Source organism: Streptomyces boninensis, from assembly GCF_048572725.1.
Lineage (GTDB): Bacteria > Actinomycetota > Actinomycetes > Streptomycetales > Streptomycetaceae > Streptomyces > Streptomyces boninensis.
Genome location: NZ_CP183837.1, coordinates 7,242,501 through 8,165,246, shown reverse-complemented (window position 1 = coordinate 8,165,246; position 922,746 = coordinate 7,242,501). Strand labels below are relative to the sequence as shown.

The following is a 922,746-nucleotide window of genomic DNA, read 5'->3' as shown; positions in this document are numbered from 1 at the left end:
CCAACTCGACTTTCCAGGCGAACCCGATGGGCGCCGTCCTCGCCGGCGCCTGCGTCCTGGCAGTCCCCGCGGTCGTGCTCTTCCTCCTCTTCCAGCGCCACTTCACCTCCGCCAACCTCGGCTCCGCGATCAAAGGCTAGGAATGATCCAGCTGAATACCGAAACAACGCTCCCGTACGCCCTGAACCGGGTCGGAGTGCTGATGACCGCCGACCCCACCGAGCCCCTGGAGGCCGAGGGCGTCCTCAACCCGGCCACCGCCTGGGGATCCGACGGCGAGCTCTACCTCTTCCCCCGCATGGTCGCGGCCGGCAATGTCTCCCGCATCGGCCGGGCGCGCATCGTGATCGAGGACGGCGTGCCCGTCTCCGTGGAGCGGCAGGGCGTGGTGCTGGCCCCGGACGAGGGCTTCGAGCGGGGCGCACACAACGCCGGGGTGGAGGATCCGCGCATCAGCTTCGTCCCGGAGCTCGGCGTACACGTCATGACGTATGTCGCGTACGGGCCGCTGGGGCCGAAGCCTGCGCTCGCCGTCTCCACGGACGCGATCAGCTGGCGCCGCCTCGGGCCGCTGCACTTTGCGTATGAGCCGCAGCTGGGCACCGACTTGAACTTCTTCCCCAATAAGGACCTGGTCTTCTTTCCGGAGGTTGTGCCCGGACCCGACGGCCGGCCGAGCTTTGCGATGCTGCACCGGCCGATGTGGGACCTGGACTGGCTGCGCCCGGGTGAGGGCGCTCCGGCGCCGGCCGGGGTCACCGACAGGCGGCCGTCGATCTGGATCGCATACGTCGATGCCTTGGAGGCCCGCCGTGACCTGACGGCGCTGACGTCGCTGCGGCACTCGGCGCCGGTGGCCGGTCCCGAGATGCGGTTCGAGGCCGCCAAGATCGGCGCCGGGCCGCCGCCGGTGCGGGTGCCAGAGGGCTGGCTGCTGATCCACCATGGTGTAACGGGGCCGGTGGCCAAGGGCTTTGAGCTCAGCCATGGCGCCGTGTACCGGGCCGGCGGCATGCTGCTCGACCCGCACGATCCGGGGCGGGTGCTGGCGCGCTCGGCGGAGCCGTGGCTGTCGCCTGAGACGCCGGAGGAGACGGTGGGGACGCTCGGCAATGTTGTCTTCCCGACCGCGATCGAGCGCATCGCGGGGACCGACTACGTCTTCTACGGGATGGCGGACAGCACGATCGGTGTGGCGGCGCTGGAGCGGACCGCTGCGGACTGACGCTGCTGAGCAACGCAAAAGGTGGTGCCGGCGGCCTTGAGCCCGCCGGCACCACCTTCTGTGTTGGGTCACTTAAGGGGCTGCGTCACCGTCTTGCCGAGGTTCGCGTCCGAGCCGAGCGCGAAGTCGGCGCGGCGGGTGCGGCCCGGGGAGGTCAGGGTGACGGCGACCTTGAGGCCGGGCTTGTCGGGGTTGGCGACGCTCACCACGGCCTTGCCATCAGCCTGATTGAGCAGGACGACGGCCGGCTGGTCGACCTTCAGGGTGTAACCGGCACCCAGCTCTAGGGTGCCCGCGGCGTGGTAGGTCACCGCCGTCCGGCGCAGCCTGCGGTGGCGGACCGCCTGCACCTTTTCGTCGTTGCGCAGGATCTCGACGGCTGGCTTGGCCGCGTAAGCCCTGACCTTGGCCTGCGCCGCGCCGGGCAGGACGATGTACGCGTACTCCGCCTTGTCGGGGGCCACGCCGTGGTCGAAGAAGAGCGTGAAGGCATTGCGCTTCACCGGGTCCTTGTCGAGCCAGTTGCCGGTCTGCTCCTTGTTCGAGACCTTCAGCGGCCCGCCGTCCGGAAAGACATAGCCGATCTCGTCGTTGTACGCCCAGGAGGCCCGGGCGGCGGAAGCGTCGGTGCCGGGGCGGACGGCCTTGCCGCCGACGGAGGCATTCGCCTTTGCCGCGCCCTGGTTGACGGTCGTGTGGACGGCGTGCGCCGAGGTGGAGCTGATCCCGGCGCCGAGCACCACCATCTCGTCGTCGAAGTAGAAATAGCTCTTACGCCCGGTCGTCGAGGCCCGGTCCTGGGTGTAGACGGTGGCGCCGTAACGGCCATCGGACACGCCGCCGGTGAAGCTGCCGGCATTGCGCTTGCTCGACTGCGAGGTCACCTTCGTGTACGGCGCGGTGACGCCCGGGTAGTGGAACCAGTCGAAGGCGGGCACCAGCTCGTCGTATTCACGATTCGTGACGTGGATGGCGGTGGCGCCCTGCGCATTCCAGTCAATCTCGTTTCCAACCTCGGGGCGGAGGGTGGAGCGGTATTCGGCGCCGACCATGCGCGGGGAATTGAGCCGGGTAAAGATGCCGTACCCGGCACGCAGGTGGGAGGAGAACTCGGAGCGCCAGAAGTACTTGTGCCCGGTGACGCCGTTCTGGCGGGTCTTGCCACGGATATTGTCGGCGAGCTTCGCATAGGCCGCAGAGTTCTTCGAGTCCGCTCGCGCCATCCGGTCGAGCGGCTCCAGGAAGTCGGCCGCGTAACTCGTGACGCCGTCAATGGTGTTGGGCGGCCGGTACCCGAGATACATCATGCCGATCTCGCCGCGGATCAGCCAGCGGGTCCCGTCCACGATGTAGAAGGCAATGGCGTCGATATCCTCATCGGCGAAGGCGAAGCTGGTGCCGCGGGCGACATCGGCCCAGGCGGCGACAATCGTGAACAGGGCCATCCCATAGCCCTCGCTGTAAAGCTGCGCCCCATGACACCAGAAACTCGAGTCGACCTGCACGGCCTCCTTGATGCCGCCGCTCTTGTCGACCGCGACCGTCTGCGCCATCGTGTCGTAGCCCCGCTCGATATCGGCGGTCGCACCCTCGGAGACGGCCTCGTAGAGATAATTCTCGGTCCGCCAGGATCCGTTCGCACCGACCGGGTCGAGCTTGCCGCCGTTATGCGCGTAGGTCACCTCTTGCACCTCGGCATTGAGTTCAGCTCCGACGAAGATCGACACCCGGCCCATGGCCATCGATGTGCCGATCTCGATGTCCCACCAACCGTCGTTTTTCGGCTTGACCTGGTCCCAGTAGACGAGCGCACGGTTCAGGGCCTCGATCAGCTCCGGCTTTCCGTAGCCCGGGGCGCTCCTTTCGCGGAAGGCGTGCGCCATCGCCATCATGCGGTAGAGCGCGCGATACGGCGACCAGACCAGTCCGTTCGCGGACCTCGTGGTGTCGGCGTAGTCCACGTCCGCCCACGAGCCGTCGGTGCGCTGGGACTCGACGTACGTCAGGGCCTCGGAGACGCGAGCGAGCCATATGCCGTTGGCGAGCCGTATCTGGTCGCCCTGGGCGAGAAAGCGCTGCTGGAGGCGGTCGATGATGAGCTGGATGTCGTCCGCCACCGCCCGGCTGCCGCCGGATTCACCGGCCTCGGCGGCCCGCGCGAGGGCCGGCGCCGACAGCGACAGACCGGCCACACCCGCGGCCAGTCCGAGCCCGCCGAACAGGACACGGCGTCGATCGGGCAGAGGTACGGCTCCGTTTTCAGGCATGCGGGACTCCTAGGGCGGCGGTCTCGTCGTCGAGTTGACACACACATTTCTAAACCGGTTCGAAATATGGGCCGGCGGAGGTCACTTGAGCGGCTGCGTCACCGTCTCGCCGAGGTTCGCGTCCGAGCCGAGCGCGAAGTCGGCGCGGCGGGTGCGGCCCGGAGAGATCAGGGTGACGGCGACCTTGAGGCCGGGCTTGTCGGGGTTGGCGACGCTCACCACGGCCTTGCCATCCGCCTCGTTGAGCAGGACGATCGCCGGCTGATCGACCTGCAGGCGGCGGCCCGGTCCCAGGTCGAGGGTGCCCGCGGCGTGGAAGGTCGCCTGCGTCAGCCGCAGCGAACGGTGGCGCACAGCCTGGATCTCCTCGGTATTGCTGAGGATCTCGACGGCCGGCTTGGCCGCGTACGCCCTGACCTTGGCCTGCGCCGTGCCGGGCAGGACGATGTACGCGTACTTCGCCTTGTCCGGGGCGACGCCGTGATCGAAGAAGAGCGTGAAGGCCTTCCGCTTCACCGGATCCTTGTCGAGCCAGCTGCCGGTCTGCTCCTTGTTGGAGACCTTCAGCGGCCCGCCCTCGGGGAAGACATAGCCGATCTCGTCGTTGTACGCCCAGGAGGCGCCGGTCCCGGCGGCATCCGTGCCGGGCCGCACCGGCTTGCCGCCGACGGAGGCATTGGCCTTCGCGGCGCCCTGGTTGACGGTGGTGTGGACGGCGTGCGTCGAGGTGGAGCTGATCCCGGCGCCGAGCACCACCATCTCGTCGTCGAAGGCGAAGTAGCTTTTACGCCCGGTGGTCGAGGCCCGGTCGAGGGTGTAGACGGTCGCGCCGTAGCGCCCGTCGGAGACGCCGCCGGTGAAGCTGCCGGCATTGCGCTTGCTCGACTGCGAGGTCACCTTGGCGTACGGCGCGGTGACACCCGGGTAGTGGAACCAGTCGAAGGCGGGCACGAGGTCGTCGTATTCACGGTTGGTGACATGGATCGCGGTGGCGCCCTGCGCATTCCAGTCAATCTCATTGCCGACTTCCGGCCGCAGGGTGGAGCGGTACTCGGCGCCGACCATGCGCGGGGAATTGACCCTGGTGAAGATGCCGTACCGGTCGCGCAGGTGCGAGGAGAACTCGGAGCGCCAGAAGTACTTGTGCCCGGTGACGCCATTCGAGCGGGTCTCGCCGCGGATATTGTCGGCGAGCTTCGTATACGCCGCCGAGTTGCCCTCATCGGCCCGCGCCATCCGGTCGAGCGGCTCCAGGAAGTCGGCCGCGTAACTCGTGACGCCGTCAATGGTGTTGGGCGGCCGGTACCCGAGATACATCATGCCGATCTCGCCGCGGATCAGCCAGCGGGTCCCGTCCACGATGTAGAAGGCAATGGCGTCGATGTCCTCATCGGCGAAGGCGAAGCTGGTGCCGCGGGCGACATCGGCCCAGGCGGCGACAATCGTGAACAGGGCCATCCCATAGCCCTCGCTGTAAAGCTGCGCGCCATGCGCCCAGAAGCTCGAGTCGACCTGCACGGCCTCCTTGATGCCGCCGCTTTTGTCGACGGCGATGGTCTGCGACATGGTGCCGTAGCCCTGCTCGATATCGGCGGTGGCGCGCTTGGCGACGGCCTCGTAGAGGTAATTCTCGGTCCGCCAGGATCCGTTCGCGCCGACCGGGTCGAGTTTGCCGCCGTTGTGGGCGTAGGTCACCTCGCGCGCCTCGGCGCTGAGTTCGTCGCCTGCGAAGATCGACACCCGACCCATGGCCATCGACTTGCCGATCTCGACCTCCCACCAGTTCTCGCTGGTCGGCTTGGCGCCGTCCCAGTGGAGCAGCGCGCGGTTCAGGGCCTCGATCAGCTCCGGCTTTCCGTAGCCCGGGGCCTTCGGGTCGCGGTAGGCGTGGGCCATCGCCATCATGCGGTAGAGCGCGTGGTACGGCGACCAGACCCGGCCGTTGGCGGAGCTCGTGGTGTCGGTGTAGTCCACGTTGGGCCACGAGCCGTCGGCCTGCAGCGAATCGACGTAGCTGAGGGCTTCGGAGGTACGGGCGAGGAAGATGCCGTTGGCGAGCCGCACCTGGTCGCCCTGGGCGAGAAAGCGCTGCTGCAGGCGGTCGATGATGAGCTGAATGTCATCCGCGACCGCCGCGCTCGCGCTGCCACCGGCCTCGGCGGCCCGCGCGAGGGCCGGCGCCGACAGCGACAGACCGGCCACACCCGCGGCCAGTCCGAGCCCGCCGAACAGGACACGGCGTCGATCGGGCAGAGGTACGGCTCCGTTTTCAGGCATGCGGGCTCCTTGGGCGGCGGTCGCGGCTCGGGCTTGATGCGCACCGTAATCTAAACCGGTTTGAAATTGGCCCAACAACAGTTACCGACTGCCCCCGTTCACGTCAACACCCGCGCCACTCCCCATGTGGTGAACGCGGTCCACCCGCCCCGGCCACGTGTTGTGCGGAACCCGGCCGGTCGGCAGGATGGCAGGCATGGCCGGTGAACTGATCCGCGGACCGCGCCGGCGGATGCGACGGCTGGTCACCGGCGGATTCGTCGCCCTCGCCGCCGTCGGTCTTGCCGCCCTCGGGTGGAGCGTCTATTACGGCAGCAACCTGACAGCCGCGAGCAATGTGGTGGGCATCGTGAGTTCACTCCTCGGAACCCTGGGCGTGCTGGGCACATCGGTCCACCGTCGCGCGGTGGACACCGATGTCCTCAACGGCGCCGCGGAAGGCCTCGCACAGGTGGTCCTGACTCAGCAGCGGCGCCACCGCGAGCGGCTGCTCGGCGCGGACTACCGGGCGATCGACCTCACCTTCCGGTACGGCCCCGAGCCGGCGCGCAATGCCGAGCACGCCGCCGAGCGGGGCAGCTTCGCCGCCGTTGGCGACTATTACCGTCGACTCGAGCCGCGGCGGCTGGCGATCACTGGAGAGCCGGGGTCGGGCAAGACGCTCCTTGCCGTGGAGTTGATGGTGCGGCTGCTGGAGGACCGGGACGGTCGCGTGCCGGTGCCCTGCCTGTTCTCGCTGTCCGCGTGGGACACCGCGAAGCCGTTCGCCGACTGGCTGGCCGCGGAAGTCGCCCTCGCCTACGGCTTCCCGCTGTCCCTGGCCCGGGCGCTGGTGGAGCACGACCGCATCCTTCCGGTCCTGGACGGCCTCGACGAGATGGACCCCGTCGGCACGTCCGCGCGTCGCGCGGAGGCCGCCCTTACGCAGCTGAACCGCTACCACCGGGCACTGGTACTGACCTGCCGCAGCTCGCAGTACGCGGCCTTACGGGGCAGACGGCACCGGCTGTGGGACTGCGCCGTGATCAACCTCGATGACGTGACGCCGTCCCAGGCCCATGACTATCTGTCGAGCCGCGCCCCCTACCCCGACCAATGGCAGGGCGTCCTGGACGACATCCGGCTCGCCGGCTCAGGAGCCCTGGCCACCACGCTCACCACCCCCTGGCTCCTCACGCTCGCCTCGACGGTGGCGCTGGCGGACGGCAGTCCGCGCATCCTCGACTCATTCGTGGGAGTCGCCGCGCAGCCCACCGGCGCCCGTACCCTCGAACACCGCCTGCTGCAGCGGTTCATCCCCGCGCTCACCACACTCCATCCGCCGCCCGGCGGCCCGCGTTATGACAGCGCGCAGGTGGAGTTGTGGACCGGCCGGCTGGCCCGCTTCCTGCGCGACACCGGGGGCCGGAATCTGGCGGGCCGGGTCATGTCCGGCACCGACCTGGTGCCGCACGAGTTGTGGCCGATCACCGGTCTGCGGGCACCGCGCCTGATCACCGCCGCGGTGACGGTCGCCCTCTGGCTTCCCGTACTCATCACGGGCAGTGTGCTGGCCGCGCGGAAGGACTACTTTCCCCACCCGGGGATCCTGGGTGTGCTGCTCGTTTGCGCCCTCCCTTTGCTGGCCGCCTGGGGCACACTCGACCCCTGGCTGGAACCCCGGCGCATCGACCTGCACCGTGCGCTGACGCCGCAGGGCAGCCGTCGCCTCGGCCTGGCCCTTCTGCTCGGCGCCGTGCTCGCAATGAACGCGGCGCTGGCCTTCTCCCCCGGCTTTGGCATGCTCTTCGGCACCGGGTTCGCGTTCGTCTTCGGGCTGGGTCTCGCCACGGCCGTACGCTGGGACATCCATCTGCCCACCGCACTGGTCAGCGCCGGTGTGACCGCGATCGTGCTGGGCGCGGCTGCAGGTGCGGCGGGCGCGCGGTTCGGTGGCTCCGGAGGGCTGGTCGCCGGGCTCGGAGCCGGGACCCTGGCCCTGTTCGTCGCCGTGAAGACCGGCATCGTGGCGGCGCGCCGGTACGGCGGCGGCCTGCCCGACAACACGGCCGCGACACCCCACCCGTATGCCGCACTGCGCCACGACATCACGGCCGGACTGCTCGCCGGTGCGATCACGGGGGTCGCGGCCTTCGTCATCGGCTGGCGCGCGAGCTGGCTGGCCGCCCCACCCCCCATGGCCGCTCTGCTGGGCCTGACCGCCTTCCTCGCCGCCGGCCCGGGCTTCGTCTCCGAGGCCGCCCGCCGCTACCTCGCGATGCTGCTGGCCACCCGCGGACAACTCCCCTGGCGCCTGCGATCCTTCTTCATCTGGGCCTACGACGCGGGCATTCTGCGCACCACGTCCACCGCCTACCAATTCCGCCATCAGCAACTGCAGCAGTGGCTGGCACCCGCCACGCTCACCCGAGGAGCGTCGCCACGGTGATCAGGACCGGTGCCGAGACGATCGTGGAGAGGAGGATCGCCTCGCGGGCGAAGCGTTCCGCGGTGCGGTAGTGGGCGGCGTAGGTGTAGATGTTCTGCGCTGCCGGGAGGGCCGAGGTGACGACCACGTCGCGCAGGGCGGCGCCGCTGAGGTGGAAGACGCCGGTGGCGAGGGCCCAGGCGATGAGCGGCTGGGCGACGGTTTTGATCGCGGTGGCGAGGAAGACGGCGGCGCGGTCGGGGCCGCGCCCGGGGAGCCCGCTGCCGTGGAGGGATATGCCGAAGGCGAGGAGGACGGCTGGCACGGCCATGCCGCCGATGAGGACGAGCGGTTCGAGTACGGGTCCCGGCACCGTCCAGCCGGTGGCCGCGACGGCGACGCCGGTGAGGGAACCGATCGTCGTCGGGTTACGGACCGGGGCGGCGAGGCGGCGGAGCAGTGGGGCACGCCTGCCCTGTCGCGTCAGGTCCAGCACGGCCAGGGCTATGGGCGCGGCTATGAGCTGCTGGAAGAGCAGCACCGGGGCGATGAGCGACGCGTCGCCGAGGACGTAGGCGGCGATCGGGATGCCGAGATTGCCCGCATTGACATAGCCGGCGCACAGCGCGCCCACGGTCGTATAGCCGACGCCCCAGCCCCGGATCGCCGCCACGGCTATGAACAACGCCGCCGCGGCGGCGACCGCGAGCGCCGTCACCAGCAGGCGTACGGAGAGGATCACGGACAGGTCCGCATCCGACAGCGTGCTGAACAGCAGGGCCGGGGTGGCGACGTTGAAAGCCAGCCGCGTCAGCACAGTTGCCCCGTCGGGCCCCAGGTGGCCGCGGCTGCCGAGGACATAGCCGACGCCGATCACCACGGTGAGCACCGCGAAGCCGGTGAGTACTCCTTGCACGTATTTCCCTGAGCCGCCTCACTCGATCCGGAGCACCTGGACATGCTCGGTCGGCGGGGTCGCCGGCAGTTCCACGTGCAGCGCGTCGGGGCGCTGGGTGAAGCGTAAGGGGGTGGTGTGGCTGAGGAGGTCCACGCGGTGGGGGGTGCGGTCGAGCAGGCCGGCATCGGTGCCCAGGCTGCGGATGGCGGTGGTGCCGGCTGCGGTGGGCGGCCAGGACATGAGATGGGCGTACACAGCTCCTTCGCCGCAGGTGAAGCGGACGTCCTCCGGCGTGTACGCGATGGCCTTCTCGCGCGCCTTTTCGCCCTCGACCCCGCTCGGGCCCTCCCCGTACACGCGCCACGGCCGGGTGCCGAAGATGCCCTCGCCGCAGGCGTCCGTCCACGCGGCGAGGTCGTCGAGGACGGCCGCGGTCGGGTCGTCGATGGTGCCGTCCGGGAGCTGGGGGACGTTGAGGAGCAGGCAGCCGTTCTTACTGACGGTGTCGACGAGCAGGTGGATGATCTCGTCCGCGGTCTTGTAGCGCTCGCCGTCGCGGTAGTACCAGTCGCCGATGCTCGTGTCGTACTGCCACGGGTCGGCGGAGATGCCGCCGAGCTGGCCCCGCTCGACGTCCAGCAGCACGGCCTGGCGGTCGGCGTCGGGCACCGTCTTGATGCTCACCACGCCCTCGGGCACGGCCGCGTAGTAGTCGGCGAGGTAGGCCAGGCCCGCGTCGCTCGGCGGGGTCGCCGGGCAGACGCTGCCGGTGTCGAAGGGCATGCGGCCGTCGTCGAGGTAGACCAGCTCGGGTGCGCTGCGCTCGGTGATGTCGCGGAGGCGGGCGTAGAAGTTGTCGATGAAGTCCGGCGGGACCGGGTCGCCGGAGGTGCGTGGCGGGCCGTAGAGCGCGCGCGGGTCGAGGCCGTCCCACCAGGTGCCGCGGCCGTCGGCGGCGGTGAGGCGGCCGTCGTACGGGACGCCGGCGTACGGCCCGTCGGCGTCGGCGGCGTGGGCGGCGTCCAGCCAGCGCCAGGTCCAGGAGCCGGCGTGCATGCTGATGCCGAACCGCAGCCCTGCGCCGCGGGCGGCGTCCGCCCAGCGGGCGACGATGTCGGAGCGGGGGCCGACGTTGACGGAGTTCCAGGGCTGGTGCCTGGAGTCCCAGAGGTCGAAGTTGTCGCAGTGGGCGGCCATGGAGACGAAGTAGCGCGCGCCGGTGCGCCGGAAGCGATCCATCAGTTCGTCGGGGTCGAACTTCTCGGCGCGCCAATGGCGGCAGAGGTCCTTGTGGCCGAATTCGGAGGGGTGCCCGTATCGCTCGCGATGGAGGGCGGTCTGGCGGCGGGAGCGCTTCTGCTCGAAACCCTCGGTGCCGGCGAAGGGGCCGTAGAGGTGGCGCGCGTACCAGTCGCCGGCGCGAGCGACGGACTGCGGGCCCCAGTGGGCCCAGATGCCGAGCTTGGCGTCTTGGAACCAGCGGGGGATGCGGTGGTGGTGGCGGAGGGAGTGCCAGGTGGGTTCGTAGGTGACGGGTTCTGTACGCATAAGTTCCTGTCTGTTCACGCCGGCACCTCGAACCGGCCGTCGCCGGGCTCCGCTTCGTAACACGCCCGTCCGCCGTCGGGCAGCGGCAGCTCGATCCGGGCGGGGGCGCCCGGCGGCACGGTCACGTCGAGGATGAAGCCGCCGTCGGACGGCCGCCGCCAGGCGCTGCGCACGCGGCCGCGCGGGGTGTCGTACCAGGCCTCGGCGTGGGTGAGGTCGCCGACGGGGGTCGGCCGGATGAGGAGGCGGGAGTACGCCACCGAGTCGGGCGCCTGCCGGATGCCGGCGAGCGAGGCGAGGAACCATTCCTCGATCGCGCCGAGCATGAAGTGGTTCTGCGAGGAGCCGCGGGTGGGGCCGTCCCAGCGTTCGGTGAGGGCGGTCGCGCCGTGCGCCAGCTGATAGCCGTAGCTCGGGCTGTCCGTACGGCTGACGAGGTCCCACACCACGTCGTCACGCCCCTGCGCGGACAGCGCGCGCAGCAGCGAGGGCAGCGCGATCTCGCCTACGGTGACGTGGTCGCCGGCCTCCCGTACGGCCGCCACGAGGTGCGCGGTGACCGCGTCCCGCTCGGCGGCGGGGACGACACCCAGGTCGAGGGCGAGGGCGTCGGCGGCCTGGCTGCCGGTGGCGTAGGTCTGGCGCTGCGGGTCGTAGAAGGCGGCGTGGAAGGCGCGGCCGATGCGGGTGGCGAGGGCCGCATAGTCCTTGGCGTCGGCCTCGTATCCCTTGGCGTCCGCCTCGTACCCCATCGCGTCGGCGTCCTCGCCGAGCACCGTCGCGATCCGGGCGAGGGCGGTGGCGGCGCGGTGGTAGCCGAAGGTGGCGGTGACGGCCTTCGGGGTGGAGTTGTCGAAGGACATCCAGTCGCCGAGGCCGTGGGAGAGGAGGTCGTCGGCGTCGGCGCGGGTGGCGAGGTGGTCGAGGTAGCGGCGCATGTTCGGGTAGTACGCGCGCAGGGTGGTGAGGTCGCCGTAGCGGCGGTAGAGCTGCCAGGGGGCGAGGACGATGGCGCCGCCCCAGTTGGGGTCGTCGCGGAACTTGTCCTCGAAGACCTTGTACTCGGGGGCGATGTCCGGCACCAGGCCGGTGGCGGTCTGGGTGTCGGCCATGTCGCGGACGATTTTGCGGTAGTACGCGGCGACGTCGTAGTTGTTCGCGACGGCCGGGAAGACCAGGTGGGCCTCCTCCAGCCAGCCGAGCTTTTCGCGGTGCGGGCAGTCGGTGAGGATGCTGAGCATGTTGGACTGGACGGCCCGTTCGGTGATCCGGTGGATGCCGTTGAGCAGGTCGTCGGAGCTGGTGAAGCCGCCGGCGGGGGTGTTGGCGGCGCGGAGGACGTGGGCGCGGGCGGTGGTGCGGGTGGCCGGGTGCGGGAGGCCTTCGAGCTGGAGGTAGCGGAAGCCGTGGTAGCCGGTGACCGGCTGCCAGACTTCGGGCTCGCCGCCTTTCAGGGTGTACGCGTCGTAGCAAGGGCGACCGGTGAAGCGCTGGTTGACGGTGCCGTCGTCGTGGAGCAGCTCGGCGGGGCGCAGGGTGACGGTGGTGCCGGGTGGGCCGGTGACCTGCAGCTCGGGGCGGCCGGCGATGTTGACGCCGAAGTCGAGGACGTACGTGCCGGGTTCGGGCTCGGTGATGGAGACCGGGTCGAGGGTTTCGGTGATCTCCACCGGGGGGTGGGCGCGGGCGGTGAGCGCGGCGGCGGGCGCGGACACGGGGACGGCCGGGCGCCAGCCAGCGGCGTCGGTCCGGTCGGCGACCGGGGTGTCCCAGCCGGGGAGCTCGCGGCGGGCATCGTATTCCTCGCCGCCGAACCAGTCGGAGAGCGTGATCGGGCCCGGCGCGGTATGCCACGTGTCGTCGGTGCCGACGGTCGTGACCGTGCCGTCGTCCGCCTCGATGCGCAGGAGCGCGAGCAGCTTCGGGAGACCGTAGCTGACGTGCAGCTTCTGGTAACGGCCCGGCACGTCCGGCACGTGGGCGATGCCGCCGGCGAGGCGGAAGCCGACGGCGTTCGCGCCTGGGATGAGGAGGCTGGTGACGTCGTACGTGGCGTAGAGGAGGCGCTTGTCGTAGGCGGTGCAGCCGGGTTCCAGCTCGGCGGTGCCGGCCGGGTGGCCGTTGACGGTGGGGACGTACAGGCCGAGGGCGGTGGCGTACAGGCGGGCGCTGCGGACCGGCTTGTCGAGGCGGAAGTCGGCGGCGAGGAGCGGGTGGGGGCGGTCGGGGTCGTGTGCGGTGGTGCTCGGCGGGGCCCAGTCCGGGGCGGTGATCCAGCGGGCGGGAATCCAGTCGGTGGGGTGCAGGAGGCCGGTCTCCCAGGTGGCGGTGTCGCTCCAGGGTGAGGGTCGGTCGCGGTCGTCCCAGACCTGGACGCGCCAGTGGGCTTGCTGGGCGGAGCGGAGGGGGGTGCCGTCGTACGGGATCGGTGCGCCGTACTCAGCCGTGACTCGGCCGGTGTCCCAGAGGTCGGGGGTGCCGGTGGTCAGCTGGGCGGGGGTGGTGGCGACTTGGATGCGGTACGCGCGCTGCGGGCCGGCGGCGGGGCGCCAGGAGAGGTCGGGGTGGGGGGCGTCGATGCCGAGGGGGTTGGTCAGGTAGCCGGTGCGGAGGTGGGTCGGTGCGGCGGGGTTTGCGGGTGTCATCTCAGGTCTCCTGTCTGCCGGTTGCCACGAAGTGGCCGCTGACACCGGTGAACCGTCCTCGACGCTAGAGGCGGTCACGTGTGGCGTCAACAGGCTGGCATGCCAGCAAAGTTGATACATAGTGCAGGTAAGCGCGATGGTTGACGGGCTCATTGCGGCAACTTAGCGTTGGTGGCATTCCACTGGAGCTCACCTCGAATTCCAGCTCCGCACCTACCCGCTGCACATACCCGAGCAGGAGTGGTCATCGTGAGCAGTCCATCCGCCAACGGGCGCGAGACCCCGCCCCCGCATCCAGGGAGACGCGCCTTCGTCCTCGGCACCGGCGCCACGGCCGCCATGGCCTTCGGCGCAGGGCAGGCCTCCGCCGCCACACCGAGGCGCGCCCCCGACACCGCCGACGCGCTGGCGGCCACCATCCTCGCGGGCGTACGCCCGCCGCGCTTCCCGCGCCGCCAGGTGCCGATCACCGACCACGGCGCCGTCGGCGACGGCACCACCGACTGCACCACCGCCATCCGCGACGCCATCGCCGCCTGCGCCGCGGCCGGCGGCGGCCGCGTGGTCGTCCCCCCGGGCACGTACCTCACCGGCGCCATCCACCTCCGCGACCGCATCGACCTGCACCTGGCGGACGGCGCGACGCTCCGCTTCAGCCGCGACCCCGCGGCCTACCTCCCCGCCGTCTACACCCGCTACGAGGGCATGGAGTGCTACAACTACTCCCCCCTCGTCTACGCCCACGGCCGCCGCAACATCGCCCTCACCGGCCGCGGCGTCCTCGACGGCCGGGCGGACGACACGCACTGGTGGGACTGGTCGAAGGGGGAGAACGGCGGCCCCTCCCCCGACTCGTACGCGAAGAAGCAGCTGATCGCGTGGGCCGACCAGGGCGTGCCGGTCGAGCAGCGGGTCTTCGGCGACGGCCATCACCTCCGCCCCAACATGATCCAGTTCTACGACTGCCGCGACGTCCTGATCGAGGGGGTGACGGTCAAGGATTCCCCGATGTGGAACATCCACCCGGTGCTGTGCCGCAACGTCACAGTCCGCGACGTCACCGTGGAAAGCCCCAACGGCCCGAACAACGACGGCTGCAACCCGGAGTCCTGCGCGTACGTACACATCAAGGACTGCACCTTCAACACCGGAGACGACTGCATCGCCTTCAAGTCGGGCCGCGACGCCGACGGCCGCCGCGTGAACGTCCCCTGTCATCACGCCCTCGTCGAGGGCTGCGAGATGCAGGACGGGCACGGCGGCGTCACCATCGGCAGCGAAATGAGCGGCGGCGTCCGCGACATCCTCGCCCGCGACTGCGTCATGGACAGCCCGCAGCTGGACCGGGCGCTGCGGCTGAAGTCCAATCCGCTGCGGGGTGGTTACATGACGGGGATCGCCTTCCGCGACATTACGGTGGGCACGGTCGCGGATGCGGTGCTGGAGATCGCGCTGAATTACGAGAACGTGGACGTGGGGGCGTACTACCCGGACGTCGGCGATATCTCGGTGCGGCGGCTGACGGCGGCTTCGGGACCGCTGGCCTGGAATCTCCTCGGGAACGACGCGAATCCGATCCATGACGTGACGCTGCGCGACTGCGTCTTCGACGGGATCACGGAGGGCTATCTGCAGGAGAACGTGACGGGGTTCGAGCTGCGCGATGTCACGGTCAACGGCACCGAGGTCAATGGCGGCGGTGGGGCTTCGTGACCACGCCCCGTACGAGCACGAGTACGACCACCAGAACCGCCGCCGACCGGGCCCGCGAGCAGGCCGACGCCATCGCCGCGCGGGTGCGGCGGCCGGAGTTCCCGGACCGGGAGTTCCCGGTCACCCGTTACGGCGCCCGAGGCGACGGCCGCACGGACTGTACGGGCGCCATCCGCGACGCGATCGAGGCCTGCCATGCCGCGGGCGGCGGCCATGTCACCATCCCCGCGGGCCGGTATGCCACCGGTGCCGTACGGCTGCGCTCGGGCGTCGACCTGCACCTGGAGGCGGGCGCCATCCTCGCCTTCAGCCGGGATCCGGCGGCCTATCTGCCGCCGGTGCTCACCCGCTTCCAGGGCGTGGAGTGTTACGGCTACGCGCCGCTGATCTACGCCCGCGGCGAGGAGAACATCGCCGTCACCGGCGACGGGGTGCTCGACGGCCGGGCGGGTGAGGTGCACTGGTGGCCGTGGTCCGGGCAGGAGGAGTTCGGGTGGCGGCCCGGCATTCCGCAGCAGGAGGACGACTGGCCGGAGCTGTGGCGGCAGGCCGAGCGCGGTGAGCCGGTGGCCGCCCGGGTGTACGCGGAGGGCCGGCACTTCCGCCCCAACTTCCTGGAGACGTACGACTGCCGGGACGTCCTGGTCGAGGGCGTGACCTTCATCCGCTCCCCCATGTGGATCATGCATCCGGTGCGGTGCGAGCGGGTGCTGGTGCAGGATGTGACGGTGGACAGCACCGGCCCGAACAACGACGGCTGCGATCCGGAGTCGTGCCGGGATGTCGTCATCCGCCGCTGCAGGTTCAACGCCGGCGACGACTGCATCGCGATCAAGTCGGGCCGGGAGGCGGACGGCCGCAGGGTGGCGATCCCCAGCGAGAACATCCTCATCGAGGACTGCGAGATGCGGCACCGCTACGGCGCGATCACGCTGGGCAGCGACATGACGGGCGGCATCCGGAATGTCTTCGCGCGCCGCTGCCGCATCGGCGGCCCGGGCCTGTACTTCGGCCTGTACATCAAGACCAACTCGGTCCGCGGCGGCTTCGCCGAGAACATCCAGTTGGACGACATCACGGTCACGAGCCTGATCAAGGACTTCGTGAACCTCGACTTCTACCGCGGCGAGGGCGACACGGGGCGCTACCCGCCGCGGGTGTCCGACATCGGCATCCGTAACGTCACGGTGGCCCGCGCCCGCCGGGCCCTGCTGGTACGCGGCTATCCGCACTCCCCGGTCCGCGACCTGCGGCTGCAGGACTGCAGCTTCGGGGAGCTGACGGGTCCTGACCTGGTCGAGAACGTGGCCGGGCTGCACCACGACGGAAGGCCGGCGCATGTCCGCTGACGGCGTGGCGGTGCCGGGGCGTTACGACTACTGCCCCTGGCTGTACTTCGGCTCCGCGACGGAGGAGGAGCGGGCGCGGCAGGCTGCGCGGCGACGCCGGCTCCAGGAGGGCAGCGAGGGGGAGGTCGAGCTGGCGGAGGAGACGTACGTCTCCGAGTGGGCCGGGGTCTTCGTGGACTCCCTCCGGCTGGGCAGAAAGTCGTACATCGCCGCGCACGCCTACGTCACCGGCGAGGTGACGACGGGGCGCGACTGCACGGTGAATCCGTACGCGGTCGTGCGCGGACAGGTCCGCATGGGCGATGGGGTGCGCATCGGGGCGCACAGCTCGGTGCTGGGCTTCAATCATTCGATGGCGGCGGAACGGCCGGTGTACAAGCAGCCGTTGACGTCGAAGGGCATCGAAATCGGTGATGACGTGTGGATCGGGTCGCATGTGGTGGTGCTGGACGGGGTGAGCATCGGCGCGCACAGCGTGATCGGCGCGGGGGCGGTGGTGACGCGGGATCTGCCGGAGTGGTCGGTGGCGGCGGGGAATCCGGCGCGGAGGGTGCGGGACCGGCGGGAGGTGGCCGGCGGCGGGAGCCGTGCGGCCGCGCGTTCCGGGGCGGGCGCGCCCGCGGAGGACCGTGCCGACGCCGAACTCGCCGAGCGCCTGACGCAGTTCGCCGACCGTGCCCGGTCCCAGGCTCCCGACATCCTCGCCCGCAGCCTGGTCGACGGGCCCGACGGCCGGCCGCTCTTCACGGACCGGCCCGGCACCGAGCCGACCGTACGGGCGCAGTGCGACGCGGTGGAGGTGTCCCACCTGCTGCTGCGCAGCGCGCCGCCGCAGGTCCCGGCGGACGACCTCGGCACGCACCTGCGCGGACTGCAGGACCCGGCCACCGGCCTGGTACCCGAGTACGGAGCGGGACCCCCGACGCTGGACGACGAGACGGCGATGTACCACATCCTGTCCGTCGGCTACGCACTGAAGCTCCTCGACTCAGCCTTCGCCCATCCGATACGGGCCGTCCACGAGCTGTCACCGGAGCACCTCACGACCCGCCTGACCGCCCTCCCCTGGGAGCGCGAGGCATGGCGCGCGGGCCACTGGGTGGACGGCATTGGCACGGCAGTACTGCGCAACATCGAAGACCACGGCCTACGCGCCCCCGCGGCCGACACCCTCTTCGGCTGGCTCCTCACGCGGGCCGATCCCTGGCACGGCATGTGGGGCCGCCCGACGCCGAAGGACCGCTGGCTGCAGCCGGTCAACGGCTTCTACCGGGCAACCCGCGGCACCTTCGCCCAATTCGGCCTCCCGATCCCGTACCCGGACCGGGTAGTGGACACGGTACTGACCCACGCCGCGGACCCAGCCTTCTTCGCCCCCACGAGGGGCAACGCCTGCAACGTCCTGGACGTAATCCACCCTTTGTGGCTGGCCGCCCGCCAGACCACCCACCGCCTCGAAGCGACCCAGACCTGGGCCCGCACCCAACTGGACCGCCTCCTCGCCTCCTGGCAAGACGGCGCCGGCCTCTCCTTCGCCGGCACCCGGAATGCCGAACCAGGCCTCCAAGGCACGGAAATGTGGCTGGCGATCGCCTGGTACCTGGCCGACCACCTCGGCCTCTCCGAAAACCTCGGCTACCGCCCAGCAGGCGTCCACCGCCCACATCCGGCACGGCAAGGATGAAACTGCGACGCCGGACCCTGCTGAAAGTCAGCGCCCTCGCGGGGGCGGCGACCGCGCTGCCCTGGCCGGCCGCCGCGCGGGACGGTGCTGTCGGTGCCATTGCGCCCGCCGTGCGCCCGAAGTTCCGCTGGTGGTGGCCCGACGCGAAGGTCGACGCCGGCCAGCTCGGCCGGGAGATCCGTGCGATCGCCGACGCCGGGTTCGGCGGGGTCGAGATCGCCGCGGTCACCCACAGCATGGACCAGCAACTGGACACCATCCGCTACGGCTGGGGCACCGCGGCCTGGCGGGCGGCGTTGGAGGCCGCCCTGCGTGAGGCGCAGAAGTGCGGCGTCGTCGTCGATGTGACCGTCGGCCCGGCATGGCCGGCCGCCGTTCCCTCGATCACGCCGGACAGCCCGGCCGCGGCGAAGGAACTCGCCCACGGGACGGCCACGGTGGCGGCCGGCGCGACGTACGAGGGCCCGGTGCCGGCCCCCGTCACCGAGGCGGAGCCGGGTGTCACCGGCCGGCGGCTGATCCTCGTGCAGGCGGCCCGGATATCCGCGGGCAGCGAGGCCACGGCCGAGCCGGTGCACCTGGACGCTGGAAGCGTCACCGATCTACGCGAGCATCTGGACGGCAGCCGGCTCACCTGGACCGCGCCCGACGACGGCGGCACCTGGCTGGTCATCGCCTACTGGGAGCGCGGCTCCGGCCAGCGCCCGGAAGGCCGCGACCACACCACACCCCTGTCCTACGTCGTGGACCACTTCAGCGACGCGGGCACCCGCGCGGTCACCGACTTCTGGGAGCAGCACATCCTCACTCCCCCGATCCGCTCGCTGCTGCGCGCCACCGGCGGATCGCTCTTCGAGGACTCCATCGAGATGGAGACCGAGGCCACGCTGTGGACCCCGGCACTGCCCGCCGAGTTCGAGCGCCGCAGGGGCTACTCCCTGCTGCCGTATCTGGCCGCGGTCGTCGAGCAGGACGAGGACTACGTCTTCAGCTTCGAGCCGACCCTGGACAAGGCGGTCCGCAGCGATGTCATGGAGGTCGCCACCGATCTCTACGCCGAACACCACCTGCTCCCGCTGCAGAAGTGGGCGCACTCCCTGGGCCTGAAGCTGCGACTGCAGCCGTACGGCCTGGAGACCGACGCGATCTACAAGTCGGCCATCCTCGACGAAACGGAGGGCGAGTCGCTCGGCTTCGACAACATCGACGACTTCCGCTGCCTGGCCGGCGGCCGCGACATGGGCCGCAGGACCGTACTCTCCAACGAGGCGGGCGCCACCGCGGGCGGCGCGTACGCCACCACCTGGGCGGCCACCCTGAAGAAGCTCGTGACCCAGTACGCGGCCGGCGTCAATCAGGCCGTCTTCCACGGCTTCGCGTACGCCGACGCGCCGGGCGCCCAGTGGCCGGGGTTCGCAGCGTTCTCCCCGTACCAGGGCGCGGCCGGATACGGCGAGGCGTGGGGGCCGCGGCAGCCGTCGTGGCGCCACACCCGGGCCATCGCCGACTTCCTCGGGCGCGTCCAGCAGGTGTTGCAGACGGGCGTCAACAAGGTCGACATCGGCGTGCTGCGGCAGCGCGGCTACGGCAGCACCGGCCTCGGCGCCCCGTGGTTCACCGCCGAAGGCGTGCCCGTAGGGTGGACGCACACGTTCCTCAGCCCGCGCCTGCTCGACCTGCCGTCGGCGGTGGTACGAGACGGGCGGCTGGCGCCCGGCGGACCGGCCCTCAAGGCGCTGGTCGTCGACGGCGACATCTTCATCGGCAGGGAGCGCACCCTGCAGCCCGGCGTCGCCGAGAAGCTGATCTCGTACGCGCGAGCCGGACTGCCGGTCATCCTCATCGGCGACTGGTCACACGCCCGGGTCCCCGGCCTCGCCGGACCCGGCGACAACGAGAAGCTGCGCGCGCTCCTCGCCGAGCTGCGGACGCTGCCGACGGTCCACACGGTCGCCGACCGGCCCAACGTGCCCGAGGCCATCGCCGCCCTGGGGCTGCGCCGCGACGTCGAGTACGCCCAGTCGTCCATGCTGCTGCACACCCACCGGGCGGACGCCGACGCCGACTACTACTTCTTCGCCAACGACGCGGTGAGCAAGAAGGGCTCGACCGGCACCCGCATCACCCACGACGTCACCCTCGCGACACACGTGCGGGGCGCGGTCCCGTACCGCCTCGACCCCTGGACGGGCGCGACGGCACCGGTCGCGGTGTACACCCGCACCGAGGACGGCCGCATCCGCCTCACGGTGGACCTCCAGCCCGGCGCGGTCACCGTGTTCGTGCTGGCGCGCCCTGCCTCAGGCCCGCCCCGCAGGCATGCCACGGCCACCGAGGCCGACGAGATCCGGGTGCGCGACGGCGGCACGCTGGAGGTGCGCGCCGCGGCGGCCGGGACGTACACCACCACCTTCGACGACGGCCACGAAGTGGCCACCACCATCGGCGCGGTTCCGGCCCCGGTGCCGCTGACCTCCTGGACGCTGACGGTCGACGACTGGCGGCCCGGGGACGGCGCCACGGAGACGGCGCACGAGCACCACGAGCTCGCCTTGGACGCCCTCCTGCCGTGGACGCGGATCCCCGGGCTGGAGGACGTCTCGGGGGTGGGCCGCTACCGCACGACGGTGGCGCTCGGCGGCGAGTGGACCGGGCAGCAGGGCGCGCTGCTCGAACTGGGCGCCGTCTTCGACACCTTCCGCATCACGGTCAACGGCCGCGAGCTGCCCCCGGTCGACCAGCTCACCCGCGTCGCCGACCTGGGCACCCGGCTGCGGCGCGGCCGCAATACGATCGAGATCGAGGTGTCGACGACCCTGCTCAACCGGCTGCGGATCACGCGCCCGTCGGTCTTCGGGGCCGCGAAGCGGCAGGAGTACGGGCTGACGGGTCCGGTGCGGCTTGTGCCGTACGGGCGGGCAACGATGACGGCAGCCGGAGGCGGAGGGTCTGGGACAGGACCTGGGCGGTGACCCAGGACGGGTTCCAGGTGTTCGTGGCGCCGCGGTGCTGCCAGTTGGTGGGGAAGATGCCCTCGGGCTGTTCGCCCTGGTCCGTGAAGTCCCAGTCGCCTGGGTGGGTGGAGATGGCCTGGCCCATGGCATGGATGATCAGGTGCGCCAGGTCGGCGTACTCCGGGCGGTCGGAGAGCTCGGCGAAGTGCGACAGCTCGTGGGCCGGGAAGAAGACGTCGACGTGGTGGTTCTGGATGCTCACGCCCGGCCAGCCGACGGCCGAGAAGCCGCGGTCGGCGAGGGCGGATCCGGGCGGGTACGGCGGGTTCCACTGGTAGACCCACGTGAGCAGCCAGTCGGCGGTCGCCGCCGCCCAGTCGCGGTAGCGGGCCTCGCCGGTCAGGCGCAGCAGCTCGTACGCGCACTGGAAGAAGGCCATCCCGCCCTCCTTGTCCTCGCACGCGGCGTCCAGCGTGGCGTACGCGAAGGGGACGGCGAAGTCGTCGGCGTGTGTGCGGTGGTAGTGGTCCAGCAGGCGGATCGCGGCGGCGAGGCGGCGGTCCGATGGCACCACCCGCTGGGCCTTGAGCAGCGCCAGTACGCAGCTGAGCCCGGCCGCGCCCGCGGGGCCGGCGAGTGGGGCGCCGTCGGCGAGGTCCCAGCCGAGCGGGACCGGGCCGTCCTGCGGCAGGTCCGCCAGGATGGCGTCCAGGCCCGACTCCAGCGCCTGCGTCCAGTGCTCGGGCACGTCGGACCCGTGGTCGGCCAGCAGCTCGCAGATGTCGGCGAGGTCGCCCAGCGCATCGCCGTACGCCCGTGACGAGACGAAGGGCCGGCCGTCGCGTTCGAAGCCCGACCAGCGGCCGTCCTCCGTGCCGTAGAAGCTCAGCCGCAGGCCGCGGGCGGGCGCCGGACTGCCCTTGAGGTAGAAGTCCACCGCGCGGCGGCAGCGCTCCACCCGCCACGCCTCCGCGCGCTCCAGGCCCAGCGTGGCATCGCACCACGCCAGCTTCAGGCACTGGCCGGTCCAGCCGTACATGAAGCCGGGCACATGGCCGGGCCCGGGGAACTTCACGTACCCCGCCACCCCGCCGTCCGCCTCGCGCCAACGGCGGTCCAGCGCCGCCGTCTTCAGCTCGATCATCCGGTCCAGGGACAGCGGGCGCGCCCCGGTCGGCTCGTACAGCCGGAGGCCCTGGCGCACCAGGTCCCGGAAGCCGTGGCCGGGGCGGCTCGGGCGGCCCCAGTGCAGGGCGTGGCGGGTGGTGAGGGCCGCGCCCGGGGCGAGGGTGCGGTAGCCGTGGGGGTGCGGGGCGGTGGTGGCCTTGTGGGTGTACGCCACGTCCGGGGCGCCGTTGAACATCACCGGGCCGGACAGGGCCAGCAGCCGCACGCCGCCGTCGCGGGAGATGGCGCCGAGGGAGCCGTCGCCGGGGTCGAGGGCGAACAGGGTGAGGAAACGCGCCTCGACCCGCTGTACCTGCCACTCCGCGTGCGCGCACGGCACCGGAAGCCGGTGCTCCTCGACGACCAGGCCGCCGCCCTCCGGTCCCGCCCCCAGCCGCGGCACCGTACGGGCCGGATCCGCCGAAGGATTCCCGCGATACAGCACCTGCGGCAGCGTCACCCCGTCGGCGCTCGCGCCGCCCGGCAGCGGCAGCGCGAGGCCGACCGCCAGGTCCGCCAGCGCCCGCCCCGTGGCATTCCGCCAGCCGACCTCGGCCCGCAGCACCCCCTCCTTCGTGAACTCCAGCTCCACCCCCACCCGCAGCGGCCCCACCGTGCACCGCACCCGCAGCCCGGCAGCCGTCCGCCGCACCTCGGGCGCTCGCACTCCCGGACGCGCCGGCCGCCAAGGCCGCCCGGCCGAGACGACGAGGACATCGCCGAGGTCGGCGTCGACGTACGCCACCCCGCCCCGGCACAACCGCAGCCGCACCGCATCCCCGTCCCGCACCACCTCCAGCGCAGCACCGTCGGCACTCTCACTCCGCCAGCTCCCCACCGTCGCGTGCACGCCCACGAACTCCCCTCCATCACGCATCAACTTCCGAGTCACCGCACGGGTGTTGACGCCCCGACCCGACACCCACACCATAGTGGCATTCATATGGCATGCCACCTCCCCTACACCTCCCCAACCGAAGGGAAGCGTGACCATGAGCGAGGGGTCGAAGGACGACCGCACCTCGAGCCGACTGAGCCGCAGACGGTTCGTCGCCGCCGGAGCCTTAGCTGGTACGGCGGCCGTGGCCGGCGCATCGCTGGCCGGTTCGCAAGCGGCCGCCGCACAGCCCGCCAAAAGCACCGCCGCGCGGTATGCCACACGCGCAGGCGCGGTGTGTACGCCCATCCCCAACAAGTACGACGAGCCCTTCGAGGTCTGCGACGACGAGCTGTTCGTCTTCATGGCGAACTACAAGCCGTTCGAGGTCGAGGGCTTCTTCGACAAGGTCATCGGGGATCGGCTGCGGAAGGCGTTCCCCGACATCAAGTTCAAGTTCGCCACCTGGGACCTGCCGATCCGGTACGAGGACCTCGACAAGGCGAAGGTCGTGCCGGACATCGTCATCGACGACCCGCGCCGCCGCATCGACCGCGATCTGGAGCCGCGCGGCTGGCTGCGCGATCTCAGCGGTGAGCTGGGTGACGCAGGCATCGACATCAGCACGCTCAACCCGGCCACCGTTGAGCTGATCAAGTCCCGTTCGGACGGCGGGATCTACGGCGTTCCGCTCTTCGTCGACGACTTCGTGCTGCTCCACAACAAGAAGATCTTCAATCGCTTCAAGGTGAAGCCCCCGGTCAACGGCGTCACCTACGACGACGCGTACCGGAAGGCCAGGAAGCTCACCCGCGAGCAGGACATGGTCGCGTACAAGGGCTACCTCCAGCACCCCGACAACTACCTGGACTTCAACCAGCTCGGCCGCTACCCCTTCCTCCCCACCGGCAGCGAGAAGCCCGCCCCCGAGGACGTCAAGGTGAACATCACCTCGGACGACTGGCAGCGGCTCGGCGCGAACATGGAGCGCTTCCTCTTCATCCCGCGCAACATCTTCACGTCCGTCGACGACTTCCTCACCACCGGCAATGTGGCGATGGCGGTGGACACGCTGTGGAAGTTCAACGCCTACGCGGGCAACGAGATGTACCTCCACGCCGACGACCGCGAGGAGTGGGCCCGGCTGGCGGCGAACATCGACCTCGGCGTCACCTCGATCCCGGTCCTCGGCGACGGCGACAATGCCACCTACCAGCCCAACACCATCGCCGCCTACCTCCCGCCGCAGTCCGCGAAGAAGAAGCAGGCCCTGGCCGTGGTGAAGTGGCTCGTCTCCGAGGAGGCGCAGGTCGGCCTCTCCCGGTACGGCATGAAGCCGGCGCTGCAGTCCGACGCCGTCATCGAGGCCTTCGGTACGTCCTCCCCCGCCCTCGACGGCATCGACACCTCGGGCGTCTTCTGGGGCGAGAACGCGTCGGTGAGCGGCTACAAGGAGACCGAGTACTGGGACATCCCGATGTACATGGTCTTCCGCCAGCACGTCCTCCGGGAAGGCCTGTCGGCGCCCTCGGCGCTCCACATCACCGAGACCAAGGACATCCCCGCCTACATCAAGTCCCAGGTGGAAGCCGGCTTCGACTGGTGAGAACCCCCTGAATTCCCCGGGGTCGCTTCGCGGCTCTCAGGCTCCGGGGATCCGGCGGATCCGGGTGGCGCGGCCCGGATCCGCCGGCACTCTGCGGATCCTTACCGCGCAATACGGCTCCCCCGGCAGCTCGACTTGCACCCGCCCACTACCGCCGGACACATACCGCGGCGCCCCCACCCTCATATTCCACGTGTCGAGCACCTCCGCCCGCCAGGTCCCCTCCGCCAGCTCGAAGCGGCGGTACGGATAGCGGTGCGCGCCCAGGTATTGCAGCACGTACTCGCCCGGCAGCTCCAGCGTCGAGGCGTCGTAGTAGGCCGGGTTGTGCACGAGACCGGGCGGCGCGTCGTCGAGGATGTGGGAGAGGAAGGCGATCCGGTCCGGAGCCTCCCCCGAGAACCGGCCGCCGTGGGTCGTCCAAGGGCTGGTGCCGTACGACTCGGCGTGGGTGGCATAGCCGCCCTGGCAGAGGCCCTCCCAGAGCCGGGCCAGCAGCTCCGCGCCCGGCAGACTGCGCTCCGGGACGGGCGCATCGCCCTCCGCGCCGCAGTCATCCACCATGACCGGCTTGCCCAGCTGCCCGGAGAGCGCGGCGACCGCCCTGGTGTCCTCCAGAGCCACGCTCACATGCGTGATCCAGGGCGCGCCGAAGTCCGTCTCCGGGCCGCCGTGGACGGTCAGGAGGTGGTGGCCGTAGTCGTAGTCCCGTATCACCGTCTGGACGTCCGCGTCCTGAGGCGCCCGCCACCACACATTCCGGTACGCGGCCAGCCGCGACACCGTCTCGGCGACATCGCGCCGCCCCCCGAGATCCACCTCCGCCTCGATGCCCAACTCCCGCAGCCCAGCGACCTGTTCCACCAGCCGATCGAGTGGCAGCGAGGCCGAGGCGAGCAGCCGCACCCGGTTGAACGGCGCCGCGGCCAGCGCCCGCCGCGTGGCCGGTCCCGCTTCGCCCACCGCCGTACTCACGGGGTGGAAGGGCTGACCGTCCGCGTACGCGAACCGCGCTCCCGCCACCACCACCGGGCCGTGGTTGCCCGCCGCAGGCGGCACGCAGGTGAAGACCCCGGCGTCGGCGTCCCCCGCCCCCGCCCCGTACGACCACTCCCCCTCCCGGTCAGGCATGAAGCGCACCGCATGGCCACCGTCCGCGCCGGTGAACGCGGCCGCCGTGAACCGTCGCTCCCCATCGCTGAAGACGGCCTCCACCTCCGGCCCGGCGACCGGCAGCTCGAAGACCCCCCACCGCTCCACCGTCCGCATGCCGCCGCTCATTGCACCCTCCGGATCCGCAAGGCCATGTCCGTACGCCCCTTCAACTCCACCCGCACCCGGCCGCGATGCGGGCCGGGGACCTCCGCGGCGGTCATGTTCCAGGTGTCGATCAGCTCGATGCGGTACTCGCCGCCGCCCGGCAGCTCCACCTCCCGATACCCGGCCTGGCTGCCGCCGGTGAACTCCAGCCAGTACGAGCCCTCCCGTCGCGCCGCCACCACATCCGCCGGCCCGTCCTCCAGCACCCGGCGCAGAAAGCCGATCCGCGCCACGGCGTCCCCGCGCAGCCGCCCACCCCGCGAGATCCAGGTGGTCCCGTCTGCCCCCTCCCCCGCCTCCGGATACGCCTCGCCATGCGTGACGTAACCGCCCTCCACCGCCGCCTGCCAGAACTGCCGCGTCAGCGCCCGCCCGCTGAGATTCCCCCACCGCCGGTCCGCCGTGCCCTCGTACCCGATCTCATCGATCACCACAGGCTTGGGACACGCCTCCCGCCAACGGCCCGCAAGCCGCGCATCCCAGTGCTGAATGCTCTGATGCGTGATCCACGGCTTGGTGAAGTCATAGATCCGCTCGTACGTATACATCCGCGTCCCGTTGTGGATCGACCGCAGCCGCTGATACGGGTCGTGACGCTGGACGTATCGGCCGAGGCCGTCCCAGTCGGCCACGGTCTTATTGCGGTTGAAGTCGTACTCATTCGACAGCGACCACCACACATGCCGGAACGCCGCCAGCCGCGCCACCGCGTAACGCAGCAGAAAGCGATCCTGCTCCGCCCCCATCCGGTCCAGCCCCCACTCGCCGTCCTCGTACGGATGGAAGAGGATCACATCCGCCTCGATGCCGAGCGCCAGCAGCTCGCGCAGCCGCTCCTCGAAGCGCTGCCAGAACTCCGGATTGAAGCGACTGGTATCGAGGCCGCCCGGGCTGTCCCCGGCGACCACGAGCCGCGGCGGCCGCATTTTTCCGGTCGGCAGCAGGCACATGCGCACCTTGTTGAACGGCGACTCGGCCAGCGAGCGCAGCGTCTGCTCCTCGCGCTCGAGATCATCGAGGTGATTCCAGTGGTAACAGGTCGTGCCCACCGGCAGATACCGGGTGCCGTCCGCGTACGCGAAATGCCGCGGCCCGGCGACGCGCACCGGGCCGTGGTTGCCGGGCGACGGCGGCGTGCAGACGAAAGTCCCCCGCCGCCCGTCCAATTCCGGCGCGCTGGAGCGAGTGACATACGCCCACTCCCCCTCCCTATCCGGCATGAAGCGCACCCGATAGCGCCCGTCGCCGTCGTAGAAGCCGTCGACCTCAACGACCCGGTTCCGGTACTGGAATTCCGCGCGCAGCCACACGTCCCGGTACGGATTGCCACCCACCGGACCGTCCAGCGCGATCTCGTGGACCCCCCACCGCTCGACGCTCACCGCCCGCACTCCCTGATCCAATTCTCATCGAGCGATACGTGCTTGATCGTCTTGCGCAGAAAGGAGTACGCCACGTGCAGCCGCCCGTCGCGCGTCTGCAGAATGCTCGGGTACGAGTAGCCAAGCTGATTCTCCTGGTACTCGGCATCCGCGACCTGCACATCCCGCCGGTACGGCCACGTACGCCCACCGTCATTGGACAACGCCACCGTCAGCGGCGTCCGCACCGCCTTCTTGCGCCGCCCGGCCCCCTCCCCCACCCACCGGAATTGATCCCGCTCCAGCGACGCGTCGTTATAGACGAGCGCCAGCGCGCCACTCTCCAGCCGGATCATCTGGACGGCGGAGTTGTTGTTCGGCAGCGCGGTCTTCCGCGGCGCGGTCCAGGTCCGGCCCTCGTCGTACGACTCGGACGCATGGATGCGGTCGGCCGCCCGGCTTCGGAAGAGGGCCAGGAGCCCGTCGCCGTCACGCCGGGCCACGGTCATCTGCACCTGGTGGTCGCCGTCCGGCACATCGTGCTCCTGCCACGTGGCGCCGCCGTCCTCGCTGATCAGGGCGATGCTGCGCTCGGCACCCCGACGGCACAGATAGGCGGGCAGCAGCCACGCCCCGCCATCGAGGACCAGCGGCGGATTCCGTACGAAGATGCCCGGCCCTTCGAGCAGGGTCCGCGGCGGTGTCCAGGTGCGCCCGCGGTCCGCGGAAGTGCGGACGACGAGCCGCGCGGTCGTCTGGTCGTGCGGCGTATTGGACGGGTGGAACAGCCAGACCGTCCCGTCGCCGTCCTGCGCCAGCACCGGATTCTGCTCGGACCTCTCCGGATCGCACGCCAGCAGCTCGGGCTTGCTCCAGCGGGTATCACCGCGGGCCAGCCGCGAGACGACGACATTCGTCTCGCGGTCGCCCTCGTCCGGCCCGTTGAACCACGTGCACAACAGATCCCCGTCATCCAGCTCCAGCAGATTCGCCGCATGGCTGTCGCCCGGATGCAGCACCGGCAGCAGCGCCTGATGCAGCGCCGGATCCCCGGCCACCGGCCGTACGACACCGTCGAAGCGCGGGTCCAAGGTCATGCCGCGTTCACGCCCGTCAGCTCCAGTTCCTCGGCGAAGTGGCAGGCGGCTTTACGGCCGGGGCGGATCTCGCGCAGTTGGGGCACTTCGGTGGCACACCTTTCCTTGGCGTGGAAGCAGCGTGGGTGGAAGGGGCAGCCGGCCGGCACCCGGGACGGGTCGGCGACCTCGCCGCGCAGCACGATGCGCTCGCGGCGCCGGGCGGCCGGGTCGGGGTCGGGGACGGCGGAGAGCAGGGCCTCGGTGTACGGGTGCAGCGGACTGCGGTACAGCTCGTCGGTGGCGCCGGTCTCGACGACCTTGCCGACGTACATGACCACGACCTCGTCGGCCATGTACTCGACCACGCCCAGGTCGTGGGAGATGAAGAGATAGGTCAGGTCGGACTCGTCCTGGAGGTCCTTGAGCAGGTTGAGGATCTGGGCCCGTACGGACACGTCCAGGGCGCTGACCGCCTCGTCGGCGACCACCAGGCGCGGCGCCAGCGACAGTGCCCTGGCAATACCCACGCGCTGGCGCTGGCCGCCGCTGAACGCGTTCGGGTAGCGGCGCATGTACTCGGGGCTCAGGCCGACGCGGCGGAGCAGCTCCGCCACCCGCTCCTCCGTGTCGGACGCGCTCAGGCCGAGGTTCACCCTCAGCGGCTCGCCGACGATCTGCAGCAGCGTCATCCTCGGGTTGAGTGAAGCGAAGGGGTCCTGGAAGACCAGGCGGATCTCGCGGCGGTACGGCGCCAGCTGCTTGTCGTTGAGCGCGGCGAGGTCGACCGTGGTGCCGTCGGTGCGGTGGTACGTGATCGCGCCGGCGGTCGGCTCGTGCACCCGCAGCAGGCAGCGGCCGAGGGTGCTCTTGCCGCAGCCGGACTCGCCCACCAGGGCGACGGTGCTGCCGGAACGTACGGTCAGGTCGACGCCGTCCACGGCGCGCACGGCGCCGACCGTGCGGCCGAACAGGCCGCGGCGGATGGGGAAGTGCTTGGTGAGGCCGCTGGTCTGCAGCAGCGTGCTGCCGGTGGTGGTGTGGCCGTTGGCCTCGGCGGCCGGTGCCACGGGGGGCGGTGTCATGCGGGATCCTCGCCTTCGTTCTCGTACAGGAGGCAGCTGACCGCGCCGTCGGTGCGGCCTTCCTTGTCGAGGGACGCCGACGCGAGCACCGGCGCCGGGACCAGGCCGGGCACCGTCACCTCGCAGCGGCCCTCCATGAAGGCATCGCACCGCGGGTGAAAGGTGCACCCCGGCGGCCGGTGATACGGGCTGGGCACCATGCCGCGCACCGGGCTCAGCCGCTGCCGCGAGCCGCTGCCGAGCTTGGGCACCGAGCGGAGCAGGGCCTGGGTGTACGGGTGGCGCGGGTGCCGCAGCACCGTGTCCGTGGTGCCCGTCTCCACGACCGCGCCCAGGTACATCACCGCGATCCGGTCGGCCAGCTGCGCGGCGACGCCCAGGTCGTGGGTGATCAGCATGACCGCCATGCCCGTGTCCTGCTGCAGCTCCCGCAGCAGCTCCAGGATCTGCGCCTGGGTGGTGACGTCGAGCGCCGTGGTCGGCTCGTCGGCGATCAGCAGGTCGGGGCTGCAGGAGAGCGCGCTGGCGATCATGGCGCGCTGCAGCATGCCGCCGCTCATCTGGAACGGGTACTCGTCCACCCGCCGCTCCGGCGCCGGGATGCCCACCCGGCGGAGCAGCTCGATGGCGCGCTTGCGCGCCTCCTTCTTGTCGGCGCCCTCGTGCAGGCGGATGGCCTCGCCGATCTGGTTGCCGAGGGTGTGCATCGGGCTCATCGAGGCGATGGGCTCCTGGAAGACCATCGCGACCTTGGCGCCGCGTACGGAGCGGACGGCGGCCTCGGCCGCGGTGGCCATGTCGACGACGCCGTCGTCCGTGTGTACGCGGACGTGCCCGCCGGTGATCTTTCCCGGCTTGTCCACGAGGCGCAGGATGGATCGGGCCATGACGCTTTTGCCGCAGCCCGACTCGCCCACGACGGCGAGAACCTCGCCGCGCCGGATGTCGAGGGTGACGCCGTCCACGGCCCGTACGAGGCCGTCGTCCAGCTCGAACTGGGTCCGCAGGTCCTCGACTTCGAGGAGGCTTACATCCACACCTAGCCCCTTACTTGTACGGGTCGGCGGAGTCCCGCAGCCCGTCGCCGACGAAGTTCATGGCCAGGACGGTGATGAACACCGCGAAGCCGGGGATCAGCAGCCAGGGCGCGGTCTCGACCGTGCGGATGTTCTGCGCCTCCTGGAGCAGCACGCCCCAGCTGACCGCGGGCGACTGCAGGCCGAGGCCGAGGAAGCTCATGGCGGTCTCGCCGAGGATCATGCTGGGGACGGCCATGGTGATCGAGGCGATGACGTGGCTGGACATGGACGGGACCATGTGCCGGAAGATGATCCGGCGCCTGCCGCAGCCGTCCAGACGGGCGGCCGTGACGAAGTCCTCCTCACGGAGCGAGAAGAAGCGGCCGCGTACCACCCTCGCCAGTCCCGTCCAGCCGATCACGGAGAGGATGGTGGTGATGGCGAAGTACCGCGCCAATGGCCCCCATTCATCCGGTACGGCCGCGGACAGCGCCAGCCATAGTGGCAGCGTCGGGATGGACATCAGGAATTCGATGATGCGCTGGATCGCCAGGTCGGGGGCGCCGCCGAAGTAGCCCGAGATGCCGCCGAAGAACAGCCCGAGCAGGAAGCTCACCGCGACGCCGACCAGGCCGATCGACAGCGACACCCGCGCCCCGTGGATGATGCGGGAGAGCAGGTCGCGGCCGGAGCGGTCGGTGCCCAGGAAGGACACCTTGTCGCCGGGGTTCGCGGCGCCGAAGAGATGCCGGTCGCCGGGGATGAGGCCCCACATCTTGTACGAGTCGCCCTTGGCGAAGAACTTCAGCGGGATCCGCTTGTCGGGGTCGACCTTGTGGATCTGCTCGAAGGTGTTCGGGTCGCGCCGCGTCGTATAGCCATTGGCGTAGAACTGCAGGCCGTCGTCCCAGCTGAGGTCCACCTTGACGATCTGCGGCGGGGCGTACGTCTGCTTCGGGTCGGCCTCGCTCGGCGAGCCGGGGGCGAGGATCTCGGCGAAGGCGACGACGAAGTACGCGAGCAGCACGATCACCGCCCCGGCCATGGCCAGCTTGTGCTTGCGGAACTTCCGCCACACCAGCCGCCAGGGGCTGGCCTGCCCGGTCATCAGGTCGCCGTGGTCGGGCGCGGCCGCCGCCTCGGGCGGCGTGCCCCGCTTCAGCAGCCGCGGCATCCTGCGCGGCTTGGTGATGGCCACGGCCGCTCACCCTCCCTCGTAGCTGTGTCTGATCCTGGGGTCCCACCAGGCGAGGGCCAGGTCGCTGATCAGGGTGCCGATGACGGTGAGGGTGGACAGGATCAGGATGAAGCTGCCCACCAGATACATGTCCTGGTTGGTGACGCCGCTCAGGATGAGCGGGCCGGTCGTCGGGAGGTTCATGACGATCGAGATGATCGTCTCGCCGCTGATCAGGCCCGGCAGCATCCAGCCGACCGTCGAGAAGAACGGGCTCATCGACATCCGGAACGGATACTTCAGCAGCAGCTTCCACTCGGGCAGGCCCTTGGCGCGGGCCGCCACGACGTACGGCTTGTACAGCTCGTCGAGGAGGTTGGCGCGCGCGATTCTGATGCCGCCCGCGGTGCCGGCCACCGCGATGATCACGATGGGCAGCCACATATGGGAGGCCAGGTCGAGGACCTTGCCGAGGTTCCACGCGGCGTCCTGGTACTCGGGCGAGAACAGCCCGCCGGGACTCATCCCGAAGTAGCGCATGCCGACCCACATCAGGACCAGCGCGAGCATGAACTCCGGTATCGCCATGCCGACGAAGCCGAAGAAGGTCGCCACGTAGTCGCCCGCCGAGTACTGCTTGACGGCCGAGTAGATGCCGATCGGGTACGCGATCGCCCAGATCAGCAGCATCGTCGCCACGGACAGCGTGAAGGACAGCGCCACCCGGTCCCAGATCAGATCCGAGACCGGCTGCATGTTGTACGCGAAGGCCTGCCCGAAGTCGCCGTGGAAGACGATGTTGCTGATCCACTTCCAGTACTGCGCGAAGAACGACTGGTCGAGCCCGTACCGCTCACGCAGCCCCGCCGCCTCGGCCGGGCCCATCACCTCGCCGCGCTCCTCGGCGTTGGCCTGGAGCGTGGAGACGTAGTCGCCCGGCGGCAGCTGGATGATGAAGAACGTCGCCAGCGAGATGGCCCACAGGGTGACGACCATCCAGCCGAGGCGGCGGGTCAGGAACGAGAGCATTCCCGGCTACTCCCGTCCGGCCGTCAGGCCTTGCCCTTGAAGAAGAAGGTGCTCGGGTTGCTGGGGCCCGGGGCCTGGTGGAAGCCGGCGTTGCTGAACGACTTGGGGACGTTGCCCATGTCGTTGGAGACGATGCCGTACTCCCTGGCCGGGCTGGAGATGCCGATGTAGTAGAACTCCTCCTTGGTGATCTCGAGGATCTGCCGGGCCAGGCTCAGCGCCTTCTTGTTGTCGAAGGTGCGGCTGAGCTCGTTCATCAGCTTCAGCTGCTCCTTGATCCGCTTCGGCGGCTCCTCGCCGTCGCTGCCGTCGCGCATGTACCACTTGGCCCATTCGCCGCCGAAGCGGGAGGAGCCGCGCGGGTTGGTGGGCGCGTAGTAGTGGTTGCCGCCCTCGCCGAAGCGCAGGTCGAAGTTGTTGCAGTCCCAGACGGCCGCCTCGGACCCGCCGGCCTCGACGCGCTCCCAGTACAGCTCCTCGGCCATCCGGGAGACGGTGGCGTCGACGCCGACCTTCTTCCAGTCCGCACGCACCATGTCCATGGCGTCGACCAGGTCGGCCATCTCGGAGACCACGAAGACCTTGAAGGCCACCGGGTCGCCGTCCTTGGTGAGGCGGATGCCGTCGCCGTTGCGCTTGGTGAAGCCGGCCCTGTCCAGGTGATCGTTGGCCTTGGCCACGGAGTAGTCGGTGTACTGGGTGCCGAGCTCCTTGTTGTAGAGCTCATTGCCCTCGTTGGGGCCCGCCTGCCAGGGCTTGCCCTGTCCGGCGAAGACCGTCTCGATGATCTTCTTGCGGTCGATGGCGTACGACAGGCCGATGCGGAAGTCCTTGTTGCGGTACAGCTCCCGCTTCTTCTTGTCCTTGTGGGTCTGGTTGAAGCCGATGATCATCGTGTTGGCGGTGTTGTCGGGCGCCACGTCGACCATGCGGTAGCCGCCCTTCTCGCGGTTCCGCGTGACCACCGGCTTATTGCGTACGGTGCCGAACTGGTACAGCTGCATGTCCAGGTCGCCGTTGGAGACCTGCAGGACCTCGACCTCGATGTCCTCCAGGATGTTGACGATGACCTTGTCGATGTACGGCAGCTGGCTGCCGTCCGGGTCGGTCTTCCAGTAGTACGGGTTGCGGTCGCAGACGACCTGGCTGCCCTTGGTCGCCGCGTTCCTGGGGATCCAGGCGCTGAGGGTGGGCATGGAGGGGTTGTTCCAGGGCTCCTGGATGATCTCGAAGTGGTTGACCCAGCTCGCCGAGCCGGCCTTCTTGGCGACCGCGTCGGCGTCCTTGTTGTACTTGGGGTGGTACTTCTCGAAGTAGTGCTTCGGCAGCACCATGTAGATCGTGGTGCCGCTGGCGATCTCCTCCAGGAAGCCCGGCTTGGGCTCCTCGAAGACGTACTTCACGGTGAGGTCGTCGACGACCTCGAAGCGGGCCGGCTTGCCGGACTGCGACGTCCACAGGGCGTAGAGCCCGTAGGCGTGCAGCTTCTTGTCGACATTGAAGTCCTCGAAGGCGAACTTGTAGTCGTCGGTGGTGACGGGCTTGCCGTCGGACCACTTCAGGCCCTTGCGCAGGTGGAAGACGAACTCCTTGCCGCCGCCCTTGACCTCGTACTTCTCGCAGATGCCGGGCAGCAGCTTCGTCTTGGTGACGCCCTGCCACACCGGCGCCCAGCGCACCAGCGGCTCGTAGCCGAGGCTGAACTTCAGCCAGCCGAGGTCCTCCTGGGTGATCATCGCGGAGTGCCAGGTGCCGCCATAGGTGCCGGCGTCGTCGAGCGGCTCGACGACGAGGGGCTTGGCCGGCAGCCGCTTTTCGACCTTGGGCAGCTTGCCTGCCTCCACCTGCTTCTTCAGCGACGGCGCCTCCTTGCCCTTCGCTCCCCCGCCGCCGCTGCCGTCATCGGCCTCGGTGTCGAAGAAGCCGCAGCCGGAGACGGTGGCCGCGACCAGCAGCCCGCCGCCTGCGCGCAGCAGCTGCCGTCGGTCGAGCGTCGGACGCGATATGCCTTCAGGTGTCATCTGCACGCTCCTTTGCGTGTGCCCCCGGCTCGGGGGCCGCGGCGGCCGCGCTCTCCAGTTCGCGGATCATGGGGACCACCGTCGAGGCGAGCCGTTCCTTCTCGTCCTCGTGCAGGCGGGCCAGCGGCGCAGCGGCGTGCTCGGCCTCGATGTGGCCGAGGGCGGCGAGTACGAACTTGTACGTGCTGACGACCGCGGAGAGGGTGGGGGTCCGGCGCGCGCTGCGCATGGCCTCGGCGAGGTCTTCGAGCTGGTCCTGCATCCGGCGCACCCGCGCCCAGTCGCCCGCTTGGGCGGCGTCGTACAAGGCGACGAGGTGCCGGGGGGTGAGATTGGCCAGGGAGGAGGTGGCGCCCGCGGCGCCCGCCAGCAGCGACAGATCGCTGATGCTGCTGCCTCCGGTGAAGCACTGCAGGTCGAGGCCCCTGGCGCCGGCCTCCCTGACGAGCCGGCGGAACCACGCCAGGTCGCCGTCGCTGTCCTTGATGCCGGCGAGGACGCCCTCGCCCGCCAGCTCCAGCACGCAGTCCGCGGTCAGGCTGATCTTGGTGAGCCGCGGCATGTGGTACGCGTACACCGGAAAGCCGACGGCCGCGGAGATCGCCCGGTAGTGCTCGCGCAGCTCCTCGCGGGTGAACTCGGCGAAGTAGGGCGCGATGACCGCGAGTTGATCGGCCCCGGCGTCCACGGCGGCGCGGGCATGCCGGACGGCGAGCCTGGTGGCCGCGTCGCCCACATGCGCCACGACCGGGGTACGGCCCGCGGCCGCCTTCGCCGCGACCCGTACCGCCACGGCCCGCTCGTCCGGGTCGAGGGCGTGGAACTCCCCCGTGGTGCCGTTCATCCAGAGTCCGTGAATGCCGGCCTGGCACAGGTGCGCCAGGTGGCATTCCAGGGACTGCTCGTCCACCGCCCCGTCCGCCCGCATGGGCAGAATGACCGGAGCGATGATGCCGTGCAGAAGTGGTAACGCCATGGGCACCCCAAGGGAATGTCGGTGGTATGCCACGAGTGTTGTGTGAGGGTAAATCGACCGTCAACCCTCGTGCAGAAGGAATTTAACTGCGTCCGCGAATCCGCCCCACTGCCGGTCGACCAGCGGCATACCATAGGGTGGCGCAAGCAACTCGCGGAGCAAGGAGGCGGCATGACCCCATCGAGAACGGCAGCGGCCCGGAAAGAGCCGGCACCCACGGCCGGGGCGACGTCCGCGTCCGACTCGCAGGAGAGCCTGGAGGCGCGGGCCCGGCAGGCGCTGGTGGACTGGCTGACGAAGGAGCACCCGGCGCCCGGACAGCCGGTGCCGGTGCGGGAGTTCGCCCGCCGGCTCGGCATGAGCCGCACCCCGGTGCGCAGCGCCGTCGGCCGGCTGTACGAGCGGGGGCTGCTGGCGTACGACGCCACGGCCGGCTTCACCGTGGCCATACCCTCGCTGTCCAGCCTGTACGAGCTCTTCGAGCTGCGGCTGATGCTGGAGTCGCACAGCCTGCGGCTCTTCGCCGAGCGCACCGACCGCGAGCCGCCCGCGCGGCTGCGCGAACTGGTCGACGAGGCGGAGGCATTGGCCCGCACCTCGCTCGAAGACCCCGAGCAGTACATCGAGTTCCGTAACAACGACAGCCGCTTCCACCGCGCCCTGGTGGAGCTCGGCGGCCTGCCCAGGATGCTGGAGCTCCACGACGACCTGCACCTGAGCATTCACGTGACCCGCGCCGGCATGGAGGCCCCGATCACGGCCGTCCGGCTGAACACCGCGGTCTCCGAGCACCGCGCGGTGGTCGACGCGCTGGAGAGCGGCGACCGGCTCGGCGCGCGGGACCTCCTGGAGGCGCACATCATGCGCGTACGGGACCAGACGATCGCCTTTCTCGCCCGGCCTCGGATGTAGGAGCTGGTACTGGTAATGGACGGACCCGCGATACCCTCCCCCGCCGCGCACGCCGCGCACCGGCCGCTGCGGCCCACCCATCTCGCCCTGACCGGCGGCCCGTTAAGGCAATGGCAGGACGTCAACCGCGCCGTCAGCCTGCCGCTGGCCCGGCAGTGGCTGCAGAAGGCCGGCAATCTGCAGAACCTCCGCATCGCCGCGGGCGAGGAGGACGGCACCTTCCGCGGACCGGTCTACATGGACTCCGACGTGCACAAGGTCCTGGAGTCCGCGGCCTGGGAGCTGCAGCACGCTCGGGATGAAGACCTGGCCGGCTTCATCGCGGATACGGCCCGGCTGCTGGAGCGGGCGCAGGCGGACGACGGCTACCTGGACTCGCACTACCAGGTGACCGCCCCCGACGCCCGCTACACCCGCCTCGTGGACAGCCACGAGCACTACTGCGCCGGTCATTTGATGCAGGCCGCCGTCGCCGCGCATCGCGCGGACGCGGACCCGGACGGGCGGCTGCTGGAGGTGGCGAGGCGGTTCGCCGACCACCTGGCGGACGTCTTCCTCGACGACCCGGGCCCGGGCCTCGACGGCCACCCGGAAGTGGAGACGTCGCTGGTGGAGCTGTACCGGGTGACGGGCGAGGCCCGCTATCTGCGGCTGGCCACCGCCTTCACCGAGCGCCGCGGCAATGGCCTGGTCGGCACGCACAAGCACGGCAACCGCCATCGCCAGGACCACCTCCCGGTGCGCGAGGCCCCGGCGATGACCGGGCACGCGGTGCGCGGCCTCTACCTGGAGGCGGGGGTGGTGGACGTGGCCGTCGAGAACGGCGACGACGAGCTGCTGGCCGCCTCGGCCGCCCGCTGGGAGGACATGGTCGCTGCCCGTACGTCCCTGACCGGCGGCCTCGGCTCCCGGCAGGTGGGCGAGGTCTTCGGCGAGCGGTACGAGCTGCCGCCCGACCTCTCGTACAACGAGACCTGCGCCTCGGCCGCGAGCATCCAGTGGAGCTGGCGCCTGCTGCTGGCCACGGGCGAGGCCCGGTACGCGGATCTCATCGAGCGCACGCTGTACAACGCCTTCGGCGCGGCGCGCTCGGCGGACGGCCGGACGTACTACAAGGGCAATCCGCTGCAGCGGCGCACCGACCACGCGGAGGCGGTGGGCGATCCGCGCTGGCGGGACGAGTGGTTCTACTCGGCGTGCTGCCCGCCGGCGGTGACGCGGCTGGTGGCGTCGCTGGAGCACTATGCGGTGACGCAGGCGGACGACGTTCTGGATCTGCACCAGTACGCGCCGATGGAGCTGTCCGCTCCGATCGCGGCCGGGGAGCTGGGCCTGCGGGTGGAGACGGAATACCCCTGGCAGGGCGCCGTCTCGGTGACGGTCACGCACGCGCCGGAGGGCCCATGGGCGCTCGCCCTGCGGATCCCGCCGTGGAGCGCGAACACCTGGATCACGGTCGACGGCGAGCGCCACCCGGCCGAGCGCGACGACCGCGGCTACGCCGTCCTGCGCCGCACCTGGCGCCCCGGCGACGCGGTCACGCTGGAGCTGGACATGACGCCGCGGCTGACCGTCCCGCACCCGCGCATCGATGCCGTACGGGGCTGCGCCGCCCTGGAACGCGGCCCGCTCGTCTACTGCTTCGAGCAGGCCGACCAGGCGGACGGCACGGCGGTCGACGACCTCGCACTCCTCCCGGACGCGGCCTTCACCGAACTGCCGCGGCCGGACCTGCAGGGCGTCGGCCCCACGGTGCTGCTGCAGGCGGACGCGGTCGCGGTGTCCGGCGCGCACGAGGCGGGACTGCCGTACCGCACCAGGGGCGGCCCCGAGGCCTCTGACACCCGAACCCCCGCGACCGCCACCGCGGTCCCGTACTACCAGTGGGACAACCGCGGCGACGGCGCGATGCGGGTGTGGATGCCGCTGGCCAGCGGATGATCAGTCGATGCCTTCGATGATGCGGAAGTCGCGCTCGGCGCTGTCGGCGAGGACCGCCAGCGCCTTCTGGTAAGCCTCGCTCTCGTACGCCGCGACCGCCTGCTCGAAGCTGTCGAACTCGATCAGAATGACGCGGTTCGTGTTTCCGGCCTCGTGGGCGACGACCCGGCTGTCACGGGAGGACAGGAGCCGCCCGCCCCCGGCCTGGACGGCCGGACCGGCCAGCTGGTCGTAGGCAGCCAGCGTCTCCGGGTCGGAAACCGCGCGGTAGACACTGACCCAGTAGCCCTTAGCCATGGAAGCCTCCTGTGTTCGGCTGGACGGGGAAGAAGTCGGTGAAGCGAGGCGCGCCGGGCTCGTGCGGCACGCGCGCGGCGCGCGCGGCGAAGCTGACGGCGTGGTACCACCCGCACAGCAGCAGCAGATCGAGCACCTGGAGCTCGTCGAAGACCGGCGCGAGCCGGGCCCACAGCGCGTCATCGATGTCGGAACGCTCGTGCAGCGCGTCGACGGCGAGGATGAGCACCCGTTCCCGCTCGGACGTCCAGCAGTCGTCGGCGGGGCCGCCGTGCACCAGGGATGCCGCCTGCTCGCGGGTGAGCCCGACCCGTTCGGCGAACGTCATCATGTGCACGCCCCACTCGTACTCGCAGCCGCACAGCACGCAGGTCCGGTCGATGACGATCTCGCGCTCCCGCATGGTGAGGGTGAGCTGTCGGCCCAGCTCGTAGCGCCCCCATCCGTGCATGGCGTCGGCCATCGGAAGGTTTCTGGCGAACATCCGGAACAGCCCGATCGGCGGCGCGTCACCGGGCATCATGCGCGCGAACAGCGCGTCGGCTTCGTCGGCGTACGGCGGTTCCAGCAGGGCTATGCGCGACATCGGCGCCCCCTTTGAGGTTGTTTCGAAATTAGAAACACACCGCTGGATGCTAGTGTTTCGAATAACGAAACGCAAGGAGGATCATGCCGACACCGCGCCCAGGAAGACCGGTTCGTGGATCGACCACCGGCCGTCCGATCATGGCCGCGATGGACCTCCTCGGCCGCCGGTGGGCGCTGCGCATCCTCTGGGAGCTGCGTGCGGGACCGCTCGGTGCGCGTGCGCTGCTGGCACGGTGCGAAGGCCTGTCGTCCAGCGTCCTCTACCAGCGGCTTCGCGACCTCACGTCAAGCGGGATCATCGCCTCGTCGGCCGATGGCTACGAGCTCACGCAGCTGGGGACAGCGCTCGGTGAGGCCCTCCAGCCGCTGGATGCGTGGAGCCGGCAGTGGGCGGAGGAAGTGGACCCCGGTCCGGCACGAGACGCCGTTGAGTGACGGACCGGGGTCCCCCGCCCGTCAGGGCGAGGAGCAGGTCACTTGTTGATCTTCACTCGGCTGAACGCCGCCGTGCAGTAGTGCTCGACGGCATTCGCCTCCTTGTTGCCGTCGGTGGCAAGCCCCAGGTAGACCCGGTCGACCATCGGCAGCCGCTCGTAGACGACATGACTCCCCCAGTTCAGGCCGTCCGAGGAGATGTGCCCCTGGATCTCGCTGCCGCGCTTGGTGATGCGCAGGTAGTACGGCAGGTCGTTCAGGTGCTCATCCTCCGCGCCCTCGTACGGGAAGATGCTGTCCGAGGTCTCCGTCCCGTACCGGCCGATCCGAAACCCCCTGGCCTTGAGCCCGCCGTCGAGATAGGTGATGCCGAGCATCAGGAAGGCCGAGTCCGGGGTGAGGTTCTCGCGGATCATCAGGCCCGCCATGACGCCCTCGTACACCGCGTCCAGGGAGTCCAGCCGGGCGATGATCTCCACGACCTCGTCGTCCGGCGCCTGGATCGGCTGGTAGAGGAAGGTGAGGGCGTCCTTGCGGCCCTTGATCTTGCCGGAGCCCTTCAGCCTGATGGTGCCGTCCTCCAGGGCGGCGGCGCCGGGGATGCCGACCTTGCCGATGTTCTTCAGCCGCCACGGCGTGGTCGCCGTCGTGTGGTTGACGTGGACCGGGGTGCAGGTGGAGGTGGTGGCCGTGCCGGTGGAGTCGGTGGCGCGGGCGGTGAGGTAGTGGGTGCCGTCGGGGGCGCCCTTCCAGGTGAAGGTGTGGGGCGCCTTCGTCGTCTCGCCGAGCTTCTTGTCGGCCGCGTAGTACTCGACGGTGGCGATCGACTCGCCGTCGGCCGCGGTCGCCTCGGCCTCGATGGCGACGTCGGCGGTGGCGGACGTACCGGAGAAGACCTGGTCGACGGTCGGGGACTTGAGGGTGATGACCGGGTTGTCCTTGCCGGAGCGCTCGATGGAGTTGAGGTACGTCTCCAGGCGCGTGTAGCCGCCCTCCGGGTCGCCCTTCCAGTCGTCAGGTATGCCGTCGTGGTCGGAGTCCGCCGGCGGCTTCGTGGCGGCCAGCGGCGCCCAGCCGCCCACCTCCCGCTGTGAGTTGATCATGCGCCCGGTGCCGCCGCGCACATCGGCGATGACGCGCGCGTCGATCGCGTCCCGCCGCGGAAGGATCGCGCCCGCGCCCTTCAGCACGGCCTCGTACGCCTCCTTGGCGCTCTCCTCCGGCAGCGGATTCTCAAGCTCCACCGGCTTCTCAAGCAGCGTGATCCCGCCGACGCCGAGCTTGATGCCCTCGCGGTTGTCCTGGGTGACGTCGTCGTGCCCCTCGATGACGTTCCCAGACACGTGCCAGGCGCCGAAGCGGTCCGGACTGACGATGACCGGCGCGATGTCGGCCAGCGTATTCGGACCGGGCTTGTAGTAGTTGCCGACGATGTTGATCCCCTCGGCCCACTCCCCTCCATAGCAGGACGTATAGCCGTAGTTGTAGATCACGTTGTTCCGGCTGTCCGCCAGCTGGTTCAGGCCCTCCTCGAAGCCGAAGCGCGGGTTGCGGCCGCCGTTGTGGACCAGGAGGTTGTGGTGGTACGAGACGTTGTCGCCGCCCCAGATGCCGCCGAAGCCGTGCCGGCCCTTCTCGTGCTTCGACATGGTCAGCGGCTCGGAGATGATGCACCACTGGACGGTGACGTTCTTGTTCTTGTACGGGGAGCAGTTCTCGTCGACCGCCCAGCTGATGGAGCAGTGGTCGATGATGACGTTCTCCTGGCCCTCCATGCCGAAGGTGTCGATCGGGGTGCCGAGGGTGTCGCCGCCCCGGAAGCGCAGATAGCGCAGGATGATGTTGCTGCCCTTGATCTCCGTCTCGTTCCCCGCCACGCAGATGCCGCCGCCGGGCGCGGTCTGTCCGGCGATGGTGAGGTTGGAGCCGGTGATGTCGAGGCCGCCGTCGAGGTGGATGGTGCCCGAGACCCGGAAGACGATCGTGCGGTTGTCGGCCGAGACCGCCTCGCGAAGCGAGCCGGGCCCGGAGTCGTCGAGGGTGGTGACCTCGTAGACCTCGCCGTCCCGGCCCCCGGTCGCGTACATCCCGCCGCCCAGCGCGCCCGGGAAGGCCGGGATGGCGGCGGCGAGGCCCGGGTCCGGCGCCTCGGGCAGCGGCGCCGCGGACGCCGCCTGGGCGCCGCGCAGCGCCGTCGCGCCCAGCAGCACCGCCCCGGAGGCGGCCACGAAGGACCGCCTCCCGAACGGGCTGTGTTCAGTCGTGGTGGTGCCATTCGCGTCAGTCACGTGCAACTGCTCCTTCGTCCATTGAGTCAGTGACGGTTCTGCGCGGCTCTCAGGTGATACGCGGCCCCGCGGCGGGTGGTGAAGGACACCACGTTCGCCTCGGGGCGTTCGGGGTGCGCGCCGTCCACCTCGACTGGGTGTGGAGTGCGGATGCGCGCCGGGTTGCCGAGCAAGGAGCGCACCGCGACGCGCGTCACCTTGCCCTCGGCCCACTCCAGGTCGATCTCGAAGCCGTCGCGCGCCCGCAGTCCGCGGACGGAGCCATCCGGCCAGGCGCCCGGGAGCGCGGGCAGCAGGTCGATCTCGCCGGCATGGCTCTGCAGCAGCATCTCGGTGATCCCGGAGATGCCGCCAAAGTTACCGTCGATCTGGAACGGGGGGTGGAGATCGAAGAGGTTGGGGGCGGTACGGGCCGGGGTGAGGAGTTCGGACAGGCGGCGGTAGGCGAGGTCGGCGTCGAGCAGCCGGGCGTACCAATTGATCTTCCAGGCGAGCGACCAGCCGGTGCCCGAGGTGCCGCGCAGCTCCAGCGTCTTGCGGGCGGCCGCGGCCAGCTCCGGGGTCTGCCGCGGGGTGATCTGGGCGCTGGGGAAGAGCCCGTAGAGCTGCGATATGTGCCGGTGCTTGACCAGCGCCGCCTCCTCCCAGTCCTCCAGCCACTCCTGGAGTTGGCCCGCGTAGCCGACCTGGTTGGGGGCGAGCCGGTCGCGGACCTCGCTGACGCGGGAGGCGAGGCCGGGGTCGCGGCCGAGCGCGGTGGCCGCGGCGCGGAAGGCGTCGAAGAGGTCGCGCAGCAGCTGCATGTCCATGGTGGGGCCGGCGCAGATGCTGACGTTCTCGCCCTCGTCCTCGTGGTGGCCGACCTCCGGGGAGTGCGAGGGGTTGGTGACCAGGTAGCCGGTCTTGGCGTCCTCGACGAGGAAGTCGAGGAAGAAGTCGATCGCGCCTTTCAGGACCGGGTAGTTGCGGCTGAGGACGGCGCGGTCGCCGGTGAAGCGGTAGTGGTCCCAGAGCAGCAGGCACAGCCAGGCGCCGCCGGTGGGCCACATGCCGTAGAAGGCGTGGTCGACGGGTGCGGTGCCGCGCCAGCCGTCGGTGTTGTGGTGCGCGACCCAGCCGGGGGCGTCGTAGAGCGCCTTCGCGGTGCGGGCGCCGGACTTGGCCAGCTCGTGGATCATGTCGGCGGCGGGCTCCCAGCACTCGGCGAGGTTGGCGGGGCCGGTCGGCCAGTAGTTCATCTCGAAGTTGATGTTGATCGTGTACTTGGACTCCCAGTTGGGCGTCATGCTCTCGTTCCACAGGCCCTGCAGGTTGGCGGGCTGCCCTGGGCTGCGGGAGCAGGAGGCGAGCAGGTAGCGGCCGTACTGGAAGTACAGCGCGGCCAGCTGCGGGTCGCCGCCGTCCTTGAAGAGCGGGACACGCTCGTTGGTGGGCAGGGCGGTGCGGTCGGAGGTGCCGAGGTCGATGGCGACGCGGCTGAAGAGGCGGCGGTGGTCGGCGACATGGCGGCGGCGCAGCAGCTCGTACGGCATCCGCGCGGCCGGCTCCAGGTGGCGGCGGGCGCGGGCGGCCTCGTCGGCAGAGACGTCCAGGTAGTCGCGGTAGCTGGTGGCCATGGAGACGATGAGGGTGACGGCGTCGGCGCCGGTCACGGTCAGCTCGCCGTCCTTGGTACGGGTCTGCCCGCCCTCGGGGACGGCGCGGACCAGGGCGCGGAAGCGCACCTTGCCTTCGAGGCCCTGCCAGTCGCCGCTGACGCCGTCGAGGGCGATGGTGCGGCCGTCGATGGCCGAGGAGGACGCCTTCTGCGGGGTGGTGAAGCGGGCGGTGAAGGCGACGCTGCCGGGGGTGGCGGCGGTGAGGCGTACGACCAGGACCTGGTCCGGGGCGCTGGCGAAGACCTCGCGGGTGTGGCGCACGCCGCCGCGGGTGTAGGTGACGCGGGTGACGGCCGTCTCCAGGTCGAGCTCGCGCTCGTAGCCGGTGGTCTCGCCGTCGCCGGTGAGGGCGAGTTCGAGGTCGCCGAGGACCTGGTAGGCGGCCTGCTCGGAGGGGGTGCCGAGGAAGTGCTCGTCGGCGAGCAGCTGCGCCTGGTGCCACTTCTCCTCGACCACCAGGCGGCGGAGCTCGGCCAGGTGGCGGGCGGCGTCGGGCTGGGCGTAGTCGTGGGGGCCGCCAGCCCACAGGCTGTCCTCGTTGAGCTGGAGCCGCTCGGTGTCAGTGCGGCCGAATACCATCGCGCCCAGGCGGCCGTTGCCGACGGGCAGCGCCTCCAGCCATTCGGCGGCGGGTGCGGTGTACCAGAGCCGCATCGGGTTGGGGCCGGTGCGCCGCGGTGCGTCGGGTAAGGCGTACGCGCTGGTGGGGAGGGCGGTCGCGGCGGCCCCGGCTCCGGCGGCCGCGAGGACGTGGCGTCTGGACAGCTCAGGCATCGGACGGCTCCAGCTGCGTCTCGAGGGCGGCGAGGGCGTCGGCTCCGCGGTGGACGCGGAAGGAGGTGCGGTAGGTCCGGGATTCGCCGGGGCCGAGCCAGATCATGGACCGGTCCTCGCGGGCGGCGGCGTCCCCCGCCACGTGGTGCGTCGAGGGCTCCAGGCCGATCGCGTAGTCCCCGGCGCGGACGTTGAGCCATTGGAAGAAGCAGGGGAAGGATGCCTGGTCCCACTCGACGCTCACCGCGAAGCCGAGGCGGTCGTTGACGACGGCCGCGGCGGTACGACCATCGGCGAGCTCGGCCAGCTCATGCTCGTAGACCTGCTCGATGAAGCCCGGCTGGGGTGCGGGCAGGGTGCGGTGGTCGATGCCCTGCTCGGCGACGCTGTCGGACTGCCAGAGCATCTTCGCGACCGGGGCGAGGAAGCGGCTGCCCTCGTCGAGCAGCGGCCAGCCGAGGTTGATGTGGTACAGGAACATGTGCGGCATCGGGTCGAAGCCGGGGTTGGTCACGGTGTCGGTGAGCCGGATCTCGTCGCCGCCGAGGTCGGCCTCGATGCGGCGGGTGAGGGCCAGGTTCTCGGCGAAGACCGCGGCCTGGCGGATCTCCCCCTCGGCCCACAGGACGCAGCGGTCGCCGTCCCAGCGTTCGCCGTAACCGGTCAGCCGGGCGGGCAGGTTGGCGACGCGGCCGTGCAGGCCGTGGCGTACGGACGTCCGCGGCGGGTAGCGGTAGCCGCTCGCGTCCACCTCGCCGCCGAACAGCGTGTGGTCGAGGCCGCCGGTGACCGTGAGCCCGGAGAAGGAGCGCAGCCAGGACAGCCCGTCCTCGTCGCCGTGCTCGTGCAGCCCGGGGTGGCGGAAGCCGGTGCGGGAGCGCCAGCCGAAGGCGGCGCCGGCGTGCTCGGCGGCGCCGATGTCCATGCAGCGGTCGACGAGGACGTCGAAGGCGAGGCCGCTGCCGGTGCGGAATTCCAGGGTGCGGATGCCGCGTTCGGCGCCGTCGGCGAGGGTGACGAGGCGTACGCCTCCGGCCGCGCTCACCTCACCTGACACGGCCGCCAGTTCGCGCTGGGAGAGATCCTGTCCGTGCAGCCTCATCCGACCTGCCACCCCCCGCTCACATCGATCGTCTGGCCGGTCACGAACGACGCGTCCGGCCCCGCGAGGAACGCCACCACCGCCGCCAGCTCCTCGGCCCGGCCGCGCCGCTTCAGGGCCTGGCGCTCAAGGATCATCGCCTGGTACGCCTCCAGGTCCTCGTGGATCTCCTCGGCGGCGGTCGGGAAGGCGCCGGGGGCCACGCAGTTGACGCGGATCTCGTGCGGGCCGAGCTCGCCTGCGAGGGCGCGGGTGAGGGAGATGGCGGCGCCCTTGGTGGAGACGTAGGCGGCGAGTCCGTCCCAGCCGCCGTAGGCGGTGATGGAGGCGATGTTCACGATGGCGCCGCCATCGCCGTGTTCGACCATGCGGCGAGCAGCGGTCTGGGCGCAGATCCAATAGCCGCGCTGATTGACCTCGACCACCTGCTCGTACTCGGTCAACGGCACGTCGAGGAAAGCGCGCTTGGGGTAGACGGCCGCGTTGTTGACGAGGACGCCGATCGGCCCGAGCGTCGCGGCGGCCTCGGCAAAGGCCGCTTCTACGGCGTCGGCGTCGCGCAGGTCGACGGCCAGCGGCAGCGCACGCCCGCCGCCCTTGCCGACGGCCGTGGCGGTCTCCTCGGCCGCGGCGCCGTCGACGTCGAGGGCGGCGACCTGGTACCCGTCGGCGGCGAGCCGCACGGCGATGGCGTGGCCGAGGGCGCCACCGGCGCCGGTGACTACGGCGGTCGTCATGGCTTTTCTCCCTTCCAGTCCCGGAAACATGCGTCGAGCGCGTCCAGCAGCGCCCCGTACGGCCGGCGCTCGGCCAGCCCCTCGCGCAGCAGCCGCGACGCGGCGGCCTGGAAGACGGGATAGCCGGCGCGGCGCGGGCGCACCCACGCCTGCTCGACCGTGCCGAGGGTGGCGCGATAGAAGCCGTCCCAGCGCTCGTTGGTCCAGGGATCGGTCCAGGCCGCGCGGGCGGCGGGCTGCCCGCCGGTGACTGGGAACAGCTCCCGCTGCACCGGCGCCCCGAGCAGCCGCCGCAGATGATCGCGCACGGCATCGCTGGTCACCGGATCGCCGGTGCGCCGGGCGGAGACCGCGAGCCCGGCGCCGCCGAGCACGCTGCCCGCCGGACCGCCGGGCCGCCAGCCGGGCGCGTCGGTGAAGGCCAGCGGGTACGGGCCCGCGCGGGTGTAGGTGACATAGCCGTAGACCAGCGGGCAGTAGGCCGGGCCCGACCCGGCCGCCATCGCCCGCAGCACGCCAATGGGGTTGGCCGACAGCAGGTCCCGCGGCGTACGGGCAGCAAGCTCGGCCATCGTCTCCAGGGCAGCGAGCCCGCTCTCGCGCGAGACCACCGCATCGCCGTCATCGGCCAGCGGCCGCTCCCCCTGGGCCAGGATCAGCGAGCAGAAGGTGAGAAAGGCATGCGGCCCGCCGAGGCAGAGGGTGACCTGCAGCCGCGCGGGCAGCTCGGACACCTCCCCCCAGCTGCGCGGCAGCGGCACCTCCCCCATCAAGTCAGGCCGATGCGCGGCCACCTGCGCGGCGGCATCCAGCGGCAGCGCCCACGTCCGCCCGTCGAGCGCATAACTGTCGTAACTCGCCCCCACACTCCCCGCCCGCCAAGCCTCCAGCTCGGCAGCCCCGAAGAGCTCTTCCATCGGCACCAGGCACCCCGCGGCCACCGCGGACCCGAGCCCGGGGTGATCCACGACGAGAATGTCGTACGTTTCGGCGAGCGTCGCGATCGGCGTGGACTCGAAGCCGGAGAGCGGCTGCCGCTCCCAGCGCAGCGGTCGGCCGACGGTCTCGCAGCCGGGCGGCAGGGAGGCGTCGAGCCTGGCCAGCTCCTCCAGCGGGCGGTAGCCGCGCGGGTGATCCCAGGTCAGCCCGCGCAGTTCGGCGGTGGTTGCGGTGGTTGCGGTGGTCGGGGGGTCGGCGGTCAAGGTGGTCATCACTCCTCCTTTCGCGTGCTGACGGAGCCCTCGCCGATCAGGGCGTCCACCCGCTCATCGGGGTAGCCGAGCTCGGCGAGGATCTCCCGGGTGTGCTCGCCCGTCCTGGGTGCGCCGCGGCGCACCGCCGGCGGGGTGGCGCTGAACGTGTAGGGGAAGCCGGGCGTGGTCACCTCGCCCTCCGTGGGGTGGTCGTACGTGACGAGGGAGCCGTTGTGCCGCACCTGCGGGTCGTCGAGCACATCGGCGTACGAATGCACCGGGCCCGCCCAGATGCGATGTCCGGCGAAGAGCTCCAGCCACTCCTCGGTGGTGCGGCGCGGCAGCCGCTCCCGTACGAGGGCGGTGATCTCGTCGCGCCGGGTGTGGCCGTCCACGTCCGTGTCCATGGCGGCCAGCTCCGGCAGGCCGAGCGCCTCGCCGAGAGCGTCGAGCGGCGGCATGGCCAGCGCGAGGTGGCCGTCCTTGGTCGTGAAGACGCCGTACGGGGCGCGGATGTACGTGTGCCCGTGCCGCTCGGCGCCGCGGCGCTGCGCGATGCCGCCCACCGTGAAGACGCTCAGCTCCTGCATCTGCACGGCGATGGCGGCGTCGAGCATGTTCACCCGTACCAGCTGGCCCTCGCCCGTCCGCTCCCGATGCAGCAAGGCGGCCAGCGCGCCCTCGAAGGCGGAGTAAGCCGTGATGGCGTCGACGGCGTACGTGCCCGACGGCTGTGGCGGATCCTGCTCGCGGCCGACGCTGTACATGGCCCCGGTCATGGCCTGCAGCAGCAGATCCTGCCCCGGCATCTCCGCGTACGGACCGCTGTCGCCGTACCCGGAGATGGAGACGTAAACGATCTCCGGCCGCACCGCCCGGATGGATTCGTAATCGACACCGAGCCGCTCGGCGACACCAGGCCGATAGTTCTGCAGGAAGACATCCGCCCCGCGCACCAGGTCATGCACCGCCGCCCGGCCCGCCTCGCTCTTCAGGTCGACGGCGAAGCTGCGCTTGTTGCGGTTGAGGGAGAGGAAGGAGGCGTTCAGCTCACGGCCGGTGGCGCCGCCCGCGGGGGCGTGCCGCTGCCATTCGCCGCCCGGCGGCTCGACCTTTACGACGTCGGCGCCGAGATCGCCCAGCCGCATCGCGGCCAGCGGCCCCGCCATGGCGATCGACAGGTCGACCACGCGATAGCCGTCCAGGATTCCCATGATCCATTCCTCCGTGGTCGCGTTGGGGGTCCGGGGGCTAAGCCCCCGGACCCTTCTCGGGCTCCTTCAGCGGCCGCTGAATCGCGGCGCGCGCTTCTCCTTGAAGGCGGCCCGGCCCTCGGCCGCGTCGGCCGTTGCGAAGCACACCGTCTGCAGGTCGCGCTCGTACTGGATGGCCTGCTGCAGCGGCATGCTGTGTGCCGCCCGCAGGTTCGCCTTGGCGGTCTGCGCGGCGATCGGGGCTCGCGCGGCGATACGGGCCGCCAGCTCCCGGGCCGCCGGGAGCAGTCCGTCGTCCGGCAGCACCTGGCTGACCAGGCCCCAGGCGAGCGCCTGGCGGGCGTCGACCGGGTCGCCGGTGAGCAGCATCAGGGCGGCGTTGGATGCCCCGATGCTGTGCGCGAGCTGCGCCGCCATGCCGCTGCCGCCGATCCAGCCGAGCTTGATCTCCGGCGCGGCGAAGCGGGCCGACTCCGCCGCCAGGCGGATGTCGCAGGCCAGCGCCAGCTCCAGCCCGCCGCCGAGGGCGTGGCCCCCGACGGCGGCGATCACCGGTGTGCGCAGCGCCCGCAGCACGTCCCCGTAGTCGAGCCGGTTGCGGAAGGCCCACGGGGTGTCGTACGTGTCCAGCTCGGGGATGTCGCTGCCGGCGCAGAAGGCCCGGTCCCCGGCCCCGGTGAGGACGACGGCGCGTACCGCCGTGTCGTCGTCCAGCCCGGCGAGGAGGCGGCGGAGCTCGTCGGCCATCTCAGGGGTGAGGGCGTTGAGCTTGGCCGGCCGGTCCAGGGTGACCACGGCGACCGGGCCTTCCGTCTCGCAGCGGATGTGTCCGCTCATCCGGCGTTCACTCCGTGTCTCCTTCCGGCACCTCGTACGGGAAGGAGTCGCTGACGCCGATCTTGTCGTACTCCATCCGCGACTTGTCGAAGCCGTCCGCCCAGTTGGCGTTCTCGACCTCGTTGCACTGGTAGCTCTGGTACTTGTCGTCGGTGACCTTGCCGACCTCGATGTCCTTGAAGCTGAAGCCGCAGCCGCCGGCGTCCATGTGCACGCCGCGGGTGCCGCTGTCGGGCATCGAGGGGTCGGGGATGACGTCGCCGATGACGACCTGGCGGACGTAGTTGTCGACCGGATGCGGCTCCTCGTTGTCGACGCCGTAGGTGTAGAAGGCGCCCATGTCGCCGCTGTCCAGACCGGCTTCTTCGATGCGCAGGTACTCGAAGGTGTTCTCGCGGGCGTAGTTGTCCTCGGCCGGGACCTCCGGGCGGACCTCCAGGCTGACGCCGTAGCGGGCGCTGTGCTTGATGACGCTGTGGCTGACCGTGTTGTGGCCGGTGTCCATCAGCTCGACGCCGGCGGCGTCGCCGGGCACCAGCTCGCCGAAGTGGGTGATGTAGTTGTTGGTGAAGAGGTGGTTCTTGGAGGTGTCGCCCTCACCTGGATACGGGCCCTCGACCTTGATGCCGTCGGCACCGATGTTCTCCAGGAGGCTGTTCTTCACCGTCAGGTGGTCGTTGGCGAAGAGGGCGTAGACGCCGTGGTAGCCGGTGTCGGAGATGCGCATGCCGGTGAGGGTGATGTCCTTGCTGTTGGTCACCGTCACCGCGCCGAAACGGTTGCGGTTCATCTCGATCTGCCGGTCGTACATCGGGTACTTGTGCTTGAACCCGGAGTCGCCGTCGTCGACCCAGCCGAAGCGGTACCACTCCATGTAGTCGCTGTACTGGAGCGCCAGGCCGTCGAAGGTGATGTCCTGCACCCGGTGCCGTTCGCTGCTGCCGGCGAGGTCGAGCAGCTGCGTGGTGGTGGGCCGCAGCACCTTGGCGTCCTTGATGTCGCCGCGGGGCTTGTAGTAGAGCTGGCCCTTCTCCTTGTCCAGGTAGTACTCGCCGGCCTGGTCGAGGAAGGCGAGGGAGTCCTGGAGGAAGTAGCGGGAGCCGCTGCGGCTGTTCATCATGGCGTAGCGGGTCTGGTATTCGAGGGAGATCTGGCCTTCCTCGAGGTTCACGTCCTTGATCGGCACGGTGTCGGTGAACCAGCTCCAGCTGCCGCCCGACCAGATGGTCACCGAGGCCTTGGCCATGTCCTCCGGATCCCACTTCGGGTCCAGCTCACCGGGCTTGGCCCACAGCCAGCGGCGTACGGCCTCCTTTTCCGGCTCGGGGATGGTGGAGATCAGGTACGGGGCCCACTCGGTGTCGGTGCGGCGGTTGGGGAAGCGGGCGTTGGTGGCGCGCTTGCCGTCCTCGAAGAGGGTGTAGAAGGGGGCGCCCTTTCCGACATTGGCGCGGTAGATGCCGTCCTTGTACGCCTCCCAGCCGGTGACGGGCTTGGCGCCGGTGATGCGGGCCTTCCCGGGCCCGTCGTAGCTGCGGTAGATGACCTGGTGGCCGCCGGACCCGGAGTCGCGCTCGTCGAACTTGACGGCCTTGTCCAGCGGATAGTCGCCGGCCCGCAGGTTGACCACGATGTCGCAGCGCATCCGCTTGGTCAGGCCTTTGTCGCGCAGCTGGTCGCGGGCGTGCTCGACGGTGCGCCAGGCGTCGTCCTTGCTGCCGTCGGCCCGGTCGCTGCCGTCGGGGGCGATGAAGAACTGCCGCGGGCTGCAGCCGTCGGCTGCGTTTTCCGTGCCCGCCTCGGGCAGGGTCGCGCCGCCGAGCAGCAGCGCGCCCGCGGCCGCCAGCAGTAACGGTGTCCTGGCTCTGCGGTACTTGCGGAGGAACACGAGATCTCCTCGCTCGTCGGGGGTGTATCGCGGCTCAGCCGGCGCCGTCGGTGCGCCAGCGCTCGTACTCGGCGCGGGTATCGGGGGTGAGCGGGTAGTAGTCGGCGAGCGCGCCGCCCTCGTCGATGCGGCGGCGGCTGAAGCGCTCCCACTGCTCGTGCTCGCGGGCGGCGTCGATGACGTCGGCGGCGCGCTGCCGGGGCACCACCACGGGGCCGTCGTCATCGGCGACGACGAGGTCGCCGGGGAGCACGAGGGCTCCGCCGCAGGCGATGGGCACGTCGTACGCCCAGGGGAAGAGCTCGGCCTGGGAGGCGTAATGCGGGGTGACGCCGGTGGACCAGATGGGCACGCCGGTCTGCCGCACCCGGGGCGAGTCGCGGATGCGGCCGTCGACCACGATCCCGGCGCCGCCCTTGCGCTGGAAGTAGCGCACCAGCATGTCGCCGAAGCAGCCGGTGTGGGTGCTGCCGTACGCCTGCACCACCAGCACGTCGCCGGGCTCCACCGCCTCCAGTACGGCCCACAGGGCGGTGTGGCGCTCGACGTACTCCTGGCCGAGGCCGGAGGCGATGTCCTCGCGCTGCGGCATGAACTGCAGCGTGCGGGCCCGGCCCGCGATCTTCTGCCCGCCGGTCAGCGGGCGCGGCCCGGAGACATAGGTGCGGCGGATGCCCTGGCCGTGCAGCTTGGCGCAGGCGGTGGCCGACGAGACGGCGGACAGCTGCTCCACCAGCTCTGGGTCGGCCTTGCCCGGCGGGTTGCCCCGTACCGGCAGGTCCCACACGGGACTTTCCTCCACGGCGTCTCTCCTCACATTCGGCTCCTGTGGTGGGCGGCGCGGTAGGCGCGCGGGGTCAGGCGCAGCTCCAGCCGGATGCACCGGCCGGGCGGCAGCTCCACCTCCAGCCGCGGGCCGCCGACGGGCAGCTCGCGGGTGGTGGTGGCGGGGGTGGGGGCGGCGTACGAGCGCGGGTCGCCGGGGTAGGCGGGGCCGGTCGGGTCGAGGGCATCCGCGCGTACGGAGTCGATGCGGTGCTCGCCGAAGGAGCCGGCCCGTACGACGACGCGTCTTGGGCCTTTGAGCCCGGTGTGCACCAGCTGGACGCACACCCGGTCGGGTCCCGCCTCGTCTACGAGGGCGGCGACGTCCGGCGGCAGCCCGGGGCGGCCGCGCCGCGCGTCTTCGTACGCGATGCGCAGCGGCAGCAGGCCGCCGTTGTAGAGCACCTGCGGGGTGCCGGCGGTCAGCTGCAGCAGCGCCTCGGTGACCACGGGGTTGTGGCGCTGCCAGTGGTGGATGTTGAGGTCGGCGGGGCCGGCGGTGTCGGCGTCGATGAGGGCCATGCGCCGCTCGACCTGGGCGAGGGCGGCGGCCAGCATCGCCTCCGGGTAGCCGGGGTTCGCGCCCCGGAGGTATTCCAGCCAGGGCGCCTCGTGTCCGGCCTCCTCCTTGTTACGGAAGGGGCGCACCGTCCGCCAGTCGTAGCCGCTGGCCTTGCGCAGCCGGTCGAGGCGCTCGGCGTCCTCGGCGGCGCCACCGGCCTGCCACAGCCATGCCGACAGGCCGAGCTGCGGTGGCTGGTAGTCGAACCAGCCGCCGTCGGCGTGCCGGTTGGGTACGAGCAGGGTGGGCCGGTCGACCTCGTCGCCGAGCTCGGCGTGCCAGCGGTCGGCGGTGCTCATCTCCGTACCCGCTACGGGTCCGGTGATCGCGTGCCGGGCGACGAGGTCGAGGGGGCCGCGGCCGATGCCGAGGCCGTCGGTGGCGCCGGTGAGCAGGACGGTGTTGACGGCGGCGACGGCGGCCGCGGTGCCGACGCTGTAGATGCCGTGCGGCCATGACCAGCCGTAGCTGCCGCCGTACCAGCGGCCGTCGTGCAGCTCGCCGACGCGGCCTGAGGGGCCGGTGTTGTCGGGCAGGATGCCGTCGTTGGCGTCGGCCCTGCGCTGCCAGGCGGCGATGTACGACAGCGCCCAGTCGCGGTAGCGGTCGTCGTGCCCGTACAGCCAGGCGTTGGCGGCGAGGCTGGTCGCGGCGAGGTTGATGGCGGTGTCGCCGCGGCCGAGGCGTTCGTCCATGGCGGCGCCCATGCGGGCGGCGTTGGCGGGGTCCTCGAGGTCTTCCCAGGTCGTGATGGCGGGGAGGTCCTGGAGCGGCAGGCCGTACGGGCGCATGGAGGCGAGGTCGGCGCCGAAGCCGGCCGCCCACTCCTCGTTGACGCCGTAGCGGGGACCCCCTGCACCGTTGTGGGGGGCGCGGATGATCCGGGCGTCCGGGTCGTAGTTCGCGGCGTCCGCGCCCGGCAGGTAGAGCTCGGCGAAGCGGTGGGCGCGGCGCTCGAAGTCGGCGTCGGCGGGGTCGGCGGCGCAGATCCCGTAGAAGAGGAGCAGCGACTCGCCCATGTGGAACCAGTCGTAGCCGCGCTCGAATTCGTCGGTGACATAGCCGAGTTCGGTGAGTTGCCTGGTCACCCCTTGCCAGTGGTGCTTGGCGGCGTCCAGGAGGTCGTCGCCGCCGCCGAGCTGGTAGAGGACCGGCCAGTTGAAGAAGGCCTCGTAGAAGTCGTCGGCGCCGTCGCGGGCCTCGGTGGGGCCTTCGTACAGGAGGCTGCCGTCGGGCGCGCAGTACCGGTCGGCGAAGGCCCGCCACGCCTCGTCGAGTACGGCGAAGAGCCGGCGCTGCAGCACGGCCCAGGCGGGCGGGGGGCCGACGGGGACGGTGGCGGTGATGCGTGGAGTGTCCATGGCTCAGCCCTTCGACGCCCCGGCCGTGAGGCCGCTGATGATGTGCCGCTGCATGAAGACGAAGAAGACGAGCAGCGGCGCGATGGCCAGCAGGAGCGTCGGGAAGACGACGGTGTAGTCGGTCTGGTACTGGCTGACGGCCGCGTACACGCCGGTGGTGACGGTGTACAACCCGCTGCCGGGGCCGAGGATGATCTGCGGGTTCACGAAGTCGTTCCACACCGAGAAGGTGTTGAGGATGACCATCGTGGCGACCACCGGCCGCATCAGCGGGAAGATGATCCGCCAGAAGGTCCGGATCCGTCCGGCGCCGTCGACCGCCGCCGCCTGGTCGAGCTCGCGCGGGATGGTGGCGATGTAGCCGGCGTACAGGAAGATCGAGAACGGCAGCGTGAGCACCGTCTCGAAGGCGACGAAGCCGCGCACCGTGCCCATGAGGCCGAGCGTCTTCAGTACGTACACGACCGGGATCACCAGCACCTGGCTGGGGATGAAGGTGCCCGCCAGGAAGAAGAGCATCAGCGCCCGGTAGCGGCGCCGCGAGCTGCGGGCGATGACGTACGCGGCCGGGCCGGCCAGCCCCACGGACAGGACGTTGACCAGGACGACGAAGAGGATGGTGACGCCGTAGCCGCGGATGATGTTGAACTCGCCGCCGCGCAGCACGTCCGCGACGTACGAGAAGGTCATGCCGTCGAGGGGCAGGCCGAAGGGGTTGGAGAGGATCTCCTGCTGCGGCTTGAAGGCGTTGACCGCCAGCACGTACAGCGGGACGAGCATGATCAGGGAGACGAGGGAGAGGAAGCCGAGGCGCAGCCAGCGGCCGTTCCTGCGCTTCTTGTCCGGGGCCTTCGCCGCCTTCCGTGGGCTGCCAGTGGTGTTCTCGGGCACCGCCTGGACCGTCAGCGTCATGAGTACACCGCCGTCTCTCCGCGCCGCCGCAACCGGGTCACGGCGAGGGCCAGCGCGGCAGTGACGAGCATGAGCACCACCGACTGGGCCGAGCCGAGGCCGAGGCGGCCGTCGTGGAAGGAGTTCCAGAGGATGAGGTAGGCGATCGTCTGGGTCTGTCCGGCGGGACCGCCGGCGGTCAGCGAGACCACCAGGTCGTACGTCTTGAGCAGGGTGACCAGCGACAGGACGAGGTTGATGGTCACCGAGGGGCCGAGGGCCGGGAGGGTGACGTTACGGAAGACCTGCCAGCGGGTCGCGCCGTCGATCTTGGCGGCCTCGATCAGCGAGTGCGGCACGGCCTGGAGACCGGCCAGGTACAGCACGACGTTGACGCCGAAGGCCGCCCAGATGACGACGCCGGTCATGGTCGCCACCGCCCAGTCCGGGTCGGACAGGAAGGGCAGCACCTCGCCGCCGTGGGAGGTGACGAAGTTGTTCACCGCGCCGGTCGAGCCGAGGATCGCGCTCCACAGGAAGCCGACGACCAGGGCGCTGAGGACGTGCGGGTAGAACAGCACCATGCGGAAGAAGGAGTTGGCCCGCGCGCGGCCGTTGAGGAGGAGGGCGAAGCCGAGGCCGAGGACGTTCAGGCCTACGGTCCCGGCCGCCGCCAGCAGCAGGGTGACCGTGACCGCGCGGCGCAGCGCCGGGTCGCCGGCCAGTTCGCTGTAGTTGGCGCCGCCGACGATGGCCGGGCTGGCGCTGAAGCCGTCCCAGTCGGTCAGGCTGAGGTAGCAGGCTAGGCCGACCGGGATGACGAGCATCACCGTGTAGAGGATGGTGGCGGGGCCGACCATCACGAGGGTGGTGAGGCTGTCCCGGAGCGAGCGGGTGCGGGGTGTGGTGCGGGTGCTGCTGCTGCGTATCGCGCTCATGAGTGGGACTTCACCCACCGGTCCACGGCCTCGGCGACCTGCTCCGGCGACCTGCCGGTGTACAGGCCCTGCACTTCGGTGTTGAAGGCGGAGTTGAAGCCGCGCGGCAGCGTGTTGTCGCCGTAACCCTCGCCCTGGGCCACCCCGGCGGGGGCCTTCTCCAGGATCTGCTGGATGTCCTTCTCCAGCGGCGTGAACTTGCGGTCGAAGCCGCGGCGGAAGTTACCGTCCTGCTGGAGCTGGCTGGCGATCGCCTTCTTGTCGGTGACGAGCCACTCGACCAGTTCGAGCGCGAGCTTCTGCTCCTTGGCGTTCTTGAGGATCATGTACGGGGCGGCCATCGTCGCGCCCTGCGGGCCGGGGTGGTCCTGGCCCTTCTCGACGGGCGCGGGGAAGACGCCGACCTCGAAGTCCTTGTCCTTGGCGGCCTTTTCGGAGGCGGTGAACCAGCTGCCCATCACGTACATCGCCGACTTGCCGCCGAGGAAGCTGGTCTCGCCGTCGGCGTTCTTGAGGCCCATCGCGTTCTTGTCTACGTAGCCGCGCTTCAGCCACGTGTCGTAGCGCTTCAGGTGCGGCAGCATCGACTTGCCGACGGTGGTCTTGCCGGATGCCACGTCCTGATACCAGTTCGGGTGCCGCTGGGCGAGGGACGGGTCGGTGAGCTGCAGCAGCTGCAGGCCGGTGACGAACTCGCCGGAGGTCTGCAGCGGCAGATAGCCGGCCTTCTTCAGCTTGCCCATCGCGGCGGTGAGTTCGTCGAGCGTGGTGGGCGGGGTGTCGATGCCCGCCTTCGCGAAGGCCTTCTTGTTGTAGAAGACGAGCGACTGCGCCTGCTCGCCGACGCCGACGTTGTATACCTTCCCGTCGAGCGCGGCCTCCTTGACCAGCGGGGTGTCCTTCACCCATGGCTTTCCGGTGAGGTCCAGCATCTTGGGCGCCAGCACCTTGTCGACCATGAGCGTCTCCACGACATCGGGCGCGTCGCCCGCGGCGAGCTGCTGCTGCAGGGTGTCGGCGACGCCCTTGCCGCTCGGCGCCTCGATCTTCACGTCCACGCCGTCGTGCGCCTGCTCGAACGGCTTGACCAGCTGATTCCAGTACTCCTTGGTGAGGTTGGGGGTGATGTTGACGAGCATCCGGACGGTGCCGCCCTTGTCGTCGTCCGCCGAGCCGTCGTCCGAGAAGCCGCCGGAGCCGCACCCCGTGAGCCCGGCGACGAGCACCGCCGCCGCGCCGCCCGCCCACACCTTCGCCGTCCGCCGCTGACGCATTGGTTCCTCCTTGGCGAGCACCCTGATTACGGTTTAACGGGTCAATCATCGAGCAACGATTGTTAATATGTTCGTGACGGATGCACCCGTCAAGGCGTGTGACAGCAAGGGAAAGTTGATGACAGTGCGGCGGCTCGGCCGCGCTGTCGAGTCATAAGTACCTGCATCTTCGGAGGTGTTCGTCCCCGTGACCATCCGTGATCTGCCGAGGTTCCCGCGGCTGAGCGAGGAGGACCGGGCGACCCTGCGCGACTTCGCGGCGGGCTCCTCCGTGGCCATGCAGCTGCGCAGCCGGATCGTGCTCGCCTGCGCCGACGGCCTCGCCAACGCCGACATCGCCCGGCGGCTTCAGGTCAGCCCGGCGACGGTGGCGAAGTGGCGGGAGCGGTATCTCAGCCGCGGCGTCGCGGGGTTGAGCGACGCGCCGCGCTCCGGCCGCCCGCGCAGCAGCACCCGGCAGGAGGCGGAGGACCACATCGCCGGGGTCGTCGAGCAGTCCCGGAGCGGCGGCGCGACCGTGCCGTCCACCCGGGCGCTGTCCCAGACCCTCGGCCTGTCGCAGTCCACCGTCGCCCGCATCTGGCAGGAGCAGGAGCGCCGGCTGCGGCAGGCGGAGCCGCAGGCCGCCGGGCCCGTACCCGCACCCGTAGCACCGGTGTCGGGCGAGGTCCCGCTCGCCGAGCAGCTGCCGCGCCAGCTGCTTTCCGATCACGTCTACGCGCTGCTGCGCGACTGGATCGTCGGCGGCGAACTCCTCCCCGGCGACCGTCTCGTGGAGTCCGACGTCGCCCGCCGGGTCGGCACCAGCCAGGCCCCCGCCCGGGAGGCGATCAAGCGGCTGGCGCACGAGGGCCTGGTGCTCACGCAGCCGCACCGCGGCACGTATGTGGCCCGGATATCGGAGCAGCAGGCGCAGGAAGTACGGGACATCCGGGTGATGTTCGAGGAGTACGCGGCCCGCAAGGTGGCGCAGTCCCTCGCCCCCGAGCACGCGCGGCTGATCGCCGACGACGTGGCCGAGCTGCGCGCCGCCGCCGACCGCGGCGACATCGGCGCCTTCCGGGACGCCGACATGTGCTTTCACCGGCACGTGTGCGAGGCGGCGGGCAATGCGGCGCTGGCCCGGCTGTGGCGGATGATCGAGTCCAGCATGTGGGGGCTGCATGTGCTGGGCAATCCGCGCTACGGCGGCGACTGGCGGGCGATGGCCGACTATCACGCCGAGCTGCTGGCGGCGCTGGAGTCCGGTGACGCGGACGTCGCGGGGCGGATGTTCGCCGCGCATGCGGCGGGCGAGGCGTCGCGGTATCACCGCGAGCACCCGGGGCGCCCGTAGCAGCGGGTCCGGGTCAGTCCGAAGCCCCGCTGCAGTCCGCGGCCCCGCGTCAGTCCGCGGCACCGCCTCAGTCCACCGCCTCGTCGATACGCAGCGACGCGACCATCCGCCGCCCCGCCCGCGCCGGCCGCACATGCGGCCCCTGCCCCGCGCCGCTGTCCGCGGCGCCGGCGACCTTCCGTACGGCCTCCTCGTCGACGGCGATGCCGAGGCCGGGTTCGTACCCGAGCACCACCTGCCCGTCCTCGAAGGACTGGTCGACGGCGAGGCCGTCGGGGAAGCCGAGGTCCTGGACCTCGATCGCCAGGTGGTTCGGTGCGGCCGCCGCGGCATGCGCCACCGGGTTGGCGCAGTAGCCGACGGGGCTGACCGGCAGGTCGAAGGCGTGCGCCAGGTTCGCCACCCGCAGGAAGTGGGTGATGCCCCAGACGCTGCCGGCCTGCACGATGTCGACGGCGTCGGCCCGGAGCAGCGGCCGGAACTGCTCGAGCCCGGTGAGGTTCTCCCCCGTCGCGACCGCTGCCCTGACCGACTGCGAGACCCGCGCGAGGCCCTCGACGTCCCAGCGCCGCACCGGCTCCTCGATCCAGACCAGGTCGAGGGCGTCCTCGATCCGTGCCACATGGCGCACCGCCTCCTTGCGTGACCACGTCTCGTTGGCGTCGAGCATCAGCGCCGGCGGGCGGCCGGCCGACGCCGCGTACACGTCGCTGACCAGCCGCAGCCGCCGGATGTCCGCGACCGGGTCGAGGCCGCCCTTGACCTTGACCGCGGTGAAGCCGCGCTCGGCGAACTGCTGCTGCAGCCCGGCCAGTTCGGCGTCGCCGAGTGGGCCGTCGAGGCCGGAGGCATACCCGGGCACCACCCGGTCCGCGGCGCCCAGCAGCCGCCAGAGCGGCTCGCCCGCGGCCTTCGCCTTCAGGTCCCACAGCGCCATGTCGAGCGCGCCGATGGTCCCGAAGACGGCACCCGCGTGGCCCGCCTTGAAGACCTGCGCGAGCATGCCGTCGTAGAGCGCGCCGACGGACCGCGGATCCTGCCCGTCGAGGACCGGGAAGAGGTCCGCCACATGTTCGTACGAGCCGAGGCCGACGCCGGTGTGGCCGGTGTCGGTGGTCAGCAGCACCAGCGGCACCCGCGTCACGCCGGAGGCGACGGAGCCGTTGGCGTCCCCGATCGGCCGGCCCCACCGGTGCACGGTGGTCAGGGTTCGGTATCCCGTAACGCGCACGCCTACCCCTTCGTGGCGCCGGCAGTGACGCCATCGGTGATCTGCCGCTGGAAGAAGAGATAAAGGAGCAGCACGGGCAGCGCGGCGATCAGCACGCCGCCGGCGAACAGCGGGATGTTGTCGGAGTACTGGCCGCGGAGCGCGGTGACGCCGACCATCAGGGTCCGGTTGTCCTCGGACTGCATGACCAGCAGCGCGATCAGCACGTCGTTCCAGCAGAAGAGCGCGTTGAGGATGCCCGCGGAGAGCAGCGCCGGGCGGCCGAGCGGCACCATGATCCGCCGGTAGACGCCGAGCGTGCCGCAGCCCTCGACCCGCGCCGCCTCGACGATCTCCTTGGGGATACGGGCGTAATAGCTGGTCATGAGGAAGATCGTGAACGGGAGAAACTGGCCGGTGTACGCCAGGATCAGCCCCGCGTGGGTGTCGAGCAGGCCGAGCTGGCCGAGCACCCGGGAGAGCGGCACCATGATCACCTGGAACGGGATCATGAGGGTGCCGAGGCAGACCAGGAAGAGGGTCTTGCGGCCGCGGAAGGTCAGGCGGCTGAGCGCGAAGCCCGCCATGGAGCCGAGGAGGAGCAGCAGGGCGACGCTCCCGGCTGTCACCACCGTCGTGTTGAAGACGTACCGGCCGAGACCCGAGCCGCTCCAGGCGTCGCTGATCGCGTCGCCGGATAGCCGGTCGGCGAGGGAGAGCCGGTCGAGGGTGTATTCGCGCTGGGTCTTCATCGCCACGTTGCCGGTGAACAGCACCGGATAGACCGTGGCGACGGCGAGCCCGAACATCGGCACCGCGACCGCCCAGCGGCTCACGTCCGTACGCCGCATATCAGGCGGCCCTACCTTCCAGATCACGGGTGAACCCCAGCCATTCGTAGGGTTGTGGCACCCAGGGGGGCGGGGTGTGGCTCTCAGGCTGGCTGCCGTTCGAGGCTGAAGAGGCTTGGCCGCCCCGCTCCCCACGACGACTCGGCCGCCGATTAGGAAGTGCGACAAGGTCGCTGTGTAGGGCAATGCCGGCGAGGTCGTCCGTGGTACGCCAGACAGGAACGACTTCGGGAGCACGATGAGCCGGATATGGGCCGGGATCGACTGCGGCAAGACCCACCACCACTGCGTCGCCATGGACACCGACGGCAAGACCTTGCTGTCGCGCAGGGTGGCCAACGACGAGCAGGAACTCCTCCAGCTCATGGGCGATGTCCTCGACCTCGCCGACGGCCGCGAGGTGACGTGGGCGATGGACATGACCGGCGGTGAACCGGGTCTGCTGATCGCAGTCCTGGTCAACCACATGCAGGAGCTGCTCTACATCCCAGGCCGCATGGTCAACCGAGCGGCCGACACCTACCGGGGCGAGGGCAAGACCGACGCCCGCGACGCCAGGATCATCGCCGACCAGGCACGCATGCGCCGTGACCTCCAAACGATCCGGCCCGACGACGAGACCACGATCGAGCTGCGGCTGCACACCAGCCACCGCACCGACCTGGTCGCCGACCGCACCCGAACCATCAACCGTCTGCGGGGCACCCTGCTGAGCATGTTCCCCGCACTCGAACGTGCCCTGGAACTCACCAACGCCGGGCCGCTGGTCCTTCTCACCGGCTACCAGACACCCGCCTCCCTGCGCCGCATCGGCGTCAGCCGGCTGACCACCTGGCTGCGCAACCGCAAGGTCCGCGGCGCCGAAAGCCTCGCCAAAGCGGCCGTGGAGGCCGCCGCACGCCAACACACCGCCGTGGCCGGAGAGAAGGTCATCGCGAAGATGGTGCACACCTTGGCGAGGGAGGTGATGGCCCTCAACGAGAAGATCGCCGAGATCGACAAGCTCATCGAGGGCCGGTTTCGCGAGCACGAACTCGCCGAGGTCATCTTGAGCATGCCGGGCATGGGGCCCAAGCTCGGTGCCGAGTTCCTGGTCGCCATCGGCGGCAGCCTGGACGGCTTCCCCACCGCGGACCGCCTCGCGGCCTTCGGTGGCGTCGCTCCCGCCCCGCATGACTCCGGCAAGACCAGCGGCAACCTGCGGCGCCCTCAGCGCTACCACCGGCGCCTGCAGCGCGTCTTCTATACCTCCGCGCTGGTCAGCTCCTGGAGCGATCCCAACTCCAAACGGTTCTACGACCGCAAGCGAGCCGAGGGCAAGAGCCACGTCCAGGCCGTCCTCGCGCTCGCCCGCCGGCGCGTCAACGTGCTGTGGGCCCTCATCCGAGACCGAAGGTGCTACCAAGTCACGCCGCCAGTCACGCTCGCCGCTTGACAACAGCATTAGGAAGCCTCCTTTGTCGCGCGCTTGATGAGGCGGATCTGCAGCAGGCCGACCACGAGCATCACCGCGAACAGCACCATCGAGGCGGCGGAGGCGAGCGCGGGCCGGTTCATCTGCCCCTGCTCGACCCAGATGTAGAGCTCGGGGAGGTACGTGGCCGAGCCAGGGCCGCCCGCGGTCATGATGTACAGCAGGCCGAACATCCCGGTCAGCATCCCGATCATGGTGGTCACGAAGACGAACTGGATGGTCTGGCTGAGCTCCGGGATGATCACATGCCGCAGCGTCTGCAGCAGGCCGGCCCCGTCGACCCGCGCGGCGTCGAGGAGCGACTGGTCGAGCGTCGAGAACCCGGCCATGAAGATCACCAGCGCCATGCCGAAGGTCGCCCAGGTGTGCACGGCGACCACGGTGAACATGGCGGTCTTCGAGTCCCCGAGCCAGTCGACGGAGCCCATGCCGGCGGACTCCAGGAGGCGGTTCAGCGGCCCGTCGTAGGCGAGCAGGATGTTGAAGATCGCGCCGACGATGACCGGCGAGAGCACGACCGGGAAGAAGTAGACGCTGCGGTAGAAGCGGTAGCCCGGGACCTTGAGGAAGAGGAAGGTCGCCAGCAGCCCCGGCACCGCGACCACCACCGGCAGCGCGGCGAAGAGAAGACCGACGTTCTTTACGGCGCTGCGGAAGACCGGGTCGTCGGCGAGCTCCCGGTAGTTGTCGAGGCCGATGAAGACGCCGTTCAGGTCGCCGTCCCCGGTCAGCGAGTACTGCGCGCCGAGCAGCAGCGGCACCACTCGCATGAGGATGATGACGAGGAGGGCGGGCCCGAGCAGCACAACCGGACCGATCGCCTCGGCCCGCCACCGGCGTCGCGACATGGGGACTCCTACTTGCTCGTCTGCCGGTCCGACTTGCCGAGCTGCGCCAGCGCCGCGTCGATCGAGACATCGCCGCCCAGCAGCTCCTGCGACAGCCGGTGCAGCAGGTCGAGGGTCTTGGCGGACAGGGCCGTGTGCAGCAGCGGCTTGCTCGTCTTCAGCGAGGCGACGAGCTCGCCCGCGACGGAGGAGCCCTTGCCGGGCGGCTCGACCGTCGTATCGGCCGCGATCGCGCCGGTGCCGTCCGCGAAGGACTCCAGCGCGCCGCTGCTCGCCAGGCTCTGCACCAGGTCGTACGCGATGTCGGCGTCAGGCGTCCGCTTCAGCACCCCGTATCCGATGCCGCCCTCGGCGGGCAGGAAGGACTCCGCGACCTTCGGCGACAGCAGCGGCGGGTCGTAGACGCCCAGGTTCTTGCCGAGGTATTTGCCGAAGGACTTCCAGTGGGCGGTGTCGGACAGCAGCCCGATGACATTGCCGCCCTCGCCGCCGGAGAACTTCGAGTACTGGTCCATGAAGGTGGCGGTCGAATTGACGCCGTCGTTGTACCAGCCCTCCCTCTTCCCGCGCACCCACAGCTCGAAGATCTGCCGCACCTCCGGCGACGACCAGTCGCGCTCCCCCGCCAGCCAGGCGTCGTACTGCTTCGGCGGGAAGACGCCGGGCGCGAAACCGGACAGGAAGAACTCGATGCCGAGCCCCTCCTTATTGCCGAGGCTGAAGCAGCTGCTGCCGCTCTTCTTGATGGCCTGGCACACCTTGACCAGCTGGTCGAGGGTCTTCGGCGGGGCGTCGGGGTCGAGCCCGGCCTTCTTGTAGACGGCCTTGTTGTAGTAGAAGGGGAAGCCCTGCAGGGTGACCGGGACCGCGTAGGTGCCGCCCTTGTCCTCGAAGGCCTCCCAGCCGGTGAGCCGGTCGCGCAGCTTCCGGACGTGGCCGTCGAGGACCACGAGCGAGCCGGCCCGCTCGCGCAGCTGCGCGCCGCCGTTGAAGAGCGCGACGTCCGGGCCCTTGCCCGACTCGATGGCGGTGCCGAGCAGCGTGTAGTAGTGGTCGTACGGCTGGGCCACGAACTCGACCTCGATGTCCGGGTGCTTCTTCTTGAAGTCGGCCTCGGCCTTTTCGAAGTACTCCTTGGCGTTGGCGTCGCCGGACTTCCAGTCCCAGACGACCAGTTGCCTGGGTGCGGCCTTGCCGCCCGACCCGTCGTCCGGCGCCGCGGCTCCGCAGGCACTGGCCGTTGCTACGAGCAGAGATGCGGCCGCGGCGGCTATGTACGGCGTTGAGCGGCGAGTTGATGCGTGCCGTCGATCCTGCGGCATGAGGGGTCTCTCCTGACGCTTCACCGGTGGGAAGTTTGACAGGCGCATGTCTGATCACACAGTCAGCAGTTGTCTGTTGTCAAGAGATTGGAGCGCGTGGCTAGACTGGCCGGGCAGCAGTCCGCTACGAGGAGGAGGACCCGCAGTGAGCGTCTCCCCGGAGGCCGGCGTGGAGTTCAAGCTGGAGGTCCCGACCGCCTCCCGTCGCCGCACCCGACTTGCCCAACTGGTCGTCGACTCCCTGGTGGACGGCATAGTCTCCGGCAAGGTCCCGCCGCGCGCCGGGCTGCCGTCCGAGGCGGTGCTCTCGCAGACCTTCGAGGTCAGCCGCATCACCGTGCGCGAGGCCGTGAAGCTGCTGGAGGCGAAGGGCCTGGTGTCCGTACGGCACGGGGTGGGCGCCGTGGTCAACGCGGACACGGAGTGGAACCTCCTCGACTCCGACGTGCTGGCGGCCGCGATGCGGCACGACGAGAACCTCGCGATCCTCGACGAGCTGGTCAGCGTCCGCATCTCGCTGGAGTCGGACCTGGCGGCGCTGGCCGCCGTGCACGCCACGGAGGACGATCTGGCGGAGATCAAGGGCCTGTTCCATCAGCTGGAGTCCGAGGTCCGCACGCCCCAGGCCTTCATCGGCACGGATGTGAAATTCCACGACCGGATCATGGCGGCGAGCGGCAATCGGCTGGCCCGCTCGATCGTCAGCACCGTGCACAGCAAGGCCCGCACGAGCGAGCGCTATCAGGGCCACCCCAGCGTCGAGGACGTCACCGTCACCAATGGCGAGCACGCTCGCGTACTGGAGAGCCTGCTGGCCCGCGACCCCGAGGGGGCATCGGCCGCGATGGCCGGACACATCCGCTCGGCCTGGTCACGCCGCCGGCCGGCGTAGCGCCGCTCTTACGCCAACTCCCCGCACTCGTTGACGCGTTCAGAACACGGGACTACGGTCACACATCTGACCTGACAGTCAACAGACATGTGAGGAGCTGCTATGCCCCGGCGCTGGAGCAGACCACCCTGGCGACGCCACCTCGCAAGCGGACTCACCCTCCTGCTGGCCACGACCGCACTCGGCGCCACCGCCTCGGCAGCTCCCGCCGGCGCGTCCCCCCGACCCTTCACGATCGTCATCGCCCCGCACGGCCCCGAAGCGGCGCCGGACGGCGATGTCACCGTCACCTCGATCCCGGCGGCGAAGGCCCTCGCCCGGAAGCACGCCCGCGACCGTGAGACGCGGGTGGTGCTGGACGGCGGCACGTACGAACTGGACAAGCCGCTCCGCTTCGGCGCCGCGGACGGCGGCTCGGGCGGGCACACGGTCACCTGGACCGCCGCGCCCGGCGAGCGCCCGGTCCTGTCGGGCGGGCAGCGGCTGACCGGCTGGAAGCTGCACGACCGGAAGAAGAACGTCTGGGCCGCCGACGTCCCGAAGGGCACCGAGTCCCGGCAGCTGTACGTGGACGGGCAGCTCGCCGAGAAGACCCAGCGGCAGCTCGCCGCCGACAAGGACGACCGGGAGCATCTGACCTGGACCGAGCGCGGGCTGACGCTCAGCGACGACCGGTTCGGCGACCTGAGCAAGCTGCGTAACCCCTCCGACCTGGAGGTGGTGAGCATGGGGTCCTTCACCGACCGGATCTCCCCGGTCGAGAGCATCGCGGGCCGCGAGATCCGCATGGCGCAGCCGGCCTGGGAGAACAACAACTTCGGCTACGACACCCTCAAGTCGCCGTACAACCGGGGCGCGCTCTACCTGGTCAACGCCTACGAATTCCTCGACGGCCCCGACCAGTGGTATCTCGACTCCCCCGGCGGCAAGGTCTACTACCAGGCCGAGTCAGGCACGACGATGGCCGACCACGACGTGCGGCTGCCGAAGCTGGAGACGCTGGTCGAGATCGGCGGGAGTTACGAGCGGCCGGTGCGCGGGCTGGCCTTCCGCGGGCTGCAGTTCTCGCACACCACCTGGATGCGGCCGAGCTCGAAGTGGGGGTACGCCGACCAGCAGAGCGGCGCGCACATCGTCGGCGAGTACGAGCCGCCGGCCGACTACCTCACCAGCTGCCAGGACGGCTGCCCGGAGTTCGAGGAGACCCGTAACGAGTGGTGGCAGGTGCCCGCGGCGGTGCAGGTCTCGGCGGCGAGCGGCGTCAGCTTCCGCGGGAATGACTTCGATCAGCTCGGTTCCGTAGCCCTGGGTATTGGGATGGACCCCAATGCGCATGCGACCGGCGTCGGTTACGGCACCTCGGACATCGGGATCCACGGCAACACGATCTCCGACACGGCGGGCTCCGGCATCGTCGTCGGCGGCGTCCAGCCCGACGCCCACCACCCCAAGGAACGGCGGAAGGTGAACCGCGATGTCACGATCAAGGACAACACCATCACCCGGGTCGGGCAGAGCTACCGCGACAGCGCCGGGGTCCTGTCCACGTACGTGACCCGGGCGACCATCTCGCACAACACGCTCACGGACCTCCCGTACGACGGCATCGACATCGGCTGGGGCTGGGGCATCAATGACCCGGGCGGCAATCAGTACTACAAGGACGCCGGGCTCTACGCATACCAGCCGGTCTACGACACGCCAACGACCTCCCGCGACAACCGCGTCAGCCAGAACCTGATCTACGACACGAAGAACAGCATGCACGACGGCGGCAGCATCTACACGCTGTCGGCCAGCCCCGGCACGGTCATCGACCGCAACTACATCTACGACAGCCGGGAGACCTTCGGGATGCTGATCGACCAGGGGTCGCGGTATATCGACGTGCGGGAGAACGTGATCCTCGACAGCAGCCGCTACATCTACGTCAACGCCGACGAGGAGGGCGCGGAGATCTTCAACACCCTCGACTGCACCTTCACCAGCAACTGGCGGACGGGCGGCGAGGAGCGCTCGCCGAGCGGCCCTGAGTACAACTTCACGTGGACCGACAACGTCGACCTGAACGGCGTCGACCGCGACGACTGGCCCGAGGAGGCGAAGCAGGTGATGACGGAAGCGGGCGCTCGCGGCTAGCATGCATGGTGGCATACCTCTGGCATGCCACCGCGACTCCAGCTCGAAGGAGCTTGCATGAGCCGTCCCACCCGTAGAACCGCCTTGCGTCTGAGCGCACTTGCGGCCGCCGCCGTCCCGCTCTCCAGCACCACGGCGGCGGCCGCCTCGCCACCCGGCCCCCACTTCCCCATCCTCGGCTACGGCGCCATCGGCGACGGCGGCACCGACTGCACCGGCGCCTTCCGCGCCGCGATCGAGGCCTGCCACGCCGCGGGCGGCGGGCGCGTCCTGGTGCCCGCCGGGCGCTGGGCGACCGGGGCGATACGCCTGCTCAGCGGCGTAGAGCTGCATGTCGCCGAGGGCGCCACGGTGCTGTTCAGCACCGACCCGGCCGACTATCTCCCGGTCGTACGCACCCGCTGGCAGGGCATCGAGGTGCACAACTACTCCCCGCTGATCTACGCCTACGAGGCCCACGACATCGCCGTCACCGGCGGCGGCGTGCTGGACGCCCAGGGCAGCAATGAGCACTGGTGGCCGTGGAAGGGCTCCGGCCAGTTCGGCTGGAAGCCTGGTATGCCACACGAGCGCGACGACTGGGCGATGGTGGAGCGCTGGGGCACGGACGGCGTCCCGCTGGCCGAGCGGGTCCTCGGCGCCGGCCACTACCTCCGCCCGAGCTTCATCCAGCCGCACTCCTGCCGCAATGTCCTGATCGAGGGCGTGACCCTGCGCAACTCCCCCTTCTGGAACATCCACCCGGTGCTCAGCCGCGACATCGTGGTCCGCGACGTCACCATCGCCAGTCACGGGCCGAACAGCGATGGCTGCAACCCCGACTCGTGCGCGAACGTCGTCATCCGCCGCGTCACCTTCGCCACGGACGACGACTGCATCGCCATCAAGTCGGGGCGCGATCAGGACGGCTGGCGGGTGGGCGTGCCCTCGCGGAACATCCTGATCGAGGACTGCACGTATCTCAGCGGCGGCGCGGCGGTGGCGATCGGCAGCGAGATGAGCGGCGGGGTCCACGATGTGCTGGCCCGGCGGCTGCGCGTACCCCTCGATCCGGCGCTGGACGAGGCGTCCGTCGGCTGGATCCTGAACGTCAAGTCGACGCCGACGCGCGGTGGTTACGTACGCGACATCCGGGTCACCGACGTCGACGCGCCCGGCTGGACGTACGTCCCCTTCGAGGTCACCTTCCAGTACGCCGGCGGCACCGGCGGCGAGCGCTTCGCCGACGTCTCCCGGCTGTCGGCGGCGCGCTGGTCCATGCGCGGGCCGTGCGAGTACCCCGTACGGATCCGCGCCCGCCCGCAGGCGCCCGTGCGCGATGTGCGGCTGTCGGAGCTCGACTTCGACGCCGCCACGCAGAACATCCTGCTTGAATCGGTAACGGATCTTTCCCTGCACGACGTGGTCGTCAACGGCCAGCACCAGGAGGCCTGAAGCATGGCAGCAAGCACGGAACCCGCCCGCGCGGTCGTGGTGGGCACCGGCTCCCGCGCCCAGATGTTCACCAACGCGCTCGCCCGCCGCCCACAGCTGAGCGTGGCAGCGCTGTGCGACCCGAATCCGGCCCGGATCGCGCACCACCAGAAGCTGCTCAAAGAGGCGGGCCGGCCGGAGGCGGCGGCCTGGGCCCCAGAGGAATTCGAAAAGCGGCTGCGCGCCGAGGACATAAGCACGGTGGTGGTCACCACCGTGGACTCGCTGCACGACGCGTACATCGTCCCGGCGCTGCAGGCGGGCTGCCGGGTGGTGACGGAGAAGCCGATGACGACGGACGCGCCCCGCTGCCGCCGCATCATGCAGACGGCCGCCGATACGGGCGGCGACCTCGCCGTCGCCTTCAACTACCGCTACAACCCCGTCCACGCCGAGGTCCGCCGCCTGCTCGCGGACGGCGCCATCGGCGACGTGCTGTCGGTCCACTTCGAGTGGCTGCTCGACACCCGCCACGGCGCGGACTACTTCCGCCGCTGGCACCGCGAGAAGGACAAGAGCGGCGGGCTGATGGTGCACAAGGCGAGCCACCACTTCGACCTGGTCAACTGGTGGCTCGGCGCCCGGCCGCAGCAGGTGTACGGGCAGGGCAGGCTGGCGTTCTACGGCCGCGACGCGGGCGAGCGCACCGGCTACCGCAGGGAGTACGAGCGCGCCCACGGCGCCGCCGCGGCTGCCGATGACCCTTTCGCGCTGCCGCTCGCCGACAACGACGCCCTCCGCTCCCTCTACCTCGACGCCGAAACCCACGACGGCTACCTCCGCGACCGCAACGTCTTCGGCGACGACATCACCATCGAGGACGACATGTCGGTGCTGGTCCGCTATGACACCGGGGCCTCGATGACGTACCACCTCACCGCCTACTCCCCCTGGGAGGGCTACCGGGTCGCCTTCAACGGCACCGGCGGCCGGCTGGAGCTGGAGGTCGAGGAGAGCCGCTGGCAGCCGCGGCGGCTGCGGACCTCGTCGGGCAAGGGCGCCATCCACGGCGACAAGGCGATGGCCAATGCGGGCGGCCCGCGGATCCTGCTGCGGCGCCTGTGGGAGGAGCCGGAGGAGGTGGCGCTGCCGGATTACGACCACGCCGGGCATGGCGGGGGTGATGAGCGGATGCTGTCGGCGCTGTTCGGCCCGGCGGACGGGGGCGCGGGCGAGTCCGGGTCCGGGTCCGCCGACGACGCCCGCGCCACCGCCGTCGACGGCGCCCTCGCCCTGGTCACCGGGCTCGCCGCGAACGAGTCCTTCGAGACGGGCGCCGCCGTCGCCACCGAGGCGCTCGTCCCGCTGCCCGCCAAGTGAGCTGTGCCTACGGCTGGTGGGCGCAGGCCACCTCCAGGTCCCAGAGGATGACGGACAGCGCGTACGGGCTGATGGTGTGGTCGCCATGCGTGGCGTCCTCCAGCAGCTCCCAGTGCCCGTCCCCGATGACCTGGACGCGGTGGCGTACCACCGGCTCGTAGGCGCGGTGGCCCACGGCGTTGAAGCAGCACTCGTCGAAGCGGTTGAGGATCTGCATCTGGCGCCGGTGCCGGCCGGTCGCGGCCAGCGCGTACAGATCCATGAAGTCGGTCAGCCCGTAAAAGACCGGGTGGCGGTCCTTGCGCTGCTCCCAGTCGCCGGTGGTGGGGCTCGGCTTGGGTGGTGCGGAGCGCAGGAAGAAGGGGAGCGAGCCGGCGGTCGGGTAGCTGCGGGTGACGCGCGGGTCGAGGGCCGGGTAGACGGTCGTGGCCCAGCCGCCGCCGGACAGGCCGATCATCTGGACGGAGGGCGGCTGGTGGGCGCGCTGGACGTGGTTGAGGGCGACCGCGAGCGGCTCCAGGAAGAAGCGGAGGGTCGAGAAGTCCGCCGTCTCCCAGGGCCCGAGGTCGTTGTGGGATTCGACCGTGACCGTACGGGAGGGGTCGGCCGGGTCGGTCAGCTCCTTGGGGTTCCAGTGGTAGAGCGGCATCGCGAAGAGCAGCACGAGATAGCCGGCGTCGAGCAGCGCCTGGGCGGTGCGCTGCATGGTGCTCGGCTCCTCGCCGTGACCGTTGTGGTAGAGCGCGAGGCGGCCGTGGCCGGTGCCGCGCGGCAGCAGGAGGAAGGCGATCGAGCGGAGCCCGTACGGCAGCTGGACCGTCAGCCGGTCGATGCGCCGGACGCCGGTGAAGGCGGGGAGCTCGGGGGCTTCGACGCCCTTGGCCACGTCCGGCATGCCACCGGGCAGCTTGCCGTCTGCGGACTTCCACACCTCCCGTACGAGGGCGGCGCGCAGGTCGCTGACGTCGTCGGTCGTGTGGACCTTCATCAGCTCCTCGACGTCTACGCCGACGACCTCCTCGGGCAGCGCCTTGTACGTGAGCGGGTGCGCGGCGGCGACCTCGGCGTTCACCGGGCCTACCGGGCGGGCGCGGGGCGGTTTCCCTGCGGCGGGGGCGGCTGAGGCCGGCGCGGACAGGCCGCCGACGGTGGCGGCGGCACCGAGGGCGCCGAGGACGGTTCTGCGGGAGAGCGCGGACATGCGCTGAGTCACCTTCCAGGAAGCGTTGTCGGAAATGCCTGGTCACGAGCGCGGGTCCCAGCCGTCGAGCAGCGTCGCCGGATCGCGCCACTTCGCCGCCTCCGCGGCGTCGAGTTGGCGCGAGCAGGGCAGCCGGCCGGAGACGTCGAGCGGGCGGCCGTCGAGGTCGGTGCTGCCGTGCTCCCAGAAGCGCAGCTTCTCGCCCGCCGCGCAGTCGAAGCCGGTCAGACCCCACCCGACGGCGTCGATGTGGGCGTCCATCTGCGTATCGAGGAAGGCCACCTGGCTGCCGGGGAAGCGGTCGTCGATGCGGCCTAGCAGCACGCTGCCGTCGGGGACGCCATCGGCGCGGGTGAGCTTGGTGCGGAGGAAGACATTGCCGGGGCCGTCCTCGGCATTACGGACCTGGCTGACGTATCCGGTGCCGAGGGACTTGAGCTCGGTGTCCTGGACGAAGACGCCGCCGGTCCCCCAGACGAAGTCCACGTCGCCCTCGATATAGCTGTCGGTGACGAAGGCCCGCCCCTGCAGCCGCAGGCTGTCCTGGTGGCTGAGCACCCGGACCCGGTCCAGCACGATCTTGTCGCCGTTGCCGCGGAAGGCCTCCGCCTGGGAGCCGCCCTTGGGTGTGGTGTTGTGGATGGTGGCGTCCGCGAGCCGGAAGTCGTCGGCGTCGACGCCGAAGGCCGCGCGCCAGCAGTTGAAGCGGTCGGGCTGCGGGAGCACGCGGCGCGGGCAGTAGCTCTGCCGGGCCGGGACGTCGGACATGGCGGCGTCGCCGTTGAGCACGCTGTTGTTGGGATAGCCGATGACGGTACGGCCCGCGCCGCTGCCGCGGACGCTCAGGTGCGGCTTGGTTTGCGGGACGTAGACGATCTCGCGGTACGTGCCCGGCGCCACGTCGATGCGGACGTCCTTGGTGTTGTGCTCCGGCACGAAGTCGACGGCGCCCTGCACGGTGCAGAAGTCCCCGTCGCCGCCCTGGTCGACGGTGAGGCGGCCGGATCCGGGCGCGGGGTGGTCGCGGGTGGTGAAGCGCCAGGCCTGCGGGTCGTCGATGGCCGGCTGCCCGCGGAAGAAGCCCTCGTCGAGGGTGACGTAGTACTCCTGGCCCGGGTCGAGCGGATAGTGCAGGTAGATGGCGGCGTTGCGGCCGTCGCCGCCGAGCACGACCGGCTCGTAGAACCAGCGGTGCACCTCGCCATAGTCGGTCAGCGCCCCGCCGATGCTCTTCTGGTACGTGCCGGGGTCCCCCAGGTCCACGACGTCGACCAGCGTGCCGTCGGCGTGGTGCACCTGCAGCTGGCCGCTGCTGCCCAGGCGCACGGGCTTGTCGAACGTCATCCGCAGTGGGGTGTCGGTGCAGGCCGCCGCGGCGGGCCCGCGCGGCTGCAGCCCGGGCGGCGCGGACCGCGCGTCCGCCGCGGGGGCGGAGACGAGCAGCGCCGCGAGGGCGGCGAGGACCACGACGACGGCCGGTAACGAGCTGAACTGGCGCATGGGACGGGCTCCTTCGCTGGGCGCCGCGCTGCTAGCATGCTGCTGGCATCCCTCTGGTATGCCATGTTCAGGAATGGAAGCACAGTGACGCGTCCATGACCACCCTCCGGGACGGGAAGACCGCGATGACGCCTCGCACGGTGCACATAGCAGGCGACTCCACCGCCGCCGCGAAGCCCGCGTCCGCGGCGCCGATGTCGGGGTGGGGGGTGGCACTCCCCCGCGTTATCGGCGGCGGCATGGAGGTGGCCAATCACGCGCGTGACGGGCGCAGTTCGCTGAGCTTCATCGCGGAGGGACGGCTGGCGGCGCTCGTCGCCGCGCTACGGCCCGGCGACCTGGTGCTGATCCAGTTCGGGCACAACGACCAGAAGACCGAGGACCCCACCCGCTACACCGACCCGGACACCACCTACCGCAGCAATTTGCTGCGCATGGTCACCGCCGCCCGTAAAGCCGACGCCGTGCCGGTGCTGCTCACATCGGTGGAGCGCCGCCGCTTCGGCCCGCACGGCACCGCCCTGTCCACGCACGGCCGATACGCGGACGCGGTACGCGCCATGGCCGCCGAAGAGCGGGCCGCGCTGATCGACGTACAGGCCGAAAGCCGGGCGCTGTGGCAGCGCATGGGGCCCGAGGGCAGCAGGGCGGCCTTCATGCCGGACGACATCCACGTCACGCCGCTCGGCGCCACCGAAGTCGCCCGCATGGTCACAAATGGAATGGCGGCCGCCGGGCTGATCTGAGCGGCCTCTTCAAGATCCGGACGGCGCTCTTGCCTTGCCGACTGTATGCGAAATACGGTCCGCGGTATCCATTCATCATGAACACAACTCCGGTGGAGGTGGGCCTGGATGCGTCGTGCTCGCGCTGCCCTCGCCCTGACAGCGGCGGCGCTGCTGTCCACGGTGGCCGCCTGCGGCTCGCTGCAGGATGCGGCGACAGACATAGGCGGCGTCCGGATGTCCGACGACCGGCCGGTGCGCGACGGTGGCACGCTCACCGTCGCCCTTGCCTCCGATCCCGACAAGCTCGACCCCACGGTCGCGCAGACCCTGGTGGGCCGCACGATCTTCGCGGCGATGTGCGAGAAGCTCTACGACGTCGACCGCAAAGGCGAGCTCACGCCCCAACTCGCCACCGCGCTCCCTGAGATATCCGACGGCGGCCGGACCGTCTCCTTCCCCGTCCGCCGGGACGCCGAGTTCAGCGACGGCACCCGCCTCAATGCCAAGGCCGTCGTCACCTCCCTGCTGCGCCACCGCGACCTCGCCGGCTCCGCCCGCGCCACCGAGCTCGCACCGCTGAAGAGCGCGCGGGCCACCGGCCCGTACGAGGTGGAGCTGAAGCTGAAGCAGCCCTACGAGCCGCTGACGGCCGTGCTCGCCGACCGGGCCGGCATGGTGATGTCGCCGGCCGCGCTGAAGAAGTACGGCAAGAACTTCGGCGGCAACCCCTCCTGCGTCGGGCCCTTCCGCTACAAGGAGCGCGTCGGCGGCAACCGCATCGTCCTCACCAAGGACTCCCACTACTACGACGCCCGCCAGGTCCACCTCGACGAGGTCGTCTACAAGCCCATCCCCGACGGCAATGTCCGGCTCGCCAACCTGCGCTCCGGCGACCTCCAGATCGGCGACCAGATGACCCCGGTCGAGGTGCGCAACTCGGCCGAGGACGACGACCTGCAGCTGTTCAACTCACCCTCGCTCGGCTACCAGGGCCTCGGCCTGAACATCGGCAACGTCCGCGGCCTCGGCGCGAAACCCGGCCGGATCGACACCGCCATCGCCCGGGACGTCCGCGTACGGGAGGCATTCGAGCTCTCCCTCGACCGGGCCGTGCTCAACGAGGTCGTCTTCCAGGGCATGTACGAGCCGGCCTGCGGCCCCGTCTCCCCCCAGTCCGCCGTCGCCCCGGGCCCCGACCCGGCCGACTGTCCCGGGCGGGACGTGCCGAAGGCCAAGCGGCTGCTGGCCGCCGCCGGGGTGAAGGCGCCGGTGCCGGTGGAGCTCAAGGTCTCCACGACGCCCGAGTCGGGCCGCGTCGGCCAGGTCATCCAGGCCATGGCGAAGGAGGCCGGCTTTGCGGTATCCCTGCGGCCCACCGAGTACGCCACGATGCTGGAGGAGACCGACGCGGGCAACTACCAGGCGTATCTGAGCGGCTGGTCGGGACGGCTCGACCCGGACGGCAACATCGCCAGCTTCCTCAAGTCCCGGGCCGCGATGAACACCTACGGCATCGCCGACCCCCGGATGGACGACCTCGTCGAGCGCGGCCGCACCGAACTCGACAAGGACAAGCGCGCCCGCATCTACGACGACCTGGTCAAACGCGCCCGCGACCAGCACGCCCTCATCTACCTCTACCGCCAGAAGAACTACGTCGTCGCCGGCAAGGACGTCGCGGGCATCGACGTCTACGGCGACGGCCTGGTCCGGGTGAAGAACGCGGGGTACGTCCGATGAAGATCTCGCAGCTGAATATCTCGCGGCTTAAGAGCTCCCAGCCCATGCTGCGCTACGTGCTGGCGCGCCTGGGCCAGTCCGCCGTCACGCTGGTCCTGGTCTCGATCGTCGTCTTCGCCGGCATCCGCGCGCTGCCCGGCGACCCCGCGCTGGCCCTCGCCGGCGAGGAGCGCACGCCCGAGATGCTGGCGCAGATCCGCGAGCAGTACGGCCTCAACGACAACATCGTCGTGCAGTATCTGACGTACATCCGCGACGCCGTCACCGGCGACTTCGGCACCTCCACCCGCACCGGACTGCCGGTCGCCGACGGCATCACCGAGGCGCTGCCCGTCACCCTCGAACTCGCCGCGCTGTCGCTGCTGTTCGCGATCACCGTCGGCATCGGTGCCGGCATCGTCGCCGCCGTGCGCCGCGGCAAGCCGGAGGAGTGGCTGGTCAATGGCCTGGCCCTGCTCGGCCTGTCGGTCCCGGCGTTCTGGCTCGGCATCGTGCTGGTGCTGGGCCTGGCCATCGCCGTCCCCGTGCTGCCCGCCTCCGGGTACGTGCCCTTCGGCGTGGACCCGGTGGACAACCTGCGCCGCATGGTGCTGCCCGCCGTCGTCCTCGGCTCGGCGCTGGCCGCGGTCGTGATGCGGCAAACCCGGGCGGCGATGCTCGACTCGCTGTCGGCCGACTTCGTGCGCACCGCCCGCGCCAAGGGCCTGTCGCGCTCCCAGGTCATCCGCGGCCACGCTTTGCGCAACTCCCTGGTCACCGTGGTCACCGTGCTCGGCCTGCAGCTCGGCCATCTGATCTCCGGCGCGGTCGTCACCGAGCAGATCTTCGTGCTCCCGGGCTTCGGCAAGCTGACGATCGACTCGGTGTTCAACCGCGACTACGCGACCCTGCAGGGCGTGGTGCTGTGCACCTCGGCCGCGTACATCCTGATCAATCTGCTGGTCGATGTGGCGTACTCGGTCATCGATCCGCGCATCCGGCTCGGAGGTGCCCGATGATCACCATCGCCGACGACCGGGTACGGGCGCTGCGCAAGAACCGCCTCGCCGTCACCGGCGGCGTGGTCGGCGCCGTCTTCGTGCTGGCCGCGCTCCTCGCCCCGCTGATCGCCCCGTACGACCCGGCGCAGACAGACTTCGACAACATCCTGGGCGCGCCCAGCGCGCAGCACTGGCTGGGCACCGACGACCTCGGGCGCGACCAGCTGTCCCGGATCGTGTACGGAGCCCGCGCCTCGATGCAGGTCGGGCTGCTCGCGGTGGCGCTCGCCTTCGTGATCGGGGTGCCGGTCGGGCTGCTCGCCGGGTACTACGGCAGGTTCGCCGACACCCTCGTCTCCCGGCTCACCGACACGCTGCTGGCCTTCCCTTTCCTGGTGCTGGCGGTCGGCCTGGCGGCGGTGCTCGGCCCGTCGCTCGCCAACGCCACCATCGCCATCGGCATCTCGCAGATCCCCGCCGTCATCAGGATCACCAGGGCGGAGACGCTGCGGCTGCGCGGCGCCGACTACGTGGCGGCCGCGGTCGCCAACGGCGGCGGGGACGGCACCGTCCTCTTCCGCCACATCCTGCCCAACGCCACCTCGGCGCTGACCGTCCAGGCGACCGTCGGCATCCCCACCGCCATCATCGGCGAGGCGCTGCTGAGCTTCCTCGGCCTCGGCGTGCAGCCGCCCGCCCCTTCGCTGGGCGTGATGCTCGCCGGCGCCCAGTCCTTCCTGGCCGACGCGCCCTGGCTGGCGGTCTGGCCGGGCCTCGCCATCGTCGCCGCCACCCTCGCCTTCAACCTGCTCGGCGACGGGCTGCGCGATGTCCTCGACCCCCGTGGAGCGACCCGATGAGCAGTCCGGTTCTGAGCGTGCGCGATCTGAGCGTCTCCTTCGTCTCGGACAGCCGCACCGTGCATGCCGTCGACGGCGTCTCGTACGACCTTCGCGCCGGTGAAGTCCTGGCCGTCGTCGGTGAGTCCGGCTGCGGGAAGTCCGTCGGCGCCATGGCCGCCGTGGGGCTGCTGCCGCCCAGCGCGCGGGTCGGCGGGTCCGTCCGGCTCGGCGGGCGGGAGCTCGTCGGCGCCAGTGAGAAGGAGCTCGGCGCGGTCCGCGGCAAGGAGATCGCCATGATCTTCCAGGAGCCGATGACCTCGCTGAACCCGGTGCTGACCCTGGGCCGGCAGATCGGCGAGGTGCTGCGCCGGCACCAGGGACTCACGCGGAAGGAGGCGCGGGAACGGGCGGTCGAGCTGCTCGACCTGGTCGGCATCCCGGACGCGCGGCGGCGAGTGGGCTCGTACCCGCACCAGCTCAGCGGCGGCATGCGGCAGCGCGTCATGATCGCCATCGCCGTCGCCTGCGACCCGGCGGTGCTCATCGCCGACGAGCCGACCACCGCGCTCGACGTCACCGTGCAGGCCGGCATCCTCGACGTGCTGAAGTCGCTGCGCGAGCGGCTCGGCACCGCGGTCGTGCTGATCACCCACGACCTGGGTGTGGTCGCCGACGCCGCCGACCGGGTGCTGGTGATGTACGCGGGGCGGCCGGTGGAGCAGGCCCCCGTGGACGAGCTGTTCGGGGCGCCCCGGCACCCGTACACGCGCGGCCTGCTCGGCGCCGTGCTCCGGCCCGGCGCGGAGGGCAAGCGGCGGCTGCCGGAGATCCCCGGCCTGGTGCCGAGCCTCGATACGCAGCCGGACGCCTGCACCTTCGCGCCGCGCTGCGCCCTCGCCGACGACCGGTGCGGTGCCGCCCGTCCGGTGCTGGCCGCGGCGGACGACGACGGAGGACCTCACCGTACGGCCTGCTGGCACCCCCAGGACGCCCCGCTCCCCCAGCTGACCGAGGAGGCCGCGAAGTGACGACCCAGGCGACCCAACCCCCTGATGCCGCTACTCCCGTCCTCGAACTCGACGGCTTGGTACGGCACTTCCCCGGTGCCGCAGGCACCGTCCGCGCCGCCGACGGCGTCAGCCTCACCGTGGGCCGCGGCGAGGTCGTCGGCCTGGTCGGCGAGTCCGGCAGCGGCAAGTCCACCGTCGGCCGCTGCGCGGTCCGCCTGGACGATCCGACCGGCGGCACGGTGCGTATCAACGGCACCGACGTCACCCGGCTCTCCCGGCGCGCCCTGCGGCCGCTGCGCAAGGACTTCCACATCGTCTTCCAGGACCCGTCCTCCTCCCTCGACCCGCGGATGACGGTCGGCCGGATCGTCGCGGAGCCCCTGCGGCTGCACGGCCTGGCCCGCGGCGACGCCGCCCGCGCCCGCGTCGGCGAGCTGCTCGGCCAGGTCGGGCTGCGCCCCGAGCACGCCGAGAGGCATCCGCACGAGCTCTCCGGCGGCCAGCGCCAGCGCATCTCCCTGGCCCGCGCCCTGGCCACCGGACCGCGGCTGCTGATCGCGGACGAGCCGACCTCCGCGCTGGACGTCTCGGTGCAGGCCGCCGTCCTCAACCTGCTGGCCGACCTGCAGCGCGAGCGCGGCTTCGGCTGCCTGTTCATTACGCATGACCTGGCCGCCGTCGAGTTCCTCGCCGACCGGATCGCCGTGATGTACCTGGGGCTGATCGTCGAGCAGGCGCCCGCCGCCGAGCTGTTCGCCGACCCCAAGCACCCGTACACCCAGGCGCTGCTGTCCGCCGCGCCGGTGCCCGACCCCGGGGAGCAGCGGGCCCGGGAGCGGATCGTCCTCAGCGGCGACCTGCCCAGCCCGCTGGCGCCGCCGTCCGGCTGCCGCTTCCACACCCGCTGCCCACTGGCCGTCGACCGGTGCCGCACCGAGGAGCCCGCGCTGCGTACGCTGCCCGGCGGCGGGCGGGAGGTGTCCTGCCACCTCGTCGGGGAGGACGGCACCGCCCCGGTGACGGCGGCCGCTGCCGCCCGGGCGACCTGAGCCGCCGCCCGCACCCGTACGCTCGCACCCGTACAGACGACACCGCTAGGAGCACCTTCTTGTTCACCACCCGGCCGACCCTGCAGGGCACCTTCGGCATGGTGTCCTCCACCCACTGGCTCGCCTCGCAGTCCGCGATGGCCGTGCTGGAGGACGGCGGCAACGCCTATGACGCCGCCGTCGCCGCCGGCTTCGTCCTGCACGTCGTCGAGCCGCACCTCAACGGCCCGGCCGGCGAGGTGCCGATCATCCTGGCGCCGGCCGGCGGCGCGGTGCAGGTGCTCTGCGGCCAGGGCCCGGCACCCGCAGGCGCCACCGTGGCGCACTACCGCGACGGCCTCGGCCTCGGCCTCGTGCCCGGCACCGGCCCGCTGGCCCCCGCCGTCCCGGGCGCCTTCGACGCCTGGATGCTGCTGCTGCGCGACCACGGCACCAAGTCCCTGGCCAAGGTGCTGTCGTACGCGATCGGCTACGCCGAGGACGGGCACGCGCCGGTGGAGCGGGTCGGGGAGACCGTCGAGACCGTGCGGGAGCTCTTCGAGGGCGAGTGGGCCTCGTCGGCTGAGGTGTATCTGCCGGGCGGGCGGCCGCCGCGGCCCGGTGAGCTGTTCCGTAACCCGGCGCTGGCCGCCACCTGGCGCCGCCTGGTCGCCGAGGCCGAGGCGGCGGGCGAGGACCGCGTGGCGCAGATCGACGAGGCGCGCCGCATCTGGCGCGCGGGCTTCATCGCCGAGGCGCTGCTGCGGCAGTCCGACCGGCCGACGCTGGACTCCAGCGGCGCCCGCCACACCGGCACGCTGACCGCCGCCGACCTCGCGGGGTTCGCCGCCACATACGAGCAGCCCGCGACCTTCGACTGGAACGGCTGGACGCTGGCGAAGGCCGGCGGCTGGAGCCAGGGCCCGGCGTTCCTGCAGCAGCTCGCGCTGCTGCCGCCGGAGCTGCCGGCGTACGGCTCGGCCGACTACGTGCACCTGCTCATCGAGGGCTGCAAGCTGGCGATGGCCGACCGCGAGGCCTGGTACGGCGACGCCGAGGGCGCCGATCAGGTGCCGCTCACGGCGCTGCTGTCGCCGGAGTACAACGCCGAGCGGCGCACGCTGGTCGGCGAGAAGGCCTCGTACGAGCTGCGCCCCGGCCGCCCGGACGGCGCCGAGCCGCGGATCGCCGCGCACGCGCTGGCCGTCGCCGCCGGGGAGGGCGGCTTCGACGCGCTCGGGGTGGCGGCGGGCGCGGGCGAGCCCACGGTCGCCGTCCACCGCGGACACCCGGCCGGCGAGGAGACCGTCGAGGCCGACGGCACGACCCGCGGCGACACCTGCCACCTGGACATCGTCGACCGCTGGGGCAACATGGTCGCGGCCACCCCGTCCGGCGGCTGGCTGCAGTCCAACCCGGTCGTCCCGGAGCTCGGCTTCCCGCTGGGCACCCGACTGCAGATGACCTGGCTGGAGGAGGGCCTGCCGAACTCGCTGACCCCGGGGCGGCGGCCGCGCACGACGCTGACGCCGTCGCTGGCGCTGCGCGACGGGGTGCCGGTCATGGCGTTCGGTACCCCGGGCGGCGACCAGCAGGACCAGTGGAGCGTGCACTTCTTCCTGGCCGTCGCGCTGCGCGAGCGGGTCCGCGGCGGCCTTGACCTGCAGGGCGCGATCGACGCCCCGAACTGGCACAACGACTCCTTCCCCGGTTCCTTCTACCCGCGCGGCATGCAGCCCGGCAGCGTCACGGTCGAGTCCCGGATGCCCCCGGCCGTGGTGGACGGGCTGCGCGAGCGCGGGCACGACGTGACCGTGGCGGACGCGTGGACGGAGGGCCGGCTGTGCGCGGTCGTCCGCGACCCGGAGACGGGGGTGCTGTCGGCGGCGGCCAATCCGCGCGGCATGCAGGGTTACGCGGTGGGGCGCTGAGTCACTCCGCCAGGAGCTCGCGGGCCACCTCGGCGTCGGTGATCAGGATGTTGATCCAGCCGCCGCGCACGGCGCCGCGGATGGCGGCCACCTTGTTGAGGCCGCCGGCGACGCCGATGCGGCGCTCCACGGCCTGCAGCTGCTCCGGCTCGATGCCGATGATGCGGTCGTTGAAGGGCGCCGCCACCGGCGTCCCGGCGCCGTCGAAGTAGCGGGCGCAGACATCGCCGACCGCGCCGAGCTCCTCCAGCCGCTTCTGGTCGTCGGGCGTGATCGCGTTCCCGGAGCGGCGCAGCAGGGGCGAGGGCTCCAGGGTGCCGATGCCGATGAGGGCGAGGGTGAGCCGGGACCAGACCTTCATGGCGTCGGCCATGGCGGGCTCGCGCCACAGCAGCTCGCACAGCTCGCGGCTGCCGACGAGGGCGGCGGAGGGCGCGAAGACCGGGCGGGCGCCGGTGAGTTCGGCGAGCCGGCTGGTCAGCCGCGTGGCGTGTAGCTGCACCTCCGGGCTGCCGGAGCCGCCGATGATCTGGACGACCTCCTGGGCGACGGACGAGGTCTTGGCGCGCATGACATTCACCGACTCCAGGAGCGTGGCGCTCCAGGACGAGACGCCGATGACGTCGCCGCCCGTGAGGGTCGCGTCGAGGTACGTGGCCGTGGCGGCGGCGAGCGCGGGTATGACGTCCAGGCCCGCGCCCTCCACCTCCACGACCACGGCGTCACGCAGGCCGTAGCGGGCGGCCAGCGCGTCCTCGAGCTCGGCGTGCACGCCCTCGGGAGGCACCACGACCGTGCGCACCACGCCGCGGTCGACGGCCTCTTTCAGCAGACGGGAGACCCGGGGCTGCGACATGTTGAGCTGACCGGCGATCTCGGGCTGCCGGATGCCGCGCTCGTGATACATGCGGGCCACCTTGACCAGCAGCCGCAGATGGTCAGGGCTCGGCGTCGACGCTACCGCCACCGGGCCTCCCTCCTTGATCGATCGGGTGTGCGGGCCGGTCACTGCGCCCGCATCGTATCGCCGCGCCCTTACGTCACTTGCGGGCGAAGACCCCGAACTCGGCCGCGTTCTCCTTGGTGATGAGCTCGCAGTCGATGGCCTGCTTCTCCGGCTTGCCGGTCTTGCCGTCCTTCACGTACTTGTCCGCCTGCTCGACGGCCCGCTCGGCGCCGAGCGCGGCGGGCTGCAGCGCGGTCGCGTGCATGGCGCCCTTCTTGATCTGGGCGATGGCGTCCGGGCTGCCGTCGAAGCCGACGACGATCACGTCCTTCTTCTTGGCCGACTTCAGCGCGGCGACCGCGCCGAGGGCCATGGTGTCGTTGCCGGCGATCACGCCCTTGATGTCGGGGTGGCGCTGCAGGATGGTCTCCATCTTGCTGAAGCCCTCCTGCTGGTCCCAGTTGGCGGTCTGCTTGGCCACCCGCTTCAGGTCGGGGTACTGGGTGAGGACGTCGGCGAAGCCCTTGGAGCGCACGCCCGCGTTGGTGTCGGACTCCTTGCCGGTGAGCTCGACGTAGTCGCCCTTGCCCTTCATCGCCTTCACGAACTCCTGCCCCGCGAGCTGGGCGCCCTGGGCGTTGTTGGAGACGATCTGGGCCTTGGCGATGCCGGTCTGGTTGATCTCGCGGTCGATGAGGAAGACCGGGATGTCGGCCTTGTTGGCTTTACGGACCGGGCCGATCGACGCGTCGGCGCCCGCGTTGTCGAGGATGATGGCCGCGGCCTTGCGGGAGATCGCGGCGTCGATCAACTCGCTCTGCTTGTTGGGGTCGTCGTCGTGCGAGGCGACGGAGGTCTTGTAGCCGAGGCTCTCCGCCTTCTTCTTCGCGGACTCGGCCTCGGCCTTGAAGAAGGGGTTGTCGGGCGAGGGCGTGATGACGGCGATCAGCTTGCCCTTCGCCGAGCCGCCCTCCCCCTTCGCGTCGTCCGACGAGTCGTCGGAGCTCCCGCACGCCGTCAGGACGAGCAGGCCTGCGGCGAGTGCGGCGGTACAGGTGTACGTGCGGTGGAACATGCGGCTCTCCTCGGTACGGGGATACGTGGCGCGGGTGCTTTCAGTTGGACGCGGAAACATCGGTGGGGACCTTCGGCGGCGGCCCGGAGGGCGGCGGTTCGTCCCCGCCCCCGACAGCGACCGCCGAAGCCGCCGCCCTGCGGCGCTGGAAGCGCTGCTGGCTCTGGTCGAGGATCACGGCGAGGATGATCACGGCGCCCTTGATCAGCATCTGCCAGAAGGTCGAGACGCCCAGGATCACCAGCCCGTCCGCCAGGAACCCGATCACAAAGGCGCCGACCAGCGTGCCGCGCACATTGCCGCGCCCACCGGACAGCGCGGCGCCGCCGATCACCACCGCGGCGATGGCGTTGAGCTCGAAGGTGTCGCCGGCCTGCGGCGCGGCCGAGCTCAGTTCGGAGGCGATGATGAGCCCGGACATCGCGGCGCAGGCGCCGGATATCACGTACACGATCATCTTGACGCGCTGGACGGGGACGCCGCTGAGCTCGGTGGCGCGGGCGTTGCCGCCGGTGGCGTACAGCCAGCGGCCGAAGGGCGTGGAGCGGAGCAGGACGACGATCAGCGCGGCCAGCACGATCATGATCCAGACGGCGACGGGGAGGCCGAGCGGGCGGCCTTCGCCGAGCCAGTCGAAGCCGGTGTTGTGGGTGTCGGGGTCGCCGGCGAGGTCCGGGTAGGTGGCGCCGTCGGAGATCAGCAGGGCGGTGGCGCGGGCCACGTAGAGCATGCCGAGGGTGGCGATGAAAGGCGCCACGTTGAGCCGGGTGATCAGGATGCCGTTCACCGCGCCGACCAGGGCGCCGACCGCGAGGCAGATGACGACGACGGCCCAGACCTGCGGGTACGCGACGGTGTCGGCGAAGTTCAGGTGCAGGCCTTGCAGCAGCTCGCCCGCCACCACCCCCGAAAGGCCGACGGTCGAGCCGACCGACAGATCGATGCCGCCCTTCAGGATCACCAGCAGCATGCCGAGCGCGAGGATCGCGTTGATGGCCACGTGCTTGGTCATGGTGATGACGTTGTCGACCGTAAGAAACGAGTCGGACAGCACGCTGAAGACGACGATCAGCACGGCGAGTGCGATGAATGCCCGCAGCTCGAAGATGGAGTTGAGCGTCTTGAGGCGCCTTGCCTCGGCCGCTGCCGCGCGCCGCTGCCGCAGGACGACCTCGTGGTCCTTGGCCTGGGTGGCCTGGGTGTCACTCATTTTTGCGCCTCTTCGGTCGTGTCGGCCCCGTCGGCAAGGCTCATCAGCCGGTCGCGGGTGATCTCGCCCGCGGCCAGGTCGGCGACCAGCCGGCCGCGGACCAGCACCAGCAGCCGGTCGGGAATGTGCAGCGCCTCCTCGGCCTCCGAGGTGGTGAAGAGCACGGCGAGGCCGCGCTCCGCCTGCTTCGTCATCAGCTGGAAGACATCGGCCTTCGCGCCGACGTCCACGCCCCGCGACGGCTCGTCGAGGAGCAGCACCCGCGGCTCGGTCATCAGCGCCTTTCCGATGACGACCTTCTGCTGATTGCCGCCGCTGAGCGAGCCGATGGGCGCGTCGGCGCCGGAGGTCTTCACGGTGACGTCGGAGATCATCGAGGCGACGCCGTCGTGCTCGGCCCGCCGGTTGAGGAACATCCGGCGTACGAACCGGGTCACGGACGCGAGGGACAGGTTCTGCCCCACGGACATCGACTGGACGAGCCCGTCCCGCTGCCGGTCCTCGGGCACCAGCGCAAGACCGTGCTGGATGCGCCGCCGGACGCCGCTCGGGAGCGGCTCGCCGTGCAGCAGCACCTTCCCGGACGCGGCGGGCAGCCGCCCGGCGAGGCATTCGAGCAGTTCGGTGCGGCCGCTGCCCATCAGCCCATACACGCCGACGGTCTCCCCCGCGTGCACGGTCACCGACACCGAGTCGACGGCCAGCCGGCCCGGGGTGGCGGGGTCGGCGACGGAGAGCTCGGTGATCTCAAGGGCGGCGGGGCCGAGGGTGGGTTCGTGGGCGGGAAAGAGGTCGTCCTGATCGCGGCCGACCATCGTCCGTACGACCCAGGCGAGGTCGATGTCCGCGGCGGGCGCGGTGGCGACCATGCTGCCGTCGCGGAGCACGGCGACGTCGTCAGCGAGGGCGAGGGCCTCCTCCAGGTGGTGGGAGATGTAGACGATGGCGACGCCGCCCGCCTTGAGCTCGCCGATGACGTGGAAGAGGACCTCGACCTCGGGGGCGCTGAGCGCGGAGGTGGGCTCGTCCATGATGAGGACGCGGGCGTTCTGGAGGAGGGCGCGGGCGATCTCGACGAGTTGCTGCTGGCCGAGGCGGAGTTCGCTGACGGGCAGTTCGGGGTCGAGCTTGTCGTCCAGGCGGCTCAGTACGTCGCGGGCGAGGGTGCGCTGGGTGGCGCGGTCGAGGAGCGCGCCGCCTTGGCGGGTGCGCTCGCGGCCGAGGAAGAGATTGTCCTGGATGCTGAGGTTGGGGCAGAGGCTGAGCTCCTGGTGGATGATCGAGATGCCGCGGTCGGCCGCTTCGCGGGCGCTGCCGAAGTCGACTACTTCGCCGTCGAGTTCGACGTGGCCGGTGCTGGGGGGCTCGACGGCGCTGAGGATCTTCATGAGCGTGGACTTGCCGGCGCCGTTCTCGCCGAAGAGCACGGTCGTACGGCCCGCGGCGATGTCCAGCGAGACGCCCTTGAGGGCTTGGGTGCCGCCGTACACCTTGGTCACTTCGGCGGCGCGGATGACCGGTGGCGCGGGGGCGGTCACGATGCCTCCGCTATCGCGACCGGGGTGATGGTGAGCACGTCGGGGGTCAGCGGGGTCATGGCGCCGGTGACGGTGACCTTCTTGCCCTTGGCGGCCGCGGCGTCGAAGGACTTGAGGACCTTGGCCTTCATTGCGGTGTTGAGCGCGGTGGCGGCGTCGGCGTAGTCGACCTGGTTGGTGAACTGGCCGAACTTGATGAAGCCGACCGCGTCCCGCAGTGCGGTGCCGTTGATCGCGGGTCCGGTCTGGATCGAGATGCGGGCCTTGTCGACGCCGGGCACGGTGACGGCCATCAGCCCGTCGCGCGCCTCGCCCGCGGTGCCGGTGAGGGTGACGGCGAAGCTGTACGGGCCGGTGCCGGGCCGGTGGCCGTAACGCTTCCCAGCAGCATCGGAATCGGCGGCGATGGCCTTGTGCAGCTTCGGGAGATCCACCGCGTTCTTCTTGATCGCGGGGACTACCTTCGGCTGGTACGTATCGGCGGCGTACTTCGCCGGGCTGAACTTCTCCTTGCCCCCGGACTTGGCCGCGGACTCCGAGCGATAGGTCGTGGTCAGCGCGATGGCCGCGACGAGGAGTACGACGGCGATCAGGCTGCCGCGGCCCGGCGTCAGCCAGCCGCGCGCGGTCCTACGCCGCTCTCCCGGCTTGAGGTCTGCTGTGGTCATGACTTCCTCTGCTTTTCTCCGAGGTCCCGGGCGGCGTCGAGGGCCCGATGCCAGCGGGCGACGGCGGCTCTTCTGCGCTCGGTGTCCCAGGCGGGTCCGAAGGACCGCAGCCCGCTGTCGGCTCTCTCCTCCAGCGTGTCGGTCGTCCACAGGCCGAGCCCGAGCCCGGCCAGCTGCGCGGCGCCGGCGGCGGAGAGTTCGTGATTCTGTGTACGGGCCACGGTGACCTCCGCGACGTCCGCCTGCAGCTGCATGAGCGCGTCGCTGCGGCTGAGCCCGCCGTCGGCGACGACCCGGCGCGCGCCCGGCAGCGCCGCGAGCACATCGCCCACCTGATGCGCCACGGACTCCAGCCCGGCCCGCGCGAGGGCGCCCCGCCCGGTGCCCAGGTCGAAGCCGGCCAGTACGGGCACGGCGCGGGCGTCCCACCAGGGGGCGCCGAGGCCGCCGAAGGCGGGGACGAGCGTGGTGGTGCCGGCGTCGGAGGCGGCCGCGAGGCCGATGATCTCGTCGGGTGACGTCCCGAGCAGGTCCGCCAGCCAGGTCAGTGTGCGGCCGGTGGAGCGGATGTTGGCCTCGTGCGCGAGGGCCGGGGTGCCGGTCGACCAGGCGATCGTGCGGCACAGCCGGTCCTCGGGCGCCGGGCCCTCCGGACCGACCATCGTCATGACGGACGAGCCGGTGCCGTACGTGACCTTGACGATGCCCCGCCGCCATCCGGCGTGCGCGTACAGCGCCGCATGCGAGTCGCCGAGCACCGCCCTGACCGGCGTCCCGTCCAGCAGCGGTTCAAGTCCGCGCACCCCGCCGAAGTCCGCGTCCGACGCGACGACCCGGCCGAGCGCCGCCCGCGGCACCTCGAAGAGCTCCAGCAGCTCGTCGTCCCAGTCCCCGGTCGCGAGATTGAGCAGCTGCGTCCGCGACGCATTGCCGATCTCGGTCACCGGATTGCCGGTGAGGGCGTGCAGGAGAAAGGCGTCCACGGTGCCGAGGCGCAGCGAGCCCGCATCGGCGAGTTTGCGCGACGGATCGTGCCGGTCGAGCAGCGCGGCCATCTTCAGCGCGGAGAACATCGGATCGAGCGGCAGCCCGGTCTTGCGCCGTATCTCCGCGCCCGCACCCGCCCGTTCGAGCCGCTCGGCCCGCTCCGTACCGCGCTGGTCCTGCCAGCTGACCAGCGGCGCGACCGGCTCCCCCGTCTCCGCATCCCACAGCACGACCGACTCGCGCTGCGTGCTCAGCCCGACCCCCGCGACCGTACGCGGATCGACGCCGCCCAGGCAGCCGGCGACCGCCGCGCGCACGCTCGCCAGCAACTCCCCCGCATCCTGCTCCACCAGCCCAGGTCCGGGGTGGCTCTGCGCCAACGACGCCTCGGCCCGGGCGGCGACATCCCCGCGGGCATCGATCAGCAGCGCCTTGGTCGAGCTGGTGCCCTGATCGATGGCGAGGACATGCGGGGGCCGGGTCACCGCGACCGCCCCAGCACATCCCGTACGGCCGCGGCAATCCCATCCGCATTGAGCCCGAAGTGATCCAGCAGAAAGCCGGCGCTCCCGGTAGGCGCAAAGGCGGGCACGCCCAGCATCCGTACGGGCACCGGATGCTGCTCCGCCACCACCTTCGCGACGGCCGCGCCCAGACCACCCGAGAGCAGCCCTTCCTCTACGGTGACAATCGCCCCGGTCTCCCGTGCGGCGGCCACCACGGCCACCGTGTCCAGCGGCTCGACGAAGGTCATATTGAGCACCCGCGCCGAGACGCCTTCCCGCCCGAGGGCCGCCGCAGCATCCAGCGCCCGCGAGACCATCGAGCCCGCCGCGATCACGGTGACGTCACCGCCCGCGGCCAGCAGAGTGGCCCGTCCGGCCTCGAAGGCCGCGCCCGCGGGCGTGACGGCAGGCACCTTGAAGCGCGGCACCCGGATATACGTCGGCACCCCCGACTCAGCGGCCCAGCGCACCGCGCTCCGCGTCTCCGCCGGATCCGCGGGCACGATGATCTCCAGCCCCGGCACCGCCCGCATCCAGGAGATGTCCTCGATGGCATGGTGAGTCGGCCCCAGCTGCCCGTACGCCATCCCCGGACTCTGTCCGCACAGCACCACATGCCGCCAGCTATAGGCGACATCCGCCTTGATCTGCTCCAGCGCCCGCCCGGTGAGAAAGGGCGCGGCGGCGGAGACGAAGGGGATGAACCCGGCGTTGGCCAGCCCGGCCGCGACGCCGACCAGGTCCTGCTCCGCGATCCCGACATTGATCAGCCGGTCGGGGAACTCCTCCCGGAACCCGACCAGATTGCTGGACCCGACCGAGTCATTGCACACCGCCACGATCCGGTCGTCCGCCCGCGCCAGCGCGCTCAGCTCGTCCGCGAAGTCCGCCCGGCAGTCAAAAACCGGCGCCTCGGCCGCCATGGCGGTCATCGCGGCAGCTCCTGCAGCGCCTGCTGGACCTGTTCGGCCGTGGGCACCTTGTGATGCCACTCGACGCGGTCCTCCATGAACGAAACTCCCTTGCCCTTCACGGTGTTGGCGATGACTGCGACAGGCCTGCCCGTAGTCGACCTTCCGTACGCCTCCTTGATCGCCCGATGGTCGTGACCGTCGATGACGCGCACCTCCCAGCCGAAGGCCGCCCACTTGTCGGCCAGCGGCTCCAGCGTCTTGGTGTCCTCGGTACGGGCGCCCTGCTGCAGCCGGTTGCGGTCGACCACGGCCGTCAGGTTGGCGAGGCCGTGGTGGGCGGCGGTCATGGCGGCCTCCCAGTTGCTGCCTTCCTGCAGCTCGCCGTCGCCGAGTACGACTAAAGTCCGCCAGGTCTCTCCGCGCAGCTGGGCGCCGAGGGCGCAGCCGGTGGCGACGGGGAAGCCGTGGCCGAGCGGTCCTGTGTTGGTCTCGACGCCGGGGACCTTGAGCCGGGCCGGGTGGCCGTTGAGCGGCGACAGCGGCGCCATGAAGTCACGCAGCCGGGCCCGCGGGAAGAAGCCGCAGGAGGCGAGCGTGGAGTAGAGGGCGGCGGCGCAGTGGCCCTTGCTGAGGACGAAGCGGTCGCGCTGCGGGTGGGCCGGGTCCTCCGGGTGCAGCTCCAGGGTGCCCCACAGGGCGGTGACCAGCAGGTCGGTGACCGAGAGGTCGCCGCCGACGTGGCCCATTCCGGCCGTACGGATGGTGGTCAGGATGTCGCGCCGTACCGCCGCGGAGAGCTGCGCGAGCTCCTCGGCCGCTTCCGCCGGGGGCGCGGCGCGCAGGCGGGCGCTGCGGTGGCGGTAGTCGTCGGCGGCGGCCTCGTCGGAGGTCAGCGGGTCGGCGGCCGATGCTGTGATGGTCACGCGGACTCGCTCTCGGCCAGAGCGCGGAACAGCGCCCGCTTGGCGATGCGCTGCGCGCCGAGGGCGTCCTGCGCGGCCTGGGCGGCGGCGAGCTCGTCCCGGTCGAGGTAGCCGAGCGCGCGGTGGAAGGCGCGCATGGTGCGAATTCCCGTACGGGCCGCCTCGACCGGATCCTCCCGGAACGGGAACTGATCCAGCTGCCACACGCCCTCCCACCCGGCGTCCTGCAGCGCGAAGAAGAACTCGAAGGTCTCCAGCAGGTGCACGGACCCGACGACCATGTCGTCGTCCCAGCCGCGGAAGTTGTCATTGACGTCGATGGCGAAGAGCTTGTCGCGGGCGATCGCCATCCGGGCCGCCTCGGCGGGGGTTTCGCCGCCGTAGAGCGAGTGGCCGAAGTCGAGCAGCACTCCGACGTTTTCCACGCCCATGTCCTGGATGGCGAGGAGGGTGCGGGCGACGGAGGAGAAGACCATCCGGTTGCGCGGCTCGCGCGGCTTGTACTCGATCGCGAACTTCAGGTCGGGGAAGCCCTGGGCGAGCTCGCGCAGGGCGTCCACCGACTTGCCCCACAGGTCGGTGTAGTCGGCCTGGAAGGGGTAGTCGTAGCCGTCCTGCCCGGGCCAGACCTTCACGTAGTCGACGCCGAGCTCGCGCCCGACCTCGGCCGAGCCGGCGACGAGGTCGATGGCCTGGCGGCGGACGGCGGGGTCCGGGTTGGTGAAGCCGCCCTTGGCGAACTTCCCGGTGTAGAACTCCGGCGTCACGGCGATCGCCCGCAGCCCCTCGTCCGCCAGCGCCTGGCGCACCTCGGCGGTGCTGATGTCCCCTGGTGGGAAGGGCCAGTTCAGGTCGAGTACGGACAGGTCGCCGACGGCTCCGGCGAGCTTGATGCCGTCGAGGATCGTACGCGGCTCGCCGTACCCGTCCGTGGCGTAGCGGTCGACGTAGGTGGCGAAGTGCCAGACGCCGGCACCGTAGACCGGCTCGCCGCCATCAGGCTCCTGCATGTCTATGCGCCCTTGAGTCAACATGCGATTCAAGCTACGAACGCGGAGTCGGACACGTCAACCCCTGGGTCGTACCTGTCACTTGACAGTCCTTGCGGCCGCCCCCAGCATCCATGCATGTCGACTCAAGGCTGAATAGACCTGCAACCTGGAGGGCTGCGGCGCATGAAGCGAGCGATACGAACCCTGGTTCCGGCACTGACCACCGCCCTGGCGGCCGGCCTCTTGGCGGCCACTCCTGCGGCGGCCGAACCAGCCGCGGCGGCCGACGCGAAGAAGCCCCGCGCCATCGTCATGTCCGACCCCGAACTGGACGACCAGAACACGCTCATCCGCTACCTGCTCTACAGCAACGAATTCGACACGGAAGCCCTGCTCTACAGCAGCAGCGGCGTCCACTGGGCGGGCGACGGAAAGGGCACGAAATGGTTTGTGCCGGGCCGTGAATACACCCGCTTCGGCCTGAACCTCTGCCCCTGCACCTCATGGCGCTGGAAGCCCGGCGAGCGTTTCATCCACGAGGCGGTGGACATCTACGCGAAGACGTACCCGAACCTCCGCAAGCACGCCGCCGGCTACCCGAAGCCGGCGGACCTGAGGTCGCGCATCCTCAACGGCAACATCGAATTCGACGGCGACATCTCCAAGGACTCCCCCGGCTCCGACCGCATCCGCCGCGCCCTCCTCGACCACCGCCCCGGCCCGCTCTACCTCCTCACCGGCGCAGGCCAGAGCACGATCGCCCGCGCGCTGAAGTCCATCAAGGACGAGTACGAGCACACCCCGCAGTGGCCCGCCATCTACCGCAAGGTGTCGGAGAAGGCGGTCATCCAGTCCTTCGGGGATCAGGACGACATGTACGCGAACTACATCAAGCCGAACTGGCCGAACATCGAATTCCGCGATATGGCGACGGACATCTGGGGCTACGGAGCGCGCGACGCTGTGCGTCCGGAGGACGCCAAGTACCTCTCCGCGAAGTGGACAAGGGAAAACGTGTCGAACGTCGGCCCCTTCGGCGACTTCTACCGCGTCTGGGGCGACGGCAGGCAAATGGTCCCCGGCGACATCTTCGACCACTTCGGATACTCCGGCCTCACCACCGAGGAGCTCCGCGCCAAGGGTTACGTCGTGTGGACCCCGCCGCAGGAAAAGGGCTCGTGGATCTCCGAGGGCGACACCTCGATGTACCTGAACCTCCTCGACACCGGCCTCCGCGGCTACCAGGACGCCACCCACGGCTACGCCGCACCCCGCTGGTTCGCCTCGGCCCAGCAGGACTTCGCCGCCCGACTCCGCTGGACGGTCACCCCGCGCCACCGCGACGCCATCCACGCGCCGGTCGCCCGCGTGACGGGAAGGCAGGACCGCAGCGTCCGCGCGGGCCAGGAGGTCACGCTCAGGGGCGCGGTCACCGATCCCGACCGCGATGCGCTGAGCAGCCGCTGGTGGCAGTACGAGGACGCGGACACCTACCCGGGCAGCGTCTCGATTACGGACAGTTCAGCCGCCGCAAGCCGCCCCGCGGCACGCCTCCGCGTCCCCGCGGACGCGAAGCCCGGCCAGACCATCCACCTCATCCTGCAGACCGCGGACGACGGCTCCCCCAGCCTGACCTCGTATCAGCGCGTGGTCCTGACCGTGCGCAAATGAGGCAACACGGCACTCACAGCCGCCACAGCCAGCAGCCGGCCACGTCGTCGCCCTGCGTCACACCGTTCTTGCACGTCGCGACGGTCTTGCCGTCCGGGCTGAGCGCGGGGACTCCGCTGTCGGGCTCGTCGCCGGTGACGGTGGTGATCTCGCGGGCGGTGGCCGCGTCCCAGACGCGGACGCCGTATCCGCCGTCGGACAGCAGCTGCTTGCCTGCCCGGTCGAACGCCACCTCGCCGGTCGACGTCGCAACGAAGGTGGCCGCGACCTTGCCCGTGGCCGTGTTCCACGTGCGCACTCCGCCCCGACTGCCCGACGCGAGCCTTTTGCTGTCCGGACTGAAGGCCAGGCCCATGACATTCTCGTTCAACAAGGGGTGAAGGACGCGGCCGCTGCGGGCGTCCCACAGCCAGCTCTGGGGGCTGTCCTTGCCGTCCACTCCGGCGGAGGCGCCGACCGCGACCAGCTTTCCGTCGGGGCTGTACGCCATGCTCCACAGCCGCGCCTTCGCCGCGCCGTCGCGGTTCTCGCGCCCGGCCAGGGTGGTGGTGACTTTGCGGGAGGCCACGTCCCAGAGGCGTACGACGCAGTCCTCGTCGCCGACCGCGAGCGTCTTGCCGTCTCCACTGAACTGGATGGCCATCACCGGCGACCTGCTCTTGAGCCGGTCGAGGACGACTCCGGTGCGTGCGTCCCGTAGCGCCACCGCGGCTTCGCTGCCGGTGGCGAGCAACTTGCCGTCAGGGCTGAAGGCCAGGCCGCTGGTGAAGTCCTTGTTCGGTGCCTCGGCGGTCATCTTGCCGGTCGAGGTGTTCCACAGCCGCAGGATCCCCTGGTGCACGGCGAGGAGCTCCCCGCCCGCGGGGCTGAACAGCACGGAGAACGTCGGCTCGTCGCTCAGCTGCCGCTTGTCGTCCTCCGGCCACAGCTTTACGGCGGCCGTGGCCGCAGCGGCTGCCGCCACCGCGCCGAAGCCGCCGAAGAGGACGGCGCGGCGCGGAATGCGACGGGCGGCCGACGGCTCGCGTTCCGTCTCGACCCTGGTGCGTGGCGGCCTGGGCGCCCGCTCGGTCGGCGGCTCGGAAGGCGCGGGCGCGGACTGCCCGAGCAGCGCGGCCGGCTCCGGCCGCTCCGCCGGATCCTTGGCCAGGCAGGACTCGATCAGCATACGCAAGGAGCCCTCGACACCCTCCAGCCGCGGCGGCTCGCTCAGGATCCGATGCGCGATCGCCGGAATCGCCCCGGCCGCGAACGGACTGCTCCCGGTCGCGGCGAACCCCAGCACACAACCCAGCGAGAAGACGTCGCTCGGCGGCCCCACCGCATCGTCGCGGATCTGCTCCGGCGACATGAAGGAGAAGGTCCCGACCACCACACCCGTCGACGTGAGCGCGCTCGCGTCCAGCAGCTGGGCGATGCCGAAGTCGATGATCCGCGGGCCGTCATCCGTCATGATCACATTGCCCGGTTTGAGGTCCCGATGGACCAGCCCGCACGCATGCACCGCCTCCAGCCCCTCCGCGAGCCCAGCCGCCAGCGCCCGTACCTCCGCATCCCCCAGCGGCCCCCGCTCAGCCACCAAGTCATGCAGCGACACCCCATCAATGAACGCCGTAGCCAGCCACGGCGACTCGGCCTCCGGCTCGGCCCCCACGACCTGCGCCGTATGGAATCCCCCCACCCGCTGCGCCGCCTCCACCTCCCGCGCGAAGCGGCGGCGGAACTGCGGGGACCTGGCGTGCTCCGGCCGGATCACCTTGACCGCGACCTTCCGCCCGCCGGGCGAGAAGCCCAGGAACACCTGCCCCATCCCGCCCTCCCCCAGCCGCCCCTCGATCCGGTACGGGCCGATCTGCCGGGGATCGCCGGGGCGTAGCGGCTCCATCGGCACCTGCCTTCACGGGGTCGGGAAAGGCCGACGTCAGGGAGCCGTCGGGCCCGGGGCCCTCGACATGATGGCAGCTGGCGTCAAGGAACAGGGCTGATATTGCGCCGAGTTGGAGCGCGTACGGCCGTTTGCCCTCTGCCGAGACAAAGTTGGACCAATTACGGTCATAGCCATTGGCGTCCCGGCGGAAGCCGTCTAATCTCCACCACGCCGACGTCGCGCCCCACAGGTGACGTTCGAACGACATGTCGCTCGAGCCCCAGGGGAGGGGACATGCTTCGAAGATTCAGCGTGTTATTGGCAGGTGTCGTGAGCGCCGCGCTGCTGACCACGCCCGCGGTGTCGGCCATGCCGACCGAGCCGCAGGCGCAGCCCGCTCAGCAGCAGGCGCCGCCGCCGGACTCCGAGTTCGAGAAGGTCACGCTCAACGACCGGCCCGGCGAGCCGATGGACCTCGCCGTGCTGCCGGACAGCCGGGTCCTGCACACCACCCGCGGCGGGCAGGTGTGGCTGAACGACCCGGACACCGGGGTGAACAAGCTCGCCGCGCAGTTCGACCTGTACCAGCACGACGAAGAGGGCCTGCAGAACATCGCGATCGACCCGAACTTCAAGAAGAACCGCTGGGTCTACGTCTACTACTCGCCGCCCCTCGACACCCCGGTCGACGACCCGGTGACGCCCGCCAACGAGGGCGACGCGCCCTTCGAGGGCACAAAGGCCGACTGGGACCGCTTCAAGGGCCACCTCCAGCTGTCACGCTACAAGTTCACCGGCGACAAGATCGACATGGGCAGCGAGCAGAAGATCATGCAGGTGCCGGTCGACCGCGGCATCTGCTGCCACGTCGGCGGCGACATCGCCTTCGACTCCGCCGGGAATCTGCTGCTCACGACGGGCGACGACTCGAACCCGTTCCAGTCGGACGGCTACGCACCGATCGACGAGCGCCCCGACCGCAACCCGGCCTTTGACGCCCAGCGCACGTCGGCCAACACTAATGACCTGCGCGGCAAGATCCTCCGCATCAAGGTCAGGGGCAATGGCTCGTACGGCGTCCCCAAGGGCAATCTCTTCAAGCCGGGGACGGCCAAGACCCGGCCCGAGATCTACGCCATGGGCTTCCGCAACCCCTTCCGCGTCGAGATCAACAGGGAGACCGACGAGGTCTACATCGCCGACTACTCCCCCGACGCACGCGAGGCCAACCCGGCCCGCGGCCCGGCCGGCACCGGCCGGTGGGTGTCGCTGAGCAAGGCGGGGAACTACGGCTGGCCGTACTGCGCCACCGCGAAGCTCCCGTACACCGACTACGACTTCGCCACCCAGAAGTCCGGCGCGCCCTTCGACTGCGTCAACCCGGTCAACGAGTCCCCGCACAACACCGGCCTGACGAAGCTGCCGCCCGTGCAGCAGCCCGAGGTCTGGTACTCGTACGGCCAGTCCGCCGAATTCCCCGGCCTGGGCACCGGCGGCATCGCGCCGATGGCGGGGCCCGCGTACGACTACGACCGGAAGGTCGCCGGCCGCAAGGGCTCGGTGGCGTGGCCGAAGTACTACGACGGCGTGCCGCTGTTCGCCGAGTGGTCGCGGGACTACATCAAGGAATTCCGGCTCGACAAGGACGGGGCCGTCAAGGACATCAACCCGGTGGTGGCATCACTCGGCAACCCTGTCGTCGACAACCCCATGGACCTGGAGTTCGGCCCGGACGGAGCGCTCTATGTCCTCGAGTACGGCGACGGCTACTTCCAGGAGAACGCGGACGCCCAGCTGTCCCGGATCGACTACATCGGCCCCGGCGGCAACCACGCGCCGAAGGTGAAGATCGCGGCGGAGCCGACGAACGGCCTGGCGCCGCTGACGGTGAAGTTCTCCAGCGCGGGCACGGCCGACCCCGACGGGGACCGGATCCGGTACGCCTGGGACTTCAACGGCGACGGCAGGACGGACTCCCGCACCGCGAACCCGTCGCACACGTACCGCACCGACGGCACATACAAGGCGACCCTGCAGGTGACCGACGAGCACGGCCGGGCCGCGGCCTGGGACGTGGACATCACCGTCGGCGACCAAGCGCCGAAGGTGACGCTGGTGAAGCCTGTCGAGGACCAGGCGTTCCACTTCGGCGACGCGGTGGACTTTGAAGTCACGGTCTCCGACGAGCAGCCGGTGGACTGCACGAAGGTGCAGGTGCACTACATCGTCGGCCATGACACGCACGGACACCCGCAGACGACAGCCGCGGGCTGCACCGGCACGATCCAGACGACACCGGTCGAGGGCCATGACCCGGCCGACCCGCACGTGACCGGCGTGTTCGTCGCCGAGTACACGGACCCGGGCGGCAAGACGGGCAGCGCCCAGGTCGTGCTGGACCCGTCCTGAGGGACATCGCAAACGCCGGGGTGTCCTGCCGCCGCAGGGCACCCCGGCCCCTGCCCCCACACCACCCCGGAGTTCCGGTCACTCATCCAGGAGTATCGCCATGGCCTCCAGCACCTCCCGCCGCCGCTTCCTCGCCGCGGCGGCCGCCACCGCCGTCGCCGCTACGGGCACGGGCGCCCTCGCCACCCCCGCCGCGGCCGACTGCGGCCGCCGGCTCATCCCGCGCGGACGCATCGGCCTGCAGCTCTACAGCGTCCGCGACAAGATCCAGCAGCTCGGCTTCACGCCCGTACTCGAAGAGCTGGCCCGGATCGGCTACCAGCGCATCGAATTCGCCGGCTACACCTCACCGGCCGAGCCCGGCATGACCATCCCGCAGCTCCGCAAGCTGCTCGACGACAACGGCCTCAAGGCCTCTGGCAGCCACATCGGCCTGGACACGCTGCTGAACAAGGGCACCAGGGAGCAGCAGTTCGAGATCGCCGCGGAGCTCGGCATGAGCTACATCGGCACCGCGAGCGACTTCCCCGGCGCCACGATGGCCGAGATCCAGGCGGGCGCCGCCCGCTTCAACGAGGCCGGGAAGGTGGCGCGGAAGTACGGCCTGAAGATCTACCAGCACAACCACACCGCGGAGTTCGGCCCGGTCTCGGACAAGGCGGGCGTGCGCCGCTACGACGTCTTCCTGAAGAACACCGACCCGCGCTACGTCTTCCTGGAATTCGACATCCTGTGGGCCCACGGCGGCTCGCTGCGCTACCGCGACCAGCTCGGCGAATTCAAGCCCGTCAACTACGTCAACTCCGACCCGCGCCGCTTCATCGCCTTCCACGTCAAGGACGGCGTCCGGGACCCCGCGGTGACGAACCAGTACCGGGACGTGGTCTTCGGCGCCGGCGAAATCAACTTCCGCAAGTTCTTCGGCGCCCTGCGCGAGCCCGGCTACCCGCTCTACTTCTGGGAGCAGGACCGGGCGCCCCTGGAGCCGCAGGGCTCGCTGTGGGCGGCGGAGACGAGCTACGACGCGATGGTGGCGCTCCGCGGCTGATCACGTTCTCATGCATAACCCTTGTCCACATCCGTGAACCCGTGTCAGTATCACGGACATGCCTGATTCCGCTTCGCACCGGATCATCGACGTGCGCGTGACGCCGGTGGCCTTCCGGGACCTGCCCCTGCTCAACAGCGTCGGAGTGCACGAGCCGTACGCGCTGCGGTCGGTCATCGAGGTCGTGACCGACAGCGGCGCCTACGGCCTCGGCGAGTCCTACGGCGACCTCGCGCATCTGCGGCGGCTGGAGCAGGCGGGCCGGGCGCTGGCCGGGCTTGATGTGTTCGACCTGAACGGGATGTGGCGGGCCGTGACCGCCGCCCTGGCCGCCGACAGCGGTCAGGGTGGGCACGGCATGAGCGGCATGGTGACGGACACCAGTGTCGCTGACCGGGTGTTCTCGCCCTTCGAGGTGGCCGCGCTCGACCTGCAGGGGAAGATCGTCGGACGGCCGGTCAGCGACCTGCTCGGCGGTGCCGTGCGCGACCGCGTCGCCTATAGCGCGTACCTCTTCTACAAGTGGGCCGGGCACCCGGATCTCGGCGAGGACGAATGGGGCGCCGCGCTCGATCCCGAGGGGCTCGTCCGCCAGGCGCGCCGCATGATCGAGGCGTACGGATTCACCGCGATCAAGCTCAAGGGCGGCGTCTTCGCTCCCGAGGAGGAGATCGAGGCGATGAAGGCGCTGCACGCCGCCTTTCCCGGCCTCCCGCTGCGGCTGGATCCCAACGGCGCCTGGGCGGTGCCCACGTCCATCAAGGTCGGCCAGGCGCTCGACGGCGTCGTCGAATACCTGGAGGACCCCACCCCCGGCATCGAGGGCATGGCCCAGGTGGCACGCGAGGTGCCGATGCCGCTGGCCACCAATATGTGCGTGGTCGCCTTCAGCCACCTCCCCCCGGCCGTACGACAGGATGCTGTCCAAGTGGTGCTCTCCGACCACCACTTCTGGGGTGGACTGCGCCGCTCGCAGCGCCTCAGCGGCATCTGCGAGACCTTCGGCATGGGCCTGTCCATGCACTCCAACTCCCACCTGGGCATCAGCCTCGCCGCCATGACCCACCTGGCCGCCGCCACCCCGAACCTCGACTACGCCTGCGACACCCACTGGCCGTGGAAGGACCCGGCGGAGGACGTGATCGTGCCGGGCCCTCTCGCCTTCCGGGACGGGGCGGTCGCGGTGCCCACCGCGCCGGGCCTCGGCGTCGAACTCGACCGCGACGCGCTCGCCCGCCTGCACGAGCAGTACACCGCCTGCGGCCTCCAGGAGCGCGACGACACCGGGTACATGCGCCGGTTCGAGCCCGGCTTCGACCCGGCGGTGCCGCGGTGGTGAACGCGCCGCTGGACATCCTGGTCACCGAGCCGGTGATGGACCGGTTCCGGGACGTGCTGACCGCGGGCGGCGGCCATCGCTGGACCTTCGCGTACGGAGACGATCCGGCCGCCCGCAAGGCGGCGGCGACGGCGGACGTGCTGGTGTGCTCGGCGGCGAGCCGCGAGCAGCTGGCGCCTATGGAGCGGCTGCGGCTGCTGCACGTCACCGGCGCCGGATACGACAAGATCCCGGTGGCCGCGCTGCCGCCGGGCGTCCAGGTGGCCAACACCTTCCACCACGGCCGCTCGATCGCGGAGCACGTGGTGATGGTCTCCCTGATGCTGCTGCGCGACGTGGCCCGCGCCGAGCGGAACATGCGGGCCGGCGTCTGGCACAACGCCATGGTCGACCACGCCTATCCGTTCGGCGGCGTCCTGTCCGGGCGGACCATGGGCGTCCTCGGGATGGGCGAGATCGGCGGCGAGGTGGCCCGTACCGCCAATGCGCTGGGGATGCGGGTACGGACCGTACGCCGCAACCCGGCCGCGCCGCCCCCGGCCGGCGTGCACCTCGACTGGGTCGGCGGCCAGCACCAGCTGCCCGAACTGCTCGGCGCCTGCGACGTGGTGGTGGTGACCGTGCCGCTCAGCGAGGAGACCCGCTCGCTCATAGACGCCGCCGCGCTGGCCGCGATGCGGCCGTCCGCGATCCTGGTCAACGTGGCCCGCGGCCCAGTGGTGGACGAGGCGGCACTGCACGCGGCGCTGAGCGACGGGACCATCGCGGGCGCCGCCCTCGACGTATGGTGGCGCAACCCGCGCGAGCCGGAGGCGCCGCCGCCCTCGCACCTGGACTTCACCGGGTTCGGCAACGTGGTCCTCACCCCGCACCAGTCCGGCCACACCGACGAGACCTTCCGCGGCCGGGCCCGGGACATCCGCGACAACATCGACGCCCTGGCCGCGGGCCGGCCGCTGCGCAGCCTCGTCGCCCGCTGAGGAGCGACGGGGCCCGCTACAGCAGCTGCGCCCCGATCAGCAGCACGGCGCCCAGGACGGAGATCCCGATGGCGGCGAGGCGGAGCCGGCGGGCGTCCAGGAACCGGTTGACGAAGCGCGACAGCGCATAGCCGAGCGGCAGCACCGGCGCCAGGGCGGCGGACATCAGCAGGGTGTGGGTGCCGATGGCACCGGCGAGCGCGAGCGAGGCCACCGACAGCACGGACCCGACGAGGAAGAAGCCGCTCATGGTGCCGCGCAGCGCGCGGGCTTCCTTGCCCTGCCACACCAGCGCCATCGGCGGGCCACCGATGGAGGTCGCGGTGCCCAGCAGCCCGGACGCGGAGCCGGCCAGCACCAGATTGGGCCGATGCGGCCGCGGCGCCCAGCCGAGGGAGGCCGAGGCGGCGCCGAAGAGTACGACCCCGGCGAGCAGCAGCCCCAGGACGCGCGGCGGCAGCGCCGCCACCAGCACCGCGCCTATAGCTGTGCCCGGCACCCGGCCCACCAGCGCCCAGCCGGTGCCGCGCAGATCGACGTGCTCCCGCTCGACCATCGTCACCAGCAGGGTGAGCATCGCCGCCTGGATAATCAGCGTGCCGGGGACGAGCCCGGGGTCGATCAGGGCCACCACGGGCGCGGCGAGCATCCCCATGCCGAAGCCGACGGACGCCTGCAGGCAGGACGCCAGCAGCACCGCGCCCGCGATGACCAGATAGCCGCTGACCGTCACTTGGCGCCCAGGCCTGCCGCCGGTTCCGGTGCGTTCTCAAGCGGGTGGAAGCAGGCGGCCGTATGCGCCTCGTCCCGCGAGTCGGCGGCCGGCTCCGGCGCCGCGGACGCGCAGGCGTCGGTCGCCTTCCAGCAGCGGGTACGGAACCGGCACCCCGACGGCGGGGACAGCGGCGAGGGAATCTCACCGGACAGAATGATCTGTTCGCGGCGCGCCTCGGCGTCCAGCGAAGGGGCGGCGGACATGAGCGCGGCGCTGTACGGGTGCAGGGTGCGGTCGAACACGGCCTGCGCGGCGCCCTGTTCCACGATGCCGCCGAGGTACATCACCAGCACCCGGTCCGCGACGTGCCGCACCACGGACAGGTCGTGGGAGATGAACAGGTAGGCGACGCCGAGCTGCCGCTGGAGGTCGTCCAGGAGGTTGAGGACCTGCGCCTGCACGGACAGGTCGAGCGCGGAGACCGGCTCGTCGCAGACGATCACGTCCGGGGAGAGGGCGAGCGCGCGGGCGATGCCGATGCGCTGGCGCTGGCCGCCGGAGAACTCCTGCGGGTAGCGGTGCTCGTCGCCCTTGCGCAGCCCCACCAGGTCGAGCAGCTCCCGCACCCGCGCCTCGCGCTCCTTGGCGGTGCGGTACAGGTCCTTGTGGGTGCGCCAGGGCTCGCCGATGATGTCGCCGGCCGTCATCCGGGCGTTGAGCGAGGCGAAGGGGTCCTGGAAGACCATCTGGATCCGGCGCCGCCACTCCAGCAGCCGCGGCCCCTTCAGCCGGAAGGGGTCGACGCCGTCGAAGCGGACGCTGCCGCTGTCGGGCCGCTCCAGCATCATCAGCGTGCGGGCCAGGGTGGACTTCCCGCAGCCCGACTCGCCCACCAGGCCGAGGGTTTCGCCGCGCCGGAGGTCGAAGGAGATGCCGTTCAGCGCGCGCAGCTGCCGCGCCTTGCCCCCGCTGCGTACGGGAAACGTCTTGGTCAGCTCGCTGACCTGCAGCAGGGGCTCCTCGACTACGTCACTCATCGCGTTACCTCGTTCGGGAAGTGACAGGCGGCGGTACGGTCCGGTCCGGTCTCGGCGGGTTCGGGCCGCTCGGTCCGGCACCGGTCCCGTACCAGCGGACACCGGTCCTGGTAGACGCAGCCGGCCGGGATCGCGTGCAGCTGCGGCGGGGCGCCGCCGATGGATTTCAGGTGCTCGCCGCGGGCGGCGTGCATGGGGACCGAGTCCAGGAGGCCCTTGGTGTACGGGTGCCTGGGCTCGTCGAAGACCGCGCGTACGGGGCCGGATTCGACCACGTTGCCCGCGTACATCACGACGACCTCGTCGGCCTGCTCGGAGACGAGCGCGAGGTCGTGGGTGATCAGCACCAGGCACATGTCGTGTTCGGCGCGCAGCTCCGCGAGGAGCTGCATGATCTGCGCCTGCACGGTCACGTCGAGCGCGGTGGTCGGCTCGTCGGCGAGCAGCACGGACGGGGACAGGGCGACCGCGATGGCGATCAGCAGCCGCTGCCGCATGCCGCCGGAGAACTGGTGCGGATAGGCGTCGACCCGGGTCTCCGGCTCCGGAATGCCGACCCGGGCCATCAGCTCGATGGCCTCCTTGCGGGCCTCCTTGCGGGACAGCCCGCGGTGGATCCGGAACGGCTCGGCGAGCTGGGTGCCCACCGTATAGACGGGGTTGAGCGCGGTGAGCGCGTCCTGGAAGACGATGGCCAGCTCGGGGCCCGCCATCGACCGGCGGGTCTTCTCACCGGCCCCGACCAGGTCGGTGCCGTCCAACCGCACCTGGCCGCCGCTCACTTCGGCCGCCGGGTCCAGCAGGGAGACGATGGCCTGCGCGGTCATCGACTTGCCGCAGCCGGACTCGCCGAGCAGCGCCAGGGTGCGGCCGCGCCGGGCGCTGAAGCTGACCCCGTCGACGGCGCGCACGCTGCCGTGCGGGGTGTGGATGTCGACGCACAGCTCGTCGACCTCTAGAGCGGTGCCGGTCACGACTGTGCCTCCTGGGTGGCGGGAGCGGTACGGGCGGCCCGGCGGCGGGCCTTGCGCGGCAGCGCCAGCCGCCAGCGCTGGGCCGGGTCGGTGGCCAGCCGCGCCCAGGCGGCCAGCACGCTCGCGGACACCGTCGTGATGACGATCGCCAAGCCGGGGAAGAACGTCAGCCACCACGCCGTCTGCAGATAGCTGCGCCCCTGGGCGACCATCAGGCCCCAGCTCACGTCGGGCGGCTGGATGCCGATGCCGAGGAAGCTCAGCGAGGACTCCGCCAGCATCACGTAGCAGAACTCCAGGGTGGCCAGGGTGAGCAGGGTCGGCAGCACGACCGGGAACACGTGCCGCCGGATGATGGCGCCGCTCGGGGTGCCGAAGGTGCGGGCCGCGTCGACGAACAGGCGGCTCTGCAGCTCGGTGGACTCCGAGCGGGCGGTGCGCAGGTAGACCGGGAGGCGGGTGAGGGCCAGCACCAGGACGAGGTTGGCGATGCTCGGCGAGAAGACGTACAGCACGACGACGGCCATGAGCAGCGAAGGGAAGCTCATGATGACGTCGGCGGCCCGCATCGCGACCGTCTCCCGCCGGCCGCGGTGGTAGCCGGCCCACATGCCGATCAGGGAGCCGATCACCAGGGCGATCAGCACTGCGGGGACGGCCACGCTGAAGGTGGTACGGGCGGCGACGACGAGCCGGGCCAGCATGCTCTGGCCGAGCGGGTCGGTGCCCAGCACGTTCAGCCAGCCGCTGTCGAGGGAGAACGGGGGCTGGTTGGCGTTGTCGAGATGCTGCTCGGTGGCGGCGTCGCCGAGCAGCAGCGGGCCGAACACCGCGGTCAGCACGACCAGGGCCAGCACCGCGGCCGCCGCGGTGGCGACCCGGTCGCGCAGCAGCATGCGGCGCAGGCCGACGCGGGCCGATGTGTCGTTCGGGGCACTCATGGAGCCCTCCTCAGGCCATCGCCGTATCGCGGACGCGCACATCGAGCAGCGCGTAACAGATGTCGATGATGATGTTGAGCACGAAGATGGACACGGCGGTGAGCAGCACCGCGGCCTGCAGCACCGCGAAGTCACGCCCCAGGATCGAGTCGATCATCAGCTTCCCGATGCCCGGCCACCCGAAGATCGTCTCCACCACCACGGCCCCGTTGATCAGTGAGACGGCGAGGTCGCCTGCGACGGTCAGCGCGGGCGCGGCGGCGTTACGGAGGGCGTGGTGGCTGACCACGCGCACGCTGCCCGCCCCCTTGCTGCGGGCCAGCCGGACGTACGGGGCGGACAGCGCCGAGATCATGGCGCCGCGCACCACCTGGGTGAGCACGCCCAGCGGCCTGATCACCAGCGTGGCGACCGGCAGCACCCAGGACAGCATGCCGTTGCCGACACCGGACGTCGGCAGGATGCCGAAGGTCACGGCGAAGACCCACACGCCGATGATCGCGAACCAGAAGTCCGGGACGCTGGCGGCGGTCATGGAAAGGAACGACGAGATGCGGTCGGCCACCGAGTTGGGGCGCCAGGCGGCCCAGCTGCCGATGACCACGGCGCCGACCGCGGCGATCAGCATGGTGGCGAAGGCGAGCTGCAGCGTGGCGGGGAAGGCCCGCAGCGCCATCGTCGCCGCGGACTCCCCGGTGCGCAGCGACTCGCCGAAGTCGAGCTGGAAGACGCCGCCGAAGTAGTCGGCGATCTGCTGCCAGATCGAGTCGTCGAAGCCGTTGCGCTCGGTGAAGGCCGCCCGTTGGGCCTCGGTGGCGGATTCGGGCAGGTACAAGGAAGCGGGGTCGCCCGTGAGCCTCGCGAGGACGAAGACTCCGAGCAGCACCGCGACCAACGGGAGGATGCTGGTCAGCGCGCGGCGGCGCAGGAAATGGAACAACGCTGTCCCCAGGTGATCAGTCGGAGGGTGTGAACTCGGCGAGCCTCATCTCGTCGCCGGTCGCGGAGTTCGGCTCGTACCGGACCCCCTCGGCGAGCGCGATGGTGCCGTACATGTGGGCGATATAGGCGTACTGGGAAATCTCCCGCGGCTCCTTCGCGAACACCCCGGCCAGCGCCTTGGCCCGGCCCGCACCGGCCAGCGCCTCGGCGTCGCGGATCCGCCGGTCGAAGGCGGCCGTGCCGCCGGAGCTCTGGTTGCCCTTGGCCAGGAGGTACTGGTCCATGGAGAAGGCCGCGTCGCCCGCCTGGTTGCCGTGCTGGATCAGCAGCAGGTACGGGCCCGCGTTCTTGGGGAAGGGGCGCTCCTGCAGCTCGACGCTGCCGGCGGTGTCCTTCATCTCGATCTTTACGTTGAGGCCGATGCCGGACAGCGTGTTCTGCAGGACCTGCATGGTCTCCTGCACCTTCGGGAACAGTCCGGTGCGGCTGATCAGCCGGATCGGCTTGCTCACGTCGACCCCGTCGGCCTTCGCCTCGGCCAGCAGCTTCTTCGCTTTGGCGAGGTCGGTCGGCCAGGGGGCGAGGCCCGCGCGGTATCCGGCGATCCCCTTCGGGACCAGCTGCGCCGCGACCTTCGCGTCCCCGCCGTACAGCGAGTCGACGATGCCCTTGCGGTCGATCGCGTAATTGACCGCCTGGCGCACCCGCTTGTCGTCGAGTGGCGCCTCGGTGAGCTGCATCCGCAGGGCGGTGGTCTCGTTGTTCGGGTACGCGTGCCCGGCGTCGCCCGCGCCGTCCTCGGGGCCGAGGGAGGTGGCGACCTCGGCCTCGCCGTTGGTGACCATCGCGGCGCGGACGCTGCTTTCGGTGCGCCACTGGTACTCGGCGGCCGTATAGGCGGGCTTCTTGCCCCAGTACCTCTTGTTGGCCCCCAGGGCGAGACTCGTGCCGGGCTGCCAGTCGGCGACGCGGTACGGGCCGGTGCCGACCGGCTCGCGCACCTTCTTGGTGGCGTCGGTGGAGGTCGGCACCATTTCGATGAAGGAGAGCCGCAGCGGGAGGATCGGGTCCGGCTCCGGGGTGGTCACCGTCAGCGTGCGGGCGTCGGGTGCGTCGACCTTCAGGTCCGTGTCGCCGAAGACGTAACCCTCCACGTTGCAGCCGAGCTTGGAGTTGACCGCCCGATCGATGGAGTACGCGGCGTCCTTCGCATCGAAGCGGGTGCCGTCGCTGAAGCGCACGCCGTCGCGGATCCGGTAGGTCCAGCGGGTGTCGGAGGTGCGTTCCCAGGATGTCGCGAGCTTCGGCTTGAGCTTGCCCGTGCCGGGGTCGCGTTCGGTGAGCGGCTCGGTGATGTTGGACCGTACGACCGACCCGGTCGACGTCAGGGAGGCCTCGCACGGCTCCAGCGTGGGCGGCTCCTCGGGCAGGACGACGCGGAGGGTGTCGCCGTCCGCCGTCACCGATTCGCTGTTGGCCACGGTGCAGGCGCTCGCGGCGAGGGCGGTGCACAGCGCGAGGGATACCGCTGCGTGCCGACGGGGCATGGGGTTCCTCCACCACGGGCTTGAATGGTCGCGTCCATGGATATAGACGCTGTTCCAATTTGTGGATGCACGGTAGGTGTGGCTTTTGAGCAGCGTCAAGAGATCTGACAGGAGAGACTGACTCCGGTTCTCATATGTAGACACCGTTCCTGTATGCGTTTCTTGCTGCTAGCTTGAGCCCATGGCCCACTTCTCGCCCGCTGAACTTCGTCATGCCCTCGGATCGGGGCTGCTGTCGTTCCCGGTCACCCACACCACCGCCGACCACGCCTTCGACGAGCCCGCCTACCGCGCCCACCTGCAGCGGCTCACCGGCTATGACGTGGCCGGCCTCTTCGCCCCCGGCGGTACGGGCGAGTTCTTCTCCCTCACCCACGCCGAGGTGGACGCGGTCCTGCGCGCGACGGTCGCCGAGGCCCGCGACGGCCTCCCCGTGATCGGCGCGGCCGGCTACGGCACCTCCACGGCGGTGGCGATGGCCCAGCAGGCCGAACAGGGCGGGGCCGACGGCATCCTCCTGCTGCCGCCCTACCTCACCGAGGTCGGCCAGGAGGGCCTCTATACCCACGTCGCGCGGGTGTGCGCGGCCACCTCCCTCGGCGTGGTCGTCTACCACCGCGCCAACGCCCGCTTCACCGCCCGTACCGTCGCCCGGCTCGCGGCGGAGTTCCCGAACTTCATCGGCTTCAAGGACGGCGTCTGCGACATCGACCTGCTGGCCGGACTGCACGCCGCCCACGGCGACCGCCTCGTCCTCATCGGCGGCCTCCCCACCGCCGAGACCTACGCCCTGCCGTACCAGGAACTCGGCGCCACCACCTACTCCTCGGCGATCTTCAACTTCGCACCGCAGTGGGCCTGCGACTTCTACGCCGCCGTCCGCGCCCGCGACAACGAGCAGGTGTACGCGCGGCTGCGCGAGTTCGTCCTGCCGTACATCGCCATCCGCGACCGGGCTCCGGGCTATGCGGTGGCGATCGTCAAGGCCGCGCTCACCGCCTCCGGGCACCCGGCGGGACCGGTCCGGCCGCCGCTGACGGATCTGACCGAGGCCGAGCAGGCCGAACTCGCGGCGCTCGTGAAGCAGGTGATCTGACGTGCCCTCCACCGTCCTCACGGTCGGCCCGCTCAAGCCGTCGCTCACCAAGACCCTGCGCACCGAGTACGACGCCCTGGAACTCCCGGACGAGGGCCCCGCCCGCGAGGCCTTCCTCGCCGAGCACGGCCCGACCATCACCGCCGCCGTCACCTCCGGCGGCTCCGGCGTCGGCACCGGCCTGATGTCCGCGTTGCCCCGCCTCGGTGCCGTGATCAACTTCGGCGTCGGCTACGACACCACGGACGTCGAACTCGCCCACCGCCGCGGCATCCTGGTCAGCAACACCCCCGACGTCCTCACCGACTGCGTCGCCGACACCGCACTCGGCCTCACCCTGGACCTGCTGCGCGGCTTCTCCGCGGCCGACCGTTTCGTACGAGCCGGGCGCTGGCCTCGCGAAGGCGCCTTCCCCCTGATGCGCCGGGTCAGCGGCGCCCGCATCGGCATCCTCGGCCTGGGCCGCATCGGCCGCGCCACCGCCATCCGCTTCGCCGCCCTGGGCTGCGGCATCACCTACCACAGCCGCCGACAGCTCCCCGACGTCCCGTACGCCTACGCCACCTCACCCGCCGAACTGGCCGCCGCCGTCGACGTCCTAGTGGTCACCACCTCCGGCGGCGCGGCCACCCGCGGCCTGGTCAGCCGCTCCGTCCTGGAGGCGCTCGGCCCCGACGGGTCCCTCATCAACGTCGCCCGCGGCAGCGTGGTGGACGAGGACGCCCTGGTCGAGCTGCTGACCACGGGCGGCCTCGCAGGCGCAGGCCTCGACGTCTTCACCTCCGAACCCCACGTCCCCGAGGCCCTCTTCCCCCTCGACAACGTCGTCCTCCTCCCCCACGTCGCCAGCGGCACCACCCACACCCGCAACGACATGGAACGCCTCACCCTGGACAACCTCGCCAGCTTCCTCGACCACGGCAAAGTGGTGACGCCGGTGCCCGGCTGAGATCCCTCAACGCCGCCGTATTCAGGGCCCGTTGCCCCATGCGATCATTGGCGCTCCGGTAGATCACTCGTCGAGGGGATCGATCATGCAGGGAGCCTCCGTCGCCATCGTGGGCGGGAGCATTGCGGGCTGTGCTACGGCGCTTGCGGCGCATCGGTGTGGTGCCGGGCGGGTGAGCGTGTTCGAGCGGGCCGGCAGCGAGCTGCGTGATCGGGGGGTGGGGATTGGGATCCACAATGCCCGCTTCGACGAGTTAGTGGCCGAGGGATATCTCGATGCGGCCGCGCCGTGGGTGCGGCTGACGCGGCGCGTGTGGACGGTACGGGACGGGGACGCTGAGCACGGGCGCGAGATAGGGGCTCAGCCCTTCCCCTTCCGGGGGTACAACTGGGGTTCGCTGTGGACCGCGTTGCGGCAGCGCGTGCCGGCCACCGTCGATTACCGGGCTGACGTCGCCGTGACCGCCGTGGATCCCGATGCCGATGGCGTGACACTGCGGCTCTCCGATGGCCGGGCCGAACGCTTCGACGCCGTCATAGGCGCCGACGGCTACCGGTCCGTCGTCCGCGAGGCGATGTTCCCCGACCTCACGCCCAGCTACGCGGGCTACGTCGGCTGGCGCGGCGCCCTCGACGGGGTGCCGGGGCCGGGGCCCGAGGGGGGCGATGCGCAGGTCGTGGGCTTCCCCGGCGGGCATTGCATGATGTACGTGATCCCGAGCGCCGGGGGCGGGCACCGGCTCAACTGGGTGCTTTACGCGTCCCCGCCCGCAGAGTTCGAGCTGGACCTGCGGACGCCCACGTCGCTGCCGCCGGGGAGCGTGGCGGCGGCCATGACCGCGTACCTGCGGGATCTCGTCGCCGAGCACTTCCCGCCCTACTGGGCCGAGCAGGTGCTGCGCACGCCGAGCGAGTCCACCTTCATCCAGCCGATTTACGACCTCGAGGTGCCGCACTACGCCGTCGAGCGGATGCTCCTCGCCGGGGACTCCGCGACGGTCGCCCGGCCGCACACCGGCGGCGGCACCGTAAAGGCGCTGCAGGACGCGACCGCGCTTGAGACGGCCGGGAAGTCCGGGAGCGACTGGGCGAAGATCGGCGAGGTCTATGACGGTGACCGCAGCGCCGTGGGAGGCACGATCGTCGCGCTGGGGCGGCGGTTGGGGCGCGCCCAGGTCGAGGAGACGCCGGACTGGGCGGGCATGCGGCAGGACGACCTGGATGCCTGGTGGACCGAGCAGAACGGCGGCTCGGACCGGCGCAGCGGCTTCGGCGGGCAGGCCCTGAAGCGCAGTTGACCGGCAGCTCTGCAGTCGATCAGCGACCCGCCGGCGCCGCGTCCAGCGCCAGCGCCTCATGCAGCGCCGCCGGGTCCGCCCGTACCTCATCGCCGTCCAGCCGGGCAGTGACCCGCCCCGACGTGAGGACCGTGATCGTACGGGCGCAGTGCACGGCCAGCGCCGGGCTCGGCGAGACCAGCAGCACGGCGATGCCGTCCTCCGCCAGGCGCGGGATCAGGTCCTGGATCTGACGGACGAGGGCGGGCGCGAGGCCCTCCGTCGGCTCGTCCAGTAGCAGCACCCGCGGGCTGCCCAGCAGGGCGCGCGCGAGGGCGAGCATCTGCTGTTCGCCGCCCGAGAGTTGGCTGCCGCGGTTGCCCATCCGCTCCGCCAGCCGCGGCAGCAGGTCGAGGACCCGCTCCCGCGTCCACGCCTCGCCCGCATGCCCACGCGCGGGCGGGCGGTGCGCGAGGCGCAGGTGTTCGGCGACCGTCAGGCGGGCGAAGACGCGGCGGCCCTGCGGGACGAGGCCGACGCCGGCGCGGGCGATGTGGTGGGCCGGCAGCCCGGAGACGTCCCGTCCGTCCACCACCACCGTGCCGGCGCGGGGGCGGAGCAGCCCCGCGATGGTGTGTACGAGGGTGGTCTTGCCCGCGCCGTTGTGGCCGACGACGGCGTGCACGCTGCCCTCGGGGACGGCGAGGTCCAGGGGCTGCAGGGCGGTGCCGCCCTGATAGCCCGCCGTGAGTCCGGCCGTCTGCAGCATCAGCGACTGCCCCTGTCCGCGGCGGTGGTGTCCAGATATACGTCCCGGACCTCCGGGTGGCGCAGCGCCTCCTGCGTCGGGGCCGAGATCAGCACGCGCCCTGCGGCGAGCACGGTGATGTCGTCGGCGAACTCCGTGACCACATCGGTGTGGTGCTCCACCAGCAGCACAGTCACGTCCTCCGGCAGCCCGGCCAGGACCGTCAGCAGGCGGGCGATGTCGCGGTCGGTCAGCCCGGCGGCGGGCTCGTCCAGCAGCAGCAGGCGGGGCGCGGCCGCGAGGGCGGCGGCGAGGTCGAGCAGCCGGCGCTGGCCGTGCGAGAGCGTCGCGGCCGGCCGCCCCGCCACGTCGCTCAGGCCGACGGCCTCCAGGTGGCTGGAGGCGGAGGCGGCCAGGCGGCGCAGCTGCGCCGGGCGGCGCCAGGCCGCGTGGTGGCGGCGGTGGTCGCGGTGGTGCCGCCACGCGGCCAGGATGACGTTCTCCAGCACGGTCAGCTCGCCGATCGCGACCGGCTGCTGGAAGCTGCGGGCGATGCCGAGGCGGCTGCGCTGGGCGGGGGCGGTGCGGGTGATGTCGTCGCCGGCCAGGGCGATGCGGCCGGCGTCGGCGCTGTCGGTCCCGGCGATGAGGTTCAGCAGGGTGCTCTTGCCAGCGCCGTTGGGGCCGATGATGGCGTGCCGGGCGCCCGCGGACAGGTCCAGGTCGACCGCGTCGACGGCCGTCAGTGCCCCGTATCGGCGGGTCAGGCAGGACGCCGACAGCAGGGGGGCCGTGCTCGGTGGACGGGTGGTCGGGGGGTGGTCCTCCTCGGTCGGCAGGGTCACGTAGTGGCCTCCTCCTTCTTGGGTACGGCCCGTACGGCACCCGCGGTCTCCCGGGTCTCTTCGGGCTTGCGCCAGAACCCCGCCAGCCCGCGCGGCAGCACGTACACGGCGGCGACGAACAGCACCCCGAGCAGCAGCGGCCCGTGCCCCGGCCACGAACTGGCCACCCAGTCGCGGGTATAGACGATCAGCCCGGCCCCCAGGAGCGCTCCGACCACCGACGTGGTGCCGCCGATGACCGCGGCGAGCAGCGCGAGTGCGGCGATCTCGAAGCCTGCGTCCGCCGGTGAGACGTACTGCTGGACGGTCACCATCAGCCCGCCGCCGATGCCGGCCACCGCGCCCGCGCCGGTGTGGGCCAGCAGCAGATAGCGAGAGACCGGGTGGCCGGAAGCGCGCATGCGCTCCTCGGCGCTGCGGGTGCCGATGAGCAGCTTGCCCGCCGGGGAGCGGAGCAGGAGCAGGGTGAGCGCGATGACGGCGGCCGTGATCGCGAGGATGTAGCCGTAGATGGCGCCCTCCTCGGTCAGCTCTCCCCCGCCCCACAGGCCGGCCGTCGGCGGGAAGCCCGCGAGGCCGTCGGTGCCGCCGGTGAGCGACTTCCACTGGCCGATGGCGGTGTTGGTGAGTTCGCCGACGGCCAGGGTGATCATGAGGACGGTGGTGCCGCGGGCGCGGATCACCGCCGGGCCGACGGCCGCGGAGAAGAGCGCGGCGGCCACGGCGGCGGCGAGCACCTGCACCGAGCCCGCCGTCCAGCCCGCGTCGGCGAGCAGCGCCGTCGTGTACGCGCCCACCGCGAAGGGCGCCGTCTGGCCGAGTGTGGGCAGCCCTCCGTAACCGGTCAGGACGGTGACGCTGACCGCCAGCAGGCCGAGGGCCAGGGCGTATCCGGCGAGGGAGAGGGAGTACGGGTCGAGCAGCCAGGGCAGCGATGCCGCGGCGGCCAGGAGGGCGAGAAGCGGCGCGGCCCGGCGGACGGCGGGCGGAAGCGCAGGCTTTCGTACGGTGCCGCCACCGGTGCCGCCACCAAGCCGCGCCGCGACCTGCCGCCGCACCCAGGTCGCCGGATCCCGCGGCGGATCACCGCCCCCCTCAGGACCGCCGGGCACCGCCTCGGACGCCCCCCGCGTCCGTACGATCAACACGACCGCCATCGCCCCGAACAGCAGATACGGCGCCCAGTCCGGCGCCACCGACACCCCGAGCGTCTGCACCTCCCCCACCCCGATCGCGGCGATCAGCGTCGCCCACAGCGACCGCAGGCCGCCGAGCACGATGACCACCAGCGACAGCATCAGCACGTTCTCCGCCGTGCCGGGCCCTGGCCCGATGATGGGCGCGCCGAGGACCCCCGCCGCCCCGGCCAGCGCACCGGCCGCCGCGAGGACGCCGGTATGCACCAGCCGCGGGCTGAGCCCGGTGGCGGCGAGCATCTGCGGGTCGTCGGCCGCGGCCCGTACCGCCGCGCCCGCCTTGGTGCGGGTCAGCACCCACGTGCCGCCCGCCGCCACCAGCACGGCCATGAGGATGAAGCACAGCCGGTAGGCGGGATAGCGGTGGCCGAGCAGCGATACGGACGTGTCCAGCGCGCCGGGGACCTGGACCGGCATCTCGTCCGCGCCGAAGAACTCGATCAGCAGATTGCCGCCGATCAGCGCCAGGCCGAAGGTCAGCAGCGCCTGATCGAGATGGCCGCGGCGGGCCAGCGGCGCGGTCGCCGCCGCCAGCAGTCCGCCCGCGGCACACGACGCCGCGGTGCCCGCCACCAGGCCGATCGCCAGCCCTGCCCACGTGCCGTCGCTCAGGTCGGCGCCGACGTAGGCGCCGACCGCGTACAGCGTGCCGTGCGCCAGGTTCAGCACCCCGGCCGTGCCGAAGGCCAGGCTCAGGCCGGCGGCGACGACGAACAGCAGCAGCCCGTAGGCCACGCCGTCGACCGCCGGCACGAGCTGGGCGTCGAACGGGTTCATTTGTCAGCTGCCGAGGGTGGTGAGGTCCTGCATCATGACGTTGGCCAGCTGCTTGCCGTCGCGGCGGACCTGGCGGAGGTACCACTTCTGCACCGGCGAGTGCGACTTCGCGCCGAACTCCCAGGTGCCGCGGGGGCTGTCGATCTGCCCCAGACCGTCGATGGCCTTGTTGATCGACTCCGGGGTCACATCGCCCTTCTTGTCGGCGTCGGCAATCGCCTTGTCCAGGACCGCGGCGGCGTCGTACGAGGCCATCGCGTACTCGCTGGGCGGCGTGTCGTGCTTGGCGGTCCAGTCGGCGACGAACTTCCGGTTGGCGTCGTTGTCCAGGTCGGCCGCGTAGTTGAGGACGGAGTAGATGTCCTTGGCCGCGGGGCCCATCGCGGCGAGCAGGCCGCCTTCGGTGAGGAAGCCGGTGGAGTACAGCGGCAGGTCGGCGGCGTCGGACTGGGCGTACTGCTTGACGAAGTCGAGGGCGGCCTTGCCGGCGTAGAAGCAGTACACCGCCTTGGCGTCCGTCTTGGCGATGTTGTTGAGGTACGGGGTGAAGTTGGTGGTCTTCGGGAAGGGCGTCCAGGTCGTCTTGCCCTTCGGGTTGGCCAGCTTGCCGCCCACCTTTTTGAACTCATCGGTGAAGCCGCCGACCTGGTCGTAACCGCCCTGGTAGTCGGGGCCGATCGCGTAGACCGGGCCGTCGACCTTCTCCTCGATGTGCTTGGCGATCGCGGTGCCGGGTTCCTTCGACAGGAAGCTGGTGTGCCAGACGTTGCTGACGTCCTTGACCGGGGGGCGGCCGTTGGAGCTGACGAGCGGGATCTTGGCCTGCTCCACCAGCGGCAGCACGGCCTTGTACGAGCCGTTGGCGACGATGCCGGTCAGCACGTCGACCCGGTCCTTCTTGATCATCTTGGTGGCCGCGGGCACGGCGGTCGGCGGGCCGTCGCCCTCATCGCCGACGGACAGGTCGATCTTGTGGCCGCCGAGCTTGCCGTCGTGGGTGTCGAGGTAGAGCTCGAAGCCCTTGCGCTGATCGACGCCGACGGCCTCATACGTACCGGAGAGCGAGGCCAGCAGGCCGACCTTGATCGTGTCGTCGCCGGAGCCGCTGCCGCCGCTGCTGCACCCCGCGGCGGCCGCGAGTGCGAGCACGAGGGAGACGGCACCGGCGGCGTGGAGTCTGCCGCGGGCTGGTCGCCGGGATATGGAGGGGTTCACGTACATGAGGACTCTTTTCAGGAGGCGGGCTGCGCGCTGTTGGGCCGTACTTCGGGGGTCAGGGCGTCGCCGACCTGGTTGATGAGCTCGGACATCACGTAACTGACCTCGCCGATATCCGCGTCCCGGGTGGTGGTGACCAGGAGGGACGCGCCGCTGGAGACCGCCATGGAGAACATGTAGCCGCCCTCCATCGCCGTGAGGCTGTGTTCCACGGGATCGGTCTCGATCAGCTGAGCCGCGCCGTTGAGCAGGTTCACGATGCCGGAGGCGATGGCTGCCAGGCGGTCTGCGTCGTCCTGGTGCATCTCGGTGTGGGCGATGGCAAGTCCGTCCACGGAGACGGCGATCGCGTGGGTGACCTCTGGTAACCGGCTGGCGAAGTCGTTCAGCAGCCAGCTCAGGTCGGCGGCGGGTGGGGTGCTCATCGCGTGCTCCATCTATCTGTCGTCATCTTTGGTGGAACGGCCGGGTCTCGCCGAGGATGATCCACTACGGCCCTCGGTGCTCCGGCTGATCCCCTGGGTGTACGCGGCCAGCACGTCGGAGATCTGCCGGGCGTCCCGGCGGCGCTGCGGACCCTTGGCCTTGGCGGCGGCCCGCGGCCCGGTCTTGGCGGCGCGGCCGGGGACCGGCGCGTCCGCGTCGGCGGGCTGCTTCGCCCGCACCGGCAGGCCCGCGGCGCTGGTCCCGGCGATCCGCTTGGCCGGGTCGTACTCCGGCGGGGGCTGCAGCCGCCTGGCCGGGGCTTCGTCGGGGGGCCGCGGCTGTGCTCGTTCGGCGACGGACGTGCCGCCGCCTGGAGCTGGTACGGACCCGAGCCCGCCGGCGCCCGCACCTGCGCCCGCGCCCGCGCCTGCGCCCGCGCCCACGAGCCGCCGACCGGCCCGGCCGGGCTGCGGGACGAACGGGGAGAAGTCCTCGGGCACGCCCAGCCCACCGGCCCGTCCCTGATCGGTGGCGCCTTCACCGGCCACCTCGACCAACAGCTCCGCCGGCAGCGTGACCTCGGCAATCGTCCCGGGCCCCGAGGAGTCCCGCAGTTCCACCACGATGCCGTGGCGGGCCGACAGCCGGGAGACGACCTGCAGGCCCATCGCCCGTACATCCCCGAGGTCGGCCGTCGGCTTGGCGAGCCGGGCGTTCAACGCCTGCCGGCGCTCGGGCGAGATGCCCACGCCCTCGTCGACGACCTGCACCACCGCGCGGTCGACCAGCGACCAGACCGCCACGCCGACCTGGCGGTCGGGCGGCGAGTACCGGGTGGCGTTGTCGAGCAGCTCCGCGAGGATGTGGGCGAGGTCGTGCACAGCGCGCGCGGCGATGCCGATGCCGGGCTCGACGGTGCCGAGGGACACCCGGTGGAAGCGCTCGATCTGCTGGGCCGCGGCGACGACGACGGTGGCGCACGGCGCGTCGGACGTCCGCACCCGGGCGTTGCCGTAACCGCCCAGCACCAGCAGGCTGTTGGTGTTGCGCTCCATCCGGATGGCCAGGTGGTCCAGGGCGAACAGGGTCTGCATCCGCTCCGGGTCCGCCTCGTCGCGCTGCACGGCGTCCAGCTCGGAGACCATGACGGAGGTCATCTGCGAGCCGCGGCGCGCCACCCCGACGAGGGTCTCGGCGAACTGGTCCCGCACGTGGGCCTGCTGCGCGGCCAGCCGTACCGCCTCGTAGTGGACGGCGTTGAAGGCCTCGCCGACCTCGCCGATCTCGTCGTCGCCGGTGGTGCGCACGGGGCTGCCCGAGCTGTTGGCGACGTGTTCTGGCTTGGCGCCGCCGAGGGCGCCCGGCTCGGCGAGCTCTGCCATGATCGCCGGGAGCCGCTGCTCGGCGACGACACGTGCCGCGTTGCGCAGTTCCCGCAGCCGGCCGATCATCACCCGCCCGAGCCGTACGGCGACGGTGAACGCGCCGACCAGCGTCAGCAGCACCACGAGCACTTCGCCGACGGCCCACCACGTCAGTGTGGTCCGGGTGTCGTCGACGGTGTCGTGCACGGAGGCGTCGACCCGGCGCTGGACCGGTCCGAGGAGCGCCAGCCGGTCGGAGCTGGCCTCCAGCCACGTGCGCGGCGAGAGCATGAGCTCCTGCCCGGCGCTGGTCCGGCCGACCTCGTCCTCCAGGCGCTGCGCCGCGAGGGCGTCGGGCCCGGCCATGCTGCGCTCCAGCCAGGTCCGCCACTGCTCCGGGCCGAGCGCGTACATCTCCCGGACCGCCTCGGTGTGCCCGAGCCGGGTGGCGTCGAAGGCCCGCTGCGCGGCCGGGGTGAAGCCGCCGCCGTGCAGGGCGCGCTGCACCACGACCTGCTGCTGGGCGAGGTGTTCGGTGGCGCGGGAGAGGGCTGCGGCGGCGCGGATCCGGTCGGCGGTGTCCGCGTCGACGCCGTCGGCCTGCGCGATGCCGTCGCGGTAGTCGATCAGGTCGGCGATCGCGATCCGGTAGCCGAAGGCCAGCGCGGAGATGGCGCTGGAGCCCGCGCGCACCTGAGGCCGCAGCGAGAGCAGCTCTTCCAGCGAGCCGTCAATGCGGTCAAGTGCCGTGGCGGCCTTGTCCGGTACGTCGGAGAGCCCGGCCCGCTCGTGGCGGTAGTCCGATATCGCGTCATCGGTCGCCGCGGTGCTCTTGGCGAAGGCCACGTCGTCGTCCTGCGACGCGACCAGCGCGGTCGCGGCTGCCCGCTCACGCTGTAATCGCGACGTGAGCTGCGCGGCGGCGTCGGCGGCGGCGACCATCTCGGTCAGCCGATGTGCCTGAACGGCCTGGTCGACCGCGGGGGTCAGGGCGCGTAAGGAGAACGCGACGGCGACCGCGAGCGGCACGCTGACCAGAAGTATGAGCCGTCTGCTGATTCTCACTCGACGGCCCCTGCGTGGGTGGGGCCGGAGTGCGGCGTTGTTATCACGGAAGTGACCTAGGTGCGGGGGCGGTTGAGGGGGGTGACGCAACGTGACGCAAGATGCACGTGCGTCAGACGATGCGCTCCGATGCTATGCGGGAATTGTCAACTACGGGCGAGTAACTGATCAGAAATCGAATGTTCCAGGGCGAACGGCAGCTGTCCACCCTCTGCGGGACTGACCGGCGCGGTCAGTCCCACTCCGGGTGGGACGCGGGCGAGAACCGGAACCGGGGATGGCCGGCGCGACGGTAGCTCCCCGCGACGATGTCCTCGGTCAACTGGCGCAGGTGCTCCCGGTACTCGGGACAGTCCTCGAGCCGCTCGTGGGTGCAGCCCATCACGTGCCCGAGGAAGCCCTGCCAGAACTCGATCACCGCAAGCTGCTGCACGCCGCCCTCATCGCAGCTCAGGTACACCGTGCCCATGCTGATGGCCCCCGGCTGCATGGGCGGCACGCGCCGACCCCCGTGCGGCGCGTGCCGCCACCCCTGCCAACCGATGGGGGCACGCAGTCGTGGTGTCGGGGCAGTCACAGCAGACGGCTGGAGTCCCGCCCGAGGCACGCCTGAGTGGGTGCGAACCAGCCGTCCGTACCCCCTTCATGGACCGCCGGAATCCTCGCAGAGCGGTGCGGTGTTTCGCCCCCGACAGATGTCAGGTCCGGTACGGGCGACGCCGGCTCTACGGTGCCGGGGAACGAGCGTGGGCAACCGAACTCGGAGTGTGGAGGCGCAGGCGATGGCGCGGGAGCCGGATATGCCACCGGAGCGGGGCTCGCGGAATCGCTGGTGGGGATTCGGCGTCGTCATCGTGGTCAGCGCCGTTACCGTCGGGCTTATCAGCGCGGGTGCGAAGGGCTCAGACGTCACGGGCCAGCTCTCCTTCGGCCTCGCGCTCCTGGCATACCTGGCGCCGCAGGGCGTGGAGAAGCTGTGGGCACGCATCACCGACACCGACAATGAGGAGCCCGACAATCAGGATCCCGCCCCCGATCAGGAGCCCGCCCCCGATCGGGACCCCAGCTGGATGCAGCGCTTCTGGGGGCGCGTCAGGAATATCGCCCCGATCGCTCTGGGCGCCCTCGTGGGCGTCAGCGTGCCCGCGGTGCTCTGGTACGGGATCCACAAGCCGGATGCGAACGTGACCGACCAGGTCGGCGTCACCGCCGGCCGCGGGATGCAGAACGGCAGCACAGCGATCCTGTCCGTACCGAAGAATCCCGACCGCGATGCGCTGTCCCTCACGCTGATGCTCACCAACTCCCGCGGCTTCGGTGACTGCGTGGTGCCGGCAACGCTCCGCGCCACCCCCATCATCGACGGCCGCACCACCGACCCCGTCACCCTGCGCTCGGGGAAGGAAACGCGCCTGCCGTTGGGGAAGATCGAACGCCAGGCCCGCGTGACACTGCGCCTCCACGAACCGGACCGTTCCTGCAACGTCGACCTCGGCGTCGCCGAGGCCGTGCTCTACAACAGGGGGATCCTGTGATATTCAGCCGCTCCGCCTCGCGGCGGCCAACCTCAAGGTACTTCGCCCTGCTCGCCGCGGCACTGCTGGCGCTCGCCGCACTACCTGCGTGCAACGACAGCGACGGCGATAGAGATGATGGCGGTGACAGCACGGGCGGCACGGAAGCGGCCGCCTCTCCGGCCGCCGACACCCCCGTCGTGGCGCCAGGCGCGCAGGTCAACGTCGGCGTCATCGGGGATCTGCCGGGTTGGAGCGAACTGGACACCGAGTCGAACGAACTGAAGGGCTTCCAGGCCGACCTGATGTATTGGCTGGAGGACCAGTTACGGATCCGCGTCACCCCGGTCCAAGTCACCTTCGAGCAACGCCTCCACTACATGAAGACCCACAAGGCCGACATCATGCTGGCGAACTTTGCCATGACCGACGAGCGCCGCAAGGACGTCGACATCGCCGGACCGTACGTATTCAGCGAGCAGGGAGTCATGACCGCCAAGGACGGACCGCAGATCCGCACTCTCAAGGACCTGGGGGGTAAATCCGTGTGCACCATGCGAGGCACCACCTCGCTGGAGCAGCTCAGAGACAACGTCGCTGTGAAGAAGACAGTCGTGGAACACGCCGGCCTCTCCAAGTGCGTTTCCGATCTGAAGCAGGGCGCCGTTGACGCCGTCGTCACCGCCCAGGTCGACCTGCTCGGGTACGCCCAGAAGGACGAGGACCTTCGCCTGCCGGACGTGCAGTTCGGGGCGCAGGACCGCTTCGGCATCGCCGTGCCCAAGGGCGACAGGGAATCCTGCGAGCGCCTGACCCAGGCCCTCAAGACCTTCATCGCCAAAGGCGACTGGAACCAGTATTTCCGCGAGCACTTCCCCGACGAACCCATCACGCCGCACAGGCCCACCCCGGACGAGCTCACGCCCTGCGATGACTGAGCGGCACCTGCACGTCGACCTGGCCGCTTGTCATGGAATATACGTAACTTCATGCCATCGCTGATGATCGCTGGTCAACCGGCAAGGGAGGGTTTGCAGGCCATGTATGCCGTCGTGGAGGCACTTGCCGGTGTCTCGGCTTCGAACGGAGAACGTCCCCTCCTCGTTGGCGAGGACGACCCAGCTCAGCGGCTGCGCGGTGCTGCAGCGCTGGGTGGTGAGCACTACGCCGTCGTCGTAGAGGCACTTGCGGGTGCTGGTGTTCTCGATGTGCTGGGTGGCGGCGGTTACGTCTCGGATCCGCCACTTCTGGAAGTCGAAGCCGTTGCACGGATATCCGCGCAGGCCATACTTGTCGCTGTCATCCATGCACGCCTTCGTGGCGATGTTCTGGAAGGTGCGGACGCTGCCGCCGGCGATCGGGCCGGAGCCGACCGGCGTGCGAGCCTCTTGGCTGCTGGCCGCATCGCCGGCCAGCAGCGTCACGAGGGCAGCCACGCCGACCAGCCATGCGGAGCCGAGCGTCCACCGGGCCATGCCCAATGGGCTGCGTGCAGGAGGGGATGCGCTGCGCAGAGAATGGACTCTCTTGGCTAGATCTTGTGCGGTCAGCGCCGCCCGGGACTCGTGATCCGGGCGCAGGCAGTCCGTGATCAGAGGACGCCATTCCGGTGGGACGGCGTTATCGAGTCGCAGCCTCTCGCGTCCGCGCGCGTAACTGCCGGCCGCGATGGCACGGGCTCGCGCCGTGCCGCCGGGGAAGGGATGCAAGCCGCCGGTAAGTATCTGATGGGCCACGACGCCGAATGCCCAGATGTCTGCGGAGGGGCGCAGCGGCGCCCCGCGCAGCGAGGGGCGCTGCGACCACCACTCGGGTGGTACGTGGTCGAGCGAGCCGAGCGGCGGCACGTAGGCGTGGGTGCCATCCAGCTCGGCGCTGAGGCCGAAGTCTGCGAGCCACACCCGGTTGCCGTTGGCGAGCAAGATGTTGGCGGGTTTGAGGTCGCCATGGACCCAGCCGCGGGTGTGGACATGGGCGAGTCCGGCACTGATTCCGGTGAGCAGGTCTGCGGCGTTGGGCATCGGCGTGCCCGGGGCGGCGTTGGTGAGCAGGTCCTCAAGGCTGCGTTCGGCCCGGTCCATGATCAGCGCGGTCACACCGTCGAGCTCGGGGTACTGCGAGTCCTGGAGGGTGACCACGGCGTAGGTGCGCACGATGTTGGGGTGCTCGGCTGTGAGACTGAAGCGGACCTCGCGGTGCATCAGCTCGTCCATCGATGTCCGCTGCGCCGGCGTGAGCAGATCGGTGCGCAGCACTTTGATGGCGGCCTGGGTCTGGTCACGCGTGTGTTCTGCAGCGTAGACGCTGCCCCAACTGCCATCTCCGATACGCGCGATCACACTCCAGTCGCCGACCCGGTAGCCGCGAGGGAGATCGAGCGGTGGTTGTTTGCCCGTGTGCATCCCGGATGCCCCTCCTACGCTTCGTCCGTGGGCGCCAGCAGGGCCAGGTGGCTCTCCCGCACCAGGTTGAAGCGCAGCGCAAAGGCGATGAGCTCGTCGCGTTTGCCGCCCTCCCAACGGCTCGGAGAGTGTGCCTCGCTACGCAGCCGCAGCTTGACGGAAGCGAGGTAGTCGATGTGGTAATTCACCGCCGAACGGGTCAGATCGCGGCAGCTCTCCAGCGGGCGCAGCCGCTCCACCACGTCGCCGACACTGGGCACGGCGCCACTGGAAGGGTTACGCAGCCGCGGCTCACACAGAGCCAGCAACACCAGGAAGTACTTCGACGTCGGGTCGAGCGCGAACGGGCTCACGGTGGACTCTCCACCCGTCAGTAGCGGCTCACCGTCTTGATACGCGTGCTCCGGTGCGAACACCTTGAAGGCGCTTTCCCCGTCCTGAGCCGGCAGCACCACCCGGGAGAACTCGAAGGGCACCGGCGCGCCGATCCTCCCCGGGGCTATCTTGATGTGCTCCCCCGCCCCCTCGAGGTTCTCCACGGCGTACGTTGTCGTTGCGCTGAAATTGGACAGCCGCCAGTAGTCCTCGGCTGCGGTGATCTGCCCCGCCCGGCGTGATACCCCGAGGTCGTACAGCGTGATAACGACGGGCGCATCCGGTGCGCCCCGCCCGAAGTCCGCGGTGTCACCCGGTGCAAGACAAAGCAGCTCAGGACGTTTCTGCCGGTCCTGCTGCTGCGATCGCCAGTCCCGCCGATCAGGCAATTGCACAATCACCGTCTCCACGCCGCTCCCCCAGTCGCCCCTCCTGAGCCTCTGGCTCTGACTGCAGCCAGGCCAGCCCGTCGCGCCGACAGCAGAATAGGGGGAGACGAAGTTGGACCGCCATGGTCTAACCGGCGTCTCTCGCCAGTGGGGCAGGCGGAACCCTGACGGTTGTCAGTGCACATGCCGTGAACCGGATGGTTCAGTGGCGTCTGACGGACAGCGGGGAGACAAGTACGGACACAGCATCGATACGGGCACCAAGGGAGTGTGTGATGCGGGAAGTTGGCGAGACTCGGCGCCTGTCTGAATTGGGGCTGGTCAGTCGGCGTACGATCCTCAAGGCAGGTGCGGGTGCGGCGGCCGGCACCGGGCTGGCGATGACAGGAGGATCCCATCCGGCCCATGCGGCGATCGGTAATCCCGTCAAAGCCAAGGCCAACGCGATTCAACTCGGCCAGCTCACCGGGCCATCGCAGACCGGCGACCTTTCGGTTCCGTACACCGATTTGGCTATTCCGGTACAGCTGTCCGACGGCTCGCTCCTGCTGATCGGCGGTGACACGTACGCAGGTGGCCTGCCGGGCGACTCCAGTGCGGACTGGCGCTCACCAGTTGCATTGCGCAGTCATTCCGCCCTGAGCGCCGGTGAATCCATAGTGGTCGACGGCGCCGTGGCCGACCGGCCCGGCCACGCCAAAGGCCTGGTGCCAGAGGGACATGACCCGGTCGGACCCCCACCCGAGACCCCTCCCGACCGGCGACCCCAGACAACGGCTCTGCCCTCGGACATTTTCCGGGTCGGAGACACGCTCTATATGCATCTGATGCGCGGAGTGATCTACGATACGCACCATACGGACTTCTGGAAGTCCACCGACAACGGTGAGACATGGACCTACCTGCGGCAATGGCCGGGGAACGCCTTTCTGGCCAACAAGGATGACAACGCCAGCGGACAGTTCCAGCAGAAGACGTACGCGGCCGACACAGACCCCAGCGATCCGTACATCTACGTCATGTCGACCGTGTTCAACCGGGACAAGGACTCCGGGCTGCTGCTGTTCCGAGTGCTCAAGAGCGACCTGGACAAGACCGACGCCGATGCCGCGGACTCAGGATGGGGTTGGCGATACGCCTACCAGGGATGGGGGCACAAGGACGGTCAATGGGGCTGGGGGAACGAGCCGACTTCGATCACGGATCCGCGAAAGTGGGGAGAGATCTGCTTCCGGGCCATGGAGGGCAAGTACGCCCTCAGCTGGTTCCAGCCGACGCCGGTTCAAAGCTTTGCGTACGCAGACATTCGTGCCATGACCTTCCCTCTGCCCACATCCGATCTCTTTCGGACTCCCGAACAAACCATGCTCTACTTCAACCCGAAGAACCCCGCCAGCGAGAGCAGCACGAAGGAATTGACCCACGTCTTCCCCAATCTGTACGGGGGATTCATCTTCCCCGGTTCGACGTTCGACAATTTCCACATCGCCGTCAGCCGATGGAACCCAAGCGGGCGCTACCCCACCGAGAAGATCACCTTCGACATTGGCGATCATCCCGTAGAGGCCGAATACCCGAACTATGCCGTGACGCAATGGAGGGCAAGCCTCTACAGCTAACCCTCCATACGCGGCGGCGCGCCTCCGTGATCATCAGTGGGGTGAGGTGGCCGCCCAGGACGGTCTGGTGGAGGTGGTCCATGCGGTTTTCCACACCCGGCAGGCCGTTGGGGATCTCCGAGTGTCCTTGCGTATCTCGCCGTGGTGTGCTGGTCGGACTTGCCTGCGGCCAGGGCCTGTTCGTCGGCAGCCTGCTGGGCTCGGCCAAGGGCTGGCTTCCGGGACCGCTCACCACCTCGTGATAGGTGGCGGTTTCGGGTGGTGATGCTGCCAGGTTTTGGTGAGGCGTGTGAGGTGGGTGGGGGTGGCGATGCCTCGTACGGTCGTGATGCGGCCGTTGGTGATGTCGAAGGTTACGGTGCCGACGACCTGGTCGGCGACCGTGAAGAGGAGGGCGGGGGTGCCGTTCACGAGGGCGTGATGGACGGTCAGCGGGCTGCCGGCGAAGCGGCGTTTCGCGGTGGTGGGGGTGAAGCCTGCCTGGGCGATGCTGGCGATGCGCTCTGGGGTGTCGTAGCGGAGCAGGGTCTTGGTCAGGCCCGCGCCGTCGGAAATCGCGATCGCGTCGTCGGTTAGCAGCGCCACCAGGCGGTCCGTACGGCCCGAGGTGGCGGCCGCCAGGAATTCCTCGACGATCGCGCGGGCGGTCGCCGGGTCCGATGTCGGGTCGGATGCCACGTCGGTCGTGCCGCCCCGGCGGGCCGCCGTGATGCGGCGGCGGGCGCGGTGCAGGTGCTGCTGGCTTGCGGGTTCGGTGATGTCGAGGATCGCGGCGATCTCGGCGTGGGTGTGGGCGAAGGCCTCGCGAAGGACGTAGACCGCCCGCTCCCGCGGTGCCAGGCGCTCCATCAGGGTCAGTACGGCCAGGGAGACGGACTCGCGCTGTTCGGCGGTGTCCGCCGGGCCGAGCATCGGGTCGCCGTCGAGGAGCGGTTCCGGCAGCCAGGCGCCGGCGGTGCGTTCGCGGCGGGATTGTGCCGAGCGGAGCCGGTCGAGGCACAGGTTGGTGACCACCTTGGTCAGCCAGGCCTCCGGCGCCTTGATCTGCCGCCGGTCGGCCGCCTGCCAGCGCAGGAAGGCGTCCTGCACGGCGTCCTCGGCGTCGGCGGCGGAGCCCAGCAGCCGGTACGCCAGCGAGGCCAGCCGGTGCCGGCCGGCCTCGAACTGGTCGGCGTCGAAGCGGTCGGCGTCGAAGCGATCGGTGGTGCTGTCCACATGGTTCACTCTAGGCGGGGGCATTCATCGTCTTCTCGGCGGAGGCGACCGCGCGCTTGCGTTTGGGGAGGCCGAACGTCGGGTGCGAGGTCGCCCACAGCGATCCCTTGATGATGCCCTTCTTGATCTCTGCGGCCTTCCGCCCGGCTACGTACCGCGGCCGCGCCCGCGCCTCGCCGTCGACCGGCTGCAGGATCCCGTCCCGCCGCCCGAGGCTGATGTGGTTGAACAGATAGACCAGCTTGGTCTGGGGCACCTCGCCGCCGGTCAGGCGCGCCGCGATCGCTTCGATCGCCTGCCGGGTGGTGTAGCCGGCCGAGCCGCAGGACATCGGCAGCTGCAGGCCGTTGTCGCCGACGGCATGGACGGCGTCGCCGATGGCGTAGACGTTCGGGTGCGAGAGCGATCGCATCGTACGGTCGACGACGATCTGCCCCTTGTCGGTGACCTCCAGCCCGGCGGCCGCGGCGATGGGGCCGACCTCGAAGCCGGCCGTCCATACGGTCGCGGCGGAGGCGAGGACGGTGCCGTCGGCGCACCGTACGCGGGTGGCTTCCACCTCATCGACGGTGGTGTGCTCCAGGGCGGTGATGCCCAGCCGGTCGCAGGCCCGGCGCAGGTGGCCGCGGGCTCCGGCGGAGAGGCGGGCGCCGAGCTCGCCGCGGGCGATCAGCGTCACGGGGAGGGTGGGCCGGGCTTCGGCGAGTTCGGTGGCGGTCTCGATGCCGGTGAGGCCGTCGCCGACGACGATGACGGGCCCGCCAGCGACAGCCATGCCGTCCATGCCGTCCAAGTGCGCGCGCAGCCGCAGCGCCGCGGGCCGGCTGGCGACGTTGAAAGCGTGCTCGGCCACCCCGGGCACGCCCTGGTCGGCGACCCGGCTGCCGAGTGCGTAGCAGAGCGTGTCGTAGCGGAGCTCTCCTCCACCCTCGGCATCGGCCACCGCGACGACCTGGCGCTCGGGATCGACAGCGGTGACCCGCGCCAGCCGCAGCCTGATCCCGGTGCCCGCGAAGATGTCGGCGAGCTGACGGGGCTCGACCGGGAGCCCGGCCGCCACCTGCTGCATCCGCATCCGCTCGACGAATTCCGGCACTGCGTTGACCACGGTGATCTCCACGCCCGCCGGTGACAGCCGGCGCGCCAGGATCCCGGCCGCATAGGCCCCGGCGTATCCGGCGCCGAGGACGACGATGCGGTGCTTCATGTGCTGCTCCTGTCTGCTCGCTTGGTCTCACGGACTTGAGCGGGACAGCGCGCCGATTGCTGACAGGAACGGCGTGTGACGAGCACCACAGGGCGGCGGCAACGCTCAATCCCGCCCCCGCAGCCGCGCCATGCGCTCGCTCACCGCCGCCGCCGTTGGCCGCTGGAGGGCGTCCACAAGCTCGCCATCAGCGAGGAAGAGCGTCTGGTCCGCCCACGCCGCCGCATTCGGATCGTGCGTGACCATCACCAGCGTCTGCCCCAGCGCGTCCGTGCACTCCCGCAGCAAGGACAGCACCTCCTGCCCGGAGGCGAGGTCCAGGGCGCCGGTGGGCTCGTCCGCGAGGACCAGCTTCGGGCGGGTGATGAGGGCGCGGGCGATGGCGACCCGCTGCTGCTGGCCGCCGGAGAGCTGCGCCGGGCGGTGGCCGAGGCGGTCGGTAAGGCCGGTGCGGGCGACCACGTCGCGCAGCCAGTCGCGGTCCGGGCGGCGGCGGGCGAGGCGGAGCGGGAGGAGGATGTTGTCCTGGGCGGTGAGGGACGGGACCAGGTTGAAGGACTGGAAGACGAAGCCGAGGCGGCTTCGGCGCAGGAGCGTAAGCCGGTGCTCGCTGAGCCGGGCGATGCCGGTGCCGTCGAGCCACACCTCGCCGGCGGTCGGCCGGTCGAGGCCCGCGGCGCAGCGCAGCAGGGTCGACTTGCCGGAGCCCGAGGGGCCCATGACGGCGGTGAAGGAGCCGGTGGGGAGGGTCAGCGAGATGCCGCGCAGGGCAGCGACGGCGCCGCTGCCGGTGCCGTAGCTGCGGGTCACCTCGTGCAGGCGGAGGGCGGCCTCGGCGACGAGCGGCGTGAGCGGCATACGGGCGAGTGCGTCCGGTTCGGTCATGGATTCCCCCACGTTTCCTGGTCGTTGTGTCGCGTGCGCAGCATCCGCCGCGCCGGCACCAGCGCCGATACGAGCGCGAGCACCGCCGCACCCCCCGCCGCACGGGCGACGAAGCCCGGCGGCCCGCTGATGGCCGGCTCCCCGGTCAGCGCCACGCTCACGCCGACCAGCACCACACCGGAGACGGCCGCGCCGAGCACCAGCCCGCAGGCGGTCACCACCGCCGACTCCCCGGCGACGAGGGCGAGGACATCGCGGCGGGTGGCCCCGGCCAGCCGGAGCGTCGCGAACTCCGCCGAGCGCGCGAGCGTCGCCATCACCAGCGCGTTGGCCAGCGCGAGCGCCGTAAAAGCGGCGATCAGAGCGCTGAAGAGATACACCGGCCAGGTCTCCGTAGCCGCGTTGTCGGCCCCGGCGTCGCGCATCGCGGCGCGGTCCGCCACGGCCGCGGTCGGCCAGCGCTCCGTCAGGCGCGTAAGACCGCGGTCGAGCGCGGCCCGGTCGGCGTCCGGCGCGGTGGTCAGGTAGACCGCGTCGAGCAGCGGGTCGGGGGTGTGGGCGCGCAGGACGGCCGCGGGCACGACGAGGTCGGTGAAGCCCAGGGAGCGGTCGTAGCGGGCGCCGACGGTGAGCTTCGCGTGGCTGCCGTCCGGCAGCCGGAGGCGGACGCGGTCGCCGACCCGCCAGCCGTACTCCTTGGCCTGCTCCTCGCTGACGGCCACCGCCCGGCCGGCGTCCAGGCCGGCCAGGGAGCCGGCGCGCACGTGCACGGCGAGCGCCCGCGAGAGCCGCGGATCGGCGGCGAGCGCACGGGCGTTGACACTCTCCGCCTCATCGGTGCGTACGGAGATCCGGACCCAGGCGCTGCTGGTCGCGGCGGCGGCCGTCACACCGGGCAGCCGCGCGGCTTCCTTCGCTACGGCAGGGGGCAGGCCCTCGGCGTCCTGGGCGAGGAGCGCGGTGTCGGCGCGGAGGCGTTCGTCGGCCCACCGGGCCGCGGCGGCCTGCTGCGTGCTCTGCATGAAGAGCGCCGAGACGGCGAAGCCGGTGAGCAGGACGATCGGCACCGCGGCGGCGGCGACCTGCCGCGGCGCGGCGGCGCTGTTGGCGAGGGCGAGGTGGCCGGTGCGGCGGGCCACGGCGCGTAATACGGCACCGGCGAGTGGGAGTACGGGGCGTACGAGCAAGGGACCCAGCACCGCGACGGCGACGAGCAGCGGCAGCACGGCGCCGAAGGCCAGGCCTGCGCCCTGCACGCCGCCGGTGGCGATACCGAAGGCGAGGAAGAGCCCGGTGCCGACCAGGAGCACGCATCCGGTCAGCAGCCGGGCGCGCGGCAGCCGATGGCTGGGCAGCGAGGCCTCCTGCAACGCGGTGGCGGGGCTCACCCGCGCGGCACGGCGGGCGGCGGCCAGCACGGCGAGCCGGGTGATGACGAGCGCGGCCGCCGCGGCCACGGCAGCTGGCCGGGCCGCGAACTCGACCCGCAGCTCGGCGGGTGCGACGCCGAGCGCGACCAGGCCCTCGGCGAGCGGCCCGGCGAGAGCGGCGCCCGCCGGCACTCCGACGGCCGCGCCGAGCAGCCCCACCGCCGTGGTCTCCCAGCCGATCATGCGCCTGACCTGCCGCGGCGTGGCACCCACCAGCCGTAGCAGAGCGATCTCCCGCTGCCGCTGCAGAATCGCGAAGGCGAACCCGCCCGCCACCACGAACAGCGCGACGAACACCGCCAGCGACCCCATCGACACGACGAAGACAAGCGTCTCGGTGAACAGCACATCGCTGCGCGAGACTTCGGCGGCCGCGGTGTCGGTGAGCACCGACAGGGAGGGGTCGTCGGGGCCGATCGCCTTACGGATCCGGTCCGCCAGCGCGCCCCGGTGCACGCCGCGTTCGGCGGTCACGGCGATGGCATGCGCCCGGCCGCCATGGGCGGGTGCGAGCCGCCGCGCCGTCTCCGGGGCGAAGAACAGCGCCGACTGATCCTTCGTCAGCCCGGGCCGGGGCGGAGCCGCGACGCCGCTGACCCGGTAGCGTTCCCGGCCCTCCGCGCCGGTCAGCACAGTCACGCGATCGCCGGTCCGCAGGCCGCCGCGGGCGGCGGTCGCCGCGTCGAGTACGACGTCGTGCGGGCCCCGCGGCGGCGCCCCGGCCGTCAGCTCGAAGGGCGTGACGGCCGCGCCCGCCCAGGAGTGACCAGCCGACCGGTCGCCCTGCCGCGGCGTGAGGGGACGGCCGCCGCTGCCTACGGCCTGCGCGTAGAACGTCACGTCCGGCACCGCCGCACGGACACCCGGCACTCTCGCTATCCGCTCCACCAGCCGCTCCGGCACCAGCGGACGCGGCACCAGCGGCGCCTCGACGTCGCCGAACCCGGGCTCGTGCCGCCTCCCGTCGAGCCCGACCGCGGCATCGCCCGCCACGACGACCGTCGCGCCGTGAAAGCGGTTCGCCTCGCCCTCGCCGCGCAGCGCCGCCTCCAGCAGGACGCCCGCGGCGGTGAGCAGGGTCACGGCGAGCACCACGGCGGCGAGTGAGCCGGCGAAGAGTGACGTACGGGCCCGCAGGGTGCTCAGTGCCAGCCGCAGCACGATGTCTCCTCAGGTTCGCCGTTGATCTGTTGATCCCGGCCACAGCATTGCCGCGGCCCCTGTCCGCTTCCTGTCCGCTCGCTGTCCGCCCCCGCGGGGGGCGCTTCGTACCAGAGGCTGACGACGGCCATCCCGCCAAGTGATCGGATGGCGCCATGGATTTACGCCTGCTGGGCGAGGTCGCCGTCCGTGAGGCCCCGGGGCAGGCGGTCCTGCCGATCACGGGGGCGCGGCAGCGGCTGCTGCTCGCGCTGCTGCTCCTGCACGCCCCGAGCCCGGTGAGCACCGACCGGATCCTGGACGAGCTGTGGACCCCGTCCCCGGCGAAGTCGCCCACCGCGGCGCTGCACACGGCGGTCGCCAAGCTGCGCCGGGCGCTGGGCCCGCGCGGCGCGGCCCTGGTCCGTACGAGCCCCGGTGGGTACCGGGCGGACCTCCGCGAACACCGCCTGGACATACGCGACTTCGAGGCCCAGCTGTCCACCGCCCGCGCCGCTCCGGGCCCCGACCGGCGGGCGGAGCTGCTGCGCGCGGCGCTGGACGGCTTCCCGGGTGCGCCGCTGGCCGGGCTGCCGGCGCTGCCTTTCGTCCAGCAGGAGCGGGCCCGGCTGGAGGCGGTGCGGCTCGGCGCGCTGGAGGACTGGGCGGAGGCGGAGTTGGCGGGTTCCGGGGCCGCGGATCCGGCGGGGCTCGTCGAGGAGCTGCGCGGGGCGGTGCGTCAGGAGCCCGGCAGGGAGCGGTCGTACGCGCTGCTCATCCGGGCGCTGCAGCGGGCCGGCCGGCAGCCGGCGGCGCTGGCGGCGTACCGCGAGGCGCGGGACGGGTTGCGGGAGCAGTTCGGCATCGAGCCGGGACCGGAACTGCGGGCGACGCAGCGGGCGGTGCTGCGCGGTGTCGAGGCCCGCGACGCCGCCGCGCCCGGTCCGGCCGGACCGCGCGGGCCGGGCACGCCGGACGGGCCGGGCCGGCCGGACGCCGCGGCCTCCGAGCCGCTGATCGGCCGGCGCGCGGAGCTGGGCGAGCTCGAGGCGCGGCTGGGCTTGGCGGGGCTGGTGACGGTGACCGGCGCCGGCGGGGTCGGGAAGACCCGGCTGGCGGAGGCGGCGGTGGCCCGGGAGCGGAGGTCGGGCGCCACGGTGTGGTCGGTGGACCTGGTGCCGGTCGCGGCGGACGGAGGGCCGGGGACGGTGGCCGGGGCGGGCAGGATGCCAAGGGCGGCAGGCACGGTGCCGGGGACGGTGGCCGGGGCGGGCAGGATGCCAAGGGCGGCGGACGCGGCGGACGGGTTGCCGCCCGGGGCGGCGGACGGCGTATCGGCGGCGGTGGCCGCGGCGATGGGGCTGCCGCCGGGGCCGACAGCGGCGGCGGACCTGGCCGAGCGGCTGCGTACGCTCGTCGCCCGAGCCACCCGCCCTCTGCTCGTACTGGACAACTGCGAGCACCTGCTGGACTCCTGCGCCGCCCTCGCGGTGCAGCTCCTGGACCGCCTCCCGGGCCTGCGGATCCTCGCCACCAGCCGAGAACGACTCGCCCTGACCGCCGAAACCACCCTCGCCCTGCCACCCATGACCGACGAGGACGCGGTCGAACTGTTCCGCCACCGGCTCGCCCGGCTCTCCCCCGCCGCCGCGCGCGCGGAGACCTTCCAGGACATCGCGAAGGTCTGCGCGGCCGTCGACCGGCTGCCGCTGGCCATCGAGATCGTCGCCGCGGAAGCCGCGTCCATGCGCCTGCCGGAGATCCTCGCGCAACTGCAGACCCACCGCGGCCTGCTGTCCCCCCGCCTACGTTCCGCCGACCCCCGCCACGACACGCTGCGGTCCGCCGTCGACTGGAGCCACCGCCTCCTCACCGACGCCGAACGCGCCACGCTGCGCGCCCTGTCGGTCTTCTCCTCCCCCATCACCACAGAAGCGGCCGAGGCGGTGGCCGGCCCCCGGGCGGCGGAGTCCCTGTCCCGGCTCACCACCAAATCGCTGCTCCTCTACGAACCGGACGCCCACTCGGCCCGCTACCGAATGCTCCTGCCCGTACGCCACTTCGCCCGCGCCGAGCTCGCCGAACACGGCGAAGAGGCGGCGGCGCTGCACCGCCACACCGCCTGGGTCACCGGCCTCGCGGAGCGCACTGCCGCCGCCATCCGCGACGGCCGGGCGGGCGAGGCTTTCGCGGCCGTCGCCGCCGCCATGCCCGAGGTCTCCGCGTGCCTCGATCGCCTCCAGGACAGCGAGGACGAGGCCGACCGACGCGGGGCATCACGCATAGCCACGCTGCTGTCCCTGTACTGGCTCGCCTCCGGCCGCCTGGAGGAGGGCCACCGCAGACTGCTGCGCGCCCTCCCCGACACCACGGCGGAGGATCCTTGGTACGCGGAGGCGCTGGCGTGGTGCGCGTGGCTGGGCATGTTCGTACGGAAGCCCGGGGACGACGCCTCCCGCACAGCCGCGGACGACGACCGCTCGCTCCTGACCCGCGCACTGACCGCTGCCGAGAAGACCGCCGACCCGGCCCGCCTCACCCTCGTCGGCGCGCTCGCGCAAACCGTCCACCTACGCCGCGACCGCCTCCCCGACGCCCGCGCCGCCGCCCACCGCACCGCCACCGCACCGGACGAACGCGCCCACCGCTGGGAGACCGGCCTCTGGCGCCTCTTCCACGGCGAACTGCTCACCGTGGACGGCCAACCGGCCCCAGGCCTGGAATCCGCCCTGACCGCCCGCGAACTCCTCACCGGCCTCGACCCGTACGCCGCCGCCACCGCGGCCACCGTCACCGGCGCCGCCTACGAACGCCTGGGCCACCGCTCCCAAGCTGTGACGTGCTGGCGCGAGGCCCGCGCCGAACTGCTGGCGCTGGACATCGCATACGAGGCGGCGTACGTCAGCGCCATCCTGGCGTACGCGGCAATAGGCGACGGCAATTGGAAAGAAGCAGCCGAGGAAACCACCACCCTCCGCCGCTACGCCACCACCCACGACAACCCCCTCCTCCTGGCCACCGCCGACACCGCCGCCGCCCTCACGGCCCGCGCCCACGGCGACCACTCCCGGGCCGAGCACCTCCACCGCGCGGCCATCACCGGCTACCTCACAGCCGCCCGCCCGGAATGCGCCGCCCACGACCTCACCATGCTCGCCGCCCTGGCCGCGGAATCCGGCCGCCCCCTCCCGGCCCGCATCCGTTACGAACAGGCGCTACACACGGCCCGCGACTCCGGCCGCCCCCACGCGGAGATCCTCCCCCTGCAAGGCCTGATCGCCCTGGCCGACGACCGGGACGAGGTAGCCGCACACCACACCCGCCTGACCCACCTACTCCAAACCTCCGCCCCACACCGCACCACCGAATGCCCCTTCCACCTGGCCGGCGAGGCGCTCGCCTTCGTACGGCAATAAATACGTTGCGCGCCCGGAAGCGGGCGTGGAACCTGGTGCGACCGAGCGGCGAGGAGCGCTGCCTGGACCTAAGGAGGGCTGGCGAATGGCGATCTCTGTGCTGCGGCATGTCCGCGTCAGTCCCACCTCACCGTTCAGGAGCACTTCCGATGTCTTTCGACGCCTCTCGCGCCGAGCACCACTTTGACTTTGATTTCTTTGCAGTAGATGAGCGGCTGGGTCCCGATCAGCGGTGGTCGACCTGGCTGGATGTCGAGCGCGGTTCGCGCGGGCCGGAGCCGCGTCCCGCGTGGGTCGTGACCGAACAGGCCGCGGTCGATACCGAGCTCGGTGTCCTCAAGACCGGTAAGGAAGCCGATGTCTTCCTGATCGAGCGGGCCGTCGACGCCATTGGCGAGCAGCCCGCCAAGTCCGCGCTGCTGGCTGCGAAGCGGTATCGCACCGAGGAGCACCGGTCCTTCCACCGCAGCACGTCGTACGTCGAGGGCCGCCGCACCCGCAACAGCCGTGACAGCCGGGCGATGGCCAAGAAGACGGCCCACGGCCGCGGTGTCGCCGCCGGGCAGTGGGCCTATGCGGAGTGGGACGCGCTGTGCCGGCTGTGGCGGGCCGGGGTGCCCGTGCCGTATCCGGTGCAGGTCGACGGGACCGAGTTGCTGATGGAGTTCATCGACGACGGGGAGGGCGGGGCGGCGCCGCGGCTCGCTCAGGTCCGGCCGTCGAGGGAGCTGCTCGGGCTGTACTTCGAGCAGCTCCGGGGCGGCATGCGCGAGCTGGCGCGGGCCGGGCTGGCGCACGGTGACCTCTCGCCGTACAACGTCCTCGCCCAGCCGGAGCGCATCGTCATGATCGACCTCCCGCAGGTGGTCGACGTCGTCGGCAATCCGAAGGGCATGGACTTCCTGCTGCGCGACTGCCACAACATGGCGACGTGGTTCACCAAGCGCGGGCTGGACGTCGACGAGCAGGAACTCTTCGCCGACCTCCTGACGATGGTGTTCTGACGGCAGGCCCCCGGGCGCCCGCTGAACTCAGGCCCCGCTACGGACAGTTACCGGCCGGCTGCAGCCCGGCAGCCGTCGCCGAGGGCCGATCATGCGACTGGAGAAGCACCCGCCTCCACCCCTCTCCCCCGACCCCGAACACCCCCTAACGTGCCCTCGTTAACGCAACCTTTGCCGACCCGGGAATCCCCGGGTCGGGCACGGCCCGGCGGCCCGTTCCAGACGGCGTGCCAGCAGGTGCCCGACGGTAGGGGTGAGCTGGCGCGACGCGGTTACGCGAAGGTTTCCCGGGGGTGTCCGGGGCCGGAAGCGGCCCAGGTGAGGAGGGGTCGCTGCGGTGGGTCGGATGTGGCTGACGGAACGCCAGTTACGAACGTCGCCGGGCGCGGTGGCGCGTACCCGGGAGTCCGCGGACACTAGGGGTCGGGACCCCGGTAGGGGTATCGCTCCCGTCCCAGCCGAAACAATCACCCCATTGCAGTCTTGCTGCACTCTTGGTCAAATCATTACTCACCCATCGGCAAATACTGACCATACGGGGGGCATTCGTGCGCTGTTACCTAGCGCGGAGTAACCGGTCCGCTACGCCCGAGGTGGACTACGCGTCACCGACTCTCCCTCCAAGACCCGCCCTGCCAGCCCGGCTCATACGCACCGACAAGGGGGATCAGTGCTGGTAGAGCGCTCGGAAATACTGGGAGAACTCGGCGACTTAATAGCTCGGTCCGTACGGGGACGAGGCGCTATCGCCTCGATCAGCGGATCGACCGCCATGGGCAAGACCGCCGTCCTGAACATCCTGGCGGACGAGGCTGCCGCGGCGGGCAGCACCGTCCTCAGTGTGGTGAGCGCGCCGGACGAGCGGGAGCACTCGTTCAGCGGACTGACCCAGCTGCTCCACGCGCTGCACGCCCACATTCCGGACCTCGGAGGGGAGGGCGTCGACCTCTCCGGCGGTATCACCCTCGGCGGGCCCGCGGTGTCGGCCGCCTCGCGCGCGGTGTCGGCCGGCTCGCCGGCGCCGGGCGTCTCACCGGTGCCGGCCGTGGACCGGGACGATCTGGTACGGGCCGCCCGGCACACGCACCGGGTCGCCACCGAACTCGCCGCCACAGGGCATCTCCTCATCACCGTGGACGACGTCCAGTACACCGACCCGGCCACCCTCTTCTGCCTCCGCTATCTCGCGCAGCGGCTGCCGCAGCTGCCCGTAGCGCTGGTGCTGACGCGCGGCACCCTGCTGCCCGACGAGCAGTCGCCGCGCATCCTGGACGACCTCATGTACCAGGCCAGCGTCCGGCGTTTCCATCTGCACCCGCTGTCCCGCAAGGGAGTCGGGCAGCTGGCCGCGCGCCTGACGGCGGCCGTTCCCTCCGATCACGTCGCGGAGGAGCTGCACCGGCTGAGCATGGGAAATCCGCTGCTCGCGCACGCTCTCGTGGAGGACGGGCTGCGCGCCGCGTCGGAGTCCGAGGCGGCTCCCGGCCTGCCGGCGGCCGACGATCCCGCGCTCCAGCCGGCCGCCGCGGAGGGGCTGTCGACCGGACAGGTATTCCAGCAGGCGGTGCTCACCTGCCTGCACCGGCTCGGTCCGCAGGCGGAGCGGGTGGCCCGCTGCGTGGCGGTGCTCGACGGGGAGGCCACGCCGGCGCTGCTGAGCCGGCTGAGCGGCATCGACGAGCAGTCGGTGCAGACCTGCCTGCACCTGCTCACGCGCATCGGCGCCCTGGAGGGCACCCAGGTGCGGCATCCGGGCATGCGGCAGACGCTGCTGCGTGACATGCACCCCAGTGAAGGGACGGAGCTGCGGCATCGCGCGGCCGGCCTGCTGTACAACAACGGGGCCGCGCCCCAGGCCGTAGCCGCGCACCTGCTCCACTCCAGACCCCTGCAGGAGGGCTGGGTGGTGCCCGTACTGCAGGAAGCCGCCCGTCAGGCGCTGGCGGACGGCGATGTGGCACAGGGGCTGAGATGCCTGGAGCTGGCCCGGGACTGCTGCACGGAGGAGGCGGAGCGGCTCTCGGTGATGTCGCAGTACGCCTTCAGCCAGTGGCAGCTCAGACCCGCCGACTCGGCCCAGTACTTCCTCACGCTGAAGAACTCGATCATGGCCGGGAAGCTGGCGAACGACAACGCGATGCGGGTGGCGGAGGGCATGATGTTCTACCTCCACTTCGACGACGCGATGAAGGTCGTGGACCACCAGAACCGCGACGAGGTCGCGGGGCCGACGCTCAACAGCACGCGGCTGCTGATGGCCTCGGAGTTTCTGGGCCTGCTCGACCGGCCGCGCCGGCCGCTCCCGAAGGCGCACCTCTCCGCCACCTCGACATCGGAGGTGCGCGCCCGGCACGCCCTGGCCCGCGCGCTGCACCGGGGGGCGGACGAGGAGGCCATCGCACTGGCCGAACAGGTGCTGCAGGGGAGCCACTCCCCCGGCGCCTGGAAGCTCGACGGATTCCGCGCCGCGCTGATGGCGCTCTGCTACGCCGACCAACTCGACGACGCCCGCAAGTGGTACGAGGTGCTCTCGGCCGAGTCGGAGCGGTACGAGGCCCCGGCGTGGAAGGCGCTGCTGGAGAGCTCCGGCGCGATGATCTCGCTGCGGCGGGGCCAGCTGGGCGATGCGGTACGCCAGGCGGAGACGGCGCTGGCCCACTGGTCGGGGCGCACCTGGAACGTCGGCAGTGCGTCGGCGATCGCGGTGCTGATCGAGTCCCTGACCGCCATGGGCAAGCACGAGGCGGTCGTGAAGCTGCTCGCCGAGGAGCCGCCGCAGGCGCTGTTCCAGACGCGGTCCGGGGTGCACTACCTCTACGCGCGTGGCCGGCACTATCTGGCGACCGGCAAGCTGAGCATGGCGCTGACCGACTTCATGGGCTGCGGCACGCTGATGCAGCGCTGGAACGTCGACACCCCCGCACTGGCTCCGTGGCGGCTGGGGGCCTCGGAGGCATGGATGCGGCTGGGCGACCGGGAGCGTGCCGTACGGCTCGTGGAAAAGCAGCTCGCCGCCTCGGAGCTGGGGTCGCCGCGCGCCCGCGGGATGACGCTGCACAGCCTGGCGCTGCTGCAGCCGACGGCGCAGCAGCCGCCGATCCTGCAGGACGCGTTCGACCGGCTGGACAACAACAGCGCGTGGTACGAGGCCGCCGCCGTGCTGGTCGATCTGAGCCGGGCCTACCAGCAGTTGGGGGAACGGTCGGTGGCGCGGCAGACGGCGCGGCGCGCGTGGCGGCTCGCCAAGAGCTGCCGGGCGGAGTCCCTGTGCCAGGCGCTGGTGCCGACCAAGGCGACCCGGATGGCCGACGCGAAGGAGGCGGCGAGTCCGGCCGGGGATCACCGCGGGGATCAGTTCGGCTTCGAGCGGCTGAGCGAGTCGGAGCGGCGGGTCGCCGTACTCGCCACGCAGGGGTACGCCAACCGCGAGATCGCCGACCGGCTGTTCATCACGGTCAGCACGGTGGAGCAGCATCTGACGCGGGTCTACCGGAAGTTGGGGGTCAGGAACCGGGAGCAGCTCCTGGACGGGGATCGCGTGATCTCCTGCCAGGCGGTCTGACCTCTAGGGGGCGCTACGGGTGGCTGGCGGCGGCCTCTGAGGCCGATGATCCAATCAGTACAAACGCGTCGGCTGCCCGGGCGCCTGCCCTGTCTTCCCTCCACTTTCGATGAAGTCTCACGGAAGAGATCCGCCATGATGCCGCTGTCGGGCCCCAGCCCCGTCCAGAGCCAGCGCTTCCGCGCGTACGGCACCCGGCAGCTCGACGCCATCGCCACCCGCTTCCCGCTCACCGGGGAGCAGGTGGAGACGGTCCGGCTGGTCTCCCAGGTGCTGCCGTTCCGGGTCAACGAGTACACGCTGTCCGAGCTCATCGACTGGGACCGGGTGCCCGACGACCCGATGTTCCGCATGGTGTTCCCCCAGCGCGGCATGCTGTCGCCGGGCGACGAGCGGCTGCTGACGGCGGCGACCACGACCGGGGACCGGCAGGCGGTGATGGCGGCGGTCAAGGAGATCCGCGGGCGCCTGAACCCGCACCCCTCCGGCCAGCAGGAGCTGAACGTACCCCGCATCGACGGCTCACCCGCGCCGGGGCTGCAGCACAAGTACCGCGAGACGGTGCTGTATTTCCCCAGCCAGGGCCAGTCCTGCCACTCCTATTGCACCTACTGCTTCCGCTGGGCCCAGTTCGTCGGCGACGCCGACCTGCGGTTCGCCACCCCGCGCCCGGACGTGCTGGTCCGCTACCTGCGCGAGCACCCCGAGGTGTACGACGTGCTCTTCACGGGCGGCGATCCGATGATCATGGGCACCGACCGGCTCGCGGACCATCTGGAGCCGCTGTTAGAGGTCGAGTCGGTGCGCACCATCCGTATCGGCACCAAGTCGCTCGCCTACTGGCCGCAGCGCTTCGTCACCGACAACGACGCGGGCGACGTGCTGCGCCTCTTCGAGCGGGTGGTGGCGGGCGGGCGCACGCTGGCCGTCATGGCGCACTTCACCCATCCCAGGGAGCTGGGCACGGACCTGGCGGCGAAGGCGCTCGCCCGGATCCGCGCCACCGGCGCCGTGGTGTACTGCCAGGCGCCGCTGATCGGGCGCATCAACGACGACGCGCCGACGTGGAGCGCGCTGTGGCGGGCCGAGCTGGCCGCGGGTGCGGTGCCGTACTACATGTTCGTCGAGCGCGACACCGGTCCGTACGACTACTTCAAGGTGCCGCTGGCGAAGGCGGCCGACGTGTTCCGCTCGGCGTACCGGACCCTCCCGGGGCTCGCCAGGACGGTGCGCGGCCCGGTCATGTCGGCCACCCCCGGCAAGGTCGTGGTGGACGGCGTCGAGGAGACCGCCGGCGGGAGGTTCTTCCAGCTGCGGATGCTGCAGGCGCGCGACCCCGAGCTGGTGGGGCGCCCGTTCCGGGCCCGCTACTCCGCTACGGCGGCGTGGCTGGACGAGCTGGAGCCGGCCGAGGACACGCCGCCCGACATCGCCGCCGCGGTCTGGGGCGGCGCTGGCGGCGCGGCCTGACGCAGACTTAAGGGAGGCTGCCGTGGCCACCACGGTGAACCCGACGCACACCGAGGCCGAGCCCTCGTCCGAGCCCCGCCCGATGTCGCCGAATCTGGCGCTCAACCAGCAGGTGGCCGAGCGCCGCGCGGCCGGCGAGGACATCCTGCACCTGGGCTTCGGCGAGTCCCGCCTGCCGGCCTTCGAGCCGCTGGTGGAGAGCCTGATCGCGGGCTCCCGGCGCAATGCGTACGGCCCCGTCCAGGGCGATGCCGCGACGCGGGCGGCCGTCGCCGGCTACTTCACCCGCCGACGCCTGCCGACCGGCCCCGACCAGGTCGTGATCGCCCCCGGCAGCAAGCCGCTGCTGATGGCGCTCAACCTGATCCTGCCGGGAGATGTGGTGATCCCCCGACCGGCCTGGAACACGTACGCCCCCCAGGCCGCCCTCGCCGGCCGCCGCGCCATCCCGGTGCCGATCCCCGCCGCGGCCGGCGGCGTACCCGACCCGGCCGGGCTGAGCCGCACCCTCGACGCGGAACGGCGCGCGGGCCACGACCCGCGGACCCTCATCCTGACCCTCCCCGACAACCCCACCGGCACCCTCGCCCCGCCCGCCCTGATCCGCGAGATCTGCGCCATCGCCGAGCGGGAGGACCTCACGGTCGTCTCCGACGAGATCTACCGGGACGTCATCCACCACCCGGACACCCCCTACCTCAGCCCGTGCGAGGTACTCCCCCACCGGACGGTGGTGACCAGCGGGCTGTCGAAGAGCCTGGCGCTGGGCGGCTGGCGCATCGGGGTGGCCCGCTTCCCCGACGACCGGGCGGGACGGTTGCTGCGGGCCGACGTGCTCGCGGTGGCCAGCGAGATGTGGTCCACGCTGGCGGCGCCCATGCAGGAGGTCGCCGCCTACGCCTTCGCCGAACCCCCCGAGCTGCGCGCCCACTTGGCCGCGAGCGCCCGCCTGCACGGAGCCATCGCCCGGGCGGTGCACGCCATCTTCACCGGGGCGGGCGCGAGCTGCCGGCCGCCGACGGGCGGCTTCTACGTCTACCCCGACTTCGAGCCGCTGCGGCCGGTGCTCGCCGCCAAGGGCGTGGTCGACTCGCCGTCGCTGGCCCGCTACCTGCTGGACGCCGGCGGACTGGCGGTCCTCGCCGGGCATCTCCTGGGTGACGAGGTCGGCGCGCTGCGCTTCAAGGCCGCCACCAGCATGTTGTACGGCGATACGCCCGCACTCCAGTGGCGGGCGCTGCGCTCCGACGCCCCCCTCGACCTGCCCCATGTCGCGGCGGGACTCCGCCGGATCGAGGACGGCGTCCGCCGCCTGGTGGCCTGAGGGTTCAGGCCGGGTCGCCCGGGCGTCCGGCGGCGCGCAGCAGGTCGTCCAGGCTCATGCTCTCGATCTCCGCCGCCCGGTTCTCGAAGTCCTGCCCAGTATCGGCCTCTTCGGCTTCCTGATCAGGGCCGGAGTCAGCGAGCCCCATCTCCTCCAGCAGGTGCCTCGTCAGCACGAGCGCGTTCGGGTGATCGAAGACCAGCGTCGCGGGCAGGCGTTCGCCGACGGCCTCGCCGATGCTGTTGCGGAACCGGACGGCGGCGAGCGAGTCGAAGCCCATGTCGCGGAAGGACTGCCCGGGGTCGACGGCGGCCGCGCCGGCATAGCCGAGAGTGGCGGCGGCGTGGGTGCGTACCAGCTCCAGCAGCGTCTGTTCGCGGCGGGCGGGAGCGAGGCGGGCGAGTCGTTCGCGGATTCCCTCGGCGGGCTCGGAGGGGGCGGCCTCGACGGTACGGCGGGCCGGGGCGGGCACCAAGTCGCGCAGCACGTACGGCACATCGGAGCGGTCGCGGCCGGTCAGGTCGAGCTGGATCGGCACCGCGAGCGGCAGGTCGAGCGTGCCCGCGGCGTCCATCAGCGCCAGGGCCTGGCCGGTGGGCAGCGGAAGCACGCCGTCGCTGCGCTGCGCGGACAGGTCGGCGGCGCTGAGGTCACCGGTCATGCCGCTGCTCTGCTCCCACATGCCCCAGGCCAGCGACTGCGCGGGGAGGCCTTGCGCGCGCCGGTGGGTCGCCAGGGCGTCCAGGAACGTGTTCGCCGCCGCGTAGTTGCCTTGCCCGCCGCCGCCGGTGACGCCGGAGGCGGAGGAGAACAGCACGAACGCCGTGAGGGGTTGGTGGGCGGTGAGGTCGTGCAGGTTCACCGCGGCGTCGACCTTGGGCCGTAGCACGGCGGCCAGCCGGTCCGGGGTGAGTGAGGGGAGGGTGCCGTCGTCGAGTACGCCTGCCGTGTGGACGACTCCGGTGAGCGTACGGCCGGTCAGCGCGGCGGCAAGCGCGGTGCGATCGGCGGCGTCGCCTGCCACGACCTCGACGTCGGCGCCGCTGCCCGCCAGTTCGGCGGCGAGGGCGGCGGTGCCGGCGGCCTCGGGGCCGCGGCGGCTGGTGAGCAGCAGGTCGCGCACGCCGTGGACGGTCGCCAGGTGCCGGGCGACGAGCCCGCCGAGGGTGCCGGTGCCGCCGGTGATCAGGACGCTGCCGGGCTGGTCGCCGAATTCGGTGGCTGCGGCGCCGGGTCGTACGGCAGGGACGCGGGACAGGCGTGGGCGGTGGGGCGTGCCGGAGCGGAAGGCGAGCTGGGGCTCGCCGGTGGCGAGTGCCGGGGCGAGCAGGGCGTCGGGCCCGCCGGGGCCCGTTTCCGGTCCTTCGGGGTCCAGGTCGATCAGCACGATCCGGCCGGGGTTCTCCGTCTGCGCGGTACGGGCCAGCCCCCAGACGGCTGCACCGGCGAGGTCGGTGATGTCCTCCCCGGCCACGGACACGGCGCCCCGGGTGACGATCGCCAGCCGGTCGGCGCCGGGCCGGTCGTCCGCGAGCCAGGACTGGATCCGGGCGAGCGCGGCGGCACTCTCCGCGTGCACGGCGGCCGCGCTGGTACCACCGGCGCAGCGGTGCACGATGGTCGCGGGCGCGGGACTGCCGTCCACGGGCGCGGGACTGCCATCCCGTGCGGCGGGGACCCATTCGAGCGCGTACAGCGCATCGCTGGCGGCCCCGGCGGACGCCGGACGCTCGCCCGCGGGGGCGTCGGCGACCGGGCGCAGGACGAGCGATTCGACGGCGGCCACAGGGCGGCCCTCGGTGTCGCTGAGCCGCAGCGCGAACTCGTCCTCGCCGCGCCGGGTCAGCCGCAGCCGGAGCGCGGCGGCCCCCGAGGCGTGCAGGTCGACGCCGGTCCAGGCGAACGGGAGGGTGACCCGGTCGGAGCCCGTATCGAACAGGGCAGTGGCGTGCAGCGCCGCGTCGAGCACGGCCGGGTGCAGCCCGAACCGAGGAGCCTCGGCGAGGGCGTCGGCGGGCAGCGCGACCTCCGCGAACACCGTGTCCCCCGCAGCCCGCCACGCCGCGCGCAGCCCCTGGAACTCCGGCCCGTACGCCAAACCGTCCTCGGCGGCGAGGCGTTCGTAGAAGCCGGTCAGGTCGACCGGCTCCGCGCCGGGCGGCGGCCAGGCCGTGGCCTCCGGGGCGGGTTCCGCACCGGTGCCGGTGAGCGTGCCGGTGGCGTGCCGTACCCAGGGGGCGTCGGCGGGGGCGCCGTCGGGCCGGGAGTGGATCACGACCGTACGCAGATCGGCGGCGACATGGACCTGGACGGCGACGCCGCCGCTCGCCGGGATGACGAGGGGTGCCTCAAGTGTCAGGTCCTGGACGGCGCCGCGGCCGACCTCGTCGCCGGCCCTGATGGCCAGTTCCACGAAGGCGGTGCCCGGGAGGATGACCGTGCCGCCGACGACGTGCCCGGCGAGCCAGGGCTGGGCGGCGAGCGACAGCCGTCCGGTGAGCAGCACGCCGCCCGCGCCCGCCACAGGCACGGCCGCGCCCAACAGCGGGTGGCCGGTGGCGACCTGGCCCGTCGCCGCGGCGTCGCCGGTGTGCTGGGGCGCGGTCAGCCAGTACGGGTGGCGCTGGAAGGGGTAGGTCGGCAGGTCGGCATGACCGGCGCCGCTGCCCGCGAGGTGCGTGCCCCAGTCGACGCTCGCACCCCGGATGTACGCCTCGGCGAGCGAGGTGAGGAAGGCGCGCGGCCCCCCGGCATCGCGGCGCAGCGTGCCGACGAGCCCGGCGGCCGCGCCGGCCGCCTCGGCGGTCTCGCCGAGACCCACGAGCATCCCGGGGTGCGGGCTGGCCTCCACGAACAGCTCGAAACCGTCGGCGAGCAGCGCCCGGCTGGTCTCCTCGAAGCGGACGGTCCGGCGCAGGTTGGTGTACCAGTACTCGGCGTCGAGCCCGGCGGTGTCCAGCTGCCCGGCGGTGACGGTGGAGTAGAAGGGGACGGCTGCGGTACGGGGCGTCAGCCCGTCCAGCTCGGCGAGCAGCCGGTCGCGGATCTCGGCGACGTGAGCCGAGTGGGAGGCGTAGTCGACGGGGATCCGGCGGGTCCGTACGCCGTCGTCGTCGAGCCTGGACCGCAGCGCTTCGAGGGCGTCGGGGGCGCCGGATACGACGACGGAGCGGGGGCTGTTGACGGCGGCGAGGTGGAGGTCGGCGGCGTCGGCGAGGTGCTCTCGTACGCGGTCAGCGGGCAGCGCTACGGACAACATGCCGCCACGACCCGCCAGCTCATCGCGGATGACCTGGCTCCGGCGGGCGACGACCCGCGCCCCGTCGTCCAGGGACAGCGCCCCGGCGACGCAGGCGGCAGCGATCTCACCCTGGGAGTGGCCGACGACGGCGGCCGGTTCGACACCAGCGGCGCGCCACGCCTCCGCCAGCGACACCATCATCGCCCACAGCGCCGGCTGCACCACGTCGACGGCATCCAGCGGCGGAGCGCCGGGCGCGCCGCGCAGCACGTCGAGCAGGTCCCATTCGACGTACGCCTCAAGGGCCTTGGCGCACTCGCCGAGGCGGGTCGTGAACGCCGGGTTGTGGTCGAGGAGTCCGATGCCCATGCCCGGCCACTGGGAGCCCTGCCCGGGGAAGACGAATACGGCACGCCCGTCGCCGCGCGCCTCGCCCACGACGACGGCGGCCGACGGGGTGCCGGCGGCCAGCGCGTCGAGCCCGGCGAGCAGGCCGGTGCGGTCGGTGTCCACGACGACGGCGCGATGCTGGAGGGCGGCGCGGCCGCGGGCGAGGGTGGCGGCGATGTCGAGTTCGTCGGCGTCGGCGTGGTCGCGGAGGTGGGCGGCGATACGGGACGCCTGGGCGGTCAGGGCCTCGGGTGAGTGGGCCGACACGGTCAGCGCGGCGGCTGGTGGCCGGGCGCCGCGCGGGGCGGCGGGGGCGGCGGGCGGCGGCTCCTCGATGACGACGTGGGCGTTGGTGCCGCTGACGCCGAAGGACGAGACGCCGGCGCGGCGCGGGCGTCCGTCCGTCGTCCACTTCCGGGCCTCGGTGAGGAGTTGGACGTCGCCCTCGGTCCAGTCGATGTGCGGGGACGGGGTGTCGGCGTGCAGGGTGCGGGGCAGCGAACCGTGCCGCATCGCCATGACCATCTTGATGATGCCCGCGGCGCCCGCGGCGGCCTGGGTGTGGCCGATGTTGGACTTGATCGAACCCAGCCACAGCGGAGCGTCCGCGGGCCGGTCCTGGCCGTACGCCGCCATCAGCGCCTGCGCCTCGATGGGGTCGCCGAGGGTGGTGCCGGTGCCGTGGCCTTCCACGGCGTCGACGTCGGCCGGGGTGAGGCCTGCGAGGGCGAGCGCCTTCTGGATGACATGCGTTTGGGCGGGCCCGTTCGGCGCGGTGAGGCCGTTGGACGCGCCGTCCTGGTTGACGGCCGAGCCGCGGATCACGGCGAGTACGGGGTGCCCGGCGCGCTCGGCGTCCGACAGGCGTTCCAGCAGCAGCAGTCCGGCGCCCTCGGCCCAACCGGTGCCGTCGGCGTCCGCCCCGTACGCCTTGCACCGGCCGTCCGGGGCGAGCCCGCGCTGGAGGCTCATCTCGACGAAGGTCTCCGGCGTCGCCATCACGGTGACGCCGCCGGCGAGGGCGAGCGTGCACTCGCCCGAGCGCAGGGCCTGCGCCGCCCAGTGCAGCGCCACCAGGGAGGAGGAACAGGCGGTGTCGACGGTGACGGCCGGTCCTTCGAGCCCGAGGGTGTAGGCCACGCGCCCGGACGCGACGCTGCCCATGCCGCCGCGCCCGGCGAAGCCGGCGAGGTCCTCGGGGACGTCCGCGGTACGCGGCGCCCAGTCGTGGTACATGACGCCGGTGAAAACGCCGGTGTCGCTGCCCTTCAGGGACAGCGGGTCGATGGCGCCGCGTTCGAGGGCCTCCCAGGCGAGTTCCAGGAGGAGGCGCTGCTGCGGGTCCATGACCTGCGCTTCCTTGGGGCTGATGCCGAAGAAGGCGGGGTCGAATTCGGCGGCGTCGTGGAGGAAGCCGCCTTCGCGCGTGTACGTACGGCCGTGGCGGCCGGGTTCCGGGTCGTGGATCTCGTCGGTGGGCCAGCCGCGGTTGTCGGGGAAGCCGGTGATGGCGTCGGTGCCTTCGGCGACGAGCCGCCAGAGGTCTTCGGGGGTGGTGACGCCGCCGGGGTAGCGGCAGGACATCGCGACGATGGCGATGGGTTCGTCGGCGGGCGTGGCCCGTACCGCTGAGGGCGGCGCGGTGGCGGGTGCGGCACCGCGGGCCTTGTCGAGTACGTGCCCGGCCAGCGCCTTCGGCGTCGGGTGATCGAAGACGAGGGTGGAGGTGAGGCGGAGCCCGGTCGTCGTGCCGAGCGCGGTGTGCAGCTCGACGGCGGCGAGCGAGTCGAAGCCCAGGTCGGAGAAGGCACGGCGGGGGTCGATGGCGGTCGCGTCGGCGTGGCCGAGCACGGTCGCGATCTGCGTCCGCACCAGGTCGAGGACGAGGCGTTCCTGCTCGGCTTCGGGCCGTCCGGCGAGCCGCTCGGCGAGGGTGCCTCCGCCACCGGCCGCGGTGGTGGCGGACCGGCGGGTGGGCTGGCGGACCAGGCCGCGCAGCACCGGCGGTACGCCCTGGGGGCGGGCGCGGAGTGCGGGGGCGTCGATGCGCAGCGGCACGAGGGTGGGGGCGTCGGTGCGGAGAGCTTGGTCGAGGAGGGCGAGGTTGTCCTCGGCGCTCAGGGCCGGGAGGCCGGAGCGGGCGGCGCGGCGGAGGGTCACCTCGTCGAGGCGGGCGCCCATGCCGGCGTCGCCGGCCCACAGGTTCCACGCCAGGGACGTCGCCGGGAGGCCGCGGGCTGCGCGGTGTTCGGCGAGGGCGTCGAGGAAGGCGTTGGCGGCGGCGTAGTTGCCCTGCCCGGCCGCGTCGAGAGTGCCGGCGGCGGAGGAGAAGAGGACGAACGCCGACAGCGGAAGGTCGCTGGTCAGCTCGTGCAGGTGCCAGGCGCCGTCGGCCTTGCCGTGGAAGACGGCGCGCAGTTGCCCGGGCGTGAGCGTGGCGACGGTGCCGTCGTCGACGACGCCCGCGGTGTGTACGACGGCGGTCAGCGGACGGTCGGGGGCGATGGCGTCCAGCACGGCGGCGAGGGCTGTCCGGTCGGCGGCGTCGCAGGCCGTGATGGTCGCTGACGCGCCCAGTGCGGCGAGTTCCGCGGCCAGTTGCGCGGCGGCGGGGGCGTCGGCGCCGCGGCGGCCGGTGAGCAGCAGGTGCTTGACGCCGTGGCTGCGCACGAGGTGCCTGGCGACCAGGCCGCCGAGTCCGCCGGTGCCACCGGTGATCAGGACCGTGCCGTCCGGGTTCCAGGGGGCGACGGGCGGCTCGTCGGGTACGGGCACGGGCACCGGCGCGAGGCGCGGGGCGTGCGCCGCGCCGTCGCGCAGGGACAGCTGCGGTTCGCCTGCGGCGAGGGCGGTGCGCAGGTCGCGTTCCGGGAGGTCCCGGTCGGTGTCGAGCAGGGCGAATCGGCCTGGGTGTTCGGCCTGGGCGGCGCGTACGAGTGCGTGGACGGGCGCGAGGGTCAGGTCGTCGGCGGCGCCGCGGGTGACGATGGCGAGGGGGGTGTCGGCGCGGAGCGCTTCCTGAAGCAGCGCCAGTACGTGGCCGGTTGCCGCACGCGCGGCCTCTGCGGGGGAGCCTCCGGGGAGGTCGTCAGGTACGTACGCAATGGAGAAGGCCTCGGCGGCCGCGTCCGGCTCTGCCGGGGGCTGGATTTCGGTCCAGCCGACGCGCAGCAACCTGCCGCCCCGCCCTCCGCCGGTGGCCAGGCCGCTCTCCGGCACGGGCCGCTGGACGAGCGACTCCACGGTGGCGACCGGCGCCCCCGCGGCGTCGGTCAGCCGCACCGAGACGGCGTCAGCGCCCGCCGGGGTCACATGGGCGCGGACCGCCGTGGCACCGGCGGCGTGCAGCTCGACGCCGAGCCAGGCGAACGGGATTCGTACCTGCCCGTCGTCCTCCGGCGCCTCGAAGGCATGCAGCGCGGCGTCCAGCAATGCGGGGTGGAGGCCGAAGCGTTCGGCTCCTGCCTCGTCCGCGGCGACCTCGGCGAAGACCTCCTCCCCCCGGCGCCACGCGGCGCGCACCCGGCGGAACGCCGGCCCGTACGCGTAACCCTGCGCGGCCTGCCGCTCGTAGAGGTCCTCGACATCGACCGGTTCGGCGCCGGGTGGCGGCCACGCGGCAGCCGCGGCAGCCGCAGGCGCGGCACCCTGCTCTGCGAGCCGCCCGGTGGCGTGCCGGGTCCACCCCGACTCACTCGCGGCTGGGCGGGAGTGGACGTCCACGGAGCGGCGGCCGTCCGCATCAGGGGGTCCGACGGAGACCTGGAGATCGACCTCCTCCGCGGCCGCGAGCGCCAGCGGCGCCTGGAGCGTGAGCTCCTCCAACCCCCCGCAACCCGCCTCGTCACCAGCCCTGATGGCGAGTTCGACCAGCGCAGTGCCGGGCAAGAGCACCGTGCCCGCAATGACGTGATCGGCCAGCCACGGATGCGTACGGGTCGACAGCCGCCCGGTGAGCACCAGCGCCTCGGAGCCGGCAAGGCTGACGGACGTGTCCAGCAGCGGATGCCCGAGGGTGCTGGGCGCGGGCTCGGCGTCCAGCCAGTACCGGGTGCGCTGGAAGGCATAGGTGGGCAGCTCGACCCGGCGGGCCCCGCGGCCCGCGAAGAAGCCCTCCCAGTCGACGCCGACACCGCGCGCATGCGCCTGGCCGAGCGCGGTCACGGCCTGCCGCTCCTCATCGTGCCCGGCGCGCAGCAGCGGGGTGAACACGACGTCGGCACCCTCGTCGGTGAGGCACCCGCGCCCGCTCGCGGACAGGACGGCGTCGGGCCCCAACTCCAGGTAGGTGGTGGCCCCGTGGGCCTCCAGCCAGCGCATGCCGTCGGCGAAGCGTACGGGCTGCCGCACATGCCGCACCCAGTAGTCGGCGTCGTACGCGCTGACGGGCTCCCCCGTCAGATTGGACACGACGGGGATCCGCGGCGGCGCGTACGTCAGGCTCTCGGCGACGCGGCGGAAGCCGTCGAGCATCGGGTCCATCAGCGACGAGTGGAAGGCGTGCGAGACGCTCAGCTGCCGCGTCTTGCGGCCCTGCGCCGCAAAGTGGGCGGCGGCGGCCGTCACGGCCTCGGCCTCGCCGGAGAGCACCACGGCCGCGGGCCCGTTGACGGCGGCGAGGCTCACCTGCTCGGTCAGCAGCCCCGCGACCTCTTCCTCGGTGGCCTGTACGGCGATCATCGCGCCGCCGGCGGGGAGTTCCTGCATCAGCGTGCCCCGCGCGCCGACCAGCAGCGCCGCGTCCGCCAGCGTGAGGACGCCGGCGGCATGCGCGGCGGCGATCTCGCCGACGGAGTGTCCGGCGAGCAGGTCGGGGGCGACGCCCCAGGAGTCGAGCAGTCGGAACAGGGCGGTCTCGACGGCGAAGAGGGCGGCCTGCGCGTACCGGGTCTGGTGGAGCAGCGCGGCGTGCGGCGAGTCGGGGGCGGCGAGGAGCACCCGGCCCAGCGGCTCTTCGAGATGGACGTCCAGGTGGTCGGCGGCCTCCTGGAGCGCTTCGGCGAACACCGGGAAGGCGCGGATGAGTTCGCGGCCCATGCCGGGGCGCTGGCTGCCCTGGCCGGTGAAGAGGAAGGCGGTGCGGCCGGTGGCCAGGGTCGTGCCGCGGGCCAGACCGGGCGCTTCGGTGCCGTCGGCGAGGGCGGTGAGGGTACGTACCAACTCGGAGCGGTCGGCGGCGATCACGGTGGCGCGTTCCCGCAGCGCGGCGCGGGTGGTGGCGGTGGAGTACGCGACGTCCAGGGCGGTGGCGTCGGCCGCGGTCGGCAGGAGCCGCCGGGCCTGGTCGGCCAGCGCCCGGCCGTCCTGCGCCGACAGCACGACCGGCACGGGGCGGTCGGCCGCCGTCCCGTCGGCGGCCGTCCCGTCGGCGGCCGTCCCGTCGCCCGGCTGGCCGTCAGCCGCACCTCCCCCGCGGTGCGCCGTGGCGGCGGGAGGTTCCTCGATGATGACGTGGGCATTGGTGCCGCTGACGCCGAACGACGACACCCCGGCCCGGCGCGGCCGCTCCCCCGCCTCCCAGGGCACCGGCTCGGTCGCCAGCCGGACCGTCCCCGCCGACCAGTCGACGTGCGGCGTCGGCTCATCGACGTGCAGCGTGCGCGGCAGCGTACGGTGCCGCATCGCCAGCACCATCTTGATAATGCCGGCGGCCCCCGCCGCGGCACCGGTGTGACCGATGTTGGACTTCACCGAGCCCAGCCACAGCGGCGCCGCGGGTTCGCGCCCGCTGCCGTACGCGGCGATCAGCGCCCGCGCCTCGATCGGGTCGCCGAGCATGGTTCCGGTGCCATGCGCCTCCACCGCGTCGACCTCGCCGGCGGCGAGGCCGGCGTCCGCGAGCGCCTGGCGGATGACGCGCTGCTGGGCAAGGCCGCTGGGGGCGGTCAGGCCGTTGGAGGCGCCGTCCTGGTTGATGGCGGTGCCGCGCACCACGGCCAGCACCGGGTGCCCCGCGCGCAGCGCGTCCGAGAGCCGGGCCAGGACGAACACGCCCGCGCCCTCGGCGAAGCTGGTGCCGTCGGCCGCAGCGGCGAACGCCTTGATCCGCCCGTCCGGCGCCAGGCCGCGCTGCCGGCTGAAGGTGGTGAACGTACCGGGGCTGGAGATCACGGTGACGCCGCCCGCCAACGCCAGCCCGCACTCCCCGCGTTGCAGCGACCGCACCGCCAGGTGCAGCGCGGTCAGCGACCCTGAGCAGGCGGTGTCGACGGTGACGGCCGGGCCCTCCAGCCCGAGGGTGTACGCGACGCGGCCGGAGACCACGCTGGGCAGGTTGCCCAGCAGCGCGTAGCCGTCGGCGCCGTCCGGCGCCTCGTGGGTGCGGGGCCCGTACTCGTGCGGCTCGACGCCGATGAACACGCCGGAACTGCTGCCGTGCAGGCCGCCCGGGTCGATGCCGGCCCGTTCGACCGCCTCCCAGCAGGTCTCCAGCAGGAGCCGCTGCTGGGGGTCCATCGCCTGGGCCTCCTTGGGGCTGATCCCGAAGAAGCCAGCGTCGAAGTCGGCGGCGTCCGGCAGGAATCCGCCGTGCCGGACGTAGCTGGCGCCGGTGGCCGCGGGGTCCGGGTCGTAGAGGCGGTCGAGGTCCCAGCCCCGGTCGGCGGGGAAGTCGGAGAGGGTGTGGGTGCCGTCCGCCAGCAGCCGCCACAGGTCGTCGGGCGCGGCCACGCCGCCGGGGTAGCGGCAGCCGATGCCGAGGATCGCGATGGGCTCGTCGGAGGCGACGGAAGAACGTACAGCTGAATCCGCGGGGCCGCTTTCCGCACCGCCGCCCGCCTCGGTGCCGTACACCAAACCCGCCAGATGCCCAGCCAGCGCCACCGGCGTCGGATGGTCGAAGCCCACCGTGACAGGCAGCTCGATCCTCAGCTCCGCGGTCAGCCGCCGATGCAGCTGGAGCAGGCCGAGCGAGTCCAGGCCGAGGGCGAGGAAGGGCCGGTCGGCGGCCACGACGGTGGCCGGGTCCGGGTGGGCGTCGGGGTCGACGGCGTGCAGTGCCTCGGCGGTCTGCGCCAGCACCAGTTCCAGCATCGCGGCCCTGGTGTGCTCGGTCATGGACGTACTCCCTAGCGAGGGCGAGCGGTGTGGGTGGTGAGGGTCACGACGACGCGAGGGCGCGCAGCGCCGCGCGGTCGACCTTGCCGTTGGGGGACAGTGGGAAGGCGTCCAGCGCGTGCAGGTGGTGCGGGACCATGTAGGCGGGCAGCGCGGCGCGGACGAAGGCGCTGACCTCCCTGGCGTCCGGTGCCGGCGCCCCGGCGGCGCGGGTGATGAAGACGTGCAGCCGCGTCTCGCCGTCCTCCTGCGTCGTCACGGTCGCGACCGCGCCGGTGACGCCGGGGAAGGCGGCGACACGCAGCTCGACCTCGCCGAGCTCGACCCGGTTGCCGCGGATCTGCACCTGGGAATCGGCGCGGCCGTGGAAGTACAGGTCGCCGTCCGGGCCGATGGACGCCAGGTCCCCGGTCTTCAGCACCACCCGGCCCGACGCGCGGTCGAGCGGGTCGGGGACGAGGGTGGTGCGGGTGGTCTCCGGGTCGTTCCAGTAGCCGGTGAAGAGTGACGTGCTGCGCAGATAGATCTCGCCGACCGGACCGGGCTCGGTCACCACCTGGCCGTCGGCGCCGATCAGCGTGACCTCGGCGCCCGGGATCGCGGCGCCGATCGACAGGCGTTGCGCGTCGGACGGCAGCGGGTTCGGCAGCTCCGTTACGGATACGGCCATCGCCTCGGTGGGTCCGTAGAGGTTGATGAAGCGGGCCTTCGGCAACAGCTCCTGCAGCGCGCGCAGTTCGCCCGGAGGAAACGCCTCCCCCGTAAAAAGGACGCCGCGCACGGCTCCGCTCTCGCCGAGCTCGGCCAGGCGGTCCGGCTCGTGGCGCAGCGCCGGCCGCCAGAGCGAGGGGACGGCGTCGACCTGCGTCACCTCGGCCTCGTGGAGGAACGACAGGAAGCGCCGCGGCCAGTTGAGCCGGTCGCGCGGCACGGGCACCAGCGCCGCCCCGTGGCTGAGCGCGAATCCGATGTCGAACAGCGCGAAGTCGAACTGGAGCGGCGCGGTGGTCGCGACGCGGTCCTCGGCGGTGAGGAAGTCGGAGGCCCGTACGCCACGGAGGAAGGAGACGACCCCGCGGTGGCTCATCGCGACGCCCTTGGGGCGGCCCGTGGTGCCGGAGGTGAAGATGATGTACGCGGTGTCGACGGGGGTCACGACGCGGCGGCGGCGCGGACCTGGCGGGGCCGGCGCGCGCTCGAGAGTCAGGCCTGCGGGGCCTCCGAAGCGGCCGGTGCCCACCGGCTCCGGGACGCCGGTGCGCTCACCGTCCACGGCCTGGAGGTACAGCGCGGGCTCGGCGGCGGCGATGATCGCCCGTAGCCGCTCGTCCGGCAGTCCGGGGCTGACGGGAACGAAGGGCAGCCCGAGCGTCGCGCAGGCCAGGAGCGTCGCCACGGCATCGGCGCTGGTGTCGGACTCGATGACGACCCGGTCGCCGACGTCGAGCCCGAGCGCGTCGAGCGCGGCGGCGCAGCGGTCGGTGCGGGCGGCGAGCTCGCCGTACGTGACGGTCTCCAGGCCGCCGCCGGGCGCGGCCTGGATCACGGCGGGGCGGTGGGGTGCCGTCCCGGGTCCGTCGAGGTCGAGGTTCAGCAGATACGTCCGGAGGTTGTCCACACGCCACCCTTCGATGCTGACCAACTGGCGGACTGTGTCCCGCAGAGCGCATTTTTTCTAACAGAGGGCATTTACTCCCCACAAGAACCGCCGATCACCCGGCCATTGGTTAGGGGGCCCTAGGGGTTATGCCATGCGAGCGGCGGCCACAAGAATATCCGGCAATTGACCGGCAATTGACACGAACCGGGGAGTCGGAATGGCGGAGGGAAACTCGGCGATTGTCTTTCCCGGAATCGGCCCGACTACGCTTGCCGACTCGGCGCGTTTCCTGACGGCGCATCCGGCGGCACGCCGGCTCGTCGCCGAGGCCGACCGGGTGCTGGGCTACTCCGTCATCGACCGGTACCGGGAGGCGGAAGCCCGCGGCGGCCAGGCGGCGTTCCCCGAGCCCGCGCGGATCTCGTACCTGGTCGGCTGTCTGGCGCTGGCCGACTGGGCCGTCGCCGATCACGGCCTGCGGCCGGTCGCCTGCGCGGGCGCCAGCTTCGGCGGCACGCCCGCCGCGGTGCAGGCCGGGGCGCTGTCGTTCGAGGCGGCGGTGGTCCTGACCGCCGAGTGGGGGCGCCGTGCGGACGCGTACTTCGCCCGGGAACACCGCGACATCGTCACGCAGTCGTTCGCCCGGGTGCCGGCGGACCCGCTGGCCGACCTCCGCGCCGAGCTGGACGCGCGCGGCGAGTGGAACGAGGTGGCCTGCCAGGTCGACCACGACTTCCACCTGCTGTCGGTGCGCGAGGGCGTACTGGACTGGCTGCAGGGCAGGCTGCGGGCGGCGGGCGGGCTGCCGCTGTACGTCATGCGGCCGCCGATGCACTCGCCGGCGTTCGGCGAGCTCCGCGAGGAGATGGCGGCCGAGGTATTCGACGGCGTCGCCTTCTCCGACCCGCGCGTGCCGCTGGTGTCCGACCACGACGGTTCGCTGGTGGAGACGGCGGCCGGGGTCAGGGACATGCTGCTGGACGCGGCGACGCGGCCGGTGCGGTGGCCGGCGGTCGTCGACACCCTCAAGGCGCTGGACGTCCGGCGGGTTTACGTCCCCGGCCAGGACGCGCTGTGGGGCCGGGTGGAGATCATGACCGGCGCCTTCGACGTGACCGCCGTAAAGCCGGAGACGGCCATGCGGCCGCGCCGGCGCTACGCGTTCGCCGGGCCCGGGTCATGAGCGCATGGCCGTGAGCGTGTCCCAAAGGACCCCGGGGGTGGCGAAGTTGTCGATACGAAGGGCGTCGTCGACAAAGCGCACCTCGTACGCCGCCTCCAGGGCGGACAGCAACTCGACCACGCCCATCGAATCGAGGCCGAAGTCCTTCAGATTCGCATCGGCGGTGAGCACATCGCCCGCCTCCAGCAAGGAAAGATGCTTGCGGAGCAATTGCTCGAACGATGCGTCCCACATATCGACTCCCCTATTAACTCGCACTTCTCAGCGGCAAACCTAATCCCCACCCCGCACCCGTCGGCACCCCTAGCCACCCCATTCTTCTCGCGGAGACCGGAAATGACCGAGACACCCACTGCCGGAGTCGGCCTGCACGAGCGTTTCCTCCGCGGCCTGGCGCTGTCGCCGGACCGGACCGCGCTGCGTGTGGACGACCTGAGCGTGACCTACGAGACCCTGCACGAGCTCGCCCTGCACCAGGCCGGGGCGCTGGCGGCGCGGGCCGGGAGCGGCCCGCACCGGGTCGCCGTGCTGGCGGACAAGGGCATCACCGCGTACGTCGGACTGCTGGCGGCTCTCTACGCGGGCGCGACGGTCGTGCCGCTCAACCCCCGCTTCCCCGCCGAGAGCCTCCGCTCCATGCTGACCGCCGCCGACGTCCGTACGGTCGTGGCCGACGCGACGGGCCGGGCCGCCCTCTCGGCGACCGGCCTCGATCTGCCCGTACTGGACGAGGCCGCCGCCGCGCCCCCGCTGGACACCCCCACCGCCGTCCGGCCCTCCGACGTCGCCTACATCCTGTTCACCTCCGGCTCGACCGGCCGCCCCAAGGGCGTGCCGGTGACCCACGCCGCCAACCGGCACTACTTCCGGCTCCTCGACGAGCGCTACGACTTCGGGCCCGGCGACGTCTTCTCCCAGTACTTCGGCCTCAACTTCGACTGCGCGATGTTCGAGCTGTTCTGCGCCTGGGGCCACGGGGCGGCCCTGCACGCCATCCCGCCGGCCGCGCACCGGGACCTCCCGGCGTTCGTCACCGAGCGGCGGATGACCGTGTGGTTCTCCGTGCCCAGCGCCATCGCGTTCGCCCAGCGGGTGGGCGGCCTGGCGCCGGGCGCCATGCCGACGCTCCGGTGGAGCCTCTTCGCCGGCGAGGCGCTGCTGTGCGGCGACGCCGCCGCCTGGCAGGCCGCCGCGCCCCGGTCCCATGTGGAGAATCTCTACGGGCCGACCGAGCTGACCATCACCATTGCCGGACACCGCTGGTCGCCCGAGACCTCGGCGAGCCGGGCGGTCAACGACGTGGTCCCGATCGGCCGCGTACACAGCGGCCACGAGCTTCTCCTGCTCGACGGGGAGAAGGAATCCCCGGCCGAGGGCGACCTGTGCATATCCGGGCCGCAGCTCACCCCCGGCTATCTCGACGCCGCGGACGACGCCGGCCGCTTCTTCGAGCGGCACGGCCGCCGCTGGTACCGGACCGGCGACCGGGTGCGCCGCCTGGCCGACGGCGAGCTGGCCTATCTCGGCCGCATGGACTCCCAAGTGCAGATACAGGGCGTCCGCGTCGAGCTGGCCGAGGTCGACCATGCCGTACGGCAGTGCTCGGGGATACAGAACGCGGCCACGGTGACGCGCCCGGCGCCCGGCGGCGGTCTTGAGCTGGTCGTCTACTACACCGGCGACCGGGTGCACCCGGCGACGCTGCGCCGCGCGCTGTCCGTGCGGCTGCCCGAGGCGATACTGCCGAAGGCGTTCCGGCATGTGAGCGAGTTCCCCTTGAACGCCAACCGGAAGATCGACCGGAAGCGGCTGGCCGGCGATGCCGCACGTCGGGACTGAGCGACGGCCTCGCATGGCGTACCGCGATCAACCGATCGGTTGATTCCGCTTCGTAGCTCGATGGGCGATGTGGCGGGGGCGGCCCGCGCGCGACGCTTTCCGCATGACCACAGCGAGCATCCCCAGGACGGGCCGCGGGCCCATCATCGAAGTCAGCGACCTCCGCAAGGCCTACGGCAGCAAGACCGTCGTCGACGGCGTCTCCTTCACCGTGGAGGAGGGCGAGATCTTCGGGATTCTCGGCCTGAACGGCGCCGGAAAGACGACCTCGGTCGAGTGCGTCGAGGGCCTGCGGGTGCCCGACTCCGGCCGCATCCGGGTCGCGGGCCTCGACCCGATCGCCGATCACGACCAGGTCACCAGGATTCTCGGCGCCCAGCTGCAGGAGAGCGCCCTCCAGGCCAAGCTCACCGTGCGCGAGGCGCTCGAGCTGTACTCCGCCTTCTACCCGCAGCCGCTCGACTGGCGGCCGCTCGCCGAGCGGCTCGGCCTGGCCGCCAAGCTGAACACCCGCTTCGGCAAGCTGTCCGGCGGACAAAAGCAGCGGCTGTTCATCGCACTCGCCCTCATCGGCTCCCCCCGCGTCGTCATCCTCGACGAGCTGACCACCGGCCTCGACCCGCGCGCCCGCCGCGACACCTGGTCGCTGATCGAGGACGTCCGCGACAGCGGCGTCACCGTCATCCTCGTCACGCACTTCATGGAGGAGGCGCAGCGGCTCTGCGACCGGATCGCCCTCATCAACAAGGGCCGGGTCAGCGCGCTCGACACCCCCGACGGGCTCATCGACCGCTCGGCTGGGAACACGCTCATCTCCTTCACCCCGTCGGAGCCGATCAACCACGAGGTCCTGGCCGCGCTCCCCGGACAGGCGAGCATCGAGATCAGGGACGAGCGGATCGCGCTCACCGGCACGGACGAGACCGTCAACGCGGTGATCTACTTCCTCGCCCGCAGCAACATCAAGGCTCACCAGCTCCGGGTCACCGAAGCGACGCTGGAGGACGCCTTCCTCGACCTGACGAAAGCGTGACCCGCAGCGCCCCGCCGACCGCCCCCCGACAGGAGCAGCGACATGACCACCCAGCAAACGACGACACCAACGATGCCGACCGTCTCCGGCGGCCCCTCCGCCCGCGCCGCGGTGCTGCGCACCGAGATCAGGCTCTACCGGCGTGACCTCTCCAACATCATCTCCATCGCCTTCCCGCCCCTACTGCTTCTGGTGCTCGGCCTCGTGCCGTCGTTCCGGGAGGTCAACAAGGACCTCGACGGCCTGCGGGTCATCGACCTCTACGTGCCGGTGGTGGTGCTGATCTCGCTGATCACGGCCGCCCTGCAGATCTTCCCGCCGATCCTGACCAGCTACCGCGAACTGGGCATCCTGCGGCGCATGTCGACGACCCCGGTGCGCCCCTCCACCCTGCTGTCCACGCAGATGTGGCTCAACGGGGTGATGGCTCTGGTGTCCGCGGCCCTGTGCCTGGTCGCCGGCCGGCTCGCCTACGACGTGGCGTTCCCGCGCGAGGCCGCGGGGTACGCGGTGACGCTGCTGCTCGCCGCAGCGGCCAGTCTCGCCATGGGCGCCGTGGTGGCGGCTCTGGCCAAGACCGCCAAGCACGCGACGGGCATCGGCACCGCGGTGTACTTCCCCGCGCTGTTCTGCACCGGCCTGTGGATTCCCGTGCAGGCCATGCCGGACGTGCTCGCCAACATCGTCGAGTTCACGCCCTTCGGCGCCGCGGCCACCGCCCTCGACCAGGCCGCCGCCGGCGACTGGCCCGCCTGGTCGCATCTGATCGTTCTCACCGTGTGGGCCGTGGTCTCCTCGGCCGCCGCCATCCGCTGGTTCCGCTGGGAGTAGGGGAACGACCGTGCACACTGAGGCCATGACGACGGCGGACGCTGATCTCGACCGGCATTGGGCGACCTTCCTCAGGTGGCATCCGTACTGGCTGCTCGCCACCGGCGTGCTGCTGTCGGCGGCCAACCTGGAGCTGACGTCCACCACGGGTGAGCGCATCGCCACCGGCGCGCTGGTCGTCACGGCTCTCGTACTGCAGCTGTGGTGGGGAAGGGCCCGTCGGCTACGGACGGGCCCGGACGCCACCTCGGCCACGTACTTCACGCTGCGCTGGGCGATCAGCGTGGTGCTCACCTGGCTGAACCCGTTCTTCGCGTTCTACGCGGCCACGGGCTACATCGACAACAACGAGCTGATCTCCGACAAGCGCTGGCGGAAGGCCGGGGCATTCGCCTCCTCCCTCCCGCTGGCCGCCGCCCAGGCCGGCGGGGTGCCCTTCAAGCACGCCGGGCAGTGGGCCCTGTTCGCCGGGCTGCTCCTGGTCAACAACGCGCTGCTGACGATGATCGCCTACTTCGTCCAGCACGAGGAGGAGCGGTCGGCCGCCAGGGCCGAGACCATCGACGAGCTCGAACGTACGAACAGGGCCCTGCAGCGGGCGCTCGACGAGAACGCCACCCTCCAGGCCAAACTCCTCGTCCAGGCCCGGGAGGCGGGCATCGAGGAGGAGCGCAGACGGCTGGCGGCGGAGATCCACGACACCATCGCGCAGGGCCTGACGGGCATCATCACCCAGCTCCACGTCGTGTCGGGCACCTCCGACCCGGCCACGGCGCACGAACACGTCGACCGCGCCGCCGACCTGGCCCGGCACAGCCTGGGCGAGGCCCGCCGCTCCGTGCAGAACCTGTCTCCCGTGGGCCTGGTCCACGACACGCTCCCGCAGGCGCTGCGGAACTCGGTCGACCGGTGGGGGGAACAGAACGGCATCCACGCGGAGTTCACCCTCGCCGGCGATGCCGTGGAGCTGCACGGCGAGCTCTCCGCCACGCTCCTGCGCATCACCCAGGAGGCGCTGGCCAACGCGGCCAAGCACGCAGCCGCCTCCCGCGTCGGCGTCACCCTCAGCTATATGGACAGCGAGGTGACGCTGGACGTACGCGACAACGGCCGGGGCTTCGACCCGCTGCGGGTGCCGGAGCGCACCGGGGCCGGCGGCTTCGGCCTCGCCGGGATGCGCTCCCGCGCCGAGCGCGTCGCCGGCTCCCTCAGCATCGAGTCCGAGCCCGGTTACGGCACGGCGGTCTCGGCGCAGGTGCCCCTGCTCCGCCCGTGAAGGGTGGGGCAGTTAGGGGTTCCGCCCCTCCGCGTGCGGGCACGACGATCTCTTCATGCAACGGTCGTACGGCGCCCTTCTCGCCCTGGCCTGTCTCAGCGCCCCCCTGATCGGCGCCGGCCCGGCCACCGGCGGCGAGGCGGGCCGGCAAGCTCTCGACGTACCCGGCCTCGACCGCCCGGTCGACGTCACCGTCGACACGTGGGGCGTCTCCCACATCCGCGCGAAGAACAGCGACGACCTGTTCTTCGCGCAGGGCTACACCGCGGCCCGCGACCGGCTCTTCCAGATCGACACCTGGCGGCGCGACGGGCTCGGCGAGCTCAGCGAGGTGCTCGGCCCCGATTACGTGGCGCAGGACACCGCCTCGCGGCTCTTCCTCTACCGGGGCGGCATGGACCGGGAGTGGAAGAGCTACCCGGCGGGGACGCGCGCGGTCGCCACCGAGTTCGCCGCCGGCATCAACGCCTATGTCGACTGGCTGGCGGAGCACCCCGACGCCCTGCCGCCGGAGTTCAAGAAGCTCGGCTACCGGCCGGCCCGCTGGCGGCCCGAGGACCTCGTCCGGATCCGCACCCACGCCCTCGGCGACAACCTCCGCAGCGAGCTGGCCCGCGCCCAGATCACCTGCGCGGACGGCATCGACGCCACCAAGGCGCTGAGGAAGCTGGAGCCGGCCCATACGCCCCGCATCCCGGCGGGTCTTGAGCCCTGCGACATCCCCGCGGATGTGCTGGCGACCTACGACCTGGCGACGGCGGGCGTCGCCTTCGCCGACGGCGAGGCGCAGCCGACCGACCCCTCCGCCGACGCGCTCGCGGGCGCGGCCGGCGGCAGCAACGCCTGGGCCCTCGCCCCTGAACGGACCGCGTCCGGGCGCCCCATCCTGGCCGCCGACCCGCACCGGGCCAGCACCGCCGCCCCGGCCGGCCGCTACCTCGTCCACCTGACGGCCCCCGGCATCGACGTCATCGGTGCCGGCGAGCCCTGGAACCCCGGGGTGAGCTTCGGGCACAACGGGCACGTCGCGTTCGGCCTCACCAACATGCCGATCGACCAGAACGACCTCTACGTCTACGAGCTGGACCCCGACGACCCCACCCGCTACCGCTACCGGGACGGCTGGGAGTCGTTCGACACCGTCCAGGAGGACGTGCCGGTCGAGGGCGCCGCCCCGGCCCGGGCCACCCTCCGCTTCACCCGGCACGGCCCCGTCGTCCGGGTGGACGAGGAGAAGAACCGCGCCTACGCCGTCCGCACCGTGTGGAGCGAGCCGGGCACCTCCCCGTATCTCGGCAGCCTCGCCTTCCAGCGGGCGGAGAGCTCCGAGGACTTCACCAGCGGCCTGAAGGACTGGAAGACCCCCGGCTCCCACCTGGCGTACGCCGACACCAAGGGCAACATCGGCTGGACCCCGGCGGGGCTGACGCCGCGCCGCGAAGGGGACGGCTACGACGGGCTGCTGCCGGTGCCGGGCGACGGGCGGTACGAGTGGGACGGCTTCCACCGCCAGGACGAGATGCCCAGCGCGCGCAACCCGCGGCAGGGCTACTTCGCCTCGGCCAACGACTACAACTTTCCCGAGGGCCACTCCGTGACGCCGACCTACGAGTGGCATCCGCGGTTCCGCAAGGACCGTCTCGACCAGGTCCTCTCGGCCGCCGGGAAAGCCACCGTCAAGGACTCGCTGGACCTCCAGACCGACCAGACGTCGCTCTACGCCCAGCAGCTGGTGCCCTATCTCGGCTCCCTGGACTCCACGGACCCCGACACCCGGGAGGCGCTGCGGATCCTCCGCGACTTCGACGGCGTCATCGCCGAGGACTCCGCGGGGGCCGCGCTGTTCGAGATCTGGAGCATGGCCATCCTCCGGTCGGCGTGGCTGAAGGAGGTCGCCCCCAAGAGCGCGGGCAACCCGGGATTCTTCGCCGTCCCCGAGGTCGGGCTCATGCTGGAGTCGTTCGCCGAGCCGGAGAAGTGGTTCGGCCAGGACGGCGCCAAGGTGCGGGACCGGCTGCTGCTGGAGAGCCTGCCGGCCGCGTACGGCATCCTCACCGACGCCCTCGGCCCTGACCCGGCCGCCTGGCGCTGGGGCGACCTGCACACCCACACCTTCCGCCACCCGCTGGGCGACACCTTCGGCCCGACGGCACGCGGCGGCTCGTACCAGACCGTGCAGCACTCCGCCTACAACCTGACCAACCTCCAGCAGATGGTCGGCCCGGTCTTCCGGATGGCCCTCGACGTGGGCGACTGGGATGCCGCCCGCGCCATCAACGCCCCCGGCCAGTCCGGCGACCCCACCAGCCCGCACTACGGCGACCTGCACAAACTCTGGGCAGGAAATGGGACCTTCCCACTCGTCTACACCCCGGAAGCAGTCGAGCGGAACGCCGCCGAGCACCTCGTGCTACGGCCCGCCGACCGTCAACCCACCTAAGGAGCAGCAACCATGGGACACCACTTCTCGCTCACGCTGAACCGGGAAGTCACCGAGCAGGAGACCGTCACCCTGAAGGAGAAGAGCACCGCGAGCATCGCCTTCGCCGACGCGGTCCTCCCCACCGACGCGGACGTGGCCGTCACGAAGCTCACCTTCGAGGACGATGTCGCCGACACCCTCGCCGAGGCCATCGAGGCGGGCTTCGAGACGGTCAAGGCGATCCCCGACGTCACCATCCCCGGCCTCAGCGTCCCCGCCCAGCCCGCGGCGGCCGACGGCGATGCCGACGCGGACGCCGGGGCCTCCGAGGAGAAGGCCGAGGCCGCCTCGTGAGCATCCCCCGCGAAGAACTCACCCTCGACGGCCTCGAGCCCATCCCCGACGAGGTGCTCGCCGCCAACTACTCCCCGGAGCTCCCCTCCGGCTACGAGGACCCCGCGCAGGAGCGCCGCTACCGCAAGGAGCGGCTCGCCGGCGCCCTCCGCCTCTTCGCCGAGTTCGGCTTCGACGAGGGGGTGGCGGGTCACATCAGCGCCCGCGACCCGGAGTTCCCCCACCTTTTCTGGGTGAACCCGTTCCTCATCCCCTTCGCGCACGTCAAGGTCAGCGACCTGTCGCTGGTGGACGAGGCGGGCAATGTGCTGAAGGGCAAATACCCCATCGCGAAGCCCGCCTTCGTCATCCACTCCTGCATCCACCGGCACCGGCCGGAGGTCGTCGGGGCCGCCCACGCCCACTCCATCTACGGCAAGGCGCTCTCGGCCACGGACCAGTTCATCGAGCCCCTCACCCAGGACGCGGCCGTCTTCTACCAGGACCAGGCGTCCTTCGACGACTACAGCGGCGTGCTGGAGGACGTCGACGAGGGCAACCGGCTGGCCGCCACGCTCGGCGACAAGAAGGCCATCATCCTCAGGAACCACGGGCATCTGACGGTCGGCAAGTCCGTCGACTCCGCCGCGTACTGGTACATCACCATGGAACGCTCCGCGCAGACCCAGCTCGCGGCCAAGGCCGCCGGCGAAACGCGGCCGATCAGCCCCGAGTACGCCAAGCTGACGTACGACCAGACGGGCATGGACGAGGCCGGCTGGATGCAGTTCCAGCCGCTCTACGACCACATCGTCCGCACCCAGCCCGACCTGCTCGACTGACCCCTCTCCCGTACCATGGGCGCGACATGGCTGACATCACATTGCTGCTGGTGGACGACCATCCCGTCGTACGGGACGGGCTGCGCGGCATGTTCGCCGCCGCCGACGGGTTCACGGTCCTCGGGGAGGCGTCCAGCGGGGTCGAGGCCGTGGACCTGGCGGTCCGCCTCGACCCCGACGTCGTCCTGATGGACCTGCGGATGCCCGGCGGCAATGGCGTCGACGCCATCGCCGAGCTGAAGCGGCGCGGGGCGCGGTCCCGGGTCCTGGTGCTCACCACGTACGACACGGACACCGACACGATCCCGGCGATCGAGGCGGGCGCGACCGGCTATCTGCTCAAGGACGCGCCCCGGGATGAGCTGCTCGCGGCGGTACGCGCCGCCGCCGACGGCCGCGCCGTGCTGTCGCCGGCGGTCGCGTCCCGGCTGGTCACCGCCGTACGCGAGCCGACCGCGGTCGTGGACGAGACGCTTTCGGGCCGCGAGCACGAGGTGCTCCTGCTCGTCGCCCGCGGCACCTCCAACCGCCAGATCGCGGCCAAGCTGTTCATCAGCGAGGCCACGGTGAAGACCCACCTGCAGCACATCTACGCCAAGCTGGACGTGAAGGACCGCGCCGCGGCGGTCGCGGCCGGCTACGACAGGGGCATCCTCGGCCGCCCCTGAGCACCGGCGGAGCCGAGGACGGGAGCGGCCACACTCATCGTCGTGGGGCCCGGACGCGACTCGGCCACCAGGTGGCGGAACTCGATCCCGGCCCGGTCGCCGTCAGCGTCCGGCAGCTCGGCAAGGCACTCGCACGCGTCGCCGGTGAACCCGGCGAACCGGTAGGCGACCTCCATCATCCGGTTACGGTCCGTCCGCCGGAAGTCCGCGGCCAGGTGCACGCCCGCCGCCGCGGCCCCGTCGATCAGCCAGTTGAGAAGCACCGAACCCGCGCCGAATGACACCACCCGGCACGAGGTGGCCAGCAGCTTCAGATGCCAGACCCGCTCGTGATAGCCGAGCAGCAGCACCCCGACCGCGCCGTGCGGGCCGAAGCGGTCGGTGAGGGTGACGGTGAGCACGTCGTGGCCCGGGTCGGCGAGCAGGGCGCGCAGGTCGGCGTCGGAGTAGTGCACGCCGGTGGCGTTCATCTGGCTCGTACGGAGGGTGAGCTCCTCGACGCGGGTGAGGTCGGCGGCGTCGGCGCGCTTGATGTCCATGACGAGTTCCAGGGAGCGCAGGAACTCCTCGTCCGGGCCGGCGAAGCTCTCGCGCTCCGCGGTGCGCCGGAAGCCCGCCTGGTACATGTCGCGGCGGCGGCCGGCGTCGGCGGTGACGACGGCGGGGCTGAACTCGGGGAGCCGGGTGAGCGCCGCGGCCTGGCCGGCGTCGTAGCAGCGGATCTCCGGGTGGTGGTACGTGACCTCGGCGCGCTCGGCGGGCTGGTCGTCGATGAAGGCGATGGTGGGCAGCGCGAAGTTCAGCTGGTCCGCTATCTCCTTCACCGAATGGGACTTGGGGTGCCAGCCGATCTGCGGCAGCACGAAGTATTCGGCTACGCCGAGGGCCTCCAGCTGCTTCCAGGCGTGGTCGTGGTTGTTCTTGCTGGCCACGGACTGGAGGATGCCCCGGGAGTCGAGCTCGACGATGGTGCGGCGGATCTCGTCGGGCAGGGAGACCTCGGGGTCCTCCAGCAGGGTTCCCCGCCACAGGGTGTTGTCGAGATCCCAGACCAGGCATTTGACGACGGCGGGCGCTTCGGACACGGGTGGCTCCTTCGGGACTGCGGTTGCTTAGGTGGCGTCGAGGGCGTGCCGGGCGAGGATCAGCTGCGAGATCTCGGTGCTGCCCTCGATCAGTTCCATGGCCTTGGCGTCCCGGTAGGCGCGGGACACCACATGCCCGTCGGTGAACCCGCGGGAGGCCAGCACCTGGACGGCGGTCGCGGCGCCGCGGGTGGCGTGGGTGGCGGCGACCTGCTTGGCCAGCACGGCGGCCACGGCCGCGTCGGGGGCGCCGCGGGTCCACTGGTCCGCGGCGTGACGGCAGACCTGGGTGGCGATGCGCTCCGAGGTGTAGAGCTCGGCGATGTGCCGGGCCACCAGCTGGTGCTCGGCGATGGGGGTGCCGCCCTGCTCGCGGGTGCGGGCGTCGGCGGTGGCGGCGGCCAGGCAGGCCCGCAGAATGCCGGCGCACCCCCAGGCCACCGACATCCGGCCGTACGACAGAGCGACGGTGAAGAGCAGCGAGAGCGGCTGCCCGCCGCCGCCGAGGACCGCCTCGGCCGGGATCCGTACGCCGTCGAGGACGATGCGGCAGTGGGTGGCGGCGCGGCAGCCGAGTGGGTCCGGGACCGGCTCGACGGTCACGCCGGGAGCATCGGCGGGGACCATGGCCGCGGCGCCGCTCGGCCCGTCCCCGTACAGCCCGAAGACGAGGACGAGATCGGCGTACCCGGCGCCCGTGATCCACATCTTCTCGCCGGAGACCAGCAGATCGCCCGTGCCGTCGCCGGCCGGGCGGATCCGCGTGCTCATGCCGCTCAGGTCGGAGCCCGCGCCGGGCTCGCTGAAGGCCGCGCAGGCGAGCTGCCCGCTCGTCAGCTTCCCGAGATAGCGGCGGCGCTGCTCGCGGTCGCCGAAGCGGTGCACGGTGGTGGCGGCGATGCCCTGCACCGTCATGATGCTGCGCAACGAGCTGCACCGGGCGCCGACATGGGCGGTCAGCTCGCCATTGGCGAGGCCGTCGGCGCCGGGCCCGCCGAAGCGGGCGGGCACCTCCGCCGCCAGCACGCCGAGACCGCCGAGCTTGCGGAGCAGGGCGACCGGGATGCGGCCGGCGGCGTCCCAGGCGGCGGGTCCTTCACCGATCAGCTCGTCGATGACCGCGGTGTCGGGCGTCATCCGTCCTGACCGCCGGCTCCGGCCGGGCCGAGGCGCTGCACCAGCGCCGCCATGGCCCGCACGCTGGTGAAGTTCTCCCTGGCCAGCTCGGGGCCGACGATCTCGATGTCGTACTCGTCCTCCAGGTGCACCACCAGCTGCAGGGCGAACATGGAGGTGATGACGCCGGTGCCGAAGAGGTCCTGTTCCGCGGTGGGTTCGCTGCCGGTCTGCGCGGCGAGGAACGCGGTCAGCTCCTTCTCGACTGCGGCGCCGTCGGCTTCGGCGTTTGCGGCGGTCATCGGGTGTGCCTTTCCGTAGCGGACTGGTAGTCGTAGAAGCCCCGGCCCGTCTTACGGCCGTGGTGGCCGTCGCGGACCTTCCGCAGCATCAGCTCGCAGGGGTCGCACTCGGGGTCGCCGGTGCGTTCGTGCAGCACCCGCAGGGAGTCGACGAGGTTGTCGATGCCGATCAGGTCGGCGGTGCGCAGCGGCCCGGTGGAGTGGCCGAGGCAGCCTTCCAGCAGGCCGTCCACGGTCTCCACGGTGGCGACCCCCTCCTCCACGAGCATCGCCGCGCGGTTGATGAGCGGGTGCAGCAGGCGGTTGATCACAAAGCCCGGAGCGTCGTTGACCACCAGCGCCTCGCGGTCGAGCGCGCCGAGCAGCTCGGCGACCGCGTCCATGGTGGCCGCGCTGGTGTCGGTGCCCCGGATCACCTCGACCATCTTGATCAGGTAGGAGGGGTTCATGAAGTGCACCCCGACGAGCTCCTCGCCCCTGACGACCCAGCCGGCCATCTCGTCGACCGGGACGCAGGAGGTGTTGGAGATCAGCAGAGTGCCGGGGGCGACCAGGGCGGAGACCTCGGCCAGCACCTTACGCTTGACCTCGGCGACCTCCACGACGGCCTCGATGACGGCGGTCGCGTCGGCGACGTCGGCCAGTGAGGTGGTGGTGGTCACGGTGCCCTGGGGCCGGTCCGCGGGCAGGGCGCCCATCAGCTGGGCGTGCTTGAGCTTCTGCCGGATGGTCTTACGGGCCGCGGCCAGGATCTCGTCGTCGATGTCGACGAGCGTGACGCTCACGCCGTGACCGGCCGCGAGGACGGCGATGTTGGTGCCCATGACACCGGCGCCGACGACGGCGAGCCGGTGGTGGGCTGCCTGCTCGTTCTGTATGTCAGTCATCGTCCCTGTCCTGAGAGGCGGTGAGGTGTGTGGCAAGCCAGGTCTCGACGGCTTGCGCGGTGGTCTCGGCCTGGGAGCCGATCATTGAGAAGTGGTCGCCGGGCACGGATACCGGGGTGACGGCGTCGGAGAATGCCCAGGCGCCGCCTTCGCCGGCGTCCGGGCCATCGGCGTGCCGGACCAGCAGGGTCGGCAGCGGTCCGGCGTGGGGCAGTTGGTCGCGCCAGTCGAAGGCGTAGTAGTGCGCGAAGGCGGTCAGCCAGTCGTCGCCGCCGACGCCGGATGCCCCGGTGCCGTCGCCGTTGTTGGCGAGCACCGCCGCGGGCAGATCGGCGAGCAACTCGTCGGGCACACCGGCCATTTCGGGGGTGAAGGTGTCGAGCAGCACCAGGCCCGCCGGAGGCCGGCCGCGGTCGGCGAGCCGGGTGGCGAGCGCGTGCGCGGTCAGCCCGCCGGACGAGTAGCCGATCAGCACGAACGGGCCGGCGGCCGCTTCCGGTGCGGCCAGCACGGTCTCGGCGTACAGGTCGAGCAGCGCATCCGGGCCCGCGGCCAGCGGCTCGTCCGGCCCGTATCCGGGGACCGAGGTGGCGACGATCCGCCGCTCGCCGCGGAAGGCGTGCGCCAGCCGGGCGAACTCCTGGGCATCCGCCGTCGCGCCGAACGATGGCAGGCAGATCAGCAGCGGGTTGGCCGCGTCGACAGGGCCGCGGGTGAGGGGGACGAGCGGGGGGATGGCCCCCAGTTCGGCTGGGCTTGCGAAGGAGGGGCGGAATGCGGCGAGGCTGGTGATCATCCGCATGACGTCCGCGCCGCGGCCGGAGCTGTGGGCCCGTACGTACAGGGGCGTGAGGGACTGCGCGGCGGCGGGGGCCGACGTCTGGCCCGTCCCGGCGGCCGCGGCCGCGGCGAGCTGCTCCCGCAGGTGGGCGGCCGTCTCCGTCGGGGTGGGATGCTCGAAGATCAGCGGCCCGGTCAGGCGCAGGCCGGTGACCTGGGCGAGGCGGTTGCGTACGTCCACGGCGGACAGGGAGTTGAAGCCCTGCTCGAGGAAGGTCACATCGGGCTGTACGGCCGTCGGCTCGTCGTGTCCGAGAACGGCGGCGGCGTGCTCGCGCACCACTTCGAGGAGGATCGTCTCCTGCTCGAGTACGGATGGAGCCGAAGCGAACCGACCGCGCAGAGCGGCGGTCTCCGGGGTGGTGTGGGTGCCAGGTTGGGTGTCGTCGGGTTGGTCGGGGGTGGCTTCGGGGAGGGAGGACAGGAGCGGGCTGGGGCGGTGGAGGGTGTACGTCTCCAGGAAGCGGTCCCAGTCGACGTCGGCGACCACCAGGCGGTCGTGGTTCTCGTCGAGTGCCTCGGCGAGGCCTTGGATCCCGCGTTCCGGGGCCATGGGCCGCACCCCGTATCCCGACACCCACTCTCCGCCGTCGCCGGCGCCCATTCCGCCGCCGCCCCACAGTCCCCAGGCGATCGCCGTGCCTGCCAGGCCGGCGCCGCGGCGCTGCTCCACCAGCGCTTCGAGCGCGCCGTTCGCGGCCGCGTAGCCAGCCAGCAGACCGCTGCCCCAGGCCGCAGCGCCGGAGGAGAACACCACGAAGGCGTCCAGCTCCGTATTCCGCTCAAGAGTCAGCTCGTGCAGGTGCATCGCCCCGGCGACCTTCACCGCCGAGGCAGCCGCCAGCGCCTCCACCGACAGCTCCACGACCGGCGCCCCATGCTCCACACCGGCCGAATGCACCACCGACGACAACCCGACACCGGAGCCGTCAATCCAGTCGAGCAGGCCGCCCACCGACTCACGCGCCGACACATCGCACGAGACCACCTCCACCCCGCACCCCAACCCGGCCAGCTCCCCCGCCAACTCCGCGGCACCCGCCGCGCCCGGGCCCGATCGGGACGCCAACACGACGCGTGATACGCCCCGTTCGGCGAACAGCCGCGCCGTTCGCCCGCCGATCAGCCCGGTTCCGCCTGTCACCAGCACCGCGCCGCTCGGCACGAACGCGTCGGTCTCAGCCCCGTCGTCCTTGTCGGCGTGTACGAGGCGCCGGCCGAAGACACCGGCGGGGCGCAGCGCGACCTGATCCTCGCCACCCGCACCGCTGCCGAGCACGGACACGAGCCCCGCACCCAGTCCTGCATCGAGCTCCTCGCAACCGGCCGGCAGGTCCACCAACCCACCCCACACCTTCGGCAACTCCAACCCCACCGTCTGCCCCAACGCCCACACCTGAGCCTGCGCCACACTCGGCGCCTCCCCCTCCCCCACCGCAACCCCACCGCGCGTGACCGCCCACACGGGAACCTCCAACCCCGCATCCACCACCGCCTGCACCACACCGGTCACACCCACCACACCACCAGGAACCCACTCACACCCCTCCACACCCACCTCATCCACACCCAGCAACGACACCACCCCACCCAGACCCGACACCCCGCCGAACACCCCAGCCAGCACACCCCGATCCACAACCCCATTCACCTCAACAACCCGGGCTTCAACCCCACGCCCCTCCAGCACCCGGGCTACTTCACCCGCCAGCCCCAACCCCACCGACGACGCCACCACCACCCACACACCCGACAAGTCATCGCCCGAGCCACCCTCCACGGGCTCCCACTCCACCCGATAACGCCAGCCATCCACCCCCGGCACCACACGCGAACCCTCGGGATACTCCGGCCAGAACCGCCGCCGCTGAAACGCATACGTCGGCAGCTCGACGACGCCCTGACCCGCGGGCAAAAGCCCACTCCACCCCACCGACAGCCCACGCACCCACGCCGCACCCAGCGACCGCAGCAACCGCCCCACACCACCGTCATCACGCCGCAACGTCTCGATCAGCACCGGATCGGGCAGATCCGCACGCGGCACCAGCACCTCCTCCACCGCGGTCAGCAGCACCGGATGCGCGGAGGCCTCGACGAAGCTGCGGTGCCCGGAGGCCGCGAGCGTCTCGACGGCCTCGGCGAACCGCACTCCACGCCGCACGTTCGCGTACCAGTACTCCGGGCCGAGCTCCGGCCCGTCGAGCAGGCGTCCCTCCACCGTCGAGAAGAAGGGGACGGCAGCCTTGCGAGGGCTGATACCGGCCAGCGCCGCGGGCAGCGTCTCCGCCAAGGGCTCGCACAGCCGCGAGTGCGCGACGAACCCCGTAACCGGGACGCGCCACCGCATGACCCGCCGCGCCCGCAGCTCGCGCTCGAACTCCAGCAGCGCGTCCGGTTCACCCGACACCACCGTCGCCTGGGGCGAGTTCACCGCCGCGATCGCCAGCCTGTCGCCCCACTGCTCCAGCAGCTTCGCGACCTCGCGGGCCGGCATGACGACGGACAGCATCCCGCCGTCGACGTCCAGGCCGGCCAGCAGCTGCGCCCGTACGGCAACCACCCGGGCCGCGTCCTCCAGCGACAGCACCTCGGCCACCGTCGCCGCCGCCACCTCACCCTGTGAGTGGCCCATCACCACATCGGGGCGCACCCCGGCCGCCCGCCACACTCCGGCCAGCGACACCATCACCGCCCACAGCATCGGCTGCAGCACCTCGGTCTCCTCGACCGAGGGAGCGCCTTCGTCCTGCCGCAGTACGGCATACGGGTCCCACTCGACATGCGGCATGAGCGCCGCCGCACAGCGCGCGAACTCCATCGCGAACACCGGCGACTCAGCCAGCAGCTGCCGCCCCATCCCCTCCCACTGCGAGCCCTGGCCCGGGAAGACGAACACGGTGCGGCCGGGACCGCCGGCCGGGACGGCGCCGACGGCGACCGCGCCGTCGGGGCGGCCCTCGGCGACGGCGGAGAGCCGCTCGGCGAAGGCCGCGCGCTCGGCGCCGACGACCACGGCACGGTGCCGGAAGACGCTGCGGCCGGTGACCAGCGCGCGGGCGACGGCGGCAGGTTCGGCGTCCGTCGCATCGAGCGTGAGGGGAAGCATGCGGTCGGCCTGCGCGGCCAGGGCCTCGGGCTCGCGCGCGGACAGCGGCCAGGCGGTGACGTCGAGACCCGGCGCCAGCAGCGCCGGCTCGGCAGGGACCTGATCGTCGCTCGCACCGGCCGGCGGCTCGGCGGGCGGCGGCTCCTCCACGATGACGTGGGCGTTCGTGCCGCTGATGCCGAAGCCGGAGATCCCCGCCCGCCGCGGCCCGCGATCCGATACGGGCCAGGGCCGCTGTTCGGTCAGCAGCCGGACCTGGCCGGAATCCCAGTCGATCTCCTTGGAGGGCTGCTCGGCATGCAGGGTGCGCGGCAGCGTCCCGTAATGCATGGCCAGCACCATCTTCATGATCCCGGCGACGCCGGCGGCGCCCTGGGCATGGCCGATGTTCGACTTGATCGAGCCGAGCCACAACGGCAGTTCGGCGGGGCGCTCCTGGCCGTACGTGGCGAGCAGGGCGCCCGCCTCGATCGGGTCGCCGAGGACGGTGCCCGTACCGTGCGCCTCGACCGCGTCGACCTGCTGGGGCGTCAGGCCGCCCGAGGTGAGCGCGGCGCGGATCACCCGCTGCTGGGAGAGGCCGTTGGGCGCGGTGAAGCCGTTGGAGGCACCGTCCTGGTTGACCGCGGTGCCGCGTACGACGGCGAGGACGGGGTGGCCGAGGCGGCGCGCGTCGGACAGGCGCTCCACGGCCAGCATCCCGGCGCCTTCCCCCATGCCCATGCCGTCGGCGGAGGCGGAGAACGCCTTGCTGCGACCGTCCTCGGACAGCCCGAGAGACGAGCCGAAAGCGAACGCGCCCGGGGCGGCCATCACCGTGACCCCGCCTGCGAGGGCGAGTTCACACTCGCCCGCGCGCAGCGCCTGGCAGGCCAGGTGCAGCGCGGCCAGCGAGGCGGAGCAGGCGGTGTCGATCGTGAGGGAGGGGCCTTCAAGCCCGAGGACGTACGAGACCCGCCCCGACAGCACCGCGCCGCCGTCGCTGACCGGCGTGCTCGTCTCGACGCCGGCGGTGCTGCCCACGAGCGCCTGGCTGTAAAGCTGCATCCAGCCGCCCACGAAGACTCCGGTACGGGAGCCCCTGAGCGTGGTCGGATCGATGCCGGCCCGCTCCAGCGCCTCCCAGGAGGTCTCCAGCAGCAGCCGCTGCTGGGGGTCCATGGCGAGCGCCTCCTTCGGCCCGATGCCGAAGAAGGGGGCGTCGAAGTCGGCGGCCTCGTGGAGGAAACCGCCCTCCTGGCCGAAGGCGGAGTGCAGATCCCAGCCCCGGTAGGCGGGGAAGGAGTTGATGGCGTCGGTGCCGTCGGCGAGCAGCTGCCAGAGGCGCTCGGGGGTGTCGGCGCCGCCGGGGAAGCGGCAGCCCATGCCGACGATGACTATGGGGTCGGCGGCATTGCCGGCGCCGGGGGCACCGATGGCTTCGGCGGCTTCGGTGGCGGAGAGCGCGAGGCGGGCCGGCGCACTGGCCGTGTCGGCCGCCGGTTCCGGGATGTCGAAGAGCTTGCCGTGCAGCATGTCCGACAGTGCCGCAACCGACGGGTAGTCGAAGACCAGCGTGGAGGGCAGCCGGAGCGCGGTGACCTCGACAAGCCGGTTGCGCAGGGCCACCGCCATGACCGAGTCGAAGCCCATGTCGCGGAATGCCTGGTGCGGATCGACCTCTTCGGCGCCCTCGTGCCCGAGAGCGGCGGCGGCCTCGGCGCGTACGGAAGCCTCGAGCTCCGGCTTGCGCTCGGCGGGCGGGAGCGCGGTCAGGCGCTGGACCAGGGGGGTGGCGGGGGCGTCGGGTCGGGTGTCGGTGTCGTCGGGTTGGTCGGGGGTGGCTTCGGGGAGGGAGGAGAGGAGCGGGCTGGGGCGGTGGAGGGTGTACGTCTCCAGGAAGCGGTCCCAGTCGACGTCCGCGACCACCAGGCGGTCGTGGTTCTCGTCGAGTGCCTCGGCCAGCCCTCGGATTCCGCGTTCCGGGGCCATGGGCCGTACGCCGTATCCCGACACCCAGTTGCCGCTGTCACCGGCGCCCATTCCGCCGCCGCCCCACAGTCCCCAGGCGATCGCGGTGCCTGCCAGGCCGGCGCCGCGGCGCTGCTCCACCAAGGCTTCGAGCGCGCCGTTCGCGGCCGCGTAGCCCGCCAGCAAGCCGCTGCCCCAGGCCGCAGCGCCGGAGGAGAACACCACGAAGGCGTCCAGCTCCGTATTCCGCTCAAGAGTCAGCTCGTGCAGGTGCATCGCCCCGGCGACCTTCACCGCCGAGGCAGCCGCCAGCGCCTCCACCGACAGCTCCACGATCGGCGCCCCATGCTCAACGCCCGCCGAATGCACCACCGACGACAGCCGTGCACCGGAGCCGTCAATCCACTCCAGCAACGCACCGGTCGCCTCTCGGTCCGCGATGTCGGCGGCCACGACATCCACCGTCGTCCCGGCCGCGGCGATCGATGCCGCCAGCCCGGCCACTCCAGCAGCCCTCGGCCCCGACCGACTGGTCAGCACCACCCGGGCAGCACCCCGTTCAGCGAACAGCCGTCCCGTATACCCGCCGATCAGCCCCGTCCCGCCCGTGACCAGCACCGCGCCACCGGGCACGAAACTCTGCGCGATCCTGTCGTCCTTGTCGTCCTTGTCGGCGTGTACGAGGCGCCGGCCGAAGACACCGGCGGGGCGCAGCGCGACCTGGTCCTCGCCACCCGCACCGCTCCCGAGCACAGACACGAGCCCCGCACCCAGTCCTGCCTCGAGCTCCTCGCAGCCGGCCGGCAGGTCCACCAACCCACCCCACACCTTCGGCAACTCCAACCCCACCGTCTGCCCCAACGCCCACACCTGAGCCTGCGCCACACTCGGCGCCTCCCCCTCCCCCACCGCGACCCCACCGCGCGTCACTGCCCATACGGGAACCTCCAACCCCGCATCCACCACCGCCTGCACCACACCGGTCACACCCACCACGCCACCAGGAACCCACTCACACCCCTCCACACCCACCTCGTCCACACCCAACAACGACACCACCCCACCCACACCCGACACCCCACCCAAAACCCCAGCCAGCACACCCCTCACGCCCTCAACCCCATCCACCTCAACCACCCGCACCTCGACTCCGCCCCCCTCCAGCACACGAGCCACCTCGCCCGCCAGCCCCAACCCCACCGTCGACGCCACCACCAACCACACACCCGACAACCCGCCACCGGACGAACCCTCCACGGGCTCCCACACCACCCGATAACGCCAGCCATCCACCCCCGACACCGCACCCGCACCCTCGGGATACTCCGGCCAGAACCGCCGCCGCTGAAACGCATACGTCGGCAGCTCAACAGCACCGCTCTCCCCCGCAGGCAAAACCGCACCCCACCCCACCGACACCCCACACACCCACGCCTCACCCAGCGACCGCAACAACCGCCCCACACCACCGTCATCACGCCGCAACGTCTCGACGGTGACGACAGACCGCCCCTCGTCTCCGAGGTCGGCAATGGCCGGAGTCAGTACGGGATGCGGGGACACCTCGACGAAGGCGCTGTGACCGGCGTCGACCAGGGTCCGTACGGCACGGTCGAACTCGACGGTCTCCCGCAGGCTGGCGTACCAGTACTCCGGGTCGAGCTCCGCACCGGAGATCATGTCGCCGCTCATGGCGGAGATCATCGGAACCTGCGCCGCACCCGGTGTGATGCCATCGAGCGCGGCCAGGATGTCGTCGCGGAGGTCGTCGACCTGCGGGCTGTGCGAGGCGTAGTCCACCGGGATCAGCCGCGTTCGCACCGACTCCCCGCACGCGTCCTGCAGCTCGCGCAGCGCGTCCGGCTCCCCGGAAACCACGGTCGCCGACGGGCCGTTGACGGCGGCGATCGACAGCCGCTCGCCGAAGGAGGCGATCCGCTCCCGTACGGCTGCGACCGGCTCGGCCACCGACAGCATCCCGCCCCGCCCAGCCAGCACCTTCAGCGCACGGCTGCGCAGCGCCACCACCTTCGCCGCATCCTCCAGCGACAGGATCCCGGCCACCGCGGCCGCAGCAATCTCACCCTGCGAATGCCCGACAACGGCATCCGGCTCCACACCCGCCGCCTGCCACACAGCAGCCAGCGACACCATCACCGCCCACAGCGCAGGCTGCACCACGTCCGCAGCCTCAAACCCATGCCGTCCGGCCAGAACCTCATCCAGCTCCCACTCCACGTACGGAGCAAGAGCCTGCGCACACTCGGCCAGCCGCGCCGCAAAGACAGGCGAGGCGTCGGCCAACTCCCGCCCCATCCCCACCCACTGCGAGCCCTGCCCCGGGAAGACGAACACCGTCTTCCCCTCGCCGGACGCCGGCGACCCCGTCACCACACCGGGCGAAGGCTGGTCGGTGGCCACCGCCGCCAGCCCCGTCAGCAGCTGGTCCCGTCCTGCGCCCAGCACCACCGCACGGTGCTCGAACGCGGTGCGGGTGCTGACAAGCGCCCGTGCCACGTCGGCGGGTGGCGCCGGCTCCGGTCGCGTAAGGGAATGCACCCGCAGCCGCTCCGCCTGCTCGGCAAGGGCGGCAGCGGAACGCCCCGAGACGGCGAAGGGCACGATCTCAAGGTCCGGGCGGAGCAGCGGCGGCCGTTCCGGTCCCGCGGCGGGCGCGGAGCTCTCCTCAGAGCTCTCCTCCGCCGGCGCCTCCTCAAGGATGAGGTGCGCGTTGGTCCCGCTGATTCCGAACGCCGACACGCCCGCGCGCCGCGGCTGATCGCCGGCGGGCCATGCCATGGGCTCCTGCAGCAGTTTCACGTGGCCGGCGGACCAGTCGACATGCGGGGTCGGCTGCGCCGCGTGCAGGGTGGCGGGCAGCTCGTCGTGCTGCAGCGCGAGCACCATCTTGATGATCCCGGCGACCCCGGCCGCCTGCTGGGCATGCCCGATGTTCGACTTGATCGACCCCAGCCACAGCGGCCGGTCGGCCGGGTGTCCCTGCCCGTACGTGGCCAGCAGGGCCTGTGCCTCAATCGGGTCGCCCAGGGTGGTGCCGGTGCCGTGTGCCTCGACCACGTCGATGTCGGCCGCGGTCAGCCGCGCGCTGGCCAGGGCGGCGCGGATGACGCGCCGCTGCGACGGGCCGTTCGGCGCGGACAGGCCGTTGGAGGCGCCGTCCTGGTTCACGGCGCTGCCGCGGATGACGGCCAGCACCTGGTGGCCATTGCGCCGCGCATCCGAAAGCCGCTCCAGTACGAGCACGCCCACTCCCTCGGCGATGCCCATGCCATCCGCGTCCGCGCCGAAGGCCTTGCAGCGTCCGTCCGCCGCGAGCGCGTTCTGCGCCGAGAAGCCCACGAACTCACCCGGCCCGACGATCACGGTCACGCCGCCTGCCAGCGCCAGCGAACACTCACCATTGCGCAGCGCCTGCGTCGCCAGATGGGCGGCCACCAGGGAGGAGGAGCAGGCGGTGTCCACCGAGACGGCGGGCCCGACCAACCCCAGCGCGTACGAGACCCGCCCGGACAGCACGCTCATCGCCGTACCGGTGATCAGATGCGCCTCGGAGCCGGATATGTCGCCGCCTTCGGGATACCCGGAGGGCGCGGCACCCGCGAACACGCCGGTGTCCGATCCCTTCAGCGAGGCCGGATCGATACCGGCCCGCTCGATCGCCTCCCACGACGTCTCCAGCAGCAGCCGCTGCTGCGGGTCCATCGCGAGGGCCTCACGCGGACTGATCCCGAAGAAGCCGGCGTCGAAGTCCGCCGCCCCGTCCAGGAAGCCGGCCTGGGCCACATCGCTGGTGAACACGGCCTCCGGGTCGGGGTCGAAGAGCGCATCGAGGTCCCAGCCACGGTCGGCGGGAAAGTCCCCGACCGCGTCCCCGCCCGAGGCGAGCAGCTCCCACAGCCCTTCGGGATCGCTGAGGCCGCCCGGGTAGCGGCAGGCCATCCCGACGATGGCGATCGGCTCCCGCTCCCGCTCCGTCACCTCGCGCAGCCGCGCCCGCGTGGCGCGGAGCTTCGCGGTGGTCTGCTTGAGGTAGTCGAGGAGTTTGTCGTCGTTCTGCATCTGCCTTCTGCCCTTCGGCCTGCTTCGGGAGTGGGTGGCGCACCGGACCGCCGACCGGCGGGATCAGTCGAGGTCGGGATCGTCGAGTTCGTCCTCCAGGAGGGCGAACAGCTCGTCCGCGGTCGCCTCCTCGAGCGCGCGTTGCTGCTCCGCTTCGTCCACGACGCCTCCCGCCGTCCCCTGCTCGGACCGGAGGGCGCGGAACCGCTGGGTCAGCGCTTCCAGCCGGGCGACGATCTCGGTACGGGCCGCTTCGTCCGAGGGCGTGAGCCCGGCTGCCAGGCGTTCGAACTCGTCCAGCACGGCCGTGTGGCCCACCAGTTCGTTCTCGAACAGCTGGGTGAGGATCTCCTCGGCCAGGGCCGTGGGGTTGGGGTGGTCGAAGACCACGGTGGACGGCAGCCGGACTCCGGCGGCGGCGTTGAGCCGGTTACGGAGCTCGACCGCGGTGAGCGAGTCGAACCCGACGTCGCGGAAGGCGCGGGCCGCGTCGATCTCGTCGGTGGAGTCGTGGCCGAGGACGGCGGTGGCGTGGGAGCGGACCAGCTCGATGACCGTACGGCGGCGCTCGGCCTCCGAGAGGGCGGCGAGGCGGGCGGCGTATTCGCTGTAGCCGTCGTCTCCGGCGCCCGTTGACGCCGCGGGTGCGGGGTCGTCCTGGGCCTCGGGGATGGTGTCCAGGAGGGGGCGGGGGCGGGCCATCCGGAAGACGGGGGCGAACTTCTGCCATTCGACGTCGGCGACGGCGATGAAGGTCTCGTCTTCGGTGAGGATTTCGCCGAGGGCGGTCAGGGCGCGGTCGGTGTCGAGGAAGTTCATGCCCTGGCGACGCAAGCGGCTGGGGGTTACCGCTCCCGCCCCCTGCGTCATCGCGGCATCGACGGCATCCCAGTCGCGGGTATCCCACACGCCCCAGGCGATGGACGTCGCCGGGAGACCACGGGAGCGGCGGTCCTCGGCGAAGCCATCCAGGAAGGAGTTGCCTGCCGCGTAGGCGCCGTGGTCGTTACTGCCCCAGGTCGCCGAGATCGACGAGAACAGCACGAACTCGTCCACATCCAGCCCGGCGGTGGCCTGGTCCAGATGCACCGCGCCGACTGCCTTGGCGCCGAGCGCGGCGGCCAGGCCTTCCCGCTCGGTGTTCTCCACCCAGGCCAGGTAGGGCTGATTCGCCGAGTGCAGCACCGTCGAGAGGCCGGGTCCGGACGCCTCGATCCAGGACACCATGCCGGAGACCTGCTCCAGGGTCTGCAGGTCGCAGCTGAGCACCTCGACATCGGTGCCGCCTGCCGCGATCGAGGCGGCGAGGGCGGGTACGCCGGGAGCGGACGGCCCGGAACGGGAGGTCAGCACCACCCGCGAGGTGTCGTGATCGGCGAGCCAGCCGCCGATGCTGACGCCGATCGAGCCGGTGCCACCGGTCAGCAGGACCGTGCCCCGCGGCGACCAGCGTCCGGCCTGCGCACGGCGCGCCTCGACCCGTACCAGCCGGCGCAGGAAGACGCCTTCGGTCCGCAGCGCTACTTGATCCTCGCTGGTTTGCGCCAGGACGGATGCGAGGTGGGTGCCTGTTCGGTCGGTGAACTCGGTGGGCAGGTCGATGAGGCCGCCCCACAGCTCGGGACGCTCAAGGCCGACCGCGCGGCCCAGGCCCCAGACCGCGGTCTGAGACGGGCTGGTCGTCACCTCGCCCGCGCCGGTCTGCACCGCGCCGCGGGTCAGCGTCCACACCGCAACCTCGGCCCCGGCCTGCTGCACCGCCTGGACCAGCTCCACCGTCGCCGCAATGCCCCGCGAGATCCACGGAAACTCCGCATCCGGGGTCTCGTCCAAGGCCAGCAGCGACACCACACCCGCGGCATCTGCCAGCGCGGATGGGGTCAGCTCGTCGGGACCGGCGACGGTGACCACGTCGGCGCCGTGCCCTGCCAACGCCTCCGCGATCGCGAGTGCCTCCCGATCGTCCCCGACCAGCAGCCAGGTCCCGGACAACGCAGAGAGACCGCCGAGGTCAGACTGCTGCCAGGTGATCTGATAACGCCAGTCATCCATGGACTTCCGCTGGGCAGCGGGTACCTCGGGCCAGAAGCGGCGCCGCTGGAAGGCATACGTCGGCAGCTCCACCGTCGCGCCGCCACCCAGCACCGCCGTCCAGTCGACGGGCACGCCGCCTACGAACGCCTCGGAGAGGGAGGTCAGCAGCCGCTCCGTACCACCGTCGTCGCGCCGCAGGCTGCCTACGGTGATCGGCGACGCCTCGTCGAGGCTGTCGGCGATGGCCTGGATCAGCACCGGGTGCGGAGAGGCCTCTACGAACACGCCATGGCCGGCCTCACCCAGGACGCGGATTGCCTGGTCGAACTCGACCGGCTCGCGCAGCGAGGCATACCAGTAGCCGGCATCCATCTCCGGCCCCGTCAGCCATTCACCGCTCATGGCCGAGACCATCGGGATGCGCGCCTCGCCGGGAGCGATCCCGTCCAGCGCGGCGAGGATGTCGTCGCGGAGTTGGTCGACCTGCGGGCTGTGCGAGGCGTAATCCACCGGAATCAGGCGTGTCCGCACCGACTCCCCGCACCCGTCCTGCAGCTCGCGCAGCGCGTCCGGCTCGCCCGAGACCACGGTCGCCGACGGGCCGTTGACGGCGGCGATCGACAGCCGCTCGCCGAAGGAGGCGATCCGCTCTCGCACCGCTGCGACGGGTTCTGCGATGGACAGCATCCCGCCGCGCCCGGCCAGCGCGGCCAGCGTCCGGCTGCGCAGTGCGACCACCTTGGCCGCGTCGTCCAGCGACAGGATCCCGGCCACCGCAGCCGCCGCGATCTCGCCCTGGGAATGCCCCACCACGGCGTCGGGCTGGACGCCGGCGGCCTGCCAGACGGCGGCCAAAGAGACCATCACCGCCCAGAGCGCAGGCTGCACCACATCCGCAGCCTCGAACCCATGCTGCCCGGCCAGAACGTCATCCAACTCCCAGTCGACATAGGGAGCCAGCGCCGCCGCGCACTCGGCGAGCTTCGCCGCGAAGACGGGCGAGGACTCGGCCAATTCACGGCCCATCCCGACCCACTGGCTGCCCTGGCCCGGGAAGACAAAGACCGTCCGCCCCACGCCGACCGGCGACACCTCGCCGGTCACCACACCAGCCGCCGGCTGGTCGGTGGCCACCGCCGCCAGCCCGGCCAGCAGCTCCTCCCGCTCAGCCCCGAGCACCACCGCACGGTGCTCGAAAATCGACCGCGACGTGGCCAACGACCACGCAACGTCCCCCACCGGGATCCCAGGCCGACCCACCACATGCTCGCGCAGCCGCCCCGCCTGACCCGCCAACGCCACCGCACTTCGACCTGATACGACCCACGCCGGAACCGCACGCGCTAGCACCGGCAGCACCGGGGCATCCACGGTCTCGGAAACAGGCTCAGGCTCCTCGACGGCGACCGGCGCCTCCTCCAGGATCACGTGCGCGTTGGTGCCGCTGACCCCGAATGCGGAGACACCCGCCCGACGCGGCCGACCATTCGGCAGCCACTCGCGCTGCTCCTGTAGCAGTTGGACGTTCCCGGCCGTCCAGTCGATCTGCGTGGACGGCGTCTCCGCATGCAGGGTTCGCGGCAATTGGCTGTGCTGCAGCGACAGCACCATCTTGATCACACCGGCGACACCGGCCGCCGTCTGCAGATGCCCGATGTTCGACTTCACCGAACCGATCCACAACGGCCTGTCGTCGCCCGGCCGCTCCTGGCCATAGGTCGCCAGCAGCGCCCCGGCCTCGATCGGATCACCGAGCGATGTACCCGTCCCGTGCGTCTCCACCACATCGACATCCGCCGCCGACACCTGCGCGTTCGCCAGTGCTGCTCGAATAACCCGCCGCTGCGACGGGCCATTCGGCGCGGACAGACCGTTGGAGGCGCCGTCCTGGTTCACGGCGCTGCCGCGGATGACGGCCAGGACCTGGTGCCCGTTACGTTCCGCATCCGACAGCCGCTCCAGCAGCAGCACACCGGCACCTTCACCCCAGCCGATGCCATCGGCCTCATCCGAGAACGCCTTGGACCGCCCGCTGGAGGCCATCCCGCCCTGCTCGGAGAACTCCATGAACGCACCCGGCGAAGTCATCACGGCCACGCCACCGGCCAGCGCCATCGTGCACTCACCACCACGCAGCGCCGACACCGCCTGATGCAGCGCCACCAGCGAAGACGAACACGCCGTATCCACCGTCACCGCAGGACCGGTCAGCCCCAGCACGTACGAAATCCGGCCGGAGGCGACTGCGGAAACGGTTCCGATAAGCCGGTAGCCGTCCAGACTCTGATCGTCATGAGGCAAAGCGTTGTCGTAGCCAGAACCGGTGGCGCCGATGAATACGCCGGTGGCCGAGCCGTGCAGCGACGACGGCGCCAGTCCCGCCCGCTCGATCGCCTCCCAGGACGTCTCCAGCAGCAGCCGCTGCTGCGGATCCATCGCCAGTGCCTCACGCGGATTGATCCCGAAGAAGCCCGGATCAAAATCGGCTACGTCATAAACGAAGCCGCCTTCGCGCACATAGGAGCGGCCGGACCGGGCCGCCTTCCCGTCAAACTCCTCCTCGACCGACTCCCAACCACGGTCGGTCGGGAAGCCGGAGATAGCGTCCGTGCCGTTGGTCAGCAATTCCCAGAACTGCTCGGGCCCACGGACATCGCCGGGGTATCGGCAGCCCATGCCGACGATCGCGATCGGCTCACCCCCAGCCGCGGCCACCACACGCACCGCGCCCTCAGCGGAAGCCGAGTCCGAGCCCACCAGCTCACCCCGGATGAACTCCGCCAACGTCACTGCGTTGGGGTAGTCGAAGACGAGCGTGGAGGGCAGCCGCACCCCGGCCGCGTTCGCCAGCCGATTCCGCAGCTCGACCGCACCGACCGAATCAAATCCGAGGTCCTTGAACGCCCGCTGCGGCAACACATCCTCAGCCGACGCATGCCCCAACACCGCGGCCGCATGACCACGCACCAGCTGCGTCAGCTCCTGCCGCTGCTCACCCTCGCCCATGCCGCGCAGTCGGATCGCCAGCTCCGAAGCGCTCGGGTCACCGGCAGCCCCATCGGTCGGGTCGGCTTCAGCGGCGAGCACGGCCCGGACCTCAGGCAGCCCCGACAGGAACGGGCTGGCCCGGTGAAGGGTGTAAGTCGGCACGAACTTGGGCCAGTCGAAGCCGGCAACCGCGAGCACGCCCTCGCCCGCATCCAGCGCCTGCCCCAAGGCGCGCATCCCGCGCTCCGCGTCGATGCCCGCCATGCCGAAGTCCAGCAGCCGCTCACCGCTGCCTCCGACGGCGGCCATGCCGACGCCGGCCCACAGACCCCAGGCGATCGAGGTCGCCACCAGGCCCCGGGCACGCCGACTGTCGCACAGCGCGTCGAGGTAGGCGTTGGCCGCGGCATAACCGCTCAGCCCACCACTGCCCCACGTCCCCGCACCGGACGAGAACAACACAAACGCATCCAGCTCCCGCCCAGCGGTCAACTCGTCCAGCAGAGCGGCACCACCGGCCTTAGCCGCCAGCACATACGCCAGCTCAGCCGCCTCGAGCTCCGCCACCGGCCGCCGATCCCCGACACCCGCCGCATGCATCACCGACGACAACACGGGCCCATCGGCATCGATCCACTCCAGCAATCCCGCGACGGATCCACGTTCGGCGATGTCGCACGCGACGACCTCCACGGCCGTCCCGGCCGTGGCGATCGAGGCCGCCAGCCCGGCCACCCCAGCGGCAGCCGCGCCTGACCGGCTGGTGAGCACCGCCCGAGCAGCACCACGCTCGGCCACCCAACCAGCGGTGATCGCACCCACCCCACTCGTGCCACCGGTCACCAGCACCGAGCCCCGCGGAGCCCATGCTTCACCTATGGCCGGCCGGGGGGCGTGCTCCAGCCGCCGCCCGAGGACTCCACCTGCACGGATCGCGACCTGATCCTCGCCGCCATCGGCAAGCACCGACACCAGCCGGCCACCGGCCCGCGCATCCCACACCTCGGGGAGATCGATCAGCCCGCCCCAGCGCCCAGCCAGCTCCAGACCGGCCACCACGCCCAGACCCCAGATCTGCGCCTGTACGGGACTGATGACCGGGTCGCTTGCGCCGGTACCGACCGCGCCCCGGGTCAGCACCCACAGCGGAGCCGACACTCCAGCGGCACCCAGCGCCCGTACCAGCTCCACGGTCGCGACCAGCCCGGCAGGCACCACCTCATGCTCAGGATGCGCCGCATCCGACACCGCCAAAGCCGAGACCACACCGGCCACATCAGCGGCGTCGAACGCAGCAAGCCGGCCCAGGTCGGCTACGGCCACGACCTCGGCGCCACGCTCCGCCAGCACCGCCGACACAGCCTCCGCATCGGCGCCATCACCGACGACCAACCACCGCCCCGACAGCACGGCCGCGGACTCGACTACTGGCGCCCAGGTAACGCGGTAACGCCAGTCCGCGACCGTCGCATCGGCCTGACTGCGCCGCCGGTACTCAGCCAACACCGGCACGATCTCGGCGATCCCGGCCCCATCGACATTCAACGTGGCAGCAAGCTCCTCAAGATCGCCGCCCTCAACCGCAGCCCAGAACTCGGCATCCCCCGCCGAGACCTCCGGCACCTCAACCGGCCGCGCCTCCGGCCAGTAGTGCCGCTCCTGGAAGGCATAGGTCGGCAGGTCAACGGTCTCGCCGCCACCCAGCACCGCCGTCCAGTCGACGGCCACACCACGTACGAACGCCTCGGAAAGGGAGGCCAGCAGCCGCTCCGTACCACCGTCATCGCGCCTAAGACTGCCCACCGCCACCGGCGCCTTCTCGTACAGGCTGTCGCTGATGGCCTGGATCAGCACCGGATGCGGAGACGCCTCCACGAACACGCCGTGCCCTGACTCACCGAGGGTACGGATGGCCCGGTCGAACTCGACCGGCTCGCGCAGCGAGGCGTACCAGTACCCGGCGTCCATGTCCGGTCCGGAGATCATGTCGCCCGTCATTGCGGAGATCATCGGGATACGGGTCTCGCTGGGCGTGATGCCATCGAGGGCCGCCAGGATGTCCTCGCAGAGTTCGTCGACCTGCGGGCTGTGGGAGGCGTAGTCCACCGGGATCAGCCTCGTGCGCACCGACTCCCCGCAGGAGTCGGCCAGTTCGCGCAGCGCGTCCGGCTCGCCCGAGACCACGGTCGCCGACGGGCCGTTCACGGCAGCGATCGACAGCCGATCACCAAAGGCGGCGATCCGCTCCCGTACGGCTGCGACCGGCTCGGCGATCGACAGCATCCCGCCCCGGCCGGCCAGCGCGGCCAGCGTCCGGCTGCGCAGCGCCACCACCTTCGCCGCGTCGTCCAGCGAGAGGATCCCTGCCACCGCCGCAGCGGCGATCTCGCCCTGCGAGTGGCCGACTACCGCGTCGGGCTGGACGCCAGCGGCCTGCCACACGGCGGCGAGGGAGACCATCACCGCCCAAAGGGCCGGCTGCACCACATCCGCAGCCTCAAAGCCGTGCCGACCAGCCAGGACATCATCCAGCTCCCACTCCACGTAGGGCGCGAGAGCCCGGGCACACTCGGCCAGCCGCGCCGCGAAGACAGGCGAAGACGCGGCCAGCTCCCGGCCCATCCCGACCCACTGACTGCCCTGACCCGGGAAGACGAACACCGTCCCACCGGCTGTACCCGACGCCGTCTCGCCGCTCACCACACCAGCCGCAGGCTGGTCGGTGGCCACCGCCGCCAGCCCCGCCAGCAGCTCCTCCCGCTCACCCCCGAGCACCACCGCACGGTGCTCGAAAACCGACCGCGACGTGGCCAACGACCAAGCAACATCCCCGACCGGCAACCCCGGTCGGCCCACGACATGCTCCCGGAGCCGCCCAGCCTGCTCAGCCAGCGCCACCGCACTACGCCCCGACACCACCCACGCCGGAAGCGAAGGCGCAAACACCGGCAACCCCAGCTGCCCCTCCCCCGCAGGCTCCAGCTCGGAATCCGCCTCCTCGACGGTGCCCGGCGCCTCCTCCAGGATCAGGTGCGCGTTGGTGCCACTGATCCCGAACGCGGACACACCAGCCCGACGCGGACGCTCACCAGCCGCCCACTCCCGCGCCTCCTGAAGCAGGCGTACGTTCCCCGTCGACCACTCCACATGCGACGACGGCGTGTCCGCATACAGCGTCTGCGGCAGCTGCCCGTGCTGCAGCGACATCACCATCTTGATGAGTCCCGCGACCCCGGCCGCCTGCTGCGCGTGCCCGATATTGGACTTGATCGACCCGATCCACAACGGCCGATCCGCATCCGGCCGCTCCTGCCCATACGTCGCCAGCAGCGCCCCGGCCTCGATCGGGTCACCCAACTCAGTACCCGTACCGTGCGCCTCGACCACATCCACATCCGCCGCCGACACCTGCGCATTCGCCAGCGCCGCCCGAATCACCCGCCGCTGCGACGGACCATTCGGCGCGGACAAACCATTCGACGCACCATCCTGATTAACGGCACTGCCGCGAATGACCGCCAGCACCGGATGTCCATTACGCCGCGCATCCGACAGCCGCTCCAGCATCACCATCCCGGCACCTTCAGCAATGCCCATCCCATCGGCACCGTCACCGAAGGCCCGGCACCGCCCATCCGAAGACAACGCCCGCAGCCGCGAGAAGCCCACAAACTCACTCGGATCGGCCATTACCATCACACCGCCGGCCAGTGCCATCGTGCACTCACCCGACCGCAACGCCTGAGCCGCCTGATGCAAAGCAACCAACGACGACGAACACGCCGTATCCACCGACACCGCCGGGCCAACCAGCCCCAGCGAATACGAAATCCGCCCGGACAGCACACTCAGCGCATTCCCGGTAATCAGATGCGTTTCCGCCCCGGCAGTGTCCATAGCCGAACCGACGTATCCCGACGTGGTACCACCCACGAACACACCGGTGCCCGAACCCTTCAACGAACCCGGATCAATGCCGGCCCGCTCAATGGCTTCCCACGACGTCTCCAGCAGCAGCCGCTGCTGCGGATCCATCGCCAGTGCCTCCCGCGGACTGATCCCGAAGAAGTCCGCATCAAAATGCCCGGCTCCGGTGATGAAGCCGCCCTCCATCACATACGTCGAGCCCTCAGCATCCGGATCCGGATCGAACAGCGCCTCGGCATCCCACCCCCGATCGACCGGGAACCCCGAAATGGCATCCCCACCCGAAGCCAGCAGCGCCCACAGCTCCTCCGGGCTACGCACGCCACCGGGGTAACGGCAGCCCATCCCCACAATCGCGATCGGCTCCGACGGCGCTGCAGCAGCCACCGTCACGCCACGCTCCGCCCCGGACTCCACACCGAACAGTCCGGTGAGGATCTCCTCAGCCAGCGCCGCGGGGTTGGGGTGATCGAAGACCACGGTCGACGGCAGCCGGACCCCGGCCGCGGCGTTGAGCCGGTTACGGAGCTCGACCGCCGTCAGCGAGTCGAACCCGACATCGCGGAACGCCCGCTCGGCAGGTATCTCGTCCACCGAGGCGTGCCCCAGCACCGCGGTGGCATGGGAACGCACCAGGTCAACGACCGTACGACGACGCTCTCCCGCCGCCATCCCGGCGAGGCGGGACGCGTACTCGCCACGGCCGGCCACCGCGGTCTCCACCGACCCGATGGGACCGAGCTCCTCCTGCGCCTCGGGAATCGTGTCCAGCAGCGGCCGCGGACGAACAGCGCGGAACACCGGGGCGAACCGCTCCCACTCGACGTCGGCGACCGCGATGAAGGTCTCGTCGTCCGCCAGCACCTCGCCCAGCGCGGTCAGCGCGCGATCGGTGTCCAGGAAGTTCATGCCCTGGCGGCGCAGGCGGCTGGGCGTGACCGCGCCCGGCCCCTGCTTCATCGACGCGTCCACCGCGTCCCAGTCGCGGGTGTCCCACACTCCCCAGGCGATCGACGTCGCCGGCAGGCCACGGGAACGGCGCTGTTCGGCGAGCCCGTCGAGGAAGGAATTGCTGGCGGCGTAGGCGCCGTGGTCGTTGCTGCCCCACGTGGCCGAGATCGACGAGAAGAGCACGAACTCGTCCACATCCAGCCCGGCGGTGGCCTGGTCCAGGTGCACCGCACCGGCCGCCTTGGCGCCGAGTGCGGCGGCCAGCCCGTCCCGTTCCGTGTCCTCGACGCGGGCCAGATAGGGCTGGTTCGCCGAGTGCAGCACCGTCGACAGCCCCGGCCCGGATGTCTCGATCCACGACACCATCCCGGAGACCTGCTCGGGCACCCCCAGGTCGCAGCTGACCACCTCCACAGCGGTACCGCCGGCCGCGACCGACGCGGCGAGGGCGGGCACGCCGGGAGCCGACGGCCCGGAACGCGAGGTCAGCACCACGCGCGAGGTGTCGTGTTCGGCGAGCCAGCCGCCGACACTCGCCCCGATCGAGCCGGTGCCACCGGTCAGCAGCACCGTGCCCCGCGGCGTCCACCGCCCGGCCTCCGCGCGCCGCGCCTCCGCCCGTACCAGACGCCGCAGGAAGACACCTTCGGCCCGCAGCGCGACCTGATCCTCACTCGGCTGCGCCAGCACGGACACCAGGCCCATCCCGGCCCGCCCATCGAATGCCGTCGGCAGGTCGATCAGCCCGCCCCACAGCCCGGGGTGCTCGAGGCCGACGGCCCGGCCCAGGCCCCACACGGCGGTCTGGGACGGGCTGGTCGTCACCTCGCCCGCACCCGTCTGTACGGCACCCCGCGTCAACACCCAGACGGGCGCGGCCGTTCCGGACTGATGCAGCGCGTGTACGAGGTCCAGCGTCGTCGCGGTGCCGCTCGGCACCCACGGATAGGACGCGTCCGGGGTCTCGTCCAGGGCCAGCAGCGACACCACACCTGCGGCTTCCGCCAGCGCGGACGGGTCCAGTTCCGCGGGAGCGGGGACGGTGACGACCTCGGCGCCGTGACCGGTCAGCGCCTCCGCGATCGCCGGTGCGTCCGGATCGTCGCCGACCAGCAGCCAGGTCCCGGACAGCGCGGGAACGCCGCCACCGAGGTCGGACTGCTGCCAGGTGATCCGGTAACGCCAGTCATCCACGGACTTGCGCTGCGGAGCAGCCACCTCGGGCCAGAACCGGCGTCGCTGGAAGGCATACGTCGGCAGGTCGATGGTGTCCCCGCCACCCAGCACCGCCGTCCAGTCGACGGGCACGCCGCCTACGAACGCCTCGGAGAGGGAGGCCAGCAGGCGTTCCGTACCGCCGTCGTCGCGCCGCAGGCTGCCCACGGTGATCGGGTCGCGGTCTTGCAGGCTGTCGGCGATGGCCTGGATCAGCACCGGATGCGGGGACGTTTCCACGAACACGCCGTGGCCGGCCTCGCCCAGGGCGCGGATGGCTCGGTCGAACTCGACCGGCTCGCGCAGCGAGGCGTACCAGTAGCCGGCGTCCATCTCCGGACCGGAGATCATTTCGCCCGTCATCGCGGAGATCATCGGGATACGGGGCTCGCTGGGCGTGATGCCGGCGAGGGCGGCGAGGATGTCGTCGCGGAGGTCGTCGACCTGCGGGCTGTGGGAGGCGTAGTCGACCGGGATCAGCCGCGTACGCACCGACTCCCCACAGGAGTCGACCAGTTCGCGCAGCGCCTCCGGCTCGCCCGAGACCACGGTCGCCGACGGGCCGTTGACTGCGGCGATCGACAGCCGCTCGCCGTACGAAGCGATCCGCTCCCGCACCGCCGCGACCGGCTCTGCGACCGACAGCATCCCGCCACGCCCTGCCAGCACGGTCAGGGCACGGCTGCGCAGCGCGACCACCCTCGCCGCGTCGTCCAGCGACAGGATCCCGGCAACCGCGGCTGCCGCGATCTCGCCTTGCGAGTGACCGACGACCGCGTCGGGCTCGACTCCAGCGGCCTGCCACACGGCAGCCAGGGAGACCATCACCGCCCACAGGGCGGGCTGCACCACATCCGCGGCCTCAAATCCATGCCGACCAGCCAGGACGTCATCCAGCTCCCACTCCACGTACGGAGCCAGCGCCTGGGCGCACTCCGCCAGCCGAGCCGCAAACAGCGGCGAGGACTCGGCCAGTTCCCGGCCCATCCCCACCCACTGCGAGCCCTGACCGGGGAAGACGAACACCGTCCGCCCGATCCCACCAGGCGCGACCTCGCCGCTCACCACACCGGCAGCAGGCTGCTGCATGGCTACGGACGCCAGCCCCGCCAGCAGTTTCTCCCGCTCACCACCGAGCACCACCGCACGGTGCTCGAAGACCGACCGCGACGTAGCCAACGACCACGCCACATCCGCCACCGGGATCCCAGGCCGACCCACGACATGCTCCCGCAGCCGCCCCGCCTGCCCAGCAAGCGCCGCCGCGCTGTGCCCCGACACCACCCACGCCGGAACCGCCGACGCAAACACCGGCAGCTCCGGCTCACCCTCACCCGCAGGCTCCGGCTCCCCGGCCTCAGCCGGCGTCTCCTCCAAGATCACATGCACATTCGTGCCGCTGATCCCGAATGCGGAGACACCCGCCCGCCTGGGCTGCTCACCAGCAGGCCACTCACGCGCCTCCTGAAGCAGCCGTACGTCCCCTGCCGCCCAATCCACCTGCGTCGACGGCGTCTCCGCATACAGCGTCCGCGGCAACTGCCCATGCTGCAGCGACAGCACCATCTTGATCACACCGGCCACACCGGCAGCACACTGCAGATGCCCGATGTTGGACTTCACCGAACCGATCCACAACGGCCGCTCCGCACCCGGCCGCTCCTGGCCGTACGTGGCGAGCAATGCACCAGCCTCGATCGGATCGCCCAGCGACGTCCCCGTACCGTGCGTCTCCACCACATCGACATCCGCCGCCGACACCTGCGCGTTCGCCAGGGCCGCCCGAATCACCCGCCGCTGCGAAGGCCCATTCGGCGCCGACAGACCATTCGACGCACCATCCTGATTGGCAGCGCTGCCCCGGACCACGGCCAGCACCTGATGCCCATTGCGCCGCGCATCCGACAGCCGCTCCAGCAGCAGCACACCGGCACCTTCACCCCAACCGATGCCATCGGCCTCATCCGAGAAGGCCTTGCACCGCCCGCTGGAAGCCATGCCACCCTGCTCGGAGAACTCCATGAAGGCGCCCGGCGAAGTCATCACGGCCACGCCACCGGCCAGCGCCATCGTGCACTCACCACCACGCAGCGCCGTAACCGCCTGATGCAAAGCCACCAGCGACGACGAGCACGCCGTGTCCACCGTCACCGCGGGCCCGGTCAGCCCCAGCGCGTACGAGATCCGACCCGAGGCGACCGAGGAGATCATGCCGGTCAGCCGGTAGCCGTCCAGGCTTTCGTCGTGAGTCGGAAGGTTGCCCTCGTAACCCGAGTAGGTGGCCCCGATGAAGACGCCGGTGGCCGAGCCGTGCAGCGACGACGGCGCCAGTCCCGCCCGCTCGATCGCCTCCCACGACGTCTCCAGCAGCAGCCGCTGCTGCGGATCCATCGCCAGCGCCTCACGCGGATTGATCCCGAAGAAGCCCGCGTCAAAGTCCGCGGCGTCGTAAAGGAAGCCGCCTTCCCGCACATAGGAACGGCCCGTCCGCACCGCCTCGCTGCCGTACTCCTCCTCAAACGCCTCCCACCCACGGTCGGTCGGGAAGCCGGAAACCGCATCCGTGCCGGCCGTCAGCAGCTCCCAGAACTGCTCGGGCCCTCGCACATCACCCGGAAGGCGGCAGCCCATCCCGACAATCGCGATCGGCTCACCACCGGCCGCGGCCACCACCTGCACCCCGCCGTCACCCGGAGCTGCCTCAGCCGAGCCCACGAGTTCCCCGCGAATGAACTCCGCCAATGCGGCGGCATTGGGGTAATCGAAGACCAGCGTCGAGGGCAACCGCACCCCGACCGCCGACACCAGGCGGTTACGCAGCTCCACCGCGCCGACCGAATCAAAGCCCAGATCCTTGAACGCCCGCTGCGGCAGCACATCCTCAGCCGACTCATGCCCCAACACCGCCGCCGCATGGCCACGCACCAGCTGCGTCAGCTCCTGCCGCTGGTCACCGACCGACATGCCCCGCAGCCGGACGCCCAGTTCGGACCCGTCGGCCGCCGCGGCGACCTCTTCCGTGGCCTCCAGGACATCCTTCACCTCAGGCAGGCCGGACAGCAGCGGGCTGGGGCGGTAGAGGGTGTACGTCGGTACGAACTGCTCCCAGTCGAAGCCGGCGAACGCCAGCGCACCCTCACCCGCGTCCAGCACCTGCCCCAGAGCGCGCATCCCACGCTCCGCATCAATGCCCGCCATGCCAAAGTCCGACAGCCGCGCACCGTCACCACCGGCGACCATGCCGACGCCGGCCCACAGACCCCACGCGACCGAGGTCGCCGCCAGCCCCCGGCCGCGCCGGCTGTCACAGAGCCCGTCGAGGTACGCGTTGGCCGCCGCATACGCGCTCAACCCACCACTGCCCCACGTCCCCGCACCGGATGAGAACAACACAAACGCATCCAGCTCCCGGTCGGCCGTCAGCTCGTCCAGCAGTGCGGCGCCACCGGCCTTGGCCGCCAGCAGCCGCGCCAGTTCCGCCGCCTCGACCTCCTCCACCGGCCCTCCGCCGGCGACCCCGGCGGCGTGCAGCACCGAAGAGAGCTCAGCCCCGGAGGCGTCGATCCACTCCAGCAGTCCCGTGACGGATCCACGGTCGGCGATGTCACACGCGGCCACCTCCACCGCAGCCCCGGTCTGAGCCATAGCGGCCGCCAGCCCGGCCACCCCGGCGGCAGCCGGCCCCGACCGACTGGTCAGCACCACCCTGGGAGCGCCACGCTCGGCCACCCAGCCAGCGGTGATCGCGCCGACTCCGCTGGTGCCACCGGTGACGAGCACCGAGCCCCGCGGGGCCCATGTTTCCCCGACGGCCGCCCGGGGGGCGTGCTCCAGCCGCCGCCCGAGGACGCCACCGGTACGGATCGCGACCTGATCCTCGCCACCACCGGCAAGCACCGACACCAGCCGGCCACCCGCCCGCGCATCCCACACCGCGGGCAGATCGATCAGCCCGCCCCAGCGCCCGACCAGCTCCAGACCAGCGGTTACGCCAAGACCCCACACCTGTGCCTGTACGGGACTGACCACCGGGTCGCTTGCGCCCGTGCCAACCGCGCCCCGCGTCAGCACCCACAGCGGAGCCGACACCCCGGCAGCACCCAGCGCCCGTATCAGCTCCACCGTCGCCATCAGCCCGGCAGGCACCACCGGATACTCCGGATGCGTCGCATCCGACAGCGCCAACGCCGACACCACACCCGCCACATCAGCGACATCGCTCGCCGCAACCTGCTCCGGCCCCGCAACGACCACGACCTCCGCGCCACGCTCCGCCAGCACCGCCGACACAGCCTCCGCATCGGCGCCATCGCCGACCACCAGCCACCGCCCCGACAGCACCGACCCGGCCTCGGCAACCGGAGTCCACCTGACGCGATAACGCCAATCGGCGACGGCCGCGTCGACCTGACTGCGCCGCCGGTACTCGGCCAACACCGGCACCATCTCGGCGAGCCTGTCGCCATCGACGTTCAGCGTCGCGGCAAGCTCCTCCAGGTCACCGCCCTCGATCGCGGCCCAGAACTCGGCATCCCCCTCCGAGACCCCAAGCACCTCAGCCGCCCGCGTCTCCGGCCAGAAGTGCCGCTCCTGGAAGGCATACGTCGGCAGCTCCACCGTGTCGCCGGCACCCAGCACCGCGGTCCAGTCGACGGCCACACCCCGTACGAACGCCTCCGCGAAGGAGGTCAGCAGGCGTTCCGTACCACCGTCGTCGCGCCGGAGACTGCCCACCGCCACCGGCGCCTTCTCGTCCAGGCTGTCGCTGATGGCCTGGATGAGCACCGGATGCGGAGAGGCCTCTACGAAGACCCCGTGCCCGGCCTCACCCAGCACGCGGATCGCCTGGTCGAATTCGACCGGCTCGCGTAGCGAGGCGTACCAGTAGCCGGCATCCATCTCCGGCCCGGCGAGCATCTCTCCACTCATCGCCGAGACCATCGGAACCCGCGTCTCACCCGGCGTGATGCCGTCGAGGGCCGCCAGGATGTCGTCGCGCAGCTCATCAACCTGCGGGCTGTGCGAGGCGTAATCCACCGGAATCAGCCGCGTACGCACCGACTCCCCACAGGAGTCGGCCAGTTCGCGCAGCGCGTCCGGTTCGCCCGAGACCACGGTCGCCGACGGGCCGTTGACGGCGGCGATCGACAGCCGATCACCGAAGGCGGCGATCCGCTCCCGTACCGCTGCGACGGGCTCAGCGATCGACAGCATCCCGCCGCGACCGGCCAGCGCGGTCAAGGCACGGCTGCGCAGCGCCACCACCTTCGCCGCATCCTCCAGCGAGAGAATCCCGGCCACCGCAGCAGCCGCAATCTCCCCCTGGGAGTGGCCGACGACTGCCTCAGGCTCAACACCGGCGGCCTGCCACACGGCGGCCAGGGAAACCATCACCGCCCACAGCGCAGGCTGCACCACATCCGCAGCCTCAAACCCATGCCGACCGGCCAGGACGTCATCCAACTCCCAGTCCACGAACGGTTCCAACGCCGCCGCACACTCGGCCAGCCTTGCCGCGAAGACAGGCGAGGACTCGGCCAGTTCCCGCCCCATCCCGACCCACTGCGACCCCTGCCCCGGGAAGACGAACACCGTCCGCCCCACGCCAACCGGCGACACCTCGCCCGTCACCACACCGGCAGCCGGCTGGTCGGTGGCCACCGCCGCCAGTCCGGCCACCAGCTCCTCGCGCTCAGCCCCGAGCACCACCCCACGATGCTCGAACACCGACCGAGACGTAGCCAACGACCAAGCAACATCCCCCACCGGCACCGCAGGCCGACCCACCACATGCTCACGCAGCCGCCCCGCCTGCCCAGCAAGTGCCACCGCGCTCCGCCCCGACACCACCCACGCCGGAACCGCAGGCTCAAACACCGGCAACCCCGGTGCATCCACAGTCTCAGGAACAGGCTCCGGCTCCTCGACGCTGCCCGGCGCCTCCTCCAGGACCAGGTGCACATTGGTGCCGCTGATCCCGAACGCCGAAACACCCGCCCGACGCGGCTGCTCACCAGCCGGCCACTCCCGCGCCTCCTGCAGCAGCCGTACGTTCCCCGTCGACCACTCCACATGCGACGACGGATCCCCGGCGTGCAGCGTCCTGGGCAGGACGCCGTGACGCATGGCCAGGACCATCTTGATCACACCGGCGACCCCGGCCGCCTGCTGCGCGTGCCCGATGTTCGACTTCACCGAACCCAGCCACAGCGGCCTGTCGTCGTCCGGCCGCTCCTGCCCATAAGTCGCCAGCAGCGCCCCGGCCTCGATCGGGTCGCCCAACGACGTCCCCGTACCGTGCGCCTCCACCACATCCACGTCCGCCGCCGACACCTGCGCATTCGCCAACGCCGCCCGAATCACCCGCCGCTGCGACGGACCGTTCGGCGCCGACAAACCATTCGACGCACCATCCTGATTAACCGCACTACCCCGAATAACCGCCAGCACCGGATGCCCATTACGCCGCGCATCCGACAGCCGCTCCAGCACCACCATCCCGGCGCCCTCACCCCACACGATGCCGTCCGCACCGTCGGAGAACGCCTTGCAGCGCCCGCTGGAAGCCATGCCGCCCTGCTTGGAGAACTCCATGAAGGCGCCAGGCGAGGTCATCACGGCCACACCACCGGCCAGCGCCATCGTGCACTCACCACCACGCAGCGCCGACACCGCCTGATGCAAAGCCACCAGCGACGACGAACACGCCGTATCCACCGTCACCGCGGGCCCGGTCAGCCCCAGCACGTACGAAATCCGGCCCGAAGCAACCGAGGAAACCGAACCCGTGAGCCGGTAACCGTCCAGACTCTGATCATGGACGGGGAGACTGCTCTCATAGCCAGAACCACTGGCACCAATGAACACACCGGTCGCCGACCCATGCAGCGCCGACGGAGCCAGCCCCGCCCGCTCGATCGCCTCCCACGACGTCTCCAGCAGCAGCCGCTGCTGCGGATCCATCGCCAGCGCCTCGCGCGGGCTGATCCCGAAGAAGTCCGCGTCGAACTTGGCCGCGTCGTAGACGAAGCCGCCCTCTCGCACGTAGGAGCGCCCGGACAGCGCCTCCTCCCCGCCGAACTCCTCCTCGAAGGCCTCCCACCCACGATCGGTCGGGAACGGCGAGATCGCATCCGTCCCGGATGCCACCAGGTCCCAGAGCTGCTCGGGCCCCCGCACATCACCCGGATAACGGCAGCCCATCCCGACGATCGCGATCGGCTCACCGCCGGCCGCGGCCACCACCCGCACCGCGCCCTCAGCGGAAGCCGCGTCCGAGCCCACGAGCTCACCGCAGATGTACTCCGCCAGCGCGGCGGCGTTGGGGTAGTCGAAGATCAGCGTCGAGGGCAGCCGCACACCGGCCGCCGCCGCCAGCCGGTTACGCAGCTCGACCGCACCGACCGAATCGAACCCGAGATCCTTGAACGCCCGCTGCGGCAGCACATCCTCGGCCGACGCATGCCCCAGCACCACCGCCGCATGACCACGCACCATGTCCGTCAGAAGCTGCCGCTGCTCGCCCTCGGCCATCCCCCGCAGCCGCACCGCGAGCTCCGAACCACGGGCATCGGCTTCGCCGCCGGCCTCCCCTTCGGCTTCGGCGGCGAGGACGTCCCGGACCTCGGGTACGCCCGACAGGAACGGGCTCGGGCGGTAGAGGGTGTACGTCGGTACGAACTGTTCCCAGGTGAAGCCGGCGACAGCCAGCGAGCTTTCGTCCGCGTCCAGCGCCTGGCCGAGGATGCGCATCCCGCGTTCCGCGTCGATGCCCTCCATTCCGTACGCCAGCAGCCGCTCGCCTCCCTCGCTGGCCGCCATGCCGACGCCGGCCCATACACCCCAGGCGATCGAGGTCGCCGCCAGGCCCCGGGCACGCCGGCTGTCGCCGAGCGCGTCGAGGTAGGCGTTGGCCGCCGCATACGCGCTCAGCCCGCCGCTGCCCCAGGCCGCCGCGCCGGAGGAGAACATGACGAAGGCGTCCAGGTCCCGGTCGGCCGTCAGCTCGTCCAGCACCGCTGCGCCACCGGCCTTGGCCGACAGCAGCCGCGCCAGATCCGCCGCCTCGACCTCCTCGACCGGCCCGCCGTCACCTAGCCCGGCCGCATGCACCACCGAAGACAGCTCGGCCCCGGAGGCGTCGATCCACTCCACCAGTCCCGCGACGGACCCACGGTCGGCGGCGTCACACGCCACCACCTCCACCGCGGCCCCGGACTGGGACAGCGCGGCGGCCAATCCGGCCACCCCACCGGCCCGCGGCCCCGACCGACTGGTCAGCACCACTCGCGCAGCACCGCGCTCGACCACCCAGCCGGCCGTGATCGCACCAACCCCACTGGTCCCACCGGTCACCAGCACCGAGCCGCGCGGAGCCCACGCCTGCCGTACAACCGGCCTCGGGGCATGCTCCAGCCGCCGCCCGACGACGCCACCTGCACGGATCGCGACCTGGTCCTCGCCACCATCGGCGAGCATCGACACCAGCCGCCCACCCGCCCGCGCATCCAGCACCGCCGGCAGATCGATCAGCCCACCCCAGCGCCCGGCCAGCTCCAGACCAGCCGTTACGCCAAGACCCCACACCTCCGCCTGAGTCAGGTTGACGACCGGATCGCCCGCCCCGGTACCGACCGCACCCCGCGTCAGCACCCACAGCGGTGCCGACACGCCGGCGCCACCCAGTGCCCGCAGCAGCTCCACCGTCGCCATCAGCCCGGCCGGCACCACCGGGAACTCCGGATGCTCCGCATCCGACAGCGCCAACGCCGACACCACACCCGTCACATCAGCGATATCACTCGCGGCGGCAACCTGCTCCGGCCCGGCAACGGCCACAACCTCCGCACCACGCTCGGCCAGCACCGCCCCGACGGCTTCCGCCTCCGCGCCGTCGCCAACGACCAGCCACCGTCCCGACAACACCCCCGCGGACTCCGCGACCGGCATCCACGTGACCCGGTACCGCCAGTCGGCCACCGTCGCGTCGGCCCGCTCCCGACGACGCCACTCGGTCAGCGCGGCCAGATCGATCTCGCCCGCATCCACCCCGAGCAGCTCCGCCAGCGAACCCGCGTCGCCCTCCTCGACAGCCGCCCAGAAGCCGGCCTCAGCAGGAGTGCTCCCGCCCGCCGCCCCCGTCGCCGCCTGCTCGACCGCCCGCGGCCAGTAGTGCCGGTGCTGGAAGGCATACGTCGGCAGCTCCACCGCCGACCCGCCACCACCCAGCACCGCGGCCCACTCCACGGGAACACCCCGCACATACGCCTCGGCGAGGGAGGCCAACAGCCGCTCGGCACCCCCGTTGTCCCGCCTGAGCGTGCCCACCGCGACCAGGTCACGGTCCTCCAGGTTGGAGGTGATGGCCTGGATCAACGCCGGGTGCGCAGACGTCTCCACGAAGACGCCGTGCCCCGACTCCCCCAGCACCCGGACCGCCCGGCCGAACTCCACCGGCTCCCGCAGCGAGGCATACCAGTACCCCGCGTCCATCTCCGGCCCGGCCAGCCACTCCCCGCTCATCGCCGACAGCATCGGCACCCGTGCCGCACCCGGCACGACGTCCGCCAGGGCGGTGAGGATCTGCTCGCGCAGCTCTTCCACCTGCGCGCTGTGCGAGGCGTAGGCGATCGGGATACGCGAGGTCCGTACGCCTTCGGGGCAGGCGGCGACGAATTCGTCCAGGGCGTCGTTGGCGCCGGAAAGCACCGTCGACGAGGGGCCGTTGACGGCCGCGACCGAGAGCCGCTCGCCGAAGCCGGCGAGCCGGTCCCGTACCACGTCGGCGGGCTCGCCGACGGACAGCATCCCGCCGCGGCCGTCCAGGGTCCGCAGCGCCTTGGCCCGCAGGCCGGCCACCTTCGCGCCGTCCGCGACCGACAGCACCCCGGCCACGGTCGCCGCGGCGATCTCGCCGAGCGAGTGCCCGACGACGGCGTCCGGCTCGACGCCGGCGGCCTGCCAGACGGCGGCCAGGGATACGGTCACCGCCCATACGGCCGGCTGCAGCACGTCGGCGGCGGCGAAGTCGTGCCTTCCGGCCAGGACATCGTTCAGCTCCCAGTCGACGTACGGCCGGAGGGCCGCCGCGCACTCGGCGAGCTTCGCCGCGAAGACGGGCGAGGCTTCGGCCAGCTCCCGGCCCATCCCGATCCACTGGCTGCCGTGGCCGGGGAAGACGAAGACGGTCCGGCCGATGCCGCCGGGCGCGACCTCTCCGGTCACCACCCCGGCGGCCGGCTGGTCGGTGGCCAGCGCGGCCAGTCCGGCGAGGAGGCCGTCGCGCTCGGTACCGAGGACTACGGCGCGGTGGTCCAGCGCCGACCGGGTCGTGGCAAGCGACCACGCCACGTCATCCGCCGACAGCTCCGCGCGGGTCACGACATGTTCGCGAAGGCGGCCGGCCTGGCTCGCCAGCGCGGTCGCGCCGCGGCCCGACACCAGCCACGCCGGAACGGCGGGCGCGAGCACCGGCAGCGCCGGGGCCTCCCCAGCCTCGGGAACAGGCTCCGGCTCCTCGACGGCGACCGGCGCCTCTTCGAGGATGACGTGCGCGTTGGTGCCGCTGATCCCGAAGGCGGAGACACCCGCGCGCCTGGGCTGCTCACCGGCCGCCCACTCCCGCGCCTCCTGCAGAAGGCGTACGTTCCCGGCCGACCAGTCGACATGCGACGACGGCGTCTCCGCGTACAGCGTCTGCGGCAGCTGCCCGTGCTGGAGGGACATCACCATCTTGATGAGCCCGGCAACACCGGCCGCCTGCTGCGCGTGCCCGATGTTCGACTTGACCGAGCCGATCCACAGCGGCCGGTCCTCGTCCGGCCGTTCGTCGCCGTACGTGGCCTGGAGGGCGCCGGCCTCGATCGGGTCGCCCAGGGCGGTGCCCGTGCCGTGTGCCTCGACGACGTCGACGTCGGCGGGCGTGAGCTGCGCGTTGGCCAGGGCGGCGCGGATGACGCGCTGCTGGGAGGGGCCGTTGGGGGCGGACAGGCCGTTGGAGGCGCCGTCCTGGTTCACGGCGCTGCCGCGGATGACGGCCAGCACCTGGTGGCCGTTGCGCTGCGCGTCGGAGAGCCGTTCCAGCATCACCATGCCGGCGCCCTCGGCGATGCCCATGCCGTCGGCGCCTTCGCCGAAGGCCTTGCACCGCCCGTCCGATGCCAGCACGCGCAGCCGCGAGAAGCCGACGAACTCACCCGGGTCGGCCATCACCATCACACCGCCGGCCAGCGCCATGGTGCACTCGCCACCGCGCAGCGCGGTCACGGCCTGGTGCAGCGCCACGAGGGAGGAGGAGCAGGCCGTATCGACGGATACGGACGGGCCGACCAGTCCCAGGGTGTAGGAGATCCGCCCGGACAGCACGCTCAGCGCGTTGCCGGTGATCAGATGCGCCTCGGTCTCCGGATCTCCGCTGGCCACGGCGATATAGCCGGATGCCGCGGCGCCGACGAAGACACCGGTGCCCGAGCCCTTCAGCGAGGTCGGGTCGATGCCCGCCCGCTCGATGGCCTCCCACGACGTCTCCAGCAGCAGCCGCTGCTGCGGGTCCATCGCGAGCGCCTCGCGCGGGCTGATGCCGAAGAAGTCCGCGTCGAAGTTCCCGGCTCCGGTGATGAAGCCGCCCTCGGTCACATAGGTGGAACCCTCGGCGTCCGGGTCCGGGTCGAACAGCGCCTCGGCGTCCCAGCCACGATCGGCCGGGAAGTCCGAGATGGCGTCACCCTTCGCAGCCAGCAGCTCCCACATCTCCTCGGGGCTGCTCACCCCGCCCGGATAGCGGCAGCCCATGCCGACGATGGCGATCGGCTCGGTCGGCGCCTGCACCACGACGGAGGCGGCCTGCTGCGATGCGGTGCCCAGCAGCCTGGTGAGGATCTCCTCGGCCAGGGCCGTGGGGTTGGGGTGGTCGAAGACCACGGTGGACGGCAGCCGGACTCCGGTGGCGGTGTTGAGGCGGTTACGGAGCTCGACCGCGGTGAGCGAGTCGTATCCGACGTCGCGGAAGGCGCGCTCGGCCGGTATCGCGTCCGTGGAGTCGTGGCCCAGGACGGCGGTGGCGTGGGAGCGGACCAGCTCGATGACCGTACGGCGACGCTCGCTCACGGACATCGCGGCGAGAAGGGAGGCGTACTCGCCGAGCCCGGAGGCCGCCGACTCGGCGTGGCTTGCGGGCTGGTCGTCCTCGCGCGCTTCGGGGATGGTGTCCAGGAGGGGGCGGGGGCGGGCGGCGCGGAAGACGGGGGCGAATCGCTCCCATTCGACGTCGGCGACGGCGATGAAGGTCTCGTCCTCGGTGAGGATTTCGCCGAGGGCGGTCAGGGCGCGGTCGGTGTCGAGGAAGTTCATGCCCTGGCGGCGGAGGCGGCTGGGGGTGACTGCCCCTGCGCCCTGGGTCATGGCCGCGTCTACGGCGTCCCAGTCGCGGGTGTCCCAGACCCCCCAGGCGATGGATGTCGCGGGGAGACCGCGGGAGCGGCGGTCCTCGGCGAAGCCGTCGAGGAAGGCGTTGCCTGCGGCGTAGGCGCCGTGGTCGTTGCTGCCCCAGGTCGCTGAGATCGAGGAGAACAGCACGAACTCGTCGAGGTCAAGGTCGGTGGTGGCCTGGTCCAGGTGGAGCGCGCCGACTGCTTTGGCGCCGAGTGCGGCGGCCAGGCCTTCGCGTTCGGTGTTTTCCACCCAGGCGAGATAGGGCTGATTCGCCGAGTGCAGGACGGTCGAGAGGCCGGGTCCGGATGCTTCGATCCAGGACACCATGCCGGAGACCTGCTCGTACGCCTGCAGGTCGCAGCTGACGACCTCGACGTCCGTGCCGCCGGCGGCGACCGCTGCTGCGAGGGCGGGTACGCCGGGAGCGGACGGGCCGGAACGGGAGGTCAGCACCACCCGCGAGGTGTCGTGATCGGCGAGCCAGCTACCGATGCTGACGCCGATCGAGCCGGTGCCACCGGTCAGCAGGACCGTGCCCCGCGGGGACCACGGCTTGGACTGGGCGCGGCGTGCCTCGGCCCGTACCAGCCGGCGCAGGAAGACGCCTTCGGCGCGCAAAGCGATCTGGTCCTCGCTGGTTTGTGCCAGGACGGATGCGAGGTGGGTGCCTGTTCGGTCGGTGAACTCGGTGGGCAGGTCGATGAGGCCGCCCCACAGCTCGGGACGCTCAAGGCCAACCGCGCGACCCAGGCCCCAGACCGCGGTCTGGGACGGGCTGGTCGTCACCTCGCCCGCGCCGGTCTGCACCGCGCCGCGGGTCAGCGTCCACACCGCAACCTCGGCCCCGGCCTGCTGCACCGCCTGGACCAGCTCGACCGTCGCGGCGATGCCACGCGAGATCCACGGGAACTCCGCATCCGGCGTCTCGTCCAGGGCCAGCAGGGACACCACACCCGCGGCTTCCGCGAGCGCGGAGGCCTCGAGGTCCTCGACGCTCATGGCGGTGACGACGTCGGCGCCGTGTCCGGTCAGCGCCTCCGCGATCGCGGGCGCCTCCGGATCGTCTCCGACCAGCAGCCAGGTCCCGGACAGCGCGGGAACCCCGTTGAGGTCGGACGGCTGCCAGGTGATGCGATAGCGCCAGTCATCTATCGACCGGGCGGCCCGCTTGATCTCACGTATCTCGGGCCAGAAGCGGCGCCGCTGGAAGGCATACGTCGGCAGGTCGATGGTGTCCCCGCCACCCAGCACCGCGGTCCAGTCGACGACCACACCACGTACGAACGCCTCAGCGAGGGAGGCGAGCAGCCGCTGGGAACCGCCGTCGTCGCGGCGGAGGCTGCCTACGGTGATCGGCGACCTCTCGTCCAGGCTGTCGGCGATGGCCTGGATCAGCACCGGATGCGGGGAGGCCTCTACGAACACGCCGTGGCCGGCCTGACCGAGGACGCGGATGGCCTGGTCGAACTCGACGGGCTCCCGCAGCGAGGCATACCAGTACCCCGCGTCCATCTCCGGCCCGGCCAGCCACTCGCCGCTCATCGCCGAGACCATCGGGATGCGCGCCTCGCCGGGAGCGATCCCGTCCAGCGCCGCCAGGATGGCGTCGCGGAGGTCGTCCACCTGCGGGCTGTGGGAGGCGTAGTCCACCGGAATCAGGCGTGTCCGCACCGACTCCCCGCACGCTTCCTGGAGTTCGCGCAGCGCGTCCGGCTCACCGGAAACCACGGTCGCCGACGGGCCGTTCACAGCAGCGATCGACACCCGGTCACCGAACCCGGCGATCCGCTCCCGTACGGCCGCGACGTGTTCGGCGACGGACAGCATGCCGCCCCGCCCGGCCAGCACGGTCAGGGCACGGCTGCGCAGCGCGACCACCTTGGCCGCGTCCTCCAGCGACAGGATCCCGGCCACCGCAGCAGCCGCGATCTCACCCTGGGAGTGGCCGACGACCGCATCCGGCTCGACGCCGGCGGCCTGCCACACTGCGGCGAGCGAGACCATCACCGCCCAGAGGGCAGGCTGCACCACATCCGCAGCCTCGAACCCATGCCGACCAGCAAGAACGTCATCCAGCTCCCACTGCACGTACGGAGCCAGCGCCGCCGCGCACTCGGCGAGCTTCGCCGCGAAGACGGGCGAGGACTCGGCCAGTTCCCGGCCCATCCCCATCCACTGCGAGCCCTGACCGGGGAAGACAAATACGGTCCGGCCGATCCCGCCAGGCGCCACCTCACCGGTCACCACACCGGCAGCAGGCTGCTGCGTGGCTACGGACGCCAGCCCCGCCAGCAGTTCCTCCCGCTCAGCCCCCAGCACTACGGCACGGTGCTCGAAGACCGACCGCGACGTAGCCAACGACCACGCCACATCCGCCACCGGGATCCCAGGCCGACCCACGACATGCTCACGCAGCCGCCCAGCCTGCCCGGCAAGCGCGCCCGCGCTATGCCCCGAAACCGCCCAAGCCGGAACCGCAGGCGCGAACACCGGCAGCTCTGGCTCGCCCTCACCCGCAGACTCCGGCTCCTCGACCGCCGCCGGCGCCTCCTCCAAGATCACATGCACATTCGTGCCGCTGACGCCGAAAGCCGAGACACCGGCCCGCCTGGGCTGCTCAGCAGCCGGCCACTCCCGCGCCTCCTGAAGAAGGCGTACGTTCCCGGCCGACCAGTCGATCTGCGTGGACGGCGCATCCGCGTACAGCGTCCGCGGCAACTGGCTGTGCTGCAGCGACAGCACCATCTTGATCACACCGGCCACACCGGCAGCACACTGCAGATGCCCGATGTTGGACTTCACCGACCCCAGCCACAACGGCCGTTCGTCGGAGCGTTCCTGCCCGTACGTCGCCAGCAGCGCCCCGGCCTCGATCGGGTCACCGAGCGATGTCCCCGTACCGTGCGCCTCAACCGCGTCCACCTCACCGGCAGCCAGCTGCGCATTCGCCAGCGCCGCCCGGATCACGCGCCGCTGCGAGGGGCCATTGGGCGCGGACAGGCCGTTCGACGCACCATCCTGGTTGACCGCGCTGCCGCGGATGACGGCCAGCACCTGGTGGCCATTGCGTTGCGCATCCGACAGCCGCTCCAGCAGCAGCACACCGGAGCCTTCGCCCCAGCCGATGCCATCGGCCTCATCCGAGAACGCCTTGCAGCGCCCGCTGGAGGCCATCCCGCCCTGCTCGGAAAACTCCATGAAGGCGCCCGGCGAGGTCATCACGGCCACGCCACCGGCCAGCGCCATCGTGCACTCGCCACCACGCAGCGCCGTAACCGCCTGGTGCAGCGCCACCAGCGACGACGAGCACGCCGTGTCCACCGTCACCGCAGGCCCGGTCAGCCCCAGCACGTACGAGATCCGCCCCGAGATCACCGAGGAGACCGTGCCGGTGAGCCGGTAGCCGTCCAGGCTCTTGTCGTCGGGAGGCAGGATGGTCTCGTAGCCGGAACCGCTCGCGCCGATGAAGACACCGGTCGCCGAGCCGTGCAGCGACGACGGAGCCAGCCCCGCCCGCTCAATCGCCTCCCACACGGTCTCCAGCAGCAGCCGCTGCTGCGGATCCATCGCCAGCGCCTCACGCGGATTGATCCCGAAGAAGCCCGCGTCAAAATCGGCTACGTCATAGAGGAAGCCGCCCTCGCGCACATAAGCGCCATCCGACTGCGCCGCCTCGCCGCCGAATTCCTCCTCGAACGCTTCCCATCCACGATCGGTCGGGAATCCGGACAGCGTGTCCGTACCGGCGGTGAGCAGTTCCCAGAACTGCTCGGGTCCACGGACGTCACCGGGGTAACGGCAGCCCATACCCACGATCGCGATGGGTTCACGGGCGCCGGATTCCAGCTCCTTGACCCGTTCGCGGGTCACGTAATGATCGGCCGCCAACTTCTTCAGAGTCTCGAGCAACTTCTCGTTGTCAGCCACGAAAACTCCTCCTTGACGGTGCGCCTACCTGACCACGAGTGATCATCACGCGCCTCCGAGTTCCTTGTTGATAAAGTCGAGCACCTCGTCCGCGGAGGCGTCGTCAAGCTGCCCGGTTACGGTTTCTCGTCCGGTGTCGCTGGGGGCGGCGGACTCACTGGATCCGCCGCTGCGCAGCCAGCGGGAGAGCATGGTCTGCATGCGCTCGGTGATGTCTTGGCGTACATCGCCGCCGTCCTCGATTGACTGCAGTGCGGTGGCCAGTTGATCCAAGGCATCCAATACGGGGTCGCCTTGTCCTGCGCCGGTTGAGCCCAGGAGTTCCCCGCGAATGAATTCCGCCAGGGCGGCTGCGTTGGGGTAGTCGAAGACGAGCGTGGAGGGCAGCCGTACCCCTGCCGCGTTCGCCAGCCGGTTGCGCAGCTCGACCGCGCCGACCGAATCGAAGCCGAGGTCCTTGAAGGCCCGTTGTGGCAGCACGTCCTCGGCCGACGCATGTCCGAGCACCGCGGCCGCATGGCCACGTACCAGCTGCGTCAGCTCCTGCAGCTGCTCACCCTCGCCCATGCCGCGCAGTCGGATCGCCAGCTCCGAGGCGCTCGGGTCACCGGCAGCACCATCGGCCGTACCGGATTCGGCTGCCAGGACCTCCCGCACCTCGGGCAGCCCCGACAGCAGCGGGCTCGGGCGGTAGAGGGTGTAGGTCGGTACGAACTGCTCCCAGTCGAAGCCGGCGATCGCCAGCGCGCCTTCGTCAGCGTCCAGCGCCTGGCCCATGGCGCGCATCCCGCGTTCGGCATCGATGCCCGCCATCCCGAAGTCCAGCAGCCGCTCTCCGCCGCCGCCGACGGCCGCCATGCCGACGCCGGCCCAGAGACCCCAGGCGATCGAAGTGGCCGTCAGGCCCCGGGCGCGGCGGCTGTCGCAGAGCGCGTCGAGGTAGGCGTTGGCCGCCGCATACGCGCTCAGGCCGCCGCTGCCCCACGTTCCCGCACCGGACGAGAACAGGACGAAGGCGTCCAGATCCCGGTCGGCGGTGAGCTCGTCGAGTACCGCGGCGCCGCCGGCCTTGGCTCCCAGCACATACGCCAGCTCAGCCGCTCCGACCTCCTCCACCGGCCTGCGGTCGCCCACGCCGGCCGCGTGCATCACCGACGACAGCCCGGCACCGGACGCATCGATCCATCCGAGCAACGCACCGGTTGCCCCACGGTCCGCGATGTCGGCGGCGACCACATCCACCGCCGTTCCGGCCGCCGCAACCGATGCCGCCAGCTCGGCCACTCCGGCAGCCCGCGGTCCCGACCTGCTGGTGAGCACCGCCCGGGCAGCACCACGCTCGGCCACCCAGCCGGCGGTGATCGCGCCGACTCCGCTGGTGCCACCGGTGATGAGCACCGCACCGCGCGGAGCCCATGCCTCGCGTACAACCGGCCGGGGCGCGTGCTCCAGCCGCCGCCCGAGTACGCCACCGGTACGGATGGCGACCTGGTCCTCGCCGCCATCGGCAAGCACGGACACCAGCCGGACGCCGGCCCGCGCATCCCACACCGCGGGCAGATCGATCAGACCACCCCAACGCCCGGCCAGCTCCAGACCGGCCACCACGCCAAGGCCCCATACCTGCGCCTGAGTCAGGCTGACGACCGGGTCGTTCGCCCCGGTGCCGACCGCACCCCGCGTCAGCACCCACAACGGAGCCGACACCCCGGCGCCGCCAAGGGCCCGTACCAGCTCCACCGTCGCCGCCAGCCCCGCAGGAACCCCCGGATACTCCGGATGCGTCGCCTCACCCATCGCCAACGCCGAGACCACACCCGCCACATCAGCGACATCGCTCGCAGCAACCTGTTCCGGCCCCGCAACAGCCACAACCTCGGCGCCACGCTCGGCCAGCACCGCCGATACGGCCTCGGCGTCGGCACCATCGCCGACCACCAGCCACCGCCCCGACAGCACCGCCGCGGACTCCGCGACCGACGCCCACCCGACCCGATACCGCCAGTCCGCGACCGTCGCGTCGGCCCGTTCCCGCAGACGCCAGTCGGTCAACGCACCCAGCGTGCTCTCGGCCGGATCCACCCCGAGCAACTCCGCCAGCGAGCCAGCGTCACCCTGCTCGACAGCCGCCCAGAAACCCGCCTCAGCAGGAGTGCTCCCGGCCGGCGACAGCGTCGCCGCCTGCTCGACCGGCTCCGGCCAGAAGTACCGCTCCTGGAAGGCATAGGTCGGCAACTCGACCGTGTCGCCGCCGCCCAGCACCGCCGCCCAGTCGACGGACACACCGCCCACGAACGCCTCGGCGAGGGAGGTCAGCAGGCGTTCCGTACCACCGTCATCGCGGCGGAGGCTGCCTACGGTGATCGGCGACCTCTCGTCCAGGCTGTCGCTGATGGCCTGGATCAGCACTGGGTGGGGGGACGTTTCCACGAACACGCCGTGGCCGGCTTCACCGAGGATGCGGATGGCCTGGTCGAACTCGACGGGCTCGCGCAGCGAGGCGTACCAGTAGCCGGGGTCCATCTCCGGGCCGGCCAGCCACTCACCGCTCATCGCGGAGACCATCGGGACCCGCGCCGCGCCGGGAGTGATCCCGTCCAGCGCGTTCAGGATGGCGTCGCGGAGTTCGTCGACCTGCGGGCTGTGGGAGGCGTAGTCCACCGGGATCAGGCGTGTCCGCACCGACTCCCCGCAGGCCTCCTGCAGTTCCCGTAGCGCATCTGGCTCGCCGGACACCACCGTCGCCGACGGGCCGTTGACCGCAGCAATCGACAACCGCTCGCCGAAGGCGGCGATCTGCTCCCGGACCGCTGCGACGTGTTCGGCGACGGACAGCATCCCGCCCCGCCCGGCCAGCGCGGTCAAGGCACGACTCCGCAGCGCCACCACCTTCGCCGCATCTTCCAGTGACAGGATCCCGGCTACCGCAGCCGCCGCGATCTCGCCCTGGGAGTGGCCGACGACCGCATCCGGCTCGACGCCCGCGGCCTGCCACACAGCAGCGAGGGAGACCATCACCGCCCACAGCGCAGGCTGCACCACATCCGCAGCTTCGAAGCCGTGCCGTCCGGCCAGGACGTCATTCAGCTCCCACTCCACGTACGGAGCAAGAGCCTGCGCACACTCGGCCAGCCGCGCCGCGAAGACGGGCGAGGACTCGGCCAGTTCCCGGCCCATCCCGACCCACTGGCTGCCCTGACCGGGGAAGACGAACACGGTCCGCCCGATCCCGCCAGGCACTACCTCGCCGCTCACCACACCGGCAGCAGGCTGGTCGGTGGCCACCGCCGCCAGCCCCGCCAGCAACTGCTCCCGCTCAGCCCCCAGCACCACCGCACGGTGCTCGAAGACCGACCGCGACGTGGCCAACGACCAAGCGACATCTCCCACCGGCACCGCAGGCCGACCCACGACATGCTCACGCAGCCGCCCCGCCTGCCCCGCAAGCGCCACCGCACTACGACCCGACACCACCCACGCCGGAAGCGCCGACGCGAGTACGGGCAATGTCGAGGCATCCGCGATCTCAGGAACAGACTCCGGCTCCCCAACAACCGCCGGCGCCTCCTCCAGGATCAGGTGCGCGTTGGTACCGCTGATCCCGAACGCCGAGACACCAGCCCGACGCGGCTGCTCACCGGCCGGCCACTCCCGTTCCTCCTGGAGAAGGCGTACGTTCCCCGCCGACCAGTCCACATGGGTTGACGGTTCCTCGGCATAGAGCGTCCTGGGCAGGACACCGTTCCGCAGAGCCATCACCATCTTGATCACACCGGCGATGCCGGCCGCCTGCTGCGCGTGCCCGATGTTCGACTTGATCGACCCCAGCCACAGCGGCCGATCCGCATCCGCCCGCTCCTGCCCGTAAGTCGCCAGCAGAGCGCCGGCCTCGATCGGGTCGCCCAGCGACGTCCCCGTGCCGTGCGCCTCGACCACATCCACATCCGCGGCCGAGAGCTGCGCATTCGCCAGCGCCGCCCGGATAACGCGCTGCTGCGAGGGGCCGTTGGGCGCGGACAGACCGTTCGACGCCCCGTCCTGATTGATTGCGCCACCGCGAATGACGGCCAGCACCTGATGACCGTTCCGCTGCGCATCGGAAAGCCGTTCCAGCATCACCATGCCGGCGCCCTCGGCGATGCCCATGCCGTCGGCACCCTCGCCGAAGGCCCGGCACCGCCCGTCCGAGGACAACGCCCGCAGTCGCGAGAAGCCCACAAATTCCATGGGATCGGCCATCACCATCACACCGCCGGCCAGCGCCATCGTGCACTCACCACCGCGCAGCGCCGTAACCGCCTGATGCAGAGCCACCAACGACGACGAACAGGCCGTATCCACCGACACCGCCGGACCGACCAACCCCAGGGTGTAGGAGATCCGCCCCGACAGCACGCTCAGCGCATTACCCGTAATCAAATGCGCTTGAGTGTCCGGATCCCCATCCGCAGCAGTGATGTAGTCGGACGTGGTACCGCCCACGAAGACACCGATCCCGGAGCCCTTCAACGAACCCGGATCAATACCCGCCCGCTCAATCGCCTCCCACGACGTCTCCAGCAGCAGCCGCTGCTGCGGGTCCATTGCGAGGGCTTCACGCGGGCTGATGCCGAAGAAGTCCGCATCAAAATTCCCGGCTCCGGTGATGAAGCCGCCCTCGGTCACATAGGTGGAACCCTCGGCGTCCGGGTCCGCATCAAACAGCGCCTCGGCATCCCAGCCCCGATCCACCGGGAACCCGGAAACCGCGTCCCCACCCGAAGCCAGCAGCGACCACAATTCCTCCGGGCTACGCACCCCACCCGGATAACGGCACCCCATCCCCACAATCGCGATCGGCTCGGACGGCGCGGCTGCAGCCACCGTCACCGCCGACCCCGACCCCGCTGCGACGCGCTACCGAGCAGTTGGGTGAGGATCTCCTCAGCCAGCGCCGTGGGATCGGGATGGTCAAAGACCACCGTCGACGGCAACCGCACACCCGCCGAAGCATTCAGCCGATTACGAAGCTCGACCGCCGTCAGCGAATCGAACCCGACGTCACGGAACGCCCGCGCCGGCACCTCCGCCACCGACTCATGCCCAAGCACGGCCGCGGCGTGCGACCGCACCAGTTCGATGACCGTACGGCGGCGCTCGGCCTCCGAGATCGCGGCGAGGCGGGAGGCGTACTCGCCACGTCCGTCATCCCGGGCATCCGTCGATGTCGCAGCCGCGGTGTCGTCTTCGCGCGCCTCGGGGATGGTGTCCAGCAGCGGACGCGGACGAGCCATCCGGAAGACCGGCGCGAACTTCCCCCATTCGACGTCGGCGACCGCGATGAACGTCTCGTCCTCGGTGAGGATCTCCCCCAGCGCGGTCAGCGCCCGGTCGGTGTCCAGGAAGTTCATGCCCTGCCGCCGCAGCCGGCTCGGCGTGACCGCTCCCGCCCCCTGCGTCATCGCGGCATCGACGGCGTCCCAGTCGCGGGTATCCCACACGCCCCAGGCGATCGAGGTCGCCGGCAGCCCTCGGGCCCGACGGTCCTCGGCAAACCCATCCAGGAAGGCGTTGCCTGCCGCGTAGGCGCCGTGGTCGTTGCTGCCCCACGTGGCCGAGATCGACGAGAAGAGCACGAACTCGTCTACGTCCAGCGCGGCGGTGGCCTGGTCCAGATGCATCGCCCCGACCGCCTTCGCGCCCAATGCGGCGGCCAGGCCTTCGCGTTCGGTGTTTTCCACCCAGGCCAGGTAGGGTTGATTCGCCGAGTGCAGGACCGTCGACAGTCCCGGTCCGGATGCTTCGATCCAGGCCACCATCCCGGAGACCTGCTCCAGCGCCTGCAGATCGCAGCTGAGCACCTCGACATCCGTACCGTCGGCCGCGATCGACGCGGCCAGGCCGGCCACTCCGGGAGCCGACGGCCCGGAACGCGAGGTCAGCACCACCCGCGGCGCGTCACGGTCGGCGAGCCAGTCACCGACACTGACGCCGATCGAGCCCGTACCGCCGGTCAGCAGCACCGTGCCCCGCGGCGACCACGGCTGACGCTCCGCCGGCCTGGGCTCGGCCCGTACGAGACGCCGAACGAGAGGCGCGGACGCGCGCAGCGCGACCTGGTCCTCACGACCGCCGGCCAGCGCCGACACCAGCCCTGCCCCGGACCGGGCAGTGAACTCGGCGGGCAGATCGATCAACCCGCCCCACAGCTCGGGACGCTCAAGGCCGACCGCACGCCCCAGACCCCACACCGCGGTCTGCCCTGGCCTGGTCGTCACCTCACCCGCACCGGCCTGCACCGCACCCCGGGTCAGCATCCACACCGGAACCTCGGCCCCAGCCTGCTGCACCGCCTGGACCAGCTCCACCGTCGCCGCGATACCCCGCGCAATCCACGGGAACTCCGCATCCGGGGTCTCGTCCAAGGCCAGCAGCGACACCACACCCGCGGCTTCCGCGAGCACGGACGGGGTCAGCTCGTCGGGACCGGCGACAGTGACGACATCGGCGCCGTGACCGGCCAACGCCTCCGCGATCGCCGACCCGTCCGGATCGTCCCCGACCAGCAGCCAGGTCCCGGACAGCGCAGGCACTGCCCCGTTGGTGTCCAGCGGCTGCCAGGTGATCCGGTAACGCCAGTCATCCATGGACTTGCGCTGCGGAGCGGCCACCTCGGGCCAGAACCGGCGCTTCTGGAAGGCATACGTCGGCAAGTCGACGGAATCCCCGCCACCCAGCACCGCAGTCCAGTCGACGGCCACACCACGGACAAACGCCTCAGCGAAGGAGGCGAGCAGGCGCTCCACACCGCCGTCCTCGCGCCGGAGACTGCCCACCGCGACGGGGTCGCGATCCTGCAGGCTGTCGGCGATGCCTTGGACCAGCACCGGATGCGGGGACGCTTCTACGAAGACTCCGTGCCCGGCCTGACCGAGGATGCGGATTGCGTGGTCGAACTCGACCGGCTCGCGCAGCGAGGCGTACCAGTAGCCGGCATCCATCTCCGGCCCGGCCAGCCACTCGCCGCTCATCGCCGACACCATCGGAACCCGCGCCTCGCCGGGAGCGATCCCTTCCAGCGCGGCGAGGATGTCGTCGTGGAGCTCGTCCACCTGAGGGCTGTGCGAGGCGTAATCCACCGGAATCAGCCGCGTCCGCACGACCTCGCCACAGGCCTCCTGGAGCTCGCGCAGCGCGTCCGGCTCGCCGGAGACCACGGTCGCCGACGGGCCGTTGACGGCGGCGATGGACAGCCGTTCGCCGTACGAAGCGATCCGTTCCCGCACCGCTGCGACCGGCTCAGCGACGGACAGCATGCCCCCGTGGCCGGCCAGCACGGTCAGCGCACGGCTGCGCAGCGCCACCACCCGCGCCGCATCTTCCAGGGACAGGATCCCGGCAACCGCAGCCGCCGCGATCTCACCCTGGGAGTGACCGACGACCGCGTCGGGCTCGACTCCAGCGGCCTGCCACACGGCGGCCAGGGAGACCATCACCGCCCACAGCGCAGGCTGCACCACATCCGCGGCCTCAAACCCATGCCGACCAGCCAGGACGTCATCCAACTCCCAGTCGACATACGGAGCCAGCGCCCGGGCACACTCGGCCAGCCGCGCCGCGAAGACGGGCGAGGACTCGGCCAACTCCCGGCCCATCCCGACCCACTGCGAGCCCTGCCCCGGGAAGACGAACACCGTCCGCCCCACACCGACCGGCGACACCGAACCAGTCACCACACCGGCTGCAGGCTGGTTGGTGGCCACCGCCGCCAGCCCGCCGAGCAGCTCCTCCCGCTCGGCACCGAGCACCACCGCACGGTGCTCGAAGACCGACCGCGACGTGGCCAGTGACCAGGCGACATCCCCCACCGGCAGCCCCGGCCGACCCACCACATGCTCACGCAGCCGCCCCGCCTGCCCAGCAAGCGCGACAGCACTACGCCCCGACACCACCCACGCCGGAACCGCAGCAACCACCGGCAACGCCGGCGCATCCACGATCTCAGGAGCAGGCTCCGCCTCCGCCTCCTCGACGGCGACCGGCGCCTCTTCCAAGATCACATGCACATTCGTGCCACTGACCCCGAACGCCGAGACACCCGCCCGCCGAGGCTGCTCACCCGCGGCCCATTCCCGCGCCTCCTGAAGCAGCCGTACGTTCCCCGCCGACCAATCCACCTGGGACGACGGATCCTCGGCGTGCAGTGTCTGCGGCAGCCGGCCATGCTGCAGCGACAGCACCATCTTGATCACACCGGCGACACCCGCAGCACACTGCAAATGCCCGATGTTGGACTTCACCGACCCCAGCCACAACGGCCGATCCGCACCCGGCCGCTCCTGCCCATACGTCGCCAACAGCGCACCGGCCTCGATCGGGTCACCGAGCGACGTCCCCGTCCCGTGCGCCTCGACCACATCCACATCCGCGGCCGACACCTGCGCATTCGCCAGCGCCGCCCGAATCACGCGCCGCTGCGAAGGCCCATTCGGCGCCGACAGACCATTCGACGCACCATCCTGATTAACCGCACTGCCCCGAATCACGGCCAGGACCTGATGCCCGTTACGTTCCGCATCCGACAGCCGCTCGAGCAGCACCACCCCGGCGCCCTCACCCCAGACGATGCCGTCAGCGCCATCGGAGAACGCCTTGCACCGCCCGTTGGAGGCCATCCCGCCCTGCTCGGAGAACTCCATGAACGCCCCGGGTGACGTCATGACCGTGACGCCACCGGCCAGCGCCATAGTGCACTCGCCGGAGCGCAGCGCCTGAGCAGCCTGATGCAGCGCCACCAGGGACGACGAGCACGCGGTGTCCATCGTCACCGCAGGGCCGGTCAGCCCCAGCACGTACGAAATCCGACCAGAGGCAACCGAAGAGACGGTTCCGATAAGCCGGTAGCCATCCAGGCTCTTGTCATGGACCGGGAGGCTACTTTCGTAGCCCGAGTGGCTGGCGCCGATGAATACGCCGGTGGCCGAGCCGTGCAGCGACGAAGGAGCAAGCCCTGCCCGCTCGATCGCCTCCCACGACGTCTCCAGCAACAGCCGCTGCTGCGGATCCATCGCCAGCGCCTCACGCGGATTGATCCCGAAGAATCCCGGATCAAAATCGGCTACGTCATAAACGAAGCCGCCTTCCCGCACATAGGCGCTACCAGAGCGCACGGCCTCGCTGCCGAACTCCTCCTCGTACGCCTCCCAACCACGGTCGGTCGGGAATCCGGAAATCGCGTCCGTGCCGTTGGTCAGCAGCTCCCAGAACTGCTCCGGCCCCCGCACATCACCGGGATAACGGCAGCCCATCCCCACGATCGCGATCGGCTCACCACCAGCCGCGGCCACCACCCGCACCGCGCCCTCAGCCGAAGCCGAGTCCGAGCCCACGAGCTCATCGCGGATGAACTCCGCCAACGCCTCGGCATTGGGGTAGTCGAAAACGAGCGTCGAGGGCAACCGCACACCAGCCGCGGTCGCCAGCCGATTGCGCAGCTCGACCGCACCGACCGAATCGAACCCGAGATCCTTGAACGCCCGCTGCGGCAACACATCCTCAGCCGACGCATGCCCCAGCACCGCAGCCGCATGACCACGCACCAGCTGCGTCAGCTCCTGCCGCTGCTCACCGACCGACATACCCCGCAGCCGGACGACCAGCTCGGACCCGTCAGCCTCGGCGGCAATCTCTTCCCTGGCCTGGGCGGCCAGGACCGACCGCACCTCAGGCAGCCCCAACAGGAACGCGCTCGGGCGATGCAGGGTGTACGTCGGTACGAACTGCTCCCAGTCGAAGCCGGCGATCGCCAGCGACCCTTCGTCAGCGTCCAGCACCTGGCCCAAAGCGCGCATCCCACGCTCCGCGTCAATGCCCGCCATGCCAAAGTCCAGCAGCCGCTCCCCGTCACCGCCGGCCGCCATCCCGACGCCGGCCCACAGCCCCCAGGCGATCGAGGTGGCCACCAGCCCCCGGGCACGGCGGCTGTCACACAGCGCATCGAGATAGGCGTTGGCCGCCGCATACGCGCTCAGCCCACCACTGCCCCACGTCCCCGCACCGGACGAGAACAACACAAACGCATCCAGGTCCCGGTCGACGGTCAGCTCATCCAGCAGCGCGGCACCGCCGGCCTTGGCCGCCAGCACATACGCCAGGTCGGCCGCACCGACCTCCTCCACCGGCCCTCGGCCGGCGACCCCGGCGGCGTGCACGACCGAAGACAGCTCAGCCCCGGACGCGTCGATCCACTCCAGCAGCGCACCGGTCGCCCGACGATCCGCGATGTCGGCAGCGACCACCTCCACCGCCGTCCCAGCCCCCGCGATCGATGCCGCCAACCCGGCCACCCCGGCGGCGGCCGGACCCGACCGGCTGGTCAGAACCACGCTGGGAGCGCCACGCTCGGCCACCCAGCCAGCGGTGATCGCGCCGACCCCGCTGGTGCCACCGGTGACGAGCACCGAGCCCCGCGGAGCCCACGCTTCACGTACAACCGGCCGGGGCGCATGCTCCAGCCGCCGCCCCAGGACGCCACCGCGTACGGATCGCGACCTGGTCCTCACCACCATCAGCAAGCACCGACACCAGCCGGCCACCCGCCCGCGCATCCCACACTGCCGGCAGGTCGATCAGCCCACCCCAACGCCCGGCCAGCTCCAGACCAGCCGTCACGCCAAGACCCCACACCTGCGCCTGTACAGGACTGACAACGGGATCGCCCGCCCCGGTGCCGACCGCACCCCGCGTCAGCACCCACAACGGAGCCGACACCCCGGCATCACCCAGCGCCCGTACCAGCTCAACCGTCGCCACCACACCCGCCGAGACGACCCCATCTCCGGCGAGCACCTCCTCCGACAACGCCAACGCCGAAACGACACCCACCACATCAGCGGCATCGAACGAAGCCAGCTGCTCCAGGTCGTCAACGCCGGTGACCTCGGCACCACGCTCGACCAACACTGCAGCTACGGCCTCCGCGTCAGCGCCGCCGCCGACCACGAGCCACCGCCCCGACAGCACCGCCGCGGACTCCGCGACCGGCGTCCACCCGATCCGGTACCGCCAGTCCGCGCCCGCCGCGTCAGCCCGGTCCCGACGACGCCAATCGGTCGTCGGCTCCAGTTGCTCCGGCCAGAAGTGCCGCCTCTGGAAGGCGTACGTCGGCAGGTCAACGGTGTCCCCGCCACCCAGCACCGCCGCCCAGTCGACGGCCACGCCACGTACGAACGCCTCGGCGAACGAGGCCAGCAGCCGCTCCGTACCACCGTCATCGCGCCGGAGGCTGCCCACCGCGATCGGGTCGCGATCTTCGAGACTGTCAGCGATGGCCTGCACCAGCACCGGATGCGGAGAGGCCTCCACGAACACCCCGTGCCCGGCCTCACCCAGGACGCGGACCGCACGGTCGAACTCGACCGGCTCCCGCAGCGAGGCATACCAGTACCCCGCATCCATCTCCGGCCCGGCCAGCCATTCGCCGCTCATCGCGGAGACCATCGGAACCTGCGCCTCACCAGGAGCGATTCCGTCCAGGGCGGCCAGGATGTCGTCACGGAGCTCGTCGACCTGCGGGCCGTGCGAGGCGTAGTCCACCGGAATCAGTCGCGTACGCACCGACTCCCCGCACGCGTCCTGGAGCTCCCGCAGCGCCTCCGGCTCGCCGGAAACCACGGTCGCCGACGGGCCGTTCACGGCAGCGATCGACAGCCGCTCCCCGTACGAAGCGATCCGCTCCCGCACCGCCGCGACCGGCTCAGCGACGGACAGCATCCCGCCCCGGCCGGCCAGCGCGGTCAAGGCACGGCTGCGCAGCGCCACCACCTTCGCCGCATCCTCCAGCGACAGGATCCCGGCCACCGCAGCCGCCGCGATCTCACCCTGCGAATGCCCGACGACCGCATCGGGCTCAACGCCGGCCGCCTGCCACACAGCAGCAAGGGAAACCATCACCGCCCACAGCGCAGGCTGCACCACATCCGCGGCCTCCAACCCATGCCGACCGGCCAGAACATCGTCCAGCTCCCAGTCGACATAGGGAGCCAGCGCCTGCGCGCACTCAGCCAGCCGCGCCGCGAAGGCGGGCGAGGACTCGGCCAGCTCACGGCCCATCCCCACCCACTGCGAGCCCTGCCCCGGAAAGACGAACACCGTCCCCCCGGCCGTGCCCGACACCGTCTCGCCAGCCACCACACCAGCCGCCGGCTGTCCCGTCGCCACCGCCGCCAGCCCGGCCAGCAGCTCATCGCGCTCAGCGCCCAGCACCACCGCACGGTGCTCAAACACCGACCGCGACGTGGCCAGCGACCAAGCAACATCCCCTACCGGCAGCCCCGGTCGGCCCACCACATGCTCCCGCAGCCGCCCAGCCTGCCCGGCAAGCGCGCCCGCACTACGCCCCGACACCACCCACGCCGGAACACCCGACGCAAACACCGGCACCCCCGCCGGGTCCTCAGGAGCAGCCTCGGGCTCCCCAGCACCCCCCGGTGCCTCCTCCAAGATCACATGCGCATTAGTCCCGCTAACCCCAAACGACGACACCGCAGCCCGCCGCAGCCGCTCCCCCTCCGGCCACGCCGCACCCTCGGTCAGCAGCCGTACGCGACCGGCCTCCCAGTCCACCTCCGGCGTCGGAGCATCGACGTGCAGCGTCCTGGGCAGCCGCCCATGCCGCATCGCCTCGACCATCTTGATGACACCGGCGACCCCCGCAGCAGCCTGGGAGTGGCCGATGTTGGCCTTGATCGAGCCGAGCAGCAGCGGCCGGTCGTCATCCGGCCGCTCCTGCCCGTACGTCGCCAGCAGCGCCTGCGCCTCAATGGGGTCGCCCAGCGTGGTGCCGGTGCCGTGCGCCTCGACGACGTCGATGTCCGCCGCCGAAAGCTGCGCGCTGGCCAGGGCGTCCTGGATGACCCGGCGCTGGGCCGGCCCGTTGGGGGCGGTCAGACCGTTGGAGGCGCCGTCCTGGTTCACGGCGGAGCCGCGGACGACCGCGAGGACCTGATGGCCGTTACGTTGCGCGTCCGACAGCCGCTCCAGCATCAGCACGCCCGCGCCTTCGGCCCAGCCCGTGCCGTCGGCGGCCGCGGCGAAGGAGCGGCAGCGGCCGTCGGGAGAGAGGCCGCGCTGCTCGCTGAACTCGATGAATGTCTCGGGCGTGGCCATGATGCTGATGCCGCCGGCGAGGGCCAGGCTGCATTCGCCGCTGCGCAGGGCGTGGGAGGCCCACTGGAGGGCGACGAGTGAGGAGGAGCAGGCGGTGTCGATGGTGACCGCGGGGCCTTCGAGGCCGAGGGTGTAGGCGACCCGGCCGGAGACGAGGCTGCCGTCGCTGCTGGTGACGCCGTAGTCGTGGTACATGGAGCCGGCGAAGACGCCGGTGCGGCTGCCGCGCAGGGCGATCGGGTCGAGCCCTGCGCGTTCTATGGCTTCCCAGGTGATCTCCAGCAGGAGCCGCTGCTGCGGGTCCATCGCCAGGGCCTCGCGCGGGCTGATCCGGAAGAACTCGGGGTCGAACTGGCCGGCGTCGTAGAGGAAACCGCCCTCGCGGACATAGCTCTTGCCGGGCTTTCCGGGCTCGGGGTCGTAGAAGGCGTCGAGGTCCCAGTTGCGGTTGGCGGGGAACGGGCCGATGGCGTCGTGGCCTTCGTCGACGAGCGTCCACAGCTCCTCGGGGGTGCTGACGCCGCCGGGAAAGCGGCAGGCCATGCCGATGATCGCGATCGGCTCGGTGGCGAGGTCGGCTTCGGCGCGCAGGCTGTCGATGTCGCGGCGCAGTCGCTCGTTCTCGATGAGCGAGCCGCGCAGGGCCTTGATGATCTCTTCGGCCTTGGCATCCATCGCCGTCTCAGCCTCCACTCAGCGTCGTGGTCTGCGCGCCGGTCGCGCCAACCGAGTCAAGAAATGCGCCCAGCACGTCGGTGAAGCGTTCCGGCTCCTCGAACTGCGGGGCGTGGCTGGAGTCCTCGAAGATCTCCCAGCGGGCGTTCGGGATGAGGTCCTTGAAGGGCCGGACGGCGGTCGGGGTGGCCTCGTCATGGCGGCCGGAGAGGACCAGGGTGGGCACGTTGATGCGGTGCAGGTAGTCGATGACGGACCAGTCGCGCAGGCTGCCGATGACGTGGAACTCGTTGGGACCGTTCATGGTGTGGTAGACGGTCGGGTTCGCGTTGGTCTCGATGTACGTGGCCAGCAGCTGGGCGGGCAGCGGGTCGAGGCGGCAGAAGTGCCGCCCGTAGAAGACGAGCATCGCCTCGAGGTATTCGTCGGTGTCCGTGGTGCCGGCGGCCTCGTGGCGCCGCAGCGTCGCGTCGACGCCGTCCGGGAGCTGGGCGCGGAGCACGTCCATCTCGGAGCGCCACAGGGGGTACGAGGCGGGCGAGTTGGCGATGACGAGGCCGCGCAGCCCGGCGGGGCGGGCCGCGGCGTGGCGGGCGGCGAGCATGCCGCCCCAGGACTGGCCGAAGAGGACGTAGTCGTCGGCGATCTTCAGCTGGTGGAGCAGGTTGTCCAGTTCGTCGAGGAAGAGCTGGGGGGTCCAGAAGCCGGGGTCGGCGTCGGGCAGGTGGGTGGAGCCGCCGTTGCCGATCTGGTCGTAGTGCACGACGGGCCAGCCCTCGGCGGCGAAGTCGGCCAGGGGGAGCAGGTAGTCGTGGGTGGCTCCGGGGCCGCCGTGGGCGACGACGAGGGTGGGGCGGCCGGGTTCCGGGCGTCCGGTGACGCGGTACCAGGTGGCGTACTGCCGGAAGGGGACGGTTCCCTTTCTGAGCTGCGTTTCCAAAACCACCCCAGGTCGTGAAGGCGTCGGCAGGCGACGGCTATGTGGCTGGAACGGTACGCAGCACGGAAATCGACCCCCAACCCCTGATCCCCCCTAACCCCTTTCCGGTGGCGGTCGGGGGTAATTGCCAGGCGGCACTTGAACACTTTTCAGGGTCCGGTGTGGTGTGGTCTGGTGTTGGCGATCAGATGAACGGTCAGTTGAGCGGGAACGAAGGAGGCGCGATGGCCGACGGATCCGGGCGACTATTGGCCATCAGCGACCTGCACATCAGTTATGCCGAGAACCGCGCCCTGGTGGAGGAGATGACGCCCGCCTCCGATGACGACTGGCTGCTGGTGGCCGGCGACGTCGCCGAGACGGTGGATGACATCCACTGGGCCCTCAAGACGCTGACGAGCCGCTTCCGCAAGGTCGTCTGGGCGCCCGGCAACCACGAGCTGTGGACGCATCCGAGCGACGCCGTCACCCTGCGGGGCGTCGCCCGCTACGAGCGTCTGGTCGAGACGTGCCGCGAGCTGGGCGTGATCACGCCCGAGGACCCGTACCCCATCTGGGAGAGTCCCGACGGGCCGGTCGCCGTCTGCCCGCTGTTCCTGCTGTACGACTACAGCTTTCTGCCCGCCGGCTGCGCCACCAAGGCCGAGGGGCTCGCCTACGCGGAGAAGACCGGGATCATCTGCAACGACGAGCACCTGCTGCACCCCGACCCCTATCCGAGCCGTGAGGCCTGGTGCCGGGACCGCGTGGCCGAGACGGAGCGCCGGCTGGCGGCGCTCCCCCGCGACCTGCCCACGGTGCTGGTCAACCACTATCCGCTGGACCGCCACCCGACGGATGTCCTGTGGTATCCGGAGTTCGCCATGTGGTGCGGCACCCGCCTGACCGCCGACTGGCACCGCAGATTCCGGGTGGCCGCCATGGTCTACGGACACCTCCACATCCCCAGGACGACCTGGCACGAGGGCGTCCGCTTCGAGGAGGTCTCGGTGGGTTACCCCCGCGAGTGGCGCAATCGCGCGAAGGCGCCCGGGCGACTCCGCCGCATCCTGCCGACGACGGGACACGGCCAATGATCGAGGAGCTGCTGCCCGACCCGGTGGTCGCGGTGGAGAGCCGGGGCGACGAGGACCATCCGCCCCTGCTCCCCGAGGAAGAGGCGGTGATGGCGCACGCCGTGCCCAAGCGGCGCCAGGAGTTCACTGCCGTACGGGCCTGTGCCCGCCGCGCGATGGAGAAGCTCGGCTTCCCGGCGCAGCCCGTCCTGCCGGGCGAGCGCGGCGCCCCGCGCTGGCCGGAGGGGCTGCGCGGCAGCATGACCCACTGCGACGGATACCGGGCCGCCGCCGTCGTCCGCGCCGGCGACCTCGCCGCCCTGGGCATCGATGCCGAACCGCACGCTCCGCTCCCCGCCGGGATCCTGGATACCGTGGCGCTTCCCGCCGAGCGGGGGCGGCTGGCGTATCTCGCCGCCGGGCGGGGCGGGGTGCACTGGGACCGGCTGCTGTTCAGCGCCAAGGAGTCCATATATAAGGCGTGGTTCCCGCTGACCGGACTGCCGCTGGGCTTCGCGGAGGCGGACATCGAGTTCCACCAGGATCCGGGGCCCTCGCCGGCGCCTCAGGGTCGCTTCCGCGCCGAACTGCTCGTTCCCGGGCCGCTGGTGGGTGGCGTGCGGCTCGGCCGCTTCGAGGGGCGCTGGCTCGTACGGCAGGGCCTGGTGGCCACCGCGGTGGCCATCCCGCACCCGTGATGGTCAGCCAGGCGCTGTCGTCGTCCCGGCCCGTCTGTTCAGCTCCTGCGCGAAGTCCGACCAGATCTGCGCGTTGCGCCGCGAGAGATGAGCGATCAGTTCGATGCGGTGCGAGGGCACCGACGCGACGATGGCCGTCATGTCCTTCGCGCTCAGCATGTTCTCCCGGAGCATCCGCAGCAGCCGCCGCCCCAGCTCGCTCTGCCACAGCGACGGGTCGCGCATGAGCTTGTCGAGGGTGGCGGCGGACGCCGGTCCCGGAATGATCCGGTCAGCGCCGCGCGAGGCGCTCCGTGCGGCGATCGACCCGGTGCGGGCCGGCTTTCCACGGCCGGGGACGGGTTCATCGCCGCGCTCCAGGCGCCGGCGCACGTCGAGTGCCGTCGCGGGCGACACCCCGGCCGTACGGGCCACCTGGCGCAGCGAAGCATCCGGGTTCTGCCTGATGAGCTCGGCGGCCCGCAGCCGTCCCTGCGTTCCGTTCAGCGGACGGACCTTGCCGTCGCGCCCTATCCGGAAGTTGGCTTTCGGTACGGAGTCCGACGTGCGCCGCAGCTCGGCGACCGCACGCCCGTCGAGCCCGCTGGCCTTGGCGATGGCCCGGTCCGACATGCTGGGGTGCGATCTGAGGATCCGCAGCGCCGCCGCGGTGCGGTCGAGGACCTCGTCGACCTCGTCCGGGCAATTGCTCACTCCACCCGCGAGAATATCGTCGGCAACACGGCCCATACTGCACCCCCATGACACCTCTACGAGCCATTCCCTAAAGCCGCCATGAAACCCAGTGGCGTATCGCATTTCCGCTTTCCGCGAATCCAGACCCTTGGCTTCGGCACCCCTGGATTCGACGCCATGCTACGGGTGCCCGGCGAACCTCACCCAACCCCTGCTCCCCCCTAATCTCCGGCCTGCACGCGGTGGGTTGCCACCTATGGCCCTAGGGGTTGCCTTGCCGCCGTTCCGGTAATTCGCTAGGTTCGGATGCCACTCAATCTTCCGGGACGACTATTTCTGGAGTGGCATGTCTCAGCCTTCGCAGCGTTCGCAGTCTTCGCAGCCTTCGTCCGCAGATGAATTGTGGTCGCGCCGCTTTCATCCCGCCAAGAATCCGGCCGCGCGGCTGGTCTGCCTCCCGCACGCGGGCGGGTCGGCGTCCTTCTTCCTCCCGGTGGCCGCCGAACTGAGCCCTGACGTTGACGTGCTGGCGATCCAGTACCCGGGCCGGCAGGACCGCCGTACCGAACCGGCCATCGATGACGCGGCGATACTCGCCGACCGCATCCACGGAGTCCTCCGGCGCCAACCGCCCCTGCCCCTCACCCTGTTCGGGCACAGCCTGGGGGCCACCCTCGCCTTCGAGGTGGCCCGGCGGCTGGAGGCGGCCGGGCAGCGACCGGTGCGGCTGTTCGCTTCGGGGCGGCGGGCGCCCTCGGCGCACCGGAACGAGAGCGTGCATCGCAATGACGCGGCGATCATGGCCGAGGTGCGGCGGCTCAGCGGCACTTCGTCGGTGCTGCTGGACGACGAGGAGATGATGCGGGCCGCGCTGCCCGCGCTCCGCGCCGACTACAAGGCGGCGGAGACGTACCGCTGCGCGCCGGACGCCACGGTGGACTGCCCGATCACGGTACTGACCGGCGACAGCGACCCCAAGACGACGCTCGATGAGGCAAAGGCCTGGGGCGGGCACACGACCGGGGCCCTCGATCTGCGGGTCTTCCCCGGCGGGCACTTCTTCATCAGCGAGCAGGCCAAGCAGGTCATGGGTGTGCTGAAGCAGCACTTCCGGGCCTGAGACCGTCGGCGGTCACGCCTCACTCCGCCACATACGTGCTCTGGGTCCAGGAAAAGACTCTGAGTTCACGGTCGTCCACGAGCGTCGTCTCGGTGCTGGCCTCGAAGTGCTCGTAGCGGTTGCCGTTCAGCACCTTGACCTTGGTCACGCTGTGATCGGATATGTAGTGCAGCCGCTGCTCGTCGGTCAATCCCAGACGAGAGCCGCCGCTGAGGAACACGTTGGGGGTGCCATTGAGATCCATGATCATCCTCACGTCAGTCTTCGACCCAACCGTGCCGCTTGCCGAGCAGCGCGAGCTGCTTGCGCAGCGACTGAATTTGATGTCCCGTCAGCTCCGGAACCGAGGTCAGCAGCAACTCGGTCACCTCGTGCCTGAACTCCGCCGAGCCGAGCACGTCACACATGGGCTCCTGCGCATCCGTGCCGGACGCGGACCCGCGCGCACCGACCGCACCGGACTCCTGCGGCAGCGCCTCATCCGACTCAAGCAGCCGCACCTTGGACGCCTTGAGCCCCCGCCCGCCCTCCTCGACCTCGAACTCCACCATGAGCCCGGGGTGCAGCGACGCCTCGGGAATGAGCAGATCATTCACATGGAGGAAGATGTCCTCCCCGCCCTCCGCCGGCGCGATGAACCCGTATCCCCGCATCCCGTCAAACCGGATCACTCGACCAGCAGCCATCCCAAACCTCACCACTCCCCCCACCTGCCCAACACTTCGCCCTGATCGTAGCCACTCCCCCGCGCTACGCCTTGACGCAGTTGAACACCTAGGAACCGGCCCCGGGATCAAGCACCGAGATGGTGAACGGCAGCTCGGGTTCCTCGTCGCCGATGAACCGGTTGTACTGGCTGTTGACGATCAGCATGCGTCCCCCGGCGAGCTGGACGGCGCTCGGGTGCAGGAGGTCACCGGTCAGTTCGGAGGAGGCGAGCACCTTGTCGTAGGCCCGGCTCATCTCCAGCACCGTCACGCGGGGGCGCGACTCGCCGTCGTCGTAGAGGCTGCCCTGGACGACGAACAGCGTCGCGCCGCGGACCAGCAGGCCGTCGCCGTTCCGCAGCGTGAGACCGCCGAGGTCCACCTCGGCGATGCCGCCGGTGGTCCGGTCGATCCGGAACAGCCGCCCCTGCGAGGAGTGCACGCTCAGGAGGTACGGGCCGGCGCCGATGATGCCGTTGAGCGCGACGGTCGTTCCGTCGTACGCGATCGGCGTGCCCGCAAGCTCGCGCCAGCGCGCGAGCGTGAAGCGGCCGCCGGCGCGGGTGATCCGGTAGATCACTGGCTCGTAGGAGTCGGTGACGTATACCCCGTCCGGCGTCACCGCGATCTCGTTGGTGAAGCCGCGGGTCGTGGTGGCCAGCTTGGCGAGCAGCCGGCCCGTGCGGGTGTCGTAGATCCACACGGCGGGGACGCTGCCGCCGGCGACGTACAGCCGGGCGGCGGCGTCGAGGGCGAGGCCGGCGGTGACGGTGCGCCCGTCGGAGCCGGCCGGTTTCCAGAGCGTCGCCTCTGGCTCGCGCACCGAGCCGCTGAACAGGGCGCCGTTCGCGGTGCTGCCCGTGTAGTAGCGGCCCGTGAGCCGGTCGTACGCCAGCCCGCCGGGGAACGTCCGCTCGCCCGGCACGACGTACCGCGTCGGCAGCCCGGCGGCCCGGGCGACGCCGGAGCCGAGGCCGAGCGCCGCGGCGCCCAGTCCCGCCGCCACGCCGGTGCCGAGTCCCAGCAGGTCGCGGCGGTTCATCGGGCACCTCCGGTCAGGTGCGCCCCGGCCGTGGTCAACTGCCGCTGCCCGGTGACGAATTCGGTCCAGTATCCGAACCGGTAGGGCTTCTGCGGGCGCGGCGTGGTGCTGAGAAAGCTCACCGGCCGCCCGTGCACCGTCGTGGTCGCGCCGAAGTCGAGGACGAATTTCGCCGAGACAGCCCGCTCCAGCGGCGGCGTCGCGGACACCGGGAGGATCTCGTCCAGGCCGGTCCCGAGGTGCTTGCGGTAGCCGCCGACCACGTTCTCGACCGTCTGCACCAGCGTGGTCCCCGCGGTCCAGACGTACAGCGCCGGCCGCCCCGCCGAGCGGCCGTTGAAGACGAACACCTCGGCGGAGTCGGACGGTGGCCGCGAAGGCGGCGTCCACGGTACGTACTCGCCGCCGCCGATCCGGGACGCCTCCGGGCACGCCGAGGGGCCGTCGGCCCGCAGCGCCTCCAGGTCGCAGGCCGGGAACGCCCAGGTGTTGAGGCGCACGCTCTTGTCGAACATGATCACAAAGCGACGGACCGGCGCCGGCCGCTCCTCCGGCCCGGACGCGGCGGCGCTGGTCCGCTCGAACCGGACGCGCACGCCGCCCCGCACCTCCGGGACCGCGCTGATGGCGGCCGAAAGACCGTCGGCATTCCGCGGCCCGTCGACCTGGTCCTCGTACGGGCGTTGCGGCCCATGCGGCGCGGGATCGGGGATGTCGTCGTGCGCCGACGCGGGCAGGCCCCCGGCGAGCAGCGCGCCGAGGGCCAGGGCCGGCACCGCCGCGCGCATGGTTGTCCGCCTTCGGTCCTGTCCTCCGGTGCGGTCACGGATTTCGGTCGCTTTCGGTACGTGGGTCATGCGCCCCATCAGACAGGGCGGCCCGTCAAGCGCGCCAAGACCGTTTACCGATCGGCCGATTGGCACCACCTATCGTTGGTGCATGGAGCTTCGTACGCTGCGCTATTTCGTCGCCGTCGCCGAGGAGCTGCACTTCGGGCGGGCCGCCCGGCGGCTGCTGATCTCCCAGCCCTCGCTCAGCCAGGCGATCAGAACACTGGAGCGCCGGCTGGGCGTCCGGCTCTTCGACCGCGACGCCCGCCGGGTGTCGCTGACCGCGGCCGGCGAGGACGTGCTCGCCCGCGCCCGCGCCACGCTCGCCTCCGCCGAACAGGTCGTCGCCGCCGCCGACCTGCACCGCACCGGGGCCGCCGGCCCGTTGACGATCGGCTTCATGGGCAATGAGCTGGCGTTACCGCAGATCGACGGCCTGCTGCGGAAGTTCCAGGCCGAATACCCCGACGTCGAGGTGCGCCTGCAGCGCTTCGACTACCACGAGCAGCCGGCGTACCTGCTGGACGGCCGCGCCCACATCGGCGTCCTCTGCCTGCCGGTGCCGGAGGACGGGCTCACGATCCTGCCGGTCCTGCGCGAGGGCCGGCTCGTCCTGCTCGCCGCCGACCACGAGCTCGCCGGCCGCGAGGACCTGACCTTCGACGACCTGCGCGACGTGCCGACGGTCGGCATGCGCGAGGACGTGCCCCGGGTGTGGCGGGACTTCTGGCGGGTCAACCCCCGTCCCGACGGCTCCGCACCGGTGGACGGGCCGACCGCCAACGGCATGGAGGAGCTCGTCGGCCTCGTCGCCAGCGGCCGCTGCGTCTCCTTCGCCGCCGACCACCTCCCCCGCCTCTACCCCCGCCCCGACGTCGTCGCCCGCCGCGTCCGCGGCCTCGGCGACCGCACCCTCGGCCTGGGCTGGCCGGCCACGAGCGCCCACCCCGCGGTCGCGGCCTTCGGCCGCATCGCCCGCCCCCACCGTGTCGATCCGCCGACCGCGCGATAGCCGGCGGGCGGACCTTACGGGCGGTCGCGGAATGCCCAGCGCATCCTGGGCTCCACCGCGAAGCGGAAGATCCGTCGCACGGGCGGGGAGCACAGCACCGTGATCACGGTGGCGGCGACGGCGGTCACCGCGATGGCGCCGAGTGGGGTGTGGATCCAGTCGTGTTCGTACCAGCCCCAGAAGCGCGAGCCCTTCGCGAGGAAGCCGTGCAGCAGGTAGCCGTACAAGGTGCCGGCGCCCAGTGCCGTGAACCACATCCGGCGGCCCGGTACCCAGGCCAGGAAGCAGGCGGAGAGGAGCACGGCGCAGCCGAAGACGGCGAGCGTCATCACGGCGCCGACCCAGCCGGGCACGCCGAGCTCCTGGGCGCTGTCGCGGTTGTAGAACCAGGCGGCGTTCATGCGCGGCGCCGCCCAGTACGCGAAGAGCGCGGCGCAGGCCAGGACGGGCAGCGCGAGCAGCCGCACCTTCCACTGCCGGACCAGCGAGAAGTGCTCCGGCTTCAGGCACAGGCCGAGCACGAAGTACGGCAGGAACTGCAGCACCCGCTGCAGGTCGAGGTCGTCGCCGATGGTCGGCGACATCGACGCACCGCAGGCGATCAGCAGCGCGACCGGCAGCGGCCACTTGATCGCCTGCCACAGCGGGGTGGTGAGCCGCCAGATGAAGAGGGCGATCAGGAACCACGTCAGATACCAGGGATCGAGCAGGCTGATCGGATAGCCGGGGTCGTCGTCCGCCCACCGCTTGAAGAGGGTGTACGCCACCTCGAAGATCACGTACGGGACGAGCACGCCGGTGACCAGCCGCTGGATCCGCCGGGGCGACGCGTCGAAGCTGCGCGAGAAGTAGCCGGAGATGATCAGGAACGCCGGCATGTGAAAGGTGTACACGAAGTTGTACAGCGCGGCCGCGGCCCGGCTGTCGCCTCGCAGCGGCTCCCAGGCATGCCCCATGGCGACCAGCACGATCGCCAGATACTTGGCGTTGTCGAAAAAGGCATCCCGGTCCTTCGCCCCCTGCGGTGGTGTCAGCGGGCCAGGAGACGGCGACGTGGCTGCATGGCGCGCCCGGGGCGGCGCGGCCTCGAGGGTCGAACGGGACATATCTTCCGCACCATAGGTACACTTGCGCAATTCGTAAAGTATCGCTGGGTACGGGCGTGGTGGCCGGGCGCGCAGCCGGTTTCCGTGAGACCGGCCCTAGACTTTGGGGCTGCCGGGCAGCAGGTCCGGCGGGGGGATACGACAGGAGTGACGGCATGGCGGCGAAGGTCCAGGGCGTGGAGGATCCGCCTGCCGAGGTGCTCGCCGAGGCGGCCGGGGCGTTCGGGCTGCTGGCCTCGCCGGCGCGGCTGCACCTGATGTGGACGCTCGCCCAGGGCGAGAGCGACGTGACGGCCCTTGCCGAGCGGGTCGGCGGCGCGCTGCCCGCGGTCAGCCAGCACCTGGCCAAGCTGAAGCTCGCGGGGCTGGTGCGCTCGCGCCGCGAGGGCCGGCGGGTGGTCTATCTGATCGACGATCCGGACGTGGAGGAAGTCGTCCGGTGGCTCGTCGGCAGGCTCGCCGAGCGCGCCGAGCAGCGCAAGCCCGCGCGGCGGCGGACGCGTGACCTGGGCGCCTGAGCGCCTGAACGGGGCGCACCCCCAGAGCCGGGACCCGGCCCTGGGAGAGGCGCCGTACCCGCATGGTGCCGCGGCCGCCGCCGGGCGGACGCGGCTCGAGCTGCTGCGCTCGCTGCGTACGGGGCCGCGCGGCCTGACCGAGGCGCAGGCCGAGGAGCGGCTGCTGCGTTACGGGGGCAACGCCCAGCCCGAGCGGTCCACCCCCTCGTGGTGGCGGCGCTTCGCGGCGGGCGTCCGCGATCCGTTCACCGCGGTACTGCTCGGCCTCGCGCTGGTGTCCGCGGCGATCGCCTCCTGGGGTCCGGCCGTCGTGACCCTGGTGCTGGTGATGGTCAGCTGTGCGCTGCGGGCCGCCGGCGAGCGCCGCGCCGACCGCAGCGCCGCCGCCCTGGGGCGGCTCATCGCGGCCACGGCGAGCGTGCAGCGCCGGCCCGCCGAGGGCGCCGAGCCGTGCGTGCGCGAGGTGCCGGTGGACGAGCTGGTGCCCGGCGATGTGGTGCGGCTCGGTCCGGGCGATGTCGTACCGGCGGATCTGCGGCTGCTGCGCACCGACGGGCTGACCGTGCAGCAGGCGCCACTGACCGGCGAGACGCGGCCGGCGGCCAAGCGCTCCGACGACGTCCCGGTCGCCAAGCGCTCGGACGACGTCCCGGTCGCCAAGCGCTCGGACGACCCGGCCGCCGGGCGCTCCGCCGGCGCCCCGACCGCCGGGCAGGGCCTGCTGCACCTGCCGCACCTGTGCTTCCGGGGCTCGACGGTGGAGGCGGGCAGCGGCCTGGGCGTGGTCGTCGCCACCGGGCCCGCCACCCAGCTGGCGGGCGGCCGGAGCGGCCCGGCCGAGCGCCGGCGGGCGCCGGCGTGGCGGCGGACCGCCTTCGACCGGTCGGTGCACGGCATCGCCTGGATCCTGATCCGGTTCATGCTGCTGACGCCGCCGCTGGTGCTGATGTCGAACGCCGCGCTGCGCGACCGGGGCCTGGAGATGCTGCCGTTCGCCATCGCGGTGGCGGTCAGCCTGACCCCCGAGATGCTGCCGGTGATCGTCACCACCGTGCTGGCCCGGGGCGCCGCCGGCCTCGCCCGGGACCACGACGTGATCGTCCGCCGGCTGTCCGCGCTGCACGACCTCGGCGCCATGGACGTGCTGTGCGTCGACAAGACCGGCACCCTCACCGAGAACCGCCCCGCGGTCGCCTGCCACCTCGACGCGCTCGGCGCTCCGGACGAGTCGGTGCTCCACTGGGCCGCCGTCAATAGCCTGTGGACGCTCCAGCTCGCCGACCCGCCCGCCCCCGACGCGCTGGACGACGCCATCCTGGCCGCCGCCCCGCCAGACGTCTTCGATGCGTACGAGGGCATCGCCGCTCTCCCGTACGACCCCGCCCGCCGGCTGGCCACCGCCGTGGTCCGCGCCCCGCACGGCCCCGCCCGCAGCGCCACCGCCGTGATCCCCGCCCCGGACCACCCCGCCCGCACCGACACCCTCGTGGTCAAGGGCGCCGTCGAGGACGTGCTGGAGCGATGTACGCGCTTCGGCGGCGGCGAGCTGGACACCGCCACCCGTACGCGGCTGGCCGCCCGCGCCGCCGGGCTCTCCGGCGACGGCCTGCGGCTGCTGGGCGTCGCCACCGCCGACCGGCCCGCCCGCCTCTCCGGCCGCTACACCCACGCCGACGAGCGCGACCTGACCTTCCTCGGCTTCCTCGGCCTGCGCGACGCCCCCACCGGCACCGCCGCCGACGCCCTCGCGGACCTCGCCGGCCGCGGCGTCGCGGTGAAGGTCCTCACCGGCGACCACCCGGCCACCGCCGCCCGCGCCTGCCGCGACCTCGCCCTGCCCCCTGGCGCCGTGATCACCGCCGAGGCCATCGACGCGCTCACCGACGCGGAGCTTGCCGAGCTCGCCCGTACGACCACGGTCTTCGCCCGCTGCACCCCCGCCCACAAGGCCCGTATCGTCGCCGCCCTCGGCCGCGCCGGGCACGTCACCGGCTATCTCGGCGACGGCATCAACGACCTGCCCGCCCTGCACGCCGCCGACGTCGGCATCACCCCCCGCGGCGGCGTCGCCGTCGCCCGCGAACAGGCCGACGCCGTCCTCGCGGCGAAGGACCTCACGGCCCTCGGCCATGCCATCACCGCGGGCCGGCACGCCGGCGGCAACATCGCCAACTACCTGCGGATCACGCTCTCCTCCGACTTCGGCAACGTGATCGCCATGCTCACCGCAGGGCTGCTGCTGCCGTTCCTGCCGATGCTGCCCGTCCAGGTGCTGGTGCAGAACCTGTGCTTCGACGCCGCGCAGCTCTCCCTGGCGTACGACCGCCCGGCCCCGGCCGTGCTGCGGCGCCCGACCCGACTGGTGCCCCGGGACTTTCTGCGCTTCATCACCGGCTTCGGTGTCCTCAACGCCGCCGCCGATATCACCACCTTCGCGATCCTGGCCTGGTCGGTGCACCGCTTCGGGGAACCCGGCGACGGCCAGGCCGCCTTCCACGGCGGCTGGTTCACCGAGAACCTCCTCACCCAGGCCCTGGTCATGCTCCTGCTGCGCACCGCCACTGCGCAGACGCGCGCGCCGCGTCCGGTCTGGCTGGCCGTCGGCGCCCTGGCCGCGATCGGCATCCTGCTGCCGCTCACCCCGCTCGGCCCCGTCCTCGGCATGACCTCGCTGCCGCCCGTGTACTACGCGCTGCTGGCCGTCGTCCTCGGGCTGTACGCGACGGCGCTGGCCTTCGCGGGGCGGCGGCGGGCGCGCCGGGAGGCGGAGGCGGCGCGACAGGAGAAGAAGTCGGCACGTGGCGCGGCGTACGCCGGGTAGCCGCGTCGCCCCGGTCACTCCCACCGGAACGCCACCGCCGCCACCGTCATCCCGACGATCGTCGTCAGGCCCAGCGACACCAGGTGGGCCGCATCGAGCGGGACGCCGGCCCAGGCATCGGACAGCGCCTCGGCCGAGGCGCCGAACGCCAGCCACTCACCGACCCGGGCCACCGGCTCCGGCAGCGCGTCGGTGCCGCCGAACAGCCCGCCCAGCGCGCCGAGGGCGAAGAAGCCGGTCAGGCCGATCGCGACGGCGGAGTTGGGGGTGGGTGCCAGCGCGGCGACGATCATGCCCATCCCGTACATGCCGAGGACGGCGAGCGCGACGACGCCGACGGCAGCCCATATGTGCACCGGCGGGCGGGCCTCAAAGGCGAGCACGGCGACCGTGAACGCCACCCCTATCCCGGCGACGGCCTGCACCAGGCTCACGAGCATCTGCACGACCAGCACCATCGCGGGCGAAGCCGGGGTGACGGCGAGCCGGCGCAGGATGCCGGAGCGGCGGTAGTACGCCAGGAAGCTCGGCATGTTGATGATCCCGATCGACGCCATGACGATGGTGAAGACCAGCGGCAGGACGTAGACATCCAGGGCCGAGCGACCGTTGGCCACCTCGTCGGTACTGGCCTCCGCCGCGCTCATGACGAGGATCAGCAGCGGCAGCAGGATCGGCACGACCAGCCCGGCGGTGTCGCGGGCCACCATCTTGGCCTCGCACAGCGCCAGCGTCAGCCACGACCGCGGTCCCGGCCGGCGGGCGGTGACGGTCCCCGTACTCATGCGGCTTCCTCCTCCTCGAGGTCGAGGTCCTTGCCGGTCAGGGCGACGAAGGCGTCCTCGAGGTTCGCGGCGCCGGCTTGTGAGACGACGCCCGCGGGGGTGTCGAGCGCTATCACCCGCCCGGCATCGAGCAGCGCCACGCGGTCGCAGAGCCGCTCGGCCTCGTCCATGGCATGGCTCACCAGCAGCACGGTCTCCTCGCGCAGCTCCTCGATGGCCGACCACATGCGCCGCCGCGCCCGCGGGTCCAGTCCGGTGGTGAGCTCGTCGAGGATCACCAGTCGGGGCCGCCCGGCCAGGGCGAGGGCTATGGACAGCCGCTGCTGCTGGCCACCGGAGAGCCGCTCGAACCGGGTGCGCCGCTGGTCGCGCAGGTCGACCAGGTCGAGGAGCTCGTCGGCCGGCCGCGGGTCGGGATAGAACGTGCGGTAGAGGCCGACGAGTTCGGCGACGGTCAGCGCCCCGTGCAGATACGACTGCTGCAGCTGTACGCCGAGCACCTGCCGCAACGCGGCCCGGTCGCGGCGCGGATGGAGTCCGAGCACCGCTATGCTGCCGCGGTCCGGGGTGCGCAGCCCGGCGATCATCTCTACCGTGGTGGTCTTCCCGGCGCCATTGGCCCCCAGGATGCCCAGCACCTCGCCGGGCTCGACGCGCAGGCTGATGTCGTCGACGGCTTGCTTGTCTTTGTAGCGCTTGTGGACGTGTTCGACGAGGACAGCTGGTTCGTTCATGCCGCTGACGCTACGGAGTGCCCGCTCGTGCCCGCCTGTGCCGAAGGTCAGTGATCCGGTGGGTGACTTCTGGCACCTCCGGCGGCGCGTTGACCACCTCTATCGTGAGCGCATGAGACGTCTCGGACCAGAGGAATGGTCGGGCCTCACCATGCTCGTGCTGTGCGCCGGGATCGGCATCCCGGCCATGGTGGGGGCCACCGACCCGGATCTGCCCAGGCCGCTGTGGATGGCCTTGTTCTTCCTGGTGTTCGCCGCGGTCATCGCGGCGTTCAGCCTGGAGCACCGGCCCGCCGCCGGCCGTATTGCCTACGGGGCGGGCATCGTGCTGGCCTGGCTGGTCGTGCTGTCCGTGCCGTACGCCGGCCTGCTGCCGGTCCTCCTGGTCGCCGTCGCGGCGGTCGGCACCGACATCGTGCGCCTGCCCGCCAACATGGCGGTGGTCGCCCTCAACACCGTCGTCATCACCGTGTCCATCTGGCGCGGCGGCCAGGAGGCGATCGACGTATTCATCGGCGGGGCCTTCTACGCCCTGGTGCAGGCCGCCTCGGTCCTCAGCGTCGTGGCGATCCGGCGCGAGCAGCGGCAGCGCCGCGAGCTGACCGAGGCGCATGTCGAGCAGCAGGCCGCCACCGTCCTGCTGCAGGACGCCGCCCGTACCGCGGAACGGCTGCGCATCTCCCGCGACCTGCACGACCTGATCGGACACCAGCTCACCGTCCTGACCCTGGAACTCGAATCCGCCCGGCACCGCCCGCCCGAGGCGGCCCGCGAGCACGTCAACCGCGCCAATGGCGTGGCCCGCGACCTGCTCGCCGACGTCCGCTCGACGGTCGGCGAGCTGCGCACCGCCCCGGCCGCCGACCTGGGCGAGGCCCTGCGCAGCGTCGGCCGCGACATCCCCGGTCTGGACGTCGCGGTCGAGGTCGGCGGCGATGTCGAGGCCGACGAGGAGCAGGCCGCGGTGCTGATACGAGCCATGCAGGAGATCGTCACGAACACGCTGCGGCACGCCGAGGCACGCGAGTTGTGGGTCGACGTCGTACGGGACGGCGCCGCGATCCGCCTCACGGCGGCCGACGACGGGCAGGGCGCGTCCGACTTCGTCGTCGGCAATGGGCTGCGCGGCCTGGCCGAGCGGGTCGCCGCGCTGGGCGGCGAGGCCGGCTTCGACGGGCGGAAGGGCTTCCGGGTTACGGCCCTGGTGCCGGAGCGAGCGCCGGAATGGGCGCCGGAGTGGGCTCCGGACCGGCTGCCGGACCCGGCGTCGGACCCGGCGTCGGACCGGGCGTCGGCCCCATGACCCGCGTCGTCGTGGTCGATGACCAGACTCTCGTCCGGCAGGGCATCGGCGGCCTGCTCGACGTCGCCGGCATCGATGTCGTCGGCGAGGCCGACGACGGCGCCGCCGCGCTCGACGTCATCGACGACACCAAGCCCGATGTCGTCCTGCTCGACCTGCGCATGCCCCGGTACGACGGCATCTGGGCGCTGGAGCAGCTGCGCGAGCGCGGCGTCGAGGTCCCGGTTCTCGTGCTCACCACCTTCGACGACGACACCCTCGTGCTCGACGCGCTGCGTGCCGGAGCCCGCGGCTACCTGCTCAAGGACGTGACGCTGGAGCAGCTCACCAACGCCGTCGAAGCCCTCGCCGCGGGCGGCACACTCATCGCCCCGTCCATCACCGACCGGCTGCTGCGCGCCATCCGCTCCGGCCCGTCGCCGGTGGGCCGCGACGCGCCACCGGTGCAGGAGCTCACCGGGCGCGAGCTGGAGGTGCTGCGGCTGGTCGCGGAGGGCTACAGCAACCGGGAGATCGCGGGCGCGCTGTTCCTCGCGGAGGGCACGGTCAAGAACCACGTCTCGACCATCCTGCTCAAGCTGAGCGCCCGCGACCGCACCAACGCGGTGCTGCGGGCCCTGCACGAGGGCATCCTGCGCTGATCCGCTCCCCCGCGGACCGGCTTGTATAGTTGCGCAATGTAGCAACTTTGCACGCGTGTGAACACCGAAAGGCAGCACCCGACATGGGCCTCATAGCCTGGCTGGTCCTCGGCCTCGTCGCCGGGGCGATCGCCAAGATCCTGCTCCCCGGCCGCGATCCCGGCGGCATCCTCGGCACCACCATCATCGGCATCATCGGGGCCTTCGTCGGCGGCTGGCTGTCCGCCCAGTTCCTCGACCGCCCGATCGCCAAGGACTTCTACGACACCGCGACCTGGGTCTCCGCCCTCGGCGGCTCCCTCGTCCTGCTCATCGCCTACCGCCTGGTCTTCGGCAACTCCCGCCGCTGAACGGGCCCGTAAACAGAGGAGACTGACACCGTCATGGCCCTGTGGGACCGGCTCAAAGATTCCGCCTCCACCATGCAATCGCAGCTCAACGCGAAGAAGAACGACCTCAAGAGCGGCGCCTTCCGCGACGCGAGCATGGCCATGTGCGCCCTGGTCGCCGCCGCCGACGGATCGATCGATCCGGACGAGCGCCGCAAGGTCGCCCAGCTCATCATGAGCAACGAGGTCCTGCAGAACTTCCCGGCCGACGACCTCCAGCGCCGCTTCGAGGACTACTGCAACAAGCTCACCGCCGACTTCGACTTCGGCAAGGTCAGCATCCTGCAGGAGATCGCCAAGGCGAAGAAGAAGCCCGCCGAGGCCCGCGCCGTCATCCAGATCGGCATCGTCATCGGCGGCGCCGACGGCGACTTCGACAAGACCGAGCAGGCCGTGGTCCGCGAGGCGTGCTTCGCAGTAGGCCTGCCGCCCGCCGAATTCGACCTCTGACCACCACGACGACGGGTGGGCGTACCGTACCGGCGGCACCGGTCAGCCGGTACGCCCACCCGCCTCAGTCGAGCGCGAAAGCCCTCAGGAACTCGCGGACTGGGCCGAGTCGGCCGCGGCCCGGCGTTCGGCCAGTTCCTTCTCCACCTTCGGGTAGATCCGTTCCAGGCGATAGGCCCAGAAGAGGATGATCAGCAGCAGGAACAGCGCCATCGGCACGTAGATGAACATCGCCTCGATAGCGTTCAGCGCCGAGTCCGACTGGGCGTCCTTGTTCCCGTTGTAGCCCGCCGCGCCCATGACCCAGCCCAGCAGCGCCGCCCCCAGGCCGTAACCGAGCTTCTGGCCCATGCTTCCCGCGCTGTAGAGGACGCTTTCGAGCCGGCGGCCGCTCTTCCACTCGCCGTACTCGATGGTGTCCGGGAGCATGCCCCAGATCGCGCCGAAGATCGGGATCCGCCCGATGCCGCGGAGGATCGATCCGACGATCGCCAGCTCCATATTGGTCGGGTCGATGGCGATCAGCAGCGAGCCGACGAGGAAGACACCCGCGCCGACGATCATCGGGACGATCTTGCCGAACCGGTTGTAGACGGGCTGCATGAACAGCATGCCGATCAGCGCCGGGATGTAGAGCATGAAGGACATCAGCGCGGCGAACCCGACATCGCCCAGGAAGTACTCGGCGAAGTAGGCGGTCGCCCCGGTATAGAGCGATTCCGCGATGCTGAACACGATGAATATCGCGAAGAGCAGCACCCAATAGCGGTTCTTCCCCGCGAGCTTGAGCGCCTCGCCGATGCCGGGCTGGTTCCGCGGCGGCGCCGTGTCGACGATGCGCTCGCGGGTGTTGCGGAAGGTGATGAAGAACAGGACCACCGCGAGCGCACCGAAGAGGGTGAACGTGATGATCCACGCCGGCTGGTTGTCGCCCAGCGCACGCACCAGGGGCAGGGTGAGGACGGTGACGATCAGCGCGCCCAGGGTCGCGCCGAACATCCGGGTGACGTTCAGCCGGGAGCGTTCGGTGAAGTCGCGCGTCATCCGGGTGTTGAGCGTCCCGTACGGGATCACCGCCGCGCTGAGGGCGACGTTCATCAGCAGATACGTGACGGCTATATAGATCAGGGTCGCCGTCGATCCCAGATTCGGCACGGCGAACACCAGGACCAGCGCAACGGCGAAGGGAACGGCGGCCCGCAGGACCCAGGGACGGGCCTTGCCCCAGCGGGTCGAGGTCCGGTCGACGATCGCGCCCATCCCGACGTCTACCACCCCGTCGGCCAGCCGGACCACGAGCACGATGGTGCCGACCGCTGAGGCCGCCGCCCCGATCACGTCCGTATAGAAGAACACCACATACGTGGCCAGCGCCCCCCAGGCAATGTTCGTGGCAAGGTCACCGGCGCCGAAGGAGAGACGTTCCTTCCATGTCACCGTGGCGAATTCGTTGGCGTGTTCGCTCGTCTTCGCGCGTTCCTGGGTGAATTCGTTGGTGTGTTCGCTCATCGTCGAGCGTCCCTTCACGATCAGGGGGTGCTGGCGTAGTAGTGGCTGGTGGCGTAGTAGTGCTGGGGGGTCAGTGCTGGGTGGCGTCCAGCAGTTCGCGGGCGAGACCGGCCAGATCGAGGTCGTTCGCGCGTTCCACCTCGGCGACAGCGGCCGGGTCTATCGCCTCGATGCCCCGGTAGGCTCCGGCGATCGCGGCCGCCATGCAGCCGATCGTGTCGCTGTCGCCGCCCGCGTTGGCGGCCAGCCGCGCGATCCGCACCGGGTCGCCGGCGCCGGCGACGAAGAAGCCGAGCGCGGCCGGCACCGCCTCCGCCGCGGGCAGGCCGACGCCGATCTCGCCGGCGATCAGGTCGATGGCGTGCTCGTCGTCGCGGGCCGTGACGGCCAGCGCGACCGCACGGTCGATCCGCCGCTCGACCGAGGCGCCCGGCACGTCGCGCCCCTGGGCGCGGCCGAGTTCGGCACCTGCCCGGGCGCCTTCGGTGGCCGCCCGTACGACATCGACGATCTCCGTGCCGGGGACGCAGGCCTGAGCGACCGCGGCGGCGATGGCCGCGGCACCCGCCACGCCGGGCGGCGTGTTGTGGCTGGGCACGCAGGTGGTGAAGGCGGTCTTGACCGCCGCCGCCGGGTCGCCGTGGTGGAAGAGACCGACGGGGCCGACCCGCATCGCGGCGCCGTTGCTGGCGCCCTGGGTCATGATCGACCCGGCCCGGCCGACCTCGCGGGGGTCCTCGCCGCGCTCCAGGCGGGCGATGGCCTCGCGGGTGGTCGGCCCGGCGAAATGCGGGAAGTAGTTCTCGTTCTTGGACCATTCGATCAGCAGCTGCGCCATGTCGCCGGGCGTCAGCGCGGCTCCGGTACGGGCCAGTAGCCGGGCCAGCATGATCATCTGGCTGGAGTCGTCGGTGATCTGCGCCGCGGCCCGGCCCTTCGCGTACGGGGCGCCGGGGAGCGGGGCATGGAACCCGGTGACGTAACCGCCGAACGCCGCCCGGATCTGATCGCGGCTCAGCTCCTCGGTCGGTGCGCCGAGCGCATCGGCCAGGCAGGCCGCGGCGAGGCTGCCGTGGATCTTGGAGTGGAGCGACGTATTCAACTCGGGTACCTCTCAGTCGTGCTCATGATCTGTACGTCAGGCCGCTCGCCGCGCTGCGAGTCGGACAGGTAGGTGCGGCCGCCGATGGCGGTCACGCAGTGGGTCGCCTGGGCGACGGCGCGCCGCAGGCTGTCGTGCACGCCGGTCCCGGCCAGCAGGGCGCCGAGGAAGGCGCCGGCCAGCGCGTCGCCGGCACCGGTCGTATCGACGGCGGTCACCTCGGTGCGCAACCGCGCACGGTGGACGACGCCGTCGCGGTCCAGAGTGAACGCGCCCCGGGCGCCCTCACTGGCCACGACGAGCTCCGCGCCGAGCTGGACCAGCCGCTGGGCGGCGTCCAGTGACCCGCCGGGAGCGAGCTTGGCCGCCGAGGCGGCATTGAGGAAAACGATGTCACTGAGCTTGAGCAGCCGGGTGAACTCCGGCTGGTCCGGCTCGAAGGCGTCCGGTTCGAGATCGACGGCGACCCGCGCGCCGCGCTCACGGGCGAGCTCGGCGACGGCCGCGGCCCACTCGAGGTCGTCGGCCAGCGGCGCGACGATGGCGGCGCCCGCCATGACCGAGGCGTCGATCTCCCCGATCTCAGGCAGCTTGATCCCGGTGTCGGCGCCGGTCAGCGCCTTCTCCCCGCTCGGGTCGAGTTGTACGAAGCACATCCAGGTCGGGTGCCGGCGATCCCGCAGGGAATGCTCGGTCGACACCCCGAGCCCGCGGAGCTCGGCCAGCGCGGCGTCGGTGTCGGGACCGGCGCCGGTCTTGGTGATCAGCTCCACCGCGACGCCCTGCTGCGCGGCCGCGGCGGCGAGGTTGGCGCTCATGCCGCCGCCGTACACGCCGGCCAGGGCGCCGATGGCCTTGTTGTCGTGGCCCGCGATGTGCGGGACCCGGACGAAGTAGTCGATGCTCGCGTCGCCCACGACGACAAGGCGCGGCGCCGGCTGCCGGTCGTTGCTCATGCTCAGCTCCTGAGGTCTATGTCGAGGTGGTAGCGATCACCGCGCAGGATGTAGCGGGTGAACTCGACCGGACGGTGATCGGCCCCGGACGCCGTACGCTCCCGCAGCATGGCCGCCGCGCCCGGCTCGACCCGGAGCAGCTCGGCCTCCGCCTCCGAGAGGTTCACGGCGCTGACGCGCTCCCGCGCATGCGTCGGCTGGGCGCCGCGCTCGGTGAAGAAGGCGTACAGCGATTCCCCGGCGAACTCCGCGAAGTCGATCCCCGGCTGCGGAACCAGATAGTGATCAAGGAAGACGAAGGGGTCGTCACCGATCCAGTAGCGCCGCTCTATGTGAACCACCGTGTCGCCGGCCTCGATGTCCAGCGCCGCGGCGACCGCGGCATCGGCGGCTGCCTCGGCATTGCTGAGCAGCTCGGGCCGGATCGCGAAGCCGCGCTGCCGCAGCTCGCGCCCCAGGCCGAGCATCGGGCTCATCGCGCGAATCTCATTCGACGCGACGATGCTGCCCCGCCCGTGAAACCGCTCGACCAGCCCGAGCCGCTGCAGCTCCTGCAGCGCCCTCCGTACGGACGTCTGCGACACCCCGTACCGCTCCCGGAGCTGGCTCTCGGAGGGCAGCCAGGCTCCCGGCTTCAGCTTTCCGCTCAGGATGTCGCGCTGGATCTCGTTCTGGATCATGCGATAGAGCGCTGTGCGGCTCGGTCGGTCGGTCATGTACTTAGTGTACTAAGTGTGTCAACCCTGGTAAGACAGCTCGCCGAGGGCGCGATAGCCGCGCTCGACCACCCCTGGAACGACCTCGTGGCGCCCGTCACGGACGGGGATCTCGAGCATGTGGAGGACCTGCGCCGCTACGAGCACCGCCGCACCGTCCCGGCCGACCAGGTCGAGGATTCGCGTCCACAGCCGCCTTCGGACACCGTCCAGCAGCGGATCCCGGAGGGCGTACCACCAGAGGGTGGTGAGATCGATCGCCCGCGTACCGCTGCCCGCGTTCCCGATGTCCACGACCGCCACCACCGCTCCGTCACGGACCAGGACATTGCCGGGGGTCGCGAGATCGGCATGGACCATGTCAGGTGCCCTGGTTGGTGGCGGGATGTCGGCGCACAGGAGCCGCAGGCGCTCGACCAAGGCCGCCACCTCGGCGGAATATCCCGAGAGCCCGGCCACGGACCGGCGGAGCAGCGCCTGCTCGGGCGTCTCCTCGACATCCGGCCCGCCGGCGACAGCCGCTTCCCGGCCGGTGGCGACCCGCCAGGCGTACGACCAGTGGTCATAGGGCTCGGAGGCTTGCCCGGCCTGGAGCTCGATGATCTCCATCAGCTGCTCGATGAGGGACGCGGTCAGCTCCGGCGCGGGCGCCGCGTCGACGAGGTCCATCAGATGCCACACATGAGTGGCAGTGGCCCCCACTCCGAGCCAGGCCGGGGTGGGATAGCCGCGACGCCGCATGTGCGCGACGACTCTCTGGGCTCGCCGCGTCTCGTCCAGTTGGCCGGGGTGCACCCGGGGCACAGCCTTGAGCACGGCATGCGCCCCTCCGCCCAACTGGACGCGCGTGGCACCCCCATTGACGCCTTGAGGGAGGCGACCGAGGAGAGTGACGTCCGCCCCGACCACACCGGCCACATCGTCCAGGACCTCGCCCGGCAGCAGTCCGGGACGGGAGCCATGGCTCATCGGAGAACTCACTCGGTCAGTGTCCCGCGAGCTCATGCCGGAGCCGTACGGTCCCGGAAGGCCCAGCTCAGCGGCGGCTCCACCACGCCGCGGAAGGCGCGCCGCACCGGCGGTGTGCACAGCAGCGTAATGACCACTGCCGCGCATCCCGTCACGGCCAGCTCGCCGAGCGGGGTGTGCAGCCACGGGTGGTCGTACCAGCCCCACCAGCGGATGGCTTTGACCAGGAAGCCGTGCAGCAGATATCCGTAGAGCGTGCCGGTGCCCAGCCGCGTGAACCACAGCCGCCGGCCCGGCACCCAGGCCAGCAGACACCCCGTCAGCAGCAGCGCGAGACAGAACAGCGCCGGTACCGCCACGACGGCCGTCCAGCGGGCGGCGCCGAAGCCGTCGACGCTGTCGCGGTGGTAGAGCCACTCGGTGTTGAACCACGGGGCCACCGCGTAGCAGCCCACCGCGGTGACGGCCACCACGGACAGCGCGACCAGCCGCGCCGGCCAGTTGCGTACGACGGCGAAGTGCTCGGGCCGCAGCCGCAACCCCAGGACGAAGTACGGCAGAAAGCCCAGCACCCGCTGCAGCGCGAGCTCGCCGCCCAGGCCGGGCGAGGCCGCCGCCAGTGTCGCGATGGCCAGCGCGATCGGCACCGGATAGCGCAGCTGCTGCCAGACGGGTGCGGTCAGCCGCCAGATGAACAGGGCGACGAGGAACCACATCACGTACCAGGGGTCCATCAGGCTGATGGGGTTGCCGGGCTCCATGGTGTAGCGGGCGAAGAGGGAGTACGCGGTCTCGAAGACCAGATACGGGATCAGCACGCCGGCCACCAGCCGACGCGTACGGCGGGGGCCGGCGTCGTAACTGCGCGAGAGGTAGCCGGAGATCAGCGCGAAGGCCGGCATATGGAAGGCGTACACCGTCAGATACGCCGCATGAACCGCCCGGCCGGTGTGCGTCAGCGGCTCCCAGGCGTGGCCGCAGGCGACCAGCACGATGACGAGATACTTGGCGTTGTCGAAGTAGGCGTCGCGGCGCTCGGTGGTTGCCGTGGCCATCGACTGCACGATGAAGATCTCCTTGAGTTACGGGCCGGGGGTCAGGCAGGCGGGCAGGTGGCGTTTTGGTTGTTTCCGGAAATATTGGCTGATACGCAGCCCGAGACCCGCTCACAAACACGCCCACGGCATCACCAGGAGCGACGTTGCCCGAGCACGACTTCCCCTTCGACCCCACCCACGGATACGACCTGCCGCGGCTGCTGGAGGTGACGGCTCCGGCCGGCCCCGCCGACTTCGCCGGCTTCTGGCGCAAGCGCCATGACCAGGCCCGCGGCATCGACCCGTCACCGCAGGTGGGCCCACCCGAGGCGGAAGTGGACGGCATACGGATCTCCCCCGTCTCGTACACCTCCGTCGACGGCGTCCGTATCGGCGGCTGGCTGACGGCCCCGGCCGACGGCCGCGTGACGCAGGGCTGTGTCGCGACCCACGGATACGGAGGCCGCGACGCCCCGTCCCCACACCTGCCGCCGCCGGGATCGGCGACGATCTGGCCCTGCCTGCGCGGGCTGGGCACCCGCAGCCTGCTGCCCGGCATGCCGCCGGACGCGGCCGGGCATGTGCTCCACGGCATCGACTCGCCCGAGTCCTACGTCCTCGGCGGCTGCGCCGCGGACGTATGGTGCGCGGCCACGGCGCTGCTGCGGTTGTTCCCCGCGGCCGCCCGGCGCCTGACCTACCTGGGCACCAGCTTCGGCGGCGGCATCGGCGCGCTGGCACTCCCCTGGGACGACCGGTTCCACGCGGCCGCCCTCACGGTGCCGACCTTCGGCAACCACCCGCTGCGGGTGACCCTGCCGTGCACGGGCAGCGGCGATGCGGTGCAAGCCAGGTACGGCGATGATCCCGGCGTGCTGGAGGTCCTGGCGTACTTCGACGCGGCCACGGCGGCCCGACACCTCCGCCTGCCCGTCCACGTAGGCGCCGCCCTCTTCGACCCGTCCGTCCCCCCACCGGGCCAGTTCGCGGTACACAACGCCCTCGCGGGGCAACACGAACTCTTCGTCCTGCGCACGGGCCACTTCGATCACCCCACGGCAGCCACCGAAGCGGCTGAACTGGAGGCACTCCAGCGCGGCTTTCTGGCGTCTGCCGGCTGACGCATACGACCAGCTGAGGGAACGCACGTGCGCCGCATCCCCGTAGCCCTGCTCCTGCTCCTGCTCGCCCTGACCGCCTGCTCCCCCGGCGACGCCGGGCCCGGCGTGCGGCTGCCGCAGCCCGGTGCGGTCTTCGACTACCAGCTGGGCGGCCCGTACCAGCCCGAGAAGCAGGTCGAGGCGGTGGCGCGCGATCGCACCGCTAAGCCGGCGCCCGGGCGCTACAACATCTGCTACGTCAACGCCTTCCAGACCCAGCCGGGCCGGTCCATCGCCTGGTGGCAGAAGCATCACGACGACCTGCTGCTGCGCAGGGGCGGCGAGATGGTGATCGACGAGGACTGGGGCGAGGCGCTCCTGGACATCTCCACCGCGGACAAGCGCGACGACCTGCTGCAGGTCGTCGGACCGTGGCTCGACGGCTGCGCGCGGGACGGCTACGACGCGGTCGAGCCGGACAACCTCGACTCGTACACCCGCTCCGACGGGCTGCTGAAGGCGAAGGATGCGGTCGCGTTCGCCCGGCTGCTCGCCGTGCGGGCGCACGAGAAGGGCCTGGCGATCGGGCAGAAGAACACCGCCGATCTGCTGCCCCGGAGCGGGAGGATCGGCTTCGATTTCGCGGTCGTGGAGGAGTGCGCCGCCTACGACGAGTGCGGGCCCTTCATCAAGGCGTACGACGGCAGGGTCTTCGCGGTCGAGTACCAGCCGGCCGCCTTCGAGCGCGGCTGCCGCCGCTGGGGCGAGGAACTGTCCTTGACGCTCCGCGATCTCGATGTGCGACAGCGTGGCGCCGCGGGTTATGTATTCCGAACCTGTTGAGGGCGGAGTTCTGCCAGCTCCGAGTCCAGCTGCGTGCTTGCCGGGTCAGGATGACGAACCGGCCGTCCGCGGCGAGGCTCTGCCGCGCGGTGCCGGTTCACCACGGGAAGGAGTTGAACACCCGGGGTGTTCTACCGGGCATGGCGATACATGTGCTCTTCGAGGGAACGCCAGGCGTGATCGTGCGAAGCGATGACCTCGTCATCGAGGGAGCCGCCCTCGACGATGTCGTGAGCGCCGCGGTCCGTGCCGCCAAGTCGGCAGATCGGATCGAGCTGTGCGGGGGCATGCCGGTCGACGTTGCCGCCAGGGTGCGTGCGGCCGTCAGCGCCGATGTCGACGTACGGGTGAACCGCTACGGCTTCGAGTCGCTCGAGCAGGTCGCCGCGTACAAGACTGCCTTCGCCAATGGTGAGCCGGGTAATGCGGCATTCTTCCTCCCCGCCGCGGAGTCGACTCCGCTGACCCAGCATGATGGCGTTCTCGTCGCCGGCGTCGCCGACGAGAACGATCTCAGGGCGCAAGTCCGCGAAGCGCACGCACGAGGCGCCGGAATCGTCGAACTCTACGCAGGGCTCGGCATCTCCGCCGCCGCGGTCGCCCGAGAGGCAAGCGGGCACCAAATCCCCGTCGGATTCATCGACTGAGTGGGGCGCAGACATCGAAGGGGACGCGCTGGACCTGCGTCTCGACGACCAGACTAAACTGCAGATATTCCGGCCCTTCCCACGTATCACGGCCCAGCATGAACTCAGCGGTCAGCCGGGTACCTTCGGCGATGCGGCGAGCAAAAACATGGCTGGGTAGCCGACCAAGTCCGTACCGCGCCGGCCGGAGCGAAGACGGCCGACACCCGCGCCTGCCACCAGCGCTCGGCCTATGGCCGTGAAGCATCGTCCCGGATAGATCAGTAGGGTCGCTGGCGTGCGCGATGTACGGGTGGTCCTGATCGGCGGGACATCGAACGTGGGGAAGTCGACCGTTGGCCAAGTGGTGGCGGAGAGGCTCGGGTTCGAGTGCCTGAGCACTGACGGGCTGGCCCGGCATCCTGGGCGACCCTGGAGAACCCCGGAGCGGGAGGTGCCTGCGCATGTCGCCGAGCACTACGGATCACTGACGGTGGACGAACTGATCACATCCGTACTCGGCCACTACGATCGACTCTGGCCTCGCATCGAAGAGCTGATTACGGTCCGTGCTACCGAGGACCGCGGCAGGACAGGCCTGGTTCTGGAGGGGTCGGCACTCTGGCCCGTCCGAGTCGCAAAGCTGCGGATCCCGCGCACGGCCGCCGTGTGGCTCACCACGGACGACTCCGTGGTGCGCGCCCGCGTTCACGCGGCAGGCCGCTATGACACAGCCACAGACGAGGAACAGGTCCTGATGGACAAGTTCCTGGCTCGCACTGAGCGCTACCAGACACTCATGATCGATGCCGTTGACAAGCTGAGCCTGGATCGCATCGACGCGGGCGGCGGACGTTCCGCCACCGAACTGGCTGACACCGTACTCGCGGCAGCCGACGCGCAGACCACGGTGGGACGGTCCGCCACCGGTCGGTAAAGGCGGAGCCGGTCTCGCCAAGCGACTCACAGCACCGCGGTGGCCGTCCGCGGTCTGCGCCACGACGGTGTCGCCGACGACCTGCCCGCCCAGGTACCAGAGCCGACCGCCGGAGGCCAGGGGCTGCCCCATCAGGCTCAGGCCGTAACGGGCGCCTGGGATGAGCTGGGCCAGGTCGCCGCGGACGGGGACGGTGTGTTGCATGCGGGCCAGCTGGCGTGGCGGGAGCAGGTCGCCGGCGAGGAGTGCTGCCAGGAAGCGGCTCAGGTCCCGCTGCGTACTGATCATTTCGGCCGCGGCGCCGGCCGAGGACATGTTCCGTACGGTGGTGTCGGTCCAGGTGTCGCGGCTCTCCGGGAAGCGCTTGTACGTGCGGGCGTGCGGTCGCGGCAGCCGGGTGGCGTCGCCGGGAGCGTACGTGCCGGACAGCCGCAGCGGGCGCAGCACCCGGGCGGTGACCTGCGTGCGCCAGTCGCGGCCGGTGGCCGCCTCGATGACCATGCCGGCGACGATGTAGTTGGTGTTGGAGTACGACCACTGGGGGTATGGGTCGTCCGCGTCGGCCGGTGGGAAGGCCGGGGGCCGGCGCATGGCGATGGCGACCAGTTCGGCGGGGTCGTAGTGGCGGTGGCGCTCGCGCGCGAAGGCCGTCGCGGTCTGGTCGAAGTCCTTGACGTCCGAGTGGTTGGCCAGGCCGCTGGTGTGCTGGAGCAGGTTGCGGAGGGTGATGGCGCGGCCGTCGTTGCCGTGACCGGAGATCAGGCGGGGCAGCCAGCGCTCCACGGAGTCGTCCAGGGACAGCCGTCCCTCGGCCTCCAGCTGGAGGATCGCGGTGGCGACGAAGGCCTTGGTCACGCTGCCGATCCGGATGGAGCCGGCGCGCGGTGGCGGGGCGTTGGCCGACAGGTCCGCGACTCCGGCCCGGGCGGACTCGTACCGCCTGCCGTCGCGCAGTTCGGCGGCGATGCCGACGAATCCGCCGTCGTGCAGTGCGCGGCGCACCTCGTGCGGCAGTCCATGCCCCGCGCCGCGGGCTGCCGCCGCTCGCGTGGCGACGGCCGTGCCTGCCGTAGCGACGGCCAGCCGGCGCCGGTCACCGCCGATCGCCGCGTCAGGCCGGTCCGTATCTCTCTCAGCTCGCTCATGGGCCCCTGCGCGCCCTCGCCCACCCCGTTCGGCTCGACCTGCTCTACCTCCTCGAGCGCGAAGGACCGCTGACCGCGAGCCGCGCGGCCGAACTGCTCGGCCTCACACCGAAGGTGTGCTCGTACCACCTGGGGCTGCTCGGCAAGTACGGCGTCATCGAGGAAGCGGGCGGCGGCAAGGGCCGCGCGCGGCCGTGGCGGGTGCGCGAGGCGGTCGGCCTCAACTACACGCGCCGTCCTGGCGAGGACGCCGCGGTCACGCGCGCCGCCGACGCGTTCGCCGCGACCATGGCTGCCAGGGACGCGCGTGTGATCGAGGAGTTCATCCGCCGGCGGCACCTGCTGCCGGAGAGCTGGCGCAACGTCTCGGCGCTGTCCAGCAACCCCCTGCGCCTCACCCCGCAGGAACTGGCCGAACTGCGCACCGACCTCCTGGCAGTCGTGCACCGCTACGCCGAACGCAGCCGCACCCCGAGCCCGGGCGCCCACCCCGTACACACCGCCATCTACGCCGTCCCCACGGAACTGGACCCGCTGACCTTACGGGAGGACTGACCATGCCCCGCCGGGCCGGCGCGACGGACCTCCCGCTCGCCCGGATCACCCCCCGCGAGCGCGACGTGCTCTCCCTGATGGCCCAGGGCCGCTCCAACGCGGGCATCGCCCTCGCCCTCACACTCAGCCGCAGCGCCGTCGCCAAACACATCAACAGCATCTTCACCAAACTCGCCATCCCACCCGAGGAACGCGACAACCGGCGCGTGCTGGCGGTGCTCGCCTACCTCGACAGCAGAGGCAGCGGCCGTTCCCGGCTCGCCGTCGGCCGCGCGCGGAGATGCTGCGGCGCTCGCCGAGTGTCCAGCCACCGATGACGCCTCGCCTCCGTGCCGACCCCATCAGAGGCGGCAGCTGATCTCCATGCCGTCCTCGACGGGGAACGTCACGCTCTGGTATCCGTTCGCCGGGTCGCGTACGTAGTCGAGGTACGGGCGCAGACTGCTCAGGCCGACGTCGTCGGCCACGACGAGTGTGCCGGGCCGCAGACCCGGCTCGAGAAGCCGCAGGACGGGCAGGCACAGCTCTTTCCAGCCGTCCAGCAGGACGAAGTCCGCGGGGGCGTCGAGGCCGCGGAGGGTGTCGCGGGCGTCTCCCTCCAGCGTGGTGATCAAGTCGTCCAGGCCGGTCTCGGTGAAGGTCCGGCGGGTTGCGGCGATCTTGTCCTTGCTGAGTTCTGTGGTGATGACGCGTCCGGTGCCGTTGTCCCGTACGGCCGCGGCCAGGTACAGCGTGGAGATCCCGAAGGACATGCCGAACTCGACGACCGTGGCCGGCCGGACGGCCCGGACCAGGTTGTACAGCAGTTCCCCGCCGCTGGCGGAGATCGGCATATAGACCTCCGCCGCGGCGTCGGCCTGCTCCTGGGGCGTCAGCGGCGCGAACCCGCCGGGCAGCTGCGCGCTGACGCGCGCGGCAGTGGCTTCGTCCTGCTCGGCTCGCTCGAACATCCGGCCGAGGGCTGCCTCGATGCGGGGGTCGGCAAGCGTGTGGGTGTGTGTCATGAGTGCTAGAGTAGACGCAACGTAGCGTCATTTCTAGGGGCGATACTCTGACCGACGGGAGGCGAAATGGCATCTGCGACAAGCGCCGCCGAGGCGAGCGGCACCGGCGGATCGGGGCGGCGTCACCACGGCAACCGGCACGGACGCAGCGAACCGGCCCGGCTGGCAGTACTGCAGGTGGCCGACGGCCTGCTCGTCGAGAAGGGCTTCGCCGGCGTCACGATGGAGGGCATCGCCGCACGGGCCGGTGTGGCCAAGCAGACCATTTACCGCTGGTGGAAGAGCAAGACCGACGTCCTGATGGACGCCTTCCTCCAGGACGCGACCGAGGACCTCACGGCTCCCGATTCCGGCGATATCGCCCTCGACCTGCGCGACTATCTGCGCCGACTGGCGTGGTTCCTCAGCGAGTCCGACCCCGGCGCCGTCTTCAAGGCGCTGATCGCCCAGGCGCAGCACGATCCGGTGTTCGCCCAGGACTTCCGGTCCCGCTACCTCGACGGACAACGCCGCCGCGACCGCCTGCCGTTGGAGCGGGCCGTGGACAGGGGCCAGCTGCCCGCGGACCTCGACATGGCGGCCGAGACGGACCAGCTCGTGGGCCCTCTCTACTACCGCGTGCTGGTGACCGACGAACCGATCAGCCACGAATTCACCGACGGGCTCGTCGAGGCGTTCCTCCGACGGCACGAGTTGACGACGCGGACGAAGTCCTGACCAATCTGCCTGCCCCCCTGGGACGACGGCCGTGGATCAGGCCGGTCAGCGCTGCAGGGTGAGGAGACCGGGCCGCCAGGGCAGCTGGTCGTACGGGCCGCCCGCGCTGGGGGACTTGCCCTGGTAGAGGAGCTGCAGGTTGCACGGGTCGATGGTCATGGTCTGGTCGGGCCGTAAGCACCGCGGACGGACGTCTTCGGCTGAGACTTCGTCTGCGCATGGGGACCTCGATCCTTGAGTGAGGGCGAAGTGAGGCATCCGGCAGACTCGACTGGGAGCGCTCCCCCGCGATTTCGCGTAGAGCTGCACCTTCGGGCCAACCGCGCCCGACCTCTTCAGGCGTAGGGAACGACTGCGGATCATTGCAGCTCAAGTGTGCATCTCGGCGACTTGCGTCTATTTCCCGGTAAATTCCACCCGGAGTCTTGACAGGGTCACGACGCTCCAGCACTTTGGGAGCGCTCCCACACTTCAATGCTTGCACCGTCGTCCGGTGCTGCCACACCTTCGCCTCCGGCATCGAGCCGCGTTCCGCCACCAGGAGGACAACCGTGCCCATATCCCGAAGATCCTTCGCCACCGCCGCAGGCGGCGCCCTCGTCGCGCTCGGCGCGAGCCAGGGGTTAGCCCGGGCCGTCGACCCGGACGCGCAGCGCGAAAGGGCCATCGCGGCGGCCGCCGACGACCCGTACACCCAGGCGTTCCTGACCCAGTACAAGAAGATCAAGGACCCGGCCAACGGCTACTTCTCCACCGACGGCATCCCGTACCACAGCGTCGAGACCCTGATCGTCGAGGCGCCCGACCACGGGCATCAGACCACCTCGGAGGCGTTCAGCTTCTGGATGTGGCTGGAGGCGGCCTACGGGCGGGTCACCGGCGACTGGTCGGCCTTCAACAACGCCTGGTCGGTGGCCGAGAAGTCGATCATTCCGCAGCGCGTCGACCAGCCCACCAACGACTCCTACACCGCCTCCAAGCCCGCCACCTACGCCCCGGAGTGGCCCGACCCGGCCAAGTACCCCTCCCCGCTGGACGGCTCCGTCTCCGTGGGCGCCGACCCGATCGCCTCCGAGCTGTCGTCCGCGTACGGGACGACGGACATCTACGGCATGCACTGGCTGATGGACGTCGACAACACCTACGGCTACGGCAACAAGCCCGGCACCGGTGGCGAATCAGGGCCCGGCGCAGGACCGTCGTTCATCAACAGCTACCAGCGCGGCTCGCAGGAGTCGGTGTGGGAGACCGTCCCGCAGCCGACCACCGACCTGTTCAACTACGGCGGCACCAACGGCTACCTCGACCTCTTCGTCAAGGACTCGTCCTACGCAAAGCAGTGGAAGTACACGAACGCCCCGGACGCCGACGCCCGGGCGATCCAGGCCGCCTACTGGGCCCTCCGCTGGGCCACCGCGCAGGGCAAGGCCGACCAGGTGTCCGCCTCCGTCGCCAAGGCCGCGAAGCTCGGCGACTATCTGCGCTACTCGATGTTCGACAAGTACTTCAAGAAAATCGGCAACTGCACCAGCCCGACCGGCTGCTCGGCCGCCTCCGGCCGCGACGCCCAGCACTACCTGCTCGCCTGGTACTACGCCTGGGGCGGCGCCACGCCCGGCGGCGGCTGGGCCTGGCGGATCGGCGACGGCGCCTCCCACCAGGGCTATCAGAACCCCTTCGCGGCCTGGGCGCTGTCCACCATCCCCGCGCTCACCCCCAAGTCCCCCACCGCCAAAGGCGACTGGTCCAAGAGCCTGACCCGGCAGCTGGAGTTCCTGCGCTGGCTGCAGTCCGCCGAAGGCGCGCTCGCCGGCGGCTGCACCAACAGCTGGGATGGCGCCTACGCCACCCCGCCGGCCGGCACGCCGACCTTCTACGGGATGGCGTACGACTGGCAGCCCGTCTACCACGACCCGCCGAGCAACAACTGGTTCGGCATGCAGGCGTGGGGACTTGAGCGGGTGGCGGAGCTGTATTACGTGAGCGGCAACGCCACCGCCAAGGCGATCCTCGACAAGTGGGTCGCGTGGGCCGCCTCGGAGACCACGGTCGGCGCGGACGGCAGCTACCGGTTCCCGTCCACGCTGAAGTGGTCGGGCGCGCCCGACACCTGGAACGCCTCCAACCCGGGCGCCAACACCGGCCTGCACGTCTCGGTCACCGACTACACCAACGACATCGGCGTCGGCGCCTCGTACGTCAAGACGCTCATGTATTACGCCGCCAAGGCGGAGAACAGCGAGATCGCGGGGCTCGCCAAGTCGCTGCTGGACGCCATGGCGGCGCACGCCGACAGCAAGGGCATCGCCGTGCCCGAGACCCGTACCGACTACAAGCGCTTCAACGACCCGGTCTATATACCGGCCGGCTGGTCCGGGAAGATGCCGAACGGAGACGCCCTCGCCCCGGGCGTCACCTTCATCGGGATACGTTCCTGGTACAAGAAGGACCCGCAGTGGTCCAAGGTGCAGGCGTATCTGGACGGCGGGGCCGCGCCGGTCTTCACGTATCACCGCTTCTGGGCGCAGGCCGACATCGCGATCGCGCTGGCCACCTACGCCGAGCTGTTCGCGGGCGGCGGCCCCGGCGGGGACACGCAGCCGCCGACGGTGCCGACCGGCCTGCAAGTGACCGGGACGACCGCGAATACGGCGTCGCTGTCCTGGACGGCGGCCACCGACGACACGGGCGTGGCGGGCTACGACATCTACCGGGCGGGTGCTCTCGCCGGTTCCAGCACCACCACTTCCTTCACCGACTCGGGCCTGTCCCCGTCCACCGACTACGTCTACGCGGTGTCCGCCCGCGACGCCGCCGGGAACGCCTCGGCGCTGTCCGCCGAGGTGACCGCGACCACCAAGGCCGGTCCTGGCGGCTCCGGGGCGGTGAAGGTCCGGTACAAGAACAACGACTCCAGCACCAACGACAACCAGATCAAGCCGGGCCTGCAGATAGTCAACGCGGGCAGCGGCGCCCTGGACCTGTCCACGGTGACGGTGCGCTACTACTTCTCCGGCGAGTCCGGCGCGTCCACATACAGCACCTGGTGCGACTACGCCCAGCTCGGCTCCTCGAACATCACGCACAAGGTGGTGGCCGCGAGCAGCCCGAAGACCGGCGCGGACCACTACCTCGAGGTCGGCTTCACGGCCGGCGCGGGCTCGCTCGCCGCGGGCGCGTCCACCGGCGACATCCAGCTGCGCCTCAACAAGACGGACTGGTCGAACTTCAACGAGGCCGACGACTACAGCCGGGGCACCAACACGGCGTACGCCGACAGCCCGAAGATCACCGGCTACGCCGACGGCACCCTCGTCTACGGAACCGCGCCCTAGCCCCCCTCAACCCCCGGTGGCGGGGCGCCTCCCGCTGTAGTCCCGCCACCGGGGCCCTCGCATCCGGGCGCCGTCCTTGCCCGGGTCGCCGAGAGCCATCCTCCAGCTGACGAAGGCAGATCTCGCATGCGCAGACGCCGCTTCCTCGGCCTCGCGGCCGCCACCGCCGCCACCGCCGCGACCCCGATCCTCGCCCGCCCGTCCCTGGCCACGGCCGCGCCCGCCACCGACGCCCGGGCGGCGCCGGTGTGGCGGGGCGTCGCCGTCGGGGGCGGCGGGTTCGTCCCCGGCATCCTCTTCAGCCAGAGCCGCAAGGGGCTGGTGTATGCCCGTACGGACATCGGCGGGGCTTATCGGTGGGACGCCGCCGGCGCCGCCTGGATTCCGCTGCTGGACTGGGTCGGCCTCGGCAACTGGGGCTACAACGGCGTCGTCAGCCTGGCCATCGACGAGTCCGCGCCCGACAGGCTGTACGCCGCCGTCGGCATGTACACCAACAGCTGGGACCCGAACAACGGCGCCGTGCTGCGCTCCGGCGACCGCGGCGACACCTGGCAGACCTCGCCGCTGCCGTTCAAGCTCGGCGGCAACATGCCCGGGCGCGGCATGGGCGAGCGGCTGGCCGTCGACCCGAACAAGGGCAGCGTGCTCTACCTCGGCGCGCCCAGCGGCCACGGCCTGTGGCGCTCCACCGACGCCGGCGCCACCTGGTCGAAGGTGGCGTCCTTCCCCAACCCCGGAAACTACGTCGCCGACCCGAACGACTCCTCCGGCTACCAGTCCGACATCCAGGGCGTCGTCTGGGTGCTGTTCGACAAGCGGAGCGGCAGCGCGGGCACCGCGTCCCGGACGATCTACGTCGGCGTCGCCGACAAGGACAACACCGTCTACCGCTCCACCGACGCGGGCGCCACCTGGTCCAGGATCGCCGGGCAGCCCGCCGGCTACCTCGCGCACAAGGGCGTCTTCGACCACGTGGGCGGCCGCCTGTACATCGCGACCAGCGACACCGGCGGCCCGTACGACGGCGCCAAGGGCGACGTGTGGCGCTACGACACGGCCGACTCGGCGTGGACCCGGATCAGCCCGGTCCCGTCCACCTCGTCGGACAACACCTTCGGCTACTCGGGCCTGGCCATCGACCGGCAGCACCCGGACACGATCATGGTGGCCACGCAGATCGCCTGGTGGCCGGACATCACCATCTTCCGCTCCACCGACGCCGGGGCCACCTGGACCCGCATCTGGGACTGGGGCGCGTATCCGGAGCGCACCTTCCGCTACACCCAGGACATCAGCTCCGTACCGTGGCTGACCTTCGGCTCGTCCCCGCAGCTGCCCGAGATCACGCCGAAGCTCGGCTGGATGACCGAGGCGCTGGAGATCGACCCCTTCGACTCGGACCGGATGCTGTACGGCACGGGCGCAACCATCTACGCCGCCACCGACCTCACCAAGTGGGACAGCGGCGGCAAGATCACCATCAAGCCGATCGTGGCCGGGCTGGAGGAGACGGCGGTCCTGGACCTCATCAGCCCACCGTCCGGCCCCCAACTCCTCTCCGCCCTCGGCGACATCGGCGGCTTCGTGCATACGGACCTCACCAAGATCCCGGCGCTGATGTACACACAGCCGAATTACACCTCCACCACCAGCCTCGACTACGCCGAGCTGAAGCCGGCCGTCATCGCCCGCTGCGGAAACATCGACAAGTCCGCCAACCCCGGCGTCAACCGAGCCGCCTTCTCCACCGACGGCGGCGCGCACTGGTCCCAGGCGAGCGGCGAGCCGGGCGGGGTGAGCGGCGGCGGCACGATCGCTGTGAGCGCCGACGGGTCCGTGGCCGTGTGGGCGCCCGAGGGCGCCGCGGTCAGCCGCACCACCGTCTCCGGCGGCTCCTGGACGGCCTGTTCCGGGGTCCCGCAGGGCGCGATGGTACGGGCGGATCGCGCCGCTGCGGCACGCTTCTACGCGTACGCGGGCGGCAAGATCTACGCCAGCCGCGACGGCGGCGCGAGCTTCACCGCCACCGCCGCCTCCGGGCTGCCCGCGTCCGGCGCCGTACTCAAGGCGGTGCCGGGCGCCGAGGGCGAGCTGTGGCTGGCCGGCGAGGGCGGGCTGTGGCACTCCACCGACGGCGGTACGAGCTTCACCAAGGCGAGCGGCGTGACCACCTCCCTCAACATCGGCTTCGGCAAGCCCGCTTCGGGCAGCCGCCCCGCCCTCTACCTCATCGGCACAGCCGGCGGCACGGCAGGCATCCACGCCTCCGACGACAACGGCGCCACCTGGCGGCGCATCAACGACGACCGGCATCAGTACGGCAACATCGGCGCCTGCATCACCGGCGACCCGCGCCTGTACGGCCGCGTCTACGTCGGCACCAACGGCCGCGGCATCGTCTACGCCGACGCCTCCGGCAACGACCCGGGCGGCCCCACCGGCGCCGTCAAGGTCCGCTACAAGAACAACGACTCCAGCGCCACGGACAACCAGATCAAGCCGGGCCTGCAGCTGGTCAACACCGGCACCACGGCCGTGGACCTGTCGAAGGTGAAACTGCGCTACTACTTCACCGGCGACGCGGGCTCCGCCACGTATCAGACCTGGTGCGACTACGCCGCCCTCGGCGCGGCGAACGTCACCCGCAGGACCGCCGCGCTGAGCCCCGCCCGCCCCGGCGCCGACCGCTACCTGGAGGCCGGCTTCACCGCGGGCGCCGGCAGCCTCGCGCCGGGTGCGAACACCGGCGAGATCCAGCTGCGCCTCAACAAGAGCGACTGGTCGGCCTTCAGCGAGGCCGACGACTACAGCCGCGCCGCCAGCACCGCCTTCACCGACGCCCCCAAGGTCACGGCCTACGTGAACGGCGTCCTGGCCTGGGGCACCGAGCCGTAACACCTCCGCACCCGGCAGTCACCACCAACCGATGAGGAGCACAAGAGCCGCATGAAGACACGAAGACTGAAGCCCGCACGACGCGGGCCGGGCCGCCGGCTCGCCGCCGCGGTGGCGGCGTTCGCCGTCGGCGCCGCGCTGGCCGTGGGGATCGCCCCGCAGCCGGCCGCGGCCGCCACCCTCGACAACCCGTACGTGGGCGCCAAGACGTACGTGAACCCGGACTGGGCCGCGCGCGCGAAGGCGGAGCCCGGCGGCAGCGCCATCGCCGACCAGCCGACCTTCGTCTGGCTGGACCGGATCGCCGCGATCACCGGCACCAGCACCTCCCGCGGGCTGCGCGCCCACCTCGACGCCGCCCTGGCCCAGGGCGCGAACATGATCCAGCTGGTCATCTACGACCTGCCGGGCCGCGACTGCGCCGCGCTCGCCTCCAACGGCGAGCTCGGCCCGACCGAACTCGGCCGCTACCAGAACGAGTACATCGACCCGATCGCCGCGATCCTCAAGGACTCGAAGTACGCGAACCTGCGGATCGTCAACATCATCGAGCCGGACTCGCTGCCCAACATCGTCACCAACGCCGACCAGCAGGCCGGCGCGACCGAGGCCTGCCGGGTCATGAAGGCGAACGGCAACTACGAGAAGGGCGTGGGCTACGCGCTGGCCACCCTGGGCGACCTCCCCAACGCGTACAACTACATCGACGCCGGTCACCATGGCTGGCTCGGCTGGGACACCAACCTCGGCCCGGCCGTGGACGTGTTCAAGAAGGCCGCGACGACGTCCGGCGCCACGGTGGACGACGTGCAGGGCTTCATCGCCAACACCGCCAACTACACGGCACTGCAGGAGCCGTACTTCAAGGTGACGGACACCGTGAACGGCACCACCGTGCGGCAGTCGAAGTGGGTGGACTGGAACCAGTACGTGGACGAGATCACGTACGCCCAGGCGCTGCGGTCCCTCGCGGTCAGCCGGGGCGGCTTCAACTCGAACATCGGCATGCTGATCGACACGGCCCGCAACGGCTGGGGCGGCGCGGACCGGCCCACCGGCCCGGGCCCGACGACCAGCGTGGACGCCTACGTGAACGGCAGCCGCATCGACCGGCGCATCCACCTCGGCAACTGGTGCAACCAGAGCGGCGCGGGCATCGGCGAGCGGCCGAAGTCGGCGCCCGCCGCCGGCATCGACGCGTATGTGTGGGCCAAGCCCCCGGGCGAGTCGGACGGCGCCAGCCAGCCCGTCGACAACGACGAGGGCAAGGGCTTCGACCGGATGTGCGACCCCACGTACACCGGCAACGACCGCAACGGGAACAACATGTCGGGTGCGCTGCCGAACGCGCCGCTGGCCGGGCACTGGTTCTCGGCACAGTTCCAGCAGCTGCTGCAGAACGCCTACCCGCCCCTCGACGGCGGTGGCGGCGGCAATGACACGACCGCGCCGAGCAGGCCCACGGGGCTGACGGTCACCGGCAAGACGAGCAGCAGCGTGTCGCTGTCCTGGACGGCCGCGACGGACAACGTGGGCGTGGCCGGCTACGACATCTTCCGCGGCAGCACCCAGGTCGGCTCGTCCACCACCACGTCGTTCACCGACACCGGTCTCAACGCGTCCACCGCCTACTCCTACACGGTCAGGGCGCGGGACGCGGCCGGGAACGTCTCGGCTGCCTCGGCGGCGGTCAGCGCCACCACGGACGCCGGCGGCGGTGGCGGCGGCAACATCAAGGTGCAGTACAAGAACAACGACTCCAGCGCCACGGACAATCAGATCAGGCCGGGGCTGCAGCTGGTCAACACCGGCACCAGTGCGGTGGATCTGTCGAAGGTGACAGTGCGCTACTACTTCACCGGCGAGTCCGGCGCGTCCACGTACAGCGCCTGGTGCGACTACGCGGTCGTGGGCTGCGGATCCCTGACCGCAAAGGTGAGCGCACTGAGCAGCCCCAAGACCGGCGCCGACCACTACCTGGAGGTCAGCTTCTCGGGCGGCACGCTGGCCGCGGGCGCGGCCACGGGCGAAATACAGCTCCGCTTCGCCAAGACCGACTGGTCGAACTTCAACGAGGCCGACGACTACAGCCGCGGCACATCGACGGCCTTCGCCGACAACCCGAAGGTCACGGCCTACGTCAGCGGCACCCTTGCCTACGGCACCGCACCGTAAACCACCCCGGAGGGCAGAGGTGCCGGCTGGGTCGACTCTCAGCCGGCACCTTTGCCGTGGGCCGGCCTCCCAATCCACCTATTGACGCAAAAGCTTCTATAGCGCACCCTGGCCTCAAAACCGTAGATATCGGACACAGGGAGATGTCATGCCCAGCCAGCTCAAGACAGGGGTCGGTATGCTCCGCGACATCGCAGCGGGAATCGACGCAGCCAACGCCATGTGGCACGGCCGCCCGGCACCCGACAGCGCACGCAGCGGGCCGGCCGATCGCGAACCCACGTCCGCGCCGCCCAGGTCCTCGGCCGAGCACGGCCACGACGATAACTCTGGCACACCGCACCACCACCGCTGAGGCCGGCAGGTCACGAGTGCGGTGCCGTGGATTCCCTGATCACGACTCGGCCGGGCTGCTTCTCAAGGCCCGAGCGCGAGGATCCGCTGATCGCCGCGAACAGCTCTTGCGCGGCGACCCGGCCCACCTGCTCCAAGCTCATGTCCACGCTGGTCAGCGGCGGGCGGGCGGCCGAGGTGAAGATCTCCCAGTTGTCGAAGCCCATCACCGCCACGTCGTCCGGGACCGTACGGCCACGCTCGCGCAGGATCTCCATCGCGCCCCTGGCCAGCTGGTCGTTGCCGCACAGGAAGGCATCGATCTCCGGATGCCGTTCGAGCAGCATGGTGGCGGCTGCCCGGCCCCATCCCTCGGACCAGCTGCCGAACTGCGGCTCGCCCACCAGCGCCAGTCCGGCGTCCGCCAGCTCCTGCCGGGCGCCGTCGGCACGCTCACGTGCCGCGCAGTAGCCCGGGTCGCCGGTGATGTGGGCGATGCGGGTGCGACGCTGTCCGGGACGACGGACAGGTCGGCGGGATCGGCCGACGGAGCGTACGCATAGACGACCGGCACCGGCAGTTCGCGGCCCAGCGAGGGACGGGGATCGGTCCTGCTGCCCACCACGATCAGCCCGTCCACGTTGCGGCTCAGCAGCGCCTGCACGTGGTACTGCTCCCGGATCGCGTCGCCGCGCGTATCGCAGAGGAACACCGAGACCTGGCCGGCGCCGAAGGCGTCCTCGGCCCCCATCAGGATCGGGATGCTGAACCGGCCCTCCAGGTCAGCTCCCCACCGGCGGCGTCGTCGTCCCGAAGCTCGACGCCAAGGAGATCGCCGAGCTCTACGACGTACGCGCCGCACTTGAAGGCCTCATGGCCTCCCAGGCCTGCGAGAACGCCACCCCCGACGACATCGCCGACCTCAAGGCATGCATCGACCGCAACGCCGCCCTGGTCCATCTCGCCGACGACGCAATGACTGCCGGCAAGGCCGTCCACACCCACATCCACGAGATCGCCGCCAACTCGTGGGCCACCCGGCTCCACGAACAGATCGCCAACCAGATGCAGCGCTACCGCGCCTACACCAACCACACCCAGACCCGCCGTGACCACGCCCTCACCGAGCACCGCAACATCGTGGCCGCCATCGCGGCCGACGACCCCGCCCACGCCCACAACCTCGCGTTCGCTCACGTCCTAGGCGCCCGGGACGAGGCGCTGCGAGCCCTCGGGCGTACGTCCGACGACGTGGGAGCGGCGCCTGGTCGCTGACGACGAGATAGCCGTTCCACCAGACCGCGCGATGAACCACCGCTCCTCCACTCTCAGGGCTCCTCGGCGGGTGGGAGGGAGCTGTCGTCGTCACCGGTGTGGTCTCCCGGCGGTCAGCGGCGAGGAACTGGCGGTCACGGCCCAGCTCCGCGCCCAGAAGCGCCTCGGCATGACTCCCCGGACCGCGACCCAGTGGCCGGCCGAGATCGATCTCTGACCCGGATCGGCGACGCTCGCGGGCTGGTGCGCGTCTGCATGCGCATCAGCCCGCGACCGCAAGGCCCGTCACCCGGGCAGGGGTTCGATGCGGGCGGGGACGTGTTTATGCCAGGAAGTGCCGGCGATAGGGTCGCGCCAGGTGAGGTCGGTGAGGGTGTCCAGGGCGCCGCCGGTGCGTTCGGTATCGCCGTTGCCGGTTGGCAGGTCGAGTCCGAAGCCGTTGGGCAGGGCCGCGTGTCCGGGCTGCAGGCGGTCGTCGACCTCGACGGTCGCCTCAGTGGTGCCGCGTTTCGTGGTGATCCGGGCGAGAGCGCCGTCGCACAGGCCGAGTTGGTCGGCGTCGTACGGTCTAGCCGGGCGCCTGCCGCGTCAGAAGGGGCATCACAATGCCGTCAACGATCCGCTCGATGGCCTCATTGGATACGGGCTGAAGCGTCATCAGGACCTCATGCCGGAAGAGATCGAAGGGCAGCGAGACAAGGCGCGGTTCCAGCAGGGAGACGTCCACCTCGCCCCGCTGTACGGCGCGCTGGACGATCGTCTCGGCTGCCGAATGGCGGCCTGCCAGTATCTGGTCGCGGAGCTGCTGCGGATTTGATCCCGTATCCGCGAAGTACCCGTCGAGCAGGACCGCGGCTGCTACCAGGAGATCGCTTCGCGATGCGTTAGCCGCGTGCATGATGGCGATCAAGTCGCCGCGGAGTGATCCTGTGTCCGGGACGTCGATGACTCGCCGGGCACTCGCGTGCGCGATGGCCGCCTCGACCATGAGCGCCTTGTTGGCCCATCTGCGGTAGATCACGGGCGTGCTCGTACCGGCCCGCTTCGCGACCGCCTCCAGCGTGAACGCGGCATACCCGCGCTCGGTCAGCTCTGCCCACGCGGCTCCGAGCAGGGCATCTTCAAGATCCTTACCTCGCCTGCGCTGCATCTCTCCTCTCCTGCAAGGTTGCGTTTGTGCACTCTACGGCGCCGGTGTACCGTCACAAATAAGAAGTGCCACCGCATCTTATTTGACCGGCTGAGTCGGCACCAAGCTCGGGAGCACCACCGATGAGCATCCAGAGCACCATCACAGTCCTCATCGAGATCCACGCCAAGGATGGCCAGGAACAGGAGGCCCGCGACTCGCTGCTCCATGCGATCCAGACCTCCGAGAAGCCCGGCCTGGTCAGCTCCACCGAATACGAGGACCTCAACGATCCTGGGGCCTTCTACGCCATCCAGGTCTGGGAGAACGCAGACGCCTTCCGTGCGCACATGGAGGACGCCGCCAAGTCCGGCATGCATGAAGCGATCCAGGTGCTGCGTGAGCACCCCAAGACGGCCGTGCTGCGCACCATTGACTGATGGCGAGACTCTGTGGCGGGTTTATGCGAAGGGGTTGACGCAGGGCGTCCGATCTCCCATGTCGCTCCGGTGTCCGCGCAGGCGGCAGGACGGGCCGTCGATGCAGGCGACGGCGGCGCGGCGCAGGAGCCGGTCGAGCATGGCCGCTGCGACGGTGGCGTCCCCGAAGGCGCCCACCCAGTCGGCGTGAGGATGGTGCTGGACTTCACGACCTTGTGACCCACGCGCGGGCCCACCCAATTGTCAGCCGAGATACTGACTGACGCTGCGTGGCGTGTACACGCCGTGGCCGGCTCGGCCGACGAACTTGCGCTGGTCGATGACCAATTCGCCGCGGGAGAGGACCGTTTCCACCTGCCCGGTGACCTGTTTGCCCTCGTACGCCGAGTAGTCGACGTTCATGTGGTGGGTCTCCGCCGACATCACCTGCTCCGCCGCCGGGTCGTAAATCACCACATCCGCGTCCGCGCCCGGCGCGATCGTGCCCTTCTTGCCGTACAGGCCGAACATCCGCGCCGGGGAGGCGCAGGCGATCTCGATCCAGCGGCGGCGGGTGATGTGCCCGTCCAGGACCGCCTGGTGGAGCAGGTCCATGCGGTTCTCCACCCCCGGCAGCCCGTTCGGGATCTTCGAGAAGTCGCCGCGGCCCAGCTCCTTCTGCCCCACGAAGCAGAACGGGCAGTGGTCGGTCGAGACCACCTGCAGGTCGTTGGTATGTAGGCCCTGCCACAGCGCCGCCTGGTGCTCCTTCGGGCGCAGCGGGGTCGAACACACATACTTCGACCCCTCGAAGTCCGGCTCCGCCAGATTGTCCGTCGACAGGAACAGATACTGCGGACACGTCTCCCCGAACACCGCCAGCCCTTCGTCCCGCGCCCGCGCCAGCTCCGCCACCGCCTCCCGCGCCGACACGTGCACCACATACACCGGCGCCCCGGCCACCTGCGCCAGCTTGATCACACGATGCGTCGCCTCCGCCTCCAGCAGCACCTTCCGCACCTCACCGTGATAGCGCGGATCCGTCTCCCCCCGCTCCAACGCCTGACGCACCAGCACATCGATCGCGATGCCATTCTCCGCATGCATCATGATCAGACCGCCGTTGACCGACGCCCGCTGCATCGCCTGCAGGATCTGCCCGTCATCGGAGTAGAAGACCCCAGGGTACGCAGTGAACAGTTTAAACGAGCTAATCCCTTCCTCTACCAAGGCGTCCATTTCCTTAAGTGTCCCGTCATTCACATCCGACAGGATCATGTGGAAGCCGTAGTCGATCGCGCACTTGCCGTCCGCTTTCGCGTGCCAGAGGTCGAGGCCCTCGCGCAGCGCATGCCCCTGCGACTGCACGGCAAAATCGACGATCGTCGTCGTGCCGCCCCACGCCGCCGCCTGCGTCCCTGTCTCGAAGGTGTCGGATGCGAAGGTGCCGCCGAACGGCAGCTCCATGTGCGTGTGCGCATCAACCCCGCCCGGGATCACATACTTGTGCGCCGCGTCGATGACCCGATCCGCGCTCCACCGCTGACTTCCAGCTGCCGCCAACGCCGCAATCTTGCCCTCTTCGATCAACACGTCAGCGTGGATCTCGTCAGTGGCCGTGATGACCAGGCCGCCAGTGATCAAGGTACGAGTCATCCTGAGCATCTCCCTCACGCCGGCACCCCCGGGGCCCGGCCATCGCCGATTCGACGTGGACTCCAGGCACGTGCTCCCTGCTCGTTCACGGAACGACATCCAGGGTTCTACTCCCGTAGATGATCGGCAAGACCGCAGCTGCTGATCGTTGCGCCGCCCGATGAGACTGGGCACGCGCCTGTGAAGGTTCATGGCAAGCAAAGCCCGTGACCGGACCAGACGTCCGCCCCTGCTTGCCAGCCCCCGACGGGACCCGGCCTCGCTGCCCGGCGAAGCCCAGACCGCGGTACAGGTCTGCCAGCGGGCGCACCAGGCCGATGCGGATCGGGCCACGGGCCTAGCCTGCTACGCCGAGGTACTGATCGAAGGCGGTCAAGTGGAGAACTGCGGGCGCAGGGCGATTCGGGGCGCCCTGCATACAAGCTTCACTGCCGCCTCCCACCATTAATCGAGGCTTCACGATCGTTACGCAGGTGTGCGTTGATGGTCTGCCGGGGCCACCGCAGGATCGGAGGTGTTGAAAGACCCTGACCTGCATGGAGAACATCATGTACGTCACCAGCGACCGCGCCCTGACCGCCCCTGACCACGACGCTGCCTCCAAGTGGGGTGCCGAGCCGCTGGTGATGTCCGGGCGCGACACCATCGTGAGCACCACCCTGACCCGAATACGCATCGACAACACCTGGTATACCGGCGAACCCACCGCGATCTTCGCCGATACTGCGACCGCACTGCCAGTACAGCCGGCGTCACCGCGGAACTGCTGCCGGTGGGCCTGCTGACCCCGATCGGCACTTCGCTCGACGTCTCGGACGGGACGACGGGACTCCTGGTCACCGTGCCGGGCCTGGTCGCCGCCGGCTCCGCGCCGCTGCTCACCGTGGTCTCCGGGCGGCTCGACCGCCGCCTTGTCCTCGTCGCCCTCATCGGACTCGGCGCAGTCGCGCACGCGATCTCCGCGCTCGCGGGGCACTTTGCCTATGTACTCGGGGCGCGCGTGCTGCTGGGCGTCAGCATCGGCGGGTTCTGGGCCTTTGCGGGCGGGCTCGCGGTGCGGCTCGTACCGGCGGACAAGGTGGGCCGGGCCACCGCCGTGATCTTCGGCGGCGTCTCGGCGGCATCCGTGCTCGGGGTGCCGGCCGGGACGCTCACCGGTGAACTCGGCGGCTGGCGGCTGCCCTTCGCCGCCGTGGGCGGGCTGGCGCTGCTCGTCCTCGCCGCGCTCGTACTCTTTTCTGCCCCCTCTGCCCGCCGAGCGCGGCCTGACCTTCGGCGACCTCACTTCCCTCGTACGCCGCAACGCCCGGGTCCCCACCGGGCTCGTCCTGACCGCCCTGCTCGTCACCGGCCACTTCGTGGCGTACACGTTCGTCCGGCCGATCCTGTCCGAGCGCTTCGGCATCTCCGGCTCCGCGGTCGGCTGGCTGCTCCTCGGATACGGCCTGTGCGGCCTCGTCGGCAACTTCCTCGCCGGCGCCCTGGGCGCCCGCCGCAACCTGCTCATCGCGACCGCCCTCACCACCGTGCTGACCGCGCTCGCGGTACTCCCCGGCGGGTCCGCGACGGGCGGCCTGCTCCTGCTGGCCTGGGGCCTGGCCTACGGCGGCGTGTCCGTCGCCCTCCAGACCTGGTTCCTTGCTGCCGCACCGGACGACGTGGAGGCCGCCACATCCCTCAACGTCGCCGTGTTCTGCCTCTCCATCGCCGTCGGCGCGCTGGCCGGCGGCCGGCTGGTCGACTCCCTGTCCGTCGGCGCGGCGCTCGCCGCCGCGGCCGTGCTCACCGTCGCCGCCGCTCTGGTGGCCCACCGGAAGGAATGTTCATCATGACCCGCACGCTCATCAACCCGCCCGCCCTGCACGACCCTTCGGGCTTCGGCTACACCCACGTCGCCACCGTACCCGGCCAGCCGGTGTACATCGCCGGCCAGTACGCGTCGGACGCGTCCGGCGCGGTCGTCTCCGACGACTTCGACGCGCAGGTCGCCCGGTCGCTGGCCAACCTGGGCACGGCGCTCGAGGCCGCCGGCCTCGGCTTCCAGGACGTGGTCCGCCTCGGCACCTACATCGTGGCCCACGACGAGGACAAGCTGCACTCTCTGCTCAAGCACCTGCACGCGACCTGGGGCCAGGCCCTTCCGGCGCAGACCCTCATCGGCGTCGCGTCCCTCGCCCTCCCGGGCATGCTGTTCGAGATCGATGCGGTGGCTGTGGCCCGCGACAACTAGCGGTCGGTCGTCAGTGTTTATCGAAGTAACCCGTTGGATGTTGTTGGGGAGGGTCTTTGGCAGGCGGTGGGGCGGACGCGGAACGGGAGCGTTCAGAGCCTGCGCTGGACACCGTATCCCCGCAGCTGACACGAATGCTGATCGAGGCGGCCGTCATGGCAGGGCTCGATCGGTCTCAGCTGGCATGCGTTCCCGGTGTGGCCGGCCTGGGAGAGAGCCCGGGGCGCATTTCCACCGCCGCGATGCTGCGGATTTGGGAGGTGATCGCCGCTCCGATGCAGGGTGTCGGCGGGAGCGGCGAGGCGATGCGGCTGTGGCGGCCCGGGACACTGGGCGTGTGGGATTACTTGTTCCATGCCGCTGACACGCTCGCCGACGCGCTGCGCGACGGCGCCCGTCAGTTCGCCGTCATCGCTGACCCCAACGACGAGGTCGTCGTGGTGCGCGATGACGAGGGGGTGACGGTGAGCTGGAAAGGCCCTCACATCGACCATCCGAGTTACCGCCAGATCGCGGAGCTTGTGCCCGCCATGTTCTTGACGACGGCGGGCTCGGGGGCGGGGCGTGTGCTCACACCGGCGAGCGTACGGCTGCCCCACAGTGCCCCGGCCAGGCACGGTCATCTCGTCGATCTGTACGGCACTCGCCGCATTGACTTCGGCGCCGGATTCCCGTCGGTGACCTTCACCGAGGCCGATGCCGATGCGCCGCTGCCGCGCGCCGACCCGGCGCTGTCGGCGATCCTCAACGACCACGCGCGCATCACGATGGCCACCGCCCGGCCGCTCCAGGGCTGGCTGGACCGATTCCGGGCCGCGCTGCAGGCCTCGGTCGACAGCGGGCACCCCGACCAGGGCCGGGTGTCGCATCGGCTCGGCATGAGCCCGCGCACTCTGCAGCGCCGGCTGCGCGAGGAGGGGACGAGCTGGCGGGAGGAACTGGGGGCCTACCGGCAGCAGCGGGTGGATGAGCTGCTGCGCGAGACCTCGCTGACCTTGGAGTCGATCGCCACGAGGGTCGGCTACTCCGAACCCCGCGCGCTGAGCCGCGCCATCCACCGCTGGTACGGCCGCGGCCCGTCAGCGATCCGCACGGCCGCACAGCAGCGCATCCCCTGACGCGTCTGGTCCTCCTTCTGGCGCATGCGGCTCTGCTGGCGCAGGAGGGTCCTCCTTAGCATTTCCGAGCGTGGATGCACGTCGCGGCATGGGCCGGCACCGTTTGAGCACCCCGAACTGGTGCTGGCCGCGTCGGAGATGACGCTGTGGCAGCGGACCGGTCCGGCGTCCCGCGGGTGGCCGGCGAGCTGATGCATCACGCCAATGCCGGGTTCCAGTACACGGCGTTCACGCTGGCCGACGTCGAACTGGCCACCGTCGAATGGGCCGACTGGTACAACCAGCAGAAGATTGCAAGGCCCGTGAGTGCTCCGGCAAGCATCAGGGCGCCGACGGCGCCGAACACCTTCACGGCCATGGGGCGGCGGTACAGGTCTGCGAATGCGGCCAACAACAGGAGCACGGCTGTCGGCCGCTCGGTCAGCGCGGGGCGGGTGGTGGCGCGAGGCCGAGGCGTTGGTGGATCATCCGGGCCGACTCGGTGTGGTGGGACGCGAGGTCCGGGCGGGCGCGGCGGGCGGCGAGTGCGGCCAGGACCAGGTGGGTGGAGCCCCAGCCGGCGGTGCCCATGCCGGCTATGACGAGCTGGTCGGCGTACGGGATCAGATGGTCGTAGAGGCTCTGCGGGTCGGGGGTGCCGAGGCGGGCGGCGACGAGGCCCCAGACCGGTAGCAGGAAGTCGGCGGTCCAGTCGTCCGCGATGCCGGTGCCCCAGCGGGTGAGCAGCTCGTGAGCCTGGTCGGTGCGGCCGGCCTCGATGGCAGCCAGGATCGCGACCGGGCGCAGCGGGGTCATGTCCGGCTCCGCCGCGGCGGTGATCAGGTCGTCGGCGATCTCTGCGACCCGGCCCTGGGCACGCCGGCAGGTGTAGAGGGTTACCAGAGTGTGCCAGCGCGTTCCCCAGGGGGTGGCGGCGAAGCACATGGTCGCGTAGGTGCCGACGAGCTCCTCCGCCTTCGCCCAGTGGCTGTCGAGGGTGGCGCGGGCGGTCTGGGCGATCTTGACGATCGACTCCAGTTCGGGGCGGGGGGCCTCTTTCAGCAGCCGTCGGCAGTGGTCCAGTTGCTGTTCCCAGGCGAGCAGGTCGCCCGCGCGCAGCAGGCAGGCCATCTGGAACGTCCGGGCGATCAGCTCGGTGGAGCGGGGCAGGCCCGCCAGCCCTGCCATCTCCTCGGCGGCTTCCAGGCGTTCGCGGTTGCGGCCGGGGGCGAAGCTCGCCAGCAGGTAGTTGCCGAGGGCCCGCGCGAGCAGCGCCGGATCGTCGAGCTCACGCGCCATCCGAACTGCCTCGGCGGCGTGCCCCTCCCCCTCGGCGCGGCGCGGGCCGTAGTGCAGCTCGACGCCGAGGGCCCCGAGCAGGGCAGCCCGGTCCGGGGCGTCGAGCGGCTCGGCCAGCAGTTCCTCGATTGCGTCGATGACGGCCTGGTTGACCGTGCCGTACGGGCGCCAGTTCCACAGTGCGGGGGCGGCGAAGGCGGTAAGGATGCCGATCAGGGCCTGGCGGTCGCCGGATTCGTGGGCACGGTTGAAGGCGGTATCCAGGTCCCGGCGGGCGCCGGTGGCGTCGCCGACGGCGCGGCGGGCCTGGCCGAGCTCGGTGAGCAGCCGGGCGTGCTGCCCCGCCCCCTGGGCGGGCGGCAGGACGGACACCGCCAGCTCCCAGAACTCCACGGCCTCGGCGTACGCCTGCTGCGCCGTGGCGTGCCGGGCCGCGGCCGAGGCGTGCGTCAGCGCCGCGGGTGCGCCTCCGATACGGGCGGCCGCGGCGAAGTGCCGGGCCAGGGTGGCGGCTTCGGCCGCGGGCAGCACCGGCTCGAGTGCCTCGCCGATGCGCAGGTGCAGGCGGGCGCGGTCCAGGCGGGACAGTCCGGCGTCGAGGGTGTCGCGTACGAGGGCGTGGCCGAAGCGGTAGTCGGGGCCGGCCAGGGGCTCGGTCAGCAGGCCGGTGGCGACGGCCGGTTCGAGTCCGTCCAGCACCTCCTCGACCGGGAGGTCGGTTACGGCGGCGAGCAGGTCGGCGTCCACCTCCGTGCCTGCCACCGCCGCGGCCCGCAGCAGTCGGGCGGTCTCCTCCGGGAGGCGGGCCACGCGTCGCTCGATGACGTCCCGGACGCCGGCGGGCAGCACTTCCGCGAGCCCGGCGTCGCCCGCGGCCGGCCGGTCGGTCGCCGTGCCTCCTTCGCTTTGCCGTAGCCGCAGCACCTCGCCGAGGTAGAAGGGGTTGCCGCCGGTCCGGTGCAGCAGCGCGGGTGCCAGGTCCGCATCGGCCCCTCGGGCGCGCAGATATGCCGCCACATCGGCGTCCGTGAACGGCTTCAGCTCAACCCGAGCCGCGCCTTCCAGGCGGGCCAGCGCACCGAGGGTGTCGCGCAGCGGGCCAGGGTAATCGCCGGGCTCGGGGCGCAGGGTGGCGAGTATGAGCACGGGCCGGCGCGCGACGGCACCGGCGACATAGGACAGCAGCCGCAGCGAGGAGACGTCGGCCCAGTGCAGATCGTCGAGGACGATCAGCGTGGGTCCTGGTTGGCCGGAGGCCGGAGAAGGCGCGCCGGAGCCGGTCAACGCTGATACGACCCGCTCATACCGTTCGTACAGTGCCGTATCCGGGTCCGCCACGGAGGCCTCGTCCGTCAGGAGGGCGCCTGCGGCCTCGCCGGCGATCTCGCGCAGCACCTGGATCCACGGCCAGAAGGCGGGTGCGGTGCCGTCGACGCAGCTGCCGCGGGCGACGGTGAAGCCGCGCGCTTCGGCCCGCTGGGCCACTTCGTCGGCGTAGCGGGTTTTGCCGATGCCCGCCTCGCCCGATACCAGCAGCACGCCGCCGACAGCGCGCCGTGCCGTGGCCAGCCGCTGTTCGGCCAGGGCCAGTTCGGCCTCCCGGGCGATCAGCCCATCGGCCGCCACGCCGGCCACGGCCGGCCGGGCCGCAGGGGCGGGGCCGGGAGCCGGCTGTTGCGGGGCCGCGGGCCGCAGCTCGGCGGCGTGGTCGAGGACCGCCTGCTCCAGTTCTTGCAGCTCGGGTCCCGGTTGCAGCCCCAGCTCGTCGTCGAGCCGGGCGCGCACCCGGCGCAGCGCGGCGAGCGCGTCGGCCTGGCGGCCGGTGCGGTACAGGGCGAGCACCAGCAGCGCCCAGCCGCGCTCGCGGTAGGGCTGCCGTTCGGTGAGCGCCTCCAAGCCGGCCACGCACGCGGCCGCCTCACCGACTGCCAGCCGGGCCTCGTACCGGTCTTCCTCCGCCGCCGCTCGCACCTCGGCCAGCCGCGTCGCCACCGGCCCGGCGAAGCGCTCGTCGGCGAACTCGCCCAGCGGGTCCCCGCGCCACAGCTCGAGCGTCCGGCCCAGCACCCGTACCGCCTCGGCATGGTCACCGCGCGCCAGGGCCGCGCGGCCCTCGTCCGCGCCGGCGGTGAAGCGTTCCAGATCGACCTGGCCGGGGGCGGCCGCCAGCAGATAGCCGGGCTCGCGGGTGAGCAGCAGCCGGGGCGGGGTGCGCGGCGGGCGGTCGGGTTCGAGGACCTTGCGGAGGTGGGCGACGTACGCCTGCAGGGTGCGGGTGGCCTGCGCGGGCGGCTCACCGGCCCACAGCTCGTCGATCAGCCGGTCCAGGGACACCACCCGGCCGGGTTCGAGAGCCAGCATCGCGATCAGGGCGCGCTGCTTGCGGGTGCCCAGATCCAGGACGCGGCCGGCTCCGTCGGCGACCTCGACGGTCCCGAAGAGACGGAACTGAAGATCTCCCGGCACCGCCCCACCCCCTCTCCTACGGCCCCAGCTCGCACCTCAACTCGATCCCAGCTCGACCCCAGACGTGCAGGCGCAAGGTAGCGACATCGAACAGCAAGACGCACGAGACGTACGAGAGGGAAACGGCAATGACCATACGAAACGATCTGCGCGCCGCCGTCAATGGCCGGATTCTCACTCCGGGCGACGAGGGCTTCGCCGCCGCCACCCGCCCCTGGAACCTCGCGGTGGACCAGCGGGTGGCCGCCGTCGTGGACGCGGCGGACGCCGCCGATGTCGCGGCCGTGGTCCGCGCCGCCCGCCTCGCCGGTCTCGCGGTGCTGGCCCAGCCCAGCGGCCACGGCGCCAGCGGCGACACCGACGGCGCGATCCTGTTGCGGACCGGCGGCCTCGGCGGTGTCGAGATCCGCCCCGGGGAGCGGCTGGCCCGGGTGGGCGCGGGTGTGAAGTGGGGCGAGGTGCTCAACGCGGCCGGCCCGTACGGACTGACCGGCCTCGCCGGCAGCTCCCCGGCGGTCAGCGTCACCGGCTACACGCTGGGCGGCGGGCTGAGCTGGTTCAGCCGCGCGCACGGCTTCGCGGCCGACAGCGTGCGCGCCTTCGACGTCGTCGACGCGGACGGTGCGCAGCGGCGGGTGACCGCCTCGTCGGACCCCGAGCTGTTCTGGGCGCTGCGCGGCGGCAGCGGCGAGTTCGCCGTCGTCACGGCCGTGGAGTTCGACCTGCACCCGGCGCCCGAGCTGTACGGCGGGCGGATGGTGTGGCCGGCGGCCGCCGCGGCCGCGGTGCTCGACGCGTACCGCGAGGTGACCGCCGCCGCGCCGGACGAGCTCACCGTCTGGTACGACCTGCTGCAGTTCCCGGGCGCCCCCGCCATGGTCGCCATCGACACCACCTACCTCGGCCCGGCCGCCGAGGCCGAGACCTTGCTGCGCCGCTTCGACAAGATCGACGGCCGGATCAGCGACTCCCGCGCCCCGCTGCCGATCGCCGAGCTGGGCACCATCACCGCCGAACCGACCGACCCGGGCCCCGGCATGTCGCGGGCCGAGCTGCTCACCGAGCTGTCGGACGACGTCGCCGAGGCGCTGCTGGCCAAGCCGATCGACCCGCTGCTGAGCGTGCAGCTGCGCCACCTCGGCGGGGCACTGGCCCGCCCTTCGGTGCGCGCTGGGGCGAGCGGGGAGCTCACCGAGCCGTACCTGCTCTACACCTTCGGCATCCCGGCCACGCCCGAGACAGCCGCCGCCGTCCGCGACCGGCAGCGCGAGCTGGCCGCCGCCCTCACCCCGCACACCAGCGGCCGCAAGCCGTACACCTTTCTCGCCCCCGGCGAGAAGGCCGCGAACGCCTTCACCCCGGCCACCCTGGGCCGGCTGCGCGCCCTGAAGCAGGAGCGCGACCCCCGCAACACCTTCCGTACCAACTACCCCGTCCTGGGCTGAGGGAGACCAAGCATCATGACCACCACCCGTCGCCACCCCGGCTGGACGCTGGCCCTCCTGGCCTTCGCCCAACTGATCATCTCCATCGACTACAACATCGTGTACGTCGCCCTCCCCGGCATCGGCTCCGCCCTCGGCTTCTCCGCCCAGAGCCTGCAGTGGGTGATCAGCGGCTACGCGGTCGCCTTCGGCGGCTTCCTGCTGCTCGGCGGGCGGGCGAGCGACCTCTTCGGCCCGCGCCGGATGTTCGTCCTCGGCCTGTCCCTGTACGCCGCATCGTCACTGGCCGGCGGCCTCGCGTGGGACCCCTGGGTGCTCATCGCGGCGCGGGCGGTGCAGGGCATCGGCGGAGCCTTCCTCTTCCCCGCCACCCTGACCCTGGTCGGCACCAGCTTCGCCGAAGGGCGCGAGCGCAACCGGGCGTTCGCCGTCTGGGGCACCGCCGGCGGCAGCGGCATGATCCTCGGCTCGCTGCTCGGCGGACTGCTCACCGACTCCTTCGGCTGGACCGCCGTCTTCTACGTCAACGTGCCCCTGGCCGTGCTCGCGGCGCTGCTCGCCTTCCCGCTGCTCGCCCCCGACGCGGCACGCCGCGCCGCCGGGCGCCGCTTCGACGCCGCCGGCGCACTGACCGCCACCGCCGGAACGACACTGGTGGTCTTCGCCCTCGTCCAGGGCCCGGAGGTCGGGTGGACCACAACGCCCGTCGCTCTGGCAGTAGTTGCCGGCCTCGCACTGAACGCGCCTCCAGCAGTGCGCCGACCACGTCTAAGGGCCGCGGCAGCTCACGATAGTGCACGCCGTCGACGGTGGCGTCGCCGGCGTCAGGCCGGTCAAGACCCAGCAGCAGACGCATGGTCGTCGACTTGCCCGCCCCGTTGGGGCCCAGAAAGCCGGTGACCCTGCCGGGCTCCACCTTGAACGACAGGTCCTCGACTGCGGCCGTCTCGCCGTAATGCTTGGTCAGGTCGCTGACCTCAATCATGGCTGTCAGTCTCCTGAGCTGTCACCTAAGGGGAAATGACGTGACATAACGTATGCCGCCTTCGCCGGGTCGCGAAGGCGCATGCGCGGGGTCACCAGGAAACTTCGGACGGCCGCACCTCGACCGCACCGCCCAACCGCGCCTGCGGGACACGGGAGGCCACGGCGACGGCTTCCTCGAGGTTCTCGGCCTCGACGATGAAGAAGCCTCCGACTGCCCCCTTCACATCGACGTAAGGCCCCTCGGTGGTGACGGCCGAGCCGTTTTCCACCCGGACCGTGGTCGCGTTCTCCGGCACGCCCAACGGGGGGCAGCCGGTCACGTTCTCCATGCTGGTGAGAGCGGCATAGTCGGCATAGACCGCCTGCTTTTCCTCATCGGAGACCGCCTGCTCGGTGCCGTTATAGATGATCAGTACAAACTGCATCATGTCCTCCTCGGCTAATGACGGGCACCCACCCCCACAGCCGGGCCAAGGCCTCGTGTGTGGCCGCAATGCCTGCCGGGCTGCGCGTGGGTCACTACTATGTCGCGCGCCAGGAGGGATGTGTGACAGTGAACGCTCAGCAGCTGCAGGCAGAACTGTTCGAAGCACGCAGGGCACGCTTGCAGGCAATCGCCTATCGCATGCTCGGCTCCGCGGGCGACGCTGAGGACGCGGTCCAGGAGACGTGGCTGCGGCTGTGCCGCACCGATGCCGACCAGGTACGCAACCTCGACGGGTGGTTGACCACCGTGGTGGCACGGGTCAGCGTCAGCATGCTGCGTGCCCGGGGTTCGCGAAACGAAGACCTCACCGACGAACAGCTGCTGATGACCGACAACGAAAGCAGCGACGCACCGGATCCCGAGCGGGCGGCACTGTTTGCCGACTCCGTCGGTCTGGCCTTGATCGTCGTCCTCGACACGCTTCGCCCCACCGAGCGCGTCTCCTTCGTGCTGCACGACCTTTTCGACGTACCGTTCGACGAAGTCGCGCGAATCATCGAGCGTTCACCAGTTGCGGCCCGTCAGCTCGCCAGTCGTGCGCGGCGCCGCATTCGGGGAGCGGAGACGCCGTCCGCGCCTGACGTCAGCCGCAGGCGTCAGATCGTTTCCGCGTTCCTCAGGGCCTCCCGAGGCGGTGACTTCGAGGCACTCCTCAGCGTGCTCGATCCCGACGTCATCCTGCGCGCCGATCAGAACGCGGCACGGATGGGGGCACCCAGGGAGTCGTTCGGTTCAGCGGAGGCGGCCCGGTTCCTGCGCGGTCGGGCCGGCGGAGCAAAGCTCGCTCTGGTGGACGGCGCCATTGGTGCCGTCTGGCCGGGTGAACGACCGCTCATGGTGTTCAGATTCGGAATCGTCGGGAACCTGATCACCACCATCGACCTCACCGCCGAGAAGAGCCGGATTGACCAGTTGCAATTGGAGGTCATCCCTCTGACTCCAAGCCAGGACACCGGCTGATCTGCAAACCGACCTACGGCATGTGGCCGGGGCTCGGAGGGCTGGAGCCGGCGTTCCCTGTAGATGCGCCAGAAACCGAACGCCGCTGTGACCATCCATCCGATCAGGCCCCTCGACTCCCGCTCGGAATGCGTAGTGTCTGGTGACTGACCACAGTGCCCGAGTGTGTACGGGCAAACGTACTCAAGGGAGGTGCCGAAGTGACCGTGGTCGGTGGTCAGTCAGCCGTCCAGGGAGTCGCAGTCATTGGACTGGTTCGCCGGGCCGGATGGTTATCGTCGGGCAGTAGCTCGAACGCTTCGCCGTGTCACATCGGCTCGTTATCTGGGCTCGTAGGCATGGAAGCAAATATGCGAGGAGGACACCATGCAGTTCGTAGAAGCCGTCGAGGCTGCCGATGAGACAACAATGAGGTCTATGCTGGCCGCCGATCCCGGGCTGCATGATCGGCACGCAGAGCTGGTCGCGCTGATGGCCGAGGCGCGCAACTGGTCAACGGTCCGGCTGCTGATCGATCTTGGCTTCGGCGTCGACGGCGTCACGGCCGCCGGTGCCACGGCCCTGCACTACGCGGCGGCAGCGGGCGAGCTGTCGATCGCGCGCCTGCTGGTCGAGCACGGCGCCGACCACACCGCCCGCGAACCCGGGTTCAATGCACAGCCGGCGGGCTGGGCCCAGTACTTCAAGAAGCCGGAGACCCAGAAGTATCTCGAATCCCTGACCTGACGCCGTGCCGCCCAGGGTGCGTTGGACGGTGGCCCAGTTGAATCGCCGCAGAATGCTCCTCGCCGCCGCGGCCGGCCGGCTGCTGCCATGCTCAGTTCGTGCGCATCATCCGGGCGCGGTGCGAAGCCCGCGGCGCAGGGTGACGCGTCGGCCTTGCGGGGCCGCTGGCCGCGGCAGGCCCGCCGGTCCCAGCAGCCAGTGCCGCGGGAGGCAGCCGCGATCGTCGAGGAATCGCTCGACGGGCGGGGCCCAGTCCGTCACGTCATCGCAGCCCGCGCCACCGGCCGTGTCGTTCAGCTCGCGCCCGAATCCGACGGGTCACCGGCTAGAAAATTCCCGGTCACCTTCGCCAATGTGATTCTTGAAGGAGGTGATTCCCTCTTCTACGAGGGTGTCCATCTCCTTCAGCGTGCCGTCGTTCACGTCCGAGAGGATCATGTGGAAGCCGTAGTCGATGGCGCATTTGCCGTCGGCCTTCGCGTGCCACAGGTCCAGGCCCTCGCGCAGGGCGTGGCCCTGGGACTGCACCGCGAAGTCGACGATTGTTGTCGTGCCGCCCCAGGCTGCTGCCTGTGTGCCTGTTTCGAAGGTGTCCGAGGCGAAGGTGCCGCCGAAGGGGAGTTCCATGTGGGTGTATGCGTCCGCGACGCCTGGGGTTACGTACCTCTGGGAGGCGTCGATCACGCGGTCTGCCGACCACTGCTAAGTGCGGGTCATCTAGGGGCATCTCCCAGAGATGGGGTGCGGATCGGGTCCCGGTCGGGTCCGGATCGGGTGGGAGTACGCGTGGGCGGCGGGCGGAGACGAAGAGGCCGCCGGCGCGGCCATGCTGTGGACGAGCGTGATCCGCCACCGGCGGGCACGGTCTACGCTGCCTCCATGACCGATGCCGGGGCAGCGCTGCGAGCCATCAGTGACCTGCACGTCGGCTATGCCGACAACCGCCGTATCGCGGCGGACCTGCAGCCCAACTCGCCCGACGACTGGCTGATCGTCGCCGGCGACGTCGGCGAGCTGATGTCGGACATCGAGCGCACGCTCGGCACTCTCCGCGACCGGTTCGCCCAGGTGATCTGGGTGCCGGGCAATCACGAGCTGTGGACCATCCCCCAGGAGACCAACGACCTGCGGGGCGTGGCCCGTTACGAGGCGCTCGTGGCGCTGTGCCGCCGCCTCGGCGTGCTCACGCCCGAGGATCCGTACCCGGTCTGGCGCGGCGCCGGCGGCCCGGTCCGGATCGCGCCGCTCTTCCTCTTCTACGACTACACCTGGCTGGCGCCCGGCACCGCCACCCGCGAGGAGTCCCTGGCGAAGGCGCACGCGGCCGGGATCGTCTGCACCGACGAGTTCTTCCTGCACCCCGACCCGTACGAGAGCCGCCAGGACTGGTGCGCGGCGCGGGTCGAGATGACCGAGTGGCGGCTGGCGGATGTCGCGGGCGAGATGCCGCTGGTGCTGGTCAATCACTGGCCGCTGGTGCGGCAGCCGACCGAGGTGATGACGCACCAGGAGTTCGTGCAGTGGTGCGGCACGGAACGTACCGCCGACTGGCACACCCGCTTCGGCGCGGCGGCCGTGGTCTACGGCCACCTCCATATCCCGCGCAGCACCGTGTACGACGGGGTCCCGTTCGAGGAGGTCTCCCTCGGCTACCCCCGTGAATGGCGCCGGTTCGGGCTGCGCGCGGAGCTCGCCCGGCAGATACTGCCGCGCCCCGCCGCCTCCGACCCGCGTTGAGGCCGCCCCACGTTGAGCCGCGCCCCGCGGAAGCCGCGGCTATGGTGATCACATGACCGTAAAGCTGTTCAATCCCGATGGAATTCCGAAGCCCGACGTGTACCGGCAGGTGTCGATCGCGGAAGGGTCGAGGCTGGTCTTCGTCGCCGGCCAGGTGGCCCGCGACGCCGATGGGAACAAGGTCGGCGAGGGGGACTTCGCCGCGCAGGTGGAGCAGGCGTATGTGAACGTCGGCCGGGCGATGACGGAAATCGGCGGCTCCTTCGACGACATCGCGAAGCTGACCATCTATGTCGTCGACTGGTCCGCCGACAAGTACCCGCTCCTCGGCGAGGGCGTCCAACGCGCCGCCGCCAAGCTGGGCGTGGATCCCTTGAAGCCGATCACTCTCATCGGCGTCTCCGCCCTGGGAGAGCCCGACATCATGGTCGAGGTCGAGGCCACCGCGGTTCTGGACTGAGGCGGGACACCTCACCGCGCCAGCGTCTCCGGCCCGCGTACGGGCGTATCCGCCGCGGCGACCAGTGCATGCACCGCCGTCGAGGCCGCCTTCTCCACCAGCGCGATTCCGGCCTCGCGCGTCGCATGCCGATCCGACAGCACGCTCACCAGCAGCGTGTGCCCCGCGTAGTCCACGCGCCCGATGCTGTTCACATCCCAACGTCCCGACGCGCTCCGCGGCAGCCACCCGTTCTTCACGAAGCCCGCCGAGTCCGGGGCCGCCGCCGGGACACCCCAGTCCTGGTCGGCGGCCACATTGGCCATCAGCGACTGGATGTACTCCTGCGATGCGTCCGTGAGCGGCGACGGACGCGTGAACACCGCGCGCAGCAGCCGGAGTTGGTCCTCGGCGACGGTCTGGGTGAGTCCCCACTGACCGCCGCTGCCGGGCGTCGTGCCCGTCAGGCCCAAGGTCCGGTTGGCGCGCGCCAGGCCCTCCCCCGCCCCGATGGCCCGCCACAGCGTGTCCGTGGCCTTGTTGTCGCTGTTACGGATCATGATCGCGGCCTCGCCCTGCTGTTCAGGGGTGAGCGCGACGCCGGTCGTCTGGGCCTGCAGCAGCAGCGCGGCGAGGATGTTCACCTTCACGATGCTGGCCGTGTCGTACGAGCCGGAGCCCGCGGACGAGTGCGCCAACTCGCCGGTGTCCAGGTCCTCGACGGCGATGCTGTAGCGCAGCCGCTCGCCGTCCGCGCCGGAGCCGAGGGCGGCGCGGACCGCCTCCGCGGCGGTACGGGCCGCCGAGTTCGGCTCGGGACGGGGCGGTGCGGGCCGGGACTGCGCGGGACGGGGCGGCGCGGACTGCCCGGCCCCCTCCGCGTCCGTACGCTCCGCCGCCTGCGCGGCCCGCACCGGCGGCTGCGGGTCCACCAGGGAGGCGGCACCCTCCGGCACCGGGAGCGCGCCCCGGTTGAAGGCGACCAGCGCCGTGCCGGCGGCGAGCGTGAGCGCGGCGCCTGGCAGCCACAACGCGCGATTACGGGAGTGCATCACGCATTTCGTATCAGCATCCGATCCGCACTCCGGCAATCCGTGCTGGTCAGGTCACTCGATCGGCGCCCCGATCGGCCTTACGCTGCCGTCATGACCACCTCCCGCGTGCACGCCTTCAGCGCCGCCGACGCCCTCGGCGACCACGACGCCACCGCCCTCGCCGCGCTGATCCGCGCCGGCGAGGTGAGCGCCCAAGAGGCGGCGGAAGCCGCGGTCGCGCGCGTACGGCAGGTTGAACCCGAGCTGCATGCGGTGGCGATACCGGCGTTCGACGCGCCCGACATCCGCACGGCGGGGGCCCTTGCCGGCGTGCCGACCTTCGTCAAGGACAACACCGACTACCGCGGGCTGCCCACCGGCCACGGCAGCGCGGCCTTCCACGCCCGTCCGGCGAAGCGGCATGCGCCGTTCACCGAGCAGTTCCTGGCCAGCGGGATGACGGTGCTGGGCAAGACGCGGCTGCCGGAGTTCGGCTTCAACGCCACCACCGAATACCCCGGCGGCGACGCCGTCCGTAACCCCTGGCACACCGGCCACTCCGCCGGCGGCTCCTCGGGCGGCAGCGCCGCGCTCGTCGCCTCCGGGGCGGTGCCGATGGCGCACGCCAACGACGGCGGCGGCTCGATCCGTATCCCCGCGGCCTGCTGCGGCCTGGTCGGGCTGAAGCCGACGCGGGGCCGGATGGTGGCCAGCGAACAGGGCCGGCGGCTGCCGATCGACGTCGTCTGCGACGGCGTCCTCAGCCGTACGGTCCGCGACACCGCCGCCTTCTATGCCGCGGCCGAACAGCACTGGCAGAACCCGAAACTGCCGCCACTCGGCCTCGTCGAGGGCCCGTCGGACCGCAAGCTGCGGATCGGCCTGCTGCTCGACTCCCCCACCGGCGTGGTGACGGACGACGAGACGCGCGCCGCGGTGAACGCGACGGCGGCGGCGCTGGAGAAGCAGGGCCACGAGGTGGAGCCGTGCACGCTGCCGCTGGACCCGCGCTTCGAGGGCGACTTCATCACGTACTGGGGGATGCTGTCCTTCCTCGCCTCCGCGACGGGGCGACTGCTGCTCGACCGGCACTTCGACGGCCGCCGCATGGACGGCCTGAGCCTGGGCCTGCGGGCCCGCTACCGGCGCCGGATCGCCGCCACCCCGGCCGTGCTGCGACGGCTGCGGCAGGCCTCGCGGGCGGCGTACGAATCGGCGCTCGGCCGCTACGATCTGCTGCTGTCCCCGGTGCTCGCGCACACCACGCCGCCGCTCGGGCACCTGTCCCCTGACGTGCCGTACGACGAGTTGATGCGGCGGCTGACCTCGTACGTCTCCTTCACCCCGCTCAACAACGTCTCCGGCAGCCCGGCCATCTCGCTGCCGGGGGCGCAGCGGACGGCGGACGGGCTGCCGGTCGGCGTGATGCTGTCGGCGCGGGACGGTGACGAGCGGACGCTGCTGGAGGTCGCGTATGCGATGGAGGCCGAGCGGGGGTGGCCGCGGATCCAGACGGCGGAGTGAGATCGGGACGTCGAGCCGCTCAGGCGTCCAGGACCGCCGTGAGGCCCGCCCTCAGATCCTTTACGTAGAACTCGGGGACCTCCAGCGACGGGAAGTGCCCACCGCTCTCCGGCGTCCCCCAGCGGACAAGCTTCCGGAACCGCTCCTCCGCCCACGGGCGCGGGCACTTCTCGACGTCGCGCGGATACACGCTGATCGCGGACGGGACGTCGACGCGGAGGTCGGGGTCGAGCGAGTCGTGGCTCTCGTAGTAGATGCGGGCTGCCGAGGCGCCGGTCCGCGTCAGCCAGTACAAGGTGACGTCATCGAGGATCCGGTCGATGGAGATCGTCTCGAACGGGCTGTCCTCCGTGTCCGTCCACTCGGCGAACTTGTCGAGGATCCAGGCGAGCAGCCCGACCGGTGAGTCGACGAGCGCGTAGCCGACGGTCTGCGGCTGGGCCGCCTGCACCTTCGCGTACGCCGCGTGCTGGTCCCAGAAGTCGCGGGTGTCCTCGACCCACTTGCGCTCTGCCGCCGTCAGCCCGTCCGCGGTCAGCCCGGGCGGCGCCTGCGCGGTCGAGGTGTGGATGCCGAGCACGTGCTCCGGGTACCGGCCGCCGAGGATCGTGGTGACCACGCCTCCCCAGTCGTTTCCGTGGGCCAGAAACCTGCCGTACCCGAGCCGCCCCATCAACTCCACCCAGGCGTCCGCGATCTTCCCGGTCCCCCACCCGGTGCTGTCCGGCTTGTCGCTGTAACCGAAGCCCGGCAGCGACGGGGCTACGACATGGAAGGCCGGCGCGTCCGCGTCGTCCGGATCGGCCAGCTCATCGATGACGTCGGTGAACTCGGCGATGCTGCCCGGCCAGCCGTGCGTCATGAGCAGCGGCGTGGCGTCGGCGCGCGCGGACCGGCGGTGCAGGAAGTGGATTCCCAGACCGTCAATGGCCGTACGGAACTGGCCGATCTGGTCGAGGCGCTTCTCGAACGACCGCCAGTCGTACTCGGTGCGCCAGTAGTTCACGACGTCCACGAGATCGGCGAGCGGCACCCCCTGCTCCCAGCGGCGCGGGCCGGGCGCGGCGCCGCGGACCGTCTCGGCCTCCGGCAGCCGCGCCGCGGCCAGGCGGGCGCGCAGGTCGTCGAGGTCGGCGTCGGTCGCGTGGGCCGTGAACGCTTGCACGTCGGTGGTGGGCACGGAGACCTCCAGGTCATTGTGCATGAACCAGCTAAGACGGTTCTAGCAGATCGCGACGGCGAACCGCAACCGGCTAAGGTGGTTCCATGTCCGGCTCTACGACTTCTCAGCCCCCCGGCTTCCGCCTCGGCAAGGTGCTGGCGACCAGCTTCACGGCGACCCTGACGGAGCGCCGCGGCGATCCCGTGGAACGCATCCCCACGCCGGACCGCCTCGCCGACTGGCTGGCGGTAAGCGGCCTCGCCGTGCCCTCCTGCACCCCCGCCCAGCTCAAGCGTGCGCGGGAGCTGCGGGAGTCGATTCACGCCGCGGCGACGGCGGCGGCGCGGCGTGATCCGCTCCCTGCGGCCGCTGTGGAGATCATCAATGACTACAGCGCGCAGGGCGGGGCCGCGGCTTTCTTGACGGCTGAGGGGGAGCGGGAATGGCGGCTTGGCTCGACGTCGTCCGTGGAGGATGCGTTGGGCGTCATCGCCGCCGACGCGATCAGCATCATCTCGGGCGAGCGCGACGGGAAGCTGGCCCTGTGCTCATCGCCGACCTGCGAGGCCGCCTTCTTCGACACGAGCCAGAGCCGGACCCGCAGATGGTGCGAAATGAATACGTGCGGGAATCGCCAGAAGAAGGCGCGCTTCAATGCCCACAAGCAGGCGCGCTCCGGGGCTGCGGGCTCCGGGTCAGCGAGCTCCGCGCGCTAGCTGCTCGAGGACCTGGTCGGCGATGCGGCGTCCGCCGGCCGCGGCCGCTGCGGCTGTGCCGCCGCCGGGGAGAGTGAGGGCGCCGGTGGTGTAGGCGCCTGGGCGGGCGAGTTCATGGTCGGTGATCCAGTCGCCGGTCAGGATGAGCGTGTCGCAGGGGATGGTGCGGCGTTGCCCCGTGACCAGGTGCTCGATCTCGACGGCGGCGAGGCGGCCGCGGCGGCCGTCGATGCGGGAGATGCGGGTGCGGGTGGCGACGGGGATGGCGTGGCGCAGGCGCGGGGCGTACGGGCCGCGGGCCGGCCGCTCGGTGGTGAGCAGCGCGGTCCGGCAGCCGGCGCGGCGGAGGGTGGTGACGGCGGACCAGCTGAGGGGGTCCGTACCGACGATGACGGCGCGATGTCCGGTGAAGTCATCGATGCCGGCGAGCAGTTGTCCGTACGTCCAGATGCCGGTGGCCGGGCGATCACCGGGTATCAGGCGGGCATGACGGGTGCGCTCGCGGGCGCCGGTGGCGAGGACGACGGCCTGGGCGGTCACCTGCAGGAGTCCTTCGGGCGTCGTGACATCGAGGCTGCGCTCACCGGACCAGCCGGTGACGGTGGCGTCGGTGAGGACGACGGCGCCTGCGGCGGCGGCGCGTTGAGCGAGCGCGTGCGCGTAGCCCGGGCCGGTGAGGGGCCGGTGGAGATCCCGCACCCCGAACCCCCACGTGCGGCAGAGGCGGGGCAGGCCGCCTGGCTCGGGCTCCCGCTCGAGCACCAGGACGCCGCCGTCGAGACGGGAGGCCAGGCGAGCGGCGGCGGTGAGACCGGCGGGGCCGGCGCCGACGATGACTACGTCGGGGGTGAGGGTGGTGGGGGTTGAGGTGGGGGCGTCGGCCATGGGGTGGGCGGCGGTGGGGTCGGCCGCGGTGGGGCGGGCGGCCTTGTCGGTCTCAGCAGCCTCGGCCGCCGGGCGGGTGGCGGGCACAGGCCCGGCCACGGGCCGATCGGCCGGTACGAGCCCTGCCACCGGGCGGTCGCCGGGCACAGCCCCCTCCACCGGCGGCCCCGCAGACCCGCCCGCGTCCCGCAGCAGCGCGGCGAGTCGCGGGCCGCATGCCGTGCCCTGGCAGCGGCCCGCGCCTGCGCGGGTGCGGCGGGAGAGGCCGCCCGGGGTCGTCGGCGGGAGGGGGGAGCGCAGGGCGTCGCGGATCTCGCCCTCGGTCGTGTGCTCGCAGTAGCAGACGATGCGGCCGTACGCGCTGTCGCGGGCGATCAGTTCCGGGTCGGCGTACGGGCGCGGGAAGGCCTCGCCCAGGTTGGGCATGCGCGGGGTGGCGGGCAGCGACCCGCGGGGCGGCAAGCGCAGGCCTGCCTCGCGCAGTTGCCCCGCCGCGTACTCCGCGATCGCCAGCGACGCCGACAGGCCCGTGGAGCGGATGCCGCCGACCAGCAGGTAGCGCTGCCCCGCCGCGGCCTCGATCACGTAGTCATCGCGCTCGGTCGCCGCCCGCAGCCCCGCATACGTCGCCGTCACCTCCTCCGCCACCAGCCGCGGCATCAGCCGCGCACCCTTCGCGAGCAGTCGGTCGAGCCCCGCCCGCGAAGTGCCGGTCGCCGTGCGGTCCGTGAGGTCTTCCGCGGTGGGGCCGAGGAGGACATTGCCGTACACGGTCGGGCAGATCAGCACGCCCTTCCCCCAGGGGCCGGGCACCGGCAGCACGATGCGTTCGGCGAGCGGGCGCGCCGCCTTGTCGTACACGATCAGCTCGCCGCGCCGCGGAATCACCGTGAAGCGGTCGTGGCCGAAGAGCGCGTCGACGGTGTCGGCGCCGAGGCCCGCGGTGTTGACCACCCAGCGGGCGCTGACCGGCCCGCGCGTCGTGCGCAACACGGTGGTGTGTGCGCCGGGTTCGGCGGCGAGGACGCGGTGGCCGAGGAGGAGTCCGGCGCCGCGGGCGCGGGCCTCGGTGGCGTACGCGAGGGTGGTGGTCCAGGGGCAGGTGATGGCCTCGTCGGGGACGGTGAGGCCGCCGAGGGCGCCCGGGGCGAGGGCGGGGAGGTGGCGGCGGAGGTCGGGGGCGGGGATGAGCTCGCAGCGGTGGTAACCGTTCGCGGCGGCCTTCTCCGCGAGCGCGGGGAGCGCTTTGAGCTCCTCCTCGGTCCAGGCGACGAGCACCGCACCGACCCGCTCGACGGGGATGCCGGCGGCGGGCGCGTACGAGGTGAGCAGCTCATACCCGCGCCGCACGAGCCGCGCCTCGAGAGTGCCGGGCGAGGCGTCGAAACCGGTGTGCAGGATCGCGGTATTGGCCTTGCTGGTGCCGTCCCCGACGTCGTCGCGGGCATCGAGGACGGCGACGCTGAGGTCGTAACCCGCCAGCTCGCGCGCGATCGCGCAGCCGACGACGCCGGCGCCGATGACGGCGATGTCGTACGGCCCGTCCGCCCCCTCAGCCACGCCCCGCCGCCCCCGGCAGATTCGCGGCGGCCGACTCCCGCCACCGCCCCAGGTGTTCCGCCGCCCGCTCGGCCGGCCACCGCGGCTCATACGTGCGGCCCGGCTGCCACTCCCCCACCGCCTCCGCCGCCCCGAGCCCCGGCTCGACCGCCAGCCGCGCCAACGCCGCCGCGCCAAGGGCGGTGGCGTGCGGCGACGGATAGACGTCCACCGGGATCTGCGCCAGATCGGCCTGCGCCTGCATCAGCGTCGCGCTGGCGGTGAGCCCGCCATCCGCGCGCAGCCGGGTCAGCGGCGCGCCCAGATCAGCCGCGACCAGGCCCGCCAGGTCGGCGATCTGGGCGGCGACGCCCTGGAGGACGGCGAGCACGATGTGTTCGCGGCGGGACGAGAGGGTCAGGCCCGCGAGAGACGCGGTGGCGTCAGAGCGCCACCACGGGGCGGCGTGGCCCGCGAAAGCGGGTACGCACAGCACACCGCCCGCGTCATCCGCTGCCGCCGCCCGGTCCAGCTCTGCCGCGGAACCTATGAGCCCCAGGTCGGCGAGCCAGCGTATGGCCGAGGCGACCGTGTAGACCTGCCCGTCGACGCAGTACGGCGTGGCGCCGCGGGCCCGCCAGGCGACGGAGGCGGTGAGGCCCGAGGTGGAGCGGATGGCGCGCTCGCCCGTATTCGCGAGCAGGAAGGCACCGGTCCCGTACGTGCACTTGGCCATGCCCGCGGCGAAGCAGCTCTCGCCGAAGAGCGCGGCCTGCTGATCGACCACGAGCCCGGCGACCGGCACCTCCCCACCCGTAAAGGCGCTGGTCGTGCCGACCACCTCGTCGCAGCCGACGATCCGCGGCAGCTCGGCACCATCGACCCCGAACAGCTCCGCCAACTCCGGATCCCAGGCGACCGCGTCGAGGTCGAGGAGCAGCGACCGGCTGGCGGTGGCGGCGTCGGTGACGAAGGTGCCGGTGAGGTGGTGCAGCAGCCACGTGTCGGTGGTCGTGACGACGCCCTCGCGGGTCAGGTTGGCGCGCAGCCAGGTGATCTTCGGGGCGGAGAAGTACGGATCGAGGACGAGGCCCGTACGCTCGGCCACCCAGTCGCGGGCGTCGGCGCGCTCATCGCAGATGGACTGGGAGCGGCTGTCCTGCCAGACGATCGCCGGGGTGAGCGGCTTTCCGGTGGCGCGATCCCAAGCGAGCACGGTCTCGCCCTGGTTGGCGAGCGCGATCGCCGCCAGCGACGGCCGCCCGGCCCGCTCGTACGCCTCCCGGCCCGCACGCAGCACCGAGTCGAGCAGCTGCGCCGGGTCCTGCTCGACGCCACCGTCCGGGAGGTAGTTCGCGGTCACGGGCACCTCGGCCACCGCGAGGACGCCATCGGCGGGGTCGACGACGAGTGCCTTGGTGCCCGAAGTGCCCTGGTCGAGGGCGAGTACGGTCATGGCCTTCGGCCACCCTTCCGGTCGGCGCGGGATCTTCGTACCGGGGCTAGCGCATCACGGGAGGGAGGGGTGGTGTGCGAGTTTGCTGGAAGTGCGGGCGGGGGCGGCGATGCTGACCCCCCGGAACGCCATCCGGGAACCCCATGAGAACGCCGTACGCAAGTGAGTACAGTGTGCGCAAGCGTGGCAGCACCGTAGGCGCCACCAGGGAGGAACCGTGTCTAAATCCACGAGTTGGGGATGGAAGGGCAGCCAGGACGGAGGCCTGTCCGAGGACCGTCTGCGCCGCATGCGCGAGGTGTTGTCCGGGCACGTCGAATCCGGGGCGATACCCGGACTCGTGGCGCTCGTCAGCCGCAAGGGCGAGACGCACGTCGAAGTGCTCGGCTCACACGAGGCGGGCGGCGCGGGATCGCCCATGCGTCGCGACACCATCTTCCGCATGGCGTCCGCGACCAAGCCCGTCACCACGGCCGCGGTCATGATTCTCATCGAGGAGTGCAGGCTGCGGCTCGACGACCCGGTCGACCCGTGGCTGCCCGAACTCGCCGACCGGCAGGTGCTGAAGAGCATCGAGGGGCCGGCCGACGACACGGTGCCGGCCAAGCGGCCCATCACCGTACGGGACTTGCTGACCTTCACCAATGGCTTCGGCATGGTGGTCGCCGCGCCCGGCACCTACCCGGTCCAGGAGCTGATCGAGGAGTCGGGGATCGGCGCCTTCGGGCAGGTGCCGACCTGCGGGCCCGATGAGTGGATGCGTAATCTCAGCAGGCTGCCGCTGATCTGCCAGCCCGGGGAGCGGTGGCTGTACAACACCGGATCCGACATCCTTGGCGTGCTGGTCGCCAGGGTTGCGGGGCAGTCGTTCGAGGCGTTCCTGCGGGAGCGCGTCTTCACGCCGCTGGGGATGCGGGACACCGGCTTTCATGTCCCGGCCGACAAGATCCACCGGCTGCCCACGAGTTACGCCCACGATCCGGAGACCGGTGAGCTGGTGGTCTGGGACGAGGCGGCCGGCGGGCTCTACAGCCGGCCCCCGGCCTTCGAGTCCGGCGGCACCGGCCTCGTCTCGACCGTCGATGACTACCACACCTTCTTCCAGATGCTGCTGCACAAGGGCACGTACGGCGGCGTGCGCATCCTCTCGCGGGCCGCCGTCGAGCTGATGACGATGGATCACCTCACTCCGGAACAGAAGGCGGAGAAGGACCGCTTCCCCGAATACTTCGGCGCGCACGGCGGCTTCGGCTTCGGCATGGCGGTCCGCACCCAGCGCCGCGACCTCGCCTCCGTCGGCCAGTTCGGCTGGGACGGCGGCCTCGGCACGACCGCGTACGGCGACCCCGCCGAGCAGCTCGCCGGGATCCTGCTGTCCCAGGCGGCGATCGACTCTGAGGACACGCCGCGCCTGCATCGCGACTTCTGGACGACCGCGTACCAGGCGATCGACTGAAGCGCAGCGCGCGCCTAACGCTTGAAGCGCAGTGCGCGCCTAGCGCTTCGCGGACGTGTACGTCAGGTGGGTCACCCGTGACGAGGCGTCCGAGCGGGCCTGCTCCAGCGCGAGGCGGTCGGGGTCCACGTGGTCGAAGAGGCGGACGCCCGCGCCGAACAGCACCGGCGCCAGCGCGATCGTGAACTCGTCGATCAGCCCGCCGTCCAGATACTGCTGGATCGTCTCGCCGCCGCCGGCTATCCGCACATCGCGGCCGCCGGCGGCCTCGCGGGCCTGCAGCAGCGCGCTCTCGATGCCGTCGTTGACGAAGTGGAAGGTCGTGCCGCCCGGCCGCTCCCACGGCTCCCGCTTCTCATGGGTTACGACAAAGACCGGGGTGTGGAACGGGGCCTCCTCCGGCCACGCCTGCTCGCCCAGGTCGAACATCCGCTTGCCCATGACGCTCGCGCCGGTGCGCTCATACGTCGCCCGCACGATGTCATTGTCTATGCCTTCCTCGCCGCCCTCGCCGAGCTTGAGGTTTTCCCGGAACCACCGCAGCGGGAATACCCACGCCTGCAGCTCCGCCCACTTCCTGTTCCAGCGCCGCACGCCCGGATCGTCCTTCTTCGCGGGCGAGAACGCGTCCTCGGCCGGCACGGCCTCCGGGGCCATGAATCCGTCGAGCGACATCGTCACGCTGAAGAACACCTTCCCGGCCATCAGCCCTCCGCCCCCTTCTCCTGCTCGTTTCGGGTGAGTTCGGCGACGTAGGCCGCCAGATTGCTCAGGGTCTGCTCGCCGCCCTCGATCGCGTGATACTTCTCGACCGCCTCGTCGCGGAGCTCCTTGGAAGGGAACACCGTGCGCATCACGATCCGCGTCTCGTCGCCGGCCGGCTCGAAGTCCAGGAACGACTCGAAGGCGTTGGGGTCATCGCGGGACTCGCCGTGCAGCAGCGCGATCCGCTCCGGCGGGACGATCTCCTGCCAGGTGATCCACTCCTGGTAGTCGGTCCCGTCGGGCCCGTGCATCACGAAGTCCCACACCCCGCCGACGCGGAAGTCGAAGGTCCGCGTCGTGGTGGTGAAGCCCTCCGGCCCCCACCATCGCGACAGGTGCCGGACCTGCGTAAACGCCTCGAAGACCAACTCCCGCGGGGCGTCGATCAGCCGCGAGATCACGACCTCGCGGCCCGCGTCGGCCGCGACTGCGGCCGTGGACGCCTGCGCTGCCTCGCCGCCGCTACTTCTGGGTGTCGCCATGGTGTGGTGCCTCCTGCCTTGCATGCTTCAACTCCTGCACGTACACATCCAGCCGGTCGAAGCTCTCGTGCCAGAACTGCTCGAAGCCGCCCACCCACTCATGGATCGGCCGCAGCCCGCGGGCCTCCAGGCCGTACAGCCGCTGCTTGCCCACCCCGCGGACCCGCACCAGACCCACCTCCCGCAGCACCCGCAGGTGCTTGGACGCCTGCGGCTGGGTCATGCCGAGGCCCTGCGCCAGGTCGTTCACCGGCTGCTCGCCGCCCCGCAGCAGCTCCAGGATTTCGCGCCGCTGCGGTTCCGCGATCGCGTTGAACGCGTCCGAGGTCGTCGCTGCTCGTGCCATGGCTCCATCATATGCCTATATCGGAATACGTCAAGGGTTCACTGTCAGTCTTGAGGAGACGGCGGTAGGGTCCGCCGCCATGCGACTCCTGGTGCTTGGCGGAACGGCCTTTGTCGGGCGGGCGATCGTGGCGGATGCCCTGCGGGCGGGGCACGAGGTGACGCTCTTCGGGAGAGGGAAGACCGGGGCCGATCTCTTCCCCGAGGCCGAGCGGCTCATCGGGGACCGCGAGACCGGCGACTACGGCGCCATCACGGGCGCCCCCGACCGCCGTTGGGACGCGGCCGTGGACGTCAGCGGTTACGTCCCGCGCCAGGTCGGACAGGCCATGGACGCCCTCGGCGACCGCGTCGCCCGCTATCTCTTCATCTCCAGCCGGGCCGTGTACGCGGACGAGGCCCTCTCCCCCGGCGCCGACGAGGACGCCGCGCGCAAGCGACCCGTACGCGACACCGAAACCCTGGACGGGGACAACTACGGCGCCCTGAAGGTGGCATGCGAGGACGACGTCGTCGCGCGGTACGGGGCACGGGCCACCCTTGTCCGCCCCGGCCGCGTCGTCGGCCCGTACGACAACTTCGACGCCTTCACGTACTGGGTGCGGCGGGCCGCGCTCGGCGGCCGGGTGCCGGTGCCGGGCGACCCCGCCCAGCCGGTGCAGGTCGTGGACGTACGGGATGTGGCGCGGCTGGTGCTGCGGCTGCTGGAGGACGGGCGGGCCGGCGCCTTCCACGCGGTGGGGCCCGCGGATCCGACGACGCTCGGCGGGGTGATCCAGACCTGCGCGGAGGCGGCCGGGAGCGAGGTGGAGCTCGTCCGCGTGGACGTGCCGGACGACGAGCTGCCCGGGTGGCCCGGCTTTCCGCTCGTACGGCCGCACTGGCCGGTCTCGCAGCACAACCCGGCGCGGGCGCGGGCCGCCGGGATGCCCGCGACGCCGCTCGCGCGAACGGCGGCCGACGTGCTCGCGTGGGATCGCGAGCGCGGCCGGCCGCCGCTGGCGGAGGGGTTCAGCGCGGCACAGGAGGCGCGGGCGCTGGCGCGGTATGCGCGTGGCTGAGGGTTACGCCTTGAGGTCCTCGACCGAGTTGACCACCAGGCCGTACGCGTCGCCGATCTGGGCCAGCGCGGACCGCTTCAGCGTCTCCGCCGGGACGACGCTGCCGTCGGCGGTGGGCAGGTTGCGGGAGGCCGTGGTGTCGGCGACGACCGTCGGGCGGTAACCGCGGAGGGCGGCGCCCTCGGAGGTGAAGGTGACGCACATGTGGGCCATCAGGCCCGCCAGGACCAGCTCCTCACCCGCGCCGATGTCCTTCAGCGTCTGCTCAAGCGTGGTGCCGTGGAAGGAGTTCGGCGCCTTCTTGAGGATCACCGGCTCGCCCTCGACCGGGGCGACCTCGTCGCTGATGGCGCCGAGGTGGGTGTTGATGTCGTACGGGCTGCCCTCGCCGCCGTCGTGCTGGATGTGGATGACCTTGGCGCCGGCGGCGCGGGCGGCCTCCAGCAGCCGCTTGCCGGCCTTGACCGCCTCCTCGGCGCCGACGAGCTCCATGACGCCGGTCCGGTAGGTGTTCTGGTAGTCGATCATGATGAGGGTGGCGTCGACGAGGCGCGGGGCCTCCTCGGACGCGCCGCCGAGCTCGCGCAGGGTCTTGGAAGCGGACACAGCAGACATGGGTGTCTCCATATTCGGTGGTACGGAATGTGCGGTGGTACGGAAGCCGCGAGCGCTCAGCTCGCCGTGCGAAACCGGCGGCGGTACGCCGCAGGCGTGGTGCCGATGTGCTTGCGGAGCGCCCGGTGGAGGGTCTCCACCGAGCCGAGTCCGCAGGCGGCGGCCACCTTGTCGAGGGGGTCGTCGGTGCTCTCCAGGAGCCGCCTGGCCGCCTCGACCCTGGCGGCCTCGACGTAACCGGCGGGCGTGGTCCCGGTCTCCTGGCGGAAGACCCGGGCGAAGTGCCGCTCGCTCAGGCACATCCGCTCGGCGAGTACGGGGGCGGACAGGTCCGCGTCCAGGTGCTCGGCGACGTACATCCGCAGCTCGTCGATGTCCCGCCGGGCCGCGGGCGGGCGGCTGAGCGGCACCGAGAACTGGCTCTGGCCGCCCTGCCGCTTCAGGTACATCACCAGCTGCCTGGCCACCGTCAGCGCGACCTCCTCGCCCAGGTCCTCGGTGACCAGGGCCAGGGCCAGGTCCATGCAGGCGCTGATGCCGGCGCCGGTCCAGATGTTCCCGCTGCGTACGAAGATCGGGTCCGGGTCGACGGTGACCTCGGGGTGATCGGCGGCGAGCCGGCCCGCGGTCGACCAGTGCGTGGTGGCGGTCCTGCCGTCCAGCAGCCCGGCCGCCGCCAGCACATGGGCGCCGACGCAGACGGACGCCACGCGCTTGGCCGCGGGGGCGACCTTGGCCACCCACGCCACCACCTCCGGGTCGAGGCGGGGCACGGGGCCCTCCGGGTGGGCGTCCACGGCGCCGGGCACCAGGAGGGTGTCCAGGACGCCGTCGACCTCGGCGCACGACAGGTCCGTGACCAGCCGCACGCCCGCCGAGGTGGTGACCACGCCCGCCTCCGGGGAGGCGAGCTGCACCTCGTAGCCCGCCGCGCCGCCGGTCTCCCGGTTGGCCAGGGAGAAGACCTCGGCCGGGCCGGTGACGTCGAGGAGGTCGACGTCCGGGAAGACCGTGATCACGATGCGGCGGGTGGTGGGCATGCGTCTATGGTCGCGCGGCGACCGGATGGCCGCAATGACTGCTTTCTGTCACATCCGGACATTGGTGTCCGAGTCCGTCAGGCGGTGGCCGCCTCCCGCAGCGCCCCCTCCAGCAGCCCGGCCCCCTCCTCCGCCTCCGCGACCGTGAGGCTCAGCGGCGGCGCGATACGGAGCGTGGCGCCGTTCAGGCCGCCCTTGCCGATCAGCAGGCCTGCCTCGCGGGCCGCCTCCAGGGCGGCGGTCGCCGCGGCAGGAGTGGCCAGCTCGACGCCGATCATGAGGCCGCGGCCGCGTACCTCACGGACCACGTCGAGCGTCGCCGCCACCGCCCGCATGCGCTCCAGGAGCAGGCCGCCGACGCGGCGGGCGTTGCCCTGGAGGTCGTGTTCCAGGAGGTAGGTGAGGTTGGCGGTGCCCGCGGCCATGGTGATCGGGCTGCCGCCGAAGGTGGAGATGGAGTTGGCGTCGAGGCAGTTCATGACCTCGGCGCGGGCGACGACGCCGCCGATGGAGGCGCCATTGCCGATGCCCTTGGCGAAGGTGAGCATGTCCGGCGGCCCGTTCTGGCCGTGCGCCTGCCAGCCCCAGAAGTGCTCGCCGGTACGCCCCCAGCCGGTCTGCACCTCATCCGAGATCCAGAGGATGCCGTGCTCGTCGAGCACCTCGCGGAAGGCGGCGAAGAGCCCGTCGGGTCCGGACGTGAAACCGCCGACGCCCTGGATCGGCTCGGCGATCAGCGCCGCGACGCCGCGGGTCTGGTCGAGCAGCTCGCGCAGGTCGGCGACGCAGGCCTCGATGAACTCGGCGTCGGAGAGGTGCGCGAAGGGGCCCGTCGTACGGACGCCGCCGTGCACGTAGAGCGTCTGCAGCGGGGAGAGGCTGGTGGGCGACCAGGAGCGGTTGCCCGTAATGCCGACGGCCGAGAAGGAGCGGCCGTGGTAGCTGTTGCGCATCGCCAGGATCTGATTCGAGCTGCGGTGCGCCGTGGCGAGGAGCAGGGCGGCGTCGTTGGCCTCCGTACCGGACGTGGTGAAGAAGACGCGGGCGTCCGGGATGCCGGAGAGCTGGGCGATGCGCTCGGCGAGCTCCACCATCTGCCGGTTCAGATAGAGGGTGGAGGTGTGCAGGATGCGGCCGGCCTGCTCGGCGACCGCCTTGGTGACCTCGGGGAGGGCGTGGGCGGTCATGGTGGTGAGGATGCCGCCGAAGAAGTCGAGGTAGCGGTTGCCCACGGCGTCCCAGACGTGCCGGCCCTCGCCGTGGGTGATCTCGATGGGGTCGCCGTAATAGAGCGCGAGCCAGTCGGGCATGACGGCCTTGTGGCGGCGCAGCAGTTCATCGCTCACGGCTGCACCAGCCCTTCGTACGCGTCGGGGCGTCGGTCGCGATAGAACGCCCACTGCTGCCTGACCTCCTCGATCAGGCCGAAGTCGAGGTCGCGGACGACGAGTTCCTCTTCCTTGTCGCCGGCGGTGTCGCCGACGAACTGGCCGCGGGGGTCGACGAAGTAGCTGGTGCCGTAGAAGTCGTTGTCGCCGTACTCCTCCTGGCCGACGCGGTTGATCGCGGCGATGAAGTACTCGTTGGCGACGGCGGCGGCGGGCTGCTCCAGCTGCCACAGGTAGGCGGAGAGGCCGCGGGAGGTGGCGGAGGGGTTGTAGACGAGCTGGGCGCCGTTGAGGCCGAGCTGGCGCCAGCCCTCGGGGAAGTGGCGGTCGTAGCAGATGTAGACGCCGACCTTGCCGACGGCGGTGTCGAAGACCGGCCAGCCGGCGTTCCCGGGCTTGAAGTAGTACTTCTCCCAGAAGCCCTTGACCTGCGGGATGTGGTGCTTGCGGTACTTGCCGAGGACGGTGCCGTCGGCGTCGATGACGACCGCGGTGTTGTAGTAGAACCCCTCCTGCTCGACCTCGAAGACCGGCGACACGATCACCATGCCGGTCTCGCGGGCGAGGGCCTGCATGCGGACCGTGGTGGGGCCGTCGGGCACGGGCTCGGCCCACCGGTAGTGCTCGGGCTCCTGGACCTGGCAGAAGTAGGGGGCGTTGAAGACCTCCTGGAAGCCGATGATCTTGGCTCCCTGTGCGGCCGCGGCGCGGGCGTGGTCCTCGTGCTTGGCGATCATCGACTCGGTGTCGCCGGTCCAGGTCGCCTGGACCAGGGCGGCGCGTACGACGTTGCTCATGAGCTGCTCCTTGTGCGGTCTACGCCTGTAGAGGACAGCCGTCGAAATCCGAACGTAAGCGGGCAGGGAGGCGGTGACAAGACCGCGGGCTGGGGCGTCCGGGTGTGTCGCGGGTCGATCTCGGGTGGCCACTTTTTTGTGGGTACTTGGCAGGGGGTGGTGGAGGGGCGAGGCTCGTTGTGGGTGGTCGGCCGGTCCGGGAACTGGGGTGATGCGCGTTAGGAGGGCTGCCCGCCGGCCGCCATAGCCAGCTTTTCGAGGCGGCGGTGGCCCCAGTCGGACAAGGGCGCCAGCCGCTCGGAGAGGTCCCTGCCGAAGTCCGTCAGGGAGTAGGTGGTCTTCAGCGGCAGCACGTCGTGCACTTCGCGGTGCACGAGCCCGTCAGCCTCCATCTCGCGGAGCGCCTGCGTCAGCACCTTCTCGGTGAGCCCGGGCAGGTGACGGCGTAGCTCACCGGGGCGGCGTGGGCCGGACTCGAGCTGCCAGAGCAGCGCGGTCTTCCACTTGCCGTCGATGACGGCGATTGCGGCGACTACCCCGCACACGTTCAGATCCTGGGCCCGACTGCGCGTCACTTTGCGCCCCTTTTCTCTTGCTTTATAGCTATTTATACGGGAGTTGAAGCATGTCACTGCACTCTGAACAGTCTGCCGTCACCGGCACCCGCACCGTCACCGTCCTCGGCCTGGGGCCGATGGGAAGGGCCCTGGCGAGCGCCTTCCTCGACGCGGGGCTGCGGACGACGGTCTGGAACCGTACGCCGGGCAAGGACCGGGACCTGGTCGCCCGCGGCGCGCTGAGCGCCGATACGGCGGCGGAGGCGGTCGCGGCGAGCGGGCTGACGGTGGTCTGCGTGCTCAACTACGACGCGTCGGACGCCATTCTGCGGCGGGAGTCCGTCACCGATGCGCTGAAGGGCCGCACGGTGGTGAACCTGACCGCGGACACCCCGGCCCGGGCCCGGGACACGGGTGACTGGGCCGCCGGACACGGCATCCGATACCTGGACGGCGCCATCATGACGCCGACCACGACCATCGGGACGCCGGACGGTGTCTTCATCTACTCCGGCCCCGAGGACCTCTACGCCGAGCACCGGCCCGCACTGGACACCCTGGGCGGCACGCACACCCACCTCGGCGAGGACATCGGCCGGGCGGCGGCGTACGACATCGCGCTGCTGGACATCTTCTGGACGGCGATGGCGGGCTATGCGCATGCCCTGGCGGTGGCGCGGGCTGAGGGCATCAGCGCGCGTGAACTGGCGCCCTTCGCCAAGGGCATTGGCGCGATCCTCCCGCCGGTCTTCGAACAGTCCGCGGAGGACATCGACTCCGGCAGCTTCTCCGGGGAGGGCAACCCGATCACGTCGGCGGCGTCGTCGATGGCCCACATCGTGCATGCCTCGGAGGCGCATGGGATCGAGGCGGGGGTCATGCGGGCGGCTGAGGGGATGGCGCGGAGGGTGGTTGGGCTCGGGCATGGGGAGGACGGGTTTTCGCGGGTGGTGGAGGTGATCGGGCGGAGGGGGTGAGGGCGGGAGGGCGCGGCAGCGGCGTGCGGGCGCGGCAGCGGCGTGCGGGCGTGGGTGTGGCGTCTCGTACGGGCCTCACCCGGCGCCTGGCACGCCCGCCGAGCGGAGTGCGCTGGTGAGGGCGTGGTGGCGGGTGGGTGAGGCGGACTTGGCCGCGGTGAGGAGGTGGGGGACCAGGAGGGCAGGGGCTTCGAGGGCGAGGCGGGTGGCCTCGTCTGCGGTGCGGGTCTGGATGAAGGCGACGAGGAGGGTGTGGAGTTCGGCCGGGCGGCCGGCTTCGTGGAGGGCGCGGGTGATGGTGGCGAGGTCGGCGGGTGGGCGGGATACGGACTGGCGGAGGAGTTGCGCCGCCGCATCGGGGTGTCCGGAAGTCGCTAAGGCCGCGGCGGTGGCCGCCAATCGGAGCGCGGGCTGGTTGCCTGCCTCCCAGAGCAGGGTGGACGTGTCCGCCGCGAGTCCGGCCCGCTCCAGGGCGCTGACGAGCGCGGGCAGCCGGTTCGCCGCGCCGGCCGCGGCGGCGGTGAGTTCGGCGTACGCCTCGCCCGTACGGCCCGCCGCCCGCAGCCGCACGATCCGCTCGACGGCGGCCGCGGCGTCCCGGCGCTCGGCGACCCGCTCCTCCTCTTCGAGCCGGGCGGCCTCGGCGCGCTTGGCGTCGCCACGGCGGGTACGGGTGGCGGCGCCGCCCGCCGCTCCGGCGAAGCGAGCGCCTCCTGCCCCGCCCCCGCTCGGGGCATCGGCCACGGCCGCCCCGTCCCCCATCGCCGGGAGAACGGGCGGGGGGACGGCGGCGCCGTCGACACCGGCGAAGCGAGCGCCGCGGGGGCGGGCGGCTTTCGCGTGACGCTGCGCCGCGGGTCGCTCCGCCGCGAGTCCCCCCGCCGCGGGTAGCTGCTCCGCGCGATACTCCACCCCCACCCGCTCCCGCAGCGCCGCCATCCGCCCCCGCAACTCCTCGCACCGAGCAGTTGCCCGCATCCGATCGTCCTGCAGCCACGCCTGCTCGCGCGCGAGCCGCTCGTGTGCCTCCCTCGATGCCGCCTGGGCCAGAGCCGCGTGGACCTCCCGTAGGTCGCGTTCCTTGCTCTGCAGCTCCTGCTGCATCGCGTCCAGACGCGCCGCGAGCTCCGCCACGCTGCCCTCGCGCACATCCCACGCCGCGATCGCCGCCGCGTGCAGCGCCCTCGCCCGGGCCGCCGGTTCGCCGGCGTGCGCGCCGGTGTCGGACAGCAGGGACTCGACCACGTCCCACGGCGGCAGCTCGCGTCCCTGCAGGCAGGCGCGTAGGCCTTCGGGGTCCTCCTGGGCGAAGACGCCGTACCAGCCGGCCTGCGGATCGAGGCCGGTCACCACCTCGCGCAGAAATTCCGCAAAGCGCTCTACTTCCGCCACAACCATGCGTTTCTCCACCGCCACCCGCGTCCGCTTCCGGCCAGACCTCGCCCGGGCATTGGACACCAGGTCTGTTACGTCCGGGCTACGGATACTTTGCGGGCGGCAAACTCGAACAGTGGTGCGCGATACCGCTAGCATGCGCGGCCATGAATGACGCCATGCTCACCATCGTCCTCGTCGCCGCGGGGGTGCTTGTCGGGGCCGGCCTCGGCTGGTACGCCCGCAACTCCCTCGCGGGCCGGAAGAGAGCCCGGCGCGAGCGCTTCTACGGTCTGCCGGAGAACTCCGAGTGCCTTGTCGTGGTGAACCGCGACGCGAGCGGGGGTGACTGGAGCGTGGCCAAGCACGATGCGCTCGCGCTCCTTGAGCTCGCCGCTGTGATCAAGGAGTGCGGCGCGCACGTCCAGGTCATCGCGCATGACACGGCTCAGCAGGGGTTCGGCGATCGCACCGAGTTCTGCGTCGGCACCCCGATATCCAACCGCCGGATGGCAGCGCATCTGCAGTCCCTCCTTCCCGGCGTCCGCGTGAACACCGATCCCGAGCCCGGGCCCGACCGCGGCGCCTTCGCTGTGGGCAGCGAGCGCTATCGGCTGGAGAACGGGGTGTCGGAACACGTCATCCTCGCCCGTTTGACGGCGGGGCAGGACGCCCGGCCGGTCTTCATCTCCTGCGGGCAGCGGTCGATCACCAACCAGGCCGCGATGCGCTACCTGTCGCGCAACGAGGCCCGGCTGACCCGCAAGTACGGCAACAGCTCCTTCGTCCTCCTCCTCAAGGTCGTCAACTCCCAGTCCTACGGACCTGACGTCGTCGAGCTGGTCGGCGACGTCACGAAGGCCGCGAAGGCGCCCTCGCCGCTCGCCCTGACCCCGAAGGCCGACAACGGCAAGGACCAGCTCACCAAGTGAGCTGCGCCCACGCTCGGGTGCCGGCTGCGCTGCGGATGATGCCGGTGCTGTCCGCGTAAGCGCGCACGAGTAACAGGCCCCGGCCCGCTTCCGCCTGCCCCGCGTCCTGCTGCTCCGCAGGCGCGGCGGCGGGCCGCCATGCGCCCGCGTCGGACACCTCCACCCGCAACACCGCGCCGGTGCACGTAAGCCGCAGCGACACATGCGCCGACCCGCTGTGCCGCACAGCATTACCCACCAGCTCCGACACAATGATCCGCACCCCAAACCCCACCTCCTCCGGCACCCGCCACACACTGAGCACAGCGGCGGCGAAGGACCGCGCCTCCGGTACCGCTACCGCGGTCGCAGGCAGTGTGCACGCGGCGGAGGCCACCTCTGCGGCGAGTCCGCCGCCCGGACCGATTGCGGCCGTCCTGCCCATTGCGGCCGTCCGGCCCGCGGACCTGGTCACAGCACGTCCCACAGCAGCTCAGCCCAGGCCACCGCCGGCCTCGCCGCCAACCAAGCCGCGCACGGACTTAACTCTTCAGACATGGACTTCACGGGCGCCCCCCGATCCCCGTAGTAGTTCACTTCGTGTCCCACGGCAGCGCATCCCAAGGCAACTCGACCCACACCGCCGACGTGCCGTCGCGCATGCTGACCGCCGAGCCGTACAGGACGCCTTCGTTCAGGACGACGTCCATCGGGCGGGGTTCTTCGGTGTCCGGGGGGCGGGGGGAGGGGACTTCGGGCAGTATGGCCGTGACCGTGATCCGTAGCGCCGCCGGCGTGAAGTAGAGATCGACCTGACAGGGCCGTCCGTTGAAATGCAGCGCCGTATCGGCCGCCAGCGCGGCGGCCAGCCGAGCCGCGCACGGTCCTAACTCGTGGCCCCGCAAGGTGCTTGCGACGAACGCTCGCACCCTCGCTGGACTAGCCCCGTCAGGCAAGGCGAGGACTTCGGGTCTGGGCTCCACAGGCACCTCCACTTGCAACCTTGTTACCTAGGTGCATACTTCTTCCCTTAGTACCTAGCCTGTCAAGCGAGTTGCGGGAAAGGAGCCCGAAATGGGCGACACCAGGCCGGTGTACCAGCGCATTGCTGACGATCTGCGCGAGCAGATCGACAAGGGCGACCTTGAAGTCGGCGCACCCATCCCCTCGCGCTCCGCCCTCAAGCGCGCCTACGAGGCGAGCGACCAGACCGTCGACCGCGCGGTGCGCGTGCTCAAGGCGGCCGGGTATGCGCAGGGGCAGTTCGGCCGCGGTGTCTTCGTCATGGATCGCAAGCCGCTCGGGACGCTGCTGCGCTCCACCGGATCCGTCGACTCGCCCTTCGCCGCCCGCATTTCGGTGGACGACACCTCGCTCAGCTGGGAGGCCACCTCCGTCACCACCCCCGCCGAGCGGCGGGTCGCCGAGCGGCTCGGGATCCCGGCCGGGGATCGCGTGATGTGCACCCAGTACGAATACCTGGCGGACCGCAAGCCGGTGCAGCTCGCGACCAGTTGGGAGCCGCTCGCCATCACCGAGGGCACGGATGTGCTCTTCCCGGAGCGCGGCCCGTATGGCAAGCGGGGCGTGCGCGGCCGTCTCGCGGCGATTGGAGTGCGGGTGGTGCGCGCGGCGGAGATTGTCGGCTCGCGCGCCGCCACGAGCGCCGAGGCCGAGACCCTCGGCTGCTCCCCCGGCCAGTGCCTCACCGTGGTGGAGCGCACCCACTACGACGCGGACGACCGCCCCGTCGAGACCTCCGACATCGTCATCCGCGCCGACCGCTGGCGGCTCGAATACGACATTCCCTTTACGAACTGAATCTTCACCAACTGTCCACTGCCCCATGGCCCGTCACACCCCCGGCTTTCCAGCTTGCTCACCGACAGTGACGAATCTATCGCCAGGCACTGACAATCCGTGATGACGCCCAGCGGGGCAGCGTTCAGGCGGGCTTCTGCACGCGTGACTCCTCCGCCGAGACCGGCGCGCCGCCCCCATCCAGCGGCCTCAGCTCCGGGAGCCTCCGGCCACCGGCGTCCACGAGAACCGAGCGCGCCTCGCCCGCGGCGAAGGCATGGCGCTCGCCCCACTGACGCAGAGCCACCACCGTCGTGAAGAGATCCCGGCCGGCCTCCGTCAGTCGATACGTATGACGCCTGCCGTCGTCAGCGGCGCTCTTGTCGAGAATCCCGTGCTCGACCAGCTTTCGGAGCCGGTCCGTGAGGATGTTCCGGGCGATCCCCAGCCCTTCCCGGAACTGGGTGAACGACGTCGCCCCGTCCATCGCATCGCGGATGATCAGCAGACTCCACCGGTCGCCGACCAGGTCCAACGTGCGCGCCACCGGGCACGTCGGGTCGGTCCAGGCGCTTCCTGTAGCGAGCGTTACATCCACTGAGCCGAGCCCTCCCCATGAAGAGTTGCAATCTGAAACCAGTATGCCCTAGCCTCGACCTCTCAGTAGGTTTCATTTTGAAACCAAAAGAGGAAGGCGGCAACCGTGTGGCACAGCGACTGTCCCGACCCCAGCGCACCCTCCTTGCCCTGATCTGCGCGGTCGCGGTGTCGACCATCTACGGCATCCAACCCATCCTCGAAGCCGCAGGCCAAGACCTCGGCCTGAGCGACAGCGCGCTCGGCCGCCTCGTCGCCGCCGGCCAGATCGGCTATCTCGCGGGCCTCGTGCTGCTCGTCCCGCTCGGCGACCTCTTCGACCGCCGCCGGCTGATCACGGTGCACCTCCTGCTCACCGCGGCAGGCGCGACCATGACCGCCACCGCCCCCAACGCCGTGATCGCGATAGCGGGCCTCGCCCTCGCCGGCCTCTTCGCCGTGGTCGTCCAGATCACCGTCGCCTACGTCGCCGCCGTCTCCCCGCCCGGCGAACGCGGCCGCAACATCGGCGCCGTCACCTCGGGCGTCGTCATCGGAATCCTCGGCGTACGGGTCGCCGCCGGCGCCCTCGGCGAACTGACCGACTGGCGCACGATCTACCTCGTCCTCGCCGCCCTGTGCGCGATCCTCGCGCTCATCGCCCACCGCACCCTCGCGCCCGATCCGCGCCGCCTCGACGCCCGCCGCCTCGACGCCCGCCCCCACGCCCCGTACGGCCGGCTGCTCTCATCCCTGGGACGCCTGATCACCCACGACCGCCTCCTCCTCACCCGCGGCCTCATAGCCTTCTTCCTCTTCGCCTCCTTCGGCACCCTCTGGAGCGGCTTGGCCCTCCCCCTCAGCGACGCCCCATGGCACCTCGGGACCACCCAGATCGGCCTGTTCGGCCTCGTCGGGCTCATCGGCGCCTTGGGCGCAGCCCGCGCCGGCCGGTGGGCCGACCGGGGCCTCGCGCCAACCGTCACCGGCTGGTCCCTCGCCCTGCTCACGGCCTCATGGCTGCTGATCTCTCAAGCCCGCTCATCGCTGTGGCTGTTGATCCTCGGCATCGTCGTCCTGGACTTCGCCGTACAAGCAGTCCATGTCAGCAGCCAGCACCTGCTCACCACCACCCGCTCAGCACCCACCCACCCCGACCGAAGCAGCAGCACCATCGGCGCCTACATGGCCTTCTACTCCCTCGGCTCCGCCCTCGGCGCCATCACCACCACCTGGGCCTACAGCGCCGCGGGCTGGCCGGCCGTCAGCCTCCTCGGCGCCGCCTACGCCGCCCTGGGACTCCTCGCCTCAGCAGCCGCGCCTCACCGCCTCAGAGACTCCTAGACCTCCGAAACCTCCGCATAAAGCTGCGACAGCTCCGGCGTCCCGTCCTCAGCCCACCCCGCCCCGACCTCCACCACATCGATCGCCCGCCCCGACGCAAGCTCCACCACCGGCCGCCCGTCCGCCGCAAGCCGCCACCGCGCCCCCGGCACCGTACGCACCACCACAGTCCCCAGGTAGAACCCCGCGTCATTGCCCAGCCAGTCCATCTCGAAGGACGGATCCTCCCGCCACCGCGGCAGCAGCTGATCGAGGGCCTCCAACGAGGCCGCGGAGTCGTCCAGTTCCACGCCCGCCGCCTCCGCCTGCCTGCGCAGCAGGTCGCATTCGGCGAGCAGCGCGGCCAGCCCCTCCGGGTCGTCCGGCCTGCCGCCGGCCGCCACGCTGCCGATCGCAGCCGTGCCGGACCGCTTACGCCAGTTGTCCAGGAACGGGATGTTCATACGTCAAGCGTCGCATCCCGGTCGCTCGAAGCACCACAGGCACGCTGATGAAGGATCTTCACCTGTCGGTCATGTTTGTGGTCTTGACCACTCCTCAGCGCCTCTCTAGGTTCAGGGCGCCACTGCTGAACCACCGGCACGCGCACGGTGTTTGGTGCTCCCGGAAGGAAACCGTCTTGGCGCTCAGAGCGAGCCGACTCCTGAGCGCGGCCACCCTGGTCGCGCTCGCCGCCACCGCCCTGCCGGCCACGGCCACCGCGACCGCGAGCGCCGCCGAGCGGACGGGCCGCCCGGTGCCCCTGGAGCGCCTGTACGACAACACCGCGATCAGCGACGACGCCAACCCCCGGGCCGCCGACTTCGACGGCGCCGGCGCCTCCCTGTCCGCGCAGGACCTCGCCGCCGCCGGCTGGCGCCCCGGCACCCGGCTGAACCTCGACGCCGCCCAGCTCACCCTCCCCGCCTCCCGCCCCGGCACCCCGGACAACGTCCGCGCCGCAGGCCAGGCAGTCAAGCTCCGCGGCCGCGGCAACGCCATCTCCTTCCTGGTCGCCGCCACGTCCCCCGGCGCCGCGGGCACCGGCGCCACCGGCACGGGCACGATCCGCTACCGCGACGGCTCCACCAGCTCGTACGACCTCAGCGCCCCCGACTGGCGCGGCGGCCCGCACTCCACCAAGGCGATATCCCTGCCGCACCTGAACACCCCGGGCGGCCAGCAGGCCGAGCGGCCCAAGCTCTACGCCGTCACCGTCCCGGTCAAGCGCGGCGCCGCCGTCGACTCCGTCGTGCTCCCCCAGGACCCGGGCCCGGACGCCGACCTGCATGTCTTCGCCGCATCCGTACGGGCCGAGGCGCGCGCCTGGACCGGCAGCTGGGGCGCCTCCACCTCCGGCTATACGGCCGTGGGCCCCTGGACCGACCAGACTCTGCGCCTAGTGGTGCACAGCTCGGCCGGCGGCAGTTACGCCCGCATCCGCCTCTCCAACACCTTCGCCGGCGTCCCGCTCCGCGTCGGCGGCGCCACCGTCGCGCTGCAGGGCCAGGGCGCCAGCCCCGCGGGCAAGCCGGTGCGGCTGACCTTCGGCGGCAGGTCCGGCACGGAGATCGCGGCAGGCGCGCAGGCGGTCAGCGACCCGGTCGGCTTCCGGGTGCCGTCCGGCGCGAACCTGCTGGTCAGCTTCCATCTCCCGGAGCGGGTCGAGGCCGCGCCCGTACACAGCCTGGCGATGCAGACGTCGTACATCTCCGCGGCGGGCAGCGGCAACCGCACCGGCGACACCGACGCCGCGGCCTTCGGCAGCACCATCACCACTTGGCCGTTCCTCACCGGCGTCGACGTCGGCGGCGGGCCGGGCTCGGTGGTGACGCTCGGCGACTCGATCACCGACGGGCAGGGCTCCACCAAGGACGCCAACCGCCGCTGGCCCGACTTCCTCGCCGAGCGGCTCCGCGGCGCGACCGACGTGCCCGCGTACGGCGTGCTCAACCAGGGCATCTCGGCGAACCGGGTGGTCGGCGACCGCTACACCGGCGACGGCGTCTCCACGGACGTCGGCGGCGTCTCGGCGCAGAACCGCCTGGAGCGCGATGTGCTGGCCCAGACCTCCGCTCGCACGGTCTTCGTCTTCGAGGGTGTCAACGACGCCCGCTGGTCCTTCTCCGCCGACGAGGTCATCGCGGGCCTGACCCGCATCGCCGACCGCGCGCACGCCCGCGGGCTGCGCGTGGTCGTGGCCACCGTCGTGCCCTGCGAGGGCGAGAAGATGTGCACCGCGGCCGCGGACGCGACCCGCGCCAAGGTGAACGACTTCATCCGCGCCCAGGACGGCCTCGCCTTCGACGCGATCGCCGACTTCGACGCGGTGGTACGGGACCCGGCGCACCCGACGCGCCTCCAGGCCCAGTACGACAGCGGCGACCACCTGCACCTCAACGACGCCGGGCTGAAGGCGATGGCGGACTCCCTCGACCTCAGGAAGCTCCTCCCCTAGCGGCCGCCGACTGCAGCGCCGATTACAGCTCCAGGTCCGCGACCACCGGCGCGTGGTCCGACGGAGCCATCGAGGCCGGGGCGTCCTTCTTGCCGGGGCGCCGCGCCTCGCGGTCCACGTAGGCGTCCTTCACCGCCGCGGTGAAGCCCGCGTTGCCATAGATGTGGTCGATACGCATGCCCTTGTTCTTCGGGAAGCCGAGCATGCGGTAGTCCCAGAAGGTGAAGGGGATGTCGTACTTCAGGGCGCGCGGATAGACCTCGTCGAGGCCGGTCTTCTGCAGCTCGATCAGGGCCGTGCGCTCCAGCTCCGATACGTGGGTGGCGCCCTCGAACTTCGCGATGTCCCAGACGTCCTCGTCCTTGGGCGCCACATTGAAGTCGCCCAGGACGGCGAAGGGCCGTGCGCCCGCCGCGTCCTCGGCCACCGCCTGGCGGAGGGCTTCCAGCCACCGCAGCTTGTACTCGTAATGCGCATGCCCGACCTCGCGGCCGTTCGGCACATACAGCGACCAGACCCGCACCGGGCCGCAGGTCGCTCCTATCGCCCTCGCCTCGACCGCGCCGTCGAACTCGGGCTGGCCCGGCAGGTCGAGTGTGACCTCGTCGAGGCCGAGCTTGGAGAGCACCGCCACGCCGTTCCACCGCCCGCCGGCGCGCACCGCGGACTCGTATCCGAGCTCGGCCAGCTTCTCCTGCGGGAACTGCTCCGGCGTGCACTTCAGCTCCTGCAGGCACACCACGTCGGGCGCGGCGGACTGCAGCCAGCCGGTGACGCGGTCGATGCGGGGATTGATCCCGTTGACGTTCCAGGTAGCGATGCGCACAGACATGGCTTTGACCCTACCGGGTGGGTCTGACAGCGCGGTCCGCCAGCACGAGCTCCGCCGGCGCGAGCTACGCCAGCGCCAGGCTCTCCCCCGCCGCCAGCCGGATGTGCTCCGCCCCGCCGATCCCCGGACCGTCGGGCCCCAGCATCCGGTTGTAGACCGGCACCGCGGCGTCCTCCGTCAGCAGCGCATTGTGGATGTCGATCGCCCGCTGCGGCTTCAGCTCGCGGACGTAGTCGATGACCTCGGAGAGCTTGTTCCACGGCGCCTGCACCGGCATCAGCAGCGTGTCCACCGGCCGCTCGGGGACCGTCAGCGCGTCGCCGGGGTGGAAGACGGCGCCGTCGATCACGTACCCGACGTTCGTGATCCGCGGAATGTCCGGGTGGATCACCGCGTGCAGCTCGCCGTGCACCTCCACCTCGAAGCCGGCGGCGGTGAAGGTGTCGCCGTTCCCGACGGTGTGCACGCGCCCCGGGAAGGCCGCGGCGACCTGGTCCGCGACGCTGCGCAGCGTCCACAGCTCCGTACCGGGGCCGGCCTCCAGGGCGGCCCGCAGCTGCTCCTCGCTGAAGTGATCGGGGTGCTCATGGGTGACGAGGATCGCGTCGGCGCCGACGGCCGCGCCCGCCTCCGTAAAGGCCCCCGGGTCGATGACCAGGCTGCGGCCGTCCTTCTCCAGCCGTACGCACGCGTGGCCGTTCTTGGTCAGCTGCATGCCAACGCTCCTCAGTACTTCGCAGTCGATACGACCCGCACCTCGGGCTTCTTCGGATTGCTCTGGTCGACGGCGATCCGGAGATCCGGCTGCGGGTCCTTCTGGTTGATGCGCACCCCGCTCCACTCCTCCGGCTTAGCGAACTTCCAGCCGACCAGGTCGGCCTGCTTGTCCGTGATCGGGATGGCGCCCTTCTCCAGCTCGTCCGTGTCGCTGCCGAGCTTCTCCAGGAAGCCGTCGAGCTTCTTCTTGGTGGTCGTGAACTCCACGAACAGCGAGCTGGCGCCCCACTTGTTCGTCTCGTACGACGCGATCTTCTTCGACTTCGACGGGATCGGCACGTCGTAGATCCGCCGCTGCACCTTTGACGGCCAGCCCTTCTCCATGCCCTGCGCGTCGGCCTTGTCGGCCTTGTCGCGGCCGGAGTCGCGGCTCTGCATCGCGGAGATGAAGAAATTGACCGCCGGGATCAGGATGAGCAGCCCGATGATCGTCCACGACTTCCAGTTCCGCGGCACGCGGCGGACCGGCGGCTGTGGCCCCGAGCCGTTGCGCTCCGGGTGGGACTGGTGCGGGACGTGCGGCTGGTCCGGGCCCGAGGGCGGCCCGGAGTCGTGCAAGGTCACTTGCCTACCACCTGAGCGAATCGTTCGTAGCGCTCGACCCGGCGCCGGTTGGTGCGCCGGAAGCGGCGGGCGACGAGGCGGGCGAGGTCGGCGGCGCCGACGAGCCCGGCCTCATTGCCGAGCTGGGCCTTGGCGATACGGGCCTCGGGACGGTAGCCGCGGCCGGTCAGTGAGCGCCGGAAGGCGTCCCTGGCCGGGCCGATCAGCAGGTCGTCGGCGGCGCTCACGCCGCCGCCGATGACGAAGCAGGCGGGGTCGATGGCGGCGGCGAGGTTGGCGATGCCGACGCCGAGCCACTGGCCGATGTCCTCCAGCAGCTCCACGCACATGGCGTCGCCCTCGCGGGCCAGCTGGGTGATCAGCGGGCCGGTGATCTCGCTGATGTCGCCGCCGACCCGGTCGATGATCCCGTACGCGACGGGCGACTCGGCCGCGGCGAGCTCGCGCGCCTCCCGTACGAGGGCGTTTCCGGAGCTGTACTGCTCCCAGCAGCCGCGGTTGCCGCACGGGCAGCGGTGGCCGCCGGGCACGACCTGCATGTGGCCGAACTCGCCCGCCACCCCGTATTTGCCGCGCTTGACCTGCCCGTCCTCCAGGATCGCGCCGCCGATACCGGTTCCGAGCGTGATCATGACGAGATAGTCCTCGCCGCGGCCCGCGCCGAAGCGCCACTCCGCCCAGGCGGCGGTGTTGGCGTCGTTGTCGACCATGACGGGGACGCGGAGGCGGGCGGAGAGGGCGTCGCGGAGGGGTTCGTTGCGCCAGGCCAGGTGGGGGGCGAAGAGGACGCGGTTGCGGTCGGCGTCGACCCACCCTGCGGCGCCCACGCCGACGGCGTGCACGTCGTGCCGCTCGGAGAGGTCGAGGACCAGCTCGACGATGGTGTCCTCGACCACCTTGGGGCTCTTGGACTTGTCCGGGGTCTCGGCGCGGAGCCGCTCCAGGATGTTCCCGTCGGCGTCGACCACGCCGGCGGCGACCTTGGTGCCGCCGATATCGATGCCGACCGTGGGCACGCGCGGAGCCGTGAGGTGCGAGCGGCGCTCGCGCTGGCTCACGCTGCGCAGGACGGTGGCCCTTGCCGAGCCGCGGTGGACTCTTTCCCGGTACGTCATCCCGGCCGATTCTGCCTTATGAGCGCGGGTTCCGCTGGTGCCGGGGGCTTTCCTGCTGCTCCAGCTCTTTGACCAGGTCCTGCAGCTCGGAGCGGATCCAGTCGCGGGTGGCGACCTCGCCGAGGCCGAGCCTGAGGGCGGCGATCTCGCGGGTCAGATACTCGGTGTCGGCGATGGAGCGCTCGTTCTGCTTGCGGTCCTGTTCCAGGTTGACCCGGTCGCGGTCGTCCTGCCGGTTCTGCGCGAGCAGGATGAGCGGCGCCGCGTACGAGGCCTGCAGGGACAGCATCAGCGTCAGGAAGATGAACGGGTACTGGTCGAAGCGCAGCCCGGCGGGCATGCTCACGTTCCAGACCACCCACATGATGATGATCACCGTCATCCAGACGATGAACCGCCCGGTGCCGAGGAAGCGCGCGATCCGCTCCGAGAGCCGCCCGAAGGCCTCGGGGTCGTACTCGGGCAGCAGCCGCCGCCTGGACTGCTGCGGCTGGTCGAGCCGGGTGCGCTGGCGCGGCGCCGTCCGGGTCTCCCGCTCATCGACCGGCATTCGGTGCCTCCTCCAGGTGGAACTCCTGCTCCCGCCAGTCCTCGGGGAGCATGTGATCGAGGACGTCATCGACGGTCACCGCGCCGAGCAGCGACCCGGTCTCGTCCACGACGGGCGCGGCCACCATGTCGTACGTGGCGAAGAACCCGGCCACCTCCGGCAGCTGCGCCGCCGGGGACAGTGCCATCAGATCCTCGTCCAGGACGGCGCTGACCAGGGTGTACGGGGGATCGCGGAGCAGCCGCTGGAAGTGGATGGTGCCCAGGTACTTGCCGGTCGGGGTCTCCTCCGGCGGGCGGCACACGTAGACCTGCGCGGCCAGCGCGGGCGACAGGTCGGGGTTACGTACCCGGGCGAGGGCGTCGGCGACCGTCGCGTCCGGGCGCAGCACGATCGGCTCCGTGGTCATCAGGCCGCCGGCCGTCTTCTCCTCGTACGCCATGAGCCGGCGCATGTCCGCGGCGTCCGAGGGCTGCATCAGGGCGAGCAGCCGCTCCTTGTCGGGCTCCGGCAGCTCGGCCAGGAGGTCGGCGGCGTCGTCCGGGTCCATCTCCTCCAGGACGTCGGCGGCCCGCTCCTCGGCCAGCTGGCCGAGGATCTCGATCTGGTCGTCCTCGGGCAGCTCCTCCAGGACGTCGGCGAGGCGCTCGTCGGTGAGGGCGGTGGCGACCTCGGTGCGCCGCTTCGGGGTGAGGTGGTGCAGCGCGTTCGCGAAGTCGGCGGGGCGCAGCTGCTCGAAGGTGGCGAGCAGGCTCTCGGCGCCCTGCCCCTGCTCGTCCAGGGAGAAGCCGTCGACGGCGCCCCACTCGACGGTGAGCACCTCGCCCTTGCGCCGGAAGGTGCCCAGCCTGCCCTTCCGTACGAAGAGCCGGTCGATCTCCCAGTCGCGGCGGGCCGGCAGCTGCTGGATGGACACGTCCAGGACGGTGACCTCCTCGCCGCTGTCGACCAGGTGCACCCGCCGGTCGAGCATCTCGCCGAAGACCAGCCGCTCGGTGGGGCGCTGCTCGAAGCGCCGGACGTTGACCACGCCGGTGGTGATGACCTGGCCGGACTCGATGCCGGTCACGCGGGTGATGGGAAGGAAGATGCGGCGCCGGGTGGAGAGCTCTACGACGAGGCCGAGCAGCCGCGGCGGGCGCTCGCCCGCGCGCAGCATGGCGACCAGGTCGCGGACACGGCCGACCTGGTCGCCGTTGGGGTCGAAGACGGCGATGCCGGAGAGATGCGACACGAAGATGCGCACAAACAGGACAATAGGCGCATCTAACTGCTACCGCGCGTGGCCGCCCAGGTGATCGGGCACGGGAGCCCGCTCCAGCTCGTGCGACAGCTGCTCCAGCTCCGAGCCGCCCGCCATCTGGCGGGTGAGCTCGTCCAGGTCGATCTCGGACTTCAGGTGGCTGCCCGCCATGATGCCGCGCTTCAGGAGGACGAAGCGGTCGCCGACCAGGAAGGCGTGGTGCGGGTTGTGGGTGATCAGCACGACCCCCAGGCCCGCGTCCCGCGCCGCCGCCACGTACTTCAGGACCACACCGGACTGCTTGACGCCCAGCGCCGCCGTCGGCTCGTCCAGGACGAGGACCTTCGCGCCGAAGTAGACCGCCCGCGCGATCGCCACGCACTGCCGCTCGCCGCCCGACAGGGTGCCGATCGGCTGGTCGACGTCGCGCAGGTCGATGCCCATGCGCAGCAGCTCCGCGTGGGTCGTACGGCGCATCATCTCGACGTCCATGCGGCGCAGCGGGCCGCGGCCGTTCGTGGGCTCGGAGCCGAGGAAGAAGTTCCGCCAGACCGGCATCAGCGGGACGACCGCCAGGTCCTGGTAGACCGTGGCGATGCCGCGGTCGAGGGCCTCGCGCGGGTTGGCGAGCTTGGTCTCCTTGCCCTCGATACGGAAGCTGCCCGAGGTCTGCTGGTGCAGGCCCGCGATGATCTTGATGAGGGTGGACTTGCCGGCGCCGTTGTCGCCGAGCACGCAGGTGATCTCGCCGGGATGGACCTCAAGCGAGACGCCTTCGAGGGCGCGGATGTTGCCGTAGTACTTGCTGACGTCGTCCAGCTCGACCAGCGGTGCCTGCTCGTTCACGTCCTGCTCGTTCACGTCCTGCGTCACTTCGCCGCCTCCGCCCGCTTGCGCACCCACGCGTTCAGCAGCGTGGCCAGCAGCAGCATCGCCCCGAGGAAGAACCAGAACCAGTCCTGGTCCCACTGCGCGTACACGATGCCCTGCTTCGTCATGCCGAAGATCAGCGCGCCGATCGCCGCGCCGATCGCCGATCCGTAACCGCCGGTCAGCAGGCAGCCGCCGATCACGGCCGCCGCGATGTAGTGCAGCTCGAGCCCGCGGCCCTCGCCGGACTGCACCACGCCGAAGGAGAACAGCAGGTGCATGCCGGAGATCCAGGCCGCCACGGCGACCCCGAGGTAGAGCCCGATCTTCGTACGGAAGACCGGCACGCCCACCGCGCGGGCCGCGTCCCTGCCGCCGCCGACCGCGAAGATCCAGTTGCCCCAGGTCGTACGGAGCAGGATCCAGGTCGCGATCGCCACCAGGGCCAGCCACCACAGGATCGTCACCCGCAGGTCGAAGCTGCCGATGGAGATGGTCGAGGCGAAGACCTCCTTCGCCGACTCGTACCCCTGCATGTCGGTGATCGACTTCGTCTGCACCGTGCCGGAGATCAGCTTCGTGACGCCGACGTTCGCGCCCTGGAGCATCAGGAAGGTGCCCAGCGTGATGATGAAGCTGGGCAGTCCAGTGCGGATCAGCATGAAGCCGTTGAAGAAGCCGATGGCCAGCGTGACCAGCAGCGACACCCCGACGCCGACCCACACATTCGCCGTCATCTGGTACGCGAACATCGACGCCACCAGCGCCGACGCCGTCACCAGCACACCGGCCGACAGGTCGAACTCGCCGCCGATCATCAGCAGCGCCACCGGCACCGCCATGATCCCGATCAGCGACGCCGCGTAAAGGACCGTGTCGAGGCTGCCGAGGAAGGAGTCGGTGATGATCGCGAAGAACAGGAAGACCGCGACCGCACCGATCACCGAGCCGAGCTCGGGGCGGCCGAGGAGCCGGTGCCACAGCGGGCGGTGCACCAGCCGCTCGTCCACGGCGGCGGCCTTCTCGGCCGTGCTCGTATCGCTCATCGAGTCCCCCGCTCTGCGTATTTCTGCAGGTCGGCGGCGTCCTTCTTGGTCAGGATCTGCGGGCCGGTGAGCACCGGCTTGCCGCCGCCGAGCACATTGCCGTTGTATCGGTACAGCCAGATCCCGTCGACCGACTCGTACCCCTGCAGATACTGCTGCTGGTCGATCGCGAAGGACAGGGTGCCGTCGCCGAGGCCCTTCGCCACGCCCGCGGTGAGGTCGAAGGTGGAGATCTGGGCGTCGGAGCCCGCCGAGTCCTTCGCCTTCACCGCCGTGTCCGCGAAGGGCGCGCCCAGGGTGAGGACGGAGTCGATGGCCTTGTCGGCGGTCAGCTTCGCCTCCAGGGAGGACTCGACGGAGGGCATGTTGGTGCCCTCGACGTACAGCTTCTCCATCTTGCCCTTGAAGGTCTTGGCGGCGCCGTCGCAGCGCTGCTCGTGGCCGACGTTGCCCTGCTCGTGCAGCACGCAGAGCGCCTTCTTGCGGCCGGTCTTGTTGAGCTGCTCGCCCGCGGCCTCGCCGGCGATCTCCTCGTTCTGGCCGATGTGCACGAGGGCGCCGAACTCCTTGGACTCCTCGGCACCCGAGTTAATGGTGATGACCGGGATGCCGGCCTTCACCGCCTTCTGCACCACCGCTTTCATGGCGGACGGCTTGGCGAGCGTCACGATGATGCCGTCGACCTTCTGGTCGATGGCGTTCTGCACCAGCTGCGCCTGCTCGTTCGCCTCCGGGTTGGCCCCGTAGGTGAGGTTGATGTTGTCCTTGGCGGCCGCCTGCTCGGCGCCCTTGCGGACCACGTCCCAGAAGGTGTCGCCCTGGCCCGAGTGAGTGATCATTGCCACCGTCCAGCGTGGCGTGTCCACGGCGGGCTTGCCGCCGGCGCCGGCCGCGGCCTCCTCGGCGCGCTTTCCACCGGTGCTGCTGCAGCCGGCCACCGAGGCGCCGAGTGCCAGCGCGAGAATGCCGCCGACCACGGCCCGAACCCTTGCCACGAGCTGTTGTCCCTTGCGTAGTGCCATCCGGTACGGCCGGAGCCCGGGGCCTCGCAGCCCGCGGAATGATCTGCTCCGACCGCCCCAGTATGGTTCACCACGGCTGGCACGGCCGTCACCGGGTACCGCGAGCGGTGTACTTCTTCAGCGCCGGCGCGTCCTTTCCGGTGACGATCGCCGGGCCGGTGAGGACGGGCTTGCCGCCGCCGATGACGTTGGCGTTCGTCTTGTAGAGCCACAGCTCGTCCACGGCGAGGTAGCCCTGCAAGTACGGCTGCTGGTCGACGGCGAAGGCGATGTCCTTGCTCTCCAGCTTCTCCGCGACCTCCTTGTTCAGGTCGAAGGTCGACACCTCGGCCTCGCTGCCCGTCTCGTCCTTGGCCTTGAGCGCGTAGCCCGCGATGCCGGCGTTCAGGGTGACGACGGCGTCCAGGTCCTTCGACGACTCCAGCTTGCTCTGGATGGAGGCGGTGGAGCCGCCCGCGTCGGTGCCGTCGACCGTCAGGTTCTCGATGTCGCCCTTGAAGGTCTTCTTCACACCGGCGCAGCGCTCCTCCAGGGAGACGTTGCCCTGCTCGTGGATGACGCAGATGGCCTTCTTGCGGTCGGTCTCGTTCAGCTTCTCGCCGACCGCCTCGCCCGCGACGCCCTCGTTCTGGCCGATGTGCGTGAGCGCGCCCATCGCCTTGGAGAACTGCTCGCCGGAGTTGATCGTCACCACCGGGATCCCGGCCTTGACGGCGGCCTCGACGTTGTCGCGCATCGCGTCCGGCTTGGCGAGGGTGACGATGATGCCGTCCATCTTCTGGTCGATGGCGTTCTGTACGAGGGTGGCCTGGCCCTCGGCCTTGTCGTCGTTGTTGTAGTGCAGCTCGACGTTGTCCTTCGAGGCGGCCTGCTCGCCGCCCTTCTGGACGATGTCCCAGAAGGCGTCGCCCTGACCGGAGTGCGTGATCATGGCGATGTCGAGCTTCGGCGTATTGACCGCCTTGCCGCCCGTACCGCCGCCCGCCTTCTCCTCCGACTCCTTGCCGCCCGAGTCGCTGCACGCGGCCGCCCCGAAGGCCATCACCGCGGCCGCCACCACAGCCGCCGCCCGCGCCGTCCGACTACGCATCATCATCCCGATCCCCGCCTCTCCTCCAGGCCGCCGGGATGGACCCGGTGGACTGGAGGAGTTGTAGCGAGGCGGCTGAGCGGGCGTCAATGAATTTGTCATAACATTCGGACGCCGCGGCCGCGGTCATCCCTGAAGGCGGTCAGCCACGGTCAGCCACACTCAGCCCGTGAAGTACGCCTCCAGCTCCGCGACCGAGGTGAAGGTGCGGCTGCCGCCCGGGGTGCCGATGATGCGGATGCCGTCGCCCGCGGTGGCGTCGAAGGTGAGCTCGTACGTCTTGTTGGGGCCTGCTGTGCTGTTGTACGGGTAGTCGGGGCCGATCTTCAGCCCTGTGACGTCCGTCCACTTGTGGTCCTTGCGCACCTGGACGCGGAGGTCCTTGGCGAACCAGCCGCCGTCCTCGAACATCTTGCCCGTGGTGTACGTGACCTTGTCGACGTTGTACTGCCGCGGCCAGGTGTAGCCCCACCAGCTCGCGGGCTTGTTCTCGTCGTTCCAGTCGTCCTCGCTGTGGTCCTTCACGCCGTCGTTGTAGTAGTACTCATTGCCGAAGTGCGCGACCCGCTCGATGTTCGCGGTGCCCGGCTCCTTGGCGAGGTTCTTCGCCGGGTCGGCCGGGTTCGCCGGGGTGGTCTCCTTGTACGGCTCCACGTGCATCTTGCGGAGCGAGAAGGTGTACGCGTACCAGTCGTCGGCCGGGACGCCGCCGCCGCAGGGGCAGACGTTGGACTGCAGCCACATGTCCTTGCCGTCGGCACTGATGTACTTCGACGGGATGGTGGTGGCGTAGCCGCCGTGCTTCTGGTGCGTCCACGTATAGCCGCCGAAGTCCTTCGAATCGAAGCGTTTCCAGGGGCCGTACGGGGTGGGCGACTCGTAGAACTCGAAGCTGTACTCCGTCCAGGACGTGTAGATATAGCGCTTCAGCGGCTTGTTGTAGACGATGCCGCCCTGGCTGAGGGTGGTCATATTGCTGATCCGGTCGCTGTAGACGTCCGGGTAGACGCGGCGGTCGTCGTGGATGACCGGCTTGCGGGCGGCGATGTCCTTGGACCAGGTGGGCTTGCCGTCGGTGCCGTAGCCGCTGACGAACTCCCAGGCGCCGCGGTTCATGACGTCGGACTTCGGGACCCGGGCGAGGTAGAGGTCGACGGGGTCGGGGACCTTGTCGCTGAAGGAGTCGCGCCAGTTGTGGTCGAGGCCGTAGGCGTAGACGTAGTCGTCGGGCGCGTTGGCGTAGGCCTTGCCGTAGTCGAGGAACATCACCGTCGTGAAGACGCCGTCGGGGAACATCGGCTTGGACTTGTCCCAGGTCCACGTCCTGCCGTGGTCCGTGGACTTGGCGATGGTGGCGGCCGGGGCGGCATCGAAGTTGAAGGCCAGGTCCTGGACGGCGAGGTACATGTCGCCGCCGACGCAGGCCATGCCGGTGGGCTTGCGGGTGTGGTCGGCGTTCCAGACCTGGCCGACGTTGTTGCCCTCGGCGAGCTGGCTGCCCTCCAGATTGCCGGGCGTTCCGGTGATCTTGGCGACGCCGATGTCGTGGTACGACTCGTCGTAGCCGATGCCGTCGCCGTACGCGCCGTAGACGTTGTCGTCGTCCGACCAGCAGTTGGGCCAGAGGTCGCCGCGGTTTCTGTTGTTGCCGTTCGCCGGGGCGCCGACCGTGGCGCCGGAATCGATTTCAACGGTGGAGAAGAAACTGCTGTCCGGGGGCGAGCCGGCGAGCGAGGCGGCCTGCGGGACGGCCGGGGTCGCCGCCGGGGCGGCCGAGTTGGCCGCGGTGACGGCCGTCGCGAGGGCTAGCACGCCTGCCGCGAGCATGCGCCAGGAGCGGAGTCTGACTCTTCGGTGCATCGAGGTCTCCGATGGGACGGGGTCGGGGTGCACGAAGGGGAGGTCGGTGAAATCGATTTCTTCGAGCCGGACCGTATCGACGGGTGTCGTACGCGTCAACAGGGCCCGCGTCCCGGGACGTGGGACGGCACGGGAATGAGAGGCCCGCGGCCTCAGCCGCGGTCGAGCAGCTGGAATTCGAAGGTGTAGCGCGACGCCCGGTACAGGTGCGAGCCGAACTCCACCGCCCGCCCGGTGTCGTCGAAGGCCGTCCGCTCCATGGTGAGCAGCGACGCCCCCGGCTCCTCCCCCAGCTCCCCGGCCTCCGCCGAGGTGGCCGCCCGCGCGCCCACCGACTGCCTGGCGCTGTGCAGCGTGATCCCGGCGCGGCGCAGCAGCTGGTAGAGCCCAGCCTCCTCCAGCTCCCCCGTCCCCAGCCGCAGCAGCCCGGCCGGGAGATAGTTCGTCAGCCGCGCCATCGGCTCGCCGTGCGTCAGCCGCAGCCGCTCGACCAACGCCACCTCGACCCCCTCGGCCACCCCGAGCGCGGCCGCGACGCGCGGCTCGGCGGGCACGACCTCGTTGCGCAGCACCCGCGTCGCGGGCCGCTGGCCTGCGGCGGCGAGGTCGTCGTACAGACTGGTCAGCGCGAGCGGCCGGCGCACCTGCGTGTGTACGACCTGGGTGCCGATGCCGCGGCGGCGGACCAATAGCCCTTTGTCGACAAGGGACTGAATCGCCTGCCGTACGGTCGGCCGGGACAGGCCGAGGCGCCCCGCGAGCTCGATCTCGTTGCCGAGCAGCGAGCCCGGCGTGAGCCCGCCGGTCTCGATCGCCGACTCGAGCTGCTGCGCCAACTGAAAGTAGAGCGGGACCGGACTGTTGCGGTCCACGCCGAGCCGTAGGGAGACCTGCGCTCCCGCGTCGCGCTTCACCACGGAGCGGAGCGTAACGGCAGGTGCGGGCCGCGGGAAGGGATCAGGTCCAGTTGTCCTGACATTTACCTTCGGGCGGTGCAGCTCGGGTACGGCCCGTGGCCCAGAAGCGCGTCCCCTTCCGCGCTGCGCCGGTAGCAGACACGCTGCCGCTCGCGCTGTCGCAGCACCAGCCCGGAGCGGTGCCGCCCGCACGACCAGAACAGTCCGCTGCCCGCGTGAAAAAGTCCAGTTGTCCTGACAATTGACATCGGCGGATCTCCACCGTCTAGTTGAGGCCATGCGCATTGGACTCATCGGCGCCGGGCGGATCGGCGCGTTCCACGCGGGCGTGCTGGCCCGGCACCCGCAGGTCGACTCGCTGGTCATCGCGGACGCGGACGCCGCGCGGGCGGCGGAGGTGGCGGCTCGGACGGGGGTCGAGCCGGCCGCCTCGCCCGACGCGGTCTTCGCGGCGGGCGTGGACGCCGTCGTCATCTGCGCGGCCACGGCCGCCCACGCCGAACTGATCGCCAAGGCGGCCAGGGCCGGACTCCCGGTCTTCTGCGAGAAGCCGATAGCGCTCGATCTGCCCGGCACCCAGGTGGCGCTGGCGGAGGTGGAGTCGGCGGGCACGCTGCTGCACGTGGGCTTCATGCGGCGCTTCGACGCGGGGTACGTGGCCGCGCGCGAGGCGGTGCGCTCGGGCCGCCTCGGTCGGCTGCACACCGTACGGGCGATGTCGTCCGACCCCGCGCCGCCGCCGGCCGCGTATCTGCCGCTGTCGGGCGGGCTTTACCGGGACTGCCTGATCCACGACTTCGACATCCTGCGCTGGGTGACGGGGCGTGAGGTGGTCGAGGTGTACGCGATGGGGTCTGACCGCGGCCCGGCGATGTTCCGGGAGGCGGACGACGTCGATACGGCGGCGGCGCTGCTGACGCTGGACGACGGGACCCTCGCCACGGCGACGGCGACGCGGGTGAACGGGGCGGGCTACGACGTGCGCATGGAGCTGGCGGGCGAGTCCGACCAGATCGCGGTGGGGCTCGGCGAGCGGACGCCGATCACGTCGGTGGAGCCCGCGGCCGTACCGCTGTCGGGGAAGCCGTGGCCGGGATTCCTGGAGCGCTTCGCGCCGGCGTACGAGGCAGAGCTGGACGCGTTTGTGCGGGTGCTGCGGGGTGAGCTGGAGAACCCGTGCGACGGGCGCGAGGCGCTGGCCGCGCTGCTGGTGGCGGAGGCGTGCGAGCGGTCGCGGCGGGAGCGGCGGGCGGTCACGGTCGCGGAGGTCGCTGGGGACGCTGGGGACGCTGCTTGAGCTGCGCTTCCAGTCCGTCGAGCAGGTAGGCGAGGCCGGTGCTGTAGCTGCCGTCCCAATCGTCGTCGTAGAGGTAGCCGTTGGCGGCCAGAGTGGGGTACTGGTCGGCGGCTGCCTGCAGCTGTTCCTGCCCGAGGCGGCGCTCCTCGGCGGTGATGTGCAGGGCAGTCTGCGACGACGCGGATCCCATGACGTGGTTGTAGAGCGCCCAAGTAGCCGCCGCCAGGCCGTCGCCGGTGAAGCCGGCGCGGGTGAGGGTCGCCTGCAGGATCTCCATTCCGGCGAGGAAGTGCGGGCCGATCGTAGGCCGTCGGCGGGCCGGCACGGCGGCGGCCCAGGGGTGGCGTAGCAGCGCGGTCCGCCAGCAGGCCAGCAGCGCCGTGACGTCGGCGCGCCACTCCTCGGCACGCCCCATACGGGACCTCGGGGGCGCCTCCCCGAAGATCGCGTCCACGGCGAGGTCGATCACGTCGTCCTTGGTGTCGACGTGCCAGTACAGCGACGGCGCGACGACGTCCAGCCGCTCCGCGAGCCGCCGCATGGTGAGCCGGTCGATCCCCTCCTCGTCGAGGAGGGCGACGGCCGCGTCGACGATGCGGGTACGGGTCAGCGGCGGCTCTCCGCGCTGCTCGCGGCGCGGGCGCAGCCAGACGCTGCGTACGTCACTTGTCTTGCCCGTCGTCCCCATCGCACCTCGCCTGACGTCACCGGACCGGTCGGATCAGTGTAGTACCGTGTTCGCGGCATCTAACGTTGTTAGGGAACACCAAACGTTGTTAGGGGAATGCTGTGGCAACGGAAAACCCAAAGCGGTGGGGCACGCTCCTGGCGGTGAGCGCGGCGCAGCTCCTGGTCGTACTCGACGGGACGATCGTCAACATCGCGCTGCCCTCCGCGCAGCGCGCACTCGAGATGTCCGACGCCAGCAGGCAGTGGGCCATCACCGCGTACACCCTCGCCTTCGGCGGGCTGCTGCTGATCGGCGGGCGGGTCAGCAGCGCGCTCGGCCATCGCCGCACCTTCGCCGGCGGCCTGCTCGGCTTCGCCGCCGCATCCGCGCTCGGCGGCGCCGCGGTGAACCCCGAGATGCTCTTCGCGGCGCGCGCCCTGCAGGGCGTGTTCGCGGCCGCGCTCGCGCCGGCCGGGCTTTCGCTGCTGACCCTCACCTTCACCGAGGGGCGGGAACGGGGCCGCGCCTTCGGGGTGTTCGCCGCGGTCGGCGCCGCGGGTTCGGCGCTCGGGCTGGTCGTGGGCGGGCTGCTGACGGAGTACGTGAGCTGGCGCTGGTGTCTCTACATCAACGTCCCGATCGCGGTGCTGGCCGCGCTCGGGACCACGTTCGTGACCAGGGACCGGCCGGAGCGGGACGGCTCAGGTCTCGACGTACCGGGCGCGCTGCTGAGCGCCGCGGGCTTCGCGGCGGTGGTCTATGCGTTCGGCGAGGCCGAGCCGTACGGATGGGGCTCGGGGAAGGTGCTGGGGCTGCTGGGCGGGGGCGTGCTGCTGCTGGCGCTGTTCGTCGCCGTCGAGCTGCGCACGGCTCGCCCGCTGCTGCCGATGCGGATTCTGCTGCACCGCGCGCGGGGCGGCGCCTTCCTGGCGATCATGCTGATGTTCGTCGCGATGTTCGGCTTCTACCTCTTCATGAGCTACTACACCCAGACCGTGCTCGGCTACTCCCCCGTCGAGGCAGGCCTGACGCTGCTCATCAACGCCCTGGCCACGCTGCTCGCTTCGACCCTCATCGCCGGACGGCTGCACGGGCGCGTCGCCCCGGGGGCGCTGGTCCTTCCGGGGCTGCTCGCCGCGGCCGGCGGGATGCTGCTGCTGACGCGGCTGACCCCCGAGAGCGCCGACGTCTTCGGCCTCTTCCTGGTGCCCGCGCTACTGCTCACCGGCCTCGGGCTCGGCCTCGTCATGCCCCCGACCGCCAGCCTGGCCACCGCCGACATGAACTGGCAGGACATCGGGGCGGCATCGGCGGCGTACAACGCGGCCCAGCAACTGGGCGCCGCCCTCGGCACCGCCCTGCTCAACACCCTGGCGGCCAGCGCCGCTGCGTCGTATCTGACCGCACACCCGCGGGCGGCCGCGGGCGCAGGCGCCGTACACGGGTACACCACCGCGCTCATGGTCGCCTTCGCCATCCTGCTCGCCGCGGCGCTGATCACCGCGCCGCTGCTCCTCAGGCGCCGACCGTCGCGGCGCGGCGACGGGCGGGGGCGCGGCGGGGAGGGCGCCAGCGACAGGGACGCGGGCGAGGAGACGGCGAGCGTGGGCTGAGGGGCGGCTGAGGGGCGGCGCGCGTCAGCGGACTCGTGTACGGGCGCCCGCCGCCACCGACTCGACGAGGCGGAGCACTTCCTCGAAGCCCGCCTTGAACTCCTCGTCCCAGTCGACGGGCGCGTCGAGAACCTCCGCGAGGCGGGTGTGGGCGGGGGCGGCGCCGTCCGGTAGTTGGCCGCGACGGCCCCGGGGGTCCAGCTCGCCGGGGCCGAAGCGGCCGCCGACCTCTGAGGCGACGTAGCCGAGCACGAAGGTGGACACCAGCCGCTCTACGCGCGGGACTTCGCGGTCCGGGACGCCGGCGTCGAGGAGGGCGGTGTAGAGCGCGTCGACGACGGCCACCGCGTCCGGAGTGATCGCGGGGCGGTCGAAGAGCAGCGTCGTGGCCCAGGGGTGCGTCTGCAGGCCGAGGCGGGCGGAGGAGGCGAAGACGCGCAGCCTCGTACGCCAGTCGGCGTCCGCCGCGGCCCTCATCGCGGGGTCCTCGCCGAGCAGCGACAGCAGCCGGCCCACCATCAGGTCGAGCAGCGCGGCCTTGCTGCCGACATGGGGATAAAGCGCCATCGGCGTGACGCCGACGCGCTGTGCGACGGCACGCATGGAGACGGCCGCCAGGCCCTTTTCGCCGGCGATGGCCATCGCCGCGTCGACTGCCTCTTCCCGTCGTGCGCTCATGTGTATACAGTGTAGATCTATACGGTGTAGATCACAAAGTGGGGAGGGTTTGACTGTGCTCAGCGCACACGGCCTGGTAAAGCGATACGGCTCCGCCGCGATCGCTCTGGACGGCTTCGAACTCACCGTCGCCGCAGGCGAGATCACCGGCCTGATCGGGCACAACGGCGCGGGCAAGACCACGTTCGTAGAGGTGGTCACGGGCCTCACCCGCCCCGACGCGGGCACGGTCCGCATCGGCGACATCGACGCCCTCCGCCGCCCGCAGGCGGCCCGCGCGCTCCTGGGCCTCGCTCCGCAGGAGCTGGCGTTGTATCCGGGCGCCACGGTGCGGGAGCACTTGCGCCTGTACGGGTCGCTGGCCGGGCTCGCGGGCGGTGCGCTCCGTACCGCCATCGCCGGAATCGCCGAGGAACTGCAGCTGACCGCCGAGCTCGACCGCAGAGCCGGCCTCCTCTCCGGCGGCCAGCGCCGCCGCACGCAGGCCGCTGCCGCGCTCATCGGCGACCCGCCGCTGCTGCTCCTGGACGAGCCGACGGCCGGGGCGGATCCGGAGACCCGGACGGCGCTGCTGGGGGCGGTACGGGCACGGGCGGACGCGGGAGCGGCGGTGCTGTACACGACGCACTATCTCCCGGAACTCGCCGACCTGGGTGCCTCGTTGGCCGTCGTCAGGGCGGGGCGGGTGATCGCCAGGGGGCGGCGGGAGGAGCTGCTGCGGGGGCTGCCGGGGGAGCTGCGGCTGCGATTCGGCGGGCCGGAGGAGGCGGCGGCCGCCGCCGAGACCGTGGAGCGGGCGTCCGGCCGGTCACGCGCACGCGCACGCGTGCAAGGTGTCGAGGTGGGTCTTGCGGTGCCCGATCCCGCCGCGGAGCTGGCGCGTTGGCTGGCGGCCGGCTGCCGTCCCGTCGAGGTGGATGTCCGCCGCCCGAGCCTCGATGACCTCTATCGCGCCCTCGCACACCGCCGGCCTGCGCAGCCGAAGGAGACCGCCGATGCCGCGTGACGCCGCGATGGCCACCTCCGCCGCCAAGCCCGCCGCCCTACGCACCACCGCTCTACGCACCACCGCCCTCATCCGCCACAACGTCCGTCTCCTCCTGGCCGAACCCGGCCCCCTCCTCAGCCGCCTCATCGTCCCCCTCGGCTTCCTCGCCCTCATGCGCCCGCTCCTGGTGGCCACCCAGGGCCAGAAGGCCGGCACCGAGCAGGCCGTCATCGGCGCACTCGTGACCTTCTCCCTCCTCGGCCTGAACATCGTCGGCGGCGCCGTACTCGCCGAACGCATGCAGCGCACCTGGGACCGCATCCGCGCCACCGCCGCCCGCCCCGCCGAACTCCTCGCCGGCAAGGCGCTCCCCGTCATGGCCGCGCTGCTTGCGCAGCAGGCGGTGGTGCTCGGCTTCGGCATCGCCGTCCTTGGTGTGCATGTCGGCGCGCCCGCGCTGCTGTTCGCGGTCTGCCTCGCCTGGACCGCCGCGCTGCTCGCCATCGGTACGGCCCTGGGCGTCACCGCCCGCAGCTTCGGCGAGCTCTCCCTCGGTTACGACATCGGCGGCATGCTCCTCAGCACCCTCGGCGGCGCCTTCGTCCCGCTCACCACGCTGCCCGGCTGGATCCAGGACATCGCCCCGGTCTCCCCCGGCTATTGGGCGGTGTCCGCCTTCCGCGGCGCCCTCCACGGCGATACGGGCACGACGCTGCCCGCCTGCGGCATGCTCCTGCTCTTCGCCGCCGCGGCCGCGGCCCTGGCGGCGCACCGGCTCGGGCGCGGAGCGGCGCGCCCTGACCGGATGTGACCGCGCCGCGCTGCTTGCTACGCGCCCTGTGCGCGCCCGCCCCTCACCACCGCACCGGCAGCTGCCGCATCCCCCTGATGATCAGCCCGGGCCGCCACCGCAGCGTCCCCGGATCGGCATCGAGCGCCAGCTCAGGACACCGGTCGAGCAGCGCCCGAAAGGCGATCCGCCCCTCCAGCCGTGCCAGCGGCGCACCCAGGCAGAAGTGGATGCCGTGTCCGAACGCCACATGCGTCTGCGCGCTGCGCCGGATGTCGAAGTCGTCAGGCGCCGGGAAGCGCTTCGGATCCCGCCCCGCGGACGCGAGGATGACGCTGACGACCGACCCGGCAGGGATGACCGTACCGCCGCCATAGTCCAGGTCTTCGGTCGCGAGCCGGAAGGTCGCGCCCTCCACCGGCCCGTCGTAGCGCAGCGACTCCTCCACCGCGCCGTCGAGGAGCCCTGGGTCCGCGCGCAGGGCGGCCAGCTGCTCGGGGTGCTGGAGGAGGGCCAGCATGCCGTTGGCGATGAGGTTGACCGTCGTCTCGTGGCCGGCGATCAGGAGGAGGAAGGCCGTGCCGATGAGTTCGTGGTGGGAGAGGCGGTCGCCGTCCTCGGCGCGGGTGCGGATCAGGGCGCTGAGGAGGTCGTCGCCGGGGGCGGTGGCGCGCTTGCCCTCGATCAGCTCGTCCATGTACTGCTGCATCGCCCCCACCGCGGCGACCGCCGACTCCTGGCTGGTCGGGGAGAGGATCTCGTTCGACCAGCGGCGGAAGTCGTCCCGCTGCAGATCGGGTACGCCGAGGAGCTCGCAGATCACCGTCATCGGCAGCGGGAAGGCCAGCGCGTCCAGCAGGTCCGCGCGGCGGTCGGGGGCCGCCAGCATCGTGTCCATCAGCCCGTCGGCGATCTCCTGGATGCGCGGCTCGAGCGCGGCGACCCGCCGCGGGGTGAACTCCCGCGCCACCAGCTTCCGCAGCCGCGTGTGATCGGGCGGGTCGGTGGTGAGCATGTGGACGTCGATGGGCTGCACGGCCTCCTCCGGCCGCCGCTCGCCGACCATCGCGTGATAGTCCTTCGTCAGCCGGTGGTCATTGAGCGCCGCGCGCACCGCGTCGTGCCCGACGACCAGCCAGGTCTCGCCCTCCGGCAGCAGCACCCGGTGCACGGGACCGCGCTCGCGCAGCTCGGCATACCGCGGATACGGATTCGCGATGAACTCCCCTGCGTCCACGGTGAGATCGACTATTTCGGTCCCCTCGGACACGAGCACCTCCGGTGGCATGACGACAGGGCCCACCACGCTAGTGCGACCCCATCAGTCCGGCGTCCTCCCCCAGGCGGAGATCATCGGGGAGGTGGCCAAGTCCATGCCGCCCGCGGCCACGTTGGCGAGGTGGGCGTCGATCTCGGCGTCGGTGGCGAGGCCCTTGGCGACCAGCTGGTGGCGCACCTGTCGTACGGTCGCCGCCTCCAGGGCGGTGCAGGCGGGCGAGGTGAGCGGAAAGTAGGCGTCTGCTCGTACGTCCGCGAGGCCGGCCTCGCGGAGGAGACGGGGGAGGCGACGGCCGTACGAGAGGTCGGCGCCGCGTTCGGCGAGGAGGGTGCGGAAGCCGCGGCGGAGGCGGTTCGCCAGCTCCTGCTCTGGGCCGTATTCGTCGGGGCAGATGAGCGGTTGCAGGGCCGGGTCGGCGTCTTCGAGGAGCAGGACGCCGCCGGGCCGCAATGCGGCGGTCATCGCCGCCAGGGCGCGGGTGCGGTCGGTGACGTGGACGAGGACGAGGCGGGCGTGGACGAGGTCGAAGGGGCCGCCGGGCGGGGGCGGGTCGGCGGCGACGTCGTGGCGGCGGATGTCGACGGTGGCGGAGGGCGGGGTCGTGGCGGACGTGGTGGCCGTTGCGGCGGCAGCGATCCAGGACGTATCGATGTCGGTGGCCAGCACGTGCCCAGCCGCCCCGACCCGCCGCGCCAACTCCCGCACGACGGACGGCCCGCCGGCCCCGACCTCCCAGCACCGCCACCCATCCGCGACGCCGATCGCGTCGAAGTGCCGGAAGGTGGACGGATCAAAGAGCGAGGCAAGCGCATCAAATCGCGCACCGGCCTCGACCTGCCGATTGTCGAGCAGATAGCCGTCATCGCGGCCGCCGTGATCGCTCATACCCCGATCATGCCGCGCCCCCACCGGCCAAGCCTGCTTCCCACCCACCCGCCCGTTGCTGTGTCGCACGGAGCACCGGGTGGGACACCTCGCCTCCGCCGGACTCCTTCCTCGCCCGCCCACTCTCCTACTGCACGGAGCAACGGGCGGCCAAGCCCTCCCAAGGCGCCGCCAAGAGCGACTCGCTTCCGGCCCACCTCACCCCCGCCCTATCGCACGGAGCAACGGGCGGGTAGGTGGGCCAGTCAGGCCTCGGCCAAGCGCGCCAGCAAGTCCGCCGTGCGCTTCGCGACCTCCTCGCGGTCTCCGGCCGAGAGCGCCGACCCCATCCCGCAGGCCACCGCCCCGGCCGCGATCCAGTCGGGCGCGTTCTCGATCGTGACGCCCCCCGTGGGCAGCAGCGCCGCCTGCGGCAGCGCCGCCCGCACGTCCTTGATCCACGACGGCGCGTGCCCCGAGGCCGGGAAGAGCTTCAGCGCATCCGCGCCCAACTCCAGCGCCCGCACGATCTCGGTCGGCGTGGAGACGCCGGGGAAGACCGGGACGCCATACCGGTGACCCGTAGCGATCACCGAAGCGTCGAGGTTCGGTGAGACCAGGAAGCGAGCCCCGGCATCGACGGCCATCCGCGCCGACGCGGCGTCGAGGACCGTACCCGCGCCGATCACCGCATCATCGCCGACTTCGCGCCGCAGCGTGGAGACGAGCTCCAGCGCGAAGGGGGTGGTCAGCGAGATCTCGAGGCTGGATATCCCGGCCGAGAGCAGGGTGTCGGCGGTGTCGGCGGCGTGGTCGTACGAGTCACTGCGGACAATCGCGAACACCCGCTGCGCCAGCGCGGCTTGGGTGATCTCCCAGCGGTACAAGGCGGATCCTTTCGGGTGTTGCATCAGTGGTGCGTGTGAGGGTTCAGTTCACGAGGCAGGCATCAGCGGTGGACCGAGTCACCGCCGCCGGTGAAGGCGGCGAGGGCGCGGTCGCGGGCGGCGGCCGTGGGGAGGCCGTCGGTGTCGGTGGCGGCCTGGACGACGAGCGCGGCGACGCATGCCGCCTCGGCCAGCGCCCGCTGCGCGGGCAGCCCGCGCAGCCAGGCGGAGAGATAGCCGGCGGCGAAGGCGTCCCCGGCCCCGACCGGGTCGGCGAGCGGCACCGGGAAGTGCGGCTGGTGGTACGTCCCGCCCTCGGCCGTCAGCGCCGTGGCGGAGTGGTCGGTGCGCTTGAGTACGACCGTATGCGCCCGCCCCCGCAGCAGCTCGGCGGCCGTCCCGTCCGCATCCCGCCCCCCGGCGAGCAGCTCCAGCTCGTCCTCCCCCGCGAGCACCAGGTCGGCCTCGGCGAGCAGCGGCCCCACCGTGGCGGCCCACGCCTCGGGCGCGGCCAGCTTGCGGCGGACATTCGGGTCGAAGGAGACCGTCGTGCCGCCCGCCCGGGCCAGCTCGATCAGCTTCGCGGTCGCCTCGGCGGCGGACGGCGACAACATGGGCGTAATGCCGGATATGTGCAGCAGTCGGGCGCCCTCAAGGGCCTCCGCCCGGATGTGCTCGGGCGCCAGCCGGGACGCGGCGGACCCGGCACGGTAGTACTGCACGTCGATCGCCCGCGCCGGGTGGCTGTCGCGCAGCAGCAGGCCCGTGGGCGCCTCCGGGTCCCGGTCCGCATACGCCACGTCGACACCGTCCGCGCGCAGCTCGCGCAGCACCGCCTCGCCCGCCGGGTCGGCGCCCAAGCGGCCGAGCCAGCGCGCGTGATGCCCGAGCCGGGCGAGACCGGCAGCGACATTCGACTCCGCCCCTGCCACAGAGCGGCGGAAGGCGATGGCGCGGTCCAGCGGCACACCGGGCTCCGCGAGCATCAGCAGCATCGCCTCGCCGCAGGTGACCGCCTCCGGTGCCGCCCGATCCGCCATGCCGGTCTCCCCAGTCAGTCGATTCCTCGTTCACCGAACGTTATCCCGGACCAGTGACATTCTGACCAGCGCCCCCGGAGGGGAAAATTCCAATTCAAGTCCATGAATCCAGTGGATTAGTCCATTGCCCGGCCCGCAACCGCCGCGAGAGGCTTGCAGACCGTACTTGTCGTGCACCCGCCACCCCGCACGCAGGAGGCCTTCTTCCATGCCCCGCCCCCGCCGCCGCGTCTCGCTCACCGCCACCCTGGCCCTCGCCCTGCCCCTCGCCCTCGCCGCGACCCTGTGCACCGCCCTCCCCGCCACCGCCAAGGACCGCGACCCGGACCCCCCGCCCCGTATCACCCCCACCCCCCGCTCGGTCGCCGACCGCGACGACACCATCACGGTCTCCCCCACCGTCCACCTGGTCACCGGCGACCACCCGGACGCCCCCGCCCTGAAGCTCACAGAGAAGGCCCTCCGCGACGCCGGCGCCGCCCGTATCGAACGCACCACCACCGCCAAGCCGCCGGGCGACGGCCTCGTCGTCCACCTCGACGGACCGGGCGCCGCCACCGCCCTCTCCGGCCTCGGCATCGAGGGCCCGGCCGGCCTCCCGGCCGACGGCTACGCCCTCGGCATCGGCCGCACAGCCAACGAAGACCGCGACACGATCGTCCTGTCCGGCGTCGACGCCACCGGCACGTACTATGCCGCCCAGTCCCTCCGCCAGCTCCTCCCGCACCGCGGCTCCCCCGGCGCCGAGGTCCGCGGCACCGCCGTGCGCGACTGGCCGGGCACCGGCTGGCGCGGCGTCATCGAGGGCTTTTACGGCACCCCCTGGTCCCATGAGGCCCGCCTCGACCAGCTGGACTTCTACGGCGCGCACAAGATGAACATCTACGTCTACTCCCCCAAGGACGACGCCTACCTGCGCGAGAAGTGGCGCGACCCGTACCCGCCCGACCAGCTGGCGAAGATCAAGGAGCTGGTGGACCGCGCGGCCGCCAACCATGTCGAGTTCACGTACGCCCTCTCCCCCGGTCTCTCCGTCTGCTACAGCTCGGACGAGGACGTCAAGGCGCTCAACGACAAGTTCCAGACCCTCTGGGACATCGGCGTCCGCACCTTCGCCGTGCCGCTGGACGACATCAGCTATACGGACTGGAACTGCAAGGCGGACGAGGAGAAGTTCGGCACCGGCGGCGGCGCCGCGGGCGCGGCCCAGGCGCATCTCCTCAATCGCGTCAACCGCGACTTCATCAAGGCCCACGAGGGCGCCGAGCCGCTGCAGATGGTGCCGACCGAGTACTACGACGTGAAGCCGTCCCCGTACAAGAAGGCGCTCGCCGAGCAGCTCGACAAGGATGTGCTGGTCGAGTGGACGGGCATCGGCGTCATCGCCCCGACGATGACCGTCAAGGAAGCGAAGGCGGCCCGCGAGGTCTTCGGCCACCCGATCCTCACCTGGGACAACTACCCGGTCAACGACTACATCCGGGGCCGCCTCCTCCTGGGCCCCTTCAACGGCCGCGAGCAGGGCCTGCCCGCCGAGCTCGCCGGCATCACGGCGAACCCGATGGTGCAGCCGTACGCCTCCAAGCTCGCCCTCTACACGGTCGCCGACTACGCCTGGAACGACGCGGCCTACGACCCCGCCGCCTCCTACTCGGCAGCACTACGCGAGATGTCCGGCGACGACCGCGACACGACAGCCGCCCTGCGCGCCTTCGCCGACGCCGGCTACGGCTCGCTCCTCAACAAGCAGCAGTCCCCCGAACTGGCAGCCGCCATCAAGACCTTCTGGGACGGCGGCAACCCGGCCGCCCTGGCCACCCGCCTCCGCGCCCTCCACGACGCCCCCGCCACCCTCCGCGACGCCCTCCCCGACCGCGGCTTCATAGCCGACGCGGACCCCTGGCTGGACTCCGCCGAGGCCTGGGGCACCGCGGGCCGCACCGCCCTCGCCCTGGTCCGCGCGGCCCGGGAGGGCGACGCGGCAAAGGCGTGGAAGCTGCGGCAGCAGCTGCCAGGACAGGTCGCGAAGGCCAAGTCCTTCTCGTACGAATGGATCGACGGCACCAAGGTCCAGGTGGTGCTCGCGGACGGCGTCCTGGACGCCTTCGTCGAGGACGCCCTGGCCGAGCACAACAAGTCCCTGGGCGTGCCGGGCCGCATCAAGGCGACCTCGACCCTGGGCACGTACCAGGACAACGCGGTCTCCCGGATGACCGACGGCGACGACGCCACGTACTACTGGAGCGACCGTGCGGTGAAGGCCGACGACGCCGTCACCCTCGACCTGCACTCCACCCGCCCCCTGAAGAAGCTCCAGCTCTCCATGGGCAAGCCCGGCAGCGAGGCCGACCACATCCACCAGGGCATCCTCGAATACTCCGCCGACGGCAAGCAGTGGACCAAGCTCGCGGACTTCTCCGGAAAGGCGGAGGTCGAGGCGGAGGCGCCGGACGGGGCGGAGGCCCGCTTCGTACGGGCCCGGGCGACGGCCGCGCAGTCCGAGTGGCTGGTGATACGGGAATTCACGGCGACCGCCACCGACACGACGACGGTCACGGGCGGCCCACCCGCCGCGGACGACAGCGACCTCGCGCGCGCGGCGGACGGCGACCTGGACGCGGCCTACACGGCGGCCCGGGCGCCGGAGGCCGGCGAGACCCTGACGGTGACGCCCGCGGAGCCGCGCGACGCCGACAAGGTCGCGGTGCTGCGCCCCCAGGACGCGGAGGGCTCCGCGTCGGTGGAGATCCGCATCGGCGGCAAGTGGCGGGCGCTGGGCCGGCTGTCCGGCCCGTACACGGAGCTGGACACCGGCGGTGTACGCGCCGAGGCCGTCCGCATCACATGGAAGGGCGGCGACGCACCCCCGCGCATCAGCGAGGTGGTGCTGCGCTGAGCCCTCGTCACCCGTCATCCTGACGGCGGGTCCAGGAGTCCGGGCAGCGGGTCTGCGCCCCCTTCTCGAGTGCCCTTGAGAGAGACGCGCGCTTCACTTCGATCCGCCTGCCGGTGAAGTACGCGTCGACGATGTCGGGATGGTCCCAGGCCTCGAAGAGAACCCGGTCGCCCGTCCGCAACACGGGACCGCCGGCCTCCTTGGGCTCAGGGATGCTGAACTTCGCTGTCCCAGGCCCCGCTGCCGGCTTGAGCCAATCCTTGACGGCCAACGTCACGGTGACAGCCGGATATCCGCCCTCGCGCCGGCCGGATTCCCGTACGGACACCACATCGCCTTCGAGGATCCGGGCGGCGCAGGCGACTTCCTCCGCGGGACGGAGCGCCCCGGACGACGCTTCCCTGCCGTCATCGCTGTCGTCGCCGGCCAGGCTGTAGGCCGTGATGCCGGCGCCTACGGCCGCGGCGGTGACCAAGGCAACGACAATGCGGCGACGATATTGGCGTCGGCGGTCCACCTGCCGCGGCGACTCGGCTTTGCCGTCAGCCACCTCGTCTCCATCGCTGTCAGCCACCTCATCTCCGATCATGTGAAAGGCCCGCTCCAGGAGCTGCTCCTCTCGTCGTGTCGGCTCGGTCACCTCAGATCACCTTCCTCTCGTCCGCTGCCGGACCGAGCTGTGTACGCAGCGCGGCCACCCCGTCCCGGGTTCGGCTTCGGTGCCAGTCCGCGGCGACGCGGGAGGCGACCACCGCTGTCCAGGCGTCCTCGTTACGGATCGGCTCTCGGCGCCGCGCCTCGAGCAGCTTCAGCTGCACCTGCTGCACGCCGTCGTCGAGCTGGTCCCAGGGCACGCCGCCCAGTGCGAGGATCCCGCGGACGCGGCCGACGTGCGGCAGTTCAGCCGCCGAGGACTGCGCGACGCCATGGGATTCCGGTCGCGCGCTATCGCTGCCAGCCATCCCCCAGCCTCTCCTCATTTCCCCTACGACGGAAAAGCCCAGCAAAACGTTCGCTCGCACTGCCCCCCGGGTGCCGGCGTCAGTCGCACTCAGTGGCCGAGGACGCTGCCGCGCCGACGCGGGCGGCCGCAGGCTCGGCCTCTCTCAGCGACCGGACGAGCTCCGCGGCGCTCTTCCCGGCCATCTCTTCCTCAAGGCCGGGGTTGGGGTCGGACTGCGCGCCGACCGCCATAGCCTGCGCAGCACTTTGGCCCCGTCCCTCGAGCTCGCCCTTGCCGATGACCGCGCTGTCGCCCTCCTGGAACTGCCAGCCCACGGAGGGGCGCTGCCAGGTTTCAGGAGCGGGCTTGGGCAATACACCATCGCCATGGCCAGCTGGACTCTCATGCGGTGGGAAGGTCAGCATGAGCGCATGCTGCACTGTGAGACGACGGCGCTGGGTGTGCTGCTGCGCCATGAAGGGCTGGAGCTGTCCGAGCCGATGCTGTTCGGGCTCGGGGGTGGGCTGGGGTTTGTGTACTGGGACAGCAAGGCGATGGACTTTCCGTTTCTGGGCGGGCGGGTCAAGCCTTTCGAGCTGACCCGGAATCTTGCTGTGCGGCTGGGGCTCGAGCTGGACATACGTGAGACCGGCTCGGCGAAGAAGGCGTGGGCGAATGTCGCGGAGCCGCTGGACGCGGGGCGGCCGGTGGGGCTGCAGCTGGATTGCTATCACCTCGAGTACTTCACCTCGAAGGTGCACTTCGGCGGCCATGTGGTGGCCATGCGCGGTTACGACGACGAGCTGGCGTATCTGACCGACACCGCGCAGCAGGGCGGGGAGGTCACCACCTCGCTCGCGTCGCTGGCGGCGGCGCGCGCCGAGCGCGGGCCGATGACCGCGCGCAGCCGTTCCTTCACGGTCGCCGTGCCGCCCGGGGCGCCGGATCCGCGGGAGCGGATCGTCCCGGCGATCAGGGCCTGTGCAGAGGCCTTTCTGAATCCGCCCATCGCCAATCTCGGCCATCGCGGCATCGAGAAGGCGGCGCGCCTCGTGCCCAAGTGGCGGCGGCGCGAGGGGCATCACGAGCAGGATCTGCGGCAGATCGCCGACCTGATGGAGCGGGGCGGCACCGGGGGCGCACTCTTCCGCAACCTTTACCGCGACTTCCTGGCGGAGAGCCGGGAGCTGGAGCCGGCCGGGCTCTCCGACGACGAGCACTTGCGCAAGGGCCACCACGGCTACCGCGAGGCGGCGGGCGGCTGGACGGAGGTCGCGGAGCTGATCGCCAAGGGCAGCCTCGACAGGGCGGGCGGCGTCCTCGCCGATCTCGCCCGGCTGGAGCGGGAGGCGATGGCGGAGCTGCGCCGGGTGGGGACGTAACAGCCGAAGCGCCGCGGACCCCCCGACCGGTGGGGTCCGCGGCGCCGTCGCGGCCAAGCGGGCGTCAGCCCTGCAGCTCCGTGTGCCGGGCGCGCAGCGCGTCCGCGCCCGGCTCCGTCAGCGAGCCGAAGAGCCGCAGGCGGGAGAAGCCGCCGTCCGGGTAGATGTCGATACGGACCTGGCTGCCGACCGCCGGGGTGTCGAGGACGAACCGGTGGTTGGTGTCCGGCTGCAGGCGCGTACGCGGGAGGAACTCCTCCCACTCGGCGTCCGCCGAGGCGCGGATGGACAGGGCTGCCCAGCCCGCCGAATTGCCCTTCAGATACGCCGTGTCGATCTCGATCGCGCGGATCGCGGACTCGGCGACGAGCTGGTAGTTGATCCAGTCGTTGCCGTTGTCGCGGCGCCGCGCGGTCTCCCAGCCGTCGTCCATCTTGCGGGAGCGGCCCGGGTTGATGGTGTTGACCGGGGAGGAGTAGAAGCGGTTGGAGGCGTCGAGGACCTGGCCGCCGTTCTCCAGCGCGACCACGTCGAAGGAGCCGAGCGCGGCCAGCCACGCCGGGTTCGGCAGCACCTCGCCGTACACCCGCAGGCGGGCGATGCCGCCGTCGGGGTGCTGGTTGACGCGCAGGTGCGTGAAGGACTGCTCGGCGGTGACCTCGAAGCCGTTGGCCGCGTGGCCGCCGACCGGCGTGCGCGGGACGATGGTCGTCCACTTCACGTCGTCGGCGAGGAGCTCCTCGGGCGTCGGGGCGCCCGCGACCGAGGTGGCTTCCACCGATACGGCCTGCGGCATGTTGCCGCGGAAGTGGGCGGTGTCGACGACGACGCCGCGGATGACGCCGGGGGCGCCGAGGCGGACCAGCGCCCAGTCGTGGTCGTCGGCGGTCGGCCAGGGCTGGTCGGCGGAGACGCCGCGGCGGCGGCGGGTCTCCCAGCCGTCCATGACCTTGCCCTTGTGGCCGAAGTGCTCGGGGTCGAACTCGGCGGCCTCGGGGACGAGGAGGTTCTCGCGCTGGGCGAAGAACTCGTCGTTGGCGGCGATGACACCGGCGCCGAGCGTACGGTCGGCGAGGTTGGCGTACTGGGCGAACGGGAAGTCCGCGGTCCGGTAGTCGGCGAAGGGGTCGCCGCCGCCGTACGGGTTCGCGTTGCCGGTGAAGGCGGGTATTTCAGACGCCACGGTGTCAGTTGTTCCTTTCGAGGAGGCGGCCGGCGGGCTCGGTGAACTCGCCGTCCGCGTAAATGCGCTCGCCGCGCAGCCAGGTGGACTTGACGACGCCGCTGAGGGTCTTGCCCGCGTAGGCGGTCACCTTGTTGCGGTGCTGCAGCGCGGCGGCGTCGACGGTGAAGGTCTCTTCGGGCGCGAGGACCGCGAAGTCGGCGTCGCGGCCGGCCTCGATGGCGCCCTTCTGGTCGAGTCCGACCAGGCCCGACGTACGCGCCGACATCCAGCGCACCACGTCCTCCAGGCCGTAGCCGCGCTTCCTCGCCTCGGTCCAGATCGCGGCGAGGCTCAGCTGGAGGCCGGAGATGCCGCCCCAGGCGGTGGCGAAGTCGTCGGTCTTCAGGTCGGCGGTGGACGGCGAGTGGTCGGTGACGATGCAGTCGATGGTGCCGTCGGCGAGCGCCTGCCACAGCAGGTCCTGGTTGGCGGACTCGCGGATGGGCGGGCAGCACTTGAACTCGCTCGCGCCGTCCGGCACTTCCTCCGCGGTCAGGGTGAGGTAGTGCGGGCAGGTCTCGACGGTCAGCTGGACGCCCTCGGCCTTGGCGGCGGCGATCAGCGGGAGGGCGTCGGAGGAGGACAGGTGCAGCACGTGCACGCGGGCCTCGAAGCGCTTGGCCAGGTCGATGAGCTGGGCGATCGCCTGGTTCTCGGCGTCCCGGGGGCGGGAGGCGAGGAAGTCGTCGTAGTCGCGGCCCGGGGTGTGCGGGGCGGAGTCGAGGATGTGCGGGTCCTCGGCGTGCACGATCAGCAGGGCGCCGATACGGGCGAGCTCCTCGACCGCGCCCTCGAGCTGCTCGCCGCCGAGCTCCGGGAACTCGTCCACGCCGGACGGCGACAGGAAGCACTTGAAACCGAAGACGCCGGCGTCGTGCAGCGGCTTCAGGTCGTTGAGGTTGCCGGGGATCGCGCCGCCCCAGAAGCCGACGTCGATGTGCGCCTTCGGGCGGGCGACGTCCTTCTTGATGCCGAGGGCGCGGCGGGTGGTGGTGGGCGGCAGGCTGTTCAGCGGCATGTCGACGAGGGTCGTGATGCCGCCGGCGGCGGCGGCGCGGGTGGCGGTGTAGAAGCCCTCCCACTCGGTGCGCCCGGGGTCGTTGACGTGGACGTGGCTGTCCACCAGGCCGGGCAGCAGGACGTCGTCGCCGAAGTCCTCCAGGCGGGCCGCGGCCGGACTGATGTCTTCGAGGGCGGCCTCGTACGGAAGCACCGCGGCGATGCGGCCGCCGGACACGGTGACCGTGGCGGGGCGCTCGCCTTCAGGCGTGATGACGCGCCGCGAGCGCAGTACCAGATCGACGTCGGACACCCGTGACCCTCCGTATTCCCTTGGTAGAAATTCAACTTTCTGTTGAACACCTTGCGTGCCGGGGTCCCGGCAGTCAAGAGTCACTTTCGTGGCAGTCGACTGTGGGATTGGCCTCACCCACGATCCGGTCCGGACACCCTTGTACGATTCCACATAACGAAAGTGTGGTTCCGGCCGGTAGGCTCCCCACACTCTCCTGCCTGCAGTGACGACGCGAAAGGACCGCTCCGTGCCGCCGTCCACCGCCAACACCGCCGCCGCCGCTAAGTCGGCTCCCGCCGCCTCCGGGGGCGTCCAGTCCCTGGAGCGCGCCTTCGACCTGCTGGAGCGCATGGCCGACGCGGGCGGCGAGGTCGGCCTCAGCGAACTGGCGACGACCAGCGGCCTGCCGCTGCCGACCATCCACCGCCTGATGCGCACCCTCGTGGCCTGCGGATACGTCCGCCAGGGCCCGAACCGCCGGTACGCCCTCGGCCCCCGCCTCATCCGCCTCGGCGAGAGCGCGTCGAAGCTGCTCGGCACGTGGGCGCGGCCGTATCTCGCGCAGGTCGTCGCGAAGACCGAGGAGACGGCGAACATGGCGCTGCTCGACGGCGACGAGATCGTTTACGTGGCGCAGTCGCCGTCGCCGCATGCGATGCGGATGTTCACGGAGGTGGGCGGGCGGGTGCTGCCGCACTCGACCGGCGTCGGGAAGGCGCTGCTCGCGCACGTACCGGAGGACGAGGTGCGGGCGCTGCTGAACCGCACCGGGATGCCTGCGAAGACGCCGAAGACGCTCACCTCGGCTGACACCTTCCTGGCGGCGCTGGCCCAGGTCAGGGAGGACGGCTATGCCGTCGATGACAACGAGCAGGAGATCGGGGTCCGGTGCGTGGCCGTGACGATCCCCGATGCGCCGGCGCCGGCGGCGGTGTCGATTTCGGGGCCGGCGGGGCGGGTCACGGATGAGGCGATCCAGGACATCGTGCCGGTGTTGCAGGATATTGCGCGGGAGTTGTCGGCCGCTTGGGCGGACACGACTTCGGCCTGACGGCCTGGTGGGGCGGTGGGGGCTGACGGGCTGACGTCAGTCGCCGGTGCGCGGCCGCGGGATATCGACGCCGAAGAGGTCGATGACCTCCCGCACCTCGCTCAGCGCGGGCGACAGCGCGCTCACGGACCCGACCGCCCCCGCGATCAGCAGCAGCGACCGCCGCATCCGCGGCACCTCCGGCTCGCCCGCGCGCGCCATCGCGCTCAGCACGAGCAGCTCATCCTCCGCCGCCTCGCGGTCCGACAGCTCTCCCGGCAGCGCGGCCAGTTCCCGTCGGAGGCGGGACACGGCGCTCTGCAGCGCCTGCACCCGCGGGTCCTCCACGGCGACGGCACCTCTCAGCTGCATACGATCATTCACCACGGCAGCCCTCCCCCTTGCTTGCCCTGACTCATCGCCCCCCGCACGTTGGTCAGACGCGCACAGGACTCGGCTCAGTTAACGCCACCCGCCCACCGACACGCCAGAAAGCGCAAGAAATTCACATCAAATCCCCCTGTGAAGTCGCACTCACATCCAGGGAACGCCTGATGGGGGGCGCTGTCGGTGCCTCCGGCTAGGTTGGAGGAATGAAGATCGGGAGCCGGGGGACCCATCCCTCCGTGGCCGGCCTCCTGCTGGCAGCGGGCGGCGGACGACGCCTGGGCGGACGCCCGAAGGCGCTGCTCGAAGCCGGTGGGCAGCTGCTGGTCGAGCGGGCGGCTGGGGTGCTCCGGGAGGGCGGCTGCGAGCTGGTGCACGTGGTGCTGGGCGCGGCGGAGCCGGAGGTCCGTAAACGAGCGAAGCTGCAGGGCTGCAAGCTGATCTCGAACCCGGACTGGCCCACCGGCATGGCCTCATCCCTGCGAGCAGGCCTGACCTCCCTGGAACCCACCACCGCCTCAGCCGCGCTGATCATGCTGGTCGACCAGCCGCGAATCGGCGCAGAGGCGATAGCCCGTCTCATACGGACCCATGCCGAAGGCGCGACGCTGGCAGCGGCATCGTACGGAGGCGATCGCGGCAACCCGGTCCTGATCGCCCGCAAGCACTGGCCGGCCACCACCGCAGCAGCCACGGGCGACCGCGGCGCCCGAGACTTCCTCCGCACCCACCACGCAGAGCTGACCCTGGTGGAATGCGCCGACGTGGCAACCCCGGACGACATCGACACACCGAACGACCTGAACCTTCTCGACTGACGCGGGTGGATGGGTGGGCCCGTCGTGAATGGCCAGCCGCCCGCGAGGGCACTGGCACTGAGAGCCACCTCACGTCCGGTTTGGATATCTTGACGTCAACACACCGTTGAACTTCCGCCATAAGGAAACTATTCTCCACTGGTCAGAACCGCCGCGCACCCGCACGGCGCCCGAAATCAGCGTTTCGCAGCGCCCGGCACCCAGTGCCGGTCTAGGAGTAGGTGACAGCCATGTCCGCACCAGCGCCGTCCCCGCTGGCCATCGTCGAAGCCGAGCCCATCGAGCGGCAGGACGAGGTCCTCACCGATGCAGCTCTCGCGTTCATCGCGGAGCTGCACCAGCGATTCACGCCGCGCCGCGACGAGCTGCTGGCCCGCCGCGGCGAGCGGCGTGCTGAGATCGCCAAGACCTCGCAGCTGGACTTCCTGCCGGAGACCGCCCACGTCCGCGAGGACGAGTCGTGGCGCGTCGCCCCGGCCCCGGCGGCCCTGCAGGACCGCCGGGTGGAGATCACCGGTCCCACCGACCGCAAGATGACGATCAACGCGCTGAACTCCGGCGCCAAGGTCTGGCTCGCCGACTTCGAAGACGCCTCCGCTCCCACCTGGGAGAACGTGATCGGTGGCCAGATCAACCTGATCGACGCCTACGAGCGCCGCATCGACTTCACCGACCCGAAGTCGGGCAAGTCGTACGCCCTCAAGGACGCCGCCGAGCTGGCCACCGTGGTCATGCGCCCGCGCGGCTGGCACCTCGACGAGCGGCACCTGCAGATCGACGGCAAGGCCGTCCCGGGCGCCCTGGTCGACTTCGGCCTGTACTTCTTCCACAACGCCAAGCGCCTGATCGACCTCGGCAAGGGCCCGTACTTCTACCTCCCGAAGACGGAGTCGTACCTGGAGGCCCGCCTCTGGAACGACATCTTCGTCTTCGCCCAGAACTACGTCGGCATCCCGCAGGGCACCGTCCGCGCGACCGTCCTGATCGAGACGATCACCGCCGCGTACGAGATGGAGGAGATCCTCTACGAGCTGCGCGACCACGCGAGCGGCCTCAACGCCGGCCGCTGGGACTACCTCTTCTCCATCGTGAAGAACTTCCGTGATGGTGGCGCGAAGTTCGTCCTGCCGGACCGCAACGCCGTCACCATGACGGCCCCGTTCATGCGCGCCTACACCGAGCTCCTCGTCCGCACCTGCCACAAGCGCGGCGCCTTCGCGATCGGCGGCATGGCGGCCTTCATCCCGTCCCGCCGTGACGCCGAGGTCAACAAGGTCGCCTTCGAGAAGGTCAAGAACGACAAGGACCGCGAGGCCGGCGACGGCTTCGACGGCTCCTGGGTCGCCCACCCCGACCTGGTCCCGGTCGCCCGCGCCTCCTTCGACGCGGTGCTCGGCGACCACCCGAACCAGACCGGCCGGCTCCGCGAGGACGTCCACGTGACGGCCGACCAGCTGACCGACATCGCGTCGCTCGAGGCCAAGCCCACCTTCGACGGCCTCCGCAACGCCGTCCAGGTCGGCACCCGCTACATCGAGGCCTGGCTCCGCGGCCTCGGCGCGGTCGCGATCTTCAACCTCATGGAAGACGCCGCCACCGCCGAGATCTCCCGCTCCCAGATCTGGCAGTGGATCAACGCGGGCGTCGTCTTCGAGAACGGCGAGACGGCGACGGCGGACCTGGTCCGTAAGGTGGCGGCGGAGGAGCTGGCCGCCATCAAGGACGAGGTCGGCGAAGAGGCCTTCGCCGCCGGCAAGTGGCAGCAGGCTCACGACCTCCTCCTCCAGGTCTCCCTGGACACGGACTACGTCGACTTCCTGACCCTTCCCGCGTACGAGCAGCTCCGCTGACGCCCGTACGCAAAAAGCTCGAGAGCCCCGGCCGACGCACTTCGGCCGGGGCTCTCGCCATGCGCGTCGCCGGCCGCGGCGACCGGTCAGGTCCGGCGCGGCGCAGACGACGAGCCCTTCCGGGCCCGGTCGTTGACCTGCCGCGCGGTGTCCTCGGTCAGATACGGCAGCGGTTCGATGGCGAAGGCCTCAAGGAGCAGGGCGAGATGGACGTCCACCGCCGACTCGACCAGCTCCGCGAGCACGCCCGTGGCCGTACGACCGCGGCGCCACCCCACCGCCACCACGATCGCGCCGACCACCGCCGCCGGATAGCAAACCGTGCCGAGCGCCAGATAGAGCACGCCCCACCCGGTCAGGACCGACGCCGCTTCCACGTCGCCGCCTGCCGTACGGACCGTGGCCCGGCTCTCCTCCGGCATCAGCAGCCACAGGCGGGGCCAGGTCGCCGGGAGGCTCAGGCCGTTGTACTGGCCCTCGACGCGCGCCTGGGCGAGCCGCATCCGGTCGGCCATCCATGTCGGCCGCACCGGAAGATACGCCGCTACGGGCTCGATCCCGTCTCGCGCCGCCGCGGCGGCCGCCCTGGCCCGGCGCCGCGACGCCAGCCGGCGCGCGACGGGTGCGGCCGGGCCGCGCCACTCCCCCAGCCACACCGTGCGCACCGCCGCCCCGGCGCCGCGGGCCACGTAACCGGCCGCGACCGCGGCGAGCACCAGCGCGACGACCACGGCCGCCGTCTTTGCCCCCTGCCCCGCACCCCCCGCCGAGTCGACCAGGCCGGACCACGTCTCCGGCGCGAACGCGCCCCCGTGCCCCGCCGCCACACCCCACACGGCGGCCGCGGTGAACAGCACGCCGGGGAGCGCGAGCAGGCTCAGCCACCGGTCGAGGACCCGCGTCCCGACCTCGGCCAGGAGGCCGCTCACGTGGGCCGCATCGGTAGGTCGTAGATCATGCAGAACGGCGGCCGGCCGTTGTCGCCGCGCTGCCCGGCGCGCTCGCAGGTGCGGCGCGGGCAGGCGTAGCTGCCCTTGCCGAGCGGTGGCTCCTCGGGGCCGAGGCCCGCGGGCCATGGCGAGTCGTCGCCCGTACGTTCATGGCGGGGGACGGTGCCGATCAGCCCGAGTCGCGTACACGCCTCGACGGCCGAGCCGCCGTCGCGGACCTCCTGCACGACCCGTTCCAGCCGGGCGGTCCAGAGCCCCTCGGCCGCGCGGCGGCGCAGCGCGGCCAGGTCGCCGCACAGGACGGTCAGCGCCTCCGGCTCATCGGCGGGCGGATCCGGGTCCCGAGGGTCGCTCGGCACGTTCCATGTCCCCTCTCGGGCGATGTGAAGGACACTGGTCAGCGCGACCTTACTCGATCGCCGGGAGCGCATGCGGATGGAACTGCCCGCGGAATTGGCCGAGTTACGGCACCTCCTCAACCGCGCCGGGACCACCGGCAGCGCCGCCCCGCTCCTCACCCCGGAAGCCGCCCTGGCCGCGGGCCGCACCATCCTCGCCGTACCGCCGCGTGCTCGCGACCTGACCGAGAACGTGCTGCCCGCCCTGGCCAACTGGCATCTGGCCCGCTTCCGGGCCCTGGCCGCGCCGGACGACGCGGACGACTACGAGGCCTGCGTGCGGCTGTCTGCTCTGATCGTCCGGCGCAACCCCGGGGCGCTTTCCCCCGGGCTGCGTGAACTCGCCCTCGGCCACGCCGCCCGCCACCCGCGCGGCGCATTCCACCCGGCCCCGTCCTGCGGCCCGGTCCTGGTGCGCTGCGCCGCCGCGGCGCCCGGCAATGCCGCGCTGCTCGACGTGGCCATCGACGTCCTGCGGGTGGCGGAGAGCCTGGCCGACGAGGATGACGAGGAGCGCGTGGCCATCGCGGGAAACCTCTGCGGCGGCCTGCGGGCCCGATACGGTCGGACCGGTGCCCCCGAGGACCTCGCCGCCGCCTTACGGGCCGGACGGGCGGGGGCGGCGGTCGAGTCCGTGCGCGGCGGGGTGCGCATGGTGTGTCTGAACAGCCTTGGTAATGCGCTGGCGGATTCCTTCGACGCCGCGGGAGACCTTGAGGACCTGTCCGAGGCGATCACCGTGACGCGGGCCGCAGCCGCGGAGTTGCCGGCCGACGCGCCGATGCGGCAGCTGCTCGCCATCAGCCTCGCCGGCCGCCTCAGCGACCGGTATCGCCTGGCGCGCCGCGCGGAAGACTTCGACGCGGCCCTGGCGTCGGCCACCAGCGCAACCAGCGGCGCCAGCGAGGCCCGCGGCGCGACCGCGGCGAAGGCGCACACCGTGCTGACCGCGCTGTGGCGCGAGCGGTTCGCGGACACGCGCGATCCCGCCCACATCGACGCGGCGGTCGCCGCGGGCGAAGCGGCCGTCGCCGCGACGCCGCCCGGGGAGGCGTACCGCCCCAACCGGCTGATCTTCCTCGCCGACGCGCTGATGACCCGCTCCGCGCCGGACGACCTGGACCGCGCCCTGAATCTGCTGCACGACGCGGCGCGGCTGGCTTCCGGGCAGCGAGAGCTGGAGGCGATGACGTACCTGCGGATGGCGCGCAACCACGAGACGCGCTTCAGCCTCGACGGCGATCCGGCGCGGCTCGGCCGGGGCATCGACATGGCGCGCCGCGGCGCGGACCTCGCCGCCCCTGCCAGTCACGTGCAGGCCGAGTGCCTCACGCTGCTCGGCCAGTTGCGGATGCGGCGCTTCGTGGCCGACGGCGAGCTGCCCCATCTCAAAGAAGCGCTCGCCGCCTTCCGCGGCGCGGCCGAGTCGATGCCGCGGGCTGCGGCGGACTACCCGGCCGTCCTGGTCAACCTCGCCGGTTGCCTGCACGACCTGGGAAAGTGCACGGACGAGACCGCACCGCTACGGGAGGCGGTGGACACGCTCCGCGCCGCGCTGCGCGCCGCTCCTGACCGGCGTTCTGCCGCTCCGGTCCGGCAGCACGCGCTCGCCGCCCTGGCCGAAACCCTCTTCACCCTGCACGACCACGACCCGGCACCGCGGCTCCTCGCCGAGGCCGTGGCGGCGGTGGACGAGGCCGACGCCGAGACGCCCGCGGCGGCCGCCGACATGCGCCTGACGATCGCGGAACTGCTGCTCACCCGCTACCGCAGGACCCGGCGTCCGGCCGACCTCGACCGGGCGATCGAGATCAGCCGGCACTTCGCCGAGAGCGACGACAGGCAGGTCCGCCGCAAGGCGTGGACCTGCCTGTCCCAAGGCCTCACCCTGCGCACGGAGGTCTCCGGGTCGCCAGCCGGCCCGTCCGGCCTCTCCAGTCTGTCCGCCCTGAACGCCGCGGTCGACAGCGCCCGGCGCGCGGTGGCCGCCGGTGTGGACAAGGCCGCCTCCCTCGGCCTGCTGGCGGACGCCCTGCTGCGCCGCGCCCAGCGGACCGGCAGCGTCTCCGACGCCGAGGAGGCAGTACGGTTCGCGAAGGAACTCGCCGCGCTGCCCGAGCCGCAGCCACGCCGTCAGGCCGGAATCTGGACCAATCTCGCCACCACGCTGGTGAGTCTGTACGACAGGTCGAACCGGCTCCTCATCCTGTCCGAGGCGATCGAGGCCTACCGGCGGGCCGTGCCGCTGCTCGGCGACGACGATCCCGACGCCGCCGCGCTGCAGAGCAACCTGGGTGTCGCGCTGCGCCGACGCCACGAGCGCATGGGCAATCCCGACGATCTCGATGAGGCGGTCCTGGCCGGCCGTCGCGCCGCCGCGGCGCTCGCCCCTGCCGACACCGAGCACGACCCCGAGCACGACAACGAGCACGACCCCGAGCGCGGCCGCGTCCTCGGCAACCTCGGCATCACGCTGACCACGCTCTTCCAGCAGCAGCGCGACCCCGACCCGGCGATCGCGGACGAGGCCGTCCTCAGTCTGCGCGCAGCCCTCGACGCCACCCCCGACGGCCACAGTATGCGCGCCATGCGCCTGTTCGAGCTGGGCAGGAGCCTATGGACGCGGCTTGAGCACAGCGGCTCCGACGACGACTACGCCCAGGCGGTCCAGGCCTTCCGCGAGGCGGTGGCCGCGGCTGGTTCCGACCCCGCCGCCCGGGACAACGCGGCGCGCTTCTGGGGCACGCTCGCCGCCGCCCGCGAAGACTGGGCCGGCGCCACCGAGGGGTGGACCGCGGCGATCGAGAACCTGCCGCGCTTCGCCTGGCTGGGCCTCGACCGGACCGAGCGCGAGCGCCTGCTGGAACCGCTGAGCGGCATGGCGTCCGAGGCCGCCGCGGCCGCGCTCGCCCTGGGCGATCCGGGGCACGCCCTCGCGCTGCTCGAACAGGGCCGCACGGTGCTGTGGAACCAGGACCTGCAGCTGCGGGACGAGCGCGCCGCCCTCGCGGAGGCGGACCCGGAGCTGCACCGGGCCCTCACCGACGTCGGCCGGCGGCTCGCGGAGCCGTCCGCACCGCCCGCGGACCCTGCCCGGGAGTACGCGGGCCGGCATCACCACGCCGCGGAGCAGCGCCTCGAACTGGCCCACGAGTGGGACGCGTTGGTCGAGCGGGTCCGGCTCCTCCCGGGCTTCGAGGACTTCCTGACCACTCCGCCCTCCGCCCATCTCCAGCGCGGCCTCGGCTCGCACCCCGTTGTGGTGATCAACATCCACCCGCTTCGCTCCGACGCGATCATCGTGACCGGCGAGTCGGTGACCCACCTGCCCTTGCCCGCGCTCGGTTACGACGAGGTGAGCGCCCGCGCCGATTCGTATCTGATCGCGGTGCGGCGGCTCGAGCTGGGCCACCGCTCCCGGGTCGACGTCACGCACGCCGAGCAGACTCTGGCCGCGGCGCTGGAGTGGCTGTGGGACACCATGGCCGAGCCCGTACTCGAACACGTCGGCCACCACGGCCCGCCACCAGGCGACTGGCCCGGGGTGACCTGGTGCCCCACCGGCCCGCTCGCCCTGCTGCCGATCCACGCCGCCGGCTATCACGATCCGGGCGGGCGCGGGCGCTCCGTGCTGGACCGCGTGGTCTCGTCCTACACGCCGTCCGTCCGCGCGGCCGCCCGCCCGCACGACAGAGCCGACGCTTCCCGCGGCCGGCGGCTGCTGATCGCCGCCGTGCCCGAGTCCCCGGGCGACGCCCTGCCGGACCTCCCCGCCGCCCGCGCCGAGGCACGCACCCTGGCCGAGGGCTTCCCCGACCGGACCGGCCGCCTCCTCATCGGCCCCGAAGCGACCCACGCCGCCGTGACCGGGGAACTCGCCCGCCACGCCGCCACCCACTTCGCCTGCCACGGCACCCAGCACCCCGACGAACCGGCCTCCGGCGCCATCCACCTCCACGACACCGCACTGACCATCCGCGACATCGCCGCACTCCGCCTGGAGCAGGCCGAATTCGCCTACCTGTCCGCCTGCAAATCCGCCGCGGGCGCCGCGGGCCTCCCGGACGAGGCCATCCACCTGGCCGCCGCCCTCCAGCTGGCGGGCTACCGGCACGTCATCGCCACGCTCTGGTCGATCGACGACCAGGACTCGGCCCAGGTGGCCCTGCGCACTTACGAACTCATGGGTCCGGAGCTGGACTTCACCACGAGCGCCGCCTGCCTGCACCGCGCCGTCCGGGAGCTCCGCGACGCCCACCCGTACGAGACGACGCGCTGGGCCCCGTACGTCCACTTCGGCGGCTGGCCGGTCCCACGGCCTGCCGGTCCCACCCCGCTCATTCCAAGCCCTGCCGCTTGAACTCCGCGCGCAGCGTGGCGACCAAGTGCTGCATGATCTCGACATCCTCGGGGTCACGTGAGCCATCGCAGTTGTACCGGTGAAAAGCCTGCCGGTCAGCAGGCTGCACCCTGGCCCAGACCTCCTCCACCACCCCCACCCGCACCGCGTCACGCTCCGAGTGCGGTTCGGTCAGCTCGCTGGTGACAGGGTCCACGTTACGGATGACGGGGAAGCACTCGCGCCAGTCATGCGGGATGACACGCAGCCGCCCGCCCGTACCCGGCTCATCACGGCCCTTCAGCCGCACGATCCGATCCAGCCACAGCCACATACGCGCCCCCGTCGGTCTCGTCACCAACTCCCCCGACGCTACTCCGTCTTGCACTCCAGACAGGCGCGAACGAAGTCCCTCACCACCGGATCCCCCTCACCCCCCGGCGGCCGCACGACGCCGACCTGGCTGGGGGCGACGCCGGTGACAGGGCGGTAGGTGATGCCGGGACGGGGATAGAAGCGGGCGGCGGACTCGGGGGCGAGGGAGATGCCGTACCCATTGGCGATGGCGGTGAGCCATTCGTCGGGGTTCTCGGTGACGGCGCCGACCACGACCGGGGGGCCCTGGCGCTCATCCGTGCCCAGCCAGTAGTCGCGCCAGCGGCCCGTCTCCTCCACCGGGACCACGAACGGCTCGTCCCACAGCTCCCGGAAGCCGATCTCCGCCCGCCCGGCGAGCGGGTGCGCGTCCGGCAGCGCGACGCACCGCGGCTCGGTCAGCAGCACGTCCACGCGCAGCTCCTCCTGCCCCGGGAACGGCAGCCGCAGCAGCCCCACGTCGACGTCCCCGTCCCGCAGCCCGGCCGTCGGCTCCGACCAGGAGCCCTGCCGCATATCGACCCGCCAGCCGGGCTGCCGGCGGGTGAAGGCGGCGATGATCCGCGGCGTGAGCTCGTTGGCGGCGCTGGCCAGGAATCCGACGCGCAGCACCCGGTCCGCCCGCGCGGCCGCGCCCCGGGTGTCGCGCAGCACCTGATCCCACCCGGCCAGCAGCCCCGGCACCCCGGCGGCCAGCGCCCGCCCCGGCTCGGTGAGTGCCATGCCGGTTCGCGACCGGGTGAACAGCCGCACGCCCAGCTGCGTCTCCAGCTGCCGGATCTGCTTGGTCAGCGCGGGCTGCGAGACATAGAGCCGCCGCGCGGCCCGGGTCAGGTGCCCCTCTTCCGCGACGGCGGCGAAGTAGCGCAGCAGGCGGGTGTCCACATCCATGCCGTCAGGTTATGAATGCAGGTATTGGACGGCAATCGGGGACGGCGGCGACGGTGGGGGCACGTCCGTACAAAGGAGCCGCTCGTGTTCGCCGCCTACGCCACGGTCACCGCCTTCACCGCACTGGTCATGGCCGCCGCGGCATGCCTGGATTTCGTACAGCACCAATACGTCATCGGCATCGCCAACCGGCTCCGGGTCCCGCTGTCCTGGATGCTCCCGCTGGGCGTGCTGCTGGCGGCAGGCGCGCTCGGCCTCGCGGCCGGCTTTGCCGTGCCGTGGGTGGGCACGGCGGCGGCCGCGGGGCTGGTGCTGTACTTCCTGGGCGCGTTCGGCGCCCATTTGCGCGTACGGGACTACGACCTCGGCGGGGCGGGTTTCTGCCTGGCGCTGGCCGCGGCCTCGCTGGCGCTGGGGCTGGCCGAGCGCGGGGCCGCGTGACGGGGCTGGCACACTGAGGCGCATGGGAACTGGGGAGACCGGTGTGCCGGTTGGGGTGGCGTGCCCGGGTTGCGGGAGCGGCGACATAAGCACGGTCGAGCAGGCACGTACCGCCAAGCGGGCGCGGCGCGACGATCTGCTGACGCGGCTCGAGACGCAGCCGGCGGCCGGGGACGGCTGCCTGCACGCCGCCGAGGGGCTGGTGATCGCCGCGGGGGTCGGGGGCGGGCTGGCGTACAAGGGGGTCAATGACGGTGCCCCGCTCTACATCGCCGGCGGGGTCCTGCTCGCCCTGGTCATCATCGTCATCACCGGCTATGTCGTACGGGACGACGGCCGCGAGAAGGAGGCGGTGGCGGCCGGCGCGGAGCGGGCGGAGCAGCTGTCACGGCAGGCGCACTACTGCTATGGCTGCTCCTCGGTCTTCTGCGTCGACGGCGTCCCGTGGCGCGGCCTCCTCACCCCCGACCAGTTCAAGAAGCTGGTCTGGACGGAGGCCGGCTACGCCGACAAGCTCACGGCGGGAGACAAGGCGCTCAAGGCGGAGGTCCCGCCCGGCGTGCTGCCGGAGCCCGGGCGGGGCTAGAGCGGGAGAGCGGCGGGGTACGGGGTCGTGCGGCTTTCCTGCTGGAGCTCGCGATAGAAGTCCCCCATCACCGCGGCGACCGGTGCATGGCGCGACAGGATCGAGGCGATCCCCGGCGGCAACTCCGCGGGGATTTCCCCCTCGGCGCACGCCCGGACGAATGCGCTCCGGCCTTCCGCATCGTATCCGTACAGGGCGGTGGCCAGCCAGCGCACCAGGTGCGTGACGGTGTAGCGGGCGTCGTAGGTGCGGTGCTGATCGAAGAAGTCGGCTTCGTCCTGGGCCAGTTCGAAGCGGGAGGAGAGGGCGAGGCCGTAGTCCGCGAAGAAGAGGCTTCGGCCGTCGGTGAGGATGTTCTCGAAGTGGGCGTCGAAGTGCAGTAGCCCGCGCGCGTTCATGAACGAGGTGCCGGCCGCCAGCTCCCGCTCCACCATGGCGCAGGCCCGCTCGGCCACCTCGCCGCCTACGGCGACCTCACCGCCGAGCCAGTCGTGCAGGTTGTGCGGAAAGTGCTCCAGGAAGAGCACGACGCCGGCGGTGGAGCGCTGCAAGGCTTCGAGTCGTCGGCGTACCTCCGGCCCGCCACCCCAGTAGGCAACAGCGGCCTCCACATCGGCCAGTTCCGCAGGAAGCGCCCGCGGCGGGCTCGGCAGTACCCGCCAGTGATACATCAGCGGGAAGCCCTCATACTCGCCGCCGAGCACCCAATTCGTCGTCCTGATCTGCACGGCCAGCTCCCGCCAGGCCCCAAAACCCGGCCCGCCGATGCCGTAGTGACAGAAGACCGGCAGCCCGAACACATTCGCCGTCGACCGGACGAACTCCGGCCGCAACTCCAGCTCGGTGACCGGGATCTGCTTCACGAAGACGGGAGATCCCGCGATCTCCAGCAGCGCCGATGTGCCACCGATGCCGGTGCCCAGGGGTGCGGCGCTCTCCACGAGCTCAAGCAGCCCGCGATCGCTGCACAGCGCCAGCGAGTTCGACACAGCACCGTGAGCGGCCAGCCGCGTGCTGTGTGCCGTCACGGAAGATGCCATGAGGTGACACCTTAGCCAGGTGAGATCACAGTGGGCGCTGCGGGTCGACTTCCCGGAGGGCTAGCGGAGGTGGTCCTCGAAGAAGGCCATGGTGCGATCGATCGACTGCCGCCACCGCGGGCCGAAGACATGAGCCTCGCCCTCGTACTCCCGTAGCCGCACGTCCTTGCCCGCCTTCTTGAAGACGGACGTCGCCTCTCGCGACCAGCGGATCGGGCAGGAGGTGTCCCGCGTGCCGTGCTGGATGAGCAGCGGGTCCTTGACGCGGTCGGCGTACGTCAGCGGGGACGCCTCGCGCCAGAAGCGCGGGTTGGTTTTCGGTGTGCCGTACTTCGCGTCGATCCGCTTCACCAGCGGGTCGCCCTCGCGGCGCTGGAATTGGTCGATGTTCTCCGCGGGCCGCCCGCTCACCGGCGCGTACGCCACCGCCGCGTCGACCAGACCCGGGGCCGCGACCAGCGTGTTGTAGACGACGCCGCCGCCCATCGACCGGCCGAGCAGGCCGATGCGGTCGCCGTCGATCTCGGGGCGGTCCGAGGCGCGCAGGGCCTTCACCGCGCCGATGACGTCCTCGGTGTAGCCGAGGCGGAGGCTCATGTCGTTGTCGGGGTCGTCGTCGGAGCCGGCGTGGTTGCGGTAGTCGGTGTGGAGGACGACGTAGCCGTTACGGGCGAGGAGGTCGTGCTCGCGGTCGAGGGTGCCGCGGCCGGAGACGTAGGTGTCGACGTCGGCGTAGCCGTGCGCCAGGACCAGGGCGGGGAAGGGGCCGTCGCCGCGGGGGAGGTTGAGGACGCCCGAGATGCGGAGGCCGTTCGCGCGGTAGGTGATCGCGTAGCGGGTGTACGCGGAGTTGCGCGCCAGTACCTTCCCGAAGGTCAGGTCGGAGCCCGTGTGCTTGCGGGCGATGAGGGCGGGGATCGAGACCGGGTTGTTGACCGGGGGGAGGCTGGGTGAGGCTGACGGCTTGCTCGTCGTGGATTCGGGCGCGGCGGTACGGGAGGAGGCCGACGCGGGCGGGTCGGCGTCGCTGCCCGTACAGGCGGATGCGGCCAGGGTCACCAACCCGGCGACGAAAACCCTGCGTCGTAATGGCATGGCGCGATTATCCCCGCCGTGACCGAACGCCGGGATAAAGAAAGCCCCCTCACGCCAGCCGCGGCAGCTCGGCCTCCGTCACCAGCCCGAGCAGCGGCTCGCCCCGCACCCACCGCTCCACCTCCGCCGCCGCGTACTCCCCCAGCCGCCGCAGCTCGCTGCCCTGCACGCCGGCGATGTGCGGGGTGACCAGGACGTTCGGCATCTCCAGCAGCGCATGGCCGGGCGGCAGCGGCTCCGGGTCCGTCACGTCCAGGTACGCGTTCAGGCGGCCGCTCGCACACTCGCGCGTCAGCGCGTCGGTGTCGACCAGCGAGCCCCGCGCCGTATTGATCACCGTCCCGCCATCGGGGATCAACGCCAGCCGGCGGGCATCCAGCAGGTGCCACGTCTCGGGCAGCTCCGGCGCGTGCACGCTCACAATGCTCGACTCGCGGCACAGCGTGTCCAGGTCCACGCGCTCGGCGCCGAGCCCGGCGGCCTCGCGGGCCGGGACGTACGGGTCGTACAGCAGGATCCGATGACGGCGGCCGGGCGCGGCCGCGGCCAGCCCAGCCACCACCCCGCGCCCGATCCGCGACGCGCCGATGAGGCCGATCGTGCGCCCGTCCAACCCCTCCCGCCCAGACACGGGTTGCTGCCGATCGAAGCCGGGCCGGGCGGACGGCAGCGCCTGCTTCCCCGCGAAGGTGATCGCCGCCAGCGTGAAGTCCACGACCGGCCCCGCATTGGCGTCGGCGGCCGACGAGACCGCGAGCCCCCGCCGCCAGACCGCCGCCGTCGTCACCGGCTTCACCGACCCCGCCGCATGGATCACCGCCCGCAGCCGGTCAGCTCCCGCCAGCACCCCCTCCGTCAGCGGCGGACAACTCCAGCACGTGACCAGCACATCAATGCCCGCCAACCGCCCGGTCAGGTCCCCCGACAGCGGCTCCGGCCGCAGGTCCGTGAGCTTCGCGATGCGGTCGCGGACCTCGCTGGGCAGCACGTGGTCCGCCTCATCGGCGTTCATGGCCAGCGCCGCGGTGAGCCGTTCAGCCACCGGACCTCCAAGCTCTAGGGAGCGTAGTAACCGTTTACGTCGCGAGCTCGCAGGCTAGGAGCCAGTAACCCCAAGGTCAAGGAAACTTCCGCGCGTTGAGGCATTGACCTCCCATAGTAACCGCTTTAGATTCCGGTCACTTGACCGACGACCGAGGGGCGCTTGTGGCAGTCGATTCGCAGGGAAGGCAGCGCTGGAAACGGTTCCGGCGCGACCGCGTCCTTCTGCTCCTGATGCTGCCGGGGCTCGCGTACTTCCTGGTCTTCCACTACGGCGCGCTGCTCGGCAACGTCATCGCGTTCAAGGAGTACGTGCCGTTCGTCGGCGTGTGGGACAGCCCGTGGACCGGCTTCGACAACTTCCAGGCGATGTTCGCGTCCGGCGAGTTCTGGCACGCCGTCTGGAACACGCTCTTCATCGCCGTACTACAGCTGATCTTCTTCTTCCCGGCGCCACTCGCCCTGGCCCTGCTGCTGCACAGCCTCACCTCGGACCTGCTGCGCCGCTTCGTGCAGTCGGTGGTCTACCTGCCGCACTTCCTGTCCTGGGTGATCGTCGTCGCCCTCTTCCAGCAGATCCTCGGCGGCGCGGGCCTGCTGAACGGCTTCCTCGGCGACGCGGGCCTGCACACCGTCGACATCATCGGCAACCCGGACGCCTTCAAGCCGCTGGTCGTAGCCCAGGTCATCTGGAAGGACGGCGGCTGGGGCACGATCATCTTCCTTGCCGCGCTGATGCAGGTGAATGAGCAGCTTTACGAGTCCGCCGCCCTCGACGGCGCCGGCCCCTGGCGCCGCTTCTGGCACATCACGCTGCCGCAGATCCGGCCCATCGTCATCCTGCTGCTGATCATGCGGCTCGGCGACATCCTCTCCGTCGGCTTCGAGCAGATGCTGCTGCAGCGGGACGCGTACGGACCAGAGGCCGCCGAGATCATCGACACCTTCGTCTACTACCAGGGCCTGGTCAACGGCAACTTCGGCTACGCCGCCGCGGCCGGCCTCTTCAAGGGCGTCATCGGCGCCGCCCTCGTCTTCACCGCCAACAAGGTCGCCCACCGCCTCGGCGAACAGGGGGTCTACAAGTGATCCGCGGAAACGCCGTACGCAACACCGCAGCCCGCCCCGCCTGGATGGAGAAGCCCAAGCCCCTCACCCTCGTCGCAAAGGGCATCGCGCTCGCCATCGTCCTGGTCCTGGTCCTCCTCCCCTTCCTCGTCGTGATCGCGACCAGCTTCGCCTCCAACAAGGAGGTCGTCGCCAACGGCGGCTGGGTGCTCTGGCCCACCGACCCGACGCTCCGCGCGTACCGGCAGATCTTCAACGGCGGCATCGTCGGCGACGCGCTATGGGTGAGCATCGGCATCACCGTCGTCGGCACCGCGGCCAGCATGCTCTGCACGGTGCTGCTCGCCTACGCCCTCTCCCGGCCGAAGGTGTACGGCAGCAAGCCGGTGCTGCTCCTCGTCCTCTTCACCTTCCTCTTCCCGCCCGGCATGATCCCCGCGTATCTGCTGGTCAAGGAGCTTGGCCTGCTCGATGCGTACGGGGCCGTGATCCTCCCCGTCCTCATCAACGTCTTCAATCTCGTCGTCATGCGCGGCTTCTTCCAGGGCATCCCGGAAGAGCTGTACGAGGCCGCCAGGCTCGACGGCGCCAGCGACTGGATGATCCTGTGGCGCGTCGTCATCCCGCTCTCGAAGGCGGTCCTCGCCGTCGTCGGCCTCTTCTACGCCGTGTCGTACTGGAACGCCTGGTTCCACGCCTCCATCTACCTGGAGCAGGAGCACTGGCCGCTGCAGCAGGTGCTGCGCACCTACGTCATCGGCGGCGCTCAGCTCGCCGACTCGGGTGCCTCGGAGGCGGGCAATGTGGCCGCGCCGCAGACCATCCAGATGGCGGTGCTGGTGATCGCCACCGTCCCGATCCTCCTCGTCTATCCGTTCCTGCAGAAGTACTTCACCAAGGGCGTGCTCACCGGCGCCATCAAGAGCTGAGAGGGAATCAGATGACTGCACCGATGTCCCGCCGCACCCTGATGCGCGCCATCGGCGTGAGCGGCGCCGCGCTGGCCGCCCCGTCGCTGCTGACCGCCTGCGGCGGCGACGGCGACACCGGCGGGTCGGTGTCCAACAAGGGCACGAAGGCCGCGCCTTGGCCGACGTACACGCCGGTCAAGAAGGGGCCGAAGCCCGACCTGCCGGGCACGGCGGACGGCATTCAGGCCGGGTATCTGACGTACCCGGGCGAGCTGTACGAGGCGTACGGCGACAAGCCCGGCGACGGCTCCACCGTGCACATGATGGCGCTGTCGTACGGCGCCGCGCCCGCCCCGTACGAGAAGAACGCATACTGGCAGGAGGTGGCCAAGGCCCTCGGCGTAAAGATCAAATTCACCGTGATCCCGGCCGCCGACTATCCGAAGAAGATGGCCACGGTGATGGCGGGCGGCGAGCTGCCGGACATCATCAGCGTCGGCGCGGGCGGCTACACACTGCCGCGCGAGGCGCAGTTCGTGAAGTCGCAGATGGCGGACCTGACCGAGCATCTGTCGGGCGACAGCGCCAAGGATTACCCGCACCTCGCCAATATCCCCACGTACGCGTGGGAGGGCATGGGCCGGATCTCCGGGAAGATCTACGGGGTGCCGGTGGAGCGGCCGAAGTTCCAGGACCAGCTCTTCTACAACAAGGAGATGTACGAGAAGGGCGGCTACCAGGACGGCATGTCGCCCGCCGATTTCGCCGCCGTGACGCAGCAGGTCTCCCGCGCCAAGAAGTACGCCCTCGGCGCGGCCGTCGGCCCGAACCCCTTCGGCCACCGGCTGCACGCGGTCTGGCACGGCGCCCCCAACCAGTGGCAGGCCAAGGGCGGCGACTTCACCAGCATGTGGGGCAGCGACGGCTTCACGGAGGCACTGGAGCTGCTCGCGAAGATCCACAAGGCGGGCGGCTTCCACCCGGACTCGGCGACCCTCGCCCCGCCGGACCTGAAGACGAAGTTCTACAACGGCACCGTCGGCGGCCTCTCCGACGGCTTCATGGCGATGCTCCCCAACCTCCAGGGCAATCAGGAGGACTTCACGGTCGGCCTGGCCCTCCCGTACCAGGCCGGTGGGGCGCAGCACGCGATGCAGAGCCGCGGCATGTTCGGCTACACCGTGCTGAAGAAGGCCCCGGCGAAGCGCATCAAACTGCTGCTGACCATCCTCGACTATCTCGCCGCGCCCTTCGGCAGCAAGGAGTACGAGCTGCTGCAGTACGGCATCGAGGGCACCCACTTCAAGCGCGACAAGGACAACAACCCGATCGCCACCGAGAAGGGCCTGGCCGACGTGCAGAGCGGCAGCCTCCCCTTCGGCGCGATCTCCGACGCCCCGCAGCCGCTGTACTACCCCGGCTTCCCGGACGACGCCAAGCGCACCCACGCCTGGGAGAAGGACACGCTCCCCCTCCTGGTCCCGGCCGACCACTTCGGCCTGCAGTCCGCCACCGCCGTCTCCCAGGGCGCCACCCTGGAGCAGCAGCTCGCCGACGGCGTCACCGCCATCGTCACCGGCCGCAAGCCGGTCTCCTCCTGGGACGACATCTACAAGAAGTGGCAGAACGGCGGCGGCAAGAAGATCGCCGACGAGTACGCGGAGGAGCGCGCGGCGGTCAAATAGCCGACCGCATAGGCTGATTTCGCATTCGGCCGGGCCCTTCGGCGCCGCAGCGCGTACGGGCCCGGCCCCCAAGGACAGGAGGGCCGGTGACGCAACGAGTCACCATCCGGGACGTCGCCGCCCAGGCGGGCGTGTCCGTGGCAACCGTCTCCCGGGTGCTCGCGGGCACCTACCCCACCTCGACCGGCGCCCGCGCCAAGGTGCTGCGCGCGGTCAAGGACCTGGACTACGTGCCGAACGCGCACGCCCGCGGCCTCGCCGGCAGCGGCCGCAAGACCGTCGCCGTCCTCCTCTCCGCCGTCGACAGCCCGTTCTACGCGGCGATCGCCCACGGCGTGGAGGCGGAGGCGGCCGAGCGCGGCATGCTCTCGCTGGTCTGCCAGACCGGCGCCGACCCCGAACGGGAGCTGGCGCTGGTGCAGATGATGCGCGAGCAGCACGCCGAGGTCGTGATCCTGGCCGGCGGGGTGGTCGAGGACGACGGCTACCGCGAGCAGATCGCCCGCTGCGCGGAGGCCCTCGCGGCGGCCGGGTCGCGGATGGTGCTGTGCGGCCGCCCGGCGCCGGTCGCGGACGTGCCCGCGCTGATACTCGAGTACGACAACCGGGCGGGCTCGTACGCCATCGCCAGCCACCTGCTGGCGGCCGGCCACCGCAAGATCGCGTACGTCGGACACGTCCCCGGCCTGTCCACCAGCGAACAGCGGGTTGGCGGCTTCCGCGACGCGCTCGCCGCCTTCGGCCTGCCCGAGTCCGCGGCGCAGGTGGTCAACTGCGACTTCGGCGAGGAACAGGGCCGGGAGGCGGCGCACCGGCTGCTCGACGCGGCGGGCGGGAAGCCGGACTTCACGGCGGTCTTCGCGGCCGACGACTGGGTGGCGGCCGGGGTGATCCGGGGGCTGCGCGAGCGCGGGGTGGCGCTGCCCGCGGACGTGTCCGTGGTCGGCTACAACGACGACCCGCTCGCCGCCCACCTCAACCCGCCGCTCACCACCGTCCACATCCCCGGCCAGGAGCTCGGCCGCACGGCGGTGCGGATGGCGCTGCGGGCCACCGCCCGGGCCGGGGGCGGGCCGCGGCAGGAGCGGCAGACGCTGGGCACGCACATCGTCGTACGGGACTCGGTGGCCCGGCTCGACAGCCGCGGGTGAGCACGGCCCCTCCGCGGGCGCACACCTGCCCGATAGGCTGCGCGGGCGCCGCACCCGTATGCATGCACTGACCACCGAGATCGAGGGGGCCCCGCCCGATGACGTCTTCCGACGCGACCCGCCAGCACCACGCCGCCCGTGTCCGTACGCTGCTCGACGAACTCGACACGGCCGCGCCCGCGCAGGTCACGGCGGCGGCGGAGGTACTGCTCGACTGCGTCGCGGGCGGCGGGGTCATCCATGCCGCGGGGGCCGGGCACTCCCTCGCCATGGTGTGCGAGATGTTCTACCGGGCGGGCGGGCTCGCCTGCGTGAAGCCGGCGTGGGATCCGGCGGTGTTCCCGCTGCCGGACGCGATCGGGTCGACCACGGCGGAGCGGGAGCCGGGGCGCGGGCGGGCGGTGGTCGAGAAGGCGGCTCCTCAGGCGCCGGATGTGATGGTGGTGTTCTCCACCAGCGGGCGCAATCCGTACCCCGTCGAGATCGCGCAGGAGTCCCTGGCGCGCGGCGTGAAGGTGATCGCGGTGACCTCGCTGGAGGCGTCGGCGAAGGCCTCGGACCGCAGCGGCACCCGGCTCGCCGACCACGCCACGGTGGTGCTCGACAACCGGGTGCCGCACGGCGATGTGGTGCACCCGGCGGCCGAGCCGCGGACGGCGGCGGTGTCGACGGTGCTGGCGGCGTATCTGTGGTCGCAGGTGCTGGTCGAGCTCGACGAGCTGGCGGCGGTACGGGGCGTGGAGCTGCCGCGGTGGGTGAGCGCGAATGTGCCGGGCGGGGATGAGGCGAACAAGGCGCTACTGGCCGCGTACGGGCCGCGGATCCCGGCGCTGGGCGCCGCCCCGCAGGGGCAGTAACCGTTTAACCGGGAGTAAGGGAAGTTGGCTCAACTTCCCTTGTGCGGCCTCTTGTCAGCCATAGCAAGCGGTTACATGCTATGCGGCACACCTCGCGACACGAGCCCGCACGAGCCCCGGGAGAGTGCCCATGCCCCTCGTACCTCGGATCAGCCGCCGCAGCGTTCTGGCAGGTGCGGCCGCGACCGGCGCGACCCTGCTGGCGGCGCGGCCCGCGGCCGCCGCCGCGGACGAGTTCGACACCCTGCTGCAGCGGGCCGCGGATCAGCTGGCCGGCGGCGAGTTCGACCCCGAAGACCCGGACTTCGCCGCCGCGCTGGGCCGCCTCGACGCGGAGGCGGACGAGTGGTGGCAGTCCATGGACCGCTCCGCGGGCCGTACCGCCGTCTGGCCGGACCTGGCCCCGGTCTCCGACCCGGAGAAGTTCGGCCAGAGCTACCCGCGGCTGACCACCCTCGCCACCGCCTGGGCCACCCCCGGCACCTCCCTCAGCGGCAAGGCCGAGGTGGCCGAGGCGATCGTCGCCGCACTCCGCTTCCTGCACGACGGCGGCTACAACGCGGACGCCACGCAGACGGGCAACTGGTGGTTCTGGCAGATAGGTTCGCCGCGCTCCATGCTCGACACGTGCGTGCTGCTGCGCGACCGGATCCCGGCCGCCGACCTGGCCGACTACCTCGCCACCGTGCAGCGCTGGTGCCCGGACGCCGACCGCCGCCTCCCCGGCGGCTCCCCCGAAACCGGCGGCAACCGCGCCGACAAGGCCGTCATCGTCGTCCAGCACGGCCTGCTCGCCCGCGATGCCGCCAAGATGGCCTCGGCCCGCGACAGCCTTTCCGACGTCGTCGGCGCCGGAAAGAACAGCCTCTTCCGCTACGTCACCAGCGGCGACGGCATCTACGAGGACGGCTCCCTGATCCAGCACAGCAATGTCGCGTACACCGGTACGTACGGCAACGTGCTGCTCAGCGGCGTGGCCCACCTGATCGCGCTCCTCGACGGCTCCACCTGGAAGGTCACCGACCCGGACGTCACGGTCATCTTCGACGCGGTCGAGCGGGCCTTCTCCCCGGTCGTCTTCGACGGCCTGATGATGGACTCGCAGAACGGCCGGGCGGTCTCCCGCTACGACGGCGGCGACGCCTACTGGGGCGCCTGGACCATCTCCAGCATGCTGCAGCTCGCCCCCGGCGCCCCGGCGGAGTACGCCGCCCGCTGGCGCGCCCTCGCCAAGGGCTGGATGACCCGCAACACGGCAACCCCGTACCAGGAGGTGCTGGAGACCACCATCCCGGAGATCATCCGCGCCCGCGCCGTCCTCGACGACCCCGCCGTCCCGGCCACGCCCCGCCTCACCGGCGCGTACGCCTTCGCCGACATGGACCGGGTGGTGCACCGCCGCCCGGAGTGGGCGCTGAGCCTCGCCCTGTCGTCGACGCGGGTGGCGGGCTACGAGGCGGGCAACAAGGAGAACAAGAAGGCCTGGTATCAGGGCGACGGCGTCACGTATCTCTACGTCCCGGGCGACCTGGCGCACTACACGGACGCGTACTGGCCGACGGTGAACTCCTACCGGCTGCCGGGCACGACCGTCGACACCCGCGAGCGGACGCCGGTCGGCGACACGTTCGGCACCTACGTACCGAAGAACAGGACGGCGGGCGGGGCGGCGCTCGGGAAGCGCTTCGCCGCGGCCGCGCTGGACCTGATCGCGGACGGCTCGACGCTGCGGGCGAAGAAGGCGTGGTTCACGTTCGACGGTGCGGTGGTGGCGCTGGGCGCGGGGATCGCGTCGAGCGACGGCCGCACGATCGAGACGATCGTGGAGAACCGGCATCTGCACGCGGCGGGCACCAACCGCCTGACCGTGGACGGTTTCCCCCAGCCCGGCACCCAGGGCTGGTCGAAGGATTTCCGGCGCGCCGGCTGGGCGCACCTCGCCGGCACCGGCGGCTACGTCTTCCCCGGCCGTACGCCCCTCAAGGCTCTCCGCGAGGAGCGTACGGGCAGCTGGGCGGAGATCAACACGGGTGCGGACACGGGCGGGCCCGCCGACCCGATCACCCGGCGGTACGTGACGCTGTGGCTGGACCACGGCACGTCCCCGGCCTCGGCCACGTACGCGTACGTCCTGCTCCCCGGCGCCTCCGCTACGGCGACCGCGATATGGGCGGCGAGCAACCCGGTCTCGGTCGTCGCCAACTCGGCCACCGTGCAGGCCGTTCAGTCCCGCCGCGACGGCGTGCTGGCCGCGCACTTCTGGGGCGAGGGCAGCGCCGCCGGGCTGACCTGCTCGGGGACCGCGACCGTCCTGGTGCAGCGGCGTGCCGACGGCATCTCGGTCGCGGTCGCGGACTCCTCCCGCACGCAGGACACGGTACGCATCGAGCTCCCGTACGCCGCCCGCGAGGTGGTCTCCGCCGACCCCACGGTGTCGGTCACGACGGGCCGCCGCCCGGTGCTGACCATCAAGACCGGCGGCTCCCGAGGCCACACGCACTCCGCGCAGCTGGCCTGAGACTCAAAAACCCACACCCGAAAGGCGACCCCCCACATGCGCCTGCTCCGCTGGACCATCCCCGCCCTCACCTGCTCCCTCGGCCTGCTGATCGCCAACCCGGCCGGCGCGACCGTCATCTGGAATGGCGACGCCTCCGGCGGCACCGGCGTCTTCTCCTCGACCCTGTGCGACTCCCCCGGCAGCGTCACCGCGCAGGACAACAACGACGGCCGCGGCAAGGTGTTCAAATTCAACAAGCCACTCGGCCTGGAGCGCTGCGAGGCGCACGGCATCTCGGTCGGCGGCTCCCGCTACACCTTCAAGAACAACAGCACCTACTACCTGGGCTGGGATACGAGCACCAACACCCCCGACGCCGCCACGATCTTCCAGTGGAAGTCGTACGGCACGAACGACCAGCACCAGCAGAACTACCCGGTCCTGATGAAGGTCGAGGGCGGTCAGCTGAAGCTCTTCTACATCTCCCCCGGCGAGAACTGGAACCTGAAGTGGTCGACCCCGGTGGAGACATCCACGTACAAGCGGATCGTGCTCGGCATCCACACGTCGAGTGACGCCGGGAGCGGCTGGGTCGAGGCGTACTACAACGGCAATAAGGTCGCGTCCTTCTCCGGCCGCACGTGGGACGACCGCGGCAATGACACCCGCTGGGGCACGTACGGCGCCGAGGTGCAGAACAAGCGCGTCATCAACTGGATCGATGGCCTGAGGGTCGGGACGAGCTACGCGGACGTGGACTGAGGAGCCACACCCAAAAACCTTTTGAACTCAGTGGGGCCGGCGCGGGAGAATCTTTGGCTTCCCAGCCCCTGCCAACGCGTCGCCGCGCGCTGCGCTGCGGGCTGCTCCCGCGACCCCACTGAGGTGGAATGAACTCGCCTGAACCACACAAAATCCGGCCGGGGAAAGGCCCGGTACTCCTCGCACTGCGCTACTACGGGCAGGAGCTGTCACGGCTCCGCCTGCTGGCCGTGCCCGCGCTGCTGCTCCCCGCGCTGGGCAACATCGGCCTCAACTACATCGCGCCCCTCGTCGTCGCGAAGCTCGTAGGACAGATCGCCGGCGGCGGCGACACGGGCGTGGACGCGGCGCTGCCGTATCTGCTCGCCTTCGCGGGCGTCCTGCTGTTCGCCGAGACGCTGTGGCGGATCGGCTTCCACTGCCTGAACCGCCTGGCCGCCCGCGGCATGGAGCGGCTGTACGTGATCGGCATGGACGAGCTGCTCGCGAAGGACGCCGCGTTCTTCCACGACCACTTCGCCGGCTCGCTGACCAAGCGGGTGCTGAGCTTCGCGTCCCGCTTCGAGCCGTTCGTGGACGCGCTGACCTTCAATGTCATCGCCAATCTGGTGCCGTTGATCTTCGGCTCGGTGGTGCTGTGGCAGTACGAGCCGCTGCTGGTCGTGGTGCTGCTCGCCATGGTCGCCGTGACCGCGTTCATCGTCGCCCCCCTCATCCGCCGCCGCCAGGCCCTGGTCGACCAGCGCGAAGAGGCCATCGCGCGGGTCTCGGGACATGTCGCGGACAGCCTGATGAACATGGACACGGTGCGGGCCTTCGCCGCCGAGGAGCGCGAGGCGGCGGAGCACCGCTCCCGGGTCGCCACGTCGCGTCGGCTGACGCTGCGCTCCTGGGACTACGGCAACCTGCGCATCGACACGCTGGTCGCCCCGATGGCCGTGCTGACGAACGTGCTCGGCCTGCTGCTGGCGGTGGCGCTCGGCGCCGGCTCGCACGGGGTGGAGGCGGTCGTGGTCGCGTTCACGTACTACTCCAACGCCACCCGGATCATGTTCGAGTTCAACCAGATCTACCGCCGCCTGGAGAGCTCGATGACGGAGGCCGCACAGTTCACCGAACTGCTGCGGGAGTCGCCGACCGTACTCGACCCGGCGACCCCGCAGGCCCTGACCGGCCGCCCCAGCACGGTCCGCTTCGACGGGGTGCGCTTCGCCCACGACGGCGGCAAGCCGCTCTTCGAGGGCCTCGACCTGGACGTCCCCAGCGGCACAAAGGTCGGCCTGGTAGGCCGCTCCGGCGGCGGCAAGACGACGCTGGCCAGGCTGCTGCTGCGGATGAAGGACATCGACGGCGGCCGCATCCTGATCGGCGGCCAGGACATCAGCGCGCTGCGCCAGACGGACCTGCGCAGCCTGATCTCGTACGTCCCCCAGGACCCGGCGATGTTCCACCGCACGCTGCGCGAGAACATCGCCTTCGCCCGCCCTGACGCCACCGACGCGGAGATCCGGCTGGCGGCGGAGGCGGCGCATGTCACGGAGTTCGCCGACGCCCTGCCCGACGGCTTCGCCACGATGGTCGGCGAACGCGGCGTAAAGCTGTCGGGCGGCCAGCGCCAGCGGGTGGCCCTGGCCCGCGCGATCCTGCGCGACGCACCGGTGCTGCTGCTCGACGAGGCGACCAGCGCCCTGGACTCCGAGAGCGAGGTCCTGGTGCAGGAGGCGCTGTGGCGGCTGATGGAGGGCCGGACGGCACTGGTGGTCGCGCACCGGCTGAGCACGGTGGCCACAATGGACCGCCTGATCGTCCTGGACCGCGGCCGGATCGTGGAGCAGGGCTCGCACCAGGAGCTGCTCGCGGCCGAGGGCGCGTACGCGAAGCTGTGGCAGCACCAGTCGGGTGGCTTCTTGGACGAGAGCGAGGAGGACTCGGACAGCTCTAACCGAACTCGTACCGCTCCCCAGCCCGCGCCGTAAAAGTGTGCTCGCCCGAGGCGAAGACGGTGCTCCGCAGCGTCAGTGCACCGTCTCGCCCCGCGGCGACCACCACCTTCCGCGCCTTGCCCGCCGCCCACTCCACGTCCACCGTGACATCGCCACGCGCCCGCAGCCCGCGTGCGCTGCCGTCCGGCCAGGTGGACGGGAGGGCGGGCAGCACCTCGATCGGGCCGTGCTGGCTCTGCAGGAGGAGTTCACAGATGCCTGCCGTGGCGCCGAAGTTGCCGTCGATCTGGAACGGCGGGTGGGTGTCCCACAGGTTCGGGAGGGTCGAGGACTTGAGCTGCTCGGAGAGCATCTTGTGCGCGTGATCGCCGTCCCGCAGCCGCGCCCAGAAGTTGATCTTCCAGGCCTTGGACCAGCCGGTGCCACCGTCCCCGCGCGCGGTCAGCGAGACCTTGGCGGCCTCGGCCCACTTCGTACCCGGCTCGATCTGCCGGCCGGGGTGGAGGCCGAAGAGGTGGGAGACGTGGCGGTGATCGTCGGACTGGCTGTCGAGGTCGGTCTTCCACTCCTGGAGCTGCCCCCAGGAGCCGATGCGCAGGCCCGGGTCGAGCTTGTCGAGGGCCTTCTCCAAGCGGGTGCGGAAGGCGGGGTCGTCGTCGAGCGTACGGGCGGCCGCGAGGGTGCTGCTGAGCAGGTCGTGCACGATCTGCTGCGACATGGCCGCGCCCGCGGTGAAGTCGCCGTGCTCGGGCGAGTAGCTCGGCGAGACGACGAGGGTGCCGTCGCGGGGGTCGGTGTGCAGGGTGTCGAGCCAGAAGGCGGCGGCGTCCTTCATGACCGGGTAGGCGGTGGCGCGCAGGTAGGCGGTGTCTCCGCTGTAGCGGTAGCGCTCGTGGAGCTGCTGGGCCAGCCACCCGGCGGCCTCGGGGAACCAGAAGGCCGTAGCCCAGTCATGGACCCCCGTGAAGCCGTACGGGTTCGTCTCGTTGTGCACGAGCCACCCGCCGGCGCCGAACATCTCCTTCGCCGTCACCCGCCCCGGCTCCACCATTTTCCGTACGTAGGTGTCGTGCGGGTCGAGGGTCTCGGCGAGGTTGGCCGGGAGGGCAGGCCAGTAGTTCATCTGCAGGTTGATGTTGACGTGGTAGTCGGCCGACCAGGGTGGTTCGGTGCTGTGGTTCCAGACGCCCTGGAGGTTGGCGGGGAGCGAGCCGGGGCGGGAAGAGGCGATGAGGAGGTAGCGGCCGTACTGGAAGAAGAGGGCTTCCAGGGCGCGGTCGGCGGGGGTTGTGCCGCCCGCGTACGAGGCGAGGAGGCGGTCGGTGGGGACGTCGGCGGGGGCGGCTTGGCCGATGTCGAGGGTGAGGCGGTCGAAGAGTTGGCGGTGGTCGCGGGTGTGCTCGGCGAGGAGGGCCTTGTAGCCCTTACGTATCGCGGCGTCGACGGTGGCGGTGATCCGGTCGTGCGGGTCGGTGCTGCGGTACTTGGGGTACGCGTCGGCGTAGTCGGTCCCCGCGGCGAGCACGAACCAGGCGGCGTTGGCGCCGGAGACGGTGAGGGTGCCGTCGCCTGCGCTGAGGGTGCCGCCCTGTGCTACGAGCCTCAGCTGCGCCTCGTAACGGAGGCCGTTGTCGGCGAGGGTGCCGCGGATCGTGAGCCGGTCGCCGGCGGCGGTGACCGTACGGTCGGCGTGCGGGGACTCGGTGCGGAGGGTGAAGCCGACCTTGCCGGGCCGGTCGGCTTCGAGCCGGCCGACGATGACGCCGGCTGGGTGGGAAGCGAAGTAGCGGCGCTGGTAGGTCACTTCGCCGTCCGCGCCGGCGCCGCCATAGCGCACCCCGGCGATGGCGTCGCGGAGGTCGAGGTCGCGGCGATACGCCTTCGGCTGCTCGGGGGCGTCGGGCACGTCGAGGTAGAAATCGCCGAAGGTCTGGTACGCGCCGTACCCGCGCTTCGGCTGGCCGAGCTCGGTGGCGACGGCCTCGGGTGCGAGCTTGGTCTCGTCGTCGATCCGGTCGATGACGCCGTCGAGGGCGCCGGGGCGGGGCGCGGTCCAGTTACCGAAGTCGTAACCGCCGGCGGACCCGGGGCCGCCCGTCCAGAGAGTCTTCTCGTTGAACTGCAGCCGCTCGGTGGCGACTCCGCCGAAGACCATGGCGCCAAGCGCGCCGGATCCGATGGGCAGCGCCTCGCGCTCCCAGTCGGCGGCGGGCTTCTCGTACCAGAGCATCAATTCATCCGAGCTATCTGGGGTCTTAGCCTCGGCTGCCACCCCGGGCATCCCCCCGGGCATCCCCACCGTCAGCGCGCCTGCACCGGCGGCGGCCAGCTTCACTGTCGCTCTTCGCGTGATCCCGTCAGCCATGGTGCGTCACGCTAGAGATAGGACCAATGCCTGGCAAGACCCTGGGTGTTGTCTTGGCCGGGTCGTCGGGTCGTCGGGTCGTCGGGTTGCCGGGCGGGGGCGGGAGCGGATGGCTTGGTATCGGATGGTGACGGCCGCGTTGCCGAGTTGCTTGGGGGTGCGGTGCGAGTGGGTTGGCTGGCTGCGGAGGAGTGGGGGTGGGGGTTGCGTCCTACTGCCGGGAGCCGGCTGGGGGGTTGGGGGCGCGCCTTCGAGGTCGGGGGCGTGCGGAGGGGCGGTGTGCGCTCTTTTTCGTGTGAGGGTGTCTGGGGGCGAGGTACCGAGGTCGTGGCCGGAGGCCTGCAAGGCGGTCGTCGGTGCTGAGCGCCGCCTTCCGTCGACCGTCGGCACAGCCTCGGTACCAAGCGCCCCGACACACCCACACGAAAAAGAGCGCACGCCGCCCCCGTTCGCGCCCCCGACCTCGAAGGCGCGCCCCCACCCTCCCCACCTGGCACCCGGCACCCCAACTCGCCCCCCGCCCCTCACTCCTCCGCAGCCAGCCAACCCACCGGCACCGCACCCCCAAGCAACCCGGCGACGCGGCCGTCACCATCCGATGCCAAATCCCCCGATGCCCGTCACTGTCATGCTTACGTCAACAATCTCGGCCAAAGGTCTGGACTAGGTCCGCCCCTGCTGCTGTCGTATGGGATACGCCCCGTTCTTACATCGTTGTAAAGCTCCGGAGGCCCCTGTGCAGATCCCTCGCATGGCAAAACGCTCAAGACGCTCAAGACACCCAAGACACCCAAGACGCTTACGCAACTTGGCCACGGCAGCCGCCACGTTCACCCTGGCCGCCGTCACCCTCCTCGTCCCCGCCGCCCCCGCGGCACCCGCCGCGCCCACCGCCGACTGGACGCCCAAGCCGCCCCCGATGACCACCCCGTGGACCAACGACGTCCCGGTCGACAAACCGCTGCCCGAGTACCCGCGACCCCAGCTCACCCGCCCCGACTGGGCCAACCTCAACGGCATCTGGGACTTCGCGGTCACCGGCAGGGACGCCGGAAAGCCCGCCGCCTTCCCCGATCAGATCCGCGTCCCGTACCCCGCCGAGTCCGCGCTGTCCGGCATCCAGCGCCGCGTCAGCCAGAACGACAAGCTCTGGTACCAGCGCACCGTCACCGTCCCCGCCGGCTGGTCAGGCCGCCGCGTTGTGCTCAACTTCGGCGGTGCCGACTGGGAGACCACGGTCTGGGTCAACGGCAAGCAGGCGGGTGCCGCCCATCGTGGCGGCTACGACGCCTTCAGCTACGACATCACCGACCTGCTGCAGGCGGGCAGCAACACCCTCACCGTCTCCGTCTACGATCCGACCGAGAACGGCGGCCAGGCCATCGGCAAGCAGCGCGCCGACCATGACATCAAGCCGCACCCCGGCGGCGGCATCATGTACACCGCCGCCTCCGGCATCTGGCAGACGGTGTGGCTGGAGCCGGTGGCCGCCGCGCACATCACCCGCGTCGACATGGTCCCGGACCTGAGCAGTAACACCCTGAAGGTCACGGTCCGCGGCACCGGCCTCGCGGGCCACACCGCCCGTATCACCGTCTCGTCCGGCGGCACGGTGGCGGGCAGCGCGACCGGCGCTGCGGGCAGCCAGTTCACGGTGCCCATCGCCAGTCCGCGCCTGTGGACGCCCGAGGATCCCTTCCTCTACGACGTGAAGGCCGAGCTGATCGGCAGCGGCGGCACGCCCGTCGACACCGTCGGCAGCTACACCGGCATGCGCTCCATCGCGATCGCCGATGTGAAGGGCGTCAAACGCCCCGTACTCAACGGCAAGCCGGTCTTCCAGACCGGCACCCTCGACCAGGGCTACTGGCCCGACGGCATCTACACCGCCCCCACCGACGCCGCTCTGAAATACGACCTGCAGGCGCTGAAGAACCACGGCTTCAACATGGTCCGCAAGCACATCAAGGTGGAGCCGCAGCGCTGGTTCTACTGGGCGGACAGGCTCGGCCTGCTGGTCTGGCAGGACATGCCGGCGATGGACAGCGGCAAGACCCCGGACGCCGGTGCCCGCACGCAGTGGGAGGCGGAGTACCACGCGATCATCGACCAGCATCGCAGCTCGCCGTCGCTGGTGATGTGGGTGAACCAGAACGAGGGCTGGGGCCAGTACGACCAGGCCCGGATCGCGAATGAGGTGAAGTCCCGCGACCCGTCGCGGCTGGTCAACAACATGAGCGGGGTCAACTGCTGCGGCTCGGTGGACGGCGGAAACGGGGACGTCGTCGACAACCACGTGTACGTCGGCCCGGGGAACACCTCCCCCAGCGCCTCGCGCGCCGCGGTGCTCGGCGAGTACGGGGGCCTGGGCTTCAAGGTCGCCGGCCACGAGTGGTACCCGGGCGGCGGTTTCTCGTACGAGGACCAGCCGAGCCTCGCCGCGCTCAACGACCGCTTCACCGGCCTGCTGAACACCCTGCGCATCCACTCCCTCCCGGCCGGTCTTTCGGCGGCCGTATACACCGAGACCACCGACGTCGAGAACGAGGTCAACGGCCTGCTCACGTACGACCGTCAGGTCACGAAGGTGGACACCGCCCGGGTCAAGGCGGCCAACGAGGCCCTGATCGCCGCCTCCCGCGACCCGGCGAAGCCGGCCGCCATGCCGACGGGGCAGTACGTCTCGCTCCGCGTGACGACCCCCGGCTATACGAATCGCTACCTCCGGCACCAGGACGGGCTCGGCTTCACCGAGGTCGTCGACGCGGGCAGCAGCAGTCTGCTGAAGCAGGACGCGACCTGGAAGGTGGTCGCCGGCCTGGGCAACTCGCTCTGCTACTCCTTCGAGTCCCGCAACTATCCCGGCCAGTACCTCCGGCACCGCGACTTCCGGCTGTACAAGGAGGCGGGTGACGGCTCCCGCCTCGCCAAGGAAGACGCGACATTCTGCCCACAGCAGGGCAGCGGCGGGCTGCGGCTGTCCTCGGCGAACCTTCCCGGCAGCCACATCCGGCACATCAACGCCGAGGTCTGGCTGGCCACTCCGGGCGGCGGCCACGCCTGGGACAACCCGGCGACGTTCACGGAGGACACCACGTGGGCGGTGGCGCCTGCCTGGGCGCCGTAGGAGAGCCGCAGGAGAGCCGTAGGACAGTCGCGGAAATGATGCCGGGCCCCGGGAGCTGATGTGCTCCCGGGGCCCGGCGTGCCGGGAGGCCGTCCCCCTCCCGGCAGGTTCTGCGGTGTTACGCCTTCAGCGGGAGGACCGCCGTCGGGGCGTCGCCCGGCTCGGTGGCGAGCTCCTCGAACTCCTTCACCGCGCTGATGTCCGCGGTCGGGGACATCGCGATGTTCGTGATGCGCTCCAGGATGGCCTCGACGACGACCGGGACCTGGTGCTCCTCCGCCAGCTTCTTGGCGTGCTCCAGGGCCTCGCCCAGCTCGCTCGGGTCGGTCACCCGCACCGCCTTGCAGCCCAGGCCCTCGGCGACCTTGATGTGGTCGACGCCGTAGACGCCCAGCTCGGGGGCGTTGATGTTCTCGAACTCGAGGTTGACCTCGAAGTTGATGTCGAGGTTGGTCTGCGCCTGGCGGATCAGGCCGAGGTAGGCGTTGTTCACCAGCACGTGGACGTACGGGATCTTGTGCTGGGCGCCGACGGCCAGCTCCTCGATGAGGAACTGGAAGTCGTAGTCGCCGGACAGCGCGACCACCGGGGTCTCCGGGTCGGCCTTCGCCGCGCCCAGCGCCGCCGGGATGGTCCAGCCGAGCGGGCCGGCCTGGCCGCAGTTGATCCAGTGCCGCGGCTTGTAGACGTGCAGCATCTGGGCGGCGGCGATCTGCGAGAGGCCGATGGTGGAGACGTAGCGGGCGTCGCGGCCGAACGCCTTGTTCATCTCCTCGTACACGCGCTGCGGCTTGATCGGGATGTTGTCGAAGTGCGTCTTGCGCTGCAGCGTGGCCTTGCGCTCCAGGTGCGAGGCGACCCACGCCGAGCGGTCGGGCAGCCGGCCGTCGGCCTTGAGCTCCTTCGCGACCTCGACGAACAGCTGCAGCGCGGCCTTGGCGTCGGAGGTGATGCCGTAGTCCGGGGCGAAGATCTTGCCGATCTGGGTCGGCTCGATGTCGACGTGCACGAACTTGCGGCCCTCGCGGTACACGTCCAGCTTGTAGCCGGTGTGGCGGTTGGCCCAGCGGTTGCCGATGCCGAGGACGAAGTCCGACTCCAGGAAGGTGGCGTTGCCGTAGCGGTGGCCGGTCTGCTGGCCGACCATGCCGGCGTTGAGCTCGTGGTCGTCCGGGAGGACGCCCCAGCCCATCAGGGTCGGGACGACGGGGGTGTTCGTGAGCTCGGCGAACTCGACCAGGAGGTCGCTCGCGTCGGCGTTGATGATGCCGCCGCCGGCGACGATCAGCGGGCGCTCGGACTCCAGGAGGAAGCGGATCGCCTTCTCGACCTGGGCGCGGGTCGCGGCCGGCTTGTAGACCGGCAGCGGCTCGTACGTCTCCGGGTCGAAGTCGATCTCCGTCATCTGCACGTCGATCGGCAGGTCGATGAGGACCGGGCCCGGGCGGCCGGAGCGCATGAGGTGGAAGGCCTCGGCGAAGACGCCGGGGACCTGGGCGGCCTCCAGGATGGTCGTCGCCTTCTTGGCCACCGGGGCGGCGATGGAGGCGATGTCGACGGCCTGGAAGTCCTCCTTGTGCAGGAGGTGGGTCGGCGCCTGGCCGGTGATGCACAGGATCGGGATCGAGTCGCCGATCGCCGAGTACAGGCCCGTGATCATGTCGGTGCCGGCCGGGCCTGACGTGCCGATGCAGACGCCGATGTTGCCGGCCTTGGCGCGGGTGTAGCCCTCGGCCATGTGCGAGGCGCCCTCGACGTGGCGGGCGAGGGTGTGGTCGATCTCGCCGGCCTCCTTGAGGGCCTTGTAGAAGGGGTTGATCGCGGCGCCCGGCACGCCGAATGCGTTCGTCACGCCTTCGCGCTTGAGGATCTCCACTGCCGCACGGGCGGCTGTCATACGAGGCATGTGAGTTCTCCTGCTGTGTCGTGCGCCTGCATTTTTCCGCTATGCGGAAGTTAGCTTCTACGATATGAAAGCAATGTAGGCCCGCCACCCTGGCCCGTCAAGGGATCTATCCGTCGGCCAGGACTTACGATGCGGCCGTGACACTCGACCTGCACCGCTTGTGGATCTTCATGCACGTCGTAGAGCAGCAGGGATTCTCTGCCGCGGCCCAGAAGCTCTACATGAGCCAGCCGTCCGTCTCGAATCAGGTGCGCAGGCTGGAGGAATCCCTGCGGACCACGCTGGTGGACCGGTCCAGTGCGCGGGTCCGGCCGACCGCCGAGGGCGAGCTGCTGGCGGAGTACGCGCACCGCGTCTTCCTCCTGGCCGACGAGGCCGTCTCGGCGGTGCAGCAGCTGAGCGGGCTGAAGACCGGGCGGCTGGTGGTGGGCGGGACGACTACCGTCGGCACCTATCTGCTCCCGGACCTGGTGGCCCTGTATCGCGGCCGCTACCCCGGCATCGAGACGCACATCCTCGTCGACAACAACGCGAACGTGACCCGCCAGCTGCTCAGCGGCGAGGTCGGCGTCGCCGTCATCGCGGGAACACCCACGGACGCCCGGCTCGCCGGCGAGGCGGTCCTGGAGGACGGCATGGCGCTCATCGCGCCACCCGGGCACGAGCTCGCGCGGCAGGGCGGCGCGGTGACCGCGGACATGCTCGCCGGCCGGCGGTTCGTGCTGCGCGAGCCCGGCTCCCACACCCGCGAGGTCCAGCAGCGGACCCTGGAGCACTGGGGCGTGGTGGATCCGCCGCACACCGACGCCTGGGGGCCAGAGGTGCTGAAGCGGTGCGTACGGGCCGGGCTCGGCATCTCCCTGATCTCCGAGCATGCGGTGGAGGACGAGCTCGCGGCCGGGACCGTGGTGCGGCTGCCGACCGAGCAGCCCGCCATGACCAGGGCCATCACGCTCGTACGCCGCCGGGACCGCATCCTCTCCCCGGCGGAGACCGCGTTCATGGAGTTGCTGCGGGAACAGCGCACTTGGCGGGTGGGCGAATAGCTCCCATAGCCAATCCCGGGGTTCTGCTCCGCCGCTCGCGCCAGCACGCTCATGGGCAGCAGGAAGTCCCACCCGCAAGCCCAGGGAGCACGAGTGACAGCGCGGACCTTCAGCGTCAACGGCAGAACGTACGCCATGCCGGCCCAGCCCGTGGTGGTGATCTGCATCGACGGCAGCGAACCCGACTACCACCTCGAGGCGATGGCGGCCGGCCGGATGCCCTGGCTCAGCAAGGTCCTGGAGACCGAGGGCACCTCATGGCCCGCGCACTGCGCCATGCCGGCGCTGACCAACCCGAACAACGTGTCCATCGCCACCGGCCGGCCGCCGAGCGTGCACGGCATCAGCGGCAATTACCTCTTCGACACGGAGAGCGGCGAAGAGGTCCTGATGAACGACGCGCGCTTCCTGCGCGCCCCCACGCTCTTCGCCGCGGCGAACGAGGCGGGCCTCGACGTCGTCGTCGTAACGGCAAAGGACAAGCTGCGCAGGCTGCTCGGCGCAGGCCTCGTCGAGGACGGACCGGCGCTCGACGGTACGGACGGCTTCGCCGCCCCGTCGCGGCGCGGCATCTGCTTCTCGGCGGAGCAGGCCGACCGGGCCACGGAGGCGGCGAACGGGATCGACGGCGTACTCGACCTCGTCGGCAAGCCGCTCCCCGAGGTCTACTCCCCCGACCTCAGCGAGTTCGCCCTGGCCGCGGGCGTGGAGATCCTCGCGACACGCGGCGCGGACCTGATGTACCTGTCGCTCACCGACTACATCCAGCACAAGCACGCGCCCGGCACCGAGACCGCCAACGCCTTCTACGAGATGATCGACGGCTACGCCGGGAAGCTGGCCGGCCTCGGCGCGGTCGTGGTGCTGACGGCGGACCATGGCATGAGCGCGAAGTCCGACGAATCGGGCAAGGCCCGCGTCGTGTACGTCGAGGACGAGGTCCGCCGCATCCTCGGCACCCCCGCCGACGCCGAGCCCGGTGACCTGCGCGTCATCCTCCCGATCACCGACCCGTACACCGTCCACCACGGCGCCCTCGGCTCCTTCGCGAGCGTGCACCTCCCCCAGGACGCCGACCGTACGACCACGATCGCGCGGCTCCGCGAGATCCCCGGCATCGAGGAAGTCCACGGCCGGGAGGAAGCGGCCGAGCGCTACGCCCTCCCCGCCGACCGCATCGGCGACATCGTCGTACTCGCCGAGGCCGGGACCGCCCTCGGCCGCTTCGCCGCCTGGCACGACCTCAGCGGCCTCGACGCTCCGCTGCGCTCGCACGGGGCGCTCGGCGAGCAGCAGATCCCGTTCCTGGTCAACCGGCGGCTGCCGGAGCAGCAGGGCCGGATCCACAACTACGACGCCTTCTGGGCGGCCACCACGCTGGTCAGCCGCCAGGAGCCCCAGCACACCAACTGATCCCGCAGTTCAGATTGGTCGTAACCCATGTCCCGCACAGGAGATCTCATACCGGGGACGCAGCTCCCCGACCCCGAGCCCTTGTCCGAGAAGGCGTACCGGCGGCTGAAGTGGCGCATGCTGCTGGCGGCCATGTTCTGCTACTTCTTCTTCTACACCGGCCGGCAGACCTTCGGCTTCGCCATCCCCGGCATCGAGGAGGACCTGGGCCTGAGCAAGGCCACCCTGGGCGCGATCAGCGGCGCGCTGCTGTGGTCGTACGCCGCCGGCCAGATGATCACCGGCAATCTGGCGGACAAGTGGGGCGGCCGGCGGATGATGACGGCCGGCGCGATCCTGTCCACGATCCTCAACTGGGGCACCAGCTTCGGCACCGGCGCGAAGTCGCTCGGCGTGCTGTGGGGAGCCAACGGCTTCGCGCAGTCGCTGGGCTGGCCGTCCGGCGGGCGGGTCATCTCCAACTGGTGGGCGCCGCACGAGCGCGGCAAGAGCTTCGGCTTTTACACCTTCGCCGCGGGCATGGCCTCGGTGCTGGCGTTCGTCACGTCGACGATCGTGGTGGACACGCTGGAGCTGGACTGGCAGTGGATCTTCCGGGCGCCGGTGCTGCTGATGCTGGTGGGCGGCGTGACGTTCTATCTGGTCGCCCGGGAGAGCCCGGAGCGGGCCGGGGTGCGGGCGCCCGCCGGCCACACCGCGGCCGATGCGGACGAGCCCCCCAGCGCAGCCGACGAACCGCCGGGCGAGACTTCCCTCCAGCGCTACCGCGCGGTGCTGCGCAACCCGAAGATCTGGTCCGCCGGCATCGCCATCGGCTTCCAGAACGCCGCCCGCTACGGCCTGCTGATCTGGGTCCCCGTCTACTTCCTCGGCGAGGACTGGGAGGACGGCGGCGGCAGCATCAGCCCGCTGTGGATCTCGGTCGCGCTGCCCGTCGGCATGGCGGCGGGCGCGCTGGTCAACGGCCAGCTCTCCGACCGCCTCTTCGGCTCCCGGCGGGACCGCCCGATCATCCTGTTCATGGTCCTCGGCGCCGTGATGGCCATGGTCATGTACGCCGCCCCGCTGGGCACGACGACCGGCATCGTCGTCCTGTTCCTCACCGGCTTCTTCGTGTACGGGCCGCAGTCGTCGTTCTGGGCGCTGTGCCCGGACATCGCCGGGAAGCGGATGGCCGGCACGGCGACCGGCGCCGTGAACTGCTTCGCCTACCTCTTCGCCGGAGCGGCCGAGCCGATGGTCGGCCACCTGATGGACAGCACCGGCAACACCAGCCTCATCTTCCCTATCGTGGCCGCCTGCTGCACGTGCAGCGCTCTGGTCGCCCTCACGATTCGACGCTAGGCAGGACCAGGATGACGACGACAAGCACCAGCCCTGCCGCCCGTACCGGCACCGCACTTCCCCAGGCCGCCGTCTGGTCGGGTCCGGACAGCGGCTTCGCCCTCCAGGCGCAGCCGGTGCCCGAACTGGCCCCCGGCGAGGTCCTGGTCCGGGTCGAGCTGGCCACGATCTGCGGCAGCGACCTGCACACCATCGCCGGCGACCGCCCCACGCCGCTGCCCACCGTCCTCGGGCACGAGGCCGTCGGGTCCGTCGAGGCGGTGGCGGGGTCGGTACGGACCGCCGACGGCAGCCCGGTCGAGCCCGGCCTGCGCGTGACGTGGACGATCGGCACGTCCTGCGGCAGCTGCCGGCGCTGTGTCCGCGGCGTACCCCAGAAGTGCACCGAGGTACGGAAGTACGGCCACGAGGCCCTCACCGGCCGCTGGCGGCTGAACGGCGGCTTCGCCAGCCACTGCCATCTCGTCCCCGGCACCGGGCTGGTCGCCGTACCGCCGGAGCTCCCCGCCACGGTCGCGGCCCCGGCCAACTGCGCGACCGCCACCGTCGTCTGCGCCGCCCGCCGGGCGGGGCTCGCGGCAGGGGACTCGGTCATCGTGACCGGCTGCGGCATGCTGGGCCTGACCGCGGTCGCGTACGCCCGCGAGCAGGGCGCCGAGCACGTCATCGCCTGCGACATCGACGAGACCCGGCGGGAGCTGGCGGCGGCCTTCGGCGCCACCGCCGTATGCGCGCCCGATGAACTCGCGGAGCACGCGGCCAAGTCGGGCGCCGACGTCGTCTTCGAGCTCTCCGGGAACAGCCGCGCCGTGCAGTCGGCGCTCGACATCGTCGGCATGGACGGCCGGGTGGCCCTCGTCGGCTCGGTCTCCCCCGGCCCCAGGGTCGACTTCGAGCCCAACGCCTTCGTACGCAACCTCACCCGCGTCGTCGGCTGCCACAACTACACCGTCGACGACCTGTCCGAAGCCGTCGGCTTCCTGGCGCGCACCTCGCGACAGCACCTGTTCACCGGTCTCGTACCCGACTCCTTCCCCCTGTCCGAGATCGACGCGGCCGTCGCCGCGGCCCGCCGCGGGGCCGCGCCACGTGTCGCCCTGCACACCGTCTGACCTGCCCGTACGCCCCCGCCGGCCGACCAGGCCGGCCGTACTCCCGGAGCCGCCGCATGGCACATCCGAGCCCCGACCACCTGCTGAACCACATCGACGGCCGCTGGACGGCCTCCGCCACAGAAGCGGTCCGCGCGAACGTCAACCCGGCGGACACCGGCGATATCATCGGCCACTTCACCGAGTCCGACGCCAAGGACGCGGCGGCCGCCGTGGACGCCGCCCACGCGGCCGCCGCCGGCTGGGACGCTCTCGGCCCCATCAAGCGCGCGGAAATCCTGCGGTCGGCCGGGCGGCTGATCGAGCAGCGGCGCGGGGAGTTCGCCGAGGCGATCACCCGCGAGCAGGGCAAGCGGCTGGCCGAGGGGCACGCGGAGGTGACCCGGTCCCTCGCCATCCTCGACTTCACCATCGGCGAGGCCCGCCGGATCAACGGCATCACCACGCCCGCCGAGGAGCCGCGGACGCTCGCGATGACGTTCCGGCGGCCGCTCGGCGTCGTCGGCCTGATCACTCCGTGGAACTTCCCGGTCGCCATCCCCATGTGGAAGGTCGCCCCCGCGCTGCTGTCCGGCTGTACGGCCGTGCTCAAACCGTCGCCGCTGACCCCGTGGACCGGGGCCCTCCTGGTGCAGGCGTTCACGGACGCGGGGGTGCCGGTCGGCGTACTCAATCTCCTCCAGGGCGACCGCGATCCGGGGGCGGCGCTCGTGGCCGATCCGCGCATCGCCGGGATCTCCTTCACCGGCTCGCTGCCCGTCGGGCAGGCCATCAACCAGGCGGGCGCGGCCCGGCTGCTGCGCACGCAGCTGGAGCTCGGCGGCAAGAACGCGCTGATCGTGCTGGCAGACGCCGATCTCGAGGCCGCCGTGGAGGCGATCCTGCACGGCGCGTTCGGGCAGAGCGGCCAGCGCTGCAGCGCCACGAGCCGCGTCATAGTCGACCGTACGGTCAAGGACGACCTGCTCGCGCTGCTGGTGCCGCGGGTGCGGGCCATGCGGGTCGGGCCCGGCGACGAGGAGTGGGCCGACATCGGCCCCGTGGTCAACGACGAGCGGCAGCGCGCCTGCCTGGACGCGGTCGGGACGGCCCGCTCGGCGGGGGCCAGGGTGCTGTGCGGCGGCGGGGCCGCCGATGTCGGGACGCCCGGCTACTTCGTCGAGCCGACCGTCCTCGCCGACGTCCCCTGGGACAGCGAGATCGCCCAGGAGGAGGTCTTCGGCCCGGTCCTGTCCGTCATCGACTGCGACGGCTACGAGGACGCCATGCGCATCGCGAACTCCGTGAAGTACGGCATGTCCGGCACCATCTTCACCGGCAGCCAGTCCCTGGCCATGCAGGCCCTCCAGGACTTCCAGGCCGGCATGCTCCACGTCAACCGCCCCGGCACCGGCGCCTACGCCCACCTGCCCCACATGGGCACCAAGGCCTCCCAGCTCGGCGCCCCGGAGTGCTCACCCGAGGTGTGGGACTTCTACACGGACCTGCGCTCGGCCTGCATCAGGTACTGACCGGCCGTCGTGGCGGTCAGCGTGTTCAAGACGACTGCACGCTGACCGCCGTACGACCGTCAGTGCGCGGCGGCGGCGAGTGCCGGCTCTTCCTCGACCGTGTCCTCCGTGGGCTTCTTCCGGCCGAGGTGGTTGAACGCGAGGTTCAGCACGATGGCCGTCAGGCAGCCGGTGCTGATGCCGGAGTCCAGGACCACCAGCAGGTCCTCGGGCATGTTGTGGTAGAACTCCGGCGCGGCGACCGGGATCATGCCGACGCCGATCGAGACCGCCACGATGATGGCGTTCTCGCCCTTTTCCAGGGCGGCCGAGGCGAGGGTCTGGATGCCGCTGGAGGCGACCGAGCCGAAGAGGACGATGCCCGCGCCGCCGAGGACCGGCATCGGCACCAGGGAGACGACGGAGGCCGCGACCGGGAAGAGGCCGAGCACGACCAGGATCAGGCCGCCCGCGGCGACCACGAAGCGGCTGCGCACCTTGGTCATGGCGACCAGGCCGACGTTCTGGGCGAAGGCGGAGGCCATGAAGCCGTTGAAGAGCGGCGACAGGGCGCTGCCGAGGGTGTCCGCGCGCAGGCCGCCGGCGATGGTCTTCTCGTCGGCCGGCTTGCCGACGATCTTGCCGAGCGCCAGCATGTCCGCCGTCGACTCGGTCATGCAGACCAGCATCACGATGCACATCGAGATGATCGCGCCCACCTCGAACTGCGGGGCGCCGAAGTGGAACGGCGTCGGGAAGCCGATGACGTCCGCGTCCGAGATCGCGGAGAAGTCCGTGATGCCGACCGGGATGGCGATCAGGGTGCCGATGACGAGGCCGATCAGGATCGCGATCTGCTGCAGGAAGCCGCTCAGCAGCTTGCGCAGCACCAGCACGATGACCATGGTCACCGCCGCCATCGCGATGTTCTCCGTGGAGCCGTAATCAGGCGCCTTCGCATCGCCGCCCTGCGCCCAATTGAAGGCTACCGGCAGCAGCGAGAGGCCGATCAGGACGATGACCGTCCCGGTGACCAATGGCGGGAAGAAACGCAGCAATTTACAGAAAACGCCGGAGAATGCGAAGCCGAGCAATCCGGCCACAATTATCGCGCCGAATATGACGGCTATGCCCTCGTCACCCCGGCCCGCGCCGATCGCCACCATGGGCGTGACCGCGGCGAAGGTGACGCCGTTGACGAAGGGCAGCCTGGCCCCGATCTTCCAGACCCCGAGCGTCTGGAGGAGCGTGGCGAGGCCCGCCGTGAAGAGGCTGGCGCCGATCAGGAAGGCGGTTTCCTTCGCGTCAAGACCCACCGCCGGACCCACGATCATCGGCGGGGCGACCACCCCGGCGTACATCGCGGCCACATGCTGAAGGCCGTTCGTGAAGAGCTTCCAGGGCGGCAGCATCTCGTCAACCGGGTGCGTCCCGCTATTCGGTTGTTGTTCTTCTTGCACAGTGCTTTCGGCGGCCACGAGGCGCCTCCTGTCGATTTACTACGTCGTCTTTGACGTTGCTTTCAGGGAGGTATTGCTGGTGGTGCTTCGGTGATGCGGTTGTGCGTTTGTTTACGCCCCGTGCGGGGGTCTGGCCCGGCCGGGAGCCGTCCCTCCCGGCCGGAGTCTGTGAGTGCGCTTACGCCTCCGCGGCGATCCGCGCCAGGCGCTTCGCCTGGTCCCGGGCGTCCCGCGCGATCGATTCCTCGTCCACGGTGGTGAGGTGCGAGTCGGTCACGATCTGCCGCCCGTTGACGAAGGACGCCGTCACCGGCGCCGCGGCGCCGAAGACCAGCGCCGCGACCGGGTCGGCGATCGTCGAGTGGCCGAGGCCGTCGAGCTTCCAGAGCACGACGTCGGCGAGCTTCCCGGGCTCCAGCGAGCCGATCGAGTCGGCGCGGCCGAGCACCTGCGCGCCGCCGTACGTGCCGAGGCGCAGCGCCTCGCGGGCGTTGAGCGCCTTCTCCTTGTGCGGGCCGAGGCGGTTGACCAGCAGCGCGTTACGGAGCTCGGTGTGCAGCTCGCCGGTCTCGTTCGACGCCGTGCCGTCGACGCCGAGGCCGACCGGGACCCCGGCGGCCAGCATGTCCGGCACCCGGGCGATGCCCGCCGCCAGCCGCGCGTTGGAGGACGGGCAGTGAGCCACCCCCGTCTTCGTACGGGCGAAGGCCGCGATGTCGGAGTCGCTCATGTGGACGGAGTGCGCCATCCACACGTCCTCGCCGAGCCACCCCGTCGACTCGAAGTAGTCGGTCGGGCCCATGCCGAAGAGCTCGTGGCAGAACTTCTCCTCCTCCACGGTCTCCGAGCCGTGTGTGTGCATCCGCACGCCCTTGCGGCGGGCCAATTCCGCGCCCTGCTTGAGCAGTTCCGTAGAGATGGAGAAGGGCGAGCACGGCGCGGCCGCCACCTGCGTCATCGAGTCGAAGGCGGCGTCGTGGTGCGTGTCGATCGCCTGCTCCGTGCCCGCCAGCGCGCCATCGAGGGTCTCCACCGCGAAGTCGGGCGGCAGGCCGCCGTCCTTCTCGCTGCGGTCCATGGAGCCGCGGGCGAGGGTGAAGCGCACGCCCATGTCGCGGGCCGCGCCGACGATCGCGCCGGCCAGGTCGCCGGCGCCGACCGGGTAGACGTAGTGGTGGTCCATCGCCGTGGTGACGCCGCCGCGCGCCATCATCGCCAGGGAGCCCTGGGCGGCCGCCCGTACCATCGGCTCGTCGATCCGGGCCCAGGTCGGGTAGAGGGCGACGAGCCAGTTGAAGAGGTTGTGGTCCTGGGCCAGGCCGCGGGTGATCCACTGGTAGAAGTGGTGGTGCGTGTTGACCAGGCCGGGCGTGGCCAGGTGGCCGTCGGCGTCGATGCGGCGGACCACATTCTCAAGACCGTCCGGGGCCTTTCCTGGACCCACTGCCTCGATCAGGTTGTCCGCGAGGACGAGGTGGCCGGACACGTACTCCGTGTCGTGTGCGTCCACGGTCGCGATGGCGCAATTCTCGATGACGATGCGCTCGGGGGCTGCCGATGGTGCCATGGTGTTTCCTTCTCGGGTTTCCGGCGGGGCGGGCACGGCAGGGCCCTACGGAGATTTGAGTGCCGCAGCCGCGGTGACGCCGCTGCGGGTGCCGAGATGGTGGAAGAACAGATTCAGCGACACGGCGACCAGCGCGCCCGCGCTGATCCCGGAGCCGAGCACGGTCTGCGCCCAGGCCGGGAAGTCGGCGTAGAACTTCGGCGCGGCGAGCGGGATGATGCCCGCGCCCAGCGAGATGGCGACCAGGATGATGTTCGAGCTGTCGTCGAGCCCGGCCTCGGAGAGCGTACGGATCCCGCTCACGGCGATCGAGCCGAAGAGGACGATGCCCGCGCCGCCGAGGACCGGCATCGGGACCAGGTTGACCACGGCGCCGAGCACCGGGAAGGCGCCGAGGACGACGAGGGTGGCGCCGGCGACGGCGACCACATAGCGGCTGCGCACCCGGGTCAGCGAGACGACGCCGACGTTCTGCGCGAAGGCGGAGGTGGGGAAGCCGCCGAAGACCGGCCCGATGAGGGTGGCGAGGCCGTCCGTACGCAGCCCGCGGGTGATGGTCTTCCCGTCGGTCTTGCGCTCGCAGATCTCGCCGACGGCGATCATCCCGGCCGACGACTCGGTCATCAGCACCAGCATCACGATGCACAGCGAGAGGATCGCGGCGGGCTGGAAGGTGGGGGCGCCGAAGTCGAAGGGCGTGGGCAGCGCGGCGACCGGGGCGGACGACAGTGCGGAGAAGTCGGCCAGGCCGAAGGGGATCGCGGCGAGGGTGCCGATGAGCAACCCCATGAGCAGCGCGATCTGCTTCAGGAAGCCGCGCCCGAAGCGCTGGAAGAGCAGGATCACGACGAGCGTGAAGGCCGCGAGGGCCAGGAACTTCATGTCCCCGTGCTGCGGTGAGCTCTCGTCGCCGCCCTGCGCCCAGCCGATCGGCACGGGCATCAGGGTGACGCCGATGAGGGTGATGACCACGCCGGTGACCAGCGGCGGGAAGAAACGCAGAAGTCTGCCGAAGAAGGGCCCGATGACGAGGCAGAAGACGCCGGCGACCATGACCGCGCCGTAGATGGCGGGGAGCTGCTCGCCTTTCGAGTTGGACTCGGCGATGGCGAGGATGGGGGCGATGCCCGCGGAGGAGGCGGCGTTGACGAAGGGGAGCCGGTTTCCGGCGAAACCTTTCACCCCGAGGGTCTGCAACAGGGTGGCGAGCCCGGCGAGGAGCAGTCCGGCGGCTATCAGCCGGGTCTGCGCGGCGGTGTCGAGGCCGACGGCCTGGCCGATGATGAGCGGCGGGGTGACGACACCCGCGTACATCGCGGCTATGTGCTGGAGCGCGGCGGGGACGAGCCGCGAGGGATGGAGCTTTTCATCCACCGGGTGGCACTGCTCGGACTGCGCATCTTGTCCGTCAATCGGTGGAGTCGTACACGGGCCTTCTGCCGGCCTCTTTGCCTGCTGAGCCATTTACGGTCGTTCCCTCGGGTGTGGCACGGCCCCGCCCGCTGCGTTTCGGGCGGGGCCGTGCGGCCGACGTCAGAGGTTGGTCATGTCGATCGGTATGCGCTGCTCTGCACCGTCGCGCAGGATCGTGGCCTCGATCAGGCCGTACGGGCGGTCCGCGGCGTAGTAGACGGCGCCGTCCTTGGCGTCGTTGTCGAGGTCGCAGAAGCCGAGGTCCTGGCGGAAGTGGTGCTTGTTGGGCGCCGAGAAGCGGATCTCGTCGACCTCCGCGCGGTTGTTGATGACCCGCGAGCCCATCTGGAAGAGGGTCTGCTGCAGCGAGAGGGAGTAGGTCTCCACGAAGGCGTGCAGGATGTTCTTCTTCACCTGCTCGTACGAGCGCTCCCAGTTGGGGTTCCGCTCGTCGTCGCCGCCGGTCCAGGTGTGCCGCCACCAGGTGGACAGCGACGTCGCGAGGATGCGGTCGTAGTCCTCCTTCAGCGTCGTGTACTTGTCCTTGATGTAGCCCCAGAACTCGGAGTTCGTGGTGTTCATGACGGTGAGGTCCTTGAGGCCGGAGAGGACCTCGAACTTCTCGCCGTCATAGGTGACCTGGGCGACCCGGACTTCCTGGCCCTTGCGGACGAAGGAGTGCTTGACGTCGTCGGCGCCGATGAAGTTGGAGTTGGCGTCGGAGCCGGCGATGCGCTCCCAGGCGTACTCCTCGAGGCGGATTCGCGCCCGGTGGATGGACGGCTGGCTGTCGACGAAGTGCCGGGCCAGGTGGATGCCGTACTGCTCGATCGACTCGATGCCGTATTCCTTGGCAAAGGCGAAGCAGGTGTTCTTCGTGGTGTCGGTCGGCAGGCAGTTGGCGTTCGACCCGGTGAGGTGGACGTCGTCCAGGTCACCGCTGAGGGCGACGGAGACGTTGACGTCCTTGATGTGGTGGGTGTCGCCGTCCCGCGTGATCTTGACGACCCGGTTCTCTGCCTTGCCGTACTGGTTCTGTCCCAGAATGGTGGGCATGTCTGCTAGCTCCCTCGGTAAACGGAGTAGCCGAACGGGTTGAGCAGCAGCGGCACGTGGTAGTGCTCGCCCGGCTTGACGGCGAACGTGATCGCCACCTCCGGGAAGAACACTCCGGTCGCGTCGCTGTCCCGATTCGCGGGGGCGTCCTGCTGCGTATCGGCTTGCTTGTTGGTGAAGTACGGCTCGACCGCGAAGTCGAGGCGTACATGGGTGGTGCCTTCCGACAGCGCCGGGAGGTCCTTGCAGCGGCCATCGGCATCGGTCTTGGACCCGCCGAGCTTCTGCCAGTTCCCATCGGCGTCCTTGGCCGACAGTGAGATGGCGACGCCCTCGGCCGGTCGGCCGATGCTGGTGTCGAGGATGTGCGTCGACACCGATGCGGTCGTTGCGGTGCTCATGCGGAGGTTCCCTCTTCCTCTACGAGACGGGTCAGCCGGATGCGGTTGATCTTGCCCAGCTGCTCACGGACGATCTCCCGCTCCTGCTCCGGCGTGTTGCCGATGCGCTCCTTGACCGCGGCGAGCATGTCCTCGCCGGTGAGGCCGGTGGCGCAGATGAGAAAGACGTGCCCGAACTTGTCCTGGTACGCCAGGTTCCGCTCGAGCATCTCCGCCTTGAGCGCCTCCGACGCGCCCGCCATCCCCGCCTGCTCCTTGTTGGAGGTAGGGTCGCCGGGCTTGGGGCGGCCGATCGGCGGGTGGCCCGCCATGGCCTCGTCCAGGTCCGCCGCGCTGAGCTTCGCCATGGCGGCGTCGCTGGCGGCGAACAGGGACTCGGCGTCGGCGTACGGCCGCCCGGCGGCGACGGTCTGCCCCCAGGCGGAGGAGCTGCACACCTCGTGCAGAAGCTCGGCCGCGATGGGGGCGTCGGAGGAGTTGAACCGGGAAAGACCCGGCGTTGCGCTGGAAGTCACAACGGAAAGCTAATTCCGCATTGCGGGAGCGTCAACAGTTTGTTGAAGGAAGTTTGATCGATCATTCAGGCCGACCAACCGCCCCGTCGCCCCGCCCTACTCCCGGTTCAGGTAGTTGTACACGGTAAAACGGCTCACACCCAGCGCCGAAGCAACCGTCTCCACCCCATGGCGCACCGAGAAGGCCCCGCGCTGCTCCAGGATCCTGACGACCGACTGCTTGGTCTTGCGGTCGAGGTCGGCCAGCGGGCCGCCGTGGCGGCGCTCCAGGTCGGCCAGGATGTGGTCGAGGGAGTCGGAGAGGTGCGGCAGCCGGACGGCGACCACGTCCTCGCCCTCCCAGGCCAGCACGACGTCGTCGTTCTTTGCGTCATCGGGCGGGACCATTTCCGCGCCCATGGCGTCGACCAGCGGCTTCACCGCCGCGACGAAAGGGTGCTCCCCCTGGCCCCCAGTCATGCCGCATCGCCCTCTCTGACCACGTTCACCTGCAGCGACACCCGGGTGGCGCCGGCGGCCAGCGACTTGCGCAGCAGCGCGTCGACGGCGGTCAGCACCGCGTCGGCCTCCCCCTCCGCGGTATTGCCGAACGGGCCGACATCGACCCCGTCCAGCTCCGCCCCCTGCACGACCTCTCGCGCCACCACCGCATGCTCCGGCGACTCGTCCAGATCGAACGGCTCCGTCGTGAACTCCACTCGCAAACGCACGCCCTCACCCTAGCCGGACCTGCGGCGCAAGGACGTGGCGTGATGCGGGATCGGCCGGGAGGCCTTGACACCACCCCCTCCCGGCGGCAAGACTTCCGTTAATCAGAAAGAAACTTCCGCGATACGGAAGGAGCGCGTTACCCCTCATGGGCTTCGAGAACCAGCGCTTCGATGTGAACCTGTCGATCCTCTACACCGAGCTTCCGCTGCTGGAGCGCCCGGCGGCCGCCGCCGCGGCCGGCTTCGACGCGGTCGAGCTCTGGTGGCCCTGGGTCGACGCCGCCACCCCCGAGCAGTCCGAGCTGGACGCCCTGCGCGACGCGCTCAACGACGCCGGCACCAAGCTCGTGGGCCTCAACTTCTACGCGGGCCAGCTGCCCGGCCCCGACCGCGGCGCGCTGTCGATCCCGGGCGCCGAGTCGGAGAAGTTCCGTGCGAACCTCGCCGTCGCCGCCGACTTCGCCAAGTCGCTCGGCTGCACCGCGCTCAACGCGCTCTACGGCAACCGCGTCGAGGGCGTGGACCCGGCCGAGCAGGACAAGCTCGCCCTGGAGAACCTCGTCCTCGCCGCCCGCGAGGCCGACCGCGTCGGCGCCATCCTCCTGATCGAGGCGCTGAACAAGCCCGAGTCGCCGCTGTGCCCGATCGTCAGCGCCCCGAAGGCCGCCGAGGTCATCGAGCAGGTGAACAAGGCCACCGGGCTCGGCAATGCCAAGTTCCTGATGGACCTGTACCACCTGTCGATGAACGGCGAGGACCTGAACGAGGTCATCGAGAAGTACGCGGACATCACCGGCCACGTGCAGATCGCCGACAACCCGGGCCGCGGGGCGCCCGGAACGGGCGCGCTCCCCCTCGAGGACCTGCTGGCCCAGCTCCGCAAGGCGGGCTACGACGGCTACGTCGGGCTGGAGTACAAGCCGGGCGACGCCCCGAGCGCCGACTCGTTCGGGTGGCTCGCGCCCGAGCACCGCGCCTCGCACTGAGGCCCGTACGCAAAGGGCCGCCCTCAAAGACTTCGCTTTACCCAGAAAGGCATTACCCATGAGCAACCTCCCCAAGATCGCCTGGATCGGCCTCGGCATCATGGGCTCCCCCATGTCGGAGCACCTGATCAAGGCCGGTTACGACGTCACCGGCTTCACCCTCGAGCAGGACAAGCTCGACCGCCTCGCCGCCGCGGGCGGCAAGGCCGCGGGCTCCGTCAAGGAGGCCGTGCAGGGCGCCGATGTGATCGTCACGATGGTTCCGGCCTCCCCGCAGGTCGAGGCCATCGCGTACGGCGAGGACGGCATCCTGGAGAACGCCAAGTCCGGCGCCCTCCTGATCGACATGTCCTCGATCACCCCGCAGACCTCCGTGGACCTGGCCAAGAACGCCGCGGCCAAGAACATCCGCGTGCTGGACGCCCCGGTCTCCGGCGGCGAGGCCGGCGCCGTCGAGGCCGTTCTGTCGATCATGGTCGGCGGCACCGAGGAGATCTTCGCCGAGGCGAAGCCGATCCTGGACAAGCTGGGCAAGACCATCATCCTCTGCGGCCCGCACGGCGCCGGTCAGACGGTGAAGGCCGCCAACCAGCTCATCGTGGCCGTGAACATCCAGGCCTGCGCCGAGGCCGTCGTCTTCCTGGAGAAGAGCGGCGCCGACATGGAGGCGGCGCTTGAGGTCCTCAACGGCGGCCTGGCCGGCTCGACCGTCCTGACCCGCAAGATGCAGAACTTCCTGAAGCACGAGTTCGCCCCCGGCTTCAAGATCGACCTGCACCACAAGGACATGGGCATCGTCACCGACGCCGCCCGCAACGTCGGCGCTGCCCTCCCGGTCGGCGCGGTCGTGGCCCAGCTGGTCGCCTCCCTGCGCGCCCAGGGCGACGGCGGCCTGGACCACTCGGCGCTGCTGCGCGCGGTGGAGCGCCTGTCGGGCGACAAGGTCGCGTAACAGCTCCGCTGCGGTCCGGGGGAATCCCGGGGGCTTCGCTCCCGGACCCCCGACCGCGCCCCAATGACCCCGGGCGGCGCCGGCTGACACCTGTCCTGTCGCGCCCAGGCCGGCGCCGCCCGGATTCCACCCATTTGTTTTTCAACGAACTGTTGAAATCTGCTTCAACAGAGTGTTGACTCGCCTCCACGAAGTCAATGCTGCATCGCATGAAAGGTCCTACAGGTCACCATGGCTAAGCCCACGCTGACGACTGAGTCCGGCGCCCCGGTCGCCGACAACCAGAACTCCGCCTCCGCCGGCGTCGGCGGCCCCCTCCTGATCCAGGACCAGCACCTCCTGGAGAAGCTCGCCCGGTTCAACCGCGAGCGGATCCCGGAGCGCGTCGTGCACGCCCGCGGCTCCGGCGCGTACGGCCACTTCGAGGTGACCGACGACGTCACCGGCTTCACCAAGGCCGACTTCCTCAGCGAGATCGGCAAGCGGACCGAGACCTTCATCCGCTTCTCGACCGTGGCCGACAACCTGGGCGGCGCGGACGCGGTCCGTGACCCGCGCGGCTTCGCGCTGAAGTTCTACACCGAAGAGGGCAACTACGACCTCGTCGGCAACAACACCCCGGTCTTCTTCATCAAGGACCCGCTGAAGTTCCCGGACTTCATCCACTCGCAGAAGCGCGACCCGTTCACCGGCAAGCAGGAAGCCGACAACGTCTGGGACTTCTGGGCGCACGCCCCCGAGGCCACCCACCAGATCACCTGGCTGATGGGCGACCGCGGCATCCCCGCCTCGTACCGGCACATGAACGGCTACGGCTCGCACACCTACCAGTGGACGAACGAGGCCGGCGAGGCCTTCTTCGTGAAGTACCACTTCAAGACGAACCAGGGCATCCGCAGCCTGTCGTCCGAGCAGGGCGCCGAGCAGGCCGGCAAGGACGCCAACAGCCACCAGACCGACCTGCTGCAGGCCATCGAGCGCGGCGTGCACCCGTCCTGGACGCTGTACGTGCAGATCATGCCCGCGGCCGAGGCGGCGGACTACCGCTTCAACCCGTTCGACCTCACCAAGGTGTGGCCGCACAAGGACTACCCGCTGCAGCGCGTCGGCCGCCTGGTCCTGGACCGTAACCCGGACAACGTCTTCGCCGAGGTCGAGCAGTCCGCCTTCTCGCCGAACAACTTCGTCCCGGGCATCTCCGCCTCCCCGGACAAGATGCTGCAGGGCCGCCTCTTCGCGTACGCCGACGCGCACCGCTACCGCCTGGGCGTCAACCACACCCAGCTGGCCGTGAACGCGCCCAAGGCGACCGAGGCCCACAACTACGGCCGCGACGGCCTCATGGCCACCAACGGCCAGGGACGCGGCGCGAAGAACTACGAGCCGAACTCCTACCAGGGCCCGGCCGAGACCGGCGTCCCCGGTGCCGCCCCGCTGGCGCTGACCGGTTACACCGGCACCCACGCCGCCCCGGCGCACACCAAGGACGACGACTTCTTCCAGGCCGGCGAGCTCTTCCGCCTCATGTCCGAGGACGAGAAGCAGCGCCTGGTGGCGAACATCGCCGGCGGCCTCTCGCAGGTCTCCCGCGAGGACGTCATCGAGAAGAACCTCGCCCACTTCCACGCCGCCGACACCGACTACGGCAAGCGTGTGGAGGAGGCAGTCCGCGCCCTGCGCGAGGACTGAGAGGCACCGAACTGCGCTCGGGACCGACGGGAGGTCGGTCACTTGCGCTTCCCGCCGCGCCGGCCCGGATGAGGGGTGGCCGGTGGCGGCGGGAAACTCGTCCGGCGGCGCGATTTACGTGTCGCGCCTGCCTCGCGCCGCCGGACGGCAACCCTCCGCAGAGCGCGGGTCTTTCGGGGACGGTCCCCCGGGCGACCCGCGCTCTGTGCATTCGCTCCCTGACTCTCTGCATATGCCTCCCCAACCGTGGCCGCATCATGGACGATGGACATCCCAGCGAGCTCCAAGGAGTCCCGTAGATGGCTGAGAGCGTGCCGGTGCGCTGCCCGGTGTGCCGCCGCGAGCACTCGTTCACCCCGCCGACCTTCCCGTGCGCCTGCGGCGCACCGCTCACCCTGCCGCTGCTGCACGGCGGCATCCCGGTGGAGCTCAAACACCGCACCTGGCAGGACTCCTGGGTGAGCGTCCGCTGCCCCTCCTGCTCCCGGCAGGACGAGTGGCCGCAGCCCGAGGTGGCCTGCGGCTGCGGCGCGGTGATCCGCGTCCCGGTGGCGCCACCGCAGCCCCGGGCGCAGGCGCGCGGCGCGGGCGCCGGGAGCGCGGCGCAGGGCAGCCGACACCTGGGCACGCCGGAGGCGCACAAGCCGCAGTCCCAGCCGGTCTTCCGCCCCGCTTTCCGCCCGGTCACGATCCGTACGGCCAGAGACGCGGTCACCGCCTCCGCGCAATACCTCAAATGGCTCGGCTACGCGGACATCACTCCGGCCGAGGACCGCCCGGCGTCCGGCGTCGACATCCGGGGCAGTGGGGTGGTCGCGCATGTGGACCCGACCACGACACCCACGGCGCTACGGGACGTGGAAACGCTGTGGCTGAACGGGCTCAACCAGTCCGCCGTCTCGGTCTTCTTCTCCCTCGCCGGATACGCCCGCGACGCCCGCGCCCGCGCCGACGAGCTGCACATACCGCTGTTCGTCATGGATCTGACGGGGACCCCGCAGCCGGTCAACGACCCGGCGGACGAGCTGCTCCGCAAGGGGGCGGGGGCGTTCTAGCGCGAGAACCGGGTGCTGCTACATCTGCTCGAAGTGGAAGGAGCGGATGAAGCAGTCTCGTGGCTGGCCGATCGCGAACAGCACGCAGTCGAGTACGGATTGGGCGGTCAGGGGGCTGTCTGCGGCCCGGGATGCGTGCTCCCAGGTGGAGTCGAGCGGGTCACCGTCCGTGAAGTCCGGCGGATAGAGCGAGATGACACGGATCCCCTCGGGACGGAGCCGGTGGGAGAGGATGTCGGCGAAGCCGGCCTGGGCGGTCTTGGCCGTGTAGAACGCGGGGTGTGCCTGCGAGCGGTGGTCCCGGGCTTCCGCGGCGGAGGAGACCAGGTTGACCACGTCCGCACCAGCAGAGGCGCGCAGCAGCGGCAGGACGTGTTTGACCGTCAGCAGTGTGCCGGTGGCACCGGAGGCGATGGTGTCGGTGATCGCGTCGTCATCGGCGTCCCACAGATCGGGGCCGTCCAGGTAGCGGGCACCATTGTTGATCAGAACATCCACGCGGTCGGCGTGGGCGGCGATCCCCTCCGTGAAGGCCCGGATGGCGGCCGGGTCGGCCAGATCGCAGGCGAAGGCGTCGACTCTCGCGCCGCTGTCGGCCGCCACCTCGTCGGCCACCTTCTGTGCCGCGGCCAGCGCACGTGCGGACACGAACACGCGCGCCCCCAGCCGGCCCGCCAGCAGGGCCAAAGCCCGCCCGAACCCACGCCCGGCCCCGGTGATCACTACTGTGCGCCCAGTCAGATCCACCAGCGCACACCTCCTTCTGGTCTCCTACTCAAGTCCACCGAGGTGGAGGAGTTCCTGGAGATCCCCAAGTTTCGCAGACGACAAGGCTCCTGCCCGCTCGACCAGGTCTTCCCGGGTCAAGGTGACCAGCCACGTGCAGGGGATGAGTCCGGGGCGAGGGAGTGCGACGCGCAGGACGCCTTCAAAAGGCAGTCCTTCGGAGGCACCTACCGCCAGCTCAGCGGCCACCCCGCTGAGCTCGGTGCCGGCGGGGGCGACGACCTGCATCGCCCGGAACTCGGACGCCTCCTGCGAGAGCACGACGACCGGCCGCCGCTCGTCGATATCCGCCCACCAGACTTCGCCTCGCCGCACAGGTCCTCCTGGGGTCAGGACGGTCTTGCCGGCCAGCTCTCCGGCGGCAGCCGGGACGCGGATCGCGGCCTGGCCGGCACGCAGCCGCTCGGCCAGGTCTCCGCCCTCGACCCCGGCGGCCAGCTCGGCGATCCGGGCGAACCGGCCGGCGGCGCGGGCATGGACCATGGCCAGGTCGGCCAGTGGCAGCCGCTGGGCCACGTCGATCGCCAGATCTCCGGCATCGACGCGGGCGACCAGCTCGGCGAGCTGGGTGACGTCGCCGCGCACGAACACGTGCACCGTGCGCACCCCGCGCCCGGCATCCTCCGGGCCGGGAGTGGTGACGCTGACGAAGGCTCCGCCGTCGGCGACCAGCTCCACCAGCCGCGCGTTCTCCTCGATGCCGGCGGGAGCCAGCTGCAGCACCACGTCGAAGTGCTGCCCGGCCAGCGCCTGCTCGACGGGGGTCACGGCGTAGTCGACGATCCGCTCCGCGCCGTAGGAGCGCACCCGGTCGCGGCTGCGCGCGCCGGCGGTCGCGGTCACGTCGGCACCGGCCTGCGCGGCGAGTTGGACGGCGTACCCGCCTACCGCGCTGCCCGCGCCGTTGATCAGGATGTGCTGCCCGGGCTTGAGGGCGGCGTGCTCGAACAGCGCCTGCCATGCCGTCAGCCCGACGAGGGGCAGGGCGGCGGCGTCGGCCAGTTCGACGGTGCGGGGGGCGGTGGCCAGCGCGTCGGCAGATACGGCGACGTACTCGGCAGCCGCGCCGGGCGCGTCCGCCGGCAGCAGCGCGACCACCGCGTCCCCCACGCTCCAGTTGCGCACGCCCTCGCCGGCCTCGGTGATGACTCCGGCCAGGTCGAGGCCGGGAATGTGCGGGAAGGCCAGGGGGAGCAGGTCCTGTCGCAATCCCGCGCGGAGGCCTGAGTCCGCGTCGTTGTACGAGGTGCCGGCCACCTGCACCACGACTTGGCCCACACCTGGCACCGGCCGGTCTGCCTCCTCGTAGACGAGGACGTCGCTGCCGCCGTAGGAGTGGTAGCGCACTGCCTTCATGGTTGCTCCCGTGGGTGTTCAGCGCAGGGTGAGCGGGGTCGCGGATGTGAGGTGGGACAGTTTCTCCGGGTTGCGGACGTAGTAGAGGCCGGTGATGCGGGCGTCCTGGACTCGGATCGCCATGACGCCGTCGATCTTGCCATCCAGGCGGACGAGGACTGCCGGGCTGCCGTTGACCACGGTCGGTTCGGCGGTGAGCCTGTCCGCGTACTTGCCGATGCCGCCCGCGAACCTACGGGCCACCTGTTCAGCGCCCATGACCGGCCGCAGCGCGGCGTGTTTGATGCCGCCGCCGTCGCTCATCAGGACGACCCCGGGGGCGAGCACCTCGAGGAGGGCCTGCGGGTCCCCGGTTTCGATCGCACGGTGAAACGACTGCAGGACCGCCTGGCCTTCGTTGGAGGAGACCACCCGGCGGGGGCGGCGGGCGTCGACGTGCCGGCGGGCACGGTGGGCGATCTGGCGGACGGCCGCGGGGCTCTTGTCGACGGCCCCGGCGATCTCGTCGTAGCCGATGTCGAAGGCTTCGCGCAGTACGAAGACGGCGCGTTCCATCGGCGACAGCGTCTCCAGGACGAGCATGAGCGCCATCGACACGCTCTCGGCGAGCTCGTTGTCCTGGGCCACGTCCGGCGTGGTGAGCAGCGGCTCTGGCAGCCAGGAGCCGACGTACGCCTCCCTGCGGCGCTTCACGGCGCGCAGCCGGTTGAGCGCCTGCCGGGTCGTGATCCGCACCAGGTAGGCGCGCTGGTCGTGCACCGGCCCCAGGTCGGCCTTGACCCAGCGCAGCCAGGATTCCTGGAGGACGTCTTCGGCGTCGGCGGCCGATCCGAGCATCTCGTAGGCGACGGTGAAGAGCAGGTTGCGGTGGGCGATGAACGCCTCGGTCGCCGGGTCGGTGGCCTCGTCGCTCATCTCAGATCCCATCTCCCCGTCCTTCGCGGCCGGCCCTGGCAGGTTCTCGGCCACAAGACACCGCGCCGTCGGCCGCTGTGACAGGACGTGAGTCAGATCACTTCATGAAACTCACACCGTAACCCCGCTAGTCCTGCGGCGCCTTTGTCGCGAGGGCGCCCACGGCGGCGCCGAGGACCAGCAGCGCGATGCTGATGTAGATCTCGTAGCCGTCCACGTACACGAAGCGCGTGAAGCCCAGGAACGGGATCCATTTGCCGAAGGCCTCGTGGACGATGCCCTGGAGGCCGGCGACGACGAGCAGGAGGCTGAGGAAGCCGAGGATGCCTTTCATGCCTTCTACGGTAGAAAGCGCAGGTCACGGGCGGTATCAGCCGTCGGTATGCAACGGCGCGACTTTCGGATGACAAGGTCGGGCGCGGCCGCCGACTAGATTCACCGACTATGCGCAGCCCCCGCGACTGGTACGTCGATATCGCGTTCTTCCTCTTCGCCGTGCTGTTCTCCGTGGTCACGGCGGACTCGGTGCACATCGACGAGGGCATGTCGCGTACGGCGATGATCATCGACCAGGTCGTGGGCGGGCTCGGCTGCGCGGCGGTGTTCCTGCGGCGGCGGTGGCCGGTGCCGCTGGCGCTGGTGCTGCTGCTGTTGGGGAGTCCGTTCCACTTCATGACCGGGGCGACGCTGGTCGCGTTCTTCACCGTGGCCGCGCACCGGCCGCTGAAGACGACGGCGTGGGTGTCGGCGGCGGCGCTGGTGCCGTTCACCCTCTTCGTGCTCCGCAGCCCGGACTCCGAGGACCCGGCCGTGGGCTCCGCCCTCACCTACTTCGTGCTGCTGGCCTCCGCCATCGGCTGGGGCCTCTACGTCCGCGCCCGCCGCACCCTCCTCAACTCGCAGAAGGCCCAGGCCGCGTCCGACGCCCGCCGCGAGGCCCGCGAGGAGATCGCGCGCGAGATGCACGATGTGCTCGCGCACCGGCTGTCGCTGCTGAGCGTGCACGCGGGGGCGCTGGAGTTCAATCCGGGCGCCCCCGAGGCCGATGTGCAGCGCGCGGCCGGGGTGATCCGCGAGAGCGCGCATCAGGCGCTGGAGGACCTGCGGGAGGTCATCGGGGTGCTGCGGGCGCCAGCGGGCGGCCCCGCGGGGGCCGGGGTGGCCGGAGCGAGGCCGCAGCCGACGCTGGCGGATATCGGCCGGCTGGTGGCGGAGTCCCGGGAGGCGGGCACGCACGTCGAGTACGAGGCGGAGCCGGCCAACCCGGCCGGGGTGCCCGCGGCGACCGGGCGGGCCGCGTACCGGATCGTGCAGGAGGGCCTGACCAACGCCCGCAAGCACGCCCCCAGCGCCCCGGTCACCGTACGGATCACGGGCGCACCCGCGGACGGGCTGACGGTCGAGCTGCGCAATGCCCTGCCGGGCGCGGCGGGCGCCTCTGGCGGCGCGAGAGCGGTGGGCGCGGCTGACGCGGCGGGCAGCTCCGGCGGGGGCGGCGCGGCGGGCAGCTCCGGCGCGGCGGGGAGAGAGGTCATTCCGGGGGCGGGGCAAGGGCTGATCGGGCTTTCGGAGCGCGCGAATCTGGCCGGCGGGCGACTGGAGCACCACCGGGTCGGGGGTGAGTTCCGGCTCAGCGCCTGGCTACCCTGGCCTGCAGGCCCGGCGGCGGCCGCCCCGCCGCCGGGCTCCGGCACGTCCGCCGGATCCATCGAAGGTGAGGCATCCCAGCAGTGAACGCCCCCCACCCCATCCGCGTGCTCCTCGTCGACGACGATCCCCTCGTACGCGCTGGGCTGCGGCTCATGCTCGGCGGTGCGCAGGACGTCGAGGTGGTCGCGGAGGCGACGGACGGTGCCGACGTACCTGACCTGGTGACCCGCCACTCCCCCGGCGTCGTCCTGATGGACATCCGGATGCCCGGCATCGACGGCCTCGCCGCCACCGAGACGCTCCGCAAGCGCCCCGATGCCCCCGAGGTGCTGGTCCTCACCACCTTCAACACGGACGAGCACGTCCTGCGCGCCCTCCGCGCAGGCGCCGCGGGCTTCGTACTCAAGGACACCCCGCCGCAGGAGATCGTGGCGGCGGTACGAAAGGTCGCGGCGGGCGAGCCGGTCCTCTCGCCCGCGGTGACGCAGCAGCTCATCGCCCAGGTCGCGGAGGGCGCCGGGCCCGGCGCCCGCGACACCCGCGCGGAACGCGCCCGCGCGCAGCTGGCGTTGCTCGGCGACCGCGAGCGAGAGGTCGCCGTAGCCGTCGGCCAGGGCAAGTCCAACGCCGAGATCGCGGCCGAGCTCTACATGTCCGTACCGACAGTGAAGACCCACGTCTCCCGCATCCTGTCGAAGCTGGAGCTGAACAACCGCGTACAGATCGCCCTCGTCGTCCACGACGCCGGGAATCCCTGACCCGCCTCCCCGCGTTGTTACGACCATGACCAGCGCAGACCTCAAGATCTCGGTGCTCGACCGCTCCCTGATACGCCGCGGCCAGGAGCCGGCCGACGCGCTCCGCGGGACCGTGCGCTTCGCGCAGGAGCTGGAGGCGCTCGGGGCCTACGAGCGGATCTGGGTCTCGGAGCATCACAGCGTGCCGGGGGTGGCGGGCTCCGCGCCGACCGTGCTGGCCGCGGCGGTGGCCTCGGCCACGTCCCGTATCCGCGTGGGGACCGGCGGGGTCATGCTGCCGAATCACCGGCCGCTGGTGGTGGCGGAGCAGTTCGGGGTGCTGGAGTCGCTCTTCCCTGGCCGTATAGACATGGGGCTCGGGCGGTCGGTGGGCTTTACGAACGGGGTGCGCAAGGCGCTGGGGGTCGGCAAGGACGAGGCGGACGACTTCTCCGCGCGCCTCGGCGAGCTGCTCGGCTGGGTCGACGGCAGCCAGTCGGAGCACCCCGGCGTCCATGCGATTCCCGCCGAGGGCCTCCGCATCCCCGCATACGTCCTCGCGATCAGCGGCGGCGCCGACATCGCCGCCGAGCACGGGCTGCCGCTGGTGATCGGCGCGGGCCGCGACATCACCCGTACCCAGGCCGCGATCGAGCGCTATCGGTCCGCCTTTCGGCCGTCCGCGCGGGCTGCCCAGCCGTACGTGACGATCGCCGCGAGCGTCGCCGTCGCCGGCACCGCCGACGAGGCGGCGCTGCTGCAGATCCCGGAGGCGTGGGCCACGGTGTGGTCGCGGACCCGCGGCGTCTTCCCGGCGCTGGAGCCGGCGAACGAGACCCTCGCCCGCGAGCTGAGCGAGCGGGAGCGCACGTTCTTCGACGAGGCTCGGGCGTCGCAGATCCACGGCACGCAGGAGACGGTCCGCAAGGAAGTCGACGCGCTCGTCGACGCCACGGGTGCGGATGAACTGCTGGTATCGCTGCATACGTTTGAGCCGGCGGAGCGGATGGATTCATACCGGCGGCTGGCCGAGCTGCTACGGGCCTGAGCCGGGCTCACGCCCCCGGCTCGGGCCCGTCGGCACCGCGGGCCGGGCGGCGGCCACGGCCAGGCGGGACAGCGGCGGACTCCGGCTGGAGCACCCGCCCGCTGACCCGCGTGGCGTCGACGACTGCGGCTTCTATCGCACCCGCACCCCGCCACCGTGACTGTCGCCCGGATGACGGGTGTCAGCGCAGGTCGTAGGCGCGCTGGACGGTCTGCTTCAGCGTGGCGCCCGAGTCGCTCCTGGCCTCGGTGCGCAGCCAGACCGCGGTGCCCTTCGCCGCCGCGTGGTCGAGCGAGGCGGTGAAGCGGCCCTTGCCGCCCGGTGTCACCTTCGCCTTGCGCCAGCTCTTGCCCGCGTCGAGCGAGTAGGACAGGTCCAGCTCCTTGACCTCGCCGCCGCCCGACGAGTGGCGGGCCGGGTAGGCGCGGACGGCGATGCGGTGACTGCCGCCCGCCTTGGCGCGGTTGGTCAGGTCGAGCCCGAGGTCGTAGCGCAGCTGGAGCAGCGGCGGGACGTTGCAGACCGTGAGGTCAGTGCCGGTCCCGCACTGCGGACCCGTGGCCGGTTCGGAGGTGAAGGTCCACACGTTCTCCGTCTTCGGCGCGTATGTCTTCACCTTGTCGTTGGGGGCGTACGGGCCCGAGGACGGCAGGGTGAAGGTGCCCTCCATGCGGTACTCGCCCTTGTCCGGGGGCAGTTCGAAGTACGGCGTGCTGAAGCCCGGGCTGTGCCTGGCCGGTATCTCCTTTCCGTCGCGGAACAGCTTGTAGCCGAAGGGGTAGACGATGCCGGCGTCCACGTTGATGAAATGCCCGGGTGCGGAGTCACCCAGGTAGGGGGATGCGAACAGGACCTGGGTGCTGCCGCCGAGCGGGAAGCGGGAGACACCTGCCAGCTCGTCGACGTCGGGCGCCACGATGGTCGTCGGTCCGGCGAAGAAGCTCTCCTTCGCGCCACGCCACGGGACCCAGTCGCGCTGGAAGTACTGGTTGCTGCCGTCGGTCAGCGACGCGGAGCGGGACCAGCGCTGCTTGCCGGTGATGCCGCCGTAGTACTGGTCGATCTTCGCGGGGGCGTCGAAGTACACCGACGCGCCTTGGTAGGTGCCGGCGCGGTCCTTCTCGAAGGCGAACGTCCAGGCGTAGCCCATGAGGCCGCGCACCTCGGAGTGGTAGCCGGTGGTCGTCTTCTTCAGCCGGGCCGGATCCACGACGTGGGTGAGGTTCTTCGGGACGCCGGCGGACAGCGGCGGCGCGTAGTGCAGGTTGTACATGTAGCCGGGGTTGGCCTTGACGGACAGGTCCAGCACGGGCCGCGCCTGGGCGCGCAGCTGCTCGCCGTGGGTCTGGCGGATGCCGAGGTACGGCAGTGCCACCGCGCGCGGACCCGTGCTCAGCGGGACCAGCGGGCGGGCATTCGGGGAGTCGAGGTAGGGCAGGATCGCGGCCGCGCCCTTGTCCTTGGCGAGCTTGGCGGCGGCCTCGGCCGCCTTGGCGGCCTTGTAGGACCAGGGCAGGTTCTCGTCCGACGGCTCGAACGGGATCTTGACCAGCGCGGCCTTGCCCTTGACGTCCACCTTGGCGAAGTCGTCCGCGGTGCCGGCGCCCGAGTACACCACCGGCAGTGCGTGCCTGCCGGGGAGCCGGGCGGCCTGCACCGGCTCGTACTCCGGCCGCAGGTCGACCTTCTTGCCACCCAGGCGAGCGGTCGCGGTGACGGTCTTCTCGCCGAGGGTGTAGGTCTCCTGAACCGCGAACTTGCCCTTGGCGGGGCCCGCCGCGGGCAGCGCCCACAGCTCGGCGCCCTGCGCGCGGCCCGTGGAGTGGGTGGAGACGATGCCGGTCAGGCTGCCCACGTGCACGCTCATCGCGTGGTTGTAGCGGTATACCGGATCCGGGGTGCGGGCCTGGACGCGGACTGCCTTGTGGGCGTCGAGGGTGACCGGTGAGCCCGGCTTGACGCCGGTGGCGGCGAGCACGGTCGTGCGGAGCTTGTCCGGAGCGTTCGTGTTCTCGCTGCCGTAAACCATGTAGCGGCCGTCAGCGGGCACTTGGGCGGTGTAGACACCCGGCGCACTCTGTTCCACGTCGACCTGGTCGGTGACCTGGTCGAGCGGGTCGTTGGCCGGGACGTCGGAGCCGTCCAGCTGGGCGTAGACGTACGGGTGGCTGTCGGCCAGGGGCTTGCCGTCGCTGCCGGTCAGCTTGATGGTGAGCGGCTTTTTCGGCTCGGGCTGCGGGGCGCGGTACCAGCTCACGGGCGTACGCAGCGCCACGCCGTCGGCAGCCGCGGTCACCGCACCGCCGTACACGCCCTGATCCGCCTTTGCCGGATCGACGGTGACGTGTGCCGTGGCCGACCCCTTGGCGGGCACGGTCAGTTCGGACTCCTTGAGGGTCGCGGCCTCGCCGGCGCGGCCGTCCCAGCCCCGCTGCGACAGGTCCAGCTTCAAGGTCACGTCCGTATCGCCGCGGTTGGTGTACGTGACCTCGCGCGTCGCCGGGCGCGCGTCGTGCGCGAGCCGGCCCATGCTCAGCGACGCGGGGCCGGTGACCGGCTTCAGGGCGGCGGGCACGTCCAGGCGTCCCGCGCCCTGCTCGTGCCATGCGCGGCCGCTGTCCTTGGCGGTCGAGGCGAGGGCATTCTTGAGCTCCGACGCCTTCAACTCCGGTCGTGACTGGGCGAGAAGGGCCGCCGAGCCCGCGACGTGCGGGGTCGCCATTGACGTACCGGACATGCGCACATAGCCCTCACCGTCGCCCGGATAGTCCGGCAGCATGCCTTCGGCGCGGGCCGCGTTGATGCCGACGCCGGGAGCGGTGATCTCCGGCTTGACGGCGGCGTCGCCCCAGCGCGGGCCCCGGCTGGAGAAGGAGGCGAGCTTGTCGTCCTTGTCGACCGCGCCCACGGTCAGCGCCGCGTCGGCCGAGCCCGGAGAGCCGACGGTCAGGTTGTGGCCGTCGTTGCCGGCGGCGATGACGAAGAGGGCGCCGGTCTCCTCGGTCAGCTGGTTGACGCGCTGGGAGAGCAGGTCGGTGCCGTCGGTGGGCGCGCCGCCGAGGCTCATGTTGACGACCTTGGCGCCGCTCTTGGCGGCCCAGTCCATGCCTTCGAGGATCGCGGACTCGGGGCACCCGCCGGCGTCGCAGACCTTGCCGGCGTGCAGCCGGGCGCCGGGCGCGACGCCCTTGAACTTTCCGCCGCTCGCCGCGCCCGTTCCGGCGATCGTCGACGCCACGTGGGTGCCGTGGCCGTGCGCGTCGGCCGGGTCCGCATCGCCTTCGAGGAACGACTTGGCCTCGGCTATGCGGTCCTTGACATCCGGGTGGTTCGCGTCGATGCCCGTGTCGAGCACGGCGACGTCGACGCCCTTGCCGTCGTAGCCCGCCTTCCAGGCCTCGGGCGCGCCGATCTGCGGCACGCTCTTGTCCAGTACGGGCTTCAGGCGCTGGTCCAGCCAGACCTTCTTCACCTGGCCGGCCAGGGTGCGGGCGCCGGGGCGGTGCAGGGCGTGCCAGAAGTCGGCCGCCTTGGCCCGCGTCACCTCGACGGCGGCGCCGTTGACCGAGGGCAGCGGACGGTCCTTGCCGCGGGTGGCGGGCAGCTCCTCGGCGGAGGCGCGCACACCCTTGCCATACGTGACGATCAGCGGCAGGGCGGAGGTGCGCGGGTCGGTGAGGCCTTGGCGCGCGAGGGAGCGCACGTTGAACAACTCCCGGTCCAGGGTGCCTGCCTGTACGTACCGCTGCGCATCGGACGGGATCACGTAGAAGCCGCGGCCGCGCGGCCCGGTGCGGAAGACGACATCGCCGCGGCCCTCGCGCTCGGCCTGCTCGATGTGGACGCGCGGGTCCTTGCCGTCGGTGAAGGTGACGGTGTCGCCGGTGAGGAGAGTGATGCGCGAGGACTTCTTGTCCGAGCCCTTGTCCGACTCTCTGTCCGAGCCCTTCGCTGCCGCCGCCGGCTGTCCCGCGGCGGCCTCACCCAGCGCAGGTACCTCACCGGCCAGGGCGAGCAGGGACAGCACGAGCGCCGTGGCGGCTCCGGCGGCAAGCGGCCGAGAGCGGCCCGGGGGCCAGACCTTGCGTGTTCGGTACATGCCAAACCTCCATCGGGGGCAGGGTGATTGACCGGGCCCGAGACTGCCGGTGACACCCCTGTGCCGTAAGCCCCCGCACGCGGCGCGCTATGGCCATTGACCAGTTCGCGCCACGTGCCGCACCCTCTACGCATGTTCGAGTCACTCGGCATGGATGCGCACTCGCAGCAGGTATACGAGGCGCTGGTCGACCGGCATCCGCAAACCCTCGACGACCTGTGCGACGGCGCCCGTCTCGAACATGCGGAAGGCCGCCGCGCCGTGCGCTCCCTCGAGGCGCTCGGCCTGGTCAACCAGGTGCCGGGCAGCCCCGTGCGCTATGCGGTACACGCTCCCGACCTCGCGCTGGAGGTGCTGTTCCTGGAGCGGGAGCGGCAGTTGACCCGGGCCAGGGCGTACGCCGAGCAGCTCACCGCACGCTTCAAGGAGACCTCCGTCGCCGGCGACCCGGCCGAACTGATCGAGGTCATCAGCGGCATCCCCGCGATCCGCAAACGCTGGGAGCAGCTGCAGCGCGGGCTCCGCCGCGAGCTGCGGGGCATCGACAAGCCGCCGTACACCGTGCCCAGCCAGGCCTCGACCCAGGTGGAACAGGACCTGCTCGCACACGGCGTCGACTACCGCGTCATCTACGACACCGAGGGCCTGGAGAACTTTCACGACTGGCGCTCCGACATCGAGCACGCCATCCAACTCGGCGAGCAGGCCCGGGTACTGGCGAGCGCTCCGACCAAACTGGTGATCTTCGACGACCGGTGCGCGATGCTGCCGCTGCAGCCCGCCCCCTCAACGATCTCCAGCATGATCGTGGTGCACAGGTCCGGTCTGCTGCAGGCCCTGTGCGCACTCTTCGAAGACCTGTGGCAGCGCGCCCTCCCGCTCGACTCCCCGGCCGCCGCGGCGGCCACCGACACCGACAGACCCACCGAGGAGGAACTGCGCCTGCTCCACCTCCTCGCCACCGGCATGCCGGACCAGGCCATCGCCAAGCACCTGGGCCTGTCGCACCGCACCCTTCAACGCCGCCTGCAGCTGCTCCTGAACCGCCTCGGAGCCACCTCCCGCTTCCAGGCCGGCCTCCGCGCGGCGACCCGAGGATGGCTCACCGGCTGATGCGACCGCTGCCCGGGAGGCCGACCCGGCTCAGGCCCGTACGAAAGGGCGACGCAGGTGCGGCGTCGCGAGCCAGGCGCGGCGCTCGCGGGCATGCGCCAGGAGTTCGGTGCGGGAGGCTCGGGCCGCCGCCTTGTCGGCCTCGTACATGTACGGGATGGCAGGGTCGGCGAGTTGGACGGCGTTGACCAGGGTGTCGCCGGTGAGGACCACCTCTTCGTGGCGGCCGGACACGATGACTGACTGGTGGCCTGGGGTGTGGCCCGGGGTCGGGACGAGGGTGACGTTGCCGCCCCAGTGCCAGAGGCGGACGTCGCCGTCGACCGGGACGAGGAGGCCGGCGGTGCGGAGCGGTTCGATGTAGGCGCGGTCGTCGGAGTCGGGTGGGAGCGTATCGAGTTCGCGCTGCTGAACCAGGTGGCGGGCGTTGGGGAAGACGGGGGCGCCGGATTCGTCGCGGGTCCAGCCGTAGTGGTCCTCGTGGAGGTGGGTGAGGACGACGGTGTCGACGTCGGCCGGGTCGAGACCTGCTTCCGCGAGGGCTTGAGGGAGGCGGCCGGGCACGGGGCACCACTCGGCGGCGGGGCTGTTGGCGGGGCCGACGCCCGCGTCGACCAGGGCGAGGCGGCCGCCGGGGCGGCGGATCACGAAGCAGCGGAAGTCCAGCACCCAGGCGCCGTCGGCGCCGAAGGCGTCGGGGTCGAGGCGACGGGCTCGGGCCCAGGTCGCGGGGGTGGCGCCGGGGAAGGCTTCTTCGCGGGGGCGGAAGAAGGTGCCGGTGGCGTCGAGGAGGGCTAGTACGTCGTAGGTGCCGACGCTTATGGCGGGGAGGGTGACCGCGGCTGCGCGGGCGGCGGGTGCGGAGGTGGCGGCGGAGGTGGTGGCGGAGGTGGCGCCCGCGAGGCCGAGGGCGGTGGCGCTGCGCAGGATGGTGCGGCGGGGTGGGTGGCTGTGGCCGTGGGTCATGCGGGTCTCCCGAAGGGCTCGACATGGTTGCCGACAGGGCGAGTCGAGCAGTGGGCGCGGGAAGGCGCGAAGGATTCGAGAGGTTTCTAATGGGTGCCGTCGGCGGCGCGGCCCGGGCACGATCCGTAACAGCGGGCGCGCAACCACCCCTCCAGGAGGCAGCCTTGATCACCTTCCGCGTGGACGCGGCGCGGCTGGCGCGCACGCGCTTTTCGCTGTCCCGGCTCGCGGAGCTGAGCTGCGCACTCGAGGTGCTGGCGCATCCGGAGCGGGCGCCGTACGCGCGCGGTTGGGTGGCGCGCACCCGGGAGCGGCTGGCGCCCGAGCGGGTCGCCGCGCTCTGCGCGCTGATCGGGCATGGCGGGCCGTACGTGCCGGACTTTCTGTGTCCGGTGCCACGGCGTTACGAGCCGTCGCTGGAGGAGGAGCTGGCGGATGTGGCAGCGGCGGATCCGGCGGTCGTGGCGGCCCAGTTGGGGAAGGCCCTCGGCGAGGGTCCGTTGCCGGAGTCCGTTAGGGCTGTGCTGGACGCCGGTGGTGAGGTCGCGCTGGCGCGGCGGTGCGCCGAGCAGTTGCGGCTGGCGTGGGAGGCCGGGCTGCGGGAGACCTGGCCGGCGGTCCGGCGGATCCTGGATGAGGATGTGCGGCACCATACGGCGGGGGCTGGGCGTGGTGGTTTTGCCGGGCTGGTCGGGGGGCTGCATCCGTCGCTCGACTGGGACGGCGAGCAGGTGACGATGCAGCATGCGGCTGCCTTTGTCGTGGAGGACTTGGCCGATGGCTTGGTGCTGGCGCCGTCCGCCTTCCTGCCCAGGACGGCGCTGTGGCTGGGCGGCGCGGGTGGGGCGATGATCGGCTATCCGGCGCGCGGGCGCGGGCAGGTGTGGGTGGTGCCGCGGCCGGGTGCCGAGGACGCGGGCGTGCTGGGGCTGCGCAAGGCGGCGCTGCTCTCCGACCTGGCGGTGGCCCGTTCGACGACGGAGCTGGCGCGGCGGCACGACCTCAGTCCGGCGACGGTGTCGTATCACCTCGGGCGGCTGCATGGGGCCGGCCTGGTGGCCCGCCGCCAGGATGGGCACAGCGTGCTTTACGAGCGCACGTCGCGGGCGGCGGCGCTGCTGACGGCGCTGGACGCGGAGGGCTAGCGCGCGAGCAGCGCGGCGGCGAGGGCAACTTCCGTCCCTGCCAGGCCGACCGATGAGAAGAGCGTGATCTCTTCCGCGCCGCTCCGGCCGGGAGCGGCGCCGGCCAGCAGCGCGCCCAGCTCCACCATCCGGTCCGGGTCCAGGAACGGCTCCCCGAAGGCCGCGGACTGGGCGCGGGAGTCGGTGAAGACAACGCCTGCGCGCTCGGCGAGGCCGTCCGGGAGCTCGTGCTGGTCGCGGGTCTTGGGGCCGAGGGCGGTGACGTGGGTGCCGGGGGCCACCCAGTCGGCGTCGATGACGGGGGTGCCGCTGCTGGTCGCCAGGATGACGGCGTCCCGGTCGCGTACCGCCGCTTCCGCCGTCGCTACGGCCCGTACCGAAGGCAGCCCCAGCTCCGCCCGCGCCCGCTCGGCGAAGGCGGCGGCGCGGTCGGCCCGGCGGGCGTACACCGCCACGTCCGGCAGCTCGCGCACCGCCGTGGACGCCCACAGCTGCGCCCACGCCTGCGCACCGGCGCCGACGAGGCCGAGCCGCAGCGGGCCCGGCCGGGCCGCGGTGTCCAGGGCGACGGCGCCGATGGCGCCGGTCCGGCGCGGCCCGAGCTCGTCGCCGGCCACGACGGCGCGGAGGGTCCGGTCGTTACGGTCCCAGACGGCCACCAGCTGCTCGGCGCCGGCGAACAGGTCGTACGCGCGGAAGCCGAAGAGGCCCGCATCCCCCAACTCCCCCGCCGTAAAGGCGAGCGGGCCGTCGCGCAGCTCCGCGAAGACGCGCGGCGGTGCGTGCAGCGTGCCCGCGTGATGGGCGAGCAGGGCGCCGCGGACGGCCGCCACCGCCGTCGCCGGGTCGAGCAGCCTGCGCACGTCGTCGTCGCTGAAGACCTCCATGCCCGTTGCCAGCTCCGCGGTCAGCCCGGTTATTCCGTACGCGCATCGGCTCTTGCCTGCAAGATCGCTCCGTCCGAGGATGAGGCATGACTACTCAGAGCCCGACCTTCGTCCTTGTCCACGGCGCCTTCTCCAACTCCTTCTCCTTCGCCCCGCTGCAGGCCGAGCTCGCTCTGCTCGGGCATCGGTCGGCGGCGGTCGATCTTCCCGGGCATGGCTTCGAGGCGACCTTTCCCGCGGGTTATCAGGCGCCGCAGGACCTCGAGGACCTCGCCTCCGCGCCCGGCGGCATCAGAGGGGTGCCGCTGAGCGAGGCTGTGGCCCGGGTGATCGAGGTGCTGGAGCAGGCCAAGCGGAACGGCCCCGTCATCCTCGTCGCGCACAGCCGCGGCGGCGTCGCGATCACCGCCGCCGCGAATGCCCGCCCTGACCTGATCGACCGGCTCGTGTACGTATCCGCCTGGTGCCCCGTCGAGCTGACCACCGGCGCGTACTACGCCGAGCCGGAGATGGCCGCCGTCGACCCGAACGCGCTGGCCGGCGCCCTCGTCGGCAACCCCGCCGAACTCGGCCTGCTGCGCTTCAACTTCCGCACCGCGGACCCGAAGGCCCTTGACGGCCTCCGCCAGGCCTTCGCCGCCGACATGACGGACGACGAGTTCCGCAATTTCCTGAACACCTTCCAGCCCGACGAGAGCCTCCACGCCGACACCGACGACGACCGCGCCAAGGCCGCCACGTGGGGGCGCATCCCGCGCTCGTACGTCCGGCTCACCGACGATGCGAGCATCACGCTCGCCATGCAGGACCGGATGATCCGCGAGGCTGACGCACTCACGCCGGAGAACCGCTTCGACGTCCGCACGCTGCAGAGCGCCCACCTGCGGTGGCTGGTCCACCCGAAGCCGGCCGCGGAGGCGCTCGCCGCGATCGCCGAGCTCGGTTAACCGACTTAACCCCGACTTAACCGATTCAGTCCGGGGAGGCTCCCAACTAAAGTAAAGCCGCGTGGAGTTTAGCTTGAGCGGTTTATGGACACGGCGGTACGGCGGCGCTAGCTTGTGGCCGCTCCGAAGTCCCCAGTCCCTTCGCCCTCAAGCGAAAAGGAGAACCCGATGCGGTTCTTACCCCTCGTCGTCGCGGCGGCCGCCGCCATCACCGCCGGGGCCCTGGTCCTCCCCGGCCAGCCCACCGCGGAGGCGTTCCCGGCCGGATCCAGGCAGCAGGTCATCGACTACCTGCGTGCCAACACCGGTTCCGCCATCGTCTCGGGACAGCACAACAAGGAACCCGCCTCCCAGCCCGGCCAGTACACCCAGCAGGTGCACGACATCACCGGCCAGTGGCCCGGGCTGTGGGGCGGCGACCTCATGTTCCGCGCGGACGACATCGCGAACCGGCAGCGGGTGGTCGACCAGGCGAAGACCGAGTGGCGCAACGGCTCGCTCGTCACCCTCACCTGGCACGCCTGCCCGCCGACCGGGCCCGCGTCGTGCGAGTTCGAGGGCGGCGTCAAGTCGAACATCTCCGACGCGCAGTTCAACCAGCTCGTCACCGACGGCACCGCGCTCAACAAGACCTGGAAGCAGCGGCTCGACTCCATCGCCCCGTACCTCCAGCAGCTCGAGGACGCGGGCGTGCCCGTGCTCTTCCGGCCCTTCCACGAGATGAACGAGTCGTGGAACTGGTGGGGCCACCGCCCCGGCGCGAGCGGCAGCTCCAAGCTGTACCGGCTCACCCGCGACTACCTGGCCGGCACCAAGGGCCTCGGCAATCTCGTCTGGGTATGGAACGTGCAGGACAACCCGGCCGGCGGCTGGAGCTCGTACTATCCGGGCGCGAGCTACGCCGACGTGGTCTCCCTCGACGTCTGGTACAAGGGCCACCCGAGCAGCGGCGACTACCAGCAGCTGCAGGGCATCGCGGGCGGCAAGCCCATCGCGCTCGCCGAGATGGGCAAGGTGCCGAACGCGTCGCTGCTGCAGAGCCAGCCGCGGTGGAGCTACTTCATGATGTGGTCGGAGCAGCTCCGCGGCAGCAACACCAACGCCGAGATCCAGGCGGCGTACTTCCACCCCCGCGTGCTCAATCAGGGTGAGCTGAAGCTGCCGTAGGCACCCATTCCGGGTCAAGTCGAGGTCCAGCGGCGGTTGGCATGCTCGCTGCGGCGCGACGGCTGGGCACGCCGTCGGCGATCCGGAGTGATGCAGATGCAGCCGTCAGCGGACACCACGGCCGCGGCCGGTGCGAGCGGCACCGGCACCCGGGCAGGCGCCCGGACCAAGGCCTGGGCCAGGGCCTTGACCGCGCCAGGAGCCGGGACCGGGCCACGCTGGCCGCTCCTCGTGCTGCGGGTGTGCACCGTGCTCCTGCTGCTGCTCACGCTGCTGCAGCCGGTGCTGGCCGGGCTGTTCATCACCGGCGACACCGATCTGCTGCGGCTGCACGAGCAGAATGCCACCGTCATCGCGACCCTCAGCTGGATCACGGTCGCCGCGGCGGTCACGCTGTGGCGGCCGGGCCGCGGCCCCATGTGGCCGATCGGGCTGACACTGGCGGTGGCCGGGCTGATCGAGGCGCAGAGCGGCTTCGGGTACGCGCGCCAGCTCGGCCTGCACATACCGCTGGGCACCGCGCTCGTCGCCGGGCTGACCGCGCAGACGTACTGGGTGTTCGCACACCGGCAGCGGGCGCGTCACGCGCGGGCCGCCGCCGAGGACGCCGCCGCCAAGGACGCGGCCCGGTGACCGCGCGACCCGACCGCCGTACCCTGCTCAAGGCCGCCGCCGCGACCGGACTGGCCGCGGCGGGCCTCGGCGCCGCCGGCTGCGGCGCGCTGACCCGCGAGGTCTCCGGCGAGCAACTGGCCAGCCGGGCCCGGCTGCCCGCCCCCTTCCGGGTGCCGCTGCCCATCCCCGCGACGCCCGCCGCCACCCGCCGACCGGACGGCGGCCGGCACTACGACCTTGTGCAGCGCGCCGCCCGGCAGGAGATCCTCCCCGGGCTGCGGACCGAGGTGTGGGGTTACGACGGCACCTTCCCGGGGCCGACCCTGGTGGGGCGGTCCGGCCGTACGACCACGGTGCGGATGCGCAACGAGCTGCCGGTGCCGACCTCGACGCATCTGCATGGTGGGATCCAGGCGCCGGAGTCGGACGGTTCGCCGCTCGACCTCGTCGTCCCGCCGAAGTGGCACACCGGGCACGCGGGGCACGGCGGGCACGGCGGCCCCATGCGGGTACGCCCCGGCGACTGGACCCACACGCGCGGCGCGAAAACCTACACCTACCCGACCCGCCAGCCCGCCGCCACGCTCTGGTACCACGACCACCGCATGGACTTCAGCGCCCCGCAGGTGTGGCGCGGCCTCGCCGGCATGTTCCTCGTACACGACGAGGCCGAGGACGCGCTGCCGCTCCCCCGCGGCGACAAGGACATCCCCCTGATGATCTGCGACCGCGCCTTCGAGGAGGACGGCGCGCTGCGCTACCCCTCCCTCGACCCCACGCTCACCCGCGAGCCGGGCGTCGAGGAGGCGTACATGGAGGGCGTCACCGGGGATGTGCTGCTGGTCAACGGCGCGCCCTGGCCCGAGCTGGAGGTCTCCGGCACCCGCTACCGGTTCCGGATCGCCAACGCCTCCAATGCCCGCCGCTACCGGCTGGCCCTGGAGCCGGGGCCGCGCGAGGGTGCGGCGTTCGTGCAGGTGGGGAGCGATTCCGGGCTGCTGGAGCGGCCCGTACGGCACGATGCACTGCCGGTCGCGCCGGGTGAACGCTTCGATGTCGTCGTCGACTTCGCCGCCTATCCGGTCGGCTCCACCGTCACCCTGGTCAACACCTTCGGCGAGGGCGGCACCCGCTCGGTGATGCGCTTCCGGATCGTCCGCCGGGAGCGGGAGACCAGCCGGGTGCCGGAGCGGCTGGCCGGGGCTGCGCCCACCGATGCCGGGCGGTCGGTGGCGGAGCGGCGGTTCGACTTCCGGCTGGCGTCCAGGGGCGGCGGCTGGACGATCAACGGCCACGCCTTCGACAGCTCCCGGGTGCTGGCCAGGCCCCGGCTCGGCACCGTCGAACGGTGGCGGTTCAGCAGCGACTTCCACCACCCGGTGCATCTGCACCTGGCGCACTTCCTGGTGGTCTCCAGGGGCCGCGGGGGGCCGCTGCGCAGCGACGCGGGCTGGAAGGACACGGTGGATGTGCGCCCGTACGAGGTGGTGGAGGTGCTGGCGCGGTTCCGCGGGCACCGGGGGCGGTACATGCTGCACTGCCACAACCTGGAGCACGAGGACATGGCCATGATGGCGAACTTCGAGGTGGTGTGAGCCCGCCGCTCACGCGGCGAACATGTCCAGCACCTTGCGCCCGGGGCCGGGCTGCGGGTGGTCCAGCAGCAGGTCCCCGGCGAGCATCGCCCGCTGCAGCCGCTGGAGCCGCGGCGAGGGTTCGAGGCCGAGGTCCTCGACCAGGCGGTGGCGCAGCTTGGTGAAGGTGGCCAGCGCCTCAGAGGGCCGCCCGGAGCGGTACAGCGCAATCATGTGCTGGGCGTAGAGGCCCTCGTGCAGCGGCTGCCGGGCCGTCAGCACCACGAGCTCGGTGAGGAGTTCGGCGTGCCGGCCCAGGTGCAGCTCGGCGTCGATGCGGCGCTCCAGCACCCCAAGGCGGCTCTCCTCCAGCCGGACCCGCTCGATCTCCAGCACCGCGCCGCAGCGGATGTCGGCGAGCGCGGGGCCGCGCCACAGGTCGAGGCCGGCCCGGAACGACTTCACCGCGGCCTCGTCCTCGCCCAGATCGAACAGCCGCTGGCCCTCCGCCGCGAGGCGGTCGTACTCAAGGACATCCACGCAACCGGTCGGCACGACAAGGCAGTAGCCGCCATGCCGGTAGACCAGGATTTCCTTGGCGTTGCACCGCCCGGCGACGGAGGCGGCGATCAGCCGGCGCAGTCGCAGGATGTAGGTCTGGAGGGTGGTGGGGCCGGTGCGGGGCGGGTTGTAGCCCCACAGCTCTTCCATGATCGTCGATACGGGTACGACGCGGTTGGCGTGTACCGCGAGCAGCGCCAGGATCTGTCGGGTCTTGGCGGCGGACGGCAGGACCGGAGCGCCATCCTTGTCGGCGTTCAGCGGCCCCAGCAGGGTGATGTCCATGCGATCCCCCGGGATGCTAGGAACTCGAAGTACTACGACGCTCCCACTTCTGGACCTCGTCCAGTAGTGCAGGTATCCCCGGTCCCGGGTGGCCTTTTCAACCGTTGCGTGTGATGGATTCACAGTCGTTCGAATACGATGCGAGCTGGGAGAGGGCGGCCACCGGGCCGTACCGGGGGGAGACCGGCTCATGATCCGCATTGTGATTGCCGAGGACATGCACATGGTGCGCGGCGCACTGGTGGCGCTGCTAGAGATGGAGCCCGATATCAAGGTGGTCGCCGAATTCGCCTCCGGCGACCGGCTGGTGTCCGCCGTCCGGGAGCTGGTGCCCGATGTGGCGATCGTGGACATCGACCTGCCGGGCCTCGACGGGCTCAGCGCGGCGGCCCTGTTACGCACGGAGGCGCCGTCCTGCCGGGTGCTGATCCTGACCAGCCTCGGCCGGCCCGGGACCTTCAGGCGGGCCATGGCGGCGCAGGTGGCGGGCTTCCTGCTGAAGGATGCCCCGCCGGACCAACTGGCGGAAGCGGTGCGCAAGGTGGCGCTCGGCGGCCGGGTGATCGACCCGCAGCTGGCGCTCGCGGCCTGGGAGGTCGAGGAGAATCCTTTGACCCGGCGCGAGGTCGAGGTGCTGAAGCTGGCCGCGGACGGGGCGGAGGCGATGGAGATATCGACCCGGCTGTTCCTGTCGATCGGGACCGTACGCAACTACCTCTCCAGCGCGGCGACCAAGCTGAACGCGAGGAACCGCGTGGACGCGATCCGTATCGCACGCGAGAACGGCTGGCTCACCTGACCCGAGCGGCGCCCTGTCACGCCGCCGGTGCCGCCGGCTGCGGCAGGCCGGCCCGCGGCACCTCCGCCACCAGCCGGAACCAGCCATCGGCGTCCACGGCGCAGGACAGGGTGCCGCCGATCTCCTCGACCCGGGACCGGATGTTGCCCAGGCCGCTGCCGCCGTCGTCGTCGGGGCCGGTACGGCGGGACGCGTCGACGCCGTCGTTGGCCAGCGTCAGCCGGATCGTTCCCTCACCGGAACCGCCGATGGCGCGCGCCTCGATGACGCAGTGCTCCGCCTTGCTGTGCCGCAGCAGATTGGTCACGCCCTCGCGGACCACGGTGGCCAGCACGGTGCCGGTCCTGGCGGACACCGCGCCGCAGTCCAGGTCGATCCTGGCCTCGATCTCGGCGGCCGCCAGCACGTCCTCGGCCGAGGCCGCCTCGTCGTCCAGGGACATCTCGCGGTAGCCGCGCGCCACCGAGCGCACGTCGGCTAACGCCTGCCGGGAGATCTGCAGGATGGCCCCCAGCTCCTCGCGGGCGCGCTCCGGCCTGGTGCCCACCAGGCGGATCGTCAGCTCGCTCTTGAGGGTGATGGCGGAGAGTCCGAAGCCCAGCAGGTCGTGCAGGTCGCGGGCGAAGCGCAGCCGCTCCCTGGCCACCGCCATCTCCGCCAGCTCCTCGCGCGCCCGGTGCACTTCGGCCACCAGGTTCGACAGCCGGGTGAGGCCGAAGACGATGAGGCCGGTGAGGATGGTGGAGACGACGAGGTAGGAGGTGTCCACCCAGCTGATATCCGCCACGACCGCGGCCACCCCCGCCATCACCACGATCGCGCCGAACGCCACCCAGCACAGCGGCGCCGCGATGATCAGCAGGCATGATCCGGCCAGGAATCCGCCCATGCCGCCCCAAGTGATGCCGAAGAACAGCGTGGGGACGTAGGTCAGAACGGCTTGGGCGAGCAGCGTCCAGCGACCGTGCCGCTGTCTGAACTCCTCCGCGTCGGGGGCGCTGTGCACGATCTGGAGGGCGAACAGCACGATGCTGGAGAGAATGGATCCGGCCAACGGCCAGGGACCCGGATCGGTGTAAATGACATTGAGTACGGCGATGAGAGCGAAGCCGAACAGCACCGTCAGGACGATGGCAAAAGCGAGTTGCGGAGGGAGAGTCTCGCGCTGCTGTCCCTCGGAAGGTACGACTCTATGCGGCACTCACAACTCCCCCTCGAAAGCCCCACATTTGTGCCGACATAGTAGACGCAGCCGAGCCCCAGCGGCGGGCCGAAACCAGTCCTTCTCCGAACGTTCAACCGGGCAGCGGACCGAGGACGAAGGAACCCACGGGCGACTCGGCCCGCCAGTCAAGCCCCAGTGCCCGGGAAAAAACGGCGATGTCCTCACTGCACACCGCGCACGTGGCCAGGCCCATCGCGGCACCCACGAGATAGAAGGTCTGGATGAGCGCCCCGACGTGCTTGAGTACCAGTGCATACGCCAGCCCGCTGTATTTCCACGACAGCCGCTGGAACCGCGAGGTTAGCGTTATCAGCACCGGCGGCGGCGCGGACAGCGCGGCGGCGGCCATGGCGCCCGCGGACAGCTCGGCGGCGGCCCCGAGGTCGTCGCTGACCAGGACGAGGCGGTGGCCCTGAGGGTCGTAATAGTGGATACCCCGGCGCAGGCCGGGGCAGTCGGTGACGGTGAGGTAGAGCTCCAGGTCGTACGCGGCGCCGCCGGTCGGATACGGGCGGTCGCTGGCCGGGTAGCGGGTCTCGCCGGTGCCGACGGTGCGCAGCGAACGGACCCTGGCCGTGCGGTACAGGAACTCGCCGAGGGACTGCAGGGTCAGCGGCCGCGGGCCGTACTCGCGCACCGACCTGCGGCTCTCCAGCACGGTGCTGAACGCCGGGTCGGCGTCCGCGAGTTCGGCCAGGTCGGGGCGGGGCAGCTGCACTACCGGCCCGGCCGGCAGCGGTTTGACGGCGGGCTGCGGCCTGAGCTGCGCGGCGTGCGCGAAGGTCGCGCCGAAGTCGCCGTCGTCGCGGCCCATCACGGAGCGGGAGTGGAAGAGCATGTCGTGGGCCGACCAGGTGCGCAGCACCGGGTCCTGGTCCTCCTCGAAGTCACCCTCGGGGTTGTACGCCACCACCGCCATGCCGGTGCCGACGAGATAGCCGAGGATCTCGCGCACCGCCTCCGCGGCCAGCGGCAGGCCGTTGCCCGCCTTGGCCGCGGCCACCGGCCTGCCCAGCGCCGCGACCACCCACTGGGCCTCGGGCCGGTGCAGCACCACACGGTGCAGCGAGAGCGGGGACTCCAGCTGGAACAGATCCCCCTCCCGCCGCAGCACGGCGAACCGGGAGAGCTTGACCAGGTCGTCCTCCTGCGGCGGCGCGGGGCTGAAGCGGGCGGCGCGGGTGAGCGGCACCGCCGACAGCAGGACCTGCCCGCTGTCGGCGAAGGCCAGCGACCTGACGACCAGGTCCTGCAGATACTTCAGCGCCCCCTGCCAGGTCCTGCGGATGGTGTCGGTGCTGCCGCAGGTGACGTTGTCCAGGCTGACCGGGCCCAGGCTCATCCGGCGCAGGGTCTCCGCAAGGGCCGGATCAGGGTTGCGCACCCGCAGGTCGGACCAGCGGCCGTGCAGTTCCACCGCGGCGCCGTCATCGGTCGTTTCGACGCGTACGTCCTCCCGCAGGGACCACAGGGTGGTGGTCGCCTGCGGGGCGTCGAGGCCTTCAAGGCCGGGTGGCTGCAGCACGGGGGCTCCCTTGGTCGGGGGGAGGGGACAGAGGTCAGACAAAGAGCGGTATCGGATTCAGCTCCGCGCGTACACGCGGCTCCGGCAGCCGGCCGAGGGCCACCGGCACGTCATACAGCCTCCCTGGGGCTAATCGGGCCCAGAACGAGCGCAGTCCGGGGACCAGGACCTTGACCACGGGCAGGCCCACATCGGGGTGGGTCTGGTCGAGGACGAGCAAGTCGAGGCCACAGTCACGCAACCTTCCGGTGATGGTCGTGAGATCGTCGCGCAGGTCGGTGCCGATGGGGAAGGAGTAGTCGGCGACGCTGTGCGCGGGGGATCCGTCCGGCGTGAGGTACGGCTGGTTCGCCACGGTGGCGCCCTGCCACCAGCCCAGCAGCTCGGGGTCGCTCAGGGCGTAGCCGCTGCCGTCGGGGCGGGCGTCGACGGCGGCCGGAAGCAGCTGGTTGAGCTCGGTCAGTGCCCGGCGCAGGGCGATCCGCGCGTCGAGGTGCGCGCCGAAGCCGAACACGATGTCCTCGGCTTCCTTGTCGGTGCGCCGGGACAGCGCGGCGTAGACCGGGATGCCGAAGTCCGAGGTGAGGTCGAGCGCCCACACCTCGCGGTGCAGCCCGCGATGGACCGCGAGGAGCTCCTCGGTCCACAGGTCGGCCGTCGTGTGCAGGTCGACGGCGGGCAGTGGGGTGCGGTTGTACCACCACAGCGCGACCGCGTCCCGCTCCACCAGCTCCAGGAAGCCCTGGAGAACGGCGTCCTCCAGGCTGCTGCCCGCCGCGTTGCCGTTGGAGTCGGCGTGCAGGAAGCGGCGGCCCGCGACCGGGTCCTGGAGCTCGGCGGCGGTGGCGAAGTACAGCAGCCCGGTGGGCAGCAGCCGGCGCTCCTCACCGGTGAGCGACCAGACGGGCGTCCAGTCGATCTCGGCGTCCTCGTCGAAGCGCTCCGGTACGTGGTGGAAGCCGGAGTGGGTGGCGTTCCACTCGGTACGGCCCGCGAACTGCTCGTCCGCGAACAGCTGGCAGGCGTCCGGGTGGACCGCGTTCTCCTGGACGTCCCGGTAGCGGGCCCGCAGCCGGTACTCGTCGCCCTGCAAGCAGCCCGAGTACCGCTCGACCGCCTCGCACAGCGCGCTGACCTCGGCGTCCAGGGCGGTAACGCCCTTGCCGCCGTTGACCTGGCGCAGCCCGCCGAGCAGGCCGGTGAGGCCGCCGGCGCCGGAGACCGGATTCGGACCTGAGTTGAAGCTGTTGAGGAAGGCCGGGCCGCCCTCGACCCGGGTGATGCCGGCGGTGACGCCGGTGACCGGGCTGACGAGATGGCCGTACGCATCGAGCATCTGCTGCGCGGAGCGCGAGCGGTGGCCTCCGCCGCCGCCCGGTGCCTTGGGCCGGGACTGCGGGATGACCGGGGTCAGCGCGCGGGCGGCGGACAAGTCGGGGTAGCCGCATTCCGGGCACTGCGGGCGGCGCCGCACCACATGGTGGCGGGAGTCGAGGGTCAGGGTGTCGAAGGTGAGCACCCGGTCCTGGCCCGGGTGGTGCCCGGCCAGCCACTTGGAGGCCTCGATCGCGGCCAGCTGCAGGCCCGCACCCAGCGTGCAGGGGGTGCCGGCGGCGGGCGACGACATCGGCCCGGTCCGCCCGAGGGCGGCGCCGACCTGCGACTCGACGCCGCGGTGCAGCCGTACCGGATGGGCCAGGCAGGACCAGCAGGCGCCGGTGCCGGGGCGGAAGACCGGGCCGACCCAGATGGTGGCGCCGACCGGCTTGGCCAGCAGCCAGGGTCGCCCGCTCGCCCGGTGTTCGGCGTCGATGGCGGCGAGTTCGGGGGCGAGGTAGTCGTCACAGATGACCAGCGTCAGCGCGGCCCCAGGGGTGGGCTCAGCGGTGACGGCAAGCTCCGACGCGCCCAGCGCCCGTACGGCGTGCGCGGGGTCGAAGTCGCCGACCGTGCGCAGCTCGACGAGCGTCGAGGCGGTCTTGATCCGGGTCGGGCGCCCGTCGAGGCCCGCGAGCTCCCAGTACGCCTCGGCACTGTGCTCTGCGGGCTCCGAGCACGGGTGCTCGCGGTATTCGAGGAAACCGGCGTCGGTGAGCTGCGTGACCAGCGAGGTCAGCCGCTCGGCGGGCAGGGGGGCCGGGCTGTCCCGAAGCAGCGCCGGAAGGTCGCGGCTGCCGTCCAGAAGCGGGACGACCGCTTCCAGATGGGGCGCCCGGAGGGCAGTGATGCCCTGCTCGGAGATCAGGTAGGTAGCGTCGTCCGGCACCACCTCCGCACGGAGGTGGCGCCGGAACCCGATCAGCCCTTGGTTCATGACGGGAGGTTGCTCGCAAGGCAGAGGCTGAACACGGCGGGCCTGGAGCTGGGTGCGGCGAGTACCTCAATGACGAGGTCCGTGCCCTCTTCCTGCCCGGGGCCGGGAAGGAAGGTCTCCTGAAGGTGCTGGACCGCGGTGATGGAGCGGCTTTCCTGGCTGCTGACCTGGCTGATGTTGGACATCTGATCCCCCTGGATGAATGGCATTGGCTCTTGTGGTGCCTTTCGAACAGTCATCAGCATGCTCGGCGCACCACCCCCGTGCACAGTCACCCAGTCACCGGCCCCCTGTGAGGAATTCACACGTCCCCGGGGCCGCCGTCGCACCGACGCGGGGCCGCTTCCGTCCACCCCCGGTCCACCCGCCTGCCAGGCCTTCCCGTCACGATCCGGCACATCGACGTAAGGGAGGAACCGTGGTGGCAGCGGAGCTGAGGAACGATGCGGAGCGGTCGGTCGACCAGCTCCTGGACTGGTGCTGCGCGGGCGCCCCTGCCCGCTCTACGGGGCGTCCTGGGGTGCTCCGGTTCGTCGTGCAGACGGAGACCGGCGCCCACACCAGGCATGTGACGGTGTCCGACGACGGGGCCCGGGTGCGCAGGTATCCGCCGTGCCCGCCCAACTCGACCGTGCAGATCAGCAAGTCCGACCTGACCCGGCTCGCGCTGGGCGAGATGCGCGGCTCGCTGGCGTTCAGCACCGGCGCGCTGCAGGTCGAGGGGGACGTCGTGCTCGCCGTGACCTGGCTCGACCAGCTGAGGAGCGGACAGTGACCACGGTCTCCCCGCGGACCCAGGACCCGGCGGCCCCCGACCAGCTGGACGCGGGCAGCGGCCGGCTGGCCGAGCTCAACCACATCCGGCAGCAGGCGCGCACCGGCCCGGACCCGAAGGCCACCGAGCGGCAGCACGCCCGCGGCAAGCTGACCGCGCGCGAGCGCATCGAACTGCTGCTGGACGAGGGCACGTTCACCGAGATCGAGGGGCTGCGCAGGCACCGCGCCACCGGCTTCGGCCTGGAGGCGAAGAAGCCGTACTCGGACGGGGTGCTGACCGGCTGGGGCACCGTCCACGGCCGGACCGTCTTCGTGTACGCCCATGACTTCCGGATCTTCGGCGGCGCCCTCGGCGAGGCCCACGCCCAGAAGATCCACAAGGTGATGGATCTCGCCTCCTCGGCCGGCGCGCCGCTGGTCAGCCTCAACGACGGGGCCGGCGCCCGGATTCAGGAGGGGGTGACGGCGCTGGCCGGATACGGCGGCATCTTCAGCCGTAACACCCGCTCCTCCGGCGTCATCCCGCAGATCAGCGTCATGCTCGGCCCGTGCGCCGGCGGCGCGGCCTACTCCCCCGCCCTGACCGACTACGTGTTCATGGTCAGGGAGACCTCGCAGATGTTCATCACCGGACCCGACGTGGTGCGCGCGGTGACCGGCGAGGAGATCAGCCAGAACGGCCTCGGCGGCGCCGACACCCACGGGTCGATCTCGGGGGTGGCGCACTTCGTGTACGACGACGAGCAGACGTGTCTCGAAGAGGTCCGCTATCTGCTGTCGCTGCTGCCGCAGAACAACCGCGAGCTGCCGCCCGTCGAGGTGAGCGACGACCCCGACGACCGGGTCTGCGAGGGGCTGTTCGACCTGGTCCCCGAGGATCCGTCGCGGCCGTACGACATCCGGCAGGTGATCGAGGAGATCACCGACCACGGGGAGTTCTTCGAGGTGCAGTCCGCCTGGGCCGGCAGCGTGGTGTGCGCGCTGGCCCGGCTCGGCGGGCAGGTCGTGGGCCTGGTCGGCAATCAGCCGCAGGCGCAGGCGGGCGTCCTGGACATCCAGTCGTCGGAGAAGGCTGCCAGGTTCGTGCAGACCTGCGACGCCTTCAACATCCCGCTGGTGACGCTCCTCGACGTGCCGGGCTTCCTGCCCGGCGTCGACCAGGAGCACGGCGGCATCATCCGGCACGGCGCCAAACTGCTGTACGCGTACTGCAATGCCACCGTCCCGCGGATTCAGGTGATTCTGCGCAAGGCGTACGGCGGTGCCTATATCGTCATGGACTCCCGGTCGATCGGCGCCGACCTGTCGTTCGCCTGGCCGACCAACGAGATCGCGGTCATGGGCGCGGAGGGCGCGGCCAATGTGGTCTTCCGGCGGGAGATCGCCGCCGCCGACGACCCGGAGGCGGAGCGGGCACGGCTGATTTCCTCGTACAAGGACGAGCTGATGCACCCGTACTATGCGGCGGAACGCGGCCTGGTTGACGACGTGATCGACCCGCGGGACACCCGCCGGCTGCTGATCACCTCGCTCCGGATGCTGCGCGCGAAGCACGGCGAACTGCCCTCAAGGAAGCACGGGAATCCGCCCGTGTGACGGTCCCGGCCCGACTCGACAAGGAGCTCCGATGAGTCACACCCTTCCCTGGTCCGACGGTCCGGCAGCCAGGGGGACGCGCGATCAGATCGTCGTCATGGCGTCCCGGCTGCGGCTGAAGTCCATACTGCGCGTGCCGCGCTTCTTCATGCTCTCCGGCGGCGTCCTCCGCCAGGTCCGCGTCTCGCCGGGCAATGTGGGGGTGTCGCTGCGGGCCGACCCGTGGCGCAAGACCTTCTGGACGCTGTCCGCGTGGGAGAGCCGCGACGCGCTCAACGAGTACGTCGGCACGGACCCGCATCTGACGGTGATGACGAAGCTGAAGCCGGCGATGCGCGAGTCGCTGTTCACCTTCTGGAAGCACGACGGGGGCAGCCTGCCGAGCTGGGCGGAGGCGGACAAGCGGCTGAGCGAGCAGGAGGCGTTACGGGCCGCGGCCGATCCCGGGAAGGGCTGAGCGCCGCTCGGTTACGGGCCCGGCGGCGGGAGTCCGCCGCCGGGCCCGTAGGCATGCCCTCAGACGCAGGACACGCTGAGCTTCGGCTCGAAAAGATGCCGGGCGGTATCGGCGAGCCGGGAGTCGCCGGTCCCGGGCGACCGGATGCGCAGCGCGAACCTCAGCTGCAGCCGGTCCGGGTCGGGATCGTCCACGAGCAGCGACGGCAGCAGCGCGGCCGGGGTCCGCCGCCGCAGCTCGGCGCACCGGCGCAGGAAGACGAACCCGCGGCGACGCAGCGGCACGGGCAGCCAGTCGAGGACCGGGATCGGGACGTCGATCGGCTCCGGCGGATGCGGTCCTGCCTCCGGCACAAGTCGGCGTACGGACGCGGGTGCCGCCGCGAACTCCTCGGCGAGCAAGGGGACGGTGGGCTCGCCGCCGTCGAGGACGACCAGGACGCCGTGGCCCGCAGAGATGTGGGCGGCGACCTCCGCGGCCTCGGCGGCCTGGGGCCAGATCCCGGCGGGATGCCAGCGGCCGGGCCCTGGACGGGTCCACAGCATGCGGCGGTATTCGAAGACGACCAGGGTGCTGCCGTGCCGCTCGGTGGCGGTGGATGCTGCCTCTGCCATGCTCACACCGACTTCGCGACGACGGACAGCGGCAGGTGGCGCAGCATGCGGCCGGCGGGGGCCCAGGGCCAGGCCGGCACGTAGGCCCGCGCCGGTTCGCGTTCCATGGCGCGGACGAGGAGTTCGCAGCCCTTGGCGGTGTCCATGATGAACGGCGTCTTCTCCAGGTTCTCGTTCATCTCGGTGCGGATGTAGCCGGGGAAGAGGGCGGTGACCTTCAGCGGGGTGCCGAGGACGTCGGCGCGGATGCCGTCGGCGAGGGTGGCGATGCCCGCCTTGGAGGCGGCGTACGCGGTCAGGTGCCGGGGCATGCCGCGGGCCGCGCTGACCGAGGACACCACGACGAGGTGGCCGGCCTCCTGGGCGCGGAAGATCTCCATGGCGGCCTCGCACTGGGCGAGTCCGGCGAGGAAGTTGGTCTCGGCGGTGGCCCTGTTCAGGTCGTGGGCGCCGGTGCCGACGGAGGCGCCGTCGCCGAGGCCCGCGTTGACGACGACCCGGTCGAGGCTGCCGAGCTCCTTCCGCACGGAGCGGAAGGCTGCCGCGGTGGCCTCGTAGTCGCGCACGTCGAGCTGCCGCACGGTGACCCGGATCCCCGGGTAGGCGCCGGCCAGCTCCGCCCGTACCTCCTCCAGCCGGTCGGCGCGGCGGGCGCACAGGGCCAGGTTCCGTCCTCTGGCGGCCAGCTGTCTGGCCATGCCGCGGCCGAGCCCCGAACTTGCGCCGGTGATCAGGATGTTCTTGCGCATGACACCTCGTTCCTAGGGCGGTCAGCCCAGTACGGGGGCAAGGGGGGCGGTGGCGCGGCGCGGCCGGGGGGCGGCCGAGACGCGGGCGAAGCTGTGCAGGACGGCGATCCGGCGGTGCTCCGTACGGTCGAGGCCGCGGCCGCGCACGCAGGCGGTGACGGCGATCTCGTCGGCCCGGTGCCGGATGCGCGCCGCGCCGTCCTCGGTGGCGTGGCCGTACGACCATCGGACCCGCTCGCCGAGCCGCTCCATCCTGGCTCTGGCCCGGCCGCGCAGGTCGGCGATCCTGGCGCTGCGGGGGCCGTCGGGGGCCGCCGTGAGGGGGGCGCCGAAGACCATCCTGGCGGTGGCCCGGCGCGGCACGGCCTCGCCCTTGCCGAGGATCCGGTCGGAGCCGTGCAGCATGGCGGGGACGACAGGGACGCCGGTGCGGACGGCGAAGTAGAACGCGCCGTCGTTGAAGGGCGCAAGGCCGCCGCCGGTGTGGCGGGTGCCTTCCGGATACATGCACAGCACGTCGCCGTCGTCGAGGACCTCCTTCATGGCGGTGAGGGCGTGCCGGTCGGGCTTGTCGCTGTCGAGGGGGATGCAGCCGACGCTGAGCCTGAGCAGCCGCTTGACGGGGTGTTTGAAGTTGGCGGCCTTGGCCGGGAAGTAGACGTGTTCGCCGCGCGCGCCGAAGAGCGCGGCCTCCAGCAGGTAGTGGTCGAAGAAGCTCAGATGGTTGGCGATGACGATGAAAGGCCCTTCTGCAGGGATGTGGCCGATCCCCTCCAAGGCGTCCACGTAGTTGGCCGCCACCCAGTGGCGGAAGGACGTGGTGATGGTGTCGTTGACCTTGAAGGTTCCCTTGTGCGGGTCCATGTGTCAGGTGCTTCCTTCCCTCGGGCCAGTTGCAGCGCCCGGCTCATCCGGATCGCGGACTGCCTGCGGCGCTGGGTGCGCGGTTGGTCGGCGGGGGCTTCGATGACGCGGGCCAGCGCGGACATCGCGGCGGCGGGCCGGTCGGCGGCGAGGAGGGCCTCGGCGTGGCCGAGTCCGTAGCGGGTGTCGCCGCGGCCGAGGCGTTCGGCGGCCGCCAGGTGTTCGAGGGCGAGGTCGCGGCTGCCGCCGAGGAAGCCGGGGGCGGACAGGTGCCAGCGGCCGAGGAGGTAGTGGGCCATCAGGTGCTCGGGGTCGCTGCGCAGCGCCTCCTCGGTGCCGGCGCGCAGCCGCCAGGCCGCGGCGGCCTTGACGGGCAGCGGCCGGTGCTCGTTGCGCAGCGCGCTCAGCCGCAGCCGGCCCACCCGCAGGTCGGTGTTGTGCGGGTCGCCGAGCCGCCCGAGGGCGAGCAGCTGCGCGGCCTGCGCGTACCGGGTGCGCGCCGGCACCTGGTCGGTGCGGCTGAGCAGGGTCTCCAGGACCCGGTCGAGATGCGCGGCGGCGGCCCGCGCCGAGCGGGGGCCCGCCGACCATTCGGGGTTACGCGCCCGCTCGACCAGCGCGGCGAGGGCGGCCTGTCCGGCGCCGATCCGGTCCCGGGTGGAGTGCGCGAAGGCGTCGGGCAGCGCCGGGCCCACGAGGACGCGCGGGCGGCGGCCCTCGGGCCACAACACGACGGGCAGCACGGCGGCCCCGACCTGCTCGGCCGCGGCGACCGCGGCGGCCACGCCGGGCACCACGACGGCCTCGTCGTAGGCGAGGGCCTGCAGCGCCTCGGCCCCGTCGACCCGCAGCGGCGGGCTACCCCGCACCGCGAACAGGACGTTATCGAGGGCCTGTTGCCCGTCTCCCCCGGCCAGCACCACGAGCGACCCCTCGGCCGGAATGTGCTCCAGCCCCTCGACGGCGGCCGGCAGCCCTCGCCCGGTGTGCCAGTTCTGCTTCCGCATACCGACTCCTAAGTGGCCTGGGGTGTACGTGGAGTGCGGGCGAACGGCCGCCGGGGCTCGCTCCGAGGGCCCCGGCGGCCGCGGTCGTCAGGCGCGTGCGGCCTCCTCCGCGCGCGCCTTCCGCTCCGCCTCAAGCGCCTCCGGCAGCGCCATGTAGCGGCCAGTGAGGCCGGCCACCAGCAGGCCGACCAGGGTGACGATGTAGACCCAGGTGAGCGCGTTGCCCCAGCGGACGTCGTCCGCGTAGACGACGAGCGCGATCATCGACAGGACGCTGAGGGTGACGTCGGTGAGGAAGCCGGCCCGCATGCGGTGCAGGTCGTGCTCCCACAGGGCCTGCCAGGCGCCGGCGCCGAAGGCGAAGAACCAGGCGCCGAGCATCCGGGCGTCCAGCGTGTCCAGCTGCCAGGCCCAGTTGTCGCCGACGGCCTCGGGGGCGATCCACAGGGCGAAGGCGAGGCCCCACAGGACGGCGCCCATGATGGCCGTGGGGATGGCCACGTCGGGCCGCATCGGGGCCGGGCGGCGCGGGTCGGCGACCTTGGGCCCGGAGTTGTGGACCTTGTAGACGATGAAGCAGGTCACCGGGAAGACCGCCAGCGAGCCGAGGAACAGCCAGGCGAAGACGCGGGCGGCCGCCGGGCCGTCGGTGAAGTGGAAGTCGTCCGCGTACACGCCGGTGAGGAGCAGCGCGGACAGCAGCAGCGTGATCGGCGCGAAGACCGTGCCGCGGGCGCTCGTCCAGTCCTTCTCGGGCAGCGTCAGCAGGAACATCGTGCAGGCGCCCGCGTAGCCGGCGCCGAGGGCGGCGGCGGTCAGCGAGTTGCCGGTCTCCCAGGCGAAGACGTCGCCGGTGCGGGAGCTCAGGAAGTAGAGCGGGATGAAGCAGGCGACGCAGTGGATGAGAACCGGCCAGAAGAACAGGCTGCGCAGCCAGGGGTGGACGGGCCGGGCGATCCGCTCTTCGGTGCGGACCGGCTCGATGGTGGTTGCCATGGGAAGGTTCACCTCGTGACGGTGGGATTGTTGGACGGGGCGGGAGAGCTGTCGGGACGGAGCAGCCGCAGCGCGAGCTGCGCCTTGCGGGCGAGGTCGACCCAGGACGCGTAGCTGAAGCCGAGCCGGTAGCCGCCGGGCTCCGAGGCGTCGATGCGGTCGAGCGGGACGAGTTCGCCCTGGGCCAGCCGCTCCAGCTTGGCCAGGAGTTCGTCGTAATCGGCGGCCGTGAGATAGCCGGTGCCCGGGTCGTCGGGCGAGGCGGCGACGGGCTGCGGGAGCTGGGTCTGCTCCTGCGCGGGCGCCTGCTCCTGCTGCACTTGGGGCTCCTCGTCGTCGGGAATGGAGTCGTCCCGGCGGATCCGCAGCACATAGCCGTAACCGCTCTCGATCTGCGGGAGCCGGACCCGGGCCAGGTCGGCGTGGTCGGCCGACGCGCGCATCCGGGCGATCGCCTCGACGGAGCGGATCGCGCCGTCGGCGCCGTAGAAGAACGGCACGCCGGGGCGGGACGCCGGGATGTCCGCGTCCGCGCAGCCGACCCCGTCGATCACCGCGAGGACCTTGTCGTCGTCGGTGACCTTTTCCAGCGGCTTCACGACGAGGAAGGCGGCGCCCTCGGCGTGCGTGAGCCGCTCCGTGTTATGGCCGGCCTCCCGCAGCCGGCGCCCGAAGAGCTGGGTGAACTCGGGTGTCAGGTTGGCGTGTACGCCGCCGACGAGGGCGATGTCGCACTCCCCCTGGTCCAGGTTGCGCTTGGCCAGGCCGAGGGCGGTGCCGAAGGAGCACAGGTCGTCGTCGATGACGACGCCGGGGCCGCGGAGGTCGAAGATGTTCTGGATCCGGCCCGCGGTGATGTTGTCCATGTAGCCGGGCAGCGCGTTCTCCCGGGTGGGCGGGATGTAGCGGTGCACCTCCTGGGTGTACGCGTCGACCAGGCCCGCGCGGGTCTGCTCGTCCAGCGCCCGGTACGCGGGCACGTCCTCCAGGGCCCGCTCGAACTCCACCAGGCGGATCCGGAAGTTGCGGGTCAGGCCGTGTTCGAGACCGCAGGTCGCGCCGACGAACACGCCCGCGTTGACCCGGTCGGCCGGGTCCGCCCCGTACTCCTCCAGCGCCTGGCCCGCCGCCATCACCGACAGCAGCTGCGCCCGGTCGAGGTCCGCCAGGACGTTCGGCGGGATGCGGTACGTCTTCCAGGGGAAGTCGAGGTTGGTGACGACGCCGCCGCGCCAGGTGCCCTCGGGGTCGTAGATCGCGGCGGCGTCCGGGTGCCAGCGGTCCTCGGGGAAGCCGGTGATGCCGGCGTCCGGCGCCCGCTCGGGGACCAGGGACTCGGTGTCGCGGGCGAACGGGGCCACGCAGCCGATGCCGAGCACGGCGAGCGGGGCGTTGGCGCCGCTGCGGCTGCTGTCCGTGTGGCCCTGCTGCTCCAGGGCCGCGTCCGCGTGGTGCACCGGGTCGTACTGCTCCACGACGATGCTGGTGTTGACGCCGCCGAACCCGAACGCGTTGCTCAGCGCGCGCCGCGGCCGGCACTCCTCGGACGCCTGCCACGGCTCGGCCTCGACCGGCACCCGGAACGGCGAGCCGTCCAGCTTCATCCCCTTCTGCGCTGAGGTGAAGGCGTGGGTGGGCGGCACCGTCTCGTGCTTGAAGGCGAGCAGGATCTTCAGCAGGTTGGCCATGCCGGCGGCGGAGAAGGTGTGCCCGATCTGCGCCTTCACCGAGCCGAGCCGGATGGCGCCGGGCTCCGTGCCCGACCCCTCGTACACCTGCTGCAGCGAGGTGACCTCGACGAGGTCGCCGGTGGAGGTGGCGGTGGCGTGGGTCTCGATGTAGTCGAGCTCCGCGGGCTCGGCGTCGGCGAGTTCGAGGGCGCGGCGCATGGCGGCGACCTGGCCGCGGGAGGACGGGGCGTAGATCGCCTTGCCCTTGCCGTCGCAGCGAGTGGCGACGCCGCGGATGACGCCGTGGATGGTGTCCTCGTCGCGGACGGCGTCGCTGAGCCGCTTCAGCAGGACGGTGCCGGAGCCCTCGCCGTTGATCAGGCCGCTGGCGTTCTCGTCGAGGGGGGTGCTGCGGGTGGCCGACAGGCCGCCGATCTTGGCGAAGCAGACGTTCCCGGTGATGTTCATGTTGCCCTGCACACCGGTGGCCAGGACCATGTCGTGGCTGCCGTCCTGCAGGTACTTGACGGCGGTGTCGATCACGGTGAGCCCGGAGGCGCAGGCCGCGTCGCCGATCGCCGCGGGGCCCGGCAGCCCGAGCACGCGGGCGACGGCCTTGGCGACGGAGACCTGGAAGACGTGGGCGGCGGGCCCGGAGTCGGGGTCGTAGAGCCGCTCCTTGACCGCGGCGGGGAAGCCGGTCTCCAGGGCCGCCTGGGTATCGCCGTCCAGTTTGCGGAAGGCCTCGCTGCCGCGCAGGTGGTGCAGCACCTCGGTCCTGCGGAAGGTCAGCGAGGACTCCATGACGGCCTCGTCGCCGAGCATGTTGCCTACGAACAGGGCGGTGTCGGTGCGGCTGAGCCCGCTCGGCGTATAGCCGGACATGCGCAGGGTCTGCAGGACCGTGTCGAGGACCATCAGCTGCGTGTGGTTGAGCTCGCCGACGGCCGCCTGGCCGAGCTGCGTCAGCTCCTCCAGGCCCGCCGGGCCCGCGTAGTCGTCGAGGAAGCCGCCCCAGCGGCAGTACGTCTTGTCGTCGACACCCTTGTCGTCGCGGTGGTAGTCCTCCCACTGCCAGCGCTCCTCGGGCGGCAGGCCGATGCCGATGCGGCCGCCAAGGATGTTCTGCCAGAACGTGTCGGCGTTGTAGGAGTTCGGCGGGAAGACACAGCCGTAGCCCACTACGGCGATGGGGTCGAAGCCCGCGAAGTCGGTCTCAGCCACGGAGCTGCCCTTTCTGCTGGTGGCCGTCCCGGGGCCGGGCGGCCACGGAGGCGATGGCGAAGATGTGGTCGGTGACCCGGCCGTAGCGGACGGCGACCCGGTGGCCCGGATCCGTCCCCGCGGGGAGGGTGATGTCGAACTCGGCGGCGTCCGCTCCCGCCGCGCGCAGCCGGGCGGTTCCCCAGCCGTGCGCGAAGCCGGTGCCGTACGCCTTGAGCAGTGCTTCCTTGACCACCCACAGCGCGGTGCCGCGGTGGTCCGGGTCGAAGGTGCGGAACGCGCCCTGGGCCAGGGCGGCCTCGTGGTCGGTGAATACGGTGCGCCGCAGCGCGCTGTCGAAGCCGCGCAGCGGTTCCACGTCCACGCCGACCCGTCCGCCGTGGGCCAGGGCGCACACCACGTACCGGAGGGTGTGCGCTATGGAGATGTCGGTGACGTGCCGGCCGACGGCGTCGGCCTGGCCCGGGGTGTCGCAGGACAGCCGCGGCTTGCCCGCCCGGCCGCCCGGCTTGCTGCCGAGGACGGCGAGCTCGCCGGGGGCCGCGGTCACGCCGGCCCGTTCGAGGGTCAGGCACAGCAGCCGCTTGGCGGCGACCCGCCCGGCCAGCCACTCGGCCTGCCGCTTGGGCACGGCCAGCCGGTCGAGGACCGGGAGTTCGGCCGGGGCCAGATAGCGGGCCCGGTAGGCCGCCGGGTCCGCCGCGTGGTCCCCGCGCACCTGCGCGATGGGGAGCCACTCGGCGGTTACGCCGCCACCCCCGGGCAGCGGGGTCCCGCTGCCCGGCTGGGCGGCCTCAGTCCAGGAGACTCGTATCGCCGTCATCACGTCCTACTTGGGTTACGACGAGATCCCGGATCTCGCAGAGCAGCTGCCCCGCGACGTCCCGGATGTACGTGCTGATCCGCAGGTCGCCGGGCTTGCCGCCCGGATCGGCCGTGACGGTCGAGTCGGTGTGCACGGTCTCGCCCGGCAGCGGTACGCGATACCAGCTGACCGCCGCGATGGAGACCGGGACCACATGGGTGCCCAGGTGGTGGTAGGCCCAGAGCAGGGTCGACCGCCAGGCGTTGTCGATCACGATCGGCAGGGTCCGCAGCCGGGGCGTGGACGTGCTGGAGAACAGCCCGCGCCCTGAATCGGCCACGATCTCGCTCACCATCCGCCCGTCCTCGATGTCGCCCACGAACCCGGTCCGCCGCACTTGGCGGAAGCTGGGGCCGAAGGTGATCTGGTGGGCGGCCCGCTCGTAGAAGCGGTCGAGGTTCAACTCGGTCGCTTTGTCGACCAGTTCCGCCAGCCCGGGGTCGGGTGCCGGGGCCTCGGGCGGCTGCGGCGCGAAGACATACGTCCCGCGTGAATGCACCCGGCCGGCGTCCAGCACCCGGCCGTCGGCGGCGACTAGGTCGGAGCGGATCTCCACGCCGACCCGCCGGCTGCCGTCGGCGCCTGCCACCGCCGCCTCGGCCTCGAACTGGAGCTCCAGCGGGAAGTTCGGCAGATGCTTGACGAACTTCTTGAACTCGATGTGCTCCGCGCCGGTCAGCTGGAGGCCGGGCACGAGCAGCCCCGCCGTCTCCGCCTGCCCCTCGATGTGCAGCACTCCGGGGAAGGTGCCCGCGCCCTTGACCTGGTGGTCGGCGAGGTAGCGGTCGGCGCGCGGATCGAGCCGCTTGGCGGCCAGGATCCGGGTGCCGTCGTCCTCGGCCACCACCGTGTCGAGCAGGGGCAGGTTGATCCGGTCCCGGACACTGCCGTCGGGGCCGACGGGCACCGCGACGCCGGTACGGGTGGCGTCCATGGTGGCGTCCTGGCCGCCGTAGCTGTTCTTGCCGATCTCGCCGAAGATGAGCACCTCGGGGTCGTCGCCGCCCTGGAAGACCTCCCGGGCGAAGTGCTGCACGCCCTCCTCCACGCCCAGGTAGTGCAGGCCGCGCACCTCTTCCTGGACCCGTCGTACGGCCTCGGTCGCGGCCATCCCGACGTCGGCCCAGCCGGTCCAGCACTGGGTGAAGACCCGGATGCCGGGGTTGCGGCGGGCGAGCAGCGCGGAGAGCTTCGATACGAGGTCGGCGCCCGCGGTGTAGTCGACCTGGCCGTCCATGCCGAAGCGGCCTAGGAAGGAGCCGAAGAAGCCGAAGAACTTCAGGTCGTCGTTCTTCACCGCGTGCCAGAGGTGATGGGAGCCGTCCGCCTTGACCTTGACCACGTGCCTGGCGTGGTCGAGGGACTTGCGCGGGACGGTGGACACCGACTCCAGCCCGGCGGCGTGCACGACGCCGTCGATCCGGCCGTAGCGCTGCCGTATCGATTCGATCGCGGCGCTGACCTGCTCGCCTTCGCCGACGTCGCAGACCTCGTATGCGGCGAGCGGGTTGATGGCCTTGAGCTCCTCGATGTTCCGGTACAGCTCCCGGGAGTTGGCGATGCGGGTGAACTGCCGTTTCGCCTCGACCGGGGTGATGGATGGGTCCTTCTTCTTGGCCTGCGGGAACCAGGCCTTGCCGAGGGCCTCGAAGGCCTCGTCGTCCAGCGCCATCCACTCCTCGGTGCCGGCCGCGGGGCGGGTGCGGCCGAGGATGATGACGCGTACCCCCTCCAGGCGGGCGATCTCCTTGGCGCAGGCATACGTGATGCCGCGGGAGCCGCCGGAGAACACGACGACGCTGCCGGGGTCGAGCTGGAGCGGCTGCTGCCGTTCATGGGTGGTGATCTCGTGCGGCACCACCTGGACGATCTTGCGCAGGCCGCGCAGATAGCCGACCTCGACGCTGCGTTCGGCGTCGATGGTGATCTCCGCGAGGAGCGCTTCGGCCGCGGTGGCCGCATCGCCCTCGGTGAAGTCGACGACCTTGACGCGGGTGCCGGGGAGCTCCAGGTCGAGGCTCTTGACGAAGCCCGCGGTGATCCCGCCGAGCGGATCCATCGCGCCGTCGCTCTCCAGGCCGAGCACTCCGCCGGTCGCGGTGGCGGCGAAGTAGCCGCCCTCGCCCCCGGCGGTGCCGAGGTCGTCGAAGTACGCCTTGGCGGCGAGGAGGTTGACGGTGAGGTGCTGGTCGGCCGCCGCACTCCAGTCGGCCGCGGGAAGGTCGAACGAGGTGGTTTCGGCGTCCGGGTCGGGCCCGGTGCCGTACGGGTGCAGGTTGACGACGACTTGTACGCCGGTGTCGCCGCGGGCTGTCGCCAGGGCGCGGGTGAGCGAGTCCGGGTCGGTGAAATCGGCGCGGGCGGTGGGCCAGTCGTCGGGCACGGAGGCGTCCTCCGGGGCGACGACGTACGGCCGGGCGCCGTGCCGGGCGAGGCGCGGGAGCACCTCGCGGGCCAGGCCCGTATCCGTGCCGGTGATCACCACGACCGCCTTGCCGTCCAGGGCGAACGGGCGGGCGCCGGGGTGCCGCAGCGGGCTCTCGACCGCGAGCGGCACGTACCGCTTCGCGATGCGCTCGATCGTGCGCTCCAGGACAGGCGGCAGCACCGGCCGTGCGGGTGCCGCCTCGGGTATGTGACTGTCGCCCGAGGCGTCACCGTCGGAGCTGCCGCCGGAGCCGGCGCCGCTGCGCGGGCTGCGTCCGGTGGCGGCCTGGAGGCCGGCGACGAACTCCGCTATCCGGTTGAGGGTGTTGAGGGAGGCGGAGTCGATGTCCTCGACCACCGGCAGACCCATTGACTCGCGCACCTCGCCGAGGATCTCGGCCTGCTTCACCGAGTCGATGCCGAGGTCGGCCTCCAGGTCGAGGTCGCCCTCCAGGAGGTCGCCGGGATAGCCGGTCTTGGCCTCGGAGACTTCCCATACGACGCGGGCCGCTTCGGCGCGGTCGTCCTCGGTGGGCTCGGCGGGCTCGCTGGGTGCGGCGGGCTCGACGGATTCGGTGATCTCGACGGGCTCGGCGATCTCCGTGACGACGGGCTCGGCGGCCTCGGTGATCTCGGCCACCTCCACGTGCTCCGCCGCCGTGGCGTCCTTCGCCGGGGCCGCGACGGGCTCCGGCGCCGCGACGGTCTCCCGGTCGGTCGCGGCGGGCGCGCCGGCGGCACGGGAGGCGTCGATCAGCTGGTCGAGGAGATAGCCGAGCGGGGAGTCCGTCGCGGTGGCGACGGCGGGCCCCGGCAGCCCCAGGTGCGAGGAGAGCGCGGTCGCCAGCTCCTCCCGTACCCGATGGCTCAGCCCCAGCCCCGCGCCCATCATCTGGGCCGGGTCGAGGAGTCGTACGGGATAGCCGGTGCAGCGGGCGGCGACCTTCAGCAGCTCCTCGCGCAGCTGCGCGTTCGACGGGCCGGCGGCGGCCTCCGGCACGGATTCGGCCTCCTGAAGGGTGCCGACGTCCTTGGCCAGGCCGTGCACCTCGGCGAAGGCGGAGAAGCGGCGCATGCTCTCGACGCCGCCGAGCGACTGGATGTTGGTCGGCGTGACCAGCGCGTCGCTGTGGGCGGCGAGCGTCCGCTCGGTGAGCCCGGACAGGATCGACTTGGGGCCGACCTCGACGAAGCTGTTGTGGCCGTCCGTGTGCAGCCGCCCGATGAGGTCCTGGAAGCTGAACGGCGTGACCAGCTGCCGGGCCAGCAGCATCGGCAGGTCCCTGACGTCCTGCGCGGTGTAGTAGTCGCAGATGACCGTGGACAGCACGGGCACCTTCGGGATCCGCCAGTCGAGCGCGGCGAGGGTGCGCTCCAGGTGCGGTACGGCCTCGGCCAGCAGGTCGGAGTGGAAGCCGTGCGAGACCCGCAGCCTGGTGGCCTTGATGCCGCGCTCGCGGCACAGGTCCGCGGCCTTGTCGAGGGCGTCGGAGTCGCCCGATATCACCGTCTGGTCGGGCGAGTTGACGAGGCTCCGTACGAGATAGCCGTTCTGTCCGCCGCTCAGCAGGAGCAGCAGCCGGGACAGCTGCTCGCGGCTGCCGTCGCTGTCGGTCTGCAGGCTCAGCATGCCGCCGCGCCGGTGCTCGGGGATGACCTTGACGGCCTCGCCCCGCCCGTACACGGCCCGCACGCCGTCCTCGAGGCTGAGCGCGTCGGCGGCGACCAGCGCGCTGATCTCGCCCAGGCTGTGCCCGATGTACGTCTCGGCGGTGATGCCCTGGCTGCGCAGCAGCCGGTGCACGACCATGCTGCCGGCGAAGATCGCGGGCTGCATGACGACCGGGTCCTGCAGCTCCTTGGCCGGGTCGTGGCCGCCGGAGCTGAACATGCGGCTGGTGAGGGTGTGGCCCGTCAGCTCGCGGTAGGTGGCGTCGATCTGCTCGTACGTCTCGGCGGCGACCGGGTTACGGGCCGCGAGGTCGGCGAACATGTCCGGGTACTGCGCCCCGTGCCCGGGGAACAGGAAGGCGGTGCGCAGGTCGGTCCCCTGGGTGCCCAGATAGACGCCCTGGGCCTGCAGCGCCCGCCGGCTGGCGGCGGACACCTGCTCGGCGGCGTGGACTCGGGTCGGTGTGAATGTCACTGTCGTGTGTCCTCTCAGGCCAGTACGTTGTGCCGCCGGGCGGCGTCACCCAGGAGCTGGACGGCTCGGTCGACGTCCTCGGTCGTCATCGCGGCGGTCACCGTTGCCCGGAACCGGGCGCGCCCCTTGGGCACGGCGGGGAAGATCGCGCCGGAGATGTAGAGGCCGTCGGCCATCAGCTCCTGGGACATGCGCAGCGCGGTCTCGTCGTCGCCGATGAGGATCGGGATGACCGGGGTGACACTGCCCATCACCTCGAAGCCGAGGCGGATGAGCCCGGAGCGGAAGCGCATGGTGTTCTCCCAGAGCTTTTCGGTGCGCCACGGCTCGCGGCGCATCAGCTCCAGGGCCTTGAGCACGCCGGCCACGGTGGGCGCGGGCAGGCTCGCGTTGAACATGTAGGCGTGCGCCGAGTGGCGCAGGAACTCGACGATGTCGTGGTTCGCGGTGATGAAGCCGCCGACGCCGCCGAGGGTCTTGCTGAAGGTCCCCATGCTGATGTCGGGGATGATGCCGAAGTGCTCGCCGGTGCCCCGGCCGGTCTCGCCGAGGAAGCCGGTGCCGTGCGCCTCGTCGACCATGAGCATCGCGCCGTACTGCTCGGTGAGGCGGTGGATGTCGTCGAGCGGCGCGATCTCGCCGTCCATGGAGTAGACGCCGTCGACCACGACGAACTTCTTCTTGGCGTCGGCGTTGCGTTGGAGGACGTACTCCAGCTTCTCCATGGAGTTGTGCGCGAAGATCTTCACCTGGCCCTCGGCCAGCCGGCAGCCGTCGAGGATGCTCATGTGGTTGATCTGGTCGGTGATGACGATGGTGTCGCTGTCGCACAGGGCCGAGATGGTGCCGAGGTTGGCCATGTAGCCGGAGCTGTACGTGATGGCGGCCTCGGTGCCCATCCAGGCGGCGAGCTTCTCCTCCAGCTCCAGGTGCAGCACGGTGGTGCCGTTGTTGAGCCGGGCGCCGCAGGCGCCTGAGCCGTAGGTGTCCAGGGCCTCCTTGACCGCCTTGTTGATCTCCGGGTGTCCGGCGAGACCGAGGTAGTTGCCGCTGGTCAGCATGATGACCTCGCGGTGGTCGATCTCCGACCGGCCGCCGGGAGCGGCTGTGAAGGGCATCTCGAACGTATAGAGGCCGCTGCCTTTGAGGTCCCGAATCCGGTCGTTGACGGACGCAAGGGTCCGGGCGTACTCATCCGTGATCATTCGTGAATTCCCCTCTCGGAGCGTCGCGCCCGCCTCGGGCGAGCCGGACGGGCGGAGCGACCGTCATCCGACAGAGCGCGCAAAAGGGCGCACGGATACGGGCTCCGCACGCCGTTTCGCTCCCGCCCGCCGAGCCGCTACTCCCGCGTAAAGCCCGGGGCGACCAGCGGTCCAGTGGCGTGCCACCCGGCTGTGGGACAAGGGATTCACCAAGTCCCACCAGGCCCCCGTGGGGAGACGGAAGGAGAGTTGACGTGGCCGGTACGACCCCGGTCCTGGTCCCGGCGAACGGGCCCGCCGCCGAGCTGGTGGCGTCCTGCCTCGCCGGAGATCAGACGGCGTGGGCCAGCCTCATCCAGAGGTACCGCCCGGTCGTCTGGACCGTCGCCCGCTCGCACGGGCTGCGCCCCGCCGACTGCGAGGACGTCTGCCAGGCCACCTGGCTGCGCGTCCTCGAGCACATCGGCGCGATCGCGGACCCGGCCAGGCTGGGCGCCTGGATCGTCACCACGGCCCGCCGCGAGGCGCTCCGGGTGTCGGGCACCGGCGGCAAGTACCACCTCGTCGACGACCTCTCCGCCTTCACCCACGAGACCGGCCATCAGGCCACCCCGGAAGAGACCGTGCTCAGCAGAGCGGAGGGCGATCTCGCCCGGAAGGCATTCCGGCAGCTGCCGGACCGGCATCAGGCGCTCCTGGGGATGCTGCTCCGCGATCCACCCATGAGCTACGACGCCATCAGCGCGGCGCTCGCGATTCCGCGCGGCTCCATCGGCCCCACCCGTAACCGCATTCTCCGGCAAGCCAGGGATTTCCTGCGCGACATGTGAGAGGACGAACCATGAGTGCCCAGACACAGGGCCATCCAGTCCGTACGTTTGTCATCGCCGCCGTGGCGATGTTCATCACCTCCCTCGACAACCTCGTCGTGACCACGGCGCTGCCCGCCATCCGGGACGACCTGAACGCCGGGCTCGACGAACTGGAGTGGACGGTGAACGCGTTCACGCTGACGTTCGCCGTCTTCCTGATGACGGGATCCGCACTCGGCGACCGCTTCGGCCGGCGCCGGCTGTTCATGATCGGTATGGCCATCTTCACCGTGGCCTCGGCCGCCGCGGCCATGTCCGACACGGCGAACGAGCTGATCATCGCCCGCGCCGTGCAGGGCATCGGCGGCGCGATCGTCGTACCCCTGACCCTTACTCTCCTCTCCGCGGCCGTGCCACCCGCGAAGCGCGGCGCCGCCCTTGGCGCCTGGGGCGCGGTCGCGGGCCTCGCCATCGCGCTCGGCCCGGTGGTCGGCGGCGCGATCGTGGAGGGCGCGTCCTGGCAGTGGATCTTCTGGATCAACGTGCCGCTCGGCATCGTCCTGGTGCCCCTGTCCAAGGCCTGGCTCGCGGAGAGCCGCGGCTCGCAGGCCAAGCTGGACCTGACCGGCACCGCACTGCTCAGCCTCGGCCTGTTCGGCGTGGTGCTGGGCCTGGTGCGCGGCGGCGCGATCGGCTGGACCTCGGGCGAGGTGCTGACCGGCTTCATCGCGGGCGGCGTGCTGATCGCGGCCTTCCTGGCCTGGGAGAACAGGACCAAGCACCCGATGCTGCCGCTCGGCCTGTTCCGCGGCCGGGCCTTCTCGATGACCAACCTGGCGTCGGTGCTGATGTACTTCGGCATGTTCGGCGCGATCTTCCTAATCGCGCAGTTCCTGCAGACCGCGCAGGGCTACTCGCCGCTGGAGGCGGGCATCAGGACGCTGCCGTGGACCGCGATGCCGATGGTCGTCGCTCCGATCGCGGGCGCGCTGTCCGACCGCTTCGGCGGCCGGCTCATCCTCGCCATCGGCTTCGTGCTGCAGGCGATCGGCCTCGGCTGGTTCGCCATGGTGGCCACCTCGACCGTGGGCTACAGCGCCCTGGTCGCCCCCTTCGCCATCCTCGGCGTCGGCATGTCCCTGTTCTACGCGCCCGTGGTGAACATGGTGTTCTCCTCGGTCCGCCGCGACCAGGAGGGCATCGCGTCCGGCGTGAACAACGCGGGCCGCGAGTTCGGCGGCGTCCTCGGCGTGGCCGTGCTGGCCGCGGTGTTCGCCGCGAACGGCGGCTACGAGACGCCGACGCACTTCGTCGACGGCGTGATCCCCGCGGTGTGGGTCGGCGCGGTCGTACTCCTCGCGGCGGCGGTCGCCTCGATGCTGATCCCGGGCGGGCTGCGGCCTGTCGGGGCGGCGGCGGAGGCGGCGGAGGCCGAAGCCGCGGCGGCCGCGGAGGCCGCGGCGACCGAGGCCGGTCCGGCGCAGTCCACCGCGCCGGTCGACACGAAGAAGCCCGCCACCGAGCAGGTGCCGGCGGTCCCCTGACCCCGGCCCCGTAAACCGGGCGGCCGGTCCTCAGTCCCCCTGGGACCGGCCGCCCAACTCTTTTCCCTACTAGCCCGACACCCACCCGGAGGCACTCCAGTGGAAGCAACCCTGTGGAAGGTCATCTCAGGCTCCCCCACCCCGGAGGAGCTGGCGGCCGTGACGGCCGTCCTGTCCGCACTCCTGCAGCGCACCGAGACGCACGAGACCCCGGCACCCGTCATCCCCCTGGCCCGCTGGAGCCACCCCGCGGCGCCCCGGGCGGGCGGCTCCTGGCGGATCGCGGCGTAGGCCGTCACTAGGCGTCCGCGTACCGCTCCCGCAGCTCGATCTTCCGGACCTTCCCGCTGACCGTCATCGGGAAGGAGTCCACCACCTCGAGCCGCCGCGGCACCTTGTAGTGGGCCAGCCGCCCGCGGCAGAAGCCGGCGACCTCGTCGAGCGTCAGCGCCGCCACCCCCTCGCGGAGGATGACGCAGGCGAGGATCTCCTCGCCGTACGTGGCGTCCGGCACCCCGACCACCTGCACATCGGCGATCTTGGGGTGGCCGTACAGGAACTCCTCGATCTCCCGCGGGTAGATGTTCTCCCCACCCCGGATGATCATGTCCTTGATGCGCCCGACGATCTCCACATACCCGTCCTCACGCATCACCGCCAGGTCCCCGGTGTGCATCCACCGCCCGGCGTCGATCACCTCGGCGGTGCGCTCGGGCTGATCCCAGTAGCCGAGCATCACGCTGTACCCGCGCGTGCAGAACTCCCCCGACGCACCGCGCGGGACGGTGACTCCGGTCGCCGGATCGGTCACCTTCACCTCAATGTGCGGCAGCACCCGGCCGACCGTCCCCGTCCGGTGCTCCAGGTCGTCCTCGATCCGCGTCTGCGTGGACACGGGCGAGGTCTCGGTCATCCCGTAACAGATGGACACCTCGGCCATATGCATCTCGGCGACCACCCGCTTCATCACCTCGACCGGACACGGCGAGCCCGCCATGATGCCGGTACGGAGCGAGCCGAGGTCGTACGAGGCGAAGTCCGCAAGGCCGAGCTCCGCGATGAACATCGTCGGCACGCCGTACAGCGACGTGCACCGCTCCTGCTCGACCGCCCGCAGCGTGGCCGCCGGGTCGAAGGACGGCGCCGGGATCACCATGCAGCCGCCGTGGCTGGTGGCCGCGAGATTTCCCATGACCATGCCGAAGCAGTGATAGAAGGGCACGGGTATGCAGATCCGGTCGGCTTCGCTGTAGCCGATCGTCTCGCCCACGAAGTAGCCGTTGTTGAGGATGTTGTGGTGCGACAGCGTCGCGCCCTTGGGAAAGCCGGTCGTGCCCGAGGTGTACTGAATATTGACGGGGTCATCGCAGGACAGCTCGGCCTGCCGGACGCTGACGGCCTCGGCGGGCACTTCGGCCGCGGCGGCGACGAGCTCATCCCAGCTGGGATCGCCGATATAGACCACCCGGCGCAGCTCAGGACACTTCCCCCCGACCTCCTCGACCATCCCCCGGTAATCGCTCGTCTTGTACGCGGTCGAGGCCACCAGCACCGACACCCCGGCCTGCCGCAGCACATACTCCAGCTCGTGCACCCGGTACGCCGGATTGATATTGACCATGACCGCGCCGATCCGCGCCGTGGCGTACTGGACCAGCACCCACTCGGGGCAGTTGACCGCCCAGATCCCGACCCGATCGCCTTTGCCGACTCCGTACGCGAGGAGCCCACGCGCCACCTCTTCGACGGCTACGGAGAATTGGGCGTACGTCCATCTCCGGCCGCTCGGCAGATCGACCAGGGCATCCCGCCCGGGAAAGGCTGCTACGGCACGGTCGAGATTCCCGCCGATGGTGTCACCGAGAAGCGGGGTGGTGCCGGTCCCCGATGCGTACGAGAGGGCGCTCATGCGTGGTCCTCCTCGTGGGCGTCCAACTCACGTCAGAGACGGGAATGTTACCTGCGCTTGCCTCGGATGAGGCCGGCCAGGAGGACCACCAGGAGCGGGAGCACGGCCACGCCGCCGATCACCGCGGCGAAGACCCACCAGGGAATCTCCGGCAGATCGCCGCCTTTGCCACTGGCCAGCGCGATGACGCCGAGGACAAGAATGCCGAATACGGTGATCCGCACTGCCGTGTACCCGCATCCCATGGCGCCCACGATCGACGCCTCGATCCGCTGCCCTGCCGCGGCCCGCTCCTTCCCCGCCTCGACGGCGGCCGGCTGCGGAGTCCAGTCCTCGCCGCGCCGCCGCTCCCACGTCGCACGGATGGCTTGTGCCTCCTGCTGCACCGACAGGGTGGGGATGCCGGCGATGTTGGGGAGCACGAGCCGGCGGCCGTCGCGGGTGTAGACCGCGATGCATTCCGCGGTCTTGCCGCCTCCGATGAAGTTCTCCTCGACCGCGATGGCGGTGATGTCGCGCCAGGCCACGCTGCGGGTCCCGGCGTCCCGGACCGTGATCCGGTCCTGCTCGACAATGGTCGCGCTTCTGACGAACCCGACCATGAGCGCGAGCGTGACGGCCGCGAGCGCGGCGAACGGGAGCGCGAAGACGAACGGCGCCTCGGCCACTCTCACGAGCAGCACGGCGAAAAATGCCAGCGCACCTGCGATAACGCTGAGCAAGGCACCGATGCCCACCTTGAGCCCCACCGATCCGCGATACGTACGGACCTGCGACCCGCCGTTCACCGTGCCGGTCATCTCACACCCCTGTCGCGTCCAGGTCATCCGACCCTAGATGCTCAGGCACGGCGGCCGGTAGCCGTGGACGCGGAGCCGAGTATCCGCCTTTACGGCAGGTCGGTGGCCCAGTCCCGGTCCGGCTGCGTAGCCAGCCGGTAGTCGAGCGAGCCGCCCTTCAAGGTCAGGCCCGAGCCGGCCCAAGACCTGTCGTGGTTACGGCCATTGAGCCTGACCCCCGACACGTAGGCATGCTCCGCATCGGCCTCCGGCGCCGAGATCCTGATGTCGGTGCCGCCCGGCCGGTCGAGCAGCGCCTGCGGGAAGAGCGGGGTGCCGAGGAGCAGGTTGGCGCTGCCGGGGGTCTGCGGGTAGATGCCTAGGGCGGAGAAGACGTACCAGGCCGACATCGTGCCGAGATCGTCGTTGCCGGGCAGCCCCGCCGGGCCGGTGCCGTAGACGGTGTTCACGATCTCGCGGACCGTCGCCTGCGTCTTCCACGGCTGGCCGAGGGCGTTGTAGAGCCATGGGGCGTGGATGCCGGGTTCGTTGGTCGGGTCGTAGCGCAAGGGGTCGCCGCCCTTGACCGACCATGAGCCGTCGGGCTTGTGGAAGAAGGCGTCGAGCCGCTCGGCGGCACGGGCCCGCCCACCCATGGCGGCCGCCAGCCCTGGGACGTCCTGCGGCACCATCCAGGTGTACGTGGCGCTCGTACCCTGCGCAAAGCCGAGGTCGCTGCCCGGGCTGAAGGGGGCGACCCAGGAGCCGTCGGCGTTGCGCGCGCGGATGTAGCCGGCGCCATCCGTGGCGTCGGGGTCGTAGACATTGCGCCACCAGGTGCCGCGCTCCGCGAAGTAGGCGGCCTCGCGGTCCCGCCCGAGGAGCTTCGCCCAGCGGCCGAGCGCGTCGTCCGCGACGGCGTCCTCGAGGGTCTCGGCGGCGCCGCCCCAGCAGTGACAGGTGTCCTGAGGCGCGTAATGGAGCCTCAGATACTCGGCGAGATTTGGGCGCTGGCCCTCGCACTGCCCGGGGCAGCCGGCATCCGACCACCCGTCCTCGTGCGGCACGGTGGCCTGCCGGGCCAGGGACTCGAAGGCTCCCTCGTAGTCGAAGTTGCGTACGCCCATCGCGTAGAAGGTGGCCAGGGTGGCCGCCGTCGGGTCGCCGGTCATGACGTGGGTCGGCCCGTTGATGTGCACCCAGCGGTCCCAGACGCCGCCGTTCTGCCGCGCGAAGTTGTAGAGCGACTGGGCGAAGTCCCCGGCGATACGGGGCTTGAGCAGCGCCAGCAGCTGGATCTGGGCGCGGTACTGGTCCCAGCCGGAGAAGTTGCTGTACTGCGCGCCCTGCCCGCGGGCGAGGCGGTGGGTGGCGCCGTCCATGCCCGGGTAGCGGCCGTCGGCGTCGCTGATCAGGTTCGGTTGCATGAGGGAGTGATAGAGCGCGGTGTAGAAGGCGGTGCGCTGGGCGTCGGTGCCGCCGGTGGTACGGACGGAGCGCAGCTCGCGGTCCCAGGCGGCGCGGGCGCCGGAGGCGATGTCGTCGACGTCGGCGCGCGGGGAGATCTCCCGGCGGAGGTTGTCCTCGGCGCCGGACCGGCTGACGTAGGAGATGCCGATGCGCATCCGAACGTCGCGGTCGCTGCCCGTATCGAAGCCGACCCAGCCGCCGGAGCCGCGGCCCGCGCGGTCGGCGCCGGTGGCGTAGCCCTCGCCGCCGTCCGCGGACGTGGAGCCGGGCGAGACGTCGCCGTCGCGCCACGTGCCGGTGGTGGCGAAGGTTCGGTCGAAGGACGCCGAGAAGTAGAGCTTGTAGTAGCTCTTGCGGTTGTTGGTGCCGCCATTGGCGCGGCGGCCGCAGAAGGCGCCGGTCTTCACCCAGCCGGTCGCCTTGCGGTTCTTGCGGTCGATCTCGGTGTGCGCGTCCTCGCTGCCGTTGAGGGAGTTGGACGTACGGAAGAGCAGGCTGGCGGGCTTGCCCGCGGGGAAGCTGAAGTCGGCGACGCCGGAGCGCTCGCCGACGGCGAGGTCGGCACCGGCGCCGGAGTCGAGGCGGACGGCGTAACGGCCGGGCTCGGCGCGCTCGTTGTCGTGCGAGAAGTTGGCGGCGTACGTCTCGTCCTTGGTGTCGGCGGTGGGTGAGGACGTGACGTCTCCCGCGAACGGCATGATCGGCACATCACCGGCCGCGCCCGGATTGCACCCGGCGCCGTTGACGTGGGTGAGGCTGAGGCCGCGCATGCGCGTGACGTTGTACTCGTAGCCGTTGGCCGCGCCGGTGCTGGTCTGGTCGCCTTTCGTGGAGGTGGGCGACCAGCCGATCATGCCGTACGGGCGGGTGGCTCCCGGGTAGGTGTTGCCGCCGTTGGTGGTGCCGATGAACGGGTCGACGTAGTCGGTGGGGTGGGAGACGGCGGTCGCCGCGTCGCTGGGCGCCGGGGCCGCCGCCTGGGCCGCGGGGCCGGGAAGGACGGCCGCCACGGTCGCGCCGAGGGCAAGTCCGCTGAGGACAAGGCGGGTTCGCTGCCCGGCCGGCCTGCGCGCTGAGCTGGTCGACATGATCGTGCGGGCTCCGATCCCGGGCGGACAGCACCGTTTGGCAACGTTGTCAGGCGGAAGCTAGCAGGGCGGCCGGAGCGGTGCCAAGGGGATGCCGGTGAACTCGCGGTGTCGGCTGGGCGATCGGCGCCCGCTACACTCCAACCGTTCGGGCGCACGCCCGGGCCGCCGCTGACGAGTAAGCAACCGGACGGTGACGGAGCCGGTGCGACCGCGCGTGTCCCCGCGCCGCACCCGAGGTGGAAAGGCTCCGGCGTCGACCGCGGGTCGCATTTTCCCGGTGCAGGCTGCACAGGCTTCGCAGCCTTCCTGCACCATCCGGGCACCGGCGACCCCGCCGCGGTCCGCCCCGCCGCCCGGGGAATTCCGGTATATCCGTGAACACCGCACCCCCGACACAACCGGGGTATCGGGCCCTGCTGCGCATGCCCGGCGCCGCCACCTTCTACTTCACCGCGACCGCAGGCCGCATCGGCCTCGCCATGACGGGCCTGGGCCTGGTCTGGCTGATCCACCAACGCACGGACTCCTTCGCCGCGGCCGGCCTGGTCACCGGAGCCTTCGCCGTCGCGGAGGCGCTGGCCGGACCGCAACTGGCCCGCCTGATCGACCGCTTCGGTCAGGTGCGGGTGCTGCCACCGGCCGTACTGACACACGCCGCGGCGGTGAGCGCGCTGCTGCTGGTGCCGGGGACGGCGCCGCGGTGGACGCTGGCCACCTGCGGGGCGCTGGCGGGCGCCGCCGTACCGCAACTGGGGGCGCTGTCGGCGGCGCGCTGGGCGGCGCTGCTACGTCAACACAAGCCCGCCGGACCGGACTCCGGCACCGCTGACCTGACCACCCCGCCGGGCCCGCAGGCCCTCCCCACCGCCTTCTCCCTCGAATCCCTGGCCAACGGCACCGCCTTCCTGATCGGCCCGGTGCTCGTCACCTCACTCGGCGCCCTCGACCGCCCCGCCGCCGCCACCGCTCTTGCCACCACCCTGATCACCGTGAGTGGCCTGTCCCTGGCCGCTCAAAGCCGCACCGCTCCCCCAACCGTCACCGATGCGGTGGAACGCACCCGCGCCGGACGCAGCCTGCTACGCTCCGGCTTCGCGCTGGTGGTCGCGCTGAACCTCGCCATCGGCGTGCACTTCGGCGCCATGGGCGTCTCGATGACGGCCTTCATGCTGGACCACGACGCCACCACCACCGCCCCGGCGGTCTTCGCAGCCGGCAGCCTGAGCGGCCTGCTGGCCGGCTGGCTGTACGGGCTACGCCGGTGGCAGGCCGCGCCATCCACCCAACTCCCGGTGGCAGCGGGCCTCTTGGCTGCCGGTACCCCACTCCTGCTGCTCGCCGAATCACCCCTGCAACTGGCCGGTGCGGCGGCGCTGGTGGAGGGGATGATCCCACCACTCCTGGTCCTGTTCTCGCTCCTCACCGAGGCGACCGTCCACCGCGCCGCCCTAACCCAAGCCCTGACCTGGCTGAACTCCGCCAGCGCCGCAGGCTCCGCAGCCGCCGCCGCACTGGCCGGCCACGCGGTGGACGTGGCAGGCGCAGACGGCGGATTCGCCCTCACCACCGGAGCCTCGCTGGTGATGACGGCTCTGGCGGCGGGCTGGTGGGCAACGAACCGCTGAGTCAGGGCCGGTCCGCGAACTGCTCGATGGCCTTCTGGATCTCGGCGCCCATGGCTGGGCTGCCGCCGTGTCCGGCGTCCTCGACGATGACCAGGCGCGCGTCCGGCCAGGCTTGCGACAGTTCCCAGGCCGTGAGCGGTGGGCAGCCGAGGTCCTGGCGGCCCTGGATGATGATGCCGGGGATCCCGGCCAGCTGCCCTGCCCGCTGGATCAGGACGCCTTCGTCCAGCCAGGCCGCGTTGCTGTAGTAGTGCGCGCAGATGCGGACGCATGCCTGGTCCGCGGCGGATGCCTCGTTGCGGTGGTCGGGTGCGGTGTCGTCCTGTGCGACGGACAGGACCGCGTCCTCCCAGGCCATCCAGTCGGCCGCGGCTTTTGAGCGGACCGCGGGGTCCGGGTCCTCCATCAGCCGCGCGTACGCCGACAGCAGGTCGCCGTCGCGGTCCGCCGCCGGGACGCCGTCGCGGAAGCGCTGCCAGGCCTCGGGGGCGAAGCGGCCGGCGCCGCGGTACAGCCAGTCGATCTCCGAGCGACGGGACGTCATCATGCTGATCAGAATCATGCCCGTGACCCGCTCCGGATGGCGCTCGGCGTACGCCAGGCCCAGTGTCGCGCCCCACGAGCCGCCCTTGACCAGCCAGCGGTCCACGCCCAGGTGTTCGCGCAGCAGCTCCATGTCGGACAGCAGGTGCTCGGTCGTGTTGAGGCTCATGTCCGCCGCCGGATCGGAGGCATGCGGCGTGCTGCGCCCGCAGTTGCGCTGGTCGAAGCGGATGACGCGGAAGCGCTCCGGGTCCCAGGCGCGCACCGGCTTGGGGACGCCGGGCGCGCCTGGCCCGCCGTGCAGGTTCACGACGGGCTTGCCGTGGGGATTTCCGGAGACGTCCCAGTAGATGCGGTTTCCGTCACCTGTGTCGAGCATCCCGCGGTCGTATGGCTCGTACGGCGCATATGAGCTGGTCATGCGACGACAGCGTAGCGATCGCCTCACCCGTACTGCGGCGCCGGCGGCTCCGCCGGGCCCAGCCAACCCCGCAGCCACTCGTCGTAGCTGTTCTGCCAGGCGTTCTTGCCGGCCTTTTCCAGGGTGTCGTTGACCGCTCGCAGCAGGTCGTCCGACCCGTCCTTCACCGCGATGCCGTACGAATCCTTGCCGGTCTGCGGGCCGACCAGCCGGCTGCCGTCCTCCTGGGCGGCCATGCCCGCGGCGAGGCCGCTGTCGGTGAGGACCGCGTCCACGCGGGAGAGCTGGAGGAGCATCAGGCAGTCCAGGGCGCTGGGGCGGGCGCGCATCCAGGCGCCGTACTTCTCCTGGCCCTGGCCGCTGAGCAGCTCGTAGCCGCTGGAGCCGTAGGCGGTGCAGACCGTCTTGCCCTTCAGGGTGCTGTTGAAGCCGGTGATGCTGGACTTCTCCGGGACCAGCACGCGCTGTCCGGTTTCGAAGTAGGGGCTGGAGAAGTCCACGGCCGGCTCCTCCGGGGTGCCCTTGAGGGCCCGGCAGGTGATCGGCATGGTTTGCACCAGCACATCCACCTCGCCGTCTTCCAGGGCCTGCTGGCGGCGGTCGATCGGGACGGTACGGAACTCCACCGCCTCGGGGTCGCCGAGAAGGGCGTCGGCCAGCTCCTTGACGAGGTCGATGTCGAAGCCCGCCAGGTCGCCCTTGGCGTTGCGGTGGCTCCACAGGTAGCTGTTCTGCGCCACCCCGGCGATCAGCTTGCCGCGGTCCTTGATCTTCTTGACCGCCGGCCCGTTCTTGCTGCCGCTCTTCGGGTCCGGACTCACCTTGGTGTCGCAGTCCTCCCCTGCGGCCGTGCCCTGCTGCGGGGCCACCGCCGCCGGCGCGGCGGCACGCCCTCCCGCCGACGACGCCTGCTGCGGCGCGGCGCCGCTGATCGTGGGCACCGCCACCAGAGCGACGGCGGTCAGCCACACCGCGGTCCACCCCCCGGCCACGCGCCGCCGGACCCTCATTCCGTCGTCCCTCATACCGTCACCCCCGCCGCTCACCGGTACTCCGCCAGCCGCTTGCCGATCCCCAGAACCGCGCCCGCCACACCAAGCAGGCACAACACCGCACCACCGACCGGCAGTCCGGACAGCGCGCCGCGTCCGCTCTCGGCCTGCTCCTGGAACTGCGCCTCCTCGTGCTCCACCGCCGCTGCCAGCTTCCGGTCCATCGCGGCGAAGCTGCGCTCAGTCGTGTCCTTGACGGTCTCCCCGTCCGCCTTCCCGCCGATCGTGCGGGCCAGCGCCGCGTCGTAGTCGCCGCGGTCATCCTGCTTACGGGCCTGGTTGTGCAGCTTCTTCCAGTCCTTCAGCTCCGCCCAGGCATCCGCCACCATGTCCTGCCCCGCCCGGTCCTCGGCCTGCTGCTCGGAGCGCTGCATCAGCCGCTGCCCCTTGTCGCGGTCGTCCATCGCGCCCGCCCAGTAGTCGAACTCCCGGGAATACGCGGCACCTTCCCCGCGCGCCACCAGCGCCATGTTCTCGTTGCCCCGCGCCTTCAGCCCGGCGATCCGGGACTGGGTCAGCAACTGCACGGAAGCCGAGCCATGCGTATCGGAGTCCTCCAGCGAGGAGCTGGCCATGAAATGGCCGACCGTCAGCCAGACCAACGAGACCAGCACCGCGCCGGCCGCCGCCACCAGACCCAGGTTGAGGATCCGATTGGTGGCCAGGAAGAGCCGGTACGAGTAGAAGCCGATCACCGCGAGGACGAGCAGTCCGGCGCCGTACGCCGCCCAGGGCGGCGCGGTGGCATCGTCGCGGATCTCGGCCATGCGCCGGGTCTCCGCGTGGTACATGTCCTCGGCCGCCGGGAGCATCGTGGAGCGCATCTGCTCGGAGGCGTACCGGAGATAGGAGTTACCGACCGGCTTGTTCTCGCGGTTCGCGGAGCGGGCGGCCTCCACCAAGCTGGTGTAGCCGGGCAGTTCCTTGTTCAGGATGGCGATCTGCCGCTGCGCGGCGAAGGAGTCGCCGGTCCGCGCCGCCGCCTTGGAGAGCAGCCTGGAGGCGGTACGGATATTCGCCTCATAGGCGACGCGGTCCGCATGGGACTCCTCGCTGCCCCGCAGGAAGCCCGCCGCCGCCGTGGCGTCCGCGTCTGCCAGCGAGCGGTATATCTCCGCCGCGTCCGCGGCCAATGGCGCGGATTGCTGCGCCACATTGTCGGCCGCCGTCTGGCGATCGAGCACCGCCGTGGCCAGCAGCGCTCCGAAGAGCACCGTCACCAGCGCCATGATCAGTCCGGCCAGCCGCAACCGGGCCGGCGGGGAACCCGTCCCGACGATCCCCAGTACCGCGGAAGCCACCGCCTGCGCTCGTCCTCGCCGCCGTTCCGGAACGGCCTGCGCGGGCACTCCCACCTGTGCGGATGCTTGTACGGATGCGTCCGGTCCAGACGCGACCCCCGTTTTCGTCGGCGTCACCACGCCGGTCCTCCCCGTTGTCGTCCTACAGTGCCCGCCGAGCTCCCCTCCGCGTACTGCTGCTTGGAACACTAGTGCTTCAGTGCCGAAGGCAACTAGGGTGACCGAATGTCCACCGGGGGAAACAGTGCACATGCAATGGATCGACGCAGGTTCCTTGGCGGCCTGGCCGCAGGGGCGCTGGCACCAGCCGCCCTGGCCGCCTGCGGCACCGACAGCGGACCGGGCCTGGCAAAGGCCGCGGCACAGAAGGACCGCGGCACCATCACCATCGGCTACGTAGCCTGGGACGAGGCCATCGCGGTCACCGAGCTGTGGAAGCAGCTGCTGGAGTCCAAGGGCTACACGGTCAAGGACGTGCAGAAGGACGCCGTGCCGGACCTGTTCCGCGGGGTGGCCAAGGGCGAGTTCGACGTCTTCATGGACGCCTGGCTGCCGAGCACCCACACCGAGCCATGGGCGCAATACGGCGGCTCAATGGTCGACCTCGGCCCTTGGTACGAGCCCGGCGACCTCGGCCTGGCCGTGCCCGATTACGTGGAAGATGTCGAGTCCCTGGTCGATCTGCCGCAGCACGCGGGCCTCTTCGACGGGACGATCGTCGGCATCGAGCCGACCGCGGGTCTGACCAGGACCATCAACAAGTCGGTGATCCCGGAGTACGGCCTGGCGGACTCGTACCGCCAGAAGGCCAAGGACACCGCCACCATGCTGCAGGCCCTGGACACCGCCTACGCGGCGAAGGACCCCATCCTGGTGGGCATGTGGCGCCCCCACTGGGCCTTCTCCAAGTACGACATCCGCTACCTCGACGACCCCGCCGACGCCTTCGGCGACCCGGACAAGCTCCACACGGTCGTCTCCCGGGACTTCCACGGCAAAGGCGACAACGAAGCCCTGGAGTGGCTGCGGAACTTCCGCGTAACGCCGGATCAGCTGCAGGGCCTGGAGGCGGCGATCCAGGACGCGGGCGGCGCGGAGCAGAAAGAGGACGCGGTCGAGACCTGGATCGGCGTCAACGAATCCCTCGTCAAGCAGTGGCTGCCTATCTGACAGTGTGGACGCGTACGAATCCGGTCCGGTAGGCGATGGCGACCAGTTGGGCCCGGGTGCGGGAGTCGAGCTTGGTCATGATGCGCTGGATGAAGGTCCGTACGGTCAGCGGGCTGAGGTGCAGGAGCTCGGCGATCTCGGCATTGGTGAGGCCCTTGGCAGCCTGCGCCAGGACCTCGCGTTCGCGCGACGTGAGCGCCTCAAGTGCCTGGGGCACCGCGGTCGGCGGGCCGGGCGTGGCGAGATAGCGGGCGACCACGGCGCGGGTGGCGAGCGGGGACAGGACCATGTCTCCGGCCGCGACGGTACGGATGGCGCTGAGGAGCTCGCCGGGGGTGACGCCCTTGCCGAGAAAGCCGCTTACGCCCGCGCGCAGGGCCTGGGCGACGTACTCATCGGTCTCGAAGGTGGTGAGTATGAGGACGCGGGCCCGGCCGCCTGCTTGGGTGATCTCGGCTGCGGCGATCAGCCCGTCCTTGCCGGGCATACGGATGTCCATGACCACGACGTCGGGGGTGGTGGCGCGGGTCAGCTCGACCGCCTGGGCGCCGTCCTCGGCGAGGCCGACGACCTCCATGTCGTCGCTCGCGTCGATGAGGATCTTGAAGGTGCCGGCCAGGAGAGCCTGGTCGTCGGCGAGCAGCACCCGGATCGTCACAGCCGCTCCTCGTGTGGTGGGTCGGTGGAGAGTTCGGCGACCACCTCGAATCCGCTGCCGTCCTTCGGTCGCGCCCGGAGGCGTCCCCCTGCGGCCTGGACTCGCTCCCGCATGCCGATGAGTCCGTAGCCGGTGCTGGTATCCGCCGCCATGTCATGCGGGCCGTTGTCGCTGATCGTGATGGTCAGGAGGCTTTCGGCGTAGGCGAGTTGGAGGCAGGCGGAGCCGGTGCGGGCGTGTTTGGTGACGTTGGTCAGGGCCTCTTGGACGATCCGGTACGCCGTGAGGTCGACGCCGGGTGACAGGGGCCGCGGGGTGCCGTCGCGGGTGAGGTGGACCGCGAGGCCGGCCTGTTTGAAGTCGGCGAGCAGGCCGGGGAGCCGGTCCAGGCCGGGGGCGGGGTCGAGGGGGGTCTCGTGGCGGCCGGTCTGGCGCAGCAGGCCTACGGTCGCGCGCAGTTCGTTCAGGGCGGAGACCAGGGTGGGGGTGAGGTGGCGCATGGCGTCGCGTGCCTGGTCGGGCTTCGTGGACAGCAGGTAGTCGGCGGTGGCGGCTTGGGCGTGGGCGAGGGTGATGTGGTGGGCGACGACGTCGTGGAGTTCGCGGGCGATGCGCATGCGTTCGGCGCCGACCCGGTGGCGGGCCTCGTCCTCGCGGGTGCGTTCGGCGAGTTCGGCGCGGGCCTCGACGGCGGCGACGTAGTCGCGGCGGCTGCGGGTGGAGTCGGCGACGGCGGCGGCCAGGAGCACGAAGCCGACGAGCCCCACCTGCTCGGGCTGGAGGAGTGTGCCGTCCGGTGCCCAGATGACGGAAGCGGCGAGGAGGGTCAGTGCGGCGGCGGCGGTGTAGCGGCCGGTGGTGCGCTGGTCGGTGCGCCAGGCGAGGGAGGCCAGCGCCGCCATGGTGGTGCCGACGAGGGTCGAGCCGAACTGGTAGCCCAGCGAGGGGGCCATGGCCCCCAGGGCGGCGCCGCCCGCGGTGGTGGCGATGACCGTCAGGCGCGGGTGGCGACGATGGGTGAGGAGAGCGCCGGACGAGGCGAGGGCGACAATCACCGCGGGCAGCGGCGGCCATTGGTGGATGTGCGGCGGCCGCTCCATGGTGGTGGACGCCAGGGTGATGGCGCAGAGCACCACGGCGAGGGTCGCGTCGACCCCGCGGGGGTGGCTGCGGATCCACGGACGCACTCCGCGGATCCACAACCGCGCTTCGTCGATCACTTGACTCCTTGTACGGCCCGTGGCTGCGGCGGGATGGCTGGGTCGGCCTCGCGATGGCTGAGCTGCTCGCCTTCGATGTCCAGGTCGGGCAGCACCCGGCCGAGCCGGCGGGGCAGCCACCACGCCGCGTGCCCCAGGAGCGCCAGCGCAGCGGGGACGATGGTCATCCGTACGACAAAGGCGTCGAAGAGGACAGCGGCGGCCAGGCCGAGGCCGAGCATTTTGATCATGGAGTCGGTCATGCCGATGAAGCCGGCGAACACCGCGATCATGATGACGGCTGCGGCCACGACGACGCGGGCGCTGTGCCGGAAGCCGGTGACGATGGCGCGAGTTGGCTGCTCGCCGCGTACGTACGCCTCCCGGATGCGGGTCACGAGGAAGACCTCGTAATCCATGGCAAGACCGAACACCACACCGATCAGGAAGATCGGCATCATGCTCATCACGGGTCCGGTCTGCGCGACCCCGAGCAGACCGGCCAGCCAGCCCCACTGGAACACCGCCACGATCACGCCGAAGGCCGCGGCCACCGAGAGCAGGAAGCCCAGCGCGGCCTTGAGCGGCACGAGGATCGAGCGGAAGACGACCATCAGCAGCACGATCGCCAGGCCGACCACGACCGCGAGGTAGGGCAGGAGCGCGGCGGTGACCTTGTTCGAGACGTCGATGTTCATGGCGGTCTGACCGGTCACCAGCATGGCCGCGCCGGTGTCGGCCTCGAGTTGGCCGCCTTCGGCGCGGAGGGTTCTGACCAGGTCCTTGGTCGCGGTGGCGGCGGGGCCGGTGCTGGGCATGGCGGTGACGACGGCGGTGTCCCCGGCCTTGTTGAACATGGCCGGTGACACCTCGACGACGCCGTCCGTGGCCGCCAGGGTCTTACGGGCCTGGGCGACGACGGCCTTCGCGTCGTCGGCCTGGCGCGTATCGATGGCTACGGTCAACGGCCCGTTGAAGCCGGGGCCGAATCCGTCGGCGAGCGCGTCGTACGCACGCCGCTGGGTGGTCGAGGTGGGCTGCGCCTCGTCGCCGGGCAGGGTCAGCTGCAGGTCCAGCGCCGGTACGGCGACGACCCCCAGGCCCACGACGCCGAGCAGCAGCGCCGCCAGCGGCCTGCGGACGACGAAGCGGGCCCAGCGGCTGCCCGCGGATTCCATCGCCGCGACGTCGGCAGGCGCCCGTACGGTGCGCCGCTGCGCCCGGGGCAGCACAGCCCGCGGAAAGAAGCCGAGCAGCGCGGGCAGCAGCGTCAGGGCGACCAGCACGGCGATCACGACGGTCCCGGCGGCCGCCAGGCCCATGTCGGTCAGCATCGGCACGCCCGCCACCGACAGCCCGGCCAGCGCGATGACGACGGTGGCACCGGCGAAGACAACGGCGGAGCCGGCCGTGCCCACCGCCCGCCCGACGGCCTCTTCGGCGGTTTGCCCCTCGGCCCGCTCGCTGCGATACCGGGAGACGATGAACAGCGCGTAATCGATGCCCACGGCCAGCCCCAGCATGAGCGCCAGCGTGATCGTCGTGGTCGACATGCCGGCCGCGATGATCGCGCAGACGCCCGCCCCGAGCCCGACGAGCGCGGTGATCAGCGGCAGCCCGGCGGCGACCACGGCGCGGAAGGTGATCAGCAGCACCAGCGCCGCGACGCCGATGCCGATCAGTTCGGTGATGCCGCCGAGCTCCGGCCCGCCGTCCACGGCCGACCCGCCGACCTCCACCGTCAACCCCGCGTCCCGCCCGTCCTGGACGGCGTCCAGGAGCGCCTCGCTCGTGCCTTCGGCCAGCTCCTCGCTCGGGACGTCATAGGTGACGGTCGCGTACGCGGTGCTGCCGTCCTCGCTGACGGCGTCCTCCGCGAAGGGACTCTGCGCCTCCTTCACCTGGGCCCCGGCGGCGACTTCGTCGACGACCCGGTCCACCGCGGCCCGGTGGTCGCCGGCCGTCACCTTCTGCCCGTCAGGGGCGGCGAAGACGATACGGGCGTCGGCGCCCTCCGAAGTTCCCCCGGGGAAACGATCGTCGAGCAAGTCGAAAGCCTTCTGCGACTCGGTGCCCGGCATCGAGAACCCGTCGTCCTCGGCCGCCGGCGCCGTGGCCGCCAGGAAGGCGCACGCCGCCAGCAGCACCACCCACACGAGGGCGAAGCAGCGGCGTTTGCGGAAGGACAGCCGGCCGAGCCGGTAGAGGTAGGAAGCCATGCCGTCATCGTTCGCGGCGGCGGATGTAGTCGTCGTCCGGCGCCTGCTGACACTGCGGCGTACTGCAGGGGCAGTACGGGCAGGGCCGCTAGGCGGCGGCTCGGTGGTCCGCGTACTCCGGGAGTCGCCAGTCACCGCCGCGGTCCTCCTTGGAGAAGCGGGCGGCCAGCTCGGGGATGCGCAGTGCGGTGGCCAGGCCGGTGACGGTGAGGAAGGCGTCGATCGCACGCTGGGTCATGGGCAGGCCCAGGCGCAGGAGGCGCGGGTTGACCTCGCCTTGGATCGCGTCGACGAAGGGGCGGAGCGTGGTGTCGTAGTTCGCCAGGGCGGTCGGCAGATCGTCCGGGTGCCGGTTGAGCTCGCCGGCCAGGACGTAGGCGCCGACCAGTCCGCCGGAGATGCCCATGCCGCTGTACGGGGACGCGCAGTGCGCGGCATCTCCCGCCAGGACGACGCGGCCCTTCGACCAGGTGTCGGTGCGGACCTGGACGATCTCCTGGGAGTAGAAGAAGGGGCTGGTCCGCATGCCCTCGATGAAGCGCTCGGTCTGCCAGCCCGCGTCGCGGAAGCGGCCGGCCCAGAACTCCTGCTGCTTCTCGACGGGTTCGCGGTGGATCGCGGAGGCTTCCGCGGAGTCCTCCCGTAGTACGAAGTAGACCTGCGTCTCGGTGGGATTGTGGCTGCGGCGCATGATCTGGCGGCCGCCCGGGACCATGTAGGTGTCGCGGATATTGGTGTCGGAGGCGATGCGCGGGACGAACCAGTAGGCCATGTGGATGCCGACGCGCCAGTACGGGTCGGTGCCCTCGGGGAGGATCGCCCGGCGGATCCGGGAGCCCTGCCCGTCGGCGCCGACCAGGAGGTCGTACGCGCCGGAGGACCCGTCGGAGAAGTGCGCGATGACCTTGTCCTCGCCCTCGTCCTGCTCGAAGCCGTCCACGCCGCTGCCGAAGACGTACTCCGCATCGTCCTTCGTGGCGTCGTGGAGGATGCGCACCAGGTCGCCGCGCATGATCTCGTACTCCGAGGTCAGGGTCTGCCGGCCCTGGCCGGAGGTATTGGCCATGATCGTCGCCCTGGGCTTGCCGCGGGCGTTGATGAAGGCGACGCCCGCCTCGTCCACGAGCTTGCCGCGGACGGTGTCGAGCAGGCCCATCCGCTCGACGGCCTCGATGCCCTGCCCCCGCAGGTCGACCTGGGCGCCGCCGGCCCGCAGCGCGGGGAAGCGCTCGGCGACGGTCACCTGGTGGCCGCCCCGGGCGAGCCAGTACGCCAGGGCCTGGCCGGCGACCCCGCCGCCGGCGATGAGAACGCGCAGGGACATCCCTCTCACTCCAAAATCTATCAGTGAATGATTCTTTTTCAGAGTCGCCTATCAGCGATAGATTGTCAAAGTGACAAAGATCAGCCGTGAAACCGTGATCACTGAGGCGCTCGACCTGCTGGACGAGGTCGGGCTGGACACCATCAGCACGAGACAGCTGGCCAAGCGGCTAGGCGTGGAGCAGCCCTCGCTGTACTGGTATTTCCGCACCAAGAAGGACCTACTGACCGCCATGGCGGAGGCCGCGATGGCCCCCCACGCGACCGCACCGCTCCCGGCCCCCGGCGACGACTGGCGCACCTGGTTCCTGGAAAACACCCGCAGCTTCCGCCGCACCCTGCTGCTCCGCCGCGACGGCGCCCGCCTCCACGCCGGCAGCACCCCCACCGCGGACCTCGACCGGATCCGCCACAAGATGGCCTTCCTCACCGCCTCAGGCGTACCCGAGGAACCCGCCCAGATGGCCATGCTCGCCGCGGGCCGCTTCACGGTCGGCAGCGTCCTGGAAGAACAGGCGGACACTCAGCCCGACGGCAGCCGCGACCTCCCGGCCGATATCCCACCGATCGACCACGACACCGCCTTCGAAGCGGGCTTGGCCCTCATCCTCGACGGCCTGACGCACCGCACGGCGATGCCGTAGGCGATCACCCCTGGCGCGCGGTGGGGTCCGCCGGGCTGCCCTGCGCCTCCAAGCGCGACACCCGTCGGGGGCCTGCGACTTGGCGGTAGGAGGTGTCGAGGAGTTCTGCTACTTCCTGCCAGTCGACGTCTTTGGGGGGTGTGGTGCCCGCCGCCGCCAGATCCAGGCCGATCCAGCCGGACGGAGCGAGGTAGGCGGGGGTGAAGTAGCGGTGGTCCTCCGTCAGGGCCGCGCGGTCGGTTTCGTCCGGGAGGATGAGGAGGGCCTGGTCGTAGCGGATGCGGGTGGCGGCGGAGCCCTTGGTGGTGGCGCCGTACCAGGCGAAGAACTTGCCGGCCCGGAAGCCCGGGCGGCCATGCGCGATCCGCTCCTCCGCGTCCGGGAAGGCCAGCGCCACGCGGCGCAGGCGCACCAGGTAGGGGTCGTCGTCTTCGAACATCACGGGGTGTGGCATGCCATTAATCCTCCGCCAGCATCCTCGTGTAGCGGTGCACCGCCACCGGCAGCATGCCGTCCCCCGCGACCGCCTCATACGGATGCGGGCCCGCGTCGCGCCAGCCATTGCGCGCGTAGAAGCGGCGGGCGCGCTCATTGCCCGGGACGACCGCCAGCCAGATCTCCGCGTGGCCGGCCTTCGCCAGGTGCTCCTCCGCCGCCGCGAGGAGCTCCGCGGCGAGCCCCGTACCCCGGTGGGCGCGGTCGACGAAGATCTGCTCCAGCTCGTCGCCGTCCGTCATGAAGAAGCCGCCGACCGCCCCGTCCACCTCGATCACTACCGTGTCGCCGACCCGCCGTTCCGCGCGCGTACGGAAAGACGCCTCAGTCCGCGCGGCCGCCAGGGCGGCGTTCACGTGGTCGCGCATGCCGTCGTCCCAGCCCTCCCGCCAGATGACGGCGACGGCGGGCGCGTCGGCGGGGGTGCCGGGGCGCAGGATGTGTGGTGCCACGGTGGTTGCTCCTCGGGCTTCGCGGGCTTCTCTGGTCTCGCGGGTTTCGCGGGTTTCTGTTATCGCTCCCTGGGTCGCCGCCCCTCCACCACGTGACAGGGACTCCCCCCACAGGAGGTACTTCATGGCCATCACCAGACGCAAGCTCCTCGGCGCGGGCAGCGCCGTCGCCGCCACCGCCGCGACCGGGATCGGCGTCGGGCTGCAGCGCGCCGGCGCCGAGCCCGCACAGCAGACCGCCGCCAAGAAAGCCGCCACCGGCGACGTAATCGGCAAGATCACCGTCGGCTACCAAGGCTGGTTCGCCTGCAAAGGCGACGGCGCCCCCATCGACAGCTGGTGGCACTGGAGCAAGGACGCCGGACAGCCCCCGTCCCCCTCCAACACCACGATCATCTCCTGGCCCGACATGGCCGATTACGAGCACGCCTACACCACCGCCTACCCCGACCTCGGCAGCGGCCGCCCCGCCCAGCTCTTCTCCTCCTGGGACGAGCAGACCGTCGACACCCACTTCCGCTGGATGCGCGAGAACAACCTCGACACCGCCGCCCTCCAGCGCTTCAACCCCTTCGGCGCCGAAGGCCCCACCCGCGACGCCATGGCGGCGAAGGTGCGCAAGGCCGCCGAGGCGCACGGCCGGAAGTTCTACATCATGTACGACGTCAGCGGCTGGACCTCGATGCGTACGCAGATCACCGAGGACTGGACGGCGAAGATGAAGGCCCACACCGCCTCCCCCGCCTACGCCATGCAGAACGGCAAGCCCGTCGTCTGCATCTGGGGCTTCGGCTTCAACGACGACGGCCGCCCCTTCGAGCCCGGCGAGTGCAAGGAGGTCGTCGACTGGTTCAAGGAGCACGGCTGTTACGTGATCGGTGGCGTCCCCACGCACTGGCGCCGCGGGGTCGGCGACTCCCGCCCCGGCTTCCTGGACGTCTATCACGCCTTCCACATGCTCTCGCCGTGGATGGTCGGCCGGATCGGCACCATCGAGGGCGCGGACCAGTTCTTCCGCGACATCAACACCCCCGACCAGGCCGACTGCGACGCCCACGGCATCGACTATCAGCCGTGCGTGATGCCGGGCAATCTGCAGGAAGGCCACCGGGCGCACGGCGACTTCATGTGGCGGATGTTCTACAACATGGTGCGGCTCGGCGCGCAGGGCATCTACATATCGATGTTCGACGAGTACAACGAGGGCAACCAGATCGCCAAGACCGCCGCCACCCGCGCCGACATCCCGGCCGGCACGGGCATCAAGCCCCTCGACGAGGACGGCACGGCCTGCTCCCCGGACTACTACCTGCGCCTCACCGGCGACGGCGGCCGGATGCTGAAGGGCGAGCTGCAGCTCACCCCCGACCGGCCGACCAAGCCGGTCGTCAGCTGACCCCGCGCTCCCGCCCCGCCCAGTACGGCTGCCGGAGCTTGAACTTCTGGATCTTCCCGGTGGCCGTACGCGGAATGGCATCCCGGAATTCCACCGTCGTCGGCGCCTTGTAGCGGGCCATCCGCTCCTTGCAGTACGCGATGAGCTCCGCCTCGTCTGTACGAGCGCCGTCCCCGAGCACCACGAGCGCCTTGATCGTCTCGCCCCACTTCTCGTCCGGCACCCCGATCACCGCGACCTCGGCGACGGCCGGGTGGCTGAAGAGCGTGTCCTCGACCTCGATCGAGGAGACGTTCTCGCCGCCCGTGATGATCACGTCATTCTTCCGGTCGGAGATCGTCAGATGCCCGTCGCCGGGGTCGACGGTGCCGCCGTCCCCGGTGTGGAACCAGCCGTCCTCCAGCGCCGCCGCGGTCTCCTCGGGCTTCTCCCAGTAGCCGTCGAGTACGACATTCGACCGGGCCAGCACCTCCCCGGACTCGGCCACCTTGATCTTCACCCCGAGCGCGGGCAGCCCGGCGCGGGAGAGCTTGCGGGCCCGCTCCTCGGCCGGGAGGTGATCGTCCTCCGGCCGCGTGCGGTTGTACGTGAGCAGTGGCGAGGTCTCGGTCAGCCCGTAGAGCTGCGTGAACTGCCAGCCCAGCTCCTCCTCGAACCGCTGGATCATGCTGCTCGGCGGCGGCGCGCCCGCGCAGGCGACCCGTACCTGACCGCGCCCGGGGATCTCGCCCTTCCACGTGGCGGCCGCGTCCAGCACCGCGTTCCACACGGCCGGGGCGCCGCACATCAGCGTCACGCCGTGCTCCTCGACCCGGCGCAGGATCTCCGCCCCGTCGACCTTCCGCAGCGCGACCTGCTTCACGCCCAGGCCCGCCATCACGAAGGGCATCCCCCACCCATTGCAGTGGAACATCGGCAGCGTGTGCATATACACATCCCGCTCCCAGGCGCGCGTATGCAGGCCGAAGGTCAGGCCGTTCACCCAGATATTGCGGTGGGTCAGCTGTACGCCCTTCGGGCGGGCCGTGGTCCCCGACGTGTAGTTGATCGTCGCCGTCGCGTCCTCGTCCGGCGCCGACCAGGGCCGCGGCTCCATCCCGAAGCGCATCAGCTCGGCCTCGGTCTGCTCCCCGAGCACGAACCGGTGCCGCGCCTTCACGCCCGACAGCGCATCATCCAGCTCCGGATCCACCAGCAGCACCGACGCGCCGCTCTGCCGTACGACGTACTGCACCTCATCGGGCTGCAGCCGGAAGTTCACCGGTACGGCGATCCGCCCGCTCATCGGCACCGCGAACAACAGCTCCAGCATCCGCGCCGAGTTGTGCGAGACGACGGCGACCCGCTCGCCCTCCCCCACCCCCAGCGCATCGAGCCCGGCCTGCCAGGCCCGGACCCGCTCGCCCAGCCGCCCGTACGTCGAATCCGGCACGGGCGGCGCGGGCTGGAAGGGCTCGTCAATGACCCCTGGGCTGCGGGCGAAACCCAGTTCGGCCCGGTCGAGGAAGTCGGCGATCGTCATGGGTACGCGCATGGGGCCATGGTGGGGGCGCGCCCCCGCGATCGGCTACCCCCGGACACGAGCGGAAGGCGATCAGCTCCACTGACCCGGCACGTAATCGCCGCCCGGGTTCTGCAGCATCACATTGCCGCGGTTGAAGGCATTGATCACGGCAATCGCCGCCACCAGGGCGCCCAGCTGCTCCTCGTCGTAGTGCTTGGCCGCGCGGCCCCAGACCTCGTCCGAGACGCCGCCGGCGCCGTCGGCGATGCGGGTGCCCTCCTCGGCGAGCTCCAGCGCGGCGCGCTCCGCCTCGGTGAAGACCTTGGCCTCGCGCCAGCCGGCGACCATGTTCAGCCGCTCCCAGGACTCGCCGCCGGCGACGGCGTCCTTGGCGTGCATGTCGATGCAGACGGAGCAGCCGTTGATCTGGCTGGCGCGCAGCAGCACCAGCTCGACCGTCTGCCCCGGCAGCTCGGTGTCGGCGACCGACTTGCTCGCGGCGATGATGTGCTTGAAGGCCTTGCTCATGGCCTTGTTGCCGAAGAAGTCAAGACGAGCTTCCATGATGTGCTCCAGTGTCGTCGTTTGCGGTTACACCCCTAAGACGGCACGGCTCCGCTGTGTGTGACATCGACACGTCTGTGACCTGCGCCTCACCGGATCCGGCCGCTGAGATAGGCCCGCTCGGCCTCGTTGTCCGTGAGCTCGGCGGCCCGCCCGTACGCCGCCGCGGCCTCGTCGCTCCGGCCCAGGCGGCGCAGCAGCTCGGCGCGCACGGCGTGCAGCACGTAGTACGTGTCGAGGTCCGCCGCGAGCGCGTCGGTCAGCGCGAGGGCGGGCTCCGGCCCCTCGGTCTCGGCCACCGCCACGGCCCGGTTCAGGGCGACCACCGGCGTCGGCGCGAGCGCCATCAGCTGGTCGTAGAGCCGCACGATCTGCCGCCAGTCGGTGTCGGCGGCGGTGCCGGCGTCGCTGTGGACCGCGTTGATCGCGGCCTGGATCTGGTACGGCCCTGGCCGGCCGCGGCGGAGGCAGCGGCGGACCAGGTCCTGGCCCTCGGCGATCAGCGCGCGGTCCCAGCGGGCCCGGTCCTGCGCCGCCAGCGGGACGAGCTCGCCGCCGGCGCCGATCCGGGCCGGGCGGCGGGAGGCGGTGAGCAGCATCAGCGCGAGCAGGCCGAGCGCCTCCGGCTCGTCCGGCATCAGCTCGGCGATCAGCCGGCCGAGGCGTACGGCCTCGTCGCAGAGGTCGTCGCGGACCAGGTCGGCGCCCGCGGAGGCGGCGTAACCCTCGTTGAAGACGAGGTAGATGACCGCCAGCACGCCGCGCAGCCGGTCCGGCAGGTCGGCCTCGCGCGGCACCCGGTAGGGGATGCCCGCGTCGCGGATCTTCCGCTTGGCGCGGACCAGCCGCTGCGCCATGGCCGGCTCTGGCACCAGGAAGGCGCGGGCGATCTCGGGGGTCGTCAGGCCGCCGAGGAGGCGGAGGGTGAGGGCGACGCGGGCGGCCGGGGCGAGCGCCGGGTGGCAGCAGGTGAAGATCAGGCGGAGCCGGTCGTCGCGCACGGGGCCCTCCTCGGGCGGCTCGTCCGCCTCCGCGTGCAGCAGGGCGGCCTGGGCGTGCTTGTCCGCGCGGGCGCTCTCGCGGCGCAGCCGGTCGATGGCGCGGTTGCGGGCGGTGGTGATGATCCAGCCGGCCGGGCTGGGCGGCGTACCCGCGTCGGGCCACCGCTTGACCGCCTCGGCGAACGCCTCCTGGACCGCCTCCTCGGCGAGGTCTATGTCGCCGAGGAGGCGGACCAGGACGGCGACGGCGCGCCCGTATTCGCTGCGGAAGACGCGCTCGACCTCCGCGGAGGGCACTCAGCAGGTCCCGTACTGCATCGGCCGCACCTCGATCGGCAGGGTGATCACCTCGGCGTACTTGCGCGCCCACTCCAGCGCGGCGTCGAGGTCCTCGGCCTGAATGACGGTGAAGCCGCCGATGTGCTCCTTGCCCTCGGCGTACGGCCCGTCGGTGGTGAGCACCTCCGCGTCCTTGACCCGCACGACGGTGGCGGTGTCCGGCGGGAACAGGCCGCCGGCGAAGACCCAGGCGCCGGCCTCGCGGATCTCCGTGTTGAGCGCGTCCAGCTTCTTCATGATCGGGTCCAGCGTCTCGGGCGGCGGGGCCGGGCCGTCGGGCTGGATGATGCTGAGCATGTACTGCTTCATGACCGTTCTCCTCGGTGCGTGACCGGCGCCTGCCGCCGGTTCTCACCCTCTACACGAACGGGCTCCCGCCGGATCGACACCCGGAGCCGTCCGGAGCCGGAAATTTTCGCCGCCACCGGATTTCACCCTCCTGCCACTCGTCGGTGGGCGCCAGCCCGGCGGCCGCGGCGATGGCGGCGGAGGCGTGGTGGTCGGGGTGGATGTGGGCGATGACCTCGGCGATTGCCGTTTCGGCTGTCCCGAGCCAGTGGACGACGGCTTGCGCGGCTTCCTTGGCGATGCCCTGGCCCTGCCAGGGGGTACCCACCACCCAGGCGACCTCGGCGAGCGAGCGGCCGCGCCCGGCGGCGGCGGCGGTGACGGTGGCCTGGGCGTATCCCGTCAGCCGAGCCTCGGCGCGGAGCAGCAGCACCCAGTTGTGCCAGGTCACGCCGGGATCCGGGGAGCCGGCGGCGAGGCGCTCGTAGCGGGCGGCGAGGTCCGCGGGGGCGGCGGGCGTCCCGCCCGTGTAGCGGTGCAGGGCCGGGTCGGCGAGCACGGCCGCCATCTCGGTGGCGTGCCCGGGTGCCAGGGGCAGCAGGTCCAGGCGGGCCGTGCGGAGGGCGGGTGTCACCGGTGGCCGACCACGTTGACCACCTTGCCGTCCGGGTCGCGGACGAAGAAGCGGCGGACGCCCCACTCCTCGTCCGTGATCGGGTGCACGATCTCCGCGCCGGTGCCGCGGATCGCCGCGTACGCGGCGTCGACATCGTCGACCTCGACGCTCAGGTCGGGGTTCTCGGGGGCGCTCGCGTCCTTGGTGATGAGGATGACCTGGGCGGTCGGGTTGGAGGGGGAGACCAGGTTGACCACCCAGCCCATATTCATGTCCTCGCGGAAGCCGAGGAGTTGGTAGAAGGCGCTGCTGGCGGCCGGGTCGGCGGTGGTGTGGTCCGGTACGGCGCGGCGAATCGTCATGCGGCGGACGCTAACAGCGCGTTTGCCGGGCAGCTTGGATAAATCCGCAGGAGATTACGCCGCCCGCAGCCGCCACAGCGACGTCACCTCCGCGCCGCGCGCGGCATGCAGCGGGTCGTCCGGGTCGGCGGCGCGGGGGTGGCGGGGGCGGGTGTCGAGGCGGCCGGCCACCGTGAGGCCCGCCGCCTCGATCCAGCCGAGGAGCTCGGCGCGCGACCGCAGGCCCAGGTGTTCCGCCAGGTCGGAGACGATCAGCCAGCCCTCGCCGCCCGGCTCCAGATGGTCCGCGAGCCCGTCCAGGAAGCCGCGGAGCATGCGGCTGCCCGGGTCGTAGACGGCGTACTCGAGGGTCGAGGTGGGCTTGGCCGGGAGCCAGGGCGGGTTGCAGACGGCGAGGGGGGCGCGGCCGTCCGGGAAGAGGTCGGCGCTGACCACCTCGACCTGGTCGCCGTGGCCGAGGCGGTCGGCGTTCGTACGGGCGCAGGCCAGGGCGCGCTCGTTGACGTCGGTGGCGACGACGCGGCGCACGCCGCGCCGGGCGAGGACCGCGGCCAGGACGCCCGTGCCCGTACCGACGTCGAAGGCGAGCCGGTCCGCGCCGGGCGGCAGCGGGGCCTCGGCGACGAGGTCGACGTATTCACCGCGGACCGGCGCGAAGACGCCGTAGGAGGGGTGGATCCGCGCGCCGCCGAGCGCCGGGACCTCGACGCCGCGCTGCTGCCACTGGTACGCGCCGAGGACCCCGAGCAGGTCGCGGAGGGAGACGGCTGCCGGCCCGTCACCGTCGCCGTCGCCCGGATACGGGCCGTACGCCGCCGCGCAGGCCTCGGCCACCTCAGGCGCGCGGCGGAGGGGGATCACGTACCCCGGCTCCAGGGGGATGAGGAGCATGCCGAGGATGCGGGCGCGGTGCCCCTGCTCCTGCCGCTGGCGATGGAAGTCGGCGGCCGGATCGGCACCCCCGTCCCCCTTCCTCCGCCGCGACGGACGCTTGTCGAGCCGCCGCCCAAGGGCCGCCAGCACCTGCCGCGCCCCGTGGTAGTCCCCGCGCCACAGCACAGCGGTCCCCTCACAGGCGAGCTTGTACGCAACGGCGGCCGGCATCCGGTCGTCACCGGGCTCGACCCGGCGCGGCGCGGGGGCGCCGCTCGCGGACAGCCAGCGGGCGGAGCGCGGACTGCCGTCGTCGGGCTCGGTCCAGGTCAGGACGGGGTTCTCAGGCACCCCGACATCATCCCCGATGCGCGCGGAAGGCTCAGACGACGCCGAGCGGCTACGGCCCTGCCGGGACGTCGTAGTCCCAGTCCAGCTCCCACACGCGGGTGGCGCCGCTGCGGTCGCGGGAGATGACAGCGTGGCCGTCGGCGCTGATGGTCAGCCACATCACGGCGGATGTATGGGCGTCGAGGGTGCGCAGGCACTCGCCGGAGTCCAGGTCCCACACCCGCAGCACGCCGTCCTGCCCGCCGGTGACGGCGAAGCGGCCGTCGGCGCTGACCGCCAGGCCGCGTACGGAGTACACCGGGAAGGCGGTCCCGAGTCCGCCGACGTGCCGGCAGGCTCCGGTGTGCAGGTCCCAGACCCGCAGCGTGCGGTCGTCGCTCACCGAGGCGCCGACGGTGCCGTCGAAGGAGCAGCCGACATCCATCAGGTGGCGGTCGGGGTCGTGGCCGGTGAAGGTGTGCAGGCAGGATCCGGTGGGGACGTCCCACACCCGCACCGTCCCGTCCCGGTGCCGGGACCACAGCGCGGTCCCGGAGCCGCTCAGCGCGAACCCGAGCCAGTCGCCGCCGCCGAGCGCGGCGATGCGGCGGCGGCGCGGCACGTCCCACAGCCACGGCCCGTCGTCCGCGTACGAGTAGGCGTAGCGGCCGTCGGCGCTGATCCCGAACTCGCTGACGGCGCTGCGGTGACCGCGGAGGGCGCCGAGGTACGCGCCGTGCTCCAGGTCCCAGACGCGGATGGTGCGCTTGCGCCCGCCGGAGAGGGCGACGCTGCCGTCCGCCGCGGCCTTGACGCGGAACACCCGCCCCCACCGGCCCTTCAGTTCGCGCACGCAGCGGCCCGACTCGACGTCCCAGCCGCGGATCACGCCGTCCGCACCGGCCGACAGCACCAGGCGGTCGTCGGCGGTGACGGTCAGGTCGCGCTGGACGTCGATGTCGCCCTCGAAGTAGCCGCGCCGACTCCCGTCGCGCAGGTCGAGCAGGCGCAGCCGGGTGCCCTCGCGCGTCGAGGTGAGCTCGAAGAGACCGGCGCCCGAGTGCAGTTCCAGGATGGCGGTCTCCTCGTCCCGGACGCTGTGCGGCTCGAGTCCGACCATCGGCGGCGTGGCCCGGCGCCAGGCGTCCGTCAGGCCCGCACGGCGGCTGCGGCGGCCGATCTCCTGCCAGCGCTGGAGGAGTTCGCGGTGCCGGCGGTAGCCGGGCAGGGCCCGGGCCCGCCGCACCTCCTCGGCGGCGGCCTTCGTAAAGCCCTCGTCGAGCAGCAGCGCCGAGTGGTCGAGGGCGCGCCGTACCGCCTCCTGCGCGCGCACGCGGGCGTCGGCCGGCCGCGGCAGCGGATAGCTCCACGGCGCCGGCGGTCCGGGCGGCGCCACCTCTCGTACGGTGATGGTGCCCGCGTTGTCGCCGGTCAGCACGAGCCGGCCGTCGGGGCTCGCCACGCAGTTACCGCCCTGCCGCCAGGTGCGCAGACAGCGGCCGGTGGCGGTCTCCCACAGCTGGGTGGTGTTCGTATCGACGCCCACCGCATGGCGGCCGTCCTCGGTCACCGTGAAATAGTTGCCCAGGCCGCCCGGCCGGTCGACGGTGCAGGTTGTGCGGCCGGTGGCGACGTCCCAGACCTGGACGTTGTTGCCCGCGCAGGTGACGGCGGTGCGGCCGTCGGCGCTCAGCTCGGCGTCCCGGAAGCCGGTGTCGAGGGCGCGCAGCAGTTCGCCGGTGTGCGGGTCCCAGACGTGCAGCGTGCCCGTCGTGCCGTCGGCCGAACGGTCGCGGGCGAGCGCGAGGCGCCCGTCGGCGCTGAGCCCGAGCCCGTCCAGGAGGCTGCCGCCTTTGCCGCGGGGGCCGTTCCCGAACTCGCGCAGCAGCCGGCCGGTGCGCGGCTCCCACACCTGGACGCGGCCGCCCTCGGCGAGCGCGGTGAGCGCGAGGCCGCCGTCCGCGCTCATCGCGACCTGGCCGGGCCCGAAGCCGGACATCCAGCCGACGTGGTCGTCGCCGTGGTCGAGTACCTGCAGCAGCTGCCCGGTGCGCAGGTCCCAGATCTGGGCGTCGCCCTCGTGGGGACCGGCGATGGCGAGGGTCGCGGCCCCGTCGATGGCCAGGCCGTAGAGCGCGATGTCACCGTCGGTGGCGGCGATGACCTGCCGGCAGGCGCGGCCCGGGAGGTCCCAGACCCGGAGAGTGCCGTCCCGGGCGGCGGAGACGGCGGTGCGGCGGTCCGCGCTCACCGCGAGGCCGTAGACCTCGGCGGTGTGCCCGGTGAGGGTGTACGTGTCGCCGCCCCCCGCCGCTTGCTCCGCACGGTCGAGCGCGGCGGCGAACTCCCTGTCGCCCGGCACCCGTTCGGCCGCCGTACGCAGCAGGGTGCGGGCGCCGTCGGCGTCGCCGCGCTCGAGGTGGAACAGCCCCAGCAGATAGTCCCCGCGCGCATCCGGGGAATCCGGGTCGGCCGCGCGGACGCCGTCCAGATCCGCGGCCACCTGCGAGTCGGTCAGCCGCCCGGTGCGCCAGTGGTGCAGGCCGCGGTTGAAGGCCGCGTGCGGGTTGTACGGGTCGGCCTCCACCGCCCGCTGCCACAGGGCGTCGGCCTCGTCGCCGCGCCCGAGGTCGAGCATCGACAGGGCCTGGTTGGAGAGGCTGTCGGCGAGCCGTACGGCGCTTTGCGGCCCGGGCCGCGGATAGGGCTCGCCGGTGGCTCCGGCGTAGATCGCGGCGAGGCCGACGGCCAGCTCGCCCATGTCCTTGGGACGTTGGGCGGGATCGGCGGCCAGGCAGCGCTCCAGCAGCGCACCTAGGCCTTCCGGCAGGCCGGGGATGCGCTCGTCCCGCTCCTCGTCCGCGCCCTGGGAGCGGAACTCCGCCAGCACCTCGGCCCCGGCCTGCCCGTACTGGCACGGCGGATACCCGGTGAACATCTCCAGCACGGTCAGCGCCCAGGACCAGGCGTCGGTCGCCCGGGTGAGCAGCGGCGATGGCCGGCCGGAGTCCGCCGTCCAGGCGGCGGCGTCGGCCTGCTCGGGTGAGCAGTAGGCGGGCGTCATGCCGCCGTAGCCGGCCAGCACGCTGGCGCCGGGCGGGGCGGTGCTCGACTCGCCGGCGGCGGCGCGGGCCTTGGCGAGGCCGAAGTCGGTCACCTTGGCGGTGCCGTCGCGGTCGAGCATGACGTTGGCGGGCTTGACGTCCTGGTGGATGAGGCCGTGGCGGTGCGCGTGCTCCAGGCCCCAGGCGGTCTGGACGCCGACGTCCAGGATCCGGCGCAGCGCCGCCCGGTGGCCGCCCTCGTAGAGCCGCCCGGAGTGCACGGCCTCGGCGAGGCTGCCGCCGTCCAGCCACTCGGCGAACACCCGGGGGACGCCGTCGAGCCGGCGCACGTAGACGCAGCTGACCGTATGCGGATGCTCGGCGAGCCCGGCCCAGGTGGCGGCCTCGGTCTCGAAGTCGAGCAGCCCCTGACCGGTGCCGACGAGGCCGGGCCGGGGCGCCTTGACGGCCAGCTCCACATTCCAGCCTCGGTGCAGCACCCGGTGCACCAGGCCCATGCCGCCGCTGCGGATCGTGTCCCTGACCTCGTAGACGTCCAGAACGAGGTCGCCCGCGCGCCACTCCCGGGGTGCGGTGTCTGCTGCCTGTGCCACCACCACATTGTGCCCAACGCGGCACTGCGGTGCCCTCGTGTTGGGCTCAGAGGTCGTACGCCGTCGGGTGCAGCGGCTCGTACAGCCCGACCTCGCCCCCGCCCGGCAGCCGCAGCGCCGTCAGCCGCCCCCACCGCTGCTCGGTGACCGGCGCGGTGAACTCCACGCCCCTGGCGGTCAGCTCGGCGACGGTCGCCTCGACGTCGTCGCACATGAAGTACAGCTCGTGTTTCGGGTCGCCGTCCGCAGGATGGACAGCGACCTCCGCCGGCGGCAGCTTGAAAATCAGCCATCCGCCGCCCGCGTCCACATGCTTCTGGCCGAGCACATCGCGCAGAAAGGCCCGGTCAGCCTCCGCGTCGCGGCTGTAGAGGATGACATGCGCTCCATTGATCATGGCGCCGATTTTACGGACTCGCGCCCGCCGCGTCTCGCATGCCGGAATCGGGTGACGCGCCGCTCATCCGGCCCGTACCGTCGGTTATCGGATGGCCTCACGACCTCACGGCGAAGGAACCGACATGTCGCAGCCCCTGCTGTACGTCCCCGTTCACTCCGGGCCCGGCGGCGGTTGCGCGATGCGAATGTTCCGTACGCCCCTGGGCACGCGGACCGCGGTGGCCTTCACCAGCGAGGCGGCCCTCGGCCGGGTGCTCGGGCCCGCACAGCCCTGGATCCGGATCGCCGAGTCGGCGCTCCAGGCGCTGGCGCTGCCGCTGGGCGCGGACCGGATCACCGTCGATCCGCTGCTGACCGCCCGCCGCCCGCGCCCGGTGGCCCCGGCCGCCCCCGGCGAGCCCGCGAAACGGCCGGTCGTCGCCTGCTGACTGTCCGATTCCGCGGGTATTGCTGCGGGGTATGGACACAACTCCGGGCATTTCCCCGTTCCTTCAGCGCAAGCTCGCCCGTCGCTTCCGCACCTTCGACACGGACGGCGACGGCTATGTGGACCGCACCGACTTCCAGGCCGCCTGCGACCGCCTCGGCGCGGCCTTCGGCCTCGGCTCCGACTCGGCCGCGCTGAAGCACCTGCGGGAGCTGAGCGACGGCCTGTGGCAGCACCTGGCGCAGGCCGCGGACGCGAACGCGGACGGGCGCATAGACCTGGGCGAGTATCAGGCCGCGTTCGCCGCCGGGCTGCTGGTCACGCCCGACTCCTTCGAGGCCGGTTACGTCCCCTTCCTCGACGCCCTCATGGACATCGCCGACACGGACGGCGACGGCAAGCTGGGCCGTGATGAGCAGGTCCGCTGGACCGGCGCGCTGATGGGCCTGCCGGAGCCGGACGCCCGGGAGGTTTTCGGCCGCCTCGACAAGGACACGGACGGGCTGATCACGCGCGACGACATGCTGGAGGCGATCCGCGAGTTCTACTTCAGCGAGGAGCGGACCTCGACCGGCGTCTGGCTGCTCGGCCCGATCGACCCGGACTGATCCGCAACCGGCACCCGCGCCGCCTCCGCCTCGACCGCGCGGCGCTCGGCGCGGGTGAGCGGCGTGAACGGCTGCACCACCAGCACGCCGTCCTGGAGCTGCCAGCTGCCGCGGAGGAAGCCGTCGACCAGGAAGGTGCAGTAATTGCTGTTGCCCCGCCAGCTGTCGCGGACCTCCGGCGGCACCACGCGGGTCCGGTCGGCGTGCGAGAGCAGCACGTTGTCGTACTCGGGCAGGAAGCGCGGTGGCGCCGGGGTGTCCTCGTCGGGGCGCGGCGCGTCCGGGAGGTCGAAGAGCTCGACGCCGGCCGGGTCGCGGAAGGTGATCAGCTCGCCGGCGTCGCGCAGCCGCTCGAAGAAGGGGCGCAGCCGGGTCACGCCCGCCCAGGTCTGCATGTCCTTCACCGAGGCCGGGCCGAAGGCGCCCAGATAGCGGCGTACGAGGTCCTCCTCGTCCGGCTTCGCCAGCTCCCGGCCCACCCATGACTGCAGCGTCGCCAGCGTCAGCTGCCCGCCCCGGCCCCACAGGGCCCGCGGCGGCGTCTGCACCAGCGGCAGCAGCACCCGGGCCGCGATGGTCAGTGCGAGCCGGTCCGCGTCCGGCCACAGCGCCGTCAGCTCCGCCGCCAGCGCCCGCTGCGGCACCCCGTCGCCGGTGCAGCGCTCGGCGACCAGCGCCGTGAGCCGGTCGAGATCCACGCCTTCGAGTCCCTTCGCGAACATCTTCAGCTCCCGGTCGAGCGCCGGCTGGCCGAACGGCCGCAGCATCAGGGCGTCTTCCGCGCTCATCAGATGAATGGTCGAGCGCAGCGCGGGCAGCCGCACCACCTCCCGCCGCTCCAGCAGTCCCGACAGCTCGCCCGGATCGAAGTCCGCGAGCCGTGCGGCCAGCGCGTAATAGGGCGGCGCCGGATTCTGCGCCTGCAGGCCGACCAGGTGGTTCGTCGCGTCGAGCGCCGACCGTTCGGAGCGGCTCAGGAGCAGCTGCCGGGCCAGCGTGGCGCGGTTCAGCGCGCGGGTGCTCAGGGTCTCAGAGCCGGATGCCGTCTTTGCCATGTGCCAAAGGTACGGCCGATTGCGGACAGTTCCGGTCCGCAAGTCACCGGCATGGCGGGCTGGATGGCCGGGTTCCCGTTTCGGTGAGGCAGGATGAGGGGCCGGAAGCGACGGACGGGGGCGAGCGTGGGGACAGCGACCGAGAGCCGGGCTGCCGAAGAGCGCTCCGGCGCCCCGGCGGGACCGGCGGCCGCGCTGCGGGCCGGGCTCCGGCCGCCCCGCGGAAAGGCGCGGCTGACCATGGCGATCCTTGGCTCGCTGGTGCTGATCGCGGTGTGCATCCCCCTGGCGGTACGGGCCGCGGGCGTCGACGGCGTCACGCCGATACCGCAAGTGCTGTCGTTCATGCCCTGGTTCCTGCTGCCCGCCGGGTTCGCGCTGCTGCTGGTGGGTCTTGCGCGGTGGCCGCTCGGGGTGGCGTGGGCGCTGGCGGTGCTGGCCTGCACGGCGTGGTTCATGCGCCCGTACGAGACGGCCGCCGACGCGCCGTCGGGTCCGGTGGCCGCGCACGTCAAGCTGCTGACGTCCAACCTCGAGTTCGGCAATGCCACCGACGGGCTGCTGGCCGCGCTCCGCGAACACCGGCCGGACCTGGTCTCGGTGCAGGAGTGCGATGCCCGCTGCGCGGCCGCGCTGCGCACCCCCGAGCTGCGCAAGGCGTACCCGTACCGGGTGATCGACGACGGCCGCCCTTCGGAGGGGTCCGCGCTGCTCAGCAAGTTCCCGCTGACCAAGGAACCCACCATCCCCAGCGAGCTGAAGATGCCCGGCGGCACCGCGGAGATCGCCGGGCAGCGGGTCCGTATCCAGGTCGCCCACCCGCTGCCGCCGCTGCCCGAGGACGCGTACATGGACGGCTGGCGCACCGAGCTGGGGCGGCTGCGGGACTTCGCGGCGGCCAATGCGGACGAGCCGCTGATCATCGCGGGCGACTTCAACTCCTCCCAGGACCACGCCGCATTCCGCCGCATACTGGACACCGGCCTGCGCGACAGCGCCCTGCTCCTCGACCGCTCGCGCACCCCGACGTGGCCGCAGCGCACCGCCCCGGCCTTCGGCGCCCAGATCGACCACGTCCTGGTCGGCGACCGCCTGGCGCCGACCGCGATCCGCTTCCTGGACCTCGCGAACACCGACCACCGCTCGGTACTGGTGGACCTCGACCTGCACAAGGGCCGGGGCACCGACCCGAACGCCAATTGAAGACACCGAAGGAGAACCACAGATGCCCGTACGGGACGAACCGGTCGGCGGCTTTCTCGAGCAGCTCGCCGCGCGGGTGCCCGCTCCCGGTGGCGGGGCCGCCGCCGCGGTGCACGCGGCGCATGCGGCCGCGCTGCTCGCGATGGTCGCGCGCTACTCCTCCGGCGAGAAGTTCGCGGCGCATGCCGCCGCCATCGGCCGGATCACCGAGGAGGCCGACCGGCTGCGGGAGGAGGCGCTGCGGCTCGCGGACGACGATGTGGCAGCGTTCTCCGCGGTGACGCGGGCGTACGGGCTGCCGAAGTCCGGCGAGGGCGAGAAGGGCGAGGCGGAGAAGGCCGCCAGGTCGGCCGCGATCGCCACCGCGCTCGCGGGCGCGGCGCGGCCGCCGGCCGAGGTGATCGGTGTGGCCCGGCGGGTGGTGGAGCTGGCGGAGGAGCTGCTCGCCGAGCCGGGCCGGGCGAACCGTAACGTGATCACCGACGTGGCCGCCGCCGCCGAGGCGGCCCGCGCCGCGGCCACGACCGCCCAGGTGAACGTCGAGGTCAACCTCTCCGGCATCAAGGACGAGTCGCTGCGCGCCACGCTCGCCGCGACGGCGTCCGGGGTGAAGGAAATCGCCGCCCGGGCGGAGGAGATCACGGCCGCGGTTCGCAAGGAGATCACGGCATGACGACGGCCGCTGTTACAGGGGAACCGCGGCGGGCGCCCGCCGCGTCCGAAACGGCGTCAGTGATCAATCCGGCCGCCCTGACCACGGCCGGCGGACGAGGGGAGAGCGGAGCGTGATGAGCGTGTCTGGGACCGCGCGCGCCGAAGCGCCGACGGAGTCGGTGACCGGTGCGGCGCCGGAGGCGAAGGAGCTGTCCGGCCGGGCGTATGCCGCGCAGCTGCGCCTGGAGGTCGGCGCCCGCGCCACCGAGCTGGCCGCGTCCGGCACGCCGCCGCGGCTCGCGGTGGTGACGGCGACCGCGGACGAGTCCAGCGCCTGGTACGTACGCTCCATCGCGAAGGCGGCGGAGAAGGCCGCCATCGACTGCGACATCCGCGACCTGGGCGCGGACGCCACCCCCGGCGCGATCCGCGCCGAGCTGACCGCCCTGGGTGCCGACCCGGCCGTCCACGGCATCATCCTGCAGACCCCGCTCCCCGACGGCCTGGCGCTGCAGGACCTCGCGGACGCGATCCCGCCGGCGAAGGACATCGACGGCGCGAACCCGCTCTCGCTCGGCCGCCTCGTCACCGGACTCCCGGCATACGCACCCGCGACGGCGGCCGCGGTGGTGGCGCTTCTGGAGCACCACAAGGTCGAGCTCTCCGGCCGGCACGTCGCGGTCATCGGCCGCTCGTCGGTGGTCGGCAAGCCCCTCGCCCACCTGCTGCTCGACCGCAACGCCACGGTGACGGTGTGCCATTCACGTACGCCCGACCTGGCGGCGCTCACCTCGGCGGCGGATGTGGTCGTCGCGGCGGTGGGGCGGGCCGGGCTGGTGCGGGCGGCGCATGTCCGTAAGGGCGCCGTGGTCATCGACGTGGGTACGAACCCGACCGAGGACGGCGGCCTGGCGGGCGATGTCGACGCCGCCTCGGTGGCCGGGCGGGCGGCGGGGCTGACGCCGGTGCCGGGCGGCGTCGGGCCAGTCACCACGGCGCTGCTGCTGCGGCACACGGTGCAGGCGGCGGAGCGCGCCCGGGAGTGACCGGGCGCGGCTGCCGTCAATGACGGGTCGCCTGGGCCGGGTTCGCCAGCAGTGCGCGGGCGGCCCCGGCCTGCAGCGCGGTCAGCCCGCGCATGACCGGGACGGCGGTCAGCAGCAGCACCACGCCGATGCCGGTGTTGAAGCCGATGTCGGCGGCCCGGGAGGAGATCCCGAAGGCGAGGTCGAGCAGCCCCTCCTCACCCCTGTCGCGCGGGAGGGCCCAGGACCAGGTCACGTACAGCAGCTCGCCGACGGCGCCGACCGTCCACGTGAGGGCGAGGCTGAAGGTCAGGACGCGGAGCGGGAAGGCAACCACCATGTGGGCGAGGTCGCGCCACGCCTGCGGGTCCTTCAGCGCGAGCAGCCGGCGGCCGAGCCCGGTGCCTTCCGGCTTCAGGTAGCGCGGCTCGGGTATCGCCCGGCCGGTGACGGCGGCGACCCGGGCCCGCTCGCCGCGGGCGAAGGAGCGGGCGGCGGCGAGGGTCGCGGCGAGGACCGGCAGCCCGAATACGGCCACGATGGCCCCCGCGCCGACGGCGACCCCGGTGACCGCCACGACGAATGCGGCGATGCCGATGGGCAGCCCGGCGAGCAGGTAGCCGAGTTCGTTCCCGAAGCGACCGGCGCGGCTGCTCGCGGGGTCGCCCTGCGCGGTCTCGTACGGGACGGGGCGGGACGTCATCAGGGGTGCTGCGGTCATCTCGGTCATGGCAACGATCCTCCGCCCGAACCGCCCTGCCGGCCCATCCGGCCCGCTGGCCGACCGGGGGTGGGGATAACCCCCGGCGGCAAGCCGATGAGTTCGGCGTCGCCCCGCGGTCAAACTTGATGTCAGCAACAGCCACCAGCCATCGGGAGGGACCCCATGACCGCGAAGCAGAGCGGCTACGCCAAGGTGAACGGCCTGGAGATGTACTACGAGGTGCACGGCCGCGCGCGGGCCGGCGACCAGCGGCCGCTCGTGCTGCTGCACGGCGGCGTGCTCTCGATCGATCTCGCCTTCAGCGCGGTGCTGCCCGCGCTCGCCGAGGACCGGCAGGTCATCGCCGTGGACATGCAGGGACACGGCCGCACCGCCGACATCGAGCGGGACATGAGCGTGGTGGACTTCGCCGCCGACGTGGTGGCCCTGCTCGACGAACTCGGCGTCCCGCAGGCCGACTTCCTCGGCTTCAGCCTCGGCGGCCTGACGAGCCTGCAGATCGCGGTGGCCCACCCAGAACACGTCAGCCGGGTCGTGCTGGCCTCCGCGCACTACCACCAGGACGGCTATCACCCCGGGATCAGCACCGGCGAGACCACCGTGCCCTTGCCCACCCAGGCCGAGTTCGAGGAATGGGCCGCCACCTACGCCCGCATCGCGCCGCACCCCGAGCACTTCGAGACCCTCATCGCCAAGGCGACGGCCGCGGCCCACGCCACGCTGCCCTGGACGGCCGACGACCTCCGCGGCATCGCCGCCCCGACGCTGCTGGTCATCGGCGACATGGACTTCGTACGCATCGAGCACGCCGCCGAGATGCAGCGGCTGATCCCCAAGGCCCACTTGGCGGTGCTGCCCGACACGACGCACATGGGGGTGATGCGGCGCACCTCCGTACTGCTGCCGCTGCTGGGCGAATTCCTGTGACACCAACCTCACGCCACCAGCGGCCGCACTTCCTCCGCCACGAAGCGCATGAAGCCTGCCGGGTCCGGGTCGTCCGCCGTCGGCTGCAGCACCACCGTGTCTGCTCCTGCCGCCACGAGGCGCTCGATGCCCTTGGCGAAGTCGGCCGCGTCGCCCGCGATGCCCAGGTCGGCGGATGGGTCGTGGCCCCAGGTGGCCAGTTCGCGGCGGAGCCGCTCGGTGGCGTCGGGGCCCGTGGCGGCGTGGGCGTAGACCGTGAAGTGGTGTGGGCCCGGGCGGCCGGCCGCTTCCCTGGCCTCGTTGATCAGCGTGACGGCCGTACGGACCCGGTCCACCGTCAAGTCCGCGTCCAGGATCGTGCCGTCGGCGGCCTCGCCCGTCAGTTTCAGGGTCTTCGGGCCGGTGCCGCCCGCGTACACGCGCGTCGGGTCGGCCGGCGGCCAGTCCAGCTTGACCTTGTCGAGGCGGACGTAGCGGCCCTCCCGGCTCACCTCCTCGCCCGCGAGCAGCGCGCGCAGGGCGTCGAGGTACTCGCGCAGCAGCGTCAGCGGTGACTGGGCGCGCGCGCCGACCTGGCCCATCCAGTCCTGTACGCCGTGGCCGACGCCGAGCTGGAAGCGGCCGGGGAAGAGGCGGTCGAGGGTGGCCGTCTCCATGGCGGTGAGGGCGACATTCCGCAGCGGTACGGGCGCGAGGCCGACGCCGACCCGCAGCCGGTCGCTCCAGGCGAGTGCGGCGGAGGCGGTGGCGAGGCCGCTCTCCAGGAAGCAGTCCTCCCACAGCCAGAGCTCCTCGAGACCGGCGTCCTCGGCCGCGCGCACGACCTCGCGCAGCTTCTCCGGCGGGTACTGGGGACGGAAGGTGGCGCCGAGTACGGTCATGATCCCCATCCTTACCCGTCGGCCGCGCTGCGGGCAACGACACATCCTGATTCGACGCCGGCGGCCAGGTCATGCGCGTCCCGTACGACGACGAGCCCCGCGTCGTGCAGCACCCGCGCCGCCGCGCCCGCCACCCCCGCCTGGGTGACGCCGCGCCACGGCGGCAGCTGGTAGAAGGCGAAGAAGCGGCCGCCGGGGGCGAGTGCCTCGCCGACCGCCCTGGCCGCCTTCACGTTGGCGGTGAGCAGCTGCACGTTGAAGGCGTAGACGGCGTCGTAGCGCTCGCCGCACAGGTCCGCGGGCCACACCTCGGTACGGAACTCGGCCCGCCCCGCCGCCACTTCCGCGGCATTGCGCCGACCGGCCGCCGCCGTCATCTTCTGCGACCGGTCGAGCCCCAGCAGCCGCCCCTCCGCCCCCAGCCCCGCCAGCACCCGCGATGCGGTCACCCCGTGCCCGCAGCCCACCTCAAGCACCCGGTCCCCGTCCCGTGCCGCGACGACCCCGGCCGCCCACTCATGTCGGTCCATACCAATCGAGTATGGCCTCCGGGAGCGGCGCGGGCGGCGGCCCGTCAGCCGACGGTCACCACGATCTTCCCGACGTGGGCGCCCGAGTCGAGCAGACGGTGTGCCGCGACGATCTCCGCCAGCGGGAAGGTCCGGTCCACCAGCGGCCTCAGCCAGCCGTCGCGCACCCCGGCGTCGAGGTAGGCGCCCGCGCGGCGGAAGCGGTCAGGGTGGTCGGTGAGGTAGGTGTTGCCGTAGCCGAAGAGCTCAAGCGGCCAGTTGATCGGCAGGATGAAGTCGTCGCCGTTCTGCATGCCGTACGGAATGACCAGCCCGCCGGGCGCCAGCGCGGCCACCGCCGTGGGGAAGAGCGAGCCGCCGACGGCATCGAAGACGACGTCCGCGCCGCGGTCGCCGGTCAGCTCCCGTACCCGCTTCAGCACATCCTCCTCATCGGTCACCACGACCGCCTCCGCACCCGCGTCCAGCAGCCGCTGCCGCTTCGCCGCGCGGCGGGTGGTGACGATCGGGACGGCGCCGGCATTGCGCACCACCTGGATCGCGGCCAGGCCGACGCCGCCCGAGCCGGCGGTGATCAGCACCGTGTCGCCGGGGCGGATCCGGGCGCGGTGGATCAGCGCGCCGTACGCGGTCGTGTAGGCGAGCGGGATCGCGGCGGCGGCGACCGGGTCGAGGCCCGCGGGCCGGTGGAGGAGGCTGGTGGCGGCGGGGACCACCGCGTGTTCGCCGTAGACGCCGTGGTCCTCCATCTGCAGGCCGGAGACCGTCATGACCTCATCCCCCGGCGCAAAGCCGTCGACGCCCTCGCCGATCGCCTCCACCACGCCCGCGGCCTCGTAGCCGAGCCGGGCCTCGGGGAGGCGGGGCTGGTAGTAGTACGTGCCGGAACGCAGCATCGCCTCGGCCCTGTTGAGGCCGAAGGCCTGCACCCGCAGCGCGACCTCGCCGGGGCCGGGGGCGCGCGGTTCGCGGTCTTCGAGCTTCAGCACCTCGGGTCCGCCGAGCTCGTGGAACAGCACTGTCTTCGCCATGGTTGTCATCCGTATCTGTCTGCAGGAAAGCGGCTTGATCACCACTGTCCGGCGGCGCCCGCCCCGCGCACACAGCCGCGCTTGCCAACTCTCCGGAGGATGTGGCCATGGCCGAGGAAGCCCGCAAGCACCGCGTCGCCCTGCTGGTGAGCGCGCCGGTGTCCGCCTTCGACATGTCCGCGGCGACGATGGCTTTCACGCAGGCGCGGACGGCGGACGGGCGGGCGGCGTACGAGATCGAGGTGTGTACGCCCCGCCCCGGCGCCCTCACCGGGCACGAGGGGGTGGAGGTGGTCGTACGCCGCGGCGTCGAGGTGCTCGCGGCGGCCGACACCGTGCTGGTGAGCGGCCAGATCAAGGGCCCGGGGACGGACGAGGCGCACGCTGCCCTGCGAGCGGCCGCGGAGCGCGGGGCGCGGGTGGCTTCGCTGTGCGGCGGGGCGATCACGCTCGCCGAGGCCGGGCTGCTGCCGCACGGCTCGGAGGCGGCCGTCAACTGGCGCTTCGCGGACGACTTCCGGCGCCGCTTCCCGGGCGTCCGGGTGCGTACGGACATCATCTACACCGACACCCCGCCCTACACGGGGTCCGGGCACGGCGGCACGGCCGACCTGTGCTTCGCCCTGATCCGTGCGGACCACGGCGTCGCCGCCGCCAACGACCTCGGCCGCCGCATCATCGCCGCTCCCCCGCGGCACGGCTCCGCCGGACAGCGGGTCCCGGCGGCGGCCGCTTCGGCCCGCACGTCGCTCTCGCTCGCGGCGACCAGGGCGTGGGCGAGCGCGCATCTCGACGAGCCGCTGACGCTGGCGGCGCTGGCGCGGCATGCGCGCACCAGCGTGCGTACGCTCAGCCGCCGGTGGCAGGAGGAGACCGGGTCGAGTCCGCTGCGGTGGGTGCTGCGGCAGCGGCTCGATCTGGCGCGGGAGTTGCTGGAGACGACGGATCTGACCGTGGAGCAGATCGCGCGGCGGGCGGGGCTGGGGTCGGCGGATTCGCTGCGGCATCACCTGGTGGCGGATACGGGGCAGACGCCGACGGACTATCGGCGGGGGGTGGCTGAGCGGGGGGCGGCTGATCGGGAGGCCGTTGAGCGGAAGGCCGCTAGTCCCGCTCCCCGGCTCCCGGTGTGATCAGCCCCGTCTCGTACGCGACGATCACCGCTTGCGCGCGATCGCGGAGGCCGAGCTTGGAGAGGATGCGGGCGACGTGGGTCTTCACGGTCGCCTCGCTCAGGCTGAAGCGGGCGGCGAGCTCGGCGTTGCTGCGGCCGCGGGCGAGGGCGGTGAGCACCTCCAGTTCGCGCGGGGTGAGGGCGGCGAGGTCGCCGTGCGGCGCGGCCGCGGCCCGGTCGTCGCGGGCGGCGAAGCGCTCGACGAGGCGGCGGGTGATCGCGGGGGCGAGGAGGGCGTCGCCGGAGCGGACGAGGCGGACGGCGGCGGTGAGGTGTTCGGGGGTGACGTCTTTGAGCAGGAAGCCGCTGGCGCCCGCGGCGAGGGCGGCATAGACGTACTGATCGAGGTCGTACGTGGTGAGGATGACGACCCGCGGCGGCTCGGCGGCGGCCATGATGCGGCGGGTGGCTTCCAGGCCGTCGGTGTCGGGCATCCGGATGTCCATGAGCACGACATCGGGCCGGGTGCGCAGCACCTCGGCCACCGCCTCGTCCCCGTCGGCGGCCTCGCCGACGACCTCGATGCCGTCGGCGGTGAGGATCATGCGGAAGCCGGTGCGGACGAGGGACTGGTCGTCGGCGATCACTACGCGTGGGGCGGCGGCGGTGTCGGTCACTTCGCCCCCTTCGCGGGGCTGGTGGGGGCGGATGCGGGTGCCGTCTCCGCCGACTCGCGACGCGGCGCGGACTGCGCGGACTGCGGCCCGGCCGATGCTGCTTGCGGCGGGGCTGACGCTGTCCCGGATCCCCGCCCGCGAGGCGGCGCCGCCCGCTGCGTCTCCTGCATCGGCACCGCCCCCTCCCGCACCGGGATCTCCGCCCGCACCCGGTAGCCGCCCCGCGGGCGTCTGCCCGCCTCCAGCGTGCCGCCGTAGACCGCGAGGCGCTCGCGGAGGCCGATCAGGCCGCGGCCGTTCCCCGCGGCGGCGGCGGCCGAAGGGTGGCCGCCGGTGTCGGTGACCTCGACCCGTATCGCATCCGGCGCATGCTCGACCGCGACCCGCACGTGGGCGCCCGCCGCGTGCTTGACCGCGTTCGTCAGCGCCTCCTGCACCACCCGGTACGCCGCCAGGTCCACGCCGGCGGGCAGCGGTCCCGGGGTGCCGGACACCGTCAGGTCCACCGGGACGCCCGCGTCGCGGATTCGGCCCGCCAGCGGCTCCAGCCGGTCGAGGCCCGGCTGCGGGGCCAGTTCCACGGCCACCGCCGGGTCCCGGCCGTCGTGGCCGTCGCCCTGGGCGGCCATCGTCAGCAGCCCCATCGCCTGCCGCAGCTCCGCGAGCGCCGCCCGGCCGCTCGCCTCGACCGCCTGCATCGCCTCGCGGGCCTGGTCCGGTGAGGCGTCGAGGACCTTGCGGGCGGCGCCGGCCTGGATGGTCATCACGCTCACATTGTGGGTGACGACGTCGTGCAGCTCCCGGGCGATACGGGCCCGCTCCTGCTCGGCCGCGCGCCGGGCCGCCTGCTCCTGCTCAGCCTGCAGCCGGCGGATCCGCTGCTGCCAGGTGTGCAGGGTGTTGGCGGCGAGGCCGAGCGGCAGCAGGATCAGCAGCGGCAGCCAGCCCGACGAGACCTGCGGCACGACGCCGTCCTGCGCGGTGGCGAAGACCACCGCGGCCAGCGCGACGCTCACCACCGCGGCCCGTCGGTACGGGCTGTACATGGCCGCGCTGTACGCGGCGATCAGGCAGGCCGCGAAGGCGATGGCGGCGGCGTCCTCGCTGACCGAGCCGACGTGGAACCACAGCGTCACGAGCGACACCGCGCCGAAGGCGGCCAGCGGGTAGCGGCGGCGCACCGCCAGCGGGAGCGCCACGAGGACCCCCAGCGCCAGCTCCCACGGCTGCACGGCGGAGAGCGGATCCCCCGGGGGCTCCCGAAGCCGCCACTCGTAGCCCGGCGGCGGCACCGGCTCGTCCGGCATCCGGAACCCCGGCGGCAGCGGCCGCTCCTGCGGCAGCTGTTCCTCCGGCAGCACCAGCTCCTGGCCGGGTGGCGCGTACACATCGACCTCGACATCGCGGTCCAGGTCGGCGACCACAATGCCGATCGCCAGCACCGCCGCGAGCACCACGTCCGCCACCCACGCCCAGCGGGACAGCTTCGGGCGCGGGCCCGCGGCGCGCAGCAGGGCGGCGGCGGCATGCCGGGGCCGTATCCAGAGGTCTTTCGCGTTCACCGGCTCAGTGTGCCAAGCGCCCAGCTGCGGCGACATCGTCCGGGATGCGCAGGCGGCCGCCGCGGGAGGCGTACATCGCAGGGATGACGCGCCCGCGGGTGCGTCCGATGCCGTACGGGACTTGCACACCTGGGCCGACGTGCCGGGCCCGGGCGCGCGCTTACCTTTCCGGCGTTCCCGACCGCCGAAGCCTGGAGAAGCCATGCCGGATCCGCTGATCGACCTGCGCGATGTGACCAAGTCGTACGAGGACGGACCGCCCGCACTCGACGGCGTGAGCCTGGCGGTGCGGCCCGGGGAGGCCGTCGCCGTGCTCGGGCCCTCCGGGAGCGGCAAGTCGACGCTGCTGAATCTGATCGCCGGGCTCGACCGGCCCAGCGCGGGCACCGTCACCGTGGGCGGGCAGCGGGTGGACGGGCTGAGCGAGAGCGCGTCGGCGAAGTACCGGCGGGCGCGGATCGGCATGGTCTTCCAGTTCTTCCACCTGCTCGACGACCTCACCGTCGCCGACAACATCCTGCTCCCGGCCCAGCTGGCCGGCATTCCGCGCGCCGAGGCCCGCGACCGGGCCGCCGACCTGCTCGGCTACCTCGGCATCGCCCGGCACACCCGCGCCTACCCGGGCCGGCTGTCCGGCGGCGAGCGGCAGCGGGTCGCCGTCGCCCGCGCGCTGATGAACCGGCCGCAGCTGCTCCTCGCCGACGAGCCGACCGGCGCGCTCGACACCGCCTCCGGCGACGACGTACAGGCGCTGCTGCGGGACCTCAACGCCGACGGCCAGACGATCGTCCTCGTCACCCACGACATGGCGCTTGCCGCCGGCTGCGCCACCCGCACCGTCGAGCTGCTCGACGGCCGGGTGGCCCGCGATGTGCCGGCGGTGGCGTCGTGAGCGCGCTGGGGAAGGTGGTACGGGCAGGGGTGGGCAGGCGGCGGCTGCAGTCCCTGGTCATGATGCTTACGGCCCTGATCTCGGTCGCGGCCGCGGTGCTCGCGCTGGGGCTGATCGAGACGGCGCGGGCGCCCTTCGACCGGGCCTTCGGGAGGCAGCACGGGGCGCATCTGACGGCCGAGTTCAGCGCCGCGAAGGCGTCGGAGGCGCAGATCCGGGGGACGGCGCGGGCGGATGGCGTGGACGCCGCGGCCGGGCCGTACCGGGTGGCCGACGCGACGCTGACGGCGGACACCGGAGCGGCATCCGGGCCGCAACCGCCCGGTCTGCCCGAGGAATTGGAGCTGCCGCCGCTCACCGTCGCGGGGCGCGGCGACCGCGCCCCGGACGTGGACCGGGTGGGCCTGGTCAAGGGCCGCTGGGCGCGGGCGCCCGGGGAGATCGTCCTGGAGCAGAACGAGATCCCGGAGTTCCTGTCGGTCGGCTCCCGGCTGCAGGCGAAGGAGCTGCCGGGCAAGCCCGCACTGAAGGTCGTCGGCATCGCGAGCTCGGCCAGCCGCACCGCCGACGCCTGGACCACCCCGGGGCAGCTGGCCGAGCTGGACGCGGGCCGCAGCCCGGCGTACCAGATGCTCTACCGCTTCGACGACGCCGGCAGCCGCGCGGACATCGCCCGCGGCCGGGCGGCCGTCGCCGCCGCGGTGCCGAAGGGGGCGGTCACCGGCGGGCAGTCGTATCTGACCGTGAAGCAGGACGTGGACAGCGGCGCGGCGGTGTATGTGCCGTTCCTGACCGCCTTCGCCGTGATCGGGCTCGGGCTTTCGGTGCTGGTCGTCGCGGTCGCGGTGAGTGGCGCGGTGACCGCCGCCACCGGCCGGATCGGGGTGCTGAAGTCGCTCGGCTTCACGCCGGTGCAGGTGGGCCGGGCGTACGTGGCGCAGGCGGTGATCCCGGCGGCGCTCGGCGTCGTCCTGGGCGCCGTCGCGGCCAACCTCCTCGGCGCGCTGCTGACCGACGAGGTGGCGGCCACGTACGGCACCGGCACCCAGCTGATCCCGCTGTGGGTGGACCTGGCCGTTCCGGCGGCGGTGCTGGCGCTGGTCGCGGTCACCGCGCTGGTGCCGGCGCTGCGCGCGGGCCGGCTGCGGACGACGCAGGCGCTGACCGTCGGCCGGGCCCCGGCCGCCGGGCGCGGCCTGTGGGTCCGCCGGCTGCTGGGGCGGCTGCCGCTCCCCCGACCGCTCGTGCTCGGCCTGGCGCACCCGTTCGCCCGCCCGGCGCGGACGGCGACGCTGGCCGGGGCGGTCGCGTTCGGGGCGCTGGCGGTGACTTTCGCGGTGGGGCTGAGCAGCTCACTGCAGGGCGTCCAGAGCGACCGGCAGCGGACCACGGCGGGCGACGTCCTGGTCGAGTCGGGGCCGGGGAACAGCGGTCCTGGCCAGCACGTCCCGGCGCCCGGCAGCGCGCCCGGCAACGTGCCCGCGCCGAAGTCGGCGGATCCGGCCGAGGTGGCCGCCGCGATCCGCGACCACGCCGACACGAAGGCGTACTACACGATCGCCACCAGCCCGGTGCACATTCCCGGCGTGACCGGCGAGACGACCGCGATCGGCTACCGGGGCGACTCCGGCTGGGGCGCGTACCGGATGATCGAAGGGCGCTGGTTCCGCGGCGCGGACGAGGTGGTGCTGGCCTCCCGGCTGCTGCAGGCCATGGACAAGGACATCGGCGACTCGCTGCCGGTGTCCGACGGCGGCCGGTCGGTGCGGCTGCGCATCGTCGGCGAGGCCTTCGTCCTCAACAACGACGGCATGGCGGCGCTGATGGACCGGACGGCGCTCAAGCGCCTGGTGCCGGACGCGGTCGGCGGCGAATTCCGGGTGCAGCTCGAACCGGGCAGCGACGCCGCCGCCTACGCCACCGCCATCAACCGCAAGTTCGCCGGTACGACGGTGCACGCGACCGCAGGCGACTCGACCGCCGTCCGCTCCAGCAGCATCGTCGCCATGCAGGCGATGATCGCGCTGCTGGCCGCGCTGCTGGTGGCGGTGGCCTGTCTCGGGGTGCTCAACACGGTGGTGCTCGACACCCGGGAGCGGCTGCACGACCTGGGCGTCTTCAAGGCGCTGGGGATGAGCCCGCGGCAGACGGTGGCGATGGTGCTGGTGTCGGTGGCGGCGGTGGGCCTGGTGGCCGGCGCGCCGGGGACGTTCCTCGGGGTGGTGCTGCACCACTGGGTGGTTCCGGACATGGGCGCGTCGGTGGGCACCCGCTTCCCGGACGTGTTCATCGACGTCTACGGCGCCGGGCTGCTCTCGCTCCTCACCGCGGGCGGCCTGGTCATCGCGGCCCTGGGCGCGCTGCTCCCGGCGACCTGGGCGGCCAAGTCGGGGACGGCACGGGCGCTGCGTACGGAGTGAGCGCTGTCGCCGCGGTGAATCGGCGTGTGCGCCCCGATCAGGGGCGCGCCCGTCCCGCCGCGGCGCAGCGCGACGATCTCGGCCGCGATGGAGAGCGCGACCTCCTCCGGCGTACGGGCCCCCAGGTGCAGGCCTATCGGCGAGCGCAGCCGGGCCAGCTCCGCGTCGGTGACGCCGACCTCCCGCAGCCGCGCGTTGCGGTCCTCGTGGGTGCGGCGCGACCCCATGGCGCCGACGTACGCGACGGGCAGCTTCAGCGCCCGCTCCAGCAGCGGGACGTCGAACTTGGGGTCGTGCGTCAGCACGCACAGCACCGTACGGGCGTCGGTCTCGGTCGTGTCGAGGTACTTGTGCGGCCACTCCACGACGACCTCGTCCGCGTCCGGGAAGCGCTGCGTCGTGGCGAAGACGGGCCGCGCGTCGCACACCGTCACGCGATAGCCGAGAAACGCCCCCGCCCGGGTCAGCGCGGCCGCGAAGTCGATCGCGCCGAAGACGATCATCCGGGGCGGCGGCACTGACGACTCGACCAGCAGGCTCACCGGCTCGCCGCACCGCGATCCCTCGGCGCCGATCTCCACGATGCCGGTACGCCCCGCGTCGAGCAGCGCGCCGGCCTCGGCGGCGGCCGTCGCGTCCAGGTCCGGGTGGCCGCCGAGGGAGCCGTCGTACGAGCCGTCGGCCCGTACGAGAAGGGCCTTGCCGAGCATCTCCGCCGGGCCGCCGGCGATCCGCGCGACCGCCGCCGCCTCCCCTCTGGCGGCGGTGGTCAGCGCGGCGGCGAACAGCTCGCGTGCGGAGCCGTCCGCCGGGACCGGGGTGATGAGGACGTCGATGATGCCGCCGCAGGTCAGGCCCACGGCGAAGGCGTCCTCGTCGGAATATCCGAAGCGTTCGAGCAGGGACTCGCCGGACTCGAGCGCCTCCAGGCACAGCTCGTAGGCCGCGCCCTCCACGCACCCGCCGGACACGCTGCCGATTGCCGTGCCGCCCGCGTCCACGGCGAGGGCGGCGCCCGGCTGCCTGGGGGCGGATCCGTGCGTCGCCACGACGGTGGCGACGGCGAAGTCCCGGCCCTCGGCGAGCCACTCGTGCAGCTCGGCAGCGATGTCCAGCATGGTGACCATCTCCTACATAGGCGCTACTTCACCCCGAGCCACTGCTCGATCGGGTGCAGGGCGAAGTAGATGACGAAGATGACCGAGAGCACCCACATGAACGCTCCGGGCTCCCGCCACTTGCCCTGCGCGGCCTTGATCGCCACGTAGGAGATCACACCCGCGGCCACGCCCGTGGTGATGGTGTAAGTGAACGGCATCAGCACCACGGTGAGGAAGACCGGGATGGCAACTGCCGAGTCGCTCCAGTCCACATGCTGGGCCTGCATCATCATCATGCCGCCGATCACGACCAGCGCGGCCGAGGCGACCTCGGCGGGCACGATCGCGGTCAGCGGGGTGAAGAACAGGCAGGCCGCGAAGAACAGACCGGTCACGACGCTGGCGAGACCCGTACGGGCGCCTTCGCCGACGCCGGTCGCCGACTCGACGAACACGGTCTGCCCTGAACCACCGGCGACACCGCCGATGGCGCCACCCGCGCCGTCGATGAACAGCGCCTTGGACAGGCCGGGCATCCGGCCCTGCTTGTCGGCCAGGTTGGCCTGGGTGCCGACGCCGATGATCGTGGCCATCGCGTCGAAGAAACCGGCCAGCACCAGCGTAAAGACGATCATGCCGACGGTCATGGCGCCGACATCGCCCCAGCCGCCGAATTCCACCTCGCCGAAGAGCGAGAAGTCCGGCGACGAGACCGCGCTGCCGTGCAGCTCCGGCGGGCCGGCCGACCAGGCCTTCGGGCTCATGTCGACGACGGCGTTCACGATCACGGCGATCACGGTGCCGACGACGATGCCGATGAGGATCGCGCCGGGCACCCGGCGGGCCTGCAGCATGAAGATCAGCAGCAGCGTCACACCGAAGATCAGGACCGGCCAGCCCTGCAGCTCACCGGCCGGGCCAAGCGACACGGGGGTGGTCTTGCCCTGGTGCACGAAGCCGGCCTTGAAGAAGCCGATCAGGGCGATGAACAGGCCGATGCCCATCGTGATCCCGTGCTTCAGCGGCAGCGGGATCGCATTCATGATCATTTCCCGTAGCCCGGTGACCACGAGAAGCATGATGATGACGCCGTACGCCACACACATCGCCATGGCCTGGCCCCACGTCATCTGGGGCGCGACCTGCGAGGCCAGCACGCCGGAGACGCTCAGCCCGGCGGCGAGGGCGAGCGGCACCTTGCCGATGAAGCCCATCAGGAGGGTGGTGAGCGCCGCGGCGAACGCGGTGGCGGTGATCAGCCCGGCCTGGCCGAGCATGTTGCCGTCGACGTCCTTGCCGCCGAGGATCAGCGGGTTCAGCAGGAGGATGTACGCCATCGCCATGAAGGTCGTGAGGCCGCCACGGACCTCACGGGCGACGGTCGACCCGCGTTCGGAAATGTGGAAGTACCTGTCGAGCCAGCCTCTGCCGGCGGGCGGGCGCGAGCCCGCTCCCGCGTCATCCGCGGTGGTAGCAACCGGCTCAGCATGCTGCTGGGTCATGTGCCCTTCTCCCAAGGTTCATAGGGGCACCCGCCTCATCGCGGGATTTGGGATCTGCACGACCCGGGGGGACGGCCCGAGACGACGTTTCTTCACGTGCTGTTTACGCAACAGAGCCCAAGTAGACCGACCGGAAGCGCGCCGGGTGCAGTCACCGAAACCATGAAGCACTTGGCTGGCCAGGCCGCGCGTCTTGTAGATTCAGACGAAAGGCGGGCCCCAGGGGCCCCGCCGTAATCGCACGGCAACACGGCACCACAAGGACAGGACGGCACGGCCATGAGACTCCGCGCACTGCTGGAGACCGACACGCTGGGCCTGCGCCTGCTCGGCGGCGAGGACGAGCTCGACCGTACGGTCCGCGGCGTCATGACCACGGACCTCACCGACCCCAGCCGCTATCTGTCCGGCGGCGAACTGGTCCTCACCGGCCTCGCCTGGCGCCACGACCCGGCCGATTCCGAGCCTTTCGTACGGATCCTCAGCGCCGCCGGGGTCGCCGGGCTCGCGGCGGGCGAGGCGGAGACGACCGGCATCCCGGAAGACCTGGTCGAGGCCTGTGCGAAGCACCGACTGCCGCTCTTCGCCGTGCACGAGAGTGTGGCCTTCGCCACGATCACCGAGCATGTGGTCCGGCAGGTCTCCAGCGAGCGCGCGGGCGACCTGGCGGCCGTGGTGGACCGGCACCGCCGCCTGGTGTCGTCCGGACCCGCGGGCGGCGGCCCCGAGGCGGTCCTGGACCTGCTGGGCTCCGACCTGGACCTGCGCGCCTGGGTGCTCACCCCGGCGGGCCGCCAGATCGCCGGCACGGGCGACGGCGACGCGGGGCTGCCCCCGGAGGTCTGCTCCCAGCTGGCCGGCGAACACCTGGCGGCGGTACGGCGCGGCCGCATGGGTCCGCACCGGGTGGCCGTGGCGGGCCAGACGTACTCCCTCTTCCCCATCCGCAGCGGCGGCCGCGACCTGCGCGAGACGCTGCTGTCCGACTGGCTGCTCGCCGTCGCGGCCGATGCGGGCGAGTGGCCGGAGGAGCGGCTCGACCTGCTGCGGGGCGTGACGCAGCTGATCGCGGCGGAGCGGGAGCGGCGGGACGCGGCCCGTACGGTGCGGCGGCGGCTGGCGCAGGAGGTCCTGGAGCTGGTGCAGACGGGCGCGCCGCCGGCCGAGATCGCGGCGCGGCTGCGGGTGGCCGTGCCCGTACTGCTGCCGGGTCTGGGCACGGCCCCGCAGTGGCAGGTGGTGGTCGCCCGGGTCGAGTGGGAGGGCGGCGACCTGCCCGGCGGGGCAGTGGCGCAGTCGCTGCTGGAGGAGATCCTGGTCGACCCGGCGAACCGCGGCCCGGAGCCGTCGGACCGGATCGCGGTCGCCCACACCGGCGACGAGGCGGTGGCGCTGGTCCCGCTGCCGGCGGTGCCGGGCGAGGAGGCGGAGCCGACCGCCGCCGTGCTGAGCGCCCAGGGGCTGCTCGACGCGGTGGCCCAGCCGCTCGCCCGCGGCCTGTCGGACGACGGCACGCTCACGATTGGCGTAAGCGCCGCTGTGCATTCCTCCGAGGGCCTCCGCGGCGCCCTGGAGGAGGCCCGACACGCCCGCCGGGTGGCCGCGGCCCGCAGCGGCCGGGTCTGCGCGGCCGGCCACGAGGAACTGGCCTCGCATGTCCTGCTGCTCCCCTTCGTCCCCGACGACGTCCGCCGCGCCTTTACGGCCCGCCTGCTGGACCCGCTCCACGACTACGACCGCCGCCACCGCGCCGAACTGGTGGAGACCCTGGAGGCCTTCCTGGACTGCGACGGCTCGTGGACGCGGTGTGCGAGCCGGCTGCACCTCCACGTGAACACGCTGCGCTACCGGGTGGGACGGATCGAGCAGCTGACGGGCCGCGATCTTTCGCGCCTGGAGGACAAGCTGGACTTCTTTCTTGCGCTGCGGATGAGTTGACGGAGTCCGTCACACCAAGGTCTTGTGAAATGGTTCACCCGACCCCTTGGCCGGGAGCGGACTTCATGCTGTGATCGACTCACGGTCTTCATGCTCGACGGTGCGCTTGGGGAGGGAATGTGGCGGATACCGCCATGTCGCAGCCTGGTTCGGTCACGGGCGGTACTGATGATTCGGCGCTCGGCCGGGCGGTGTGGCGGTTGCGTTCGCGCGGCTGCTGGGACGATGCGGCGGCGCTGCTGGCGCCCGGGGCGGAGAAGGACGCCTATCTCGCCGTGGAGCGGACGCATCTGCTCGTGGAGCGCGCCATGTTCACCGGCGACGGCTGGAGCCCGGCGGAGGACGCGCTGCGCTCCGCCGAGTCCCTCGCCTCCGACAACGAGGAGCGCGGCGCCGCGGCCTGCGAGCGCGGCAACCTCGCGTACGCCACCACCGTCTTCCGCGGCCGCGACCGCTCCGACGAGGCCCGGGTCGCGCTCGGCCGCGCGGCGGCGCTGCTGCCGCCGGCCTCCCGGCTGCGGCCCCGGCTCGACTTCCGCCGCGGCCTGGTCGCCCAGCACATCACCCGTAACGCCGCCGCCGCGCACGCCGCCTTCAAGCGCGCCCACGAGGCCGCGGCCGCGCAGGGCGACTCGCTGCTGTGCTCCTTCACCTGGCGGCATCTGGCGGGGCTCGCCGCCGCGGAGGGTGAGTGGGCGGAGGCGAAGAAGGGCTTCACCGAGTCGCTGCGGATCCGCGAGGACCTCGGCTATCTGGTCGGCATCGCGCCCGCGCTGGCGTCGCTGGCGGACGTGGAGGACGAGGAGCCGGAGGCGCACCGGCTGCGCAGCGAGGCCCGCCGTCTGGTGCGGCTGCTGGGCGGGGTGCCACGCTGGCTGGCGGATCAGCTCGCCCAGCCCGCGTTCAACCAGGCCCCGACCGCGTCCGACTAGGCCCCGCCCCGCGGGGCCGGCTAGGAGATCTCTCCGGTGCCATCACAGCCCCTGCGGATAGCGATACTGAGCTTCTGGCACGTACACGCCCCCGACTACGCCCGGCAGGCCACCGCACACCCCGACACCGAAATCACCGCCATCTGGGACGAATCCGCCGAGCGCGGCGCGGCCGAAGCCGCCCGCCTCGGCGCCGGCTTCCTGCCCGATCTCGACGCCCTGCTCGCCCGCGACGACATCGACGCCGTCGTCGTCACCACCCCGACCACCGCCCACCGGCAGGTCATCACCGCGGCCGCGAACGCCGGCAAACACATCTTCACCGAAAAGGTCCTCGCCCCGACCACCGCCGAATGCGCGGAGATCACCGCCGCCGCGGAGAAGTCGGGCGTCGCGCTGATGCTCTCGCTGCCGCGGCTCTACGAGGGCTACACCGCCGCGATCCGCACCGCGCTCGCCGACGGCGCCGTCGGCCGGGTCACCGCGGTGCGGGTCCGGCTCGCGCACGGCGGCTCGGTCGGGGAGGGCTGGCTGCCCGGGCACTTCTACGACCCCGCCGAGACCGCCGGCGGCTCGCTGATCGACCTCGGCTGCCACCCGATGTATCTGGCGCGGCTGTTCCTCGGGCAGCACCCGGAGTCGGTGACCGGCACCTTCGGATACGTGACCGGGCGCGCCGTCGAAGACAACGCTGTCGCGGTCCTGCGCTGCGCCGACGGCGCGCTCGGCATCGTAGAAGCGTCCTTCGCCGCCCCGCACTCGGCCTTCACCATCGAGGTGCACGGCACCGAGGGCTCGCTCAGCTACGCCGACACCGCGGGCCACGGCCTGCTGCTCACCGACGCCTCCGGCACCCGCGAGCTGCCGCTGCCGCCGGGCTCCGGCACCCCCTTCGAGCACTTCGTACGGCACGTGGCCGAGGGCACCCGCCCCGACGAGAACCTCGCCCTCGGCCTTGACCTGACCCGCCTGATGGAAGCAGCACTGGAGGGCAACCCCACATGACCGTATCCATAGGCATCATCGGCTGCGGCGGCATCTCCCGCCCCCACCTCCGCGGCTATCTCTCGACCCCCGACCGCGCCCGGGTCACCGCCGTCGCCGACGTGGACGCCACCGCCGCGGCCGAGCGGGCCGAACAGGCCGGCGGCGCCCAGGTCTTCACCGACTACCGGCACATGCTCGACGAGGCCGCCATCGACGCCGTCGACATCTGCCTCCCGCACCATCTGCACGCCGACGCGATCCTCGCCGCCGCGAAGGCCGGCAAGCACATCCTGTGCGAGAAGCCGCTGTGCCTGACGGAGGACGAGGCGGAGCGGATCGCGGATGCGGTGCGTACGGCCGGGGTGACCCTGATGTGCGCGCACAACCAGCTGATGCTCCCCGCCGTGGCGGCGGCCAAGGAACTGATCGCCTCCGGCGCCCTGGGCAAGATCTACGAACTCCGCACCACCGACAGCTTCCACAACAACTTCGACCCGGCCAACATGGGCTGGCGCGCCCACGCCGCCACCAGCGGCGGCGGCGAACTCATCGACACCGGCTACCACCCCACCTACCTCCTCCTCCACCTCGCCGACGACCGCCCGGCCGCGGTGTCGGCGATGCTCAGCACCCACCGCCTCGCCTTCATGGAGGGCGAGGACTCGGCGCGGGTGCTGGTCCGCTTCGCCGGCGGCGCGGTCGGCGAGATCGTGACCAGCTGGGCGTACGAGGCGGCGCCGGGCACCGAGAAGTTCTCGGCGGTCGGCGAGCTGGGCAGTCTCTCCAGCGACGGCACGGTGCTGCATTACAAGCCGCGGGGGGAGGCGGTGGTCACGACGGAGTACCCGGCCGTGGACTCGATCCCGGCGGTGTGCGCGGACTTCGCGGCCCGCATCGAGGACGGCGTACGGCCGCTGCACACCGAGGCGGAAGGCACCGAGGTCCTGAAGGTGATCCTCGGCGCCTACCGATCGGCGGCTCAGAAGCGGGAGATCGCGCTGTAGCGCTCGGCAGCGCTCAGCCGGCAGGCGCGAACCGGACGGCATCGGCGACCACATACCCGTCGGTGCCGTCCGTCCGTATCAGCACACTCCCGCCCGCCCCCGCGGCGAAGTCGAAGCTCCCCAGCGGCACCCACTGCCCGCCCTGTCCGCGCTGGTCCACGGTCTTGGTGCGGACGCCGCCCGCGGATTCGATGTCCACGGGCACATTGCCCGCCCGGTTCGCATCCGCGGTCCAGCGCAGCGCCACCGACCAGGTGCCGGCGGCGGGCAGTTCGGGGCGGAAGCGGAGTCGGGTGACGCCCTTGCCGGTGTTGCCGTCGTGGAGGTAGTCGGCGCCGTAATAGCCGGAGATGGAGGTGCTGGACGTCCACTCGCCGTCTTTGGTGACGCCGGTCGGCGAGGCGTTGTCGACCACCACCTCGCCCGGGACCGTCGGCGGCCAGTCGAGCACCTGGCCGTCGGCCCGCAGCCGCTGCCGCAGCTTCGCGTACGGGATGCGCTGCACGGCCGTGTTGGCCTCGATCGCCTGCCGCGCCGCCGTCGCCGCGGACTGGGCGAGGATCATGAAGACCGGTTCCATCCGGATCGACCCGTACGCGATGTGTGAGGCCGACAGCGCGACCGGCACCAGGAGATTCGCGCACTGCGCCTCGGCCGGGACGATCGAGCGGTAGCTGATGCCGTACGGGGCGGGGACGCCGACCTGGACATCACCCTCGTTGCGAGCCGCGCCGTCGACGACGAGGCGCTGGCAGTTGTGCGAATCCATCGTGTACGAGGCGAGGCCGACCGGGTCGGCCGCCTTCACCGTGCCGCGGCAGTCGTGCTCGGTCATCACGTACGGCGCCAGCATCCGCCGCGCCTCGCGGACATACAGCTGCGGCGGCCAGCCGCCGTAGTCGGCGAACTCGTCCCGCGCCAGGCCCCACGCGCCTACGGAGGTGCGGATCGGCTCCGGCACGCGCGGGTCGTTGGCGAGGAACCACATGAAGCCCTGCTGGTATGTGCGGTGCTCGGCGGCGATGGTCTCGCGCTGGGTGTACGAGCCCAGCGGATAGCCGTAGTTGAAGCCGATGTCGTCGGTGGAGAAGGCGCCGTTGTTGTTGGAGTCGGTCTTGCCGTTCCCCATCTGTGTCGTGGTGAAGAACGGGCCGGTCCAGCCTGCCTGGATGTAGCGCAGGAGCAGTTCGTAGCGCATCGGCTCGTAGCCGGAGGGTTTGGGAAAGGGGATGCGGTCGTTGGCCTTCGTGAGGCACATGCGGTAGCAGTACGCCTGGATCGCGTCGTCGGCGGTGCCGTTGGGGGCGAGCTCGGCGGCGGACACTCCGGGCAGCAGGCCGCTCGCGGGGATGCCGGGGGTCACGTACGGGTCGACGCGGTGCACGAACTGGTGGCCGGTGCGGTGCTGGACGCCATTGAGCGTCTCGTCGTACTTCGTATTGCCCTCGCGCCCGGTGGTGAAGGCGACGCCGGCCTTCGCCATCAGGTCGCCCTCGTAGGTCGCGTCGATGAACATCCGGCCGCGGTAGGCCGTGCCGTCCGACGTGGTCAGCCCGCGCAGCCGGTTGCCGCGCTTGTCGACCGAGGCGAGCCGGGCCCCTCGGACGACCGGCACCCCGGCCTCGGTGAGCATCTCGCCGAAGACGACGGCGGCGGCGTGCGGCTCGAAGGTGTAGCGGGCGGGCGAGTCCGGGGTCACGGGGGTGCCGTGGTACTTGCCGTAGATGCGGCGATAGAACTCGCCCGCCAGGCCACCGATGGCGTCCCCCTTCCCGGTGTCGGTGGCACCGAGCCCGCCGGTGGTCAGCCCGCCGAGGTGCCGGGTGGGCTCCAGGAGGACCACCGTGGCGCCCATCCGGCGCGCTTGGACGGCGGCGGCGATGCCGGCGGAGGTGCCGCCGTACACCAGGAGGTCGACGTCGGTGGGGGCGGCGGCGGCCGAATGGAGCGATCCATCCAGCGCCAACCCAGCCGCCCCCACACCCGCGACGAGCAACAGTCTGCGACGTGTCAACTCAGTTCTCATGACTAACAAATTGTCATGTACCCGGCTGTTGGCCCACCCTGTCGGCCACGCCGACCCCCAGCAGCGCCGTCTTCGTCGTACCGAGGTAGGTGAGGTCCTCCCGGTCGAAGACCCACGTGATGCCGCGGAACGACAGCCCGATGCCGGCCCGCCCCGCGGCATCCGTCACCCGCTCCTTGACCACGATCCCGGGAATCTTGGCCGCCGCCCGATTAAGCGCCGCGCTCAACTCAGGGATCAGCGACGCCTTCTCGAGCTTGTAGCCGAGGTCCTCGAAGAGCGCCTCCTCGTGAGTGGGCCCCATGCCCTTGGTCGCGGCATAGCGCTCCTCGTACAGCACATCAGGATCGGTGGGCAGCCCCCGATAGGTACGGAAGGCATGCTTGGGATCGCTCGACAGCACGATGTTGTCGAGCGCTCCCGCCCCCTGCGGGCCCACGCGGATCAGACCCTCGCGACGCCCGTCCACCGACTCCCATTCCTCCCGTTCGGCGTTCCCTTCGATGCTCTCGTCCGCCCCCAGGCTCCTCGCCGACCCGATGCTCCGGGTGTAGATGTACTGGTGGTCGCCGATGACGACCGCGGGGCGGTGCGCCGCGGTCGTGGCGATCCGGTCCAGCAGCCGCACCGCTTCGCGGTGTTCGGCGGCGGACACCGGGGCCTCGGGCGGGGGCGTGTCGCCGAAGGTGCCGGCGGCTGCCAGGCCGAGCACGACGGTCGCGGCGACCGCGAGCGGCGCGGCGATGGCCGCGAAGCGGCGGCGACGCGAGATGGGCCGCGGGAGGGCGGGGTTTTCGGTGCCCACCCGCACGTCGGTGATTTCCTGCATCAGGTACTCCCTGAGGACGCTGTGCCGGTCCGCCGGGAGCGTGGGTTCGCCGGGAGCCGGCACCAAAGCCGCCAGCTCCTCGCGCAGCACATCGGGGTCGCGCCGTACATTCATCGCTTTCCCTCCCGCCCGGTCCGGGCCGCCTGGTGGCGGCTGCCCGGTACCTGTCCGGCCGCCGGCGGGCGCTGCACCCCGGCCGCGGCGGCTGCCCCCCGCTCCAGCTCCTCGTCCGTCAGCTTCCGCAGCCGCTTGCGCGCCCGCGACAGCCGCGCCCGTACGGTGCCGGCCGCCACGCCCAGCGCCTCGGCAGCCGCCGCCGCGTCCAGCCCCTCCCACACGCACAGCGTGAACACCTCGCGCTCGGCGGGCCGCAGCGCCGCCAGCGCACGATGCGCCGCGCGCAACTCCTCGGCGTCGGCGAGCCGCTGCGTCACCTCGTCGGCGAAGTCGGGTACGGGCCGCGCGGGCGGCAGCCGGGTCAGCGCGGCGGTGTGCCGGCGCGCTGCCCGTCCCGTGTTGCGCATGACGTTGGTCGCGATGCCGAGCAGCCAGGGCCGCAGACTGCCACCATCCGGCAACACCCGCTCCCGCAGCCGCCAGGCCTCCAGAAAGGTAAGCGACACGACGTCCTCCGCCGCACTGAAGCTGCCCGTCACCCGGACCACATACCGATGCACCGCCGCCGCATGCTCATCGAAAAGCCACCCGAACGCATCCGCGTCCCCAGCCCGCACCCGGGCCCGCTGAGATAGGTCGTCCACACCCCGTCCTGTCCTGCGCGGCGCCGGCGTTGCCGTGAGCCCGGTCACAACCCGCCTGCCGTGGAAGAAACCGGACTCACGCCGACGGCAATCTCGGCATCGGCGCCCGCGCCCTACGTCCGTACCGTCGGATCCCACTCCGCCGGCAGCGGCGCCGGCACCGCGAAGTCCCCGCCCACCGGCAGGAAGGCGCCCTCGGCCGCCGATCGCTCGATCGCGCTCATCGTCTCCAGCACATGCTGCGCCAGCTCGCCCGAGGCCCGGTGCGCCGACCCGTCGCGCAGCGAGCGCGCCATGTCGAGCACGCCCATGCCGCGGCCGTTCGTCGCCCCCTCCGGCTCGATCACGGTCCAGTCGTCCGAGCCCGACGGGCGCAGCCGTACCTGCCCGCCGAAGGTGTTCGGGTCGGGGAGGGCGAGCGTGGCCTCGGTGCCGGTGAGCTCGATGAAGCCGTGCCGCTGCAGCGGGGAGTCGAAGCTGAAGACGAGCGAGGCGGCGGGCCCGGAGGCGTACTCGACGAGGGCGGTCACGTGCGTGTCCACCTCGACCGGGAAGGTCACGCCCGCCTTCGGCCCGGAGCCGACCGTACGGGCATCCCGCGCCCGTCGCGTCACCGCGGCCGCCCGCGAGGCGGGGCCGAGCATCGCCGCGAGCGCGGTCAGGTAGTACGGGCCCATGTCGAAGAGCGGCCCGCCGCCGCGCAGGTAGTAGAACTCCGGGCTGGGGTGCCAGCCCTCGGGCCCCGGCCCCTGCAGCAGCGCGAGCGCGCTCAGCGGCGTGCCGATCCGCCCGGCGTCGACCAGCCGCCGCGCCGTCTGCAGCCCGGCGCCGAGGAAGGTGTCGGGCGCGCAGCCGAGCAGCACGCCCGCGGTCGCGGCCTCCTTGAGGAGCTTGCGGCCGGACTCGGGGTCGAGGGTGAGCGGCTTCTCGTTCCAGACGTGCTTGCCGGCGGCGATGGCGGCGGCGGCCACGTCGTAATGCGCCACGGGGACGGTGAGGTTGACGACGAGGTCGACGTCCGGGCGGGCGAGCGCGGCCTCGGCGGTGCCGTGCCGCGGCACCCCGTACGCCTCGGCCTGCGTCCGCGCGCGGTCGGTGTCGAGGTCGGCGCAGAAGACGACGCGCAGGTCGGGGAAGGTGGTGAGGTTCTTCAGATACTGGTCGCTGATGGTGCCGCAGCCGACGACGGCTATGCCGAGCGGGTCGGTCATCGATTCTCCTTCAGCCAGGCGAAACTGTCCTCGACCGCGGTGAGCATGTCCGTGGCGCAGTGGTCGAGTTCGACGATGTGCCAGCGGGCGGACGGCGCCGCGGCGAGGATGTCGAGCACCGGCATCCGCCCGGCCCCGACCGCGGTCATCGGCTCGTCGTGCTTGATCGGCCCGTCCTTGACGTGCAGATGGGTGACCCGCTCGCCGAGCCGGCCGAGCAGCGCGGGCACCTCCTGCCCGCCGACCGCGGCCCAGTACGTATCGACCTCGAGGAAGACCGCCTCGTCCAGCTGGTCCGCCAGCACCTCGAGGGCGGGCCGGCCGCCGACCGACTGCTCCAGCTCGAAGGCGTGGTTGTGGTAGCCGACGCGCAGGCCGTGGTCGGCGGCCTTGGCCGCCGCCTCGTTGAGCTCCCGGGCCACGGCCGCGACGCCGTCGGCGTCCGCGAACCGCTCCGGGGCCTGGAAGGGCACCACGACGGTGTCGGTGCCGAGCGTACGGGCCGCCGGGAACAGCTCGTCGGGGCCGCGGCCCGTCCCGTCGCCCAGCGCGGGCCCGTGCGTGGAGCTGACGGCGAGCCCGGCGGCGTCGAGGTCGGCGCGCAGCGCCTCGGGGTCGGTGAGGGCGTCGAAGCACTCGACGGCCTGGTAGCCGTAGGAGGCGAGGGCCTGCAGGGTGCCCTTGCGGTCGGCGGCGAGTTGTTCGCGAACGGTGTAGAGCTGCACGGCCAGGGGTGGCACGGGCATGAGCCCCTCCATTTTTCGATAACTTTTCGCTTGCATTCGACGGTACGGGCGGCCCAACCCCCGGTCAACACCCATACATTGCAAGGGAGTTTTTCGAAAAAGGAGCGAGCCATGAGATCCACTCTCACCGAGATCGCCGCCTCCGCCGGCGTCTCCGTCTCCACGGTGTCCAAGGTCCTCAACGGCCGCACCGACGTCTCCCCCGCCACCCGCGACCGCATCTCCCGGCTGCTCGCCGACCACGGCTATCGCAGCGTCGGCACCCATAAGTCCAGCAGCGGCATCGTCGACCTGGTCATCGGCGGCCTGCACAGCCCGTGGGCGGACGCCCTGGTCTCCGGCGCGGTGGGCGCGGGCGCGGAGGAGGACTGCCGCATCGTCGTCAACGACGTGCCGGGGAAGGGCCGGGAGCTCGGCGCCACGCTGGAGCGGATCGCCGCCCGCGGCACCGACGGGGTGCTGATCGTGCACCATCTGCCCGCCCGCCGGGACCGCGACCGGCTGGCCGCGAAGGGCGCGCCGCTGGTCATCATCGACCCGCCGGCGGAGCCGGGCGCCGGGGTCCGCTCGGTCGCCTCCACCAACTGGCACGGCGGCCTGGCGGCGACCCGCCATCTGCTGGAGCTCGGCCATCGCCGTATCGCCGCGCTGGGCGGTCCGGAAGGCGTGTGGTCCGCCCGCGCCCGCCTGGACGGCTACCGGGCCGCGCTGCTGCAGGCCGGGGTGCCGGCGGACGAGGCGCTGGTGCACTGCGCCGCGTTCTCCCCGGAGGCGGGCCGCACCTACGCGCTGCGGCTGCTGGACCTGCCCGAGCCGCCGACCGCCATCGCCGCGGGCAACGACGCCCAGGCCTTCGGCGTCCTGCAGGCCCTCGCCGAGCGCGGCCTGCGCGCCCCCGATCACCTGAGCGTCACGGGCTTCGACGACGTCTCGGTGGCGGCCTGGGCGGCACCCGCGCTCACCACCGTCCGGCAGCCCCTGGAAGCCATGGCGGCGGCGGCCTTCCGCATGGTCCGCCTGGTCGCGACCGGCAGCGCGGCGCCGCCGGAGCAGGTGGAGCTGGCGACCACGCTGGTCGTACGGGAGAGCACGGCGCCGCCGCAGCCGAAAGAATCTTCGCCCTCTCAGTAGCGATACGGACAGGGGTCTGCAATTCTCCAACTCAACTTCGCAAGAAGATGCGTTGTCGCCTCCAAAGGAGCCACAAGACCCCATGAAGAGCCGCATAAGCCCTCATAGCCCACTTTACGGACGAAGACTCGCCGCCCTCCTCGCGGCGGCCGCCCTCCTGCTGCTCGGCCTCCCCGCCCTCACCGCCACCGCCACCGCGGCCGGGGGCCCCGACCTCGCCGCCGGGCGCCCCGCGACGGCCTCCAGCGCCAAGGGGGACTATGGCGCCGCCAAGGTCAGCGACGGCAACCAGGGCACGTACTGGGAGAGCTCGGGATCCGACTTACCGCAATGGGTCCAGGTCGACCTCGGCACCAGCACCCGCGTCGACGAGGTCGTGCTGCAGCTGCCCGCCGGCTGGGAGGAGCGCAAGCAGACCCTCTCCGTGCAGGGCAGCACGGACGGCACCGGCTTCCACGCCCTGGCCGCCTCGGCGACGCACACCTTCTCCCCCGCGAACGGCAACTCGGTCAAGGTCGGCTTCGCCGCCGCCCAGACCCGATACGTCCGCGTGCACATCACCGCCAACACCGGCTGGTCCGCGGCCCAGCTGGCCGAGCTGAAGGTCTACGGCGCGGGCGACGACTCCTCGGTGAACCTGGCCCTGGGCAAGCCCTTCAAGGCCGGCAGCCACACCCAGACCTACACGGCCGCCAACGCGGGCGACGGCAACCGCGCCAGCTACTGGGAGAGCGAGAACGGCAGGCTCCCCCAGTGGGTGCAGGCCGGCCTCGGCGCCGGCCTGCGCGTCAACAAGGTCGTGCTCAAGCTCCCCGCGGGCTGGGAAGAGCGCAAGCAGACCCTCAAGCTCCAGGGCAGCACGGACGGCGAGAACTTCACCGACCTGACGGCCGCCAAGGAGTTCACCTTCTCACCCGGCACTGACAACAGCGCCACGATCACCTTCGACACCACCACGACCCGCTACGTCCGCGCGCTGATCTCCGCCAACACGGTCCAGCCCGGCGGCCAGCTCAGCGAGCTCGAGGTCTACGGCCCCGCCACCGGCGACACCCAGGCCCCGACCGCCCCGAAGAACCTCGCCTTCACCGAACCCGCACCGGGCCAGATCAAGCTGACCTGGGACGCCGCCGACGACGACAAAGGCGTGACCGCGTACGACATCTACGCGGGCGGCGAGCTGCGCACATCGGTCGAGGGCAACGTCACCACGTACACGGACACCCAGCCGGCGAGCGCCACGGTCACCTACCGCGTGCGCGCCCGTGACGCGGCGGGCAACCAGTCCCCGGACAGCAACTCCGTGACCCGTAAGGGCGACTCGGGCGACACCCAGGCGCCGACGGCACCCGGCAACCTGGCTTATACGCAGCCGACGAGCGGCGAGATCAAGATGACCTGGGCCGCGTCGAGCGACAACGTGAAGGTGACCGGTTACGAGATCTACGCCGACGACAAGCCGCTGAAGACCGTCGGCGGCGACGTCACCACGTACACCGACACCCGCGCCGCGGGCGACACGGTGACGTACAAGGTCCGCGCCAAGGACGCCGCGGGCAATCTCTCGCCCTTCAGCAACTCCGTGACCCGCACCGGCGCCGGCGACGACGCCAACCTCGCGGTGGGCAAGCCGATCACCGCGACCTCGGTCACCCAGACGTACAAGGCGGAGAACGCCAACGACGACAGCACGGCCACCTATTGGGAGGGCGCCCCGGGCAGCTACCCGAACGCGCTGACCGTGAAGCTCGGCGCCAATGCCGACGTCAGCGCGGTCGTGGTCAAGCTCAACCCGGACCCGGCGTGGAGCGCCCGCACCCAGAAGGTGGCGGTGCTGGGCCGCGCCCAGGACGCGGACGGCTTCACGTCCCTGGTGGCGGAGAAGGAGTACTCCTTCAGCCCGTCGGGCAACCAGAACACCGTGAAGATCCCGGTCAGTGGCCGGGTCGCCGACGTGCGGCTGACGTTCACCGCGAACAGCGGGGCGGGCGCCGGGCAGGCGGCGGAGTTCCAGGTGCTGGGCAGGCCCGCGCCGAACCCCGACCTGGAGGTCACGAAGGTCGCGCACGCCCCTGAGGCGCCGGTGGAGTCGGACCTGCTGACCCTGTCGGCGACCGTCCGTAACAGCGGCAAGGAGGCGTCGGGCGCCACCGACGTCGCCTTCCGGCTGGGCGGCGAGAAGGTCGATACGGCGGCGGTGCCCGCGCTCGCGCCGGGTGCGTCGACGACGGTGAGTTCGGTGGTCGGCGCCCGGGAGGCGGGTTCGTACGCGCTGAGCGCGACGGCCGATGACGCGAACAAGGTGGTCGAGACGAACGAGGCCAACAACACCCTGGCGGCCACGAGCCCCATCGTCGTCAAGCCGATCCAGAGCTCCGACCTGGTGCCCTCCGTGTCATGGACGCCGAGCGCGCCCAGCAGCGGCAAGGACACGGACTTCTCCGTCACCCTCAAGAACCAGGGCACCCAGGCCTCGGCGTCCGGCAGCCACGGCATCACGCTGACCCTCCAGGACGCGGACGGCGCCACGGTGAAGACGCTGACGGGCGCGTACACCGGCACGATCGGCGCCGGCGACTCGGCACCCGCGGTGAAGCTGGGCACGTGGACCGCGGCGAACGGCCGCTTCACCGTGAAGGTCACGGTCGCGGCCGACACCAACGAGGCCGAGGCCAAGCGCGAGAACAACACCGCCACCCGGTCGCTGTACGTGGGCCGCGGCGCCGACATGCCGTACGAGACGTACGAGGCGGAGGACGCCGCGCTCGGCGGTGGCGCCAAGGTCGTCGGCCCGAGCCGCGACATAGGGACGCTCGACGGCGAGGCCTCAGGACGCAAGGCGGTCACGCTCGACGAGACCGGCGCGTCGGTGGAGTTCACCACCAAGGAGCCGACGAACACGCTGGTGACGCGCTTCTCGATCCCGGACGCGGCGGGCGGTGGCGGCATTAACGCGACACTGAACGTCTACGTCGACGGCAAGTTCCGCAAGGCCCTCGACCTGACGTCCAAGTACGCCTGGCTGTACGGGGCGGAGGCCGCACCTGGCAACTCCCCGGGGGCGGGCCCGGCGCGCCACATATACGACGAGGCGCATGCCTTCCTGGACGGCACGGTCCCGGCGGGCGCGAAGATCAAGCTCCAGAAGGACGCGGCCAACACCTCGAAATACGCCATCGACTTCATCGACGTGGAGCAGGTGGCGCCGGACGCGAACCCGGACCCGGCCGCGTACGCCGTGCCCGCGGGCTTTACGCATCAGGACGTGCAGAACGCCCTCGACAAGGTCCGCATGGACACCACCGGAAAGCTGACCGGCGTCTATCTCCCGCCGGGCGACTATGAGACGAGCAGCAAGTTCCAGGTGTACGGGAAGGCGGTGAAGGTCGTCGGCGCCGGGCCCTGGTACACCCGCTTCCACGCGCCGGCATCGCAGGAGAACACCGACATCGGATTCCGGGCGGAGAAGAGCGCCAATGGCTCGGCTTTCGCCGGATTCGCCTACTTCGGCAACTACACGAGCCGTATCGACGGCCCGGGCAAGGTCTTCGACTTCCAGAACGTCGCCGACATCACGATCGACAACGTCTGGAACGAACACATGGTGTGCCTCTACTGGGGCGCCAACACCGACAACATGACCATCAAGAACTCCCGCATCCGCAATACCTTCGCCGACGGCGTCAACATGACCAACGGCTCCACCGGCAACCACGTGGCGAACAACGAGTCCCGCGCCACCGGCGACGACAGCTTCGCGCTGTTCTCGGCGATCGACGCGGGCGGCGCCGACATGAAGGACAACGTCTACGAGAACCTCACCTCGCTGCTGACCTGGCGGGCGGCGGGGATCGCGGTGTACGGCGGCTACAGCAACACCTTCCGTAACATCCGGATTGCGGACACCCTGGTCTATTCGGGCATCACCATCAGCTCGCTGGACTTCGGCTATCCGATGAACGGCTTCGGCACGGACCCGACGAACTTCGAGAACATCACCATCGACCGGGCGGGCGGCCACTTCTGGGGCGAGCAGACCTTCCCCGGAATCTGGCTCTTCTCGGCCTCGAAGGTCTTCCAGGGAATCCGCATCAGCGACGTCGACATCAATGCGCCGACCTACTCGGGGGTGATGTTCCAGACGAAGTACACGGGCACCCAGCCGGAAAACCCGGTCAAGGACACGGTGCTACGGGACGTGACGATCCGCGACGCGCGCCGGAGCGGGGATGCGTACGACCACAAATCGGGCATCGGCATCTGGGTCAACGAACTGCCGGAACCGGGCCAGGGCCCCGCGGTGGGCGAGGCCACCTTCCACAACCTGAAGCTGATCAATTGCGCGGAGGAGATCAGGAACAAGACGACCACCTTCAAGCTCAACATCCTGCCGTGAGGGGCGAGTAGCGAGGGGAGGGGAGCAAGCGCTTGCGGCGGCCGGTGTCCACGAGCAAGGATGCAGCTCACGGCACCGCCGCCGCATCGCACCGGAAAACATCAGGAGAGCCGCATCATGGCCCTGTTCGACATGCCCCTCGACGAACTGCGCGCATACCGCCCCGAGCGCACCGAACCCGAGGACTTCGACGCCTTCTGGAAGCGCACCCTGGGCGAGGCGGCGGACCATGACCTGGCGGCGGAGTTCCGCCCGTACGATGCGGCGCTGACGGAGGTCGAGGTGTACGACGCGTCGTTCGCGGGGTGGGGCGGGCACCGCATCTCGGGCTGGTTCATAGTCCCTAAGGGCGCCGTGGACCGCGGCGAGCGCCTCCCCTGCGTCATGCACTACATCGGCTACCACGGCGGCCGCGGCGCCCCGCACGACCACCTCTCCTGGCCCGCCACGGGCCGCGCCGTCTTCGTCGTGGACACCCGCGGCCAGGGCGCCTCGACGGGCAACCACACGGGCGCCACGGCGGACCCGCACGGCGGCGAGAACCCGCAGAGCCCCGGCTTCATGACGCGGGGCATCCTCGACCCGGAGCACTACTACTACCGCCGCGTCTTCACGGACGCGGTACGGGGCGTGGACGCGGTGAAATCGCACCCGGCGGTGGACCCGGAGCGGGTGTATGTGAGCGGCGGCAGCCAGGGCGGCGCGATCGCGACTGCCGTCGCGGGACTGCGGGACGACGTGCGCGGCGCGATGGTGGACGTCCCGTTCCTGAACCACTTCCGGCGGGCCCTGACGATCACGGACAACGAGCCGTATCAGGAGATCGTCCGCTTCCTGCGGACGCAGCGGGGTACGGACGAGGCGGTCTTCAGGACGCTGTCGTACTTCGACGGCACGAACTTCGCCGCGCGAGCGGACTGCCCGGCCCTGTACTCGGTGGCCCTGATGGACCAGACGTGCCCGCCGTCGACGGTCTTCGCGTCGTACAACCACTGGGCGCACCCGGAGAAGGACATCACGGTGTACCCGTGGAATCTGCATGAGGGCGGGGCGTCGGAGCAGCGGTCGGTACAGCTGCGCTGGATGCGCGTCCGCTAGCAGGCTGACGCGCGCCGCTCGGACAGCGCTCCCGCCGCACCGCTTTGGGCGGCGGCCCCGCCGCGCGCCGCTTTGGGCGGTCGGGCCGCCGAGGGGCGGCACGGGCGGGCAAAGCGGCCCGCACCCGCCCTCCCGACCCAGCCCCGCGCCCGACGACCGCGCACAAAGGAGCGAGCCGGCCTCAGCTCAGCAGCACGCTCACCGCGGCCTCGGCCGCATCCTCGTCACCGGCGCGGATCGCGTCCACGACGCGCTCGTACGGCGCCCTGCCCGAGCCACCCCCGGGCCGGGCGCCACCAACCCGCGCGGCCTGCGCCCGGCGCAGCACCGCGTCGGCGACGTCGGCGAGCTCACCGTTCCCCGCCAGCGCGAACAGCTCCGCGAAGAAGCCGCACTCGGCGGCCGTGTCCCGCGGCGCGGCATCCGCGGCGCGCGCGGCGTCGCGCAGGCGGTCCAGGTCAAGGTCCAGGTCCAGGTCCGCATCCAGGTTCTGCCCCCGCTCCCCCGCCGCCCCGCCGGCCAGGCGCCGCACTACCGGCACCACCAACAGCCGCCGCACCTCGGCAAGCTCCTCCCCCGCCGGCGCGCGCCGCTCCACCACCCGGAAGCCGACGTTCGGCACAACCTCGACCGCGCCCTCCGCCGCGAGCTGCTGCATGGCCTCCCGTACGGGCGTCGCGGACACCCCGAGTCCAGCCCCAAGGCTCGGCGCGGAGTACACCTCCCCGGGTGCCAGCTCGCCCGAGGCGAGCATCCCCCGCAGCGCCTCCAGCGTCTGCCCCCGCACCGACGACCGCCGCACGCGCTGCCGAGGCACCCGCAGCGCATCCGCGCCCACCCGCTCGGCCATCCCGCCTACACCCGCTTACGTCCGAATCGTCCCGTTCACTCCCGACCGTGCACCCTAGGCCACGTCACCCGTTCGCGACAGCCCCGCGTGCCCCGCTTGCATCACCGCCGCCAGCCATGGGTAAGGTAAGGCTTACCTAGTTCAACCTGGTTCCGCGTCCCTGTCGCCCGCACGCCGGTGGTTACCCTCATGAGCGCTCCTGCCCTGGCCCCGCACGCCTCAAAGGCGTCGCGCCGCGCCGCCGCAGGCCCGAGCCCGTTCACCGCCGCGTACACGCGACTCGGCGAGGTCTTCCCGACGCTCGGCGTGATCGAGCTCACGCCGGCCGAGCCCGACCCGGCGCCCGCCGACGGCTGGCTCCAGGCGAGCAGCCTCGCCGCCGACCCGGCCACCCTGGACCGCTTCCTCGCGTGGGACGAGGAGCAGGTGCGGCGCGATTACGGTCAGCCCGGCCGGCCCGATGTCATCGCCAGCTTCGGGCTGCACCGCTACGCCTGGGGCGTCTGCCTGCTGGCGACCATCCCGTGGTTCCTGCACCGCCGCGTGCCGCGGATCCCGGTCGACGCCGTCTCGTACCACCGCGGGCGCGGGCGCCTGGCCGTGCGGCTCGACGCCTTCGCCTGCCTGCCGGACGACCCGGCCGCGCTGCTGCCCGGCGCCCGGGTCGTACCCGACGAGGAGGCGCTGCGCGCCGAGCTCCGGGCCTCCGTCGCCGAGCATCTCGCGCCCGTGCTGGACGCCTTCGCGCCCCGGATGCGGCGTGGGCGGCGGGCGCTGTGGGGCATGGCTACGGACGAAATCGTCGAGGGGCTGTGGTATATCGGCTCGCTCCTCGGTGAGGAGGACCGGGCGGTGGCCGAAACCGGGCGGTTGCTGCCCGGGAACAGCGCACTTCAGGCGCCGTACGCCGGTGGCGCTTCCTTCCGCGCCCTGCCCGGGAAGTGCGGCGAGGACCTGCGCACGCGCGACCGGGCCTCCTGCTGCCTCTTCTACACCCTGCGCCCGCAGGACACTTGCGTCACGTGCCCGCGTACGGGAGATGCCGAGCGCGTCGAGCGGCTCAGTGCAACCAGTTGACGCTTACGCCACTCCTTCGTGTGGCTGAATCCCAAAGCGTCAAGTGGACGGCGGAATTCCGCCAGGATGACCCCTCAAGAGGCAGCGCAAGCGAAGCGATGCGAGAGGCATCCGATGTCAATGAACGCCATATCTCTGGACTGGCTGCTCCCGGCAGGCGTGCTGGTGCTCGGCGTCGGCGCCGCGATCGCGGTGGCGTTGCGGGGACGACGGTCCGACGACAAGGGCAACGACTCCTGGGAGCGCATGGAGGAGCGCCGCCGACGTAAGGAGGCGCTCTACGGCAGCCTCTCCTACCTGCTGCTCTTCTGCTGTGCCGCGGTAGCCGCCGCGCTTTCCTTCCACGGCCTGGTCGGCTTCGGCCGGCAGAACCTCAACCTCTCCGGGGGCTGGGAGTATCTGGTGCCGTTCGGGCTCGACGGCGCGGCGATGTTCTCGTCGGTGATCGCGGTCCGCGAGGCCAGCAATGGCGATGCCGCGCTGGGCTCGCGGCTGCTGGTGTGGACGTTCGCCGGGGCCGCGGCCTGGTTCAACTGGGTGCACGCCCCCCGCGGGCTCGACCACGCGGGCGCCCCGCAGTTCTTCGCCGGCATGTCGCTGTCCGCGGCGGTGCTGTTCGACCGGGCGCTCAAGCAGACCCGCAGGGCGGCGCTGCGCGAGCAGGGGCTGGTGCCGCGGCCGCTGCCGCAGATCCGCATCGTGCGGTGGATGCGGGCGCCCCGCGAGACCTTCAAGGCCTGGTCGCTCATGCTGCTCGAGGGCGTGCGGTCGCTCGATGAGGCGGTCGAGGACGTGCGCGCGGAGAAGCGCGACCGGGAGCGGCAGCGCACCGAGGACCGCGAGCACGCCAGGCTGGAGCGCGCGCAGGCCAAGGGGCACATGGGGCACAGGGGCATCGGGTTCCGTACGCATCACGCCGAGGTCACCGCGGTCACGCCCGGCGCGTCCGCCCGCGGGCAGGGCACGGCGGAGCTGCCGCCGCGGGCCGTGAACGGCACGGCCCGCAAGCAGGCCGCCGCGGAGGGCGAGTCGTCGGCGGCGCCGCGGCTCGACAGCCTGGAGCAGAAGCTCACCGACCTGGAGAAGCAGTTCGGCTGAGGCCGCTGCCCGCCGCTCGCGCCGTGGATTCGTACAACGTTGTCATCGGGGTTGTCCACAGGCCTTGATTCCGACTTCGCCGCCAGGAAAGGCTGGTGCGCGACGGAACAAGTCTGAGGAGCTCGCATGCACGACGATCGCCTGCTGGTGGAGGGCCGCCTGGACCGGGCCCTCCGCCAGCACATCCGGCCGGCGCTCTACCCCGACCGGACCCCGCTCACCCTGACCGTGTGGCACGCCCCGGGCGAGCCCGTGCCCGTATCCGAGGCGCTCAGCGGTGCGTACGAGCCCTTCGCCACCGGCACCGCATGGGGCTCGCCGTGGTCCACCAGCTGGTTCCGGCTGGAGGGCGAGGTCCCGGCGGGCTGGGCGGGCAAGCGCGTCGAGGCGGTCATCGACCCCGGCTTCGGCGGCGACCAGCCCGGCTTCCAGGCCGAGGGCCTGGTCTATGACGCGCAGGGCGTCCCGATCAAGGGCGTGCACCCGCGCAACAGGCATGTGCCGATCGCCTCCCCGGCGGCCGGCGGCGAGCCGGTGCGGCTGCTCTTCGAGGCCGCCGCCAACCCCTCGGTGCTGCGCGACTTCTCCCCCACGGAGCTCGGCGACCTGGACACCTCCGGCGACCAGCCGATCTATGTCTTCCGCGCCGCCGACCTGGCGGTGCTCGACGAGAGCGTCTTCCACCTCATCCTCGACATCGAGGTGCTGGCGGAGCTCATGCACGAGCTGCCGATGGACCGCCCGCGGCGGTACGAAATCCTGCGCGCGCTGGAGCGCATGCTCGACGCCCTCGACCTGCACGATGTGCCGGGCACGGCGGAGGCGGGCCGCGCCGAGCTCGCCGGCGCGCTGGCGCAGCCGGCCGCGGCCAGCGCGCACCGCCTGTCGGCGACCGGCCATGCCCACATCGACTCGGCCTGGCTGTGGCCGCTGCGCGAGACGGTCCGCAAGGCCTCCCGCACCTTCGCCAATGTCACCGAGCTCGCCCTCTCCGGCGACTATCCGGAGCTGGTCTTCGCCTGCTCCCAGGCCCAGCAGTACGCATGGGTGCAGGAGCACCAGCCGCATGTCTTCGAGCGCATCAAGAAGACCGTGCAGTCCGGGCAGTGGGCCCCGGTCGGCTCGATGTGGGTGGAGTCCGACGCGAACATGCCGGGCGGCGAGGCCCTCGCCCGCCAGATCGTGCACGGCAAGCGCTTCTTCATGGAGGAGCTCGGGTACGAGACGGAGGAGATCTGGCTGCCCGACTCCTTCGGCTATACGGCCGCGTTCCCGCAGCTGGCGAAGCTCGCCGGCATCCGCTGGTTCCTCACCCAGAAGCTGTCGTGGAACCAGACGAACAAGATGCCCCACCACACCTTCTGGTGGGAGGGCATCGACGGCTCCCGCGTCTTCACCCACTTCCCCCCGGTCGACACGTACAACTCCGAGATCCACGCCCGCGAACTCGCCCACGCCGAGAAGAACTTCGCCGACAAGGGCCATGCCACCCGCTCGCTGGTCCCGTTCGGCTATGGCGACGGCGGCGGCGGCCCCACCCGCGAAATGCTGGAGAAGGCCCGCAGGCTGCGCTCGCTGGAGGGCTCCCCGCGGGTCGAGGTGGAGGCGCCGACCGCCTTCTTCACCAAGGCCGAGGAGGAGTACGGGCCGCAGGCCCCGGTGTGGTCCGGCGAGCTGTATCTGGAGTTCCACCGCGGCACGTACACCTCCCAGGCGGACACCAAGAGCGGCAACAGGCGCAGTGAGCACCTGCTCCGCGAGGCCGAGCTGTGGGCGGCCACGGCGGCGGTGCGCAATGCGGCGTACGCCTATCCGTACGAGGCGCTGGACCGGATCTGGAAGACGGTGCTGCTGCACCAGTTCCACGACATCCTGCCCGGCTCCTCGATCGCGTGGGTGCACCGGGAGGCGGCGGAGACCTATGCCGCGGTCGCGGCGGAGCTGCGCGACATCACGGCGTCGGCGATCGAGGCGCTGGGAGCATCGTCCGCACCGGCGGTCTTCAACGCGTCGCCGTACGAGCGCACGGAGGTCGTGGACGTCGACGGATCGCCGGTGGCGATCACGGTCCCCGGCCTCGGCTCGGCCGCCGCTTCGTCGGGGACGCAGATCGGCTCGGTCAGCGCGACGGCCGCGGGCCAGGAGACCGTCCTGGACAACGGCAAGCTGCGCGTCACGGTCGACGCCGACGGCCTGCTGACGTCCGTACGGGACCTGGCCGCCGACCGCGAGGTGCTGGCGCCCGGCACCCGCGGCAATCTGCTCCAGATCCACCCCGACCACCCCAACCAGTGGGATGCCTGGGACATCGACAAGTTCTACCGGAACAAGGTCACGGACCTCACCGCGGCCGAGTCCGTGGAGCTGGTCGAGGACGGCCCGCTGCGCGCCACCGTCCGCGTCACCCGCGCCTTCGGCGACTCGCGGATCGTGCAGGACGTGACCCTCGCCGCGGGCAGCGACCGCCTCGACATCACGGCGGACGTGGACTGGCACGAGTCGGAGAAGGTGCTGAAGGCCGCCTTCCCGCTGGACGTGCACGCGGAGCGCTCCACCTCGGAGATCCAGTTCGGTCATGTGCACCGCCCGACGCACGCCAACACCAGCTGGGACGCGGCCAGGTTCGAGATCTGCGCGCACCGCTGGCTGCAGGTGGCCGAGCCCGGCTATGGCGTGGCGGTCCTCAACGACGCCACGTACGGCCACGACGTCACCCGCACCCCGCACCGCGACGGCCTCGGCACCACCGTACGACTGACGATCCTGCGCGCCCCGCACTTCCCGGACCCGCGCACGGACCTCGGCAAGCACCGCTACCGGTACTCGCTGCTCCCGGGTGCGGGCGTGGGCGAGGCGGTCGCGGAGGGCCTGGCGCTCAACCTCCCGCTGCGCACGGCTGCCGCGCCGTCGTCGGCGCCGCTGGTCGCGGTCGACGACCCGGCGATCACCGTTGAGTCGGTGAAGCTGGCGGAGGACCGGAGCGGGGATGTGGTGGTGCGGCTGTACGAGTCGCGCGGCGGGCGCGCGGCGGGCGAGCTGACCGCGGGCTTTGCGGTGGCCGACGCGCAGGTGACGGATCTGCTGGAGCGCGAGCTGGGCCCGGCGGAGCCGGGGGCGGACGGGGGCTGGGCGGTGGAACTGCGCCCGTTCCAGATCCTGACGCTGCGACTGCGGCCAGCGGCCTCATAGCGGCTGAGTGCAGAAGCGCCGCTGCCCGGCACGGACTTGGGGTCCGTGCCGGGCAGCGGCACATTCATTGCGGGTCACCGGAGCGGTCGGTGCCCTGAGCGGCCAGGGCCGCCCGGAGTTACTTCAGGCCGGCAGCAGGCTCCTCGACCACGGTGGCCGGGGCGGTGACGTTGGCGTCGCCGCTCACGTTGGCGCTGGTGCCGTCGGCACCCTCGGCCTTGTCGTCCTTCGGGACCTCCTTGCCCAGGACGGCGCCGTGGACCAGGGAGTTCAGGCCGAACCCGCCAATGAACTGGCAGGTGTCAACCATGTACTTGTACTCCTTGCCCTCTTCACCCTGCTCCTTGACGGTGCAGTTGGAGGCGCCACCGTCGCTACCACCGAGCTGGGCAGCGGAGGCAACCGGAGCGGCACCCGCAGTGAGGACGGCGGCGACGCCCGCCACGGCAGCAATGCGCTTCACGGACTTCTTGGCAGACATTCGATGCTTTCCTTCCTGCCCTGGGGAGCGGGCAGATGAGTTTGCCGGAATCGGACGAGATTCATCCTGCGCGACGGGATGGCCATTTACCGAATCGCGACGCCCCGGAAACCACCCGTATGGCCGAGCCCGCCGCATTCTTTCTCTCTAACGGCCGCACCCAATGTGATATGTCGACTTCCCTAATCCCTTATCTAAACGCCGCTCGGGAAGCCGAATTCGGGGCGCTTCCGGCTGTGCTGACGATTGGTCAGCTTTCCCAGACCGCGGCGGCCGTGCGGTCATCGGCGTATCCCTTGGCGCGCAGCTGCACATCGGCAAGGAAGGCGGCGAGGCCGGGCGGCTCTCCGTCGTGCCACCGCTCGGCGAGCCGGTCGGTGAGGGCGGGCTGGCCGCGGAGCGGCTCGGCGAGTCCCTGGCTGCAGAGCAGCAGCACGTCGTCGGGGCGGGCGACGGAGGCGCGGAAGACGAAGGGAAGCGTGGGCTCACCGGCTTCGCCGGGGGGCGCGGTCGGGTCGCCTGCGGCGGGCTCCAGGTCCTGCCAGGCGCCGTCGCGCAACCGGAAGAGTCCGCCGGGTCCGGTCCCGAAGAACACGCGCGTCCGGCAGGACGGATCGGCGGGGAGCAGCAGGCAGCGCAGGGCGGCGGTGTACTCGCCGGCCACGGACCCCAGGTCCGCCGCCTTCGCCCGCATCAGCCCGTAACTCCGCCCGGTCAGCCGGTGCAGCCCCGACTTGAGCGACCCGCGGCGTCCCTCCCGTATGTCCTCGGCAAGCCGCGCATGGCTGCGCCCGACCGCGCCGCCGATCCACAGACAGGCGTCGCGGGCAGCGAGATGCGCCTGCTCCGCGGCGCGAGCGCCGGTGGCGACGGCGACGAGCAGCAGCGCCTCGTCGCCCGCACCGAAGCGGGCAGTGAGGACGGCGTCGCGACGCGGTTCGCCGCGATAGCGGGCGGAGTCCCCGCGGATGGAGGCGGTGCGCAGCGTCATGGTCCCGTAATGCGCACCATCGAGCACGGTGTCCGACACAAGGTCGGCGAGCGTGCCGGCGGTGGCAAGCGGCAGCGACGTCGGCTCGGGCTCGTAAGTCGGCGGCCGATCCCCTACGAAGTCACCACGCGTGTCCGGGGGCTCGCCGCCCCTGCCGCGCCAGCCGCGCAAGCGGAGGGTGTCGCGGGGGATTTCGGGTGCGGTGCGATCGCCCTCGCGGGCGGGGGTACGGGGGTCGGGTACGGGCGGGGAATGGGGAGGGGGCGGCGGCGCGGGTGCGGACATTGGGGCGGGTGGTGCCTCGGGCTCGGGAGTGGGGGCGGGTGGGGGCTGGGGCGTAGGCGTGGGCGTCGGAGCGGACGTCGGCGTAGGGGTGGGCGAGGGTTCGGGCGTTGGGGTAGGAGCGGGCGGGGCCCCGGGAGTAGAGGCAGAAGCAGGCGGTGGCTCCGGCGTGGGGGCGGGGACTGGTGCCGAGTCCGACGCGGAGGCGGGATCCGCGCTAGGCGACGAATCCTGTGTGGGCGCCGGGGCGGCTGGGCGGTCGGCCACGGGCTCGGCGGACGGTGCGGGCGGCTCGCCGGAAGCGCGAGTCGGCGGCACCTCCGGCACGGACGCGGTGACGGGCGGCGACTGCGGTGAGGGAGCCGGGCCAGTTGGGCGGTCGGCCGCGGGCTGGAGGGGTGCGGGTTCGGCGGGGGGTGCGGGCTCGGCGGGCGGCGGCTCGGCGGGGGCCGACGGCCAGCCGGAAGGGGGAGCGGGCGGGGCCTGCGGCATGGACGTGGTGGCGTCGGGGGCGAGCTGCGGGGCCGGCGTGGGTGCTGGCGGCTTGGCCGGGTGTTCGGTTGTGGGGTCTGCGGATGGTGCGGTGGGCCGGTCGGGAGGTGTGACCGGCGGGGTGGTTGGGGTCGGCGGTGGAGGGGGTGGGGTGGAGTCGGCGGGTTCGCGCAGGTCTTCGGTGGGCGAGGCGGCGGGCGGAGCGGCGGGCGGAGCGGCGGGCGATGGCGGTATCTCGGCCGCCGGGGCGGGCCAGTCGACGGATGCCGCGGGGCGCAAGTCCTCGGCCGGGCGGGCGTCTTGCGGACCGGCACTGCCGCCCCGGCCGGCAGGGCGGTCAGCGTCGGCGAGGCCATCCCGGTCCGCATCGTCGGGCTGCCGCGTCGAGGGCTGCTGCGTGTCGGCTTCCGGATCCGTTGGCTGTCGCGATGTGGGTGTCGGCTCTGCGGCTGCTGCGAGGGCTGCGTCCGGCCAGTTCCGCATCGCACTCGCGGGCTCCGGTGGTCGGTCCGGTGCCGTGGTTCGTGGCGGGTCCGGGTCCGGGTCCGGGTCCGTGCTTAAGCTCGAGTCCGCGGCAGGCGCCGGGGCCGAGACCGAGGCCGGGCCCGCGTCCAAGCCCACCTCCGCAGGGCCCACGTCCAAGCCCGCCTCCGCCGGGGCCGAGGCCAGGCCCTCCTCTGCCGGGCCCGCGTCCAAGCCCGCCTCCGCCGCCCCCGCGGCATCCGCGGCCGCCGCATCCCCGCCATCCCCCTCCCCCACCGCCCGAGAAGCCGACGCATACCGGTCATCCAGCGTGTCCCCGGCCCCGGAAGGGGCCCCCGTGTCCGGGGTATCCGGGGCGTACAAGTCGTCCCACCAGGCGTCCGCATTCGCATGCGCGTCCGCATCCGCGCCCTGTGGCTCCCCGCTGTGGTGCTCCCCCTGCTCGCCCATGCCCTTATTGTCCACACTTCGGGGAGTGTGGAAACCGGCTTCGGAAACCGGGCTTTGGCAGGGATGATGTGCGCGGCGGTTTTGCGCCGTGGCTGGTTTCCGCCAACGGCGAGGGTGGGGCCGTCGTACAGCGACACCTGGGGAGGGAGCTGTTCAGATGCTGCATGCCATCGGGCTTGATGAGGTGCAGGAGTCGGCGTATCGCACGCTCGTGGGGCTGGGGGGTGCCGAAGTGCCGGAGCTGGCGCTCCGGTTGACGTTGCCGGAGGAGGAGGCCGTACGGACCTTGCGGCGGCTCGAGCGGCAGGGGCTCGCCGCGCAGTCGTCGGCGCGGCCGGGGCGGTGGGTCGCCGCGCCGCCGAATGTCGCGCTCGGCGCGCTGCTCACCCAGCAGCGGCACGAGCTGGAGCAGGCTGAGCTCGCTGCCGCCCGGCTCGCCGAGGAGTATCGGGCCGAGGCCGCCGAGCTCGCCGTGCACGATCTCGTCGAGGTCGTCACCGGGGCCGGCGCCGTCGCGCACCGGTTTCTGCAGCTCCAGCTCGGGGCCGTGAAAGAAGTCTGCGCGCTCGTCACCGGCAAGCCCACCGCCGTCAGCGCCCGCGACAATCTCGCCGAGGAGCAGGCCACCGCCCGCGGCGTGCGCTATCGCGTCGTCATCGAGCGCGAGGTGCTCACCCACCCCACCGGCATCGAGGAGGCCGCCACCGCGCTCGGCCGGGACGAGGAGGTGCGGCTCGCCGACCGGGTGCCGACGAAGCTCGTCGTCGCGGACGGCAGCGTGGCCATGGTGCCGCTCACCGGGCGCGGCACCGAGCCGTCCGCGCTGGTCGTGCACGCGAGCGGGCTCACGGACTCGCTCACCGGGCTCTTCGAGAGCGTGTGGCGGCATGCGCTGCCGCTGCGGCTGACCGCGGACGGGAGCGTCGCCGATGCGGGCGAGGACGGGCCCGACGGTACGGATCTGCAGATACTGTCGCTGCTCCTCGCCGGCCTCACCGACGCCAGCGTGGCCAAGCAGCTCGACCTCGGCCTGCGCACCGTGCAGCGCCGGGTGAAGCGGCTGATGGAAATCGTCGGCGTCGCCACCCGGCTACAGCTCGGCTGGTATGCGTACGAGCGGGGGTGGGTGTCCCGGACGGCCTCCCGGCCGCCCGCGCCCCGGTACGTGGAGAATTCGTGAACAACCCGTAATGCTCTCTGGCGGATTCTATGACATAGCCAACACATCAAAGCCCAGGCCATATTCGGCGAATCCGCAAAATCCCCGTGATTGCAGGCCAGCCGCCGCCTCCGCCGCGGATTCGGCACGCGCCCCGGTCGATCAGCCGTTCCCCTCCTCCTGCTAACTTCGCCGCCGGTTGTCCCAACCGGAAGGAGCCAACATGCAGGCCGCCGAACTACCGGTCGAGGGCTTCACCTACGGAGCGCTGACCCCGATTCTCGGGTACGCGGCCGCCTGCCTCGGCGCCGCCCTCGGACTGCGCTGCATGCTGCGCGCCGTGACCCGGTCCCCCAAGGTCCGGGTCCGCTGGCTGGTGCTGGGCGCCATCGGTCTGGGCACCGGCATCTGGACGATGCACTTCATCGCCATGCTCGGGTTCAGCGTCGAGGGCCTGGACATCGACTACGACGTGCCGGTCACCTTCGCCAGCCTCGCCGTGTCCATCCTGGTCGTCGGCATCGGCAGCTTCGTCGTCGGCTACGGCGGGCGTGGCGCCCTGCCCTTGATGACCGGCGGCCTGATCACCGGCCTCGGCGTCGCGGCCATGCACTATCTCGGCATGGCGGGCATGCGCTTCGCCGGGCACATCTCGTACGACACCACGACCCTGCTCATGTCGATCGTGATCGCGGTGCTCGCCGCCACGGGCGCACTGTGGCTGGCCGTGACGATCACCGGCTTCAGCGCCGCGGTCGGCTGCTCGCTGATCATGGGCGCCGCGGTCTGCGGGATGCACTACACCGGGATGGCGGCGCTGCGGATCTCGGCGGCGCCCGGCACCGCCGACGGCGGGAGCCAGCCGCTGGCGGTGCTCGCGCCCATGCTGATCGGGCCGGTGCTGCTGCTGTTCTTCGTCGGGCTCTTCGTCTGCATGGATCCGGATCCGGTGGCCAAGGAGCGGCGCCGGCAGCGGGCCGAGCGGGCCAGGGTGGGGTACTTCTAAGCCCCCGAGGCCGCTTAGCGCTTCTTCCAGCGCCGTCGCTCCTCCGCGCGCAGCCGCGCGTCCGTGCGCGCCGCGATGCGGCGGTTCTCGCGCAGCAGCTTGCGGTAGCTCTCCAGCCGCCGGTACGGGAGGTCGCCCGACTCCACGGCGGCCTGCACCGCACAGCCCGGCTCGCTCTCGTGCACGCAGTCGTCGAAGCGGCACCCGGCCGCCAGCGCGTCGATCTCGGTGAAGACCTGCGCGAGGCCGTCCTCCGCGTCCCACAGCCCCACCCCGCGCAGCCCCGGCGTGTCGATGAGCACGCCGCCGCCGGGGAGCGGCAGCAGGTCGCGGGTGGTCGTGGTGTGGCGGCCCTTGCCGTCGCTGTCGCGGATGGCGTTGACCTCCTGGGCAGCCGCGCCCAGCAGGGTGTTGGTGAGCGTGGACTTGCCGGCGCCCGACGGGCCGAGCAGCACCGTCGTGCCGCCCGCGACGGCGGCGCGCAGCGCCTCGACGCCCTGCCCGGTGGTGGCGCTGACCGCGAGCACCGGCACGCCGGGCGCCGCGGCCTCCGTATCGGCGAGGAGGTGGCCGAGGACGTCCGGGTCCTCGATGAGGTCGGCCTTGGTGAGTACGACGACGGGCTGCGCGCCGCTCGACCAGGCCAGCGAGAGCATCCGCTCCAGCCGGGCGAGCCGCAGCTCGTGGGCGAGGGGGACGGCGACGACGGCGTGGTCGACGTTGGCCGCGAGCACCTGCCCGTCGGAACGCTTCGAGGACGCCGACCTGAGGAACGCGGTACGGCGGGGCAGCAGCGCCCGTATGACGGGATGCTCCCCCGGCTCCAGCGCCGCCCAGTCGCCGGTGCACGGCAGCCGGGTCGGGTCGGTGCCCGAGTCGGCGGCGATGGCGGCCCGTACCGGACCGTCCGCCGTGACCGCCTCGCAGCCGCCGCGGTCGACGCGGACGATGCGGGCGGGGGTCAGCCCATCGGCCTCGTACGGGCTGAAGGCGTCGGCGAACGCCTCGTCCCAGCCGTAGGCCGCGAGGGCGTCAGAGCTTGAGAGGTGTGGCAAGAGAGTGACCCTTCAGGGTGAGGTGAAGCTGCGACGAATTGGGGCCTTGGCCCCGGCAATCGACGGTCATGGTCCTCACCTCCCTGCTCGGGTTACGGCGTGCGCCCGCAGCGTAAGCGGCGGTGTGGGCCGGTCGCCATTAGTTTTCGTGGGGTGGGTGTGAACGACGACATCGCGGCGCTGCTGCAGGAATACGCGGACCTGCTGTCCATCACCGGCGGCGACGCCTTCAAGGTGCGTGCGTACGAGCGCGCCGCCCGCGCGGTGGGCGGGCACGGCGCGGACGTGGCCAAGCTCGGCGCGAAGGAGCTCAAGGCGATCCCCGGCGTGGGCTCGTCGATCGCGGACAAGGTGGCGGAGTATCTGCGCACCGGCAAGGTCGCGGCCATCGAGGAGGCGCGGGCGAAGATCCCGGCGGGTGTGCGGGAGCTGACGGAGATCCCCGCGCTCGGCCCGAAGCGGGCGCTGCAGCTGTACGACGAGCTCGGCGTGGACTCTGTGGACGCGCTGGCGGCGGCGATCGACGAGCGGCGGCTGCGCGGGCTGAAGGGCTTCGGCCCGAAGAGCGAGGAGAAGCTGCTGCACGGCATCGAGCTGCTGCGGGCGGCGACGGGGCGGGTGCCGGTGGATGTGGCGACCGAGCTCGCGCAGTCGCTGGTGGCGCGGCTTTCGGAGGTGGCGGGGTGTGTCCGCTGCGCGTACGCGGGCTCGCTGCGGCGGCGGAAGGAGACGGTCGGCGATCTGGACATCCTGGCGGCGGCGGAGGACTCGGGGCCGCTGATGGAGGCCTTCGCCGGGCACGAGTCGGTCGCCGAGGTGATCGGGCGCGGCGAGACGAAGACCTCGGTGCGTACGGGCGACGGGGTGCAGGTGGACCTGCGGGTGGTGCCGCCGGGTGCGTGGGGCGCGGCGCTGCAGTACTTCACGGGCTCGAAGGAGCACAACGTGCGCACCCGGGAGATCGCCGTACGGAAGAAGCTGAAACTGTCGGAGTACGGGCTCTTTCACGCGAAGAGCGGGCGGCGGATCAAGGTGGAGACGGAGGAGGACGTCTACGAGCGGCTGGGGCTGCCGTGGATTCCGCCGCCGCTGCGGGAGGACCGCGGCGAGGTGCGGGCGGCGCTCGAGGGTGAGCTGCCGGAGCTGCTGGTCGAGGACGATCTGCGCGGCGATCTGCATACGCACACGGATCTGACGGACGGCCTGGATGCGCTGGAGACGATGGTGGCGGCGGCGAAGAAGCGTGGTTACGCGTACTACGCGATCACCGATCACGCGCCGGACCTGCGGATGCAGCGGATGACGAAGCAGAAGATGCTCGCCCAGCGGAAGCAGGTGGCGAAGCTGGCCGAGCGGACCAAGGGGATGCGGCTGCTGCACGGCACCGAGCTGAACATCGGGCCGGATGGGGCGGTGGACTGGCCGGGCGACTTCCTGGCTTCGTTCGACGTATGCGTGGCGTCCGTGCACTCGCACTTCGACCAGCCGAAGGACGAGATGACGCGGCGCTTCATCGCGGCCGCCGAGAACCCGCACGTGCACATCATCGGCCACCCGACGACCCGCAAGGCGGGCAAGCGCCCCGGCGTCGACGCCGACTGGGACGCGGTCTTCGCGGCCTGCGCACGTACGGGCACGGCGCTGGAGGTCAACGCTCACCCGAACCGGCTCGACCTCCCGGACGACCTGATCCTGCGGGCGCGGGAGCACGGGGTGCGCTTCTCGGTGGACAGCGACGCGCATTCCGTACCGGACCTGGACAACATGACGTACGGCGTGGGCATCGCGCAGCGCGGGTGGCTGATGGCGGAGGACGTCATCAACGCGTGGCCGCTGCAGAAGCTGCGGCGTTTTCTGCGAAAAGGTCACCGAGGCTCGTGAGGCTGTGGGCGCCGCGACCGTCGGCTATGGCGCGGCGGACGGCGGCGAAGAGGGCGTCGTTGAGACCCGGGGAGACGCCGGAGTCGGCGGCGGTGTGGCGGACGTGGTCGATGCTCGCCTCGGCCATGGTCAGGCGGTCCACGTCGCCCTCGTGGTGGCCGGCGTCGATGCGCGGGGCGTAGAACTCCGCGAAGTGCGGCAGCGAGCCGAGGGTCTCGACGGCGTACGGGAGCAGCTCGGCGGCGGAGATGCCGTTGGCGCGGGCGAGGGCGGTGGCGTGGACGTAACTGAGCATGGCGGGCCAGAACATGGCCATCTGGAGCTGGTAGTGCAGCTGGGCCAGGCCGGGGTCGCTGCCGCGGTAGTCGGTGCGGGTGAGGACGCCGAGGGTGGGCTCGTGGGTCTCGAAGAGGGCCTTGTCGCCGCTGTAGTACGTGAAGGAGTTCTCCGGGTCACCGATGCCGGAGGGCGCTGCACCGACGCCGCCGGAGAGGAAGCCGGCGCCGTGCCCGGCCGCCCAGGCGGCGCCCTTGCGGGCCTGCTCGGGGGTGTCGGAGCTGAGGTTCACGAGGGTCTTGCCGTGGAGGTGGGGGGTGTACGGGTCGAGGATCGCGTACATGGCGGGGTAGTCGGTGAGGCTGAGGACGGTCAGGTCGCCGGCGTCGAGGGCGTCCGGGACGGTGGCGGCTTCGGTGGCGCCCTGGTCGAGGAGGGCGGTGGCGCGGCCGGGGGTGCGGTTCCAGACGGTCACGGGGTGGCCGGCCGCGCGGAAGGCGGTGGCCATGGCGTGGCCCATGGGGCCCAGTCCGATCACGGTTATGTGGGGCTTGGGGGTGGTGGGCATTGTCGTACCTCCTGAGGCGCTGGGGCGGGGCTGGAGCGGGCCGAAGCGGGCTGGAACGAACGCTCCATCCAATGCAGCGAGACGCTAACACATGATTGGAACGAACGCTCCATCCAGCAGGTCAGCGGGCTGCGGCTATGGAGCGAACGCTCCATCCAGTACCCTCACCCGCGTGAAGACGACGTCATCAGGCACCCGGGAACGGATCATCGAGGTGACCTCCCGGCTGCTGCAGCGGCAGGGCTACGAGGGCACCGCCATCAAGCAGATCGCGCAGGGGTCGGGCGCCACGGTCAGCTCCGTCTACCACCACTTCCCCGGCGGCAAGCAGGAGCTCGCGATCGCCGCGATCCGGCACGGCGACCAGGAGTTCGCCGACCTCCTCCGCGAGACCCTCGGCAGGTCGCGGGACCCGGTCCAGGCGATCATCGCCTGCACCTCGGCGCTCGCCACCGGGCTGAGCGAGTCGGACTGGGCGGACGGCTGCCCCGTCACCGCGACGGCGCTCGAGACCGCCGGGCTCATCCCGGAGATCCAGCAGGCGGTCAGCGAGACGTACGAGAACTGGCAGGCGCTGGTGCACGAGCGGCTGCGCGCCGCCGGCATCGCCGATGCCGAGGCCCGGGACCTGGCCGTCACCGTCGTCGCCACCATCGAGGGTGCGGAGGGCGCGGCCCAGGTCTTCCGTAGCGAACGTCCGCTCCACCTCGCCGGCAAGCACCTGGCGCGGCTGCTCAGCTCGTACCTCTGAATCCGCTGAATCCGCTGAATCCGCCCGCCTCAGCCCGCAACGGTGAACCCGCCTACTTGAGCTCCCGATCCCGCCGCCGCAGCAGCCGGCTCCCCAGCCCCTCCACATGGAGCGTCTTCGCCCACCGCGACACGGCCCCGTTCGGCCGCGCCCGCTCCTCCCCGTCGTCCTCCCACTCGCGCTCGCGCCCCTCGCGCCACTCCCGCGCCGAGGAGTCGCCGTCGAGGCCGCGCTCGCGCGCCACCCGCTCGGCCGCGGCCTCCGCCACGATCTGGGCCGCCGCCTCCTCCCGCGCCCGCGCCGTCTCCGCCCGCCCGGTCTCGGTCGCGACCGACGGCCAGACACGGTCGAAGGCGGCGTTCACCGCGGCGCCGACCAGCACCGCGAAGGCCGAGACGCCGAGCCACAGCAGGGCGGCGAGCGGGGCGGCGAGGGAGCCGTAGATGGTGGGGCCCTCGATGGTGTTGGTGAGGTAGAGGCGCAGCAGGAAGCTGCCGAGCAGCCACATGCCGAAGGCGACGAGCGCGCCGGGGAGGTCCTCCCGCCAGGGCGAACGGACCGGCACCGACACGTGGTACAGCGTGGTCAGGAAGAAGATCGAGAGCACCACCACGACCGGCCAGTACAGCGCCCGCACCGCGCCCTCGCTCTGCGGCACCAGCGACACCACCGCCTCCGGGCCGGCCACCATCAGCGGCAGCGCGATCACGCCGATGATCAGGCCGACGAGGTAGAGGCCGAAGGCGAGGATGCGGGTCTTCACGATGCCGCGCAGCCCGTCGAGGCCGTACATGACGGTGATGGTGTCGATAAAGACATTCACCGCCCGCGAGCCCGACCACAGCGCGATGCCGAAGCCGAGCGAGATGATGTCGGGCCGGGTGGAGCCGTCTATGACGTCGGCGAGCAGCGGGCGGACGAGCTGGTTGACGCCCTTCTCGGTGAGGACCTTCTCCGACGCCTCGATGATGTTGCGCCGAATGGTCTCCATGTCGATGAAGGAGTCGAAGTAGCCGAGCAGGCCCAGCAGGCCGAGGAGCAGCGGCGGCAGTGACAGCAGGCAGAAGAAGGCGGCCTCGGCGGCGAGGCCGATGACCCGGTAGCGCATGCAGGAGCCGACGGTGTCCTTCAGCAGCAGCCAGGCGAGGGTGCGCTTGGGCAGGTTCCGGTACAGGGCCTTCGCCCTGTCGAGCCGGCCGTGCGGCCGCTCCCGTTCACCTTCCATACCCGCTCCCACCTGCTTACCGTATCCGTCATGGCAGCCAGCACTCACACCGTGACCAACCAGGCTCCGCCACTGGTGGAGTACGACGCCTATGAGGCGGATGCGGCACTAAGAGCGGGGATCGACCGGCATGTCGCCCCCGAGCGGCGCGCCGAGGTGCACGCCGAGCTCGGCGTGCTCGGCCGCAGAGCGGGCTCCGCCGAGGCGCAGGAGTGGGGACGGCAGGCGAACGAGAACGAGCCGGTGCTGCGCACCCACGACCGCTACGGCAACCGTATCGACGAGGTCGAGTTCCACCCGGCCTGGCACCACCTCATGGAGCAGGGGGTGGCCGGCGGCCTCGCCGACGCCTGGTCGCGGCCCGACGGGCATGTGCGCAGGGCGGCCGCGTTCCACGTCTGGACGCAGGTCGAGCCGGGCCACGGCTGCCCGCTGTCGATGACCCACGCCGCGGTCCCCGCGCTGCGCGCGCAGCCGGACCTGGCGGCGGTCTGGGAGCCGCTGCTGACTTCGCGGTCGTACGAATTCGGGCTCGGGAAGCCCGCGGCGCGGAAGGCGGGCGCCATCGCCGGGATGGGCATGACAGAGAAGCAGGGGGGTTCGGACGTCCGGGCGAATACGACGCAGGCCGAGGCTTTGGCCGATGGCTCGTACGCGCTCACCGGCCACAAGTGGTTCTGCTCGGCGCCGATGTCGGACGTCTTCCTGGTCCTCGCCCAGGCGCCCGGCGGCCTGACCTGCTTCCTCCTCCCCCGCGTGCTCCCCGACGGCACCCGCAACACCTTCCGCATCCAGCGCCTGAAGGACAAGCTCGGCAATCGCGCGAACGCCTCCAGCGAGGTCGAGTTCGACGGCACGACCATCGGCTGGCGGGTCGGCGAGGAGGGCCGCGGCGTCCGCACCATCATCGGCATGGTCGCCGCCACCCGGGTGGACTGCGTCATCGGTTCGTCCGCGCTGATGCGCCAGGCGCTGACGCAGGCGGTCCACCACGCCGAGCACCGCAGCGCCTTCGGCGGTCCCCTTATCGACAAGCCGCTGATGCGCAATGTCCTCGCCGACCTCGCCCTCGAGTCGGAGGCGGCGACGACGCTGGCGCTGCGGCTCGCGGCGGCGCACGACGAGGACTCGGACTCCGCGCGCGCCTTCCTGCGGCTCGCGGTCCCCGCCGCGAAGTACTACGTCACGAAGCGCTGCACGCCGACGGTGGCGGAGGCGCTCGAATGCCTCGGCGGCAATGGCTACGTGGAGGAGTCGGGCATGCCGCGGCTGCTGCGCGAATCCCCGCTGAACTCGATCTGGGAGGGCTCCGGGAACGTCCAGGCGCTGGACGTCCTGCGCGCGATGCAGCGCGAGCCCGGCGCCCTGGACGCGGTCCTGACGGAGCTGGGCGAGGCGCGGGGGGCTGATCACCGGCTGGACGCGGCGGTGAAGGACTTCCTGACGGAGCTGAGCGACCTGGACGCGATCGAGGCGCGGGCGCGGCGGGTGGTGGAGCGGCTGGCGCTGGTGATCCAGGGGTCGTTGCTCGTACGGCATGCGCCGGCGGAGGTCGCGGACGCGTTCTGCGCGTCGCGGCTGGGCGGGGACTGGGGCCATGCCTTCGGCACGCTGCCCCCGTCGGGCGGCCTGGACGCGATTGTGGAGCGAGCTCGGCCGGTACGAGGCTGAGCACCGGCCTGCGCGGCAGCGCGTCGGGGTCTGGGGGCGAAGCCCCCAGATATCCCGGCCCACCTTGCGCGGAGCGCAGTGCGCGGCAGCGGTACCGCCCCTCCCCTGAAGGGGACAGGGGAGGATCGTTTCCGCTGCCGCGCGTCGGGAGCGGTGCCGCGCCGACTCGGCACCGCTCCCGGTCTCTGCGGTCCTCACCCTGCGCCAATGTGCGTGCTCCCCACAAGAGTTGCAGGGCGTTGCAACGATGTGGTGAAAACGGCAGTGGCTGACGCCCGGAGGACGCACTATGGAGTGGTAAGTACCTCGTTCGGGGGAGAGTCATGTTCGAGGAGCCTGGCGCGCTAGGCGCGAAGGACCGCATCGCGAAGGACCGCATAAGGCCGGAGATCGCCGAGTCCTGGCGCCGGGCGAGCCGCTTCCGCGTGGACCCGGACCGCGGCCCGGACCAGCACCACGTCCCCGGCGAGGAGGTCCAGCACCGCCGCGAGACCTCCCCGCTGGCGAGCGTGCTCCCCGAACTCTACGAGGGCCTGAAGTCGGTCAGCGACGAGCCCGGCCACGTACTCGTGGTCTCCGACGCCGAAGGCGTCGTGCTCTGGCGCAGCGGCGGCCGGCGCGGCCTCCGCGCCGCGGAGGCCATCGGCCTCGCGGAGGGCGCCCACGTCGGCGAGGAGATCATCGGCACCAACGGCATCGGCACCGTGCTCGCCACCCGCACGCCGCTGGCCGTACGGGCCCGGGAGCACTCCCTCCGCATCTACAAGTCCTGGACCTGCGTCGGCGCCCCGCTGCACGATCCGCGGAACGGCAAGCTGCTCGGCGTAGCCGACCTCAGCGGCCCTGCAGAAACGCTTCCTCCCACCGCCCTCCCCCTCGTCACCGCGGTCACCCGCCTCGCCGAAGCGAGCATGCGCGAACGCCACCGCCAAGTCCTCGACCGCCTGCGCGCGGTGGCCGCCCCGGTACTCGCGGGCCTGCCCGGCCAGGCCTTCGCGGTCGACGCCCACGGCTGGGTGGCCGGCGCGGTCGGCCTCGCGCCCCCGGACCGGATCCGGCTGCCGCTCCGTCCCGAGGCCGGCGAGTGCACCGTGCCCGGCTTCGGCCGGTGCCTCATGGAGCCGCTGCCCGGCGGCTGGCTGCTGCGCGTCGGCCGCGCCGAGGAGGAGCAGGCGCCGAGCCAGGTCGTCCTCGACGTCAGCGGCCGCAACGCCTGGACGCTCACGGTCGAGGGGTACGCGGGGCGCTGGGCCCAGGAGTTGAGTCCGCGGCACGCCGAGGTGCTCCTGCTGCTGGCCCTGCGGCGGGATGGGCTGAGTGCGGCTTCGCTGGCGGCCGGGTTGTTCGGGGATGCGAGCCGGACGGTGACGGTGCGGGCGGAGATGTCTCGGCTGCGGCGGACGCTGTCGAGCGTGCTCACCCATCGCCCGTATCGCTTCACGGACGGGGTGAACGTGCAGATCCGCTTTCCGGAGCATCCGGTGGACTTGCTGCCGCACTCCACGGCGCCGGGGGTGCGGGAGGCGCGGACCACCACGGCCTAGCCGGTGGCCCGCTCCCGCTTCGGGGTGGGCGCCAGGCGGGCGCTCAGTGCGCCCCCAGCATCCCCCTGATCCGCGCCGCCAGTTCCTCGAAGGCGGCCGTACGCATCACCTTTGCGTACTCCCGCTCCCGCGGCAGATCCACCGGCAGCGTCTCCACCACCCGCCCGGGGCGGGGGCTCATCACCTCCACGCGCGTGCCGAGGTAGATCGCCTCCGCGATCGAGTGGGTCACCAGCACCACCGTCGTGCCGGTCTCCCGCCAGATGCGGTGCAGTTCGGTGTTGAGGTTCTCGCGGGTCAGCGCGTCCAGGGCGCCGAAGGGCTCGTCGAGGAGCAGCACCGGCGGCTCGTGCAGCAGCGCCCGGCACAGGGCGACGCGCTGCTGCATGCCGCCGGAGAGCTCGTGCGGGAGCGCGTTCTCGAAGCCCTTCAGCCCCGTCAGCTCGATGAGTTCGTCGGCCTTGCGGGCCGCGGTGGCCTTGTCCATGCCGCGCATCTCGGCCTGCAGCAGGATGTTCTTACGGGCGCCCCGCCACTCCAGCAGCGCCGCCCGCTGGAAGGCGAAGCCGATCCGGCGCTGCGGGCCGCGCACCTCCTCGCCGAGCAGCCGGACGGTGCCGGTGGTCGGCCGTACCAGACCCGCGATCATCTTCAGCAGCGTGGACTTGCCGCACCCCGACGGGCCGAGGATGGAGACGAACTCCCCCGGCTCAATCCGCATCGACACCCCGTCGACGGCGGTCGTACGGCTGCGCTTCGTCGTGAACGTACAGGTGACGTCCTCGATGTCGACACCGGCCCGACCGCCCGCCGCCGCCTGCTCCTTATCCAGCTCCACCGCTGCCTCCACGCCCCGGCTCACCCCTGGCCCGCGTACGACGCGTCCCAGTACGCGGACGGCGCCTGCGCCTTCTTCAGCATGCCGCCGTCCTTGAGCAGGTCGATGGTCTCCTGCCACTTCTTCTCGTCATTGGCGCCGTGACGGCCCTCCAGCAGCGGCAGCGTCTGCTTGAACTGGCTCGCCAGCACCTTCTCCGGCGGCGCCCCGTCCACCGACTCCGACATGATCTTCACGGCCTCGGACTGGTGCTTCGCCGCCTCCGTCCACGCCTTGGCGGTCGCGGTGGTGAAGGCCTTCGCGAGCTTCGGGTCGTCCCCCAGCATCTTGTCGCCGGTGACGATGCCGTTGCCGAGGACGTTCATGCCGTAGTCCGCCCAGAGGAGGTAGTCGACCTGCTTGCCGGTCTTGTCCTCGACGGTGGGTCCCTGGTCGTGGAAAAAGCCCATGATGGCGTCGACCTTGCCGGCGCCGAGGTTGGCGATCTTCGCGGCCGGGTCCATGTTGACGACCTTCACCTTGGCCGGGTCGACCTTGTTCTCCTTCAGCCAGCCGGGGAAGGTCGCGTACAGCGCGTCGCCCGGCGTGCCGCCGACCGTCTTGCCCTCGAGGTCCTTGGGCGTCTTGATCTTCTGGTCGGAGAGGAACTGCACGGAGGACGGGCCCTTTTGCAGATAGACCCCGAGGCTCTTCACCTTCATGCCCTCGTTCACCCCGGCCAGCAGCGCGGGGGTGTCCGCCCAGCCGAAGTCCGAGTGCCCCTGGGCGACCTGCTTGACGGTGCCGGCGGAGCCGTGCCCCGGCTTGATGGTGAGGTCGATGCCGGCCTTCTCGTAAATCCCCTTCTCGAGGCCGTAGTAGAAGGCGGCGTGTTCGCCGTACGGGACCCAGTTCAGGGTCAGCGTGACCTTCTTGCCCTTGCCGCCGCCCCCCGCGTCGCTGCCGCCGCCCTTGTCGTCCGAGGTGTCGGGGGCGCAGGCGGCCGCGCCTGCCAGCACGGCGGCCAGGAGGGGGGCCAGGGTGCGGGCCGTCGTGGTGCGCTTCTTTGCGGTTCTCATCAGAGCGGCCTTCCGGTGAGGGTCGGTACGAGGGGTGGGGACCTGGGCGCGCGTTGGCCCGGGGCTTTGGCTTGCGGGCTTACGCCGAGGTGGTGGCCAGCATCGTCGAGCCGCTGCCGCCACCGGCGTTGCGGCGGCTGGCGTGCCAGGGGATCAGCAGCGCCTCGATGGCCTCGATGGCGACGAAGAGCACGATGCCGATCGCGGACATCAGGATCAGGTCGGCGAACAGCAGCGCCGAGTTGAGGTTGCCGCTGGCCTGCAGCAGTACGTATCCGAGGCCTTCGCTCGCCCCGACGAACTCGCCCACCACCGCGCCGACCACGGCCAGCGTCACGGCCACCTTCAGCCCGGACATCAGCTGCGGCAGCGCGCCGGGGAAGCGCACCTTGATGAAGACGTTGAGCCGGGAGGCGCCCATCGTGGCGGACAGGTCGAGCAGTTCCGGGTCGGTCGCCCGGAGGCCGGCCACGCCGGAGATCACCACGGGGAAGAAGGCGATCAGCACCGCCAGGATGATCTTCGGCGACAGGCCCGTACCGAACCACACCACGAGGATCGGCGCGATGGCGATCTTCGGAATGACCTGGGCGAAGAGGATGATCGGGTAGAGGGTGCGCTCGGCGGTCTCGGAGTAGACGATGAGCACGGCGGCGAGGACGCCGACGGCCGCGGCGATGATGAAGCCGATCACGGTCTCGTAGAAGGTGACATACGAGTGCTCCCAGAACATGGAGCGCTCGTCCCACAGCACCTCGACCACGGAGCCTGGCGTCGGCACGAGATATCGCTCGACCATCTCCCGCGCGGTGATGAACCACCACACGACGCCGAGCAGCGCGAGCAGGATCAGCGGCCGCCACACCGCGCCCCCGAACCGCCGCAGCCGCTCCCCGATCCGTACTCCGGCGCGATTCGGCGTAGGTACTCCCGTCTCGGGGCCGGTGGAGCTCGGACGTCGATCCTGCGTCTTCTGCATCGCCTGACTCCCGGTGCAGCTTGGTGACGTGCGGGTGTGCGGTAGAGCAGGTGCCACGCCTAGTAAGCGCTTGCCCGAAGCTAAGCGCGACGCACGGGTGCGGGCAAGGGGTCTGCACCCGGATTCCTCGGAGCTCAAGGACATTTGGCCCCTGGGCGCGGCCGTCGCTCCTTTCTACGGTGAGACCGGGGTGCTGGTCGTGCGGACAACGACGGCAGGGGGATCCATGAGCGCACAGGGAAGCGACCGGGACGGGAAGAGCCCGCAGGCGAAGCAGCAGCGGGCCGATGAGGTGTACGACCTCACGCAGAAGGTGGCTACCGCCGGGATGTGGGCGGAGGGGCTGAGCGGGGTTGTGGGGTTCGGCCTGCCGGTGCTCGTCGACGCCGGGATGATCGGCGTGTACAGCGATATGTGGAATGACATCCGGGGCGTCTACGGCAAGGGCAAGATCACCGCGCACGCCGCGCAGGAGTACATCAAGCGGAACATCCGCTTCTTGATCCAGGACTTCGTCTGGGACACGGTCCTCGGCAATGTCCCCGTCGCCGGCGCCTTCTTCAATGTGGTGTTCGCGAAGGCCACGACCTGGCGTCTGGGCATCTGGTTCGGCGCGCTTGCCGCGCTCGGCGAAGAGGACGAGAAGGTCCTGAACAGCGACGTCTCGATGGCAACCGCCACCATCGTCAGGGAGCTCTTCCCCGAGCTGGGCTCGCCCTTCGACTTCAAGACCCCGGACCGGGAGATCTTCACGTCGCTCCTCGTCGGCCTCGACGGCCTCACGACGAAGGACGCGAAGGGGCGGCTCGACGATGCGATGAAGGCGCTGAGGGGCGAGCTGCGGAGCTAGCCCCCCGGCGAGTGATCCGCTCAGCGCGGCCGCTCGGCAGGGCCGCTCGGCGGGGCTGTGATGGGATGGGAGGCATGACAGCCGTGCCCAGCGCCACCCTGACCACCTGGTATCTCGAGCAGACCGCGCCGGAGGACCTCGTTCCGCCGAGTGGCGGCCAGCAGCCGATGATCATGCGCGCCGAGGTGCCGTCGCCCGAGCTGAACCGATTCCTCTACGTCGCCGTGGGCAGCGACATCGCCTGGACCGACCGGCTGGTGTGGCCGCCCGAGCAGTGGCGGGAGTTCGTCGAGGCGCCCGCGACCGAGACCTGGATCGCGTACGACCGGGGGACGCCGGCCGGGTATGTCGAGATGCGGGGGCAGGCGGATGGCGTGATCGAGATCACGCAGTTCGGGCTCATTCCGGCATTTCGCGGGCGCGGGCTCGGCGGGTCGCTGCTCGCGTACGGCGTCGCCCGCGCCTGGGATCTCGCCGAGCGGTGGCCGGGGCGGGAGCGGACCCGGCGGGTCTGGCTGCACACCTGCAGCGATGACGGCGAGCATGCGCTGGCGAACTACGAGAAGCGCGGCTTCCGGGTGTACGACACGACCGTCGAGGAGCGCTCCGCCTAGCGCGCTGATCAGCGCATCTCACGATTCGAGCGAGTCTCGTCCACATAATGGATAACAGTGGACTCTCCGGAAGCCTCCATGCCACGCTTCCGTCATGTCTCGTGCTGGAGTTGCCCTCGTGAGTCGACGTCACGTCGACCTTGGCCGCATGTCCAGCGCCATCTGTCCGGCGGGCTGACAGTCCCAGCACCGCCGAGATCTCACTTGTGCAGAGCCGCCCCCACCGTCGTGGGCGAGCCGCCATGCCCCCCTTATTCCGCCTGACTAAGCAGGTCAGCGCCCGCCTGCCTGCCCGAAGGACGTACCAACCATGGCCGATAGCCAGTCGCGCCCCGCTGCGCAGAATCGCCGCAAGGCCGGCCGCCACCGCGGCGAAGGCCAGTGGGCCGTGGGCCATTTCACGCCGCTGAACGCGAACGAGCAGTTCAAGAAGGACGACGACGGTCTCAATGTGCGGACACGCATTGAGACGATCTACTCCAAGGCCGGATTCGACTCCATCGACCCCGCTGACCTGCGCGGACGCATGCGCTGGTGGGGTCTGTACACCCAGCGCAAGCCCGGGATCGACGGCGGCAAGACCGCGATCCTGGAGCCGCACGAGCTGGACGACGAGTACTTCATGCTGCGGGTCCGCGTCGACGGCGGGCGGCTGAGCGTGCAGCAGCTGCGCACCATCGGCGAGATCTCGCAGGAGTTCGCCCGCGGGACGGCGGACATCACCGACCGGCAGAACATCCAGCTGCACTGGATCCGGATCGAGGACGTGCCCGAGATCTGGCGCCGCCTCGAAGCCGTGGGGCTGTCCACCACCGAGGCCTGCGGCGATGTGCCGCGCGTCATCCTCGGCTCCCCCGTCGCCGGCATCGCCGCCGACGAGATCATCGACGGCACCCCGGCCATCGAGGAGGCGCACCGCCGCATCATCGGCAACCCGGCCTTCTCCAACCTCCCCCGCAAGTTCAAGTCCGCCGTCTCCGGCTCCCCGATCCTCGACATCGCGCACGAGATCAACGACGTCGCGTTCGTCGGCGTCGAGCACCCCGAGCTCGGCCCGGGCTTCGACGTGTGGGTCGGCGGCGGGCTCTCCACCAACCCGAAGATCGGCGTACGGATCGGCGCCTGGGTCTCGCTCGACGAGGTCACCGACGTCTTCGAGGGCGTCGTCAGCATCTTCCGCGACTACGGCTACCGGCGGCTGCGCAACCGCGCCCGGCTGAAGTTCCTGGTCGCCGACTGGGGCCCGGAGAAGTTCCGGCAGGTGCTGGAGGACGAGTACCTGCTGCGCAAGCTCAACGACGGCCCGCCCCCCGCAAAGCCGGTCGCCAAATGGCGCGACCACATCGGCGTGCACCAGCAGAAGGACGGCCGCTTCTACGTGGGCTTCGCCCCCAAGGTCGGCCGCGTCGACGGGGCCACGCTCTCCAAGATCGCCGACCTCGCCGCCGAGTACGGCTCCGACCGGCTCCGTACCACCGTCGAGCAGAAGATGCTCATCCTCGACGTGGCCGAGGAGCAGGTACAGCCGCTGACCGACGCCCTCGACGCGCTCGGCCTGCAGGTCAAGCCGTCCGCCTTCCGGCGCGGCACGATGGCCTGCACCGGCATCGAGTTCTGCAAGCTCGCCATTGTCGAGACGAAGGCCCGCGGGGCGGCGCTCATCGAGGAGCTGGAGCGGCGGCTGCCGGAGTTCGACGAGCCGATCTCCATCAACATCAACGGCTGCCCCAACTCCTGCGCCCGTATCCAGACTGCGGACATCGGTCTCAAGGGGCAGCTGGTCCGCGACAAGGACGGCAATCAGGTCGAGGGCTACCAGGTCCACCTCGGCGGCGCGCTCGCCATGGAGGACTCCGCCTTCGGTCGCAAGGTCCGCGGCCTGAAGGTCACCGCCGACGAGCTGGCCGAGTACATCGAGCGGGTCGTCCGGCGCTTCGAGGCCGAGCGCGACCAGGACGAGCCGTTCGCGAAGTGGGCGGCCCGCGCGGACGAGGAGGCCCTCCAGTGAGCGAGCGAGCCGCGCCCTTCTACTGCCCGTACTGCGGCGACGAAGACCTGCGCCCGAGCGAAGAAGGCAGCGCCTCTCCCGGGAAAGGGGCCGCCTGGGAATGCGCCGCCTGCAATCGCGCATTCAAGCTCTCGTTCCTCGGGCTGCTCGCCCGGGGCCTGACCAAGGGAGCGCCCGATGACCACAGTTGACCGTACGCAGCAGAGCCTGGAAGACCTCGCGCTGAAGGCCGGCCGGGAGCTCGAGGACGCCTCCGCGCTGGAGATCCTCACCTGGGCCACCGACACCTTCGGCGAGCGCTTCGCCGTCACCTCCTCCATGGAGGACGCCGTCGTCGCGCACCTCGCGTCCCGCGCCAGGCCAGGCGTGGACGTGGTCTTCCTCGACACCGGCTACCACTTCCCGGAGACCATCGGCACCCGCGACGCGGTGGCGGCGGTGATGGACGTCAACGTCATCACCCTCACCCCGAAGCAGACCGTCGCCGAGCAGGACGCCGAGCACGGCCCGAAGCTGCACGACCGCAACCCCGACCTGTGCTGCGCCCTGCGCAAGGTGGCACCGCTGGAGCAGGGCCTCAAGGCGTACGACGCCTGGGCCACCGGGCTCCGCCGCGACGAGTCGCCGACCCGCGCCAACACGCCCGTCGTCGGCTGGGACGCCAAGCGGCAGAAGGTCAAGGTCTCCCCCATCGCCCGCTGGACGCAGGACGACGTGGACGCCTACGTGGCCGAGCACGGCGTGCTCACCAACCCGCTGCTGATGGACGGCTATCCGTCGATCGGCTGCGCGCCCTGCACCCGGCGGGTGCTGGAGGGCGAGGACGCACGCGCCGGCCGGTGGGCGGGCCAGGGGAAGACGGAATGCGGGATTCACGGATGAGCGAGTTGAGCCGACCAACCAACGGAGCCACGGTGTGGCTCACCGGCCTGCCCAGCGCCGGCAAGACCACCATCGCCCAGGACGCGGCCGCGCGGCTGCGCGCCGCCGGGCACCGCGTCGAGGTGCTCGACGGCGACGAGATCCGCGAGTTCCTCTCCGCGGGACTCGGCTTCTCGCGCGAGGACCGGCACATCAATGTGCAGCGGATCGGTTACGTCGCCGAGCTGCTGGCCTCGAACGGCGTCCTGGCGCTCGCCCCGGTCATCGCCCCGTACGCCGACAGCCGCGAGGCGGTCCGCAAGCGGCACGCCGCGCAGGGCACGCCGTACGTCGAGGTGCATGTCGCGACGCCGGTCGAGGTGTGCTCCGTACGGGATGTGAAGGGGCTGTACGCGAAGCAGGCGGCGGGCGAGATATCGGGGCTGACCGGTGTGGATGACCCGTACGAGCCGCCGGCCGCGCCGGATCTGCGGATCGAGGCGCACGAGCAGAGCGTGACCGAGTCCGCCGCGGCGCTGATCGCGCTGCTCAACGAGAAGGGCCTGGCATGACGACGGTTACGACACCGGCCGAAGACACGGATTCCCCGTACGCGCTGACCCACCTGGACGCGCTGGAGTCCGAGGCGGTGCATATCTTCCGCGAGGTGGCGGGGGAGTTCGAGCGGCCGGTGATTCTCTTCTCCGGCGGCAAGGACTCGATCCTCATGCTGCACCTGGCGCTGAAGGCCTTCGCGCCCGCGCCGCTGCCGTTCTCGCTGCTGCATGTGGACACCGGGCACAACTTCCCCGAGGTGCTGGACTACCGGGACCGGGCGGTGGCCAAGCACGGCCTGCGGCTGCATGTGGCCAGCGTCCAGGACTACATCGACCGCGGCGTGCTCAAGGAGCGGCCTGACGGCACCCGTAATCCGCTGCAGACCGTGCCGCTGACGGAGAAGATCGCCGCCGAGCGGTTCGACGCCGTCTTCGGCGGCGGGCGCCGGGACGAGGAGAAGGCGCGGGCGAAGGAGCGGGTGTTCTCCCTGCGGGACGAGTTCTCCGCGTGGGACCCGCGCCGCCAGCGGCCCGAGCTGTGGCAGCTCTACAACGGGCGGCACGCGCCCGGCGAGCACGTCCGGGTCTTCCCGCTGTCCAACTGGACCGAGCTGGATGTGTGGCAGTACATCGCCCGCGAGGACATCGAGCTGCCCGAGATCTACTTCGCGCACGAGCGCGAGGTCTTCAAGCGCAGCGGCATGTGGCTGGCGCCGGGCGAGTGGGGCGGCCCGAAGGACGACGAGTCGGTCGAGACCCGCCTCGTCCGCTACCGCACCGTCGGCGACATGTCCTGCACCGGCGCCGTCGACTCCGACGCCACCGGCCTCGACGCCGTCATCGCCGAGATCGCCGCCTCCCGGCTCACCGAGCGCGGCGCCACCCGCGCCGACGACAAGCTCTCCGAGGCGGCCATGGAAGACCGCAAGCGCGAAGGGTATTTCTAAATGACGTCCGCGACCGAGCAGCTCTCGGCCACCACCCTGCTGCGCTTCGCCACCGCCGGCTCCGTCGACGACGGCAAGTCCACGCTGGTCGGACGGCTGCTGCACGACTCCAAGTCGGTGCTGACCGACCAGCTGGAGGCCGTCGAGCACGCCTCCCGCAGCCGCGGCCAGGACGCCCCCGACCTGGCGCTGCTCACCGACGGCCTGCGCGCCGAGCGGGAGCAGGGCATCACCATCGACGTGGCGTACCGCTACTTCGCCACCGCCAACCGCCGCTTCATCCTGGCCGACACCCCGGGGCACGTGCAGTACACCCGGAACATGGTCACCGGCGCCTCGACGGCCGAGCTGACGGTGATCCTCGTCGATGCCCGTAACGGAGTCGTGGAGCAGACCCGCCGCCACGCCGCCATCGCGGCGCTGCTGCGCGTCCCGCACGTCGTCCTCGCCGTGAACAAGATGGACCTCGTCGACTACGCCGAGGACGTCTTCGCACGGATCGCCGGGGAGTTCACCGCGTACGCCACCAACCTCGGCGTCCCGGAGATCACCGCCATCCCGATCTCCGCGCTCAACGGCGACAACGTCGTGGAGGCCAGCGCCCACATGGACTGGTACGGCGGCCCGACCGTGCTGGAGCACCTGGAGACCGTCCCGGCCAGCCACGACCTGACCGGCTGCCACGCCCGCTTCCCCGTCCAGTACGTGATCCGCCCGCAGTCCGCCGACCACCCGGACTACCGCGGCTACGCCGGCCAGATCGCCGCCGGCACCTTCCGGGTCGGCGAGGAGATCACCGTGCTGCCCTCGGGCCGTACGACAAAGATCGCCGGGATCGACCTGCTGGGCACGCCGGTGGACGTGGCCTGGACGCCGCAGTCGGTGACGCTGCTGCTCGAGGACGACATCGACATCTCCCGCGGCGACCTGATCGCGCCCTCCTCCGACGCGCCCGCGGTCAGCCAGGACATCAAGGCGACCGTCTGCCATGTCGCGGACGCGCCGCTGACCGTCGGCCACCGGGTGCTGATCAAGCACGCCACCCGTACGGTCAAGGCGCTGGTCAAGGAGATCCCGTCGCGGCTGACGCTGGACGACCTCTCCCAGCACCCCTCGCCCGGGCAGCTCGTCGCCAACGACATCGGCGAGGTCGTGCTGCGCACCGCCGAGCCGCTGCCGGTCGACGACTACGCCGACTCCCGGCGCACCGGGTCGTTCCTGCTGGTCGACCCGGCTGACGGCACCACCCTCACGGCCGGCATGGCGGGCACGGCTTTCACCGAGCACGCCCACGCCGCGCACGCGGACGAGGGCGCGGCCAAGGGCACCTCCGCCGATGACGGATGGGACTTCTGAGCGCCATGGCAGCCACGGAAGCTTTCTCGACCTTCGCCAAGGAAGGCGGCCGCATCGGCAGCGGCCGGCGCGGCTGCGGCCAGGGCGGCACCGGGCGATGTGCGTGAGCACCCGCCACCGGTCCCCTGCCGTATCCCTGCCGAGAGGAACTTCCTTCCCGTGTTGCATGCCAGAAAGACCCTCACCGCCGTAGTCGCTCTGCCGCTGCTCGCCCTGAGCGCCTGCGGTTACGGATCCGAGTCGGACGACAAGGAGCCGGCCGCCGCGGCGAAGGAGGGCAAGAAGCTCAGCGTGGACGAGGTGAAGGTCGGCTACTTCGCGAACCTCACCCACCCCACGCCGCTGGTCGGCCTGAAGAAGGACCAGACCGGCATCATCGACAAGGAGCTGGGCGGCACCACCGCCAAGGCGTCGGTCTTCAACGCGGGCCCGTCCGAGATCGAGGCGCTGAACTCGGGCTCCATCGACATCGGCTGGATCGGCCCGTCCCCGGCGATCAACGGCTTCGCCAAGTCCAAGGGCAAGGCCCTGAAGATCGTCGCGGGTTCGGCCTCCGGCGGCGTGAAGCTGGTCGTCAACCCGAAGAAGATCAAGTCCCTGAAGGACGTCAAGGGCAAGAAGATCGCCACCCCGCAGCTCGGCAACACCCAGGACGTCGCCTTCCTGAACTGGGCGGCGGAGCAGGGCTGGAAGGTCGACCCGCAGTCCGGCAAGGGCGATGTGTCCGTGGTCCGCTCGGATAACAAGGTCACCCCCGACGCCTACAAGTCCGGCTCCATCGACGGCGCCTGGGTGCCGGAGCCGACCGCGTCGAAGCTCGTCGCCGACGGCGCGAAGGTGCTGCTGGATGAGCGGAAGCTGTGGAAGGACGGCAAGTTCATCATTACGAACCTGATCGTCTCGCAGAAGTTCCTGAAGGAGCACCCGGACGTCGTCGAGGCCGTGATCCGCGGCTCAGTGAAGACCAACGCCTGGATCAAGGACAACCCGGACGCGGCAAAGGCGCAGGCCAACGAGGCGCTGAAGGACCTGTCCGGGAAGCCGCTGCCGGCGAAGGTGCTCGACCCGGCGTTCAAGTCCATCGACCTCACCGACGACCCGCTCGCCGCCACCCTCGACACCGAGGCGAAGCACGCGGTCAAGGCGGGCCTGCTGGAGAAGACCGACCTGAACGGCATCTACGACCTGTCGATCCTCAACAAGGTGCTGAAGTCCGAGGGCCGGCCCGCGGTGTCCGCGGCCGGGCTCGGCGAGCAGTAGGCACCCCCAGTCGCCGGTGGCGGGGCGGCGCCACCCCTCCCCGCCACCGGCCGCCCCGCTTCTTCCCGCATCCGCGATACGCACAGGAGGTGACCGGAGATGACGACCCGGACCCTGGCCAAGGCCGCTGACCTGACCAAGGCGCCCGCGCCGGCCGACGCCGCCGCGGACCCCGCGGTCCGTATCAGCGGCGTCCACAAGTCGTTCGGCGCGGCGCCGGTCCTCGACGACATCGAGCTCGCCGTCCGCCCCGGCGAGTTCGTCTGCCTGCTGGGCGCCTCCGGGTGCGGCAAGTCGACGCTGCTGAACCTGGTCGCGGGCCTCGACACCCCGACCGCCGGGGAGATCGAGGTGCCGGGCGGGAAGCGTCCTGCGCTGATGTTCCAGGAGCACGCGCTGTTCCCGTGGCTGACCGCGGGCAAGAACATCGAGCTCGCGCTGCGGCTGCGCGGCCTGCCGCGCGAGCGGCGGCGGGCGGAGGCGGAGCGGCTGCTGGACCTCGTACGGCTCGGCGACGCGTACAAGAAGCGGGTGCACGAGCTGTCCGGCGGCATGCGGCAGCGGGTCGCGCTGGCCCGGGCGCTCGCGCAGGACTCCGACGTCCTGCTGATGGACGAGCCGTTCGCGGCCCTCGACGCCATCACCCGTGACGTACTGCACGAGGAGCTCACCCGCATCTGGCGGGAGACGGGCGTCTCGGTCCTCTTCGTCACCCACAACGTCCGCGAGGCGGTCCGGCTCGCCCAGCGGGTGGTCCTCATGTCCTCCCGCCCGGGCCGGGTCAGCCGCATCTGGGACGTCGACCTGCCGCAGCCGCGGCGGATCGAGGACGCGGCGGTCGCCGAGCTGTCCGTCGAGATCACCGAAGAGCTCCGGGGGGAGATCCGCCGTCATGGCCAGCACTGATACGAAGCCTGATCCGAAGCCTTCCGCCGGCCAGGAAGGGGACCTGGCCGGCCTGGAAGCCGGACTCGACGCCCTGGAGACGCGCTCCGCGACCCGCACGCCGCTGCGGCAGGTGCTGGTGCAGAAGGTGCTGCCGCCGCTGACCGCGGTGGTGCTGGTGCTCGTCCTCTGGCAGGTCCTGGTCGCGGCGCAGGTCACGGACGAGTACAAGCTGCCGCCGCCCGCCGACGTCTGGGACAGCCTCAGGCAGATGTGGCTGGAGGGCACCCTCCTGGAGGTCATCTGGACCTCCGTCTCCCGCGGCCTGTTCGGCTTCCTGCTCGCCCTCGCCATCGGCACCCCGCTCGGGCTGATCGTGGCCCGGGTGCGGTTCATCCGCGCCGCGATCGGCCCGATCCTCTCCGGCCTGCAGTCGCTGCCGTCCGTCGCCTGGGTGCCGCCCGCGGTGCTGTGGTTCGGGCTCAACGACCAGATGATGTACGCGGTGATCCTGCTCGGCGCGGTCCCGTCCATCGCCAACGGCCTGGTGTCGGGGATCGATCAGGTGCCGCCGCTGTTCCTGCGGGCCGGCAAGACGCTCGGCGCGACCGGCCTCGCGGGTGCGCGGCACATCGTGCTCCCCGCCGCCCTCCCCGGCTACCTCGCCGGGCTCAAGCAGGGCTGGGCGTTCTCCTGGCGCTCGCTGATGGCCGCGGAGATCATCGCCTCCTCCCCCGACCTGGGCCTCGGCCTCGGCCAGCTGCTGGAGAACGGCCGCAACAACTCCGACATGCCCGGCATCTTCCTGGCGATCCTGCTGATCCTCATCGTCGGCATCGCCATCGACCTGCTGATCTTCAGCCCGCTGGAGCGCCGCGTGCTGCGCAGCCGCGGCCTCTTGGTCAAGAGTTGAGCTGATAGCCATGCACCACACCCCAGCCCTCGTCCTGATAGCCCACGGCAGCCGCGACCCGCGGCACGCCGCGACCGTGCGCGAGCTGATGGCGGGGGTGCGGGCGCTGCGCCCCGGGGTGCGTACGGAGGTCGGGTTCCTGGACTTCGACGCGCCGTCCGTACCGGACACGCTGGCCCGGCTCGCGGCCGACGGGGTGACGGACGCGGTGGCCGTGCCGCTGCTGCTGACCCGTGCCTTCCATGCGAAGTCCGACATCCCGGGAGTGCTGGCGGAGGCGGCCGTACGACACCCGGGGCTGCGCGTCCGGCAGGCCGGGGTGCTCGGCCCTTCGCCGCTGCTGCGGACGGCGCTGGAGCGGCGGCTTTACGAGGCGGGGCTGACGCCCGCCGACCGCCCGTCGACCGGCATCGTGCTGGCCTCGGCGGGCTCCACAGACCCGGAGGCGATCGCAGTGATCGCATCAGTCGCGCGGGAGTGGCGGCGTACCGGTTGGTGCGCCGTGCGGCCTGCGTTCGCCTCCGCTTCCCTGCCCCGCACCGAGGACGCGGTACGGGCGCTGCGCGCGGACGGGGTGCGGCGGGTGGCCGTCGCCCCGTATGTCATCGCCCCCGGCCGGCTGCCGGACCGGATCGCGGCCGGGGCCGCGGAGGCGGACGTGCTGGCGGAGGTGCTGGGCGCCGCGCCCGAGCTGGCCGCCCTGGTCGTGCGGCGGTACGAGGACGCCGTCGCGCCCGCATCCGGGCACCCGCTCAGGCGCGGGCGAGGTCCGTTGTCGCGGGCAGCGCCTCGATGAAGTCGTCGATGGCCTCGAACAGCCGCAGCTCCGCCGCCGGTTCGAGGACGGCGCCGCCGTCCTGGCGGCGGTCGATGTGCCGGTCGAGCAGGAAGGCGCCGGCCACCACATGCCGGGCGCCGAGCGCGGTGAGCACCGGGCGGAGCGCGTAGTCGATGGCGAGGACATGGGCGAGCGAGCCGCCGGTCACCAGCGGCAGCACCGTCTTCCCGGTGAGCGCGGCCTGCGGCAGGAGGTCGAGGAACGACTTCAGCAGGCCGGTGTAGGCGGCCTTGTAGATCGGGGTGGCGACGATCAGCGCCTCGGCCGCGGTGACGGCGTCCGTCGCCCGGGTAATGGCCGCGGAGTCGGTCCGGCCGGAAAGCAGCTCGGCGGCCGGCAAATTCCGTATGCGGAGATGCTGGGCATCGAATCCGGTGAGCGAAAGCCGGTCCACGGCATGGTCGACGAGCAATCCGGTACGGGAATTCACCGATGGGCTTCCGGACAGGGCGAGAATGGACGTCATGCGGTGCTCCAGGGGGGAAATGTGCTGCACGGAAACAGTTTTCGGGCACGCTGAAGCGGCGCGAGCACCTGGGGAAAAGCGGTGGTCAGCAGCTGTGGTGCGCGCAACAGAAGGGCGCACAGATCGCGCTGGCGTGCCGTCGCAGATCGACGTGCAGGCGCGATACGAGAATGTCAGCTGGACTCACAACATGTGAGCATGGCAGCAACTGCCAGGTGCCGTCAATGATTTCCGTACCGCGGTCTCGGATGGCGGAATATCAGGCGCCGCCATTTGCCCATGGCGGCGCGGGATGCGAATGTGGGTGCATGCCTTCCGGCGAGTTCCTCTTCGCGCGTCACCACGTGGATCTGCTCCGCGTTGCCAGCGCGCTGTGTCAGTGCGGTTCGTAAACCACACCCCAGCACCGGCACTCACCTCTGGAAGAGGAATCTCATGTCCGCATCCCTGCAGTCCCCCGCGCCCGCACGCCTCGACAAGCCCACTGGCCTGCTCACGCCCACCCGCCTCGCCGAGACCGCCCGCCGGGTGGCCGCCGACACCGGCTTCTGGCGGCCGCGGGTGCGCTTCGACGCCGCCGACCGGTACTACGCCCGCCTAGAGGTCACCCCGGAGTATGAGGTCTGGCTGCTGACCTGGCTGCCCGGGCAGGGCACCGGCATCCATGACCACGGCGGCTCCTCGGGGGCCTTCACGGTGGTCCAAGGCGCGCTGACGGAGCGTACGTTCACCACCTCGGCCCGCCGCCCGGCGCCCTGGGAGCTGCCCGTGGGCGCCATCCGCGCCTTCGGGCCGCGGCACACGCACGAGGTCGTCAACCACGGCTCCGTGCCGGCGGTCAGCATCCACGCGTACGCACCGGCCCTGACGTCGATGTCGTACTACGAGGAGCTCCCCGGAGGGGGCATCATCCTGCGCTCCACCAGCCCTGTTGACCGCTGAGCGGGCCGGCCTTCCCGCCAACTCACCCCCTAGCGCAGATAGTTGTAAGGGACACGACCCTTCCCCAGGTGGGGTTTGCCCTACCCGAAGGGTGTAGCCGTCCACAGCTCCATCTCACCGGCGGGCAGGATGGGGCGGGGGCCGCTCCGCCCATAGCGTCGTGAGCGAAAGGTGGTGGCGACAAGGGGCCGCCACCCCTCACGAGGGGGATCAACGTGGCGGACCACCGCCTTACGCAGCGAACCAATAGCAGACCGCGCGGCGTCGCAGCCCGGGTCGGCGGGTGGAGCGTCCGCCACCGCTGGGCCGCCGTAGGAATCTGGGTGCTTTTCGTGGTGCTGGCGATGGGCGCCGGCTCCGCGGTGGGCACCAAGGAGATCAAGGGCAGCGAGGAGATTTCGGGCGAGGTCGGGCAGTCCGAGAAGATCCTCGAGGATGCGGGGATCGACGAGCCGCAGGGCGAGACCGTACTCGTTCAGGGCGTTGACAAGGGAACGAAGGCGACCGCGCCAGAGTTCCGCGAGGCCGTCGCCCAGGTCATGAAGGCCGTCGAGGGCACCGGCGAGGCCACCTCGGTCACATCGCCGTACACCACCAAGACGATCTCCAAGGACGGCCGTTCCGCGCTGGTGCAGTTCAAGATGCGCGGCGACCCGGAGACGGCCGGGGACCGCGTGCAGCCGCTGCTCGACGCGGTCGAGAAGGTGCAGGACAAGCACAAGGACACGCTGGTCGTCGAGGAGATCGGCGGCGCCAGCATGAACAAGACCTTCGACGACGCCTTCGGCAGCGACTTCAAGAAGGCGGAGTACTCGGCCGGGCCGGTCGCCATCGGCATCCTGTTGATCGCCTTCGGTGCGGTGGTCGCCGCACTGCTGCCGGTGCTGCTGACGATCACCGCACTCATGGCGACGTTGGGTCTTATGGGTCTGGTGAGCCACTTCCAGCCGATGGGCGAGACCAGCAACTCCGTGATGCTGCTGGTCGGTATGGCGGTCGGCGTCGACTACTGCCTCTTCTACCTGCGCCGAGAGCGCGAGGAGCGGGAGAAGGGCCACGACGGACGTACGGCGCTGGAGATCGCGGCGGCCACGTCCGGGCGGGCCGTGCTGGTCTCCGGTGTCACGGTGATCGTGGCGATGTGCGGGATGCTCTTCACCGGGCTCGCGGACTTCGAGTCCATGGGCCTCGCTTCGCTGATGGCCGTGGCGGTCGCGATGATCGGTTCCGTTACGGTGCTGCCCGCGTTGCTCTCGCTGCTCGGGGACCGGGTGGAGAAGCTCCGGGTGCCGTTCCTCAACCGGCTGAAGCGGGGCCGCACCAATGTCAATGGCGAGAGCCGGGTCTGGCGCGCGGTGCTGACCCGAGTGCTGCGGCGTCCGAAGGCGGCAGTGCTGGTCTCGGCCGGCGTGCTCGCGGCGATCGCTCTCCCCGCGCTGGGGATGAACACCCAGCAGTTGACGATGGACCAGGAGTTCGGCGACGACCTGCCGATCGTGCAGACCTATCAGCGGGTCAACGACGCCTTCCCCGGCGGCTCCGACCCGGCGCAGGTCGTCGTCAAGGCCGACGACATCAGCGCCGCTCCCGTACGGAAGGCCATCCAGGACTTCCGCAGTCAGGCCGTCTCCTCCGGCGCCTCCCGCGGCCCGGTCGACGTCGTCATGCACGACAAGGAGAACGTCGCCGTCATCGATGTGCCGCTGGTCGGCGGCTCCGATCAGGACAAGGCCGAGAAGAGCCTGCTGAAGCTGCGCGACGACGTGCGGCCCGCGACCTTCGGCAAGGTCGACGGCGTGGACGCGCCGATCGGCGGCCAGGTGGCCGGGTCGAAGGACTTCAACGACAAGCTGGTCGGCGCGGTCGTGCCGGTCTTCGCCTTCGTGGTCGTCTTCGCCTTCCTGCTGATGCTGATGTGCTTCCGGTCGCTGACCATCGCGATCACCTCGATCCTGCTCAACCTGCTGTCGGTGGGCGCCGCGTACGGCATCCTCACCATGGTCTTCCAGCACGGCTGGGGCGCGGGGCTGGTCGGCGCCGAGGGTGTGGGCGCGATCATCTCCTGGCTGCCGCTGTTCCTCTTCGTGATCCTCTTCGGCCTGTCGATGGACTACCACGTCTTCGTGGTCTCCCGGATCCGCGAGGCGCGGATGCAGGGCCGTACGACGAAGGACGCGATCGCGCACGGCGTCATCACGACGGCCGGTGTGGTCACCTCCGCGGCGGTCATCATGGTCGGCGTCTTCGCGATCTTCGGGACGCTGTCGATGCAGTCGATGAAGCAGATGGGCGTCGGCCTTGCCACGGCCGTGCTCATCGACGCGACGATCATCCGCGGCGTGCTGCTGCCCGCGGTGATGGCGCTGCTCGACGACCGCAACTGGTACTTCCCGAAGTCGCTGCGCTGGCTGCCGAACCTGGCGCACGACGAGCCGGCCGCGCCGGCGCCGGTCCCGCTGCCGCGGGAGGGCGACGAGCACGAGCGGGTACGCGTCTAGCCCGCCTGCCTGCGGACGGCCCCGTACCGGGAGAAAAACCCGGTGCGGGGCCGCGGCGCGTCCGGATAGCCTCGCGTCCGTAAGCGCACCCGGATTCTGGAGACTCGCATGTGCTGCTGCGCCGCCTGCTGCTGCTGCGCGGTGACCCGCGGCGGTGTGACCTGCGGTCCCGTCCGGGCGTCGCGCGTGTGCGCATCCGTGTTCACCCGCCGTCCGCGGCGCGGCCGCCGGCCCTGACCGGCCCGGTGCCGCCTCTCCGCTGAACGGCTCTCTTCTCACCTGACCTCGCCGTCAGGCGATCACCGCTGCCCGCGTCAGGGCCACCCGCCAGTCCAGGAATGCTCCAGCTCCGAAAGGACGGCCGGCCGTGGCCCACTCGGCTTCGCCTGCGCTCTCGCAGAACTTCCTCGTCAACGACCACACCGTGGCGCGCTTCGTCCGCTTCGCCGCGCCCTCCCCCGCCGACCACCTGCTCGAGGTCGGCGCCGGGAAAGGCGCCCTCACCGCCGCGCTCGCACCGCGCTGCGGCAGCCTCGTCGCGTACGAGATCGACCCCCGCCTGATCCCCGCCCTGCGCCGCCGCCTGGCGGCACACCCCGCCGTGCGCGTGCACCGCGGCGACTTCTTTGCGGCCCGCCCGCCGGGCCGGGCGTTCGCGGTCGTGGGCAACGTCCCGTACGCCCGCACCTCCGACGTCGTCGACTGGTGCCTGCGCGCGCCGCGGCTGACCTCGGCGTCGCTGATCACCCAGCGCGAGTACGCGCGCAAGCGCACCGGCGACTACGGGCGCTGGACGCTGCTGACCGTACGCAGCTGGCCGTGGTTCGGGTGGCGGCTGGGCGGGAGCGTGCCCCGCCGCGACTTCCGGCCCGTGCCGCGGGTGGACTCCGCGATGCTCCGCATCGACCGCCGCCCGCACCCGCTGCTGCCCGCCGCCGAACGGGCCCGCTACCGGCGCCTGGTGGACCTCGGCTTCACCGGCACCGGCGGCTCGCTGTACGCCACCCTCCGCACCGCGCACCCGCCCCGACGGCTGGCCGCCGCCTTTGCCGAGGCGGGGGTACGGCAGGACACCCCGGTCGGATATGTGACGCCCGGCCAGTGGCTACGTCTGCACGCGGGTTTGCTGCGCTGACCCCTCGGGCCCGCTCGGCCGCGCGATGGCCGCCGAGCGGGCCCGGCGGGTCCTGAGGTCGCGGTAGGCGTACGCCGCCACGGCCAGGACCTGCGGCAGCGGATACATCTTGTACCAGGACGCGAAGAAGAGGACGGACAGGGCGGCCGCATAGCCGAGCAGGCGGACGGCCTCGCGCGTGCGCGGTGTGAGTGCGGCCGTCAGTCCCACGAGGAGGGCCAGGCTGAGGGCGTAGGCGTCGCCGAGCGTGCCCGCGGGCTCCAGATACGGGATGAAGCCGAACCATCCCAGGACGAAGGCGAGGACGGGGAGCAGCGGGAGGAGGAAACGCTCCGGCGACCAGCCGTCGCGCAGGCAGTACAGCGCGTAGACCGAAGGCGCCAGCAGGAGGGCGACCCCCTCGGGCAGCGCGACGAACGGAAAGCCCACGGTGAGCAGGAGGAAGGCCGCCGCGACGGCACGGCCCGCAGCGCGCACCGTATCGCTGGAGTCCGGGGTGAGCGCGGCCGTCAGGCCCAGGGAACCCACCAGAGCCAGCAGCCACACGGCCGCGTAGGCGTATCCCCGGGAGTTCAGATACCCGTACTCGTGGTCGCGGGCGAGCACGAACCAGCCGGTCATCCCGAGGCCGACGAGCAGACCGGCGGGCAGGACGAAGCGCGTCAGCGCCGTCGTGATCGCATGGGGGGAACGCGGCGCCGGCGGCGCGGCCGGTGCGGTCGGTGCCGGCACTGACGGCGCGGTCGGTGCCTGCGCGGGCACTGTGGGCACGGGCGTGGGGACAGCGTCCGGTACGCGGTCGAGTTGCCGCAGCGCGCCCGCCAGTTCGGCGGCGCTCGCGTACCGCTGGGCGGGATCCTTGTGCAGCAGCTTCAGTACGAGCGCGTCCCAGGCCGCCGAGAGCCCCGGCGACACCGCGCTGGGCGCGGGCGGCTCCTCGGTGAGATGCGCCGACAGATACCCGACCGTATCCGGCGCCCGGAACGGCAGCCGCCCCGTGACCAGCTCGAAGAGCACGCACCCCAGCGCGTACAGATCACTCCCCGCCTCCGGCCGCCCGCGCGCCTGCTCAGGCGCCATGTACGGCGGCGTGCCGACGATGAAGCCCGTCTGCGTGAGCCGGTCCGCCGTCGCGTACGGGTCGGCGGCCCGCGCGATGCCGAAGTCGAGGACCTTTACCGCGCCGGAAGGCGTGATGAGGATATTCGAGGGCTTGATGTCGCGGTGCAGGATGCCGGCGCCGTGCGCCTCGGTCAGCGCGTCGCAGATCTGCGCGCCCCAACGGGCCGCGTCCGCCGGGGCGACGGCGCCGCGCCGCCGCAGCGCGTCCAGGCTCTCGCCGCGGACCAGTTCCATCACCAGGAACGGCACCTGGCCGCCGTCCTCGGCCGCCGTCTCGCCCAGGTCGTGGACCGTCACGACCTGCGGATGCTGCAGCCGGGCGGTCATCCGCGCCTCCCGTAAGAACCGGGCGCGGGCCTCGTCGCCGCGGCTGCCGCCGCCTGCCAGCAGGGAGATCAGCTTGACCGCTACGGGCCGGTCGAGGGTCTCGTCCTGGGCCTCCCACACCTGGCCCATGCCGCCCTCGCCGAGCGGCCGCACCAACCGGTAGCGCCCCGCCAGGAGTTGATCGCGCAACGCCGGCCTCCCCCGCCTCGCTCAATAACGATGTTACGAAATCATGCCGCGTCTGCCGCCGATCGGCCAGCGCACCATCGCGCAACCGGCACGCAACCACCACGCATTACCCATATCGCCATGACTTCTCCCCTTCGCCGACGAAGCCTGCTGCGCGGCGCCGCGGCCGGGTTGTTCGCCGCCCCGGCGGCGGCCGCGCTCACGACGACCCGCGCGGCCGCCGCCGAGCCCGTGAACTACCCGATCGCGCTCACCAATCAGAAGACCAATGTCTTCGAGGTCTTCGACCGCACCGGCGACTGGTCCGGCGCCTCCAACTGGTCCTTCTCGCCGGGCACCACGAACGGCTGGGACGACCCGTTCGAGATCCGCTTCCGGGAGACCACGCGGTACGGCACGATCGCGCTGATGACCGCTGGCGTGCCGGGCAACGGCCGGGCCGGGATCGTACAGGTGACGGGGAAGCCCAACCGGCTGGACCGCGGCGATCTGATCTGGGAGGCGTCGGTCTCCAGCTATCCGCACTGCATCGAGCGCATCCCGAATGTCGCCGCGGTCGTCGTGGCCGGCACCCGCGACCGCATCCATGTCTTCGGCGGCGCGAACAGCGACCACTCCACGCTCCGCGAGGTGCAGACGATCACCGACATGCCGAAGCCGCACGCGGTGCTGTGGGACGACGAGAACAGCCTGCTGTGGGTCACCGGCGGCACGAAGATCCGTACGTACAAGGTGACGGGCGCCAACTCCACCGCCCGCCTGGTGAAGTACGGCACCGACATCACCTTCGCCGGCAACGGCCACGACCTGCAGCCCGACTACGCCAACCCGGGCAAGCTGACGGTGACGGACAGCGGCCGCTGCTACTCCCTCGACAAGGCGACGCGCAAGCTCACGATCTTCTACGAGGAGAACTACGTGAAGTCCTACGTCCGCCATCCCTCCGGCGAGGCGATGTGGACCCTCGACCCGACCCCGTCGGACGCACCGTGGGGCGGGCCGACGGTCTACTTCTCGCAGGGCCGGACCATGACCCGCCCGGGCGCCCAGATCTACAAGTCCCGCATCGTCACGACTCGCTTCCACTGAGCGAACGCAGCGGCCAGGCGCCGTCGATCGCGGCCGTCTCCGCGGGCGTACGGCCCTGGCGCTGCAGCCAGTGCCGGTATCCGGCGGCCCAGTCGGCATACCAGCCGACCTGCCAGCGGTGCAGGTCCCAGGCGGCGGCCTCGCCGACCTCCGGATGGCGCTCGGCGATCGCGCGGGCGACGCGGACGGCGGCGAGGGCGTCGGCGGTGGCGTTGTGCGCGGACGAGAGCGGCACGCCGTATTCGACGCAGGCGGCCTCGAGGGTGCGCTTGCCCTTTCGATAGCGGTCGACGGCGCGATCGATGGTGAGCGGGTCGATGACCGGCCCCGGCTCGCTGTGACCGAGGCGCTCGTCGAGCGACGGCAGTCCATGCCGCTCCAGCTCGGCGGCGAGCAGGCTGAGATCGAAGGCGGCGTTGTACGCGACGACGGCGGCACCCGCGCGCCAATGGCCCACCAGGCGGTCCGCTATCTCGTCGGCCACCGCGGCCACCGGCCGGCCCTCGGCCACGGCCCGCTCGGTGCTGATCCCGTGGATCGCGGCCGCCTCCGCCGGGATCGGGACGCCCGGATCGGCGAGCCACTCGCCCCGCTCCACGGGATCGCCCGCGCGGGTCGCGATCACGGCCGCGGTCACGATCCGCGCCTCACGCGGGTCGGTGCCGGTCGTCTCCAGGTCGAATCCGACCAGGGTTCCGCTCAGCCAGCCTTGGGTCACGCCCAGCCCTCCCAGTTTTCGATCAAACGGGGTCGTTCACAGTCCCGCTTCTCCCCCAGCTGTCACCAGCCTTTCATGCGGCACTGACATACCGGAGCGCTCAGGTCCGGTTCTACGACACCGCCCGCGAGTCCCCCCAAGCCGACTCGAACTCCTCCCGGTACGTCTCGAACAGCCCCGGCTCCCCCGTCCCCTCCCCATGGATCAGGTCCCGCCGCCCGGACCGCAGCACCAGCACCGGCGCCTCCATCCCGCGCGTCCGCCGCAGATACGACTGGACCACCCCTATGCCGTCCGCCCGGTCGCCATCCACCAGATATGCCGTAAATCGCGGCGTCTCGTCGAAGACCCGGATCTCGAAGCCCGCACCCACCTCGCCCGCCCCCGGCGCGCGCACGGCCGCGCGCACCCGGCGCATGTGCCGGATGTTCGTCTCCACCTGCCGGCTGAGCTCGCCCTTCTTCAGGCCGAGCTCGCGCTCCCGGCGCCGCACCGCGCTGCTCGCCGGGTTCAGGAACAGCAGCCGGACCCGGCAGCCCGCCTCCGCGAGCCGCACCATGCGGCGGCCGGAGTAGTTCTGCACCAGCAGGTTCAGGCCTATCCCGACGGCGTCGATGCGGCGGGCGCCGCCGAACAGGTCCTCCACCGGCAGCTGCCGCTGCAGCCGCACCCGGTCGGGGTGCACCCCGATCACGTCCGCGTACCGGTCCCCGACCAGGTCCTCCACCGCGTCCACGGGCAGCCGGCTGGGCACGGCCCGGGCGTCGGAGGGCGCGGACGCCGAGGCGCCCAGCATGTCGAGCAGCCGCGCCGCCGCCCGCTCCGCCTGCGCCAGCACCGCCTCCGAGAGGGCGCGGTTACGGGAGACCACGTTGCGCGTGACCTCCAGCTCGTCGAGCGCCAGCTCCACATCGCGGCGGTCGTCGAGGAACGGCTCGAAGCACGGCCAGTGCTGCACCATCAGCTCGCGCAGCTGCGGCATGGTGAGGAAGGAGATGACGTTGTCGTCGGCGGGGTCGAGCAGATAGCCCTTGCGGCGGCTCACTTCCCGTACGGCAGCGGCCCGCTGCACCCACTCCTGGCCCGCGGGGCCCGCCGCGGCGAGGACCCACTCCTCGCCGTGCACCGGCTCGTAGATGGGGCGCAGCACGGCGGCGACTACGGTGCGCAGCCGCTGTTCCACCAGGTTCAGCCAGATGTAGGCCCGCCCGGCGCGCCGGGCGCGAGTGCGCACCTCGGTCCAGGCGTCGGCGCCCCAGTCCAGTTCGGCTCCCATGATCTCCGGTTCGCCGGCCACGGAGATGGCGCCCGGGCTCGGTCCGTCGTCGCCGGAAGCTCCCGGCGGCAGCTCTAGACCGCCCGAACTCACCTGCGCACCGCCCTTCGCCCACCCTTTATGATCAACACAGCCAGATCACCGAAGACTACTGCCGCCCCCGACGCCGGTGCACCCTGATGAACTCACAAGTTCACCAAGTCGATGCGGAGTTGACTCGGCAAGCCCGGAACCGGCTCGGGATTCTGCCACACCGGGTAGTTCGTACACCTATCCGGGGGAAGTTCCCCGGCGAGTTGGCCCGATGGGCGGCGGCTGCGCAAGGATGCTCACCATGCAGGTCTGGCCGGGTCAGGCGTACCCCCTCGGCGCCACATACGACGGCGCCGGCACGAACTTCGCGGTGTTCTCCGAGGCCGCGGAGCGGGTCGAGCTGTGCCTGCTGCACGACGACGGCTCCGAGACGGCGGTGGAGCTGCGCGAGACCGACGCCTTCGTACGGCACGCCTATCTGCCCGGCGTGATGCCGGGCCAGCGGTACGGCTTCCGGGTCCACGGCCCGTACGAGCCGGAGCGCGGGCTGCGCTGCAACAGCGCGAAGCTGCTCCTCGACCCGTACGCGAAGGCCATCGCCGGCGAGACCAGCTGGGACGAGGCGGTCTACGGCTACCACTTCGCCGAGCCGGACCGGCGCAATGACCTCGACTCGGCGCCGCACACCATGACCTCGGTCGTGGTGAACCCGTACTTCGACTGGGGCGACGACCGCCCGCCGCGCACCGACTACCACGAGACGGTCATCTACGAGGCGCATGTGAAAGGCCTCACGATGCGCCACCCGGGCCTCCCGGACGAGCTGCGCGGCACCTACGCGGCCCTCGCCCACCCCGCCGTCATCGACCACCTCACCTCCCTCGGGGTGACGGCGATCGAGCTGATGCCGGTGCACCAGTTCGTCCACGACCACCGGCTCGTGGACGCGGGGCTCAGGAACTACTGGGGCTACAACACCATCGGCTTCTTCGCCCCGCACAACGCGTACGCCTCCTGGGGCGACCGCGGCCAGCAGGTGCTGGAGTTCAAGCAGGCGGTGCGGGCGCTGCACGAGGCGGGCATCGAGGTCATCCTCGACGTCGTCTACAACCACACCGCGGAGGGCAACCACCTCGGCCCCACGCTCTCCTTCCGCGGCCTCGACAACCCGTCGTACTACCGCCTCGTCGAGGACGACCAGCGCTACTACATGGATACGACCGGCACCGGCAACTCGCTGCTGATGCGGTCGCCCCACGTCCTCCAGCTCATCATGGACTCGCTGCGCTACTGGGTCACCGAGATGCACGTCGACGGCTTCCGCTTCGACCTGGCGGCGACGCTGGCCCGGCAGTTCCACGAGGTGGACCGGCTGTCGTCCTTCTTCGACCTGGTGCAGCAGGACCCGGTGGTCTCCCAGGTGAAGCTGATCGCTGAGCCGTGGGACGTCGGCGAGGGCGGCTACCAGGTGGGAAACTTCCCGCCGCTCTGGACGGAGTGGAACGGCCGCTACCGCGACACGGTCCGCGACCTGTGGCGCGGCGAGGCGCGGACGCTGGCGGAATTCGGGTCACGGCTGACGGGATCCTCGGACCTGTACCAGGGCGACGGCCGCCGCCCTCTCGCCTCCATCAACTTCGTCACCTGCCACGACGGCTTCACCCTGCACGACCTCGTGTCGTACGACAGCAAGCACAACGACGCCAACGGCGAGGACAACCAGGACGGCGAGAGCCACAACCGCTCCTGGAACTGCGGGGCGGAGGGCGAGACCTCCGACCCCGGAGTGCTGGCGCTGCGGCAGCGGCAGATGCGCAACTTCGTCGCCACGCTGCTGCTGTCGCAGGGCGTGCCGATGCTCAGCCACGGCGACGAATTCGCGCGTACGCAGCTGGGCAACAACAACGCGTACTGCCAGGACAACGAGCTCAGCTGGGTGCGCTGGCCGGAGGGCGACGAGGACGAGGGCCTATACGAGTTCACGCGCGCGATGATCTGGCTGCGCCGGGACCATCCCGTCTTCCGCCGCCGCCGCTTCTTCCACGGCCGGCCCATGGAGGGCACCCACGACGAGCTCTCCGACATCTCCTGGTTCACGCCGGACGGCGAGGAGATGCGGATGGCGGACTGGGAGGCGGCGCAGGCCCGTTCGCTGACGGTCTTCCTCAATGGCAATGCCATCTCCGAGCCGGATCTGCGGGGGGAGCGGATCGCGGATGACTCGTTCCTGCTGATGTTCAACGCGCACCACGCGCCGATGGACTTCGTCGTGCCGGTCGACCACGGCCGGCAGTGGCAGGTCGTGGTCGATACGGCACGGGCGGACCCGGTGCCGCCCGGCGAGGGGCCCAAGGTCGAGGCGGGCGAGCGGGTCACGCTCACGGACCGGAGCCTGACGGTGCTGCGGCGGCCGGCGTGAGGGTAAGGGCGGTGTGAGGGTACGTAACCCTGCATGACGCCCACCGCCACCTATCGAATACAGCTGCAGCCGGAGTTCCCGTTCGCGGCGGCCCGCGAAGCCGTCCCGTACCTCGCCGGGCTCGGGGTCTCCCATCTGCACCTCTCCCCCGTCCTCGAGGCGGTGCCCGGCTCAACGCATGGCTATGACGTCACGGACCACAGCCGCATACGGGCCGAGCTCGGCGGCGAGGAGGGCCTGCGGGCGCTGGCGGGGACGGCGCGCGAGCACGGGCTGCGGCTGGTGGCGGACATCGTGCCGAACCACATGGCGCTGCCCGCGCCCGCGTCGCTGAACCGGCCGCTGTGGGAGGTGCTGCGGGAGGGCGAGGCATCCCCGTACGCCCCCTGGTTCGACATCGACTGGACGCGGCACGGCGGGCGGCTGCTGCTGCCGGTGCTGGGCGGTCCGCTCGGGTCGGAGATGGGGCGGCTGCGGGTGGCTGAGGGCGTGCTGCGTTACGGGGCGGACCACCGCTTCCCGCTGCGCCCCGGCACGGAGTCGCTGCCGCTGCCGGAGCTGCTCGACGCGCAGCACTATCGGCTCGGGTGGTGGCGGCTGGCGCGGACCGAGCTCAACTACCGGCGGTTCTTCACCATCTCGGAGCTGATCGCGGTCCGGGTCGAGGACCCGGAGGTCTTCGCGGCCACGCACGGGAAGGTGGTGGAGCTGGTGCGGGAGGGGGTGCTGGACGGGCTGCGGGTGGATCATCCGGACGGGCTAGCGGACCCGGAGGCGTACTTCGCGCGGCTGCACGAGGCGACGGGCGGGGCGTGGACGGTGGCGGAGAAGATCCTGGCGGCGGGTGAGGGGCTGCGGGCTGGGTGGCGGGTGGCGGGGACTACCGGGTATGAGGCGCTGCGGCATGTGGACGGGGTGTTCGTGGACCCGGCGGGGGCTGGGGAGCTGGCGGCGGAGTACGCGGACTTCTGCGCGACGGCGGCGGAAGTGAGGGGCGACTGGGAGGCCACGGTGCGGGGCGCGGCGCGCGAGGTGGTGGAGCACGAACTGGCGGCGGAGGTGGACCGGCTGACGCGGGCGGCGGCGCGGCTGTGCGCGGCGGGCCCGGCGGCGCTGCGCGACCATGCGCCGTGGGCGCTGCGGACGGCGATACGGGAGATCCTGGTCCGGCTGCCGGTGTACCGCCCGTATGCCCGCACCGGCGAGCCCCCGACCGCCGCGGATGCGGCAATGCTGCGGGTGGCGGCACGGGGGGCGCGGACGGCCTTCCGGGTGGCGGCGGAGGGGGATGCGGTCGAGGCGATACGGGAGTTGGCGCTGGGCGGGGACGCGGCGGCGGGCGGGGAAGCCGCGGCGGGCGCGGGCGCGGCCCGCCGCCGCGGCGGCCACGCGGACTGGCGCGAGGGCGTCCACGAGGGCCCCCCCGCCGGCTTGCGCGCGGACTTCCGCGCCCGGTTCGCGCAGACCGCGAGTGCGCTGCGGGCCAAGGCGGTCGAGGATCGGGCGGGCTATCGCTACGTGCCCCTGCTGTCGGCCTGCGAGGTGGGCGGCGAGCCCGGCGAACCCGCCGTATCCGTGCCGGACTTCCACGCCTTCTGCGCGCGGCGGCAGAGGGAGCGGCCGGCGGCGGCGTCCGTGCTGTCGACGCATGACACGAAGCGCAGCGCCGACGTGCGAGCGGCGATCGCCGCGCTGACGCAACGGCCTGGGCGGTGGCGGGAGTTCCTGGACGAGCGCGTGGCGGGCGCGCCCGACCCCCATACCGCGTGGTGGGCCTGGCAGATGGCGTACGGGCTCGGGGCAGGCGCCGCGGACGACCGCCTGCGCGAGGCGCTGCTCAAGGCGGCGCGGGAGGCCGGACTGCATACGACGTGGACGGAGCAGGACGAGGCGTACGAGCGGGCGCTGGCCGACTTCGCGGCGACGGGGCTGAAGTCCGGCGCGGAGGCGACGGCCCGGCTGGCCGCCGAGCTGGCGACCGCGACCCACGCGAACATCCTCGGCGCCGCCCTCCTCCACCTCACCATGCCGGGCGTCCCCGACCTCTACCAGCACACCGAGGCCGAATACCGCGCCCTCGTCGACCCCGACAACCGCGCCCCCATGCACCACCGCCCGCCCGAAGACGCCAAGCTGACGCTCACCCGCACGGCACTGCGGCTGCGCCGCGACCACCCCGCGTGGTTCGGCCGCGCGGGCTCGTACGAACCGGTCAGGGCCAACGGACCCGCCGCAGACCACATCGTCGCGTTCGCCCGCGCCGGGCGCGCGGTGACGGTGGTGACGCGGCTGGCGGACCGGCTGGAGAGGGCGGGCGGCTGGCGGGAGACGCGGCTGGTGCTGCCGGAGGGGCCGTGGCGGGACGCGCTGGGGGGCGGCGAGCACGCGGGGGCGGCGCTGGCGGCGGACGTGCTGCGCGAGCGACCGGTGGCGCTGCTCGTACGGGCGGGATAACCGGTCGCCCCCGCGCCCGCCCCCGTATTAACCTCGCGCCGCACCCCCCACCACGCACAGGGAGCTGAGGATGCCCGGTCACACGGGCACGCGCTGACGCCGCAGGCCGCCACACCGGCCACCCGTCATCGCGTGCCGCCCAAGCCACACCCCCGCGGCACAGCGACGCCTCCTTCCGTCGTACCTCCCTCCGCCAGGAGTCCCTGTGCCAAGCCCGTTGCGTGACCGCGACTTCCGCCTGCTCTGGGCGGGTCAGACCGCCTCCCAACTCGCCGCCCACTCCAGCCAGCTCACCCTCCCGCTGATCGCGGTGGTCACCGTCGGCGCGAGCGCCGCCGAGGTCGGCGCCCTGCGCGCGGTGCAGCAGGCCCCGATCCTGCTGCTGTCGCTCTTCGTCGGCGCCTGGGTGGACCGCAGGCGCACCCGCCGCGTCCTGATCCTGTCCGACCTGGGCCGGGCCGCGGCCATGGCCGCGCTGCCCGCCGCGTACGCACTCGGCGTCCTCCGGCTACCGGTCCTGGCCGCCGTGGCGCTGCTGCTGGGTGCGCTGACGGTGTGCTTCGACGTGACGTACCAGGCGGCGCTCGTACGGCACGTGCCGCGCGTGCAACTCACCACCGCGAACAGCGCGCTGGAGGGCAGCCGTTCCGCCGCACAGATCGCCGGACCGGGTATCGGAGGCGGGGTGATGTCGCTGGCGTCGGCGCCGGTCGCGGCGCTGCTGAGCGCGGTGTCCTTCGGCGCGTCCGCGCTGTTCATCCGGGCGATGCACCGGGACGGGAGCCCGGCGGACGAGCGCGCAGCGGGCATGAGCCCGGACGCCGGGGGCGCCGGCCCGCCGATGCGGCGGCGGATCGCGGAAGGCCTGCGGCTGGTCGCGCGCGAGCCGGTGCTGCGCTCCGTCGGCATCGCCTCCGCGCTCTTCCAGTTCTCCTTCGCCGCCCTGATGACCGTGTACGTGCTGTATCTCCCCCGCGAACTGGGCCTTTCAGGCGCGGCAGTGGGCCTCATCCTGGCTGCGCTGGGTCCCGGCGCGCTCGTCGGCTCCTGGCTCGCCGCCGTGCTCCCGGGCCGGCGCCTCCGATACGGCCTGGTGCTGGTGTCGTCGGCAGTGATCGCGGACGGCGCCATACTGTGCGTCCTCACCGTCACCGGCTCCGGCACGACGGCGACCGCCTGCCTGATGGCCGTCAACTTCCTCTTCGGCGTCGCCAGTCAGCTGGTCGACATCTCCGTCACCGCAGTCCGCCAGGCGATCACCCCGATCGCCCTCCAAGGCCGCGTGGTCGCCACCATCAACGTCGTCGGGATGGGCCTCACCCCGCTCGGCTCGCTCCTCGGCGGCGCGCTGGCGGCGCAGTTCGGGCTGCGTACGGGCATGACGCTGACCGCCGTAGCGCTGGCCCTCTCCCCGCTCTTCATGGCCCTCTCCCCCTTGGCGCGCCTCGGCCGAGAGCTCCCCACACCCGCCTCGCAGCATTGACATGTACAACGTTGGAACACTACAAAGTCCGGATGCGACGGAAGCTGAGAACCAGGTATCTCACCGCCCTTGCGGCGGCCGGTGCACTACTGATCGGCGGCGCCGCCTACGCGGCAGGCGACCCCACCCCCACAGCCACCACTCCCAAGGCCACCCCCTCCACCTTCGCCCTGGCGGACCCGGACACGGTCCTCGGCAAGGACGGCAAATACGTCACGTACGGCACCACCGTCGGCGCCGGCAAGGGCAAGCGCTGCGAAGGCGCCCCGACCGGCGAGCTCTTCGTGCCGGTGCTGGTGCACGGCTCCGGCAACAATGTCGGCATGACCGACTGCGCCTCCGGCGACGCGATGCCCGCAGGGCCGGGCGCCTGGGCCGAGCCGAAGACCGCCGTCTGGGCGCCGGGCGCGGCCCGTTTCGGCGACCGGTACGTCATGTACTACACCGCCACCAAGAAGGGCACCGGCAGCCCCGGACACAAGTGCATCGGCCGCGCGGTCTCGGACTCCGCGCGCGGGCCGTTCAAGGACGCCGGCGAGTGGGCCTGCCCGCCGGGCGGGCGCTGGGCGATCGACCCCAACCCCTTCGTCAGCGGCGGCACGTTGTACGTCACCTACCGGGACGACGCGATCGCCTCCGGGCCCGAGACCGGCATCTCCACGGTCCGTACGGACGGCGAGGGCCGGGCCATCTGGGACACCCGCAGGGACGCGCTGAAGAGCACCGACATCACCTGGGACGAGAAGAACATCAGCGGCAGCACGCACGTCGTCGAGAACCCGTCGATGTGGAAGGGCACCAACGGCCGCTGGTATCTCGCCTACGCGGGCAACAACTGGGACAGCGACCGCTATGCCACCGGCATCGCCGACTGCGGCACCGCGCCCATCCCCGCCTCCCGCTGCAAGCCGATCAGCGAGGGCGTGGCGCGCCCGTACTTCGGCTACACCGGCGCCACCGGACTCAACCCGGTCAAGGGCCTGCCGGCCAACCACCGCGGCCCGGGCGGCATGGACGTCTTCAGCGCCGCCGACGGCTCGCCGCGGGTGGTCTGGCACTGGTGGGACGGCAAGACGCGCTTCCCGATGACGGGGGTGCTGGCGCAGGGCGGCAGCGGGTTCTCCGTGAACTGACCGCCGCGCCCCTCAAGGTGACCGAGTTCACTCCGGCCCCCGGGTCCGCGCATCGTACGATGCGTGCCATATAGGGGGCCGGGGTGGGACCTTGGGGGGTTCAATGCGCCATGCCTGGAAATGGGTGTTCGGTGTCATTTTCGCCGGGATGGTGGCAGCTGCCGCCTTCGGCGCGTACAACATCTTCAGCGCGATCGGCGGCGGCGGAAAGCCGGAGGGATCGGAATCCGCCCCGCGGGCGAGCGGGCCGCTGACCGGCGCCGAAGTGCGGAAGACCGCCGGGGATTTCCTGCGGCACTGGTCCGCCGGGGAGCTGTCCGCCGCCGCGGAGCTGACCGAAGAGGAGGGTGCCGCGGGCACCGCGCTGACCTCGTATCGCGATGACGCGCACGTCAAAAAGGTCGCCTTCAAGGTCGGGCGGATCGACGGCGATACCGTCCGCTTCGGCGTCAAGGCCAAGGTCTCCGTCGAGGGGCACGCCAAGGACTGGGCGTACGACAACAGCCTCCGCATCACCCGCGGCAGCAGCACCGGGAGGCCGCTGGTGCAGTGGCGTAACAACGTCCTCTATCCGGGGCTGAAGGACGGCGAGGTGCTCAAGGCCGGGCGGGCCGCCGATCCGCAGGTGCGGGCCGTGGACCGGCACGGGAAGGTGATCTCCGCCGCGGACAGCCCCTCGCTGCGGGTCGTGCTCGACCAGCTCCGCCAGCGATTCGGCGACCGCATCAAGGGCACCCCGGGTCTCGAACTCTGGGCGGAGCGGCAGACCGCGGACGAGTCCGGCGGCAACCGGTCGCTGCTGACCATCACCAAGGGCGTGCCGGGCAAGCTGCCCACGACCCTCGACGCGGGGGTGCAGCGGGCCGCGGAGCGGGCCGTCGCCGGCAAGGCGGAGGCGTCCGTCGTGGCGCTTCAGGCGCGTACGGGCCAAGTGCTGGCCGTGGCGAACGGCAGCGGGCACCGGGACTTCAACGCCGCCTTCAACGGGCGCACCGCGCCCGGCTCCACCTTCAAGATCGTGACCGCGGCGGCGCTGCTGGAGCGGGGCGTCAGCCCGTCGACGAAGGTCGACTGCCCCAAGACCCTGGTGTACAACCAGGGGAAGGAGTACCGCAACTTCGAGCACGGCCAGATCCCCGGCGCGAGCTTCGCCACCGACTTCGCGAACTCCTGCAACACCGCCTTCGTCTCGCTCGCGGGCAAGCTCTCCGAGAGCACCCTGTCCGACACCGCGGCCCGCTACTTCGGCCTCGGGAAGGAGTGGCAGACGGGCGTGGTGTCCTTCGACGGGAAGGTCCCCGTCACCGGGGGCGACGGGCTCACCTCCGCGATGATCGGGCAGGGCGAGGTGCAGATGAACCCGCTCAACCTCGCCTCCGTCGCCGCCACCGTCAGCTCCGGCAGCTTCCACCAGCCGGTCGTCGTGCCGCGGTCCCTCGACGACCGCACCATCGCGACCGCGACGCCGCTGCCCGGGTCCGTACGGGATCAGCTGCGCTCGATGATGCGGCTGACGTCCACCAGCGGCACCGCCAGGGTCGTCGGCCTCGGACCGGCCGCCGGGGCCAAGACCGGGTCCGCGGAGGTGGACGGGCACGAGCGGCCCGACGGGTGGTTCACGGCGTATCGAGGTGAGGTCGCGGCGGCGGCCGTGGTGCCGGGCGGCGGGGCCGGGGGCAGCTCGGCGGGGCCGCTGGTAAGAGCCGTGCTCACGGCTTCGTAAAGACCTACAGTGACCGGATGCGTGAATCCGCTACCGAACTCGCAGAGCTCCAGTCCCTCCTCGACGCCTCTCTCTCCCGCTCCACCACCCACCTCCGCTCGATCATCAACACCGAGCGCACGCTGACCGCCGAGCAGCTCACCGGCGTCCTCACCGGGATGTGCACGCTCGCGCTCTCCACCGTGACCGCGAAGGGCGAGCCGCGGATCAGCGGTGCCGACGGGCACTTCCTGCACGGGAAGTGGCTGTTCGGCACGGCCCGTACCGCCGCCAAGGCCCGCCACCTGGCCGCCCGCCCGGCCGCCAGCGTGGCGCACATGCGCGGAGAGGACCTGGGGGTCTTCACGCACGGTCAGGCCGAGATCCTCAACCCGGCGGCGGGCGAGGGCGAGCCCGCCGCCGACTGGCCGGACGTGCTGGCGTACTTCAAGGACTTCTACGGCGAGGACGCCTTCGACTGGGACAACGAGGTGGTCTTCTACCGGCTGCACCCGCACTGGATGACCGTCTACGCACCCGACCACGGCAAGCTGGGCCTCCAGTGACCGACCGGCTCGGCGGCCTGCTCCGCACCCTGAAGGTCTGGGACCGCGAGCTGCCCGCCTTCGACCCGGAGGCGGCGCCGGCCGAGCCGCTGGAGCTGTTCTGCGACTGGTTCACGGCGGCCGTCGCCGCCGGGGAGGTCGAGCCGCACACCATGACGCTCGCCACCGCCGATGCCGCCGGCGATCCGGACGCGCGGACCGTCATGCTGCACGGGGCGGACGAGCGCGGCTGGCAGTTCGCGACCAACCGCGCCAGCGCCAAGGGGCGCCAGCTCGCCGCCCGCCCGCGCGCCGCACTGCACTTCTACTGGCCCGCCGTCGCCCGCCAGGTGCGGCTGCGCGGCACGGTGACGGCGGCCGGGCCCGAGGAGAGAGCGGCGGACCTGGCGCGGCGCTCGCCCGGCGCGCTGGCGGCGGCGCTGGTGGGACGGCAGAGCGAGGTGCTGGATGCGTACGGGACGCTGCAGCGGGCCGCGGACGCGGCGTGGGAGCGGGTGCAGCGGGAACCGGACGCCACCGTGCCCGGGCACACGCTGTATCTGCTGGCGCCGGACCGGGCGGAGTTCTTCCAGGGGGACGCGCGGCGGCGGCACGTACGCGTCAACTACCGGCGCGAGGAGGGCGGCTGGGTGCGCGAGCTGCTCTGGCCCTAGCTCTTCCGGCAGATGTACTCGCCGTGCACGGGCGACGTGAAGTCCTTCGAGATGACCTCGAGCCCGGCCCGTTCGAAGAGCCCCTCCAGGATCCAGGAGTACGTCGAGAACTCCTCCCGTATGTGTGTCTCGAAGGTCTGCCGCGTGAAGCCCTCGCCCTCGGCGCGGGCGGCCGTGTCCACCCACCAGTCGAGGTTCTCCGTGGCCTGGTCGGGCGGGAAGGTGAAGATCACGTCCCACAGGTAGAAGGTGCCGCCGGGGCGGAGGAAGGAGGCGGCGTTGAGCAGCGCCTGCTGCTTCCAGAAGTCGGGGAGCTGGTGCAGGGCCGCCTTCGTCGTGACGACGTCGGCCGGGTCGCCCTCGTGCACGTAGTCGAGGAAGCCGGCGTGGTGCCAGCGCACCCGCGTCCCCTCGCGCTCGGCGCGCTTGCGCGCGTACGCGAGCATCTCCTCGCCCACGTCCACGCCGTGCGCCTCGGCGCCCCGCAGCGCCGCCTGCACCGGGAACGAGCCGGTGCCGCACGCGAGGTCCACCAGCCGGGTCCCGTGCGTCACCCCCAGACGGTCGAGGAGCGCGTCGTCGCGGGCGGCGTCGGTGCCCTGGTTGCGGTCGTACGCGGCCACCGCCTCGGGGCTGGCGAGGTCGACGCCGACGGGCGCGTACTCCGCGAAGAGCCAAGCGGGTCTGGCAGGTTTCGGCATCTTGCAGTTGTACGTTCAACAGGACGCGCCCGCAAGCGATTTCACGCGGCCCGGGAAACCGCTCTCAGCGGCCGGTCAGCCGATACCGCGCGTGTCCGAAGCCGATCTGGTCCCCGGGGTGCACGGGCGCGGTGCCGGTGATGCGGCGGCCGTTGACGAAGGTGCCGTTGGTCGAGCGGAGGTCGCGCAGCAGCCACAGGCCGGTGGTGGTGGACGACAGCTCGGCGTGGCTGCGCGAGACGGTCTCCTCCATGATCCGCAGCCCATTGACCGGGTCGCGGCCGATGCGCAGCGGATACGAGCCGGGGACCGGCAGCATCAGGCTGGGCAGCCGCTCGTTCTGCCAGGCGGTCCGCACCCGCACGCCGAAGGCCGAAACCTTCGCCACCGAGCCGATGACGGCCCGGCTGAACCGGCCCTCCTTCGGCAGGTCGGCCGTCAGCGCCTCCAGCTGCCACTCCGCCTTTGCGGCAAAGGCCAGCTCCATCCGGCGCAGAAAGGTGTCCTGGGACAGCCTCCCCTGCGCCGCGCCTTCGCGCAGCATCGCGAGCACGCGGTCGCGCTCGGCGTCGGAGATCCGCACCGGGGCGACGGCCGACGTCGGGAACTCGAAGGAAGCGGTCACGTCAACGATTGTCGGCGGTGGTGACAATTCGTGTCCAGTACGTGCCGTGACCAGTGCGTAACAACCGCGGTCGAGCTGCTTATATGCGGGGGTGACGCTTTTCGAGGTGTGGGCGCCCGCGGCGGGGCGCGTCGAGGTCGTGGTCGAGGGGCGGAGCCATCCGATGGCGCCCGGCGACGGGGGCTGGTGGCGCGCGGAGGCGGCGGGCGGGGACGGGACGCGGTACGCCTTCCGGCTCGACGGCGGGGCGGCGCTGCCCGATCCGCGGTCGCGGCGGCAGCCGGACGGGCCCGACGGGGCGAGTGCGGTGGCGGAGCACGGGCGGTTCGCGTGGCGACATGCCTGGGAGGGGCGGGGGCTGCCGGGGGCGGTGCTGTACGAGCTGCACATCGGGACGTTCACCGCGGAAGGGACTTTTGACGCGGCGGCGGAGCGGCTCGGGCATCTGGCGCGGCTCGGGATCACGCATGTGGAGCTGATGCCGGTATGCCCGTTTCCCGGGCGGCACGGGTGGGGTTACGACGGGGTGGCACCGTGGGCGGTGCACGAGCCGTACGGCGGACCGGAGGGACTGAAGCGCTTTGTCGACAGCGCGCACGGGCACGGGCTCGGGGTCGTACTCGACGTGGTGCACAACCACCTCGGCCCGTCCGGGAATCATCTCCCGGCGTACGGCCCGTACTTCACGGACGCGCACCAGACCCCCTGGGGCGCCGCGGTCAACCTCGACGGCCCCGGATCCGACGAGGTCCGCGCGTACTTCCTCGGCAGCGTGCTCGCCTGGCTGCGCGACTACCGCATCGACGGGCTGCGCCTGGACGCCGTGCACGAGCTGCGCGACGATCGCGCGCTGCACTTCCTGGAGGAGCTGTCGGCGCTGGTGGACCTCGAGGGCCACGGCGTGGGCCGCCCGTACTTCCTCATCGCCGAGTCCGACCGCAACGACCCGCGCGTCATCACCCCGCGCAAGGCCGGCTGGGGCGTGCACGCGCAGTGGAACGACGACTTCCACCACGCCCTGCACACCTTCCTGACCGGCGAATCCCACGGCTACTACGCCGACTTCGCCGCCGACCCGCGGGCGGCCCTGACGAAGACGCTCGGCGGCGGCTTCTTCCACGACGGCACGTACTCCACCTTCCGCGGCCGCCGCCACGGCCGCCCGCTGCCGCCCGAGACGCCGCGGCACCGCCTCGTCACGTACGCCCAGACCCACGACCAGATCGGCAACCGCGCCACGGGCGACCGCCTCGCCGCCTCCCTCACCGCCGGGCAGCTCGCGGGCGCGGCGGCGCTCGTGCTGCTCAGCCCGGCCACGCCGATGCTCTTCATGGGCGAGGAGTGGGGGGCGCGGACGCCGTGGCAGTACTTCACCGACCATACGGATCCGGAGCTGGCGCGGGCCGTACGGGAAGGGCGGCGGCGGGAGTTCGCCGAGCACGGCTGGGACGCGGCCGAGGTGCCCGACCCGCAGGACCCGGCCACCCGCGACCGCTCCTGCCTGGACTGGACGGAGCCGGAGCGGCAGCCGCATCAGGCGCTGCTGGAGTTCTACCGGGAGCTGATCGAACTGCGGCGCTCCGACCCGGCGTTCACCTCGGCGGAGCTGCGGATCTGCGGCGAGGGGCGCTGCGTGCAGCTGCACCGCGGCCCGTACGTCGTCGCCGTGAACCTCGGCGACGAGCCCGCCCCGCTGCACCCCGGCTGCGACACCCTCCTCGCCTCCTGGGGCGACGCCTCCCTCGGACGTGATCTGCCCCCGGAGTCGGTGGCGGTGCTGCGGTAGCTTGGCCTCCCATGGAGCAGCTACGGGGGGATGATCCAACGCACGTCGGCGGCTACCGGCTGCGGGCCCGGCTCGGGGCCGGCGGCATGGGGGCGGTGGTCGCCAACCCGCCCGCCGCACCCTGCAAGAACGCGAGCCTGCGGACGGCCCTGCGCTACGGCTGCACCGCCGTCTTCGCCAAGCTCGCCGACGACCTCGGCGAGAAGAAGCTGGGCGCGGCGGCGGAGCGGCTGGGGTTCAACGACAAGAAGCTGGACGTACCCGTACGCGCCGCCGAGAGCGTCTTCCCCACCTCCGCGGGACGGCCGATGAACGCCCTCAACGGCATCGGCATGGGCAAGGTCCGCACCACCCCGCTGCAGCTCGCCATGGTGCTGGGCGCCATCGCCAACGACGGCCTGCTGCCCCGCCCGCACCTCGTCTCGCGCGTGACGGACCCGGACGGCAAGGTCCTCTTCCGCCCGCCGGACCAGGCCCCGCGGAAGGCGCTGAACCCGCTCGTCGCCAAGGAGTTGCGCGACGCCCTGGTCACCGCGGTCGAGCAGGGTACCGGCAAGCCCGCCGCGGTCCGCGACGTCGAGGTCGCCGGCAAGGGCGGCGGCGCCCAGCAGGTCGGCGAGGGGCACGAGCGGCAGCTCAACTGGTTCGCCGCCTGCGCCGACGGCGGCGACCGCAAGGTGGCCGTCGCGGTGGTACGGGAGGAGCGCAAGCCCGACTCCGGCGACCTCAGCAGCGCAAGCGAGTCGGCGGCCACTGCCCGGGCCATCATCGAGGCGGCGGTGGGCCCCAAGGACTGATTGAACTGTGGACAGCACGGGCACCGGACAGCAGCCTTGAGCCCGTGGACTCTCCTCTGACGAACGTCCTGCTGCCCGTCGTCATCGCCGTCATCATGCTCGGCCTCGGTCTCGGCCTCACCATCGCCGACTTCCGGCGGATCGCGCGCTACCCGCGGGCGGTGACCGTGGCGCTGGTCTGTCAGCTGGTGCTGCTGCCCGCGGCCGCATTCGGGCTGGTGAAAGCCTTCGACATGCCGGCCGCGCTCGCCGTGGGCGTGATGCTGCTCGCCGCCTCCCCCGGCGGCTCGATGGCGAATATCTTCAGCCATCTCTTCGGCGGCGATGTCGCGCTCAATGTCACGCTCACCGCCATTAATTCGGTGCTGGCCGTCTTCACCCTCCCCCTCGTCGTCAATCTGTCCCTCGCCCACTTCATGACCGGCGAGGACGCCATCGGTCTGCGGTTCGACAAGACGGTGCAGGTGTTCCTGGTGGTGCTGGTGCCGGTCGCGATCGGGATGCTGGTGCGCAAGCGGTATCCCGCCTTCGCCGACCGGGCGCACGAGCGCGTGAAGATCCTGTCGCTCGCCGTCCTGATCGCGATCATCATCGCGGCGGTGACGATGGAGCGGAACAACGTCGCCGGCTACCTCGCCGACGCCGGCATCGTCGTCACCCTCTTCGGCGCGCTCTCCCTCGCCACCGGATACTTCGCGACCCGGCTGGCGCGCGCCGACCACCGGCAGTCGGTGGCCTGCTGCTTCGAGATCGGGATGCACAACACCACCCTCGCCATGGCCATCGCGCTGAGCCCGTCACTTCTGGACTCGACCAAGATGGCCGTCCCTTCCGCCGTCTACGCCACGGTCATGACGGGGATGGCGGCCGCCACCGGCGTGCTGCTGCGGCGGATGGGACGGCGTTACGAGGCCGAGGCCCCGGCCCTCATTCCGAAGCCAGCGACCGAGGCCCCAGCTCCGACAGCGAGCGGTGACCCGTCAGCCCCAGCGTGAGGTCCACGTCGGCGAGCAGCGACCGCAGCACGTGCCGGACGCCGTCCGCCCCGCCGAGCGCGAGCCCGTAGGCGTACGGGCGGCCGCACAGCACCGCCTTGGCGCCCAGGGCGAGGGCCTTGAGCACGTCGGCGCCGGTGCGTACGCCGGAGTCGAAGAGGAGGTCCGTACGGTCGCCGACGGCCGCGGCGATCGCGGGCAGCGCGTCGAGGGCCGCGACGGCGCCGTCGACCTGCCGGCCGCCGTGGTTGGAGACGACGATGCCGTCCATGCCGGCGTCGACGGCGCGGCGGGCGTCGTCCGGGTGCTGGATGCCCTTGAGGACGATGGGGCCGTCCCAGTGCGCGCGCAGGAAGGGCAGCCGGTCCCAGGACTTGTCGGTGCCGGTGAACGTCGGCGCCCACTGCAGCACCGCCGAGGTGAGGTCCTCCTCCGGCGGCTTGGCGAGGCGGGCGCGGAAGGCCGGGTCGGAGAACGGGATGGCGGTGCCGACGCCGCGGATGAAGGGCAGGTAGGAGGCGTCGAGGTCGTGCGGGCGCCAGGCCAGCATCCACGTGTCGAGGGTGACGACGAGGGTGGTGAAGCCCGCCTGCTTCGCGCGGTCGAGGATGCTGGCGCAGACGTCGTCGTCGTTGGGCCAGTACAGCTGGAACCAGCGCTGGCCCCCCGCGCCATTCGCCTCGGCGACCTCCTCGATGGTGTGCGAGGAGGCGGTGGAGAGGATCATCGGGAGGCCGACGTCCGCCGCCGCGCGGGCGGTGGCGAGCTCGCCGTCCTCGTGCAGGATCGACTGCACGCCGACCGGGGCGAGGAGCACGGGCGCGGCGAGCTCCGTGCCGAGGACGGTCGTGGTGAGGTCGCGCTCGGTGGCGTCGGCGAGCATCCGCGGGACGAGGCGGTGCCGGTCGAAGGCGGCGCGGTTGGCGCGGGCAGTGGCGCCGGAGCCGGCGGCCCCGGCGACGTACCAGAACGGGCCGTCTTCCAGCGCCTCGCGGGCGGCCGCCTCCAGGGCGGTGGGGTCGGTCGTGAAGGGCGGCAGCTGGTCGGCGAGCCCGTTCAGATATATCTCGGTCTGGTAGTCGCCGAAGCCCATGGCCGGCCTCCTCCGTCGTGGTTACCGGAGAGTTTCACAGCCCTGCCAGGTCCGCCAAGAGCCGGGCCTCGCCCATGACGCCCGCACCGCCGTCGCGGTCCCCGTGCTCGGCGGCCCACAGCGCGGTCTCCACGCGCCGCGCCACCGCCCAGGCGAGCAGCCGGCCCCGGTCCTCGCCGAGGATGTCGGCGACCAGCGCGAAACGGTCGGCGACGACGGGCGCCGGGTCGTCGTATTCATACGGGTCGTCGACCTGCTCGATCAGCGGGTACAGGTCGTAACCCGGGTCGCCCGCCATCGGCTTGGCGTCGATGGCGAGCCAGGGGCGGCGTTCGGCGGCGAGGATGTTGCCGGGGTTGAAGTCGCCGTGCACGACGACCTCGCGGGCGGCCGAGCCCGGCAGCTCGCGGAGCAGGCGGGCGCCGAGCGAGACGAGGTACGGGTCGTAACCGGGCCGCAGCCGCGCCATCCGCTCCTCGACCTGGTCCGCCCACTCCGCGCAGACGTCGGCGACCCGCTCCAGGCCGTGACCGGCGGGCAGCTCGGCGCTCCACAGCTCCTTCAGCAACCCGGCCCCGATCCGCAGCCGCTCCTCGGCCGGCAGCTGCTCGGCGGAGACGAGCTCCGTGCCGGGCTCGCAGCGCTCGATCAGCAGCGCGGTGTGCTCGGCGTCGTGCCGCAGCAGGCGCACGGCCCCGCGCCCGTCCCAGATCCGCAGCCCTTCCGCCTCGCCCGCGGCCTCGCGGTGCGGGCAGGTCACCTTGAAGACGGCGTGGGTGCCATCGGCCGTACGGGCGGGGGCCACCCAGGAGCAACTGCCGCCGTGAAAGGGCGGTTCGAGCTCCAGCTCCCATTCGTCGCGGAACTTCGCCACCAGCGCGGGCAGCTCCGCGAGCCAGGCGCGCCCGGAGGCGTGGATCCGCATCTGCTTGAAGACGGGGAGGTCGGAGGGGAAGTAGAGATCGCCGTTCACCTGGGCACCGTATAGGCCCGCGGGCGGGGGCTCACAGCACCGGCGCCGCGGGCCCGTCGGGACGCTCGTACCGCCCGCTCACGACCTGCTGCGCGATCTCGGTCACGTCCGCCTCCGGCAGCATCCGGAAGCCGTCGGCGTCGACCACGGCGACGAGGGGATAGAGGCGGCGGGTGGCGTCGGGCCCGCCGGTGGCGGTGTCCTCCTCGGCCGCGTCGTAGAGCGCCTGCACGGCGGCCGTGGCGGCTTCGCGCTCGGCCATCCCTTCCCGCCACAGCTTCTTCAGCGACCCGAGCGCGAAGACGGAGCCGGAGCCGGTGCCCGCGAAGTGCCGTTCCTCGCTGCGGCCGCCGGTCACGTCGTACGAGAAGATCCGGCCGCGGGCGGTGGGCGCGTCGTAGCCGACGTAGAGGGGGACGACGGCGAGGCCCTGGGTGGCGAGTTCGAGGTTGCCGCGGATCAGGGTGCCGAGGCGGTTGGCCTTGCCGACCAGGGACAGGGCCGTCGACTCGATCTTCTCGAAGTGGGCCAGCTCCATGCGGAAGAGCGCGACCATCTCCTCGGCGATGCCGGTCGAGCCGGCGATGCCGACGGCGGAGTGGTCGTCGGCCTGGAGGACCTTCTCGTAGTCGCGGTTGGCGATGAGGTTCCCCGCGGTGACGCGGCGGTCGGCGGCGATGAGGACGCCGTCGGCGTACGCGGCGGCGACGACGGTGGTCGCGTGCGGGAGGGTCTCCCCGAAGTCGGGGTGCGCGGCCGCCGGGAGCCGGCGATTCGCGGGCAGGAAGCCGGGCGCCTGCGCCTGCAGGAACTCGACAAAGGAGGACGAGCCCGGGGTGAGGAAGGCGTCCGGGAGACGGCCCTGGAACTCGGGGCGGTCCGGTATCTCGGCGGCGTCCATGGTCGCGGGCTCCTTCCGCAGGGGCGGCTTGCCCTCCCGACCCTACCCGCGCGGGCGGGGCCTCCAACGCCCTGGCTAGGATCCGGCAATGACCGACAGACCGCCGATCGTCCTGGTCCACGGGACGCGGCTGAGCAGCGCGCAGTGGAGTCCGCAGGTGGCCGCGCTCCGGGAGGAGTTCACGGTCGAGGCGGTGGACCTGCCGGGGCATGGGGCGCGGGCCGGGGAGTCCTGGGATCTGGGGCGGGCCGCGCGGGTGGTGGCCGACGCGGTGGATGCGCTCGGCCGGCCGGCCGTGGTCGTCGGCCATTCGCTGGGCGGCTATGTGGCGCTGGAGTTCGCCCGCCGGTACGGATCCGGGCGGCTGCGCGGACTGGTGCTCGCAGGTGCGAGCGCGCCGACGCGCGGCGCGTGGACGGGGCCGTACCGCCTGGTCGCGAGGCTGGTCGCGCGGATCCCGCCGGACCGCCTGACCCGCTTCAACGACCGCCTCTTCCGCCGCCTCTACCCGCCGGAGGTGATCGACCCGACCATCGCCGCCGGCTACGCCTTCGCGGCCCTGCCCGCCGCCTGGGGCGAGGTCCTCGGCCGCTACGACGCGTCGGTGATGCGCGAGGTCGCGGCGGCGGCGCCGGATGCCCCGGTGCTGATCCTCAACGGCGAGAAGGACCGCCTCTTCCGGCAGGGCGAGCGTGCCTTCGCGCGGGCGCACGGGCGGGCGCGGATCGAGCTGATTCCGCGGGCGGGGCACCTGGCGAACTACGACGCGCCGGAGGCATTCACGGATGCGGTGCGGCGCTTTGCGCGGGAGAGCAGTGGTCGCTGAGCCGTGTGCGGGGCTCGCTCACCTACGATCAACGGCGTGCCTCATCGCCACGCCCCCGTCCCCGCTGTCCCGGACGACGACGCCCGTACGCTCACCGCCCTGGGGCTCGGCGGCAGCCCGCTGCAGGCGCCGCTGACTTACCCCGGGGCGCTGCCCGCGGAGTCCGGGCTGCTGGTGGGGGATCGCTTTCTGCGGCTGGTGCCGGAGGCGGGGGTGCCGGTTGGTGCGTGGCTGGTTGAGGACGGGGGGTGCGAGGCGCTCGATGTCGTGCTGGGGCGGCTCGGACTGCCGCCGTGCGGCGAGCGGACGCCCGTGCTTGCGGTCGGGTCGAACGGGGCGCCCGGGCAGCTGCGGCGGAAGTTCCGGCGGCTGCCTGAGCGGGGGGTGGTGCCGCTGACGCGGGTGCGAGTGCGCGGGGTCGCGGCCGGGGTGTCGGCGCATGTGGGGCGGGCCGGTTACGTACCCGCGACGCCGGTGCCCGCGGGGGCGGGGCGGACGGCTTGGCTGGCGGTGTCGTGGCTGGACGACGCGCAATTGCCGGTGATGGATGCGACGGAGCTCGCGTACGAGCGGCTGGCGCTGGCCGGGAGCGCGGTCGAGCTGCCTTCCGGCGAGGCCGTACCGGAGTGCGAGGCGTATGTCAGCCGGCACGGGTGGCTGGCGATGGACGACTCCCGCACCGCGCCGCCGCGCCCGCTGCTCCCTCAACCTGAGCTGCTTGCGGCCCTGTTGGCGGAGTCGGCTGGGCTGCGGGCGCTGTTCGGGGACACGCCGGAGGAGTTCGCGGCGCGGGCGGCGGCCGATGAGGAGGTACGGGAGCGGGCGCGGAAGGTGTTCGCGGCGGAGGGGTGGGTGCGGGCCCGGCGCTGAAGTTCAGCCCAGGGTGCTCTCGTTCTCCGACGTCTGCGCGCTGCTGCTCGCCATGTCGAGCAGCACCAGCGCATCGTGGTCGGGGCTGCCGGGCGTGGCCTGGTAGACGATCAGGCGCTGGCCGTCCGTACGGGCCAGGGTCATCTGCTCGTAATTGAGGCTCATCGCGCCGACCTCGGGGTGGCGGAAGCGCTTGGTGCCGCTGGAGCGGGCGCAGACCTCGTAGCGCTCCCAGAGGCGGGCGAATTCCTTGCTTTTCACGGCCAGTTCACCGACCAGCTGGGTCAGCTCCGGCGCGTCCGGGTCGGCGCCCGCCAGCGCGCGCAAGTGGGCGACGCTGCCCGGGAGCAGCTCCGCCCAGTCGGCGAACACCTCGCGGGCGGCCGGGTGCAGGAACAGGTAGCGGGTCATGTTCCGGCGGGACGCCGGCCAGTCCGCCAGGCCGTGGTAGAGGCGCAGCCCCGCGGGGTTGGCGGCGAGGAGGTCGTTGGTGCGGGTGACCACGTAGGCCGGGCTCGGGCGCAGCGTCTCGAGCAGCTGGCGGATGCCGGGGCGGACGCTGCGCGAGGGCTCCTTGCGCTGCCGCTCGGCACGCGGGCCGCGGGAGCCGGCCTCGGCGAGGGTGCGGAGGTGGTCGTACGCGTCGTCGCTGAGCTGCAGCACGTCGGCGAGGGCGTCGACGACGGCGGGGCTGGGATTGGTTTCCCTGCCGCGCTCGAGGCGGGTGTAGTAGTCGATGCTGACGCCGGCGAGCGTGGCCAGCTCCTCGCGGCGCAGGCCGGGGGTGCGGCGCCGGCCGGTGCCCGGCGGCAGGCCGACGTCCTCGGGCTGCACCGCGGCGCGCTTGGCGCGCAGATAGCGGCCCAGCTCGCTGCCCTGGCTGGTCTGGCCGCCCTGGCCCGGCTGCCCTTGATCGTTCATATGGCCAGTGTCGCAGCCACGGGCTCCGTACCGGATGCCGTGGGGGGCCCTGCCACACCCCCGCACGCGGCTCCCCGCCACAGGCCGGTCTGTCAGTGGCGGGTCGTAGCGTCGAATCTCGGATGCACACCTTGCACAACCCGAACCACTCAGGAGTGCACAACCGATGACCACTCTGTTCAAGCCCTCCGCCGCGGCCCGCGCCGCGACGATGCCGCCGGCGGCCCGGGGCAGTGTTCACAACGAAGGATCCCGTGCGGTGCTCGGCGCCGCCCTGCTCGGCTTCTTCCTCATCGCGCTGGACGCGATGATCGTCACCGTCGCGCTGCCCGACATCGGCCGCAGCCTGGGCGGCGGCATGTCGGGGCTGCAGTGGGTCGTGGATGGTTACACGCTGATCTTCGCCGCCCTGATGCTCTCCGCCGGTGCGCTGTCGGACCGGATAGGGGCGAGGCGGGCCTTCGGCGGCGGTCTGGTGCTCTTCGCGCTGGCGTCGGCGGCCTGCGGTTTCGCGCCCGGGCTCGGGGTGCTGGTCGCGGCGCGGCTGGTGCAGGGGGCCGCGGCGGCGGTGATGCCGGCGTCGCTCGCGCTGATCCGGCAGGGCTTCCCCGACCAGGCGAAGCGGGCGCGGGCGATCGCCATCTGGACGGCGGGCGGCGCCGTCGCCGCGGCTGCCGGGCCGGTGGCCGGCGGGCTGCTCACCGCCTCCGTGGGCTGGCGCTGGATCTTCTTCGTCAACCTCCCGGCGGGGCTGCTGGCGCTCGCACTCCTCGCCCGCGTGCCGGCGTCGCCGCGGCTGCCCGCGCGCCTCGACGCGGTGGGGCAGGTGACGGCGGTGGTCGCCATGGCCGCGCTGACGTACGGGGTGATCGAGGGCGGCGCCGAGGGCTTCGGCCGGCCGCTGACGCTGATATCCCTGGTGGTGGCCGTGGCGGCGGGCGCCCTCTTCCTGCGGGCGCAGGCCAGGGGCACGCATCCGATGATGCCGCTGGAGCTCTTCCGGTCGCGGGTGGTGTCCGTATCGCTGGTCGTCGGCTTCATGCTCAATGCCGCCTTCTACGGCGGGGTGTTCACCTTCAGCCTGTACTTCCAGCAGGAGCGCGGGCTGTCCGCGCTGCACACCGGCCTGATGTTCATCCCGATGACGGCGCTGATCGCGGTGGTGAACCTGACCTCGGCGCGGCTGGCCGGGCGGTTCGGCCCGCGGGTGCCCATGGTGGCGGGTCAGCTGCTCGCGACCGCGGGGCTCGCGGCGGTCGCGACGGTCGGCGCGCACACCGGCGTGTGGGTGGTCGCGGCGCTGATGGTGCCGGTCGGCCTCGGCGGCGCGCTGACGGTGCCCGCACTGACCGCGATGCTGCTCGACACGGTGCCCGCGGACCGGGCGGGCACGGCGGCCGCCGTGCTCAACACCGCCCGGCAGACCGGCGGCGCGATGGCGGTGGCGGTGTTCGGGGCGCTGCTTGCCGGGCAGGGCACGTTCATGGCCGGGATGCGCTGGAGCATGCTGCTGGCGGCGGCCGGGCTCGTACTGACGGCGGCGGCGACGCTGACGCTGGCCCGTAACGGCGGCCGGTCCGCCGTGGCCGGGTGACGGGCCGGCCCTCAGCGGCTGAGGGCCCGCTTGAGCTGTGCCTTGTTCATGGACGAGCGGCCGTGGACGTTACGGCGGCGGGCCTCCGCGTACAGCTGGTCGTACGTCGGGCCCTCGCTCCCGGAGTGCGAGCGCATGCCGCCGCGCTTGCCGGAGGACATGTCGCGGGTGGAGCTTCTGCTCGCCGTACGGGACTCGCCGGAGCGCGCGCGGGCCTTGTTCACGGTGCGGGCCGCGATCTCCGCCGCCCGGCCGGTGCTCGCGCCGCGCTTCTTGGCGCTCTTCTTGATGTGCTCGTACTGCCGCTCGCGCTTGGGGCTGGATCCTGTGGGCATCGCTGGCTCCTCGGTCGGTTCTCCCCACTGTCCGGTGGGTGCCGGGTACCCGCAAAGCGGCGCCCGCCACCCGGGTACGCGCCCCGGCCACACGCCCGCCTCAGGGCAGCGTGAGGATGCGCGGCCCGTCCTCCGTGACGGCCACCGTGTGCTCGATGTGCGCGGCCCGGCTCCCGTCCGCGGTCCGCAGGGTCCACCCGTCCGGGTCGCAGTAGTACGCATTGGACCCGCCGGCATGCAGCATCGGCTCGATCGCGATGGCCAGCCCCGGGCGGAGCGGAAAGCCGCGCCCCGGCCGCCCGCGGTTGGGGACCGGCGGGTCCTCGTGCATCCGCCGCCCGATCCCGTGCCCGCCGAAGTCGGCCGGCATCCCGCAGCGGGCGGCATCCGCGACCTGCTGGATGGCATGGCCGACGTCGCCGAGCCGGTTGCCCACCGTGACCGCGGCGATGCCGGCGTCCAGCGCCCGCTGGGTGGCGGCGATCAGTTCGGTGTCCTCGGGCCGCGCGGTGCCGACGGTGAAGCTGATCGCGGCGTCGCCCGTCCAGCCGTCCAGCGTCGCCCCGCAGTCGATGGAGACCAGGTCGCCGTCGCGCAGCCGGTAGCCGTCGGGGATGCCATGCACGATGGCGTCATTGACGGAGGCGCAGATCACGGCGGGAAACGGGCTGTCCGCGAAGGCCGGCGTATAGCCGAGGAACGGCGATCCGGCCCCCGCCTTGTCCAGCACCTCCCGCGCCACCGCATCCAGATCAAGCAGGCTCACCCCGACCCCGGCCGCATCCCGTACGGCCTCGAGCGCCTGCCCGACGACCTGCCCGGCCGCCCGCATCCCTTCGATCCCGGCGGCAGACTTCAACTCGACCATGGCAATGACCCCTCCACGCTGTACCAATTTCTATACCGGTATTAGTATCACGTGCATGGTACGGACTCCGCTGACCCCGGAAGAGCGCGAGCGCGGCGAGCAGCTCGGCACGCTGCTGCGCGAGGCGCGCGGCGCACGCAGCATGGTCGAGATCGCCGCGGGCGCGGGGATCTCGGTCGAGACGCTGCGGAAGATCGAGTCGGGCCGGATCGCGACCCCCGCGTTCTTCACGGTGGCCGCGCTGGCGACGGAGCTCGGCATCGGGCTCGACGGGCTGGTGACGGCCGTACGCGAGGCGCCGGCCGGGGCCGCGGAAACAGCTGCTTAGCGCCCCAGGCCGCTCTGGCCGTACGGCCGAGGCGCTCTGGCCGGTCGGCGGATCCGTCGGCACCCGTGCGCGACATAGCGTCGGATGTCATGAAGCACGCACTGCCGGCCGTCGCCCTGTTCTTCCTCGCCCCCGTGGTCGGGGAGATGCTGCTCGGGGCCACCTCCGTCGAGTCGCTCGGTCTGCTGCCGGTGCTGGCGCTGCTGTACGGCGGCGGGGCGCTGCTGATCCGCGAGGTGGTCCGGCGCACCGGGCGCGGCTGGGGCGCGATCCTGCTGCTGGGCGCGGCGTACGCGCTGCTGGAGGAGGGGCTGCTGGACCAGATGCTCTTCAACGAGCACTACTCCGGCAACTACGACATGGTCAGCGTGACCTATGTGCCCTTCCTCGGCACCGGCCTGTACGGCTTGCTCTCGGTGCTGGCCGTGCACGCCCTGTGGAGCATCGCCGTGCCCATCGCGCTCATGGAGGCCCTGGTTCCGGACCGCGCCCACCAGCCGTGGCTGGGCCGCAAGGGCCTCGCGGTGACCGTGGCGCTCTTCCTCCTCGGGATCGTGGTCGTCGGCTGGGGCACGTACGACGAGACCCACTTCATGGCGCCGTGGCAGCGGCTGGCCGGCACCGCCGCGGTGGTGGTCCTGCTGGTCGTGGCGGCGTTCGCAAGCCGCCAGAGCTCCCGGCAGCCCGGGTCCGCCCGCAGCGCTCCGCACCCCCTGCTCGCCGGCGCCGCCGCGCTCGCTCTGACCAGCGGCTTCTGGCTGGTCCTGGTGCCGAGCTGGTGGGGCGCGGCGGCCGCGCTGGCGATCGCCGCGGCGGGTGCCGCGATCATCGCGGCGTGGTCGCGGGCGCGCGGCTGGGGCCTGCCGCACGTGTTCGCTCTCGCGGCCGGGGCCACGCTGACGTACATCTGGGTCGGCTTCGACCAGACCCCGGACGCGGGCTCCACCGGCACAGCCAACACCCTCGGCCACGTGGCGCTCGCCGTCGCCTTCGCGGCGCTGCTGTGGGTCGCGGCCCGGCGGGTGCGCGCACGGGGAGGGCGTACACCGGTGGCCGTACGCCTCATTCCCGATACCGACTAGGTCCCGCCGATCGCCAGCATGGCGGTCATGAGCGATACGAGCGAACTGGCCGCCGAACCGGCCCCCGACCGCGCCCCGCAGAGCCGCCGCGCCCGTACGCCGCCCGCGTGGGCGGTCGTGCTGGCCGCCTGTGCGGGGCAGTTCCTGGTCGTGCTCGACATATCCGTCATGAATGTCGCGGCCCCCGCCATCAGCGCCGACCTCGGCATGGCCGAGAGCCAGCTGCAGTGGGTGGTGAACTCGTACGCCATCACCTTCGCCGGGCTGATGATGCTCGGCGGCCGGGCGGCGGATCTCTTCGGGCGCAAGCGGGTCTTCCTCGCGGGCCTCGCGCTGTTCACCGCCGCCAGCCTGGCCGGCGGGCTCGCCGAGGGCCCTGGGATGCTGATCGCCGCCCGCGCCGTGCAGGGAGTCGGCGCCGCGGTGCTGTCGCCGGCCACGCTGACGCTGCTCACCACCGCGTTCCCCGAGGGGCAGGCCCGCACCCGGGCGATCGGCACCTGGACGGCCGTGGGCGCCGGCGGCGGCGCCGCGGGCGGCCTGGTCGGCGGCCTGCTCACCGAGCAGCTGTCGTGGCGCTGGGTGCTGCTGATCAACGTGCCCATCGGCGCGCTGGTCCTGGCCGTCGCCGCGCTGTGGCTGGCCGAGGGCCGCTCCGGCTCCGGGCGGCGCCTCGACCTGCTCGGCTCGGCCCTGGTCACCGGCGGCGTCGCCGCGCTCGCGTACGGGATCGTGCAGACGGAGGAGCACGGCTGGACCTCGGCCGCCGCGCTGCTGCCGCTGCTCGGCGGCGCGGCGCTGCTCGCCGCCTTCGTGGCCGCCGAGGCGCGGGTCCGCGAACCGCTGGTGCCGCCGGCCCTGTTCCGCATCAGGTCCGTCGCCGCCGCCAACGCCATCCTGCTGGTCTGCGGCCCGGCGCTCATGGCGACCTGGTACTTCCTCTCCCTCTACATGCAGAACGTGCTGCACTACTCCCCCGTGCAGGCGGGCCTCTCCTTCCTCCCGCACACCGTCGCCGTCATCGCCGGCTCGAAGGCCGCCCCGATGCTGATGGCCCGCTTCGGCCCGCGCACGGTCGCGGCGGCGGGCGCCGTCATCGCCTCGGGCGCACTGCTGTGGCAGGCCACCATCACCGCCGACGGCACCTTCCTGTCGGTGATCCTCGGTCCCGGCGCGCTCACCATGCTCGGCGCGGGCCTGCTGATGACGCCGGTCGCGGAGGCGGCCGTCTCGGGCGTCGCGGCCGCCGACCAGGGCCTGGTCTCGGGGGCGTTGAACACCTCGCGGCAGCTGGGCGGCACCCTGGGCCTCACGGTGCTCGCGACGGCGGCGGCCTCCCGTACCGGAAGCGACACCGGCGCCGAGGCGCTGACCTCCGGATACGCGCTCACCTTCCTGCTGTGCGCGGCCTTCACGGCGGCCGGGGCCGCGATGGTGGCCCTGCTGCCGAGGGCGGCCGGGGCGCGCGGTACAACGGCGGCATGAAGATTCGCACCGGCGGCCCCGCCGACGTCCCCGCCACGCTTGTTCTGCTGGATGCCGCGGTCGCGTGGCTCGTCGCGAACGGCCGCCCAGGGCAGTGGGGTACGGAGCCGTACTCCTCGCTGCCGCACGGGCCCGGACGGGTCGAGCGGTACGCCACCGAGCATCTGATGCGGGTCGCGGAGACCGACGACGGGCGGGTGGCGGGGGTGTGTGTGCTCGGCACCGGTCCAGGGGACGGGGTGCCGGCGACGGACGAGCCCGAGGTGTTCGTGCGGCTGCTGGTCACCGACCGTGCCCTGAAGGGCAGCGGCATCGGCGCCGCGCTCATCGCCGATGCCCGGGAGGAGGCGCGGCGGCGTGGGGTGGGGCTGCTGCGTGTCGACTGTTACGCCGGGGATGATCAGGCGCTGGTGGCGCAGTACGAGCGGCTGGGGTTCACCCGGGCGGAGGAGTTCGCCGTCGAGCGCGAAGGCAAGCCCACCTGGCCGGGGCAGGTGCTCGAGCTGCGGGTGTGAGGCGCCCGGGCGGCGGACTCCGGCTGCGGGGTCGGGCGTGCGGCACCAGCATGGGTTCCGTACGCCCGCATCCCATGCGAACGGGAGACCCCGCATGCCCGAGCCCACCCCCGCCGAGGACACCTGGCAGCCGCCCTCCTTCACCGTCGTCGAGACCGGCCTCGAAGTGACCGGCTACGCGCTCAGCGACCGCGGCGAGCACCCCGCGGCCCCGCCCGAAGCACTCTCCGCGGCGCTGCCCGACGCCGCCTGACCGCCCGGTCCGCCGCGATGCTGGTGCACGTGCTCGGCACCGCCGCCGGGGGCGGCGTGCCGCAGTGGAACTGCGCGTGCCCCGACTGCGCGGGCGCCCGCGTCCACGCGCTGCGGCGCCGCCGCCACGACGCGCTCGCGCTGCAGGCGGCCCCGGGCCGCTACTACCTCGTGGGCGCGGGCCCCGACCTGGCCGAACAGCTCGCGAGCTGCCCGGACCTGCACCCGGGCCCGGGCCCGCGCGAGACACCGATCGCGGGCGTGATCCTCACCGACGCCGAACTCGACCACACCCTCGGCCTCGCCGTCCTGCGCGAGGCGCGGGAGGTGGAGCTGCTGGCGACGCGCCCGGTGCTCGACGCGGTGCTGAACCGGCTCCACCTCGGCGACATCCTCTTCCCGTACACCCGCCTCACCACCCGCGAACTCGGCCCCGCCCCACAGCCCCTCGCCCCCGGCTCGCCGGTCGAGATCAGCGCGATCGGCGTCTCCGGCAAACGCCCCCGCTACGCCGCCGACGCCCGGCACGCCGGCAACTGGGTCAGCGCCCTCGACGCCGTCGACCGCACCACCGGCCACCGCCTCCTGTACGCCCCCGCCCTCGGCCTCTGGCCGGAGTGGCTGGACGGGGCCGCCGCGGCGGCGGACTGCGTGCTCCTGGACGGCACCTTCTGGGACGACGAGGAGCCGGTACGGGCCGGCTTCACGGACCGCACCGCGACCGCGATGGGCCACCTGCCGATCACCGGGCCCGGCGGCACGGCGGAGCGGCTGAGCGCTCTCGACGTACCCCGCCGCCTCTACACCCACCTCAACAACACGAACCCCCTCACCGCTCCGACCGCCACCGAGCACCAACTGCTCGACGCGCACGGGCTCGAGGTGGCCCACGACGGGATGGTGCTCCAGCTGTGACCACGACCGCGACGACGACCTTGGAGGAGCGGCTGCGTGCGGTGGCGCGGGAGCGCTATCACGACCGGCATCCGTTCAACGTGCGAATGCACGAGGGCGCTCTCAGCCCCGCCGAACTGCGGCGGTGGATCCTCAATCGCTTCCACTACCAGCGCCACATCCCGGTCAAGGACGCGCACATCACGGCAAAGCTGCCGACGCCCGCGCTGCGGCGCGCCTGGCTGCGGCGGATCCAGGACCACGACGGGGCGGCGGATGGTGAGGGTGGCATCGAGCGGTGGCTGCGGCTCGGGGAGGCGGCGGGGCTGTCGCGGGAGTTGCTGCTGAGTGGTGAGGGGGTGCTGCCGGGGGTGCGGCTCGCGGTGGACGGCTACGTCAACTTCTGCCGGCTGCGCGGCCCGCTGGAGGCGGTGGCGGCCTCGCTGACGGAGCTGTCGGCGCCGGGCATCATGACGACCCGTATCGCCGCTTTCGAGCGGCATTACGGGTGGATCGAGCGGGAGGGGCTGGAGTACTTCCGCACCCGGGTCGGGCAGGGCAGCCGGGACAGCGCGGAGGCGCTCGCGCTGGTGCTGGAGTGGGCGCGCACGCAGGAGGAGCAGGAGGCGGCGGTGGCGGCGCTCGCGTTCAAGTGCGATGTGCTGTGGTCGCTGCTGGACGCGGTCGACTGCGCGTCGGGCGATGCGAGGGTTGCCTTGTGAGCAGCGGTGAGAGCTGGCGCCCCCGTCTTCCCTCCGGCGCGCTCCTCCGCGCCGATCCCGTACGCCGCGAAGACCTGATGCTGCTCCCCGAGCGCGTCGTACGCCTCGGCGGCTCCGCCGGTGACGTGCTGCGCCGCTGCGACGGCCACCGCACCGACGCGGAAATTGCGGCCGAGCTGGCCGTCCGCCACCCGGACGCGGCCGCCGACGTACGGGACTTCCTCACCCGCCTCCGCCTCGCAGGCCTGCTCCGATGACCGCCCCCGCGACCCCCTGGGCGCTCCTCGCCGAGCTCACCCACGCCTGCCCGCTGCACTGCGCGTACTGCTCCAACCCCGTGGAGCTGACCCGCCGTTCACAGGAGCTGGACACGCACACCTGGCAGGACGTCCTCCGCCAAGCAGCCGCCCTTGGCGTCGTGCAGACCCACCTCTCCGGCGGCGAGCCCCTCCTCCGCCGCGACCTCGAACAGATCGTGTCGGCTGCCGACACCGCCGGCATCTACACCCAGCTCGTCACCAGCGGCACCCGCCTCACCGCCGAGCGCCTCGCCACCCTCACCGACGCCGGCCTCCGCAGCGTCCAGCTCTCCGTACAACACGCCACCCCACCCGCCAACGACACCATCGCGGGCCGCCGCGGCGCCTTCGCCGAGAAGACCCGCGCCGCGCACCTCATCCGCGACGCGGGCCTCCCCCTCGGCGTCAATGTCGTCCTCCACCGCGGCAATCTCGACGCCGTAGCCGACCTGATCCGCCTGGCCGCGGCCTGGGGCGCGGACCGTATCGAGCTGGCGAACGCCCAGTACTACGGCTGGGCCCTGCGCAACCGCCGCGCCCTGCTACCGACCCGCGACCAGCTCGCCCGCGCCCAGGCCGCGATCGAGCCGCTCCGCGCCGAGCTGGAAGGCCGCACCGACATCGTCTGGGTCCTCCCCGACTACTTCACCGGCGAGGCCAAGCCCTGCATGGGCGGCTGGGGCGCGGTCTCCCTCACCGTCACCCCCGACGGCACCGCACTCCCCTGCCCGGCCGCCGCCTCGCTCCCCGGCCTGGACCCGTCCAACGTCCGCGACCACGACCTCCGCTGGATCTGGGAGCACTCCCCGGCCTTCACCCGATATCGCGGTACGGACTGGCTGCCGGACCCGTGCCGCTCATGCGACCTGCGGGAACTGGACTTTGGCGGCTGCCGCTGCCAGGCGCATGCCCTGACCGGCGACGCATCCCGTACGGACCCGGCCTGCCGCCGCTCCCCCGACCACCACCTGATCGAGTCGATGACCGCCGCCGACGCCACTCCGGCGCCAGCGACCGCTACGGCGCCACCGGCACCCCCACCGCCGGCAGATCCTCCCGCGCATGCAGCGCCCGCAGCGCCTCCGCTATCGCGGGGCCCGCGTCCGCACCCCTCCGGGTGACCGTGAGAAAGCGCCGCGTCGGCACCGGCGTGCCCGAAACCGGAATCCGGTCCATGTCGCGCTGCGGCGGCAGTTGGGCGAGCCGCGGCACGAGGGCGACCCCGAGTCCGTACGCCACCAGCGTGGTCACCGCGCTCCAGTCGCAGGACTCGTGCGTGACGTTGGGGCTGAAGCCGGCCGCGCTGCAGGCCGCCAGCACGTGCTGGCGGGAGGAGCTGCCGGGTACGCCGATGATCCACCGCTCCCCCGCGGCCGAGGCCAGGTCCACGTCGGCGACGCCGGCCAGCTTGTGGTCGGCCGGCACCAGCAGGTCGAACGGGTCGTCCAGCAGCGGCCGCTGGTCGAAGCGCTGGTCGCCGAAGGCGGGCCCGTCCGGCAGCGCCTCGACCACGGCGATGTCCGTCTCGTCGTCGAAGAGCAGGTCGAAGGCGTCCTTCGGCTCGGCCTCGCGCAGCCGGATGTCGAGCCGCGGATAGCGGGCCGACAACTCCCCGGCGACAGGCGCGAGCAGCCGGCACATCGCGGTGGGAAAGCCTGTGAGGCGCAGCACACCGGCGGGCTCGCCGTCGGTGGCCAGCAGGTCCGCCTGCGCCTTCTGCCACTGGGCCTCGATGGCATCCGCGTGCGTGAGCAGGCCGCGCGCCGCGCCGGTCAGCCGCACCCGGCGGCCGACGGGCTCCAGCAGCACCACGCCGAGGTCCCGGCCGAGCTGTTTGACCTGCTGCGATGCGGCGGAGGGGGTGAGCCGCAGGGATTCGGCGGCAGCGGTGACCGTGCCGTAGTAGGCGATGGCCCGCAGGACACGCAGGCGGCGCAGGTCAATCATGTAGCCCCTCCTTCACAATACGGTCAATAGATCCAACCTGGACCTGTATGGCTGTGATTCCCCATCCTGAGGGGGTAGCCGTTGAAACGGAATCGCGAAAGAGAGAGCTGGAGAGCCGATAGATGGGCCACTGCCCGTACTGCGGCTGGGCGGACGCCCAGCCCTTCACGACACTGTCGCGGCACTGCACCCACGACGGGCTGACGGTGTGGACGCAATGCGCCTGCGGTTCCGTGCAGGTCCGTCAGGTCAATGAGGCCGGCGTGCGCATCGTCGTACGGGGCCGCCCCGCGGAGACCGTGCCCTGCGCGTAGCCCGCCCAGGCTGACTTAGGTTAGCCTAACCAAATGTCGATCGATGCCGCTCTCTCCCGCCGCCGCCTGCTGGCCGCGGGAGGAGCCATGGGCCTGACCGCACTCCTCGCCGCCTGCGGCAACAACGACGGCGAGGACGATGCCGGCGACGACAAGGGCGGCGGCAAAAGCGGGCGCTTCACCTTCAAGGACGACCGCGGCAAGACGGTCGCCCTCGACCAGCACCCCGACACCGTCGTCGCCTATGTCAGCACCGCCGCCGCGCTGCACGACTACGGCATCCAGTGCAAAGCGATCTTCGGCCCCAGCAAGCCGGTGGCCGGCAAGCCCAACCCGCAGGCGGGCGACCTCGATCTGGACAAGGTCACCAGCCTCGGCGAGGAATGGGGCCAGTTCAACGTCGAGAAGTACGCGTCACTCGAACCGGACGTGCTGATCAGCAACATGTTCCCGCCGCCGAAGCTGTGGAGCGTCCCGGACGACAGCTCGAAGAAGATCTACGCCCTCGCCCCCAGCATCGGCATCAAGGGCTCGAACACCACCCTCCTCGACCCGCTGCGCCGCTACGAGGAGCTGGCCACGGCGCTCGGCGCCGACCTGAAGGCCAAAAAGGTCACCGACGCCAAGGCCCGCTTCAAGCGCGCGGAGCAGCGGCTGCGCGCTGCCGCGAAGGCGGCCAAGGGGCGGGGCGGGGTCCGGGTGCTGGCGCTCACCGGCGATGACGACAACATGTATGTGGCGGTGCCCGATGCGTACTGCGATCTGCACTACTTCCGCGACCTGGGGGTCGACGTCGTACGCGGCAAGAAGTCCGACAAGTGGGGCTTCTGGGAGTTCCTGAGCTGGGAGAACGCCGACAAGTACGACGCCGACCTGATCCTGCTCGACAACCGCACCCAGTCACTGCCGCTGGCCGACCTGAAGAAGAAGCCGACGTTCGCGCGGCTGCCCGCGGTCGAGGCCGGCCGGATCACCCCGTGGGCCATGGAGGAGCGGTACAGCTACGCGGGCTTCGCGCCCGTGCTGGAGCGGCTGGCCGACGCGATTCAGGAGGCCGGCTCGCCCGGGTAGGTGCCGAAGGACCACTTGTTGCCCTCCGGGTCCTCGATGCTGAATTCGCGGCTGCCGTACGGCTGGTCCTCGATCTCGCGGATGACCTTGGCGCCGGCGCCCTTCACGCGGTCGTACAGGGCGTCGACCTGGGCGGTGACCACGTAGGCACCCGCGGTGCCGGGCGGGGTCGCCCAGTCCGAGTCCGGCTTGTGCGAGCCGAGCATGATGCCGCCGCCCTCCGGCCAGTCGAGCTGGGCGTGGGCGACCTGGCCGCCGTCCTCGTAGACGGCGGTGCGCCGGAAGCCGACGGTGTCGACGAGGAAGTCGATCAGGGCGGCGGCGTCGTTCGCCTGGAGGGTGTGCCAGACGCTGGGCTTTCTGGTCTGCTTCTCGTTGCTGTTCATGACTCTCACTCTGGGCCGTTCATGTGCCCCCCGGCTTGGATATTCCGGCACTCTTCGGCCAGCCAGGCGGTCGGACTCACCCCTGTGTACTGGCGGAAGTCGCGCACCAGGTGCGAGTGGTCGTAGTAGCCGCAGTCGGCGGCCACCCGCGCCAGGTCGGGCGGTGCGTCGGCCACCACGGCCCGTACGACCTGCGCCTTCGCCCGCTCGAAGCGCATCAGCCTGGCGGCCTGCTTGGGCGTGACCCCGGTCTCGGCGCGGAAGAGGGCGGTGAGCCGCCGCTCGCTCAGCGCGACGTGCGCCGCCAGCCCCGGCACGGTGCCCGACCCGTGATGCCGGGCCAGCCAGGTCCAGGCCTCGGCGACCTCCGGCCGCACCGTGCCCTGGCGGGCGGCCGCGGCCCGGCGCCGAAAATACCCCCGCAGGATGTCGAACCGGTCCTCCCAGCTCGCCTTCTCCCGCAGTTGCTCCTGCACCTCGCCGCCGGCCCGGCCGAGCACATCCCGGCCGTCGGGAACGACGACCTGCCCGGAAAGCGCGGCCGCCGGCAGCCCGAACAGCGCCCGCGCCGCCAGCGGATGCACCGCGAGCTGCACGCCGGTCTGCCGGTCGGGCTGGTGCACATAGGCGGGCCCGTCCTGCAGCCCGCCGATGACGATGTCGGTGGCGAACCCGTCGCTCTGCTCGGGCGTCAGCCCACCGGTGACCGGGCCGTCCAGCGAGAAGATCAGCGTCAGATACGGGGACGGCAGCCCTCGGTGCACAGCCGGCCGCATTCCGTGCTGGTGATAGCCGACGGCCGAGAGCACCATGCCGCCCAGCCCGGGCGTCATGCGCACGAACTCCTGTAGCCCGACATCGGCACCCATACGTCCAGTATGCGCCGTGTGCCGCGGCAGGTCGCGGGGTCGTTACCGGGCCGCAATGACCATGACCACGACACCGGGCCCGCCCGGTGGCAGGATGCCCGGCACGGCGCGCAAACCGCCGCCGACCGGGACGTACGTTAGCCCGCCTCACCGCCTTGGAGGCATCGTGCCAACCCGCACCATCTCCTTCTCCTTCGCCGCCGCCGTCTGCGCGGCGGCCCTGGTCCTCGCCGGCTGCTCCAGCACCGAGTCGCAGGGCAAGAGCGGCGACGTGTCGCTCGTCGAGGACGGGAAGCTCCTCAATTGCACCGGGCTGCCGTACAAGCCCTTCGAGTACAAGGACAAGACGACCAAGAAGGTCGTCGGCTTCGACATCGACCTCATGGACCTGGTGGCGAAGAAGCTGAAGGTGAAGCAGGAGGTCGTGGACACGCCCTTCGAGGGCATCGAGTCCGGCGAGGTCTACAGCGCGGGCAAGTGCGACCTCTCCGCCGCGGGCATGACCATCACCCCGGAGCGCAAGGAGAAGTTCGACTTCTCCGCCCCGTACTTCGAGGCCACCCAGGCGCTGGTGACGAAGAAGGGCTCCGGCATGAGCGCGCTGGCCGCGCTCAAGGGCAAGAAGCTCGGGGTGCAGCAGGACACCACCGGGCAGAAGTACGCGCGCGACAACGCCAAGGGCGCCACGCTCATCGACTACGAGGACCTCGGCCTGATGCTGACGGGCCTTGAGACCGGCGAGGTACAGGCCGCCATCAACGACAACGGGGTTCTCTACGACTGGGTGAAGGCGAATCCCAAGTTCGAGGTGACCACCGAGTTCGACACCGGCGAGCAGTACGGCATCGGCATGAAGAAGGGGAACAAGGAGCTGCGCAAGGTCGTCAACTCCGTCCTCTCCAAGGCCAAGGCGGACGGCACGTACGACAAGATCTACAAGAAGTGGTTCGGCGAGGAAGCGGACGCGCAGTGAGCATGACCCCGCGCAAGCGGGCGCGGACGATCCAGGGGGCGCAGTACGGCGCGCTGGTCGTGGTCGCCGCCGTGCTGGCGCTCGCCGCCGACTGGGGTGAGATCCGGCGGGCGTTCTTCGACGTGGACGTGGCGAAGGACCAGTTCCCCGACATCATCACGACGGCGCTGGTCAACACCATCATCTACACCGGCATGGGCTTCGCCTTCGGCCTCGCGCTCGGCCTGCTGCTGGCACTGATGAAGCTGTCGTCGGTGCCGCCGAACCGCTGGCTGGCCACGGTCTACATCGAGTTCTTCCGCGGCGTGCCCGCGCTGCTGGTCTTCATCGCGCTCGGGTACGGCGTGCCGCTGGCCTTCCAGATCCGGGTCGACAAGCTGGTCACGGTGATGCTGGCGCTCGGCCTCGTCGGCGCCGCGTACATGGCGGAGACGATCCGCGCCGGCATCCAGGCGGTGCCCAAGGGGCAGGTGGAGGCGGCCCGTTCGCTGGGCATGTCGCAGGGGCGGGCGATGGTCTCGATCGTCATCCCGCAGGCCTTCCGCATCGTGCTGCCGCCGCTCGCCAACGAGCTGATCCTGCTCACGAAGGACTCATCCCTCGTGTACGTACTCGGGCTGGCGCTCGAGGAGCAGGAGCTGTCGAAGTTCGGCAAGGACGCGCTCAACGACTACCGCAGCCTGACGCCGATCCTGGTGGCCGGGCTGTGCTACCTCATCATCACCATCCCGCTCGGCCATCTGGTCCGGCGGCTGGAGGCGAAGGCGGCGAGGGCGAAGTGACGCTCGACAAGACGGACGCACCCCCGGAGGGTCCCGCGATCGAGGTCGCCGGGCTGCACAAGTCCTTCGGCGACCTGGAGGTGCTCAAGGGCATCGACCTGACGGTCCAGCGCGGCGAAGTCGTGTGCGTCATCGGCCCGTCGGGGTCTGGCAAGTCCACGCTGCTGCGGTGCGTGAACCTCCTGGAGGCGCCGACCGCGGGCACGGTCACCGTCTCCGGTACGGAGGTCACCGACCCGGACGTGGACATCAACGGGATGCGCCGCCGCATCGGCATGGTCTTCCAGGCCTTCAACCTCTTCCCGCACCTCACCGTCCTCGGCAACCTCACCATCGCCCAGCGCCGGGTCCTCGGCCGCAGCAAGCCGGAGGCGGAGCGGCTGGCCCGCTCGCACCTGGCGGGAGTCGGCCTGAGCGACAAGGAGTCGGCGTATCCGGCGCAGCTCTCCGGCGGCCAGCAGCAGCGTGCGGCGATCGCCCGCGCGCTGTCGATGGGCCCGGAGCTGATGCTCTTCGACGAGCCCACCTCGGCGCTCGACCCGGAGCTGGTCGGCGATGTCCTCGCGGTGATGCGCAAGCTGGCGGGCGAGGGCATGACGATGCTGGTGGTCACCCACGAGATGAGCTTCGCCCGCGAGGTCGCGGACCGCGTCATCTTCATGGACGACGGGCGGATCGTGGAGGAGGGCCCGGCGGAACAGGTCGTCACCGACCCGCAGCATGCGCGCACGCGGCTGTTCCTGGCGCGGGTGCTGGATCCGGCGGCGGCGGAGGTGGGCGAGGTCGGCTGACCGCCCCGGCACTCACCGGGGCCGCCGCCCCCAACCCGCGATCAGCGCCATGGACAGATCGCGGGTCCCGGGGGCGGCCAGGTATGCCAGGGCCTGATCCACGGTCTGCTCCGGTACGTCCGTGTGCTCGGCCATGCCCGGCCGGATCTTGCGCAGCGTCAGCCCCCAGAACACCCCGAGCGGCGAGTCCGCCGCCACCACCGGCAGCTCCGCGGCCATCCCGAGCGACTCCAGGCCGCGCCGGGCGAGCGCGGCCGGGTACTGCCGCCCGTACTCCCCGTCACTGCCGATCACGGCGGTCAGCGCCTGCCAGTGGGCGGCCATGGTGCGCCGGAAGGCGGGGTTGGGCGACGACGGGGATCCCAGGTCTGCCGCGTCGCTGACCAGCAGCCAGCCGCCGGGGCGCAGATACGACACCAGCCGGTCGAGCAGTTCCTCGCGCTCGCGTAGGTGCATCAGCAGGAAGCGGGCGTGCACCAGGTCGTAGCCGCCAGGTGGCGGCTCCTCGTGGGTGAGGTCCGCGCGGACCACGCGCAGCCTGGGATGGCTGATCCGCTCCAGGAACCGGGGGTCCCGGTCTAGGGCCACCACCTCGCCGTCGTCGCCGACCTGTCCGGCCAGCCAGCGGCTGACCGTGCCGGGTCCGGCGCCGACGTCGAGGCAGCGCCAGCCGGGGCCGACGCCGAGGTCGCCGAGCCAGCGGCGGGTCGCCGGGTCGAAGGCGGCGGCGAGTGCTTCGAGGCGGGTGAGCTCGTCGGTCGCCGCACCGCTGTACAGCCGCTCGCCGTAGCGCCCGGGCGCCTGGTGGTCCTGTCCCGCATGCATTGGTGTCCCCCTCGGTCGGGCCCGCCCCGGACACAGTGTGCCGGAGCGGGCCCGCCGGGGCGCTCAGCTGAGCGTCATCGCGTCCACGTCGAAGGAGTTGTTCTGCGGCGTGGTGAATCTCAGGTAGAGCTTCGTCACTCCGTCCTGAGCCGCGATGTCCACCGCCGGGGTGTCCTGGTACGTATCCCAGCCGCCGGTGTTCGGCACCGGGGTCGTCGCCAGGACCGGCCCGTCCGGCGCGTTCGCCCGGAGCTCGATCGCTCCGTTGCCGTACGGCGAGGACAGCTTGTAGCTGACCTTCGCCATGCCCTCCGAGGACATCGGCGCGAAGGAGATCCAGTCGCCGTCGCTGATGTCGCCGATGCGCTTGCCGTTCTCCGCGCCCGCCTGGCTGACGATGCGGGTGCCGGACTGGTCGTCGCGGTACTCGGCCTGCTTGTGCTGGGGCTGCAGCACGGCCTTGCCGTAGCCGGTGAGCTTGCTGACGCCCTCGCCCGCGCCGCCGTCCGTGTAGTGGGCGTTGAGGACGTACGTCAGGTCCGCGCCCTCCGGATGGCCGCCGAGGTCGCCCGTGTCGACCGTGCCCTCGCACCCCGGCAGGTCGGTGGTCGGATGCTCGTGGTCGTCGTGGCCGAGGGCCGGGTTGACGAAGACCTTGGAGCAGTCGACCGTGCCGTCCTCCGGGTCGGTGACCGTCACCTTGTACGGGACCTTGTCGCCGAAGGTGATCGCCTTGCCGTCGACCGGCGTTTCGATGGTCACCTTGGGCGCCGTATTGCCCGCCGTGATCGGCACGTTGGCGAAGCCGGACTTGCCGCTGGAGTCGGTGACCTTCAACTGCGCGGTGAAGTCGCCCTTCGTGTCGTACGTGTGGGAGGGGTTGGCGTCGGTGGAGTCGAAGGTGCCGTCGCCGTTGAAGTCCCACTCGTACTTGAGCGAGTCGCCGTCGGGGTCGGACGTGCCCTCGCTGGAGAAGTCCACCTTCAGCGGCACCGGGCCATTCGTGGCCGACGCCGTGGCCTTCACCACCGGGGAGCGCTTGCCCTGGGCGTAATCGATCCGGTAGAGCCCGGAGTCGGAGTTGCCGCCGCCGAATTCGCTGCCCCACTCCAGGACATACATCGAGCCGTCGGGCCCGAAGGTCATGTCCATCGGCTTGTTGAACTTCAGCGAGTCGAGGAAGTCATTGATCTTCAGCACCTTCCCGTCCTTGTCGAAGCGCATCTCCTTCACGTAGTTCCGCGACCACTCGTAGAAGAAGTTCGCGCCGTCGAAATAGGCCGGGAACTTCGTCTCCGACTTGTTGTCCGGGTCGTAGTTGTAGACCGGGCCGCTCATCGGGGCCGAGCCGCCCTCCCCCATCTCGGGGAACTTGTCCGACTTGCCGTAGCCGTACCAGACCTCGGGCAGCTGCGTCGTCGGCAGCTCCTTCAGACCGGTGTTGTTCGGCGAGGCGTTGGTGGGATTGGCGCAGTCGAACTTCGCGCCGATCTCGCCCGTGTCGGGGTTGAAGGGCGCGTACGGCTGGTTGTCACCGTGGCAGAACGGCCAGCCGTAGTTGCCGGCCTTTTTGATGACGTTGTACTCCACCAGGCCCTCAGGCCCGCGGTCCGTCGCCGGGGCGCCGCGGTCGGGGCCGTAGTCCGAGGCGTGTACGTACCCGGTCTTCGGGTCGACCGTGAAGCGGAACGGGTTGCGGAAGCCCATCGCGTAGATCTCGGGCTTGGTCTTGTCCGTGCCCGCCTTGAAGAGATTGCCCTTCGGGATGGTGTAGCCGCCGTCGTTCTTGGGCTTGATCCGCAGGATCTTGCCGCGCAGGTCGTTGGTGCTGCCCGCGGTGCGGGCGGCGTCCAGCATCTGCTTGCCCTCGCGCCAGTCGAGCGGGGCGTAGCCCTGCCAGTTGGGGTCGAGGTTGGGCGGCGTGTCGTCGCCCGTGCCGAGGTAGAGGGTGCGGTCCGGGCCGAACTCCACCGCGCCGCCGGTGTGCCCGGGCTCGGGGAAGGTGCGGTCGCGGTAGGCGGGCACGTCGAGGAGCTTCTTCTCGCTCGCCGTGTCCAGCTTGCCGTCCTTGATGGTGAAGCGGGACAGCCGGTTCACGTCGTCGGGACTGCTCGCCGGGGCGTAATAGAGATAGATCCAGTTGTTCTTGGCGAAGTCCGGATCGAGCTCCATGCCGACCAGGCCGTCCTCGCCGCCGGTGTAGACGTCGAGCTTGCCGGCGGTCGTGGTCTGGTGCGTGGCCGGGTCGAAGATCTGCACCTGGCCGGCGCGCTGGACGTAGAAGACGCGGCCGTCGGCGGCCACGTCGAGCTCCATCGGGTCGGCGGTGTCGTCGTCGAGGGTGACCTTCTCGTAGCCGTTCCAGACGGTGCCGCCACAGTCGGCCTGCTCGGCGCCCGCGGCCCACTTGATGCCGCCGACGACGTGGTCGCGGAAGTACTCCTCGGTGTACGAGGCCTTGTCGTGGCCCATCGCAGTGGCCCAGACCTTGCCGCCCGCGGCGTTGCGGCACCAGGAGATCGGGTGGTCGGCGCCCATGGCGTCGCCGCCCGGGTCGTAGGTGGTCTCGTCGGCGGTGGCCAGGACGTGCACCTCACCGCGCGGGTTCTTGTCGAAGTTGTACCACTCCTCCGGGCGCTCCCAGCGCTCCGGCAGCCCCTTGGTGGAGGGGTGGTCGTGGTCGGCGACCTTCGCGGTGCCCTGCAGCACGCCGGGTGAGTGGGAGGGCATGTGGGCGCCGCCGTTGATGGTGTCGTCCCACCAGGGGAAGGTGTCCTCGATGCCCATGTCGAGGGTGTTGTGGATGGCGACGACGCCCTTGCCGCTGCCGACGTAGTCCTGCATGGCTTTGCGCTGGGCGTCGGTGTCCCAGACCATGCCGGAGTTCTGCAGCATGATGATGACGTCGTACTGGGCGAGTTCGGCGTCGTTGAAGACCTTCGGGTCGTCGGTCTGGACGACCTCGAAGTTGTTCTCCTTCGCCTCCTCCTTCATCATCTCGATCCCGGCCGGAATCGAGTCGTGGACGTAGCCGACGGCCCGGGTGAAGAGGAGGGCCTTGAACTCGGCCTTGGGGGCGGCATTCGCGGGCAGCGCGGTGAGCGCGAGCAGCAGCGCTGCCGCGACCGCGACGATCGCTCTGAGTAAGACGCGTACATGACAATGCATTCAGCAGTCCTCTCCATGGATAACGGGGGTGGTGTGGGGGGTCAGTGCGTCAGGACAGGCCGCGGAGGAAGGCGAGCCCCTCCACGGCGATGGCGTCCTGCGTGGGGGCGAGTGAGCGCCAGACGGAGGCGGCGACCGCGATGGTGGCGTTGTGGGCGGTGAACGACTCGATGCAGAGCGGGCCTTCGTAGCCGGCTTCGGTGAGTGCCCGTACGAAGCCGGGCCAGTCGAGGTGATCGGCGCCGGGCGTGCCGCGGTCGTTCGCGCACACCTGGACGTGCGCGATACGGCCCGCGGCGGCGCGCACCGCATCCGGCAGCGACCGCTCCTCGATGTTCTGGTGGTACGTATCGAGGGCGATGCCTACGGCGTCGGCGGGCAGCCCGTCCAGCGCGGCCAGGGTCTGCTCGATCGTATTGAGCAGGCTGGTCTCGTAGCGGTTGAGCGGCTCGACCGCGATCCGCACCCCGGCCGCGGCGGCGTGCGCCGCGACCGGGGCGAGGTGTTCGCGCCACTCGGCGTAGGCCGCCGCCCGCTCGCCGTCGGCCATCCGCCAGGTACGGCCGACGGCGGCGTACACGGGCCCGGCGACGACCGGGGCGCCCACCTCCGCCGCCGCGTCCACGCAGCGGCGGAGGTAGTCCTGGGTCGTACGGACCGACTCCGGCTCGGTCCGTACGAGATCCCGGCCCGGACCCAGCACCGCGATCACGGCGGCGGGCGCGAGGCCGCTGGCGTCCAGCAGCCGGGCGGCCGCCTTGGGCTCCCAGTCGGCGGGGTCTTCGAGGGGCAGCTCGACGCAGTCGAAGCCCCATCCCGCGAGCCGTGGCAGCACCTCGGCGAGGGCCTGCTCGGTGACCGGGGAGTGCCAGATCCAGGGGTTGGCGCCGATCGCGAACGTCACTTCTTGCCCCACGCCTTCGGGTATCCGGGCAGGTCGGCGCAGCCGCACATGGCGTAGTGCAGCGGAGGCATGCCGCCTTGCAGATACTCGTCCAGGTTCTGCTGCGTGACCGTGGGCTGGGGCAACGTCCAGGTCTTCGGGACCTGCTCGCCCTTGAGGATCTTCAGCGCGGCGATCACCGGGGTCCGCCACTGGAAGGTGGGGTACGTCGGCGCGATCGCGGTGAGCTTCTTGTCCTTCCAGGCCTGCAGGAAGTCCTGCTGGTCCTCGCCGGTGATCGGCGGCACATCCTTGCCCGCGTCCTCGAAGGCCTCGACCGCCGCTACGGAGGTGGCGCCGGAGTCCATCCACACGCCGTCGATGTCGCCGTGCCGCGAAATGGCGTCGGAGACGACGGACTTGGTCTTGGACGGGTCGCCGTCGGTGAACTTCACCTCGGCCACGTCGAGGCCCGCCTTCTTGAAGGCGATCTGCGCGGCCGACCAGCGGGTCTCCAGCACATCGACACCCGGCGAGATGCGCAGCGCCACGATCTTGCCGCCCTTCTTCACCTTCTGGGTGAGGAAGTCCGCGGCGGCGGCCCCGTACGCGTACCCGCCGACCGGGCTGATGAAGGTGACCGCGCAGTCGGTCTGCACGCCGCGGTCGAAGACGATGACCGGGATCTTGCCGCAGGCCTGCTTGACGGCCGGGGTGAGGGTGGCGGTGGTGTTCGGGGAGACGATGAGAGCGTCGCAGTTCTGGCCGCTGAGCTCCTGGATGTCGGAGATCTGCTTGTCGTCCTTGCCCTGGGCGTCGAGGACGGTGAAGTCGTCGATCTCCTTATGGAGTTTCACCTCGGCCTTCATATTCTTCAGGCCGACCTGGCGCCAGGGGTTGAAGACGCCGGCGTTGGAGAAGCAGAGGTGCAGGCCGCTCGGGGACTTCGCCTTGTACTTGGCGGTGTCGGTCATCTCGGGTTCGAGCATCTGCTCCCAGGGCTTGTCGGCGGGCCCTTCGGGGGTGGCTTTGGCGAGCTTGAGCTGGCGCTCGTAGTCGGCCTGGTCGAAGAACTTGGACTGCTTGCTGTCGCTCTCCTTCGCGGCGGACGGGCCGCCGTCGGCCGATTCGGCGGGCTTGTCGGAGGAGCAGGAGGCGATCAGCGCTCCGGCCAGCAGGGCTGCGGCGAGCGGCAGGGCACGTCTGCGGGTACGGCTCATGAGGACTCCTGGGGGGAACGGCGGCGCAGCCGCGAGTAGTCGGCGGCGCCGAGAGCGACGGCGGCGATGACGATGAATCCCTGGACGGTGGACTCCAGCGCGCCGGAGACGCCCTGGAGGTTGAGCAGCGTGAAGAGGGCCTGGAGGGAGAAGGCGCCGGCCATGGCGGCGAGCACGGAGCCGCGGCCGCCGCCGAGGATGACGCCGCCGAGCACGACGGCGGTGATGGCCTCGAACTCCAGGCCGCGGCCCGCCTGCGCGGACACCCCGGAGAACCCGGCGACCAGCACCGCCGCCAGCGCGGCGGCCACGCCGGAGCCGAGAAAGGCGAGGGTCCGTACGCGCGGCACCCGCACGCCCGCGAGCCCCGCGGCCCGCTCGCTGTCGCCGGTGGCGATGAGCGTACGGCCGAAGTCCGACCGCATCAGCCACCACGCGGCGGCGCCGACGGCGAGGCAGGCAAGCACCGCCCACGGCAGCCAGCCGCCGGCGGTGCCGCGGCCGAAGGCGCGGAAGCTCTCCGGGAGGGTGCCCTGGGGGGAGCCGCCGGTCCAGTAGAAGACGGCGCCTTCGAGGATGAGCATCATGCCGAGGGTGGTGATGAAGGACGGCACCCGGAGCCGGGTGGTGATCAGCCCATTGACCAGCCCGACCACGGCCCCGGCCGCCAGCAGCCCGGCGGTGACCAGCACCCAGGGCGCGTCGGGATACGACCCGTAGAACTCGGCCGCCGCGACCACTCCGGCGGTGACGACGGCTCCGACGGAGAGGTCGAAGCCGCCGGAGACGATCACGAGGTACTGCCCGGCCGCGAGGATCACCAGGGGCGCGGCCCGCTTGATGAAGGCCAGGAAGCTGTCCGGCTCGTAGAAGGCGGGCTCGGTGATGGCGAGGGCGGCGAGGAGGACGATGAGGAGGACGTAGACGGGAGCGCCGGTCCCGAGGCGCCGCCCGGCGCCGGTGATGACGGCGGTGGCCGTACTCATGCGGACGCCTCCTTCTCCGGCTCTGATTGCCGTGCGGGTGGGCGGGCGGGCATGCGCCTCCGAGCCCCGCGCGGCCGCGCATAGATCGCCACGGCCGCGATGATGACGACCCCGCGGACGACGTTCTTGAAGAACGGGTCGACCGACAGCTGGTTGAAGACGCTGTCCAGGACGGACAGCACCAGCACCCCGCCGAGCGTCCCGGCGACCCCGCCGCGGCCACCCGCAAGGGCCGTGCCTCCGAGCACGACGGCGGCTATCGACTCCAGGTCATAGCGCGCCTCGGTCCCCGCCCACGGCGCGCCCGCGCCAAGGCGCGCCGCGAGGAACAGCGCCGCCGCCCCGACGCACAGCGAGCACAGCACATGCGCGGCGACGACAGTCCGCTTGGTCCGTACGCCCGAAAGCCGCGCCGCGTGCTCATCGCCACCCGTGGCGTACATGTGATGCCCGAGCCGCGTCCGCTTAGTGATCAGCCACAGCGCAAACGCGACGCCGGCCAGCAGAAAGACCGACACCGGGATCGGCCCGATCCGGTCGTACCCCAGCTTCTGGAAGGACGCGGGCACATCCCCCGCCGGCCCCGTGTAGTTGTCCTCGATATAGCCGCGCAGGATGAAAGCCATCCCCAGCGTCGCGATGAAGGCATTCACCTTCAGCCCGGTCACGATCAGCCCGTTCGCGAGCCCCACCGCCGCCGACAGCAGCAGCACCGCGAGCACGGCCGTCACCACGCCGCCGTCCTGCATCGTCTCCGCGGCGACCAGCGTCCCGATGCTGATCAGATACGCGACGGACAGGTCGAGCGAGCCGGTGAGGATGACCGCGGACTGGCCGACGGCGACGAGGCCCAGCGCAACGCTGTTCTGGAGGATGCCGGTGACGCCGGTACGGGAGAGGAGGTTGCCGCCGTCGATGGCGACGATGATCCAGCCGAGGAGGGTAACGGCCCCGGCGGCCAGCCACACCCCCACCACGGGGTCGTTGAGCTTCAGCCGGCGTGGCGTCGGCAGCCGCCGGGAGGGCTTCGGGGCGGCCTCGGTCCGTACCGCGGTCATGCGGCGGCCCCCTTCGGCTCAGCGGCGGGTTCGCTGGTGGCGAGCCGCATGATCTGCTCCTCACCCGCACCGGCGGGGAGTTCGCCCGCGAGGGACCCGTGCGCCATGACCACGATCCGGTCGCTCATCCCGATCAGCTCGGGCAGCTCGGAGGAGACGATCAGCACCGCCATCCCGTCGCGGGCGAGCTCGCGGACCAGGGTGTGGATGGCGGCCTTGGCACCGACGTCGACGCCGCGGGTGGGCTCGTCGAAGAGCAGCACCTTCGGGCGGACGGCGAGCCACTTGGCGATGACGACCTTCTGCTGATTGCCGCCGGAGAGGTACTTGACCTCCTGGTCCTCGCCGCGGGCGCGCAGCCGGACCCGTTCCAGCAGCCCGCCGAGGTCGCGTAAGCCGCGGCCCGGGACAGCCCGCGTGACGAGGAGCGCGTTATCGCGTACGGACTGGCGCAGGGCCAGGCCCTCCGCCTTGCGGTCCTCGGTGACCAGCGCGATCCCGGCGCGGATCGCCTGCCGGGGGCCGGCCGGCCGTAACGGCGTCATCGTCCCTTCGGTGAACGGCGCCGCCCCGAAGAGCGCCCGCGCGAGCGAGGTGCGCCCCGAGCCCTGCAGCCCGGCGATGCCGACCACTTCGCCTGCGCGCAGGGTCAAGTCGATGCCGGACAGGCGCTCGTTGCCGCCGCCGGAGACGGTGAGCAGCGGCTCGCCGATCTCCTCGAATTCCGCGCGCGGCGGATAGTACGAGCCGAGCTCGCGCCCCACCATCGCGCGGACCACCTCGTCGGCGGTGGTCCCGGCCGTGTCCAGGGTGGCGACCTTGCGGCCGTCCTTGAGGACGGTGATGCGCCGCGACAGGTCGAAGACCTCGCGGAGCCGGTGGGAGATGTAGAGGATGCCGATGCCGCGGTCGGCGAGACGGCGCACCAGGCCGTGCAGCAGCTCGACTTCGTGGTCGGCGAGCGGCGCGGTCGGCTCGTCCATGACAAGCACCCGGACGTCGGAAGCCGCCAGCGCCTTCACGATCTCGACAGTCTGCTGGCGGGCCACGGACAGGTCCTTCACCAGCATCCCGGGCGCGATCCCGGTCTCGTCCAGCTCGGCGAGCAGCTCTGCCGTACGGGCCTCCATGGCGCGGCGGTCGACCAGGCCGCGGCGGACGGGCTCGCGGCCGAGGAAGACGTTCTCGGCGACGGTCCGGTGCGGGAGCAGCGCCAACTCCTGGTGGATCAGGCCGATTCCGGCGGCCTGGGCCTGGCCGGGGTGGGAAAAGGAAACCACGGACCCGGCTAACTCAATGGTGCCGCCGTCGGGGGCGTATTCGCCGGCGAGGATCTTCATCAGCGTCGACTTTCCGGCGCCGTTCTCCCCGACCAGCGCGTGCACTTCACCCGGTTCGAGGTCGAGCGACACCCCATGCAGCACCCGTACGCCCAGGAAACTCTTGGACACGTCCCGCATCTTCAGCATGACGTGCAATGTCCCGAGCCAGCTTTGAACCGTCAAGGGCCAAAGCAACGCGAGCATTTGGATTTTTGTGCCGGAGCTTTGGATGATCCGCGAACAAAGGCTGTCTTGCCGCTTGCAGAAGTCGTCTTTAAGGTGACTGCCGTGACCTCGCCTTCAGTCCGGACGCCCGGCGATGTGCTCGCGCTGATCAGCGCCGGCTCCGCCGCCACCCGCGCCGACATCGCCCGGCTGACGGGGCTGGCCCGCTCCACCGTCTCCCAGCGCGTCGACGCGCTGATCGCGCACGGCTTCGTGGACGAGACCGCCGACGCCGGGTCCACCGGCGGCCGCCCGCCGCGCCGGCTCAGCCTGCGCACCCGCGAGCATGCCGTGGCCGGCGTCGACCTGGGCGCCTCGCACTGCCGGGTGGCGCTGCTCGACATCGGCGGCACGCTGCTGGCCGTACGGGAGGATCCGCTGAAGATCGCGGACGGGCCGCGGGCGGTGCTGGCGCATGTGGACCGCACGCTGCGCGCGCTGCTGGCGGAGACGGACCGCGGGCAGGGGGCCGGGCTGCGGGCGATCGGGGTCGGGGTGCCCGGCCCGGTGGAGTTTTCCACAGGCCGCCCCGTGGACCCGCCGATCATGCCAGGCTGGCACCGCTTCCCCATCCCGGAGTATTTCGCCGAGCACTACGGAGTCCGCGCCCTGGTCGACAATGACGTCAATGTGATGGCCCTGGCCGAGCAGCGCCAGGCCTTCCCCGAGACCCGCTATCTGCTCTACCTCAAGGTCGGCACCGGCATCGGCTGCGGCATCATCGCCGACGGCCGGCTGCACCGCGGCGCCCAGGGCTCGGCGGGCGACATCGGGCACATACGGGTCGGCGAGCGCGAGGACCTGTGCCGGTGCGGCAATTCCGGCTGCCTGGAGGCGATCGCGGGCGGCGCGGCGGTGGCGGAGCGGCTGGCGGAGCTGGGGCTGGACGCCCGGTCCGGCGTCGATGTCGTACGCCTCGTGCAGGAGGGCAATCGCGACGCCGTCCGGATGGTGCGCGAGGCCGGGCGGGCGGTCGGCGAGGTGCTGTCGGGGCTCGTCAACTTCTTCAACCCGGAGACGGTGGTAGTCGGCGGCGCGCTCGCCGCGGTCCACGACCAGCTGCTTGCGGGCGTACGGGAAGCGGTCTACCGGCGCTCGCATCCGCTGGCCACCCACGTGCTGCGGATCGAGCCCAGCCGCACCGGCGAGAACGCCGCGGCGGTGGGCGCCGCCATCCTCGGGATCGAGCATGCGCTGTCACCTGCGCAGGTGGACCGGGCGCTGGCACAGACGGGCTGAAGTCACCGGCGGTGACGGGCTGAAGTGACCGGCGGTCGGCCAAATTTGACCGTGTCGGATCTTTGACTTGTTCTTGGTTTGGGGGTTGAGTAAGGCACTACGTGCCTGCCCGTTGATGCCACCGGAGGACTCAGATGTCGGAGCAGCAGGACCAGCCACTCGTCGCCGATGACAGCCTGGAGAGCGAGGGCCGCTGCCCGGTCGTGCACGCCCGCGCACCCCACCCCACGCAGAACGCCGTGGGCGGCAACCACGGCTGGTGGCCGAATCAGCTCAACCTCAAGATCCTCGCCAAGAACCAGCCGGTCACGAACCCGTACGGCGGAGACTTCGACTACGCCGAGGCGTTCAACAGCCTCGACCTGCCCGCCGTGAAGCGGGACATCGAGGAGGCCCTCACCACCTCCCTGGACTTCTGGCCCGCCGACTTCGGCCACTACGGCCCGCTGATCATCCGGATGGCCTGGCACTCCGCCGGCACCTACCGGATCAGCGACGGCCGCGGCGGTGCGGGCGCGGGCCAGCAGCGCTTCGCCCCGCTGAACAGCTGGCCGGACAACGGCAACCTGGACAAGGCGCGCCGGGTGCTGTGGCCGGTGAAGAAGAAGTACGGCAAGAGCATCTCCTGGGCGGACCTGATGATCCTCTCCGGGAATGTGGCCCTGGAGTCCATGGGCTTCCCGACCTTCGGCTTCGGCGGCGGCCGCGCCGACACCTGGGAGCCGGAGGAGGACGTCTACTGGGGCCCGGAGCAGACCTGGCTCGGCGATGAGCGTTACACCGGCGACCGCGAGCTGGAGAACCCGCTCGGCGCGGTCCAGATGGGCCTGATCTACGTCAACCCGGAGGGCCCGAACGGCAACCCGGACCCGATTGCCGCGGCCCGCGACATCCGCGAGACGTTCCGCCGCATGGCGATGAACGACGAGGAGACCGTCGCACTGATCGCCGGCGGCCACACCTTCGGCAAGACCCACGGCGCGGGCGACGCCGACCTGGTCGGCGCCGAGCCCGAGGCCGCGCCGATCGAGGAGATGGGCCTGGGCTGGAAGAGCGCGTACGCCTCCGGCAAGGGCGCCGACGCGATCACCTCCGGTCTCGAGGTCACCTGGACCCCGACGCCCACGAAGTGGGACAACACCTTCTGGGAGGTGCTGTTCGGCTACGAGTGGGAGCTCTTCCAGTCGCCGGCCGGCGCCAACCAGTGGCGGCCCAAGGACGGCGCCGGCGCCGGCACCGTACCGGACCCGGCATCCCCCGACGACGCGTCGAAGCGCCGCCAGCCGACGATGCTGACGACGGACCTGTCGCTGCGCTTCGACCCGGTCTACGAGCCGATCTCGCGGCGCTTCATGGAGAACCCGGAGGAGTTCCGGGAGGCCTTCGCGCGCGCCTGGTTCAAGCTCGTCCACCGCGACATGGGCCCGGTCGTGCGCTACCTCGGCCCGGAGGTGCCCAGCGAGATCCAGCTGTGGCAGGACCCGGTCCCGGCCGTCGACCACCCGCTGGTCGGCGACGCGGAGATCGCTCAGCTCAAGGAGCAGGTGCTGGCCTCGGGCCTCACCGTCTCGCAGCTGGTGACCACGGCCTGGGCGTCGGCCGCGTCCTTCCGCGGCAGCGACAAGCGCGGCGGCGCCAACGGCGGCCGCATCCGCCTGCAGCCGCAGGCCGGCTGGGAGGTCAACCAGCCGGACGAGCTGGCCACCGTGATCAGCAAGCTGGAGAGCGTCCAGCAGACCTTCAACTCCGCTGCCCCCGGCGGCAAGAAGATCTCCCTCGCCGACCTGATCGTCCTCGCCGGCGCGGCGGGCGTCGAGCAGGCGGCGAAGAACGCCGGCCTCGACACCAAGGTCCCGTTCACCCCGGGCCGTACGGACGCCTCCCAGGAGCAGACGGACGTCGAGTCCTTCGCCGCAATGGAGCCCACCTCGGACGGCTTCCGCAACTGGGTCGGCAAGGGCAACCGCCTCCCGGCCGAGTTCCTGCTGCTGGACAAGGCCAACCTGCTCACCCTGAGCGCGCCGGAGATGACGGTGCTGGTCGGCGGCCTGCGGGTGCTGGGCGCCAACCACCAGGGCGGAAAGCACGGCGTCCTCACCACACAGCCGGAGTCGCTGACGAACGACTTCTTCACCAACCTGCTCGACATGGACGTCGAGTGGAAGCCGACGTCCGAGGACGCGACCACCTTCGAGGGCCGCGACGCCTCCGGCCAGGTGAAGTGGACCGGGACCCGGGTCGACCTGATCTTCGGGTCCAACTCGGAGCTGCGGGCGCTGTCCGAGGTGTACGCGAGCGATGACGCGAAGGAGAAGTTCGCGGCGGACTTCGTGAAGGCGTGGACCAAGGTCATGGACCTGGACCGGTTCGACCTGAAGAAGTGATCTCGCGCTGAACGCAGCCGACGGCCGGTCCGCATCCGCGGGCCGGCCGTCGGGCGTTGTCAGCGCTTCTCGCAGAGCGCGGCGTCCACGGTCCCCAGCAGGTCCCGCAGCGCCCCGGCGTCCTGCGAGGCATTCGCCGTCGTGTAGACGGTGGCGGTACGGCCGTTCGCGGTACGGCCGCCGAGCACCGAGTCGCCTGGCAGGTCACCGTCGTGGCCCAGGTAGGTGCCGCCGCAGCTCAGCGGGATCCGGGCGATGCCGTAGCCGTATCTGGTGCCCGCCGGGTAGTACTCGCTGCGGCCGTCCACGCTGCTGGTGTCGTGGGTCATCAGCCGCACCGCCCAGCGCGGCAGCAGCTTGCCGCCGAGCAGGCCGTTCCAGAACCTGTCGAGATCGCGCGGCGTGGAGACCAGCCCGCCGGACGGGCCGAACTCATAGCCCGGCAGGTCGGTGATGTCGGTGAAGCCCGCCTCCGGGTTCATGGGGTTGACCCCGTAATTGCGGGCGTGCGGGCCGCGCAGGGTGAGTTCGCCGCGGGCGGGCCAGTACGTGCCGTCGAGGCCGAGCGGCTCGATGATGTGGCGCTCGATGTAGGTTCGGAAATCCGTGCCCGACATCTTATCGATGATCATGCCCAGGATGAGGTAGTTGGTGTTGGAGTAACCCCAGTCGGCGCCCGGCGCGAAGTCGGGGTCCTGGCGCAGCGACAGCGACAGATACTCCTCGGTCGTGTACGGGTCGGGGCGGGTCCAGTCCACCTGGGTGACGAACTCCGGCAGTCCGCTGCGCTGCTTGAGCAGCTGCCGCACGGTGATGTCGCGGTCCGCGAGCTGCGGTACGTACCGCCCGGCGCGGTCGTCGAGCCCCAGCTCGCCGTGGGCCACCAGCCGCATCACGGCTGCCGCGGTGAACGACTTGGTCTGGCTGGCGATCCGGAAGCTCGCGTCAGGCCCCGGCATCGGCCGCTCGGTGCCGACCTCGGCGGTGCCGGCGGTGCGCGTCCGGCGCCCGTCGTACGCCAGGGCGCCCGGCACCCCGTCCTCGCCCACGAGCCGCTCCAGCCCCTGCCGCACCCGGTCCTTGCCGCGCTGTGAGCCGCCGTCCCCGCCGTCCAGGGCGCTGGCGCCCGGCGCGACGGCGGCGACCAGCGCGGCGGCGAGGAGGAAGGAAGCGGTGGTGCGGCGGGCGGTCGAGCGGGTCATGGCGTCTCCTCGGCTTGGCTGACCGGTACGGGCAACAGCCTTCCTGGATCACCGCGCCCGATCACTGGGGAGCCCTGCCGGATCCGTACTGCAGCCAGCCCCACCTTGCGCAACTCATTGACGGGGCAACTCCCCATCCCTACGGTCTCGTTCGAAGTGCTGCACAATGTCCGATATTTCGAACATTCAATTGCGGAGGCCTCCCCTCATGACACTCAGACGCCTCGGGCTCAGCGCGCTGCTCGCCGCCTCGCTCCTGGCCCCCGCCCCCGGAGCCGCCGCCGCCGAGCCCGCCGACTACACGATCGACGTGGATACGGCGGGCAATGGCGCGAAGATCGACGACTCGATGTACGGGGTCTTCTTCGAGGACATCAACCAGGCCGCGGACGGCGGCATTTACGCGGAGCTGGCGCAGAACCGGTCCTTCGAGTTCTCGGCCGCGGACAACGCGAAGTACACGCCGCTGACCGGCTGGGACACGAGCGGCTCGGCGAAGGTGCAGGGCGACGACGGGCGGCTGAACGAGCGCAACCGCAACTACCTCGCCCTCGGCGCGAACTCGTCCGTGACGAACAAGGGCTTCAGGACCGGGATAGCGGTCGAGAAGGGAAAGTCGTACGACTTCTCGGTGTGGGCCCGGGCCGAGGGCAACGCGCCGCTGACGGTGTCGCTCGCCGACGGCGAGGGCGCGCTCGCGACCGCCCGCAAGGTGACCGCACGGGGCGGCTGGGCGAAGTACAAGGCGTCGCTGACCGCGCGGCGGACATCCACGACCGGCCGCCTGACGATCGCGTCCGGCTCCACCCCCGCCGGCCTCGACATGGTCTCGCTCTTCCCGCGCGATACGTACAAGGGCCGCCCGGGCGGCCTGCGCAAGGACCTCGCCGAGAAGGTCGAGGCGCTGCACCCCGGCTTCGTCCGCTTCCCGGGCGGCTGCCTGGTCAACACCGGCAGCCACCAGGGCTACGACGCGGCCTCGGGCTATGAGCGCAAGCGCTCGTACCAATGGAAGGACACGGTCGGCCCGGTGGAAACGCGGGCGACGAACGCCAACTTCTGGGGCTACAACCAGAGCTACGGCCTCGGCTACTACGAGTACTTCCAGTTCGCCGAGGACATCGGCGCCATGCCGCTGCCCGTCGTCCCCGCGATGGTGACCGGCTGCGGGCAGAACAAGGCGACGGACGACCCGGCCTTGCTCAAGCGGCACATCCAGGACACCCTCGACCTGATCGAGTTCGCCAACGGCCCGGCGAGCAGCAAGTGGGGCAAGGTGCGGGCGGAGATGGGCCACCCGAAGCCCTTCGGCCTGACCCATCTCGGCGTGGGCAACGAGGAGAATCTGCCCGACGAGTTCATGGCCCGCTTCAAGCAGTACCAAGCGGCGATCGAGGCGAAGCACCCGGAGATCACGATCGTCTCCAACTCAGGACCCGACGACTCCGGCCAGACCTTCGACCGCGCCTGGCAGCTCAACCGGGAAGCCGGCGTGGAGATGGTCGACGAGCACTATTACAACAGCCCGCGCTGGTTCCTGGAGAACAACGACCGCTACGACGCGTACGACCGCGGCGGCCCGAAGGTCTTCCTCGGCGAGTACGCCTCCCAGGACAACAAGTTCGGCAATGCCCTCGCCGAGGCGGCGTACATGACCGGCCTGGAGCGCAATGCGGACATCGTCAAGCTGGCCTCGTACGCGCCGCTGCTGGCGGGTGAGGGGACGGTGCAGTGGGACCCGGACATGATCTGGTTCGACAACACCCGATCGTGGGGCTCGGCGAACTATGAGGTGCAGAAGCTCTTCATGAACAACGCCGGGGATTCGGTCGTGCCGTCGAAGGCCTCCGAGACCCCGCTGACGTCCGGGCCAATCACCGGCGGCATCGGCCTGTCCACCTGGGCGACCAGCGCGGCGTACGACGAAGTGAAGGTGACGGGCGAGGGCGGCGAGGAGCTCTTCGCCGACGACTTCTCGGCCGGTGCCGGGAAGTGGAAGCCGGGGACCGGCACGGGTGCGTGGGCGGTCCAGGACGGGGCGTACGTCCAGTCGGACGAGGCGGCGGAGAACACGCTGGTCACGGCCGGTGATCCCAAGTGGCAGAACTACGACCTGAAGCTCAAGGCCACGAAGAAGTCCGGCAAGGAGGGCTTCCTGGTCGCCTTCGGCCTCAAGGACACCGGAAACCACTACTGGTGGAACCTGGGCGGCTGGGGCAACACCACCTCCGCCGTCGAGCGCACGGTCGACGGCGGCAAGGAGACGATGCTGCAGAAGGACACGAAGATCGAGACGGGGCGGGCGTACGACGTGGAGGTCAAGGTCCGCGGCCGGACGGTGGCGCTGTACCTGGACGGCGAGAAGTGGGGCGAATTCACGGACGACAAGAAGGCGGAGCCGTTCCGGCAGGTGGTCACGCGGGACAAGGCCACCGGCGACCTGATCGTCAAGGTCGTCAACGCGCAGGCGGACGCGGCCCGTACGGAGATCTCCCTCGGGGCGGGGAGCAGTCCCGGGCGACGGGCGGACGTCACCACGCTGACGGCGGACCCCGGGGCGGAGAACACGAAGGACGCGCGGCCGGTCAAGCCGGAGCGGTCGGTCTTCGACGGCGTCGCGGAGCGCTTCGCGTACACCTTCCCGGCCCATTCGGTGACGTTCCTGCGGATCAAGGAGTAGATGCCCGCCATGTCATGGACATAACTAAGTTACCGATCCGTCGGTCTTGCTTCACCTCCGCCGCTCAGGCTCACTGGCATCAACTCCCCCAGAGACAAGGCGGATTGTGAGACCTCTGCGAACCCTGATGCGCACGGTCCCGGTGGCGGTGGCACTCGCCGCCGCCGGGATCCTCGCCGCCCCCTCCGCCGCACAGGCTGCCACCGATGGGCCGGATGTCATCGCCCACCGCGGCTCCTCCGGCGTGGCGCCCGAGAACACCGAGGTCGCGACGCGCCTTGCGGTGCGGCAGGGTGCCGACTTCGTCGAGATCGATGTGCAGCGCACCAAGGACGGCAAGCTCGTCAACTTCCACGACTGCACGATGCAGCGCACGACCAATGTCGAGGAGGTCTTCCCCGGCCGGCCCAGCTACCGCGTCTCCGACTTCACCTGGGCCGAGCTGCAGCGGCTGGACGCCGGGTCCTGGTTCCACGAGAAGTACGCGGGTGCGCCGATCATCACCGTCGACCGGGTGATCGAGCTGGTCCACCGCAAATCGGCCCTGCTCGCCGAGATCAGCCCGTGCGGGCACTACGGCACCGGCATAGCAGCCGACTTCGCGAGCTACCTCGAGGCGAAGCCCGGATACGTGCGGGACGCCCTGGCGCGCGGCAAGCTGGCCGTGCAGTCCTTCGAGCTGGACGATGCCGGGGTCTTCAACGGCCGGCTGCCGCGGATACCCTTCGGCTTCCTCGACGCCGACCGGCCGACCGAGGCCGAGCTGGTGGCCCTCAGCGCCTGGGCGGATCAGGTGAATCCGCAGTACACGGTCACCGATCAGGCGCTGGTCGACCGGGTGCACCAGCTCGGCATGGACATCAATGTGTGGACCGTCGACGAGCCGGGCGCCATGCGCCAGATGGCCGGTCTCGGCGTCGACGGCATCATCACGGACTATCCGCAGTCACTCACCCAGTCGCTCACCCAGCGCTGAACGCGTGCACGGTCGTGCTGCGATACGTGGCCCCCGGCCGCAGCACCGTGGACGGGAACGACGGCTGGTTCGGCGAGTCCGGGAAGTGCTGCGTCTCCAGGCAGAAGCCGTCGCCCTGGCGGTAGATCCGGTCCGAGGTCCCGACAATCGTCCCCGCCAGGAAATTGCCCGTGTAGAACTGCACCCCCGGCTCGGTCGTTGAGATCGTCATCGTCCGGCCCGACCCCGGCTCGCGCACCGTGAGAATCCGCTCGGCGGCCCGCGTCATCCCTTTGTCGAGCACGAAGTTGTGATCGATCCCCTGCCCGTACAGCAGCTGCTGATGCCGGTCACGGATATCCGCGCCGATCGCCTTGAAGCGACGGAAGTCGAACGGCGTCCGGGCCACCGGAGCCAGCTCCCCCGTCGGGATGAGCCCGGCATCCACCGGCGTGTACCGGGCCGCGTCGAGCTGCAGCTCGTGGCCGTAGATGTCGCCCGAGCCCTCGCCCGCGAGGTTGAAGTACGTGTGGCTGGTCAGGTTCACCACGGTCGGCTTCGAGGTGGTGGCCTCGTAGTCGATACGGAATTCACCCCGCGAGGTGAGCGTGTAATCCACCCGTGTGCGTAGCGTCCCCGGATACCCCATCTCCCCATCGGCGCTCACATACCGCAGCGTCAGCCCGACATTCCCGCCCTTGACGAACGGCTCCACATCCCAGACCCGCTTGTCGAAGCCCTTCGTGCCGCCGTGCAGGCTGTTCTCTTTGTCGTTCTTCGGCAGCTGATAGGTCTTGCCGTCGAGCGTGAAGGTGCCGCCCGCGATCCGGTTCCCGTAGCGCCCGATGAGCGCACCGAAGTACGTCTCCGCCTTTACGTAACCCTCGACGTCGGCGCAGCCGAGCGACACATTCGCGTACCGTCCCCGCCGGTCCGGCAGCTCCAGTCGGTGCACGATGCCGCCGTACGAGAGAACGGCCAAGCGGGTGCCGCCGTTCGCGAAGGTCCAGACATCCACGCGGGTGCCGTCGGCGAGCTTGCCGAACGGAGCCCGCTTCGGGGCCTCCCGGCCCCCCGCGCCCGCCCCCGTTGCCGCCGCCGGCGCCGCCAGGCCGCCCGCCGCGGCGAGGCCGCCCGCCGTCGCCGCGATCACGCCACGTCTGCTGATGGGCATGGGAACTCCCCTTTCCTCAAGCCTTGGTTCGAGATTTCGCACACCGTTCGAACTGACGGCGTGACCCTACGAAGGGGGTCTTGGACTGTCAACGCTCCGCGTCATTGTCGAACGCGCGTCGAATTCGGTCCGACCCGTTGACGCGTCTTCCAGGCACATCTACCTTCCGTTCGAAGTCTTGATCAACGTTCGGGATCTCGAACGAGCGCGAAAGGATCCACATGCCCTCCCCCACCGCCCGCTTCGCCCTGCACCCGGCCTTCACCGTCGGGCAGGTGCACCCCCGGGTCTTCGGCTCGTTCGTCGAGCACCTCGGCCGCTGCGTCTACACCGGCATCTACGAGCCCGGCCACCCCGAGGCGGACGCCGCGGGCCTGCGCCAGGACGTGCTCGCCCTCGTCCGCGAGCTGGGCGTCACCGCGATCCGCTACCCGGGCGGCAACTTCGTCTCGGGATTCCGCTGGGAGGACTCGGTCGGCCCGGTCGAGGACCGCCCGCGCCGCCTCGACCTCGCCTGGCGGACCACGGAGCCGAATGCCTTCGGGCTGGGCGAGTTCATGGGCTTCCTGAAGAAGTTGGGCCCCGAGTCCGAGCCGATGCTCGCGGTCAACCTCGGCACCCGGGGCGTACCGGAGGCCCTCGAACTGCTCGAATACGCCAACCACCCGGCCGGCTCCGCCCTCGCCGAGCGGCGGATCGCGCACGGCGACAAGGAGCCGTACGGCATCCGCATGTGGTGTCTCGGCAATGAGATGGACGGGCCCTGGCAGACCGGCCACAAGACCGCCGCCGAGTACGGGCGGCTGGCCGCCGAGACCGCGCGGGCGATGCGGCAGTACGACCCGGAGCTGGAGCTGGTCGCCTGCGGCTCCTCCGGGCAGTCGATGCCGACCTTCGGCGCGTGGGAGGCCGAGGTGCTCACGGAGACGTACGACCTGGTCGACCACGTCTCGCTGCACGCCTACTACGAGGAGCTGGACGGCGACCGCGACTCCTTCCTCGCCTCCGCCGCCGACATGGAGTCCTTCATCGACAACGTCGTCGCCACCTGCGACCACGTCGGCGCGAAGCTCAAGTCGGACAAGCGGATCCATCTGTCCTTCGACGAGTGGAACGTCTGGTACATGCGGCGCCACCAGGAGCAGTCCGCGGCCGAGCCGCTGGACTGGCCGGAGGCGCCGCGGCTGCTGGAGGACAGCTACTCCGTCACCGACGCCGTCGTCTTCGGCTCCCTCGTCATCACCCTGCTGCGGCACGCCGACCGGGTCACGGCCGCCTGCCTGGCGCAGCTGGTCAATGTCATCGCGCCGATCATGACGGAGCCGGGCGGCCCGGCCTGGCGGCAGACCACGTTCTTCCCGTTCGCGCAGGCCGCCCGGCACGGGCGCGGGGAGGTTCTGGACGTACGGGTGGACTCGCCCACGTACACCACCGCGAAGTACGGCGAGGTGCCGCTGCTGCACGCGACCGCGGTGCGCGACCCGGAGTCGGGCGGCGTCAGCGTCTTCGCGGTGAACCGCAGCCAGACCGAGGCGCTGCCGCTGCAGATCGCGCTCGACGCGGGCCTTGGCCTGACCCGTATCGAAGAGCACTCGGTGCTCGCCGACGCCGACCCCGACGCCGCCAACACCCTCGCGGACCCGGAGCGCGTCGCACCGCACCCGGGCGAGGGCGCGGCGCTGACCGCCGGCGGCCTCGCGGCCACCCTCGAGCCGCTGTCCTGGACCATGATCCGCCTCGCCTGAGGCCTGTCCCCTGCCGAAAGAGCCGCAATGCACTCACGACCTCCCCTGACCAGGCGGCGGGCGCTCGCCACCGGCGCGGGCGCGCTGGCCGCGGCCGGGGCGCTGACCCCGCTCGCGGCCGGCTGCTCGGCGCCGTACGACGCGGTCGCCTCGGACAAGACCCGGCTGCGCTTCTGGCATCTCTTCGCCGGCGGCGACGGCGTCAACATGACGGAGATGCTGGACGCCTTCGCCGCCGGGCACGACTCCATAGACCTGGAGACGACGGTGCTCCAGTGGGGCGCCCCGTACTACACCAAGCTCGGCATGGCGGGTGCGGGCGGCCGGGCGCCGGAGCTGGCCGCGATGCACCTGGCGCGGGTGCCGGGCTTTGCGCCGGGCAGGCTGCTGGACGCCTTCGACCTGGATCTGCTCGCCGAACTCGGGGTGCAGAAGGACGACTTCACCCCGGAGATGTGGGAGCGGGGGCGGTTCGGCGGCAAGCAGTACGCCATCCCGCTCGACACCCACCCGATGGTGCTCTACTTCCAGACCGAGGTCTGCGAGAAGGCCGGGCTGCTGGACGGCGACGGCAAGCTGAAGCCGATCGGCTCGACCGCGGATTTCACCGCGGCGCTACGGGCGATCAAGAAGGTCACCGGCAAACCCGCCCTGGTCAGCGAGACGCTCGGCCCGGACTGCATCGGTCCGTGGCGGCTGTTCTCCACCTTCTACTCGCAGACCGGCGGCCGGGTGCTGTCCGCCGACGGCAAGCGGCTCGCGCTCGATGACGCCAAGGCGCTGCAGGTGCTGGAGTACCTCGCCCGGCTCGGCGAGGAGGGGCTGATGCTGCGCCGCGTCGATTACGCGGGCTCGGTGGCGCAGTTCAGCAGCGGCGGCTTCGGCTTTCACATCAACGGCGAGTGGGAGGTGTCCACGTACCAGCTCGCCAAGACCAAGTTCTCCATGGCCCGGGTCCCCGGCCTCTTCGGCCGCCCCAGCGTGCAGGCCGACTGCCACGCCTTCGTCCTCCCGCAGCAGCGCGACCGCGGTGGCGCGCCGAACCGGGCCGCGCACACCCTGGTCGCCTGGATGCTCAGGCACTCGGTGGACTGGGCGAAGGGCGGCCATGTGCCCGCGTACACCCCGGTCCTTGATGATCCGGCGTATGTGAAGCTCAAGCCGCAGTCGGAGTACCGCGGCGTGATCGACGACGTCGCCCTCGACGACCCCGCCTGGTTCGCCGGCTCCGCCTCCCGCATGTGGATCGAGCTGGGCGGGGTCTTCTCCGGCGTGCTCACCGGCACCCGCAGCCCGCGCAGCGCCGTAACGGAGGCCAAGAAGCGCCTGCGCACGCTCCTCGACACCCCCAACCCGCTCCCGGGAGCCGCGTCATGACCACGGCATCCACCACGGCCGCCACCCCCGCTGCCCCGGCCGCACCCAAGGCGCAGGGCGCCGCCCGCACCGGGGTCGGCCGGCGCTGGACGGAGCACGGGCTGCTGTTCGTCGGCCCGTTCCTGCTGCTGTACGCGGCCTTCATGCTCTGGCCGATGATCTCCGGACTGTGGATGAGCTTCACGGATACGGACATCACCGCCAAGGGCTCGTCCTGGACCGGCTTCGACAACTACGCCGAGGCGCTGACCGACCCGGACGTCTGGTCCTCGCTCTGGAACACCGTCTGGTTCACCGTCCTGTCCACGGTCCCGCTGGTCCTCACCGGCCTGGTGCTCGCGCTGCTGGCCAATCAGCTGCGGGTGGTGCAGTGGCTGTGGCGGCTGAGCTGGTTCGCGCCCTTCCTGCTGCCGTCCGGCGTGGTCTGCCTGCTGTTCCTGAACATGATCTACCAGCCGGAGTTCGGCCTGGCCGACCAGCTGCTGGACGCCTTCGGCCTGCACCCGGGCATCGGCTGGCTGACCGATGAGCGGTACGCGATGCTGTCGATCGTCGGCGCCACGGTGTGGTGGACGGTCGGCTTCAACTTCCTGCTCTATCTGGCCGCCCTGCAGTCGATCCCGCCGCACCTGTACGAGGCCGCCGAGCTGGACGGCGCCGGCGCCTGGAAGCGGATGCTGCACATCACGCTGCCGATGCTGCGCCGCACCACCTTCCTGGTGGTGGTGCTGCAGGTGCTGGCCTCGCTGAAGATCTTCGACCAGGTGTATCTGCTGACCGGCGGCGGCCCCGACGACTCCACCCGGGTCGTGCTGCAGTACGTCTACCAGCAGGGCTTCACCGGCTACCGGATCGGCTACGCCTCCGCCGTCTCGTACATCTTCTTCGCCCTGATCCTGATCGTGTCCCTGGTGCAGCCCGCGCTGGCCCGGCGACGTGCCGAGGAGGCCGCCCGATGAGTGTCCTGTCCGCTGTTGTCTCCGCGGCCGGCGGCCGCCGGATCCGCTGGACCCCGGGCCGGATCGCGCTGCTCGCGATCGCGCTGCTGCTGGTGGCGATCTGGCTGCTGCCGCTGGCCTGGGCGGTGGCCACGTCGCTGAAGCCGGAGGGCGAGACGACGAAGACGCCGCTGGAGTGGATCGGCTCGACGGTCACCTTCGACGCGTATCAGAAGGTGTGGGAGTCGGGCGACGTCCAGATCTGGTTCCTCAACTCGTTCTTCATCTCCGCGGTGACGACGCTGCTGACGGTCCTGACGGCGTCGATGGCGGCGTACGGCTTCACGCGCACGGACTTCAGGGGCAAGAAGCTGCTCTACGGGCTGGTGCTGGCCGGGATCATGGTGCCGCCGCAGGTGCTGATCGCGCCCCTGTTCATCGAGATGGTGCAGCTGGGGATGGTGGACACGTACTGGGGGGTGATCCTGCCCCAGGTCGCCGTGCCCGCGATGGTGTTCATTCTGGTGAAGTTCTTCGAGGCGGTGCCGCGCGAGCTGGAGGAGGCCGCGTACGTGGACGGGGCCGGGCGCTGGCGGGTGTTCTTCACGATCGTGCTGCCGCTGTCCCGCCCGGTGCTGGCGGCGGTCGCCATCTTCACGTTCATCACCACCTGGAACAACTTCCTGTGGCCGTTCCTGGTGACCACCGACCCGAAGCTGATGACGCTGCCGGTCGGCCTGGTGAACGTCCTGTCCAGCTACGGCGTCCGCTACGCGCAGATCATGGCGGCGCTGGTCATGGCCGGACTGCCGCTGCTGATCATCTTCATGCTCTTCCAGCGGCAGATCGTGAAGGGCGTGGCGCACACCGGCCTGGCCGGGCAATAGCGCCCCGCCCTTCACGACTACGGACTTACGGGATGGTCGCGCCGTACTCCTCGAGCGCGGCCACGACCGGCTCGAAGAAGGTCTCGCCGCCGCTGGAGCAGTTGCCGCTGCCGCCGGAGGTCAGGCCCAGCGCGTCGCCGCCCGCGAAGAGCGAGCCGCCGCTGTCGCCGGGCTCGGCGCAGACGTCGGTCTGGATCAGGCCGTTGACGGTGCCCTGCGGGTAGGTGACGGAGACGTCGAGTGCCTTGACGGTGCCGTCGTGGACCTGGGTGGTGCTGCCGCTGCGCTGCACCTGCTCGCCGACGACCGCCGCGCGGGCGCCGGTGATCTCCTGGGTGGAGCCGTTGTAGAGGTTGACGGCACTGGGGTGCTCGGTGCTGCCCGTGTACTTGATCAGGGCGCGGTCATTGCCCGGGAAGGTCGCTGCCTCGGATGTCCCGATGACGGGACCGCCGGAGCTCTCGGACCAGTCGGTGCCGCCGAGCTCCACGCAGTGGCCTGCGGTGAGGAAGTACGGCTGGCCGCCCTTGGTGACGTTGAACCCGAGCGAACAGCGCGAGCCGCCAGTGTAGATGGCGTCGCCGCCGGCGATGAACATCTCGAACTTGCCGGCCGTCCGCTTGAGGACCGCCTTGCCGTCCTGCGCGGCGACCTGCTTCTTCAGCTTCGCGAGCGCCTCGCCCTTGACCGTACGGTCGGCGGTGACGATCACCTTTCCGGTGGCTCTGTCGATGGCGCGGGAGGTGCCGGAGACGGCACTGTCCGTCAGATCAGCCTTGACGGACTTGAGGGTTTTTGCTTCCGGAGCGCCGGTGGCGGCATTGGCGTCCGCCAGCGTCAGGCTTCCGGCGAGGAGAGCGACTGCCCCCGCGGTTGCGGCGACAAGACGCGCCCTGGTTATTCGCTGCCTCAACTCAATTCCTCCTATGGGGGGAGGACCACCGGAAGGTCCGGCGATCCGGAGGTTGATGCGACATGCACATGCCAAACCGAAGGTGGGTCGCACCCCGGCGGGGCAACTCGCCGAGTATCCCCATCCCTGTCTCAACATTCAAGACCGCCTCACGAAGCGGCAGTTGACGCGCTCATATGCACACCAGCCCCACCCCGCCCGCCTCATGTGATCGTTGAACTTCTCCCCGCGATTCGATGAAGTCTGCTCGATTCTGATCAGTGGATGCCAACTTCTGGTTACTGTGCGCCCCTATGAAACACATACGCACAGCAGCCGGCCTCGCGGTCGCGCTGCTGTTTCTCGTGCTGGGAGCCGGAGTCCAGTCCGCGTCGGCGCATGTCTCGCGCGAACATGCCGAGCTGGTCGTCGCCACGGGCGACGGCGTCACCAGCGGGCGGCTCATCGTGCACCAGGACGTGGTCGACCCTGACAAGGCCGGGCCCTGGGCCTCCCGGCTGCTGGCCGGCGGCCAGGGTGGCTGCGCCGCCACCGGGTCCGGCGTCCCCGGTGATGACGGCGGGGTGCCCGGCGGCGTCGTGGTCGAGCTGGCCTGGAGCTGCCACGTGGACGCGCTCGACCTGCGGGCGCTGCTGGAGCAGGGCGGACTCGACAAGGTCGTGGTGGAGTTCGACGGCACCACCGTCGACGCGGGCGCCGGGCGTCCGATCGTCGATGCCGCGGGCGCGCACGCCGCACCGTCGTTCCCCTGGGCGCGCGTTGCCCTGGCCGGGCTTGCCGCGGCCGTGCTGCTGCTGGCCGTACGGCAGCTGCGGCGCGGGCGCCGGCTGCCGCGACTGCCGCGGCGTCCGCGGTTGCGGCTCGCCACCACCGGCGTGGTGGCGCTGGCCTGCCTCGCCCCGCAGACCGCGCTCGCCGGCACCCCGGCGGCGGCCGGGCAGGCGACGGTGACCGGCACGGTCTTCGACGACGCCGACGGCGACGGCAAGCGGGACGCCGGCGAGGACCCGATGCCGGGCGTGGACGTCACCGACGGCGCGGTCTGGGCCACCACCGGGCCCGACGGCTCGTACCGCCTGGACATCGACCCGGACCGCCGCGAGACGGACCTGGTCAGCATCGTCTCCCCCGACGGCTATACGCCGGCGCTGCGCGCGGACCACATCCCCGCGTACTTCCACAAGGTCCCGGAGAAAGGGGCCGACGGCATCGACTTCGCCCTCGTCAAGGACGAGCACGCCGCCGACCCCACCGAGAAGTGGGTGATGAACTCCGACACCGAGGTCGGCAACCGCACCGACGAGGAGGCCCGCAAGGCGCTGCCCATGTGGACCGGCCAGGTGCGGGCGATGTCCGAGGTCGACGGCGCGACCATGCAGATCGCGACCGGCGACCTGACCGTCACCGACTACGCGGACGAGCCGCGCCGCCAGGGCGGCTACGACCTCTTCCGCAAGGGCCTGACCGAAGGCAGGCTCGGCCACCCCTTCTACCCGGTGATGGGCAACCACGACTTCGGCGGCACCGCGAGCTCCAAGGGCTATGCGGGCAGCCTCGAGTACTACCGCCGCAACCTCGGCCCCGAGTGGTACAGCTTCAACCGCAACGGCCGCCACATCGTGGTCCTGGAGGACAACTACGACGCCAGCGGCCTCGCCCCGCAGCTCGCGTGGCTGCGCCGCGACCTGGCCCGGCACGCCGTCGGCAAGCAGGTGTTCGTCTTCGGGCACCGCTCGCTGTTCACGCAGTGGGGTCCGGGCGCGGGCATGCAGCCCATCATCGACGAGCTGGCCAAGTACGACGTGCGGATGGTCGCGGCCGGGCACAACCAGCAGGCGGAGTTCCGCCGCGGCGCCTTCAAGCGCTCCGTGGAGATCAACAACCAGGGCACATACGGGATCGACGGGGCCCGCCCCGACTACAAGGTGCTGGACTTCAGCACCATCACCGACGACCCGGACACGCGGCGCAATGAGGACACCGGCCATGTCACCGGCAGCCACCGCCAGTTCGAGGTCGACGACGACGCGGCGCTGGTCAGCCCGGCCCAGGGCAGCCTGCACGGCGCCGACGCCGGGGTCCCGGTCGAGGTGTACGCGGAGGACGACGGCCGCACGCCGGGCAAGGCGAAGCTGACCGTACGGGATGCCCGGGGCCGTGCCGTCAAGCGCCAGACCCTGGACTTCGGATCGGGCGGCGCGGCTGCCCGCCCCGGCATCGAGAACTGCTACACCCCGCCCGGCGGCCGTCCCGAACCCTGCCCTGAGGCCCGTACCTCCTGGACCCGGGCGAGCGGTCGGCTGCAGGGGCTGCTGCCCGGCGCGTACACGGCCGAGACGAAGGTGTACGACACCCGCGGCGAGCGGTGGACCACCACCCGGCACACCTTCAAGGTGGTGGCGGACCTCCCCGCCCCCAAGGCGGGCCAGGACTGGCTCCGCCAGGGCGGCGACGAGGCCGGGCGCTCGGCGAGCGGCGACGAGCCGGGCGCCCGGCTCGACCTCAAGTGGGCCCGTAACACCGGCGAGCAGTTCAACCTCAACGGCTCGGTGGTCGCCGACGGCAAGCTGATCGTGTCGTCCCGCGCCTTCGACTCCCCGTACAGCATGATGCTCGCCTACGACATCTCCACCGGGCGCGAGCTCTGGCGCACCTATCTGGACGGCGACGCGGAGTCCACGCCCACCCTGCACGGCGGGCGGGTCTATCTCACGACCGGGGTCGGCCGCGTGTACGCGCTGGACGCCGGCGACGGGAAGGTCGCCTGGGAGCGCGTCGACCGCGAGGAGCGGCACGGCGACACCGTGCGCCGCTACGGCCGCGCGGGCGGCCCGGTGAGCGTCTTCGAGGTGGCCGGGAAGGACCGGGACGTGGCCGTCTACCAGGACTACGACAAGGTGCGCTGCCGCGACGCCGAGAGCGGCGAGGCGCTGCCCGGGGGCTTCTCGGCGGCAGCCTCCTGGGGCCAGTTCCACAGCGCAGTGGTGCGCGAGCCCGGCTCCAACACCGCCTATCTGCACTCGGGTTCCAGCAACTCCGTCATCGCCATGGACCTCGCGACCTGCACCCAGAAGTGGGTGCAGGACACCGGCGGCGACATCGACAGCCACTCCTCGCCGCTGCTCACCAGGAGCGGGGGGCTGGTGACCTTCACCGCGAGCGGCTTCCGCGGCCACGACCCGCAGACCGGCGCGGTGACGTGGCACGCCAAGGCGGGCGGCGAGAGCGTCTGCGAACCCGGACGGGCGCCGCTGACCAGCCCGGCGGGGTGGGGCGACATGGCGTATGTGGCCGGGCGCGACGGCAAGGTGCGCGCGTACGACACGCGTGCCGCCGACCCGTCGAAGCCGGTGTGGGAGACGCCCGTCGGCTATCTGCCGGGCGAAAGCCCGCTGGACGACAAGTGGCGGGTCGCGATGGGCTGCGAGGCGGGCGCCGGGTCGCCCACCATGCATCCGGTGGTCACCAAGTCGCGGGTGTACGTGGGCACGTGGGACGGGCGGCTGCTGGTCCTCGACCGGGCGAGCGGGAAGCGGCTCGCGTCGTACAACCTGGGCGCGGGCGTCGCTTCGGCGCTGTCGGTCAGCGGCGAGTGGGTCTTCGTCCTCACGGACGACGGCACCGTCCACGCGCTGGCCGCGCGGCGCGGGGGCGGCGTCCGCTACTCCGCCTCCGCCACCAGGACCTCCACGCCATCGGCCTGGAGCGCGTCGAGCTCGGCGGCCGGGATGCCGGAGTCGACGATGACCAGGTCGAAGGCGCTGACGGGGGCGAGCTGGTAGAGGCCGCGGCGGCGGAACTTGGTGTGGTCGACGAGCAGGATCTTGCGGGCGGCGGCCTCCATCAGCGCCCGCTTCACCGCCACGGTCTCCTGCGACTGGTGGTAGCACTGGCCGCGGGTGATCGCGGTCGTGGAGGCGAAGAGCGTGTCGGCGTAGAGGCTGGTCACGGCGTCCACCGTGCGCAGGCCGAGGAAGGCGTCGTACGCGGGGTAGTAGGTGCCGCCCAGGGAGATCAGCTCGATGCCGGGGCTGCCGGCGAGGGCCTGCGTGACGGGCACGAAGTTGGTGATCACGGTCAGCGGAGCGCGCTGGGCGAGCAGCCGGGTGAGCGCCAGCGCCGTGGTGCTGTCGTCGACGATGACCGACTGCCCGGGCCTGACCAGCGGCAGGGCGGCCCGCGCGAGCGCGTCCTTCTCCGCCACCATGGCCTGGGTGCGGTGGCGGACGTCGCCGTGGAACGCGGTCGACGGCTGGGCGGTCGCGCCGCCGCGGACCTTCCGCAGCCATCCCCTGCTCTGCAGATAGTCCAGATCCCGCCGGATGGTCATGGGTGTCACGCCGAGCTCGTCGGCCAACTGCTCGATCCGTACGAACCCTTCGTCCACGACACGGCTTTTGATCCGCTCCCGGCGCTCGCGCGGCTTTCGTGCGCTCATGTCCGCCGGCCGCGGGATCTCATCCTCCATGACGTCTCCTGTTCGTTTCCTGTGAAGTGAACATCCTCGCCTCCGGCGGATCAACCCCGCTCGTCATGGCTTCTGGAGCGGCCACAGCTGCTGAGCGAACATTCCCGGAGGGGGAACGAACGAGCCACATGTGCAGTTTTTGAGACCAGTTGACACTATTGAAACACCCTTGTTTCGTGTGCGTTGCCTCACAGCAGCCCACGAGCAAGGAGTGTGGAACATGAGGAAACTCGCCAGTTTTGCTCTTACCGGCATCCTCGCCGTGGGCGCGCTCACGGCCTGCGCCGAGGAGCCCGGCAGCGCCGGCTCCGGCGACAAGGGCGGGGGCAAGAGCGGGGCGGGCAAGGTCGCCTTCCTGATGCCGGACCTCGCCTCCACGCGTTACGAGCAATACGACGCCCCGCTGTTCAAGAAGCGGATGCGCGAGCTGTGCGCGGACTGCAAGGTGCTCTACCAGAACGCCGACAGCGACGCCTCGCTCCAGCAGCAGCAGGCCAACTCCGCGATGGCGCAGGGCGCCAAGGTCATCGTCCTCGACCCGGTCGACTCGGACTCCGCGGCCACCATCGTGCAGACCGCCCAGTCCCAGGGCGTCAAGGTGATCGCGTACGACCGGCCCATCCCCAAGAAGCCCGCGGACTTCTACGTCTCCTTCGACAACGAGGCGATCGGCCAGTCGATCGGCCAGTCGCTGATCGACCACCTCAAGAAGGAGAAGGCCAAGGGCGGCGTGCTGCAGGTCAACGGCTCCCCGACCGACGCCGCCGCCGGGCTGATCAAGAAGGGCATCCACAAGGCCGTCGACGACAGCGGCTTCAAGCTGCTCGCCGAGTACGACACCCCCGACTGGTCGCCGGAGAAGGCGCAGCAGTGGGTGAGCGGCAAGATCGCCCAGCACGACGACCGTATCGCCGGCGTGGTCGCCGCCAACGACGGCACCGGCGGCGGCTCGATCGCCGCCTTCAAGGCCGCCGAGAAGAAGGTCCCGCCGATCACCGGCAACGACGCCGAGCTGGCGGCGGTCCAGCGCGTCATCGCGGGCGACCAGTACAACACCATCTCCAAGCCCATCGAGATCGTGGCGAAGGCGGCGGCCGAGGTCGCCCACCAGCTGATGGAGGGCAAGAAGCCCAAGCCGGACACGACGCTGTTCAAGACGCCGTCGCAGCTGTTCAAGCCGACCGTGGTGACGCAGGACAACCTGAAGAAGGTCATCTTCGGCCCGGAGGGCGTGCTGAAGGTCAAGGACGTCTGCACCAGCAAGTACGCCGCCGACTGCAAGCGTCTGGAGATCAAGTGACCGCGCCCGTCCTCTCCTTGCGCGGCGTCGGCAAGCAGTTCGGCGCGGTCGCCGCGCTCACCGGCATCGACCTCGATGTCGCCGCCGGTGAGGTGGTCGCCGTGGTCGGCGACAACGGCGCCGGAAAGTCCACGCTGGTGAAGATCCTCTCCGGGGTCTACAGCCCGGACGGCGGCACGATCTCCTTCCACGACAAGGAGGTCACCCTCGGCTCCCCCGCCGCGGCGCACGCCATGGGCATCGCCACCGTCTACCAGGACCTGGCGCTCTGCGAAAACCTCGACGTCAAGGCGAACCTCTTCCTGGGCCAGGAGCTGCGCCCCTGGATGCTCGACGACGTCACGATGGAGAAGCGCTCCTGGGAGCTGCTGCGCGAGCTCTCCGCCCGCATCCCCACCCTCAACATCCCGGTCGCCGCCCTCTCCGGCGGCCAGCGGCAGACGGTGGCCATCACCCGGGCGCTGCTGGGCGATCCCGAGATCATCCTCCTCGACGAGCCGACCGCCGCGCTGGGCGTGGCGCAGACCGCCGAGGTGCTCAACCTGATCGAGCGGCTGAAGAGCAACGGGCTCGGCGTCGTGATGGTCAGCCACAACATGGACGACGTCCGGGCCGTCGCCGACCGGGTCGCGGTGCTCAGGCTCGGCCGTAACAACGGGGTGTTCGACGCCCGGGAGGTCTCGTCCGAGGAGATCGTCGCCGCGATCACCGGCGCGGCCGACAACGTCGTATCGCAGCGGGCCGCGCGCCGGTCGTCAGTGAAGGAGGCGCCATGACGTCCCTGGAAACCCCGGTCCCGGCGGCCGCCGCCGATCTGCAGGACGAGCGGCTGGTCACGCCGCAGGGCCTCGGCGACAGCGTCCGCGCCGCGGTCCGCCGGGCCCGCGGCGGGGACCTCGGGATGCTGCCCGTCGTGGCCGGCATCGTGGTGATCTGGACGATCTTCCAGCTGCTGAACCGCACCTTCCTGTCCAGCACCAACCTGGTCAACCTGGCCTTCGACTCGGTGTCCCTCGGGGTCATCGCACTGGGCATCGTCTGCGTGCTGCTGGTCGGCCAGATCGACCTGTCGGTGGGCTCGGTGAGCGGCGTCGCCGCCGCGACCACCGGCGTGGTCATGGTCCGGCACGAGCAGCCGCTGTGGCTGACGCTGCTGGCGGCGATCGCCGCGGGCGCGGCCATCGGCTGGGTGTACGGGCAGGCGCTCAACCGCTTCGGCATCCCCAGCTTCGTCGTCACCCTGGGCGGCCTGCTCGCCTTCCTCGGCACGCAGCTGTGGCTGCTGCGCGGCCAGAACGCCATCAACCTGCCGTACGACTCGTCCCTGGTGAAGTTCGCGCAGGTGTGGTTCGTGCCCGACGCCCTCGCGTATGTCTTCGCGGTGGCGGCGGCCGGCGGCTACTTCGCCGTCGGGTGGGTGCGGGCCCGCAGCCGCCGGGCCGCCGGGCTGTCGTCGACCTCGCTGCAGCTGCTGGTGGTGCAGGCGGGCCTGCTGGGGGCGGGGCTGCTGTTCGCGGTCTATTACCTGAACCGCACCCGGGGCGTGCCCTGGGCGTTCATGCTCTTCGTCAGCCTGGTGCTGATGGTCCATTACGTGTTCACCAAGACGAAGTTCGGCCGGTCGCTGTACGCGGTGGGCGGCAATGCGGAGGCGGCGCGGCGGTCGGGCATCAATGTGCGCGCCGTCTACACCTCGGCCTTCGTCATGTGCTCCACGCTCGCCGCGCTGGGCGGCGTCCTGGCCGCGGCCCGGCTGGCGGCGGCGAACCAGTCCACCGGCACCGCCGACGTCAACCTCAACGCGATCGCCGCCGCCGTCATCGGCGGCACCAGCCTCTTCGGCGGCCGCGGCACGGCCTTCGCCGCCCTCCTCGGCGTCCTCGTCATCCAGTCGATCTCCAGCGGCCTGACCCTGCTGAACCTCGACTCCTCCTACCGCTTCATCATCACCGGCGCGGTGCTCCTGGTCGCCGTAGGCCTCGACTCCGCCGCCCGCCGGTCGCGGCAGGCCCACGGAAGGGGCTGAGACCCATGACCTCGATAGCCATCGACGCGGGCACCACCAATGTAAAGGTGATCGGTTACGGGCCTGACGGCGCGGAGCTGACCGCCAGCAGCCGCCCGACGCAGGTACTGCGGCCCCGGTCCGGCTGGGCGGAACAGGACATGGACCAGGTCTGGGAGGCGGTCGCCGCCGCCACCCGCGAGGTCGTCGCCGCCCTGCCGGAGCCTCCCGACCTGGTCGCCGTGACCGGGCAGGGCGACGGCGCCTGGCTGGTCGACGACGCCGGCCGCCCCACCGGGCCCGCCGTGCTGTGGAACGACGGCCGGGCCGCGGAGCTCGTCAGCGCCTGGGAGCGGGACGGCACCGTGGCCGAGGCCTTCCGGATCTGCGGATCCCGGGTGTCCACCGGCATGCCCAACTCCGTGCTGGCCTGGATGCGCGAGCACGACCCGGACCGTACGAACCGCGCCCGGCACCTGCTGACCTGCGGTGGCTGGCTCTTCCTGAAGCTGACCGGCGAGGCGGCCGTGGACGAGTCGGAGGCCTCCGCCCCCTTCCTGGATCTGCGGCAACGGACCGTATCGGACCGGCTTTTCGAGCTGTACGGCCTGGACTGGGCCCGCGGCCTGCTGCCGCCGCCGCGCGACGACGACCACCGCGTCACGGAGCTCAGCGCCGCCGCCACCGCCGAGACCGGGCTGCCCGCAGGCATCCCCGTGGTGCTGGCCCCGTACGACATCTGCGCCACCGCCATCGGCTCCGGCGCGGTGACCGCGGGCCGCGCCTGCACGATCCTCGGCACCACCCTCGCGACCGAGATCGTGACGGACTCCGCGGACTCGATCGGCACCGACGAGCCGGTCGGCATCACCGTCACCCTCGGCGTCCCCGGCCACTACCTGCGCGCCTTCCCGACCATGAGCGGCGGCGACATGCTGGACTGGGGCGCGAAGCTGCTCGGCCTCGCCTCGGCCGGCGAGCTGATGGACCTGGCCGAGCAGGGCGCCGAACGCACGGCCGGGGTGCGGTTCCTCCCGTACCTCTCCCCCGCCGGCGAACGCGCCCCCTTCTTCGACCCCGCCGCCCGCGGCTCCCTCTCCGGCCTGTCCCTGGACAGCGGCCGCGAGGACGTGGCCCGCGCGGTCGTGGAGGGCGTCACCATGGCCATCCGCGACTGCCTCGCCGCCGCCCCGGCCACCCCCGACCTGCTCACCCTCAGCGGCGGCGGCGCCGGCAGCCGCTACTGGACCCGGATGATCGCCGATGTCACCGGACTTCCGGTGGCGATCCCCGCCGATGCCGAGATCGGGGCCCGCGGCGCCTGGCTCACCGGCATGGTCGCCACCGGCCGCGAGCCGGACTTCCCGACGGCGGCGGCCCGGCATGTGCGGATCGCCGGCACGTACGAGCCGGACCCGAAGAGCAGCCACGCCGCGGGCGACCGCTACGCGGAGTTCCTGCGGCTGCGGGAGCTGCACCGCCCGATCTGGGGGACGACCACCCGATGACCTTGACCGTCTACCTCGTACGGCACGGGGAGAGCGTCTGGCACGAGGAGAACCGCTACGCCGGCGCCACCGACATCGACCTCACCGACCACGGTCTCGCCCAGGCCCACCGCCTCGCCGACTGGGCGGAACAGGCGGACCTGACGGCGGTCTGGTCCTCCCCGCTGCGCCGCTGCGTCCGGTCCGCCGAGGAGAGCGCGGCCCGCACCGGACTGCCGCTGCGCCTCGATTCCCGGCTGCGCGAGCTCGACTTCGGCGTCGCGGAGGGCCTGACCCGCGCCGAGATGCGGCAGCGGCTGCCCGGCGAGCTGAAGGCCTTCGAGGCGGACCCGGTGGCGAACCACTTCCCCGAGGGCGAGGACCCGCTCGCCGCCGCCGACCGCTATGCCGCCTTCCTCGCCGGGCTCCAGGCCGAGCACGAGGAGGGCCGCGTCCTGGTCCTGGGCCACAACACGGCGATCCGGCTCGCGCTCTGCCGGCTGCTGGGCATGCCCCCGCAGGACTATCGCCGCGCGTTTCCGTACCTGGCCAACTGCGCGCTGAACGAACTGGTGCTGCGGCCCGACGGGCCGCCGGCGCTGCTGGCGTTCAACAACCCCCTGGCTCCCCTGGTTCCATGAGAGGACTTCGCATGCCCGGCACGTACAAGACGCTACGAGCAGCGGCGGTCGCCGGCCTGGCGATCCCGGCCCTCCTCCTCGCCACCCCGGCCCCCGGCATGGCGGCCGACGACGGCGACCGGCTCCCCACCCACATCCACGGCGGCGCCTGGCCGACCAGCCACATCCAGGGCGTGACCGTGGACGAGAAACGCGGCTTCGTCTACTGGTCGTTCACGCAGATGCTGGTCAAGACCGACCTCGACGGAAAGGTGATCGGGACGGTCGAGGGCCTCACCGGCCACCTCGGCGACATCGACCTGAACGCCCGCGACGGCCGCGTCTACGGCTCCCTCGAATACAAGGCGGCCGAGGCCTTCTACATCGCGGTCTTCGACGTGTCGAAGATCGACCGTGTCGGCATGAACGCGGAGACCGACGGCGTCATGACCGCCGTCCACCTCGGCGAGGTCGCCAAGGACTTCACCGCGGACATGGACGGCAACGGCGTCTTCGACGGCGACACCGCCGACACCCCCGACCACCGCTACGGCTGCAGCGGCATCGACGGCGTCTCCTTCGGCCCGGACTTCGGCAAGCGCGGCGGCCGCCAGCAGCTGATGGTCGCGTACGGCGTCTACTCCAACACCGGCCGCACCGACAACGACCACCAGGTGATCCTGAAGTACGACGTGAGCGACTGGTCGAAGTACGAGCGCCCGCTCTCGCAATCCGACCCCCACCGCAGCGGCCCGGCGCGCCCCGGTGGCAAGTACTTCGCGTACACGGGCAACACCACGTACGGCGTGCAGAACCTCCAGTACGACCCGTACACGAAGAACTGGATCATGGCGGTCTACGACGGCAAGAAGCCGGGCTTCCCCAACTACTCCTTCTTCACGGTCGACGCCACGGCCGCCCCGAAGCGCGGCGAGATCAAGGGCCAGCCCAAGCCGGAGACCGGCAAGCTCCTCACCCTCCGCAACGCCGGTCTGAAGGACGAGGCCACCGGCATCCGCGGCTGGGAATTCCACGGCAACTACGGCTTCGACGCCCTGGGCGACGGCCGCTACTACGTGGCCGAGGGGCGGGCCGTGGACGACGGCGGCACGGCGAAGCAGGAGGGCGAGGTGTACCTGTACCGGTGGACGGGGGCGACGCCGGCGCCGTTCGAGCGCGTCGACTGACGGCTAGCGCTTGCGGGCCACGCCTCCGTACGCATCGGTGCGGAGGTCAGGCGGATAGACGTCGGCCGCGTCGGGATGCCAGTCCTGCAGCTGCCCCACTCCGGGCTCCAGCAGCTCAAGCCCGGCGAAGAACCGCTCGATTTCGGACTTGGACCGCACCCGCATCGTCAGCCCCCGCTCGCGGAAGGAATCCGTCACCCGCTGCCACGCCCCGGGATCGAGGTCCCCCGTCAGATGGGACACCGCCAGATAGCTCCCGGGCGGCAGCGGGTCGAGCAACCGGCCGACGATCCCGGCCGGATCCTGCTCGTCGGCGATGAAATGCATGATCGAGAACAGCAGCAGCCCGACCGGCTCGCGCAGATCCAGGGTGTCCCGCAGCTCGGGCGCACCGAGGATGGCGTCGATGTCGCGCAGGTCGGCGTCGATATAGGCGGTCCGCCCCGCCTGAGTCCCGGTAAACAGCGCCCGCGCATGCGCCAGCACGATCGGATCGTTGTCGACATAGACCACCCGCGCCTCCGGCACGGCGGCCTGTGCGACCTCATGCACATTGGGCGACGTAGGAATGCCGGTGCCAATGTCCAGAAATTGCCGAATCCCCCGCTCCTCGGCCAAATACCGCACCACCCGCCGCAAAAAGGCCCGGTTGACGCGGGGCAGCACCCGCCCGTTCGGATTGGTACGCAGCGACTCCTCGGCCGCGGCCCGGTCCGACGCGTAGTTGTCCTTGCCGCCGAGCAAGTAGTCGTAGACACGCGCGGGGTGCGGCCGATCGACCCGCAACCGGCTTGCCGCCGCCGCATCGCTCATCCCAATCCTTCCGCAGAAGTCAACGCGACTACACCGTAGTCTTCCTCCCGCTCTGATATCACCATGGTCATGACCAAGACCCAGACCCCCACGCGGGTCCGTCGCGCCGCAGGCCTGACCCTCGCCGCCGCCCTGCTCGGCCTCGCCGGCTCCAGCCCCTCGGCCTCCGCCGCCGACACCCTGACCGTGATGACCTTCAACACCTGGCACGGCGGCAGCCAGGTCTCCGACGGCATCAACAAGATCGCCCAGCAGATCACCGCGGCCGACGCGGATGTCGTGGCGCTGCAGGAGTCCGAGGGGGACTCCACCAAGCAGATCGCCGCCAAGCTCGGCTGGCACGCCACTGATACCGGCACCGATGTCGACATCATCAGCCGGCTGCCGTTCGAGGGCGAGGACTGGACCGACGGCGGCGCCGGCACCGTGGCTGTGAAGATCAAGGGCGTGTGGATCTACTCGGCGCACCTCGACTACACCAAGTACGGCCCGTACAACGCCTGCTTCGACAACGACAGCTACGAGACGATCTACGCCGACGAGGCCAACCGCAAGAAGCAGGCCCAGGAGATCCTCGACTGGTCCGGCACCAGCCCGGCGATCGTCGCCGGCGACTTGAACACACCCTCCCACCTGGACTGGACGGCCGACACCAAGGCCGCGCACTGCAACTCCGTCGTCGAGTGGCCCGCCACCAAGGTCTTCAGCGACGCCGGCTACAACGACTCCTACCGCAAGGCACACCCCGACGAGGCCGGCACCCCCGGCAACACCTGGTCCCCGGTGGTCAAGGAGAACGAGGGCCGCCCCGAGCCCCAGGACCGTATCGACTTCATCCTCTACCGCGGCGGCGCCGTCGACACCACCGGTTCCCGCACGTGGGGCGGCGGCAGTGGCTGGCCGTCGGATCACCTGGCGGTGGTGAGCACCTTCAGCCTCTGAGCCAGTCCCTGCTCACAACCCCAGGTACGACAGCAACTCCCGTGCCGCCGGCGCCAGATGGTCGCCGGCCGGCACGGCTACCAGGACCTCCCACATGCGGTGGTCCGCCCCGGCCATCGGTACGGCACACAGCGACGCCGCCTCCGGCTTGCGGGCGATGGGGCGGGGGACCACGGCGATGCCGAGGCCGTGGCGTACGAAGTCGATGAGGGTGTGGACGTCGTAGACCTCGAGGGCGACGCGGCGGTCGGCGCCCGCTGCCGCGAAGGCCTCGTCGGTGAGGCGGCGGGCGCCCCAGTCCGTGTGGAAGTCGACGAAGGTGGCGTCCCCCAACTCGGCCCACTTCACCTCGGACGCGCCGGCCAGCGGGTGGTCGGAGCCGCACAGCAGCACCATGGGCTCCCGGCTCAGCGGCAGCAGCCGCGCACCGTCCGGCGGCGGTCCCGGGAGGGTGACCAGGGCGAGGTCCATCCGGCCCGCCGCCACCTCGTCGATGAGCACGGCGGAGCCGGCCTGCCGCAGCCGTACCTCCACCTCCGGATGCGCATTGCGGAAGCGGACCAGCAGCGCCCCCACATCGACGGTGACGCACTGCTCGACCCCGACCGACAGGCTGCCGCGCAGCAGCCCCTGCACGGCGGCGACGGCCTCGCGCGCGGCGCGGGCGCCGGCGAGGGTGCGGGAGGCCTCGGTGAGCAGGGCACGGCCCGCGCCCGTGAGTTCGACGCTGCGGGTGGTACGGACGAAGAGCGGCGCGCCCAATTCCCGCTCCAGGGCCCGTACCGCCGCGGACAGGCCGGACTGCGAGACCAGCATCCGCTGCGCGGCGCGGGTGAAATGCCGCTCCTCGGCGACCGCGACGAAGTACTCAAGCTGTCGAAGCTCCACGATTGAGAAGGCTAGTCGCTGAATCCGTTCTCTTTCTACTGTTGGACGCGCCCAGTCGGCCGGGGCGAGCATGGTCAGCAGGCGCCGTCACCACCCCACCCCGCATCGAGGAGAACCGACCGTGGAATACCGCACGTTGGGCCGCAGCGGCTGCAGTGTCTCGACCCTCGCGCTCGGCACCATGACCTTCGGCACCGAGACCGACGAGAAGGGCGCCCACGCCCAGCTGGACCGCTACGTGGAGGCCGGCGGCACCTTCATCGACACCGCCGACGTCTACAGCGGCGGCGCCTCCGAGGAGATCATCGGCCGCTGGTTCGCCAGCCGCCCCGCCGACATCACCGGCCGGATCACCCTCGCCACCAAGGGCCGCTTCCCCATGGGCGGCGCCCCGAACGACGCCGGCCTCTCCCGCGCCCACCTCTCCCGCGCCCTCGACGCCTCGCTCCGCCGCCTCGGCGTGGAGGCGATCGACCTCTACCAGGTGCACGCCTGGGACCCGCTGACGCCGGTCGAGGAGACCCTGCGCTTCCTGGACGACGCCGTCCGCCAGGGCAAGATCCATTACGTGGGCCTGTCCAACTTCACCGGCTGGCAGACCCAGAAGGCCGTCGACATCGCCGACTTCCGCGGCCTCACCCGCCCGGTGACCCACCAGCCGCAGTACAACCTCCTGGCCCGCGAGATCGAGTGGGAGGTCATCCCGGCCTGCGCCTCGGAGGGCCTCGGCCTCCTCCCCTGGAGCCCCCTCGGCGGCGGCTGGCTCACCGGCAAGTACCACCGCGACGACCGCCCCACCGGCGCCACCCGGCTCGGCGAGAACCCGGAGCGCGGCGTCGAGGCGTACGACCGCCGCAGCGGCATCGAGCGCACGTGGGCCGTCGTGGACGCGGTACGCGAGGTGGCCGAGGCCCGCGGCGCAACCATGGCCCAGATCGCCCTGTCCTGGCTCGCCGACCGCCCGACGGTCACCTCGGTCATCCTCGGCGCCCGCACCCTCGAACAACTCGACGACAACCTCGGCGCCGCCGACCTGCACCTGTCGGACGCGGAACGCACCCGCCTCGACGCGGCCAGCGACCCGGGCGCCGCGGACTACCCGTACGGCACCCCGGGCCAGGAGCAGCGCAGCCGCAAGATCGAGGGCGGACGCTGACGAGAGCGGCCTGGCCGGGCGGGCTCAGTCCTCGTCCGGCACCAGCCGCAGCGAGATCGAGTTGATGCAGTAGCGCTCGTCCGTAGGCGTCGGATAGCCCTCGCCCCGGAAGACGTGACCCAGGTGCGAGCCGCACTTCGCGCAGCGCACCTCCGTGCGCACCATCCCGTGCGAGCGGTCCTCGATCAGCTCGACCGCGTCCGAGTCCGCCGGGTCGAAGAAGCTCGGCCAGCCGCAGTGGCTTTCGAACTTGGTGGTGGAGCGGAAGAGCTCGGCGCCGCAGGCGCGGCAGTTGTAGGCGCCGGTGGTTTTGGTGTCCGTGTATTCGCCGGTGAAGGCCGGTTCCGTGCCCGCCTCACGGAGGACCTGGTACTCGGCGGGGGTCAGCTCCGCGCGCCACTGCTCTTCCGGCTTGTCGATCTCGTACGACGGCACTTCACGCCTCCTGGAGACGGGTCAAGATCTGCGGGCCCAGGTCCGTCACATCCCCGGCGCCCATAGTCAGAACCAGATCACCCGGCTTCGCCATTCCGGCCACCACGTCGACGGCGGCGGACTTGTCCGGGACGTGCGTCACATCGGCGTTCTCCGCGCGGGCCGCGTCGATGATGAGGGCGCTGGTCACGCCGGGGATCGGGTCCTCGCGGGCGGGGTAGATGTCGAGTACCGCGGAGGCGTCGGCGAGGGCCAGGGCCTGGCCCATCTCCTTGCCGAGCTCCTGGGTGCGGGAGAAGAGGTGCGGCTGGAAGAGCACCAGGACGCGGGCGCCGTCCGCCGCCGCGCCGCGGATGGCCTCCAGGTCGGCGGTCATCTCGGTGGGGTGATGCGCGTACGAGTCGATGACCTGGACGCCCGCCGCCTCGCCCTTCAGCTGCAGGCGCCGCTTGACCCCGGTGTACGAGGCCAGCGCCGGCGCCAGCTCCGTGGCCGGGACGCCCAGCGCGGCGCCGGCCGCGAGGGCGGCGACGGCGTTCAGGGCGTAGTGGCGGCCGGGGACGGAGACCGTGAAGGTGAGCTCCCGAGCGTCGTCGCCGCCCATCTCCACCGTGACCCGGCTCGTCAGCCCCAGCGGCGCGATGGCCGTGACGCGTACGTCCGCGTCCTCCGCCTCGCCGTACGTCACCACCCGGACGCTGCCCGGCCGCAGCCGCTCCCGCAGCGTGCGGGCGCCCTCGTGGTCGGCCGACAGCACGAGCGTGCCGCCCGGGACGATCCGGTCCACGAAGGTCTCGAAGGACTCGTAGATCTCGTCCATCGACGCGTAGTTGGCGTGGTGGTCCAGCTCCACATTGAGGATGATCGCGACCTCGGGCGCGTACTTGTGGAAGCTCCGGTCCGACTCGTCCGCCTCGGCGACGAAGATCTCGCCGGCGCCGTGGTGCGCGTTCGAGCCGGGCTCGTCCAGGTCGCCGCCGATGGCGTACGAGGGGTCGAGGCCGAGGGTGCGCAGCGAGACGGCGAGCATCGAGGTGGTCGTCGTCTTGCCGTGCGTGCCCGCCACCGCGATCGGCCGCAGGCCGTCCATCAGCGCCGCCAGCGCGTCGGAGCGGTGCACCACCGGAATGCCGCGGTCACGGGCGGCGGCCAGCTCCGGGTTGTCCTCCCGGATGGCCGACGAGACGACGACCGACGTGGCGTCCGCGGCCAGGTGCGCCGCGTCGTGGCCGATGTGGACCGTGGCCCCGAGGGCGCGCAGCGCGGCCGCCGTGCCGGACTCGCGGGCGTCGCTGCCGGCGACGCGCGCCCCGCGCTGGGCGAGGATCTTGGCGATGCCCGACATCCCCGCGCCACCGATGCCGATGAAGTGGGGGCGTTCCAGGTCGGTGGGGATCGCCGGTGCCATGCGCGCTGCTCCTAGAAGGCAGGGGTCGGTACGAGCCCGATTCTCGCACGGGTGACCTGGCAGGCGGCCGCATGCCAGGTCACCGTCGGCGCGCGGAGCCCGCTACACGTCGTTGTGCGCGAAGAGCTTCAGCACCGGGACCCCGACCTTGTGCCGGGCCCGCGACGCCCAGTCGCGGTGGAAGAACTCCTCGACCAGATGCGGGGCCGTCAGGACGATCACCTCGTCGGCGTTGGTCTCCTCGACCACGGATCTCAGCAGCTGCAGCGGATCCCCGCCCATGATCTGCCCGACCGCCTCCGCCCCCGTGTCGCGCAGCGACTTCAGCGAGTGCTCGAGCGCGATCCGCGCCGCGTGCCCCGCCGCATCCCCCTCCGGCTCATCCCCCTCGTGCACGGCCTCTTCCAGTTCACCCAGCGCCACGTCGTCGAGCGCGCGCAGCAGCCGGTCCTGGTCCCCCCGCGGCTGCAGCAGGACGACGAAACTCACCTGTTCGTCGCCGTGCAGCGTCGTGACCATCTCGACGTCCACGGGAACCAGGGGCTTCTCGATCATCAACACAGTCGTGAACACGTCGGGCGCCCCTTTGTCGTAGAAAACGATGCAGCCTCAGAAACGATCCTGCGGCAGTAGTCTGCCCATCCCGAGCTAAGCGGAACGGCAGATTCCAGATATTGGTCAGGGACGACGGTAGCGGGTGAAGAGGAACCCGGCCTCCTCGAGCACGGCGTCCAGCGCGAAGTCCGCGGGCGTCTCCAGCGCCACACCGCCGCCCATGATCCGCGGCGCATCCCCGGCGACCACCCGCGGCGCAATGGAAAGGCACAGCTCATCCAGCACCCCGGCGGCCGCCAGCCGCCCCAGCAGCGTCGGCCCGCCCTCGCACAGCAACCGGGTGAGGCCGCGCTCGGCGAGCGCCGTCACCACCCGCGCCGGATCGGCGCCGGGGCCCTCGCCCGCGACGACCACCTCCACCCCTGCCTTACGGGCCGCCGCGACCCGCTCCGGAGCCGCCGAAGCGCCCGTGACCAGCAGCGTCGGCGTCAGCGGCGCGGCGAAGAGCGGCAGCGAGAAGTCCAGATCGAGGCCTGCGGAGAGCACCACCACGGCGGGCGCGGGGCCCTGCCCGGCGGCGGCCCGCCGGGCGGCGAATTCCTCGCGTGCGCGGGCGGGCCGGTAGCCCTCCTGGCGTACCGTTTCTGCACCGACCACGACCGCGTCGGCCAACCCCCGCAGCACCCCGAAGATGCGCAGGTCGGCGGGTCCTGACAGGGGCTTTGAGCGGCCGTCGTGGTGGGCGGCGCCGTCCAGCGAGGCCACCATGTTGGCCCGCAGCCAGACGGGCTCACCCGCCGGATAGGCGTACGCGTCGGCGAGCTCGTCGAGGCTCCACTCGCGGTCCGTAAGGTCCGGGAAAGGTGCGGCCGTGGTGACCGGATCGGGCGTAGTGGGGAACAGACGTCGCATAGGGGGCAGTGTGGCATGGACCACGCCCGACCGGACCTGGTCCGGCGGGCATCGGCACGCGCCGTAAAATGTTGTACGTGCCAACGTCCCCCGAGCCCCAGCCCGACGCCGCCCCCGGCCACATACCCTCGGCCCTCTGCGAGCGCCGCCCGCACGTCCCGCCCGAGCGGCTGGTCGCGGAGATGGTGCCGCCGCCGCGCTTCGACGGCGTGCGCTTCGAGACGTACGTACCCGACCCCGGGCAGCCCAGCCAGGCCGAGGCGGTCAAGGTGCTGTCGGACTTCGCCGCGGGGCTCGGGACCGGGACCCCGGAGAAGAAGCGCGGCTGGTTCCGCAAGGCGCCCGCCGCCCCCAAGGGCCCCCGCGGCGTCTACCTCGACGGCGGCTACGGCGTCGGCAAGACCCATCTCCTCGCCTCCCTCTGGCACGCCACCGCGGCGCCGCCCGAGCGCAAGGCGTTCGGTACCTTCGTGGAGCTGACTAACCTCGTCGGCGCGCTCGGCTTCGCCAAGACCGTGCAGACGCTCTCCACCCACCGGCTGCTGTGCATCGACGAGTTCGAGCTCGACGACCCCGGCGACACCGTCCTCGTATCGACGCTCCTCGGCAAGCTGGTCGAGGCCGGGGTGGCGCTCGCGGCCACCTCCAACACGCTGCCCGGCAAGCTCGGCGAGGGCCGCTTCGCCGCCGCCGACTTCCTCCGGGAGATCCAGGGCCTGTCCGCGCACTTCCGCCCGCTCCGTATCGACGGCGAGGACTACCGCCACCGCGGCCTGCCCGCCGCACCCGCGCCGGCGCCCGAGGAAGCCGTGATCAAGGCGTCGCACGCGACCGACGGCGCCACCCTCGACCCCTTCCCGGCCCTGCTGCAGCACCTCGCCGAGGTGCACCCCAGCCGGTACGGGGCGCTCACCGACGGCGTCCGGGCGGTCTGCCTGACCGGGGTCAAGGAGGTCCCGGACCAGGCCACCGCGCTGCGGCTCGTCGTGCTCGCGGACCGGCTGTACGACCGGGAGATACCCGTGCTCGCCTCGGGCGTCGCCTTCGACCAGCTGTTCAGCGAGGAGATGCTCGCGGGCGGGTACCGAAAGAAGTACTTCCGTGCGATATCCAGGCTGACGGCGCTGGCCAGGGACGGGCAGGGACTGCTACCCGCGTAGAAAATCGTGCGCGCCTGGTTCCCTCGGCAGTTGACCCGGTGATACACACAAGCAGCCCAATATTCCTGTCCGCCAGCAGGGAGTTGAACTGCAGATGTCAACGACACGCCGTCAGATGCTCGCCCGTTCCGGCGCGGTAGGCGCCGGTATCGCTTTCTCCGGCGCGCTTTCCGAACTCTTCGCCGGCTCGGCCTACGCCGCCGGCGCCGGATACGGCCCCCTGATCGACGACCCCGACGGGCTGCTCGACCTGCCCAAGGGCTTCAGATACAAGGTGCTCTCCCGCGAGGGCGATCCGATGAAGTCCGGCGAAGGCCCTGTCCCGACCAACCACGACGGAATGACGGCCGTCCGCGGCCGCAAAGGCGACCGGCACCTCATCCGCAACCACGAGAACCGGCACAACGGCAAGATCCGGGTCCCGGCCATCGACGGCATCACGTACGACCCGAACGGCATGGGCGGCTGCACCGCCCTGCACCTGGACCGCCGCAACAAGGTCCTCGGCGAGCACACCGCCATCGCCGGCACCGCGGTCAACTGCGCGGGCGGCCCGTCCCTCTGGGGCACCTGGCTGACCTGCGAGGAGAACGAGGACAAGGCCGGCACCAACGGCTACACCAAGGACCACGGCTTCATCTTCGAGGTCCACCCGACCGACACCCGCAAGCTCGGCGGGGCGGTGCCGCTGAAGGACATGGGCCGCTTCCAGCACGAGGCGATCGCCATCGACCCGCACGACGGCACCGTCTACGAGACCGAGGACGCGTTCGAAAAGCCCTTCGGCCTCTTCTACCGCTTCCACCCCAAGAAGCCGCTCGGCGGCCCCGGCTCGCTCCAGGCCGGCGGCAAGCTGCAGGCCATGCGGGTCCCCGGGATCGCGGACCTGTCGGTGGTCCAGGAGACCGGCGCCACCTTCGACAACATCGAGTGGGTGGACGTCCCCGACCCGCTCGCCAAGGAGACCCCGATCCGGCTGCAGGACTTCGGGCCGAAGGGCATCACCCACGGTCAGAAGCTGGAGGGCTGCTACTGGGGCGGCCGCAGCGTGTACTTCGTCTGCAGCTTCGCCAAGATCGCGGACGGCTCGCCGGCCGCGCACTGGGGCCAGATCTGGAAGTACGACCCGAGGTCCAAGCGCCTCACGCTGGTCATCGTCTTCGGCCCCGACACCGACCTGCAGCTGCCCGGCGAGGAGCCGGACAACATCGCCCTCGCGCCCAGCGGCGGCCTGATGGTGTGCGAGGACGGCGAGGGCGCGCAGCACGTGTACGGGCTCTCGCGCCGCGGCGACGTGTACCCGATGGCCCGTAACCGGCAGAACATCGGGACGCCGGAGGCCCCGGAGTGGGGCGAGTTCGCGGGCGTCGCCTTCTCGCCGGACGGCGAGACGATGTACGTGAACTGCTACAACCCCGGCACCACCTTCGCCGTGACCGGCCCCTGGAAGCACTGAGACCGGCTTCGGATGGCGCCGCTGCCCGGTCCGGCGGAAGATCGGACCAGGCAGCGGCGGAAGGGTTACGGCGATGGCCAAGGGCAAGCAGACGGAGGCCGGGGATCTGCGCAAGCTCCTGCACGTAGCCCCGGGCGAGCCGGTCGACCTCCTCTCGTACGACCCCCGCGCCACCCCCGCGGGCCCGCAGCAGAAGGCCGCGGGCCGCGAGGCCACCGCCGCGATGGGCGAGGAGCTCGCGCACCTGCAGGAGCGGCTCTACGCGGCCTCCACCGCCGGGGACCGCCGCCGCCTGCTGCTGGTGCTGCAGGGCATGGACACCTCCGGCAAGGGCGGCACGGTCAAGCACGTGATCGGGCTCTTCAACCCCTCCGGCTGCCGCATCCGCGCCTTCAAGCAGCCCACCGCCGAGGAGCGCAAGCACCACTTCCTGTGGCGCGTCCGGAAGCAGCTCCCCGAGGCCGGCGAGATCGGCATCTTCGACCGCTCGCATTACGAGGACGTGCTCATCGTCCGCGTCCACGAGATGGTCCCGAAGGACGTCTGGTCGGGCCGCTACGACGAGATCAACCACTTCGAGCAGTCGCTCGCCGACGACGGCGTCACGGTCGTGAAGTGCTTCCTGCACATCAGCAGGGACGAGCAGCGCGAGCGGCTGCTGGCCCGGCTCGACAACCCGGACAAGCACTGGAAGTTCAACCCGGGCGACATCGAGGAGCGGCAGTTCTGGGACGACTACCAGGACGCGTACGCGGCGGTGCTGGCGCGCACGTCGACGCCGCAGGCGCCGTGGTACGTGATCCCGGCGGACCGGAAGTGGTACCGCAACTGGGCGGTGTCGCGGCTGCTGCTGGAGCAGCTGCGGGAGCTCGACCCGCGCTATCCGGCGGCGGACTTCGATGTGGCGGGGGCGCGGGAGCAGCTGCTCGCGGAGTGAGCGCCGGGCACGCATGACGCACCCTCATATGACGTACCGTCACCCGGCTGCGTAGCCCATCCGATAGCCAGCGCGCGCGGCCCCCTCCGGTGCGCTTTTACGTTCCCCCTATGATCCGCCCTCACCGCCTCGCGCCCGCGCTCGCCGCGACCTCGCTCCTGCTCCTCCCCGCCTGCGGCGCCCCGGCGTCACCCGGCTCCGGCTCGCACGAGCCCTCCCCCTCCACCACCGCCGAGCAGAAGGCGCCGCACGCCCGGCACGCCGCCAAGAAGCGCGCCCTCGCGCCGGTCTGGAAGCACGGCGGCCGCGCGGAGAAGGTGGTGGCGCTGACCTTCGACGCCGACATGACCGCGGACCAGGGAGAACGGGCCGCGGGCGGCGAACGCTTCGACAACCCGCAGCTGATCGCCTCCCTCAAGCGCCTGAAGGTGCCCTCGACGGTCTTCATGACCGGCGCCTGGGCCTCGCAGTACCCGGACCAGGCCCGCGCCATCGGCCGTAACGACCTCTTCGAGGTCGCCAACCACTCCTATTCGCACTACGCCTTCACCTCGTCGAAGTGCTTCGGCCTGCCGAGCCTGGACCGGGGCAAGATGCGCGGCGACGTCGAGCGCGCGCGGCAGGCCTTCGAGCGCGCGGGGGTGCGGAACACCGTGCCGTACTTCCGCTTCCCCGGCGGGTGCTACGACCCGAGTGCGCTGCGCGCGCTGGCGCCGCTGGGGATCACGGCGGTGCAGTGGGACACGGAGAGCGGGGACGCCTTCGCGTCGGACGCGGATGCGGTGGCGGAGCAGGTGCTGGGGGGTGTGCGGCCGGGTTCGGTGGTCGTCATGCACTGCACGCGGAGTGCGGCGCCGGTGACGGAGGAGGCCGTACGCAAGATCGTGCCGAAGCTGCGGGCGGAGGGGTATCGCTTCGTGAAGGTGTCGGACCTGATGGCGGGCTGAGCGGGGGGCGTGGCGCTCGACCGCGCTCAGCCCCGCCGGGCGGCGGCCGCGCAGGCTGCGCTCACGGCCACGGCGGCCGCGGCTGCCGCTCCCGCGAGGGGTAGCCACGGCACCGGGAGCGTGCCCTGGCGTGAGGCGGTGACCAGGTCGGATACGGCCGCGTTCGCGGGCGAGCCGCCGGCGACCAGCAGCGCGAGTGCGGACAGGGCGGTGGCCGGTACGGACCAGCCAGGGCGGCGCAGCAGCGGGCGATTGCACAGCGCGCCGACCACCGTGCCGACGAGTGCGCAGGTCACGGCGGCGACCATGCCGGAGCCCGCGGCCCGGGCAAAGCCACCCGCCCCCGTGGGCCCGTCGCCGATGGCGGTGGTCACGCCCGTACCCACGACGCCGAGCACGACGGCCGCGCACAGTCCCGTCAGGACGGCCGCGAGATGCACCCGCCACGGGCCCCGCGCCGCCGCCGCGACGGCTCGCGCCGGGCTGGGCTCGGTGTTGACGCAGACCCGCACCAGCCAGGCGGACACCGGGAGCAGCGCGGCGGCGGCGAAGCCGAGCGAGTCCAGCACCGGGTCCCCGGCGCGGACTCCTATCCCGACGACGACGGCGTAGAGCAGCACGGGCGGCAGCCAGCGCTGGGAGCGGAGGAGGAGGGCCGCCTGGTAGCGGAGGAGGGCGGTCATCGGGGTCCTCCCGGGGCCGGGTCATCCGGATTGACCGACCGGATACGCCACGGCGGGCGCGCATCGAGCAGCACCCGCAGGGCGGCGTTCACCTCGGCCTCGGGCACGGTGAGGCGGACCGCGCCGCCGGGCGTCGCCTCCGCCGCGCACCCGTCGGGCAGCCCGCCGGGGAGCGCGGCGCCCGGCTGGCCGGCGGCCTCGATGACCACCGCGGACCCGCCCCCGGCCGCCGCAGGCGACACGGCCCCGCCCGCCACCCGATACGCCACATCCGCAACCCCCGCCAGCCGCCGCGGATCGTGATCGACGAACACCACCGTCCCGCCCCCGGCGACCCGCTCCCCCACCGCCCGATCCAGCTCCTCCCGAGCCGCCTGGTCAAGCCCCGTCCAGGCCTCGTCCAGCACCAGCAGCTCCGGCTCCCCCATCAGCGCCTGCGCCACCGCCACCTTCTGGCACGTGCCCTTCGACAGCTCCGACATCGGCGTACGGGCATGGCCCCCGGCCCCGAAGCGCTCCAGCCACTCCCCCGCCCGCGCCTTCGCCACCCGCCCCCGCAGGCCATGGATGCGGCCGATGTGGACCAGATAGCCCTCGGCAGTGAACGGAAGCTCCCCGGAGAAGCGCTCCGGCACATACGCCGTGCGCGGCCGCCCGCTCACCCGTCCCGCCGAAGGCGCGTCCAGCCCCGCCAGGACCCGCAGCAGCGTCGTCTTGCCGCTCCCGTTGGCCCCCGCCACGCGCACCAGCGTCGCACCCGCCACCGACAGCTCCACCCCGCGCAGCACCCACGGGGCCCGGGCCCCGTAACGCCGTCCGACTCCGTGCAGCCTCATGGCCGCAGACGTTAGCCGAAAAGAGCCCTGGCAGACTTGGTGCGGTGACCAGCACCGACTCCTCCAGCCCGTTCCGGCACGCCGAGACCGAGCGGGACGCCATGCCGCAGTACGTGCTCCCCCTCGTCGTCCGCCTGGAGCGCGCCACGCCCCCGGCCCGTACCGACGCGCTGGAGACCGCCGCCCGCGCGGTCCTCACCCTCCTCTCCGACGAGCGCGCGACGGCCGCGGACGGCGAGTGGACGGAGGTCGTACGGGCCTGGCAGGACGCCCGGATCCGCAAGGTCGTCCGGCGGGCCCGCGGCGCGGAGTGGCGGCGGGCCGAGGCGCTGCCGGGCATCACGGTCGGCGGCGCCGCGGCCGAGGTGCGGGTCTTCCCGCCGGTGCCCCTCGACGGCTGGCCGAAGGACCTGGCCCGCCTGCAGGTGTCCGGCACGGACCTGACCGACCCCGAGCCGCCCGAGGACCCCGACCCCGCGGCGCCGGTGCTGTGGCTCGCCCCCGACCTGGACATGTCGGCGGGCAAGGCCATGGCCCAGGCGGGCCACGGCGCCCAACTCGCCTGGTGGGAGCTGGACGACGCGACCCGCGCGGCCTGGCAGGAGGCGGGCTTCCCGCTGTCCGTACGCACGCCGTCACCGGACCACTGGTCGCAACTCCTGCGCGCCGGGCTGCCGGTGGTCCGCGACGCGGGCTATACGGAGATCTCCCCCGGCTCGTGCACGGTGATCGCCGATCACCCGGCGCTGCGGCGGGCGGGCTAAGGCTGCGACAGGCGTCGGCCTAGCGCTCAGTCCCGTCCCGCCGGGCTCAAGTCGTCCGAGTGCCCCGCCTCCAGCCGCGGCCAGTGCGGGATCGGGCGGCCATTGCTGCTCAGCCGGATGTCGTCGTCCGGCTCGCCCTGGACGTACGGCCAGCCCTCCGGCGAGTCCTCCCACCGCTCCTGGCGGCCGTACGCCGTGAGGTCCATCAGGTGGTAGCTGTTGTCCAGCACCTCGACCCCGCGGTTGGTGGTCCACCAGGTCTCGAAGACCCGGTCGCCGTCGCGGAGATACGACACCAGGTGCATCATGCCGACGTGGCGGCCGGTGAGCAGCTGGTCCAGGGACGGGAGCGCGGAGTACCAGGGCATCTCCCAGCCGAGGAAGTCCCGGTAGCGGCGGCTTTCCTCGTACGGGCCCTGGCAGAGGACCGCGTACGTGATGTCGCGCGAGTGCAGATACGACAGCTCGCGTACCTGGCTGCCGCACCAGGTGCAGCCCTCGCATTGCTCGGCGGCCGGGTGGCCCGGCTGCCACATGAAGTAGTACGCGAGGAGCTGCCGGCGGCCCTCGAAGGCGTCGAGCAGGGTGACAGGCCCTTCGGGGCCGGTGATCTCCAGGCTGCCGTCCACCTCGACCATGGGCAGCCGCCGCCGGGCCGCGGCGATCGCGTCGCCCTCGCGGGTGTGGGCCTTCTCGCGGATGCGCAGCTTGTCGAGTTCGGCCTGGAAGGAGGCCCGGTCGGTGAGGGGCGGCAAGGCCGGTGCGCGGTCGGTCATTTCAGTCTTCCTCTCTCGTCTTCTGGGGGTCTTCGGAGCCTTCGGCCAGTTCCTTGATGCGCAGCAGGCGGGTGTCCCACGAGCGGCCGATCCGGTCCAGCTCCCGGGCCAGCGCGCCGAGCCGGGCGCCGACGGCGAGGTAGACCACCTCGCGGCCGCGCTGCTCGGACTCGACCAGGCCGACCTCGCGCAGCACCTCCAGGTGCTTGCCGATCGCCTGCCGGCTCACCGGCAGCTCGCGGGCCAGCGCGGACGCCGACAGCGGGCCGCGGCCGAGCCGGGTGAGGATCTCCCAGCGCGTGGCATCGCCGAGCGCGGCACACACGACGGGCAGCGCGGCGGTCACGCGCGCGACTCGACGTAGGCCTTCGCGGCCGCGAGCTCCTGCAGCCAGCCGCTGTCGTTGCCCTCGCGCTCCTTCAGCCAGGCGGCGGGGTCGTCGGCGAGGCCGGAGAAACCGCTCTCGACGACGCGCAGCGTCACCCCGCCCTCGTCCCGCTCGTCGATCCAGAACTCGACCAGGGTCGAGGCCGTCGACTCGTCGCGGTACGGGGTGCCGATCCAGCGGAAGGCGGCATAGCGCGGCTTGTCGAGCTCTACGGTCCGGAAGCGGAACTCCTGGCCGGAGGAGCGCAGCCGTACGACGGCGACATCGCCCTCGTAGCGCAGGTCGGGCTCGGATTCGACGGCGCCGTCGTTGACGTACCAGCCGGGGCGCATGACGAGGTCCCAGACGCGCTCGGCGGGGGCGTCGATGTCGATGCGGCGGGCAATGCGGTCGAGCTCGGCGAGCTCTTCTGCGGTGTGGGTGGTGGGGTCGGTCATGGCTTCCTCCTAGGGCTACCTTCTGCAATTCAAAGGTTGCACATACGGCGACGTACTGCAACCCCAGAGTTGCACTGAGGCGGCGGATGCGGCCCGCCAAATCCCTTGACCCGCCCCACCTCCACCGGCTTCCATCACCGGATGGACGACTCGAAGTCGATCACCATCCGGGACGCCGTCCCCGCCGACGCCCCCGCCGTCCGCGAGGTGGGCCTGGCGACCTGGCCCCCGACGTACGGGCCGATCATGGGCGACGCCTACGTGGCCGACGGCCTGGAGCGCTACTGGGGCGCGGACTTCATCGCGCAGCTGATCGCCGCGGGCCGGGTCTCGGTCGCCGCCACCGAGGACGGCACGGTCGTCGGGATGACGAGCGTCTCCCCTGGCGAGGACGGCATCCCGGTGATGTGGAAGCTGTACGTACACCCCGACCACCACGGCAAGGGCATCGGCTCCGCCCTCCTCCGCGCCGCCTTCATCCGCGCCGCCCGCACCTCCGACCGCCTCCGCCTGGACGTCCTGGCCGGCAACGACGCGGCGCACGCCTTCTACTTGTCCAAGGGCTTCCGCGAAACCGGCCGCGCACCGGACGCGGACCACCCGGAGTGGCCGGACACGATCTGGATGGAGGCGTCGGTGTGAGCGCCACGCCCGAATTCCCCAGCCGCACCTGGCTCTCCCCCAAAGCCGAGGTCCGCGACTCGCCCATCTCCGGCCGCGGCCTCTTCGCCGTGACGGCAATCGACCGCGGCGAGCCCGTGCAGCGCACCGGCGGCCGGCTCATCGACGACGCCGAGCACGCGCGGCTCACGCCCCCGTACAGCACCCTCACGGTCGGCCCGGGGCAGCACCTGCTCATGGCGTCCGACGACCCGGGCCGCTACGGCAACCACTCCTGCGACCCGAATCTCTGGCACGCCGACGCCGTCACCCTCGTCGCGCGCCGCGATATCGCCGCGGGCGAGGAGCTGGCCTGTGATTACGCCACGCTCACCGGGGTCGAGTCGTTCTCCATGGACTGCTCCTGCGGCGCGGCGATCTGCCGTGGCGCCGTCACCGGCGCCGACTGGCGGCTGCCCGCTTTGCGGGTCGCTTACGGGGCGCACTGGTCGCCCGCGCTGCTGGCCCGGATGGCCGGCGGAGCGTGAGGGTGGCGCCATCCGGTTTTCCCAGGAAGCGCCTACTCCGTCGCCACCCGTACGCCCAGGAACACCAGCGTCCCGCCCAGCAGCGCGTCCTGCGCCCGCCGCACCCGCGGCGACTTCAGCAGGCCGCGGATCCGGCCGACCGCCAGTGCGACCAGGCCGAGGCCGGAGAGGCTGAACAGGACCGCGATCAGGGCCAGGCCCAGGGCGACCGGCACCGCCGTGCCCGCGCCGCCGTCGCCCGGGATGAACTGCGGGAGGCTCGCCATGAAGAAGAGCGTCGCCTTGGGGTTCATCAGATTCGTCAGCAGGCCCTGGGTGAAGGGGCCACCGCCCAGCCCGAACAGCCGGCGCGGCGACGCCCCGGCGGCCTCCTCCCCCGGAGCCGCGGCGGAGCTGCCGCGCGCCCGCCACACCGCCCACAGGCTCCGCGCCCCCAGCGTCACCAGCACCGCCGCCCCCGCCAGCTTCACCGCCTCGAAGGCCACCGCGCTCCGCAGCAGCAGCCCGGCCAGGCCGAAGGCCACCCCCACCGCATGCACGAACAGCCCCGCCGCACACCCCAGCGCCGTCCGCAGCCCGTCCCCGCGGCCGCCCGCGGCGGCGCTGCGGATCACGACGGCGGTGTCGAGGCCCGGAGTGATCGTGATGAGGAGGCACAGAATCAAGTACGCGGGGAGCTGATCCATGCCCTGATCCTCCCGCTCTGTCACCCTCACCGTCCGCCGAACCTCAAATCCGGCTCTGAAATGACGCGATCAACGGTTCGACTCCGCGCCCGGCGGTGAAAAGACCCCCACGCGAGCGATTGCGTGACAGGGGGAGGTGGTCGCATGACACAGCACACGACACAGCAGCAGCGGCAGTTGGGGACGGGTATCGGCTGGCGGCCGGAGATCGCGGCCGGGATCGATCGGCTGCCGGGCATCGACTGGGTCGAGGTGGTGGCGGAGAACATCTGCCACGACCATCTCCCCGACGCGCTCGTCCGCCTGAGCGACCGCGGCGTCACCGTCGTACCGCACGGCGTCGGCCTCGGCCTCGGCGGCGCGGAGCGCCCCGACCCGGGCCGCCTGGTCGCGCTCGCGCAGCGGGCCGAGCTGACCGGGTCGCCGCTGGTCACCGAGCACATCGCGTTCGTACGGGGCGGCGGGCCGCTGACCGCGTCGCCGCGCCTGGAGGCCGGGCACCTGCTGCCCGTGCCGCGCACCCGCGACGCCCTCGACGTGCTGTGCGCCAACGTCCGCATCGCCCAGGACGCGCTGCCGGTGCCGCTCGCCGTCGAGAACATCGCGGCGCTCTTCGCCTGGCCGGACGAGGAGTTCAGCGAGGGCGAGTTCCTGTACGAGCTGGTGGAGCGCACCGGCGTCAAGCTCCTCATCGACGTGGCCAATCTGCACACCAACCACGTCAACCGCGGCGAGGACCCGGCGAAGGCGCTCGACCAGCTGCCGCTGGAGGCCATCGCGTACGTGCACGTCGCCGGCGGCTTCGAGCGCGACGGGGTGTGGCACGACAGCCACGCGCACCCGGTGCCGGAGCCGGTGCTCGACGTGCTGCGGCAGCTGTGCGCGCGGATCAGCCCGCCCGGCGTGCTGCTGGAGCGGGACGAGAACTTCCCGCCGGTCACCGAGCTCGCCGCCGAGCTGGACGCGATCGGCCGTATCACCAAGGACACCAAGGAAACCCGGGGGATCGTCCATGCCTGAGATCTTGAACGAAGAGGAAGAGCTCACCGCCGCCCGCGAGCGCCTCGCCCTCCGCCAGACCGCGCTGCTGTCCGCGCTCGTCGCGGGCACCCCGGCGCCCGAGGGCTTCGACCGGGCCCGGCTGCGGGTGCAGGCGCGGGCGCTGGCCGCGAAGCGGGCGGATGTGATCGCGAAGATCGCGCCGGAGCTGCCGCGGATCCTGGGCGGCGCGTATCGCAAGGAGTTCCTCGCGTACGCCGCCGAGCACCCGCTCACCGGCGGCTACCGGCAGGACGCCCTCGCCTTCGCCCGCCTCCTCCTCGACACCGGCAAACCGGCCGACGCCGCCGCCCGCCGCGAGCTGCGCCGCTGGTGGCGCGACCGGCGCGCCCCCGCGCCGCACCGCTCGCGCGAACTGCTGCGGCAGGCCCGCGGCGTGCTCGGCCGCGGGTGGCGGCGCTGATGCTCGCGCTGACCGGAGCCGCCGTCGTGGCGATCGTCGCGGCCACCGTCTGGCTGGCGGTCGCGGCGGCCCGCGGGCGGCGCACGGCCCCGCCCGCCGCGCCCGGCTGGCTCCCGGAGATGGCGCTCGACGCCGCCTTCCTGGCCGGCGGGCCGCGCCGAGTGGTGGATACGGCGATCAGCACCATGCATGCGGACGGACGCCTGCAGCTGGACCACTACGGGCACCTCCAGGTGGTGCAGCCGGTGGCGCACCACCCCGTGGAGGGCGCGGTGCTGGCCGCCTGCGGCCCGCAGTGGGCGGCGGATGTCGAGGTCGTACGGGACGGGGCCATGCGCAGCGCGGAGGTGCAGGCGGTCGGGGACGGGCTGGCGGCGCGGGGCATGCTCTACCGGCCGGAGGCCGTGAAGGCGTGGAAGGCCGCCGCGGTGTTGCAGCGGTGGGCCAGCATCGGCTCGTTCGTGCTGCTGTTCCTCGTCGCGTTCGTGTCCGCCGACCCCGGGGACGACTACTTCTTCAGCATCTTCCCGGTGCTCTTCGTCTCGGTCCTGGCGGCCGGCATCGGGCAGGCGATGGCGCCCAGGGGGCGGCTCACCAAGGCGGGCTGGGACGCCCTGGCCCAGCTGAACCGGCACAATCCGTGGGCGCCGGCCGGCACCCAGCCGTACGGTCCCGGCGTGCCAGGCCTCGTCGCCGTGGGCGGCGTGGCGGCGCTGGCGGCCGGGCCGCTGAAGGACGCGCTGAAGGCGGGCGCGGCCGGCGGGTCGAAGCCGTCCGGCGGGTCGGTGTTCTTCGGCTCGTCCGCCGCCGACACCGGGGCCGCGTGGTGCGGCTCCTCCGGCGGGGGCGGAGGCGGCTGCGGCGGCTCCTCCTGCGGAGGCGGGGGCGGCGGAGGCGGCGGCTCGTCCTGCGGAGGCGGGGGCGGCGGCGGAGGCGGCGGCGGGGGCGGGGGCTGACGCCGCGAAACGGCCCAACGTACCAACACCAAACGTCAGTTGGGCCGTTTCCTCGAACGCGTGACGGGATCTGCACAGATCTCACTAGCGTGCGGTGCCGCACCAGGAGGCACCATGCGAACTGTCACCGGCACCGGACTCGTCATCTCCGCCCTCGCGGCGACGCTGGCCGCGCTGCTGCTGCCGGTGCTCACCTTCCGCGGCGGGCCGGGGGCCGGCATCACGCAGACCGTGGCCACGCAGTTCGGGCCGCTGTCCGCCGCCGACCGGGACTTCGTCATCCGGGTCCGGCTGGCCGGGTTATGGGAGATTCCGGCGGGCCAGCAGGCGCAGGAGCGGGGCGTCTCACCGGCCGTACGCATCGCGGGTGAGCACCTCGTCGACGGCCATACCGCCCTGGACGCCTCCGTCCGCAAGGCCGCCCGCAAGCTCGGCATGGAGCTGCCCAGCCAGCCCAACGCGCAGCAGCAGAAGGCGCTGGACGACCTGACGCGGGCGAGCGGGTCCGGCTACGAGAAGAAGTTCGCGAACATCCTGCGCCTGGCCCACGGCAAGGTCTTCGCCCTGATCGGGCAGATCCGCGCCACCACCCGCAACAACCTCGTGCGCGCACTCGCCGACGAGGCGAACACCACCGTGCTCGACCACATCACCGTGCTCGAGGAAACCGGCCTGGTGGACTTCGACGCCATCGTCCGGGACGCGGAGACGGCATCGCCGCTGCCGACGCCGTCCGTGCCGCCGCCGTCGCCGAAGGCCTCCCGCCAGGACGTCACCCCGGCCGAGCCGCCCAGGTCCGCGCGTACCTATCCGCTGCCCCCGCCCACCCAGCGACCGGAGAGGAGCGGCAAGCCGAAGCCGCCCGGCAAGCCCGGGCCGCCGAGCAAGGGACCCAAGCCCCCCGAGCAAGAGAAGAAGTGACCCCCATGCACCACCCCCCACCGCACAGACGGCGCCTGGGCGCCAAGCACCTGATATTCGTGGCGTTACTGGCCCTGCTGGGCTCCGGCGGCACCTTCGCGCTGGTGACGACGGGCAGCGCGTCGGCGCACCGGACGCCGCCTTCGCCCTCGCCGTCACTGCCGTCCGCGGGCGAGCCGTCGGCCGGCGCGAGCGAGACCGGCGCGCCCCCGTCCAGCGCTTCCCCGTCCAGTGCAACCCCGTCCCCCTCCCACTCCGGCGACCACGCCGGCCCCGTGCCCGAGGACTTCGCCGACATCGCCACCGGCGCCCGCGCGGAGCGCCCCCGCAATCAGCGCGGCGCCTCCACCGGCAGCTTCACGTCCCGCTGCGGCCGCAACACCGAGGGCCATCGCAACCCGGACAATTTCATCGTCACCCCGGGCGTGCAGAACGGCGCCCACCACCAGCACGACTACGTCGGCAACCTCTCCACCGACGCCTTCTCCACCGCAGACTCCCTCCGCGCCGCGGACACGACGTGCGGCAACGGCGACAAGTCCGCGTACTACTGGCCGGTCCTCCGCGACCGGACCGCGGACGAGAACGCCGACGACGCCGACGGCAACGTCGGCCGCATTCTCACCCCCGCCCGCGTCTCCCTCAGCTTCCGCGGCAACCCGGCCTCGAAGGTCACCGCGATGCCCGAAGACCTGCGCGTCATCACCGGCGACGCGAAGGCGTTCACCAATGGTCCTGCCAACGCCCGCGCCCAGTGGACCTGCACCGGGGCGGGCGGCCGCGTGCTCACCGACAAATACCCGAGCTGCCCGCGGCGCAGCGATGTCGTCCGCATCCTCGACTTCCCCAGCTGCTGGGACGGCACCAATACGGACAGCGCCAATCACCGCACCCACATCGTCTTCCCCGACCGCGCTTCGGGCCGCTGTCCGTCCGGCACGAAGCCGGTGCCGCAGCTGCGGATGCGGCTGACGTACGACGCGCCCCGGGCCCCGGACTTCGCCGTGGACTCGTTCCCGGAGCAACTTCACAAACCGGTCACCGACCACGGCGATTTCGCCAACTTCATGCCGACTGACGTCATGAACCGGGCCGTTCGGTGCATCAACGGCGGCCGCCGCTGCGGCTGACCGAATGCTGGAAACCTCTGGCGCTCATGTGACGACCTGGCATACAAATCCGCCATGTGGGTGCTCCTGCTAGTCCTCGCCTGGGTCGTCGCCCTGATCTCGTGCGGCCGCCTCTGCCTGGCCGCCGTGGCGGCCGCCCGGCTGCCCGAGCCGCCGCCGGCCGTCCGCGACGGGAGCAAACTCGCGCTGCGTGAGACCGCGTTCCTGGCCGGCGGCCCGGCCCGGGTCGTCGACGTGACGCTGGTACGGATGGCGCGGGAGCGGCGGCTGCTGCTCGCCCACACCGGCTGGGTGTCGGTCGCCGCCCCCGAGCCGCGCGACGACATCGAGGCCGCCGTGCTCGCCGCCATCGGCCCCGGCGGCCAGGCCCGGATCCCGCTGGTGCGCATCGCGGCCGCGGCCAACGAGGCGATGGAGGCGCTCGACGACCGGCTCGCCGCCATGGGCCTCGCCGTGCCGCGGGAGACCAGGGACGGGGTGCGCGGCGGCATCCGGCAGGTGCGGATGGCCGGGGCCGCCGATGTGGCGCTGGCGCTGACGGCGGGGGTGCTGCATCCGGCAGGGACGGGGGCCTCGCTGCTGTGGGGCTGGTTCGCGCTGCCGCTGGTGCTGGTCACCGGCTGCCTGGTGGTGGCGTGGATAGAGGTCCACCCGTACACCCAGTGGGCCTCGATCCCTGGCCAGCAGCTGCTCGCCCGCATGGGCGTCCCGCGCCCGCGCCGCGGCGGCGCCGACGACGGCCTGGGCGAGACCGAGGACGAGGCGGCGCTGCTGACCGCCGTGGCCGTGCGCGGCCCCGCCGCCCTCCCGGAGGCGGGCATGCGGGCGGCGCTGGCACCGTCCATGCGCAAGTAGCCCGCCATCTGACGACACCCCGGCGCGCGTCCTTTACTTCCCTAACTGACCAGCGAATTATCCCTTTTATCCCGGTCAGCCTCCGAAGAAGGGACCCATGTGAGGGCTGCTGCCGCGCTGTACGGAATTGTCGGATCACTCGCCCTCACCGCTCTGGCAGCCGCCCCGGCCGCAGGCACCGGCCCCGCGACGGCCTCGCCGGAGACCCGCGGCGTCGCCACGGCCGTCGCCGACGCCGCCGCGGACGGCATCAAGTGGGGCCGCTGCCACCCCGACGAGGAGCTGGCCGCCCCGGCGAAGTGCGGCACCGTCTCCGTACCCCTGGACTACGCCCACCCCGAGGGCCGCAAGCTCAAGCTCGATGTCAGCCGCGCCAAGGCGACGGAGCCGAAGGAGCGGCAGGGCGCGCTGGTCTTCAACCCGGGCGGCCCCGGCGGCTCCGGCATGTACTTCCCGCAGCTCGCCGCCTCCCCCGAGTGGTCAAAGGTGGCGAAGGCGTACGACTTCATCGGCTACGCGCCGCGCGGCGTCGAGCGCACCGGGCGGATCTCCTGCCAGGACCCGAAGGTGTTCAACAAGGCCCCGACGGACAGCCCGCAGCGCCCGACCGAGGCCGAGAAGCGCGAGCGCATCGCCGAGGCCCAGGCCTACGCCCGCGGCTGCGCCAGGATCCCGGGCCTGCGGCACTACACCTCGCTCAACAACGCTCGCGACCTCGAGGTCCTCCGCGCCGCCCTGGGCGAGAAGAAGCTGAACTTCGTCGGCGCCTCGTACGGCACCTACTTCGGCGCCCTGTACGCCACGCTCTTCCCCCAGCACGTCCGCCGCTTCGTCTTCGACAGCGTCGTCGACCCGCGCCCGGAGCAGATCTGGTACGGCAACAACCTCCGCCAGTCCGCCGCCTTCGAGAAGCGCTGGGCCGCCTTCCACCGCTGGGCCGCGGGGCACGACGACTCGTACCGGCTGGGCAACAGCGCCCGCGAGGTGCGCGCCGCGTACGAGAAGGTGCGGGCCGCGGTGGAGGCGAAGCCGGCCGGCGGGAAGATCGGCACCAAGCAGCTGCAGTCCGCGTTCCTCAAGACCGGCTACGCCGACGAGTACTGGCCGTACGCCGCCACCGCCCTCTCCGACTACCTGGCGGGCAAGCCGCAGACCCTGGTGGACTTCGCGGCGGTCAGCCCCGAGGACCACGAGCTGGAGGAGAACGGCAACGCGGTCTACACGGCCGTCGAGTGCAACGACGCCCCCTGGCCGCGCGACTGGGCGACCTGGGACCGCGACAACACGGCGCTGGCGCGCAAGGCCCCCTTCGAGACGTGGGACAACGTCTGGATGAACCTTCCCTGCGCCTTCTGGCCCACCGCCCAGCAGCGCCCGGCCGAGATCGGCACCCAGCCGGGCGCCACGCCCCCGGTGCTGATCCTGGCGGCCGAGGACGACGCGGCGACCCCGTACGCGGGTGCCCGCGAGCTGCTGTCCCGCATCCCCGACGCGTCGCTGGTCACGGAGCGGGACTCGGGCTCGCACGGCATCTCCGGCGGCCCGAACCAGTGCGTGAACGGCCACGTGGACGCGTACCTGCTGCACGGCACCACCCCCGGCACCAACGCGCTGCAGGCCAACGGCAACAACGGCGCCTCCCCGCGGGAGGCGACCTGCGCGCCGCACAAGACGCCGAAGGGCGACCGTCAGGTGCTGCCGGGGGACGCGGGCTGATCAGCGGGTCGATCAGGCCAGGTCGGCGACCAGCTGGGAGACCTCCTTGCGCCGCCCGGTGAAGAACGGCACCTCTTCCCGTACGTGCATCCGGGCCTCCGAGGCCCGCAGGTGGCGCATCAGGTCGACGATCCGGTACAGCTCATCGGCCTCGAAGGCGAGCAGCCACTCGTAGTCGCCGAGGGAGAAGGACGCGACGGTGTTGGCGCGCACGTCCGGGTAGCCGCGGGCCATCTTGCCGTGGTCGGCGAGCATCCGGCGGCGGTCCTCGTCGGGGAGCAGGTACCAGTCGTAGGAGCGCACGAAGGGGTACACCGAGACGTAGTTCCGCGCCGTCTCGTCGGCGAGGAAGGCCGGGATGTGCGACTTGTTGAATTCGGCGGGCCGGTGCAGCGCCATGTTCGACCAGACCGGCTCCAGCGCCCGGCCGAGCTTGGTGCGGCGGAAGCGGTTGTACGCGTCCTGCAGCTCGTCCGCGGTCTCGGCGTGCCACCAGATCATGACGTCGGCGTCGGCGCGCAGCCCCGACACGTCGTACGTGCCGCGGACGGTGACGTCCTTGGCGGCGAGCTGGTCGAAGAGCTCCTGCACCTCGTCGGCGTATCCGGCGCGGTCCTCCGGCAGCACGTCCTTCAGCTTGAAGACGGACCAGAGGGTGTACCGGATGACCTCGTTGAGGTCCTTGGCCTTCTTGCCGGCGTTGGGGCTCTTCTGGGGGGCGGCTGCAGCGTCAGTCATGCACCCATTGTCCCAGCTCCGCCCAGCAGCTCGTCGGCGGCCCGGTAGGCGGAGGCGATGCAGGCCGGGATGCCGACGCCGTCGTACGCGGCCCCGCACACGGCGACCCCGGCGGGCAGCCCGGCGCGGATGCGGGCGACGCGGCCGAGGTGGCCGACGGGGTACTGCGGCAGGCCGTCGTTCCAGCGGACGACCTTGGCGGCGACCGGCTGGGCGGCGAGCCCGGTGGCGTCCTTGAGGTCCTGCTGGGAGATCTCCACGAGCTCGTCGTCCGTACGCTGCAGGATCTCCGTCTCGCCGTACCGGCCCACGGAGGTGCGCAGCACGACGAGGTCCGGGTCCTCGTCGGCGATCCACCCCCACTTCTGCGAGGCGAAGGTGGCGGCCTTGATGCGATGCCCGTCCACGGGCGGGACGAGGAAGCCGCTGCCCGCGGGGAGGTCGGCGTCCGCACGGCGGTAGGCGAGGGTGGTGAGCGCCATGGAGGCGTACTCGATGGTGCGCAGCTCCGCGGCGGCCGCCGGGCCGTCGTGGTCGAGCAGGCGGGCGGCCTGGGGGGCGGGGACGGCGAGGACGACGGCGTCGGGGGTGAGGGTCCGCTCGCCCGCGTGGAGCTCCCAGCCGTCGGGGGTGCGGCGGAGGCGGTCGACCGGGCAGTTCCGTACGATCTCGGCGCCCCGGGCCCGTACGGACTCGGCGACGGCGAGCGGGAGGGTGCCGACGCCGCCCTTGATGCCCATGAATACGGGCCCGGTCTGCTGCCGCTCGGCGGCCACTCGCTGCAGGTCCGCGACGCCGTCGAGGAGGGAGCCGTGGGTGCGGGCGGCCTCGTAGAGCTGCGGGACGGCCATGCGGAGGGAGATGCGGTACGCGTCGCCCGCGTACACCCCGCCGAGGAGCGGCTCGACGAGCCGGTCGACGACCTCGCGGCCGACGCGGGCGGCCACGTACTCGCCGACGGCGATGTCCTCGCCGACCTCGGTGGGCGGCAGCTCGCGGTCGCGGCCGATCCGGGCCAGGCCCTCGTCGGACAGCACGCCCGCCAGGGTGGCGGCGTCGGCCGGGACGCCCATCACATGCCCCTTGGGCATCGGGCGCAGCTCGTCCCTCGTCCACAGCGAGGCCCCGGCGGTGGCGGGCGGCTGCAGCCGGTCGGCGAGGCCGACCTCGCGGGCGAGCGCGATGGCTTCGGGGCGGCGGGCGAGCATCGACTCGGCGCCCAGGTCGACGCGCACGCCCTCGATCTCGCCGGCATGCAGCTTGCCGCCGAGCCGGCCGGAGGCCTCCAGCACGGTCACCCGTGCACCGCGGTCGAGGGCCCGGTGGGCGGCGGCGAGACCGGCGATACCGCCTCCGACGATGACGACGTGCGAGCTGCTCATGCCCCCAACTCTCTCACCCGATAACGATTGGGTACGCCCCGCACCCCGCGCGCAACCTGCCGCCCCCACCCCCCGTCGAAGGGGCACGACACTCACCAGGGCCCGGGGGTCACCATGCGCAGACACATCGGCTTACTGCTCACGGCGCTGCTGGCGGCAGTGCTCGCCCTCACGGCCGCGGGCTGCGGCGGCGCGGGGAGCGACGACGCGAGCGGCGGGGACGGCAACAAGGCCGCTGCGGACGACAAGGGCAAGGCAGAGGACGGCGCCGATGCCGGCAGCCGGCAGCTCAAGCCCGGCCAGCAGCAGAAGGCCCAGGAAAAGGCCAAGCCCGTCAAGGCCGTCCCCACGGCCCTGATCCGCACCGCCTCCCTCACCATCAGCACCAAGGCCCCCCAGGACCTCGCCGCCTCCGCCCGCACCGCCGCCGAGACCGCGGGCGGGTACGTGGGCAACGAGCGGACGACCACCAGCCGCACCGTCCTCACCCTCCGCGTCCCGACGGCCGAGTACGAGGACTTCCTGAAGGACATCACCGGCCTCAAGGGCGGCAAGCTCACCGACCGCGGCGAAAAGGTCCAGGACGTCACCGACCAGGTGGTCGACGTCGAGAGCCGGATCAAGTCGCAGCGCGCCAGCGTCGACCGCATCCGCAAGCTCATGGACGATGCGACCAAGCTCAGCGACGTCGTCTCCCTCGAAGGCGAGCTCAGCTCCCGCCAGGCCGACCTGGAGGCGCTGCAGACCCAGCAGAAGAGCTTGAAGGACCGCACCTCCTTCGCCACCGTGACGCTCACCCTCACCAAGAAGGCGCCGCCCGCGGAGAAGGCCGACGACGACACCACCATCCCCGCCGCCCTCTCCGGCGGCTGGAACGCCTTCGTCGACACCCTCCGCTGGATCGGCATCGTGCTGGCCGCGGTGCTGCCCTTCGCCGCCGTGATCGCCGTCTTGATCCTCGGCGTGCGCCTGCTGCTCCCGCGCCTGCCGCGGCGTGCGCCCGTCTCTGCACCAAGCAAGGAGGAGTGAGACTCCGCCCTGGCGCGGCGCGGCGGCATCGCACACCGTAGCGTTGCCCTCACAGCCTTACGGTGTGAGGCGCGAAGGGAGCTCGGTATGGGGGCCAAGCAGCGGCTTGTGGTCATCGGCGGCGATGCGGCGGGCATGTCCGCGGCGTCGCAGGCGCGCCGTATGAAGGGCGAGGACGAGCTGGACATCACCGCCTTCGAGCGCGGCCGGTTCAGCTCGTTCTCGGCCTGCGGCATCCCGTACTGGGTCGGCGGCGACGTGCCCGAGCGCGATCAGCTCATCGCCCGTACGCCCGAGGAGCACCGGCGCCGCGGCATCGACCTCAGGATGCGCACCGAGGTCACCGAGATCGACCTGGACCGCCAGTGCGTGCGCACCCGCGATCTGGAGGAGCCCGGCGCCGAGGAGCGCTGGCACGGCTTCGACCACCTGGTCATCGCCACCGGCGCCCGTCCCGTACGCCCTCCGCTGCCCGGCATGGATGCCCCCGGCGTGCACGGCATCCAGACCCTCGACGACGGCCAGGCGCTGCTGGACACCCTCCAGAAGGAGGAGATCCGCAATGCGGTGGTGATCGGCGCCGGCTACATCGGCGTCGAGATGGCCGAGGCGCTGCGGCACCGCGGCGCCGAGGTGACCGTCCTGGAGCGGGACGAGCAGCCGATGTCGACGCTCGACCCGGACATGGGCGCCCTGGTGCACGAGGCCATGAACGGCATGGGCATCCGCACGGTCACCGGCGCCCCCGCCAAGGAGGTGCTCACCGGGCCCGACGGCCGGGTGCGCGCGGTGGCGACGGAGGGCGGCGAGTACCGGGCGGACGTCGTCGTCCTGGGTCTCGGCGTACGACCCGAGACCGGCCTCGCTCAGCAGGCCGGGCTGCCGCTGGGCGAGTCCGGCGGGCTGCTGACGGACCTGGCGATGCGGGTGCGCGGCCACGAGAACGTGTGGGCGGGCGGCGACTGCGTCGAGGTCCTCGACCTCGTCTCGGGCCGTACCCGGCACATCCCCCTGGGCACCCACGCCAACAAGCACGGCCAGGTCATCGGCCGCAATGTCGGCGGCGGCGTGGCCACCTTCCCCGGCGTAGTCGGCACGGCCGTGAGCAAGGTCTGCGACCTGGAGATCGCCCGTACCGGGCTGCTGGAGAAGCAGGCGCGGGAGGTGGGTCTGCAGTACGTGACGGCGAAGATCGAGTCGACCAGCCGGGCCGGCTACTACCCGGGCGCGGCGCCGATGACGGTGAAGATGCTCGCCGAGCAGCGCACCGGGCGGCTGCTGGGCGTGCAGATCGTCGGCCGTGAGGGTGCGGGCAAGCGGGTCGACATCGCGGCGGTGGCGCTGACGGCCCAGATGACGGTGGAGCAGATGACGGCGCTCGACCTGGGGTATGCGCCGCCGTTCTCGCCGGTGTGGGACCCGGTGCTGGTGGCGGCGCGGAAGGCGACGGCAGCCCTTGCCTAACCTATCGAAACTCGATAGATTCCCATCGTAAGTCGATGGGAGGCCCCGGTATGGGAAAGATGGCTGTCGGTGCGCTGCGCGCCGTGCTCGGACTGGTGCTCGCGGGCACCGTATGCGTGCAGGTGCTGATGCTGTGGACGCTGCTCAGCGGGAACGACCCGGAGGACGGCTCCCTCCCGCTGACCCCGCTGCGGGTGATCGTGATCCTCGGCATGGTGGCGGCGCAGGTCGCCGTGGTCTGCGTCGGGCGGCTGGTGGGGATGGTGCGGCGCGGGACCGTGTTCTCGCACGACGCCTTCCGGTACGTGGACGGGGTGATCGGCTCGATCGTGGCGGCGGCGGTGCTGTGGTTCGTGGTCACGGCCATCAACGCGCCGGACCAGCGGGACGACCCGGGCGTCACGCTCATCATGGGCGGGATCGGGGTGGCCATCCTGGGGGTCGCGCTCATCGTGTACGTGCTGCGGATGCTGCTCGCCCAGGCCGTCGCGCGCGACGTCGAGGCCGCGCAGATGCAGGCCGAGCTCGACGAGGTGATCTGATGCCGATCTCCGTCGACATCGATGTGATGCTGGCCAGGCGGAAGATGTCCGTGGGCGAGCTCGCCGACCGCGTCGGGATCACGCCCGCCAACCTGGCGGTCCTCAAGAACGGCCGCGCCAAGGCGGTGCGCTTCGCGACGCTCGCGGCGCTGTGTGAAGTGCTCAAGTGCCAGCCGGGCGACCTGCTGCGCTGGGAAGCCGAGGACGGCGCGGGCGGCGCGGACGGCTGAGGCTTGTCCACCGGTCGGTGGACAAGGAGTCCCACCGGCCGGTGCTCATGCCAACCCGGGCCTCCCGACCAGCATGAATGGCATGACTAACACCCCTGTACGCATGGCTCGCTGGAGCGCCCTGCACCCGTGGCGGGCGATCATCGGCTGGTTCGTCTTCGTGGTCCTGTGCCTGGGCGCCGGGATCAGCACGGGGACACACGAGGCCACCACCAAGGACTTCTGGGTCGGCGAGGCCGGCCGCGCCGAACAGCTGGCGACCGAGGCCGGGATGCAGCGCAAGCCGGTCGAGCACGTCACGATCCGCGGCGGTACGGGCGCCCAGGCAAAGGCCGCGGCCAAGGACGTCGCCGCACGGATGGCGAAGCTCCCGGAGGTCGCGAGCGTCGCGGACCCGGTGCGCTCCCGCGACGGCGGCACCTACCGGGTGTCGGTGGCGCTCAAGGGCCCGGAGCTGGAGGGCAAGAAGAACGTCGTACCGCTGCTCGCCGAGACCGAGAAGGCGGCAAAGGCCCACCCCGGCCTCGACATCGAGGAGACCGGCTCTCCCGCGATCAGCAAGGGCGTCAACGACCAGCGCGGCAAGGACCTCGCGCTCTCCGAGCGCATCTCGCTGCCGGTCACGCTGATCACACTGCTGGTCGTCTTCGGCTCCGCGGTGATGGCGGGTGTGCCGCTGCTGCTCGCGCTGACCTCGATCGCCGCGGCCCTCGGCCTGAACATGCTGGCCTCGCACCTGATCCCGGACGCCGGTCTGGGTACGAACCTGATCCTGCTGATCGGCCTGGCCGTCGGCGTCGACTACACGCTCTTCTACCTCAAGCGGGAGCGGGAGGAACGGGTCCGCGCGGGCGGCCGGCTGTCGTCCGAGGCGCTGGTCGAGCTGGCGGCGGCGACGGCCGGGCGGTCGATCGTGATCTCCGGGCTCGCGGTGATCGCCTCCACGGCCACGCTCTATCTCGCCACCGACGTCATCTTCTCCTCGCTCGCCACCGGCACGGTCCTCGTCGTCGCGGTCGCGGTGGCCAGCTCGCTGACCGTACTCCCGGCGCTGCTGGTCAAGATCGGCCGGCGCACCGAGCGCCGGGCCGAACGCCGGGCCCGCCGCGGCAAGGCGCCGCGTCCCGAACGCGCCGAGACCGGCCGGTTCTTCGCCGCCCTGCTCCGCCCCGCCCAGCGGCGGCCCGCGCTCACCCTGGTCGTCTCGGTGCTGGCGATGCTGGCGCTCGCGCTGCCCGCGCTGGGCATGAAGCTGATCGACCCGGGCCGCGACACCTTCTCCCGCGACATCCCGGCGATGCAGGCGTACGACCGGCTGACCGCCGACTTCCCCGAGCTGCTGGTGAAGCAGGAGGTGGTGGTGCGGAACGCGCCGGCCCAGGAGGGTGCCGTACGGAAGGCGCTGACGGAGCTGGACGGGCGCACCCAGGCGGACCCGCTGTTCGCGAAGCACGACGCTCCCGTGCTGCACACGTCGGCCGACGGCCGTACGAGCGTGCTGGAGGTGTCCGTGCCGCACGCCGCTCAGGCCGACGAGGCGGTCACGTCGCTGGAGCGGCTGCGCGGCGAGTACATCCCGGCCACCACCGGGGAGTTGAGCGGCGTGGAGACCGCGGTCAGCGGTGATGTCGCGCGCGGGCAGGACTATGTGCACCATGAGCGCGGCAAGCTGCCGCTGATGCTCGGGGCGCTGCTGCTGGTGACCTTCCTGATGACCGTCTGGGCGTTCCGGTCGGTGGTGATCGGGCTGCTCGGCGTCGTACTCAACCTGCTGTCCGCCGCCGCCTCGCTCGGGCTCATGGTCGCGGTCTTCCAGGGGACCTGGGCCGAGGGGCTGCTGGGCTTCGACTCGATCGGGGCGATCGCGTCGCGGGTGCCGCTGTTCCTGTTCGTGATCCTCTTCGGTCTTTCGATGGACTATCAGGTGTTCGTCGTCAGCCGCATCCAGGAGGCGCGGCAGCGCGGGCTGTCGTCGCGGGAGGCGGTGCTGGAGGGCATCTCGCGGTCGGCGAAGGTGGTCACCAGCGCGGCCGTGGTCATGGTCACCGTCTTCGGCGGCTTCGTCGCCCTGCACCTGGCGGAGATGAAGCAGATGGGCTTCTGCCTCGCGGTGGCGGTGCTGCTCGACGCGGTGGTGATCCGGATGCTGATCCTGCCGGCGGCGCTGCTGCTCCTCGGCGACCGCGCCTGGTGGCCGTCGCGGCGGGCCAGGGCCCGTGCCGTACGGTCCGAGCAGGCCGTCCCCGTAGGCTGACGCAGCATGAGCAGCGCCTCTTTGCCGACCGATCCGCAGCCGCCCGCCGAGGCCCTTGGGGCGCACCGGCTCCACCGCTGGTACGACGCCTGCTGGGTGGTCTTCGGCCTCGCCCCCTCGGCCCTCGCCCTGCACGACGGCGGCCGGGAGGGCTGGGCCTCGGCGGCGGTGCTCACCGTGCTCGGCGTGAGCTACGCGGTGCTGCGGCTGTGGCCGGCGAACCCCGTGATCCGCCCGCTCGTCTTCCTGTCGCTGCTGATGCTCGGGGTGGGCGCGATGGCGGGGCTGCCGGGCGGCGGGGCGGCGCTGCTGATCGTGTCGCTGCCGATGTTCTGGATCTACGGGAACGGGCCGCGCCGCGCGATCGCGCTGAGCGGCGCCGCCACCGCCGCCACCATCCTCGGCGGCGTCCTCGACGACGGCTGGAGCCCCGACTTCGGCACCGGCAACGCCACCGCGGCGCTCCTCGGCTACGCCGCCGGCACCATGATCGGCCTCTGGCTGCACCACATCGCCACCCGCAACGACGCCCGCGCCGAGCAGCTGGGCGCGGAACTCGAGGACACCCAGCTCCAGTTGGCCGAGGCCCACCGCCGCGAGGGCGCCCTCGCGGAGCGCGAGCGGCTGGCGCGGGAGATCCACGACACCCTTGCGCAGGGCTTCGCGTCCATCGTGGTGCTGGCGGAGGCGGCCCGTACGGCACTGGAGTCCGACCCGGCGCGGGGCGCGCAGCAGCTGCACTCGATCGAGCAGACCGCGCGGGAGAACCTGGCGGAGGCGCGGGTCCTGGTCGGCGCCGGCGCGCACGGCGGCGGTCCGGCCGGTGCCTCCGCCGGGGCGCTCCGCCGCACCCTCGACCGCTTCACGGAGGACACCGGCATCCCGGTCACCGCCGAGCTGCCGGACCTCGGCCCCGGCCTCGACCAGACCACCCGCATCGCCCTGCTGCGCTGCACCCAGGAGTCCCTCGCCAACGTCCGCAAGCACGCCGCCGCCTCGGCCGTGAGCGTCGTGCTGACCGCGGGCCCCGAAACGATCGAGCTGGAGATCATGGACGACGGCCGCGGCTTCCTGGTCGCCGAAGCAGAGGGCTTCGGCCTGGACGGCATGCGCCGCCGGCTCGCCGAGCTCGGCGGCGAGCTCACCGTGACCAGCTCCCCCGGCGACGGCACCCGCGTCCTCGCCGTACTTCCCGCGAAAGGGCAGGACTGACATGCCGAAGCTGCGCGTCATCATGGCCGACGACCACACGGTCATGCGTACGGGCCTGGTGGCCCTGCTCTCCGCGGAGCCGTCCATCGAGATCGTCGGCGAGGCGGGCGACGGCCGCGCGGCGGTCTCGCTGGTCGGCGAGGTGCGCCCGGACGTGGCGCTGCTCGACCTGCGGATGCCGGTACTCGACGGGGTCGGCGCCACCGAGCGGATCGTGGCGCTGTATCCGGAGACCCGGGTGCTGATCCTCACCACATACGACACGGACGCCGAGATCGAGCGCGCTGTGGAGGCGGGCGCGACCGGCTACCTGCTCAAGGACGCCACCCGCGAGCGCCTGGTGGAGGCGATCCACGCGGCCGCCCGCGGCGAGACGGTCCTCGCCCCGCGGGTCGCCCAGCGGCTGGTGGCCCGGATGCGCCGCCCGGCGCAGGTGGAGCTCACCAGGCGCGAGGTGGACGTGCTGACCGCCGTCGCCGACGGCCTGTCCAACCCGGAGATCGGCGAACGCCTCTTCATCGCCGAGGCGACCGTGAAAACCCACCTGCTCCGCGTCTTCGCCAAGCTCGACGTCAGCGACCGCACCCGGGCGGTGGTGGTGGCGATGGAGCAGGGGCTGCTCAAGCGCCCTTAGCCGAGCCGTCCAGCGCCACCGCCAGCAGCGGCGCCACCTGCTCCACCTGCCAGGGGCGGGCGCCGTGGCCGGTCAGGACGCCTGCCACCGACTCCTGCGAGAGCTCCGCCGGCGGCTCCCAGCAGAGCCGCCGCACCGTGTCGGGGGTGATCAGGTTCTCCTGCGGCAGGTGCAGCTCCTCCGCGCGCGCCGTCACCGCCGCGCGGGCCGCCGTCAGGCGCGCCGCGGCGGCCGGGTCCTTGTCGGCCCAGGAGCGGGGTGGCGGGGGGCCGTTGAGGGTCTGGCCCTGCTGCGGGAGCTCCGACTCGGGCAGCGTACGGGCGCGGTCCACGGCGGCCAGCCACTGCTCCAGCTGCTTGCGGCCCATGCGATGGCCGAAGCCCGGCAGCGCGGCGAGGGCGCGCACATTCGACGGCAGGTTCAGCGCCGCCTCGACGATGGCGCCGTCGCCGATGACCTTCCCCGGCGAGACGTCGCGCCGCTGCGCGACATGGTCGCGGGCCGTCCACAGCTCGCGCACCACGGCCAGCTGCCGCCGCTTGCGGATCTTGTGCATCCCGGACGTACGCCGCCACGGGTCCTTGCGCGGCGGGGGCGGCGGCGCGGCGGCGATCGCGGCGAACTCCTGCCGGGCCCACTCCAGCTTGCCCTGCGCCTGAAGCTCCTCCTCCAGCGCATCGCGCAGGTCGACGAGCAGCTCGACATCCAGCGCGGCATAGCGCAGCCAGGGCTCGGGCAGCGGGCGCGTCGACCAGTCGACGGCGGAGTGGCCCTTCTCCAGGGCATAGCCGAGGACGTTCTCGACCATGGCGCCGAGCCCCACCCGGGGGAACCCGGCGAGCCGGCCGGCCAGCTCCGTATCGAAGAGCCTGCTGGGGCGCATGCCTATCTCGTGCAGGCAGGGCAGATCCTGGGTGGCGGCGTGCAGCACCCACTCGGCGCCGTTGATCGCCTCGTCCAGAGCGGTCAGGTCCGGGCATTCCACCGGGTCGACGAGCGCGGTGCCCGCGCCCTCGCGCCGCAGCTGTACGAGGTAGGCCCGCTGTCCGTAGCGATAGCCGCTGGCGCGCTCGGCGTCTACGGCGACGGGGCCCTCACCAGCGGCGAAGGCCTCGACGGCGCGGCCGAGTGCGTCGGCTGACGCGGTGACTGCGGGGATGCCCTCGCGCGGCTCGAGGAGCGGGACCGGCGCCGGAGCGGTGTCCGGGGCTTCTGCGGTGCTACGCGGCTCACTCTTTCCAGCAGAGGTGTGTGCAGCGGTGTCTTGGGCGTCGGTCACGTGTCAAGAGTATCTGTGTGTGAGGAGCGCAAGCGCCCGTCGACGGAACGTTCCGTCGACGGGCGCAGCGTTTGTGTATAGGGCGATACGGCTAGTGAATGATCCCCGTACGCAGCGCTACGGCCACCATCCCGGCCCGGTCGCCGGTGCCGAGCTTGCGGGCGATGCGCGCGAGGTGGGACTTCACGGTCAGCGCCGACAGGCCCATGGAGACGCCGATGGCCTTGTTCGACTGGCCCTCCGCAACCAGCCTCAGGACCTCGACCTCACGCCCTGACAGCTCCCGGTAGCCACCGGGGTGCCCGGGCGCGCCCTGCTGCCCCGGCTGGCCGCCCTGGCCTGGCTGGCCGGGAGCTCCGGGTCGGCGGTGCAGGGCTCCGGCGCGGGCGCCGATGTGGGCGGCTCCCGGCCGGGTCATGCTCAGGTTGGTGCGGGTGCCGGTGACGACGTAGCCCTTCACGCCGCCCGCGAGGGCGTTGCGTACGGCTCCGATGTCGTCGGCCGCCGACAGGGCCAGGCCGTTCGGCCAGCCCGCGGCACGGGTTTCCGACAGCAGCGTGAGACCGCTGCCGTCGGGGAGGTGGACGTCGGCCACGCAGATGTCGCGCGGGTTGCCGACTCGGGGACGGGCCTCCGCGATGGACGACGCCTCGATCACGTCGCGCACCCCGAGCGCCCACAGGTGGCGGGTCACGGTGGAGCGGACGCGGGGGTCGGCCACGACGACCATGGCCGTCGGCTTGTTGGGGCGGTAGGCGACCAGGCTTGTGGGTTGCTCGAGGAGAACAGACACCGGGCCTCCTGATGGCGGTGCGGGGACGGGGACCGGCTTGGGGAAAGCCGGGACTTTTCCGTACTGGAAGGGTCATTCACCTCTTCGGCACCAAACCCGGCGGGCTTTAGTGAATGATCACGAATAGGTGAGAATCCTTCGTTACGGGTTTCGCACGCGCGTCCCCGTACTCGTTCCGGCTAGCACTAACGCGAGGACTGCGACCCCCGCCGCCGCTGCGGCAGCGTGACGACGCCGGCCTCCGCGAGGGACTCCGGCGGCGCGGGGGGCAGCCCCGCGCACTGGCACAGCAGCTCGCACCACGCCGCGAGATGCGCGGCGAAGTCCGCGGCCGGCCCGGGCGCGGACTTCGCCGCGCATCTCGCGGCGTGGTCCGCGGCCGGCCCGGGCGCCGTCGCCGACTCCCGCGGCGTCCAGGACGCCCGGATCTCGATCTTCGTGGACGGCTCGTGGTCCGCCATCCCACCGAAGTAGTGCGACGCGGCCCGCGTCACCGTCCCGCTCGGCTCCCCGTACACGGCGCCGCGCAGGTCGAGCGCCCCGGTCAGCCAGGACCAGCACACCTCGGGCAGCAGCGGGTCGGCGGCCATCTCGGGCTCCAGCTCCGCCCGTACGATCGTGACCATCCGGAAGTTGCCCTGCCAGGCCTCATGCCCGTCCGGGTCGTGCAGCAGCACCAGACGCCCGTCGGCCAGCTCCTCGTCGGCGTCCTCGACCAGCGCCTCCAGGGCGTACGCATAGGGCGCCAGCCGTCGCGGCGCGCGGATCGGTTCCAGCTGCACCTCGGGGCGTACCCGGGCAGTGCGCAGTGCCTCGATGCTTTGCCGGAAGGCCAGCGGGGTGTCGGAGTTGTTCTGTCCCTCCCCTTCGGGAAAATCCATCGTTCCGTCCGCCAGATGTCCAGAAGCCGCAGCCATGCGGGGAAGACTAGGGGGAACGGCGGCTTCAGGTGGGGATGACACCCGGGTTCCGCGGCGGCTTGGCCAGGACCTTGCGTTGGCGTGGCGCGGAGTGGTGGGTGCTCGTGACGGGACATTCCCGCGCTCGTGCGAGGATTCACATGTGAGTAACGCTGCCAAGACCCCCGCCAACGCCGCCGCCCAGGATTCCACCTTCATGAAGGCCTGCCGCCGGGAGCCGGTGCCGCACACGCCCGTGTGGTTCATGCGCCAGGCAGGGCGCTCGCTGCCGGAGTTCCGCAAGGTGCGCGAGGGCGTCGCCATGCTCGACTCGTGCATGCGGCCCGAGCTGGTCACGGAGATCACGCTGCAGCCGGTGCGACGGCACGGCGTCGACGCGGCGGTCTACTACAGCGACATCATGGTGCCGCTGAAGGCCATCGGCATCGACCTCGACATCAAGCCTGGCGTCGGCCCGGTGGTGGCGCGCCCGATCCGCACCCAGGACGACCTCGCGCAGCTGCGCGACCTGACGCCCGAGGACGTGTCGTACGTCTCCGAGGCGATCGGCATGCTGGTGCGCGAGCTCGGCTCCACGCCGCTGATCGGCTTCGCGGGCGCGCCGTTCACGCTGGCCAGCTATCTGGTCGAGGGCGGCCCGTCGCGTAATCACGAGCACACCAAGGCGATGATGTACGGCGCGCCGGAGCTGTGGGCGGCGCTGGTGGACCGGTTGGCGGAGATCACGTCGTCGTTCCTGAAGGTCCAGCTCGAGGCCGGCGCCTCGGCAGTGCAGCTCTTCGACTCGTGGGTCGGCGCGCTGGCCCCGGCGGACTACCGCCGCGCGGTGATGCCGGCGTCGGCGAAGGTCTTCGAGTCGGTGGCCTCGTACGGGGTGCCGCGCATTCACTTCGGCGTGGGCACGGGCGAGCTGCTCGGGCTGATGGGCGAGGCGGGCGCCGACGTGGTCGGCGTCGACTGGCGGGTGCCGATGGACGAGGCGGCGCGACGGGTCGGCCCGGGGAAGGCGCTGCAGGGGAACATCGACCCGGCGGTGCTCTTCGCCGGCCGCGAGGCGGTGGAGGCGAAGGCGGACGAGGTACTGGCGTCGGCGGCGGGCCTGGAGGGCCACGTCTTCAACCTCGGGCACGGCGTGCTGCCGACGACCGAGCCCGAGGCCCTGACCCGGCTCGTGGAGTACGTGCACGAGCGCACCGCGCGCTGACCGAAACGCCCCGGTACTAGCGCCGCTACGCCTGCCGGGGCGATTGACCCGCAACGTCCCCGCGCAGCAAGCTGCCCGCACTGCCGGAAGCCGCTCGTGGGGAGAGCCATGGGCGCGATCGGGACGACAAACGGTGCCGTGGGCGGCAACAACCTCGGCCGTCACAAGATCGACTGGGAATCCGGGGTCTGGGAGCGGCTGGACCGGGACGTGTGCGCGGAGATCGAGCGCTCCCGGCTGTGCACGAGGTTCCTGCCGGTCGCGGGGCAGACGATGTCGCCGCAAGCGCGCACCGTGCCCGCCGACGCCGTCGACAGCGCGCCCGAGGGCGGCGCGCTCTCGGTGCCCGAGGGCGAGGAGCTGCCGCTCGAGGAGCAGTCCGTCACCTTCGCGCTGACCAAGCAGCAGTACGAGTCCGAGGCCCGGATCGGCACCGCCCGCACCCTCGCCGTCCGGGCCACCAACCGGCTCGCGCGGCTGATGGACACCTCGGTCTTCCAGGACAGCCCCAACACCAGCCTGCTGGCCGCCGCGGAGCGCGTGAAGCAGATCATCGACGTGCCGCTGCGGGACGACGATGTGCCCGGCCGGTACGGGGAGCGCTACTTCGGCGCCGTCGCCCAGGCGTACGCCCTCCTGGAGAGCAAGGTGCACTACGGCCCGTACGCCCTGGTCTCGCACTTCGAGCCGTTCGCCGACGCGCATGCGCCGCTGGACAACACCCTGATCATGCCGGCCGACCGGATCCGCGCCCTGATGGACGCCGGCTTCTACGGCACCGGCACGCTGCCGCCCAAGACCGCCCTCATGGTGTCCACCGGCGGCAACACCATGGATGTCGCCATCGCGGTCGACGCGGTCACCGCGTTCACGCAGGAGGCGGAGAGCGGGCTGTATCGCTTCCGCGTCTACGAGCGCTTCACGGTGCGGGTGAAGGACCCCACCGCCGTCGTGCTGCTGCGGTTCGCCTGAGCCATGGCCGACGAGCTGAGCGAGCTGAACGGCTATCCGGAGACCAAGGTCTCCCCCGCGCTCTTCACCGAGAAGGCGGGCTGCAACACCGAGCTGCCCGGCGGCGAGGTGGTGGAGTGGTTCGACTTCGGGCAGTTCGTCGAGCTGCTCGCGGTGGACGAGGCGGGCTATTCGCATCCCGTGGTGCTGGCCAATGACGAGGCGCTGGCCCGCGCCGCCGGCGAGATGAAGAAGGACGACGGCATCGTCCTGCGCACCGTCGACGTGGCGGGCGGCATCCCGCTCGCCGACCTCGCGGACGCGGAGCACGGCGGCGGCAGCCAGGCGCTGGGGCCGCTGAACACGGCGCGCGAGCTCCCCGTCCCCGATGTCGACCAGGTCATCCGCGAGGGGAGGGTGGTCCACGCGGGCGCCACCTTTCTGCTGACGCTCACCCGGGACGAGGCGCAGGCGCTCGCGGACGGCGAGCGGATCGTACGGACCGCGCGGCTCACCGGCATGCCCGGTTCAGCAGGCGTCCGGGATGTCACCGTGCGGCTGGTGCCAGTGGTGTTCGACGTCGAGCTGAAGGACCTGGACGACCTGCTGGCCGACCGGACGGTGACGCTCGACAACGTCGGCCACACCCTGGCGCTTGAGGCCGCCGAGGTCGCCGCGCTGCTGGCCGGGCGGTCCGTGGTGGTACGGGTGACATCCGAAGGGAAGACGCGGCTCGTACGGCTGAAGCAGGCAGGTGCCGCGGTCGCCGCGCCGGAGGCTCCGCTGCGGCCCAAGAACGCGGAGGCGATCATCCGGGATCTGCCGGCGTTCCTGGCGAACCCGGAGGTCGAGGGGGACAACGGCAGGCCGTACCGGGTGCCGCTCACCAAGGAGGCCGTCAAGGAGCTGCGGTCCGCGGGCCGGACCACCATCCGGCTTCCCGGCCAGTCCGCCTTCGCCATCATGGTCGCCGCGCCCGTGATGGAGAAGTTCCAGCCCGCGGACGACGACTACCTCCAGCCGGACCGGGCGCAGCCCGGGCCCGACAGCGAGCCCGCGGACCAGCCGCAGCCCCCGGCCGAGACCGCCGCCACGGTCATCAAGATGACGGCGACCTCGAAGTCCGCGCAGGAATACTTCGGCAAGCTGATGAAGTCAGGGCCCGGGCTCAAGAAGGCGGACGACTTCCTCCGGGGCTTCGTTCCGAAGCCGCCCGCGGACAAGCCGCCGCGCCGGCCGCCGTTCCGGCTCCGGGTGGCGCTGTTCCTGCCCTGGCGGCAGACCTGGACGATGAAGGGCTTCAGCCGCGGCCGGATGCTGCAGTCGCTCGCCCTGGCGCCGCAGGAGGAGACGACGATCGAGCTGCACAACTGGGAGCGGCGCACCAAGGCCCTGGAGCAGTCGAGCGAGACGGAGACCGAGCAGACGGTCGAGGGCACGGACACCACCAAGGACACCAGCGAGTGCTACCGGGAGCTGCAGGCGCAGTCCGACTTCCAGTACCAGGTGGGCGGCTCGTTCAAGGCGACGTACCGGCCCGCCGCCGGCGAGATCGAGGTGGGGGCGAATGCCTCGGTGTCCGGCAAGAACGCCATCAACCAGATCGGCAAGAACACCCAGACGCGGCTGCACGAGGCGGTCATCAAGGCCACGACGAAGGTGCGCTCGCAGCGCACCACAAAGATCACCGAGACCCGGGAGTGGGGCTCCGAGCAGCGCGTCACCCGCAAGATCCGCAACCTGAACATGTGCCACACGCTGAACCTCGACTACTACGAGGTGCTGGCGCACTACGACATCTCGACCGCCTTCCTGCCCCAGGACACCAAGCTGTGCGCGATGGTCGCCAACCCGATCAGCGTGACCCGGTTCGAGGAGCACATCGTGCGGGTCAACGAGACCGCGCTCCACGACGGCCTCCTCGATCCGGCGCTGGCGGACGGATTCGAGGCGATCCGGCTGCTGGGCGCGTACAAGGAAGCGAAGCTGGAGCTGGCCGAGCGCAAGGCGGCGGCAGCGGAGGCCGCGAAGGTCGGCCAGGACGACAAGAAGGACGACAAGCCCGACCCGAAGCCGACCCGCCGGCAGGCGGATGTGCTCGACGCCCTCAGCAGCCTGCACAGGGCCGCGATGCTGTTCTTCAACCCCGGTTCGCCCGATCAGCTGCTCGGGCGCATCCGCGGCGACGAACCCATCGATGACGCGTCGCGGCAGGGCGCGCGGCGCTGGATGTACGAAAGGCTCGTGGTGGCGAAGTTCCCCAACTTCGCCGGCACGCTGCGCGAACTCGCCGCGGTGCCGAAGGATCCGCCCGCCGCCGAATCCTTCACCGTCCGCCTGGAGCTGGCCCGGCGGGTGGCCGCGGCGGTGCCGCCGCAGACCGGCAGTCCGCAGCTGGGCGGGCTGGGCGACCTGAGCGACCGGGAGAAGGAGGGGGCCGGGCTCGCCGCGAAGATCCACGCCCAGATGAATCTGCCCGGAGACTGGGCCTGGTGGACGGGCCGATGCCGCGAGGAGCACGTCTACACGCCCGACGACATGGGCATCCCCGCGGCGGCGCAGCGCCTGGTGGAGAAGCAGCTGGCGCTGGATGCCGCGCCGACCGTCGCCGACGAGGCGCTGGAGAAGGGCGACCAGCAGGCCGACAAGGCGAACCAGCGGCAGGACCAGCAGGCCGCCGAGGACGTGCTGGAGATGAAGTTCGGCCTGGAGGAGGTCGGCCGGGCCAGGGAGCGCAGCCAGACGCTGCGCGACCACCTCAATGAGCACCTGGATTTCTACCGTTATGTGCTCTTCCAGGCGCTGCCGCCGTCCGAGCAGCTGGAGCGGCTGATGTCGGGGTCCGGCGGGGCGCTGCGGGTGGGCATGTTCGAGCCGCGGGTGGTCAGCATGCACGGGCCGTATCTGGCGGTGCCGCTGCATGCGGATGGCGAGGACGTGGTCAGCGCGTTCCGCAAGACGATCGTGGAGCGCCTGAAGTCCATGAAGGTGTCGACCTCGCGGGTCATGCTGCCGACCCCCGGTATGACCATCGACAGCCGGCTGGGCAAGTGCAGCGCCGCGGAGGGCTTCATCGAGAAGAGCCGGGAGTACGAGCTGCGCCGGCTCGCGGCGAACGCCAAGCAGGCGGAGGCGGAGGCGGCCCGGCTGGAGGCCCGGGTGGCGGCGAAGCAGCTGGGCGACCCGGGCTGATGGCGCGTCCGGACGAGAGCGAGCTGCCGACGGTGGGCGCGGCCGACCTGCCGCCGGGCCTGGCGCCGCCGGGAGTGCCGCCGCTGCAGCGGCTGCCGCTGCTGCCGTTCCCGGCCTCGCTGCCGGTGGTGCCGGAGCCGCAGGTCAGGGAGCAGCAGGACCTGTTCACCGCCGGTCCGCCGGCCGCGCCCCGTGGACCCGACCCGGAGGCCGCGCCGGATTTCCCGGGCGAGCGGCCGTACGTGGAGCTGCGGTTGCCGGGCGAGGCGGTCCCGATGCGGATCAGGCATGACCCAGCCGTGGTCGCGGAGCTGGTCGAACTCCGCTATCGCATGGGCGGCTGGCCGGCCGTGGACGAGCTGATGACGGCGGCCCGCCGGGCAGTGGCGAAGGCGGCGGTGCGCGGGCGGCGGCCATCCGGCGTCCGCGGCAGCCGGCACGCGGAGGCCGAGTGGCTCGTCGAGATGCTGCGCGCCGCGCGGACCGCCCTCGGCCCCCGGCTCCGCAGGCCGCTCGTCGAAGCGGAACTGCTGGGCCGCACCGAGGTGTTCCGCCGCCTCGACACGTCGGTACGCGGCCTCGCGGCCCACCTCGCAAGGCTGGCGCCAAAGGGCCCGTACGCGCGCTACGGCAACCAGAAGGCGCTGGACGACCTCACGCCTGAGCTGCTCGCGGCGCGGTTGAAGGACGAGCCCTGGCGGCCGGACGAGACCTGCCCCGAGTTCGTACAACTGCTGGCCGTGATCGCGGACCTGGACAAGGCGTGGAAGTGGGCGGCGCAGGTGCGGGCACGAGAACAGGCCGCTGTCGTGGCCGCGCTCGCCGCGCAGGCCCGCTCGGCGGTGGAGAGGCAGCGGCGGCCGGGAGCTGACGGCCCGGTGCTGCGGGAGGTCCGGGACTTCGTCCGCTTCGTGCAGACGGCGGCCGACAGTTTCTCCGGCAAGCAGCAGACCACGTCCGCCGCGCCGAGCGCCCTGCTGAAGACTCTCACCCTCGCGGAGAACACCGAAGTCCGTGCCACCCAGACCGTATTGGCGACCGAGGCCGCGGTCTGCGCCGCTTTCCCGCTCGCACGGGCGCTGGACCTGCGGGCCCTGGTGGGAGCGGACGCCGAGCGGGTGGCCGACGCCTGCGCCGAGACCGCGCTCGAGGTGGTGAAGGACGCCGCCACCGTGGCAGCCGAACTGGGCGCGCGACCCACGTCGCTGCAGCACATGCTGGACGTCCGGCCCGACTCGGGCACCGGCGCGGAGTCCGCCAGGGACTGCTTCTGCTACCCGGTCGCCGTCTATGAGGCGCTGCGCCAAGCCGGGTACCAGCCCGGCTCGCTGGCCTGGTCGGCGGCCGGCGAGGTGATGCGGGCACGCGGCATCCCAGGGGCGTACGAGCAGCTCTGGAGCGCCATGGACCAGGCGGTCGGGATCGGTTCCATCGCGTTCAAGCGCCTGAATCTCATCGGGTCCGCCTCCAGCTTCGCGCTGTCGGCCTGGGAGGCCTACCAGCGGACCCGCTGGTTCAGCTCGCAGTCCACGGCCTGGAACGCCGTCCTCGATCCGGCGCTGCGGCTCATCGAGGCCGAGCCCGGCCTGGCCAGGGTGGCCGCCGCCTACGGCATGGCGTTCGCCGATCTGGTCTTCCTGCTGCTCGACCTTGTCCCCCAGCTCGCCGCGGCCAAGGTGGCGGCGACCGCGACCGCGCTGGCGGCCGCCGCGGCGGCGGCCGAGGCGAGCCCGTGATGGACGACCGCGCTCTTGGCACCCTGATCATGACGGCCTGCAAGCGGACCGGGGCGTTTCGCGGCCCGCGCATCGCCTCCGCCTGGGGGCGGGCGTTCGCCGGCCCCGCCGCCCTCGATGTCCTGCACATGAACCTGCGCTACACCAAGGTCGAGGACGTGCTGGCGCGGGGCAGCCTCACCCTCATCGCGGACCAGGCCGCGCACCAGCGCGGGGTGCTTCATTCGCTCATCGAGGACACGAAGGCACTGAACCGCAGGGGGGATCTGAATCCCGGGGACGCGACCGAGATCATCAGAGACGTCGCCACGACGGATGCCCAGCTCGCCGCGCTGGAGCGACGGGCCGCACGCGGCGGGGCGGGCGACATCGTGCCCGAGAGCGTACGCAGCCAGGCGCTGAAGGTCCTGCAGCCGGAGCCCTCGGCGCTGTTCCGGGGCGTGAGCCTGCCACGGCTCGAGCAGAGCGTGGCGGCGGCCGGCCGGGCGGGCAATCCGGTCATGCACCAGCACCTCGAACGCGCCTTCGCGGGCGGCCCGTTCGCCGATGGGGTGTGGATCCAGCGGCTCGCCTATTACCTCACCACCGTGCGCGGGAAAGGCTCCCACGCCAAGGTCATTTCGCAGCATCTGGAGGAGATGCTCGGCGTCTCGCACGCCGCGCACCGGAAGGTCATCCACGATACGAGCGGCATCCTCCGGGAGCACGGCCTGGAGCCGGTCGAGATGCTCAGCGGTGGCTGGCTCTTCAACGCCGAGGGCGCCGCCGGCCGGAAGGAGTTCCGCGACGGGGGGCTCCTGGGGGTGCTCCGGCGGGGTGCGGGCCGCGGCCTGGCGGGCGAGGCGGTGCTGGCCGTCCACTACGAAGCCAGGCAGGCTCAGCTGCTGGCCGAGGCCGCCTGGTCCGCCGCGGCCCGGCAGCTGGCGCTGGAGGACCTGCCGTACGACGCCGCCCTGAGCGCGGCCCTGCAGCAGGCCGGCGGGCAGGTCAGGACGGCGCGGGCGATCGAGAAGGGCCAGTTCTTCATGACGGCCGACGGATCGTTCTTCCGGCTGCGCCCGCTGCCGAAGGAACTCGTCACGCACGTGCTGGCACGGCCGTACCTCCTGCCACCGGAGTACGTGCAGATGGCCGCCGGGCGGGGCGCCAATCTGGTCCAGATCGTCACGGAGTTCGACAGCCGGCAATTGGCAAGCTACGCGAACCCGCTGGTCCGCAGGCTGCTGCTGATGCTGATGCTCTGACAGCAACGGGCGGGTGGGTGGATACAAGACCCAACCACCCGCCCAACGCAGGCTTACTGCGGAACGCTCGCCAGGCCCGGCGCCAGGAACCGCTTCCCGGTCACCCGCTCACTGACGCCCTGAGCGTCCAGGTACGGCGTAATCCCGCCCAGGTGGAACGGCCAGCCGGCCCCCGTGATCAGGCACAGGTCGATGTCCTGAGCTTCGGCGACGACGCCCTCGTCGAGCATCAGACCGATCTCCTCGGCGATCGCGTTCAGCGCCCGCTCGCGCACCTGCTCCTCGGTGAGGACCACATCCCCGACCTGGAACAGCGCAGCCACCTCGGGGTCGATCTCCGGCTTGCCGGAGTCGTAGAGGTAGAGGTTGCGCTTGCCGGCCTCGACCACCCGGCCGAGGTTCTCCGACTGCCGGAACCGCTCCGGGAAGGCACCGGCCAGCGTCCCGGCGACGTGGTTCGCGACCGCAGGACCGACCAGGTCGAGCAGCACGATCGGCGACATCGGCAGCCCGAGCGGCGCGAGCGCACGGTCCGCGACCTCCACCGGGGTGCCCTCGTCGACGGCGCCGAGCACCTCGCCCATGAAGCGGGTGAGGATGCGGTTCACGACGAACGCCGGGGCGTCCTTGACCAGCACCGAGGTCTTCTTCAGCTTCTTCGAGACCGCGAAGGCGGTGGCGAGGGACGCGTCGTCCGTCTTCTCCGCCCGTACGATCTCCAGCAGCGGCAGCACCGCCACCGGGTTGAAGAAGTGGAAGCCAACCACCCGCTCCGGGTGCTTGAGCTTCGCGGCCATGTCGGTCACCGACAGGGACGAGGTGTTCGTCGCGAGAATCGCCGTCTCGGGGACGATGTCCTCCAGCTCGGCGAAGATCTTCTGCTTGAGACCGAGCTCCTCGAAGACCGCCTCGATGACGAAGTCGGCGTCGGCGAAGCCGGCCTTCTTGTCCAGGGAGCCGGTGACCAGGGCCTTGAGGCGGTTGGCCTTGTCCTGGTTGATACGGCCCTTGAGCAGCAGGATGTCGATCTGCTCGTGGACGTAGCCGACGCCCTTGTCGATGCGCTCCTGGTCGATGTCGGTCAGCACGACCGGCACCTCGAGCCGCCGCACGAAGAGCAGCGCCAGCTGCGAGGCCATCAGGCCCGCGCCGATGACGCCGACCTTGGTGACGGGACGCGCCAGGTTCTTGTCCGGCGCACCCGCCGGGCGCTTGGCGCGCTTCTGCACCAGGTTGAAGGCGTAGATGCCGGCGCGCAGCTCGCCGCCCATGATGAGGTCGGCGAGCGCGGTGTCTTCGGCGTCGAAGCCCGCCCGCAGGTCGCCGCTCTTCGCCGCCGCGATGATGTCCAGCGCCCGGTACGCGGCCGGCGCCGCCCCGTGCACCTTCGAGTCGGCGATCGCGCGCCCGCGCTCGACGGCCTGGTCCCAGACCTCGGAGCGGTCGATCTCGGGCCGTACGACCTCGACATCGCCCTTCAGCACCGACGCCGTCCACAGCAGCGACTGCTCAAGGAAGTCCGCGCCCTCGAAGAGCGCGTCGGCGATGCCGAGGTCGAAGACCTGCTTGCCCTTGAGCTGCTTGTTCTGGTTGAGGCTGTTCTCGATGATCACGCTCACCGCACGGTCCGCGCCGATCAGGTTCGGCAGCAGCGCGCAGCCGCCCCAGCCCGGCACCAGGCCGAGGAAGACCTCGGGGAGCGAGAAGGCCGGGAGGGCCTTCGACACCGTGCGGTACGAGCAGTGCAGGCCGACCTCGACGCCGCCGCCCATGGCCGCGCCGTTGTAGTACGCGAAGGTGGGCACGGCCAGCCCGGACAGCCGCTTGAAGACGTCGTGGCCGCCCTTGCCGATGGCGAGGGCATCCTCGTGCCGCTTCAGCAGCTCGACGCCCTTGAGGTCGGCGCCGACGGCGAAGATGAACGGCTTGCCGGTGACCCCGACGCCGACGATGTCGCCCTTGGCCGCCTCGGCCTCCACCTGGTCGATGGCCGCGTCGAGGTTCGACAGCGACTGCGGGCCGAAGGTGGTCGGCTTGGTGTGGTCCAGGCCGTTGTCGAGGGTGATGAGCGCGAAGCGCCCAGCGCCGCCCGGCAGATCAAGATGACGTACGTGCGCCTGCGTCACGACCTCATCCGGGAAGAGCTCCGCGGCGCCCTTCAGAAGTTCCTTGGTGCTGCTCACTTGCCCTCCCAGTGCGGGTTTTCCCAGATGACCGTGCCGCCCATGCCGAAGCCGACGCACATGGTGGTGATGCCGTAGCGGACCTCCGGCTGCGCCTCGAACTGCCGCGCCAGCTGGGTCATCAGCCGCACGCCGGAGGAGGCGAGGGGGTGGCCGAAGGCGATCGCGCCGCCGTACTGGTTCACCCGCGGGTCGTCGTCGGCGATGCCGTAGTGCTCGAGCAGCGCCAGCACCTGCACGGCGAAGGCCTCATTGATCTCGAAGAGGCCGATGTCCTCGATGCGCAGCCCCGCCTTGGCGAGCGCCTTCTCGGTGGACGGGATCGGGCCGAAGCCCATGACCTCCGGCTCGACGCCCGCGTAGGCGTACGACACGAGGCGCATCTTCACCGGCAGCCCGGCGGCGCGGGCGAAGTCCTCACCGGCGATCAGCGAGGCCGTGGCGCCGTCGTTGAGCCCGGCGGCGTTGCCGGCCGTCACGCGGCCGTGCGCGCGGAACGGGGTCTTGAGGCCCGCCAGGTTCTCGAGGGTGGTCCCCGGCCGCATCGGCTCGTCGGCGGTGGCCAGGCCCCAGCCGGTCTCGCCGCCCTCGGGCGACGTCCGCCGGATGGAGATCGGCACCAGGTCCTGCTGAATGTCGCCGTTGGCGTACGCCTTGGCGGCCTTCTCCTGCGAGCGGACCGCGTACTCGTCGGCGCGCTGCTTGGTGATCGTCGGGAAGCGGTCGTGCAGGTTCTCCGCGGTCATGCCCATGAACAGGGCCGACTCGTCGACCAGCTTCTCGCTCACGAAGCGCGGGTTGGGGTCCACGGCCTCGCCCATCGGGTGCCGGCCCATGTGCTCGACGCCGCCGGCGATGGCGATGTCGTACGCGCCGAAGGCGGTGGAGCCCGCGACCGTGGTCACCGCGGTCATGGCGCCCGCGCACATGCGGTCGATGGAGTAGCCGGGCACGGACTGCGGCAGCCCGGCCAGGATGCCCGCCGTACGGCCGAGGGTCAGGCCCTGGTCGCCGATCTGCGTGGTGGCGGCGATGGCCACCTCGTCGATCGTCGCCGGGTCGAGGTTCGGGTTGCGGCGCAGCAGCTCACGGATGGCCTTGACGACGAGGTCGTCGGCGCGGGTCTCGTGGTAGATGCCCTTGGGGCCCGCCTTGCCGAATGGGGTCCGGACGCCGTCGACGAAGACGACGTCCCTGGCGGTACGAGGCACGGGCTCTCCTCTGGGGGTGGTCGGTAGATGCGGAAACTACCGCCATGCTACCCACCGGTAACCAACGTGCCCATAGCTGCCGCCCCGCGCGCCGGATGGCACGCGTCACATGGCGGACTTCCGGCCCACCCCGCCGTACATCGCCACCTCGTCCGGCTCGCCCCACTGGGAGTCCTCTGGGCGCCAGCGGGAGCAGGTGACGACGCCCGGGTCCAGCAGGTCGAGGCCGTCGAAGAAGCGGGTCACGGCCTGCGGCGAGCGCTGGGTGAGCTTTGGGGTGCCGTGTTCGTTCCAGAAGGCCACGGCGGCGTCCACGTCCGGCATGTCCGGGCTGGTGATGGTGTGGGAGAGGACCAGGTGGCTGCCGGCCGGGAGGGCGTCGAGGAGGCGGTGGACGGTGCCGTAGGCCTCCTCGTCGTCCTCGATGAAAATGACGACGCCCAGGAGGATCAGGCCCACCGGCTGAGACAGGTCGAGGGTCTGCGCGGCACGGTCGAGGATGCCGTCGACGTCGCGCAGGTCCGCGTGCAGATAGTCCGTGCGGCCCTCGGGGCTGGAGGTCAGCAGCGCGCGGGCGTGGGTGAGGACCAGGGGGTCGTTGTCCACGTACACGACCCGGCACTCCGGCGCCGCGCGCTGGGCGACCTCGTGGGTGTTGTCGGCGGTGGGCAGGCCGGTGCCGATGTCCAGGAACTGGCGCAGGCCCGCCTCGGCCACCAGGTGGTGCACCGAGCGGCCGAGGAAGAGGCGGTCGGCGCGGGCGTAGTCGCCGATGCCCGGGTGCAGTTGGCGGATCTGGTCGCCGGTCTCGCGGTCGACCTTGTAGTTGTCCTTGCCGCCGAGCCAGTAGTTCCAGATCCGGGCGGTGTGCGCCCTGGTCGTGTCGATCGCGGGCTGTGACACCGCGCCCTCCCCAGCAAGATCGCGTCACCTGTCGGGCGCCAACTTACCGCAGCGGCACGGGCCTTGACCCGCCGCGGTCAGGCCGCCCGCCACTGCTCGCCGCGCGACTGCAGCAGCTCCAGGTCCGCGTCCGTGAGGCCGTCGTGGTTGGCCAGGTCGCGGGCGCTGAGGGACAGGTTGTTGTGGACGGTGATGTACGGGCGCAGCCGGACCGGGCCGTTCATGCCGGTCTCGCGCTCGTGCGCGGCGAAGACGTCGGTGTCCTTGCGGTCGACCCGGTCGCCGAAGAGGCGGCCGAGGCGGACCGGCGGGGCGCCGTAGCTGGGCACCACCCACAGGTCCCACAGGTCGTGGCCGCCCTCGCGGTGCGCCTCCGCCAGGGGATACGGCAGCTCGAAGGCGATCGCGCCCTCGCCGAGCGGCTGCGCCATGACGTCGAACTCGTACCGCTTCCCCTTCCGCGACCTGGCGATCACCGCGCACAGCTCCCCGGCCCGCGCCCGCCCGTGCAGCGTCGCGAAGACCCGGAAGGCGCTGGCCTCGGGCGTCACCGAGGTCACCTCGGCATGGCCCGCGCGCAGCCAGGTCCGTACGGCCAGAAAGCCGTCGCTGGTCGGATACGGGATCCACTGCGCGACCTCGGCGGTGCCGGGCGGCGGCGGGGTGAGGGCGAGCAGGTGCTGGGTCTCCACGAGACCGGCGCGCAGCCGCCGCGGCCCCGCGCGCTTGCCGAGGTCCAGGTAGCAGTCCCAGCGGCCCTCGGCGAGGCGGTGGGCGCCGCGGGCGACGGTGGCCTCGGCGTACCCGTCGGCGGCGGGGCGCTTGGCGAAGGCGACGCGGATCTCCTCGGCCGGCTCGCCGCGGCGGCGGCGCAGCACGATGCCGCGGGCGCCCTCGGGGAGGCGCTTCGCGGGCAGCCGGAAGACCAGGTCGCCGGTGCCGCGGGCGACGCGGCAGCCCGCCTTGGGGCGGGCGGCCTTCTTGGCCGGGACGGGGGCGCGCAGCCCGGCGGCGCGCAGCAGGCGCCCTGCCTGGCGGCGGAGGAGGCGGTAGAGGGGGACGGGGACTGGGGCGAAGGGCTGGGCCTGGCCGGGCGCGAAGGCGGGGGCGGGACGCGGGATCTCAGGGGCCGCGGGCTCCGAAGCCGTCGGCGCCGCCGGACGCAGCAGCGCGAAGAGGTCCTCATAGCGCTCGGCGATCCGCTCCGGCAGGTACTGCCGCGCCTTCTCGCGGGCCTTGTCGCCCATCGCGCGGCGGCGGTCCTCGTCGTCGATGAGCTGCAGCAAAGCGTCCGCGTACGCGTCCACCACGCCCTCGCCCATCGGGACCAGAACCCCGTCCTGCCCATGCGTGATGATCTCGCCGGGCCCGTAATCACAGTCCGTGGAGACCACCGGCACGCCGCAGTGCATCGCCTCGACGATGGTCATGCCGAAGGACTCGCCGTCGGACGAGACGGCGGCGATGGCGCCCTTGGCCCACTCGGTCTCGATCGGGGAGTGCGGGCCCATCAGGAAGACGTTGTTGTGCAGGCCGAGCTCGTCGATGCGCTTCTCGATCGCGGCGCGCTTGCCGCCGCGGCCGTAGATCCGGAGCGTCCAGTCGGGGCGCTGCGCGGCGACCTTGCCGAAGGCCTCGACCATCCGCTCGTACCGCTTGACCCGGATCAGCCGGCCGGCCGCGACCACGACCTTCGCGTCGCCCGCGGCGGGCTCGACGGCGGGGGCCGGGGAGCCGTTCGGGATGCACTGGATGTGAGTGTCGATGGCGCCGAGCGCCTTGCGGTACGCGGCGGCGTCGCCCTCGGAGACGGTGATCCAGGCGTCGAGGCCCGCGATGGCGGCGTTCTGCGCGGAGCGCACCGGGTCGCGGTGCATGGCGTGGGTGAGGTGCTCCTGGCCGATGCGTATGAACCGGTCGTCGCCGAACTCGGCGAGGCAGGCGACCAGGACGGGCCGGGTGGCCACGACCACGTCGGCGTCGGTGCCGCGCAGATACTGCTGGATCCGCACCTCGCTGAGCAGCCCGCCCTGCCCGCCGGCGCCGTGGGCCGGGCCGTCGCTGGGCATCAGGGTGCGCTCCTCGCCGACCAGCGGGTGGTTGCCCTCGTAGCTGGGCTGCGACTTGCGCAGGTCGACGAGGTCGACCACCTTGACCTTCCCGGCCAGCGGCAGCGCCGGACGCTTCGCCGTCCTGTGCACGCTGACGATGGTGACGTCGTGGCGCTTGGACAGCGCGCCCGCGAGATTGAACGTGGACCGTATGGTGCCGCCAATCCCGTAAGCGTTGTACAGCAGAAACGCGATCTTCAACTCGAATCCCCTCCGTGGTGCGTACGCCTCACGCTTTGCACCTTTCCGCCTCCGCGGAAGGGACATGCCGCGCAAAAGTCCCGAACCCTCAGGACCAAAGTCCCTAGTAATCGGATACATCACGGTTTTTTGCGTCTCGTTTACTTTGTTGTCTACCGTGCCCCAGGTGACAGAAGTGAGCCGACGTACGCTGCTGGGCAGCGCAAGTGTCCTCGGAGCCGGCCTCGCCGTGAGCGGCGGCGCCTGGGCGGCGCGCGGCGGCGTCAGCCGCAGGCCCGCCCCCGACCCGGCCCCTGCGGCGGCCGCCGCCCGCCGGCTGCTCCCGGCGCACGCCGACCAGCTCACCTTCGTGCCCCTCGCAGAAAACAGCGACCGCTTCACCGTCCGCGGCTCCCGCGGCGCGGTCGAGATCGCCGGCACCACGCCCGCGGTCATGCTGACGGGGCTGCACTGGTATCTGAAGTACGCCTGCGACGCGCACATATCCTGGTCCGGCTCCCAGCTGGACCTCCCCCGCACCCTCCCCGCGCCGCGCTCGCCGCTGGAGCGCACCGCCACCGTCCCCGTCCGCTTCGCGCTCAACGACACCCACGACGGCTACACCGGCCCGTACGACTCCTGGGCGCAGTGGGAGCGGACCCTCGACATCCTCGCCCTGCACGGCTGCAACCAGATCTTCGTCACGCCCGGCCAGGAGGCGGTCTACCACCGGCTCCTGAAGGAATTCGGCTACTCCGACAACGAGAGCCGCTCCTGGATACCCGCGCCCTCCCACCAGCCGTGGTGGCTGCTGCAGAACCTGAGCGGCTACGGCGGACCGGTATCGCCCGGGGCGCTGGCCCGCCGGGTCGAGCTGGGGCAGCGGATCGTACGGCGGCTGCGCGAGCTGGGCATGGCTCCGGTGCTGCCGGGCTACTTCGGCAGCGTCCCCACGGACTTCGCCGGCCGCAACAAAGGCGCCGCCACGATCCCCCAGGGCACCTGGAACAACCTCCGCCGCCCCGACTGGCTGGACCCGCGCACCCCGCTCTTCCGCGAGGTCGCGGCCGCGTACTACCGCCACCAGGCCGAACTCTTCGGCCCCGCCGACCACTTCAAGATGGACCTCCTGCACGAGGGCGGCCGCCCGGGCGACGTGCCCGTGCCTGACGCCGCGCGCGCGGTCGAGCAGGCCCTGCGGTCGGCCCGTCCGGGTGCCACCTGGGTGATCATCGGCTGGCAGAACAACCCCACGCCGGAGCTGCTCAGCGGCGTCGACACCGACCGGATGCTGATCGTGGACGGCCTGTCCGACCTGGACGGCACCACCGACCGGGAGGAGACCTGGGGCGGCACCCCGTACGCCTTCGGCACCATCCCCAACTTCGGCGGCCGGACCACCATCGGCGCCAAGACCCACCGCTGGACGGAACGCTTCACCGCCTGGCGCGACAAGGAAGGCAGCGCGCTGGTCGGCACGGCGTACATGCCGGAGGCGACGCACCGCGACCCGGCGGCCTTCGAGCTGTTCAGCGAGCTGGCGTGGCGGGAGGAGGCGGTGGACCGGGCCGAGTGGTTCACCGCGTACGCCCGCTATCGCTACGGCGGCCAGGACGCGGGCGCGGCGGACGCCTTCGCGGTGCTGCGCGAGACGGCGTACGAGCTGAACACCACCGACGGCCGCCCGTACGAGTCCATCTTCACGGCCCGCCCCTCGCTGACGGCCGGCGCCAACACGTACGACGGCGCCTTCGACCAGCCCGACTTCGACGCGGTGCTGACCGGCCTGCTGACCATGCCGCCGTGGCTGCGCGACTCCGACGCCTACCGCCACGATCTGACCGACGTGACCCGGCAGTGCCTGGCGAACCGCTCGCGGCTGCTGCTGCCGCAGCTGCGGGCCGCGTACGAGCGCGGCGACCTGCGCAACTTCCGCCGCCTCGCGACGCTGTGGCTGCGGCTGATCCAGCTCAGCGACGAGATCACCGGCGCGCACGCATCCTTCCTCCTCGGCCCCTGGCTGCGGCAGGCCGCCCGCGCGGGCACCTCGCGGACGGAGGCCGCGGACTTCGAACGCACGGCCCGGGTGCTGCTGACCACCTGGGCGGGCCGCGCCGCCGCCGAGGAGCTGGCCGACTACGCCGACCGCGACTGGCACGGCCTCCTCTCCGGCCTGCACCTGCCACGCTGGCGCCGCTTCCTGGACGAGCACGAGGCGGCCCTCGCCGCGGAGCGGGAGCCATCGCCCATCGACTGGTACGAGCTGGAGGCCGCCTGGACCCGGGACCGGACCGCCCATCCGGTACGCCCGGTGGCGGACGCGTACAAGGTGGCCACGCGAATCCGCGACGTCCTCGCGGCGGCGCCCTTCCAGGGCCGGATACGGGTGACAACCGCGCCGGAGCCGCTGCCACCGGGCGCCAAGGGCGAGCTGCGCGCCACCTTCCGCAACGAGAACGGGCTGGCGTCGACGGGCCAGGTGGACATGCAGCTCACGGGCCTGAAGGGGGTGCCGGAGCAGGTCCGCAGGGTGGCCGACACGGTCGACCCGGCCGGCTCCACCAGCGCGACCTGGACCCTCAAGGCCCCGTCCGGCGCCCCAGACCGCCCGCTGCTGCCCCTCCCCTACCAGCTGCGGACGGGCTACGGCGCGAACGCCGGCGACCGCATGTCCCACCCGGTGCGCGGCGCGGTCTACGTCGGCCGTCCGGTCAGAAGCGCGGGGCTGCGCACGTACAGCGGCGGCGGTGACGCGGTCTTCGGCGAGGCGGAGGACGGCCGGCTCGGCATCGCGGGGGCGGGGCGGGACTTCTGGAAGGGCAACGAGGAGTTCGGCGCCATCTACCGGGAGGCCGCGCTGGGGCCAGGCGGCACGGCGACCGTACGGGTGGATTCCCAGGAGCGGACGGCGCATTGGGCCCGGGCCGGGCTGCTGATCCGTAACGACATCACGCACGCGGCCGGCAAGGGCCTGGTGACCCTGAGCGTCACCCCGTCCAGAGGCGTGGTCCTCTCGTACGACTCGGACGGCAACGGCTCGGCGAACAAGTCGGTCCGGGTGCCCGGGATTTCCGCCCCGGTCACGCTGCGGCTGCGCCGCGACGGCGATACGTACACGGGCGAACTCTCGACCGACGACAGCCGCGGCTGGCGCCGCGTCGGGCGGGTGCGGGTGCCGGGATCGGCCCGCCGCCAGGACGCCGGGGTGTTCATGACGGCGGCAAGCGGCGGGACCGGTGTGCGCGGACTGGTGGAATTCGCCGAGTGGCGGGTCTAGCGCCTACTCCTCCCTGTTGCGGCGGCGGGCCACCAGCTTGGTCAGGGCCAGCCCTGCCATGAGCAGCGTCGTGGCGGCGACGATCGAGCCGAGCGTGCTGACTCCCGTGGAAGCCAGGGCGGCGCCTCCGGCGCCTGCGGTTCCGCTGGAGGCGGCGTGTCCGTACAAGCGATCTCTCCTTTTCTCCTGACCCGGCCACGCGGGATCTACGTGGCCATCCACCGCTCCCGGCGCCTGAGCACCATGTCGTACAGGGAGCGGAAGTACACGAAGTGCTGGAAGAGGTCGTAGACCAGCTCCACCACGATGAGGGCGGCGAGGAGTTGAGCCCGCAGGCCCGCCTTGCGGACCGTGAAGACCTTCTCCGCCATGAAGATGAGGCCGATCGACGCCCAGAAGGGATCGATGCTCGGCGTGCCGAACAGCACCAGAATCAGCGCCATCAGCACCAGATAGAGCAGCAGCGCGATGCACGAGAAGCCCATCATCAGCTGCCGCAGCACATAGGGTGCGGTCACCTTGGTCAGCCCGTACTCCCGCAGGTTCTCCAGCGCGCCGCGCTGCCAGCGGATGCGCTGGTGCCAGAGCTTGGGGAGATTCGGCATGACCTCGGTGACCACCTCGCAGCCGGGCGGGGAGACGGTGCGGTAGCCGAGCGTCTTGATGGCCTTGGTCATCTCGTCGTCCTCGGTGAGGGAGACCAGGGAGTAGTACGAGGTGCCGTCCCCGACCCGGCCCGCCAGCCGGCCGCGGCGCACCTCGCGCAGGACGCCCACCCGGAAGAGGGTGCCGGTGCCGGTGAGCACGTCGGCGCGGTTGCGCTTGCGCTTGATGTCGTCGGCGTAGCGGTGGAACTCCATCCGCTGCAGCATCCCCAGGAGGCCGCCGCCCTCCTCGCCGTGGAAGATGCCGCCCACCGCCGGGACCTTGCGGCTGAGCACCGCGCGGGCGGCGCCGATGAAGGTGGGGGCTATGACCGTGTCGGCGTCCTGGATCAGGATCAGGTCGTCCGGGTGCAGCTGCGGGACGAAGTACTCCAGGGCCTGATTGAGGGCGCCCGCCTTCTTGTGGGTGTTGCCGTACGTCTTGAAGACCTCGGCGCCGTCGGCGTATGCGATGTCCTCGGTGGCGTCGGAGCAGTTGTCGGCCACGACGACGATCCGGTCGGGCCGGTGGTGCTGGGCCCGCAGTCCCGCGATCGCGGCGGCGATCCGCGCTGCCTCGTTGTGAGCGGGAATCAGGGCGATCACCGTCTGTGAGGCTGAGGTCCGCGGTCCCATGCGTGCAGTGTTGCCAGTCGGGGTGGGTGGTTAAGTGCGATCAGCCGCCTGATCACACGCAGAGGTGAGGTTGAACAGAAGTCTTGACGTGAAAGGCTGGCGCCATGTCGGACTCCGCACCGCTCCCCCTCCTCGTCGTCGACGCCGCCAACGTCGTCGGTTCCGTACCGGACGGGTGGTGGCGCGACCGGCGCGGGGCGGCCGAGCGGCTGCGGGATGCGCTGGTGCCGTACGGCGAGGAGGGCGTGTCCGGGCTCGCGGCGCCGGTCGAGGTGCTGCTCGTGGTCGAGGGGGCGGCGCGGGGCGTCGAGACCGTTCCGGGCGTACGGGTCGTGGCCGCCGACGGCAGCGGGGACGACCGGATCGTGGAGCTGGTGCGGGAGGCGCGGGCGGAGGCCGCCTCCCGCGAGGTACTCGTCATCACCGCCGACCGCGAGCTGCGCGAGCGGGTGCGGGCGCTGGGCGCACAGGTCGCGGGACCGCGGACGGTCCGTCCCCGCTAGAGCCTGCTCCCCAGCCGGCTGTTCCGCCGCCCGTACGCGAAGTACACGACGACGCCCAGCGCCATCCACACCCCGAACCGCAGCCACGTCTCCGCCGGCAGGTTCAGCATCAGCCACAGCGACGCCAGCACCGACAGCGCGGGCAGCACCGGGACCCACGGCGCCCGGAAGCCGCGCGGCAGGTCGGGGCGGGTGCGGCGGAGGATCACGACGCCGATCGCCACCACCACGAAGGCGAAGAGCGTGCCGATGTTGACCAGCTCGGCGAGCTCGTCGATCGAGGTGAATCCGGCCACCACCGCGACCACGAGACCCAGCAGGAGCGTGGACCGGTAGGGCGTGCCGAACCGCGGGTGGACCTGCGAGAAGAAGCGGGGCAGCAGCCCGTCGCGGCTCATCGCGAAGAAGACCCGGCTCTGGCCCATCAGCAGGATCAGGCAGACCGTCGTCAGACCCACCGCCGCGCCGAAGCTGATCAGGCTCGCCCAGAAGGGATGGCCCACCGCCTTGAACGCGTCCGCGAGCGGCGCGTCCGTGGTCAGTTCCGTATACGGCTGCATGCCGGTCACCACCAGCGACACCAGGACGTACAGCAGCGTGCAGATGGCAAGCGAGCCGAGGATGCCGCGCGGGACGTCGCGCTGCGGGAGTTTGGTCTCCTCCGCCGCCGTCGCCACGATGTCGAAGCCGATGAAGGCGAAGAAGACCACCGCGGCGGCCGCGAAGATCCCCATCACGCCGAAGCTGCTCGGGGTGAAGCCGAAGAGCAGCTGGACCAGCGGGGCGTGGATGCCGCTGCCGCCCTCGGTCGGCTTGGAGGGCGGGATGAAGGGCGTGTAGTTCGCGCCCTTGATGAAGAAGGCGCCGGCGATGATCACCAGCAGCACCACGGTCACCTTGATCGCCACCACGACCGCGGTCACCCGGGACGACAGCTTCATGCCCGCCACCAGGACGAGGGTGATCGCCACGACCAGCAGCGCGGCCAGCAGATCGAAGCCGAACACCCCGTCATGGGTCCCGGACAGCTGCTGCGGCAGCCCGATGCCCGCCGAGTCCATCAGCGACCGCACGTACCCCGACCAGCCGACCGCGACCACCGCACAGCCGAGCGCCAGCTCCAGCACCAGGTCCCAGCCGATGATCCAGGCGGGCAGCTCGCCCATGGAGGCGTACGAGAAGGTGTAGGCGGAGCCCGCCACCGGCACGGTGGAGGCGAATTCGGCGTAACAGAGCGCGGCCAGCGCGCAGACCGCTCCGGCGAGGACGAAGGCGAGCGCGGTGGCGGGGCCCGCCGTGTCACGGGCGATCGTGCCGGTGAGGACGAAGATGCCGGTGCCGATCACGACACCGACGCCGAAGACCGTGAGATCGAGCGCCGACAGCGACTTCTTCAGCTGGTGCTCGGGCTCCTCGGTGTCCTGGATGGACTGCTCGATGGACTTCGTACGGAACATGCTGCCTGGTCCGGGCACGGGCGCACCACCTCCGCCGGGAGGTTTCCCCTGGTGGAGGCGGTACGTATCGGAGCGGGGGTCCCGATCACCCGTACGGTGGGCGGCGGACGGGCTATCCCGCTGGATTACCGGTCCAGGCGCTCCTCGAGCCGCACCGAGACGGTGGCCCCGGCCTCCTTGCCGATCGCCCGCCGGAGGTCGGTCTTCACGGGCAGCTTGTGGGTGCCGTCGCCGAGCGCCATGAAGGAGCTGCGGAACGGCTGCCCGTCGATCGTCCCGCGCACCTTCACCAGCCCGCGGGTGCCGAAGAACTCGGCCGCCTCCGGCCAGACGAGATACGTCCAGCCGCCTTTGGCGTCGCTCTTGACCAGCTGCGCGGTGAAGGTCTTGTCGAGGTGGGTGCCCATGGTCGCTCTCCCGTTCTGCGGGGCGGGGCGGCGGCCTGGTGCCGCCGCCCGCGTCAACAGGTGAGACCGGACGCCGGAGGCGAAATCATCGCGGGCGTGCTCAGTCGCGTACCGGCGCCTCGTCCTGCTCGCGGGCCGTCGGGAGGCCGTCGAGGCGGGCGACCAGGCCGGTGACCTGGCGGGCGATGGCGGGGGCGGTCAGGCCGATCTCGGCCATGACCTCCTTGCGGGTGGCGTGGTCGAGGAAGCGCTCCGGGATGCCGAAGTCGCGCAGCGGCAGGTCCACGCCGGCGTCGCGCAGCGCCTGGGCGACGGCGGAGCCGACGCCGCCGGAGCGGACGTTGTCCTCGACGGTGACGACGACGCGGTGCCGCTCGGCCAGCGCGGGGAGCTGCTCGTCGACCGGCTTGACCCAGCGGGGGTCGACGACGGTCGTCGAGATGCCCTGCGCGTCGAGCAGATCGGCGATCTCCAGGCACATGGGCGCGAGGGCGCCGACGGAGACGAGGAGGACATCGGCGCTGTGGTCGGCGGTGCCCGCATCCGCGGCCGGCCGGCGCAGCACGTCCATGCCGCCGATGCGCCCCACCGCAGGGACGGCGGGCCCGACCGCACCCTTGGAGTAGCGCACGACGGTCGGTGCGTCATCGACCTCGACGGCCTCGCGGAGCTGGGCGCGCACCTGGTCGGCATCGCGGGGCGCGGCGATCCGCAGCCCGGGGACGACCTGGAGCACGGACATGTCCCACATGCCGTTGTGCGAAGCCCCGTCGGTGCCGGTGACACCGGCCCGGTCGAGCACGAAGGTGACGCCGCACTTGTGCAGCGCCACATCCATCAGCACCTGGTCGAAGGCGCGATTGAGGAAGGTGGCGTAGACGGCGACGACGGGGTGCACCCCGCCAGTGGCGAGCCCGGCCGCGGAAACGGCGGCATGCTGCTCGGCGATCCCGACATCGTAAATCCGCTCAGGGAACTCATCGGCAAACGCCTTCAGCCCGACGGGCCGCAGCATGGCAGCGGTGATGGCGACGATGTCGTCCCGCTCCCGCCCGAGCTTGACCATCTCGTCCCCGAAGACGGAGGTCCAGTCCTCGCCGGAGGCGGCGACGGGCAGCCCGGTGTCGGGGTGAATGACCCCGACCGCGTGGAACTGATCGGCCTCGTCCTTACGGGCGGGCAGATACCCGCGCCCCTTCTCGGTGAGGCAGTGCACGATGACGGGGCCCCCGAACCGCTTGGCCCGCAGCAAGGCGGACTCGACGGCGGTGAGGTCGTGCCCGTCGATGGGCCCGACGTACTTGAGACCGAGGTCCTCGAACATCCCCTGCGGGGCGATGAAGTCCTTCAGCCCCTTCTTGGCGCCGTGCAGGGTCTCGTACAGCGGCTTCCCGACGACCGGCGTCCGGTCCAGAAGATCCTTCGTACGGGCGAGGAAGCGCTCGTACCCCTCGGTGGTCCGCAGGGTGGCGAGGTGATTGGCGAGCCCGCCGATGGTGGGCGCGTACGACCGCTCATTGTCATTGACGACGATGACGAGGGGCCGGTCCTTGGCGGCGGCGATGTTGTTGAGCGCCTCCCAGGCCATGCCGCCGGTGAGAGCGCCGTCGCCGATCACGGCGGCGACGTGGTGATCAACCTTGCCCCGCACCTCATTGGCCTTCGCCAGCCCGTCGGCCCAGCCGAGGACGGTCGAGGCGTGGCTGTTCTCGATCACGTCATGCTCGGACTCGGCGCGGGACGGATAACCGGACAGCCCGCCCTTGGCCCGCAGCTTCGCGAAGTCCTGGCGCCCGGTGAGCAGCTTGTGCACGTACGCCTGATGCCCGGTGTCCCACAGCACGCGGTCCCGCGGCGAATCAAAGACCCGGTGCAGCGCGATGCTCAGCTCGACGACGCCGAGGTTGGGGCCGAGGTGGCCGCCGGTCCGTGCCACCGACTCCACCAAAAAGGTCCGGATCTCCGCAGCCAGCTGCTCAAGCTGCTCGGCGCTGAGGCGGTCCAGGTCGCGCGGTCCCTTGATACGGGCAAGCAGTGCCACCCGTTCCTCCTTGCTGTTCGAGCCACTCCGGCAGCCATCCCGGCGGGTGCCGATCCGTCGAGTCTAATCGTGCGGGCTGCGAGCTCCGATCGCCTGCGATCTATGACACATCGGGTGACACAGTCGTGCCACAAACGGCGGAACCGGGGTCGAGCACGACACAGCCCCGCCCGGGACCGTGCCGGAGCACGGCTCCCGGGCGGGGCCTCTTGCGCGCGGCGCCGCGGTCAGGCGCGGCCCGCGGTCCTCTGCGTCTTGCGCGAGATGGAGTCGATGACGACCGTGGCGAGCAGCACGCCACCGGTGATCATGTACTGCACCGGCGAGGCAATGCCCTGCAGGGCGAGGCCCGACTGGATCGAGGTGATCACCAGGACACCGAGCAGCGCGTTCCAGGTGCGGCCGCGGCCGCCGAAGAGGCTCGTACCGCCGATGACGGCCGCCGCGATGGCGTTCATCAGCAGGTCACCGGAGCCGGCGCCCTGGTTGGCCGCGTTGATCTGGGAGGCGAGGAAGATGCCGCCGATGGCCGCCATGCCGCCCGCGATGGAGTACACCGAGATCCGTACCGCGGTCACGTTGATGCCCGCGCGGCGCGAGGCCTCGACGCTGCCGCCGAGGGCGAAGACCTTGCGGCCGTACGCCGTACGCCGCTGCACGAAGTCCGTGATCACCAGCACCACGAGGAAGAGCACCAGCGCGAGGGGCAAGCCCTTGTACTGGTTCAGGAAGTACGCGGCGAGGTACGCGACGACCGCCAGCACCCCGGTGCGCAGCAGCAGCTCGCTGAGCGGGCGCGACGGCACCCCGGCCGCCTCGCGGCGGCGCGAGTCGAGGAAGGACGACGCGAAGAACGCCGCGACCGCGACCGTGGCCAGGCCGTAAGCGGCGGCTACGTCGGAGAAGTAGTAGCTGGTCAGCTTGGCGACCAGGCCGGTGTCGTCGAGGTTGATGGTGCCGTTGTCGCCCAGGATCTGGAGCATGAAGCCGTTCCAGAACAGCAGGCCGGCCAGCGTCACCGCGAAGGCCGGAGCACCCACCCGGGCGAAGAAGAAGCCGTGGATGGCACCCGCGACGGCGCCGGACAGGATGGCGAGGATCAGCGCCAGCCACTCGGCCATGCCGTGGGTGATGTTCATGACCGCGAAGACGGCGCTCGCCATGCCGCTCACCGAGCCGACCGACAGGTCGATCTCCCCGAGCAGCAGCACGAACACGATGCCGACGGCGATCATGCCGGTGCCGACCATGGTCACGGAGATGTTGGAGAGGTTCTCCGCGGACAGGAAGCTGGAGTCCAGGCTGTAGAAGATCGCCCAGATGATCAGTAGGCCGACCACGACGGGCACGGAACCCAGCTCACCGGCGCGCATTTTGCGCTTGAACTCGGTCCAGTAGCCGGCGAAGCCCTGCTCGCGGACCAGCAGCCGCGGGTCGACGGCCGTGACGGCCTCGGCGGCGGCCGCGGGAGCGTCGACCGGCGAGTCGGCCTGCTCGGGTACGTCGGCGGAGGTCTTTTCGATGCTCACTTCTGCAGCCCTCCGTTGCCGCGCGCCGAACGGCGGGTCACCGCGTTGTCCGTGGCGCCGGTGATCGCGGCGATGATGTCTTCCTGGGAGGTGGACTTGACCTCGAAGATGCCGTTGTTACGGCCGAGACGCAGCACGGCCACCTTGTCGGCGACCGCCTTGACGTCCGCCATGTTGTGGCTGATCAGCAGCACGGCGTGACCGCGCTCGCGGAGCCGCTCGACCAGGTCGAGGACCTGCGCGGTCTGCTCGACGCCGAGGGCGGCGGTGGGCTCGTCGAGGATGACGAGCTTGGGCTCGCCGAGCATCGAGCGGGCGATGGCGACGGTCTGCCGCTGGCCGCCGGAGAGCGAGGCGATCGGGATGCGCACGCTCGGGATCCGGATCGACAGCGTCTGCAGCAGGTCGCGGGACCGCCGCTCCATCTCGACCTCGTCGAGGACGCCCGCCTTGCGGACTTCCCGGCCGAGGTAGAGGTTGCCCACGACATCGAGGTTGTCGCAGAGCGCGAGGTCCTGGTAGACGGTCGCGATGCCCAGGTCCTGGGCATCGTGGGGCTTGTGGATCGTTACGGGGCTGCCGTCCCACTCAATGGTGCCTTCGTCGATCGGGTGTACGCCCGCGACCGTCTTGACCAGGGTGGACTTGCCGGCGCCGTTGTCGCCCACGAGGGCGACGACCTCTCCGGCGTGGACCTCGAGCTCGACGTCGGTCAGCGCCTGTACGGCGCCGAACCGCTTCGAGATCCCGCGCAACGCCAGCACTGGCGTAGCGGACACGTGAACCATCTCCTTCGCCGCCTGACCGGCGGGGATGCAGAGCAGAAGTACTGATGAGGGGTATTGCCCGGCGGCCCCGCGCGGTCAGCGGGGGTGTTGGCGGCGTGGGACCGCCGGACGATATGAGGGGCGTCAGCTCCGAGGGGCGTCAGCCGCCCGGCTTGCCTACTTCAGGCCGAGCTTGTCGCACGCGGCCTTGAACTTCGGCGTGCAGATCTCGCTGACCGACCAGAGCTTGTCCTTGATGACGGTGTCGTTGATCGACTCCACCGACTTGGTCAGCGGCACGACCGGCACCAGCACGCTCGGGACACCCTTGGCGGTGGGGCTGTCCACCTTGGTCTTGGCGATGCCGTCGAGCTTCTTGCCCTGGGCGAGGGCGACGGCCATCGAACCGGCGACCTCAGCCTCCTGCTTGTAGGACTTGTAGACGCTCATGTACTGCTCGCCCGCCACGACTCGCTGCACACCCGCGAGTTCGGCGTCCTGGCCGGTGACCGGGGGCAGCGGCTTGTCGAAGCCAGCGTTCTTCATCGACTGGATGATGGCGCCCGCCATCGTGTCGTTGGCGGAGTAGACGCCCACGATGTTCTTCTTGCCGAGCGCGGTGATGGCGCCGTCCATGTTGGACTTGGCGTTGACCGGCTTCCAGTCCTTGGTGTCGTACCGGCGGCCGATGTCGACCTTGCCCTCGAGGACCGAAAGGGCGCCCTTCTTGAACTGGGCGGCGTTCGGGTCGGTGGCCGAGCCGTTCATCATGACGATCTTGCCGTCCTTGGCCTTGCCGCCCAGGGCCTTCAGGAGTGCGGTGCCCTGCGCCTTGCCGACGGTCTCGTTGTCGAACGAGGTGTAGGCCTTGATCGGCCCCTCGGCGAGGCGGTCGTAGGCGACGACGGGGATGCCTGCGTCGTCGGCCTTCTTCACCGTGGTCGCGATGGCCTTGGAGTCCACCGCGTCGACGATGAGCGCGTCGACCTTCTTGGTGATCATGGTTTCGGCCTGCTGCCGCTGCAGGTTGGCGTCCTGCTTCGCGTTCGAGTAGAGCAGCTTGGCCTTGCCGCCGGTCAGTTCCTTGACCTTGGCTTCGATGTAGGGCTTGTCGGCCTTCTCGTACCGGACGGTCTCGTTCTCCGGCAGGAGCAGACCGATGGTGAGGTCGTTGCCCTTCTTCTTGCCACCGTCGTCGCCGGACCCACCGTCCGACTCCTTGGCACTGCCGCAGGCCGCGAGACCGGCGGTCATCGAAACGGCGGCCACGGCTATGACCGCACGACGCAGATGCGTGTTCACGTGGGAAAACCTCCCTGACGAGGCCGCGTCGTTGCGGCCGAGGTGCCACGAAGTCAACTCGCCCGGCGCGTTACCGTCAAGAAGTAACTCTTTAACGAGACGACAACGATGCCAGGCGTTCTTTAGGTGAACGCAGCGATCTCAGAAGGCGCAGCTCCGTCCAAAACGGACGTATCGCCCATCTCGCTGAGCACGAGCGCCAGCGCCCCCAGCACCCCGGCCCGGCTGCCGAGCGCCCCGGAAACGAGCGTCAACTGCCGTGCGGCGCTGGGAATCGCGTACCGCGAGACGGACTCGCTGATCGGGTCGAGGACCAGCTCACCGGCCTCCGCGAGGTCGCCGCCGAGGACCACGCGACTGGGATTGAGGAGATTGCAGAGGCTGGCCACGCCGCTGCCGATGTGTCGTCCGACATCGGCGATGACGCGGCGGCAGCCGGGGTCGCCCTCGCGGGCGAGCTGAACCATGCGTTCCACGGTCAGATCCGGGCCGTGGCTCGCGGCGAGCAGGCCGAGAATGTACCGGCCCGCGGTGAAGGTCTCCAGGCATCCGCGGTTGCCGCAGCGGCAGACGGGGCCGGCTTCGTCGAGGGTGATGTGCCCGATCTCGCCGGCGGTGCCGCCCGGGCCCCGATAGATCTGCCCGTTGATGACGAGCCCGGCGCCGACACCGCTGGCGACCTTGATGTACGCGAGATCCTTGGCGCCGCGCCCCGCGCCCCAGACGAGCTCGCCGAGGGCGCCGAGGTTGGCGTCATTGTCGACGTATACGGGGACGCCGAGGCGATCGGCGAGGTCCTCGCGGGGGTTCGTACCGGCCCAGCCCGGCAGGATCGCGGTGGAGCCGAGCGCCCCGGTCTCCACGTCGATGGGCCCGGGCACGCCGAGGCCGACGCCGACGGTCTTCTCGGCGGGCGCGCCGGTGTCCGCCAGCAGGCGCTTGACCAGGTCTTCCGCCCGGTCCAGGCCCTCGGCGGCGGAGGCGTCCACGTCGATCGGCTCGGACTCCTCGGCGAGGACCTGATGGGCGAGGTTGCCGACCGCGACCCGCAGGTGCGTGTGCCCGAAGTCGACGCCGATGACGATGCCGGCGTCCCCGCTGAGTGATACGGCCCGCGCCCGGCGGCCTCCCGCGGAGGTCGGGGTGACGCTGACCGTGCCGGATTCCTGCAGCTCACGGACGATATTGGAGACCGTTGCGGCAGACAGCCCGGTGCTCCTGGCGATCTCCGCCTGGGTGAGCGAGCCGGCCAGGCGCACGGCACGCACGACCCGCTCGAGGTTGGCCCGGTGCAGCGACGACTGCGAACCCGGAGTCTCCACGACCATCCACTCCCGCCTGGGCGACCCGGCACGACGGCCGACCCGCCGCCCGGACCACGCCAATGGGATCCGGACTGTCTACAACTAGTGAACTATAGGCTCGGTGGGATGGGTTACCTGCGTCAAGACCTTGACCAGATGGTTACAGCGGAAAGACCGGGCAGCGGTCAGCCGCTGCCCGGTCGCACTCTCTGCGCGGGAACCTGAGCCATGCCTCAGCCCACCACCGTCTGGACCTCGCGCACCTGGACTCTTGCTCGGAGTCGGACGTCCCGCCCGGCAGGTCGCCGGCCTCCTCGCCATCCGGGTCAGCGGACGCTTGCCAGCGCCGCCGCGGTCGGCCCGTCGACTGCGTTGCGCACCTCGGGCCGGGAGAGGATCACGGTCGTGACCACCCGAGCAGGCTTCGAGTCGGCAGAGGCCGACGGCTTGTCGCCTTCCTGTGCACCGTTGATCGAACCCGTCCCCTTCTCACCGCTACCGTCATCGCTACCGCAAGCGCCCAACATCAGGCTCAATGCAGCGGCGGCGACGATCACGCCGGGGGTGGTGGAACGGCTCACGTTCAACTCCCGGTTGAGACAGCCGTGCTGGCGGTCTGTGGACGTTACCGGCGGGGCGCCTGGCTCCGCCGGAGGGTATTTACAGTTGTTACGCACTCTTACTCGCATCTGGGGACTCGTGATCGAGCTGACTGCGTGCTGCGTGCTGCCAGGTTGGGTACGGCTGGAGGACAAAGAAGCGGATCAGTTGGTATCGGATGGTGACAGCCGCGTCGCCGGGGCGCGTGTGGTCTCGGTGCCGGTGAGACTGGCTGGCTGCGTGAGGGGCAACGCAGCAGCGGGGCTGGCGGCGCCAGATACAGAAGGCTGAGCTGCACCCCGTTTCGTAGCGTCCCTGAAGCCAGGTCTATGATCTTGGCGTAAGGAGACACACGAGCAAGTGCCAGCACCACGGAAGTACCCCGACGAGCTCCGCGAGCGTGCCGTCCGCGAGGTCCGCACCAGCGGACGCCCGGTCGCCCATGTCGCCAAAGACCTCGGCATCCACAAGGAAGCCCTGCGGCAGTGGGTCCGCCAGGCCGAGGCGGACAGCGGCGACCGCGATGACCGGCTTACCAGCGCCGAACGCGACGAGCTGAAACAACTCCGCAAGGACAACGCCGAGTTGAAGCGGGCCAATGAGATCCTGAAGGCCGCTTCGGTGTTTTTTGCCCAGGAGATCGACCGTCCCCGGACGAGGCCGAGCAGGTGATCGACCACCTGAAGGAACGCGGCCTCGGGGTCGATCCCGTCTGCCGGGTGCTGGACCTGTCGGTCTCGACCTATTTCGCCCGCAAGCGGCGCCCGAAATCGGCCCGCCGGCTGCGCGACGAACAGCTCATGCCCATGATCGAGGAGATCCACGCCGAGTCCGGCGGCACCTATGGGGCCCGCCGGATCACCCGCGCGCTGCGGCGCAAGGGCGTCGAAGCTGCCCGCTGCACCGTCGAGCGGCTGATGCGCGAGCTGGGCCTGGAAGGCGTCATCCGCGGCCAGCGGCGCCGCACCACGATCCCCGAGCCGACCGCGCCGCGGCCGCCGGACCTGGTCGACCGCGACTTCACCGCGGACCGGCCGGATCAGCTGTGGGTGGCGGACATGACCTACGTGCGGACCTGGTCCGGCTGGGCGTATGTCGCGTTCGTCCTCGACGTGTACTCGCGGATGATCGTCGGCTGGCAGATCGCCGGTCACATGCGGACCGAACTGCCGCTGGACGCCTTGGAAATGGCGCTGTGGCGCCGGAGGATCAAGACGGGTTCCGGTCTCATACATCACAGCGACCGCGGGTCGCAATACGTATCAATTCGATACACAGACCGGCTCACCGACATCGGCGCCTCGGCATCCGTCGGGTCCGTCGCGGACAGTTACGACAACGCCATGGCGGAGGCGCTGAACGGCACCTTCAAGGCCGAGCTGATCGAGATGCAGGGCCCCTGGCACGACGTCCACCAGGTCGAGCGGGCGATCTTTCGCTGGGTGACGTGGTACAACGAGGAACGGCTCCACTCCGCCCTCGACTACGTGCCACCCGCCGAGTACGAGGACGCCTTCTGGCGAAGTCAGGAAGCCACCCAGCAGTCCGCCTGACCAATCAAGTCCGGACGCTATGAAACTCGGGGCAGCTCAGGCGGGGAGCAGGACCGAGGCGTTGCCTTTTCTCGTCATCGCGGGCCTGCTTGGCAAAGAGTTTCCAGTCACGAGTTCAGTCGCTTGCCTGACCTCGTCACGAAGCCTGGGCCGCGGGTGGTGGTGCATGTTCTGGTGGCTGGATGTGAGGGCGGGTTCCGCCGTTGTTGGTCGGGGTGATGTGCCATCTGTAGCGGTGGACGTCGTGGTGGTGGGTGGTGCAGAGGAGGGCGAGGTTGGGGAGGTCAGTGGTGCCGCCGTGTTGCCATTCGGTGATGTGGTGGACTTCGCACCAGCGGGGTGGTCGGTCGCAGCCGGGGAAGATGCAGCCGCGGTCGCGTTCGATGACGGCTTGGCGTTGGTGGTGGGTGACCACGCGTTGGGCCCGTCCGAGGTCGAGGACTGCGCCGTCGGGGTCGGTGATCAGGCGGCGGATGTTCGCGTCGCAGGCGTAGGCGCGGGCGGTGTGGGCGGGGATGAGGGTGCCTCGTTCGGTCTCGCCGGGGGCTTCGCCGGTGCTGGTGAGGGTGTCCTGGGTGATACGGACGATGACCTGGGGGCGGATCCCGCCGGAGGCGGGCAGTTCGCCGGTGGCCAGCGCGAGGCGGGCGAGGTCGGTGAGGGCGACGGCGCGCTGGCGGCCGCGTTCGACGAAGTCCCCGACAAAATTGGTGGGTTCGACCAACGAAACCTTCCCGGCGGTGCCGGGCGCCGGTGGCTGGATGACGGCCGGCTCGTCGGTGTCGGTCTCGCCCACCGGGCCGTGGGTGGCGTCGCCGCAGGTTTCGTTGGCGTCTCCAACGTAAGCGTCAGCGTCGGTTTCCGGTACGGGTGGCCTGCGCTGGCGTTCGGTGGCGGCTTCGAGGGCGATGCGCAGGATTTCGGCGTTGGCTTCGGTCAGTCGTCCGCGGATGTCGCACAGTCCGGCCACCGGCTGGGTGATGGTGAGGTATTGGGCGGCCTCGGCCCGGTCGAGGTCGGTCTGCGCTTGGTCGGGGGTCAGGGTATGGATGAGGCGCTTGGACCAGGTGTGCAGGTGGGTCTGGTGCACCGGCTCGCTGCCGTCCGCGCCCGCGGCCTTGAGCAGGAATTCCTCGGCTGCGGCGGCTTCTTGGGGGTGGGCGTCGAGGCCGATGCGCTCGGTGGTGCGGGCCACGACCTTGGCCTGGTCGAGGGTGACGGTCCCGGCACCGGCTGCGGCTGCGGTGGCGGGCAGCCGTACCAGGGTGGCCGCGTCGGCGACGGCTTCGCGGGTGCGGGCGGGCTCCATCGCCCGCCGGGCCCGTAGCCAGGTGGCGGTATCCCGGCAGCCGCCGACCTTGACCGGGCCGTCGGCGGCGGCGAACTCCCCCAGCCGACGCAGCGCTTCAGCCTTCAGCCGATCGGCGGCCGCCAGCAGCGCCAGGGTGTCCTCCCCGAGCTGCTGCAGGGCCTCCTCGTCGTGGCCGTAGCCGCCGTCAATCGGCTGGACCCAGCCGCCGGGCTCGGCGGCCAGCCCATCCAGGATCGCGGCCAGGGCAACGAGCTCCGGCTGCCGCACCCCGCGGGTGCCGCCGGAGCGGACCGAATCCATGGCCACAGTGCTCACACTCTGTAAACGAGCGAGGTCACGCCAAAGTTCCGAAGTAACGCTAAGTAATCACAAGATCTTTCAGCTCTGCCGTATCGCACACAAAACCGCCCACCCCAAGAAGGGCGGGCGGCTTGCTTGGAGCCGTCGTCAGTCGTCGGTGACGACCGCCTGGACCTCCTTGACCGTCACGTCGTACTCCTCTTCCGACGCGCCGTCGGGCAGCTCCGGGTTCTGTGGCGCGCCATCGGGGTCGGCCGACGCTGTCCAGTACACCTTCCAGGTGAGCTGGGCCTTCAGCGGGTAGGTGTCCTCGCCCGATTCCTTGGTGTACTTCACGTTGCAGCCCGCGTCCGCCGTGTCGATCGCGTATCCGTCGCCCGCCGGCTTCAGCTGGTACGTGCACGCCCGCGGATTGGCGTTGGCCGTCCCGGCCTCGATGCGCAGCTTGTCGGGTGTCGCCACTGTGGTGGCGGCGAACTGCACGCCGAGGTAGTTGATCTCGGCGGTGGTCGTCACGCGTGGCAGCGCGGCGTCGTCCTCGAATGTCGCATGGACCGGGAGGTTCACCTTCTGCAGTCCCGCCTTCGGCTTGAGCTCGACGGGAGGCGCGGGCAGCTTGGTGGCGTTGTAGGCGACCTGGGCAAGCATCCACGGCTCGATGTGCGGTCCGACGCCTTCCGGCTCCTCGCCGGCGTCCACCCACATCGGGTTGCCGGCCTCATCACACTGCTCCAGGGCCTCTTCGCGGCTCAGGTTCTTGTTGTACCTGAGGTCCCACCACGCGCCGTCTTTGCCCTTGTTGTAGTCGTTCTTCGCGATCTCCCGGTACCAGTCGGTCTGGGCACTCATCTCGTGCGCCGGGTTCTCATCGACCCACTTTCCCATGCCCTTCGGGTCGTACGCCGGCTCCCACCAGCAGGCCGGCGGCTCCCAGTTCACGTCGGTGGCAGTCATGGTCGAGCCGGAATCGCCGGTCGAGCCCGACGAGTGGACCTGCACCCGGGTGAAGGCATCGATCTCGTCGCTGTTCGAGCCCCCCTTGCCATCCGCGCCATACCTTCCGCCACCGCCGGTCTCCTGGGCCGTGGCGGGTGAAGTGACAACGAGAAGCATCGCGGCGGCAGCCCCCGCCGTGGACATCATTGCTGCCCGGCCTACCGGCCGGCGGCTACTCAACATGACGTTCCCCCTTTGACCCAGGTGGATTGGGTGACCACCCATCTGCTTCCCTGCTTGGCCAACCAAACGCTGTACAGCCGGACCCAGTCGGATGGATCATCCGAACCTGCCTTGACACGCTTCCCGGTGTTCCGGTCAGTGGCATATCCCTTGCTCTGGTCCTCACAGAAGACCACGCGTGCTTTGGCACCCTTGAGGTGTGCGACCTTGCGCTTGTAAAAACGGTTTGTGCCGCCCATGCCGCGGTCCAGCTTCTTGAACATCCGGAAGTCTTTGGCATAGCCGGAATATGCAACTCCGGTCCAGTAGCGCTCGAAGTTCGTGGTGACCTTGGCCTGGGCGTAGCCCTCCATCATCGCCTGGAGTGCAAATCCGTGGTCGCGCAGGACCGCATCCTTCGCCTTGTCTCCGGTCGCGTTGGCGTCGACGACGACCTTGAAGTTGCCCGGATAGACGAACTTCGGAGCGGGAGACGAGGAGGGCGACGGGGTCTCGGCCTCATTGCCCGACTTCGCACCGTCAATGCTGCCGCCCGCCGTCCCGCCGTCGTCACCGCAGGCGCTCAGCGACACCGCAGCAGCCAGCATCGCAGCGGCAAACGGTAGTACCGGTCGTCTCACGTGCAACTCCACAGGGGCAGGCCGACAGTGCCTGATGAGGTTACTGCAACCTAAAGCAACCTGTCAGTACAACTGTGCCTATCCCCCGGCTACTTCAGCGCACCTACGGTCAGCCCGGCCTGCACCTGTCGCTGGAAGACCGCGTACACCACGAGCACCGGCAGCAACGCAATGGTCATCCCCGCGAACAGCGCACCCCAGTCACCGGCGTAGCCCTGCGCGACTGCCAGGTTGGCCAGGCCCTGGGGCAGCACATAGCTGTCCTCATTCCGGTTATTGAGCACCAGGGGCAGCAAGTACTGGTTCCACTGGCCGAGGAAGTTGAAGATCCCGATGCTCACCAGCCCGGGCTTCGCCATCGGCAGCATGATCTGGAAGAACGTCCTGGTGTGCGAGGCACCATCGATCATGGCGGCTTCATGTACGCCCGTAGGGAGGGTCCGGAAGAAGGAGGTGAGAAAGAACGTGGTGAACGGCAGTGAGTAGGCGATGTAGGCGACCATGAGGCCGGGGCGGGTGTCCAGAAGGGACAGATTGTCCATAATGAAGAACAGTGGCACCAGCGCGAGAATCACCGGGAACATCATCCCGCCCGCGAACAGCAGGAACACAAGTCGGTTGCCGGGGAAAGTGAAGCGGGCGATGACGTACGCGGCCATCGACCCCAGCAGCATGGTGCCAGTGAGCGAACCCGCGAGGATAATCACCGAGTTCAGCGCATAGCCACCGATATTGGCCTCGGACCAGGCATTGGTGAAGTTCTCCCAGTGCCAGCTGGCGGGCCAAGACAGCGGGTCACCCAGAGCGTCGGCGGAGGGCTTGAACGAGGTCAGGGCCACCCAGACCAGCGGGCCCGCCGCCATCACTGTCCAGAGGATGAGGAAGCCGTGGGAGAAGACGTTGAGTACGCCGCCCTGCTTGGACGTCGCGTCCTTGCGGTCGTCGAGCTGACCGGCGTGGGCGTCGGAGCCGGCGTCCTGCGCCGCGGATTCGGACGAAGCCTTCATTACGCTCATGTTCCGTTTGCTCCCGCTCCGCTCAGTATTCGATCCGCTCACGCCGGCCGATCCTCATCATGATCAGGGCGAACAGCATGCTGATGACGAACAGCACCACGCCGATGGCGGTGGCGTACCCGGCCTGGCCGTCCCGGAAGGCCTTCTCGTACAGATAGACAGGGGCGACCTTGAGGGCGTGTCTTGGCACCATCACAAGGACGATGGCGAAGGAGTCCAGCGCCTGGATGCCCATGTAGATCCAGCCGGTGCGAATCGTGTCCCAGGTCAGCGGAAAGGTGATGCTGAAGAACGTCCTGCTGCGACCAGCACCGTCGAGCAGCGCGGCCTCGTAGATATCCTTGGGGATCGCCCCCATCGCGGCGGAGAACAGAACAATGTAGAAGCCGGTGAAGCTCCAGCACAGCACGATGAGCACGGCGGCCAGGGCCCAGTTGTAATCGCCGCCCAGCCAGCCGGGCTCTCCGGCCCCGATCGCGCCGAGCACTCCGTTGAGCAGGCCGTCCCCTGCCAGCACCTGCTGCCACACCACCGCGATGATGGCGACCGAGAGCACCTGCGGGAAGAAGAAGACGATCTTGTAGAACTTGGCACCGAAGATGCCGGAGATGGCTTGGCCGCGCCGATGCCTTCCACCTGACGTCAGCATGTAGGCGAAGAACAGGCCGAGGCTCAGCGTGAGGACCGGCGCCACGACGAGGAGGATGATGCTGGCCTTGAGCGAGTCGGTGAACTTCTCGTCCTCGAAGAGCTTGGTGAAGTTGTCGAATCCGAGGAAACTGAAACTAGAGGTGAAGCCGGTCCAGTCTGTCATCGAGTAGAAGAACGCCTGCAGGAACGGCGAGATGACGAATACGACATAGAACAGCAGCGGCACCGCCAGAAACGCATAGGCGAAGCGGTACTGATCAAGCTTTCGGTAGCGGCGATCGGCCCGCACCCGGGCAGGTGTGAAACGGGGCGGCACGAAGCAGGCCACTATGAAGAGCAACTTCACCGTGAGCGGGAGCCGCCACCAAGAGGTTGCGCTCGCTTCCGCAGTGGGCCGTGCTTGTTGCGCCTGGGTCTTCATGCCGCCCCTATGCCTGGTCGTGCCGCCACCGATCCGCCTGAAGCCGGCCGACCTCAGTCGGAGCGCTTGATCTTCTTGATGCCGTCGTCCTTGGCGACCCTGTCCGCCGCCTTCTGCATCTTGTCCATCGCTTCCTTGGCGGTGGACTTGCCCTCCATCAGGTCACCGCAGACATCATTCATGTCGTCCGTCCACAGCTCGGGGTAGAAGTCGCGGAAGCGCGGCACGATGATGTTCTTGCCCGCGTTCTTGATCGCCTCGAGTGAGGAGGTCATGCCGGGCTTCAACTCCATGCCGTCAGCGGCTCCAGCGGTGGCTGGAATCGATGCGACGAGCTTGGTGAAGTTCTGCGCGGACTTCTTGCTGTACATGATCCGCATGAACTCTTTTGCGCCCGCCTTGTTCTTGGCGGATGACGGGATGATGAACGGCTCGCCGGCTGCGGCGTAGAGCGTGCCGAACGGCATCTTGTCGCTGTCGGTCATGCTCGGGGTAGCGCCAATGGCGAGATCCATTCCATCAGGCCAGTACTTCTTGTCCTCGATGTACTTCTTCGACTCGTTCTCCAGCCAGTTGCCGTTCGGGATGAACACGGCCTTGCCCTCGGCCCAGCGCTGCTGGGACTTGGTGTGGTCCATGCTGCTGCTGCCCTTGAGGACGTAGCCCTTGGCGACGAGCTCCTCGTACGCCTCGAACACCGTCTTGACCGCGTCCGACTTCCAGGCGTTCGGCTCAAGGTTGTCGATGTTCTTGAGCGCTTCATAGCCGCCGACCTGGCAGATCTGCGGGAACATCGTGAAGCTCACATACCGTGGATGCGCACCGGCATAGGTCCAGCCTGCGATCCCTTTCGCCTTCGCCTTCTTGCAGACGTCCAGCATGGCATCCCAGGTCTTGGGGTACTCCACGTCGAGCTTCTTGAGCATCGCGTTGCCATACCAGACGCCGTAGACGCCGTAGGCGATGTAGAGGACGTAGACCTTGTCGTCCCCGAACTGCCCCATCTCGGCCGTGCCTGGGACCAGAGTCTCGCGGACAGTCTTGTTCGGGTCGTCCCACGAAGGCGCGTCCATCAGGTCATTCAACGGCTCGAGCTGCTTGTTCTTCAGCAGCGCCTGAACGTCCATGTTGCCGTCACCGGAGTTGTTGATGACGTCCGGCGGGTCGCCCTGAGCCATTCGCGGCTGCAGCGCACGGCCGATCTGCTGACCTGCTTTGTGCTGCACATCCGCCTTGGGATAGCTGCTCTTGTAGATCTTCTCGGCGTCTTTGGCGTATTGGTCGCTGAAGCCGCCATTGAAAATGTGGATCTCGATCGCGGCATCCGCCTTGACGCCCAGCGGGTTCTTCTTCGACTTCTTTCCTTTGGCATCCTTCTTGTCGTCATCCCCACCACCGCTGGCGCAAGCCGCAAGGGTGGACATGGTGGGTACGGCGATCAGGCCGAGCGCAGCAGCCCGCTTGATCAGATCGCGGCGACCGACATCGGAGGTGGATCCCATGCTCAAGTCCTCACTCTCGACAGGACTCAGGCGGTGTACCGGGTCCCCGTCATCAAGCGCCTGACGGCAAAGGGGCCGATTACCGCGGTCAGTTGGCCCGATGGCAGTCTTCGCCATCGGTCGCGACAGGTATAGTCCACTCCTTGCCCCTGAGCAAGATCGATTACAAACTTCGCGGACAGATTTCCCGCATTGAGATCTCCCGGAAATCAGGGCGACTCCGCTGGTCGCAGAGGTACAGACCACCGGCGGCGGGGCCGTCAGCCGGACAGCGGCCGCACTGGTGGCCGGTCCGTCGAGGGCAGTGCCAGGGCGCAGGCGCGGTCGGTGCCCGCCAGGCAGCCGCGCATCGTCATGAGGGCGGTGTAGTAGTCGATGTAGCGGAAGCCGTAGGTCTCGCCGCGGGCGAAGGCCTGTTTGGTGATGGCGGCCTGCCAGGTGGCGAATGCGGCCGGGGAGACCGGGGCGTAACGGGCCGGGGTGAAGCCCTCCGCGTCCTCCCAGTTCTCGGCGTAGTAGAGGTTCGTGACGCCGTGCCGTACCAGGCCCTGTTGCGGCAGTCCGGCCAGGAAGCGGGCGCGCTCCGCCAGCGCCGAGGCGTGCTCGTGGTCGGTGTGCATGCTGTGGCGCCAGTGGGCGATCACCGTCGTCGGCCGTACCTCGCGGATGACGTCCGCGATCCGGGCCGCGGTCGCGTCCCCGGTGTGCAGGAAGCCGTCGGAGAGGTCGTCGAAGCAGCGGAACTCCGCGCCGATGTCCCGCGCGAACTCCCGCCCCTCCGCGAGCTTTTGCTTCTTGTACGCATCGGGCTCCATGCGCGGATGCCCGCGCTCCCCCGGCGTCAGCGCCAGGAGCACCGCGCGGCCGCCGCCCAGGACGTGCTCGGCGAGCAGCGGGCCCGCGGTGAGGTCCATGTCGCCGATGTGCGCGCCTATGGCGAGCACTGTGTGTTGCTCCTGTGCGCCGTCCTCCTGCGCCCTCACGCCGTCCCCGCCTCCCACCGCAGCACCCGGAAGGTGCGCGTCGTCGTAAAGCCCGTAGCCCGGTACAGATGCCCCGCCGGCGTCTGCTCGCCCGTCCACAGGAACCACGCCGAGTGCGCCCCGCAGCCGCGCATCCGTTCCAGCGCCAGGTGCAGCAGCACCTTCCCGAGACCCGTGCCGCGGGCGTCCTCGTGTACGCCGAAGGGGCCGAAGCGCTCGGTCATTCCCTCGTACGCCTCGTGCATCGCCCAGCCGAGCAGCCGGTCGTCCGGGCCTCGGGCGGTGATGATGCGCTCCAGGGGCGTGCCCTGCAGCAGGCAGGTGCGGATCGCCCGCGCCCAGTCGGGGTTGAAGTGGGCGCCGGCGAGGTGGAGCAGCTCGGGCAGTTCGTCGGCGGCCGGAGGCGCGAAGCGGTGGCCGGCGGCCGTGAGCTGTGCTGTGCGCTCTGCGATCGCCGGCGGCATGGCGTAGTCGACGAGGCTCAGGTCCATCGCGGCCGCCTCATAGAGGCGGCGGAAGCCCAGGCTGTCCAGGAGGGCGGCGGCCTCGGGGTAGGCGGTCGTGTCGAGGCCCGGTAGCAGGTAGTTGGGGGCGTACGAGGAGAAGTCGGCCCGGGTGCGGCCGTGGGCGCGCAGCCAGTCGAGCGCCTCGGTGAGGAGCAGCCTTGCGATGCCGCGGCGGCGGTGGGCCGGGTCCGTGAAGAAGAACGGGATCCAGCCCTGCTCCGGCTCCAGGTCGGCGCCGGACAGCGGCAGCAGCCTGCGGACGGCGTAAGCGGCGCCGACGATGCGGCCGCCGTCGACCGCGAGCCGCAGGCCTTCGGGGTCGAAGTTGGCGTCGAGCAGCACCAGATCGCGGAAGCGGTCCGGCGCGATCGGGTCCCGTGGCGCGCTGCGCCGCCAGGTCTCGATGAGCTCAGGACCGTCGCCGGCACGAAAGCCACGGATCTCCATGGCGTCGTTTCTACGTGCCGCGCCCGCCGGCGGGCAATGGCCCTGCAGCGCCCACGGCGATGCTGCGCGACGCAGCGCCCGCTGTCAGTGGCGCCGATTACTCTGAGTGTCGACTGGTTAGCTGCCCAGGGGAGGGCGCATCATGACTGTGATGATCGAGCGCGAGACGGCCATAGCGGATGGCGTACCCGATGGCTTCGAGGAGCTGTGCCAGGTCCTCGAAGGGCTGGTGCTGCCCGACGGCTACAAGGCCGAGATCATCAGGGGGAACATCGTCGTGTCGCCGTGGTCGAAGGCGTACTACCTCACGGTCATGGATCTGGTCTGCGACCAGCTGCGGCCGCACCTGCCGCCGGAGCATCTGATCAGTTACGGGCCCGCACTCTATGTGTTCCCGGAGGTCGAGCGGGCCTACGGGCCCGATATCCATGCGGCACACCGGTCGACCCGGGAGAGCGAGAGTATCCGGCTGGATGGTGAAGGCCTGTCTTTCGTCGCGGAGTTGACGTCGCCCACGACTCGCGACGACGACTTCCACGACAAGGCGGAGCAGTACGGGGCTGCCGGTGTGCCGGTCTATCTGCTCCTGGACATGCAGGAGGAGCGTGCCACCGTGCTGTGGGCGCCCGGGGAGGGCAGGGAGGGCTACTCCTCGCAGATGACGGTGCCGTTCGGGGAGAAGCTGCGGATGCCTGCGCCCTTCGGGTGTGAGCTGGACACCAGTGGCTTCCGGCGGCCGGAAGCGGGGTCGAATGCTGAGAGATGACGCGTGAAGGGCCGCACCCCGCCTCTGCGGGATGCGGCCCTTCAGCCGATACGGAGCGTCAGCGTCAGCCGCGGATCAGCGACCGCAGCACGTACTGCATGATCCCGCCGTTGCGGTAGTAGTCCGCCTCACCGGGGGTGTCGATGCGGACCTTCGCGTCGAAGTCGACACCCGTGTCCGTCGTGACCTTGACCGTCTCGGGGATGCCGGAGCCGTCGTTCAGGGCCGTGATGCCCGTGAAGTCGAAGGTCTCCTCGCCGGTCAGGCCGAGGGACTCGGCCGTGGTGCCCTCGGGGAACTGCAGCGGCAGCACGCCCATGCCGATGAGGTTCGAGCGGTGGATGCGCTCGTACGACTCGGCGATGACGGCCTTGACGCCGAGCAGCGCCGTGCCCTTGGCGGCCCAGTCGCGGGACGAGCCCGAGCCGTACTCCTTGCCGGCCAGGACGACCAGCGGGGTGCCCTGGTCGATGTAGTTGCGCGAGGCGTCGTAGATGAACGACACCGGGGCGTCGGCCTGGGTGAAGTCGCGGGTGTAGCCGCCCTCCGTGCCCGGCGCGATCTGGTTGCGCAGGCGGATGTTGGCGAAGGTGCCGCGGATCATCACCTCGTGGTTGCCGCGGCGGGAGCCGTACGAGTTGAAGTCGCGGCGCTCCACGCCGTACTCCGTCAGGTACGTGCCCGCCGGGGTGTCGGCCTTGATCGCGCCGGCCGGGGAGATGTGGTCGGTGGTGACCGAGTCGCCCAGCTTCGCCAGCACCCGCGCGCCCGCGATGTCCTCGACCGGGGCCGGGTCCATCGTCATGCCCTCGAAGTACGGGGGCTTGCGGACGTAGGTGGACTCGGCGTCCCACTCGAAGGTGTTGCCGGTCGGGACCGGGAGCGCCTGCCACTGGGCGTCGCCGGCAAAGACGTCCTCGTAGGACTTGTTGAACATGTCCTCGCCGATGGCGTTCGCCACCACGTCGTTGACCTCGGCCTCGGACGGCCAGATGTCCTCGAGGTGGACCGGCTTGCCGTCCTGGTCGGTGCCGAGGGCGTCGCGGGTGATGTCCACCTTCATGGAGCCGGCGAGGGCGTACGCGACGACCAGCGGCGGGGAGGCCAGGTAGTTCATCTTGACGTCGGGGTTGATGCGGCCCTCGAAGTTCCGGTTGCCGGAGAGGACCGAGGTGACGGCGAGGTCGTGGTCGTTGACCGCCTTGGAGACCTCGTCCGGCAGCGGGCCGGAGTTGCCGATGCAGGTGGTGCAGCCGTAGCCGACGAGGTTGAAGCCGACCTTGTCGAGGTAGGGGGTGAGGCCCGCCTTGTCGAAGTAGTCCGTCACCACCTTCGAGCCGGGGGCGAGGGTGGTCTTGACCCACGGCTTGCGGGTCAGGCCCTTCTCGACCGCCTTCTTCGCCACGAGCGCGGCGGCGACCATGACGTACGGGTTCGAGGTGTTGGTGCAGGACGTGATCGCCGCGACCGTGACCGCGCCGTGGTCCAGCTCGTACGTGGTGCCGTCGGGGGCGGTCACGGCGACCGGGTTCGACGGGGTGCCGTTCGGGGAGACGGCCGGGGCGTCCGACGCCGGGAAGGACTCCTTGCCGGACTCGTCGACGGAGTCGACGTAGTTGAGGACGTCCTGCTTGAACTGCTGGGCGGCGTTCGCGAGGACGATGCGGTCCTGCGGGCGCTTCGGCCCGGCGATCGACGGGACGACCGTCGAGAGGTCCAGCTCCAGCTTCTCGGAGAAGTCCGGCTCGGCGGCCGGGTCCAGCCAGAGGCCCTGCTCCTTGGCGTACGCCTCGACCAGGGCGACCTGCTGGTCGTCGCGGCCGGTCAGGCGCATGTAGTTCAGCGTCTCGTCGTCGATCGGGAAGATCGCGGCGGTGGAGCCGAACTCCGGCGACATGTTGCCGATGGTGGCGCGGTTGGCGAGCGAGGTGGCGGCGACGCCCTCGCCGTAGAACTCGACGAACTTGCCGACGACGCCGTGCTTGCGCAGCATCTCGGTGATGGTCAGCACCAGGTCGGTGGCGGTGGTGCCCGGCTTGAGCTGGCCGGTCAGCTTGAAGCCGACGACCCGCGGGATGAGCATCGAGACCGGCTGGCCGAGCATCGCGGCCTCGGCCTCGATGCCGCCGACGCCCCAGCCGAGGACGCCGAGGCCGTTGACCATGGTGGTGTGCGAGTCGGTGCCGACGAGGGTGTCGGGGTAGGCGACGCCGTTACGGGTCATGACGACCCGGGCCAGCTTCTCGATGTTCACCTGGTGGACGATGCCGGTGCCCGGCGGGACGACCTTGAACTCGTCGAAGGCGGTCTGGCCCCAGCGCAGGAACTGGTAGCGCTCCTTGTTGCGGCCGTACTCGAGATCCACGTTCTGCTTGAAGGCGTCATTCGTGCCGAACTTGTCGGCGATGACCGAGTGGTCGATGACCAGCTCGGCCGGGGCCAGCGGGTTGATCTTGTCCGCGTCGCCGCCGAGCTCCTTGACGGCCTCGCGCATGGTGGCGAGGTCGACGACACAGGGCACGCCGGTGAAGTCCTGCATGATCACACGGGCGGGCGTGAACTGGATCTCCTGGCTCGGCTGAGCCTGGGAGTCCCAGCCGCCGAGGGCCCGGATGTGGTCGGCGGTGATGTTCGCGCCGTCCTCCGTCCGGAGCAGGTTCTCCAGCAGCACCTTCAGGCTGTACGGCAGCCGGGCGGAGCCCTCCACCTTGTCCAGCCGGAAGATCTCGTACGACTCGCCGCCCACCTGCAGGGTGCTGCGGGCGTCGAAGCTGTTCGCCGACACGACAGTCTCCTTCGTCACTTTGCGCCTTCCACCGCAATCCTGCCGTTACGCCCGTTTTTTCTCCAACAGGAGGAGCGGGCGACCGCGGGGTGGCCTTCGGCAGATATCTCGATGTCGAGATAACCCTACTCCATCGGGCCGCGGGGGTGTCGGGTACCCCGGAGCGGCGGTGCGTAAGGGTGAGGGCGTGAGCAGCACGGGCGCCGACCGGCGTGCTACGCGCCCCGGGCCGGCTGGTCGGCGATCAGGAGGGTGATGCCGGCGGGGCGGAAGCCCATGCGGGCGTAGAGGCGGGCTACGGGGGCCAGGGCGTAGGCGAGGAAGACGGTGTGCACGTCCTGGGTCCTGGCGTGGGTGACCAGGGCTGCGGTGACGGCGGCGGCGAGGCCCTGGCGGCGGGCGGCGGGGAGGGTGCCGATGCCGCCGATTTCGGTGGTGCCGTGCGCCGGGTGGTACTGGCCCACGGCCAGTGGGGTGCCGTCCGCGGCTATCGCAGCGATCACCGTTTTGTGGCCGGCCGTGATGGTGGGGCGGGCGGCCGCGAGGGTGCCGTCCGCTGTCACCTCCTCGGCGGCCGCCGACAGCTCCTTCCTGCCCGCCGGGCCCACCGCCGTGCCCTCGTCGGCGAAGGCCAGACCGGGCAGCGCCAGGGCCGCGGGCAGGGCGGGGTCGTCGGCCGTCAGCGCGCGGAGCGTCACGCCGTCGGGCAGCGGGCCCTGCTCGATCGCGTGGCGCCGGTCCAGCACCATCAGCGGGCGCTCCGTCACCGGCAGGCCCGCGGCCTCGATCGCGGCGCGCATGCCCGGCGCGGTCTCGGCCAGCCACTCGAAGGCCTCCGGCACCGCGAGTTCGCGCTGCCGGGCCCGTACCCGGGCGATGTCGGCGGCGGCCATGTGCCCGGCGACGGGTTGCGCGTAGCCGGGGCCGCCGTAGTACGGGGTGCCCGGCAGCCTGCGCACGAACAGCCGCAGCGAGCCGAACTCCTCGGCGTCGGCGAACAGCAGCGGCACGGCGGCGTAGTACTCCTCGATGCGGGTGCGCAGCGAATCGTTCATGCGGCGCATCCCACCACGGAGCGGCGCTGGGCCGCACCCGCGTACGCTCACGGGAACTGATCGGCGGCGCTGAACTCCCTTCCATCCGTACGGCGTTGTCGGGCACGCATCAGCACCCATACCCGCACCCGTACCCCAGAGGCTGATCCCCCTCCCCCGCGCGGCGGAGCGGCGGTTGCCGCCCGCGGGCGACGCGCGCGGCCGGGCTGGGGTGGCACCTTCGCGGCATGGAGATACGCACCGCCTGGAAGGCCGCCCACCTGCCCGTCCCCGGAGTGCCCCGCTGGGCGCGCCTCGCCGCGCTCGCCGTGCCGCTCGCCGTGCTGCCGTCCGGGTTGTGGCGGCTCGCGGTGTGCGTCTACCCGGGGCTCGGCGGCAATGCCGAGGCGCTCGACGAGCCCAATCCGCTGCCGTGGTGGTTTCCGGTACGGCTCTACATCGTGCTGCTGAGCGTGGTGTCGGAGTTGCTGGCGTTCACCGCGGTCGGGCTGATCGCCCGGTGGGGCGAGGTCTGGCCGCGGTGGGTGCCGCTGCTGCGTGGGCGGCGGGTGCCGGTGGCGGCGGCCGTCGTGCCCGGTGCGCTCGGCGCCGTGGCGCTGATCGCCGTGTGGGGCACGTTCCTCGTCACCTTCGTCAACGGGACCAATCTGCAGGGTGAACCGACGGCCGACGACGACCCGATCACCAGCGGCGGCTGGAAGACCGTCGTCTTTGTCGCCTGCTACGCCCCGCTGCTCCTCTGGGGCCCGCTGCTCGCCGCCGTCACCTGGGCGTACTGGCGCCGGCGGCGCGCCGAGGGCGGCGGTCAGAGCAGCGGTGAGAAGGATCTGGTGTCGTCGTCGGCGCCGAAGCCCCCGGCCGTGGCCTCCGCCGGACGGTCGCGGAAGGCGAGCGCCAGGATGATGGCGGCCAGGGCCGCCACCGCACCGAAGAGATAGGTCGACGTCCGCAGAATCTCCGTCGTGTCATCGAAGGCGATGTCCGTCCACGACGGAATGCGGCTCGGGTCGAGGCCCAGGCCGCTGTCGTACGTGGACCACAGCACCACGTTCCGCGCCATCAGGTACAGCACCATCCCGCCCAGCACCAGCACCGCCCCGCGCGCCCAGCGCCGCCCGTACAAGGCGATGACCCCGACCACGATCAGCGCCAGGACGATGGCGGCCTGCTCGTAGTACGGGGCCACCAGCGATGCCCGGAACGGATAGCCGACGGCGCGGAAGAAGTCCTCGACGCCGTTGGGTATGAAGGGCACGTTCTTCGTGAAGCGGAGGTCGGTGTCGGGGGCCGCGTACGCCGGGTCCTGGCGGAGCTCCCAGACCTTCCAGCTGACGGCGGCGAGGCCGTAGACCAGCAGCAGCGAACCGGCGACGGCGAGCGGCCAGCGGCGGGCGGCTACGCCCTCGCCGGTGTCCTCCGTGGCGCGGGCCATGAGGAAGACGACGATGGCGCCGATGAGCAGCGCGCCGCCGTAGGTGCTCAGGTACCACTCGCTGTGCGGCGGGTCGATGGCGGAGTCGCGGTAGCCGCTGCTGAGGCCGATCGCGATGCCCTCGCGGATGCCGAGGCCGAGGAGGATCACGCCGAGCACCAGCGCGCCGCCGCGGGCGAGGCGGCGGCGGAGCAGCGCGAGGACGGCGACGGCGAGGAGGGCGAGGGCGAGGATCCACTCGTACGGCGTGAGGTACGGCGCCGCCACCTCCTGGGCCGGGTCGACGAGGCCCTGGGCCAGGTCGGCGACCGACTGGCGGGCGTAGGTGCGCATCGCGTAGACGATCCACGCGATCAGCCCGCCCGCGTAGACGAGCAGCAGCAATCCGGTCGTCACATACCGCGCCGAATGCCGCTGCGGAGCGCGGCCCGCCGGATACAGCGAATCGGCCGCGGGGCCTTCGAACTGCATGGTCATGACACACCTGTCCTTGCGTCGACGTCCCCGTACCCGTGCGTGATCGATCCTGGCGAACGCCTGCCCGCCCGGGAATACATGATGCGGACCTGTTACCTGGCCGAGGGCCGAGGTGGGGGCGCCGGCCCGGCGCGAAGGCGCTTAGAACTTCCCGCAGTTGCCGCTCGCCTGCTTGCCCGCGAAGCGGTCGGCGAGGAAGTTCGACGAGTCGCCCATCGCCGCCGGCATCGCCGTGACATGCCCGCCGGCCACCGGCGTGGCGAGCAGGTCGCGGAATTCGATGCTCGCGCCCTGCCGCACCAGTCCTTCGCCATCTGCTTGCCGGAGTCGTACGGGGCCTTGGTGACGACGGAGCGGGCGAGCCGGCCCTGGCCAGTACGGAGCCCGCCGCTACGGCAGCACCGCGATCCCGTCCAGCTCCACCATGGCCGCCTCGTCCCAGAGGCGGGTGACGCCGATGAGCGCCATCGCCGGGTACGTATCGCCGACCCGCCGCTTCCAGACCCGGCCGATCTCCGCGGCGTGTTCGCGGTACGCGCCCGGGTCGGTCGTGTAGACCGTGACCCGCGTCAGCTGGGACGGGTCGCCGTCCGAGGCCGCCAGGGCGGTGAGGAGGTTGCGCAGCGCCTGCTCGAACTGGGCGGGGAGGGTGTCGCCGACGATGTCGCCGTGGGAGTCGAGCGCCGTCTGTCCGGCGAGGAAGACGAGGGTGCCGCCGGTGGCGGTGACGGCGTGGCTGAAGCCGGAGGGCTTGGCGAGGGATACGGGGTTAATGCGGTGCACGGTCACGTCCCTCACGGTAGAGCTCCTTGGCGATGATGGTGCGCTGCACCTCCGTGGCGCCCTCGTAGATCCGCGGGGCGCGGACCTCGCGGTAGAGGTGTTCCAGGAGGTGTCCCGACTGGAGGGCGCGGGCGCCGTGCAGTTGGACGGCGGCGTCGACGACGTACTGGGCGGTCTCGGTGGCGAGCAGCTTGGCCATCGCGGCGCGGCGGGCGACATCGGGGGCGCCCGCGTCGTACGCCGATGCGGCCGCGTAGACGAGGAGCCGCGCCGACTCCACCCGGGTCGCCATCTCGGCGAGAGTGTGGCCGATCGACTGGAGGTCCTTCAGCGGGCCGCCGAACGCCTGCCGCTCCCCCGCCCAGGCGAGCGCGGCGTCGAGGGCCGCCTGGGCCATGCCGACGGCGAAGGCGCCGACGCTGGGGCGGAAGCGGTTCAGGGTGGCCATGGCGGTGGTGAAGCCGCGGTCGACTTCGCCGAGCACATCGGCGGGCGTCACCGGGACGCCGTCGAAGCGGAGGGTGCCGATGGGGTGGGGGCTGAGCATCTCCAGGGCGGAGCCGGTCAGGCCGGGGCGGTCGGCCGGTACGCAGAAGGCGGTAACGCCGCGGGCGCGCGCGGCCGGGGTCGTACGGGCGAAGACGGTGTAGACGTCGGCCTCGGGGGCGTTGGAGATCCAGGCTTTTTCGCCGGTGAGGCGCCACCCGTCGCCGTCGCTCTCAGCAGCCAGAGACAGCGCCGCCGCATCCGACCCCGCCCCCGGCTCCGACAGCGCGAAGGCCGCCACCGCGCGCCCCGCCGCGACCTCGGGCAGCCACCGCGCCTGCTGCTCCTTGGTGCCGTGCAGCGCGATCGGGTACGCGCCCAGCCCCTGCAGGGCAAGGGCCGTCTCCGCCTCCGTGCACTCCCGGGCGAGCGACTCCCGCAGCAGGCACAGCTCCAGCGCCGAGGCCGGGCGGCCGGAGGGCGGGAAGACCCGCTCCAGCAGCCCCAGTTCGCCGAGCGCGGCGACCAACGGCCGGTTCACCCGCCCCGCTTCACCCGCCTCCGCCAGGGGCCGCAGCCGCTCGGCCGCGAGCGCGCGCAGCTCCGTACACCACCGCTCCTCGTCCTCACCCAGCGCGAAACGACTCGCCATCGGACCACCACCCCTTTCGGCGTACGCCGGATGATTATCGCGCACTGTTGACTCCCGTCACACTAACGCTACGCTCAAAGCGGCCTACAGGACCTAGGGGGCGCTTGCATCATGCAGCTGAAGCCTTCGGCCCACGTGGACACCTTCGCCCGCGACCACCTCCCGCCGGCGGACCAGTGGCCCGACCTCACGTTCAACCTGCCCGAATTGCACTATCCCGACCAGCTCAACTGCGCCGCGGAACTCCTCGACCGGGGAGTGGAGCGCTACGGCGGCGCCCGCCCGGCGCTGCGCACGCCGGACGGCACGGTCTGGTCGTACGCCCATCTGCAGTCCCACGCCGACCGCATCGCGCACGTCCTGACCAGCGAACTCGGCGTCCTGCCCGGCAACCGGGTGCTGCTCCGCGGCCCCACCACGCCGTACCTCGTCGCCTGCTGGTTCGCGGTGCTGAAGGCGGGTGCCGTCGCCGTCACGGTGCTGGCGCAGCAGCGCGCGACCGAGCTGGCGGCGGTCTGCCGGATCGCCGAGGTGCAGTACGCGCTCTGCGACATCCGCTCCGTGGACGACCTGGCGAAGGCCGAGGTGCCGGGGCTGACCATGCTCGCGTACGGCGGCGACGCCCCCGACGACCTGCTGCGCCGGGCCGCCCGGCAGCCCGAGTGGTACACGCCGGTGGACACCTCCGCCGACGATGTGGCGCTGATCGGCTTCACGTCCGGCACCACCGGGCGGCCGAAGGGCACGATGCACTTCCACCGGGACGTCCTGGCGATCGCCGACACCTTCTCGGCGCAGGTGCTGCGCCCGCGACCCGAGGACGTCTTCGCGGGCAGCCCGCCGCTGGGCTTCACCTTCGGGCTCGGCGGCCTCGTCGTCTTCCCGCTGCGGGCCGGGGCGTCGACGCTGCTGCTGGAGCAGGCGGGACCCGGCAAGCTGCTGCCGGCGATCGCCGAGCACCGGGTGTCGGTGCTGTTCACCGCGCCGACCGCGTATCGCGCGATGCTCGCGGAGGCAGGCTCGTACGACCTGAGCTCGCTGCGCCGCTGCGTATCGGCCGGGGAAAACCTGCCCGCGGCGACCTGGCAGGCGTGGCACCAGCAGCTCGGGCTGAAGATCATCGATGGCATCGGCGCCACCGAGATGCTGCACATCTTCATCTCGGCGGCGGACGACGCGATCCGCCCGGGCACGACCGGGGTGCCGGTGCCGGGCTACGAGGCGCGGGTGGTGGACCGGGACGGGGTGACCGTGCTGCCCGACGGCGAGCCGGGGCTGCTGGCGGTGCGCGGGCCGACCGGGTGCCGGTATCTCGCGGACGAGCGGCAGCGGGAGTACGTACGGGACGGGTGGAATCTCACCGGGGACACGTATGTCCGGGAGCCGGACGGCTACTTCCGCTACGTGGCGCGCGCGGACGACATGATCATCACGTCCGGCTACAACGTCGCCGGCCCCGAGGTCGAGGAAGCCCTGCTACGGCACCCGCAAGTCGCGGAGGCGGCCGTGGTCGGACGCCCTGATGCCGAGCGCGGGCAGGTAGTGGTCGCGTATGTGGTGCTTGCCGAGGGCTCGGCGATCGACGAGAAGACGCTCAAGGACTTCGCCCGCGGCGAGCTGACCCCCTTCAAGTGCCCGCGCGAGATCAACTTCGTGGACGCGCTGCCGCGGTCGCACACCGGCAAGCTGCAGCGGTTCCGGCTGCGGCAGTCCTGACCTGTGTCGATAGGGTGATCCTGTGGCAGAGCACCGCACCCCGGGATCACTCATCGTCAGCTTCTACGGCGCCTACGGACGCGACGTGGGCGACGGCCGCGTGCCCGTGGCCGGACTCATCCGGCTGCTGGCCGAGGTCGGCGTGGACGCGCCCGCCGTCCGCTCCGCCGTCTCGCGGCTGAAGCGGCGCGGCTTCCTGGCGGCCGCCGGGTCAACGCGCGCCAGCGCCTACCTGCTTACGGCCGACGCCCGCCAGACCCTCGACGACGGCGACCGGCGGATCTACGAGCGGCCCGCGGTGAAGGACGACGGCGAGTGGGTGCTGGCCGTCTTCACCGTGCCGGAGTCCGAGCGCAACAAGCGCCATCTGCTGCGGTCCCGGCTGGCCCGCCTCGGCTTCGGGCAGGCGGCGCCCGGGGTGTGGATCGCGCCCGCGCATGTGGGCGGGGAGGCGCGGCACACCCTCGCGCGGCTGGAGCTGGACGCGTATGTCGAGCTCTTCCGCGGGACGCACGAGGGCTTCACGCCGACGCCCGAGGCGGTGCGGCGCTGGTGGGACCTGGAGGGGATCGCGCGGCTGCACCAGCAGTTCCTGGACGGGCAGGAGCCGGTGCTGGCGCGGCTGGGGCGCGAGGGCGCCGGGTCGGCCGAGGACGCCTTCCGCGACTATCTGCTGGCGGTCGACGCGTGGCGGCAGCTGCCGTACGCGGATCCCGGGCTGCCCGCGTCGCTGCTGCCGGACGACTGGCCGGGCGGGGTCGCGGCGGAGGTGTTCGGGCGGCTGCACCGGGAGTTGCGGGAGCGGGGACGGGAGTTCGTGCAGGCTGTGCTGGTCTGAAGAGGGGCTCACAGCGTGAGGCGCGGCTTCGGGTCGTCCGTGCGGCCCGTCGGAGGCTTGCGGCTGCCCGCCTGGTACGGGAGCGGCCAGGGGGCACCCGGGCCCGTATAGCCCTGGTCGGCGGCCGCGTGCAGGGTCCAGTGCGGGTCGTACAGGTGCGGGCGGGCCAGCGCGCACAGGTCGGTGCGGCCCGCGAGGATCAGGGAGTTGACGTCGTCCCAGGAGGAGATCGCGCCCACCGCGATCACCGGGACGCCGAGTTCGTGGCGGATGCGGTCCGCGTACGGGGTCTGGTAGGAGCGGCCGAAGGCGGGCTGCTCGTCCGGCACCACCTGGCCTGTCGACACGTCGATCGCGTCGGCGCCGTGCGCCGCGAACGCCCGCGCGATCTCCACCGCGTCGGCGGCCGTGGTGCCGCCCTCCGCCCAGTCGGTGGCCGAGATGCGGACCGTCATCGGCCGGTCGTCCGGCCAGGCCTCCCGTACCGCGTCGAAGACCTCCAGCGGATAGCGGAGGCGGGCGGTGAGGGAGCCGCCGTACGCGTCGGTGCGGGCGTTGGTCAGCGGGGAGAGGAAGGACGACAGCAGGTAGCCGTGCGCGCAGTGCAGCTCCAGCAGGTCGAAGCCGGCGCGGGCGGCGCGCTGCGCGGACCGTACGAACTGGTCGCGGAGCGCCGCCAGTTCGGTGGGATGCAGGGCGTGCGGGGTCTGGTTCACGCCCGGCTGGTACGGGAGCGGGGACGGGGCCACCACCGGCCAGTTGCCGTCCGGGAGAGGCTGGTCGATGCCCTCCCACATGAGCTTGGTGGAGCCCTTGCGGCCCGAGTGGCCGAGCTGGACGCCGATCGCGGTGCCGGGGGACTGCGCGTGCACGAAGTCCGTGACGCGGCGCCAGCCCGCCTCGTGCTCGTCGGCGTACAGGCCCGTGCAGCCGGGGGTGATCCGGCCTTCGGCGCTCACGCACACCATCTCGGTCATCACCAGACCGGCCCCGCCCAGCGCCCGCGCGCCCAGGTGGACGAGGTGGAAGTCGCCGGGGTGGCCGTCCACCGCCGAGTACATGTCCATCGGCGAGCACACGACCCGGTTGCGCAGCGTCAGCCCGCCCAGCCGGAAGGGGGTGAACATCGGCGGCGTGCCCTCCGGCACCCCGGCCTCCCGCTCCACGGCCGTGACGAAGGCGGGGTCGCGCAGCTTCAGGTTGTCGTGGGTGACGCGGCGGCTGCGGGTGAGGAGGTTGAAGGCGAACTGCCGCGGCGGCTGGTCGACATAGCGGCCCAGCTCCTCGAACCACTGCAGGCTGGCCTGCGCCGCCCGCTGCGTGGAGGCGACCACCGGCCTGCGCTCCGTCTCGTACGCGGCCAGGGCCGCCGCCACCGACGGCTGCTCCTCGATGCACGCGGCCAGCGCGAGGGCGTCCTCGACCGCGAGCTTGGTGCCGGAGCCGACCGAGAAGTGCGCGGTGTGGGCGGCGTCGCCGAGGAGGACCGTATTGCCGTGCGACCAGTGGGCGTTGGTGATCGTACGGAAGAGGAGCCACTGCGAGCGGTTGCCGGTGAGGGGGCGGCCGCGCAGGGCGTCGGTGAAGTACTTGCCGCAGGCGTCGATGGACTCCTGCTCGTCGGCCTGGTCCAGGCCGGCGCGGCGCCAGACGTCCTCGTGCATTTCCACGATGACCGTGGAGGCGTCGGGTGCGTACGGATAGCCGTGCAGCTGCATCACGCCGTGTTCGGTCTCGGCGATCTCGAAGCGGAAGGCGTCGAAGGCGAAGGGGGCGGAGAGCCAGATGTAGCGGCAGCGGTGGACCGTCTCGGCCGTGCCGAAGGCGGGGGTGCGGGTCAGGCTGTTGACCCCGTCCGCCGCGATGACCAGGTCGTGCGTGTCCGCGAGGTCCGGCGGGGCTTCCGTGCCGAAGCGGAGGTCCACGCCGAGGCGGCGGCAGCGCTCCTGGAGCACCGCGAGCAGCCGGCGCCGGGAGAGGGCGGCGAAGCCGTGGCCGCCGGAGCGGAGGGTGCGGCCGCGGTGCACGACGTCGATGTCGTCCCAGCGGACGAACTCGTCCTGCAGCGCCGCGTACACCACCGGGTCGGCGTGCTCGATGCCGCCGAGTGTCTCGTCGGACAGCACGACGCCGAAGCCGAAGGTGACGTCGGGGGCGTTGCGCTCCCAGACGGTCACCGAGCGGGCCGGGTCGAGGCGCTTCAGCAGCGCGGCGGCGTACAGGCCCCCGGGCCCGCCGCCGATCACGGCGATGCGCATGGCGCTCAGCTCCCCTGCCACTTCGGCGGCCGCTTCTCGGTGAAGGAGGCGTGGAACTCGCGGTAGTCGTCGCTGGTCATCAGCAGCGCCTGGGTGGAGGCGTCCAGCTCGACCGCGGCCGGGAGCGGCATGTCGAGCTCGGCGGTGAGCAGCGCCTTGGTCTGGGCGTACGCGAGGGCGGGGCCGTCGGCGAGGCGGCGGGCGAGCGCCTGGGCGGCCGCGTCCGCGCCGCCCTCCTCCGCGAGCTGGCTGATCAGGCCGATCCGCTCGGCCTCGGGGGCGCGGACCGGGTCGCCGAGCATCAGCAGCCGGGTGGCGTGGCCGAGGCCGACGACGCGGGGCAGCAGATAGGCCGCGCCCATGTCGCCGCCGCTCAGACCCACCTTCGTAAAGAGGAAGGCGAAGCGGGCGGACGGGTCGGCGACGCGGAAGTCCGAGGCCAGCGCCAGCACCGCGCCCGCGCCGGCCGCGACGCCGTGGACGGCGGCGATGACCGGGAAGGGGCACTCGCGGATGGCGCGCACCACCTGTCCGGTCATGCGGTTGAAGTCGAGGAGCTGGCCTGTCGGCATGTCGAGGGTCTCGCCGATGATCTCGTCGACATCGCCGCCGGAGCAGAAGCCGCGGCCCTCCCCCGCCAGCACCAGGGCGCGCACGCCGCGGCTGCGGGACAGCTCGGCGAGCAGGTCGCGCAGGTCGGCGTAGGCGCCGAAGGTGAGGGCGTTCAGCTTGTCGGGGCGGTCGAGGGTGACGGTGGCGACGCCGTCCTCGGTCGTGACGCGGAGGTGGTCCCAGCTCCCGGTGGACCGGGCGGATCCGGTGAACGGGCTCATGTGCATGAAGTTATCACCGATGCGTGACTGTCGTCACGAGTGCGCGATAGATGGCTGCCTCGGGCAGAAGGTCCCGCCCCTTAGGGCAGCCCGACCCTGACCTGGAGACCGTCCGCTTTCTTAGGTTGGAGGGAGCCCACCCCCTGCCGATACGGATGTGACCCCCAGTGATGCCGCACGATGGCGAGCATGTCTCCGACCAGACGGCCTGGAGCATCGAGCTGCCGCACACCGCCGCCGCGGTGCCGATCGCGCGTGCGCTGATCCGTAACGTGCTGCAGGAGCTCGACGCCACCGACACCGACCGCGACACGGCCGAGCTGCTCACGTCCGAGCTGGTCACGAACGCCATCACGCACACCTCGGGCACCGACCCGGTCGAGCTGCGGGTTCAGCTGGTCCCCACCGGCTTCCAGGTCGAGGTCTTCGACCGCGACCCGCACCACCCGGAGGGCCTGACCGGCCCCGAAATCCCCCCGGCCCCGCTCCTGGACGAGACCGGCCGCGGCCTCCTCCTGATCCGTACCCTCTCCACGGACGCCGGCTGGCGGCGCACGCCGCAGGGCAAGGCGGTCTGGTTCATCCTCAAGAAGCACTGAGCAGGTCGATCAGCCACGCCCCGCACACGCAGCGGCGATAGCGCACCACGCCCTCGGAGGTGTGGTGCCGGGACACCTCCACCAGGCCGCCGCCATCGAGCGGCCATCCGCAGTCGTCACAGGTGACCTGTCCAGCAGGCCCGTTGCCGTCCATACGGGGAGTGTGCTGTCATGCCTGTGTGCATTTCAACCATCACGGGCCGGCGGCCTCCGCGCAGTACGCGGCCGCCCTGGTCAATTCCGCGGCGACGGTGGACGCCTATCAGGCGGTGATCGACGCGTACGCGACGCCGAGCGGGACGCTCGTGGCGGAGCGCGTGCCGGAGGTCGCGGCGTGGGCCGCCCGGCTGCGCGCCGTCTTCGCCGAGGGCGAGCTCGCTCCCCGGGTTGCGCTGGTGAATGAGCTGCTCGCGGCCGCCGTACGCAGCCCGGTCGTGGCGCTCCACGACGGCTTCGCGCCGCATCTGCACTACGCCGATATCAACGACGACCTGCTCACCCGCATGCGCGCCCGCACCGCCTCGGGCCTGGCGCACGTGCTGTGCGACGGGGACTGGCGGCGGCCCGGGCAGTGCGCGCGCGAGGGGTGCGGGATCGTCTTCATGGACACCTCGCGCAATGGCGGGCGCCGGTTCTGCACGCTGCGCTGCGCGAATCGCGTGCGCACGGCCGAGTACCGGGCCCGCCTCGCGGCGGCGGACTGACGGCGGCCTGCCCTTTGGTCAAGGTCAAGCGAGGGTCGCGACCAGCAGCGCCTTGATCGTATGCATCCGGTTCTCGGCCTCGTCGAAGACGACCGAGTGGTCCGACTCGAAGACCTCGTCCGTCACCTCCAGGGACTCCAGGCCGTGCCGCTCGTGGATCTCGCGGCCGACCGCGGTGCCGAGGTCGTGGAAGGCGGGGAGGCAGTGCAGGAACTTCACGGCGTCGTTCCCCGTCGCCCGGAGCACGTCCATGGTCACGGCGTACGGCGCCAGCTGCTCGATCCGCTCGTCCCAGACCTCCTTCGGCTCCCCCATCGACACCCACACGTCGGTGACCACGAAGTCGGCGCCCGAGACGCCCTCGGCGACCTCCTCGGTGAGGGTGACGCGGGCGCCGCTGGCCTCGGCGAGCTTGCGGGCCTGGTCGATGACCGGCTGGGCCGGCCAGTAGGCCTTGGGCGCCACGATGCGTACGTCCATGCCCAGCAGCGCGCCGGTGATCAGGTAGGAGTTGCCCATGTTGAAGCGGGCGTCGCCGAGGTAGGCGAAGGCCTGCTGCTCCAGGGGCTTCGCGCAGTGCTCGGTCATCGTCAGCACGTCGGCGAGCATCTGGGTGGGGTGCCAGTCGTCGGTGAGGCCGTTGTAGACCGGGACGCCGGCGTACGCGCCGAGCTGCTCGACGGACTCCTGGGCGGCGCCGCGGTACTGGATCGCGTCGAACATCCTGCCCAGCACCCGGGCGGTGTCCTTGACCGACTCCTTGTGGCCGATCTGCGAGCCGGACGGGTCGAGGTAGGTGGTGGAGGCGCCCTGGTCGGCGGCCGCGACCTCGAAGGCGCAGCGCGTACGGGTGGAGGTCTTCTCGAAGATCAGGGCGATGTTCTTCCCGGCCAGCCGCGGGCGCTCGGTGCCCGCGCGCTTCGCCGCCTTCAGCTCCGCTGCCAGGTCGACCAGCCCGCGGAACTCCGCCGCGGTCAGGTCCAGCTCCTTGAGCAGGTGGCGGCCGGTCAGTGCTATCGCCATGGTCGCGCTCCCGGTAATCTATACGGTAGAACGCATCACTATACAGCCTCGCGTTCCACGGGGCAGCTCATGCACCGCGGCCCGCCCCGCCCCCGCCCCAGCTCACTGCCGCGGATCTCGATCACCTCGATGCCCTCCTTGCGCAGGAAGGTGTTCGTCGTGGAGTTCCGCTCGTACGCGACGACGACCCCCGGCTCGACGGCCAGTACATTGCACCCGTCGTCCCACTGCTCGCGCTCCGCGGAGTGCACGTCCTGGTGCGCGGTCAGCACCTTGATCGAGTCGAGGCCCAGGGCGGCGGCGATGGCGCGGTGCATGTGCTCGGCCGGGTGGTCGGTGACTTTCAGCTCCTCGTCGCCCGCGCCGGGCTCAATCGTGTACGAGGGCAGCATGCCCAGGCCCGCGTACTGGGTGAAGGTGTCGCCGTCGACCATCGTCATGACCGTGTCGAGGTGCATGAAGGCCCGGGCCTTCGGCATGTCGAGGGCGACGATCGTACGGGCGGAGCCGGCCGCGAAGAGGCCGCGGGCGAGCATCTCGACGGCCTGGGGTGTCGTCCGCTCGCTCATGCCGATCAGCACCGCGCCGTTGCCGATGACGAGGACGTCGCCGCCCTCGATGGTGGAGGGGTAGTCCTCCTGGCCCTTCGACCAGTGGTGGAACGGGCCCGACTCCGGGCCCACGAACAGCGGATGGTGCTTGTAGATCGCCTCGAAGTGCACGGTCTCGCGCTGCCTGGCGGGCCACTTCATGGCGTTGATGGAGACGCCGTCGTACACCCAGCAGGACGTGTCGCGGGTGAAGAGGTGGTTGGGCAGCGGGCCGAGCAGGAAGTCGTCCGGGTGCATGGCGTGGAAGAGCACGGACGTCGGCTCGGGGAAGCGCTCCAGGTACTCGCGCTTCGTCAGACCGCCGACCAGGTCCTCGACCAGCTCGGCGGACGGCAGGCCCTCGAAGGAGGCGCGCAGCTTGTCGGTGGCGAGCGGGCCGAATTCCTTCTCGCTGAAGACCCGGTCGAGCACCATCGTGCGCGCCGCCGGCACGTCGAGGGCCTCGGCGAGGAGGTCGCCGAAGAGGTGCACCTCGACGCCCCGGTCGCGCAGCGTCTCCGCGAAGCCGTCGTGCTCCTCCTCGGCGCGGCGCACCCACAGGACGTCGTCGAAGAGCAGCTCGTCTTTGTTGCTGGGGGTGAGCCGCTTCAGCTCGAGGTCGGGCCGGTGAAGGATCACTCTGCGCAGGCGGCCGGTCTCGGACTCGACGCGGTAGGTCATGACAGACAGGCTCCCATGCCACCGGCCGCCTGGCAGGGGTGACTACGCCCCTTCCTGATCCTTGGGCGCCGCCTCGTACATGGACGAGGCCGGGTCGGCCGCCTCGACGCCGCCGCGCGGCAGCACCGGCGCCGGCAGGTCCTGCGCGTCCGGTACGGACGGGGCCGCCGTCGCGGCCCGGTTGCCCAGCGCGCGGAACTCCTCCTTCACCACGCCGCCGAGCGTGGCGCACCAGGTGGAGTCGTCCATCCGCCCGGTGACCCGCAGCCCGTGCAGGGCCTGCATCTTCGCGACGGCGACGAAGGTGGCGCGGTCGTACGTGCCGGTGGCCTGCACGTCGAAGAGCTTGGTCGCCAGCATCGACTGGACGGCGAGGACGGCGGGGCCCTTGGCGCCCATGCCGATCTCCGGGGCGAGGGCCTCCCAGGTCGGGCCGCTCATCGTGCCGTCGGAGGCGGTGGGGAAGCCGTGCGCGGTCTGGAATTCGTGCACCGCCGCCAGCGTCGCCGGGCCGTACTTGCCGTCCGCGGCGACGGTGTCGAAGCCCGCGGCCTGCAGCAGGTACTGCAGCAGGGTGACGGTCGAGCCGACGCAGGAGGTGTACGTGTCCAGCCAGGTGCGGGCCGGGATGCTGCCGGCGGACTGGCCGAGGGACTTGGCGACCATCAGGCGCAGCAGCGGGAAGGCGGAGTAGAACTTCGCGCCGGGGCACTGGGTGGCGTTCCAGTCCCAGTGGCCGGAGATCTTCTCGGCGCCGAAGCCGTACTGGGTGCAGATGGTCGTGCAGAGCTTCACCAGGGACAGCCACAGCTTCCCGGTGGGCAGCTCGGTGATGTACGTGCCCTCGTTCTCGATGCCGATGGACTGGGTGTTCTGGCCGACGGCGTGGGCGCTGACGACCTGGAAGCCGCCGTCCTCCAGCCCCTCCAGGCTGCGGTGCCGGCCCTCCATGACATAGCCGCCGCGGCTGATGGAGAAGTGGTTGCCGGTGTCCGACCAGCCGTTGATGTCCATGTGGATGTGCTGGACCCGCTCGGCGCAGGCGACGGCGGCTTCGAGGGAGAAGTCGTTGGTGTTGGGGAACGCCATGTGGTGCACGACGATCCTGCGGGTGGTGCCGTAGCGCAGCGACAGCTCGCTCGACGGGGGCCGGGCGCCCCACTCGTCGCAACTGAGGATGTAGTCGGTGTCCGACGGGTCGGCGGGCGCGGCCGCGGCGCCGCCCGCGGACGCCAGCTGCCCGGCGCCGAGGCCGAGGGCGGCGGCCGCGCCGGTGCCGGCGCGGAGGGCATTGCGGCGGGATATGTAAACGGGCTCGAAGGCCATGGGGCATTCCTCTCCAGGAAAGTCTGCCTTCTTCTAACCCGGTTGCCACATCAATGTCCAGGGTTTTCCGGCCAGTTGAGAACTGCCGTTGGTCTGCGCCATTGGCACTGCTACCTTCGCAGGTGAGAGCACCTTCCCGGCCAAGGAGCGGCGACCAAGGAAATGACCACCCTCTTCCTGGTACGGCACGGCGAAACCGTCTGGCACGGCGGCAATCGCTATGCCGGCGTGAGCGACATCGGCCTGACCGAGCTCGGCGAACGGCAGGCCGGCACGCTCGGCACCTGGGCCGCGGGCGCGGGTCTCGCCGCCATCTGGTGCTCGACCCTCTCCCGGGCCCGCCACACGGCCGAGCCCGCCGGGCGGGCCGCGGGTCTGGAGGTGCATATCGACCCCGACCTGATCGAGGTCGACTTCGGCAGGGGCGAGGGCCACACGCTGGAGGAGGTCCGGGCCGCGGACCCGGAGCTGGCGGCGCTCTTCGACGCGGACCCGGTGCAGCACCACTTCCCGGGCGGCGAGGACCCCGCGGCGGCCGCCGACCGGGCGGTGAAGGCGTACCGGCGGATCGCGGCCGAGCACCCGGGTGACGCGAAGGTGCTGGTGGTGGGGCACGGCACGCTGACCAGGCTGGCGCTCTGCCTGCTCCTCGGCATCCCGGAGCGGAATTACCGGCGGGTGTTTCCCGAGGTCCGTAATGGCGCGCTGACGGAGCTGGAGATCACCGCGGACCCGGATGCCCAGGCGAGGCTGCACTCCTTCAACGCGACTCTGTAGCCTCCGGCGGCTCCAGGCGGAAGTCCGCGAAGTCGAAGCCGGGTGAGACCACGCAGCTGACCAGCGTCGCCTCCTGAGCTGCCGCCTCCGGCCGCGCCGCCTGCCACACCCCGCCCGGCACCAGCACCTGCGGCCGCTGCCCGGCCGCGACATCCGGGCCGAGCACGACCTCCGTCGTACCGGCCCGGTCCGGCCGCTCGCCGCTCCCGCCGAAGGACAGCACCAGGGGGCTGCCGCGATGCCACAGCCACAGCTCGTCGGACCGTACGACATGCCAGGCCGACTCCTCGCCCGGCGCCAGCAGGAAATAGATCCCGGTGGCGGCGGCCCGCGGCCCCGGATAGCCGGGCGGCGTGACCTCGGCCCCGACGGCCCAGGTCTGCGCGAACCAGCCGCCCTCCGGGTGCGGTTGCAGACCGAGCGCGTCGGCGAGCGGCGGGCGTTGGGTGGGCATGACTGGATGCTACAGCCGCGGGTCCACCGGCTCCGACTCCAGCGCCAGCACCGCGAACACCGCCTCGTGCACCCGCCACAGCGGCTCCCCCGCCGCCAGCCGGTCCAGCGCCTCCAGGCCGAGCGCGTGCTCGCGCAGGGCGAGCGAGCGCTTGTGCCCGAGGAATCGCTGGCGGAGGCGGGAGAGCTGGTCGGGGCGGGTGTACTCGGGGCCGTAGATGATCCGCAGGTACTCGCGGCCGCGGACCTTCACGCCCGGCTGCACGAGCCGGTTGTTCCCGTCCCGTACGAGCGCCTGCAGCGGCTTGACGACCATGCCCTCGCCGCCGGCCGCGGTGAGGTCGAGCCACCACTTCACGCCTGCCGCGACCGAGGCCTCGTCCTCCGTGTCGACGACCAGGCGGCCGGTGCGCCGCAGCAGCCCCGATGCGTCGTGCTCGGCCAGCCGGTCGAGGAGGGCGAGCTGCTGGTCGTGCGGCAGCGCGGCGTGGCTCGCGCCCTCGGTGGCCAGCAGCTGGAACGGGGCCAGCCGCACGCCGTCGAGGCCGTCCACCGGCCAGCAGTAGCGGCGGTACGCGTCCGTGAACGCGCTCGCGTCCACGGCCCGTTCGCGCTGCCGGTCGCGCAGCTCCGCGACGTCGACGCCGCGCGCCGCCGCCTGCTCCAGCGCCGCCACGGCGGCGGGCAGCGCGGCGCCCGCGGCGGCGCCGACCGCCGCGTACTGGCTGCGCAGCAGCCCGCCGGCCTTCAGCGACCAGGGCAGCAGCTCGGCGTCGAGCAGGAGCCAGTCGGTGGCGTACTCGTCCCAGAGCCCGGCGCCGGTGGCGGCGGCGCGGACGCGGTCGAGGAGCGCCTCGGTCTTGGCCGCATCGTCGAAGAAGGGGCGGCCGGTGCGGGTGTAGAGCGCGCCGGAGACGTTTGCGATCCCGAAGCGCTTGGCCGCGGCCTCCTCGTCGCGGCAGACCAGCACCACCGCGCGCGAGCCCATGTGCTTCTCCTCGCACACGACCTGCCGCACGCCCGCGTCCCGGAACTCGGCGAAGGCCTCCGCCGGGTGCTCCAAATAGCCCTCCTCCTTGGACGTGGCGGTGGGCGCCATCGTCGGCGGCAGGTACGGCAGCAGCCGCGGGTCGAGCGCGAAGCGGCTCATCACCTCGAGTGCGGCGGCGGCGTTCTCCTCGCGTACGGAGATGCGGCCGTGGTGGTTGGTCTGGATGATCCGGCGGCCGTGTACGTCGCCCAGGTCGAGCGGGCGGCCCTCGGCGCCGCCGGGCGCCTCGGCGCGCAGCGGCTTCACCGGCTCGTACCAGACCTGCTCGGCCGGCACGTCCACCAGCTCGCGCTCCGGCCAGCGCAGTGCGGTGAGCTTGCCGCCGAAGACGGCGCCGGTGTCGAGGCAGATGGTGTTGTTCAGCCAGGTGGCGTCCGGGACCGGGGTGTGGCCGTAGACGACGGCGGCGCGGCCGCGGTAGTCCTCCGCCCACGGGTAGCGGACCGGGAGGCCGTACTCGTCGGTCTCGCCGGTGGTGTCGCCGTACAGCGCGTGGCTGCGGACGCGGCCGGACTGGCGGCCGTGGTACTTCTCGGGCAGCCCGGCGTGGCAGACGACGAGGCGGCCGCCGTCGAGCACGTAATGGCTGACGAGGCCCTCGATGAACTGCTGGACCCGCGCCCGGAATTCGTCGCTCTCGCCGTCCAGCTGCTCGATGGTCTCGGCGAGGCCGTGGGTGTGCTGGACCTTGCGGCCGTTCAGGTAACGCCCCAGCTTGTTCTCGTGGTTGCCCGGCACGCAGAGCGCGCTGCCCGCCGCGACCATGCTCATGACGCGGCGCAGCACCCCGGGGGTGTCGGGGCCGCGGTCGACGAGGTCGCCGACGAAGACGGCCGTACGCCCCGCGGGGTGCACGCCGTCCGCGTAACCGAGCTTGGTCAGCAGCGTCTCGAGCTCGCCGGCGCAGCCGTGGATGTCGCCGATGATGTCGAAGGGGCCGGTGAGGTGGGCGAGGTCGTTGAACCGCTTCTCCAGCACCACCTCGGCGGTCTCGACCTCGGCGGCGCCCTTGAGGAAGTGCACCTTGCGGAAGCCCTCGCGCTCCAGGCCGCGCAGGCCGCGGCGGAGCTCGCGGCGCTGGCGCGGGATGACGTGCCGGGGCATGTCGGCGCGGTCGGGGCGGCCGGCGTTACGGGCGATGCAGATCCGCTCCTCGACGTCGAGGACGATCGCCACGGGCAGCACGTCGTGCTCGCGCGCGATGCGGACGAGCTGGCGGCGGGCCTCCGGCTGGACGTTGGTGGCGTCGATGACGGTGAGCCGGCCGGCGGCGAGGCGCTTGCCGGCGATGTAGTGGACGAGGTCGAAGGCGTCGGGGGTGGCGGACTGGTCGTTCTCGTCGTCGGCGACGAGGCCGCGGCAGAAGTCCGAGGAGATGACCTCGGTCGTCCTGAAGTTCTTGCGGGCGAAGGTGGACTTGCCGGCGCCGGACGTGCCGATGAGGACGACGAGGGAGAGGTCGGGCACGCCGAGGGTGCGAGGGATGGTCGTCATGCCGCGGCCTCCTTTGCGGTCTTGCTGAACACTGCCATCTGGGTGGGCGGTCCCACCTCGGGGTCGTCGTCGCCGACGGGGGCGTACGCGACGGCGTAGCCGTGCCTGGCCGCCACCGCCTCCGCCCAGCCGCGGAACTCCTCCCGGCTCCACTCGAAGCGGTGGTCGGAGTGGCGTACGTGCCCGGCCGGGAGGGTCTCCCAGCGGACGTTGTACTCGACGTTCGGCGTGGTCACGACCACGGTGGCGGGCTGGGCCGCGCCGAACACCGCGTACTCGAGGGCGGGCAGCCGCGGCTGGTCGAGGTGCTCGATGACCTCGCTCAGCACGGCGGCGTCGTAGCCCATGAGCGTGGCGTCGGTGTACGTCAGGGCGCCCTGCCGCAGCTTGACCCGGGCCGCCTGCCGCTCGCCCATGCGGTCGAGCTTGAGGCGGCGGGCGGCGACGGTCAGCGCCCGTACGGACACGTCGACGCCGACGATCTCGGTGAACCGGGTGTCCTTGAGCAGCTCGCCGACCAGCTGCCCCTGCCCGCAGCCGAGGTCGAGCACGCGGCCGGCGCCGGCGTCGCGGAGGGCGCCGAGGATCGCCTCGCGGCGCTGCACGGCGAGGGGTACGGGCTTCTCTTCGGTGTCGGTCTCCTCGTCTACGGCGTTGTCGATGTCCTCCGCCTCGGCGTCGTCGGCCTCGGCGAGGCGGGCCAGCTCCAGCCGGTCGCGGGCCTCGCGGGCGAGGGACCAGCGGCGGGAGAAGTAGCGGTTGGTGATCAGCTGCTGCTCGGGGTGGTGCTCCAGCCAGCCCTCGCCGGCCCGCAGCAGCTTGTCGACCTCGTCGGGGGCGACCCAGTAGTGCTTGGCGCCGTCGAGCACCGGCAGCAGCACGTACAGGTGCCGCAGGGCATCGGCGAGCCGCAGCTCGCCCTCCAGCGTGAGCCGCACATACCGCGAGTCGCCCCACTCGGGGAACTGCGTGTCCAGCGGCACGGTCTCGGCCACGACGGCCCAGCCGAGCGGCTCGAAGAGCCGCTTGACCAGGTCGGCCCCGCCGCGGGCGGCCACGGCCGGCACCTCGATCCGCAGCGGGAGCGACTCGTCGGCACGGCCGGGCAGCGCCTTGCACACGCCGCGCAGGGCGGTGCGGAAGACGGCGGAGAGCGCGACGGCGAGCAGCGAGGACGCGGCGTACGGCCGGTCGTTCACGTACTGCGCCAGCGCCGAGTCCGGCGCCCCGCCCCTCCCCTTCCCCCGCCCCTTCCGCACGAGCGCCACCGGGTCGACCTCGAGCAGCAGCGCAGCCGTGCACCGCTCCGCGCTCGCCTCGGGATAGAGGACATGCGCGGTGCCATGCGAGGTCGAAAAATCCTGCACCTTCTCGGGATGCTTATGCAGCAGAAACCCCAGGTCGGTGGCGGGCCGCTCGGCTGTGCCGGTAGTCGAGATCGTCAGGAACATGCGGTCGAGTATCCCCGGTGGCATTCGTCCAGGCCACGGAGTTATCCGTCAGTCGCCCGCGGTCAGCCGCGCCTCGGGTGGGACCTGGGTGGCGCTGACCGCGAAGATCGCGGCGTACGGGCGTGGTTGGGTGCAGTCCTCGCCCAGGACCTCGCCCGTCGGCTGCGGCTGCAGGCGGTCGGCCGTGACCCTCAGGACGGCGCTGCTGCCGCAGCCGTGGTGGATGAAGGCGAAGCGGCGGGCGGGGCCCGAGGCGGCTGTCTCGGTGGTGTCTTCCTCGGCACTGATGGTCAGCTCACGTTTGAGCTGGTCGGCGGCCGGGGCGGGGAGGGTGCCGAGGAAGTCCTTGAGCTGGTCGGGCTGGGTTACTTCCATTGCCTTGGGCTGTTGCGCTCCCTTCAGGTGCTCGAATGCGTGCAGGCGGGCGGGGCCCGGCGGCTCCGGCGGTCCGCCGCTGAGGTGGACGGTGTCCGATGCCACCCAGGTCTTCGGCACGGCGAATACGGCTATCGCGTTCCACGGCGCGTAACACGTCTCGGTGGTGGAGGTGTCCGTCAGCCGCGGGTAGTAGTTGGTCGGGTCGTCGGAGGCGACGAGCTCAGCGCTCTTGCCTTTTGAGCAGCCGCTGCTCCAGCCGAAGGCCACCAACGAGTGGCGGGAGAAGTCGCGGCGGGCGAGCTTACGGGCCAGGTCCTGGCCGTCATCGCCGTCCTCTGGGAACCAGCCGCTGAACGCGACCGCGTCCGCCGGCGACCGCAGGACCGTTTCGATGCGCGGCAAGTCCTCGGTGCCCTGCGCGAAATGCACCAGCTCCGCATCCACCCGCTCGACCGGTTCCGGGGCCGGGCCCGGCGGTTCCGGTGACCGCAGCAGGTCCATCCCGAAGAACACCCCCGTCGCCAGCAGCATGCCTGCCAGCGTGGAAATCAGCGCGATGCGGCCGCTCTTCCACTTTGCCGTTCTCCCCGTCATGGCCGTTTCGACGTGGTTCGTGGCGATGCGGTTCCCGGCCCGGTCAGCTGTCGAGCGTGTGCCCCAGCGCGGCTATCTCGCCCGGCCCCACCCGGCAGCAGCCGCCGATCAGACGGGCACCCGCCTTGCGCCAGCCTGCCGCCAACTCCGGCGCGTACGAGCCGCCGCCCCGCCACACGCCCGCCGCCGCGTCCCAGTCCTCCCCACTGTTCGGGTACGCCACCGCCGGCAGCCCCGTCACCGCATGCGCCACCTCCACCGCCTCCTGTACGTCCTGCGGCGCGCAGCAGTTGACCCCCGCGGCTATCACCTGCGGATGCCCCGCGGCCACCGCGAAGGCCTCCGCCAGATCCTGCCCGGCCCGGGTGCGGCCGCCCGCGATGGTGTACGAGAGCCAGACCGGCAGGCCCGTGCCCTCCGCCGCGCGCAGCAGCGCCTCCGCCTCCGTCGCGTCCGGGACCGTCTCCAGCGCCAGCACGTCGGGCTCCGCCGCCGCCAGCGCCGCCACCCGCGGGCGGTGGAAGGCGGTCAGGTCAGCGACGCTCAGGCCGTAGCGGCCGCGGTATTCGCTGCCGTCGGCCAGCACCGCCCCGTACGGGCCTACGGACGCCGCCACCCACGCCCGGTCGCCCGCCGCCCGCCTGGCCAGCGCGACGCTCTCGCGCAGCAGCCGCGCCGTCTCCGCCCGGCTGATGCCGCGGCGGGCGAAGCCGGCGTAACTCGCCTGATAGCTCGCGGTGATCAGCACCTCGGCCCCGGCCCGTATATACGCCGCATGCGCCGCCTCGATCTGCCCTGGGCCGTCCGCGAGCAGCCGCGCCGACCACAGCTCGTCGGACAGGTCGCAGCCCTGTGCCTCGAGCTGGTTGGACAGGCCGCCGTCCAGCAGCACCATACGGGCGGCCAGCGCCTGCGCCAGCGGCTGCCTCATCGGCCCCGTCGCCTTCATCGCACTCATGCCTCCTCCCCGATCGCCCGCAGCGCCTCCGCGACTCGCTTACGCGACTCCCCCGCCGCCTCGATCGCGTCCATGCACTCCCAGTACAACGGCTCGGCGTCATCCCCGCATGCCACGCCGACGAGCGCCATCCCGACCTCGCCGAGCAGCTCGCCGAGCCCGGCCAGAGCAGCCCGCGGATCGGCCACGTCCGTAAGCTGCGCGGCCCGTATCTCCACGGTCTCCGGCTCCGGGCCGCCGGCCGCGAGATGGCCGCGGACGGCCTCCGTCAGCGCCTGCGCCTGCCGCGCCTCCGCGAGGACCTCCGCCACTCCCCCCGCCTTCGCCAAGGCGTGGCGATTGGCATGGATGAGCCGGATCGCATCCATCACCCCTGCCCCCCTCCGGTTCGATCAGTCGCTACTCAGCGTGACCCCAACCGGCCGGAAAGGAAAACGACCCCGGGCTGCCTGTGGACAACCACAGGAGTGTGCAAAACCCCGTCACTCTCCAGTGACAGGAAACCGCTCCTCATTCCGCTCGATCTTCGCCGCCAGCGCCGCCAGCGGATCCACCCCCACCGCCGTACAGAACTGCAGCAAATACGCCAGCACATCCGCGACCTCATCCGTCACCCGATGCGCCGACTCCGGCTTCGCCATCACCCGTGCCGACTGCTCCGGCGTCAGCCACTGGAAGATCTCCACCAGCTCCGCGGCCTCCACGCTCAGCGCCGCCGCCAGGTTCTTGGGGGTGTGGTACTGCCCCCAATCGCGCGCCTCCGCAAACGCCACCAGCCGTTTCTGCAGGTCAGCAACCGTCACACCAGCGCCCACGCCCTCAGCGCCCACGTCCTCGCTCATGCCCCAGGTCTACCACCGACCCCACCCCGCCGGGCCCCCCGATCCCCCGCACCACCCCCGAGTCGCTCACCCCGCCCAGCAGCCGGATATGCCCGCGCTCGCACATCCGCCCCGCCAGCTCAAGCAACTCCCGCGCCTGCCCCCCGTCCAGGCACCGGTCCAACCCGTCCGCCACCACCGTCAGCGCCTGCCGCGCCGGCAGCACCTCCGACGCCGCGTCCACCGCCAGCACCCCGGGCCCGGTCAGCAGCACCAGCGCCAGCGCCAGATACCGCAACTCCCCATCGCCGAGCCCGCCGAGCGGCGTCCGCCCGTACTGCGGCCCCCGGTCCACCACCGCCCGCCACCCGCCGCGCGCCACGCCCTCCGCCCGCAGGTCCTCGACCGGCCCCCAGCACCCGGCCCGTACGGCCTGCACCAGCGCCCCGTGCCGCGCCGAGCACTCGGCCCGCACCCGCCCGAGCACCGCCCCGAGGTTGCGGCAGTCCCCGGTCAGCTCCGCGGCCCCCGACACCCCGGGCGCGCCCGCCCCGTCCCGCATCGCCGCCGGCTCCGGGTCGCACCAGTACACCGAGCGCAGCGCCACCACCACCTGCTCGGCCGCCGCCAGCACCGCCCGCTCGCCTTCGGTACGGCCCGACACCCGCAGCGGCACCATCGCCGTGGCCAGGCGGTTGTCCGGCAGCGGCGCCTTGGTGACCGGGGCGGTGCCTGCCGTACGCCAGGCCGCCTGCACCCGCGGCCGCCCCGGGTCGCGCAGCGCGGTCGAGAACAGCACCTGCCCGTCGCCGGTCAACCGCTCCCCCACCACCCGCAGTTCCGGCTCCGCCTGCACCGCCACGTCCAGGCGCACCTCGCCCGCGGGTCCGTCCACCGTGCAGCCGATACGGAACCCCCGCCGCCCCTGCGGATCGGCCTGCGCCCCGTACGGCACACAGGCGCCCGCGCCGCCCGTCACCAGCCCGAACGCCTCGGCCAGCAGCGCCCCGCCGCCCAGCCGCGCGAGCACCCTGCAGGCCTGCAGTGCGCTGGACTTGCCGCTGCCGCTGGCGCCGGTGAGCACCGTCAGCGGGCTGACCGGCAGGGTGGCGCCGCGATGCGATTTGAAGGCGGACAGGCGTAATTCGGTGAGCCCTGGCCGGGGTTCGGACTCCGGTGTCGCGGTCATGGCCGCGACGCTAGTCACCGCGCGTATGCCGAACCGTTACGCCGTCGGCGCCTTCCCTCTTTCGTGCTAGCGCCCCGCCGTCAGGTCCACCTCGGTGCCTACCGGTGCGAGCAGGAAAACGTTCCTGTCGACGCGGTGCATGCTGCTGCGGATGCCGAAGGTGACGCCGCTCGCGAAGTCGAGGATGCGCTTGGCGACGTCGTGTTCGGCGGCGGTGAGATCGAGCAGCACCGGGACCTGCGCGATCAGGTATTCGGCGACCTGCCGGGCGTCGGCGAAGCACTGGCAGCGGATGACGACGAAGCGCCGCGACTCCTCCGCATACCGTGGATCGTCCCGCCCCGGGATGGTCTCGTGGCCGGTCCAGGACGGCCATTCGTTGCCGCGCAGCGGCACTACCTCGGCAAGCCCCCGCCATTGCTCGTCGGTGACATCCTGTCCGTTCACCGGGCCACCTCGCCTGCTGGTATGTACATCGCGGGCGAGTCTAGCCACGCAGGGTCCCCCCATTGGCGTAACGACACACATCGTGTCTAGAAGACCGACCACCCGGTCAGCGTGGTAAACGCATCCAGCGCCGCCACCCCCGCCACCGAGTTCCCCTGCGCGTCGATCCCCGGGCTCCACACGCACACCGCGCACTTCCCCGGCACCACCGCCACGATCCCTCCCCCGACCCCGCTCTTGCCGGGCAGCCCCACCCGGTACGCGAACTCCCCCGCCGCGTCGTACGCCCCGCAGGTCAGCATCACCGCGTTGATCTGCTTCGCCGAGCGCACCGGCAGCAGCCGGGTGCCGTCCGCGCGCACCCCGTGCCTGGCCAGGAAGCCCGTGGCCAGGGCCAGGTCGCGGCAGCTCATCTCGACCGCGCACTGCGCGAAGTAGTGGTCGAGGACCTCCTCGACCGGGTTCTCCAGATTCCCGTACGAGGCCATGAAGTGCGCCAGCGCGGCATTGCGGTCGCCGTGCTCCGCCTCCGAGGCGGCGACCAGCGGGCTGTGGTCGATGCGGGCGTCGCCGCACTCGGCGCGCAGGAAGTCGCGCAGGGCGCCGTAGGCGTCGCCGGTCAGGGTCAGCAGGCGGTCGGTGACGACCAGGGAGCCGGCGTTGATGAACGGGTTGCGGGGGATGCCGTCCTCGTATTCCAGCTGCACCAGGGAGTTGAAGGGGTTTCCCGACGGCTCCCTGCCGACCCGTCGCCAGATCGTCTCGCCGTCCTGGGCGAGCACCAGGGCGAGCGTGTAGATCTTCGAGATCGATTGGACCGAGAAGGGTTCCTTCCAGTCGCCGATCCCGTACGTCCTGCCGTCGACGTCCGCGACCGCCATGCCGAAGCGGTACGGGTCGACGGCGTCGAGGGCCGGGATGTACGAGGCGGTCTCGCCGCTGCCGACCAGCGGCTGCACCAGCTTGTCGACGCCCTCGAGCACCGCCTCGTACTCGGTGAATGCAGGGGGCACGCCCCTCAGGCTACGGGCGCCAGCCCCTCCAGGCCTTTCGGGAGCGCCCGGCTGTGGATAACTCCGAGCCGCTGGGTGGCCCGGGTCAGCGCCACATACAGGTCGCTGGTCCCGAACTCGTCCGGCTCCGCGACCACCACCGTGTCGAATTCGAGCCCCTTCGCCTGCCGCGGGTCGAGCAGCACGACCTGCCGCGTGAGGTCGGGCTCGGGCCCGTACGACGCCCACGGCACCGCCTCGGCGAGCGCGCCGAGCAGCGTCTGCGGCGCGATCACCGCGACCCGCCCGCTGCCGCCCGTCGCACCCTTCACGGCCTCGCCGACCGCCCCCGGCACGTCGTCGGTCCACTGCGACCACGGCCGCCCGTCGGTGTCGCGCACCGAGGTCGGCGGCGTGAAGGACGGGTCCGCAGCGCGCAGCAGGTCCGCCGCCACCTCCATGATCTTGGCGGGGGTGCGGTAGTTCACCCCGAGCACGGTCTTCTCGTAGCGATCCGCGACGTACGGCGCCAGGATCGACTCCCACGATCCGCTCGCGCCCGGCTCCGCGGTCTGCGCCGGGTCGCCGACCAGCGTCATCGAGCGGGTCGGACAGCGGCGCATCAGCAGCCGCCAGGCCATCGGCGACAGCTCCTGCGCCTCGTCCACGATGATGTGCCCGAACGCCCAGCCGCGGTCCTCGGCCGCCCGCTCGGCGGCCGTGCGGTGGTCGGCCTCCTCATGCCGCTCGGCCAGCCGCTCGGCATCGACCAGGTCGTGGGCGAGGAGCACCTCGGACTCCTCGTCGTCCCGGTCCTCGAATTCCTGGGTTCGGGATCCGTACGACAGCTCCAGCACGCCCTGCGCGAACTCGATCCGCTCCTGCCGCTCGGCCTCGGCCCGCGCCAGCTCGGCGGAGTCGTCCACGCCGAGCAGCTCGGCGGCCTCGTCCAGCAGCGGCACGTCGGCGGTCGTCCACGCCGCTCCCGGCGCCCGCCGCAGCGCGGCCGCGTCGGCCTCCGGGAGGTGTACGGGCTCCTCCAGGAAGTCCTCGACCAGCTCCTGCGGCGTGAGCTGCGGCCACAGCCCGGCGATGGCGGCGTGCACGTCCTCATTGGCGGCGATGGCCTTGCCGAGCTGCGCGATGTCGTCGGGGCCGAGGAGGTTCGGGCCGCCGTACGGGTCGGCGCCGAGGGCCTCGGTGAGCTGCTCGGTCAGGCCGTCGATGATGTGGAAGGCGAAGGTGGCGCGGGCGAGGTTGTGCGGCAGCGCCGTCTCCCGGGCGGCGTGCCGGGCGTCCTCGGCCAGCTCGCGGGTCAGGCGCAGCTCGCCGTCGTCGTGCGCGATGACGATCGCCGGGTCCGGGACGGCCTGCCGGTCCCGTACGAACGCGGCCAGCGCGTCCGCCATCGCCGCCGAGCCCTTCACGGCCGCGGCGGCCGGCGTGTCGGTGCCGGTGGCGGTGACGCCCGGGAAGAGCTCGCCGGGGGTGGCGAGCAGCACGCCGGTCTCGCCGAGGGCGGGGAGGACCTCGCCGATGTAGGAGAGGAAGGCCGGGTTCGGGCCGACGACCAGGACGGCCCGGCGCGCCAGCAGCTCGCGGTGGGCGAAGAGCAGGTAGGCGGCGCGGTGCAGGGCGACGACGGTCTTGCCGGTGCCGGGGCCGCCCTCGACGACCATGACGCCGCGGTGCGGGGCGCGGATGATGCGGTCCTGCTCGGCCTGGATGGTCTGCACGATGTCGTGCATGCGGCCGGTGCGGGCGGCGTCCAGGGCGGAGAGGAGGACGGCGTCGGCGTCGCTGCCCTCGTAGCCGGTCCGTACGTCGTCGTCCAGGTCGAGGATCTCGTCGTGCAGGTCCGTGACCGTCTGGCCCTCGGTGGTCAGGTGCCGGCGGCGGCGCAGGCCCATCGGGGTGTGGCCGGTGGCCAGGTAGAAGGGGCGGGCGACCTCGGCGCGCCAGTCGATGACGAGCGGGGTGCGCTCGGCGTCGTCGCGGCGCATGCCGATACGGCCGATGTGGTGGTCGCGGCCGTCGCGGAAGGCGAGGCGGCCGAAGCACAGGCCGCGCTCGCCCGCGTTGAAGGCGGCGAGCAGCCCGGACTGCTCGGCGACGAGGATGTCGCGCTCCAGCATCGCCTGCCCGGTGTTGCCGCCGTCGCGGGACAGCGCCTGCTTGACGGCGGCCTCGGCGCCGTCGCGCAATTCGGCGAGGCGCTCGTAGAGTTCGTCGATGAATAGCTGCTCGCGCTGCAGTTCTTCACTTCTGCTTGACAATTCGACTCCCGCCCGGGTATGCTGACGTCATTGAGCTTCTCCCTGCCTTGAGTTGAGTCAAGACACGGAAACACCCGATAGTCGCAGAGAAATCCCCCGGCCGTCAATGCGGCCGGGGGATTTCTTTATGTCCGGGCGAGAGGAGCCAAGCCCGGAGCCGATGCCCGGAGGGCGTCTACAGGCGGCTCAGTAGGCGCCGTTGACGTTGTCGATCGAGCCGTACTTGTCGGCCGCGTAGTTGGCGGCGGCGACGATGTTGGCGACCGGGTCGGTGATGTTCGTGGACGTGCCCTTGACGTGGTAGGCGTCGAAGGTCGGCTGGATCACCTGGAGCAGGCCCTTGGACGGGGTGCCGTTGACGGCGTTGACGTCCCAGCCGTTCATGGCGTTCGGGTTGCCCGAGGACTCGCGCATGATGTTCTTGTACAGGCCGTTGTAGGAGCCCGGGATGTCGTGCTTGTCCATCACCTTGAGCGCGGCGTTGATCCACTCGGGGACGGTGTCCGCCTTGGCGGGGGTCGCGTAGGTGACGGCCTGCGGGGCCGGCGCGGCGTTCGCGGCGGGCACCACGGCGAGGCTGACGGCGACGGCCGCGGTGGAGACGCCGGCGGCGGCGATCAGGCGCTTGCGGAAGGTGGTGCGGGCAGTGGTGGCCGTGTTCGGCATGTTGTAGATCCTCGTTCGGGGATAAGAGCGGTTGTCGTCGTTGCCGTGTCCCCTCGGCATTTGGGTCCGCACTCTTGGAAACATTTGGTTTCGAATGCGGCGCTCCGTGGCGACTCCGGCATGTTTAGCCGAATCGGATACGGGAACGCACCCCCCGCTCTTACGAGCACCCTTAGTAGACCCCGAGGACTTTAGTCCTTTACCCATTCCCGACATTCGCTCCGTGCGCTGGCGCTTTACGGATCGGCTCGACAACGAGGCTGGATCGTATGTGACTCGCTCCATATGCGTGACGTCACAGGGAGGACATTAGTCCTTTACATGGGACATAAGGTATTTAGAATGCGATATCCCTGCACCGCAAAAAGGACATTACCGGCAGGCAAAAGCCCCTGACCTGGGACTTTTCCGCGAACCCCGCCTAAAGTGCCCCCATGCCTGCCCTCCTCTACGTCACCGACCTCGCCTATCCGGCCCGCGGCCGCCGCTACTGCGACGAGGACATCGCCCTCACCGCCCGCCTCCGCCAGGACTTCGACCTCGCCCTCTGCCACCCCCTGGACGCCACCGCCCTCATGGACGGCTTCGACGCCGTCGTCGTACGCAACAGCGGCCCGGTCCTCGGCTACCAGCAGGCCTACGACGCCTTCCGCACCGCCGCCACCGCCCGCGGCACCCGCGTCTACAACCCGCTCACCGGCCGCGCCGACATGGCCGGCAAGCACTACCTCCTCGACCTCACCGCCGCCGGCTACCCCGTCATCCCGACCGTCGACGCCCCCGAAGACCTGCACCGCCTCCCCGAGGCCGCCTCGTACGCCGTGAAGCCGAAGGCGGGCGCCGACTCCATAGGCCTGGAATTCCTCCCGCCCGAGCGCCTCACCGCCCTCTCTTACGGGGATGTCCTCGTCCAGCCGCGGATCGATTTCGTCCACGAGGTGTCCTTCTATTACGTGGACGACGCCTTCCAGTACGCCCTCTACGCCCCCGACCCGGCGCGCCGCTGGGCCCTGGAGCCGTACGAAGCCACCGAGGCCGACCTGGCCTTCGCCCGCCGCTTCATCGACTGGAACACCCTGGACCACGGCATCCAGCGCGTGGACGCCTGCCGCACCCGCGACGGCGAGCTGCTCCTGGTCGAGCTGGAGGACCTGAACCCGTACCTCTCCGTCGACCTGGTGGCCGAACAGACCCGCGAGGCCTTCGCCCGCGCGATGACCAAGTCCCTGCGCGGCTTCCTGGCGGCCGAAGGCGCCTAGCGCACCCCCACCCGCTGCCCCTTCCCCAGCACCACGACCCCCGCCTCCGAGATCGTGTACAGCTCCCGGTCCCGCTCCGGATCCACCCCGATCGTGGCGCCCGGCGGCACGTCCACGTTCTTGTCCAGTACGGCCCCGCGCACCACCGCGCCGCGCCCCACCCGCACGTTGTCGTGCAGCACCGCGCCCTGCACCACCGCGCCCTCGGCGACCACCACGCCCGGCGACAGCACCGAGCGGGTGACCTGGCCGCGGATGACGCAGCCGGGGCTGACGATCGACTCGGACGCGATGCCCGCGGACAGGAAGCGGGCGGGCGGCAGCTGGCCCGGGTGGGTGTAGACGGGCCAGCGGCGGTTGTCCAGCTCGAAGGCGGGGCGCTCGGAGATCAGGTCCATGTGGGCGTCGTAGTACGCGTCGAGGGTGCCCACGTCGCGCCAGTAGCCCTGGCTGCGGGCGCTCTCGCCCGGGACCCGGTTGGCGTTGAAGTCGTACAGCTGGGCCTGGCCGCGCTCGGTGAGCGCCGGGAGGATCGAGCCGCCCATGTCGTGCACCGAGTGGGTGTCGTCCGCGTCCTGCTGCAGGGCGTCGACCAGGGTCTTCGTGGTGAAGACGTAGTTGCCCATGGACGCGAAGACGTGATCCGGGTCGGCGGGCAGCCCCGGCGGGTCGGCCGGCTTCTCCAGGAAGCCCTCGACCTGCCGCCCGTCCCCGCCCGGCGTGATGATCCCGAAGGCCCGCGACTCGGAGCTCCGGACCCGTATCCCGGCGACCGTGACGCCCGCGCCACTCTCCACGTGCTGGTCGATCATCTGCCGCGGGTCCATGCGGTAGACGTGGTCGGCGCCGAAGACGGCGATGTAGTCGGGCTGCTCGTCATTGACGAGATTGAGCGACTGCAGGATCGCGTCCGCGCTGCCCAGGTACCAGCGCGGGCCGAGGCGCTGCTGGGCCGGGACCGGGGTCACGTAATTGCCGAGCAGGGCGGACATCCGCCAGGTCTTGGTGACGTGCCGGTCGAGGGAGTGCGACTTGTACTGCGTCAGGACGCAGATGCGCAGGATGCCGCCGTTGACGAGGTTCGAGAGCACGAAATCGACCAGGCGGTAGGTGCCGCCGAAGGTCACCGCGGGCTTCGCCCGGTCCGCGGTGAGCGGCATCAGCCGCTTGCCCTCCCCGCCCGCCAGCACGATCCCGAGCACCGTATAGCCGTCCCTGTCCCGCATCGCGGCACCTCCGCCCATAGCCCGTAGCCCGTATCCGCTATGCCTTGACCAGCTCCTCGTACACGGCCGCCGTCCGCCGCGCCACGGCGTCCCAGCCGAACTCCGCCGCCACCCGCTCCCGCCCCGCCGCGCCCATCCGCGCCGCCTCGGCAGGGTCGCCGAGCAGCCGGTTGAGCCCGTCGGCGAGCCCGGCCTCGAAGACGGCCTGCGCGCCCTCCTCGTACGGGACGAGCAGCCCCGTGCGGCCATCGGCGACGACCTCGGGGATGCCGCCCACCGCGGAGGCCACCACCGCGGTGCCGCAGGCCATCGCCTCCAGGTTCACGATGCCGAGCGGCTCGTAGACGGAGGGGCAGACGAAGGCGCGGGCGTGCGTCAGCAGCTGCACGACCTCCGGGCGCGGCAGCATCTCCGGCACCCAGAAGACCCCGTCGCGACCCGTGGCCAGCTCCTCGTAGAGCTCCTGGAATTCCCGCTCCAGCGCCGGCGTGTCCGGCGCGCCCGCGCACAGCACGACCTGCGCCGCCGGGTCGAGGGCGCGGGCGGCGCGGAGGAGGTGCGGCACGCCCTTCTGCCGGGTGATGCGGCCGACGAAGAGGATGTACGGGCGGTCCTGGTCGATGCCGAGGCGCCGTAGGGCGGCGGTGCCGTGGTCAGGGCGGAACAGGCGCGTGTCGATGCCGTTGTGGACGACGCGGACCCGGGCCGGGTCGAGGGCCGGGTAGCAGGCGAGGATGTCGTCGCGCATGGCGGCGGAGACGGCGATGACGGCGTCCGCGGCCTCGATGGCGGTGCGCTCGGCCCAGCTGGAGAGGGCATAGCCGCCGCCGAGCTGCTCGGCCTTCCAGGGGCGGCGGGGCTCCAGGGAGTGGGAGGTCAGCACGTGCGGGATGCCGTGCAGGAGCTTGCCGAGGTGGCCTGCGAGGTTGGCGTACCAGGTGTGGGAGTGCAGCAGGTCGGCGCCGTCGAGGGCGGCGGCCATGGAGAGGTCGAGGGAGAGGGTGCGCAGCGCGTCATTGGCGCCGTCGAGCCGTGACCAGGGGCGATGGCGGGTGACGCGCTCGTCGTCGGGGGCGCCGTCGGCGGCCCAGCAGTGCACGTCGACGTCGACCAGAGTCCGTAATTCCCGGGCGAGGAACTCGACGTGGACGCCGGCGCCGCCGTACACCCCGGGCGGATACTCGCGGGTCAGCATTCCCACACGCACGAAAAGCCCCCCGTCTCCCCTTATTACAGCGGCCGGTACCTCATGCTCACCCAGAAGCCGCCCGCGGGGAAGACCGGGTCACCCGACGAAGATGCAGAAGGGGTGTCCGGCCGGGTCGGCGTACACGTGCAGCGGCTCCTCCGGGTCGTCGGTGCGGTCGAGCAGCTCGCGGGCGCCCAGCTTCAGCGCCTGCCGGTGGGCCGCCTCAAGCGCCTCGACCGTCGGGACCTCCGTGTCGAGGTGCAGCTGCATGGGGACCTCCTGCGAGGGCCAGGTGGCCCGGGGCAGCTCGTCCACGTGCTGGAAGGCGAGGGCGGGCGCGCCCTCCGGGGTGCGCAGCACCAGCCAGTCGGAGCCGAGCGGATCGGGCTCGCCCGCGGGCGGCTGCTCGTCGCCCGGCCGGTAGACGAGGCCGAACAGCTGCCGGTAGAACTCGGCGAGCCCGCGCACGTCGCTCGTGTCCAGCACCACCTGCCGGATTCGGGGATTCACGGTCCCATCGGTCACCCGGATCACCTCCGCGGCGGAGTGTGCCACACCCGCTCACCGCGGCGAAGGTAGTGTGCGCGCATGCCGGAAAAGCCCAAGATCAAGTCCTGGCAGGACATGCGCGACTGGCAGATCGAGCTGCTGGAACGCGGCACCGGCGAGCCGCTCGCCACCTGGACGGAGCGGATCGGCGCGGTGGCGCCCGGCAGCGAGCAGGAGCTGCGGGACTGGCTGGCGGAGCGCGGGGTCCAGGGGTACGCGCAGATGCTGCTGGTGCACGAGACCTTCGGCTATCCGGACTTTCTGCGGCAGAGCGCGGACGACCTGATCGACGCCCAGTACGCCGACCGTCCCGACCTGCACCCGGTCCTGGACGCGGTGCTGCTGCGCGCGGCCGGGCTGCCGGAGGTCACCGTCCAGGTCCGTAAGACCTTCGTGGCCCTGGTCGGTCCGCGCCGCACCTTCGCCCGGGTGCGGCCGACCACCCGCAGCCGGGTGGACGTGGGCCTGCGGCTGCCGGACGCGGAGCCGGGTGGCCGGCTGCTGGCGGCGAAGGGGCTCGGGGACGAGATGGCGGTGCGGGTGCCGCTGGCCGCCGTCGACGAGGTCGACGACGGCTTCGCGGCGCTGCTGCGGCGGACGTACGAGGCGAACGTCTGACGCGGCCCCCTGCTTTTGCTTCAGGTACTTCAGGGCATGAAGCCCCAGTCCTCGTCCTTGTCCCGCCCCGGCGGCGTCCTGGTCTTGGTCGGCGACGGGCTCGCGGTCTCCGACTCCGACGGCGACTCCGACTCGGTCGGCTCCTCGGCCGCGGACGGCGGCTTCGAGGTCGACGGCTTTTCGCTGGGCGTACGGGACGGGGACGGCGACGCCGTGGTCTCCCGCTGCGTCGGCGTCTCGCGGGACGTGGTCGGCGCGGCCGGGGCGACCCGCTCCGAGCGGTCCGAGCGGTCCGGGGTCTCGGCGCGCTGCGACGGGCTGTCGCTCGTACGCTCCGGGGCCTCGTCGTCCGGGTCGATCTCCTCGGGCGGGAGCGAGGTGGCCGGCGCGGCGGCCTTGTCGGCGCCGCCGTCGTCGCTGCCCAGCAGCCCCGCCGCCATCAGCCCGCCGGTGACGGCCGTCACGCCCGCGGCCGCGGCGGCGACAAAGATGCGCTTACGGCGCCGGTGCCGCGCCCGCGCCCGGCGGCGCGGGCCGATGTCCTCGGCGCGCACGTCGACGTCCACGCCGGAGTAGCTGCGCCCGAGCGGCTCCTGGTCGAACTCGAGCAGCTCGAGGTCCGCGGTGGCGGGACCCTCGGGAGCCTCCTCCTCCGGTCGCCACAGCGGGCCGGGCGGGAGCTGCGTGCCGCGGGGCTGCGCGGGCTGGGGCTGCACGGGGGAAGGCTGTGCGCCTCCCGGCTGCTGCGGGAAGGGCTGTTGCTCGCCTCCCGGCTGCGCCGGGAAAGGCCGCGCTCCCGCGGGCGGCTGTGCCGGGAGCGGCTGTGTCGTCTCCTCCGGCCCGGGATCGGGCATCGCACCGCGTGGCGCGGCTGCCGGCCGGCCACCGCGCCGCGGTCCCGGCTGCACGCCGCGGACCCGGCGCATGGCGTCGGCCCTCCCGGGCCCGGGTATCGCGCCGGGCTCCCGTCGCTCCGGCCACTGCTGCGCTGTCACCTTTGCCGTCCCTTCCGTCGAGGAGGTTGGTCCGGACGCGGCCCAGTCTGTGCGCAGCCGCGGCCCCACTGCGACCCAAACCGGCCTAAAAGGCCCGGAGTTGAGACTTGTCTCACACCGCGACTCCACTCGGTCACCACGCGCCCGGATAGTTCAACCTCACCCCACTCAGCGTCACCCGGCACCGCAGCGTCACGGTCAGGGCGCGACGCCCCACTCCTCGAGCTCGCCGTCGCTGCCCTGCCCCTGGTCGGGCTCGGCGGGCTGCTGCTGACCGCCGGCGTCCGGCGGCGCGGCCTTCTCGCCGGGCTGGGCACCCGGCTGAGCGCCCGGCTGCGAGCCCTCCTTCGCACCGGACTCCGGGGCGTCCGCGGGCGGTGCGGCATCCGATTTGTCGGGGCCGGACTTCTCCGGCCGGTCCATGTTGTTCTCGGCGGCCGGCTTGTCGCCGGAGTCGCCGTCGAACGTCCCGGCGGACAGCCCGATGAGACCACCGAGCGCGGCGGCGAGCACGGCCACCGCCAAGGTGCCGAAGAGGCGGGTACGGATCATGCGGGGACACTCCGATCATGCGATTTGATGCACTGGCGCAGTCAAACTAGGGCATTCATCGCATAAACCCCAGGAAAGCCACCCGAAAGCCCGGGATCCGTACGTCATCCGGCGGCACGGCCGCTGCCCGTACCCGCCTCACCCGACTCCCTCTGATACCCCCACCCGTATTCTTTGATACCCTCGGGGGTATCGAGTCCTGGGGGGCTGGAGAGAAAGAAGTGACACAGCGATGAAGGTCCTCGTGATCGGCGGCGTCGCCGGCGGCATGTCCGCGGCCACGCGGCTGCGGCGGCTCGACGAGCAGGCCGAGATAGTCGTCCTGGAGCGCGGGGCGCACGTCAGCTATGCGAACTGCGGCCTCCCCTATTACCTGGGCGGCGTCATCGAGGAGCGCGCGGCGCTGCTGCTGCAGACCCCCGAGTCGCTGGCCGCCCGCTTCCGCATCGACGTGCGGGTGCGGCAGGAGGCCGTCGCCGTCGACCCCGCCGCCCGTACGGTCCGGGTGCGCGAGGTGGCGAGCGGCCGCGAGTACGAGGAGGCGTACGACAAGCTCGTCCTCAGCCCCGGTGCCACCCCCTTCGTGCCGCCGCTGCCCGGCGTCGAGCGGGCCCGCACGCTGCGCGACGTCACCGACGTGGACCGGCTCGCCGCCGACCTCGCGGCCGGCGCCCGCAGCGCGGTCGTGGTCGGCGGCGGCTTCATCGGCGTCGAAGCCGCGGAGAATCTGCGCGAGCGCGGCCTCGACGTCACCCTCATCGAGCTCGCCGACCAGGTGCTGCCCCCGCTCGACCCGGAGATGGCCGCGCCGGTCGCGGAGCGGCTGCGGGCCCATGGCGTACGGGTGGAGCTGGGCGCGCAGGCAGCCGAGGTGCTGCCGGACGCCGTCACGCTCGCCGACGGGCGGCGGGTCCCGGCCGACGTCGTGCTGATGTCGATCGGCGTACGCCCCGAGACCGGCCTCGCGCGCGCCGCGGGCCTGGAGCTCGGCGAGCGCGGCGGCATCGCCGTGGACGCCTCGATGCGCACCAGCGACCCCGACATCTACGCGGTCGGCGACGCCGCCGAGAAGCGCGACGCCCAGACCGGCGAGCCGGTGCTGATCCCCCTCGCGAACCTCGCCAACCGGCACGGCCGCCTCGTCGCCGACGCGATCGCGGGCCGCGAGGTGCGCGCCCGCGCGGCGTCGGGCACGGCGGTGGTCCAGGTCTTCGAGCTGACCGCGGCGGCCACAGGCTGGAACGAGAAGCGGCTGCGGGCCGCGGGCCGGCCGTACGAGGCGGTGCATCTGCACCCGGGGTCGCACGCGGGGTACTACCCGGGCGCTTCCCCGATCGCGCTGAAGGTGCTCTTCGACCCGCAGGACGGGCGGATTCTCGGCGCCCAGGCGGTGGGCGAGGACGGCGTCGACAAGCGCATCGACGTGATCGCGACGGCGATGGCGGGCGGCCTGACGGCGCCCGAGCTCGCCGAGCTGGAGCTGGCGTATGCCCCGCCGTACGGCTCCGCCAAGGACCCGGTCACGATGGCGGGCTTCATCGCGGAGAACCGGATGAACGGGACGGCGCGGGCGGTGCAGTGGCACGAGGTCGGCGACGAGGGTGCGGCGAGCGGCGCCGCCGTCATCGACGTCCGCACCCCCGCCGAGCACGCCCGCGGCGCGATCCCGGGCGCGGTCAACATCCCGCTGGACGAGCTGCGCGCCCGCGCCGCGGAGCTGCCGCCCGGCGACCTGATCGTGCACTGCCAGGTAGGCCTGCGCGGCCACAACGCGCAGCGGCTGCTCGCCGGCCTCGGCCGGGAATCGGCCAACCTGGACGGCGGTTACGCGACGTGGGCAGCGGGGCAGTCGGCACGGGGCGCCGGTCGGCCGGCGCGCGCCGCCGGAGGGTCGGCGTCCGCCGCCGGAGGGTCGGCGTCCGCCGTCGACCCCACCGCGGACGCCTCCCAGCTGACCGCCCCTCAGACCGCGTGACCAGCCCCCATCCCCCGCCCCCACACAAAACCGCGTGACCAGACCCATCCCCCACCCCCCACACAAAAGGAGCCCGCGTGACCGCCACAGCCACCACCCTCACCCCCGCCCAACTCCACGCCCTCGACGCCGACACGCACACCGTCATCGACGTCCGCGCCCCTGGCGAGCACGCCTCCGGCCACATCCCCGACGCCGTCAACGTCCCCCTCGACCAGTTCGCCACCCTCATCCCCGAACTGCGCGCCGCCGCCGAGCGCCGCGAGCTGGTGTTGGTCTGCGCCGCCGGCCTGCGCTCCGAGAACGCCCGCACCCAGCTCGCCGAGGCCGGCGTATCGGCCCGCAGCCTCACCGGCGGCACCGACGGCTGGCGCGCCGCGGGGCTGCCCGTACACACCGCGAAGACGGAAGGCCGCACCCCGTGGGCCATGGACCGCCAAGTCCGCTTCACCGCCGGCCTGCTGGTCCTGATCGGGATCGCGATCGGCCTGATCACTCCGTACGGGCTGATCCTCTCCGCGGGCATCGCCGCCGGCCTGGTCTACTCGGGCATCAGCAACACCTGCGGCATGGCCGCCCTGCTCGGCAAGCTGCCCTTCAACCGCCCGCGCCCCGAGGCCCTCGACACCGCCCGGAAGGAGCTGGCCAAGTGACCGCGGAACAGGACGCCGTGGCCCCGGTCCTCAACCGGCTCCGCCGCGCCCAGGGTCAGCTCGCCGGCGTCATCGCGATGATCGAGGCGGGCCGCGACTGCAAGGACGTCGTTACGCAACTGGCCGCCGTCTCCCGCGCCCTCGACCGCGCCGGCTTCAAGATCATCGCCTCCGGCATGCGCGACTGCATCAACGCCGAGGAGGGCGAGCGCCCCCCGCTGACCGAGGAGGAGCTGGAGAAGCTCTTCCTCACGCTGGCCTGAGCGCCGCCCGTGGCCGATCAGGCGCCAGGCCTCACACCCGCCGCGTCCCGTAGACCGCCGCCACATCCGCCGAGATCCGCGCGGCCGCGGCGCGCAGGGCGGGCAGGACGGTGGTTCTGACCTCGGACTCCGGCGTCCGGCCCGCGTGCGTGGCGACATTGACGGCGGCGACCACCGAGCCGTCGGCGCCGCGCACCGGGGCGGCGACCGAGCGCAGGCCGTCCTCCAGTTCCTGGTCCACGATGGCGTAACCGTCCCGCGCCGCCGCATCGATGATCCGGTCGAGGGCGGCTGGCTCGGTCCGAGTGCGCTCCGTCAGCGGCCGCAGCTCGGCGGTGGCCAGCCAGGCCGCCCGCTCGACGGGGGTGAGTCCCGCGAGCAGCACCCGGCCCATGGAGGTGGCGTACGCCGGGAAGCGGGTGCCGGTGGTGATGGCGACATGCATGATCCGGCTTGCCGCGATGCGGCTCACATACCGGATGTCGGGCCCGTCGAGGACCGCCATCGAGGCGGAGTCGTGCACCTGCCGCACCAGTTCGGCAAGGTGCGGGCGGGCTATCTCGTCCAGCGAGAACCCGCACACCAGCGGATAACCGAGGTCCAGCACGCTCGGCAGCGGGGCGAAGCGACCGTCCTCGCCGGCCACGTAACCCAGCTCCTCCAGGCTCAGCAGGCTGCGCCGCACGGTGGCGCGCGACAGGCCCGTCGCGCGGGCGACGGCGGCGAGGGTCATGCCGCCGCGCGCCTCGCCGAGCGCGGCGAGCACGGCGAGGCCGCGGGCGAGCGACTGGAGGTATTCGGGGCCGAGTTCACGCTTGGCCTCCGGGGTGGGGTCGAGGGCGGGGGCGGGGGCGGGGGCGGCGTCAGTGACCTCTGGGCCGGCCGCCAGCGCCTCCTCCATCTCCGCCGCCGTCCGCCGCAGCGCCTCCAGCGTGTGCGCCCGCAGGCCCTCCGCCGAATGCCGGCTGGTATGGCTGACCGCGCTGAGCGCGTACAGCGCCCCGCTCCCGGGATCCCGCACCGGGACCGCGACGGCCACCAGCCCCGGCTCGATCAGCTGATCGTCCACGGCCCAGCCGCGCGCCGCCGCCCCCGCCTCCCCCTCCGCCCCCGCCTCCGCGAACAGCAGCCCGGGCGCGCACCGTTCAGCAGGAAGCACATCCCCGACCCGAAAGGACACCGACAGCGCCCGCCGCCGCGTGTGCTGCACGACAAAGCGCACCGCACCCCCGTCCGGCACGGCCACCGACACCGACTCGTCCAGCTCATCGGCAAGCCGCGCCGCCAGCGGATCGACCGCCTCCGCTATCCCGGCGGACCGCAGATACGCCCCGCCCAGCCGCAGCAGCCGCGGCGCCAGCACAAGTTCACGACTCTCCTCCCGTACATACCCGAGCCGCGCCAGCGTGGCCGCTATCCGGTCGACGGGCGAGCGGGCCAGCCCCGTCGCCTTCACCAGCGTGCTCGGCGGCAGCCGCCCGCCGGGCGCCGCGGCCAGCGCGCAGAGCACGGCGAGTCCCCGTTCCAGCGGTCCGACCGGTGTCATGCGCACCCCCCTCGATCCCTGCCAACTCGATCCACGCCAAGTCCATTGACAGCCGGGCGAGTCAGGGCGGAGACTCACGGCTATCGCATAAAATGAACTATAGTTCACCAGGCGAACACCCGCAAGCAGCAAGGGACTCCAGCCATGGACAAGGTGGTGCGCTCCGCCGACGAAGCGGTCGCCGACATCCCGGACGGCGCCTCGCTCGCCGTCGGCGGCTTCGGCCTCAGCGGCGTCCCCGACGTGCTCATCGCCGCCCTGCACCGCCGCGGCTCCGCGCACCTGCACGTCGTCTCCAACAACTGCGGCGTCGACGGCGGCGGCCTCGGCATCCTCCTCAAGTCCGGCCGCATCGACCGCGTCACCGGCTCGTACATCGGCGACAACAAGGAATTCGCCCGCCAATACCTCGCCGGCGAACTGGAGCTCGAACTCACCCCGCAGGGCACCCTCGCCGAGCGCCTCCGCGCCGGCGGCGCCGGCATCCCCGCCTTCTTCACCCCGGCGGGCGTCGGCACCCTGGTCGCCGAGGGCGGGCTCCCTTGGCGTTACGGGCCCGACGGCGAGGTCGCGGTGGCCTCACCGCCCAAGGAGGTGCGCAACTTCGACGGTCGGTCGTACGTCATGGAGCACGGCATCACCACCGACTACGCCCTCGTACGGGCCGCCCGCGGCGACCGGCACGGCAATCTCGTCTTCGCCAAGTCGGCGCGCAACTTCAACCCCCTGGCCGCGACGGCGGGCCGCGTCACAATCGCCGAGGTGGAGGAGCTCGTCGAACCCGGGGAGATCGCCCCGGACGCGGTGCACGTGCCCGGCGTCTTCGTCCAGCGGGTGCTGGCGCTGACCCCGGCCGAAGCGGCCGACAAAGGCATCGAGAAGAGGACGGTGCGCGCCTGATGCCCTGGACCCGCGACGCCATGGCCGCGCGAGCGGCCCGCGAACTCCCCGCAGGCAGCTACGTCAACCTGGGCATCGGGCTGCCGACGCTGATCCCTGGGCACCTGCCCGCGGGCGCCGACGTGGTGCTGCAGTCGGAGAACGGCATCCTCGGCGTCGGCCCGTACCCGACCACCGACGAAGTCGACCCCGACCTGATCAACGCGGGAAAGGAGACGGTGACCGTCGCCCCTGGCGCCGCCTTCTTCGACTCCGCACTCTCCTTCGGGATGATCCGCGGCGGCCACATCGACGTCGCCGTGCTCGGCGCGATGCAGGTCTCCGCCCGCGGCGACCTCGCCAACTGGGCCGTCCCCGGCAAGATGATCAAGGGGGTGGGTGGGGCAATGGACCTCGTCCACGGTGCCCGCCGCGTCATCGTCCTCATGGAGCACACGACCCGCGACGGCTCCCCGAAGCTCGTACCGGAGTGCACGCTGCCGCTCACCGGCACCCGCTGCGTGCACCGGGTGATCACCGACCTCGGCGTGCTCGACGTCACCGACGACGGACTGCGGCTGGCGGAACTCGCCCCGGACGTCGGCCTGAACGAGCTACGGGCGCGCACCGGCGCACCGGTCGCCGCCGATCCCGTACGGCTGGAGGGATGAGATGAGCCAGACGCCATTGGACCAGCAGGCCATAGACGCGGAAATCGCGGAGCTGGCGGAGCGGCCAGAGCCGGAGGTGCCCGGCCGGCGCCCCGCCCCCGGCCACCCCGACCGCGCCTACGCCCCGTACCGCAGCACCCTCCTCCGCCACCCCCACCACCCCCTCATCGCCGTCAAACCCGACCCGGACACGGTCGAGCTCTCCGGCCCGGTCTTCGGCCCCACCGACGTCACCGACCTCGACGCCGACCTCACCCGGCAGCACCAGGGCGAGCCGCTCGGCGAGCGCATCACCGTCAGCGGCCGGGTCCTCGACCGCGAGGGGCGTCCCGTACGCGGCCAGCTGGTGGAGGTCTGGCAGGCCAACGCCTCCGGCCGCTACGCCCACCAGCGCGACCAGCACCCGGCCCCCCTCGACCCGAACTTCACCGGCGTCGGCCGCTGCCTCACCGACACCGAGGGCCGCTACGGCTTCACCACCATCCGCCCCGGCGCGTACCCCTGGCTGAACCACGTCAACGCCTGGCGCCCGGCCCACCTCCACTTCTCCGTCTTCGGCACGGCCTTCGCGCAGCGCCTGGTGACGCAGATGTACTTCCCCGGCGATCCGCTGTTCCCGTACGACCCGATCCTGCAGTCCGTGACCGACCCGCGGGCGCGGGAGCGGCTGGTGGCGGCGTACGACCCCGGGCTTTCGGAGCCCGAATTCTCGCTCGGCTACCGGTGGGACATCGTGCTCGACGGCCCCGCCGCCACCTGGACGGAAGGAGAGCAGCCGTGAACCCCGAGCCCACGCCGTCCCAGACGGTCGGCCCCTTCTACGGCTACGCGCTGCCGTTCGCGGGCGGCGGCGAGATCGCCCCGGCCGGGGATCCGCGGACCGTGACCCTGCACGGTGTCGTACGGGACGGGGCCGGGGCCGCGGTCCCGGACGCGCTGCTGGAGTTCTGGCAGGCGGCGCCCGACGGCTCGCGGGCCGGGGCGCCCGGGTCGCTGCGGCGGGATCCGGTGAGTGGGGCGGTGATCGGGCGGGACGGGGTGGAGTTCACGGGATTCGGCCGGGTGGCCACGGATGCCGACGGCCACTTCGCGGTACGGACGCTGCCGCCGCCGGCGGAGGCGCCGTACGTGAGCGTGGGGGTCTTTGCGCGGGGGCTGCTGCACCATCTGTACACGCGGGCGTATCTGCCGGGGGGTGCGGATGACGGGCTGCTGGCTTCCTTGCCGGCGGAGCGGCGCGGGACGCTGGTGGCGCGGGAGGAGCGGGAGCGGGTGTATCGCTTCGACATCCGGCTGCAGGGTGGGTCCGCCGGGGAGGAGACGGTGTTTCTTGAGTTCCGGTGACGATGTCGGCCTCATGGCTCCCGTACGGGCCGGCTCGGCGGTTGAGGAGGCGACCGGTGACCGGGCGTTCCTGCAGGCGATGCTGGACGCCGAGGCGGCGCTCGTCCGCGCGCTGGGCGCGCCCCGGCACGTCTGCGCGGCGGTGGCGGAGGCCGCCAGCGCGGACCGCTTCGACGCGCGCGAGCTGGCGCTTGCCGCCCGTTCCGGAGGCAACCCCGCGATCCCGCTGGCCGCGGCGCTCACGGCGGCGGCCGGTGACGAGGCGGCCGAGTGGGTGCACCGGGGCGCCACGAGCCAGGACATCGTCGATACGGCGCTGATGCTGGTGAGTTCGCGGGCCCGTACGCACATCCTGGCCGACCTCGACCGCGCGGCTGACGAGCTGGCGCGGCTGGCGGCGCGGCACCGTACGACGCCGATGGCGGGCCGGACGCTCACCCAGCACGCCGTCCCTACGACCTTCGGCCTCAGGGTGGCCGGCTGGCGGCAGCAGCTCGTGCACGCCCGGGAGCGGCTGGCGGCGCTGCCGCTGCCCGCGCAACTGGGGGGCGCGGCGGGCACGCTGGCGGCGCTGGACGGGCGGGTGTCGCTGCTCGGCGCGTACGCCGCCGAGACCGGACTCGACGAACCGCCGGTGCCGTGGCACGCCTTGCGCGCGCCGGTGGCTGAGCTGGGCGCCGGGCTGGCGGTGGTCGGCGGGGCGCTCGGCAAGATGGCGGCGGATGTGCTGGTGCTGTCCCGTACGGAGATCGCGGAGGTCGCGGAGGTCTCGGGCGGCGGCTCCAGCGCGATGCCGCACAAGTCGAACCCGGTGCGGGCGACGCTGATCGCGTCGGCGGCGCGTCAACTCCCGCAGCTCGCCGCTGTGCTGCTGTCCTCGATGGCCGCGGAGGACGAGCGCCCGGCGGGAGCGTGGCATGGGGAGTGGCAGCCGCTGCGGGAGGCGCTGCGGGTGGCGGGCGGGGCGGCTCGGGCGGCTGTGGAGCTGGCAGCGGGGCTGCGGGTGGATGAGCGGCGGATGCGCGCGAATCTGGGGGCGACGGGTGGGCTGATCGCTTCGGAGCGGGTGGTGAGCGAGCTGGCTGGGGTGGTCGGGCGGGTGCGGGCGAGGGAGCTGGTCACGCGGGCCGCGCAAGCCGTGCGGGAGCCGGACACACGATTCGCGGGCGCCGGATGCGCCGGAGAGAACCCGGCACGCGCGGACTCGGCCCGTGCGGACCCGGGCAGCCATACGGGCCCGCCACGCGCAGACGCAGACCACCACACCGCCCCGGACACCGAACGCCGCGGCCCTGACACCGCCCCGCCACACGCAGACGCAAGCCGCCACACCGCCCCGCCGCCCGGCGGCCCGCCGCCCACCCGCCCGTCGCTCGCGGACGCGCTCGCCGTCCTGCCGGAGTTGCGCGGGCGGGTTTCCTCGGCGCGGCTGCGCGAGTGGCTCGATGCCACGGCGTATCTCGGGGCCGCGCCCGCGCTGACCGACCGGGCGCTGAGCTTCGGCCCGTACGACCATGCCCACCACCCCCGCCCGCACCCCTCCAGCCGCCCCCATCGCCCGAACCGCCCCCACCAGGAGGCCCCATGACCGACCTCCTGCACCACACCACCACCGACCGCCCCGACGCCCCCGCCCTCCTCCTCGGCCCCTCCCTGGGCACCAGCCTCCACCTGTGGGACGCCCAGGCCACGGCCCTCGCCAGGAGCCACCGGGTCGTCCGTTACGACTTGCCGGGCCATGGCCGCTACCCAGCGGGCTCCTCCGCACTGGATCCCTCCGCACCGGACCCCCCGGCTCCGGCACGCTTCCCAGAAGCCGCCCCCGCCGACTCCATCCCCCACCTGGCCGGCCTTGTCCTCAAGCTCGCCGACGCGCTAGGCATCGAGCGCTTCCGTTACGCGGGCGTCTCCATCGGCGGCGCCATCGGCGCCTGGCTCGCCGCCCACCACCCCGACCGCGTCGAGTCCCTCGCCCTCCTCTGCACCTCGGCCCGCTTCGGCGACCCGGCCGCGTGGCGCGAGCGGGCGGCGCGGGTGCGTAAAGAAGGCGTGGGGTGGCTGGCGGACTCGGCGCCCGAGCGCTGGTTCACCCCCGGCTACGAGAAGACCGCCACCACCGAGGCGCTCATCGCCGACCATCGCGCCACCGCCCCCGCCGCGTACGCCGCCTGCTGCGACGCCCTAGCCGCCCACGACATGACCGACGACCTGCCCACCATCACCACCCCCACCCTCGTACTGGCCGGCCGGCAGGACCGAGCCACCCCTCCCGACCACGCCCGCCACCTCGCGGACGGCATCCCCCACGCCACCCTGCTGGAGCTGGACGCCACCGCCCACCTCGCCCCGGCCGAACAGCCGGACCGCGTACTGCGCGCGCTGCTCGACCACTTCGGCGCGCGGGGGTACGACGCGGCCACGTACACCGCCGGCATGACGGCACGCCGCGCAGTCCTGGGCGACGCCCACGTCGACCGCGCCCAAGCCGCGACCACCCCCTTCACCGCCCCCTTCCAAGACCTGATCACCCGCTACGCCTGGGGCGAGATCTGGACCCGCCCCGGCCTGGACCCCCGCACCCGCAGCTGCATCACCCTCACAGCCCTGATCGCCCGCGGCCACCACGACGAACTGGCCATGCACATCCGCGCCGCCCGCACGAATGGCCTCTCGACGACCGAGATCCAGGAGGTTCTCCTCCAGTCGGCCATCTACTGCGGCGTCCCAGCAGCCAACACCGCCTTCGCCATCGCGGACCGCATCCTGTCGGAAGAAGACCGCCCTGAGGAGGGGACATGATCCCCACCCACACCCCCACCCACACCACCATTGGCATCGTCGGCGGCGGCCCAGCCGGCCTGCTACTCGCCCGGCAGCTGCACCTGGCAGGCATCGACTGCGTAGTCCTGGAGGCCCGCGACCGCGCATACGTGGAGCAGCGCCAACGCGCCGGCATCCTCGAACAGGGCACGGTCGACGCCCTCCGCGCCTGCGGCGCAGCCGACCGCCTCGACCGCGAGGGCCTCCCCCACGACGGCATCGAACTGCGCTGGAACCGCCGCTCCCACCGCATCGACTTCCCCGCACTGACGGGCGGCCGCCGCGTCTGGGTCTACGCCCAGACCGAGGTGGTCAAGGACCTGATCGCCCTCCAGCTGACCGACGGCCCCCCGCTCCTCTTCGAGGCACAGGTCGCGGAAGTGACCGGCGCGGACACAGAGCGCCCCGTAGTCCACTACACACACAAGGGCGAGCAGCACACACTCACCTGCGACTACGTCGTCGGCTGCGACGGCTTCCACGGCGTCGTACGCACGGCGATCCCGGCCACCGCGCTCCGTACCGCGGAACGGCTCTACCCCTACTCCTGGTTCGGCATCCTGGCGGACGTCCCACCCTCCTGCGACGAACTGATCTACGCCCACTCCCCGCGCGGCTTCGCCCTGCACAGCATGCGCACCCCCACGATCAGCCGCCTCTACCTCCAGGTCCCGAACGGCACCGACCCACACTCCTGGACCGACACCCAAATCTGGGACGAACTGGCCACCCGCTTCGCCATCGACGGCGACTGGAAACTGACGCCAGGCCCGATCACGCAGCGCGCCGTCCTCCCGATGCGCAGCTCAGTGACCGAGCCAATGCGCTACGGCCGGATACTCCTCGCGGGCGACGCCGCCCACATCGTGCCCCCAACGGGCGCGAAGGGCCTGAACCTCGCCGCCGCCGACGTCATCGTCCTGGCCCGCGCCTTCACAACCTGGGCAACCACAGGAAGCACCGCCGCCCTGGACACCTACTCCGACACCTGCCTGAAGCGCGTCTGGCGAGCCGAACACTTCTCCTGGTTCATGACCACAACCCTCCACACCACCCCGAACCAAACCCCCTTCGACACCCGCCTACAACTCTCCCAACTCGACCGCATAGCCAGTTCCCCACACGCCGCGGCCGAGCTGGCGGAGAACTACGCGGGATTGCCGGTGAGCTGAGCCGCAGTCGCAGACGACGTACGGGCCGGCCACTTGGCCGTGCCGCCGGTGGAACCGATCCCCCGTTCCCGGCTCGTCAACCTCGTACGCCGTCGCGACCGCCTGCTGTCGCCCGCCGCGAAGCGGGCATTCGTGGCGTTGTTACGGGATGTGGCTACCTGACCCAGTCAGCAGCTCAACTGACTGGTTAACCCCAGATCGGGTCGTCCAGGGTGCCCGCCGAGGCCGGCGCGGCCCAGATCGGGTCATCCTGGGTGGCCCCCTGGTGCGCCCAGATCGGGTCCTTGGGAGCCGCCGCCGAAGACGACTTGCCCCAGATCGGGTCGCCGGGGACCGCAGCCGCGAGCGCGCCCAGAGCGATGGCACCCGCCCCGAGGCCGATCGCCACCTTCCGTATGACAGTGCGTCGCTTGATCATCGAGACCACCAATCTCTCCGCTACTACCTGGGTACTTCTTACCCGCCACCAGTGGGCAGAATGATAGTTTGCCGCGATCCGAGGGCGACAGAGTGCGGCCGGTCGGCAGGGAGACACACAACAGTGACCAATGACCACACGCATCCCGTCTGGGAACTCTGCGACGCGGGGAAACGGCTGTACTCCCAGGCGCTGCTGGATGACGGGCTCGCACGCGTCGAATCGGATGTCGACACCTTGGCCCCCTGCCTGATTGAGTACGCCCTGCTCGTCCCGGACGACGATGAGCCGGGAATGCTGCACCCGGCGATGCCCAGAATCGCGTTGCACCGGCATCTGCGGGAGCTTGAGAACACCATTGCCTCGCAGCACCGGCATATCGGTGAACTGGCGGACAGCTTCTCGCCGTTCCTGCGGCTGAGCACCTCGAGGCTGGGCGACTCCGTCATCCTGCTCGAAGGCAAGAGGCGGATCGACGAGGCGATAGACGCGGCCATGCGCACGAGCACCGGCGAAATGCTGACCATGCAGCCGCAGAGCCGCCGCACCCAGCAGGACTCGGCCACCGGCATTGCGCGTATGAGTGAATTCCTGGCCCGGGGCAGCCGTATACGCACGATCTATACGCACCCGACCCGAGATGACCCGGTTATCCACGATCTACAGGACCACTTCCGTGCCGGCGGCAAGGTGGAAGTCCGCACCGTCGACGAGGTGATTGACCGCATCATCATCGTCGGCAACGAGGTCGCTTTCGTGCCCGGGAACCCGGAGCGCACAAGCGCCCTGGAGGTTCGCCACCCGGCTCTGATCGCGCTGCTCCGCTCCGCCTTCGACCGCCTCTGGCGCTATGGCCGCCCGTACTACGACCCGCTGGAGGCCGCGCGCGAAAAAGTCTCGGACATCCAACTCCGCATCGCCCGCCTCATGGTCTTCGAAGGTATGCAGGACAAGGAAATCGCCGCCCACGTCGGCGTCACGGTCCGTACCGTCGCCAAGCACTTCGCCGCCCTGGCCGATGCACTGGGGACCACCAATCGCGGGCAGATGGGCTACATGCTGGCCCGGGCCGGGCTGCTGGAGAGTGCCGCCGACGATGCGCGGCGGTGAGGCGTGGGGATGGGTGGGGGTCCGGGGCCTCGATGGGGCCCCGGACACGCCTGCGGCGGTGCCGTCGTGGGTGGCATCACGACGGCACCGCCGGCCTGGCGCCCTGGGCGGCGGTCCCCCGAGGGGGACCGCCGTCAGGCGCTGTGGGGGGTGAAATTGGTCTCCAGGTCGCGGGCGCCGAGTTTGACGAAGATAACGCCTGCGCGCACGGCGCACTCGACTTCCCGCTCGGGGCGGCGGCGGTGGTATGCCCGCAGCTCACCCTCGCCTACACCTTCACGCACGATGGCGATGTGCCAGCCGCCGATGACCACCGTCATGGAGTCACCCGGCGCAGCCAGCGACGAAGCAAGATCGACGTGGTGCCAGTCAGAACGCATCTTCCGTCCTTGCCTTTGCCGTCGACCTAGCCTGTGGTGCGGCGGTGCCGTCGTGGGTTGCGTCACGACGGCACCGCCCAAAGAGCCCGGGGCGACCGGGGGAACCGCCCCTGCCTAAGGGAAAGACTGACCCATGTGCCCGCGCAGCGCCAGCAGTTCTGCAGAATTCATGAAAATGACCTGCTGACGAACCGGGCGAACAAGTCGTGTGCGACATACGGGAGTTATCCCATCAGAATCATCGGCGCCGCTGCGCACAGGCCTGTCCGGCCTGCGGGTTCGCTCAGACGGCATCACGGCGACACAGCGCGTGACACCCCTCGATCTCCACCAGACGTGGCGAAGCACACACACCCGGGTCATGAAGATGAACCCCGTGTGCCCGTCCGTGAGGAACGCCACCCCTCCCGGCATCGAGCGCATGTTCCCGCGCCACTACGATCCTCCTTCGTGGACGCCAACGATCGAATCCGGGCCAGTTTCGGGCGAGTTGAACTCAGAGCCGACCATGTGGCGAAATATTTCTATGCACATCTGTTCACGGCCAATCCGGGCGTCCGCCCCCTCTTCCCGGAGGACATGACCGAGCAGCGCGACCGGCTCTTCGCCGCGCTCACCGCCGTCGTGCAGCGGCTGGACGACCCGGAGTTGCCCGTCTACCTCAAGGCGCTCGGCCGCGATCACCGCAAGTTCGCCGCCGAGCCCGCGCACTACGCGGCGGTGGGCGAGAGCCTCATCGCCGCGCTGAAGTTCGCCACGCCGACGACCTGGGACGCCGAGACGGAGGCGGCCTGGCTGGGGGCGTACAAGGTGCTCTCGGACGCGATGATCAGTGGGGCGGAGGAGGCCGACCGGGACCACGCGCCGCGGTGGTGGGAGTGCCGGGTGGTCGAGCACCGGCGCCCGGCGCGCGGGGTCGCCGTGCTGACGCTGGCGCCCGACGGGCATTTCCCGTTCCGGGCCGGGCAGTTCGTGAGCGTGGCCGCGGAGCAGCTGCCGCAGGTCTGGCGGCCGTATTCGCTGGCCGCCGCGCCCCGCCCGGACAACACCCTGGAGCTGCACGTCAGCCGGGTCGACGGCGGCCTGCTCAGCCCGGCCCTCACGGATGAGGTGCGGATGGGGGACATTCTGCGCCTCGGGCCCGCCACCGGCATGATGACGCTGCCGGAGGAGCCCTCGCCCACGGCCCCCGCCACCCCCACCACCCTCGTCGCCGCCGGCACCGGCTGGGCCCCGGTCCGGGCGCTGCTCGAAGAGCTCACCCGCCGCCCGCCGGTCGAGACCCGCGTCTTCCTGGTCGCCCGCGCCTCCGGCGAGCTCTACGACGAGGCGGCGATCCGCCAACTCGGCGAGGCACACCCGTGGCTGAACGTCCAGCTGCTGACCCGCGCCGAGCGGCTCCCGGCCGCGCTGTCCGCGTACGCCGGCTGGGAGCAGCACGACGCGTACGTCAGCGGCCCGCCCGGCTTCATCTCCTACGCGACCGACCTCCTGGCCGGCAGCGGCGTCCCACCCGGCCGCATAAGACACGACCCGGTGCCACAGCCCCAGCGGACGCCGCGCAATGTCGGCCACGCCCAATGGTTCCTCGACCGGCGTCAGCCGCAGTGGATCAACCCGGCGGACCGCTGAGACCCTGCGGACCGCTGAGTCTCAGCTCAGCGCGCCGCCAGGCGTTCCATCAAGGCGGTGCTACGGGCGAGGAGTTCCCGTTCGGCCTGGGTGAGTTCGGACTCGATGGCCTGGGCGAGCCAGCCGGCCCTGCGGCCGCGTTCGGCCTCCAGGGCCGTCCGGCCGGCGTCTGCGAGCTCGAGCAGCGACTTGCGGCCGTCGGTGGGGTGGGCCCGGCGTGTGACCAGGCCCTGGTCGAGGAGGAGGGCGACCGCGCGGGCCATCGACTGCGGGCGGACCCGCTGGTCGGTCGCGAGATCGCTGGTGGTCATGGCGCCGTCGCGGTCCAGGGCGCCGAGCACGGCGATCTGTCCCTGCGGAATCCGGTCCTCGTGCTTGACGCGCCGGCTGAGCTTGCCCATCGCGGTGCGCAGGTCGGCGGCGATGGCGGCGGCTTCCGGAGTGGGCATGGGGCACTTTACCTCGGCGGATACGGGTGAGCAGCTGGGCTGTACAGCAGAGCTGTGCAGCAACACTGCGCAGCAATACTGCACAGCAGAACTGAATAGAGAATCTAAACAGCAATGCTGTATAGTTTCGTCACGTCGGGCCGAGCGCCAGCGTTGTCGCAGCCGGGGTCCGGCAGTGACAACGGGAAGGACCTCCCATGCCCGCGCCGATAGCTGAGTCGACCACCGTCCGTGACGTCACCGCCCGCACCGTCCTGGACAGCCGCGGCAACCCCACCGTCGAGGTCGACGTCGTCCTCGCCGACGGATCCCTGGGCCGCGCCGCCGTCCCCTCCGGCGCTTCCACCGGCGCCCGCGAAGCGGTGGAGCTGCGCGACGACGACCCCCAGCGGTGGCACGGCAAGGGCGTCGACCAGGCCGTGGCCCACGTGAACGGCGAGATCGCGGACGCCGTCACCGGACGCGACGCGGACGACCAGGCCGGCCTCGATGCCGCGCTGGTCGCTCTCGACGGCACGCCGGCCAAGGCGCGCCTCGGCGCCAACGCCGTGCTCGGCGTCTCCCTCGCCACCGCGAAGGCCGCCGCGGCCGCGCACCGCCAGCCGCTCTACCGCTATCTCGGCGGCGCCGACGCCCGCGTGCTCCCGGTGCCGATGATGAACATCGTCAACGGCGGCGCCCACGCCGACAATCCGCTGGACTTCCAGGAGTTCATGATCGCGCCGGTGGGCGCGAAGACCTTCGCGGAGGCCGTCCGGATGGGCTCCGAGGTCTTCCACACCCTCCGCCGCGACCTGCTGGCCGCCGGCCACTCCACCGGCGTCGGCGACGAGGGCGGCTTCGCACCCTCGCTGCGTACGGCCGAGGAGGCACTGGACTTCGTGATGGCGGCGATCGAGCGCACCGGGTACCGGCCCGGCGCGGACCTCGGCCTGGTCATGGACCCGGCATCGTCGGAGTTCTACCGGGACGGCGGGTACGACTACACGGGTGAGGGCGTGCGGCGGACGTCAGCCGAGCAGGTCGACTACCTCGCCGGGCTGATCGACGCGTACCCGATCGTCTCGGTCGAGGACCCGATGGCCGAGGACGACTTCGACGGGTGGCGGGAACTCACCGCGCGGGTCGGCGACCGCTGCCAGCTGACCGGCGACGACGTGTTCTGCACCAACGAGGCGCTGGTGCGGGACGGCATTCGTACCGGGATCGGGAACGCGGTCCTGGTCAAGGTCAATCAGATCGGGACGCTGACCGAGGCGCTCGGCACGGTGGGCGCCGCGCGGCGGGCCGGCTGGGCGGTCGTCATGTCGCACCGCTCCGGCGAGACGGAGGACACCACCATCGCGGACCTGGCCGTCGCCACCGGGTGCGGCCAGATCAAGACCGGCTCCCTGTCCCGGTCTGACCGTACGGCCAAGTACAACCAGCTGATCCGCATCGAGGAGGAGCTGGGGAAGTCGGCGGTGTACGGATACTGAGGCGCAGGTCAGGAACCCTTCCCCACGGAAACAAGCGCCGCCACGCACTCCACATGATGCATCATCGGAAGTATGTCGGCTGGAAGTCGCACTCGGGAAACTGCAGGTCAGGGAAGGTCTCCAGCCCCAACTAGTGAGTCCGTGAGGGCCGCGAGCGTCATACGAGCGTCACGAACGACGGAATCGAAAGACGACACAGCCAGACACCATCCGAAACTGATCGGGAGGTGGTCGGGCAACACCCCGAACGCTATGTGCCAACCCAGCGGGCGCACAGCCCGGGAATCGCGCCGGTCAAGCGTGAGTTCCGCGCCGGAGCCGTAGTCAGAGGCGAGGGCCACCTTCACAGGGTCCGCGTGGTTCAGGCCCAAGTCGCGATAGCCGGCGCGCACCAGCTGGGCGACACCCAGATGATCCTCCGTGATCTGGGCAGAACGGCACAGCCTCGTCGCATCCAATGTCAGACGGCTCCGGCCGCGCTGAGCGCCGCGTCGCCGCCGCGTGGTGGGCGTCGGAGGCGGGGTCGATCTCCGAGAGCAGTGGCCGGGGGCAGCGTCAGGAGCCTCACAGCTGTAACAGCTTCGTTTGACGCGTGCACGCACCCCACTGTCAACTCACGCAGCGCGCCTGCAAGGTCGCCGTACTGTCCGCCGATTGCGCTCCGCACGCTGACGCACGCCCGGGACACACTCCCGGCTCACGCCACCCCTCATCCAGGTAAGGGTCTTTGGCTATATATCACTCATCGACCTACATTCACTGGCGTTTGCCACTTGGGCTGTCATGGGCATTCTGTATAGGTCTGATCGTCGGCGTGGGTGCAACCTTGGGGGGCCGATGTCAAGAGGGGACGCCTGGGTTCGGAAGGGCACGACCGCATCGGTCACGGACCTCGTCGCCCGGTTCGGTGAGGAGGTCCGGGCCAAGCTGCAAGGTCCCTCTGGGGCGGTCAGCAGTAGAGAGGACAGCCTCACCGCGCCCGTGGAACAGCTGCTGCGCGGTATGGCCTCCCGGCAGCGCCTCAAGCTCATCGCCCACGGTCAGAGTCGTGTCAAGGAACTCGGGATACGACCCGACTTCGCCATCTCCTGCGGCGGCAGGACCATAGGGCACGTCGAACTGAAGCAGCCCGGATCAGGCGCCGACCCGGAAAAGTGGTCGATGAAGACCCACGACCGGAAGCAGTGGGAGAAGATCAAGGCTCTCCACAACGTGCTGTACACCGACGGATATCAGTGGGCGGTCTACCGCTTCGGTGTACAAGTCGGCCCAACCGGAATCCTGGTTGGAGACCTGGAGTCCGGTAGCCAGCAACTCATCACCCTGGACACCGGGTTCGAGCGCGCCCTCACGCACTTCTTCATGCCGGCACCCATCGACCACGGCAGCATCGACGAACTGGTCAGGCGCATCGCGAGAATCTGCGCCCTGCTGCGCGACGAGGTCACCGAACGTCTCACCCGCGAGGAGCACGGGGAGGCGGACGTTGCGTTCTCGATCTTGGCTGACAACTGGAAGGACCTGCTCTTTCCCGATGCTCGCCCGGAGGAGTTCGCGGACCAATACAGTCAGACGCTGACGTTTGCCATGCTGCTGGCTCGTCTTGAACACATTGATCTGAGCAGGCTCACGCTCCCCGAGGTCGCGATCCGACTGGGCAAGCGGCATTCCTTGATGGGCAAGGCGCTGGCGGTGCTGACGGACGACGCCCTCGACGATCTGAGGGGCATCATCGACCCGTTGATCGACGTCATATCGGCCGTCGACCCCGAGATGTTCAAGGACGCGACCGGAGACGCCTACCTCCACCTGTACGAGGGCTTTCTGAGCGCCTACGACCCGGAACTGCGACGCAGGACGGGTACGTACTACACGGCCGGCGAGGTTGTCCGCTTCATGGTCGGCTTCACAGACGAGGTGCTGCGTGACCGGCTCGGCCAGGAGGACGGGTACGGAAGCGAGGACGTCACCGTCGTCGATCCGGCCATGGGCACAGGGACCTTCCTCATCAACATCATCGACCACGTCGCTAAGTCCCTGTCACTGAAGTACGGCAGGACGCTCAAGTCTGGGCTTCTCCAGGAACTCTCGAACCGGCTGGTCGGGCTGGAGAAACAGACCGGGCCATACGCAGTGGCCGAACTCCGTGTGCACCACGCCTTCCGGTCCCACGACGCCGACGTCACACGCCGCCCGCCGAGGCTCCTGGTGGCCGACACACTCGATGACCCCGCCATCGAACACCACCTGGGCTTCATGTACGAGGCGATCGCCCGCCACCGCCGAATGGCGAACAAGATCAAGGCGGACGAGAGGGTCATGGTGGTCATCGGCAACCCGCCCTACCTGCGGGGCGCGAGACAATCGGGCGTCGGACGCTGGGTCACCGAAGGTAACCCGAACGGCCAGGGCCCGATCCTCGCTCGTTTCCACCCAGAGGACAACGGCCGCGTCGGATACGCCCTCGACAACCTCTACGTCTACTTCTGGGCGTGGTCCACATGGAAGGTCTTCGACCAGTTGACCGCCTCGGGAGCGCCGCAGTCCCCCAGTGGGATCGTCGCCCTCATCACCAACTCCGGATACCTGGACAGTGAGGGCTCGGCCGGCATGCGTCACTACCTGCGCGAGGCCGCCGACGAGGGCTGGGTCATCGGTCTTTCCCCCGAGGGCGCCTTCTCCGACACGCGCACCCGCGTCTTCCAAGGAGTTAAGCGGGAGATCTGCATCGCCGTCTTCGTCCGCCATGGCGCCCCGGACACGGGTACACCAGCGCAGGTCTGGCGACTCGACGTCCCCGCGGGCACACGCGAGGAGAAGTTCGACTGGCTGGAAGGGCTTGGCCTCGGCGGCCATCGCGACGGGGCCTCCTGGCAGCTGTCCCCCACAGAGTGGACCGCGCCTTTTCACGTCATGTCCGACTCCAAGTGGTCGGCAATGCCACCGGTGGACGCGCTGCTGCCCTGGACGAGCTCCGGCAACAAGAACAACCGCAACTGGCCCGTCTCACCCAGCCGGGACGTCCTGGAGAGCCGATGGCGCAGGCTCGTCCAAGCCCCTGCGGAGGACAAGGCCGCACTGCTGAAATCCACCAGAGACCGCCGACCGGACAAGCCGGAACCACCACTGCCCGGCCAGCAAGAAAGGGACAGCCTTGCTGCGGAGAAGGAGACAGTGCCGGTCATCGTTCCCTACGGCCGGATGACCTTCGACAGGCAGTACATCATCGCGGACAGGCGAGTGATCGACTTTCCGCGGCCGGCCTTATGGTTCGCCCACAACGACCGACGCCAGATCTACCTCTCCGAGCTTCATACGGAGTCGGGACGCGCTGGCCCGGCGGTCGCGTTCACTGCTCTGCTTCCCGACATGCACCACTTCAAAGGCACCGAAGGCGGCCGCGTCGCCCCTCTCTACCGCCACCCCCACCAGGCTGAACCAAACGTGACCCCTGGCCTGCTGCGGCTGCTCACCAAGGCGCACGGCGTGACGGTCACCGCCGAGGACCTCTTCACGTACATCGCGGGAATAGCCGGCCACAGCGGCTACACCCGCCGCTTCGCTGCGAACCTCGCCGAGCGGGGTGCCCGTGTCCCTATAACGCGCGACCCGGCTCTATGGGCGGAGGTCGTGGAAGTGGGCAGGCGCACGGTGTGGATCCACACGTACGGCCAGCGCTTCGCCGCCCACAACGACAGTTCGCCTGGATCGACCCCGAGGCTTCCCCCGGAGGAGCAACCGAAATGCGTCGCCGTGATCGGAGAGGAGGACGGTTTACCTGAGGACATCTCCTACGACGCGTCCACACGAACCCTCACTGCGGGCGCGGGCTACATACGTCCGGTGGCGCCGGAAGTCTGGGACTATCGGATCGGTGGGGTGCAGGTGATCCGCAAGTGGTTCAGCTTCCGCAAGAGCAAGCCAGACGTGGAACGGCAGACCCCATTGAACGACATCCTGCCTCCGACCTGGCCTGCTCGGTGGACCGTCGAACTACTGGATCTCATCAACGCACTCGGGCTCCTCATAGCCCTCGAACCGCGACAGGCCCAGCTCCTGGACGCCGTGAGCAGTGGTCCGCTCATCACCATCCACGACCTCCGGAGCGAGGGGATCTTGCCTGTGCCGGCCTATGCGACCAAGGAACCCAAGCCCCCGCGGAAGTCTCGGCGCACCCCTGGAACTGGGCAGGAGAGCCTCGACTTCCCTAACTGACACCCCTTCGGAATCGCATCGCCCTCGCGCGCGCTGGTCGTTGAAGCTCTTGCGGACGAAGTTCTCAACGGCCGTGCCATGCCCTTGTGTCCAGATCAGCCCGCAGGCTCCCCGTGCCACCAGGCTGTCGCATCCTCAACCATGCCGTTCCGGTCCTTGGGGGTCCCATCCCTTGAGGTGCGGTCTAAGCTCGTCCAAGGTGAGCTTGCTCCGGTTTGACGGACACGGTGGCTGTGTCGGTCAGGCCGCGAGGGCGGCTTCGTATTCGGCGGGGCTGCGGTAGCCGAGGCTGCTGTGCAGACGGCGCGGGTTGTACCAGCCCTCGATGAAGTCGAAGATCGCTGAGTGGGCGACGGCGCGGCTGGGCCAGATCTGCGGGCCGCCGGCGCCCAGCTCGCGCTTGAGGGTAGCGAAGAACGACTCGGCCAGGGCATTGTCCCAGCACACCCCGGTCCGCCCGGTTGACAGCCGGATCCCGAAACCCTCTGCCACCTCGGCGAATTCACGACTGGTGTACTGGCAGCCGCGATCCGCATGAAAGATCAGCCCTCGCCCCGGGCGACGGCCGCGGCAGGCCGCCAGCAGCGCGTCGGTGACCAACGAGGTGCGCAAATGGTCGGCCGTTGCCCAGCCGACGACCTTCCGCGAGGCGATGTCGATCACGGTGGCCAGGTAGAGCCAGCCCTGATCGGTGGGGATGTAGGTGATGTCGCCGCACCAGCGGGCATCGAGCCGAGTCGCGGTGGCGAAGTCGCGCTGAACCAGGTCCGGTCGCCTTCTCGCGTGCGGGTCCTGGACCGTGGTGCGGACACGGCGTCCGCGGCACCGGCCCAAGAGCCCGGCCTGACGCATCAGCCGTGCCACGCGACGCCGGCCGCACCGCACGCCCTCTCGCCGCAGCGCGGCGTGGACGCGCGGGGAGCCGTAGGCGCCGCGGGAATGGGCATGCACCGCGGCGATCTGGTCGGCCAGCTCGTCGTCCTGCTGCCGGCGCGGGCAACGACTGCCCGCGCGGCGGGCGTAGAAGGCGGCACGCGAGACCTTCAGCAGTTCACACGCCCGCTTGACGCTGTGACCTGCCTGCTTCTCCGCCTCGATGAACGGATGCACCGTCACCGGGTCTCGTTCGCGAAGAAAGCCGTCGCCCGCTTGAGGACATCCACGTCCTGCCGCAACCGACGATTCTCCTGCCGCAACCGGGCCAGCTCCACCCGTTCATCGCTGGTCAGCCCCGGCTCCTCACCGCCATCGACCTTGGCCTGGCTGACCCACAAACGCACCGCGGTCTCGGTCAGATCGAAGTCCTTGGCCACCTGGCCGACCGAGCGGTCGCCTCGCCGGCACAGCTCGACGATCTCGGCCTTGAACTCCGGCGTGAACGAGCGCCTGGGACGCGGCTTCTTCTTCCCCATGCTCTCCATGGTGGACATCCTTCCGGGGCCGTGACCCCTGATCTCGGATGTCCGTCAAAGCGAATCAAGCCCACGGCCGGTGCCATCGCAGCGGACATCTGTAAGCCTGTACTCGTCCATGCAGTTGTCTCAACCCATACCTTGATCAGTCACCCTGGGTTACCGTCAATCCTCACCCCAGGAGCCGGTCTCGTCGGCACTGACCTCAGCCCTCCCGCCACCGATAGCCCGATCTTTGACCTTCAACACGAGGGTTAGCTTGTGTGTCCGCATCGCCCCGGTCGAGCCGCTGGCACTTACGGTGGCCACGCCGAACGTCAGCTTCCCCTCCCCACGGCCCTCGTTGCGTAGCTCCAACAGCAACTCGAGTTGGGCTGTCTCAATCTCAAAGGCGAACTGCTGCCCCGCGCCCGCCCCCTGGGCCGCGTACAGCTCCTGCCGCAGCTCCTCAATTGCTGCAGCCAGCCCGATCTCCGCCACCCTGCCCCGCCCTCATCTATCGAAGCGGCCTTGCCGCTTCGAATCTGCTCACCAATGGCCGTCTGCAGCCGCTGACTCCGCAGCAGTTTGCCCAACCACGTCATGCCCCGCCAACTCCGCAGGGGCACCGATAGCAAGAAGAGCAACCGAGTTACGGACACGGTACGGGCGAACTCCCGACCCCTGATCCTGGGCGAGCCCGAGCCTGCGGTCGACGAGCCAGCAGCTCCACGCAGAGCGTCACCTACCCTCGATACTCCATCGGCATACGCCCCCTGAGAGGGCTTGACCTGCCCAACAAGACGCCTGGCACCCCATCAGAACGAGCGTCAAATGAGCATCATTTCAGCGTCAGGATATCGCCCGTAACGCCCACACGGCACGTAATGCGCACTAGTGAAATTGCAGGTCAGCGACCCTTCTCCGAAGGAACAAGCGCCGCCACGCACTCCACATGGTGCGTCATCGGAAAGAGATCGAAGGCCCGCAGCCACTTCACCGCATAGCCCTCCTCCCTGAAGTACGCCAGGTCGCGCGCCAGCGCCGCCGGGTCGCACGCCACGTACGCGAGCCGCCGCGGGCCGAGTGCCGCCACCTGCCGTACCGTCTCGCGCCCCGCCCCCGCGCGCGGCGGGTCCAGCACCACCAAGTCGCAATCCGTGATGCCCGTACGCGGCAGCACCCGGTCCACCTTGCCGTGCTCGATCCGCACCCGGTCCAGGTCCCCCAGGTTGTGGCGGGCGTCCTCGACCGCGCGCTTCGAGGACTCGATGCCCAGCACCGCGCCCGCCTCGCCGACCCGTTCCGCCAGCGGCGCCGTGAAAAGGCCCACGCCGCAGTACAGGTCCAGGGCCATGTCGCCCTTCTTCGGCATCAGGGCCGTCATCACGGCCTGAGTCAGGACCTCCGGCGCCTTCGGGTGGACCTGCCAGAAGCCGGCGCCGCCCACGCGGTACGTGCGCTCCGCGACCCGCTCCCGTACGAACGGGCGGCCGTGGACGCGGTGCACGCTGCCGTCTCGCTCGTGGATCCGCAGCACCGAGACCGGGCGGTCGAGCGAGACGATCGGCAGCCGCTCCCCCGGCTTCGGGGTCAGCACCACCTGGCGGTCCGCCGAGCCCGTCGCCGCGATGGCCTCCACCGTGTCGACACCCGGCCAGTCGTGCCGCTCGACCCCCAGCTCCGAGACCTCCGTAGCCGCGATCAAGCAGTGATCGATCCGCTGCACCTCATGCGAGCGATGCTTCCGCAGCCCCGCGTGGCCCTCGTCATCAATCGCGTACGTGACCCGCGTCCGCCAAGGCGGCACCACCCCAGTCGGCAGCTTGTCGCCGGGCGCCGGCTCCACCGTGCCGTCCCAGCCGACGTCTTCCGGCGTCAGCTTCGCGAGGCGCTGGAGCTGTTCGGCGATCACCTCGCCCTTCATGCGCCGCTGGGCGCCGGGCTTGGCGTGCTGCCAGTCGCAGCCGCCGCATTGGCCGGGGCCCGCGTACGGGCACGGGGCCTCGATGCGGTCCTTCGAGGGCGACAGCACCTCCACCGCGTCCGCGCGCAGGAAGCGGGAGTCCGCCTCGCCCTCCGTCACCCGCGCGAGCACCCGCTCGCCCGGGAGCGTGTGGCGCACGAAGAGGACGCGGCCCTCGTCATTGCGCGCGATGCAGTGGCCGCCGTGGGCCACCGGGCCGACCTCGACCTCGTACTCCGTCCCGACCAGGGACGTTCCACCGATTTCGCCTTGTGCTGACACCGCGCCAGCCTACTTCTTCGTGGAGCTCTTCTCTCCCTTGGCGGGCTTCGCCGGGGCCGCGGGGCCGCGGCGGACCGAGCCGGGGGCGTTCCACTCGGCGCGCTTGCGGGCGCGGACCTTGGCGCGCTCGGAGGACTCCAGCTGGTACGGGACGGAGGTCACCATCACGCCGGGGGTGAACAGCAGCCGGGCCTTCAGGCGGAAGGCCGACTGGTTGTGCAGCACGTGCTCGTACCAGCGGCCCACCACGTACTCCGGGATGTAGACGCTGACGACGTCCCGCGGGCTCTCCCGGCGCAGACCCTTCACGTAGTCGATGAAGGGCCGGGTGATCTCGCGGTACGGGGAGTCCAGCACCGTCAGCGGCACGTCGATGCCCCGGTCCAGCCACTCCCGCTGCAGCGCCTTCGTCTCGTGCAGGTCGACGTTGATGCTGACGGCTTCGAGGGTGTCGGAGCGCATCAGCTTCGCGTACGCCAGCGCCCGCAGCGTCGGCCGGTGGATCTTGGAGACCAGGACGATGGAGTGGACGCGGGCGGGGCGGATGACGTCGTCGCCCTTCTCGTCCGCGACCGCGAGCTCCTCCGAGACGCGGTCGTAGTGGCGGCGGATGCCGGTCATCACGCCGTAGAAGAAGACCATGCCGAGGACCGCGACCCAGGCGCCGTGGGTGAACTTCGTCAGCAGCACGACGACCAGTACCAGACCGGTGAAGAAGGCGCCGAAGGCGTTGATCGCGCGGGAGCGGATCATGCGGCGGCGGGCGGCCGGGTCGGTCTCGGTGCGCAGGTGGCGGTTCCAGTGCCGGACCATGCCGGTCTGGCTGAGGGTGAAGGAGACGAAGACGCCGACGATGTAGAGCTGGATCAGCTTCGTGGAGTCGGCCTGGTAGACCCACACCAGCACGGCCGCGAAGATCGCCAGCAGCACGACGCCGTTGGAGAAGGCGAGGCGGTCGCCGCGGGTGTGCAGCTGGCGCGGCAGGTAGCGGTCCTGCGCGAGGATCGAGCCGAGCACCGGGAAGCCGTTGTACGCGGTGTTCGCGGCGAGGAAGAGAACCAGCGCGGTGGCGGCGGCCAGGATGACGAAGGCGATCGTGCCGTCGCCGAAGACGGCCGCGGTGACCTGGGCGATCACCGGGTCCTGGTGGTAGCCGCCGCCGGCCGCCTCGCCGTTGATCAGGATGTCCTTGGCCGGGTTTTCGGCCATTTTCACGTCGGTGGTCATCGCGAGGCCGATGATGCCGCAGAACATCGTCACCGCCAGGCCGCCCATGAGGGCGAGCGTGGAGGCCGCGTTCTTCGACTTCGGCTTACGGAACGCCGGGACGCCGTTGGAGATCGCCTCGACGCCGGTGAGCGCCGCACAGCCGGAGGAGAAGGCCCGTAGCAGCAGGAAGACCAGCGCGAAGCCGGTGAGGTCGGAGTGCTCGGCGACCACCTCGTACGCGGCGGAGGGGGCCCGCATGTCCGTGTCCAGGACCGTCGCCTTGAAGATGCCCACCGCGATGGTGGCGAGGACGCCGACCACGAAGACGTAGGTCGGGATCGCGAAGATCTTGCCCGACTCCTTCACGCCCCGCAGGTTCATCATCGTCAGCAGCGCGATGATGGCGAGCGCCACACCGATCTTGTTCTCGGAGACGAACGGGATCGCCGAGCCGAGGTTCTCCACGCCCGAGGCCACCGACACGGACACCGTCAGGACGTAGTCGACCAGCAGCGCGGCCGCCACCGTGCGTCCGGCGCGCGGGCCGAGGTTGGTGTTGGCCACCTCGTAGTCGCCGCCGCCGGAGGGGTAGGCGTGCACGTTCTGGCGGTAGGACGCGACCACGGTGAACATCAGCACCACGACCGCGACCGCGATCCAGGGGCTGAAGTGGTACGCGGAGAAGCCCGCGACCGACAGCACCATCAGCACCTCACCAGGGGCGTACGCCACCGAGGAGAGGGGGTCTGAGGCGAAGACGGGCAGCGCGATGCGCTTGGGGAGAAGCGTTTCACCGAGGCGATCGCTGCGGAGCGGGTCGCCGATCAGTATCCGCTTCGGAAGGTCGGTCAGTTTGGACACGCGCCGATCGTATTCCGGCAAGACCCCTCACCGGAAACACACCCGCTCGTGTGACCATTCGTGCATCAGGTCGTTATCGGCCGCGCCGGGCGGATACCCGGGGTGCCGCAGGGCCGTCCGGGTGTGTAGCTTGAGCGGACAAGCATGGATGGCCTGGAGGGACGGGCGTGCACATCGTCATCATGGGCTGCGGCCGGGTCGGGTCGACCCTGGCGCGGACCCTGGAGCAGCAAGGCCACACGGTCGCTGTCATCGACCGGGATCCGACCGCCTTCCGCCGGCTCGGGTCCTCCTTCGGCGGCCGCCGGGTGACCGGCATCGGCTTCGACCAGGACACCCTGAAGGAGGCCGGGATCGAGGAGGCGGGCGCCTTCGCGGCCGTCTCCAGCGGCGACAACTCCAACATCATCGCGGCCCGGGTGGCGCGCGAGATGTTCAACGTCAAGAACGTCGCCGCGCGCATCTACGACCCCCGCCGCGCCGAGGTCTACCAGCGGCTCGGCATCCCCACCGTGGCCACGGTCCGCTGGACCGCGGACCAGATGCTGCGCCGGCTGCTGCCGTCCGGCGCCGAGCCGCTGTGGCGCGACCCCAGCGGCCGCCTGGAACTGGCCGAGGTGCACCCGTCGCCGGCCTGGATCGGGCACCGCGTCGCCGAGCTCCAGGAGGAGACGGGCGTACGGGTGGCCTTCATCACCCGCCAGGGCGAGGCCATGCTGCCGACGTCGAAGACGGTGCTGCAGGAGGGCGACCTCGTGCATGTGATGATGCGGAGCAACGAGGTCGATCAGGTCGAGGCCGCGTTCGCCAAGGGGCCTGAGGAGGCACAGCGATGAGGGTCGCGATTGCGGGAGCGGGCGCCGTGGGCCGCTCGATCGCGGGCGAGCTGCTGGAGAACGGCCACGAGGTTCTCCTCATCGACAAGACCCCGGCCGCGATCTCGGTCGAGCGGGTGCCGCGCGCCGAGTGGCTGCTGGCGGACGCCTGCGAGATCACCTCGCTGGACGAGGCAGCGCTGCAGCGCTGCAATGTCGTCATCGCCGCTACGGGTGACGACAAGGTCAATCTCGTCGTATCGCTGCTGGCCAAGACCGAGTACGGGGTGCCGCGGGTGGTCGCCCGCGTGAACAACCCCCGTAACGAATGGCTCTACAACGAAGCCTGGGGCGTCGACGTCGCCGTATCCACGCCGCGCCTGATGTCGGCGCTGGTCGAGGAGGCCGTGAGCGTCGGCGATCTCGTACGGCTGCTGCGCTTCAGCCACGGCGACGCGAATCTCGTGGAGCTCACGCTCCCCGAGGAGTCCGCGCTGACGGGGACGCTGGTCGGGGATGTCTCCTGGCCGGAGGACACCAGCCTGGTGACCATCATTCGTGGCAGCCGAGTGCTCACGCCGAAGGGCGAGGACACCCTGGAAGCCGGCGATGAGCTGCTGTTCGTGGCCGCGCAGGCCCGGGAGGAGCAGTTGGAAGAGCTCCTGTCGGTCCGGCGCGAGGCCGACGTCTAACGCTCCGCGTTCTCCCGCTCCTCCTGCGCCTTCTCCTCCGCCTCCATCTCCGCGATGACGTCGATGGGGGCGGGGGCCTTGGCCAGGAAGATCCAGGTCAGGTAGACGCACAGCAGGAACGGCGGCACACCCAGCGCCACCTTGATCCAGCCGAGCTGCGTGACATCGCCCCACCAGTAGATCGGGAAGAGGATCGCCGACTTCCCCAGCAGGATCAGACCCCACGCCCAGGTGGCCTTGGTGTACGCCGTGAAGCGCCCCGGATTGCGGGTCCGCCAGGAGAGGTTCTCCTTCAGGATCGGGCCGAGCAGGACGCCGATCAGCGGGAAGCGGAAGATCGCGGAGAGGATGTACGCGACCGCCAGGCCCAGCGTGTAGAGCATGCCGGGCAGGTAGAAGTCCTTGGCGTTGCCGGACATCATCGCGAAGACCGCGCCGAACGCCACCCCGAAGACGCCGCTGAAGGCGTGCTTGAGGGTGTCCCGCTGCGCCAGCCGGATCAGCGCGAGGGCGACCGTCAGACCGAGCGAGATGAGCGCGGCGAACTGGATGTCCCGCTTGATCGTGTAGAGCACGACGAAGACCAGTCCGGGGACGGTCGTGTCGATCATGCCGCGGACCCCGCCGAACGCCTCCAGCAGGGCGGTCTTCGCCGCCGCCTGCCCGTCCTGGGACGGGGCCTCCTGCTCGGAGGCCTCCCCGGTGGCCGGCTGCTGCTTGTCGAGGGACGTCACCCGCTACTCCTGTCCGGTGGGTCGCAGTTCGTACTTCGGGTTGAACAGCACGCGCCGCCCGTGGCTCATCGCGATCCGGCCGGAGGCGCTCATCCGCCGGCCCGGCTCGATGCCCGCGATGGAGCGGCGGCCGAGCCAGACCACGTCGAGCGAGTCGGTGCCGTCGAAGAGCTCCGCCTGCAGCGCCGGGGTGCCGGCCCGCGGCTGCATGCGCACCGTGCGCAGCACGCCGATGACCCGGACGACCTGTCGGTCCTGGCAGTACCGGATCTCGGTCGCGGCCTCCTCGGCCGGCTCCTGGGGCAGCGTGTCGCCGTCCTCCTGCGCACCGGAGGCGGCGATGCGGTCGAGGAACTTGCGGAAACGGCCCGTACTCATGCGGGCAGGGTACCGGTTCCGGGTGGACGGACGGCCACGGCCGCCTGCCGCCTCAGGGCTCGAACCGGTATCCCATGCCCGGTTCGGTGACGAAATGGCGCGGGTGTGCGGGGTCGGCCTCCAGCTTGCGGCGCAGCTGGGCCATGTAGACCCGCAGATAGTTCGTCTCGGTGCCGTACGACGGGCCCCAGACCTCCTTCAGGAGCTGCTTCTGGGCGACCAGGCGGCCGGAATTCCGTACCAGCACCTCCAGCAGATGCCACTCGGTCGGGGTCAGCCGCACATCGCGGCCGTCGCGCTGCACCTTCTTCGCCGCGAGGTCGACGGTGAAGGCCTCGGTCTTGACGATGGAGACGTCGCCGCCGTCGGAGGCGCCCGGCTCGGCGCGGCGGACGGCGGCCCGCAGCCGGGCCAGCAGCTCGTCCATGCCGAAGGGCTTGGTGACGTAGTCGTCGGCGCCCGCGTCCAGGGCCTCGACCTTCTCGTCCGAGGAGTGCCGGGCGGACAGGACCAGGATGGGCACGCGGGTCCAGCCGCGGATGCCGCGGATGACGTCGACGCCGTCCATGTCGGGCAGGCCGAGGTCGAGGACGACCACGTCCGGATGGCGGTCGGCGGCGAGCTGGAGGGCGGTGGCGCCGTCGTGGGCGGCGTCGACCTCGTACTTGCGCGCCTTGAGGTTGATGACGAGGGCACGCACGATCTGCGGCTCGTCGTCGACCACCAGGACCCGGTGCATGGCACCTGCCTTTCTGCGTTTACGGAAGCGGGGGTAGGTCGCGTCGCTATGTCGTGGCCTGGGCCGGGAGGTCCGCGGGGGCCGGGGGTGCGGTGGCGGCCACCGGGAGCGTCAGCACCATGGTCAGGCCGCCGCCGGGGGTGTCCTCCGCGACCAGGGTGCCCTCCATGGCCTCGGCGAAGCCGCGCGCCACGGCGAGGCCGAGGCCGACGCCCGCCCCCCGGGGGGCATCACCGTAGCGCTGGAAGGGCTCGAAGATGCGGTCCTTCTCGTCGTCGGGCACCCCGGGCCCGCGGTCGACGACCCGCAGCTCCACGCGGGTGCCGAGGGCGCTGGCGCGGACCAGGACGGGCTCGTCGGCGGCGCTGTACTTGACGGCGTTCTCGACCACATTGGCGACGCTGCGCTCCAGCAGGCCGGGGTCGACGGAGACCATCGGCAGCGTCTCCGGGATGTCCAGGACGACGCTGCCCTCCGGCACCCCTACCAGGGCCTTCGGCACCACCTCGTCCACATCGATGGCGCGCACCAGCGGCCGTACGGTGCCGGTCTGCAGCCGCGACATGTCGAGCAGATTGCCGACGAGGGCGTCGAGCCGGTCCGCGCCCTGCTCGATGGACTCCAGCAGCTCGGCCTCGTCCTCCTGGGACCAGGCCACGTCGTCGGAGCGCAGGGAGCTGACGGCGGCCTTGATGGCGGCGAGCGGGGTGCGCAGGTCGTGGCTGACGGCGGCGAGGAGGGCGGTGCGGATGCGGTTGCCCTCGGCGAGCTTGCGGGCCTCGGTGGCCTGCGCGGCGAGCCGCTGCCGGTCCAGGACGGTGGCGGCCTGGGCGGCGAAGGCGCCGAGGACGCGCCGGTCGGCGGCGGGCAGCTTGCGGCCGGTGAGGGCGAGCGCGAGGTGATCCCCTACGGGCATGTCGACGTCGGCGTCGTCGGGCCGTACGAGCTGCTCGGGCACGGTCCCGGCCCGGCCCGCGCAGGTCCACGCGTCGCCGCCGTCGCCGTCCCGCTCGAAGAGCGCCACCGACTCCATCGCGAACGTCTCCCTGACCCGCTCCAGCAGCGCCTCCAGGGACGTCTCGCCGCGCAGCACACTGCCCGCGAGGTACGACAGGATCTCGGCCTCGGCGCGCAGCCGGGCGGCCTGGTGCGTACGCCGGGCGGCGAGGTCGACCACGGACGCAACGGAGACGGCGACGCCGAAGAAGATGCAGACGGCGACGATGTTCTTGGGGTCGTTGATCGTCCACTGGTGGGTGGGCGGCATGAAGTAGTAGTTCAGCAGCAGCGAGCCGAACGCGGCCGAGGCCAGCGCGGGCAGCATGCCGCCGAGGAGCGCCGCCGCCACGGTCAGGCACAGGAACAGCAGGACGGTGTTCGCCAGCCCCGTCTGCGGGTCGGCGAGGGTCAGCAGATAGGTCAGCAGCGCCGCGCCCGGCAGCCCGACCGCCCAGCCGGCCAGGGCTCGCCCGCGACCGAGCCGGGCGCCGCGCGCGATCGGCAGCCCGCGCCCGGCGCCGACCTCGTCGTGGGTGACGATGTGCACGTCCAGGTCGGGCCCTGAGTCGCGGGCCACGGTGGCGCCGACGCCCGGTCCGAAGATGTACTGCCAGGCCTTGCGGCGGCTGGAGCCGAGCACGATCTGGGTGGCGTTGACGCCGCGCGCGAACTCCAGCAGCGCGTCCGGGATGCTCTCGCCTATGACCTGGTGGAAGGTGCCGCCGAGGTCCTCGACGAGGGTCTGCTGGACGGCCAGCTCCTTGGGGGAGGCCGCGGACAGGCCGTCGCTGCGGGAGATGTACACGGCGAGGACCTCGCCGCCCGCGCCCTTGGTGGCGAGGCGGGCGGCGCGGCGGATGAGGGTGCGGCCCTCGGGGCCGCCCGTAAGGCCGACGACGATGCGCTCGCGGGCCTGCCAGGTGTCGCGGATGCGGTGCTCGCTGCGGTATTCGCGCAGGTAGTCGTCGACCCGGTCGGCGACCCAGAGGAGCGCGAGCTCGCGGAGGGCGGTGAGGTTGCCGGGGCGGAAGTAGTTCGACAGGGCGGCGTCGATGCGGTCCGGGCGGTAGATGTTGCCGTGCGCCATGCGGCGGCGGAGCGCCTGTGGCGACATGTCGACCAGCTCTATCTGGTCGGCCTTGCGCACCACCTCGTCGGGCACGGTCTCCCGCTGCCGCACGCCGGTGATGTTCTCGACCACATCGCCGAGGGACTCCAGGTGCTGGATGTTGACGGTGGAGACGACGTCGATGCCGGCGGCCAGCAGCTCCTTGACGTCCTGCCAGCGCTTGTCGTTACGGGAGCCCGGGACGTTGGTGTGCGCCAGCTCGTCCACCAGCGCGACCTCGGGGCGGCGGGCCAGCACCGCGTCGACGTCCATCTCCTCGAAGCCGGAGTCGCGGTAGCCGATGGTCCTGCGGGGTATCTGCTCCAGGCCGTGCAGCATGACCTCGGTCCGCGGCCGCTGGTGGCACTCGACGAAGCCGACGACGACATCCGTGCCCCGCTCCACGCGCCGGTGCGCCTCGGACAGCATGGCGTAGGTCTTCCCCACACCCGGCGCCGAGCCCAGGTATATGCGCAGCCGTCCACGTCCCATGAGACGAGCGTACGGCGAACCAATAGGGCAAAGCGGACGGGAGGCCCTGCTCAGACGGTCTTGACGCTTTCCTGATGCGCCGGGTCCCCGGGGGCCAGCAGCCCGTCGCCCAGCTCCAGCACCCGGTCGGCGACGTCGAGGACCTGCTGGTCGTGGGTGGCGATGATCGCGGTGACGCCCTCATCCCGTACGACCGAACGCAGCAGCCGCAGCACCTCGACCGAGGTGTCCGCGTCCAGCTGCCCGGTGGGCTCGTCGGCGATCAGCAGCGCCGGATGGTTGGCCAGGGCGCGGGCGACGGCGACGCGCTGCTGCTGGCCGCCGGAGAGCTCGCCGGGGCGCTGCGCGGCGTGGTCGGTGAGGCCGACGAGGGCGAGCAGCAGCGCCACCCGCTCCTCGCGCTCCCGCGCCGGGGTGCGGCGCAGCCGCAGCGGCACGCCGACGTTCTCGGCGGCGCTCAGGATCGGGATCAGCCCGAAGGACTGGAAGACGAAGCCGATCCGGTCCCGGCGCAGCCCGAGCCGCTCGGCCTCGCTCATGCCGGCGAGGTCGCGGCCGTCGACGGTGATCCGGCCCTGCTGGGTGGAGTCGAGCCCGCCGATCAGGTTCAGCAGCGTGGTCTTGCCCGACCCGGAGCGGCCGCGCAGCGCGACGAGCTCACCGGGCGCCACCTCGAGCGAGACGCCGCGCAGGGCGTGTACGGCGGTGGGGCCGCTGCCGTAGGTGTGGTGGACGTCCTGCACGGTGACGACGCTCATGACGCGTCCTCCCCCTTCTCCTCGTCGTCCGCACCGGCCCGCCACACGCCGATGTGGTCCTCCTCCGGCGTGAGCCTGACCCGGTCGCGGAGCCGGTAGCGGTCAACGTACTCGCGCGGCAGCTGCAGCCGCCCCACCCGGTCGAGTACGGCGTACTCCTCGGCGCCGCCCGCCGCGGCGCCGTCCCGCAGCGTCTCCGTCGAGGTGCGGCCGTCGCGGATCCTGATCGTACGGCGCACGTGCTCGGAGACCTGGGTGTCGTGGGTGACGACGAGGACGGTGGCGCCGAGCTCCTCGTTGGCCCGCCGCAGCGCGCCGAACACCTCCGCCCCGCTCGCGCTGTCCAGCTCGCCGGTGGGCTCGTCGGCGAGCAGCACCCGCGGCCCGTTCGCGGCGGCCACGGCGACGGCTACGCGCTGCTGCTCGCCGCCGGACAGTTCGGCGGGGGTGCGGTCGCGGCAGTCGCCGATGCCGAGGGCGCCGAGCAGCTCGGCGGCGCGGGTGCGGCGCTCGCGGCGGGGGCTGCGGGCATATTTCATCGGCAGCATCACGTTCTCCAGCGCGGTCAGCTGCGGCAGCAGATTGCGGGCGGTCTGCTGCCAGATGAAGCCAACGGTGCCGCGCCGGTAGCCGAGCCGCTCGCGGCGGCCCATGGCGAGCAGGTCGTGCCCGGCGACGGCGGCCCGGCCCGCGGTGGGCAGGTCGAGGCCGGAGAGGATGCCGAGGAGGGTGGACTTGCCGGAGCCGGAGGCGCCGACGAGCGCGGTCATCTCGCCGGCGGCGACGGTCAGGTCGAGGCCCTGCAGCGCCTGCACCTCGACGCCGTCGGTACGGAAGATGCGGACGAGGTTCTCGCAGTGGATGACCTCGCCCTCGGCCGCCGGTGCGCGATCAGGTGGTGTCATGTCTCGTCTCCCAGTCTCAGCGTGGCCCCCGAGCCGCGCCGCCCGGCGGCCGCCGTCTCCAGGGCCACCGCGCACGCCACCAGCGCGACCACACCGGCGGCCAGGGCCGCGGTGAGCACATAGTCGGTCTGCAGGGCCGGTTCCGCCGGGGTGCCGGCCAGGTCGCGCAGTTCCAGGGCGGGCCCGAGGACCGCGGGCAGCGCCAGGCCGAGCGCCGTCCCGCCGGCCACCGCGGCCAGGGTCATCGGCAGCAGCTGCAGCGCGTTGAGCGCGGTGGCCGGGCGGCTGCCGAAGCCGAGCAGCCGCAGCCGTGCCAGGGTGCGCCCGCGCTCGGGTGCGGTCAGCGCCAGCTCCAGCAGCACCGCGAGCAGCGCCAGCAGGGCCGCGGCCGCCCCGCACACGGCGCTCACCCGCTGCGCGGGCCGCAGCACGTCGCCCGCACCGGCCGCCCGCTCTTCGGTACGGAAGATCAGCGCGTCGTCCGCCCGGAGTCCGACGACCCCGCTCGCCGTGGCCAGGGCGCGCAGCTGCGCGGGATCAATGCGCTCGCCGTACAGCAGCAGCACCCGCTCGCCGGGCTCCCGCATCCCGGCGCGCTCGGCCGCCGCCATCGCGCGGGCGTCGGTGAGCAGCAGCGGGGCGGAGCTGCCCGGGGCGTCGCCGCGGGCCCGGAGCAGCGGCCCGAGCACCGGGTCCGCGGCCGCGTCCCGGCCGAGTTCGGCGACGACGCGGAGGTGTACGGAGGCGCCCTTGAAGTCGGCGGTGTAGGTGTCGCCCGCGGTGCCCGCGGAGCCCACGGCCGGTATCTCGACGCGGCCGCCGCGCCGTTCGGCGGCGCCGAGCCCGCGCAGTGCCCCTGCGGCCGGTGCGCCGGGCCTGGCCGCCGCCAGCCGGCCGGGGTCGAAGGCCACCAGGTCGGCGGTGCGCCTGCTCAGACCCGTACGGTCGCTGACCAGGCCGGTGCTGTACCCGGTGACGGGCACGGCGTGCTCGACGCCGGGGGCCGCCCGCAGCTCGGCGCCCTCGTTCTGCAGGCCGGTGACCACGGCGTCGGCGCCGCCGGTGCGCCAGTCGAGGCCGGTGCGCCGGCCCTCGGTGACGGTCTCGGAGACCAGGCCGGTGAAGACCGCCGTGCCCAGGGTGGTCACGAGCACCAGCAGCGCGAGCGCCTTGGCCGGCGCCTCCTTGGCCGCCCTGGCCAGCGCGATGAGCCCGACGGCGCCGCGGCCGCGCCCTGCGAGCCTGGCCAGGGCCCGTACGGGCAGCGGATACAGCCGGATCAGCACGACGACGACCGCGAGCCCGGCCAGCACCGGCACCGCGGCCAGCTGCGGGTCGGGGCCCGAGGTGGTGCCGCGGACCCGCAGCGCGACGATGCCGGCGACGGCCGTCAGCAGCACCGCCGCCTCCGCGGTGAGCCGGACCCGGGCAGGGCGCCGGACGCCGGTGTCGGGCTCCGCGCGGCGCAGCCGGTGTTCCCGGGTGCCGGCGGCGGTCAGCGCCGGCGCCGCGAGCCAGGCCGCCGCGGCGACCGCGACGGCCCACCCCATCTGCAGCGACGTTCCGGCGGGCACCGCGAGCCGGGCGGCGAGCAGTCCCGCCGCCAGCCCGGCGGCCGCGAACGGCGCGGTGAGCAGCGCCCGTTCCGCGGCCAGCCCCGTCGCCGAGGCGCCCCGGGCCCGGCGCAGCTGGTCCCTGGCGGCCCGGCGGACCACCGCCAGCCGCGCGACGACCGCGACGGTGGCCAGCCCGACCGCGGCCACGGCGGCCAGCGCGAACGAGCTCAGCAGCGCGGCCTGCCCCCACTCGCCGCCGAGCCGCCGGATCACCGGCGTGGCCTCGTCCTCGACGTCGGGCGCCAGGTTCCGGCCGACGGCGTACGAGTTCAGCACCACGATGTCGTCCCAGATGTGCGCCTCCCCCGCCTGCCGGTACGCCGCGAGCCCGCGGATCAGCCCGGCCCTGCCGTCGTCCCCGGCGTACCGCGCGGCCCGCGCCCCGGTCAGCCGCAGCGGGACCCGCCAGTCCACGGTGAACTGCGCCGTGCCGCCCTGGAAGACGGCAGGCAGCGACCCGAGCGCGAACAGCGCCTCGGCCTGCACCACCCCGTCGGCCCGCAGCGGCTGCGCGAGCAGCGGCCGCACCTTGCCGAGCGCGGCCGGGCCGCGCGCCGCGGGCGTCCGGAAGACGCCGCTGACCACCATCGGCCCCGTGTAGCCGTGCCGCCGGTAGACGCCGCCGAGGTGCTGGCCCGGCGCGTTGGCGTCGATACGGGACCCGGGCCGCAGCCGCAGCGCGTCCCGGGTGCGGGTGGAGACGGCGATCTCGACCGGCTCGCCGGGCCCGGCGGCGCGCGGCGGCCGGCCGGCCACGTAGGCCGGGGCCCGCGGCGCGTCGTCGGTGTGCAGCAGCCGCAGCAGGGTCGGCCGCCCGCCGATCCTGGCACCGGTTTCCGGCAGGGCGATGTGCGCGGTCGGCAGCCCGAGCGGGCCGACCAGGTGCTTCGGGCGCTGCTTGGCCAGATTGCCGCGAATCACCTGGAGGTCGGAGGCGAGCACGGGCGCCTTCACGTTCTTGTCGAAGTCGAGGCCCGGCCGGAAGCTTCTGCTGAAGCGGATCGCCGCGTCGGACTCCTGCGCGTCGGCGAGCCGGGCCGCCAGCACCCGCCCCTCCGTCCGGTCCAGCAGCGGCGCGGCGGCGGCGCTGCCGCCGGCGAGCAGCGCGATCAGCACCAGCAGCCCGGCGAGCAGCGGCAGTTCGGCCCGTATCTCGCGCAGTGCCGGGGGTGTGCGTGTCATGCGCCGCCCTCCTCCTCGCCCGCCCGCAGCACCCGCGCGAGCTCCACCCGCGCCAGCACCCGGGCCGCGGCCGTCACGGCGAGGCAGATGACCAGCGCCGTACCGGCGGTGAGCAGCAGCACCCGCCCCCACGGCACGACCGGCACCAGCTCGGGGTAGACCGCCGCGCCGTGCTCGTCGACCCCGAACACCGGCGTGACGACGCAGGCCAGCGCGGTCCCGGCGACCGCCCCGACCACCGCCCCGTACAGCGCCAGGCCGAGCTGCTCGGTCCACAGCACCCCGGTGACCTGCCGGCGGCGCACCCCGAGCGCCCGCAGCAGCGCGAACTCGCCGGCCCGCCGCCGGACCGCGAGCACGGTGTGCAGCGCGAAGCCGATCACCGCGAAGGCCGGGGCGAGCACGAGGCACAGCACGTACGCCGTCTCGGGGGCGGTGCGCAGCGGTGCGGCGGCGAGGTCCGTCCGGGTGTGCGGGATGTCGGTGGCGGTGCCCAGCTCCGGGGCGCGGCGGACGGCGGCGAGCGCGGCGGAGGCGTCGCCGCCGTCCGCCGAGAGCCACCAGAACGCCTCGTCGCTCAGCGGGGCGCGGCCGAGCCGCACCAGGACGGCCGACAGCATGCCGCTGTCCACCAGCAGCCGCGGCTCCCGGTGGTCGAAGCCGGGGACGGCGCCGATCCGGCCGACGATTTCGACCGGGACCTTCTGGTTGTCGACCGTGACCTCGACCCGCTGGCCCGGCCGGGCCTCGCCGGAGCTGATCAGGCGGTCGTCGGCGAGCGCGGGCACCGGCGGCAGCGGCTCCCGCCGCGGATAGTCGAGCCCGAGCCCGAGCCGCCAGCTCAGCCACTTCTCCGGCAGCGCGGTGTTGGGCCCGCGCAGCACGGCGTCGAGCAGCTTTCCGGGGCCCGGCCGGTGCTCGCACAGCACGTATCCGGTGGCGTCCCGCGCATAGGCTTCCGGCCGCCCGGGGCCGCCCGTGCCCGGGCAGCCGGCCAGCCGCTTCGCCGGCCCCTCGGGCATGACGTCACGCCACTCCACGTCCTCGCCGGCGGCCTTGAACCTGTCGATGGTCAGCCGGTACGTGCGCCGCTCGCTCTCGCGCTGGGTGCTCAGCTGCAGCGACGTGATGCGCAGCGGATACGCGCGCCGGCCGAGCTCGATCCGGATGTCCCGCGCCTTGCCGTCGGCGGCCGGCAGCACCTGCCCGACGTCGTGCGCCAGGCCGTCGGCGTCCTCCAGCGTCACCCCGAGCCGGAACGGCTCCGGGGTGCCGGGGCCACTGGCGTCCAGCCGGACCCGCAGGTCGAGTGAGCGCGGCCGGCCCGGCAGCGGGATGCCGTGGGCGGGTGGCTTCGGGGCGAGCCGCCGCAGCTGCCCGCCCAGCTCGCCGCCGGTGATGTCCGGCCGGGCGGCGGGTGCCGGGCCGCTGCCGCCCGCGCGCTGCGTGGGGGCCAGCGCGCGGGCGTTCACGGCGGTCAGGCCTGCCGACTCGCCGCCCACGGTGGTCGGTACGTCGACGACCGGACTCACGGCGGCGATCCCGGGCAGTTGCTCCAGCCGCCCGCGCCGCTGCGGCCCTGGCACATAGCCCTCCTTGTCGCCCTCCGGCCGCACCTGCAGGTCCGCCCCGACCTGGAAGGCGGCCTGGTCGCGGTCGCCGCGCTCCATGATCGCCACGGCGGTGCCGCTCAGCGTGGCCACCGCGAGGGCCAGCGCCACGAGCAGCAGCGGCCCCGCATGCCCGCCCGAGCGGCGGCCCAGCTGCCAGCCGCCGAGCGGCAGCACCAGGCCGCTGGAGCAGCGGGCGAGCCGGTCGAGGGCGCGGCCGGCGAGCGGCAGCAGCCGCAGCGCGAGCAGCACGGCGGCGGCCGTCATCGCGACCGGCGCGAGCACCAGCACCGGATCGAGGGTGCCGCCGCCCGCCACCGGACTGCGATACGTCACCAGCTGCCGCCAGGCCAGCACCGCGACCGCCGCCAGCGCCAGGTCCGTACCGGCGCGCTGGAAGCCCGCCCAGCGCGCCCCGCGCCACCGCAGCCGGACCAGCGCCCGCCGGTCCCGCGCGGCCCGTACGGCAGGACCGAGCACCGCGGCGCCGTGCACCAGCAGGGCGCCCGCCGCGACCGTCCAGCCCGCCGCGGTGGCGGCGGTCGGCGGCGGCGCGGCGTCCAGCAGCCCGGCGTCGTGCAGCAGCCGCAGCAGCGGCCCGGCCAGCAGCGGGCCTGCGACCGCGGCGGGCACCGCGACCAGCGCCCAGTGCGCCGCCGCCGCGCCCGCCAGGTGCAGCGTGCCGCCGCCGCGGGCCGCCCGCAGCGCCTGCTCGGCCTCGCGGTGCGCGGCGAGCTGCCGGGCGGTCAGCAGCAGCGTGGCCGTGGCCAGCGCGGCCAGCAGCGCCGCCGGAATGTACATGCCGGCGCGGGTCACCGAGACCGGGACGTCCAGGGTGCGCAGCGCGTACGGCAGGTCGGCCTCGGCCTCGGCGTCCGCGATCGGCGCCCGCCGCCCCTGGAAGACCGTGAGCTCCGGCTTGCTGCCGCCGAACGCCGCCGACCGCTCGCGCAGCGGCCCGATGTCACCCAGCCGCAGCCGCGCCGCGTCCGGCACCGCCAGCCAGGTCGCGGTCGCGTCCCCGGCGAGCTTCGGCGTACGGGCGAAGGCGCCCGGCGCCGTCAGCGCCACGCTGTCCGGAGTGCCGAAGCTGCCCGTCATCCGGTCCCACAGCGGGGCATCGGCGTCGCGCGGCCGGTAGGTGCCGGTGATCCGCGCCTGCAGGGTGTCGTCCTTCCCGCCCAGGATCAGCGTGCTGCCGGGGCGCAGCCGGTGCCGCTCCGCGAAGTCGCTGTGCACCGCGATCTGCAGCGCGTCCCCGGCCGCCGGCCAGCGGCCCGCGGTGAGCCGCACATGCCGGGCGGGCCGCTCGGGCGCCAGCAGGGTGAGCGCCACGGCGGCTTCAAGGGTGTTGTCGGAGAGGCTGATGCTGCCGCCGGAGCGCACGGTCAGCTGGTCGGTGTCGTCGGCGGGCGCCCGCAGCAGCGTCTCGGTGCGCTGCGGCACCCCGCCGTAGACCCGGGCCAGCGCGGCCCGTACGGGCCCGTCCGCCGCGCGCACCCCCTCGGCGTCGTAACGCCCGGTGACCCGGACCGCCGCGCCCTGCTCGGCGGCGAGCCGCCGCTGCGCGCCCTGCTCCGCCTCGTGCTCGGTGAGCGCCACCAGGGCCGCCAGCACGGTGACCGCGAGCAGCACGGCGAGCCCGGCCGCCGCGAGCACGAGCCCGTGCCGCGGCCGCCGTCTTAACACGCGCGGCCGCGGCCGCACCGTGCCCCCCGCGGTGGCGGTCATGCCGTCGCGCACCCCCGTACGTGGTCCAGACCCTGTCGCGGAGCGTACGGGACAAGGTCAGGATCATGTCAGGCCACGGACCGCCGACTTGACGGATTCGTTACGGCCGCCCACGACACGCCGCAGGCGGCGCCCGGAAGCTCCGGACGCCGCCTGCCGTGTGGGACTACGCGTGCCTAGCGGACCTCGGTGATCTCCGGGCCGCGCTGCAGCTGGTCGATGCCGCCCGCGAAGCGGGAGCCCTCCTGCTGGTCCTGCTGGACCCCGTCCGGCACCATCTGGGCGTCGCTCGGCAGCTTCAGGACGATCGGGTCGCGGGGCGCCATTGGCGACTCGCCGCGGACCACGACGGCGTCGCGGAAGATCTGCTCCAGCACCCCGGCGGCCTGCGGCTGCACCGCGCCCTGGCCGGAGATCACGCCGCGCAGGAACCAGCGCGGGCCGTCCACGCCCACGAAGCGGACCACCTGCACGCCGCTCTTGCCGTCCGGCAGCTGCACCGGCACCTGCGCCCGCAGCTCCCAGCCCAGCGGCCCCTCGATCTCGTCGACGATGCCGCCCTGCTGGGTGATGCCCGAGGCGATCTCGGCGCGCACCTCGCCCCAGATGCCCTCGTTCTTGGGGGCGGCGAAGGCCTGCAGCTGTACGGCGCTGTCGCGCAGCACCACGGTCGCGGCGACGATCTCCTCGCCGGCGACCTCCACCCGCAGCTCCATGCCGTCGACCCCGGGCACGTACACCCCGCCGAGGTCTACGCGGCCCTCCTCGGGGGCGTCCACCTCCGTGATGTCCCACGGCCCGTCGGGCCGCGGCGCGGGCGGGAGGGCGTACGAGGACTTCTCGTCCTCCGGCTCCTCCTCGTCGACCTCGGCCTCAGCGCCGTCGGCGAGCTGGTCGACGGGCTCCTCGTGCCCCTTGCGACGACGTCCGAACACGTCACTGTCCTTCCCGGTCGGCAACGACCGAAGCGTAACCCTGGGCAGCGGTGAGATCCCCCAGCGAGGCGTGACCTCCCGTGGATCCATGACCCCCCGCGCCCCTGGCGGAGCCGGGGAGCTCGGCCACCTCATGGAAGCGGGCCTTCTCCACCTGCTGGACCACCAGCTGGGCGATCCGGTCGAATCGCTCGATCTTGACGCTTTCGCGCGGATCGAGGTTGACCACATTCACCTTGATTTCCCCACGGTACCCGGCATCCACGGTTCCCGGGGCATTCACCAGCGTGACGCCGCAGCGGGCCGCGAGACCCGACCGCGGGTGCACGAAGGCCGCGTACCCATCAGGCAGCGCGATAGCCACACCGGTGCCCAGCAGCACCCGCTCGCCGGGGGCGAGCTCGGCGGCCTCGGTCGTCACCAGGTCGACGCCGGCGTCGCCCGGATGTGCGTACGACGGCAGCGGCACCTCGGGGTCGGTGCGGCGGATGAGGATGTCGACGGGCTCACGGGTCACGGGTTCACCTCGAAGGCGCGGGCGCGGCGGACCTGGTCCGGGTCGTCCATGGCGGCCTTGATCTCTTCGTCGCGGCCGTGCTCGATGAAGTGGTCCACCTTCACCTCGATGAACAGGGCGTCGGCCTTGACCGCGATCTCGCCGTCGGGGCCGCCGAGGCGGCCGGTGGCGGTGGAGTAGATCTTGCGGCCCTGGCGCCCGGTGACCCTGGCGTCGAGATGCAGCTTCGTGTCTACGGGCACGGGGCGGACGAAGTCCGTCTCCAGCCGGCCGGTGACGGCGATGACCCGCAGCAGCCAGTTCAGCGAGCCGAGGGTCTCGTCCAGCGCGCTGGCGAGGACGCCGCCGTGGGCGAGTCCGGGCGCGCCCTGGTGGGCCTTCTTGACCGTGAACTCCGCGGTGACGCTGACGCCTTCACCCGCCCGCGCGGCGAGGTGCAGCCCGTGCTCCTGGCCGCCGCCGCAGCCGAAGCACTCGTCGTAGTGGGGGCCGAGGAGCTCGCCGGGCGCGGGCGCGTCCGGATGCCGCTCCGGCGGCTTCAGGTTCGTACTGGCACTCACGTGGTCAGACCCTACCCGCGCGCGTGGCAGGCTTGGCACATGGCTTCAACGCAGTCGTACGAAGAACGTCTGAGCGCCCCGCGCTCGTGGTGGCTCATCGTGGCCCTGACCGGCCTCGCGGGGGCCCTGATCGTGACGCCGTACGGCGTCCTGGCCTCCCTCGGCGGCCTCGCCGCCGGCCTCGTCCTCGCGGGCGTGGCGGTCAGCTCGTACGGCTCGGCCCGCATCCGCGTCGTCTCCGACTCGCTGGTCACCCCCACGGCCCGCATCCCGCTCACCGCCCTCGGCAAGGCGGAGCCGCTGGACGCGGAGGAGGCGAGGGCCTGGCGCACGCATAAGGCGGACACGCGGGCGTACATGCTGCTGCGCGCGTATGTGCCGACGGCGGTACGGGTGGAAGTCACCGATCCGGAGGACCCGACGCCGTACTTGTACTTGTCGACGCGGCAGCCGGAGAAGCTCGTCAGCGCTCTTCAGTCGGCTCGATAACCATGCCCGGCAGGGCAGGCCGCTCAAGAGGCGAAGGCTCCAGCGCCTCCCAGTACACCTGCCGGCGCCGCAGATCCCGGCGGATCCGGTCGGCGAGGTGGTGCGTCTCGCGGCGATTCATGATCGCCCCCGCGGCGGCGCCGATCATGAACGGCGCCAGCGTCGGCAGATTCCGCAGCGTCCGCTTCAGGACGCGCTGGCGCAGCTCCCTGCGCATCTGGGTGCCGAGCACGCCGTTCAGCGTGCGCGGCTTCAAAGGATCGATCCCCCGCTCGTCGGCCCACGCGCCGAGGTAAGCCGCGGCCCGCTGCCGGGCATTGCCGGCCGGCCGGGCGCCGTACACCTCATGCAGCTCGGCGATGAGCTTCAGCTCTATCGACGCCACCCCGGTCAGCTCCGCGGCCAGCTCGGCCGGCATCGCGGGCGGTACGGGCAGCATCGCCGCCGCCCCGACTCCGGCCCCTACGGTGGCGGTGCCCTTCTCGGCCCCGGCGACGAGCTTGTCGGCAAGCTCTTCAGGGCCGAGGCCGGGAAACTGACGCCGCAGGGTGTCGAGGTCGCGGACGGGGATGCGCGGGGCGTTCGCGATGATCAGGTCGGTGACCGCACCGGCCGCGGCGCGGGCGCGCCCCAGCGGGCGCGCCTTGGCGACCTCTACGGCCTTGCCGGGCTGGTCAAGCCCGTCGGCCTGTTCCTCGCGTTCCTTGCGCCCCACGCGCTTCACGCGTCCGACCTCAGGCCGCGCAGTCGCGGCAGATCGGCTGGCCGTTCTTCTCGGCGGCCAGCTGGCTGCGGTGGTGCACCAGGAAGCAGCTCATGCAGGTGAACTCGTCCTCCTGCTTGGGCAGCACCCGCACCGCGAGCTCTTCGTTCGACAGGTCGGCGCCGGGCAGCTCCATGCCCTCCGCGGCCTCGAACTCGTCGACGTCGACATTGGACGCGGACTTGTCGTTCCGCCGGGCCTTCAGCTCCTCGATGCTGTCGTTCTCGACGTCGTCATCGGTCTTGCGTGGAGTGTCGTAATCCGTTGCCATGGTTGTCGCTCTCCCCCTCTGGGTGTTTGCGGTGTCTCCAGCGCTCGTAACGCGTGAGAGGCCGGACTTGTGCCCGACCCGAGGCGGAGATTTTGCCTCACTTCAAGGCCTGTTATGCAATCGACACCCAACCGGACCCCTGAAGAGGTGATCGGGCCGGGTGGCGAAGGGGACCGTACACGGTCCGAATGGCGGACTCGCGCGCGCCACCCCCTGTAGTTCCCACCTCTATGGCCTGCGGAAACCCGGATCTTCCCGGACTTTTCCGGGCCGATCGCGATCCCCAGCGCACACGTTCGGACGCCATCGGGATTGTGATCGATCACACAGGACCCTCCCTTGTCGGAAACTGGCGTAAAACACTCGGTCCGAGCTGCTCAGACCGGGAGTGTGACGCGAATCTCAAGCCCGCCCCCCTCACGCGGCTCCGCCGTGACCGTCCCGCCGTGGGCGCGGGTCACGGACCGGACGATGGACAGACCGAGCCCGACGCCCTTGTCGCTGCCGGTGCGCTCGGTGCGCAGCCGGCGGAACGGCTCGAAGAGGTTGTCCACCTCGTACGCCGGGACGACCGGGCCCGTATTGGACACGGCCAGCACCGCATGGCCCGGATGCGCCTCGGTGGTGACCTCGACCCAGCCGCCCTCGCGCTGGTTGTAGCGCACGGCGTTCTGTACGAGATTCAGCGCCACCCGTTCAAGCAGCACGCCATTGCCCTGGACGTACGCCGGGGCGCGCACGCCGCGGAGCTCGACGCCCTTGGTGTCCGCCTCCGTGCGCACCTGGTCGACGGCCTGCGAGGCCACCTCGGAGAGGTCGACGGGCTTCCGCTCGACCAGCTCGTTCTCACTGCGGGCGAGCAGCAGCAGGCCCTCGACCAGCTGCTCGCTGCGCTCATTGGTGGCCAGCAGGGTCTTGCCGAGCTGGGCCAGCTCGGGCGTGGCCTCCGGGTCGGACATCTGCACTTCCAGCAGCGTCCGGTTGATGGCCAGGGGCGTACGCAGCTCATGGGACGCGTTCGCCACGAATCTCTGCTGGGCGTTGAAGGCCCGGTCGAGGCGGTCGAGCATCTCGTCGAAGGTGTCGGCGAGCTCCTTGAGCTCGTCGTCGGGGCCGTCCAGCTCGATCCGCTTGTGGAGATCACTTCCGGCCACGCTGCGGGCGGTGCGGGTGATCCGGCCGAGCGGCGAGAGCACCCGGCCGGCCATCAGATACCCGAGCGCGAAGGCGGCGATGGTGAGGCCGACGAGGGACAGCAGCGAGCGGCGCAGCAGCGAGTCCAGCGCGTGCGCGCGCTGGTTGGCCACGCAGGCGTCGAGGATGTCGTTGAACTGGTTCGACGGCAGCTCGCGGCCCTGCAGCTCCGGGCAGTAGTTGCTGGTCATCTGCAGCTGGCTGTCGCCGAGGACGCGGAAGGGCGAGGAGCCGCCGTTGTGCAGCGCCTGGGCGGCCAGCAGATAGATGATCGTCAGCAGCACCATCCCGGCCATCAGGAACATGCCGCCGTACAGCAGCGTGAGCCGTATCCGGATGGTGGGCCGCAGCCACGGGTACTGCCGGGAGGGGTCGCGCGGGTCCCAGGTGGGCTTCGGGGGTGGCGCGGACTGCTGGGGGGCGGTCAGGAGCTCTCTGTCTTCCATGGCTCGATCCGGTGGCCTAGATCCGGTAGCCGGAGCCCGGCACGGTGATGATCACCGGGGGCTCGCCGAGCTTGCGGCGCAGCGTCATGACGGTCACGCGCACCACGTTGGTGAACGGGTCGGTGTTCTCGTCCCAGGCCTTCTCCAGCAGCTGCTCCGCGGAGACCACGGCCCCGTCGGCGCGCATCAGCACCTCCAGGACGGCGAACTCCTTCGGCGCCAGCTGGATCTCCTGGCCGTCCCTGGACACCTCGCGGCGGTTCGGGTCCACCCGGATCCCGGACCGCTCCAGTACGGGCGGCAGCGCGGCCGTGGTGCGCCGGCCCAGGGCCCGTACGCGCGCGATGAGCTCGCTGAACGCGAAGGGCTTCGGCAGATAGTCGTCCGCGCCCAGCTCGAGGCCCTCCACCCGGTCGCTGATGTCGCCGGCGGCGGTCAGCATCAGCACCCGGGTGGGCAGCCCGAGCTCGACGAGCTTGCGGCAGACGTCGTCACCATGGACGACGGGCAGGTCGCGGTCGAGAACCACGACGTCGTAATCATTCAGATCGATGCGGTCGAGTGCGGCGGCGCCGTCGTAGACCACATCCACCGCCATGGCCTCCCGGCGGAGACCGGTGGCAACAGCATCGGCGAGCAGCTGCTCGTCCTCGACGACGAGTACGCGCAAGGCGGTGTCTCCCTCTTCTTCGCCCTCACATTGAGTGCACGTTGCGTGCTTGTGCACCCGTCCATCCTGCACGGAAGGACCATAAACCGGTGGTAAGGGGAGCCGCGGCGAACCCCTGTGGGGGCCGTGGAATCTTTTTCCCGCTATCGATGTTTTGCCGTTCGCTGGGGCGGGGAGGACGACTCCACACCCGCCGATCACCGCTGTGTATGCCCCTACCGAGCACGGCACACGAGCTGTAGCTCACCGGGCACGCCAAGTGATCACCCACCGTCGGCACACCCCGTGCCCACCGACCTATACCGACGAGGGGGCGCAAAATGGACGCATTCACCGCTGGTCTTCTGCAGCGCATAAGGAATACCGAGTCCGACATCGAGCAGGCCCGCGAGACGGGCGACGACTTCCTCGTCGAGGTCGAACAGGCAGAGCTGGAGGACCTCCGCCGACTCGCCGAACAGCACGGCGTCCCGGTGGAGGCCGGCCAGGCCCACTGACGCAAGCAACAGCAAGGCCCCCCGCTGCTCGCAGCGGGGGGCCTTGTCGTGTGCTCAGTCGCGCCAGGCGCCCAAGTCCTCCAGGATCGCCTGCAGCGGCTCGAAGACGCCGGGTGACCCGGCCACCGTCAGCTCGTGCGACGCGGGCTCGCCGGGGCGGCCGCCGGTCAGGGCGCCCGCCTCGCGGGCGATCAGGTCGCCTGCCGCCGCGTCCCAGGGGTTCAGCCCCCGTTCGTAGTACGCGTCCAGCCGCCCGCACGCCACATCGCACAGGTCGAGCGCCGCGGACCCGGCCCGCCGGATGTCGCGGACCTGCGGCAGCAGCACCCGTACGACCTCGGCCTGGGCCTTCCGGCGCTCCTTCAGATAGCCGAAGCCGGTGCCGACCAGCGCCTCCGACAGCGGCGGCGCCGGACGGTGGCGCAGCTCGGCGCCCTCCCGGTACGCGCCGCGCCCCAGCACCGCGTGGAAGGTCTCCCCGCGCTGCGGCCCGGCGACGACGCCGACGACCGTCTCGCCCTCGCACTCGGCCGCGATCGAGACCGACCAGTCGGGGCGCCCGTAGAGGTAGTTCACCGTGCCGTCGATCGGGTCGATGACCCACCGCACCCCGCTGGATCCGGCCACATTCGCGCCCTCCTCGCCGAGGATCCCGTCGTCGGGCCGGGCCTCCAGCAGGAAGCCGGTGATCAGCTTCTCCGAGGCGATGTCCATCTCCGTGACCACGTCGATGGGGCTGGACTTGGTGGCGGCGACCCCGAGGTCGGCGGGGCGGCCGCCGTGCAGCAGGTCGCCGGCCCGGCGGGCGGCCTCCTGAGCGAGGGCGAGGAGGTCGTCCTTGAGCTTATCGTTCACAGTGCTCCTCAGTCGGTGCCCGCGGCGGCGGGCCGTAGCGTACGGGCCGGGCAGCAGCCCGCCGGGCAGACGTCGTGGCTCGGCCCCATCGCGCCCAGGGCGCAGCGCTGCCGGCCGCCCGCTCCGCCGCCTCCGGCGGCATTGCGCTCGGTGGCCGCCCGCTCCAGCACCAGCTCCCGCAGCCCGGCGACGAAGCGCGGGTCGGCGCCCACGGTCGCCGAGCGGGCCACCGGCAGGCCCAGCTCCTCGGCCTTCGCCCTGGCCTCGGTGTCGAGGTCGTAGACGACCTCCATGTGGTCGGAGACGAAGCCGATCGGCGCCATCACCACGGCCGGCGCGCCGGCGCCGTGCACCTCCTCCAGGTGATCACAGATGTCCGGCTCCAGCCACGGGATGTGGGGGGCGCCGCTGCGCGACTGGTAGACGAGCTCCCAGGGGCGGTCGACGCCGGTGGCCTCCCGTACCCGCTCGGCGATGACGCGGGCGGTGTCCAGGTGCTGGGCGACGTACGCGCCGCCGTCGCCGTGGTCCTCGACCGGGCCTGAGGTGTCGGCGGAGGCGGTCGGGATGGAGTGGGTGCAGAAGGCGATGCGGGCGCCGTCGCGGACGTCGGCCGGGAGCTGCCGCAGCGCGCTCAGGACGCCCTCGACCATGGGCTCGATGAAGCCCGGGTGGTTGAAGTAGTGCCGCAGCTTGTCGATGCGCGGCGGTTCGATGCCCTCCGCCCGCAGCGCGGCGATCGCGTCGGCGAGGTTCTCGCGGTACTGGCGGCAGCCGGAGTACGAGGCGTAAGCGCTGGTGGCGAGCACCAGCACTCGCTCGCGGCCGTCCTGCGCCAACTCGCGCAGGGTGTCCGTCAGGTACGGCGCCCAGTTCCGGTTCCCCCAGTAGACCGGCAGGTCGAGCCCCGCGTCCGCGAAGTCCTTCCGCAGCGCGCCCAGCAGCTCGCGGTTCTGCGCGTTGATCGGGCTCACACCGCCGAACAGGAAGTAGTGCTGCCCGACCTCCTCCAGCCGCTCCCGCGGGATGCCGCGCCCCTTGGTGACGTTCTCCAGGAAGGGCACCACGTCATCGGGCCCCTCAGGGCCGCCGAAGGAGAGCAGGAGCAGTGCGTCGTACGGGGCCGTGGGCGACCCTTCAGGCAGTTCGGACATGCCATCGATCCTAAAGCGACCTGTGAGTAGGATCCCCGGCACCGGAGCTACGGGAGGGCATGACCCACATGACCAGCACCACCACGACCAGCACCTGGCGCAATTGGGCGGGGAATGTGACGGCCCGGCCGGTCCGTACCGTCTCGCCCGCGACGGCCTCCGAGGTCGCGGAGGCGGTGCGGGACGCGGCCGCCGCCGGGCTGAAGGTCAAGGCGGCCGGGACGGGGCACTCGTTCACGGCAGCGGCGGCCACGGACGGGGTGCTGATCCGGCCGGAGCGGCTGGCCGGGATCCGCGCGATCGACCGCGCGGCCGGGACGGTCACGGCGGCCGCCGGGACCCCGCTGAAGCAGCTCAACCTGGCCCTGGCGGCCGAGGGCCTGTCGCTGACCAACATGGGCGACATCATGGAGCAGACGGTCTCCGGCGCCACCGCCACCGGCACCCACGGGACCGGCCGCGACTCGGCGTCCATAGCCGCCCAGATCGCCGGGCTCGAACTGGTGACGGCGGACGGCCGGGTGCTGCAGTGCTCCGAGAAGGAGAACCCGGAGATCTTCGCGGCGGCCCGGCTGGGGCTCGGCGCGCTCGGGGTGGTCACGGCGGTGACCTTCCATGTCGAGCCGATGTTCCTGCTCACCGCGCGCGAGGAGCCGATGTCCTTCGACAAGGTCACGGCGGACTTCGAGCGGCTGGCGGCCGAGAACGAGCACTTCGAGTTCTACTGGTTCCCGCACACGGACAACTGCAACACCAAGCGCAACAACCGCAGCGCGGGCCCGGCGAAGCCGGTGGGGGCGCTGGGCGGCTGGTTCGAGGACGAGTTCCTGTCGAACGGCGTCTTCCAGGCGGCCTGCGCGCTGGGGAAGGCCGCGCCCGGCACCATCCCCACGATCGCGAAGATCTCCAGCCGCGCGCTGTCGGCCCGTACGTACACGGACATCGCCTACAAGGTCTTCACCAGCCCGCGCCGGGTGCGCTTCCTGGAGATGGAGTACGCGCTGCCGCGAGGCGAGGCGGTGGCCGCGCTCCGGGAGGTGAAGGCGATGGTGGAGCGCTCGGAACTCCGGGTCAGCTTCCCCGTGGAGGTACGGGTCGCCCCTGGCGACGACATCCCGCTGTCGACGGCGTCGGGGCGGGATACCGCGTACGTAGCCGTACACATGTACCGGGGGACACCCCATGAGGCGTATTTCGCCGCGGTCGAGGAGATCATGACGGCGCACGGCGGCCGCCCGCACTGGGGGAAGCTGCACAGCCGTGACGCTGCGTATCTGTCGGACGCGTACCCGCGCTTCGGCGAGTTCACGGCGCTCCGGGACCAGCTGGACCCGGAGCGCGTGTTCGCGAACGACTATCTGCGGCGGGTCCTCGGCGACTGAGTCAGCCCGCCGAGGACTCCGATTTCGGCAGCTGGGCGTCCGCCCCGGCACTGCCGCCCTCCGGGGAGGCGCCGCCGCCGTCCGACGTGCTCGGCTTCGGCGTCGGGGCCGGGGACTGCTTGCCGCCGTCGCCCTGACCGGAGTCGCCGCCGGTGTCCGGCGTCTTGCCCGGGTCGGGCTTCTGGCCGCCGCCCTGACCGCCCTGGCCGCCCTCGGAGGCGCCGGGGGACGTGTTGGTGGCGCCGTCGTCGCCGGTCCCGGGGGTCGGGTCCGTATCGCCGCCGCCGGACTTCTTGTCCTGCTTCCCGTCCTCGTCCTTCTGCTGGTCCTGCTGCTGGTGCTCCGAGTCGTCGGTGCTCGTACCGCCGCCTCCGCCGCCGAAGATCGAGCCGACGCTGGTGCCGCCGCCGTTGCCGCGCCCCCACACGTCGGACATCGACTCGCCGGCCACCGCCTCGACCGCGGTGATGGCGCCGATGCCGATGGCGAAGACGCCGGCGGCGGTGAGGGCGATGCGCTTCCAGCGCATGCCGCGCTTGGCGGAGCCGTGGACGGTGGCGTCGCCGTAGCCGGCGTCCGAAGGCGGGCCGCCGGGGGGCGGGTCGCCGGCGCCGGGCGGCGAGCCTCCGGCGCCGGGCGCGTCCGCGGTCAGCAGCGCGGTCGCGTCCGCCTGCGGCATCATCTGCGTGGCATTCAGCGGGCGCGTGGCATCGGTCACCGCCGCCGTCTCGCGGGTCTTGTTCAGCACCGGCAGCGCCTTGGCGACCTTCGTCGCCTTCGGCCCGTGCACCGCCGCTTCCTTGATCTGCTCGCCCGTGCGCCGGAAGACGTGCTGGAACACCGCGCCGCCCGCGGTCGCGCCCACGCTGACCACCCCGGCGCCGATGATCGTGCCGTACACGCCCATGCTGGAGGCGAGGAACGCGGTGACCACGGTGGCCGCCGCGCTGCCCGCGACCTGCGCGCCGCTCAGCTCGATCTTTTTCTGACCGTCGGCGGGCTGTTCCGTGTCGGTATCCGACTGTTTCTGCATCCCCATCCCAAAAATCGCTCTTTCGGCCCCCATCCTCGACTGAAACGACACCTTTGCGGACCGGATAGTTCCGAATACGGACATTCTGTGATCCACTCCACGCCGCGGGACAGCCCGGCCAACCAACTCCCGCAATCCCGGAGAACTTAGGCGGCGTGCCGGTCCACTACGGTGGTCCGAATGGAGTACTGTGGCGAACCCGTGCTCCGGTGTCCCGTCCGGCAGGTGACTCCTCGGTCACTCTGCGTTGCAAACTGGTAACCGTGCCATAACGGCGCATCGGGCCCACGGCCCGACACGCCGGGCAACTCGGCAATGTTGTGGCAGGCTGCACCCGGGCAGGCCACACTCGACTAGCGGAAGCAGCGACGCACACGTGACGTCGGCAGGCACCACCCGGGAGGTCCCCATGCCCGAACTGCGTGTCGTGGCCGTCAGCAATGACGGCACACGGCTGGTGCTGAAGGCTGCGGACTCGACGGAGTACACCCTTCCGATTGACGAACGGCTGCGCGCCGCCGTCCGGAACGACCGTGCCCGGCTCGGCCAGATCGAGATCGAGGTCGAGTCGCACCTGCGGCCCCGCGACATTCAGGCCCGCATACGAGCCGGAGCCTCCGCGGAGGAGGTCGCCTCGCTGGCCGGCATCCCGGTGGACCGGGTCCGGCGCTTCGAGGGTCCGGTGCTCGCCGAGCGCGCCTTCATGGCCGAGCGTGCCCGCAAGACGCCCGTGCGCCGTCCCGGCGAGACGGGCGGCGGCCCCACGCTCGGCGACGCCGTCTCCGAGCGGCTGCTGCTGCGCGGGGCGGACAAGGACACCGTGCAGTGGGACTCCTGGCGCCGCGACGACGGCACCTGGGAGGTCGTCCTCGGCTATCAGGTCGCGGGCACGCCGCACTCCGCGGGCTGGACGTACGACCCGCCGCGGCGGCTCGTCCAGGCCGTGGACGACGAGGCCCGCTCGCTGATCGGCGAGACCGATGAGGCGCCGGAGCCGAGCTTCCCGTTCGTGCCCCGGATCGCGCGGCTGCCGCGCGACGAGGCGCCCGGGCGGGACGCGCAGGGCCCGGAGGAGTCCCGGGACCGCGACCGGGATCGCCCCGGCGACCCCGCGAGCGGCTCGGGCAAGGGCGACTCGCTGACCAGCCTCCTGGAGTCGGTGCCGAACTTCCGCGGCGACATGGTCGTCCCGAAGCCCGCGCCCCCGCCCTCCGCGCCCGTCCCGAAGGAGCGGGCCCCGGAGCCGGAGCCCCCGGCCCCGGCGGTGCCGCCGGTCATGCCGCCGACGGAGCCGGAGGAGCAGCGCGAGGAGCCGCCGGCCCCGGCCGCGAGCGCCGGCTCGGCGTATGCGGACGTCCTGATGCCGCGCTCGGTGGGCGCCCACCGCGACCGCCTGACGGGCAACACCGACCGCCAGGCGGAGGCGGACGGCGTCCGCCCCGGCCGCCGCGCCGCGGTCCCGTCCTGGGACGAGATCGTCTTCGGCAGCCGCCGCAAGAAGCCGGAGTAAATCCAGGCGTACGACAAGGGGCCCCGCGCAGAGCAATCGCGCGGGGCCCCTTGTCGTACTCGAAGAGGTGCTCGACGGAGCGGGCGATTCGGCTCCGCGCACCGGCCCGCCGCGAGCCGCATCGTATGCTGGGGCCCATGGCAAAGACCGGAACCGCGACCCAGGGCCTGCGTGAGGCCATCGAGCGCAGCGGCTACTACCCCACGCTCGTGGCCGAGGCGGTGGACGCCGCCGTCGGCGGCGAGCCGGTCAGTTCCTACCTGGTCCATCAGGAGACCACCTTCGACTCCAACGAGGTGCGCCGCCACGTCACGGTCCTGGTCCTGACCAAGACCCGCTTCCTGGTCAGCCACACCGACGAGCAGGCCGCGGACGGCACCTCGCCGACGCCGTACGCGACGACCTCCACCGAGTCCGTGAAGCTCTCCCGGATCTCCTCGGTCGTCCTCAGCCGGGTCGTCGCCAACCCGGAGTCGTACACCACCGGCACCCTCCCCCGCGAGGTCGTGCTCACCGTCGGCTGGGGCGCGGTCGCCCGCCTCGACATGGAGCCCGCCACCTGCGGCGACCCCAACTGCGAGGCCGACCACGGCTACACCGGCTCCTCCACGGCCGACGACCTGAGCCTTAGGGTCAGCGAGGCCGGCGACGGCCCCGAGACCGTCCGGCAGGCCCTCGCCTTCGCCCAGTCCCTCTCCGAGGCCACGGCCGAGGGCGGCGCCACCGCCCGGTGACCGACCTGACTCACACCCCACCCCCCTGGCCGGAACCGCTGGACGCCCGCACCGCCCCGGCCCCCCGCTACGGCACCGGCTCCCTGGCCGACCTCCTGCCGACGCTGGCCGCGGGCCTGGCGGTGCCCGGATTCGAGCGGGCGCTCCCCCTCGACCCGGTGGACCGCGCCTGCGTCTTCCTCATCGACGGTCTCGGCTGGGAGCTCCTCCTGGCCCACCCCGAGGACGCCCCCTTCCTCTACGCCCACGCCACCGCGGACCCGATCACCGCGGGCTTCCCGGCCACCACCGCCACGTCCCTGGCCTCGGTCGGTACGGGCCTGCCGCCTGGCTGCCACGGCCTGCCGGGCTACAGCGCCCTCAACCCGGAGACCGGCGCGCTGATGAACCAGCTCCGCTGGAACCCCTGGACCGACCCGCACACCTGGCAGCCGTACCCGACGATCTTCGAGCAGGCCGCCGCCGCCGGAATCCGGACCTGCCAGGTCTCCTCCCCCGCCTTCCAGCACACCCCGCTCACGAAGATCGCCCTGAGCGGCGGCACCTTCCACGGCCGCCTCTCCGGCGAGGAGCGCATGGACCTGGCGGCGGAGCAGCTGGGGTCGGCCGACCGGTCCCTGGTCTATACGTACTACAGCGAGGTGGACGGCAAGGGTCACCGCTATGGCGTCGATTCGGACGCCTGGCGCGGCCAGCTGAACTACGCCGACCGGCTGGCCCAGCGCCTCGCCGAGCAACTCCCCCCGCGATCGGCCCTCTACGTCACCGCCGACCACGGCATGACGGACATTCCCTTCACCCCGGAACACCGCTACGACTTCGACGAGGACTGGGAGCTGAGCGCCGGCGTCCGCCTCCTGGGCGGCGAGGGCCGGGCCCGCCATGTCTACGCCGTCCCCGGCGCGGCGGGCGACGTGCTCACCGTCTGGCGCGAGGTGCTGGGCGATCAGGCGTGGGTGGTGAGCCGGGACGAGGCGATCGCGCTGGGCTGGTTCGGCCCCAAGGTGGACGACCGGGTCCGCGCCCGGATCGGCGACATCGTCGTGGCCGCCGCCGCCGACATCGCGATCGTGGCCACCCGTACAGAGCCCAAGGAATCAGCCCTGGTGGGCATGCACGGCACGCTCACCTCGCGCGAGCAGCTGGTGCCCCTGATCGAGATCCGCGGCTAACCGGCGGCCACCATCGTGAAGACCGCGCCCTCCGGGTCGGCGACCTCGACCGCCCGCCCGTAGTCCCCGTCGTACGGGCCCTCCTCCACCCGTCCGCCGAGCTCCACGACGAGCTTGGCGGCGGCTTCGACGTCCTCGACGGCGAAGTACGTCATCCAGTGCGGCGCCTCATCCGCGTCCCCGCCGCGCACGACGGCCACGGGGTGGCCCTCCACGAGCAGGTTCACGCCGTCGTCCCCGGCGTCCTCGACCTCGTAGCCGAAGACCAGCCGGTAGAACTCGGCCGCCACAGCGGCGGGCGTCTCCACGGTCAGCAGATCATTGCGTACGGTCGTCCCCGGCACCCCGTGCCGCTGCGCCCCCTCATGCCGCCCGGCCTGCCAGATCCCGAAGACGGCACCCGCCGGATCGGCGCACATGGCCACCCGCCCGGCCTCCCCCGCGTCCAGCGGCCCGACGCCCACGGTGCCGCCGCACATCCACACGCGGTGGGCGGTGTCATCGGCGTCGTCCGTCGCCAGGTAGGTGGTCCAGGCGATGCTCAGCTGCCGCTCCGGGGCGAGCATGCCGATGCCGGCCACCTCGCGGCCGTCCAGCACCGCCCGCACGTACGGGCCGAGCTGCTCGGGGCCGGGCTGGAACTCCCAGCCGAAGAGCGCACGGTAGAAGTCCTGCGCGGGCTCGAGGCCGTGGACCATAAGGCTCGCCCAGCACGGCATACCGGGGGTGCGCGGGTGCGGGGTCATGGTCAGGTCACTCTCTCCTATGGCCATCACGGGCGGCGTCACGCGCTGTAGATGCTTCCATCGCTTCTGTGATTGCGCTGCCCCTATGCGGCGATTTTCCGCCGTACGCCAAGATGGCCTTCATGACTGCTTCCATCATCTCCGCAACCGAACTCGCGAGCGACTTGGCAGCCCCCACGCTGCTGGACGTCCGCTATCAGCTGGGCGGCCCGCCTGGGCGCCCCGAGTACGAGGCGGGGCACATCCCCGGAGCGGTCTATGTGGACCTTGATACGGAGCTGGCCTCCGCACCGGGCGCCGCGGGCCGCCACCCCCTGCCTGACCTGGAGGTATTCGGTACGGCCATGCGCCGGGCCGGGGTCTCGGCCGATCGTCCGGTGGTCGTCTATGACGGCGGGCAGGGCTGGGCGGCGGCGCGCGCGTGGTGGCTGCTGCGCTGGGCGGGCCACGGTGCCGTCCGAGTGCTGGACGGCGGGCTCGCGGCGTGGACGGCGACGGGCGGCGAGCTGTCCACGTCGACGCCGGAGGTGGCGGAGGGCAGCTTCGTACCTGCTCCGGGCGGAATGCCGCTGCTGACGGCGGACGAGGCGGCCGCCCTGGCCCAGCGCGGCATCCTGCTCGACGCCCGCGCCGGGGAGCGCTACCGCGGCGAGGTCGAGCCGATCGACAAGGTGGCCGGGCACATCCCGGGCGCGCTGTCGGCACCCACGACGGAGAACGTGGCCGCGGACGGCCGCTTCCTCCCCGCCGGAGAGCTGGCGTCCCGCTTCACCGCGCTCGGCGCCACGGCGGACGCGGAGGTCGGCGTGTACTGCGGCTCGGGCGTCTCCGCCGCCCAGCAGGTGCTGGCGCTGGACGTGGCCGGCGTCCCGGCGGCCCTGTACGTGGGCTCCTGGTCGGAGTGGTCGAACGACCCGGAGCGGCCGGTGGCCACGGGCCCCGACGCCGGGTAGCGGCCGGGTTTGAGGACAGGCTCTCAGTACGACGGCAGCACCCGCGGCCCGAGATCCGTCCGCGCAGGGGGCACGGCCACCCGCACCACCGCCGACAGCGCCACCGCCCCCTGCGCCGCCACCACCACGGGCGTCAACTCCACGCCCACCACCTCGGGATGGTCGTCGACGAGCAGCGACACCCGCAGCAGCAGCTCCTCCAGCGCCGCGGTGTCGACCGCATCCGCCCCCCGCCACCCGAACAGCAGCGGCGCGCCCCGGATGGACCGCACCAGCGCCGCCGCCTCCTGGTCCGTGACGGGCACCAGCCGATGCCCCACATCCCCGAGCAGCTCGGACGGCGCCCCCGCAAGACCGAACGACAGCACCGCCCCCACCGCGGGCTCCACGGTCGCCCGTACGACGGTGTCCACCCCGCGCGGCGCCATCGCCTGCACGACGAGGTTCAGCTCCTCGCTCTTCCCCAGCGTCCGCGTGAGCTCGTCGTGCGCCCGCCGCAGCGCGCCTTCGTCGGCCAAGTCCAGCCGTACGCCCCCGAGGTCGGGCCGATGCCGCAGATGCGCGGCGGTGGTCTTCAGCGCCACGGGATATCCCAGCCGCGCGGCCGCGGCCACCGCGGCGTCCGGATCGGCCGCCCGGAGCACCGGCAGCACCGGGATCCCGTACCGCCCGAGCAGCTCCGCACTGTCGACCGCGCCGAGCTCGCGCACCTCGCCCTCGGCGGCATCCACGAGCACGCGCTCGATCTCGGCCTCCGCCCCGGCCTCGTCCACGCCGTCCAGCTCCGGCACCCTGCCGGGCTCGGCGGCCTCCCGCCGCCACTGCCGGTAGCGCACGGCCTCGGCGAGCGCCAGCGCGGCGCGCTCGGCGGCGTCGTAGGCGGGGATCGTACGGGCGGCGGCGGGCGCGCCGGGCTCCCCAGCCACCCCGGCCAGCGCCTCCCCCAGCCCTTCCAGCGCCAGCGATACGACGGCCACCGGCTTCGCCCCGCCCGCCGCGCCCGCCCGCAGCTCCCGCGCCAGCGTCCGCGCGTCCTGCGGTCCCGGTGTCGCCGCAAGCGCCGGCAGGTCCGGGTCGGCGACCCAGGGGATCGCCGTGACGACCACGGCATCGCAGCTCGCGTCCGCCATCACCGCCGCCACCGCCGCGCGGAAGTCCTCGGGTCCGGCCCCGCTGCCCAGGTCGCGCGGCGGCAGCGGGCGCAGGCCGCGGGTGAGGCAGGCGTCGTAGGCGAGCAGGCCCAGCGACTCGGAGTTGCCGACGATCGCCACCCGCGGGCCCTCCGGCAGCGGCTGGCTCGCCAGCAGCAGGCCTGTGTCCACGAGCTCCGTGACGGTATCGGCGCGGATCACGCCGGCCTGGGCGAGCAGCTCGGAGACCGTCTCCGCCGACACCCCGGTCGTCGGCACCGCGTGTCCGGTCGGGGCGCTGCCGGTGTGCCGGGCGCCCTTCACCACCACGACCGGCTTCCGGGCCGCCGTCCGCTTCGCGAGGCGGGTGAACTTGCGCGGGTTGCCGATCGACTCCAGGTACATCAGCACGACGTCCGTATCCGAGTCGTCGTGCCAGAACTGCAGGAAGTCGTTGCCGGAGACATCCGCCCGGTTCCCCGCCGAGACGAAGGTGGACACCCCGGCGCCCGGCCGCCGCTGCAGCCCGGTCAGCAGGGCGATGCCGATCGCGCCCGACTGCGTGAAGACGCCCATGCGTCCGGCGGGCGGCGTCGTCGGGGCGAGGGAGGCGTTCAGGTGGACACCCGGCGCCTCGCCGCCACCCGCCGCTTCGCCGCCACCCGCCGTCTGGCGCAGCAGCCCGAAGGCGTTGGGGCCGATCAGCCGCATCCCGTACGAGCGCGCCTGGCGGACCAGCTCGCGCTGCCGCGCCCGGCCCTCGGCGCCCGCGCCGGTCGCGTCCGCATAGCCCGCCGTCAGCACCACGAGGCCCTGCACGCCGTGCTCGCCGCAGTCCGCCACGACCGATGGCACCTCCGGGACCGGCACCGCGACGATGGCGAGGTCGACCTCGCCGGGGATGTCGCGCACCGAGCGATACGCGGCGACGCCCTCGATCTCCGGCTGACCGGAGTCCAGCGCCCGGTTCACCGCGTACACGGATCCCCCGAACCCCCCGTCCAGCAGGTTGCGCAGCACCGTACGCCCGACCCCGCCTGGCCGCCGCCCGGTGCCGACCACCGCCACCGAGCCCGGCGACAGCAGCCGCTGCACGGACCGGGCCTCGGCCCGCTGCTCCCGCGCGCGCATCACCGCGACGGACTTCTCCGTCGGCTCCAGGTCGAACTCGAGCCGCACCACCCCGTCCTCGAAGGTGCGCTTCTGCGTGTATCCGGCGTCCGTGAACACCTTGATCATCTTGGTGTTGCCGGGCAGCACCTCGGCCGCGAAGCGGCGGATGCCGCGCTCGCGCGCGCAGGCCGCGATGTGTTCCATCAGCGCCGAGGCGACGCCGCGCCCCTGGTGCTCGTCCTGGACGAGGAAGGCGACCTCGGCCTCGGTCGGCGCGATGCGGTCGTAGCGCACGGTGGCGATGAACTGCTCGCCGACGACCGCCGCGAGCCCGACCCGGTCGACGTAGTCGTGGTGGGTGAAGCGGTGCACGTCCTTGTCGGACAGCCGGGGGTACGGGGCGAAGAAGCGGAGGTACTTCGACTCGTCGGAGACCTTCTCGTAGAAGCCAGTGAGCCGGTCGGCGTCCTCGGGCCCGATGGGCCGGATCTGCGCCGTGCCACCGTCGCGCAGCACGACGTCGGCCTCCCAGTGCGCGGGGTAGTCGGGGTAGTCAGGTGCCGCCTCCGTGCCCATGGGGCAAGAGTAGGGCCTGTCTGGAGCCTCCCGTCGTCGCGCGCAGCGCGGCGCAGCGGCGGTCGGTGCGTGCGATCGGCGTGCGGGGGAAACGGTCATGTGGCGGAGCCACCTGTCCGTTTCCCCCGTGCGGCGAGCGTGCGTGCCGGGCGTCGGGGCGCAGACGGGAGGCTCCAGACAGGCCCTAGGCGGGGTACCGCATTGGACCGTTTCCGCTCGCGGAGGGCGGCGGTGCAGGGCAAGGTGGGGTTGCCGGAGCACCCCGCACACCATGCAAGAATGGTCTAGACAACCGCAACGACCTGAAGGGCAACACCATGGCTGAGCGCCGTGTCACCGTCGGTTGGGCCGAGGGCCTGCACGCCCGTCCCGCCTCGATCTTCGTCCGCGCCGCCACCGCCGCCGGCGTCCCCGTGACCATCGCGAAGAACGGTGGCAACCCGGTCAACGCCGCGTCGATGCTGGCCGTGCTCGGCCTGGGCGCGAAGGGCGGCGAGGAGATCATCCTGGCCTCCGACGCGGAAGGCGCCGACGGCGCCCTGGACCGCCTGGCGAAGCTGGTCTCGGAGGGGCTCGAGGAGCTTCCGGAGACCGTCTGAAGCAGTCGCTTCACGTAGCGCCGCACTTGGCCGGAATTACCCGGCCGGTGCGGCTCGCTGCATTTCCGGGGTAATTACCCTTCCTTTGTTACGACCGGTCGCCGCTTATGTTTACGGCATGTTTCCGGCTACTCACACCCGCCGGGATTCGGAATTCATACGACCCCGCCGACCGCTCCACATGCAGCACCGCGAGCCCCCGCGCCCGCTCGGCGTCCCCGCGCGCCACCGCGTCCACGATCGCCCCGTGCTCGGCCCACGAGTCCACCGCCCGCCGGTGCGGCGCCGCCGCGTACATCCAGGCGATCTTCCGCCGCAGCTGGATGAGCAGCCCCGCCAGGCTCGGCGACCCCGTGGCCTGCGCGAGCGTCTCGTGAAACCAGCCGCTCAGCGACGGCAGTTCGCTGACCTGCCCGCGCTGTGCCCGCTCCTGACCGAGCCTGACCAGCCCGCGCAGCACCTTCAGATGCGCATCCGTACGCCGCTTCGCCGCCCGCGCGGCGCCCAGCGGCTCCAACAGGGCGCGGATGTCCAGCAGATCGGCCGCGTCCTCGGGCCCGGGCTCGGCAACCATCGCTCCGACGTGCCGCTTTGTGGTGACGAAGCCCTCCGATTCGAGGGTCCGCAGGGCTTCCCGTACGGGGACCCGGCTGACGCCGTAGCGGCGGGCGAGGTGCTCCTCGGTCAGGCGTGCACCGGGGGCGAAGAATCCGGAGACGATGTCGTCGCGGATCGCCGTGCACACTGCATGCGAGGACCCGCCGTTCATCGTTCTCTCCGCATTTTATCCGCCTCCCCTGGCCCGCCTCAGGAATGCACAGTATGGCAGCGGAAATGAAATTGCGTGAGGAATGCTCGGGCAAAAGATTAAGCCCCGGCCGAGCGGCCGGGGCTTAACCACATGTTCCGGACAGATCAGGTGCCCTTGACCACGCGCACCTCGCCGATGCCCAGCGCCCGCACCGGCTCCTCGATCTCCGCGGCGTCGCCGACCAGGACCGTCACCAGGCGGTCCACCGGGTACGCGCTCACGACCGCCGCAGTCGCCTCCACCGTGCCGGTCTCGGCGAGCCGCGCGTACTGCTGCGCCTGGTAGTCGTCCGGCAGCCCCTGCTCGACCTGGTCGGCGAGGGTGTCGGCGACGGCGGCCGCGGTCTCGTACTTCAGCGGGGCCACGCCCACCAGGTTCTGCACCGCCACGTCCCGCTCGGCGTCGGTCAGCCCCTCGGCGGCGAGCGTACGGAGCACGGTCCAGGTGTCCTCCAGCGCCGGTCCCGTCACCTCCGTGGCCACGGAGCCGCTGATGGCGAGCATCGCGGCGCCGGTGCCGTCCTCGTTCGAGCGCAGCACCTGGGCGAAGGCGCGGACGCCGTACGTGTAACCCTTCTCCTCACGCAGCACCCGGTCCAGACGGGAGGTGAGGGTGCCGCCGAGGCAGTACGTGCCGAGCACCTGGGCGGGCCAGACGCGGTCGTGGCGGTCCGGGCCGATGCGGCCGATGAGCAGCTGCGTCTGCACCGCGCCGGGGCGGTCGACGATCACGACGCGGCCGTGGTCGTCGGCGGTGACCGGCGCGACGGGCTGCGGCTCCGCGGTGTTGCCGGTCCAGGCGCCGAGGGTGTCGGCCACGATGGCGTCGAGGTCGATGCCCTCCAGGTCGCCGACGATGACGGCGGTGGCGGTGGCCGGGCGGACGTGCGCCTCGTAGAAGGCCCGTACCGCCGCCGCACCTTCCTGTCCGAGCCGCTCGATCGTCTCCTCGGTGCCCTGGCGCGGGCGGGAGGCCCGGTCCGTGGCGGGGAAGAGGTCGGCGGACAGGGCCATCGCGGCGCGCCGGCCCGGGTTGGCGAGCTCGTGCGGGATCTCGTCGAGGCGGTTGCCTACGAGGCGCTCGATCTCGCTGTCCGGGAAGGCGGGGGCGCGCAGGGCGTCGGCAAGGAGGCCGAGGCCCTTGGCCAGCCGGGAGGCCGGGACCTCCAGGGAGAGGCGTACGCCCGGGTGGTCGGCGTGCGCGTCGAGGGTGGCGCCGGCCCGCTCCAGCTCGGCGGCGAACTCCTCGGCCGAGTGCTTGTCGGTGCCCTCGGAGAAGGCGCGCGCCATGATCGTGGCGACGCCGTCGAGGCCCGCGGGCTCGGCGGCGAGCGGGGCGACGAGGCTGACCTCGGCGGCGACGACCTTCTGGCCCGGCCGGTGGCAGGTCAGGACCGTGAGGCCGTTGGGCAGGGTGCGCCGGTCGGGCGCCGGGAAGGCCCAGGGCTTGGGCTGCCCGGCCTGCGGCTGCGGGTGGAACGTCATCTGTGCCGCGCTCACTGGTCGGCTCCCTCTTCCTCGTCGCTGCTGTCTGCGCCCTCTGTGGGCTCGTACACGAGCGCCGCCCGGTTGTCGGGGCGCAGCCGCGCCTTGGCCACGGCCTGCACCTCCTCCGCGGTGATGCTGAGGATCCGCTCGGTGGCGGTCAGGGCGAGCTGCGGGTCGCCGAACAGGACGGCGTAGCGGCACAGTTCGTCGGCGCGGCCGCCGACGGTGGCGAGCCGGTCCAGCCACTCGCGCTCCAGCTGCGCCTGCGCCCGCTCCAGCTCCTCGGGGCTGGGGCCCTCGTCGGCGAAGCGCTTGAGCTCTTCGTCGACGGCGGCCTCGATCTGCGGGATCTCCACGCCGCTGGAGGCCTTCACGTCCAGCCAGCCGAGCGAGGGCGCGCCGGCGAGCCGCAGCATGCCGAAGCCGGCGCCGACGGCGAGCCGGTCGCGGCGGATCAGCCGGTTGTAGAGCCGGGAGGACTCGCCGCCGCCGAGGGCGGTGAGCGCCAGGTCGGCGGCGTCGGCCTCGCGGGTGCCGTCCTCGGGGAGGCGGTACGCGGCCATGAGGGCCCGCGACGGCACCTCCTCCTCGATGACGACGCGCTGCGCCGCGCCGAGGATGTCCGGCAGCGAACCGTCGCGCGGCGGCTGCTTGCCCGCGTGGTTCGGGATCGAGCCGAAGTACTTCTCCACCCAGGCGAGGGTCTGCTCCGGGTCGATGTCGCCGACGACCGCGAGGACGGCGTTGGACGGCGCGTAATACGTCCGGAAGAAGGCCTGCGCGTCCTCCAGCGTGGCGGCGCTCAGGTGCTCCATCGAGCCGATGGGGGTGTGGTGGTACGGGTGGCCCTCCGGGAAGACCATCGCCGTGAGCTTCTCGAAGGCGGTGCCGTACGGGACGTTGTCGTAGCGCTGGCGGCGCTCGTTCTTGACCACGTCGCGCTGATTGTCCAGGTTTTCCTGGTCGAGCGCTTCGAGGAGCGAGCCCATGCGGTCGGCCTCCAGCCAGAGGGCGAGCTCCAGCTGGTGGGCGGGCATGGTCTCGAAATAGTTGGTGCGCTCGAAGCTCGTGGTGCCGTTCAGGGAGCCGCCGGCGCCCTGGACGAGCTCGAAGTGGCCATTGCCCTGGACCTGCTTCGAACCCTGGAACATGAGGTGCTCGAAGAGGTGGGCGAGCCCGGTGCGGTCCTCGGTCTCGTGCCGGGAGCCGACGTCGTACCAGAGGCAGACGGCGGCGACGGGGGTCAGGTGGTCCTCGGAGAGGATCAGGCGCAACCCGTTGGAGAGGCGGTGTTCTGTGGCGGTGAGCCCGCCGGAGCCGGCTTGGGGTGTGGCCGTCTGACCCATGGGCCGTATCGTCCCTTCGATCGCAGCGTTCTTGGCGTCAAGTCCGAACGTAAATGATGTGATGCCCACTGTATGTCGGGCCCCCGTGCGAGGGCGTTATGCCGGGTCGCGGGCCGGGTTGTCAGTCCGTGGGTCCACAATGGGGGCCGACCCGTCTTCTGACAGACACCTGCCCGATCCGATGAGCCGAAGGGACCGCAGCCTAAGATGGCCCGCCGCAACACGAAGGCAGCCCCGCCGCCTGACGACTTCGAGGAGCGCATCCTCGACGTGGACGTCGTCGACGAAATGCAGGGCTCCTACCTCGAGTACGCGTACTCCGTCATCTACTCGCGCGCGCTCCCCGACGCCCGTGACGGCCTGAAGCCGGTGCACCGGCGCATCCTGCACATGATGAACGACATGGGGCTGCGCCCCGACCGGCCGTATGTGAAGTGCGCCCGCGTCGTCGGCGAGGTCATGGGCAAGCTGCACCCGCATGGCGACCAGGCCATCTATGACGCCCTGGTGCGCATGGCGCAGTCGTTCTCGATGCGGGTGCCGCTGGTGGACGGGCACGGCAACTTCGGCTCGCTCGGCAATGACGACCCGCCCGCCGCCATGCGTTACACGGAGTGCCGCCCGGCGCCGCCCGCCTCGCTGATGGTCGAGTCCCTCGACGAGGACACGGTCGACTTCGAGTCGAACTACGACGGCAGCGAGCAGGAACCGATCGCGCTGCCCGCCGCGTTCCCGAACCTGCTGGTCAATGGCGCCTCCGGAATCGCCGTCGGCATGGCCACGAACATGGCGCCGCACAATCTGGTCGAGGTCATCGCCGCGGCCCGCCATCTCATCAGGCACCCGGGCGCCGACCTGGACACCCTGATGAAGTACGTGCCGGGGCCCGACCTGCCCACCGGCGGCAAGATCACCGGGCTGGACGGCATCAAGGACGCGTACGAGACGGGGCGCGGCACCTTCAAGATCCGCGCCACGGCGACGGTGGAGCAGGTCACGCCGCGCCGCAAGGGCATCGTGGTGACCGAACTGCCGTTCGCCGTCGGCCCGGAGAAGGTGCGGGCGAAGGTCAAGGACCTGATCGGCGCCAAGAAGCTGCAGGGCATCGCCGACCTGAAGGACCTCACCGACCGCCAGCACGGCCTGCGCCTGGTCTTCGAGATCAAGAACGGCTTCAACCCGGAGGCGGTGCTGGAGCAGCTCTACAAGCTGACGCCGATGGAGGAGTCCTTCGGCATCAACAATGTGGCGCTGGTGGACGGCCAGCCGCTCACGCTCGGCCTGAAGGAGCTCCTGGAGGTCTATGTCGACCACCGCTTCGAGGTGGTCCGCAGGCGCAGCGAGTTCCGGCGGCGCAAGCGCGAGGACCGGCTGCACCTGGTCGAGGGCCTGCTGGTGGCGCTCGTCGACATCGACGAGGTCATCCGCATCATCCGCGCCAGCGACAATGCGGCGGCGGCCAAGGACAAGCTGATGCGCCGCTTCGAGCTGTCCGAGATCCAGACGCAGTACATCCTGGACACCCCGCTGCGCCGGCTGACGAAGTTCGACCGGATCGAGCTCGAGTCCGAACGGGACAAGCTGAAGGCCGAGATCGCCGAGCTGACGGCGATCCTGGAGTCGGACGCGGAGCTGCGCAAGCTGGTCTCGTCCGAGCTCGGCGCGGTCGCGAAGAAGTACGGCACCGAGCGGCGCACGGTGCTGCTGGAGGCGCCCGAGACGACCGTCTCCGCGGTCCCGCTGGAGATGTCCGACGACCCGTGCCGGGTGCTCATGTCGTCCACCGGCCTGCTGGCCCGTACGGCCAATGGCTCGGCCTTCCCCGAGGCGGAGGGCGCCAAGCGGGCGAAGCACGACGTCATCGTGTCGGCGGTGCCGACGACCTCGCGAGCGCAGGTGGGCGTCGTGACGTCGGACGGGCGGCTGCTGCGGCTGCCGGTGATCGACCTGCCGATCCTGCCGGAGACGGCGGCGGCGCCGACGCTGGCCGGCGGCGCGCCGCTGAAGGAGTTCCTGACGCTGGAGGACGGCGAGACGGCCGTCTGCCTGATGACCCTGGACGAATCCTCACCGGGCCTCGCGCTCGGCACGGAACAGGGCGTGGTGAAGCGGGTGGTGCCCGAGTATCCGGCCAACAAGGAGGAGCTGGAGGTCATCACCCTCAAGGACGGCGACCGGATCGTGGGCGCCGCCGAGTTGCGTACGGGCGAGGAGGACCTGGTCTTCATCACCGATGATGCGCAGCTGCTGCGCTATCAGGCCTCGCAGGTCCGGCCGCAGGGTCGCCCGGCGGGCGGGATGGCCGGGATCAAGCTGTCGGCGGGCGCGAAGGTGATCTCCTTCAATGTGGTCGATCCGGCGCAGGACGCGGCGGTGTTCACCATCGCCGGTTCGACGGGTGCGCTGGACGGCGCCTGGGTCCAGACGGCGAAGCTGACCCCCTTCGACCAGTACCCGAGGAAGGGCCGCGCCACGGGCGGCGTCCGCTGCCAGCGCTTCCTGAAGGGCGAGGACTGCCTCACCCTGGCCTGGGCGGGCCCGACCCCGGCCCGAGCGGCAAGCAAGACGGGCGCGGCGGTGCCGCTGCCGGAGACCGACCCGCGCCGGGACGGCTCGGGCACACCGCTGTCGAAGACGGTGGCGTCGATCGCGGGGCCGGTGTAACGGGCCGTAAAACACGGCGGACCGATCGCCCCACCCTTGGGCGATCGGTCCTCCCCCGTGCCGGCCTGGCTGCCAGAGTCAGGTATGCAGCCAGACCGCCGTGTCCTGCGGGAGGCGACCGCCGGCGAGCGGGCCGGAGGCCAGCAGGACAGTTTTGTGCGGCGGGAGTTCCGCCGGGCGTCCATTGATGTTGATCATGCAGACGAAGGATCCCCCGTCGCGGGCGAACGCGAGCACCCCCTCCGGGGCGTGCAGCCACCGCATCGGCCCGTCGCCGAGCGACGGCTCCCCGCGCCGCAGCCGCAGCGCATCGCGGTACAGCGCCAGCATCGACCCCGGGTCGCCCTCCTGCGCCGCCACCGCATACGTGCCCCAGTCCGCCGGCTGCGGCATCCAGGGCTCGGCGCCCCCGTCGGGCCCGAATCCGTACGAGCTTCCGCCCGACGACCAGGGAAGCGGGACCCGGCAGCCGTCACGACCGGGATCCGTGCCGCCGGAGCGGAAGTGCATGGGGTCCTCGATGCGATCGCGCGGGATCTCCACCTCCGGCACCCCGAGTTCCTCGCCCTGGTACAGGTAGACGGCACCGGGCAGCGCCAGCGACAGCAGCGCCGCCGCCCGCGCCCGCCGCGTGCCCAGCTCCAGGTCCGTAGGCGTGCCGAAGCGCTTCTTCTCGAAGTCGAAGCCGGTGAAGTCGGACCGCCCGTACCGGGTCACGGTCCGCGTCACATCGTGATTGCACAGCACCCAGGTCGCCGGCGCCCCGACCGGGGCGTGATACGCCAGCGTCTGGTCGATCGACGAGCGCAGCTCCGCCGTGTCCCACCGCCGCGCCAGGAAGTCGAAGTTGAAGGCGGTGTGCAGCTCGTCGGAGCGCAGATAGCGCGCGAAGCGCTCCGGGTCCTCCACCCACAGCTCGCCGATCAGCACCCCGTCGTACTCGTCGGCGATGGCCCGCCACGACCGGTAGATGTCATGCAGCTCATCGCGGTCGACGAACGGATGCGGGTCGACGCCGGCCTCGAAGTCCGGCAGCGCGGGGTCCTTGGCCGCGAGCGCCGCCGAGTCGATGCGCACGCCCGCCGCCCCCCGGTCGAACCAGAACCGCAGCACGTCCTCATGCTCTTTCCGCACCCTCGGATGCGCCCAGTTGAGGTCCGGCTGCCCGGTCGCGAAGAGGTGCAGATACCAGTCGCCGTCATCCGTACGGGTCCACGGCACACCCCCGAACTCGCTCACCCAGCCGTTCGGCGGCAGCGTCCCGCCGGGCCCGCGCCCGGGGCGGAAGTGGAACAGCTCCCGCTCCGGGCTGCCGGGCCCGGCCGCCAACGCCGCCTGGAACCACGGGTGCTGGTCGGAGACGTGGTTCGGGACGATGTCGACGATCGTGCGCAGACCCCGCTCGCGGGCCTCCGCGATGAGCTTCTCGGCCTCGTCGAGGCTGCCGAAGGACGGGTTGATGGCCCGGTAGTCGGAGACGTCGTAGCCGCCGTCGGCCAGCGGTGAGCGGTACCAGGGGTTGAACCACAGGGCGTCTACGCCGAGTTCCGCCAGGTACGGCAGCTTGGCCCGGACGCCGGCCAGGTCGCCGGTGCCATTGCCGTCTGCATCGGCAAAGCTGCGAACGTAGACCTGGTAAATGACGGCATGCCGCCACCAGCTCGTGTCGGACACGGATGTTCCTTTCGATTCAGCCCTTGAGCCCGCCCGCGGTCAGGCCGCTCATGATGTTCCGCTGGAAGATGAGGAAGAGAATGAGAGTCGGAACTGAGGCGATGGTCATGGCCGCGATGAGGACGTTCTCCGAGACCCCCGTCGACAGCGAGTAGATGCCGACGTTCAGCGTCTGCTTGCCCGGATCCGGGAGCGTCAGCATCGGCCAGAGGAAGTCCTTCCAGACATTCACGATCGCGAAAATCGAGACCACGCCAAGGATCGGCCGGGAGATCGGGAGGATCACGGACCACAGTGTCCGCACCCGTGAGGCGCCGTCCATCGAGGCCGCGTCCAGCAGCTCCTGCGGAATGGAGTCGAAGAACCGCTTCAGCAGGAAGATGTTGAAGGCATTGGTGACGGACGGCAGCCAGATCGCCCACGGCGAGTTGGCCAGATTGCGCTCAAAGATCGGCACGTCGATGACGGTGAGGTACTGCGGGACGATCAGCACCGTCGCCGGGATCATCAGCGTCGCCAGCATCATGCCGAGGATGACGTTCCCCAGCACCGGCCGCAGCTTGGAGAGCGAGTACGCGGCCGCCACGCACAGCACCAGCTGGAAGGCCAGCGCCCCGAAGGCGTAATAGAGCGTGTTGCCCAGCAGCTTGGCCAGGTTCAGCTTGTCCCAGGCGTCGCCGTACGTCGCCGGCTGCGGGTCCTTCGGATAGGCGGTCGGCGGCGACTGGATGACCTCGGCGGTGGACTTCAGCCCGCCGGTGACCATCCAGTACAGCGGCCCGAGGAAGACCAGGGTGAAGACCACCATGGTCACGCCGAAGATGATCCAGTACGTCACCTTGCCGCGCCGGCGCCCGAGTTGGGCCGGGGATATGAGGGTGCGAGGCCGTGCCTCGATCGCTGCCATGTCTCACTCCCCGTCCGAGCGGTTCAGCTTCGCGTACGCCCCGGAGAAGACGGCCAGCAGCAGGAGCAGCATCAGGCCGAGGGCGGCGGCGGAGCCGTAGTTGTTGAAGTTGAACGCGTACTGGTAGATCAGATAGACGACCGTGGTCGTCGAGCCCTCCGGGCCCGCCCCGCCGGTGAGCAGGAACGGCTCCACGAAGACCTGCATGGTCGCGATGATCTGCATCAGGAACATCAGCGACAGGATCAGCCGCGTCTGCGGGATGGTGACGTGCCAGATCTTGCCCCACAGCCCGGCGCCGTCCAGGTCGGCGGCCTCGTACAGCTCACCCGGGATGCCCTGCAGCGAGGCCAGGTAGATCAGGGTGGCGCTGCCCATGTTCATCCAGGTCGCGGCGATGACCACGGACAGCATCGCCGTATCGGTGGACTGCAGCCATTCCGGCTCCGGCAGTCCCACCGACCCCAGGATGGCGTTGAAGAGGCCGTGGCCCGGGTCGTAGAAATACTTGAAGAGCAGCACGGACGCGACCGGCGGCAGCATCACCGGCAGATACACCAGCAGCCGCAGATAGCCCTGCCCGTGCCGGAACTCGTTCAGGAGCACCGCCACGAAGAACGGGATGGCGAAGCCGAGGACCAGCGCCAGGGCGGTGAACAGCAGGGTGTTGCGCCACGCCTGCCAGAACGCCGGGTCGTTCATGACGTGCTGGAAGTTCTGCCAGCCCACCCAGGTGGTGACGCCGTTCTTGTTCTGCTGGAAGGCGAGCAGGAACTCGCGGACCATCGGATACCAGGAGAAGAAGCCGAAGCACAGCACGGCGCCGATGAGGAAGCCGTGCGCGGAGAGGTTCCGGCGGATGGAGCGCGCGAGGTCCTCGCGCCGCCGCCCGGCGGACGGCCCCGCGGCGTGCTTGCCGCCGGGCCGCCCCTTGGGGGCCTCGCTCCTGGTGAGTGCGGGGGCCGACATATCTGGACTTCGCTCCCGTCAGCCGTTCGCCAGGACCTGGTTGACCTGCTGCTCTGCGGTGTCGAGCAGCTTCTCCACGTCGGCGTTCTTGTTGGTCAGCACGGACGACATCGCGGTGTCGAGGATCTTGTAGACCTCCTGCGCCTTGGCCGGCTCGTTCTTGCCGGGCACCGGGTTCTCGCGGAAGGCCTTGAAGTTCTCGACCGGCACGGTGGCGTACTTCTCCCGCTCCGCGTCGTCCTTCTTGCGCGTCTCACCGGCCCAGAAGTCCGGCTGCGGCAGCCCGACCGGGTTGCCGTCGCTCTTGATCCCCTCCCAGTTGAAGCGGCCCTTGCCCTGGGACAGGAAGCGGTAGTTCAGCCAGGCGATGGCCGCCTTGGTCTTGTCCGGCGAGAGGCCCTTCTTGATGTAGTACGCATCCCCGCCGGTCAGGGTGAACTTCTGCCCGGGGATCGGCCCCATCCCGAACCGGCTGAAGTCGGCGCCCAGCTGCTGCTTCATATGCGTGAGGTCGTCCGGCGCGGCGATGAACATGCCGAGCTTGTCGGAGGCCATCTGCTTCTGCAGGTCACCCCACTTCAGCAGCTGGGTCTTGCCCATCGAGCCGTCCTTGAAGCGCATGTCCTTCAGCTGCTGCAGCACGGCCTTGCCGGTGGCGTCGTTGAAGGCGGCCTTCTTGCCGTCCTGGGTGACGACGCTCCCGCCGCGGCTGTAGACGGATGCGGTGAAGTGCCAGCCGCCCTGGTTGGTGGCGCTGTACTCGCCGAAGCCGTTGACGCCGCCGCCGAGCGCGGAGATCTTCTTGCTCGCGCTGCGGACCTCTTCCCAGGTCGTCGGCGGCTTGTCCGGGTCGAGGCCGGCCTTCTCGAAGAGCTTGCGGTTGATCAGCAGGCCCATGGAGTAGTGCTCGCGGGGCAGGCCGTAGAGCTTGCCGTCGGACTTCAGGTCGTTGAGGACGCTGCCGCTGATGTCGCCGAACGCGGGCACCGTCTTGTTGTTCACGTACGGCGTGATGTCCTGGGCGGCGTCGTTGTCCAGGATCTGCTGCCGGTCGGTGAAGTACGCGTAGAAGACGTCCGGCTGCGACTTCGCCTTCAGCATCGCGGTGAATCGGGGCGGCTCCAGGCAGGGGTCGGTGTTCTTCCCCTTGATGGTGACGTTCGGGTACATCTTCTTGAACGCCGCGATGTCCCGCTTCCAGCCCTTGAGCTCGTTCTTCCTGGTCGCCGGCGGCATGCAGTCGATGCTGATGGTGACCTTGGTCTTCTTGTCCAGCGGCTGGCCGGCGTCGGCGCCGGGATCGCTGCCGCCGCTGTCATCGGTGCTGGAGGTACCGCACGCGGCCGCGGTCAGCGCGAGTACGGCCGATATCGCCGCCGTTGTCCATGTACGGCGGAACCCGGAGCTTCTCATCGGTGGTCCCCTTCGGGCATGAGCGAGTGAGGGCCACCCGTAAAAAGGGAGCCCGCCCCGGCAGCCCTCGCTGCCGAGGCGGCACACTCAACCACCGACGACTTGTGAACGCAATATCTCGCGCAGACTTCGCAAGAATTAAACAGCTACCTGTAGATCCCTATCGCACAGGAGCAGTAGAAGCCCGCACCACCAGCTCAGGCTCGAAGAGCAGCTCGTCATCGGCGACCTTCGCCCCGCCGATCTGGGCGTGCAGCAGGTCGACGGCCGCCCGCCCCATGGCGTCGATGGGCTGCCGCACGGTGGTCAGCGGCGGCGAGGTGCAGCTCATCAGCGCGGAGTCGTCGTACCCGACCACGGAGACATCCCGCGGCACATCGAGCCCGGCCCGCCGCGCGGCCCGTACGACACCGAGCGCGATCGGGTCGCTGGCGCAGACGAACCCGGTGACTCCCTCGCTCAACAGCCGCCCGGCCACCGCGGCCCCGCTCTCCAGCGAATACTGCGCCCGCGCGATGCGCGAGTCCGGCAGCTCGAGCCCGGACCGCTCGGCCTCGGCCCGCGCCGCCGCAAGCTTGCGCCGCGACGGCATATGGTCCTCGGCCCCCAGCACAAGACCGATCCGCTCATGCCCGAGCGACGCAAGATGCCGCCAGGCCTGCTCGACGGCGACGGTGTCATCGCAGGAGACGGTCGGGAAGCCGAGATGCTCGATGGCGGCATTGATCAGCACGACGGGGATATGCCGCTCGGCAAGCCGCTTGTAGTGATCGTGCGGCGCCCCGGCCTGAGCGTAGAACCCGCCGGCAAAGACGACACCGGACACCTGCTGCTGCAGCAGCAACTCGACGTAGTCGGCCTCAGAAACGCCATTCTTGGTCTGCGTACACAACACGGGCGTCAGCCCGAGCTGCGCAAGCGCACCCCCGACGACCTCACCGAACGCGGGAAAGATCGGGTTCTGCAACTCCGGCAGCACCAGCCCCACCAGCCGCGCCCGCTCCCCCCGCAGCTGCGTAGGCCGCTCATACCCGAGCACATCGAGCGCGGACAGCACCGCCTGGCGGGTGGCCTCGGAAACCCCGGGCTTGTCATTGAGCACCCGGCTGACGGTGGCCTCGGAGACCCCCACCTTCTTGGCTACTTCAGCAAGTCGTCGCGTCATGCCCGCAAGGCTAGCGTAAGTCAACGCAAGCTTTGCAAGTCCCTTGCGATACGCTCTCGCGGTGACGACGTGCGCAACCGCCTCCCAGGCCCTGGACGAGCCGCTGGCCGGCACCGCCGCGACGGCAGCCACCTGGCTGCTGATCGAGCAGAACGGCCCCTGGGGCGCGAAGGCCCTCACCGCGAGCCACCTGGACCCGGCGCTGGGCCGCGCCCTGGAGGCGGCGACGGCCGGGACGGGCGTACGCGCGGCCCTGATCCGCCGCCCCGGCCGCCACGCGGACAGTGGGACCGCCGGCCACCGGCGGATCTTCGCGGCCCACACCGCCCCGGGCGCCGCATGGGTCCGTACGACACAGCTGTCCGACCCGGCCCACCTCCTCGACCTGGACTTCACCGCCCTGGGCGCGGGCCACCAGGCGTCCTTCCCCGGCACCCCCGCCACCGGCCCCCTGGCTCTCGTCTGCACGAACGGCAAACGCGACCGCTGCTGCGCCCTTCTGGGCCGCCCGCTGGCCACCACCCTGGCGGCCTCCGCCGCCTGCGACACCTGGGAAATCACCCACATCGGCGGCCACCGCTTCTCCCCCACCCTGCTGCTCCTCCCCCACGGCTATGCGTACGGCCGCATGACCCCGCACGCGGTGAAGGAGGCAGTGGAAGCCCTCCGCGACAACCGCGTCATCACCACCGGCTGCCGCGGCCGCTCCACGTGGGACCGCCCGGCCCAGGCGGCGGAGCTGGCGCTGCGCGAGCATCTGGGCGAGGACGACGCCGACGCGATCGCCGTCACCGGCGTGACCGGAGCGCATCCGCGGTGGTCGGTGCAGCTGCGGCACACGGCCGCGACCTGGTCGATCGACGTCACCTCAGCCGCGCCCACCGGGGCGACTCCCACACCGGCATCGTGCGGAGCGGCGCCGCTCCCGCAGGAGCGATGGGTCACGGGCATCCCGCAGCGCAGCTGACCGCACCCGGCAGCGCAAGGAGGGGACGGGGTGGAACGACGCCGCCGAAAAAACCCAGCGTCCCCAGCGGCGGCCGACCACCGCGTTTTTTCGGTGGTGTCGTGGAACCCCGTCCCCGGCCCCACTGTGAACTGCACCGCTGACAGATATGCCCGAATCCCGTAGGTTCCGTCCCCATGCACGACACGGCGCGCCGGAGGCGCATACGCGGCCCCCGCCGCCTCGCGACCCAGGTCCTCGCCACCCAGCTCGCCCTCACCGCCGGCGTGCTCCTCCTCGCCGCCGCCCTCTTCCTCGCGCCCCTCAGCGACAATCTCGACGACCAGGCCATGCGCCGCGCCCTGGCCATCGCCCAGACCACCGCCGCCGAGCCCGGCATGGCGGACCAGCTGCTCGCCTCGAAGCCCACCAGGAACAACCCCGTCCAGCGCGACGCGGAGCGCATCCGCCGCGCCACCGGCGCCGAATACATCGTGATCATGGACGAGCGCGGCGTCCGCTGGTCGCACACCGAAGCCCACCGCATCGGCAGCCACGTCTCCACCGACCCGGAACCGGCCCTCTCCGGCGCCGAGTGGATGGGCATCGACCACGGCACCCTCGGCCAGACCGCCCGCGGCAAGGTCCCCCTCCGCGACGAGAACGGCCGCGTCATCGGCGCCGTCTCCGTAGGCATCGCCTACGAAAGCGTCCAAGACCGTCTCGTAGGCGCCGTCCCCGGCATCCTCGCCTACGCCGGCGGCGCCCTGGCCGTAGGCGCCCTGGCCGCCTACGCCCTCTCCCGCCGCCTCCAGCGCCGCACCCACGACCTCGCCTTCTCCGACATCTCGGCCCTCCTCGACGAGCGGGAGGCCATGCTCCACGGCATCCGCGAGGGCGTCGTCGCGCTCGACAAGAACGCCCGGATCCGCCTGGTCAACGACGAGGCGCAGCGCCTCCTCGGCCTCACCCCCGCCGTCACCGGCCGGCCCCTCGACGAGGCCCTCCCCCCGGGCCGTACGACCGACATCCTGGCCGGCCGCGTCACCGGCGACGACCTCCTCGCCGTCGCGGGCAGCCGCGTCCTCGTCCTCAACCGGATGCCCACCGCCGACGGCGGCGCCGTCGCCACCCTCCGCGACCGCACCGAGCTGGAGCGCCTCGGCCGCGAGCTGGACTCCACCCGCGGCCTCATCGACGCCCTCCGCGCCCAGGACCACGAGCACGCCAACCGCATGCACACGCTCCTGGGCCTCCTGGAGCTGGGCCTGACCGACGAGGCCGTCGACTACATAACCGAGGCGGTAGGCGGCCACCGCGCCACCGCCGAGCAGGTCACGGGCCACATCCACGACCCGCTCCTCGCCGCCCTCCTGGTCGGCAAGGCAACGGTCGCCGCCGAACGCGGCGTGGAACTCAACCTCGCCGGCAGCCTCCCCGACGAGGTCGTCGACCCCACCGGCCTGGTCACCATCGTCGGCAACCTGATCGACAACGCGCTGGACGCGGCGGTCGGCTCCGCCGAGCCGGAGGTCGAGGTGGAGGTGGACGCCGACGGCCGCGCCGTCCACCTCCGTATCGCCGACTCAGGCGCCGGCGTCCCGTACGACCAACGCGAAAAGATCTTCACGGAGGGCTACTCCACGAAGCGCCTCCCCGCTCACGGCGCCAAACGCGGCATCGGCCTCCCCCTGGTCCGCCGCCTCGCCGAACGCCAGGGCGGCAAGGTCACGGTCGACGACCGCCCGGGCGGCGGCGCGGAGTTCACGGTCTATCTCCCGGAGGCGCTCCGCGAAGCGGCTTAGTGCCGCTTCAACTTCGCCAGCACGGCCACCGCCATCCGTTCCTCCCCCGTCGCATTGGGATGGAAAGGCGCCGCCGGGTTCGCCGGCACCAGCGGCTCAACCCACCGGTCCGCGGGCGGCTTGCACACGTCGTGCCCGATGCTCGGCGTGTACGTATCCGCGAACTTGGCGCGATTCACCCCGGCGGCGATCCGCAGCATCGCGTTCAGCCGCTTCCCCGTATCGCGCAGATACGGCACGTCGCCGTCCGCCATCTGCACATCCGGACGGCAGCCGACGCCGCTGTCCGGCACGATCACCGGATACCCGACCACCACCACCCGCGCCCGCGGCGCCCGGTCGCGAATCGCGTCAAGCACCTTGTCGACCTTGAAGAACGCCTGGCCGATCCGCCTCGCCAACTCGTCCTTGCCGCTCGCCTTGTAGTGCTTCTCGCACGGGTTCCCGGTCGGATCGGCCCCGGCCAGGGTCGTACACGTACCGATGATCTCGCCGAACCCGATGTCATTCCCGCTGATCCCGACCGTCACCAGCGTCGTATCCCGCCCAAGGGCGTCCAGCTGCGGCGGATTGGTCCCCTGCTGCTGCCACATCTCGGCGGTCGTGGCGCCACCACAGCTCACGTCCTTGAACGAAGCCACCCGGTACCGCAGCGCGACATGCGTCGGGTAATTGTGGTCGGAACGCGCGCAGTTGGCGTCGAGCTGCTTCGGGATCCCGGGCCCCGAGGTGTACGAGTCGCCCAGCGCGACATACCGCTCGCCGTGCTTCGGCGTGGCCTGCGCGGGCACGGCGCCCGCACCCAGGACGAGGGCGGCGGCCCCGCCCGTCGCGGCGGCGGACATCGCCACCCGTCTCGCTCTCCTAGCGCCCATCCCTGCCTCCACTCCCGTGACTTCCGCGTCACTTACCGGGAAGTAACAGTCATGGCGGCGCCGACACGTGTCAATGCCCCGCGCTCATCTCAGCAGCCAGCCGCCGTCGACCGGCAGCCCGACTCCGTTGACCGAGCGATTGCGCAGCAAGAAGTCCACCGCGTCGACCACGTCCCCCATTCCCGCCAGCCGCCCCGTCGGCGTACGGGACCGGATCGGATCGAGCGCGGCGGCCGGCTTGTCCCGCCAGTACGGGCTGTCGCCGACGATGCCGGGATGGACGGCGTTGACCCGGACCGGGGCGAGCTCGGTGGCGAGGGTACGCACCATCCCGTCGACGCCGGCATTGACCGTCGTCACGGTCGTCGACCCGGGATACGGGCGCGCCCTGGCCTGCCCGCCGAAGAGCACGATCGCCGCGTCTTCACCCAGCCGGGGACGCAGCGCGTGCACCACCTCGGTGTAGCCGACCAGCTTGAGCGTCACCAGCGCCAGCGCCGCCTCAACATCGTATGCAGCCACCGAGTTCTCATCGCGGCTGATCGCCGCCAGCACCAGGGCGTCCACCCGCTCGACGCCGTCCAGCGCCGCGGCGATCTCGCGCGGCCGCGCAAGATCGAGCGCCAGCCCCCGCGCACCGCACTCCTTCGCCACCGTGGCCGCCCGGTGCGGATCGCGCCCGGTGAGCAGGACGTCGTCCCCGGCCGCCGCGTACCGGCGGGCAATCTCCCGCCCGATCCCGGCGGTGCCGCCGACGACGACCACGTTGCGCGAAATCGCCTCACTCATCGCTTCTCCTCCAGCCGCTCCCGCAGGTAGTCCCAGTCCCGGGCGAACCGGTAGGAGTGCCGCGCCGGCGGCTGCGGCGCCTGCGTCTCCAGCCACCGCAAAGGCCCCGCACCGGCGTTGGCGAAGGAGTGCACGCACCCCGCCCCCGCCCACGCCAGGTCGCCAGGGCCGAGCCGGTGCACGGTCCCGTCGAAGGAGGCATCCACGCTGCCTTCGAGGATCAAGTACGTCTCCTCGAAGGGGTGATCATGCGCCCCGGCAGCACCATCCGGCTCGTACTGCACCATGAACATCGTCGAGGCCACCGCCCCCAGATCACCGTCGACCATCATCTTCACGCCGATGCCGCTGTAGACGAGCAGCGCCGTATGCATGCTCGCCGAGACCGCGAGCAGGTCCTGGCTCTGCTTTCCCGGGTCCATCTGCGCGGGCTCGAAGTGCCCGAAGGAGCGCGTCCGCGGATCGCGTACGTCCACGGGCACCGGCTCCCGCACCGGCAGCCCCGCCACCGCCTCCGTGTCGTGCCCGTACCGCGCCCGCGGCACCGGAGCGAGCATGTCCGCCCAGCGCGCGGGCCCCGCACCCGTACCCCGCCAGGCATGCGGCACGCCGACCGGCAGCAGCCCGTAATCACCCGCCCGCAGCAGCCAAGCGCCCTCAGCCGTATCGAGCACTACAGACCCGTCCAGCACGAAGAACGACTCCTCGTACGCATGCACATGCGCCCCCACCGCGCCATCCGCCGCCAGCTCGCAGACACCGAACCCGGTGTGCACGGCGCCATCCCGCTCACCCACCGCCGCCCACCGCGAGTGCCCCGGCTGCCCGGTGGCGGCGAACTCCGCGTCCGCCGCCCGCCGCACCAGATACGCACTCACTGCTGCGGCCCCCGGGCCGCGACCGCCGCCAGCAGCCGGTCGCGGGACTCCTCGACCAGCCGCCGCGCCCGCGCGGTGTCGGCGAGCAGCCGGCCGTCGCGCTTCTTGACCTCACCGGCGACCAGGACGGTGTCGACGTTCGACACGTCGGCGCTCAAAGTCACCGCGGCCACCGGGTCATGCACCGGCGCCACATTGAGCGCGGTCGCGTCGATGGCGACGACGTCGGCCTGCTTGCCCGGGGTGAGCGATCCCGTACGGTCCTCGAGCCCGGCGACGTGCGCGCCGTCTACGGTGGCGAGCCGCAGCATCCGGCGGGCAGTGAGCATCGTGTCGGGTACGGGCGAATCCGCCGCCCAGCACGCGGCGTTGACCCGCGCCCGCTCGGCGCCGAAGGCGGAGCGGATCTGGGTGAACATATCGCCCGGCGCCGTGGTGACCACATCGATGCTCAGCGACGGCCGCAGCCCGTGCTCGATGGCCTTCATCACCGGCGGCCAGCCATGGCCCATCTGACACTCGATCTGCGGAGCGACAGAGATCGTGCCGCCGCTGTCGGCGACCATCCGCCACTCCTCGTCACTGAGATAGCAGCTGTGGACGTACGTCGTCGGCGGCGCGTCGCGCCCGAGCAGTCCGAGGTCGTGCAGCTGCTTCACCATGCCGAAGCGTCCGGCCAGGCGGCCCATCGCGACGTGCACGGTGATCGGGAGGCCGAGATCGCGGGCGAGCCGCCACTCGCTCTCCACGACGTCGTTGATGCAGAAGCCGGGCCCGCGGGTGGCGAGCCCCATGGTGAGCAGCCCGTCGTCCGACGAGAAGTACTGCGCGCGGATCCGGCGGACATCGGCCGCCGGAATCGCGATCTTGCTTTCGAACCAGTAGTCGGCGAGGGAGGTGTTGGCGCTGCCGTACGCGTACTGGGCGCGGATGCCCGTCTCCCGCAGCGCCTCCACGGCGGCGTCCGGGTGCTCCGGCGTGTTGTTGATGTGCGACCAGTCGACCAGCGTCGTAATGCCGGCGTTCAGGCACTCCAGCGAGCCGGCGAGGTTGCCCGCGTACACGTCCTCCGGCCGGTAGACGGGCGCGAAGGTGTCGAGGACCTCGGTGAAGTAGTCGTCCAGAGTGGCGTCGGGCGCGCAACCGCGGATGGGCGCCTCCCAGGTGTGGCGATGGGTGTCCACGAAGCCGGGGATCACGATCCGCCCGGTCATGTCGAGCACCTCGGCGTCCGCCGCCGCGGGAATCTCCCGGTCGACCGCCGCGATCTTCCCGTTCTCGATCAGGACGTCCCCCTGGGCCAGGTCCCCGAGCTCCGGGTCCATGGTGAGCACGTGGCCTCCGCGCAAGAGCTTGCGCTCGCTCATCGCCGTGCCGCCTTCCTCCTGTGGGGTGTTCAGTAGCGGGCCAGGCCGCGGACCGCGGCCACGACCTTGTCGACCGTGGGGATGACCTCGGCCTCCAGCGCGTCGGCGAACGGCAGCGGGACGCACGCGCCGGCCACGCGCCGTACCGGCGCGTCCAGCAGCCCGAAGCCCTCGTCGGCGACGACCGAGACGAGGGTGCCGCCCCAGCCGCCCTGATAGGGGTTCTCCTCTACGGTCAGCAGCCGCGAGGTCTTCCGCAGCGACCCGAGCACCGTCGCCGCATCGAGCGGCACCAGGCAGCGCAGGTCGATCACTTCGGCCGAGACGCCCTCGTCCGCCAGCCGCTCGGCCGCGGCCAGGGCCACCGGCACCATCGCGGCCAGCGCCACCAGCGTGACGTCCGCGCCCTCCCGTACGACCGCCGCCCGGCCCAGCTCCACGACATGGCTGTCGGCCGGGACCTCGCCCTTGCCCGCCAGCAGCGCCTTGTGCTCGAAGAGCACCACCGGATCGTCGCTGCGAATGGCCGCCGCCATCAGGCCGACCACGTCGGCAGGAGTGGAAGGCGCCGCGATCTTCAGCCCGGGCACGGTCAGCGCCCAGTTCTCGGTCGCCTGCGAGTGCTGGGCGCCGAAGCCGAGGCCGCCCCCATTGGCGGTACGGACCACCAGCGGCACGGTGACCTGTCCGGCCGTCATGTAGCGCACCTTGGGGATCTCGTTGGCGAGGTAGTCCCAGCAGCAGGCGAGGAAGTCGGAGAACATGATCTCCGCGACCGGCCGCAGCCCGGTCATCGCGGCGCCCATCGCCGCCCCGGCAATGGCCTGTTCGGAGATCGGCGTGTCCCACACCCGCTCCGGGCCGAACTCCTTGAACAGCCCGGCGGTGGTCTTGAACACCCCGCCCGCCGCGCCGATGTCCTCGCCCAGGCACACCACCGCGGGATCGCGGCGCATCTCGCGCGCGATGCCCTCGGCGACCGCCTCCCGGTAGCTGATCACGTCCGCCACGCCGCACCTCCGTCGGCCCATACGTCGGTGAGCGCGACGGCCGGGTCGGGTCCCGGCGCGCGCTTCGCGGCCGCCACCGCCTGCGCGACCAGGTGCTCGGCCCGTACGCCCGCCGCCGCGATCTCCTCCTCCGCGACGCCCAGCGCCGCCAGCCGGCCGCGGGCGAGGTCGAGCGGGTCGTGCTTCAGCCACGCCTCGACCTCCTCGGCCGGGCGGTACGCGGCCGGGTCGGAGCGGCTGTGGCCGTAGTGCCGGTACGTCAGCGCCTCCAGGACGGCGGGCCCGTTGCCACCTCGGGCCCGCGCGGCCAGCGCGGCCACCGCGTCGCGCACCAGCACCACGTCATTGCCGTCGATGACCTGGCCGGGGATGTCGTACGCCGGTGCCCGGTCGGCGGCGGGGCGCGGCACGGCGGTCACGTCGGCGATCGGCGTGTACTCCATGTACAGGTTGTTCTCGCAGACGAACAGCACCGGCAGCCGCCACACCGCGGCCAGGTTCAGCGCCTCGTGGAAGGCGCCGATGTTGGTCGCGCCGTCGCCGAAGAAGGCCACCGCGATCTGCCCGGTGCCGCGCAGCTTCGCCGACCAGGCGGCCCCCGCGGCCATCGGGAGATGCGAGCCCACGATGGCGTACGAGCCGAGCATCCCGGCCGCCGCCTTTGTCAGGTGCATCGAGCCGCCCTTGGCCCCGCACAGCCCGGTGGCCCGGCTCATCAGCTCGGCCAGGCACTCCTCGGGGGTGGCGCCGCGGGCGATGGCGTGGTGGTGGCCGCGGTAGGTGGCGAAGACGTAGTCGTCGGCGCGCAGCGCGGCGCTCGCGCCGACGGCGATCGCCTCGTGCCCGGCGGCGAGGTGGGTGGTGCCTTTGACCAGGCCCTGCAGGAAGAGGTCGTGGGCGGCCCGTTCGGTGCGGCGGATCACCGCCATCTGCTCGTAGTGGCTCAGCAGCTCGGCGGGGTTCACCGCTCCCCCCTGCCTGCCCGGGTGTTGAGGTGGGACTGCGACTCGCGGCGGGTGTCGAGTTCGCCGCCCACGGTCCAGTACTTGCGCCCGGCGACCAGCAGCTCCTCGGCCGGGAACTTGGTGATGACCTCGCAGCCGTCCGCGGTCACCACCACCTCCTCCTCGATCCGGGCCGCCGACCAGCCGTCCCCGGCCGGCCAGTACGTCTCCAGCGCGAAGACCATGCCCTCCTCCAGCACCTCCGGATGCGTCGGCGACACCAGGCGGCTGAAGATCGGCTTCTCCCAGATCGACAGGCCGACCCCGTGCCCGTACTGCAGGGCGAAGGCGGCCGTCTCGTCCGGGAAGCCGAACTCCTCGGCGCGCGGCCACACCCGCACGATGTCCGCGGTCGTCGCGCCCGGGCGGACGAGGGCGATGGCCTCGTCCATGTACTCCCGGCAGCGGGTGTACGCGTCGCGCTGGGCGGGCGAGGCGCTGCCGACGGCGAAGGTGCGGTAGTAGCAGGTGCGGTAGCCGAGGTGGCTGTGCAGGATGTCGAAGAAGGCGGGGTCGCCGGGGCGGATGAGGCGGTCGCTGTAGACGTGCGGGTGGGGTGAGCAGCGTTCGCCGGAGATGGCGTTGACGCCCTCGACGTACTCGCTGCCGAGGTCGTAGAGCACCTTGCTGACCACGCCGACGCACTCGTTCTCGCGCACGCCCGGGCGGAGGTACGCGTACAGCTCCTCGTACGCCGCATCCACCATGGAACAGGCCTGGGTGAGCAGGGAGATCTCGTCGCGGGTCTTGATCCGCCGGGCCTCCAGGAACAGCTGCTGGCCGTCGACCACGTCGATGCCCTCGGCCTTGAGGGCGGCCAGCACCGGCATCTCGGCGAGGTCGACGCCGAGCGGCTCGCCGGCCATGCCGTGCTCGCGCAGCTCCCGCGCCACCTTGGCGGCGACGTCCTCGGCGATGCCGGCGCCCGGGTGGAAGGCGCCGCGGAGCGTGGAGATCCCGGCGCGGGCGCCGGTGGGCTCGCCTTCCTTGCCGGCGTAGTCGAGCCAGGGGTTGTAGAGCTGGTGGTGGCGGGCGGCGGAGCCGAAGTCCCAGATGACCGGCTCGGCGCCGCGGACGAGGAGGGCGAAGCGGATGAGCTTGTCCATCGCCCAGGTGCCGATGTGGGTCGACGTCATATAGCGGATGTTGGCGAAGTCGAAGCTGAGCACCGCGCCGAGCTGGGATTCCTCGAGTACGGCCTTCAGCCGCGCCAGCCGCTCGGTCCGTAACCGCGCGAGGTCGACGCGCTCCTCCCAGTCGACCGCGCCTTGCCCGAATGTGCGGACCGCCATCGCGTCCACCCCTCTCCAGCCGGGAGCCCGCTCAACTCACAGTGAACGACCGCCCGATGAGAGTGTCAAGGCACACTGAACACTACCCGGATACCACCCAGACACCGGTCGCAGGCTCCCCGCCGTCGTTGCGGTAGCGATGCGGGGTGGTGGATTCGAAGCAGACGGCATCGCCGGGGCGCAGCGTGTGCTCCTCGAATCCGAGGGTCAGGATCAGCTCGCCCGCGGTGAGGTAGCCGTACTCGGTGCCGGGATGCCGCATCAGCCCGCCGGTGCTGGAGGAGGAGCCGCCCGGCCGGTACGTCACCTGCAGGAAGTCGGTCTCGGTGCCGGGCACATGGCCGAGCCGCTCCCACACCACGCCGGAGTCCAGCTCCAGCCGCTCGCGCTCGTCGGGCCTGGTCAGCGGCCCGATCCGGCGGGCCGGCTCGGCGGCCAGCACGGCGAGCGCGCCGAGGATGGTGCCGGGGGCGGCCGCCGGTGCGTCCTGACGGGCGTCGAAGAGGTCGTCGACGGTGACGGACAGGGCCGTCGTGATCGCGTACAGGGTGCTCACGGATGGCTGGCTCTTGCCGTTCTCGATCTGGGAGACCAGGCTCGCGGAGACGCCGATCTCACGCGCCAGCCGCCGCAGGCTCCAGCCGCGCTCCAGGCGCACCTGGCGGATCCGGGCGCCGACGGGCGGCACGGCGGAAGGGGACACGGGCGGCTCCTCTCCGTGGCCAACGGCTGCAGCGTACAGCCTAATTGAACACCGGCGGAGCGCCTCGGCGGGCTCAGACTGCCCCGGCGGGCTCAGACCGCCCCGGCCCCCGTGAGCGCCCGCACCTCGGTCTCCGCGTGCCGGGCCGGGTCGGCGGGCTCGCGGGAGATCCGGGTGCCGAGCCAGCCCGCCAGGAAGCCGAGCGGTACGGAGACCAGGCCCGGGTTCTGCAGCGGGAAGTACGCGAAGTCGAGGCCGGGGAACAGCGCGTCCGGGCGGCCGGAGACGACCGGCGACAGCGCCACCAGCACCAGCGCGGGCAGCAGCCCGCCGTACACCGCCCATACCGCGCCGCGGTGCGTGAAGCGGCGCCAGAACAGGGCGTACAGCAGCACCGGCAGATTCGCGGAGGCCGCCACCGCGAAGGCGAGGCCGACGAGGAAGGCGACGTTCTGCCCGCGGGCGAACAGCCCGAGCCCGATGGCGACGAGGCCGATCACGCCCGCCGCGACCCGGGCGACGGCGACCTCGCTGCGCTGCTTGCCCTTCTGCTGCGCGCGTCGCCGGCGCCGCAGCGAGGCGTACAGGTCATGGGCGACCGACGCCGACGACGCCAGCGTGATCCCCGCGACCACCGCAAGGATCGTCGCGAAGGCGACCGCGGCCACGATCGCGAAGAGCACCGCTCCCCCGGTCGACCCCGCACCCCCGCCCAGGTCGAGGGCGAGAAGCGGCACGGCGGTATTGCCCGCGGCGTTGTCGTTACGGACCGCAGCCGTGCCGACCAGCGCCGCCGCGCCGAAGCCCAGCACGATCGTCATCAGGTAGAACCCGCCGATCAGCCCGATCGCCCACACCACCGACCGCCGCGCCGCGCGGGCGGTCGGGACCGTATAGAAGCGGGCGAGGATATGCGGCAGCCCGGCGGTGCCGAGGACGAGCGCGATGCCCAGGCTGATGAAGTCCAGCCGGTTGCCGACCGTCCCGCCGTACTTGAGCCCGGGTGCGAGGAAGTCGCCCCCATGGCCGCTCCGTTCCGCCGCGGCGGAGAGCAGCGCACCGAGATCGCCATGGAAGCGGATCAGCACCATCACCGTAAGCGCGATGGCACCGCCCATCAGCAGCACAGCCTTCACGATCTGGATCCAGGTGGTGGCGCGCATGCCGCCGACGCAGACGTACAGCACCATCAGCCCGCCCACCCCGGCCACCGCCGCCGTCTGCTCCGCGCCGCCGCTCGCGCCGAGCAGCAGCGCGACGAGGCTGCCCGCGCCGACCATCTGCGCGACGAGGTAGAGGACGGAGACGGTGACGGAGGAGATGCCGAGGGCGAAGCGGACGCCGGGCTCGCGGAGCCGGGCGGCGACGACGTCGGCGAGGGTGAAGCGGCCGCAGTTGCGGACGAGTTCGGCGACCAGGAGCAGCACGACCAGCCAGGCGACGAGGAAGCCGACGGAGTAGAGCATGCCGTCGTAGCCGTAGAGGGCGATGAGTCCTGAGATGCCGAGGAAGGAGGCGGCGGACATGTAGTCCCCCGAGATGGCGAAACCGTTCTCCAAAGGGGAGAACAGCCTGCTGCCGGCGTAGAACTCCTCGGGCGAGCCGTGCCGGTGCCGGCCCGCCCAGGAGGTGATCGCCAGGGTCAGCAGCACAAACGCGCTGAACAGCAGCAGCGCGAGCGTCTGGTGTTCGGCGAGGCCCCTCACTGCAGTGGGTCCTCCTCCTTCGTACGGGCCTCGTGCGCTCGGGCCTCGTGCGCGCGGGCGTCGGCCTGCGCCTGGAGGGTGACGTCCCAGCGCAGTTCGAGCGCGGGCTGGTCGCGGCGGAGCCGGGCGTGTCTGGCGTACGCCCAGGTGAGCAGGAAGGTGGTGACGAACTGGCCGAGGCCGGCCAGTATCGCGACATTCACCACGCCCGCCACCTTGTGTGCCATCAGCCCCGGGGCGGCGGTCGCGGCGATGACGTAGGCGAGATACCAGCCGAGGAAGGCGATGACCGCGGGCACGACGAAGCGTCGGTACTGATCGCGGACGTGCTGGAACTCCGGGCTGTGCTGGACCTCCAGATAGAGCTCGGAGTCGTCGGCGGGCGGGCGCGGCCCGGGCACGGCAGCCGCACGCGGCGGCGGCACCCAGCGGTCCGGCTCCGGATCGTCCCAGGCTCCCCAGCCGGAGGCCAGCTCGTCGTGCCAGGGGTCGTCGAGCGCCGCGGCCGGGGTGTGGGCCTCGGCCGCCTCGTGCTTGTCCACCGTGTCTCCCTCGTATTGCGGCGAGCTCTTGGCCGCGACACAAAGGATGGTTGGATCGCATGCGGCCGGGTTCCGCAATCCCGGACCCTTCACACAATCAGGTGAACACCCGGCGCAATACCGGAGATTTAAGGTCAGGACTCCTCTACGGGACGGCCACCGCTACACATTTCCACCCGAGCACATGACCGCCACATGCCGCCCGGCGAAGCGGTCGGGATGGGTGTGCAGAGCGGCGAGTGCGGCCGCGCCCGCGCCCTCGGCGAGGGTGTGCGCGTCGCGGGCGAGGGCTTGGCGGGCCTGCTCGATGGCGGCGTCCTCGACCAGCAGGAAGTCGGTGAGCCGGGCTTTCAGGACCCGCTGCGGCAGCGCGAAGCCGCTGCCGGTGGCGAGGCCTTCGACGGCGGTGCGATTGGGGCGCGCGACGACCTCGCCCGCCCGCCAGGAGTCGTGCGCGCCGGGCGCGGCGGCCGACTGCACGGCGACGACGTCCGCGTGCGGCGCGAGCGCGGCGGCGACGAGGCACGCGGCGGCGGCGCCGGAGCCGCTGCCGACCGGGACGATCACGGTGTCGGTACGGGGCGCGTCCTCGAAGAGCTCGAAGTAGGCGGTGCCGACGCCGGCCAGGATGGCGGGCTCGTTGGCGGCGCTGACCAGGCGCATGCCGCGCTCGGCGGCGAGCTTCTCGGCGTACGGGCGGGCCTCGTCGAAGTTCGCCCCGTACTCGACGAGTTCGGCGTCGAGCGCGGAGACGGCGCGGGCCTTGCCCGGGTTGGGGTCGCGCGGCATGACGATGACGCAGGGGACGCCGAATCGGGCGGCGGCGTAGGCGAGGGACTGGGCGTGGTTGCCGGTGGAGTAGCCGACGACGCCGCGGGCGCGCTCGGCCGGGTCCATGGTGGCGAGGAGGTTGAGGCCGCCGCGGACCTTGAAGGCGCCGGTCGGCTGGATGTTCTCGTGCTTGACGGTGAGGGAGGCGGCGGCGCCCTTGTCGAGCGTCGGGTACGACCAGGCCGGAGTGGGCGGCAGGTGACGGCGGAGTCGGGTGCGGGCTTCGAGGACGTCGGTGATGGTGGGCGGCTGCATGGACAGCAGGCTGACACTTGGGCGATAGATAGGTCCAATGGAAGTTTACGCTGGATGTATCAATATCATCGATGTATGGATCTCACCCGCCTACGCGTCCTGGCCGCCGTCGCCCGCGAAGGCTCCGTAACGGCGGCCGCCGACGCCCTCAACTACGCCCAGCCCTCCGTCAGCCACCACCTGGCCCGCCTGGAGGAGGAGGCCGGCGTCCCGCTGCTGCAGCGCGCGGGCCGCGGCATCCGCCTCACGGACGCGGGCCGACTGCTCGCGGAGCGGGCGGAGGAGATCCTCGGCCGCCTGGCGGCTACGCAGCTGGAGCTGGCGGCGCACGCGGGGCTGCGCGCGGGGCGAGTCCGGGTCGCGGCCTTCCCGTCGGCGCTGGCGACGCTGGTCCCGGCGGCCGCGACCCGCTTCGCGGCGGACCACCCGGGCGTCGAACTGGCGCTGACGGAGGCCGAACCCCCGGCGGCGCTGGCGGCGCTCCGCGCCGGCGACGTGGACGTGGCGCTGGTCTTCGAGCACGACGACGCCCCGGAGTCGGGCCGGCTGAACGTAACGGCGACACCGCTGATGGCGGAGCCGACGTACTTGGTGACGCGCAAGGCGGCACGCGGCGGTCTGGTGGCGTACGCGAACGAGCCCTGGATCGCCGGCTGCGAACGCTGCCGCGCCCACCTGCTGGCGTCGTGCGAACGAGCGGGCTTCGTGCCGCGGATCGCCTTCGAGACGGACGACTATGTGGCGGTGCAGGCTCTGGTGGCGGCGGGCGTAGGCGTCTCGACGCTCCCGGGATTGGCGCTGCGCGCGCACCGGCACAAGGACGTACGAGTGCGGCGCCTGCCGGGCGACAGGCGGACGGTGAGCGCGATGGTGTACGGAAAGCCGCCGGCTCCGGCGCCGGTGGCGGCCTTTGTGGAAGCGCTCCGCTCAAGCGAGCTCTAATCCACCAGCCCTCGCCGATAGGCGTACCGCACCGCCTGCGCCCGATCCCGTACCCCAGTCTTCGCGAACAAGTTGTTGATGTGCGTCTTCACCGTCGCCTGCGACACATGCAACCGCCGCGCGATCTCCGTATTGCTCAAGCCCTCGGCCACGAGCGACAGCACCTCGGCCTCCCGCGCCGTCAGCCCGTCCGGCGGCTCGCTCGTCACTGCAGCAGCGGGAGTGGGACCAGGCGTGGCCACTCGCTCCAGCAACATCGCCTGCACCTTGGGCGACAACCCCGCCTCCCCCGACAGCACACTGTCAATCGCCCGGACAATCTCCTCCGCCCCCGCATCCTTCGTCAGATACCCCCGCGCACCGGCCTCCAGCGCGGGAAAGAGCGACTCGTCATCCGCATACGTCGTCAGCACCACCACCTGCGTCCCCGGATGCTCACTCCGGATCCGCCGCGTAGCCGCGACCCCGTCGACGCGCGGCATCCGCAGGTCCATCAGCACCACGTCAGGCGCATGCTCGGCGACCAGCGCCACCGCCTCCTCGCCGTCGCCGGCCGCGCCCACCACCTCGATGCCGGGCAGCAGCCCAAGCAGCATGACGATGCCCTCGCGCACCACCGTCTGGTCGTCCGCGACCACCACCCGGCGCGTCACACCCGTCACACCGGCACTCGCAACTTCACCGCAAAGCCCTTCCCTTCGGGTCCGGCCGCCAGCGTGCCACCCAGCAGCTCGGCGCGCTCGCGCATCCCCCGCAGACCGTACCCGGCCCCGGACGCCGCCAGCTCACCCGCAGCCCGCGTGCCGCCCTCGTCGCGTACCTCCAGCGTCACTTCCCCGTCCCCGTACGCGAACGACACCCGGACCCGCGCACCCGGCGCATGCTTGCGCACATTCGTCAGCGCCTCCTGCGCGACCCGCCGCACCGCCTGCCCCGCCTCGGTCGGCAGCGCCCGCGGCTCGCCCGCGACCGCGACCTCCACCAGCGGGTCGGCCGCGAGCTCGCGCAAATAGCCGTCCACCGGCGCGATGTCGCCGCGCAGCGCCGACAGCGCCTGCCGGGTCTCGGCGAGCCCCTCGCGGGCCATGCCGCGGGCGGCGACGACCCGTTCCAGCACCTGCTCGCGGTCGCCGTCCCGCTCGATGAGCAGCCGGGCCGCCTCCAGGTGGACGAGCTGCGCGGACAGGCTGTGCGCCAGCACGTCGTGGATCTCGCGGGCGATCCGGGCGCGTTCGTCCAGCGCCGCCGTCTCGGCCTCGGCTTTACGGGCGGCGAGCTCCTGCTCCACCAGCCGCTGATTCCGGCGGCGGGCATCGGCGTCGAGCCGGATCACGTAGCCGCCGAGGGCGACGCCCCCCATGGTGGCGGCGGTGGCGAACGCGCTGTCATCGCTGAAGACCGCATACGCCGCCAGCGGCACCAGCATCGCGGGCAGCCCGGCCGCCAGCGGCAGCCGCCCGATCGCGAAGACCGCGACGACGCAGCACACCACGAGCCCCGTCACCCGCGCCCCGTATGCCACCGCGGCGATCGCGAGCGTCAGCGCGAAGGCGAGCATGACGAGCGCGGGCCACACCTGGCGGGCGGCGGTGTACGTGGTGAACCGCCGCAGGGCCGCGAGCACGGCGACGAGGCCGACCGCGCCGATGGCGGCGCCCGGCCCCTGGAACGGCTCGTGGGTGAACAGCGTGCCGATCAGCAGCGCCAGCAGGATCAGCCGCCCGACGCGGGCCACTGGCCGGCTGGCATGCGCCTGGCCCTCGCGGGAGCTCACGCCCCCCGAGGGCCAGCCGAACCAGGTCTGCGAGGTCACACGGTTTCCTTCGTCAGCGCCGGCTGTGCCTGCGGCGCGAGCGCGGCACCACCGTACTCCGACCGCAGCTGCGCGCCCCGCCACCGGATCACCGCGGCCCGTACGAAGAGGCTCAGCGCCAGCGACAGCATCAGCCCGCCGATGCTCAGCGCCACGCCCAGCGCGAGCCCGAGCCCGACGACCGCACCCCGCATCAGGATCCCGCCCACCCACACGAGGGCGGTGGCCTTGGTCCCCTTGGCCCACACGGTGCCGTCGCCCTCGGTCCACATCCGCGTGGTCGACGCCCAGGCGACGCCCATCAGCCCGCCGGCCACCAGCTCCAGCACCAGCAGCCCGGCGGAGGCGCCGGCGTGGGCGGTGTCCACGAGGGCGTAGTTGCGCAGCGCCAGGAAGGCGAGCACCGCGGGGATCAGCCACCAGCGGCCGCCCGCCGTGACCTGCGTCGTACGGAACTGACGGCTCAACACCAGCGCGATCACGGCGACTATGGCCAGGACGTTGGCGAGGGTGGACATGACGGCCTCCGGCTGCGGATTCGGCTTCGAAAGCGCTCGTCGCTTCCGACACCCACGAAGTTACGGATCCGCCCGCTGACCTGGATCGGAGCCGGGGTGGAACCCGGGTGGAGGTTCCGTCTCCACCCGGGGGTGGAGACGGCGCCGCCTCAGGCGTCGATGCCGCGGCTCAGGTGTCGATCCGCGAGCGGTCAAGGGTCGCCGCCGAGTTCGTGATGAACTCCTTGCGCGGCGCCACCTCATTGCCCATCAGCAGGTTGAAGGCCTCCTCCGCCGCCTCCAGGTCGCCGATGTTGATGCGGCGCAGGGTGCGGTGGCGGGGGTCCATCGTGGTCTCCGCGAGCTGGTCGGCGTCCATTTCGCCGAGGCCCTTGTAGCGCTGGATGGCGTCCTTGTAGCGGGTGCCCTTGCGCTCGAGCTCCAGGATGGTCTGGCGCAGCTCGTTGTCGGAGTACGTGTAGATGTACTTGTCGACGCCCTTCTTCGGATTGATCAGCTCGATGCGGTGCAGCGGCGGGACCGCCGAAAAGACCCGGCCCTCCTCGACCATCGGGCGCATATAGCGCTGGAAGAGGGTCAGCAGCAGGCAGCGGATGTGCGCGCCGTCCACATCCGCGTCGGCGAGGAAGATCACCTTGCCGTAGCGCGCCTGGTCGATGTCGAAGCTCCGGCCGGAGCCTGCTCCTATGACCTGGATGATCGCGGAGCACTCGGCGTTCTTCAGCATGTCCGAGATCGATGACTTCTGGACATTGAGGATCTTGCCGCGGATCGGCAGCAGCGCCTGGAATTCGGAATTCCGCGCCAGCTTCGCGGTGCCCAGCGCGGAGTCGCCCTCGACGATGAAGAGCTCGGAGCGGTCCACGGCATCGCTGCGGCAGTCCGCCAGCTTCGCGGGCAGGGACGAGGACTCCAGGGCCGTCTTACGGCGCTGCGCCTCCTTGTGCTGGCGGGCGGCGATGCGGGTGCGGGCCGCGGCGACGATCTTCTCCAGGACCGAGCGGGCCTGCGCCTTCTGGTCGCGCTTCGTGGAGGTGAGGAACGCCTTGAGCTCCTTGGCGACGACATTGGCGACGATCCGCGAGGCCGCCGAGGTGCCCAGCACCTCCTTCGTCTGGCCCTCGAACTGCGGCTCCGCCAGCCGGACCGTCACGACCGCCGTCAGGCCCTCGGTGACGTCGTCCTTGACCACGTCGTCCTCGGCGGCGCGCAGCAGCTTCACGGCGCCGCGCAGCACCTCATTGACGGTCTTGGTGATGGAGCGCTCGAAGCCGGAGACGTGGGTGCCGCCCTTGGGGGTGGCGATGATGTTCACGAACGACTTCATGGTCGTCTCGTAGCCGGTACCCCAGCGCAGCGCGATGTCGACGCCCAGGTCGCGCTGGACCTCGGTGGGCGTCATGTGGCCCTGGTCGTCGAGGACCGGGACGGTCTCCTTGAAGGTGCCGGAGCCCTGCAGCCGCAGCACGTCGGACACGGGCTTGTCCGGCGCCAGGTACTCGGTGAACTCGCTGATCCCGCCGTCGTAGCGGAAGATCTCGGTGGTCGGCTCGGCGCCGTCGATCCCGCGCTCGTCCTTGATGGCGAGGGTGAGGCCGGGGACGAGGAAGGCGGTCTGGCGGGCGCGGGCCTGCAGCTCCTCCAGGGAGAGGCGGGCGTCCTTGAGGAAGATCTGCCGGTCCGCCCAATAGCGCACGCGGGTGCCGGTGCGGGTCTTGGGGACCTTCTTGGTCTTGGTCATCCCGCTGGCGGCGGTGAACTTCGCGTCCGGCCCGTCGCCCGTAAAGCCGCCGGGGACGCCGCGGCGGAAGCTGATCGTGTGCGTACGGGAGGAGTGGTCGACCTCGACGTCCAGGCGAGAGGAGAGCGCGTTGACCACGGAGGCGCCGACGCCGTGCAGGCCGCCGGAGGCGGCATAGGCGCCGCCGCCGAACTTGCCGCCGGCGTGCAGCTTGGTCATGACGACCTCGACGCCGGAGAGCCCCGTCTTGGGCTCCTTGTCGACGGGGATGCCGCGGCCGTTGTCCCTGACCTCGACCGAGCCGTCCGCATGCAGCAGGACCTCGATGTGGTCGCAATAGCCGCCCAGGGCCTCGTCGACGGAGTTGTCGATGATCTCCCACAGGCAGTGCATGAGGCCGCGGCTGTCCGTGGAGCCGATGTACATGCCGGGGCGCTTGCGGACGGCCTCGAGGCCCTCGAGGACGAGGAGGTGCCGCGCGGTGTAGTTCGACTCGTCGCGGTCTGCCGCGGCGAGCAGGGAGGGCACATCGGTGGTCGACACTGCGGCGGACACGTAAGTTCGCTCCTCGCTGAATTCAGGTGTGTGGTGCCTGGTGGCGCCCGTCAGAGGGTACCGACCCCTTGGCAGGACTGGTGTGCAGGCACTTGCTCGTGGCTCCATGCTAGTACCGTGTCGAGCAGATGTTCGATCCCTCGAAGGAGTGACGCCCACATCACGTTCCCATCCCGGCATGAACCATTTAGGCTCCGGGCACGTCCTCATGGACAACCGGCAAGCCAGCCGGGGAGGACAGCCCCTGTAAAGAAGCGAAAAGCCCAGCAGCGCACCAAAAATGCACTACGGCACATTTCGCCGCCACCCCGGTCGCATCTGTCCGCTGTGAGCGAACCCACCCCGAGGTAAAGCCCGGGCGGGAACGTTTTCGGACTGGTTGGATGTTGACCCTGGTACGACAGCTCGTCGAGCTAGAGAAGAGGCGACGTGACTACAGTTCTGACACCGTCGAGCCCGCTGACGGCCGCTGACCGCTGCGACCGTTGCGGCGCCCAGGCATACCTGCGCGTCGTCCTGATGAGCGGTGGCGAACTGCTCTTCTGTGCCCACCACGGGCGCAAGTTCGAGCCCGAACTCAAGAAGATCGCCGCCGAGATACAGGACGAGACGGAGAAGCTGACCGCTACTCCCTCCGCCGACACCGAGGAACGCTGATACGACGCTTCCCAGACGAGCCGTGCCGGTCCAGGACCGGCGTTCGGGCGGCCTCCCCCTGACGGATCAGGGGAGGGCCGCCCGTTCGGCTCCTGGGGCTCCCTCGGGCCTTTCAGGCCCGTCAGCGGGCCCTTCAGACCCGTCAGCGCTTTCAGTCCTTGCCGGCCCCCTGCGGCTTCGGCAGTTCCTTCCGCGCGTGGGCCACCAGCTGCGGCTGCACGCCCGAGATGCGGGTGTAGACCCCCGGGTTCCCGCGCTCCCCGCAGCCGTTCCCCCAGGACACCAGCCCGATCAGGCGCCCCTTGGCCACCAGCGGCCCGCCGCTGTCCCCCTGGCAGGCATCCTTCCCGCCCGCGGGCACCCCCGCACACAGCATGGAGCGGGTCGTGTACGTACCGTCAAGGCTCCCCGCCGGATAGGCCGACCTGCACATCCGGTCGCCGAGCACCTTCACCTCGGCCGCGTGCAGCGAGGTGGCGTAGCTGCCGTCGCCCTTGGTGTCGCCCCAGCCGTAGACCCGCGCGGCGCCCCCGGCCTCGTACGCGTCGTCGTCGCCGCCGGCGGCCATTTGGATCGGCTTGCCCCGAGTGGCGGGTCGCTCCAGGGTGAGTACGGCGATGTCCCCCGCGTTGGTCCAGCTGTCGTAGTCCGGGTTGACCCAGGCCTGGCGGATCTTGATCTCCTGCCCGGCACCACCGCGCAGATTGCCGCGCCCCGCCACCACCCGCAGGTCGCGCACCTCTTCGAGGGGGGCGCCGAGCACCTGGCGGGTCAGGCAGTGCGCCACCGTTATCACCTTCGCCGGCGCGATCAGCACCCCGGCGCAGAACTGCCCCGAGCGCTCCCGCCCGTACTGCTCCCGGCTGGTGAGGGCCACTATCCAGGGGCTGTCCCCTATCTGCACCGGCTTGCCGCCCACCACCACGCCGTCGGCGGCCGCCCTGGGCGCCGCCGGGAGCTGGAGCACCGCCAGCGGCAGCAGCAGGGCCATAAGGACGCAGGCGGACAGCAGGCGGTGCTTTAACACACGGGGGCGGCGCATAGGCGACTCCTGACGCAGAAACGAGAAGAGGCTGAGCGGACGGTGTGTCCACACAGCCTCATTCACGTGGGTGCGCCGCGCACCCGTAGCAACTCAGTCGAGGTAGTCCCGCAGCACCTGCGAGCGGGACGGGTGCCGCAGCTTCGACATGGTCTTGGACTCGATCTGGCGGATCCGCTCGCGGGTCACGCCGTAGACCTTGCCGATCTCGTCCAGGGTCTTCGGCTGACCGTCGGTCAGGCCGAAGCGCATCGAAACGACGCCCGCCTCGCGCTCGGAGAGGGTGTCGAGCACCGAGTGCAGCTGCTCCTGCAGGAGGGTGAAGGAGACGGCGTCCGCGGGGACGACCGCCTCGGAGTCCTCGATCAGGTCGCCGAACTCGCTGTCGCCGTCCTCGCCCAGCGGGGTGTGCAGCGAGATGGGCTCGCGGCCGTACTTCTGGACCTCGATGACCTTCTCCGGGGTCATGTCGAGCTCCTTGGCCAGCTCCTCCGGGGTGGGCTCGCGGCCCAGGTCCTGGAGCATCTGGCGCTGGACGCGGGCCAGCTTGTTGATGACCTCGACCATGTGCACCGGGATACGGATGGTGCGGGCCTGGTCGGCCATCGCGCGGGTGATCGCCTGCCGGATCCACCAGGTGGCATACGTGGAGAACTTGTAGCCCTTGGTGTAGTCGAACTTCTCGACCGCGCGGATCAGACCGAGGTTGCCCTCCTGGATCAGGTCCAGGAAGAGCATGCCGCGGCCGGTGTAGCGCTTGGCCAGCGAGACCACGAGGCGGAGGTTCGCTTCGAGGAGGTGGTTCTTGGCGCGGCGGCCGTCCTCGGCGATGATCTCCAGCTCGCGCTGCAGCTTCGGCGCGAGCTTCTCGGAGTTGGCGAGCTTGTCCTCTGCGAAGAGCCCGGCCTCGATGCGCTTGGCGAGCTCGACCTCCTGCTCCGCGTTGAGGAGCGGGACCTTGCCGATCTGCTTCAGGTAGTCCTTGACCGGGTCGGCGGTGGCGCCGGCGGCGGCGACCTGCTGCGCGGGCGCGTCGTCCTCGTCCTCGTCGGACAGGACGAAGCCCTCGCCGGTCTCACCCTCCGGGCCCTCGGCTCCTTCGGCCTTGGCGCCCTCGGGACCGGTGCCGGCCTCCTCGGACTCCTCGCCCTCGCCGTCCTTCTTGCCGGCGGTCTTCTTGGCCGCGGCCTTCTTGGCGGTCTTCTTGGCAGCCGGCTTCTTGGCGGCGGTCTTCTTCGCCGCCGCCTTCTTCGCCGGCTTGGCCTCGGCCTGCTCGTCGGCGGACTCGGCAGCCGCGGGCTCCACGGCGGCCTCGTCGGCGCCCGCGGGGACCGTGGCGGTGGTTTTCTTCGTGGCCGTCTTGGCGGCGACCGTCTTCTTGGCCGCCGGCTTGGGAGCGGCGGCCGGGGTGTTCTTCGCCGGCGCGGTCTTACGGGTGCGCTTCGGCGCCTCAGCGGCACTGACCATCAGTGTCACACCCTCCTCTTCGAGGACCTGGTTGAGGCTACGCAGGACGTTCTTCCACTGAGTCTGCGGAATCTGGTCTGCGTCGAAGGCACGGCGCACGTCGTCGCCGGCAATCTGCCCTTCGGCCTTTCCCCGCTCGATGAGCGCCATGACGGACGCGGCTTCGGCGATCTCCGGCGGGAGCGTACGGGATGTGCTGGCCGACACGAACAACCTCTCGAACGATGGGAACGACCGGCGGTGGGGATGGACCGTCGGCGGATGCAGCGACAACGCTCCGCTGAACCAGCGGTGCGCGAGCCACCTCTTAGGTCATCGCGCCTTCCCGCAGAGCGTTACGCCCAATCCACGTGGCTCAGGTCACACTAATGGCCCGGCGAGAGCCCGGCGGCCGGGAAAGCGCGTCGCCGGACCTCTTGGAGAGGTCCGGCGACGACAGCACGGCACCCGGCTGTCAGTGCTCGCGCGGGGCGGGCACGACGCGCTCGGTGCCGGTCGTCTCGTGCACCGAGAGCAGCTGGCGCATGGCCGCCTCGGCGGCGGCGGCGTCGCCGGAGGCGAGCGCGTCGACGATGCGCAGGTGGTTGGCGACCGAGGTCTCGCCCGGGCGGTCGCAACCCCCGACCGGGCCGCCGGACACCTGCAGGGCGGAGGAGACGACGCCGGAGAGGTGCTCCAGCATGCGGTTGCCCGCGACCTGCATCACCAGCGAGTGGAACTCGGCGTCGGCGCGGGAGAACGTCACTGCATCGCCCTGTACGAGGGCGTGGCTCATGATCTCGGCCATGTCGGCGAGCCGCTGCTGGACGTCCTCGCGGCCGTGTCCGGCGGCGAGGCGGGCGGCCAGCGGCTCGATGGTGTAGCGGAGTTCGCACAGCTCGCGGCGCTGGTCCTCGCGCTGCGGGCCGAAGGCGCGCCACTCGATGATGTCCGGGTCGAGCAGGTTCCAGTCGCTGACCGGGCGGACCCGGGTGCCCACGTTGGGGCGGGCGCTGACGAGGCCCTTGGCCTCCAGGACGCGCAGGGACTCGCGGACGACGGTCCGGGAGACCTCGAAGCGCTGTCCGATCTCTTCGGGGACGAGCGGGCGGTCGGCGCCGAGATCGCCGGAGACGATCATCTGGCCGAGCTGCTGGACGAGTTGGCCGTGCAGCCCGCGGCCGCGGCTGGTGGCGGCACGGCGGACGCTGCGCCCGAGGTCGGGCTCCGCGTCCCAGGCGGGCGCGGGCGCCGGGGCCGGGGCGGCGGTGGGTGCGGCTGGTGCGCCCTCCTGGTACGCAAAGCGGTTGAGGCCGCCCGCCGAGCCGGCATAGCCGTCGGTCGAGGGAGCCGCGGTCATCATGGTCTGCATGGTCTGCGCAAGGGTACTCACGAAATCCTTTGTCGGCGGGGCTCCGTGGGACCTTGAGGGCTTTCGTGAAAAGCACACGAAAGGGTGATCGCCTGCGACCTCGGCATTGACGCCGATTCAGGGCGTGTGTGCGAGGGGTGTGGGGGGCGGTGCGGGGGTTTTGGTACGGATCTCTGTGCAGGTCAGCGGGCCCGGCTCCGGGTCGCGGTCAGCGTGTAGGCGCCGAGCAGGGCCAGCAGGGACAACAGCAGGGCCTGCCCGACGGGTTGGGCGGCCGGGCCCAGGTCGGTGGACAGCAGCCGGGCGGCGCCGGCCGGCCACGGCATCGGGAACACCTCCTGCACCCGCAGTGGCAGCTCGGCGATCCGGCGGGCGGCGCCGGTGGCGGCGAACTCGCCCAGCAGCGGGCTCACCGCGACCGGCACGGTCAGCACGGCGGCGAGGCCGAGCGAGGCGTGCCGGAAGACGCCGGCGGCCAGCACGCCGGTCCAGGCGCAGCCGATGGAGAGGACCGCCCAACCGGCCATGCTGGTGGCCCAGTTCGCGGGCAGGTCGACGATGTCTCCGTAACCGACAAGCAGCGCGCTGGCGTCGGCGAACACCACCGCGACGAGGAGCGCGAGCGCGACGGCCGTGGCCACGACGAGCTTGGCGACGAGCAGCCCGAAGCGGCGGGGGACGCCGCCGAAGGCCGCGGCGAGGGCGGGGTAGCGGAACTCCTGCGCGAAGGCGTGCGCGCCGACGAAGCCGGCGCCGATCGCGACCGGGGGCAGCGGCAGGGCCGGGTGCCAGCCGGTGAGCATCCGCACGCCGGAGGCGTCGGCGCCGCCGCTGTGGGCGAGGAGGGCGGCGCCGGCGACGGAGGCGAGCACGGTGAGGGCGGCGGCGAGGCGGGGGACGCGGGGGCCGGTGGCCATGCGGCGGATCTCGTAGCGGAGGGGGTGGGCGGGGCCGGGGACGCGGGTGGTCCTGGCCTCGCCGGTGAAGGCCGGGTCGGCGGGCGGGAGGACGGGCTCGGCGGAGGGGGCCGGCGGGGCGGAGACCGTGCTGTAGTCGGCGAGCTGGTGGACCAGGACGCCGCCGCGGAAGGCGATTTCGCCGACGGCGGCGGAGGTCAGGCCGTAGACGTCGAGGCGGTTTCCTTCGTGCCGTACGACCTCGACGCGGGTGTCCGGGGTGCTCGCGGTGCGGGCGAGGTAGGTGGCGAGGCGCTCGGCCTGCGGGGTGCGGACGGTGACGCAGCTGCGCAGCCGGGTGCGGGCGAACTCGGCGGCGGGCTGGTCGGCGACGATCCGGCCGGCGTCGAGGCTGAGCACCCGGTCGGCGAGGCGGGCGGCGGTGCGCGGGTCGGCGGTGGTGGTGAACACGCAGATGCCGGTGCCGGCGAGTTCGCGCAGGGTGGCGTGGTACCAGGCGGCCTCGCGGTGCGACAGGTCGCGGGCCGGGTCGTCGAGGACGAGGGTGTGCGGGTCGCCGAGCAGGGCGGTGGCGAGGCCGAGGCGGCGGTCCATGCCGAGGGCGAGGGTGTCGAGGCGGTCGCCGGCGAGGGCGTCGAGGCCGACGAGTTCGAGGACGTCGTCGGCGCGGACGGCGGGGACGCCGATCGCCGCGGCGAGCATGCGCAGGTGGGCGCGGAGCGTACGGGCCGGGTGGCCGGCCACGTCGCCGAGCACGGTGCCGACCTCGCGGGCCGGGACCGCGATCCGGCTCAGCGGGCGGCCGTTGAACAGGGCGGTGCCGCGGCCCGGGTCGAGCTGGAGCAGGCGGCGGACGGCGGCGGTCTTGCCGGCGCCGGGGTCGCCGAGCAGCACGGTGACCTCGCCGGGGGCGGCTTCGAAGGTGAGGCCGCGCACGGTGGCGTCGCCGCGGTCGCGGTCGGTGCCGCGGTCGCGGTCGTCGCCGTGGCCGCTGTCGCTTGCGCTTTCGCTGCTCTGCGGTCGGCTGGTGAGCCCGATGGCCTGGATCATCTCGCGCCTCGCTGGGGTCCGGAACGGGGACACCTTAGCGTGACAATTGGGAAGAATCGGGCATCGCGGAGCGGGTGGGTTCCGGCGAGTTGCGGTGCGGGCGGGTGGCCGGGGCCGCGGGGCGGGCGGGTGCGGTGGTCAGACCTCCGGGCGGAGCATGGGCGGGTTGAGGAGGGTGGCGCCGCCGGCTCTGAACAGCTGGGCGGGGCGGCCGCCCTGGCGGGTCGTCGTGCCGCCGGTGGGTACGAGGAAGCCGGGCGTGCCGGTGACCTTCCGGTGGAAGTTGCGCGGGTCGAGGGCCACACCCCACACCGCCTCGTACACCCGCCGCAGCTCGCCGACCGTGAACTCGCGCGGACAGAAGGCCGTCGCCAGCGACGAATACTCGATCTTGGAGCGAGCCCGCTCCACCCCGTCGGCCAGGATCCGCGCATGATCGAAGGCCAGCGGCCCCTGCTCCGGCTCCGCCGCGCCCGCCGCGCCAGCCCCGCCAGCCCCGCCAGGCCCTTCGGGCCCGAGCAGCGACTCCACCGGCGCCCACCGCACGCTGCTGGCGTCGCCGCCGGGGCGCGGCGCGGGCAGGTCAGGGGCGAGGACGAGATGCGCCACGCTGACCACGCGCATGCGCGGGTCGCGCTTGGGGTCGCCGTAGGTGGCGAGCTGCTCAAGGTGCGCGCCCGGGACGGATGCGGGCTGGGACTGGGGGCGCTCCGGCGGGCCGTCGTCGGCGAGGCCGCCGTGCGGGTGCAGGCCGGTCTCCTCGGCGAGTTCGCGGGCGGCCGCCTGCTCCAGATCCTCATCCGGCTGCACAAACCCGCCGGGCAGCGCCCACCGGCCCTGGAACGGGGGCTCCCCGCGGCGTACGGCGAGCGCACACAGCGCATGGCTGCGCACGGTCAGCACGACCAGGTCCACGGTGACGGCGAACGGAGGGTAGGCCGACGGGTCGTAGGGTGGCATGCCGCGATCATAGTCGTCTGCCTGACGATAAACAGGCCCTTGGTCACGCAGTCCGGCCCGGTCGGCCGCGTGACCCGGGCCGGTCGGCCGCGCGGTCCGGGCCGGTTGGCCGCTTGGTCCGGCCCGGCGGCCCCCTTCCGGTTACGTCCCCAGCTGCAGGCCCGCCGCTGCCTCCTCGACCATCCCCATGCCGAGTCGGCTCACTCGTACGGAGAACGGCTCCCCCGCTATCTGCCACCCCGTCAGGTGGAGCGCACCGAGGGGCGCTGTGCTCGCGGGGCGGATCGTGACGGTGCCCGCCGGGACGTCGGGGCGCAGGCCCGTGACGGCGGTCAGCAGGTGGACCACCGAGGCGGCGGCCGTGGCGGCGGGGCGGCAGGCGGCGGGGTGCGGCAGTGGGGCGCCGCCTTCGGTGCGCTGTATTCCGGCGTACATCTCGGGGAGGCGGTGGCCGAAGTGCGCGGCGGCATCGAGGGTGCCGTGCAGGAGGAAGCCGGCCTCCTTCTCGTATCCGGTGGCGAAGAGGCCTGCCACGGCCACCGCCGTGTCGAGCACGCGGACGGCTCCGCCCCCGTGGCCGAACGGATTGTGCCGCGGCTCCCCGCGCCCGAGGCTGCGCAGCCCCCAGCCGCAGTCCTGCGCCGGCGCCCCTAGGAGCCGGGCCAGGGTCTCCGCCCGCACCTTGTCCAGCAGCGGTTCCGCGAACTGTCCGGTGCGGGACAGGCCGGAGTCCAGCAGATGCGCGGCAGCGCTGCCGAGCTGCGGCAGCGGGTCGCCGTCCGGCTTGAGCGCGGCGGCCGGGCGGCCGCCGGAACGGTCCTCGACCCAGAAGTCGGCGCGGAATCTCTCCCGCAGCGCAGCGGCCCATTCGCGCCAGCCGTCGGCGCCGGGTCGTCCGAACTCGTCCAGCAGATCCGCCCCGAGCAGCGCGGCGCGATGGGCATGCGCCTGCGTCTCGCAGCGATACGGGCCGCCGGGCGCGGGGTCGGGGACGTAGCCGGAGAGGTCGGCCGGGTGGTGCTGCGCACCCGGGTCGCAGCCGGGCGCCGCCGATCTGAGCCAGGCGAGGCAGCGCTCGGCGGTCGGGAGCAGTTGCTCGGTGTCCCGGCCGGACAGCCCCCACCGGCGGGCCTCCGCGAGCACGGCGGGGAAGAGCAGTGTGGCCTCGATCCCTACGGAGCGCGGCGGGAGTTGCGGCCCGCTGGTGCGTACGGGGCCGGGCAGCAGACCGGCCTGAGGGCCCCGATCCTGCTGGCTGCGGGCGAGGGCGCGCAGCGTGCCGGCGGCGAGATCCGTACCGAGCGGGAGGAGCATGCGGGCCGCCCACAGGGCGTCGGCGGGGTCCAGCCCGCAGCGCCACGGGACTCCCGAGGCGAGAAAGCCATCGACGGGCGCGCCCGGATCCCGCAACAGCAGCGCCCCCAGGTCATCGAGAGCGGACGCGAGCGCCGGTGCCACCCGGGCATCGTCACCCCCCGCGCAGGCGGACCGGGACCAGGGGATGGGCCCGCGCGGCGGAGGGCTGACGGGCTGCCGCCCATCGGCCGAGAAGCCGCCGGCCGAAGAGCGGCCGGTCGCGGAGCCGCCATCGTGCCCTCCGCCGACCGCGGCCCCGCCGCCATGTCCCCCGCCACCGAGGACGCCGTCGACGGGGGGCCCTCCACTCAACGTGCGCCCGGGCCCCACCCGCAGCTCGATCGTGTGCCGGCCGCCGGGTGGCAGCTGCAATTCCCAGCGGAGGAGGCCGGCCGAGGCCACCGCGGCGTCCGGCGGTGGGTTCGCCGTCACTACGGACTGGGCGCCGCCCGTGGTCCAGCGCAGGCCCGACTCCCACACTCCCGCGGCCAGTTCTCCGCCCGCCGCGCCGGCAGCGATCGCTCCGAGCTCCGCGAGGTCCGTGCCCAGCTGGGCTTCCAGCTGCAGGCGGAGCGGGCGGGTGGCGCTGCTGGTGAGGGTGAGGCGTTCGAGGCCGGTCGCGTCGCGCAGTCGCTCCAGGGTGACGTCGGGGTCGGGGCCCGGGTCGGCGCCGGTACGGACCGTGGCCACGAAGCGGGCTCGGCCTGCGGCGGTCATCCGGCCCTGCACCGCGAGCGGTTCGGCGCCCGAGACGCGCACCTGGCAGCGGGACAGCAGCCGACGGCCGCCGTGATAGAAGCCCTCCAGGCCGGTGCCGTCTAGCTGGCCGTGCTCTGCCGACACCACGAACGCGGGCAGCGCCACGCACACCAGCGACGCATGCGCCGACGGCAGCGCCGCGGGTGGGGCGGCAGCGGCCGATGGGCCGGGGCGGCGGGTGGCCGGGACCTTGGCTTGCACTGTGCTCGGGCTCCTGCGTGCGGGGGTGCGATACGGACCAGGTCGGCCGCCACAGCTATGAACGCCGGCGCCGCACCCGGAGTCACGGGCAGAACGAGCCCACCCCGCTTCCTGCCGCCCGACCGCGACACTCACGACTCCCCGCGTCCCGGCCGTCGCTTTCGTAACTCCCGCCTGGCGTCCGCCCCTAACTCCCATCTGCCGTCCGCCGCGGTCATGACTCGCCGCTCGCCGTTCCACCGCGCTCATGACTCCCCGCCTTCCCGCCGCCCCCGGCCGACCGGCCGCCGCCCGCCGCCGCCCCCGGTGTCGGTGCCGCTCCCCCCGCCGTCGGCCGGCCGCCGCCCCGGCCCCGTCCTGCGCCGCGACCGCGTCGCCTCTCCCCCGCGCCCCTTGCGGCCGCGCGCCTGGCGCCGTCGGCCGGCCCGTTGCTTGCGCAGGGAGGCGCGCAAGGGCTCTGGGTCCAGGCCCTCGTTGACCGCGTCGTGCAGCAGGCGGGCGAATACGTACTCCTCGTCAGCGCGCAGCGCGGCGGCCAGGGCGACGCGGGCGGCTGCCTCGTCGCCCGCCGACCAGGCCGTCCAGCCGGCCAGGGTGAGCGGTGCGGCCGCATGCTCGGTGAAGGCGCCCACGCAGCGGCGGGCCAGCAGGCGCCACAGCCGCAGCGCCGCGGCTGCCGCGGGGCCTTCCATCCACTCGGCCGCATGGTCGCGCGTGCCACGGTCCTGCAGGCCGAGCACGACCGCGGCCGCCTCCTCGTCGCTGACCAACTCGTCGTCGCGGGCGTCCTCCTCGGGCGCCGCATCGTCGGCGCCCGTGCGCGGCGCGGCGCGCAGCCGGGCCAGGAGGCGGCCGGCCAGCGCAAGCGTGTCCTTGCCGACGGCGTCGCGGTCGGCCGCGCCGAGGATGCGCGGCACCAGCGCCGCCGCGGCCGCGTCCAGCGCCTTCTCCTGGGCCGCGACGCGGGACGGCGGGCCGCTGACCGGCGCCAGCCGCGCCTCCATGTCGCGCAGCGAGCCGCGGACTTGAATGCCCGCATACGTGGCCGCGGCGGCCATCGGCGAGGTGCCCGGCGGGGTGAGCGGGCTGCCGTCGGGCGGGCAGCAGGTGATGTCCGGGCAGCAATACGACCAATAGCGGCCCGAGGAGATGCACAGCGCCTCGACGACCGGGACCTCCAGCCGGCCGCAGGCCATGCGCAGCCGCTGCGCCAGCGGCCGCAGCCGGTCCATCACCTGCCGGGGCTCCTCGCCCGCGCCGTCCACATCCTGGCAGAGGAAGGCGATCACGCCCGTGGGCCGGGCTCCCCGTCTCTCGCTGCCCTCGATGAGGCACTCCGCGAGCTGCGTCGCGACGTCACTCCACTCCGTCCTGTCGCGCGGGATGCCGAGGCGCAGCCGGCCGCCGAAGCGGCCGCGCTCGCCCTGCAGCGCGACGAGGACGATCGAGTCGTCCGGATGGAAGCCCATGAGATACGGCAGCGCGTCGGCCAGCTCGGCCGGCGAACGCAACGTGATCTGAGCGGTGCTGCTGCTGTGCGTAGTCATGCGACCACGCTCCCGCAGCGGCACCCTCCTTCGCGACACCCTGTGGATAACTCGCGATCACTCGCAAAGCCGCAGGTCACGAGCCCCCCAGCCCGCACCGCTAGCCCGCCACCGCGAGCACCAGCGGCAGCACCCGCCCCGCCCCCGACTGCCGCAGCAGCCGGGCGGCGACCGCCAGCGTCCAGCCGGAATCCGTGAAGTCGTCGACGAGCAGCATCGGCCCCCGGCAATCCGCCAGCGCGGCAGCCAGCTGCTCCGGCACGGCAAAGGCCCCGGCAAGCCCCCGCAGCCGCTGCGCCGAATTGCTGCGGCGGGCCGCATGAGTGCCCTCCGGGCCCGTATACGCCAACGCCCCCAGCAGCGGCAGCCGCCCGACGCCCGCGATCCCTTCGGCCAGCGAGCCCACCAGCTGCGGCCGCGACAGGGACGGCACCGCGACCACCCCCGCAGGCCGCGGCAGCGCATCCTCCCCGCCCGCCGCCCAACCGCCCGGCGAGCGCGCCCAGTCCGCGAGTACATCCACGGCCGCCCGCAGCACATCGTCAGGGACCGGCCCGTCGGGAGCCCCCTCGGCCAGCATCGGCCGCAGCCGGTTGCCCCAGCCGATATCCGAAAGCCGCCCCAGCGCCCGTCCCGTGTCGCACTGCTCGCCCGGCGGGATCTTGCCCTTGAGGTCGATGCCCAGCGCGGGCAGCCCGGTGGGCCACATCCGGCGCGGCACGACCTCCACGCCCGGCCGGTCCAGCTCCTTCTCCGCCCCCGTCAGCGACTCGGCCGAGACACTCGCGTCCACCCACGCCCCCGCGCAGTTGTCACACCGCCCGCAAGGCACCGCCCCCTCGTCGTCCAGCTGCCGCCGCAGGAACTCCATCCGGCACCCGGCCGTGCTCACGTAATCCCGCATGGCCTGCTGCTCGGCCGCCCGCTGCCGCGCCACCCAGGCATAGCGGTCCGCGTCGTACACCCAAGCGGCGCCGGTGGATGTCCAGCCGCCTTTGACCCGCCGGACCGCGCCGTCGACGTCGAGGACCTTCAGCATCGTCTCCAGCCGGCTGCGCCTGAGATCCACTTCCGCCTCAAGAGCCGGTACGGACAGCGGCCGGCCCGCCTGCTCCAGGGCGCCCAGGGTCTGCCGCACCTGCGGCTCGGGCGGGAAGGCCGTATCGGCGAAATAGCGCCAGATGGCCTCGTCCTCCTTGCCGGGCATGAGCAGCACGTCGGCGTGCTCGACGCCGCGGCCCGCGCGCCCGACCTGCTGGTAATACGCGATGGGCGAGGACGGCGAGCCGAGGTGGACCACGAAGCCCAGGTCCGGCTTGTCGAAGCCCATGCCCAGCGCGGAGGTGGCGACGAGCGCCTTCACACGGTTGCCCAGCAGGTCGTCCTCGGCCTGCAGCCGGTCGGCGTTCTCCGTACGGCCCGTGTACGAGGCCACGTTGAAGCCGCGCTGCCGCAGATAGGCCGAGGCCTCCTCGGCGGCGGCGATGGTGAGCACATAGATGATGCCGGAGCCCTGGAGCTCTTCCAGGTGCTCGGCGAGCCAGGCGAGACGGTGGGCGGCGTCCGGCAGCTGTACGACGCCGAGGCGCAGGCTCTCCCGGTCGAGCGGGCCACGCAGCACCAGGGCCTCGCCCGCGCCGGTGCCCAGCTGCTCCGCCACGTCCGCGGTGACCCGGGCGTTGGCCGTGGCGGTGGTGGCCAGCACGGGCACGCCCGGGGACAGGTCGGCGAGGAGCTGGCGCAGGCGCCGGTAGTCCGGGCGGAAGTCGTGGCCCCAGTCGGAGATGCAGTGCGCCTCGTCGACCACCAGCAGGCCCGTCGTGGCGGCCAGCTTGGGCAGCACCTGGTCGCGGAAGTCGACGGAGTTCAGCCGCTCGGGGCTGACCAGGAGGACGTCGGCCTCGCCGCGCTCCACCTCCTCATAGATGGCGTCCCACTCCTCCGGATTGGCGGAGTTGATGGTGCGCGCCTGGATGCCGGCGCGCGCGGCGGAGCCCACCTGGTTGCGCATAAGGGCGAGCAGCGGGGAGACGATCACCGTGGGGCCCGCGCCGCGGCGCCGCAGCAGCGCCGTGGCCACGAAATACACCGCTGACTTGCCCCACCCGGTGCGCTGCACCACCAGAGCTCTCCGGCGCTCCCGCACCAGGGCCGCGACCGCCTGCCACTGGTCCTCGCGCAGCCGCGCCTGGCCCGTCGGGTCTCCGACGAGCTCGGCGAGGATGGCATCGGCTTCGGCGCGCAGCTCCACATCGTCCATGCCCCCATGCAACCGGATAGCACTGACAACCGGCCACCTCACTCAGCGTGACCATCGCCCGGCCGGCTGCCGGCAAGCCGCGAGGTCTCCGGGCAATTGCTCATTGCCGCAGGCCAGTCCGGCAGGAAGAATGGGTCACGTTCCCGCGAGCAGCCCTTCGTCAGGGCTTGCGCAGCCCTGCCCGGGCGCCGTGGACACAGGGGGAAGGGAGGAATGACGTTGGCCCTCGGCTCCGCCGCCACCGACCCGCCAGGCCCCGCGCCCTCGGGGCGCATGCTGGAGCCCGCGGAGTGGGCCGCGGCCGGAATCCCGCTGCTGGGCAACCCCCGCGAGGTGGTCACGGGCCTGTTCGACCGCCACTCCCCCGCCCCCGACACGGCCGTGGTGGCGGTGCTCGACCCCGACGAACGGCTGGCCGCCAGCGCGTCGTTCGCCCGCCGCGATTTCGCCCGTACGGACTTCGCCGGCACCCGCGGCCCCGACGGCTGGCCGGTCCGCAACGCGCTATTGCGCCACCTGCGCCGGGTGATCCCGCACGACCTGCGCCGACGCACCCCGGTGCGCACGGCGGTGCTCCTCTATTGCCGCGAGGGCACCCCGGGCTGGACCGAGGAGGACGGCGCCTGGATGTGGGGGCTGCGCGACGCGTGCACGCTGCACGGGCTGCGCTGCGGCGCGTACATCACGCTGACCAGGACCGGCTGGCAGGTGCTCGGCGAGGACCGCGGCGGCCGTCGCCCGTACGCCGGGCCGCCGGCCGCCGAGCCCGCCGAAGCCGCTGCCACTGCCCCCGCCGCACCCGCGGCGCGGGGCACCGGCGGCGGCTCCGCCGAGGCACGCCGCCGGACAGCGGCGCGCTGACCCTCAGCTGAAGGACCCGGGCCAGGCGCCGCTCAAGCGCCCGCCCCGGCCGCCGCGTTGATCCGCTCCGGGTCACCGCACAGCACGAGCAGCGCGCCGGCGAGCTTCATCGCCTGGCTCATCACTCCTGCGACGGTGGCGTCGTCGCCGCCATTGACGGCCACGACCACGGCCGCGCGGGCCGCGGCGCTGCCGATCCCGTCGGCGCCGGCGTAGAAGACGTCGTCGGCCGCGGCCTGCTGCGCCCAGTACGCCTCCTCGCCGAAGCTCAGCTCGTGCTCGGCCCACGGGTGCAGTGCGCCCGTGGTGAGCACCAGGATGTCGCCCGGCGGGCGGCCGGAGTCCAGCAGCAGGTCGACGGCCTCGTCGGCGGCGTCGAGTGCGCCGTCGGCGGTCGCCGGGATCACCTGAAGCTGCGGGCCGGAGGCGCCCGAAGCGGGCGGCTGCGGGTCGCGCTTGGCGTTGTCGTTGTTACGGGGTGCCGTAGGGCGCGCCGCCGGCGCGGGGCCGGTGGCTCGGCCAGGTCCGGGACGGCCGGGTGGCCGGACGGAACGGGGACCTGGGACAGGACGCGGGCTCGCGGTGCGGCCCGGGACGCTCTCGTGAATCTGAGGCTCCTCGGGAGAGAGAGGCATGAGCTGATGTCTATCAAACACAAGTACCGGTCAAAGCAGCGGGTGGCGTCAATCAGATATCGAATCCGAGCTGGCCGGCCGCTTCCAGCTCCGCTGCTTCAGGAGACAGCCGCGGCCGCTTCAGATGCTGCCAACGCGGAAGACCATCCATATATGCCCACGACAGCCGGTGGTGCTGGGTGGGGCCGAGCTCGCGCAGGGCCTCCTTGTGTGCGGGCGAGGGGTAGCCGGCGTTGTCCCCGAAGCAGTACGGCGCGTACTCCGGCCGCCCGGCGCCCAGTTCCGCCATGGCGGCGTCGCGGTGCTCCTTGGCGAGCACGGACGCGGCCGCGACGGCGACGCAGGACTGGTCGCCCTTGATGACCGTACGGACCCGCCAGGGCGCCCCCAGGTAGTCGTGCTTGCCGTCGAGGATCACCGCGTCCGGGCGCACCGGCAGCGCCTCCAGGGCGCGTACGGCGGCGAGTCTGAGCGATGCCGTCATGCCGAGCTCGTCGATCTCCTGGTGTGTCGCCTCGCCGATGGCGTGCGCCGTGACCCAGCCGGTGAGCACGCCGGCGAGGGCGGCGCGCCGCTTGGGCGTCAGCAGCTTGGAGTCGGTGAGCCCGTCGGGCGCGCGGCGCAGTCCGGTGACGGCGGCGCAGACCGTGACCGGACCGGCCCAGGCGCCGCGGCCGACCTCGTCGATGCCGGCGACGACCTTGGCGCCGGTGGTGGCGCGGAGGGACCGTTCGACGCGGTGGGTGGGCGGCTCGTACGTCATGGCGGTGCTTAGCGTACGCCTCCGCGGGCGCGCCTCGGCACCGGGTCCCCGGGCGCGTCGACGCGCAGCAGCGGCATCATGATCTGGTCGATGACCAGGACCAAGTCCTTCTCCTGCACATCGCAGCCCGTCGTCTTGTGCAAATACATCATCATCGCGGGCACCACGTCGGCGACGAGCTTGCAGGTGGCGTCGCCGCGGACCTCGCCGCGCTCGATGCCGCGGCGCACCACGTCGGCGATGAGCTGCTTGACCGGCTCGATCACCCGGCCGAGGATCACCTCGGCGAAGTACTCGCCCTCGGTGCGGTCGCACTCGTCCATCAGCGCGCGCAGGGCGAGGCCCGAGCGGGAGTACATCTGGTCGAGCATCCACCCGCACAGGCTGAGCAGATCGTGGCGCAGGTCGCCGCTGTCGGGTGCTTCGATCATCGGCGGGATGCCCGCGTTGAGGGCCTCGGCGACGAGTTCGAGCTTCGACGGCCAGCGGCGGTACACCGCGGCCTTGCCGGTTTGCGCGCGGGCGGCGACCCCCTCGATGGTCAGGCCTTTCCAGCCGACGGCGCCGAGCTGATCGAGGGCCGCGTCGAGAATGGCCTGTTCAAGGACGCTGCCGCGGCGGCGGGCCGCAGGGGTCGCGGGCTGCGCTCCGGGAGCGGTCCGGTGCGAAGTACCCATGTTTTTCACTCCGTTGAAACTTAGTGAACGCTTGCGTTCCCTGTGCGTGGCACACTACTGTCCCCAGGGACAGTGAACGGTATCGTTCACTATTTCACGTGTAGGGGAGCACAGTGACAACCTCTCAGCTAGAGACCGACCGGGCGCCGGGGAAAGCGCCCAGGGCGGAGAAGCGGAATATCGCCCTCGTCCTTATCGCCGCCTGTCAGCTCATGGTGGTCCTGGACGTGACGATTGTGAACGTCGCGCTGCCGCATATCCAGTCCGCGCTCGGCTTCTCCACCGCTGACCTCACCTGGACCGTCAATGCGTACACCCTGACCTTCGGCGGCCTGCTGCTGCTCGGCGGCCGCGTCGGGGACATCCTGGGCCGGCGCCGGGTGTTCATAGCCGGCATCCTGCTCTTCAGCCTCGCCTCCCTGCTCGGCGGCTTTGCACAGGAGCCGTGGCAGCTGCTCCTGGCCCGTGCGCTGCAGGGCGTCGGCGGTGCGATCGCCTCGCCCACCTCGCTCGCCCTGGTAACCACCACCTTCCCGGAAGGCCCGGAGCGCAACCGGGCGTTCGGCGTCTTCGCGGCCGTGTCCGCGGGTGGCGGCGCGGTCGGCCTGCTGGCCGGCGGCATGCTCACCGAGTGGCTCGACTGGCGCTGGGTGCTGTTCGTCAATGTGCCGATCGGCATCCTGATCGTGGCCCTCGTGCCGCTGTATATCAGCGAGTCCGAGCGCCACTCCGGCCGCTTCGACATAGCCGGCGCGCTCACGTCCACGCTGGGCATGGTGTCGCTGGTGTACGGGTTCATCCGCGCCGCGGAGGAGGGCTGGCGGGACAGCCTGGCGCTCGGCTCGTTCGGCCTCGCCGTCGTGCTGCTGGCCGCGTTCGTGATGGTCGAGCGGCGGGCGCGGGAGCCGATCACGCCGCTGAAGATGTTCGCGGACCGGAACCGCTCGGGCACGTATCTGATCATGACCTGCCTGGCCGCGGCGATGTTCGGCATGTTCTTCTACATGATGCTGTTCGTCCAGAACGTGCTGGACTACAGCCCGATCAAGGCCGGTCTCGCCTTCCTGCCCGTCACCGTCGTGATCACCATCGGCGCCGGTCTCTCGCAGCGGTTCCTGCCGGTGCTCGGCCCGAAGCCGTTCATGGTCACCGGCGCCACGATCACGGCGCTCGGCATGGCCTGGATGACCCAGCTGGACCCGAGCGCCACGTATCTCGGCGGCGTGCTCGGCCCGCAGCTGCTCTTCGGCTTCGGCATGGGGCTCAACTTCGTGACGCTCACCCTGACCGCCGTCTCCGGCGTCGCGCCGCAAGAGGCGGGCGCGGCCTCCGGGCTGCTCAATGCCACCCAGCAGGCGGGCGGTTCGCTGGGCCTGGCGATCCTGACCACGGTGTTCGGCACCGCCAGCCGGGAGGAGGCGGAGAAGCAGATACCCGACTTCATGCAGCACGCCTCGCCGCAGGAGAAGGGCATCTTCGAGAAGACCCACGAGCTGCCCGGCATCTGGGGGCAGCGCGTGCTGTCCGAGGGTGCGGGCACGGGGTTCATAGCCGCGACCGGACTGGTGCTGGTGGCGCTGATCGTCTCGGTGGTGATGATCCGGGTCCGCAAGAGCGACCTGGAGGCGCTGAGCGGCAACGGGGGCATGCCTGCTGCCTAGAAGCAGGCCTAGCCGTATCAGCCGGCGTTACGAGCCGCTGCCCGGCACCCACCCGGGCAGCGGTTCCGTCTCCGCCTCCCAGTCCGCGGGCGGCGCGCCGCCGGCCCGGGCCGCGGCCACCCCGCCCGCGATGGCGCAGGTGGTGTCCACATCGCCGCCGGCCCGCGCTGTCACCCGTACCGTCTCTTCCCAGTCCCCCAGCGACCGGGCCACGGCCCACAGCGCGTACGGCACGGTGTCCTGCGCGCTTGTCCTGCGCCCGCTGCCGAGCACCGCGGCGACCGTGGACGAGTCGGCGTAGTCGAGCATGTCCCGGGCCCGCCGCACCCCCTGCCCGACGGCGCTGCGCGGGATCAGGTCGGTCACGCCGTCGAGCAGCTCGGCGCCGGTCTTGGGCCCGTCCGGGTCGCCGGCCAGCGCGGCCGCGGCGGCCACCGCCATCGCGCCGACGACGGCCTCGCGGTGCTGGTGGGTGACGTAGGCGGAGATCTCCGCCTGGTGCACGGCCTGGGCGGCGTCGCCCGCGTACCAGGCGCCGAGCGGCGCCACCCGGGACGCGGCGCCGTTGCCCCAGGAGCCCCGGCCCTTGAACAGCCGGGCGGAGGCGGTGCGCCAGTCGTCGCCGGCCCGTACGGCGTCGAGGACCTGGCTGACCGTGGAGCCGTAGTCCCGCTCCGGGTCGCGGTGCTCGGCCATCAGCGCGGCCAGCTCGTCCTGGCCGATGCGGCGCCTGGCGGCCAGCTCGGCCACCACCGCGCAGGCCATCTCGGTGTCGTCGGTCCACCGCCAGGGGCCCGGCGGCAGCTCGCGGCGGCGCAGCCAGCCGACCATTCCGGGCGTGCTGAGCTGCGCGCCCAGTGCGTCGCCCACCGACAGCCCGCGCAGGCTGGCCAGGGCGCGGGCCAGGCGCGATGCGGTGTCGTGATCAGCGGTCATCTCGATCGAAGCTTACCGCTCACCTGTGTGACTCCCGGTAAGCCTCCGGGGTGCACCAATGGTCGAAGGGCCGGTCCAGGGTGTAGCGCCCGTTCTCGCCGAGCAGCAGCATGCGGTATTCGGCGTTGCCCGGGTTCGACAGGGCCTCGAACTCCGGCACCGTCCAGTGAAACCAGCGCATGCAGAACAGCCGCATGGTGAGACCGTGCGTGACCAGCAGGACGTTCTCGGGGTGGTCGGGCCGGTCGAAGCTGCGGTGCAGGCTCTCCAGAAAGGCGCCGACCCGGTCGTAGACGTCGGCGCCCGACTCGCCCTGCGGGAAGCGGAAGAAGAAGTGCCCGTACGCGTCCCGGTACACCTTCTGCAGCCGGACCTCCTCGCGGTCCTGCCAGTTCCCCCAGTCCTGCTCGCGCAGCCGCGGCTCCTCGCGCACCCGCATCCGGTTCGGGTCGAGGTTCAGCTGCTCCAGGGTCTCGTGGGTACGTCGATACGGCGACACATAGACACTGACCCGCTCCTCCCCGAACACCTCCCGCAGCTCTTCCCCCGCCTCCGCGACCTGCAGCCGCCCCTTCTCGGTCAGCCGCAGCGCATGGTCGGGCTCGCGCTCGTAGATCGTGTCATCGGCATTCCCCTCCGACTCGCCATGCCGGATGAGAACAATGCGCCGGGGCCGTGCCATGGCGCCCACCCTAGGGCCTGCCTTAATGAGCGGCTCGCCGCGGGCCCTCCTGGCATGATCGCGCCATGCAACCGCTGCCGCACGGCTACACGAATCGCACCCGGGGCGACGGCCGCACGGTCACGAAGACCTACGCGGGCCCGGACGCCACCCTCCGCCGCCACCGCGAGCGGGACGCGCTCCGCCGCCTGACCGGCCGGCTGCCGGTGCCCCCGGTCCTGGGCGAGGACGAGAGCGAGGCGGACGGCACCCTCACCCTCGGCTTCCTGCCCGGCACCCACGGCCAGGAGCTCATCGACGCCGGTCACGCGGAGCAGGTCATGGCGGCCTGCGGGCGAGCCCTACGGAAGATCCACGCGGCAGGCGCAATCCACGGCGACTACGGCCCGAACAACGTCCTCCTGGACCCGTCTGACTTCGCCATCACGGCGGTGCTGGACTGGGAGTTCACAAGGGAGCTCAAGGACCCGGCCACCGACCCCGTCGAGGACCTGGCCTGGTGCGAGTGGATCGTACGCACCCACCACCCGGCGCACACCGCCGCCCTCGCCCACTTCTTCACCGCGTACGGGACGGACCGGGTCCCCTCATGGCCGACGCGCCAGGCCGCCATGCTCGCCAAATGCGCCGCGCTCCGCGACTTCTGCGACCGCTGGGAGCCGGGCGGCGCCGCCGTACGACTCTGGGAGGAGCGCGCGGCGACCACAGCAGCGTGGTGAAACCTCACACCGTCCAGGCATCCTCGACGTTGATCACGTCCCCCGCCAGCGCCGCCACATCCGAGCTGGTCTGCGCGCGCAGCCCCAGCCGCTCCACCCGCTCGATCCGGTACTTCGCCCGCTCCGTGGCCGAGTCCCACATCGACAGCACCAGGAATTCATCGCCGGGAGCCCGCCCGAAGAAGCCGCGGAGCATCCCCGGCGACCCGGCCATCGCCGGATTCCACACCTTCTCCTGCATCAGCGTGAAGTTCTCCACCCGGTCCGGCTTGACCCGGGTGTGCGCCACCCGCAGCAGATCCGCGTCGCCGAAGCGCGGCTCGAAGCCGACCTTCACGTCATGGACGTGCTCGAAGAGCCGTATCCGCATGCCGGTGTACGTGCCCGCCTGCGCCGCCGCGAGCCGGTCGTGCGACCGCGCCATGAACGAGTCGTACAGCGCCCGGCTCTCCCAGAACCCGAAAAGATGCGCCACACCCTCGCGCGCCTGACTCCATCCGCCCCCCTGCCCCCGGAAGCCGGGCTCGCCGAGCAGCCCCGCCCACTTGCGCTGCCCCCGCTCGAAGCCGCGGCGGTCGGTGACGTTGCAGCGCATCCACTTGACCAGCACGGTCGCCATCGTACGGCCTGATGACCTGGCTAACCGCCTGATCAGCAGCATCACCCCACCGCAGCGATCAACTCGACCTCCAGCAGCGCACCCGGGACGAAGAGCCGGGAGACCTCCACGGTGGTGCTGGAGGGCGGCTCTCCCTTGATGTACTCGGCGCGGACGGCGCCGTACTCCGCCCGGCGACCCATATCGGTGAGATAGCTGCGGATGTTGACGACGTCGTCGTACGAAGCCCCGTGCGCGGCAAGGATCTTGCCGAGCGCGTCCATCACATGCCGGGCCTGCGCCGCCATGTCGCCGGGGCCGACGAGCTCGCGCCGCTCGTCCAGCGCGACCTGCCCGGAGACGAAGAGCAGCGCGCCGCCGCCGACTTCGAGGCGGACGACGTGCGAGTACGGGCCCGCGGGCGCGGGAACGGTGGCCGGATTGTCGGTGGTCTTCAGCATGCGCACCACGCTAGGCAGCGGGCGACCGATACGACCAGCGAATGTCTCGCATGGCTAGCATGCGTACAGCGCATGGCTCGACCTGAAGACGAGAGGCCCCCATGGACACCGCCTGGCTAGAGGTCTTCCGCTCCGTAGCCCGGCACGGTTCCTTCACCGCCGCGGGCGCCGAGCTCGGCTATACCCAGTCCGCCGTCTCCCGACAGGTCTCCGCCCTGGAGGCGGAGTTCGGCGCAGCGCTCTTCGACCGCCTCCCCCGGGGCGTGCGCCTGACCGACGCGGGCCGCACCGCGCTCGCGCACGCCGGTGCCGCGCTCGAACGCCTCGACGCGGCCCGCCGCGACCTCGCCGCCCAGCGGGGCCTGGCGGCCGGCCGGCTGCGCCTCGGCGCCTTCGCCACCGCCGGAGCCGCCCTCGTGCCGCGCGCCATAGCCGGCTTCCGCACCGACCACCCGGACGTCGACATCACCCACACCGAGGGCTACAGCCGCGACCACGTGACCGCGCTCCAGGCCGGCGACCTCGACCTGGCCGTGGTCTCCGGCTACGCCGACCGCCTCGCCGCCTTCGCGCCGGTCGACCTGACCCACCTCCTCGACGAGCCGGTGCTCGTCGCCCTCCCCGCGGACCACCGCCTCGCCCGCCGCCGCACGCTGCGCCTGGCCGAGCTCGCCGACGAGCCCTGGATCGCGGGCAGCACGGACGCGAGCGAGACGCTGATCAGCGCCTGCCTGCGCGAGGGCTTCCAGCCGCGGATCGACATCGTGGCGCGGGAGTGGATCGCGAAGTTCGGCTTCGTGGCGGCGGGCTTCGGGATCACCCTCGTACCGGCGCTGGCGGCCGGCGCGCTGCCGCCTGGGCTGGCGCTGGTCGCCCTGCGCGCGCAGGACGCGCCGGTACGGTCGGTCTACGCCGCCGCGCCCCGCGGCACCGCCCGCCCGCCCGCGGTCAGCGGCTTTCTTCCGTATCTTCGTCGCGCTGCGCGGCGGCTCGCGCGATGAGCACATCCAGGTCCTCGGCGCTGAAAGCCAGCCCGAACTCGCCCAGCACCGCGGGCAGCTCCTCGGGCGCCACGGTCCGCTTCGCCGTCTCGCCGCCCGGCCCGATGGTCGTGAGGGTGTCGCCGACCAGCGCCACCCGCTGCTCCCGCCCCGGCTGCTGCACCACCAGGCGGCGGACGAAGGGCGAGCGCGGGTGGGTGGCGATGTAGTGGTTCCACACCTCGTAGTCGGGCCGGTAGCGCGGCTCCAGGTTGTACGCGTACAGCGGGAACCAGCCGTCGGCGTGCAGCCCGCGCAGCAGCCGCACCCCGTCGCCCTCATCGCCCTCCTCGACGACCGAGAACGTCCAGGCACCCTGCGTCACCTCGACCCCCGCCGCGAGCGGCAGCGGCTCCAGCAGCGCCTCGCCGCCGAAGCCGACGTCGACGTGCCAGGGCGCGCCGTCGAGGTCGACGCGCAGCAGCATGTGCGTGGTGGCGAGGATCTTGTCGCTGCCCATCCGGATCCGCGCCCCGAGCCCGGTGACGTCGAAGCCGAGCCGCTCCAGGGCGGCGGCGAACAGCAGGTTCTGCTCGTAGCAATAGCCGCCGCGCGGCTGCCGCACCATCTTCCGCTCCAGCGCCGGTACGTCGAGCAGCACCGGCCGGCCGAGCAGCACCTCCGCGTTCTCGAACGGGATCGACGCCACATGGCCCGCCATCACCGCCCGGAGCGTGCCGACGTCCGGCGCCGCGCCGCCGTCGGGGTCCAGGCCGATGCGGCGCAGATACGCGTCCAGGTCCAACTCGTCGCTCTGCCAGCGGACATCACTCATGATCTTCATCAAGTCCGGCGGGCGGCCAGGTATTCCGCGAAGGTCACCTTGCCCACCGCCTGCTCGGGCGCGAGGTGGCCGCCGGCCCGGAAGGAGCGGTAGATCTTGCCCGGCAGCGCCACCGGCACCAGCGCCCGCCGCCGCCCGGCCGCCTTCAGCACCGCCGCGGCGAGCTCGCGGCCGCCGATCACCTCGGGCCCGCCCATGTCCGCCACCCGCCCGGCGGGCGGGGCCTGCGCCAGCTCCGCGAGCCGGGCGGCGACCTCCGTCACCTCAATGGGCTGGATGCTCAGCCCGCCCGGGTAGAAGACGAACGGCAGCCGCCGCTGCACATCGGTCACCGTCGCCGCCAGGTCGTGGAACTGGGTCGTCCGCAGCACCGTCCACGGCAGCCCGGACTCCTCCAGCAGCCGCTCGATCTCCAGCTTGGAGCGGTAGTACGGCAGCGGGACCCGGTCGACGCCGACGATCGAGATGTAGACGAAGTGCGGGCTGCCGGCCTGCTTGGCGGCCTCGATCAGGCGGCGGGTGGCGGCGGTGTCGTTACGGGCGTCGGTGGCGCAGTGCACGATCACGCCGGCGCCGGCGAGCGCCTTGGCGAGGCCGGTGCCCTGCTTCAGGTCGCCGACGGCCCATTCGTACGGGCGCTCGTCGCCGGCCGGGCGCGGGCGGCGGCTCAGGACCCGTACCGGAGCGTCCGCGGCCAGCAGGCGGTCCACCAGGGGACGGCCGAGGGTGCCGGTGGCGCCGGTGACGAGGATCGTTTCTGCTTGCTGCATATCCACAGTGGATCACATCCTGTCGGTGCCGGGTGGCACCATGTCAACGTGCCATCAAGGCACGAGACTTTGCACCGGACCGCCCGAGGGGAAAACAGGTGAGTGGATTCAGCAAAGGGCTGCGGAAGGTCCAGGTGGCACTCAAGTGGGACCCGGCCCCGCTGGGCGCGCCGCCGCACGACCTCGACCTGATCGCCGCCACGTATACCGCCGACGCCCCGCACGGCGCCCCTGATTACCTGGTGCACTTCGACAGCCGCTCCCCCGACGGCACGATCAATCTGCACCGGGAGAGCCGCACCGGCCAGGGGTTCGGCACGGATGAGGCGCTGTCGCTGGAGCTGGACCGGCTCTCGGAGCGCTATGTGCGGGTCGTGGTGGGCGTCGCCATACAGCAGAGCAGGGGCAGCGTCGGCTTCGCCGAGATCTCGAACGCCACGGCGCAGGTGGTGTCCGCGGACACCGCGGTCCGGGTCAGCACGGGCACCACGGAGCTGGTGGTGCACGACCTGACGACGCTCGGGGACGCCACGGCGGCGACGCTCGCGGAGTTCAACCGGGGCCCGGACGGCAGCTGGTCGTACGCCTCGGTGCTGCGGGGGTATGCCACTGATCCGCATGACTTCACGGCGTTTCTGGGGGCGGCGTAGGGCATTAGTACGGGCGTAGGGCATTAGTAGGGGCGCCGGCCGCCGTCCCGCCGCCGCCGTGCCGCGCTGCCGGGGCCGACGGCGCGGCGCCGGAGCGGGCGCGCGGGCGGCGTGCGCCCGCTGCCCTCGTACGGTTCCCCGCTCCCGCCCGCTCCCCCGGCCGGAGGCCCCGCGGGCGCCGGGTCGATCGGCCCGCCCGTATGGTGCTCGGCGCGGATCCCGTGGAAGACCAGCGCGATCAGGCTGACCGCGATCAGCGCCTCGGCCCAGTAGAAGGCCGCGTAGTCCAGCAGGCAGCCGTTGGGCGGCGAGCCCGGGGCGACATTGCGCAGCCCGACCAGGGCGAAGAGGCTGGCGGCCATCCAGCCGAGGGCGCCCCACACCAGGCCGCGGCGCTGGTTCACCACCAGCCAGCAGGCGAGCGACACCGCCAGCGCGATCACCCACATCGTCGCGATCATGAACCAGGTGAAGATGAAGGTGCTCCGCGACCGCTTCAGCTCGCTTCTGACCGCGGCGATCCGGTCGCCGTAGTCGGTCGCCTTCGGGCTGATCTGGAAGTTGGTGTTCTGGTCGACGAAGTGCAGCTCCACCGGGATCCGGTCGGTGCCCGCCGTGGCGGCGGCGACCAGCGTGAAGGAGTACCGGTCGAAGGGATAGTCGGAGATCGTCCCCTCCTGGAGGACCAGCCGCAGCTCGTGCACCCAGTCGGTGCTCCCCTTGGGAATGGTGAAGTCCTGCGCGGCAGGCGCATTGGTGTGCAGTTCGATGCGGCGGGTCGGGGTGCCATTGGCGTCCGCGTACTTTCCGTGCGGGGTGGCGGTGAGCTGGACGATGACGCGCCGGTTCTCGAGGTCGGCGTGGTGCACCGCCGCATTGACCGTAATGCGGTCCCGGGCCAGCTCGCTGCCGATACGGACCGGGCGCTCGCGCTCGTCCCGGTCGTTCAGATAGAGCCCGATCCCGGTCGCGAAGACCGCCGCGAGCACCCCGAAGAGGACCAGCGCATGCCGCCACGGCAGGTCCCGCACCGCCGCGGCGGCCTGCGTGGGCCGTAAGCGACGGACGGGCGGGGACGGCATGACTCGATCCTGCGCAGCCGGGCGCCCGGTCCGCCAGGCGGGACGGTCCGGGCGAGGGTCCTCCGCCGGGGCCCTCCGCCGCCCCAGGTGGCGGGTCCGGCGGGGCGGCCGCACGCTGGAAAGCCGGGGGTGACTGACGTTGCCTTGGAGGAGAAACATGTCAAGGACCCGGATAGCCGCCGTCTCCCTGAGCACGGCGATATGCGCGTCAGCGCTGGTGGGCGGCCTGGCGGGCGTCTCGTACGCACAGGACGACAACGGCGTGGCCGGGGAGAGCGCGCCGGAGATCATCACCAAGGCCCGCGAGGCCTTCGAGCAGGCCTCCGCGATACAGGTGGACATCGAGCGGACCGGCGCCCCGAAGGGCGGCGTGACCAACACCGACCTGTCGATGGACCGGGACGGGAACTGCACCGGCAAGGCCGCCTTCCAGGACGGCGGCAGCTTCGAGATCATCAAGAAGGGCGAGCAGCTCTGGTTCAAGCCCGACGCCGCCTGGATCAAGGCGCAGATCCCGGGCAAGGAGGGCGTCGACGCCGCCAATGAGCTCGCGGGCAAGTACCTGGAGGGCTCGACCAAGGACAAGGACGTCGCCGAGGTCGCCGGCGTCTGCGACATCAACACGTACCAGCAGGCCATGCGCGAAGGCGTGGACGGCCCGCTGCGCAAGCACGGCACCACCACGGTGAACGGCACCCACGTCGTCGAGCTCACCGGCCGCGAGGGCGGCGAGCAGGTCACCCTCGACGTCGCCACCAGCGGCAAGCCGTACCCGGTCCGCATCGCCACCGAGGGCCCCGGCGACCAGGGCGAGACGACGGCGTTCTCGTATGACGAGCAGGTCCGCCCCGAGGCGCCGCCGGCGGAGGACACGGTGCCCTGGAGCGGCTGAGCCCTCCTGGACACACTGAAGGGGACCGGCCCTGTGGACCGGTCCCCTTCAGGCGTTACTGATCAGGTGATCAGCTGCAGCCGCTCGTAGAACCGCAGCCCTCGCAGATGTAGCAGCTGCCGGCCCGCTGCATCTTCGTGCCGCAGGAGAAGCACAGCGGGGCGTCCGCCTGGATGCCCAGCTGCATCTCGACCAGCTCGGCCGAGGTGTGCGCCTGCTTCGGCGCCTCCTTCGCGGCGGCCTCCGCGACCGACGGCGCCTGCGTCACCACGGGCTCCGGCTGCGCCGGGGTAAGGGGCGCCGACTGGGCGAGCCCCTGGACGTCGAGCTCTTCCTCGGTGGGCTCGTACGAACCCGTCTCCAGGTGCCGCTGCCGCTCCTCGGCCGAGTGGATGCCGAGCGCGGAGCGGGTCTCGAAGGGCAGGAAGTCCAGCGCCAGGCGGCGGAAGATGTAGTCGACGATCGACTGCGCCATCCGCACGTCCGGGTCGTCCGTCATGCCGGCCGGCTCGAAGCGCATGTTGGTGAACTTCGAGACGTAGGTCTCCAGCGGCACGCCGTACTGCAGGCCCACCGACACGGCGATCGAGAAGGCGTCCATCATGCCCGCGAGGGTCGAGCCCTGCTTGGACATCTTCAGGAAGACCTCACCCAGGCCGTCGTCCGGGTAGGAGTTGGCCGTCATGTAGCCCTCGGCGCCGCCGACCGTGAAGGACGTGGTGATGCCGGGGCGGCCCTTGGGGAGGCGGCGGCGCACCGGGCGGTACTCCACGACCTTCTCGACGGCCTCGCGGATCGTCTCCTCGGCCTTCTCGGTGGCCTTGTCCGCCTCCTTCTTCTTGGCGGAGAGCGGCTGGCCGACCTTGGAGCCCTCGACGTAGACCGCGAGGGCCTTCGTGCCGAGCTTCCAGCCCTGCAGGTAGATCTCCTCGACGTCCTCGACGGTGCTGGTCGAGGGCATGTTGACAGTCTTGGAGATGGCGCCGGAGAGGAACGGCTGGGCGGCCGCCATCATCCGGACGTGGCCCATGGGCGAGATGGAGCGGTCGCCCATGGCGCAGTCGAAGACCTCGTAGTGCTCGGTCTTCAGGCCCGGGGCGTCGACCACATTGCCGTGCTCGGAGATGTGGGCGACGATCGCCTCGACCTGCTCGTCCTGGTAGCCCAGGCGCTTGAGCGCCATCGGCACCGTGCGGTTGACGATCTGCATCGAGCCGCCGCCGACCAGCTTCTTGAACTTCACCAGCGCCAGGTCCGGCTCGATGCCGGTGGTGTCGCAGGACATCGCCAGGCCGATGGTGCCGGTCGGGGCCAGCACGGAGGCCTGCGCGTTGCGGTAGCCGTTCTTGTCGCCGGTACGGATCACGTCCTGCCAGGCCTCGGTGGCCGCGGCCCAGACCGGGGTGTCCAGGTCGTCCATGCGCTTGGCGGCAGCATTGGCGTCGGAGTGCTGCTTCATGACGCGCTTGTGGGCGGTCGCGTTGCGGGCGTAGCCCTCGTACGGGCCGACCACACCGGCCAGTTCGGCCGAGCGCTTGTACGCCGTGCCCGTCATCAGCGAGGTGATCGCGCCGGCCAGGGCGCGGCCGCCGTCGCTGTCGTAGGCGTGGCCGGTGGCCATCAGCAGGGCGCCGAGGTTGGCGTAGCCGATGCCGAGCTGGCGGAAGGCGCGGGTGGTCTCGCCGATCTTCTCGGTCGGGAAGTCGGCGAAGCAGATGGAGATGTCCATCGCGGTGATGACCAGCTCCACCACCTTGGCGAAACGCTCCGCCTCGAAGCTCTGGTGGCCCTCGTCGTCGGCCTTGAGGAACTTCAGGAGGTTCAGCGAGGCCAGGTTGCAGGACGAGTTGTCCAGGTGCATGTACTCACTGCACGGGTTGGAGGCGGTGATCCGGCCCGTCTCCGGCGAGGTGTGCCAGTGGTTGATGGTGTCGTCGTACTGGATGCCGGGGTCGGCGCACGCCCAGGCAGCCTCCGCCATCTTGCGGAAGAGCTCCTTGGCGTCGACCTCCTCGATGATCTCGCCGTCCATCCGGCCGCGCAGGCCGAACTTCTCGCCCTGCTCCACGGCCTTCATGAACTGGTCGTTCACGCGGACCGAGTTGTTGGCGTTCTGGTACTGGACGGAGGTGATGTCGTCCCCGCCGAGGTCCATGTCGAAGCCCGCGTCGCGCAGCGCGCGGATCTTCTCCTCCTCCTTCACCTTGGTCTCGATGAAGGCCTCGATGTCGGGGTGGTCGACATCCAGGACGACCATCTTGGCCGCGCGGCGGGTGGCGCCACCGGACTTGATGGTGCCGGCGGAGGCGTCGGCGCCGCGCATGAAGGAGACCGGGCCCGAGGCATTGCCACCGGAGCTCAGCAGCTCCTTGCTGGAGCGGATCCGGGAGAGGTTCAGGCCGGCCCCGGAGCCGCCCTTGAAGATCATGCCCTCTTCCTTGTACCAGTCGAGGATCGACTCCATGGAGTCGTCGACGGACAGGATGAAACAGGCGCTGACCTGCTGCGGCTGCGGGGTGCCGACGTTGAACCAGACCGGGCTGTTGAAGCTGAAGATCTGGTGCAGGAGGGCGTACGCGAGCTCATGCTCGAAGATCTCGGCGTCCGCGGGCGAGGCGAAGTACTTGTGGTCCTCGCCGGCCTTCCGGTACGTCTTCACGATCCGGTCGATGAGCTGCTTGAGGCTGACCTCGCGCTGCGGGGTGCCGACCGCGCCGCGGAAGTACTTGCTCGTGACGATGTTGACCGCGTTGGCCTCCCACTGCTCGGGGAATTCAACGCCGCGCTGCTCGAAGTTGACCGAGCCGTCGCGCCAGTTGGTCATGACGACGTCACGACGCGCCCACTCCACCTCGTCGTACGGGTGCACCCCGGGGGTGGTGTGGATGCGCTCGATACGCAGACCCTTGCTCTTGGCGGCGCCCCCCTTGCCGCCGCTCTTGCGAGAGCTTCGTGCCGGGCCGCTCGTCGTCTCTGTCATGCCGCCTCCCTCTTAGGGCTCAAACGCCCTGATGTGCCCACTTCTTCCCGTGGCACGGTGTCCGTAATGTGCGTTTTTGTACGTTTTAGTACGTACCGGTGCCGAGGCGGTGCTGAGTACCCCGGCCAAGTTCTGGTTCTTACGTGTCAATGCCGCTGTTCGGCGATCTCCACCGGCGGGCGTTCCGCCGCCGCGCGGAGTTCCGCGATCGCGCCCTCGAAGTCCTCGAGACCCTCGAAGGCCCGGTAGACAGAGGCGAAGCGCAGGTAGGCGACGAGGTCGAGCTCCTGCAGCGGGCCCAGTATCGCGAGCCCGACGTCATGGGTGGACAGCTCGGCGCAGCCCGTGGCCCGCACGGCCTCCTCGACCCGCTGGCCGAGCAGGGCCAGGGCGTCTTCGGTGACCGGGCGGCCCTGGCAGGCCTTGCGGACGCCCGCGATGACCTTGGCGCGGCTGAAGGGCTCCGTAACCCCGCTGCGCTTGATCACCATGAGCGAGGCCGTCTCCACCGTGGTGAAGCGGCGGGTGCAGTCCGGACACTGCCGGCGGCGGCGGATCGAGGTGCCGTCGTCGGTGGTGCGACTGTCGACCACCCGGCTGTCGGGGTGCCTGCAGAAGGGGCAGTGCATGGTTTCCCACCCTCCTTCTGACGCATGGCACACCGGCATGGCTAGCTGCTCCTGCGGGCGCCTTCCGGCGCCTTCGGAGCGAGCCCCAAGCATATGGGATGCCCTTCTCCTTGCTGGAGGGGGGGACCACAACTTGTGGGCTGCTGACGCCAATCTAACCACTAGATCTGGTGCCGGGCTGCCATTTTGACGCGATCGCGTGTCGCGTGGCGAGGACCCTGGATTCCGCTTTGCGACTGCGGTGCTGCGGCAGCTCGCGGCGAGACCCCGAGCCTACGTGACCGACAGGACGCGAGGGACGGGAGGGGTAGCGGGGTGACAGACTGGGAGGGGGTGCGCGGGGCGCGCGCCGGGCCGCTTTACACCCCGTCGTTTGATCACGTCAGCGAATTCTTAATTTTTCACTCGAACGTGTGTTTGGCGCAACCTTTCGAAACCAACTACCGTTGTCTCTCTAGGGAGACAGACTCTCGAGAGGGGCCGACGTGACCACGACAGCAGCAGACAGCGCGACCATCGCCGCCCAGACCCAGCAGGCACCCGACCAGCGGACGCAGCTCATGACCGACTCGAAGTCCGAGGACCAGCCACCCAAGCGCTCACTCCCCGGCAGGCCACCGGGCATCAGGGCGGACAGCTCGGGGCTCACCGACCGCCAGCGCCGGGTCATCGAGGTCATCCGCGACTCCGTGCAGCGCCGGGGGTACCCGCCGTCCATGCGCGAGATCGGCCAGGCCGTCGGCCTGTCGTCCACCTCCTCGGTGGCGCATCAGCTGATGGCCCTGGAGCGCAAGGGCTTCCTGCGCCGCGACCCGCACCGCCCGCGGGCCTATGAGGTGCGTGGCGCCGAGACCCCCGCTGTGCAGCCGACCGACACGGCCGGCAAGCCCGCCGCGTCCTATGTGCCGCTCGTCGGCCGGATCGCCGCCGGTGGTCCGATCCTCGCCGAGGAGTCGGTGGAGGATGTCTTCCCGCTGCCGCGCCAGCTGGTGGGCGATGGCGAGCTGTTCGTGCTGAAGGTCGTCGGTGACTCGATGATCGAGGCCGCGATCTGCGACGGCGACTGGGTTACGGTCCGCCGCCAGCCGGTCGCGGAGAATGGCGACATCGTCGCCGCGATGCTGGACGGCGAGGCCACGGTCAAGCGTTTCAAGCGCGAGGACGGCCATGTGTGGCTGCTGCCGCACAATGCGGCCTACCAGCCGATCCCCGGCGATGACGCGACGATCCTGGGCAAGGTCGTCGCGGTGCTGCGCAGAGTCTGAGGCCGCCGGGCCCCTGCCCCCACGAGGGGTCCTGCCCTCACGACGGGTCTCAAGCGCCGGGCGAACTGTGTGGCGTCCGGCGCTTCCGCATAGGCGACCCTGCTGATCAGCCCTTCGCGGCGGCGTCGATCGCCGCCAGCGAGCGGCGGGCCTGGTTGCGGTCCGTCGTGTACCAGAAGTCCGGCATCGACGCTCGCAGATAGCTGCCGTAGCGGGCGTTCGCCAGCCGCGGGTCCAGGACCGCGACCACGCCGCGGTCCCCCATGGCCCGTACGAGACGACCCGAGCCCTGCGCCATCAGCAGCGCGGCATGCGTCGCCGCCACGGCCATGAAGCCATTGCCGCCCGCCTCCTCCACGGCCTTCTGCCGCGCCGATGCCAGCGGATCGTCGGGCCGCGGGAACGGGATCCGGTCCATCACCACCAGCTGACAGCTCGCCCCCGGCACATCCACGCCCTGCCAGAGCGAGAGGGTGCCGAAGAGGCAGGTGGCCTCGTCCTCGGCGAAGCGGGAGATCAGCTCGCCGAGCGTCTCCTCGCCCTGCAGCAGGATCGGCTGGTCGATGCGGCCGCGCACCTCCTCCGCGGCAGTCTGAGCGGCCCGCATTGAGGAGAACAGGCCGAGTGTCCGCCCGCCAGCCGCCTCCACCAGCTCCGTCAGCTCCTCGAGCATGTCCTTGCGCAGCGGCTCCCGGCCGGGCGGCGACAGATGCCGCGCCACGTACAGGATCCCCTGCTTCGGATAGTCGAAAGGGGAGCCGACGTCGATGCCCTTCCAGACCGGAGCGTCCTCGTCCTTGGTGCCTTCCGGCGAGAGGCCGAGCGACGCGCCCACGCCATTGAAGTCGCCGCCGAGCTTCAGCGTGGCGGAGGTGAGGGTCACCGAGCGGTCGTTGAAGACCCGCTCCCTGACCAGCCCTGATACGGACATCGGCGCCACGCGCAGGGACGCCCCGAAGCGATCGTGCCGCTCGTACCAGACCACGTCGTACTCCGAGCCGTGGGTGATCCGCTCGGCGACCTCGTGCACGTTTTCCACAGAGGCCAGGGCCAGCTTGCGGACCGCGTCCTCGTCCTGGACGGAGCGGTCGCGGGTGTCGCCGATGGCGGTGATGACCGTACGGCACGCGTCACGCAGCGTCATCAGGACATGGCCGAGGTCCTCGGGGACCGGGTCGAGACGCCCGGGCAGCGCCAGCTCCATCAGCCGCTCGAAGCTCTCCCCGGCCGTCTCCAGTTGGTCGGCGGCCTTCTCATTGACGAGCTTGGCGGCCAGCTTCACCGCCCGGTTGACCCGGCCGGGGGTGAGCTCGCCGGTGGCCACGCCGGTCATCCGGGACACCAGCTCATGCGCCTCGTCGACGATCAGCACCTCATGGCTGGGCAGGACCGGGGCGTCCTCCAGGGCGTCGATGGCGAGCAGGGCGTGGTTCGTGACCACGACGTCGGCCACCTTCGCCCGCTCCCGCGCGGCCTCCGCGAAGCACTCCTGCCCGTACGCGCACCGGGACGCGCCCAGGCACTCGCGGCCCGAGACTGTCACCTGACCCCAGGCGCGGTCGGAGACGCCGGGCGACAGCTCGTCGCGGTCGCCGGTCTCGGTCTCGTCAGCCCAGTCGCGCAGCCGGAGCAGGTCCTTGCCGAGCTTGCTGGTCGGGCCGCCGGGCAGCGACTGCGCGGCCTCGAACTGGTCGAAGAGCCCGTCGTCCTCCTCCTGCGGCATGCCCTCATGGACGCGGTGCAGGCACAGGTAGTTGGACCGGCCCTTGAGCATCGCGAACTCCGGGCGGCGGCGGAGCAGCGGGTGCAGCGCGTCGACCGTACGCGGCAGGTCGCGCTCGACGAGCTGGCGCTGCAGCGCCAGCGTGGCCGTGGCGATCACGACGCGGTCGCCGTGGGCGAGGGCGGGGACGAGATACGCGAGCGACTTTCCCGTGCCCGTGCCCGCCTGGACGAGCAGGTGGGTGCCGTCGTCGACGGCCGCGGCCACCGCCTCGGCCATGGCCACCTGGCCGGGCCGCTCCACGCCGCCGACAGCGGTCACGGCGGCATGCAGCAGCTCGGCGAGCTCGGGTTTGGTCTGGTCGTCTCCCATGGCGGACCACCCTAATCGGCGCGACTGACAGTGGCCGCCGTCACCCTCGGTCACGCCAGGTGAAGCGGGTTAGGGACGGTGCCGTCCACGGCGGCGTGCGGGCGCTCGGGGCGGTCGCGGTAGCCGTCGAGGTGGAGCCGGTTGCGGTTGAGGCAGAGCCGGTCGATACGGGGCGTGAGCAGGTCGAAGAGCTCGAAGCGGTCCTTCAGCTCGGGGAAGCGCTCGTGGTAGCGGAGGATCTCCGCCCGTACGAGGGACCAGAACTCTGCCTCGGGTACGTCCAGTTGCTCCTCGCAGAGTGGGGCGAGATAGCGGAAGACGCCGATGAAGAGGCCCGCGTGGATGAACTGGGTGAGGAAGGCGGGAGGCTCGCGCAGCAGCACGGCCCGTACGTCGGCGGGCATCCCTTGGAGCTCGGGCAGCGGCTGGTCGCTGGTGTTCACGTCGTCGACGAAGTCCTTCACCGCCAGGCGTACGGGGACGTCGTCGGCGTCGTACACGACGATGGCGTTCTCGCCGTGCGGGGAGAAGACGGTGCCGTAGCGGTAGAGGAAGTGCAGCAGCGGGGGCAGCAGGGCGGCGAAGAGGTGCCGAAGCCAGGCGGCGGGGGCGAGGCCCGAGCGGGCCACCAGTTCGGCGGTGAAGGCGCGGCCTTGCGGGTCGGTGTGCAGCAGCGCGGCGAGGGTGCGGGCGCGCTCGCCCGGCTCGAGATACGCGGTGATCGGCTCGCGCCAGATGCAGCCGAGGAGCTCCTTGTACTGGTACGGGACGGCCGGCAGCCGGTCGTACAGCGGGTGCTGGACGGCGACGGAGGCGGTCTCGCCGAGCAGGATCACCCGGGTCTCGTCGCGCAGATACGTATCGCCATCGCGCAGTCCCTGCACCCAGGCGGTGACGGCGGGCGCGGCGAGGGTGCGCTCGGTGGGCAGGCCGCGCCAGACGAGGGTGTTGAGGATGGACAGCGGGAGCTTGACCGTACGGGCTGTGGGGCGGGTGATGTTGAGGAAGGTGCGGATGGACTGCTGGGGCAGTCGGAGGTCGTTGTCAGTGGGGAGTGCGAGGATCGTCTTGTCGGCGAGTTGCGGGGCGAAGAGGGGGGCGATCGTCTCGTCCCACTGCCAGGGGTGCACGGGGAGGAAGAGGTAGTCGCGGGTGTCGCGGCCCGCGGCGGTGATGGTGCCGGTGAAGGCGGCGCGGGTGGCGGGGGTGAGTTCGTCGGCGTAGAGCCGGTCGGGGGTGGCGAGGGAGGGGGTGCCGCGGTAGGTGGCGAGGGAGGTGTGGGCGGCGAGCCAGGGCAGGGGGCGCGGGGTGCGAGCCTCTGGGGCCCAGGCGGCGGAGTCGGCCGTGGAGAAGCCGATGCGGCCCTTGTTGGGGACCAGCCACGGGTGGCCGGTCTGGTGGCCTTCGAGCTCGGCGTAGTCGAGGTCGGCGAGTTCGGCGCTGGTCGCGGCCGTGGCGGCGAGGCGGGTGTCGGCGGCCAGGGTGGCGGTGAGCTCGCGGATGAGGTGGCCGGTGGTGTCGCCGGTCAGGGAGAGGAGGGTGTCGTGGGTGGCGGAGACGAAGTGCAGCGGGTCGGCGGCGCCGGGGAGTTCGGCGCCCGCCGGGCCGGTGGCGGCGATCGAGCGGGGGTCGATGCGCCAGCTGCCGTAGGCGCCGCGCCGGGCCGTGAAGCGATACGTGAGGCCGTCGCCGGCCGCTAGCCGGTAGCCGCGGGCGGCGGACGGGTGGTGCGGGGCCGCCGCCGGGTCCGGCTCGGGGTTGAGCACGCCCTCGTAGGCGAACTCGCCGAGCATTTTGGCGAGCAGCAGGCGCGCGGAGCGATGCCAGAGGTCGGCGTCGCGGGTGGTGTTGCGGGTCAAGAGGTCGGGCTCCTACGGGATGGGTGGCGGGCGTGGGACTGGGGTGCTGGCGTACAGCGCCGGGGCCGGCGTGCGGACCGGCGCTGACGTGCTCTGCTGCGCGCTGACGTGCTCTGCTGCGCGCTGACCTGCCCGGTCAGAGGACGTGGCGCAGGGCGCGGTCGCGGACCATCAGGGAGGCGCGCTTGTCCGGGAGCGTGAGCTCGCCGTGGTAGTGGAAGCCGGCGCCGAGGAAGGCGGCGATGGAGGGGGTGTTGCGGACGTCGGGCTCGGCGAGGACGCGCTCGCACTGCGGGCGGTGGTCGAGGACGAGGTCGGCGGCGGCGCGGATCAACGCGGTGCCGAGGCCGCGCCCTCGGTCCGCGGCGCGGCCGATGAGGAGGTGGAGGCCCGCGTCGTGCGGCCGGGCGTCGTAGTGCGCGGCGAGCGGGTCGAGGTCGGCGCGGTAGATCTCCCAGTACGACATGGGGGTGCCGTCGAGGAGGCCGAGGCAGGGGATGCTGTGCGGGGCGGCGCCGTCGAGCTGGGCGGCCAGGTGCGCGGCCGTGCGCGCCGCCGGGCCCGCCAGCTCCCAGAAAGCGGCGACGGCAGGGTCGTTCATCCAGCCGTGCAGCAGCGGCAGGTCGGCGTCGGGGCGTACCGGCCGGAGGGAGAAGGCGCCCGCGGGGGTGTGGGCGGGCTTCCAGTCGGTGATCGGGGCCTCGGCCTCGGGAGAGCGACCGGTGGCAAGGAGTTCGGCGAGCGCGGCCAGGGGTGCGCGCAGGTCGATGGTGTCGTCGGGGAGCGGGCGTTCGGCGAGAGTGGAGCGGGTGGGGGGCACTGCGGGCCTCTTCTCGGAGGTGGCTGGCTGGGCCGTTCAGGCCGCCAGCGGGTTGGTGATGGTGACGTAGACGGACTGGGTGTCGACCGGGCCGACGAGCTCGTCGAGCCCGTGCAGCCGGGTGAGGAGGTTGGCCTTGCAGCGGATCGTCGCCGTCTCCAGGAGGCGGGCGGGCAGCGGCGATACGGGTTCGCCGGGCTCGGCGGGCGCGGCCGCTTCGGTGAGGAAGCGGCGGCACGCGGCGAGCAGCACGCGCTCGCCGCAGAGTCCGGTGGAGCCGAAGGCGCCGATGAGGCCGAGGATGTTGTTGATGCCGAGGTAGTAGGCGAAGCGCTCGTCGGTGACCTCGTCGGTGACGTACGAGTCGCTCTCCTCGCCGATGCCGGGGAGGCGGCGCTGCAGGGCTTCGCGGTGGGAGGTGCGGAGGTAGTAGCCCTGGTTGTCGCGGTAGCGCCCGCCCGCGGGCCAGCCGTCGGCGTCGAGGATGACCAGGGTGTTCTGCTGGTGGGCCTCCAGGGCGACGCCGGCGTGGGCGTCGAGCCAGAGGATGGGCCGTACGACGGTCTCCAGATAGCGCAGGAACCACTCGGCCGACACGGCGGCCGTCGGCCGTCCGGTGCGCTCGGCGAGGCGCTCGATCACGTCCTGCAGGCGGGAGCGCATGCCGCGGCGGCTGGGGGCCGGCTGCGGTGAGGTGAGGGCGGCGATGCACAGCGCGTCGTCATCGGCGGCGAAGGGCTGGTGCCGGATCACGGCGTCGAGCCCGGTGATCGGCATGCCGTCGGCGGTGTCGACGGCGAGCCAGGCCGGGTCGCGGACGATGTCGAACCCCTTGCCGCCAGGCCGACTCGCGGCGGCCACCGCCTTCCGCCACTCCTCGCCGAGCCCGGCGCGCAGCAGGCGGTGGACTTCGGTGCCGCGCTGCAGCTCCTTGCGGAGGTTCTCGCGGCGGGAGTTGGTGATGCGGAGGCCGAGGGAGAGCTTGAGCATGGCGGGGCTGCCCGGGCGGCAGACCGTACGCACGGAGGATGTCGGGTGCCAGGGCGCGCCGTACGCCCCGAGATCATGCAGCAGCCCGGCGCCCAGCAGCTCGGCGACGGGGCCGCGCGCGGCGACCTCGCGCGCCTGCCAGGGGTGCAAGGGCAGCGGCACGCATCCCTCGGGCACCTTGAGCCCTTCCCCCGCGAGGCGGTGGGCGAGCTCGGGCGCGGGGATGGTCTTGCCGCGCTCGGTCCAGGCGGAGTCGGTGGCGAGGATGTCGCGATGCACGGCGAACCAGTGCAGCGGGAAGGCGCCGCGCAGCTCCGGGGAGTAGGCGCGGACTTCGGCGTCCGAGAGGCCTTCGCGGCTTTTGGGGGTGGGATGGAGGGGGTGGCCGAGGACGAGGTTCTGCTCGGCGGTGAGGAATCGGTGGGAGTCGCTGGGGGTGTCGGTGCGGGGGGTGGCCGGGGCTGCGGCCGAGGTCCTGAGGGTGGGCTTGTCGGCTTGGCCGGCGGCGGCGTCCGCGGCGGTAGGTGCGGCAGGCTCCGCCGTAGGGGCCGGCGCGGTCGATGGGGCGCGGTCGTCGGGTGCCGTCGGGGAGGCGGCTGCGGTTACGGCTGCTGCGGCTGTGGTTGGGCTGCCTGGGCCCGTGTCTGCCGGGCGGGCTCGGCGGGAGGCTACGAAGTCGGCGGTGCGGCGGACGGAGTCCGCGACGCGGCCTACCAGGTCGGCGCCGTCCTCCGTGATGCAGGTGCCGCCCGCCGCGTACGCGGCTTCGCGGCCCAGCAGTGAGGCGAGCGTGACGGCATCGAGGGGCGGGGAGTCGGCGGGAGCGCCGTGCAGGCGGGGGCGGCCGAAGCGGTGCCACCCGGTGGCCGACCAGTAGCGCACCGGGACCCGCAGCGCCGCCCCGCTCGCGGGCAGCACCAGCCGCAGCGTGTCCCCGGCGGGTTCCTCCACCCCCTTCTCCCGCACCCAGCACCGCAACAGCCCCTCGCAGGCAGCACCATCAGCCGCGGCCCGCGGATCCGCATCCTCCAGCGGATCCGGCACGCCCTCCACCCGCCGCCGCTCCTGAACCGCCCCCCGCCGGTACTGCCGCGGCACCGCCGGCTCCAGCAACCGCGCCAACCGCCGCCGGACGGGCGGCCGCGAGGAGTCACCGCCCGCCGCACCGGAGGCCATAGCCACACCGTCGGGCACAGCTTCGCCACCGGACGAGGCTTCGCCCCGGGTCACCGCCTCGCCACCGGACGCCAGCGGTCCCGCGGCCGCGGAAGCGACACCGGTCGCGGAGGAGTTGGCGGTCCCGGAGGCGTTGGCAGTCCCGGAGGGCGCAGTGGTCCCGGAGGCGGCGGTGGGCGCTGGCGGGGCGGTGGGCTCGGGCGGCGCGGCGGACGGGGATGCCATTCCCGAGGCGACGGACGCCCCGTCCTTCTGCGCGCGCTGGACGGAGGGCACGGCTCCGGCCGCGGTGCGCGCGGAGCCGGATTCGGGCGGGACGACGGGGTCCGCGGCGGCACCGGGCGCGGTGACCTGCTCGCGAGCCGCAGGGTCCGGGGCAGCGTCGGGCGCTGCCTCTGGCTCCACCGCGGCGGGTGCGGTCTGCCTCGGCTGCGCGGGATGGGCGTCCGGGGCTGCCTCGTCCGGCTCGCTGGAGGGCTCGGTCGCGCTCTCGGGCTTGGTGCGGGTGTCGCGTTGGGTGGGTCGGGTGTTCACGTAGAGCCTGCCTTGCGGTGGGACTTGGGACTGGGCGGACGGGCGGGACGTCAGGGGTGGAGGGCGTCGCGGGTGCGGGGCACCGGGGCCGGAGGGCCGTGTGCCTGCCCGGCAGCGTCCACCGCGGCAGGCGCGCGCGCCGCCCCGCCCCCGCGGGCACCACCAGCCGCGCCGGGCCCTCGCGCCGCCCCATAGCCCCGCCGGAAGGCGCTCCGCTCCGCAGCCTCGATCGCGTCCGCGAGGCGCGAGAGGACCGCCGATGCCTGTTCGTCTGTGAGGGTCAGCGGGGGCAGCAGGCGCAGCGCGGCGCCGTGGCGGCCGCCCAGCTCCACGATCAAGCCTCGCGCCAGGCACTCCGCCTGCACCGCGGACGCCAGCGCGGGATCCGCCGGGTGCGGAGCCTTGCCGGCGTCCGCCCCCGGATCGACCAGCTCAACCCCGATCATCAACCCCCGCCCCCGCACATCCCCCACACACGCATGCCGCTCCGCCAACCCCCGCAGCTGCGCCAGCATCCGCGCGCCCAGCGACTCCGCATGCCGGGCCAGATCCTCTTCCCGTACGAACTTCAGCGTCGCGGCCCCCGCCGCCATCGCCAGCTGGTTGCCGCGGAAAGTGCCCGCATGCGCGCCCTGTGGCCAGACATCGAGGTCCTGGTCGTAGACGATGACCGCCAGCGGCAGCGAGCCGCCGATGGCCTTCGACAGGACCATCACGTCCGGGGTCACGCCGCTGTGCTGCACGCCCCAGAAGGCGCCCGTGCGCCCTACGCCTGTCTGTACCTCATCCGCGATCAGCGGGATCCCCCGCGCCGCCGTCAGCTCACGCATGCGGCGCAGCCACGCGTCCGGCGCCGGGAGCACGCCGCCCTCCCCCTGCACCGGCTCGACGATCATCGCGGCCGGCGGTTCCACTCCACCCCGCGGGTCGTCGAGCAGGCTCTCCGTCCAGCGCGCGGCGAGTTGCGCGCCGTGGGCGCCGCCGACGCCGTACGGGCAGCGGTAGTCGTACGGATACGGGAGCCGCGTCACGCCCGCCTCCGCGGCGGGCACCGCCGCCCCGCGCGCCCCGCTCGCGCCCAACGCGCCCGCGGTCATGCCGTGATACGCGCCGGTGAAGGCGAGCAGGCCGCGGCGGCCCGTGGCCGCGCGCGTGAGTTTCAGGGCGGCCTCGACCGCGTCCGTGCCTGCCGGGCCGCAGAAGTGCACCTTGGCCCGGTCCGCGAGCCCGGCGGGCAGCGAGCGGAACAGCTCCGTGGTGAAGGCGTCCTTGACCGGTGTGGCCAGGTCGAGGACGTGCAGCGGGGCGCCCGAGTCGAGGACGGAGCGGATGGCCTCGAGCACCACGGGGTGGTTGTGGCCGAGGGCGAGGCTGCCGGCGCCGGAGAGGCAGTCGAGATAGCGGCGGCCGTCGGCGCCCTCGATGGTCAGGCCCCGGGCCCGTACGGGAACGATCGGCAGCGAGCGCGCATACGTGCGCGCCGTGGACTCGCGCGCCGACTGCCGGCGCAGGATCTCCTCACGCTCGGACAGCGTCCCCTCACGCTCGGACAGCTCAGCTGCCTCGGCTTCGGCTGCATCGGCAGCGAGCACGGCCGCCCCCTCCGTCTTCTCCGGGCCACGGGTGAGTCACGGGAGCGTCGCGATTGAGCCGCGCGACGCCCTCCCCCGTACGTACCAACGACGCTCGACGCGGCAGAACACGGGCGCGCGGCAAGATCCTTGGCGCCGCCCGCCGCGTACGGAACCGGCCGCTGCCCGCGGAACCGGCGGCCCCCTGCAAGCCGTCCCCACCCTCACGGCATAGTTGTGTTCCGCATAAAGGCCACACCAACCGACGACATTCATGAATGCAATGGGGGATTTGATCCAATGCGCCTCATAGCCCGGCCCGCTCTGGCCGCGGCCGCCGTCGTTTCCGCGCTCGCACTGACGCTGAGCGCCTGCAACGAGGGTGGCGGCGGCGACGACAACGCGGACGCCAAGCCGAGCGCCTCGGACAAGGCGGACAAGAAGGAAGTCGGTGGCATCGAGCTGCCGGACGATCTGCCGACGTCGCTCGAGGACCTCGACAAGTGGAGGGACGGCGGCTGGAAGAAGTGGGACAAGGACGAATGGCTGCGTGAGGCGCAGCAGTTCATCAACCCCATCATCGAGGACCTGTGGGACCCGGACCGGATGCGGGACGCGGAGACCCCGGACAAGAACGTCCCCGAGGATGTGTCGGACGATCAGGGCCAGACGGACCCGGCGCCGCAGCCGGTGCCGGCGCGGCAGGCCAAGACGCCGTACACGAACAGCACGCCCGGCGTCGGCAAGATCTTCTTCGACAGCCCGCAGGGGCCGATGGTCTGCTCCGGCACGGTGATCGAGGACCCGAAGAACCCCGGGAAGTCCAACCTGGTCGCGACCGCGGGGCACTGCGTGCACGCCGGGCAGAAGGGCGGCTGGTTCCGTAACGTCGCCTTTGTGCCCTCGTACAACCCGCAGGGCAAGTCGGCCGCGGAGCTGAGGGCCGATCGGCCGACCGAGCAGGAGCTGGCGCCGCAGGGTCAGTGGTGGGCCGAGAAGGCTCGCACCACGGACCAGTGGATCTCGCAGGGCCGGACCGAGGGCGGCTTCGGTGCGCCGTACGACTTCGCGGTGCTGAAGGTGAAGCCGAAGGACGGCCGGTCCAAGTCGCTGCAGGAGACGACCGGTGCGGCGGTGCCGGTGTGGTGGAACGCGCCGAAGGTCGCGGAGGTCGGGAACGCCACGGCGATGGGGTACCCGGCGGCGAAGCCGTATGACGGGCAGCGGGTGTACTCGTGCGCGGACGGTCCTGGGCGGCTTTCGATCCAGGCTGACCAGCCGACGATGTACCGGATCGGCTGCACGATGACGGCCGGCGCCTCGGGTGGTGGCTGGTTCGCCGAGAACGGCGGCAAGCGGTCGCTGGTTTCGGTTACGTCCATCGGGCCGCTGAACCATGAGTGGCTGGCCGGGCCGCGGCTGGGGCCGGAGACGAAGAAGGTCTTCGACACGATCAGCGGCGGCTGAGCGAAGGCGCGCGAGCGCGCGTAGGCGCGCAGATGCGGCGGCGGCCCGTCCGGAGAGATCCGGGCGGGCCGCCGTCGTGTGTTCGGGGGCGCTGCTACTCCTGGAAGTGGTCCAGTTCCTCCACGTCCTCGCCTTCCGCTTCCAAGGCCTCGCGTACGACTCTCAGGGCCAGGCCCTGGTGGTAGCCCTTGCGGGCCAGCATGCCTGCCAGGCGGCGGAGGCGTTTGTCGCGGTCCAGGCCGCGGGTGGAGCGGAGTTTGCGGGCTACCAGCTCGCGGGCCATCTCCAGCTCCTGGTCGGAGTCGAGCTGTGCCACCGCCTCGTCGATCACGGCGGTGTCGACGCCCTTGGTGCGGAGCTCGTTGGCCAGGGCGCGGCGGGCCAGGCCGCGGCCGTGGTGGCGGGACTCGACCCAGGCGTCCGCGAATTGGGCGTCGTTGATCAGCCCGACCTCTTCGAAGCGGGAGAGCACCTCCTCCGCCACGTCGTCCGGGATGTCGCGCTTGGCGAGTGCGTCGGCGAGCTGCTTTCGGGTACGGGGCGTGCCCGTGAGCTGGCGCAGGCAGATGGCCCGCGCCCGCTCGGCGGGATCGCGCTCGTCCACGGCGTCCGGCCCGGATTCCTCCGCGCCGGACGCACCGTCCCCGTCCCCGTACTGCGCCGACCCCCGCCCGGCCCTCGACGAACGGAAGCCATCGCGGCTTCTGCCGCCGCCACGCCCTCCGCCGCCGCGCCGGCCCGCGCCTCCCCGACGACGCGGCGGCGGGCCCGGATCGTACGGGTCGCCGGGGCCGTCGGGGTCGGCGGCAGGGGCGTCCGGACCGCGGGTCAAGGGTTCAGCCCTTCGCCGCCGCGCCGGCCTTCGCCTTGGCGGTGGACTTGGCCGCCGGGGCCGGGACCTTCTTCTCCTCCGCGGCAGGGGCGGCGGCAGCCGCATCCGCCGTCGGCTCGGCCTCCTCCGCCGGCTTGACGCCGACGCCCAGCTTTTCCTTGATCTTCTTCTCGATCTCGTTGGCGAGATCGGGGTTGTCCTTCAGGAAGTTGCGGGCGTTCTCCTTGCCCTGGCCGAGCTGGTCGCCCTCGTACGTGTACCAGGCGCCGGACTTGCGGACGAAGCCGTGCTCCACGCCCATGTCGATCAGGCCGCCCTCGCGGCTGATGCCCTGGCCGTAGAGGATGTCGAACTCGGCCTGCTTGAAGGGCGGGGCGACTTTGTTCTTCACGACCTTGACGCGGGTGCGGTTGCCGACCGCGTCGGTGCCGTCCTTCAGCGTCTCGATGCGGCGGATGTCCAGGCGCACCGAGGCATAGAACTTCAGGGCGCGGCCACCGGTCGTGGTCTCCGGGGAGCCGAACATCACGCCGATCTTCTCGCGCAGCTGGTTAATGAAGATCGCGGTGGTCTTCGACTGGTTGAGCGCGCTGGTGATCTTCCGGAGCGCCTGGCTCATCAGGCGGGCCTGCAGACCCACATGCGAGTCGCCCATCTCGCCCTCGATCTCCGCGCGCGGGACGAGCGCCGCGACCGAGTCGATGACGATCAGGTCGAGGGCGCCGGAGCGGACGAGCATGTCCGTGATCTCCAGGGCCTGCTCGCCATTGTCCGGCTGGGAGAGGATCAGGGAGTCGATGTCGACGCCGAGCTTCTTCGCATACTCGGGGTCGAGGGCGTGCTCGGCGTCGATGAAGGCCACCGAGCCGCCGGCCTTCTGGGCGTTGGCCACCGCGTGCAGCGTGAGGGTCGTCTTACCGGAGGACTCCGGGCCATAGACCTCCACCACGCGGCCGCGCGGGATGCCGCCGACGCCGAGGGCGATGTCGAGAGCGGTCGAGCCGGTGGAGATGACCTCGACGGGCTCATTGGGCCGCTCGCCGAGACGCATGACCGCGCCCTTACCGAATTGCCGTTCAATCTGGGCGAGAGCGGCGTCCAGCGCCTTCTCGCGGTCACTCGTTGCCATGGGCTCCACCCGGGATGTCTGGTTCGATCGCTTCACGTCCACGACGCTAGCGCCTGCCACTGACAATGCGGCCGGACGCCGCCCTGGCCTGTGGATAACCGCGGTTTGCGGATGGCCAGGGACCTCCATCTGAATGGATGTTCGATTTTGGTGTCAAGCGGAACCCGGAAGCCCAACTGAACCTGGATTATGAAGGACACCCGGGTGCGCGCCCCACCGGCGCGCACCCAGCGATGGGCCGCGCGTTACTGGCGCGCCCCCTCCCCGGACTCGCTGTCGGGGGCATCCTGCGGGGTCTGCTGCTGCGGGATGGTGCCGGCGCCGGTGTCGGCCTTGGCCGCGGCGGCCGTGTCATCCGCGGCCTCCCCCTCAGCAGCGGCCTGCTCGTCACCCTCGGCGGCGGCACCTTCTGCCGAGGTGCCCGCCTCCGTCGCCGCGGCAGCCGCGGCGTCGCCGCCCGCCTCCTCGACGGGGGCCGTCTGGGTGGCCTCCCCCGCCTCTTCGGTTGACGGGTTCTTCTTGCGGCGGAGAAGCGTGTCAAGAACGCCCATTATCACTCCATAGCTAACTCTTGTGGGCGAAATCCCGCACCATCCGGAGCGTCTCATTGCGCCGCTTCGGTTATCGGTCCGTAAACCGGCGGTCGGAACCTCGAAACGCCAAACGACCCCGGGGGCGGCACGTCACGTCGCTCATTCGTGGCCGGGCGCCGCGCGTGGCTGACTTTCCGGCCGGGCGACGGCCTTTGCGAGACTTACGGCGTGACTGCAGCCGCACCGAGCTCCGCCCCGAGCCCCGCCCCCCGACCGCAGGTCGTCGCCGTCGTCGGTGCCACCGCCGCCGGCAAGTCCGACCTGGGCGTCGCCCTCGCCCGCCACCTCGGCGGCGAGGTCGTCAACGCCGACTCCATGCAGCTCTACCGCGGGATGGACATCGGCACCGCCAAGCTGACGGAGGCCGAGCGCCACGGGGTGCCGCATCACCTGCTCGACATCTGGGACGTGACCGAGGCCGCGAGCGTAGCCGAGTACCAGCGGCTGGCCCGTACCGAGATCGACCGGCTGCTCGCCGCAGGCCGGACGCCCGTCCTGGTCGGCGGCTCGGGCCTGTACGTGCGCGGCGCCATCGACACCCTCGAATTTCCCGGTACGGACCCGGCCGTACGCGCCCGCCTCGAAGCCGAGCTCGCCTCCCATGGCTCCGGCGCCCTGCACGCCCGCCTGGCCGCCGCCGACCCGGACGCCGCCCGCACGATCCTGCCGGGCAATGGCCGCCGCATCGTCCGCGCCCTGGAGGTCATCGAGATCACCGGCAAGCCCTTCACCGCCAACCTCCCCACCCACGAGTCGGTCTACGAAACCCTCCAGATCGGCGTCGAGGTCCCCCGCCCCGAGCTCGACGAGCGGATCACGCTCCGGGTCGACCGCATGTGGGAGGCCGGGCTCGTCGACGAGGTGCGCACTCTTGAGGGCAAGGGGCTGCGCGACGGGCGTACGGCATCGCGGGCGCTCGGCTATCAGCAGGTGCTCGCGTTCCTCGCCGGGGAGTGCACCGAGCAGGAGGCGCGCGACGAGACCGTGCGCGCCACCAAGCGCTTCGCGCGACGCCAGGACTCGTGGTTCCGCCGGGACCCGCGGGTGCACTGGCTGAGCGGCGCGAGCGCCGATCGCGAGGGGCTCGTGGGGCACGCGCGAGCCTTGCTCGAACGACCGGTCACAGGCTGATCACGTGATGGCATCGGGACGCCCCGGTGGTGCTTGAGGGGTTCCTGGGCGTGCCATCATCAATGCGAATCGCGCCGTATTCGATCGGTACCGCCGGAGGTTGGGAGGGCACGTGGCGATGGAGGCCGGCCCTCGTGACACCAGACGTGAGCCCGAGCCGCAGGAGCTGTCCGCGGCGGAGGACTTCACACCCGCGGACGACCTCGCGGCCGCCGACGATCTCGCGGCCGCCGACGGCTTCCCGCCCGCCGAGCCCGCCGATCCCATCGAGCCCGGCACCCTCGCCGCCGACGGTCCCGACGAGGACGAGCAGGCGGCCGCCGCGGAGGGCGGCGAGTCCTTCCGCGAGCTGCGCCCCCCGAAGCTGCTGCGCTTCTGGCAGCTCGCCCCGATCGTCGTGCTCGCGGTGCTCGGCTCGCTGATGTTCGCCTTCCCGCTCGCCTTCGAGTTCGGCGACAGCGGCGCGGTCGTGGCCATGCTCGGCCTGCTGATCAGCTGCTGCGCGGGCGGCTGGGCGATGATGGCGGCCCGCCGGGTCGGGTACGTGCTGCCCGGGCTGCCGCCGAAGGGGTCGGGGCGGAAGCCCGACTGGCGGATCGTGGCGCTCTATCTGGCGCTGGTCGCCGTGCTGGCGGCGCTCGCGGTCTGGCGCGTGGCGCGCTTGCGCTGAGCCGCGCCCCAGACCCCCGTCGTACGATTGATCCCGTGAACGCGCTGCACTTCCTCAAGGGCCACGGCACCGAGAACGACTTCGTGATCGTCCCGGACGCCGACGGCGTCATCGACCTGTCCCCCGCCGACGTCGCCAAGCTGTGCGACCGGCGGGCCGGCATCGGCGGTGACGGCCTGCTGCGGGTCGTACGGTCGGCGGCGCACCCGGAGGCCCGGCAGATGGCGGCCGAGGCCGAGTGGTTCATGGACTACCGCAATGGCGACGGCAGCGTCGCCGAGATGTGTGGCAATGGCACCCGCGTCTTCGCCCTCTATCTGCAGCGTGCCGGGCTCGTGGAGGCCGGCGACCTGGCCATCGCCACCCGCGCCGGCGTCCGCCGCATCCATCTGGACAAGGACGGCGACATCACGGTCGGGATGGGCGCGGCCAGGCTGGTCGACGGCGAGGTCACCGTCACGGTCGGCGACCGCTCCTGGCCCGCGCGCCATGTGAACATGGGCAATCCGCACGCCGTCGCCTTCATCGGCGATCTCGCCGAGGCGGGGGACCTCTTCCGCGCCCCCGGCGTGGCCCCGGCCGCGGCGTATCCCGACGGTGTGAACGTGGAGTTCGTGGTCGACCGCGGCCCGCGGCATGTGGCCATGCGGGTGCACGAGCGCGGCTCCGGCGAGACCCGCTCCTGCGGCACCGGCGCCTGCGCGGTCGCGGTGGCCACCGCGCGGCGGGACGGCGTGGACCCGGCGGTCACGGGCCGGCCGGAGACGTACACGGTGGATGTGCCCGGCGGGCGGCTGGTGATCACCGAGCACCCGGACGGGACCGTGGAGATGACGGGACCCGCGGTGATCGTGGCGGAGGGCCGTACCGAAGCCGGGTGGCTCTGAGCACCCTGGAGCCGTCCGCAGCCATCCGCACCCGTCCCCGACCAGCCGCGGACACCGGCAAGCGCCATTTCCGGTCACCAGACCCCCAAACCCGGTGGCAATTAGCTCGATTAGGTGATCCAGCCCACTCTCGGCGAGAGCGGCGTGGCGCTCCGTGATGGGCTCGGTAGCATCAAGCACCGGTTCGGCGGTCATGGACGACCAGGACGACACTGCCCACCGGTCGAGTGCCGGAGGTGCCTGTTGAGCGCAGAGGTTGGCCCGGTCCCGGACGCCTCGGGAGATTCCGCGGGCGGCGCTGCCCGCCGCCGTCCCAGGCTCGACCTGCGCCGACTCGGCCGTGTGGCCCTGCTGTCGGCGGCCGCCGCGCCCCGCGGCCGGGTGCCGGACGCGCTGGAGCATGTGGCGAAGGCGCATCGCGCCTACTTCCCCGACGCCGACCTCGACACCCTCAGCCGCGCCTACGTGCTCGCCGAGCTCTCCCACCGCGGCCAGATGCGCAAGTCCGGCGAGCCATACATCACCCACCCCCTCGCGGTCACCCTCATCCTCGCCGAACTCGGCGCCGAGACCACGACCTTGACCGCCTCGCTCCTCCACGACACGGTCGAGGACACCGACGTCACCCTCGCCCAAGTCCGCGCGGAATTCGGCGAGGAGGTCTGCTATCTCGTCGACGGCGTCACCAAGCTCGAGAAGGTCGATTACGGCGCCGCCGCCGAGCCCGAGACCTTCCGCAAGATGCTCGTCGCCACCGGCAGCGACGTCCGCGTGATGTCGATCAAACTCGCCGACCGGCTGCACAACATGCGCACCCTCGGCGTGATGCGCCCCGAGAAGCAGGCCCGCATCGCCCGCGTCACCCGCGACGTCCTCATCCCGCTCGCCGAGCGCCTCGGCGTGCAGACGGTGAAGACCGAGCTGGAGGACCTGGTCTTCGCCATCCTGCACCCGGAGGACTACGCCACCACCAGCGAGCGGCTGCTGGAGCACGCCTCCCGCCCCGACCCGCTCCAGGACACCGCGGACGAGCTGCGCGGCGTCCTCGGCGAAGCCCGTATCGCCGGACAGGTGCAGCTCCGGCCGCGGCATGCCGTCTCCGTGCACCGCGTCCGGCTGAAACGCGCCGGGCAGGGCGAGCGCGGCGAGCTGCGGCCGAGCGACTTCGCGCGGCTGCTGGTGCTGGTCGAGGAGCCCGCCGACTGCTATGCCGTCCTCGGCGAGCTGCACACCTGCTTCACGCCCGTGGTGTCGGAGTTCAAGGACTTCATCGCCGCGCCGAAGTACAACCTCTACCAGTCGCTGCACACCGCCGTCGTCGACGAGCGCGGCCATGTCGTCGAAGTCCTCGTCCGTACGCGCCAGATGCACCGCATCGCCGAGGCCGGCGTCATCGCCCTCGACAACCCCCTCGCCCGGCCCGAGGGCAGCGGCGTCGGCGACTGGCTGACCCGGCTGCTGGACTGGCAGCGGGCCACACCCGACCCGGACGCCTTCTGGTCCACGCTGCGCGACGACCTCGCGCCGGACCGGGAGATCACCATCTACGGCGACCGCACCGGCCCGCTCGGCCTCGCCGCGGGCGCCACCTGCGTCGACGCCGCGTACGCCCGCTACGGCGAGGCCGCGCACGCCTGCGTCGGCGCGCGGGTGAACGGCCGGCTGGTCAGCCTGGGCACGGTGCTGCGCGACGGCGACACCCTCGACCTGCTGCTCGCCCAGGACAGCAGCTCCGCACCCGCGCCCGAGTGGCTCGACCACGCGCAGACCCCGGCGGCCCGGATCGCGATCACCCGCTGGCTGACGGAACACCCCGCGGAGGCCGAGCGCGAGCCCGACGGCAGCGCCCCCGGACGCCCTCCGCAGGCCTCGCCCCCGGTCTCCCCCGCCCCCTCGGGCCTCGGCCCGGCGGTCGCCGAGGTGCCGGACGCTGCGGTACGCCTCGCCCGCTGCTGTACGCCCGTGCCGCCGGACGCCGTGACCGGCTTCTCGGTCCGTGGCGGGGCGGTCGCCGTGCATCGGGTGCAGTGTTCCGCGGTGGCGCGGATGACCACGGCGGGGCGGGAGCCGGTCGCGGTGCGGTGGCGTGAGGAAGCGGATGGCTCGGGTGCCGCGCATGGTGGGGCGCGGGTGACGCTGCAGGCGGAGGCGTTCGTACGGGCGCATCTGCTGGCGGATCTCACCGAGGCGATCGCCGCCGAAGGGGCGGCGATTGTGGCGGCGGATGTGGAGATGCCTCGGGAGCAGCGGGTTCGTCATACCTATACGCTGCGGCTGGCTGAGCCCGCGGCGCTGCCTGGGTTGATGCGGGCTATGCGGCGGGTGCCGGGGGTTTACGACGTCAGCCGGAGGCGGGTGGCCGCGCACTGAGCGATGTGGTGCCACCACACTCATTAGGGTGCGGCCCCGTCGTGCCATCGCCAGCCGCGCGCGCGGCGCTGATAGCCGTTGGCCATGCAACCCCTGCGATCTCTACGAACGTCGAAGGCCCTCCTCGCCGGGCTCGCCCTCGCCACCATCGCCGCTGCCGCGCCCAGTGCGCCGGAGCCTCTCGGCATCGGGGACCCGCTCTTCCCGCACCTCGGCAACCCGGGCTACGACGTCAGCGACTACGACATCGCCCTGCGCTACAGCGGTCGCAACGACCGGCCGCTGCAAGCCGTCACCACGATCACCGCCCGCGCGGACCGCGACCTCCCCGCCTTCAACCTGGACTTCAGCGACGGGCGCGTCAGCCGCGTCACGGTGGGTGGCAGGGAAGCGCGCTTCGCCGCCGCCGGCGAGGACCTGGCCGTCACGCCCGCGCGGCCGGTCAGGGCCGGGCAGACGATGCGAGTCACCGTCCGGCACACCTCCGACCCGAAGGCGAAGGACAGCGGCTGGATCCGTACCGGCGACGGCCTGGTGATGGCCAACCAGGCCGACGCGGGACACCGGGTCTTCCCCGGCAACGACCACCCCTCCGACAAGGCCCGCTTCACCTTCCGCGTCACCGCCCCGCGCGGCGTCACGGTCGTCGCCAACGGGCTGCCCGCCGGGCAGCAGCGCAGCCGGAACGCCACCACCTGGGCGTACGGCACCACGCACCCGATGGCCACCGAGCTGGCGCAGGTCGCCATCGGCCGCTACGACGTGGTGCACGGCCAGGGGCCGCACGGGCTGCCGCTGCGGCATGTCGTGCCGAAGGGGGACGCGAAGGAGCTGAAGCCGTTCCTCGACGCCACCGGGCCGCAGATCGAGTGGATGGAGCGGCAGGTCGGCAGGTATCCCTTCGAGAATTACGGGCTGCTGATCGCCGACATGTCCTCCGGCTTCGCGCTGGAGACGCAGACGCTGTCGCTCTTCGAGCGGCCGTTCTTCGACGAGGGCGCGGGGCCCGCCGCCTACGCCCGCGGGATCATGGTGCACGAGCTGGCGCACCACTGGTTCGGCAACAGCGTCAGCCCGCGCACCTGGGCCGACCTGTGGCTGAACGAGGGCCACGCCACCTGGTACGAGGCCCTGTACAACGACGGCCAGGGCCTGCAGTCGCTGGAGAGCCGGATGCGGGAGGCGTACGCGCAGAGCGACACCTGGCGGCGCGGCGGCGGCGCCCCGGCCGCGCCGAAGAAGCCGGACTCCGAGGACAAGCTCACCATCTTCCGGCCGGTCATGTACGACGGCAGCGCGCTGGTGCTGTACGCGCTGCGGGAGCGGATCGGCGAGCGGGCGTTCCAGCGGCTGGAGCGCGAGTGGGTCGGGCGGCACACCGACTCCGTGGCGGGCACGAAGGAGTTCACCGCCCTCGCGTCCGAGGTGTCGGGGCAGGACCTGTCGGGCTTCTTCGCCGGCTGGCTGTACGGGAAGCAGACGCCCAGGATGCCGGGGCACCCGGACTGGCGCTCGGAGTAGCGGGAAGTAATCGGATGAAACCGCGGCGCCGCCCGTGCGACCATCTATGGCGCGGGCGGCGTCGCCGGGCGGGAATTCTTCCGGTCTGAGCTGCGTTCTTTCCTGCGATATCCCATTTCTCCGAACCGTAAGGAACCGATGACTCCCTCTTCCCTTCCCCAGGACGACGAGCGCCTTACCGAGAGCCTCCGGGCCGACGCCCTGATGGAAGCGGACGCCGGCTGGGGTCTCGGTGACGATGCGGATCGCGACGGCGAGCAGCTCGACCGGCAGGACCGCGCGTCCCTGCGCCGCGTCGACGGCCTGTCGACCGAGCTCGAGGACGTCACCGAGGTCGAGTACCGGCAGCTGCGCCTTGAGCGCGTGGTGCTGGTCGGCGTCTGGACGTCCGGCACGGCGCGGGACGCGGAGAACTCCCTCGCGGAGCTCGCCGCCCTCGCCGAGACCGCCGGCTCGCAGATCCTCGACGGCGTGATCCAGCGCCGCGACAAGCCCGACCCGGCCACGTACATCGGCTCGGGCAAGGCCCAGGAGCTGCGCGACATCGTGCTTGAGACCGGCGCCGACACCGTCGTCTGCGACGGTGAGCTGTCGCCGGGCCAGCTGATCCATCTCGAAGACGTCGTCAAGGTCAAGGTCGTCGACCGTACGGCCCTGATCCTCGACATCTTCGCCCAGCACGCCAAGTCCCGTGAGGGCAAGGCGCAGGTGGCGCTCGCCCAGATGCAGTACATGCTGCCGCGGCTGCGCGGCTGGGGTCAGTCGCTGTCCCGGCAGATGGGTGGCGGTGGCTCCGGCTCGGCGGGCGGCGGCATGGCGACCCGTGGCCCCGGTGAGACCAAGATCGAGACGGACCGGCGGCGGATCCGCGAGAAGATGGCGAAGATGCGCCGGGAGATCGCGGAGATGAAGACCGGCCGCGAGGTCAAGCGCCAGGAGCGGCGCCGTAACAAGGTGCCCTCGGTCGCGATCGCCGGATACACCAACGCGGGCAAGTCCTCGCTGCTCAACCGGCTCACCGGCGCGGGCGTGCTGGTGGAGAACTCGCTGTTCGCCACCCTCGACCCGACGGTCCGGCGGGCCGAGACGCCGAGCGGGCGGGTGTACACGCTGGCCGACACGGTTGGTTTTGTACGCCATCTCCCGCACCACCTGGTCGAGGCGTTCCGTTCCACGATGGAGGAGGTCGGCGACTCCGACCTGATCCTGCATGTGGTCGACGGTTCGCATCCGGACCCGGAGGAGCAGCTGGTCTCCGTACGCGAGGTGATCCGCGATGTCGGCGCCACGCAGGTGCCGGAGATCGTGGTGATCAACAAGGCGGATGCGGCCGAGCCCGAGGTGCTGCAGCGGCTGCTGCGCATCGAGCAGCGGGCGATCGCCGTCTCGGCGAAGACCGGCGAGGGCATCGACGAGCTGCTCGCGCTGATCGACATCGAGCTGCCGCGCCCGCAGGTCGAGATCGAGGCCGTGGTCCCGTACACCCAGGGCGGGCTGGTCTCGCGCGTCCATGCCGAGGGCGAGGTGATCTCCGAGGAGCACACCGCGGAGGGCACCCTGCTGAAGGCTCGGGTGCACGAGGAGCTGGCAGCGGAGCTGCGGCGCTACGCGGTCTGAGCTCGTCTTTTACGGTTAATGCCCCCGCTGTGGCGGGGGCATTGCCATGTCCGCGGTGGGGTTAACCCCAGGGCCAGGACGCCTGGCCGCCGGATGCACAAAAAACTGTGCACACGGAAGTGTGGACAGCATGCCGAAAGTGATCCCGGACCTCGCCGCCCTCAAGTGCCTGGCGCACCCGCGCCGCCAGCTGGTGCTGCAGCAGCTGACGCTGCACGGCCCGGCCACCTCCGCCTCGCTCGCCCGCGCGCTCGACCTGAACACCGGCGCCACCAGCTACCACCTGCGCGAGCTGGCCCGGCACGGCTTCGTCACCGACGAACCGGGCCGCGGCCGGGAGCGGTGGTGGCGGGCGGCCGGCGGCGACCTGCGCTTTCCGCGGCGCTCCGAGCAGAGCGACGAGACGCGCGCCGTGCTCGACTCGGTGAACCGGCACGCCTTCGCCGCCGACCTGGAGCTCTTCGAGCGCGCCCAGCGGCAGGCGCACGGCGAGTGGCGGGACGCCTTCCCGTATTCGCGCGGCACGATCCGGCTGACGGCGGGCGAACTGAACGAGTTCTTCGAGGACTTCATCGCCCTCCTCGACCGCTACAAGCGCCCCGAGGCCGAGACTCCGGCCGGCGCCCGCACCGTACGCACCCAGCTGCTGGCCTTCCCGGCCCCCGATTCCGAGGACGACGACTCATGATGCTCCGGCTGGCTCTGAAGACTCTGCGCGCCCGGAAGGGCGGCTTCATCGGCGCGTTCCTCGCGCTCTTCTGTGCGGCGGCGCTGATCACCGCGTGCGGCGGGCTGCTGGAGACGGGGCTGCGCGGGAAGATCGCGACGGAGCGGTACGCGGCGGCACCCGTGATCGTCTCCGCCGACCAGAACGTCCACCAGACCACGATCAAGAAGAAGCACGGCAAGACGAAGGTCAAGCACAAGGCGAAGCCGCTGGCCGAGCGGGTGTGGCTGGACGCGGGCCTGACGGATCGGCTTGCGCGGGTGGAGGGCGTGCGGCGGGTCGTGCCCGAACTCACCTTCCCCGCCCAGCCGATGGGCAAGGGCAAGACCGATGTGCCCGCGTACGGGCATGCCTGGTCCTCGGCCGCCCTGACCCCGTTCAAGCTCACCGCGGGCACGGCCCCGCGTGCCGCCGGCGACGTCGTCGTGGACTCCCGGCTCGGCCTCAAGCCCGGCGACCGGCTCACCGTCCAGGCGACCTCGGCGCCGCGCACGTACCGGATCAGCGGCGTCGCGGAAGGCGACGTCACCCGCCAGCACGCGCTCTTCTTCAGCCAGGCCGAGGCCGAGCGGCTCGCCGCCCGGCCGGGGCAGGCGACCGCGATCGGGCTGCTCGGCGACGACGTGTCCGCCGATGCCGTACGGAAGGCGCTGGCGGGCACCAAGGCGCAGGTGTCGACGGGGGACGACCGCGGGCCGGTGGAGTTCATCGACGCGGTCAAGGCGCGGGTGAAGCTGATCAGCATGGGTGCCGCGATCGGTGGCACGTCGCTGCTGGTGGCGATCCTCGTCGTGGTCGGCACCTTCGCGCTGACGATCCAGCAGCGGCACCGGGAGCTCGCGCTGCTGCGCGCCGTGGCCGCGTCGGGGAAGCAGATCCGGAGGCTGATCGGCCGGGAGGCGCTGCTGGTCGGCGCGGTGGCCGGGGTGCTGGGCGCGCTGGCGGGCCTGCCGCTGTCGCACTGGCTGCTGGGCCGCTTCACCGACCTGGGTGCCGTGCCCGCCACGCTGGAGCCGGCCATCGGCTTCTTCCCGGCGGCGGTGGCGCTGCTGGCCACGCTCCTCGGCGCCTGGTCGGCGGCCCGCCTGGCGGCGCGCCGGATCGCCCGTATCCGCCCGGCGGAGGCGCTCGGTGAGGCGGCGCTGGAGCGGCGGTTCTCGTGGGGCCGGACGATCGCGGGGCTGGTGCTGCTGGCGGGCGGCACGACGCTGGTGGCGGTGCTGAGCTCGCTGCAGACGGAGGCCGCCGCGACGCCGGTGACCTTCCTCGCGGTGATCGTGCTGTGCGGCTCGGTGTCGCTGCTCGGCCCGCTGCTGGTACGGGCCGCCGCCGCGCTGCTCGCGGGCCCGCTGCGGCTCGGCCGCTTCCCCGGCGTGCTGGCCCGCCGCAATCTGCGCGGCAACGCGGTCCGGATGGCCGCCGCCGTCACCCCGCTCGCGCTGCTGATCGCGATGGCCTCCACGGTCCTCTTCAGCCAGCCGACGCTGTCCTCCGCGGCCGAGCGGGAGGCGGCGGACGGCACCCGGGCCGACTGGGTGCTGGCCTCGGAGGGCCCCGGCGTGCCGTCGGCGGCGGCGGAGCGCGTACGGAAGGCGCCCGGGGTGGCGACGGTGACCGAGGTGGTGCGGACGACCGTACGGGTGGGGCTGGACAAGTACCCCTCGCAGGGCGTGACTTCGGCCGGCCTGGCCCGTAACTGGGACCCGGAGGTCGTCTCCGGCTCGCTGAAGGGCTTCGGCCGCGGCGATGTGGCCGTCAGCGAACTGGCCGCTGACCAGCGCGATCTCAAACCAGGCAGCAAGCTGAAGGTCACCCTGGGCGACGGCACCCCCGTCACCCTGCGGGTCGCCGCCGTGTACGCCCGCGGCCTCGGCTTCGGCGACCTGACGATGGCGCACTCGCTGGTGTCGCGGCACGTCGACAACCCGCTGTCCGCGGCGGTGCTGGTGCGCACGGACGGCGGGCGGGACGGACTCGCGGCCGCGGTGCGGGACTTCCCGGGTGTGCGCGTCCTGGCCCCGGGCGAGGCCCGGGACCTGGCGGCCGAGCGGGACCAGGCCAACGCCGACGTCAACCTCCTCGCCATGGCCCTGATCCTGGCCTTCACGGCGATCGCGGTGGTCAACACCCTGGCCATGTCGGTGTCCGAGCGGGTGCGCGAGTTCGCGAAGCTGCGGCTCGCCGGGGCGACCAGGCCGCAGGTGCTGCGGATGCTGCGCCTGGAGGCCCTGGCGTCGCTGCTGACGGCGGCGGCGCTGGGCACGGGGATCGCGGCCGCGGTGCTCAGCGCCTTCAGCGCCGGCCTCACGGGCACGGTGTCGGTGGCCGTCGCGCCGCTGGCCTGCGCGGGCGTGCTGGGCGTGGCGGCGGTGCTGGCGCTGGCGGCGACCGCGGCACCGGGGCGGGTGGCGCTGGCGCCGAAGGCGGTGGAGGTGGTGGGGGTCGAGTAGGTCCCGCTTGATCAGCGCGGCGGCGTCGGGTTCACACCCTGGCGCCGCCGCGCAGCGCGTCCACGGCCGCGTGCAGCTCCGCCGCCTTCACCCCGCCGAGCGCCGCGGCCAGCACCCCGTCGGGCCGTACGACAAGGACGGTGTGCGGCGCCGCGCCCGGGTACTCCTCGGCGATCAGCAGCTCGGTCGGCACCGGCAGCCGGTCCAGCGCCTGCCGCAGCTGCGGCATTAATCCGGCGCCGAGCAGCCTGCTGCGGTCCCAGTAGCGGGTGCCGGGCGCCAGGAAGACCACCAGCGGCACGCCGCCGAGCCACTCCCGCAGCCGCCCGCTGCCGCCCTCCGCGGCCGTCACCGGCACGTCCGCGACCTGGGCGCCCCAGTCCGTACCGACGGCGAGCGCGTGCGGCGGCAGCGGGTCGGGGGCCAGGGGCGAGTCGGCGTACACATCCGGGCCGCCGATCGCGCCCTTGCCGAGATGCCCGTCCCGCAGCAGCCGCAGCCCCGCGGCCCCGCGCCCGCGCAGATTGCCCTTGCGCAGTATCGGCAGCGCCTGATCGGCGGCGCGCAGCCTCCCGGACACGGCGCCGCGGCGCTCGGTTTCGTACGAGTCGAGGAGCGTCTCGCTCGTCCGCGGCTGCTGGACGGAGAGGGCCAGCTTCCAGCCGAGGTTGCGGGCGTCGCACAGCCCCTCCTCCAGCTGCTGGGTGCCGATCGCGCCGCCGAGGTGGGCGGCGTCCCCTGCGAGGAAGCAGCGGTCGCGGCGGAAGTGCCGGGCGAGCCGGTGGTGGACGGTGTGCACGCCGGTGTCGAGGAGCTCGTACGACTGGTCGGCGGCGCCCCACGCGGACAGCGTGGCGGCGACCCGCTCCAGCAGCGCCTCCGGCGTGACGAGGCCGTCCTCCTCGCCGAGCAGCCAGTCCAGCCGCCAGGCGCCGCCCGCCAGCGGCCGCGCGGACACCTCGGCGCCGAGGCCGCGCCGCTGCCCGCCGCGCTGGAGCAACGCCTCGCCGCTCCAGGGGAGTTCGGCCTTTATCGCGGCGACCGCGTGCCGCTCCACGGCCGTACGGCCCGCGAAGCGGACGCCGAGCAGCTTGCGTACGGTGGACCGGGCGCCGTCGCAGCCGACGAGGTGGCTGCCGCGCCACCAGGTGCCGTCGCCGCCGTCCACGGGGCTCGTGTGCAGTATGACGCCGTCGGGCTCGGCCTCCAGGGCATCGGCGCGCACCTCGCGGACGTACTCGACGCACTTGCGCTCGTCCAGCGCCGCCCGCAGCGCCCGGGTGAGCGCGAACTGCGGGATGTGCAGCGGCGCTTCGGCCTCCGCGAACTCCTCCCGCGACGCCTCACGCGCGCCGCGTACGGCCCGCCATCCGGCGAGCCGCAGTCCCTCCGTACGCAGCGCGTCCGCACACCCGAACCGCCCGAGAAAGGCCGCCATATCGGGCCGCAGCACCACCGTCCGCGCCTGCCGCGCCTCCTCGGCACCCGCGGTCCCGCCGTCGAGCAGCACGGTGTTGACCCCGTACGAGCCGAGCACAAGCGAGAGGGCGAGCCCAACAGGGCCCGCCCCGACGACGATTACCGGATCCACGACTGCACAGCGCTACGAACGAAGCAGGTGAGAGGGGCCCGGTGCACGGTCCAACTCTACAGCCGTGGCACCGGGCCCTTGACGGGCCATGGGCCCTTAGACGATGCCTCGTCCGGGCCCGCCCGCGGCCGCTTCTTCCCCGAGGTCGCCCGTCACGACGGCGCCGGTGGTCTTCTTGCCGCGCCGGATCCGGCCTTCCAGCCAGCTCGCGAAGGTGGTCAGGGCGAAGTTCAGGAGCACGAAGATCACCGCGACGATGGTGAACGACGCGATCACGTTCGCCCCGTAGGCGTTGCTCATCGGGCGCACCGAGTTCAGCAGCTCCGCGAAGCCGAGCAGGGCGCCGCCGAGCGCGGTGTCCTTCACGATGACGACCATCTGGCTGACGATCGCCGGCAGCATCGCGGTCACCGACTGCGGCAGCAGCACGTGCCGCATCATCTGGCCCTTGCGCATGCCGATCGCCTTCGCGGCGTCGGTCTGGCCGCGCGGCAGCGACAGGATGCCGGCGCGGACGATCTCGGCGAGCACCGAGGCGTTGTACAGCACCAGGCCGGTGATCACCGCGTAGAGCGGCCGCTGCTCGGAGTCGACGTCCGTGAACCGGGCGTAGAACTCGTTCGCGAACAGCATCATCAGCAGCACCGGAATGGCGCGCAGGAACTCCACCAGCGTGCCCGAGGGCCAGCGCACCCAGGCGTGGTCCGACAGCCGGGAGATGCCGAGGACGGCGGCCAGCGGCAGCGCGATCACCGTGGCCCAGGCGGCCGCGATGACGGTGTTCTTCAGGCCCGGGAGGAGGAAGTTCTCCCACGGGTCGGATTCCGTGAAGAACATCTTCCACTTGGACCATTCGAGCTGGCCCTGGTCGGACAGCTCCGACCACACCCACCAGACGACGACGGCGGCGGCGGCCAGGAAGACGACGGAGTAGACGACGTTACGCCGCTTCGCGTTGGGCCCGGGCTCGTCGTACAGGACGGAGCTCATCGCTTGACCGCCACCTTCTTGCTCACCCAGCCGAGCAGCAGCCCGACCGGCAGGGTCAGGATGACGAAGCCGACCGCGAAGACGAAGCCGATCGGGATGATCTGCGCCTCGTTCTCGATCATCTCCTTCATCAGCGCCGCGGCCTCGGCGACGCTGATCGCGGCCGCCACGGTGGTGTTCTTCGTCAGCGCGATGAGGACGTTCGCCAGCGGTCCGACCACCGAGCGGTAGGCCTGCGGCAGCACGATGAGCCACAGCACCTGCGTGAAGTTCAGCCCGATCGCGCGGGCCGCCTCGGCCTGGCCGACCGGCACCGTGTTGATGCCGGAGCGCACCGCCTCACAGACGAAGGCGGCGTGGTACGCCACCAGGCCCAGGATGGCGAGCCGGAAGTTCGTCGTCGCGACGACGCCCTGGCCGCCCAGTTCGACGCCCAGCGTCTGGTTCAGGCCCAGCCAGGTGAAGAGGATGATCACCGTGAGCGGGATGTTCCGCACGATGTTGACGTAGGCGGTGCCGAAGCCCCGCATCAGCGGCACCGGGCTGACCCGCATCGCCGCGAGCAGCGTGCCCCAGACCAGGGACCCCGCGGCGGAGATCAGGGTCAGCTTCACCGTGACCCAGAACGCCCCGAGCAGGTCGTAGCCTTCTAGAAAGTCGAACACGATCTCCCGCGCTCTTCCGTTAAGTGGATGGCAGGACGCGCCGCCCGCCCGCGGCGGCCGGCGCGTCCTGGTGCGCTTACTGCTTGATGTCGCCGATCTTCGGGGCGGGCTCGTACTTGTAGTTGGCCGCGGCGAAGTTCTTCTTCACGGCCTTCTCCCACTCGCCGTCGGAGACCATCGACTCAAGGGCCTTGTTGATCTTGTCCTTGAGCTTGGTGTCGCCCTTCTTGAGGCCGATGCCGTAGTTCTCGTTGCTCAGCGGGGCGCCGGTCACCTTGAACTTGCCCTTGTGCTCGGGCATGGCGGCGTAACCGGCGAGGATCGAGTCGTCCGTGGTGAGGGCGTCGATCTTGCCGTTCTCCAGGCCGGGGAGGCACTCGGAGTAGCCGTTGGCGGACTGCAGCTGGGCCTTCGGGGCGAAGTCCTTCTTGACGTTCTGCGCCGAGGTGGAGCCGGTCACCGAGCACAGCGTGGACTTGCTGTTGTTCAGGTCCTTGGCGGTGGTGACCTTGGCGTCGGAGCGGACCAGGAGCTTCTGGTGGGCCAGGAAGTACGGGCCGGCGAAGTCGACCTCCTTCTGGCGCTCCGGGTTGATCGAGTACGTGGCGACGATGAAGTCCACGTCACCGCGCTTGATCATGTTCTCGCGGTCCGGGCTCGGCGTCTCCTTCCACTCGATGTCGCTCTCCTTGTAGCCGAGCTTCTTGGCCACGTAGGTGGCGACGTCGACGTCGAAGCCCTCGTACTTGCCGGAGGACGTCTTCTGGCCGAGGCCCGGCTGGTCGAACTTGATGCCGATGGTGACCTTGTCGCCACCGCCGTCGCCCGCCGACTCGCCCTTGTTGCCCTCGCCGCAGGCGGCAGCGGTGAGGGAGAGTGCGGCTGCGATGGCGGCAGCGGCGCTGACCTTGCGGAGATTCATGATGCGCATCCTTTTTCGGTTACGTGCCGGCAGCTGATCAGTGGTGCAGGATCTTCGACAGGAAGTCCCTTGCCCGGTCGCTGCGCGGGTTGGTGAAGAACTGGTCCGGCGCCTGCTCCTCGACGATCTGACCGTCCGCCATGAAGACGACACGGTTCGCGGCCGAGCGGGCGAAGCCCATCTCGTGCGTAACGACGACCATCGTCATCCCGTCCCGGGCGAGCTGCTGCATGACTTCCAGCACCTCGTTGATCATCTCCGGGTCCAGCGCCGAGGTGGGCTCGTCGAAGAGCATCACCTTCGGCTCCATCGCCAGCGCGCGGGCGATGGCCACGCGCTGCTGCTGGCCGCCGGAGAGCTGGGCGGGGTACTTGTCCGCCTGGTTGCCGACGCCGACTCGGTCGAGCAGCGCGCGGGCGTGTTCCTCAGCGGCCTTCTTGTCCTTCTTCCGGACCTTGACCTGCCCCAGGGTCACGTTCTCCAGCACCGTCTTGTGCGCGAAGAGGTTGAACGACTGGAACACCATGCCGACGTCGGCGCGCAGCTTGGCGAGCTCCTTGCCCTCGGCGGGCAGGGGCTTGCCGTCCAGCGTGATCGTGCCGTCGTCGATGGTCTCCAGGCGGTTTATGGCGCGGCACAGGGTCGACTTGCCGGACCCGGACGGGCCGATGACGACGACCACTTCACCGCGGCCGATGGTCATGTTGATGTCCTGGAGCACGTGCAGCGCGCCGAAATGCTTGTTCACGTGGTCCAGGACGACAAGCGGCTCGCCTGCGGGCGGCACCGCGTCCTTGGTCACCGAAACCTCGGTCATCCGCTTCTGGCTCCATCCTCTTCGGTTGCCTGGACCTTAGTTAGCACGTTGAGCGACCGTCATTACATCTGAGGGGAAATTGAGCATAACGATCCAGACTCAAACGGACACTCTGCGTGAACCGGACGTACCTCGTCCGTGCTGGTCACGTAGAGGAAACAAGGAGGTGATCCGCTCACCTCTTGACGCACCGGCGCCCGGTAACGGTGTATGACGGTGTACGCCAAAACCACGGAAGACGAAGGAGGTGAGGAGCTGTGAAGCTGCTGCTCGTCGAGGACGACGACCACGTCGCCGCGGCGCTCGCCGCCGTGCTGCGCCGGCACGGGTTCGAGGTCGGGCACGCGCGCGGGGGCGAGGAGGCCCTCCAGGAGCTGCTGCACGGCAAGCTCGCCCCCTTCGACGTGGTGCTGCTCGACCTCGGGCTCCCGGACCAGGACGGCTTCGAGGTGTGCGGGCGGATCCGCAAGCTGACGTCCACCCCGGTCATCATGGTCACCGCCCGCGCGGATGTGCGATCGCGCATCCACGGGCTGAACCTCGGCGCCGACGACTACGTGGTCAAGCCGTACGACACCGGCGAGCTGCTCGCCCGCATCCACGCCGTCGCCCGGCGCACCGCGGACGGGCCGGGCCCGGAGACGCCCGAGAAGCCGGTCGACGACGAGCACGAGGCGCTGCGGCTCGGCCCGCTCACCCTGGAGCTGCCGACCCGCCGGGTGTTCGTGGAGGGCGAGGACATCTCCCTCACCCGCAAGGAGTTCGACCTGCTGTCGCTGCTGGCGCACCGGCCCGGGGTGGTCTTCCGCCGGGAGCAGATCATCAGCGAGGTGTGGCGTACGAGCTGGGAGGGCACGGGCCGCACCCTGGAGGTACATGTGGCCTCGCTGCGCTCCAAGCTGGGGCTGCCGGAGCTGATCGAGACCGTGCGCGGCGTCGGCTACCGGCTCGTCGTGCCGCCCGCCGCCGGCTGAGGGCGGTAAGGCTTCCCTCGTGCGCACCCGTCTCCTCCCCCTGCTGATCATCCTCATGGCCGGAGTGCTGCTCGCCCTCGGCTTCCCGCTCGCCGGGCGGATCGCCACGCACGAGCAGCAGAAGGTGGTCGTCGACCGCATAGACGACACGGCGCGCTTCGCTTCGCTGGCACAGTACGTCACCTCGCGCGACGGCGATGGCGACTCGGCGGAGGACGAGCGCCTCTACACGCTCGGCGAGGAACTGCACCGGTACCACGACCTCTACGGCATCAAGGCGGGCGTGTACTACCGCGACCGCAAGCCGATGGCCGCCGCGCCGGGCGGCTGGCCCGCCGCCGCCCAGGGCACCGCGGGCGGCCTCGCCTTCGACGAGGCGCTCGCCGGGCGGCGCAGCCACGACCCGCCGCAGGTCTACCCCTGGCAGCGCGGCCGGCTCACCGTCGCCTCCCCGATCGTCCGCGACGGCGACGTGGTCGCGGTGGTGGTCACCGACTCCCCCACCGGGCAGATGCGTTCGCGCATCCTGGAGGGCTGGCTGGTGCTGGGCGCCGGGATCGTGGTGGCGATGCTGCTGGCGGTGGCGGCCGCGTACCGGCTGACCGGGTGGGTGCTCAGGCCCGTACGGGACCTGGACAAGGCCACCCACGACATCGCCACCGGCGCCATGGCCTCCCGGGTGGCGGTGGCCGGCGGCCCGCCGGAGCTGCGCCGCCTGGCGCACTCCTTCAACGAGATGGCCGACAACGTCCAGGACGTCCTCGACCAGCAGCGCGCCTTCGTCGCCGACGCCTCGCACCAGCTGCGCAACCCGCTGTCCGCGCTGCTGCTGCGGATCGAGCTGCTCGCCCTGGAACTCCCGGAAGGCAATGAGGAGGTGGCGTCGGTACGGACCGAGGGCAAGCGGCTCGCGACGGTCCTCGACGACCTCCTCGACCTGGCCCTGGCCGAGCACGCGGCCGCGGACCTGCAGCTCGCGGACGTCGCCGAGATCGCCGCCGAGCGGGCCGCGGCATGGCGCCCCGTCGCCGACGACAAGGGTGTCGCGCTGACGGTCTCCGGGGCCGCGGCGGCGACCGGCTGGGCGGATCCGGTGGCGCTGTCGAGCGCGCTGGACGCCGTCATCGACAACGCCGTGAAGTTCACCCCGGCGGGGGAGGCGGTTGACGTCAGTACGGGGGCGAGCGGCGGCTCGGTGCGGATCGTGGTGGCGGACGGCGGGCCCGGGCTGACCGAGGAGGAGCTGGAGCGGGTCGGCGACCGCTTCTGGCGCAGCGGGCGGCACCAGAATGTGAAGGGCTCGGGTCTCGGGCTCTCCATCACCCGCGCGCTGCTGGCGGCGGGCGGCGGCGCGATCGCGTACGACCCGAACGAGCCGCACGGGCTGCGGGTGACGATCACGGTGCCGCGGAGCGCGCCCGAGTAAATGCCTCGAACATTGAGGACCGAATCTGTCCGCAACGCCTCCTAGCGTGGTTCTTGTCAGCACGGCAGGACTTACGCGGGAGGCACGGCAATGACTTTTCTGGTGACGGGCGCGACGGGGAATGTGGGCCGCAGGGTCGTCGCGGCGCTGCTCGACGGCGGCCACCAGGTGCGGGCGCTGACCCGTAACCCGGCGGCCGCGGGCCTCCCCGACGGCGTCGAGGTGGTGGCGGGCGACCTGACTCGCCCCGAGACCCTGGACGGCGTCTTCGACGGCGTGCGGGCCGTGCACTTCATCGGCTTCGCGGGCGATGACTACGGGCCGCTGGAGACCGCGGCCGAGGTGGTCGAGCTGGCGGTACGGGCCGGGGTGCGGCGGGCGACCGTGCTCAAGGGCGTACAGGGCGAGCAGGTCGAGGAGGCGCTGCAGGCGACCGGCCTGGAGTGGACCTTCGTGCAGCCGGTGGAGTTCATGTCGAACGCGCTGGACTGGGTCGGCTCCATCCGCGACGGGCAGACCGTCCGCGAGCCGTTCCCGGCGGCGCTGAGCGCGATGGTGCACGAGGCCGACATCGCCGCGGTGATCGTGACCGCGCTGACCGGCGACGGCCACCACGGGCAAACGTACACCTTGACCGGACCCGAGGCGCTCACCAAGCCGGACAAGGTGCGCATCCTCGCCGAGGCCACCGGCCGGGACATCGCGTACGTGGAGCTGACCGAGGAGCAGGCGCGGGAGCGGTGGGCGGCCGAGGGGCACGACAAGGACACGATCGACTTCTTCGTGTGGGTGCACGGCAGCCCGCCGGAGATCGGCTACACCGTCGTGGACACCGTGGAGCAGGTGACCGGGCGCCCGGCGCGCACCTTCGCCGAGTGGGCGGCGGAGCACCGGGAGCGGTTCACGGCTTGACGGAGCGGTAGTAGCGGGCGGCCCCCGCGTGCAGCTCCAGCGGATCGGTGAAGACGGCCGTGCGCAGGTCCACCTTCTGGGCCGCGTGCACGGTCTTCCCGATGCGGTCGCGGCTCCGTATCACCGAGCGGGTGAGGCCCTCGGTGAGGCGGTCGTCGGCGCGGTCGGTGGTCAGCAGCAGGTTGGCCACCGCGATCGTCTTGACCGCCTTGTTGCGCTGCACGCCCGGGTAGGCGTCGGCGGGCATCACCGCGGCCCGGTAGTAGCGGGTGGCGGCGCCCTGCTTGCGCAGCGGGCCGATGAGGTCGTCGAGGGGGACGAGAGAGATGTCGGTCTTCTTGGCCAGCTTCCGTACGGACGTGGTGGGCAGCCCGCCGGACCAGAAGAACGCGTCGATCCTGCCCTCGATCAGCGCCTCCTGCATGTCGACCAGGCCCTTGCGTACGGGCGTGAGATCCCGGTTGAAGTCCATCCCGGCGGCCCTGATCAGGCGCTTCGCGATCAGCTGGACGCCCGACGCGTCCTCGCCGACGCCGACCCGCTTGTCCTTGAGGTCGGCGGCCTGCTTGATGTCCGAGTCGGCGGGGACGACGAGCTGCACATAGTCGTCGTAAAGGCGGGCGCAGGCGCGCAGCCGGCCGGCATTGGGGCCGTCGTACGCGGCGACGGCGTCGGAGGCGGCCACGGCGAAGTCGGCGTCGCCCTTGGCGAGCTTCTTGACGTTGTCGACCGAGCCCTCGCTGTGCTCCAGCTCCATCCGCAGGTCGGGCAGGTCCTTGGCGGTGGCCTCGCGGAGCAGTTTCCCGTACGTCTCGTAGACCCCGTTGGGCACGCCAGTGGCGAAGGTCACGTCGCCGGACGGCTGGTCGGAGCCACCGGGAAGCACCCACCACAGCAGCAGCCCGGTGGCCGCGAGCACGGCGACCGCGGCGGTGATGCCACGACGGCTTCGGAGCTGGGCCTCCCAGCCCTTACCCTGGTTCATTGACATGAAGACTTACCAGGTGCGCACGCACGGCTGCCAGATGAACGTCCACGACTCCGAGCGGATGGCCGGACTCCTGGAGGACGCGGGCTATGTCCGCGCGCCCAAGGACGCCGAGGCCGCGGACGTGGTCGTCTTCAATACCTGCGCGGTGCGCGAGAACGCTGACAACAAGCTCTACGGCAACCTCGGCCAGCTCGCGCCGCAGAAGGCCGCGCATCCCGGCATGCAGATCGCCGTCGGCGGCTGCCTGGCCCAGAAGGACCGGGACACGATCACCAAGCGCGCCCCCTGGGTCGACGTCGTCTTCGGCACGCACAACGTCGGCAAGCTGCCGGTGCTGCTGGAGCGGGCCCGGATCCAGGAGGAGGCGCAGGTCGAGATCGCGGAGTCGCTGGAGGCGTTCCCGTCGACGCTCCCGACCCGCCGCGAGTCGGCGTACGCGGCCTGGGTGTCGATCTCGGTCGGCTGCAACAACACCTGCACCTTCTGCATCGTCCCGGCGCTCCGCGGCAAGGAGAAGGACCGCCGCCCCGGCGACATCCTGGCCGAGGTGGAGGCGCTGGTCGCCGAGGGCGTCCAGGAGATCACCCTGCTCGGGCAGAACGTGAACGCGTACGGCTCGGACATCGGCGACCGGCAGGCTTTCAGCAAGCTCCTGCGCGCCTGCGGACAGATCGAGGGCCTGGAGCGGGTCCGCTTCACGTCCCCGCACCCCCGGGACTTCACGGACGACGTCATCGAGGCGATGGCCGAGACCCCGAACGTCATGCCGCAGCTGCACATGCCGCTGCAGTCCGGCTCCGACTCGGTGCTGCGGGCGATGCGCCGCTCGTACCGGCAGGAGCGCTTCCTCGGGATCATCGAGAAGGTACGGGCCGCGATGCCGGACGCCGCGCTCTCGACGGACATCATCGTCGGCTTCCCCGGCGAGACGGACGAGGACTTCGAGCAGACCCTGCACGCGGTCCGCGAGGCCCGCTTCGCGCAGGCCTTCACCTTCCAGTACTCCAAGCGGCCCGGGACGCCGGCGGCGGAGATGGACGGCCAGATCCCGAAGAAGGTCGTCCAGGAGCGCTACGAGCGCCTGGTCGCCCTCCAGGAGGAGATCTCCTGGGAGGAGAACAAGAAGCAGGTCGGCCGCGTCGTCGAGGTCATGGTCGCCGAGGGCGAGGGCCGCAAGGACGATGCCACCCGGCGGCTGTCGGGCCGGGCAGCGGACAACCGCCTGGTGCACTTCGCGCGTCCGGAGGAGCCCGTACGCCCCGGAGACATGGTCACGGTCGAGGTCACGTACGCGGCCCCGCACCACCTCCTCGCGGAGGGCCCGGCGAAGGCGGTCCGGCGCACCCGCGCGGGCGACGCCTGGGAGCGGCGCAATGCCGCCCCGGCGGAGGAGCCCGCCAAGGGCGTCATGCTCGGCCTGCCGACGATCGGCGCCCCGGCCCCTTCGGCGGCCGCGGAGCCCTCGGGCTGCGGCTGCGACTGACCCGATGGAGCTGCGGGACATCGAGATATTCCTGAGGCTCGCGGAGGAGCTGCACTTCGGCCGTACGGCAGAGCAGCTGCACATCTCGCAGGCCCGGGTCAGCCAGTCCATCGCCAAGCAGGAGCGCCGGATCGGCGCCGCCCTCTTCGAGCGCACCAGCCGCAAGGTGACGCTGACCCCGATCGGCGCGCGGCTGCGGGACGACCTCCAGGACGGCTACGACCGCATCCAGGCCGGCCTCGACTCGGCCGTCGAAGCCGCCCGGGGCACGGCGGGCACGCTGCGGCTCGGCCTCATCGGCGCCCAGGGGTACGATCTCGCGCCGCTGACGCGCGCCTTCCGGGCCCGGCATCCGGGGTGTGAACTGATCTTCCGGGAGGTGCCGTTCAGCGATCCGTTCACGCAGCTGCGGGCCGGTGAGGTGGATCTGCAGTCCATGTGGCTGCCGGTGCGCGAGCCGGACCTGACGGTTGGCCCGCTGGTGCTCTCGGAGCCGATGTGGCTGATGACCGACGACGCCCACCCGCTGGCCGCCCGGGAGTCCGTCACACTGGAGGACCTCGCCGACTGCACCCTGCCCCGCATCCCGGACGCGGCGCCCGCGTACTGGGTGGAGGCGGTTCTGCCGTCCCACACGCCGTCCGGCCGCCCGATCGCCCGCGGCCCGCTGGCCACCACCTTCCAGGAGATCGAGCCGGCCGTGCTCTCCGGCACGACCCAGTGCGTCGTCCACACCGAGGCCACCCGCTACTACCGCCGCCCCGGCATCACCTACACCCCCATCGAGGACGCCCCGCCCAGCCGCTGGTCCCTGATCTGGCGCACGGCCGGCGAGACGGCGCTGGTCCGGGCTTATGCACAGGTGGCGGCGGAGCTGGCGGCCGATCGTTAGGCTGCCATTCATGCTGATCGCCGCCGCCTGCTGTCCCTGTCCGCCGCTGCTCGTGCCCGAGGTCGCGTCCGGGGCGGCCGCCGAGCTCGATGAGCTGCGGGCGGCCTGCTCGGATGCGGTGGGACTGCTGGCTGCCGCGCGGCCGGAGCGGCTGATCGTCGTGGGGCCCGCGGAGCAGGCCGGGCGGGGGCCGCATCCGCAGGGTTCCACGGGGTCGTTCAAGGGCTTCGGGGTGGATCTTCAGGTGCGGCTCGGCCCCGGCGACGACGGCGGCGGCGAGAGCGCCCGCGAGCTGCCGCCTTCGCTGGCCGTCGGCGCCTGGCTGCTGGAGCGCGCCCAGTGGGCCGAGCCGGTGGAGGCGCTGGGCGTCGGCGAGCCCCTCGCCGCGGAGAGCTGCCTGGAGGTGGGCCGCGAACTGGCCGCGGGCGCCGGGCGGGTGGCCCTGCTGGTCATGGGCGACGGCAGCGCCTGCCGTACGGAAAAGGCGCCCGGCTACTTCGACGAGCGTGCGGCCCCCTTCGACGCGGCGGCGGCGCGGGCGCTGGGCGCGGCGGACCTGGCGGCGCTGGCCGGGCTGGACGCGGAGCTGGCGTACGACCTGCAGGCGTCCGGCCGGGCCTGCTGGCAGGTGCTCGCGGGCGCGGCCGAGGGCGCGGACCTGCGCGGCACGCTGCGGTACGACGAGGCGCCGTACGGGGTGGGGTATTTCGTGGCGACCTGGTCGTAAGGGCTGCGCCGCTTACGCGTCCAGCAGCTCCGCCGCCGTGACCGCGCGCAGCCCGCGGCCCTTCAGATCGTCGAGGATGGCGGGCAGCGCCTCGATGGTGCCCTCGTGCCCGATGTGCAGGCTGATCACGGACCCGCGCTCGACGTCCCCGGCGACGTACCTGCGCACCGCCGCCGCCCCCGGGTCGGTGTTGTCGCGCGAGTCGACGTCGTACGACAGGCAGTGCGGATACCCGGCCTCGCGGGCGAGCCGCTGCACCAGCGCGGTGGCGCGCTGCGCCCGCGACGGCCGGAACCACTTGCCGCGGCTGCCGGTGAGCACCTTCAGCCGCCGCGCGCACTGCTCGATCTCGGCCCGCGCCTCGCCCTCGCTGAGCGCGTTGATCTCCAGGTGGTTCTGCGTGTGATTGCCGATCTCGTGCCCGCCGTCGAGGATCCGCTTGGCCAGCTCCGGATACGTATCGAGCCAGCTGCCCACCGCCATCACCGTCACCTTGGCCCCGCCGTCCTCGGCCGCCCGCAGCAGCGCCTTGGTGAGCGCGGGCTCGCCCTGCCCGTGGAAGGTGAGCGAGACGGCGCTCGTGCGCCGCGAGGCGTGCGCGACCTGGTAGGGCAGCGGGGCGGCGGCCTTGACGGGCGGCTTGCGGCTGGGGCCGCTGCCCGGCCGGGAGCCGGCGGACTCGGCGCAGCCAGCAGCGAGGACGGCCGGGGCGAGCAGGGCCTGAAGGGCGGTGCGTCGTCTCACGCAAGCCACCGTAATGCGGCAAATAGGGCGAACCGCTAACGCAACGCGGTGCGGTCAGCGCTGCTCCACCGGAACGCCCATCGCCTCGCACACGCCCTTCCACACGTCCTTGGTGTCCCACCCCGCGTCGAGCGCCTCATTGACCGTACGGCCCCCGAGCTCCGACATGACGTGATCGCGCGCGAAGGAGTCGACGTACGCCGCGCCGAAGTAGTCCGTCATCCGATCCCAGAACACCGTCAACCACATGCGTCCATTATCGCGCGCCCGCACCGCACCTCCGGGTGCTACCCGGGGCCAGACCGTCGCCATGCCGCCCGACCGGCAATAACGTCAGCGACATGGCCACCGCCGCTCCCCCCGCACCGCCTCCCTCCCCCGATCCGCTCGCCGCCGCAGAGCACTTCATGTGGCTCACCGCCCGGGTCCTCGAACAGCGCCGGCTCGCGCACTGCTTCCGCCCCGGCTCCGCCGCCGAGTACGCCGCCGACGCCGTGGTCACCGCCCTCGAGGCGTACCGCTCCCCCGACGGCGGCTACGCCCACGGCCTCGACCCCGACCTGCGCGGCCCGGTCAGCCAGCCCGCCCATGCCGCGTACGCGCTGCGCGTCCTGGACGCCGCCGACCGCTGCGCGGGCCGCCGGGTGGAGGACATCTGTCGCTACCTCACGGCCGTCTCCACCCCCGACGGCGCCCTCCCCGCGGTCGACCCGGCGCTGCGCGGCTATCCGCACGCCCCCTGGCTGGCCATCACCGGCGACCGGATCGGCGACCTGACGACGACCGGGCCCATCGTCGGCCTCCTGCACCGCAACGAGGTCTGGCACGCCTGGCTCTTCCGCGCCACCGACTTCTGCTGGGCGGCGATCGACAGCATCGGCAAGACCCATCCGTACGAAGCCGAGGCCGCGGTCGCCTTCCTGGACGGCTCCCGCGACCGCCCCCGCGCGGAGGCGGCCGCGGACCGCCTCGGCCGGCTCGTACGCGAACAGCGCCTCGCCGTCCTGGAGCCGGAGCGCCGCGACCGCTACCCGGTCGGCGACGGCTACGCCCCCGGCGACCACCACTTCCCGCACGACTACGCGCGCCGCCCGGACTCGGTGGCCCGCCGCTGGTTCAGCGAGGAGGAGCTGGCGCGCTCGCTGGACTATCTCGCGGCCGAGCAGCAGGACGACGGCGGCTGGCCGGTGCGCCGCCGCTCCTGGGCCCAGCTCCCGGCGCTGGAGTCCCGGCCGATCGTGACGCTGGAGGCGCTGCTGACGCTGCGGGCGTACGGGCGGCTGGGCTGACCCGGCGTGATCCGGCTACTTCAGCGGCGCGAGTTCCGGCCCGAGCGAGGAGAACTTCTCCTTCGAGATCACCCGCTCCGGCGGCCAGGTGATGTTGTCCGGCGGCCACTTCTGCCCGGTGCGGCGCAGGAACCAGGCCGGCGGCTCGTACATGGGCGGCTCGTAGCCCTCCGGCAGCGCGGTCTTCCACTCGACGTCCTTGGTGCGGTCCTTGAACTCGTCCTTGAGCGCCTTCAGCCGCTCGGGCTGGGTCACCAGGTCCACGGCCGTCGCCGCCAGGTACTTGGCCGCCGCCAGCACCGCCGCCTGGCCGGGTGCGGCCGCCGCGCAGGCCGCCGTGGACCAGGTGTGCATCTTGCTGCCGACCGGCGCGAGCGCCGCGCCCATCGAGACGGTCGGCACCTGCCAGCTGATGTCGGCCACGTCGGTGGAGCCGCCGCCCATGAAGACGGGGTTGGGCGGGGTGAGTTCGCCGATCTCGTCGTGCATGCCCTTCTGCGGCAGGCCGAGCGACTCCTGCAGCTCCTTCGCCAGCCGCTGCGCCTCGTCGCTGAAGTCCGGCGGGCCGATCTGCCGCATGTTCTCGTGCAGCAGCTCGGCGAAGGACTTGCTGGGCAGCTGGTTCCAGCAGGCGGCCGTGACACGGTGGCCGACCTTGGTCTGCGAGGCCTTGGCGGCGGCCTCCGCGACAGCGATCACCTTGTCGAGCAGGACCTTCACCCGGGCCGGGCTGCCCTCGCGGACGTAGTACGAGATCTCGGCGATCTCCGGAGTGACGTTCGGGATGTCGCCGCCGTTGTTGATCACCCAGTGCAGGCGTCCCGACGGCGCCAGGTTCTCCTCGCGCAGGAACTCGGACATCGTCGCCATCATCACGGCGGCGTCGAGGGCGCTCTTGTTGCCGAGCGGGGTGCCGCCGTGCCCTGCCACGCCGAGGAAGGTGAAGGTGACGGCGGTCATGGCGGTGGAGGTGCCCCAACCGGTGGCGTTGGCGGTGGAGGGGTGCCAGTCGAGGAAGGCGTCCAGGCCGTCGTACACGCCCTTGCTCACGGCGTACGTCTTGCCGATCAGGGTCTCCTCGGCCGTGGAGCCGAAGAACTTGACCGTCACCGGCAGCCGGTGCCTGCGCGCGGCCTTCGCGACGGCCGCGGCGGCTGCGGCGGCCGCGGTGCCGAGCGCGCTGTGACCACAGCCGTGACCTGGCCCGTAGCCGGGCGCGAACGGGTCGTGGACGTACTCGCGCGGGTCGTGGTGCCCCACGCCCTTCTTCTGCGAGAGCCCCGGCAGCGCGTCGTACTCCCCGCTGAAGCCGAGCACGGGACCGCCCTCGCCCTGCCGGAAGGTGGCGGTGAAGGCGGTCGGGAAGCCCGCGGTGCCGAACTCCACGTCGAAACCGGCCTCCTTCAGGAAGTCGGCCTGCGCGAGGGAGGACTTCCACTCGCGCAGGGACAGCTCGGCGTTCTCCCATATCTCGGAGTTGAGCTCGCGGACCCGGTCCGCGCTGTCATCGAGCCAGCCGAGCGCGGACCGCTTAACGGCGCTGTCCTCGGCGAGGCCGTCCGGCGGCTCGTACGCGCCCGGGGCCGCGGCCGCCTGCTCGCCCTTCTCGGCGGCCGCCGCCATCGCGGGATCGGCCTCCGCCGACACCATCGCGGCGGTCACGCCGGCGGCGCCGAGCAGCTGCGCGACGCGGCGCCTGGACAGTACGGGCCCGTGGCCGGTCAGCGCCGCGGACTCGTGTTCGTGTTGATCATGCAGGTCACACACACGTACCTCCGGGGGGAGAGGATGGATGTAACGACCAATTGCCGTCCGGGCACCCTGACCGGGAAAGGTTGCCGCGTCAACAGCACTGGATGACAAGGTTGTTACACGTGTCATCGGCCCCGGAGGCGACGCGCGGCGCCCGCGGCGCTCAGGCGAGCGCCCGCAACCCCGCCGTAACCGCCACGGCGACGGCGATGACCAGCAGAAACGGCGCCCGCAGCAGCACGGCGACGGCGGCCGCCGCGACCCCGCCCACGCGGGCGTCCACGACGAGCGCCCCACTCTCCTCGAACGTCTGCTGCGCGGTCAGCGCCGCCAGCAGCGCGACCGGCAGCAGCGCCGCGAGCCGCCGCACGACGGGCCGCTCCAGCACCCCGGCGGGCACGGACAGCCCGAGCAGCTTGACCCCGTAACACCCGACGACGGTGAGCCCAATGGCGATCCAGGCATTCATGCGCTCTCCTCCTTGGCGGCGCCGCGCTTTCCGTGCACGTACAGGACGACAGGCGCCGCCAGCGCGGCAATCAGCACCGGCACCCCGGCGGGCAGCACCGGCAGCAGCCCGAGCCCGAGGGCGACGGCGAGCACGGCGGTGACCCGCTCGACACCGCTCTTGAGCATCGGCGCCAGCAGCGCGAGGAAGACGGCGGGCCCGGCGGCATCCAGCCCCCAGGCATCGGTGTCCCCCAGCGCCTCGGCACCGAGCGCGCCGACCAGCGTGGACAGATTCCAGCAGAGATACAGCGACAGCCCTGTCACGACAAACCCCACCCGCTGCGCCCGCCGCCCCTTCTGCGCGAAGGCGACGACGGACGTCTCGTCGATCACCCAGTGCGCGGCGAAGGGCTTGACGCTGCGCGGCAGTTGCAACATGGGCGCGAGCCGCAGCCCGTAAAAGGCATTCCGCACCCCGAGAAAGAAGGCCCCCGCGGCGGCGGTATACGGATTCCCCCCGGAGGCGATCGCCCCGACCAGCGCAAACTGCGACGCCCCGGTAAACACAAAGAGGCTGAGCACACACGTCTGCGCAAGCGAGAGCCCGGCCCCGGCGGCGTACACCCCGAAGGCGAACCCGGAGAGCCCGACGGCGATGCCTACGCCGAGGGCGTCGCGGGTGGCGCGGCGGTCGGGGGTGGGGGCGTCGTCGGCGGCGGGGTCGGGGGGTGGGGCGTGGATCTGTGCGTGTTCAGCCATGGCGGCGACGTTAGGCGAGGGGGTGGGCGGGGTCTTGTACGTTCTTGCATCCCAGCCCGGCCGGCGTTTGAGGCCGAGCGCCGCAGGCGCGATATCCGCGCGCAGCGCGGGCCAGGGGCCAGAGGACCTCAGCCGAGCGCCAGCACCCGCTCCCGCTGATACGCCCCGGGCGGCACCCCCACGATCCGCGTGAAGTGCCGGTTCAAATGCGGCTGATCGGCGAAGCCGACCCGCAGCGCGGCCTCCGCCGGCCGCACCCCCGCATCCAGCAGCCGCCGCGCGCTGCGCACCCGCGCGTCGGTGAGCCAGCGGTGCGGCGGCATCCCGTACGCCTCCTTGAAGGCCCGCAGCAGCGCGAACGACGACGTGCCCAGCTCCGCCGCGAGCGCCGCCAGCGTCGGCGGATCCGCCATCTGCGCCTCGAGCACCTCCCGCGCCCGCACCGCCCGCTCGGCCCCCGCAGAGCGCACCGGGCGGCCGGGTGCACTGCCCCCGTGCCGCCGCAGCAGATGCGCGACGGCCACCCGCAGCAAGCTGTCCGCGGCCAGCGGATTGTCCTCCTCCGCGGCCCGGTGCACCTCGGCGATCAAGTGAGACCCGCGCGCGTCGTCGGCGATCGTCCGCCCGAAGCCGGCCGTGCCGCGCACCGTCGTGGTCTCCGCGGCGATCTCCGCGATGAGCCCGGCCGTCGGGTAGAGCGTCGCGTACGCCCATCCCTCCGCCACTCCCGCCCGGGCGGTGTGCGGCACCTCAGGATTGAGCATGACGACGGTCCCGGGCCCGGCCCGTATGACACCCTCGGGCAGCCCGACCTCCTCGACGCCGAGGGTCACGGCCCCGAAGACGTACCCGTCGTGCGAATGCGTCGGAAAGCTGTGCCCGACATAGCGCGCCCGCAGCAGATCGAGCCCGGGCAGGCTTCGGTACTGCCAGTGTCTGGCCCACTGCTGTGCGCCGTTCAGCGCCCCGGTCATGTCCCAAGTCTGCGGGTTGTCAGTGCCGGGGTGCACGATGGTTCACATGGCGAGATCAGTGCTGGATTCGTTCGCCCCGGCCACGAAGGCGTGGTTCGAGGGCGCCTTCGCCGCGCCCACACCCGCGCAGGAGGGCGCCTGGCGCGCCATCGCCGAGGGCTCGGACGCCCTGGTCGTGGCGCCCACCGGCTCCGGCAAGACCCTCGCCGCCTTCCTCTCGGCCCTCGACACCCTCGCCGCGGGCCCACCTCCCGCGGAGACGAAGAAGCGCTGCCGGGTCCTGTACGTATCCCCGCTCAAAGCACTCGCGGTCGATGTCGAGCGCAATCTCCGCTCCCCGCTCACCGGCATCCGCCAGGAGTGCGTCCGCCAGGGCCTCCCGGAGCCGGACATCCGCGTGGCGATCCGCTCCGGCGACACCCCGCCCGCCGAGCGCCGCTCGATCCAGAACCGCCCGCCGGACATCCTGATCACCACCCCGGAGTCGCTCTTCCTGATGCTGACGTCCGCATCGCGCGAGGCACTCTCCGGGGTCGAGACGATCATCCTGGACGAGGTGCACGCCGTGGCGGGCACCAAGCGCGGCGCCCACCTCGCCCTCTCCCTGGAGCGGCTGGACGAGCTCCTCCCGCGCCCCGCCCGCCGCATCGGCCTGTCCGCGACCGTACGGCCCGTGGACGAGGTCGCCCGCTTCCTCTCGCCGCAGCGCAGGGTGGAGATCGTGCAGCCGCCGTCGGGCAAGGAGTTCGACCTCTCGGTGGTGGTCCCCATCGAGGACATGGGCGAGCTGCAGGGCTCCCCGGTCACGGAGGACGGCCCGGGCGACAAGCCGTCCATCTGGCCTCATGTCGAGGAGAAGATCGCGGACCTCATCGAGGCCCACCGCTCCACGATCGTCTTCGCCAACTCCCGCCGCCTGGCCGAGCGCCTCTGCAACCGCCTCAACGAGATCGCGTACGAGCGCACCTTCGGCGAGGCTCTGCCCGACGACGGCCCGCCCCCCGCCGAGGTGATGGCCCAGTCCGGCGCCGCCAAGGGCGCCGCCCCGCTGCTCGCCCGCGCGCACCACGGATCCGTATCGAAGGAGCAGCGCGCCCAGGTCGAGGAGGACCTGAAGGCCGGCCGCCTCCCCGCGGTAGTGGCGACCTCAAGCCTTGAGCTCGGCATCGACATGGGCGCGGTCGACCTGGTCGTCCAGGTCGAATCCCCGCCCTCCGTCGCCTCCGGCCTCCAGCGGGTCGGCCGAGCCGGCCACCAGGTGGGCGCGGTCTCGCGCGGCGTGGTCTTCCCGAAGTACCGCGGCGACCTCGTCCAGGCCGCGATCGTCACAGAGCGGATGCGCGAGGGCGCGATCGAATCGCTCCGCATCCCGGCGAACCCCCTCGATGTGCTCGCCCAACAGCTCGTCGCCATGACCTCGATGGACACCTGGGATGTGGACGAGCTCCTCTCCCTGGTCCGCCGCGCCGCCCCCTTCGCTTCCCTCCCCGAATCCGCCTACACGGCGGTGCTGGACATGCTCGCGGGCCGCTATCCCTCCGACGCCTTCGCCGAGCTGCGCCCCCGCATCGTCTGGGACCGGGTGGCGCATACGATCACCGGCCGCCCCGGCGCCCAGCGCCTCGCGGTCACCTCCGGCGGCACCATCCCGGACCGCGGCCTCTTCGGCGTCTTCCTGGCCGGCTCGGACCCCAAGAAGGGCGGCGGCCGGGTCGGCGAGCTGGACGAGGAGATGGTGTACGAGTCCCGGGTCGGCGATGTCTTCACCCTCGGGACGACGTCCTGGCGGATCGAGGACATCACCCGCGACCGGGTGCTCGTCTCACCCGCGCCGGGTGTGCCGGGCCGGCTCCCGTTCTGGAAGGGCGACCAGCTGGGCCGCCCGCTGGAGCTGGGCCGCGCCCTCGGCGGCTTCCTGCGCGAGATCGGCTCGATGGACCCGGAGGCCGCCCGCGACCGCCTCAAGGCGGCGGGCCTGGACCAGTGGGCGGGCGACAATGTCCTGTCCTACCTGGACGAACAGCGCCGCGCCTGCGGCCACATCCCCGACGACCGCACCATCGTCGTCGAGCGCTTCCGGGACGAGCTCGGCGACTGGCGGATCGTCGTCCACTCCCCCTTCGGCGCCCAGGTCCACGCCCCGTGGGCGCTGGCCGTAGGCGCCCGGCTCTCCGAGCGGCATGGCATGGACGCTCAGGTGATGCATGCCGACGACGGCATCGTGCTGCGCCTCCCGGACGCCGACCTGATGGGCCTCGACCTCGACCTGCTCGACGCGCCCGACCTCGGGAAGGGCGCGGAGTACGACCCGGAGCAGGCGCCGGTGGGCGCCACGGACGTGCTCTTCGAGAAGGGCGAGGTCGACCAGATCGTCACGGACCAGGTCGGCTCCTCCGCGCTCTTCGCCTCCCGCTTCCGCGAGTGCGCGGCCCGCGCGCTGCTGCTGCCCCGGCGCGACCCGGGCCGCCGCACGCCGCTGTGGCAGCAGCGCCAGCGGGCGGCGCAATTGCTGCAGGTGGCGAGCGAGTTCGGGTCCTTCCCCATCGTCCTCGAAGCGGTCCGCGAATGCCTCCAGGACGTCTTCGACGTGCCCGGGCTCGCCGAGCTGATGGGCGACATCGAGGCCCGCAAGGTCCGCCTCGTCGAGGTCACGACGCAGGAGCCGTCGCCGTTCGCCCGTTCCCTGCTCTTCGGTTACGTGGCCCAGTTCCTGTACGAGGGCGACTCCCCGCTCGCCGAGCGCCGCGCGGCCGCCCTGTCGCTGGACTCGCGGCTGCTGGCGGAGCTGCTCGGGCAGGCGGAGCTGCGCGAGCTGCTGGACGCCGAGGTGCTCACGGAGCTGGAGCGCGAGCTGCAGTGGCGGACGGACGAGCGCCGGGTCAAGGACGCCGAGGGCGTAGCCGATCTGCTGCGACTGCTGGGCCCTTTGACCCCGGCCGAGCTGGTGGAGCGCGGCGCCGAGCCGGCCTGGGCAGAGGAGCTGGAAGGGGCGCGACGGGCCATCCGGGTCCGTATCGCGGGCGCTCCGCACTGGGCAGCGGTCGAGGACGCCGGACGACTGCGGGACGCGCTGGGCACCGCCCTGCCCGTAGGCGTCCCGGAGGCTTTCACGGAGCCGGTCGCCGACCCGCTGGGCGACCTGCTCGCGCGCTATGCCCGCACCCACGGCCCGTTCACCTCCCCGCAGGCGGCGGCGCGCTTCGGGCTCGGCGCGGCGGTGACGGAGGGGGCGCTGCAGCGCCTCGCGGCGGCGGGGCGGGTGGTCCAGGGCGAGTTCCATCCGGCGGGCATCGGCCAGGAGTGGTGCGACGCCCAGGTGCTGCGCCGGCTCCGCCGCCGTTCCCTGGCCGCGCTGCGCGAGGAGCTGGAGCCGGTGCCGCCCGCCGCGCTGGCGGCGTTCCTGCCGCAGTGGCAGCAGGTCGGCACCCGCGGGCTGCGCGGGATGGACGGTCTCGTACGCGCGATTGAGCAGCTCCAGGGCGCGCCGGTGCCGGCGTCCGCGCTGGAGAAGCTGGTGCTGCCGTCGCGGGTGGCGGGCTATACGCCGTCGCTCCTGGACGAGCTGACGTCGTCCGGCGAGGTGGTCTGGGCGGGCGCGGGCGCGCTGCCGGGCAAGGACGGCTGGGTCTCCCTGATGCTCGCGGACACCGCCCCGTTGCTCCTCCCGGAGCCGCACCCGCTGGAGACCACGCCGGTCCACCAGGCGGTGCTGGACGCCCTGGCGGGCGGCTATGGCCTGTTCTTCCGCCAGATCTCCGACCACGTCCGCCGCTCGCACCCGGACGTTACGGACCCGGAGCTGGCCGAAGCCATATGGGACCTGGCCTGGTCGGGCCGGCTGACCAACGACACGCTCGGCGCCCTCCGCGCGCTGCTGGGCTCCGGCCGTACCGCCGGCTCCACGGCCCACCGCGCCAAGCGGCCGACCCCGCGCGGCCGTTACGGCGGCCTGGCGCTGCGCGGCGGCGGGGCCGCCCGCCCGACCGCGTCCCGGCAGGGCCCGCCCACGGTCGGCGGCCGCTGGTCCCTGCTCCCGCCCCGCGAGCCCGACGCCACCCACCGGGCGCACGCCCTGGCCCGTACGCTCCTGGACCGGCACGGCGTCGTCACCCGCGGCGCGGTGGCCGCGGAGGGCGTCGAGGGCGGCTTCTCGGCGGCGTACCGCGTCCTGGCCGCCTTCGAAGAAACGGGCCAGGCCCGCCGCGGCTATGTAGTCGAGGGCCTGGGCGCGGCCCAGTTCGCGATGGACGGCGCCGTGGACCGTCTCCGCGCGCTGGCAGGCGGCCCGGGCCCGGGCACCAAGCCACAGACGGTGGTCTTGGCGGCCTCCGACCCAGCCAACGCCTATGGCGCGGCGCTGTCCTGGCCCGACCCACCGGAGGGCTCGACCCACAAGCCGGGCCGCAAGGCGGGCGCGCTGGTCGTCCTGGTCGACGGCGAGCTGGTGCTGTACGTGGAGCGCGGCGGCAAGACCCTCCTCGCGTGGGCGGAGGCCGAGGACCCCCGCCTGTCCGCGGCGGCGGAGGCCTTGGCGGCCGCGGCGCGCGAGGGCGCCCTGGGCACGAGGGTGACCATCGAGCGCACCAACGGCCGGTCGGCGCTGGACACGCCGCTGGGCGCGGCCTTGGAGACGGCGGGGTTCCATGCGACGCCGCGGGGGTTGCGGCTGCGGGCGTGAGGGGCCGGCGGTGCTGGCGCGCCCCGGGCCGTAGGTGGGCCTGGCGGGGCCGCCCCGGCCGGCTGCCGTGCCCCGGCCGCCCGGGCCGCCGCCGCGACCGCCTTCTGCCCTGGCCGACCGGGTCAGCCGGCCCGACCGAACCGGCCGACGCTGCCGCTAGGCGTGCCCGGCCCCCTCCAGCGCCGCGAAGACCGCGAGCGCGTCCCGTACGGCACCGACATCATGCGTGCGGATGTAGTCGACCCCCTGCAGCGCCGCGTACAACTCAGCGGCCAGCGTGGCCGGACCAGCCGTATCCGGCGAACTCCCGGTCACCGCCCGCAGAAAGGACTTCCGCGACGGCGACACCAGCACCGGCACCCCGAAGCGCTCCTTCAGCCCCCGCACCCGCGCCAGCGCCGTCAGCGACGGCTCCGGCGTGGACCCGAGGAAATACCCGAGCCCGGGATCGATGACCAGCCGCTCCCGCCCGATGCCCGCGGCCGCCAGCGCCGCCAGCCGCTCCGCGAAGAACCGCTCGATCCCCCGCCACACCGCCTCCGCATCCGTCGAAACCCGCGTCGCAGGCCCCACCCGCTGCACGGAGTGCATGACGACCAGCGTGCAGCCCGAAGCCGCCAGCGAGGCATAGCGCGCAGGGTCGGGAAAGCCCTGGATGTCATTCAGGACGAGCGCGCCCCGCCCCGCGGCGTACCGCTGCGTCTGCGGCAGATACGAGTCCACCGCTACCGGCACCCCCTCGGCCACCAGCCGCTCCAGCACGGGAGCCAGCCGCCGCCGCTCCTCCGCGGCATCCACCCGCTCCGCGTCCGGATGGCTCGACGCGGGCCCGAGCTCCACGAGATCGGCGCCCTGCGCCCGCAGCAGCCGCGCCTGCGCCAGCGCGTCATCGGCCGCGAGATAACGCCCACCGTCGGAGAAAGAATCCGCGGTGATGTTCACGATCCCCACCAGCCGCGGCATCGACCGCAGCCGCATCGCGGCACCCGGCACCGCACCCGCCACCGTCGCCCGCTCATCCTCCCGTACCGGAGGATCCACATACCGAATGGCCATGACCGCCCGCCTCCCAGCTCGCTAACCGGAAAGCCCAGGCGCACGGCACTGCGTCACGACGACGGGACCGCTCCCCGATGGTTGCACCCATCCGCACACGCCAGTCACGGCCCGCCATCACCCTAGCCGCAGCCGCCGGCTCCCCCCAGCCCCGCCCTGGTCACCCCGACCCCGCGGTCCCGTTCAAGTAAGCAAGCACCGCCCGCACCCGCCGGTTGTCATCATTCGACTCCGCCAGATCCAGCTTCGCGAAGATGCTGGTCGTGTACTTGCTGACGGCCCCCTCCGACAGGACCAGCGTCCGCGCGATCGCCGCGTTCGACCGCCCCTCCGCCATGCCGGACAGCACATCCATCTCCCGCGGCGTCAGCCGCCCGAGCGGCTCGTCCCGCGCATTGCTCGCCAGCAGTTTCGCGATCACCTCCGGGTCCATCGCCGTGCCACCCGCGGCCACCTGCCGCAGCGAGTCCACGAACTGCCGCGCCGCGAACACCCGGTCCTTCAGCAGATACCCGACCCCGCCCCGCCCGTCCGCCAGCAACTCCCGCGCGTACAGCTGCTCCACATGCTGCGAAAGGATCAGCACCGGAAGCTCAGGCCGCTCCCGCCGCGCCGCAAGGGCGGCCTGCAGCCCCTCGTCCGTAAAGGTCGGCGGCAGGCGGATATCGACGACGGCCACATCGGGCCGCTGCTCCCGCAGCGCCGCCAGCAGCTCCTCCCCGGACTCCACCGCGGCGCAGATCTCCATCCCGTGCGCCGTCAGCAGCCGCTCGAGCCCGTCCCGCAGCAAATACTGATCCTCGGCGAGTACGACCCGCATCCAGCCACCCCCTCCACGTCAGCAAGCGCGCGTCTTGCCCCGGAAATGCCGGGAGAACCACCGGTGCCGCCGCACGAGCATCGGCAGCCCGGCCAGCCCCAGCGCGATCATGGCGACCACGGTCGGCCACTGCCACGGCTCCGGCATGTAAAGCGCCAGGAACCAGGAGCGCCCCTCCCAGCCAATGATCAACTGTATCCCGGCGACCAGGCCTTGTGGCACGAGCGCGATCGGCACGACGACCGAGGCGATCGCGAGCTCCCAGAGCCACCGCTGGGACGCGGTGGCGCCGCGCTGCCCGGCAGGGGCCTCGTCGGCCCGCGCCCCACCCGCCGGCGCGTCGTACGGAATCTCGATCGACACCGTCGTGGGCCCGCCCGCAGGACTGCTCAGCGCCATCACCCCGTTGAACGGCACCAGCCGCCGCTCGATCCCCCGCAGCCCGCTGCCCCCCGCCGGATCCGCACCACCCCGCCCGTCGTCACCGACCACGACCCGCAAGGTCCCGTCCCGCTGCCACAGATCGACCTCCACCCGCCGGGCCCGCGCGTGCTTTGCGGCATTGGCAAGCGCCTCGGCGACCGCGAAGTAGGCGGCGGACTGCACGGGTTCGGAAAGCCGGTCAGGCAGCTCCGCCTTGACCTCCACCTCCAGCACGCTGTCCAGCGCCAGCGCCCGTATCGCATCGACAAGCCCGCGCTCGGCGAGCACCGGCGGGTGGATCCCCCGCACCAGCCCGCGCAGCTCCTGCAGCACAGTGGAGGACGACTCCTGCGCCTGCCGCAGCAGCGCCTTCGCGGCGGCGGGGTCGCTGTCGACGAGTTCCTCGGCGGCGGACACGGTCATCCCGAGGGCGACGAGCCTGGCCTGCGGCCCGTCGTGCAGATCGCGCTCGATACGCCGCACCTCGGCGGCCTGCCAGTCGGTCGCTGCGGTCCGCTTCTCGTCGAGCTCGATGACCTGCCGGGCGAGTACGGAGGCCTGCGTCGGCGCGAGCAGCGAACGCGTCCAGGAGGCATGCAGATCGAGCAGCCGCGGCCCGGCCCACACCCCGAAGGCGATGAGCGCGACACCGAGGGGCAGCCGGGCGTAGGCCTCCAGCTCCCACCAGGGCGGCACTGCGAGCCCGACCCCACCACAGGCGATGGCCACGAGCGGCAGCGCGATCATCGCGGCCCCGATCAACGGATCGCAGACCAGCCACAACGTGTCCCGCCAGGTCGCCGGATCCCCCGTCAGCCGCTCGAACCGCTCAATGAACTCCGGCGCCACCCGGCTCCGAAAGCTCACCCCCATGGCGTGATACCGCCCATCGGGCCCCTGCCGCACGGGCCCAGGCGCCGGCAGATACGGATCGGGCACCCGCTCCCCCGCCCACACGCCGCGCAGCCGGCGTGCGACGCGCGCGGTCATCCGGGCGTACGCGATCGCCCAGGGCAGCACGAACATCAACCCGAGCCCGTAGGTCATGGCGATCGCCACCACCATGACCACGGCGGCAGTCATCTCAATCCCAGCAAGCCCAAGCAACACGGCAGCCTGCACGGGCGCCCGCAAATACCGCCCCCGCCGCGCGGCTGCCTTACTCCCCGATCCCGTCATGCGAACGATTGTGACCGCTCCCGCCACCCCGACACTGCCCCCGCAGCCCCCGAGCCAAGGTGGGCCTAGCCCCACCCGCGACCAGGCGGACCTGCAAAATGGACGCATGCCCGAAGGCGACACCGTCTACCGCGCCGCCCAGCGCCTCCACCAAGCCCTGGGCAACCACCGCCTGACCAGGTGCGACCTCCGCGTACCCAAGCTCGCCACCGCCGACCTCACCGGCCGCCTCGTCATCGAGACAGCCTCCCGAGGCAAGCACCTCCTCACCCGCATCGAAGGCGGCCTCACCCTCCACTCCCACCTCCGCATGGACGGCGCCTGGCAGATCTACGCCGAAGGCGATCGCTGGCGAGGCGGTCCCGGCCACCAGATCCGCGCCATCCTCGGCAACGACCACCACACCGCCGTCGGCTACCGCCTCCCCGTCCTGGAACTCCTCCGCACCACCGACGAAGACCAGGCCGTAGGCCACCTCGGCCCCGACCTGCTCGGCCCGGACTGGGACCCTGACGAAGCCGAGCGCCGCCTCCTCGCCACCCCCGACCGCCCCCTCGGCGAGGCCCTCCTCGACCAGCGCAACCTCGCCGGCATCGGGAACGTATACAAATCCGAGCTCTGCTTCCTCATCCAGACGAGCCCATACGCCCCCGTCTCCGCCGCCCCCAACCCCACCCGCCTCATCGAGCTGGCGAAGAAGCTCCTCGAAGCCAACAAGGACCGCCAGGCCCGAGTCACCACCCCCAGCGCCCGCCCCGACCGCCGCCTCTGGGTCTACGGCCGCGAGGGCAAGCCCTGCCACCGCTGCAGAACGCCCATCCGCAAGGCCGAACAGGGCCAACCCCCGGCAGACCGCGTCACCTACTGGTGCCCGACCTGCCAGCCCACCGTCCAGTGACCACCCCGACAACCACTCGCCGCATTTATTGACGCCCCGTCAGATCCAGTCGTACGGTCCCACCCATGCCCGTACCGGCGTACGACCTCACCGGCCGCTCCATCCTCGTCACCGGCGCCGCAAGCGGCATCGGCCGCGCCACCGCGCTGCTCCTCGCCCAGGCAGGCGCCACGGTCCACTGCGCCGACCTGGACGAAAAGGGCCTCGACGAAACCGTCGCCCAGGCAACCGAAGCAGGCCAACCAGCCCACCCCCACCCCCTCGACGTCACCGACCGCGCCCAGGTCCGCAAGGCCGTCCAAGCCGCCGCCCCCCTCCACGGCCTCGTAGCCGCCGCCGGCATCATGCACCGCTCCACCGTCGTCGATACGGACGACGCCGACCTGGACCGCCTCTGGGCCGTGAACTTCAAGGGCGTCCTGCACGCCTGCCAGGAGGCCACGCTCGCGATGACGGAGCAGGGCGGCGGCGGGTCCATCGTCACCCTGGCCTCCGGCGCCGTGGACTCCGGCACCCCGCAGCTGCTCTGCTACAGCGTCGCCAAGGCCGCCATCGTGCAGCTCACCCGCACGCTGGCCGCCGAGGCCGGGCGCCGGGGCATCCGCGTGAACGCCATCGCCCCGGGCTGGATCCGCACCCCCATGACCACCCGGGACAGCGCCGAGGCGCAGGCCCAGACCGAGGACCTGATGGCCCGGATGTCCCCGCTGGGAAGGGTCGGCACCCCGGAGGACGTGGCCCACGCCGCCCTCTACCTGCTCTCGGACGCGGCCACCTTCACCACCGGCCAGATCCTCCGGCCGAACGGTGGGGTCGCAATGCCGTGGTAACCCAGTAAACCGGTAAACCCCAGACCGACCCCTAGGCACGCCTATGCGCGCCCCAGGCACGCAGAAGCCCGGCCCCAAAAGGGACCGGGCCTCCAAGAAGCTTCGAATACGACCCTCAGGCCGCCACCACGTCCACGGCCTCCTTCGGGGCCTTGATCGTGACGCGGTCGTCCGGCATCCCCGTGACGGAACTCACAGTGAACGTCATCGGCGACGGGATCGTCTCGGCGGCGGCGGACTCGGCCAGCTCGGCGAGCGCCAGCTCATCGCTGACCTCGCGCATCAGCTCGGACATCCGCAGGTCAAGCGCATCGCAGATGGAGGAGAGCAGCTCGGAGGAGGCTTCCTTCTGGCCCCGCTCCACCTCGGAGAGGTAGCCGAGCGAGACGCGTGCCGATGAGGAGACCTCGCGCAGAGTTCGCCCCTGACGCTGGCGCTGCCGACGCAGCACGTCACCCAGCAGGCGACGAAGCAGAATCATGCGCGGCTCCCTCCTCTTCCACCAATGCGGCGGACCCTGGATGCGGGTCCACCTTCCTCCACCGTACCCCGTCCGGCGGCACACGTGCGGCGAGCAATGTCGTGTTCACTCAGGGCTGCAAACATCCATCTCCCCCGCTCTGTTCCGTATCCTGCGCCCCACTACCCTCCTCCTGCCCAGCCAAAGCGCGGGAAATCCGCTTTCCCAGCTCTTCTGAGAGCAGCCCGAGCGCCTCGGATACGGCCGCCTCCCTGATCGTCCGCCGGTCCCCGGCCAGGTCAAGGCGCACGGTCCTGGCATGTCCCTGCGGACCGGCGACCGCGGCGAAGACCGTGCCGACGGGCTGGCCGTCCTGCGGCTCGGGCCCGGCCACGCCCGTGGTCGCCAGGCCCCAGTCGGCGCCGAGCCGCCAGCGGACGCCCGCGGCCATCCGCCGGGCCACATCGCTGTCCACCGCCCCGCGCTCGGCCAGCAGCTCCCCGGGGACCCCCAGGACGTCCCGCTTCACGTCGGTCGCGTACGCCGTGACGGACCCGCGGAAGCTGCGCGAGGCGCCGGGCACGGAGGTGAGCGCCGCGGCGACGAGGCCGCCGGTCAGCGACTCGGCCACGGCGAGCGTGAGCCCGTGCCGCGCGCACAGCTCCAGCACCTCGGCGGCGGTCGCCTCAGCCCCGGGGGTGCTCACCGCCCCGCCCGTTCCCGCTCGCGCGCCAGCCCCTGCCTGCGCAGCACGATCGCCTGACGTACGTAATCCAGCCCGGTGACGACCGTCAGAATCACGGCCGCCGCCATGATCCACCAGCGCAGCGACGCCAGCCATCCGGTCAGCGCCAGGATGTACATGCCGACGGCGACGCCCTGGAAGAGGGTCTTCATCTTGCCGCCCCGGCTGGCCGCCATCACCCCGTGCCTGATCACCCAGAAGCGCATCAGCGTGATCCCCAGCTCGCGGAAGAGGATCACCCCGGTCACCCACCACGGCAGGTCGCCGAGGGCGGAGAGGCAGATCAGGGCGGCGCCCATGATGGCCTTGTCCGCGATCGGGTCGGCGATCTTCCCGAAGTCGGTGACCAGGTCGTAGCGGCGGGCCACCTCGCCGTCGAAGAGGTCGGTGATCATGGCGATGGCGAAAGCCGCCCAGGCGAAGGCCCGCCAGACGGGGTCGTGCCCGCCGCCCGCCAGCATGAGCAGCACGAACCCGGGCACGAGCACCAGCCGTGCCATGGTCAGCAGGTTCGCGACGTTGAAGAGCCCGGCCTGCCGCGAGACCGGCGCTGCCGTCATCCGGCCGCCTCCTCGAGACTGTGCTGGATTTCAACGAATTGCGCGACAAGGTCCACGCCCACGCTCGCCACGACCTTCGCCGTGACCATCCGGCCAGGAGCCAGGCCCGCCGGCGCGCCGGTGAGGACCGTCTGCCCGTCCGTCTCGGGCGCCTGGTGCGCGGCCCGCCCGCTGTACTCGCCGGGCTGGGCGCCGCCGTCACCGTCCACCGATACCGATTCCACCAGCACCTCGACGGTCTCCCCGAGCCGCTCCTCCGCCCGCTGGGCGGTGAGCTCCTCGGCGAGACGCGAGATGTGCGCGAGCCGCTCGGCGACCACGTCCGGGTCCAGCTTGGCTTCGTACGAGGCCGCCTCGGTGCCCTCCTCATCCGAGTACCCGAAGACGCCGATGGCGTCCAGACGCGCCGCGGTCAGGAACCGCTCCAGCTCCGCCAGATCCGACTCCCGCTCCCCGGGGAAGCCGACGATGAAGTTCGAGCGCACGCCCGCCTGCGGCGCCTTGGCGCGGATCTGCTCCAGCAGGTCCAGGAAGCGGTCGGTGTCGCCGAAGCGGCGCATGGCGCGCAGCACGTCGGGGGCGGAGTGCTGGAAGGACAGGTCGAAATACGGGGCGATCTTCGGCGTCGACGTCAGCACGTCGATCAGGCCCGGGCGCATCTCGGCCGGCTGCAGATAGCTGACCCGCACCCGCTCGATCCCGTCCACCTCCGCCAGCGACGGCAGCAGCGACTCCAGAAGGCGGATGTCGCCGAGGTCCTTGCCGTACGAGGTGTTGTTCTCGGAGACCAGCATGATCTCCTTCACGCCCTGCTCGGCCAGCCAGCGGGTCTCGCCCAGCACGTCCGAGGGCCGCCGGGAGATGAAGGAGCCGCGGAAGGACGGGATGGCGCAGAAGGAGCACCGCCGGTCGCAGCCGGAGGCCAGCTTCACCGAGGCGACGGGGCTGGTGTCGAGGCGGCGGCGCAGCGGCGCCCGCGGCCCGGAGACGGGCGCGACGCCCTCGGGCAGGTCCTCAGCCGCCGCCTCGAAGCCGTCCTGGCCGTGCCCCGGGAGCGCGGCACCCCCGGCCGCGGCGGCCTCCTGCCGCTCCACCGGCGACAGCGGCAGCAGCTGCCGCCGGTCCCGCGGCTTGTGCGCCTCGACGCTGCCGCCATTGAGGATGGTCTGCAGCCGCCCGGAGATATCGCTGTAGTCGTCGAAGCCGAGCACCCCGTCCGCCTCGGGCAGCGCGTCGGCGAGCTCCTTGCCGTACCGCTCGGCCATGCAGCCGACGGCGACGACGGCCTGGGTACGCCCATGGTCCTTGAGGTCGTTCGCCTCCAGGAGGGCGTCGACCGAGTCCTTCTTCGCGGCCTCGACGAAGCCGCAGGTGTTCACGACGGCGACGTCGGCGTCCCCGGCGTCGTCGACCAGGTCCCATCCGTCCGCCGCCAGACGGCCTGCGAGCTCCTCGGAATCGACCTCGTTACGGGCGCAGCCGAGGGTGACCAGTGCGACGGTACGGCGTTGTGGCATGGGCTCAGCCTACTTTGTCCTGGCCAGACCGCCCGCCCGCGCTGGTACGCCCGGTTCACCCGGCTTCCGGGTCGCCCTTCGTATACGTCAGGTGCTCGACGCCGCCGAGCTTGAAGTCGTTGTCGACCTCTTTGCCGTTCACCCACAGCTTTATGGCACCGGCATTACCAAGGGTGAGGTTGATCTTCTCTTTGTCGCTGACCGTGACGGAGTCGCCCTGGGTCAGGGTGGTCTGCTTCAGCTCGCGCCCGTCGGCGCCCTTGGCGAGCAGCCAGCTCTGGCCATTGTCGGCCTCGACCTTGACGGTGACCCGGTCGGCGGGGGCCCCGGCGATCGCGGAGTCGGACGGCGAGGGCTCCGCGGGCGGACGCGAGGTGGAGTCGGACGGCTTCGGGGCAGGCTTGTCGTCGGTCTTGGAGTCGGACGCCTTCGGGTTGTCGCCGCCGCCGTCGCTGAAGACGGTGAAGCCGACGAAACCGATCAGCGCGACGATCGCGGCGACCATGGCGGCGGTCCAGTTCGGCCGCCTGGGCTCTGGGCGGATACGTTCCGCCTCGAAGAGCGGCGCGGCCGGGGTGGGCTCGGGTTTGCCGCCGTGTTCCTCGTCGTACTGAGCGACGAGCTCGCTCGGATCGAGGCCGACGGCGCGGGCGAGGGTCCGCACATGCCCGCGGGCGTAGACGTCGCCGCCGCAGCGCGAGAAGTCGTCCTGCTCGATCGCATGCACGATCGGGATGCGCACGCGGGTCTGCGTACTGACCTCGTCCACGGTCAGTTTGGCGTCGATCCGAGCCCGCTGCAGGGTCCGTCCGACGGAAGGCCGGTCGTCTGTGGGGGAGTTGCCGATGGACACGAAGGCGCCTTTCGAGCGTGAGCCACCTGCCGGATGTTCAGTGTAGAGGTCTTGTAAAAGGGTCGGGCAAGCGGGAGGTAGCACTTGTTGCGCCATCCGGTTTGCCGTACTGACCGATAGTGCGACACCCACCTGCTGCAATGATGTGACGCATCACTGCTCCGATCGGTTGCCACCGGCCCGCCCGACTCGTCCCTACGGGTGATCCTGCCCCTTGACCGTGGCCAGCACTCCGTCCAATTCGTCCGGCTTGACCAACACGTCGCGCGCCTTGGAACCTTCACTCGGACCGACGATTCCGCGTGACTCCATCAGGTCCATAAGCCGACCGGCCTTGGCGAATCCGACCCGCAGCTTGCGCTGCAGCATCGACGTGGAGCCGAACTGGGTGGAGACCACCAGTTCGATCGCCGCGAGGAGCAGCTCCATGTCGTCGCCGATCTGCTCGTCGATCTCCTTCTTCTGCTTCTGGCCGGTGGTGACGTCGTCGCGGAAGACCGGCGTCATCTGGTTCTTGCAGTGGGCGACGATCCCTGCGACCTCTTCCTCGGTGACGTACGCGCCCTGCATCCGGATCGGCTTGTTCGCGCCCATCGGGAGGAACAGTCCGTCGCCCTTGCCGATCAGCTTCTCGGCGCCGGGCTGGTCGAGGATGACCCGGCTGTCGGCGAGCGAGGAGGTGGCGAAGGCGAGGCGGGAGGGCACGTTCGCCTTGATCAGGCCGGTCACGACGTCGACCGAAGGCCGCTGGGTGGCCAGCACCAGGTGGATGCCGGCGGCGCGGGCGAGCTGGGTGATGCGGACGATGGAGTCCTCGACGTCGCGCGGGGCGACCATCATCAGGTCGGCGAGCTCGTCCACGATGACCAGGAGATACGGGTACGGCTGCAGCTCGCGCTCGCTGCCCTCCGGCGACTTCGCCTTGCCGTTGCGGACGGCCTCGTTGAAGTCGTCGATGTGCCGGTAGCCGTAGGCGGCGAGGTCGTCGTAGCGCAGGTCCATCTCGCGGACCACCCACTGGAGCGCCTCGGCGGCCTTCTTCGGGTTGGTGATGATCGGGGTGATCAGGTGCGGGATGCCCTCGTACGCGGTCAGCTCCACCCGCTTCGGGTCGACCAGCACCATCCGGACCTCGTCGGGGGTGGCGCGGACCATCACCGAGGTGATCAGGCAGTTGATGCACGACGACTTGCCGGAGCCGGTGGCGCCCGCGATGAGGATGTGCGGCATCTTCGCGAGGTTGGCCGATACGTAACCGCCCTCGACGTCCTTGCCGAGCGCCGTCAGCATCGGATGGTCCTCGCCCGCGGCGTCGGCGGTGCGCAGCACGTCGCCGACGTTGACCATCTCGCGGTCGGTGTTGGGGATCTCGATGCCGACCGCGGACTTGCCCGGGATCGGGCTGATGATGCGGACGTCGGGGCTGGCCACCGCGTAGGCGATGTTCTTGGTCAGCGCGGTGATCCGCTCGACCTTGACGGCCTTGCCGAGCTCGACCTCGTACCGGGTGACGGTCGGGCCGCGGGTGAAGCCGGTGACGGCGGCGTCGACCTTGAACTCCTCGAAGGTGCGCGAGAGCGAGGCCACGATCTGGTCATTGGCGGCGCTACGGGTGCGGCCCGGGCCGCCGCGCTCCAGCATGTCGAGCGACGGCAGCGAATACGTGATGTCGCCGGAGAGCTGCAGCTGCTCGGCGCGGGCGGGCAGCCGCGGATCGCTGTCCGGCGGCTCCGCGTGGGTCCGGGTGAGGTCGGGTACGGAGCCGGGCACGGGCGTGGCCTCAGGACGCTGTATGGCGCCCTTGGGCGGCTTCTTGCGGCCGTCGGCCCCCTCGCCCTCGGGCAGCTCCTCACGGGCCGACGGGACGCCTCCCGTGCGCTCGCTGATGCCGCTGGAGAGGTCGGCGAGCAGCGGTGAGGGCTGCACGCCGTGCAGCACCGCGCCGTCGAGGTCGGCGGCGGCCGCCGCGGCAATGTCGACGGCGTCGGAGTCGGCCTCCGCCTGGGCGGCCCGCCGGCTCTTGCGGCGCTTGGCGGGCGCGGCCTCGACCGCGTCCTCGTCGGTACGGACGATGCCGTCCCGCCAGTCCTCCGCGTACTCCCCCGCGATCTTCGCCTCGGCCCGCGGGTCGGTCAGCGGCTCGTCGCTCTGCACCAGACCGAGCCGCATCAGACCGGCGCGGATGCGCTGCGGGATGGCGTTGACGGGGGTGGCGGTGACGACGAGCAGCCCGAAGATCGTGACCAGGACGAGCAGCGGCACGGCGAGCACCTCGCCGACCGTGAAGATCAGCGGCCGGGAGGCGCCCCAGCCGATCAGCCCGCCCGCATCCCTTATGGCCTCGTTGCCCTCGCCGCGGCCCGGGGCGCCGCAGCCGAGGTGGATGAGGCCGAGCGCGCCGATGGTCAGGGCGGAGAGGCCGATGACGATGCGGCCGTTGGCCTCCGGCTTCTCCGGGTGGCGGATGAGGCGTACGGCGATGGCGCCGAAGAGGATCGGCACGATGAGGTCGAGCCGCCCGAAGGCCCCGGTGACGATGATCTCGACGAGCTCGCCGACGGGCCCCTTGAGGTTGGACCACGTGCCGGCGGCGGTGACGAGCGCGAGGCCGAGCAGCAGCAGCGCGAGCCCGTCCTTGCGATGCGCGGGGTCGAGGCCCTTGGCGCCGCGCCCTATGCCGCGGAAGAGCGCGCCGACGGTGTGCGCGAGGCCGAGATAGAGCGCGCGGGTGACCTGATAGATCCCGGCGGTCGGATTGGGCGCGGGCGCCGGGGCGGCCTTCTTCTTCGCGGGTGCGCGCTTGGCGGCAGGCTTTTTGGCGGCGGTCTTCTTGGCCGCGGCCTTCTTGGCGGGCGCCTTCTTCTTGGCAGCGCTCGCACTACCTCCGGACCGCGCCCGGGAGTTGCCGTTTCCAGAGGTACGAGAGGCCATGCGACGAGGTTACCGAGGTTGGGGACACGTAGCACGCATGCCCTAGCGGGAGGCGCGCCAGCTGTCTCCCGGGGGGCTTGCGCCGAGCCGAACTCGTTGCGCCGCTACGGCGCGACCGGCGACCCGTTGTCGCTCGGCCCGGCTGGGCCGCTCGTGCCGGGGTCGAGCGCGTCCAGCGCCTTGCGCAGCCCGTTCAGCTTGCGCTCCAGGTGCGCCGCCGTGGCGACGGCCGCCGCGTCCGACGACTCGTCGAGCTGCTTCGACAGCGCCTCCGCCTGCTCCTCCGCGGCAGCCAGCCGCGCCGACAGCTCGGCGATGACGCCGACCGCGCCCTTGCCGTCCTTGCTGCCGCCCTCGGCGGACTGCGCGCTGTCCAGCTGCGCCCGCAGCAGCCCGGCCTGCTCCCGCAGCTGGACGTTCTTCATGTACAGCTCGACGAACACCGACACCTTCGCCCGCAGCACCCACGGGTCGAAGGGCTTGGAGATGTAGTCGACGGCGCCCGCGGCATAGCCGCGGAAGGTGTGGTGCGGGCCGTGGTTGATCGCGGTGAGGAAGATGATCGGGATGTCGCGGGTGCGCTCCCGGCGCTTGATGTGCGCCGCGGTCTCGAAGCCGTCCATGCCCGGCATCTGCACATCGAGCAGGATGACCGCGAAATCGTCCGTCAGCAGCGCCTTCAGCGCCTCTTCCCCTGACGATGCCCGGACCAGGGTCTGATCGAGCGCGGAAAGGATGGCCTCCAGCGCCAGCAGATTCTCCGGCCGGTCATCGACCAAGAGGATCTTGGCCTTCTGCACCATGGCCCGTCCTCCTCGTCCCGGCACCGTGCCGGGCGCTGTCGCCGGCGTCGTCCATGCGGACCTGCTCAGTGCGCCGCCCGCCCTTGTGCCGGTCATGGTAGCCGCACCGCCGGGCCCGCCACACCCTGTCACCGCATTGTCACTGTGCACGTACCAGAAACGCAGCTCAGGCCCGATTGGTTCCCGTAATACCGTACGCGAACACGTAATTGACCACACTGCGTCAGCATGCCCGCAAACTTCAAGCCGGTTTGCAACGCTGCATCGATCACCTGCCGTGCACCCACTGATACATCACACTCAGCAGATGGTCCGTGTCCACCGGCTTGGTCACATAGTCGGAGGCGCCGGACTCGATCGACTTCTCCCGGTCGCCCTTCATCGCCTTCGCCGTCAGCGCGATGATCGGCAGCCCGGCGAACTGCGGCATCCTGCGGATCGCCGAGGTCGTCGCGTAACCGTCCATCTCCGGCATCATGATGTCCATCAGCACGACGGCCGTGTCCTCGTGCTGCTCCAGCACCTCGATGCCCTCGCGCCCGTTCTCGGCGTAGAGGACGGACAGGCCGTGCTGCTCCAGCACCGATGTGAGCGCGAAGACGTTACGGATGTCGTCGTCGACGATCAGCACCTTCTCGCCGCCGAACTCGCCCTTGAACTGGTCCGGCGCCACCCGCTGCCCGTCCGGCATCCGCTCCCCGCGCTGCGGCGCGGGCGCCTGCCCGGGCACGGCGGGCCGCGTCGCCTCGGCGACCTGCGTGGCGCCCGCCGTCTCCTGGTCAGCGGCCTCCGCCTGAGGCTCGCCCGCGTACCCGCTGTCGTGGCTCTCGGGCTGCTGATCCGCGAGGATCGTGCCGTCGCCCGCCGCCTGCCCCGGCGCGGCCGAAGGCAGCTCCGTCGGCCGCAGCGGCAGGTAGAGCGTGAAGGTGGAGCCGCGGCCGGGCTCGCTGTCGGCGTAGATCTCGCCGCCGAGCAGCCGCGCGATCTCCCGGCTGATGGACAGGCCCAGGCCCGTACCGCCGTACTTGCGGCTGGTGGTGCCGTCGGCCTGCTTGAACGCCTCGAAGATGACCCGCATCTTGGACGACGCGATGCCGATGCCGGTGTCGGTGACCGAGAACGCCATCATGTCGGCGTCCGGGTCCCGCAGCGACCCGTTCTCCAGCAGCTGCTCCTTGATGGCGGCCGGCACGTCCCGCCCGGCCGGCCGGATCACCAGCTCGACGGCGCCGCTGTCGGTGAACTTCACCGCGTTGGAAAGCAGGTTACGGAGCACCTGCAGCAGCCGCTGCTCGTCCGTATTGAGCGTGGCGGGCAGCTCCGGGGAGACCCGTACCGAGAAGTCCAGGCCCTTTTCGGCCGTCAGCGGGCGGAAGGTGGCCTCCACGTAATCCACCAGCTGCACCAGCGCGATCCGGGTCGGGCTGACGTCCATCTTGCCCGCCTCGACCTTCGACAGGTCGAGGATGTCGTTGATCAGCTGCAGCAGGTCGGAACCCGCACCATGGATCGTTTCGGCGAACTCCACCTGCTTCGGCGAGAGGTTGGTCTCCGCGTTGTCCGCGAGCAGCTTGGCCAGGATCAGCAGCGAGTTGAGCGGCGTACGCAGCTCGTGCGACATGTTGGCCAGGAACTCGGACTTGTAGCGCATCGAGACCGCGAGCTGCTCGGCCCGCTCCTCCAGGCCCTGCCTGGCCTCCTCGATCTCGGTGTTCTTGATCTCGATATCCCGGTTGGTACGGGCCAGCAGCTCGGCCTTCTCCTCCAGCTCCGCGTTGGAGTCCTCCAGGGCCTTCTGCCGGCTCTCCAGCTCCTGCGAGCGGTCCCGCAGCTGCTCGGTGAGCTCCTGGGACTGGGTCAGCAGGCTCTCCGTCTTGGTGTTGACGGAGATGGTGTTGACCGAGGTCGCGATCATCTCCGCGAGCTGGTTCAGGAAGTCCTTCTGGATCTGCGTGAACGGCTGGAACGCGGCCAGCTCGACCACGCCGAGCACCGAGCCCTCGAAGATCAGCGGGACGACGATGACATGCGCGGGCGGCGCCTCGCCGAGCCCGGAGGCGATCTTCAGATAGCCCTCGGGCACGTTCTCGATCAGGATCGTGCGCTTCTCCAGCGCGGATGTGCCGATGAGGGTCTCGCCGGGGCGCAGCACCTTTGGCATACCATCGGCGGCCTGCCCGTACGAGCCGATGAGGCGCAGCTGCCGCTCGGCCTCCTCGCCCTCCTTGGGCTCGTGGCCCGGCACCTGCTCCATGAGGAAGAACGCGCCGTGCTGCGCGGCCACCACCGGGGTCAGCTCGCTCATGATGAGGCGGGCCACATCGCCGAGGTCGCGGCGGCCCTGCAGCAGGCCTGAGATGCGGGCGAGGTTGCCCTTGAGCCAGTCCTGCTCCTTGTTGGCGAGGGTGGTCTCGCGGAGCTTGGAGATCATGGTGTTGATGTAGTCCTGCAGCTCCAGGATCTCGCCCGCCGCGTCGGCGTCGATCTTCGGGCTGAGGTCGCCGCGGGTCACGGCGGTGGCGACCTGGGCGATGTTGCGCACCTGAGAGGTCAGGTTGTTCGCCATCAGGTTCACCGAGTCGGTGAGGTCCTTCCAGATGCCGGAGACGCCCGGGACCCGGGCCTGCCCGCCGAGGCGGCCTTCCGTACCGACCTCGCGAGCTACGCGGGTGACCTCGTCACCGAAGGCGGAGAGCTGGCCGACCATCGTGTTGATGGTGTCCTTCAGCTCCAGGATCTCGCCCTGGGCGGCGACGTCGATCTTCTTCGTCAGGTCGCCGTTGGCGACCGCCGTGGTCACCTGGGCGATGTTCCGCACCTGGGAAGTCAGGTTGGAGGCCATGTAGTTCACGGACTCCGTGAGGTCCTTCCACGTGCCCGCGACGCCGGGGACCCGTGCCTGCCCGCCCAGCTGGCCTTCCGTGCCCACCTCGCGGGCCACCCTGGTGACCTGCTCGGCAAAGGAGGACAGGGTCGTCACCATCGTGTTGACCGTGTCCGCGAGCTGCGCGACCTCGCCGCGGGCCTCGACGGTGACCTTCTTGGTGAGGTCGCCGTTCGCGACCGCGGTCGCGACCTGGGAGATGTTACGGACCTGGCCGGTCAGGTTGACCGCCATCAGGTTCACGTTGTCGGTCAGGTCCTTCCAGATGCCGGAGACATCCCGCACCCGCGCCTGCCCGCCCAGCTGGCCTTCCGTACCCACCTCGCGGGCGACCCGGGTGACCTGCTCGGCAAAGGAACTCAGCTGGTCGACCATCGTGTTGACGGTCGTCACCAGCTCCAGGATCTCGCCGCGCGCGTCAACGGTGATCTTCTTGGAGAGATCGCCCTTGGCGACCGCGGTGGTGACCTCGGCGATGTTACGGACCTGCGAGGTCAGATTGTTCGCCATGAAGTTGACGGACTGGGTGAGGTCCTTCCACGTACCGGAGACGCCCTGCACCTCCGCCTGCCCGCCCAGCATGCCCTCGGTGCCCACCTCGCGGGCGACCCGGGTGACCTCCTCGGCGAAGGAACTCAGCTGGTCGACCATCGTGTTGAGGGTGTTCTTCAGCTCCAGGATCTCGCCGCGCGCATCGACGTCGATCTTCTGCGACAGGTCACCGCGGGCCACCGCGGTCGCGACCTGCGCGATGTTACGGACCTGGGCGGTGAGGTTCCCCGCCATGAAGTTCACGTTGTCCGTCAGGTCGCGCCACACGCCCGCGACCCCGGGCACCTGCGCCTGCCCGCCGAGCCGGCCTTCCGTGCCGACCTCGCGGGACACCCGGGTCACCTGCTCGGCGAAGGCGGAGAGCTGGTCGACCATCGTGTTGATGGTGTTCTTCAGCTCCAGGATCTCGCCGCGCGCGTCCACCTCGATCTTCTGCGACAGGTCGCCGCGCGCCACCGCCGTGGTCACCTGGGCGATGTTGCGGACCTGCGAGGTCAGGTTGGACGCCATGAAGTTGACGGAGTCGGTGAGGTCCTTCCACGTACCGGAGACGCCGTCGACGCGCGCCTGACCGCCGAGGCGGCCTTCCGTGCCCACGTCGCGCGCCATCCGCGTGACCTGGTCGGCGAAGGACGACAGCTGGTCGACCATCCGGTTCACAGTGTTCTTCAGCTCGGCCATCTCGCCGGAGACGTCGACCGTGACCTTCTGCGACAGGTCGCCGTTCGCGACCGCGGTGGTCACTTGCGCGATGTTCCGGACCTGCCCGGTGAGGTTACGGAAGGCCATGTTGACCGAATCCGTCAGGTCCTTCCACGTGCCCGCGGCGCCCAGCACCTGCGCCTGCCCGCCCAGCTCGCCCTCGACGCCGATCTCCCGGGCCACCCGGGTCACCTCGGAGGAGAAGCCGGACAGCTGGTCGACCATCGTGTTGACGGTGTTCTTCAGCTCGGACATCTCGCCGGCCACATCCACGGTGACCTTCTGCGTCAGATCGCCGCTCGCGACCGCCGTCGTCACCTGGGCGATGTCCCGCACCTGCGCGGTGAGGTTACGGAAAGCGGTGTTGACCGAATCGGTCAGGTCCTTCCACGTGCCCGCCGCACCGGGCACCTGCGCCTGCCCGCCGAGCTGCCCGTCGGCGCCGACCTCGCTCGCGACCCTTGTCACCTCGTCCGCGAATGTACGGAGGGTTTCGGTCATCGTGTTGATGGTCTCGGCGAGCTGCGCGACCTCGCCGCGTGCGCTCACCGTTACTTTCTGCGACAGATCACCACTGGCGACCGCGGTGGTCACCTGAGCGATTCCACGCACCTGGGCGGTCAGATTGCCCGCCATCAGGTTCACCGAGTCGGTCAGGTCCTTCCACGTGCCGGCCACGCCCGGCACCTGCGCCTGCCCGCCCAGCTCGCCCTCCGTGCCGACCTCGCGGGCGACCCGGGTCACCTCCGAGGAGAAGGCCGAGAGCTGGTCGACCATCGTATTGACGGTCTCCTTCAGCTCCAGCATCTCGCCGGCCACATGCACCGTGACCTTCCGCGAGAGGTCGCCCTTGGCGACCGCGGTGGTGACGAGAGCAATATCACGTACCTGAGCGGTCAGCCGGTACGCCATCGTGTTCACCGAATCCGTGAGGTCCTTCCACGAACCGGACATTCCGCGCACCTTGGCCTGCCCGCCGAGCTTGCCCTCGGTGCCGACCTCGCTGGCCACCCGCGTGACCTCGTCCGTGAAGGCGGACAGCTGGTCGACCAGGCCATTGACCGTACGGCCCACCTTGAGGAACTCGCCGCGCAGCGGATGCGACCCGTCCGCGGACTGCGGCCGCAGGTCCATGCGCTGCTCAAGGTCGCCCTCGGCCACGGCCGTGAGCACCCGCCCGGTGTCCATCAGGGGCCGTACGAGGTCGTCGACCAGCGCATTGGAGGCGTCGATCGCGGCTGCCCAGGAGCCCTCGCAGGCTCCCGTTTCGAGCCTTTCGGTGAGCTTGCCCTCGCGGCCGACGACGCGGCGCACACGGGACAGCTCGCCGGTGAGGTGCAGATTGCGCTCCGCGACCTCGTTGAAGACGGTGGCGATCTCCGCCATGATCCCGTCACTCGGTGTGCGCATCCGCTTACGGAAGTTTCCGTCCCGCATCGACTCGAGCGACGCCAGCAGTCTGTAAAGCGCCGCGGTGTCCACCTCGGTCGTCCCGCCGACCCGGGACCGTCCGCTCTTCGCGCGCGAGCTCACACTCTGCGCCGCTGCGCCAGACTCCACTGTGTCCCTCCCGGTCGGTTTCTCGCGCCCTCGGGGCTTTCTTTCTCTCCGGAGCTTTCCCAGTGTTTCACTCCGGGGCACGCGCTATCAGGCCCTTACGAAGCGTAACGGCCAGTGCCTGGACCACGGGCGGCCTTGGGCGGCTAACCTGTCACCACTCGTCCCGGGCCGCTGCTGTTTGGATGCTTTGCGGCACCATGGAGCGGGCACCAAAGCATCCGGGGACGCCGGTCCGCAACCAGTGAGCCCCCGGCCGGCACTGAAGGGGAGTCGTGAGTCGTGTGATCAGCGCGCGTGCCGAGGCCACCTTCGAGCCGGTGGGCCGCTCGGTGGCACCCGCGCGCGCCTTCGTCCGGGACACCCTCCAGGGCTGGGGATACGCCGAGATCGCCGACGACGCGGTCGTCCTCACCAGCGAGCTGGTCACCAACGCCGTCGTGCACGCCGGCACCTCCGTCGACGTCCACTGCCTGCGCACCGACGCGGGCGTCCGCGTGGAGGTCGCCGACCACTACCCCGAGCGCGAGCTCCCGCTCGACGAGGCCGGCCGCCCGCCGGGCCCCGACCACGAGGGCGGCCGCGGCCTGATGCTCTGCGCCGCCCTGGCCAGCCGCTGGGGCGTGGAGTACACCGGCACCCGCAAGCAGGTCTGGTTCCAGCTGGACACCGCGGAGCCGCCCGCCGGCACCCGCTCCGCGGGCCCTGCGCTGCCCGTGGACGCCCTCCCGCTGGCCATAGAGTCCCGGGTCCGCGTCGCCGTCGTCCAGATCGACCGCGGCGGCCTCATCAGCTCCTGGAACGAGGACGCCACCGAGCTCTTCGGCTACGAGCCGGAAAAGGTCATCGGCAAACCCCTGGGCGACCTCGCCGCCTGGCCGCACACCCCCGGCACCGGCACCGGCCTCGCCGAGGCCCTCCAGCTGAGCCGCTGGGAGGGCTCGTACGGCATCAGAGGCGCCGACGGCCGCGTCAACCCCGTCTATGCCAACCACCTCCGCCTCCGCGACTCAGCGGGCGATCCGTCCACGATCTGCCTGCTCGTCCGCGACCAGGAGCGCGCGGTGCTGCAGACCCCGGCCCGCGCCCCCTCCGACGGCGCCGGCGCCCTGCGCGGCGACGGCGGCCGCGACCGCGCCGCCGACCCCTTCGAGGTCTTCATCGGCTCCCCCGCCCCCGACGACCTCGACGGGCTGCTGCAGCGCACCGTGGAGCGCGCCCGCGACATACTGGACGGCGACTCGGCCTTCCTGCTGCTCGCCACCGACGACGAGACCGAGCTGGAGGTACGGGCCTCCACCGGCCTCCCCGGCGCCCGCCAGCGCTTCGCCCGCGTCCCCGTCGAGACCGGCGCCGGACGCTATGGCTCCGCCCGCATGCCGTCCGTACACGAAGACCTCGACGCGGTCCCGGGCGCCGTCCCGCTGCTCACGGGCACCGGCATGCACTCGGTGGTGACCGTCCCGCTGAAGGTCGAGGGCCGGCTCACCGGCTCCCTCGGCGTCGCCGCGGAACTCCCGGGACGGTATACCAACGAGGAGGCGCTGCGGCTGCAGTTCGCCGCCGACCGGATCGCGCTGGCCGTGGAATCCGCCCGCCTCGGCGAGCTGGAGCGGCTCCGCCGCGGCTCGCTGTCCTTCCTGGTCGAGGCCTCCGACCTGCTGGCCGGCACCCTGGACCGCGACCAGACCCTCGCCCTGATGGCACAGATGACGGTCCCGACGCTGGCCAGCTGGTGCGCGGTGTACACGATCGCGGAGGGCGCCGAGCCGGACCTCTCGTACGTCCTGCACGAGGACGAGGACCGCATCGACGGCCTGCGCGCCCTGCTCACGCGCGTACCGCCGCCCGACCCGGTCCCGGCCCCGGGCGCCCGCCAGTGGACGGCCCCGTCCGAGGCCGCGCACAACTCCGCGCTCCGCACCTCGCTGCGCAGCCTCAACCTGAAGATCAGCGAGGACGCGTACCTCTCGGACACGGCCGCGCCGTCCCTGGCCACCGCCTCCGCGGTAGGCGGCGAAACGGTCGTGCTGCCGCTCGTCGCCCGCAACCGCGTCATCGGCCAACTCGTCCTCGGCAAGCCGACCGACGAACACTTCCGCCAGGAGATCCTGGAACTGGCCGAGGACTTGTCCCGCAGGGCCGCCCTGGCCCTCGACAACGCCCGCCTGTACTCGGAGCGCACGGCCATCAGCCAGTCGCTGCAGCGGTCGCTGCTCCCGCCCGGACTGCCGAAGATCGGCGGCGTCGAGGTCGAGGTCATCTACCGCGCGGCCGGCGAGGGCAACGAGGTCGGCGGCGACTTCTACGACCTCTTCCCGATCCGCGACGGCGCCTACGGCTTCGCCATCGGCGACGTCTGCGGTACAGGCCCCGAGGCGGCGGCTGTTACGGGCCTGGCGCGGCACGCGCTGCGCCTGCTGGCCCGGGAGGGCTTCGGCGGCCCGGCGGTCCTGGAGCGGCTCAACTCCGCGATCCTCGACGAGGGCGCCCGCAGCCGCTTCCTGACCCTCCTGTACGGCGAGCTGTGGCCGCAGGCCGACGGCAGCGCCGTCCTGAAGATCGTATGCGCGGGCCACCCGCTCCCGCTCCGCCTGCGCCCCGACGGCACGGTCTCCCCCGCCGCCGAACCGCAGCCGCTGCTGGGCGTGATGGACGACCTGGAGCTGTACGAGGAGCGCATCACGCTCGACCCGGGCGACGTCCTGCTCTGCGTCACCGACGGCGTCACGGAGCGCCGCGAGGGCACGCGCATGCTGGGCGACGACGGCCTGGCGGACGTGCTGAACTCCTGCACGGGCCTGACGGCGGGCGCCGTCGCCTCGCGGGTGCTGCGCGCGGTGGAGCGCTTCGCGGCGGAGCCGGCGTCGGACGATATGGCGATTCTGGCGATGCGGGTGCCGCATCAGCGCGAGGGCTGACGCCACCCCTACACGGACGGTTGATGTCGCTCTCGATCGCGGCGCGCCGTGCGGGGATCGGGACCGGTCGCGGCTGTACTGGACGCCGCAGAGACCGCTGAACGCCGGTTGAACGCCGAAGCGTTCGGCTCCATCGACAGGAGTCCCGCCCCGTATGCCGTCCGCCCCCGAAGCCCGTACGGGACGCAGCCGCGTCCTCCCGCCCATCGCCACGGTGACCGTCGCCGCTCTGGGACTGCTCACCCTGGTGGGAACGGGCACCGCACACGCCTCGGCACCCGCCTCGTCGCAGCCGAATCCCAAGTCAGCCCAGCTGGAATGCGTCTCCACCAGCACCGGCCCGTATCAGCTGCAGGTGGAGCGCCATCTCGGCCGGCAGCCGGATGGTATCCAGTCGGTGCGCGACTGCCTGGCCATCCAGTCCTTCCAGCAACGCGAGGGCATCACGACCACCGGCATCGCGGACCCGGCGACCTACCGCATGACGGTGGTGGCGAAGGCCCGCGCGAACCCGGGCGTGGGGACCCGCTGCCCGGTGCGTCGCGGCCGGGTGGCCTGCGTCGACCAGACCCGCCAGCTGATGTGGGTGCAGAAGGGCAAGCGCGTGGTCTTCCCGGTGACGCCCGTACGCACCGGCCTCAAGGCATACAAGACCCGCAACGGCTGGCACCGCATCTTCTTCCGGAAGCTGCACGAGCGCTCAAGGCTCTACAACAACGCCCCCATGCCCTACTCGCAGTACTTCTCGGGCGGCCAGGCCTTCCACGGCACCCGCAACGACATCTTCACCAAAGGCTCTGCGGGCTGCGTAAACCTCCGGATCCCGGACGCGGCCCGCCTGTGGAAGGTCCTGCACAAGAAGGACCGGGCGTACGTCTTCGGCCACCGGCCGGCGCTGAAGCGGAACGGCGCCCCGCGGCCGAGCTGAGCCGCTCGCGGCTCAACGCGAAGAAGGCCCTCACCGGCGGTGCGGTGAGGGCCTTCTTCGTACTGCCGGAGCCCCAATGCGGAATCGAACCGCAGACCTTCTCCTTACCATGGAGACGCTCTACCGACTGAGCTATTGGGGCGCGCTCGACTTGGCCGAACGGAATAAAGCGTACCCCATGCGCAATGCTGTTGTGACCGCCGCAGGCATGGACCGGCGCGGCTTCCTGCCGCAGGATCCCGGCATGGACTTACCCAGACAGCAACATCCGGAATTATTCCTCCGGTTGGTTCGCGTCCTGCGCCGGTGGGCAGCAATCGCGATCACCATCGCACTGCTTTCCCTCGGAGTGACCGCCACGCAGGCCACCGCGGCTACGTCACCCGGCCTTCCGCCGGGCGACCACGAACTCTCCCTCACCTGGCAGGGCAAGGAACGCACCTTCAACCTGCACGTGCCTCCCGGAGCGGCCAAGCACGGCAAGAAGCTGCCGCTGGTCGTGGTGATGCACTGGTATCCCGGGACAGCCGAGGGAATCGCGGCGTACACGGGCTTCAGCAAAAGGGCGGACGAGCACCGCTTCCTAGTCGCCTATCCGCAGGGCCTCAACGGCGGCTATAACGCCCTGATCTGCTGCGGCGCAGAGGACGACGTCGGCTTCATCTCGGCGATGACACGGCAGCTCGTCAAGGACTGGAACGCGGACTCCCGGCGGGTCTACGCGACCGGCTTCTCCAACGGCGCCGACATGTCCTTCCGGCTGGCCGTCGAGCGCTCCCGGCTCTTCGCCGCGATCGCTCCCGTGAGCGGCGGGTACGGAGGGCCGCTGGCGGAGGACCCGGACTTCATGCCGTCCCGGCCCGTACCGGTGCTCACCATCCTCGGTGCCAATGACCCGCAGGTCGATGCCCTGCTGGCCGGCCTCGACACCTGGCGGAAGCGGCTGCACTGCATCACCGTGGACAAGGACGTCCGCCCGGGCCAGTACACGCTCACGAAGTCGTGGTGCGCGGACGGAAGCAGGGTGCATGCGTACGTGGTGGAGGGCATGGCGCACGAGTGGCCGGACCACACGACGCATCCGCTCAACGCCACTGACGTGGTTTGGGACTTCCTGAAGATGCATCGTCGGTGAAACGAAAGAAGGCCCCCACCGTGAGGTGAGGGCCTTCTTCTAAAGTAAGTTCGGCGGCGACCTACTCTCCCACACAGTCCCCTGTGCAGTACCATCGGCGCGGAAAGGCTTAGCTTCCGGGTTCGGAATGTAACCGGGCGTTTCCCTAACGCTATGACCACCGAAACACTATGAAACTAACAAACCGGAGTAGATTCCTCTACGGTTGTTGTCTCAGAAACCAGACAGTGGACGCGAGCAGCTATGGACAAGTCCTCGGCCTATTAGTACCAGTCAACTCCACCCCTTACAGGGCTTCCATATCTGGCCTATCAACCCAGTCGTCTACTGGGAGCCTTAACCCCTCATGGGGGTGGGAGTCCTCATCTCGAAGCAGGCTTCCCGCTTAGATGCTTTCAGCGGTTATCCTTTCCGAACGTAGCCAACCAGCCATGCCCTTGGCAGAACAACTGGCACACCAGAGGTCCGTCCGTCCCGGTCCTCTCGTACTAGGGACAGCCCTTCTCAAGACTCCTACGCGCACAGCGGATAGGGACCGAACTGTCTCACGACGTTCTAAACCCAGCTCGCGTGCCGCTTTAATGGGCGAACAGCCCAACCCTTGGGACCGACTCCAGCCCCAGGATGCGACGAGCCGACATCGAGGTGCCAAACCATCCCGTCGATATGGACTCTTGGGGAAGATCAGCCTGTTATCCCCGGGGTACCTTTTATCCGTTGAGCGACGGCGCTTCCACAAGCCACCGCCGGATCACTAGTCCCGACTTTCGTCCCTGCTCGACCCGTCAGTCTCACAGTCAAGCTCCCTTGTGCACTTACACTCACCACCTGATTACCAACCAGGCTGAGGGAACCTTTGGGCGCCTCCGTTACTCTTTGGGAGGCAACCGCCCCAGTTAAACTACCCACCAGACACTGTCCCTGATCCGGATCACGGACCGAGGTTAGACATCCAGCACGACCAGAGTGGTATTTCAACGACGACTCCACCCATACTGGCGTATGAGTTTCAAAGTCTCCCACCTATCCTACACAAGCCGAACCGAACACCAATATCAAGCTATAGTAAAGGTCCCGGGGTCTTTCCGTCCTGCTGCGCGAAACGAGCATCTTTACTCGTAGTGCAATTTCACCGGGCCTATGGTTGAGACAGTCGAGAAGTCGTTACGCCATTCGTGCAGGTCGGAACTTACCCGACAAGGAATTTCGCTACCTTAGGATGGTTATAGTTACCACCGCCGTTTACTGGCGCTTAAGTTCTCAGCTTCGCATGATCGAAACCACGCTAACCGGTCCCCTTAACGTTCCAGCACCGGGCAGGCGTCAGTCCGTATACATCGCCTTACGGCTTCGCACGGACCTGTGTTTTTAGTAAACAGTCGCTTCTCGCTGGTCTCTGCGGCCACCCCCAGCTACGAGGAGCAAGTCCTCTCACCGGGTGTGGCCCCCCTTCTCCCGAAGTTACGGGGGCATTTTGCCGAGTTCCTTAACCATAGTTCACCCGAACGCCTCGGTATACTCTACCTGACCACCTGAGTCGGTTTAGGGTACGGGCCGCCATGCAACATCGCTAGAGGCTTTTCTCGACAGCATAGGATCATCCACTTCACCACAATCGGCTCGGCATCAGGTCTCACCCATAGTTGCGCGGATTTACCTACACAACGGGCTACACCCTTACCCCGGGACAACCACCGCCCGGGCTGGACTACCTTCCTGCGTCACCCCATCACTCACCTACTACCACCTTGGTTCAGCGGCTCCACCACTCCGAATCACCCCGAAGGGATCATCGGCGGCTTCACGGCCTTAGCATTAATGGGCTCGATGTTTGTCGCCACACAGCGGGTACCGGAATATCAACCGGTTATCCATCGACTACGCCTGTCGGCCTCGCCTTAGGTCCCGACTTACCCTGGGCAGATCAGCTTGACCCAGGAACCCTTAGTCAATCGGCGCACACGTTTCTCACGTGTGAATCGCTACTCATGCCTGCATTCTCACTCGTGAACCATCCACCACTCGTTTACACGGCGGCTTCACCCGGCACACGACGCTCCCCTACCCATCGATACGGACGTTGGTCCTATTGCATCGATGACACGACTTCGGCGGTACGCTTGAGCCCCGCTACATTGTCGGCGCGGAATCACTTGACCAGTGAGCTATTACGCACTCTTTCAAGGATGGCTGCTTCTAAGCCAACCTCCTGGTTGTCTCTGCGACTCCACATCCTTTCCCACTTAGCGTACGCTTAGGGGCCTTAGTCGATGCTCTGGGCTGTTTCCCTCTCGACCACGGAGCTTATCCCCCGCAGTCTCACTGCCACACTTCACTTACCGGCATTCGGAGTTTGGCTAAGGTCAGTAACCCGGTAAGGCCCATCGCCTATCCAGTGCTCTACCTCCGGCAAGAAACATGTGACGCTGCACCTAAATGCATTTCGGGGAGAACCAGCTATCACGTAGTTTGATTGGCCTTTCACCCCTAACCACAGGTCATCCCCCAGGTTTTCAACCCTGGTGGGTTCGGCCCTCCACGAAGTCTTACCTCCGCTTCAGCCTGCCCATGGCTAGATCACTACGCTTCGGGTCTTGAGCGTGCTACTCCATCGCCCTTATCGGACTCGCTTTCGCTACGGCTACCCCACCCGGGTTAACCTCGCAACACACCGCAAACTCGCAGGCTCATTCTTCAAAAGGCACGCAGTCACGACACAACAAGCAAGCTTGTTGTGCGACGCTCCCACGGCTTGTAGGCACACGGTTTCAGGTACTCTTTCACTCCGCTCCCGCGGTACTTTTCACCATTCCCTCACGGTACTATCCGCTATCGGTCACCAGGGAATATTTAGGCTTAGCGGGTGGTCCCGCCAGATTCACACGGGATTTCTCGGGCCCCGTGCTACTTGGGTGTCTCTCAAACGAGCCGCTGATGTTTCAGCTACGGGGGTCTTACCCTCTACGCCGGGCCTTTCGCATGCCCTTCGCCTACATCAACGGTTTCTGACTCGCCCTGTCGCCGGCAGACGACAGACAAGAGATCCCACAACCCCGCACACGCAACCCCTGCCGGGTATCACACGCATACGGTTTGGCCTCATCCAGTTTCGCTCGCCACTACTCCCGGAATCACGGTTGTTTTCTCTTCCTGCGGGTACTGAGATGTTTCACTTCCCCG

The 922,746-nt window shown here is 71.5% G+C and carries 733 protein-coding genes, 1 tRNA gene, 2 rRNA genes, 13 pseudogenes and 1 riboswitch (2 of these 750 running past the window's edge); of the genes and pseudogenes, 322 read left to right on the top strand and 427 right to left on the bottom strand.

Annotated features, from left to right (window positions below; translation table 11 throughout):
- Window positions 1-140 carry the 3' portion of a carbohydrate ABC transporter permease gene (locus tag ACNNMR_RS36825; protein ID WP_419999045.1) on the top strand. Its footprint begins 694 nt before the window's first position, so the window shows 140 of its 834 coding nt (coding positions 695-834); the start codon falls outside the window, past its left edge; the stop codon is at window positions 138-140.
- A gap of 2 nt (window positions 141-142) precedes the next feature.
- On the top strand, window positions 143-1,225 hold the full coding sequence (locus ACNNMR_RS36820) for a glycosidase (RefSeq protein WP_419999044.1): 1,083 nt from the start codon (window positions 143-145) through the stop codon (window positions 1,223-1,225).
- Between the two features lie 68 nt (window positions 1,226-1,293).
- Here the strand turns inward: ACNNMR_RS36820 and ACNNMR_RS36815 are convergent, their stop codons facing one another.
- Window positions 1,294-3,492: a polysaccharide lyase family 8 super-sandwich domain-containing protein gene (locus ACNNMR_RS36815; RefSeq protein WP_419999043.1), complete on the bottom strand. Its 2,199-nt coding sequence runs from the start codon at window positions 3,490-3,492 to the stop codon at window positions 1,294-1,296.
- Window positions 3,493-3,573: 81 nt separating this feature from the next.
- Window positions 3,574-5,769: a polysaccharide lyase family 8 super-sandwich domain-containing protein gene (locus tag ACNNMR_RS36810; RefSeq protein WP_419999042.1), complete on the bottom strand. Its 2,196-nt coding sequence runs from the start codon at window positions 5,767-5,769 to the stop codon at window positions 3,574-3,576.
- Between the two features lie 196 nt (window positions 5,770-5,965).
- Here ACNNMR_RS36810 and ACNNMR_RS36805 point away from each other — a divergent pair, with 196 nt between their 5' ends.
- Window positions 5,966-8,197: an NACHT domain-containing protein gene (locus tag ACNNMR_RS36805; protein ID WP_419999041.1), complete on the top strand. Its 2,232-nt coding sequence runs from the start codon at window positions 5,966-5,968 to the stop codon at window positions 8,195-8,197.
- Here ACNNMR_RS36805 and ACNNMR_RS36800 read toward each other — a convergent pair.
- The 3 genes from ACNNMR_RS36800 to ACNNMR_RS36790 are packed head-to-tail and all read right to left on the bottom strand — an operon-like array spanning window position 8,172 to window position 13,267.
- Entirely contained in the window at window positions 8,172-9,092 is a 921-nt protein-coding gene (locus tag ACNNMR_RS36800; protein ID WP_419999040.1) for an AEC family transporter, read from the bottom strand. The genes ACNNMR_RS36805 and ACNNMR_RS36800 overlap by 26 nt on opposite strands.
- Before the next feature lie 18 nt (window positions 9,093-9,110).
- Window positions 9,111-10,622, bottom strand: a complete 1,512-nt coding sequence (locus ACNNMR_RS36795; RefSeq protein WP_419999039.1) for an alpha-L-fucosidase — start codon at window positions 10,620-10,622, stop codon at window positions 9,111-9,113.
- Window positions 10,623-10,636: 14 nt separating this feature from the next.
- A complete protein-coding gene (locus ACNNMR_RS36790; protein ID WP_419999038.1) occupies window positions 10,637-13,267 on the bottom strand; it encodes a family 78 glycoside hydrolase catalytic domain in 2,631 nt (876 codons plus the stop codon).
- 249 nt (window positions 13,268-13,516) lie between these two features.
- Between ACNNMR_RS36790 and ACNNMR_RS36785 the strand changes: the two genes are divergently transcribed.
- From ACNNMR_RS36785 to ACNNMR_RS36765, 5 genes are all read left to right on the top strand, one after another.
- Window positions 13,517-14,980 (top strand): glycoside hydrolase family 28 protein, encoded by a 1,464-nt coding sequence (locus ACNNMR_RS36785; protein ID WP_419999037.1) that lies wholly within the window; start codon window positions 13,517-13,519, stop codon window positions 14,978-14,980.
- The gene (locus ACNNMR_RS36780; protein WP_419999036.1) at window positions 14,977-16,329 is read left to right on the top strand and encodes a glycoside hydrolase family 28 protein; all 1,353 of its coding nucleotides are present in this window, start codon (window positions 14,977-14,979) and stop codon (window positions 16,327-16,329) included. Before ACNNMR_RS36785 ends, ACNNMR_RS36780 begins: the two co-directional genes overlap by 4 nt.
- A complete protein-coding gene (locus tag ACNNMR_RS36775) occupies window positions 16,319-18,013 on the top strand; it encodes an acyltransferase (protein WP_419999035.1) in 1,695 nt (564 codons plus the stop codon). Before ACNNMR_RS36780 ends, ACNNMR_RS36775 begins: the two co-directional genes overlap by 11 nt.
- Complete coding sequence (locus ACNNMR_RS36770) at window positions 18,010-20,985, top strand: glycosyl hydrolase (RefSeq protein WP_419999034.1); 2,976 nt, start codon at window positions 18,010-18,012, stop codon at window positions 20,983-20,985. Before ACNNMR_RS36775 ends, ACNNMR_RS36770 begins: the two co-directional genes overlap by 4 nt.
- Window positions 20,986-23,126: 2,141 nt before the next feature.
- Complete coding sequence (locus ACNNMR_RS36765) at window positions 23,127-24,617, top strand: ABC transporter substrate-binding protein (RefSeq protein ID WP_419999033.1); 1,491 nt, start codon at window positions 23,127-23,129, stop codon at window positions 24,615-24,617.
- A 36-nt stretch (window positions 24,618-24,653) separates the two neighbouring features.
- Here the strand turns inward: ACNNMR_RS36765 and ACNNMR_RS36760 are convergent, their stop codons facing one another.
- Genes ACNNMR_RS36760 through ACNNMR_RS36720 form a run of 9 tightly spaced genes read right to left on the bottom strand, consistent with a single transcriptional unit; the run spans window position 24,654 to window position 35,681 of the window.
- On the bottom strand, window positions 24,654-25,898 hold the full coding sequence (locus ACNNMR_RS36760; RefSeq protein ID WP_419999032.1) for a DUF5605 domain-containing protein: 1,245 nt from the start codon (window positions 25,896-25,898) through the stop codon (window positions 24,654-24,656).
- Window positions 25,895-27,319, bottom strand: a complete 1,425-nt coding sequence (locus tag ACNNMR_RS36755; protein WP_419999031.1) for a DUF5060 domain-containing protein — start codon at window positions 27,317-27,319, stop codon at window positions 25,895-25,897. Before ACNNMR_RS36755 ends, ACNNMR_RS36760 begins: the two co-directional genes overlap by 4 nt.
- On the bottom strand, window positions 27,316-28,395 hold the full coding sequence (locus ACNNMR_RS36750) for a sialidase family protein (protein ID WP_419999030.1): 1,080 nt from the start codon (window positions 28,393-28,395) through the stop codon (window positions 27,316-27,318). The genes ACNNMR_RS36755 and ACNNMR_RS36750 overlap by 4 nt, the downstream gene beginning before the upstream one ends.
- A complete protein-coding gene (locus ACNNMR_RS36745) occupies window positions 28,392-29,459 on the bottom strand; it encodes an ABC transporter ATP-binding protein (protein WP_419999029.1) in 1,068 nt (355 codons plus the stop codon). Before ACNNMR_RS36745 ends, ACNNMR_RS36750 begins: the two co-directional genes overlap by 4 nt.
- On the bottom strand, window positions 29,456-30,496 hold the full coding sequence (locus ACNNMR_RS36740) for an ABC transporter ATP-binding protein (protein WP_419999028.1): 1,041 nt from the start codon (window positions 30,494-30,496) through the stop codon (window positions 29,456-29,458). The genes ACNNMR_RS36745 and ACNNMR_RS36740 overlap by 4 nt, the downstream gene beginning before the upstream one ends.
- A gap of 10 nt (window positions 30,497-30,506) precedes the next feature.
- Window positions 30,507-31,676, bottom strand: a complete 1,170-nt coding sequence (locus tag ACNNMR_RS36735; protein ID WP_419999027.1) for an ABC transporter permease — start codon at window positions 31,674-31,676, stop codon at window positions 30,507-30,509.
- Between the two features lie 6 nt (window positions 31,677-31,682).
- Window positions 31,683-32,684, bottom strand: a complete 1,002-nt coding sequence (locus ACNNMR_RS36730; protein WP_419999026.1) for an ABC transporter permease — start codon at window positions 32,682-32,684, stop codon at window positions 31,683-31,685.
- A gap of 23 nt (window positions 32,685-32,707) precedes the next feature.
- Window positions 32,708-34,705, bottom strand: a complete 1,998-nt coding sequence (locus ACNNMR_RS36725) for an ABC transporter substrate-binding protein (RefSeq protein ID WP_419999025.1) — start codon at window positions 34,703-34,705, stop codon at window positions 32,708-32,710.
- Window positions 34,695-35,681, bottom strand: a complete 987-nt coding sequence (locus tag ACNNMR_RS36720) for a dihydrodipicolinate synthase family protein (protein ID WP_419999024.1) — start codon at window positions 35,679-35,681, stop codon at window positions 34,695-34,697. Before ACNNMR_RS36720 ends, ACNNMR_RS36725 begins: the two co-directional genes overlap by 11 nt.
- A 171-nt stretch (window positions 35,682-35,852) precedes the next feature.
- Here ACNNMR_RS36720 and ACNNMR_RS36715 point away from each other — a divergent pair, with 171 nt between their 5' ends.
- On the top strand, window positions 35,853-36,593 hold the full coding sequence (locus ACNNMR_RS36715; protein WP_419999023.1) for a GntR family transcriptional regulator: 741 nt from the start codon (window positions 35,853-35,855) through the stop codon (window positions 36,591-36,593).
- A gap of 15 nt (window positions 36,594-36,608) precedes the next feature.
- A complete protein-coding gene (locus ACNNMR_RS36710) occupies window positions 36,609-38,534 on the top strand; it encodes a glycoside hydrolase family 127 protein (protein WP_419999022.1) in 1,926 nt (641 codons plus the stop codon).
- Here the strand turns inward: ACNNMR_RS36710 and ACNNMR_RS36705 are convergent, their stop codons facing one another.
- Window positions 38,535-38,831, bottom strand: coding sequence for a DUF1330 domain-containing protein (locus ACNNMR_RS36705; RefSeq protein ID WP_419999021.1), 297 nt, complete (start codon window positions 38,829-38,831; stop codon window positions 38,535-38,537).
- Window positions 38,824-39,417 carry a carboxymuconolactone decarboxylase family protein gene (locus ACNNMR_RS36700; protein ID WP_419999020.1) on the bottom strand — a complete coding sequence of 198 codons (594 nt, stop codon included), beginning with the start codon at window positions 39,415-39,417 and terminating at the stop codon, window positions 38,824-38,826. Before ACNNMR_RS36700 ends, ACNNMR_RS36705 begins: the two co-directional genes overlap by 8 nt.
- A 140-nt stretch (window positions 39,418-39,557) precedes the next feature.
- Between ACNNMR_RS36700 and ACNNMR_RS36695 the strand changes: the two genes are divergently transcribed.
- The gene (locus tag ACNNMR_RS36695; RefSeq protein ID WP_419999019.1) at window positions 39,558-39,854 is read left to right on the top strand and encodes a winged helix-turn-helix transcriptional regulator; all 297 of its coding nucleotides are present in this window, start codon (window positions 39,558-39,560) and stop codon (window positions 39,852-39,854) included.
- Window positions 39,855-39,892: 38 nt separating this feature from the next.
- On the opposite strand, the gene ACNNMR_RS36690 is transcribed toward ACNNMR_RS36695, so the two are convergent.
- From ACNNMR_RS36690 to ACNNMR_RS36630, 13 genes are all read right to left on the bottom strand, one after another.
- Complete coding sequence (locus ACNNMR_RS36690; protein WP_419999018.1) at window positions 39,893-42,142, bottom strand: Ig-like domain-containing protein; 2,250 nt, start codon at window positions 42,140-42,142, stop codon at window positions 39,893-39,895.
- 26 nt (window positions 42,143-42,168) lie between these two features.
- On the bottom strand, window positions 42,169-44,574 hold the full coding sequence (locus ACNNMR_RS36685; protein WP_419999017.1) for a glycosyl hydrolase family 95 catalytic domain-containing protein: 2,406 nt from the start codon (window positions 44,572-44,574) through the stop codon (window positions 42,169-42,171).
- Window positions 44,567-45,676 (bottom strand): aldose 1-epimerase family protein, encoded by a 1,110-nt coding sequence (locus ACNNMR_RS36680; protein ID WP_419999016.1) that lies wholly within the window; start codon window positions 45,674-45,676, stop codon window positions 44,567-44,569. The genes ACNNMR_RS36685 and ACNNMR_RS36680 overlap by 8 nt, the downstream gene beginning before the upstream one ends.
- Entirely contained in the window at window positions 45,673-46,413 is a 741-nt protein-coding gene (locus ACNNMR_RS36675) for an SDR family NAD(P)-dependent oxidoreductase (protein WP_419999015.1), read from the bottom strand. Before ACNNMR_RS36675 ends, ACNNMR_RS36680 begins: the two co-directional genes overlap by 4 nt.
- Window positions 46,410-47,624 carry a carbohydrate ABC transporter substrate-binding protein gene (locus ACNNMR_RS36670; RefSeq protein ID WP_419999014.1) on the bottom strand — a complete coding sequence of 405 codons (1,215 nt, stop codon included), beginning with the start codon at window positions 47,622-47,624 and terminating at the stop codon, window positions 46,410-46,412. The genes ACNNMR_RS36675 and ACNNMR_RS36670 overlap by 4 nt, the downstream gene beginning before the upstream one ends.
- Window positions 47,624-48,820 (bottom strand): CaiB/BaiF CoA transferase family protein, encoded by a 1,197-nt coding sequence (locus ACNNMR_RS36665; RefSeq protein WP_419999013.1) that lies wholly within the window; start codon window positions 48,818-48,820, stop codon window positions 47,624-47,626. Before ACNNMR_RS36665 ends, ACNNMR_RS36670 begins: the two co-directional genes overlap by 1 nt.
- Before the next feature lie 66 nt (window positions 48,821-48,886).
- Window positions 48,887-49,657, bottom strand: coding sequence for an enoyl-CoA hydratase/isomerase family protein (locus ACNNMR_RS36660; RefSeq protein WP_419999012.1), 771 nt, complete (start codon window positions 49,655-49,657; stop codon window positions 48,887-48,889).
- A gap of 7 nt (window positions 49,658-49,664) precedes the next feature.
- The gene (locus ACNNMR_RS36655; RefSeq protein WP_419999011.1) at window positions 49,665-51,545 is read right to left on the bottom strand and encodes a right-handed parallel beta-helix repeat-containing protein; all 1,881 of its coding nucleotides are present in this window, start codon (window positions 51,543-51,545) and stop codon (window positions 49,665-49,667) included.
- A 34-nt stretch (window positions 51,546-51,579) separates the two neighbouring features.
- Window positions 51,580-52,347 carry a ribonuclease activity regulator RraA gene (locus tag ACNNMR_RS36650; protein WP_419999010.1) on the bottom strand — a complete coding sequence of 256 codons (768 nt, stop codon included), beginning with the start codon at window positions 52,345-52,347 and terminating at the stop codon, window positions 51,580-51,582.
- An 11-nt stretch (window positions 52,348-52,358) separates the two neighbouring features.
- Window positions 52,359-54,293 (bottom strand): hypothetical protein, encoded by a 1,935-nt coding sequence (locus ACNNMR_RS36645; RefSeq protein WP_419999009.1) that lies wholly within the window; start codon window positions 54,291-54,293, stop codon window positions 52,359-52,361.
- A gap of 3 nt (window positions 54,294-54,296) precedes the next feature.
- Window positions 54,297-55,205, bottom strand: coding sequence for a carbohydrate ABC transporter permease (locus ACNNMR_RS36640; RefSeq protein WP_419999008.1), 909 nt, complete (start codon window positions 55,203-55,205; stop codon window positions 54,297-54,299).
- Window positions 55,202-56,122 (bottom strand): carbohydrate ABC transporter permease, encoded by a 921-nt coding sequence (locus tag ACNNMR_RS36635; protein ID WP_419999007.1) that lies wholly within the window; start codon window positions 56,120-56,122, stop codon window positions 55,202-55,204. The genes ACNNMR_RS36640 and ACNNMR_RS36635 overlap by 4 nt, the downstream gene beginning before the upstream one ends.
- The gene (locus ACNNMR_RS36630) at window positions 56,119-57,396 is read right to left on the bottom strand and encodes an ABC transporter substrate-binding protein (protein WP_419999006.1); all 1,278 of its coding nucleotides are present in this window, start codon (window positions 57,394-57,396) and stop codon (window positions 56,119-56,121) included. Before ACNNMR_RS36630 ends, ACNNMR_RS36635 begins: the two co-directional genes overlap by 4 nt.
- 187 nt (window positions 57,397-57,583) lie before the next feature.
- On the opposite strand from ACNNMR_RS36630, the gene ACNNMR_RS36625 reads away from it, so the two are divergent.
- Complete coding sequence (locus ACNNMR_RS36625; protein WP_419999005.1) at window positions 57,584-58,732, top strand: FCD domain-containing protein; 1,149 nt, start codon at window positions 57,584-57,586, stop codon at window positions 58,730-58,732.
- 67 nt (window positions 58,733-58,799) lie between these two features.
- Here ACNNMR_RS36625 and ACNNMR_RS36620 read toward each other — a convergent pair whose 3' ends face one another.
- Together ACNNMR_RS36620 and ACNNMR_RS36615 are read right to left on the bottom strand one after the other, a co-directional pair.
- Entirely contained in the window at window positions 58,800-59,963 is a 1,164-nt protein-coding gene (locus ACNNMR_RS36620; protein WP_419999004.1) for a mandelate racemase/muconate lactonizing enzyme family protein, read from the bottom strand.
- A gap of 2 nt (window positions 59,964-59,965) precedes the next feature.
- Window positions 59,966-60,820, bottom strand: a complete 855-nt coding sequence (locus ACNNMR_RS36615; RefSeq protein ID WP_419999003.1) for a carbohydrate ABC transporter permease — start codon at window positions 60,818-60,820, stop codon at window positions 59,966-59,968.
- Window positions 60,821-61,031: 211 nt separating this feature from the next.
- Here ACNNMR_RS36615 and ACNNMR_RS36610 point away from each other — a divergent pair, with 211 nt between their 5' ends.
- Window positions 61,032-62,228 (top strand): IS110 family transposase, encoded by a 1,197-nt coding sequence (locus tag ACNNMR_RS36610; protein WP_419999002.1) that lies wholly within the window; start codon window positions 61,032-61,034, stop codon window positions 62,226-62,228.
- An 8-nt stretch (window positions 62,229-62,236) separates the two neighbouring features.
- Here the strand turns inward: ACNNMR_RS36610 and ACNNMR_RS36605 are convergent, their stop codons facing one another.
- Together ACNNMR_RS36605 and ACNNMR_RS36600 are read right to left on the bottom strand one after the other, a co-directional pair.
- Window positions 62,237-63,115 (bottom strand): carbohydrate ABC transporter permease, encoded by an 879-nt coding sequence (locus ACNNMR_RS36605; protein ID WP_419999001.1) that lies wholly within the window; start codon window positions 63,113-63,115, stop codon window positions 62,237-62,239.
- Between the two features lie 8 nt (window positions 63,116-63,123).
- Window positions 63,124-64,437 (bottom strand): ABC transporter substrate-binding protein, encoded by a 1,314-nt coding sequence (locus ACNNMR_RS36600; RefSeq protein WP_419999000.1) that lies wholly within the window; start codon window positions 64,435-64,437, stop codon window positions 63,124-63,126.
- Between the two features lie 145 nt (window positions 64,438-64,582).
- Between ACNNMR_RS36600 and ACNNMR_RS36595 the strand changes: the two genes are divergently transcribed.
- From ACNNMR_RS36595 to ACNNMR_RS36580, 4 genes are all read left to right on the top strand, one after another.
- Window positions 64,583-65,329: a FadR/GntR family transcriptional regulator gene (locus ACNNMR_RS36595; protein ID WP_419998999.1), complete on the top strand. Its 747-nt coding sequence runs from the start codon at window positions 64,583-64,585 to the stop codon at window positions 65,327-65,329.
- Between the two features lie 102 nt (window positions 65,330-65,431).
- Complete coding sequence (locus ACNNMR_RS36590; protein ID WP_419998998.1) at window positions 65,432-67,468, top strand: right-handed parallel beta-helix repeat-containing protein; 2,037 nt, start codon at window positions 65,432-65,434, stop codon at window positions 67,466-67,468.
- Window positions 67,469-67,552: 84 nt separating this feature from the next.
- Window positions 67,553-68,902: a glycoside hydrolase family 28 protein gene (locus ACNNMR_RS36585; protein WP_419998997.1), complete on the top strand. Its 1,350-nt coding sequence runs from the start codon at window positions 67,553-67,555 to the stop codon at window positions 68,900-68,902.
- A gap of 3 nt (window positions 68,903-68,905) precedes the next feature.
- Window positions 68,906-70,261, top strand: coding sequence for a Gfo/Idh/MocA family protein (locus tag ACNNMR_RS36580; protein WP_419998996.1), 1,356 nt, complete (start codon window positions 68,906-68,908; stop codon window positions 70,259-70,261).
- 7 nt (window positions 70,262-70,268) lie between these two features.
- Here ACNNMR_RS36580 and ACNNMR_RS36575 read toward each other — a convergent pair whose 3' ends face one another.
- Together ACNNMR_RS36575 and ACNNMR_RS36570 are read right to left on the bottom strand one after the other, a co-directional pair.
- Window positions 70,269-71,462 carry a hypothetical protein gene (locus tag ACNNMR_RS36575; protein ID WP_419998995.1) on the bottom strand — a complete coding sequence of 398 codons (1,194 nt, stop codon included), beginning with the start codon at window positions 71,460-71,462 and terminating at the stop codon, window positions 70,269-70,271.
- Between the two features lie 42 nt (window positions 71,463-71,504).
- On the bottom strand, window positions 71,505-72,962 hold the full coding sequence (locus tag ACNNMR_RS36570; protein WP_419998994.1) for a pectinesterase family protein: 1,458 nt from the start codon (window positions 72,960-72,962) through the stop codon (window positions 71,505-71,507).
- Between the two features lie 95 nt (window positions 72,963-73,057).
- Between ACNNMR_RS36570 and ACNNMR_RS36565 the strand changes: the two genes are divergently transcribed.
- From ACNNMR_RS36565 to ACNNMR_RS36535, 7 genes are all read left to right on the top strand, one after another.
- A complete protein-coding gene (locus tag ACNNMR_RS36565) occupies window positions 73,058-73,708 on the top strand; it encodes a rhamnogalacturonan acetylesterase (protein WP_419998993.1) in 651 nt (216 codons plus the stop codon).
- 108 nt (window positions 73,709-73,816) lie between these two features.
- The gene (locus ACNNMR_RS36560) at window positions 73,817-75,430 is read left to right on the top strand and encodes an ABC transporter substrate-binding protein (RefSeq protein ID WP_419998992.1); all 1,614 of its coding nucleotides are present in this window, start codon (window positions 73,817-73,819) and stop codon (window positions 75,428-75,430) included.
- Window positions 75,431-75,474: 44 nt separating this feature from the next.
- The gene (locus tag ACNNMR_RS36555; protein ID WP_420000611.1) at window positions 75,475-76,428 is read left to right on the top strand and encodes an ABC transporter permease; all 954 of its coding nucleotides are present in this window, start codon (window positions 75,475-75,477) and stop codon (window positions 76,426-76,428) included.
- Window positions 76,425-77,270 (top strand): ABC transporter permease, encoded by an 846-nt coding sequence (locus tag ACNNMR_RS36550; RefSeq protein ID WP_419998991.1) that lies wholly within the window; start codon window positions 76,425-76,427, stop codon window positions 77,268-77,270. Before ACNNMR_RS36555 ends, ACNNMR_RS36550 begins: the two co-directional genes overlap by 4 nt.
- Window positions 77,267-78,280 carry an ABC transporter ATP-binding protein gene (locus tag ACNNMR_RS36545; protein WP_419998990.1) on the top strand — a complete coding sequence of 338 codons (1,014 nt, stop codon included), beginning with the start codon at window positions 77,267-77,269 and terminating at the stop codon, window positions 78,278-78,280. Before ACNNMR_RS36550 ends, ACNNMR_RS36545 begins: the two co-directional genes overlap by 4 nt.
- Window positions 78,277-79,311: an ABC transporter ATP-binding protein gene (locus ACNNMR_RS36540; protein WP_419998989.1), complete on the top strand. Its 1,035-nt coding sequence runs from the start codon at window positions 78,277-78,279 to the stop codon at window positions 79,309-79,311. The genes ACNNMR_RS36545 and ACNNMR_RS36540 overlap by 4 nt, the downstream gene beginning before the upstream one ends.
- Before the next feature lie 59 nt (window positions 79,312-79,370).
- Window positions 79,371-81,221 carry a gamma-glutamyltransferase family protein gene (locus ACNNMR_RS36535; protein ID WP_419998988.1) on the top strand — a complete coding sequence of 617 codons (1,851 nt, stop codon included), beginning with the start codon at window positions 79,371-79,373 and terminating at the stop codon, window positions 81,219-81,221.
- Window position 81,222: 1 nt separating this feature from the next.
- Here ACNNMR_RS36535 and ACNNMR_RS36530 read toward each other — a convergent pair whose 3' ends face one another.
- From ACNNMR_RS36530 to ACNNMR_RS36490, 9 genes are all read right to left on the bottom strand, one after another.
- Complete coding sequence (locus ACNNMR_RS36530; protein WP_419998987.1) at window positions 81,223-82,188, bottom strand: sugar-binding transcriptional regulator; 966 nt, start codon at window positions 82,186-82,188, stop codon at window positions 81,223-81,225.
- A gap of 73 nt (window positions 82,189-82,261) precedes the next feature.
- Window positions 82,262-83,242, bottom strand: a complete 981-nt coding sequence (locus ACNNMR_RS36525; protein WP_419998986.1) for a D-ribose ABC transporter substrate-binding protein — start codon at window positions 83,240-83,242, stop codon at window positions 82,262-82,264.
- Between the two features lie 40 nt (window positions 83,243-83,282).
- A complete protein-coding gene (locus tag ACNNMR_RS36520; RefSeq protein ID WP_419998985.1) occupies window positions 83,283-84,452 on the bottom strand; it encodes an ABC transporter permease in 1,170 nt (389 codons plus the stop codon).
- Window positions 84,449-85,990 carry a sugar ABC transporter ATP-binding protein gene (locus tag ACNNMR_RS36515; RefSeq protein ID WP_419998984.1) on the bottom strand — a complete coding sequence of 514 codons (1,542 nt, stop codon included), beginning with the start codon at window positions 85,988-85,990 and terminating at the stop codon, window positions 84,449-84,451. Before ACNNMR_RS36515 ends, ACNNMR_RS36520 begins: the two co-directional genes overlap by 4 nt.
- Window positions 85,987-86,658 carry a DUF2291 family protein gene (locus ACNNMR_RS36510; protein ID WP_419998983.1) on the bottom strand — a complete coding sequence of 224 codons (672 nt, stop codon included), beginning with the start codon at window positions 86,656-86,658 and terminating at the stop codon, window positions 85,987-85,989. Before ACNNMR_RS36510 ends, ACNNMR_RS36515 begins: the two co-directional genes overlap by 4 nt.
- Complete coding sequence (locus tag ACNNMR_RS36505; protein ID WP_419998982.1) at window positions 86,655-88,130, bottom strand: FGGY family carbohydrate kinase; 1,476 nt, start codon at window positions 88,128-88,130, stop codon at window positions 86,655-86,657. Before ACNNMR_RS36505 ends, ACNNMR_RS36510 begins: the two co-directional genes overlap by 4 nt.
- On the bottom strand, window positions 88,127-89,083 hold the full coding sequence (locus ACNNMR_RS36500; RefSeq protein WP_419998981.1) for a transketolase family protein: 957 nt from the start codon (window positions 89,081-89,083) through the stop codon (window positions 88,127-88,129). Before ACNNMR_RS36500 ends, ACNNMR_RS36505 begins: the two co-directional genes overlap by 4 nt.
- Window positions 89,080-89,988, bottom strand: a complete 909-nt coding sequence (locus ACNNMR_RS36495; protein WP_419998980.1) for a transketolase — start codon at window positions 89,986-89,988, stop codon at window positions 89,080-89,082. Before ACNNMR_RS36495 ends, ACNNMR_RS36500 begins: the two co-directional genes overlap by 4 nt.
- On the bottom strand, window positions 89,985-91,022 hold the full coding sequence (locus ACNNMR_RS36490) for a sugar phosphate isomerase/epimerase family protein (protein WP_419998979.1): 1,038 nt from the start codon (window positions 91,020-91,022) through the stop codon (window positions 89,985-89,987). The genes ACNNMR_RS36495 and ACNNMR_RS36490 overlap by 4 nt, the downstream gene beginning before the upstream one ends.
- Before the next feature lie 141 nt (window positions 91,023-91,163).
- Here ACNNMR_RS36490 and ACNNMR_RS36485 point away from each other — a divergent pair, with 141 nt between their 5' ends.
- Entirely contained in the window at window positions 91,164-92,651 is a 1,488-nt protein-coding gene (locus tag ACNNMR_RS36485; protein ID WP_419998978.1) for a nucleoside hydrolase-like domain-containing protein, read from the top strand.
- 13 nt (window positions 92,652-92,664) lie between these two features.
- Here the strand turns inward: ACNNMR_RS36485 and ACNNMR_RS36480 are convergent, their stop codons facing one another.
- Complete coding sequence (locus tag ACNNMR_RS36480; RefSeq protein WP_419998977.1) at window positions 92,665-94,536, bottom strand: WD40 repeat domain-containing serine/threonine protein kinase; 1,872 nt, start codon at window positions 94,534-94,536, stop codon at window positions 92,665-92,667.
- A gap of 276 nt (window positions 94,537-94,812) precedes the next feature.
- Here ACNNMR_RS36480 and ACNNMR_RS36475 point away from each other — a divergent pair, with 276 nt between their 5' ends.
- The 4 genes from ACNNMR_RS36475 to ACNNMR_RS36460 all read left to right on the top strand — a co-directional run bounded on the left by ACNNMR_RS36475 (window position 94,813) and on the right by ACNNMR_RS36460 (window position 100,294).
- Entirely contained in the window at window positions 94,813-96,927 is a 2,115-nt protein-coding gene (locus tag ACNNMR_RS36475) for a PQQ-dependent sugar dehydrogenase (RefSeq protein WP_419998976.1), read from the top strand.
- A 100-nt stretch (window positions 96,928-97,027) separates the two neighbouring features.
- A complete protein-coding gene (locus tag ACNNMR_RS36470) occupies window positions 97,028-97,975 on the top strand; it encodes a sugar phosphate isomerase/epimerase family protein (RefSeq protein ID WP_419998975.1) in 948 nt (315 codons plus the stop codon).
- Window positions 97,976-98,033: 58 nt separating this feature from the next.
- Window positions 98,034-99,314: a glucarate dehydratase family protein gene (locus tag ACNNMR_RS36465; protein ID WP_419998974.1), complete on the top strand. Its 1,281-nt coding sequence runs from the start codon at window positions 98,034-98,036 to the stop codon at window positions 99,312-99,314.
- On the top strand, window positions 99,311-100,294 hold the full coding sequence (locus ACNNMR_RS36460) for a 2-hydroxyacid dehydrogenase (RefSeq protein ID WP_419998973.1): 984 nt from the start codon (window positions 99,311-99,313) through the stop codon (window positions 100,292-100,294). Before ACNNMR_RS36465 ends, ACNNMR_RS36460 begins: the two co-directional genes overlap by 4 nt.
- Before the next feature lie 16 nt (window positions 100,295-100,310).
- Here the strand turns inward: ACNNMR_RS36460 and ACNNMR_RS36455 are convergent, their stop codons facing one another.
- Genes ACNNMR_RS36455 through ACNNMR_RS36430 form a run of 6 tightly spaced genes read right to left on the bottom strand, consistent with a single transcriptional unit; the run spans window position 100,311 to window position 106,450 of the window.
- Complete coding sequence (locus ACNNMR_RS36455; protein ID WP_419998972.1) at window positions 100,311-101,027, bottom strand: TSUP family transporter; 717 nt, start codon at window positions 101,025-101,027, stop codon at window positions 100,311-100,313.
- Window positions 101,024-102,046, bottom strand: a complete 1,023-nt coding sequence (locus tag ACNNMR_RS36450) for an ABC transporter ATP-binding protein (protein WP_419998971.1) — start codon at window positions 102,044-102,046, stop codon at window positions 101,024-101,026. Before ACNNMR_RS36450 ends, ACNNMR_RS36455 begins: the two co-directional genes overlap by 4 nt.
- Complete coding sequence (locus ACNNMR_RS36445) at window positions 102,043-103,020, bottom strand: ABC transporter ATP-binding protein (protein WP_419998970.1); 978 nt, start codon at window positions 103,018-103,020, stop codon at window positions 102,043-102,045. The genes ACNNMR_RS36450 and ACNNMR_RS36445 overlap by 4 nt, the downstream gene beginning before the upstream one ends.
- A complete protein-coding gene (locus tag ACNNMR_RS36440) occupies window positions 103,017-103,961 on the bottom strand; it encodes an ABC transporter permease (protein ID WP_419998969.1) in 945 nt (314 codons plus the stop codon). Before ACNNMR_RS36440 ends, ACNNMR_RS36445 begins: the two co-directional genes overlap by 4 nt.
- 10 nt (window positions 103,962-103,971) lie before the next feature.
- Entirely contained in the window at window positions 103,972-104,901 is a 930-nt protein-coding gene (locus ACNNMR_RS36435; protein ID WP_419998968.1) for an ABC transporter permease, read from the bottom strand.
- A gap of 16 nt (window positions 104,902-104,917) precedes the next feature.
- Window positions 104,918-106,450: an ABC transporter substrate-binding protein gene (locus ACNNMR_RS36430; protein ID WP_419998967.1), complete on the bottom strand. Its 1,533-nt coding sequence runs from the start codon at window positions 106,448-106,450 to the stop codon at window positions 104,918-104,920.
- Window positions 106,451-106,631: 181 nt separating this feature from the next.
- Here ACNNMR_RS36430 and kdgD point away from each other — a divergent pair, with 181 nt between their 5' ends.
- The 3 genes from kdgD (at window position 106,632) to ACNNMR_RS36415 (ending at window position 109,792) form a co-directional block, all read left to right on the top strand.
- Window positions 106,632-107,546 carry a 5-dehydro-4-deoxyglucarate dehydratase gene (kdgD, locus tag ACNNMR_RS36425; RefSeq protein ID WP_419998966.1) on the top strand — a complete coding sequence of 305 codons (915 nt, stop codon included), beginning with the start codon at window positions 106,632-106,634 and terminating at the stop codon, window positions 107,544-107,546.
- A 1-nt stretch (window position 107,547) separates the two neighbouring features.
- Window positions 107,548-108,495: a 2-hydroxyacid dehydrogenase gene (locus ACNNMR_RS36420; protein WP_419998965.1), complete on the top strand. Its 948-nt coding sequence runs from the start codon at window positions 107,548-107,550 to the stop codon at window positions 108,493-108,495.
- Between the two features lie 85 nt (window positions 108,496-108,580).
- On the top strand, window positions 108,581-109,792 hold the full coding sequence (locus tag ACNNMR_RS36415) for an FAD-dependent monooxygenase (protein ID WP_419998964.1): 1,212 nt from the start codon (window positions 108,581-108,583) through the stop codon (window positions 109,790-109,792).
- 19 nt (window positions 109,793-109,811) lie between these two features.
- Here ACNNMR_RS36415 and ACNNMR_RS36410 read toward each other — a convergent pair whose 3' ends face one another.
- The 7 genes and pseudogenes from ACNNMR_RS36410 to ACNNMR_RS36380 form a co-directional block, all read right to left on the bottom strand.
- Complete coding sequence (locus tag ACNNMR_RS36410; protein ID WP_419998963.1) at window positions 109,812-110,540, bottom strand: ABC transporter ATP-binding protein; 729 nt, start codon at window positions 110,538-110,540, stop codon at window positions 109,812-109,814.
- Window positions 110,540-111,364, bottom strand: coding sequence for an ABC transporter ATP-binding protein (locus ACNNMR_RS36405; protein ID WP_419998962.1), 825 nt, complete (start codon window positions 111,362-111,364; stop codon window positions 110,540-110,542). Before ACNNMR_RS36405 ends, ACNNMR_RS36410 begins: the two co-directional genes overlap by 1 nt.
- A 77-nt stretch (window positions 111,365-111,441) precedes the next feature.
- A pseudogene (locus ACNNMR_RS36400) lies at window positions 111,442-113,337 on the bottom strand (ABC transporter permease subunit); the annotation flags it as partial.
- Window positions 113,338-113,340: 3 nt separating this feature from the next.
- Window positions 113,341-114,558 (bottom strand): ABC transporter substrate-binding protein, encoded by a 1,218-nt coding sequence (locus tag ACNNMR_RS36395; RefSeq protein ID WP_419998961.1) that lies wholly within the window; start codon window positions 114,556-114,558, stop codon window positions 113,341-113,343.
- Window positions 114,559-114,569: 11 nt separating this feature from the next.
- Complete coding sequence (locus tag ACNNMR_RS36390) at window positions 114,570-114,980, bottom strand: roadblock/LC7 domain-containing protein (RefSeq protein WP_419998960.1); 411 nt, start codon at window positions 114,978-114,980, stop codon at window positions 114,570-114,572.
- A 12-nt stretch (window positions 114,981-114,992) separates the two neighbouring features.
- Window positions 114,993-117,410, bottom strand: a complete 2,418-nt coding sequence (locus ACNNMR_RS36385; RefSeq protein ID WP_419998959.1) for a nitrate- and nitrite sensing domain-containing protein — start codon at window positions 117,408-117,410, stop codon at window positions 114,993-114,995.
- Between the two features lie 232 nt (window positions 117,411-117,642).
- The gene (locus ACNNMR_RS36380; protein WP_419998958.1) at window positions 117,643-117,909 is read right to left on the bottom strand and encodes a hypothetical protein; all 267 of its coding nucleotides are present in this window, start codon (window positions 117,907-117,909) and stop codon (window positions 117,643-117,645) included.
- Window positions 117,910-118,177: 268 nt separating this feature from the next.
- Here ACNNMR_RS36380 and ACNNMR_RS36375 point away from each other — a divergent pair, with 268 nt between their 5' ends.
- Both ACNNMR_RS36375 and ACNNMR_RS36370 read left to right on the top strand, forming a co-directional pair.
- Window positions 118,178-118,945, top strand: a complete 768-nt coding sequence (locus ACNNMR_RS36375; RefSeq protein WP_419998957.1) for a hypothetical protein — start codon at window positions 118,178-118,180, stop codon at window positions 118,943-118,945.
- Window positions 118,942-119,862: a transporter substrate-binding domain-containing protein gene (locus ACNNMR_RS36370; RefSeq protein WP_419998956.1), complete on the top strand. Its 921-nt coding sequence runs from the start codon at window positions 118,942-118,944 to the stop codon at window positions 119,860-119,862. The genes ACNNMR_RS36375 and ACNNMR_RS36370 overlap by 4 nt, the downstream gene beginning before the upstream one ends.
- 30 nt (window positions 119,863-119,892) lie before the next feature.
- Here ACNNMR_RS36370 and ACNNMR_RS36365 read toward each other — a convergent pair whose 3' ends face one another.
- Both ACNNMR_RS36365 and ACNNMR_RS36360 read right to left on the bottom strand, forming a co-directional pair.
- Window positions 119,893-121,326 (bottom strand): protein kinase domain-containing protein, encoded by a 1,434-nt coding sequence (locus ACNNMR_RS36365; protein ID WP_419998955.1) that lies wholly within the window; start codon window positions 121,324-121,326, stop codon window positions 119,893-119,895.
- A gap of 14 nt (window positions 121,327-121,340) precedes the next feature.
- Window positions 121,341-122,111: a serine/threonine protein kinase gene (locus ACNNMR_RS36360; protein WP_419998954.1), complete on the bottom strand. Its 771-nt coding sequence runs from the start codon at window positions 122,109-122,111 to the stop codon at window positions 121,341-121,343.
- A 254-nt stretch (window positions 122,112-122,365) separates the two neighbouring features.
- On the opposite strand from ACNNMR_RS36360, the gene ACNNMR_RS36355 reads away from it, so the two are divergent.
- Entirely contained in the window at window positions 122,366-123,709 is a 1,344-nt protein-coding gene (locus tag ACNNMR_RS36355; protein WP_419998953.1) for a DUF4185 domain-containing protein, read from the top strand.
- Between the two features lie 228 nt (window positions 123,710-123,937).
- Here the strand turns inward: ACNNMR_RS36355 and ACNNMR_RS36350 are convergent, their stop codons facing one another.
- The 4 genes from ACNNMR_RS36350 to ACNNMR_RS36335 all read right to left on the bottom strand — a co-directional run bounded on the left by ACNNMR_RS36350 (window position 123,938) and on the right by ACNNMR_RS36335 (window position 129,607).
- On the bottom strand, window positions 123,938-124,948 hold the full coding sequence (locus ACNNMR_RS36350; protein ID WP_419998952.1) for a sigma-70 family RNA polymerase sigma factor: 1,011 nt from the start codon (window positions 124,946-124,948) through the stop codon (window positions 123,938-123,940).
- A complete protein-coding gene (locus ACNNMR_RS36345; protein ID WP_419998951.1) occupies window positions 124,935-126,131 on the bottom strand; it encodes an NAD(P)/FAD-dependent oxidoreductase in 1,197 nt (398 codons plus the stop codon). Before ACNNMR_RS36345 ends, ACNNMR_RS36350 begins: the two co-directional genes overlap by 14 nt.
- Before the next feature lie 105 nt (window positions 126,132-126,236).
- Window positions 126,237-127,016, bottom strand: coding sequence for an ABC transporter ATP-binding protein (locus ACNNMR_RS36340; protein ID WP_419998950.1), 780 nt, complete (start codon window positions 127,014-127,016; stop codon window positions 126,237-126,239).
- Entirely contained in the window at window positions 127,013-129,607 is a 2,595-nt protein-coding gene (locus ACNNMR_RS36335) for an ABC transporter permease (protein ID WP_419998949.1), read from the bottom strand. Before ACNNMR_RS36335 ends, ACNNMR_RS36340 begins: the two co-directional genes overlap by 4 nt.
- A gap of 155 nt (window positions 129,608-129,762) precedes the next feature.
- On the opposite strand from ACNNMR_RS36335, the gene ACNNMR_RS36330 reads away from it, so the two are divergent.
- The 5 genes from ACNNMR_RS36330 to ACNNMR_RS36310 all read left to right on the top strand — a co-directional run bounded on the left by ACNNMR_RS36330 (window position 129,763) and on the right by ACNNMR_RS36310 (window position 140,362).
- Entirely contained in the window at window positions 129,763-133,002 is a 3,240-nt protein-coding gene (locus ACNNMR_RS36330; protein WP_419998948.1) for a BTAD domain-containing putative transcriptional regulator, read from the top strand.
- Between the two features lie 149 nt (window positions 133,003-133,151).
- On the top strand, window positions 133,152-134,006 hold the full coding sequence (locus ACNNMR_RS36325; protein WP_419998947.1) for a serine protein kinase RIO: 855 nt from the start codon (window positions 133,152-133,154) through the stop codon (window positions 134,004-134,006).
- Between the two features lie 670 nt (window positions 134,007-134,676).
- The gene (locus ACNNMR_RS36320) at window positions 134,677-137,568 is read left to right on the top strand and encodes a LuxR C-terminal-related transcriptional regulator (protein WP_419998946.1); all 2,892 of its coding nucleotides are present in this window, start codon (window positions 134,677-134,679) and stop codon (window positions 137,566-137,568) included.
- 138 nt (window positions 137,569-137,706) lie between these two features.
- Window positions 137,707-139,038 (top strand): KamA family radical SAM protein, encoded by a 1,332-nt coding sequence (locus ACNNMR_RS36315; RefSeq protein ID WP_420000610.1) that lies wholly within the window; start codon window positions 137,707-137,709, stop codon window positions 139,036-139,038.
- An 82-nt stretch (window positions 139,039-139,120) separates the two neighbouring features.
- Entirely contained in the window at window positions 139,121-140,362 is a 1,242-nt protein-coding gene (locus tag ACNNMR_RS36310; protein ID WP_420000609.1) for a pyridoxal phosphate-dependent aminotransferase, read from the top strand.
- 4 nt (window positions 140,363-140,366) lie between these two features.
- Here ACNNMR_RS36310 and ACNNMR_RS36305 read toward each other — a convergent pair whose 3' ends face one another.
- Together ACNNMR_RS36305 and ACNNMR_RS36300 are read right to left on the bottom strand one after the other, a co-directional pair.
- The gene (locus tag ACNNMR_RS36305; RefSeq protein ID WP_419998945.1) at window positions 140,367-151,049 is read right to left on the bottom strand and encodes an SDR family NAD(P)-dependent oxidoreductase; all 10,683 of its coding nucleotides are present in this window, start codon (window positions 151,047-151,049) and stop codon (window positions 140,367-140,369) included.
- Window positions 151,050-151,092: 43 nt separating this feature from the next.
- Entirely contained in the window at window positions 151,093-152,667 is a 1,575-nt protein-coding gene (locus ACNNMR_RS36300) for an AMP-binding protein (RefSeq protein WP_419998944.1), read from the bottom strand.
- 199 nt (window positions 152,668-152,866) lie between these two features.
- Here ACNNMR_RS36300 and ACNNMR_RS36295 point away from each other — a divergent pair, with 199 nt between their 5' ends.
- Entirely contained in the window at window positions 152,867-153,832 is a 966-nt protein-coding gene (locus tag ACNNMR_RS36295; protein ID WP_419998943.1) for an ACP S-malonyltransferase, read from the top strand.
- Here ACNNMR_RS36295 and ACNNMR_RS36290 read toward each other — a convergent pair.
- Entirely contained in the window at window positions 153,827-154,066 is a 240-nt protein-coding gene (locus tag ACNNMR_RS36290; protein WP_419998942.1) for an acyl carrier protein, read from the bottom strand. The two genes, ACNNMR_RS36295 and ACNNMR_RS36290, sit on opposite strands and share 6 nt — an antisense overlap.
- A gap of 102 nt (window positions 154,067-154,168) precedes the next feature.
- On the opposite strand from ACNNMR_RS36290, the gene ACNNMR_RS36285 reads away from it, so the two are divergent.
- The 8 genes from ACNNMR_RS36285 to ACNNMR_RS36250 all read left to right on the top strand — a co-directional run bounded on the left by ACNNMR_RS36285 (window position 154,169) and on the right by ACNNMR_RS36250 (window position 163,076).
- Complete coding sequence (locus tag ACNNMR_RS36285) at window positions 154,169-155,671, top strand: AMP-binding protein (RefSeq protein WP_419998941.1); 1,503 nt, start codon at window positions 154,169-154,171, stop codon at window positions 155,669-155,671.
- Between the two features lie 103 nt (window positions 155,672-155,774).
- Window positions 155,775-156,704, top strand: coding sequence for an ABC transporter ATP-binding protein (locus tag ACNNMR_RS36280; protein WP_419998940.1), 930 nt, complete (start codon window positions 155,775-155,777; stop codon window positions 156,702-156,704).
- A 42-nt stretch (window positions 156,705-156,746) separates the two neighbouring features.
- Complete coding sequence (locus tag ACNNMR_RS36275) at window positions 156,747-157,535, top strand: ABC transporter permease (RefSeq protein WP_419998939.1); 789 nt, start codon at window positions 156,747-156,749, stop codon at window positions 157,533-157,535.
- 25 nt (window positions 157,536-157,560) lie between these two features.
- Window positions 157,561-158,811: a sensor histidine kinase gene (locus ACNNMR_RS36270; protein WP_419998938.1), complete on the top strand. Its 1,251-nt coding sequence runs from the start codon at window positions 157,561-157,563 to the stop codon at window positions 158,809-158,811.
- Window positions 158,812-158,866: 55 nt separating this feature from the next.
- Window positions 158,867-161,251 (top strand): penicillin acylase family protein, encoded by a 2,385-nt coding sequence (locus ACNNMR_RS36265; RefSeq protein WP_419998937.1) that lies wholly within the window; start codon window positions 158,867-158,869, stop codon window positions 161,249-161,251.
- Window positions 161,252-161,263: 12 nt separating this feature from the next.
- Window positions 161,264-161,587 (top strand): hypothetical protein, encoded by a 324-nt coding sequence (locus ACNNMR_RS36260; RefSeq protein ID WP_419998936.1) that lies wholly within the window; start codon window positions 161,264-161,266, stop codon window positions 161,585-161,587.
- A 41-nt stretch (window positions 161,588-161,628) separates the two neighbouring features.
- The gene (locus ACNNMR_RS36255) at window positions 161,629-162,408 is read left to right on the top strand and encodes a class II aldolase/adducin family protein (RefSeq protein ID WP_420000608.1); all 780 of its coding nucleotides are present in this window, start codon (window positions 161,629-161,631) and stop codon (window positions 162,406-162,408) included.
- Window positions 162,409-162,434: 26 nt separating this feature from the next.
- On the top strand, window positions 162,435-163,076 hold the full coding sequence (locus tag ACNNMR_RS36250) for a response regulator (protein ID WP_419998935.1): 642 nt from the start codon (window positions 162,435-162,437) through the stop codon (window positions 163,074-163,076).
- Here ACNNMR_RS36250 and ACNNMR_RS36245 read toward each other — a convergent pair.
- The 10 genes from ACNNMR_RS36245 to ACNNMR_RS36200 all read right to left on the bottom strand — a co-directional run bounded on the left by ACNNMR_RS36245 (window position 163,046) and on the right by ACNNMR_RS36200 (window position 218,677).
- Window positions 163,046-164,161: an HAD-IIIC family phosphatase gene (locus tag ACNNMR_RS36245; RefSeq protein ID WP_419998934.1), complete on the bottom strand. Its 1,116-nt coding sequence runs from the start codon at window positions 164,159-164,161 to the stop codon at window positions 163,046-163,048. The two genes, ACNNMR_RS36250 and ACNNMR_RS36245, sit on opposite strands and share 31 nt — an antisense overlap.
- Before the next feature lie 27 nt (window positions 164,162-164,188).
- Window positions 164,189-165,298: an acyl-CoA dehydrogenase family protein gene (locus tag ACNNMR_RS36240; RefSeq protein WP_419998933.1), complete on the bottom strand. Its 1,110-nt coding sequence runs from the start codon at window positions 165,296-165,298 to the stop codon at window positions 164,189-164,191.
- On the bottom strand, window positions 165,295-165,579 hold the full coding sequence (locus ACNNMR_RS36235; protein ID WP_419998932.1) for an acyl carrier protein: 285 nt from the start codon (window positions 165,577-165,579) through the stop codon (window positions 165,295-165,297). The genes ACNNMR_RS36240 and ACNNMR_RS36235 overlap by 4 nt, the downstream gene beginning before the upstream one ends.
- Entirely contained in the window at window positions 165,576-166,466 is an 891-nt protein-coding gene (locus tag ACNNMR_RS36230) for a 3-hydroxyacyl-CoA dehydrogenase family protein (protein WP_419998931.1), read from the bottom strand. Before ACNNMR_RS36230 ends, ACNNMR_RS36235 begins: the two co-directional genes overlap by 4 nt.
- On the bottom strand, window positions 166,459-176,445 hold the full coding sequence (locus ACNNMR_RS36225) for an SDR family NAD(P)-dependent oxidoreductase (protein WP_419998930.1): 9,987 nt from the start codon (window positions 176,443-176,445) through the stop codon (window positions 166,459-166,461). Before ACNNMR_RS36225 ends, ACNNMR_RS36230 begins: the two co-directional genes overlap by 8 nt.
- 63 nt (window positions 176,446-176,508) lie before the next feature.
- Window positions 176,509-203,916, bottom strand: coding sequence for a type I polyketide synthase (locus ACNNMR_RS36220; protein ID WP_419998929.1), 27,408 nt, complete (start codon window positions 203,914-203,916; stop codon window positions 176,509-176,511).
- Window positions 203,917-203,961: 45 nt separating this feature from the next.
- A complete protein-coding gene (locus tag ACNNMR_RS36215; protein ID WP_420000607.1) occupies window positions 203,962-208,737 on the bottom strand; it encodes a type I polyketide synthase in 4,776 nt (1,591 codons plus the stop codon).
- 44 nt (window positions 208,738-208,781) lie between these two features.
- The gene (locus ACNNMR_RS36210; RefSeq protein WP_419998928.1) at window positions 208,782-214,355 is read right to left on the bottom strand and encodes an SDR family NAD(P)-dependent oxidoreductase; all 5,574 of its coding nucleotides are present in this window, start codon (window positions 214,353-214,355) and stop codon (window positions 208,782-208,784) included.
- A gap of 22 nt (window positions 214,356-214,377) precedes the next feature.
- Complete coding sequence (locus ACNNMR_RS36205) at window positions 214,378-217,737, bottom strand: type I polyketide synthase (RefSeq protein WP_419998927.1); 3,360 nt, start codon at window positions 217,735-217,737, stop codon at window positions 214,378-214,380.
- A gap of 7 nt (window positions 217,738-217,744) precedes the next feature.
- Window positions 217,745-218,677, bottom strand: coding sequence for a proline iminopeptidase-family hydrolase (locus ACNNMR_RS36200; protein ID WP_419998926.1), 933 nt, complete (start codon window positions 218,675-218,677; stop codon window positions 217,745-217,747).
- A 224-nt stretch (window positions 218,678-218,901) separates the two neighbouring features.
- Between ACNNMR_RS36200 and ACNNMR_RS36195 the strand changes: the two genes are divergently transcribed.
- Window positions 218,902-219,753 (top strand): metallophosphoesterase family protein, encoded by an 852-nt coding sequence (locus ACNNMR_RS36195; protein ID WP_419998925.1) that lies wholly within the window; start codon window positions 218,902-218,904, stop codon window positions 219,751-219,753.
- Window positions 219,750-220,430, top strand: coding sequence for a 4'-phosphopantetheinyl transferase family protein (locus tag ACNNMR_RS36190; RefSeq protein ID WP_419998924.1), 681 nt, complete (start codon window positions 219,750-219,752; stop codon window positions 220,428-220,430). Before ACNNMR_RS36195 ends, ACNNMR_RS36190 begins: the two co-directional genes overlap by 4 nt.
- A gap of 3 nt (window positions 220,431-220,433) precedes the next feature.
- Here the strand turns inward: ACNNMR_RS36190 and ACNNMR_RS36185 are convergent, their stop codons facing one another.
- Window positions 220,434-221,123, bottom strand: coding sequence for a hypothetical protein (locus ACNNMR_RS36185; RefSeq protein WP_419998923.1), 690 nt, complete (start codon window positions 221,121-221,123; stop codon window positions 220,434-220,436).
- A gap of 328 nt (window positions 221,124-221,451) precedes the next feature.
- Here ACNNMR_RS36185 and ACNNMR_RS36180 point away from each other — a divergent pair, with 328 nt between their 5' ends.
- Window positions 221,452-222,225 (top strand): thioesterase II family protein, encoded by a 774-nt coding sequence (locus tag ACNNMR_RS36180; RefSeq protein ID WP_419998922.1) that lies wholly within the window; start codon window positions 221,452-221,454, stop codon window positions 222,223-222,225.
- Window positions 222,226-222,244: 19 nt separating this feature from the next.
- On the opposite strand, the gene ACNNMR_RS36175 is transcribed toward ACNNMR_RS36180, so the two are convergent.
- From ACNNMR_RS36175 to ACNNMR_RS36160, 4 genes are all read right to left on the bottom strand, one after another.
- On the bottom strand, window positions 222,245-222,469 hold the full coding sequence (locus ACNNMR_RS36175; RefSeq protein ID WP_419998921.1) for a DUF5988 family protein: 225 nt from the start codon (window positions 222,467-222,469) through the stop codon (window positions 222,245-222,247).
- A 13-nt stretch (window positions 222,470-222,482) separates the two neighbouring features.
- Window positions 222,483-222,911 (bottom strand): cold-shock protein, encoded by a 429-nt coding sequence (locus ACNNMR_RS36170; RefSeq protein WP_419998920.1) that lies wholly within the window; start codon window positions 222,909-222,911, stop codon window positions 222,483-222,485.
- An 88-nt stretch (window positions 222,912-222,999) separates the two neighbouring features.
- On the bottom strand, window positions 223,000-223,974 hold the full coding sequence (locus ACNNMR_RS36165) for a hypothetical protein (protein ID WP_419998919.1): 975 nt from the start codon (window positions 223,972-223,974) through the stop codon (window positions 223,000-223,002).
- Window positions 223,971-224,762 (bottom strand): hypothetical protein, encoded by a 792-nt coding sequence (locus ACNNMR_RS36160; protein WP_419998918.1) that lies wholly within the window; start codon window positions 224,760-224,762, stop codon window positions 223,971-223,973. The genes ACNNMR_RS36165 and ACNNMR_RS36160 overlap by 4 nt, the downstream gene beginning before the upstream one ends.
- Window positions 224,763-224,913: 151 nt before the next feature.
- Here ACNNMR_RS36160 and ACNNMR_RS36155 point away from each other — a divergent pair, with 151 nt between their 5' ends.
- Entirely contained in the window at window positions 224,914-225,816 is a 903-nt protein-coding gene (locus ACNNMR_RS36155; RefSeq protein WP_419998917.1) for a LysR family transcriptional regulator, read from the top strand.
- A 14-nt stretch (window positions 225,817-225,830) separates the two neighbouring features.
- Here the strand turns inward: ACNNMR_RS36155 and ACNNMR_RS36150 are convergent, their stop codons facing one another.
- Window positions 225,831-226,922 (bottom strand): acyltransferase family protein, encoded by a 1,092-nt coding sequence (locus tag ACNNMR_RS36150; RefSeq protein WP_419998916.1) that lies wholly within the window; start codon window positions 226,920-226,922, stop codon window positions 225,831-225,833.
- A 155-nt stretch (window positions 226,923-227,077) separates the two neighbouring features.
- Here ACNNMR_RS36150 and ACNNMR_RS36145 point away from each other — a divergent pair, with 155 nt between their 5' ends.
- Together ACNNMR_RS36145 and mgtA are read left to right on the top strand one after the other, a co-directional pair.
- Window positions 227,078-227,440, top strand: coding sequence for an ArsR/SmtB family transcription factor (locus ACNNMR_RS36145; RefSeq protein ID WP_419998915.1), 363 nt, complete (start codon window positions 227,078-227,080; stop codon window positions 227,438-227,440).
- On the top strand, window positions 227,424-230,261 hold the full coding sequence (gene mgtA, locus ACNNMR_RS36140; RefSeq protein ID WP_419998914.1) for a magnesium-translocating P-type ATPase: 2,838 nt from the start codon (window positions 227,424-227,426) through the stop codon (window positions 230,259-230,261). The genes ACNNMR_RS36145 and mgtA overlap by 17 nt, the downstream gene beginning before the upstream one ends.
- Window positions 230,262-230,275: 14 nt before the next feature.
- Here the strand turns inward: mgtA and ACNNMR_RS36135 are convergent, their stop codons facing one another.
- Together ACNNMR_RS36135 and ACNNMR_RS36130 are read right to left on the bottom strand one after the other, a co-directional pair.
- A complete protein-coding gene (locus ACNNMR_RS36135) occupies window positions 230,276-231,046 on the bottom strand; it encodes an ABC transporter permease (protein WP_419998913.1) in 771 nt (256 codons plus the stop codon).
- Complete coding sequence (locus ACNNMR_RS36130) at window positions 231,043-231,780, bottom strand: ABC transporter ATP-binding protein (protein WP_419998912.1); 738 nt, start codon at window positions 231,778-231,780, stop codon at window positions 231,043-231,045. Before ACNNMR_RS36130 ends, ACNNMR_RS36135 begins: the two co-directional genes overlap by 4 nt.
- 112 nt (window positions 231,781-231,892) lie before the next feature.
- Here ACNNMR_RS36130 and ACNNMR_RS36125 point away from each other — a divergent pair, with 112 nt between their 5' ends.
- The 4 genes from ACNNMR_RS36125 (at window position 231,893) to ACNNMR_RS36110 (ending at window position 234,563) form a co-directional block, all read left to right on the top strand.
- On the top strand, window positions 231,893-233,083 hold the full coding sequence (locus ACNNMR_RS36125) for a sensor histidine kinase (protein WP_419998911.1): 1,191 nt from the start codon (window positions 231,893-231,895) through the stop codon (window positions 233,081-233,083).
- Window positions 233,080-233,724 carry a response regulator gene (locus ACNNMR_RS36120; RefSeq protein ID WP_419998910.1) on the top strand — a complete coding sequence of 215 codons (645 nt, stop codon included), beginning with the start codon at window positions 233,080-233,082 and terminating at the stop codon, window positions 233,722-233,724. Before ACNNMR_RS36125 ends, ACNNMR_RS36120 begins: the two co-directional genes overlap by 4 nt.
- 83 nt (window positions 233,725-233,807) lie before the next feature.
- Window positions 233,808-234,074 carry a GlsB/YeaQ/YmgE family stress response membrane protein gene (locus ACNNMR_RS36115; RefSeq protein WP_419998909.1) on the top strand — a complete coding sequence of 89 codons (267 nt, stop codon included), beginning with the start codon at window positions 233,808-233,810 and terminating at the stop codon, window positions 234,072-234,074.
- A 33-nt stretch (window positions 234,075-234,107) separates the two neighbouring features.
- On the top strand, window positions 234,108-234,563 hold the full coding sequence (locus ACNNMR_RS36110) for a tellurite resistance TerB family protein (RefSeq protein WP_419998908.1): 456 nt from the start codon (window positions 234,108-234,110) through the stop codon (window positions 234,561-234,563).
- Window positions 234,564-234,647: 84 nt separating this feature from the next.
- On the opposite strand, the gene ACNNMR_RS36105 is transcribed toward ACNNMR_RS36110, so the two are convergent.
- The 6 genes from ACNNMR_RS36105 to ACNNMR_RS36080 all read right to left on the bottom strand — a co-directional run bounded on the left by ACNNMR_RS36105 (window position 234,648) and on the right by ACNNMR_RS36080 (window position 240,870).
- A complete protein-coding gene (locus tag ACNNMR_RS36105) occupies window positions 234,648-236,072 on the bottom strand; it encodes an MFS transporter (protein WP_419998907.1) in 1,425 nt (474 codons plus the stop codon).
- 70 nt (window positions 236,073-236,142) lie between these two features.
- Window positions 236,143-237,174 (bottom strand): ADP-ribosylglycohydrolase family protein, encoded by a 1,032-nt coding sequence (locus ACNNMR_RS36100; protein ID WP_419998906.1) that lies wholly within the window; start codon window positions 237,172-237,174, stop codon window positions 236,143-236,145.
- Complete coding sequence (locus ACNNMR_RS36095) at window positions 237,171-238,130, bottom strand: carbohydrate kinase family protein (protein ID WP_419998905.1); 960 nt, start codon at window positions 238,128-238,130, stop codon at window positions 237,171-237,173. Before ACNNMR_RS36095 ends, ACNNMR_RS36100 begins: the two co-directional genes overlap by 4 nt.
- 2 nt (window positions 238,131-238,132) lie before the next feature.
- Complete coding sequence (locus ACNNMR_RS36090) at window positions 238,133-238,846, bottom strand: GntR family transcriptional regulator (protein WP_419998904.1); 714 nt, start codon at window positions 238,844-238,846, stop codon at window positions 238,133-238,135.
- Between the two features lie 21 nt (window positions 238,847-238,867).
- The gene (locus ACNNMR_RS36085) at window positions 238,868-239,827 is read right to left on the bottom strand and encodes a phosphotransferase (protein WP_419998903.1); all 960 of its coding nucleotides are present in this window, start codon (window positions 239,825-239,827) and stop codon (window positions 238,868-238,870) included.
- Window positions 239,828-239,847: 20 nt separating this feature from the next.
- Window positions 239,848-240,870, bottom strand: coding sequence for an acyltransferase family protein (locus ACNNMR_RS36080; protein WP_419998902.1), 1,023 nt, complete (start codon window positions 240,868-240,870; stop codon window positions 239,848-239,850).
- Window positions 240,871-241,016: 146 nt separating this feature from the next.
- Here ACNNMR_RS36080 and ACNNMR_RS36075 point away from each other — a divergent pair, with 146 nt between their 5' ends.
- From ACNNMR_RS36075 to ACNNMR_RS36060, 4 genes are all read left to right on the top strand, one after another.
- Window positions 241,017-241,973, top strand: coding sequence for an acetylxylan esterase (locus ACNNMR_RS36075; protein WP_419998901.1), 957 nt, complete (start codon window positions 241,017-241,019; stop codon window positions 241,971-241,973).
- Window positions 241,974-242,000: 27 nt separating this feature from the next.
- Complete coding sequence (locus ACNNMR_RS36070; protein WP_419998900.1) at window positions 242,001-242,795, top strand: endo alpha-1,4 polygalactosaminidase; 795 nt, start codon at window positions 242,001-242,003, stop codon at window positions 242,793-242,795.
- A gap of 140 nt (window positions 242,796-242,935) precedes the next feature.
- A complete protein-coding gene (locus tag ACNNMR_RS36065) occupies window positions 242,936-243,442 on the top strand; it encodes a hypothetical protein (RefSeq protein ID WP_419998899.1) in 507 nt (168 codons plus the stop codon).
- A gap of 292 nt (window positions 243,443-243,734) precedes the next feature.
- Window positions 243,735-244,358 (top strand): hypothetical protein, encoded by a 624-nt coding sequence (locus ACNNMR_RS36060; RefSeq protein WP_420000606.1) that lies wholly within the window; start codon window positions 243,735-243,737, stop codon window positions 244,356-244,358.
- 87 nt (window positions 244,359-244,445) lie between these two features.
- On the opposite strand, the pseudogene ACNNMR_RS36055 reads toward ACNNMR_RS36060, so the two are convergent.
- Window positions 244,446-245,360 (bottom strand): annotated as a pseudogene (locus ACNNMR_RS36055) (serine hydrolase domain-containing protein); the annotation flags it as partial.
- Between the two features lie 149 nt (window positions 245,361-245,509).
- Between ACNNMR_RS36055 and ACNNMR_RS36050 the strand changes: the two are divergent.
- Together ACNNMR_RS36050 and ACNNMR_RS36045 are read left to right on the top strand one after the other, a co-directional pair.
- Complete coding sequence (locus ACNNMR_RS36050) at window positions 245,510-246,058, top strand: winged helix-turn-helix domain-containing protein (protein WP_420000605.1); 549 nt, start codon at window positions 245,510-245,512, stop codon at window positions 246,056-246,058.
- A 26-nt stretch (window positions 246,059-246,084) separates the two neighbouring features.
- Window positions 246,085-246,291, top strand: a pseudogene (locus tag ACNNMR_RS36045) (response regulator transcription factor); the annotation flags it as partial.
- Window positions 246,292-246,399: 108 nt separating this feature from the next.
- Here ACNNMR_RS36045 and ACNNMR_RS36040 read toward each other — a convergent pair.
- A complete protein-coding gene (locus tag ACNNMR_RS36040; protein WP_419998898.1) occupies window positions 246,400-247,062 on the bottom strand; it encodes an O-methyltransferase in 663 nt (220 codons plus the stop codon).
- A 66-nt stretch (window positions 247,063-247,128) separates the two neighbouring features.
- Here ACNNMR_RS36040 and ACNNMR_RS36035 point away from each other — a divergent pair, with 66 nt between their 5' ends.
- The gene (locus tag ACNNMR_RS36035; RefSeq protein WP_419998897.1) at window positions 247,129-247,779 is read left to right on the top strand and encodes a TetR/AcrR family transcriptional regulator; all 651 of its coding nucleotides are present in this window, start codon (window positions 247,129-247,131) and stop codon (window positions 247,777-247,779) included.
- 45 nt (window positions 247,780-247,824) lie between these two features.
- On the opposite strand, the pseudogene ACNNMR_RS36030 reads toward ACNNMR_RS36035, so the two are convergent.
- Window positions 247,825-247,950, bottom strand: a pseudogene (locus ACNNMR_RS36030) (alpha-L-arabinofuranosidase); the annotation flags it as partial.
- Window positions 247,951-248,330: 380 nt separating this feature from the next.
- Between ACNNMR_RS36030 and ACNNMR_RS36025 the strand changes: the two are divergent.
- The 3 genes from ACNNMR_RS36025 (at window position 248,331) to ACNNMR_RS36015 (ending at window position 256,187) form a co-directional block, all read left to right on the top strand.
- Complete coding sequence (locus ACNNMR_RS36025) at window positions 248,331-251,114, top strand: glycoside hydrolase family 48 protein (protein ID WP_419998896.1); 2,784 nt, start codon at window positions 248,331-248,333, stop codon at window positions 251,112-251,114.
- A gap of 126 nt (window positions 251,115-251,240) precedes the next feature.
- On the top strand, window positions 251,241-254,012 hold the full coding sequence (locus tag ACNNMR_RS36020) for a cellulose binding domain-containing protein (protein WP_419998895.1): 2,772 nt from the start codon (window positions 251,241-251,243) through the stop codon (window positions 254,010-254,012).
- A 51-nt stretch (window positions 254,013-254,063) separates the two neighbouring features.
- Complete coding sequence (locus ACNNMR_RS36015) at window positions 254,064-256,187, top strand: glycoside hydrolase family 6 protein (protein ID WP_419998894.1); 2,124 nt, start codon at window positions 254,064-254,066, stop codon at window positions 256,185-256,187.
- Between the two features lie 365 nt (window positions 256,188-256,552).
- Here the strand turns inward: ACNNMR_RS36015 and ACNNMR_RS36010 are convergent, their stop codons facing one another.
- Window positions 256,553-257,008, bottom strand: coding sequence for a substrate-binding domain-containing protein (locus ACNNMR_RS36010; RefSeq protein ID WP_420000604.1), 456 nt, complete (start codon window positions 257,006-257,008; stop codon window positions 256,553-256,555).
- A 343-nt stretch (window positions 257,009-257,351) separates the two neighbouring features.
- Here ACNNMR_RS36010 and ACNNMR_RS36005 point away from each other — a divergent pair, with 343 nt between their 5' ends.
- Window positions 257,352-257,795 carry a GntR family transcriptional regulator gene (locus tag ACNNMR_RS36005; RefSeq protein ID WP_420000603.1) on the top strand — a complete coding sequence of 148 codons (444 nt, stop codon included), beginning with the start codon at window positions 257,352-257,354 and terminating at the stop codon, window positions 257,793-257,795.
- 285 nt (window positions 257,796-258,080) lie between these two features.
- Here ACNNMR_RS36005 and ACNNMR_RS36000 read toward each other — a convergent pair.
- A pseudogene (locus ACNNMR_RS36000) lies at window positions 258,081-258,350 on the bottom strand (molybdopterin dinucleotide binding domain-containing protein); the annotation flags it as partial.
- A 13-nt stretch (window positions 258,351-258,363) separates the two neighbouring features.
- Entirely contained in the window at window positions 258,364-258,945 is a 582-nt protein-coding gene (locus tag ACNNMR_RS35995; RefSeq protein WP_419998893.1) for a TetR/AcrR family transcriptional regulator, read from the bottom strand.
- Between the two features lie 122 nt (window positions 258,946-259,067).
- Between ACNNMR_RS35995 and ACNNMR_RS35990 the strand changes: the two genes are divergently transcribed.
- The gene (locus ACNNMR_RS35990) at window positions 259,068-259,364 is read left to right on the top strand and encodes a putative quinol monooxygenase (RefSeq protein WP_419998892.1); all 297 of its coding nucleotides are present in this window, start codon (window positions 259,068-259,070) and stop codon (window positions 259,362-259,364) included.
- 21 nt (window positions 259,365-259,385) lie between these two features.
- On the opposite strand, the gene ACNNMR_RS35985 is transcribed toward ACNNMR_RS35990, so the two are convergent.
- A complete protein-coding gene (locus ACNNMR_RS35985; RefSeq protein ID WP_419998891.1) occupies window positions 259,386-259,604 on the bottom strand; it encodes an ATP-binding protein in 219 nt (72 codons plus the stop codon).
- Between the two features lie 3 nt (window positions 259,605-259,607).
- A complete protein-coding gene (gene hydA, locus ACNNMR_RS35980) occupies window positions 259,608-261,008 on the bottom strand; it encodes a dihydropyrimidinase (protein WP_420000602.1) in 1,401 nt (466 codons plus the stop codon).
- A gap of 527 nt (window positions 261,009-261,535) precedes the next feature.
- Between hydA and ACNNMR_RS35975 the strand changes: the two genes are divergently transcribed.
- From ACNNMR_RS35975 to ACNNMR_RS35955, 5 genes and pseudogenes are all read left to right on the top strand, one after another.
- Window positions 261,536-261,784, top strand: a complete 249-nt coding sequence (locus ACNNMR_RS35975) for a hypothetical protein (RefSeq protein ID WP_419998890.1) — start codon at window positions 261,536-261,538, stop codon at window positions 261,782-261,784.
- A pseudogene (locus tag ACNNMR_RS35970) lies at window positions 261,772-262,284 on the top strand (MFS transporter); the annotation flags it as partial. The gene ACNNMR_RS35975 and the pseudogene ACNNMR_RS35970, both read left to right, overlap by 13 nt.
- A 73-nt stretch (window positions 262,285-262,357) precedes the next feature.
- Window positions 262,358-262,831, top strand: a complete 474-nt coding sequence (locus tag ACNNMR_RS35965) for an MFS transporter (RefSeq protein WP_420000601.1) — start codon at window positions 262,358-262,360, stop codon at window positions 262,829-262,831.
- A complete protein-coding gene (locus tag ACNNMR_RS35960) occupies window positions 262,828-263,229 on the top strand; it encodes a RidA family protein (protein WP_420000600.1) in 402 nt (133 codons plus the stop codon). The genes ACNNMR_RS35965 and ACNNMR_RS35960 overlap by 4 nt, the downstream gene beginning before the upstream one ends.
- 134 nt (window positions 263,230-263,363) lie before the next feature.
- Complete coding sequence (locus ACNNMR_RS35955; RefSeq protein ID WP_419998889.1) at window positions 263,364-264,347, top strand: AraC family transcriptional regulator ligand-binding domain-containing protein; 984 nt, start codon at window positions 263,364-263,366, stop codon at window positions 264,345-264,347.
- A gap of 196 nt (window positions 264,348-264,543) precedes the next feature.
- Here ACNNMR_RS35955 and ACNNMR_RS35950 read toward each other — a convergent pair whose 3' ends face one another.
- Both ACNNMR_RS35950 and ACNNMR_RS35945 read right to left on the bottom strand, forming a co-directional pair.
- On the bottom strand, window positions 264,544-264,705 hold the full coding sequence (locus ACNNMR_RS35950) for a hypothetical protein (RefSeq protein ID WP_419998888.1): 162 nt from the start codon (window positions 264,703-264,705) through the stop codon (window positions 264,544-264,546).
- 62 nt (window positions 264,706-264,767) lie between these two features.
- The gene (locus ACNNMR_RS35945) at window positions 264,768-268,091 is read right to left on the bottom strand and encodes a BTAD domain-containing putative transcriptional regulator (RefSeq protein ID WP_419998887.1); all 3,324 of its coding nucleotides are present in this window, start codon (window positions 268,089-268,091) and stop codon (window positions 264,768-264,770) included.
- Window positions 268,092-268,219: 128 nt separating this feature from the next.
- Here ACNNMR_RS35945 and ACNNMR_RS35940 point away from each other — a divergent pair, with 128 nt between their 5' ends.
- Together ACNNMR_RS35940 and ACNNMR_RS35935 are read left to right on the top strand one after the other, a co-directional pair.
- On the top strand, window positions 268,220-269,536 hold the full coding sequence (locus ACNNMR_RS35940; protein ID WP_419998886.1) for an FAD-binding oxidoreductase: 1,317 nt from the start codon (window positions 268,220-268,222) through the stop codon (window positions 269,534-269,536).
- Window positions 269,537-269,551: 15 nt separating this feature from the next.
- Window positions 269,552-270,436, top strand: a complete 885-nt coding sequence (locus tag ACNNMR_RS35935) for an MFS transporter (RefSeq protein WP_419998885.1) — start codon at window positions 269,552-269,554, stop codon at window positions 270,434-270,436.
- On the opposite strand, the pseudogene ACNNMR_RS35930 reads toward ACNNMR_RS35935, so the two are convergent.
- Window positions 270,381-270,521 (bottom strand): annotated as a pseudogene (locus ACNNMR_RS35930) (ATP-binding cassette domain-containing protein); the annotation flags it as partial. The gene ACNNMR_RS35935 and the pseudogene ACNNMR_RS35930 overlap by 56 nt on opposite strands.
- Before the next feature lie 91 nt (window positions 270,522-270,612).
- On the bottom strand, window positions 270,613-270,948 hold the full coding sequence (locus tag ACNNMR_RS35925; protein WP_419998884.1) for a YciI family protein: 336 nt from the start codon (window positions 270,946-270,948) through the stop codon (window positions 270,613-270,615).
- A 122-nt stretch (window positions 270,949-271,070) separates the two neighbouring features.
- Here ACNNMR_RS35925 and ACNNMR_RS35920 point away from each other — a divergent pair, with 122 nt between their 5' ends.
- Window positions 271,071-271,970 carry a sigma-70 family RNA polymerase sigma factor gene (locus ACNNMR_RS35920; protein WP_419998883.1) on the top strand — a complete coding sequence of 300 codons (900 nt, stop codon included), beginning with the start codon at window positions 271,071-271,073 and terminating at the stop codon, window positions 271,968-271,970.
- 366 nt (window positions 271,971-272,336) lie between these two features.
- Complete coding sequence (locus tag ACNNMR_RS35915) at window positions 272,337-272,696, top strand: ankyrin repeat domain-containing protein (RefSeq protein ID WP_419998882.1); 360 nt, start codon at window positions 272,337-272,339, stop codon at window positions 272,694-272,696.
- Window positions 272,697-273,056: 360 nt separating this feature from the next.
- Here the strand turns inward: ACNNMR_RS35915 and ACNNMR_RS35910 are convergent.
- Window positions 273,057-273,395, bottom strand: a pseudogene (locus ACNNMR_RS35910) (dihydropyrimidinase); the annotation flags it as partial.
- 180 nt (window positions 273,396-273,575) lie between these two features.
- Between ACNNMR_RS35910 and ACNNMR_RS35905 the strand changes: the two are divergent.
- On the top strand, window positions 273,576-274,433 hold the full coding sequence (locus tag ACNNMR_RS35905; protein ID WP_419998881.1) for a metallophosphoesterase family protein: 858 nt from the start codon (window positions 273,576-273,578) through the stop codon (window positions 274,431-274,433).
- A gap of 52 nt (window positions 274,434-274,485) precedes the next feature.
- Window positions 274,486-274,893 carry a RidA family protein gene (locus tag ACNNMR_RS35900; protein ID WP_419998880.1) on the top strand — a complete coding sequence of 136 codons (408 nt, stop codon included), beginning with the start codon at window positions 274,486-274,488 and terminating at the stop codon, window positions 274,891-274,893.
- Window positions 274,894-274,904: 11 nt separating this feature from the next.
- On the opposite strand, the gene ACNNMR_RS35895 is transcribed toward ACNNMR_RS35900, so the two are convergent.
- Entirely contained in the window at window positions 274,905-275,924 is a 1,020-nt protein-coding gene (locus ACNNMR_RS35895; protein WP_419998879.1) for a serine hydrolase, read from the bottom strand.
- A gap of 93 nt (window positions 275,925-276,017) precedes the next feature.
- Here ACNNMR_RS35895 and ACNNMR_RS35890 point away from each other — a divergent pair, with 93 nt between their 5' ends.
- Window positions 276,018-277,430 carry an amidase gene (locus ACNNMR_RS35890; protein WP_419998878.1) on the top strand — a complete coding sequence of 471 codons (1,413 nt, stop codon included), beginning with the start codon at window positions 276,018-276,020 and terminating at the stop codon, window positions 277,428-277,430.
- 19 nt (window positions 277,431-277,449) lie between these two features.
- On the opposite strand, the gene ACNNMR_RS35885 is transcribed toward ACNNMR_RS35890, so the two are convergent.
- Window positions 277,450-278,610, bottom strand: coding sequence for an epoxide hydrolase (locus tag ACNNMR_RS35885; RefSeq protein ID WP_419998877.1), 1,161 nt, complete (start codon window positions 278,608-278,610; stop codon window positions 277,450-277,452).
- Between the two features lie 86 nt (window positions 278,611-278,696).
- On the opposite strand from ACNNMR_RS35885, the gene ACNNMR_RS35880 reads away from it, so the two are divergent.
- Window positions 278,697-279,308 (top strand): CGNR zinc finger domain-containing protein, encoded by a 612-nt coding sequence (locus tag ACNNMR_RS35880; RefSeq protein ID WP_419998876.1) that lies wholly within the window; start codon window positions 278,697-278,699, stop codon window positions 279,306-279,308.
- On the opposite strand, the pseudogene ACNNMR_RS35875 reads toward ACNNMR_RS35880, so the two are convergent.
- The 3 genes and pseudogenes from ACNNMR_RS35875 to ACNNMR_RS35865 form a co-directional block, all read right to left on the bottom strand.
- A pseudogene (locus ACNNMR_RS35875) lies at window positions 279,288-280,145 on the bottom strand (FAD-dependent oxidoreductase); the annotation flags it as partial. The gene ACNNMR_RS35880 and the pseudogene ACNNMR_RS35875 overlap by 21 nt on opposite strands.
- 237 nt (window positions 280,146-280,382) lie before the next feature.
- A pseudogene (locus tag ACNNMR_RS35870) lies at window positions 280,383-281,843 on the bottom strand (NAD(P)/FAD-dependent oxidoreductase); the annotation flags it as partial.
- Window positions 281,746-283,188, bottom strand: a complete 1,443-nt coding sequence (locus ACNNMR_RS35865; RefSeq protein WP_419998875.1) for an FGGY family carbohydrate kinase — start codon at window positions 283,186-283,188, stop codon at window positions 281,746-281,748. The gene ACNNMR_RS35865 and the pseudogene ACNNMR_RS35870, both read right to left, overlap by 98 nt.
- A gap of 289 nt (window positions 283,189-283,477) precedes the next feature.
- On the opposite strand from ACNNMR_RS35865, the gene ACNNMR_RS35860 reads away from it, so the two are divergent.
- Window positions 283,478-284,644 (top strand): serine hydrolase domain-containing protein, encoded by a 1,167-nt coding sequence (locus ACNNMR_RS35860; protein ID WP_420000599.1) that lies wholly within the window; start codon window positions 283,478-283,480, stop codon window positions 284,642-284,644.
- A 39-nt stretch (window positions 284,645-284,683) separates the two neighbouring features.
- On the opposite strand, the gene ACNNMR_RS35855 is transcribed toward ACNNMR_RS35860, so the two are convergent.
- Genes ACNNMR_RS35855 through ACNNMR_RS35845 form a run of 3 tightly spaced genes read right to left on the bottom strand, consistent with a single transcriptional unit; the run spans window position 284,684 to window position 286,237 of the window.
- Window positions 284,684-285,349, bottom strand: coding sequence for a dihydrofolate reductase family protein (locus ACNNMR_RS35855; protein ID WP_419998874.1), 666 nt, complete (start codon window positions 285,347-285,349; stop codon window positions 284,684-284,686).
- Window positions 285,349-285,891, bottom strand: a complete 543-nt coding sequence (locus ACNNMR_RS35850) for an SRPBCC domain-containing protein (protein WP_419998873.1) — start codon at window positions 285,889-285,891, stop codon at window positions 285,349-285,351. The genes ACNNMR_RS35855 and ACNNMR_RS35850 overlap by 1 nt, the downstream gene beginning before the upstream one ends.
- The gene (locus ACNNMR_RS35845) at window positions 285,872-286,237 is read right to left on the bottom strand and encodes an ArsR/SmtB family transcription factor (RefSeq protein ID WP_419998872.1); all 366 of its coding nucleotides are present in this window, start codon (window positions 286,235-286,237) and stop codon (window positions 285,872-285,874) included. The genes ACNNMR_RS35850 and ACNNMR_RS35845 overlap by 20 nt, the downstream gene beginning before the upstream one ends.
- A 79-nt stretch (window positions 286,238-286,316) precedes the next feature.
- Between ACNNMR_RS35845 and ACNNMR_RS35840 the strand changes: the two genes are divergently transcribed.
- Window positions 286,317-287,297 (top strand): NAD-dependent epimerase/dehydratase family protein, encoded by a 981-nt coding sequence (locus ACNNMR_RS35840; protein WP_419998871.1) that lies wholly within the window; start codon window positions 286,317-286,319, stop codon window positions 287,295-287,297.
- Between the two features lie 3 nt (window positions 287,298-287,300).
- On the opposite strand, the gene ACNNMR_RS35835 is transcribed toward ACNNMR_RS35840, so the two are convergent.
- The 5 genes from ACNNMR_RS35835 to ACNNMR_RS35815 all read right to left on the bottom strand — a co-directional run bounded on the left by ACNNMR_RS35835 (window position 287,301) and on the right by ACNNMR_RS35815 (window position 291,712).
- Window positions 287,301-287,912, bottom strand: a complete 612-nt coding sequence (locus ACNNMR_RS35835; RefSeq protein WP_419998870.1) for a cysteine hydrolase family protein — start codon at window positions 287,910-287,912, stop codon at window positions 287,301-287,303.
- A gap of 56 nt (window positions 287,913-287,968) precedes the next feature.
- Entirely contained in the window at window positions 287,969-288,952 is a 984-nt protein-coding gene (locus ACNNMR_RS35830; protein WP_419998869.1) for a GlxA family transcriptional regulator, read from the bottom strand.
- Between the two features lie 77 nt (window positions 288,953-289,029).
- A complete protein-coding gene (locus ACNNMR_RS35825) occupies window positions 289,030-290,262 on the bottom strand; it encodes an aspartate aminotransferase family protein (protein ID WP_420000598.1) in 1,233 nt (410 codons plus the stop codon).
- 32 nt (window positions 290,263-290,294) lie between these two features.
- Window positions 290,295-291,137 carry a nitrilase-related carbon-nitrogen hydrolase gene (locus tag ACNNMR_RS35820; RefSeq protein WP_419998868.1) on the bottom strand — a complete coding sequence of 281 codons (843 nt, stop codon included), beginning with the start codon at window positions 291,135-291,137 and terminating at the stop codon, window positions 290,295-290,297.
- A gap of 218 nt (window positions 291,138-291,355) precedes the next feature.
- The gene (locus tag ACNNMR_RS35815) at window positions 291,356-291,712 is read right to left on the bottom strand and encodes a winged helix-turn-helix transcriptional regulator (RefSeq protein WP_419998867.1); all 357 of its coding nucleotides are present in this window, start codon (window positions 291,710-291,712) and stop codon (window positions 291,356-291,358) included.
- Between the two features lie 50 nt (window positions 291,713-291,762).
- On the opposite strand from ACNNMR_RS35815, the gene ACNNMR_RS35810 reads away from it, so the two are divergent.
- On the top strand, window positions 291,763-292,671 hold the full coding sequence (locus tag ACNNMR_RS35810) for an NAD(P)-dependent oxidoreductase (RefSeq protein ID WP_419998866.1): 909 nt from the start codon (window positions 291,763-291,765) through the stop codon (window positions 292,669-292,671).
- 75 nt (window positions 292,672-292,746) lie between these two features.
- On the opposite strand, the gene ACNNMR_RS35805 is transcribed toward ACNNMR_RS35810, so the two are convergent.
- On the bottom strand, window positions 292,747-294,069 hold the full coding sequence (locus ACNNMR_RS35805) for a hypothetical protein (protein ID WP_419998865.1): 1,323 nt from the start codon (window positions 294,067-294,069) through the stop codon (window positions 292,747-292,749).
- A gap of 143 nt (window positions 294,070-294,212) precedes the next feature.
- On the opposite strand from ACNNMR_RS35805, the gene ACNNMR_RS35800 reads away from it, so the two are divergent.
- Window positions 294,213-294,977 (top strand): hypothetical protein, encoded by a 765-nt coding sequence (locus ACNNMR_RS35800; RefSeq protein WP_419998864.1) that lies wholly within the window; start codon window positions 294,213-294,215, stop codon window positions 294,975-294,977.
- Here the strand turns inward: ACNNMR_RS35800 and ACNNMR_RS35795 are convergent.
- Complete coding sequence (locus ACNNMR_RS35795; protein WP_420000597.1) at window positions 294,967-295,401, bottom strand: ATP-binding protein; 435 nt, start codon at window positions 295,399-295,401, stop codon at window positions 294,967-294,969. The genes ACNNMR_RS35800 and ACNNMR_RS35795 overlap by 11 nt on opposite strands.
- 629 nt (window positions 295,402-296,030) lie before the next feature.
- Here ACNNMR_RS35795 and ACNNMR_RS35790 point away from each other — a divergent pair.
- Window positions 296,031-296,777 (top strand): GntR family transcriptional regulator, encoded by a 747-nt coding sequence (locus ACNNMR_RS35790; protein WP_419998863.1) that lies wholly within the window; start codon window positions 296,031-296,033, stop codon window positions 296,775-296,777.
- 124 nt (window positions 296,778-296,901) lie between these two features.
- Here the strand turns inward: ACNNMR_RS35790 and ACNNMR_RS35785 are convergent, their stop codons facing one another.
- The gene (locus tag ACNNMR_RS35785) at window positions 296,902-297,303 is read right to left on the bottom strand and encodes a winged helix-turn-helix transcriptional regulator (protein WP_419998862.1); all 402 of its coding nucleotides are present in this window, start codon (window positions 297,301-297,303) and stop codon (window positions 296,902-296,904) included.
- Between the two features lie 158 nt (window positions 297,304-297,461).
- Here ACNNMR_RS35785 and ACNNMR_RS35780 point away from each other — a divergent pair, with 158 nt between their 5' ends.
- On the top strand, window positions 297,462-298,676 hold the full coding sequence (locus ACNNMR_RS35780) for an MFS transporter (RefSeq protein WP_419998861.1): 1,215 nt from the start codon (window positions 297,462-297,464) through the stop codon (window positions 298,674-298,676).
- Here the strand turns inward: ACNNMR_RS35780 and ACNNMR_RS35775 are convergent.
- Window positions 298,673-299,119 carry a DUF6278 family protein gene (locus ACNNMR_RS35775; protein ID WP_419998860.1) on the bottom strand — a complete coding sequence of 149 codons (447 nt, stop codon included), beginning with the start codon at window positions 299,117-299,119 and terminating at the stop codon, window positions 298,673-298,675. The genes ACNNMR_RS35780 and ACNNMR_RS35775 overlap by 4 nt on opposite strands.
- Before the next feature lie 71 nt (window positions 299,120-299,190).
- Between ACNNMR_RS35775 and ACNNMR_RS35770 the strand changes: the two genes are divergently transcribed.
- Complete coding sequence (locus ACNNMR_RS35770; RefSeq protein WP_420000596.1) at window positions 299,191-301,113, top strand: SGNH/GDSL hydrolase family protein; 1,923 nt, start codon at window positions 299,191-299,193, stop codon at window positions 301,111-301,113.
- A gap of 22 nt (window positions 301,114-301,135) precedes the next feature.
- Here ACNNMR_RS35770 and ACNNMR_RS35765 read toward each other — a convergent pair whose 3' ends face one another.
- The 12 genes from ACNNMR_RS35765 to ACNNMR_RS35710 form a co-directional block, all read right to left on the bottom strand.
- Window positions 301,136-301,939: an exodeoxyribonuclease III gene (locus ACNNMR_RS35765; protein WP_420000595.1), complete on the bottom strand. Its 804-nt coding sequence runs from the start codon at window positions 301,937-301,939 to the stop codon at window positions 301,136-301,138.
- A 70-nt stretch (window positions 301,940-302,009) separates the two neighbouring features.
- On the bottom strand, window positions 302,010-302,660 hold the full coding sequence (locus ACNNMR_RS35760) for an MBL fold metallo-hydrolase (RefSeq protein WP_419998859.1): 651 nt from the start codon (window positions 302,658-302,660) through the stop codon (window positions 302,010-302,012).
- Between the two features lie 11 nt (window positions 302,661-302,671).
- Window positions 302,672-303,286 carry a hypothetical protein gene (locus tag ACNNMR_RS35755; protein WP_419998858.1) on the bottom strand — a complete coding sequence of 205 codons (615 nt, stop codon included), beginning with the start codon at window positions 303,284-303,286 and terminating at the stop codon, window positions 302,672-302,674.
- Entirely contained in the window at window positions 303,283-304,401 is a 1,119-nt protein-coding gene (locus ACNNMR_RS35750) for an ROK family glucokinase (RefSeq protein ID WP_419998857.1), read from the bottom strand. The genes ACNNMR_RS35755 and ACNNMR_RS35750 overlap by 4 nt, the downstream gene beginning before the upstream one ends.
- A 16-nt stretch (window positions 304,402-304,417) precedes the next feature.
- Window positions 304,418-304,951, bottom strand: a complete 534-nt coding sequence (locus ACNNMR_RS35745; RefSeq protein ID WP_419998856.1) for a DUF1003 domain-containing protein — start codon at window positions 304,949-304,951, stop codon at window positions 304,418-304,420.
- The gene (locus tag ACNNMR_RS35740) at window positions 304,938-306,197 is read right to left on the bottom strand and encodes a magnesium transporter MgtE N-terminal domain-containing protein (RefSeq protein ID WP_419998855.1); all 1,260 of its coding nucleotides are present in this window, start codon (window positions 306,195-306,197) and stop codon (window positions 304,938-304,940) included. Before ACNNMR_RS35740 ends, ACNNMR_RS35745 begins: the two co-directional genes overlap by 14 nt.
- Window positions 306,198-306,224: 27 nt before the next feature.
- Complete coding sequence (locus ACNNMR_RS35735) at window positions 306,225-307,067, bottom strand: ATP-binding cassette domain-containing protein (RefSeq protein WP_419998854.1); 843 nt, start codon at window positions 307,065-307,067, stop codon at window positions 306,225-306,227.
- A complete protein-coding gene (locus ACNNMR_RS35730; RefSeq protein ID WP_419998853.1) occupies window positions 307,064-308,110 on the bottom strand; it encodes an ABC transporter permease in 1,047 nt (348 codons plus the stop codon). Before ACNNMR_RS35730 ends, ACNNMR_RS35735 begins: the two co-directional genes overlap by 4 nt.
- A complete protein-coding gene (locus tag ACNNMR_RS35725; protein ID WP_419998852.1) occupies window positions 308,107-309,105 on the bottom strand; it encodes a sugar ABC transporter substrate-binding protein in 999 nt (332 codons plus the stop codon). Before ACNNMR_RS35725 ends, ACNNMR_RS35730 begins: the two co-directional genes overlap by 4 nt.
- Before the next feature lie 115 nt (window positions 309,106-309,220).
- Complete coding sequence (locus ACNNMR_RS35720; RefSeq protein ID WP_420000594.1) at window positions 309,221-310,225, bottom strand: sugar ABC transporter substrate-binding protein; 1,005 nt, start codon at window positions 310,223-310,225, stop codon at window positions 309,221-309,223.
- 159 nt (window positions 310,226-310,384) lie between these two features.
- Complete coding sequence (locus tag ACNNMR_RS35715) at window positions 310,385-312,082, bottom strand: hypothetical protein (RefSeq protein WP_419998851.1); 1,698 nt, start codon at window positions 312,080-312,082, stop codon at window positions 310,385-310,387.
- 152 nt (window positions 312,083-312,234) lie between these two features.
- Entirely contained in the window at window positions 312,235-312,954 is a 720-nt protein-coding gene (locus tag ACNNMR_RS35710) for a GntR family transcriptional regulator (RefSeq protein WP_420000593.1), read from the bottom strand.
- A 322-nt stretch (window positions 312,955-313,276) separates the two neighbouring features.
- Between ACNNMR_RS35710 and ACNNMR_RS35705 the strand changes: the two genes are divergently transcribed.
- Complete coding sequence (locus ACNNMR_RS35705; protein ID WP_419998850.1) at window positions 313,277-314,296, top strand: Gfo/Idh/MocA family protein; 1,020 nt, start codon at window positions 313,277-313,279, stop codon at window positions 314,294-314,296.
- Here ACNNMR_RS35705 and ACNNMR_RS35700 read toward each other — a convergent pair.
- A complete protein-coding gene (locus ACNNMR_RS35700; RefSeq protein WP_419998849.1) occupies window positions 314,253-314,984 on the bottom strand; it encodes a TetR/AcrR family transcriptional regulator C-terminal domain-containing protein in 732 nt (243 codons plus the stop codon). The two genes, ACNNMR_RS35705 and ACNNMR_RS35700, sit on opposite strands and share 44 nt — an antisense overlap.
- A 101-nt stretch (window positions 314,985-315,085) precedes the next feature.
- Between ACNNMR_RS35700 and ACNNMR_RS35695 the strand changes: the two genes are divergently transcribed.
- Window positions 315,086-316,579: an MFS transporter gene (locus ACNNMR_RS35695; protein WP_419998848.1), complete on the top strand. Its 1,494-nt coding sequence runs from the start codon at window positions 315,086-315,088 to the stop codon at window positions 316,577-316,579.
- 24 nt (window positions 316,580-316,603) lie between these two features.
- Here the strand turns inward: ACNNMR_RS35695 and ACNNMR_RS35690 are convergent, their stop codons facing one another.
- Entirely contained in the window at window positions 316,604-317,257 is a 654-nt protein-coding gene (locus tag ACNNMR_RS35690) for a TetR/AcrR family transcriptional regulator (protein ID WP_419998847.1), read from the bottom strand.
- Window positions 317,258-317,312: 55 nt separating this feature from the next.
- On the opposite strand from ACNNMR_RS35690, the gene ACNNMR_RS35685 reads away from it, so the two are divergent.
- Both ACNNMR_RS35685 and ACNNMR_RS35680 read left to right on the top strand, forming a co-directional pair.
- On the top strand, window positions 317,313-318,263 hold the full coding sequence (locus ACNNMR_RS35685) for an ABC transporter ATP-binding protein (protein WP_419998846.1): 951 nt from the start codon (window positions 317,313-317,315) through the stop codon (window positions 318,261-318,263).
- Window positions 318,253-319,056 (top strand): ABC transporter permease, encoded by an 804-nt coding sequence (locus ACNNMR_RS35680; protein ID WP_419998845.1) that lies wholly within the window; start codon window positions 318,253-318,255, stop codon window positions 319,054-319,056. The genes ACNNMR_RS35685 and ACNNMR_RS35680 overlap by 11 nt, the downstream gene beginning before the upstream one ends.
- A 43-nt stretch (window positions 319,057-319,099) precedes the next feature.
- Here ACNNMR_RS35680 and ACNNMR_RS35675 read toward each other — a convergent pair whose 3' ends face one another.
- The 4 genes from ACNNMR_RS35675 to ACNNMR_RS35660 form a co-directional block, all read right to left on the bottom strand.
- The gene (locus ACNNMR_RS35675; RefSeq protein ID WP_419998844.1) at window positions 319,100-320,305 is read right to left on the bottom strand and encodes a cytochrome P450 family protein; all 1,206 of its coding nucleotides are present in this window, start codon (window positions 320,303-320,305) and stop codon (window positions 319,100-319,102) included.
- A gap of 51 nt (window positions 320,306-320,356) precedes the next feature.
- Window positions 320,357-321,199: a methyltransferase gene (locus tag ACNNMR_RS35670; protein WP_419998843.1), complete on the bottom strand. Its 843-nt coding sequence runs from the start codon at window positions 321,197-321,199 to the stop codon at window positions 320,357-320,359.
- A 245-nt stretch (window positions 321,200-321,444) separates the two neighbouring features.
- On the bottom strand, window positions 321,445-322,065 hold the full coding sequence (locus tag ACNNMR_RS35665; RefSeq protein ID WP_419998842.1) for a bifunctional 4-hydroxy-2-oxoglutarate aldolase/2-dehydro-3-deoxy-phosphogluconate aldolase: 621 nt from the start codon (window positions 322,063-322,065) through the stop codon (window positions 321,445-321,447).
- A 62-nt stretch (window positions 322,066-322,127) separates the two neighbouring features.
- A complete protein-coding gene (locus ACNNMR_RS35660) occupies window positions 322,128-323,105 on the bottom strand; it encodes a sugar kinase (RefSeq protein ID WP_419998841.1) in 978 nt (325 codons plus the stop codon).
- A gap of 208 nt (window positions 323,106-323,313) precedes the next feature.
- On the opposite strand from ACNNMR_RS35660, the gene ACNNMR_RS35655 reads away from it, so the two are divergent.
- A complete protein-coding gene (locus ACNNMR_RS35655) occupies window positions 323,314-326,001 on the top strand; it encodes a beta-N-acetylglucosaminidase domain-containing protein (RefSeq protein WP_419998840.1) in 2,688 nt (895 codons plus the stop codon).
- A gap of 7 nt (window positions 326,002-326,008) precedes the next feature.
- Here ACNNMR_RS35655 and ACNNMR_RS35650 read toward each other — a convergent pair whose 3' ends face one another.
- The 3 genes from ACNNMR_RS35650 to ACNNMR_RS35640 all read right to left on the bottom strand — a co-directional run bounded on the left by ACNNMR_RS35650 (window position 326,009) and on the right by ACNNMR_RS35640 (window position 327,369).
- Complete coding sequence (locus tag ACNNMR_RS35650; RefSeq protein ID WP_419998839.1) at window positions 326,009-326,641, bottom strand: hypothetical protein; 633 nt, start codon at window positions 326,639-326,641, stop codon at window positions 326,009-326,011.
- A gap of 1 nt (window position 326,642) precedes the next feature.
- Window positions 326,643-326,963, bottom strand: a complete 321-nt coding sequence (locus ACNNMR_RS35645; protein WP_419998838.1) for a hypothetical protein — start codon at window positions 326,961-326,963, stop codon at window positions 326,643-326,645.
- Window positions 326,964-327,042: 79 nt separating this feature from the next.
- Window positions 327,043-327,369 (bottom strand): hypothetical protein, encoded by a 327-nt coding sequence (locus tag ACNNMR_RS35640; RefSeq protein ID WP_419998837.1) that lies wholly within the window; start codon window positions 327,367-327,369, stop codon window positions 327,043-327,045.
- Between the two features lie 6 nt (window positions 327,370-327,375).
- Between ACNNMR_RS35640 and ACNNMR_RS35635 the strand changes: the two genes are divergently transcribed.
- Window positions 327,376-328,326, top strand: coding sequence for a BtrH N-terminal domain-containing protein (locus tag ACNNMR_RS35635; RefSeq protein ID WP_419998836.1), 951 nt, complete (start codon window positions 327,376-327,378; stop codon window positions 328,324-328,326).
- A 64-nt stretch (window positions 328,327-328,390) separates the two neighbouring features.
- On the opposite strand, the gene alc is transcribed toward ACNNMR_RS35635, so the two are convergent.
- Together alc and allB are read right to left on the bottom strand one after the other, a co-directional pair.
- Complete coding sequence (gene alc / locus ACNNMR_RS35630; RefSeq protein ID WP_419998835.1) at window positions 328,391-329,509, bottom strand: allantoicase; 1,119 nt, start codon at window positions 329,507-329,509, stop codon at window positions 328,391-328,393.
- 4 nt (window positions 329,510-329,513) lie between these two features.
- The gene (gene allB, locus ACNNMR_RS35625; RefSeq protein ID WP_419998834.1) at window positions 329,514-330,863 is read right to left on the bottom strand and encodes an allantoinase AllB; all 1,350 of its coding nucleotides are present in this window, start codon (window positions 330,861-330,863) and stop codon (window positions 329,514-329,516) included.
- Between the two features lie 229 nt (window positions 330,864-331,092).
- On the opposite strand from allB, the gene ACNNMR_RS35620 reads away from it, so the two are divergent.
- Window positions 331,093-331,896 carry an IclR family transcriptional regulator gene (locus ACNNMR_RS35620; RefSeq protein ID WP_420000592.1) on the top strand — a complete coding sequence of 268 codons (804 nt, stop codon included), beginning with the start codon at window positions 331,093-331,095 and terminating at the stop codon, window positions 331,894-331,896.
- Between the two features lie 36 nt (window positions 331,897-331,932).
- On the opposite strand, the gene ACNNMR_RS35615 is transcribed toward ACNNMR_RS35620, so the two are convergent.
- Window positions 331,933-332,247: a DUF5955 family protein gene (locus ACNNMR_RS35615; RefSeq protein ID WP_419998833.1), complete on the bottom strand. Its 315-nt coding sequence runs from the start codon at window positions 332,245-332,247 to the stop codon at window positions 331,933-331,935.
- Window positions 332,248-332,468: 221 nt separating this feature from the next.
- Here ACNNMR_RS35615 and ACNNMR_RS35610 point away from each other — a divergent pair, with 221 nt between their 5' ends.
- Together ACNNMR_RS35610 and aceB are read left to right on the top strand one after the other, a co-directional pair.
- The gene (locus ACNNMR_RS35610; RefSeq protein ID WP_419998832.1) at window positions 332,469-333,080 is read left to right on the top strand and encodes a nucleotidyltransferase family protein; all 612 of its coding nucleotides are present in this window, start codon (window positions 332,469-332,471) and stop codon (window positions 333,078-333,080) included.
- Between the two features lie 230 nt (window positions 333,081-333,310).
- Window positions 333,311-334,930: a malate synthase A gene (gene aceB, locus ACNNMR_RS35605; protein WP_419998831.1), complete on the top strand. Its 1,620-nt coding sequence runs from the start codon at window positions 333,311-333,313 to the stop codon at window positions 334,928-334,930.
- Between the two features lie 86 nt (window positions 334,931-335,016).
- On the opposite strand, the gene ACNNMR_RS35600 is transcribed toward aceB, so the two are convergent.
- Together ACNNMR_RS35600 and ACNNMR_RS35595 are read right to left on the bottom strand one after the other, a co-directional pair.
- On the bottom strand, window positions 335,017-335,859 hold the full coding sequence (locus ACNNMR_RS35600; protein WP_419998830.1) for a hypothetical protein: 843 nt from the start codon (window positions 335,857-335,859) through the stop codon (window positions 335,017-335,019).
- Window positions 335,856-336,239 carry a hypothetical protein gene (locus ACNNMR_RS35595; RefSeq protein WP_419998829.1) on the bottom strand — a complete coding sequence of 128 codons (384 nt, stop codon included), beginning with the start codon at window positions 336,237-336,239 and terminating at the stop codon, window positions 335,856-335,858. The genes ACNNMR_RS35600 and ACNNMR_RS35595 overlap by 4 nt, the downstream gene beginning before the upstream one ends.
- Before the next feature lie 76 nt (window positions 336,240-336,315).
- Between ACNNMR_RS35595 and ACNNMR_RS35590 the strand changes: the two genes are divergently transcribed.
- Window positions 336,316-340,638 carry a CHAT domain-containing protein gene (locus ACNNMR_RS35590; RefSeq protein ID WP_419998828.1) on the top strand — a complete coding sequence of 1,441 codons (4,323 nt, stop codon included), beginning with the start codon at window positions 336,316-336,318 and terminating at the stop codon, window positions 340,636-340,638.
- On the opposite strand, the gene ACNNMR_RS35585 is transcribed toward ACNNMR_RS35590, so the two are convergent.
- Both ACNNMR_RS35585 and ACNNMR_RS35580 read right to left on the bottom strand, forming a co-directional pair.
- Entirely contained in the window at window positions 340,616-340,951 is a 336-nt protein-coding gene (locus tag ACNNMR_RS35585; protein ID WP_419998827.1) for a hypothetical protein, read from the bottom strand. The genes ACNNMR_RS35590 and ACNNMR_RS35585 overlap by 23 nt on opposite strands.
- Before the next feature lie 38 nt (window positions 340,952-340,989).
- Window positions 340,990-341,883, bottom strand: coding sequence for a LysR family transcriptional regulator (locus tag ACNNMR_RS35580; protein ID WP_419998826.1), 894 nt, complete (start codon window positions 341,881-341,883; stop codon window positions 340,990-340,992).
- Window positions 341,884-341,967: 84 nt separating this feature from the next.
- Here ACNNMR_RS35580 and ACNNMR_RS35575 point away from each other — a divergent pair, with 84 nt between their 5' ends.
- Window positions 341,968-342,324: a DoxX family protein gene (locus tag ACNNMR_RS35575; protein ID WP_419998825.1), complete on the top strand. Its 357-nt coding sequence runs from the start codon at window positions 341,968-341,970 to the stop codon at window positions 342,322-342,324.
- 22 nt (window positions 342,325-342,346) lie between these two features.
- Window positions 342,347-342,910 (top strand): hypothetical protein, encoded by a 564-nt coding sequence (locus tag ACNNMR_RS35570; protein WP_419998824.1) that lies wholly within the window; start codon window positions 342,347-342,349, stop codon window positions 342,908-342,910.
- Here ACNNMR_RS35570 and ACNNMR_RS35565 read toward each other — a convergent pair.
- The 3 genes from ACNNMR_RS35565 to ACNNMR_RS35555 are packed head-to-tail and all read right to left on the bottom strand — an operon-like array spanning window position 342,907 to window position 346,057.
- Window positions 342,907-343,950 (bottom strand): protein kinase family protein, encoded by a 1,044-nt coding sequence (locus tag ACNNMR_RS35565; RefSeq protein ID WP_419998823.1) that lies wholly within the window; start codon window positions 343,948-343,950, stop codon window positions 342,907-342,909. The two genes, ACNNMR_RS35570 and ACNNMR_RS35565, sit on opposite strands and share 4 nt — an antisense overlap.
- Window positions 343,951-344,010: 60 nt before the next feature.
- Window positions 344,011-345,045 carry an alpha/beta hydrolase family protein gene (locus ACNNMR_RS35560; protein WP_419998822.1) on the bottom strand — a complete coding sequence of 345 codons (1,035 nt, stop codon included), beginning with the start codon at window positions 345,043-345,045 and terminating at the stop codon, window positions 344,011-344,013.
- 49 nt (window positions 345,046-345,094) lie between these two features.
- Window positions 345,095-346,057: a hydroxyacid dehydrogenase gene (locus tag ACNNMR_RS35555; protein WP_420000591.1), complete on the bottom strand. Its 963-nt coding sequence runs from the start codon at window positions 346,055-346,057 to the stop codon at window positions 345,095-345,097.
- 263 nt (window positions 346,058-346,320) lie between these two features.
- Here ACNNMR_RS35555 and ACNNMR_RS35550 point away from each other — a divergent pair, with 263 nt between their 5' ends.
- The 8 genes from ACNNMR_RS35550 (at window position 346,321) to ACNNMR_RS35515 (ending at window position 356,996) form a co-directional block, all read left to right on the top strand.
- The gene (locus ACNNMR_RS35550; RefSeq protein WP_420000590.1) at window positions 346,321-347,175 is read left to right on the top strand and encodes an ABC transporter permease; all 855 of its coding nucleotides are present in this window, start codon (window positions 346,321-346,323) and stop codon (window positions 347,173-347,175) included.
- Between the two features lie 44 nt (window positions 347,176-347,219).
- Entirely contained in the window at window positions 347,220-348,083 is an 864-nt protein-coding gene (locus tag ACNNMR_RS35545) for a carbohydrate ABC transporter permease (RefSeq protein WP_420000589.1), read from the top strand.
- An 11-nt stretch (window positions 348,084-348,094) separates the two neighbouring features.
- Window positions 348,095-349,750, top strand: coding sequence for an extracellular solute-binding protein (locus ACNNMR_RS35540; RefSeq protein WP_419998821.1), 1,656 nt, complete (start codon window positions 348,095-348,097; stop codon window positions 349,748-349,750).
- An 86-nt stretch (window positions 349,751-349,836) separates the two neighbouring features.
- The gene (locus ACNNMR_RS35535; RefSeq protein WP_419998820.1) at window positions 349,837-350,901 is read left to right on the top strand and encodes a LacI family DNA-binding transcriptional regulator; all 1,065 of its coding nucleotides are present in this window, start codon (window positions 349,837-349,839) and stop codon (window positions 350,899-350,901) included.
- A 98-nt stretch (window positions 350,902-350,999) separates the two neighbouring features.
- Window positions 351,000-351,758 carry an SIS domain-containing protein gene (locus tag ACNNMR_RS35530; RefSeq protein WP_419998819.1) on the top strand — a complete coding sequence of 253 codons (759 nt, stop codon included), beginning with the start codon at window positions 351,000-351,002 and terminating at the stop codon, window positions 351,756-351,758.
- A 130-nt stretch (window positions 351,759-351,888) separates the two neighbouring features.
- The gene (locus tag ACNNMR_RS35525) at window positions 351,889-354,276 is read left to right on the top strand and encodes a polysaccharide lyase 8 family protein (protein WP_419998818.1); all 2,388 of its coding nucleotides are present in this window, start codon (window positions 351,889-351,891) and stop codon (window positions 354,274-354,276) included.
- Window positions 354,277-354,312: 36 nt separating this feature from the next.
- Entirely contained in the window at window positions 354,313-355,020 is a 708-nt protein-coding gene (locus ACNNMR_RS35520) for a hypothetical protein (RefSeq protein WP_419998817.1), read from the top strand.
- Window positions 355,021-355,148: 128 nt separating this feature from the next.
- A complete protein-coding gene (locus tag ACNNMR_RS35515) occupies window positions 355,149-356,996 on the top strand; it encodes an ABC transporter ATP-binding protein (RefSeq protein ID WP_419998816.1) in 1,848 nt (615 codons plus the stop codon).
- Here the strand turns inward: ACNNMR_RS35515 and ACNNMR_RS35510 are convergent.
- Entirely contained in the window at window positions 356,959-359,193 is a 2,235-nt protein-coding gene (locus ACNNMR_RS35510; RefSeq protein WP_420000588.1) for a glycosyl hydrolase family 95 catalytic domain-containing protein, read from the bottom strand. The genes ACNNMR_RS35515 and ACNNMR_RS35510 overlap by 38 nt on opposite strands.
- 886 nt (window positions 359,194-360,079) lie before the next feature.
- Here ACNNMR_RS35510 and ACNNMR_RS35505 point away from each other — a divergent pair.
- On the top strand, window positions 360,080-362,455 hold the full coding sequence (locus tag ACNNMR_RS35505) for an AbfB domain-containing protein (RefSeq protein WP_419998815.1): 2,376 nt from the start codon (window positions 360,080-360,082) through the stop codon (window positions 362,453-362,455).
- A 118-nt stretch (window positions 362,456-362,573) separates the two neighbouring features.
- On the opposite strand, the gene gcl is transcribed toward ACNNMR_RS35505, so the two are convergent.
- Window positions 362,574-364,361, bottom strand: a complete 1,788-nt coding sequence (gcl, locus tag ACNNMR_RS35500) for a glyoxylate carboligase (RefSeq protein ID WP_419998814.1) — start codon at window positions 364,359-364,361, stop codon at window positions 362,574-362,576.
- A gap of 137 nt (window positions 364,362-364,498) precedes the next feature.
- Between gcl and ACNNMR_RS35495 the strand changes: the two genes are divergently transcribed.
- From ACNNMR_RS35495 to ACNNMR_RS35475, 5 genes are all read left to right on the top strand, one after another.
- Entirely contained in the window at window positions 364,499-365,407 is a 909-nt protein-coding gene (locus tag ACNNMR_RS35495; RefSeq protein ID WP_419998813.1) for a LysR family transcriptional regulator, read from the top strand.
- A 93-nt stretch (window positions 365,408-365,500) separates the two neighbouring features.
- The gene (phnA, locus tag ACNNMR_RS35490; protein WP_419998812.1) at window positions 365,501-366,820 is read left to right on the top strand and encodes a phosphonoacetate hydrolase; all 1,320 of its coding nucleotides are present in this window, start codon (window positions 365,501-365,503) and stop codon (window positions 366,818-366,820) included.
- A gap of 27 nt (window positions 366,821-366,847) precedes the next feature.
- Complete coding sequence (locus tag ACNNMR_RS35485) at window positions 366,848-368,164, top strand: MFS transporter (protein ID WP_419998811.1); 1,317 nt, start codon at window positions 366,848-366,850, stop codon at window positions 368,162-368,164.
- An 11-nt stretch (window positions 368,165-368,175) separates the two neighbouring features.
- Window positions 368,176-369,276 carry a zinc-binding dehydrogenase gene (locus tag ACNNMR_RS35480; RefSeq protein WP_419998810.1) on the top strand — a complete coding sequence of 367 codons (1,101 nt, stop codon included), beginning with the start codon at window positions 368,176-368,178 and terminating at the stop codon, window positions 369,274-369,276.
- A 56-nt stretch (window positions 369,277-369,332) separates the two neighbouring features.
- A complete protein-coding gene (locus ACNNMR_RS35475) occupies window positions 369,333-370,787 on the top strand; it encodes an aldehyde dehydrogenase family protein (RefSeq protein ID WP_419998809.1) in 1,455 nt (484 codons plus the stop codon).
- A gap of 59 nt (window positions 370,788-370,846) precedes the next feature.
- Here the strand turns inward: ACNNMR_RS35475 and ACNNMR_RS35470 are convergent, their stop codons facing one another.
- The 8 genes from ACNNMR_RS35470 to ACNNMR_RS35435 all read right to left on the bottom strand — a co-directional run bounded on the left by ACNNMR_RS35470 (window position 370,847) and on the right by ACNNMR_RS35435 (window position 377,888).
- Complete coding sequence (locus ACNNMR_RS35470; protein WP_419998808.1) at window positions 370,847-372,178, bottom strand: nucleobase:cation symporter-2 family protein; 1,332 nt, start codon at window positions 372,176-372,178, stop codon at window positions 370,847-370,849.
- A 226-nt stretch (window positions 372,179-372,404) separates the two neighbouring features.
- Complete coding sequence (locus ACNNMR_RS35465; protein ID WP_419998807.1) at window positions 372,405-373,793, bottom strand: 8-oxoguanine deaminase; 1,389 nt, start codon at window positions 373,791-373,793, stop codon at window positions 372,405-372,407.
- A gap of 45 nt (window positions 373,794-373,838) precedes the next feature.
- Window positions 373,839-375,257 carry a nucleobase:cation symporter-2 family protein gene (locus ACNNMR_RS35460; RefSeq protein WP_419998806.1) on the bottom strand — a complete coding sequence of 473 codons (1,419 nt, stop codon included), beginning with the start codon at window positions 375,255-375,257 and terminating at the stop codon, window positions 373,839-373,841.
- Between the two features lie 69 nt (window positions 375,258-375,326).
- Window positions 375,327-376,262 carry a factor-independent urate hydroxylase gene (gene pucL / locus ACNNMR_RS35455; RefSeq protein ID WP_419998805.1) on the bottom strand — a complete coding sequence of 312 codons (936 nt, stop codon included), beginning with the start codon at window positions 376,260-376,262 and terminating at the stop codon, window positions 375,327-375,329.
- 5 nt (window positions 376,263-376,267) lie between these two features.
- A complete protein-coding gene (uraH, locus tag ACNNMR_RS35450; protein WP_419998804.1) occupies window positions 376,268-376,663 on the bottom strand; it encodes a hydroxyisourate hydrolase in 396 nt (131 codons plus the stop codon).
- Entirely contained in the window at window positions 376,660-377,178 is a 519-nt protein-coding gene (uraD, locus tag ACNNMR_RS35445; protein ID WP_419998803.1) for a 2-oxo-4-hydroxy-4-carboxy-5-ureidoimidazoline decarboxylase, read from the bottom strand. Before uraD ends, uraH begins: the two co-directional genes overlap by 4 nt.
- A 96-nt stretch (window positions 377,179-377,274) precedes the next feature.
- A complete protein-coding gene (locus ACNNMR_RS35440) occupies window positions 377,275-377,637 on the bottom strand; it encodes a helix-turn-helix domain-containing protein (protein ID WP_419998802.1) in 363 nt (120 codons plus the stop codon).
- Window positions 377,634-377,888, bottom strand: coding sequence for a hypothetical protein (locus ACNNMR_RS35435; RefSeq protein ID WP_419998801.1), 255 nt, complete (start codon window positions 377,886-377,888; stop codon window positions 377,634-377,636). The genes ACNNMR_RS35440 and ACNNMR_RS35435 overlap by 4 nt, the downstream gene beginning before the upstream one ends.
- A gap of 146 nt (window positions 377,889-378,034) precedes the next feature.
- On the opposite strand from ACNNMR_RS35435, the gene ACNNMR_RS35430 reads away from it, so the two are divergent.
- The 4 genes from ACNNMR_RS35430 (at window position 378,035) to ACNNMR_RS35415 (ending at window position 382,570) form a co-directional block, all read left to right on the top strand.
- Window positions 378,035-378,874: a TIM barrel protein gene (locus ACNNMR_RS35430; RefSeq protein WP_419998800.1), complete on the top strand. Its 840-nt coding sequence runs from the start codon at window positions 378,035-378,037 to the stop codon at window positions 378,872-378,874.
- Window positions 378,875-378,932: 58 nt separating this feature from the next.
- Window positions 378,933-379,826 (top strand): 2-hydroxy-3-oxopropionate reductase, encoded by an 894-nt coding sequence (locus ACNNMR_RS35425; protein WP_419998799.1) that lies wholly within the window; start codon window positions 378,933-378,935, stop codon window positions 379,824-379,826.
- 231 nt (window positions 379,827-380,057) lie between these two features.
- Window positions 380,058-381,515 carry a catalase gene (locus ACNNMR_RS35420; RefSeq protein ID WP_419998798.1) on the top strand — a complete coding sequence of 486 codons (1,458 nt, stop codon included), beginning with the start codon at window positions 380,058-380,060 and terminating at the stop codon, window positions 381,513-381,515.
- Window positions 381,516-381,814: 299 nt separating this feature from the next.
- A complete protein-coding gene (locus ACNNMR_RS35415) occupies window positions 381,815-382,570 on the top strand; it encodes a hypothetical protein (RefSeq protein ID WP_419998797.1) in 756 nt (251 codons plus the stop codon).
- Window positions 382,571-382,588: 18 nt separating this feature from the next.
- Here ACNNMR_RS35415 and ACNNMR_RS35410 read toward each other — a convergent pair whose 3' ends face one another.
- The 4 genes from ACNNMR_RS35410 to ACNNMR_RS35395 form a co-directional block, all read right to left on the bottom strand.
- Window positions 382,589-383,317: an SDR family oxidoreductase gene (locus ACNNMR_RS35410; protein ID WP_419998796.1), complete on the bottom strand. Its 729-nt coding sequence runs from the start codon at window positions 383,315-383,317 to the stop codon at window positions 382,589-382,591.
- Between the two features lie 24 nt (window positions 383,318-383,341).
- Window positions 383,342-384,712 carry a zinc-binding dehydrogenase gene (locus tag ACNNMR_RS35405; RefSeq protein WP_419998795.1) on the bottom strand — a complete coding sequence of 457 codons (1,371 nt, stop codon included), beginning with the start codon at window positions 384,710-384,712 and terminating at the stop codon, window positions 383,342-383,344.
- A gap of 18 nt (window positions 384,713-384,730) precedes the next feature.
- The gene (locus ACNNMR_RS35400; RefSeq protein WP_420000587.1) at window positions 384,731-385,627 is read right to left on the bottom strand and encodes an RNA polymerase sigma-70 factor; all 897 of its coding nucleotides are present in this window, start codon (window positions 385,625-385,627) and stop codon (window positions 384,731-384,733) included.
- Window positions 385,628-385,754: 127 nt separating this feature from the next.
- Window positions 385,755-385,961: a hypothetical protein gene (locus tag ACNNMR_RS35395; RefSeq protein WP_419998794.1), complete on the bottom strand. Its 207-nt coding sequence runs from the start codon at window positions 385,959-385,961 to the stop codon at window positions 385,755-385,757.
- Between the two features lie 110 nt (window positions 385,962-386,071).
- Here ACNNMR_RS35395 and ACNNMR_RS35390 point away from each other — a divergent pair, with 110 nt between their 5' ends.
- From ACNNMR_RS35390 to ACNNMR_RS35380, 3 genes are read left to right on the top strand one after another with little or no spacing between them, the layout of a single operon-like run.
- Window positions 386,072-387,361 (top strand): sensor histidine kinase, encoded by a 1,290-nt coding sequence (locus tag ACNNMR_RS35390; RefSeq protein WP_419998793.1) that lies wholly within the window; start codon window positions 386,072-386,074, stop codon window positions 387,359-387,361.
- The gene (locus ACNNMR_RS35385; protein WP_419998792.1) at window positions 387,358-388,035 is read left to right on the top strand and encodes a response regulator; all 678 of its coding nucleotides are present in this window, start codon (window positions 387,358-387,360) and stop codon (window positions 388,033-388,035) included. Before ACNNMR_RS35390 ends, ACNNMR_RS35385 begins: the two co-directional genes overlap by 4 nt.
- 25 nt (window positions 388,036-388,060) lie before the next feature.
- Window positions 388,061-389,062: an LLM class flavin-dependent oxidoreductase gene (locus ACNNMR_RS35380; protein ID WP_419998791.1), complete on the top strand. Its 1,002-nt coding sequence runs from the start codon at window positions 388,061-388,063 to the stop codon at window positions 389,060-389,062.
- Window positions 389,063-389,243: 181 nt separating this feature from the next.
- On the opposite strand, the gene ACNNMR_RS35375 is transcribed toward ACNNMR_RS35380, so the two are convergent.
- Window positions 389,244-393,161, bottom strand: a complete 3,918-nt coding sequence (locus ACNNMR_RS35375) for a S8 family serine peptidase (RefSeq protein ID WP_419998790.1) — start codon at window positions 393,159-393,161, stop codon at window positions 389,244-389,246.
- Window positions 393,162-393,293: 132 nt separating this feature from the next.
- On the opposite strand from ACNNMR_RS35375, the gene ACNNMR_RS35370 reads away from it, so the two are divergent.
- Window positions 393,294-394,274 (top strand): TrmB family transcriptional regulator, encoded by a 981-nt coding sequence (locus ACNNMR_RS35370; RefSeq protein WP_419998789.1) that lies wholly within the window; start codon window positions 393,294-393,296, stop codon window positions 394,272-394,274.
- A gap of 30 nt (window positions 394,275-394,304) precedes the next feature.
- Here the strand turns inward: ACNNMR_RS35370 and ACNNMR_RS35365 are convergent, their stop codons facing one another.
- The gene (locus ACNNMR_RS35365; RefSeq protein ID WP_419998788.1) at window positions 394,305-395,240 is read right to left on the bottom strand and encodes an MBL fold metallo-hydrolase; all 936 of its coding nucleotides are present in this window, start codon (window positions 395,238-395,240) and stop codon (window positions 394,305-394,307) included.
- Between the two features lie 164 nt (window positions 395,241-395,404).
- Between ACNNMR_RS35365 and ACNNMR_RS35360 the strand changes: the two genes are divergently transcribed.
- Window positions 395,405-396,385: a DUF5937 family protein gene (locus ACNNMR_RS35360; protein WP_419998787.1), complete on the top strand. Its 981-nt coding sequence runs from the start codon at window positions 395,405-395,407 to the stop codon at window positions 396,383-396,385.
- Here ACNNMR_RS35360 and ACNNMR_RS35355 read toward each other — a convergent pair.
- On the bottom strand, window positions 396,382-397,272 hold the full coding sequence (locus ACNNMR_RS35355) for an ornithine cyclodeaminase family protein (RefSeq protein ID WP_419998786.1): 891 nt from the start codon (window positions 397,270-397,272) through the stop codon (window positions 396,382-396,384). The two genes, ACNNMR_RS35360 and ACNNMR_RS35355, sit on opposite strands and share 4 nt — an antisense overlap.
- 86 nt (window positions 397,273-397,358) lie before the next feature.
- Between ACNNMR_RS35355 and ACNNMR_RS35350 the strand changes: the two genes are divergently transcribed.
- The 4 genes from ACNNMR_RS35350 (at window position 397,359) to ACNNMR_RS35335 (ending at window position 401,596) form a co-directional block, all read left to right on the top strand.
- Window positions 397,359-398,219 (top strand): alpha/beta fold hydrolase, encoded by an 861-nt coding sequence (locus ACNNMR_RS35350; RefSeq protein ID WP_419998785.1) that lies wholly within the window; start codon window positions 397,359-397,361, stop codon window positions 398,217-398,219.
- A gap of 168 nt (window positions 398,220-398,387) precedes the next feature.
- Window positions 398,388-399,386, top strand: a complete 999-nt coding sequence (locus tag ACNNMR_RS35345; RefSeq protein WP_419998784.1) for a glycosyl hydrolase — start codon at window positions 398,388-398,390, stop codon at window positions 399,384-399,386.
- 96 nt (window positions 399,387-399,482) lie between these two features.
- On the top strand, window positions 399,483-400,019 hold the full coding sequence (locus tag ACNNMR_RS35340) for a hypothetical protein (protein WP_419998783.1): 537 nt from the start codon (window positions 399,483-399,485) through the stop codon (window positions 400,017-400,019).
- Window positions 400,016-401,596: a multicopper oxidase family protein gene (locus ACNNMR_RS35335; protein WP_419998782.1), complete on the top strand. Its 1,581-nt coding sequence runs from the start codon at window positions 400,016-400,018 to the stop codon at window positions 401,594-401,596. The genes ACNNMR_RS35340 and ACNNMR_RS35335 overlap by 4 nt, the downstream gene beginning before the upstream one ends.
- A gap of 9 nt (window positions 401,597-401,605) precedes the next feature.
- Here the strand turns inward: ACNNMR_RS35335 and ACNNMR_RS35330 are convergent, their stop codons facing one another.
- Window positions 401,606-402,421 (bottom strand): AfsR/SARP family transcriptional regulator, encoded by an 816-nt coding sequence (locus tag ACNNMR_RS35330; RefSeq protein ID WP_419998781.1) that lies wholly within the window; start codon window positions 402,419-402,421, stop codon window positions 401,606-401,608.
- A 190-nt stretch (window positions 402,422-402,611) separates the two neighbouring features.
- Here ACNNMR_RS35330 and ACNNMR_RS35325 point away from each other — a divergent pair, with 190 nt between their 5' ends.
- A complete protein-coding gene (locus ACNNMR_RS35325; protein WP_419998780.1) occupies window positions 402,612-403,220 on the top strand; it encodes a response regulator transcription factor in 609 nt (202 codons plus the stop codon).
- 16 nt (window positions 403,221-403,236) lie between these two features.
- On the opposite strand, the gene ACNNMR_RS35320 is transcribed toward ACNNMR_RS35325, so the two are convergent.
- The 4 genes from ACNNMR_RS35320 to ACNNMR_RS35305 all read right to left on the bottom strand — a co-directional run bounded on the left by ACNNMR_RS35320 (window position 403,237) and on the right by ACNNMR_RS35305 (window position 408,469).
- Complete coding sequence (locus ACNNMR_RS35320; protein ID WP_419998779.1) at window positions 403,237-404,340, bottom strand: sensor histidine kinase; 1,104 nt, start codon at window positions 404,338-404,340, stop codon at window positions 403,237-403,239.
- 175 nt (window positions 404,341-404,515) lie between these two features.
- Window positions 404,516-405,970, bottom strand: coding sequence for a SagB/ThcOx family dehydrogenase (locus ACNNMR_RS35315; protein ID WP_419998778.1), 1,455 nt, complete (start codon window positions 405,968-405,970; stop codon window positions 404,516-404,518).
- A 34-nt stretch (window positions 405,971-406,004) separates the two neighbouring features.
- The gene (locus tag ACNNMR_RS35310) at window positions 406,005-408,284 is read right to left on the bottom strand and encodes a TOMM precursor leader peptide-binding protein (protein ID WP_419998777.1); all 2,280 of its coding nucleotides are present in this window, start codon (window positions 408,282-408,284) and stop codon (window positions 406,005-406,007) included.
- Window positions 408,281-408,469 (bottom strand): hypothetical protein, encoded by a 189-nt coding sequence (locus ACNNMR_RS35305; protein ID WP_419998776.1) that lies wholly within the window; start codon window positions 408,467-408,469, stop codon window positions 408,281-408,283. The genes ACNNMR_RS35310 and ACNNMR_RS35305 overlap by 4 nt, the downstream gene beginning before the upstream one ends.
- Before the next feature lie 236 nt (window positions 408,470-408,705).
- Between ACNNMR_RS35305 and ACNNMR_RS35300 the strand changes: the two genes are divergently transcribed.
- Genes ACNNMR_RS35300 through ACNNMR_RS35290 form a run of 3 tightly spaced genes read left to right on the top strand, consistent with a single transcriptional unit; the run spans window position 408,706 to window position 411,114 of the window.
- Window positions 408,706-409,059 carry an SCP2 sterol-binding domain-containing protein gene (locus ACNNMR_RS35300; protein WP_419998775.1) on the top strand — a complete coding sequence of 118 codons (354 nt, stop codon included), beginning with the start codon at window positions 408,706-408,708 and terminating at the stop codon, window positions 409,057-409,059.
- A 44-nt stretch (window positions 409,060-409,103) separates the two neighbouring features.
- On the top strand, window positions 409,104-410,657 hold the full coding sequence (locus ACNNMR_RS35295) for an acyl-CoA carboxylase subunit beta (RefSeq protein ID WP_420000586.1): 1,554 nt from the start codon (window positions 409,104-409,106) through the stop codon (window positions 410,655-410,657).
- A 31-nt stretch (window positions 410,658-410,688) separates the two neighbouring features.
- The gene (locus tag ACNNMR_RS35290) at window positions 410,689-411,114 is read left to right on the top strand and encodes a DUF3291 domain-containing protein (protein ID WP_419998774.1); all 426 of its coding nucleotides are present in this window, start codon (window positions 410,689-410,691) and stop codon (window positions 411,112-411,114) included.
- 59 nt (window positions 411,115-411,173) lie between these two features.
- Here ACNNMR_RS35290 and ACNNMR_RS35285 read toward each other — a convergent pair whose 3' ends face one another.
- The 9 genes from ACNNMR_RS35285 to ACNNMR_RS35245 all read right to left on the bottom strand — a co-directional run bounded on the left by ACNNMR_RS35285 (window position 411,174) and on the right by ACNNMR_RS35245 (window position 424,881).
- Entirely contained in the window at window positions 411,174-411,728 is a 555-nt protein-coding gene (locus tag ACNNMR_RS35285) for a hypothetical protein (protein WP_419998773.1), read from the bottom strand.
- 2 nt (window positions 411,729-411,730) lie between these two features.
- Window positions 411,731-412,477, bottom strand: coding sequence for an SDR family oxidoreductase (locus ACNNMR_RS35280; RefSeq protein WP_419998772.1), 747 nt, complete (start codon window positions 412,475-412,477; stop codon window positions 411,731-411,733).
- Between the two features lie 21 nt (window positions 412,478-412,498).
- Window positions 412,499-413,263 (bottom strand): lysophospholipid acyltransferase family protein, encoded by a 765-nt coding sequence (locus tag ACNNMR_RS35275; protein ID WP_419998771.1) that lies wholly within the window; start codon window positions 413,261-413,263, stop codon window positions 412,499-412,501.
- Window positions 413,194-414,348 carry a tetratricopeptide repeat protein gene (locus ACNNMR_RS35270; RefSeq protein WP_419998770.1) on the bottom strand — a complete coding sequence of 385 codons (1,155 nt, stop codon included), beginning with the start codon at window positions 414,346-414,348 and terminating at the stop codon, window positions 413,194-413,196. The genes ACNNMR_RS35275 and ACNNMR_RS35270 overlap by 70 nt, the downstream gene beginning before the upstream one ends.
- An 87-nt stretch (window positions 414,349-414,435) precedes the next feature.
- Window positions 414,436-415,344 carry a hypothetical protein gene (locus ACNNMR_RS35265; protein WP_419998769.1) on the bottom strand — a complete coding sequence of 303 codons (909 nt, stop codon included), beginning with the start codon at window positions 415,342-415,344 and terminating at the stop codon, window positions 414,436-414,438.
- An 8-nt stretch (window positions 415,345-415,352) separates the two neighbouring features.
- Window positions 415,353-418,238: a beta-ketoacyl synthase N-terminal-like domain-containing protein gene (locus ACNNMR_RS35260; protein WP_419998768.1), complete on the bottom strand. Its 2,886-nt coding sequence runs from the start codon at window positions 418,236-418,238 to the stop codon at window positions 415,353-415,355.
- On the bottom strand, window positions 418,231-419,061 hold the full coding sequence (locus ACNNMR_RS35255) for a 4'-phosphopantetheinyl transferase family protein (protein ID WP_419998767.1): 831 nt from the start codon (window positions 419,059-419,061) through the stop codon (window positions 418,231-418,233). The genes ACNNMR_RS35260 and ACNNMR_RS35255 overlap by 8 nt, the downstream gene beginning before the upstream one ends.
- On the bottom strand, window positions 419,033-423,676 hold the full coding sequence (locus ACNNMR_RS35250) for an SDR family NAD(P)-dependent oxidoreductase (RefSeq protein ID WP_419998766.1): 4,644 nt from the start codon (window positions 423,674-423,676) through the stop codon (window positions 419,033-419,035). Before ACNNMR_RS35250 ends, ACNNMR_RS35255 begins: the two co-directional genes overlap by 29 nt.
- A 14-nt stretch (window positions 423,677-423,690) precedes the next feature.
- Window positions 423,691-424,881 carry an aminotransferase class I/II-fold pyridoxal phosphate-dependent enzyme gene (locus tag ACNNMR_RS35245; RefSeq protein WP_419998765.1) on the bottom strand — a complete coding sequence of 397 codons (1,191 nt, stop codon included), beginning with the start codon at window positions 424,879-424,881 and terminating at the stop codon, window positions 423,691-423,693.
- Between the two features lie 254 nt (window positions 424,882-425,135).
- Here ACNNMR_RS35245 and ACNNMR_RS35240 point away from each other — a divergent pair, with 254 nt between their 5' ends.
- The 3 genes from ACNNMR_RS35240 to ACNNMR_RS35230 all read left to right on the top strand — a co-directional run bounded on the left by ACNNMR_RS35240 (window position 425,136) and on the right by ACNNMR_RS35230 (window position 427,528).
- Window positions 425,136-425,711 carry an RNA polymerase sigma factor gene (locus ACNNMR_RS35240; protein ID WP_419998764.1) on the top strand — a complete coding sequence of 192 codons (576 nt, stop codon included), beginning with the start codon at window positions 425,136-425,138 and terminating at the stop codon, window positions 425,709-425,711.
- 11 nt (window positions 425,712-425,722) lie between these two features.
- Window positions 425,723-427,237 (top strand): DHA2 family efflux MFS transporter permease subunit, encoded by a 1,515-nt coding sequence (locus ACNNMR_RS35235; RefSeq protein ID WP_419998763.1) that lies wholly within the window; start codon window positions 425,723-425,725, stop codon window positions 427,235-427,237.
- Window positions 427,238-427,336: 99 nt separating this feature from the next.
- Entirely contained in the window at window positions 427,337-427,528 is a 192-nt protein-coding gene (locus tag ACNNMR_RS35230) for an acyl-CoA carboxylase subunit epsilon (RefSeq protein ID WP_419998762.1), read from the top strand.
- Between the two features lie 7 nt (window positions 427,529-427,535).
- On the opposite strand, the gene ACNNMR_RS35225 is transcribed toward ACNNMR_RS35230, so the two are convergent.
- The 3 genes from ACNNMR_RS35225 to ACNNMR_RS35215 all read right to left on the bottom strand — a co-directional run bounded on the left by ACNNMR_RS35225 (window position 427,536) and on the right by ACNNMR_RS35215 (window position 432,483).
- Window positions 427,536-429,146, bottom strand: coding sequence for an AMP-binding protein (locus tag ACNNMR_RS35225; protein WP_419998761.1), 1,611 nt, complete (start codon window positions 429,144-429,146; stop codon window positions 427,536-427,538).
- 47 nt (window positions 429,147-429,193) lie between these two features.
- Window positions 429,194-429,946, bottom strand: coding sequence for a hypothetical protein (locus ACNNMR_RS35220; protein ID WP_419998760.1), 753 nt, complete (start codon window positions 429,944-429,946; stop codon window positions 429,194-429,196).
- Between the two features lie 89 nt (window positions 429,947-430,035).
- Window positions 430,036-432,483 carry a GH92 family glycosyl hydrolase gene (locus ACNNMR_RS35215; protein WP_419998759.1) on the bottom strand — a complete coding sequence of 816 codons (2,448 nt, stop codon included), beginning with the start codon at window positions 432,481-432,483 and terminating at the stop codon, window positions 430,036-430,038.
- 377 nt (window positions 432,484-432,860) lie between these two features.
- Between ACNNMR_RS35215 and ACNNMR_RS35210 the strand changes: the two genes are divergently transcribed.
- Window positions 432,861-434,111 (top strand): MFS transporter, encoded by a 1,251-nt coding sequence (locus ACNNMR_RS35210; protein WP_419998758.1) that lies wholly within the window; start codon window positions 432,861-432,863, stop codon window positions 434,109-434,111.
- 1 nt (window position 434,112) lies between these two features.
- On the opposite strand, the gene pip is transcribed toward ACNNMR_RS35210, so the two are convergent.
- The 3 genes from pip to ACNNMR_RS35195 are packed head-to-tail and all read right to left on the bottom strand — an operon-like array spanning window position 434,113 to window position 437,428.
- Window positions 434,113-435,075 carry a prolyl aminopeptidase gene (gene pip, locus ACNNMR_RS35205; RefSeq protein ID WP_419998757.1) on the bottom strand — a complete coding sequence of 321 codons (963 nt, stop codon included), beginning with the start codon at window positions 435,073-435,075 and terminating at the stop codon, window positions 434,113-434,115.
- A gap of 23 nt (window positions 435,076-435,098) precedes the next feature.
- Window positions 435,099-436,100 carry a transporter substrate-binding domain-containing protein gene (locus tag ACNNMR_RS35200; protein ID WP_419998756.1) on the bottom strand — a complete coding sequence of 334 codons (1,002 nt, stop codon included), beginning with the start codon at window positions 436,098-436,100 and terminating at the stop codon, window positions 435,099-435,101.
- Window positions 436,101-436,117: 17 nt separating this feature from the next.
- A complete protein-coding gene (locus ACNNMR_RS35195) occupies window positions 436,118-437,428 on the bottom strand; it encodes a hypothetical protein (protein ID WP_419998755.1) in 1,311 nt (436 codons plus the stop codon).
- 255 nt (window positions 437,429-437,683) lie between these two features.
- On the opposite strand from ACNNMR_RS35195, the gene ACNNMR_RS35190 reads away from it, so the two are divergent.
- Window positions 437,684-438,598 (top strand): glycine betaine ABC transporter substrate-binding protein, encoded by a 915-nt coding sequence (locus ACNNMR_RS35190; protein WP_419998754.1) that lies wholly within the window; start codon window positions 437,684-437,686, stop codon window positions 438,596-438,598.
- Here ACNNMR_RS35190 and ACNNMR_RS35185 read toward each other — a convergent pair.
- The 4 genes from ACNNMR_RS35185 to ACNNMR_RS35170 form a co-directional block, all read right to left on the bottom strand.
- Window positions 438,591-439,256, bottom strand: a complete 666-nt coding sequence (locus ACNNMR_RS35185; RefSeq protein ID WP_419998753.1) for a response regulator — start codon at window positions 439,254-439,256, stop codon at window positions 438,591-438,593. The genes ACNNMR_RS35190 and ACNNMR_RS35185 overlap by 8 nt on opposite strands.
- Window positions 439,253-440,476, bottom strand: a complete 1,224-nt coding sequence (locus ACNNMR_RS35180) for a sensor histidine kinase (RefSeq protein WP_419998752.1) — start codon at window positions 440,474-440,476, stop codon at window positions 439,253-439,255. Before ACNNMR_RS35180 ends, ACNNMR_RS35185 begins: the two co-directional genes overlap by 4 nt.
- The gene (locus tag ACNNMR_RS35175; RefSeq protein WP_419998751.1) at window positions 440,473-442,674 is read right to left on the bottom strand and encodes an MMPL family transporter; all 2,202 of its coding nucleotides are present in this window, start codon (window positions 442,672-442,674) and stop codon (window positions 440,473-440,475) included. Before ACNNMR_RS35175 ends, ACNNMR_RS35180 begins: the two co-directional genes overlap by 4 nt.
- Before the next feature lie 88 nt (window positions 442,675-442,762).
- Complete coding sequence (locus ACNNMR_RS35170) at window positions 442,763-443,998, bottom strand: FAD-dependent monooxygenase (protein ID WP_419998750.1); 1,236 nt, start codon at window positions 443,996-443,998, stop codon at window positions 442,763-442,765.
- 70 nt (window positions 443,999-444,068) lie between these two features.
- Between ACNNMR_RS35170 and ACNNMR_RS35165 the strand changes: the two genes are divergently transcribed.
- The gene (locus tag ACNNMR_RS35165) at window positions 444,069-444,641 is read left to right on the top strand and encodes a TetR/AcrR family transcriptional regulator C-terminal domain-containing protein (protein WP_419998749.1); all 573 of its coding nucleotides are present in this window, start codon (window positions 444,069-444,071) and stop codon (window positions 444,639-444,641) included.
- Window positions 444,642-444,645: 4 nt separating this feature from the next.
- On the opposite strand, the gene ACNNMR_RS35160 is transcribed toward ACNNMR_RS35165, so the two are convergent.
- Both ACNNMR_RS35160 and ACNNMR_RS35155 read right to left on the bottom strand, forming a co-directional pair.
- A complete protein-coding gene (locus ACNNMR_RS35160) occupies window positions 444,646-445,095 on the bottom strand; it encodes an MmcQ/YjbR family DNA-binding protein (protein ID WP_419998748.1) in 450 nt (149 codons plus the stop codon).
- 4 nt (window positions 445,096-445,099) lie between these two features.
- Window positions 445,100-445,588: an N-acetyltransferase family protein gene (locus ACNNMR_RS35155; protein WP_419998747.1), complete on the bottom strand. Its 489-nt coding sequence runs from the start codon at window positions 445,586-445,588 to the stop codon at window positions 445,100-445,102.
- A 124-nt stretch (window positions 445,589-445,712) separates the two neighbouring features.
- Here ACNNMR_RS35155 and ACNNMR_RS35150 point away from each other — a divergent pair, with 124 nt between their 5' ends.
- Window positions 445,713-446,984, top strand: a complete 1,272-nt coding sequence (locus ACNNMR_RS35150) for a glycoside hydrolase family 71/99-like protein (RefSeq protein ID WP_419998746.1) — start codon at window positions 445,713-445,715, stop codon at window positions 446,982-446,984.
- On the opposite strand, the gene ACNNMR_RS35145 is transcribed toward ACNNMR_RS35150, so the two are convergent.
- The 9 genes from ACNNMR_RS35145 to ACNNMR_RS35105 all read right to left on the bottom strand — a co-directional run bounded on the left by ACNNMR_RS35145 (window position 446,977) and on the right by ACNNMR_RS35105 (window position 456,916).
- Window positions 446,977-448,518, bottom strand: a complete 1,542-nt coding sequence (locus ACNNMR_RS35145; protein ID WP_419998745.1) for an AMP-binding protein — start codon at window positions 448,516-448,518, stop codon at window positions 446,977-446,979. The genes ACNNMR_RS35150 and ACNNMR_RS35145 overlap by 8 nt on opposite strands.
- Before the next feature lie 60 nt (window positions 448,519-448,578).
- Window positions 448,579-449,052 carry a carboxymuconolactone decarboxylase family protein gene (locus ACNNMR_RS35140; RefSeq protein WP_419998744.1) on the bottom strand — a complete coding sequence of 158 codons (474 nt, stop codon included), beginning with the start codon at window positions 449,050-449,052 and terminating at the stop codon, window positions 448,579-448,581.
- An 89-nt stretch (window positions 449,053-449,141) separates the two neighbouring features.
- The gene (locus ACNNMR_RS35135) at window positions 449,142-450,350 is read right to left on the bottom strand and encodes an RNA polymerase sigma factor (RefSeq protein ID WP_419998743.1); all 1,209 of its coding nucleotides are present in this window, start codon (window positions 450,348-450,350) and stop codon (window positions 449,142-449,144) included.
- Window positions 450,351-450,701: a YciI family protein gene (locus ACNNMR_RS35130; RefSeq protein WP_419998742.1), complete on the bottom strand. Its 351-nt coding sequence runs from the start codon at window positions 450,699-450,701 to the stop codon at window positions 450,351-450,353. It abuts the gene before it with no gap.
- A gap of 49 nt (window positions 450,702-450,750) precedes the next feature.
- Complete coding sequence (locus tag ACNNMR_RS35125) at window positions 450,751-451,314, bottom strand: GNAT family N-acetyltransferase (protein WP_419998741.1); 564 nt, start codon at window positions 451,312-451,314, stop codon at window positions 450,751-450,753.
- A complete protein-coding gene (locus ACNNMR_RS35120; protein WP_419998740.1) occupies window positions 451,311-451,658 on the bottom strand; it encodes a VOC family protein in 348 nt (115 codons plus the stop codon). The genes ACNNMR_RS35125 and ACNNMR_RS35120 overlap by 4 nt, the downstream gene beginning before the upstream one ends.
- 54 nt (window positions 451,659-451,712) lie before the next feature.
- Window positions 451,713-452,882, bottom strand: coding sequence for a methyltransferase (locus ACNNMR_RS35115; RefSeq protein ID WP_419998739.1), 1,170 nt, complete (start codon window positions 452,880-452,882; stop codon window positions 451,713-451,715).
- Window positions 452,883-452,931: 49 nt separating this feature from the next.
- Entirely contained in the window at window positions 452,932-456,519 is a 3,588-nt protein-coding gene (locus ACNNMR_RS35110) for a WD40 repeat domain-containing serine/threonine protein kinase (protein ID WP_419998738.1), read from the bottom strand.
- A 46-nt stretch (window positions 456,520-456,565) separates the two neighbouring features.
- Complete coding sequence (locus ACNNMR_RS35105) at window positions 456,566-456,916, bottom strand: VOC family protein (protein WP_419998737.1); 351 nt, start codon at window positions 456,914-456,916, stop codon at window positions 456,566-456,568.
- Between the two features lie 124 nt (window positions 456,917-457,040).
- On the opposite strand from ACNNMR_RS35105, the gene ACNNMR_RS35100 reads away from it, so the two are divergent.
- Together ACNNMR_RS35100 and ACNNMR_RS35095 are read left to right on the top strand one after the other, a co-directional pair.
- Window positions 457,041-457,346 (top strand): SAV_915 family protein, encoded by a 306-nt coding sequence (locus ACNNMR_RS35100; RefSeq protein ID WP_419998736.1) that lies wholly within the window; start codon window positions 457,041-457,043, stop codon window positions 457,344-457,346.
- A 31-nt stretch (window positions 457,347-457,377) separates the two neighbouring features.
- Complete coding sequence (locus ACNNMR_RS35095; RefSeq protein ID WP_419998735.1) at window positions 457,378-457,953, top strand: EF-hand domain-containing protein; 576 nt, start codon at window positions 457,378-457,380, stop codon at window positions 457,951-457,953.
- On the opposite strand, the gene ACNNMR_RS35090 is transcribed toward ACNNMR_RS35095, so the two are convergent.
- Complete coding sequence (locus ACNNMR_RS35090) at window positions 457,890-459,008, bottom strand: winged helix DNA-binding domain-containing protein (protein WP_419998734.1); 1,119 nt, start codon at window positions 459,006-459,008, stop codon at window positions 457,890-457,892. The two genes, ACNNMR_RS35095 and ACNNMR_RS35090, sit on opposite strands and share 64 nt — an antisense overlap.
- Window positions 459,009-459,134: 126 nt before the next feature.
- Between ACNNMR_RS35090 and ACNNMR_RS35085 the strand changes: the two genes are divergently transcribed.
- The 3 genes from ACNNMR_RS35085 (at window position 459,135) to ACNNMR_RS35075 (ending at window position 461,911) form a co-directional block, all read left to right on the top strand.
- Window positions 459,135-460,211: an endonuclease/exonuclease/phosphatase family protein gene (locus ACNNMR_RS35085; RefSeq protein WP_419998733.1), complete on the top strand. Its 1,077-nt coding sequence runs from the start codon at window positions 459,135-459,137 to the stop codon at window positions 460,209-460,211.
- A 22-nt stretch (window positions 460,212-460,233) separates the two neighbouring features.
- The gene (locus tag ACNNMR_RS35080) at window positions 460,234-460,884 is read left to right on the top strand and encodes a cyclodeaminase/cyclohydrolase family protein (protein ID WP_419998732.1); all 651 of its coding nucleotides are present in this window, start codon (window positions 460,234-460,236) and stop codon (window positions 460,882-460,884) included.
- Window positions 460,885-460,999: 115 nt separating this feature from the next.
- Complete coding sequence (locus ACNNMR_RS35075; RefSeq protein WP_419998731.1) at window positions 461,000-461,911, top strand: bifunctional 5,10-methylenetetrahydrofolate dehydrogenase/5,10-methenyltetrahydrofolate cyclohydrolase; 912 nt, start codon at window positions 461,000-461,002, stop codon at window positions 461,909-461,911.
- A 16-nt stretch (window positions 461,912-461,927) separates the two neighbouring features.
- Here ACNNMR_RS35075 and ACNNMR_RS35070 read toward each other — a convergent pair whose 3' ends face one another.
- Complete coding sequence (locus ACNNMR_RS35070) at window positions 461,928-462,620, bottom strand: sensor domain-containing protein (protein WP_419998730.1); 693 nt, start codon at window positions 462,618-462,620, stop codon at window positions 461,928-461,930.
- A 156-nt stretch (window positions 462,621-462,776) separates the two neighbouring features.
- Between ACNNMR_RS35070 and ACNNMR_RS35065 the strand changes: the two genes are divergently transcribed.
- Window positions 462,777-463,541, top strand: coding sequence for an alpha/beta fold hydrolase (locus ACNNMR_RS35065; protein ID WP_419998729.1), 765 nt, complete (start codon window positions 462,777-462,779; stop codon window positions 463,539-463,541).
- A gap of 8 nt (window positions 463,542-463,549) precedes the next feature.
- Here the strand turns inward: ACNNMR_RS35065 and ACNNMR_RS35060 are convergent, their stop codons facing one another.
- Genes ACNNMR_RS35060 through ACNNMR_RS35050 form a run of 3 tightly spaced genes read right to left on the bottom strand, consistent with a single transcriptional unit; the run spans window position 463,550 to window position 465,983 of the window.
- Window positions 463,550-464,422 (bottom strand): LLM class flavin-dependent oxidoreductase, encoded by an 873-nt coding sequence (locus tag ACNNMR_RS35060; RefSeq protein ID WP_419998728.1) that lies wholly within the window; start codon window positions 464,420-464,422, stop codon window positions 463,550-463,552.
- 11 nt (window positions 464,423-464,433) lie between these two features.
- Window positions 464,434-464,952 (bottom strand): class I SAM-dependent methyltransferase, encoded by a 519-nt coding sequence (locus ACNNMR_RS35055; RefSeq protein WP_419998727.1) that lies wholly within the window; start codon window positions 464,950-464,952, stop codon window positions 464,434-464,436.
- 44 nt (window positions 464,953-464,996) lie between these two features.
- Entirely contained in the window at window positions 464,997-465,983 is a 987-nt protein-coding gene (locus ACNNMR_RS35050) for a zinc-dependent alcohol dehydrogenase family protein (RefSeq protein WP_419998726.1), read from the bottom strand.
- 107 nt (window positions 465,984-466,090) lie between these two features.
- Between ACNNMR_RS35050 and ACNNMR_RS35045 the strand changes: the two genes are divergently transcribed.
- Complete coding sequence (locus ACNNMR_RS35045) at window positions 466,091-467,116, top strand: GlxA family transcriptional regulator (RefSeq protein ID WP_419998725.1); 1,026 nt, start codon at window positions 466,091-466,093, stop codon at window positions 467,114-467,116.
- Here the strand turns inward: ACNNMR_RS35045 and ACNNMR_RS35040 are convergent.
- Complete coding sequence (locus tag ACNNMR_RS35040; protein ID WP_419998724.1) at window positions 467,088-467,774, bottom strand: response regulator; 687 nt, start codon at window positions 467,772-467,774, stop codon at window positions 467,088-467,090. The genes ACNNMR_RS35045 and ACNNMR_RS35040 overlap by 29 nt on opposite strands.
- A complete protein-coding gene (locus tag ACNNMR_RS35035) occupies window positions 467,771-469,372 on the bottom strand; it encodes a sensor histidine kinase (protein WP_419998723.1) in 1,602 nt (533 codons plus the stop codon). The genes ACNNMR_RS35040 and ACNNMR_RS35035 overlap by 4 nt, the downstream gene beginning before the upstream one ends.
- 166 nt (window positions 469,373-469,538) lie before the next feature.
- On the opposite strand from ACNNMR_RS35035, the gene ACNNMR_RS35030 reads away from it, so the two are divergent.
- Both ACNNMR_RS35030 and ACNNMR_RS35025 read left to right on the top strand, forming a co-directional pair.
- Entirely contained in the window at window positions 469,539-470,228 is a 690-nt protein-coding gene (locus tag ACNNMR_RS35030; RefSeq protein WP_419998722.1) for an ABC transporter ATP-binding protein, read from the top strand.
- Window positions 470,225-472,648 carry an FtsX-like permease family protein gene (locus ACNNMR_RS35025; RefSeq protein WP_419998721.1) on the top strand — a complete coding sequence of 808 codons (2,424 nt, stop codon included), beginning with the start codon at window positions 470,225-470,227 and terminating at the stop codon, window positions 472,646-472,648. Before ACNNMR_RS35030 ends, ACNNMR_RS35025 begins: the two co-directional genes overlap by 4 nt.
- A 14-nt stretch (window positions 472,649-472,662) precedes the next feature.
- Here the strand turns inward: ACNNMR_RS35025 and ACNNMR_RS35020 are convergent.
- A pseudogene (locus ACNNMR_RS35020) lies at window positions 472,663-473,766 on the bottom strand (XdhC family protein); the annotation flags it as partial.
- Between the two features lie 23 nt (window positions 473,767-473,789).
- The gene (locus tag ACNNMR_RS35015) at window positions 473,790-475,250 is read right to left on the bottom strand and encodes an NCS2 family permease (RefSeq protein WP_419998720.1); all 1,461 of its coding nucleotides are present in this window, start codon (window positions 475,248-475,250) and stop codon (window positions 473,790-473,792) included.
- Between the two features lie 279 nt (window positions 475,251-475,529).
- Here ACNNMR_RS35015 and ACNNMR_RS35010 point away from each other — a divergent pair, with 279 nt between their 5' ends.
- The 4 genes from ACNNMR_RS35010 (at window position 475,530) to ACNNMR_RS34995 (ending at window position 480,111) form a co-directional block, all read left to right on the top strand.
- Window positions 475,530-477,188: a PucR family transcriptional regulator gene (locus ACNNMR_RS35010; protein ID WP_419998719.1), complete on the top strand. Its 1,659-nt coding sequence runs from the start codon at window positions 475,530-475,532 to the stop codon at window positions 477,186-477,188.
- A gap of 119 nt (window positions 477,189-477,307) precedes the next feature.
- Window positions 477,308-478,120: a hypothetical protein gene (locus ACNNMR_RS35005; RefSeq protein WP_419998718.1), complete on the top strand. Its 813-nt coding sequence runs from the start codon at window positions 477,308-477,310 to the stop codon at window positions 478,118-478,120.
- Window positions 478,121-478,156: 36 nt separating this feature from the next.
- Complete coding sequence (locus ACNNMR_RS35000) at window positions 478,157-479,125, top strand: Gfo/Idh/MocA family protein (RefSeq protein ID WP_419998717.1); 969 nt, start codon at window positions 478,157-478,159, stop codon at window positions 479,123-479,125.
- The gene (locus ACNNMR_RS34995) at window positions 479,122-480,111 is read left to right on the top strand and encodes a Gfo/Idh/MocA family protein (RefSeq protein ID WP_419998716.1); all 990 of its coding nucleotides are present in this window, start codon (window positions 479,122-479,124) and stop codon (window positions 480,109-480,111) included. Before ACNNMR_RS35000 ends, ACNNMR_RS34995 begins: the two co-directional genes overlap by 4 nt.
- A gap of 13 nt (window positions 480,112-480,124) precedes the next feature.
- Here the strand turns inward: ACNNMR_RS34995 and ACNNMR_RS34990 are convergent, their stop codons facing one another.
- From ACNNMR_RS34990 to ACNNMR_RS34970, 5 genes are all read right to left on the bottom strand, one after another.
- A complete protein-coding gene (locus ACNNMR_RS34990; RefSeq protein WP_419998715.1) occupies window positions 480,125-482,125 on the bottom strand; it encodes an FAD-dependent oxidoreductase in 2,001 nt (666 codons plus the stop codon).
- Window positions 482,126-482,150: 25 nt separating this feature from the next.
- A complete protein-coding gene (locus tag ACNNMR_RS34985) occupies window positions 482,151-483,080 on the bottom strand; it encodes a CU044_5270 family protein (protein WP_419998714.1) in 930 nt (309 codons plus the stop codon).
- Entirely contained in the window at window positions 483,077-483,727 is a 651-nt protein-coding gene (locus ACNNMR_RS34980; RefSeq protein ID WP_419998713.1) for an RNA polymerase sigma factor, read from the bottom strand. Before ACNNMR_RS34980 ends, ACNNMR_RS34985 begins: the two co-directional genes overlap by 4 nt.
- Before the next feature lie 113 nt (window positions 483,728-483,840).
- Window positions 483,841-484,938 carry a Gfo/Idh/MocA family protein gene (locus ACNNMR_RS34975; protein ID WP_419998712.1) on the bottom strand — a complete coding sequence of 366 codons (1,098 nt, stop codon included), beginning with the start codon at window positions 484,936-484,938 and terminating at the stop codon, window positions 483,841-483,843.
- Entirely contained in the window at window positions 484,935-485,684 is a 750-nt protein-coding gene (locus ACNNMR_RS34970; RefSeq protein WP_419998711.1) for a sugar phosphate isomerase/epimerase family protein, read from the bottom strand. The genes ACNNMR_RS34975 and ACNNMR_RS34970 overlap by 4 nt, the downstream gene beginning before the upstream one ends.
- A 111-nt stretch (window positions 485,685-485,795) precedes the next feature.
- Here ACNNMR_RS34970 and ACNNMR_RS34965 point away from each other — a divergent pair, with 111 nt between their 5' ends.
- The 3 genes from ACNNMR_RS34965 (at window position 485,796) to ACNNMR_RS34955 (ending at window position 492,309) form a co-directional block, all read left to right on the top strand.
- Window positions 485,796-486,815 carry a LacI family DNA-binding transcriptional regulator gene (locus ACNNMR_RS34965; RefSeq protein WP_419998710.1) on the top strand — a complete coding sequence of 340 codons (1,020 nt, stop codon included), beginning with the start codon at window positions 485,796-485,798 and terminating at the stop codon, window positions 486,813-486,815.
- Between the two features lie 82 nt (window positions 486,816-486,897).
- Complete coding sequence (locus tag ACNNMR_RS34960) at window positions 486,898-491,211, top strand: discoidin domain-containing protein (protein WP_419998709.1); 4,314 nt, start codon at window positions 486,898-486,900, stop codon at window positions 491,209-491,211.
- Between the two features lie 117 nt (window positions 491,212-491,328).
- On the top strand, window positions 491,329-492,309 hold the full coding sequence (locus ACNNMR_RS34955) for an acetylxylan esterase (RefSeq protein WP_419998708.1): 981 nt from the start codon (window positions 491,329-491,331) through the stop codon (window positions 492,307-492,309).
- A 181-nt stretch (window positions 492,310-492,490) separates the two neighbouring features.
- On the opposite strand, the gene ACNNMR_RS34950 is transcribed toward ACNNMR_RS34955, so the two are convergent.
- Complete coding sequence (locus ACNNMR_RS34950; RefSeq protein WP_419998707.1) at window positions 492,491-493,159, bottom strand: GntR family transcriptional regulator; 669 nt, start codon at window positions 493,157-493,159, stop codon at window positions 492,491-492,493.
- A 189-nt stretch (window positions 493,160-493,348) separates the two neighbouring features.
- Between ACNNMR_RS34950 and ACNNMR_RS34945 the strand changes: the two genes are divergently transcribed.
- From ACNNMR_RS34945 to ACNNMR_RS34935, 3 genes are all read left to right on the top strand, one after another.
- Complete coding sequence (locus ACNNMR_RS34945; protein WP_419998706.1) at window positions 493,349-494,236, top strand: (2Fe-2S)-binding protein; 888 nt, start codon at window positions 493,349-493,351, stop codon at window positions 494,234-494,236.
- 114 nt (window positions 494,237-494,350) lie between these two features.
- Window positions 494,351-495,334, top strand: a complete 984-nt coding sequence (locus tag ACNNMR_RS34940) for a DUF2637 domain-containing protein (protein WP_419998705.1) — start codon at window positions 494,351-494,353, stop codon at window positions 495,332-495,334.
- Between the two features lie 126 nt (window positions 495,335-495,460).
- Complete coding sequence (locus ACNNMR_RS34935) at window positions 495,461-498,523, top strand: alpha-mannosidase (RefSeq protein ID WP_419998704.1); 3,063 nt, start codon at window positions 495,461-495,463, stop codon at window positions 498,521-498,523.
- A 118-nt stretch (window positions 498,524-498,641) separates the two neighbouring features.
- On the opposite strand, the gene ACNNMR_RS34930 is transcribed toward ACNNMR_RS34935, so the two are convergent.
- Together ACNNMR_RS34930 and ACNNMR_RS34925 are read right to left on the bottom strand one after the other, a co-directional pair.
- Window positions 498,642-499,004, bottom strand: coding sequence for a hypothetical protein (locus ACNNMR_RS34930; protein WP_419998703.1), 363 nt, complete (start codon window positions 499,002-499,004; stop codon window positions 498,642-498,644).
- A 250-nt stretch (window positions 499,005-499,254) separates the two neighbouring features.
- Entirely contained in the window at window positions 499,255-500,280 is a 1,026-nt protein-coding gene (locus tag ACNNMR_RS34925) for a protein phosphatase 2C domain-containing protein (RefSeq protein ID WP_419998702.1), read from the bottom strand.
- A 1,579-nt stretch (window positions 500,281-501,859) separates the two neighbouring features.
- Between ACNNMR_RS34925 and ACNNMR_RS34920 the strand changes: the two genes are divergently transcribed.
- A complete protein-coding gene (locus ACNNMR_RS34920; protein ID WP_419998701.1) occupies window positions 501,860-502,882 on the top strand; it encodes a helix-turn-helix domain-containing protein in 1,023 nt (340 codons plus the stop codon).
- A 202-nt stretch (window positions 502,883-503,084) separates the two neighbouring features.
- A complete protein-coding gene (locus tag ACNNMR_RS34915) occupies window positions 503,085-503,867 on the top strand; it encodes an MHYT domain-containing protein (protein WP_419998700.1) in 783 nt (260 codons plus the stop codon).
- Between the two features lie 14 nt (window positions 503,868-503,881).
- On the opposite strand, the gene rsgA is transcribed toward ACNNMR_RS34915, so the two are convergent.
- A complete protein-coding gene (gene rsgA, locus ACNNMR_RS34910; RefSeq protein WP_419998699.1) occupies window positions 503,882-504,922 on the bottom strand; it encodes a ribosome small subunit-dependent GTPase A in 1,041 nt (346 codons plus the stop codon).
- Between the two features lie 153 nt (window positions 504,923-505,075).
- Between rsgA and polX the strand changes: the two genes are divergently transcribed.
- Window positions 505,076-506,803 carry a DNA polymerase/3'-5' exonuclease PolX gene (gene polX, locus ACNNMR_RS34905; RefSeq protein ID WP_419998698.1) on the top strand — a complete coding sequence of 576 codons (1,728 nt, stop codon included), beginning with the start codon at window positions 505,076-505,078 and terminating at the stop codon, window positions 506,801-506,803.
- Here polX and ACNNMR_RS34900 read toward each other — a convergent pair.
- The gene (locus ACNNMR_RS34900; protein WP_419998697.1) at window positions 506,742-507,647 is read right to left on the bottom strand and encodes an NAD(P)-dependent oxidoreductase; all 906 of its coding nucleotides are present in this window, start codon (window positions 507,645-507,647) and stop codon (window positions 506,742-506,744) included. The two genes, polX and ACNNMR_RS34900, sit on opposite strands and share 62 nt — an antisense overlap.
- Window positions 507,648-507,819: 172 nt before the next feature.
- Here ACNNMR_RS34900 and ACNNMR_RS34895 point away from each other — a divergent pair, with 172 nt between their 5' ends.
- Window positions 507,820-508,398 carry a TetR/AcrR family transcriptional regulator gene (locus ACNNMR_RS34895; protein ID WP_419998696.1) on the top strand — a complete coding sequence of 193 codons (579 nt, stop codon included), beginning with the start codon at window positions 507,820-507,822 and terminating at the stop codon, window positions 508,396-508,398.
- Between the two features lie 52 nt (window positions 508,399-508,450).
- On the opposite strand, the gene ACNNMR_RS34890 is transcribed toward ACNNMR_RS34895, so the two are convergent.
- On the bottom strand, window positions 508,451-509,623 hold the full coding sequence (locus ACNNMR_RS34890; protein ID WP_419998695.1) for a YihY/virulence factor BrkB family protein: 1,173 nt from the start codon (window positions 509,621-509,623) through the stop codon (window positions 508,451-508,453).
- Between the two features lie 30 nt (window positions 509,624-509,653).
- On the opposite strand from ACNNMR_RS34890, the gene ACNNMR_RS34885 reads away from it, so the two are divergent.
- Together ACNNMR_RS34885 and ACNNMR_RS34880 are read left to right on the top strand one after the other, a co-directional pair.
- Window positions 509,654-511,294 (top strand): acyl-CoA dehydrogenase family protein, encoded by a 1,641-nt coding sequence (locus tag ACNNMR_RS34885; protein ID WP_419998694.1) that lies wholly within the window; start codon window positions 509,654-509,656, stop codon window positions 511,292-511,294.
- A 323-nt stretch (window positions 511,295-511,617) separates the two neighbouring features.
- Window positions 511,618-512,838, top strand: coding sequence for a GAF domain-containing protein (locus ACNNMR_RS34880; protein WP_419998693.1), 1,221 nt, complete (start codon window positions 511,618-511,620; stop codon window positions 512,836-512,838).
- A 43-nt stretch (window positions 512,839-512,881) separates the two neighbouring features.
- Here ACNNMR_RS34880 and ACNNMR_RS34875 read toward each other — a convergent pair whose 3' ends face one another.
- The 3 genes from ACNNMR_RS34875 to ACNNMR_RS34865 all read right to left on the bottom strand — a co-directional run bounded on the left by ACNNMR_RS34875 (window position 512,882) and on the right by ACNNMR_RS34865 (window position 515,713).
- Window positions 512,882-513,676, bottom strand: coding sequence for an ABC transporter ATP-binding protein (locus ACNNMR_RS34875; RefSeq protein ID WP_419998692.1), 795 nt, complete (start codon window positions 513,674-513,676; stop codon window positions 512,882-512,884).
- A 20-nt stretch (window positions 513,677-513,696) separates the two neighbouring features.
- Entirely contained in the window at window positions 513,697-514,734 is a 1,038-nt protein-coding gene (locus tag ACNNMR_RS34870) for an ABC transporter substrate-binding protein (RefSeq protein ID WP_419998691.1), read from the bottom strand.
- A gap of 79 nt (window positions 514,735-514,813) precedes the next feature.
- The gene (locus tag ACNNMR_RS34865) at window positions 514,814-515,713 is read right to left on the bottom strand and encodes an ABC transporter permease (RefSeq protein ID WP_419998690.1); all 900 of its coding nucleotides are present in this window, start codon (window positions 515,711-515,713) and stop codon (window positions 514,814-514,816) included.
- Window positions 515,714-515,939: 226 nt separating this feature from the next.
- Here ACNNMR_RS34865 and ACNNMR_RS34860 point away from each other — a divergent pair, with 226 nt between their 5' ends.
- The 13 genes from ACNNMR_RS34860 (at window position 515,940) to ACNNMR_RS34800 (ending at window position 526,760) form a co-directional block, all read left to right on the top strand.
- Window positions 515,940-516,563, top strand: a complete 624-nt coding sequence (locus ACNNMR_RS34860) for a hypothetical protein (RefSeq protein ID WP_419998689.1) — start codon at window positions 515,940-515,942, stop codon at window positions 516,561-516,563.
- 74 nt (window positions 516,564-516,637) lie between these two features.
- A complete protein-coding gene (locus ACNNMR_RS34855) occupies window positions 516,638-517,177 on the top strand; it encodes a GNAT family N-acetyltransferase (RefSeq protein WP_419998688.1) in 540 nt (179 codons plus the stop codon).
- Between the two features lie 94 nt (window positions 517,178-517,271).
- Window positions 517,272-517,355 (top strand): putative leader peptide, encoded by an 84-nt coding sequence (locus ACNNMR_RS34850; RefSeq protein WP_362250088.1) that lies wholly within the window; start codon window positions 517,272-517,274, stop codon window positions 517,353-517,355.
- Between the two features lie 132 nt (window positions 517,356-517,487).
- Entirely contained in the window at window positions 517,488-519,185 is a 1,698-nt protein-coding gene (locus ACNNMR_RS34845; RefSeq protein WP_419998687.1) for a nitrite/sulfite reductase, read from the top strand.
- The gene (locus ACNNMR_RS34840) at window positions 519,182-519,376 is read left to right on the top strand and encodes a hypothetical protein (protein ID WP_419998686.1); all 195 of its coding nucleotides are present in this window, start codon (window positions 519,182-519,184) and stop codon (window positions 519,374-519,376) included. Before ACNNMR_RS34845 ends, ACNNMR_RS34840 begins: the two co-directional genes overlap by 4 nt.
- Entirely contained in the window at window positions 519,363-520,067 is a 705-nt protein-coding gene (locus tag ACNNMR_RS34835; protein ID WP_419998685.1) for a phosphoadenylyl-sulfate reductase, read from the top strand. Before ACNNMR_RS34840 ends, ACNNMR_RS34835 begins: the two co-directional genes overlap by 14 nt.
- On the top strand, window positions 520,064-520,618 hold the full coding sequence (cysC, locus tag ACNNMR_RS34830; RefSeq protein ID WP_419998684.1) for an adenylyl-sulfate kinase: 555 nt from the start codon (window positions 520,064-520,066) through the stop codon (window positions 520,616-520,618). Before ACNNMR_RS34835 ends, cysC begins: the two co-directional genes overlap by 4 nt.
- A complete protein-coding gene (cysD, locus tag ACNNMR_RS34825) occupies window positions 520,615-521,550 on the top strand; it encodes a sulfate adenylyltransferase subunit CysD (protein WP_419998683.1) in 936 nt (311 codons plus the stop codon). Before cysC ends, cysD begins: the two co-directional genes overlap by 4 nt.
- A complete protein-coding gene (locus ACNNMR_RS34820) occupies window positions 521,551-522,906 on the top strand; it encodes a sulfate adenylyltransferase subunit 1 (RefSeq protein WP_419998682.1) in 1,356 nt (451 codons plus the stop codon).
- A gap of 159 nt (window positions 522,907-523,065) precedes the next feature.
- Entirely contained in the window at window positions 523,066-524,166 is a 1,101-nt protein-coding gene (locus tag ACNNMR_RS34815; RefSeq protein WP_419998681.1) for an ABC transporter substrate-binding protein, read from the top strand.
- Between the two features lie 99 nt (window positions 524,167-524,265).
- Window positions 524,266-525,072 (top strand): ABC transporter ATP-binding protein, encoded by an 807-nt coding sequence (locus ACNNMR_RS34810; protein WP_419998680.1) that lies wholly within the window; start codon window positions 524,266-524,268, stop codon window positions 525,070-525,072.
- The gene (locus ACNNMR_RS34805) at window positions 525,059-525,964 is read left to right on the top strand and encodes an ABC transporter permease (protein WP_419998679.1); all 906 of its coding nucleotides are present in this window, start codon (window positions 525,059-525,061) and stop codon (window positions 525,962-525,964) included. The genes ACNNMR_RS34810 and ACNNMR_RS34805 overlap by 14 nt, the downstream gene beginning before the upstream one ends.
- Before the next feature lie 10 nt (window positions 525,965-525,974).
- The gene (locus ACNNMR_RS34800) at window positions 525,975-526,760 is read left to right on the top strand and encodes a sirohydrochlorin chelatase (RefSeq protein WP_419998678.1); all 786 of its coding nucleotides are present in this window, start codon (window positions 525,975-525,977) and stop codon (window positions 526,758-526,760) included.
- On the opposite strand, the gene ssuE is transcribed toward ACNNMR_RS34800, so the two are convergent.
- Together ssuE and ACNNMR_RS34790 are read right to left on the bottom strand one after the other, a co-directional pair.
- A complete protein-coding gene (ssuE, locus tag ACNNMR_RS34795; RefSeq protein WP_419998677.1) occupies window positions 526,717-527,268 on the bottom strand; it encodes an NADPH-dependent FMN reductase in 552 nt (183 codons plus the stop codon). The two genes, ACNNMR_RS34800 and ssuE, sit on opposite strands and share 44 nt — an antisense overlap.
- 85 nt (window positions 527,269-527,353) lie before the next feature.
- A complete protein-coding gene (locus tag ACNNMR_RS34790) occupies window positions 527,354-527,455 on the bottom strand; it encodes a putative leader peptide (protein ID WP_419998676.1) in 102 nt (33 codons plus the stop codon).
- 248 nt (window positions 527,456-527,703) lie between these two features.
- On the opposite strand from ACNNMR_RS34790, the gene ACNNMR_RS34785 reads away from it, so the two are divergent.
- From ACNNMR_RS34785 to erm, 3 genes are all read left to right on the top strand, one after another.
- Window positions 527,704-528,210, top strand: coding sequence for a cysteine dioxygenase (locus tag ACNNMR_RS34785; RefSeq protein ID WP_419998675.1), 507 nt, complete (start codon window positions 527,704-527,706; stop codon window positions 528,208-528,210).
- Window positions 528,211-528,533: 323 nt separating this feature from the next.
- Window positions 528,534-530,708 (top strand): MMPL family transporter, encoded by a 2,175-nt coding sequence (locus ACNNMR_RS34780; RefSeq protein ID WP_419998674.1) that lies wholly within the window; start codon window positions 528,534-528,536, stop codon window positions 530,706-530,708.
- A 367-nt stretch (window positions 530,709-531,075) separates the two neighbouring features.
- Window positions 531,076-531,843, top strand: coding sequence for an ErmE/ErmH/ErmO/ErmR family 23S rRNA (adenine(2058)-N(6))-methyltransferase (gene erm / locus ACNNMR_RS34775; RefSeq protein ID WP_419998672.1), 768 nt, complete (start codon window positions 531,076-531,078; stop codon window positions 531,841-531,843).
- Here erm and ACNNMR_RS34770 read toward each other — a convergent pair.
- Window positions 531,814-533,481, bottom strand: a complete 1,668-nt coding sequence (locus tag ACNNMR_RS34770) for a serine/threonine-protein kinase (RefSeq protein WP_419998671.1) — start codon at window positions 533,479-533,481, stop codon at window positions 531,814-531,816. The two genes, erm and ACNNMR_RS34770, sit on opposite strands and share 30 nt — an antisense overlap.
- Before the next feature lie 120 nt (window positions 533,482-533,601).
- On the opposite strand from ACNNMR_RS34770, the gene ACNNMR_RS34765 reads away from it, so the two are divergent.
- On the top strand, window positions 533,602-534,570 hold the full coding sequence (locus ACNNMR_RS34765) for a DUF6528 family protein (protein WP_419998670.1): 969 nt from the start codon (window positions 533,602-533,604) through the stop codon (window positions 534,568-534,570).
- Here ACNNMR_RS34765 and ACNNMR_RS34760 read toward each other — a convergent pair.
- Complete coding sequence (locus ACNNMR_RS34760; RefSeq protein WP_419998669.1) at window positions 534,551-535,288, bottom strand: 3'-5' exonuclease; 738 nt, start codon at window positions 535,286-535,288, stop codon at window positions 534,551-534,553. The two genes, ACNNMR_RS34765 and ACNNMR_RS34760, sit on opposite strands and share 20 nt — an antisense overlap.
- Window positions 535,289-535,400: 112 nt before the next feature.
- Complete coding sequence (locus tag ACNNMR_RS34755) at window positions 535,401-536,657, bottom strand: SAV2148 family HEPN domain-containing protein (protein WP_419998668.1); 1,257 nt, start codon at window positions 536,655-536,657, stop codon at window positions 535,401-535,403.
- A 241-nt stretch (window positions 536,658-536,898) separates the two neighbouring features.
- Here ACNNMR_RS34755 and glgX point away from each other — a divergent pair, with 241 nt between their 5' ends.
- The 7 genes from glgX (at window position 536,899) to ACNNMR_RS34720 (ending at window position 547,007) form a co-directional block, all read left to right on the top strand.
- Window positions 536,899-539,016 (top strand): glycogen debranching protein GlgX, encoded by a 2,118-nt coding sequence (gene glgX / locus ACNNMR_RS34750; RefSeq protein WP_419998667.1) that lies wholly within the window; start codon window positions 536,899-536,901, stop codon window positions 539,014-539,016.
- A gap of 33 nt (window positions 539,017-539,049) precedes the next feature.
- Window positions 539,050-541,470: a malto-oligosyltrehalose synthase gene (gene treY, locus ACNNMR_RS34745; RefSeq protein ID WP_419998666.1), complete on the top strand. Its 2,421-nt coding sequence runs from the start codon at window positions 539,050-539,052 to the stop codon at window positions 541,468-541,470.
- 205 nt (window positions 541,471-541,675) lie between these two features.
- On the top strand, window positions 541,676-542,953 hold the full coding sequence (locus ACNNMR_RS34740; protein WP_419998665.1) for an MFS transporter: 1,278 nt from the start codon (window positions 541,676-541,678) through the stop codon (window positions 542,951-542,953).
- A 32-nt stretch (window positions 542,954-542,985) separates the two neighbouring features.
- Window positions 542,986-544,086 carry a family 43 glycosylhydrolase gene (locus tag ACNNMR_RS34735; protein WP_419998664.1) on the top strand — a complete coding sequence of 367 codons (1,101 nt, stop codon included), beginning with the start codon at window positions 542,986-542,988 and terminating at the stop codon, window positions 544,084-544,086.
- A gap of 148 nt (window positions 544,087-544,234) precedes the next feature.
- A complete protein-coding gene (locus ACNNMR_RS34730; RefSeq protein WP_419998663.1) occupies window positions 544,235-545,809 on the top strand; it encodes a penicillin-binding transpeptidase domain-containing protein in 1,575 nt (524 codons plus the stop codon).
- Between the two features lie 17 nt (window positions 545,810-545,826).
- On the top strand, window positions 545,827-546,354 hold the full coding sequence (locus tag ACNNMR_RS34725) for a pyridoxamine 5'-phosphate oxidase family protein (RefSeq protein ID WP_419998662.1): 528 nt from the start codon (window positions 545,827-545,829) through the stop codon (window positions 546,352-546,354).
- The gene (locus ACNNMR_RS34720; RefSeq protein WP_419998661.1) at window positions 546,351-547,007 is read left to right on the top strand and encodes a pyridoxine/pyridoxamine 5'-phosphate oxidase; all 657 of its coding nucleotides are present in this window, start codon (window positions 546,351-546,353) and stop codon (window positions 547,005-547,007) included. The genes ACNNMR_RS34725 and ACNNMR_RS34720 overlap by 4 nt, the downstream gene beginning before the upstream one ends.
- Here the strand turns inward: ACNNMR_RS34720 and ACNNMR_RS34715 are convergent.
- The gene (locus tag ACNNMR_RS34715) at window positions 547,004-547,708 is read right to left on the bottom strand and encodes a class I SAM-dependent methyltransferase (RefSeq protein ID WP_419998660.1); all 705 of its coding nucleotides are present in this window, start codon (window positions 547,706-547,708) and stop codon (window positions 547,004-547,006) included. The two genes, ACNNMR_RS34720 and ACNNMR_RS34715, sit on opposite strands and share 4 nt — an antisense overlap.
- 64 nt (window positions 547,709-547,772) lie before the next feature.
- A complete protein-coding gene (locus ACNNMR_RS34710; protein ID WP_419998659.1) occupies window positions 547,773-548,333 on the bottom strand; it encodes an FHA domain-containing protein in 561 nt (186 codons plus the stop codon).
- 91 nt (window positions 548,334-548,424) lie between these two features.
- On the opposite strand from ACNNMR_RS34710, the gene treZ reads away from it, so the two are divergent.
- From treZ to ACNNMR_RS34695, 3 genes are read left to right on the top strand one after another with little or no spacing between them, the layout of a single operon-like run.
- A complete protein-coding gene (treZ, locus tag ACNNMR_RS34705) occupies window positions 548,425-550,119 on the top strand; it encodes a malto-oligosyltrehalose trehalohydrolase (protein WP_419998658.1) in 1,695 nt (564 codons plus the stop codon).
- Between the two features lie 11 nt (window positions 550,120-550,130).
- Window positions 550,131-550,916 carry a penicillin-binding transpeptidase domain-containing protein gene (locus ACNNMR_RS34700; RefSeq protein WP_419998657.1) on the top strand — a complete coding sequence of 262 codons (786 nt, stop codon included), beginning with the start codon at window positions 550,131-550,133 and terminating at the stop codon, window positions 550,914-550,916.
- A 44-nt stretch (window positions 550,917-550,960) separates the two neighbouring features.
- Window positions 550,961-551,911 (top strand): bile acid:sodium symporter family protein, encoded by a 951-nt coding sequence (locus ACNNMR_RS34695; protein WP_419998656.1) that lies wholly within the window; start codon window positions 550,961-550,963, stop codon window positions 551,909-551,911.
- Here the strand turns inward: ACNNMR_RS34695 and ACNNMR_RS34690 are convergent.
- From ACNNMR_RS34690 to prcB, 3 genes are read right to left on the bottom strand one after another with little or no spacing between them, the layout of a single operon-like run.
- The gene (locus ACNNMR_RS34690; protein ID WP_419998655.1) at window positions 551,844-553,004 is read right to left on the bottom strand and encodes a lactate 2-monooxygenase; all 1,161 of its coding nucleotides are present in this window, start codon (window positions 553,002-553,004) and stop codon (window positions 551,844-551,846) included. The two genes, ACNNMR_RS34695 and ACNNMR_RS34690, sit on opposite strands and share 68 nt — an antisense overlap.
- Window positions 553,005-553,038: 34 nt before the next feature.
- A complete protein-coding gene (locus ACNNMR_RS34685; RefSeq protein ID WP_419998654.1) occupies window positions 553,039-553,977 on the bottom strand; it encodes an aminoglycoside phosphotransferase family protein in 939 nt (312 codons plus the stop codon).
- Between the two features lie 31 nt (window positions 553,978-554,008).
- Window positions 554,009-554,878, bottom strand: coding sequence for a proteasome subunit beta (prcB, locus tag ACNNMR_RS34680; protein ID WP_419998653.1), 870 nt, complete (start codon window positions 554,876-554,878; stop codon window positions 554,009-554,011).
- An 88-nt stretch (window positions 554,879-554,966) separates the two neighbouring features.
- Here prcB and ACNNMR_RS34675 point away from each other — a divergent pair, with 88 nt between their 5' ends.
- The gene (locus ACNNMR_RS34675; RefSeq protein WP_419998652.1) at window positions 554,967-555,704 is read left to right on the top strand and encodes an alpha/beta fold hydrolase; all 738 of its coding nucleotides are present in this window, start codon (window positions 554,967-554,969) and stop codon (window positions 555,702-555,704) included.
- Window positions 555,705-555,740: 36 nt separating this feature from the next.
- Window positions 555,741-556,574 (top strand): hypothetical protein, encoded by an 834-nt coding sequence (locus tag ACNNMR_RS34670; protein WP_419998651.1) that lies wholly within the window; start codon window positions 555,741-555,743, stop codon window positions 556,572-556,574.
- 3 nt (window positions 556,575-556,577) lie between these two features.
- Here ACNNMR_RS34670 and ACNNMR_RS34665 read toward each other — a convergent pair whose 3' ends face one another.
- On the bottom strand, window positions 556,578-557,495 hold the full coding sequence (locus tag ACNNMR_RS34665; RefSeq protein ID WP_419998650.1) for a helix-turn-helix transcriptional regulator: 918 nt from the start codon (window positions 557,493-557,495) through the stop codon (window positions 556,578-556,580).
- A 166-nt stretch (window positions 557,496-557,661) separates the two neighbouring features.
- Between ACNNMR_RS34665 and ACNNMR_RS34660 the strand changes: the two genes are divergently transcribed.
- A complete protein-coding gene (locus ACNNMR_RS34660; RefSeq protein WP_419998649.1) occupies window positions 557,662-559,089 on the top strand; it encodes an MFS transporter in 1,428 nt (475 codons plus the stop codon).
- An 11-nt stretch (window positions 559,090-559,100) separates the two neighbouring features.
- On the opposite strand, the gene ACNNMR_RS34655 is transcribed toward ACNNMR_RS34660, so the two are convergent.
- Window positions 559,101-559,424, bottom strand: coding sequence for a plasmid stabilization protein (locus ACNNMR_RS34655; RefSeq protein ID WP_419998648.1), 324 nt, complete (start codon window positions 559,422-559,424; stop codon window positions 559,101-559,103).
- Between the two features lie 100 nt (window positions 559,425-559,524).
- Window positions 559,525-560,292 carry a type I methionyl aminopeptidase gene (gene map / locus ACNNMR_RS34650; protein WP_419998647.1) on the bottom strand — a complete coding sequence of 256 codons (768 nt, stop codon included), beginning with the start codon at window positions 560,290-560,292 and terminating at the stop codon, window positions 559,525-559,527.
- 55 nt (window positions 560,293-560,347) lie between these two features.
- Here map and ACNNMR_RS34645 point away from each other — a divergent pair, with 55 nt between their 5' ends.
- From ACNNMR_RS34645 to pqqE, 9 genes are all read left to right on the top strand, one after another.
- Window positions 560,348-560,620: a helix-turn-helix domain-containing protein gene (locus ACNNMR_RS34645; RefSeq protein WP_419998646.1), complete on the top strand. Its 273-nt coding sequence runs from the start codon at window positions 560,348-560,350 to the stop codon at window positions 560,618-560,620.
- Window positions 560,621-560,709: 89 nt separating this feature from the next.
- Window positions 560,710-561,702, top strand: a complete 993-nt coding sequence (locus tag ACNNMR_RS34640) for a DUF998 domain-containing protein (protein WP_419998645.1) — start codon at window positions 560,710-560,712, stop codon at window positions 561,700-561,702.
- 27 nt (window positions 561,703-561,729) lie between these two features.
- Window positions 561,730-563,187, top strand: a complete 1,458-nt coding sequence (locus ACNNMR_RS34635) for an MFS transporter (protein ID WP_419998644.1) — start codon at window positions 561,730-561,732, stop codon at window positions 563,185-563,187.
- Window positions 563,184-563,702 carry a GNAT family N-acetyltransferase gene (locus ACNNMR_RS34630; RefSeq protein WP_419998643.1) on the top strand — a complete coding sequence of 173 codons (519 nt, stop codon included), beginning with the start codon at window positions 563,184-563,186 and terminating at the stop codon, window positions 563,700-563,702. Before ACNNMR_RS34635 ends, ACNNMR_RS34630 begins: the two co-directional genes overlap by 4 nt.
- Window positions 563,703-563,796: 94 nt before the next feature.
- The gene (locus ACNNMR_RS34625; protein WP_419998642.1) at window positions 563,797-563,955 is read left to right on the top strand and encodes a hypothetical protein; all 159 of its coding nucleotides are present in this window, start codon (window positions 563,797-563,799) and stop codon (window positions 563,953-563,955) included.
- Between the two features lie 17 nt (window positions 563,956-563,972).
- Window positions 563,973-564,869 (top strand): pyrroloquinoline quinone biosynthesis protein PqqB, encoded by an 897-nt coding sequence (gene pqqB / locus ACNNMR_RS34620; protein ID WP_419998641.1) that lies wholly within the window; start codon window positions 563,973-563,975, stop codon window positions 564,867-564,869.
- Window positions 564,866-565,570 carry a pyrroloquinoline-quinone synthase PqqC gene (gene pqqC / locus ACNNMR_RS34615; protein WP_419998640.1) on the top strand — a complete coding sequence of 235 codons (705 nt, stop codon included), beginning with the start codon at window positions 564,866-564,868 and terminating at the stop codon, window positions 565,568-565,570. The genes pqqB and pqqC overlap by 4 nt, the downstream gene beginning before the upstream one ends.
- The gene (gene pqqD / locus ACNNMR_RS34610) at window positions 565,567-565,827 is read left to right on the top strand and encodes a pyrroloquinoline quinone biosynthesis peptide chaperone PqqD (protein WP_419998639.1); all 261 of its coding nucleotides are present in this window, start codon (window positions 565,567-565,569) and stop codon (window positions 565,825-565,827) included. Before pqqC ends, pqqD begins: the two co-directional genes overlap by 4 nt.
- On the top strand, window positions 565,824-566,990 hold the full coding sequence (gene pqqE / locus ACNNMR_RS34605; protein ID WP_419998638.1) for a pyrroloquinoline quinone biosynthesis protein PqqE: 1,167 nt from the start codon (window positions 565,824-565,826) through the stop codon (window positions 566,988-566,990). Before pqqD ends, pqqE begins: the two co-directional genes overlap by 4 nt.
- On the opposite strand, the gene ACNNMR_RS34600 is transcribed toward pqqE, so the two are convergent.
- Window positions 566,887-567,816: a LysR family transcriptional regulator gene (locus ACNNMR_RS34600; protein WP_419998637.1), complete on the bottom strand. Its 930-nt coding sequence runs from the start codon at window positions 567,814-567,816 to the stop codon at window positions 566,887-566,889. The two genes, pqqE and ACNNMR_RS34600, sit on opposite strands and share 104 nt — an antisense overlap.
- Window positions 567,817-567,938: 122 nt before the next feature.
- Here ACNNMR_RS34600 and ACNNMR_RS34595 point away from each other — a divergent pair, with 122 nt between their 5' ends.
- A complete protein-coding gene (locus ACNNMR_RS34595; protein ID WP_419998636.1) occupies window positions 567,939-568,130 on the top strand; it encodes a hypothetical protein in 192 nt (63 codons plus the stop codon).
- 33 nt (window positions 568,131-568,163) lie between these two features.
- Complete coding sequence (locus tag ACNNMR_RS34590) at window positions 568,164-569,201, top strand: ABC transporter substrate-binding protein (RefSeq protein WP_419998635.1); 1,038 nt, start codon at window positions 568,164-568,166, stop codon at window positions 569,199-569,201.
- Here ACNNMR_RS34590 and ACNNMR_RS34585 read toward each other — a convergent pair.
- Complete coding sequence (locus ACNNMR_RS34585) at window positions 569,177-569,587, bottom strand: VOC family protein (RefSeq protein ID WP_419998634.1); 411 nt, start codon at window positions 569,585-569,587, stop codon at window positions 569,177-569,179. The genes ACNNMR_RS34590 and ACNNMR_RS34585 overlap by 25 nt on opposite strands.
- Before the next feature lie 5 nt (window positions 569,588-569,592).
- A complete protein-coding gene (locus tag ACNNMR_RS34580; protein ID WP_419998633.1) occupies window positions 569,593-570,456 on the bottom strand; it encodes a helix-turn-helix domain-containing protein in 864 nt (287 codons plus the stop codon).
- A 166-nt stretch (window positions 570,457-570,622) separates the two neighbouring features.
- Here ACNNMR_RS34580 and ACNNMR_RS34575 point away from each other — a divergent pair, with 166 nt between their 5' ends.
- From ACNNMR_RS34575 to ACNNMR_RS34565, 3 genes are read left to right on the top strand one after another with little or no spacing between them, the layout of a single operon-like run.
- Complete coding sequence (locus tag ACNNMR_RS34575; RefSeq protein WP_419998632.1) at window positions 570,623-571,429, top strand: ABC transporter substrate-binding protein; 807 nt, start codon at window positions 570,623-570,625, stop codon at window positions 571,427-571,429.
- A gap of 2 nt (window positions 571,430-571,431) precedes the next feature.
- Window positions 571,432-572,211, top strand: coding sequence for an amino acid ABC transporter permease (locus ACNNMR_RS34570; RefSeq protein ID WP_420000585.1), 780 nt, complete (start codon window positions 571,432-571,434; stop codon window positions 572,209-572,211).
- Complete coding sequence (locus ACNNMR_RS34565; RefSeq protein ID WP_419998631.1) at window positions 572,208-573,002, top strand: amino acid ABC transporter ATP-binding protein; 795 nt, start codon at window positions 572,208-572,210, stop codon at window positions 573,000-573,002. Before ACNNMR_RS34570 ends, ACNNMR_RS34565 begins: the two co-directional genes overlap by 4 nt.
- Window positions 573,003-573,014: 12 nt before the next feature.
- On the opposite strand, the gene ACNNMR_RS34560 is transcribed toward ACNNMR_RS34565, so the two are convergent.
- The 7 genes from ACNNMR_RS34560 to ACNNMR_RS34530 all read right to left on the bottom strand — a co-directional run bounded on the left by ACNNMR_RS34560 (window position 573,015) and on the right by ACNNMR_RS34530 (window position 582,611).
- Complete coding sequence (locus ACNNMR_RS34560) at window positions 573,015-573,827, bottom strand: class I SAM-dependent methyltransferase (RefSeq protein WP_419998630.1); 813 nt, start codon at window positions 573,825-573,827, stop codon at window positions 573,015-573,017.
- Window positions 573,828-573,890: 63 nt separating this feature from the next.
- The gene (locus ACNNMR_RS34555; RefSeq protein ID WP_419998629.1) at window positions 573,891-576,995 is read right to left on the bottom strand and encodes a ThuA domain-containing protein; all 3,105 of its coding nucleotides are present in this window, start codon (window positions 576,993-576,995) and stop codon (window positions 573,891-573,893) included.
- A gap of 49 nt (window positions 576,996-577,044) precedes the next feature.
- Window positions 577,045-577,899, bottom strand: coding sequence for a sugar phosphate isomerase/epimerase family protein (locus ACNNMR_RS34550; protein ID WP_419998628.1), 855 nt, complete (start codon window positions 577,897-577,899; stop codon window positions 577,045-577,047).
- A complete protein-coding gene (locus ACNNMR_RS34545) occupies window positions 577,896-579,098 on the bottom strand; it encodes a substrate-binding domain-containing protein (RefSeq protein WP_419998627.1) in 1,203 nt (400 codons plus the stop codon). Before ACNNMR_RS34545 ends, ACNNMR_RS34550 begins: the two co-directional genes overlap by 4 nt.
- The gene (locus ACNNMR_RS34540; protein WP_419998626.1) at window positions 579,095-580,084 is read right to left on the bottom strand and encodes an ABC transporter permease; all 990 of its coding nucleotides are present in this window, start codon (window positions 580,082-580,084) and stop codon (window positions 579,095-579,097) included. Before ACNNMR_RS34540 ends, ACNNMR_RS34545 begins: the two co-directional genes overlap by 4 nt.
- A complete protein-coding gene (locus tag ACNNMR_RS34535) occupies window positions 580,081-581,142 on the bottom strand; it encodes an ABC transporter permease (RefSeq protein WP_419998625.1) in 1,062 nt (353 codons plus the stop codon). The genes ACNNMR_RS34540 and ACNNMR_RS34535 overlap by 4 nt, the downstream gene beginning before the upstream one ends.
- The gene (locus ACNNMR_RS34530) at window positions 581,139-582,611 is read right to left on the bottom strand and encodes a sugar ABC transporter ATP-binding protein (protein ID WP_419998624.1); all 1,473 of its coding nucleotides are present in this window, start codon (window positions 582,609-582,611) and stop codon (window positions 581,139-581,141) included. The genes ACNNMR_RS34535 and ACNNMR_RS34530 overlap by 4 nt, the downstream gene beginning before the upstream one ends.
- Window positions 582,612-582,752: 141 nt before the next feature.
- On the opposite strand from ACNNMR_RS34530, the gene ACNNMR_RS34525 reads away from it, so the two are divergent.
- Complete coding sequence (locus ACNNMR_RS34525) at window positions 582,753-583,928, top strand: ROK family protein (RefSeq protein ID WP_419998623.1); 1,176 nt, start codon at window positions 582,753-582,755, stop codon at window positions 583,926-583,928.
- Window positions 583,929-584,062: 134 nt separating this feature from the next.
- Window positions 584,063-586,312 carry a catalase/peroxidase HPI gene (gene katG / locus ACNNMR_RS34520; protein ID WP_419998622.1) on the top strand — a complete coding sequence of 750 codons (2,250 nt, stop codon included), beginning with the start codon at window positions 584,063-584,065 and terminating at the stop codon, window positions 586,310-586,312.
- Between the two features lie 59 nt (window positions 586,313-586,371).
- On the opposite strand, the gene ACNNMR_RS34515 is transcribed toward katG, so the two are convergent.
- A complete protein-coding gene (locus tag ACNNMR_RS34515; protein ID WP_419998621.1) occupies window positions 586,372-587,514 on the bottom strand; it encodes a serine hydrolase domain-containing protein in 1,143 nt (380 codons plus the stop codon).
- 208 nt (window positions 587,515-587,722) lie between these two features.
- On the opposite strand from ACNNMR_RS34515, the gene ACNNMR_RS34510 reads away from it, so the two are divergent.
- On the top strand, window positions 587,723-590,194 hold the full coding sequence (locus ACNNMR_RS34510; RefSeq protein WP_419998620.1) for an alpha-L-arabinofuranosidase C-terminal domain-containing protein: 2,472 nt from the start codon (window positions 587,723-587,725) through the stop codon (window positions 590,192-590,194).
- Between the two features lie 106 nt (window positions 590,195-590,300).
- Window positions 590,301-591,170, top strand: coding sequence for a glycerophosphodiester phosphodiesterase (locus ACNNMR_RS34505; RefSeq protein WP_419998619.1), 870 nt, complete (start codon window positions 590,301-590,303; stop codon window positions 591,168-591,170).
- Here the strand turns inward: ACNNMR_RS34505 and ACNNMR_RS34500 are convergent.
- The gene (locus tag ACNNMR_RS34500; protein ID WP_419998618.1) at window positions 591,157-592,323 is read right to left on the bottom strand and encodes an aldose epimerase family protein; all 1,167 of its coding nucleotides are present in this window, start codon (window positions 592,321-592,323) and stop codon (window positions 591,157-591,159) included. The two genes, ACNNMR_RS34505 and ACNNMR_RS34500, sit on opposite strands and share 14 nt — an antisense overlap.
- A gap of 221 nt (window positions 592,324-592,544) precedes the next feature.
- Here ACNNMR_RS34500 and ACNNMR_RS34495 point away from each other — a divergent pair, with 221 nt between their 5' ends.
- From ACNNMR_RS34495 to ACNNMR_RS34480, 4 genes are read left to right on the top strand one after another with little or no spacing between them, the layout of a single operon-like run.
- Window positions 592,545-594,068 carry an alpha-N-arabinofuranosidase gene (locus tag ACNNMR_RS34495; protein ID WP_419998617.1) on the top strand — a complete coding sequence of 508 codons (1,524 nt, stop codon included), beginning with the start codon at window positions 592,545-592,547 and terminating at the stop codon, window positions 594,066-594,068.
- A 27-nt stretch (window positions 594,069-594,095) separates the two neighbouring features.
- A complete protein-coding gene (locus tag ACNNMR_RS34490; protein ID WP_419998616.1) occupies window positions 594,096-595,445 on the top strand; it encodes an extracellular solute-binding protein in 1,350 nt (449 codons plus the stop codon).
- Window positions 595,442-596,404, top strand: a complete 963-nt coding sequence (locus ACNNMR_RS34485; protein ID WP_419998615.1) for a carbohydrate ABC transporter permease — start codon at window positions 595,442-595,444, stop codon at window positions 596,402-596,404. The genes ACNNMR_RS34490 and ACNNMR_RS34485 overlap by 4 nt, the downstream gene beginning before the upstream one ends.
- Window positions 596,401-597,270, top strand: a complete 870-nt coding sequence (locus ACNNMR_RS34480) for a carbohydrate ABC transporter permease (protein ID WP_419998614.1) — start codon at window positions 596,401-596,403, stop codon at window positions 597,268-597,270. The genes ACNNMR_RS34485 and ACNNMR_RS34480 overlap by 4 nt, the downstream gene beginning before the upstream one ends.
- A 25-nt stretch (window positions 597,271-597,295) precedes the next feature.
- Here the strand turns inward: ACNNMR_RS34480 and ACNNMR_RS34475 are convergent, their stop codons facing one another.
- Entirely contained in the window at window positions 597,296-598,183 is an 888-nt protein-coding gene (locus ACNNMR_RS34475; protein WP_419998613.1) for a S1 family peptidase, read from the bottom strand.
- 293 nt (window positions 598,184-598,476) lie between these two features.
- Between ACNNMR_RS34475 and ACNNMR_RS34470 the strand changes: the two are divergent.
- Window positions 598,477-601,824 (top strand): annotated as a pseudogene (locus ACNNMR_RS34470) (PQQ-binding-like beta-propeller repeat protein); the annotation flags it as partial.
- Between the two features lie 20 nt (window positions 601,825-601,844).
- On the opposite strand, the gene ACNNMR_RS34465 reads toward ACNNMR_RS34470, so the two are convergent.
- Window positions 601,845-602,621: a DeoR/GlpR family DNA-binding transcription regulator gene (locus ACNNMR_RS34465; RefSeq protein WP_420000584.1), complete on the bottom strand. Its 777-nt coding sequence runs from the start codon at window positions 602,619-602,621 to the stop codon at window positions 601,845-601,847.
- Window positions 602,622-602,871: 250 nt separating this feature from the next.
- On the opposite strand from ACNNMR_RS34465, the gene ACNNMR_RS34460 reads away from it, so the two are divergent.
- The 6 genes from ACNNMR_RS34460 to ACNNMR_RS34435 are packed head-to-tail and all read left to right on the top strand — an operon-like array spanning window position 602,872 to window position 609,250.
- Window positions 602,872-603,951, top strand: a complete 1,080-nt coding sequence (locus tag ACNNMR_RS34460; RefSeq protein ID WP_419998612.1) for a sugar ABC transporter substrate-binding protein — start codon at window positions 602,872-602,874, stop codon at window positions 603,949-603,951.
- The gene (locus tag ACNNMR_RS34455; protein WP_419998611.1) at window positions 603,948-604,727 is read left to right on the top strand and encodes an ATP-binding cassette domain-containing protein; all 780 of its coding nucleotides are present in this window, start codon (window positions 603,948-603,950) and stop codon (window positions 604,725-604,727) included. The genes ACNNMR_RS34460 and ACNNMR_RS34455 overlap by 4 nt, the downstream gene beginning before the upstream one ends.
- Entirely contained in the window at window positions 604,724-605,977 is a 1,254-nt protein-coding gene (locus ACNNMR_RS34450; RefSeq protein ID WP_419998610.1) for a sugar ABC transporter permease, read from the top strand. Before ACNNMR_RS34455 ends, ACNNMR_RS34450 begins: the two co-directional genes overlap by 4 nt.
- A 5-nt stretch (window positions 605,978-605,982) precedes the next feature.
- Window positions 605,983-607,464, top strand: a complete 1,482-nt coding sequence (locus ACNNMR_RS34445; RefSeq protein WP_419998609.1) for an FGGY family carbohydrate kinase — start codon at window positions 605,983-605,985, stop codon at window positions 607,462-607,464.
- Window positions 607,461-608,084, top strand: a complete 624-nt coding sequence (locus ACNNMR_RS34440) for a histidine phosphatase family protein (protein WP_419998608.1) — start codon at window positions 607,461-607,463, stop codon at window positions 608,082-608,084. The genes ACNNMR_RS34445 and ACNNMR_RS34440 overlap by 4 nt, the downstream gene beginning before the upstream one ends.
- Window positions 608,085-608,095: 11 nt before the next feature.
- Complete coding sequence (locus ACNNMR_RS34435; protein WP_419998607.1) at window positions 608,096-609,250, top strand: hypothetical protein; 1,155 nt, start codon at window positions 608,096-608,098, stop codon at window positions 609,248-609,250.
- Between the two features lie 3 nt (window positions 609,251-609,253).
- On the opposite strand, the gene ACNNMR_RS34430 is transcribed toward ACNNMR_RS34435, so the two are convergent.
- Window positions 609,254-610,063, bottom strand: a complete 810-nt coding sequence (locus ACNNMR_RS34430) for an SAM-dependent methyltransferase (RefSeq protein ID WP_419998606.1) — start codon at window positions 610,061-610,063, stop codon at window positions 609,254-609,256.
- A gap of 69 nt (window positions 610,064-610,132) precedes the next feature.
- Between ACNNMR_RS34430 and ACNNMR_RS34425 the strand changes: the two genes are divergently transcribed.
- Window positions 610,133-611,005 (top strand): endonuclease/exonuclease/phosphatase family protein, encoded by an 873-nt coding sequence (locus ACNNMR_RS34425; RefSeq protein WP_419998605.1) that lies wholly within the window; start codon window positions 610,133-610,135, stop codon window positions 611,003-611,005.
- A 12-nt stretch (window positions 611,006-611,017) separates the two neighbouring features.
- On the opposite strand, the gene ACNNMR_RS34420 is transcribed toward ACNNMR_RS34425, so the two are convergent.
- A complete protein-coding gene (locus tag ACNNMR_RS34420) occupies window positions 611,018-611,893 on the bottom strand; it encodes a LysR family transcriptional regulator (protein ID WP_419998604.1) in 876 nt (291 codons plus the stop codon).
- A 121-nt stretch (window positions 611,894-612,014) separates the two neighbouring features.
- Between ACNNMR_RS34420 and ACNNMR_RS34415 the strand changes: the two genes are divergently transcribed.
- Entirely contained in the window at window positions 612,015-613,049 is a 1,035-nt protein-coding gene (locus tag ACNNMR_RS34415) for an aldo/keto reductase (protein ID WP_419998603.1), read from the top strand.
- Between the two features lie 24 nt (window positions 613,050-613,073).
- Here ACNNMR_RS34415 and msrB read toward each other — a convergent pair whose 3' ends face one another.
- The 4 genes from msrB to ACNNMR_RS34395 form a co-directional block, all read right to left on the bottom strand.
- Window positions 613,074-613,484 carry a peptide-methionine (R)-S-oxide reductase MsrB gene (gene msrB / locus ACNNMR_RS34410; protein WP_419998602.1) on the bottom strand — a complete coding sequence of 137 codons (411 nt, stop codon included), beginning with the start codon at window positions 613,482-613,484 and terminating at the stop codon, window positions 613,074-613,076.
- A gap of 1 nt (window position 613,485) precedes the next feature.
- Window positions 613,486-614,892, bottom strand: a complete 1,407-nt coding sequence (murC, locus tag ACNNMR_RS34405; RefSeq protein WP_419998601.1) for a UDP-N-acetylmuramate--L-alanine ligase — start codon at window positions 614,890-614,892, stop codon at window positions 613,486-613,488.
- Window positions 614,893-614,994: 102 nt separating this feature from the next.
- Complete coding sequence (locus ACNNMR_RS34400) at window positions 614,995-615,465, bottom strand: indole-3-glycerol phosphate synthase (RefSeq protein ID WP_419998600.1); 471 nt, start codon at window positions 615,463-615,465, stop codon at window positions 614,995-614,997.
- Window positions 615,466-615,570: 105 nt separating this feature from the next.
- Window positions 615,571-616,359 (bottom strand): pyrimidine reductase family protein, encoded by a 789-nt coding sequence (locus ACNNMR_RS34395; protein ID WP_419998599.1) that lies wholly within the window; start codon window positions 616,357-616,359, stop codon window positions 615,571-615,573.
- 68 nt (window positions 616,360-616,427) lie between these two features.
- On the opposite strand from ACNNMR_RS34395, the gene zapE reads away from it, so the two are divergent.
- From zapE to ACNNMR_RS34375, 4 genes are all read left to right on the top strand, one after another.
- Complete coding sequence (gene zapE, locus ACNNMR_RS34390) at window positions 616,428-617,519, top strand: cell division protein ZapE (RefSeq protein ID WP_419998598.1); 1,092 nt, start codon at window positions 616,428-616,430, stop codon at window positions 617,517-617,519.
- 94 nt (window positions 617,520-617,613) lie between these two features.
- Entirely contained in the window at window positions 617,614-618,975 is a 1,362-nt protein-coding gene (locus ACNNMR_RS34385) for an alkaline phosphatase PhoX (protein WP_419998597.1), read from the top strand.
- A gap of 73 nt (window positions 618,976-619,048) precedes the next feature.
- Entirely contained in the window at window positions 619,049-619,912 is an 864-nt protein-coding gene (locus ACNNMR_RS34380) for a polyphosphate kinase 2 family protein (protein WP_419998596.1), read from the top strand.
- Between the two features lie 110 nt (window positions 619,913-620,022).
- A complete protein-coding gene (locus ACNNMR_RS34375) occupies window positions 620,023-620,859 on the top strand; it encodes a polysaccharide deacetylase family protein (RefSeq protein WP_419998595.1) in 837 nt (278 codons plus the stop codon).
- A gap of 26 nt (window positions 620,860-620,885) precedes the next feature.
- Here ACNNMR_RS34375 and ACNNMR_RS34370 read toward each other — a convergent pair whose 3' ends face one another.
- Both ACNNMR_RS34370 and ACNNMR_RS34365 read right to left on the bottom strand, forming a co-directional pair.
- Window positions 620,886-621,542 carry an ABC transporter gene (locus tag ACNNMR_RS34370; RefSeq protein WP_419998594.1) on the bottom strand — a complete coding sequence of 219 codons (657 nt, stop codon included), beginning with the start codon at window positions 621,540-621,542 and terminating at the stop codon, window positions 620,886-620,888.
- A complete protein-coding gene (locus tag ACNNMR_RS34365; RefSeq protein WP_419998593.1) occupies window positions 621,539-622,378 on the bottom strand; it encodes an ATP-binding cassette domain-containing protein in 840 nt (279 codons plus the stop codon). Before ACNNMR_RS34365 ends, ACNNMR_RS34370 begins: the two co-directional genes overlap by 4 nt.
- 101 nt (window positions 622,379-622,479) lie before the next feature.
- On the opposite strand from ACNNMR_RS34365, the gene ACNNMR_RS34360 reads away from it, so the two are divergent.
- Window positions 622,480-623,142: a peptidyl-tRNA hydrolase gene (locus ACNNMR_RS34360; RefSeq protein WP_420000583.1), complete on the top strand. Its 663-nt coding sequence runs from the start codon at window positions 622,480-622,482 to the stop codon at window positions 623,140-623,142.
- Between the two features lie 26 nt (window positions 623,143-623,168).
- Here ACNNMR_RS34360 and ACNNMR_RS34355 read toward each other — a convergent pair whose 3' ends face one another.
- The 3 genes from ACNNMR_RS34355 to ACNNMR_RS34345 are packed head-to-tail and all read right to left on the bottom strand — an operon-like array spanning window position 623,169 to window position 624,743.
- Window positions 623,169-623,918 (bottom strand): DUF899 family protein, encoded by a 750-nt coding sequence (locus tag ACNNMR_RS34355; RefSeq protein ID WP_419998592.1) that lies wholly within the window; start codon window positions 623,916-623,918, stop codon window positions 623,169-623,171.
- A gap of 1 nt (window position 623,919) precedes the next feature.
- Entirely contained in the window at window positions 623,920-624,264 is a 345-nt protein-coding gene (locus ACNNMR_RS34350) for an ArsR/SmtB family transcription factor (RefSeq protein WP_419998591.1), read from the bottom strand.
- Window positions 624,261-624,743, bottom strand: coding sequence for an SRPBCC domain-containing protein (locus tag ACNNMR_RS34345; protein ID WP_419998590.1), 483 nt, complete (start codon window positions 624,741-624,743; stop codon window positions 624,261-624,263). Before ACNNMR_RS34345 ends, ACNNMR_RS34350 begins: the two co-directional genes overlap by 4 nt.
- A gap of 141 nt (window positions 624,744-624,884) precedes the next feature.
- Between ACNNMR_RS34345 and ACNNMR_RS34340 the strand changes: the two genes are divergently transcribed.
- Window positions 624,885-625,385, top strand: a complete 501-nt coding sequence (locus ACNNMR_RS34340) for an N-acetyltransferase family protein (RefSeq protein WP_419998589.1) — start codon at window positions 624,885-624,887, stop codon at window positions 625,383-625,385.
- On the top strand, window positions 625,382-625,891 hold the full coding sequence (locus tag ACNNMR_RS34335; RefSeq protein WP_419998588.1) for an SET domain-containing protein: 510 nt from the start codon (window positions 625,382-625,384) through the stop codon (window positions 625,889-625,891). Before ACNNMR_RS34340 ends, ACNNMR_RS34335 begins: the two co-directional genes overlap by 4 nt.
- A gap of 32 nt (window positions 625,892-625,923) precedes the next feature.
- Here the strand turns inward: ACNNMR_RS34335 and ACNNMR_RS34330 are convergent, their stop codons facing one another.
- The gene (locus ACNNMR_RS34330; protein ID WP_419998587.1) at window positions 625,924-626,577 is read right to left on the bottom strand and encodes a LysE family translocator; all 654 of its coding nucleotides are present in this window, start codon (window positions 626,575-626,577) and stop codon (window positions 625,924-625,926) included.
- Window positions 626,578-626,721: 144 nt separating this feature from the next.
- On the opposite strand from ACNNMR_RS34330, the pseudogene ACNNMR_RS34325 reads away from it, so the two are divergent.
- From ACNNMR_RS34325 to ACNNMR_RS34300, 6 genes and pseudogenes are all read left to right on the top strand, one after another.
- Window positions 626,722-628,039: pseudogene (locus tag ACNNMR_RS34325) on the top strand (DUF692 domain-containing protein).
- Entirely contained in the window at window positions 628,039-628,995 is a 957-nt protein-coding gene (locus tag ACNNMR_RS34320; protein WP_419998586.1) for a TIGR04222 domain-containing membrane protein, read from the top strand. The pseudogene ACNNMR_RS34325 and the gene ACNNMR_RS34320 overlap by 1 nt, the downstream one beginning before the upstream one ends.
- Window positions 628,996-629,109: 114 nt before the next feature.
- Window positions 629,110-629,916, top strand: a complete 807-nt coding sequence (locus tag ACNNMR_RS34315) for a DUF4142 domain-containing protein (RefSeq protein WP_419998585.1) — start codon at window positions 629,110-629,112, stop codon at window positions 629,914-629,916.
- A gap of 5 nt (window positions 629,917-629,921) precedes the next feature.
- Window positions 629,922-631,046, top strand: a complete 1,125-nt coding sequence (locus ACNNMR_RS34310; protein ID WP_419998584.1) for a DUF1996 domain-containing protein — start codon at window positions 629,922-629,924, stop codon at window positions 631,044-631,046.
- Window positions 631,047-631,100: 54 nt separating this feature from the next.
- Window positions 631,101-631,901: a TIGR04222 domain-containing membrane protein gene (locus ACNNMR_RS34305; protein WP_419998583.1), complete on the top strand. Its 801-nt coding sequence runs from the start codon at window positions 631,101-631,103 to the stop codon at window positions 631,899-631,901.
- A 99-nt stretch (window positions 631,902-632,000) separates the two neighbouring features.
- On the top strand, window positions 632,001-633,617 hold the full coding sequence (locus ACNNMR_RS34300) for an alpha/beta hydrolase (RefSeq protein ID WP_419998582.1): 1,617 nt from the start codon (window positions 632,001-632,003) through the stop codon (window positions 633,615-633,617).
- A gap of 12 nt (window positions 633,618-633,629) precedes the next feature.
- Here the strand turns inward: ACNNMR_RS34300 and hemQ are convergent, their stop codons facing one another.
- Both hemQ and hemG read right to left on the bottom strand, forming a co-directional pair.
- The gene (gene hemQ, locus ACNNMR_RS34295; RefSeq protein ID WP_419998581.1) at window positions 633,630-634,355 is read right to left on the bottom strand and encodes a hydrogen peroxide-dependent heme synthase; all 726 of its coding nucleotides are present in this window, start codon (window positions 634,353-634,355) and stop codon (window positions 633,630-633,632) included.
- Window positions 634,352-635,806: a protoporphyrinogen oxidase gene (hemG, locus tag ACNNMR_RS34290; RefSeq protein ID WP_420000582.1), complete on the bottom strand. Its 1,455-nt coding sequence runs from the start codon at window positions 635,804-635,806 to the stop codon at window positions 634,352-634,354. The genes hemQ and hemG overlap by 4 nt, the downstream gene beginning before the upstream one ends.
- Window positions 635,807-635,851: 45 nt before the next feature.
- Between hemG and ACNNMR_RS34285 the strand changes: the two genes are divergently transcribed.
- The 7 genes from ACNNMR_RS34285 to ACNNMR_RS34255 all read left to right on the top strand — a co-directional run bounded on the left by ACNNMR_RS34285 (window position 635,852) and on the right by ACNNMR_RS34255 (window position 643,102).
- Complete coding sequence (locus tag ACNNMR_RS34285) at window positions 635,852-636,766, top strand: DUF4349 domain-containing protein (RefSeq protein WP_419998580.1); 915 nt, start codon at window positions 635,852-635,854, stop codon at window positions 636,764-636,766.
- A gap of 87 nt (window positions 636,767-636,853) precedes the next feature.
- Entirely contained in the window at window positions 636,854-638,230 is a 1,377-nt protein-coding gene (locus ACNNMR_RS34280; RefSeq protein ID WP_419998579.1) for an FAD-dependent oxidoreductase, read from the top strand.
- A 50-nt stretch (window positions 638,231-638,280) separates the two neighbouring features.
- Complete coding sequence (locus ACNNMR_RS34275; protein ID WP_419998578.1) at window positions 638,281-638,772, top strand: DUF2975 domain-containing protein; 492 nt, start codon at window positions 638,281-638,283, stop codon at window positions 638,770-638,772.
- A complete protein-coding gene (locus tag ACNNMR_RS34270; RefSeq protein ID WP_419998577.1) occupies window positions 638,772-639,002 on the top strand; it encodes a helix-turn-helix domain-containing protein in 231 nt (76 codons plus the stop codon). The genes ACNNMR_RS34275 and ACNNMR_RS34270 overlap by 1 nt, the downstream gene beginning before the upstream one ends.
- 82 nt (window positions 639,003-639,084) lie before the next feature.
- Window positions 639,085-641,256 carry an MMPL family transporter gene (locus ACNNMR_RS34265; protein WP_419998576.1) on the top strand — a complete coding sequence of 724 codons (2,172 nt, stop codon included), beginning with the start codon at window positions 639,085-639,087 and terminating at the stop codon, window positions 641,254-641,256.
- A 6-nt stretch (window positions 641,257-641,262) separates the two neighbouring features.
- Window positions 641,263-642,468, top strand: coding sequence for a histidine kinase (locus tag ACNNMR_RS34260; RefSeq protein WP_419998575.1), 1,206 nt, complete (start codon window positions 641,263-641,265; stop codon window positions 642,466-642,468).
- Between the two features lies 1 nt (window position 642,469).
- Window positions 642,470-643,102: a response regulator gene (locus ACNNMR_RS34255; RefSeq protein WP_419998574.1), complete on the top strand. Its 633-nt coding sequence runs from the start codon at window positions 642,470-642,472 to the stop codon at window positions 643,100-643,102.
- On the opposite strand, the gene ACNNMR_RS34250 is transcribed toward ACNNMR_RS34255, so the two are convergent.
- The 3 genes from ACNNMR_RS34250 to ACNNMR_RS34240 all read right to left on the bottom strand — a co-directional run bounded on the left by ACNNMR_RS34250 (window position 643,089) and on the right by ACNNMR_RS34240 (window position 646,091).
- Window positions 643,089-644,381: an HRDC domain-containing protein gene (locus tag ACNNMR_RS34250; RefSeq protein ID WP_419998573.1), complete on the bottom strand. Its 1,293-nt coding sequence runs from the start codon at window positions 644,379-644,381 to the stop codon at window positions 643,089-643,091. The two genes, ACNNMR_RS34255 and ACNNMR_RS34250, sit on opposite strands and share 14 nt — an antisense overlap.
- Before the next feature lie 91 nt (window positions 644,382-644,472).
- Window positions 644,473-645,174 (bottom strand): LuxR C-terminal-related transcriptional regulator, encoded by a 702-nt coding sequence (locus tag ACNNMR_RS34245; RefSeq protein WP_419998572.1) that lies wholly within the window; start codon window positions 645,172-645,174, stop codon window positions 644,473-644,475.
- 185 nt (window positions 645,175-645,359) lie between these two features.
- A complete protein-coding gene (locus ACNNMR_RS34240; RefSeq protein WP_419998571.1) occupies window positions 645,360-646,091 on the bottom strand; it encodes a DUF3000 domain-containing protein in 732 nt (243 codons plus the stop codon).
- Between the two features lie 199 nt (window positions 646,092-646,290).
- Between ACNNMR_RS34240 and hemE the strand changes: the two genes are divergently transcribed.
- The 5 genes from hemE to ACNNMR_RS34215 all read left to right on the top strand — a co-directional run bounded on the left by hemE (window position 646,291) and on the right by ACNNMR_RS34215 (window position 654,421).
- A complete protein-coding gene (gene hemE / locus ACNNMR_RS34235) occupies window positions 646,291-647,298 on the top strand; it encodes a uroporphyrinogen decarboxylase (protein ID WP_420000581.1) in 1,008 nt (335 codons plus the stop codon).
- A 108-nt stretch (window positions 647,299-647,406) separates the two neighbouring features.
- Window positions 647,407-648,270, top strand: a complete 864-nt coding sequence (locus ACNNMR_RS34230) for an encapsulin (RefSeq protein WP_419998570.1) — start codon at window positions 647,407-647,409, stop codon at window positions 648,268-648,270.
- A 3-nt stretch (window positions 648,271-648,273) separates the two neighbouring features.
- Window positions 648,274-651,441, top strand: coding sequence for a hypothetical protein (locus ACNNMR_RS34225; RefSeq protein WP_419998569.1), 3,168 nt, complete (start codon window positions 648,274-648,276; stop codon window positions 651,439-651,441).
- Window positions 651,441-653,177 carry a hypothetical protein gene (locus ACNNMR_RS34220; protein WP_419998568.1) on the top strand — a complete coding sequence of 579 codons (1,737 nt, stop codon included), beginning with the start codon at window positions 651,441-651,443 and terminating at the stop codon, window positions 653,175-653,177. The genes ACNNMR_RS34225 and ACNNMR_RS34220 overlap by 1 nt, the downstream gene beginning before the upstream one ends.
- Window positions 653,177-654,421: a hypothetical protein gene (locus ACNNMR_RS34215; protein ID WP_419998567.1), complete on the top strand. Its 1,245-nt coding sequence runs from the start codon at window positions 653,177-653,179 to the stop codon at window positions 654,419-654,421. Before ACNNMR_RS34220 ends, ACNNMR_RS34215 begins: the two co-directional genes overlap by 1 nt.
- A 53-nt stretch (window positions 654,422-654,474) precedes the next feature.
- On the opposite strand, the gene ACNNMR_RS34210 is transcribed toward ACNNMR_RS34215, so the two are convergent.
- From ACNNMR_RS34210 to ACNNMR_RS34195, 4 genes are all read right to left on the bottom strand, one after another.
- Complete coding sequence (locus ACNNMR_RS34210) at window positions 654,475-656,604, bottom strand: 3-hydroxyacyl-CoA dehydrogenase NAD-binding domain-containing protein (protein ID WP_419998566.1); 2,130 nt, start codon at window positions 656,602-656,604, stop codon at window positions 654,475-654,477.
- A complete protein-coding gene (locus ACNNMR_RS34205; protein ID WP_419998565.1) occupies window positions 656,601-657,815 on the bottom strand; it encodes a thiolase family protein in 1,215 nt (404 codons plus the stop codon). Before ACNNMR_RS34205 ends, ACNNMR_RS34210 begins: the two co-directional genes overlap by 4 nt.
- A 105-nt stretch (window positions 657,816-657,920) precedes the next feature.
- Window positions 657,921-658,718, bottom strand: coding sequence for an SAM-dependent methyltransferase (locus ACNNMR_RS34200; protein WP_419998564.1), 798 nt, complete (start codon window positions 658,716-658,718; stop codon window positions 657,921-657,923).
- Between the two features lie 77 nt (window positions 658,719-658,795).
- Window positions 658,796-661,030: a glycosyltransferase gene (locus ACNNMR_RS34195; RefSeq protein WP_419998563.1), complete on the bottom strand. Its 2,235-nt coding sequence runs from the start codon at window positions 661,028-661,030 to the stop codon at window positions 658,796-658,798.
- Between the two features lie 166 nt (window positions 661,031-661,196).
- Between ACNNMR_RS34195 and ACNNMR_RS34190 the strand changes: the two genes are divergently transcribed.
- Window positions 661,197-664,286, top strand: coding sequence for an alpha-N-acetylglucosaminidase (locus ACNNMR_RS34190; protein ID WP_419998562.1), 3,090 nt, complete (start codon window positions 661,197-661,199; stop codon window positions 664,284-664,286).
- A gap of 3 nt (window positions 664,287-664,289) precedes the next feature.
- On the opposite strand, the gene ACNNMR_RS34185 is transcribed toward ACNNMR_RS34190, so the two are convergent.
- Entirely contained in the window at window positions 664,290-664,454 is a 165-nt protein-coding gene (locus tag ACNNMR_RS34185) for a hypothetical protein (protein WP_419998561.1), read from the bottom strand.
- A 38-nt stretch (window positions 664,455-664,492) separates the two neighbouring features.
- Window positions 664,493-665,536 carry a glycosyltransferase family 2 protein gene (locus tag ACNNMR_RS34180; RefSeq protein WP_419998560.1) on the bottom strand — a complete coding sequence of 348 codons (1,044 nt, stop codon included), beginning with the start codon at window positions 665,534-665,536 and terminating at the stop codon, window positions 664,493-664,495.
- A 134-nt stretch (window positions 665,537-665,670) separates the two neighbouring features.
- Here ACNNMR_RS34180 and ACNNMR_RS34175 point away from each other — a divergent pair, with 134 nt between their 5' ends.
- Window positions 665,671-666,069 (top strand): NTP pyrophosphohydrolase, encoded by a 399-nt coding sequence (locus tag ACNNMR_RS34175; RefSeq protein WP_419998559.1) that lies wholly within the window; start codon window positions 665,671-665,673, stop codon window positions 666,067-666,069.
- Here ACNNMR_RS34175 and ACNNMR_RS34170 read toward each other — a convergent pair.
- The 8 genes from ACNNMR_RS34170 to ACNNMR_RS34135 form a co-directional block, all read right to left on the bottom strand.
- Entirely contained in the window at window positions 666,066-667,526 is a 1,461-nt protein-coding gene (locus ACNNMR_RS34170; protein ID WP_420000580.1) for an amino acid permease, read from the bottom strand. The genes ACNNMR_RS34175 and ACNNMR_RS34170 overlap by 4 nt on opposite strands.
- Window positions 667,527-667,651: 125 nt before the next feature.
- Window positions 667,652-667,933, bottom strand: coding sequence for a DUF1905 domain-containing protein (locus ACNNMR_RS34165; RefSeq protein ID WP_419998558.1), 282 nt, complete (start codon window positions 667,931-667,933; stop codon window positions 667,652-667,654).
- A 100-nt stretch (window positions 667,934-668,033) separates the two neighbouring features.
- Complete coding sequence (gene dxs, locus ACNNMR_RS34160) at window positions 668,034-669,974, bottom strand: 1-deoxy-D-xylulose-5-phosphate synthase (protein WP_419998557.1); 1,941 nt, start codon at window positions 669,972-669,974, stop codon at window positions 668,034-668,036.
- A 227-nt stretch (window positions 669,975-670,201) separates the two neighbouring features.
- The gene (locus tag ACNNMR_RS34155) at window positions 670,202-671,503 is read right to left on the bottom strand and encodes a sugar ABC transporter permease (RefSeq protein ID WP_419998556.1); all 1,302 of its coding nucleotides are present in this window, start codon (window positions 671,501-671,503) and stop codon (window positions 670,202-670,204) included.
- The gene (locus ACNNMR_RS34150; RefSeq protein ID WP_419998555.1) at window positions 671,500-672,291 is read right to left on the bottom strand and encodes an ATP-binding cassette domain-containing protein; all 792 of its coding nucleotides are present in this window, start codon (window positions 672,289-672,291) and stop codon (window positions 671,500-671,502) included. The genes ACNNMR_RS34155 and ACNNMR_RS34150 overlap by 4 nt, the downstream gene beginning before the upstream one ends.
- 156 nt (window positions 672,292-672,447) lie before the next feature.
- The gene (locus ACNNMR_RS34145) at window positions 672,448-673,560 is read right to left on the bottom strand and encodes a substrate-binding domain-containing protein (RefSeq protein WP_420000579.1); all 1,113 of its coding nucleotides are present in this window, start codon (window positions 673,558-673,560) and stop codon (window positions 672,448-672,450) included.
- A gap of 134 nt (window positions 673,561-673,694) precedes the next feature.
- The gene (locus tag ACNNMR_RS34140) at window positions 673,695-674,894 is read right to left on the bottom strand and encodes an ROK family transcriptional regulator (protein WP_419998554.1); all 1,200 of its coding nucleotides are present in this window, start codon (window positions 674,892-674,894) and stop codon (window positions 673,695-673,697) included.
- Between the two features lie 308 nt (window positions 674,895-675,202).
- Window positions 675,203-675,457 (bottom strand): hypothetical protein, encoded by a 255-nt coding sequence (locus tag ACNNMR_RS34135; RefSeq protein ID WP_420000668.1) that lies wholly within the window; start codon window positions 675,455-675,457, stop codon window positions 675,203-675,205.
- A gap of 379 nt (window positions 675,458-675,836) precedes the next feature.
- Between ACNNMR_RS34135 and ACNNMR_RS34130 the strand changes: the two genes are divergently transcribed.
- A protein-coding gene (locus ACNNMR_RS34130) for an IS3 family transposase (RefSeq protein WP_419993208.1) occupies window positions 675,837-677,029 on the top strand; the annotation gives its coding sequence in 2 pieces (ribosomal slippage) (window positions 675,837-676,101 and window positions 676,101-677,029; 1,194 coding nt in all).
- Window positions 677,030-677,165: 136 nt separating this feature from the next.
- Here ACNNMR_RS34130 and ACNNMR_RS34125 read toward each other — a convergent pair.
- The 8 genes from ACNNMR_RS34125 to ACNNMR_RS34090 all read right to left on the bottom strand — a co-directional run bounded on the left by ACNNMR_RS34125 (window position 677,166) and on the right by ACNNMR_RS34090 (window position 685,966).
- Window positions 677,166-678,656 carry a DUF222 domain-containing protein gene (locus tag ACNNMR_RS34125; protein ID WP_419998553.1) on the bottom strand — a complete coding sequence of 497 codons (1,491 nt, stop codon included), beginning with the start codon at window positions 678,654-678,656 and terminating at the stop codon, window positions 677,166-677,168.
- Between the two features lie 132 nt (window positions 678,657-678,788).
- On the bottom strand, window positions 678,789-679,595 hold the full coding sequence (locus ACNNMR_RS34120; protein ID WP_419998552.1) for a hypothetical protein: 807 nt from the start codon (window positions 679,593-679,595) through the stop codon (window positions 678,789-678,791).
- Between the two features lie 218 nt (window positions 679,596-679,813).
- Window positions 679,814-680,440: a hypothetical protein gene (locus tag ACNNMR_RS34115; RefSeq protein ID WP_419998551.1), complete on the bottom strand. Its 627-nt coding sequence runs from the start codon at window positions 680,438-680,440 to the stop codon at window positions 679,814-679,816.
- Window positions 680,441-680,529: 89 nt separating this feature from the next.
- Entirely contained in the window at window positions 680,530-681,447 is a 918-nt protein-coding gene (locus ACNNMR_RS34110) for a carbohydrate ABC transporter permease (RefSeq protein WP_420000578.1), read from the bottom strand.
- A 31-nt stretch (window positions 681,448-681,478) separates the two neighbouring features.
- Complete coding sequence (locus tag ACNNMR_RS34105; RefSeq protein ID WP_419998550.1) at window positions 681,479-682,528, bottom strand: carbohydrate ABC transporter permease; 1,050 nt, start codon at window positions 682,526-682,528, stop codon at window positions 681,479-681,481.
- Between the two features lie 53 nt (window positions 682,529-682,581).
- Entirely contained in the window at window positions 682,582-684,030 is a 1,449-nt protein-coding gene (gene ngcE, locus ACNNMR_RS34100; RefSeq protein WP_419998549.1) for an N-acetylglucosamine/diacetylchitobiose ABC transporter substrate-binding protein, read from the bottom strand.
- A 260-nt stretch (window positions 684,031-684,290) separates the two neighbouring features.
- Window positions 684,291-684,974, bottom strand: a complete 684-nt coding sequence (locus ACNNMR_RS34095; protein ID WP_419998548.1) for a PIG-L deacetylase family protein — start codon at window positions 684,972-684,974, stop codon at window positions 684,291-684,293.
- Between the two features lie 35 nt (window positions 684,975-685,009).
- Window positions 685,010-685,966 (bottom strand): GNAT family N-acetyltransferase, encoded by a 957-nt coding sequence (locus ACNNMR_RS34090; protein WP_419998547.1) that lies wholly within the window; start codon window positions 685,964-685,966, stop codon window positions 685,010-685,012.
- Window positions 685,967-686,108: 142 nt separating this feature from the next.
- Between ACNNMR_RS34090 and ACNNMR_RS34085 the strand changes: the two genes are divergently transcribed.
- Window positions 686,109-686,732, top strand: a complete 624-nt coding sequence (locus ACNNMR_RS34085; RefSeq protein ID WP_419998546.1) for a Uma2 family endonuclease — start codon at window positions 686,109-686,111, stop codon at window positions 686,730-686,732.
- 64 nt (window positions 686,733-686,796) lie between these two features.
- On the opposite strand, the gene acnA is transcribed toward ACNNMR_RS34085, so the two are convergent.
- Window positions 686,797-689,517 (bottom strand): aconitate hydratase AcnA, encoded by a 2,721-nt coding sequence (acnA, locus tag ACNNMR_RS34080; RefSeq protein WP_419998545.1) that lies wholly within the window; start codon window positions 689,515-689,517, stop codon window positions 686,797-686,799.
- Between the two features lie 215 nt (window positions 689,518-689,732).
- Window positions 689,733-690,572 (bottom strand): GNAT family N-acetyltransferase, encoded by an 840-nt coding sequence (locus ACNNMR_RS34075; RefSeq protein WP_419998544.1) that lies wholly within the window; start codon window positions 690,570-690,572, stop codon window positions 689,733-689,735.
- A 227-nt stretch (window positions 690,573-690,799) separates the two neighbouring features.
- On the opposite strand from ACNNMR_RS34075, the gene ACNNMR_RS34070 reads away from it, so the two are divergent.
- On the top strand, window positions 690,800-691,510 hold the full coding sequence (locus ACNNMR_RS34070) for a hypothetical protein (RefSeq protein ID WP_419998543.1): 711 nt from the start codon (window positions 690,800-690,802) through the stop codon (window positions 691,508-691,510).
- 1,112 nt (window positions 691,511-692,622) lie between these two features.
- Here the strand turns inward: ACNNMR_RS34070 and ACNNMR_RS34065 are convergent.
- The 3 genes from ACNNMR_RS34065 to ACNNMR_RS34055 all read right to left on the bottom strand — a co-directional run bounded on the left by ACNNMR_RS34065 (window position 692,623) and on the right by ACNNMR_RS34055 (window position 694,402).
- Window positions 692,623-692,781, bottom strand: a complete 159-nt coding sequence (locus ACNNMR_RS34065) for a hypothetical protein (protein WP_419998542.1) — start codon at window positions 692,779-692,781, stop codon at window positions 692,623-692,625.
- Between the two features lie 90 nt (window positions 692,782-692,871).
- Window positions 692,872-693,270 carry a RidA family protein gene (locus ACNNMR_RS34060; protein WP_420000577.1) on the bottom strand — a complete coding sequence of 133 codons (399 nt, stop codon included), beginning with the start codon at window positions 693,268-693,270 and terminating at the stop codon, window positions 692,872-692,874.
- Entirely contained in the window at window positions 693,251-694,402 is a 1,152-nt protein-coding gene (locus tag ACNNMR_RS34055; protein WP_419998541.1) for an acyl-CoA dehydrogenase family protein, read from the bottom strand. Before ACNNMR_RS34055 ends, ACNNMR_RS34060 begins: the two co-directional genes overlap by 20 nt.
- 111 nt (window positions 694,403-694,513) lie before the next feature.
- Here ACNNMR_RS34055 and ACNNMR_RS34050 point away from each other — a divergent pair, with 111 nt between their 5' ends.
- Together ACNNMR_RS34050 and ACNNMR_RS34045 are read left to right on the top strand one after the other, a co-directional pair.
- The gene (locus ACNNMR_RS34050; protein ID WP_419998540.1) at window positions 694,514-696,118 is read left to right on the top strand and encodes an AMP-binding protein; all 1,605 of its coding nucleotides are present in this window, start codon (window positions 694,514-694,516) and stop codon (window positions 696,116-696,118) included.
- Window positions 696,119-696,140: 22 nt separating this feature from the next.
- Window positions 696,141-696,956 (top strand): PaaX family transcriptional regulator C-terminal domain-containing protein, encoded by an 816-nt coding sequence (locus ACNNMR_RS34045; RefSeq protein WP_419998539.1) that lies wholly within the window; start codon window positions 696,141-696,143, stop codon window positions 696,954-696,956.
- 8 nt (window positions 696,957-696,964) lie between these two features.
- Here the strand turns inward: ACNNMR_RS34045 and ACNNMR_RS34040 are convergent, their stop codons facing one another.
- Both ACNNMR_RS34040 and ACNNMR_RS34035 read right to left on the bottom strand, forming a co-directional pair.
- Window positions 696,965-699,214, bottom strand: a complete 2,250-nt coding sequence (locus ACNNMR_RS34040) for a bifunctional salicylyl-CoA 5-hydroxylase/oxidoreductase (RefSeq protein WP_419998538.1) — start codon at window positions 699,212-699,214, stop codon at window positions 696,965-696,967.
- 5 nt (window positions 699,215-699,219) lie between these two features.
- Window positions 699,220-700,047: an enoyl-CoA hydratase family protein gene (locus tag ACNNMR_RS34035; RefSeq protein WP_419998537.1), complete on the bottom strand. Its 828-nt coding sequence runs from the start codon at window positions 700,045-700,047 to the stop codon at window positions 699,220-699,222.
- Between the two features lie 170 nt (window positions 700,048-700,217).
- Here ACNNMR_RS34035 and ACNNMR_RS34030 point away from each other — a divergent pair, with 170 nt between their 5' ends.
- The gene (locus ACNNMR_RS34030) at window positions 700,218-700,646 is read left to right on the top strand and encodes an ATP-binding protein (protein ID WP_420000576.1); all 429 of its coding nucleotides are present in this window, start codon (window positions 700,218-700,220) and stop codon (window positions 700,644-700,646) included.
- Here ACNNMR_RS34030 and ACNNMR_RS34025 read toward each other — a convergent pair.
- Complete coding sequence (locus ACNNMR_RS34025) at window positions 700,633-700,800, bottom strand: hypothetical protein (protein WP_419998536.1); 168 nt, start codon at window positions 700,798-700,800, stop codon at window positions 700,633-700,635. The genes ACNNMR_RS34030 and ACNNMR_RS34025 overlap by 14 nt on opposite strands.
- A gap of 25 nt (window positions 700,801-700,825) precedes the next feature.
- Here ACNNMR_RS34025 and ACNNMR_RS34020 point away from each other — a divergent pair, with 25 nt between their 5' ends.
- Window positions 700,826-701,350, top strand: a complete 525-nt coding sequence (locus ACNNMR_RS34020) for a CGNR zinc finger domain-containing protein (protein WP_419998535.1) — start codon at window positions 700,826-700,828, stop codon at window positions 701,348-701,350.
- 24 nt (window positions 701,351-701,374) lie between these two features.
- On the opposite strand, the gene argF is transcribed toward ACNNMR_RS34020, so the two are convergent.
- The 3 genes from argF to ACNNMR_RS34005 are packed head-to-tail and all read right to left on the bottom strand — an operon-like array spanning window position 701,375 to window position 704,970.
- Complete coding sequence (gene argF / locus ACNNMR_RS34015) at window positions 701,375-702,373, bottom strand: ornithine carbamoyltransferase (protein WP_419998534.1); 999 nt, start codon at window positions 702,371-702,373, stop codon at window positions 701,375-701,377.
- A 38-nt stretch (window positions 702,374-702,411) separates the two neighbouring features.
- Complete coding sequence (locus ACNNMR_RS34010) at window positions 702,412-703,644, bottom strand: arginine deiminase (RefSeq protein WP_419998533.1); 1,233 nt, start codon at window positions 703,642-703,644, stop codon at window positions 702,412-702,414.
- A gap of 42 nt (window positions 703,645-703,686) precedes the next feature.
- Window positions 703,687-704,970, bottom strand: a complete 1,284-nt coding sequence (locus ACNNMR_RS34005; protein WP_419998532.1) for a peptidoglycan-binding protein — start codon at window positions 704,968-704,970, stop codon at window positions 703,687-703,689.
- 162 nt (window positions 704,971-705,132) lie between these two features.
- Between ACNNMR_RS34005 and ACNNMR_RS34000 the strand changes: the two genes are divergently transcribed.
- A complete protein-coding gene (locus ACNNMR_RS34000) occupies window positions 705,133-705,747 on the top strand; it encodes a histidine phosphatase family protein (protein ID WP_419998531.1) in 615 nt (204 codons plus the stop codon).
- Here ACNNMR_RS34000 and ACNNMR_RS33995 read toward each other — a convergent pair.
- The 12 genes from ACNNMR_RS33995 to ACNNMR_RS33940 all read right to left on the bottom strand — a co-directional run bounded on the left by ACNNMR_RS33995 (window position 705,731) and on the right by ACNNMR_RS33940 (window position 718,517).
- The gene (locus ACNNMR_RS33995; protein WP_419998530.1) at window positions 705,731-706,201 is read right to left on the bottom strand and encodes a cupin domain-containing protein; all 471 of its coding nucleotides are present in this window, start codon (window positions 706,199-706,201) and stop codon (window positions 705,731-705,733) included. The two genes, ACNNMR_RS34000 and ACNNMR_RS33995, sit on opposite strands and share 17 nt — an antisense overlap.
- 9 nt (window positions 706,202-706,210) lie before the next feature.
- Window positions 706,211-708,745, bottom strand: coding sequence for a polynucleotide kinase-phosphatase (locus ACNNMR_RS33990; RefSeq protein ID WP_419998529.1), 2,535 nt, complete (start codon window positions 708,743-708,745; stop codon window positions 706,211-706,213).
- The gene (locus ACNNMR_RS33985; RefSeq protein WP_419998528.1) at window positions 708,742-710,196 is read right to left on the bottom strand and encodes a 3' terminal RNA ribose 2'-O-methyltransferase Hen1; all 1,455 of its coding nucleotides are present in this window, start codon (window positions 710,194-710,196) and stop codon (window positions 708,742-708,744) included. The genes ACNNMR_RS33990 and ACNNMR_RS33985 overlap by 4 nt, the downstream gene beginning before the upstream one ends.
- A 48-nt stretch (window positions 710,197-710,244) precedes the next feature.
- Entirely contained in the window at window positions 710,245-711,168 is a 924-nt protein-coding gene (locus tag ACNNMR_RS33980) for a hypothetical protein (RefSeq protein WP_419998527.1), read from the bottom strand.
- 43 nt (window positions 711,169-711,211) lie between these two features.
- Window positions 711,212-712,117: a homocysteine S-methyltransferase gene (mmuM, locus tag ACNNMR_RS33975; protein WP_420000575.1), complete on the bottom strand. Its 906-nt coding sequence runs from the start codon at window positions 712,115-712,117 to the stop codon at window positions 711,212-711,214.
- A gap of 5 nt (window positions 712,118-712,122) precedes the next feature.
- Window positions 712,123-712,494, bottom strand: a complete 372-nt coding sequence (locus ACNNMR_RS33970) for a DUF6099 family protein (RefSeq protein WP_419998526.1) — start codon at window positions 712,492-712,494, stop codon at window positions 712,123-712,125.
- Window positions 712,495-712,608: 114 nt separating this feature from the next.
- On the bottom strand, window positions 712,609-712,968 hold the full coding sequence (locus ACNNMR_RS33965; protein WP_419998525.1) for a nucleotide pyrophosphohydrolase: 360 nt from the start codon (window positions 712,966-712,968) through the stop codon (window positions 712,609-712,611).
- Complete coding sequence (locus ACNNMR_RS33960) at window positions 712,946-714,136, bottom strand: AAA family ATPase (RefSeq protein WP_419998524.1); 1,191 nt, start codon at window positions 714,134-714,136, stop codon at window positions 712,946-712,948. The genes ACNNMR_RS33965 and ACNNMR_RS33960 overlap by 23 nt, the downstream gene beginning before the upstream one ends.
- Before the next feature lie 66 nt (window positions 714,137-714,202).
- On the bottom strand, window positions 714,203-714,583 hold the full coding sequence (locus ACNNMR_RS33955) for a cell division protein SepF (protein ID WP_419998523.1): 381 nt from the start codon (window positions 714,581-714,583) through the stop codon (window positions 714,203-714,205).
- An 86-nt stretch (window positions 714,584-714,669) separates the two neighbouring features.
- Window positions 714,670-715,596, bottom strand: coding sequence for a glutaminase (locus ACNNMR_RS33950; RefSeq protein WP_419998522.1), 927 nt, complete (start codon window positions 715,594-715,596; stop codon window positions 714,670-714,672).
- Between the two features lie 5 nt (window positions 715,597-715,601).
- Window positions 715,602-717,830: a HelD family protein gene (locus ACNNMR_RS33945; RefSeq protein WP_420000574.1), complete on the bottom strand. Its 2,229-nt coding sequence runs from the start codon at window positions 717,828-717,830 to the stop codon at window positions 715,602-715,604.
- 207 nt (window positions 717,831-718,037) lie between these two features.
- Window positions 718,038-718,517 carry a transglycosylase SLT domain-containing protein gene (locus ACNNMR_RS33940; RefSeq protein ID WP_419998521.1) on the bottom strand — a complete coding sequence of 160 codons (480 nt, stop codon included), beginning with the start codon at window positions 718,515-718,517 and terminating at the stop codon, window positions 718,038-718,040.
- A gap of 434 nt (window positions 718,518-718,951) precedes the next feature.
- Between ACNNMR_RS33940 and ACNNMR_RS33935 the strand changes: the two genes are divergently transcribed.
- Window positions 718,952-719,776, top strand: a complete 825-nt coding sequence (locus ACNNMR_RS33935; protein ID WP_419998520.1) for a hypothetical protein — start codon at window positions 718,952-718,954, stop codon at window positions 719,774-719,776.
- Here ACNNMR_RS33935 and glgC read toward each other — a convergent pair.
- From glgC to ACNNMR_RS33920, 3 genes are all read right to left on the bottom strand, one after another.
- Entirely contained in the window at window positions 719,773-721,002 is a 1,230-nt protein-coding gene (glgC, locus tag ACNNMR_RS33930) for a glucose-1-phosphate adenylyltransferase (RefSeq protein ID WP_419998519.1), read from the bottom strand. The two genes, ACNNMR_RS33935 and glgC, sit on opposite strands and share 4 nt — an antisense overlap.
- 37 nt (window positions 721,003-721,039) lie before the next feature.
- Window positions 721,040-722,209 carry a glycogen synthase gene (gene glgA / locus ACNNMR_RS33925; RefSeq protein WP_419998518.1) on the bottom strand — a complete coding sequence of 390 codons (1,170 nt, stop codon included), beginning with the start codon at window positions 722,207-722,209 and terminating at the stop codon, window positions 721,040-721,042.
- 78 nt (window positions 722,210-722,287) lie between these two features.
- A complete protein-coding gene (locus ACNNMR_RS33920) occupies window positions 722,288-722,716 on the bottom strand; it encodes a VOC family protein (RefSeq protein ID WP_419998517.1) in 429 nt (142 codons plus the stop codon).
- 63 nt (window positions 722,717-722,779) lie between these two features.
- Between ACNNMR_RS33920 and ACNNMR_RS33915 the strand changes: the two genes are divergently transcribed.
- Window positions 722,780-723,358, top strand: coding sequence for a DUF5655 domain-containing protein (locus ACNNMR_RS33915; protein ID WP_419998516.1), 579 nt, complete (start codon window positions 722,780-722,782; stop codon window positions 723,356-723,358).
- A 29-nt stretch (window positions 723,359-723,387) separates the two neighbouring features.
- Here the strand turns inward: ACNNMR_RS33915 and ACNNMR_RS33910 are convergent, their stop codons facing one another.
- Window positions 723,388-724,074, bottom strand: coding sequence for a hypothetical protein (locus tag ACNNMR_RS33910; RefSeq protein ID WP_419998515.1), 687 nt, complete (start codon window positions 724,072-724,074; stop codon window positions 723,388-723,390).
- Between the two features lie 477 nt (window positions 724,075-724,551).
- Entirely contained in the window at window positions 724,552-724,905 is a 354-nt protein-coding gene (locus ACNNMR_RS33905) for a hypothetical protein (RefSeq protein ID WP_419998514.1), read from the bottom strand.
- 232 nt (window positions 724,906-725,137) lie between these two features.
- Here ACNNMR_RS33905 and ACNNMR_RS33900 point away from each other — a divergent pair, with 232 nt between their 5' ends.
- The 3 genes from ACNNMR_RS33900 (at window position 725,138) to ACNNMR_RS33890 (ending at window position 727,796) form a co-directional block, all read left to right on the top strand.
- Window positions 725,138-726,880: an FAD-dependent oxidoreductase gene (locus tag ACNNMR_RS33900; RefSeq protein ID WP_419998513.1), complete on the top strand. Its 1,743-nt coding sequence runs from the start codon at window positions 725,138-725,140 to the stop codon at window positions 726,878-726,880.
- Window positions 726,881-726,957: 77 nt separating this feature from the next.
- Entirely contained in the window at window positions 726,958-727,533 is a 576-nt protein-coding gene (locus ACNNMR_RS33895; RefSeq protein ID WP_419998512.1) for a rhodanese-like domain-containing protein, read from the top strand.
- Complete coding sequence (locus ACNNMR_RS33890) at window positions 727,530-727,796, top strand: metal-sensitive transcriptional regulator (RefSeq protein ID WP_419998511.1); 267 nt, start codon at window positions 727,530-727,532, stop codon at window positions 727,794-727,796. The genes ACNNMR_RS33895 and ACNNMR_RS33890 overlap by 4 nt, the downstream gene beginning before the upstream one ends.
- A 31-nt stretch (window positions 727,797-727,827) precedes the next feature.
- On the opposite strand, the gene ACNNMR_RS33885 is transcribed toward ACNNMR_RS33890, so the two are convergent.
- Window positions 727,828-729,342 (bottom strand): IclR family transcriptional regulator domain-containing protein, encoded by a 1,515-nt coding sequence (locus ACNNMR_RS33885; protein WP_419998510.1) that lies wholly within the window; start codon window positions 729,340-729,342, stop codon window positions 727,828-727,830.
- 144 nt (window positions 729,343-729,486) lie between these two features.
- Between ACNNMR_RS33885 and ACNNMR_RS33880 the strand changes: the two genes are divergently transcribed.
- Genes ACNNMR_RS33880 through ACNNMR_RS33850 form a run of 7 tightly spaced genes read left to right on the top strand, consistent with a single transcriptional unit; the run spans window position 729,487 to window position 736,228 of the window.
- The gene (locus ACNNMR_RS33880) at window positions 729,487-730,242 is read left to right on the top strand and encodes a CoA transferase subunit A (RefSeq protein WP_419998509.1); all 756 of its coding nucleotides are present in this window, start codon (window positions 729,487-729,489) and stop codon (window positions 730,240-730,242) included.
- Window positions 730,242-730,892, top strand: coding sequence for a 3-oxoacid CoA-transferase subunit B (locus ACNNMR_RS33875; protein WP_419998508.1), 651 nt, complete (start codon window positions 730,242-730,244; stop codon window positions 730,890-730,892). The genes ACNNMR_RS33880 and ACNNMR_RS33875 overlap by 1 nt, the downstream gene beginning before the upstream one ends.
- Window position 730,893: 1 nt before the next feature.
- Window positions 730,894-731,673: a protocatechuate 3,4-dioxygenase subunit beta gene (gene pcaH / locus ACNNMR_RS33870; RefSeq protein ID WP_419998507.1), complete on the top strand. Its 780-nt coding sequence runs from the start codon at window positions 730,894-730,896 to the stop codon at window positions 731,671-731,673.
- Window positions 731,670-732,236, top strand: a complete 567-nt coding sequence (pcaG, locus tag ACNNMR_RS33865) for a protocatechuate 3,4-dioxygenase subunit alpha (protein WP_419998506.1) — start codon at window positions 731,670-731,672, stop codon at window positions 732,234-732,236. Before pcaH ends, pcaG begins: the two co-directional genes overlap by 4 nt.
- Window positions 732,223-733,824: a 3-carboxy-cis,cis-muconate cycloisomerase gene (pcaB, locus tag ACNNMR_RS33860; protein WP_419998505.1), complete on the top strand. Its 1,602-nt coding sequence runs from the start codon at window positions 732,223-732,225 to the stop codon at window positions 733,822-733,824. The genes pcaG and pcaB overlap by 14 nt, the downstream gene beginning before the upstream one ends.
- A complete protein-coding gene (gene pcaC / locus ACNNMR_RS33855) occupies window positions 733,821-735,035 on the top strand; it encodes a 4-carboxymuconolactone decarboxylase (protein WP_419998504.1) in 1,215 nt (404 codons plus the stop codon). Before pcaB ends, pcaC begins: the two co-directional genes overlap by 4 nt.
- The gene (locus ACNNMR_RS33850; RefSeq protein WP_419998503.1) at window positions 735,032-736,228 is read left to right on the top strand and encodes a 4-hydroxybenzoate 3-monooxygenase; all 1,197 of its coding nucleotides are present in this window, start codon (window positions 735,032-735,034) and stop codon (window positions 736,226-736,228) included. Before pcaC ends, ACNNMR_RS33850 begins: the two co-directional genes overlap by 4 nt.
- Before the next feature lie 187 nt (window positions 736,229-736,415).
- Here the strand turns inward: ACNNMR_RS33850 and ACNNMR_RS33845 are convergent, their stop codons facing one another.
- Window positions 736,416-736,646: a hypothetical protein gene (locus ACNNMR_RS33845; RefSeq protein WP_419998502.1), complete on the bottom strand. Its 231-nt coding sequence runs from the start codon at window positions 736,644-736,646 to the stop codon at window positions 736,416-736,418.
- Window positions 736,647-736,769: 123 nt separating this feature from the next.
- On the opposite strand from ACNNMR_RS33845, the gene ACNNMR_RS33840 reads away from it, so the two are divergent.
- The gene (locus ACNNMR_RS33840; protein WP_419998501.1) at window positions 736,770-737,756 is read left to right on the top strand and encodes a helix-turn-helix transcriptional regulator; all 987 of its coding nucleotides are present in this window, start codon (window positions 736,770-736,772) and stop codon (window positions 737,754-737,756) included.
- A 134-nt stretch (window positions 737,757-737,890) separates the two neighbouring features.
- Here ACNNMR_RS33840 and ACNNMR_RS33835 read toward each other — a convergent pair whose 3' ends face one another.
- The gene (locus ACNNMR_RS33835) at window positions 737,891-738,136 is read right to left on the bottom strand and encodes a (2Fe-2S)-binding protein (RefSeq protein WP_419998500.1); all 246 of its coding nucleotides are present in this window, start codon (window positions 738,134-738,136) and stop codon (window positions 737,891-737,893) included.
- A gap of 510 nt (window positions 738,137-738,646) precedes the next feature.
- Here ACNNMR_RS33835 and ACNNMR_RS33830 point away from each other — a divergent pair.
- Complete coding sequence (locus ACNNMR_RS33830) at window positions 738,647-739,768, top strand: globin domain-containing protein (protein ID WP_419998499.1); 1,122 nt, start codon at window positions 738,647-738,649, stop codon at window positions 739,766-739,768.
- A 26-nt stretch (window positions 739,769-739,794) separates the two neighbouring features.
- Here ACNNMR_RS33830 and ACNNMR_RS33825 read toward each other — a convergent pair whose 3' ends face one another.
- Window positions 739,795-740,217, bottom strand: a complete 423-nt coding sequence (locus tag ACNNMR_RS33825) for a MarR family winged helix-turn-helix transcriptional regulator (protein WP_419998498.1) — start codon at window positions 740,215-740,217, stop codon at window positions 739,795-739,797.
- A 197-nt stretch (window positions 740,218-740,414) separates the two neighbouring features.
- On the opposite strand from ACNNMR_RS33825, the gene eno reads away from it, so the two are divergent.
- Window positions 740,415-741,695: a phosphopyruvate hydratase gene (gene eno, locus ACNNMR_RS33820; RefSeq protein ID WP_419998497.1), complete on the top strand. Its 1,281-nt coding sequence runs from the start codon at window positions 740,415-740,417 to the stop codon at window positions 741,693-741,695.
- 981 nt (window positions 741,696-742,676) lie between these two features.
- Window positions 742,677-745,910 carry a type ISP restriction/modification enzyme gene (locus tag ACNNMR_RS33815; protein ID WP_419998496.1) on the top strand — a complete coding sequence of 1,078 codons (3,234 nt, stop codon included), beginning with the start codon at window positions 742,677-742,679 and terminating at the stop codon, window positions 745,908-745,910.
- A 240-nt stretch (window positions 745,911-746,150) separates the two neighbouring features.
- Here the strand turns inward: ACNNMR_RS33815 and ACNNMR_RS33810 are convergent, their stop codons facing one another.
- From ACNNMR_RS33810 to ACNNMR_RS33790, 5 genes are all read right to left on the bottom strand, one after another.
- The gene (locus ACNNMR_RS33810) at window positions 746,151-747,026 is read right to left on the bottom strand and encodes an IS3 family transposase (protein ID WP_419992669.1); all 876 of its coding nucleotides are present in this window, start codon (window positions 747,024-747,026) and stop codon (window positions 746,151-746,153) included.
- Complete coding sequence (locus ACNNMR_RS33805; protein WP_419992670.1) at window positions 747,023-747,322, bottom strand: transposase; 300 nt, start codon at window positions 747,320-747,322, stop codon at window positions 747,023-747,025. Before ACNNMR_RS33805 ends, ACNNMR_RS33810 begins: the two co-directional genes overlap by 4 nt.
- A 165-nt stretch (window positions 747,323-747,487) precedes the next feature.
- A complete protein-coding gene (locus ACNNMR_RS33800) occupies window positions 747,488-747,802 on the bottom strand; it encodes a trypco2 family protein (protein WP_419998495.1) in 315 nt (104 codons plus the stop codon).
- A 409-nt stretch (window positions 747,803-748,211) separates the two neighbouring features.
- On the bottom strand, window positions 748,212-749,549 hold the full coding sequence (locus ACNNMR_RS33795; protein WP_419998494.1) for a class I SAM-dependent RNA methyltransferase: 1,338 nt from the start codon (window positions 749,547-749,549) through the stop codon (window positions 748,212-748,214).
- Between the two features lie 9 nt (window positions 749,550-749,558).
- Entirely contained in the window at window positions 749,559-751,619 is a 2,061-nt protein-coding gene (locus tag ACNNMR_RS33790) for an APC family permease (RefSeq protein ID WP_419998493.1), read from the bottom strand.
- Window positions 751,620-751,786: 167 nt separating this feature from the next.
- Between ACNNMR_RS33790 and ACNNMR_RS33785 the strand changes: the two genes are divergently transcribed.
- Together ACNNMR_RS33785 and ACNNMR_RS33780 are read left to right on the top strand one after the other, a co-directional pair.
- On the top strand, window positions 751,787-752,455 hold the full coding sequence (locus tag ACNNMR_RS33785; protein ID WP_419998492.1) for a potassium channel family protein: 669 nt from the start codon (window positions 751,787-751,789) through the stop codon (window positions 752,453-752,455).
- A complete protein-coding gene (locus ACNNMR_RS33780; protein WP_165239936.1) occupies window positions 752,452-753,126 on the top strand; it encodes a potassium channel family protein in 675 nt (224 codons plus the stop codon). Before ACNNMR_RS33785 ends, ACNNMR_RS33780 begins: the two co-directional genes overlap by 4 nt.
- Here ACNNMR_RS33780 and ACNNMR_RS33775 read toward each other — a convergent pair.
- From ACNNMR_RS33775 to ACNNMR_RS33725, 11 genes are all read right to left on the bottom strand, one after another.
- Window positions 753,123-753,860 carry a DUF3159 domain-containing protein gene (locus ACNNMR_RS33775; protein ID WP_419998491.1) on the bottom strand — a complete coding sequence of 246 codons (738 nt, stop codon included), beginning with the start codon at window positions 753,858-753,860 and terminating at the stop codon, window positions 753,123-753,125. The two genes, ACNNMR_RS33780 and ACNNMR_RS33775, sit on opposite strands and share 4 nt — an antisense overlap.
- A gap of 3 nt (window positions 753,861-753,863) precedes the next feature.
- On the bottom strand, window positions 753,864-754,238 hold the full coding sequence (locus ACNNMR_RS33770) for an OB-fold nucleic acid binding domain-containing protein (RefSeq protein ID WP_419998490.1): 375 nt from the start codon (window positions 754,236-754,238) through the stop codon (window positions 753,864-753,866).
- A gap of 52 nt (window positions 754,239-754,290) precedes the next feature.
- Window positions 754,291-754,977 carry a response regulator gene (locus ACNNMR_RS33765; RefSeq protein ID WP_419998489.1) on the bottom strand — a complete coding sequence of 229 codons (687 nt, stop codon included), beginning with the start codon at window positions 754,975-754,977 and terminating at the stop codon, window positions 754,291-754,293.
- Window positions 754,978-755,023: 46 nt separating this feature from the next.
- A complete protein-coding gene (locus ACNNMR_RS33760) occupies window positions 755,024-757,576 on the bottom strand; it encodes an ATP-binding protein (protein ID WP_419998488.1) in 2,553 nt (850 codons plus the stop codon).
- 50 nt (window positions 757,577-757,626) lie between these two features.
- Window positions 757,627-758,334, bottom strand: coding sequence for an ABC transporter ATP-binding protein (locus tag ACNNMR_RS33755; RefSeq protein WP_419998487.1), 708 nt, complete (start codon window positions 758,332-758,334; stop codon window positions 757,627-757,629).
- Complete coding sequence (locus tag ACNNMR_RS33750; RefSeq protein WP_419998486.1) at window positions 758,331-759,239, bottom strand: ABC transporter ATP-binding protein; 909 nt, start codon at window positions 759,237-759,239, stop codon at window positions 758,331-758,333. The genes ACNNMR_RS33755 and ACNNMR_RS33750 overlap by 4 nt, the downstream gene beginning before the upstream one ends.
- Window positions 759,236-762,037 carry a hypothetical protein gene (locus ACNNMR_RS33745; protein WP_419998485.1) on the bottom strand — a complete coding sequence of 934 codons (2,802 nt, stop codon included), beginning with the start codon at window positions 762,035-762,037 and terminating at the stop codon, window positions 759,236-759,238. The genes ACNNMR_RS33750 and ACNNMR_RS33745 overlap by 4 nt, the downstream gene beginning before the upstream one ends.
- Complete coding sequence (locus tag ACNNMR_RS33740; RefSeq protein ID WP_419998484.1) at window positions 762,034-765,378, bottom strand: FtsX-like permease family protein; 3,345 nt, start codon at window positions 765,376-765,378, stop codon at window positions 762,034-762,036. The genes ACNNMR_RS33745 and ACNNMR_RS33740 overlap by 4 nt, the downstream gene beginning before the upstream one ends.
- Before the next feature lie 176 nt (window positions 765,379-765,554).
- Window positions 765,555-766,313, bottom strand: a complete 759-nt coding sequence (locus ACNNMR_RS33735; protein ID WP_419998483.1) for a DUF3710 domain-containing protein — start codon at window positions 766,311-766,313, stop codon at window positions 765,555-765,557.
- A gap of 1 nt (window position 766,314) precedes the next feature.
- Window positions 766,315-766,830 (bottom strand): dUTP diphosphatase, encoded by a 516-nt coding sequence (dut, locus tag ACNNMR_RS33730; RefSeq protein ID WP_419998482.1) that lies wholly within the window; start codon window positions 766,828-766,830, stop codon window positions 766,315-766,317.
- Entirely contained in the window at window positions 766,827-767,390 is a 564-nt protein-coding gene (locus ACNNMR_RS33725; protein WP_419998481.1) for a PaaI family thioesterase, read from the bottom strand. The genes dut and ACNNMR_RS33725 overlap by 4 nt, the downstream gene beginning before the upstream one ends.
- A 39-nt stretch (window positions 767,391-767,429) precedes the next feature.
- Between ACNNMR_RS33725 and ACNNMR_RS33720 the strand changes: the two genes are divergently transcribed.
- Window positions 767,430-767,879 (top strand): DUF3093 domain-containing protein, encoded by a 450-nt coding sequence (locus ACNNMR_RS33720; RefSeq protein WP_419998480.1) that lies wholly within the window; start codon window positions 767,430-767,432, stop codon window positions 767,877-767,879.
- Here the strand turns inward: ACNNMR_RS33720 and ACNNMR_RS33715 are convergent.
- From ACNNMR_RS33715 to ACNNMR_RS33700, 4 genes are all read right to left on the bottom strand, one after another.
- Window positions 767,854-768,513: a hypothetical protein gene (locus tag ACNNMR_RS33715; protein WP_420000573.1), complete on the bottom strand. Its 660-nt coding sequence runs from the start codon at window positions 768,511-768,513 to the stop codon at window positions 767,854-767,856. The genes ACNNMR_RS33720 and ACNNMR_RS33715 overlap by 26 nt on opposite strands.
- A 100-nt stretch (window positions 768,514-768,613) precedes the next feature.
- Window positions 768,614-768,913, bottom strand: a complete 300-nt coding sequence (locus ACNNMR_RS33710) for a DUF4193 domain-containing protein (protein ID WP_419998479.1) — start codon at window positions 768,911-768,913, stop codon at window positions 768,614-768,616.
- A gap of 377 nt (window positions 768,914-769,290) precedes the next feature.
- A complete protein-coding gene (locus tag ACNNMR_RS33705; RefSeq protein ID WP_419998478.1) occupies window positions 769,291-770,553 on the bottom strand; it encodes a sensor histidine kinase in 1,263 nt (420 codons plus the stop codon).
- Between the two features lie 16 nt (window positions 770,554-770,569).
- The gene (locus tag ACNNMR_RS33700; RefSeq protein ID WP_419998477.1) at window positions 770,570-771,223 is read right to left on the bottom strand and encodes a response regulator transcription factor; all 654 of its coding nucleotides are present in this window, start codon (window positions 771,221-771,223) and stop codon (window positions 770,570-770,572) included.
- A 320-nt stretch (window positions 771,224-771,543) separates the two neighbouring features.
- Between ACNNMR_RS33700 and ACNNMR_RS33695 the strand changes: the two genes are divergently transcribed.
- Entirely contained in the window at window positions 771,544-771,720 is a 177-nt protein-coding gene (locus ACNNMR_RS33695; protein ID WP_419998476.1) for a hypothetical protein, read from the top strand.
- Between the two features lie 54 nt (window positions 771,721-771,774).
- Here ACNNMR_RS33695 and ACNNMR_RS33690 read toward each other — a convergent pair whose 3' ends face one another.
- Window positions 771,775-772,575 carry an inositol monophosphatase family protein gene (locus tag ACNNMR_RS33690; protein ID WP_419998475.1) on the bottom strand — a complete coding sequence of 267 codons (801 nt, stop codon included), beginning with the start codon at window positions 772,573-772,575 and terminating at the stop codon, window positions 771,775-771,777.
- An 8-nt stretch (window positions 772,576-772,583) separates the two neighbouring features.
- A complete protein-coding gene (locus ACNNMR_RS33685) occupies window positions 772,584-773,729 on the bottom strand; it encodes a ferrochelatase (protein ID WP_419998474.1) in 1,146 nt (381 codons plus the stop codon).
- A gap of 68 nt (window positions 773,730-773,797) precedes the next feature.
- Here ACNNMR_RS33685 and ACNNMR_RS33680 point away from each other — a divergent pair, with 68 nt between their 5' ends.
- Entirely contained in the window at window positions 773,798-775,111 is a 1,314-nt protein-coding gene (locus ACNNMR_RS33680) for a D-arabinono-1,4-lactone oxidase (protein WP_419998473.1), read from the top strand.
- Between the two features lies 1 nt (window position 775,112).
- Here the strand turns inward: ACNNMR_RS33680 and ACNNMR_RS33675 are convergent, their stop codons facing one another.
- A complete protein-coding gene (locus ACNNMR_RS33675) occupies window positions 775,113-776,150 on the bottom strand; it encodes a hypothetical protein (RefSeq protein WP_419998472.1) in 1,038 nt (345 codons plus the stop codon).
- 370 nt (window positions 776,151-776,520) lie between these two features.
- Here ACNNMR_RS33675 and sepH point away from each other — a divergent pair, with 370 nt between their 5' ends.
- The 3 genes from sepH to ACNNMR_RS33660 all read left to right on the top strand — a co-directional run bounded on the left by sepH (window position 776,521) and on the right by ACNNMR_RS33660 (window position 779,560).
- Window positions 776,521-777,654 (top strand): septation protein SepH, encoded by a 1,134-nt coding sequence (sepH, locus tag ACNNMR_RS33670; RefSeq protein ID WP_419998471.1) that lies wholly within the window; start codon window positions 776,521-776,523, stop codon window positions 777,652-777,654.
- Window positions 777,655-777,791: 137 nt separating this feature from the next.
- Window positions 777,792-778,388, top strand: a complete 597-nt coding sequence (locus tag ACNNMR_RS33665; RefSeq protein ID WP_419998470.1) for a DUF5998 family protein — start codon at window positions 777,792-777,794, stop codon at window positions 778,386-778,388.
- Window positions 778,389-778,393: 5 nt separating this feature from the next.
- Entirely contained in the window at window positions 778,394-779,560 is a 1,167-nt protein-coding gene (locus ACNNMR_RS33660; RefSeq protein ID WP_420000572.1) for an alkaline phosphatase family protein, read from the top strand.
- Here ACNNMR_RS33660 and ACNNMR_RS33655 read toward each other — a convergent pair.
- Entirely contained in the window at window positions 779,557-780,306 is a 750-nt protein-coding gene (locus ACNNMR_RS33655) for a VOC family protein (RefSeq protein ID WP_419998469.1), read from the bottom strand. The genes ACNNMR_RS33660 and ACNNMR_RS33655 overlap by 4 nt on opposite strands.
- Window positions 780,307-780,419: 113 nt before the next feature.
- Here ACNNMR_RS33655 and ACNNMR_RS33650 point away from each other — a divergent pair, with 113 nt between their 5' ends.
- Window positions 780,420-781,259 (top strand): sulfurtransferase, encoded by an 840-nt coding sequence (locus tag ACNNMR_RS33650; RefSeq protein ID WP_419998468.1) that lies wholly within the window; start codon window positions 780,420-780,422, stop codon window positions 781,257-781,259.
- A gap of 23 nt (window positions 781,260-781,282) precedes the next feature.
- Here the strand turns inward: ACNNMR_RS33650 and ACNNMR_RS33645 are convergent, their stop codons facing one another.
- On the bottom strand, window positions 781,283-784,078 hold the full coding sequence (locus ACNNMR_RS33645) for a GNAT family N-acetyltransferase (protein WP_419998467.1): 2,796 nt from the start codon (window positions 784,076-784,078) through the stop codon (window positions 781,283-781,285).
- Between the two features lie 317 nt (window positions 784,079-784,395).
- Here ACNNMR_RS33645 and ACNNMR_RS33640 point away from each other — a divergent pair, with 317 nt between their 5' ends.
- Window positions 784,396-784,677, top strand: a complete 282-nt coding sequence (locus ACNNMR_RS33640; RefSeq protein WP_165237203.1) for an HPr family phosphocarrier protein — start codon at window positions 784,396-784,398, stop codon at window positions 784,675-784,677.
- A gap of 88 nt (window positions 784,678-784,765) precedes the next feature.
- On the opposite strand, the gene ACNNMR_RS33635 is transcribed toward ACNNMR_RS33640, so the two are convergent.
- The 3 genes from ACNNMR_RS33635 to ACNNMR_RS33625 all read right to left on the bottom strand — a co-directional run bounded on the left by ACNNMR_RS33635 (window position 784,766) and on the right by ACNNMR_RS33625 (window position 788,321).
- Window positions 784,766-785,446 (bottom strand): GntR family transcriptional regulator, encoded by a 681-nt coding sequence (locus ACNNMR_RS33635; protein WP_419998466.1) that lies wholly within the window; start codon window positions 785,444-785,446, stop codon window positions 784,766-784,768.
- 146 nt (window positions 785,447-785,592) lie between these two features.
- Complete coding sequence (locus tag ACNNMR_RS33630; RefSeq protein WP_420000571.1) at window positions 785,593-786,972, bottom strand: M16 family metallopeptidase; 1,380 nt, start codon at window positions 786,970-786,972, stop codon at window positions 785,593-785,595.
- 11 nt (window positions 786,973-786,983) lie between these two features.
- Window positions 786,984-788,321 (bottom strand): M16 family metallopeptidase, encoded by a 1,338-nt coding sequence (locus ACNNMR_RS33625; RefSeq protein WP_419998465.1) that lies wholly within the window; start codon window positions 788,319-788,321, stop codon window positions 786,984-786,986.
- A 207-nt stretch (window positions 788,322-788,528) separates the two neighbouring features.
- Here ACNNMR_RS33625 and ACNNMR_RS33620 point away from each other — a divergent pair, with 207 nt between their 5' ends.
- Window positions 788,529-790,985 carry a DNA gyrase/topoisomerase IV subunit A gene (locus ACNNMR_RS33620; RefSeq protein WP_419998464.1) on the top strand — a complete coding sequence of 819 codons (2,457 nt, stop codon included), beginning with the start codon at window positions 788,529-788,531 and terminating at the stop codon, window positions 790,983-790,985.
- A 78-nt stretch (window positions 790,986-791,063) separates the two neighbouring features.
- On the opposite strand, the gene ACNNMR_RS33615 is transcribed toward ACNNMR_RS33620, so the two are convergent.
- From ACNNMR_RS33615 to ACNNMR_RS33595, 5 genes are all read right to left on the bottom strand, one after another.
- Window positions 791,064-792,659 carry a glycoside hydrolase family 13 protein gene (locus tag ACNNMR_RS33615; protein ID WP_419998463.1) on the bottom strand — a complete coding sequence of 532 codons (1,596 nt, stop codon included), beginning with the start codon at window positions 792,657-792,659 and terminating at the stop codon, window positions 791,064-791,066.
- 16 nt (window positions 792,660-792,675) lie between these two features.
- Window positions 792,676-793,566: a carbohydrate ABC transporter permease gene (locus ACNNMR_RS33610; RefSeq protein WP_419998462.1), complete on the bottom strand. Its 891-nt coding sequence runs from the start codon at window positions 793,564-793,566 to the stop codon at window positions 792,676-792,678.
- 3 nt (window positions 793,567-793,569) lie between these two features.
- Window positions 793,570-794,535, bottom strand: coding sequence for a carbohydrate ABC transporter permease (locus ACNNMR_RS33605; RefSeq protein WP_419998461.1), 966 nt, complete (start codon window positions 794,533-794,535; stop codon window positions 793,570-793,572).
- A gap of 18 nt (window positions 794,536-794,553) precedes the next feature.
- Complete coding sequence (locus ACNNMR_RS33600; RefSeq protein WP_419998460.1) at window positions 794,554-795,948, bottom strand: extracellular solute-binding protein; 1,395 nt, start codon at window positions 795,946-795,948, stop codon at window positions 794,554-794,556.
- Between the two features lie 160 nt (window positions 795,949-796,108).
- Window positions 796,109-797,113, bottom strand: coding sequence for a LacI family DNA-binding transcriptional regulator (locus ACNNMR_RS33595; protein ID WP_419998459.1), 1,005 nt, complete (start codon window positions 797,111-797,113; stop codon window positions 796,109-796,111).
- Window positions 797,114-797,174: 61 nt separating this feature from the next.
- On the opposite strand from ACNNMR_RS33595, the gene ACNNMR_RS33590 reads away from it, so the two are divergent.
- A complete protein-coding gene (locus ACNNMR_RS33590) occupies window positions 797,175-798,080 on the top strand; it encodes a sucrase ferredoxin (protein WP_419998458.1) in 906 nt (301 codons plus the stop codon).
- Window positions 798,081-798,256: 176 nt separating this feature from the next.
- Entirely contained in the window at window positions 798,257-799,864 is a 1,608-nt protein-coding gene (locus ACNNMR_RS33585; protein ID WP_419998457.1) for an ATP-binding protein, read from the top strand.
- Here the strand turns inward: ACNNMR_RS33585 and ACNNMR_RS33580 are convergent.
- The 11 genes from ACNNMR_RS33580 to ACNNMR_RS33530 all read right to left on the bottom strand — a co-directional run bounded on the left by ACNNMR_RS33580 (window position 799,861) and on the right by ACNNMR_RS33530 (window position 811,116).
- Window positions 799,861-800,709: an SGNH/GDSL hydrolase family protein gene (locus tag ACNNMR_RS33580; protein WP_420000570.1), complete on the bottom strand. Its 849-nt coding sequence runs from the start codon at window positions 800,707-800,709 to the stop codon at window positions 799,861-799,863. The two genes, ACNNMR_RS33585 and ACNNMR_RS33580, sit on opposite strands and share 4 nt — an antisense overlap.
- A gap of 114 nt (window positions 800,710-800,823) precedes the next feature.
- A complete protein-coding gene (locus tag ACNNMR_RS33575; protein WP_419998456.1) occupies window positions 800,824-801,528 on the bottom strand; it encodes an SDR family NAD(P)-dependent oxidoreductase in 705 nt (234 codons plus the stop codon).
- Entirely contained in the window at window positions 801,525-802,406 is an 882-nt protein-coding gene (locus ACNNMR_RS33570; RefSeq protein ID WP_419998455.1) for a cupin domain-containing protein, read from the bottom strand. Before ACNNMR_RS33570 ends, ACNNMR_RS33575 begins: the two co-directional genes overlap by 4 nt.
- Window positions 802,403-803,773, bottom strand: a complete 1,371-nt coding sequence (locus tag ACNNMR_RS33565) for an amidohydrolase family protein (RefSeq protein ID WP_419998454.1) — start codon at window positions 803,771-803,773, stop codon at window positions 802,403-802,405. The genes ACNNMR_RS33570 and ACNNMR_RS33565 overlap by 4 nt, the downstream gene beginning before the upstream one ends.
- A gap of 29 nt (window positions 803,774-803,802) precedes the next feature.
- A complete protein-coding gene (locus ACNNMR_RS33560) occupies window positions 803,803-804,783 on the bottom strand; it encodes an alpha-ketoacid dehydrogenase subunit beta (RefSeq protein WP_419998453.1) in 981 nt (326 codons plus the stop codon).
- Entirely contained in the window at window positions 804,771-805,748 is a 978-nt protein-coding gene (locus ACNNMR_RS33555) for a thiamine pyrophosphate-dependent dehydrogenase E1 component subunit alpha (RefSeq protein WP_419998452.1), read from the bottom strand. The genes ACNNMR_RS33560 and ACNNMR_RS33555 overlap by 13 nt, the downstream gene beginning before the upstream one ends.
- Complete coding sequence (locus ACNNMR_RS33550) at window positions 805,745-807,079, bottom strand: M24 family metallopeptidase (protein ID WP_419998451.1); 1,335 nt, start codon at window positions 807,077-807,079, stop codon at window positions 805,745-805,747. Before ACNNMR_RS33550 ends, ACNNMR_RS33555 begins: the two co-directional genes overlap by 4 nt.
- An 82-nt stretch (window positions 807,080-807,161) precedes the next feature.
- Window positions 807,162-807,782, bottom strand: coding sequence for a helix-turn-helix domain-containing protein (locus ACNNMR_RS33545; RefSeq protein ID WP_419998450.1), 621 nt, complete (start codon window positions 807,780-807,782; stop codon window positions 807,162-807,164).
- 92 nt (window positions 807,783-807,874) lie between these two features.
- Window positions 807,875-809,488: a cation acetate symporter gene (locus tag ACNNMR_RS33540; RefSeq protein ID WP_419998449.1), complete on the bottom strand. Its 1,614-nt coding sequence runs from the start codon at window positions 809,486-809,488 to the stop codon at window positions 807,875-807,877.
- Complete coding sequence (locus tag ACNNMR_RS33535) at window positions 809,485-810,030, bottom strand: DUF485 domain-containing protein (RefSeq protein WP_419998448.1); 546 nt, start codon at window positions 810,028-810,030, stop codon at window positions 809,485-809,487. The genes ACNNMR_RS33540 and ACNNMR_RS33535 overlap by 4 nt, the downstream gene beginning before the upstream one ends.
- A gap of 162 nt (window positions 810,031-810,192) precedes the next feature.
- Window positions 810,193-811,116, bottom strand: coding sequence for a threonine ammonia-lyase (locus ACNNMR_RS33530; RefSeq protein WP_419998447.1), 924 nt, complete (start codon window positions 811,114-811,116; stop codon window positions 810,193-810,195).
- 75 nt (window positions 811,117-811,191) lie between these two features.
- Here ACNNMR_RS33530 and ACNNMR_RS33525 point away from each other — a divergent pair, with 75 nt between their 5' ends.
- On the top strand, window positions 811,192-812,058 hold the full coding sequence (locus ACNNMR_RS33525) for a LysR family transcriptional regulator (RefSeq protein WP_419998446.1): 867 nt from the start codon (window positions 811,192-811,194) through the stop codon (window positions 812,056-812,058).
- Here the strand turns inward: ACNNMR_RS33525 and ACNNMR_RS33520 are convergent.
- The 4 genes from ACNNMR_RS33520 to ACNNMR_RS33505 form a co-directional block, all read right to left on the bottom strand.
- Entirely contained in the window at window positions 812,055-812,711 is a 657-nt protein-coding gene (locus ACNNMR_RS33520; RefSeq protein WP_420000569.1) for a response regulator, read from the bottom strand. The two genes, ACNNMR_RS33525 and ACNNMR_RS33520, sit on opposite strands and share 4 nt — an antisense overlap.
- Before the next feature lie 5 nt (window positions 812,712-812,716).
- Complete coding sequence (locus ACNNMR_RS33515) at window positions 812,717-813,871, bottom strand: sensor histidine kinase (protein ID WP_419998445.1); 1,155 nt, start codon at window positions 813,869-813,871, stop codon at window positions 812,717-812,719.
- Window positions 813,868-814,389 (bottom strand): DUF1453 domain-containing protein, encoded by a 522-nt coding sequence (locus ACNNMR_RS33510; RefSeq protein ID WP_419998444.1) that lies wholly within the window; start codon window positions 814,387-814,389, stop codon window positions 813,868-813,870. The genes ACNNMR_RS33515 and ACNNMR_RS33510 overlap by 4 nt, the downstream gene beginning before the upstream one ends.
- Before the next feature lie 169 nt (window positions 814,390-814,558).
- Complete coding sequence (locus ACNNMR_RS33505) at window positions 814,559-816,685, bottom strand: DNA gyrase/topoisomerase IV subunit B (protein WP_419998443.1); 2,127 nt, start codon at window positions 816,683-816,685, stop codon at window positions 814,559-814,561.
- A gap of 429 nt (window positions 816,686-817,114) precedes the next feature.
- On the opposite strand from ACNNMR_RS33505, the gene ACNNMR_RS33500 reads away from it, so the two are divergent.
- Window positions 817,115-817,342 carry a DUF7455 domain-containing protein gene (locus ACNNMR_RS33500; RefSeq protein WP_419998442.1) on the top strand — a complete coding sequence of 76 codons (228 nt, stop codon included), beginning with the start codon at window positions 817,115-817,117 and terminating at the stop codon, window positions 817,340-817,342.
- Window positions 817,343-817,493: 151 nt separating this feature from the next.
- Here the strand turns inward: ACNNMR_RS33500 and ACNNMR_RS33495 are convergent, their stop codons facing one another.
- The 8 genes from ACNNMR_RS33495 to ACNNMR_RS33460 all read right to left on the bottom strand — a co-directional run bounded on the left by ACNNMR_RS33495 (window position 817,494) and on the right by ACNNMR_RS33460 (window position 830,252).
- Window positions 817,494-818,384, bottom strand: a complete 891-nt coding sequence (locus tag ACNNMR_RS33495) for a S1 family serine peptidase (RefSeq protein ID WP_419998441.1) — start codon at window positions 818,382-818,384, stop codon at window positions 817,494-817,496.
- A 93-nt stretch (window positions 818,385-818,477) separates the two neighbouring features.
- Window positions 818,478-820,064 carry an RNA polymerase sigma factor gene (locus ACNNMR_RS33490; RefSeq protein WP_419998440.1) on the bottom strand — a complete coding sequence of 529 codons (1,587 nt, stop codon included), beginning with the start codon at window positions 820,062-820,064 and terminating at the stop codon, window positions 818,478-818,480.
- A 241-nt stretch (window positions 820,065-820,305) separates the two neighbouring features.
- Window positions 820,306-821,193 (bottom strand): FadR/GntR family transcriptional regulator, encoded by an 888-nt coding sequence (locus ACNNMR_RS33485; protein ID WP_420000568.1) that lies wholly within the window; start codon window positions 821,191-821,193, stop codon window positions 820,306-820,308.
- Between the two features lie 191 nt (window positions 821,194-821,384).
- On the bottom strand, window positions 821,385-823,169 hold the full coding sequence (locus ACNNMR_RS33480) for an ATP-binding cassette domain-containing protein (protein WP_419998439.1): 1,785 nt from the start codon (window positions 823,167-823,169) through the stop codon (window positions 821,385-821,387).
- A gap of 138 nt (window positions 823,170-823,307) precedes the next feature.
- Entirely contained in the window at window positions 823,308-824,129 is an 822-nt protein-coding gene (locus ACNNMR_RS33475) for an NUDIX hydrolase (protein ID WP_419998438.1), read from the bottom strand.
- 141 nt (window positions 824,130-824,270) lie between these two features.
- A complete protein-coding gene (locus ACNNMR_RS33470; protein ID WP_419998437.1) occupies window positions 824,271-826,445 on the bottom strand; it encodes a glycogen debranching N-terminal domain-containing protein in 2,175 nt (724 codons plus the stop codon).
- Window positions 826,446-826,690: 245 nt separating this feature from the next.
- Window positions 826,691-827,992 (bottom strand): DUF4192 domain-containing protein, encoded by a 1,302-nt coding sequence (locus ACNNMR_RS33465; protein WP_419998436.1) that lies wholly within the window; start codon window positions 827,990-827,992, stop codon window positions 826,691-826,693.
- 100 nt (window positions 827,993-828,092) lie between these two features.
- Window positions 828,093-830,252, bottom strand: coding sequence for a RecQ family ATP-dependent DNA helicase (locus ACNNMR_RS33460; protein ID WP_419998435.1), 2,160 nt, complete (start codon window positions 830,250-830,252; stop codon window positions 828,093-828,095).
- A gap of 213 nt (window positions 830,253-830,465) precedes the next feature.
- Between ACNNMR_RS33460 and ACNNMR_RS33455 the strand changes: the two genes are divergently transcribed.
- A complete protein-coding gene (locus ACNNMR_RS33455) occupies window positions 830,466-831,113 on the top strand; it encodes a hypothetical protein (protein WP_419998434.1) in 648 nt (215 codons plus the stop codon).
- A gap of 32 nt (window positions 831,114-831,145) precedes the next feature.
- Here the strand turns inward: ACNNMR_RS33455 and ACNNMR_RS33450 are convergent, their stop codons facing one another.
- From ACNNMR_RS33450 to ACNNMR_RS33440, 3 genes are all read right to left on the bottom strand, one after another.
- Window positions 831,146-831,520 (bottom strand): hypothetical protein, encoded by a 375-nt coding sequence (locus ACNNMR_RS33450; protein WP_419998433.1) that lies wholly within the window; start codon window positions 831,518-831,520, stop codon window positions 831,146-831,148.
- Between the two features lie 280 nt (window positions 831,521-831,800).
- Complete coding sequence (locus ACNNMR_RS33445; RefSeq protein ID WP_419998432.1) at window positions 831,801-832,511, bottom strand: ribonuclease HII; 711 nt, start codon at window positions 832,509-832,511, stop codon at window positions 831,801-831,803.
- Window positions 832,512-832,519: 8 nt separating this feature from the next.
- Window positions 832,520-833,188, bottom strand: a complete 669-nt coding sequence (locus tag ACNNMR_RS33440; RefSeq protein WP_419998431.1) for a TetR/AcrR family transcriptional regulator — start codon at window positions 833,186-833,188, stop codon at window positions 832,520-832,522.
- A gap of 113 nt (window positions 833,189-833,301) precedes the next feature.
- On the opposite strand from ACNNMR_RS33440, the gene ACNNMR_RS33435 reads away from it, so the two are divergent.
- Window positions 833,302-834,849 carry an MFS transporter gene (locus ACNNMR_RS33435; protein WP_419998430.1) on the top strand — a complete coding sequence of 516 codons (1,548 nt, stop codon included), beginning with the start codon at window positions 833,302-833,304 and terminating at the stop codon, window positions 834,847-834,849.
- A 27-nt stretch (window positions 834,850-834,876) separates the two neighbouring features.
- Here ACNNMR_RS33435 and ACNNMR_RS33430 read toward each other — a convergent pair whose 3' ends face one another.
- Both ACNNMR_RS33430 and ACNNMR_RS33425 read right to left on the bottom strand, forming a co-directional pair.
- Window positions 834,877-835,785 carry an ADP-ribosylglycohydrolase family protein gene (locus tag ACNNMR_RS33430; protein ID WP_419998429.1) on the bottom strand — a complete coding sequence of 303 codons (909 nt, stop codon included), beginning with the start codon at window positions 835,783-835,785 and terminating at the stop codon, window positions 834,877-834,879.
- 19 nt (window positions 835,786-835,804) lie between these two features.
- Complete coding sequence (locus tag ACNNMR_RS33425; RefSeq protein ID WP_419998428.1) at window positions 835,805-836,467, bottom strand: histidine phosphatase family protein; 663 nt, start codon at window positions 836,465-836,467, stop codon at window positions 835,805-835,807.
- 65 nt (window positions 836,468-836,532) lie between these two features.
- On the opposite strand from ACNNMR_RS33425, the gene ACNNMR_RS33420 reads away from it, so the two are divergent.
- The gene (locus ACNNMR_RS33420; protein WP_419998427.1) at window positions 836,533-837,186 is read left to right on the top strand and encodes a phosphotransferase; all 654 of its coding nucleotides are present in this window, start codon (window positions 836,533-836,535) and stop codon (window positions 837,184-837,186) included.
- Window positions 837,187-837,190: 4 nt separating this feature from the next.
- Here the strand turns inward: ACNNMR_RS33420 and ACNNMR_RS33415 are convergent, their stop codons facing one another.
- Both ACNNMR_RS33415 and ACNNMR_RS33410 read right to left on the bottom strand, forming a co-directional pair.
- On the bottom strand, window positions 837,191-837,796 hold the full coding sequence (locus tag ACNNMR_RS33415) for a YdbC family protein (RefSeq protein ID WP_419998426.1): 606 nt from the start codon (window positions 837,794-837,796) through the stop codon (window positions 837,191-837,193).
- A gap of 50 nt (window positions 837,797-837,846) precedes the next feature.
- Window positions 837,847-838,245, bottom strand: coding sequence for a RidA family protein (locus ACNNMR_RS33410; RefSeq protein WP_419998425.1), 399 nt, complete (start codon window positions 838,243-838,245; stop codon window positions 837,847-837,849).
- Between the two features lie 101 nt (window positions 838,246-838,346).
- On the opposite strand from ACNNMR_RS33410, the gene ACNNMR_RS33405 reads away from it, so the two are divergent.
- Window positions 838,347-839,246, top strand: coding sequence for a LysR family transcriptional regulator (locus tag ACNNMR_RS33405; protein WP_419998424.1), 900 nt, complete (start codon window positions 838,347-838,349; stop codon window positions 839,244-839,246).
- Here the strand turns inward: ACNNMR_RS33405 and ACNNMR_RS33400 are convergent.
- A complete protein-coding gene (locus tag ACNNMR_RS33400) occupies window positions 839,194-840,060 on the bottom strand; it encodes an arylamine N-acetyltransferase family protein (RefSeq protein ID WP_419998423.1) in 867 nt (288 codons plus the stop codon). The genes ACNNMR_RS33405 and ACNNMR_RS33400 overlap by 53 nt on opposite strands.
- Window positions 840,061-840,068: 8 nt before the next feature.
- Complete coding sequence (locus ACNNMR_RS33395; RefSeq protein WP_419998422.1) at window positions 840,069-840,839, bottom strand: SDR family oxidoreductase; 771 nt, start codon at window positions 840,837-840,839, stop codon at window positions 840,069-840,071.
- 98 nt (window positions 840,840-840,937) lie between these two features.
- Here ACNNMR_RS33395 and ACNNMR_RS33390 point away from each other — a divergent pair, with 98 nt between their 5' ends.
- Window positions 840,938-841,489 (top strand): TerD family protein, encoded by a 552-nt coding sequence (locus ACNNMR_RS33390; protein WP_419998421.1) that lies wholly within the window; start codon window positions 840,938-840,940, stop codon window positions 841,487-841,489.
- Window positions 841,490-841,512: 23 nt separating this feature from the next.
- Here ACNNMR_RS33390 and ACNNMR_RS33385 read toward each other — a convergent pair whose 3' ends face one another.
- Entirely contained in the window at window positions 841,513-842,571 is a 1,059-nt protein-coding gene (locus tag ACNNMR_RS33385) for a DUF4436 family protein (protein ID WP_419998420.1), read from the bottom strand.
- Window positions 842,572-842,728: 157 nt separating this feature from the next.
- Here ACNNMR_RS33385 and ACNNMR_RS33380 point away from each other — a divergent pair, with 157 nt between their 5' ends.
- Complete coding sequence (locus ACNNMR_RS33380) at window positions 842,729-843,463, top strand: hypothetical protein (RefSeq protein ID WP_419998419.1); 735 nt, start codon at window positions 842,729-842,731, stop codon at window positions 843,461-843,463.
- A gap of 70 nt (window positions 843,464-843,533) precedes the next feature.
- On the opposite strand, the gene ACNNMR_RS33375 is transcribed toward ACNNMR_RS33380, so the two are convergent.
- A complete protein-coding gene (locus ACNNMR_RS33375; RefSeq protein ID WP_419998418.1) occupies window positions 843,534-846,443 on the bottom strand; it encodes a vitamin B12-dependent ribonucleotide reductase in 2,910 nt (969 codons plus the stop codon).
- 146 nt (window positions 846,444-846,589) lie between these two features.
- Entirely contained in the window at window positions 846,590-847,072 is a 483-nt protein-coding gene (gene nrdR / locus ACNNMR_RS33370) for a transcriptional regulator NrdR (RefSeq protein WP_165243464.1), read from the bottom strand.
- A 485-nt stretch (window positions 847,073-847,557) separates the two neighbouring features.
- Here nrdR and lexA point away from each other — a divergent pair, with 485 nt between their 5' ends.
- Window positions 847,558-848,337 (top strand): transcriptional repressor LexA, encoded by a 780-nt coding sequence (gene lexA, locus ACNNMR_RS33365; RefSeq protein WP_419998417.1) that lies wholly within the window; start codon window positions 847,558-847,560, stop codon window positions 848,335-848,337.
- Window positions 848,338-848,443: 106 nt separating this feature from the next.
- Here the strand turns inward: lexA and ACNNMR_RS33360 are convergent, their stop codons facing one another.
- The 5 genes from ACNNMR_RS33360 to ACNNMR_RS33340 all read right to left on the bottom strand — a co-directional run bounded on the left by ACNNMR_RS33360 (window position 848,444) and on the right by ACNNMR_RS33340 (window position 857,364).
- Entirely contained in the window at window positions 848,444-850,432 is a 1,989-nt protein-coding gene (locus ACNNMR_RS33360; protein WP_419998416.1) for an ATP-dependent DNA helicase, read from the bottom strand.
- Between the two features lie 50 nt (window positions 850,433-850,482).
- Complete coding sequence (locus ACNNMR_RS33355) at window positions 850,483-852,291, bottom strand: IucA/IucC family protein (RefSeq protein ID WP_419998415.1); 1,809 nt, start codon at window positions 852,289-852,291, stop codon at window positions 850,483-850,485.
- Between the two features lie 136 nt (window positions 852,292-852,427).
- Complete coding sequence (locus ACNNMR_RS33350) at window positions 852,428-853,111, bottom strand: GNAT family N-acetyltransferase (RefSeq protein WP_419998414.1); 684 nt, start codon at window positions 853,109-853,111, stop codon at window positions 852,428-852,430.
- 36 nt (window positions 853,112-853,147) lie between these two features.
- The gene (locus ACNNMR_RS33345) at window positions 853,148-855,277 is read right to left on the bottom strand and encodes an IucA/IucC family protein (protein WP_420000567.1); all 2,130 of its coding nucleotides are present in this window, start codon (window positions 855,275-855,277) and stop codon (window positions 853,148-853,150) included.
- 584 nt (window positions 855,278-855,861) lie between these two features.
- A complete protein-coding gene (locus ACNNMR_RS33340; protein WP_420000566.1) occupies window positions 855,862-857,364 on the bottom strand; it encodes a diaminobutyrate--2-oxoglutarate transaminase family protein in 1,503 nt (500 codons plus the stop codon).
- 318 nt (window positions 857,365-857,682) lie between these two features.
- Between ACNNMR_RS33340 and ACNNMR_RS33335 the strand changes: the two genes are divergently transcribed.
- Window positions 857,683-858,849 carry a trypsin-like serine peptidase gene (locus ACNNMR_RS33335; protein ID WP_419998413.1) on the top strand — a complete coding sequence of 389 codons (1,167 nt, stop codon included), beginning with the start codon at window positions 857,683-857,685 and terminating at the stop codon, window positions 858,847-858,849.
- A gap of 94 nt (window positions 858,850-858,943) precedes the next feature.
- Here ACNNMR_RS33335 and recX read toward each other — a convergent pair whose 3' ends face one another.
- The 3 genes from recX to ACNNMR_RS33320 form a co-directional block, all read right to left on the bottom strand.
- Entirely contained in the window at window positions 858,944-859,768 is an 825-nt protein-coding gene (gene recX / locus ACNNMR_RS33330; RefSeq protein WP_420000565.1) for a recombination regulator RecX, read from the bottom strand.
- Window positions 859,686-860,810, bottom strand: a complete 1,125-nt coding sequence (gene recA / locus ACNNMR_RS33325) for a recombinase RecA (protein ID WP_419998412.1) — start codon at window positions 860,808-860,810, stop codon at window positions 859,686-859,688. Before recA ends, recX begins: the two co-directional genes overlap by 83 nt.
- A 245-nt stretch (window positions 860,811-861,055) precedes the next feature.
- The gene (locus ACNNMR_RS33320) at window positions 861,056-861,361 is read right to left on the bottom strand and encodes a hypothetical protein (protein WP_419998411.1); all 306 of its coding nucleotides are present in this window, start codon (window positions 861,359-861,361) and stop codon (window positions 861,056-861,058) included.
- Between the two features lie 210 nt (window positions 861,362-861,571).
- On the opposite strand from ACNNMR_RS33320, the gene miaA reads away from it, so the two are divergent.
- From miaA to ACNNMR_RS33280, 8 genes are all read left to right on the top strand, one after another.
- Complete coding sequence (gene miaA / locus ACNNMR_RS33315; RefSeq protein ID WP_419998410.1) at window positions 861,572-862,534, top strand: tRNA (adenosine(37)-N6)-dimethylallyltransferase MiaA; 963 nt, start codon at window positions 861,572-861,574, stop codon at window positions 862,532-862,534.
- 118 nt (window positions 862,535-862,652) lie between these two features.
- Window positions 862,653-863,204, top strand: a complete 552-nt coding sequence (locus ACNNMR_RS33310; protein ID WP_420000564.1) for a hypothetical protein — start codon at window positions 862,653-862,655, stop codon at window positions 863,202-863,204.
- A 35-nt stretch (window positions 863,205-863,239) separates the two neighbouring features.
- Entirely contained in the window at window positions 863,240-864,091 is an 852-nt protein-coding gene (gene dapF / locus ACNNMR_RS33305; RefSeq protein ID WP_419998409.1) for a diaminopimelate epimerase, read from the top strand.
- Between the two features lie 243 nt (window positions 864,092-864,334).
- Window positions 864,335-866,461: a RelA/SpoT family protein gene (locus ACNNMR_RS33300; RefSeq protein ID WP_419998408.1), complete on the top strand. Its 2,127-nt coding sequence runs from the start codon at window positions 864,335-864,337 to the stop codon at window positions 866,459-866,461.
- A gap of 84 nt (window positions 866,462-866,545) precedes the next feature.
- Entirely contained in the window at window positions 866,546-867,982 is a 1,437-nt protein-coding gene (locus tag ACNNMR_RS33295; RefSeq protein WP_419998407.1) for a M1 family metallopeptidase, read from the top strand.
- Between the two features lie 138 nt (window positions 867,983-868,120).
- Window positions 868,121-869,599 carry a GTPase HflX gene (hflX, locus tag ACNNMR_RS33290; protein WP_419998406.1) on the top strand — a complete coding sequence of 493 codons (1,479 nt, stop codon included), beginning with the start codon at window positions 868,121-868,123 and terminating at the stop codon, window positions 869,597-869,599.
- Between the two features lie 130 nt (window positions 869,600-869,729).
- Window positions 869,730-870,287, top strand: coding sequence for an ArsR/SmtB family transcription factor (locus tag ACNNMR_RS33285; protein WP_419998405.1), 558 nt, complete (start codon window positions 869,730-869,732; stop codon window positions 870,285-870,287).
- Window positions 870,284-872,776, top strand: coding sequence for an FtsX-like permease family protein (locus tag ACNNMR_RS33280; RefSeq protein WP_419998404.1), 2,493 nt, complete (start codon window positions 870,284-870,286; stop codon window positions 872,774-872,776). Before ACNNMR_RS33285 ends, ACNNMR_RS33280 begins: the two co-directional genes overlap by 4 nt.
- Before the next feature lie 31 nt (window positions 872,777-872,807).
- Here the strand turns inward: ACNNMR_RS33280 and ACNNMR_RS33275 are convergent, their stop codons facing one another.
- The 5 genes from ACNNMR_RS33275 to ACNNMR_RS33255 form a co-directional block, all read right to left on the bottom strand.
- Window positions 872,808-874,367 carry an FAD-dependent monooxygenase gene (locus ACNNMR_RS33275; protein ID WP_419998403.1) on the bottom strand — a complete coding sequence of 520 codons (1,560 nt, stop codon included), beginning with the start codon at window positions 874,365-874,367 and terminating at the stop codon, window positions 872,808-872,810.
- A 96-nt stretch (window positions 874,368-874,463) separates the two neighbouring features.
- A complete protein-coding gene (locus tag ACNNMR_RS33270) occupies window positions 874,464-875,357 on the bottom strand; it encodes an amino acid ABC transporter permease (protein WP_419998402.1) in 894 nt (297 codons plus the stop codon).
- Window positions 875,354-876,022, bottom strand: coding sequence for an amino acid ABC transporter permease (locus ACNNMR_RS33265; RefSeq protein ID WP_419998401.1), 669 nt, complete (start codon window positions 876,020-876,022; stop codon window positions 875,354-875,356). The genes ACNNMR_RS33270 and ACNNMR_RS33265 overlap by 4 nt, the downstream gene beginning before the upstream one ends.
- Before the next feature lie 76 nt (window positions 876,023-876,098).
- Window positions 876,099-876,944, bottom strand: a complete 846-nt coding sequence (locus tag ACNNMR_RS33260) for a glutamate ABC transporter substrate-binding protein (RefSeq protein WP_419998400.1) — start codon at window positions 876,942-876,944, stop codon at window positions 876,099-876,101.
- A gap of 37 nt (window positions 876,945-876,981) precedes the next feature.
- Window positions 876,982-877,761 (bottom strand): amino acid ABC transporter ATP-binding protein, encoded by a 780-nt coding sequence (locus ACNNMR_RS33255; RefSeq protein ID WP_419998399.1) that lies wholly within the window; start codon window positions 877,759-877,761, stop codon window positions 876,982-876,984.
- A 257-nt stretch (window positions 877,762-878,018) separates the two neighbouring features.
- On the opposite strand from ACNNMR_RS33255, the gene ACNNMR_RS33250 reads away from it, so the two are divergent.
- The 3 genes from ACNNMR_RS33250 to ACNNMR_RS33240 all read left to right on the top strand — a co-directional run bounded on the left by ACNNMR_RS33250 (window position 878,019) and on the right by ACNNMR_RS33240 (window position 881,073).
- Entirely contained in the window at window positions 878,019-878,735 is a 717-nt protein-coding gene (locus ACNNMR_RS33250; RefSeq protein WP_419998398.1) for a response regulator transcription factor, read from the top strand.
- 19 nt (window positions 878,736-878,754) lie between these two features.
- Window positions 878,755-880,161, top strand: coding sequence for an ATP-binding protein (locus ACNNMR_RS33245; RefSeq protein ID WP_419998397.1), 1,407 nt, complete (start codon window positions 878,755-878,757; stop codon window positions 880,159-880,161).
- A gap of 90 nt (window positions 880,162-880,251) precedes the next feature.
- Entirely contained in the window at window positions 880,252-881,073 is an 822-nt protein-coding gene (locus ACNNMR_RS33240) for an NAD(P)H-binding protein (RefSeq protein ID WP_419998396.1), read from the top strand.
- Here ACNNMR_RS33240 and ACNNMR_RS33235 read toward each other — a convergent pair.
- Window positions 881,063-882,058, bottom strand: a complete 996-nt coding sequence (locus tag ACNNMR_RS33235) for a TAXI family TRAP transporter solute-binding subunit (protein ID WP_419998395.1) — start codon at window positions 882,056-882,058, stop codon at window positions 881,063-881,065. The genes ACNNMR_RS33240 and ACNNMR_RS33235 overlap by 11 nt on opposite strands.
- Before the next feature lie 4 nt (window positions 882,059-882,062).
- On the opposite strand from ACNNMR_RS33235, the gene miaB reads away from it, so the two are divergent.
- The 3 genes from miaB to ACNNMR_RS33220 are packed head-to-tail and all read left to right on the top strand — an operon-like array spanning window position 882,063 to window position 885,166.
- Complete coding sequence (gene miaB / locus ACNNMR_RS33230) at window positions 882,063-883,547, top strand: tRNA (N6-isopentenyl adenosine(37)-C2)-methylthiotransferase MiaB (RefSeq protein WP_419998394.1); 1,485 nt, start codon at window positions 882,063-882,065, stop codon at window positions 883,545-883,547.
- Window positions 883,548-883,551: 4 nt separating this feature from the next.
- The gene (locus ACNNMR_RS33225; RefSeq protein WP_419998393.1) at window positions 883,552-884,439 is read left to right on the top strand and encodes a LysR substrate-binding domain-containing protein; all 888 of its coding nucleotides are present in this window, start codon (window positions 883,552-883,554) and stop codon (window positions 884,437-884,439) included.
- A 10-nt stretch (window positions 884,440-884,449) separates the two neighbouring features.
- A complete protein-coding gene (locus ACNNMR_RS33220) occupies window positions 884,450-885,166 on the top strand; it encodes a class III extradiol dioxygenase subunit B-like domain-containing protein (RefSeq protein ID WP_419998392.1) in 717 nt (238 codons plus the stop codon).
- Between the two features lie 12 nt (window positions 885,167-885,178).
- Here the strand turns inward: ACNNMR_RS33220 and ACNNMR_RS33215 are convergent, their stop codons facing one another.
- Both ACNNMR_RS33215 and ACNNMR_RS33210 read right to left on the bottom strand, forming a co-directional pair.
- On the bottom strand, window positions 885,179-885,910 hold the full coding sequence (locus ACNNMR_RS33215) for a polysaccharide deacetylase family protein (RefSeq protein WP_419998391.1): 732 nt from the start codon (window positions 885,908-885,910) through the stop codon (window positions 885,179-885,181).
- A gap of 54 nt (window positions 885,911-885,964) precedes the next feature.
- Window positions 885,965-886,159, bottom strand: coding sequence for a DUF3046 domain-containing protein (locus ACNNMR_RS33210; RefSeq protein ID WP_419998390.1), 195 nt, complete (start codon window positions 886,157-886,159; stop codon window positions 885,965-885,967).
- Window positions 886,160-886,251: 92 nt separating this feature from the next.
- Between ACNNMR_RS33210 and ACNNMR_RS33205 the strand changes: the two genes are divergently transcribed.
- Window positions 886,252-887,199 carry a hypothetical protein gene (locus ACNNMR_RS33205; protein WP_419998389.1) on the top strand — a complete coding sequence of 316 codons (948 nt, stop codon included), beginning with the start codon at window positions 886,252-886,254 and terminating at the stop codon, window positions 887,197-887,199.
- A gap of 15 nt (window positions 887,200-887,214) precedes the next feature.
- On the opposite strand, the gene ACNNMR_RS33200 is transcribed toward ACNNMR_RS33205, so the two are convergent.
- The 4 genes from ACNNMR_RS33200 to ACNNMR_RS33185 form a co-directional block, all read right to left on the bottom strand.
- Window positions 887,215-888,966, bottom strand: a complete 1,752-nt coding sequence (locus ACNNMR_RS33200) for an amidohydrolase (RefSeq protein WP_419998388.1) — start codon at window positions 888,964-888,966, stop codon at window positions 887,215-887,217.
- 148 nt (window positions 888,967-889,114) lie between these two features.
- Window positions 889,115-889,420: an AzlD domain-containing protein gene (locus ACNNMR_RS33195; RefSeq protein WP_419998387.1), complete on the bottom strand. Its 306-nt coding sequence runs from the start codon at window positions 889,418-889,420 to the stop codon at window positions 889,115-889,117.
- Window positions 889,417-890,160, bottom strand: a complete 744-nt coding sequence (locus ACNNMR_RS33190) for an AzlC family ABC transporter permease (protein WP_419998386.1) — start codon at window positions 890,158-890,160, stop codon at window positions 889,417-889,419. The genes ACNNMR_RS33195 and ACNNMR_RS33190 overlap by 4 nt, the downstream gene beginning before the upstream one ends.
- Before the next feature lie 128 nt (window positions 890,161-890,288).
- A complete protein-coding gene (locus tag ACNNMR_RS33185) occupies window positions 890,289-891,134 on the bottom strand; it encodes an AraC family transcriptional regulator (protein WP_419998385.1) in 846 nt (281 codons plus the stop codon).
- Window positions 891,135-891,180: 46 nt separating this feature from the next.
- Here ACNNMR_RS33185 and ACNNMR_RS33180 point away from each other — a divergent pair, with 46 nt between their 5' ends.
- A complete protein-coding gene (locus tag ACNNMR_RS33180) occupies window positions 891,181-895,812 on the top strand; it encodes an ATP-dependent helicase (protein WP_419998384.1) in 4,632 nt (1,543 codons plus the stop codon).
- Between the two features lie 156 nt (window positions 895,813-895,968).
- Here the strand turns inward: ACNNMR_RS33180 and folP are convergent, their stop codons facing one another.
- From folP to ACNNMR_RS33165, 3 genes are all read right to left on the bottom strand, one after another.
- Window positions 895,969-896,775 (bottom strand): dihydropteroate synthase, encoded by an 807-nt coding sequence (folP, locus tag ACNNMR_RS33175; RefSeq protein WP_420000563.1) that lies wholly within the window; start codon window positions 896,773-896,775, stop codon window positions 895,969-895,971.
- A 118-nt stretch (window positions 896,776-896,893) separates the two neighbouring features.
- Window positions 896,894-896,986, bottom strand: a riboswitch (ZMP/ZTP riboswitch).
- A 42-nt stretch (window positions 896,987-897,028) separates the two neighbouring features.
- Complete coding sequence (locus ACNNMR_RS33170; RefSeq protein WP_419998383.1) at window positions 897,029-897,688, bottom strand: response regulator; 660 nt, start codon at window positions 897,686-897,688, stop codon at window positions 897,029-897,031.
- A gap of 18 nt (window positions 897,689-897,706) precedes the next feature.
- Window positions 897,707-899,290, bottom strand: coding sequence for a sensor domain-containing protein (locus tag ACNNMR_RS33165; protein WP_419998382.1), 1,584 nt, complete (start codon window positions 899,288-899,290; stop codon window positions 897,707-897,709).
- 106 nt (window positions 899,291-899,396) lie between these two features.
- Here ACNNMR_RS33165 and ACNNMR_RS33160 point away from each other — a divergent pair, with 106 nt between their 5' ends.
- Both ACNNMR_RS33160 and ACNNMR_RS33155 read left to right on the top strand, forming a co-directional pair.
- On the top strand, window positions 899,397-900,188 hold the full coding sequence (locus tag ACNNMR_RS33160) for an Fpg/Nei family DNA glycosylase (RefSeq protein ID WP_419998381.1): 792 nt from the start codon (window positions 899,397-899,399) through the stop codon (window positions 900,186-900,188).
- A gap of 65 nt (window positions 900,189-900,253) precedes the next feature.
- Window positions 900,254-901,018 carry an SDR family NAD(P)-dependent oxidoreductase gene (locus tag ACNNMR_RS33155; RefSeq protein WP_419998380.1) on the top strand — a complete coding sequence of 255 codons (765 nt, stop codon included), beginning with the start codon at window positions 900,254-900,256 and terminating at the stop codon, window positions 901,016-901,018.
- A 115-nt stretch (window positions 901,019-901,133) separates the two neighbouring features.
- On the opposite strand, the gene ACNNMR_RS33150 is transcribed toward ACNNMR_RS33155, so the two are convergent.
- The 8 genes from ACNNMR_RS33150 to ACNNMR_RS33115 all read right to left on the bottom strand — a co-directional run bounded on the left by ACNNMR_RS33150 (window position 901,134) and on the right by ACNNMR_RS33115 (window position 914,585).
- Window positions 901,134-901,499 carry a helix-turn-helix domain-containing protein gene (locus tag ACNNMR_RS33150; protein WP_419998379.1) on the bottom strand — a complete coding sequence of 122 codons (366 nt, stop codon included), beginning with the start codon at window positions 901,497-901,499 and terminating at the stop codon, window positions 901,134-901,136.
- Between the two features lie 109 nt (window positions 901,500-901,608).
- Window positions 901,609-902,184: a CinA family protein gene (locus ACNNMR_RS33145; protein WP_419998378.1), complete on the bottom strand. Its 576-nt coding sequence runs from the start codon at window positions 902,182-902,184 to the stop codon at window positions 901,609-901,611.
- Window positions 902,181-902,783, bottom strand: a complete 603-nt coding sequence (gene pgsA, locus ACNNMR_RS33140) for a CDP-diacylglycerol--glycerol-3-phosphate 3-phosphatidyltransferase (RefSeq protein ID WP_419998377.1) — start codon at window positions 902,781-902,783, stop codon at window positions 902,181-902,183. Before pgsA ends, ACNNMR_RS33145 begins: the two co-directional genes overlap by 4 nt.
- Window positions 902,780-904,300, bottom strand: a complete 1,521-nt coding sequence (rimO, locus tag ACNNMR_RS33135; RefSeq protein ID WP_419998376.1) for a 30S ribosomal protein S12 methylthiotransferase RimO — start codon at window positions 904,298-904,300, stop codon at window positions 902,780-902,782. The genes pgsA and rimO overlap by 4 nt, the downstream gene beginning before the upstream one ends.
- 55 nt (window positions 904,301-904,355) lie before the next feature.
- Window positions 904,356-905,153 (bottom strand): helix-turn-helix domain-containing protein, encoded by a 798-nt coding sequence (locus ACNNMR_RS33130; protein ID WP_419998375.1) that lies wholly within the window; start codon window positions 905,151-905,153, stop codon window positions 904,356-904,358.
- A gap of 195 nt (window positions 905,154-905,348) precedes the next feature.
- A complete protein-coding gene (locus ACNNMR_RS33125) occupies window positions 905,349-908,084 on the bottom strand; it encodes a DNA translocase FtsK (protein ID WP_419998374.1) in 2,736 nt (911 codons plus the stop codon).
- A gap of 104 nt (window positions 908,085-908,188) precedes the next feature.
- Window positions 908,189-908,887, bottom strand: coding sequence for a response regulator (locus ACNNMR_RS33120; RefSeq protein WP_419998373.1), 699 nt, complete (start codon window positions 908,885-908,887; stop codon window positions 908,189-908,191).
- A 268-nt stretch (window positions 908,888-909,155) separates the two neighbouring features.
- Entirely contained in the window at window positions 909,156-914,585 is a 5,430-nt protein-coding gene (locus ACNNMR_RS33115; protein ID WP_419998372.1) for a HAMP domain-containing protein, read from the bottom strand.
- A gap of 281 nt (window positions 914,586-914,866) precedes the next feature.
- Here ACNNMR_RS33115 and ACNNMR_RS33110 point away from each other — a divergent pair, with 281 nt between their 5' ends.
- Together ACNNMR_RS33110 and ACNNMR_RS33105 are read left to right on the top strand one after the other, a co-directional pair.
- Entirely contained in the window at window positions 914,867-917,503 is a 2,637-nt protein-coding gene (locus tag ACNNMR_RS33110; protein ID WP_419998371.1) for a SpoIIE family protein phosphatase, read from the top strand.
- A 154-nt stretch (window positions 917,504-917,657) separates the two neighbouring features.
- Window positions 917,658-918,431, top strand: a complete 774-nt coding sequence (locus ACNNMR_RS33105) for a L,D-transpeptidase family protein (RefSeq protein ID WP_419998370.1) — start codon at window positions 917,658-917,660, stop codon at window positions 918,429-918,431.
- A gap of 69 nt (window positions 918,432-918,500) precedes the next feature.
- On the opposite strand, the gene ACNNMR_RS33100 is transcribed toward ACNNMR_RS33105, so the two are convergent.
- Window positions 918,501-918,573, bottom strand: a tRNA-Thr gene (locus ACNNMR_RS33100).
- A 207-nt stretch (window positions 918,574-918,780) separates the two neighbouring features.
- On the opposite strand from ACNNMR_RS33100, the gene ACNNMR_RS33095 reads away from it, so the two are divergent.
- On the top strand, window positions 918,781-919,566 hold the full coding sequence (locus ACNNMR_RS33095; RefSeq protein WP_419998369.1) for an alpha/beta hydrolase family esterase: 786 nt from the start codon (window positions 918,781-918,783) through the stop codon (window positions 919,564-919,566).
- A gap of 48 nt (window positions 919,567-919,614) precedes the next feature.
- Here ACNNMR_RS33095 and rrf read toward each other — a convergent pair.
- Together rrf and ACNNMR_RS33085 are read right to left on the bottom strand one after the other, a co-directional pair.
- Window positions 919,615-919,731, bottom strand: a 5S ribosomal RNA gene (rrf, locus tag ACNNMR_RS33090).
- A 78-nt stretch (window positions 919,732-919,809) separates the two neighbouring features.
- Window positions 919,810-922,746: ribosomal RNA gene (locus ACNNMR_RS33085) — 23S ribosomal RNA — on the bottom strand; it runs 187 nt beyond the window's last position.

Bases quoted from the DNA above. Each gene is read 5' to 3' on its own strand.
- ACNNMR_RS35705 (WP_419998850.1), top strand. From the start codon at position 313,277: ATGCGCATTGGACTCATCGGCGCCGGGCGGATCGGCGCGTTCCACGCG.
- ACNNMR_RS33835 (WP_419998500.1), bottom strand. From the start codon at position 738,136: ATGCGTTCTGACTGGCACCACGTCGATCTTGCTTCGTCGCTGGCTGCG.
- ACNNMR_RS35940 (WP_419998886.1), top strand. From the start codon at position 268,220: ATGACCATACGAAACGATCTGCGCGCCGCCGTCAATGGCCGGATTCTC.
- ACNNMR_RS35045 (WP_419998725.1), top strand. From the start codon at position 466,091: ATGGCCGAGGAAGCCCGCAAGCACCGCGTCGCCCTGCTGGTGAGCGCG.
- ACNNMR_RS34535 (WP_419998625.1), bottom strand. From the start codon at position 581,142: ATGACCGCGGTACGGACCGAGGCCGCCCCGAAGCCCTCCCGGCGGCTG.
- ACNNMR_RS36745 (WP_419999029.1), bottom strand. From the start codon at position 29,459: ATGACACCGCCCCCCGTGGCACCGGCCGCCGAGGCCAACGGCCACACC.
- ACNNMR_RS35580 (WP_419998826.1), bottom strand. From the start codon at position 341,883: ATGGATGTGGACACCCGCCTGCTGCGCTACTTCGCCGCCGTCGCGGAA.
- ACNNMR_RS34170 (WP_420000580.1), bottom strand. From the start codon at position 667,526: ATGTTCCGTACGAAGTCCATCGAGCAGTCCATCCAGGACACCGAGGAG.
- ACNNMR_RS36330 (WP_419998948.1), top strand. From the start codon at position 129,763: ATGGATTTACGCCTGCTGGGCGAGGTCGCCGTCCGTGAGGCCCCGGGG.
- ACNNMR_RS35975 (WP_419998890.1), top strand. From the start codon at position 261,536: ATGGAGAACATCATGTACGTCACCAGCGACCGCGCCCTGACCGCCCCT.
- ACNNMR_RS34995 (WP_419998716.1), top strand. From the start codon at position 479,122: ATGACCGTATCCATAGGCATCATCGGCTGCGGCGGCATCTCCCGCCCC.
- ACNNMR_RS34460 (WP_419998612.1), top strand. From the start codon at position 602,872: ATGAGGAAACTCGCCAGTTTTGCTCTTACCGGCATCCTCGCCGTGGGC.
- ACNNMR_RS33900 (WP_419998513.1), top strand. From the start codon at position 725,138: ATGAAGGTCCTCGTGATCGGCGGCGTCGCCGGCGGCATGTCCGCGGCC.
- ACNNMR_RS33165 (WP_419998382.1), bottom strand. From the start codon at position 899,290: ATGACGGGATCGGGGAGTAAGGCAGCCGCGCGGCGGGGGCGGTATTTG.
- ACNNMR_RS33565 (WP_419998454.1), bottom strand. From the start codon at position 803,773: ATGAGCGAGCGCAAGCTCTTGCGCGGAGGCCACGTGCTCACCATGGAC.
- treY (WP_419998666.1), top strand. From the start codon at position 539,050: ATGACGCCCACCGCCACCTATCGAATACAGCTGCAGCCGGAGTTCCCG.
- ACNNMR_RS33625 (WP_419998465.1), bottom strand. From the start codon at position 788,321: ATGGGTCAGACGGCCACACCCCAAGCCGGCTCCGGCGGGCTCACCGCC.
- ACNNMR_RS36130 (WP_419998912.1), bottom strand. From the start codon at position 231,780: ATGAACGAACCAGCTGTCCTCGTCGAACACGTCCACAAGCGCTACAAA.
- ACNNMR_RS35900 (WP_419998880.1), top strand. From the start codon at position 274,486: ATGACCGTAAAGCTGTTCAATCCCGATGGAATTCCGAAGCCCGACGTG.
- ACNNMR_RS34595 (WP_419998636.1), top strand. From the start codon at position 567,939: ATGGGCCACTGCCCGTACTGCGGCTGGGCGGACGCCCAGCCCTTCACG.
- ACNNMR_RS33970 (WP_419998526.1), bottom strand. From the start codon at position 712,494: ATGGATGCGATCCGGCTCATCCATGCCAATCGCCACGCCTTGGCGAAG.
- ACNNMR_RS34930 (WP_419998703.1), bottom strand. From the start codon at position 499,004: ATGTCTGCCAAGAAGTCCGTGAAGCGCATTGCTGCCGTGGCGGGCGTC.
- ACNNMR_RS33985 (WP_419998528.1), bottom strand. From the start codon at position 710,196: ATGTTCCTGACGATCTCGACTACCGGCACAGCCGAGCGGCCCGCCACC.
- ACNNMR_RS36675 (WP_419999015.1), bottom strand. From the start codon at position 46,413: ATGACGACCGCCGTAGTCACCGGCGCCGGTGGCGCCCTCGGCCACGCC.
- ACNNMR_RS35530 (WP_419998819.1), top strand. From the start codon at position 351,000: ATGACGTCTTCCGACGCGACCCGCCAGCACCACGCCGCCCGTGTCCGT.
- ACNNMR_RS36520 (WP_419998985.1), bottom strand. From the start codon at position 84,452: ATGAGTGACACCCAGGCCACCCAGGCCAAGGACCACGAGGTCGTCCTG.
- ACNNMR_RS33205 (WP_419998389.1), top strand. From the start codon at position 886,252: ATGGCCACCGCCGCTCCCCCCGCACCGCCTCCCTCCCCCGATCCGCTC.
- ACNNMR_RS34070 (WP_419998543.1), top strand. From the start codon at position 690,800: ATGGAGATACGCACCGCCTGGAAGGCCGCCCACCTGCCCGTCCCCGGA.
- ACNNMR_RS36145 (WP_419998915.1), top strand. From the start codon at position 227,078: ATGGCGGCGAAGGTCCAGGGCGTGGAGGATCCGCCTGCCGAGGTGCTC.
- ACNNMR_RS33210 (WP_419998390.1), bottom strand. From the start codon at position 886,159: ATGTGGTTGACGGTGTTCTGGGATCGGATGACGGACTACTTCGGCGCG.
- ACNNMR_RS35545 (WP_420000589.1), top strand. From the start codon at position 347,220: ATGGAGAAGCCCAAGCCCCTCACCCTCGTCGCAAAGGGCATCGCGCTC.
- ACNNMR_RS35055 (WP_419998727.1), bottom strand. From the start codon at position 464,952: ATGGACCGACATGAGTGGGCGGCCGGGGTCGTCGCGGCACGGGACGGG.
- ACNNMR_RS34665 (WP_419998650.1), bottom strand. From the start codon at position 557,495: ATGAACGATCAAGGGCAGCCGGGCCAGGGCGGCCAGACCAGCCAGGGC.
- ACNNMR_RS33380 (WP_419998419.1), top strand. From the start codon at position 842,729: ATGTCAAGGACCCGGATAGCCGCCGTCTCCCTGAGCACGGCGATATGC.
- ACNNMR_RS35160 (WP_419998748.1), bottom strand. From the start codon at position 445,095: ATGCCACACCCCGTGATGTTCGAAGACGACGACCCCTACCTGGTGCGC.
- ACNNMR_RS36410 (WP_419998963.1), bottom strand. From the start codon at position 110,540: ATGCTGCAGACGGCCGGACTCACGGCGGGCTATCAGGGCGGCACCGCC.
- ACNNMR_RS33745 (WP_419998485.1), bottom strand. From the start codon at position 762,037: ATGACACGCACACCCCCGGCACTGCGCGAGATACGGGCCGAACTGCCG.
- ACNNMR_RS36805 (WP_419999041.1), top strand. From the start codon at position 5,966: ATGGCCGGTGAACTGATCCGCGGACCGCGCCGGCGGATGCGACGGCTG.
- ACNNMR_RS34625 (WP_419998642.1), top strand. From the start codon at position 563,797: ATGCCCGAGCCCACCCCCGCCGAGGACACCTGGCAGCCGCCCTCCTTC.
- ACNNMR_RS35540 (WP_419998821.1), top strand. From the start codon at position 348,095: ATGACTGCACCGATGTCCCGCCGCACCCTGATGCGCGCCATCGGCGTG.
- ACNNMR_RS34725 (WP_419998662.1), top strand. From the start codon at position 545,827: ATGCGTGAATCCGCTACCGAACTCGCAGAGCTCCAGTCCCTCCTCGAC.
- ACNNMR_RS33915 (WP_419998516.1), top strand. From the start codon at position 722,780: ATGCCGGAAAAGCCCAAGATCAAGTCCTGGCAGGACATGCGCGACTGG.
- ACNNMR_RS36295 (WP_419998943.1), top strand. From the start codon at position 152,867: ATGGCGGAGGGAAACTCGGCGATTGTCTTTCCCGGAATCGGCCCGACT.
- ACNNMR_RS36190 (WP_419998924.1), top strand. From the start codon at position 219,750: ATGATCGAGGAGCTGCTGCCCGACCCGGTGGTCGCGGTGGAGAGCCGG.
- ACNNMR_RS36480 (WP_419998977.1), bottom strand. From the start codon at position 94,536: ATGGAGCCGCTACGCCCCGGCGATCCCCGGCAGATCGGCCCGTACCGG.
- ACNNMR_RS35690 (WP_419998847.1), bottom strand. From the start codon at position 317,257: ATGAGCGCACGACGGGAAGAGGCAGTCGACGCGGCGATGGCCATCGCC.
- ACNNMR_RS36195 (WP_419998925.1), top strand. From the start codon at position 218,902: ATGGCCGACGGATCCGGGCGACTATTGGCCATCAGCGACCTGCACATC.
- ACNNMR_RS33395 (WP_419998422.1), bottom strand. From the start codon at position 840,839: ATGCAGCAAGCAGAAACGATCCTCGTCACCGGCGCCACCGGCACCCTC.
- ACNNMR_RS35505 (WP_419998815.1), top strand. From the start codon at position 360,080: ATGGCAAAACGCTCAAGACGCTCAAGACACCCAAGACACCCAAGACGC.
- ACNNMR_RS35640 (WP_419998837.1), bottom strand. From the start codon at position 327,369: ATGCTGACCTTCCCACCGCATGAGAGTCCAGCTGGCCATGGCGATGGT.
- ACNNMR_RS33375 (WP_419998418.1), bottom strand. From the start codon at position 846,443: ATGACAGAGACGACGAGCGGCCCGGCACGAAGCTCTCGCAAGAGCGGC.
- ACNNMR_RS34510 (WP_419998620.1), top strand. From the start codon at position 587,723: ATGACACTCAGACGCCTCGGGCTCAGCGCGCTGCTCGCCGCCTCGCTC.
- ACNNMR_RS33295 (WP_419998407.1), top strand. From the start codon at position 866,546: ATGCAACCCCTGCGATCTCTACGAACGTCGAAGGCCCTCCTCGCCGGG.
- ACNNMR_RS35750 (WP_419998857.1), bottom strand. From the start codon at position 304,401: ATGACGTACCGGGAAAGAGTCCACCGCGGCTCGGCAAGGGCCACCGTC.
- mmuM (WP_420000575.1), bottom strand. From the start codon at position 712,117: ATGAAGGCGACGGGGCCGATGAGGCAGCCGCTGGCGCAGGCGCTGGCC.
- ACNNMR_RS35235 (WP_419998763.1), top strand. From the start codon at position 425,723: ATGAGTGCCCAGACACAGGGCCATCCAGTCCGTACGTTTGTCATCGCC.
- ACNNMR_RS34655 (WP_419998648.1), bottom strand. From the start codon at position 559,424: ATGCCCACAGGATCCAGCCCCAAGCGCGAGCGGCAGTACGAGCACATC.
- ACNNMR_RS35745 (WP_419998856.1), bottom strand. From the start codon at position 304,951: ATGCCGGTCGATGAGCGGGAGACCCGGACGGCGCCGCGCCAGCGCACC.
- ACNNMR_RS36305 (WP_419998945.1), bottom strand. From the start codon at position 151,049: ATGACCGAGCACACCAGGGCCGCGATGCTGGAACTGGTGCTGGCGCAG.
- pucL (WP_419998805.1), bottom strand. From the start codon at position 376,262: ATGCCCACCATTCTGGGACAGAACCAGTACGGCAAGGCAGAGAACCGG.
- ACNNMR_RS34165 (WP_419998558.1), bottom strand. From the start codon at position 667,933: ATGGGCACCCACCTCGACAAGACCTTCACCGCGCAGCTGGTCAAGAGC.
- ACNNMR_RS36285 (WP_419998941.1), top strand. From the start codon at position 154,169: ATGACCGAGACACCCACTGCCGGAGTCGGCCTGCACGAGCGTTTCCTC.
- ACNNMR_RS34600 (WP_419998637.1), bottom strand. From the start codon at position 567,816: ATGATTGACCTGCGCCGCCTGCGTGTCCTGCGGGCCATCGCCTACTAC.
- ACNNMR_RS35560 (WP_419998822.1), bottom strand. From the start codon at position 345,045: ATGCCATTACGACGCAGGGTTTTCGTCGCCGGGTTGGTGACCCTGGCC.
- ACNNMR_RS33675 (WP_419998472.1), bottom strand. From the start codon at position 776,150: ATGGGGATGCAGAAACAGTCGGATACCGACACGGAACAGCCCGCCGAC.
- ACNNMR_RS36240 (WP_419998933.1), bottom strand. From the start codon at position 165,298: ATGACGCCCGACACCGCGGTCATCGACGAGCTGATCGGTGAAGGACCC.
- ACNNMR_RS33445 (WP_419998432.1), bottom strand. From the start codon at position 832,511: ATGACGTACGAGCCGCCCACCCACCGCGTCGAACGGTCCCTCCGCGCC.
- ACNNMR_RS35050 (WP_419998726.1), bottom strand. From the start codon at position 465,983: ATGGCGAAGACAGTGCTGTTCCACGAGCTCGGCGGACCCGAGGTGCTG.
- ACNNMR_RS34255 (WP_419998574.1), top strand. From the start codon at position 642,470: ATGCCGAAGCTGCGCGTCATCATGGCCGACGACCACACGGTCATGCGT.
- ACNNMR_RS34970 (WP_419998711.1), bottom strand. From the start codon at position 485,684: ATGCCCGTGCCACCCCTGGCCGTGCAGCTCTACACCGTTCGCGAACAA.
- ACNNMR_RS34340 (WP_419998589.1), top strand. From the start codon at position 624,885: ATGGACGACTCGAAGTCGATCACCATCCGGGACGCCGTCCCCGCCGAC.
- ACNNMR_RS35720 (WP_420000594.1), bottom strand. From the start codon at position 310,225: ATGATGCGTAGTCGGACGGCGCGGGCGGCGGCTGTGGTGGCGGCCGCG.
- ACNNMR_RS35860 (WP_420000599.1), top strand. From the start codon at position 283,478: ATGCGCGAGGTGTTGTCCGGGCACGTCGAATCCGGGGCGATACCCGGA.
- ACNNMR_RS36560 (WP_419998992.1), top strand. From the start codon at position 73,817: ATGCGTCGTGCTCGCGCTGCCCTCGCCCTGACAGCGGCGGCGCTGCTG.
- ACNNMR_RS36215 (WP_420000607.1), bottom strand. From the start codon at position 208,737: ATGGGGTGCCGTTATCCGGGTGGGGTGCGTAGCCCGGAGGAATTGTGG.
- ACNNMR_RS34495 (WP_419998617.1), top strand. From the start codon at position 592,545: ATGCCCTCCCCCACCGCCCGCTTCGCCCTGCACCCGGCCTTCACCGTC.
- ACNNMR_RS35370 (WP_419998789.1), top strand. From the start codon at position 393,294: ATGTTCGAGTCACTCGGCATGGATGCGCACTCGCAGCAGGTATACGAG.
- ACNNMR_RS33440 (WP_419998431.1), bottom strand. From the start codon at position 833,188: ATGGGTACTTCGCACCGGACCGCTCCCGGAGCGCAGCCCGCGACCCCT.
- ACNNMR_RS35080 (WP_419998732.1), top strand. From the start codon at position 460,234: ATGCCCGTACGGGACGAACCGGTCGGCGGCTTTCTCGAGCAGCTCGCC.
- ACNNMR_RS33195 (WP_419998387.1), bottom strand. From the start codon at position 889,420: ATGAATGCCTGGATCGCCATTGGGCTCACCGTCGTCGGGTGTTACGGG.
- ACNNMR_RS36125 (WP_419998911.1), top strand. From the start codon at position 231,893: ATGAGACGTCTCGGACCAGAGGAATGGTCGGGCCTCACCATGCTCGTG.
- ACNNMR_RS34285 (WP_419998580.1), top strand. From the start codon at position 635,852: ATGCGCAGACACATCGGCTTACTGCTCACGGCGCTGCTGGCGGCAGTG.
- ACNNMR_RS34280 (WP_419998579.1), top strand. From the start codon at position 636,854: ATGGGGGCCAAGCAGCGGCTTGTGGTCATCGGCGGCGATGCGGCGGGC.
- ACNNMR_RS34675 (WP_419998652.1), top strand. From the start codon at position 554,967: ATGACCGACAGACCGCCGATCGTCCTGGTCCACGGGACGCGGCTGAGC.
- ACNNMR_RS35925 (WP_419998884.1), bottom strand. From the start codon at position 270,948: ATGCAGTTTGTACTGATCATCTATAACGGCACCGAGCAGGCGGTCTCC.
- ACNNMR_RS35100 (WP_419998736.1), top strand. From the start codon at position 457,041: ATGTCGCAGCCCCTGCTGTACGTCCCCGTTCACTCCGGGCCCGGCGGC.
- ACNNMR_RS34640 (WP_419998645.1), top strand. From the start codon at position 560,710: ATGAAGCACGCACTGCCGGCCGTCGCCCTGTTCTTCCTCGCCCCCGTG.
- ACNNMR_RS33705 (WP_419998478.1), bottom strand. From the start codon at position 770,553: ATGGAAGACAGAGAGCTCCTGACCGCCCCCCAGCAGTCCGCGCCACCC.
- ACNNMR_RS36590 (WP_419998998.1), top strand. From the start codon at position 65,432: ATGCCCCGGCGCTGGAGCAGACCACCCTGGCGACGCCACCTCGCAAGC.
- ACNNMR_RS36110 (WP_419998908.1), top strand. From the start codon at position 234,108: ATGGCCCTGTGGGACCGGCTCAAAGATTCCGCCTCCACCATGCAATCG.
- hflX (WP_419998406.1), top strand. From the start codon at position 868,121: ATGACTCCCTCTTCCCTTCCCCAGGACGACGAGCGCCTTACCGAGAGC.
- ACNNMR_RS34110 (WP_420000578.1), bottom strand. From the start codon at position 681,447: ATGAAGGCTTCGTCCGAATCCGCGGCGCAGGACGCCGGCTCCGACGCC.
- kdgD (WP_419998966.1), top strand. From the start codon at position 106,632: ATGGCCCACTTCTCGCCCGCTGAACTTCGTCATGCCCTCGGATCGGGG.
- ACNNMR_RS33420 (WP_419998427.1), top strand. From the start codon at position 836,533: ATGCAACCGCTGCCGCACGGCTACACGAATCGCACCCGGGGCGACGGC.
- ACNNMR_RS36680 (WP_419999016.1), bottom strand. From the start codon at position 45,676: ATGAGGCTGCACGGACAGGATCTCTCCCAGCGCGAACTGGCGGCCGTG.
- pcaH (WP_419998507.1), top strand. From the start codon at position 730,894: ATGAGCCAGACGCCATTGGACCAGCAGGCCATAGACGCGGAAATCGCG.
- ACNNMR_RS34855 (WP_419998688.1), top strand. From the start codon at position 516,638: ATGACAGCCGTGCCCAGCGCCACCCTGACCACCTGGTATCTCGAGCAG.
- ACNNMR_RS35520 (WP_419998817.1), top strand. From the start codon at position 354,313: ATGCGCCTGCTCCGCTGGACCATCCCCGCCCTCACCTGCTCCCTCGGC.
- ACNNMR_RS35585 (WP_419998827.1), bottom strand. From the start codon at position 340,951: ATGTGGCTGTGGCTGGATCGGATCGTGCGGCTGAAGGGCCGTGATGAG.
- ACNNMR_RS34150 (WP_419998555.1), bottom strand. From the start codon at position 672,291: ATGGTTCACGTGTCCGCTACGCCAGTGCTGGCGTTGCGCGGGATCTCG.
- nrdR (WP_165243464.1), bottom strand. From the start codon at position 847,072: ATGCACTGCCCCTTCTGCAGGCACCCCGACAGCCGGGTGGTCGACAGT.
- ACNNMR_RS33965 (WP_419998525.1), bottom strand. From the start codon at position 712,968: ATGAGCGAGGACGTGGGCGCTGAGGGCGTGGGCGCTGGTGTGACGGTT.
- ACNNMR_RS36365 (WP_419998955.1), bottom strand. From the start codon at position 121,326: ATGCACACGGGCAAACAACCACCGCTCGATCTCCCTCGCGGCTACCGG.
- ACNNMR_RS35285 (WP_419998773.1), bottom strand. From the start codon at position 411,728: ATGGCAGAGGCAGCATCCACCGCCACCGAGCGGCACGGCAGCACCCTG.
- ACNNMR_RS36765 (WP_419999033.1), top strand. From the start codon at position 23,127: ATGAGCGAGGGGTCGAAGGACGACCGCACCTCGAGCCGACTGAGCCGC.
- ACNNMR_RS34330 (WP_419998587.1), bottom strand. From the start codon at position 626,577: ATGGATCAGCTCCCCGCGTACTTGATTCTGTGCCTCCTCATCACGATC.
- ACNNMR_RS35830 (WP_419998869.1), bottom strand. From the start codon at position 288,952: ATGCCCACCACCCGCCGCATCGTGATCACGGTCTTCCCGGACGTCGAC.
- ACNNMR_RS33755 (WP_419998487.1), bottom strand. From the start codon at position 758,334: ATGAGCGTCGTCACCGTGCAGGACGTCCACCACACCTACGGCAGCGGC.
- ACNNMR_RS35305 (WP_419998776.1), bottom strand. From the start codon at position 408,469: ATGTCCAACATCAGCCAGGTCAGCAGCCAGGAAAGCCGCTCCATCACC.
- ACNNMR_RS34380 (WP_419998596.1), top strand. From the start codon at position 619,049: ATGGCCAAGGGCAAGCAGACGGAGGCCGGGGATCTGCGCAAGCTCCTG.
- ACNNMR_RS35475 (WP_419998809.1), top strand. From the start codon at position 369,333: ATGGCACATCCGAGCCCCGACCACCTGCTGAACCACATCGACGGCCGC.
- ACNNMR_RS33270 (WP_419998402.1), bottom strand. From the start codon at position 875,357: ATGAGCTCCGTCCTGTACGACGAGCCCGGGCCCAACGCGAAGCGGCGT.
- ACNNMR_RS35070 (WP_419998730.1), bottom strand. From the start codon at position 462,620: ATGACCGAGATGACCGCAGCACCCCTGATGACGTCCCGCCCCGTCCCG.
- ACNNMR_RS33260 (WP_419998400.1), bottom strand. From the start codon at position 876,944: ATGAATCTCCGCAAGGTCAGCGCCGCTGCCGCCATCGCAGCCGCACTC.
- ACNNMR_RS35225 (WP_419998761.1), bottom strand. From the start codon at position 429,146: ATGAGCGCCCTCTCGTACGCATCGGGGACCGGCACCACCCCGCTTCTC.
- pgsA (WP_419998377.1), bottom strand. From the start codon at position 902,783: ATGACGGCAGCGCCGGTCTCGCGGCAGGCCGGGCTCTTCAACGTCGCG.
- ACNNMR_RS35330 (WP_419998781.1), bottom strand. From the start codon at position 402,421: ATGGACATCACCCTGCTGGGGCCGCTGAACGCCGACAAGGATGGCGCT.
- ACNNMR_RS34985 (WP_419998714.1), bottom strand. From the start codon at position 483,080: ATGAATGTACGGCGCGACCCCGATGTGCTGCGCGAGGAGCTGGCGGCT.
- ACNNMR_RS36645 (WP_419999009.1), bottom strand. From the start codon at position 54,293: ATGGACACTCCACGCATCACCGCCACCGTCCCCGTCGGCCCCCCGCCC.
- ACNNMR_RS36165 (WP_419998919.1), bottom strand. From the start codon at position 223,974: ATGAACCGCCGCGACCTGCTGGGACTCGGCACCGGCGTGGCGGCGGGA.
- aceB (WP_419998831.1), top strand. From the start codon at position 333,311: ATGTCCGCACCAGCGCCGTCCCCGCTGGCCATCGTCGAAGCCGAGCCC.
- ACNNMR_RS36575 (WP_419998995.1), bottom strand. From the start codon at position 71,462: ATGTCCGCGCTCTCCCGCAGAACCGTCCTCGGCGCCCTCGGTGCCGCC.
- ACNNMR_RS33460 (WP_419998435.1), bottom strand. From the start codon at position 830,252: ATGGACGATGTGGAGCTGCGCGCCGAAGCCGATGCCATCCTCGCCGAG.
- ACNNMR_RS36065 (WP_419998899.1), top strand. From the start codon at position 242,936: ATGGCGATACATGTGCTCTTCGAGGGAACGCCAGGCGTGATCGTGCGA.
- ACNNMR_RS33180 (WP_419998384.1), top strand. From the start codon at position 891,181: ATGGCGAGATCAGTGCTGGATTCGTTCGCCCCGGCCACGAAGGCGTGG.
- ACNNMR_RS34030 (WP_420000576.1), top strand. From the start codon at position 700,218: ATGCCGCACGATGGCGAGCATGTCTCCGACCAGACGGCCTGGAGCATC.
- ACNNMR_RS33885 (WP_419998510.1), bottom strand. From the start codon at position 729,342: ATGACACCGGTCGGACCGCTGGAACGGGGACTCGCCGTGCTCTGCGCG.
- ACNNMR_RS33170 (WP_419998383.1), bottom strand. From the start codon at position 897,688: ATGCGGGTCGTACTCGCCGAGGATCAGTATTTGCTGCGGGACGGGCTC.
- ACNNMR_RS36700 (WP_419999020.1), bottom strand. From the start codon at position 39,417: ATGTCGCGCATAGCCCTGCTGGAACCGCCGTACGCCGACGAAGCCGAC.
- ACNNMR_RS36685 (WP_419999017.1), bottom strand. From the start codon at position 44,574: ATGCCTGAGCTGTCCAGACGCCACGTCCTCGCGGCCGCCGGAGCCGGG.
- ACNNMR_RS33695 (WP_419998476.1), top strand. From the start codon at position 771,544: ATGGACGCATTCACCGCTGGTCTTCTGCAGCGCATAAGGAATACCGAG.
- ACNNMR_RS36715 (WP_419999023.1), top strand. From the start codon at position 35,853: ATGACCCCATCGAGAACGGCAGCGGCCCGGAAAGAGCCGGCACCCACG.
- ACNNMR_RS35015 (WP_419998720.1), bottom strand. From the start codon at position 475,250: ATGACCCAGCAGCATGCTGAGCCGGTTGCTACCACCGCGGATGACGCG.
- ACNNMR_RS36015 (WP_419998894.1), top strand. From the start codon at position 254,064: ATGAAGACACGAAGACTGAAGCCCGCACGACGCGGGCCGGGCCGCCGG.
- recA (WP_419998412.1), bottom strand. From the start codon at position 860,810: ATGGCAACGAGTGACCGCGAGAAGGCGCTGGACGCCGCTCTCGCCCAG.
- ACNNMR_RS34865 (WP_419998690.1), bottom strand. From the start codon at position 515,713: ATGCAGAAGACGCAGGATCGACGTCCGAGCTCCACCGGCCCCGAGACG.
- ACNNMR_RS33575 (WP_419998456.1), bottom strand. From the start codon at position 801,528: ATGAGTGAGGCGATTTCGCGCAACGTGGTCGTCGTCGGCGGCACCGCC.
- ACNNMR_RS36820 (WP_419999044.1), top strand. From the start codon at position 143: ATGATCCAGCTGAATACCGAAACAACGCTCCCGTACGCCCTGAACCGG.
- ACNNMR_RS36230 (WP_419998931.1), bottom strand. From the start codon at position 166,466: ATGACTGACATACAGAACGAGCAGGCAGCCCACCACCGGCTCGCCGTC.
- ACNNMR_RS33410 (WP_419998425.1), bottom strand. From the start codon at position 838,245: ATGCTGAAGACCACCGACAATCCGGCCACCGTTCCCGCGCCCGCGGGC.
- ACNNMR_RS35850 (WP_419998873.1), bottom strand. From the start codon at position 285,891: ATGGCGACACCCAGAAGTAGCGGCGGCGAGGCAGCGCAGGCGTCCACG.
- ACNNMR_RS36325 (WP_419998947.1), top strand. From the start codon at position 133,152: ATGTCTTTCGACGCCTCTCGCGCCGAGCACCACTTTGACTTTGATTTC.
- ACNNMR_RS35950 (WP_419998888.1), bottom strand. From the start codon at position 264,705: ATGGCCGTGAAGGTGTTCGGCGCCGTCGGCGCCCTGATGCTTGCCGGA.
- ACNNMR_RS34305 (WP_419998583.1), top strand. From the start codon at position 631,101: ATGTGGGTGCTCCTGCTAGTCCTCGCCTGGGTCGTCGCCCTGATCTCG.
- ACNNMR_RS35420 (WP_419998798.1), top strand. From the start codon at position 380,058: ATGGCTAAGCCCACGCTGACGACTGAGTCCGGCGCCCCGGTCGCCGAC.
- ACNNMR_RS35130 (WP_419998742.1), bottom strand. From the start codon at position 450,701: ATGAAGCAGTACATGCTCAGCATCATCCAGCCCGACGGCCCGGCCCCG.
- ACNNMR_RS36705 (WP_419999021.1), bottom strand. From the start codon at position 38,831: ATGGCTAAGGGCTACTGGGTCAGTGTCTACCGCGCGGTTTCCGACCCG.
- ACNNMR_RS34425 (WP_419998605.1), top strand. From the start codon at position 610,133: ATGACCAAGACCCAGACCCCCACGCGGGTCCGTCGCGCCGCAGGCCTG.
- ACNNMR_RS35290 (WP_419998774.1), top strand. From the start codon at position 410,689: ATGAGTCACACCCTTCCCTGGTCCGACGGTCCGGCAGCCAGGGGGACG.
- ACNNMR_RS35170 (WP_419998750.1), bottom strand. From the start codon at position 443,998: ATGTCCCTGCGCGTTCTCATCGCCGGCGGCGGGGTCGCCGGCCAGGCC.
- ACNNMR_RS33400 (WP_419998423.1), bottom strand. From the start codon at position 840,060: ATGAGTGATGTCCGCTGGCAGAGCGACGAGTTGGACCTGGACGCGTAT.
- ACNNMR_RS36660 (WP_419999012.1), bottom strand. From the start codon at position 49,657: ATGAGCGGACACATCCGCTGCGAGACGGAAGGCCCGGTCGCCGTGGTC.
- ACNNMR_RS33185 (WP_419998385.1), bottom strand. From the start codon at position 891,134: ATGACCGGGGCGCTGAACGGCGCACAGCAGTGGGCCAGACACTGGCAG.
- ACNNMR_RS33320 (WP_419998411.1), bottom strand. From the start codon at position 861,361: ATGGGCGTTCTTGACACGCTTCTCCGCCGCAAGAAGAACCCGTCAACC.
- ACNNMR_RS34940 (WP_419998705.1), top strand. From the start codon at position 494,351: ATGTCAATGAACGCCATATCTCTGGACTGGCTGCTCCCGGCAGGCGTG.
- ACNNMR_RS35245 (WP_419998765.1), bottom strand. From the start codon at position 424,881: ATGATCACGGATGAGTACGCCCGGACCCTTGCGTCCGTCAACGACCGG.
- ACNNMR_RS34090 (WP_419998547.1), bottom strand. From the start codon at position 685,966: ATGGAGATCCGTGGCTTTCGTGCCGGCGACGGTCCTGAGCTCATCGAG.
- ACNNMR_RS35140 (WP_419998744.1), bottom strand. From the start codon at position 449,052: ATGGAAGCTCGTCTTGACTTCTTCGGCAACAAGGCCATGAGCAAGGCC.
- ACNNMR_RS34630 (WP_419998643.1), top strand. From the start codon at position 563,184: ATGAAGATTCGCACCGGCGGCCCCGCCGACGTCCCCGCCACGCTTGTT.
- ACNNMR_RS35345 (WP_419998784.1), top strand. From the start codon at position 398,388: ATGCGGTTCTTACCCCTCGTCGTCGCGGCGGCCGCCGCCATCACCGCC.
- ACNNMR_RS36600 (WP_419999000.1), bottom strand. From the start codon at position 64,437: ATGCCGCAGGATCGACGGCACGCATCAACTCGCCGCTCAACGCCGTAC.
- ACNNMR_RS33225 (WP_419998393.1), top strand. From the start codon at position 883,552: ATGGAGCTGCGGGACATCGAGATATTCCTGAGGCTCGCGGAGGAGCTG.
- glgC (WP_419998519.1), bottom strand. From the start codon at position 721,002: ATGCGGGACAGGGACGGCTATACGGTGCTCGGGATCGTGCTGGCGGGC.
- ACNNMR_RS33405 (WP_419998424.1), top strand. From the start codon at position 838,347: ATGGACACCGCCTGGCTAGAGGTCTTCCGCTCCGTAGCCCGGCACGGT.
- ACNNMR_RS34500 (WP_419998618.1), bottom strand. From the start codon at position 592,323: ATGCCCATCAGCAGACGTGGCGTGATCGCGGCGACGGCGGGCGGCCTC.
- ACNNMR_RS35935 (WP_419998885.1), top strand. From the start codon at position 269,552: ATGACCACCACCCGTCGCCACCCCGGCTGGACGCTGGCCCTCCTGGCC.
- ACNNMR_RS35715 (WP_419998851.1), bottom strand. From the start codon at position 312,082: ATGCACCGAAGAGTCAGACTCCGCTCCTGGCGCATGCTCGCGGCAGGC.
- ACNNMR_RS36345 (WP_419998951.1), bottom strand. From the start codon at position 126,131: ATGAAGCACCGCATCGTCGTCCTCGGCGCCGGATACGCCGGGGCCTAT.
- ACNNMR_RS34360 (WP_420000583.1), top strand. From the start codon at position 622,480: ATGCCGCAGTACGTGCTCCCCCTCGTCGTCCGCCTGGAGCGCGCCACG.
- ACNNMR_RS34660 (WP_419998649.1), top strand. From the start codon at position 557,662: ATGACCACTCTGTTCAAGCCCTCCGCCGCGGCCCGCGCCGCGACGATG.
- miaB (WP_419998394.1), top strand. From the start codon at position 882,063: ATGAAGACTTACCAGGTGCGCACGCACGGCTGCCAGATGAACGTCCAC.
- ACNNMR_RS34870 (WP_419998691.1), bottom strand. From the start codon at position 514,734: ATGAGAACCGCAAAGAAGCGCACCACGACGGCCCGCACCCTGGCCCCC.
- ACNNMR_RS35105 (WP_419998737.1), bottom strand. From the start codon at position 456,916: ATGATCAATGGAGCGCATGTCATCCTCTACAGCCGCGACGCGGAGGCT.
- ACNNMR_RS36080 (WP_419998902.1), bottom strand. From the start codon at position 240,870: ATGGCCACGGCAACCACCGAGCGCCGCGACGCCTACTTCGACAACGCC.
- ACNNMR_RS34955 (WP_419998708.1), top strand. From the start codon at position 491,329: ATGGCCCTGTTCGACATGCCCCTCGACGAACTGCGCGCATACCGCCCC.
- ACNNMR_RS34240 (WP_419998571.1), bottom strand. From the start codon at position 646,091: ATGGCTGCGGCTTCTGGACATCTGGCGGACGGAACGATGGATTTTCCC.
- cysC (WP_419998684.1), top strand. From the start codon at position 520,064: ATGAGCGAGTTGAGCCGACCAACCAACGGAGCCACGGTGTGGCTCACC.
- ACNNMR_RS36155 (WP_419998917.1), top strand. From the start codon at position 224,914: ATGGAGCTTCGTACGCTGCGCTATTTCGTCGCCGTCGCCGAGGAGCTG.
- ACNNMR_RS33475 (WP_419998438.1), bottom strand. From the start codon at position 824,129: ATGCCACCCTACGACCCGTCGGCCTACCCTCCGTTCGCCGTCACCGTG.
- ACNNMR_RS35060 (WP_419998728.1), bottom strand. From the start codon at position 464,422: ATGACCGTACTCGGCGCCACCTTCCGTCCCCAGTACCCGCCGGAGAAG.
- hydA (WP_420000602.1), bottom strand. From the start codon at position 261,008: ATGCTCAGGATGACTCGTACCTTGATCACTGGCGGCCTGGTCATCACG.
- ACNNMR_RS33905 (WP_419998514.1), bottom strand. From the start codon at position 724,905: ATGATCCGTACCCGCCTCTTCGGCACCTTGGCGGTGGCCGTGCTCGCC.
- ACNNMR_RS34810 (WP_419998680.1), top strand. From the start codon at position 524,266: ATGACGACCCGGACCCTGGCCAAGGCCGCTGACCTGACCAAGGCGCCC.
- ACNNMR_RS35255 (WP_419998767.1), bottom strand. From the start codon at position 419,061: ATGACGGCGATACGAGTCTCCTGGACTGAGGCCGCCCAGCCGGGCAGC.
- ACNNMR_RS34820 (WP_419998682.1), top strand. From the start codon at position 521,551: ATGACGTCCGCGACCGAGCAGCTCTCGGCCACCACCCTGCTGCGCTTC.
- ACNNMR_RS36120 (WP_419998910.1), top strand. From the start codon at position 233,080: ATGACCCGCGTCGTCGTGGTCGATGACCAGACTCTCGTCCGGCAGGGC.
- ACNNMR_RS34960 (WP_419998709.1), top strand. From the start codon at position 486,898: ATGAAGAGCCGCATAAGCCCTCATAGCCCACTTTACGGACGAAGACTC.
- ACNNMR_RS34730 (WP_419998663.1), top strand. From the start codon at position 544,235: ATGGTGGCAGCTGCCGCCTTCGGCGCGTACAACATCTTCAGCGCGATC.
- ACNNMR_RS34560 (WP_419998630.1), bottom strand. From the start codon at position 573,827: ATGCATGCGGGACAGGACCACCAGGCGCCCGGGCGCTACGGCGAGCGG.
- ACNNMR_RS34040 (WP_419998538.1), bottom strand. From the start codon at position 699,214: ATGCGCATCGCCGTGATCGGCGGCGGGCCCGGGGGCCTGTACGCCGCC.
- ACNNMR_RS33235 (WP_419998395.1), bottom strand. From the start codon at position 882,058: ATGAACCAGGGTAAGGGCTGGGAGGCCCAGCTCCGAAGCCGTCGTGGC.
- ACNNMR_RS36175 (WP_419998921.1), bottom strand. From the start codon at position 222,469: ATGGATCTCAATGGCACCCCCAACGTGTTCCTCAGCGGCGGCTCTCGT.
- ACNNMR_RS34445 (WP_419998609.1), top strand. From the start codon at position 605,983: ATGACCTCGATAGCCATCGACGCGGGCACCACCAATGTAAAGGTGATC.
- ACNNMR_RS34885 (WP_419998694.1), top strand. From the start codon at position 509,654: ATGGCAGCCAGCACTCACACCGTGACCAACCAGGCTCCGCCACTGGTG.
- eno (WP_419998497.1), top strand. From the start codon at position 740,415: ATGCCCGCGCCGATAGCTGAGTCGACCACCGTCCGTGACGTCACCGCC.
- ACNNMR_RS36020 (WP_419998895.1), top strand. From the start codon at position 251,241: ATGCGCAGACGCCGCTTCCTCGGCCTCGCGGCCGCCACCGCCGCCACC.
- ACNNMR_RS33220 (WP_419998392.1), top strand. From the start codon at position 884,450: ATGCTGATCGCCGCCGCCTGCTGTCCCTGTCCGCCGCTGCTCGTGCCC.
- ACNNMR_RS34385 (WP_419998597.1), top strand. From the start codon at position 617,614: ATGTCAACGACACGCCGTCAGATGCTCGCCCGTTCCGGCGCGGTAGGC.
- ACNNMR_RS33880 (WP_419998509.1), top strand. From the start codon at position 729,487: ATGGACAAGGTGGTGCGCTCCGCCGACGAAGCGGTCGCCGACATCCCG.
- ACNNMR_RS34530 (WP_419998624.1), bottom strand. From the start codon at position 582,611: ATGCTGAAGATGCGGGACGTGTCCAAGAGTTTCCTGGGCGTACGGGTG.
- ACNNMR_RS35030 (WP_419998722.1), top strand. From the start codon at position 469,539: ATGCCGGATCCGCTGATCGACCTGCGCGATGTGACCAAGTCGTACGAG.
- ACNNMR_RS34765 (WP_419998670.1), top strand. From the start codon at position 533,602: ATGACTTCTCCCCTTCGCCGACGAAGCCTGCTGCGCGGCGCCGCGGCC.
- ACNNMR_RS33825 (WP_419998498.1), bottom strand. From the start codon at position 740,217: ATGCCCACTCCGGAAGCCGCCGCCATCGCCGCCGACCTGCGCACCGCG.
- ACNNMR_RS33760 (WP_419998488.1), bottom strand. From the start codon at position 757,576: ATGGGACGTGGACGGCTGCGCATATACCTGGGCTCGGCGCCGGGTGTG.
- uraH (WP_419998804.1), bottom strand. From the start codon at position 376,663: ATGAGCACCGCAACGACCGCATCGGTGTCGACGCACATCCTCGACACC.
- ACNNMR_RS36710 (WP_419999022.1), top strand. From the start codon at position 36,609: ATGGACGGACCCGCGATACCCTCCCCCGCCGCGCACGCCGCGCACCGG.
- ACNNMR_RS35655 (WP_419998840.1), top strand. From the start codon at position 323,314: ATGCCCCGCCCCCGCCGCCGCGTCTCGCTCACCGCCACCCTGGCCCTC.
- ACNNMR_RS35440 (WP_419998802.1), bottom strand. From the start codon at position 377,637: ATGACTGGGGGCCAGGGGGAGCACCCTTTCGTCGCGGCGGTGAAGCCG.
- ACNNMR_RS33480 (WP_419998439.1), bottom strand. From the start codon at position 823,169: ATGATCCAGGCCATCGGGCTCACCAGCCGACCGCAGAGCAGCGAAAGC.
- ACNNMR_RS35795 (WP_420000597.1), bottom strand. From the start codon at position 295,401: ATGGGCAGGACGGCCGCAATCGGTCCGGGCGGCGGACTCGCCGCAGAG.
- ACNNMR_RS33940 (WP_419998521.1), bottom strand. From the start codon at position 718,517: ATGCCGAACACGGCCACCACTGCCCGCACCACCTTCCGCAAGCGCCTG.
- ACNNMR_RS34050 (WP_419998540.1), top strand. From the start codon at position 694,514: ATGCAGCTGAAGCCTTCGGCCCACGTGGACACCTTCGCCCGCGACCAC.
- ACNNMR_RS34440 (WP_419998608.1), top strand. From the start codon at position 607,461: ATGACCTTGACCGTCTACCTCGTACGGCACGGGGAGAGCGTCTGGCAC.
- ACNNMR_RS33430 (WP_419998429.1), bottom strand. From the start codon at position 835,785: ATGACCGCTGATCACGACACCGCATCGCGCCTGGCCCGCGCCCTGGCC.
- hemQ (WP_419998581.1), bottom strand. From the start codon at position 634,355: ATGACTGACGCTGCAGCCGCCCCCCAGAAGAGCCCCAACGCCGGCAAG.
- ACNNMR_RS33510 (WP_419998444.1), bottom strand. From the start codon at position 814,389: ATGTCCACCCTCGCCAACGTCCTGGCCATAGTCGCCGTGATCGCGCTG.
- ACNNMR_RS35555 (WP_420000591.1), bottom strand. From the start codon at position 346,057: ATGAACGCCGATGAGGCGGACCACGTGCTGCCCAGCGAGGTCCGCGAC.
- ACNNMR_RS35175 (WP_419998751.1), bottom strand. From the start codon at position 442,674: ATGGCTTCCTACCTCTACCGGCTCGGCCGGCTGTCCTTCCGCAAACGC.
- ACNNMR_RS36170 (WP_419998920.1), bottom strand. From the start codon at position 222,911: ATGGCTGCTGGTCGAGTGATCCGGTTTGACGGGATGCGGGGATACGGG.
- ACNNMR_RS34540 (WP_419998626.1), bottom strand. From the start codon at position 580,084: ATGAGTACGGCCACCGCCGTCATCACCGGCGCCGGGCGGCGCCTCGGG.
- ACNNMR_RS35325 (WP_419998780.1), top strand. From the start codon at position 402,612: ATGATCCGCATTGTGATTGCCGAGGACATGCACATGGTGCGCGGCGCA.
- ACNNMR_RS34700 (WP_419998657.1), top strand. From the start codon at position 550,131: ATGGAGCAGCTACGGGGGGATGATCCAACGCACGTCGGCGGCTACCGG.
- ACNNMR_RS33125 (WP_419998374.1), bottom strand. From the start codon at position 908,084: ATGGCCTCTCGTACCTCTGGAAACGGCAACTCCCGGGCGCGGTCCGGA.
- ACNNMR_RS35470 (WP_419998808.1), bottom strand. From the start codon at position 372,178: ATGCTGCCGCCCTGGAAGCTCTTCACGAACGGCCTTCAGCATGTGGCC.
- ACNNMR_RS33255 (WP_419998399.1), bottom strand. From the start codon at position 877,761: ATGACCGAGGTTTCGGTGACCAAGGACGCGGTGCCGCCCGCAGGCGAG.
- ACNNMR_RS35120 (WP_419998740.1), bottom strand. From the start codon at position 451,658: ATGACGATTCGCCGCGCCGTACCGGACCACACCACCGCCGACCCGGCC.
- ACNNMR_RS33960 (WP_419998524.1), bottom strand. From the start codon at position 714,136: ATGACCGCGACACCGGAGTCCGAACCCCGGCCAGGGCTCACCGAATTA.
- ssuE (WP_419998677.1), bottom strand. From the start codon at position 527,268: ATGACGTCCATTCTCGCCCTGTCCGGAAGCCCATCGGTGAATTCCCGT.
- ACNNMR_RS33385 (WP_419998420.1), bottom strand. From the start codon at position 842,571: ATGCCGTCCCCGCCCGTCCGTCGCTTACGGCCCACGCAGGCCGCCGCG.
- ACNNMR_RS35840 (WP_419998871.1), top strand. From the start codon at position 286,317: ATGCGACTCCTGGTGCTTGGCGGAACGGCCTTTGTCGGGCGGGCGATC.
- ACNNMR_RS36470 (WP_419998975.1), top strand. From the start codon at position 97,028: ATGGCCTCCAGCACCTCCCGCCGCCGCTTCCTCGCCGCGGCGGCCGCC.
- argF (WP_419998534.1), bottom strand. From the start codon at position 702,373: ATGGCGATAGCACTGACCGGCCGCCACCTGCTCAAGGAGCTGGACCTG.
- ACNNMR_RS33655 (WP_419998469.1), bottom strand. From the start codon at position 780,306: ATGACCCCGCACCCGCGCACCCCCGGTATGCCGTGCTGGGCGAGCCTT.
- ACNNMR_RS36730 (WP_419999026.1), bottom strand. From the start codon at position 32,684: ATGCTCTCGTTCCTGACCCGCCGCCTCGGCTGGATGGTCGTCACCCTG.
- ACNNMR_RS33190 (WP_419998386.1), bottom strand. From the start codon at position 890,160: ATGGCTGAACACGCACAGATCCACGCCCCACCCCCCGACCCCGCCGCC.
- ACNNMR_RS36135 (WP_419998913.1), bottom strand. From the start codon at position 231,046: ATGAGTACGGGGACCGTCACCGCCCGCCGGCCGGGACCGCGGTCGTGG.
- ACNNMR_RS34175 (WP_419998559.1), top strand. From the start codon at position 665,671: ATGTCGGACTCCGCACCGCTCCCCCTCCTCGTCGTCGACGCCGCCAAC.
- ACNNMR_RS33650 (WP_419998468.1), top strand. From the start codon at position 780,420: ATGGCCTTCATGACTGCTTCCATCATCTCCGCAACCGAACTCGCGAGC.
- ACNNMR_RS36815 (WP_419999043.1), bottom strand. From the start codon at position 3,492: ATGCCTGAAAACGGAGCCGTACCTCTGCCCGATCGACGCCGTGTCCTG.
- ACNNMR_RS34590 (WP_419998635.1), top strand. From the start codon at position 568,164: ATGTCGATCGATGCCGCTCTCTCCCGCCGCCGCCTGCTGGCCGCGGGA.
- ACNNMR_RS35035 (WP_419998723.1), bottom strand. From the start codon at position 469,372: ATGTCGCCGCAGCTGGGCGCTTGGCACACTGAGCCGGTGAACGCGAAA.
- ACNNMR_RS34355 (WP_419998592.1), bottom strand. From the start codon at position 623,918: ATGACCGACCGCGCACCGGCCTTGCCGCCCCTCACCGACCGGGCCTCC.
- ACNNMR_RS35415 (WP_419998797.1), top strand. From the start codon at position 381,815: ATGGCTGAGAGCGTGCCGGTGCGCTGCCCGGTGTGCCGCCGCGAGCAC.
- ACNNMR_RS34035 (WP_419998537.1), bottom strand. From the start codon at position 700,047: ATGAGCCCGTTCACCGGATCCGCCCGGTCCACCGGGAGCTGGGACCAC.
- ACNNMR_RS36260 (WP_419998936.1), top strand. From the start codon at position 161,264: ATGGGACACCACTTCTCGCTCACGCTGAACCGGGAAGTCACCGAGCAG.
- ACNNMR_RS34435 (WP_419998607.1), top strand. From the start codon at position 608,096: ATGCCCGGCACGTACAAGACGCTACGAGCAGCGGCGGTCGCCGGCCTG.
- ACNNMR_RS33645 (WP_419998467.1), bottom strand. From the start codon at position 784,078: ATGGGCACGGAGGCGGCACCTGACTACCCCGACTACCCCGCGCACTGG.
- ACNNMR_RS35990 (WP_419998892.1), top strand. From the start codon at position 259,068: ATGAGCATCCAGAGCACCATCACAGTCCTCATCGAGATCCACGCCAAG.
- pqqE (WP_419998638.1), top strand. From the start codon at position 565,824: ATGACCGCCCCCGCGACCCCCTGGGCGCTCCTCGCCGAGCTCACCCAC.
- ACNNMR_RS33120 (WP_419998373.1), bottom strand. From the start codon at position 908,887: ATGGTGCAGAAGGCCAAGATCCTCTTGGTCGATGACCGGCCGGAGAAT.
- ACNNMR_RS35460 (WP_419998806.1), bottom strand. From the start codon at position 375,257: ATGGCTCAGCAGGCAAAGAGGCCGGCAGAAGGCCCGTGTACGACTCCA.
- ACNNMR_RS35405 (WP_419998795.1), bottom strand. From the start codon at position 384,712: ATGAAGGCAGTGCGCTACCACTCCTACGGCGGCAGCGACGTCCTCGTC.
- ACNNMR_RS35190 (WP_419998754.1), top strand. From the start codon at position 437,684: ATGGATCGACGCAGGTTCCTTGGCGGCCTGGCCGCAGGGGCGCTGGCA.
- ACNNMR_RS35215 (WP_419998759.1), bottom strand. From the start codon at position 432,483: ATGTCGACCAGCTCAGCGCGCAGGCCGGCCGGGCAGCGAACCCGCCTT.
- ACNNMR_RS36565 (WP_419998993.1), top strand. From the start codon at position 73,058: ATGACCACCCTCCGGGACGGGAAGACCGCGATGACGCCTCGCACGGTG.
- ACNNMR_RS33805 (WP_419992670.1), bottom strand. From the start codon at position 747,322: ATGGGGAAGAAGAAGCCGCGTCCCAGGCGCTCGTTCACGCCGGAGTTC.
- ACNNMR_RS34270 (WP_419998577.1), top strand. From the start codon at position 638,772: ATGCCGATCTCCGTCGACATCGATGTGATGCTGGCCAGGCGGAAGATG.
- ACNNMR_RS35425 (WP_419998799.1), top strand. From the start codon at position 378,933: ATGAGCAACCTCCCCAAGATCGCCTGGATCGGCCTCGGCATCATGGGC.
- ACNNMR_RS36415 (WP_419998964.1), top strand. From the start codon at position 108,581: ATGCAGGGAGCCTCCGTCGCCATCGTGGGCGGGAGCATTGCGGGCTGT.
- ACNNMR_RS33665 (WP_419998470.1), top strand. From the start codon at position 777,792: ATGGCAAAGACCGGAACCGCGACCCAGGGCCTGCGTGAGGCCATCGAG.
- ACNNMR_RS33765 (WP_419998489.1), bottom strand. From the start codon at position 754,977: ATGCACCGGGTCCTGGTGGTCGACGACGAGCCGCAGATCGTGCGTGCC.
- ACNNMR_RS36355 (WP_419998953.1), top strand. From the start codon at position 122,366: ATGCGGGAAGTTGGCGAGACTCGGCGCCTGTCTGAATTGGGGCTGGTC.
- ngcE (WP_419998549.1), bottom strand. From the start codon at position 684,030: ATGGGATCCACCTCCGATGTCGGTCGCCGCGATCTGATCAAGCGGGCT.
- ACNNMR_RS34800 (WP_419998678.1), top strand. From the start codon at position 525,975: ATGCACCACACCCCAGCCCTCGTCCTGATAGCCCACGGCAGCCGCGAC.
- ACNNMR_RS36430 (WP_419998967.1), bottom strand. From the start codon at position 106,450: ATGCCCCGTCGGCACGCAGCGGTATCCCTCGCGCTGTGCACCGCCCTC.
- ACNNMR_RS34890 (WP_419998695.1), bottom strand. From the start codon at position 509,623: ATGGAAGGTGAACGGGAGCGGCCGCACGGCCGGCTCGACAGGGCGAAG.
- ACNNMR_RS35075 (WP_419998731.1), top strand. From the start codon at position 461,000: ATGAGCGTGTCTGGGACCGCGCGCGCCGAAGCGCCGACGGAGTCGGTG.
- ACNNMR_RS34230 (WP_419998570.1), top strand. From the start codon at position 647,407: ATGGGCGCGATCGGGACGACAAACGGTGCCGTGGGCGGCAACAACCTC.
- ACNNMR_RS36725 (WP_419999025.1), bottom strand. From the start codon at position 34,705: ATGACACCTGAAGGCATATCGCGTCCGACGCTCGACCGACGGCAGCTG.
- ACNNMR_RS35820 (WP_419998868.1), bottom strand. From the start codon at position 291,137: ATGAGCAACGTCGTACGCGCCGCCCTGGTCCAGGCGACCTGGACCGGC.
- ACNNMR_RS34220 (WP_419998568.1), top strand. From the start codon at position 651,441: ATGGCGCGTCCGGACGAGAGCGAGCTGCCGACGGTGGGCGCGGCCGAC.
- ACNNMR_RS33720 (WP_419998480.1), top strand. From the start codon at position 767,430: ATGGCTTCAACGCAGTCGTACGAAGAACGTCTGAGCGCCCCGCGCTCG.
- ACNNMR_RS35365 (WP_419998788.1), bottom strand. From the start codon at position 395,240: ATGACCCACGGCCACAGCCACCCACCCCGCCGCACCATCCTGCGCAGC.
- ACNNMR_RS34845 (WP_419998687.1), top strand. From the start codon at position 517,488: ATGGCCGATAGCCAGTCGCGCCCCGCTGCGCAGAATCGCCGCAAGGCC.
- ACNNMR_RS36465 (WP_419998974.1), top strand. From the start codon at position 98,034: ATGCCTGATTCCGCTTCGCACCGGATCATCGACGTGCGCGTGACGCCG.
- ACNNMR_RS34735 (WP_419998664.1), top strand. From the start codon at position 542,986: ATGCGACGGAAGCTGAGAACCAGGTATCTCACCGCCCTTGCGGCGGCC.
- ACNNMR_RS36090 (WP_419998904.1), bottom strand. From the start codon at position 238,846: ATGACCGACCGACCGAGCCGCACAGCGCTCTATCGCATGATCCAGAAC.
- ACNNMR_RS36630 (WP_419999006.1), bottom strand. From the start codon at position 57,396: ATGCGTCAGCGGCGGACGGCGAAGGTGTGGGCGGGCGGCGCGGCGGCG.
- ACNNMR_RS36150 (WP_419998916.1), bottom strand. From the start codon at position 226,922: ATGTCCCGTTCGACCCTCGAGGCCGCGCCGCCCCGGGCGCGCCATGCA.
- ACNNMR_RS36570 (WP_419998994.1), bottom strand. From the start codon at position 72,962: ATGCGCCAGTTCAGCTCGTTACCGGCCGTCGTCGTGGTCCTCGCCGCC.
- ACNNMR_RS34880 (WP_419998693.1), top strand. From the start codon at position 511,618: ATGTTCGAGGAGCCTGGCGCGCTAGGCGCGAAGGACCGCATCGCGAAG.
- ACNNMR_RS34450 (WP_419998610.1), top strand. From the start codon at position 604,724: ATGACGTCCCTGGAAACCCCGGTCCCGGCGGCCGCCGCCGATCTGCAG.
- ACNNMR_RS36390 (WP_419998960.1), bottom strand. From the start codon at position 114,980: ATGAGCACCCCACCCGCCGCCGACCTGAGCTGGCTGCTGAACGACTTC.
- hemE (WP_420000581.1), top strand. From the start codon at position 646,291: ATGAAGGCCTGCCGCCGGGAGCCGGTGCCGCACACGCCCGTGTGGTTC.
- ACNNMR_RS33280 (WP_419998404.1), top strand. From the start codon at position 870,284: ATGATGCTCCGGCTGGCTCTGAAGACTCTGCGCGCCCGGAAGGGCGGC.
- ACNNMR_RS34490 (WP_419998616.1), top strand. From the start codon at position 594,096: ATGCACTCACGACCTCCCCTGACCAGGCGGCGGGCGCTCGCCACCGGC.
- ACNNMR_RS35825 (WP_420000598.1), bottom strand. From the start codon at position 290,262: ATGCCCGACTGGCTCGCGCTCTATTACGGCGACCCCATCGAGATCACC.
- ACNNMR_RS35865 (WP_419998875.1), bottom strand. From the start codon at position 283,188: ATGACCGTACTCGCCCTCGACCAGGGCACTTCGGGCACCAAGGCACTC.
- ACNNMR_RS33285 (WP_419998405.1), top strand. From the start codon at position 869,730: ATGCCGAAAGTGATCCCGGACCTCGCCGCCCTCAAGTGCCTGGCGCAC.
- ACNNMR_RS34805 (WP_419998679.1), top strand. From the start codon at position 525,059: ATGGCCAGCACTGATACGAAGCCTGATCCGAAGCCTTCCGCCGGCCAG.
- ACNNMR_RS35395 (WP_419998794.1), bottom strand. From the start codon at position 385,961: ATGAAAGGCATCCTCGGCTTCCTCAGCCTCCTGCTCGTCGTCGCCGGC.
- ACNNMR_RS36095 (WP_419998905.1), bottom strand. From the start codon at position 238,130: ATGAGCAACGACCGGCAGCCGGCGCCGCGCCTTGTCGTCGTGGGCGAC.
- ACNNMR_RS36500 (WP_419998981.1), bottom strand. From the start codon at position 89,083: ATGACCGCCATGGCGGCCGAGGCGCCGGTTTTTGACTGCCGGGCGGAC.
- ACNNMR_RS34555 (WP_419998629.1), bottom strand. From the start codon at position 576,995: ATGCATTGTCATGTACGCGTCTTACTCAGAGCGATCGTCGCGGTCGCG.
- ACNNMR_RS33740 (WP_419998484.1), bottom strand. From the start codon at position 765,378: ATGACCGCCACCGCGGGGGGCACGGTGCGGCCGCGGCCGCGCGTGTTA.
- ACNNMR_RS34225 (WP_419998569.1), top strand. From the start codon at position 648,274: ATGGCCGACGAGCTGAGCGAGCTGAACGGCTATCCGGAGACCAAGGTC.
- ACNNMR_RS34055 (WP_419998541.1), bottom strand. From the start codon at position 694,402: ATGGCGAGTCGTTTCGCGCTGGGTGAGGACGAGGAGCGGTGGTGTACG.
- ACNNMR_RS34345 (WP_419998590.1), bottom strand. From the start codon at position 624,743: ATGACCGACCCCACCACCCACACCGCAGAAGAGCTCGCCGAGCTCGAC.
- ACNNMR_RS33580 (WP_420000570.1), bottom strand. From the start codon at position 800,709: ATGTCCGCCGCCGCGACGGGCGGGGCCGCCGCCCTCGTCCTGGGTGCG.
- ACNNMR_RS35790 (WP_419998863.1), top strand. From the start codon at position 296,031: ATGGGCGACACCAGGCCGGTGTACCAGCGCATTGCTGACGATCTGCGC.
- ACNNMR_RS33585 (WP_419998457.1), top strand. From the start codon at position 798,257: ATGCACGACACGGCGCGCCGGAGGCGCATACGCGGCCCCCGCCGCCTC.
- ACNNMR_RS35010 (WP_419998719.1), top strand. From the start codon at position 475,530: ATGAGACTCCGCGCACTGCTGGAGACCGACACGCTGGGCCTGCGCCTG.
- ACNNMR_RS35095 (WP_419998735.1), top strand. From the start codon at position 457,378: ATGGACACAACTCCGGGCATTTCCCCGTTCCTTCAGCGCAAGCTCGCC.
- ACNNMR_RS35565 (WP_419998823.1), bottom strand. From the start codon at position 343,950: ATGGCATCTTCCGTGACGGCACACAGCACGCGGCTGGCCGCTCACGGT.
- ACNNMR_RS36250 (WP_419998935.1), top strand. From the start codon at position 162,435: ATGGCTGACATCACATTGCTGCTGGTGGACGACCATCCCGTCGTACGG.
- ACNNMR_RS34010 (WP_419998533.1), bottom strand. From the start codon at position 703,644: ATGACCTACCGCGTCGAGTCCGAGACCGGCCGCCTGCGCAGAGTGATC.
- ACNNMR_RS33620 (WP_419998464.1), top strand. From the start codon at position 788,529: ATGGCCCGCCGCAACACGAAGGCAGCCCCGCCGCCTGACGACTTCGAG.
- ACNNMR_RS35590 (WP_419998828.1), top strand. From the start codon at position 336,316: ATGGAACTGCCCGCGGAATTGGCCGAGTTACGGCACCTCCTCAACCGC.
- pip (WP_419998757.1), bottom strand. From the start codon at position 435,075: ATGACCAGCTCATATGCGCCGTACGAGCCATACGACCGCGGGATGCTC.
- ACNNMR_RS35510 (WP_420000588.1), bottom strand. From the start codon at position 359,193: ATGCTCTGGTACGAGAAGCCCGCCGCCGACTGGGAGCGCGAGGCGCTG.
- ACNNMR_RS35700 (WP_419998849.1), bottom strand. From the start codon at position 314,984: ATGGGGACGACGGGCAAGACAAGTGACGTACGCAGCGTCTGGCTGCGC.
- ACNNMR_RS33105 (WP_419998370.1), top strand. From the start codon at position 917,658: ATGCCGTCCGCCCCCGAAGCCCGTACGGGACGCAGCCGCGTCCTCCCG.
- ACNNMR_RS34635 (WP_419998644.1), top strand. From the start codon at position 561,730: ATGAGCGATACGAGCGAACTGGCCGCCGAACCGGCCCCCGACCGCGCC.
- ACNNMR_RS33610 (WP_419998462.1), bottom strand. From the start codon at position 793,566: ATGGCAGCGATCGAGGCACGGCCTCGCACCCTCATATCCCCGGCCCAA.
- ACNNMR_RS34580 (WP_419998633.1), bottom strand. From the start codon at position 570,456: ATGGGTGCCGATGTCGGGCTACAGGAGTTCGTGCGCATGACGCCCGGG.
- ACNNMR_RS35340 (WP_419998783.1), top strand. From the start codon at position 399,483: ATGCAGCCGTCAGCGGACACCACGGCCGCGGCCGGTGCGAGCGGCACC.
- ACNNMR_RS33485 (WP_420000568.1), bottom strand. From the start codon at position 821,193: ATGATGACCGCGGCTCCCTCGACCGACGGCTATGCCGGCTCGGCGGGC.
- ACNNMR_RS33150 (WP_419998379.1), bottom strand. From the start codon at position 901,499: ATGATTCTGCTTCGTCGCCTGCTGGGTGACGTGCTGCGTCGGCAGCGC.
- ACNNMR_RS35770 (WP_420000596.1), top strand. From the start codon at position 299,191: ATGTTTGTGGTCTTGACCACTCCTCAGCGCCTCTCTAGGTTCAGGGCG.
- ACNNMR_RS36475 (WP_419998976.1), top strand. From the start codon at position 94,813: ATGCTTCGAAGATTCAGCGTGTTATTGGCAGGTGTCGTGAGCGCCGCG.
- ACNNMR_RS36695 (WP_419999019.1), top strand. From the start codon at position 39,558: ATGGCCGCGATGGACCTCCTCGGCCGCCGGTGGGCGCTGCGCATCCTC.
- ACNNMR_RS35090 (WP_419998734.1), bottom strand. From the start codon at position 459,008: ATGGCAAAGACGGCATCCGGCTCTGAGACCCTGAGCACCCGCGCGCTG.
- ACNNMR_RS36280 (WP_419998940.1), top strand. From the start codon at position 155,775: ATGACCACAGCGAGCATCCCCAGGACGGGCCGCGGGCCCATCATCGAA.
- map (WP_419998647.1), bottom strand. From the start codon at position 560,292: ATGGTCGAGTTGAAGTCTGCCGCCGGGATCGAAGGGATGCGGGCGGCC.
- ACNNMR_RS34945 (WP_419998706.1), top strand. From the start codon at position 493,349: ATGAGCGCTCCTGCCCTGGCCCCGCACGCCTCAAAGGCGTCGCGCCGC.
- ACNNMR_RS35905 (WP_419998881.1), top strand. From the start codon at position 273,576: ATGACCGATGCCGGGGCAGCGCTGCGAGCCATCAGTGACCTGCACGTC.
- ACNNMR_RS33495 (WP_419998441.1), bottom strand. From the start codon at position 818,384: ATGCGCCGCCCCCGTGTGTTAAAGCACCGCCTGCTGTCCGCCTGCGTC.
- ACNNMR_RS36310 (WP_420000609.1), top strand. From the start codon at position 139,121: ATGTCGCCGAATCTGGCGCTCAACCAGCAGGTGGCCGAGCGCCGCGCG.
- ACNNMR_RS35670 (WP_419998843.1), bottom strand. From the start codon at position 321,199: ATGAGCGATCACGGCGGCCGCGATGACGGCTATCTGCTCGACAATCGG.
- ACNNMR_RS36790 (WP_419999038.1), bottom strand. From the start codon at position 13,267: ATGACACCCGCAAACCCCGCCGCACCGACCCACCTCCGCACCGGCTAC.
- ACNNMR_RS35400 (WP_420000587.1), bottom strand. From the start codon at position 385,627: ATGAGCGACGAGGCCACCGACCCGGCGACCGAGGCGTTCATCGCCCAC.
- ACNNMR_RS33845 (WP_419998502.1), bottom strand. From the start codon at position 736,646: ATGATCAAGCGACGCACTGTCATACGGAAGGTGGCGATCGGCCTCGGG.
- ACNNMR_RS36315 (WP_420000610.1), top strand. From the start codon at position 137,707: ATGCCGCTGTCGGGCCCCAGCCCCGTCCAGAGCCAGCGCTTCCGCGCG.
- ACNNMR_RS36265 (WP_419998937.1), top strand. From the start codon at position 158,867: ATGCAACGGTCGTACGGCGCCCTTCTCGCCCTGGCCTGTCTCAGCGCC.
- ACNNMR_RS34965 (WP_419998710.1), top strand. From the start codon at position 485,796: ATGAGATCCACTCTCACCGAGATCGCCGCCTCCGCCGGCGTCTCCGTC.
- ACNNMR_RS33595 (WP_419998459.1), bottom strand. From the start codon at position 797,113: ATGACGCGACGACTTGCTGAAGTAGCCAAGAAGGTGGGGGTCTCCGAG.
- ACNNMR_RS34025 (WP_419998536.1), bottom strand. From the start codon at position 700,800: ATGGACGGCAACGGGCCTGCTGGACAGGTCACCTGTGACGACTGCGGA.
- ACNNMR_RS35525 (WP_419998818.1), top strand. From the start codon at position 351,889: ATGCCCCTCGTACCTCGGATCAGCCGCCGCAGCGTTCTGGCAGGTGCG.
- zapE (WP_419998598.1), top strand. From the start codon at position 616,428: ATGTTGTACGTGCCAACGTCCCCCGAGCCCCAGCCCGACGCCGCCCCC.
- ACNNMR_RS36290 (WP_419998942.1), bottom strand. From the start codon at position 154,066: ATGTGGGACGCATCGTTCGAGCAATTGCTCCGCAAGCATCTTTCCTTG.
- ACNNMR_RS35635 (WP_419998836.1), top strand. From the start codon at position 327,376: ATGCTGCACTGTGAGACGACGGCGCTGGGTGTGCTGCTGCGCCATGAA.
- ACNNMR_RS36510 (WP_419998983.1), bottom strand. From the start codon at position 86,658: ATGACCACAGCAGACCTCAAGCCGGGAGAGCGGCGTAGGACCGCGCGC.
- ACNNMR_RS33605 (WP_419998461.1), bottom strand. From the start codon at position 794,535: ATGTCGGCCCCCGCACTCACCAGGAGCGAGGCCCCCAAGGGGCGGCCC.
- ACNNMR_RS35880 (WP_419998876.1), top strand. From the start codon at position 278,697: ATGTCCGGCTCTACGACTTCTCAGCCCCCCGGCTTCCGCCTCGGCAAG.
- ACNNMR_RS35145 (WP_419998745.1), bottom strand. From the start codon at position 448,518: ATGCGCGTACCCATGACGATCGCCGACTTCCTCGACCGGGCCGAACTG.
- ACNNMR_RS36580 (WP_419998996.1), top strand. From the start codon at position 68,906: ATGGCAGCAAGCACGGAACCCGCCCGCGCGGTCGTGGTGGGCACCGGC.
- ACNNMR_RS34370 (WP_419998594.1), bottom strand. From the start codon at position 621,542: ATGACCGCCCTCCTCCGCTACCAGGCGGCCCTCCTCCTCCGCTCCCAG.
- ACNNMR_RS35895 (WP_419998879.1), bottom strand. From the start codon at position 275,924: ATGCACTCCCGTAATCGCGCGTTGTGGCTGCCAGGCGCCGCGCTCACG.
- ACNNMR_RS34900 (WP_419998697.1), bottom strand. From the start codon at position 507,647: ATGCCCACCACCCCCAAGCCCCACATAACCGTGATCGGACTGGGCCCC.
- ACNNMR_RS34320 (WP_419998586.1), top strand. From the start codon at position 628,039: ATGCTCGCGCTGACCGGAGCCGCCGTCGTGGCGATCGTCGCGGCCACC.
- ACNNMR_RS35680 (WP_419998845.1), top strand. From the start codon at position 318,253: ATGCCGCGTGACGCCGCGATGGCCACCTCCGCCGCCAAGCCCGCCGCC.
- ACNNMR_RS35775 (WP_419998860.1), bottom strand. From the start codon at position 299,119: ATGAACATCCCGTTCCTGGACAACTGGCGTAAGCGGTCCGGCACGGCT.
- ACNNMR_RS36340 (WP_419998950.1), bottom strand. From the start codon at position 127,016: ATGACCGAACCGGACGCACTCGCCCGTATGCCGCTCACGCCGCTCGTC.
- ACNNMR_RS34860 (WP_419998689.1), top strand. From the start codon at position 515,940: ATGAGCGCACAGGGAAGCGACCGGGACGGGAAGAGCCCGCAGGCGAAG.
- ACNNMR_RS35310 (WP_419998777.1), bottom strand. From the start codon at position 408,284: ATGAACCAAGGGCTGATCGGGTTCCGGCGCCACCTCCGTGCGGAGGTG.
- ACNNMR_RS33680 (WP_419998473.1), top strand. From the start codon at position 773,798: ATGACCAGCACCACCACGACCAGCACCTGGCGCAATTGGGCGGGGAAT.
- ACNNMR_RS36225 (WP_419998930.1), bottom strand. From the start codon at position 176,445: ATGCAGAACGACGACAAACTCCTCGACTACCTCAAGCAGACCACCGCG.
- ACNNMR_RS35835 (WP_419998870.1), bottom strand. From the start codon at position 287,912: ATGTCTGCTGTGTCCGCTTCCAAGACCCTGCGCGAGCTCGGCGGCGCG.
- ACNNMR_RS36490 (WP_419998979.1), bottom strand. From the start codon at position 91,022: ATGTTGACTCAAGGGCGCATAGACATGCAGGAGCCTGATGGCGGCGAG.
- ACNNMR_RS35150 (WP_419998746.1), top strand. From the start codon at position 445,713: ATGGCCATCACCAGACGCAAGCTCCTCGGCGCGGGCAGCGCCGTCGCC.
- prcB (WP_419998653.1), bottom strand. From the start codon at position 554,878: ATGGACGCCGCCGAGATACCGGACCGCCCCGAGTTCCAGGGCCGTCTC.
- ACNNMR_RS33345 (WP_420000567.1), bottom strand. From the start codon at position 855,277: ATGGCCTCCGGTGCGGCGGGCGGTGACTCCTCGCGGCCGCCCGTCCGG.
- ACNNMR_RS35380 (WP_419998791.1), top strand. From the start codon at position 388,061: ATGACCAGCGCAGACCTCAAGATCTCGGTGCTCGACCGCTCCCTGATA.
- ACNNMR_RS35890 (WP_419998878.1), top strand. From the start codon at position 276,018: ATGACCACCTCCCGCGTGCACGCCTTCAGCGCCGCCGACGCCCTCGGC.
- pqqB (WP_419998641.1), top strand. From the start codon at position 563,973: ATGCTGGTGCACGTGCTCGGCACCGCCGCCGGGGGCGGCGTGCCGCAG.
- ACNNMR_RS33770 (WP_419998490.1), bottom strand. From the start codon at position 754,238: ATGAGTACGGGCCGTTTCCGCAAGTTCCTCGACCGCATCGCCGCCTCC.
- ACNNMR_RS33425 (WP_419998428.1), bottom strand. From the start codon at position 836,467: ATGGCACGGCCCCGGCGCATTGTTCTCATCCGGCATGGCGAGTCGGAG.
- ACNNMR_RS34480 (WP_419998614.1), top strand. From the start codon at position 596,401: ATGAGTGTCCTGTCCGCTGTTGTCTCCGCGGCCGGCGGCCGCCGGATC.
- ACNNMR_RS36555 (WP_420000611.1), top strand. From the start codon at position 75,475: ATGCTGCGCTACGTGCTGGCGCGCCTGGGCCAGTCCGCCGTCACGCTG.
- ACNNMR_RS36640 (WP_419999008.1), bottom strand. From the start codon at position 55,205: ATGACGCTGACGGTCCAGGCGGTGCCCGAGAACACCACTGGCAGCCCA.
- ACNNMR_RS33360 (WP_419998416.1), bottom strand. From the start codon at position 850,432: ATGGGAGACGACCAGACCAAACCCGAGCTCGCCGAGCTGCTGCATGCC.
- ACNNMR_RS34915 (WP_419998700.1), top strand. From the start codon at position 503,085: ATGCAGGCCGCCGAACTACCGGTCGAGGGCTTCACCTACGGAGCGCTG.
- ACNNMR_RS34075 (WP_419998544.1), bottom strand. From the start codon at position 690,572: ATGAACGATTCGCTGCGCACCCGCATCGAGGAGTACTACGCCGCCGTG.
- ACNNMR_RS34430 (WP_419998606.1), bottom strand. From the start codon at position 610,063: ATGAGCGATGCGGCGGCGGCAAGCCGGTTGCGGGTCGATCGGCCGCAC.
- ACNNMR_RS34085 (WP_419998546.1), top strand. From the start codon at position 686,109: ATGACTGTGATGATCGAGCGCGAGACGGCCATAGCGGATGGCGTACCC.
- ACNNMR_RS34920 (WP_419998701.1), top strand. From the start codon at position 501,860: ATGCTGCATGCCATCGGGCTTGATGAGGTGCAGGAGTCGGCGTATCGC.
- ACNNMR_RS35660 (WP_419998841.1), bottom strand. From the start codon at position 323,105: ATGGCGGATCGGGCGGCACCGGAGGCGGTCACCTGCGGCGAGGCGATG.
- ACNNMR_RS36750 (WP_419999030.1), bottom strand. From the start codon at position 28,395: ATGACCTTGGACCCGCGCTTCGACGGTGTCGTACGGCCGGTGGCCGGG.
- ACNNMR_RS35845 (WP_419998872.1), bottom strand. From the start codon at position 286,237: ATGGCACGAGCAGCGACGACCTCGGACGCGTTCAACGCGATCGCGGAA.
- ACNNMR_RS33155 (WP_419998380.1), top strand. From the start codon at position 900,254: ATGCCCGTACCGGCGTACGACCTCACCGGCCGCTCCATCCTCGTCACC.
- ACNNMR_RS35960 (WP_420000600.1), top strand. From the start codon at position 262,828: ATGACCCGCACGCTCATCAACCCGCCCGCCCTGCACGACCCTTCGGGC.
- ACNNMR_RS36040 (WP_419998898.1), bottom strand. From the start codon at position 247,062: ATGACACACACCCACACGCTTGCCGACCCCCGCATCGAGGCAGCCCTC.
- ACNNMR_RS35915 (WP_419998882.1), top strand. From the start codon at position 272,337: ATGCAGTTCGTAGAAGCCGTCGAGGCTGCCGATGAGACAACAATGAGG.
- ACNNMR_RS34005 (WP_419998532.1), bottom strand. From the start codon at position 704,970: ATGGCCTTCGAGCCCGTTTACATATCCCGCCGCAATGCCCTCCGCGCC.
- ACNNMR_RS36235 (WP_419998932.1), bottom strand. From the start codon at position 165,579: ATGACCGCCGCAAACGCCGAAGCCGACGGCGCCGCAGTCGAGAAGGAG.
- ACNNMR_RS35485 (WP_419998811.1), top strand. From the start codon at position 366,848: ATGTCCCGCACAGGAGATCTCATACCGGGGACGCAGCTCCCCGACCCC.
- ACNNMR_RS35270 (WP_419998770.1), bottom strand. From the start codon at position 414,348: ATGCGGAAGCAGAACTGGCACACCGGGCGAGGGCTGCCGGCCGCCGTC.
- ACNNMR_RS34000 (WP_419998531.1), top strand. From the start codon at position 705,133: ATGACCACCCTCTTCCTGGTACGGCACGGCGAAACCGTCTGGCACGGC.
- ACNNMR_RS34785 (WP_419998675.1), top strand. From the start codon at position 527,704: ATGTCCGCATCCCTGCAGTCCCCCGCGCCCGCACGCCTCGACAAGCCC.
- ACNNMR_RS34120 (WP_419998552.1), bottom strand. From the start codon at position 679,595: ATGACTGCCACCGACGTGAACTGGGAGCCGCCGGCCTGCTGGTGGGAG.
- ACNNMR_RS33710 (WP_419998479.1), bottom strand. From the start codon at position 768,913: ATGGCAACGGATTACGACACTCCACGCAAGACCGATGACGACGTCGAG.
- ACNNMR_RS36720 (WP_419999024.1), bottom strand. From the start codon at position 35,681: ATGGCGTTACCACTTCTGCACGGCATCATCGCTCCGGTCATTCTGCCC.
- ACNNMR_RS33160 (WP_419998381.1), top strand. From the start codon at position 899,397: ATGCCCGAAGGCGACACCGTCTACCGCGCCGCCCAGCGCCTCCACCAA.
- ACNNMR_RS34315 (WP_419998585.1), top strand. From the start codon at position 629,110: ATGCGAACTGTCACCGGCACCGGACTCGTCATCTCCGCCCTCGCGGCG.
- ACNNMR_RS34570 (WP_420000585.1), top strand. From the start codon at position 571,432: ATGACCCCGCGCAAGCGGGCGCGGACGATCCAGGGGGCGCAGTACGGC.
- ACNNMR_RS35375 (WP_419998790.1), bottom strand. From the start codon at position 393,161: ATGTACCGAACACGCAAGGTCTGGCCCCCGGGCCGCTCTCGGCCGCTT.
- ACNNMR_RS35805 (WP_419998865.1), bottom strand. From the start codon at position 294,069: ATGGTTGTGGCGGAAGTAGAGCGCTTTGCGGAATTTCTGCGCGAGGTG.
- ACNNMR_RS35550 (WP_420000590.1), top strand. From the start codon at position 346,321: ATGCTGCCGGGGCTCGCGTACTTCCTGGTCTTCCACTACGGCGCGCTG.
- ACNNMR_RS36525 (WP_419998986.1), bottom strand. From the start codon at position 83,242: ATGTTCCACCGCACGTACACCTGTACCGCCGCACTCGCCGCAGGCCTG.
- ACNNMR_RS35265 (WP_419998769.1), bottom strand. From the start codon at position 415,344: ATGGCAACCACCATCGAGCCGGTCCGCACCGAAGAGCGGATCGCCCGG.
- ACNNMR_RS33875 (WP_419998508.1), top strand. From the start codon at position 730,242: ATGCCCTGGACCCGCGACGCCATGGCCGCGCGAGCGGCCCGCGAACTC.
- ACNNMR_RS34105 (WP_419998550.1), bottom strand. From the start codon at position 682,528: ATGAAGACCCAGGCGCAACAAGCACGGCCCACTGCGGAAGCGAGCGCA.
- ACNNMR_RS34690 (WP_419998655.1), bottom strand. From the start codon at position 553,004: ATGGGCTTCGGCGACTACCAGACCGAGATATATCTGAACGGGCTCGCC.
- ACNNMR_RS35355 (WP_419998786.1), bottom strand. From the start codon at position 397,272: ATGGAGGTCTTCAGCGACGACGACGTGCGCAGGCTGCTCGACCCGGCG.
- ACNNMR_RS34850 (WP_362250088.1), top strand. From the start codon at position 517,272: ATGTCTCGTGCTGGAGTTGCCCTCGTGAGTCGACGTCACGTCGACCTT.
- ACNNMR_RS35610 (WP_419998832.1), top strand. From the start codon at position 332,469: ATGAAGATCGGGAGCCGGGGGACCCATCCCTCCGTGGCCGGCCTCCTG.
- ACNNMR_RS35220 (WP_419998760.1), bottom strand. From the start codon at position 429,946: ATGACCGGCACGGTGAACGGCGGGTCGCAGGTCCGTACGTATCGCGGA.
- ACNNMR_RS36205 (WP_419998927.1), bottom strand. From the start codon at position 217,737: ATGGATGCCAAGGCCGAAGAGATCATCAAGGCCCTGCGCGGCTCGCTC.
- ACNNMR_RS34835 (WP_419998685.1), top strand. From the start codon at position 519,363: ATGACCACAGTTGACCGTACGCAGCAGAGCCTGGAAGACCTCGCGCTG.
- ACNNMR_RS34485 (WP_419998615.1), top strand. From the start codon at position 595,442: ATGACCACGGCATCCACCACGGCCGCCACCCCCGCTGCCCCGGCCGCA.
- ACNNMR_RS33310 (WP_420000564.1), top strand. From the start codon at position 862,653: ATGGAGGCCGGCCCTCGTGACACCAGACGTGAGCCCGAGCCGCAGGAG.
- ACNNMR_RS34935 (WP_419998704.1), top strand. From the start codon at position 495,461: ATGCACGACGATCGCCTGCTGGTGGAGGGCCGCCTGGACCGGGCCCTC.
- ACNNMR_RS33630 (WP_420000571.1), bottom strand. From the start codon at position 786,972: ATGACGTTCCACCCGCAGCCGCAGGCCGGGCAGCCCAAGCCCTGGGCC.
- ACNNMR_RS35515 (WP_419998816.1), top strand. From the start codon at position 355,149: ATGAACTCGCCTGAACCACACAAAATCCGGCCGGGGAAAGGCCCGGTA.
- ACNNMR_RS36440 (WP_419998969.1), bottom strand. From the start codon at position 103,961: ATGAGTGCCCCGAACGACACATCGGCCCGCGTCGGCCTGCGCCGCATG.
- ACNNMR_RS36605 (WP_419999001.1), bottom strand. From the start codon at position 63,115: ATGTCGCGACGCCGGTGGCGGGCCGAGGCGATCGGTCCGGTTGTGCTG.
- ACNNMR_RS36665 (WP_419999013.1), bottom strand. From the start codon at position 48,820: ATGGGAATCCTGGACGGCTATCGCGTGGTCGACCTGTCGATCGCCATG.
- ACNNMR_RS35955 (WP_419998889.1), top strand. From the start codon at position 263,364: ATGCTGATCGAGGCGGCCGTCATGGCAGGGCTCGATCGGTCTCAGCTG.
- ACNNMR_RS35730 (WP_419998853.1), bottom strand. From the start codon at position 308,110: ATGAGCGATACGAGCACGGCCGAGAAGGCCGCCGCCGTGGACGAGCGG.
- ACNNMR_RS33935 (WP_419998520.1), top strand. From the start codon at position 718,952: ATGCCTGCCCTCCTCTACGTCACCGACCTCGCCTATCCGGCCCGCGGC.
- ACNNMR_RS35615 (WP_419998833.1), bottom strand. From the start codon at position 332,247: ATGCAGCTGAGAGGTGCCGTCGCCGTGGAGGACCCGCGGGTGCAGGCG.
- ACNNMR_RS35430 (WP_419998800.1), top strand. From the start codon at position 378,035: ATGGGCTTCGAGAACCAGCGCTTCGATGTGAACCTGTCGATCCTCTAC.
- ACNNMR_RS33465 (WP_419998436.1), bottom strand. From the start codon at position 827,992: ATGACTACGCACAGCAGCAGCACCGCTCAGATCACGTTGCGTTCGCCG.
- ACNNMR_RS36550 (WP_419998991.1), top strand. From the start codon at position 76,425: ATGATCACCATCGCCGACGACCGGGTACGGGCGCTGCGCAAGAACCGC.
- ACNNMR_RS33530 (WP_419998447.1), bottom strand. From the start codon at position 811,116: ATGCAGCCGCCCACCATCACCGACGTCCTCGAAGCCCGCACCCGACTC.
- ACNNMR_RS33750 (WP_419998486.1), bottom strand. From the start codon at position 759,239: ATGACACCACCTGATCGCGCACCGGCGGCCGAGGGCGAGGTCATCCAC.
- ACNNMR_RS34545 (WP_419998627.1), bottom strand. From the start codon at position 579,098: ATGAGCCGTACCCGCAGACGTGCCCTGCCGCTCGCCGCAGCCCTGCTG.
- ACNNMR_RS33600 (WP_419998460.1), bottom strand. From the start codon at position 795,948: ATGAGAAGCTCCGGGTTCCGCCGTACATGGACAACGGCGGCGATATCG.
- ACNNMR_RS36635 (WP_419999007.1), bottom strand. From the start codon at position 56,122: ATGAGCGCGATACGCAGCAGCAGCACCCGCACCACACCCCGCACCCGC.
- ACNNMR_RS34365 (WP_419998593.1), bottom strand. From the start codon at position 622,378: ATGAGGCTGCACGGAGTCGGACGGCGTTACGGGGCCCGGGCCCCGTGG.
- rimO (WP_419998376.1), bottom strand. From the start codon at position 904,300: ATGCCACAACGCCGTACCGTCGCACTGGTCACCCTCGGCTGCGCCCGT.
- ACNNMR_RS36180 (WP_419998922.1), top strand. From the start codon at position 221,452: ATGTCTCAGCCTTCGCAGCGTTCGCAGTCTTCGCAGCCTTCGTCCGCA.
- ACNNMR_RS36775 (WP_419999035.1), top strand. From the start codon at position 16,319: ATGTCCGCTGACGGCGTGGCGGTGCCGGGGCGTTACGACTACTGCCCC.
- ACNNMR_RS35760 (WP_419998859.1), bottom strand. From the start codon at position 302,660: ATGCAGCTGACCAAGAACGGCCACGCGTGCGTACGGCTGGAGAAGGAC.
- ACNNMR_RS33240 (WP_419998396.1), top strand. From the start codon at position 880,252: ATGACTTTTCTGGTGACGGGCGCGACGGGGAATGTGGGCCGCAGGGTC.
- ACNNMR_RS34465 (WP_420000584.1), bottom strand. From the start codon at position 602,621: ATGAGCGCACGAAAGCCGCGCGAGCGCCGGGAGCGGATCAAAAGCCGT.
- ACNNMR_RS34585 (WP_419998634.1), bottom strand. From the start codon at position 569,587: ATGAACAGCAACGAGAAGCAGACCAGAAAGCCCAGCGTCTGGCACACC.
- ACNNMR_RS35350 (WP_419998785.1), top strand. From the start codon at position 397,359: ATGACTACTCAGAGCCCGACCTTCGTCCTTGTCCACGGCGCCTTCTCC.
- gcl (WP_419998814.1), bottom strand. From the start codon at position 364,361: ATGCCTCGTATGACAGCCGCCCGTGCGGCAGTGGAGATCCTCAAGCGC.
- glgX (WP_419998667.1), top strand. From the start codon at position 536,899: ATGCAGGTCTGGCCGGGTCAGGCGTACCCCCTCGGCGCCACATACGAC.
- ACNNMR_RS36485 (WP_419998978.1), top strand. From the start codon at position 91,164: ATGAAGCGAGCGATACGAACCCTGGTTCCGGCACTGACCACCGCCCTG.
- ACNNMR_RS36795 (WP_419999039.1), bottom strand. From the start codon at position 10,622: ATGCGTACAGAACCCGTCACCTACGAACCCACCTGGCACTCCCTCCGC.
- ACNNMR_RS33455 (WP_419998434.1), top strand. From the start codon at position 830,466: ATGACGTTGGCCCTCGGCTCCGCCGCCACCGACCCGCCAGGCCCCGCG.
- ACNNMR_RS34275 (WP_419998578.1), top strand. From the start codon at position 638,281: ATGGGAAAGATGGCTGTCGGTGCGCTGCGCGCCGTGCTCGGACTGGTG.
- ACNNMR_RS35645 (WP_419998838.1), bottom strand. From the start codon at position 326,963: ATGGCTGGCAGCGATAGCGCGCGACCGGAATCCCATGGCGTCGCGCAG.
- ACNNMR_RS36545 (WP_419998990.1), top strand. From the start codon at position 77,267: ATGAGCAGTCCGGTTCTGAGCGTGCGCGATCTGAGCGTCTCCTTCGTC.
- ACNNMR_RS36670 (WP_419999014.1), bottom strand. From the start codon at position 47,624: ATGACCACCTTGACCGCCGACCCCCCGACCACCGCAACCACCGCAACC.
- ACNNMR_RS34375 (WP_419998595.1), top strand. From the start codon at position 620,023: ATGATCCGCCCTCACCGCCTCGCGCCCGCGCTCGCCGCGACCTCGCTC.
- pcaC (WP_419998504.1), top strand. From the start codon at position 733,821: ATGACCGACCTCCTGCACCACACCACCACCGACCGCCCCGACGCCCCC.
- ACNNMR_RS33550 (WP_419998451.1), bottom strand. From the start codon at position 807,079: ATGGCGGTCCGCACATTCGGGCAAGGCGCGGTCGACTGGGAGGAGCGC.
- ACNNMR_RS35280 (WP_419998772.1), bottom strand. From the start codon at position 412,477: ATGCGCAAGAACATCCTGATCACCGGCGCAAGTTCGGGGCTCGGCCGC.
- ACNNMR_RS33635 (WP_419998466.1), bottom strand. From the start codon at position 785,446: ATGAACGGCGGGTCCTCGCATGCAGTGTGCACGGCGATCCGCGACGAC.
- ACNNMR_RS36270 (WP_419998938.1), top strand. From the start codon at position 157,561: ATGACGACGGCGGACGCTGATCTCGACCGGCATTGGGCGACCTTCCTC.
- ACNNMR_RS34975 (WP_419998712.1), bottom strand. From the start codon at position 484,938: ATGACCGACCCGCTCGGCATAGCCGTCGTCGGCTGCGGCACCATCAGC.
- ACNNMR_RS36035 (WP_419998897.1), top strand. From the start codon at position 247,129: ATGGCATCTGCGACAAGCGCCGCCGAGGCGAGCGGCACCGGCGGATCG.
- folP (WP_420000563.1), bottom strand. From the start codon at position 896,775: ATGCCGCGGCTGGTGGGGATCGTGAACATCACCGCGGATTCTTTCTCC.
- ACNNMR_RS36115 (WP_419998909.1), top strand. From the start codon at position 233,808: ATGGGCCTCATAGCCTGGCTGGTCCTCGGCCTCGTCGCCGGGGCGATC.
- ACNNMR_RS35810 (WP_419998866.1), top strand. From the start codon at position 291,763: ATGTCACTGCACTCTGAACAGTCTGCCGTCACCGGCACCCGCACCGTC.
- ACNNMR_RS35065 (WP_419998729.1), top strand. From the start codon at position 462,777: ATGACCGCGAAGCAGAGCGGCTACGCCAAGGTGAACGGCCTGGAGATG.
- ACNNMR_RS33995 (WP_419998530.1), bottom strand. From the start codon at position 706,201: ATGCCCACCCAACGCCCGCCGCTCGCCGACGCGCTCGGTCTGCAACCG.
- ACNNMR_RS33780 (WP_165239936.1), top strand. From the start codon at position 752,452: ATGAGGGTCGCGATTGCGGGAGCGGGCGCCGTGGGCCGCTCGATCGCG.
- ACNNMR_RS36810 (WP_419999042.1), bottom strand. From the start codon at position 5,769: ATGCCTGAAAACGGAGCCGTACCTCTGCCCGATCGACGCCGTGTCCTG.
- ACNNMR_RS35855 (WP_419998874.1), bottom strand. From the start codon at position 285,349: ATGGCCGGGAAGGTGTTCTTCAGCGTGACGATGTCGCTCGACGGATTC.
- ACNNMR_RS36395 (WP_419998961.1), bottom strand. From the start codon at position 114,558: ATGTACGTGAACCCCTCCATATCCCGGCGACCAGCCCGCGGCAGACTC.
- ACNNMR_RS33980 (WP_419998527.1), bottom strand. From the start codon at position 711,168: ATGACGGGGAGAACGGCAAAGTGGAAGAGCGGCCGCATCGCGCTGATT.
- murC (WP_419998601.1), bottom strand. From the start codon at position 614,892: ATGGCACCGGCGATCCCCACCGACCTGGAACGCCCCCACTTCATCGGC.
- ACNNMR_RS35995 (WP_419998893.1), bottom strand. From the start codon at position 258,945: ATGCAGCGCAGGCGAGGTAAGGATCTTGAAGATGCCCTGCTCGGAGCC.
- ACNNMR_RS36160 (WP_419998918.1), bottom strand. From the start codon at position 224,762: ATGCGCGCGGCGGTGCCGGCCCTGGCCCTCGGCGCGCTGCTCGCCGGG.
- ACNNMR_RS33640 (WP_165237203.1), top strand. From the start codon at position 784,396: ATGGCTGAGCGCCGTGTCACCGTCGGTTGGGCCGAGGGCCTGCACGCC.
- ACNNMR_RS36760 (WP_419999032.1), bottom strand. From the start codon at position 25,898: ATGAGCGGCGGCATGCGGACGGTGGAGCGGTGGGGGGTCTTCGAGCTG.
- ACNNMR_RS34260 (WP_419998575.1), top strand. From the start codon at position 641,263: ATGAGCAGCGCCTCTTTGCCGACCGATCCGCAGCCGCCCGCCGAGGCC.
- ACNNMR_RS36770 (WP_419999034.1), top strand. From the start codon at position 18,010: ATGAAACTGCGACGCCGGACCCTGCTGAAAGTCAGCGCCCTCGCGGGG.
- ACNNMR_RS33525 (WP_419998446.1), top strand. From the start codon at position 811,192: ATGGATCTCACCCGCCTACGCGTCCTGGCCGCCGTCGCCCGCGAAGGC.
- ACNNMR_RS36450 (WP_419998971.1), bottom strand. From the start codon at position 102,046: ATGAGTGACGTAGTCGAGGAGCCCCTGCTGCAGGTCAGCGAGCTGACC.
- ACNNMR_RS34925 (WP_419998702.1), bottom strand. From the start codon at position 500,280: ATGTCCGCACCCGCGCCGCCGCCCCCTCCCCATTCCCCGCCCGTACCC.
- cysD (WP_419998683.1), top strand. From the start codon at position 520,615: ATGACGACGGTTACGACACCGGCCGAAGACACGGATTCCCCGTACGCG.
- ACNNMR_RS35200 (WP_419998756.1), bottom strand. From the start codon at position 436,100: ATGAGGGACGACGGAATGAGGGTCCGGCGGCGCGTGGCCGGGGGGTGG.
- ACNNMR_RS34395 (WP_419998599.1), bottom strand. From the start codon at position 616,359: ATGCGACGTCTGTTCCCCACTACGCCCGATCCGGTCACCACGGCCGCA.
- ACNNMR_RS35800 (WP_419998864.1), top strand. From the start codon at position 294,213: ATGAATGACGCCATGCTCACCATCGTCCTCGTCGCCGCGGGGGTGCTT.
- ACNNMR_RS34645 (WP_419998646.1), top strand. From the start codon at position 560,348: ATGGTACGGACTCCGCTGACCCCGGAAGAGCGCGAGCGCGGCGAGCAG.
- ACNNMR_RS36610 (WP_419999002.1), top strand. From the start codon at position 61,032: ATGAGCCGGATATGGGCCGGGATCGACTGCGGCAAGACCCACCACCAC.
- ACNNMR_RS35390 (WP_419998793.1), top strand. From the start codon at position 386,072: ATGCGCAGCCCCCGCGACTGGTACGTCGATATCGCGTTCTTCCTCTTC.
- ACNNMR_RS34515 (WP_419998621.1), bottom strand. From the start codon at position 587,514: ATGACCCGCTCGACCGCCCGCCGCACCACCGCTTCCTTCCTCCTCGCC.
- ACNNMR_RS35465 (WP_419998807.1), bottom strand. From the start codon at position 373,793: ATGGCACCATCGGCAGCCCCCGAGCGCATCGTCATCGAGAATTGCGCC.
- katG (WP_419998622.1), top strand. From the start codon at position 584,063: ATGTCGGAGCAGCAGGACCAGCCACTCGTCGCCGATGACAGCCTGGAG.
- ACNNMR_RS35570 (WP_419998824.1), top strand. From the start codon at position 342,347: ATGGGAACTGGGGAGACCGGTGTGCCGGTTGGGGTGGCGTGCCCGGGT.
- ACNNMR_RS36275 (WP_419998939.1), top strand. From the start codon at position 156,747: ATGACCACCCAGCAAACGACGACACCAACGATGCCGACCGTCTCCGGC.
- ACNNMR_RS34950 (WP_419998707.1), bottom strand. From the start codon at position 493,159: ATGGCCGAGCGGGTGGGCGCGGATGCGCTGCGGGTGCCTCGGCAGCGC.
- ACNNMR_RS36350 (WP_419998952.1), bottom strand. From the start codon at position 124,948: ATGCCCCCGCCTAGAGTGAACCATGTGGACAGCACCACCGATCGCTTC.
- ACNNMR_RS34715 (WP_419998660.1), bottom strand. From the start codon at position 547,708: ATGCCGAAACCTGCCAGACCCGCTTGGCTCTTCGCGGAGTACGCGCCC.
- ACNNMR_RS33850 (WP_419998503.1), top strand. From the start codon at position 735,032: ATGATCCCCACCCACACCCCCACCCACACCACCATTGGCATCGTCGGC.
- ACNNMR_RS33335 (WP_419998413.1), top strand. From the start codon at position 857,683: ATGCGCCTCATAGCCCGGCCCGCTCTGGCCGCGGCCGCCGTCGTTTCC.
- ACNNMR_RS34265 (WP_419998576.1), top strand. From the start codon at position 639,085: ATGACTAACACCCCTGTACGCATGGCTCGCTGGAGCGCCCTGCACCCG.
- ACNNMR_RS35480 (WP_419998810.1), top strand. From the start codon at position 368,176: ATGACGACGACAAGCACCAGCCCTGCCGCCCGTACCGGCACCGCACTT.
- ACNNMR_RS34310 (WP_419998584.1), top strand. From the start codon at position 629,922: ATGCACCACCCCCCACCGCACAGACGGCGCCTGGGCGCCAAGCACCTG.
- ACNNMR_RS33685 (WP_419998474.1), bottom strand. From the start codon at position 773,729: ATGTCCGAACTGCCTGAAGGGTCGCCCACGGCCCCGTACGACGCACTG.
- ACNNMR_RS36105 (WP_419998907.1), bottom strand. From the start codon at position 236,072: ATGAGCGAACACACCAACGAATTCACCCAGGAACGCGCGAAGACGAGC.
- ACNNMR_RS33990 (WP_419998529.1), bottom strand. From the start codon at position 708,745: ATGACGACCATCCCTCGCACCCTCGGCGTGCCCGACCTCTCCCTCGTC.
- ACNNMR_RS34215 (WP_419998567.1), top strand. From the start codon at position 653,177: ATGGACGACCGCGCTCTTGGCACCCTGATCATGACGGCCTGCAAGCGG.